Genomic DNA, 910,061 nt, shown 5'->3' with positions numbered 1-910,061 from the left:
TTCTCGGGCTGATCGGCGCGGCGCTGTTCTACGGTGACAGCATGATCACCCCGGCGATTTCGGTGCTGTCGGCGGTCGAGGGCCTGGAAATCGCCTTCGACGGGCTGGAGCACTGGGTGGTGCCGCTGTCGCTGGTGGTCCTGGTGGCGTTGTTCCTGATCCAGAAACACGGTACCGCGAGTATCGGCAAGTTGTTCGGGCCGGTGATGGTGGCCTGGTTCGTGGTGCTCGGGGTCATGGGCGCCAACGGTATTTCCCAGCACCCTGAAGTGCTGAGCGCGTTGAACCCGATATGGTGCGTGCGCTTCTTTACCACTCACCCGGGCGTAGGTGTGGCGATCCTGGGGGCGGTGGTACTGGCGTTGACCGGTGCCGAAGCCTTGTACGCCGACATGGGCCACTTCGGGCGCAAGCCGATTGCCCGCGCCTGGTTTGCCCTGGTGCTGCCGGCGCTGGTCCTGAACTACTTCGGCCAGGGCGCCTTGCTGCTGGAAAACCCGGATGCCGCGCGCAACCCCTTCTATCTGCTGGCGCCGGGCTGGGCGCTGATTCCGCTGGTGGTGCTGTCGACCCTGGCGACGGTGATCGCTTCCCAGGCGGTGATCTCCGGGGCGTTCTCCCTGACCCGCCAGGCGATCCAGTTGGGCTACATCCCGCGCATGTATACCCAGCACACCTCCAGTGCCGAGCAGGGGCAGATCTACATCGGTGCGGTGAACTGGACCCTGATGGTCGGTGTGGTCCTGCTGGTGATCGGTTTCGGTTCGTCCAACGCCCTGGCCTCGGCCTATGGCGTGGCGGTGACCGGGACCATGCTGATCACCAGTATCCTGGTGGCGGCGGTGATGCTGCTGCTGTGGAAATGGTCGCCGATCCTGACCGTGCCGATCCTGGTGGGCTTCCTGCTGGTGGACGGGCTGTTCTTCGCCGCCAACGTGCCCAAGATCGTCCAGGGAGGTGCCTTTCCGGTACTGGCGGGGATCGTGCTGTTTATCCTCATGACCACCTGGAAACGCGGCAAGGAGCTGGTGGTGGACCGCCTGGACGAAGGGGCCCTGCCGTTGCCGATCTTTATCGAAAGCATTCGGGTGCAGCCGCCCCACCGGGTGCAGGGTACGGCGGTGTTCCTCACCGGTCGGCCGGATGCGGTGCCCCATGCGTTGTTGCACAACTTGCTGCACAACCAGGTGCTGCATGAGCAGGTGGTGTTGTTGACGGTGGTCTACGAGGATATTCCACGGGTGCCGGCACAACGGCGGTTCGAGGTGGCTTCCTATGGGACGGGCTTCTTCCGGGTCATCCTGCACTTCGGCTTCATCGATGAGCCGGATATTCCCCAGGCGCTGAAATTGTGCCATCTGGATGAGCTGGATTTCAGTCCGATGCGTACCACCTATTTCCTCAGCCGCGAGACGGTGGTCGCTTCGAAGATCGTCGGGATGGCGCGTTGGCGGGAGAACCTGTTCGCCTTCATGCTGAAGAATGCCAACGGTAGCCTGCGTTTCTTCAAGCTGCCGGTGAACCGGGTGATCGAGCTGGGGACGCAGGTCGAGATCTGATAGTCCCGGGCATGAAAAAGCCCCCGTTGCCTTACGGCAGCGGGGGCTTTTTCTTTGGGGCTGGGCGTGTTGGACGGTCTTGTGGGAGCAGAGCTTGCTCGCGAAGGGGCCCGTGAGACCGCTGAAAAGCTTCGCGGGCAAGCACCGCTCCTACAGGGCTCGCATTACTCGCTTTTACCCTGACGCTTCTGTATCGCATCCACCAGGCGCTTGGCCAGCGCCGGGTAGTTCTCGTCGAAGTGATGACCCCCTGGCAACTTGAGGCTTTCACCCACTGCGGTCGTGGTGGTGCAACCACTTTCCTTCACTTCGTCCTGCCCGTAGATGCACAACACTTTGGCCGCCGGCAGCTTGGCCATGTCCGGACCGGTATCGAGCTCCATGCCGGCCTTGCCCAGCCAGCCATCAACGTGGATCTCGAAACTGCCGCTGCGGGCGAACGCCAGCAGGATGATCGCGTCGACCCGCTGCTGTTCGGCTGCCGGCAGGCGGTTGTAGATCGCCGGCAGTACGTCGGCACCGAAGGAATAGCCGGTCAGGACGAAACGCTTGGTGCCCCACTTCTGCCGGTAGTGCTGCATCAGTTCGGTCAGGTCGGTGGCACTCTGCTCCGGGCTCTTGTGCTGCCAGTAGTAGCGCAGGGTGTCGATGCCCACCACCGGGTAGCCGATCTTCGCCATTTCCCCCGCCACGTCGCGGTCCAGGTCGCGCCAGCCGCCGTCGCCGGAGAGGAACAGGGTGACGGTGTCGGTGGTCTGGCCCGCCGGGACTTCCACCACGGGAATGGCCAGGCCGCCATTGTCCGAACCGACCAGCATCTTGCGCAGTTCGTTGTTCAGCACCTGGGGCAGGTGCACGTCATAGTCGCTGATGCTGGTTTCGGCGTTGGGCTGGTCGCGCACGAACGCCGCGCTCGGATCATCCGGGCCGTCGTTCCAGGCCACCAGCCAGTGGCCGTGGGCGGCGGTCTTCGGTACCGGGGTGGTGCAACCCTCTTGCTCGAGCACGAACCCCACCGAGATGGCCTGGGCCTTGTCGTCGGTCTGGGCCGCCAGCCAGTTCCAGGCCAGGGACGCGCCCGGGCCGATGCCGCTGACCAGGGTCGCCTGACCCTTAAGCTGTTGCAGGGCGCTGTCCAGGGCTTTCTGCTGCAGCACGCAGTTATCCTTGGGCAGGATCACCTGGACGATCTGCGCCGCGCCGCCACGGCTCAGGGCGGACAATTGCTTGTCGCTCAGGGCGTCTTCGGCGAGGGTCGCCACCACCACCTGGGCCTTGGGCGTGGTGCCCGGGATCAGGCGGGTCAGGGTGGAACCGTCGGCTTGGCTCAGGTGTTCAAGGGTGGGTTCCGGCGCGGGGCGGTTCCAGAACCAGTAGCCGCCTCCCGCGAGCGCGGCCAGAAGCAGCACGATTACCAGTAAAAATCGCCAGGAGCGTCGAATCATCAGCGTTTCACCAATCCAGTCAGGCCGCCCGCAATCAGGGCGGCGGTATCGGCCAGTGCGACCAGCGGATCGAGTCCTGCCGGCACGGCCATGTAACGGGGTTCCCAGTCAGGCTGGAACTTGTCCTTGAAGCGACGCAGGCCCTGGAAGTTGTAGAGCTGCTCGCCACGCTGGAACACCATCGAGCCCAGGCGCTGGGTCAAGGGAGCGCCACGCCGCGGTTGCAGGCCCGACAGCGGCACCATGCCCAGGCTGAAGCGCGCGTATCCGTGAGCCTTATAATGCTGAATCAGGCCAACCATCAAGAACTCCATGGTCAGCTTGGGCGCTTCGGGGTGCGCGCGCATCAGGTCGAGACTGGCCAGTTCATGGCTGTGGGTCTCGAGCAGGTTGGCGAACGCCACCGGGCGGCCCTCGAAGTGGATGATCGCGATGCGGAAGTGGTTGATGTACTCGGGGCTGAAGCGGCCCAGGGAGAAACCTTTCTCGCGCACGTTCTTGCCGGTGAGCCAGGCGTCGGAGATGACCTTGAGTTCATCCAGCGGGGCCTGCCCCGGTTCGTAGATCTCCAGCGACAGGCCGTCACGGCTGCCTCGGTTCCAGGTGTAGCGCAGGTCCTTCATTTCCTTGCCCTTGGACTCCAGGTCAAAGCGATGCAGGTCGACCCGGGCTTCTTCGCCGAGCTTGATGGCGGTCAGGCCGATGTCCATGTAGTACGGCAGGTTCTCGGCACGCACCTGATAGAAGACCGGGCGGGCATGATGGGTGTCGCACAGGTCGCGGAACTGCCAGATCAGCTCGGCGCGCTGGCGGGCCGGCCCGATCGGATCGTAGAGCGCCACCAGGCTGCGGCCGCGACGGGCGTACATCAGGAAGGCGGTGTCGCTGGGGTGGAACAGGAAGGCTTTGTCACCGGTCAGGGCCAGGCCGCCGTCAGGCTGGTCCGAGGCCATCAGGACCTTGAGCGCACGCTCCATTTCCTCGGGCGTGGGCTGGTGAATCACCGGACGTGCCGTACGCAGCAGCCAGGTCAGCGAAACGACGACCAGCACCACGGCTGCCCCCAGCAGCGAGCGCAGGCCACGGGGGGCATCGCCATCCAGCGCAAACTGCCACCAGAGTTCGTGGCTGTAGGGCACGTCCTGGTAAGCGAACAGCAGCAACCAGACCGAGGCCCCGAGCACGCAGAGGCTGGCCACCAGGTATAGCGGCGAGAACGGCAGTTCGGTGAGACGGCTGGGGCGATAGAAGGAGCGCCGGAAAATCCCCAGCAGACAGGCGGTGGCCGTCAGCATGCTGGCTTCTTCCCAGTCGAAACCCTTGAGCAGGGAGAGCAGGGCGCCCACCAGCAGCAAGGTCATGGTCAGCATCCAGGCGGCGGACAGGCGGCGACGCAGGCCCTGGGCCAGCAGCAGGCACAACACGCCTACCAGGCTGGCGCCGAAGTGCGAGGCGTCGATCAGGCGATCCGGCACCAGGAAGTCGATGCCTTCCAGGCGGGTGTCGATTTCCGGGGTCGCGCCGGAGAACAGCAGGACCACGCCGGAGAGGAATACCAGCACCGCCAGGATCGGCGCCGCGAAGCCCGAGGCGACGCGCATGCTTTGCCGGGTGGTCATCAGGCGCTGGGCTTCCGTGCTCAGCAGGGCCAGGCAGGCCAGCAGCAACGGCAACAGCACATAGATCAGGCGATAGAGCAGCAGTGCGGCGGCCAGTGGTGCCGCGCCCAGTTCATTGGCGAAGGCCGCCAGCAGAATGGCTTCGAATACGCCGACACCGCCGGGCACATGGCTCAGCACGCCGGCGGCCAGGGCCAGCAGGTACACCAGCAGGAATGCGCCGAACGGCGGTGCCTCGGGCAGCAGCAGATAGAGCACGGTCGCGGCGGCGGCCACGTCCAGGGCGGTAATCACCAGTTGCAGCAGGGTCAGGCGGGCGCTGGGCAGGCGCAGGGTGCGACGTCCGACCTTGACCAGCAGGTTGTCCTTGATCGGCTGTTCCGGCAGGTGACGGCGGTAGATGCCGAGCGCCAGCAGGGCCATCAGGGCCAGTACGGCCACGGCAATGCCGCCCAGGAGGTAGGCGGGCAGGTGCAGGGCTGCAGACGCCGCGGGCAGGTTGCTCAGGGTCGCCAGGGCGGCCAGCGGTGGCAGGGCACAACCCAGCGACAGGCTGGCGAACAGGGTCATTCGCGCGACTTCGGCGGCCCCCAGGCCATGACGGGCATAGAGCCTGTAGCGCACCGAACCGCCGGACAGCAGCGACAGGCCGATGGCGTTGCCGATGGCAAAGGCGGTGAAGCCGCCGAGTGCCAGGGTGCGCCCCGGCAGCTTCACATCGGCGTAGCGGCTGGCGGACCATTCATAGCCCAGCAGGACAACGAAGCCGATGGCGGTTGCCGCCAACGCACCGCCCAGGGCTGGCTTGGGCACGCTGAGAATCGAATCGTGCAGGGCGTCCAGGTCGAGTTCGATCAACAGGTGGCGACAGGCGATCAAGGCGATAGCGAACAGAAACAGGGTGACGGCCAAGCCGACGGATTGCCGGTACTTGCTCAGCAGATCCAGCCAACGCAGACGGGTGGCGGTGATCGGGTGTGTCGCTGTGACAGTATCGTGTGGTTCGGACGAGTTGGCGCGCATCAATCACCTCGAGGATTGTGCGCGACAGGATGGGGGTATCCAGCCAAGTTACCAATCCCTATGGACAAAATAAGTGCAAATATTAACGTGTCTGGCCGTTGTACGGCGACCCACGCCCCGGGGCAGTTTGTAGAGGATATGTTGCGAACTCAGCTTAGCCTGTGCAGCCATTGACTCCGGTATTCGTCGAGGGTTCGATCGACCCCGCGGTGTTTTGCATGAAAGTTTTTTCGGCGGATACAAAAAAGGCCACTCTTTCGAGCAGCCTTTTCTGATGTTTGGTTGCGGGAGCCGGATTTGAACCGACGACCTTCGGGTTATGAGCCCGACGAGCTACCAGACTGCTCCATCCCGCGTCTGTGTGGCGGCATTCTACAGTCGAACGCCTGAGTGTCAACCGTTAATGGTCCATTTGGTCAAAATAATGTGCAAAGCCTCGTTTTGATCGGCCGGTTTCGGTAAGTGTCCGACAATCAAGGCTTTTTCGGGCTGTCGAGCGAAAACGGGCAGGCACAAAAAAGGCCACTCTTTCGAGTGGCCTTTTCTGATGTTTGGTTGCGGGAGCCGGATTTGAACCGACGACCTTCGGGTTATGAGCCCGACGAGCTACCAGGCTGCTCCATCCCGCGTCTGATAGGGCTTATGTTACAGGGAAACGCCGCGCTGTCAAACCTTATTTGAGAAAACCCCTTTATTGTTCAAATGCTTAGCGCTCAAGGCGAGCGCTGCAGCGAGGCTCTGGGCTATGCCGGGCAAGGCTTTCAGCTCTATTGGCGAATGTTTTTCGATTGAGAAATTAAATTCAGAAGCGCTATTTCCTACGGGTCAGGAGGAAGATTCAAACTACTGGTGCTATATACAGGTGTCAGTGAGATACTGCTGGCCTGTACGGTTTCCGTTCCTTGAATGAACGCCTGATTTCATGACACAACGCAAAATCATCCACGTCGACTGTGATTGCTTCTACGCCGCCATCGAGATGCGTGATAACCCGAGCCTGGTCGGCAAACCCATGGCGGTGGGCGGTTCGGCGGATCGGCGCGGGGTGATCGCGACCTGCAATTACGAAGCGCGAGCCTTTGGGGTGCGTTCGGCGATGTCGTCGCGCCATGCCTTGAGCCTGTGTCCGGACCTGCTCATCGTCAAGCCGCGGATGGAGGCCTATAAGGAAGCCTCGAAGGATATTCAGGCGATCTTTCGCGACTACACCGACCTGATCGAGCCCTTGTCCCTGGACGAGGCCTACCTGGATGTATCCGACAGCCCGCACTTTGCCGGCAGCGCGACGCGTATCGCCCAGGACATCCGGCGCCGGGTGTCGAAACAATTGCATATCACCGTCTCCGCCGGGGTGGCTCCCAACAAGTTCCTGGCCAAGATCGCCAGTGACTGGAAAAAGCCCAATGGCCTGTTTGTGATCACACCGGACCAGGTGGAGGATTTCGTCGCCGGCTTGCCGGTCAGCAAGTTGCATGGGGTCGGCAAGGTCACGGCGGACAAGCTCGGGCGGTTGGGGATCGTCGATTGCCTGCAACTGCGCGAGTGGAGCAAGTTGGCGCTGGTCCGCGAGTTCGGCAGTTTTGGCGAGCGCCTGTGGGGGCTGGCCCGGGGCATCGATGAGCGGCTGGTACATAACGACAGTCGGCGGCAGTCGGTGAGTGTCGAACATACCTACGATGCCGACCTGCCGGACCTTGCCAGTTGCCTGGAAAAACTACCCGAGCTGATGGAAAGCCTCGCCGAGCGCATTGCCCGACTCGACAGCAGCTATCGACCCGGCAAACCGTTCGTCAAAGTGAAGTTCCATGACTTTACCCAGACGACCCTGGAGCAGGCCGGGGCCGGGCGGGATCTGGAGAGTTATCGGCAGTTGCTGAGCCAGGCCTTTGCCCGAGGGGAAAGGCCGGTGCGCTTGCTGGGGATCGGTGTGCGTTTGCAGGATTTGCGCGGTGGGCACGAACAACTGGAGTTGTTCAGCCGCTGAGCGCCTGGCGCCGGGATCTCAATTGGCGCCAGGATCCGCCACCAGTCGGCCGGCTTTTCTGGTCAGGGTCTTGAGAAACTCACGCTGCAACTCGGGATCGTTGCGGGTCAGTTCGATCAGGCTCTGTTCCAGTTCGCTGGCTTCTTCCTCCAGCCCCAGTTGTGACAGGCGTTTGACCCGATGCACCCATTGGTTGACGTCGTCGCCTTCCAGGTCGTTGTAGATCAGGTCGTGGGCCTCCAGCAGCTTGCCGCGCAGCGTGCTGCTGAGGGTCAGGCTCGAGTCCGAATGGATTTCGCCCTGGGCATCTTCCACGCGGATCTCCAGCTTGCCGATGCGATTCAGATCCTGCTCGGCAAAGGGGCTGTCCAGCAGGTTGAGGCGCAACACGCCCTGGCGGTCGGTGGTCAGTTCCGAGCTCTGCTTGCCGGTGAGTACCTCCACCGGCCGTTCGGACCACGGCAGGCTTGAGTATTCCATGCGCTTGTCGCGCTGGACTTCCTTGACCTCGGTCAGGTTCTGCTGGGCACGACCACCGGACTCGACGTTCATGAACGGGTTGACGCCGTCGAGTCCGTCCTTGACCCAGCCATGGGTGACGCTGTCCGGCAGGTGGCCGAGGGCAAAGACATTCGCCACGTTGGCACCGACACCGGCGAGCAGTACCACGGCGCCCAGTGGCATTTCATAGACCTTGCGCCAGCCCTGGTAAGGCGTGTAGCGCTCATAGAGACGGGTGACGTCGAACTCGGTGACTTCGAACGTCTTCTGCTCGTGAATGCGCACGCGACGTTGCGGCAGCTCAAGAACCTTGGGCTCGCCGACATCGATCTGCAGGCTGTGGGCGAGCAGTTTGCGCTCCACGCGCTCCTCATGCTCGCTGCGTTGTGACATCTGGTTGGCGCAGCCGCTGACCAGCAGGGCGCCGCACAAGGCGGCGCCCCCGAGGGCTAAGGTACTTCGATTGAACATGGGCTCTCTATCTGGGCTCAGCGACGGATACGGGCCTGAAGGAACGCCAGCACCTCGGCGACCGGCAGGGCTTGCGCCTCGGCCTCAGTGCGGCTCTTGTATTCCAGGTTGCCTTCGGCCAGGCCGCGGTCGCTGACCACGATCCGATGGGGGATGCCGATCAGCTCCATGTCCGCGAACTTGATGCCCGGGCTGGTTTTCTTGTCGCGGTCGTCCAGCAGCACTTCGAAGCCGGCGGCCGTCAGTTCGGCGTAGAGCTTGTCGGTGGCTTCGCGAACCAGTTCGGTTTCATAGCGCAGCGGCACCAGGGCGATCTGGAACGGCGCCAGGGAGTCGCTCCAGATGATCCCGTTGTCGTCGTTGTTCTGCTCGATGGCGGCGGCGACCACGCGGGATACGCCGATACCGTAGCAGCCCATGGTCAGGGTCACCGGCTTGCCGTTTTCGCCCAGTACCTGGCACTTCATCGCTTCGCTGTACTTGGTGCCCAGCTGGAAGATGTGGCCGACTTCGATGCCGCGCTTGATTTCCAGGGTGCCCTTGCCGTCCGGGCTCGGATCGCCGGCCACGACGTTGCGCAGGTCGGCCACGGTCGGGACCGGCAGGTCGCGTTCCCAGTTGACGCCGAAGTAGTGCTTGTCGTCGATGTTGGCGCCGATACTGAAGTCGCTCATCAGCTCGACCGAACGGTCGATGATGATCGGCAGCGGCAGGTTCAGCGGGCCGAGGGAACCGGCACCGGCGCCGATGGCGTCACGCAGTTCGGCGTCGGAAGCCATGACCAGCGGGCTGGCAACGCCCGGCTGGTTGGCGGCCTTGATTTCGTTGAGGTCGTGATCGCCACGGATGATCAGGGCAATCAGCTTGCCTGCTTCTTCGGCGTGGACGATCAGGGTCTTGACGGTCTTTTCGATCGGCAGGTTGTAGCCTTCGACCAGCTGCGCAATGGTTTTCGCGTCAGGGGTGTCGACCAGGCGCAGTGCTTCGCTCGGTGCGGGGCGCAAGGTTTCCCGTGGCACGGCTTCGGCTTTCTCGATGTTCGCCGCATAGTCGGAGCCGTTGCTGAAGACGATATCGTCTTCGCCGGACTCGGCCAGCACGTGGAATTCATGGGAGCCGGCGCCGCCGATGGAGCCGTTGTCCGCTTCCACCGGACGGAACCTCAGGCCCAGGCGGGTAAAGATGTTGCAGTACGCCTGGTGCATGCGGTCGTAGGTGATCTGCAGCGAGGCCTGGTCGGCGTGGAAGGAGTAGGCGTCCTTCATGATGAACTCGCGACCGCGCATCAGGCCGAAGCGTGGACGGATTTCGTCACGGAACTTGGTCTGGATCTGGTACAGGTTGATCGGCAGCTGCTTGTAGCTGCTCAGCTCGTTGCGGCACAGATCGGTGATCACTTCTTCGTGGGTCGGGCCTGCGCAGAAGTCGCGGTCGTGGCGATCTTTCAGGCGCAGCAGCTCAGGGCCGTACTGTTCCCAGCGACCGGATTCCTGCCACAGTTCAGCCGGCTGGATACCGGGCATCAGCACTTCCAGGGCGCCGGCCGCGTCCATTTCCTCGCGAACGATGGCTTCGACCTTGCGCATCACGCGCAGGCCCATGGGCAGCCAGGTGTACAGGCCGGAAGCGAGTTTGCGGATCATCCCGGCGCGCAGCATCAGCTGGTGGCTGATCACGACCGCGTCGGAAGGCGTTTCTTTCTGTGTGGCGAGCAAATATTGACTGGTGCGCATGGTTGGCCGTTGTCGCTTGCTGATGACTGAAATGACTGGGCATTGTACGGGGGGGATCCGGCGACGTACAGGCGTGTCGCCGCGCCGCCCGGGGGAAGGGCGGCGGCGTCCTGTGTCTACGGGCTTTCTTCGCCGACAGCCTCGGGTTCCGAGCCTTCGCCACGACTGGATTGAAACCAGTGCAGGGCAATCAGGATCAAGGTCGGTATGCCTATCAGAGTAGTGATGATGAAGAACGTGTGGTAGCCGAACTTTTCCACCATCACGCCGGAATAACCGCCGATCAAGCGCGGCAGCAGCAGCATGATCGAGCTGAGCAGGGCGTACTGGGTGGCGGAGAACTTCAGGTTGGTCAGGCTCGACAGGTAGGCGACGAAGGCCGAGGTCGCCATGCCGGAACTGAAGTTGTCCAGGGAGATGGTGACGATCAGCATCTTGAGGTTCGGGCCCATGTCAGCCAGCAGCATGAACATCAGGTTGGTCGCCGACGAGGCCGCGCCGCCGATGAACAGGATCGGCAGGATGCCGAAGCGCACGATCAGCAGGCCGCCCACGCCGGCCCCCAGCAGGGTCATGATCAGGCCGAAGATCTTGCTGACCCCGGCGATCTGGTCCTTGGTGAAGCCCTGGTCGATATAGAAGACGTTGGCCATCACGCCCATGACCGTGTCCGACATCCGGTAGGTGGCGATCAACCCCAGCAACAGCAGGGCCTGCCAGCGATAGCGGACGATGAAGTCGTTGACCGGCGTCAGCACCGGTGCCAGGCCACGGCGGCCCATGCTCGACAGGCAGAGGGTGGTGAGCAGGGTGTAGAGGATGGCGCGCAGGAAGGCACGGTCTTTCAGCAGCAGGTCGAGCATGCTTCGGCCTTGGAACAGCACGCTGGCGAAATCGGTGTTGTAGAGCTGGGTGAACATCGCCGGGACCGACACCAGCAGGATGATCAGCACGAAGACCGAGGCCAGCTGGTGCACGAAGCTGTAGCGTCCGGCGGAGAGCTGGGTGCGCAGCGGCACCGGCGGTTCGCGCATGAAGAAGGTGGTGAGCAGCGCCGGGATCATCAGCAGGCCGAACAGCACATAAGTGCCGGTCCAGGCCGAATGCTTGTAGCTGAAACCGGTGGAGCCGAAGCCTTCGGCGATAAACAGCGCACCGGCGGTGGCCAGCAGGGCGGCGACCCGATAACCCGACATATAGCTGGCGGCCAGGGCGGCCTGCTGGCTCTCGTTGGCGATTTCCAGGCGATAGGCGTCCACCGCGATGTCCTGGGTGGCGGAGGCAAAGGCCACGAGGACAGCGATGGCGATCAGCCAGGACAGATGCTTCTGTGGATCGCAGAAGCCCATGCCGATCAATCCGAGGACGATCAGGGTCTGCGCCAGCACCAACCAGGAACGACGCCGTCCCAGTTTGCCGAGCAGCGGCAGGCGCCACTGGTCGAGCAGGGGCGACCAGACCCATTTGAAGGCATAGGCCAGGCCGATCAGGCTGGCATAACCGATGGTTTCGCGGGCCACGCCGGCTTCACGCAGCCAGACGGAAAGCGTGGAAAACACCAACATATAAGGCAGACCGGCGGCGAAACCGAGCAGTAACAGCACGAGTGTCGAGGGGCTGGCATAAGCGGCGAGCGCGGCGCGCCAGGTTTTACGGGGCATGGGCTGGAATCTGCCTCAGGTTAACGGAAACAAAGCGCGCACTCTAACCGCTGTGCTCTATCGGGCGCCAGCCATGGCGCTTGATATCGACGCGATTGTTCAGAATGCTCAGGCCCTCAGTCCGCAGCCGGGCGCGTTGTTCGTCACCGGAAGGGCTGCCGGCGGGCAAACTGATCCGACCGCCGGCACCCAGTACCCGGTGCCAGGGCAGGCGTGTGTCGGCGGGCAACTGGCTCAGGGTTCGCCCTACCCAACGTGCGGCGCGCCCCAGGCCGGCCAGTTCGGCAAGCTGGCCATAGGTGACGACCCGACCTTCGGGCACTTGCGCCAGGGTCAGGTACAGGGCGGTGCGGCGCATCTGCGCGGGGCTCTCGGCGGCGACGCTGTCTTCAGTCATCGGGGGCAATCCTGAGGTCTTTGCCCATTTTATCTGGAATCCTCCTGTGTCTCGCCGTTTTCCGCGCCTCGACGCCCAGGTTGGGCTGCGTTACGATTTTCATTCGCAAGCCTCGGGGCCAGTCGACGGTTTTGCACAAACGGTTTCTGCACAAGGAGTCAAAAGGTGAGCGTTGAAGTGACCAAGAATGCCCGCGAGCTGCTGCTCAAGGAGTACCGGGGGGTGTTGTCCACGCACTCCAAGGCCATGCCCGGTTTCCCGTTTGGCTCCGTGGTGCCTTATTGCCTTGACGACCAGGGACGGGCGCTGATCCTGATCAGCCGGATCGCCCAGCACACCCACAACCTGCAGAAGGACCCCAGGTGCTCCCTGCTGGTGGGCGAGCGCGAAGCCGAGGACGTCCAGGCGGTCGGTCGGCTGACCTACCTGGCCGAGGCCGAAAAGCTCAGCGATCCCCAGGCGATCGAAGCGGCGGCCGAGCGCTACTACCGCTATTTCCCCGACTCGCGCAATTATCACCAGGCCCATGACTTCGACTTCTGGGTGCTCAAGCCGGTGCGTCACCGCTACATCGGCGGTTTCGGCGCGATCCACTGGCTGGATCAGGTCACCCTGGCCAATCCCTTCGCGGGCAAGGCCGAGACCAGCATGGTCGAGCACATGAACAGCGACCATGCCAAGGCCATCGCCCACTACGTCGCGCTGTCCGGCCTGCCGGATGCGGTGCCGGCGCAACTGGCGGGCATCGACACCGAGGGCATGCACTTGCGCATCGGCCAGGCGCTGTACTGGTTGCCCTTTGAAACGCCTTGCAACACGCCGATACAAGTTCGCGAGGCCTTGGTTTCCCTGGCTCACGCGCAGCATTGGCCAAAAAAGCCGGCGGCTTCAGCTTGAATTCACGGACTGTCGACGTCATCTAAGGTTAAGTGGAAGGCATTCTTCCGTAGAGGAACCATTTGATGCGCGCTTTTCTATTGCTCTTTCTGCTGTTTCCGGTGCTAGAGCTGTATGTGTTTTTCCAGGTCAGCACCGCGATCGGGTTTTTCCCGGCCCTGGCGCTGATCATTCTCGGTTCGATGCTGGGTGTGCTGGTCCTGCGGGTCGCGGGTATCGCCACGGCATTGCGGGCACGGGAAAGCCTGAGCCGTGGCGAGTTGCCGGCCCAGACCATGCTCGAAGGCTTGATGCTGGCGCTGGGCGGCGGCCTGATGCTGCTGCCGGGATTCATCAGCGACATCATCGGCCTGGTCCTGCTGCTGCCCATGACTCGCCGCCTGCTGGCCGACCGGATGCGTCGGCGTGCAGAAGAACAGGCCATTCGTCAGCGGGCCTTTGCCGACGACCTGCAGGCTCGTGGTCCGTCAGGTCCGGTGCCGACCAATCACCGGCAACCCCAGGTGATCGAAGGCGAGTTCGAACACCGCGACTCGTGATTGTCACTGTATCGACACGGCACCTTCGGGTGCCGTGTTCGCTTTCGGCCAGCACCCGGTAAAAAAAACGTCACCCTGCCCTTGAAATCACCTTTGGTGACCTTATGTAACGGTCACCGCAAGGTTTTGGCGACAATCGCCAGGCAGTCTTTCCGCGGTTCGCTTGGCGAGCCGCAACCGGCAACGCCGGATTTGCTAAACAGGTCGGTATCGATATCGACCCTTGAAAACCATAATTAGGAGAGATCGACAATGAAACTTCGTCCTCTGCATGACCGCGTCGTCATCCGTCGCAGCGAAGAAGAGAAGAAAACCGCAGGCGGCATCGTGCTGCCAGGTTCGGCTGCCGAGAAAGCCAACCACGGTGAAGTTCTCGCTGTAGGTACCGGCCGCGTGCTGGAAAACGGTGAAGTCCGTGCGCTGGCCGTGAAAGTGGGTGACAAGGTTGTGTTCGGCCCTTACTCCGGCAGCAACACTGTGAAAGTAGACGGCGAAGACCTGCTGGTAATGGCTGAGAACGAGATTCTCGCCGTTATCGAAGGCTGATTCCCGCTCATTTTTCCCGCTACGACAAAGTATTCAAGGAATTACGATCATGGCTGCTAAAGAAGTTCTGTTTGGCGACTCCGCTCGCAAGAAAATGCTCAAAGGCGTCAACGTCCTGGCTGACGCGGTAAAAGCGACCCTGGGCCCGAAAGGCCGTAACGTGATCATCGAGAAGAGCTTCGGCGCTCCGACCATCACCAAGGACGGCGTTTCCGTTGCCAAGGAAATCGAGCTGGAAGACCGTTTCGAAAACATGGGCGCGCAGCTGGTCAAGGACGTTGCGTCCCGTGCCAACGATGACGCCGGCGACGGTACCACCACCGCCACCGTACTGGCCCAGTCGATCGTCAACGAAGGCCTGAAGGCTGTCGCTGCCGGCATGAACCCGATGGACCTGAAGCGCGGCATCGACAAGGCGACCATCGCCATCGTCAAAGAGCTCAAGGCCCTGTCCAAGCCTTGCGCCGACACCAAGGCCATCGCTCAGGTGGGTACCATCTCCGCCAACTCCGACAGCTCCATCGGCGACATCATTGCCGAAGCCATGGAAAAAGTCGGTAAAGAAGGCGTGATCACCGTTGAAGAAGGCTCGGGCCTGGAAAACGAACTGTCGGTCGTTGAAGGCATGCAGTTCGACCGTGGCTACCTGTCCCCATACTTCGTCAACAAGCCGGACACCATGGTCGCCGAACTGGATGGCCCGCTGATCCTGCTGGTGGACAAGAAGATCTCCAACATCCGCGAAATGCTGCCAGTCCTGGAAGCCGTTGCCAAAGCCGGCCGTCCACTGCTGATCGTGGCTGAAGACGTTGAAGGCGAAGCCCTGGCGACCCTGGTCGTGAACAACATGCGCGGTATCGTCAAGGTCGCTGCCGTCAAGGCACCGGGCTTCGGCGATCGTCGCAAGGCCATGCTGCAGGACATCGCTGTCCTGACCGGCGGTACCGTGATCTCCGAAGAGATCGGCCTGAGCCTGGAAAGCACCACCCTGGAGCACCTGGGCAGCGCCAAGCGCGTGACCCTGTCCAAGGAAAACACCATCATCGTCGACGGTGCTGGCGTACAAGGCGATATCGAAGCGCGTATCGCCCAGATCCGTGCCCAGGTTGCCGAGACTTCCTCCGACTACGACCGTGAAAAACTGCAAGAGCGTCTGGCCAAGCTGTCCGGCGGCGTTGCAGTGATCAAGGTCGGTGCCGGTTCCGAAGTTGAAATGAAAGAGAAGAAAGCCCGCGTTGAAGACGCCCTGCACGCTACCCGCGCAGCCGTTGAAGAAGGCGTGGTCCCTGGCGGTGGCGTGGCACTGATCCGTGCCCTGCAAGCCATCAGCGAACTGAAAGGCGACAACGCCGATCAGGACGTCGGTATCGCTGTTCTGCGTCGTGCCGTTGAAGCACCGCTGCGCCAGATCTCCGCCAACAGCGGTGACGAGCCAAGCGTCGTGGTCAACGAAGTCAAGAACGGCAAGGGTAACTTCGGTTACAACGCTGCTTCTGGCGAATACGGCGACATGATCGAAATGGGCATCCTGGACCCAACCAAGGTGACTCGTTCGGCACTGCAGGCAGCTTCCTCCATCGGCGGTCTGATCCTGACCACCGAAGCGGCAGTGGCCGAAGCACCGAAGAAAGACGCTCCAGCTGGCGGCGGCATGCCAGACATGGGCGGCATGGGCGGTATGGGCGGCATGATGTAAGTCGGCCCCACCCGCTATGAAGAAACCCCGCCTCGTGCGGGGTTTCTTTTTTTCGGCAAGTCACAGGCACGGCGGCTGCTTTCATCGTTCAGCTTGTAGCTGCCACAGGCTTGCCCTTAAGCTGCGCGGGCCAAGACACGGCCGTTACCGCGTACGGAGAGAGTACCCATGCGAATTCTACTGGTTGAAGACAACCGCGATATCCTCGCCAACCTGGCCGATTACCTGGGGCTTAAAGGCTATACCGTGGATTGTGCGCAGGACGGCTTGTCGGGCTTGCACCTGGCCGCCACCGAGCACTACGACCTGATCGTGCTGGATATCATGTTGCCCGGGATCGACGGCTTCACCCTGTGCAAGCGCCTGCGTGAGGATGCCCGGCGCGACACGCCGGTGATCATGCTCACCGCCCGCGATCAACTGGACGACCGCCTGCAAGGCTTCAAGTCCGGTGCCGACGACTACCTGCTCAAGCCGTTCGCCCTGTCGGAACTGGCGGCGCGTATCGAAGCGGTGCTGCGTCGAGCCCAGGGTGGCGGACGGCGGGCCTTGCAGGTCGGTGACTTGAGCTACGACCTCGACACCCTGGAAGTGACCCGTGAGGGGCGTCTGCTCAAGCTCAACCCCGTGGGCCTGAAGCTGCTGGCGGTGCTGATGCAGAAAAGTCCCCATGTGCTACGCCGCGAAATTCTCGAGGAAGCCCTGTGGGGCGACGATTGCCCGGACAGCGACAGCCTGCGCAGCCATGTCCACCAATTGCGCCAGGTGATCGACAAGCCGTTCGAAAGGCCGTTGCTGCACACCGTGCATGGTGTCGGCTATCGCCTGGCCGAAGGCCGCGATGGAGTTTAAACAGAGCCTTGCCCAGCGGATCATCATCGCCTTTGCGCTGATGAGCGCCCTGGTGGCGGGGATGTTCGCCCTGGGGATCGTGGCGACGGTTCACCTGGTCGAGGAAGGGCTGATTTCCGCCGGCCTGGGTGGCGATCTCCAGCGCCTGTTGCTGATGGACAGCGTCAGCGACTGGAGTCATCGGCCCGAGCCTGACCAGCTGTTCTATTTCAGCGGCGGCCAGGGTGACTTTGCCTTGCCCAGGGACCTGCGCCACCTGGACGCCGGGTTCCACGAAGTGTTTCGCGACCAGCTGTCCTACCACGCCATGGTCGAGGTGGTCGACGGTCGGCGCTACGTGCTGTTGCAGGACCAGAGCGATTTCGAAGAGCGCGAGCGGGTGCTGTTTGCCGTGGTGCTGGTGGGATTCGTCCTGGCCCTGGCCCTGGCGGTGTTCCTCGGCTGGGTCCTGGCCCGACGGGTGATGGCACCGGTGGTCCGGTTGGCCCGGCAGGTGCGCCATCGTGATCAGTTGCTGGGACTGGCGCCGCCCTTGGCGCCCGATTATGCCGCCGATGAGGTGGGCGAACTGGCGGTGGCGTTTGATGCCACCCTGGGTCGGCTGCGCGACGCCCTGACCCGTGAGCGACTGTTCACCAGCGATGTCAGCCATGAACTGCGCACGCCGCTGATGGTGCTGGCGACCTCCTGTGAACTGCTGCTGGAAAACCCGGCCCTCGACCCGCGCGGACGTAATCAGGTCGAGCGCATTGCCCGGGCCAGCGAGGAAATGCGCGAACTGGTGCAGACTTTCCTGATGCTGGCCCGGGCTCAGCGCGAGGATGCCAGCATGTCGCCGCGGGTCTCCCTGAACCGGGTGGCGGATGACCTGATCGGCCTGTGGCGCGCACCGATCGAAGAGAAGGGCCTGCGGCTGATCGTCGATCCCGGCAACCCCCTGGATACCCGCTACAACGCCACCTTCCTGCACGCGGTGATGGGTAACCTGCTGCGCAATGCCCTGCACTACACTGACCGGGGTTTTATCCGCCTGAGTCTGGAACCTGCCGGGTTCGTGGTGGAGGACAGTGGCGTGGGGATTCCCGAGGAGAAGCGCGAAGCCATGTTCCAGCCCTTTGTACGGGGTAACGAAAAACGTGGTGAAGGTCTTGGCCTGGGCCTGTCGCTGGTCCAGCGCATCTGCGAAAACCAGGGCTGGCACGTCAGCCTGACCACCATGCAACCCAACGGCTGCCGCTTTCATGTCGACCTGCGCGGGCCTGATGTCTGATCGCAGGCCGCATTTTCAGGTGCTGCACAAGCGCTGACCGCCGGGCAATGATCTCAAACGGCTATGATTCCATTCGTCGTTGAGCACCACTGCCCAGGGAAGACTGAGCTATGTTGAAGGTAGTTGTTCAGCAGTACCTTCAAAGGTTTATGGTGATGAAGTTAGAAGTCGCCCGAGGTTTATTCTTGGCCGGTGCTTTGGCAGTGGCCTCCATGGCTCTAGTGGCCTGGGAGCAACCCGGTCCCCAGGTGTTGACCGCTGCAACGGGTACCGGGCATTGTCCTTTACCCCGTACAGCCAAGGCGAATGATGCCAAACCTGGCAATGACCTGTTGTTGCTGATGTTCGGCCTTTCCCAAGGGCTCAAGCCGCAGAGTTGAAATCGTCCCATCCCTCTCACAGGCCTCGCATTGATCGAGGCCTTTTTTATGGGCGTGGTTTGATCGGTTTCGAGGAAGAACTCCCGAGTGCGCAGATCAGGATTGGATCCAGAATTGCTGTTTTACCTGCTTGAGCGTGTAAGTCATTGCTTACATCTTGCGTAAGCGATCGAGGATAATTTGCCGTCTCGATTACCACGTGTGTCATTTAAATAATTGAAATATATAGTTTTTTTGTGTTTTTAATGGATCCAATGTGGAGAAGATGGCATTTTGGATCCAGTTGCGGCGCCCCAGAAAGTCTTTAATATTGCTCCTGTGTCGACGGATAGACACGGCGATCAAGGACAGATCGCTGGAAGGAACATCGCGGGATGCGATTCATCAGGATGATGAAAGGGAAAAAAGGGACTAGGGAAAAAATGTGGGCGGGTCATACCGCCCCTTTTTTTTGCCTGCAGAAAAGTGCCGGCACGAAAAACAAAAAAGGCCCGCAAGGGGCCTTTTCGTCGAGCGCCGTGCAATCAGCGTTCGAGGTCCTTGATCTTGCCTGGTTTACCATCCCACTCTTCGGCGTCCGGAAGCGCCTCTTTCTTTTCAGTGATGTTGGGCCAGATTTCGGCCAGCTCAACGTTCAACTGAATGAACTCTTGCATGTCCTCCGGGACCTCGTCCTCGGAGAAGATAGCCTCAGCAGGGCATTCCGGCTCGCAAAGCGCGCAGTCGATGCACTCATCCGGGTGAATGACCAGGAAGTTCGGGCCTTCGTAAAAGCAGTCCACCGGACAGACTTCTACGCAGTCGGTGTACTTGCACTTGATGCAGTTGTCGGTGACGACGAAGGTCATTTCTAATTTTCTCCTCAGGCGGCGGCAGCGAAACCCTGTCGAAATGGGCTCGCCAGGTCTGGGAGCGATAGTCTGCGAACCAGGCTAATAGTCCGCAGCATCCCAAACCGCGCGAGATTCTAGCAGCTTGTAGTCCGCTGCGTTAGATCCGTGTCTTTAATGTATAGAGCATTTCCAGCGCGCGACGCGGTGTCAGGTCGTCGAGATCGAGCTTGGCCAGTTCGTCCAGGACCGGATGCGGCAGGCTGGCGAACAGATCGCTTTGCATCGGCGCGGCCGGTTTCCCCGGTTTGGCGACCGGGACCTCGTGGGGCAGGCTGGTGGTTTCCAGGCGGCTCAGGTGTTCACGGGCGCGGCTGATCACATCGTTTGGCACGCCTGCCAGCTGCGCCACCGCCAGGCCGTAGCTCTGGCTGGCCGGGCCGGGCAGTACGTGGTGCAGGAAGACGATCCGCTCATTGTGCTCGGTGGCGTTGAGGTGCACGTTGGCCACCAGCGGTTCGCTTTCCGGCAGTACGGTCAGTTCGAAGTAGTGGGTGGCGAACAGGGTGTAGGCGCGCAGGCGCGCGAGACGTTCCGCCGCGGCCCAGGCCAGGGACAGGCCGTCGAAGGTGCTGGTGCCGCGGCCGACTTCGTCCATCAGCACCAGGCTGCGCTCGGTGGCGTTGTGCAGGATATTGGCGGTTTCGCTCATTTCCACCATGAAGGTCGAGCGCCCGCCGGCCAGGTCGTCGCTGGAACCGATCCGGGTGAAGATCCGGTCCACCAGGGACAGCTCGCAACTGGCCGCCGGCACGAAACTGCCAATATGGGCCAGCAGCACGATCAGGGCGGTCTGACGCATGTAGGTGGATTTACCACCCATGTTCGGACCGGTGATCACCAGCATGCGGGTGCTGTCGTCGAGCGCCAGGTCGTTGGCCACGAACGGCGTGGTCAGCACCTGCTCGACCACCGGGTGGCGCCCCTGGCTGATGCGCATGCAAGGCTCGTCGACGAAGCGTGGGCAGTTCAGGTCCAGGGTCAGTGCGCGTTCGGCCAGGTTGCTCAGTACATCCAGCTCGGCCAGGGCCGCGGCGGTGTCCTGCAGCGGCGGCAGTTCGCCGATCAGGGTTTCGAGCAGGGCCTCGTAGAGCATCTTCTCCCGGGCCAGGGCACGACTCTTGGCCGACAGGGCCTTGTCTTCGAACTCCTTGAGCTCCGGGGTGATAAAGCGCTCGGCGCCCTTGAGGGTCTGGCGCCGGATGTAGTCCGCCGGTGCCGATTCAGCCTGCTTGCTGGGCAGCTCGATGAAGTAGCCGTGGACCCGGTTGTAGCCGACCTTGAGGTTGGCGAGGCCCGTACGGGCTTTTTCCCGGGCTTCCAGGTCGATGAGGAACTGTCCGGCGTTTTCGCTCAGTGACAGCAACTCGTCCAGCTCGGCGTCGTAACCGGTTTTCAGGACGCCGCCGTCGCGGATGATCGCCGGCGGGTTATCGATGATGGCGCGTTCCAGCAGGATCGCCAGCTCCGGGTAGGTCTTGGTGGTGACTGCCAGCTGCTTGAGGTGCGGGGCGTCCAGTTCGAGCATCGCATCCTGCAACTGTGGCAGGGCGCCGAGGGCGTCACGCAGGCGCGCCAGGTCGCGAGGGCGGGCGTTGCGCAGGCCGATCCGCGCGAGGATCCGCTCGATGTCGCCGATTTCCTTGAGCTGCGGTTGCAGTTTTTCGAAGCGATAGCTTTCCAGCAGGCAAGTGATGGAACTCTGGCGTGCCTGCAAGACACGCAGGTCGCGCAGCGGGCGGTTCAGCCAGCGGGTCAGCAGGCGGCTGCCCATGGCGGTCTGGCAACGGTCGACCACCGATTGCAGGGTGTTGTCGCGACCGCCGGCGAGGTTGGTGTCCAGCTCCAGGTTGCGGCGGCTGGCGCCGTCGAGCACCACGGTGTCGTCCAGGCGTTCATGGCGCAGGCTGCGCAAGTGGGGCAGGGCGGTGCGCTGGGTTTCCTTGGCATAGCCGAGCAGGCAGCCGGCGGCGCCGATGGCCAGGGTCAGGGTTTCGCAGCCGAAGCCCTTGAGGTCCTGTACGGAAAATTGCTGGCAGAGACTTTTGTGTGCGGAATCGCGTTCGAAATCCCACGGGGCGCGGCGACGTGCCCCACGGCGTTTTTCCGCTGGCAGGCCCTGTGGCCAGTCGTCCGGGATCAGCAATTCCACCGGGTTGATCCGTTCCAGCTCCGCCAGCAGGTTTTCCCAGCCCTTGATTTCGAGGACCGTGAAGTTGCCGCTGGTGATGTCCAGCACGGCCAGGCCGAACAGGCGCTCGTCGCCGAGCACGGCGGCGATCAGGTTGTCGCGGCGCTCATCGAGCAGGGCTTCGTCACTGACGGTGCCGGGGGTGATGATCCGCACCACCTGACGTTCGACCGGCCCTTTGCTGGTGGCCGGATCGCCGATCTGCTCGCAGATCACCACCGATTCGCCGAGTTTCACCAGCTTGGCGAGATAGCCCTCGAGGGAATGGTAAGGAATCCCACACATCGGAATCGACTGCCCGGCCGATTGCCCACGGGCTGTCAGGGTGATGTCCAGCAGCTTGGCGGCCTTCTTCGCGTCTTCGTAGAAGATCTCGTAGAAGTCTCCCATGCGGTAGAACATCAGCTGGTCGGGGTGTTGGTTCTTCAGGCGCCAGTACTGTTGCATCATCGGGGTGTGGCTGGACAGATCGGAAATTGCTTTATTCATCAGTGACTTATGTTTCGTCTCTAGAGAAATTGGGGGAGAAATGGGGCAAAAGCAAAAACATTGCCTACCATTTTTTGAAGATGGGATGTCGGTTTGCCATCACCGCTAGCTGACCTTCTCTTCAGATTGAGGTTATGATGCCGAAAATGTGCTCGATTCGCCCGAATAATTGAACGTGGATCGAGGTATGCCTAACACGGACGTGCAGGCGATTGCCGCCCGGTGACACACGAAGGATCAGCATGACTACGGATGCTGTTTTCAAACCGCTGAGCAGAACGTTCCAGCTCAAGCCTATACAATTTTCTCCTTAGAAGCCCGCCAGGAATTGAGTCTGGTTGGATTGCTGGACATCCTTCATCAAAGACTTCCGACTGTAGGCGATCGTACATGGATGATAGGTTTGACGTTAGAAGATACGTCATTCATTCCTCAGTTGTGCTATTTCTTCAATAACTATCAGAAGTTGGGCAATGATATTGGTCTTACTAGCCTGACTTAACTCTGCTTGCGCTCACTCCTGATCCTTCTTCCTTCGATGAATGTCGTAGCCTGGCATTTGATCGGTGTCATTGCGTTGCTGGCCGTTGTAGCCGGAGGCACCGCAGCGCTGGCGTGGCAACTTTAGGACTGGTGCTACGGTCGGCAACAGACAGAGCTGGAGAGGCTTTTGGGTGAGACGCTGAATGAGTTGCCCCAGCGTATGCTCAACGAATTGTCGGCATCACCGACCACGGTGATAGAGGATGGATTGCTCTGGCCGCGTGTCAAGCTTACGTCAGGGCTTTGGCTACATGAGTCCGCAGAGTATTTCGCACAACTTGTCTGTTTGCTGACGAACTTGACAAGTATCAGGCCTCCCAGCAGAAATCCACGCACCACTCAAGCAGGTCAATGCACCATAGCCATCAGCTGAACCGAACGCGGAACTTTGACAGAGGCAGCATGGTGCTACCTTCTTCGTCCGTTACGCAGACGGTCACCTTCAATAGTCCGGTACCGCACACCACGACGGGTAATCCGTTTTCAAAAAATATCACCTTTCCTGCCGTACGATTCTCGATCTGTACATCATCTTGCTCTTCGGCCGCAAGGATGCGAGCCGGGACATTGTCTACCTTGCAGAATGCACCTTTGTACGGGTTACCGACAGCATCGATCATCCGCCGAATCTTTCTCGCTGACTGACTCCAGTCAATTTGATAATCGTCATCGTCACGCCACAGACTGTATGTCGCTTGTTTGTGGTCCTGCGCCTTTGCTAGCAGTGGCTCGCCGCTGGCTAGTGTTTGCAAGACAGCCAGACCGGTATGCAGATAGCAGTCGCCGATAGCCTTAATGGCGTTTGCAATGGTGATCGGATACCGAATCGGTACCGACGTTTGATGAATGATGTCGCCTCGATCGTATTCACTGGCTCCGAATATCGCCGAAACGCCGACCTTGCTTTCGCCGTTGATCAGTGCATTGACTAATGGCGCGAAACCTCGGTACTTCGGCAGCAGAGAGTCATGGAAAACAATCAGTTTTTCTGGCGGGTGATTGATCAGCCAGCGCCAAGAGATGGCCATTGCATATTCGGTGGTAATCTCGGAAAAATCTTTCCGGTAGCTGAACTTGACGCCGCTGAAATTACACAGGGCTGCAATTTCGCTGGAGTAGTCGTTTAGTACGGAGGCGTCCTGACCGATGACTACTTCGGCAATGATGTCTTTGAATTGAGTGACTGCCTGTTCGGCAAAAGTCAGCCCTTTTTCTGTCATCACAAACAGGGTCAATAGATTCGATGTGCTCACGTTGTCGTTTTCCGCGCGTGTTAGATGGGGAACTATTTAAGAAATTTGCCTTTTTTATGTTCTTCGCCGGCGATCAATAACGCGGCATGTGCTTCGGCGAGCAGTTGAACTGAATAGGTGGGGTTGGCAGCGATGAGTTGTTTCAACCAGCTCCGCAACTCGTTTTCTTGAAAATCGGACTTAAGCAGGTAGGTACCGTCCAGTTTGATGTTGTCGATCTTGCCAATAGCGGAGCTCTGGCCGATCCACTCGACAGGGCCGGTTTGGATGTTGAGCGTGTCACCATAGGCTGCGACAGCCTGGACGCTATGGGGCGCCGCCGGCTCCCACCGTTTGAATGTGATTTTCATTGGCATTCCTGTAGCGGGCAACATCACAGCGAAGGTGCGATTCATGATACATGCTTCGCAGTTAGCTATCATAGAGGCACGCCGCTTATCCAGGTGTCCAAGGAGTAGTCAGCGAAACGACAAAGGGGATCGGGCTTGCTACCTGCCAGGCATGCGTTAGCGCTCGGTTTCAACTATGAAGGCAGGTTTCCAGAGGGGTTAGTAACGGTGCATTTTCTATGAGTGCTGATGCTGATCGCTGCATTTCCGTCCAAGGAGGGAGAGCGGAGGTGACGGCGCCTTCGTCAAATCGTACGCTAATCAATGCCATTTCATGCCAATCCGGTCAGGGAGGAGTCGGACTTTTTCCTGTTTCGATGACGGACCGGCTACGGCGCTTTTGTCAGCTCCGGTCCGTGGGTTTGTTCAGGTCATGCCGAGAATCAATCGCTGGACTCGATAACCCTGGAATTCAGGGGTTGGACAGGACGCGCGTTCATTCGATAAAACCTCCGAAAGGCGGCGATCTGATCATGGGACAGTTCGACCGGCGTCTTCATGACCATCCAGGTGACACCGGTGCTGCAAGGCGGTGTCGTCAATGAGCCCTGGTATTTGTAATAGCTGCCTTGAGGCGGGAGGAGGTTGGATAGATCGAAGGCGGCAAGCGTTCTGGTTTTCCCGACGTTCGGCAGCGCGTTGAACACGGGGGCCATGGCCTGGTTTTTTCTTCCTTCCTTGAACAGGACCGCCACGACAGCAATCCGTCCGTCTTGAGCGATATGGACAAAGTGGGCATCCATTGGAAAGGACTTGCTGTCGATTTTCTCTTCGCTGGGTGTATGGAAGTGGAACTGCTTGAGTTCGAACTCTTTATTGTCGATGCGCAGCGTGTTGCCGGGGGCCACATTGACTTGAATCGTATGTCCGTTGTTGGTCACGTCAGCCGCTTTAATGGCGTATTGAACGGACAGGTCAGGGAGCTTCGAGCTTTTTGCCTGGTGGCTTTCAATGTTGACGGGCGACTGCTCCTTGTCGGTGCTGCACGTAGCGTAGGCCGGGTCCACCTTGTCCCAGTGGGTGGGGCCGGTATTTCCTTCGTAATTCCAGGAAGCTGCATAACTGTTCAGTGACAGGGTGGCGAATATCACCGATATGGCCACTTTTGAGGTGTTCATGATGGTGGGTCTCGAGCAATGTCGAGACCTGAGCTTAAAATTCGGAAAAATAAGTAACTACTGTCAGAAATGACAGTTTTTCATACGGGTTGGCGATAAATATCATTGCTATATTCTAGTTTCTTCAAAATTCGCCAGGTGTCACCGCGTCCACTCGACATCAATTTGTCGGAATTCTTTGAAGCGTCCTGACCACTTCGGTTTCGGGTGAGATATACGGGATGGCGGGGATGCTCAGGTTGTGAAGCGCTGGCGTCTCGGCTCCTTCACGACCGACGATGAGGGTTTCGCCTTGCCATTCCTGAAACAACTCGAATAGCGGCAGCCTAAGGTGCCCACGAGAGGGATCGGCGAGAAAGGCATGTCCTTGGCCGACGCCTTTGAGCACAACAAAGTGATTCAGTTTGCTTCTGCGAAGAAGAAGGATGACCGGGCCATTCAAGGCGTATACCGATTCCGCTGGGAGCACTACACCATCAGCGGTATAGCCGAGGTTTTCTGCCGTCAATTTGAGATCCAGCATCGAAAACCCTTCAAGGGTTCGTTCGAGCATCGCGGTGTCGGGCAGTCGCAAAACCATATCCGACAGGATGTGCTCTTCTGTTACCGGATCCTCGAAATATCGACTCAGCAATAGGGCGAGCGTTGCCGCGCCACATGAGTAATCGAGGGTCTGTCTTTCAATGCCTTGCATTTTCAATAGGCTCATTGGTTTGAGCGTGAGGCCGGTGCCGGCAGGTAGTTGGGGGCTGAACGTGGTGAGTATCAGAACGCTCAAGATTTTCGGCACGGCTAGCCTGTTCAATTGAAGCGCCTTTTAAAGGCGATCGACAGGGCTGCCGGTCCCGCATCGTCGTTCAGGCCAAAGGTGACCCCAGGTGATATCACCCAGTCATCAGACACGCGATAGGAGGCGCTAAGCGAAAGATCGACAGGGTCGGAGTCGGACCCGTAGATGATTTCACGATCCGCTTTCATGTTGGCGCTATGGGCATAGGAAAACCTTGTGCCCAGCGACAGCTTTTCATTCAAGGCGAAGCCGACCCCGGCGTAGCTCTTCAACACCCAACCGGGCTGTAGGTGATAGCCGTCGATGGTGTTTGGGAAAAAGTGTTGATAACTGATTCCGCCAAAGAGAATCGCCGGATCGGTGGTACGGACAAACGCCAGGCCGGGCGCAATGCTCCAGTGCCCGGAGCCGTTATTCAGAGGGGTTTTCCAGCTATTGAGTGCGTCGTTGTATCGCCTTCTTCCCGTTGGCGCGGTCAGGTCGAGCGTCAGGGAGATGGCCGGACGGTTCGCGGACTCGTCGATGACTTGATATTGAGCGCCAGAGGTAATGTCGGCCAGGTTCCAGGCATCGGTATGGCGTACATGATCATTGCTGGAGACGTCCTGGATATAGCTGTAGGTGAGCGGCGTGCTCAGATACCCTTCAACGCCTTCGTAGAGACCTGCCCTGAGGGTGGATCTGAATTCCAGTTGCTTGGCCGAGTAGGAGGATCTTTGAAAGTAGCCCGCCTGAGGGAGCGCGTATTGCAGTCGGTTCTGTTTGTAGGCGATGCCGAGGTCCACCTCGTATTCACCGGGGGACAAGAGAACGGTGGAGCCGGTCAGGAAATCGAGGGGCGGTTGTGCTTCTGTTTCTGATCCATAGCTATTGTTTGACGTGTCACCCTCAGGTCTGTGGTCTGGCGTTGAGTTTTCGAGGCTTTGCGAGGTTTGGAAGGCTTTGGTCAGCTTGGCTATTTTCGATGCGTTTATGATCAACTCGCCAAATGTTGGTGACTCCAACAGGGTCTGGTGGTCTGGGCCCGATTTTAGCTGTCCCGTTAGCTGCTCTCCGTTGGTAAACAGGATGTGGTATTGACCTTCGGTTGCTATCGATTTAATGTCCCGTGTCGGGACTCTCACCGCTGAACTGTAATTTGTGTCAAAGATGCACAGTCCGTTATTGAACGATATTATTTTTCCGGAAAATTTGTCTCCATTTTTCAGGCCTATACTGTCTGCCAAGGCAGTCGGTATTTCCCCGACGTAAAAGGAAAAGGCACTGGTAGCGAAAAACAACCTTAAAGGGTTGGCCATTTCACATCCTTTTTATTGCCTTGAGCTGAGTGTTAAAGCCACCAACCTAGACTCATGGCTTTTTTTGATTTGCTACCAGGAAAAGTTTGAAATCGGTCGACTCCAACTGGTTTCTCTCCAGCCGTAATTGTATGGAACACCTGTCTTCTCGTCCACCGCTTGGTAGTGGTAGTCAATTTCTGTCGCATTATTCATGTTCCAATCTGTGCCGCTCGATTTGTCAGCGAGCCAGCGGTCACCAGCAATTTTGTGTTTGATACCATTTTCTAAATGCTCATATGTTCCGTGCGGATCCCATTCGCTACCCATGATTCGGTAGGATCTATAATCATGCTCGTTACCAAAATGATTTAGCTTTACGTTATAAATCTTGAGTCCAGCTGTTACGCTTGGCATCGGTTGGTCTGTAATTCTTGCTGCACCTTTAATTTGGCTCAACTCTTGATCGCTCAGTATCGTGAATTGAACGCCTTGGGCTTGAAGCGAAGTGAGAATAGGAGGATGGGCCAAGCCAATATTAGGTGATAAATATAGAGCTGCTGCTATGTAGAGATGTTTCATTTTTGACTCCTGATGGCGTTTGTTTTGGTGCGTGTCTATTGCTTATCAAGAGAGGGGGATGCCCATTTTGTTTACAAGTGCGAGTAGCTGAGGGTCTCCCTTTAGATTTTTGATGAAGCATTGATGCAGTTTTTCGTTTGAGTCCTTGGAGTTGAACGCTTCGTATATGTCGATACCGCTCTGCTCGTATAGATTGCTTACATGTGTATGCAATAGTGAGAAGTATTCAGTGCGTTCTCCTGATGATAGTTTTGAAAATTTATCTTCCTGCCCTATGCGATACCCTGGTGCTCCGGGAAGAGTTGAAACATCGATATAGAAAGGGCTGAGCCATTCAGGTATTACCGATCCATCAATAATGGGAAGTTCTCTGGCGTTTGTCATAGAGGAGGTGGTATGAGTGGATTTTTGCTGAGACTCTGCTGTCAGAGCTGAATGGCTGAGGCTTACGGTGTCATTTCTTTTTGCCGTGTTAGTGATGGAGGGTTCGATTACAAAACTTTCTTTCTTGGGTGATTTGTCTGTGGATATTTTGCTGGGGAAGGCTGGGCTGTATCCGTGGAAGGAAGATGTACCATTTATATTCATGGTTCGGCTCCTGACTCTGTTCGCGTTGGGTAATTTGTAAGCGAATATTAGATATGTTTGTTTGAGTGAGAAACTGGCCGAACGGATAGGTTTTTGAGTGTTTAATTATATGGAGGTTTATTTAAATTAAATGACTGAATATATGTAAGTCTTATCCTTCAGTGATGCGTGCTAATTGCCTACAATTGATCTCACAACCACATCCCTCGGCTCCGTGATCCTGACTGAACCCTGTGGCCCAATTCGCCGGGCACCGACAGTCGCAGCGATGGCTTCTGATGCCTGCGCCAAGGCCTATGCATAAAATATGCAAATCAGCATTTGCCATTCCGAGAAAGTGCAAGCAATATGCGCGTTATGCAAATACGCAACGTTTCTACCGTCCTACGAGCATTGCTCGATCGTCACGGGATCTCCCCTACGGAGCTTCACCGTCGTACCGGCGTGCCCCAATCCACCTTGTCGCGCATCCTCAGCGGGAAGATCGTCGATCCTTCGGACAAGCACATCTCGAAGATCGCCGAGTACTTCCGCATCAGTACCGACCAGTTGCGCGGGCGCGCGGGCATTGCCACCGCCCGGGACCAGGAGCAGGGCACGCTGCACTCCGAACTCAAGGATATAAGCCTGTGGGACGACGACACGCCCGTCGATGAAGACGAAGTGTCCGTCCCCTTTCTTCGCGAGGTTGAATTGGCTGCTGGATCAGGAAGATTCGTCATAGAAGAAAGCGAGAAGGCCAGCCTGCGCTTCGGCAAGCGCAGCCTGCGTCACAACGGCGTGCAGTTCGACCAGGCCAAGTGCGTGACCGTACGCGGCAACAGCATGTTGCCGGTGCTGCGCGACGGTGCCACGGTCGGGGTCAACGCCGGCAAGAGCGCCATCGGCGATATCGTCGATGGCGACCTTTACGCCATCAACCACAATGGCCAGCTGCGGGTGAAGCAGCTCTATCGCCTGCCCAGCGGGATCCGTCTGCGCAGCTTCAATCGTGACGAACATCCGGATGAGGACTACAGCTTCCAGGAGATCCAGGAAGAGCAGATCACCATCCTCGGTCACGTCTTCTGGTGGGGCATGTACGCCCGCTAACCCTTCCTGATTCGGAAAAAACCCACAGCGATGTGGGTTTTTTTACGCCTGCCAAAAAGCTCAACCCCTTGAACGACGCGGCCTCCATGCGCTCGTGCATCGACGACGCATAAATAAATGCATTTGTGCATTGACTGTATATGCATACATGCATATTCTTTGTCTCAAGCCGGCCAGAAAGGTCGGTGACAGGCAGCAATGCCAGGGGATAGCCCCCGCGCTCTTTAGTGGCACCGCTTCAAGGAACAGGCAGCGATGAACCGGCCTCAACGGTTCAGAGGGTTGGCAACTGACCCGGGTGTGCAGCGTAAAGCACCGTAAGCAGTTATCCGGCGGACAGGGTCGCGGTCGGAGGAACAATTTGAATCGATCCGTACCGCGCCAGTAGCGCCGAAGGATCGGGTGTCCTGCCTGAAGCCCCATCGCCGAAAATGCGAGCGGTTCCGGGGCCGGGCATCAGGACCGCATTACTGAAAAGCCTGGGCGACCGGGCTTTTTGGAATGCCCACCGAACGCGGGCTCTCAAGAGAACCCTTCACCTTGAACCACAAGCCCGAACCATCACCGGCCAATGAATGGCCCTTTTTTATTGCAGGAGGCGTGACATGACGAACGAGCAACAAGCGTTGGTGGACATGCCTATCTGGCTGGTCATCGTGCTGGCCGTGATCGGCGGGGTTTCCGGCGAAATGTGGCGCGCCGACAAGGACGGTGCCCGCGGCTGGGTACTGCTGCGGCGCTTGGTACTACGCTCCGGGGCCTGCATGGTCTGCGGTATGTCGACCATCATGCTGCTGTATGCCGCCGGCGTGTCGATCTGGACCGCCGGCGCCTTTGGCTGTCTGACCGCCATGGCCGGTGCGGATGCCGCCATCGGTATTTACGAGCGCTGGGCGGCCAAGCGCCTGGGGGTCGACGAGGTGCTTCCCCCGGAGACCAAGCCGGAACAATAGCGCGACAGACGTCCGGACAAAGCGCCCATGACCACCTTGGATATTGCCAATGGACTGGAGCTGGCGGGCCCGAGAGCAGGGCCCAGCTCGCAAGGATGCGGGCTTTCTGGAGGCGAGTGATCGCCTTTCGAACCCGTCAATCGACGGGTTCTTTATTACCCGGTGAACCCCCATGAACATCACCCCGATCCTCACGCAACTGCGTGATCAATGCCCCAGTCTTGCCAATCACATTTCCACCGGCCTTGATCTCGACCTGTTGCAAAGCAACACCACGCTACAAACCCCGGCGGCATTCGTCACCGTGATCGCCGACCTGGCGAGCAAGGACGCCTCACAAAACGTCACCCGCCAAACCCTGACCGATCGCCTGGAACTGGTCCTGGTACTCGACAGCAGCAACGGTGCCCAAGCTTTCGACCAACTGCACAGCCTGCGCGCCGAACTCTGGCGTGCCCTGGTCGGCTTCAAACCCGACACCTTCTACAACCCCATCGAATACGACGGCGGCGAACTGATCTCGATCAACGCCAGCCGCCTGCTCTATCGCCTGCATTTCTTCGCCGAGTTCCAACTGGGGCGCAACCGCTCCACGGACCCGGCCGAAACCTGGCACGAGCATGAATTGGACGGCTTGCCGTCTTTTAGCGGGGTGACGGTGAAGGTCGATGCCATCGACCCGGCCGACCCCAATCTGCACCGCCCAGGACCCGACGGGCGCCTGGAGTTGACTTTTTCAGGAGACGTAACGCAATGACCCAACGCATCACCGTAGTGCCGGCCCCAGGCCGCGCCGTGCCGGACCCGGAAGCCGGAGACCTGCTACCGCTCGAAGGCCGTGAAGTGGCCGACAGCGCCTGGTGGCGCCGCCGTCTGGCTGATGGCGATATCACCCTCAACGCCGTGCAAGCGGCACAACCACAGGATGCCCAATAATGGCTATCGGATTCAGCAACATCCCTGCGGACCTGCGTGTTCCGCTGTTCTACGCCGAAATGGACAACTCGGCGGCCAATAGCGCCTCCTCGACCCTGCGTCGACTGATCGTCGCCCAGGTCAACGACAACGCCACCGCCGCCGAAGTCGGCAGCCTGGTGCTGGTTTCCAGCGTAGCGCTGGCAAAAAGCATCGGCGGCCAAGGCTCGATGCTCGCCTCGATGTACGACACCTGGCGCAAGACCGATCCGGTCGGCGAGATCTGGTGCCTGCCGCTGCGCAATACCGTGGGCAGCATCGCCAAGGCTGACCTGAAACTGACCGGTACCGCCACCGAAAGCGGCGTGCTCAACCTGTATGTCGGCGGTGTGCGGGTCCAGGCCGCCGTGGTCAACGGGGCGACTGCCGCCCAGGTTGCCACCACCCTGGCGCTGCAAGTCAACGCGGCGGCCGACCTGCCGGTCAGCGCCGTGGCCGTCGACGGTACGGTGAGCCTGAGCTGCAAATGGACCGGTGACAGCGGCAACGACATCAGCCTGCAGTTCAATCGCCTGGGCAAGAGCAATGGCGAGCAGACCCCGGCCGGCCTGACCATCGTCTCCGCGGCGATGGCCGGTGGCACCGGTGTGCCGGACCAGGTTGCCGCGCTCGCGGCACTGGGCGACGAACCGTTCGAATTCATCTGCCAGCCCTGGTCCGATGTGGCGACCCTGAACGCCTGGCAAGCCGCGATGAACGACAGCGCCGGTCGCTGGTCCTGGTCCAAGCAGCTGTTCGGCCACGTCTACACCGCCATGCGCGGTACTGTCGGCACCCTGGTGGCCGCCGGTCAAGCCCGTAACGACCAGCATGTGACCATCCTGGCCATGGAGCCGGGCGTGCCGCAACCGGTCTGGGTCCAGGCTGCTGCCTTGGCCGCGCGTACTTCGGTGTTCATCTCCGCCGACGCCAGCCGTCCGACCCAGAGCGGCAGCCTGCCCGGCATCGATCCGGCCGCGGCCAGCGGACGTTTCACCCTGACCGAGCGTCAGTCGCTGCTCAGCTACGGTCTGGCCACCGCGTACTACGAAGGCGGTTACGTGCGCATCCAGCGGGCGATCACCACCTACCAGAAGAACGCCTACGGCCAGGCGGACAACTCCTACCTGGACAGCGAGACCATGCACCAGTCGGCCTTTATCGTGCGCCGTCTGCAAAGCGTGATCACCAGCAAGTACGGTCGCCACAAGCTCGCGGCCGATGGCACCCGCTTCGGTGCCGGCCAGCCGATCATCACCCCGAGCACCATCCGCGGCGAGTTGATCGCCCAGTACGCCAAGCTCGAACTGGAAGGCCACGTGGAGAACGCCGAGATGTTCGCCGCGCACCTGATCGTCGAGCGCGACACCCAGGACCCGAGCCGGGTCAACGTGCTGTTCCCGCCGGACTACATCAACGGCCTGCGTGTGTTCGCGCTGCTCAACCAGTTCCGCCTGCAGTACGACGCGGCGGCCTGATCGCCTGCCCACACTGCGTAACCCCAGTCCGCTCGATGCGGGCTTTTTATTGCAAGGAGATACACCATGGGTCAACTGATTGCGGGCACCTGCTACGTCAAAGTGGACGGCGCTCAACTGACTATCAACGGCGGCTGCGAAGCGCCCCTGATGTCCGTCAAACGGGAAACGGTCGTGCCGGGTTTCTACAAGGAAACCGACGTCGCTCCGTCTTTCACCGTCACCGCGTTGCATACGCCGGACTTCCCCCTCCAACAACTGATCGCCGGCACCGACATGACCGTCACCTGCGAATTCAGCAACGGCAAGGTCTACGTCCTGGCCGGTGCCTATCTGATCGAGACGCCATCGGCCAAGGGCGATGACGCGACCATTTCGCTGAAATTCGAAGGCATCAAGGGGACCTGGCAATGACTGATCCAGTGAAGTTGCAGGTGCCCATCGAGGCCCACGGAGAACCCCTGGGCGAGCTCACCCTGCGTCGTCCGACGGTGCAGGAAGTGCGGACGATCAAGGCGCTGCCGTACAAGATCGACAAGGGCCAGGACGTCAGCCTCGACATGGATGTCGCGGCCAAGTACATCGCGGTCTGCGCCGGCATTCCGCCGTCGTCGGTCAACCAGCTGGACCTGTCCGACCTCAACACCCTGAGCTGGGCGGTGGCCGGTTTTTTCATGAGTGCGGCATCGCAGCCATCGGCGAGCTGATTGCGGTCGCCTATGACCTGGCCTGGTTCTGGAAGGTTGATCCCGAACAGATGATGGCCAGGCCCTTGGATGTGCTCCGGGAATCCCTGGAGCATGCGCAACGGATCAATGCGATGCAGCAGGTGCAGTGATGGCTACGACAAATAACATGCTCACGGCGAATACCCAGACGATTGTGAACATGGCCCTTGTCGTGAGCGGCGTCCAGAAAATGGACGACGACATGGCAAAGGTCACCACGAAAGTCGGGAGTTTCAAAAAGAGCCTGGAGGACAGCGGTCTGGGCGAGCTGGATTTTTCGGCGTTGTTCAAGGGCGAAGGCTTGGCGTCGCCGTTTGTCGAAGGTGTCCGGGCGGCGATCAAGGAAGAAAACAAGTTGGCCGAGGCCCGCAAGGGGGCTGAGGGACCGGAGTTGCCGGATCCGAAGCTGGGGCCCACGGCGCAGAATCTGGCGAAGTTGAGTGAGGCGGTCGACAGCGTTTCAGTGAAGTTCGGCCAGGCACTGTTGCCTGTAGTGAATTCCGTAGTGACGGCGTTGGTGCCGCTGGTGAGTACCGTCGCCGAGTTCGTGGCGGCCAACCCGAACCTGGTTCAAGGACTGGCGGCGGGGGCGTTGGCGTTTACCGTCATGCGTGGTGCGGTGACGGGGGTGCTGGGCGCGATGGAGTTGCTCAAGGTCGGTTTCCTGGCCTCGCCGATCGGTTTGGTTGCGTTGGGTATCGCCGTTGCGGCGGGGCTGATCGTTGCCTACTGGGAACCGATCTCAGGCTTTTTCCACGGGCTTTGGGACGCTATCAAAAGCATGGCGGCCGGCTTCATGTCGGGGCTGGAAGCGGTGCTCTCCTGGTCGCCGATGCCGATGATTACCGCGGGCTGGGAGACGATCAGTGTGTTTTTCGCCAGCCTTTGGGAGTCGATCAAGGCGGTAACCGCTCCGGTGTTCGACTTTTTCAAGGTGCTGTTTTCCTGGACGCCCCTGGGCCTGGTCATCGACAACTGGGGGCCGCTGACGGGGCTCTTCGATTCGATCTGGCGCTTGCTCAAGGCCTTGGCCGTGCCAGTGATGGACTTTCTCAAGGGGGTATTCGACTGGTCGCCGCTGGGGTTGATCATCAATAACTGGGGCGCTATCGGCGCATTTTTCGAGGGGCTCTGGGACACGCTCAAAGCTACGGCCGCACCGGTAGTGGACTTTTTCAAGGCGCTGTTCGATTGGTCGCCGCTGGGGTTGATCATCAATAACTGGGGGGCGATCAGTGCATTTTTTGACGGCCTCTGGATCGAACTCAAAGCTACGGCCGCACCGGTAGTGGACTTTTTCAAGGCGCTGTTCGACTGGTCGCCGCTGGGGTTGATTATCAATAACTGGGGGGCGATCAGCGCATTTTTCGACGGCCTTTGGATCGAACTCAAAGCGACGGCCGCACCGGTGGTGGACTTTTTCAAGGCGCTGTTCGACTGGTCGCCGCTGGGGCTGATCATCAATAACTGGGGGACGATCGGCGCATTTTTCGAGGGGCTCTGGGACACGCTCAAAGCGGCGACCGCACCGGTAGTGGACTTTCTCAAGGCGCTGTTCGACTGGTCGCCGCTGGGGCTGATCATCAATAACTGGGGGACGATCGGCGCATTTTTCGAGGGGCTCTGGGACACGCTCAAAGCGGCGACCGCACCGGTAGTGGACTTTCTCAAGGCGGTTTTCGACTGGTCACCGCTGGGGCTGATCATCAATAACTGGGGAGCGATCAGCACATTTTTCGAGGGGCTCTGGGACACGCTCAAAGCGACGGCCGCACCGGTAGTGGACTTTTTCAAGGCACTGTTCGACTGGTCGCCGCTGGGGCTGGTCATCAATAACTGGAGCGCTATCGGCGCTTACTTCGACACGATCTGGGCAGCCCTGCAAGACCCCGCACAGTTGCTCAAGGACTTCTTCCAGACGTTGTTCGAGTGGTCTCCGGTCGAGCAGGTCGTTGCCAACTGGCAGCCCATCAGCGAAGTCTTTTCTGCCTTGTGGGACGTATTGCGAAGTCTGGCGACACCCGTCATGGACTTTTTCCAGACGCTGTTCGACTGGTCGCCACTGGGGCTGATCATCAAGAACTGGGACCCGATTGTCACCTGGTTCGCTGGCTGGTGGAGCAAGTTGCAAACCCTTATCGCGCCGATCAAGGAATTGTTCAGTGGCGGTTTCGGTAACTTTGTCACCCAGGTCACCGGCAAGGTCGATGGCCTGGCGCAGCAGCAAGAGGCCACGAATGCCAAGGCGGCCAATGGTGGTGCTTCCCTCTGGAACTGGGGGGACGCGTCAAGCACTACAGACTCCGGTCTGATGAGCAACGCCAACGCCCTGGTCCAGCAAACCGCCGCCAACAACCGCACGCAACTCGAAGGTGGCTTGGTCGTGAGCTTCAAGGATGCACCGCCGGGTCTGCGCGTCGAGCAATCCCAAACCAACCAACCGGGCCTGGACCTGACGCCTCGCGTCGGTTATCGCTCGCTTTCTCTCGGAGGTGCTTATGGCGACTAACTGGCGTGATCGTTTGTTGCCGGCGTCGTTTCGCGGCGTGCCGTTCTGGGTCGACCAGGCGAAAACCCCGGTCGGCCAGAAGGGCCAGTTGCATGAATACCCCCAGCGCGACCAACCGTTCTTCGAAGGCCTCGGCCAGCAGGCGAAGATCCATGATCTGATGGCGTTTATCGTCGGCGCCGATTGTCTTGAACAGCGTGACGAACTGCTCAAGGCGCTGGAGGAGGGTAGTGGCGAACTGGTCCATCCGTGGCTGGGGCGGATGCAGGTCAAGGTCGGCGCCTGCGACATGACCCAGACCCGCAAGGACGGCGGGCTGGTGACCTTCAACCTGAAGTTCTACCCGGACGAACCGCTGCAGTTCCCCAAGGCCGTCGTCAACACCCAGGAGCAATTGCAGGTGGCGTCGGACAACTTGCTCGATTCTTCGGTGGCGCGTTTCGATGGGGCGATGTCGCAGATCAATCAGGCGCGGATCGGCCTGGAAAACCTGCGCAAGGGGATTACCTTGGCGTATCACGTGATCGAACAGGAGTTGCAGCCGTTGATCGAGACGTACGCGAACGTTTACGCCCTGGTTCGCACGATCAAGGAGTTCCCCAAGCAAGTGAGTGCTGCGGTCAAAGGCGTGCTGGGCGAATTCAAGGGGTTGGTGGGCGAAGTCAAGAGCGTTGTGGGCGAAGTGCGGGGCTTGAAAGACTTTGCCGTCCAGGGCTATCACGGAATGCTGGCCGACCTCTCGAAACAGGTCGAGGACGCCAAGTCCCTCGACACTTCAAAACTGACCATTGGCAAGGACTCCGCCGCGGCCTCACAGGCCACGGTGAACCTGATCCAGGATGCCTTGCTGGTCCAGATCTCCCAGCTTGTGTCAATGATACCGGTGGCGACGCCGGCGGTGAAACTGACGACCACACCGTCACTGGCCCAACAAGCCCAGCAGCCGGTGCAACGGGCCGATGTGCCAGTGGTCGATGATGTGCTGGCGCTGCGTGACAACCTCAACGAGGTGATCTGGCAGGCGGCGCTCAAGGCCGATGCGCTGCATTACCAGGCGCTCAGTACCGTTCGTCAGGCGCTAACGCAGCATCTCAACGCGGTGGCCTCCACCGGGGTGCGGCTGATTGATCTGATTCCCAAGAGCAACCTGCCGGCACTGGTCGTGGCCTACCAGAACTTCGGTGATGCCACGCGGGTAGGGGAAGTGGTGCAGCGCAACCGGATTTCGCACCCCGGTTTCATACCGCCGGCGCCGGTGCAGATATCCCGGGAGTAAGCCATGAATGACATCGACAATGCCGTCGTCCTGCTGGTTGACGGCCTGAGTTATGAGGGCTGGAAGACCATCGAGATCAGTGCCGATCTCGAGCGTCAGTTCCGCACCTTCAAGCTCGGTATCACCTGGAAATGGCCGGGGCAGACCCTGGCCGTGCCGATCAAGGCCGGCGCCCGTTGTTCGGTCTTGATCGGCTGCGACCTGGTCCTGACCGGTTACGTGTACAAGGCGCCCATCAGCTATGACGGCAATCAGATCAGCCTCACCGTCGAGGGCAGTTCGCTGACCCGGGACCTGGTGGATTGTGCGGCCGTCAACCAGCCGGGCCAATGGCGAGAACAGAGCCTGCTGAAGATCGTCGAGGCGCTGGCCAAGCCCTACCAGGTCAACGTGCGCAGCGAGATCCCGGAAACCACCAAACTGCAAACCCACAGCATCGTGCCGGGTGAGACGGTGTTCAAGTCCATCGATCGGTTGCTGACGTTGTATCGGGTGTTCTCCACCGATGATGCAGCCGGCAACCTGGTACTCGCCAAGCCCGGAAGCGCAGGGCGGGCCACCGATGTGCTGGAACTGGGCAAGAACATTCTTTCGGCCAATACGGCGAGGGACTACAGCAAGGTGTTCTCCGAGTACCGGGTGATTGGCCAGCACAAGGGCAGCGACCAGAAAAGTGGCAGCGCGGTGAGCGAAGTGTCCGGGGTATCCAGCGAGACCAATCCGGATCGCAAGCGCGTCACGGTGATCAGCCTGAGCGCGCAGATCACTCCGGAGCTGGCCCAGCAACGGGCTGACTGGGAGCGGGCGACGCGCCGTGCCAGGGCCCTGACGACCACCTACACCGTGCAGGGCTGGCGACAGTCCAACGGTGACCTGTGGCGACACAACCTGACCGTGCGGGTGAAGGACCCGGTGCTGGACGTGGACCAGGAGATGCTCATCTCCAAGGTGACCTGGTCGTTGTCCGACAAGGGTTCGATCACCACCCTGGAAGTGGCGCCACCGACAGTCTTCGACGCGACCCCAGCGCCTGCAAAGGCTACGAAGTAATCACCCCGCTTGCCCAAGGAATCCCCATGAGCCTACTGACACGCCTGCTGGCGCGCGGCACTGTCGTGCTTGCCAACTCGGCCAACAAACTGCAATCGCTGCAAATGCGCCTGACCGCCGGTGAAGTGAACGACGATATGGAGCACTTCGAGCCCTACGGCTTTACCAGCAACCCGCTGGCCGGCGCCGAAGGCATCGCCACCTTTCTCGGCGGCGACCGTTCCCACGCTATCGTGCTGGTGGTCGCCGACCGTCGCTACCGCTTGCAGAACCTCGCCCCCGGCGAAATCGCCCTCTATACCGACGAGGGCGACAAGATCCACTTCAAGCGTGGCCGGATCATCGATATCGAAACCGGCACCCTGAACATCCGCGCCAGCACTGCGGTGAACATCGACAGCCCGACGCTGACCCAGACCGGAAAGATCGTTTCCCAGGGCGATCAGGTCGCCGGCGGTATCAGCCAGATGAAGCATGTACACGGTGGCATCCAGCCGGGCAACGGCCAGACCGGCGCGCCGACGGGAGGTGCCTGATGTTCGTTGCCAACGACCTAAAGACGGCGCTGACCCGCTCGGTGCTGATCAGCCTGTTTACCTGGCGTCGCGCCAACGCCGACGACCGCCTCGATGACGATGAGCGTTTCGGCTGGTGGGGCGACAGTTTTCCCACGGTGACCGACGACCGTATCGGTTCGCGGCTGTGGCTGTTGCGACGGGTCAAGCTCACCGCGCAGACCCAGCTTGACGCCGAATTCTATGCCCGCGAAGCCTTGCAATGGTTGCTCGACGACGGGCATTGCAGCGCTATCGAGATTCAAACCGAACGGCTCGACGCCCAGCGCCTGAACCTGCGCACGGTTCTGACCCTGGCCAGCGGCGAGCGCCTGGATATCAACCCGAACCACAGTTGGCAGGTGACTTATGCCGTTTGAAACCCCTTCGCTGCCGGTGCTGATCAACCGCACCCAAGGCGACCTGGCCGGCGATGCGCTGCGCCAGTCCGATGCACAGGTCCTGGCCCGCACCCTGGGCGGTACGGCCTTCGGCCTTTACGGTTACCTCGACTGGATTGCCGAGCAGATCCTGCCCGACACCGCCGATGAAACTACCCTGGAGCGCATTGCCGCGTTGCGCCTGCATCAACCACGCAAGGCCGCGCAGGCGGCCAGCGGCAGCGTCAGTTATACCGCTGCGGCGGGGGCGCTGCTCGATGCCGGTACCCTGCTGCAGACCAGTGATGGGCGCAGCTACACCGTGACGCTTGGCGGTGCTACCAACAGCGGGGCGAATACTGCGCAGATCCAGGCGCTGGATGCCGGCAGCCTGGGCAACGCCGATGCCGGGCTGACGTTGTTTCCGGTGCAGCCGGTGCAAGGGATCGGCAATACCTTCACCGTGCTCGATCCTGGTTTGACCGGTGGCGTCGCGGCAGAAAGCGTCGAATCGCTGCGGGCGCGGGTGATTCGTTCCTATCGCATTATTCCCAACGGCGGTTCGGCGGCCGACTACGAAACCTGGGCACTGGAGTGTCCGGGGATTACCCGGGCCTGGTGTCGTGGCAGCTACCTGGGGCCGGGTACCGTCGGCTTGTTTGTGATGCGCGACGACGATCCGGTGCCGCTGCCGGATGATGGGCAGCTGGCATTGGTCCAGGCCTATATCGACCCGTTGCGCCCGGTGACCGCCGAGTTGCACGTACTGGCGCCGGTGCTGGTCCCGGTGACCTACACCTTGCGCCTGATCCCGGACACCACCGCCACCCGCGCTGCCGTGGAGGCCGAGTTGCAGGACCTGCACGATCGTGAGGGCGGCCTGGGTGAAACGCTGTTGCTGACCCATATCGCCGAGTCCATCAGCAGTGCCAGCGGCGAGCAGGATCACCTGCTGGTCTCGCCGTCCGCCGATGTGCCAGCAGCCACCAACCAGTTGCTGACCTTCGGAGGTTGCGTATGGCTGGAGTAAGAACCGCCGCGCAGTACCAGGAGCAGTTGCGCAGTCTGATGCCGGCGGGCCCGGCCTGGGACCCGGAGCAGGTGCCGGAAATCCAGCAGGTGCTGTTGGGGATTGCCCAGGAACTGGCACGGATCGATGCCCGGGCCGTAGACCTGATCAATGAAGTGGACCCGGTAACGGTCAGTGAACTGGTGCCGGACTGGGAGCGGGTGATGAACCTGCCCGACCCGTGCCTGGGGCCCAATCCCTTGTTCGACGATCGCCGCCAGGCGGTACGTCGACGGTTGCTGGCGGTGGGCGACCAGAGCATCGGCTACTTCCTCGATATCGCCCGCAGCCAAGGTTATCCGAATGCCAGCGTGACCGAGCTGCAGACCCCGCGCATGGGCCGGGCACGGTTCGGCAAGGCGCGCTTTGGCACCTGGCAGGCGCAGTTCATGTGGACGCTCAATACCGGTGGCCGACTGCTCATGGGCCGGCGTTTCGGCGCGAGCTACTGGGGCGAGCGCTTCGGCGCCAACCCCGGTAGTGCTCTTGAGTGCTTGATACACCGCAGTGCCCCGGCTCATACGCTGGTGCACATCAATTATGATTAGAGGTTAGAAATATGGATTATCCAAAGAGTGTACCCAGTGTAGGGTTGGTGAACGGTAAGTTTGTAGATGAAAACCCTGTAACAGGAACACCGGGTTCATTGATACCTGCGTCATGGGGGAATTCGGTCACAGATGAAATTGTGAATGTAGTAACAGCTTCTGGTCTGGTTCCCGATGAAGCTGACCCTGGGCAACTATTACTGTCCATTCAAAGGATGAATCAATCAGATTCGGTTAAATACGCTTTGGATACAGGGCAGGCCGGCGCTTATAGTGCGAATTATGCTCCAGCCATCAAGGCACTTTTAGACGGCGTAGTACTACGTTTCAAGGCCCAGAATGGCAACATAGGGGCAAGCACCTTTAGTCCGAACGGACTGGCCGCAGCGCCTATTGTCGGTGCTGCGCACTCCGCGCTCCAAGGTGGCGAGATTGTTGCCAATGGTGATGTATGGGTGCAGTGGAACAGTTCAATCGGAACCGGCTCGTGGGTGCTGGTCGATAGCACTGGCGGTGCATTCCAGGTCGCCAATGCAAGCAAAAGTCAGCATGCCGTTGCATTCGGGCAGTTGGCTGCCGCTATTGGCACCACTGCGCCGCAGTTCGACAGCAGCCAAAAGTTCGCCACCACCGGGTTCCTGGCCCGTTCTGGCAAGCAACTGTCGGGCGTGCTGCCGTTCACCGGTGCGCTGACGGGGGTTGCGTCGCACGTCGGTGGGTTCCTCTACGGCTGGAGCTCCACCGCCAACTCCTACAGCCTACCGAACACGGTTTCGCTGGCAATCCCGGTCGGCGCGGTGGTCACGCTTGCCAACTTTGGCTCCAATGCCATGACCATTGTGCCGCAGGGCACGGACAAGACCCAGACACCTAGCCTACCGGCCACCACCGGCTCGTTCATGCTGGTGCCGGGGACGTCGGCCGAGTTCACCCATGTTGGCAGTGGCACATGGTTTATCACCGGCAACGCGGTCAACAGCAGCAGCGCCGATTTTGCCGCCAGTATCGGGATCAATGGTTATCAGAAATTGGGTAGTTGGATTATTCAGTGGGGCACGGCGACGGCCATTGCGGCAGGTGGTTCGCTCACCGTGACCTACCCCCTGGCTTTCCCGAATGTCTCCCTTATGACCTTGCCGGGCAATTCAGCCAGCGTTGGTTCCACCGCCAACACCTGCACGGTCGGCGTGAGATACGGCGGCGTTTCGCAATGCACTTTTTATGCAAACGGTACGGTGGGTTCGCCAAACGTGCCGTGGATTGCAATCGGATACTGAGGAAACATCATGGGACAAAAATATGCAGTCTATGCCGCCGACGGCACGATCAGCGCTTTCTACGACAGCGTCGACAGTCCTCCGCCGCCTGGGATCAGCAATCTCCTTGAAATCAGCGACGCGGACTGGCAGCGCTGTATTGCCACGCAAGGTTATCGGGTCGTCAATGACCAGCTGGTGGTGCCAGTGGCACCGACGCCGGGTGCGCTGCTGGTCCTTGCACAAACGGCTCAGGTGCAGCGGGTGGATGCGGAATGCGCCGCCGCCATCGTTTCCGGCTTCAGCTGTGATGCCCTGGTCAGCGGCACGCCCTACACCTACCCGTCGCAAATAACCGACCAGGCCAATCTGTCGTCCTCGGTACTGGCCTCCTTGTTGCCGGGCACTGGTGCCGACTGGTCGACGCCGTTCTGGTGTGCGGACGGGGCTGGGGTCTGGGCTTTTCGCTCGCACACCGCCGCGCAGATTCAGGCTGTCGGGGTGTGTGGTAAAGCGGCGATTTCTGGCTTTATCGGTCGCAAGATCGTGCTGGAAGGGAAAATCATGGCCGCCACTAGCCCAGAGGCGGTGCAGGCCGTGGTCTGGAGCTGAGCATGGGGAAAATCAAACGATTCGGGCTGAACCTGTTGGTTTGGCTGGACGAGGGCGGAAACACGCTACTGCTGGGTGATCCTGGCGAGACTATCAGCTCGCGTTCGGCAAAGGCCCAGATGGCTGGAAAGCGCTGGGGCTGCGTCATGTGCAGGTTTTTGAACTGGTTTCAAGCGGATCACTGTCAGAAATCATTACTGCCATATGCGGGCTCCAACGCAGTTGTACCGGACGACGAACCCGTTAAATAAGCGCTGATCATCACTACTCAAACGACCGCCGTGAGCGGTTTTTTTACGCCCGGAGAAAGCCATGCCGATTACCCAGCAGCAATTGCTGCAGATCCTCCCGAACGCCGGCGACCAAGCCGGCGTTTTTGTTCCTGCGCTCAACACAGCGATGAATGATTACCAGATCGTCACCGCGCAGCGCGTTGCTGCGTTCCTGGCGCAAGCCGGTCACGAGTCAGGCCAACTGCAGTCGGTGGTCGAGAACCTGAACTATGGCGCGCAGGCCCTGGTCGCCACCTGGCCCAGCCGGTTTACTCCGGACCTGGCTGCGGAGGTCGCCCGGCAGCCGGAGCAGATCGCGAACATCGTCTACGCATCGCGTATGGGGAACGGCGATGCAGCGTCTGGCGACGGCTGGAACTATCGCGGTCGCGGGCTGATCCAGATCACCGGTCGCAGCAACTATCTCCAATGCAGCCTCGGGCTGTTTGGCGACGAACGCTTGTTGCAACAACCGGAACTGCTGGAACAACCGCAATGGGCCGCCGAGTCGGCGGCCTGGTTCTGGGAGCAGCAAGGGTTGAACGAACTGGCCGATGCCGACCAGTTCAACAGCATCACCCGCAAGATCAACGGCGGCCTGAACGGCCTCGAGGATCGACTGCAACTCTGGGCCCGGGCGAGGGCGGTGCTATGCGCTTCCTCGACCTGATCCCGGCGCCTTGGCGCCTGGGCGTTGTCGTCGCACTGCTGGCCTTGTTGGCCGGTGGTGCGGCGGCCGGCGCCTGGCACATTCAAGACTGGCGTTACGGTCTGCAGCTGGAACATCAGGCCCGGTTGCAGGCCGACACGCTCAACCAACTTTCCCTCGCCGCGGCCGCGCAACAGCGGGCCGAGCAGGACCAACGCCTGGCCCTGGAGCAGCAGCTCCAGAGCAGCGACCAAACCCATTCAAAGGAGCTGAACGATGTCCAACAGGATCAGGCTCGCCTGCGCGATCGCCTTGCCACTGCTGATCTGCGGCTGTCAGTCCTCCTCGACGGCAACGATCCCGCCAGTGGTTGCAACGTGCCAGCCACCACCGCCGCCGGCGGCGTGGTTCATGCAGCCACAAGAGCCCGACTTGACCCGGCGCATGCTCAACGAATTATCGCCATCACCGACGACGGCGACCGCGCCCTGATCGCCTTGAAAGCTTGTCAGGCGTATGCCGGGGCGGTTTCTCGCTGACATCCGGATGCAATATCGTGTCTTGAAAGCACAGCCCGCTCGTGTAGGGTTGTGCCCTTGGCACACCCGATCAGGAGAGGCATGTGGACGACATCACCCAACTGGCCGTGGAACTCGGCCGGCGTTTGCAGGTTCTGAAAGCCCAGGTCACCACCGCCGAGTCCTGCACCGGCGGCGGCATCGCCGAGGCGATCACCCGGATTCCCGGCAGTTCGACCTGGTTCGAAGCCGGTTATGTGACCTATTCCAACAAGCAGAAGACCCTCCAACTGAACGTGCCCGAGGTCTTGTTCGGCCAGGTCGGCGCTGTCAGCCGCGAAGTGGTCGAGGCTATGGTCCGCGGTGCCCAGGCCCACAGCGCGGCACGGTTCGCCGTGGCGGTCAGCGGCGTGGCCGGGCCGGACGGCGGTTCCGCCGAGAAACCGGTGGGCACCGTCTGGCTGGCCTGGGGCTGCGGCGACGACGTGAGCGCCGAGCGCCGGCACTTTCCCGGCGACCGCGATGCGGTCCGTCGACAAACGGTTCTGGCCGCGCTGGAAGGCCTGTTACGACGGGCGGAAGCAGAAATCGCAAATCAGGGGTAGGCGATCCGCCGACGCTGTGGAATAATACTGGCTACTTATACAGGTGTTGGCCGTCAGGCCTTATTGATTACGTGAGGACTTTAATGGACGACAACAAGAAGAAAGCCTTGGCTGCGGCCTTGGGTCAGATCGAACGTCAATTCGGCAAGGGTGCCGTGATGCGGATGGGCGATCATGACCGTCAGGCGATCCCTTCGATCTCCACCGGTTCCCTGGGCCTGGACATTGCGCTGGGCATCGGCGGTCTGCCGAAAGGCCGTATCGTCGAGATCTACGGTCCGGAATCCTCGGGTAAGACCACCCTGACGCTTTCGGTCATCGCCCAGGCGCAAAAAGCCGGTGCGACCTGCGCCTTCGTCGACGCCGAACACGCCCTGGACCCTGAATACGCCGGCAAGCTGGGCGTCAATGTCGATGACCTGCTGGTCTCTCAGCCGGACACCGGCGAGCAGGCCCTGGAAATCACCGATATGCTGGTGCGCTCCAACGCGGTGGACGTGATCATCGTCGACTCCGTGGCCGCCCTGGTGCCAAAAGCGGAAATCGAAGGCGAAATGGGCGACATGCACGTCGGCCTGCAAGCCCGCCTGATGTCCCAGGCACTGCGCAAGATCACCGGTAACATCAAGAACGCCAACTGCCTGGTGATCTTCATCAACCAGATCCGCATGAAGATCGGCGTGATGTTCGGCAGCCCCGAAACCACCACCGGTGGTAACGCGCTGAAGTTCTACGCCTCGGTGCGCCTGGACATCCGCCGTACCGGCGCGGTGAAGGAAGGCGACGAAGTGGTGGGCAGCGAAACCCGCGTCAAGGTCGTGAAGAACAAGGTGGCTTCGCCGTTCCGTCAGGCCGAGTTCCAGATCCTTTACGGCAAGGGCATCTACCTGAACGGCGAGATGATCGACCTGGGCGTGCTGCACGGTTTCGTCGAGAAATCCGGTGCCTGGTACAGCTACAACGGCAGCAAGATCGGTCAGGGCAAGGCCAACTCGGCCAAGTTCCTGGCGGATAACCCGGAAGTCGCCGCGGCCCTCGAGAAGCAACTGCGTGACAAGCTGCTGAATGCTGGCGCGGGTGCCGACGTCAAAGGCGTAGCCACCGTTGACGAGACCGAAGATGATCTGGCTGACGCCGATATCTGAGTGAGCCAATGAGCGCCGTACTGGATACCCCGGTCGCCGTACGGCGTACGGCCATGGACCTGCTCGCGCGACGCGAGCACGGTCGAGTCGAGCTGACGCGCAAGCTGCGTCAGCGCGGCGCCCCACCTGAAATGATCGACACAGAACTCGACCGCTTGACGGAAGAGGGGCTGTTGTCCGAATCCCGCTACCTCGAAAGCTTCGTTTCCTACCGTGCTCGTTCCGGCTATGGCCCTATGCGTATTCGCGAAGAGCTGAGCCAGCGCGGCCTGCAACGTGCCGATATCGAGTTGGCCTTGCGTGAAAGCGGTTTCGACTGGCAAGCGCAGCTGGAAGACACCTGGCGCCGCAAATTCGCCGGGCATTTGCCCACCGACGCCCGCGAGCGTGCCCAGCAGGGACGCTTCCTGAGTTATCGGGGTTATTCCATGGACATGATCGGCCGCCTGTTCAGCGGCCGTGAGTTGGATGACTGATCAGGTCGCCTTGATCGGTTCGCGCGTGCGCTCCTGTGCCGGCGCCTTGGCCCTGCTCCAGTTTTCCGTTCTGTTGATGAAGTCCACCAGCTCCCGCAGGCGCCCCTGGTCCCGGGCCGTGAAGGCGAACGACAAGCGCGTCAAATGGTCGAACTGCGGTTCATCGTGTTGCTGGTCATCGCAGGCGCCTTGATAAAAGTGCCCGTTGACGCACAGGTCGGCAAAGTCCTTTTGTATCTGTTCCATCGCCCGTTCGTTGAGCGGATGATTCATGCGGATCACGAACTGCTTTTTCAGCCAGCGGCTGGAGTGGAAATTGCTGTAGAACCGCTTGATCTCTTCCACCGCCTCGTCGGCGTTGTAGACCAGGCGCATCAGTTTCAGGTCGTTGGGCAGAATGTAGTGATTGGCCTCCAGCTGATTGCGGATGAAATCCAGCGCGCCCTGCCAGAAGCTGCCCCCTGGGGCATCCAGCAGAATCACCGGAACCAGCGGGCTCTTGCCGGTCTGGATCAGGGTCAGCACTTCCAGTGCCTCATCGAGGGTGCCAAAACCGCCGGGGCAGAGCACCAGTGCATCGGCTTCCTTGACGAAGAACAGCTTGCGGGTAAAGAAAAAGTGGAAGGACAGCAGGTTCTGCGTGCCGTCCACGGTTGAATTGGCGTGTTGTTCGAAGGGCAGGGTGATGTTGAACCCGAGGCTGTGTTCCAGGCCGGCACCTTCGTGGGCCGCAGCCATGATGCCGCCGCCACCACCGGTGATGACCATCAGGTTGGAATGGGCCAGCGCCGTGCCCAGTGCGCGGGCTTGTGCATAGAGCGGATGTTCGGTGGGCGTTCGCGCCGAGCCGAACACCGTGACCTTGCGGCGCCCCTTGAACTGGTCCAGTACGCGAAAGGCGTTCTCCAGTTCACGCAGGGTTTGCAGGACGATCTTGGCATTCCAGCGGTTGCGATCGTCCTGGGCCATGCGCAGGACGGTCAGCATCATGTCTCGGTAAAGCGCAAGATTCGGACTATTGGGAGCAACCTGGTTGAGTTGTTCTTCGACCCGGCTAAGGTCGATACCGTTGTTCTGGAAATGACGGGACAGCAAGTCATTCGGTTCGTAAGGCATTCAACGTCTCCTTCTGCACGGAACCCTTGGCGTGGCCGAAAGAAAAGTTCGCCAAGGCCGCGTCACTGCATGTGTCGCATGTGTGCCATGTCGATTTGATGATGAGCCTATAAAGTCATGGCTGGCAACCGCTTATTGCCCCTATGCAAAGGACTTTAGCTGCTTCTCGCAAGGGTTGCGCGGGGCGGGAGGTGGAACTGCGCGCCGATGACAGGCAGCGGCGCGCCAGGCAACAACAGGGGGCTACTTTTTCTTTTTCGCCGCGGTTTCTTTCGGGCAGTCGCTTTCCACGAAACGTGCGGAGGTGACGGGGCGGTTGCTCTTGTTCTCGGTGAACTCATAGCGCATGACGGCGCCCCTGGCCATCAACTTGCGGTAGTTGGCGTTACGGCAGACACTGGCCCCCAGTTGCAGATAAACCGCCTTGGCGTTATCGCGCATGTTTTGCGCGTAGTCGGACTGGACGCTCAGGTGGTCGATCAACTCGCTGCCTTCAACGGTGTAGCCGACATCGAGGATGTTCTCGTCGAGCTCACGGGGCAGGCCCACGTTGCTCTCTTCTGCCACGTCCTTGAGCATCTTGTTCAGTTCGAAATCCTTCAGCGATGCCGCCTGGGCGGCGCTGAAAGGCAGGGCCAGCAAAAGGGCCAGGGACGGTACGATACGGCGCAGCATGCAACTCTCCTGATTCGGTAACTGGTGCTTCGACCCTTTACCGGGGCGTGCGTTCAGTGGTCGCGAAGTATAGAGGGCGGTTGTAGGCCCTACTAGGGTGAGGCTGACGGAAATGTCGACGTCTGAAGGCCCAAACGGTCCTTGGGTCTCTGGTAGACTTCGCGCACTTTATGCTTCTGCGAGTCGTATTTTTCGTGTTCATCCCTTCCTCCCGCCAGTGTCTTGCGCGATGAGCCACGCCGTCTCCCGCCTGCGTGCCGAGCGCCTGGCCCGGGCAAAAACACCCTTCCTTGCTCGCGGGTCACGAGCCGAGCGTTGCCCGGGCTGCCGTGTAATTCCACAGTATTGCCTGTGCGCCTGGCGCCCCAGGGTGGCCTCGAATTCGGCCATGTGCCTGCTGATGCACGATGTCGAGCCGATGAAACCGAGCAATACCGGCTGGCTGATCGCCGATGTGATCGCCGACACCAGCGCCTTCAGTTGGTCGCGGACCGAAGTCGACCCACAACTGCTGGCCCTGCTGGACGATCCGCAGTGGCAGCCGTTCATCGTATTCCCGGGGGAGTTCGTGGCGCCTGAGCGGGTGGTGACACAGGTGCCGCCCGTACCCGGCAAGCGCCCGCTGTTTATCCTGCTGGACGCGACCTGGACCGAAGCGCGCAAGATGTTTCGCAAGAGCCCTTATCTGGAGCGTTTCCCGGTGCTGAGCCTGGAATCCGAACAGTTGTCCCGCTACAAGCTGCGTCGTTCCAAGCGCGATGATCATTTCTGCACCGCGGAGGTCGCGGCGTTGTGCCTGGAGCTGGCCGGGGACACCCGCGCGGCCCAAGGGCTGGACGCATTGCTGGACGTGTTTACCGCGCATTACCTGGGCGCCAAGTTTCAGTTGCCGATCGACATTGAAGATGAAGCCCACGAGCAGCTGAAGACTTTCCTGTAATCTAGTGGCTGCACAGCGTCGAGCCTGACGCATAAAACAGGATCATTGGAAAAATGACCACGTACGACATCCTGATTGCCGACGACCATCCTCTCTTTCGCAGCGCCCTGCACCAGGCGCTGACCCTGGGCCTGGGGCCCGACGTGCGGTTGGTGGAGGCGGCCAGCATTGCCGAGCTGGAAACCCGTCTTACCGAGAAGGCCGATTGGGACCTGGTCCTGCTGGACCTGAACATGCCGGGTGCCTACGGATTTTCCGGCCTGGTGCTGCTGCGCGGCCAATACCCGCAGATTCCGGTGGTCATGGTCTCGGCCCAGGAAGAAGCCTCGGTGGTGGTGCGCTCCCGTGAGTTCGGTGCCAGTGGCTTCATCCCCAAATCCAGTTCCCTGGAAGTGATCCAGCAAGCGGTGCGCAGTGTCCTCGATGGCGATGTCTGGTGGCCGCCCCAGGCCTTCGAAGCCGTCAGCGTGTCCGCCGAGGCCAAGGCCGCCAGTGAAGGCCTCGCCAGTCTGACGCCCCAGCAGTTCCGGGTATTGACCATGGTCTGCGAAGGTTTGTTGAATAAACAGATTGCTTACGAGCTGAGCGTTTCGGAGGCGACCATCAAGGCCCACGTCACGGCGATTTTCCGCAAGCTGGGGGTGCGCACCCGAACCCAGGCGGCGCTGTTGCTGCAACAACTTGAGTCAATTTCGAGCCAGTAGTTGCTGGCTCTTTCATCGTTGTTTGACGCTGGTTGCGTTAGTTTTCCTACTCCACTTCTCGTAGTTGCCTACTTATGCCGTCGCCCTTCAAAGGTCAAACCGGTTTTAAACGCATGCTCAACGCGGCGGGCTATTCTTTCGATGGCCTTCGGGCGGCGTTTACCGGCGAGGCGGCGTTTCGCCAACTCGTCTTGCTCAACGTCGTGTTGATCCCGGTGGCGTTCTTTTTCCATGTCAGTCGGGTCGAGCGTGCGCTGTTGATTGCCGTGTGCCTGCTGGCGTTGATCGTCGAATTGCTCAATTCGGCGGTCGAAGCGGCCATTGACCGCATCTCCCTCGACCGTCATCCCTTGTCCAAGAATGCCAAGGACATGGGCAGCGCCGCGCAGTTTGTGGCGCTGAGCATGATTGCCCTGGTCTGGGCGGTCATTCTGCTTTAAGTGCAGGCGACCCTAGGCAATATTCGGCAGGACGATCTCGTCGCTGCGTTGAACCCCGGCGGTGAAGGCGCGGCACAGTTCGAGGAATTCGCGCATGGCGGAGGTCTGGTATTTCTGTTTGTGCCAGATGAAATAGAACTGTCGCGACAGGTCCAGGTCCGGGGTTTCCACCGGCACCAGGCTGCCACGGCGGAATGCATCGCGCAGGGCCAGGCGCGAAATGCAGCCGATCCCCAGGCCCGACTCCACCGCGCGCTTGATCGCTTCGGTGTGTTCCAGTTCCAGGCGGATATTCAGCGCGCTGCGATGATGACGCATGGCCTGGTCGAAGGTCAGGCGCGTACCGGATCCCTGTTCGCGCAGGATCCAGGCTTCATGGGTCAGTTCTTCCAGGCTCGCCTGGCCGCGCAGGGCCAGCGGGTGCCGGGGCGCGCAGAACACCACCAGTTCGTCTTCCACCCAGGTCTGCACTTCGATGTCCGGGTGGCTGCAATCGCCTTCGATCAGACCCAGGTCAATTTCGTAGTGCGCGACCTGTTGCACAATATTGGCGGTGTTCTGCACATGCAGCTTGACCTGGCTTTCCGGGTGCACCTGCATGAAGCTGCCGATCAGCAGGGTTGCCAGGTAATTGCCGATGGTCAGGGTGGCCCCCACCGCCAGCGAGCCGAACCCGGACTTGCCGTTGAGCAGGTCCTCGATCTCCTTGGCCTGGTCCAGCAGCGCCACGGCCTGGGGCAACAGCTGTTTGCCCAGGGCATTGAGGCTCAGGCGCTTGCCGGCGCGGTCGAACAACTGACAGCTCGACTGGCGTTCCAGCTCGGTGATCGAGGTGCTCGCGGCGGATTGCGACAAGGCCAGCAGCCCGGCAGCGCGGGACACGCTTTCCTGCTGGGCGACGGCGACGAAGACCTGAAGTTGACGGAGAGTAAATCGCATATCTATATAACCGATAACCCTTATCTTGATAATTCATTTAACAGATATTGTCGCCGCCATTAGAATGCTATGCAATTGCGCGTCATCGACGGCGCAGGCCAAATTCCCAGGAGCCCCATCCAAATGAGCAACATGAATCACGAGCGTGTCCTCAGTGTTCACCACTGGAACGACACTCTGTTCAGCTTCAAGTGCACCCGCGACCCGGGCCTGCGCTTTGAAAACGGTCAGTTCGTGATGATCGGCCTGCAGCAGCCCAATGGCCGACCGTTGATGCGTGCTTATTCCATTGCCAGCCCGAACTGGGAAGAGCATCTCGAGTTCTTCAGCATCAAGGTGCCGGACGGTCCGTTGACCTCCCAGTTGCAGCACCTGAAGGAAGGCGACGAGATCATCATCAGCAAGAAGCCGACGGGTACCCTGGTACTCGACGACCTCAAGCCGGGCAAGCACCTGTACCTGCTCAGCACCGGTACCGGCCTCGCACCGTTCATGAGCGTGATCCAGGACCCGGAAACCTACGAGCGTTTCGAGAAGGTGATCCTGTGCCACGGCGTGCGCTACGTCAATGAAGTGGCCTACCGCGAGTTCATCACCGAGCATCTTCCACAGAATGAATTCTTCGGTGAAGCCCTGCGTGAGAAGCTGATCTACTACCCCACCGTGACCCGCGAGCCGTTCGAGAACGAAGGTCGCCTGACCGACCTGATGCGCAGCGGCAAGCTGTTCAGCGACATCGGCCTGCCGCCGATCAACCCGCAGGACGACCGTGCCATGCTGTGCGGCAGCCCGAGCATGCTCGACGAAACCAGCGAAGTGCTCAACAGTTTCGGCCTGACCGTCTCGCCGCGCATGCGCGAGCCGGGTGACTACCTGATCGAGCGTGCGTTCGTCGAGAAATAAGCGTCCGTATTGAAACAGAAAGCCCGCGTTGCCTGGGAAGGCAACGCGGGCTTTTTGGTTTCTGGCGTTTCTAGCGGGCGGGGATTACTTCCAGTACGCGGATGACCCCGGCCTCCGGATAATGCCAGCGCACATCCAGGTCCCAGAACTGGGCGCCGTATTCCCGTTCGGGCGTGGGCGTCTGGTAGGCCGGACGCGGGTCCTGGGCCAGGCATTGCTCAATCAGCTCGAGCAGGGGCTCGCCAAGGCGCTGCGCGTGGCCGTTGGCCTGTTGCAGAGCATTGTCCGTCCACAGCACGGGAATCAGCACCGGCGCAGCACTGGCGATGGCATTGACGGCGCCCGGGACGTTGTCGGCGTAGGGCACGTACGGCTTGATATCGAGAATCGGCGTGCCGTCCAGCAGGTCGATGCCGGAGATCCACAGGCGCTGGGCTTCGACCTTGTCCAGCTTGACCACCGACTGGCCGATACCGTTCGGCCGGTGGGTCGCCCGGGTGGCAAAGACACCCATGGACTGGTTGCCCCCCAGGCGCGGTGGGCGCACCTTCAGCCGTGGCTTGTCTTCCAGGGCCTGGTGGAACAGGAACAGCAGCCAGACATGGCTGACCTGCTCCAGCCCCTGCACCGCGTCGCCCTGGTCGAAAGGCGCGACCAGTTCCAGCACGCCGCGCGCAGCCGGCGCCAGCTGTGGCTGGCGCGGAATGGCGAATTTCTCCTTGAAGCAGGAGCGCACGAAGCCGATGGGAGACACGCTGTAGGTCATGGTCGGGCTCAGGCTTCGATCCCCAGCATGTCCCGGGCCACGGCTTCGGCGATGCGGATACCGTCGACACCCGCCGACAGGATCCCACCGGCATAACCGGCGCCTTCGCCCGCGGGGAACAGGCCCTTGACGTTCAGGCTCTGCATCGACTCGTTGCGGGTGATACGCAGAGGCGAGGAGGTGCGGGTTTCAATCCCGGTCAGCACCGCGTCATGCAGGGAATAACCCTTGATCTGCCGTTCGAACGCCGGCAAGGCTTCGCGAATGGCCTCGATGGCGAAGTCCGGCAGGGCCAGCGCCAGGTCGCCCAGGGCCACCCCCGGCTTATAGGACGGTTCCACGCTGCCCAGGGCGGTGGAAGGCTTGCCGGCGATGAAGTCGCCGACCAGTTGCGCCGGGGCTTCGTAGTTGCTGCCGCCGAGCACGAAGGCGTGGGATTCCAGGCGCTCCTGCAACTCGATACCGGCCAGCGGGCCGCCCGGATAGTCCACTTCCGGGGTGATGCCGACGACGATGCCGGAGTTGGCGTTGCGCTCGTTGCGCGAGTACTGGCTCATGCCGTTGGTGACCACCCGGTTCGGCTCGGAAGTTGCCGCCACCACGGTGCCGCCCGGGCACATGCAGAAGCTGTAGACCGAACGCCCGTTCTTGGCGTGGTGCACCAGCTTGTAGTCGGCCGCGCCGAGTTTCGGGTGCCCGGCGTATTTGCCCAGGCGCGCGCGGTCGATCAGCGATTGCGGGTGTTCGATACGGAAACCCACCGAGAACGGCTTGGCTTCCATGTACACGCCGCGACCGTGGAGCATGCGGAAGGTGTCGCGGGCGCTGTGACCCAGGGCCATGATCACGTGCCGGGCGTTGATCTGTTCGCCGCTGTCGAGCACGACGCCGGTCAGTTGGCCGTCGTCGATCAGCACATCGGTGACCCGCTGCTGGAAGCGCACTTCGCCGCCCAGGGCTTCGATCTGCTGGCGCATGTTCTCCACCACGCCGGTGAGGCGGAAGGTGCCGATATGCGGTTTGCTGACGTAGAGGATTTCTTCCGGCGCGCCGGCCTTGACGAACTCGTGCAGCACCTTGCGCCCGTGGTGGTTCGGGTCCTTGATCTGGCTGTAGAGCTTGCCGTCGGAGAAGGTCCCGGCGCCGCCTTCGCCGAACTGCACGTTGGACTCGGGGTTGAGCACGCTCTTGCGCCACAGGCCCCAGGTGTCCTTGGTGCGCTGGCGCACTTCCTTGCCGCGTTCGAGGATGATCGGCTTGAAGCCCATCTGCGCCAGCAGCAGCCCGGCGAAGATCCCGCAGGGACCGAAGCCGACGACCACGGGACGCTCCGGCAGATCGGCCGGGGCCTGGCCGACCACCTTGTAGCTGACATCCGGGGCCGGGTTGACGTTGCGGTCGTCGGCGAATTTTTTCAGCAGGGCTTCTTCGTTACGGGTCGACAGGTCGATGGTGTAGATGAAGCAGAGCTCGGAGGATTTCTTGCGGGCGTCGTAGCTGCGCTTGAACAGGGTGAAATCGAGCAGGTCATCGCTGGCGATACCCAGGCGCTGGAGGATGGCCGGGCGCAGGTCTTCGTCGGGATGGTCGATCGGCAGCTTGAGTTCGGTGATTCGTAACATGACAGGGTCCAGTGTGCGGGCCACGCGGGCGCGCCGGCTTTACATCAAACCAGTGATTATAAGCCCCAACGGCCAGATTCCGTGAGGCTAAAACGGCAGCTCGTCGAATCAGTCGTTACGGGCGCCGCCGAAATAGCCGCAACCGCGCTGGACCTGGCCGTTGACCCGCAGTTCGGCGCTCAGGTGGCGCACGCTGCCGGTGTTGCTGTCGACGCAGGGCTGCGGCGCGACCCACAGCTCGATACGCTGGGCGTTGGCTTCGGTGCTCAGGCTGAAGCGCCCGTCACCCAGTTGTTCTTCCAGGTAGGGCAGGACCAGGGCCGGCTGGTTTTCGCGTTCGAGGACCATGCCGTTGCCGCTGGCCTTCAGGCTCCAGTCCGGGCCGTGGCCGCTGGCGACCACCGTCTGGCGTTTGAAGTCGGGATCGTCGCAACTGCCGGTGCCGCGTTCCAGGCGATAGTACTGTTGCAGGTCCAGCTGGCCGTCGCTGCCGTCGACCGTGCTGGAGGAAAACCGTCCGCGCAGGTCGGCGAACAGCTTGCCCGAGGGGCCGGACAGGCTCGCGGCCTGCTGCAGGACGCTGGTGTTGCCGCTGTCGCTGACGACAAAGTGCCGCTGTTCCTGGCAGGGCTGGAACATCATCTTGCCATTGACGCTGGCGAGTTCGCCCTGCATCCGGCTCAGGCCCGCCGTGGGGTGCGAGGTGGCTGGCGCCAGCCACTGGCAACCGGCGGCGAACAGCGGCAGGGCGAAAATCATCAAGGAACGGGCGGCACGCATCATGGGGTCTCCTGGCAAGTGCCGCCACGTTACTCAGACCGGGAGGGCTGCACAAGCCTTGATGCGGGCGCCCGCAGGGTGACTCAACCGACCTGATAAGTCTGACCGGTCTGCCGGCCTTCCACGCTCTTGGCGTAGGCCAAGGCCACATCCGCCGCCGGTACTGGCTTGAAGCCCCGGAAATAAGGCGCATAGCTTCCCATGGCTTCCACCAGCACGTTCGGACTGACGGAGTTCACCCGCAGGGCGCGTGGCAGTTCGATCGCGGCGGCCTTGACGAAGCTGTCGATGGCACCGTTGACCAGGCTGGCCGATGCCCCGGCCAGGATCGGATCGCGGTTCAGGATGCCGCTGGTCAGGGTGAACGAAGCACCGTCATTGGCGTACTCGCGACCGATCAGTACCAGGTTGACCTGGCCCATCAACTTGTCCTGCAGGCCCAGGGCGAAATCCTTCTCGCTCATGTCCGCCAGGGGCGCGAAGGTCACGTTGCCCGCCGCGCAGACCAGCGCATCGAATTTGCCGGTCTGTTCGAACAGCTTGCGAATCGACGCGCTGTCACTGATGTCCACGTGCAGGTCACCGCTGCTGCGGCCAATCTTGATGACTTCGTGACGCGGGCCCAGTTCCTTTGCCACAGCCGAGCCGATGGTGCCGTGGGCGCCAATCAATAGGATTTTCATCGTGCGGTTGCTCCAGTGGGTGATCGAGCTTTCAGTCTAGAGTGGATTTTTCAACTGATAAGCGCACTAATAGGCAACCTTTGGTTTTCTTTTGGAAACAATCCATGAGCGAGATGGATGACCTGGCAGCCTTTGCCGTGCTGGTCGAGGCGGGCAGCTTTACCCTGGCCGCCCAGCAATTGGGCTGCAGCAAGGGGCAGCTGTCCAAGCGCATCAGCCAGCTGGAGGCGCAGTTTTCGGTGGTGTTGCTACACCGCACGACACGGCGGCTGAGCCTGACTGCCGCCGGGACCGCCTTGTTGCCGCAGGCCCAGGCGCTGGTGCAGCAGCTGCAGCGCGCACGCCAGGCGTTGGCCCGACTCAAGGACGAGATCGCCGGCCCGGTGCGTCTGACAGTGCCGGTGTCGCTGGGGGATACCTTTTTCGACGGTCTGTTGCAGGCGTTTTCCCAGGAGTACCCCGAGGTGCAGATCGAGCTGGAGCTGGGCAACGAGTTCCAGGACCTGGTGCGTGAAGGCTTCGACCTGGCGATTCGGACGGAGCCGGGTATTGATGGGCGTCTGGTGGCCCGTCCCCTGTTGTTGATGCAGGAGCTGACCTGCGCGAGTCCCGATTACCTGGCGCGCTACGGCGAACCAAAGTCGCCGGAGGATCTGCTGAGGCATCGTTGCCTGCTCAACAGCCATCTGCGCGACAGGAGCGAATGGTTGTATCACCAGCAACACGAGTTGCAACGGGTCAGGGTGGCCGGGTCGTTTGTCAGCAACCACTACAGCTTGTTGAAGAAGGCCGCGCTGGCCGGCGCCGGTGTCGCTCGCCTGCCGTCCTATGCGTTGCCCAGGGAATTGGCCGAGGGGCGACTGCGCTGGCTGTTGCGCGATTACCAGACGCGCAGCATACCGATGTACCTGGTGCACCCCTATCAAGGCGGCCTGCCCCGGCGCACGCAGGTGCTGGCCGATTTCCTGGTGGAATGGTTCAAGCGCGGCGGCGAGGTACTGGACAGCCTGTAGCGGCGCCGCGCAACGGCTCAGCGGTAACGCCGGGCGATCAGATGATCGATGGAGAACACGCCCGGTCCCTTGGCCATCAGCAGCAACAGGATCGCCATCCAGGTGCCGTGGGTCGGGTAGGCGTCCGGGTAGACGAACAGCTGGATGGTCAGGGTCATGCCGAACAGCGCCAGGGCCGAGAAGCGGGTGGCGAGCCCCAGCAGGATCAGCACCGGGAAAAAGTGCTCGGCGAAGGCGGAAACGTGCGCCGCGATTTCCGGCGACAGCAGCGGCACCTTGTACTCGCTGGCGAACAACGGGATGGTGGAGTCCGCCAGGCGCGGCAGACCGATATCGAAGGTGCCGGAGATCAGGTCAACGGCAAAGCCCTCGACCTTGGTCTGGCCGGATCTCCAGAACACCGCGGCGATGGAGAAGCGTGCGACAAAGGCGATCAGGCTGTAGGGAATCGCTTCGAAGAGTCCAATAAAACGTCCGATCAGGCGGGCGAGCGGACTCTGGGGTTCGCTGTGAATGTTCATGGGCGGGTCGCCTCCTGGGTGTGTAGTTGGATGATGGCGCCATGGCGAATCAGCAAGGCCAGCGCCTGGCTGGGGTCGAAATCCGGGTTGGCGTCGTGGGCATGGGCCAGGGCAAGCCCGAGCGGACAGTCGTTTTGCAAACGGTGGATAAACGTCAGGGCGCCGATGTCGACCCGGAACAGTTCCACCTGCCACTCATGGCGCAATACCAAGGCGTACTCGGCTTGTAGCGGATTCACCTGTTCCAGGTCGCCGCCGTCCTGATGACCTTCCCATAGCGAGATAACCGCATAGGCTGAATTCAAGGTCGCAAGGCTGGGGTGCAAGCGCACCTGCAGGTCATTGAGCGCCTGTGGGTCGGCAAGGTGAACGGCGATCTGTTCCGGGCTCAAGGGCTGGGCGTCGGCCGCGTGGTAGGCGCGCACTCGCAGTCGCTCCAGGCGGGCGACATCGGCCAGGTAAGGCAGTCCGGCGGCCGGTTCAAAGCCCTGGACAAAATCACCGAAGTCTTCGCCGTAGTGGTTGAGGACCGGGCTGGTCGGCGGGAAGTGCCGCAGATAGACCGCCGCCATGGCGCGGAAGAACTCGTCGCCCACCAGTTGCCTGACCACCGGGTAGCTGTCCGCCAGGGCATTGATCAGCGAGCTCTGGACATTGTTGCGGTACACCGCGAAACGGCTGGCCGGGTCGGCACCGTTGGCGCTGCACAAGCCGGGCGGGCAGGGCAGTGAGGTGTCGAGCAAGGCGGCGCTGAAGCTGGCTTGATCGCTCATGGTCGCTCTCCGGCCTGCAGCAGCAACTGCTGGGCCTGCTCGGCTTCGGCCAGCAGGACGGCGAAGGCGGGTATTTGATTGTCGCGTTCGATCAGGGTGGCAACCGGGCCGATTTTTGCCAGGACCTGGCGATACAACGCCCAGACCGCCTGATCGACCGGCGCGCCGTGATCGTCGATCAGCAGGCGGTCACCGAGGTTGTCGGCATCTTCGGCAAAGCCGGCCAGATGGATCTCTCCCACGGCGTGCAGCGGCAGCGCCTCGATGTAGGCCAGCGCATCGCGCCGGTGATTGATGCAGGAGACATGGACGTTGTTCACGTCCAGCAGCAGTCCGCAACCGGTGCGGCGGATGATTTCGCCGATGAAGTCCGCCTCGTCCAGGGTGGAACGCTGGAATTGCAGGTAGGTCGCTGGGTTCTCCAGTAGCATCGGGCGTTTCAAGGTGCTTTGCACTTGATCGACATGTTCGCAGACCCGCTGCAGCGTGGCGTTGTCGTAGGCCAGGGGCAGCAAGTCGTTGAGAAACACCGGGCCGTGGCTGGACCAGGCCAGGTGTTCGGAAAAGGCTTGGGGCTGATAGCGCTCGATCAGTGTCGCGAGGCGCTTGAGGTGTTCGTTGTCCAGCGGGCCTTCGGCGCCGATGGACAGGCCGACCCCGTGCAGCGACAGCGGGTACTGTTCGCGGATCAGGCCCAGGTAATGATGAAACGGCCCGCCGGCCACCATGTAGTTTTCGGCGTGGACCTCGAAGAAGCCGAGGTCTGGACGCGTTTCAAGGATGACCTGAAAGTGTTCGGTCTTGAGCCCCAGCCCCGCGCGGGGCGGGAGCCCGGCCCCGAGGGCCTGAGCGCGGTGAAGGACAGCGGGTTGCGGTGACATGGGCATCTTCGGCGCTCAGGCTGGCAGGGGAGGGACGCTTTTTGATCAGGCCTTGGGGGTGAAGGCTTCCAATTGGCCTTTACCGGTGGGCGAGGTCTTGCTTTCAAGCGTCGTGCAAGTGCCTTTTGGCACGGATTTCCAGGAGTTGGCCTGGAAGTCCTTGGTCGAAGTACCGGCGCACGTAGTGCCTGCACCGGCGGCGCAGTCGTTCTTGCCTTTCATGGCGACGCCGAAGCATTTCTCCACGTCGCCGGCGGCGTGGGCGGTTGTCGGCAGTGCCGCCATGCTCAGGGCGGAACCGAGGGCCAGGGCCAGGGTGGCGGCGGACAGGGTGCGGGTAGTGGTAGTGCTCATGGTCGATCTCCAGTGTTGTTCAGGTAAAGAAGCAGTCAGGGGTAGGTTTCATTGCGTTCCTGCCTTACTTGAGCGGCATCGACAGGATTCGTTACAGCCTGGGAGAAAATAATTAAGGTTTTTTTAAAAAGAAAAAGCCCCGACGGGTCGGGGCTTCTCTTTGGGCCGCTGGAGGGATCAACCGCCCAGGTACGCCTCACGCACTTTCGGGTCGGTCAGCAGGTCGTTGCCGCTGCCTTCCATCACCACCCGGCCGTTTTCCAGCACATAGGCACGGTCGGCGATTTTCAGCGCCTGGTTGGCGTTCTGTTCCACCAGGAACACCGTCACCCCGTCCTTGCGCAGCTGTTCGATGATATCGAAGATCTGCTGGATGATGATCGGTGCCAGGCCCAGGGACGGTTCGTCCAGCAACAGCAGCTTCGGCTTGCTCATCAGCGCCCGGCCAATGGCGAGCATCTGCTGTTCACCGCCGGACATGGTGCCGCCGCGCTGGGTGAAGCGTTCCTTGAGGCGTGGGAACAGGCCCAGGACCTTGTCCATCTGCTCCTGGTAATCGCCCTTGTCGGTGAAGAAGCCGCCCATGGACAGGTTCTCTTCCACGGTCAGGCGGGAGAACACCCGACGGCCTTCCGGCACCACCGCGATGCTTTTGCGCATGATCTGCGAAGATTCCTGCCCCACCAGCTCTTCGCCCATGTAGCGGATGCTGCCGCTGTGGGCCCGCGGTGAACCGCACAGGGTCATCAGCAGGGTCGATTTACCCGCGCCGTTGGCGCCGATCAGGGTGACGATTTCACCCTGGCGAACCTCCACGTTGACGCTGTGCAGGGCCTGGATCTTGCCGTAGAAGGTGGAAACGTTTTCGAATTGCAGCATTTACGCTTCCCCCAGGTAGGCTTTGATCACTTCGGGATTGTCGCGGATCTGTTGTGGCGTGCCGTTGGCCAACGGGGTGCCCTGGTTGATCACGACGATATGGTCGGAAATGCTCATGACCAGTTTCATGTCGTGCTCGATCAGCAGCACGGTGACGTTGTGTTCCTCGCGCAGCACACTGATCAACGCCTTGAGGTCGTCGGTTTCCCGAGGGTTCAGACCGGCCGCCGGTTCGTCGAGCATGAGGATCCGCGGGCGGGTCATCATGCAGCGGGCGATTTCCAGGCGACGTTGCTGACCATAGGCCAGGGTGCCGGCCGGGCGGTTGGCGAACTCGGTCAGGTGGACCTTGTCCAGCCAGTACTTGGCGTACTCCATGGCCTCGCGTTCGCTCTTGCGGAACGACGGGGTCTTGAACAGCCCGGACAGGAAGTTGGTGTTCAGGTGACGATGCTGGGCGATCAGCAGGTTTTCCACCGCGGTCATGTCCTTGAACAGACGCACGTTCTGGAAGGTCCGCACTACACCCTTGCCGGCAATCTCATGGCCGGCAAGGCCCTCGATCGGCTGGCCGTCGAGCAGGATGCTACCGGCGCTCGGCTTGTAGAAGCCGGTCAGGCAGTTGAACACCGTGGTCTTGCCGGCGCCGTTCGGGCCGATCAGCGCCACCACTTGTTTTTCCTGGACGGTCAGGGCCACGCCATTGACCGCCAGCAGGCCTCCGAAGCGCATGCTCAGGTCGGTTACTTTCAGGATCTCACGGCTCATTTATGCAGCTCCAGGTGAGGACGTTGCATAGGCAGCAGACCTTGTGGACGCCAGATCATCATCAGCACCATCAAGGCGCCGAACATCAACATGCGGTATTCGCTGAAGTCACGCATCAGCTCCGGCAGCAGGATCATCACCGTGGCGGCGAGCACGACGCCCAACTGCGAGCCCATGCCACCCAGCACGACGATGGCGAGGATGGTCGCCGACTCGATGAAGGTGAACGACTCCGGGGTCACCAGGCCTTGGCGGGCGGCGAAGAAGCTGCCGGCAAAACCGGCGAAGCAAGCACCCAGGGTGAAGGCCGACAGCTTGATCACGGTCGGGTTCAGGCCCAGGGCCCGGCAGGCGATTTCGTCTTCGCGCAGCGCTTCCCAGGCACGGCCAATCGGCATGCGCAGCAGGCGGTTGATCACGAACAGCGCGAACAATGCCAGCAACAGCGCCACCAGGTACAGGAACACCACCTTGCTCACCGGGTTGTACGTCAGCCCGAAGAACTCGTGGAAGGTCTGCAGGCCCTCGGCGGCGGTACGTTCGAACGTCAGCCCGAAGAAGGTCGGCTTGGGAATGTTGCTGATGCCGTTGGGGCCGCCGGTGAGACCAGTGAGGTTACGCAGGAACAGCCGGATGATTTCACCGAAGCCCAGGGTCACGATGGCCAGGTAGTCACCGCGCAAGCGCAAGACCGGGAAGCCCAGCAGGAAGCCGAAGGTGGCCGACATCAGGCCGGCGATCGGCAGGCAGATCCAGAAGCTCAGACCGTAGTAGTGCGACAGCAACGCGTAGGTGTAGGCACCGACCGCGTAGAAGCCGACATAACCCAGGTCGAGCAGGCCGGCCAGGCCGACCACGATGTTCAGGCCCAGGCCCAGCAGCACGTAGATCAGGATCAGGGTGGCGATGTCGACCGCGCCGCGGGAGCCGAAGAACGGCCAGATCAGTGCGCTCACGATCAGCCCGATGATGATCCAGCGCTGGGTACGCGGCAGGGTCAGGAACTGGCCGACCTTGGGCGAGACCAGCGGTCCACGGGACGATTTGAACAGCGCACTGAACTGCTCGCTGAACAGCACGCGCAGGAACATCAGGACCGAGCACAGGGCAATCACGCCCAAGGTCAGGGGACTGCTGCCCTCCACCACGAGGCTGATCCCGGCGATGCTCAGTTTGAGTCCGAGCACCGGGAAGGCCACGGCCCAGACCAGCAAGGCGCTGAACAGCGCCGATTTGAGATATCTGTTCATACTTTCTCAACCTCCGGACGGCCCAGGATGCCGGTCGGACGGAACAACAGCACCAGAACCAAAAGACCGAATGCCACCACGTCCTTGTACTGGTCGCCGAAGATATCGGCGCCAAAGGCTTCGGCCACCCCCAGCACCAGCCCGCCGAGCATGGCGCCCGGAATACTGCCGATGCCACCCAGGACGGCCGCGGTAAAGGCTTTCAGGCCCACCAGGAAGCCGGCGTTGGGGTTGATCACGCCGTATTGCATGCTCAGCAGCACGGCCGCGACCGCCGCGAGGGCGGCGCCGATGACGAAGGTCAGGGCGATGATGTTGTTGGTGTTGATCCCCAACAGGTTGGCCATCTTGATGTCTTCGGCACAGGCACGGCAGGCGCGGCCCAGGCGTGAACGGGAGATGAACTGTGTCAGTCCGGTCATGGCCACCAGGGTGACGACGAAGACCAGGATCTGCATGTAGGAAATCAGCACTTCCTCTGCGCCGCCTGGACCGAAGGAGAAACTCCCCGGGATCAGGTTGGGGATGGACTTGTCCTTGGAGTCCTGGGACAGCAGCACGGTGTTCTGCAGGAAAATCGACATGCCGATGGCAGAAATCAACGGGATCAGGCGGTTGCTGCCCCGCAGGGGGCGGTAGGCAACACGCTCGATACTGTAGCCATAGGCACTGGTCACGACGATCGTCGCGATAAACGCGGCGGTCATCAACAGCGGCAGTGAGTGGATACCCAGCATGGCCAGCCCGGCAAGGACGATGAAGGCCACGTAGGAACCAATCATGTACACCTCGCCATGGGCGAAGTTGATCATTCCAATAATGCCGTAAACCATTGTGTAGCCAATGGCTATCAAGGCATAGGTGCTGCCAATGGTCAGACCATTAACCAGCTGTTGGAAGAAGTGATAGATCTCAGGCATTACAGCGCTCCTAAAAACCCGATACGCATTTCACTGGTGGAGTCATGTTCCGGCCCGGTGCCGTGGTCTGTTGCCACGTCGGCATGAGCCTTTGCCAGCGAACCGCTGGTGACGGTTTTAAGATTTTCAGGTGAGCCAGCTCCCGGATCGCGGGTGTCAGGCCCATAAACCTCGTAAAACAAAGCCCACTGCTTGCACAGTGGGCTTCTTGACCTGTCAGGCCTGACTTACTGAGGGGAAACTTCGGTTTTCGGTTTGCCGAAGTGCCACTGGTAGACCACGAACTTGAAGTTCTTCAGGTCGCCCTTCGCGTCGAAGGAGAGGTCGCCGGTCGGAGTCTTGAAGGTACCGGCGTGGATGGCGGCGGCCACCTTGGCGGTGTCTTCGCTCTTCGCGGCCTTGATGCCTTCGGCGATGATTTCCACGGCCGAGTAGGCCGGGAACACGAACGGACCGGTCGGGTCCAGTTTCTTGGCCGCGAAAGCATCCACCAGGGACTTGTTGGCCGGATCCTGGTCGAAGGATTTCGGCAGGGTCACCAGCAGGCCTTCGGAAGCGTCCTGGGCGATCTGCGAGATGGAGTCGTTGCCGACGCCTTCCGGACCCATGAACTTGGCGTTCAGGCCTTTTTCCTTGGACTGACGCAGGATCAGGCCCAGTTCCGGGTGGTAGCCGCCGTAGTAGACGAAGTCGACGTTGGCTTGCTTGAGTTTCTGGATGATCGAGGAGAAGTCCTTGTCGCCGGCGTTCAGGCCTTCGAAGACGGCAACCTTGACGCCTTTGCCTTCGAGGGTTTTCTTCACGGCGGTGGCGATGCCTTCGCCGTATTGCTGTTTGTCGTGCAGAACAGCAACGATTTTCGGTTTGACGTGGTCGGCGATGTAGTTACCGGCGGCAGGGCCCTGGGCGCTGTCCAGGCCGATGGTGCGGAAGACCATCTTGTAGCCGCGAGCGGTGATGTCCGGGCTGGTGGCGGCCGGAGTGATCATGATCACGCCTTCGTCTTCGTAGATATCCGAAGCCGGTTGGGTGGAGCTGGAGCAGAGGTGACCGACCACGAACTTGACGCCGTCGTTGACCACTTTGTTGGCTACGGCCACGGCCTGTTTAGGGTCGCAGGCATCGTCGTATTCCTTGGCTTCGAGCATCTTGCCGTCGACGCCGCCCTTGGCGTTGATCTGCTCGATGGCCATGTGCGCACCGTTGAACTGCATGTCGCCGTACTGGGTCACGGGACCGGTTTTCGGGCCGGCGATGCCGATCTTGATGGTGTCAGCAGCGAAAGAATGGCTGGCAATACCGGCCAGAACCATAGCGGCGAACAGTTTGGAAATCTGCTTAGTCATTAGTGCTCCACTCTTGCTGTTGTAATTTTTAGAGTCCTACGGCCGAAGCTGTGGGACCGGGTCAGGTTCAACGCCGATACCCCGGTTCTTGCCCCGGCAACTGTACCGATACAGTTTAGTGTGCGCCCTTATCGATTGGATAGCGGGCAGCCGGAGGCAAAATCGAGATACGTCGCCTGGGCGAAAGAAAGATACAGAATAGCGGCAGATTGTCATGCAGATTTTTGTCTGGATGTTGCTAGCTTTCAGCTGCAATCCCTGGCGCCTTCCATCCCCTCGCTCACCCCTTGCGTTTCATCTGGGTGTTTCCAACCGAGCCTCGACGTTATCATTGCGCCGATTTTTTCTCAGGTGGACCCCCATGATTCAAGAACCTAGCACCCTCTATGCCAAGCTGCTTGGTGAAACTGCATCTATTCGCTGGGAAGAGCTGCAACCGTTCTTTGCCCGGGGTGCCCTATTGTGGGTCGAACCGGCACTGGATCTGATCGCCGCCGCCGAGGCCGTGGCCGAGAACCAGGCCGGGAAAGTCGCCGCTTGGCTGGCGAGCGGGGAGCTTGCCAAGGTGTCTGAGTCGCGGGCGCTGGATCTTTTCGAGCGCGATCCGACGCTGTGGGCGGTGGTGGTTTCGCCCTGGGTGATGATCCAGGAAAGAGCAACAAAATAATTCTGCGCACCGTAATCGTGCATAAGCCTTATGCGTTTATGGCCTGGGGGTGTGTAGGTCCGTAACTGCGTTGCGCAGTAATGGCAGTTTGCCCGTGGAGAAACTCCACAGTCATTCGGTCGCCCCGGACTCTCTTGAATACGACGCTGTACGGTAGGAGCCGGCTTGCTGGCGATTGCGATGTGACATTCATCACCGCTATCGCCAGCAAACCGGTTCCTACAGGATCGTGCTTAGTACTCGGTCTTGCCCGTGTGGCTGTTCAGCGAAATGACCCTGGTCTTGCCGATGCGGTGACGGTAGATCTCGCGCAGGTACTTGATAGCCTTTTTCACGCAGTCGCGGGACAGGCGGATATCGTTGATCGAGACGAACTTGTCCTTGTCGTTGATCAGCTCGCGGTACTTCTTCTCGTACATCGGCTTGATCGCGTACCAGTTGGTGTCGAGGATTTTCGCCGGGTTCTCGAATTCGTTGAGCAACTCGTCGATGCTCTGTTCGTCGAACTCCTCGCGGGTGATGAATTCGAGCATCGAGTTGTCCAGCGTATCGTCGAAACGGTACGGATTGCGGGCGAAGCAACGCTTGATGAAGGCCACGATCAGCGTCAGGAAGTCGTCCGACAGGCACGGGCTCTTGGCGATCAGGGTGGTCAGCGAGAGGTTCGCCGAAGCGCCGATCACCAGCGCGTAGCGCTTGAGCGTGGTGTTGGGGAACAGGCTGTTGAGGTGGGTCTTGAGCCGGTTCAGGTCCATGTAGGAGAGTTTGTAGTCCTTGGGCAGGGACACGATCGAGACCACCGACGAGCAGTTCTTGAAGAAATGCAGGTCGTGCAGCGCCACCGCATCGTAGCCCGAGGCCTTGTACTGCTCCAGGGCCGCGCGATAGCGCTTGGACTCGATGGGCAGCAGGCTGATGCCTTCGATCGCCTGGGTCACCTTGTTGAAGTGCGGCAGGTCGATGGAGCGGAAGAACAGGTCGTCGATGTTCAGCCGCTGGGGCTCTTTCTCGAACACTTTGAATTTGTCGCCGCTGGGCGTCGGCTGTTCCGGTACCACGGATTCGGCGTAGGCGATGGCCACCGGGCCGGCCAGGCTCATGAACAGGTCGTTGGCATCCAGGCGAATGGTTTCGCCGATGTCGATGCCGGCACGGCGGAAATAGTTCTGGTCGTAGTCGGTGGTCACCGCCTGGGCGGTCAGGATGTTGAAGATCTGCTGGGAGATGTACTGGTTGGCGTGCTTCTCCATGGCATTGACATCAATGTTCTGGATATTGCCGTCATCGTTTTCTTCGGCATAACGCATGATGTCGTTGGAGATCAGCATCATGGCGTTCCAGGGGCGAATGCGGCCCATGACACTGGCTTCGCTGCTGTCGTCGTTGTCGAAGTTGTACGAGAAGTCCCATTCTTCGGACAGGTACTTGCAGAGCAGGCGACCGGCGTTGATGTGCAGCGCTTCGGACATTTCGCTGCGATGGTCGGAAATGTTCGGCAGTACGCAGATACCGCTGGTGAAGATCGGTTCGAACACGAAGGAGTGGCCGCTCTTGCTGTCGTGCTCGTCGGCCGGCTTGGTGTCGAAGGTCTTGTTCATGTAGGAGTATTGCTGGGCCAGGCCGAATTCCGAGGCCATGCCCGAACCGGTACCGCCGCCGGCGCTGAAGATCGAGAAGTACAGGCGCGACTGGTTGGCCTTGATGCCGCAGGAGTCGATCAGGTACGAGTGGATCATCTTCCAGTCGGGGCTGGAAAAGCGCTGGGTGTCCTTGTTCAGGATGATCTTGGCCAGGTACTGGCCGAGGATCGGTGCGTTACCCGCGCCGCCGGCATGGACTTCCGATAGGTCCATGATCTTCATCTTGCTGTAGTCGCGGATAAAGCCGCTTTTTTCGCCCTTGCGCGAGAAACGGATGCGCCCGGCAATGTCCTTGTCCAGGTCGCCGAGCATCACCAGCGGTTCCACCAGGAACACCGGCTTGGTGGATTTGTTCTGCACCAGGCGCAGGTTGTTACGGATCCATTGCGCGGGACGATAGCCTTTGTCGCTGGCCTTGTCTTCGTTGTTGAATTCGTTGAGGTAGAACTTGCGGGCGTTGTAGACCAGTTCCGCGACGTCCAGGGCAATGTTCGAGCCGCAGCGGCCCAGGCCGATCAGGCAGACCGACGGGAACTCCTGGTCGCGGCGCTGCTCGTGTTCAGCTTCGGCATGGAGTGCGCGGGGGAACACCATGTCGCGCAGGCCGTCGAGGTTGTCGAGAATGCGGTCGGTGTTGGTTTCGGTGAAGTAGAGATATTGCTGGGTCGCCAGTGGACGGGGGGTGGAATAGGCCTTGTAGGTTTTTTCCGCGACCGTGGGCAACATCAGATCGGATACTGCGTTGGCTGGAATATTTTTAGAGGTCATTGTGCGCCATTTGCCTGGTCGGGTTCGGCGGTCGAAAGGATATCAACGCGCCATCACGGAGTGAGAAATCGCGACTGTAGCGCGCGATATTGGCCTGAGCGATAGGGTTTATCCCTAGGCTCCCCTAAGGGTGATCCTTGAATGTATACCGCTGGATCGGCCAAAAATTGACGTTCTTTAATTGGCGGGGAACTTTTTATGAATTTTGTACTACCCGCGGATTGAACGTGCCGGGAGGCGAGTGTAGACGCTGATTGAGCCGGTGCAGCGACTGCATTCCGATGAAGTGGGGCTGAAGACGCTTGCGTCGGGCCGAAAGGGGAGATGGCACAGTGATGCCAATGATTTGGCAATAATCTAAATAGCAATGGGTACTAAAAAATCGACCTGTTCCTGCTCCAGCGGTGGCAGCCCGAAAGCCGCGCGCGCCTTGTCACAGTGATCGTTGTGTACGCCGTCGACCCATGAGGCCTCGAACTCCCGGCAGGTGCTGGAGCGTTGGTGGTAGATCGAGCAACTGACCTGCTGGCCGACTTCACCCTCCAGGGCGGTGCAGCGAACGGGGCGGCGTTCGGTGCCGAGCATGGCCACGTGGTTGGGGCTGACCTGGGTGACCAGTTCGTCGGGTACCAGCCCGCCAGCCGAGGCGCATTCTCCCCAGTAGAAAGACACACGGAAATGAGCGCAGCAGGCACCACAATTCAGGCACGGATTAGCGTCGGGCATGGAAGGTCACGGAACAAGTGGGGGAGGTGGTCGGCGGCTATTCTAGGCTTCGGCCCGGGCTTTGGAAGAGGGCGGCGCGGTATTTTTTTGCAGGGCCTGCGTCGGTGCCGCAGCGATGGGGCGACAGGGCCGGGTGCGCAGGGTATTGCCGGGTATCAGCGCCACGAATGGTGGCAGACAGTCCCGGTCCTGCTCACTAGATTGAGGGTTCCGGGCTCAACGCGTCTGGCGGGCCAGCCCCTATAACAATAAAGAGACGGACCCCATGCAGAACTCGACCCAAGCGGCGAATGCCTGGCGCATTCTGTTCCTGTTGTTCCTCGCCAACCTCTTCAACTTCTACGACCGTACCCTGCCGGCGATCATCATCGAGCCGATCCGCATGGAGTGGCACCTGAGCGACTTCCAGATCGGCATCATCGGCACCGCGTTCACCATTGTCTATGCCATTGCCGGCCTGCCCCTGGGGCGGATGGCCGACAACGGCTCGCGCCGCAAGCTGATGGGCTGGGGCCTGGCGGCCTGGAGTGGACTGACGGCGGCGAATGGCCTGGTGGGCAGCTTCGCGACCTTCCTGCTGGTGCGCATGGGCGTGGGGATCGGCGAGGCCAGCTATGCGCCGGCGGCCAACTCGCTGATCGGCGACCTGTTCCCGGCGCACCGTCGGGCGCGGGCCATGGGGATCTTCATGCTGGGCTTGCCGTTGGGGCTGGTGCTGGCGTTCTTCACCACCGGCGCCATGGTCAAGGCCTTCGACAGCTGGCGCGCGCCGTTCTTTATCGCCGCGGTGCCAGGGCTGCTGCTGGCGGTGTTCATGTTCTTCATCAAGGAACCGAAACGCGGTGCGGCGGAAACGGTAAAGGTGTCCCAGGAGAAGGTCGACCGTCCCGTGCGGCGCCTGATGGCGATTCCGACCTTTCTCTGGCTGGTGCTGGCGGGGCTGACCTTCAACTTCGCCACCTACGCCTGCAACTCGTTTCTGGTGCCGATGCTGCAGCGCTATTTCCTGATGCCTTTGCAGGAAGCGGCGGTGGCGACCGGTTTGATTGTCGGGGTCACCGGGTTGATCGGCTTGACGCTGGGCGGTTGGGTCGCGGACAAGCTTCACCAGCGCATTGCCAATGGTCGGCTGCTGTTCGCGGCGGTGAGCCTGGTGATCTCGACGCTGACCACGGCCTGGGCGTTGCACGCCGGGCGGATCGAGATCGGTGTGTTCGTGGTGGTGTTCAGTGTCGGCTGGCTGTTTGCCTACAACTTCTATACCTGCGTCTATACGGCGATCCAGGACGTGGTCGAGCCGCGGCTGCGGGCGACGGCCATGGCCGTTTACTTTGCCGGTTTGTATCTATTGGGCGGCGGCCTGGGGCCGGTGGTGGTGGGGTTGCTCTCCGATCATTTCGCCCAGGCGGCGATGCTGGCGGCGGGAGCCGAGCAGATGAGCGAGGCGTTCAAGGCGGTCGGGCTGCATGATGCGATGTACCTGATTCCCGGAGCCCTGTTGTTGACGCTGGTGTTTCTGTTCCAGGCGGCGCGGTGTTTCAGCAAGGATGCACGGCGCATGCGCGAGGGGATGGCGGCGGATGAGCCGGGGGTGGCACCGGTTACCGCTTGACACTGAACCCTGTAGGCGCTGGCTTGCCAGCGATGAGGCCATCATAGGCAATGCAAGCCTTGAGGTCTCTATCGCCGGCAAGCCGGCTCCTACAGGGTGGTGTGTCAGCCGGCCACCAGCACCCGAATCGCTTCCAGGCGCAGCGCGGCTTTTTCCAGCATCGCCAGGCCTTGCTCACGCTGTTGACGCAGGGCCATCAGTTCGCTGTCGCGCACACTCGGGTTGACCGCCTGCAACGCGGTCAGGCGCGCCAGCTCTTCCTCGGTATCGGCCGCCAGACGACGTTGCGCCTCGGCCACGCGCTCGGCGTGACGCGGTGCGATCTTGGCTTCGCCCGCATTGATCTTCGGCGTCAGGCTGTCGCGCTGGGCCTGGATGAATTTGTTGGCGCTGGCCCGTGGCACGCTTTCCAACTGGTCGTTCAGGGTTTCGAAGGACACCCGTGCCGACAGGTCGTTGCCATTGGCATCCAGCAGGCAGCGCAGTGCCGCCGGCGGTAGGTAGCGACCCAGTTGCAGCGAGCGCGGCGCGACCACTTCGCTGACATAGAGCAGCTCCAGCAACACGGTGCCGGGCTTGAGCGCCTTGTTCTTGATCAGCGCCACGGCGGTGTTGCCCATCGAACCGGACAGCACCAGGTCCATGCCGCCCTGCACCATCGGGTGTTCCCAGGTGATGAACTGCATGTCTTCGCGCGACAGCGCCTGGTTGCGGTCGTAGGTGATGGTCACGCCTTCGTCGTCGCCCAGCGGGAAGCTGGCGTCGAGCATCTTCTCGCTCGGCTTGAGGATCAGGGCGTTTTCCGAATGGTCCTCGCTGTCGATGCCGAAGGCGTCGAACAGGGTTTCCATATAGATAGGCAGGGCGAACTGGTCATCCTGTTCATGGATCGCCTCGACCAGCGCGTCGCCTTCGCCGGCGCCACCGGAGTTGAGTTCCAGCAGGCGGTCGCGGCCGGTGTGCAGCTCGTCTTCCAGGCGCTCGCGCTCGGCGCGGGCTTCGTCGATCAGGGCTTGCCACTGGCTGTCGTCGGCATTTTCCAGCAGCGGCAGCAGGCGCGGGCCGAACTGGTGCTGCAAGGCGTTGCCGGTCGGGCAGGTATTGAGGAAGGCGTTCAGCGCTTCGTGATACCACTGGAACAGGCGCTCTTGCGGGCTGGTTTCCAGATAGGGCGCGTGCAGTTCGATCACGTGTTTCTGGCCGATCCGGTCCAGACGACCGATCCGCTGCTCCAGCAGGTCCGGGTGGGACGGCAGGTCGAACAGCACCAGGTGGTGGGCGAACTGGAAGTTGCGACCCTCACTGCCGATTTCCGAACAGATCAGCACCTGGGCGCCGAACTCTTCGTCGGCGAAGTAGGCGGCGGCGCGGTCGCGTTCGAGGATGTTCATGCCTTCGTGGAAGACCGTGGCCGGAATGCCGGAGCGAACGCGCAGGGCGTCTTCCAGGTCCATGGCGGTTTCGGCGTGGGCGCAGATCACCAGGACCTTGGTGCGCTTGAGCATTTTCAACTGGTCGATCAGCCACTCGACGCGCGGGTCGAAGCGCCACCAGCGGGTTTCGTCGTCAATGTCCGGCTGGGCCTGGAAGCTGACTTCCGGGTACAGCTCGGCGTGCTCACCCAGCGGCAGTTCGAGGTATTCGTCCGGGCAGGGCAGAGGGTAGGCGTGCAGCTTGCGCTCCGGGAAACCCTGTACGGCGGCGCGGGTGTTGCGGAACAGCACGCGGCCGGTGCCGTGGCGGTCCAACAGCTCGCGCACCAGCCGGGCGCTGGCCTCGCTGTCGCCGTCATTGATGGCGGTCAGCAGGGCCTCGCCTTCGTCGCCGAGGAAACCCTGGATGGTTTTATGCGCGGCAGGCGACAGGCGGCCTTTGTCCAACAGCTCCTGCACGGCTTCGGCCACCGGGCGATAGTTCTCGCTCTCGGCGCGGAAGGCCTTCAGGTCGTGGAAACGGTTCGGGTCGAGCAGGCGCAGGCGCGCGAAGTGGCTGTCCTGGCCCAGTTGTTCCGGGGTCGCGGTCAGCAGCAGGACGCCGGGAATGGTCTCGGCCAGTTGTTCGACTAGGGCGTATTCCGGGCTGACCTGGTCTTCATGCCAGACCAGGTGGTGGGCTTCGTCGACCACCATCAGGTCCCAGCCGGCGGCGAATAGCGCATCCTGGGCCTTCTCGTCGTCCACCAGCCACTCCAGGGCCACCAGGGCCAGCTGGGTGTCTTCGAACGGGTTGCTGGCATCGCTTTCGATAAAGCGTTCGGCGTCGAACAGCGCGACCTGCAGGTTGAAGCGCCGGCGCATTTCCACCAGCCACTGGTGCTGCAGGTTCTCCGGCACCAGGATCAGGATGCGGTTGGCGCGGCCCGAAAGCAGTTGGCGATGGATCACCAGGCCCGCTTCGATGGTCTTGCCCAGGCCCACTTCGTCGGCCAGCAGGACCCGTGGCGCGATCCGGTCGGCGACTTCCCGGGCGATGTGCAGTTGGTGGGCGATCGGTTGCGCACGCACGCCACCCAGGCCCCAGAGCGAGGACTGCAACTGGCGGCTGGTGTGTTCCAGGGTGTGGTAGCGCAGCGAGAACCAGGGCAGCGGGTCGATCTGCCCGGCGAACAGGCGGTCGCTGGCCAGGCGGAACTGGATGAAGTTCGACAGCTGGGTTTCCGGCAGCGTGACGGTTTCGTTCTGCCCGTTGAGGCCGTGGTAGACCAGCAGCCCGTCGACATCGTCGACTTCGCGCACGGTCATTTTCCAGCCTTCGAAGTGGGTGATGGTGTCGCCCGGCGAGAACCGCACGCGGGTCAGGGGCGCATTCCGTAGCGCATACTGGCGGGTGTCGCCAGTGGCCGGGTAGAGCACGGTCAACAAGCGGCCGTCCTGTGCCAGAACGGTGCCTAAACCCAACTCCGCTTCGCTGTCACTGATCCAGCGTTGCCCCGGTTGATACTGCTGCGCCATGCTGCCTGACTCCCGCCTTGAAAAAGCCGACTATCTTAACGGAATCGATGCTTTCAGGCCAAAAGAAGCTCACAAATACCGTGCTTTCAGCCAGTATCCCCAGCCCTGTAGAGGCGAGACCTGGGGAAAAGGGTAGCTCATCGGGATGTCGGGCACCTTTGTGTGTCTATCCGGTCACACTTTGAGTCTCCCGCGCTCAAGTCGCCGGACGCGCCGCCGACAGCCTGATGACAGGAGAAAACCACCATGCTGCCACCGATACTGCCCCTGAGTGTCGTACCGGTTACATCCCAGACGGATCCGATTCGACAGCGACCGGATATCCCGCCCGTGGTGCCGGTCCAGGAAAGCTCCAATGAAAGTACCATCGACCTGCAAAAACGTAACCCGGAAGAGTCCGGCCGGCTGCTGCGCGAGGAGCAGCGGCGCAAGCAGGAACAGCAGCAACGTCGGCGCGAGGCCGATGACGACCCGGAGCTGCACCTGGCCGTCCCGGGCCATGAGTTGAATGCCGACAACACCGTGCCCGTGGTGGCGCTGATGGAAGATCAGCCGCGTCAGGGGCTGTTGGTGGATGTCGAAGTCTGACGACCCTCGTTGGCCAGCGCCCGCAGGGCGTTGAGCAGGGTGTCGATTTCCTCCCCGGTATTGAGATGGCTGACAGCGATCCTCGCAATGGCCGGCAGGTCCCGGGCTTGCATGTCCAGTGGCGTATAAGCCGTGCCATTGGCCCCCAGGTTGATGCCGCTTTCGGCCAGCCGCTGTTTCAGTGCAAAAGCGTCCCAACCCTCCAGCGTGAACGCGATCAGCCCTGATTGTTGCCCGGGCAGGCCCAGGTCGCGCAGTTCAAGGCCGTTGATCTGCCCAAGCGCCTGACGCAGTGTCTGGCTCAACAGCTGGATGCGCCGATGAATGCGCTCGATGCCCAGCTCTACGGCCTCTTTCAACGCATTCGCCAGTCCGGCCAGCAGCGCCAGGGAAACTTCGCTGGTTTCAAAGCGTCGGGCATCGGCCCGCGGCGTGAAGGCGTGACCGTCCCAGGGCGCCGAGAGCACATCCAGCTGGGCTGGCCTGAGTTGCGGCATGAAGCCCGGGCGTACATACAGCAGCGCGGTGCCCCGAGGTCCGCGCAGGAACTTGCGCGCGGCGCCCTTGAGCACATCGCAACCCAAGGCTTGGACATCGCAGGGCATCTGCCCCAAGGCCTGTCCGGCATCGATGAAGTAGGCGATGCCATGACGCCGCGCCACTGCGCCGATGGCCTGGGCCGGGTTGATCAGGCCGCCGTTGGCCGGTAGCCAGGTCAGGGCGATCAGCCGCACGCGGGAATCGATCATCCGCTCCAGGGCGGGCACCGACACCGCGCCGTTCTCGTTACAGGGAATCACCTCGAGCCGGGCACCGGACTGGACGGCTTGGGTCATGCAGGCCAGGTTGCCGCCCCATTCATGCCGCCCCACCAGGATCCGGTCGCCCGGTTGCCAGCCGCCCAGGGCGCTGAATGCCATGCCCCAGGCCGCCGAACCGCTGCTGGTGAAGGCGATGGCGGCGCTGTCGGTGCCCAGCAGTCGTGCCGCCCACTGGCGAGCCTCTTCCTGCAGTCTGGCGCCTTCGACACCGGCCTCCATCGGGCCCATGGTTGCTTCGCGCAGCAGCTGGGTGGTGATGGCGTCCAGCGTGGCCTGGCTGGGCAGGGAAGCGCCGGCGTGATTGAAGTGGATCACCCGGGCGCAGCCGGGGGTGGCGGCACGCAGATGGACGATCTCGTCAGCCAGTGTGTCGCTCATGGGCGCAGCTCGAAAATCGCGTCGATCTCCACCGCAACACCACTGGGCAAGCTGGCGACACCGACGGCGGTACGCGCATGGCGACCCTTGTCGCCGAGGGCATTGACCAGCAGGTTGGACGCGCCGTTGGCTACCGCCCCCTGGCGCTGGAAGTCGGGGCTGCTGGCGACAAAGACCCCCAGCCGGACGATCCGCACCAGGCGTGACAGATCGTCGTCAAGGGCGTGGCCCAGTTGTGCCAGCAGGCCGAGCGCGGCGAGTTCCGCCGCCTGCGCGCCTTCTGCTTCGTCCAGGGTGTCGCCCAGGCGACCGATAAAGGCCGGTTTGCCGTCTTGCAGGGGAATCTGCCCGGAAATGAACAGCTGATGCTGGCTGATGACGTAGTTCACGTAGTTGGCGATCGGCTGGCCAGGCTGTGGCAGGCTCAGGCCCAGTTGGGCCACTCGGTCGGACAGGGAATGATTCATGGGCAAACCTCCGGGAAAGAGGCTTTAGCATGCTGGGCGGGCGGGGGGGCGACAAACGGATAGATTCAATCCGACGTATCCAGATAACTCATGTGTCAGCTGAGTTGCATTGCTCCAGCAACCACTCACGGAAACATTCGGCGGCGGGACTCAGTGCCGTGTTGGGCTTGACCAGCCAGTAGCCGATCTCGCTTTCATAGGCCGGCTGGTCGAAGGCATTCACCAGTACGCCCTCCTTGAGGCGTCGCTCGATCAGGCGCTGGCGGCCCATGGCGATGCCTTGTCCGGCGATGGCGGCTTCGACCACGATGTTGTAGTCGTGGAGCATGACGCAGGGGTAGCGCTGGACGTCGAGGTGATGATAGCGGGACCAATCGATCCATTCGAACGGTTGCGGTGCCTGTGACATGAGCAACGGCCCCTGCTCGACACCGTTGGCCTTGAAGGCTGGGCTGCACACCGGAAAGAGCCGTTCGCCCATCAGGCGCACGGCGTTGACATGGGGCCAGCCGCCTTTGCCATAGCGGATCGCCAGGTCCACCTCGGCGCCGGCCACATCGGCCAGTTGGACCGAGGGCTCCAGTTCGACCCGGATCTGTGGGTAACGACGGGTGAAGCCGGCCAGGCGTGGTGCCAGCCAGAGGGTGGCGAAGGAGGCGAGCAAACCGATGCGCAGTACCTGGTTTTGCCGGGGCTGGTTGAACCGTTGCGTCGCCTGGGCGATCTGCTCCAGTGCCGGGCGGATTTGCAGGTAGTACTGGCCGCCTTCTTCTGTGAGATCAATGGCGCGAGTGCGTCGGACAAATAGTCGTTGGCCCAGATGCTGTTCGAGTTTCTGCACCTGATGACTGATAGCGCTTTGACTGACGCACAGCTCATCGGCGGCCTTGATAAAACTCAGATGACGGGCCACGGCCTCGAAGGCGCGCAGGGCCATCAACGGCGGGAGATCCTGGTGCAGTGCCACTTCAGCTCTCCTTTGCATTCAATCGGGGTCAGGGATTGTGCTGGGAAATCGCGGGACTGCCCAGGCCTTGTTGAGCGGGAGGTCTGGATAACCGCCACACTTGCCCGCATTATTAAGCGGTAGCGTGTGTCGAAGGCTGCCCAGGGTGGTGCTTCGATGGAACTCGACTGATAGCGACGTAGTGTGACCATGAGCCAAGACGACAAGTTGATCGACCTTAATGCCGAACGGGCCAAGCGCGTCCATGATCTCAACGAAAAACGCTTGAACGAAGTTCGCCAGGCGTTCGAACAGGCCATGCCGTTGGGCAAGGGCAAGAAGAAACCGAAGAACAAACCGAAAAAGCGCTGATACCCCCGCTGATTCTTGATATGGATCAGTTATTCCCCTTCTCCCGCGCCCAGCCCTGGGCGGCATTGACCCTGGTCAATTTCCCACTGTGCCCGCTGGGCTAACTTAGCTCCATCGCAACAGGGCAAGTGCAGGAGGCCAGTCATGTTCTTCGATAACGTGGTGATCGCCGGAGTGCTGACGGTTGGCCTCATGGTGATGTTCTTCGCCGGTTTTGGAATTTTTATCTGGAAAGACTCACATAAACGGAAGAAACCGTAGAGCTTCCAGGGAACGAGCACGCAAGGCATTTTGGGCGACTTCGGTCGCCCTTTTTTTTGCTTTTTTTGTAGGAGCAGCCGGTCGACGGTATCCAGGCCGGTCATAGAATGAAATAAAAAAAGGTGCGGTCCCGATGGGAGCGCACCTTTTTTATTATCCGACCGGGGTCAGTTGCCGAGTATCTTCGTCGCCAACCAGAACAGGCCGGCGGACAAGCCGATGGTCATCGGCAGGGTCAGGACCCAGGCCAGCAGGATGGTCTTGATGGTGCTGCCTTGCAGGCCGCTTTTGCTGGCAAGCATGGTCCCGGCGACACCGGAGGACAACACGTGGGTGGTCGAGACGGGCAGGGCGACGATGTTCGCCAGGCCGATCAGACCGGCGGTGGTGATCTGTGCCGACATGCCCTGGGCATAGGTCATGCCCTGCTTGCCGATCTTCTCGCCGATGGTCAGTACCACACGCTTCCAGCCGATCATGGTGCCCAGGCCCAGGGCCAGTGCAACCGCCATGATCACCCAGAACGGCGCGTATTCGGTGGTGGCGGTCAGGTCCTTGCGCAGTTTTTCCAGGTCGGCCTTTTCACGGGAATCCAGGCCGGGCAACTTGCCGACTTTCTTCGCGGTGTCATCCAGGCACAACAGGTCGCGGCGCACTTCAATGCGTTTTTCCGCCGACAGCGAATGGTAGTCGGTCACGCCGGTGAGGTTGCTCATCAGGGCGTTGATGGTCGGCTCGGTCCGTTGCGGGTTGCAGCGGAATTTGCCCGGCATGTCGTCCGGCACGGTTTTACCCAGGGCGAGGAAGTCGCTCAGGGTGTCGTGGTTGCGCTGATAGAACTGGTTCAGGTGCAGGGTCGCGTCGCGGGTGCGTTCGATCTGGTAAGTCGTGGTGCTCAGGTCCAGGACGAACTGCGCCGGCACGATACCGATCAGCACCAGCATGATCAGGCCGATGCCTTTCTGGCCATCGTTGGAGCCGTGCACGAAGCTCACCGCCATGGCGGAGATCACCAGCACCATGCGGTTCCAGAACGGCGGGTGCTTCTTGTCGTCGATCTTGCGCCGTTGTTCCGGGGTCTTGTGCATCTTGGACAGCGGTCGCCACCATTTCAGGCCGACCAGCAGCAGGCCCGCCAGCACCAGGCCGGCAATCGGCGAGAAGACCAGCGAGGCGCCGATATCCACGGCTTTCTGCCAGTTCACCCCCTCGCTCACGGGAATCCCGGTGAGCAGGGCGTTGGCCAGGCCGACCCCGAGGATCGAGCCGATCAGGGTGTGGGAGCTGGAGGCCGGGATACCGAAGTACCAGGTGCCCAGGTTCCAGGCGATGGCCGCCGCGAGCAGGGAAAACACCATGGCCAGGCCATGTCCGGTGTTGACGTTGATCAGCAGTTCGACCGGCAGCAGGTGGACGATGGCATAGGCAACGCCCACCCCACCCATCAGCACGCCGAGGAAGTTGAACAGGCCGGAAAAGAACACTGCCAGTTCGGGCGGCATGGCTTTGGTGTAGATAACGGTGGCCACCGCGTTAGCGGTGTCATGAAAGCCGTTGATGAACTCGAAGCTGAGGACAAAGGCCAGGGCGAGCACCAGGCTCACAAGTACCCAGACATCCAGTCCGCTGAATAAATCGATCATGAAGGTTTTCTGACCCGGTCATAAGGGGGCGCGATTATGCCAGAAAACTTTCAAGTGAGGGCCTGCCTGATACCATTTGACCTGAGCGGGTGGTCAGGGCCGACGGTTGACACGCGGGTGGCGCAATTCTTGGCATCCGGCGGGCCTGGCGTTGTCCGGGTAGGAAAGGCCAGGCGGCGAAGGGCAGGGCCCGAAAAGGTTCAATAGCGATAAGCCTAGGGCTCCTCGGCCTTGAGTTCCTTTTCCATCTTTTGCAGTTCCTGGGTAAAAGCCTGGTCCAGAAGACTGGCGCGCTTGCGCCAGGGTTTGCGTTCTGGATCGGGTTGCGCGGCGTAGGTGGTGACTGCCCCGCCGTAAACATCCTTGTAACGTTGTTCCTGGCGCTCAAGTTCCGCGCGCAGTTCGTCTTTCGTCACAGTACTACCTAATTTGAGTTGGGTTATTGTGTTCCATTAAACGCAACCGCCCTGACGAGTCGTTCAATCCGGGGATTGAGCGCTGACAGTTGGAGCCACTGCCGGGCCGGACGGCCTTATGGTCGTACAGGGTATTATAGCGGTCGGTTTGACTCACACTATCGCGAAGATAGGGGAGTTCGTCAACTTTGTCGGTGAGTTTTGTGATGTAGGAATTTTTAACTGTAACTTGAGGACCGGCTAACAGCTGCCTGTTTTTTGACGACAGTTATCAATTCAAGTTGCACTGCAATAAGCCGGGTACTTGGAAATAGAATCCCGGTTCTGTTGCAGAACCGCGGTTCAACTTCCTGATCGCCCCTCGCTGAGGCTCGTCCAAGGGTAAAAAAACGGCCTCACTTCGTGGGTGAGGCCGGACCGAGGGAGCTCCCGGTGGGTACCTGACCAGTATCCCGGGAAGTCCACGACGGCGCGCCCAAGGTATAAGCTGCGGCGATCAGGGTCAATTGCGATTATCGGTCATTGGTTCGATAATCGAACCAAACCACGTTGCCCTGGCTTGTCTATCGGCCCGGGCTCGGCCTGTAATGGGCTTCCACCGCAGAGAAGGGATTTGCAATGAACGACCAACTGCGTGATGCCTTCGCTTCCGTGGCACCGCCCATCGTTGCCTCGCCGGCCAAGCGCATCCAGGCGTTTACCGGCGACCCCGACTTCATGACTTCGCTGGCCCGTGGCCTGGCGGTGGTGCAGGCGTTCCAGGAGCGCAAGCGGCATCTGACCATCGCGCAGATCAGCCACCGTACGGAAATTCCCCGTGCGGCCGTGCGACGTTGCCTGCATACCTTGATCAAGCTCGGCTACGCCACCACCGACGGGCGTACCTATTCGCTGTTGCCCAAGGTGCTGACCCTGGGGCATGCCTATCTGTCGTCCACGCCCCTGGCCGTATCGGCCCAGCCCTATCTCGACCGCATGAGCGAGCAACTGCACGAAGCCTGCAACATGGCGACCCTGGAGGGCGACGACATTCTGTACATCGCCCGTTCCGCCACCACCCAGCGCCTAATCTCGGTCGACCTGTCGGTGGGTGGCCGGTTGCCGGCCTATTGCACGTCCATGGGGCGAATCCTGTTGGCGGCGCTGGACGATGCCTCCTTGCGCGAGTACCTCGAGCACGCCGACCTGCACGCCAAGACCAGTCGGACCCTGCACACCCCCGAAGCCTTGCTCGACTGCTTGCAACAGGTGCGCCAGCAGGGTTGGTGCATTGTCGACCAGGAACTGGAGCAGGGCTTGCGCTCCATTGCCGTGCCGGTCTACGACGCCTCCGGGCAAGTGCTGGCGGCGCTGAACATCAGCACCCATGCCGGGCGTGTCAGTTGCGGCGAGCTGGAGCAGCGGTTCCTGCCGAGCTTGCTCAAGGCCAGTCGCGAGTTGAGTGCGCAGTTGTTTTCTTGATCCCAGGCGACGCATTGCTTGAGGAGTAAATCGGTAGCCTGCAAACAATTCGTTCGATTATCGAACGGTTAATCGATTATCGGATTGTTTGGCCGCCGACCCCCGGCTTAACCTGAGCTCATCACGGCGCTGAACCTCGCGCCTTCCCTCAGGCTTGTTGAAACCGGGAGTCTGCACCCATGGCTGAAATCCTTTCGCTGCATGAAGCGGTGAAGCAGTTCGTCAACGACGGCGATACCGTCGCGCTCGAAGGCTTCACCCATCTGATTCCGACTGCGGCGGGTCATGAAATCATTCGTCAGGGCAAGAAAGACCTGACGCTGGTCCGCATGACGCCCGATCTGATCTATGACCAGCTCATCGGTTCCGGTTGCGCCCGCAAACTGATTTTCTCCTGGGGCGGCAATCCGGGGGTGGGCTCGTTGCACCGCCTGCGCGACGCCGTCGAGAAACACTGGCCGCATCCGCTGGAAATCGAAGAGCACAGCCACGCCGACCTGGCCAATGCCTATGTGGCCGGTGCTTCCGGCTTGCCGTTCGCGGTACTGCGGGCCTATGCCGGTTCCGACCTGCCGAAGGTCAATCCGCTGATCAAGACGGTCACCTGCCCGTTCACCGGTGAAGTGCTGGCCGCCGTGCCCTCGGTACGCCCGGACGTCACCGTGATCCATGCCCAGAAAGCCGACCGCAAGGGCAACGTGCTGCTCTGGGGCATTCTCGGTGTGCAGAAGGAGGCGGCCCTGGCGGCCAAGCGCTGCATCGTCACTGTCGAGGAAATCGTCGACGACCTGCAGGCCCCGATGAACGCCTGTGTCTTGCCGACCTGGGCGCTGAGCGCCGTGTGTCATGTGCCCGGCGGCGCCCACCCGTCCTACGCCCATGGTTATACCGAGCGCGATAATCGTTTCTACCAGGCCTGGGACCCGATTGCCCGTGACCGCGCGACCTTTACCGCCTGGATCGCCGAGTATATCCATGGCACCGCGAACTTTGCCGAGTTCCAGAGCAAGCTGGCCCACGCCTCGGAGGCTGAATAATGACCTACACCACCAATGAAATGATGACGGTGGCCGCCGCCCGTCGACTGAAGAACGGTTCGGTCTGCTTCGTCGGCATCGGCCTGCCGTCCAAGGCCGCCAACCTCGCGCGCCTGACTTCTTCGCCGGACGTGGTGCTGATCTACGAGTCGGGTCCGATTGGCGCCAAGCCCAGTGTGCTGCCGCTGTCCATCGGTGACGGCGAGTTGGCGGAAACCGCCGACACCGTGGTCCCCACCGGCGAGATCTTCCGCTATTGGCTGCAAGGCGGGCGCATCGATGTCGGCTTTCTCGGCGCGGCCCAGGTCGACCGTTTCGGCAATATCAACACCACCGTGGTCGGCGACTATTTCTCACCCAAGGTCCGTCTGCCCGGTGCCGGTGGCGCGCCGGAAATCGCCGGCTCCGCGAAAAGCGTACTGATCATCCTCAAGCAGTCGTCGCGCTCCTTCGTCGACAAGCTGGACTTCATCACCTCCGTCGGTCACGGCGAAGGCGGCGATTCGCGCAAGCGCCTGGGCCTGCCGGGTGCCGGTCCCGTGGGGATCATCACCGACCTGTGCATCATGGAGCCGGAAGCGCAGAGCAACGAATTCATCGTCACCTCGCTGCATCCGGGCGTGACCCGCGAGCAAGTGATCGCCGCCACCGGCTGGGCCGTGCGTTTCGCCGAGCAGGTGGACAGCACCGCCGCGCCGACCGAACTTGAACTGAGCGCCCTGCGTGACCTCGAAGCCCGCACCGCCGCGGCCCATGGCCAAACCCCGGGAGAAGCCTGATGCGCGACGTCTTTATCTGTGACGCCATTCGTACTCCCATCGGTCGCTTCGGTGGCGGCCTGTCCACGGTGCGCGCCGATGACCTGGCGGCCGTGCCGATCAAGGCGCTGATGGAACGTAACCCGTCGGTGAACTGGAGCGAGGTCGATGAAGTGTTTCTCGGCTGCGCCAACCAGGCCGGCGAAGACAACCGCAACGTCGCCCGCATGGCGCTGTTGCTGGCGGGGCTGCCGGAAAGCATTCCAGGCGTGACCCTCAACCGTCTCTGCGCCTCGGGCATGGACGCGATCGGCACCGCGTTCCGCGCCATCGCCAGCGGCGAGATGGAACTGGCGATTGCCGGCGGCGTGGAGTCGATGTCCCGGGCGCCCTTCGTGATGGGCAAGGCTGACGCGGCGTTTTCCCGCAACATGAAACTGGAAGACACCACCATCGGCTGGCGCTTTATCAACCCGCTGATGAAGGCCCAATACGGTGTCGATGCGATGCCGCAGACCGGCGATAACGTGGCGGACGACTATCGAGTGTCCCGTGCCGACCAGGACGCGTTTGCCCTGCGCAGCCAGCAACGGACGGCGGTTGCTCAGGCCGCCGGTTTCTTCGATGAAGAAATCGTGCCGGTGCGTATCGCCCATAAGAAAGGCGAAACCGTGGTGGCGCAGGATGAACATCCACGGGCCGACACGACGCTGGAGGCCCTGGCCAAACTCAAGCCCGTCAATGGCGCGGACAAGACCGTCACCGCCGGCAATGCGTCCGGTGTCAACGATGGGGCCGCGGCGCTGATCCTGGCGTCTGCCGAGGCCGTGAAGAAACACGGCCTGACGCCGCGTGCCCGGGTGCTCGGCATGGCCAGCGCGGGTGTCGCGCCGCGGGTCATGGGGATCGGCCCGGTACCGGCGGTGCGCAAGTTGACCGAGCGCCTGGGGCTGGCCGTCAGTGACTTCGACGTCATCGAACTCAACGAAGCCTTCGCCAGCCAGGGCCTGGCGGTGCTGCGTGAGCTGGGCATTGCCGACGATGCGCCGCAGGTCAACCCGAACGGTGGGGCCATCGCCCTCGGTCATCCGTTGGGCATGAGCGGCGCCCGCCTGGTGCTGACGGCACTCCACCAGTTGGAGAAGACCGGCGGCAGCAAGGGCCTGGCGACCATGTGCGTCGGTGTTGGACAGGGGCTGGCGCTGGCGATTGAACGGATCTGAGATCCACAGGCAACAAAACAGGCGCCCGGATGACTGCCACGCACCGTCATTCGGGCGAATGTTCTTGCGAAACAGGCTCGTTGCAAAGTATGTCTAGACTGCAACTTACCTCCTTCGAGTGATGAAACATGACAACAACAACGATGCCGTACACCCCCGAAGAACGTAACAAGAGGATTTTTGCCATCGTCGGTGCCTCTTCCGGCAACCTGGTCGAATGGTTCGACTTCTACGTCTATGCCTTCTGCGCCATCTACTTCGCTCCGGCCTTCTTTCCCTCAGACAACCCCACGGTGCAGTTGGTCAACACCGCCGGGGTGTTCGCCGCCGGCTTCCTGATGCGGCCCATCGGCGGCTGGCTGTTCGGTCGCGTGGCCGACAAGCACGGGCGCAAGAACTCGATGATGATCTCGGTGCTGATGATGTGCGCCGGCTCCCTGGTCATCGCCTTCCTGCCCGGCTACGCGACCATCGGTGCCTGGGCGCCGATTCTGCTGTTGTTGGCGCGACTGTTCCAGGGCCTGTCGGTGGGTGGTGAATACGGCACCACCGCGACCTACATGAGCGAGGTGGCCCTGCGTGGCCAGCGCGGTTTCTTTGCCTCGTTCCAGTACGTGACCCTCATCGGTGGCCAGTTGCTGGCGGTGCTGGTACTGGTGATCATCCAGCAGTTCCTCACCGAACCTGAGATCAAGGCCTGGGGCTGGCGGATTCCGTTCGTGATCGGCGCCATCGCGGCGCTGATCTCGCTGTTTCTGCGTCGTGCCCTGAAGGAAACCACCAGCAAGGAAAACCGCGAGGACAAGGACGCCGGCAGCATGCGGGCGCTGTTCCGCGATCACAAGGCCGCCTTCATCACCGTGCTCGGCTATACCGCCGGCGGCTCGCTGATTTTCTACACCTTCACCACCTACATGCAGAAGTACCTGGTGAACACCTCCGGCATGACGGCCAAGACCGCCAGCTTCATCATGACCGCCGTGCTCTTCCTTTATATGTGCATGCAGCCGCTGTTCGGCATGCTCTCGGACAGGATCGGCCGGCGCAACTCGATGCTCTGGTTCGGCGCGTTGGGCGCCGTGTTCACGGTGCCGATCCTGCTGGCCCTGAAGACTGTCACCAGCCCGTTCCTGGCGTTCGTGCTGATCACCCTGGCCCTGGCGATCGTCAGTTTCTATACCTCCATCAGTGGCCTGGTCAAAGCCGAGATGTTCCCGGTCCAGGTACGGGCACTGGGCGTGGGCCTGGCCTACGCGGTGGCGAATGCGGTCTTCGGTGGTTCGGCGGAATACGTGGCCCTGAACCTGAAGTTGGCGGGGATGGAAAACGCCTTCTACTGGTATGTGACCGTGATGATGGTGGTCGCTTTCCTGTTCAGCCTGCGCCTGCCGAAGCAGGCAGCCTATCTGCACCACGATCATTGATCGGTTCGCGCGCCCTTTGCGGGCGCGCGTCACCCCTGTAACGACCGGACCCTACCGTTGGCTTTCATTTGAAGGAGATGAGCGTGGCTTTCGTACAACTTGCCGAAGGTGAACTGAATTACCAGCTGGAGGGCCCGCCCGGTGCGCCAGTCCTGGTGTTGTCCAACTCGCTGGGGACCGACCTGGGGATGTGGGACACCCAGATACCTGCGTTTGCCGAGCATTTTCGGGTCTTGCGCTACGACACCCGCGGCCATGGCCGCTCGCTGGTAACGCCCGGGCCCTACAGCATCGAGCAACTGGGACGTGACGTGCTGGCGTTGCTGGACGCGCTGCAGATCGAGCGCGCGCATTTCTGCGGCCTGTCCATGGGCGGCCTGATCGGCCAGTGGCTGGGGATCAACGCCGGCCACCGTTTGCAGCGGCTGATCGTCTGCAACACGGCGGCGAAGATCGGCGATCCGAGCATCTGGAATCCACGGATCGAGGCAGTGTCGACGGGCGGCCAGGCGGCGATGCTGGCCCTGCGCGACGGGGCGGTTTCACGCTGGTTCACCGCGGAATTCGCCCAGGCGCATCCGGATCGGGTCACGCCGATTACCGATATGCTTGCCGCCACGTCGCCCCAGGGCTATGCGGCCAACTGCTGTGCGGTGCGCGACGCGGATTTTCGCGATCAACTGGGGCAGATCCAAGTGCCGCTGCTGGTGATTTCCGGTACCGAGGATGCGGTGACGCCCCCTTCGGGCGGGATCTTTATCCAGGAGCACGTCGAGGGCGCCGAATACGCCGAGTTCCACGCCGCGCACCTGTCCAACGTGCAGGCCGGCGATGCGTTCAGCCAGCGGGTGCTGGCGTTTCTGTCCGCCGGGGCTTGAAAGGTGCCGAGCGAAATCTTTCTCTTTTAGATGAAAATTTCGCCGCAACCTGAACAGCTCCGGGTGTTTGTGCTCTGATGGAAGCAATGGCTGCCCTGCCATTGCTTTGATCTGGACCCGCCCAATCCCATGAAGTCGTTTGCCGCACTCTTGTCCGCCCTTGTGATCGCCGTAAGCCTGGCCGGTTGCATCGGTCCGCCGATGCCCTTGACCGCACAGACCGAACAGGCCCTGCGCTCGCAACCACCGATCCGTTTCCTGCTGACCTTCGATGACGGGCCCAGCGCCTCGAGCTTCTGGAACCCGACGGCGTCGGTGCTCGATGACCTGGCGCGCAACCCGATCCAGCCGGGGATCAAGGCCGTGTTCTTTGTCCAGACCCGTGCCACCCGGGCCGGCAACAGCGACATCGGTCGTGCCCTGATGCGGCGTGAGCATGCCGAGGGACATATCCTCGGCTTTCATACCGCGACCCCCGGGCATACCAATCACCGCTCGCTGAGTCCGGAGGAGCTGGAACAGTCGCTCACCGACGGTAGCGCGGATATTGCGGCGATCACCGGTGCGCCACCGACGATCCTGCGCCCGCCGTTCTGGAACTACGACAAGCGTACTTTCGCCGCCTACCAGCAGCATGGCCTGCACGTGTTGTTGACGGACCTGAGTGCCAATGACGGCAAGATCTGGGGCATTACCGCCAGCCCACAGCGTCGGGCCAACCTGCTCAAGCACCTGGCTGAGGTCCGCGAGCAGATTGCGCAGGGCAAGATGCCAGTGGTCGATGGGGTGATTCCGGTGGTGGTGACCTTCCACGACCTCAATCGCTACACCGCCCGGCATATGCAGGAGTATTTGCAGATCCTGATGGACTGTGCACGGGAGACCGGAGTGCGGACGGCCGAGCAACCGTTCTATACGGATCGCTCGGTCTTGTTGCGGGCCGTGATGGCCCGCACGGTTCAGGACAGTTCCGTGCCCGTGCGTTTGCCCGGGTTCTGGAACTGGTGGTGGAACAAGAATTCAGAGTAGGCCGAGGTAGGCCTACAGCAACGAAATCGGATAGCTGACGATCAGGCGGTTTTCGTCGAATTCGTTGCTGCTGAAGCTCTTGCGAATGCTGGAGTTGCGCCAGCGCACGTTGAGGTTCTTGAAGCTACCGCTTTGCACGGTGTAGCCCAGCTCGGACTCACGCCCCCACTCCTTGCCGTCGGTAATGGCCCCGGTGTGCACGTTGTCACCGCTGATATAGCGGTTCATCAGGGTCAACCCCGGAATGCCGAGGGCAGCGAAGTTGTAGTCATGGCGCAGCTGCCAGGACTTCTCCCGGGCGTTGTCGTAGCTGTTGTTGTAGCTGTCGTTGGCCAGGGTGCCGCCGCTGGTGCCGTTGACGCGCATCCAGACGCTGTTACCGGTGAGTTTCTGCAAACCGACATAGAAGGTGTTGCCACCGTACTTGGCCGAGAACAGCCCGGACAAGGTCTTGTTCTCCAGCTCGCCAGCGCGGGCGCTGCCGTCGTCCTTGCCGTAGAAGTAACCGAGGTTGGCGCCCAGGGTCCAGTCGCCCAGCGGTTGGCTGTGGACCAGGTTGACGTACTGTTGGCGGTAGATGTCCTTGAGCTGGGCATTCCACAGCCCGATCATCGTGCGCTTCTCGTTGAAGGTGTATTCGCCGCCCTCGAAGTTGAAACGGTCGGAGGTGATGCCTGGCTTACCGTTCATGAACATGTCGGTCATGCTCGAATCGTTGCGCGGGCTGTTCTTCTGGAACTGACCGCCGTAGAGGGTCAGGCCGTCGATTTCCTTCGAGGTGATCTGGCCGCCACGGAAGGTTTGCGGCAGCGAGCGACCGTCGTCCGAGCGCAGGATCGGCAGTACCGGCATCCATTCGCCGACCTTCAGTTCCGTGTTGGAAATCTTTGCCTTGAAGGCCACGTCCAGGCGTCCGAAATTGCTGGCCGGGCGCCCGTTGCCGTCCAGTGGCAGCAACTGGGTACCGCCGGTGCCTTTGCCGCCGTCGAGCTTTTCCGAGAAGGTACCCAGCACATCGGCGCCGAAGCCCACGGTGCCCTGGGTGAAACCGGATCGGGCATCGAGGATGAAGCTCTGTGTCCACTCCTGGGCCTTTGACTGAGGGAAGGCCGGGTTGGTGAAGTTGCGGTTGATGAAGAAGTTACGCAGGTTCAGGTTGGCTTGGGCGTCTTCCACAAAGCCATGTTCCTCGGCCATGGCCGGCAGGGTCGCGCTGGCCATGGCGATGGCCAGCAAGGTGCGGGAGGAAACGATGCTCGTGTTCAGTGGCTTCATGGATCGGTCTCTCTAGTTGTTAGGGATGAAGCAGGGCGTAGCCGCAACCAGGGGTGCAGACAAGGTGTTCGAACGGGGAACGGCGGGTGTGATCAGCCGGTGAGGGCGGAGTATCGAGACATGCAGATGAACCTGTTGTTGTTATGGCTATGGGTCAGTGCAGGGAATGGTGCGGCGAATTAACTGGTTAGTTCAATTGAGATCAGGCGATTTTGGGCGATTATCGAACGGAACAGTTCAGGCATGAAAAAACCCGCCGGAGGCGGGTTTTTCGTGTGGCATGAAAGGCTTCAGCCCTTCGGTGGCGTCTCGTCGATCGGTTGGGCCTGGCCGGCCTGCTCGTACCAGCCACCGCCGAGGGCCTTGTACAGGTTGACCTCGCTGGTGAGCTGCGACAGGCGATCGCTGATCAGCGATTGCTGGGCGCTGAACAACGAGCGCTGGGCATCGAGGAAGGTCAGGTTGCTGTCGACACCAATGCGGTAGCGACGCTCGGCCAGGCGGTAGTAATCCTGGTTGGCGGCGACCAGGTCACGCTGGGCCTGCAACTGCTGGTTGAAGGTCTGGCGCGCGGCCAGGCCGTCGGAGACTTCCTGGAAGCCGGTCTGAATGGCTTTCTCGTAGTTGGCGACGCTGATCTCCTTCTGGATTTTCGAGTAATCCAGGCTGGCTTTCAGGCTACCGGCGTTGAAGATCGGAATGTTGATGCTCGGCGCGAACGACCAGGTCCCCGAACCGCCCTTGAACAGGCCACCCATGTCCGGGCTCAAGGTCCCGGCATTGGCGGTCAGGCTGATGCTCGGGAAGAACGCCGCGCGTGCGGCACCGATATTGGCATTGGCCGCCAGCAACTGGTGCTCGGCGCCGAGAATATCCGGACGCCGCTGCAGCAGGTCGGACGGCAGGCCGGCCGGCATATCGCTGAGCAGCTTGGCCGACAACGGTTGGGCCTCCGGCAGGTTGGCCGGCAAACCGCTACCGAGCAGCAACGTCAGGCTGTTCTGGTCTTCGGCGACCTGGCGGGTGAATTGCGCCAGCTTGACCCGGGCACCTTCCACCGAGGTCCGCGCCTGGCTCAGGTCCAGGGCGGAGGCCACGCCGACTTCGTTGCTGCGTGCCGTCAGCTTGTAGCTTTCCTCGTAGGCGGCCAGGGTTTCCTGGGTCAGCTTGAGCAGTTCCTTGTCGGCCTGCCAGGTCAGGTAGGCGTTGGCCACACTGGCCACCAGGCTGATCTGCGTGCTGCGGCGGGCTTCTTCGCTGGCGAAGTAGGTCTGCAGCGCCTTCTCGCTCAGGCTACGGACACGACCGAACAGGTCCAGCTCATAGGAGCTGACCCCAAGGGTCGCCGAGTACTGGCTGTTGATCCTTTCCGTGCCGGTACTCGAGACGTTGGCCGGTACGCGTTGGCGACTGCCGTTGCCATTGGCCGTGACCGCCGGGAACAGGTCGGCGCGCTGGATCTGGTACTGGGCACGGTAGGCGTCGATGTTCAGCGCCGCGACCCGCAGGTCGCGGTTGTTTTCCAGGGCGACCTGGATCAGCTGCCGCAGTGCCGGGTCGTTGAAGAACTGCCGCCAGCCCTGTTCGGCTGCCGCGACGTCTGCCGCCTGGGCCGGCGAGTAGGCCGGCCCTTGCGGGTACTGCGCCGCCACCGGCGCTGCGGGGCGCTGGTAGTCGGGGATCAACGAGCAACCGCTGAGCACGAAGGCCGCGACCGCTACACTGAGGAGGGACTTGCTCATTGGGCAGCCTCATTGCTTAGAGTTTCAGTCGTGTCCGACTGCTTGTGCTTTTTCTCGCCGCCGATGGACGACACCGATACGAAGAACAGCGGAACCCAGAAAATCGCCAGGATCGTCGCGGTGATCATACCGCCGATCACCCCGGTACCGATGGCGTGCTGGCTGCCAGAGCCGGCACCGGTGGAGATCGCCAGCGGCACCACGCCGAGGATGAAGGCCAGGGAGGTCATGATGATCGGACGCAAACGCATGCGGCAAGCCTCGATCGCCGCGTCGACCAGGCTGCGTCCCTGTTCATGCAGCTCCTTGGCGAACTCCACGATCAGGATGGCGTTTTTCGCCGCCAGGCCGATGGTCGTCAACAGGCCCACCTGGAAGTACACGTCGTTGGACAACCCGCGGAAGGTCGTTGCCAACAGCGCACCGATGATCCCCAGCGGTACAACCAGCACCACGGCGATTGGAATCGACCAGCTCTCGTACAGTGCGGCCAGGCACAGGAACACCATCAGCAGCGACAGGGCGAACAGCGCCGGCGCCTGGGAGCCGGACAGCTTCTCCTCGTACGACAGGCCCGTCCAGGAGATTCCGACGCCGGCCGGCAGTTTCGCGGCAATGGCTTCGACTTCCGCCAGGGCCTGGCCGGTACTGTAGCCGGGGGCCGGGGCACCAAGAATCTCCATGGCGGCGACGCCGTTGAAACGCGACAGTTTCGGCGAACCGTAGACCCACTCGCCCTTGGCGAACGCGGAGAACGGCACCATGACCCCGGTGTTGTTGCGTACGTACCACTTCTGCAGGTCTTCAGGGCTCATCCGTGAACTGGGTATGCCTTGCACGAACACCTTCTTCACCCGACCACGGTCGATGAAGTCGTTGACATAATTGGCACCCAGCGCAATCGACAAGCTGTTGTTGATGTCCGCGAGGGACAGGCCCAGGGCACTGGCGCGCTCGTCGTCGATGCTCAGTTGGTACTGCGGCTCGTCGTTCAGGCCGTTCGGACGAACCTGGGCGAGCACCTTGCTCTGCGCCGCCATGCCGAGGAACTGGTTACGCGCGGCCATCAACTTGTCGTGGCCGATACCGGCCTGGTCTTGCAGATAGACGTCGAAACCGATGGCGTTACCCAGCTCCAGTACCGCCGGAGGGGCGAAGGCAAACACCATCGCGTCGCGGAACGAGAAGAAGTGCTGCTGCGCACGGGCGGCGAGGCTGAACACGGTGTTCTGGCTGGAGCGCTCATGCCAGGGCTTGAGCATGATGAAGCCCAGGCCCGAGCTCTGGCCGTTACCGGCGAAGTTGAAGCCGCGTACGGTAAACACCGAGGCCACGGTGTCGGTCTCCTGGGTCAGCAGGTACTCGCGCATTTCGTCGAGTACCGCCTGGGTCCGCTCGGCGCTGGAGCCGGCCGGCGTCTGTACCTGGGCGAACAATACGCCCTGGTCTTCTTCCGGCAGGAACGAGGTCGGAATCCGCGTGAACAACCAGATCATGCCGGCAAAGATGATCACGTAGACCAGCAGGTACGGCGCCTTGTGGCGCAGGATGCTGCCCACTGTGCGTTCGTAGCCGCGGACACTGCGGTCGAAGTTGCGGTTGAACCAGCCGAAGAAGCCGCGCTTGGCGGTGCCGTGGTCGCCCTTGGCAATCGGCTTGAGCATGGTGGCGCACAGGGCCGGGGTGAAGATCAGGGCGACCATCACCGACAGGGCCATGGCCGAGACGATGGTGATCGAGAACTGCCTGTAGATCACCCCGGTGGAACCGGCGAAGAACGCCATGGGCAGCAATACCGCCGAGAGCACGAGGGCGATACCCACCAGGGCGCCCTGGATCTGCCCCATGGATCGCTTCGTGGCTTCCTTGGGCGACAGGCCTTCCTCGCTCATCACCCGTTCGACGTTTTCCACCACGACGATGGCATCGTCCACCAGCAAGCCGATGGCCAGTACCATGCCGAACATGGTCAGGGTGTTGATGCTGAAGCCGGCCGCCGCGAGGATCCCGAAAGTCCCCAGCAACACCACCGGAACGGTCATGGTGGTGATGATGGTGGCGCGGAAGTTCTGCAGGAACAGGAACATCACCAGGAACACCAGCACGATCGCCTCGACCAGGGTTTCAACCACGCCCTTGATCGACTCGGTCACCACCGGGGTGGTGTCGTATGGGTAAACCACTTGCATGCCCGGCGGAAAGAACGGCTCCAGCGTGGAGATGGTCTTGCGCAGGGCCTTGGCGGTGTCCAGGGCGTTGGCGCCGGCAGCGAGTTTCACCGCCAGGCCGGACGCCGGCTTGCCGTTGAACTGGGCGTTGACGCTGTAGTTTTCGCCACCGAGGGCGACATCGGCGACATCCCCCAGACGTACCTGCGAGCCGTCCTTGTTGACCTTGAGCAGGATCGCCTTGAACTGTTCGGCGGTCTGCAGACGGGTCTTGCCGATGATGGTTGCGTTCAACTGCTGGCCGGGCATGGCCGGCAGCCCACCCAGTTGCCCGGAAGCCACCTGGACGTTCTGCGCGGCGATGGCGGTTTTCACGTCCACCGGGGTCAGCTTGAAGTTGTTCAGCTTGGCCGGGTCGAGCCAGATGCGCATCGCATACTGGGCGCCGAACACCTGGAAGTCACCGACACCGGCGGTCCGCGAGATCGGGTCCTGCATGTTGGACACGATGTAGTTCGCCAGGTCGTCCCGGTTCATGCTGCCGTCCGTGGAGACGACGCCGATCACCATCAGGTAGTTCTTCACCGACTTGGTCACGCGAATACCCTGTTGCTGCACTTCTTGCGGCAGCAGCGGGGTGGCCAGGTTCAGCTTGTTCTGCACCTGGACCTGCGCGGTATCGGGGCTGGTGCCCTGGTTGAAGGTCGCGGTAATGGTCATGCTGCCGTCGGAGTTGCTCGACGACTCGATATAACGCAGGTTGTCGATACCGTTGAGCTGCTGCTCGATCACCTGGACCACGGTGTCCTGCACGGTCTGCGCCGAAGCGCCCGGGTAGGTCACGGCAATCGCGATGGCCGGCGGGGCAATGGCCGGGTACTGGTTGATCGGCAACTTGAGGATCGATAGAGCCCCGACCAACATGATCACCAGGGCGATTACCCAGGCGAAGATTGGCCGGTCGATAAAGAATCTTGACATGGTTTACTCCCCTTTACTGCCTGCGGCTTTAGCGGTTGCCGGGGCAGGGGCCGGGTCGGCTGCCTTCACGTTGGTGGCTTCGCTGGCCCTGACTTCAACACCAGGACGCACGAACTGGAGACCTTCGGTGATCACCCGATCGCCGGCTTTCAGGCCGTCTTCGATCAGCCATTGGCTGCCGACGGTACGGCTGGCCTTGAGCTGACGCATCTCGACCTTGTTGTCCGGGCCGACGACCATCGCGATCGGGGTGCCTTTCAGGTCGCGGGTCACGCCTTGTTGCGGGGCGAGAATCGCGGCGCTGTTCACCCCGGCCTGCAACTGGGCATGCACGAACATGCCGGGCAGCAGGGTGTGGTCGGGGTTCGGGAACACCGCGCGCAGGGTCACGGATCCGGTGGTTTCATCCACGGTGACTTCCGAGAACTCCAGCTTGCCGTCCAGCTTGTACTGGCTGCCGTCTTCCAGGGTCAGCTTGACCGACGCCGCATTGTCGCCGGCTTTCTGCAGGCGGCCGCTTTCCAGCTCGCGACGCAGTTCCAGCAGATTGGCAGTGGACTGCGTCACGTCGACGTAGATCGGGTCGAGTTGCGAGATCGTCGCCATGGCATCGGTCTGGCCGCTGCTGACCAGCGCGCCTTCGGTCACCGAAGAGCGACCGATACGCCCGGACAACGGTGCGTAGACCTTGGTGTAGCGCACGTTGATCTGGGCGCTTTGCAGGGCGGCTTCCGATTGCAGGCGGTTGGCGACGGCGGTGTCGTATTCCTGGCGGCTGACGGCCTGTTCGCTCACCAGTTGCTTGTAGCGATCGGAAATCGACTTGGTCGATTGCAGGTTCGCTTCGGCGCTTTTCAGGGTCGCTTCATAAACCGATGGATCGATCTGATACAGCTGCTGGCCGGCTTTGACATCGCCGCCTTCCTTGAACAGACGCTTGAGAATGATGCCATTGACCTGCGGGCGGACTTCCGCGATGCGGTACGCCGTGGTTCGACCGGGCAGGTCGGAGGTCAGGGTGAAGGCCTGGGTTTGCAGGGTAACGACGCCGACCTGAGGCGGAGGAGGCGCTGGTGGAGCAGCCTTGTCCTCTTTACATCCGCTGAGCAGCGATGCCAGGGCGACGGCGGTGACCAGAGCGGTAACAGCTGGCTTGAGTTGCATGAAGATCCTCGGGTCAGGCGCGCACGATGCGCACAAGAAAAGTGGAAGGGTACTAAAGGTGATCCGGCTGGATAAATAGGTTGCTAATGAATATACTTACATTCATGGTTGTTTGTAAATACTTGCGCTTTGCGCAGAAATCGTTACAAAGCACGTAATTCAGCCCGGGAAAAGGCACGACAAGCGCCTCCCGTCATTAAGCTCTGATTAAGCCCGGCGTTCGTTCGAGGCCCCCTGATTGAGGTTTTACTGCCATGGCCCGTCGCACCAAAGAGGAAGCTCAGGAGACCCGGAGACAGATACTGGAAGCTGCCGAAAAAGCCTTCTATGAGCGCGGTGTGGCGCGCACGACCCTGGGCGATATCGCGACCCTGGCGGGAGTGACCCGCGGTGCCATCTATTGGCATTTCAGCAACAAGGCCGAGTTGGTGCAGGCGATGCTCGACAGCCTCCACGAACCGCTCGATGAGTTGGCTCGGGCGAGCGAGAGCGAGGACGAACTCGACCCGCTGGGCTGCATGCGCACGTTGCTGATTCATGTGTTTCGTCAGGTCGCGCTGGACCCACAGACTCGGCGCATCAACGAGATTCTGTTTCATAAGTGCGAGTTCACCGATGAAATGTGTGACCTGCGACGTCAGCGCCAGGCCGCCAGTGTGGACTGCAATGTGAAGATCGGCTTGACCCTGCGCAACGCCGTTGCCCGTGGGCAATTGCCGGGAGATCTCGACCCTGCCCGCGCCGCCATCGCCATACACGCTTATATCCATGGGATCATTGCTCAATGGCTGCTGGTCTCCGACAGCTTTGAACTGCAGACGGAAGCGGAACGTCTGGTCGACACCGGGCTGGACATGCTGCGCTTGAGCCCTGGCCTGCGCAATTAAGTCAAAATGCGCAATTGATTCTAGTTGTTTCAACGCCGGACGCGAGTAGAGTTGACGCGCCGTATCGGTGGACAGCAGCGGACCATTATCTACCCGACCGCTCTATCTTGGTAGTTAGTAAGCTACGTATTTTGTAGCGAATGTGTTGCGAGTCTGTGAATGAGTGTGCCTGATCTGTTGCACAAGGGGGCCGAGCAGCCGCTCAAGGGCATTGCCCTGATCGGTCTGGCGGTGCTGGTATTCGCCAGTCATGATGCCTTGTCCAAGTACCTCTCCGGGTTCTATCCCATCGTCATGGTGGTCTGGGCCCGCTACGTGGTGCACACCTTGCTGATGCTGGTGATCTTCGTACCGCGCAGCGGTTTCTCCGCCGTGGTGCGGACCCGGCGGCCAGGCCTGCAGTTGTTGCGGGCGTTGTGCCTGATCGGTACCAGTCTGTTTTTCACCACGGGGCTGCGTTACATCCCCTTGGCCGAGGCCACGTCGGTCAACTTTCTTGCGCCCTTGCTGGTGACCGCCTTGTCCGTGCCGCTGCTGGGTGAGCGGGTCAGTCGGGGTCAGTGGGCGGCGGTGATCACCGGTTTTGTCGGCGTGCTGATCGTGGTGCGCCCCGGCGGTGCCCTGTTCACCCCGGCGATTGCCCTGCCACTGTGTTCGGCCCTGTGCTTTGGCTTCTATCAGTTGCTGACACGGATGCTCAGTGACATCGACAGCCCGACCACCAGCAACTTTCTCACGGGGATTTTCAACAGCCTGATCATGACGGCCTTGCTGCCGTTTTTCTGGAGTACCCCCACCTGGGGGCATGGGTTGTTCATGCTCGGCCTGGGCACCTGCGGCATGCTCGGGCACCTGTTCCTGACCCAGGCGTTCCGGCACGCGGCGCCGGCAATGCTGGCGCCGTTCAGTTACGGGCAGATTCTCTTTGCGGGGATGTATGGCTACCTGGTCTTCGATCACACGCCGGATGCATTCGGCGTGGCGGGCATCGCGGTGATCTGCCTCAGTGGGCTGGCGGTGGCTTGGGGCCAGCGCAAGCGCTGAGCCCCTGTTCCAACTCAACTCATGCTGAACTTGACGTTGTAGCTGTACGGCGGCGCCTTCAGGGTTTTGCTCAGGCGGGCCTTGCAGGAGGCCTGGCGTTCACCGATGGACTCGGCTTTCCTGATCCAGATGGGCAGGTAGTTGGGGCGTTGCGTGTGGGCAAAGCGTTCCAGCAGCGTATGTTGGGCGACGAATCGACACTTGCGCGGCCCGGCGCCATAGATGAACCAGGCCCTGGGGCCGTCCAGGATGAGTTCACGACGCTCGCCGCTGGCGATATTGAAACTCGACGGCGATGCGCCGCCCAGGTCGAGGCCGGTACCCAGGAGTTCGAGGGGGTCGGGGGAGTCGTTGCTGATCTCGATGGACGTTACGATTTTGGACGCCCCGGGTGTTGAAGGGCCGGGTGTTGCCGCATCGGCTTCGACCGTGTCGACGGCAGGAGTGCTGGAGGCGAAGGCAGCCAGCGAAATCAGGGCGGAGATCACCGCGCAGAACAGGGCGAGGCTGACGGACTGCAAGAGGGGAGTCATCTTAATTCCTTTTAATGAGGTCTTTGAGGCAGCGTCATCCCATGACGCTGCGCGCTGGGCCGATTCAGGCCGGGCGCTGGGTAAGTATGGGGTTTGCTACCGAAAATACCCGGGGTAAAGGTCAGCTCAGCGTGTAGGTTTCCTCTGATATGGAGGTGGGCCGATGCAACGGGGGGTTGAGGGCGATGGCTTTTACCGTGCCCATGAAAAAGCCCCGGTGCTTGCGGACCAGGGCTTTCTTGTTCCTGCCTTTACAGGCCGGAGCTTACAGCGTCGGGTAGTCGATGTAGCCGACCGGACCTTTGCCGTAGAAGGTTTCCGGGTGTGCCTGGTTCAACGGCGCATCGGCCTGCAGGCGGGCCGGCAGGTCCGGGTTGGCGATGAACGGCACGCCGAAGGCCACCGCGTCGGCCTTGCCGCTGGACAGCCAGGCATTGGCGCTGTCCTTGGTGAAGCGTTCGTTGGCGATGTAGGGGCCGCCGAACGCCGCTTTCAGTTGTGGGCCGAGGCTGTCATCGGCTTCTTTCTCGCGCGAGCAGATAAACGCGATACCGCGCTTGCCCAGTTCGCGGGCGACGTAGGTGAAGGTTTCCGAGAGGTTGGCATCGCCCATGTCGTGGGAGTCGGCGCGTGGCGCCAGGTGCATACCGACCCGGCCGGCGCCCCAGACTTCGATCACCGCGTCTGTCACTTCGAGCAGCAGGCGCGCGCGGTTTTCCAGGGAGCCACCGTAGTTGTCGGTGCGCTGGTTGGTGCTGCTTTGCAGGAACTGATCAAGCAGGTAGCCATTGGCACCGTGGATTTCCACGCCGTCGAAACCGGCGGCCTTGGCATTTTCCGCACCGACGCGGTAGGCGTCGACGACATCGGCGATTTCAGCGATTTCCAGGGCCCGCGGGGTCGGATAGTCCGACAGTGGGCGCACCAGGCTGACATGCCCCTTGGGCTGGATGGCACTCGGTGCGACCGGCAGTTCGCCGTCCAGGTACGAAGGGTGGGACACACGGCCCACGTGCCACAGTTGCAGGAAGATCCGCCCGCCGGCAGCGTGCACGGCCTTGGTCACGTTGGCCCAGCCGCGCACCTGGTCGTTGGACCAGATACCTGGGGTGTCCGGGTAGCCCACGCCCATCGGCGTCACGGAGGTGGCTTCGCTGAGGATCAGGCCGGCGGAAGCGCGTTGTACGTAGTACTCGGCCATCAGCGCGTTGGGTACGCGGCCTTCATCGGCGCGGCAGCGGGTCAGCGGGGCCATGATGATACGGTTGGGCAGTTCCAGGTCGCCCAGTTTGATCGAGTCGAAAATAGTTGCCATGTGTACAACCCTCATTAGCAGTTAGTAGCAGGAGCCAGTTAATAGCAGGAGTCAGTGGGTAGCCGGAGCCAGTTCGTCGTTGTCGTTCTGGCGAAAGGTGATCAGGGTCGCCAGCAGGGCGAGAACCGCCAGTGCTGCGGCGGCCAGCGGCACGCTGGTGAGGCCGAAGCCATGGGCGATGACGTTGCCGCCGATCCAGGCGCCGAGGGCGTTGCCGACGTTGAAGGCGCCGATGTTCAGGGTCGAGACCAGGTTGGGCGCGGCCTGGCCGTAGGTCACCACGTTGATCTGCAGGGCTGGTACGGCGGCGAAGCAGGCCGTGGCCCAGAGGAACAAGGTGATTTCGGCGGGGACCAGCAGCACGCTGCTCCAGGTCAGCACGGTGGCCAGCACGGCCATGGCGATGAACACGCCGATCAGCGTCGCGGCCAGGTTCCTGTCCGCCAGCTTGCCACCGATGATGTTGCCGACGGTCAGGCCCAGGCCCATCAGCACCAGGGTCCAGGTCACGCCCCGTGGCGAGACACCGGTCACTTCGCCCAGCAACGGCGCGATGTAGGTGAACAGGGCGAACACGGCGGCGGCGAACAGCACGGTCATGCTCAGGGACAGCCAGAGCCCGGCGCCCTTGAGCCCGGCCAGTTCGGCGCGCATGTCGAGTTTTTCCTCATCGCGCCTGGCCGGCAGGAAGCGGATCAGGCCGATCAGCGCGATCACCCCGATCACGGTCACCGCCCAGAAGGTCGAGCGCCAGCCGGCCTGTTGGCCCAGCGCGGTGCCCAGGGGGACGCCGAGAACGTTCGCCAGGGTCAGGCCGGTGAACATCAGGGCCACGGCCGAGGCACACTTGTCCGGGGTTACCAGATTGGCCGCCACCACCGAACCGATACCGAAGAACGCGCCGTGGCACAGGGCGGTGACGATCCGGGCGAACATCAGCACGTTGTAGTCGCTGGCGATGGCGCACAGCAGGTTGCCGACGATAAAGATCCCCATCAGCGCGACCAGGGCGGCCTTGCGCGGCAGCCGTGCGGTGGCCATGGCCATGAACGGTGCGCCGATCGCCACGCCCAGGGCGTAGCCGGTCACCAGCCAGCCGGCACCGGGAATCGACACGCCGAGGTCCGCCGCCACATTGGGCAACAGGCCCATGATGACGAACTCGGTGGTGCCGATGGCGAATGCGCTCAGGGCCAGGATGAGTAACGGGAGGGGCATCTTGTACAGTCCTTTTAGAGCTCTTGGCTCATGATGCGGAGGAATTCCTGGATGGTTTCCTCGTTGCGTTTGAAGAAGTGCCATTGACCGGCCTTCTGGCTGGTGATCAACCCGGCACGCTGCAAGGTCGCCAGGTGCGCGGACACGGTGGACTGCGACAGGCCGCAGCGCTGGTCGATCTGTCCGGCGCAGATGCCGTACTCGTGGTTGTGGTGCTGATCGGGAAACTGGTTTTTCGGGTCTTTCAGCCAGTGGAGAATGTCTCGGCGTACTGGGTGTGCCAGCGCTTTTATTATTTCGTCGAGGTCAAGGGGCATGGTCGTTGCTCAGGGTAGGTAAAACGTTATATCGCGATGGGGCGAAATATATATCGCTATTTCGCGATACACCAATATGATTTTGATCTGATCCCGGCGTCGTTCGCTATATCGGGTTATAACGATATAGGCTGGCGGGGTGCTAAGCTGTCGCTCATGAATTATCTCGCACACCTGCATCTGGGCGGCCAGCGCCCGGAACAACTGCTCGGCAGCCTCTATGGCGATTTCGTCAAGGGCCGTCTGCAAGGGCAATTCACCCCGTCGATCGAAGCGGCGATCGAGCTGCATCGCCACATCGATGTGTTTACCGATCGGCACCCTGTGGTGGGGCAGGCGCTGTCGCGTTTTTCCCTGACGCGGCGGCGTTATGCCGGCATCGTCCTGGATGTGTTCTTCGATCACTGCCTGGCGCGGGATTGGGCGCTCTATGCCGAAGGCGAGCTGGACAGCTTTACCGCCCAGGTCTATCGCGTGCTGCGAAGCGAACGGAACCTGCCGGGGCGTCTGGCCGAGATCGCACCTTATATGGCGGCGGATGACTGGCTGGGTTCCTACCGGGATTTCGAGGTGCTGGGGCAGGTGTTGCGCGGTATTTCGCGGCGCTTGTCGCGGCCCGAAGAACTGGCCCATGCGATGCGCGAGCTGCAGCGGCTGTATGAGCCGTTGAGCGAGGACTTTCGGCTGTTCTATCCCGAGTTGCAGGCGTTTTCCCGCGCCCATTCCCTGAATGAACGCGATCCCCTGTAGGCGCCGGCTTGCTGGCGATGGTGATTTTTCAGGCGACTACGATGTCGACTATCAGGTAGCTATCGCCAGCGAGTCGGCTCCTACAGGTTGTGTGTAGTTTTCAGTATCCCAGGTTGATCAGGCCGCTTCTGCTTCGGCCTGGCGCGGTGCTGAACGCTTCGCTTCAATCACTTCACCGAACAGCGCCAACTGCACTGACTGCTGCGCCTGGAACGCCAGCGCCGCACGTTCCTGGCCGTTGCAGGCGATCGGTTCGAGTATCTGGATTTCCACATCGCCCTGGTCGTTGGAAAACAGACGCATCAGGTGCGACAGCAGATCGTCGTCGCCAATGAACGGGGCCAGCATATCGGGCTTGCCATCGCGCAGATAACGGATGGCCACCGGTTGCAACGCCACCTCGGCATCGATTGCCGCCGACAGCAGGCGACCGTGGAAGGTGCGCAGCGAACGGCCATCGGTGGTGGTGCCTTCCGGAAACATCAGCAGCGGATGTTGCTGTTCCAGGTGACGGGTCATCTGCTTGCGGATCAACTGGCTGTCACCCGAGCCACGACGGATGAACAGGCTGCCGGCTTTCGCTGCCAGCCAGCCGGCCACCGGCCAGGTACGTACTTCGGCCTTGGACAGGAATGACAGCGGGGTCAAGCCGCCCAGCAGGGCGATATCGGTCCAGGACACATGGTTGCTGACCCACAGCATCGGCTGCCTGGGCAGCTCGCCGCGTACGGTTACGCGAAACGGCAGGGCGTTGGTCAGGCGCGCCATGAAAAAGCGCGACCAGCGTTGCCGCCGAACCATGGAGTTGGCGATCCCCAGGCGTTCGAAAACCCCGAACACGCTGGCCATGCTCAGGCCGAGCGCCACCACCAGCAGTACCCGTGCGATCCGGGCGTATACCCGCAGGCGGCTCATCAGACCGCCGCCTTGAAGTGCCGCGCATAGCGTGGGCACAACTCGTCGCGCTTGAGCAGGATAAAGACGTCGGCCACCTGGAAGTCTTCATCCCAGCACGGCTCGCCGCAGATCTTCGCGCCCAGGCGCATGTAGGCCTTGAGCAGAGGGGGCATTTCGGCGATGACGTTGCCGGGAATATCCAGTGACGGCAGCGGTTTTTTCGGCTCGGCGCGCAGGTGCTCGGTGCACAGGTAGCGTTCGCGCAGGCGCTGCATGATCGCCTGGGCCTGGATCCCACCGTCCTGCATCGAGATGCTGGCACAGCCCATCAGGTAGCTGTAGCCGCCTTCGTTGAGGACTTCGGCCAGTTCGCCCCAGAGTACGGCAATGGTGCCGCCGTTGCGGTAGGCCGGATCGACGCAGGTACGGCCGATTTCCAGGATCGGCCCTTGCAGATGGCCTAGGCCGTGCAGGCTGAATTCTTCTTCGCTGTAGTAGCGGCCCAGGGTGCCCGCGGCCTTGTGGTCGAGCAGGCGGGTGGTGGCCACCAGGCGACCGGTGTTCAGGTCACGTACGCCGATGTGGGCGCAATGTACATCATAGTCATCCATGTCCAGGCCCAGTTCAGCGCCCTTGAGCTTGGCATTGAATTCGCCGCTGAAGACGTTGAAGCGCAAGGCCTGGGCTTCTTGCAAGGCCGCGGCGCCCAGCAGGCGTTCGGCTTGCAGGCGGCGTTCACTGCCGGTGTCGCTGATGCGGGCGATCTGGGTCATTACGAGTCTCCGGTTGCCGGCCAGGGGTGCGGCCAGTCGACTTTGTTGTGCAAAGTCAGGCTATTTAGCCCCGGTGTCATCGCCATGAAGCTTTGGTGATGCTTGTATGACAGCGTCCACTGTCCCTTTGAAATCACGCCGGGCGCCGGCTTGCTCAAGATTGTCATCAAGTGGGCTCAGACTGGCGCGAGGCTATTTTCGCGAGCTGGCTCCATGCCCAAGGGTTCGACCTTTTTCCCTGCCTTGTTGTTGGCGTTCACCTTCACCGCCCGTGCCGAGGTCTGGCCGGGGGAAGACTGGGCCCTGGAGCCGCAGGTGTCCGGACCTGCGGTGCAAGCCCTGGAGTCCTATGCGTTTCCCGCCCGCGACGACGACACGCGAAAGGGCATCCGCACCGATGCGTTGCTGGTGATCCGCCACGGTCGCATCGTCTACGAGCGCTACGCGGGCCCCACCACTGTCAGTACCCCGCACCTCACCTGGTCCGTCAGTAAAAGCGTGATGGCCACGGTGCTCGGCGTGGCCTATGGTCAAGGCCTGTTCCAGTTGCATGATTCGGCGGCGCGCTTCTACCGACCGTTGCGCGCCCATCCCCATGTCACCCTGGAACACCTGATGAACTGGTCCTCCGGCATCGACTGGCAAGAGGACTATGAATACGCGCCGCTGAAGTCGTCGGTGGTGGCGATGCTCTATACCCTGGGGAGCGCCGATATGGCCGGCTATACCGCCGCCCATGGCGAGTCCAGCCGGCCGGGACGGGTCTTCCGTTACTCCAGCGGCGACAGCAACGTACTGGCCGCTGCCTTGCGCAAAATTGTCGGTGCCAAGCGTTATCCGGACTATCCCTGGACGGCGCTGTTCAATCCGCTGGGTATTCGCAGCGCAGTCTGGGAGCGCGATGCCAGCGGCACGTTCGTCGCCTCGTCCTATGTCTATATGACGGCCCGGGACCTGGCGCGGATCGGCCTGCTGATGGAGCGGGAGGGGCGCTGGGGCGAGCGGCGCTTGCTGCCCAGGGCCTGGGTGAATTTCAACCTGCGTCCCTTCGCCGGCTACAAACCCGGACAGGATGAAGCGGTGGGCGGCGGCCAATGGTGGCTCAATCGTTCGATCAAGGGCGCCGCCAAGCCCTGGCCGGACGCCCCGCCGGACACTTTCGCCGCCCTCGGGCACTGGGGCCAGGTGTTGTATGTGATCCCCAGCGCGGGCCTGGTCATTGTGCGCTACGGCGATGATCGCGACGGCAGCTACCGGCACAACGAACTGCTCAAGCGGGCACTGGCGGCTTTCGCGCCGGGGGTGGCTCCATGAGTGCCCGGGGATTTATCCGTCGCCGCCCGCTGACCAGTCTGCTGCTGGGGCTGTTGCTCGCCCTGGGCGGCTGGGTCTGGCATGAGCGGCTGGCCTTGCAGGCCTTTCCAGGGATCATCAGCGCCTATACCGCCAAGGAATACTGTTCCTGCCGTTATGTGATGAACAACCCGGCGGACTATTGCCTGGGGTACGTCAAACAGGCGGTGCCGGTCAGTGCTTTCCACGATGATCCCCAGCAGCACCGGGTCACGGCCCAGGGGTTGGGACGCAGCAGCAGTGCCGTCTGGATCGGTCCGCGCGAGGGCTGCCGGCTGGAGCCCTGATCCGTGGTTTGCCACCTTTATCCCGGGCGGCTAAGGTGGTACCTACGTTCAATCAGGAGCTTGCATGCACCGGTCCCGCCTATTTCTGGCCCTGCTCGGGGTGCTCGCCCTGCCGGCCCAGGCCAACTGGTACCTGGACAACGAGTCCTCACGCCTGTCGTTCATCACCACCCACAACGCCGATATTTCCGAAGTCCATCGTTTCCTGACCCTGCACGGCAAGATCGACCGCCAGGGCGTGGCGACCCTGGAAGTGGAGCTGGAGTCGGTCAGCACCGGTATTCCCCGGCGTGACGAGCACTTGCGTCGCGACCTGTTCGAGATCAAGCGCTGGCCCGAGGCGCAGATCGTCGCGCAGATCAATGTGCAGCCCATCAACGACCTTGCCCCTGGCGCGCAACTGGAGTTGCGCCTGCCGCTGGTGGTGAAACTGCGCGGCAAGGAGCACAGCTACAACGCCGAACTGCTGGCGACCCGCCTGGATGACCGGCGGTTCCAGGTGGTGACCCTGGAGCCTCTGGTGGTGCATGCCGAGGACTTCGACCTGTCGCCGGGGCTGGCGGTATTGCGCAAGGCCGCCGGCCTGTCGGCCATCAGTTTGTCGGTACCGGTGGGCGCGGTGCTGATCTTCGCGGCGCGCTGACATGGCCGGCGCGATCTTCCCCTGGCGAGCCGACAACAGGTTCGAGCTGTTGATCGACGGCCCGAATTTTTTTCCGCGGATGCTGGAGGCGATTGCCCGGGCCGAGTGCCAGGTGGAACTGGAGCTTTACCTGGTGGAGGCCGGCGCCTGTGCCGACGCCATGGTCCGGGCGCTGGCCGAAGCGGCCGGGCGCGGTGTGCGGGTGCGCTGCCTGTTCGATGATTACGGCAGCCTCGCGTTTACCCTGAGCCTGCGTCGACGGTTGATCGAGGCCGGGGTCGAGTTGCGCTTCTACAATCGGCTGAGCTGGCGCCGTTGGGTGCGTAACTTCTACCGCGATCACCGCAAGCTCCTGTTGGTGGACCAGTCCCTGGCGGTGGTCGGCGGTACCGGCGTGACCGATGAGTTCTGGACCCCGGGCGAAGAGCGCTTCGAATGGCATGAAGTCATGGTGCGGTTTACCGGCCCGCTGGTGCTCGACTGGCAATTGCTGTTCGACCGCCAGTGGCTGGCCAACGAGCAGCGTGCCGCCTGGAAACCCCTGGCGCCCTTCGGTCTGCCACGCTTGCCGCGGGTTCCTCCGGCCGGACAGGGCCTGGGCCGGGTGGCCTATGCCGATGCCCGGCAGCACCGGGACATCCTGCGCTCCCTGGTGCGGGGGCTGAACAGCGGCAAGCAACGGATCTGGCTGGCGACGCCGTATTTCCTGCCAACCTGGAAAGTCCGCCGCTCCCTGCGCCGGGCCGCCAGCCGGGGCATCGATGTGCGGCTGCTGTTGACCGGACCGCGTACCGACCATCCGTCAGTGCGCTACGCCGGCCATCGTTACTACCCGCGCCTGCTCAGGGCCGGGGTGCGGATTTTCGAGTACCAGCCATGCTTCCTTCATCTGAAAATGGTACTGATCGATGACTGGGTCAGCATTGGTTCGTGCAATTTCGATCATTGGAACCTGCGTTTCAACCTGGAAGGCAATCTTGAAGCCCTTGATCCGCCGTTGACCCGGGCGGTGGAGGCCAGCTTCCTCAATGATTTCGCGCTCAGCGAGCCGGTCAGCCTGCAGGACTGGAAGGCCCGTCCGCTGTGGCAGCGGGTCAAGCAGCGGCTGTGGGGGTGGGTGGACCGGTTGGTCATCAATGTGCTGGATCGGCGGGGTTGATAGACCCTGTCTGCATGCCGAGCTGTTGCAGGGGGGATGTTGCCCCGGCTGATTTTTTTCGGTTTCCTTGGCGGGGTCGCTGCATACGCTATTCTCTTCGGTGCGAACAAGGCATGAATCTGCTGCAAGGGGAGGGCAGGAGGCCAGTATTTCCATGGATAGATGCTGACGCTTACTTTTTTGGGGCGATCTCTTTCTGATGGAGACCAAGACTGTCACACAGCTGGCCTGCTTCATCGACCTGTTGATGGACGCCGTGTGCGCGGTGGATATCGAAGGACGGTTCGTCTTTGTCAGCGCCGCCTGTGAGCGGATCTTCGGCTACACCCAGGCGGAACTGATCGGCATGCCGATGATCAACCTGGTGCTGCCGGCAGACCGCGAGCGCACGCTCAAGGCCGCGAGCGAAATCATGGGCGGCCAGCCCAAGCCCTATTTCGAAAACCGCTACGTGCGCAAGGACGGCCAGGTGGTGCACATCATGTGGTCGGCACGCTGGTCCGAGGTCGACCAGTTGCGCGTCGCCGTGGCCCGGGATATTACCGAGCGCAAACTGGCGGAGTCCCGGCAGGCGGCGCTCTACGCGATTTCCGAAGCCGCCCACGCCACCGCGGATCTGCTGGCGCTGTTCCAGCGGGTACACCGGATCGTCGGCGAATGGCTGCCGGCGGAGAACTTCTGCGTGGCGCTTTACGATGAGCAGCGCGACCAACTGAGTTTCCCCTATTACATCGACGACCGCCGCCAGCCGCACAGCGTCGATCGTAACTGCGCCGAAGTGGTGCGTAGCGGCCAGCCCTTGTTGTTGAATATCGACGGGGCACCTTCCAGCCTGGGGGTGCCGCTGAGTTCACAGAACGGCACCATTGGTGCGCTGCTGGTGAAAAGTAGCGGCGGCGAGCGCTACACCGAATACGATCGGGAGCTGCTGCAATTCGTGTCGGCCCAGGTGGCGGCCGCCATCGAGCGCAAGCAGTTGCAGGCGCGTCTGGAGTACATGGCGCGTTACGACCAACTGACCCGCCTGCCTAACCGTGGCTTCCTGCAGGAGCGTCTGAAGGACGCCTTGGCCCGGGCGCGGCGTGAGTGCGGGCACCTGGCATTGCTTTATGTCGATCTGGACAAATTCAAGCAGGTCAACGACAGCTTCGGGCATGCGGTAGGCGACCTGCTCCTGCAGGAAGTGGCTCGGCGCCTGCAACAATGTGTCCGGGAAACCGACACCGTGGCGCGGATCGGTGGCGACGAATTCGTCATCCTGCTGGAGCATTTGCAGCAGTCGGAGGACGCGAACCGGGTGGCCGACAAGATCCGCAGCCTGCTTGGCGAGCCCGTGCCATGGGAGGGGTGCGACCTGAGCATCGTGCCGAGCATCGGGATTGCGCTCTATCCGGAAAACGGCGAAGAAGCGCAGCAACTGTTCAAGCATGCAGATGAGGCGATGTACGGGGTCAAGCGGGGCATGGTGGTGAACTGAAGCGGGCGATTGTAGGACTTTGTATCGCCATTCATACAATATCGCTAAAGTTCGGTGGCCTCCGGTCGATGTCAAGGACATATAGACCTGAATGAGCTTCGATCATGGTTTCCATCAGCAACGTTTCCATCAATGCTTCCAGTGCCGCCCACGCGCCGGTCCCGCTTAATTCTGCGCCTTCGTCAACCGAGACCGGTAAAGATGGCAAGGCCGAGACTGGCCGCTCGACAGGGGTCAAGGTCAATCTGTCCAGCGCCGGAATCAACGCCTCCAAAGCCGAGCAGGCCCAGGCGGCCAGTTCGGAGCCGGACCACATCAAGCAACTTCGCAAGCAGATCGAACGCTTGCAGAAGCAGATCGCCGAGAAACAGGCCCAGTTGCAGGCGCTTCAGGCGAACAAGAACATGAGCCCGGAGCAGAAGGCGCAGCAGCTCAGCGCGTTGAACGGCGAGTTGTCGACCCTGACCGGGGCACTGGCCACTATGAATGGCGCGCTGATCTCGGCCTTGAAGAAACAGACTAAAGGCTGACCCTGGCGGTCGCTTGTGACCAGTGCTGATCCAGCGCTTTTCAGGTGGCCGTGATGGCGGCAAAGGTCAGGCACAGACATGCAAAAGGGGGAGCAATGCTCCCCTTTTGCATGTCTGTGCCTGTCAGTTTTTCACCGCTGGCGCTCATTGGGGGGGAAATCAAAGAAATCTCAGGAAGGTAGCAGGGGACTTTGATATCAAAAAAAATGAATTCAAGTAGCAATATTTTACGTTTGTCAGCGGGATTCAGTGCAGACAAAATGCCCGCCTGATTCCAAAGCCGTACCCTTTTTCGTGCCTCCCCCAGGTACACAGGCTCATTAATGTTAATGGGCCTTTTTTATTAAGCGTGAAAAATGATCAAGTCCATCTTGTCGAGTTTTTATCCTGCCCCCTTGAATACAAAGCCCAGAGAGTGGCTACGCGCGTCGGTGGGGGCGTGTGCGGGTGTGCTTGTTACGTCCCTGGTGTGCCAATACTTCTACGGGCTGGAGCTGACGCTTCATCTCATCGGGCCGGTAGGGGCATCGGCTGTTTTATTGTTCGCTGTTTCCACGGGCGCGCTGGCTCAGCCGTGGTCCATCGTCGGCAGTTATTTTGTCGCCACGCTGGCGGCACTGATTGCCGTGCATCTATTCGGTCATTCCTTTCCAAGTGCCAGTTTCGCGGCGGGGTTGGCCATTGCCGCGATGTGTGTGTTTCGCTGTCTGCACCCTCCCGGTGGGGCGGTAGCGCTTTGTGTTGTCTTGTCTCAAACCGATTTGGCGCCATTAGGCCTGCAGGTCTTTTGTCCCGTGATGCTGAATGCCGGGATCCTCTTGGGGTGTGCACTGGTTTTTAACAACTTGACTGGGGTGCGCTATCCCAAGGCTCATGTAAATCCCTCCGCGGAAATCAATCACACGAAAGACATTCCGCCTTTTGAAAGGATTGGTTTCAATAGCGATGACCTCGATGCGGCCCTGGCGGATGTTGGCGAATTTGTTGACGTCACCAGAGAGGATCTGGAGAGCATCATCCGCTCCACTGAAAAACACGCTTTAAGACGGAGTATGGGGGATATTCAAGCTTCCCATATCATGTCCAAGGATGTGCTGTCGGGGACGCCGCAAACCACCATCAAAGAGGCGGTGCGGACATTGATGCATCACCACATCAAGACCTTGCCGGTACTGAATGATGAAAAGCACATTGTCGGGATTGTCAGCCTTACGGACATTATCAAGCACCCGGTCGCCACTCGGAGCACGGGGTTGTCCGGCGTGTTCGGGTTCAAGAAAAAAACCTTGTTGAAAGACATCATGCATGCCCCCGTGACCTGTGTGGCGACGACGGCTCACATTGTCGAGCTGATACCGCTGTTGTCAAAGCAGGGTTTGCACTGTATTCCGGTGCTTCAGGATGACGTATTTGTGGGCGTGGTCACCCAGACAGACCTGATCGCGGCCTTGCATCGCGACTTGATCGTGCATTTGCATTAGTCAGATCAGCGGGTCCCAGCGTTGGGACCAATCGCTGTCCCGGGTGACAATATCTTTCAGCAGTTTTATTGCCAACTGCAGTTCGGCTGAGGATCGGCTGCGCGAATAGACCAGATAGGTTGGATAGCTGAATTCGGGGGCGGAGCTGACGAGCTCGAGAATGCCGCTTTCAATATAGGACTGCACGACACGGGTTCTGAAGTAGCCCGATCCGCCATTGTCGAGAATATATTGCAGCGCCACGGGGCCCAGGTTGAAGGACAGCGCCGCCTTTGCCTTTTCCGGCAAGGCCGCATCATGGGATTGCCGAAAGCCGACGCCCCAGTCGATGTAGACGTAAGGCTCGGGTTTGGCGATCAAACGGACCAGTATCAGTTTTTCTTCAAGGATCTGTTCGACTTGCAAGTCAGGCCAGTAGGCCGGTTGATAGACCAAGGCCGCATCCAGGAGGCCAAGCTCCAATTGCCTTAATAGCGTTGAGCCGTCTCTTATCTCGGTTTTGATGGCATGTGTGGGGACTGCTTTCTGGATTTCGCGAACCCAGTCCAGAATGAGTGGGTTGCACAGGCTGACCTCGCCGCCGATGTGCAATATTTTATGGAAACCTTCGGGCAGGGGTAAATCCCTGACGGCGGCTTCCCAGGTTTGCACCAGCTGGTTGGCATAAACAACGAAGGCTTCCCCGTCCGCTGTCAGTTTGGCGCCCGCTCGGTTGCGGACAAACAACTTGCTATTGAGGCTGCTTTCCAGCTTTTGCACACGGGCGGTGATAGCCGTTTGGGTGACGTGCAAGCGCTCTGCGGCGGCAATCAGGCTGCCACACCTGACGATTTCCAAGAAAGTTTTAGCCAGCTCAATATCCATGCTTATGCGCCAAAAAATACGTTATGGAGCCACGCAGGGTGGGTCTTGTAAAGGTGAGTCAGGGGGCGTTTTTTCAGATCCGCGGCGTGCTCCTGCCAGGGGATGATGCACTCCGGATAATGGGCGTTCACTTCGGGTAATCCCGTTGCTCTATCTGGCCTTCGAACCAGCTCAGCACCGCCTTGCAGGCCGGGTGCGCGGCGCGGTTGTCGCGTAGCTTGAGGGCGTAGGCGCCGCCGGTTTTCAGCGGTTGGCCAAAGGGCACGATCAGGCTGCCGCGATCGATGGCGTCCTGGGCCAGGATCAGGTCAGTCATGGCCACGCCCAACCCTCGGGCAGCGGCATCCAGCGCCAGGTCGTCGAGGTTGAACAGGATGTGCTTGTAAGTGTGCGCTGGCCGATCAGGCTGGGCCTGCAGCCAGGTGTTCCATTCCTGGCCATGGGGGGAACCGTGGATCAGCGCATGTCCGGCCAGTTCATCCAGTGATGCGGGAGGCGCCAGGTTGCCTTCCAGCCGGGGGGCGCACACTGGAATCAGGTATTCATCGAACAGCGGTGTCAGTGCCGGCTCATCCAGGCCCTTGGGCAAATACACCACGTAAGCATCGCAATCGCTACCCAGTTCCGCGTCCTCCAGGCCCATGGCTTCAAAGCCGACTGTTTCGATGGACAGGCTCAGCGTGGGGTTGGCGGCATAAAACGCGCTGAGCCGAGGCAGCAACCAACGCACCGCCAGGGACACAAAGATGCGGATGCGAAACGGTCGATCCAGCGGCGCCGGCGCGAGGCGCTCCTGCAGGGCGGCCAAGGACCTGAGCACTTCCACCGCAACATCCAGCACGTCCCGACCCTGTCGGGTGAGGGACACCCGACGACTGGTGCGCTCGAACAAGGGCACGGCGTAATGCTCTTCCAGCTGTTGAATCTGCCGGCTTACGGCGCTCTGGGTCAGGTGCAGGCGCGTCGCGGCGTCGGTGAAGCTGTTGGTCTCAGCCACATGAACCAGTGTCTGCAGGGCCTGCAAGGACGGAACCCGAAGTGGTTTATTCATGCGTTTACCGAATGGATGGATGAATTAATAACGTTCGTAACCTGGCGCAGATCTTCTTAGATTGTAGGCCTGTAGCGCGGCCAGGGTGATGACAGTGATGCCCTGGGCGCATGGATTGTGAAGGAGTGGCAGGCATTGAACAATGTATGTGGCTGGATCGCCCTGGCGGGTGAGTCGCCCCAGCGGCCGAAGCTGACAGGCGCGCAGAAAACCGATTGGCTGATTATCGGCGGCGGCATTATCGGTCTCTCGGCCGCCCACAGCCTGGCGCAGATGTTTCCCCAGCAGCGCATCGTGTTGCTCGATCGCCAGCGTGTGGCCCAGGGTGCTTCGGCGCGTAATTCGGGGTTTGTCGTCAGCCATGAGTTGCCGGCGTTCGACGAACTGATCGGCCAGCCCGGCCATGCTGCCTATCAGCTCGCTTCGCGGATTGGCGTCGTCGCCGGTAAAGAGGTGCGCCAGCGGATTGCCGAACTCGACATCGAGTGCGAACTCAGCAACGCCGGTTACCATTTTTCCGTCCACCAGCCACAACACCTGGAACACAGCGAGCAGCGTGTCGCGACTCTCAACGCTGTTGGTGCCAACGCTTCGTACCTGGAGGGCGCTGTCCTGCAGCGGCGCCTGGGCAGCAGCTTCTACCAGCGGGCGATCCACTGCGGCGGCGGTAACGGCTTGTTGCAGCCGGCCAAGTACGTCAAAGGTCTGTTGGACCGGCTGCCGGCCCAGGTCGAGGTTTACGAGAACAGCAACGTCGACGACCTGCAACCTATCGCCGGCAAGGGCTGGCGGGCGCGGACCGCCGAAGGTGAGATCGAGGCCGCGCAAGTGCTGGTCTGTGTCGGGGCGTTCCTGCCCCGGGTCGGCCTGCATCGCAGCCGCACCTTCGCCTTGGAACTGAGCGCCAGCATCACTCGGCCCCTGACCGGTGAGCATTGGCAACAGCTCTTGGACGAGCAGGGTTGGGGCGTGCTCTCGACCTTGCCGGGTGGAGCCACCGTTCGCCTGCTACCGGGCCGCCGCCTGTTGATTCGCAACACCGTCGAATATCGTCAGCGCGACCTGGATGGGGCCGACCTGGCAGCGCGTCAGCGGCAGCACCTGCTGGGTTTGCAGAAGCGCTTTCCCGGCATCAGCGCGGTGGATATGCAGCACACCTGGACCGGGCACCTCAGCGCCACCCGTTCCGGCGAGCCGTATTTCAGCCGCATCGCCGAGCGACTGCACGGGGTGGCCGGCTGCAATGGCTCCGGGGTCGCGCGCGGCACACTGTGGGGGCGGCTGTTGGCGGAAATGGCTGCTGGCGGCGATTCCCCGGTGTTGCGCGATGTCCTGGCCCAGGCCCGGCCCGGCTACCTGCCGCCGCGGCCGCTGTTCGATATCGGTGCGGCAGTGCGCATGGGCTGGGAAGTCCGGCGCGCCCGACACGAGCGTTAACCGTCGCGGCGAGGTTCGCTGCAATAATAAAACAAGAGAGGGCGGCACCATGATCAAACGCGCAACCACGGCATTGTTAACCCTGGCATTGTCGGCGGGGGCGGTGCAGGCGGCAGAGTCCGTCAGCATCGCCAACTGGAGTGGCTACATCGCTCCCGACACCCTGACCAACTTCACGCATCAGACCGGGATCCAGACCACCTACGATGTCATCGACAGCAACGAAACCACCGAAGCCAAGCTGATGACCGGTGGCAGCGGCTATGACCTGGTCAGCCCGTCCAACCACTTTCTGCCTCGGCTGATCCATGCCGAAGCGATCCAGCCGTTGGACCGGAGCAAACTGCCGAACTGGAAAAACCTCGATCCCAAGCTGATGAAGATCCTGGAGGCCAGCGACCCGGGCAATCGCTACGCGATTCCCTACATGTGGGTCACGACGGGCATCGGCTATAACGTCGACAAGATCAAGGCGATCTTCGGCAACACTGACGTTACTCAGTCCTGGCAGATGCTGTTCAAGCCGGAGAACATCGAGAAGCTCAAGCAGTGCGGTGTGGCCTTTCTCGATAACCCGACACAAATGGTGCCGATCACGCTCAACGCCCTGGGGCTCGATCCACACAGCGAGCAGCCGGCGGACCTGAAGCGCGCCGAGGCGGCGTTGCTGGCGATTCGTCCGTCGATCCTGTATTTCCATCAATCCAAATACGTCAGCGACCTGGCCAACGGCAATATCTGCGTGGCCATCGGCTTCAGCGGCGATGTGCTGCAGGCCATGGCCACGGCGAAGCAGGCCAACAGCGGGGTGAACCTCGGCTACAGCATTCCCAAGGAAGGTTCCACCGTAGCCGTGGACATGGTGGTGATTCCCAAGGGCGCGCCGCACCTGGATAACGCCTACACCTACATGAACTACCTGCTGGACCCGCAGGTGATCGCCAACATCAGCAACGCCGTGCAGTACCCCAATGGCAACGCCGCGTCGCTGCCGTACATCGAACCGCAACTGCGCAACAACCCGGCGGCGTACCCGGCGCCCGCGGTGCTCGATACCTTGTTCACCATCAAGACCATGTCGCCCGCCGGGATGCGCCTGAGCACCCGTCTGTGGACGCGGGTCACCAGCGGGACATGATCCGGCCCTTTTGATCACTCTCCTGTTGTTTTGAATATTCTTTTCTGTGGTTTCACAGATCAATTCAGGTCAGTAAAGGGGAGCAGTGCTCCCCTTTACTGCGTACCTGTTCCCGTCAGCTTGTCACGGTTGGCGGTTCTTCTTCCAACACCGAGTCCACCTGCCGTTGAGCCAGCTCGATCAGATGCACCACGCCCATCGCCACCTTGCGATGGGGGCCGGTGAGATTGTCGGCGTTTTCGTAGGTGGTGGCGGCAGCGGAGTCCAGGATCGAGCTGGCGTTGATCAGGGCTTCTTCGCGGCGTTGAGGTGCGGATGGGTGTTCGTGCTTCGTGGTGATGCCAGGGTGCAGGTAGTGGGATAAAGCGCGATCGGCGGCTTTTGGGTCGATGGTTTCGACCTTGGGTGAACGCGGTGGGTTGGGTGTGACTTTGTACATGGCGAATCTCCAATCTCACGGATGGAGCCGTCACCAGTATCGCTACCAAACGATTGAGGGTGGCGGCTGTACACAGGTTGGTAGACCGGAAGATTGGAGAAACCGGCGCGCCCGAAGGCGCCCTGCGCACAGCCACCATAAAATGCAGGCAATAAAAAACGCCTGATTCCAAGGGGGCGCTGTGCGCCAATCTATACCGGGCTACCAAACCCGATCACTGATGTGCAGTGACGGACTGAAGACTAGCCACCGATATTGGCAGGCGCAAGCGGGCTGGATTTTCTAGGAAATTTCAGTCGAGGGAAAGAGAGTTGTCCTGCGGGCTCGGCAAAATCATTCGCCTCTTGCCATTACTCGCAGTAGAAGTGCGGCTAGCACCTCTACTGTTCAAATACCTGGCCGAGCCGGGAATGCATTCACTGGTGCAGTACGAAAGTCGCCAGGGTTTGCAGATCGTCCGCGCTCAACTGCGTGAAAGGCGGCATCGGGATCTCCCCCCATTTGCCGGTACCGCCGTGCTGAATGCTGGACGTTACCTTGGCCAGTGCCTGCGGGTCATTGGCATATTTGGCTGCCACATCGCGATAGGCCGGGCCGACGACCTTATGATCGATCGCGTGACAGGACAGGCAGGCGTTGTTCTGCAGCAAGGCCGTGGCGTCGACCTTGGCTACAGGCGCCGCCGGGGTTTGTCCTGCCGATGAGTTCGAGGCAGCCTGCACATCGGCATCGCTCTCATGGGCACTACCGTAGGCCGCCGCAAGGTAGGCACCGATGATGTTCACATCCTGATCGCTGATCGGAGCACCGTACACGTGCTGCATCTTGCTCGCTTCCCCAGTCCACTGCGCCAGGCTCATGCCGGGAGGCTGGAAGTTGATGTAATCGGCAGAATGACAGATGGAACACTTCTGTTGAGCCAATGGATACCCGGGCAGGGCACTGGGCTTGAACACAGCCGTTTCGGGCGGCAAGGTGATCGACAGTGGCGCTGCGCTAACCATGCCAGCCAAACAAACCTGGGCCGCGCACAGCAAGGTGGTCATGCGTTTCATGCGGGGCCCCTCAGGCGACGGTTACGTGGCTGGTTTCTACGACGTGGCGGCGGTAGCCACCGGGGTTCCAGTCAGCTTGCAGCGGCTGCGTCTCACCCCCACGGTTACTGGCTCGCACCATTAATAGTGTCGCGCCCTTGCTGGTAAAGGTGATCGGCAGCGTCCACTCACGGAAGGAAAAGCGGCCAAGATCCGCCCCAAGCTTGGCTTCGCGCCAACTTTTTCCGCCGTCGATCGACACTTCCACCTTGTTGACCCCAACGCCGCCGTCGAACGCAATGCCCTTGAGCACCACGCTTTTTTTCAGCGGCAACACATCGCCGTGTTTGACGCTGGTGATGAAGCTGCGTACCGGCAACTTGGAAATCGGCACCGTTTGCGCCGCGGTAGTGCCGGGGGCGATGCAGAAACAATCGTTGTCCGGAACCCGGTAGGCTTTAGCCATGAAGAAACCGTCGTAGGTGTGGTCGACGACTTCTATCTCACTCAGGTGCTTGACCCAGTACGTGCCGAAATAGCCCGGTACCACCAGTCGTATCGGGTAACCATTGAGGAAGGGCAGGTCGGTACCGTTCATCGACCAGGCGATCATGGGCTCACCGTCCATGGCATGGCTGATGTCCAGGGCCTTGATGAACTCCGGCGTGCTCGACAGCACTGGCTTATCGAGCCCACGGAATGTCACCTGCTTGGCGTCGGCCTTCACCCCCGCCTTTTCCAGTAAGGCCTTGAGCGGTACTCCCACCCAGTGGGCATTACCCATTGAACCATTGCCCAACTGAGCCCCGAACACGCGGGGCATCGAGAAGCCACGGCTGTTCCCCGAACATTGATTGACGGCCACCACTTCTACCGGTTCGGCCAGCGCCTTGAGTTCTGCAAGGGAAAGTGACAGGGGGGTGTTGACCGAACCCTTGATCGTCAGGCGGTAACTGTCCGGATCGATGCTGGTGGGGAAATTGGCCAGATGGTAACGCACAAAAAAGGCGTCATTCGGCGTGATGGGCCCGTCGTTGAAGATGGAGAATGGCGTCTCAAGGTGTGGCGGGCGGGTGGTCACCAGGGTCAATGGTCGTTTTTGCGGATATTGCACCAGCGGCCGTGGGCCGGCAGCAAAGGTCACTTCTTCCGGCGTTTCTTCGGCTGCTTTTGCAAGGTTTGCCAATGGAGAAGCTGCCAACGCCAGGGCGAAGGCATCACGTAGAACGCGCCGGCGGCTCGGGTTGCCGTTATCAACAAGACTGAACTTCATGCTGCTCTCTCCTTGATTGTTTTGCTGGGATGCATCCGACAGCCCCCCACACACAACAATGGGGGGAGAGGCATCCGACGTCACGCGCAAAGCGACCGCTTTTCATTGAACGTCAGTGTAGCGGGAGTGAAGGTGGTGCAAGCGTGACCTTCTTGATTCCAACGCTAAGGGCCGGCATCAATGCGGTACGTCCAGTCGGCCGTCTAGCCTGCTCGGGAACTGCGGCGTCCATTGCACTGATCTGATTAGATTTGTACATAAAATTAAATCATGAGGTTATTTCTAGAACGCCTGTCTGTAGCTTCATGACAGATGATTAGATTTGTCTGTATATTTAACCTATGAGTAGAACTACGAGATATCAGCTAATCAAGCGATTGCAGGCGGATCTCCCCCGAGGGGCTCCGTTCGACCTGGCCATGCTCGGATCCTTTGGCGTCTCGCCCCAGTTGGCCGCCCGTTATGTGGAAGGCGGCTGGCTGGTCCGGTTGGATCATGGGATCTATGCCTTTCCGAATGATGACTTCGACGTGAATGGGGCGCTGCTCTTTCTCCAGCAGCGTGTCGTCGGATTGCATGTGGGCGGTAAGAGCGCCTTGGCTCTGCAAGGGGTACGGCACAACCTTGGTTTACGCGAGAGCCTGGTGCTCTGGGGCGATGCCCGCTTCGCGCTGCCGTCTTGGTTCACTTCACGTTTTCCGGCGCGCTACGTGAAGGCCAAGCTGTTCGACTGGCCCGACACAGTCCTGGCAGACAAGACGCTGCACACCCCGCCAGGGCAGCCTCAAGGTATCCGGGTAGCTGTGCCTGAACGTGCAGTGCTGGAGATGCTATACGAGGCGGGTACCCGTCAGAGCCTCGAGGAAGTTCGCAATCTTTTCGACGGCCTGCGCTCACCCCGCAAGGAGCTTCTGGGGCAGCTTCTGTCCTCCTGTACCAGCGTTAAGGCCGTTCGTCTGTTCCTGACCTGGGCACGCGAGACCGAGGTCGTCGATGTCGATACCCTGCTGCAGCAATTCCCGATACGCACCGGCAGTAACAAGCGCTGGATGAGCCGCCTCGATGATGGGACCTTGTTGAGCCTGAAACCTTATGGATAAGCAGTACGCTGACACCGTTCGCCTGTTACTGAACATTGCCCCAGAGGTGTTCGCCAACGACATCTTTGCCATGAAGGGGGCACAGCCATCAACCTGTTCGTTCAGGATATGCCGCGCCTTTCGGTCGATATCGATGTGGTCTATCTTCCCTGGCAGGTTCCCAGGGAGCAGGCTTTGCAGGCCATCAACCAGGAGCTGGCCGCGATCGTAGAACGCGTAGAGCCCCTGGGTGTGCAAACGCGCTTGATCCGCAGCAAGGATCTCGGTGATACCAAGCTGATCGTCGAGAACGAGACCAGCCAGGTGAAGGTCGAGGTCAACGTTGTGTTCCGGGGGACCGTTCTGCCAACGGCTCACCGCCCCTTGAGCGCCAGAACCAGCGATCTGTTTGGGGTGGAGTTCGAGGTGCCGATCCTGGACACGGCCGAACTCTATGCCGGCAAGCTCGTTGCCGCGCTGGATCGCCAGCACCCGCGCGATCTGTTCGATGTCTGGCGACTGTTCGAGACAGGCGAGATCAACGACGCGATGATCGAGTGCTTCGTCGTCTATCTGGCTGGACACAACCGTCCTACTCATGAAGTGCTGTTCGGCAACGACAAGGACATCGCCGCGGAGTATGACCGAGCATTCGTCGGTATGACGGAGATGGATTGCCCGCTGGCGCTGCTGCTTGATACGCGGGCGAGGCTGAAACGGGAGTTACCGGCCCGTCTGACAACTGCACATCGCGAGTTCCTCGTTGGCCTTGCCAATGCGCAACCAGACTGGTCACTGCTGCAATGTACACACGTTGATCAGTTACCCGCGTTGCGCTGGAAGCTCGCTAACCTCGAAACCTTTCGGAAGCGACGTCCAAGTGATTTCGCCGCCCAAGCCGGAACCCTGGATGCGGGTCTTGCGGCAGTGCAATCTCGATAAGGGGGGCAGTCATCGCGTCCATAAAAAAACCGGCCACTGTGGGCCGGTTTTCTTTTGTCCTCGTTGCGCGATCTGCAACGCCGGACTGAATTCGTTTGGAGCGGGTGAAGGGAATCGAACCCTCGTTATCAGCTTGGGAAGCTGGAGTAATGCCATTATACGACACCCGCTCGGACGGCTGACTTTGTACCAGATGTGGCCGGGGATTTGAAGTTTTTCTTTGAAAAACTGTGTTTTAACAGGGACATCGGGTAGGCGTGCGCGCACGCAAAGCCGCTACCCGTTATCAGGGTATAGCGCGGTTCCTGTCGGTGCCGGGCTTGTCAGTGAAGCTTTTGGTGGCCTTACAGGCCTCTTCGCTGGCAGGCCAGGCTCCTACAAGAGATGGGTGTTCATCAAAGGATTTGCGTTCGTTCGCAAGAACACGACAAACCCGTGGCAGCACTTGTTCACATGGCCCGTGCATGGTGCTCCTGGACGTGTCGGTAATACCGCGATCGGTTTTCCTGGTGCGTCGGCTTGAGGAAGTCAAGCAACGCATGGCGGCTGTCCTGGCAGGCGGACTTGTGCTCCATGTCGAGAAAGTGCCCGGTGCTGCGGATCGTGGTGAAGTGGCTGTGGCGCACATGCTGGCCGAATTGCAGCGCGTCCCCGGGCGAGGTGTATTCGTCCCATTCGCCATTCATGAACAGCACCGGTACGTCGATCTGTTTCGCCGCCTTCAGGTAGCACAACTGGTCACTGTTGAGCACATGGCCGATATGGAAGTGCATCTGCGCGTATTCATGTTTGGCCAGGCTGCTGACGTGCCGGTAGTTGTAGCGTTTGAACAGCGACGGCAGGTGCTTGCCGATGGTGTTGTTGACCAGGTGGCCGATGCCGTCGCGGTTGCAGGCGCCCAGGTATTCGACACCGCGTTCCAGATAGTCGCGCATCGGCTCGTTGACCACCGGTGAGAAAGAGCTGATCACCGCCTTTTCAATCCGCCGTGGGCGGTTCGCCAGGGCCAGCAAGGTCGCCGCGCTGCCCCAGGAAAAGGACATCACGTGCTCGGCGGCAAAGTGCTCGATCAGTTCCAGCAGGATCTGCCCTTCGATTTCCTTGGTCAGCATTCTTTCGTGACGGTTGTGGGCCTTGGACTTGCCCGCATAGGGCTGGTCGTAGCACACGACGTTGTATTGCGGGTGCAGGTTCTTCACGGTCTGCGCAAACGATGCAGTCGTGGCCATCGAGCCATTGACCAGGATGATGGTCTTTTCCGCAGCGTCTGCGCGATAGAACTCCGTGTAAACCCGATACTGTCCTTGTATATCCAACACAGCAATTTCTGGTCTCATGTCAAAAGACTCCTGGCTGACGGGGACGCGCGCAACGAACTGTGCACGAGCTATATGACAGGTAGGCATTCGCCTGGAATTTTGCGGCCCATGTCGGTCCGTTGAAGCCTGGCCGACGGGTATTGTTATAGGCGGGCAATCTGCCGGAGAACGAGAGCCGGTGGGCCTCGCAGTCGACAAAGAGTTTCTTGGAATAATGGTGTGACTGATCAGTCATATTCTGGCTGACGGTCTGATTCAAGCAGGCACTCAGCGATTGCGCAAGGAACGATTTGTCATAACTTGGTGACTTTTGCTCAGCGGTCGTCGTCGCGCGCTCAGATCCGGCAGATTTCTTCGTCGCGCAGCGGGCGATATTTCCCCGGGGCCAGCTGTTCATCCAGCACCAGCGGTCCCATGGCCTCACGGTGCAGACGCAGGACCTTGTTGTCGAAGTGGCCGAACATGCGCTTGACCTGGTGATAACGGCCTTCGACGATGCTCAACCGGGCGCTGCGTGGTCCGAGTAACTCCAGCGTGGCGGGCTGGGTGGTGAGGTTCTCAAAAGCAAAATACAGGCCACGGGCGAAGGTTTCGGCGTATTCAGGGCCGATGAGCTGCTCGGTCTCGACGTAGTAGACCTTGGGCAGTTTGGTCTGCGGCTGGGTCAGCCGGCGCGACCACTGGCCGTCGTTGGTCAGGATCATCAGCCCGGTGGTGTTGAAGTCCAGGCGGCCCGCGATGTGCAGCCCAGTGGCGTCGGGCTCGTCGATCAGGTCGAGGACGGTGCGGTGCTCGGGGTCGCGGGTGGCACTGACGCAGCCCTGGGGTTTGTGCAGCATGAAGTAGCGCGGCGGGCGGCCTGGCTGCAGCACTTCGTCGTCGACTTCGACCCGGCTGAATTCGCGCACCTCATGCTGCGGATCGGCGACGGTCAGGCCATCGACCCGAACCCGTTTTTGCACCAACAAGAGGCGCACCTGCTGGCGGTTGAAGCGGGGCAGGTTGCTGAGGAAACGGTCAAGGCGCATGGCGGGCTGATCATGGGGACGCGGGCGGGCATTTTACGTCATGGCGCCGACGATGGGGTCTGCTTCAATTGCTCATCCACCTGGGCGCAACGCGGGCACAGGCAGGCCGCGTTGCGCAGTTCCGCGGGCAAGGCTTCGAGCACCGCCCGGTCGATGCTGACGCCGTAGCACCAGCAGGGCCGGTCGGCGGTACGCGGGTTGGCCAGGGCGCAGTCGTTGCGAGCACCGCAGGCCGGGCAGAGGCTGGGATCATTCATCGGCGGATTTCGCCAGGTCGCTGCAGACGCGGTTGCGTCCGCCCTGTTTAGCACGGTACAACGCCCGGTCGCCCCGGGCCAGCAGGCTGTGCAGGGTGTCGTCGTGTTGCAGCGCGGTCAGGCCGATGCTGAGGGTCAGTGACAGGCTCTGGTCGTTGTAGCTGTAGCGCTGTTGTGCGACATGCTGGCGAACTTTCTCGGCGATCAGTTGGGCATTGGCGCTGTCGGTGTCCTTGAGCAGGACAATGAACTCCTCGCCACCCCAGCGACAAATGATGTCCGACTGGCGCAGGCAGCTTTCCAGGTCCCGGGCAAAACCGCTCAGCACGACATCGCCGGCGAGATGGCCATGGCTGTCGTTGAGTTGCTTGAAGTGATCCAGATCCAGCAGCAGCGCGGTCAGCGGCTTGGGCTCGCGCTGGGCTTCATGCAGGGCTTGGGCCGCCAGCAGGTCGAAGCCCCGGCGGTTGGGCAGGCCGGTGAGGCTGTCGAGTGTCGCCAGGGCCTGGATCTTTTGCTGGTAGCGATGGATCACGCGGTTGAGCAGGGCCAGCACGATCAGGGTCACCACCAGGCAGATCAGCAGGTTCAGGTACAGCGATTGGCGAATCCCGCTGAAGGCGCTGTCTTCACGCTTGTCGACGAACAGGTACCAGTTCAGTTCCGGAATGAAGCGGACGTTGAGGAAGTGCCCCTTGCCGTCCGGCTCCGCGTATTCGTAGCTGCCATCCTGGGGCTTGGGCAGTTTCGCCAGCAGGTTCTTCATGCTCGCCAGGTCGTTCAGCGACTGCCCGGCCCGGGCGCCTTCGGGGCCGCCGTCGGCACCGGTGAGGACCAGGCGGCCGAAGGTGTCGACGAAGTACACGCCGCGCTGGTAGCGCTGCTGGTACTTGTCCATCAGCTTGACCACCGCGTCCACGGTCAAGCCGACACCGGCCGCGCCAATGAAGTGCTCGTCGTAGTCGAAGACCTTGTAGTTGATGAAGAACGTCAGGCGGTTATTGTTGGCGGTGTCCGGGTCGACGTTGATCTCGTAGGGCGCCTGCATGTCCCGCACGCGGAAATACCAGAAGTCATTGGGATCGTCGTTGCGGATTTTCTTCAGCACGCCCTTGGCCTGGTAGTAGGTCAGGTTGCTGGCGGAGATGAAGAAGGCGGTGTAGGCGCCGTAGTGGGTCATGACCTCGTTGAGGTAGCGGGTGATCTGCTGCGGGTCGCGTTCGCCGGCCACCACCCAGTCGCGCATGAAGGTGTCGCGGGCCATCATCGAGGAAATCAGGATTGGCTGGACCAGGTCCTTCTGGATTTCCGAGTAGACCGTGTCGGAGGTCAGGGGCAGCTCGGTGTTGACGATACCGTCCCGGATCGAGGCGCGGGAGGCGTAGTAGCTGAGCAGCGATGTGGCGAGGAAGCCGCAGCCCAGCAGGACGATCAATGTCAGGATCAGCGAACGTTGCGAGTAGAGCACTGAGCGAAGCGGCATGACGATTCCGTAGGCGGGTTCCCGATGGAGGCATTCTAGTGGCGCGGATAAAAAATGCCCGTACATTTTGCAGAGACTGTGGGCGCCACCCCGGCTTGCTGCTGCGGGCCGTGCAGGGTGGCCATCGGGTATCACCGTTCTTGACGGCCCCACCGGGGAGTCATTGCCATCAATGAGCCTTGTCTTCTCGCCCGCGGAGCACCTTGTTGGGCATCGCAATCGCTGCCGCCAGTCCCAGCAGGGCCACGGCGGCGCTGATCAGCAGCAGATGCCGGAAGGTCAGCTGCAGCTCCCCTCGCAGGGCATCGCGCGCCGGGCCGTCGGCGCTATTCAGGCCTTCGAGCAGGGCATTGCCCGAAGTGCCTTCGGCGGCCATCGAGGCACCGGCCAGGTGGGTCAGGCTGGAGTCCTGCAACAGCGCCAGCAGCAACGCCGACATCAGCGCCACGCCCACCGCGCCGCCGAGGGAGCGGAACAGGTTGGTGGTGCTGGTGGCGACGCCGATATCGCGCTGTTCCACGGCGTTCTGCGTGCCCACCAGCGAGGTCGGGAACTGCAGGCCGCCGGCGATCCCGCTCAGCAACATGAACAGGCTGCTGAGCAGCACCGCCTGGGGCGGGGTGAACGCCAGGCCGAGGATAGTCAGGGGCATCAGCAGCGCACCGGTGAGGATCATCGGTTTGTAGTAGCCGGTCACCGAGGTCCTTCGTCCGGCAAAGTAGGCGCCCATGGGCAGCCCCATCGCCAGCGGCAGCAGGTGCAAGGCCGCGCTGTCCGCGCCGGCACCGGTCACGCTCTGGAAGCGCAGGGGCATCAGCACCGTGAGGGAGATCGCCTGGAAGCTGGTGAAGAAGATCGTGCACCAGCACAGCAGGGCGTTGCGGTTGAGGAACAGGTGCATCGGCAGCAAGGGCTCCAGCGTGCGCCGTTCATGCAGGACAAACAGCAGCAGGGCGATGACCGCCGTGATCAGCAATCCCAGCACCTGGCTGTCGTTCCAGCGGTGGCCCTGGCCGACTTCGGTGATGCCCAGCAGCAGGGCGGTCAGGCCGATGATCATCAGCACGGTACCGAGGTAATCGATGATCGGCTTGCGCTGCGGTATCGGCAGGCCGACCAGCGTACGCTGGGCCACCAGCCAGGCGCCGAGGCCCAGCGGCAGGTTGATCAGGAAGACCCAGCGCCACGACAGGTACTCGGTCATGTAGCCGCCCAGTACCGGCCCGGCCACGCTCGCCACCGCGTACATGCTGCTGAAGTAGCCCTGGTAACGGCCGCGTTCGCGGGGTGGGATGATGTCGCCGATGATCGCCTGGCTGACCGAGATCATGCCGCCGGCACCGATGCCCTGGATGATCCGCGCCAGCACCAGTTGCTCCATGCTCTGGGCCATCCCGCAGAACAGCGAGGCGAAGGTGAACAGGCCCATGCCGAACAGCATCAGCCGACGTCGACCGTAGAGGTCGCCGAGCTTGCCGTAGATCGGCACGGCCACGGTCATGGCCACCATGTAGCCGGAAATCACCCAGGCCAGCAGGCCGACGTCCTTGAATTGGGCGGAGATGGCGGGAATCGATACGGCGACAATGGTCTGGTCCAGTGCACCGAGGAAAATCGCCAGCATCAAGGCGATCAGGATGCTGCGAATCGCCGGCTTCGTTTGGCCGGGCTGATGGAGGTTGGTCACGGTCGAACCTGCAAGCAGTGGTTGACCCGCCCACCAGGCCAGTGCGCGGGGATGCTTGTCAGTGTACTCGATAGCCTGCTATTCGATAGCCTCATAAGTAAGGCTTACCGCGTCATCTCAACGCATTCAGGCTGGCCGTGTGCGGTACGCAGTGTTCCATCTGGCAAGTGGAGACCACCCGTGGCGTTTGCCGTATCTGCTCCACTCGCCAGGCCGCGACGGTGTAGAGCGCTGCCACTGCGGTGATAGCCAGCACGAAGGCACAGTTTCTTGTTTTTAGAATGTTCATGCGCTTGACCTCTGACTCTGCCGAACTCGGTTCGCTGGAAGGTACTGATTCAAGCCTAGGCCAGTTGTCGCGAGTTGCCAGTGACGCCAGTCGTATCGTTGAGGGGTTTCTCAGCCGATCGACCGGCCAGTCCTCACAAGCCCTCATCCCATAGGGGGACCTCGGGAAAGCGCTCCACCAGGAAATCCAGCATGCTGCGCAGCGTGGTCGGCATGTGCTTGCGCGAAGCGTAGACCGCATACATGTTCATCGGCATCGGTTCCGCCCCGGGCAGCAGGCGCACCAGTTCGCCACGCTTGATATAGACCCCGGCCTGGTAGGTGGGCAGCATCGAGATGCCGGCCCCGGCGATCACCGCCTGCATCAGGGTGCCGGCCTCGTTGGCGCTGATATTGCCCTGCACCGGCACTGAAACCTGTTCGCCATCCTGCTCGAAATGCCAAAGGCTCTTGCCGAAGTAGGAGTGGGTCAGGCAATTGTGCCGGCTCAGTTCTTCCACCTTCTGCGGCGCCGGATGTTCGCGCAGGTAGGCCGGGGAAGCGCAGATCACCGAACGACAGACGGTCAGCCGCCGGGCGATCAGGTTCGGGTCCAGGTCGTTGCTGGTGCGGATCGCCAGGTCGATGCGCTCGTCCACCAGGTTCACCGTGCGGTCGATCATCTGCAGGTCGACGCTGACGCCCGGGTAGCGCTTGACGTATTCGGCCATGGCATTGGCCAGTTGCGACAGGCCGAAGGAGGTACTGACGCTGATCCGCAGCAGTCCGCGTGGCGCCTCGTCCGGTGCGCTGACGGCGGCCTGCAGGTCCGCCGACAGCTCCAGCATCTGGCGGCAGCGCGGCAGGGTTTCGTTGCCGGCGGCGGTCAGGCTCAGCTTGCGGGTGGTACGGTGCATCAGTCGGGCGCCGACCCAGTCCTCCAGTTCCGCGAGGTAACGCGACACCACGGGTCGCGACAGGTCCAGATGGTCGGCCGCCGCCGACTGGCTGCCCAGGTCGACCACCGTGACGAAGACCCGCATTGCCGTAAGACGATCCATGATTTGCCCACTTTCAGAAACAAACTATGTCCAAGCATCGCATTTTTTGTATCGGATCGGGCAACTAAGCTCTGTTCACTGCCATCAAGGCCAACAGATCTCGGAGCGGTACATGATCGGATTCTCTTTGTTTCGTCGCCTCTTGCTCGCCGGTGCCACCCTGGGCTTCGTCGCCCACGCGGCGGCGGCTCAGCCGGCCCTGAGCCTGGATGTCTACAATCCCGGCACCTCGGCGATTTTCCCGGTGAGTTCGGTGCTGGTCAGCGGCGAGAAGGAGGCGATCCTGGTGGATGCCCAGTTCGGCAAATCCCAGGCCGAGCAACTGGTGGAAAAAATCCGCGCCAGCGGCAAGCAACTGACCACCATCTACATCAGCCATGGCGACCCGGACTACTACTTCGGCCTGGACACCCTGACCACTGCCTTCCCCAAGGCCAAGGTGCTGGCGTCCGCACCGACCGTGGCGCACATCAAGGCCACCGTCGACGGCAAGCTGGCGTTCTGGGGGCCGAAAATGGGCGCCGACGTTCCGGCGCACACGGTGGTGCCGCAGGTGCTCAAGGGCGATCACCTGACGCTGGAAGGGCGTGAGTTGAAGATTGTCGGCTTGAACAGCGAGCAGCCGGATCGCACCTTCGTCTGGATTCCGTCGATCAAGGCGGTGGTGGGTGGTGTCGTGGTGGCGGAAAACATCCATGTGTGGATGGCCGATACCCAGACCCCGCAGTCCCATCAGGCCTGGCTGGCAACGCTGCAACGCATCCAGGCGCTGAAACCCGAGACCCTGGTGCCGGGTCATTTCCTCGGCGACAGCTCGCGTTCCCTCGCGGCGGTGCAGTTTACCGCGGACTACATCAAGGCCTTCGACGAAGAAACCGCCAAGGCCAAGGACTCTGCCGAACTGATCGCGGCGATGAACAAGCGTTACCCGAACCTGGGCGAAGCGGCGTCCCTGGAGCTCAGCGCCAAGGTCGCCAAGGGCGAGATGAAGTGGTGAGTTCGCTCGATCGCTGATTGAAAATTTCTGTAGATCGGCCTTCCGGCTCCCGCAGCGGGAAGGCCCCCTCGACGCCTAGCGTCATTCGATTGGAACTGGAGAGTGTCATGAGCAAGATTGCAATCATTGGTGCCACCGGTCGTGCCGGTAGCCAGTTGCTGGAAGAAGCCCTGCGTCGCGGCCACAGCGTGACCGCCATCGCCCGTAACCCGGCGAAGATCGGTGCCCGTGCCGGTGTCGTGAGCAAGGCGGTCGATGCGTTGGATGCGGCGGCGCTGGAAGCGGCGGTTGCCGGTCACGATGTGGTGATCAGCGCCGCGCACTTCTCCACCCTGCCGGCGGCGGCGGTGATCGGTCCGGTGAAGAAGGCCGGTGTCAAACGCCTGCTGGTGGTCGGTGGTGCCGGCTCGCTGTTGTTGCCAGGTGGCGGCCGGGTGATCGACAGCCCGGGCTTTCCTGCGGAGTACAAGGCCGAGGCCGGCGCCGGCGCAGAGTTCCTCGCGGTCTTGCGTGAGGAAAAGGACCTCGACTGGAGTTTCCTTTCGCCTTCGGCGGAGTTTGTCGAAGGTGAGCGTACCGGGCACTTCCGCCTGGGCAAGGATGACCTGCTGGTGAGTGCCGAAGGTCGCAGCTGGATCACCTTCGCCGACTATGCCATCGCCTTGCTGGATGAAGTTGAGAAGCCCGCGCATTCGCGTCAGCGGTTTGCAGTCGGGTATTGAGGCCTTAGCGACACCTTTTGGTATCGCGTGCCCCTGTAGGAGCCAGCTTGCTGGCGATGAACGATAACGCGGTCTGTCTAAGACACCGCAGCGTCTGCATCGCCAGCAAGCTGGCTCCTACAGGTCTTGTTGTGTTCTGACGATCAAACCCGCTCCGTCGCCTGCGCCACCAACCACTCCATCAATTCCCGCAACTGCGGCGCCGTCCCGGCCCGTTCCGGGTAGACCAGGTAATACGCCTGCCCGGTGCGTACCCGCAAATCGAACGGCATGACCAGCCGCCCGGCGCTCAGGTCTTCGCCGATCAACGCCCAATCGCCAATCGCCACCCCGGTGCCCTGGGACGCCACGGTCATCGCCAGGTCCAATGTGTCGAAATGCTGCCCCTTGCCGATATTGCTGACCCGCGCGCCGGCCACCTTGAGCCAGGCTTCCCAGTCCCGCTGGTCGCGGGTGGGGTGCAGGAGCATGTGTTGCTCAAGGTCGGCGAAGCTGTTCAGCGGTACCGGGCCCGCCAGCAGTTGCGGTGAGCACACCGGCGTCAGCTGTTCGTCGAACAGATGGTGAGACGCCACCGCCGGCCCCGGCGCCGCGCCATAGACCACGGCGGCATCGAACTCCTCCCGGCGGAAGTCCACCGCATGCTGCACCGTGGTGGTCAGCTCCACCGGCACGTCCGGGCGTTCCTTCTGCCATTGCAACAGGCGTGGCAGCAGCCAGCGCATCATGCAGGTCGGCGCCTTGAGTTGCAGGGCCTCGCGCCGGGCGCCGACCTGATCCACCGCCTCGTCGATCAGGTTGAACACCTGCTGGATCCGCGGAAACAGCTCGCGGCCCTGGGCGGTCAGGCTCAGGCCACGTGCCTGGCGCTGGAACAGCGCATAACCCAGGTGGCTCTCCAGCCCGGCGATCTGTCGGCTCACCGCCCCCTGGGTGATGTGCAGCAGCTCGGCCGCGCGGGTGAAGTTGCAGCACTGGGCCGTGACCAGAAAGGTATGCAGGGCGGGCAGCGGTGGAAGACGTTTCATGGCGGGACAGCTCAGGCATGACGACAGGACATGCCTAGTATGACTATTTTTGCCTTGTGCCCGCCATCGGCCAAACGCTCCAATAACCTCATCGCTGTGCTCATCGGCAGCACGGCTTATACGAACAAGAAGGGCGGAACAAATGGCGACGTGCGGCGAAGTATTGGTCAAGTTACTGGAAGGCTACGGGGTCGAGCAGGTGTTCGGCATCCCTGGCGTGCATACCGTGGAGCTCTATCGCGGGCTGGCGTCGTCGAGCATCGAACACATCACTCCGCGCCACGAACAGGGCGCCGGCTTCATGGCCGACGGCTATGCGCGCACCAGCGGCAAGCCCGGGGTGTGTTTCATCATCACCGGCCCCGGCATGACCAACATCACCACGGCGATGGGCCAGGCCTATGCCGACTCGATTCCGATGCTGGTGATCTCCAGCGTCCAGTCGCGCAGCCAACTGGGCGGCGGGCGCGGCAAGCTGCACGAGTTGCCGAACCAGGGCACGCTGGTCGCAGGCGTCGCGGCGTTCTCCCACACGCTGATGTCGGCGGCGGAACTGCCGGCGGTGCTGGCCCGGGCCTTCGCCCTGTTCCAGGCCGGGCGTCCGCGTCCGGTGCATATCGAGATTCCGCTCGATGTGCTGGTGGAAAATGCCGATGCCTTGCTCGATAGCCAGCCGGTGCAGATCAGCCGTGCCGGTGCGGCCCCGGCGGCGGTCGCGCAAATGGCCGAGCTGCTGGCCAATGCCCGGCGTCCGCTGATCCTCGCCGGTGGCGGTGCCATCGATGCGGCGTCCGTACTGACCCGGTTGGCGGAACGGCTGGAGGCGCCAGTGGCCTTGACCATCAATGCCAAGGGCATGTTGCCGTCGCGCCATCCGTTGCTGATCGGTTCGACCCAGTCCATGGTCGCCACCCGCGCCCTGGTGGAGGAGGCCGATGTGGTCCTGGCCATCGGCACGGAGCTGGCGGAAACCGACTACGACATCACCTTTGCCGGGGGCTTCGAGATTCCCGGCACCCTGCTGCGCGTCGATATCGACCCGGACCAGACCGTGCGCAACTATCCGCCCAAGGTCGCGCTGGTGTCCGATTCGCGGACGGCGGCCGAGGCGCTGCTCGCGGCCGTGGAAGGCCGGACACTGGTGCAGCGCCAAGGCGATTGGGGGGCGCAACGTGCCGCCGCCCTGCGCGCCGAGCTGGACGGTCTCTGGGATGCGCCGACCCGCGCCCAGACGCAGTTCCTCACGACCGTTCTCGAGGTGCTGCCCGAGGCGGTGCTGGTGGGTGATTCGACCCAGCCGGTCTACACCGGCAACCTGACCCTGAACCCGGAGCACCCACGGCGCTGGTTCAACTCGTCCACCGGCTACGGCACCCTCGGTTATGCCTTGCCGGCCGCCATCGGTGCCTGGCTGGGTGGCGCCAGCGAACGCAGCCGGCGTGCCCCGGTGGTGTGCCTGATCGGCGACGGCGGCTTGCAGTTCACCTTGTCGGAACTGGCCAGCGCGGTGGAAGCGCGGACCCCGATCATCGTGCTGCTGTGGAATAACCAGGGCTACGAAGAGATCAAGAAATACATGGTCAATCGCGCCATCACCCCGGTCGGCGTGGATATCCACACCCCGGACTTCATCGGCGTGGCCCGGGCCCTGGGCTGCGTGGCCGAAGCCGTTGCCGGCGTCGAGACCCTGCGCGGAGCCCTGGCGGCAGCGGCGGAGCGCCAGGGACCGACCCTGATCGAAATCGACCAGCAGCTGTGGATGCAAGGGGCGGCCTGGTGATGAAAGCCCAGATGAATCAGGACGGTCTCTACATCGACGGCCAATGGCGTTCCGGCAGCGAACAGCTGCGGGTGATCAATCCGGCCACCGAGGCTTTGCTCGGCAGTGTTTCCGCTGGCGATGAGCAGGCGGTAGCGCAAGCGGTGAGCGCGGCGAGCCGGGCTTTCGCCGGTTGGTCAACCAGTACCGGGGCCCAACGTGGCGCCGTGTTGCGCAGGATTGCCGATGGTGTGCGCGAGCGTCGCGAAACCCTGGCCCGCCTGCAGTCGACCAACAACGGCAAGCCGCTGTTCGAGGCGGCTATCGACGTCGATGATGTGATTGCCACCTTCGAGTATTACGCGGGCCTGGCCGAGACCCTCGACGGGCAGCAGGACAAGGCGGTCGAGTTGCCCAGCGACGCCTTCGCCGCCCGTGTGCGCCGCGAGCCGTGCGGGGTGGTGGGGCTGATCGTGCCGTGGAACTTCCCGATGGTCACCACCGCCTGGAAGCTGGCCCCGGCCTTGGCCGCCGGTTGCTGCGTGGTGCTCAAGCCGTCGGAAGTCACGCCGCTGCCGGAGCTGGAACTGGCCGCGATCATCGCCGACAGCGGCTTGCCGGCCGGGGTTTTCAACCTGGTCTGCGGCACCGGCCTGGCCGTGGGGGCGCCGTTGGCGGCCGATCCCCGGGTGGCAAAAATCTCCTTCACCGGCAGCAATGCGGTGGGGGTCCAGGTGATGCAGCGGGCGGCGGAAACCGTGAAGGGGGTGAGCCTGGAACTGGGGGGCAAGTCCGCGCTGCTGGTGATGGCCGATGCCGACCTCGATCTCGCGGTGGAGGTCGCCAGCGGCGGCGGTTTCTTCAATGCCGGTCAGATGTGCTCCGCCACCAGCCGGGTGCTGGTGGCGGAGGAGATCGCCGATGAGTTTCTGCTGCGCCTCACTGCCCGGGCCGAAGCCATTCGCGTGGCGGACCCGTTCGACCCTGAAGTGGAAATGGGCGCGCTGGTCAACCAGGCGCAGTACCAGCGCGTGTTGGGCCATATCGACCGCGGCCTGAGTGTCGGGGCTCGGCTGGTGTGTGGCGGCGGGCGTCCGCCGGAGCTGGCGCGCGGCTATTTTTTGCGGCCGACGATCTTCACTGAAGTGCCCCTGGACAGTGCATTGTGGCGCGAGGAGATTTTCGGTCCGGTGCTCTGTGTGCGCAGTTTTGCCAGTGAGGCCGAGGCGCTGGCGTTGGCCAACGACAGCGAGTTCGGCCTGGTGGCCAGCGTGGTCAGCGGCAGTGACGAGACGGCGCAGCGCATCGCCAATGCCTTGCAGGCCGGGCTGGTGTGGATCAATGCGCCGCAGGTGATCTTCCCGCAAACCGCCTGGGGCGGCTACAAGCAGAGCAGCCTGGGCCGAGAGCTGGGGCCCTGGGGTTTGCAGGCGTTCCAGGAGATCAAGCACGTGATCCGCGCCCTGTAGAAAGGGGCAGCGCATGCCTCGAAATGAGGCATGCGTCGGGTGCATGGCTTCAATGACAAACTTTCGATTGTTGCCGGTTCCGGGCGACCTCAGGATGAACCCGCCGACTCAGCTACGACCCACGGTCCTCGGGGGTTCCAGCGAGATCGAAGACCGGCTGCAAGCGTTGCGACCGACCTCATGCACAACAAGAATAAAAGGAGTCCGAAATGGGCCAGTACGACCTCAACAGAAGGCAATTCATCAAGACCGTGGGCGTGGCTTCGGTGGCCGCGGCGGCCATGAGCATGCCGTTTATCCGAGCCAATGCCAGCGACACCCGCTTCCAGGGCAAGACCCTGAAGCTGCTGACCTGGTCCGATGACACCGGCCTTGCCGCCCTGCGCAATATCGCCGCGACCTTCGAGGCCAAGACCGGCGCCAAGGTCATCGCCGACCGTACCGGCAGCACCTCGGAAATGGTCGCCAAGCTCAAGGCCGGCGGTGATCGTCCGCAGTACGACATCATCACCCTGGCCGGTGTCGGCGCCGAAGGCCTGGCCGCCGCCGGACTGCTGGAAAAACCCGACCTGAACCGCATTCCCAACCTGGTGGACGTGCCGGAGAAATACCGCACCGGTGCCAACGGCCATGGCATCGGCTACCTGCTCTGGTGCAACAGCCTGATCTACAGCACCCGCACCGTGAAAGAGGCGCCGAACAGCTATGCGGCGCTGTGGGACAAGGACTTCGCCAGCAACCTGTTCCTGCCGCCGCCCAACTGGACCGAGGCCATGGACCTGATCATCATCGCGGCCAAGCTGGCCGGCGGCGACGAGCACAACATCGAGCCGGGCTTCAAGAAGCTCGCTGAGCTCAAGGACCGTGTGGTCACCCTCGGGGAAAACCCCAACCAGATCGCCGAGCTGTTCCGTACCGGCTCGCTGGACCTCGGCGGCCTGTATGCCCCGGCGTTCTTTCCGAAACAGATCCGTGATCCGGCCTATGGCCTGGGCGCCACGTTTGGCATGAAGGAAGGTTTCTACACCGACCTGATGCTCTCGGTGATGCCGAAGAATCGTCCTGGCGACACCGACCTGGCCTACGCCTTTATCGACCATTCGCTCGACCCGCTGGTGCAGGGCAAGATGGCCGAAGACATCTTCAACGGCCCGGTCAACGCCAAGGCGATCATCTCCGCCGAGGCGCGCAAGAGCCCGTACATCCTGACGCCGGAACAGATCGCCGAGAAGGCCATCATGCACGACAACGCCTTCCTGGCGACGGTGCATGACCAGTGGATTCGTCGGTATACGGAAATCTTTTCTTCCTGACGATCAGGCTTGTCCGCCAGGCGTCTGGCGTGTTGATGATTGCTCTGTCGAGGCCCTTTCCATGGAACACCAACCTCTGACCCGCTCGGTCGGCGTGGCTTTGCCACGCCCCGATACCGGGATTTCGCCCACCGCCCGCGCCTGGCTTTTCCTCTCGCCGTCGATGCTGTTTCTCGCCGTGCTGATCATCGCCAGCCTGCTGGTACTGCGCATGAGCGTCGGTACCAAGGGCGCCGAGTGGAGCGGTTTCAGCCTGGCCAGCTACGCACAACTGCTTGAGCCCTACTACCTCAAGTCGCTGCTGCTGACCCTGCGCCTGGCGCTGTTCAGTGCCGTGATCGCGGTGCTGCTGGCGATCCCGGTGGCCTACACCATGTCGCGTCTGACCTCGCCGTTCCTGCGCCGGGTTTTCCTCGCGGCGGTGCTCCTGCCGCTGCTGGTCAACCTGTTGCTGCAAAGCTACGGCTGGCTGGTCATTCTCGGTCCCGGCGGCATGCTCAACCAGGCCTTGATGGGCCTGGGCCTGATCAAGCGCCCGATCATGCTGCTGTACAACCAGGACGGGGTGCTGATGGGGCTGGTACAGACCGCCTTCCCCCTGGCGGTCTTGCCGATCGCCAGCGCCATGCGCGGGGTCGCCCGTACCTACGAGGAGGCTGCCGCGACCCTGGGCGCCAGCCGCTTCCAGGTGTTTCGCCAAGTGGTGTTGCCCATGAGCCTGCCGGGCATCATCACCGGCGCGACGCTGGTGTTCGCCTACAACGCCAGCAGCTTCGTCGTGCCCCTGCTGCTGGGCGGGCGACGGGTGCCGATGCTGGCGGTGATGGTCCACGACCAGATCGCCCCGTTGATGAACTGGCCGGCGGCGTCGGCGGCCGGTGTCGTGTTGATCCTGACCACCCTGGCGATCATGACCCTGTCCGAATACGTCACCGGCCGTCGGCGCCGGATGCTGGAGGCCTGCCAATGAGCCTGTCGTCGAACAAACGCCTGTCGATCCTGCCCGGGGAAACCGGGCGCTTCGCCGGTATTCTCTCGGGTGTCATCCTGCTGCTGGCGGTCCTGCCGATCCTGACCATGATCGTCATGTCCTTCAGCGGCGCCTCGAACCTCGACTTCCCGCCCAGCAGCTACAGCCTGCAATGGTATCGCGCGGCCTGGCACACCTTCGTTTCGCCCGATGCCAGCGATGTGCTGAGCCTGGGCAAGGCGATGACCACCAGCCTGCTGGTGGCATGCCTGACCATGGTGCTGGCGACCCTGGTGGCGGTGCCCGCCGCCTATGCCCTGGTGCGCTGCGAGTTCCGCGGCAAGGCACTGGCCCTGCAACTGATGTCGCTACCCCTGGTGTTTCCGATGGTGGTGCTGGGGCTGGCATTGTTGCTGGTGTTCGACAGCCTGCCATTGCAGATGAGCTTCTCGCGCCTGGTGATCGCCCACGTGATCCTGGCCTTGCCCTTCGTGGTGAAGAACTGCACGGCGGCCATGCTCTCCATCGGCAGCGAAGTCGAGGAGGCCGCGCAGATGCTCGGTGCCTCGCCGCAACGGGCGATTCTCGATGTGGTGGTGCCGTTGATGAAGTCGGGGATTCTCGCCGGGATGCTGCTGGCGTTCATCGTCTCGTTCAACGAGTTCACCGTGACCTACTTCCTCTACACCATCGACGTGATGACCGTGCCGATCTGGATGTACAGCCGCACCGTCTCGTCCCTGGACCCCACAGTTTTCTCCTTTGCCGTGCTGATCGTGCTGATCGACTTCGTCCTGATCTGGGCGTTGGAGAAGCTGGTGGGCGAAGGCGGCGTTTCCTTCTGATTTCTTGAGGTGAGCAACATGACTGGACTGATTCTGGAAAACGTCGACAAGCACTACGGCACGGCCTGTGCGGTGAAGGACGTCAATCTGCACCTACCCGAGGGCAAGCTGGTGTGTTTCCTCGGCCCTTCGGGGTGCGGCAAGACCACCTTGCTGCGGATGATCGCCGGCCTGGAAACCCTGACCGGCGGCGAGATCCGCCTGGACGGCGAGGACATCGGCCAGACCCCGGCGCACCTGCGCAACTTCGGCATGGTGTTCCAGTCCCTGGCGCTGTTTCCCCATATGACCGTGGGCGAGAACATCGCCTATCCGCTGAAACTGCGCGGGGTCGGCAAGGTCGAGCAGCAGGCGCGGGTGGTCGAGCTGCTGCAACTGATTCAACTGAGCGCGATGATCGACCGGCCGGTGTCCAAGCTGTCCGGGGGACAGCGCCAGCGCGTGGCAATTGCCCGGGCGATTGCCGCGCGGCCGAAGATCCTGCTGCTGGACGAACCGCTGTCGGCGCTGGACGCCAAGTTGCGCGAATCGATGCAGGTGGAAATCCGCCAACTGCAACAGCGCCTGAACATCACCACCATCATGGTCACCCACGACCAGCGCGAAGCCATGACCATGGCCGATATAGTGGTGGTGCTGGGCGAACATCGGGTGCAGCAGGTGGGCACGCCCATCGAGATCTATCGGCACCCGGCCAACGAGTTCGTGGCCGACTTCATCGGTTCGGGGAATATCTTCCCGGGCACTGTGCTGGGCGGTGGAAGGGTCGGGCTACCGGGAGGCGAGAGTATCGAGGTACCGAGTTGCGCCAATGTCGCGGCCGGCAAGCAGGTGCGGATGCTGGTGCGCCCGGAGGACCTGCAACTCTCCGCGCCCGAGGCGACGGCGGGTAATCGTCTGCTCGGCACGGTGACCTTCGTGCGCGATATCGGCTCGACCATTGAAACCATCGTCGAGTGTTCCGGGGTGTCGTTCACGGCGTTGAGCACGCCGTGCCAGGGGATCGGCCTGGGCGTGGGGCATGCGGTGTCGGTGACCATTCCGGCACAGGCGTGCCGTCTTCTATAGGCGCAAGCTTTCAGACACTCAAGCGCAACCGCGCCAGGTCCCGCAGCGGCGGCGCACCGAACAGCCGGCTGTATTCGCGGCTGAACTGCGAGGGGCTTTCATAGCCCACGCGGTAGCCCGCCGCCGAGGCGTCCAGGCCTTCGATCAGCATCAGGCGCCGCGCTTCCTGCAGGCGCAGTTGCTTCTGGTACTGCAACGGGCTCATGGAGGTCATCGACTTGAACCGGTGGTGCAGGGTGGACACGCTCAGGTTGGCTTCACGCGCCAGGTTGTCGATGCGCAGCGGTTGCTCGAAATTGCCGTTCAACCATTTGATCGCCTGGCAGACCCGATGGCTCTGGCTGTTGGCGACGGCAATCTCATACAGCCGGTAGCCCTGCGGGCTGCGCAGCAGTCGATAGAAAATCTCCCGACGGATCAGCGGTGCGAGCATGTTGATGTCTTTCGGGCTGTCGAGCAGGCGGGTCAGGCGCAGCAGGGCATCGAACATCTGCGTGTCCAGACGCTCCACATACAAGCCGCGCCCGGTCGGCCGGCTGGGCACGCCCATGGGGCCGGCCTCGGCAATCAAGGCACTGATTTCGGCCGGATCGATGTCCAGGCGCAAGGCCAGGATGGGATGTTCCGGCGAGGCACTGGCAATCCGTCCGCAGACCGGCATGGAAACCGAGACCACCATGTAGTTCAGCGGATCATAGAGAAAGCTTTCATCCCCCAGGCGCACTTCCTTGCGGCCCTGGGCCATGACGCACAGGGCCGGCTGGGCCAGCGCCGGGGAGAATTCATGGGGGCGGCTATGACGGGACAGGTGCAGGGCCCCCACCGCGGTGGCATAGCTGCCGTCTTCCCCGGTGTTGCGGCAGATGATCCCGGCCAGTTCCGCGCGCAACTTTTCCATTTCGACCGGCAGGGGGATTTGGGGTTGATCGAGCAAGGACATGGTGGGCCCTGGAAGTGATGGCGAATGGAGGCAAGCTTAAGTTTGGGCAATCCGCGGTGCCAGGCCAATACTGCGCGATTCTTGCCTGATTCTGCAGTCTTTTCATATGACGGTCATATTACAGGCGGCCCGGCGCCACGAAATTGCTTAAAACCCACCCGGCCGGGGAGTGGCCTGTTGGCGCTAGCGGCGCTCAGGGGCATCGGCGTCGCGGCAGGATTGTGCAATAAGCCGACAGGAATCGACTAACGACCCCTCGGCAAACCTTCTAATCTCTGTTCCTGTCGCAGTCAGTCCCAGGACTGATTGAGCGAGTACAACCTTCTCTTCGGGAGCGCCGCGCATGTCCAAGCCTATCCCCGTCAGTCATATGGTCTTCGTTCGTGCACGCCCTGGGCGTTCCGCCGAACTGGGCGCACGGCTGAGCAGCCTGATCGAACCTTCCCGCCAGGCACCCGGTTGCTTGCAGTTTTCCCTGCAACATTCCCTGGCCGATGCCGACCTGTGGCTGGTGTCGGGATTCTGGGTCAACCAACCGGCCATGACGGCCTACTTCAATACCCCGGCCATGCAGGTCTTTGCCGAGCTGGTTCAGGAGTTGGTGGTCGACAGCTTCGACTTCCATACCTTCAGCGATGTCAGCGCCGTCCGGGCCCAGTGCGATTTTCATCTGTCCAGTGCCGGTGCCCTGCAGCGGTTGGCCAGCTGAAGGGTTAGAATGCCGGCCGATCAATTGGCCGGGATAACAGGCATGGCACGCAAAGAGTTCGCACACTTCGAAGCCGTTTCGGCAGTGGTTCCCGGTGAGGGCGGTTATAGCGCGGCGATTGCCGTGAAAGCCCTGGGTGGTTCCGGCGCACCGCGCTTTCACAAGATACTCGATGAACAGAAGTTCAAGACCGCCTTCGAGGCCGACGAGGCTGCCGCGCATGAGCTTGCGCGACTGCTCGATGTCGACGAAGAGGGCGAGTTGTCCTGGTCGGTTGTCTAAGGGCCGATTTATCTGGGGCGGAACATCTTGAACAGGGCTTCCGGGCCCAACTGGAAGTAGTCCGCCGGGCCACCGCCGCGCAGAATCGGTTCGGCGGCGGCGGTGTCGTAGATCCCATCCTTGAGCAGCCACTTGGCGATATGCACGGCCACCACTTCGCCGAGCACCAGCCAGGTAGGCACCAATTCCTGATCCGCCCGTTGCAGTTGAATGATCTGGGTGACCTTGCATTCGAAGGACACCGGGCTTTCCTCTACTCGCGGCACCTGGATGATCCGTGAAGCGGCGGGCGTGAGGCCGGCCAGTTCGAATTCATTGATCTCGGCGGGCGCGGCCGCAGAACTCTGGTTCATGGCTTCGGCCAGGGGGCGGGTGGCGAGGTTCCAGGCGAATTCGCCGGTTTGTTCGATGTTGTTCAGGCTGTCCTTGCGGCCGACGCTGGCGAATCCGACGATCGGCGGGATGTAGTTGAACGCGTTGAAAAAGCTGTAGGGCGCCAGGTTCAGGCGGCCTTGGGCATCCTGTGAGGAAATCCAGCCGATGGGGCGCGGTCCGACGATGGCGTTGAACGGATCGTGGGGCAGGCCGTGGCCGTTGGCGGGTTCGTAGTAGTGGATAGCGTCGGACATGGTTCGAAGGTTTCCAGGGACTGGATGAACAAGGGAAGGCGATAGTGTGCGACGCGGGGCGAGGAAATGCGATAGGTCTGGGGCGAGCACTGCCCCTTGTAGGAGCCCGCAGCAAGCCGGCTCCCACAGGTTTCGCGGAACTTTCAGGACTCCCAAAAAACATTAAGCCCGGCCGAAGCCGGGCTGCAAAGCCGTGCGAGTGAGTTAGCTGATGGCAGCAGCGCCAGGGGTTTTGTCGTAGCCGTCAGCGGCAACAGCGTTGGCACCTGGGGTTTTGTCGTAACCGTCAGCCGCTACAGCGTTGGCACCTGGAGTCTTGTCGTAGCCATCAGCCGCTACAGCGTTGGCACCTGGGGTTTTGTCGTAGCCGTCAGCCGCTACAGCGTTGGCTCCTGGGGTTTTGTCGTAGCCGTCAGCCGCTACAGCGTTGGCACCTGGGGTTTTGTCGTAGCCATCAGCAGCAACAGCATTAGCGCCTGGAGTCTTGTCGTAACCATCTGCAGCCACGGTGTAGGCGCTACCAGGGGTTTTGTCATAGCCATCGGCAGCGAAGGTGTTTGCAGCCAGTACCGAAAGGGCCAGGGCGAAGATCAGTTTGGTTTTCATGGTGGTTGCTCCTGAAAGGTGTTCGTTTTGTTCAGTGGGTGTGGAAGTGATTTTACGCTTGTAAATTTGATTAAAAAGCGCAAAAAAAAGCTTAAAACAATCGTATAGATCGATATATATGGCGCCAGGAACGGTCGGCATTCAAGGTGATGCCAGGGGCGAGGGCCAGGTCGATTTAACGTAGGATCAGGATGTCGCGCGGAAATTAACTGACCATTAATGCAGATAATTCTTTTGCGATTGCGCAGAAATGCGTCGGGATCGCCCTGTAGAGGCGTGGATGAAGGGAGGAATGCGATCTTCCAAACACCGCCGCACCCTGTAGGAGCCGGCTTGTCGGGACGCCGCACCGCGGCGATGGCGTCCACATGGACGCCGCAAGGCTCAAGGGCCTCATCGCCGGCAAGCCGGCTCCCACAAGGGCACAGCAGCGTTGTTACTCAGTCGGTCTCGATCCGCGAATGCTTGCGGGTGTCCTTCATGGTCACGTACACCAGCAGCGAACAGGCGATGCAGGCCGTCACGTACCAGTAGTAACCGGTTTCCATGCCGATGCTCTTGAACCACAGCGCAATGTATTCCGCGGTGCCGCCGAAGATCGATACGGTCAGGGCATACGGCAGGCCCACGCCCAGTGCGCGGATTTCAGTCGGGAACAGCTCGGCCTTCACCACCGCGTTGATCGAGGTGTAGCCGCTGACGATGATCAGCGCCGCCATGATCAGGAAGAACGCGCCCCACCAGGTCTGGATGGTGTGCAGGGTGCTCAGGATCGGCACGGTGAACAGCGTCCCGAGGATGCCGAAGGCAATCAGGATCGGCCGCCGGCCGAGCTTGTCCGACAGCGCCCCGACCAGCGGTTGCAGGCACATGAACAGGAACAGCGTCGCCGCCGAAATGGTGGTGGAGTCGGCGATGCTCATGCCGACCGTGTTCACCAGGTATTTCTGCATGTAGGTGGTGTAGGTGTAGAACGCCAGGGTACCGCCCATGGTCAGGCCGACCACGGTCATCAGTTCCTTGGGATGACGCATCAAGGTGCGCATCAGGCTCTCTTTCGGCTTTTCCTTCTTCTGGGTGAAGGACTCGGTTTCTTCCATGCCGCGACGCAGGTAGAGCGCCACCACGGCACACAGGGCACCGATGCCGAACGGAATCCGCCAGCCCCAGTCCTGCAGCTGTTCGGTGCTGAGGGTCTGTTGCAGCACGATCAGCACCGCCAGGGCGATGAGCTGGCCGGAGATCAGGGTCACGTACTGGAAGCTGGAGAAGAAGCCGCGGCGTTCCTTGGTCGCCATCTCGCTGAGGTAGGTGGCCGAGGTGCCGTATTCGCCGCCGACCGACAGGCCCTGCATCAGGCGGGCGACCACCAGCAGGATCGGCGCGCCGACGCCGATGGTTTCATAGCCCGGGGTGAGGGCGATGATCAGGGAACCCGCGCACATCAGCAGGACCGAGGCCATCAGGGCGGCCTTGCGCCCCTTGCGGTCGGCGTAGAGGCCCATCAGCCAGCCGCCGATCGGACGCATCAGGAAACCCACGGCGAAGATCGCGGCGGTGTTGAGGAGTTGGGCGGTGGTGTCGCCCTTGGGGAAGAAGACCTTGGCGAAGTACAGCGAGAACGCGGCGTAGACGTACCAGTCGTACCATTCGACCATGTTGCCGACCGAGCCGCTGAAGATCGATTTCAGACGGCTGGAGGTGGTTCTTTCTTTGGCCGGCGCGGCCGCCGACCCCAGGGGCAGGGTAGTGGAGTTATCCATCAGGGAACCTTCAAGTCATTGTTTTTGTGGAGCGCGCGCAAGCGCAGCCTGACAGGGCTATAGCAGGAGCTGTGCCAAGGGGCGAAGGCCCGGTTTAGACGGGTTGGCGGGATTTGGTGAGCGGAAATCCGCTCATGGGTGATCGATCGGTAAGCGGAAAATTGCCGATGTCACTCATCCTTGAGAAACATCTCGCGCACCAGCCCATGGCGCTGCATCTTTTCATTGAAGGTACGGCGCGGCAGTTGCAGCTCTTCGAGTACCGCTTTCACATCGCCCTTGTGCCGGGTCAGGGCCGAACGCAGGCACTGCGCTTCAAACGCCTCCTGCTGCGCCGCCAGGGATTGGCCCGGATCGATGCCTTCGGGCTCCGGCTCACCCAGGCCGAGTACCGAGCGTTCGGCGACGTTGGCCAGCTCCCGCACATTGCCCGGCCAGTCATGGCTCAACAGACGGCTCAGTTGCGCGCCGCCCAACGGCGTCGAGGTCCGCCCCAGTCGCTGCGCCGCGCCGTAGGCGAAGTGCTCGAACAGCAAGGGGATATCTTCGCGTCGTTCGCGCAGCGGTGGCAGGCGCAATTGCGCCACCGTCAGCCGATAGGCCAGGTCCTCGCGAAAACGTCCGGCCCGCGCCTCGTCGAGCAAGTCGGGCTTGGTCGCCGCGACGATGCGCAGGTCCACCGCGATGCTCTGGTTCGAACCCAGCCGCTCCAGCTTCTGTTCCTGCAACACCCGCAGCAGTTTCACCTGCTGGGCCAGCGGCATGCTTTCGATTTCGTCGAGAAACAGCGTGCCGCCATCGGCGTACTCCAGCTTGCCGATGCGCTTGCCCTGGGCGCCGGTGAAGGCCCCGCTTTCATGACCGAACAACTCGGCCTCGAACAACGCCTCGGGAATCGCCGCGCAGTTGAGGGCGACAAACGGCTTGTCGGCCCTCGGCCCGAAATCATGCAGGCAGCGCGCGACCAACTCCTTGCCGCTGCCGGTTTCGCCGCGGATCAGCACATTGACCGGCAACGCCGCCAGCTCCAGCACCTGCCGACGCAGGGTCTGCAGGCTACGGGACACTCCCAGCAGGCTGCGCTCGAGTCGCGAGCGATGGTCCGCCTGTTCGTGCAACTGGCGGTTTTCCAGCACCAGGCGGCGTTTCTCCATGGCCCGGGCGAGGCTGGCGAGCAGGGTCTGCGGGCTGAAGGGTTTTTCCAGGAAGTCGTAGGCCCCATCGCGCATGGCCTCCACCGCCATGGGCACATCGCCGTGACCGGTCAGCAGGATCACCGGCAAGTCGCAATCGTGTTCCCGCAAGCGCGCCAGCAATTCCAGGCCGCCCATGCCGGGCATGCGCACGTCACTGAGGATCACCCCGGGGAAATCCCGTGGCAGTTGCGCCAGGCACTCCTCGGCGCGGCTGAAGGTTTGCACCTGGAATCCCGACAGGCTCAACCATTGCTCGACGGCCGTGCGGATGCTGGCTTCGTCATCGACCACGATCACGGCGTTCATCGAGTATTCATCTCCGGGGCAATCGGCAGGGTCAGGCTGAAGTGGGCGCCGCCCTGGCGATTGTCGACGCTCAGGCGGCCGTCCAGTTCATGGACGATGGCATAGGAAACCGCCAGGCCCAGGCCCAGCCCTTCGCCCACCGGCTTGGTGGTGAAGAACGGGTCGAAGACCTTCGCCAGGTGTTCCTCGGCGATACCGCCGCCGCTGTCGCCGACGGTCAACAACCACAGCGGCGGGCGGGCCTCGATGCGGATCTCCAGGCGTTTGAACGGTTTGTCGTGCATGGCATCCAGGGCGTTGCGCAACAGGTTGATCAGCACCTGCTCCAGGCGAATGGCATCGCCACGGACCCAGGCCGGACGGGTCAGGTGCAGCACGCTGCTGACCGCGTCTTCACGCAGGCGCGGCTCCAGCAGCTGCAACGCCTGATCCACCACACCGGCCAGGTCGAGGGGTTCGCGCAGGCCGCTGGGACTTTGGCGTGCGTAGGTCTTCAGGTGGCCGGTGAGGGCCGCCATGCGGGTCAGCATCTGGTCCAGGGGATCGAGGGCCTGGTGGGCCGCCTCGATCCGGCCGTGGTCGAGCAGCAGGCGCAAGGTGGCCAATTGCATGCGCTGGGCGGTCAGCGGCTGGTTGATCTCATGGGCGAGGGCCGCGGACATCTGCCCCAGCGCCGCCAGCTTGGCCGATTGCACCAGGCCGTCCTGGGCGGTGCGCAGGTCGCGGGTGCGTTCCTCCACCAGGCGCTCCAACTCTTCGCGACTGCGTTGGCGCAGGCGTGCCAGGCGCCAACGTTGGCTGAGGAACAGCAGCAGGAACACCAGCGCCAGCCACAGGCCGGCAGCGGCGAGACCGGCATTGCGCCGCTCCTCGGCGGCCATCTGCGGTTTGCGCAGCAGGTGCAGGGTCCAGTCTTCCGGGGGCAGCGGCAGCGACTCCCAGAGGTAGTCGGCGCGACCGTCCGGAGCGTCGACCCGGGTCAGGTAGCTGTTGTCGCCGAACACCTGCAAGGACCGGTATTCGAGGGGGCTCAAGGACTGCTTGTCATATTGCCGAGTACTGCCGATTTCGCTGCGGTCGGTGTCGTGCAGCGGTCGCAGCAGGCGATAGCGCCAGCCGGGCTGGTTGGCGATGAACACGATGTCGCGGGCATCGCTGACCAGCAAGGTGTCATTGCCTTTGCTCCATTCGTGTTCCAGCTCCGGAAACTCCAGCTTCACCACCATCGCCCCGAGGAATTCGCCGTTGTCGCCGGTCACCGCGCTGGCGAGAAAATAGCCGGGAATGCCGCTGGTCACGCCCACGGCATAGAAGCGCCCGCTGCCCTCGGCGCGGGTCTGGTTGAAGTAGGGGCGAAACCCATAGTCGTGGCCGACATAGCTGCTGGGCAGGCGCCAGTTGCTGGCGGCCACCGACAGGCCGTTGCGGTCCAGCAGTTGCAAGGTGGAAGAGCGTGCCGCGCCGTTGATCCGTTCCAGTTTGCGGTTCAGGGCGTCCTGTTGTGTCGCGTCGATGGGACCGGTCAGGGCCGCGCGTAGTTGCGGGTCGAGGGCGAGCACGGCGGGCAGCGCGCGGTAGCGTTCGATCAGGGTGTGCAGGGCGTTGGCGTAGAGTGTCAGCTGCGCCTTGCCGCGCGCGGCGTCGTCCACCAGGGCCTGTTGTTCGGCGCGCTGCATGGCCCAGCCGGCGGCCAGGACGGTGCCGGCGAGAATCAGCAGGGTGTAGAGCGCCAGACGCAGGAAACGGGGAATCGGCGACATGCGGGTAACGACAGGTTGGGGACGGTCGTGAAAGATAACATGTCGAATCAGGCTGACGCTGACTTGTGGGAGCGGTGCTTGCCCGCGAAGCTTTTGGCGACCTCAAGGTCCATTTCGCGGGCAAGCTCCGCTCCCACAAGGAGCGGCCGGTGGTGGGGGTTACAGCAGGTTGAAACTCTGTTGCTTCACGTCCACCGAATCCAGGCCGATCTGCACGTTGAATTCACCCGGTTCCGCGGCGTACTTCAACTGGGTGTTGTAGAACTTCAGGTCGTTCTCGTCGATGTCGAAGTGAATGACCTTCTGCTCGCCTGCCTTGAGCATCACCTTCTGGAAGTTCTTCAGTTCCTTGACCGGACGGATCATGGAACCGGCGACATCCTGGATATACAACTGCACCACGGTCTCGCCATCACGCTTGCCGGTGTTCTTGAGCGTGATGCTGGCATCGAGCTTGCCGTTCTTTTTCAGCGTGGTCGACGACAGTGCCATGTCGCTCAGGCTGAAATCGGTGTAGCTCAGGCCGTAGCCGAAGGGGTACAGCGGGGTGTTTTCCTCGTCGAAGTACTGCGAGGTGTAGTTGCCCGGCTTGCCCGGGGTGTACGGACGGCCGATGGTCAGGTGGTTGTAGTACATCGGCACCTGGCCAACCGAGCGCGGGAAGGTGATCGGCAGCTTGCCCGACGGGTTGTAGTCGCCGAACAGCACGTCGGCGATGGCGTTGCCGCCTTCGGTGCCGCTGAACCAGGTTTCCAGCACGGCATCGGCCTGGTCTTGCTCCTGGCCGATGGTCAGCGGACGGCCGTTCATCAGCACCAGCACCAGCGGCTTGCCGGTGGCCTTGAGGGCCTTGATCAGTTCACGCTGGCTGGCCGGGATGTTCAGGTCGGTACGGCTCGACGACTCGTGGGACATGCCCCGCGACTCGCCCACCGCGGCGATCACCACATCCGCCTGCTGTGCGGCCTTGACCGCTTCGTCGATCATCTGCTGCGCCGGGCGCGGATCATCCACCACTTCCGGGGCGTCGAAGTTGAGGAAGTTCAGGTAGTCCACGACCTTCTTGTCGGCGGTGATGTTCGAGCCGCGGGCATAGACCAGTTGGCCCTTGTCACCCAGGGCGCGGCTCATGCCGTCATACAGCGTGACCGATTGTGCCGGCAGGCCGGCGGCGGCCCAGCTGCCCATCATGTCGATCGGCGCCTTGGCCAGCGGGCCGACCAGGGCGATCTTCGCCGATTTCTGCAGCGGCAGGGTCTGCCCCTGGTTCTTCAGCAGGACCAGGCTGCGGCGCGCGATATCCCGGGCATCGCTACGGTGCAGGCGGCTTTCGGCGTTGGTGTCGGCCGGATCGTCCTCGGCCTTGCCGATACGCAGGTACGGGTCCTTGAACAGGCCCATGTCGTACTTGGCGCCGAGCACTTCACGCACGGCGTTGTCCAGCTCGCGCTGCGGCACTTCGCCGGACTTGATCAGCCCCGGCAGTTCCTTGCCATAGAGCGAGTCGTTCATGCTCATGTCGATGCCGGCCTTGATCGCCAGCTTGGCCGCCTCGCGACCGTCCTTGGCGACGCCATGCTTGAGCAGTTCGAAAATAGCCCCGTGGTCGCTCACCGCCAGGCCCTTGAAGCCCCAGTCCTTGCGCAGCAGGTCCTGCATCAGCCAGGTGTTGGAGGTGGCGGGGACGCCGTTGACCGAGTTCAGGGCAACCATCACCCCGCCGGCGCCGGCGTCGATGGCCGCGCGATAGGGCGGCAGGTAGGTCTGGTACATCTTCACCGGGCTCATGTCGACCACGTTGTAGTCGCGACCGCCTTCCACCGCGCCGTAGAGGGCAAAGTGCTTGACGCTGGCCATGATGCTGTCCGGCTCGCTCGGGCTCTTGCCCTGGTAGGCGTGGACCATCACCTTGGCGATGCGCGAGACCAGGTAGGTGTCCTCGCCGAAGCCTTCGGAGGTCCGGCCCCAGCGCGGGTCACGGGAAATATCGACCATGGGCGCGAAGGTGATGTCCAGGCTGTCGGCGCTGGCTTCCTGGGCGGCGATGCGTCCGGAGCGGCCGATGGCGTCCATGTCCCAGCTGGAGGCCAGGCCCAGGCTGATGGGGAAAATGGTCCGGTGGCCGTGGATCACGTCATAGGCGAAGAACATCGGGATCTTCAGCCGGCTGCGCATGGCCGCGTCCTGCATCGGACGGTTTTCCGGGCGGGAGATGGAGTTGAAGGTGCCGCCGATGTTGCCGGCGGCGATTTCCTTGCGGATCAGTTCCCGGGGCATTTCCGGGCCGATGCTGATCAGGCGCAACTGGCCGATCTTTTCCTCGAGGGTCATCTGCTTCATCAGTCGGGCGATGAAGGCGTCCTTGTTTTCAAGGGGGGCGGGCTTTGTGTCAGCCACTACCGGGAGACTGGCCAGGCCAATAGCGAGGCCCAGCAAACACAACTTCTTCATGAATGATTATCTCGGGGGCCCGGTCCGGCGAGCAGTCGTTGTGCACTGGCCGGGCTGTATTAGTTATAAGGAGTGACTATTGTTGTGCTCATTAATCCAGCACACTTCTGAGCTGTTTTTCGCGCTGGGCATCTTTTAGCCGATTGGCTTCACACATTCCAGTGGCGGTGGCGGATTATGCCCCAGTTCCGGGTACGGATAATCCCGGGTTTTTTCCCTTTTCAGCGTTTCAAGGAGCGTTTCGAGCATGGCGGCACAACAGGGTTTGCGTTCGAGTTGGAGATTCGCCGTACTGGCATTGCTGGCGACGTTGCTGGCCGGCTGCGGTATCAACGACATTCCCACCTACGACGAACAGGTGAAAGCCAACTGGGCCCAGGTGCAGAACCAGTACCAGCGGCGTGCGGACCTGATCCCGAACCTGGTGGAGACGGTCAAGGGCTATGCGAAACAGGAACAGGAAACCCTCACCGCGGTGATCGAGGCGCGGGCCAAGGCCACCTCGATCCAGGTCGATGCCGGTACCCTGGACAATCCCGAGAAGCTCAAGCAGTACCAGGACGCCCAGGGCCAACTGACCGGTGCGCTCAGTCGCTTGATGGTGGTCTCGGAGCGTTACCCGGACCTGAAGTCGAACCAGAACTTCCTGGCCCTGCAGTCCCAGCTCGAAGGCACGGAAAACCGCATCAGCGTAGCCCGGCGTGACTTCATCCTCAGTGTGGAAAAGTACAACACCGAGATCCGCACCTTTCCCGGTCGCCTCTGGCACAGCCTGATGTACAGCGACCTGGCGCTGCGCCCGACCTTCGAAGCGACCGCCCAGGACGCCGATAAAGCGCCTCAGGTGAAGTTCCAGTAACCCGTTGATCGTTGCCGCGCGCGAGTGCGCGGCAACGATCCATCCCGCGACATCACGGACGAGGTAGGCATGCGTATTTTCAAGGGGGCCTTGTGGTTGTTGCTCTGCACGCTGGCGCTGACGGCCAGGGCCGAGCTGCAGTTTCCCGAACTGACCGGGCGGGTGGTGGACAGCGCCCAGATGATCGACGCGCCGGTGCGCGAGGCCTTGAGCCAGCAGTTGCTGGCGCATGAAAAGGCCACCGGCGAGCAGGTCGTGGTGGTCACCGTGGGGAACCTGCAGGGCGCGACCATCGAGGATTACGGTTACCAGTTGGGGCGTCACTGGGGAATCGGCCAGAAGGACCAGAACAACGGCGCGCTGCTGATCGTGGCCCGGGACGAGCACAAGGTGCGGATCGAAGTGGGTTATGGCCTGGAAGACCGCCTGACCGACGCCCAGTCAGCCTTGATCATCAACCAGTTGATCGTGCCGCAGTTCAAGCGCGGCCATGTGTCCAGCGGCATCAGTTCCGGGGTCGACGCTCTGCTCAACGTACTGGGTAACCCGCCGCTGGAAAAAACCGAGTCCGGCAGTGATTTCGGCTCACGGCATCCGGTATTCATCGGCTTCCTCATGGTGCTCTTCGTCCTGTTCTGCGCGATCATGCAGTGGATGGGCTTTGGGCCCAAGCGCGGCGACTCGGGGGGCGGCGGCGGACGTTCCGGCGGAGGCTTCAGCGGTGGCGGCGGCAGCTTCGGCGGCGGCGGATCATCAGGCAGTTGGTAACCCCCCTAATCACTAGAGAGCATGCACAATCATGGCCTTACTGAGTGAACACGAACAACGCCAGGTCGCCGAAGCGATTGCCCAGGTCGAGCAGCAGACCGACGCGGAACTGGTGACGGTGCTGGCAAGTCGCGCCGACGACTACGCCTATATCCCGCTGCTGTGGGCCAGCCTGCTGGCGCTGCTGGTGCCGGGGATCGTCAACTTCGTCTTTGGCTGGCTGAACAGCCACAGCCTGCTGGCGGCGCAGTGGAGCAGTTTTATCGTGCTGTGCCTGCTGTTTCGCATCCCGTCGATCACCAGCCGGCTGATTCCGCGTACGGTGCGGCACTGGCGGGCGTCGGGCCTGGCGCGGCGGCAGTTCCTCGAACAGAACCTGCACCATACCGTCGGCGCTACCGGTGTGCTGATTTTTGTCAGCGAGGCCGAGCGCCACGTCGAAATCCTGGTGGACAAGGGGATTTCCCGACGGCTGGACGACAGCGCCTGGGACCCCATCGTCAAGGCCTTCACCGAGCAGGTCAAGCAAGGGCAGACCTTGCAGGGCTTTATCACCTGCATCCAGTCCTGCGGCGAGCTGCTCAAGACCCATGTGCCGGTGACCCAGGCGCGTAACGAGCTGCCTAACCGCCTGGTGGTGCTGGGCTGATACAATGCCCGTCATTCCCTGATCCGATTTCCGCACGCCCGAGGCGCTTTTTTCATGTCAGCTACTGCACAACCCGCCCAGTCCGTGCCGGACCATCATGCCCAGTTTCTCGATCTGCTCGAGACCAGCCTGGCGCAGAACGCCTTTATCAAGCTGGTGCTGGCCAAGTACGTGGGTGACGAGGCGGACCTGCAACGGGTCATCATCAAGCAGGTGACGGTCAAGGAGCAGCCGTGCCTGTCCTTTGTCTACCGCTACAAGACCCGTGATATCACCAAGAACTTCGCCGTTGCCGAAGGCCTGGCGATCATTGCCGGGTTGCTGCCGACGTCCTTCAAGAATGCCCACCTGCTGTCCCTCACCGACGAGGTGCAGCTGGAGTACAGCAAGAAGGGCAAGAGCACGCTGTTCAAGGGCAAGACCCAGCAGGCGCGGGAAGTGCCGTCCGCCGAGCACAATCGCGAAAAGAACCGCTACCTGGAACTCAGCCGTCCGTTTCTCACCGACCTGGGCGTGACCAACAAGCAGCACGAGCTGATTCCCGCGATGTCGCGCAAGTGGAAGCAGATCAACAAGTTCATCGAGGTGTTTTCCCACGCCCTGGGCAGCTCGCCGTTGAAGCTGGACCGGCCGGTGCGGGTGGCGGATTTCGGCTCGGGCAAGGGCTACCTGACCTTCGCCATCCATGACTACCTGTGCAACACCCTGCAGGCCGAAGCCCAGGTGACCGGTGTCGAGCTGCGCGAAGACATGGTGACCCTGTGCAATACCGCCGCGGCGCGCCTGGAACACCCGGGGCTGGTGTTCAAGTGCGGCGACGTGCGCAGCGTGGCGCCGAGCGAGCTGGACGTGATGATCGCCCTGCATGCCTGCGATATCGCCACCGACTATGCGATCCACACGGGTATCCGTTCAGGGGCGGCGATCATCATGTGCTCGCCGTGCTGTCACAAGCAGATCCGCCTGCAGATCCAGAGCCCGGCGTTGCTCAAGCCGATGCTGCAATACGGTCTGCACCTGGGGCAGCAGGCGGAGATGGTCACCGACAGCCTGCGGGCGCTGTTCCTCGAAGCCTGCGGCTACGAGACCAAGGTCTTCGAGTTCATCTCCCTGGAGCACACCAACAAGAACAAGATGATCCTCGCGGTCAAGCGTGCCGAGCCGCAGGATCCGGCGTTGCTGCTGGCGAAAATCGACGAGCTCAAGGCCTTCTACGCCATCCAGGAGCACTGCCTGGAAACCCTCCTGCGGGCCGACGGCTACTTGAGCTGAACCCCCGGCGGCAAGCTGCCCGGTTGCGCCGGGCGGACGCTGGTCTTGCGTCCGAGCATCACGGTGACGATCACGCCCCCGGCGAACAGCCAGGTGATCGGCTCGACGTGTTCGCCAAAGAACAGTGCTGAAAAGGCGATGGTGAAGAAAATCTGCAGCAGCTGGATCTGGCTGACCCGGGCGATGCCGCCCAGGGCGAGCCCGGCGTACCAGGCAAAAAAGCCGAGGAACTGCGAGAACATCGCCACATAACCGAAGGCCCACCAGGTCTTGCCGGAAATCGCCCCCTGGTGCTGCCAGGCCAGGTACAGGACCGGACCGATCAACACCGGTACCGACAGCACCAGCGCCCAGCAGATCACTTGCCAGCCGCCCATCTCCCGGGCCAGGCGCCCGCCCTCGGCATAGCCGAGGCCGCCGACGGCAATCGCCCCGAGCATCAACAGGTCGCCGGCCTGGATGCTCCCGGCACCGCTGATCAACGCATACCCCAGCACCAGCGCACTGCCCAGGGCGGCGCAGGCCCAGAAGGCCCGTGACGGCCGTTCGTGGGACAGCCAGGCCGCATACAACGCCACGCACAAGGGTTGCAGGCCGTTGACCAGGGCGCCGTGGGAGGCCGGTAAAGTCTTCATGGCCCAGGCCGAGAGCACCGGAAAGCCCAGGATCACCCCGGCGATCACCAGCCACAGGCCCTTGAACTGGCTCCAGGTCGGCCACTTTTCCCGGCGCCAGAGCAGCAGGGCCGCGGCCGGAATCGCGGCGACCAGGGCGCGGCCGAGCCCGTTGAGCAGCGGGTTGATTTCCTGCACCACGATGCGGGTGAAGGGCAGGGTCAGGCTGAAGATCACCACACCCAGCAGGCCGAGCAGCATGCCGGTGTTTTCACGAGAGGACATGGATATTGACCGGGAATCAGGGAAACAGGAACTGTCATCTAGCCATAAAGGCCCGGCGGCGCGCTGTTACAGCTGGGCAGATAGTTGCCCGTACAGTTTGTCGTCCCGGGGGATCGTAGTAGCCGGCGATTACCCGGCGGCGTGTACAGGGTCTACCTTGACTACTCTTGTCTGCCCAAGCGTTCACCCAGAGGAGTTCACCCCATGGCTGCGAAAAAGATTCTGATGCTGGTTGGCGATTACGTCGAAGACTACGAGGTGATGGTGCCGTTCCAGGCCCTGCTGATGGTCGGTCACCAGGTGCATGCCGTGTGTCCGGACAAGAGCGCCGGCCGGACCGTACGCACCGCGATCCATGACTTCGAGGGCGACCAGACCTACAGCGAGAAGCCGGGGCATCTGTTCACCCTGAACTTCGATTTCGCCAAGGTCGATGCCGCCGACTACGACGCGCTGCTGATTCCCGGCGGTCGTGCACCGGAATACCTGCGCCTGAACGACAAGGTCGTGCAACTGGTGCAAGCCTTCGACCAGGCCGGCAAGCCGATTGCCGCCGTCTGTCATGGCGCGCAGTTGCTGGCGGCGGCGGGCGTTCTCGACGGACGCGAGTGCAGCGCCTATCCGGCCTGTGCCCCGGAGGTCAGGCTGGCGGGCGGTCGCTATATCGATATCGAAGTGACCCAGGCCCACGTCCAGGGTAACCTGGTGACCGCTCCGGCCTGGCCGGCGCACCCGAGCTGGCTGGCGGCGTTCCTCGGGCTGCTGGGTACCAGGATCACTTTGTAAGCGGGGGGGCGGGTCATGTGTGAGCTCTACGTCAAGGCCGATCCGATTCTCTATGAATCGCGTTCCCGTTCGCTGCGTATCCGTGGCGTGGTGACCACCTTGCGCCTGGAAAACCAGTTCTGGGACATCCTCGCCGAGATCGCCGAAGCCGACGGCATGACCACCAACCAGCTGATCACCCGGCTCTACGAGGAAGTGATGGACTTTCGCGGGGAGGTGCTGAATTTCGCCTCCTTCCTGCGGGTCAGTTGCACCCGCTACCTGAGCCAGCGGCGGGCTCAGGTAACAGAACTCAGCGTGGTCCGTTCTAACGTGGGCTGAACAACACCGTGTTCCTTGTGGTCGGCTTGCCGGCGAGGCGCCCATATAGGCGATGCAAGTCTTAAGGGCCTCATCGCCGGCAAGCCGGCTCCCACAGTTGGATTATTTGCGGCTTTCGATCCTGACCTGGCCGTCTTCCAGGGCCACGGTTTTCACCGGGATCAAGCTGGGCAGGGCATTGAGCAGGGCATCGGGGTCTGTCACGTCGAGGCTGCCGGAGATCTTGAAGTGCGCCAGCGGCCCCTCCGCCAATTGCACCGGTTTGCTACGGTACAGGCTCAGTTCATCGATCAGGCTGGCCAGTTCGCGATTGCGAAAGGTCAGGTGGCCGCTGCGCCAGTCGGCGATTTCCTCGCCGCCCAGGGTCTGCTGCTGCAGCATTCCCTTGGTATAGTCGAAGATCGCCCGTTGCCGTGCTTCGAGCAGGGTGACGTTGTTCGGGTCGCCTTCGGGCTCGAAGGCCACCTGGCCATGGGCGACGCTGACCACCAGCTGACGCTGGCCACGGCGCACATCGAAACCGCTACCCATCCCCCGTGCCCGGGCGTTGCCGGCATGAATCCAGAACGGTCGTTCCTTGTCGGTGGCCATTTCCAGGTAGAACTGGCCCTGATCCAGGTAGATATCCCGCTGCTGGGCGCGGAAGTTGATACGCAGCCGGGTATTGGCGTTGATGTACAGGGTGCTGCCGTCCGGCAGTTTCAGGATGCGCGTGCCTTGGGCATGGGCGGCGACCTGATGCCGATAGGGCGTGTTCGGCGCGCCGGCGCTGACCGTCAGCAACGCGCACACCAGTGCGACCGCCGTGGCCAGGGCCGGTCGCCAGAGGTGCTTGCGCCGCGCCGGCGGCAACGCCGGCTGGTTCAATTGACGCAATTGCGCCAGGTCCGACCAGAGCGCTTCGAACTCGGCATAGGCCCGGGCATGGGCCGGCGTCGCGCGCCATTGTTCGAAGGCCTCGTCCAACGGCTGTCCGGGGGCCTCGCGGTGACGGGCGAACCAGCGCGCGGCCTGGGCGTCGATGCTGTTCCCATCGAGTGCGATGTCGGTGGCGCGGCTCATTCTGGCGGCTCTCGTTCGTCGTTCAAGGGGACTGTCTCAGGCCTCGGGGTCGACCCGCAATTGCGGGCTGCCCAGCGGGTGGCTCTTGGCATCGAAAAACCGCAGCGTCACCTCCCGGCCCTCGAACAGCTGGCTGAAGTGGCGCTTCTGATGCTGGATAAACGCCTGGCTGCGCGGGTAGATCGAAATCGCCAGGGTCTTGATCCGCGCATCCAGCAGGGCCTGGACGATATGCCGGTCCTGCTCGCCGAGGTTGTGGCCGAAGATGCACAGGGCATCCTGGTGCCCGGCCAGTTGCCCGTAGCAGTACGACAGGTAATCCGAATGACGGATCGCCTTGAGCTTGTCCTGGGTATTCCCCTCACTGACGAACAACGGTACGTCGCCCAGGGTATTGACCGCGAAACTGCCCAGCAGGGTGCTTTCCGAGGAGGTCAGCTTGCGGGTGCTGCCGTCGAGGTTTTTCACCAGGTGCAGCCCGCCGTGCAGGTACAGGACGCGGGTGCCGTGGCTGTCGGTGGCGCCGAGGTCGAAGCTCGAGTCGTCAGGGCGGAACAGGTCATCGAACGACTCGGGCGCCTGCATGATCGCCCAGTAGGCGAGCAGGTCGTAGTTGGTGGAGTAGAGCGTTCGGTAGCGGCTCAACTCGGTATTGATCCGCGCCAGGCTCTCGGGTTGCACGAGTTTCCAGGGGATGTGCACCGAGCGTATCGCATGGATCAGCGCTTCCTTGATCGCGAAATAGCGATTGCGCGGTGACGACGAACTGATGGTCAGGGCCGCATTGACCCTGATGGTGCTCTTCAGGGCGCTGAGCACCTGTTCGAAGTTGCTGGTGTCCAGGGCCTTGAACACTGCCAGCTCGCTGAGCCCCAGCGGGCGGTTCCGCGTGGTCTGGGCTTTCTCGAACAGCGAGTCGTAGGCGAATGCCTGCCACATCGCCCGGCTCGCGCCGTTGCCGATCAACAGGCCGCTGAAGGGGATTTCGGCACGCAGGGCGTTCCAGTCTTCCAACGCCGCATCAAATACCTGGAATTCCATTGTTGCCATGGGTCGGTTGCCAAATCTGAAGAGGATCAACGGCGGACTTTAACATGGGTTTGTTGGGCCATTCCCTTATTCCACCGGTGACGATCGTGGGTCGCTCGAGATAAGCGGCGGCTGACGAACGGCGGTTCGGATCCGGGACTTTCTTGAGCCAGGTCAAGGTGGGCGGTGGGTCTTGGACTGAAGCTGGGACTCGTCAGTCAGCTAAAGGAGGGCTTACCGTGAGCAGCACATTTTTCATTCCCGCAGTGAACATCATGGGCATCGATTGCCTGGAAGACGCCATGACCGCGATTCGCAACCATGGTTTTCGCAAGGCGTTGATCGTCACCGACGCGGGGCTGGCGAAGGCCGGCGTCGCCGCACGGATTGCCGGCATGCTGGCGACGCAGGACATCGACTCGGTGCTGTTCGATGGTGCCAAGCCGAACCCGAGTATCGACAACGTCGAGAAGGGGCTGGCGGTGCTCAAGGCCGGCCAGTGCGATTTCGTCGTGTCCCTGGGCGGCGGTTCGCCCCATGACTGCGCCAAGGGTATCGCCCTGTGCGCCACCAATGGCGGGCATATCCGCGACTACGAAGGCGTCGACCGCTCGGCCAAGCCGCAACTGCCGTTGGTGGCCATCAACACCACTGCCGGTACGGCCAGCGAGATGACCCGCTTCTGCATCATCACCGACGAATCGCGTCACGTGAAAATGGCGATTGTCGATCGCAACGTCACGCCGCTGCTGTCGGTCAACGACCCGGCCCTGATGGTCGCCATGCCCAAAGGGCTGACGGCCGCCACCGGGATGGATGCCCTGACCCATGCGGTCGAAGCGTATGTCTCCACGGCGGCGACGCCGATCACCGACGCCTGTGCGATCAAGGCCATTGAACTGATCAGCGCCAACCTGCGCCAGGTGGTGTTTGACGGCGCCGACCTGCAGGCCCGGGAAAACATGGCGTATGCGCAGTTCCTGGCGGGCATGGCCTTCAACAATGCGTCGCTGGGCTTCGTGCATGCCATGGCGCACCAGTTGGGCGGTTTCTACGACCTGCCCCATGGCGTGTGCAACGCGGTGTTGCTGCCCCATGTGCAGAGTTTCAACGCGCTGGTGTGCCCGCAGCGCCTGACGGACGTGGCCAAGGCGTTGGGCGTCGATATCCAGGGCATGAGTGACGAGGAGGGCGCCCAGGCGGCCATTGCGGCGATTCGCAGTCTGGCCAAGGATGTCGAGATCCCTGCTGGCCTGCGGGAGTTGGGGGCCAAGTTGCAGGACATTCCGATCCTCGCCAGCAATGCCTTGAAGGACGCTTGCGGCCTGACCAACCCGCGTGCGGCGGATCAGCGGCAGATCGAAGAGATTTTCCGCAGCGCATTCTGACGCAAGACCCCATCACCCAGCGCCTTCCCCTGTAGGGGAGGGCGCTGTCACGACCAGCGGGCTTGCAAACCAGCGTTCACGCAGGTTTAATTGAGTGGTTACTCACTTATAAGTTGAACGCTGCTCCCCATGGCCCGTCCCAAAAGCGAAGACAAACGCAACGCCATCCTCAACGCCGCCATCGAGGTGTTCGCCGAACAGGGCCTGGGTTGTCCGACGCTGAAGATCGCCCGACTCGCCGGTGTTGCCGAGGGCACGTTGTTCAACTACTTCAGTTCCAAGGACGTGCTGCTCAACGAACTCTACCTGCACCTCAAGGCCGAGTTGCGGGACGTGATGATGCCCGGCTACCCGCGCACGGAAACGGTGAACAAGCGCGCCCGTCATGCCTGGCAGAGCTATGTCGACTGGGGCGTGGCCGAGCCCCGCAAGCGCAAGGTGGTGGCCTTGCTCGGAATGTCCGCGCAGGTCACCGAACAGAGCAAGCTGGCCGGCATGCAGGATTTCTGCGAGGTCAACGAGATGATGCAGGAAAGCATTGCCAGCGGTCTGTTCCGCGACCAGCCGGCGGCCTTTGTCTCGGCGATCATGGGGGCCCTGGCCGATACCACGATCGATTTCATCCGCCGCGAACCGGATCAGGCCGAGCGTTATGCCGAAGCCGGTTTCCAGGCGTTCTGGAGTGCCACCGCCAAGGAGTAGGCGAGGGTTTTTCCTTGTGTCAAAAATGAGTGAGTGCTCACTCATAAATCTCAACAATCGATAGGAGTCTCATCATGTCTAAAGTCTGGTTGATTACGGGAAGTGCCAGTGGTCTGGGTCGCAACATCGCCGAGGCGGTGCTGGCGGCGGGGGAGCGATTGGTGGCGACAGCGCGGGATCCGCAGCGCCTGGACGATCTGGTGGCGCGCTATGGCGACCAGGTTCGGGTGGTGGCCCTGGATGTGACGGACGCGGCGGCGGCGCAAGCGGCGGTTCGGGTTGCCGTCGAGGCGTTCGGCAGGCTCGATGTGCTGGTCAACAATGCCGGTTATGGTCATCTCGCGCCGTTCGAGCAGACCGAGACGGCGGCGTTTCGCGCGGAGGTCGAGACCAATTTCTTCGGTGTGGTCAACCTGACCCGCGCGGCATTGCCGGTGATGCGCGCGCAGCGTAGCGGGCACATCCTGCAGATCTCCTCGGTGGGTGGCCGTGCGGGCATGCCGGGGCTCAGCGCCTATCAGGCGGCGAAGTGGGCGGTGGGTGGTTTCACCGAGGTGGTGGCGCAGGAAGTGGCGCCGCTGGGGATCAAGGTCTGTGCCGTGGAGCCGGGTGGCATGCGCACCAACTGGGCGGTGAGGGCGGGCCACGCCACGCCGTCGATCATGGAGGACTACCAGGCGAGCGTCGGTGCCGTCAGCAGCATGCTCAGTGCCTATGCGGGCAATGAACCGAGCGATCCTGATCGTATCGCGCAGATTGTGCTCAAGCTGGCCTACCACGAGCAACTGCCGCAGCACCTGTTGATCGGCAACGATGCCTTGCACTACTGCGAGCAGGCCGAGACCGCGCGTGCCGAGGCGGCCGGACGTTGGTTGGAGGTCAGTCGCGCCGCCGACTACAGTGCACCTGTCGAGCTGCCGACGTTTCCGAGCCATTGAGAGGTTGCCCATGAATATTCTGTTGTTCGGTGCCACCGGCATGGTCGGTCAAGGCGTGTTGCGCGAATGCCTGCTGGCGGACGATGTGCAACAGGTCAGGGTCATCGGCCGTACGCCGGTGACCCAGGTCGATGGGAAACTCAGCCAGGTGGTGCACGCCGACCTGTTCGACTACCGCGGCATCGAGTCCGAGCTGCAGGGTTTCGATGCCTGCTTCTTCTGCCTGGGTGTTTCGGCGGTGGGCCTGGACGAGGCGCAGTACACCCGGCTGACCTACGACCTGACGCTGGCCGCCGCCGAGACTTTGTCGCGGCTCAATCCGGGCATGACCTTTGTCTATGTCTCAGGGGCGGGTACCGACAGCAGTGAAAAGGGCCGCAGCATGTGGGCCCGGGTCAAGGGGCGCACCGAGAACGCCTTGCAGCGGTTGCCGTTCAAGGGGGTGTACTTGATGCGTCCCGGTGCGATCCAGCCGTTGCACGGCGTGCGTTCCAAGACCCGGCTCTACCAGGCGGTCTACAGCCTGACCGGACCACTGATGAGCCTGCTGCGCCGGTTGTGGCCGGACAGCATCCAGACCACTGAAACCATGGGCCGGGCGATGTTGGCGGTGGCGCGCAAGGGCGCGCCGCAAGCGATCCTCAATCCCAAGGCGATCAATCAACTGTCAGCAAGGACCTGAAAGGACGATATCCTCGACGCTTCGATTGAGTCGTCAGCGAGCCTGCCATGCTGCAAAAAAGCCTGATCCGCCGCCTTGACCTGATTACCCTGCAACTGTTCGTCGCCGTGCACGAGGAGGGGACCCTGACCCGGGCGGCGGCCCGCGAAGCCATCGCCGTGTCGGCGGCGAGCAAGCGGTTGATGGAACTGGAGGAGGCGTTGGGCGTTGCGCTCTTCGCGCGCCAGGCCAAAGGCATGCGATTGACCCCGGCCGGGGAAACCCTGCTGCATCATGCCCGGCAGATGTTGTTCAACATCGAGAAAATGGGCCTGGAGCTGGGCGAGCACACCCAGGGCGTGCGTGGTTATGTGCGGATGCTGGCCAATCTTTCCGCGATCATCCAGTTTCTGCCGGAAGACCTGCGGGACTTCTCCGAATGCCATCCGCAAGTGAAGGTCGACCTTGAGGAGCGCCCCAGCAACGGTGTGGTGCAAGGCGTGCTCGACGGCGTGGCCGATCTCGGTGTCTGCTCCAGCGACACCGATGTGCGAGGCTTGACCAGCGTGCTTTACCGGCATGACCAGTTGGTGGTGCTGATGCGTCCCGATCATCCGCTGGCGGATCGGGAAGCATTGGCCTTCGCCGATACGCTGGACAGCGACTACGTCGGCCTGCACTCGGCCAGCTCGATCAATATGCGCACCCACGCGGCGGCCCGGGCGGCGGGAAAAGTGCTGCGCCTGCGGATCCACGTGCCGGGGTTCGATGCCATGTGCCGGATGGTCCAGGCGAACATGGGGATCGGCATTCTGCCGCTGAAAGCCTATGAGCTGTTCGGCCGGGCCCTGGGATTACACGCGGTGAAACTCAATGACGAATGGTCCACGCGCAGCCTGATCCTGGTGGTCCGGGATGAGTCGGCGCTGTCGCCGGTGAGCCGCTTGTTGTTCGAACACTTGAGCGCACCGATCTGAGCGTTCGCGTTTCGCGAACGTAGCTTGCCGAGTGAAGGTTGGATTCATCACCCGGTGCTCCACTAGTCTTGGGGACAAATTCCAAGAAAGTGAGGTACCGGTGATGACTGCTCCCCTGAGCGGAATCAAGGTGATCGAGATCGGCACGCTGATTGCGGCGCCTTTTGCGGCACGCATGCTCGGCGAGTTCGGCGCCGAGGTGATCAAGATCGAATCCATCGGCCAAGGCGATCCTCTTCGCAAGTGGCGAAAGCTCCACGAAGGCACGTCGCTCTGGTGGTACCTGCAATCGCGGAACAAGAAATCCCTGGCGCTGAACCTCAAGTCCGCGGAGGGTATCGAGCTGGTCAAGCAACTGGCCGCCGACGCCGATGTGCTGATCGAGAACCTGCGCCCCGGCGCCCTGGAGAAACTTGGCCTGGGCTGGGAGGTACTGCACGCCCTCAACCCCAAGCTGACCCTGGTACGGATTTCCGGCTACGGCCAGACCGGCCCTTATCGCGACCGTCCCGGGTTTGGCGCTATCGGCGAGGCCATGGGCGGGATTCGCTACACCACCGGAACGCCCGGTTCGCCGCCGGCGCGGGTCGGTGTCAGCCTCGGCGACTCCCTGGCGTCGTTGCACGGAGTCATAGGCGCGCTGATGTCGTTGTTGCGGGTCAAGAGCGGGCAGGGCGAGGGGCAGGTGGTCGATGTCTCACTGGCTGAAAGCGTGTTCAACGTCATGGAAAGCCTGGTGCCGGAATACGATTTGCTCGGCCATATCCGCGAACGCACCGGCGGTGCCTTGCCCGGTATCGCACCGTCCAACACCTATCTGACGGCCGACGGTGCCTATGTGGTGATCGCAGGCAACAGCGACCCCATCTACAAGCGCCTTATGCAGGTGATTGGCCGTCCCGACCTGGCCGAGGCGCCACAGTTCGCTCACAACGATGGCCGGGCGGCGCAAAGCGGGCTGCTGGACGCGGCGATCACCCACTGGACCAGCAGCCTGCCGATCGACGATGTCCTGCTCGCCTTGCAGGACGCCGAGGTCCCGGCCGGGCGGATTTATTCCGTCGCCGATATCGTCGCCGATCCCCATTACCAGGCCCGCGACATGTTGCTCGATGCGCAGTTGCCGGGCGGTGTCCGGGTGAAAATGCCGGGCATCGTGCCGAAGCTCTCCGAGACTCCGGGTGTGGTCAACTGGCAGGGGCCGAGCCTCGGCCAGCATACCCACGACATTCTCGACGGCCTGGGGCTGACCGAGGCCGATATCGAACGCCTGAAAGCCGAAGGGGTGGTGCAATGATCCGCGATTTTTCCGAACGCCTGATCGTCCAGGAAGTCTCGCCCCGCGACGGCTTGCAGATCGAACCGAGCTGGGTGGAAACCGTCGACAAGATTGCCTTGATCGATGAGCTGTCGCTGGCGGGTTTTTCGCGAATCGAAGGCGGTTCTTTCGTCTCGCCCAAGGCGATCCCGGCGTTGCGCGATGGCGAAGCCGTCTTCCGCGGTATTCGCCGTCAGTCGGGCGTGATCTACGTGGCGCTGGTGCCGAATCTGAAAGGCGCCGAGCGTGCGTTGGCGGCTGGGGCCGATGAGCTGAACCTGGTGATGTCCGCCAGCCAGACCCACAACCGGGCCAACATGCGCATGAGTTGCGAGGCGTCGCTGGCGGCCTTCGACACGGTGCTGGAGCGGGTTCGCGGGGAGCCGGTGTTGCTGAATGCGAGCATCGCCACGACCTTCGGTTGTCCGTTCGAAGGCGCGATCGACGAAGACCGCGTCGTACAGATCGTCGATACCTATCTGGAAATGGGGATGCAGGGCATCACCCTGGCCGACACCACCGGCATGGCCAATCCGCGTCAGGTCCAGCGGCTGGTCAAACGTGTGCTGAGTCGCCTGCCGGCCGCGGCCCTGACCCTGCATTTCCATAACACCCGTGGCCTGGGGCTGTGCAATGTGCTGGCCGCGTATGAAGCCGGTGCCCGGCGTTTCGATGCGGCGGTCGGTGGGCTCGGCGGCTGTCCTTTCGCCCCGGGTGCCTCGGGCAATATCTGTACCGAGGACCTGGTCAATCTGTGCGACCAGATGGGCATTGAGACCGGTATGGACCTGCCAAGGCTGCTGGCGATCTCCCGCCGCCTGCCGGCGTTGCTCGGACACGAGCTGCCTGGCCAGGTGGCCAAGGCGGGACGCAATTGCGATTTGCATCCGCTACCGGATTTCAGCCTCGGCTGATCGTGCCCCGCTGTTTAAGACACGCTGTACCAGACAACAAAAACAATCGGATACCTACGGGCAGTCCGCCTGGAGAAACACCATGAGCCTCAATGTCCTGGAGGCGGGCGCGAGCCCCGCCGTTGTGCACACTGCCGAAAAAGCCCTGGTGAGCAAGGTCGCCTGGCGACTGATGCCACTGATCATGGTCTGCTACCTGTTCGCCTTTTTCGACCGGATCAATATCAGCTTCGCCAAATTCCAGTTGCAGGCCGACCTGAGTCTCAGCGACACCGCCTATGGGCTGGGTGCTGGGCTGTTCGTGGTGGGTTATGTGTTGTTCGAGGTGCCGAGCAACATGATGCTCTACAAGGTCGGCGCGCGGCGCTGGATCGCCCGGATCATGATGTCCTGGGGCGCGGCGACGGCGGCGATGGTGTTCGTCAACAGCGAATGGCAGTTCTATGCGCTGCGGTTTGTCATCGGGGCGATGGAGGCCGGTTTCGCACCGGGTGTGCTGTATTACCTGACCCTGTGGTTTCCCCAGCATTATCGCGGGCGTATCACCTCGCTGTTGTTCCTGGCGTCGGCGTTCGCCGGACTGGTGGGCGCGCCCTTTTCCGGGTTGGTGCTGGAGCATCTGGACGGCGTGTTGCAGATGCGTGGATGGCACTGGTTGTTCCTGCTTGGCGGCCTGCCGTGTATCGGCCTCGGTTTGCTGGTGCTGACCCTGCTCAAGGACCGTATCGACGATGCCCACTGGCTGACGCCGACCGAGAAGCGCTTGCTGTCGAGCCGTATCGCCCAGCATGAACCGCACCAGTCCGGCAGTTCGTTGCTGACAGCGTTGCGTATTCCCGGCTTTCTGATGCTGGGGGTGATCTACTTCCTGATCCAGGTCGCGTCCTATGGCTTGAACTTCTGGGCACCGCAGTTGATTCGCAGCGCGGGGACCCAAAGCCCGGTGATGATCGGCCTGCTCACGGCCATCCCCTATATCTGTGGTGCGATCAGCATGGTGGTGGTCGGACGCTTGTCCGACGTCAGTGGCGAGCGGCGCAAGTTTGTCTGCGGGTTGGTGGCGCTGGGGGCGGTCGGCTTTTTCTGTGCGGGGATCTTCGCCGATCACACCCTGTTCCTGATCGTTGCCCTGAGCCTGCTGGGGGCCGGGATCATCGCGTCGATCCCGGCCTTCTGGACCTTGCCGCCGAAACTGCTGGCCGGCGCGGGCGCCGGAGCGGCGGGGGGATCGCGGTGATCAATACCCTGGGGCAGTTCGGCGGTATTGTCAGTCCGGTGATGGTCGGACGGATCAAGGACCTCACCGGCAGCACGACTCCTGCGCTATACGTCATTGGTGTCACCAGCCTGATCGCCGCCGCGCTGCTGCTGTGGGGCTTGCCGCACAAACTGCGGACCCTGGACAAGCTCAAGTCCGGCTGAGATTTGTGGCGAGCGGGTAAGCCCGCTCACCACAGTGTGAGATCCTCGAGTCGGTGTCTTATCAGGTGGATCGAACTCCGGATACGACGGGTACGGCCTTGCCTTGCATCCGGCGACTGAGCACGAGGCCCACGACGGGCAGCACGATAAAGCTGGTTCCGAGCAGCACGACAGCATTGCTGGACAGGGAGGACACCGCGGCATTCACCGCAAAGGCAAGCGCCATTTGCGAGCACGAATAGACCGCGCCAGCCGCGCCTCGCTTGTCGGTAAACGGCGCCATCGACATCGCCGAGGCGCACAGTACGATGAAGGTGTAACTGAAAAACACGCCAGACACGCTGAGCAGGAAGGACACCAATGAAAGGTGGCCCAGCTCGGACAGAGTGAGCAAGGACGCGCCGCAGCCGATCAGGATCACCAGGCCCGTGATGATCAACTTCGGCATCCCGAAGCGCTTGATCAGGCGGGGCAGCAGCAGGCGGCTGACGAGCAACCCGGCCCCGACGAAGGCCGTCATGTAGCCGTAGTCCCTTGGCGAGAGCGCGAACTGCTGTTGCAGTACGAAGGGACTGGCCGTGGTGTACAGCAGGAAGCAAGCCATTCCGATGCCGGCCAGTGTGGCGGCCAGGATAAAGTCGCTGTTTCCCAGGACGAACTTGTAGTTGGCGAAAACCCCCCGTACCCGGATGGCGCCATTGATGTGCTGGTTGGTTTCCGGGCAGAACAACGCGAATACCGCAAGCATGCCAGCCAGCATCAGGGCCATGACGACGAAGTTGGCCTGCCAGTCGAACCAGGACAACAAGAGGCTGCCCGCCAGTGGTCCCAGCGTGATGGACAGACCGGTGAACAAGGTGACGTAGGAACTGACAATGGCATAGCGCTCACGTTGCACGATATCCGACAGCACGATTCTGGAGAGTGCAAGGCAGGCACCGCTGCCGATGCCCTGGATAAAACGGGACGCCAGGAACGGTCCGATCTGCGAAAGCGTTGCCCCCCACACATTGCCGGCGATGGCGATGACAAGGCCGACCAGGATGACGGGCTTCCTGCCAAATTTGTCGCTCAGTGGCCCATAGACGAGGGCGCTCAGGCCGGACCCCAACAGAAATACGGAAATGGAGGACTGCATCAACTGCTGGCTGGTATGCATGAAGAGCATCATGGCCGGTAATGCGGAAAGATGAATGTCCGTACCCAGCACGCCCAGAAACAGCAGTACGGTGATAATCAGGACTACTTTCACCTCTTCCCGAGAAAGCGTTTCGTTCCTTGTCGTAGTCATGGATGACCTTTTACTTCACTAGTTGTTAGAGGGCGGAGGTACAGGGTCGTCGCCGAACCTGTAGCGCTCCGACCCGATACCGGCCTTGGTGGCGGGGCATTGTGGTAGGGCGGCGTCCCTAGGGTGAAATCCGCACAGTACAGTTCACATGCACTCGAAATGCGTCCAGCAATGCACCCGTTTCGCTCTTGTCAAAAAACTCATGGCCGAGGATCAGTCCCGGTCGGCACGACTGCGGCCTGTCCATGACTCGCCGCGCGGCCCATGCGGCCATGAAACTGGTCAGTTGCGCCATTCCGGTCAGTTGGGTGCGCTCGTCGAAGGTCGACACGATGCTGACCTTCTCCTGTTTTCCGGACTCAAGTTGTGCGCACACTTCGACGAAGCTGATGTCCGGCCGATTTCGCGCCAGCTTGCCGTTTTGCCGGAGAATGGCGTGCGTCTGGGCGCTTGCAGTGGAACCGCCATCCAACCTTGCCTGCTCGTCGAGCAATCCCAAGGAGAGCAGGACACGCATGCAATCAAAGAACCCGGGCCAGCGCGCGGTCTGCTGCTTGACCCCAGGAATCTGCTGGACGCATGGGGTAGAGAGGAGATAGGGCGACAGGCCGTCATGATAGACCTCGAGTGCACCGACCCCCTCGACAAACGCGGCTTCCTTCATGTCGAAGCGTTTGCAACTGCCAAGACGGTCATCCATCTTGAACAAGGCGCTACGATTGAGCGAAGGCAGGTGCTCTCCAAACAGCAGGTCGTAGTTCAGCGGTGGATTTGGACGTAGCGGTACGCCCCCGCAAACGGCGCTGAGTTTGACAACCTCGCCCTGGTGGGTCGACGCGAGGTCATGCATCAGCACTTCAACCAGGCCCGGTTCCAGCCCAAAGCCGAACAGCAGTGAAACCCCGTTCTCGACGAGATAGTGATCGAGGACTTCGTGCGCCGCAGGGTCGTCGTAGTTCGGCCGCCCCAGGCTGACAAAGACCGGCCTTCCCCTGAATAACCCATGGTTGCGTGGATCAGTGACGAATGCCGTCGTCTGCGGCCCACTGAGCGAAAGCACGATCACGTCAAGTCCATCCACGTCCAGGTGATCCTTCACCTGTAGCAACGGACAGGTTTCCTCCATTTTCTGCTTCAGCCCGGCAGCCTTCTCCGGGTCAAGGTCATGAACATACAACTCATCGAATCCCAGTCGCTCGATGTAGTAGGCAAGCGGGTATCCCAAATTTCCACAGCCGATCAGTCCGATTCGCTTTTTCATATCAGCGCCGTATCTTTTTCTTCATTTGGTTGAGACGGTCCAGGATTCGGTCGACGTCGAAATGTTCGGCGATGCGAACCACCTGCCGATTCCCGTGACACAGCGAACGGTCCACGCGAAGACAATCCAGGATGCACGTCGACAAGTCCGGCATCACCGGATACAGGCAATAGGCCAAGCTTTGATACGCGTACAGCACCAACGCCAGCCTTGTCCGAAGGACGTTGCGATCGTCCCGGTAGTGCCTGCTCTCCACGATGTAGTCAGCCAGGTTCTCCAGCAGATGCTCGATACGACGCAACGCAACAACGCAAGCCTGACTGGAGTAACTTTCCAGGCAATGGCGCATGGCGTTGTTCAGTTCACGATAAAGCAGGACATCCTGAACCAGCCAAGGGCCCGCCTCGATTCGGTCGCCGACGTAGTGCGTGGCCAGCTCTCGCCCCTCCTCGAAGCACTCGATAAGTGTGTCGGTGAAACGGTTGGCGTAGTTGAAGAAAGTATCGACGCAGAAGTTGCTCTCCGCGGTCGGGCGGTGGATGTTCGACAGATAGAGCCGCACGAGATCCGCAGGATAAGTGCGAAGAAATTCATTGGCCCAGATCGCATGATTCGCGCCGGTCGAGAATTTTCTATTCTCGAGCAAGCAGAAATTGTTGACGACGGCGATCGGTAACTGCGCATCGGGAATGCCAAGGACCTTCAGGATGTAAGGAACCAGGATGCCGGACGCGCACAAGTTGTCGAATCCGCAGAACCACAAGTGGCGGGTGACCGACGTGCATTGCGCGAGTCCTTGATACGAGCGCAGCGCCCGCTCCATGGCGACAGACAGCACCTGATCGCCGTGGACGGGATAACCCTTGCTCCGCAGCGCCGAAACCGGAATGTCGCCGAGCATGTCGTGCTTGAGGTACTTCTGCAGGTAGTCGTAGCAAATACGGCTTGCCGCCGTGTTGTGACTGTATAGCTGTACCGCGATCTGATTCAGGATGTCCCGATCAAGCCGCAGATACAGCTTCTTGACGTTTCGGTGAGCCAGCGGTTCTTTAGTCACCGAATGGAAGGGCTCGATCAGCTTGCACTCATCCTGGTACAACCCACAGGACTCACATTCCAGGCCGATGGTGATGCTGGCGCAATGTGGGCATTGCCCGGAGACGAAGCTCTCGCTGACGAACACTTGTTCGGATTCGCTGTACGGATGGGCGACCTCCCGCTCGAACAAGTAGGGCGAGGCCGTGAGAATCTCGATGAAGCTGGACTTCGCGGCCTCAAACGCCGCCGACGAGGGCTGGTGGGGCAGGAAATCATCGTAGTGGGTTTCAAATAACTCCAGGTCCTGGCGGATGAGGTCTTCGCTGCGCGCCACGAGACTTTCGTAAGTCGTGCCCTGGGCGATCGCTGTCCTGTCGATGTGATTCGTGTTGCCGAAGGTCCCGCAATAGGTAAAGGACTGGGTGCCGGTGAGCTCACAGCAACGCCGGAGGATGTCCGCCATCAGGAAGGGACCCGACAAATGACCGAGATGGAGCGGCCCGTTCGGAGAGGGGAAGGCCGCTCCGATCATCACTCTGCCGTCTGGGCCGGGGCTGCGTTCCGGTTCGGATAGAATCGCCTCCCAATCGGTAAACCAATGCGTCGTGAAGCGCAATTCTTCGTCTGCGCTGTTGGCAATCATGTGCGTCTCGAAGGGGGCGAATTCGACATGATCTCCGGCACCGACCACGACGTGCCGGTTGCCAGAGGACAAGAGCCCCTCGCCAGACGTAATCGACCAGCACTCCCGGTCATGGTGATTGTGGATACTGGTTCTTGCGTGCGGCGCGACAAGCATGTCACGGGTGTTGATCTCGTCGGCCTGCAGGTCGATGGATTCTGGAAATGCGCGTGTAATCTTCATGGAGTCTCCATGAGTGTGGAATGGGATAGGCAATGGAAAATGGGACGGCGCAGCGCGCCGAACCGTATTACCGAGGGGCGCTCGCCGGGGCACGAAGCATGGTTTCGTACAACCGTGTCTCGTTCAGCCGCACTTGGTCGTAGTCGCGAAGGATGGTCTCTTCGTCATCGCTGACCATGTACAGATGACCCGGTCTTCCGACGTTCAGCGAACGGACGGTCTTTTGCAGATGGCCACCCTTGGCAGGACGGAAAAGGACACTGTTCACACTGTCGATACCGAGGAACAGATCCAGGTCCGGCTCGCTCAGGACCTCGCCTGACAGCCCGGAAGACAGGTAGACTTTTCTGATCGATTGGCTGTTCTTGCGCGCCGCCTGGATGCGTGTCAGGAAGGCGTCGGTATCGAGCATTGCGTCGGCCAGCAGTGACAGCTGGGTCAAGCTGTTGATTCCGTGCAGCACGGAAAAATCGATCCCCCCCGACATCCGTGCACCCACTTCGACCAGGCAAGGTCCTTCGTCGGTCATGCGAATCTCGAAGTGCGCGGCGCCGTAGCGAATACCCAGCGCATCGAGCGCACGGCTCGCGTACTGCGATAGAACGGCATGGACCTCGACATTCGGGTTTATCAGGTCGGCGTAGCTGTCGTTGGAGGGGCCGTCGTCGTTTTCACGCACTTCTCCCCAGGTATCGCAAACATAGTGATGGCCGTCCGAGGACAGGGTGTTGACCAGGTACTGTTTGCCAGACAGGTATTCCTGCACCAGCACCTTCGTGTTGAGGAGGCCAAAGTAATTCTTCACGCCCAGGATCCGATCCACAGCCTCGGCGATCTGCTCACGGGTGGTGCAATAGAACACGCTGTCGGTGTTGGAGCTGGCCTCCGGCTTGATGACGATCTTGCCGCCGATCTGCTCGTGGAAGTCGAAGATTTCCTGCAGGTTGTCACTCAGCAGCTGTCTGGCCGATTTCAGACCGTTTTTCCTCAGGGTGTCGTGCATCAGGTACTTGCTTCGGCGTGCCCAGCTCAAGGCGCCAACGTTACGCGGGGCATCGAACATTTCGCCGAGTTTGTCCGCCAACAGAACGCAGGGTTCGCAGCCTGCGATCACGGCCTTGACCCGGCGCCCGTGCATCTTTTGCACAAAGTCGTGCGCGTCGTCGTCCGATGCCAGTGCGTGGTTCTCTGAATAGTCGCCTGGATTGAACGTCGGCTTCAGGAGCGGATGCTCCTTCGCTTCCTCGGTGTAAACGTGGACGCAGCTGTATCCCAGGCCGTTGAAGAGCGGTGCGATATAGCGACCGCTGGAGAATCCGCCAACGATGACGATGATGTCCTTGTTGAATGTGCTCATGTGTTCGTTCCTGAACAATATTTGATCGAATTTATCTCGACGTCGCGAAGATCGCGGCCGGCAATGGTCAAGCAGGGGAGGGATGTGGCCCGCTATTCAGATCGATTCGAGTGCAGCCCAGTTGACGAACAGGTCGTCGCCTGGCTCCGCCCGGCGTGGCTGGCCGAGCATCCTGTCGATCACGATCTGGCTGCGCCAGGCGGTAAGGCTCAGGTTCGGATCGGCTAGACCGCGCTGGCGTCGCACGGAATTGAGCATGAAGATCTGCCGGTTGGAGGGACCGTCCCATACGGCGGCGTAGTCGCGGTCGATACGGATTTCGCCATCCTCGCGCTCAAGCCTGGTGTTCAACGGCTGCAGGAAAGATTGCTCGGCGGAGCGAAATCCGGTGGCCCAGACGATCATGTCGGCGGCCAATATCTCCTGGGCATTGCTGCCCATGTGCCGCGCCGAGAGCATCCACGCATCCTCGGCGCGCCAGACCTCATTCGCATCGCGGTAAGGCATCAATCGCACGCGCATGGGGGAGCGCTCGATGTAGCGCATGACATACATGCGCTGGTAGATATCGCGCAGGGTGTGCTCGGAGATACCGTCGCTCGCGAGCACATTGCGCTTGAGGAAATCTGCGCGAAACGCCGTGCCCTGCTCGTAGAAGTAGTTGGAATGCGTGGGCGTGAACAACTCATTGGCAAAGGGCGAGTCGTCTATCGGATGAAAGTTCTCGCGGCGCGACAACCACGATACTTCGCTCGGCGCATCATCACCGGTGCGACGCAGCAGCTCCAGTACCGCCTCGGCGCCTGACTGGCCACCTCCCACCACCAGTACGCGGCGACCGCCGAATCGACGTGCTCCCTTCGCGAACTCATGGATGTGAAAGTGCGTTTCGCCGTCCAGGCGCGTGCGGGCAAATTCGGGCACGAAGGGCGTGGTACCGACGCCAACGACGACATTCTCGCTCTGAACGCGGCGCTTTGAGGTTTCGATCACGAAGTGCTTGCCGTCGAAGTCGACGCTCTCCACCCGCTCACCGAAATGGATGTTTTCGTTGGTGTTTGCCACCCATTTCAGATAGTCGGCGAACTCGAGACGCGGGACCTGTTCGAACCGCGCGTTCAGGAATGGCAGCAAGCGTCCGTGCTGATGCAGATAGGAGACATAGGAAAAGCGATTCATGGGATCGGCCAGTGTCACCATGTCCTTGAACATGGAGACCTGCAAGCTGGTGCCGGGGAGCATCATGCCTTCATGCCACGAAAACGAGGGTTTCATGTCGAAAACGATGTTGCGGATCCGAGGGTGGTTGTGCAGTAGCGCGGCGACGCTGAGGTTCGACGGCCCACAGCCGATACCAGTGCACTGGTAGTGTTCACTAGACATTTGGATCATCCTTGTTTTTGTTGCGTCGATTGCTTTTCACCGTCCAGGTTCAATCGCCCGCCGTCATCTTGTGTTTTTTCTTTGACACATTTTGAAATGATTTTTGGGCGACGAGCGGAGCATACATAATTGGATCCAATAACAGAACACCCTCGGGCCAATCTTCATGCAGGGGGAGTTTTCACTCTCCGGCGGGTGGGTCGCACGGCGAACCCAAGCCTTTGGACTGAGGCAGGAACACGTCCGTCCGGATAGCTTCAATGCTGTTTTCCAGGCAATAAAAAAGCGGCCCGGATCAACCGGGCCGCTTTTTTTACCTGCAACGAAAGTGCTTACTGCACTTCCACCGCCAGGCTGTCGCTGATCTTCTTCTGCCAGATTGCAGGGCCGGTGATATGCACCGACTCGCCCTTGGCATCGACGGCGACCGTCACCGGCATGTCCTTGACCTCGAACTCGTAGATCGCTTCCATGCCCAGTTCGGCAAAGGCGACGACCTTGGATTTCTTGATCGCCTGGGCCACCAGGTAGGCAGCGCCGCCCACGGCCATCAGGTACACGGCCTTGTGGTCCTTGATTGCTTCGATGGCGCTCGGGCCACGCTCGGATTTGCCGATCATGCCCAGCAAGCCGGTCTGGTCGAGGATCTGCCGGGTGAATTTGTCCATGCGCGTGGCGGTGGTCGGACCGGCTGGGCCGACGACTTCTTCACGCACCGGATCAACCGGGCCGACGTAGTAGATAAAGCGACCCTTGAGGTCCACCGGCAAGGTTTCACCCTTGTTGAGCATTTCCACCATGCGCTTGTGCGCGGCGTCGCGACCGGTGAGCATCTTGCCGTTGAGCAGGACGGTTTCGCCCGGCTTCCAGCTCTGCACGTCTTCCGGGGTCAGGGTGTCGAGGTTGACGCGACGGGCCGACGGACCGGCTTCCCAGACGATTTCCGGGTAGGCGTCCAGGGGCGGCGCCTCCAGCGAGGCCGGGCCGGAACCGTCGAGCACGAAGTGCGCGTGACGGGTGGCGGCGCAGTTGGGGATCATGCACACCGGCAGGGACGCCGCGTGAGTCGGGTAGTCCATGATCTTCACGTCGAGCACGGTGGTCAGGCCGCCCAGGCCCTGGGCGCCGATACCCAGCTGGTTGACCTTCTCGAACAGCTCCAGGCGCATTTCTTCGATGCGGTTGGACGGGCCACGCTTCTTCAGCTCGTGGATGTCGATGGATTCCATCAACACTTCCTTGGCCATGACCGCGGCCTTCTCGGCGGTGCCGCCGATGCCGATGCCGAGCATGCCCGGTGGACACCAGCCGGCACCCATGGTCGGCACGGTCTTCAGGACCCAGTCGACGATGGAGTCGGACGGGTTGAGCATGGCCATCTTCGATTTGTTCTCGGAGCCGCCGCCCTTGGCCGCCACGTCCACTTCAACGGTGTTACCCGGAACGATGGAGTAGTGGATGACCGCCGGGGTGTTGTCCTTGGTGTTCTTGCGGCTGCCGGCCGGGTCGGCCAGGATCGAGGCGCGCAGGACGTTTTCCGGCAGGTTGTAGGCACGACGCACGCCTTCGTTGATCATGTCGTCCAGGCCCATGGTGGCACCGTCCCAGCGCACATCCATGCCCACGCGCACGAACACGGTGACGATACCGGTGTCCTGGCAGATCGGCCGGTGGCCGGTGGCGCACATGCGCGAGTTGATCAGGATCTGGGCCATGGAGTCACGGGCCGCCGGCGACTCTTCCCGCAGGTAGGCCTCGTGCATGGCCTGGATGAAGTCCACGGGGTGGTAGTAGGAAATGAACTGCAGGGCGTCGGCAACGCTCTGTATCAGGTCGTCTTGCTTGATCACGGTCAAGGGTCGCGCTCCTCTATTAAGACGGGAACATGGAAATAAGGTGTTTGCGACCGGTTTGCATCTGGTCTGTCGAAAACATCTTTTGAGACGCGCCGGGCACGCGTGGCCGGCATAAAATGAGGCGCGGCAGTATAACCCGCCCGCAAGCCCGGCACATCCGTCAGTCGTCAAACCAAGGTAGCAGGGGCGTCGGCACCCTTCTTGCCTACTCGCACAGGTAAAGCTGTATGAGTTGCAAAAAATTGAATAGTTATTTTTGATCCAGATCACTAGAGTGGCAAGTGGCCTGTACGGGAAGGAAACCCCTTTAGCCCTCAGCGCACAGTGAGTCAACGATTGACCCAAAAAGCCATACAGACTCTGTTACGCAAACGTTTTGCCCTGGCTGCCGGCACCTATCTGCTGTTGCTGTCGCTGCTGTGGGTAGCGATTTTCACCGATCACTTCGAGGCCAGCGTAACCACGGGCCTGATCGGCAGCGGCCTGGTGATTCTCAGCCAGGGCGTGCTCGGCTGGCTGTTTATCAGCGGCCACAACCGGCGGTTTCGCGACCCCAGCCTGACCGAGCTGCAGGTGCTCATGGGGCTGGGCTGGCAAACCTATCTGATCGCCAACCTTGAACAGGCCCGCGGGACTTTCCTGGTGTTTTATCCGTTGGTGCTGCTGTTCGGCATGTTTCATCTGCCGCAACGCAAGTTTGTCCGCTGCGCGGCATTGGCCTTCTTCATTTTCGCGGCGCTCAATCTGTGGGAGGGCTATCACTTCCAGTTGGCGGACCCGGGCCTGGCGCTGCTGCAGGTGTGTGTGCTGTTCGTCGTGCTGCTGTGGTTGTGCTTTTACGCCAGCTACGTGCAAGCCTCCCGCCAACGCATGCGCCAGCGCCGCTTCGCCTTGCAGGCCCACCAGGACACCCTGCGCGGGATGATGCGCCAGTTGGAAGACCTGGTGGCGACCGATGAACTGACCGGGCTGTACAATAGACGGCATTTCCTGCGGCTGGCCTCCCGCGAGCTGGAGCTGATGGACGCGGATGTGGTCCATGGCCTGGCCTTGATCGACCTCGACCATTTCAAGCGGATCAACGATGTGCATGGGCATGCCGCCGGTGACCAGGTCTTGCAGGCATTCGCCGCGGTGGCCAATGCCTGCGTGCGCGACGGCGATGTGCTGGCGCGCTACGGTGGAGAAGAATTCGTGTTGCTGTTGCCCAATGCCGACCCCGATCGCCTGACCGCCTGTTGCGAGCGCTTGCGCCTGGCCTTTACCGAGGTGGAGCTGGTGGGCTTGGCGGTGAACAACCTGAGCCTGTCGGTGGGCATGACGCTGGTGGGGGTGGCGGACGAACTCGACGATGCCTTGCAGCGCGCCGACCAGGCGCTGTACCGGGCCAAGCGCGACGGGCGCAATCGTTGCTGCGCGGCCTGGGAATACACCGATGCCTGAGCTGCGGGTTGGCGAGCGGGCCTGGTCGGTGGACGCCGGCAGCAACCTGCTCGATGCCTTGAACCAGGCAGGCGTGGCGGTGCCCTACAGTTGCCGGGCGGGCAGTTGCCATGCCTGCCTGGTGCGTTGCATACAGGGCGAGCCGCAGGACAATCAGCCAGAGGCTCTGGCCTTCGCCCAGCGCGAGCACGGCTGGCGATTGGCTTGCCAGTGCCAGGTGAGTGAAGACCTGCGGGTCGAAGTCTTCGACCCGCGACGTGACGGTCTGTCGGCAACGGTGGCCGAACTGGATTGGCTGAGCCCGACCGTCCTGCGCTTGCGCCTGCTGCCCGAACGCGCCCTGCGTTACAACGCCGGCCAGCACCTGGTGCTCTGGACGGAGCAGGGTGTCGCCCGGCCGTATTCCCTGGCCAGCCTGCCCGAAGAAGACCGCTACCTGGAATTCCACCTCGATTGCCGACAACCCGGCGCGTTCAGCGACGCGGCCCGCCTGCTCGAGGTCGGTGGGCCGATTCGCCTGGGCGAGCTGCGCGGCGGGGCCTTGCACTACGACCCGGACTGGCACGCCCGGCCGCTCTGGCTGCTGGCGGCCGGCACCGGCCTGGCGCCGTTGTGGGGGGTGTTGCGCGAGGCACTGCGCCAGGGCCATGAGGGGCCGATCCGCCTGGTGCACCTGGCCCATGACGCCACCGAACATTATCTGGCTCCGGCGCTGGACGAGCTGGCCGCGCGCTTCCCCAACCTGAGCGTCGACTATGTCACCGGGGCCGAACTGCCGGACTTTCTGGCCAAACTGCGGCTTGTCTCCCGGCAAACCCTGGCTCTACTCTGTGGGGCCCCGGCGAGTGTCGAGGCGTGGTCGAAACGTCTGTACCTGGCCGGGCTGCCGCGCAATCAACTGTTGGCCGATGTGTTCGTGCCGCACGCCTGAGCGCCGGGTCCCCACAACAAGAGAACTTCCATGACTGACGCGATTGTGCTGGAGCGCGAAGGCAGCCTGCTGACCCTGCGCCTGAACCGTGCCGACAAGAAGAACGCCCTGACCCGCGCCATGTACGGCCAGTTGGGCCAGGCACTGCGGGAGGCGGATGCCGATCCCGGGATCAACGCGGTGCTGATTCGCGGCAGCAGCGAGTGTTTTACCAGCGGCAACGACATTGCCGATTTTCTCGAAGAGCCGCCGAGCGATCTCGACAGCCCGGTCTTTGCGTTCATGCGCAGCCTGCTCGATTGCCGCAAGCCGGTGATTGCCGCGGTCGCAGGCCCGGCGGTGGGGATCGGCACGACGTTGTTGCTGCATTGCGACCTGGTGTATGTCAGCGCCGACGCTCGTCTGCGCATGCCGTTCGTCAATCTGGGGTTGTGCCCGGAATTCGGTTCCAGCCTGTTGTTACCACGCCTGGTCGGCCACGCGACGGCGGCGCGGCTGTTGCTGCTGGGCGAGGGTTTCAGCGGCGAGCAGGCGGTGGCCTGGGGACTGGCCACCGAGGCCTTGCCCAGTGCCGAGCAGGCCCTGAGCAAGGCGCGGGAGGTGGCGCTGAGCTTCGATCAGCTGGCCTCGGCGGCGGTGCAGATCAGCAAGGCGCTGATGAAGGCCCCGGATCGCGAGCAATTGCGCCAGGTGGTGGAGGCCGAAGCCGCGTTGTTCGTTGAGCGCTTGCGTTCGCCCGAAGCCATTGCGGCGTTGTCGGGCTTTATCAACAAGCGCTGATCCGCTTTTCGACCCTAATGAAAAGCCCCGCGCTCTGGAGCAGAGGCGCGGGGCTTTTTTACGGCACTGTGGCTTTACAGCGCGGCGGCGAGGATCAGACCAGTGGGTCGCCCACGTGCAGGATCTTCATGCCGTTGGTGCCACCGATGGTGTGGTAGCTGTCGCCCTTGGTCAGGATGACCCAGTCGCCTTGCTCGACCACGCCGCGCTTGAGCAACTCGTCCACGGCCGCCTGGCTGACTTGCTCGGGCGGTAGCGAAGCCGGGTCGAACGGCACGGTGTAGACGCCCCGGAACAACGCCGCGCGGGCCTGGGTTTCACGGTGCGGGGAGAACGCGTAGATCGGGATCGAGGAACGGATCCGCGACATGATCAACGGCGTGTAGCCGCTCTCGGTCAGGGCGATGATCGCCTTGACGCCCGGGAAGTGGTTGGCGGTGTACATGGCCGCCAGCGCGATGCTCTGGTCGCAGCTTTCGAAGACCTTGCCGATGCGGTGGCTGGAGGTCTTGCTGGTCGGGTGCTTCTCCGCGCCGACGCAGATACGCGCCATGGCTTGCACCGCTTCCAGCGGGTAGGCGCCGGCGGCACTTTCGGCCGAGAGCATGACGGCGTCGGTGTAGTCCAGCACGGCGTTGGCTACGTCGGAGACTTCGGCGCGAGTCGGCATCGGGCTCTGGATCATCGACTCCATCATCTGGGTCGCGACGATCACCGCCTTGTTGTGGCGGCGTGCATGCAGAATGATTTTTTTCTGGATGCCCACCAGTTCGGCGTCGCCGATTTCCACGCCGAGGTCGCCACGGGCGACCATCACCGCGTCGCTGGCCATGATCAGGCCGTCGAGGGTTTCATCGTCGGCCACGGCTTCGGCGCGTTCGATCTTCGCCACCAGCCAGGCGACACCGCCGGCCTCGTCGCGCAGTTTACGGGCGTATTCCATGTCGGCGGCGTCGCGCGGGAAGGACACGGCGAGGTAGTCCACTTCCATTTCGGCGGCGAGCTTGATGTCGGCCTTGTCTTTTTCGGTCAGGGCCGGGGCGGTCAGGCCACCACCGCGACGGTTGATGCCCTTGTGGTCCGACAGCGGGCCACCGATGGTCACCACGCAGTGCAATTCGGTGGCGGTCGCGGTTTCAACCCGCATCACCACGCGACCATCGTCGAGCAGCAGTTCGTCGCCGACGCCGCAATCCTTGACCAGGTCCGGGTAGTCGATACCGACGACCTGCTGGTTGCCTTCGGTAAGCGGATGGCTGGTGGAGAAGGTGAAGTGATCACCGACCCTGAGTTCGATGCGTTTGTTGGCGAACTTGGCGATACGGATCTTCGGGCCCTGCAGGTCACCCAGCAGCGCGACGAAGCGCCCGTGCTTGGCGGCGAGGTCGCGCACCAGCTTGGCACGAGCCTTGTGCTCGTCGGGAGTACCGTGGGAGAAGTTCAGACGGGCAACGTCCAGGCCAGCGAGGATCAGCTGTTCGAGAACTTCCGGCGAGTTGCTGGCCGGGCCCAGTGTGGCGACGATTTTAGTACGACGAACGGACATGCAGAGACTCCTGAGTTCAAGCGCAGCGAAAGGCTACTATGCTCCTCGGCTGTAGTCATTGTTCATTTGCACTACTTTTCGGCGAATGATTTTTTTCGAATAGGTTGTTTGGCGAACACTCTGGAGATTTTCGTTATCGGGTCGATACACTAGCAAGAAGAGGAGACCCCCCATGCGAATTTTGCTCGTTTTAGCCCTGGCCGCCAGTGTGGTCGGTTGCACCCGCTGGTCGATGGACAGCCACCTGAACAGTGCCTATCGCTCCTATGATCGCGGCAACTGTGAAGACGTCATGCTGCAGTTGTCCCAGGTCGACCGCGAGAGCCGTGCCCGCCCCTATATCCAGCCGGAAGTGTCCATGTTGCGCGGCCTGTGCCTGGAGCGGCAGAAATTTTTCGTCGACGCGGCGCAGACCTATCAGTTCATCATCAGCCAGTACCCTTACAGCGAATATGCATTCCGCGCGCGCGCGCGCCTGGAAACCTTGCGTCAGCTGGGCCATGCGCAGGTCTCGATACCGGCCCAGACCAGTCCCGCGCCTTTGTAATGATGAGTGAAATACGAACTGGCTCTCTGCCAGCTTTGCGCTAAAATTCGGATGTATGGTTTTAGTTTTATCAATTCTTTTGAGTTGAAAGCCATGGCTCGGTAGAAGTTTGGCGATAAGGCGATGTGCCGCTATCGCGCCGAGACCAAGGGAGGGCAGTGCCGTTCGTCTGCTCCGGAGCATTAGCGTAGCCATGCTGAATGGCCTCTACAGCGATCATTGCCATGCCTACTGACCGTCGAATCGAGCGGCATCAGCTGCCTTATTTCCTGCAAGTGTTCAATCGCTACACCGACAAGCCCATCGGTTACCTGGGCAATGTCTGCGAAGAGGGGCTGATGCTGATCAGTCAGTTGCCGTTGCTGGTCAAGGCGGAGTTCGAGTTGCAACTGAAGCTTCCGCTCAGCGATGGAACCCGGCAATTGATCAATCTGACCGGCCGCTGCCTGTGGTGCCATGAGGAGACCTCCCCGGGTTATTACGACTCGGGGTTCAGGCTGCGGGAGGCATCTCCCGAGTATCTCCAGTTGGTGGCGGCGTTGCAGCACTACTTCAGCTTTCATCCGTTGGAGGCTTCCGCTTAGTGCGGACCTCTAAGGGCCGGGCTCCTACAGGGTTCCGGCTCTTTTCCAACTCAGATAGCGGCTGACCAGTTCGGCACCCAGTTCGCTCGGGCGGGCGTCCAGCACCGGAACGCCATGGGCGGTCAGCCGTTCATGGAGGGTCGCCCGGGCATTCAGGTAGTCGACCGTGCCGCAGTAGGCCAGGGCTTCGGACAGGGTCTGCACCGGCGCCTGGCGCAATTGATCAAGCACTTCCTCACGCAGGCTGGCGACCAGTACCCGATGCTGGCGACCCAGGCGTTTGACGGCCGTCAGCAGTTCCTCATCGTCGTCATCGCGCAGATTGGTCACCAGCACCACCAGGGCCCGACGTTTCTGCCGGGCCAGTAGCTGGCTGGCTGCCGCCTGGTAGTCCGCCGGGCGTTGGCTGCTGTTCAGGTCGTAGACGCTGTTGAGCAGCACGTTGAGTTGACCCTGGCCCTTGACCGGGGCAAGAAAGCGCGACTGCTCGCCGGCAAAGGTGCACAGGCCCACCGCGTCGCCCTGGCGCAAGGCCACGTAGCTGAGCAGCAGGCAGGCGTTGAGGGCATGGTCGAAGTGCGCCAGCTCGCCGTCCTGGCTGCGCATCCGTCGCCCGCAGTCGAGCATGAAGACAATCTGCTGGTCGCGCTCGTCCTGGTATTCCCGGGCGATCGGCGTGCGCTGCCGGGCGGTGGCTTTCCAGTCGATCTGGCGCAGGCTGTCGCCTTCGCGAAACTCGCGCAACTGGTTGAACTCCAGGCCCAGGCCGCGACGTTGGCGCTGGCGCACACCGAGTTGGCTGAGCCAGTTGTCGACGGCCAGCAGCTGGGCACCATAGAGACGGGCGAAGTCCGGGTAGACGCGGGTCGCGTCGGGCAGCTCCAGGTAGCGTCGTTCCGACCACAGGCCCAACGGGCTGGGCAGGCTGACTTCGCAACGCTCGTAGCGGAAATGGCCACGGCTCACGGGACGTACGCGGTAACCCAGTTCGCTGCGTTCGCCCGGTTGCAGGGTGATGGCCTGGGGCAGATTGGCGAACGCCAGGCCATCCGGCACCCCGTCGAAGAGCTGCACCCGCAGGGGCGTGGGGTGGTCGTGGCTGAGCTCGATGCGCACTTCGCCCCAGCGGCCCAGCGCCAGGCTGCCGGGCAGCTTGCGCTGCAGTCGTGGCGATGGCAGGCGCCTGAGTCGGGCGCCATCGACCAGGCTCAACAGCAGGAGGGCCAGCAGCAAGCCCCAGCCAATCGCGCCGAGGCGCTCGGGCAGCTCGACGTCCAGCGCCCTGAGCGTGCCCAGACCAAGGTCCAGCCCCAGCAGGACGCCCAGCCAGATCAACAGCAGCCGTGAAGGTCTCATGGACGCAGGCGCCTCACTGGCGCGGCGCCGGGACCTGGTCAAGCAGTTGCTTGAGCACCTGGTCGACCGACAGCCCTTCGATATCCAGTTCGGGGGCGATCCGCACCCGGTGCCGCAGCACGGCCAGGGCGCAACCCTTGATGTCGTCCGGGATCACGAAGTCGCCACCGCGCAACAAGGCCCGGGCGCGGGCGCCGCGGACCAGGGCGATGGACGCCCGGGGTCCGGCACCGAGGGTCAGGCCCGGCCAGCTGCGGGTGGTCCGGGCCAGGCGCACGGCATAGTCGAGGACCTGTTCGTCCAACGGCAGCTCGCCGGCGATTCGCTGCAGGACCAGCACGTCCTTGGCCTGCAACAGGGTGCGCAGGGGCTGTACCTCGAGCATGTCGGCCCTGGTCGAGCGGGTCACCTGGCGCACCATGTCCAGCTCCTGCCGGGCATCGGGGTAGTCCATGCGCAGCTTGAGCATGAAGCGGTCCAGTTCGGCCTCGGGCAGCGGGTAGGTGCCTTCCTGTTCGATCGGGTTCTGCGTGGCGAGCACCATGAACGGCTGGGCGATGGGCAGGGCGCGGCCTTCGAGGGTGACCTGGCGTTCCTGCATGGCTTCGAGCAGCGCCGCCTGGGTTTTCGCCGGGGCGCGGTTGATTTCGTCCGCCAGCAGCAGGTGGGTGAACAGCGGGCCCTTGCGCAGTTTGAACTGTTCGGTCTGCAGGTCGTAGACGGCATGGCCGGTGACATCGCTGGGCATCAGGTCGGGGGTGAACTGGATCCGCGCGAAGTCGCCGCCGAAGCAGCGGGCCAGGGCCCGCACCAGCAGGGTCTTGCCCAGCCCGGGGACGCCTTCGAGCAGCACGTGGCCGCCGGCGATCAGCGCGGTGAGCACGTCGTCGATCACGGTGTCCTGGCCGATCAGCACTTTTTGCAGTTCGTGGCGCACCGCCTGGGCCAGCTGGCTGGCGCGCTGGCGCTGCTGCTGGGCATGGACCTCGGCGTCGACCGGGCTGGTCGGTTCGACTTGTTGTTCGCTCATAGGGCATTCCTGAGAGTTTGCAGGTGGGCGACCTGGCGGCTGAAGTCGACGCTGGAAAGGCGTTGCTTCGGTCGCGGGCGCAGGGCCTGGCTGATGGCGCTGGTGGGTTGGCGGGTCAGGCGCGCGAGCACCTGCCATTGTTCGGCAACGCCGAGTCGTTCGAAACCGGGGTGACGCTTGCGGGCCCGGCGCAGGATGTCCTGTCGCAAGGCCTGGAGCAGGGTCTCATGGCCGCTGCGGCGCAGCAGGAAGTCGGCGCTGGCCCGCAGATGTTCCTGCAATTGTCGGCGCGCCCGGGAGGTGGGGGCCTGCAGCGGCCCCTGGCGCAGTCCGACATGCCATAGCCACAGGCCGAGGAGAGCGGCGAGGGCGACCAGGGCCTGGGGGAAGTAACGCCACAACAGCGTGAGCAGGTTGTCGTGGTCGGTGTTGAACAGCAGCGTCACGTCGCTGTCCTGGGCCAGGTACCAGAGCAGCCAGGCGTTGTCGTAGAGGCCGATGGCGTGGTTGGTCCAGAGCTCGGCGTCGGTCAGCACGGTGACGCTGCCGGCCCCGTAGTCGACTTGCACCAGGTGGGTGGAGGTCGCGCTGTTGGCCCAGGATTGCGCCAGGTTCTTTGGGTCGGACAGGTGGAAGGCGGTGTCGAAACTGAAGTAGGCCGGTGCGTCCTCGTCCTCCAGGTACATCCGGGTCAACAGGGGGTAGCGGTCGTCTTCCGGTTCCGGGCCTTCGCCCTTGAGGTCCTTGCTCAATACCTGGCGCAGTTGCACGCGGTCGAGCAGCAGGTCGCCGCTTTTCCCGGTCCTGGGGTCCCACAGGGCCTCGGCGACGAACAGCAGCCGGCCACCGGCCCGGGTCCAGTTGAGCAACTGGTCGGCCTGGCGCGGGGTCATGTTCGAGCGCTCGCCCAGCAGCATCAGGCTCCGCCCGCGCGGGTCCAGGCCCGGGAGGATGTCCAGGCTGCCGGCATGCTCGACCTTCAGGCCGCGCTGGCGCAGAAACTGTTCGGCGGCCAGGTAAGGGTTGGCGCGGGCCTCGGGCGAGGGGCCGTGATCGATGACTACGCTGTAGGGAGTCGCCTTGTGGTAGAGATAGGCGCCGACACCTGCGAGCAACGCCAGCAGGGCCAGGCCGATCAGCCAGGAAAGACGCCGGCTCATCGGGCCGCCCCCGGGCCGAACAACCGCCGCCAGCTTTCGCACAGCGCCTGTTGCTGGTGGGCCGCCGGCAGGCGATGGCCATAGGCGAGGTTCTGCCAGTGGCCGGTCAACTCCTGGCTGAAGGCCTGGAGGGCCGGTTCCTGCAACTGGGCGAGCCGCTCCAGAACCTGGCCCTCGGTATCGGCGTTCTTCAGGGGCAACTGGTAGTCATGCAGCAGGCGGCTGAGCAGGCCACGGTAGAGCAGGCTCATGGCTTCGCGCGGTTGCCGGGGCCAGAGGGCCTCGGCGCTGGCGGCGATGTCGTCGGGCAAGGTCTCGATTCCCAGGGCCAGGCCGAACAGTTGCGGCGCGGGGCTCGGAGCGGGCTTTGCCCGTGGCCTCCGGCGTCGCCCGACAAAGGTCGGCAGGCCGTCCCGATAACGCCAGACCAACCAGGCCAGCAGGCCGAACACCAGGGCCCAGAGCAGAATTTCCAGCCCTTGGGTGAGTGTGCCGGCGATGCGGCTGTCAAAACGCTCCAGCAGGCTCTTCAGCCAGCCGGAAGAAGGCTTGCCGCTGGCCTTGCTCGATGGTTCGCCCAACCGCCAGCGGGTCACGGTTTCCGGGTTCTTGAACGGCGGCGCCTGCAGTTGCGCCTTGATCGCTTCCTGGGAGGCCTGGCTGGTCAACGTTTGCTTGAGCAGCCTGGGCGTATCCGGTGCCGCGGGTTCGGCGGCCATGACCGGTTGCGCGAAGGGCATCGACAAGAGGCCCACGCCGAGCAACAGCGCGGTGACCACCGGCATCAGGCGCTGGCGCAACTGGCGGAAAATCAGTTCGATATCCCAGGCTTCCAGTACGGTCCTGCGATTGAGGTACAGGCTGAATCCGCAGGCGATATAAATCGGTTCCCAGACGACCAGGATCAGCGCGTAGAACGCGTTGCTCAGGTGTTGCAGCCAGAGTCCCTGATGCTGGGCCGCAAACACCAGTTGCTGCCAGTGCCAGTCGGTTTCGATCTGCCGGGGCACCAACAGGTAGAACAGCCCCAGCAGGCCGAACCACAGGACATATTCCAGGTGCACGCCGATCACCGTCAGCCAGCGGGCCGCCCGCCGGCCCTGGGGCAGGAGGACCCGCAGCCGCTGCTGGCGGGCTTGCCCGTCCAGGCCTTCGAGTTGTTGCACCGGCAGGGTGAAGCTGCGGCTCAGGCTCAGGCGGCGCCAGGTCAGGCTCGCCAGCAGTTGCGGCTTGAGCAGGCGCGGCCAGGCCTTGAGTGCCTGTTTCAGGCTGGGGGTGTCGCCGAACAGGGCCTTGGACAGGATATGCAGCGGCAGGCGCTCGAACGCCGGTTTCAGCCACCAGAACAGCAGCATGGCGATGGAGGGGTGGTCCCAGAGGAGCAGGCTCAGGAGGGCGAAGACCGGCAGGGTGACCAGCGCCCAGCTGCCCATCAGCAAACCGCGATGTTGCCGGGCCAGCAGCACACCCAGGTCCATGGCTTCCCAGGTGTTGCGGGGACGAATGGCCACGCTGGCGTCAGTCAGGCGCATGGTCGTTCCTTCCGGCCAACAGCAGGTAGGCGGCCACCAGCAGCCAGAGTCCCGCGCCCACCGCATATTTGAGCGTTGGCGCGAGCGTGTTCATGGACGACCAGTAGGCTTCGATAAAGGCGGCGATCAGCAGGAACAGGATCACCCCGCCGATGATCCCGATGCTTTTCTGCGCGCTCAGGCGCAGGGCCTCGCCGCGGGGCAGGCGTCCCGGCGCCACCAGCGCCCAGCCCAGTTGCAGGCCGGCGGCCCCGGACAGGACGATGGCACTGAGTTCGAAGGCGCCGTGACCGATGACAAAGGACCAGAAGGTCTGGCCGTAGCCGATCTGGGTCAGGTGCCCGGCCACCGCGCCGATCGTCAGGCCGTTGAACAGCAGGAAGAACAGGCTGCCGAGGCCGAACAGCAAGCCGCCGGCGAAGGTCTGGAAGGCAATGCCGATGTTGTTCATGATGTAGTAGCCGAACATCACCCAGTTTTCGCTGGAGGCTCGCGCGACGGTGCGTCCCAGGCGGCTGGCGCTGGGGTCGTACATGGCTTGCATCTCGGCGACCTGCTGGGGGCTGACGATGCTGTAGACCAGGTCGGGAAAGCCATGGACCAGCACGCCGGTCAGTCCCAGGCTGGCGAAGAACAGCACGCCGGCGACCAGGACGAAGGGCCATTGCTCGCGCACCAGGCGCGGGAAGCCGGCGAAGATGAAACCCAGCACCGAGGCGCCGAGGTGGCTGCGGTGCCGATAGAGCTGCTGGTGCCCACGCAAGGCCAATTGTTGCAGGGCGTCGACCAGATGGCTGCTGTAGCCGCGTTCCTGGGTCAGGGCCAGTTGTTGGCAAAGGCGCCGGTAGTGGGCGGGGAACTCGCTCAGGTCGGTGGCTTTGGCCTTGCCGCGCTCGAGTTGGTCGAGCCATTGGGCAAAACGTTGCCACTCGGGCTGATGGCGGCTTTCGAAGAGGCTCTGTTTCATAGTGGACCCAACAACCCATGGGCGATGCCGTTCAATTCAGCCTTGGCCCGGGACGCCGGCACACCCAGGGGCGTTGCCAGCAGCGCCGCCAGTTCGCCGCTGCGTTCGGCGCTGAGTTCGCCCTGGCGCTCGGCGAAACTCAACACCGCCCGCTGTTCCGCCAGGCGCAGGACGAAGGGCGCCGTGCGCGGTGTCGCCTGGGGCAGGGTGGGGCGCGACAGCGGTTGTTCGCGATAGACCACCAGCGTGCCGCCGGCCAGGTCGCCGAGGCGCTTGAAGGTCGGGTGCTGCAGGCAACTGATGGCACCGAGAAAATAGCCGAACGGCAGCATGTCGACAAAGCGCAGCAGGTTGCGGGTCAGGGAGGCGGCCCAGCCGATCGGCGTACCGTCGTCATGGACCACGCGCAGGCCCATCATCTGCTTGCCCGGGGAGCGTCCCTGGTTCAGCACTTCGAACAGCACCATGTACCACCAGCTGACGAGGAACAGCACGATCGAGCCCAGCCCCAGGCCCAGCTTGCCCAGCAGCATCAGGCCGCTCAACAGGGTGCCGAGCAGAATGCCGCGCACGCCCAGGTCGATGGCGAACGCCACTGCCCGCACGGGCAGGCCGGCCGGACGCAGGGGCAAGTCGATGCCTTCCGGGGTTTCGACCCGGTAGTGAGTGTCCAGGGGGATTGGCAGCGCAGTCTTCCTTGTCAGTGCTGAAATCGATGGCATGGTGGCGGGTCCTTGCGGACAGAAGCCCGATCCTAGCCAGCGGCGGCCGGCTAAGCAACTTAACTCTGTAATGAACGGTATCGAAGTGCTTGCATCCAGTTGTTACGGGATGCTGGTCCGAGGGGGCGCTGAACGCCTAGACTGCGTCGGTCTTTTGTTCAGGAACCCGCCGTGACCTCTATCTTCTGGTACGACTACGAAACCACCGGGATCAATCCGCGCAGCGACCGCGCCTTGCAGGTGGCGGGCATCCGTACCGATGCCGAGCTCAACGAGATCGATGAACCGGTCAACCTGTATTGCCGTCCGAGCGAGGATATCCTGCCACACCCGGCGGCTTGCCTGATCACCGGCATCACCCCGCGGCAACTCGCCGAGCAGGGGTTGGCGGAGGCCGACTTCATGACCCGCGTGCACGCCCAGCTGTCTCGTCCGGGGACCTGCGGCGCCGGCTACAACACCTTGCGCTTCGATGACGAAGTGACCCGGTACAGCCTGTATCGCAACTTTTTCGATCCGTATGCGCGGGAGTGGCAGGGCGGCAACAGCCGCTGGGACCTGATCGATGTGGTGCGTGCGGCCTATGCGCTGCGTCCGCAAGGGATCGTCTGGCCCGAGGAGGACGGACGCGTGACCCTCAGGCTCGAACGCCTGACCGCCGCCAATGGTATCGATCATGGTCACGCCCACGAAGCCTTGTCCGATGTGCGCGCCACCATTGCCCTGGCACGGTTGATCCGCGAGAAACAACCGAAGTTGTATGACTGGCTGTTTGAACTGCGCAGCAAACAGCGGGTATTGGACCAGGTTCGCCTGTTACAGCCGATGGTGCATATCTCCGGACGCTTTTCCGCCGCGCGCCATTACCTGGGGGTGGTCCTGCCGCTGGCGTGGCACCCGCGTAACCGCAACGCCCTGATTGTCTGCGACCTGTCCCAGGATCCGCGGCCGTTGCTGGATCTGGATGCCGATACCCTGCGTCAGCAGCTGTACACCCGTCATGAGGAACGGGGCGAAGGGCAACTGCCGGTGCCGCTCAAGTTGATTCATGTCAACCGTTGTCCGGTGGTGGCGCCGCTGAAGGTATTGCGGGGCGAAGATCAGCAGCGCCTGCAATTGGACATGGCGCTTTATGAGGCGCGTCGCCAGCAATTGAGTGATACCCAGGAAGTTTGGCGGGATAAAGTCCAGGCCCTTTATGCCGGCGAAGATTTCGCCCCCAGCGAGGATCCGGAGCAGCAGTTATACGACGGCTTTATCGGCGACCGCGACCGGCGATTGTGTGAGCAAGTTCGCAGTGCCGACCCCGAGCAGTTGGCGCGGATGCAATGGCCGTTCGATGATGAACGCTTGCCGGAATTATTATTCCGTTATCGCGCGCGCAACTTTCCCGGCAGCTTGAGTGAAGAAGAGCAGCAACGTTGGCGGACATTCTGCCGACAGCGTCTGAGCGAGGCTGCCTGGGGGGCACCGAATACCCTGGCGGATTTTACCGAGCAGCTGATGAAGTGTTTACCGAATGCGACACCGGCGCAGCGTCAGGTGCTGGAGCAGTGGCAGGACTATGCACAGTCCTTGTGCACGGGTTTTAACATGGCGGCCGGTTAAACACCCGGGCGATTAAATGGCAGGCAATAAAAAAACGCCAGTGAACTGGCGTTTTTTTGTGGATCGCGAATAGCGTCCGTGACCGGCTTGGCTTAGCCCAGCAGGGTTGCCCAGCCTTCAACCACGTCGCCGCCCCACTTGGCTTTCCACTCTTTCAGAGTCTTGTGGTTGCCGCCTTTGGTTTCGATCACTTCACCGTTGTGCGGGTTCTTGTATTGCTTGACCTTGCGCGCACGTTTGGTGCCGGTGGTTTTCACAGCGCCACGAACGGCTTTGCCGGCTTTGGCCTGTGGGTCCAGAATGTTGATGACATCTGGCAGTGCCTTGTTGTACTCGCCCAGCAGAGTGCGCAGTTTGCTTTCGAATTCCATTTCTTTTTTCAGTGCGCCGTCTTTTTCCATTGCAGCCATTTGGGCTTGCAGTTCTTTGATGGCTTCCTGGGTGGCGTGGTATTTCTGGATCAGGGACATGGACACTACCTTATGATGAGTCAGGACGACAGGGGTACAGTGACGCAATAGTAGTCAGAGTGTTTGGGCAAGTAAACATTTAATAGAAGGTTTATTGCATTTAATTTGAAACTTAGGCGGGCGCTTGTCGCGGACTTAGATGTTTTCGGCGCGACGGCCAAGAGCGGTCTTGTTGTGCGGATGTTTGAATTATCGGTGCTCTGCGGCGTGTCACTCGCAACGCCACTACACACCGGGGGAGGGTTCGGCACTGGGCTGGGAATGGGCGCGCTGTGCAATGAATACTGCGGTTTTTCCGCGTACTCGCTAGAATGACGACCTTTGCGAAGTTCTGGAGTTTCCCCCTCATGCGCACTTTCCGGCTGGTGATTGCCTGTCCCGACCGCGTTGGCATCGTCGCCAAAGTCAGTAACTTTCTGGCGTCTTACAACGGTTGGATCACCGAAGCGAGCCATCACTCCGACAACCTCAGTGGCTGGTTCTTCATGCGTCACGAGATTCGTGCCGACAGCCTGCCGTTTGGCCTGGACGCGTTTCGTGAGGCGTTTGCCCCGATCGCCGAAGAATTTTCCATGACCTGGCGCATCACCGACACCGAGCAGAAGAAGCGTGTGGTGTTGATGGCCAGCCGTGAATCCCATTGCCTGGCGGATCTGCTGCACCGCTGGCACAGCGACGAACTGGACTGCCGGATCGCCTGTGTGATCTCCAATCACGACGACCTGCGCAGCATGGTCGAATGGCATGGCATTCCTTATTACCACGTGCCGGTGAACCCGCAGGACAAGGAGCCGGCGTTCGCCGAAGTGTCGCGCCTGGTCAAGCACCACGAAGCCGATGTGGTGGTACTGGCGCGTTACATGCAGATCCTGCCGCCGGAGCTGTGCCGCGAGTACGCCCACAAGGTGATCAACATCCACCACAGCTTCCTGCCGTCGTTCGTCGGCGCCAAGCCCTATCACCAGGCGTCCCTGCGGGGTGTGAAACTGATCGGTGCGACCTGCCACTATGTAACCGAAGAACTGGATGCCGGCCCGATCATCGAGCAGGACGTGGTGCGCGTGAGCCACAGTGATAGCATCGAGGACATGGTGCGTTTCGGCCGCGATGTCGAGAAGATGGTGCTGGCCCGTGGCCTGCGTTATCACCTGGAAGATCGCGTGTTGGTGCACGGCAACAAGACCGTGGTGTTCTGACAGCCCGTTGACGGGCGTGGAGGTTGGGTAATGGCCGATCCGCTCGACAAGGCGACCGCGAAGGCGCCGCCGACCGTGGGTGAAGGCTGTCTGAGCCGTTACGACAGCGAAGCGCTGACTGGCGAGGACGGCACCGAGTTTCCCGGTGCCGCCGAGCTCTGGCGGCAGTTGCAGGAGGAGTCGGAGGCGGACAAGCCCAGCCCCGACCCTGCTCTTAAATCCTGAAGCTACCCACCAACTGCTTCAACCGTGCGGCCTGCTGTTCCAGGTCGGAACAGGCCCGCAACGTCGATTGCAGGTTCTCCACACCTTCCTGGTTGAGGGTGTTGATCTCGTTGATGTCCATGTTGATCGACTCGACCACCGAGGTCTGCTCCTCGGTGGCCGTGGCGACGGACTGGTTCATGCCGTCGATCTCGCCGATCCGCTGGGTCACGCTGCTCAGGCGCTCGCCGGCCAGGTTGGCGATCTCCACGCTTTCCAGGCTGTGGCGCTGGCTATGGCCCATGGTGCCGACCGATTCCCGGGCGCCGACCTGCAGTTCTTCAATCATGGTCTGGATTTGCTGGGCCGACTCCTGGGTGCGGTGGGCCAGGTTGCGCACCTCGTCGGCGACCACCGCAAAGCCGCGTCCGGCCTCACCGGCCCGGGCCGCCTCGATGGCGGCGTTGAGGGCCAGCAGGTTGGTTTGCTGGGAAATGCTGGTGATCACTTCGAGAATCTGCCCGATGTTCACCGTCTTGCTGTTCAGCGACTCGATGTTGGTGCTCGAGGTGGCGAGCATTTCCGACAATTGGTGCATGGCCTTGATGCTGCGTTCCACCACCTGCTGACCGTCTTCGGCCAGGCCGCGGGCGTCGCTGGCCTGGTTCGAGGCCTGGGCGGCATTGCGGGCGATTTCCTGGGCGGCGGCGCCCAACTGGTTGATGGCCGCAGCGACGCTGTTGGTGCGACTGGCCTGTTCGTCGGAGTTGAGCATCGACGAGTTGGAGGCGCTGACCACCCGCAGGGCCACTTCGTTGACGTGCTGGGTCGCCGAGGAGACTTCAGTGATCGAGGTGTGGATGCGTTCGACGAAGCGGTTGAACGCGGCACCGAGGATGCCGAACTCGTCCTGGGACTCGATCGTCAGGCGCCGGGTCAGGTCGCCTTCGCCGTCGGCGATATCCTGCATGGCGCGGGTCATCACGTGCAGCGGTTGCATCAGCGCGCGGATCAGCAGGCCGAGCAGGGCGATGATGATCAGCACGGCGACGGTGGTGGCAACCACCGCCGAGCTGCGGAACTTGCTGAGCATCGAAAAGGCCTTGTCCTTGTCCACGGACAGGCCGACATACCAGTTCACCGAGGACAGGCCCTTGATCGGGGCGAAGGCGACGATGCGGGTCTTGCCGTTGACGTCGGTCTCGCTGATCTCGTTGCCGATGCGCGGGGTGTTCTGCGGATAGGCGTCGCCGAGGCTTTTCATCACCAGGGCCTTGTCCGGGTGCACCAGGATCTTGCCGTCGGCGCTGACCAGGAAGGCGTAGCCGTTACCGTCGAAACGCAAGGCGCTGAGGCTGTCGGCGATGGCTTGCAGGCTCAGGTCGCCGCCCACCACGCCGACGCTCTGGCCGGCCTTGCGCACGGTGTTGACGATGGAGATCACCAACTGCCCGGATGCCAGGTCGATATAGGGCTCGGTCAGGGCCGAGCCGCTGCTGTTCTCGGCACTTTTGTACCAGGGCCGGGCACGCGGGTCATAGCCGTCAGGCATCTTGCTGTCCGGGCGGATGATGAAGCTGCCGTCCTTGTTGCCCAGGTAAGCGCCCATGAAGGTGGTGGTGATGGCTTTCTGTTCCAGCAGGTTGGAGACGTTGGCCGGGTCCGCGTTGAGGGCAACCGACTGGGACAGGTTTTCGATCAGCAGGCTGCGGCCGGTCAGCCAGGTCTGGATGTCGTTCGCGGCGACGCCACCCATTTCATGCAGATAACTGTTGAGGTCATCGCGGATCGCATTGCGTTGCAGGTAGTCGTTGTACAGGGTGAAGAGTGCGAAGGCTGTCAGCACGATCAGCGACGCAGCCAGCAGGATCTTGTGACTGAATTTGAGGTTTTTGTTCATGGCTCTCGAGGTCCGCTAAGGTTTTTGCTGTCCAGGCAGGCGATGAAGGAGGGCGCGCGCCGGACAAGGTTGAACGCAAGCTGATACTTCCTCTACTCCTTAGGGGCTCTTCTCAGGGGAGAGCCGGATTGTTGTTTTGATTGTGTTCTGTGTTGCGCTCTTGCTATCGACCGTGCAGGCGCAAAGATTAGCGCAGGGCTGCGCTGCGGCGCCGAGTGGTCATGGCTCCTGCAGGTGGCGTGGCGTCAGGGGGGAGGGGCGGCTCAGGCCTTGGGCCTGGCGTGGCTGGCCAGGCGCTCCAGGGCGGCGCGCAGGTTCGGATCGCTGATGCCATCGGCGGTGTCCTGGATGGTTTGCGCCGCACTGACGGACAGATCCATGGTGTGGCCCGCCGCTCCCTGCGGGACGGTCGGTGGCTGCACCTTGAACAGGATGCGGGTCAGGCCGCTGAAGACGTCGAACGCCTGCAATTGCCGTTGCAGGCGTTTTTGCTGGTAGCGCAGGCGGGTGGCCCAGTGCCCGTCGGTGACGATCAGCAGCAGGCTGCCTTCGCGCCACGAGGCCACATGGCAGTGTTCGCGGGCGGCGGGTTGCAGTTGGCTTTCCAGCAGTCGCTGCAAATGCGCAAGGCGCTGGGCATGGCCAAAAATCGCTTTCAGCGGCTTGGCTTCGCGAAGCAGGACAGCGGGTGCCCGGGCCGTGAGAGGGCGAAATGCCATGATTCAGACACCTGAAGAAACAGAGTCGCCATGGTAGCAGAAGCGCCTGCGGCATCGGCGGCCATTGATGTGAATCGTCTTTGGCCCTAAAGTCCGCGGCTAACGTCTGCTCCCGATGGCTTGAAGTTCGGGAAAAAGACCTTACTTTAGAGTGGCCCCGTCAAAGCGCTGTGCCAGTATCGTGGATCAACGCCACTTTCCTCACCGTCGTTTCCGGGTAGAATACTCGTTCGCATGCGGCCATGAGGGCTGCTCGGGCGACTCACCGGGGCCGCCCTCCATCCCTATGTGTGGAAGAACCTGCCGATATGTTTGCGCCTTTGTTAAAGAAACTTTTTGGAAGCAAGAATGAGCGTGAAGTCAAACGCATGCTCAAGACGGTACAGATCGTCAATGCCTTCGAAGAGCAAATGGTGGCCCTTTCGGACGAGCAGTTGCGTGCCAAGACCGAAGAGTTCAAGGCCCGCATAGCCCAAGGTGAGACCCTCGACACACTCCTGCCCGAAGCCTTCGCGGTGGCCCGTGAGGCCGGCAAGCGGATCATGGGCATGCGCCACTTCGACGTGCAGTTGATCGGCGGCATGACCTTGCACGAAGGCAAGATCGCGGAAATGCGCACCGGTGAAGGTAAAACCCTGGTGGCAACCCTGGGCGTCTACCTCAACGCGCTGTCCGGCAAGGGCGTGCACGTGGTGACGGTGAACGACTACCTGGCCCGCCGCGACGCCAACTGGATGCGTCCGCTCTATGAATTCCTCGGCCTGACGGTCGGCGTGGTCACGCCGTTCCAGCCGCCGGAAGAGAAGCGTGCCGCCTACGCCGCCGACATCACCTACGGCACCAACAACGAATTCGGGTTCGACTACCTGCGCGACAACATGGCGTTCAGCATGGAAGAGAAGTTCCAGCGCGAGCTGAACTTCGCCGTGATCGACGAAGTCGACTCCATCCTGATCGACGAAGCCCGTACTCCGCTGATCATCTCCGGCCAGGCCGAAGACAGTTCGCGCCTGTACACCGAGATCAACAAGCTGATCCCGCGCCTCAAGCAGCACATCGAGGAAGTGGAAGGCGTGGTGACCAAGGAAGGCCATTTCACCATCGACGAGAAGAGCCGTCAGGTGGAGTTGAACGAAGCCGGTCACCAGTTCATCGAAGAGATGCTGACCCAGGTCGGCCTGCTGGCCGAGGGCGAGAGCCTCTATTCGTCGCATAACCTGGGCCTGCTGACCCACGTTTATGCCGGCCTGCGCGCCCACAAGCTGTTCAACCGCAACGTCGAATACATCGTGCAGGAAGGCCAGGTGGTCCTGGTGGACGAACACACCGGCCGTACCATGCCGGGTCGTCGTCTGTCCGAGGGCCTGCACCAGGCCATCGAGGCCAAGGAAAACCTCAATATCCAGGCCGAAAGCCAGACCCTGGCGTCGACCACCTTCCAGAACTATTTCCGCCTGTACACCAAGCTGTCCGGCATGACCGGTACCGCCGACACCGAAGCCTTCGAGTTCCACCAGATCTACGGCCTGCAGGTCGTGGTCATCCCGACGAACAAGCCGTTGGCGCGCAAGGACTACAACGACCTGGTGTTCCTCACCGCCGACGAGAAGTACGCGGCGATCATCACCGACATCAAGGACTCCCTGGCCCAGGGTCGTCCGGTGCTGGTGGGTACGGCGACCATCGAGACCTCCGAGCACATGTCCAGCCTGCTCAACCGGGAAGGCATCGAGCACAAGGTCCTGAACGCCAAGTTCCACGAGAAGGAAGCGGAAATCATTGCCCAGGCCGGTCGCCCTGGCGCCCTGACCATCGCCACCAACATGGCCGGTCGCGGTACCGACATCCTCCTGGGCGGTAACTGGGAAGTCGAAGTGGCGGCCCTGGAAAACCCGACCCCCGAGCAGATCGCCCAGATCAAGGCCGACTGGCAGAAACGTCACCAGCAGGTGCTCGAATCGGGCGGCCTGCAGGTCATCGCCTCCGAGCGTCACGAATCGCGTCGTATCGACAACCAGTTGCGCGGTCGTGCCGGTCGCCAGGGTGACGCCGGTTCCAGCCGTTTCTACCTGTCCCTGGAAGACAGCCTGATGCGCATCTTCGCCTCGGACCGGGTGAAGAACTTCATGAAGGCCCTGGGCATGCAGCCTGGCGAGGCGATCGAGCACCGCATGGTGACCAACGCCATCGAAAAGGCCCAGCGCAAGGTCGAAGGCCGCAACTTCGATATCCGCAAGCAATTGCTCGAGTTCGACGACGTCAACAACGAACAGCGTAAAGTGATCTATCACATGCGTAACACGTTGCTGGCCGCCGACAATATCGGCGAAACCATCGCCGACTTCCGCCAGGACGTGCTCAGCGCCACTGTCAGTGCCCATATTCCTCCACAATCGCTGCCCGAGCAGTGGGACGTGGCGGGCCTGGAATCGGCCCTGCAGAACGATTTCGGCGTGAAGCTGCCGATCCAGCAGTGGCTCGACGAAGACGATCACCTGTACGAAGAAACCCTGCGCGAGAAGCTGCTCAACGAGCTGCTGGCGGTGTACAACGAGAAAGAAGAGCAGGCCAGCGCCGAAGCGCTGCGTACCTTCGAGAAGCAGATCGTGCTGCGTGTGCTGGACGACCTGTGGAAAGAGCACCTGTCGACCATGGATCACCTGCGTCACGGTATCCACCTGCGCGGTTATGCGCAGAAGAACCCGAAGCAGGAGTACAAGCGCGAGTCGTTCACCCTGTTCTCCGAACTGCTGGACTCCATCAAGCGCGACTCTATCCGCGTGCTGTCCCACGTCCAGGTGCGTCGCGAAGACCCGGCCGAGGAAGAGGCGCGCCTGCGTCAGGAAGCCGAGGCCCTGGCCCAGCGCATGCAGTTCCAGCACGCTGAAGTGCCGGGTCTGGAAGAGCCGGAACTCCTGGGTGAAGAAGTCGACGTCGCCCTGGCCGCCGCGCCGGTCCGCAACGAGCAGAAGCTGGGCCGCAACGAACTGTGCTACTGCGGTTCGGGCAAGAAGTACAAACACTGTCACGGTCAGATCAGCTAAATAAACGTGGGTCTGTACGAGAGTTCGCCGAGCGGTGATCAGGCAAGGCAAAAACAGGCGAGGAAGCGGAGTGTAGGGGACCTACATGAGTATTCCGAGCCTGTTTTTAACGCAGCATGATCGCCGCGCAGGCAACTATCGTACAGAGCCTGAAATATTCGCGCCGCGACCGGCACCGCCGTCGCGGCGTTTTTCCATTTGCAACACTGCCCGTTGTGACGGCAGTGCAGACATTACATTGAAAGGAGCGCATTCATGGCTGTTGGTCTTGGTCCTTTGCCCACATTGCACCCGGTTGCCGGTTTTGAACTCGGTATCGCCTCGGCCGGTATCAAGCGCCCCGGGCGCAAGGACGTGGTGGTGATGCGCTGTGCCGAAGGCTCCACGGTGGTGGGGGTGTTCACCCTCAACGCGTTTTGCGCCGCTCCCGTGATTCTGGCCAAGCAGCGTGTCCAGGGCACCGTGCGTTATCTGTTGACCAACACCGGCAATGCCAACGCCGGTACCGGCGAGCCAGGCCTGGCCGCCGCGGCGCGGACCTGCGCCAAGCTGGCCGAATTGGCCGGTGTCGACGAAAGCGCGGTGCTGCCGTACTCCACCGGGGTGATCGGCGAGCCGTTGCCGGTGGAAAAAATCGAAGGGGCGTTGCAGGCGGCCCTGGATGACCTGTCCGTGGACAACTGGGCCGCGGCCGCTACCGGCATCATGACCACCGACACCCTGCCCAAGGGCGCCAGCCGCCAGTTCCAGCATGACGGCGTGACTATCACCGTTACCGGGATCAGCAAGGGCGCGGGGATGATCCGGCCGAACATGGCGACCATGCTCGGCTACATCGCCACCGACGCCAAGGTTTCCCGCGAGGTGCTGCACAACCTGATGCTGGACGGCGCCAACAAGTCGTTCAACCGCATCACCATTGACGGCGACACCTCGACCAACGACTGCTGCATGCTGATCGCCACCGGCCAGGCGGCGCTCCCGGAAATCACCGAGGCCCGCGGTGCGTTGTTCGAGGCGCTGAAAAAGGCCGTGTTCGAAGTGTGCATGGAGGTGGCCCAGGCCATCGTCCGCGACGGCGAAGGCGCGACCAAGTTCGTCACCGTCGAAGTCAACGGCGGCGCCAATCACCAGGAGTGCCTGGATGTCGGTTACACCGTGGCGCATTCGCCGCTGATCAAGACCGCGCTGTTCGCCTCCGACCCGAACTGGGGCCGTATCCTCGCGGCTGTCGGCCGTGCCGGCGTGCCGGAGCTGGATGTGAGCAAGATCGACGTGTTCCTCGGCGAAGTGTGCATTGCCAGCCGGGGTGCCCGTGCCGCGACCTACACCGAGGCGCAGGGTTCGGCGGTCATGGCCCGGGAAGAGATCGGTATTCGTATCGATCTGGGTCGCGGCGAGTGCAGCGAAACCATCTGGACCACCGACCTGTCCCACGAGTACGTGAAGATCAACGCGGAATACCGTACCTGAACCCCAGCCCTGAACTACAGCTCCCTGCAGGAGGTTTCAACGTGAAGCGCATCCATGTGGCGGCCGCGGTTATCCGTGGCGTCGACGGTCGCATCCTGATTGCCCGCCGCGCGGACAGCCAGCATCAGGGCGGTCTCTGGGAATTTCCCGGCGGCAAGGTCGAGGACGGCGAAGCCGTCCAGGTGGCCCTGGCCCGCGAGCTTCAGGAGGAGCTGGGTATCACGGTCAGCGCCGCGCGACCCTTGATCAAGGTGCGGCACGATTACCCGGACAAGCAGGTCTTGCTGGATGTCTGGGAGGTTTCGGCCTTTACCGGCGAACCCCATGGTGCCGAGGGGCAGCCGTTGGCCTGGGTGGGTGTGCGGGAGCTGGCGGACTACGAGTTTCCGGCGGCCAACCAGCCGATTGTCGCGGCGGCCCGTTTGCCGGCCGAGTACCTGATCACGCCGGACGGCCTGGAGCCCCCACAGTTGCTCAAGGGCATCCAGAAGGCGATTGCCGGCGGGATCAAGCTGATCCAGCTGCGGGCGCCGAACGGCTATGACCCGCAATACCGCGATCTGGCGGTGGATGCGGTGGGGCTCTGTGCGGGCAAGGCGCAACTGATGCTCAAGGGGCCTTTCGAGTGGCTGGGGGATTTCCCATCGGCGGGCTGGCACCTGACGTCCGCGCAGTTGCGCAAGTACGCCAGTGCCGGGCGTCCGTTGCCGGCGGATCGCTGGTTGGGCGCTTCCTGCCATGACGCTGAAGAGTTGGCGTTGGCCGAACAGATGGGGGTGGATTTCGTCACGCTGTCGCCGGTCCAGCCGACGCAGACGCACCCCGAGGCGCAGCCGCTGGGCTGGGAGCGGGCAGGGCAGTTGATCACCGGGTTCAACAAACCGGTGTATCTGCTGGGTGGTGTCGGGCCGAACGAGTTGCAGCGCGCCTGGGAAACCGGCGCGCAGGGCGTGGCCGGTATTCGGGCGTTCTGGCCGCAATAACGGCGATTATCAGTGGGAGACCGGCTTCTTGGCCGCCTCCCACAATATCTCGGCAATCTTCTCGCGTCGCGCTATCAAGCGCGCCGCCACGAACAGCAGGTCCGACAGCCGGTTGATGTAGGCCAGCCCAACACCCCCCAAGGGTTCGACCGCATTCAACTGCTGGCAACGCCGCTCGGCGCTGCGTGCCTGGCTGCGGCAGACATGGGCCTGGGCAATCAGCATCGAACCGCCGGGCAGGATGAAGTTTTCCAGTGGCCCCAACTCCTCGTTCCAGCGATCGATGGCGGTTTCCAGGCGCTGGACCTCGGCGGCGTCGAGGGCCTGGTAGGTCGGCATCGCCAGTTCGCCCCCCAGGTCGAACAACCGATGCTGAACCGGCGCCAGCACTTCGATCAGTTCACTGAGTTCCGGATGGATCACCACCAGCTCCGCCAGCCCGGCCAGCAGCAGCCCCAACTGGCTGTTGAGCATGTCGACCTCGCCGATGGCTTCGATCCGCGGATGGTCCTTCGGTACCCGACGGCCATCCCCCAGTCCGGTTTCCCCGGCGTCGCCGGTGCGTGTGTAAATCTTTGACAGACGAAAACCCATGCTCAAGACTCCGCTTTGCTCGGTTCGGGAAGCGCCGCCTGGCTGCCGGCCAACGGCAGACGCAGGGTCACGCAGGTGCCTGCGCCCGGCGCCGATTGCACTTCCATCTGGCCTTTGTGGTTGTTGGTGATGATGAAGTAGGACACCGACAGGCCCAGGCCCGTGCCCTGGCCGATTTCCTTGGTGGTGAAGAAGGGTTCGAAGGTCCGTTTGCGGATGTGCTCCGGCATGCCGACCCCGTTGTCCTCGACCTGGATCTCGGCCCAGGGCGGATTCAGGCGGGTGCGCAGGATAATGCGCCCGGGTTCGCGCTCGTCCTCACGCTGGTGAATGGCCTGGGCGGCGTTTTTCAGCAGGTTCAGCAACACCTGTTCCAACTCGTTGGCGGTGCCGGGAACCGGGCCCAGTTGCGGGTCGAACTGGCGGAGGATCGCCTGGCCCTTGAAGTCGAAACCGATGGTCAGGTCGAAGTCGTTGCCGGCGATCTCCACCGCCTGGTCGATCAGTGCCGGCAGGTCGCAGGGGGCCATCTCGCGGTTGCTGCGCCGGCTGAAGCTGAGCATGTGGGTGACGATCTTCGCCGCCCGCGCGCCGGCCTGCTGGATGCCGTCGAGCAGTTGCGGCACTTCGCGGCTTTGCAGGTACAGGTTGACGGTGTCCAGGTCGATGCCGGCCTGTTGGGCGTACTCCTGGTTCTTCGGCAGCTCCGACGACAGGCGTCGGCGGATGTTCTGCACGTTGTGCAGGATGGCCCCCAGGGGGTTGTTGATTTCGTGGGCCATGCCCGCCGCCAGACCACCCACCGACAGCATTTTTTCCGATTGCACCATCATTTCTTCCAGCGACAGGCGCTGGGAGATGTCGTCGATGCGGATCACCACGCCGCGTCCGGCGCCGCCCATCAGCGGGTAGAAGGTCAGGGCATAGTGGCGGGCTTCGTCGTCCTTGATCCAGGTCACCCGCTCGATCTTCGCCACGCTGTGCTGCTCGACGGTTTCCTTGAGCTGCGGCAGGAACGGCTTGAGCGGTTCGAAGGCGAGGAAGATCGGCTGGTTCAGCGCTTCGTCCAACCGGGTGCCGGACAGGGCGCTGGCTTCCTGGTTCCACTGGGTGACATAGAGCTGCTCGTCCAGGGCGATCAGGGCCGAGGGCATGGAGTCGATGATGCTGTTGAGGTAGTTCTGGAAACCCGTGAGCTTTTTCTCGATCTTGCTGCGCACCTGGACTTCGAGTTCCAGCTTGCGGTTGGTGTGGCGGGTTTCCTCGGCCAGACCCTGGGCCTGGTCGTAGGCGGCCTGGGCGTCGTCGCGGGCGCGCTTGAGCTGCTGCTCGCGGGCCTCGATCCGCGACAGCATGGTGTTGAAGGCTTCCGCCAGGCTGCCGATTTCGTCGTGGTTGCCACGTGGGGCACGCAGCGCGTAGTTCTCTTCACGGGTGACCTGGCGCGACAGTTCTTCGAGCTCGTGGATCGGCCGGGTGATCAGGCGCTTGATCTGGCGGGCGATGACCAGCCACAGCAGGATACTGAAGATCAGGATGCCGAGACTGGCGGTCAAGGTGCCGGTGTAGAACGCCACCGGCAGTTCGCTGCTGGCCACCAGCAACAGGTGTCCAGGCTCCGAGCCTGGGCGCGGCATCTCGATCACCTGGTTGCTGCGAAACTCCGTCAGGCGCCAGGCTTCGATGTGACGAAAGCGTTCCGGCAGTTTCAGGTGATCGCCATGTTGCAGCTGCGCCATGCGATCGCCCGGGCCGTCATAGATGGCGGCGGCGCGTAGTGGCGAGTAGCTGTCGAGCTCCTTGAGCAGGGCTTCGGCGGCTTGCGGGGAGTCGAGGGCCTGGCTGACCAGGCTCGGGTTCGCCACCAGCCGGCCGATGGTCTGCAAGGCCTGCGGCGCCATGCTTTCCTGGGAAATCCAATAGGCGGCGCTGATGAACGTCAGGTTGGCGACCAGCAGCACGGTGGTCAGCAGCACCAACAGGGCCGCGAGGAGTTTCTGGCCGACCGGCAGGTTTTCAAGGCGCTGGCGCAGAGGCATCGGTTGTCCTGTTTCGAGAGACGGGGAGAGGCGGGTGGGGTTCGATCGCCCAGCCATCCTTGAGTGTATCAAACCGTCGGTTTGGCCCGGGTCTTTTGCGCGGCACGGCTCATGTTGACGCGCTCATGTTTACCGGCTTAGGTGCTGGGCAGGCCTTTGGCCGTCAGGTGGGCCACCAGTCGGTTGTACAGGCGGCTCAGGTGCGGCAGGTTGAGGTGATGCCGTGCGGCGGCCGCGCAGGCATAGCCCAGCAGGTAGCCGATTTCGGTACGCCGTCCCTGGGCGACGTCCTGGTACATGGAGGAGTAGTTCGCCGCCGTGGCCTGGATCACCCGTTCCACTTCGCTGGACAGGTCCAGCGCGGCGGCCGGCTGGCCGCAGCATTCGAGCAGTTCGGCCAGTTCGGCGCAGAGCGTGGCGACTTCGCAATGATGTTCCAGCAAGCCACCGTTGCGGCAATCGTAGAGCACCGTCAGCGGGTTGATGGCGCAGTTGAGCGCCAGCTTGCGCCAGAGCCGGGTGAGGATCTGGGTGTTCCATTCATGGGGGATGCCGGCGAGGGCCAGGTCATCGAGCCAATAAGGCGGCTGGGGATGGGCGACGTCCCCCAGCCAGGTGAAACCGTGGCCGGCGAACACCACGCGCCAATCACCGTCGCGAAAGGCGCCTTCGGTGCTGGAGGCGAACAGGCAGCGCGCGTGCGGCACTCGCGCCGCGACCGCGTCCTGGCTGCCGAGGCCGTTTTGTAGCAGCAGCAGATCGGCGCCGGGGGTGAGTCGTGAGGCGAGGCGGGTGACCGCGGCTTCGGCGTCGTAGGCCTTGCATGCCACCAGCAGACGCTCGATGGGGGTGTCGGCGTCGAGGGGCTCGGCGGCAATTGCAAAGCGTTGTTCCTGGCCCTGTTCGACCAGGGTCAAGCCGCCCGCCGCTTCGTACGCCGCCAGCCGCGCGGCGTCGCGCAGGATCAGCTTGACCGGCAGGCCGGCCCTGGCCAACCGGGTGGCCCACAGGCTGCCCAGGCTGCCGGCGCCCAGTACATGCCAGTGGGTGCTCATCAGCTGCGGGCCGGCAGGCGTTTGGCGCTGACCACGCCGCCGGCATAGGATTCGAGCAGCAGTCCCTCGGCTTCGTCCATCAGGGTCTGCGGGTCCAGGGGGAAGCACTTGCTGTCCAGGCCGACCAGGCTGATGCCGGCCTTGAGCTCGATGGAGCCGGCGTTGGTCATGAAGGTCTTGAGGTTCAGGCCGTCGTGCAGGCGCTTGAAGCTGCTGGGGGCGCATTCCTGAAGGTCGGGCGGCAGGGTCATCAGGACGAAATGCCGCTCGTCCAGGCGGGCCAGCACATCCAACGGCCGCACCAGTTGTTGCAGGCGACGGGCGATGGCTTGCAGCAGCTCGTCGTAGAGGTCGTTGCCATACTGGCGTTGCAGCGACTCGGCCTCTTCGATACCGATCAGCAGGTAGCAGATGGCACCGCCGCGGGCCTGGACCTGGCGCAGGCTGTCGGTGAGCTTCTGGCGCAGATAGCGGGCATTGCCCAGGCCGGTCAGGGAGTCCACCAGGTTACGCTGTTCGAGGCTGGCGATGTTCTGGCGCAGCAGGCGGTTTTCCTGGCGCAGGCGCTGCAAGGTGTTGCACAGGCGGTCGGCGGCGAGTACCCGGGTCTGCAGATGGCGGTCGACATCGGCCGGGGCGAGCAGGTCGTCGATGTCGTTGTCCGAGGTCTCGTCCAGCAACAGCGCGGGCGATTGGTCGCTGATGAGGAGCACGTAGGTGTAGTGATTGTTCATCTCGTCCCTTTGTCGGACCTTGGCGGCCAGCGCCAGGCCTGCGCTTCCTGCGCAGATCAGCAGGCCGGCGGCCCGCTGGTCGAGTTGCTCCAGTGCCAGGACGCTGTCATTGGCCTGGCGGATATCCTGATAACCCATGCGCTGGAGGCTGCTGCCCAACGTACTGCTGGCCAACTTCTCATCGCTCACCAGCAAAATGCTCAGATCCGGGTTCGGCATGGGTGGCTCACAAGTGAATGAGTGGGAAGAACCGCTATAATGCCCCCGGATTTTAACCGTCAAACCAGGCGCGCTCCATCGGTATTGAGCCGCGCCGACTTTATTTTGGAGAAATACGATGCCGTCGTTCGACGTGGTATCCGAACTGGACAAGCACGAAGTCACCAACGCCGTCGAGAACGCCGTCAAGGAGCTGGACCGTCGTTATGACCTCAAGGGCAAGGGTTCCTTCGAGTTCAAGGACAAGGAGCAGACCGTGATCCTGACCGCCGAGGCCGAGTTCCAGCTCGAAGCCATGCTGGAGATCCTGCGCATGGCCCTGGTCAAGCGCAAGATCGACGTCAAGTGCCTTGAAATCAAGGACGCCTATGCGTCCGGCAAGGTCATGAAGCAGGAAGCGACCTTCAAGGAAGGGATCGACAAGGACACGGCGAAGAAAATCGTCGCCCATATCAAGGACGCCAAGCTCAAGGTCCAGGCCGCCATCCAGGGCGAGCAGGTTCGGGTCACTGGCAAGAAGCGCGACGACCTGCAGGAGGCGATTGCCAACCTGCGGGCCAAGGAGTTCGACGTGCCGCTGCAATTCAACAATTTCCGCGACTGATCTAGTCTGTCAGGGAACCTCTGGGAGTTATCGGCGTCGGAGGGCCCAACCACGGTGAAACGATGGAGTGCGCAGTGCGGCCGTCGTTTCGCCGGGTCATCGCAAGGTAACCGGAGAGAACAATGGATTTGAACGCGCAAGTGGATCACTGGGTCAAGGTTTCAGAGGCCTGGATCCCGATGATCATGCAATACGGCAGCCGTCTGCTGCTGGCCATCGTCACCTTGTGTATCGGCTGGTGGCTGATCAACGGCCTGACCCACCGTGTGGGCAGGTTGCTGGCATTGCGCAATGCCGACCTGGCGTTGCAGGGGTTTATCAGCAGCCTGGCGAACATCGGCCTCAAGGTGATGTTGATCGTCAGCGTGGCGTCGATGATCGGCGTGGAGACCACCTCCTTCGTCGCGGCCATCGGTGCGGCGGGCCTGGCCATCGGCCTGGCGTTGCAGGGCAGCCTGGCGAATTTTGCCGGTGGGGTGTTGATCCTGCTGTTCCGGCCGTTTCGTATCGGTGACTGGATCGAAGCCCAGGGCATCAGCGGGACGGTGGACAGTATCCAGATTTTCCACACCATCCTGCGCACCGGGGACAACAAGACCGTGGTGGTGCCCAATGGCAACCTGTCCAATGGGATCATTACCAACTACAACCGTCAGTTGACTCGGCGGGTGGTGTTCGACGTCGGCGTGGATTTCCAGGCGAATCTGCAGGAGGCCCGCGAGGTGCTGCTGGAGATGGCGAAGGACCGGCGGGTGCTGGCCGATCCGGCGCCAGTGGTCGTGGTGGCTACGCTGGGGGCTCACTCGATCACGGTGTCCCTGCGGGTGTGGGTCAATACGCCCGATTACTGGGACGTGCTGTTCATGTTCAATGAGCAGGCGCGGGACCGCCTGAAAGCGGCGGGGATCGATATTCCGTTTCCGCAGCAGGTGGTGCGGATGGTGCAGGAAGAGTCGGTTAAGTGATCGAGGGATTGATGCCTGGCCGGTGGGCTGGGCATCAAGGTCGTGGCTGATGTTGTGAATACCTGCTCGAAAGCACATTGGCCCTTGTAGGAGCCTGGCTTGCCAGCGATAGCGTCCTCAAGGTTGATGTGGGGCTTGCGGGCCTCATCGCCAGCAAGCCGGCTCCCACGGGGTTTCGCGGTGTTTTCAAGATCTTACTTATTCAACGGACCGATATCGGGGGCGAAAGCCCTTTTTTTGTGTCTGTAGTTAAGCGAAGTGGCGGTTGGCTAACTATGACGCTCGCTATTTATTAGCTACCTATCAAGTTGCCCTGCTCAATCGCGACGCAATAAAAAAGGCCCATCACCAGGATGGGCCTTTCTTTAAACGAGTGTCACATCATCAAGCAAGTAATCAGGCGATTACAAGATGGTGATTGGGTACTCGGTGATCAGGCGGAACTCGTTGATATTGCCTTCGCCATCGTCAGCATTGCCACGGTGCCAAGCTTGACGTGCACGGAAGGACAGATCCTTCAGAGGACCAGACTGGACAACGTACTTGGCTTCCAGGTTGGTTTCGAAGTGGTGACCGTCTTTGCCGTAGGCGCCGACATATGCACCGCTAGTTGCGCCGGTGCCGTCGATGCCATCACCATGGACATAACGAGCCATGAAGCTCAGGCCTGGGACGCCGTACTCAGCCATTTTGATGTCATAACGGGCCTGCCAGGATTTTTCACCTGGGCCGTTGAAGTCAGAGTATTGGATCGAGTTAGCCAGGAAGATCGAGTCGCCACCCTGGTTGCCCTTGCCGCGTTCGATACCAATGTAGTCGAATGGCGTGTTGCCGTTGACCTTCTGGAACGCCAGAGTAACGGTGTGTGCCTTCAGGAACGAATAGGCGGCTGCCAGCGAGAAAGCGTTGTTGTCGATCTTGCCTGCCTTCGCCGCACCGGTATCGTCTGTATGATACAGGTTGAAGTCGAAGTTCAAGGACTGGTCAGTAGCCAGTGGCAGGGTGTAGTTGACGTTGGTGTAGTACTGGTTCCAGATATCCTGGAGCTTGGCACCGTACAGGGAGGCGGTCAGGTTCTCGTTGATGGCGTATTTGCCACCCACATAATCGATGCTCTTGGCAGTAACACCAGCGTAGGTGGCAAACAGGTTGCCTTGCAGCGAGGTGTAGTCCGAGCTGCTACCAGCGTAGAAGTGACCGGCTTCGAGATCCAGGTCTTTAACTTCACTGCTCTGCAGTTGGAAGCCACGAGCGGTCTGTTGGAACAGACGGCTGCCGCCGACGGCGAATACTGGTGCCGTAGTAGGGGTGAAGTCGCCGAATGTCAGCTGGGTTTTGGAGATGCGAACGCGGACGTCCGCGCCTGCTTTACCAAAGCTGTTGTTGACGCCATTTGCGCCATGGCTCAGGTTGCCGGTACCCACGTGAGTGTTGTCACCGTCAAGCTTGAAACCAGCATCACCAAAGGCATCGACGCCGACACCGACGGTACCTTGGGTAAAGCCGGAACTGAATTTGCCCAGTACGCCTTGGGACCAGTCTTTCTGGTCGACGCCACCATCTTTCTTGTCCCGGTTGAAGTAGTAGTTCTTCAGATTCACACCAAACGAAGAACCTTCAACGAAACCCTTGGCATCGGACTGAGGGGTTACGAACGGGTCGGCCATAGCCACTTGCGAGCCTGCTGCTGTAACAGCCAGGGCGATCATGCTCCACTTCATCACGCGCATCGTGATTTGCTCCTTTGGTTTTTAGGAAGAGTACTGCCGTCCCACCTGTATTTTTGTCTGGGCGGCTCTTTCTTTTTTGTGTCGGCGCAAACTTATATCACGTCGACAAACTTGGCGATACTTGCACACCTATCCTTGCGGCTTCTTTACGAGCGTGTCGCAAAAAGCTAGCTCCATGTCGCAAATTCACAGCCCTTCTGCTACGGGCTGTACAACTTCAGCGCTGTTTCAAACGCATGAGCATAGAAGCAAAGGCTCTGTCTATGTTCAAGCCCTGAACTCTCCATGGGCGCACTGTGCAGCGTTGTTACGATGTCGCAGGAGCTTCAGCTTCCGGGCAGACCCTCTGTCGCGACTATTGATTCAGTAATGCAACAAGCATGCACAAAGTGAAAAAAATGTAAGAAAAAAATTACCAGGCACCGTCATCGCGCTGAAACCCTTATGAAACCTAGGGGCGGCGGCGTTTGCGCGGGTACTTGACGTACTGCTTTTCCTTGTGCTGCTAATCCGTTGAAAATCCATGGAAAGCGAAAAATGTTACCGGTCCACACTCCGACTGGGTAGTCGGTGGGTGAAGCGTGCACTGATAGTAGTCGTAGTGTGCGGTTTTGGTGCAAAAAAATGATCCGCAGTGTCGATGAGGGGAGCGGGTAGCAGCAAGGCGGGCTTTTTTGTCCCTTGAGTCAGGCGCCGCCCTCGATGACGTAGGCAAAGGATTTCAGACAAAGGTGACATTTTTGTGGCGATATGGGGCTTTTTCTGGCTGGTGTGTAATTTTGTGGTCTTTCTGGCTCCGGGAAAGCGTTGGCTGTTCCATTCTGGAGCACTGGTGCCCCGTATTCGCCCATTTGCCGGTGTCACTTGCCAGGGCCGTGAATCGGCGGCCGATCACGGGTATCCTGACGGCCTGTAAACCTTTCAGTCATGCAGGAGTATTCACGGTGTTCGTTCTCGATTCGCGTCTTCAACAAGACACCTTGCCGTTGGGCGACCTGCCGTTGTGCCGAGTGCTGCTGTCCAATGATTCGAACTATCCCTGGTTCATCCTGGTGCCACGGCGTGCGGATATCAGCGAAGTGTTCCAGCTGGAGGCGGCCGATCAGTTGCAGTTGTGGCAAGAGACCACGGAGTTGGCGCAGTTGCTCCAATCGGTCTTCCAGGCGGACAAGATGAATGTCGCGGCCTTGGGCAATGTGGTCAGCCAGTTGCACATGCATGTGATTGTCCGTCGGCGCGACGATGTGGCATGGCCGGCACCGGTCTGGGGCAAGCACCCGGCCCAGCCTTACAGCGATGAGGAAGTTGCGCGGATTCGCGAAAAGTTGCGCGTGGCCTTCCAGCATGACCCGCGTTTTGTGCAGGCGGTTGTATGAACCTTGAAGATCGCGTGACCGAATTGGAAAGTCGCCTGGCGTTTCAGGATGACACGATCCAGTCACTCAATGATGTGCTGGTGGAGCAGCAACGCGTGGTCGAGCGTCTGCAGTTGCAGATGGCGGCCCTGCTCAAGCGCCATGAAGAAATGATGGGGCAGTTCGGCTCTTTCGAAGAGGACGCGCCGCCGCCTCATTATTAAGCTCAATCCGGCGACATAAAAAAACGCGAGGCAGCCCGGCTGCCTCGCGTTTTTTTGTGGCCGATCAGCGACGCGGCAAGGCTGCGATCACGTCTTCGGCTTGCAGGCCCTTGTCCCGGTTCATCACCGAGAACTCCACGCGCTGGCCTTCGACCAGTACGCGGTGGCCTTCGCCACGGATGGCGCGAAAGTGCACGAAAATATCATCGCCGGAATCGCGCGAGATAAAGCCGAACCCCTTGGAGGTGTTGAACCACTTCACGGTGCCGGTATCGCGATTGCTCATGTCGTAGTTGTGAGGCGCCGCCGCCGGGGACGATTTCTTGTAGAAGCTCACCGCCAGGTGCAGCAGTACGGCAATCACGGCGGCCAGCAGACCCGGGAGCACGGCGGGTTGGCCGCCGATCTGGGTCAGGGGGGCGAGCAGGGTGAGGATTTGCAGCGCCACGGCGACGATCAGCAGGATGCTGACCAGGATTTGCAGTTGATGCCGTGGACCCTTGTTCCAGTAGGGAATGACTGGCGCGAGGGTGAGGTTGAGCAAGCCGAAGAATGCCAGGTACAGCGCATCGGGTTGTTGCAGGTAAGGCAGGGCTTCGGATCGCAGGCTGGGGATAAAGGACAGCAGCAGGGCGACAGCGCCCGTTAGCAGGTGGACGATTTTCAACATTTTTATTGACTCACTCAAAGACGGATCACAAGGAAGAGCGGATGGCACACGGTTCGCTTCTGAAAAAAGGTGAGGCGCTGGGCACGTGTGATCATCCGCCTATGCGCCACTGTCAGAGATTCGACAGCGACGACACCGTCTCTATTTAACAGCAAAGCCCAGGCCTTCTCAAACTTCGACACCGGGCCGCTGTCGGAGAACTTGCAGCGGGGCAGGGGCGCTGTCGGCAAAGTCCGCGGGCCAGACGCTTGCAGGCGTTCGCGGGTGCCTGCTCCCGGGCTTTTCGTTGTTCTTCTTTATTTAATGGACCCTTCCTACAGTGGCTGTAGTGCAGTCTGCTGGATAGGGTTTTTTACTTAATGTTTTATGTCAGGAGGTTTGCCAGGAACGCCTTTATTCAAAGGTGTGCAGCGACGGAGTGCGATGAAAATGGTTCAGTGGGTGGGGCATGAGGTGGGGAGTTCCGGTTGTTTGCGCAAGACCCGGGTGGATCCCCTGTTGCTGGATTTCGATATTGGGTTGGCGAAGCCGGTTTCGCGTTCGGTGCGTTTGAATGGTTTTGCCACCTGCTTGCGTCTGGAGGAGGTTTACTGGAAGGTATTGGCCGATATCGCCAATACCCATGAATGTACGGTCAATGCCTTGCTGTCCAATGTGGATATGGAGGTTCACCTGCGTTATGGCGGGGTGAAGAATTTCAGCGGCCTGATTCGGGTGGTGTGTGTCGTGCATCTGCTGACGCTGGGCGGTTTGTCCCGGGCGATATAGGCCTGGCCGGGCGTCTCGGGGGATTCGCCAGGCCCCGGCGGGTGCGCTGACCGGTCCACGGCTGCAAAGGCTCGATTTAACGGATATAATCCCGCTCTTTGCTGCATGGCCCGTCCCGGGCTCGGGCAGCAGTGATGTCGTTATCCGATTGCCGAGACGCCCCATGCCCATGTACGACTACCAATGCGCTTCCTGCGGTCATCAACTGGAAGCCATTCAAAAGATCAGTGATGCACCGCTGGTCGACTGCCCGGCCTGCCAGGCACCGCAATTGAAAAAAATGCTCTCCATGCCCGGTTTTCGCCTGAGCGGTACCGGCTGGTACGAGACGGATTTCAAGACCGGCAGCAAGAAAAACCTGGCAGGTGGCGATAAAGCCGACTGAAATAAGCGACACGAGCGGGCACTTGTCGCGTTGCCAAGACAAGACCTCCACCGAATTCGAATGACTAGAAGCGAACCACGACCATGATGCGCAGCCATTATTGCGGCCAACTGAACGAGAGCCTGGAAGGCCAGGAAGTCACCCTTTGCGGATGGGTCCACCGTCGTCGCGACCATGGCGGGGTGATTTTCCTCGATATCCGTGACCGCGAAGGTCTGGCCCAGGTGGTCTTCGACCCGGATCGCGCCGACACCTTCGCCGCCGCCGATCGCGTGCGCAGCGAGTACGTGGTCAAGATCACCGGCAAGGTGCGTCTGCGTCCGGCCGGTGCCGGCAATGCCAACATGGCCTCCGGTGCCATCGAAGTGCTGGGCTATGAGCTGCAAGTGCTGAACGAAGCGGAAACCCCGCCGTTCCCGCTCAACGAATACTCCGACGTCGGCGAGGAAACCCGTCTGCGTTATCGCTTTATCGACCTGCGTCGCCCGGAAATGGCCGAGAAGCTGCGTCTGCGTTCGCGCATGACCACCAGCATCCGCCGCTACCTGGACGAAAACGGCTTCCTCGACGTCGAAACGCCGATCCTGACCCGTGCGACCCCGGAAGGTGCCCGTGACTACCTGGTGCCGAGCCGCACCCACGCCGGCAGCTTCTTCGCCCTGCCGCAATCGCCGCAGCTGTTCAAGCAACTGCTGATGGTGGCCGGCTTCGACCGTTACTACCAGATCGCCAAGTGCTTCCGCGACGAAGACCTGCGCGCCGATCGCCAGCCGGAATTTACCCAGATCGACATCGAGACCAGCTTCCTCGATGAAAAGGACATCATGGGCCTGACCGAAGGCATGATCCGCAACCTGTTCAAGGAAGTGCTGGGTCTGGAATTCGGCGAATTCCCGCACATGACCTGGGACGAGGCCATGCGCCGCTACGGCTCCGACAAGCCGGACCTGCGCATCCCGCTGGAACTGGTGGACGTCGCCGACCAGCTCAAGGACGTTGAATTCAAGGTGTTCAGCGGCCCGGCCAACGACCCGAAATGCCGCGTGGCCGCCTTGCGCGTCCCGGGCGCGGCGAGCATGCCGCGCAGCAAGATCGACGACTACACCAAGTTCGTCGGCATCTACGGTGCCAAGGGCCTGGCGTACATCAAGGTCAACGAACGCGCCAAGGGCGTGGAAGGCCTGCAGTCGCCGATCGTCAAGAACATCCCCGAGGCCAACCTCAACGTGATCCTCGATCGCGTCGGCGCGGTCGATGGCGATATCGTGTTCTTCGGTGCCGACAAGGCCAAGATCGTCAGCGAAGCCCTGGGCGCGCTGCGGATCAAGGTCGGTCACGACCTCGAGCTGCTGACCTGCGAGTGGGCGCCGATGTGGGTCGTCGACTTCCCGATGTTCGAAGAGAACGAAGACGGTAGCTTCACCGCCTTGCACCACCCGTTCACCGCGCCGAAGTGCTCGCCTGAAGAGCTGGCGGCCAGCCCGGCCACCGCGCTGTCCCGCGCCTACGACATGGTGCTGAACGGCACCGAGCTGGGTGGCGGTTCGATCCGTATCCACCGCAAGGAAATGCAACAGGCGGTGTTCCGTCTGCTGGGCATCGGCGAAGCGGAACAGGAAGAGAAGTTCGGCTTCCTGCTCGACGCGCTGAAATACGGTGCTCCGCCCCACGGTGGCCTGGCCTTCGGCCTGGACCGCCTGGTGATGCTGATGACCGGCGCCCAGTCGATCCGCGAAGTGATCGCGTTCCCGAAAACCCAGAGCGCGGCCTGTGTCATGACCCAGGCACCGGGCCTGGTGGATGCCAAGGCATTGCGCGAGTTGCATATCCGCCTGCGCGAAACCCCCAAGGCAGAGTAAGACGGACCCGAGGGCGCATCCACTGGATGCGCCTTTTTTCAAGGTCGAGACTTTTTATTGCCGGCGGCAGCCCTTGGGCTGCGCGGGCAATGTTTCAAGGCATTGTTTCAAGACAATGGTTCAAAGAGCATTCGGAGCGAGTTATGGCAGGTCATTCCAAGTGGGCGAACATCAAGCACCGCAAAGAACGTCAGGATGCCAAGAAGGGCAAGATCTTCACCAAGTGGATTCGTGAGCTGACCGTCGCCGCTCGTCAGGGCGGCGGTGATCCGGGCTCCAACCCGCGCCTGCGCCTGGCGCTGGACAAGGCCCTCGGCGCCAACATGAGCCGCGATATCATCGATCGCGCGGTGGCCCGCGGTGCCGGTGCGGCCGACACCGACGACATGGTCGAGCTGAGCTACGAGGGCTACGGCCCCGGCGGCGTGGCGATCATGGTCGAATGCATGACCGATAACCGCAACCGTACCGCGGCGGCCGTGCGCCATGCGTTCAGCAAGTGTGGTGGCAACCTGGGGACCGATGGTTCCGTAGCCTACCTGTTCGAACGCAAGGGGCAACTGTCCTTCGCGCCGGGCATCGATGAAGATGCGCTGATGGAAGCGGCGATGGAAGCCGACGCCGATGACGTGGTCACCCACGAAGACGGCTCGATCGACGTGTTCACCTCGTTTGCCGGCTTCTATGCGGTGCGTAACGCCCTGGATGCGGCGGGCTTCAAGGCGGCTGACGCGGAAATCGTCATGTTGCCGACCACCAGTGCCGAACTCGATCTGGAGGGCGCGGAAAAGGTGCTCAAGCTGATCGACATGCTCGAGGACCTGGACGACGTGCAGAACGTCTACTCCAATGCCGATATTCCCGAGTCGGTGGCCGAACAGCTCGGCTGACCCAGACACTATGACTTTGATTCTTGGTATCGACCCCGGTTCGCGCATCACCGGCTATGGTGTGGTGCGCGATACCGGGCGCGGCTGTGTGTACGTCGCCTCGGGCTGTATCCGCACCGGCAGCGGCGAACTGCACGAGCGTTTGCAGATCGTCTACCGTAGTGTGCGCGAGGTGATCCAGACCTACGGTCCGGTGACCATGGGCATCGAAAAGGTGTTCATGGCGAAAAACGCCGATTCGGCGCTCAAGCTCGGCCAGGCGCGGGGTGCGGCCATCGTCGCCGGGGCCGAGGAAAACCTCGAGATCGCCGAGTACACCGCCACCCAGGTCAAGCAGGCCGTGGCCGGCACGGGGGGCGCCAACAAGGAGCAGGTGATGATGATGGTCATGCATTTGCTCAAGCTCACCACCAAGCCGCAAGTCGACGCCTCGGATGCCCTGGCGATCGCCCTGTGCCATGCGCACACCCGCGCAAGCCTCCTGCCCCATGGCCTGGGCGCTGCACGTAGCCGTGGTGGTCGCCTGCGTCTCTGATAGCATCATCGCCTCAAACAGTTTTGCTTGCCGATAGCGCCCCGCCGGATAAGGTAGTGCGCCATGGTTCCGAGTCGTCAGCCCCTGGTCTGGCCAGAAATAAGGATCTGATACGTGATTGGACGTTTGCGCGGCACCCTGGCTGAAAAACAGCCGCCGCACCTCATCCTTGATGTGAATGGCCTCGGCTACGAGCTGGAAGTGCCGATGACCACGCTTTACCGCCTGCCGTCGGTCGGCGAACCGCTGACTTTGCACACGCATTTGGTCGTGCGCGAGGATGCGCAGTTACTCTATGGCTTCGTCGGCAAGCGCGAACGCGACTTTTTCCGCGAGTTGATCCGCCTCAACGGCGTCGGACCGAAGCTGGCCCTGGCGCTGATGTCGAGCCTGGAGGTCGATGAACTGGTGCGCTGCGTGCAGGCCCAGGACACTTCGGCGCTGGTGCGGGTGCCCGGCGTCGGCAAGAAGACCGCCGAACGCCTGCTGGTGGAACTCAAGGATCGCTTCAAGGCCTGGGAAACCGTGCCGAGCATGTTTGCCCTGGTGCCCAACCAGCCGGACGGCGCGCCTGCGGTGCCGGTGGCCAGCGCTGAAACCGATGCGGTCAGTGCGCTGATTTCCCTGGGCTACAAGCCCCAGGAGGCGAGCAAGGCGGTGTCGGCCATCAAAGACAAGGGCCTGAGCAGCGAAGACATGATTCGTCGCGCCCTGAAGGGAATGATCTAAGTGATTGAAGCCGACCGTTTGATTACCGCTTCCAGCGGGCGTGACCGCGAGGAAGTCCAGGATCGTGCCATCCGGCCGTTGAGCCTGGCCGAGTACATCGGCCAGCCGACGGTCAGGGAGCAGATGGAGTTGTTCATCCAGGCAGCGCGCGGGCGTGGCGAATCCCTGGATCACACCCTGATCTTCGGTCCGCCGGGCCTGGGCAAGACCACCCTGGCCAATATCATCGCCCAGGAGATGGGCGTGTCGATCAAGAGCACCTCGGGACCGGTGCTGGAGCGGGCGGGCGACCTGGCGGCGCTGCTGACCAATCTCGAGCCCCACGATGTGCTCTTCATCGATGAAATCCACCGTTTGTCGCCGATTGTCGAAGAAGTCCTGTATCCGGCGATGGAGGACTTCCAGCTCGATATCATGATCGGCGAAGGGCCGGCGGCGCGCTCGATCAAGCTCGACCTGCCACCCTTCACCCTGGTCGGCGCCACCACCCGCGCCGGCATGTTGACCAACCCGTTGCGTGACCGCTTCGGTATCGTCCAGCGTCTCGAGTTCTATAGCACCGCGGACCTGGCAACCATCGTCAGTCGTTCGGCGGGGATTCTCGGCTTGCCGCTGGACCCTGACGGCGCCTTCGAGGTCGCCCGGCGGGCGCGGGGCACGCCGCGGATCGCCAACCGCCTGTTGCGCCGGGTGCGCGACTTCGCCGAAGTACGGGCCAAGGGACATATCACCAAGCCCGTGGCGGACCTGGCCTTGAACCTGCTGGATGTCGACGAGCACGGTTTCGATCACCAGGACCGGCGCCTGCTGCTGACCATGATCGAGAAATTCGACGGCGGCCCGGTGGGCGTGGACAGCCTGGCGGCGGCGATCAGCGAGGAACGGCACACCATCGAGGATGTGCTCGAGCCCTACCTGATCCAGCAGGGCTATATCATGCGCACCCCCCGTGGACGGGTGGTGACCCGGCATGCCTATCTGCACTTCGGTTTGAACATTCCGTCGCGCTTGGGCGAAATGCCCGTGGTAGACGAGTTTCTTGATGCGCTGGACGAGTAAAGGCAGGATCGGGGCTGATTTATTCGCGGTTTGCGTTGTCCGAAGGGCACGTGTCACGAATCTTCATGCAAAAAGTCGTCGAAGGACGAAAAACAGTTGCCTGGCCGATTGGCAACCTGAGGAGTAAGCACTAGAGTATGCGCGCGCAAAACGGGGTTCAGTCGTTCGCACATCGCTGTCGCGTTTATTACGAGGACACCGATGCCGGCGGCATCGTGTATTACGTCAATTACCTTAAGTTCATGGAGCGGGCTCGAACCGAGCGGCTACGGGAGTTGGGCTTTGCCCAATCGTCGCTGGCAGGGGAGAACCTGTTGTTCGTCGTGCATTCCAGCGAAGCGCGCTACCACGCGCCGGCGCGATTGGACGATGAGCTTTCGATCAGCGCCGAGGTGATTGAGCTGAACCGTGCGAGCCTGCGCTTCAAGCAGCAGGTCAGGCGGGCTGATGATGAAACGCTGCTCTGCGAAGGGCAGTTCCTGGTGGCCTGTGTGCGCGCCGATAGTTTAAAACCCCGGGCCATTCCAGAAGCCTTGCGTTCGGCCTTTGCCGACACAAGCGGCGCGGGTACTCACTTAGAGCAGGAGATAAAGCGTGGAAGCTAACGTCGTCGACCATTCCTCCATGTGGAGCTTGGTCAGCAATGCCAGCATCGTGGTGCAATTGGTCATGCTGATCCTGGTGGCCGCCTCGGTCACCTCGTGGATCATGATTTTTCAGCGCAGCAACCTGCTGCGCGCCGGTCGCCGCGCCCTGGAGAGCTTCGAAGAGCGCTTCTGGTCGGGCATCGACCTGTCCAAGCTCTACCGTCAGGCCGGCAGCAACCCGGATCCGGATTCGGGCGTCGAGCAGATCTTCCGTGCCGGTTTCAAGGAGTTCTCCCGTCTGCGCCAGCAATCGGGCGTCGATCCGGAAGCGGTCATGGAAGGGGTGTCCCGCGCCATGCGCGTGGCCATCTCCCGTGAAGAGGAAAAGCTCGAGCAGAGCCTGCCGTTCCTGGCCACCGTCGGCTCCGTCAGCCCGTACATCGGTCTGTTCGGTACCGTCTGGGGGATCATGAACTCCTTCCGTGGCCTGGCCACCGCCCAGCAGGCAACCCTGGCCACCGTGGCCCCGGGTATTTCCGAAGCGCTGGTGGCCACCGCCATCGGTCTGTTCGCCGCCATTCCGGCCGTTGTCGCCTACAACCGTTTTGCGGCCCGTGGCGAGAACCTGATCGGCCGCTACTACACCTTCGCCGACGAGTTCCAGGCGATCCTGCACCGCAAAGTGCACACCAGCGAAGAGTGAGCAGGTAAATCCCCATGGCCCGAGTTCGCCACAAACGCAAGCCGGTCGCCGAGATGAACGTGGTGCCCTACATCGACGTGATGTTGGTGCTGCTGGTTATCTTCATGGTGACCGCGCCGATGCTCAATCAGGGCGTGAAGGTTGATCTGCCCAAGGTTTCCAGCGAAGCCTTGCCGCAGGACAACAACACCCAGGTCCTGACCATTTCGATCAAGGCTGACAAGACCTACTACTGGAACCTTGGCAGCGAAGTCGACACCGACAAACAGCAGGACAGGGCCATGACCCTGCCGCAGATGACCGACGCGGTGACCAAGATCATTCGCGCCGGCAACGAAGGCGGCAAGCATACCCAGGTGTTCATTCGCGGTGACAAGACCGTCGACTATGGGGCCGTCATGGGTGCCATGGGCGGTCTGCAGAAGGCCGGCGTCGGTAATGTTGGCTTGATTACCGAGGCTCCCTGATGCACCAACAGCGAGAGCCGTCCGCTTCGGAAAGCTACTTCTGGCCCAGCGTCTGGGCGATTGGCCTGCATATCCTGATTTTCGGCATGCTGTTCGTCAGCTTTGCCCTGACTCCGGAACTGCCGCCGGCCAAGCCCATTGTCCAGGCGACCCTGTATCAGCTGAAATCGAAAAGTCAGGCGACCACCCAGACCAATCAGAAGATTGCGGGTGAGGCGAAGAAATCCGCCGCGCGCCAGACCGAAGTCGAGCAGATGGAACAGAAGAAGGTCGAGCAGGAAGCGGTGAAGGCTGCGGAACAAAAGAAAGAGGAAGCGGCTCAAAAGGCCGACGAAGCCAAGAAGGCCGACGAGGCCAAGAAAGCGGATGAGGCGAAAAAGGCCGAAGAGGCCAAGAAAGCCGACGACGCGAAGAAGGCGGCCGAGGCGAAAAAGGAATTGGCCGATATAGCCAAGAAGAAAGCCGAAGACGAAGCCAAGAAGGCCGCGGAAGAAGAGGCCAAGAAGGCGGCTGACGAGGCGAAGAAAAAGATCGTCGAAGACGCCAAGAAGAAAGCGGCCGAGGACGCCAAGAAGAAAGCCGAAGCTGAAGAAGCGAAGAAGAAAGTCGCTGAAGAGGCGAAGAAGAAAGCTGCTGCCGATGCTGCGAAGAAGAAATCGCAGGATGCGGCGCGTAAAGCTGCCGAAGACAAGAAGGCCCAGGCCCTGGCAGATTTGCTTTCCGACACGCCGCAGCGCCAGCAGGCCCTGGCCGATGAGCAGGGCGATGAAACCGCTGGCAGTTTCGACGATCTGATTCGTGCGCGGGCAGCGGAAGGTTGGGCTCGTCCTCCTTCGGCGCGCAAAGGCATGACAGTGGTGCTGCAAATCGGCATGTTGCCGGACGGTACCGTGACCTCGGTTTCGGTGGCCAAGACCAGTGGCGACGGCCCGTTTGACGCCTCGGCGGTAGCAGCGGTCAAAAATATTGGTCGTTTGACGGAAATGCAGGGAATGAAACCGAGCGACTTTGCTCCCTATCGTTCCTTCAAGATGACATTCACACCTGAGGATCTAGCCTTGTGAGAAACCTTCTTCGAACAATGCTTGTCGTGATCTGCTGCCTGGCAGGGATGGCGATGGCAGATGAAAAGAACATTCTGGTCACCAGCGGCAGCGACCGGGCTACGCCCATCGCGGTCGTTCCCTTCGGCTGGCAGGGCGGTAGCGTCCTGCCGGACGACATGGCCCAGATCATCGGCGACGACCTGCGTAACTCCGGTTACTACTCGCCGATTCCGAAGCAGAACATGATCAGCCTGCCAACCCAGGCCAGCGAAGTCATCTACCGTGACTGGAAGGCCCTGGGCGCCCAGTACATCATGGTCGGCAGCATCGTTCCGGCGGGCGGTCGCCTGCAGGTGCAGTACGCGCTGTTCAACGTCGCCACCGAGCAGCAAGTGCTGACCGGCAGCGTGTCGGGCACGGCCGAGCAGTTGCGCGACATGTCGCACTACATCTCCGACCAGTCGTTTGAAAAGCTCACCGGCATCAAGGGTGCGTTCTCCACACGCATGCTCTATGTCACGGCCGAACGCTTCTCGGTGAACAACACCCGCTACACCCTGCAGCGCTCGGACTATGACGGTGCCCGCGCCGTGACCCTGCTGCAATCGCGCGAGCCGATCCTGTCGCCGCGTTTCGCCCCGGATGGCAAGCGTATCGCCTATGTGTCGTTCGAACAGAAGCGTCCGCGCATCTTCGTCCAGCACATCGACACCGGTCGCCGTGAGCAGATCACCAACTTCGAAGGCCTCAACGGTGCACCGGCCTGGTCGCCGGATGGCTCGCGCCTGGCGTTCGTGCTGTCCAAGGACGGCAACCCGGACATCTACGTGATGAACATGGCCACGCGCCAGATGAGTCGCGTCACCAGCGGCCAGGGCATCAACACCGAACCGTTCTGGGGCAAGGATGGCTCGACCATCTACTTCACCTCCGATCGCGGCGGCAAGCCACAGATCTACAAGACCAACGTCAATGGCGGCGGTGCGGAGCGCGTGACCTTCATCGGTAACTACAACGCCAACCCGAAACTGTCGGCGGATGAAAAAACACTGGTGATGATCCACCGCCAGGATGGCTTTACCAATTTCCGTGTGGCGGCTCAGGATTTGCAACGCGGCAGTGTAAAGATACTGACAGACACCAACCTTGATGAGTCAGCCACTGTCGCGCCTAACGGCACCATGGTAATCTACGCCACCGCCCAGCAGGGCCGGGGAGTCTTGATGCTCGTGTCCATCAACGGACGCGTAAGGCTCCCGCTTCCTACCGCTCAAGGCGAAGTCAGAGAACCTTCCTGGTCCCCTTACCTGAACTGACGCGGCGCTTTAAAGATTTTGCTTAACACACTGGGGTTCATTAGGAGTTTTACGATGGAAATGCTGAAGTTTGGTAAATTTGCTGCGCTGGCTCTGGCCATGGCTGTAGCTGTAGGTTGCTCGTCCAAAGGCGGCGACAATGCCGGTCAAGGCGCTGTAGACCCAAACGCTGGTTACGGTGCTAACACCGGTGCAGTTGACGGCTCCCTGAGCGAAGAAGCTGCTCTGCGCGCAATCACCACTTTCTACTTCGAATACGACAGCTCGGACCTGAAGCCAGAAGCCATGCGCTCCCTGGACGTTCACGCCAAGGACCTGAAAGCTAACGGCGCTCACGTCGTTCTGGAAGGTAACACCGACGAACGTGGTACTCGCGAGTACAACATGGCACTGGGCGAGCGTCGTGCGAAAGCCGTTCAACGCTACCTGGTACTGCAAGGTGTTGCCCCAGCTCAGCTGGAACTGGTTTCCTACGGTAAAGAGCGTCCAGTTGCCACTGGCCACGACGAGCAGTCCTGGGCTCAAAACCGTCGCGTCGAACTGCGTAAGTAATTCGTCATGCGAACGTGCCGTCGTGCTGTAACTGTTTTGGCTCTCAGCCTGATGCCGCTTGCGGCGTGGGCTGCGGTTCCTGTGGTCGATGACAACTCCGGCTATAACAATAGCGGTGGAAGTTATCCGCCAGCGGGTTACGGTACGAACGGCGCCTATGCCGGGGGAGGGGTTTCGGCCCCTGTCTCGGCACAGGGCGAACTGTTCAATCAATTGCAACGCATGCAGGAACAACTCTCGCAGCAACAAGGCGTGATCGAAGTTCTGCAAAACGATATTGCGCGCATGAAGCAGGAAAACCTGGAGCGATACCAGGATCTTGATCGGCGCATAGGCAGTGGTGGCGCTCCGGCGGCTGCGGCTCCTGAAAATTCTTCTGCCGGTGGCAATGCGAATGCCGCCGCCGGTGCTGCAGCTGGTGCATCGGCTGCCCAGGCCCCGCGGCCAGCAGCGAGCCGGGTGATCCGGCCAAGGAAAAGCTCTACTACGACGCTGCCTTCGACCTGATCAAGGCCAAGGACTTCGACAAGGCCAGCCAGGCCTTCAGCGCTTTCCTGCGTAAGTACCCCAATAGCCAGTACGCCGGTAACGCGCAGTACTGGCTGGGCGAAGTGAACCTGGCCAAGGGCGACCTGCAAGGCGCCGGCCAGGCGTTTGCCAAGGTCAGCCAGCTGTACCCCAAGCACGCCAAGGTGCCGGACTCGCTGTACAAGCTGGCGGACGTCGAGCGTCGCCTGGGCCATACCGACAAGGTCAAGGGCATTCTGCAGCAGGTGGTTTCCCAGTATCCGGGGACTTCCGCCGCTCAGTTGGCACAGCGCGATCTGCAGCGTATGTGAGGGTTTGACGCCCGGCTTGAAGAAACCCGCGCTTGTCGCGGGTTTTTTCGTTAGAATTCATCCCCCTTTTTTATGAAACACGCTGTTCTGGACTGTGCGATCGCAGGTTCATTGCAGTGCCTGACTGAGGCGGACGGCCTGTTTAGCTGTTGCGCCCGTGGCGACTATGCAAGACACATTGAGAATTACCGAAGTTTTTTACTCTTTGCAGGGTGAAACGCGAACGGCTGGGCTGCCCACCGTTTTCGTGCGCCTGACCGGCTGCCCTCTGCGCTGCCAGTACTGCGACAGTGCCTATGCCTTCAGCGGCGGCACGCTCATGACCCTGGACAGCCTCCTGGAACAGGTGGCCGGTTACCGTCCGCGCTATGTCTGCGTGACGGGCGGCGAACCGCTGGCCCAGCCCAATGCCATTCCTTTGCTCAAGCAGCTCTGTGACGCGGGTTACAGCGTGTCCCTGGAAACCAGTGGCGCGCTGGATATCTCGGCGGTGGACACGCGGGTCAGCCGCGTGCTCGACCTGAAGACCCCGGGCTCGAAGGAATCGCACCGCAACCGCTACGAGAACGTCGAGTTGCTGACCCCCAACGATCAGGTCAAGTTTGTGATCTGCTCGCGGGAGGACTATGACTGGGCGGTGTCCAAGCTGATTCAGTACGGCCTGGATAAACGTGCCGGCGAAGTCCTGTTCTCGCCGAGCCACCACGACTTGCCGGCCCGTGAGCTGGCCGACTGGATCGTGGCGGACAACCTGCCGGTGCGCCTGCAGATGCAGTTGCACAAATATCTATGGAATGACGAGCCGGGGCGCTGATATGACCACTCAAGCGAGCACTGAAAAGAAAGCGGTAATCCTCCTCTCCGGCGGCCTGGATTCGGCCACCGTGGTGGCCATGGCACGTGCCCAGGGCTACAGCTGCTACACCATGAGTTTCGACTATGGCCAGCGTCACCGTGCCGAACTGCAGGCCGCCGAGCGGGTGGCGCGTGACCTCGGGGTGATCGAGCACAAGGTGATCGGCCTGAACCTCAACGGCATCGGTGGCTCGGCCTTGACCGACAGCAGCATCGATGTGCCCGAGGCTCCGAGCGAAGGGATTCCGGTGACCTACGTACCGGCGCGCAATACGGTGTTCCTGTCGCTGGCCTTGGGCTGGGCCGAGGTGCTCGGCGCCCGGGATATCTTTATCGGCGTCAACGCGGTGGACTACTCCGGTTATCCGGACTGCCGTCCCGAGTTTGTCGAGGCCTTCGAAACCCTGGCCAACCTCGCGACCAAGGCCGGTGTCGAGGGCGATGGTTTCCGTATTCAGGCGCCGCTGCAGAACCTGAGCAAGGCCGATATCGTCCAGGCCGGGGTCAAGCTGGGGGTCGACTATTCGCTGACCGTATCCTGCTATCAAGCGGATGCTAATGGCTTTGCATGTGGGAAATGTGACAGCTGCCGACTGCGTGCCGAAGGCTTCGCAGCGGCCGGAATCAGTGATCCGACACGTTATTTTTGATTTTTTTCATTTAAGGTGTTGAATTCCCGTTAGAAATCAGTATTATACGCGCCACCACACAGCGGGTCGTTAGCTCAGTTGGTAGAGCAGTTGGCTTTTAACCAATTGGTCGTAGGTTCGAATCCCACACGACCCACCATATTTGTTGTAGAAGAAAATCCGGAACGCCCACGAAAGTGAGGAGTTCCGGATTTTTTTTGCCTGCCAGAAAATCGTTGTTTTCTGATACGGGACTGAACTAGTTTTAAGTCCCTACGTATCAAGGACCGACGTAATGAACAGATGGCTTCAGCGGACAGGCGGGGTGGTCGGTCTCATACTTGCAGCTTGGCTTGTCTCCACTGTCGCACCAGCCTCTGTGCAACCTGATGACGCTGTTGTTGATGTCCGGCCGGAACCTGGCCGCTTTCTCTTCTGGACGCCCGCGGAGCAAAAATTCGGCTACCGCAATATGGAGCGCATTTTCCCGACGCGCGTTGTTTCGCGTGGCAGCGCCGCTATTGCAGAGCTGCCGCGCGCCAAGGGCGAGCTGCCCTTGAACTTCGTACACAATGGCCAACCCGTGGATACCGACGCCTTTATGCGTGACACCAACGTGGAGGGGCTGTTGGTGATGGTCCGCGGGCGTGTAGTGCTTGAGCGTTATGGCGCGGATCTGACGGCGAATGAGCGCTGGACTTCCTGGTCCGTGGCCAAGTCGATCACCTCGACCCTGGTGGGCGCCGCCATCCAGGATGGCTTTATCCACAGTATCGAAGACCCTGTTACGCGCTATTTGCCTGAGTTGTCCGGCAGTGCTTACGACGCTGTGACGCTCCGTCAATTGTTGACCATGACCTCGGGTGTGCGCTGGAGCGAGGACTATCGTGACCCGCACTCCGATGTGAACCAGTTCGCGCACTTGTCGGAACATTCGGGCCATTCGGTCCTGGATTACATGGCCGGACTCAAGCGCGAGACGCAGCCGGGGACGCGATTCGTCTACAAGACCGGCGAGACCGATCTGATCGGGCTGCTGGTCAGTCGTGCAACCCATAAGGGGCTTGCAGACTATCTCTCGGAGAAAATCTGGTCGCACGCGGGGATGGCCCGTGATGCGGTCTGGGCGTTGGATGCAAGCGGCAGCGAGCTGTCCGGTTGCTGCCTGAGCATGACGCTTGAGGACTATGCTCGCTTTGGCCTGTTCTTCATGGATGGCGGCCACGCGGGAGGCCGGCAGGTCTTGCCGGCGAACTGGGTGAGTGAAGCGACCCATTGGGCTGTTCGGGGTGATACGGCGAATCTTGGCTATGGCTTCCAGTGGTGGGTCGGCGAAGACAAGACTTACCAGGCGCTCGGTATCTTCGGTCAGGCCATGTACTTCGACCCCCGCCATGAGTTGCTGGTGGTGGTCCTCGGCTCGTGGCCCAGTGCCTCGGACAAGGGCCGCTTTGCAGAGCGCCAGGCGTTCTTTGAAGCGCTCAGCAAAGCGGTCTCTTCAGCGCCGCCCGGGTAAGCATCGCTTCGTGATCGTTGCCAGTGCCTGCGCCGGAGACATGAGAGTGGTGGCTATAGGCTCTAAAGAAAAGCAGGCCTGCGCCGACAATTGTATTGGCTACATCTTCATTTTTGGTCGGCTACTTGAAAGGGACGAGCGCTGCACGCCTTCACTGCGCAGACAGAGAGGAGAGGCCTCGCGATGACAAGAAAACTCCTGGCTACCCTGCGGACCCTCATGTCCGTACCCCATGACAATCCCAAGCTGCTCCGGGCTCAGTACGTTGCCTTGTCTCGTCAGCTGCCGCTGATGTACCTGGTCTTGCTGCTGAATATGTGGGCCTTGGCCGCCACTCACCTGCCCACCGCGCCCTTGTGGCTGACATGCGCCATCCCGCTGGGCATGACGGTGATCTGCGTGGTGCGCGCCTGCGTCTGGTTGCGTAGCTCCAGGTACCTGCCTGCCGATACGCGGATCCTGGCCTCCCTGCGGCGAACCAATCAGTTGGTGCCCATCATTGCCGGCGCCTTCACCTCCTGGTCCCTGGCCCTGTATCCCTACGGCGATGCCTATTCGCAGTCCCAGGTGGCCTTTTTCATGGGGATTACGGTGATCGTCTGCATTTTTTGCATGATGCACCTGCGGCCCGCGGCGCTGATCGCCACGCTCGTGGTCAACGTCGCGTTCGTGATTTTCTTCGCCTCCACCCACAACCCGGCCTTCATTGCCACGGCGGTGAATATCCTGCTGGTGTCGCTGGCCATGTTGGTCATCCTGCAACATCACTACCGCGACTTCACTCGTCTGGTGAATGTGCAGGCGCGGACCGAACAGCTGAGCAACGAGAACCTGCAACTGGCCAATCAGGACAGCCTGACCGGGCTGCCCAACCGGCGACAGTTCTTCACCACCCTGGAGAGCGCCATGCGGCAGGCAATCGCCGGGGAAAAGCGCCTTGCAGTGGGGATCCTCGATCTCGACGGGTTCAAGCCGGTCAACGATCTCTACGGCCACGGTGTCGGCGACAAGATTCTGATCATGGTCGGTCAGCGTCTGCTGGAGTTGGTCGGTAGGACGGTGCATGTGGCGCGGCTGGGTGGGGATGAGTTCGCCCTGGTGCTCGAAGGCGATCTCAGCGACGAGGATTTGCACGCTTTCGGCAAGACCGTGTGCGAGCAGTTGCGCGTCGAGTTCCTGCTGGTGGATGTGCCGATCCAGATCGGCGCCACCCTGGGCATGGCCACGTTTCCCCAAGGCGCCACCAGTGCCATGCAGCTTTTCGAATACGCGGACTATGCGCTTTACCAAGGCAAGCGCCATAACCCGGGGTCGATGTGCCTGTTTTCGAGCGGCCATCGCGAGCAGTTGCATCGCGACGCCATCACCGAGCAGGCGTTGCGCAGGGCGGTGCTGGACAAGGAGTTTTTCGTGCTGTTCCAGCCGATTCTCGACAGTGGCAGTCGAGAGACGGTCGCCTTCGAGGCATTGGCCCGCTGGGACAGCCCGGAGCTAGGCCTGGTTTCCCCGGGGCAGTTCATCCCGATTGCCGAGCGTATCGGCCTGATCGGTCGCCTCACGTTGCCTTTGTTGAGGCAGGCGCTGGGTATGGCGCGGCTCTGGCCGGAAGGCATGCGGCTTTCATTCAATCTGTCGGTCCATGACTGCGGCTCCGCCGACAGCGTGCAGTCGATCATCGATGTGATCAGGGTCAGTGGCTTCAACCCGGCGTATCTGGACCTGGAAATCACCGAAACCGTCGTGATGCAGGACATCTCCCAGGTGCAATGGGCGATCGGGCAGTTTCGCAGGCTGGGCTGCGGTATCTCGCTGGACGATTTCGGCACGGGCTATTCAAGCCTGAGCCAGTTGCATGCCCTGGCGCTGACGAAACTCAAGATCGATCGCAGCTTTATCACCGACATTCATCTCAACCCCGCGAGCTACAAGATCGTCAAGTCGCTGGTGACCCTGAGCCTCGACATGGAGCTGGAGTGCGTGGTCGAGGGGGTCGAGACCCAGGAAGAGCTCAATGCCTTGCGTAGCCTGGGCTGTATGCAGGTGCAGGGCTTTTTCTTCAGCCGTCCCGTGGCTTTCGCCGACACCCTGGCCTGGTTGGCGCAGACCGAGGCGCGGCGAGGGCAATGGGAGGCCGGGGAGGTGTTGAGTCGAGCGTGACCCGATCACGCGCCCATGGGGGCCTCAGGGCTGGTCTACGGACCTTTCGACCTGTCCCGAGTTCGACGCCTGGGCTCTTGAAAGGGTTTTGGCGGCTTCCTGGGCGTTGACGATCGCCTTGGCATCTTCACGCTCCAGAAAGCGTGCCATCGACTCGTCACGCCGGGCTTGCATGCGGGCGATGACCCGGCCCCCGCCGCCTTCGGCGAGGGTCGTGACGGGTACGCTCAACAAGGTGAGGCTCAACAACAGGTTGAAGGGCTTCATGATCAACGTAGCCAGATCTCGCTCACTGAATGATCCGCCGCCTTGCGCAGTACCAGGTCCGCGCGCTCACGGGTCGGCAGGATGTTTTCCAACAGGTTGACCCGGTTGATATCCCGCCAGATCTGGCGCGCGGCTTCGGGCGCCTCCTCGGGCGTCAGGTCGGCGAGTTTGCGAAAGTACGCCCCGCGTGCGCGGAACGAGGTTTTCTGCAGCATGAGAAAGCGTGCCACGTACCACTGCTCGATGTCTTGTTCATCGGCATCCAGGTACACCGAAAAATCGAAGAAATCGGAGACGATGGTGGAGGGTTTCTGCCCGTCGACGCCATCGGTCTGCAGGACGTTGAGGCCTTCGAAGATCAGGATATCCGGCTGGTCGATCAGTTGGTACTGGTCGGGCACGATGTCGTAGCTGACGTGGGAGTAGATCGGCGCCTTGATGTTGCGCTCGCCGGCCTTCACGGCGGCGAGGAACTTGACCATGTGCTTGCGATCGTAGCTCTCCGGAAAGCCCTTGCGGTGCATGATGCCGTCGGCCACCAGCTTGCTGTTGGGGTAGAGGAAGCCGTCGGTGGTGACCAGGGCGACGTTCGGGTGATCCGGCCAGCGCGCCATCACGGCCTGCAGGACGCGGGCAAAGGTACTCTTGCCGACGGCGACGCTGCCGGCGATGGCCACGATGTAAGGGCCCCGGTGGGTCGGGCGCCCCAGGAAGGTATCGCGGATGCCCGTCAGTTGGCGGGCGGCGCCGATGTGCAGGTTGATCAGCCGCGACAGCGGCAGGTAGACGTTGGCGACATCTTCCAGGGAGACGTCTTCGTTCACGCCGCGTAATGCCGACAGATCGTCTTCCGAGAGGGTCAGAGGCGTGCTGGCACGCAGTTCTGCCCACTCGTTGCGGGTCATTACGAGGTAGTCATCGGATATCATCGGTTGCCGTCCAGGCCTCTTCAATGGGTCGATTATCCAACGCTTTGCCCCCACTTGTCCGAAGATCAGAATAATCTTTTGAATTCATTGGATATTCTGTAGCCTTGCGCGGCTGTAAAGCAGTCCATGCCTGATGGATTAACTCTCCCGGTCCGTACGTTGCACCTAGGCAGACCCTCTATCCGGTCTCGGAAAGGGACGGCGGCCGGGGTATACTTGACTTTCGCGCTCTCGCGCCTGCAGGTCTTGCGAACATGACGCAGATTTCCGAACGCCTTCTGGTTCAAGCCCACCTTGACGCCAAGCAACCCAAACCCCTGAGTGCCGCCGAAGAGGCGCAGTTGCGTGCGGCTATCGCCGCCGAGCTGAAGGCCCAGGACGCGGTGCTGGTGGCCCATTTCTATTGCGATCCGGTGATCCAGGCGCTGGCCGAGGAAACCGGCGGCTGTGTGTCCGATTCCCTGGAAATGGCGCGCTTCGGCGCCGCGCACCCGGCCAAGACCGTGCTGGTGGCCGGCGTGCGCTTCATGGGCGAAACCGCCAAGATCCTCACCCCGGAAAAACGCATCCTGATGCCGACCCTGGAAGCCACCTGTTCGCTGGACCTGGGCTGTCCGGTGGATGAGTTTTCCGCGTTCTGCGACCAGCATCCCGAGCGTACGGTGGTGGTGTACGCCAACACCTCGGCGGCGGTGAAGGCGCGGGCCGACTGGGTGGTGACCTCCAGTTGCGCACTGGAGATCGTCGAGAGCCTGATGGACAACGGCGAGACCATCATCTGGGCACCGGACAAGCACCTGGGGCGCTATATCCAGAGGGAAACCGGTGCCGACATGCTGCTCTGGGACGGCGCTTGCATCGTCCACGAGGAATTCAAGTCCAAGCAGTTGGAGGACATGAAGGCGCTGTATCCCGAGGCGGCGATCCTGGTGCACCCCGAGTCGCCGGAGTCGGTGATCGAACTGGCCGATGCGGTGGGTTCCACCAGCCAGTTGATCGCGGCGGCGCAGCGTCTGCCGAACAAGACGTTCATCGTGGCGACCGACCGCGGCATTTTCTACAAGATGCAGCAGCTGTGCCCGGACAAGGTGTTCATCGAGGCACCGACTGCCGGTAACGGCGCGGCGTGCCGCAGTTGCGCGCATTGCCCGTGGATGGCGATGAATACCCTGGAGCGCACCTTGCAGTGCCTGCGTGAGGGCAGCAACGAGATCTTCGTCGACCCGGCGGTGATTCCCCGCGCCGTTCGCCCGCTCAAGCGCATGCTGGATTTCACCCAGGCGGCGCGCTTGAAACTGGCGGGTAATGCCTGACGGGCATTGGCGAGAGCCGGCAAACCGGCTCTCGCATCAGCCGCCCATCATTTCCTTGACCATACGCTCCTGATCGATCAACTCCTTCTGACGCGCATCGATGCGTGAGGCCAGTTGGAAGTTCGGCGCGCGGCGCTTGGCGAAGTCCAGTTGCTGGATCGCCTGCTTGAAGTCGCCCACCAATGCAAAGTACTCGGCCCGCGCCTGGTGCAAGCCGATGATATTGCCGGACTGCCCGCGGGTTTCGGCGAGCTGATACCAGACGTCCGGATCCTCCGGACGGATCTTCAACAAGGCATCCAGCGCTTTTTCCGCCTCGGCGGGGCGATTCTGCTTGATCAGCAGGTCGATGCGTGCCTGCTTGAGCGGGTAGCTGGCGGGAAATTGCAGCAGCATCTTGTCGGCCCGTTGCAGCGCTTCGGGAAAACGACTGGCCGCCGAGTCCAGGTCGATCTGGGCCAGGTTGTAGGTGATGTCGTTGGGCGATTTGTCCAGCAGCGGCTTGAGGGTCGCGCGCGCGTCGTTCAACTGGGCGCCCTTGAGCTGCGCGATGGCCAGGCCGTAGCGGGCCACGTCGGACTTGGGATTCTCGTCCAGCTGTGCACGGAAGCGCTTGGCCGCCAGGCCCGGGGAGTCCTCATAGGACAGCATCACCCGGGCCCGGATCAGCTGATAACGCAGGCTGTCCTCGATACCGCCGGGCTTGGATTGCTCGGCCCGGTTGCGGGTATCGGCGATCCGCGATTCGGTGACCGGGTGGGTCAGCAGGAATTCCGGCGGCTTGGCGTCGAAGCGGTAGATGCGCATCAGGCGCTCGAACATGGTCGGCATGGCCCGGGGGTCGTAACCGGCCTTTTCCAGATTGAGGATGCCGATACGGTCGGCTTCCTGTTCGTTCTGGCGGGAGAACCGCTGCCTCTCCTGGAAGGCCGCGGCCTGGGTGGTGGCGATAGTGGCGATGCCGGCGTCACCGCCGCCCGCCGCCGCGATGACGATCCCGGTCAGCAGCGCTGCCATCATTGGCACTTGCATGCGTTGCTGGGCTTCCACGCCACGGGCGAAGTGGCGTTGCGACAAGTGCGCCAGCTCGTGGGCCAGTACCGCGGCGTATTCGCCCTCGGTCTGGGCGTTGAGGAACAGCCCGCCGTTGATCCCGACAATCCCGCCGGGGGCGGCGAAGGCGTTGAGCTGGTTGCTGTCGATCAGGATGAAGACCAGCCGGCGGTCCTGGACCTGGCTGGTCTCGGCCAGCTTGTAGACGGTGGTCTCGACATAATCCTTGAGCTGCGGGTCATTGAGTTGCTTGACCTCGCTGCGCAACAGGCTCAGCCAGGCACGGCCCAGCTGGAACTCCTGTTGCGGGGAGACGATGGCGGAACTGGCGTCACCGAGTGACGGCAGGTCGTTGGCGAAGCCAGGGGAGGCGAGCAAGCAAGCGAGCGTCAACAGGGTGGGGCGCAGAAAGGTCATGCACAGGGCTCTGGTCGGCAAAGTCCTTACTGTAGCCGGACACTGGGCTGCCGACCAGAGCCGCTCCCACTTGGGGTATCCTAGAGGCTCCTAACCGACCATCCGGCGCCACGCCAGGAGTGAAGCAATGACCGAAGTTGTAGAGCACGACGCCGAGCTGGATGCCAGTGGCCTGAACTGCCCGCTGCCGCTGCTCAAGGCCAAGCTGGAGCTCAATCGCCTGGCCAGCGGCGCGGTGCTCAAGGTGATTGCCACCGATGCCGGATCGCAGCGCGACTTTCGCACGTTCGCCAGGCTCGCCGGACACGCGCTGATCCATGAAGAGGAAGCGTCCGGCGTGTATCGCTACTGGTTGCGCAAGGCCTGACGCACAGCGCCGGCTCAGGCCTTGTTCAGCGCCTGGGCCGCCGCCAGCACGGCATCCACATGACCGGGGACCTTCACGCCGCGCCATTCCTGGCGCAGCACGCCCTGGGCATCGATCAGGAAGGTACTGCGGTCAACCCCCAGGTATTCCTTGCCGTAGAGCTTCTTCAACTTGATCACGTCGAACAGCTGGCAGACGGCTTCGTCCTTGTCGCTGATCAGCTCGAACGGAAATTCCTGCTTGCACCTGAAGTTCTCGTGGGACTTCAGGCTGTCGCGGGACACACCGAAGACTTCGGTGTTGGCGGCCTGGAAGGCGGTGTACTGGTCGCGAAAGCCCTGGCCCTCGGTGGTGCAGCCCGGGGTGCTGTCCTTGGGGTAGAAGTAGATCACCACCTGCTTGCCCTTGAGGCCCGCGAGGCTGACGGTCTGCCCGCTGGTGGCCGAGGCCTGGAAATCGGCGACGGGTTGATCGATGACGACGGCCATGGATGTTTCCTTACATTGGGTTCTGTGGGCGCCACGGTTCGATCAGGGCATCGAGGTTCATCGCGTCGGCGAAGTCCAGGAACTGATCGCGCAACCAACTGATCTGCACGCCGGCAGGCAGGGTCACGGTGAAGGTGGCGTTGAGCATGGTGCCGCCGGTCTGGGGCGCCAGGTACGTGTCGCAGGTCAGGTTTTCCAGCTCGACGTTATGGTCGATGAAGAACTGGCACAGCTCGTTGATGATGTCCGAGCGGTAGGCCGAGCTGACATAAGCGACGTACGGCAGTGCCTGGGGACGGTTCTCCAGGGCGCCGCTGCGCACCACGTTGACGATGAAGGCATGCTTCTTCGCCAGGTTCGGCAGGCCGGCTTCAAGGCGCGCCAGGGCATCCCAGCTGCCGGAAATCTGCAGGACCAGCGCGCTGTACTCGCCATGGCGGGTCAGGCGCGAGGTCACGACGGCGCAGCGGTTTTCATGGCTGGCGCGGCACAGGACGTTGGTCAGCTCCATGGGGTTGGCGCCGAGGGCACTGATGACAAGGAATTGTTCGCGGACTGTGGGGGTGGACATGCAGCATTCCTAAAGCGATGAGCGGTCGGTAGCTTGGGGTGCTTGCGAGCTGGGTTCGGGTGTCCGGATGCGGATGGCGAGGCCTGGAATCGAGCGCTGGCGCCGGGTGCCGCCTCGCAGAGGACGGGCGGCGGCCAGGCCGGAGCGGGCTTCGGGCAGCGAAAATGGAGGCTGGAACCCGGCACGTGAGCGACTCAGTACCGATCAAAGTCTGAAGGGTAGCGAAAACCTGCGCTCAGGGGAATGCTCATAGGCAGTACTTCGCTTGTACAAGCCTGATGGCGCCAGTACCATTACCGCTCTCTTTTTCCGGCAGGAGCGGTTGCATGATTGCGGGCAGTATGGTGGCACTGGTCACACCCATGGATGCACAGGGGCGTCTTGACTGGGACAGCCTGAGCAAACTGGTGGACTTCCACCTGCAAAACGGCACCAACGCCATTGTCGCGGTCGGCACTACAGGTGAGTCGGCCACCCTCGATGTGAACGAACATATCGAAGTGATCCGTCGCGTGGTCGACCAGGTGGCGGGGCGTATCCCGGTGATTGCCGGTACGGGCGCCAATTCGACGCGTGAAGCGATCGAACTGACCACCAATGCGAAAACTGCCGGTGCCGACGCGTGCCTGCTGGTGACCCCTTATTACAACAAGCCGACCCAGGAAGGCCTGTACCAGCATTTCCGCGCTATCGCCGAAGCCGTCGACATCCCGCAGATCCTCTACAACGTGCCGGGCCGCACCGCGTGCGACATGCAGGCCGAGACCGTGATCCGCCTGTCGAGCGTGCCGAACATCATCGGGATCAAGGAAGCCACCGGCGACCTGGAGCGGGCCAAGGCGATCCTGGCCGGCGTGAGCAGCGATTTCCTGGTGTATTCCGGTGACGACGCCACGGCGGTCGAGCTGATCCTGCTCGGCGGCAAGGGCAACATCTCGGTGACCGCCAACGTCGCGCCACGGCAGATGAGCGACCTGTGCGCCGCCGCCATGGCCGGCAAGGCCGACGAGGCCCGGGCTATTCACGAAAAACTGATGCCGCTGAACAAGACCCTGTTCATCGAATCCAACCCTATCCCCGTGAAATGGGCGCTGCATGAGATGGGCTTGATGCCGGACGGTATCCGTCTGCCGCTCACCTGGCTCAGCGCTGCCTGTCACGAACCGCTGCGGCAGGCCATGCGCCAGTCCGGCGTCCTGGTTTAATTGAGGAAATACCCCGCATGAAGCGATTGGCCGGACTTTCCGCACTTGCCTTGATTATCTCCAGCACCAGTGGCTGCGCCTGGCTGTGGGGCCCGGAAGGTTATTTCCGCGACCGCGGCAGCGACTACCTGGATTCGAAACAGACGCCGGCCATGCAATTGCCGCCGGATGTCGCCACCGGCAAGCGTCTTGACCCCTTGTTGCCGATTCCGCGCAACGTTGCCGACAGTACCGCCAAGGGCGAATTCGAAGTACCGCGTCCGCAGGCGTTGCAGGCCGCGGCCAGCGCCAGCGACTACAGCCTGCAGAAAACCGGCGATTCGAGTTGGGTGATGGCCCAGCATGCGCCGGCCGAAGTCTGGCCGGTGGCCTTGCAGTTCTTCCAGGACAACGGTTTCCGTATCGACGCGCAACGCCCGCAGACCGGTGAATTCACCACCGCCTGGCAGCGTTCCGACGAACTCTCGGCGGCCATGGGCAAGCGCCTGGCGGCCGGTGACAACGAAACCCGCGTGCGGGTCCGTATCGAGCCGGGCGTGCAGCGCAATACCAGTGAAGTCTATGTGGTCAGCGCCCAGCGCCCGGCCGGCAGCACCGCCAACGTCGATTTCACGCCACGTTCGGTCAATACCGGCCTGGATGCGGCCCTGGTCGACGAGATGCTTTCCAGCATGAGCCGCAGCGCCGAGAAGGGCGGTTCGGTGTCGTTGCTGGCCGCGCGTGATTTTGATACCCCGAACCGCGTCAGCCTGAGCCAGGACGGCAGCGGCAACCCGGTGCTCAACGTCGGCGAAGACCTGGACCGCGCCTGGTCGAGCGTCGGCCGTGCGCTGGAGCGGGGCGACTGGCGTGTCGAGGACATCAACCGCAGCCTGGGCCTGTACTACATCAACCTGGCGGAAAAAGCCGAGAAGAAGGGCGACGAGCCCGGTTTCTTCGGGAGTCTGTTCGGCAGCAAGCCGACCAAGGCAGAGATCGAGACCCGTGCCGTGCGTTATCAGGTTCGCCTGAGCAAGGTGGGCGACAGCGTCCAGGTCACCGTCGAGAAGGACATCAACACCGTGGCACCGGCCGACGTGGCCCGTCGGGTGTTGGGCGTGATTCAAGACAACCTGGGCTGATCCGGTGCGGTTTGCCGTTCTCGGCAGTGGTAGCCAAGGGAACGGCACGCTGGTCGCCAGTGAAGACACGCTGGTCCTGGTCGATTGTGGTTTCTCGCTACGGGAAACCGAGCGACGCCTGGCGCGCCTTGGGGTGAGCCCGGCGCAGTTGAGCGCGATTCTGGTGACCCACGAACATGCCGACCACGTGCATGGCGTGGGTTTGCTGTCTCGGCGTTACAATCTACCGGTGTACCTGAGTCGTGGCACCTTGCGCGGCCTGCGCAAGCCCATCGAGCCCGCAGGCTTCGTGGCGGGCGGCGAGACCTTGCAGGTCGGGGCCTTGAGTATCGAGGTGGTGTCGGTGGCCCACGATGCCCTTGAGCCGACGCAGTACGTGTTCAGTGACGGTCGGCGGCGTTTCGGCCTGCTGACCGACCTGGGTTCCTATTGTGGCAGGGTCATGGACAGCTACAGTGGTCTCGATGCCTTGATGATCGAGGCCAATCATTGCCGCGACCTGCTTGCCCGTGGACATTACCCGGCCTTTCTCAAGCAGCGGGTGGGCGGGGAAGAGGGACATTTGAACAACCACCAGGCCGCGAGCCTGGTGGCCGAGTTGGGCTGGCAAGACCTGCAACACCTGGTATTGGCCCACCTCAGTAGCAAGAACAACCTGCCGCGGCTGGCCCGGCAATGTTTTGTCGACACCCTCGGGTGCGACCCGGACTGGCTGCAACTGGCCGATCAAGATTCAGGGCTCGACTGGCGACATATCGCCTGGCCCAACAACTTAACAAGCGGAGCCCATCATGGAAAAACGTGAAGAACTCTACCGCGGCAAAGCCAAGTCGGTGTACAAGACCGACGACGCCGACCGCTTGATCCTGCTGTTTCGCAACGACACCTCGGCGTTCGACGGCAAGCGTATCGAGCAGCTGGACCGCAAGGGCATGGTGAACAACAAGTTCAACGCCTTCATCATGCAGAAGCTCGAAGCGGCCGGTATCCCGACCCAGTTCGACAAGCTGCTGGGCGACAACGAATGCCTGGTGAAGAAGCTCGACATGATCCCGGTGGAGTGCGTGGTGCGCAACTACGCGGCCGGCAGCCTGGTCAAGCGCCTGGGCGTGGAAGAGGGCTTGAAGCTCAATCCCTACACCTTCGAACTGTTCCTCAAGGACGACGCCAAGGGTGACCCGTTCATCAACGAATCCCACGTCGTGGCCTTCGGTTGGGGCACTGCCGAGCAACTGGCGCGGATGAAAGAGCTGTCGCTCAAGGTCAATGAAGTGCTGAGCCAGCTGTTCGACGAAGCCGGCCTGCTGCTGGTGGACTTCAAGCTGGAATTCGGTGTATTCCACGGCCAGATCGTGCTGGGCGACGAGTTCAGCCCGGACGGTTGCCGCCTGTGGGACAAGGAAACGCGCAAGAAGATGGACAAGGACCGCTTCCGCCAGGGCCTCGGTGATGTCATCGAAGCCTACGAAGAAGTCGCCAACCGTCTGGGCGTACCGCTGTAATCGACGCAAGCATCTGATAGCACGGAAATTTTTTTGCTTTGGGGGGTTCGCTTCCGGCAAAGGTGCTGTTATGATGCGCGCCGTTGGAGAGATGCCAGAGTGGCCGAATGGGACGGATTCGAAATCCGTTGTACCTTCACCGGTACCTAGGGTTCGAATCCCTATCTCTCCGCCATACATGGAAAAAGCCCCCGTAGCTGAAAAGTTACGGGGCTTTTTCGTGGTTGTCACTTTATGCCGGGGTCAAATGAATCATTCACGAACCGCGCTGATGGTTCTGGCGCTGATACTCGGCGGTTGCGCCGATCCGGGTCGTCACGCCGACGCGAGTCGGCACGCCGATGAGTTGGCGCAACCGGCGCACTTGAAACGCGAACTGATTAAAACCGATGGCTTCATATTGACCGGCTTTTATCGGATCACACGACCGGACTTGCCATTGACCCTGTACATCGAGGGCGACGGCAAGGCCTGGGCAACACGCAGTCAGCCATCCGCCGACCCGACGCCGCACAAGGCATTGGGCCTGGCATTGGCCGCGAGCGACCCGGCGGCCAACGTGGCCTACCTGGCTCGCCCCTGCCAATTCACGCCCGCACCTGATAACCCCCGCTGCGATGTGACCTACTGGACCGACAAGCGCTTTGCCGAAGAGGTCGTGGTCGCCATGAATCAGGCGGTGACCCACTACGTCGCCGTGGGACAGCAGGTGAATCTGGTGGGCTACTCCGGGGGCGGCGCCCTGGCTGTGTTGATTGCCGCCCGGCGCCATGACGTGGCCTCGATACGCACCGTGGCCGGTAACCTCGATCATGCCGAAGTCAATCGGCTACATCGCGTGACGCCCATGCCCGCGTCACTGAATGCCATCGACGTCGCCCGGCAAGTGGCGTCCATCCCGCAAATCCATTTCAGTGGCGCCGACGACAGTGTGGTGCCACCGAGTATTGCCCAACGCTTCGTGGAGGCGTCAGGTGCTCGCTGTGCCACCCTTTACGTGGTGCCGGGCATGACTCACGAAAGCGAATGGGCCCAGCGCTGGCCCGAGTTGCTCGCCAAGACGCCTGTTTGTGCCAGGACACCTTAGCCGGGCCTGTTTTTGCCCGGCCGGGCATTCCTGCTCCCGGCCGTATCCCTCGGCACCGTGACTTAACGAACGGGCTTTGAGTGGTCGTCAAATTATTGGCTTGTTTTTTCGTGAGAAAAATGTCGGTTTGCTGGCTTTTTTGAGCGTCTTTAGCCGCTTGGCGGAAAAGATGAAGAAAAGTCTTGAAACATTTATGTGGGGAATTGGTATTGCGATATTAAAAAGGTATCATTTTGACATTATTTTGACTCAAGCCAGCTCACGCACAGCAGGGTGCCGCCGGGCAGGGTTCCAGAGTCGCGCCAACCCGTAAATTTCTACCGGAGCCATCGTGAATGGGCGTCCTTGACGTTGTTCGTGGGCCGCAATCGGCTGCCCGATCGCTGAGTGACGCCGAGTTCTGGAAGCTGCTACGCCAGGAGCTGTTGCCGCTTCGTCCCAGTCAGTATGACATCACCTCGGTCTGCAACCTGACTTGCGAAGGGTGCCTGTTCTTCTCGGGTGACGATTACCTCGGACACAAGGACGTGCAAGACCTTCAGAGCATCGAGGCCTTCTTTGCGGGGGAAGGCGCCCGGGGGGTGCGCTACGGTTACTTCGGTGGGGCCGAGCCGTCGCTGGCGGAGAACAAGTTGGTCATCGCCAATCGGCACATACCCTACGGTGTGGTGTTCACCAATGGCATCAAGCGGTTGAGTGCCGAAATCGACTATCGCGTGCATGTGTCGCTTTGGGGCAATCCCGAGCGTAGCCGAGAACTGCGCGGGGCCGACATCATGACCAAGCAGATCAGGAACTACCGCAACGACGCCAGGGCGGTCTTCGTGTTCACCCTGACGGCGCGCAACCTGGACGATATTCCGTATATCGCCCAGGTCTGCGCGGATAACGGCCTGGCGCTGACCTTCAATCACTACAGCCCCACCAGCAAGTACCTGGACTTTATTGGCAGCGGTGCCGGTGCCGACCCCTACCACATCACCAGCACGGCGGCTGACAACCTGATCCTGACTGCCGACGATCTGCGGCGTGCGAGAGACAGCATTGCGCGGGTGCTGCAGCAACCGGGGCAGCGGATCCTTTATGACGATGACTTCAACGAACTGATTCACGACCCGGCGGGCTTGTATCCCGATGCGCAAGGTCCGGGGGCGGTGACCCGTGACTGTGGCGTGTTGCTGACCCCCTCCCTGCGGCACTACAACACCGACTTGAGCCAGAGCACCGGCAAATGCTGTACGCCGAACATCGATTGCGGCAGTTGCCGGCTCTACGCCCAGTCCTTTGCCAGCGTACTGGCGCGGGCTACCCGGGAGTTGCGCCAGGAAGGCGGTCAGCAACGGCTGATCAAGCTGTGGCGCCTGTGGTGCGAACTGTTCCTCAACGACGATCGCCTGCGCATGCCCTTCCCGGGCAATGGCAGCCAAGCCCATCCCTGACCTTTAAAGCGAGAAGTTGCCGTGTCGGCCATTGGCTCATTGAAAAAACATCGGATTGTCTGGGTGTGGGGGCAGATCACCCCGCAACTGCGCAGCGAACTCATTGCCTTCTGGGGCGAAACCGGAGCGCTGACGGATCCCTGCGAGGCTTGGCGCAGAACCTTCGAGGTGGCCAGTGTGGTCCGCAACGCCGATGGCCGGATCGTCGGGGTCAGCTCAGTGTATTGCGCCTACAGCCCGGGCGCGGGGGCGCTCTATTGGTTTTATCGCACCTTTATCCGCGAGGACAGCCGTGATGTCGGCCTGGCCCCCCGGTTATTTGCCCATACCTATGAGCAGTTGGCACTGGCCTATGCCGGTGAAGCCCAGGCGCCGGTGGGGATGATGATCATTGTCGAAAATCCGAAACTGGAGACCGCCGCGGGTATCCGGGTGATCCAGCGCGCCGGTTTCCAGCACCTGGGGATCGATGAGCACGGCCAGAGTGTCTGGCATCGGCTGTTCCTGTCATGAGCCAGGGCGATATCAACCCCTTCACCAGGAGCCCGATCGATGACTGAACGCGTCCTGCATTTCATTTCCGGCTTACCCCGTTCCGGCTCGACCTTGTTGTCGGCCCTGTTGCGCCAGAATCCGCGTTTTCATGCGCATATGAGCAGCCCCGTCGCGGGTCTGGTCGATGATCTGCTTAATGGCATGGGCGGCAAGAACGAGTATTCGCTGTTTATTTCGGATCGACAGCGCGAGCGCATCCTACGCGGGCTGTTCGAGCAGTTTTACGGCGACGAGTTTTGCGCGCCGGTGATCTTCGATAGCAACCGTTCCTGGTGCTCACGCATGGCGCTGCTGCGCAACCTGTTCCCCGCGAGCAAGGTGATCGCTTGCGTGCGCGACGTCCCCTGGATCATCGACAGCATCGAACGGCTGATCCAGAGCAATACGCTTTCACCCTCGGCGATCTTCCATTTTCAGACTGGAGGCACTGTTTATAGCCGCGCCGATGCCCTGGCGAATGCCGAAGGCATGTTGGGTTATCCGTACAACGCCCTCAAGCAGGCTTTTTATGGCGAACACGCGAGCCGCTTGCTGCTGGTGCGCTACGAGAGTCTGGTGAGCAATCCGCAAGCCGTGCTGGACGGTCTCTATGACTTTATCGATGAGCCCGCCTTCAGTCACGACTTGCACAACGTCCAGTTCGACGCCCGCGAGTTCGATAAACGCGCCGGCACGCCTGGTCTGCACGATGTGAGGCCGCGCGTGCAAGCGGTTCCTCGGCCGACGCTGCTGCCGCCCGATCTATTTGCCCGTTTTATCAACGACGCTTTCTGGCAACACCCTCAACACAACACTCAAGGGGTCAGGATTCTTTGAACGACCTCATAAAAATAGAAGATGAGCCATTGGAGCTTGGTAGATGAATAAGGGGATCTATAGGTTGGTCTGGAATAGCGGTCTGGGGGCGCTGCAAGTCGTTTCCGAGACCGCCAAGTCAAGAACCTGCGGCGGCAAGGGTGCCCGCATGTCGGGCGTTCGGGCCAAGGCGGCCGCCTGGCCGCTGGCATTGTTGTCGCTGGGCATGGCTTCTTCAGTCTGGGCAGTACCCAGTTATAACGTCTCCTCCGGTGCCGATTCCGGTACGGGTTCACTGCGCGAACAGTTGGCCATTACCGGATTCCTCCGCGTAAACCCTAACGTCAGTACCATTACACTCAGCTCGGATGTTCCGGCCTTCAATAGTGGAACCACGCTGGACGTAACGGCACCGTTGACCATTACCGGTGCCGGCCTGGCGGGTAACGGCAGTTTCCTGATTTTGAACGGTACGAGCACCGGCACTGTTACCACCGCCATTTCGGGTCAGTTTACCGGCAGTCCATCGACCGCCGGAACGGGGTTAAGCGGTTTTGTGGGCGCCGCTGGCACGAACGTCAGTTTGGGCCTCGGTGGTGCCGGCGGCACGGGTTCGAATGGCAAGTACCTTTCCGGCTCACCCGCGGGTTCGAGCGCCGTCAACGGGAATTTTTTTGCCATTACCAACAACGCCACGCTCACGGGGGGAGCCGGCGTTGCTGCGCTCTCGGCGGGGGCCGGCGGCATGGGGGGAGTGGGGGTAGCGTTGGCTCCAACTCCTTTGGGAACCGTGGAGGACTCGGTGGCAACGGTGGCGCCGGTGCCAGCGGTGGAGTCGCTGCCGCTGGCGGTGCCGGTGTTTCGGGCAGTTACTTTTCCGTGACCAACAACGCCAGTATCTTCGGCGGTAATGGTGCCGCCGGCGTCACCGGTGGCGCCGGTGGCCAGGGTGGCGCTGGCAGCAGTTCCGGTAAATATGGCGGCAATGGCGGCAACGGCGGCAACGGTGGGAACGGCGGCACGGGCGGTGCCGGCGGTGCCGGTATCACCGGTTCCAACATCCAGGTCGTCAACACCGGGACTATTCAGGGTGGTAACGGTGGTCTTGCGGGGATTGCCGGCGTGGGTGGCGTGGGCGGTGCGGGAGGTGTGGGAGGTGCTCACAACGGCCTGGCAGGCTCCGCAGGCACCAACGGTACTGGCGGCAGTGCGGGGGCGGGCAGCGCGGGCATCGTCGCGACGGGGAACTCCACGATCTACAACGCCGGGACCATTTCCGGCGGATTGGCCAATGGCGGTGCAGGTGCCCGGGCCGATGCGATTGAACTCAGTGGCGGCAGCAACAAGCTGACACTCGCCGCGGGTTCGGTGATCAACGGCAATGTCGTCAGCACGAGCGGTGGTAGCGATGTATTGGCCCTTGGGGGCAATAGCAACACCGGCGCCACGACCTTCGACCTCGGTTCGGCCGGTGCTCAAGGAAGCGCTGTGCAATACCAGGGGTTCGGTAGCTTCGAGAAGGAGGGCAGCAACACCTGGACGCTGACAGGCACCGACGCCTATGGCAAGAACTGGAATGTCAATGCCGGCACCTTGGCCTTGGATAATGGCGCAAGCCTGCTGGGTTCCGTGTCGGTTGCCAGCGGCGCCACGCTCAATACCGGTAGCGCTTCCATCGCCAGTGGCGTGAACAACGCCGGTACGCTGGTGGTGGGCAGCACGGCCAGCCCTTATGCGACGCTGAGCGTCGGTAGCGCCTTCAGCCAAAGCAGCAGCGGCACATTGCGGGTAAGTGCCTTGAGTTCGTCGCAGTACGGCAAACTCAGCGTTGCCGGCAACGTCCATCTGGACGGTACCCTGGACGTTGATGTCAAAAGTGCCAATACCCTGGCTGCGGGCAATCGGTTGGCCAACGTGATCAGCGCGACCGGCACGGTCACCGGGCAATTCAATCATGTCACCGATAACAGCCTGTTGTTCGACTTCACGCCGACCTACAACAGCAACAGCGTCGACTTGAAGCTGATTGCCGCCGCTTCCAATAACGGCGGCAGTAACCCCGCTTCCAATAGTGGCGGCAGCACCCCTGCTTCCAATAGCGGCGGCAGCACCCCTGCTTCCAATAGCGGCGGCAGCACCCCCGCTTCCAATAGTGGCGGCAGCACCCCCGCTTCCAATAGCGGCGGCAGCACCCCCGCTTCCAATAGTGGCGGCAGCACCCCTGCTTCCAATAGCGGTGGCAGCACCCCCGTTTCCAATAGCGCTGGTAGCAACCCCGCCCCCAACACCTTCCAAGGCAGTGTCCAGGCCCTGGGCAACACGGCGGGCCAAGGTGCGGCCGTAGCGCTGGACCAGATCATTGGCAGCAATCCAAATGGTCAGTTGGCCAGCCATTTTGTAGCGCTCAGTACCCAGGGCGAAGTGTCCCAGGCGGTCACTGCAACCTTGCCACTGATGACCGGAGGCTCCACGGCGGCGGCGAAGACCGCACTGAGCAGCATCAACGGCGTGATACAGGCGCGCAGTGAGTCGGTCCGTAGCGGGCTGTCTTCCGGCGAGAGCACCCTGACTGACCAGCACCTCTGGATCAAGCCGTTCGGTTCCTGGGCTGATCAGGACCGCAGCGATGGCGTCGCCGGGTTCAGTTCCAGTGTGGGGGGGATGGTGTTCGGTCTCGACGCCAGCCTCAATGATCGCTGGGTACTGGGTACCGCTTTCATCTACGCCAAAGCGGACACTCATAACAATGGCGACACTGCCCGGCAGCAACTCACCACCGACGTCTACCAACTGGTGGGCTATGGCACTTACCATCTGGACGACACGACCGACCTGAACTTCCAGTTCGATGGTGGGCAGAACCACAACGACGGCAAGCGCGACCTCGACTTTGCGGGGCTACAAGCCAAGTCCAACTACGACTCCTGGACCGCTCACGCCGGCGTCAGCCTGGATCGGACCTTCAGCCTGACACCCGCCACTCGCTTCACCCCCTCGGTGCGGGCGGACTACACGTGGATCAAGGACGAGGCCTACAACGAGAAAGGTGCCGATGCGCTGGATTTGCAGGTCAAGAGTCGTAGCACCGATCAATTTATTCTCGGTGTGGATGGCAAACTGGCCCACGACTTCACGCAACAGCTGACCTTGAGCGGCAAATTGGGGGGCGGCTATGACTTCCTGGCGAGTCGCGACTCGCTGACCAGCAGCTTTGCCGGTGCGCCCGGAACGGTCTTTACCACCTATGCCGGCAGCCCACAGCGTTGGCTGGCTCGCGGCGGCACCGAGTTGAACTACAAGGTCAACGGCCAACTGCAACTGGCCGTGCGGTATGACGTGGAGGAGCGTAATCACTACCTCAACCAGACCGCGTCGGCCGAAGCACGCTGGGCGTTCTAAAAGACAGTGTCGGCAACCCTGTACGTCATGGGAGTGCAAGACTTCCATGGCGTACGTCCCCTTGTCGCCTAGACATGTCCCTTCTTGCCTTCCTACACTGAGGCGCAATCGAAGAGCAGGGACCACAGATGAATCGCAACGAACTGCGTAAAGCCGACATCAACCTGATGGTGGTGTTCGAGGCACTGATGCTCGAACGCAATGTGACGCGGGTGGCGGAGAAGCTGTTTCTCGGCCAGCCGACCATCAGTTCGGCGCTCAATCGCCTGCGGGCGATGTTCAACGATCCGCTGTTTATCCGTGTCGGACACCGCATGGAGCCCACCGCGCGGGCCGAAGAGATCATCCAGCACCTGTCGCCCGCGCTGGATTCGCTGTCCAATGCCTTGAGCCTGACCCACGACTTCGACCCGGCCAGCAGCACCATGACCTTTCGCATCGGCCTGTCGGACGATGTCGAGTTCGGCCTGTTGCCCACCTTGCTGCGGGCATTGCGCCAGGAAGCGCCGCATGTGGTGATCGTGGTCCAGCACGTCGACTACTGGCGTATTCCCGACCTGTTGGCCTCCGGCGAGATCACCGTAGGCATCAGCCAGACCCGTGGCCTGCCGGCCAATGCCAAGCGCAAGCTGTTGCGCCATATCCAGCCGAGGATTCTGCGGGCCGACGCCTCGACGACGCCCTTGAGCCTGGATGAATACTGCGCGCGGCCGCATGTCCTGGTGTCCCACACCGCCAATATCAGCAGCCTGGCCGACGAGTGGCTGGCGGAAATCGGCCGCAAGCGCCATGTGGTGCTCTCGGTGCCGCAATACAGCGCCTTGCCGGCGTTGCTGGCGGGCACGGATCTGATCGCCAGCCTGCCGGATTACACGGCTGCGGCCATGGCGGCGTCAGGGCTGCTGTTTGACGAACCGCTGCCGTTCAAGGTACCGAACCTGGACCTGTCGATGGTCTGGCTGGGTATTGTCGATACCGACCCGGCCGAGCGCTGGCTGCGCTCGCGGCTTGAGCACTTCATGAGCGATCGGCAACCCCTGGCACCTTGATACCTCTCAGGGACGCGGTTGCGTCAATGCACTATCGTTCACGTTCTTTCACGATTTTTCCCGAAGGCTGCGTGCTATATCTGTGCGCCTTCCTATCCCGCTGTTTCGGAGCCTGCCAATGCCTCACGTTTTCCTGGAATACACCGCCAACCTGACTGACTTCGACGCCGACAAGGCGCTGTTGCGTATCAACCATGCGTTGGTGGCATCGGATCAGTTCGGGGCCGAGTTCGATATCAAGAGCCGGGCCACCAAACTGGAGGCGTTTCGCGTGGGCACGGGGGCGGGCGAGCGTGGCTTCGTGCATGTGAAGCTGGCGCTGTTGAGTGGGCGCTCGGCGCAGATCAAGACGCAACTGTCCGAGAGCCTGCTGGCGGGGCTGAAGGATCTCGGTGACTGGCCGGCGGGTGTCGAAGTCCAGCTGTCGGTGGAGGTGGTGGACCTGGATCGCGAGTCCTACGCCAAGGTTGCGTTCTGATCGGACGACACAGCCAGGGCCACATTCAGCCCTGGCTGTGTCGTTTCATCAGAACGGTTTGGTTGGCAGGTACTTGCCGTCCAGGGTGATGACGGCGCGCGAGCCGCCCTCCGGGTCCTCGACCTTCTTGATGTCCAGCTTGAAGTTGATGGCGCTGATGATGCCGTCGCCGAACTGTTCGTGGACCAGGGCCTTCAAGGTGGTGCCGTAGACCTGGATCATTTCGTAGAAGCGATAGATAGTCGGGTCGGTCGGGATACCGGCTGGAATGCTGCCGCGCAACGGCACGCTTTGCAGCAGGCGACTGGCGTCCTGGTCCAGGCCAAGCTTTTCACACACGACGTTGGCGGCGCTGGCCGGCAGCGGATGCTGGCCGAGCAGGGCAGCGGTGACGAAGGCCAGGCTCAGGCCGGTGCCGTCGGTCAGGTCCTGCCAGGACAGGTTCAGGCGCTGCTTGGCGTCGATGATGGTGTCCGCCAGGGCCAGGCGTGGAGCTTGTGCGAATTGGGACTGCAACATGGTGATTTCCTCGTTTTCGTAGGTAGGATTCAGGTCAGGCGACCTGTGGCGATTGCGTCGACAGCGCGCAGGCTTGCGGCTGTTCGGCGAGCGGGACAAAACGACCGGTGCTGCCGTCGAGGGCGGCGATGGAACCGCTCTCGATGTCGTACACCCAGCCATGCAGGTTCAGCCGACCTTGTTCCAGCGCCAGGGCGACCGATGGGTGAGTCTTGAGGTTAGCCAACTGGGCGATCACGTTTTCCCGGACCAGCGCGTCCAGTCGTGCCTCGGCCGAGGCGTGGCTGCGGGCGGCGTTGATGACCTTGGCCGACTCGGCGTGGCGCAGCCAATTGGCCACCGCCGGGAGGTGGTCGAGACACTTGCAGGTGGAAATGGCGGTCATCGCCCCGCAGTCGGAGTGGCCGCAGATCACGATATCGCGCACCCCCAGTACCGCCACCGCATACTCCACCGTGGCCGAGACACCGCCCGGTTCCGGGCCGTAGGAGGGCACGATGTTGCCGGCATTGCGAATCACGAACAGATCGCCGGGCTCTTGCTGGGTCAGCAGTTCCGGTACCACCCGGCTGTCCGAGCAGGTGACGAACAGGGTGGCGGGGCTCTGGGTGGTCGCCAGTTGCTTGAACAGGGCGCTACGGGTCGGGAAGGCTTCGCGCTGGAACTTCAGGAATCCGTCGATGATGGCTTGCATGGGGCTTCTCCTCGCGTGTGGCTGATGGGGCAAGGATGGAAGTTTCCAGGCATAGCGTCCAAGACCGGCTTATTATGAAAGCCATAAGTCCTGCCTATAGTTGGGTGTCCGATGCTGCTGCGTCATATTCGTTATCTGCTGGCGGTGGCCGAGCAGCGCAATTTCACCCGGGCCGCGGAGGCCTTGCATGTCTCCCAGCCGACGTTGTCGCAGCAGATCAGGCAACTGGAAGACAGCCTGGGGGCGGCGCTGTTCGACCGTTCCGGGCGCAGCATCCGCCTGACCGATGCCGGCGAGGCCTACGTGCGTTTTGCCAGGCTGGCCCTGCAGGACCTGGAGGCGGGCAAGCGGGCAATGCACGATGTGCAGGACCTCAGTCGCGGCAGCCTGCGCCTGGCCATGACGCCGACCTTCACGGCCTACCTCATCGCGCCGTTGCTGCATCGCTTCAACAGTCTTTATCCGGGTATCACCCTGGGGGTCGAGGAAATGACCCAGGATCGCCTCGAGGCCGCACTGGCCGAGGATCGGCTGGACATCGGCATTGGTTTTACCGGGATGCATCTGGCGGATATCGAGGGTGAAGCGCTGTTCAGCGAAACCTTGAGTCTCATGGTCGGCGCGGCTCACCCGCAGGCCGGTGGCAAGACCCTCGGTGCCCGCGATCTGGAGCAGCAGGCGCTGGTCCTGCTCAACCGGGATTTCGCCACGCGCCAACACATCGACCTCTACTGCCGCCAGCACGGCATCGCGCCGCGCATCGCCATCGAGGCCAATTCCATCAGTGCGATTGTCGAATTGGTCCGTCGTGGTCAGTTGGCGACCATCCTGCCCGCGGCCATTGCCGTCGAGCAGCCGGGGCTGGCCGCGCTGGAACTGACACCGGCGTTGCCACGGCGCACGGTGGCCCTGCTCAGTCGCCGGGGCGCCTGGCGCAGCGCCGCCTGCCAGGCGTTCGCGGCGCTGGCTAGGCAGCCGCTCGGTAACGTATTGAACAAGTAGCGCGGGAAATTTTCACGAAAAATTGATGTGTGCCTGACTAAGGTTCAAGGCGTTGCCGGGTGGTGGGTCATGGCCCCCGGCAGCCCTTCAAACCGACCCTGTGTGTGCGCTCAGACCGACACAGATTCACCCCCGAGAGTTCGCGAGTCATGCCTGCGCAGCCGCCTTCCCCCATTGAGCTTGAATTTGCCCGCCAGCATGAGCGTGAGCATGCCCGCTCGTGCCTGGAGAAGGGGCCCGGCAGCCTGGCCCGGCGCTTGGGGTTGGCCCGCGAAAAGCAGTGGGTGCGCCAGGCGTTGAAGCTGGCCGGCGAGCCCGGCCTGATCCTGGACCTGCCCTGCGGTGCCGGGCGCTTCTGGCCGGTGCTGGCCGAACGGGCCAATCGGGTGATCCTGGCGGCCGACCCCTCTCAAGAGATGCTTGACCACTGCGCGGTCCATCACTCCCTCGAGGTGCTCAAGCGGGTCAGGACGTTTCAGAGCTCGGTGTTCGCCATCGGCTTGCCGGAGAATGCGGTGGACTGCATTTTCTGTATGCAGTTGTTCCAGCAGGTCAGCGACAGTCAGCAACGGATGGCGATGTTGCGTGAATTCCACCGGGTCAGCCGCGACACCGTGATCCTCTCGTTGTGGATGGGCGGCAAGGTCATGGACTGGCATCGGCGGCGCCAGGCCCGGGCTGGCGGCCAGCAGGCGCAGCGTGTCCTGTTCGGCAAGGCACTGGTCGAAGGGGAGTTTCGCCAGGCCGGTTTCGAGATCGTCGGTCATCGGGATTTCTTTCCCGGCTATGCCCTGCGGCGTCTCTATGTGTTGCGCAAGAACCACTGATCCCGGCGTGAGCACGCCAAGTCGTTGAGTAGGGCTATTCTTGTTGATCAGTCAGTGCTTTCGCTGATGCACTTGCAGAGTGAGTGCTCGCAAACCCCGGTGGCGAGATATACTGCGTGCCATTCTTCAAGGGAGAGCCGTGTGGCCATCGATATTCACTGGATTCGCGACAACGATAGCCTCGTTCGGCATTGTGCCCAATGGCAACAGTTACCCTTCGTTGCCCTCGACACCGAGTTCATGCGGGTCGACACCTTTTATCCGATTGCCGGACTGATCCAGATCGGTGACGGCGAGCGCGCCTATCTGATCGACCCGCTGACCATCGACCAGTGGCAGCCCCTGGCGGCGTTGCTGGAAGACCCGGCCGTGGTCAAGGTCGTGCATGCCTGCAGTGAAGACCTCGAAGTCCTGTTGCGCCTGACCGGCAGCCTGCCGGTGCCGTTGTTCGACACCCAGCTCGCGGCTGCCTACCTGAACCTCGGGTTCTCCATGGGCTATTCGCGCCTGGTGCAGGAAGTTCTCAGCATCGAGCTGCCCAAGGGCGAGACCCGTTCGGACTGGCTGCAGCGGCCCTTGTCCGAGACGCAGGTCAGTTACGCCGCCGAAGATGCCGTGCATCTGGCCGAGGTCTACACGCGCCTGCGCCCGCAGCTGTCGGACGACAAGTACGCCTGGGTCCTGGACGATGGCGCGGAACTGGTGGCCAACCTGCGTCGAGAGGTCGACCCCTACGAGGTCTATCGTGAGGCGAAGCTGGCCTGGAAGCTGTCCCGTGCGCAATTGGCTGTCCTGCGCGAGCTGTGCGCCTGGCGCGAACGCGAAGCCCGGGCCCGCGATCTGCCGCGTAACCGGATCGTGCGTGAACATTCCTTGTGGCCATTGGCCAAGAGCCAGCCGGACAACCTGGTGGCGCTGGCCCGGATCGAGGACATGCACCCGCGTACCGTGCGTCAGGACGGCGAGTTCCTGCTGGAGCTGATCAAGCGTGCTGGCAGCGTGCCTGCGGACCAATGGCCGCCGGCGGTGCCCGAGCCATTGCCGATCGAAGCCTCGGCGCTGGTCAAGCGCCTGCGTGCCCTTGGCCAGGCTGAAGCCGAACGCCTGGGGGTCGCACCGGAATTGATGCTGCGCAAGAAAACCCTGGAAGCCCTGATCAAGAGCGGTTTCCCCGATGGACCTTACCAATTGCCCGATTCGCTGCGTGGCTGGCGCCGCGAGTTGATGGGCCAGGCGCTGCTCGATTGCCTGGCCACTGCCGGAGAACAGCCTTGAAACGTATCTGCTCCATCTACCGAAGCCCGCGCAAGAATGAAATGTACCTCTACGTGCTCAAGAGCGATGCCCTGGAGCGCGTTCCGGAGAATCTGCTGCTGGCCTTCGGTAAACCGCAACATGCCTTCGACCTGGTCCTGACACCCGAGCGCACGCTGGCGCGCGAAGACATCCACCAGGTGCTGGAGAATCTCGAGAAGCAGGGGTATCACTTGCAGATGCCGCCGGCCGAAGACGAATACATCGAACATTTGCCCGAAGAGCTGTTACGGCGCAATGATCCGATCTGATGGGTAACCCTGGTGCTCTGTCCGGAGCGCTCGATTCAAATGGACTGTATTTCCTGGCAGTGGCCGATGACGATGGAGCGAACTCCGTCGGCGGCTGCCTGCACTGTTTTTGAAAGGTTTGAAGCATGCGCGTTCTGATTGCCGAACACGACCACGTCCTCTACGCCAGCCTGCTGCGCCAGATGGCCCCCGAACTTGAAATCATGACCAGCGGCGATTCGGCCACGTTGTCGAGCATGGCGGCCGACTGTCCGGTCTGGCTGGGGCAGCCGGATCTGCTGGCGACCCTGCTGCGTCAGGGGCACCGCCCCCAATGGCTGCAAGCGACCTGGGCGGGTATCACGCCGCTGCTCGCCGAGGGCTTGCCGCGCGATTACCGCCTGACCCGGGCGGTGGGGATTTTTGGCCAGGTGATGGCCGAGTATGTACTGACCTACATGCTGGGGCATGAGCGCGAGGTCCTGGCCCGGTTGGTCAGCCAGGTCGAGCGCAAGTGGGATAACCGCATGGGCCAGAGCCTGGCGGGGCGCAAGGTGCTGATCGTCGGTGCCGGGGATATCGGCCAGAGCGTGGCGCAGTTCCTGCAACCTTTCGGCATCGAGTTGTACGGCATTGCCAGTACCGCGCGGGAGCAGGCGCCGTTCATCGAAGTGGCGGCGCTCGATGCCCTGGGTGAGTGGGTTGGCAAGGTGGACTACGTGATCAACCTGTTGCCCAACACACCCAATACCCATGACCTGTTCGATGCGGCGCTGTTCAAGCGTTTCAAGCCCACCGGGCTGTTCATCAACGTCGGGCGCGGCGTGGCGGTGGTCGATGCGGATCTGGTGGAAGCCTTGAAGGAAGGGCACCTGGCGGGGGCGGTGATCGACGTCTGCCGGCAGGAGCCGTTGCCGCAGCGTCATCCGTTCTGGACGGCCTGGGGGCTGTTGCTGACCGGCCACAGTGCGGCGCCGACTTCGCCGGGGATGATGGTGCAGCTGTTTGTCGAGAACCTGCGGGCCTATCAGGCCGGGGAAGCGTTGCGCGGGGAAGTGGATTTCGCACGCGGCTACTGAAGCCTGCGCATGATCTGCAGGAGCCGGCAAGCCGGCTCCTGCACGGAGCGCCTTCAGCCTTGGTTACAGGCTGAAATCGCCCTCGGCCGCCAGCGCGCTCAGCGGCTGGCGTGGGCTTGGGGTTTCCCGGGCCTGCAGGTAATCCGGCAGGCTGGCCTTGTCGCCCAGCTTGCCGATGGCCACCGCCGCATGCAGCGCATAACCTTCCGGAACCTTCAGCTCGCGGCGGGTCAGCTCCTGGTCGAAACCGGCCATGCCGTGGCTGTGCCAGCCGCTGTTGCTGGCTTGCAGCGCCAGGTGGCCCCAGGCCGAACCGGTGTCGAAGGTGTGCCACAGCGCCGGGGTTTCCTCGCTGGCGCCGGGTGCGGTGAAGGTGGTTTTCGAAATCACGATCACCAGGGCCGAAGCGTGCTGCGCCCAACCGCGGTTGAATTCGTTCAGCAGACCCAGGAAACGCTCCCAGTTCGGCGTGTCGCGGCGCGCGTAGAGAAAGCGCCAGGGTTGCGAGTTATAGGCCGAAGGTGCCCAGCGGGCCGCTTCGAAAAAGCTCAGCAGGGTTTCTTCCGGGATGCTCTCGCCGGTAAAGGCGCGTGGCGACCAGCGCTGGGTGAACTGGGCGTCGATGGGGTAGTCGGCGATGCGTGGGTTGGCGCTCATGGGGGGAGTCCTGGCTGGGGAAAATAAGCTGGAAAGCTACTGTGCCGCGGTCGGGCTGACAAGTCCTGTTCAACCGACAGTCGCCGGCGCTTGGCCGAAAAGGCGCGGCGCACTAGACTGGCGGCCTTTTCACTCCCCGATGCAGATGTCTGAACCATGGCCGCGAAAGTCGAACCCTTCTGGATACGCAAGACCCTCGAGCAACTCGATCAGGAGGAATGGGAGTCGTTGTGCGACGGTTGTGGCCTGTGCTGCCTGCAAAAGCTCGAGGACGAAGAGGACAACAGCGTGTATTACACACGCATTGCCTGCAAGCTCCTGGACCTGAAGACCTGCCAGTGCACCGACTACGCCAAGCGTCGCGACTCGGTGCCGGACTGCATCCAGCTGACGCCGGGCCAGGCCGACCAGTTCAAGTGGCTGCCACCGACCTGCGGCTATCGCCTGGTCAGCGAAGGCAAGGACCTGCCGCTTTGGCATCACCTGGTCTGCGGTGACCGCGATGCGGTGCACCACGAGCGGATTTCCCAGTCCGGGCGCATGCTGGCCGAAGGCAGCGTGCCCGAGGATGACTGGGAAGATCATCTGATTTTCCGCGCCGGCTAAGCCCCGACGGCACCGATCTGGTCTCGCGCCTGGATACTGTCAGTATCCAGGCGTTCATCCAGCTGTGCGAGAACCTAGAATTTCGGACCGGAACGGGTGTTGTTGCCCTTGGCCAGGCGGTCGTAGAGCACCACGTTGACCGTTGCCGCCAGGTTCATGCAGCCGGTGGTCGGGATATACACCACGTCCTCGCACCAGTCGCGGATGTCCTTGTCCAGCGAGCCGTCTTCCGGGCCGAAGATATACAGGGCCCGATCCGGATGGGTGTATTCGGGCAGCGAGCGCGCACCCTCCACCAGTTCGACCGCCACCGGTATGCAGCCCAGCGGCAGGATCTTCTTCAGGTCGTCGATGCCGATCAGCGGAATGTCCTGATGGACTTTCTTGGTGTCGGTGACGAAATCCCGGGCCCGCTCGTAGCGCTTGCCGGTATAGAACACCGAGGCCACGCCGTAGCAGCCAGCCGCACGCATCACCGAACCGACGTTCTCCGGTGACTTGGGGTTATACAAACCAATGCAGCTGTACCTTTTGTTTGCCACGAGCCGGGTGCCTTTGAGGAAAAAGACGCGATTATACCGGCATCTCCGTCAGCTCGTGGTGTCGGGATAGTTCGAGGGGAACAGCGCGCGTCGGGTTTGTTCGTCGTTGACCTGCTTGAAGGCATGGCTCTTGCCCACCTGGCGGGCACGGGCCACGGCCGGCCGGGCCTCGATACGCTGGAACCAGGCCGACAGGTGGGGGTAGGCGGCCAGCGGCGATTCTTCGCCCTTGAGGACCCGCGCCGCCCGGTCGATCCAGCCCCAGGCCGAGATATCGGCAATCGAATAGCTGTCGCCGACGATGTAGCTGCGTGCGGCCAGGTGTCGGTCAAGCACCCGGTAGTGCCGTTCGGCTTCCCGGCGATAGCGGTTGATGGCGTAGGGCAGGCTTTCCGGAGCCGAGTGCTGGAAGTGCACCGCCTGACCGGAAAACGGCCCCAGGCCGGTGCCGATAAACATCATCCACGACAACAGTTCGCCCCGATCGCCGGTGCCGCCGCCGAACAGCCCGGTTTTTTCACTCAGGTACAGCAGGATCGCATTCGAGTCGAAGACCCGGACTTCGCTACCATTCGGGCCCTCGGTATCAATGATCGCCGGGACCTTGGCATTGGGGTTGATCGCCAGGAACGCCGGGTCGTGCTGTTCGCCCTTGCTGGTATCGACCGGAATCAGTTCGTAGGGCAACGCCGCTTCTTCAAGAAACAGCGCGACTTTCGCCGGATTGGGCGTCGGATGGAAAAAGAAGCGGATCATGTCGAAAGGTCCTGGATGATGTTTTGTATCGAGTGTTATAAAATAGGCCGAAACCCGGGGATGTGGCAATCTCCGTTTGTTTCAATTTGAGTCAATGTGTGGGTTATGGCACGACCAAGAGAATTCGATGAGGCCGCGGCACTGGAGGCGGCCATCCGCTGCTTCTGGACCCGGGGCTACGAGGCCACCTCCGTGCGGGATCTGGCGCTGGCCATGGGGATCACCGGGGCCAGCCTGTACAACGCCTTCGGTGATAAACGCGCGCTCTTTGGCCTGGCCCTCGATCATTACATCAAGCGCGGCTTCTGCGAGCGTTCCGCACGCCTGGAGCAGCAACTGTCGCCCCGCGAAGCCATCCTGACGTTCTTCAACGAGATCATCGAACTGTCGCTGAGCGACCCTGAGCGCAAAGGCTGTTTTATCGTCAACGCGGCCCTTGAGGTGGCGCCCCACGATCCGGAGTTCAAGGCGGTGCTGGCAGCGGTCCAGGAAGGGATGGAAGGCTTTTTCCGCCGTTGTATCAGTGCCGGCCAGGCGCAGGGCAGCATCAGTGCTGTGCAGTCGGCGGACGATCTGGCGCGCCTGTGCCTGGGGGTGCTTATGGGACTGCGGGTGCTGGCCCGCTCAAGGCCTGAACGGGAATTGTTGGAAGGGCTGGTGCGACCGGTCTTTGGGTTACTGAAATAGTGCGTCTTGACGAGGGAAATCGAATGATTGAGCTCTACTACTGGGCTACGCCAAACGGCCACAAGATCACAATGTTCCTGGAGGAGGCCGGTCTCGAGTACCGTATCCATCCCGTGGATATCGGTGCCGGCGACCAGTTCCAACCGGAGTTCCTGGCGTTTTCGCCGAATAACAGAATGCCGGCGATCATCGACACCGCGCCCGCCGATGGCGGCGAGCCGATCACGGTGTTCGAGTCGGGGGCGATCCTGCTGTACCTGGCGGAAAAGACCGGGCGGTTCCTGCCGGCGGATGTTCGTGGCCGCAAGACCGTGACCGAGTGGCTGTTCTGGCAAATGGGCGGCCTGGGGCCGATGGCCGGGCAGAATCACCATTTCGGGCTGTATGCGCCGGAAAAACTACCCTACGCCATCAACCGTTATGTCAATGAGACCAACCGTCTCTACGGTGTGCTGGATCGACGACTGCAAGGGCGTGATTTCATTACCGGCCAGCACTATTCGATCGCGGACATGGCCTGCTATCCCTGGGTGGTGCCGTGGCAACGTCAGCAACAGAACATTGAGGATTTCCCGGATCTGAGTCGTTGGCTCCACGCCATCGAACAACGTCCGGCAACGCGGCGCGCCTATGCCCGGGGCGAGCCGTATTCGCGGCGTGCGTCGAGTACGGAGGAGGGCAAGAAGATCCTCTTCGGCCAGACCGCCAAGGGTCCGGCTGTCTGAGGCCAAATACGGCTGCTCCTACAGGATGGGGGCGAATTGGCGCTGCACCAGGCGCTCGATCAACTCGACGTCGGCCTGGGGGCTGAGGTCTTGCGCGCTGCCGGCGGCGCCGGTGGCCTGCAGTTCCAACGGGCTGCCCGGTGCGTTCTGTTGCAGCAGATAGTCGGCGCCGCAGTTGCCGCAGAACACATGATCCCCGGCACGGTGCGCGCGCTTGAGGACCACCGTCGGTCCGCACATGCCGCAGTGACGCAGGGGAATGCCCTGGTCCGTATGGCCGATGATCGGGCTCAAGGCGCCCGATTCCCCCAGTTGGATGAACAGCGCGCCGAAGTGCGCGTCGAACTGGGTCCCCAGGTTCTTGCCAATGATCTGCAACGCCTGCGCCTGCGGCATGCCCGCACGATAGGGGCGGGTGCTGGTCATGGCATCGAAGGCGTCGCAGATGCCGACGATGCTCGCCAGGTGCGGAATCTCGCCGGCCTTGAGCCCCAGGGGATAACCCCGGCCATCGGGCATTTCGTGGTGCAGGCGCACCGCGTCCTCCACCAGAGCGGCCAGCGGGTGGGCATGCAGCAGTCGATAACCGATGTCAGGGTGGGTCTTGATCACGGCGTATTCTTCGTCGCTCAAGGGCCCGGCCTTGCGCAGCACCGCATCGGGAATACCGACCTTGCCCAGGTCATGCACAAAGCCGCCCAGGGCGATCCGCGCCACTTCCTCGGCTGCGAAACCGGCCTTCTGCGCCAGCAATTCGCTGAACTGTGCCACCCGCCACAGATGCCCGCCGGTGTAGGGATCGCGTGCCTCCACCACCCAGGCCATCACCAGCAGGCTCGACAGCAATTCCTGCTCCGGTCGCGAAACCTGCGCCGGTTGGCGAGCGCCCAGGAGGTTTTGAATCAATTGGTTGAGTTTCATGGCGCGTTTACCCGGTACGTAGGATCACCCCAGGCAGGCGCCCGGGTACTTGTGCCATTGGAGTGTGCAGCAGGCTTTAAATTACAACGGGTGAACAGATTATCGGCCTGATGAGCCCTGACCGATCCGACTGTTTCGCTCGAAAACGACACCGGGGCTCAAGGCCCCGGCATGCTGGCTTTCAGTCGTCTTTCTTCATCAACCCGGCCAACGCCGCGAACGGGTTGTGGGTGGCCTTGGCGATCTTCGGACTGCTCAGCGAGCTGTCGCCGAAGTACTGCTGGTCGGTGTAGCGCGAGTGCTCGTTGTCATGGCAGAACAGGCAGAGCAATTCCCAGTTGGAACCGTCCTGTGGGTTGTTGTCATGGTTGTGATCGCGGTGATGCACGGTGAGCTCGCTCAGGCGCTTGCCGGAAAATTCACGGGCGCAGCGGCCGCACACGTGCGGGTACATTTTCAGCGCCTTGTCACGATAGCCCATCTCTTTATCGCGTTTCGCATCGGCCAGGATACGGTCCAGCTTGGCGGTATGGGAGGGAGGGTTGGCCGAACTCATGGGTTCACCTTGTCGAATGGGTTAATGACGGTTACGCAAAGTTTAGCTCAGTTCTTGAGCTTCTCGGCGATCCAGATGGTGTGGCGCGTGCCCTTGTTGCCGTGGGCATGGACCTGGACTTCCTCGGCCTTGAAGCCGGCCTTGCGCAGCTTGTCGGAGAAATGGCTGTCGGCGCTGGCCGACCACACCGCCAGCACACCCTTGGGCCGCAGGGCCTTGGCACAGGCGTTCAGGCCGGCCGTCGAGTAGAGCCAGCTGTTGGCTTTCTGGGTCAGGCCTTCGGGGCCGTTGTCGACATCGAGCATGATCGCATCGAAGCCATTGGGCTCGGCCTGCAGGACCTTGGCCACGTCTTCCAGGCGGATCACCGTGCGCGGGTCGTCCAGGGGCCTACCGGCTTTTTCCCCCAGCGGGCCGCGGTTCCACTCGACGACGCCCGGCACCAGTTCGGCCACCACCACTTCGGCGCTCTTGCCCAGGTGCTTGAGGGCCGAGGCCAGGGTGAAGCCCATGCCCAGGCCGCCGATCAGCACCCGCGATTGCGGCCGACCGGCGACCTTGCGGCAGGGAATCTCTGCCAGTGCATCCTCGGAGCCGTGCATGCGGGTGTTCATCAACTGCCCGCCGTCGCCGCCCTGGATCTTGATCACGAAGTCCTCGCCATACTCGAACAGGCACAAGGCACCGCCGTTTTCGGGAATCGGGGTGGTGTCCAGCAGAACGAAACGTTTCATGGAAATCTCATTGGGAGGGGCAAAATAGCCGCGTTGCGAGTAGCCTGATGGCAGACAGAGAAGTCTGGCAACGGAGCCATTGATGAAACGCGTTATTGTAGCGGCCATTGCATTGACCGCGCTCACCCTTACGACGGTCCGGGCCGAGGATCTATCGCCGGTACCGGTCACACCCAAACCGGGGACACCGGGCACCGCCACCCCCACGCCGTACCCTCAGATCACCCCGCGCACCCCGCCCAAGCCTGGCGAGCCGCTGCCGAGCATCGAGTTGCCGCAGCCGCCCAGGGACCAGACCCTGCCGGGCCTGGAGCAGAACGACAAGACGGACAAGAGCGACAAGGCGGGCCAAACCGCCAGCTAGATCTGTTGCGAGAGCAGTTGGCCGTCCGCCATGCGCAGTCGCCTGGACAGCGCGATGGCGATGGCGCGGATGATCTTGGCGGCGATCTTCGGCGCGTCGTTGAGCATCTTTTCCAGGGAGTCCTTGCCCAGGTTCAGCAACTGGCAATCGCTGGCGGCCACGCAACTGGCCGAGCGCCGCTCGCCATCGAGCACCGCCATCTCGCCGAAAGCCCGGCCGGCGCGCAAGGTGGCGATCACCACCGGTACGCCTTCGGCGTTGCTCTTCTGCACGTTCACGCTGCCGTGATGAATGATGCACATGAAGGTCCCGGCATCACCCTCGTGGAAGATGGCTTCGCCCTTGGCGACGCTGCTGATGCTGAAATAGCCGGCGGCGGCGAGGAAGTCCGCCGGCAACAAGGCGGCGAACAAGCCGCAGTCCATCAGCATGTCGCGGATTTCGTTATTCAGTAAGGTCGGTTCTGGCATGGCTCACGATCTTTTCTTGTTACCTGTTCTGTGCGGGCATCGAAGCCCGGCGGCCTGGAGTTAAGACAAGGGCGCCGGGCAGAGTTCCTCAGACCAGGCCCAGAACCTTGAACACGAAGGCGTATTCGAGGGCTACGTCACGTAATCCCTGGTAACGACCGCTCATGCCACCATGGCCCGCGCCCAGTTCGGTCTTGAGCAAAAGCAGATGCTCGTCGGTTTTCGTGGCGCGCAGTTTCGCCACCCATTTGGCCGCTTCCCAGTACTGCACGCGGCTGTCGTTGTAGCCAGCGATCACCAGGGTGGCCGGGTAGGCCTGGGCGTGGACGTTTTCATACGGCGCGTAGGCCTTGATCCGAGCATACACCTCGGGCTCCTCGGGATTGCCCCATTCGTCGTATTCGGTGACGGTCAGCGGCAGGTCCGGGTCGAGCATGGTGTTCAGCACATCGACGAACGGCACTTCGGCGATGGCGGCCTGGAACAGTTCCGGGCGCTGGTTGAGCACGGCACCGATCAACAGGCCGCCGGCACTGCCACCGCTGATGGCCAGTTGCTTGGAGGTGGTCAGGCCCTCGGCGATCAGGTGCTCGGCACAGGCGATGAAGTCGTCGAAGGTGTTCTGCTTGTACGCCTGCTTGCCGGCGCGATACCAGGCCTCGCCCAGTTCGCCGCCACCGCGCACATGGGCGATGGCAAAGGCCATGCCGCGCTCCAGCAGGCTCAGGCGGGCGTGGGAGAACCACGGGTCGAGACTTTCGCCATAGGCGCCGTAGCCGTAGAGGTAGAGCGGCGTGGCCTGGCCTTGCAGTTCGCGCTTGACCACCAGGCTGATGGGCACCCGCGTGCCGTCCGCGGCCGTGGCCCACAGGCGCTGGCTGACGTAGGCATCGGGGTCGAAGTCGCCCAGCACCGGGGTTTGCTTGAGTACGAGCTGTTCGCCGCTGGCCAGGGTCAACTGACGGATCTGGGCCGGCCGATTCAGCGCTTCGTAGCGCAGGCGCAGGGTCTGGCTGGTGAACTCCAGGCTGTCTTGCACGTGGAGGCTGTAGGCGGCATCCGGCAGCTGCACGCGATAGCTCGGCAGGTCCCCGGGCCGCACTTCGATGATCGGCAAGCCACCTTCACGCAGGCTCAGGCACAGGGCCGAGGCGTTCAGGGTCAGGCCTTCGAGCATCACCTGGTCATTGTGGGGCACCAGCAATTGCCAGTCGTCACGGCCCGGTATGCCGTGGTCCGGGGCGTGAAACAGGGCGAAGTTGATGCCGTCCTGGTTGCTGCGGATAAACCAGCTCCACTGTCCCTGATACTGGCCGTGGTCGACGTAGTACTCGTGGTCTTCGACCCGTGGCGCCAGGCAGGTAAAGGCCTGGGTCGGGGTATCGGCGTCGAGGGCCCAGGCCTCGCTGGTGGTCTTGCTGTTGAGCAGCACCACCAACTGGCGCTCGGAACTGCTGCGGTAGCAGTGCAGGAAGAAGCGCCCGTCGGTTTCGTGCAGGACCTCGTCGGCCCCGCTGTCGCCGAGACGATGGCGGTACAGCCGGTGGGGACGATGGGTGTCGTCCAGTTCGGCGAAAAACAGCGTCTGGCTGTCGTTGGCCCAGGTCATGCTGCCGTCGCAGTCGTCGAACGGCAGCTCGCTGACCACGCCGCTGTCCAGTTCCTTGACGTACAGGCGATAGACCTCTTCGCCGGTGGTGTCGAGGCTGTAGGCCAGGCGTTGGTGATCCGGGCTGACGCTGAAGGCGCCTAGGGAGAAGAAGCCGCCCTCGGCCAGTACGTTGGGATCCAGCAGCAGGGCTTCGGCGCTTTCATCCACCGTCAGGCTGTCATCGGCCGGGCGCGGGCAGCGGTAGTGCCGCGCATATTCGTCGCCGGCGGTGGTGCGGGTGTAGTACAGGAACGGCCCCCAGGGCGAAGGCAGGGACAGGTCGGTTTCGAGAATCCGGCCCTTGATCTCCTCGAACAGGGTTTCGCGCAGTTCGGCCTGGTCGGCCAGTCGGGCCTGCTGGTAGCTGTTTTCGGCCTTGAGGTAGTCGAGCACGGCATCGCTGTCGCGCTCCTGCAACCAGGCGTAAGGGTCCGCGCCCGCGTCGCGGCGGGCAATCGGGGCGCTGTGGACGGTGCTATCGAGGGACATGGGCAACTCTCTGTGGACGGATCGCTGACGGCGGGGCAGCCGGACCGGCGAAAAGCCGTTATCATAAGCATCTATTTGCCAGCCTTGCCATGGACACCATGACCGAGAACGACTATCTGATCGCCTGGGGCTGCTACGCCTTCGCCGCCTTGGGCTGCCTGTTGGTGTGGTTTCGCCTGACCCGCTGGATCTGGCGCTGGTTGCGCGAGCCATTACGCGTGGTGATGGCGGTGCTGCTGCTCAGCCCGACCATTATCGACCCGGTGAAGGAAAAATTCGCCCCGGCGGTAGCCATTACCGCCCTTGACCTGCTGTTCAAGGTCGGCAACAACGCCTGGCGCGCGGTTTCCGATCTGTTCATGTACCTGCTGATCGCCCTCGGCGTTTATGTGGTCTTCGCGCTGATCCGCTGGCCCATCGAGCGCTCCATCAAGGCCCGTCGCCCGCAGCCGGTGGCGGCTGGCGCGGCGCCGGAAGCCGAGCCCGAGGAGGACGATCAACCCTTCGCCGCGGCCGATCGCAACGAGCGTCATGGCCGTCGGCCGCCGAGCAGTGGCACGGGTCGTCCGCGGGTCGAACCGCGTCTTTAACGGCGTCCCTGCATTGAAGCGAGAGTCCGAGCATGTGTGAATTGTTGGGCATGAGCGCCAATGTACCGACCGATATCGTTTTCAGTTTTACCGGCCTGATGCAACGCGGGGGGCGTACCGGTCCCCATCGCGACGGCTGGGGCATCGGCTTCTACGAAGGCCGTGGCTTGCGCCTGTTCCAGGACCCGGCGGCGAGCAGCGAGTCCGAGGTGGCGAACCTGGTGCAGCGTTATCCGATCAAGAGCGAAGTGGTGATCGGACATATCCGCCAGGCCAATGTCGGCAAGGTCTGCCTGTCCAATACCCACCCTTTTGTCCGCGAGCTGTGGGGGCGCAACTGGTGTTTCGCCCATAACGGCCAGTTGGCGGACTTCCGGCCACCCACCAGTTTCTATCGCCCGGTAGGCGACACCGACAGCGAAGCGGCGTTCTGCGACCTGCTCAACCGGGTGCGCCAGGCCTTTCCCGAGCCGGTGGACATCGAAGTGCTGCTGCCGTCCCTGGTCCAGGCCTGTGCCGAGTACCGCGGCAAGGGCGTGTTCAACTGCTTGCTCAGCGACGGCGACTGGTTGTTCTGCTATTGCTCGACCAAATTGGCGCAGATCACCCGGCGCGCGCCGTTCGGGCCGGCACGCTTGAAGGATGTGGACGTGATCGTCGACTTCCAGGCCGAAACCACGCCCAATGACGTGGTGACGGTGATTGCCACCGAACCCCTGACTGAAAACGAAACCTGGACCCGCTACGAACCGGGCCAGTGGAGCCTGTGGCGGCGCGGCGAATGCGTCAGCCAGGGCCAGACCGATTAAGGACGTCCGTTATGTGGTTGAGTTACCTGCGGCTGATTCTGTTTACCCTGGGCCTGTTGATCGGTGTCCAGGTGCCGGGCTTCATCAATGACTACACCAAGCGGGTCGAGGCGCACCTGATCGAAGCGCAGACCGCTCTCCAGGGCTTCCAGAAGACCGCCGAGCAGTTCTTCAACGGCGACCTGCAGGCATTGGTGGCGCATTATCGTGCCAGTGACGACCCGGTGTTTCGCAGCGATGCCGAGAGCCTCGGCACCTTGCTCAACCGCCAGCGTCTGCTGGATGACCAGTTCCAGGCGATGCAGGGCCCCTGGTACAAACGCGCGTTGCAGGTGGCCTATGCGGCCGATCCGGCGATCCGCCAGGAAACCTTGCAGGGCTACACCTACCAGGTCCTGCTGTCGCCCGAGGCCATCGGCTGGGCGATGGGCGTGGCGCTGTTGTTCTCGTTCGTGATCGAAGGCTTCTTCCGCCTGGTGGACTGGGTGGTGCTGGGCGGCAAGCGCCAGCGCGAGCGGCTGGCACGGCGCGAACGGGGCTGGTAAGAACAAATATCCTGCGGACGCCGCGTTACTGTGGGAGCCGGCTTGTCGGGACGCCGCACCGTGGCGATGGCGCCCGCAAGATCAATGCAAGGCTCGCTGGCCTCATCGCCGGCAAGCCGGCTCCTACAAAAGCTCGGCGTTAGTGGCCGGCGAGGGTGGGCTTGCTCAGGACCACATACTGCTCGCCCATCTTGTCCGCATAGCTGTGCAAGACTTCCTGGCACAGCGCGACAATCTCTTCCACCAACTCCACGCCGACCCGCCACGAGACCACCACTTCCAGGTTCGGCGGGCGCACGTCCAGGGCCAGCAAGGTCAACTCGCCGCGCATCAGTTCTTCCCGGACCAGCACCGGCGGCAGGGCGCCGATGCCGAAGCCGTCGCGCAGCAACCGGGTAATTGCCGACACCGAGTTCACGCAGTTCAGCCGTGGCGTCGGTACGCCATGGATCTGCATCAGGCCGAGGATTTCCTGGTGCGGCCGCGAATTCTTCGAAAAGGTCACGATGCGCTCCCGGGCTATCTCGGCCAGGCTCTTGTATTCGCGGTTATAGATCGAGTTGCTGGCCACCACCCAACCCATGGGGTGGCTGATCAGTTCCAGGCTGCGAATGGACTCCTGGCGCAGCAGGTCGGTTTGCAAGACCAGGTCGAGAAAGCCTTTTTGCAGCTGATCGCAGAGGTTCAGCGCGGTATCGGCCACCAATTCGATTTCCACCAGGGGAAAACGATCCGACATCTGCGCCACCAGCGGGCTGAGCCAGGTATGGATCACCGTGTCCATCACACCGATGCGCAGGCGCCCGACCTTGGTCGAACTGATTTCGATGGCGTGCTTGAGGGCCTGCATGGTGTCCATCATCTGCTCGGCGTAGTCGAGCACCTTGAGCCCTTCGGGCGTCAGGCTGACCCCGCGCGAATCACGCAGGAACAGCTTCACCCCGAGCTCGCCTTCGAGCACCGCGATACGGCTGGAAATGGAGGCCTGGGTGGTGAAGAGCTTGTCCGCCGTCAGGCGAAAACTCTTGAGTCGCGCAACCCAGACGAAGGTTTCGAGAAATTTGAGGTTCATGCAATCAACTTTTTCTTATGCCAGGGCAGGACTTTTATTAGTTGGACGCAGAGGGCATGGCCAACGAAAAATGGCCTTCGACCGGTCAGGCACGATAAGCCTAAGTCTGGGCGGTCGCCAGAACAATACCAATAAGCTTTATGCGGAGAACCCCCATGACTACGCCCGGCTCGCTGGATGTCACCCAAGCCGAGGGCCCACCCGGTCCGTTCACCTGGTATCGCAATCTCAATCAGCAGGAGCGTCGCACGTTCTGGAGTTGCAAGATCGGTTACGGCCTGGATGGCATGGATACCCAGATGCTCAGTTTCGTCATCCCGACGCTGATCGCCCTCTGGGGCATCACCACCGGCCAGGCCGGGCTGATTTCCACCAGCACCCTGATCACCTCTGCCCTCGGCGGTTGGATCGCCGGGATTCTCTCCGACCGAATCGGCCGGGTGCGGACCCTGCAACTGACGGTGCTCTGGTTCGCCGTGTTCACCTTTCTTTGCGGTTTCGCCCAGAACTACCAGCAGTTGCTGGTCGCCCGCACCTTGATGGGCTTCGGTTTCGGTGGCGAGTGGACCGCCGGCGCGGTGCTGATGGGCGAGGTGATCCGCGCCAAGGACCGCGGCAAGGCGGTCGGCATGGTGCAATCGGGCTGGGCCCTGGGCTGGGGACTGACCGCGATCCTCTATGCGGCGCTGTTTTCCCTGCTGCCGCCGGAAGACGCCTGGCGCGCGCTGTTCGTGTTGGGCATCGTGCCGGCGATCTTCGTGATCTTCGTTCGCCGCCTGGTCAAGGACCCGGAGGTCTATCGCCAGGCCAAGATCCAGGAAGCCCCGAGCCATCCGGCGCATTTCTACGAGATCTTTGCCCCGGGCATGCTCAGCATTACCCTGCGGGCTTCCTTGTTGACCACCGGTGCGTTGGGCGGCTACTACGCCATCACTTCCTGGTTGCCGACCTTTCTGAAAACCGAGCGCGGCTTGAGCGTACTCGGCACGGGCGGCTACCTGGCCATGGTGATCGTCGGTTCCTACATCGGTTACGTGATCAGCGCGTACCTGACCGATCTGCTGGGGCGCAAGAAGAACTTCATACTGTTCGCCATCGGCTCCTTCATCGTCGTGCTGTTGTACACCCAGTTGCAGGTCAGCAACGAGATCATGCTGTGGCTGGGCTTGCCGCTGGGCTTTTTCGCCTCGGGGATGTTCAGCGGCATGGGGTCGTTTCTCACCGAGTTGTTTCCCACCCGCATCCGGGGTTCGGGCCAAGGCTTCTGCTACAACATCGGGCGGGCACTGGCGGCGTTTTTTCCGCTGCTGATCGGCCTGCTCAGCCAGAAAGTCTCCTTGAGCCTGGGGATCGGCGCTTTTGCCGCGGTGTCCTACGGCGTGGTGATCCTCGCGGCCCTGAGCCTGCCGGAAACCCGTGGCAAGGAACTCGAAGCGCAGTAATCTGTGGGGATCTGTGAAAAGTCCCACATTAAGAAAAGTTAAAAGCCCACAGGAGCAACCACCGTGAGCCGCTTGTTATTGAATTGCGATATCGGCGAAAGCTATGGCAACTGGACCATGGGTCTGGATGCGCAGGTCATGCCGTTTATCGATTGCGCCAACGTGGCCTGCGGTTATCACGCGGGCGATCCGAGCATCATGCGCAAGACGGTCACCCTGGCCCTGGCCAATGACGTGCGTATCGGTGCCCATCCGGCCTATCCCGACCTGGTGGGTTTCGGTCGCCGCTCCATGGCCTGCACGCCCCAGGAAATCCAGGACCTGCTGCATTACCAGATCGGTGCGCTGGACGGTATCTGCCGGGCGCAAGGTGCCCGGGTGAGTTACGTCAAGCCCCACGGCGCGATGTACAACGACATGATGGCCAATCCCGAGCAACTGCGTGCGGTGATCCAGGCGATTGCGGCGTATGATCGGGAACTGCCGTTGATGCTGCTGGCGATGCGCGACAACAGCGCGGCCCAGGCCCTGGGCGATGAATACGGTGTCACGTTGTGGTTCGAGGCGTTTGCCGACCGTGCCTACGACAGCGCGGGGCGCCTGGTGTCGCGGCAGTTGCCCGGTGCCGTGCATCACGAACCTTCGCTGATCGTCGAGCAGGCACTGACCATTGCCCGTGGTGACAGCCTCACCGCCAGCGATGGCAGTGCGCTGCGGTTGCAGGCCCATACCTTGTGCGTGCACGGCGACAACGCCAGTTCGGTGGCCGCCGTGCAGCGGATCCGCGAGGCCCTGGATCGGCAGTCCGCCGTATGAAGCCACGGATCGAAGTGGTCGGGATCGACTGTCTGATGGTGCGCCTGTTCGACGTGATCGCCGAAGAGAACATGCCGTGGATGCTCGCCGCTGGCGAGCGTCTGCGGACTGGATTTGCCGGGCATCTGATCGATCTGGTGCCGTCCTATACCACCTTGATGGTGCATTACGACCTGCTGGCGTTGAGCCCGTCCCAGGCCCGGGAACTGATTGCCGTGGCCTTGACCGATCTGGCGCCGAGCACCGGTGCCGGCGGCCAATGCCATGTGTTGCCAGTGTGGTATGACCCCAGTGTCGGCCCGGAACTGGGCTTGTTGGCCGAACGTGCCGGCTGGTCGGTCAGCGAAGTCATTCGTTGCCACAGCGAGCGCGAGTACCAGGTGTTCGCCTTGGGCTTCGCCCCGGGGTTTGCCTTCATGGGCCTGGTCGACGAGCGGCTGGCCGCGCCGCGCCTCAGTACCCCGCGTAAACGGGTCGCGGCGGGAAGCGTGGGGATTGCCGAGCGCCAGACCGCAGCCTACCCGGTGGTCTCGCCGGGGGGCTGGAACCTGATCGGTCGCACACCGAGCAAGCTGTTTGACCGCGAGCGCGACGGCTATAGCCTGATGCAGCCGGGCGATACGGTGCGCTTTGCCGCGGTCGATCACGCTGAATTCATTACCCTGGGCGGCGATGACACGCCGCTGGAGAGCCTGGCATGAGCCATCTGTCGATCGAGGCGAGTACGCCACTGTGCCTGTTGCAGGATGCGGGGCGTTTTGGCGTGCGTCATCTGGGCGTGACCCAGGGCGGGGCGCTGGATTGGGTGTCGATGTTCTGGGCCAACCATCTGCTGGGCAATGCGCCGGACGCCGCGGTGGTGGAGGTGACCCTGGGCGGCTTCACGCTGGTGGCCGAAGAGGATTGCTGCCTGGCCCTGGCCGGTGCCGACCTGGGCGCGCGGGTGGACGGGCAGGCGCTGGCGCCCTGGTGCAGTTTTATCCTGAGGAAAGGCCAGCGGTTGCAATTGACGCAACCGCTGTCGGGGGCACGGGCCTATCTGGCGGCGCCGGGCGGTTTTATCGCGCCGAAAGTCCTTGGCAGTGCTGCTTGTGTGGTTCGCGAGGAGCTCGGTGGGCTGGATGGCCTGGGGCGGCCCCTGGCCAAGGGTGGGCGCCTGGAGTATCACGGATCGGCGCCGACGCCGAGGGTATTGGCAGAGGCGCAGGTGCCGGATTTCAGCGCCAGCGCGCCGTTGCAGGTGGTGCTCGGGGCGCAGATCGGCGAGTTCAGCGGGCAAAGCCTGTTCGACGCGTTCAACAGTACCTGGACCCTGGACAGTCGTGCCGACCGCATGGGGATTCGTCTGTTGGGGCCCGAGTTGAAGTACCAGGGCGAGCCGATGATCTCCGAGGGCATTCCCCTGGGGGCGATTCAGGTGCCACCGGACGGCCAGCCGATCGTGTTGCTCAACGACCGGCAGACCATTGGCGGCTATCCACGCCTGGGTGCGTTGACGCCATTGTCGCTGGCGCGCCTGGCGCAATGCCTGCCGGGAACGCCGGTGCGCTTGGCACCGGTGGTGCAGGAGACGGCGCATCGGCAGCAGGTCGAGTTCATGCGCAGGTTTGCCTGACACCGCTCGCCACAGGGTTCGCGGTTACTTGGACAGGAACCGCATCCCTTCTTCCAGCCCACGCAAGGTCAGCGGATACATCTGGTCCTCCACCAGATCGCGGACGATCCCAGTCGACGCCGTATAGTTCCAGGTGTCCTTGGGATAAGGGTTGATCCAGACAAGCTTCTTGTACTTGGCCATGAAGCGCTGCATCCACACATAGCCGGCTTCTTCGTTCCAGTGCTCGACACTGCCACCGGCCTGGGTGATTTCATACGGCGCCATGGCCGCATCGCCGACGAAGATCACCTTGTAGTCGGCCCCGTACTTGTGCAGCAGGTCCTGGGTCGAAGTACGTTCCGAGCCCCGGCGCAGGTTGTTCTTCCACACTGATTCATAGATGAAGTTGTGGAAGTAGAAGTACTCCAGGTGCTTGAACTCGGTCTTGCAGGCCGAGAACAACTCCTCGCAGATCTTCACGTGGGCGTCCATCGAACCGCCGATATCGAACAGCAGCAACAACTTGATGGTGTTGCGCCGCTCCGGCCGCATCTGGATATTCAACAGGCCCGCATCGCGGGCGGTGTGGTCGATGGTGCCGTCGATATCCAGTTCTTCCGCCGCACCCTGGCGCGCGAACTTGCGCAGGCGACGCAAGGCCACCTTGATATTGCGCGTGCCCAGTTCAACCTGGTCGTCGAGGTTCTTGTACTCGCGCTGGTCCCAGACCTTGACCGCCTTGCCCTGGCGCTTGCCGGCGTCGCCGACGCGAATGCCTTCGGGGTTGAAACCGCCCGAGCCGAACGGGCTGGTGCCGCCGGTACCGATCCATTTATTGCCGCCGGCGTGACGTTCCTTCTGTTCTTCCAGGCGCTTCTTGAATTCCTCGATCAGTTTGTCGAGGCCGCCGAGGGACTGGATCTGCGCGCGTTCCTCGTCGCTCAGCGAGCGTTCGAACTCCTTGCGCAACCAGTCCTCGGGAATCAAGGCCTGGAGATGGTCATCGAGTTTTTCCAGACCATTGAAGTAGGCACCGAAAGCCCGGTCGAATTTGTCGAAATGCCGCTCGTCCTTCACCAGGATCGCCCGGGCGAGGTAGTAGAACTCGTCCATGTCGGCGAAGGTCACGCGCTGCTTCAGCGCGTTGATCAGGTCGAGCAGTTCGCGCACCGACACCGGAACCTTGGCGGCGCGCATTTCATTGAACAGGTTGAGCAGCATGGCTATTGCCCCCGCTTTTGTTAAAAAAAGCGAACTTAACGGCTGCCGCGACGGCTCATGAACGCGAGGCGTTCGAGCAACTGCACGTCTTGCTCGTTTTTCACCAGGGCGCCGGCCAGGGGCGGAATGGCCTTGGTCGGATCGCGTTCGCGCAACACCGCTTCGCCGATGTTGTCGGCCATCAGCAGCTTCAGCCAGTCCACCAGTTCCGAGGTCGACGGCTTTTTCTTCAGGCCCGGGACCTTGCGCACGTCGAAGAACACGTCGAGGGCTTCACTGACCAGGTCCTTCTTGATGTCCGGGTAGTGCACGTCGACGATCTTCTGCAGGGTGACTCGGTCCGGGAAGGCGATGTAGTGGAAGAAGCAGCGGCGCAGGAAGGCGTCCGGCAGCTCTTTCTCGTTGTTGGAGGTGATGATGATGATCGGGCGTTTCTTCGCCTTGATGGTTTCATCGATCTCGTAGACGTAGAACTCCATCTTGTCGAGTTCTTGCAGCAGGTCGTTGGGGAACTCGATATCGGCCTTGTCGATTTCGTCGATCAGCAGGATCACTCGCTCGTCGGATTCGAAGGCCTCCCACAGCTTGCCCTTTTTCAGGTAGTTGCGTACGTCATGGACCTTGTCCACGCCCAGTTGCGAGTCGCGCAGGCGGCTGACCGCGTCGTACTCGTAAAGGCCCTGGTGCGCCTTGGTGGTGGACTTGATGTGCCAGGTGATCAGCTTGGCGCCGAAGGATTCGGCCAGTTGCTCGGCCAGCATGGTCTTGCCGGTGCCGGGTTCGCCCTTGACCAGCAGCGGACGCTCCAGGGTGATAGCGGCATTCACGGCCAGCTTCAGGTCATCGGTGGCGACGTAGGCCTGGGTGCCTTCGAACTTCATCTGCAATTCCTCGGACGATAACGCCGGCCTGGTTTGACGGCGGGCGGAAAAAAATCATGCCTGACTATAACGCGGCGCCCGGTCGAGTGTGAACGCAGACGGCTTATTCAGTCTCTGAATGGGGCGTCAGATCCTGACCCGGTCGGTCGCGGGCCACCGCCCCGGGGTTTGTCATGACTGGACGCCTGCAACCCTGAGGCATAACCTTGAAGATTCCTGTCAACGCTGCCTATCAAGGACCCCCGTCATGAGCCGTATCTTTGCCGACAACGCGCACTCCATCGGTAACACGCCGCTGATCAAGATCAACCGTATCGCACCCCGTGGCGTGACGATCCTGGCCAAGATCGAAGGGCGTAACCCGGGGTACTCGGTGAAGTGCCGGATCGGCGCCAACATGATCTGGGACGCCGAAGGTAGCGGCAAACTCAAGCCGGGCATGACCATCGTCGAACCGACCTCCGGCAACACCGGCATCGGCCTGGCCTTCGTGGCCGCCGCGCGGGGCTACAAGCTCCTGCTGACCATGCCGTCGTCCATGAGCCTGGAGCGGCGCAAGGTGCTCAAGGCGCTGGGCGCGGAGCTGGTGCTGACCGAGCCGGCCAAGGGCATGAAAGGTGCCATCGAAAAGGCTGCGGAGATTGTCGCGAGCGACCCGGCCCAATACTTCATGCCGGCCCAGTTCGAAAACCCGGCCAACCCGGCCATCCATGAAAAGACCACGGGGCCGGAAATCTGGAACGATACCGAGGGCGCGGTGGACGTGCTGGTGGCCGGCGTGGGCACTGGCGGGACCATCACGGGGGTTTCGCGCTATATCAAGCTGACCAAGCATAAGCCGATCCTGTCGGTGGCGGTGGAACCGGCGACCTCGCCGGTCATCAGCCAGACCCTGGCCGGGGCGGAGGTCAAGCCGAGCCCGCACAAGATCCAGGGGATCGGCGCCGGTTTCGTGCCGAAAAACCTCGACCTGGCGATGGTGGACCGGGTGGAACTGGTGACCGACGAAGAATCCAAGGCGATGGCCCTGCGGCTGATGCAGGAAGAGGGGATTCTCAGTGGTATTTCCTGCGGCGCGGCCATGGCCGTTGCCGTGCGGTTGGCGCAGACGCCGGAAATGCAGGGCAAGACCATCGTGGTGGTGCTGCCGGACTCCGGTGAGCGTTACCTGTCGAGCATGTTGTTCAGCGATCTGTTCAGCGAGCAGGAGACCCAGCAATAACCCCGCTGCTGACGCACGCAGGCAACACAGGGCAGGGCGATATCCGCTGATCTGGATCAGCTACCGTTCAGCGGTTTCCTGTTAAACAGGGGCTTTATTACCGGATCGGCAATGTTGAATCTGTAAAGCCATGGGTTTTTCCCGGCGCCGGTAATGTTTATCATGGCCGGCTGCCACGTCGGGTGAGTCAAGCGGTACAGGCCACTCGTGCGTTGCCCATTTTCGAGGAGTGTTGAATGACCTTTTCCTTTGCCGCCAAGGCCGCAGTCCTGCTGCTGTTCCTGGGCAGTACGCTTTATGTGCATCTGCGCGGCAAGGCGCGGTTGCCCCTGTTGCGTCAGTTCGTCAACCATTCCGCTGCTTTCGCGCCTTACAACGCCTTGATGTACCTGTTTTCCGGCGTACCGTCCAAACCTTACCTGGACCGCAGCAAGTTTCCCGAGCTGGATGTGCTCAAGGACAACTGGGAGGTGATCCGCGAAGAGGCCATGCATCTGTTCGATGAAGGCTATATCCGCGCCGCCGAGAAGAACAACGATGCCGGTTTCGGCTCGTTCTTCAAGAAGGGCTGGAAGCGTTTCTACCTCAAGTGGTACGACAAGCCCCTGCCGTCGGCCGAGCTGCTGTGCCCGAAAACCGTGGCGCTGGTGAATGCCATTCCCAACGTCAAGGGCGCGATGTTCGCCCTGTTGCCCGGTGGCAGCCACCTCAACCCGCATCGTGACCCGTTTGCCGGTTCCCTGCGCTATCACCTGGGCCTGTCGACGCCGAACTCCGACGACTGCCGGATTTTCGTCGACGGCCAGGTCTACGCCTGGCGCGACGGTGAAGACGTGATGTTCGACGAGACCTACGTGCACTGGGTCAAGAACGAAACCGAGCAGACCCGCGTCATTCTGTTCTGCGATATCGAGCGACCGTTGAGCAGCCGTTTCATGACCGCGGTCAACCGCCGGGTCAGTGCCTTCCTCGGCCGCGCCACGGCCCCGCAGAACCTCGATGACGAGCGGGTCGGCGGCATCAACCAGGTCTATGCCTGGAGCAAGCGCTCCAGCGACCGCCTCAGCGGCTTGGTCAAGCGCTTCAAGCGTGCCAATCCCAAGGCGTATCGCGCCCTGCGCCCGGTGCTGGCGGTGGTGGTGTTCGCGGCCCTCGGTTATTGGTTGTTCGGCTGACCTGTTGCAATGGATCCCGAGCGCTGGTTATAGTCGGCGCTCGGTGTTTCAACCGATTCACCCTCCTCAAGAAGATCAGCACATGCCCGGTTCCTTTCTCGATGCGGTAGTCGATTCAGCGGTCAACGCTGTGGTCGTGCCGTGCGGGAACCAGCAGCCTGTGCAGATCAGTCACTACCCCCACCTGTCAGTAGCACGCCGGTGTACGCAGTCGTATCACCGCCGGGTGTTGGCTTTTCGGGCTGATCGGCAGTCTTTGCCGTTCCCCCGTGCCCGCCTGAAAAAACTACTGAATGTTCAGCCTTGTGCTGAATCGGCTTTTGCCTGAATCACGGGTGGTATCCATGTTGGCTTTTTCAAGACAATCCGCAACCGCGGCGGCCTCGACGAGTCTGTTTGTCCTGCTCTGGAGCAGCGGGGCGATCTTCTCCAAATGGGGGCTGGCCCACGCCTCGCCGTTCGCTTTCCTGTTGATCCGTTTCTGCATCGCCCTGTCGGGATTGGTGGTGTTGGTCCCGTTGCTCAAGTTCAAGTTGCCCCGGGTGGGCTGGCCGCTGCTTTATGCCGCGGCCACCGGCCTGGTGTTGCTGGGGGCTTATCAGATCTTCTATCTGCTGGCCCTGGACCTGAAGGTCACGCCTGGCGTCATGGCGACGATCATGGGGGTGCAACCGATCCTGACGGCGGTGCTGATGGAGCGTCGACGCTCCTGGAGCCGGATGTTCGGCTTGGGCCTGGGGCTGGCGGGGCTGATCCTGGTGGTCTACCAGGGCATCGGCCTGGCCGGCATGTCCCTGGCCGGGATGCTGTTCGGTCTGCTGGCCCTAGCCAGCATGACCGCGGGCTCCATCATGCAGAAGCGCATCACCGATAATCCCCTGGGCACGCTGCCGGTGCAGTACCTGGCCGGGTTGCTGCTGTGCGGGATCTTCGTGCCGTTCCAGCCGTTCCACTTCGAAACCGGCAGCGGCTTTATCCTGCCTGTGCTGTGGATGGGACTGGTGGTGTCGGTGCTGGCGACCCTGTTGCTGTACCGGCTGATTGCCCGGGGCAACCTGGTCAATGTCACCAGTCTGTTCTACTTGGTGCCGGCGGTGACGGCGGTGATGGACTACCTGATCTTCGGTAATCGGTTGGCGGCCCTGAGCCTGCTCGGTATGGGGCTGATCATCGTCGGGTTGGTGTTCGTGTTCCGCAAGGGCGCTTGACGACAGGTAGGCAGCGGTTTGCCTGCGATAGCGATGGTGAGTCTGCCATCGCTATCGCCACAACATTACCGGTCAGCCACGCTGGCCGCCTTCAGCGTCGCGCCGGGCTTCAACACCAGCCACAACGCCAGCGCAATCAACACCCCGCCATACAGGTGGGCCAGCGACAGCGGCTCGTCGAGAAACAACGCCCCCCACAACACGCCGAACGCCGGAATCATGAAGGTCACGGTCATCGACTTGACCGGGCCGATATCGCTCATCAGCTTGAAGTACATGATGTAGGCAAACGCCGTACACACCAGGCCGAGGCCCAGCAGCGACAACCAGACACTGATCCCGCCCCAACTGGCTGGAGGATGGGCAATGACGCTGTAACCGAAGAACGGCAAGATCACCAGGGTCGCGCCGAACATGCTGCCCATGGCCGATAGCCTTGGATCGAGACCGCCCTGATGGTCGAGCCAGCGGCGAGTCAGGAAGCCGGCGAACCCATAGCTGGTGGTGGCCAGCAGGCATGCCGCGGCGCCCATCAACAATTCAAGGTTGAAGGTCACAGGCCCCGCGCGGGTCAGCACCGCGACCCCGAACAGGCCGAGGAAGATCCCAACCAGCTTGTTCAGGCTCAGTTTTTCATGGAAGAACAGGCCTCCGATCAGCACGCCCATCAGCGGCGTGGTGGCATTGAAGATCGAGGAGTAGCCGGCCGGCAGCACCTGGGCGGCGACCGAGTACAGCGTCGCCGGCAACCCGGAGTTGATCACGCCGAGCATCAGGCAGACCTTGAATTTGCCTTTGAAGTCCCAGTTGACGTGCATCAGCGCGAGGATCAGCAGCAAGCCGACAGCCGCGATCGAGACGCGGAAAAAGGCGGTTGGAAAGGCGCCGAGCACGGGGGCAATGATCCGCATGAACAGGAAGCTGGCGCCCCAGACAGCGGCCAGCATGAACATGCGCAGAATATCGACGGGTCTCACGATGGCTTCCTTGGCAGGGTAGGGCGAGCAAGTGTCACCGCATGTAACTGGCAAGGCAATGGTTGCGTTGCCTGAGTGTTGGCCTCTAAGCTCAGGCGACTCGCTTGCGACACCATTTCGAACAATAACGCAGGGGTTCCACTATGCCGCAGCCATGGCCGGCCGCTGATATCGCCCGCATGATCCTCGATGGCTTCGACGATTACCGCGAACACTTTCGTCAGATCACCGACGGCGCCCGTGGCCGCTTCGAAGGCGCCCGCTGGCAGGAAGCGCAGGCGGCTTCGACGGCGCGGATCAACCTGTACGAAGAGAAGGTCAGCGAGATCAATGCCCGACTGCGCGCCGGTTTCGAGGCCAGCACCTTGCTCGATGTCACGCTCTGGCCGCTGGTGAAAAGCGCCTATATCGACCTGATCGACCTGCGCTTCGACGATGAGCTGGCGGAGACCTGGTACAACTCGGCCTTTTGCGGATTGTTCAGCCACGACCTGATCAGCGACGGCTGCATGTTCATCCACACCACCCGGCCCTCGTTACACCGGACGCGGGCGGCGCAGACCCGTACCTACCGGCCCGAAGGCGATTTGTCGGGTATGCTCGAACAGGTCTTCGCCGACTACGGCTTCAGCGAGGCCTATGCCGATTTGCCGGGGGACCTGCGGCGCCTTGAAGCCCAGTTGCGGGAAAACCTGCCGGACTGGGTGTGCAAGGATCCCGAGTTGAGTGTCGAACTGTTCTCCTCGGTGCTCTACCGCAACAAGGGCGCCTACCTGGTGGGGCGGATCTTCACCCCGGATGAACAATGGCCGTTGGTGATCCCGTTGCTGCACCGTGAAGGGCGGGGCATCCAGATCGATGCCCTGATCACCGACGAGGCCGAGGTGTCGATCATCTTTTCCTTCACCCGCTCCTATTTCATGGTGGATGTGCCGGTACCGGCGGAGTTCATCGGCTTTCTCAAGCGCATCCTGCCGGGTAAGCATATCGCCGAGCTGTACACCTCCATCGGCTTCTACAAGCATGGCAAGTCCGAGTTCTACCGGGCGCTGATCAATCACCTGGCCAACACCGACGACCGTTTCATCATGGCCCCGGGTGTGCGCGGCATGGTCATGAGCGTGTTTACCCTGCCGGGGTTCAACACCGTGTTCAAGATCATCAAGGACCGCTTTTCGCCGTCGAAGAACGTCGACCGCGCCACGGTGATCGAGAAGTACCGCCTGGTGAAGCGTGTCGATCGGGTCGGGCGCATGGCCGATACCCAGGAGTTCGCCGATTTCCGCTTTCCCTTGAGCAAGTTCGAGCCGGCGTGCCTGGAGGAATTGCTGGAAGTGGCGCCGTCCACGGTGCAGCTCGAAGGGGATACGGTGCTGGTCCGCCATTGCTGGACCGAGCGGCGCATGACCCCGCTGAACCTGTACCTGGACAACGCCAACGATGCCCAGGTTCGCGAGGCGCTGGAGGACTATGGCCTGGCGATCAAGCAACTGGCGGCCGCGAATATCTTTCCCGGCGACATGCTGCTGAAGAACTTCGGCGTGACCCGCCATGGTCGCGTGGTGTTCTACGACTACGACGAGATCTGCTTCCTGACCGAAGCCAACTTTCGGCACATCCCCGCGCCGCGCACGCCCGAGGATGAAATGGCCTCCGAACCCTGGTATTCCATCGGGCCGCTGGACGTGTTCCCGGAGGAGTTCCCGCCCTTCCTGTTCGCCGATATGGCACAGCGCCGGCTGTTCGACCGGTTGCATGGCGAGCTCTACGACGCCGACTACTGGAAAGGCCTGCAAGAGGCGATTCGGGCGGGCAAGGTGATCGATGTGTTTCCGTATCGGCGCAAGGATCGGGACGACGAATGACCCGTCAGGGCTGTTCGGGCATGCAGTTGGCATCATTTTTCAGCGCAAATCTGCGACAATCCGCGCCTGCCTAAAATAGACGACCTTTGCGTACCTGATGACTGACGAATCGCCCGCTATCGACCAACTGCTGAAAAACCTCGACCAGGCCATGATCACCGACCGCCATCGGTTGCGGCGGCAGTTGCTCGAGTTGCGCAAGAAGCCCGACGAAAGCAAGTTGACCCAGTGGGTCGAGCGGATGCAGGCGTCCTGTGCCCAGGTCACGGCCCGGGGCAACAGCGTGCCGCTGATTCGTTATGACGACAGCCTGCCCATCGCCGCCAAGCGCGACGAGATCAAGGACGCCCTGCTCAAGCACCAGGTGCTGATCATTGCCGGCGAAACCGGCTCGGGCAAGACCACCCAGTTGCCGAAGATCTGCCTGGAAATCGGTCGTGGCCGGCATGGCCTGATTGGCCACACCCAGCCGCGCCGGATCGCGGCGCGCAGTGTGGCGAGCCGGGTCGCCGACGAGTTGGCCACGCCCCTCGGCGCGCTGGTCGGCTATCAGGTGCGCTTCGAAGACCAGAGCGACGCCAATACCCTGATCAAGCTGATGACCGACGGTATCCTGCTGGCGGAAACCCAGAATGACCGCTACCTGGAACGCTACGACACGATCATCGTCGATGAGGCCCACGAGCGCAGCCTGAACATCGATTTCCTGCTGGGCTACCTGAAAACCCTGCTGCCCCGGCGTCCGGACCTGAAGGTCATCATCACCTCGGCCACTATCGACCTGGAGCGTTTTTCCAAACACTTCGACGATGCGCCGATTGTCGAAGTGTCCGGGCGCACCTTCCCGGTGGACACCTGGTATCGCCCGCTGACTTCGGAACAGGATGAAGAGGGCAACAGCGTCGAGGATGACCTGAGCGTGGACCAGGCGATTCTCGCCACCCTCGACGAGATCGCCGCCTTCGAGCGCAGCGAGCGCAAGAGCCCCGGGGATGTGCTGGTGTTCCTGCCCGGCGAGCGGGAGATTCGCGACGCCGCGGACATGCTGCGCAAGGCCCAACTCAAGCACACCGAGATCCTTCCTTTATATGCACGGCTGTCGCCGGCCGAGCAGCAGCGGATTTTCCAGTCCCATCCGGGGCGTCGCGTGGTGCTGGCGACCAACGTCGCGGAAACCTCGCTGACTGTGCCGGGTATCCGCTACGTGATCGACAGCGGTACGGCGCGCATCAGCCGCTACAGCTACCGCGCCAAGGTCCAGCGCCTGCCGATCGAAGCGGTTTCCCAGGCCAGCGCCAACCAGCGCAAGGGCCGTTGCGGGCGGGTCGAGCCGGGTATCTGCGTACGCCTGTACAGCGAGGACGACTTCAACGGACGTCCGGAATTCACCGACCCGGAGATCCTGCGTACCAACCTCGCGGCGGTGATCCTGCAGATGCTGCACCTGCGTCTCGGCGAAATCACCGCGTTTCCGTTTATCGAACCGCCGGACGGCAAGGCCATCAGCGACGGTTTCAACCTGCTGCAGGAGCTGTCGGCGGTCACCCGCGAGAACCAGCTGACCCAGCTGGGCCGACAACTGGCGCGCCTGCCGGTGGACCCGCGCATGGGCCGCATGTTGCTGGAGGCGGCCAAGCTCGGCAGCCTGCAGGAAGTGCTGATCGTCGCCAGCGCCATGTCGGTGCAGGACCCGCGGGAGCGTCCGCCCGAGCGCCAGCAGGCCGCCGACCAGGCCCACGCACAGTGGAAGGACGTGGACTCGGACTTCGCCGGGTTGATCAATGTCTGGCGTGGTTTCGAAGAGCAGCGCCAGGCCCTGGGCGCCAGTGCGTTGCGCAACTGGTGCCGCAAGAACTTCCTCAATTACCTGCGCATGCGCGAGTGGCGCGACTCCCATCGCCAGTTGGGCTTGATCTGCCGCGACCTGCAGTTGAGCGTCAACAAGGAACCGGCGGACTATCCCAAGCTGCACAAGGCGGTGTTGTCCGGGCTGCTGAGCCAGATCGGCCAGAAGACCGAAGACGGCGACTACCTGGGCGCGCGCCAGCGGCGTTTCTGGGTTCACCCGTCCTCGGGGCTGGGCCGCAAGCGTCCGCAATGGCTGATGACCGCCGAGCTGGTGGAAACCACCAAGCTCTACGCGCGCATGGTCGCCAAGATCGAGCCGGACTGGATCGAACCCCTGGCCGGGCACCTGATCAAGAAGAACCACTTCGAGCCCCATTGGGAGAAGAAGCGTGGCCAGGTCGTGGCCTTCGAGCAGATCACCCTGTTCGGCCTGATCGTGGTCGGGCGGCGTCCGGTGCACTTCGGTCCCGTCGACCCGGTGGCCTCCCGCGAGCTGTTTATTCGCGAGGCGCTGGTGCGCGGCGAGATTCAATCGAAAGCCAAGTGCCTGAGTGCCAACCAGCAACTGCTCGAACAACTCGACGAGCTGGAGGCCAAGGCCCGACGTCGCGACATCCTGGCCGATGAAGAAACCCTGTTCGCCTTCTACGACGCGCGCCTGCCGGCGGAGATTCATCAGACCGCGACCTTCGACAGCTGGTATCGGGTCAACAGCCAGAAAGACCCGCAACTGTTGATCATGCGCGAAGAGGACGTGCTCGCCCGCGAAGCCAGTGAGGTCACCGCCGCGCACTATCCGGACACCTTGCACCTGGGTGACCTGGCCCTGGCGCTGAGTTATCACTTCGAGCCCAACCATCCGCGCGATGGCGTGACCCTGCGGGTGCCGGCACCGCTGTTGCCGGCCCTGCCCGGCGAGCGCCTGGAGTGGCTGGTGCCGGGGGTGATCGAAGCCAAGTGCATCGCCCTGGTGCGCAACCTGCCCAAGGCCTTGCGCAAGAACTTCGTGCCGGTGCCGGACTTCGTCAAGGCGGCGCTGCAACGGATCGACTTTGCCGAGGGCTCGCTGCCCCAGGCCCTGGGCCGCGAGCTGCTGCGCATGACCGGCGCGCGGGTCAGCGACGAAGCCTGGGCCGAGGCGGCGCAGCAGGTGGAAAGCCATCTGCGGATGAACCTGGAAATCGTCGACGCCCAGGGCAAGTTCCTCGGCGAGGGGCGTGACCTGGCGGAGCTGACGGCGCGGTTTGCCCAAGCCAGCCAGGCGGCCCTGGCCGTGCCGCAAACCGCGAAGAGCCAGCAACCGGTAAAGGCCAGGGAGTTTGCCACGGTGGCCCAGAGCACCCAGCAGAAGATCGCCGGGTTGTCGATGACGGTGTACCCGGCGCTGGTGGAGGAGGGCGGTACGGTCAAGGAGGGACGCTTCTCCACCCCGGCCGAAGCCGAGTTCCAGCATCGCCGGGCCTTGCAGCGCCTGTTGATGCAGCAGTTGGCCGAGTCGGCGAAGTTCCTGCGCGGCAAGCTGCCGGGCCTGACCGAGCTGGGCTTGCTGTACCGTGAATTGGGACGGGTCGAGGCGCTGGTCGAAGACATCCTGTTGGCGAGCCTCGACAGCTGCGTGCTGGAGGGGGAGGACAGCCTGCCGCGTGATGGCGTGGGACTGGCGTCCCTGGCCGAACGCAAGCGCGGCGCCTGGACCGAGCATGCCGAGCGCCTGGCCCGCCTGAGCCTGGAGATCCTCAAGCTCTGGCACGGTCTGCAAAAACGCTTCAAGGGCAAGATCGACCTGGCCCAGGCAGTGGCACTCAATGACATCAAGCAGCAACTGAGCCAGTTGGTCTATCCCGGTTTCGTTCGAGAGACGCCGGGGGCCTGGCTCAAGGAGTTGCCGCGATATCTCAAGGCCATTGAGCTGCGCCTGGAGAAACTGCCGGCCCAGGTGCAGAAGGATCGGGTCTGGAGCACCGAACTGTCAGGGCTTTGGACCCAGTACCAGGCGCGCGCCGCCAAGCATGCCCAGGAAGGCAAGCGCGACCCGCAACTGGAGCTTTACCGCTGGTGGCTGGAGGAATACCGGGTGTCGCTGTTTGCCCAGCAGTTGGGGACCAAGGCGCCGATTTCGGACAAGCGCCTGGGCAAGCAATGGAGTCAGGTCGAAGCCTGATGCGCAGCAGGTCATTGATTTCGGCCCTAGGGCCAAATCCCGATGTTTATGGCACACTTGACGACTATAAATGCCGATTTCAGGGTTCGAGCGCTGGCTGCCCGACCCGGTCGGAAGAAAACGACTCCAGGCCCTTTCCCGTTTTGACGGGATTGGCCCTTTTATGTGTTGGTACGAATGTACCAGTGCTTTCTGCCTGAACAGAATAGAGGAACGAGCGTGCATAACGTCGTCATCAGCGGCACCGGCCTGTACACCCCGGCCAACAGCATTTCCAACGATGAGCTGGTGCAGTCTTTCAACACCTATGTGCAACAGTTCAACCTCGAAAACGCCGCCGCCATCGAGCGCGGCGAGGTTCAGGCCCTGACCGAGTCCAGCGCCGCGTTCATCGAGAAGGCCTCCGGTATCAAGAGCCGTTTCGTGATGAACAAGGAGGGCATCCTCGATCCGCAGCGCATGAAGCCGCGCCTGCCCGAGCGCTCCAACGACGAGTGGTCGATCCTTTGCCAGATGGCCATCGGTGCCGCCGAACAGGCCTTGCAGCGCGCAGGCAAGACCGCCGCCGACATCGACGGGGTGATCGTCGCCTGCTCGAACCTGCAACGGGCCTACCCGGCAGTGGCCATCGAAGTCCAGGAAGCCCTCGGCATCCAGGGCTTCGGCTTCGACATGAACGTCGCCTGCTCTTCGGCGACCTTCGGCATCCAGGCCGCCAGCAACAGCATTCAACTGGGCCAGGCCCGGGCGATCCTGATGGTCAACCCGGAAATCTGCACCGGTCACCTGAACTTCCGCGACCGTGACAGCCATTTCATTTTCGGCGATGCCGCGACGGCGGTGATCCTGGAGCGGGCTGACCTGGCGACCTCGCCCTATCAGTTCGACATCGTCGGCACCAAGCTGTTGACCAAGTTCTCCAACAACATCCGCAACAACTTCGGCTTCCTCAACCGCGCGGCGGAAGAGGGCGTCGATGCCGCGGACAAACTGTTTGTCCAGGAAGGTCGCAAGGTGTTCCGTGACGTCTGCCCGATGGTGGCGGAACTCATCGCCGCGCATCTGCAGGAGAACCAGTTGAATATCGGCGATGTGAAGCGCTTCTGGCTGCACCAGGCCAACCTCAGCATGAACCACCTGATCGTCAAGAAACTGCTGGGTCGCGAGGCCACGGAAGAAGAAGCGCCGGTGATTCTCGATACCTACGCCAACACCAGCTCGGCCGGTTCCGTGATCGCGTTCCACAAGAACCAGGACGACCTGGCTTCCGGCTCGCTGGCAGTCCTCAGCTCGTTCGGTGCCGGTTACTCGATCGGTAGCGTGATCCTGCGCAAGCGCTGATTGCGCTGGGGTATGCCTCGGACTTGTGGCTGCATTGGATTGACGTGGATCTTGAACCCGAGGTTGTGAATGGCGGCGCCCGACGATACTCAGTTGCTTGAACGCTTGCTGGCGGGCGAGCAAAAGGCCTACAAGGAGTTGGTCAGTACCTATCAGAGCGCCATGCGGGCGGTGGCCTATGCCATTGTCGGCAGCCGGCAGGCCGATGAAGCGGTGCAGGATGCCTGGCTGGCGGTGGTTCGCAACCTGGCGGGCTTCCAGGGGCGCTCCAGTCTCAAGACCTGGTTGCTGACCATCACCGCCAATGCGGCGAAGAACCGCTACAAGCAGAATCGTCGCGAGGTGCTGCTGGATGACCTTCCGTCACCCCACGGCACTATCGGCGACGAACGGTTTGCCGCTGACGGCCATTGGGCCCTGGCCCCGCACGCCTGGCATGAGGACACCCCCGAGGCCCTGCTCAGCGAGGATGAGTTGCGCCAATGCCTGGAACATACTCTGTTGAGCTTGTCCGAGTTGCAGAGCAGTGTCTTGTTGTTGCGTGAACGCCAGGGGTTGGAGCTGGAGGAGATCTGTAATCTTCTGGGGATCTCGCTCTCCAATGTCAGGGTGCTGTTGCACCGGGCACGATTGAAAGTCTTCGCAACCGTGGAGCATTTTGAGGAGACCGGCGAATGCTGACCTGCAAGGAACAAGTGGCGCGTTCCAGCGATTATCTCGATGGCCAGTTGAGCTTTCGTGAGCGCCTGATGGTGCGCCATCACCTGATGTTCTGCCCCAACTGCCGGCGTTTCATCCGGCAGATGCGCTTGATGCAGGCCACGCTCAAGCAAATGCCCGAACCGCCGGTCGAAAACCTCGAGGCCTTGTCCGCGCAACTGGCCGCAGAGCGCCGGGATGCCGGAAAGCCGTAGTTTCAAAAAGCCACTACTTTTCTGCCGAAGCCCTTTAGACCAGGGCTTTGCGCCAGGTTGTGTTTGTTGCAAAAAGTTCCTCTGTCACAAAAGCTTAATACTTCAGCAACTGCGCTGACATAACCCCACGCCAAGATTCCCTCCCAACAAAGCAGGTCAGGCCCGGCAATGGCTGCGCACCCGCGTGATGGCATCGGACGCCACGAAAAGACCCGAAAAAATTTGAATCCAGAGGAGCGAAACATGAACAAGTGCACCTTGGCCCTGGCAGTGGCCGTGGGGGTTTTGTCCCAGCAGGCGTATGCCGAAGGGCAAGCTGACGCGAAAGGTTTTATCGAAGGTGCTACGTCGACCCTGGGTCTGCGTAACTACTACATCAACACCGATAACCGTAGCGGGAAACCTGCTCAAAGCTTGAACTCGGAATGGGGCCAAGGCTTCGATCTTCGTTTCAACTCCGGCTACACCCAAGGTACCGTAGGTTTCGGCCTGGATGTGATCGCCCTGGAAGGTATCCGACTGGACACTGGTGGTGGTTCCAACGGTGCGACCAAAACCTCGGCTGGCGGTACAGTATTCCCGACCGAAGCCACCGGCACTAAAAACGGTGTCAAGGCGGTCAATGACTTCGGTAGCGTGGGTCTGACCGGCAAGGTCCGCGTTTCGCAGACCGAACTGAAGATCGGTACCCTGCTGCCGAACAACCCGGTGGTCAAGTACAACGACGGCCGCCTGCTGCCACAAACCTTCACCGGTGGCGAGCTGAAATCGAACGAGATCAAGGACCTGACCCTGACTCTCGGCCAGCTTGAGAAGGCCAAGGGCCGTAACTCGAGCAACGACGAAGACCTGTCGATCGCCGGTGCAAACGCCAGCTCGAACTACTCCCAGGGCACCCCGGGCCGGTTCAGCAACAAGTTCCAGTACGCCGGTGCTGACTACAAGATCACCAAGGATCTGGTCGCTTCGTACTACTACGGCGAGCTGAAGGACTTCTACTCGCAGAATTTCCTGGGGCTGGTACACAACTGGGCCATCGGTCCTGGCGTACTGAAAAGCGACCTGCGTTACTACCGTAGCCGCGATGACGGCGCCAACGGTAGCGACAAAAACTTCTTCACCACTGGCTATTACGGCGGTGGCGTCACCAAGGGCAAGGTCGACAACGACCTGTACAGCTACCTGGGCCTGTACTCGATCGAAGGTCACACCTTCGGCGCGGGTTATCAGTACACCAAAGGCGACAGCGATTTCCCATGGTTGAACCAGGGTGACGGCTCGTCGAACAGCACCATCACCGACATGCAGATCCAGAAGTTCGCCCGTGCCGGCGAGCGTACCTGGCAAGCTCGTTACGCCTATGACTTCGCCAAGGTTGGCGTACCTGGCCTGACCGCAGGCATCATCTACCTGCACGGCGACAATATCCAGAACGCCGCTGGCAACCAGAGTGAGTGGGAACGCGACATCAGCGTTTCCTACGTGATTCCTGAAGGTACCTTCAAGAACCTCGGCTTTGCCTGGAAAAACGCCATGTGGCGTACCAGCACTACTGTTGCCTCCAGCGACCAGGACGAAAACCGTCTGATCGTCAGCTACACGATTCCACTGTTGTAAGCTCCGCTCTTTTTACGCCCTGCTCGACAGACTGTCGCGCGGGGCGTTTTTTTGTCCGGCTTTTGGACACGCCGATACATACCCGCAAAGCCCCAGCCGTTCAGCCCGGCCGCTGTCCAGGAAGCTTTCCGGAATGGTGTTCCCAGGCGACTTTCAAGTCCAATGAATTAGTTTTTAATATTCCATTGCCGACGGACCTTCAGGCCTTACCTGTTTTCCATTCCAGCTGTCGCCCTTCCTGCCACACTTGCGCGATACTTCCTCTGCGTGTTGCACCTGCCTGGGGATATCGATGCCGTTACAACGCCTGCAAAGCCTCTCCGACGTCGCTGCCGAGCAATGGGATGCGCTGGTACCCGATGGCCAGCCATTTCTTCGTCACGCCTTCCTGGGTGCCCTGGAGGACAGCGGTAGCCTCGGTCCGCAGTCGGGCTGGCGGCCGGAGCATTTGCTGCACGTGGAGAACGGTCGGCTGGTGGCGGCCTTGCCGAGTTATCGCAAATGGCACTCCTATGGCGAGTATGTGTTCGACCACGGCTGGGCCGATGCCTGTAAGCGAGCGGGGATTGCCTACTATCCCAAGCTGCTGAGCGCCGTGCCGTTCAGTCCGGTCGGCGGCGCGCGGCTGCTGGCGGCCAGGGCCGAGGACGGTTTCGAACTGCTGGCCGCCTTGCCCGGCTATCTGGAGATCGAGGAACTCTCCAGCGCCCATGTCAACTTCACCGATGCCCTGGCCGACACCGCCCTGGGCGAACAACCCGGCTGGTTGCAGCGTTACGGTTGCCAGTTTCATTGGCGGAACCGCGGCTACCGGGATTTCCAGGACTTCCTCGATGCCTTGAGTTCGCGCAAGCGCAAGCAGATGCGCAAGGAGCGCGAGCAGGTCGCCGGGCAGGGGTTCGATTTCCAATGGCTGGAAGGCCATGAGTTGAGCGAGGCACAGTGGGACTTCGTCTACGCCTGCTATGCCAATACCTATGCGGTACGACGCCAGGCGCCCTACCTGACCCGGGCGTTCTTCAGCCTGCTGGCCGAGCGCATGCCCGAGTCGATCCGGGTGTGCCTGGCCAGGCAGGGCGGACGACCTGTGGCCATGGCCTTCAGCCTGATCGGCGGCGACAGTTTCTACGGTCGTTACTGGGGCTGCCTGGCGGAGTTCGACCGGCTGCATTTCGAAACCTGCTTCTACCAGGGCATGGACTACGCCATCGCCCAGGGCCTGCAACGCTTCGATGCGGGGGCCCAGGGCGAGCACAAGCTGATTCGCGGCTTCGAACCGATGATCACCCATTCCTGGCACTACCTGCGGCATCCGGGACTGCGGGCGGCGGTGAAGGATTTCCTGGCGCAGGAGCGGCCGGGGATCCTGGCCTATGCCGAAGAAGCGAGGGCAGCGCTGCCCTATCGGCAGGCCTGAGCGGTCGACCGTGCCCCTCCAGGCGCGGTCTTCAATCGATCCCGACAAAACCTCCAGTCTGGTGTCGCCACAGGCGCGCATACAGGCCGCCATGGGCCAGCAGTTCGGCATGGCTGCCGGTTTCGGCGATCCGGCCGTTTTCCAGCACCACCAGCCGGTCCATGCGGGCAATGGTGGACAGGCGGTGGGCAATGGCGATCACCGTCTTGCCTTCCATCAGGGTTTCCAGGCTCTCCTGGATCGCCGCCTCCACTTCCGAGTCCAGGGCCGAGGTCGCTTCGTCCATGATCAGGATCGGCGCGTCCTTGAGCAGCACCCGGGCAATGGCGATGCGCTGGCGCTGGCCGCCGGACAGTTTCACGCCGCGCTCGCCGACGTGGGCGTCGAAGCCGGTGCGACCCTGGGCATCCGAGAGCAGCGGGATGAATTCGTCGGCCCGCGCCTTGCGCACTGCTTCCCAGAGTTCGTCATCGCTGGCGTCGGGCTTGCCGTACAGCAGGTTTTCGCGGATCGAGCGGTGCAGCAGCGAAGTGTCCTGGGTAATCATGCCGATGCGTTCGCGCAGGCTTTCCTGGGCGACTTCGGCAATGTTCTGGCCATCCACCAGGATACGCCCGCCCTGCAGGTCGTAGAGTCGCAGCAGCAGGTTGACCAGGGTCGACTTGCCGGCACCCGAAGGACCGATCAGGCCGATCTTCTCTCCGGGAGCGATGACCAGGTTGAGATCGCCGATGACCCCGCTACGTTTGCCGTAGTGAAACTCCACATGCTCGAAACGCACTTCGCCCTGGCTGACGGCCAGGTGTGGCGCCTGTTCGCGGTCGGTGACGCTGACCGGTTGGGCGATGGTTTGCAGGCCATCCTGGACCATGCCGATATTTTCGAAGATGCCGTTGACCACCCACATGATCCAGCCGGACATGTTGACGATGCGGATCACCAGGCCGGTGGCCAGGGCGATGGCACCGACCGAGATCAGCGACTGGGTCCACAGCCACAGGGCAAGGCCCGTGGTGGTGACGATCAGCAGCCCGTTCAGGCTGGTGATGGTCACGTCCATGCTGGTCACCACCCGTGATGCCAGCTGGGTTTTCTCGGTCTGCTCCACCAGGGCCTCGCGGGCGTACTGCTGCTCGAAGCGGGTGTGGGCGAAGAGTTTCAGGGTGGTGATATTGGTGTAGCCGTCGACGATCCGCCCCATCAGCTTGGAGCGGGCGTCGGAGGACACCACGGCGCGGGCCTTCACCCGTGGGACGAAGTAGTACAGGGCGGCGATGTAGCAGGCGACCCAACCCAGCAGCGGGATCATCAGGCGCCAGTCGGCCTCGGCGAACAGCACCAGGGAGCCGAGGGTATAGATCAGCACATGCCAGAGGGCGTCCACGGCCTGTACCGCGGAGTCGCGCAGCGAGTTGCCGGTCTGCATGATGCGCTGGGCGATGCGCCCGGCGAAGTCGTTCTGGAAGAAATTGATGCTCTGCTTGAGCACGTAGCTGTGGTTCTGCCAGCGGATCAGGCTGGTCATGCCCGGGCTGATGGTCTGGTGCACCAGCAGGTCGTGCAGGCCGAAGAAGATCGGTCGCAGCAGCAGTGCCACGACGGTCATCCACAGCAGTTCGCGGCCATGGAGCTGGAAGAAGTCGCTACCGGGCGTGCCTTGGGCCAGGTCGATGATGCGGCTCAGGTAGCTGAACAGCGCCACCTCGATCAGCGCCGCGACCAGCCCGACGATCAGCAGGGCGACGAAACTGGGCCAGACCTGACGCAGGTAATACAGGTAGAACGGCAGGACCTTGTTCGGCGGAGCGGCGGTGGGGGCGTCGCGAAAAATGTCGATCAGTTGTTCAAAACGACGATAGAGCATGGGTTCTGACGCCCGTCAGCCGGGCTCTCCTTGAAGGTAAGGCGGCGCAAGCCCCGGGCGCCCGGCCTGAAGCTTGCGCCTGCCATTAGTCGATGCGCTTGGCCGACTTGATATACACCGGATCCGCCGGCACGTCGGACATGCCTTGCTTGGTGGTGGTGGGCGAGTTGACGATGATATCGACCACTTCCATGCCCTTGACCACCTTGGCGAAGACCGCATAACCGGCATCGCGGCCCGGGTCGAGGAAGTCATTGTCCTTCACGTTGATGAAGAACTGGCTGGTGGCCGAGTTCGGATCCGAGGTGCGCGCCATCGACAAGCTGCCGCGCACGTTGTGCAGGCCGTTGCTGGCTTCGTTCCTGATCGGCGCCTCGGTCGGCTTCTGCACCATCTGCGCGGTGAAGCCACCGCCCTGGACCATGAAGCCCGGGATCACCCGGTGGAAAATCGTGTTGTTGTAGAAGCCCTTGTCGACATAGGCGAGGAAGTTCTGGGTACTGATCGGTGCGTGGACCGGGTCCAGCTCGATTTCAATGGTGCCGTTGGTGGTCACCAGTTCTACGTGGGGCGCCTTGGCGGCATCGGTGGCGGCCATCAGGTTGGCGGCGAACAGTACGGAGCCGGTGAACAGGGCGATTTTTTTCAGCATGGTTCAGTGATCCTGAGGGGTGGTTTCGACTGCGCTTAGAAACTCGAGCAGGGTTTGGTTGAAGACCTGGGGTTGATCCAGCGGCGTGGCGTGACGGGAGTCGGCAATCACCACCAGGCGCGCATCGGGGATCAGTTTGACATAGCTTTGCTTCAGCGCGACCGGTGTGTAGTCGTGGTCGGCGCTGACGATCAGGGTTGGACAGGTGATCCGGGCAAGTCGTTCCTGGACACCCCAGCCGACGATGGCGTCGAAGCTGGCGAGATAAGCACGTTTGTCGTTGGTTGCCCAGCGCTCGGTTATCTTGCGCCGCAAGTCGGCCTGTCCGGGCTTGGGAAACAACACCCGGCCGAGGATCCTGCCGATGTTGCGCAGGCCCAGCAGCCGCCCGAGGATCCAGCGCGAGGCCCATTGCAGGTAGTCGCCAGGCTTGCGCACCTTGACCTCGGGCATGCTGTTGACCACGCACAGGCTGCTGAGTGCCTGCGGCTGGTCCACCGCCAGCTGGAAGCCGATCATCCCGCCCATGGAGATGCCCACCAGGTGCACGCGGTCCAGCTTCAGGTGTTCGATCAGGGCGAGCACATCGGCGCTGTACCCGGCGATGCTGTAGCGCTGCCGGGGCTTGTCGGAGCGACCGTGGCCGCGCATGTCCATGAGGATAACCCTGTAGTGCGCGGCCAGTGCCGGCACCTGCATTTCCCAGTCCAGGGTGCTCGAGCCCAGGCCGTGTACCAGCAGCACGGGCGCGCCGTGGCCGTACTCCTCGTAGTGCAGCGTACAACCTTCATGTTCGAAATAGGCCATCGGTCAACGTCCTGTCAGGCTTGCTGGGGCGCAGCGAACGGGGCGTCCAGCGGTGCGGTGTCGAAGGTGCGCAGCAGTTCGACCAGAATCTGCGTGGCCGGTCCCAGGGGTTTGTCCTTGTTCGAGTACAGATAGAACGTCGGGTGGCGGCTGCCGCCCTGATCCAACGGTAGCACCTTGAGCAGACCCTCCCGGATTTCCCGTTCGATCATGTGCCGGGGCAGCCAGGCGAAGCCCAGGCCGTTGCCGATGAAGGTGGCGGCGGTGGCCAGGCTGCCGACGGTCCAGCGCTGCTCGGCGCCGAGCCAGCCGACATCGCGCGGCTGCTGGCGACCGGAGTCACGGATCACCACCTGCAGCTGGCTTTCCAGGTCCTGGAAGGTCAGCGTGCGTTGCAGGCGGTGCAGGGCGTGTTCCGGATGGGCGACGGCGACGAATTCCACCGCGCTCATCTCGGTGCCCAGGTAACCGGGGATATTGAAACCGCTGATGGCCAGGTCCGCGACGCCTTCGAGCAGGACTTCTTCCACGCCGGACAGCACTTCCTCGCGCAGGCGCACGCGGCAGCCGCGGCTTTGCGGCATGAACGCGGTCAGCGCACGGACCAGGCGGGCATTGGGGTAGGCGGCATCCACCACCAGGCGTACCTCGGCTTCCCAGCCCTGTTCCATATGGTGGGCCAGGTCTTCCAGTTGGCTGGCCTGTTTCACCAGTTGCCGGGAGCGGCGCAGCAGCACGCCGCCGGCTTCGGTGAGCACCGCCTTGCGCCCGTCGATGCGCAGCAGCGGCACGCCGAGCTGATCCTGCATGCGGGCCACGGTATAGCTGACGGACGACTGCGAACGGTGCAGGGCTTCGGCGGCCTGGGCGAAGCCACCGTGATCGACCACCGCCTGCAGTGTTCGCCATTGATCAAGGGTCACGCGGGGCGCTTTCAAGTTGGGTTCCTCTTGTCCTAAGCTGGCAGCCCTTACTGGAGGCTGTCGAATGAGAAAAATCGGTTGTGTGTTGCTGGCCCTGCTGCCCTTGACGGCATGGGCTTATCCCATCGAAGTCGAAAAACACCTCAACGGCCTGGGCATCGACTACAAGGCCTTCGATACCGATGCGGATATCGGCTCCATCCTGGTGAACAACCACGGCAAGACCGATGCCCGCTGCACGGTGGTCTTCCGTAATGGACCCGAGTCCCCGCGGACCCGCAAGATCGAGGTGCCGGCCGGACAGAGCAAGAACGCCACCGCCAAATTCACCCGCGGCATCATCACGCTGCGCCTGGACCTGACCTGCGTACCGAAATGAAACCGGCGGGGCATTCTGCCAAGCATGCTCCGCCTATCAACAAATTTATAGATAGGTTGCAGTCATTTTTTCGGCTTTTTTATCGGTTAATCGCTGTTTAATCTCCAGTCCATCGACTTACAGCCCCTAGCGATGGAGCCTACATCCCATGTCCCGCGTACTCATTATTGAAAGCAGCGCCCGTCAGCAAGACTCGGTTTCCCGCCAGTTGACCCAGCAGTTCATCGGTCAATGGCAAGCCGCTCACCCGGCCGACCCGATCACCGTCCGTGACCTGGCGACCGATCCGGTCCCACATCTGGACAGCCACCTGCTGGGCGGCTGGATGAAGCCCGCCGAGCAGCGCACGGATATCGAGAAGGCCTCGCTTGCGCGCTCCAACCAGCTGACCGACGAGTTGCTGGCGGCGGACGTGCTGGTGCTGGCCGCGCCGATGTACAACTTTGCGATCCCGAGCACCCTCAAGGCCTGGCTCGATCATGTGCTGCGGGCCGGCCTGACCTTCAAGTACACCGACACCGGTCCGCAGGGTCTGCTGGTCGGCAAGCGAGCCTATGTCCTGACCGCCCGTGGCGGGTTGTATGCCGGTGGCACCAACGATCATCAGGAACCCTACCTGCGCCAGGTGCTGGCGTTCATCGGTATCTATGACGTCACCTTCATTCACGCCGAAGGCCTGAACATGGGTGGTGACTTCCAGGAAAAAGGCCTGAACCAGGCCAAGGCCCGGCTGGCACAGGTGGCTTGAAGGCTTAATGTTCAGCTAATCGCCGGTTGTTTTAGTGTCGCCAGCGATATAGCTGTTCAAGTAGCCCCTTCACGTTGTTCGCGCATCGAACCTCCCTTTGCACTGGTTGCTCCCTGAGTGCATGCAACCCGATCCGGCCGCCTGGCCCGATCGGGTTTTTTTTTGTCCCTGGATTCCTTGTGTGGCGCAAAGCCGCTAAGGTCGCGCCCATTCATTTAACGGCAGCACAATTGTTCAGGCCGAATAGGACGCGGGTGAGGCATTCATGGGTTATCTACTTTTCGTCACGCTGCTCCAGGCGTTTTCCTTCAGCCTGATCGGTGAGTACCTGGCCGGTCATGTCGACAGCTACTTCGCCGTGCTGGTGCGGGTCTTGTTGGCCGGCCTGGTGTTCATTCCGTTGACCCGCTGGCGCCAGGTGGAACCGGCATTCATGCGCGGCATGCTGCTGATCGGCGCCTTGCAGTTCGGCGTCACCTACGTGTGCCTGTACCTGAGCTTCCGGGTGCTGACGGTGCCGGAAGTGCTGCTGTTCACCATCCTCACGCCCCTGCACGTGACCCTGATCGAAGATGCCCTGAACCGGCGCTTCAATCCCTGGGCCTTGTTGGCGGCATTGGTGGCGGTGGCCGGTGCGGCAGTGATCCGCTACGACCGGATCAATCCGGATTTCTTCATGGGTTTCCTGCTGCTGCAACTGGCCAACTTCACCTATGCCGCCGGGCAAGTGCTCTACAAGCACCTGGTGGCGCGTCACCCCAGCGACCTGCCGCATTACCGGCGTTTCGGCTATTTCTACCTGGGCGCGTTGGCGGTGGCGTTGCCGGCGTTCCTGTTGTTCGGCAAGGCCAACTACCTGCCCGAGGCCCCGTTGCAATGGGGCGTGCTGCTGTTCCTCGGGCTGGTGAGCACGGCGTTGGGCCTGTACTGGTGGAACAAGGGCGCGTGCCTGGTCAATGGCGGTACGCTGGCGGTGATGAACAACCTGCATGTGCCGGTGGGATTGCTGATCAACCTGCTGATCTGGAATCAGCATGAGCCGCTGGGGCGGTTGTTCTTCGGGGGACTGGTGATCCTGGCGGCGGTGTGGGTCAGTCGCCTGGGCGCGCGTCCGCTCACGGCTTAAAGCGCGCGCTCTTGCGGCTCCGGAATATGACTGGCACCCAATAGCGCCGGCAGCATCCCGGCCCGCAGGTCGTTGCTGCTGGGCTGCCGGTACAGGCTTAGGCCGAACTCCGGCAGTACCGCCAGCAGGTAATCGAAAATATCCCCCTGGATGCGTTCGTAGTCGGTCCAGACGGTGGCGCGGGTGAAGCAGTAGATCTCCAGCGGCACGCCCTGGGCCGTGGTCTGCATCTGGCGGACCATGCAGGTCATGTCCTGCTGGACCTCGGGATGACTCTTCAGGTACGCCAGGGCATAGGCGCGAAACGTTCCCTGGTTGGTCATCCGCCGGTGATTCGCCGACATCGCTGCGACATTGCCCTGGGCCTCGTTCCAGGCCTTGAGCTCGGCCTGCTTGCGACCGATGTAGTCGGTGAGCAGGCGCACCCGAGTCAGCCGCTGTTCTTCGTCATCGTGCAGGAAACGTATGGCCCCGGCGTCGATGAACAGGCTGCGCTTGATCCGCCGGCCACCGGATTGTTGCATGCCGCGCCATTATCTCTCCTACAAAAATCCTACTATTCCCACATCCCCAGCCACTCCCAAGCCCCGAAATCTCCTCAAATCTCCCTCACCAGAAACATTACCAACCCTCAAGCCCCAGAGGACCGTTGCACTCCCTTCATACATGCCGGCTGGAGGTTTAGTGATTCGTAAGCCAAGTGCCGCTCAAACCGATCGGTGTTCACCTCGTGGAATGCCTCAAGATACAGAGAGCCGTCTATTGAACCGCCTTGCATGAGGGTTACACACAGCTTACTTTTGAGTATTTCAATCGCGCGGTCGATGAATCCCTGGAGCCCCGGCTCGTCGGCTGCCGTGTCTGAATGGTGGATCGTCACGGCATGGAAGTTGTAGACCAGCATGCCTAGGTAAGAATTGCAGAGGCTTGGTCGCGTTCGAAATAGACCTCAAATCGGAGCGGGCATTGCTCGTTAAACGGGAGATCTCAGCTGCGGCTTCACGGGCCGAGATGCCGATTGGGTTGACTGGAGTCGGCGCCAACCCAATTTACACGTACTTTCGTAATGGCGGTTGGCCCGAAAACGAGCAGTTTTCCTTTCAGATCGGTCTTAGGCCCTGGTATTGTTAGCTTCTGAGACGCCTCTCGTGGACTGCTAAGGAATGGGCGGTCTGAGCAAGCTATTTGGAGCTGGAGCGAACCCCCAGATTTCGTAGGGGAGCGGAGGGCTATCGTTTGCAACGTACAGTATCACTGTACCAAATAGATTTGACGGGCTGAGTGTGCATTGCGTACCATTGATCCACGGCTCCAAAGATGGCACGTGCGTGCTTTGGAGGGCTACCGCGAGATCATTGGGTAACAAAACCTATCCACTCGTTCTCAAGGGCTGTAGCATTGCCAGTGTGCTGGATCGTGTTCTCCACGGTTTCGCTTTCCAGATGACGATGCAAACAGTAATGAAACCGGGCAAAAAAACGAATTGACGATACTTACCACATACTTTGTGGTGAGTATCGGTTATTTGCCTGGAGAATTTATGGACTTGCAATACCTTCAGACTGCCATCCTGGAGCTTCTCTCGGATCGGCCCTCAGAGGTTGGCGCTCGACTCAAGCAGCGCCTGAACCGCACTCTTCTGAGCGCAGGGCTTCCAGCCTTCGACGAAAAACAGTTTGGCTTCAGGAAATTCTCAGAATTTTTGATTGCTGAGTTCGGCGAGTACCTACTGGTTGACAAGCCGTCCGAGGGCGGTGACATCCAGATTACGCTGAAGCATCAATCCGCAAAATCCTCAAGCTCCCCAGCTGGACAGCAAGAAACTGCTCATTCTGCATCAGCGAGGCCACTTCCTGTCCGACTGATTCGTGGCGACGTGTGGCAAGCTTTCACGCACCTCAACGAGCACCGTAAACGCTATCTGGACAAAGAAAGTGGCAAGGTTCTGCACTTCTTGGATACCGATTCCAGTAACGTTGCCCTGGTTGCTGAAGCGCCAGAGCGCTTCGTAGAAATTCCTAGAATCGACGCTGAGACCCAGTTGTCTTGGATGCAGCAATTCCTTGCGGTCAGTAGCTTTCCGGAAGCAGAGGCCGCCTCGCTTGCCCAGTTGCTTGAGCAGCCCTACTCCAGCCAGTTGAGTGTGCTCTTCGGGCGTGCACTTGGTAAGCGGCAGTCCGAGTGGAAGCGCTATCGGGCTGAACGAGTCACGGAGGTCGTGCAGAAGTGGGCGGGTGAGCATGGCATCGCGCTGAGCCCTCTGTTCACCTTCAAATTCGGTCAGTCTGTTGAACCAGCCGAACCGGCCACATCGACGCCGACAGGGCAGCTAAGTCCTCGTGAGCAGGCTCAGAAGCTGCTGGGCATGATGACTGAACAAGAAATTGTGTCTATCGCAATTCCTGCACTGCTAGGTTGCGTGCTCGCCAACTCCCGTCTGTAAAAAGGGGTTGCCGGGATGACCAATGTCTTTATTGTTGGCCTGCCCCAAAGTGAGCAAAGTCGCGTGGAGAGCAAGTTGCTCAAGCGGCAGATGAAGGCTCATGTCATTCCCTGTGGCTGGGGGAATCAAGGGGAATACGTCCTTTTGCCGCACCCCAGTTTCGCAATCCATGCTCTATGGCAGTACTGCGAAACGATTGGCGAGGGGTTCGAAGACGCGCGTATTTTTGTCCTTCCATACGCTCTGCTCCCTGAGAATGTTGCTGATGACATCGTAGAGATGTCGGAGATGGGGGCGAATGTTGTCTGTTTCGAGCAGGAGAAAGATGGCTGGCCGTTTCTTAAGCGGCATGAGCAGCTGGATCAACCGAAAGCGTCCGCCATCACTCGGCTGCTTCTTGAGGCAATCGGTGGTGAGGAAAAGCCGGAAAACCCTTCGGCCTACATCGCTGATGCTGTGGCGAACTGCCCCCAACTTGTGGTTGTGTCTAATTCCATTGACGCGTGTGACGAGGTCAGCAAGCAGCGGTATCGCTTCGTCAGAGACGGTATTGATGCATTGGTGGAGATCATTGGCCTACAGGGCGATACCGAAGGAACGATGGAGGACTTCTTCCGCGCGAGAAAGCTGAACCTGGCGCAGTCCGGCGGTGACAACATCCAGCTTGAAGTCTTTCTGAGTGGGAAATCGGTGCACAAGGAAACGTCCTGTGTTCACCTGAAGAAAGGGGATGCTACCAACCCGCAGAACTGCCCCCGGATCTATTACCAGGCGGCAGACCTGGCGTCGGGCTACTACGTTTTCCTGCTGTATGTTGGGCCCCATCGGGAAGGGGACTTTGAGAAGACTCACCATCTCGATTCGAAGTGATGACGTGAGCTCGGGAGGAGGGTATGGGCAACGCAACTGAAAGTGCGATCTGAGCCTCGAGACATTTGTGCGGTCAGGAGAGGCTGCGATCAGTCGTAGCCCTGCCCAGCCGCCCAGCCGCCCTGTTGCGGTGCGTATCGACAGCGCTGTCAGCACCTGTGCTGACTCCCTACCTGCGATAAAACAGTTACTAGGTTCTGTATGAAAACCTTTGAAACCCCATCGCGGCCCCTGACGGCCTGAGTTTCCGTAGAGTTCTCGCCATTTAGGCGAAGGACCCTGCCATGCCCAAACGATACGAACTTTCCGACGCAGACTGGGAAATAGTCGCTGATCTTTTTGGGACGCCCAAGAGTCGACGACCGCTTGATGCTCAACGGCGTGTTGTGGGTGCTTTGCTCCGGTGCAGCATGGCGGGACATGCCTGAGCGATTTGGGCCTTGGTCGACGGTCTATCAGCGATTTCGAGACTGGCGAAACCAGGGCACCGTCAACAAGATGCTCAAGCGGCTACACGTCAAACTCAATGCGCAAGGCCTGATCGACCTGAATACCTGGTGCATCGACTCAACGGCAGTGAAAGCCACTCGAGCCTCTTCCGGCGCAGGCAAAAAAAGGGGGCGCAAGAACCCGCGGACCACGCACTTGGACGAAGTCGGGGTGGGCTGACGACGAAAATTCACATGGTCTGCGACGCCCGAGGTGTACCGCTCCACTTCACCCTCTCTGGAGGACAGGCAAGCGACATTTCACATGCTCAACCGCTGCTCGATGGTGTCCACATCCCCTCTGGTCGAGGTAGGCCACGCAAGCGGTGGCAGACAAGGGATATGATGCTGACTCGTTGCACCGCTACTGCGATCGTTATCGAATGCAGCCGGTGATTCCCCTGCGGGATATGAAGCGTAAGCCAAAGCCTGGCTTGCCGCGTCTCTTCGACAAGCCCAAATATCGGCAGCGCAATGTGATAGAGCGGCTATTTGGCTGGCTTAAAGAACACCGCCGCCTGGGAACACGCTACTGCAAGCTGGCGGAAAGCTTTGCAGCGATGGTCACAATGGCTTGCTGGCGGCGGTGTCTACGACATTTCTTTTCGTACAGTGCCTAGATTCATCACCTTGCTTTCCCTGGTGTTTCTTGTTTGTCTTGATGGCACTGATGCCCTGTGTGGCGGGAGAATTCCATTCCTCCGAGATGATGTCAAAGGGCTTTCAGGAAGCTCCTCGAAAGGCTTTCTTGACAGGGGGTGGGGAATTGATGAAGATCCAGGACGCGCCACTGACGGAGGCGTACGGCTCTAGCCCGGTGAAGCCCCTGCACCGTCGTTTCATCCTCCGCTTTTTTCAAACCATCTCAATGGTCAGCATCCACTAGAGCTCAATGCTGACATTGTGAGGTTTGACCATGAATGTAACTGCTACCCCGTCCTTTGAGATTCTCAAATCAGACGCCAAAGATCTTCTGAAAGCCGCTCGACAGGGCTCAATCGAAGCTGTGACTCGGCTTGTCCGCAAAGGTTATCGGCGTATCGATGAGCTGACGCTGGATACCTGCATGCGTGTTGTGGCCGACGAGTACGGCACGACGTTTACCGGAGCCATGCGCGAAGAGAAGCTGATTTCTCGGTACACCGAATATGCCCATGCGAATGGCTACTGGCGTGAGCCCTACGTGCATCCTTTTCGCCGAGCTCGGTATCTGCGGCAATTCAATGCTCTCGTAGAATGCTTCCGCGATCAGGTGCCATTGGCGGTGGCCGCGCAGAAGAACGGTGTTGATTTTGCTGGCTTCCACTTCAGTGCTCTGCTGTTTGGGCGGCTTGATCAAGTGATACCACGGTACCGAGTACCGGATTTTAGCTACCTTCAAGCCCCAGGCAGTCTGGTACATGTGCTGTGGGTTTTGGATGTGGTGAAGTTCAACCATGCAAATTTCAGTGATGCAAAGTTCTACACGGTTACGGTAGATCCGCTTGCTCGGCCAGGTGGTCATTTCTGGATTGCTGATTTCAGCCACGCAGATCTTTCCGGTGCGGATTTCCGCCAGTCGTACATGAGAGGGGCGAAGTTTGTGGGAGCCAACCTGGATGGCGCTGATTTCCGCAATGCCAACACCTATGAAGCCGATTTCACCGGAGCTCAGGGCGCTTATCTCACCGGTGAAATGTCAGACGATGATTGGGTCGTAGGGCCGAACAGTTTTGGTCGTGGTAAGGCTCGCCGGAGAAAGCTCCAGTCCAACGCCTGATTGCCATATCCCTACAACTCCTGCGGCAGTTGACGTAGGAATTTGTAGGGAAGCCCAAGCATGAAAGCCCTCTTCAAGCGCTACGACTCAGCTGCATCTCCAACCGGCAAGATTGATTTATCTCCCAACTGGATAAGCTTGAACTCCACGTTTGCGGTGGCCTCTTTGTAGGTCGCATCGCTGTCATCGAATGAGGCGGCCACGATGCTTTGCAGGCCTTTCTCGGACGATAGAAGCTGGAAGAGCGCTTGCTGGCTTTTGGTGGCCATGGAGTGTTGTCCCGGCTCGTCCAGCAGAAGAAACCCTAAGTGATTACCCTTAACCGTTGGATGCGATGAGGTCTGGTAGATGGACAGCAGGTAGCTCCAGATAAGGCGAACGAAGTCGCTCGCGCTGGACTCCCTGGCGATGTTGCCTTTGCCTTTGGGACTGTCGTCGCTTCGTCCTATTGACGGAGCTGTGGGTTCCTCAAGCGCCGAGGTGTTGAATGGCTGCCTCTTAGAGTTGATCTCCCTGAGCTCAATCTTGGAAAGATACGGCAGAAGGTTTTCCCTGTTGAACTCGATGTCCTCAATCGCCGCGCTGTGATAGTCGAATGCACCGATATTGGCGCGAAACATTTGCTCAAAAAGTGAATACTTGGCTTGGTCTGCAGCGGAGTAGTGATTCTCCGGCATTTGGCCTCGAGCCTTCTGATTTGCAAGCATGCGCTGCGAGAGAGCGCCAAGCGCGTCGAGTGCCCGATCAGAGCTCTCTTCAAATTTGGTGAGTTCCTCTAGCTCCATCTCGATTTGGACTTGCAACCTGATGCCTGATTTGGAAACCGAAGAATTGGAGTTGAGATCGGATCGCAGAGCTCTCAACGCTGATTTCGTAGCTGATAACGTTCTTGTCAGCTGCTCCTTCAATGCCTCCAATTCTTTGATGGACTGTTCAATTCCACCCTTTTCACGCTCGAGCATCCGTAGTTGCGCATTCAGATAGTCAATGTTGGTGCTGATATCCATGTGAGGCGTGCTCTCGTGCAGGTCTACAAGAGAGTTGCCGATGGATTGATGACATGCCGGGCAGGAGTTTCCAGCAGTGGCCAGGTTGAGTGAGGCCCCGAACTTGATCAGCTTTTGTGCAGCAAGATTTTTCGAGAGTTCGTCCTTAGCTTGTCGAGTGTTCAAACTGTTGCTGTTCAGGGTAACTCGGAGTAGTCCCAAGTCGCCGAGGCAGGTCTCATAAGATACGGTGAATCGCTCAAGGTCGTTGGTGTGTTTTTCTATCGCCTGGGCTATTTCCTGTGTCGGAGCCTCAGCCTGTTGGGAGAGTTTCTCGCCGATGAGCTGATGTTCGCTCGCTCTGCGCTGCTTATACTCCAGAAGGCTCTCAGTCACCCCCTCAGTGGTCTTGTGGAAGGTGACCAACTCGGTGCTGAAGGCAGGCACCGGAGATTTTGGGATGTTCGAAAGTCTGAAGCCCTGCTTGAGTGTCTCACCCAATAGGGTTCGCTGGATGACCTGCCATTCATCATGGATTTGCTTGGAATCTTGATCCAGCGCGTCCCGCTTTGCATCAGTATCGAACACGTCGGTGCCAACCAGGAAGTCAACAATCTTGATGCGAGCATCCTTCACTCCGAAATAGGGAAGGTTGGCAATGTAATCAGTCCAGCCGCGCTTTTGTTCGACTATCATCGCAGCGAAGAGATATTGTAAGTACAATTTCGTGGGCTTGTTGTTTGTTCTCGGAACGAGTGGCAGTTCTAGACCAAGGAATTGTTCGAAATATTTAAAAAATCCCTCCTCGATTTGAGCGCTATTCGGATCGTGGATGAATTTATAGAGTGTTGGGGAAACTTTGCCAGTCGTCAACCACGCACTTTCTTGGATTCGCACGAGCTTGTTGCTGACACCATCCTCTCTAATGCTGCGTCTTGCGGTAATTGTCTTGTCATTGCTTTCGATTTCGATAGTGACTCTTGAAGTCTGAATTTGATGCTTAACACCTTCGTGCTCAAGGTGATTCTTCAAAGCCCAAGTGAGCGCGTTCTCGTTTTGTGCACCTAATAATTCTTCCATGCCCATGGCATACATGATTGCATGTACAACTGTACTTTTACCTGCTGAGTTTCGACCACGGATGATGTTCAGATTCCGGCTGAACTCAGTATAAAACCCGAAAGGCCCGCTGTCGGTCTGGATTTCAATATGAATTGCTTTAATGTACATGCTATTCCCATCCCTTGGACACGGCATCAACCATGTCTTCCGTAATTTTCTTCCCGACCGACCTCAATGCTAACTTCTCTTCGTTGAGTACAGAGTCGTCGGCAAGTATCAAGCGCACATAGGCTTTGCCTGAAGAGGTGAGTTCAAATCCCTTAGTCGTCGGGGCGATCAGCGATTCACTGAATGCAAGGTTCAAAGCGATTGCCATCGCTGGGTCAAACCCCCAGATAGGTAGTTGCAGTTGCCCGTGTTCGGCCCCAATGGCCAATGATCGAATTCGCTCAGGGGTCTTTAGCGCCCAGTTCATCAGATGGATCTTCAGCAGACTGGATTTGCCACCGCGACATGAAAGTTCGAGAATCAGCAATGCCTGGGATATCTTGTAAAGCGGGCGAAGTTCAGAAAGAACCGGGATTGGTCGTCGGATAAATTTTAGCTGGGCCATGATTTACTCGTTGAAGTCCAGTTCACAGATCGCAAGCCACCGTGCGACTGTCCTTCGCACTACCTCACCTGCCATGGATTTATCTATGTTGAGATTGCGATCAGTAGACAGGTAATCCATTAGCCTATCCTTCACCAGCGTGGTGAGCGCCTCGGGCGTAGTATCGGAGGTCAGCCCCCACTCCACAACGTCTTGTTCGAATGCATTTACGACACGAGCAACATTCACATACGTTTGTGGTGCGCGGTCGTACAACTGCTGAAAATAGGTGTCATGATCCAAGAAGTGGTTGGTGGTTAGCTTGATCAGGTCTTCGATTTTCTTTTCAGGCTTACCAGACATCCGAAGACGGCACTTTCTCTCGAGATTTTCGTCATACGGCTCGGGAGTCGTGCTTACCTTGGGCAGCGATTCTGTCGGAGAGCCCATGCAGGGCGGAAGGCCTTCGGATATCCGCAGCAAATTGAATTCTTTCAGGTAGAACTCGTGATCGTGGAGCAAGATCGTGAAGTTCTCATCGAGATGCGGGAGGCCCCATCCCCGGACTTCTGCTTGTTTAGTTTGGCTATAGGAGTGCAATTGGTTTCTGTTGATTTCGGGCGTGACGAAGCACCAGTTTTTTATCTTGGTCCCACCTAGTAATTTGATAAGTTGTTGAGAGTTATCTCTGAGCTTGTTTAGGTCAAGATTGATCTTCGTGCGCTGTTTCTCATACAGCTCATCCTGATGATACTGGCGCTCTGGGCAGTAGCATTGAAACGCATATCCGGTATGTTTGGTATACCCTTCAATTCCATAGTCGCCAGGGGATGCTGGTATGTGCTGGTAGCCATCTTCACCATGCTTAAGTTTAAACGCGAGTTGGCACTGCGCTTCCCAAGTAATACCCGTGAATTTTCCGACTGGTGTATTAATCACTGCACGCCTGCCTTCTGTGAATCATCGGGAGGCGACGCACATCGTATCCTTCCGAATGTATAGGTGCGAATAGGGCGTTTTTGATTGCCGCCCCGAATCCTGAACCTCTGAATCGCAGAAGCTATCAAAAGGCTACTAGCGGGTCTAGCAGGAAAGGATGATTTGGATCCGATATATGGATTTGCTGGTTATATGTACAGCCATGATATAGGTGCTTCTCCAGTGGCTGGTGACTGTAGCTAGGTCAGTCGATCCGACGGTGGAGCCTTGCGTCAGACTCAATGTGAGGATACCTGCACCTAAATACAGGTGGTGACGAGTATGTAGATTTTATCGTCGAGGCCGACCGCGTCGACATCATGATCGCGATGGTCTAAGAGGCCGGCATAGAGGCAAGGCTTAAGGCATTTCTAGGTGTGCGGTCCCGGAATGAGGTGGTGCGGATTAATCTTGAAGCGTTCTGGAGTCAGAGTCCAGGCTTCGCAGATCTGTAGTGGTCAACTAATCCCGGACACAGCGTTAAGTTTTTTCTCGGCCTGAGCTGGCGCCAGCCCAGCGTTGAATTGATGTGGCCGAATCCAGTTGTACCGATGCATCAGATAATGGCTGATGTCTCGGAGCGCTTCTCGGGCCGTCATGTTGCCCACGGTCGGTATCCATTCCGTTTTCAAGCTGCGAAACACACGCTCCATCGGCGCATTATCCCAGCAGTTTCCACGACGACTTATGCTCTGGCGCATGCGATAACGCCAGAACCGTTGGCGAAACTGCCGGCTGCCATATTGCGACCCCTGATCCGAGTGGAACAGCAGCGCCGGCTGGCGTCCGAGCAGCCGCGCGGCATGCAGGATCACGTAGCGCGTCAGCCGTCCGAGCGCCAGCTCCACGACCAGCAACAGCACCAGGCCCAGCCCGGCTTGCAGCAGGGGATGCTGGTCGAGTGCGCCGAAAAAGTCCTGGGTGCGCAGCCAGAGCTGTTGGATATCCATGGGTGACGACGAATCTTCTGAAGGAAATGACCGAGCGATTAGAGCATTTAACACGCGAAAGATGACCGTTGAAGACAAATCCGTTCACAAGAACGTCGCTGTTTAACGTCCTCAGATGTTCTTCGTCAATGCCGAATAGGCCCGGCCGGCGCTGTACGCAACGACGATCCTGGGCTAGCGTTCAGTGAGTCAAAAGGCTGGAAGGAGTTCTTTAGACTCAGGCAAGGTGGCCATCAACAATCGATGAGTAGTTCAGCCTCTCCTTAATGCACACACAATTTTGTGAGGCAATGGGATATGCACAAGCGCATCATCTATAGCGTTTTTGGTGTGGCGGCTGCAGGCGTTGTATTGTTCGGCGTTTACGCGTGGCATCCAGAAATTGCCCCCCTCGCGCCCGGGGCCAAGCCTCCATTCTCTCAGGCAGACATTGCGCACGGCAAAATCATGGCCGCTGCCGGTTACTGCAGTACCTGCCACACCCACCCGGGTGGTCTGGAGTATGGCGGTAACTATCAGATGAACACCCCGTTCGGGGTCATCTACTCCAGCAACATCACCCCGGATCCTGATACCGGTATCGGTCGCTGGTCAGAAGAGGCGTTTATCCGCGCCATGCGTACCGGCGTCAGCCGCGATGGCCATCATCTGCTACCGGCGTTCCCGTTCGAGCACTTCAATAAAATGACGGATGACGATATCAAGGCGATCTACGCCTACATCATGTCATCCGTGCCCGCGGTCAATCAGCAGAAGAAAGAAAACGGAATTGCGTTCCCGCTCAACCTCCGCTTCCTGCAGGCCGGCTGGAAACTGTTGTTTGCCAATACCTCCCCATTTGAAAAGCACAGCGACAAGTCTGACGAATGGAACCGCGGGGCTTACCTGGCACAGGGCATCGCCCACTGCGGCGCCTGCCATACGCCGCGTAACGCACTGGGCGGCGAAAAATACAGTCAGATGTACGAAGGCGCACTGATTGACGGCTGGATTGCGCCGTCGCTGACCCGCAGCAGCACCTCGCCGCTGCATTGGCGAGCGCAGGATTTCCATGAATACCTGCGTACCGGTAACTCACCGTACCACGGCGCCGCTGCGGGCCCCATGGCACCGGTGGTGCATCATGGCCTGGCCGCTTTGCCTGACGCCGATCTCAAGGCGCTGAGCGTTTATTTTGGTGAATTGGCGGGCAGCAACAGTGATGATCCCGCAGCCGCTCCCAAACTCCAGGCCGCCGTCGACGAGCAGCACAAGATCAAGGATCTGCGGATTGATGACGGTGCCCGGCTGTATACCAGTACCTGCTCTGCCTGCCACTACAGCAGCAGCCAGCAGGTCAAGGGGCGTCCGCTGCTGGCGCTGGGCAGCGCCACCCATCTGGAAGACCCGAGCAACCTGATCAACGTGATACTTGATGGCTTTAGAAGTGATCAAGGGATCAGCGGCGTGGTCATGCCCCAGTTCCGCGATGCGCTCAGTGACGACGACATCACGGCCATTGCCACCTACCTGCGGCAAACGGCAGGTGAACAACCCTGGCCCAACCTGCTGCAAAAGGTGGGTGAGGTCCGTCGTCAGCCCCGGTTCGAGCAGTGATTCACGGGAGAAGTGAGCATGGCTAGATTTATGTTGAACAGCAGGCCAGTCGTCGCTGACGTGGACAGTGATACGCCTCTGCTGTGGGTTATTCGCGATGAACTGAACCTGACGGGCACCAAGTTCGGTTGCGGTATCGGTGCCTGTGGTGCCTGTACCGTGCACGTGGGTGGCCGCGCCACCCGTTCCTGTATTACGCCGGTGTCCGCCGTGGAAGGGGCTGCCATCACCACCATCGAAGGCTTGTCCGAGCAAGGCGATCATCCGCTTCAGGTCGCCTGGCAGACACATCAGGTACCGCAGTGCGGTTATTGTCAGTCCGGCCAGATCATGCAGGCTGCCGCGCTGCTGAGCGATTTCCCCGATCCGTCCGATGCCGATATCGATGCGGTGATGAGTGGCAACGTCTGCCGCTGCATGACTTACGTGCGTATCCGCGCGGCGATTCATGAAGCGGCGGCAGCCATGAAGCAGGAGGTCAAAAAATGAGCAGGCCGTCTAGCTCGCGTGAGCCAACAGGCATGACCCGCCGTGGCTTTCTGGTGGTCATGACCGCGGTGGGTGTCAGCTTCGGTTTCCCCCGCGCCGTGTTGGCGGCCATGGATCCTGCGACGGCCGATGGCACGGCGCTGTCGAATGAGGGCGCCCTCTACGAACCTTCACTGTGGTACTCCATCGATGGTGCCGGCAAGGTCAAGGTCAACATCATCCGTTCCGAAATGGGTCAGCATGTGGGGACCTCCATCGCCCGTATTCTTGCGGACGAGTTGGAAGTGCCATGGGACAGTGTGGAAATCGTCCATGTGGACAGCGCCAGGAAATGGGGGCTGATGGTGACCGGCGGCAGTTGGTCTGTGTCCCAGAGCTGGCCGGTTTACCGCCAGGCCGGTGCTGCCGGGCGTACGGCATTGATTGAAGCCGCTGCGAAAAAGTGGGGCGTTTCGCCCAGTGCGTGTATGGCCCTGGAAGGTATGGTGCTTTGCGGAACGCGGAAAGTGTCCTATGGCGAACTGGTCACCATGGGACTGACCCGGCAGTTCAGCGAAGCAGAACTGAAAGCGCTGCCACTCAAAGCCAATGATGACCTGAAACTGGTGGGTAAACAGGTCACTTCGCTGGATATTGCCAACAAGACCACGGGGCACACGGTCTTCGGCATCGACGCCAAGGTGAACGGCATGGTCTACGCCAGCCCGCTGCTGCCGCCCACCCGTTACGGTGCCAAAGTGACCCAACTGGATGATGGTGCCGCCAAGGCGGTGAAAGGTTATCGCCAGACACTGGTGCTGGATGACCCAAGCGGCACGGTGCCTGGCTGGGTGATGGTGCTGGCTGACAGCTACTATGCGGCCCATAAGGCGGCCGGGCTGGTCAAGGTCAAATGGGAAGCCGGCGCGGCTGCCAAGGTGTCCGAAGTGGATGTCATCAATCACGGTCGAGCGCTGCTGAAAGATGACGCCAAAGGCTCGATTCTGGATACCGGTGACACCAACACCGCAGCGGCCTTTGGCAAGGCCGCGTCGACCCTTGAGCAGGAATATCTCACCCAGACCGTGCTGCATGCGCAGATGGAACCGTTGAACGCATTGGTTTTTCGCAACGATGATGGCATCTGGGAGATCCATTCCGGTTGTCAATGGCAGTCACTGACCACACCGCTGCTGGCCACCGCGTTGGGCGTGAAGGAGGAAGAGCTGACGATCCGCGGCTATATGCTGGGGGGCGGTTTCGGTCGTCGTCTTAACGGTGACTACACGGTACCCGCGGCGCTGGCGTCCAAGGCACTGGGTGGCAAGCCGGTGAAAATGGTCATGGCCCGTGCGCAGGATATGCAGTTCGACAGCCCGCGTTCCGCGTCGGTGCAGCAGTTGAAGATGGCGTTCGATGCCGACAAGGCTGTCATCGCCATGGAACACCATGCGACTGCCGGCTGGCCGACCGAAGTGATGGTCCCGGCCTTCATGCCCAAAGGTATCAATGGTCAGCCGTTCGACCCCTTCGCCATTGCCGGTGCCGATCACTGGTACAGCGTGGGTGCCCAGAAGGTCCGCGCGGTATCCAACGACCTGGCCAACGCGTCGTTCCGTCCAGGCTGGCTGCGTTCGGTCAGCGCCGGCTGGACCGGCTGGGCGGTGGAAAGCTTCATGGATGAAGCGGCACACCATGTCGGCCAGGATCCACTGGCCTTTCGCCTGGCACTGTTGACTGCCGAAGGCCGTAACGCCGGCAGTGGTCCGATCGCCGTGGGCGGGGCCTCCCGGCAGGCCGCTGTGCTGAAAAAGGCCGCCACCATGATTGGCTGGGGGACTCAGCAGCCGGAAGGCACGGGGTTGGGTATCGCCTCTACCTTTGGCCAGGAAAGGGATATGCCCACCTGGGTCGCCTGCGCTGTGCAGGTGCGTGTCGACAAGGCCACGGGCCTGGTTGATGTACAGAAGCTCTACATGGTGGTGGATGCCGGTATCATCGTCGATCCCGACGGTGCCGAAGCCCAGTGCCAGGGGGCTGCATTGTGGGGGCTGTCGATGGCGTTGTATGAAGGCACCGAGTTGGTGAACGGTCAGTTCAAGGACTCCAACTTTGATACCTATACGCCGCTGCGTCTGCTCCAGACGCCGCCGCAAGTCAAAATCGAGTTTATCCCCAGCAACGCGGCGCCGTCTGGCCTGGGCGAACCCGCCGTAACGCCGGTGGCTCCGGCCATTGCCAATGCCATTTTCAATGCGGTGGGTGTGCGTTTACGCAAATTGCCGATGACACCGGATGATGTGAAAGCGGCAATCAGCAAGCGCTGATGTCAATAAAGCCCGGTGATTTCACCGGGCCTTCTGCCGATTTTATACAAAGAAACTCGGCCTCGGCGCTCGAAACCGTTACCCTATGCCGCTGATATTTTGTATTTCTTCGAGGTAGCCCCCGTGTTTTCCGAATTCGCCCTGCACGAACGCCTGCTCAAAGCCGTGGCCGAGCTTAAATTTGTCGAGCCAACGCCGGTGCAGGCCGCGGCTATTCCGCTGGCGTTGCAGGGGCGCGACCTGCGGGTGACGGCACAGACCGGCAGCGGCAAGACCGCCGCGTTCGTCCTGCCGATTCTCAATCGCCTGATCGGCCCGGCCAAGGTCCGCGTGAGCATCAAGACCCTGATCCTGCTGCCGACCCGCGAATTGGCCCAGCAGACCCTCAAGGAAGTCGAGCGCTTCTCCCAGTTCACCTTCATCAAGTCCGGCCTGATCACCGGCGGTGAAGACTTCAAGGTCCAGGCCGCCATGCTGCGCAAGGTGCCGGATATCCTGATCGGCACCCCGGGGCGGATGATCGAGCAGCTGAACGCCGGTAACCTGGACCTGAAGGAAGTCGAAGTGCTGGTGCTCGACGAGGCCGACCGCATGCTCGACATGGGCTTTGCCGAAGATGTGCAGCGTCTGGTGGACGAATGCCCGAACCGCCAGCAGACCATGCTGTTCTCCGCCACCACCGGTGGTTCCGGCCTGCGCGAGATGATCGCCAAGGTCCTGGACAACCCCGAGCACTTGCAGCTCAATGCGGTCAGCCAGCTGAACGACACCACGCGCCAGCAGATCATCACTGCCGACCACAACCAGCATAAAGAGCAGATCGTCAACTGGTTGCTGGCCAACGAGACCTATCAGAAGGCCATTGTGTTCACCAACACCCGGGCCATGGCCGATCGTATCTACGGCCGCCTGGTGGCCCAGGAATACAAGGCCTTCGTGTTGCACGGCGAGAAGGACCAGAAGGATCGCAAGCTGGCCATCGACCGCCTGAAGCAGGGTGGGGTGAAGATCCTCGTGGCCACCGACGTCGCCGCCCGCGGCCTGGACGTGGAAGGCCTGGACCTGGTGATCAACTTCGACATGCCCCGCAGCGGCGACGAATACGTGCACCGTATCGGTCGCACCGGGCGCGCCGGTAACGACGGCCTGGCGATCTCGCTGATCTGCCACGGCGACTGGAACCTGATGTCGAGCATCGAGCGCTACCTCAAGCAGAAGTTCGAGCGCCGCACCATCAAGGAAGTCAAAGGTACCTACGGCGGTCCGAAGAAGGTCAAGGCTTCGGGCAAGGCGGTGGGCGTGAAGAAGAAAAAAACCGACGCCAAGGGCGACAAGAAGAAGTCGGCCGCCAAGACGCCGACCAAGCGCAAGAGCGCCAACCGACCGAAGACCGATGCGCCGTCGCTGGTCAGCAAGGACGGCATGGCCCCGCTGAAGCGGCGCAAGCCGGAAGCGCCGGCTGCCGAGTAACCCGCTATTCAGGCTGCGTGAAAACGCAGTGAAGCGGCTGCTCTCATACAAATGCCCCGACTTGTCGGGGCATTGGCGTTTTATGGGAGCGCCGCTTGCCTTGTGTGCCTCAATCGGCCTGAACCGTTTTCAGGCACTTGAGCTCGGAGAAGTCCCGGCGCATGTCGTCGATCTTCTTCAGCAGTCGTGCCTGCTGGTCGGCGCTGCTCTCGGCCATCAGGTCCACCAGCAGGCTGCGGGCGGCCTGCTCCGCGCGCTCGTGGGCCTGACGGTACTCGCTCGTCCACAGGCTGTCCTGATGTTGCAGCAATTGTTCGATCCGTTGCGGGAAATCCGCGCGTTGGCGCTGTTCGACCGCCGCACTCAATTGCATCTGCCAGTTCGTCCGGTTGGCCACCCATAGACGGTTCTGTTCACCCAGGCTGGCGGACCAGGCGGTGACGCGTCGTTGCTGGCTCAAGGTCAGCGGCCCGAGCCAGCCCTTGAGGCGTTTGCTCATGCGCTCGGCACGCTCGCGGACCTGCTCCTCCAGGGGCTGTGCCACGTATTGCGCCCGATGTTTACGCTGGTCCTCGGCAAAGGCCTGGTTCATCTCGGCCGCCTGTTGATCGCTCAGGCCCCGGAGCAGTTCGACCGCCGAGGGTGTCACCGCTCGCGCCACCTGCGCGATGGCCTGCCGGGCCTCGGCGGTGCGGGCCTGCACGGCAGCATCCGTGACCTGACGGGTTTCGACCATCCGTTGCACACGATCGAGCCAGTCCAGATAGTCCGGCAATTGCGTGCTGCAATGCCAGTGCAGGTGCTCCTTGAGGCGTTCGCGGAACCAGTCTTTCTGTTCGCGGTTCATGTCCACGTAATCGCCGAGGGTCCAGGGGATGATCACATCGAGGTTGCGATAGGCCAGGCTCACCCGGGAGCAGGAGCCGAGTGCCAGGCCCAGGAGCAGCAACGAGAAGAGGGGGGCCAGCCGGTACGACATGGGCGAATCCTGTTGAGGGCATTTCTCCATGGAACGCTGATGAGCCCAGTGGTTCAACCGCGTAATAGTTACCATAGATGACCACGGCGGCTGATGCCGACGCGCGGTGACTTGCACACGGATCGATCAGTGCGTTTCGTGCAGTGGGTGTCGGAGGGGGGCTTCAGCCCTGCGCCTTGAGGTTCAAGGCGCAGAGTGGCTTGGGTGTTGCGAGGGGGGAATTACTTTTTGCCGAGGCTGATCTGTTTCGAGGGGGCGAAAGTCTGGCCGCTGACGCCCTTGGCAATTTGCTGGATCTCGCCGCCTGATTTCAGGAAAGCGGCAATTTGCTCGTTGATCGAATCGCTGGTCTCAACGGCTGGAGCGGGCTTTGCTTTGCTGGTGGATGCTTTTACTCGCATGGCGGCCATTAACCTGTATAGATATAAACGGGATCGACCATCTTACCTGAAAGGCTTGACAATGGCTTGATAAATATCCCGGGAAACGCCAAGGAGCTATTGGGAATATCTTCACATGGTCCCTGTTATTGTTGGCTAAGCTACTGTTTTGATTCGTAACAGGGCCTCGATATTTCTCGCGCAAGGGTAGGATTTCAAGGCAGGGCGTAGCCGACGGTCTGACGAACGGACGTGTTTCTGTAGGAAAACCCTTGAAAATCAAGCCTTGCAGGGGGCTTTTCAGCAGGCGGCAAGCGCGGTGAAACAGCGCCGCGAAACTCGGGTAGAATGCCGTCCACGTAATGAGGGTATTGGAAATGGCTCTAGTCGGGCGTTATAACAGCTTGCAAGTGGTTAAACACACTAATTTCGGTTTGTATCTGGACGGTGGCGCGGACGGCGAGATTCTCCTGCCCAATCGTTATATCCCCAAGGATATTCCCAGTGAAGATGAAGACTGGCTGAATGTTTTCATTTATCTGGACAGCGCTGACAAGTTGATTGCCACGACGGAAAAACCAAAAGTCCAAGTCGGTGGATTCGCCAGTCTCAAAGTCAAGGAAGTTAACAGTATCGGTGTTTTCCTCGATTGGGGATTGCCCAAGGATCTGCTGTTGCCGTATTCCGAAGAGAAGCGCCAGTTGAGCGCCGGCGACTATTGCGTGGTGCATGTCTATCTCGACAAGCATACCCGTCGCATCACCGCCACGGCCCGCCTGGACCGTTACCTGGACAAGACGCCGGCCAGCTACAAGGTCGGCCAGGAAGTCGACCTGCTGGTGGCCGAAGCGACCGACATGGGCTTCAAGGCGATCATCAACAACAAGCATTGGGGCCTGATTCACAAGAACGAAGTGTTCAAGTTCCTGCGTGCCGGCAAAGAGGAAAAAGGCTTCATCAAGGAAGTTCGTGCCGATGGCAAGATCAGCCTGAGCCTGCAACCCGTGGGCGAGGAAGCCTCCGGCAGCCTGAACGCGAAGATCCTCGCCAAGTTGCGTGAGAACAACGGTGTACTGGCGGTCAGCGACAAGAGCGATCCGAGCGTGATCAGTGGTTTGTTCGGCGTCAGCAAGGGCAACTTCAAGAAGGCGATTGGCGCGCTCTACAAGCAAGGGCAGATTGTGATCCATGCCGATCGCATCGAGTTGAGCTGAAACTTTCGTCGCCGAGGCGGGACAGAGTCCTGTCCTGCCTGCCACACGCCCTGCGAGGCTCAGCGTTGAGCCATGGCCGCCGCCGGCACTGAGGTGTTCACCGGCCTCAACAACACCAACCCTGCCAGCAACAGGCCGCTGCCCGCCACGATCAGGGCCGCTTGCAGACCACCACTGAAGTGGCTGCTCAAGGCCGCGAGCAAGGGGCCGCTGAGTTGACCGATGGCGAAACAGGCGGTCAGCAGTCCGGCATTGCGCTGGGTCGTGTGCGGCGCCAGTTCCCGCGAGCGCTGCATGACCAACTGCATGCAGGCCAGGAATGGCGTCCCGCAGAGCATGACCCCCAGTACCAGCCCCAACCCGCTCGACAACAGGCAAGCGAAGACCCCGGCGGCCTGCAACCAGAGCGTCAGCATCAGCCAGCGACGGGTACTCTCGGGGCTGGCGCGACGCAGACTCGCCAGCACCACGCCGAGGGCCGCGAGCAGGCCGAAACCGGGCCAGAACAGGTCGGCCTGCCATTGGCCGTGGAAGCGCGCATTGGCCATCTGCGAGAGAAAGGTCGCCGGAATGATGTAGCCCAGGCCATACAAGGCATAGACCAGGCAAAGATGACCGATGGGCTGCTGCTCGCTGTCCGCGGCCACGGGGGCGGCGGCAGCGGCGGGTGTGGCGCTCGGAAGGGGCAGGAACGGCAGGATCAGCAGCAACATCAGCAGTCCGACGCCGGCGTACACCAGCCACAGGGTCGACGAGTTCTGTCCCAGCAGGTTCGAGCCCAGTGCCAGCAGGCCGGTGAGCATGATGCCCAGGCCAGGGCCGGCAAACACCTGGGCGCCGAGCCGTGGCCGGCCAGCGGCATGGGCGAGCGGCAGGCTCAGGCTGGTGATCATGACCACGACCCAGGCACTGGCGACCCCGGTGCCGAAGCGCAGCAACCAATGCGACCAGAAACCGTGGGCCCAGAACGACGCCAGGGTCAGCAGCACGCAAAGCCACAGGCCCGCGAGCAGGCGCAGGCGGACTTGTTCCGCGCGCCGGGCGAACATGGCATCCACCGCACCCAGCAGGTAGCCCAGGTAATTGGCGGCGGCGATCAGGCCGCCCGCGGTAAGGTCGATCTGGCCTTCGCTGATCAGGTGCGGCAGTTGCGGGGTCAGGGCGAAGCGACCGACCCCCATGGCCATCATCAGGGCAATGAAGCAGGCGGTCAGGCGAATCAGAGGTGACATGGCGTCATTTCCTGGCAGAGGACTATGACCGCTAGGCTAGGATCGATTGACTTTCTTTAAAAATGAATAATAGTGAGTAACTTGTTCAGTTTTGGAGATGGTCATGGAGTTCAGCCAATTGCGGATCTTCCAGGCGGTGGCCGAGGAAGGCTCCATCACCCGCGCCGCCGAGCGCCTGCACCGGGTGCCGTCGAACCTGTCCACGCGACTCAAGCAGCTTGAGGAGCAACTGGGCGTCGAACTCTTTCTGCGGGAGCGCCAGCGCCTGCAACTGTCTCCGGCCGGCAAGGTGTTGCTCGATTACTCGAGCCGGCTGTTCGCGCTGCATGACGAGGCCCATGCTGCCGTGCGCGGCGGTCAGCCGGCGGGGGACTTCGTGCTGGGTACCATGTACAGCACCGCGGCGATTTACCTGCCATCGATGCTGGCGCGTTATCACCGCACTTATCCCGAGGTGAACCTGCAGGTGCAGTCCGCGCCCAGCGGCGAACTGCTCGAAGGGCTGGTCTCGGGGCGCCTCGATGCCGCCCTGGTGGATGGCCCGCTGCAGCTGGCCGGGCTCGACGGCATTTCGTTCTGCGATGAAACCCTGGTGCTGATCTGCCCGGCCGATCACCCGCCGGTGCGCAGCGCCCTGGATGTGCAGGGGCAGCCGGTGTTCACCTTTCGCCGTGGCTGTGCCTACCGCCTGCGGCTGGAGGCCTGGTACGGCCATTATCACGCGACCATGGGCCGGGCCATCGAGATCGAGTCCTATCCCGGGATGCTCGCCTGTGTGACCGCCGGTTCCGGCGTGGCGATGATGTCCGAATCGATGCTGGCCAGCCTGCCCGGGCGGGAAAGCGTGTCGGTGCATCCGCTGGTCGAACCGTTTGCCAGTGCCAGCACCTGGCTGATGTGGCGCAAGGGCATGGTCGGCGCCAACCTGGCGGCCTGGATCGAGTTGCAGAAAACCACCGTGCTCCCGCCGACGAACAGCGTCGAAGGGTTCCGTGCGTCGGCTTGAAGCGTTTTGCCATGATTTAAATCGAAGATCCTTGCGCGAGGGACAGCATTGCGTAGGACTTAGGGCTATGATCTGTGTGAAGCGGCTACAGAACTCCGTCGCTCGCATTACCCTGAAGGGGGCTATATGAAAGACAAATTGCAAACTTGGCTCCATGATCTCGGTGTTGCCCTTGGCCTGATCGAACCGCCACTGCAGCCGGTGCCTATTCGCACGGACGATGAGCGCCGTCGTCGTCAGCCGCGTCGGTAAGCGTTTTCAGGGGGTGACGGGGCTTGTGCCGGGGGGCGCTGGCTCGTACACCCTCTGAGCGGGTCACGCGGTCGGCGCAGACGCCGAACCTGGTGTCCCTGGCTCAATGCCGGCCAATCTTCTGCAGGAAACGACTCAAATCGTTGACCGTGACCGCTTCCTTGAGCAAGCGGTCTTCCTCTTCGGTAAACGCTGTCAGATCAAACTCATCTTCAAGACGGAACATCAGTTCTTCGATGTCCTGTTTATCCAATCCCAGCGTCTGCAAGGTCTGATCGTCGGCGAACGCCTGAGGGGCATCGAGCCGTTGGCTGACGACGTCATGCACGCTCTTGCGAATATGGGTTCTTCTCATGCGTCCGGGCTCTTTGGGCTAGGGCAGCGGGACTGCGCCGCTGGGAAAGATTTCTTGTTGTTCGACCCTTTCCTGGGGTATGGCGATAGCTGCCAGGGATGACACCCGCGATCCTTGTACTTACTTGTCAACCAAGAAAGTAGTCGCTGTAGGCCAGTACAGCACAAGTTTCGTGAAGGGCTTGACCGTTCATCTCCCTGGGCGGCGCAAGGGCGTTCGGTGCAGAGGGCGACCGGTAAAAAAACGGGTGCGACAACCGACGTCGCACCCGCTGAAGTAACCGCGATATCAGATGGCGCCGGCTACGGTGGCCGGGCGCGGGGACAGCAGGCTGACCACGACGAAGCTGATCAGGCCGACGGCCAGGCTGTAGTAGATCGGTGTGTTGGCGTCCAGGCCGTCCTTGATCATGAACGCGAGGGCGGTGATGAAGCCCAGGGTCATGCTGCTGATGGCACCGCTGGTGGTGGCGCGCTTCCAGAAGATGGCGCCGATCAGCGGAATCAGCATGCCGCCCACCAGCAGGTTGTAGGCCAGGGTGAGGGCACTGATCACGTCGCTGACCACCAGGGCGATGCCCAGCACGACGATCCCGGTCAGCAGGGTGAACAGGCGGTTCACCGCCAGGCTCGACTGTTTGCCGCCACGCAGTTTCGGCAGCAGGTCTTCGGTCAGCACGGTAGAGGCGGCCAGCAGGCCGGCGCTGGCGGTGGACATCATGGCCGCCAGGGCCGCGGCGATCACCAGGCCACGAATGCCGTCGGGCAGCGACAGCTTGACGATGGCGGCAAAGGCGTTGTTGACGTTGGCCAGGTCCGGAATCAGCACATGGGCGGCCATGCCGATCAGCGCGCAGGCCAGGCCGTAGGCGATGCAATAGACCCCGGCGACGCTGCCGGCATACTTCGCGACTTTCTCATCCTTGGCGGTGAACACCCGTTGCCAGATGTCCTGGCCGATCAGGATGCCGAAGAAGTAGATCAGGAAGTAGGTGATGATGGTGTCCCAGCCGATGGTGGTGAAGCTGAAGCTGGCGGCCGGCAGCTTGCTCACCAGTTCGTCCCAGCCACCGACGCGGTAGAGGCAGATCGGCAACAGGATGAACATCAGGCCCACGGTCTTGATGATGAACTGGACGATATCGGTCAGGGTCAGCGACCACATGCCGCCGATGGTCGAGTAGGCCACCACCACACCGCCGCCCAGCAGCACCGAGAGCCAGAACGGCAGGTTGAACAGCACTTGCAGCACGGTGCCGATGGCCAGGATCGAGGTCACGCCGATCATCAGCGCATAGGCCAGCATGATCACCGCGCTGGCCTGGCGGGCCATGGGGTTGTAGCGTTTCTCCAGGACCTGGGTCACGGTGAAGATTTTCAGCTTCAGCAGCGGTTTGGCGAGGAACAGGTTCAGCGCGATGATGCCGAACCCGAGGGCCGCGCAGAGCCAGAAGCCGGAAATCCCGTGGACGTAGCCCAGGCGCACGGTGCCGACCGTGGAAGCGCCGCCCAGTACCGTGGCGGCCATGGTGCCCATGTACAGCGTCGGGCCCAGGTTGCGCCCGGCCACCAGGTAGTCTTCGTGGGTCTTGGCCTTGCGCATGCCGTAGTAGCCGAGCACGAGCATGCCAGCGGCATAAATGAGTACAACCAATAAATCCAAAGCCATGACGGCGTGTCTCCGATTATCTTTTTTATGGTGAGCTGTGGTTCAAGCCGCCTGGCGCATTCCAGGCTTCAACGTTTTGCCATCGTGGCTGCGCGCATCCTGCGGTCCATGGACCTGTCCCGTTCCCGGGAACAGGCTGAGCAGGGCCGGGTCTATCAGTGAGGCTGGCCCGAGGGTGATCGGCAGGCCGATGTCGATGCCATCGGCCAGGTTGATGAAATACGGGCCCTCCAGCGGGCCGGGGATCCAGGCGCCCAGGCCGCTGGGTCGGGCGCCGCGTTCATGGAGATCCTCAGCGGTGGGCGACGCCGGGCAGTACGCAGAGCATCTCGTACAGCAGGTTGGCGCCCAGCAGCGAGGTGTTGCCGGTGGTGTCGTAGGGTGGCGAGACTTCCACCAGGTCGCAGCCGATCAGGTCGAGGCCCTGGCAACCGCGGACGATCTCGATGGCCTGGATGGTGGTCAGGCCGCCGATTTCCGGGGTGCCGGTGCCGGGCGCCCAGGCCGGGTCGATGCCGTCGATGTCAAAACTCAGGTACACCGGGCCGCCGCCGACTTTTTCGCGTACTTCGGCCATCAGGGGCTCGAGGGACTTGTGCCAGCACTCTTCGGCCTGGACCACGCGAAAGCCCTGCTTGCGGCTCCAGTTGAAGTCTTCGGCGGTGTAGCCCTGGGCGCGCAGGCCGATCTGCACCACGCGGTCGCAGTCCAGCAGGCCTTCTTCCACGGCGCGGCGGAAGGTGGTGCCGTGGGCGATTTTCTCGCCGAACATGTGATCGTTGACATCGGCATGGGCGTCGATGTGCACCAGGCCGACCTTGCCGTGCTTCTTGTGGATGGCCCGCAGGATCGGCAGGGTGATGGTGTGGTCGCCGCCCAGGGTCAGCGGGATGACATTGTGTTCGAGGATGGCGTCGTAGGCTTCTTCGATGATGCGCACGGCGTCCAGCAGGTTGAAGGTGTTGATCGCCACGTCGCCGATGTCGGCGACCGACAGCGAGTCGAAGGGCGCGGCGCCAGTGGCCATGTTGTAGGGGCGGATCATCACCGATTCGGCGCGGATTTCCCGCGGGCCGAAACGGGTCCCGGCGCGCAGCGAGGTGCCGATGTCCAGCGGTACGCCGATGAACGCGGCATCGAGGCCGGCGGCCGATTGCAGGTGCGGGAGGCGCATCATGGTGGCGATACCGCCGAAGCGCGGCATTTCGTTACCGCCCAGTGGTTGGTGAAGAATCTTGTCCACGGGTAAGCCTCATCAATTATTTTGGTTATCAGGGGGCGATTCTGCGAAAGGCGCCGGGCGGGAAGAATCGCTGACGGCAAATAGTTAGTTCAGATTTTTCTAAACTAATGGGAAACTGAGGGATAGATTTGTTTCCGGCAATGCAGACCTTGCACAGGAACTCCCATGGCCAACGCTTTACCCGACCTCAAACTATTGCGCATCTTCGTCAGCGTGGTCCGGCACCAGGGCTTTGCCAACGCCCAGCAGGAACTCAATCTCTCGACCTCGGCCATCAGCACCTACATGAGCCAGCTCGAAGCCTCCCTGGGCCTGGTGCTCTGTCATCGTGGACGCGGCGGCTTCAGCCTGACCAGCAAGGGCGAGCTGTTCCACCAGGAAACCCTGCGCCTGCTCGGCGAACTCGAAGGTTTCGAGCAGTACGCCGCCGCCCTCAAGGGTGAGTTGCGCGGTACCTTGAACCTGGGGGTGATCGACTCCACGGTCAGCGAACCGGCGTTGCCGTTGGCCGAAGCCATCGGCGCCTACAGCCAGGAGCACCCGGCGGTGCATTTGCACCTGTCGGTGATGAGCCCCTACGAATTGCAGCTCGGTGTTCAGGACAACCGTTTGGACCTGGCCATCGGCGCTTTCTCCACGCGCATGAGCGGGTTGGTCTACCAGCCGCTGTACCGCGAGCAGCACTGGTTGTATTGCAGCAACCGCCATCCGCTGTACAACGAGCGACGCATCCCGGAACAGGTGATTACCCAGCAACGCATGGTCGGACGCGGTTACTGGAGCCAGGCCGAGCTGGCGCGCCATGGCTTCAAGCACAGTGCGGCGACGGTGGAAAGCATGGAGGCGCAACTGATCCTGGTGCTGTCCGGCGCCTATATCGGCTACCTGCCGGAGCACTACGCGCAACCCTGGGCCGACAAGGGCGACCTGCGGGTGCTGTTGCCGGCGACCTTCGGTTACCAGGCTCCGTTCTCCATGATCCTGCGTCGGGGACGTAGCCGCGAACCCTTGATCCAGACGTTCCGTGACCTGCTCAAAGCGCAGCTCAACCAGCCCTGATCGGTAGTCATTCAATGTCCAGAGTCCGCTGTGAACGCTGCCTGCGTCCTGAAAACCATTGCCTGTGCGCGCTGATCCCGCAATTGGACAGTCGTACCCGGGTGCTGTTGTTGCAGCACCCCAGCGAGGTCAACCATGCCCTGAACACCGCCCGGTTTGCGGCGCTGGGATTGGCCAACGCCGAGCTGCGGGTCGGTGAAGTCTTCGAGGATCTACCCCGACTGCTGGAGCGACCCGGTTACCAGGCGAAGTTGCTGTTTCCGGCGGACGATGCGCAACCCTTGCAGGCTTATACGGCCGCACCGGGCGACCTGCCGCTGTTGCTGGTGGTACCCGACGGCACCTGGCGCAAGGCGCGCAAGCTGCTCTACCTCAATCCATTGCTGGCGGCGTTGCCACGGGTGACGCTGGGGCGGGGGCGGTTTCCCGCTACCGATTGCGCAAGGCGCCGGAGGCGGGGGCGCTGTCGACGGTGGAGGCGATTGTCCAGGCGCTGGAAACCCTTGAAGCACCAGCTTCGTTCGCGGCGTTGCTGAGACCGTTCGAGGCGCTGATCGAAGGGCAGATCCGGGCGATGGGCGAGGAGACTTTCCTGCGCAATCACGAAAAAAATCGCCCGAAAATTCAGGACATTTAATCTGAAAAACGCGAAAGAACCATGTGGGAGCGGAGCTTGCCCGCGAAGCTTTTGGCGCCTTCACGGGCCTCTTCGCGGCGGTCCGGCGTTCCGGTAAATCCAGCTCCCACTCAGCCGACTCAGTGATGACGTGGCTTGAGGATCGCCGGTTTCTCGTCCGGGGCGTTGCACAGCAGGTACAGCGCGGTCAGGGCTTCCGGGATCTGCACCACCATGTCGTCCATCAGGTTGGCATCGGCGGCGATATCGGCGAATTCGGGTTGTTCGTCGAACAGGCCGGAACCGACCATGATCGGCAGGAGCATCTCGCTGACTTCTTCCTCGGCGGTTTCGAACCAGGCTTCCTCGCGCAGGAACACGCCTTCCATGAAGCCGATGCACCAGCCGCGCAGTTCGGAATCGTCCGGGTCGTCGCCCAGGTCCAGGTCGCAGGGCAGTTCGAATTCTTCATCGGACGCCAGCTGACGGGCGATATGGGCCTTGAGCTGGATCAGCGTGGCCTCGATCTCTTCGCGCTGGGCGGCGTCGCTGTAGTGCGGCTCCTCAGCGAACAGGGCGTCGATCCATTCACGATCGGGGACGATCTCGGCACAGATCGACAACGCGGTCAGGTAGCCATGGGCGGCCACGTAGTCCAGCGCTTCTTCGTGCAGCTCGTCGGCGTCGAGGAAGGCTTGCAGGCGGGTGAGTTGCTCAGCGAAGGACATTGAAGGCTACCTTGGGAATAAGGGAATAAACGATAGGCAATTCTAGGCGTTCTTGAGCCCCCAGGCCAGCAAGCACTGAATTCCCTTAACCGACCGGCATCGCCCCTTGCCGTCGGACGCTCGGGTATACTGCCGCGCTTTGTGATGCGCGGCCGGTCTTCAGGACGGTTCGGGAAATGCCTGCTTACGGATTTTTTCGTGAAATTGGCGAATCCTGGGCCAGCCTTTGGAAGATGTGTCTCGGTGATTTTTGGAGTGGATATGCTCGAACAGGCTCAACGCGTCCTCAAGGACATCTTCGGTTACGACAGCTTTCGTGGTCGCCAGGGTGCCATTATTGAGCGCGTGGCCAGTGGCGGCGATGCCCTGGTGCTGATGCCGACCGGCGGCGGCAAGTCGCTGTGTTTCCAGGTCCCGGCGTTGCTGCGCGAGGGCCTGACGGTGGTGGTCTCGCCGTTGATCGCGCTGATGGACGATCAGGTGGCGACCCTCGAGGAACTGGGGGTTGCCGCCGCCGCCTTGAACTCCAGCCAGAGCGCCGATCAGCAACGCGAGCTGGCGGCACGGATTCGTCGCGGCGAGGTGAAGATGCTCTACCTGGCGCCCGAACGCCTGGTGCAGCCGCGCATGCTGGCGTTCCTGCAGAACCTCGAGATCGCCCTGTTCGCCATCGACGAAGCTCACTGCGTGTCGCAATGGGGCCACGACTTCCGCCCCGAGTACCTGCAACTCGGCCAGTTGGCCGAGCTGTTCCCGAATGTGCCGCGTATCGCCCTGACCGCCACCGCCGACAAGCGGACCCGCGAAGAGATCGTCAATCGCCTGCACCTGCACAATGCCGAGCGCTTCCTGTCGAGTTTCGATCGGCCGAACATCTTCTACCGCATCGTGCCCAAGGAGCAGCCGCGCAAACAGTTGCTGGCGTTCCTCGCGCAGCGGCGCAGTGATGCCGGCATCGTCTATTGCCTCTCGCGCAAGAAGGTCGATGAAGTCGCCGCGATGCTCTGCGAGCAGGGTTTTCCGGCGCTGCCTTACCATGCCGGGCTGGCCAGCGAGGTGCGGGCCGCCAACCAGAAGCGCTTCCTCAACGAGGAAGGGCTGATCATGGTGGCGACCATCGCCTTCGGCATGGGCATCGACAAGTCCAACGTGCGCTTCGTCGCTCACCTCGACCTGCCCAAGTCCCTGGAAGCCTACTACCAGGAAACCGGGCGTGCCGGGCGCGACGGCCTGCCGGCGGATGCCTGGATGGCCTATGGCTTGCAGGATGTGGTGATGCTCAAGCAGATGCTGCAGAACTCCGAGGGCGACGAACGACACAAGCGCCTGGAGCACCACAAGCTCGACGCCATGCTGGCCCTCTGTGAAGAAACCCGCTGCCGTCGCCAGACCTTGCTCGCCTATTTCGATGAAGACCTGCCGCAACCCTGCGGGCATTGCGACAACTGCGTCGACGGCGTGCAGACCTGGGACGCCACCGAACCGGCGCGTCAGGCATTGTCGGCGATCTACCGCACCGGCCAGCGCTACGGCGTCGGGCACCTGGTGGATGTGCTGCTGGGCAAGGAAAACGACAAGGTGCGCAGTTTCGGTCATCAGCACCTGACGGTGTTCGGTGTCGGCAAGGCCCTCGCCGAAGGCGAATGGCGCACGCTGTTCCGCCAGCTGGTCGCCCGCGGGCTGGCCGATATCGACCTGGAAGGCTACGGCGGCCTGCGCCTGAGCGATACCTGTCGCCCCTTGTTGAAGGGCGAAGTGAGCCTGGAGCTGCGCCGCGACCTCAAGCCACAGACCACCGCCAAGAGCGTCTCCGCCAGCCCTGCCAGCCAACTGGTGCGTGGCGAGGAGCGCGAGCAGTGGGAAGCCCTGCGTGCCCTGCGGCGCAAGCTGGCCCAGGAACATGGCGTGCCGCCCTATGTCATTTTCCCCGACTCCACATTGCTGGAAATGCTCCGCAGCCAGCCGACTTCCCTGGCGGAGATGGCCAAGGTCAGCGGTATCGGCGCACGCAAGCTGGAGCGTTACGGCGAGGCGTTCCTCGAAGTGCTGGGCGGCGAGGCCGAGACCCCGAAAAGCGTGGCCGACATCCGTCACGAACTGATCAGCCTGGCCCGGGCCGGCATGACGCCGCTGCAGATCGCCGGCCAGTTGCAGTGTTCGGAAAAGAATGTCTACACCTTGCTGGCAGAGGCCATCGGTCGCCAGCAACTGTCGCTGGAGCAGGCGCTGGACTTGCCGGAAGACCTGCTGGGGGAAATCCAGGACGCCTTTCTCGACGGCGAGGGCGAGTTGCCCGCGGTGACCGCCATCGCCGAGCTGTTTGCCGGTCGCGTGCCGGAAGGGGTCCTGTACTGCGTGCGGGCGGCGCTGCAGGCGGAGTTTGAAATATGAGGTCGGCAGGGTTCCCGGGCGCTGTTCCATTCACGACAAGTAACGATTCAGCGCTGGGCAAGCCTTGCCTCCGGGCAAGGGCTATGCTTAGCTGACTAATAATTAGTTTTGTCTATTTTAAGTCTAACCCTGAGTGTTTTATGCCGTTGACCGATGAACACCGTTTTGGCATGCAGTTGGCGCACATGTCCCGAGGCTGGCGCGCTGAACTGGATCGCCGTCTGGCCGGCCTGGGATTGTCCCAGGCACGCTGGCTGGTCTTGCTGCACCTGGCACGTTTTACCGAGGCCCCGACCCAGCGCGAACTGGCCCAGAGTGTCGGCGTTGAGGGGCCGACCCTGGCGCGTCTGCTCGACAGCCTGGAAACCCAGGGACTGGTCCAGCGCCAGTCGGTGCTGGAAGATCGGCGCGCGAAGAAAATCGTCCTGAGCCCATCGGCGCGACCGCTGATCGAGCAGATCGAGACCATCGCCACCGCCTTGCGCCATGAGCTGTTCGTCGGTGTCGACGAGGAGGAGCTGCGGATCTGCATGCGGGTTCACAGCCGGATCCTGGCCAATCTGGAAAAGTCTTGAGGTATTGGCTGCCGGGCTTGGAGAGCCATCAGCTAATTTGAAGAGCCTTCAGCGTTTGGATAGTCTTCGACCGGCAGGCTATAAGAGTTACAGGTTCTGTGTATTGTGTCGGTGTTCGGCCCGTGCGCGGGCCGTCACGCCAGCTAAGGGATGCTCATGCTCGAGAGTTTGCAGTCCGCGTTGCGGTGCTCCATTGGAAAATCCCCCTTGAACCGGGCTCGCCTTTTGGCCGTGCTGGCCGGCGGGCTGCTGTATTCGGCGCTGGCACCGGCCATGGGGCTGGGGGACATTACCCTGCATTCGGCGCTCAATCAGCCGCTGAATGCGGAAATTGCCTTGATCGAGCCGGGAGACCTGGCCGAAGGCGAGTTGTCCGTGAGCCTGGCGACACCCGAGGAGTTCACCCGTGCGGGTGTCGAGCGGCTGTTCTTCCTCAATGACCTGCGTTTTACCCCGGTATTGCGGGGTAACAGCAGTGTTATCCAGGTACAGACCACCAAGCCGGTCAGCGAACCATTCCTGAACTTCCTGGTGCAGGTCAACCGGCCCAACGGTCGGTTGTTGCGTGAATACACGGTGCTGCTCGATCCGCCCGGCAACCTGCCGGCGGGATACAGCCTGCCCGCCCGCAGTCCCGCCCTGGATCAACCGGCCTCGCAGGCGAGCGTCGCGCCTCCGCCTGCGGTACAAGGCAAGCACTACACCGTGGTCAAGGGCGACAGTCCCTGGATCATTGCCAAGCGCCTGCGCGAAGCCGGCAGTCAGGCTTCGGTCAATGAACTGTCCCAGGGGATTCGTGCCCTCAATCCGGGAAGCGACCGCTTGCGGGTGGGCCAGAGCCTGCTGCTGCCGGACGTTGCGGTGGTCGCTGACCCGGCGTCTGCCGCGACGCCCGCGACCCCGGGCAGCGCCGGCGCGACCGCGCAGAACATGGTTGCACTCGCCGCCGAGACGGCGCAAAACGCCGAGGAGCTGGCCAAGGCCGCCCTGGAAAACCAGCAACTGCAGAAAACCGTCGAGGATCTGCAGGCCCGGCTGAAGGCCCAGGACGAGCAGGTTGCCGTTAGCCAGAAACAGGTCGCCGAACTGCAGGTGCAACTCTCCGAAATCAAGACCAAGGCTGCCGCGCCGGCACCTGCCGTCGTGACCGCGCCAGTCGTGCCACCGGCAGCACCCGCACCGCCGGCCGAGACGTCCGATGGCCCGAACCTGTTGCTCTGGGCGGCGGTGGCGTTGTTGATCGTGCTGTTGGCTGTAGCCTTTGTGCTGCGTCGCAAGCGCCAGCAGTCTGAACAGGCGCCTGAGGCCGTGCCTGCCGCGGTTCCCGTTCAGGAGCCGATGGTCAGTCGTCTGGTGGCGGCGGCCCCGCCGAGCAAGGCGGCGGCACCCGCACCCAGGATCGAACCGGTGGTGGCGCCCGCGGCGGCGGTGGCGTCACGTCAGTCCAGCGAGGTGCCTGACGCCCTTGAGGGCGTGAGTATCTACATCGCCTACGGTCGCTTCAGCGAGGCGGCGGGCATTCTGCGCGAGGCCATGCTCAAGGAGCCCGAGCGTACGGATTTGCGTCTGCGCTTGCTGGAGGTACTGGCCCAGCAGGGCGACAGTGCTGCCTACGCGACCGAAGAGCGCCATCTGCTGGACACCGGGTTCAGTGAGTCGGCCCTGCAGGAGTTACGCGCCAAGTATCCGAAGCTGCAAACGTCTGTCGCCACGCCAGCCGCTGTATCCCCGGCACCGATTCTGGCGGCGGCTGCTACCGTCGCAGCGGTCGCGCCGGTACTGGCCGATCGCTGGAATGAGCCGGCTGCGCAAGCGGCGGCAACGGAGCCGGAGCCGGAAAAACCGCTGGAAGACGAGTTCCAGCTCAACCTCGACGACCTGTCCATGGATGCCGACTGGGAGTTGGTCAGCCCGTTCGACAATACGCCTCAGCCACGCAGCAAGAGCGTCGACGAGCCTTCCCTGCCCGCGGAGCTGGCGCCTGAGCCCGAGCCGATCTTCACCCACAGTTTCAATGAGCTGCCGGAAGTGTTCGAAATGCCGGATGAGCAGTTCCTCAGTGATTTCGCCGAGCTGGAACCCGAGCCGGAACCCGCGCCTGCTCGCGAAGTGGAGCTGAGCCTGCCGGAGGACGGGGACTCACTGGACCTGGACGATGAGTTTCTCGACGGCTTCATGAGTGATTCCGAGCCCCTGGAGATCGAGCCCCTGGAAGTGGACTTCGACAGCCTGGAGCGTGAGCACGCCTCGGCCAGCAAGCTGGATCAGGCGCAGACCTACATCAATGTCGGCGATCTGGACCATGCCAGCCAGTTGCTCCACGAGCTGCTCCGGGAAGGGGATGAGCCCTTGAAGCAAACGGCTCGTACCTTGCTCGCCAGTATTCGCTGACACCCTGGAGCTCCGCGCAATCATGACCGCAGGCAAGCCACGCATCGTCATCACTTACTGCACCCAGTGCCAATGGTTGCTGCGTGCCGCCTGGCTGGCCCAGGAACTGCTGAGCACCTTCGGCGACGATCTGGGTCAGGTGGCCCTGGAACCGGGTACCGGCGGGGTGTTCCGCATTACCTGTGACGAGGTACAGATCTGGGAGCGCAAGGAGGACGGCGGCTTTCCGGAAGCCAAGGTGCTCAAGCAGCGGGTGCGGGACCGGATCGACCCCGAGCGCGACCTCGGGCACAACGACCGGCCCCGATAGGCGCGGACTTACGACGGGCTCAGCTTCGACTTGATGAGCCCGACGATCACCATCAGCACGCCACCGCCGACACCGCCGCTGGCAACGCTGCTCAGGATCGATGTCAGGTCCAGTGCGCCGCTGCCGCCGCCCACGCTGCCGCCGGTGACCAGTTCCAGCAGTTGCCCGCCAAGACCGCCTCCGAGTATGCCAAGGATGGAATTGATGATCGGGCCCAGGTTGTATTTCTCCAGTACCGAGCCGGCCACGTTACCGCCCACGGCGCCGCTGATGGCTTGAATCAAGAGACTGACGATGTCCATGGATGAAACCCTCCAACACGTTGATGGGGAGGGCCGCTCGAATCGAGTCGATTCAGGGGGGAATCACTGCTGCTGTCGTCGAGAAACCCTGATCTCCGTGAACGACAGCAAACTGTTGCGGATGTCACCAGTATAGGCGCATTGGGTTTTCGTCAATGAACTGACGCGGTTTCCTGGCTTTCGGCTTGAGGGGCCGTGCTGCCCAAGCGGCTGGAGACCACGATGGCGAGGATGATCAGGACGCCGCCGATCAGCATCCGCAGGGTCGGATTTTCGCCGAACAGCAGCCAGGCGGCGGCGATGCCATACACCGGCTCGAGGGCAAACACCACCGCGGCGGTACGGGCCTTGATGACCGCCAGGCTGGCGACGAACAGGCTGTGGGCCACGCCGGTACAGAACACCCCCAGCAGGCCGATCCACAGCCAGTCCAGCGCCGGCACTTGCGCAAGGCCCGGGGCGGCCCAGGGCAGCAGGCAGGCGGCGACCACCAGGTTCTGGCACAACGCCGCCTGCACGGCGGGAATCCGCCCGGAGCCGGCCCGATTGGTCAGCGACAGCAGCGAAAACAGCAGGCCCGAGAGCACCGCCCAGAGCAGTCCGCCGGTGGCCTGGCTGGCGAGGTCGAAGTCGGGCGTGACCAGCACCAGGCCGATACTGACCAGCACCACCAGGAGGATTTCGTTGAGGCGGATACGCTCGCGAAAGACCAGTCCTTCGAGGATCACGGTAAAGGCCGGAAAGCTGGCGAAGCCCAGGGTCGCCACCGCCACGCCGGCGACCTTGACCGCGATGAAGAAGCTGACCCAGTGTCCGGCCAGCAGCAGGCCGCTGAGCAGCAGGCGACGCCAGTCCCTTGACTGCAACGGTTGCCAGCGTTGGTGGCGGGCCAGGCGGGCGAACAGGCCGAGGGCGAGCACGGCAAAACCGGCACGGCCGAAGACGATGATGGCCGGAACGGCGCTTGCGAGTTTGCCGAACACGCCGGTCAGGCCAAACATCAATGCGCCGATATGCAGGGCGCCCAGGGCGGTACGGGGAGTCATGGAGGGCCTTGAAAATACTGACTGACAGAACCGCAGTCTAGAGGTCGGCCAGCGTGCTTGTCTGTCGCGATCCTGCCGTCATTTGTCTCAGGACTCGCGGCGCAGCGCGCCAGGCGTACGGCCGAATTCGCGCAGCACGGCGGCGGCGAAGGCGCTCTGCGACTGGTAGCCGACGCGGCTGGCGATCTCGCCGACCGGCAGTGCCGACTCGCGCAGCAGCCCCAGGGCGAAATGCAAGCGGCGACTGCGCACATAGTCCATGGGCGTCTGGCCGCATTCGGCGACAAAGCGCGCATGCAGGCGGGCGCTGGACAAATCGGCGATCCGTGCCAGGTCCGTGACCTGGAGCGGATGGGCCAGGTGACGATCGATATGGGCATTAAGGGCGGCCAGGGGCAGGCGCTTGCCGCCGCCCGGTCGGATGCCCGGGCTGTTCAGGCTGGCGAGCAGCAGCACCGCGCCCTGCTGGGCGATCAGCGGGTCCTGCACCGGGCTTGCCGCCAGCCATTGCACCAGTTGGCTCTGGGCGGCGTCGAGGGTCAGTGGCCCCGGGGTGTCGAGCAGGCGCCGGCTCGCCTCGGCATGGTCGCCCAGGGTCTGCAGCACCCAGTGTTCGTCCGGCACATCGAGCACCAGGCAGCGGCTGCCGTTCGGGCTGCCGCAGGCGTGATGGGCCTCGCTGGGGATCACCGCGACGCTTTGCTGCACCACCTGGCTGCCGCGCCCCTCGATCTCGAAGTCGAGCAGGCCGGACAGGCCGAAGACCAGCTGTGCATGGGCATGGCTGTGGGTAATCAGGTCGCGGCTGTAGTGGCGCAGGGTCAGGATCGGTCCCATCGCGGTCTCCTTGGCATCGTCGCAGTCTACACCGCTTGCCGTTCGGGCGGTTGTCATGGGACTGCCATGTGGCTGTCATGGACTATTAACTGCCCCAGTGCAAGCTCAGGAAAAATCCGGAGAATGCCCATGACCCGTGCGGAGCTCGCCAAACCCAGCCGTAAGCAGCGTGTGCGAACCCTATGGATTTCCGACGTGCACCTGGGGACCCGGGACTGCCAGGCCGAACACCTGTCGCAGTTTCTCAAGAGCTATCACGCCGACCGTATCTACCTGGTAGGCGATATCATCGACGGCTGGAAGATGCGCGGCGGCATGTACTGGCCGCAAGCCCATACCAACGTGATCCGCCGGCTGCTGACCATGAGCAAGCGCGGCACCGAGGTGATTTATGTCACCGGCAACCATGATGAGTTCCTGCGCCGTTACTCCAAGCTGATCCTGGGCAATATCCAGTTGGTCGACGACGCGGTGCACACCACCGCCGACGGTCGCAGGTTGCTGGTGATCCATGGCGACCAGTTCGACGTGATCACCCGTTATCACCGTTGGCTGGCATTCCTCGGCGACTCGGCCTACGAGTTCACCCTGACCCTCAATCGCTGGCTGAACCATTGGCGTGCCCGCTACGGTTATGGCTACTGGTCGTTGTCGGCGTACCTCAAGCACAAGGTCAAGACCGCGGTCAGCTTCATCAGCGACTTCGAAGAAGCCATCGCCCACGAATGCGTGAAGCGCGGACTGGACGGCGTGGTCTGCGGGCATATCCACCACGCCGAGATCCGCAAGGTCGGCGAGGTGGAATACCTCAACTGTGGTGACTGGGTCGAGTCCTGCACCGCCTTGATCGAGCACTGGGACGGCACCATCGAGCTGTATCGACTGGCCGATGCCCAGGCGAAAGAGGCGCAGCTCAAGCTGGACCTGGAGAAGGTTGCGCAGGTGGGATAAGCCCGTCACCCCACCGATATCCCTGCGTCCTGGCAGTGTCTGCACAGGACGTCTTGCCCGCCTCGTGGCGCTAAAAGGGCACCTTGCCCAGGATCATGTCGCGAAACATGACGAAGTCGCCGAGCAGACTGTAGAAGGGATGCTCGAAGGTGGCCGGACGATTCTTCTCGAAGAAGAAATGCCCGACCCAGGCAAAGCCATAGCCGGCCACCGGCACCAACAGCAGCAACCCTCCCGCGGAACGCCCGATGGCCAAGGCCAGGAGGAAGATCACCAGGCTGGTGCCGATGAAATGCAGGCGCCGGCAGGTACTGTTGCTGTGTTCACTCAGGTAGTAGGGGTAGAACTCAGCGAAACTGTTGAATTTTCTTATATTTTCCACCGGCTACTCTCCGCGTTGGCGACCTCGCCCGTGGTGGGTTCCACGGGGAGCTTATTTAAGTCTAGAGTGATTGGCAGCGGCTACCAGTGACAATAAGCGCCAGGTTAGTATCCTTAGGCCACTAGTCGTTATATTGGGCTTATCATGCTGGAAAAGGCCATGAGCGAGAGAACAACTTCTTCAAGTTGGGCGATGGGGATTGTCAAGGCGCTGGAGATGGATGGCCTGGACTGCCGTATCCTGTTCAGGCAACTGGGGCTCGACTACGCGGCGCTGGACGATCCCGATGCGCGCTTTCCCCAGGACTCGATGACGCGCCTCTGGCAGCGCGCGGTGGAGCTGTCCGGCAATCCGGCAATCGGCTTGAACATGGGCCGGGTGGTGCGCCCGGCGTCCTTTCATGTCGCCGGCTACGCGCTGATGTCCAGCCAGACCCTCGCCGAGGGTTTCATGCGCCTGGTGCGTTACCAGCGGATCATCGCGGAAAGCGCCGACCTGAGCTTTCGTCTCTTGCCCGAAGGCTATGCCCTGATCCTGACGGTGCACGGCGACCATCTGCCGCCGACCCGCCAGAGCGCCGAGGCTTCCATGGCCTGTGCCCTGGCGCTGTGCGGCTGGCTGACCGGGCGCACCCTGCAACCGCGCAAGGTGCTGGTCCAGGGTGCGGAGCCGGAGGATATCGGCCCTTACAAGGAGGTGTTCCATGCACCGCTGGTGTTCAACGCGCCCTACGACGCACTGATCTTCGAGAAGGCCGACATGGAAGCCCCGTTGCCGACCGCCAACGAAGCCATGGCCTTGCTCCACGATCGTTTCGCCGGTGAATACCTGGCGCGTTTCTCCGAAAGCCAGGTGACCCACAAGGCGCGCCAGGTACTGTGCCGTCTGCTGCCCCAGGGCGAGCCCAAGCGGGAAATTGTCGCGCAGACCCTGCACCTGTCCCAGCGCACCCTGCAGCGGCGTTTGCAGGAGGAGGGCACCAGTTTCCAGGCGCTACTCGACGACACCCGCCGCGAGCTGGCCGAACAGTACCTGGCGCAGCCGCGCATGACCTTGCTGGAAATCGCCTACCTGCTGGGGTTCGCCGATCCGAGCAACTTTTTCCGCGCCTTCCGCCGCTGGTTCGAGGTCACGCCCGGCGAGTACCGGGCGCGGCTGCAGGGGGCGGTGGCTTCGGTCAGTGACGCCAGAATGCGGGAATACAGAGAACGAACACTGTGATGATTTCCAGTCGGCCGAGCAGCATGCCCAGGGACAGGATCCATTTGGCCGCGTCCGGCAGGCTGGCGAAGTTCCCCGATGGCCCGATCACTTCGCCCAGCCCCGGTCCCACGCCGGAGACGGTACTGGCGGCGCCGGTCAGGGCGGTCATCCAGTCCAGGCCCAGCAGCGACAGGGCCAGGGCGATGGCGCAAATGGTGATGGCGAAGAAGAACGAGAAGGTCAGGATCGAGCGCACGATCTCTTCGTCGAGGCGGTGACCGTTGTACTTCTGCTTGATCACCGCGCGGGGATGAATCAACTGGTTGAGGTTGGCCTTGAGCAGGATATAGGCCACCTGGAAACGGAACACCTTGATCCCGCCGGCCGTCGAGCCCGAGCAGCCGCCGACGAACCCCAGGTAGAAAAACAGCATCAGCGAGAAATTACCCCACAGGCTGTAGTCGCCGAGGGCGAAACCGGTGGTGGTGACCACTGACGTCACGTTCAGGGCCACATGGCGCAAGGCGTCGAGCCAGTGCAGGTTGGTGGTCCACCAGTACCAGGTGCCGAGCACCAGCCAGGTCACCAGCAGCAGGCCGAGCAACCCCTGCACCTGCTGGTCCTTGATCAGGGCCTTGCGATGGCCGCGCAGGGTCGCCACATACAGGGTGAACGGCAGGCTGCCGAGAATCATCACCCCCACGGCCACCCAGTGCACTTGTGGTTGGCTCCACTTGGCCAGGGACTGGTCCGAGGTGGAGAAGCCGCCGGTGGAAATCGCCGACATGGCGTGGTTGATCGCATCGAACAGGCTCATGCCCGCCCACCAGAACGCCAGGCTGCCGAGGATCGTGATGCCGACATAAGCCGTGACGATCAGGCGCGCCACCATGTGCGAGCGTGGCATGACCTTTTGCGAGCGGTCCGAGGATTCGGTCTGGAACAGGCGCATGCCACCGATGCGCAGCAGCGGCAGGATCGCCACCGCCATGCCGATGAAGCCGATCCCGCCGAGCCAGTGCAGCAGCGAGCGCCATATCAGGATGCCCGGGGACATGCTGTCCAGGCCGCTGAGTACGGTCGAGCCGGTGGCGGTGATGCCCGACATGCTTTCGAAAAAGGCGTCGGTGTAGCTGGTGCGCAGGGTCAGCATGAAGGGCAGCGCGGCGAACAGGCACACCACCACCCAGCTGGAGACGGTCAGCAGGTACATGTCCCGGGGGCGCAGGTGTACCTGTTCCGGACGTCCGGGGATGACCAGTGCCAGGCCGGCGAGGAAGGTGAGGGTGCTGGCCCAGAGAAAGGCGGGCAGGTCGCCCGTGCGCTCGAAGATCACCAGGACCAGCATGGGGATGGCCATGCTGGTGGCGAGGGTAATCAGGAATATGCCGATGATGAAGCCGATGATGCGCAGGGTCGGCAGCGCCATGAAATAAGCTCGGGAAAAGGGCAGGGCGCCATTTTACCCGCGACCTCGGTCATGTAAACCGGCACGGCTGCCCGGGATCTGGCTAGAATAGCCCGATCTTTTTCCAGAGGAGGTGGCCGATGGAGGCTCTCGACAATTTGCTCAACCGTGTTTCCGCACCGCGCCTGATCGATCCCGCACCGACCCAGGCCCAGCGCGACATCCTGTTCGCCGCCGCCATGCGCGCACCGGATCACGGGCAATTGCGGCCCTGGCGCTTCCTCACCGTAGAGGGCGCGGCCCGTGAGCAATTGGGCGACCTGCTGGCCGAGGCGGTGCGCCTGCAAGGCGGCGAGGTGACCCAGGCGGCCCTCGACAAGGCCCATGCCATGCCTATGCGCGCACCCTTGGTGATTGTGGTGGTGGCTCGTTTGCAGGAGTTCTTCAAGGTGCCGAAGTCCGAGCAGTTGCTGGCGGCCGGCTGCGCCGCCCACGGCATCCTGCTGGCGGCCCACGCCCAGGGGATCGGTGCGGTGTGGCGCACCGGTGAGCTGTCCTATTCACCCCATGTGGCCAAGGGCCTGGGGTTGGGCGAGGGCGAGGAGGTGATCGCCTTCCTGTACCTGGGCACGCCGCAGAACGAACTGCGCCAGCCGCCGAAAGTCGACCTGACGGAGTTCGTCAGCGCCTGGTCGGCTTGACCGTACCGCCCGCACGGCAAGCGTATCCCTGAAAGGGACTCATGCCGCTGCCCCGGGCTCCAACGGTAGATCCAGCCTTGCGATGAATCCCCCCTCGGGGTGATTCGCCAGCATTAGGCTGCCGCCATGCCGTTCCGCCGCCCGCCGGGCGATGGCCAGTCCCAGGCCATGACCCGGGGCGGTCTGGCCGGGGGCCCGGTAGAAGGGTTCGCCCAGTTGCGCCAGATGTTCGGGGTCCACGCCGGGGCCATGGTCGCGCACGCTGATTTCGATGCGTTCACCCTGGCGTTGTGCATGCAACTCGATGGGCCGGCCCTCGGGATTGAAACGCTGGGCGTTGCGCAACAGGTTATCCACGGCGCGCTCGATCATGGTCGGCCAGCCCTTGAGGCTCAGCGATTCGCCATCGAATTGCACCGGCTGTTCCGGACAGCCCAGGCTGGCGTCTTTCTGCAAGTTGACGAGCAGTGCGCCGAGGTCGACCTCCTCGGCGCTGGCCTGGTCGGAATCGACCCGGGCCAGGGTGAGGATTTCGCTGATCAGCGCCTCCAGCCGGTCGCATTCGCGGGTCAGGCGCGGCCAGAGGCGTTCGCGTTCCTCGGGGCTGGCTCGTTCGGCGAGGGCCAGGGCAATGCGCAGGCGTGCCAGCGGTGAGCGCAATTCATGGGAGACATCCCGCAACAGTTGGCGCTGGCTGCCGATCAGGCTTTGCAGGCGCGCGCCCATCAGGTTGAAGTCCTTGGCCAGCACGCCGAACTCATCGCGCCGCGCCGCCAGTTTCGCCAGGCTGTTCTGCTGGTAGGTGGTCTGCCCCAGGTCGTGCACGGCGCCGCGCAGGCGGCTCAGGGGACGGGTGATGGACAGGGTCACCAGCAGGCTGAACAGGGTCAGTACCACCAAGGCAATACCCAGGGCGCTGAGGGGCCGCAACAGGCTTTCGCGGTGCCAGGCATCCAGTTCCGGATGAGGAATGCGGTAGATCAGCAGGTAGGTCTCGCCGCTTTTCGGGCTGGTGTACTCCACCGTCAGGCGGCGCCAGGGCAACCTGCGGTCATCGTTGTTCTGGCGCGCTTCAAAGGCCGCGGCCCGGCGTGGAAAAGTCCCACGGACCAGCGGGTCGCCGCCCTCGTTGAGCACCTGCACATCAATGTGATAACGCTGCTTGCGCTGCTCCAGGATCGCCTGGGCGGCTTCTTCGCCCTGGCTTTCATAGGTTTGCGTCCACTCTTCGGCCAGGCTCTTCAAACCCGGATGACGGCTGAGGATCCAGGTATCCTGGTTGAGGATGTGCATGAGCAGAATCGATAGGCCCGCGACAAGGGCAATGGCCAGCCAGAAGCTGGCCAGGATGCGCCAGAACAGTGATCGCACAGCAAGTCCTCAACCAAAGGATACAAACGACGAAAGCCCGACGGTGTTGGCCGTCGGGCTGAAGCATAAGCGGATTATTGCGTCTTTTGCGGTTGTTGCGCTTTCCAGGCTTTGAATTCGGCCCATTCGGCGCGGCGCTCGGCCTGCTTTTTCTGCATCTCGTCAAAGGTCTTCTGCTGTTCAGGCTTGAGCAGGGCACGGATCTGGGTCTGGGTCTTCTGGTGCGAAGCCTCCAGTTCGCCCTTGAACGCAGCCTGGTCGGCAGGCGAGAGTTTTTCCAGGTACTTGCCGACGATCTCCTTGCGATCATGCCGTTGTTCGCCGATCAGTTTGCGGATCTCATGGCGCTGCTCCTTGGTCAGGTCCAGTTTCTGGAAGTGCGCTCTGCCGTGATGCTGGCCGTATTCCGGGCCGTCCATCGGGCCGCCGCCTTCTGGCATGGCCATGGCCACGGTGGGCAGGGCAGCGGCGAACATCAGAGCGATAAGGGTCTTGCGCATGGTGGTTCTCCTTGTCTCGATTCCGGTGAGTCCGGATGAGTACAGATTAAGGAGTTCAAGGTCAGCCGCGGTCAGCGGAGGGTAAAGCTTGAGTAAAGACGTTTTTGCGGCGGGTTTACACTTGCGGGGACAGCGTTTGCCCTAACATCGGTTAGTTAAGCCGAACACGGTTCATGTAGGAGCGGCCGGTCGACGCTCGATTGCCAGCGATGACGGCCGCAAGAGCGATGCAAGACTCAAGGGCCTCATCGCCGGCAAGCCGGCTCCCACAGGGAAGCGTCAGAGGCTGTAGTAGTAACCGCGGCTACGCAGGGCCACGATGCGCGGGCGGCCGTCCGGATGCGGGCCGATCTTCTTGCGCAGGTTGCTCACGTGCATGTCCAGGCTGCGATCATACAAGGTCAGCTTGCGGCCCAGGGCGATCTGTGCCAGTTCCTGTTTGTCCAGGGGCTCGCCGGGTTGTTGCAGCAGGGCTTCGAGCAGGCGACTTTCGGAGACGGTGAGGGTGAGGTCCTTCTGATCGATAGTGACCACGCCGCGCACCGGGCTGAAGCACAGGTCGCCCAGCTCCATCTGGCTCGGCGGGGCGCTGGGGTGGCTGCGGCGCAGCACGGCGCGCAGGCGGGCGGTCAGCTCCCGGGGGTCGCAAGGCTTGGCCAGGTAGTCGTCGGCGCCCAGTTCCAGGCCGAGGATACGATCCAGCGGCTCGCCACGGGCCGAGAGCATCACCACCGGCAACTCCGGGTGATCGCTGCGCAACTGCTTGAGCAGCTCCAGGCCGCTGCCATCGGGCAACATCACATCCAGCACCACGGCGGCCGGGGCGCCGTCCGCCAGGGCCTTGCGCGCGCTGTGGCCATCGTGGCAGGCGCGGACCTGGAAACCTTCCTGGCTCAACCAACTGGTCAGGAGCTCACACAACTCCTGGTCATCATCTATCAGTAACAGGTCGCTCATGACTCTCTCGATTACGGATCGCTAATGGCCTGCTCAATTCAGCCATTGCCGACGTTGTCTACGTCCGCCACTGGCGAAGATACCGCAGAGCAGGGCCAGGAGTGCAACTCCCGCACCGGTGACGAACCATTGCTGCTGGTCGGTCAACAGGCGTGGGCCGGCACTGGCCTGGACTTCCTTGAGCTGCAGCTTCAGGCGCTGGTTTTCCTGGCGCAGGCGGCTCAACTGGGCACTTTCGCGTTCGGCGTCGGCGCTTTGCAATTGTTGGCTCAACTCTTCTCGCTGTCGCTCGCTTTCTTTCAGGCGTTGCTGCAAGTCGGTGATCTGGCTGCCGGCACTCAACGACAAGGGCGTGGAGTTGCTCGAACCCTGACTCTCCTCGGCGTGGGCGGCGGCCCCGATCGACAAGATGACCACTAGCAGAAATAACGGACCTTGGCGCATCGCAAACTCCTGATTCCAATCGGCATTGGGCAGGTTGTCGGCCGCTGAACGAGAATAATGAGCGATTGGGCCGCGATGAACCCGGAAGGTTCATCGCGCGGGAGGAATTTTAGGGCAGGACGTGCTTGAACGGCTTGACCAGCACCTGGGCGTAGACACCCGCGGCGACATACGGATCGGCCTCGGCCCAGGCTTGCGCCGCGGTCAGGGCGTCGAATTCGGCGACGATCAGGCTGCCGCTGAAACCGGCGGCGCCCGGGTCGTTGCTGTCCACGGCCGGGTGCGGACCGGCCAGCACCAGGCGTCCCTCGGCCTTGAGCTGATGCAGCCGTTCCAGATGCGCCGGGCGCACGGCCAGGCGTTTGTCCAGGGAGTGTTCGACGTCGGTGGCGATGATCGCGTAGAGCATGTCAGTCCTCGGTTTTCGGGATGGTTGGGTCGGCGTCGTGCAGGTGGCGGGACAGGTAGATGCCCTGGCCGACCAGGAACAGCAGGGTCATGCCCAGGCTGCCGAACACCTTGAAGTCGACCCAGTACTGCTGGAACGTGAAGGCGACGAACAGGTTGGCGCCGCCGCAGAACAGGAAAAACACGATCCAGGCCAGGTTCAGGCGGGTCCAGATCGGCTCGGGCAGGTTCAGGGCGTGGCCCATGATGCGCTTGATCAGCAGGCGGTCACCGATGAAGTGGCTGCCGGCAAAGGCCACGGCGAACAGCCAGTTGACCACCGGGGCTTTCCACTTGAGGAAGGTTTCGCTGTGGAAGGCCAGGGTCAGGCTGCCGAATACCAGGCAGGCGACCAGGGTCAGCCACTGGCTTTTCTCCAGCTTGCGCTGCTTGATGAAGAGGGTGCCGTAGACCACCAGGGAACTGACGATCAGCATCGCCGTGGCGCTGTAGATACCGCCCACGGTCAGGCTGTGGCCGGCGATCTCCATGACCTGTGGTTCGATTTTGTAGACGATGAAGAACAGGAAGAGCGGGATGAAATCGATGAATTGTTTCACAGTGGCAGCCAGAAGCAGGATGTGACGGCATAATAACAAACATCAATGCCAGCGAAAGCGCCGCCCAGAGGTTATTCAATTCCCGTGGAAATCGACCTGCACTGCCATAGCACGGCCTCCGACGGTGCCCTCGCGCCCGCGACCCTGGTTGCCCGTGCGCACGAGAGAGGCGTGCGAGTCCTGGCCCTGACCGATCACGACACCCTCGAAGGCCTGGCCGAAGCCCGTGCGGCGGCGGATGCGCTGGGAATGCAACTGGTCAACGGGGTCGAGTTGTCCTGTACCTGGGGCGGCGCGACCATCCATGTGCTGGGCTACGGCTTCGACGTCAAGGCACCGGCGCTGGTCGAGGCCATTGCCCGCTTGCACGAGGGCCGCTGGCTGCGCTCCGAGGAGATCGGCCGCAAGCTGGCGCTCAAGGGCATGCCCGGCGCGCTCGAGGGCGCGCGGGCGATCCAGCAGGAACTGGGCGATAGCGGCAATGCTCCGGCGCGTCCGCACTTCGCCGATTTCCTGGTGCGCGGCGGTTTCGTCAAGGACCGCGCCGAAGCTTTTCGCAAGTGGCTCGGCGCGGGCAAGCTGGGGGACGTCAAGCTGCACTGGCCGACCCTGGAAGACACCGTCGGCACCCTGCGCGCATCCGGGGCCTGGGTCAGCCTGGCCCATCCCTGGCACTACGATTTCACCCGCAGCAAGCGCCGCAAGCTGATTGCGGACTATATTCAAGCAGGTGGCCAAGCAATCGAGGTGGTCAATGGGCATCAACCCGCCGAGCAGGTAGGCAGTCTGGCGATCCTTGCCCGTGAGTTCGGGCTGCTGGTGAGTGCCGGCAGTGATTTCCATGGTCCCGGAGGCTGGTCCGAGATCGGCGAGTATCGCCCGGTCCCTGAAGACCTGCCGCCACTCTGGCGTCGTTTCAAACATGAGCAATCTACTGCCGTCGTCTGAACAGGTAGACAATGTGAGTCAATTCTTCCAGATTCATCCGGAAAACCCACAGGCGCGCCTGATCAAACAGGCGGTGGAAATCATTCGCAAGGGTGGGGTGGTGATCTATCCCACCGATTCGTCCTATGCCATCGGCTGCCAGATCGGCGACAAGAATGCGGTGGAGCGGGTGCGCCGTCTGCGGCAACTGGACGAGAAGCACAACTTCGCGCTGATCTGCAGCGATCTCTCGCAACTGGGGCTGTTCGCCAAGGTCGATACCGGTTTGTTTCGCTTGCTCAAGGCCCATACGCCAGGGCCCTACACCTTTATCCTGAATGCCACCCGGGAAGTCCCGCGGCTGTTGCTGCATCCGAAGAAACGCACCATCGGCCTGCGCATCCCCAGCCATCCGATTGCCCTGGCGTTGCTGGAAGAGCTGGGCGAGCCGCTGATGAGCGTCAGCCTGATCATGCCGGGCGAGACCGACCCGATGATCGATCCCTACGAGATCCGCCAGTTGCTCGAGCATCAGGTCGACCTGGTGATCGACGGCGGTTTCGGCGGGATCAAGGCGTCCACGGTGATCAACCTGGCCGACGGCGAGCCGGAAGTGGTCCGCGTGGGTTGCGGCGATCCCGCGCCGTTCATGGTCGAGGCCTGAATGTCCGCCGTGGAAATCGTCGACAGCCAGGCCGACGCCCAGCAGGAACTGCCGTTCGCCCTGGTCTATGGCCAGGCGGTCACCGAGATGCCGCTGGACCTGTACATTCCGCCGGACGCCCTGGAGGTCTTCCTCGAAGCCTTCGAAGGCCCGCTGGACTTGCTGCTCTACCTGATCCGCAAGCAGAACATCGATATCCTCGACATCCCGGTGGCGGAAATCACCCGCCAGTACATGGGCTATGTCGAACTGATGAAGTCGGTGCGCCTGGAGCTGGCGGCCGAGTACCTGGTGATGGCGGCGATGCTGGCCGAGATCAAGTCGCGGATGCTGTTGCCGCGTTCGGCCGAAGTCGAGGACGAAGAAGACGATCCGCGGGCCGAACTGATTCGGCGCCTGCAGGAATATGAACGCTTCAAGAGCGCCGCCGAGGGCCTCGACGAGTTGCCCCGGGTCGGCCGTGATGTGCTGGTCCCCAAGCTCGATGCCCCCGAGGCCCGGGCGCGCAAGCTGTTGCCGGAGGTCAGCCTGGAAGAGGTGTTGATGTCCATGGCCGAGGTCCTGCGCCGTGGCGACCTGTTCGAAAGCCACCAGGTCAGTCGCGAGCAACTGTCGACCCGCGAGCGCATGAGCGATGTGCTGGAGCGCCTCAAGGGCGGCGGTTTTGTTCCCTTTGTCGAGCTGTTCACGGCCGAGGAGGGGCGCTTGGGGGTGGTGGTGACCTTCATGGCGATTCTTGAGCTGGTCAAGGAATCCCTGGTCGAACTGGTGCAGAATGAACCCTTTACGGCGATCCATGTGCGGGCGCGCGCTGAATAACGAGCACAATCCATGAACCTGAGTGAACCCCGCGAGCTGGCCCCGCTGCTTGAAGCCTTTCTGTTGGCCTCGGGAAAGCCGCAAACCCTGGAGCGGCTGTTCGAGCTGTTCGAGGAGGGCGAACGCCCCGAGCCGCCGGTCTTCAAGAAAGCCCTGACGATCCTCGCCAAGTCCTGCGAAGGCCGCGCCTTCGAACTGCGGGAGGTGGCCTCCGGCTATCGCCTGCAGGTGCGCGAGAAGTTCGCGCCCTGGGTCGGGCGGCTGTGGGAAGAGCGTCCGCAGCGCTATTCCCGGGCGATGCTGGAGACCCTGGCGCTGATCGCCTATCGCCAGCCGATTACCCGCGGCGAGATCGAGGATGTGCGCGGCGTGGCGGTCAACAGCCAGATCGTCAAGACCTTGCTGGAGCGCGAGTGGATTCGGGTCGTCGGTTATCGCGAGGTGCCGGGCCGGCCGGCGATGTTCGCCACCACCAAGGCGTTTCTCGATCACTTCAACCTGAAGAACCTCGACGACCTGCCGCCCCTGGCCGAGCTGCGGGAGCTGGAGCCCGAGCCGATGCTCGATGTCGAGGATGCGCCGGTGCCCGAGAGCCTGCAGGCCCTGGCCGATGCCAGTGTCGATCCGGAGGGCGCCGGGGAGCCGAAGGAGGAGACCAGTTTCCATACCCTGTTGCTGGAGCTGGACTCCATGGAAGAGGGGATCAAGACGGACTTCGATGATTTGCTGCGCGACGGCGAGATGGCACCAGGAGGGGAGTTGTTGCCTCGGGAGCCAGGGCTTGAAGAGGTTGAGCCCAATGCGCCCGAAGTGGCGGTTGAAGCCGTCGAGGTCGACGAGACGCTGGAAATAGCGGTAGAGCCTGACGTCCCCGAAGCGCCGGAAGCGGATCTGGTGGGGGCCCAACAGGCCCGGGAACAGTTGCTCGCGGCTGTCGCGGCCCTGGACAAGGCCGCTGGCCGGCAGCAACTGACGGATGAAGAGGCCGAAGCGCTGGCCCTGGCCGAGGCCATCGAACAGGAGCGACGCTTGCTCGAGGAATGATTGCTAGGGTCTGTACGAAAACTCGCCGAGCGGCGATCAGGCAAGGCAAAAACAGGCGAGGAAGCGGAGTTTAGTCCACTAAATGAGCATTCCGAGCCTGTTTTTAACGCAGCATGATCGTCGCGCAGGCAGTTTTCGTATAGAGCCTAAGGTGCATAATGCCCAACATCCGCGTATTATTCGCGCCCCCGCGGCGATCCCTTCGCCCAGGCAACAGATTCAATTTCTTCAGGCCAGGCCTGAATCGACACACCGGGAGGTGCCCAGATGAGTGACAGCAACCAGAAAGACGACCAGGAAATCGGCCCAGCAGGCGAAAAGCTGCAGAAGGTCCTCGCCCGTATCGGTGTCGGCTCGCGCCGCGACGTGGAAGGCTGGATCAGCAAAGGCCGGATCAAGGTCAACGGCAAAGACGCCACCCTCGGCCAGCGCGTCGACATGCATGACGCGATCACCATCGATGGCAAGGTGATCAAGCGCGAAGAGGCGTCCGAATCGGTTCGCCGCGTGATCATGTACAACAAGCCCGACGGCGAGATCTGCACCCGTGACGACCCGGAAGGCCGTCCGACCGTGTTCGACAAGCTGCCGCGTCCGAAGGAAGGCCGCTGGATCAATATCGGTCGCCTGGACATCAACACCACCGGTCTGCTGATGTTCACCACCGACGGTGAGCTGGCCAACCGCCTGATGCACCCGTCCTACGAAATGGACCGCGAGTACGCGGTGCGTGTGCGCGGGGAAGTGGACGAAGAGATGATTGCCCGGCTCAAGGCCGGCGTGATGCTCGAAGACGGCCCGGCGAAGTTCACCGATATCCAGGAAGCACCGGGTGGTGAGGGTTTCAACCACTGGTACCACTGCGTGGTGATGGAAGGTCGCAACCGCGAAGTGCGTCGCCTGTGGGAATCCCAGGGGCTGGTGGTCAGCCGTCTGAAGCGGGTGCGTTTCGGTCCGGTGTTCCTCAACTCCGACCTGCCGATGGGCCGCTGGCGTGAAATGACCCAGTACGAGGTCGATGTCCTCAGTGCCGAGGTCGGCCTGACGCCGGTGGCGATGCCGCAGCTCAATGCCAAGAGCAAGGACAAGCTGGAGCGTATGCAGCGCAAGTCCTCCCGTCCGGTAGGCAAGAGCGAGCGCGTGCGGACCCTGCGTCCGGCCAATGGTGCGCCGGCCGAGCGCAGTGAGCGCGAGCCGCGGATCGAAGGCGAGCGTCCGGCCCGCAAGCCGGCACCGCGCCAGGATGGCGAACGCGCACCGCGTGCTCCGCGTCCTGCGGCCGGTCGTGGTGAGTCGGGGCGTGGTACGCCAGTGGCGGAGCGTCCGGCGGACAGCAAGCGCCCGGCCAAGCCGGCGCCCAAGTCCAAGCGTCCAAGCCTGGTGCTGGACAAGGACGCGCCGTCGGGCAAGCGCCGCGGCGCACCGGCCGGCTCGGGCCAGCGTCCGGGGTTTGGGCGTCGCAAGCCTGAGTAAGGCAGGCGCTTGAGCGCACCGCGAGACCCGCAACCCCATGACGAACCAACGTCATGGGGTTTTGTTTTTTTGGGTCATGTCAAAATACAAACTGCCCGTCAAACACCGGCTTGTCATCCAGCGCCAGCACCCCGCCGGCAAAGATCAGGTCCAGGTGATGGCTGCCCTTGGCGCCGCCGCCCAGCCCCAGATGCAGGCCGCAATGGCGCTCCTCGAACCCCGAGTTGCGTGCATACAGCGCCTTGATCCCTTCATTCGTGCCGATACCCAGCTCCTCGACCCGCCGGTTCGACGGATTGGCATTCAGGTATTTGTTGAAGTCCGCCTCCAGTCCTGGCACTTCGGTGGCAATCCGGCTGATGGTGGAATCCTCGATCCACAGCTCCAGCGGCGACGCCAGCACCCCGTACTTGCGGGCGAAGGGAATGGTGCCGAGAAAGGTCCCGACAAACTTCACGCAACCATTGATGGCGTCGCTGTGGGTGGCGATTTCGCCAGGGGCCAGGTCGTGGTTGCCCACGCCATTGATGTTGGTCCACTTGCGGATGCTGCTCAGCGGTGCCTGCAGATGCGAGCCGTGGCGGTCCCTGAAGCTCAAGGTGGTGGCCTGGGACATCCGGCGGATCAGACGGTCGTTGAGGTCGGCGATGCGCTGCGGGCTGACACTGAAGGTGTCGTAGAAGTAGTCGCCGTAATCCTTGAACAACAGCGATTTGCGCCAGTGCTCGGCCATCACGTCATGCAGCGCATGAAGGAATTCGGGCCCCTGTGGGCGAGGCGGGGAGAGCATCGAGGAATCGTAGAAGAAGATATACAGGTCGCTGTCGCCAATGGCCTCGATCAGGCGCTGGGCGGGCTCGAGGTCCAGGCGCAGGGCGCTGAAGTCGAACTGTCGACGCTGGGCGTCCTGCTCGATGATGGCCGCGGCGATCTCGCGGTAGTCCGGGGTATGGCCCAGCAGGACCTTCGGTTGGTCGAGCCCTTCCAGGGCCGGATGCCGGACGAGGTAGTAGAGAAAATGTTCGAGGGCGCTGGTCTTGTCCATGACGTCGTTCCTGAAGCGGCAAGAGGGTGGGGCGGCAAACCGCACCCACCCGAAGGCCTTAGAAAGGCCACATCGCGGTGCCAAATGGCACGACAGCATCGGCTTGCATCATTTCCACGGCCGCTTCGTGGGTCGGGGCTTCGAACCAATCGTCCAGTTGCAGTTCAGTGCTTACGTCCTGATCCGAGACTTGCATGGTGAATCTCCTTGGGAAGTTATTGCTGGACGGTCGAAAAGGCTTTCGGCTAGGAAAAATCCTATGTGTGAAATCCATTTCTCCGACTCGCCGTATGTAGGCTTCGGCAAGTGGCTGAAAACCTAGTGCAGGATGTCGAAGGGCGCAAAAAAATATTTTCAAAAAAAATTTTCAGGGCCTAAGTACAAAAAAACTTCCCCAGGGAAAACAACAATCCACCTGGGATATCTCGTCCTGAACAGCTTGTCTGTCAATTTTCGAACACGGGGTTTTCGCGGCTTTTTTGGCAAGAAAACGTGACAGTTTGTCAGTAAAATCTGACGATCTAGACAGGTAAAGCGCCGCTAAATTCGAGATTCTGGCTGGTGTAAGGAATAGTTGCCGAGAGGGGCTGTAGGATTTTTTTCTGCCCCGAAAACGCCCCTTGCCCTCGTACGCCGACGGCGGTGAGATGCGCGGATGCCTGCCAGTGGCGGTCTGGCGGTGTACAATGCGCGGCGTTTTACCTGTGACTCAACTGCGTACCCGCGCATTTTGTGTCTTTCGGCGGCGGCCTTGCGATGCCCCCGAAGGTCCATGTACTCAAGGTTACCCGCCTTGTTCACTCCATCGCGTCATAAGCGCGATGGGTTCGATTTCGTCACAGATAAAAACAAACAGGTGACGCATGACCCCTGATACACCCCTTGCTTCGGGCGAGCTTAAACGCGGCCTGAAAAATCGTCATATCCAACTGATCGCCCTCGGTGGTGCCATCGGGACCGGCCTGTTCCTTGGGTCGGCCGGGGTGCTCAAGTCCGCCGGTCCGTCGATGATCCTCGGCTACGCCATCTGCGGCTTCATCGCCTTCATGATCATGCGCCAGTTGGGCGAGATGATCGTCGAGGAGCCGGTTGCCGGCTCGTTCAGTCACTTCGCCCACAAGTACTGGGGCGGTTTCGCCGGCTTTCTGTCGGGCTGGAACTGCTGGATCCTGTACATCCTGGTGGGCATGTCGGAGCTGACCGCGGTCGGCAAGTACATCCACTACTGGTGGCCCGATGTCCCGACCTGGGTCTCGGCGGCGGCCTTCTTCGTGCTGATCAATGCGATCAACCTGGCCAACGTCAAGGTCTTCGGTGAAGCGGAGTTCTGGTTCGCGATCATCAAGGTGGCGGCGATCGTCGGCATGATTGCCCTGGGCAGCTACCTGCTGGTCAGCGGCCACGGCGGCCCGCAAGCCTCGCTGAGCAACCTGTGGGAGCACGGCGGGTTCTTCCCCAATGGGGTCAGCGGCCTGGTGATGGCCATGGCGATCATCATGTTTTCCTTCGGTGGCCTGGAAATGCTCGGTTTCACCGCCGCCGAAGCCGACAAGCCGAAAACCGTGATCCCCAAGGCGATCAACCAGGTGATCTACCGGATCCTGATTTTCTACATCGGTGCCCTGGTGGTGCTGCTGTCGCTGACGCCCTGGGACAGCCTGCTGAGCACCCTGAACGCTTCCGGCGACGCCTATAGCGGCAGTCCGTTCGTCCAGGTGTTCTCGATGCTCGGTAGCAGCACCGCGGCGCATATCCTCAATTTCGTGGTACTGACGGCGGCGCTGTCGGTGTACAACAGCGGCACCTACTGCAACAGCCGCATGCTGCTGGGCATGGCCGAGCAGGGCGATGCGCCGCGGGTACTGGCCAAGATCGACAAGCGCGGCGTGCCGGTGCGTTCGATCCTCGCCTCGGCGCTGGTGACCTTCATCGCGGTGGTGATGAACTACCTGATGCCGCAACAGGCCCTGGAGTTGCTGATGTCCCTGGTGGTGGCGACCCTGGTGATCAACTGGGCGATGATCAGCTACTCGCACTTCAAGTTCCGCCAGCACATGAACCGCACGAAGCAGAGCCCGCTGTTCAAGGCCCTGTGGTACCCCTATGGCAACTATGTGTGCCTGGCGTTCGTGGTGTTCATCCTCGGCGTCATGCTGATGATCCCGGGGATCCAGGTCTCGGTGTACGCGATTCCGCTCTGGGTGGCGTTCATGTGGATCTGCTACGGCATCAAGAACCGGCGCAGTGCCCAGCAGGCACTGCTCGCGGTGAAGTAGGCCGCTATCGGTGACAACGACAAACCCGGCGGCTGCCGGGTTTGTCGTTTATGTGCGGCCCGTGCCAGGGCGAACAGTCGCCGCGGCCCGGATCAGGTATCCTGAACGCCCTGATGTCGGACGCTTTTCCAATGCTGGTGATTTCCAACAACGTACATCTGCCCGATGCCGAGATCGAGTGGACGGCCATTCGTGCCCAGGGCGCGGGCGGGCAGAACGTCAACAAGGTCTCCAGCGCCGTGCACCTGCGTTTCGATATCCCGGCCTCGTCCCTGCCGCCGTTCTACAAGGAACGCCTGCTGGCGTTGCGCGACAGTCGCATCACCGGCGAAGGGGTGATTGTGATCAAGGCCCAGCAATACCGGACCCAGGAGCAGAACCGCAGCGATGCCCTGGAGCGCCTGGTCGAACTGATCCTCAGCGCCACCAAGGTGGAGAAGAAGCGCCGTCCGACCAAGCCGACACTCGGCTCGAAGAAGCGTCGCCTGGAAAGCAAGTCCCAGCGCGGGGCCATCAAAGCCGGGCGGGGCAAGATCGATTTCTAGGCTCTGTACGATAACTGCCTGCGCGACGATCATGCTGCGTTAAAAACAGGCTCGGACGAACGAAGTGAGAACGTCCGAAGGACGGCCCGAAGGGCGAGCGAAGCGAGTAATGCTCATTTAGTGGACTAAACTGCGCTTCCTCGCCTGATTTTATTCGCTGGCGCTCACCCTTCGGGCCAGCCTGCGGCTGTTACTCCCGTTGGTCGTTTGCCTTGCCTGATCGCCGCTCGGCGAGTTCTCATACAGACCCTAGGTCGGGCCAGTTCAGGTTCTTTCCCGCAACGCCCGCTGTTTCGGTGCCTGCCGGTAGAGATAAAGACTCAACATCAACCCGGAGAGCGCCGCCAGGGCGGCGAACAGGAAAATCGAGGCAAAGCCCAGGCCCGCCGCAATCGCCCCGGCCAGAGGGCCGGTGATGCCCAGCGACAGGTCGATGAACAACGAATAGGCGCCCACCGCCGCGCCGCGGCTGGACGCCGGTACCAGGTTCACCGCCTCCACCCCCAGCGCCGGGAACACCAGCGAGAAGCCGAATCCGCTCAATGCCGCCCCCGCCAGTGCCCAGTGGGCGTCCGGTGCCAGCCACAACAGCAGCAGGCCCAGGGTTTCCACGGACAGGCAGGCGATCGCCACGCGAAAGCCCCCCAGTCGGTTGATCAGGTTGCCGAACAGCAACCGCGCACCGATGAAGCTGGCGCCGAACAGGCTCAGGCAGAGTACTGCGTTGGCCCAGTGCTGGGTGGCGTAATACAGGGTGATAAAGGTCGCGATGGTGCCGAAACCGATGGAGCCCAGGGCCAGGCCCGTGCCATGGGGCAGGACGCGCCCCAGCACATGGAGGAAGGGCAGGCGCTCGCCGGCGACGATCGGTGCCGCCAGCTTCGGCCAGGCCAGCAGCAGCCCCAGGGCGGCCAGCAGCAGGATGCTCACTCCCATGCTCCACAGCCCGAGCCGGTTGACCAGCCAGACCCCCAGCGGCGCGCCGATGGCCAATGCGCCGTAGCTGGCGATGCCGTTCCAGGAAATCACCTTGGCGGTATTCGCCGCGCCCACCCGGCCGATGCCCCAGCCGATGGAGCCGGAACCCACCAGGCTTTCCGCGCTGCCCAGCACCAGGCGGCCGATGAACAGGCTGGTCAGGCTCAGCAGTGGCAGCGCCTGGAGAAAGCTCGACAGCAGCATGAACGCGCCACTCAGGCCGCAGCCGGCCAGGCCGATCATCACCGCGCGCTTGCTGCCCTGGTTATCGATGATCCGGCCGGCGTAGGGCCGGCTCAACAGCGTCGCCAGGTACTGGACGCTGATCACAAGCCCCGCGATCACCGTGCCGAAGCCCAGGTCGCTGTGGACATAGCCGGGCAGCACGGCCAGGGGAATGCCGACGTTCAGGTAACCGATAAAGGTAAACAGGACAATGGAAACGACTTGCAGCGTGACCGCCAGGGGGCGCTGGGTATCTGACATGGACAAGAACCACCGTTGCCACGGAGAAAAAAGATAGGAGGCTTATGATAACGGTGCAAGGCGGGTTGCAGGGGAGGTAAATCGAAAAAACTCGCTGGGGGGACTGTATCCGGTTGCGTGAAAAACACCAGGGAGCGGGCTTTTCACACGACCGGTTGAGCTAGCGTTCAGTCTTCGCTGTCGGCCTTGAGGCTTTCCGCGGCCTCGTTGTTTACCGGCTGTTGGGCACTGGCTTGTGGCGGGGTTTTCTGCTCAGTCTCGTGCAGGCTTGGGAAGGGGAAGTTGGGTATCTCATGCATCGTCGTCGCTCCTCGCAAGGTCTGTTTTTTAAATCGCTGGGTAGATCCGCGCTTTTAAAAAGCCTGGGCAGGATACAGCAGTGCAAATGACAGAAAGATTTTTTCGCCCCGGATCTGGCGGCCATTCGTCAGTTCGGCAGGCACCGGCCTGCCGGCGATAGCGATGCTGAATGCTGCATCGGCATCGCCGGCAAGTCGCGCAGGTCAAGGGCTGACGGTTATTTTCCCGATCATCTGCGGATGCAGGGCGCAGAAGTATTCGTACGTGCCCGCCGTCTTGAACTCATAGGAAAAGCTGTCGTTGGTGTCCAGCGCGGCCGAACGGAACAGCTTGTGGGTTTCGGCCACCGTATGTGGGATCTGGTCGTCGTTGACCCAGGTCACCTTGGTGCCGAGCGCGACGGTCAGCTCCTTGGGCTGGAACATGAATTCCTTGATATCGATTTTCACTTCCTGCGCCCACGCCGGGATCGAGAGTGCCAGGCAACCCAGCGCCAGTACCTGCAAAAGTCTTTTCATATGAATGCTCTCCTAAATCAGTGTCGAGTCGATCAGCGCCAACGGATGGTCGCCCTGTGTCGCGCGGACGTCGGTGATTCCCAGGTAGTTGCGCAACTGATCGGCGGCCACTGTCATCGGTCCCGGTGACGGTGCCGCCCCGGAGCCGGTTGCGGGTAGGCCGTGCCGCGCGCGGTGTGAAAGGTGATATTGCCCTCGACCTTCTGGATCACCTGGTGGATATGCCCGTTGAGCACGGTCACCGAGCCATATTTGCGTAGCAGGGCAATGGCCTGGTCGCCGTCCTCCGTACCCCAGCCCCAGGGCTGGTAGATGGTCCACAGGGGGATATGGGTGAACACCACGATCGGCGTGCTGGTCGACACCGCCCGCAGGTCGTCGGCCAGCCAGGCGAGCTGGTCGGCGCCGAGGTTGGCCTCATGGCCGGCCTGGAAGTTGAAGACGTTCACCAGCGCGATGAAGTGCACGCCATGGTCATCGAAGCTGTACCAGCCGTTGCCCTTGGTGCCCTTGCCGTAACGCTGCAGGTAGAGCTGGCCGCCGCCCGCGTCGAGGGTGTCGTGCTCGCCCGGCACATAGTGCACGGTGGAAGGCAGGCCCTTGAGCAATTGCGCGGCGGTATCGAACTCCTCCGGCTTGCTGAGGTGGGTGATATCACCGGTGTGGAGAATCAGCGCCGGCCGCTTGGGCAGCGCGATGACCTTGTCGATGGCCACTTGCAGGGTCTTCACCGGTTCGGGATTGGCTTCCTTGTTGAAGCCGATGTGCGAATCGCTGATTTGCACGAAGTGAAAGTTGGCGGCCAGCGCGGCCGGGTCCGTGGGCTTGCCGTCCTGGTCCAGGGCGAAGGCCCGCGGAATACCGCCGCTCAGGGCCCAGAGGACCCCGGCGCCGGCCCAGGCCGAGCATTTGAGCAGTGTCCTGCGCTCGGGATCGAGCGGGCCGTCGGTGCGTCTGTCGTGTGGTGTTGGGTGCTTGTCCATGGGAACGCCCTCGCTGGCGGTCTACAGTGATTGAGCTCACATCTGTAAAACCGGGCGGCGCGGGGCTTTATTCCTGAAAATAAAAAAATATTTCGGGAATAAAGCCGGGGCTTTCACCGTTATAGGGACAAAGGTATCGGAGCCACTATGAAGCGATTCGAGGCGCTGTTTGCGCCGCACCTGGATGCGGCCTATAACCTCGCGCGCTGGCTCACCGACAGTGAGAGCGCCGCGCAGGATGTGGTACAGGAAAGCGCCTTCAGGGCCTTCAAGTTCCAGCACCGTTTTGTCGACGGCAATGCCAAGGCCTGGTTCCTGACCATTGTCCGCAATGAAAGCTACAACTGGCTCAAGGCCTCGGCGGGACGGCGTTGGGTGGTCATCGATGATGAGTATCTGCAGGGCGAGCCGGCGTTGACCGATGTGTGTACGCCCGAGGCACAGGTTATCCGGGCCCAGGAGGCCGAGCAGGTGCGGCTGGCGCTGCTGGCATTGGCGCCGGTGTTCCGCGAAGTCATTGTCCTGAAGGAGTTGGAAGACATGCCCTACAAGGACATAGCGAAAGTCGTCGATATCCCCTTGGGCACCGTCATGTCACGGCTGGCCCGGGCGCGCGCCATGCTCAAGAGCGAACTGCTGAAGTTGTATCCCTATGAATGACCTCGACTGCAAGACCTGCCATGAATTGATCCATGGCTACCTCGACCATGAACTGGACGCTGCGACTTCGGCACGGGTGGCTGCGCACCTGGCGGGTTGCGTCGAGTGTGCACGGCTGCATGAGCAGGCCCGTCAACTGATTGACGACGTCAAGATCCGGGCTCCGTATTACCGTGCGCCCGAGGCTCTGAGTCGTAGCCTGTTGAGCGGTACGCCGGCTCGTCCCTCGGTCCGCGCCGGTTTCATGCAGGGGTTGCGAGCGGCGTCGGGACGCTGGTGGGCTCCGGCGTTTTCGGCGGTGGCCTTGAGCCTGGCGGTCATGTTGTACGTGGTGACGCCGTCCGCCGAGCAACCCTGGCTGGATGAGGCGGTGTCCAGTCATGTCCGTTCGCTGATGGCCGAGCATCTGAACGATGTGGTGTCGTCCGACCGGCATACGGTGAAACCCTGGTTCACCGGCAAGCTCGACTTCGCGCCGCCGGTCTTCGACTATGCGGCGCAAGGCTATCCGCTGCTGGGCGGTCGCTTGGATTATTTGCAACACCAGACCGCCGCCGCACTGGCGTACCGGCATGCCAAGCACACCATCAATCTGTTTATCCTGCCGACGGCCGAGGCTGATCGGGCTCGGGAGAGCCTGTCCCTGCGGGGCTACAACGTGGTGTCGTGGCGACGCGATCACCTGCGCTTCATCCTGGTTTCGGACCTGGAGAAGGGGGAGCTCGAGGCGTTCGGGCAGTTGATCGAGAAGGGGGCCTGAGTGTGGCGGCCCCCTTGGATGCGCGGCTCCTACATCAGTCCTGGCAGACGGCGGCTATCGCCTGCGCCAGGGCATCCAGGCGCGTTGCGTCGATACCGGCGACGTTGGCCCGGCCGGAACTGACCATGTACACGCTGTGCTCGTCGCGCAGGCGTTTGACCTGGGCCGGCGACAGGCCGGTGTAGGAGAACATGCCGCGCTGCACACCGATATGCGCGAAGCGCTCGGCCAGGCCGTGAGGACGGAGGGCTTCCACCAGGCCGCTGCGCAGTTGCGCAATGCGCAGGCGCATGGCTTCCACTTCATCGGCCCACAGGGCTTTCAACTCGGGGGTGCCGAGAATCGTGGTCACCACCGCCGCGCCGTGATCCGGTGGGTTCGACCACAGGTTGCGGGCCACCGCCGCCAGTTGGCTGCGTACGTCCAGCAGTTTCTCGGCATCGCCGGCGCAGACGATCAGCGCGCCGGTGCGTTCGCGGTACAGCCCGAAATTCTTCGAGCAGGAACTGGTGATCAATACTTCCGGCAGTTCCCGGGCGAACAACCTGGCGGCCCAGGCATCCTGCTCCACGCCATCGCCGAAGCCCTGGTAGGCGAAGTCGATCAGCGGCAGCAGTTCGCGGCGGCGGACGATGTCCAGCACCTTGTACCAGTCGTCGTGGGACAGGTCGAAACCGGTCGGGTTGTGGCAGCAGGCGTGCAACAGCACCACGTCGCCCTGCGGGACCTGCTCCAGGGCGGCGAGCATGGCTTCGACGTTCAGCCGGTTGTCGCGGTCGACGTAAGGGTAGTGACTGATCTTCAAGCCGGCGGCGGCGAAGATGGTCTCGTGGATCGGCCAGGTCGGATCGCTGAGCCAGATGCCACGGCCCGGCAGGCAGTGGGCGATGAAGTCGGCGCTCAGGCGCAAGGCGCCGGTACCGCCTGGCGTCTGGGTCGCACCGACCCGCTGGGCGGCGATCAGCGGAGAGTCGGCACCCATCACCAGTTCGTTCAGCAGGCTGCCGAAACGCAGGTCGCCGTGGCCGCCGATATAGGACTTGGTCAGTTGCCCGTGCACCAGCCGCTGCTCGGCCTGTTTGACCGACTGCAGGATCGGGGTCAGGCCCTGGGCATCCTTGTAGACGCCGACGCCCAGGTCGAACTTGCGGGGATTGGGGTCCTGGGCATAAGCCTCCAGCAACCCGAGAATCGGGTCGCCAGGTACACGCGCGATGGCGTCGAAATGCATTATTTACGGCCCTCGGCGGCGTGGCTGACCTCGTCGGTGCGTGCCGCCATGATGAAATCGTTACGGTGCAGGCCCTTGATCGAATGGCTCCACCAGGTCACGGTGACTTTGCCCCATTCGGTCAGCAGGCCCGGGTGATGGCCTTCGGCTTCGGAAATTTCACCGACGGCATTGGTGAAGGCCAGGGCGAACTTGAAGTTCTTGAACAGGAATACCTTCTCCAGTTGCATGATGCCGTCACGCACTTCGATGTTCCAGTCCGGAATCTGTTTGATCAGCACCGGCAGTTCTTCGTCGCTGACCTGGGGGGCATCGGCACGGCAGGCTTCGCAGTGGGCTTGGTTCAAGGTGTTCATGGTGGATTCCTGAAATCGTTTTTTATTCAAGGACGCCGTTCGAATACGCTATTCGAAAACGTCGGTTCGAGAAAGACGCACGTAGCCCGCAAAGTCGCGGATCAGGCGGCCTTGGGTGGGAATTTCGGGGCGTGCAGACCCAGCTGCCGGCCGCGCTCGACCAAGGCCATGATGTCTTCGTGGGCCAGGTCGAACAAGCGCTTGAGGTCCGGCAGGACGAAGTACAGTGGCTGCAGGATGTCGATGCGATAAGGCGTGCGCATCGCTTCCAGCGGATCGAAGGCCTGGTGCTCGGGTTCGCCGGACAGGCTGTACACGGTTTCCTTCGGCGAGGAGAGAATGCCGCCGCCGTAGATGCGCCGACCTTGCGGGGTGTCCACCAGGCCGAATTCGATGGTCATCCAGTACAGCCGCGCCAGGTACACCCGTTGTTCCTTGCTGGCTTGCAGGCCGAGCTTGCCGTAGGTGTGGGTGAATTCGGCGAACCAGGGGTTGGTCAGCAGCGGACAGTGGCCAAAGATCTCGTGGAAAATGTCCGGTTCCTGCAGGTAGTCGAGTTCTTCTTCGGTGCGAATGAAGGTTGCCACCGGAAACTGCTTGTTGGCGAGCAACTCGAAAAAGGTCTGGAAGGGAATCAGTGCCGGCACCCGGGCGACTTGCCAGCCGGTGGTGGCGCCGAGGACCCGGTTGATCTCGCCGAGTTGCGGAATCCGGTCGTGGGGCAGGGCCAGTTTTTCAATGCCGTCCAGGTATTCCTGGCACGCGCGGCCCTCGATCACTTTCAGTTGACGAGTGATCAGGGTATTCCACACGGCGTGCTCGGCGGCCGGGTAGTCGATAAACCCTTGCGCATCGGGCTCGCGAGCCACGTACTGCGTCTGCTTCATACAGCTCTCCTGCTAGGGGATTCGTTCTTGTTATGTGCAGCGATGAGCCTAGTGTTAACCCGTTGAGGGCTCGTGTGCATCCGGGGCGAGGTGCTGAAGGGCGGGGTGAAGGGTCTCATTCCGTAAAGAAAACGTTACGAATCGCTTTTCTGGTGATGGGTAAGGCGTTTTGACGTGGCGATCAGGCGGGTTTTTGTCACATAATCTTGACGACTAACTGCGGCGTACTGAAAAAAGTACCCGCTCCGCAGGGACCGATGTGTCCCGGCCATCTTTCGAGCCTTTCCATGCGTATCAAAGTGCATTGCCAGAACCGCATCGGCATTCTTCGCGACATTCTCAACCTGCTGGTGGACTACGGCATCAACGTGGCCCGTGGCGAGGTCGGCGGCGACCAGGGCAACGCCATCTATTTGCATTGCCCGAATCTGATCAATCTGCAATTCCAGGCCCTGCGTCCGAAGTTCGAAACCATTGCCGGGGTCTTTGGCGTCAAGCGCGTCGGCCTGATGCCCAGCGAGCGTCGGCATATGGAACTCAACGCCTTGCTCGGGGCGCTGGAGTTTCCGGTGCTGTCCATCGACATGGGCGGCTCGATTGTCGCGGCCAACCGGGCGGCGGCGCAGTTGCTGGGGGTCAGGGTCGACGAGGTGCCGGGCCTCCCGTTGTCGCGCTATGCGCCGGATTTCGACCTGCCGGAGTTGGTGCGCGCCAACCAGTCGCGGATCAACGGCCTGCGGGTGAAGATCAAGGGTGACGTTTTCCTGGCGGATATTGCCCCGCTGCAGTCGGAGCACGATGACAGCGAGGCCATGGCCGGCGCGGTGCTGACCTTGCACCGTGCCGACCAGGTCGGCGAGCGTATCTACAACGTGCGCAAGCAGGAACTGCGCGGCTTCGACAGTATTTTCCAGAGCTCGAAAGTCATGGCGGCGGTGGTGCGCGAGGCCCGGCGCATGGCACCACTGGATGCGCCGTTGCTGATCGAGGGCGAGACCGGGACCGGCAAGGAGTTGCTGGCTCGGGCCTGTCACCTGGCCAGTCCGCGCGGGCAGGCACCGTTGATGGCGCTCAACTGCGCCGGCTTGCCGGAGTCCATGGCCGAGACCGAGCTGTTCGGTTACGGTCCCGGCGCGTTCGAGGGCGCGCGGGCCGAGGGCAAGCTCGGGTTGCTGGAACTGACGGCCGGCGGCACCTTGTTCCTGGACGGGGTGGGGGAGATGAGCCCGCGCTTGCAGGTCAAGTTATTGCGTTTCCTGCAGGACGGCGGTTTTCGTCGGGTCGGCAGTGACGAGGAGGTGTACCTGGATGTGCGGGTGATCTGCGCGACCCAGGTCGACCTGTCGGAATTGTGCTCGCGGGGGGAGTTTCGCCAGGACCTCTATCACCGCCTCAACGTGTTGTCCCTGCATATTCCGCCCCTGCGCGAGTGCCTGGACGGGTTGACACCCTTGGTGGAGCATTTTCTCGACCAGGCCAGTCGCCAGATCGGCTGCCCCTTGCCGAAGCTGGCGCCGGCGGCGCTGGATCGTCTCGCGCACTACCACTGGCCGGGCAATGTCCGGCAATTGGAGAACGTGCTGTTCCAGGCGGTTTCCCTGTGCGAGGGCGGGGTGGTCAAGGCCGAGCATATCCGCTTGCCGGACTATGGCGTGCGCCAGCCCCTGGGGGAATTTTCCCTGGAGGGCGGGTTGGACGAGATTGTCGGTCGGTTCGAGCGGGCGGTGCTGGAGCGCCTGTATTCGGAGCACCCGAGCAGTCGCTCGCTGGGCAAGCGACTGGGGGTTTCCCATACCACTATTGCCAACAAGCTGAAGGCGTATGACCTGGGCAAGGGAGAGTAGGCATGAATCGTCGAAAACAACGCCTGCGCCAGGCGTTGTTTTCAGGGGCGCATCAGATGTGGAAGTAACCCACGCACGAATCGAACGGCAGGCGCTTGAGCTCGATCTTGTTCATGTCGAACACTTCGCGCAGGGCCTTGGTTTCGCCCGGGAAGTTGCGATAGGCAACCTCGTCGAGGACCACGATGGCGCCTTTGGGCATGTACGGCAGGAAGGTTTCCAGGGCGACCTTGGTCGGCTCGTAGAGGTCGGTGTCGAGGATCAGCATGGCCACCACCAGGTCCGGACGGGACTTGACGAACTCCGGCGCGGTCTTGCAGATGTCGCCCTTGACCAGCTCGCAACGCGGGATGCGGTTGACCGGACGCAGCAGGTCGTTGGCGTCGATCATGTCCTGGATCAGCGACTGGTCGGTGTCGGAGAACATGTCCTCGTTGATGTCGGCCGGGTCTTCATCCTTGTTGATGCTGGTGAAACCTTCGAAGGTGTCGAAGCCGACGATCGAACGGTTGATGGCATACGGCTCGAGGATCATCGACAGGTGCATGTAGAGCATCAGCGAGTTGCCCTTGTACACACCGCATTCGATGATTGCGCCCGGCACATCCAGGACTTTCTTGAACAGCTCCATGCGCGACATGGCGGCCGTCACGTTGATGCGGTTGGCGAACACGAACGGTGCGTCGGCCACATACTCGGCATCGACCCGCTTGAGCACGCCGGCGCGGGTTTCGTTGTATTGGGCCTCGGCAGGCGTAATGCGGCGCTTGGTCATTGATAGATTCCTTGGAAATTCGAGAAGTCGTGGGCGTGGAAGTAGTCTTTGAAGCCGGCCCCGACATCCGGGCAGGCGCTGTCGACGTTGGGGGCGCCGCGTTTGTGTTGCAGGTCGTCCAGGTGCATCAGGCGGAAGTCCACGCTGAAGCGGGTCTGTTCGGTGTAGTTCGGCACGGTGCCATGCAAATGTGAACCGGAGAAGATCAGCATCTCGCCGGTGTTGCCGGCAATGCGGATTTCCGACGAGGTGTCGATGTCGGCCAGGGGCACCGGGTGCACGCGCGTTTCTTCGGTCAGGTTGTCCTTGGCCTTGTGTCGCTGGTTGTTGACCCAGTCGTTCAGGCTCCAGTCCTTCGAAGTGTTGAGCAGCGGTTTTTCGAAGTAGCCGGGATTGATCATCATGGTCTGGTCCGGCGCGATGGTGTAGACCGGCATCCAGGTATTGATCTGGCAATCCACGCCGCCGTACCAGGTATCGCGATGCGGCTTGTAGGCGTAGCTGACGCCGGCGTGCAGGTAGTTGTAGTTGGGTACGACACGCAGGCGCGGGACGTCGAAGATGTAGTCGCGCGGGTCGATACCGATCTCGCGGATGAACGCCTGGATCAGGTCCTTGACGCGCTGGCTGTTGGTGAACTGGCCCTTGAGGCGGGTGACCCGGCTGACGAACTCTTCGACCGGCATCATCTTGTGCAGGGACTGGTGATCGGTTTCACCGTCGAAGGCCAGGGTGATGCTTTCCCTGGCAAAGCCACAGAGCTCCTTGGCGGTCGCCAACTGGGTGTCCAGGAAGATGGCGCCTGAATAGATGGCTTCCTTGAAGTCAGCTTTTTTCTGGAGCTGGTTGATGTACAGGTTCACGCGAGCCCTCCTGAATACTGTGGCTAGTTCTGGGTGTCGGCAGCCCCAGGGCAAACTTAAAGTCGGTCGCCGCATGACGGGTTGGCTTGCAAGGTCCATTCCAGGGTGGTTTCTCTGGTGCCCGTGTCACGGGGGGAGAAGACCGATGCTTGCCGCCAGCGGCATAACCGCGCCGTTTTTTCGTCTGCCCTCAAGGCCTTGAAAACCCGCTAAATGTACGCAACCCCCCGGTCCATGGGCTTGTCTTGCGTCAAAAAACAAGTTGGTTCGGAAATTGCTTGCGCCTCTCGCCGTACAGCGGTGGCGGCAAACGTCCGTCAGGAAGAGGAAAGACTGTGGACAAGTACCTTTACGTGGCAATGACTGGTGCCAGCCAGAATGCTCTGGCGCAAAAGGCCCATGCCAACAATCTGGCGAACCTCTCGACCAACGGTTTTCAGCGCGACCTGGAACAGGCTCGTTCGATGCCGGTGTTCGGCGACAGCTTTCCGGCGCGGGCCTTTGCCATGAGCGAGCGCCCGGGCACCGATTTCGCGCCGGGCCCCATGGTTCAGACCGGTCGTGATCTGGACGTGGCGGTGTCCGGCGATGGTTGGGTCGCCGTGCAGACGCCTGACGGCAGTGAAGGTTACGTGCGCACCGCGAGCATGAATATTGACGCCCTGGGGGTGCTGCGCGCCGGCAACGGCATGCCGGTCATGGGCAACTCCGGGCCTATCGCCGTGCCGCCCCAGTCGCAGATCGAAGTGGGCGAGGACGGCACCATCAGCATCCGTGCCATGGGCGAGGGGCCGCGGGTGGTGGCGGAGGTCGACCGTATCAAGCTGGTCAACCCGGACCTCAAGAACATGACCAAGGGCCCGGATTCGGTGATTCACACCAAGGACGGCACGCCGGCGCCTGTCGACGCCAACGTCAAGGTGGTGTCGGGCTTCCTTGAGGGCAGCAACGTCAACGCCGTCGAGGAAATGACCTCGGTGCTGGCCCTGTCCAAACAGTTCGAATTGCACATCAAGATGATGAACACCGCCAAAGACGATGATTCGGCGATGGCTCGGGTCTTGCAGAACACCTAATCACCAGAACGTGGCGCCGTAAAACAGGCGCGCGAAGGAGAACAGAATGCTTCCGGCTCTATGGGTTGCAAAAACAGGTTTGGCGGCACAGGACACCAACCTGACGACGATTTCCAACAACCTGGCCAACGTCTCGACCACCGGCTTCAAGCGTGATCGCGCCGAGTTCCAGGACCTGCTGTACCAGATCAAGCGTCAGCCGGGTGCCCAGTCGACCCAGGACAGCGAATTGCCGTCGGGCCTGCAACTGGGTACCGGTGTGCGGATCGTCGGCACCCAGAAGAACTTCACCGCCGGCAGCCTGCAAACCACCGACCAGCCGCTGGACATGGCCGTCAACGGCAAGGGCTTCTTCCAGATCCTGCAGCCGGACGGCACCACGGCCTACACCCGTGACGGTACCTTCCACCTGAGCAGCACCGGCCAGATCGTCACCGCCAGCGGTTTCACCCTGCAGCCGGCGATTACCATTCCGAACAACGCCCAGACCTTCACGGTCGGCAAGGACGGTACGGTCTCGATCACCGTCGCCGGCAACCCGGCTTCGCAAGTGCTCGGCAACATCCAGACCGCCGACTTCATCAACCCGGCCGGCCTGCAGGCCGTGGGCGGCAACCTGTTCCTGGAAACCGCCGCCAGCGGCGCGCCGCAGGTCGGCACACCGGGTCTCAACGGTTTCGGTACCACCGAGCAGAGCACCCTGGAAACCTCCAACGTCAGCACCGTGGAGGAGATGGTCAACATGATCACTACCCAGCGTGCCTACGAGATGAACTCCAAGGTGATTTCCACCGCCGACCAGATGCTCCAGTACGTCGCACAGAACCTGTAATCAAGTCTATGAGGCGGCCTGAAGGGGCGCCTGCAACACCGTGAGGTAATAGGGTCATGAATCGGTTGTTTCCCATGCTCGCGTTGAGCGCGATGGCACTGTTGGCCGGCTGTATGAGCCCGCCGCCCAAGCCCGATGACCCGTATTACGCGCCGGTGTTGCCGCGCACCCCGTTGCCCGCGGCGGCGAACAACGGTTCGATCTACCAGGCCGGTTTCGAGCAGAACCTGTATGGCGACCGCAAGGCTTTCCGGGTGGGCGACATCATCACCATTACCCTGAACGAAGCCACCCAGGCCAGCAAGAACGCCAACTCCGACCTGTCGAAGAAGGATGCCAACAACTTTGGCCTGACCTCGCTCTTCGGCTCGCCGGTGACCAGCGGCAACGTGAACCTGGGTATCGGTTATGGCGGTACCAAGACTACCGACGGCTCGGCCAAGGCCGCGCAAAGCAACAGCCTGACCGGTTCGATCACCGTGACCGTGGCCGACGTGCTGCCCAACGGCATCATCGCCGTGCGCGGCGAGAAGTGGCTGACCCTCAACACCGGCAATGAGCTGGTGCGGATCGCCGGGCTGGTCCGGGCGGATGACATCGCCACCGACAACACCGTACCGTCCACTCGCGTGGCCGATGCGCGGATCACCTACTCGGGTACCGGAGCCTTTGCCGATACGAATCAGCCGGGTTGGCTCGACCGCTTCTTCCTCAGCCCGCTCTGGCCTTTCTAGGTGCTATGACCATGTTCAATCTCAAGCATCTGATGGCGGCCGTGTTACTGATGTCCACGGCCTTCGCTGCCCAGGCCGAGCGTTTGAAGGACATCGCCACTATTTCCGGCGTGCGCTCCAACCAGCTGATTGGCTACGGCCTGGTGGTCGGCCTCAACGGTTCGGGTGACCAGACCACCCAGACACCGTTCACCCTGCAGACCTTCAACAACATGCTGTCGCAGTTCGGCATCAAGGTGCCGGCCAACGCCGGTACCGTGCAGTTGAAGAACGTCGCGGCGGTGTCGATCAGCGCCGATCTGCCAGCGTTCGCCAAGCCGGGGCAGGTGGTGGATATCACCGTTTCGTCCATCGGTAACGCCAAGAGCCTGCGCGGCGGCACCCTGTTGATGACGCCGCTCAAGGGGATTGACGGCAATGTCTACGCCATCGCCCAGGGCAACCTGGTGGTGGGCGGTTTCGATGCCTCGGGCGCGGACGGCTCGAAGATCACCGTCAACGTTCCGTCGGCTGGCCGGATTCCCGGCGGGGCCTCGGTGGAGCGGGCGGTACCGAGCGGTTTCAACCAGGGCAACAGCCTGACCTTGAACCTCAACCGCTCCGACTTCACCACCGCCAAGCGGATCGTCGACAAGATCAACGACATGCTCGGCCCGGGCGTGGCCCAGGCCATCGACGGCGGTTCGATTCGCGTCACCGCGCCACTGGATCCGAGCCAGCGGGTCGACTACCTGTCGATCCTGGAAAACCTCGAGGTCGATCCGGGCCAGGCGGTGGCGAAAGTCATCATCAACTCGCGCACCGGCACCATCGTGATCGGTCAGAACGTCAAGGTGTCGCCGGCCGCGGTAACCCACGGCAGCCTGACCGTGACCATTACCGAGGATCCGATCGTCAGCCAGCCGGGGCCGCTGTCCAACGGCACCACGGCGGTCGTGCCGCGTTCGCGGGTCAATGCCCAGCAGGAAGCCAAGCCGATGTTCAAGTTCGGCCCGGGGACCACCCTGGACGAGATCGTCCGTGCGGTGAACCAGGTGGGGGCGGCGCCGGGCGACTTGATGGCGATTCTCGAGGCCTTGAAACAGGCCGGCGCCTTGCAAGCCGAACTGATCGTGATTTGAGGTCGTCGATATGGATATGCGCAAGAGCGGGCTGGTCAGTACCAGCGACTCCGGTGCCTACAGCGACCTGAACCGTCTGAACAACCTGAAGGTCGGCAACCGCGACAGCGACGCCAACATCCGCAAGGTGGCGCAGGAGTTCGAGTCGCTGTTCATCGGAGAAATGCTCAAGTCCGCGCGCTCGGCCAGCGATGTGCTGGCCAAGGACAATCCGCTCAATACCCCGACGACCAAGCAGTACCAGGAAATGTACGACCATCAGTTGGCGGTGACCATGTCGCGCCAGGGTGGCGGTATCGGTCTGGCCGATGTGCTGGTGCGGCAGATGACCAAGAATAAACCGTCAAGGCCTGCCGAGGGCGGGCTCAAGGTCGGGCCGCCGGCGGGTACGGTTGCGGCCGAGACGCCGGTGGAGACACCCATCGGTGCCGGGACCACGACCAGTGCGACCTCGACCTCGCCGTTCGTGCGTTCCAATGGCCAGCGTCCGTTGTGGGCCTCGCGGGTTGCCAGTCCGGCGCACAGCAGCGACGGCAGCCCGCGCAACGATATGGCCAAGATCAACCAGCGCCGCCTGGCCCTGCCGAGCAAGCTGACCGACCGCCTGATGGCCGGGCTGGTGCCGTCGGCCGACGGCAGCCTGGCCGCGGTCAACACCCAGGCCTTGCCCGAGCGCAACAGTGCTTCCACCGATTCCCTGCTCCAGCAGCGGGCCATCAGCAGCCTGAGCAGTGTGCCGGCCGCGAGCATGCGGATCTACGGTCGCGCCGTGGCCCAGCCGCCGTTGGCGCCGGCCAAGCATGCCTTCAACTCGCCCGACGAGTTCGTCGCCACCATGCTGCCGATGGCGGAGCAGGCGGCCAAGCGCATCGGCGTCGACCCGCGTTACCTGGTGGCCCAGGCGGCCCTGGAAACCGGTTGGGGCAAATCGGTCATGCGCCAGCAGGACGGCAGCAGCAGTCACAACCTGTTCGGCATCAAGGCCGGCAGCAGTTGGCAGGGCGGGCAGGCCCGGGCCATCACCAGCGAGTTCAAGAACGGCCAGATGGTCAAGGAGACGGCGAACTTCCGCTCCTATGCGTCCTACCAGGACAGCTTCCACGACCTGGTGACCATGTTGCAAAGCAACAATCGCTATCAAGATGTGCTGAAGTCGGCCGATAAACCGGAACAGTTTGTACGCGAGTTGCAAAAGGCCGGGTACGCCACCGACCCGGACTACGCCAGCAAGATTTCGCAAATAGCCAAACAGATGAAGAGCTACCAGAACTACGCTGCGGCGGGCGCTTCCACGAATTTATAAGGTCTGAATCATGAGCTTGCTCAATATCGGTATGACGGGGTTGAACACGGCCTCGACGGCTTTGACAACCACCGGCAACAACATTTCCAACGTTGATACAGCCGGTTATTCACGTCAGCAGACCGTGCAGACCACCTCTGCCTCGCAGCAATACGGCAACGTGTTCATCGGCACCGGCACGACCCTGGCGGATGTCCGTCGGGTCTACAGCGCCTACCTGGATTCGCAGTTGCAAACCTCGACCTCGCTCAACAGCGATTCGTCCTCGTACCTGGCCCAGGTCACGCCGACGGACTCCATGTTGTCCGACACCAACACCGGCATGACCGCTTCGTTGCAGAAGTTCTTCAGCTCGCTGCAAAGCGTGTCGACCACCCCGACGGACGATGCGTCGCGCCAGACGACGCTGAGCAGCGCCCAGGCCCTGAGCAACAAATTCAACTCCATCGCCCAGCAGTTGAACAACCAGAACACCGGAATCAACACCAACCTGTCGGACATGGCCGGTCAGGTGAACAAGCTGGCGAGCAGCATCGCCCAGTTCAACGACCAGATTTCCAAGGTCACCACCGCCGCCGGTGCACCGAACGACCTGCTGGACCAGCGCAGCGAGGCGGTGCGCCAGTTGTCCCAGCTGCTCGGCACCCAGGTGGTCGAGCGCGGTTCGAGCTATGACGTCTACATTGGTAGCGGTCAGCCGCTGGTCATGGGCAACAGCACCAACACCCTGTCTGCCGTACCGAGCAAGGACGATCCGAGTCGTTCGGCCTTGCAACTGGATCGCGGCAGCAGCACCGTCGACATCACCTCCACCGTGACCGGTGGCGAAATCGGCGGTCTGCTGCGCTATCGCAGCGATGTGCTCGACCCGTCGATGAACGAGTTGGGGCGCATTGCCATGGTCACGGCCGACCAGATGAACAAGCAGCAGGCCCAGGGCATCGACAAGAACGGCAACTTCGGTTCGGCGATCTTCAACGATATCAACAGCGCGGCCCTGATCAGCCAGCGCAGTACTGCCAGTGCGACCAACAGTGCCGGCTCCGGCAACCTGAACGTGACCATCGCCGACACCGGCGCGCTGACCACCAACGATTACAAGGTGACCTTCACCAGCGCGACCAACTACAGTGTCCTGCGCTCGGACGGCACCAACATGGGCGCCTTCAGCACCACCACCACGCCGGCACCGGTGATCGACGGCATCACCCTGAGCCTCACGGGCGGTGCGATGAGTGCCGGCGACAGCTTCAAGGTGACCCCGACCCGTGGCGGCGCCAGCGACATCCAGACAGTGATGACCAACGCGCAGAACATTGCCGCGGCGGCGCCGCTGGCCGGTGTCACCAGTGCCAACAACGGCGGCACCTACACCCAGCCGACCCTGGTCGACCAGTTGGGCACGGCCAACGCGACGAACAACGCGCAATTGCAGGACGCCATCAAGTACGGCACGCCGGTCAAGATCGTCTTCGCCGCGGCCGCCGCCGGGACCCAGGGTTACACCTTGACCGATCCACAGGGCAACGTGATGGGCTCCGGCACCATCGTGCCGGGGCAGGCCAATACGCTGAACCTGAGCGTGAACATGGTCGACTCCACCGGCACCCCGGTGATGGACCCGGTCACTGGCCTGCAGAAGACCTTCACCGTCCAGACCACGGTGAGCGGCACTCCGAAAACCGGTGAAAGCTACACCATGTCGATGACCGGCGCCGGTTCTTCGGATAACCGCAACAGCGCCGCCCTGATCGCCCTGCAAACCAAGCAGACCGTGGGCACCAATACCACGAGCAAGGGCAGCAGCATCTCCGATGCCTACGGCACGCTGGTCTCCAACGTCGGTACCAAGGCGGCCACGGCCACCTCGGACAACACGGCCACGACCACGATCCTGACCAACGCCAAGGGTGCCCGCGACTCGCTGTCCGGGGTCAACCTGGACGAAGAGTCCGCCAACCTGGTCAAGTACCAGCAGTACTACACGGCCGCGTCGCAGATCATCAAGGCCGCCCAGACCATCTTCAGCACGCTGATCAGCAGCCTTTAAGGAGTCGTGATCCATGCGCATTTCCACCGCCCAGTATTACGAAACCACGGCCGCCAACTATCAGCGCGGCTACAACGACACGCTCAAGACCAGTGCCGAGGCCAGCAGCCTGGTCAAGGTCAACACCGCCGCCGATGACCCGGTGGGCGCGGCGCGCCTGTTGCAACTGGGTCAGCAAAGCGCTGCGCTGACCCAGTACACCAGTAATATCAGCTCGCTCAAGAGCTCTTACACTCAGTCGGAAACGGCCTTGACCTCGATTCAGAGCGCCATGCAATCGGCGCGGGAAACCGCGCTGTCGGCCACCAACGGCACCAATACCGATGCCGATCGCAAGGCTTTTGCCCAGCAGTTGGGACAGATCCAGCAAACGATCCTCGGCCTGATGAACAGCCAGGATGCCAACGGCAACTACCTGTTCGCGGGTTCGAAGACCAATACCCTTCCTTATACCGCCAATTCCGACGGCACCTACAGCTACAACGGCGATCAGTCGCAGTTGAACCTGGCGATTGGCGACAATAACTCGGTGGCCAGCAATGTGACCGGCTGGGATGCGTTCCAGCAGTCCATCAACACGGCGCGTACCCAGGTCACCATGACCGCGCCCGCGGTGGACGACGGACGCGTGACCCTGTCCAACGGCCAGATCAGCAACAGCGCCACCTACGACGCCAAGTTCAGCGGTGGCCAGCCGTATACCGTCAGCTTCCTCAGCAGTACCCAGATCAAGATCACCGATGCGAGCGGCACCGACGTCACCACCGAAGCCAGCCAGAACGGTGTGATCAGCAACAGCAACGGGGCGAACCAGACAGTGACCTTCCGTGGCGTGGACCTGGGGTTGAACCTCAACCTCAAGTCCGGTGATGTGCCGGATACCGTCATTGCCGGGCATACCTTCACCCTGACCGCGCAGCCGGACACCTTCAACACTTCGCGTAGCGCGGGCAATCCGTCGACCGCGGTGGTGACCTCGGCGACGACCACCAACCAGGCGGCCTACACCAGCACCTTCCCCGCCGGTGGGGCGATTCTCAAGTTCACCAGCGCCACGGCCTACGACCTCTATGCGGCACCGATCACGGCCAGCAGCCGGCCGGTGTCCTCGGGGACCATGGCCGGTTCGACGGCGACGGCGGCGGGGGTCAGCCTGACCTTTGGCGCTACCCCGCCAGCGGCCGGTGACCAGTTCGTGGTCCAGCCGAACAACCACCAGACCCAGAACATCCTCGATACGTTGAACCAGATGATCGGTGCCTTGAACACCCCGGCCGATGGCAATGCGGTTGCCCAGCAGAAGCTGCTGGCGACATTGAACGCGGGCGTCAGCAACGTCACCAGCGCGATGGATCAGGCCGGTAGCGCGCTGACCACCATCGGTACCCGGGGCCAGGTCCTGGATGACCAGAGCACCACCAACCAGAGTCTGGTCCTGGCCAACACCACCAGCCAATCGGCGATTCGCGACTCCGACCCGGCGGAAGTCATGACCCGCCTGACCCTGCAACAGACCATGTTGCAGGCGGCGCAGTTGGCGTTCAGCAAAATCAGCCAGCTGGGTCTGTTCAACAAGATCTGATCCTGATCGGGCGTGCAAGCGCCCGGTTGCGTTAACCGTCGAATACCCGCCGCTGTGACCCAGCGGTTTCAGGGGCGCTGCCGACGCAGGAGCGTTCCCGTCGCTTGAGAGCCCCGCCGTGAACTCGATCCCGCTTGTCAGTCTTGTCATTCCAGCCGCCAATCCACGGTTCTTCTCCCGAGCCCTGGACGGTGCCTTGGCCCAGTCTTACGCCAACCTGGAAATCATCGTCTGCGATGACAGCCTTGACGATGAGATCGAGAAGCTGGCGCAGGCACTGAGCGAACAGACCGGCAAGGCGCTGCGCTATGTGCGCAACCCTCAGCCGCTGGGCTATATCGGTAACCTGCAGGCAGGCCTGGAGCAGGCGCGGGGCGAGTACATCAAGTTTCTGCTGGATGACGACCAGTTGTTTCCCAGCAGTATCGAGCAGCAGACACAGGTGTTCGTCGAGCACGAAGATGTCAACCTGGTACTGGGGCAACGGTTTTTCTGGGACGCCGATGACCTCCAGTTGCCGTCGCGCCTGGAAAACTGCCCGCTGTCTCCGGTTTCCGGGCTGTTCAAGGCCGAGGACCTGCTGGCCATCTGCGAGAACTTTCCGGTCAACTTCTTTGGTGGCCTGAGCTGTGCCCTGTTTCGGCGGGCGGACCTGGTCGAATTGCTGCCGGCCTTGACCCAGCCCGGGCACTGTTTTATCGCCTCCCTGGACCTGGCCTTGTACATCTGTCTGTTCCGCCGCGGCACCCTGGCGGTGCTGAACAATGTCCTGAGTATCGAGCGACTGTACCCCGAGCGGATGAATCGCCTGCAAGCGATGAAGGATGCCGCCGCGACGGAAATGCAATGGTTGTTGCAAATGCTCAAGGCGCGCAGCGGCGAGAAGGCCCCGGCCCCCGGCTGGGTACGCTACCTGCCCCTGGCGACTGCTGGGGCATTGCCCCGCGTCTGGGAAGAGCTGCCCCTGAGCCGAACCCTGGGCACCCGGCAGACCACCCAGCACTGGCGGGTCGGGATCGCCAGCGAGAGCTTTTCCCAGTTGTATAGCGAATGGCTGGCGTGCCGCAATCTGAGCGAGCCCCAGCGCAAGTTGTTGCCGGACACCCTGGCCGCCTGGCCCTGGCAGCCGAAGATCGTACCGATTGTCATCGATGAGCCGGGCAGCAGTGCCAATCTTGAAATGACACTGCAGAGCCTGGCCGACCAGCTCTACGCGCCGCAACTGACCCTGGTGCTGTCCAGCGCCTGCACCGAGGCCTCGCTGGATGGACGGGTGTTTCGCCTGCCATTGCAGGAGGATTGGCGCCAACAGCTGAATGAACTGTTGCCGCAGCTCGATGAGGCCGACTGGTTCTATCTGTTGCGCGCCGGTGACCGTCTGCTGGAGCCGGCCTTGCTGGTGCTGGCTGAACGTATCGTGATTACGCCGAACGCGCGCTGCATCTATAGCGACGAGGGCAGCTTGCAGGGGGCGAATCCATGGAGCCGGTGTTCAAGCCGGATTTCAATCTGGACCTGATGCGCAGCTACCCCTACGTCGGGCGGGCCCTGGCGTTCCAGCAGGAGGCTTTCCTGGCGCTGGGCGGATTCGATGCGGATCACGGTGAACTGGCTCCCCACGATGTGTTGTGGCGCCTGGTCGAAAGTGACGGCACCCGGGCGGTGGAGCACATTGCCGAGGTTCAGCTGGAGTCGGCATTCTCTTTGTCGACATGGTTGTCCTTGCCTGAACTGATCGAACTCAATCCGCGGGTGGTGCGGGCGCATCTGCGGCGCCTGGGGGTCGAACACGAGATTCGCCAGGACGATGGCCGGCTGTTCAATCGCATCGACTATCACTCCGAGCACCGGCCGCGGGTGTCGATCATTATCGTCGGCAAGGATCAGTCCGCGGCGTTGCAGCGCTGTATCGAGAGCCTGCTGGAGAAAACCGCCTACAGCGAATACGAACTGCTGGTGGTGGACAATGGCAGTGAAAGTGCCGAGGCCAAGGCCTGGCTGGCCGGCATGACGCAGTTGGGCAGCGACCGCCTGCGTGTGCTGGAGTATCCGCAACAGGGCAATGCGGCGGCTATTCGCAACTTTGCGGCTGCACAGGCGCGGGGCGAATACCTGTTGTTGCTCAACCCCTATGCCGTGATCACCCAGCCCTCGTGGCTGGATGAAATGCTTAATCACGGCCAGCGCCCGGAAGTCGGCGTGGTGGGCGCCAAGCTGTTCAGCCCGGCGGGTCGTGTGCTGCACGCGGGGCTGATTCTCGGCCTGCGCGGTCCGGCGGGCCTGCCATTCTATGGCGAGGTGATGCAGGCCAGCGGCTACATGCACCGCCTGCAGGTGGCGCATGACCTGAGCGCGGTGGGCGCCGATTGCCTGCTGGTCCGCAAGGCGCTGTTCGAGAGCCTTGGCGGCCTGGATGAAGAACATTTTGCCCAGAGCCTCAACGAGGTGGATCTTTGCCTGCGCGTCGGCCAAAGCGGCCATCTGGTAGTCTGGACTCCATACGCGCAGTTGGCTGTGGGCGCGCAACCGACGGCGGAACTGGAGGCCGAACAGCAGACGTTGCGGGCCAAGGAAGAAGAGACGTTCTACCAACGCTGGCTGCCGATTGTCGCCCGTGATCCGGCCTACAACCCGAGCCTGACGCTGGACAGCCTGGGCGGTTCGAGCTTTAGCCTGGAACCGGGCCTGCGGGCGGGCTGGAATGCGTTTTCCGCTCGCTACCTGCCGCGGATCATGGCGCTGCCGGTGAATGCTTCGGCCATCGGCCACTACCGGGTCACCCAGCCGCTGATCGAACTGGAAGCGGCAGGCCGCGCCGCGGGGCGTACCTACTACAACCTGCCGTCGATCATCGAGGTCGAGCGTCAGTCTCCTGACGTTATCGTGCTGCAGGGCCGTTACGCCGCACAGCCGATTGACGAAATCATCGGCTTGAAGACCTACAGCAACGCCCGGCGCATCTATGAGCTGGATGACTATGTGATCAATGTCCCTCACAAGAACGGACACATTCGCAACCTGCCCGACCATATGGAGATGGAGCGCCTGGTGCGGCGTGGCATTGGCCTGTGCGATCGGGTGGTGGTGTCCACGGCACCACTGGCCGATGCCTTGTCCTCCATGCACAGCGACATCCGCGTGGTGCCGAACATGCTTGCTGCGCATCTGTGGACGGGGCTGCGCAACCAGCGTCGCACCTCGAAAAAGCCACGTGTGGGTTGGGGCGGTGGCACCAGCCATGCCGGCGACCTGGCGATCATTGCCGATGTCGTCAGGGAATTGGCCAACGAGGTGGACTGGGTCTTCTTCGGTATGTGTCCGGAGGAACTGCGGCCCTATATGCATGAGTTCCATGGGGTCATCGGGCTGGATGTCTATCCGGCGAAGCTGGCGAGCCTGAACCTGGACCTGGCCCTGGCGCCGCTGGAGTTCCACATCTTCAACGACTGCAAGAGCAACCTGCGCCTGCTGGAGTATGGCGCCTGCGGTTATCCGGTGATCTGCACCGATACCAAGGCCTATGCCGGCTACCTGCCGTGCACCAAGGTCAAGACCAACACCACCGATGAATGGCTACAGGCCATTCGCATGCACCTGTCCGATCCCGATGCCAGCTACCGCATGGGTGACGAGCTGCGTGAGATCGTCCTGCGCGACTACATGCTGCGCGGCGATAACCTGCGTTACTGGGAGAACGGCTGGCTGGCCGATTGATCCCTTTCTGGAGCTGGCGCGTTTCCTGCAAGTCCCCCTGCATATCGCCATAAATCGTGCATTTGGCGGCGCGGCCCACGGGCCGCGAGCCGATCGCACGATTTGACCCGGCAGTCTGGTAAGTCCCACAGCGCCCGAACAGGCCCTGTGTCGAACAAGAGGGGACGTTGATGAAGGCAGTTATTCTGGCGGGCGGCCTGGGCACGCGGATCAGCGAGGAATCGCACCTCAAGCCCAAGCCGATGATCGAGATCGGCGGCAAGCCAATTCTCTGGCACATCATGAAGCAGTACTCCGCCCATGGCATCCACGACTTCGTGATCTGCCTGGGGTACAAGGGCTACGCCATCAAGGACTTCTTCGCCAACTACTTCCTGCACACCTCCGACGTCACCTTCGACATGAGCAACAATCGCATGGACGTTCACCAGAACTACAGCGAGCCATGGCGCGTGACCCTGATCGACACCGGCGAAGAAACCATGACCGGCGGCCGCTTGCGCCGTGCCGGTCGCTACCTGGAAAACGAAGAAGCCTTCTGCTTCACCTACGGCGACGGCGTCTCGGACCTGAATATCGGCGCGCTGGTGGACTTCCATCTTTCCAGCGGCAAGCTGGCGACGGTCACTGCGGTGCAGCCGCCCGGTCGTTACGGCGCGCTGGAGCGCGATGGCGACATGGTTCGAGGTTTTATCGAGAAGCCCCGTGGCGATGGCGGCTGGATCAACGGCGGTTTCTTCGTCCTGTCGCCCAAGGTGCTGCCGCTGATCAGCGACGACAGTACCGTCTGGGAAGCCGAGCCGTTGATGGGGCTGGCAGCCCGGGGGCAGTTGAATGCCTTCCAGCACGACGGTTTCTGGCACCCGATGGACACCCTGCGTGACAAGAATCACCTGGAGCATTTGTGGCAGAGCGGGGAGGCCCCATGGAAGCAGTGGGACTGAGCCCGACCTTCTGGAACGGCAAGCGGGTCCTGCTGACCGGCCATACCGGCTTCAAGGGCAGTTGGCTGGCGCTGTGGCTGGAGAGCCTGGGCGCCCGGGTCAGCGGCTTCGCCCTCGACCCCGGCACCGAGCCCAGTCTGTATGAGCTGGCCCGCGTCGGCGAAGGCCTCAACGACCAACGGGGCGACCTGCGCGACCTCGGCGCCTTGCTCGAACTGATCGCCGAGACCGAGCCGGAAATCGTCCTGCACCTGGCGGCCCAGCCGCTGGTGCGCGAGGCCTATCGCGATCCGCTCGGCACCTATTCGAGCAATGTCATGGGCACCCTCAACCTGCTGGAAGCGATGCGCCAGGTCGGCGGGGTACGCGCCTGTGTGCTGGTCACCACCGACAAGGTCTACGCCAACCAGGAGTGGGCCTGGCCTTATCGCGAGAACGAAGCCCTCGGCGGCCATGATCCCTACAGCAGCAGCAAGGCCTGCTGCGAGCTGCTGGCGCAGTCCTACGTGGCCTCCTTTTTCCCCGCCGAGCGCTACGAGGCCCATGGCCTGGCGGTGGCGACCGCGCGGGCCGGGAATGTCCTGGGCGGCGGCGACTTTTCCCCGGAGCGACTGATTCCCGATGTGCTTCGCGCCTGGTCGGCGGATGAGCCGGTCACGCTGCGTTATCCACAGGCCGTGCGTCCCTGGCAGCATGCACTGGAGCCGCTGGCCGGCTACCTGCAACTGGCCGCCGCGCTCTATGAGCGCGGGCCGGAAGTGGCCGGGGCGTGGAACTTCGGACCTGGCGAAGAGGACATGTGCAGTGTCGGCGACGTGGTCGAGCGACTCGCCGGGCGCTGGCCACAGGCGCCGGGCCTGCGGGTCGAGCGCAGCGAGCTGCACGAGGCCGGCCTGTTGCGCCTGGACAGCAGTCGCGCCCGGCAACTGCTCGGCTGGCAGCCGCGCTGGTCATTGCAGCAATGCCTGGAGCACACCCTCGACTGGCACCTGGCCTGGAAAAACGGCGAAGACATGCGCAGCGTGACCCTGGCGCAACTGAATCAGTACCGGGGTGGGTTTTGAGTGAATTCCTGATTCATGGCTTGCCCCTCAAGGGGCTGTTCAGTGTGCAGCACAAGCGTCACGCCGATCAGCGCGGGCATTTCTCCCGGTTGTTCTGCGAAGGCAGCCTGAGCGCGTTCGGCGAGTCTTTCCATATCCGCCAGATCAACCATTCCTGTACCCGCGAACGGGGCAGTGTGCGTGGCCTGCATTATCAGAATGCCCAGGCCCCGGAAGCCAAGTTGATCACCTGCCTGCGCGGCGAGGTCTGGGATGTCGCGGTGGACCTGCGTCCGGATTCGCCGACCTTCCTGCACTGGCACGCCGAACACCTGCGCGCCGGCGATGGTCGCAGCCTGTTGATTCCCGCCGGCTTCGCCCACGGTTTCCAGACCCTGAGCGATGACGCCGAGCTGCTTTACCTGCACAGCGCCGACTATGCGCCGGACTGCGAGGGCGGCCTGTCGGTGCTCGATCCGCGCCTGGCAATCACCTGGCCCGAGGCTGTCAAAAATCTGTCGACCAGGGACAGCAATCACCCCCTGCTCGACGCGTCTTTCCCTGGAGTGCGTTTATGAACTGCCGAGGTTGCGGCACCCCGCTGGTTTTGCCATTGATCGATCTGGGGACTTCGCCGCCGTCCAATGCCTACCTGCGGGCCGACCAGCTGGAGCAGGCCGAGCCGTGGGTGCCGTTGAAAGTCGCGGTGTGCCAGTGCTGCTGGCTGGTGCAGACCGAGGACTACACCCGCGCCGATAGCTTGTTCGACGCCGACTACGCCTACTTCAGTTCGTTTTCCAGTACCTGGCTGGCCCACGCCGAGCGCTATGTGGCCGAGATGGTCGAGCGCTTCGAACTGGGCGCCGACAGCCGCGTGGTGGAGGTGGCCGCCAACGATGGCTACCTGCTGCAATATGTCGCCGCGCGCGGCATCCGTTGCCTGGGGGTCGAGCCGACCCGCAGCACTGCCCAGGCGGCGCGAGACAAGGGCCTGGAGATCCGCGAGCTGTTCTTCGGCCGGGACACCGCCTTGCAATTGCGCGAAGAAGGCTGGGCGGCCGACCTGATGGCGGCCAACAATGTGCTGGCCCATGTGCCGGACATCAATGACTTTCTCCAGGGCTTCGCGACGCTGCTCAAGCCGACAGGGGTGGCGACCTTCGAGTTTCCGCATCTGCTCGCCCTGATCGCCGGGCACCAGTTCGATACCCTGTATCACGAGCACTACTCCTACCTGTCGCTGACCGCCGTGCAGGCCTTGTGCGTGCGCAACGGCCTGGAAATCTTCGATGTCGGCGGCCTGCCGACCCATGGCGGTTCGCTGCGGGTCTTCGTGCAGCGCGCCGACGGTTCGCGTCGCGCGGTGCAACCGGTGGTCCGCCAGGTGCTGGACGCCGAACTGGCCGCCGGGGTGAAGACCCCGGCGTTCTACGCCACCCTGGCCCCGGCCGCCGAACGCATCAAGCACGGCCTGCTGCGCTTCCTGTTGCAGGCCAAGGCCGAAGGCAAGCGCGTGGTGGGTTATGGCGCGGCGGCCAAGGGCAACACCTTGCTCAACTATGCCGGGGTCAGGCCGGACCTGCTGGCCTGGGTGGCCGATGCCAACCCGCACAAGCAGGGCAAATTCCTGCCGGGCAGCCGCATTCCCGTGGTGTCGCCCGAGCGGATCGAGGCGGAAAAACCGGACTACGTGCTGGTGCTGCCATGGAATCTGGTGGACGAAATCACCCAGCAGTTCGCGCTCGTCCGTACCTGGGGCGGACAATTTGTGGTTGCCATTCCGGAGTTGAGTTTCAGATGAGCCGAATTCACTACACCAAGCCCAGTGTGGGCGAGCTGGAAGCCAGCTACGTACTGGATGCCGTACAACATGGCTGGGGCGACCGCTGCTATGAGTACATCACGCGCTTCGAGAAGTCATTCGCCGAACATCTGGGGGTGACCTATGCCATTGCCACCTCCAGTTGCACCGGTGCCTTGCACCTTGGGATGGCAGCGTTGGGCATAGGTCCGGGTGACGAAGTCATTTTGGCCAACACCAACTGGATCGCGTCGGCGGCGCCGATTGAATATCTGGGCGCCACTCCGGTATTTGTCGATGTGTTGCCGGACAGTTGGTGCCTGGATCCGGAACGCGTCAAGCAGGCCATCACGCCCCGGACCAAGGCCATCGTGGCCGTGCATCTGTACGGCAATCTCTGTGACCTGGATGCGCTCCTGGAGATCGGCCGCGAGTACGGCATCCCTGTCATCGAGGATGCCGCCGAAGCCATCGGCTCCCAGTGGCGCGGCAAAGCCGCGGGTTCCCTGGGAACCTTCGGCGCCTTTTCATTTCATGGCACCAAGACCATGACGACCGGTGAGGGCGGAATTTTCGTGACCTCGGACCGGGCGCTGTACGAGCGGGTGCTGACCCTTTCCAATCATGGTCGTGTCAGCGGTAGCAAGCGTCAGTTCTGGCCGGACTTCATCGGCTTCAAATACAAGATGAGCAACCTGCAGGCGGCGATCGGTTGTGCCCAGGTCGAACGGCTCGAAGAACTGATCGCCCGCAAGCGCGCGATTTTCGACCGCTATGCCCAAGGGCTGCTGGATATTCCGGTGTTGTCCATGAACCCGCAGCCGGAGCATTCGCGCAACGGTTACTGGATGCCCACGGTGGTTTTCGAGGCCGCTACCGGGGTGACCCGGGAGATCTTGATCGAGGCGTTCCAGGCGGCCGATATCGATGCCCGGGTGTTTTTCTGGCCGCTGTCCTCGTTGCCGATGTTCTGCGACAAGCCGGTGGTGACCCCGATGGCCTTTTCGCTGTCGGAGCGGGCCATCAATCTGCCGAGTTACCACGATATGTCGGATGCCGATCAGCAGCGGGTGATCGATGTCATTCGCAACGTCTGCCGGCAAAGGAACCTGTTGTGAACCTCTACCTGCTGGGTGCGGCCAACCCCGAGGCGGTCCGCATGATCCGGGCGGTGCAGCGTGCCAATCCGATTGTCGAGTTTGCCTTCCTCGACAATGACCCGGCCAAGCATGGCACGTTGTTTCATGGTGTGCCGGTCATTGGTGGAGTGGAGCGCGTGGCCGATCTGAAAGGTCCGGACACCCGCTTCGTGAACCTGATCACCCGCGATACCCGAACCCGTTATGAGACCACCCGCCAGATCATCGAGGCCGGTGGCACCTTGTGCAATTTTCTACACCCCGGGATCGACCTGACCATGACCCGAATGGGGGTGGGCAACTATCTCCAGGAGGGCGTGATCCTTCAGGCCGAGGTGTCCCTGGGCGATAACAGCAGCATCAGCTACGGCAGCCTTGTCGGGCACGAGGGGCGCATCGGTCATTCGGTGTTCATGGCTCCCGGCGTGGCTATCGCAGGGTGTGTCGAGGTGGGGGACGGTGCGTTCATCGGCACCAACGCGACTATCTTGCCGCGCCTGCGCATCGGCCGCTGGGCAACGGTAGGCGCCGGCGCCGTGGTCACCCGGGATGTTCCCGATTACGCCGTGGTCGTGGGCAATCCGGCCAGGATCATCAGGGCTCAGGCCGTTCCCTATGCGGACGGCCGGGTCTTCAACTAACAAAACCCCGTATCGGAGCGTTTGCATGAATCCACATGAGCAGTTTCGTGAAGAAGTCCGCCAGAACATCGAAGGTCTGCAGCAGGACAAGCAGCTTCAGGCCGAGTCGCTGGACTGGGTCGGCGTCACCGCCAAGCACAAGTACACCTACAACTTCAGTTGGATGGGGCGGCCGATCATTCAGTTTCCCCAGGACATGGTCGCCATGCAGGAAATCATCTGGGCGTTGCGTCCGGATGTGATCGTCGAGACCGGTATCGCCCATGGGGGTTCGTTGGTGTTTTACGCCTCGATGCTGGAACTGATCGGGCACGGTGAGGTGCTGGGGATCGATATCGATATTCGCCAGCACAATCGGGAAGCTATCGAGAGTCACCCGATGGCGCGTCGGATCAGCATGATCCAGGGCTCGAGCATCGATCCGGCCATCGTCGAGCAAGTGCGCGCGCGGGTCGCCGGTAAAAAAGTGCTGGTGGTGCTCGATTCCAATCACACCCATGAGCACGTGCTCGAAGAGCTGCGTGCTTATGCACCCCTGGCGTCGGTCGGCAGCTACTGCGTGGTGATGGACACCGTGGTCGAAGACATGCCGTCCGATGCGTTTCCGGATCGTCCATGGGGCAAGGGCGACAATCCGAAAACTGCTGTTTGGGCCTATCTGGAGGAAAACCGTGATTTCGAGATCGATGCGCGCATCCACAGCAAACTGTTGATCACGGTCGCACCGGACGGTTACCTGCGTCGGGTTCGTTAAGCAACGCAATCAATATGAGTTCATCGGGCGATTCGCCGGTCGTGGGGAAAGTTTATGCAAGGCAAGTACGGTTCAGAACACGGATTACCGCTGAGCGAGTTGTTGACGGTGGTGCTGATCACCCATAACCGTCCCGCCTTTGCGCGTCGGGCGGTGAAATTCTACAGCACCCTGCCTTGCAGGATACTGGTGCTGGACTCCTCGACCGAGGTGACTGAAGGGATCGCCGGGGCCTATCCGAACGTCGAGTATCGGCACCTGCCGCAGTACGGTTATTGGGGTATTCAGGCGAAGCTCGTTCATGGCGTGGAACAGGTCAGTACGCCTTACATGGTGTTTGCCGCGGATGACGATTTCATCGTGCATGGCGCACTGGCTGATTCCGTGGGGTTCCTGGAGTCGAACCCGGACTACGGCATGTGCCACGGCTATTGCCTGATGTACCTGACGCTGTCCAATAGCGTGAGCTATTACCGTCGCGACAAGAAGGTCTGCGAGGACTATTCGTCCGAGAGTGCGCAGGAGCGCATCATTGACTTCATGCACCAATACATCCCGCCGTTCTATGCCGTTCACCGGACTGCCTTGTTGCGCGATTGGTATGCGGCCATGCCGGAAGGCACGATTTTCCAATGGCAGGAGATTGGCCATGCCTACTACATGTTGGCCAAGGCCAAGGCTCGGATCCTCCCGGTTCCTTATGTGGTCCGCGAGATAAACTACGGGGAGTCGGAGCACAACACCGAGGTGTTTCATTCGCTGACCTACACGGATGCGAAATCCGTGGCTGAGCGGGAAGCCTTCGCCGAATTCCTGGCGGCGCAACCTACCCAGATTGAAGGGCTCGATCAGGCGCAGAGAAAAGCCTTCGCACTGGAAAGTTTCGAGGCCATGGCCACCAGCTTGCGTACCGGGCGGGCATTGACGGTTGAGATGCTGTTCGACTCCACCTGGGTTCGTGTGGATGGATCACCGGAGCGGCGTTTCGGACCCAAGCAGTACATGGAAATGCCTTACTACAACCAGGCATTTTTCGATCAGTTGACCCAGATGGAATTCCTGCTTCATGCCATGCCGGCCGGTCGTGTGCAGTTGCAGGGGCTGGAGGGCGTGTGGAGCCGTCAGGATGCCCTGCTGCGCGCGCGCAACAACGACACCCCGGAAAGTGTGGTGGACCGCCTGTGGCAGGCCCAGGAGTGCAACCTGTTCAACCGCAGGGTGGTCAAACGCCTGGCCGGGCAACTGGAGAGCCTGGGCGAAGAGGACGAAGCGCGGGATCTGTTCGCCTGGGCCGAGCGCCTGGACGCTGTCTCCAGCGAAGACAACCGGTCGACCTTCGAGGCGATGCTCTCGGGGCGGTTGCTCGACTGGCTGCAGGTCCGCGAGCCGTCCGCCGACGAGCTCGAGGCGATCGGTGCCTACCAGGTCGCGCAGGGCAGCGGTCCGGTCTTCGGCCTGCTGGTGCTGGACCTGGACAACGACATCGGCAAGTTGCAGGTGACCCTCGACAGCCTGGTGGAAGGGCACAGCAAGGCCTTCCGCATTGTCGTCTTCACCACCGGCGAGCCGCAGGCGGCGACCACCCTGCAGAACACCCTGCACTTTATCCGGGTGACCCCGGGCAATCTGGTCGACAAGCTGAACCAGACCCTGCGCCAGTTGCCTTGTGACTGGGTACTGCTGACCGAGGCCGGTGACGAGTTCACCGCCAGCGGCCTGTTGCGCGCCGGCCTGGAGCTGCGCGAGGCCGATGGCTGCCGTGCCGTGGCCACCGATGAGATTCAGCGCGACGCCAATGGTGCCCTCACTGATGTGTTCCGTCCGGATTTCAACCTCGATCTGTTGCAAAGCGTCCCGGCGCTGATGGCCAGGCACTGGTTGATCCGCCGTGAAGTACTGCTGGAGGCCGGCGGTTACAAGGCCGACTTCAGCAAGGCCCTGGAATTCGATCTGTTGCTGCGCCTGATCGAGCAGGGGGGCATGGCGGGACTGGCCCATCTGGACGAGCCGTTGCTGATTTCCAGCGTGCCGTCTCTCGAAGAGAACGCCCATGAGCGCCTGGCGCTGGTCCGCCACTTGGGCACCCGCGGCTACAAGGCCCAGGTCAGTTCGCAGCAGCCGGGGAGCTACTTTGTCGATTATCGGCATACCGAGCGCCCGCTGGTGTCGGTCATTCTCCACGGCCAGGCGGACTTCGCCGAACTGGAGCGCTGCCTGAGCGCGGTCCTGCAAAAAACCCGCTACCTGAAATACGAAGTGCTGGTGGCCGATCACCCGAGCTATTCCGAAGCCCTCGCCACCTGGCTGCAGGCACAACCGCAGGCCGGCAAGGTCAGTGTGCTGCAATCCGCTGGGGCGAGCACCTCGGCGTTCTGCAATGCGGCGGCGCGACAAGCGCTGGGCGAGTACCTGGTACTGCTTGCGCAAGACAGCGAAGTGGTCAATCCCAACTGGATCGAGTCCCTGCTCAACCAGGCCCTGCGCCCGGAAGTCGGGGTGGTCGGCGCCAAGCTCTACAGCCGTGATACGAAGATTTCCCAGGCCGGCCTGATTCTCGGCTTGAACGGCGGTGTCGGTTCGCCTTTCGTGGGCGAGAAGACGGATGCCAAGGGCTACATGCAGCGCCTGGCGGTGGAGCAGAACTATTCTGCGGTCTCCTCTGTGTGCCTGATGGTGCGCAAGGCGCTTTTCGAGGCGGTCGGTGGCCTGGACGAAGACGACTTCGCCGAGGCCTTTGCCGATGTCGATCTGTGCCTCAAGATCGGCCAGGTCGGCAGCTTGGTATCGTGGACGCCGCAAGTGCAGGTTTTCCACCCGGGCCTCCTGCCCGAGGCGCCACAGGCCCTGGCCGCCTTGCGCGAGAGGTGGGCGGCGAACTTCCAGCACGACTCCGCTTATAACCCGCACCTGTCCTTGACAGGCAAGGGCTTCAGCCTGGGCAGTGCCGGCAGTGTGGGCTGGACGCAGTTGCTCGTTTAAACCTGGCAGAGAGTCAAAGGGAGTTACGGCATGCTCAACGGCACATCGATTTTCATCTCCGGCGGCACCGGCTCGTTCGGTCGCCACTTCATCCATCGTTTGCTGGAGCAGTACCCGCCCCAACCGGGCTGTCTGAAGGTGATGCAGAGTGTCGATCCGCATGCCGGGCTGCCAGCATGACGCCCTATCAGATTCCTTATGGTTGCCAGAGCATCGAACAGGACGATATCGACGCGGTGGTCGAGGTGCTCAAGTCGCCCTGGTTGACCCAGGGGCCGACCATCCCGCGCTTCGAGGCGGCGCTGGCCGAACATTGCCAGGCCGATTTCGCCGTGGCGGTGTGCAATGCCACGGCGGCCTTGCATATCGCCTGCCTGGCGGCGGGGGTGGGGCCGGGGGACCGCTTGTGGACCAGCCCCAATACCTTTGTCGCATCGGCCAATTGCGCTCGCTACTGCGGGGCCGAGGTGGATTTTGTCGACATCGACCCCTTGACCTTGAACCTCGATGCGCGCCTGCTGGCGCAGAAGCTGGAAGTCGCCGAGGCGGGTGGGCGCTTGCCCAAGGTGGTGGTGGCCGTGGCCTTTGCCGGCCAGAGTTGCGATATGCGCGCCATCGCCGAATTGTCCGAGCGCTACGGCTTCATGCTGATCGAGGATGCTTCCCATGCGGTGGGCGCATCCTACCTCGGGCGACCGGTGGGTTGTGGCGCCTTTGCCGCGATGACCATCTTCAGCTTCCATCCGGTGAAGATCATCACCTCGGCCGAAGGCGGCATGGTCCTGACCAACCGTCCCGAACTGGCCGAGCGCCTGCGCCGCCTGCGCAGTCATGGGATCACCGGCGATCCGGCGCAGATGAATGTTCCCGCGCAAGGCTTGTGGTACTACCAGCAGTTGGAACTGGGCTTCAATTACCGGATGACCGACCTGCACGCCGCGTTGGGCCTGTCGCAAACGGCCCGGCTCGACAGCTTTGTCGCCCGGCGCCGAGAACTGGCCGCCCGCTATGACCGTTTGCTGGTCGACCTGCCGCTGCAACTGCCCGTGGGCCAGGCCGGTGCCGAGTCCGCCTGGCACCTGTACGTGGTGCGTCTGCAACTGGAGCGGATCCAGGTCAGCCAGCGCGAAGTCTTCGACAGGCTGCGGGCGGCCGGCATCGGCGTGAACCTGCATTACATTCCCGTGCACCTGCAACCCTACTACCGTGAGCAGGGTTTCAAGGAAGGCGACTTCCCCGAAGCCGAACGTTACTTCGGTGAAGCCCTCAGCCTGCCGTTGTTCCCGCTGCTCACCGAAGTGCAGCAGGACTATGTGGTCGAACAGTTACGAAACCTTGTCGGTTAAACGACATTCAATGGTCCGAGGATAAGCACCCGACATGCGTGAGTTCAGCGAGCAGGAAGTGTTCTGGCGTGGCGAGTTCGGCGATGACTATGTGGGTCGCAACCAGGGGCAGGCGCTGGTCGCCGCCAACCTGGCGCTGTTCGCCAAGGCCCTGGCGCGCACCGGTCGGCTCGCCAGCCTGCTGGAGCTGGGCACCAATACTGGCAACAACCTGCAAGCCTTGTGTCAGCTTCTGCCCGGTTGTGCCCTGCAGGGTGTGGAGATCAACGCCAAGGCCTGCGAGCAGGCGCGGGAGCTGGGCATCGCCGAAATCTGGCATGGCTCCTTGTTCGATTACCCGCGCGAGCGCACCTTCGACCTGACCCTGAGCAAGGGTGTGCTGATCCACCTGGCGCCCGAACTGCTGGCGACAGCCTATGAGCAGCTGTATACGCTGAGCGGGCGCTATATCCTGATCGCCGAGTACTACAACCCGGTGCCGGTCGAAGTGTCCTATCGCGGCAACAGCGGCAAACTGTTCAAGCGCGACTTCGCCGGGGAAATGCTCGATCGCTACCCGGATTTGCAACTGCTGGACTACGGCTTCAGCTATCACCGCGATCCGCAGTTCCCGACCGACGACATCAATTGGTTCCTGCTGGAAAAACGCCTTTGAGTGCGATTGCAATCATTCCGGCGCGCGGTGGCAGCAAGCGCATCCCGCGCAAGAATCTCAAGCTGTTCCACGGCGAGCCGATGATTGCCCGCTCGATTCGCCTGGCACTCGATTCGGGCCTGTTCGAGCGGGTGATCGTCAGCACCGATGACGAGGAAATCGCCGCCCTGGCTCGGGCTCGGGGGGCAGAGGTGCCGTTCATGCGTCCGGCGGCCCTGGCCGATGATTTCACCGGCACGGCGGCGGTGATGGCCCATGCCGTGGAGGCGCTGCGCCAGACCGGCCATGACTTCGAATGGACCTGCTGCCTCTATGCCACGGCACCGTTGTTGCAGAAACGCTTTCTGTGCCAGGGGCTTGATCGGTTGAAAGAGCAGGTCGACAAGTCCTTTGCGTTTTCGGTCTGCGAATTCGGTTTCCCCGTGCAACGTGCCCTGACACTCGACGAACAGGGCGCGTTGACAGCGCTGTATCCCGAATACCGCCAGACCCGTTCCCAGGACCTGCCGCCGGCCCTTCAGGATGCCGGGCAGTTCTACTGGGGACGCAGTGAAGCCTGGCTCAGGGGTGACGTGCTGTATTCGGAAAAAAGCCTGCCGGTCATCCTGCCGCGCTACCTGGTCCAGGACATCGACACCGACGAGGATTGGCGGCGCGCCGAGTATCTTTACAGTGCCTTGCTGGCCGGTGGAGAGCTGGAACCATGAGAGTGTTGATCCGCGCGGATGCCTCGCCGGCCATTGGCAGCGGGCATGTGGCGCGCTGCCTGAGCCTGGCGCAGGTGTTGCGCCAGGGCGGCGCCGAAGTCGTGTTCGCCTGTCGGGCCTTGCCCGGCCACTCGCTGATGCGTATCGCCGAGCAGGGCTTCCGGGCCCTGGCGTTGCCTGCCGAGTACGCGGGCGAAGATCCCGGGGCGAGCATCGAGGCACCGTTGCCGTGGCAGGCGGATATTGCCGCGCTGGGCGCCTGCCTGGTCGCCGAGGCCACATTCGACTGGATCGTCGTCGATCACTATGGCCTCGATCATGCCTGGCAAACCGCCGCTCGCCAGTGGGCGCGGCAAATTGCGGCCATCGACGACCTGAACAATCGCCGACACGCCGTGGATATCCTCTTCGATCAGAATTTCACGGCCGGCGATCCCGAGTACGCCAACCGCTGCTTGCAGCCCTGTCGTGAACTGTTCGGTCCACACTATGCGCTGATCCGTGACGAGTTCCGTCGCGAGCCCGTACCGATCGCCCTGCAGCCGCGTCGGGTGCTGGTGAACTTCGGCGGCCTGGACGCGGCCGGCGAAACCTGGAAGGCCATGCGTGCCCTGGCGGATTTCAGCGAGTTGGAAGTGGATTTTATCGCCGGCACCGCCAACCCGATGCTGGCGTCGATCCAGGCCATGGCGGCCGGGCAGCCGCGCTGGCGGGTGCAGACCTTCGTCAGCGACTTCGCGGCGCTGATGGCTCGGGCCGACCTGTTTATCGGTGCCGGTGGCGGTACCAGTTGGGAACGCGCGGTGCTCGGCCTGCCGACCCTGTGCATTGCCGTGGCGGAAAATCAGCGCGCCAATGCCGAGCGGCTGGCCGCGGCCGGGGTGCATGTCTATCTGGGCAGCAGCGACGAAGTGGATGTCGACAGCCTCAGGCAGGCCATCGGTTTCCTCCTGGGCAATGTCAGTCTGCGGCGCAGCCTGGCCGAACAGTCGCGGCACCTGGTGGATGGGCTGGGGGCACGGCGCTTTGCCGTGGCCCTGGCCGGCGCCAGCCTGGCCTTGCGGCGGGCCACGGTGGAGGATTCGCGGCTGTTGTTCGACGGCCGCAATGCCGAGTCGGTTCGGCGCGCTTCGTTGAGCCCCGAGCCCATCGGCTGGGAGGCTCACCAGGCCTGGCTGGCCGCGAGCCTGCTCAACCCCGGGCGCCTGCTGCTGATCGCCGAGGCCGCCGATGGCCCGGTGGGCGTGCTGCGCTACGATCTTGCGGGTAGCCGCGCCGAAGTCTCGTTGTACCTGTTCCAGGACCGCATGGGCCTGGGCTGGGGCAGGGCCCTGCTGGCCCGTGGCGAAGAAACCGTGCGCGGGCATTGGCCGCAGGTGACGGTGATCGACGCCCAGGTACTGCCGGACAACCCGGCTTCCCTCGAATTGTTCCGTCACGGCGGCTATGTCCAGTCGGCCTGCCGTTTCGAGCGTGTGCTAAAGGATCCGCTCCATGACTAGTTTCAAGATTGGCCAACGGCTGATCGGCCCGGACGCGCCGCCGTTCATCATCGCGGAGATGAGCGGCAACCATAACCAGTCGCTGGAGGTGGCGCTGCGCATTGTCGAGGCGGCGGCCAAGGCCGGTGCCCATGCGCTCAAGCTGCAAACCTACACCGCCGACACCATGACCCTGGACCTGGACGAAGGCGAGTTCTTCATCCGTGACCCGGGTAGCCTGTGGGCCGGTTCGTCGCTCTACGCCTTGTATGAAAAGGCCCATACGCCCTGGGAGTGGCATGCGCCGGTCTTCGCCCGGGCCCGGGAGTTGGGCATGCTGGCGTTTTCCACGCCTTTCGATGAAACGGCAGTGGATTTTCTCGAAAGCCTCGACGTGCCGGCCTACAAGATCGCCAGTTTCGAAAACACCGACCTGCCGTTGATCCGGCGCGTGGCCGCGACCGGCAAGCCGCTGATCATTTCCACCGGCATGGCCAGCGTCGCCGAACTGGATGAAAGCGTGCGCGCCGCCCGGGCCGCCGGGTGCCGGGACCTGGTGCTGCTCAAATGCACCAGCACTTACCCGGCCAGCCCGGAAAACAGTCATGTGCGGACCATTCCCCACCTTCGGGAACTGTTCGGCTGCCAGGTCGGCTTGTCCGATCACTCCATGGGCGTGGGCGTGGCGGTGGCGGCGGTGGCGCTGGGGGCCACGGTGGTGGAGAAACATTTCACCCTGGATCGCGCCGAGGGTGGCGTGGACTCGAGCTTTTCCCTGGAGCCGGCCGAACTGGCCAGCCTGGTGGTCGAGACCGAACGCGCCTGGCAGGCGCTGGGGCAGGTGCATTACGGAGTCACCGAGGCGGAGCGCAAGTCCCTGGTGTATCGCCGCTCGTTGTATGTCACCCGCGACATGGCGGTCGGGGAAACCTTCAGCGCCGACAACCTGCGGGCGATCCGACCCGGCCTGGGACTGGCCCCCCGGCATCTCGACGCGGTGCTCGGGCGCAGCGCCCGTCAGGCCCTCAAGCGCGGGACTCCGCTGGATTGGTCACTGGTCGAATAGCCCTTTTCGGGGCGGATTCGGCAAAATAGCGTGACCTGCGAGTCATAACGCGCATCTTCACTGTATTGTATTGACCTGGAAGAGGGCGCCTGGCTCATGACCGATCCGGTGATAGCCTTTTGTTCTTCCGGCAGCCGCTCCCCGTGGGCGGCGTCAAAATCTCTGTTTGTCGGCAGCCCTCGGTCCCGGTGAGCGAGGGTTTTCAGCTGTTTATTATTGGGAAGCCGTAATGATTGGCATAAAAAGCATTGCGAGCTACGTGCCTGTAGCCGGCCTGGACAATTACGCACAAGGTGCAAAATTCGAGAAGGATGAAGCCTTCATCCTCGGCAAGATCGGTTCGGCTTTCTTGCCGCGCAAGGATGACGGGCAGGAAACCTCGGACCTGTGTGTCGAGGCCGTTAACGCGCTGTTCGCCCGCAATCCCGAGCTCAAGCGCGAATCCATCGACGCGCTGATCGTGGTCACCCAGAACGGCGATGAAGAAGGCCTCCCGCACACCGCCGCCATTGTCCAGGACAAGCTCGGCCTGCCCACCAGCGTGGCCGCGTTCGATATCTCCCTGGGTTGCTCCGGTTATGTCTACGGCATTTATGCGATCAAGGGCTTCATGGAAGCGGCGGGCCTGAAGAACGGCCTGCTGGTGACCGCCGACCCCTATTCGAAGATCGTCGACCCGCAAGATCGCAACACCACCATGCTCTTCGGTGACGCGGCGACGGCCACCTGGATGGGCGAAGACGCGCCCTGGCAGTTGGGCAAGGCCAAGTTCGGCACCGACGGCGCCGGTGCGCCGCACCTGAAGGTCAGCAATGGCGTGTTTTTCATGAACGGTCGCCAGGTGTTCAACTTCGCCTTGCTCAAGGTCCCGGCGCATCTGCACGAGTTGCTGGGGGAGTCAGGCCTGCAACCGGACGATATCGATGCGTTCTGCATCCACCAGGGCAGTGCGGCGATTGTCGATGCGGTGGCGCGGCGTTTCGAGGGCGAGCCCGAGAAGTTCATCAAGGACATGGTCGAGACCGGCAATACGGTGTCGTCGAGCATTCCGCTGCTGCTGGAAAAGCATGTGCTGGGCTCCACGTTCAAGCGCGTGGCCCTCAGCGGCTTCGGCGTGGGGCTGTCCTGGGGTTCGGCGATCATTCACCGGCCTTGAGCAGTTAACGCTTCTGAAATGGCGCTCCAGGTGAGATAACCTTGAGCGCCATTTTTTTGTGCGGATATTGAGTGAGGCGGCATGAGCGAAATCTTCGAGCACAACCTGCAGATCATCGGCACACGTTGGCCGGGGTTGCTGGCGCGGCTATTGGCCGAGGACAGCGAGTCGTTGCCGGTCGAACTGGTGGAAGGGCTGGGCTCGACCCTGAGCGTGGGGGGCATTCAGCTCACCAGTCGGCATGATCGTGTCGCCGAGGCCCGCCTGCAGGCTGCCAGCCTGCCGCCTGACAGCCCCTTGCTGCACCTGTACGGCACGGGGCTGGGCGATCTGCAACAGGTCCTGCTGGAGTTGCCGACGCTGCAGCGCCTATGTGTCCATGTCCTCAATGGCGCGCTGTTCAAGCGGGTGCTGGGCCTGTTGGAGCAAGGCTCATGGCTGGGCGATCCACGGGTCGAACTGAGCTACGCCGCCGACCATCCCGAGATTCTCCTGCCGTTTTTCGCGCTGCCGGCCGAACTGGTGCTGGCCGATGATTGCAATGCGCGGATGCGTGATCGTCTTGTCGGGGAGGTGCACCTGACCTTCAACAATCGCGAGTTCGATCCGCAGTCCACGCAAATCGTGCAACGTCTGCGGGATACGCGCGAGGTGTTTGGCGCCGATCGCGATGTCGCCGAGCTGTTTTCGACGCGTCCGGGCCAGCACATCTATGTGATCGGTACGGGGCCCACGCTGGAGCAGCAGTTCGACAAGTTGCGCTCGATTGGCGAGCAGCCGGACCGGCCGTTGTTCATCAGTGTCGACACCGCCTACCGGCCGCTGCGCGAGCACGGCATCAGGCCCGATATCGTGGTCAGCATCGACCAGCGCATCAGTTTCCGGCATTTGCCCCCGGAAGCGTCCGACGGCATTCCCCTGGTCTATATGCCGATGACCGATCCCCAGGTGCTGCATGCCTGGAAAGGCCCGCGCTACGGCGGCTATTCCATCAGCCCGATCTATGCTTCGGTACGCGAGCAGCTCCATAGAGGCTTGCTGTTCGTCGGCGGCAGCGTCCTGCACCCGGCGGTCGACCTGGCGGTGAAGATGGGCGCGGCCAGCATCACCCTGTTCGGCGCCGACTTCGCCTTCCCGATGAACAAGACCCACGCGGGCTGGAAGGACGGCGACCTTGGCCCCGGTGTCGACCTGGCACGGCACTGGGTGCTGGATGGTCACGGGCAGCGGGTCAGGACGCAGTTGAACTTCCGCCGTTACCTCGTTGAACTGGAGCGCTATATCGCCCGTCATCCGCAGGTGGGTTTCCTTAACAGCAGTCGGGCAGGTGCGCGAATCGTGGGTGCCGGGTTCGACCAGGAGTTTGTGCAATGAGTCGGTTGGCGCAGTGCATCGAGGATGCCCGTGGATGTGCCGGGTTGTTTCGTCTCGGGCGTGACGTGGAGGCGGCGTTGGATATGGTCGAGGTTTTCGATGCGACCCAGAGGGTGTTGGAAGGTGCTTTGCAGGAGACCCGGCAACAGTGGGTGCAACTGCTGACCTGTATGCTGGCCTGCCAGGAGTCACAGGACTGGTTGGGGTTGGCCGACTGGATGGAGTATGAGCTGGTGGGGTTGCTGGAGTCGGCGGCAATTCCCTGACGTCATTTTTTCTCCTGGGGAGGGCGCCAAGCCCTTGTTTTCCAAGGGGTGGCAGGGTGATGGCAAATTTTTTGAAAAAAGCCCTCAAGCAACCCGCTATCCCGACGATAACTATTACGAAGGTTCTCTAGGCCATACCCGGCGCTTGCCAGGGCCGGAAGCCGCAGTACCCAACCCACGAGGATTTCGTCATGGCATTAAGTGTAAACACCAACGTCACTTCCCTGATGGTTCAGAAGAACCTGAACAGTGCAGCCACCAACGTCTCCAACTCGATGCAGCGCCTGTCTTCGGGTCTGCGCATCAACAGCGCCGCAGACGATGCTGCCGGCATGCAGATCTCCACTCGCATGACCAGCCAGATCCGTGGTCAGACCGTTGCGATCAAAAACGCCAACGACGGTATTTCCCTGGCGCAGACCGCTGACGGCGCGATGGCAACCGACACCGACATTCTGCAGCGTATGCGTGAACTGGCTGTTCAAGCCCGTAACGGTACCAACAGCACCGCCGACCAGACCGCGACCAACGCCGAATTCGCCCAGATGTCGGACGAATTGACTCGTATCGCCAACTCCACCCAGGTCAACGGCAAGAACCTGCTGGACGGTTCGGCTGGTATCGTTACCCTGCAAGTGGGTTCCAACACCGGTTCGTCCAACCAGATCAGCCTGACCCTGAGCGGCAAGTTCGACGCCGTCAGCCTGTCCGTGGGCAGCGGTACCGTGGTTCTGACCGGTGCTACCAGCGCCGCTGCGGCATCCAACATCGACAACGCGATCACCGCGATCGACGCTGCAATCGCTAGCATCAACAGCACCCGTGCCAGCCTCGGTGCTTCGCAGAACCGTCTGACCAGCACCATCTCGGTTCTGCAGAACGTGACTCAGAACGTGACCGCTGCACAAGGTCGTATCCAGGATACCGACTTCGCCGCTGAAACCGCTCAGCTGACCAAGCAACAAACCCTGCAACAGGCTTCCACCTCGGTCCTGGCTCAGGCTAACCAACTGCCTTCCTCTGTACTGAAGCTGCTTCAGTAATTTCGGAATGCGTTTTGGCGGGGGAGTGTGCTTGTCACGCTCTCTCGCTTTTTCACATTGAGAGGTGATGAACGTGGACATGAGTGTAAAGCTTAATCAGTCTTACCCAGCGGTTACGCCGGCCAGTTCAACTCCTGTTGCCGACAAGCCGGCAGCGGCCACGACCACGGCGCCTCAGGCGGATACGGTAAAACCCGTTTCGACCACCAGCAAGGATTCGGACGCTTCCGACAGGCTCAAGCAGGCCGTGCAGGATATCGAAAAGTTCGTTCAGTCGATCAAGCGCAACCTGGAGTTTTCCATTGACGAGCACTCCGGGCAAGTCGTGGTCAAGGTGATTGCCAGCGACAGCGGCGAGGTGGTTCGGCAGATCCCCTCCGAGGAGGCCTTGAAACTGGCTGACAGCTTGAGTTCGGCGAACAACGTGCTGTTTGACGCGAAAGCCTGACAGCTGGCATGAATAGTGTTTGCGAGTTCTTTGGCCGCTGGCAAGGGTCAAAAGACTGGCGACAAACTGTAGGGAGATAGGCATGGCAAGTCCAATTTTACCGGGTACGGGCCTGGGTTCCGGCCTGGATATCGGTTCGATCGTGACCGCGCTGGTCAACGCCGATAAGTCGGCCGCGCAGACGCAGATCACCAAGCAGACAGCCGCTAACACGCTGAAGCTTTCCGGCGTGGGTTCGCTGAAAAGCGCGCTGACGACCTTCCAGACCGCGCTGGCCAACCTCAATAGCACGACCAACCCGCAGTTCGCCGGCTTCTCGGCCACCTCGGGGACGCCGTCGACCTTGACGGCCACCACCGACAATACGGCGGTGGCGGGTAACTACAGCATTACCGTGAATAACCTCGCCACGGGCTCGCAGGTGGCCAGTGCGTCTTTTGCTGGTGGTGCGACCAGTGCCATTCCGAGTGGTACCCTGACCATCAGTCAGAATGGCACTAACTACAATGTCACCATCCCGGCCAATGCCACGCTGCAGAGCACGCGGGACGCGATCAACTCCACGCTCTCGGGCAACGGTATTTCCGCCAACATCGTGACCGACAGCAACGGTTCGCGTCTGGTGTTCGGTTCCACCACCACGGGAGCGGGTTCCGACTTGTCGGTCAGCGGTATCGCCGGGTTGACAATCGATGGCACCCAGGTGATGCCTAATCCGCCGTTGGCCACGAGTTCGGGGACGGTCACGGCATTGGCCAAGAATGCCAGCCTGTCGATTAACGGTCTGGCGGTCACCAGCAAGAGCAATACCGTCAGCGGTGCCATCAGTGGTCTGACCCTGAACCTGGTTGCAGCGGGAACTTCGACGGTTTCCGTGGGCACGAACAGCAGTGGTCTGCAGACCTCGATCCAGACGTTCGTGACGGCCTATAACAGCCTGATGTCGACCATCAACACCCTGAGCAAGGCCACCCTGGATTCCAATGGCAAACCCACCGTTTCGGCGGCGTTCACCGGTGACTCCTTGCCACGCGCGCTGATTTCCAGCATACGTGGCGTGCTCACCACGCCGGGGCCGGGTAGTCAGTTGGCCGTGCTCTCGCAACTGGGGGTGGGGACTGATGAGACTACGGGCCAGTTGAACTTCAACTCCACTACGTTCACCAGGGCCATGACCACCGATGGCCTGAGCGGTCAAGTACAGGCGCTGTTTTCCGGTACCACCGCCAAATCGGGTGCGGACGGTCTGTTGGCGCGGATGACCGCGGCGATTGCCCCTTATGTCCAGACCGGTGGCTTGCTCGACCAGCGCAGCACCAGCTTGAACACCCAGGCCACGTCCCTGACCAATCAGCAGGCGGCACTGGACCTGCATGTCACCAGCCTGACCGCTACCTTGACCGCCAAGTACAACCAGATGGACCTGGTGGTCGGGCAGTTGAAGGCGACCGCCACCAGCATCACGTCGTTCTTCACTTCCCTGAACGCTTCGAAATCATCGGGCTGATCCGTATCGTCCACGCCAAAAACCCGGCTGCGTTTACCGCCTGCCGGGTTTTTGTCTTCCGGGTCTAAAGTTTTCTGACTCAAAGGCGATACACTGCTTATACGAACCCTTGAGTGGCAATGAGGTAGAACATGAATCCGATGCTAGCCCTTCGGCAATACCAGAAAGTGGGAGCCCAGGCACAGACCTCCGAGGCCAGTCCTCACCGTCTGGTGCAGATGCTGATGGAAGGTGGTCTGGATCGCATTGCGCAGGCCAAGGGCGCGATCCAGCGCAACGATATTCCGGGCAAGGGCGTGGCCATCGGCAAGGCTATCGATATTGTCGGTGGGCTGCGCGAAGGCCTGGATCTGGAGAAATCGGCCGATACGGTGGGTGATCTGGACAAGCTTTACGCCTATATGATGACGCGTCTGTTGCAAGCCAATGTTCACTCGGACATCCAGATACTCGACGAAGTCGCTGGCCTGCTCACCACGGTCAAGGAAGGCTGGGACGCCATCGGCGCGCCAGGTCCGCAGTTTTAAGGGGGCATCATGAGTCTCGTACTGCAGCGTATCGAAGAAACCCGCGAAGCCCTGGTGAGGGCTTTGGCTGAGCGCGACTGGGAGGCCATCAGTCAGCTGGACCTGGCCTGCCGTGCCTGCATGGAAGATGTGCTCGACGAGACTGCGGTGGATGAGGATGCACTGCGCATCAAGCTGGAAGAACTGCTCCACGTCTATCGTCAACTGCTGGAGGCCGCCATGGGCGAGCGGCAGTCGATAGTCGACGAGATGTCGAAGATCCAGCAAGCAAGGAACGCCGCAAAGGTTTACCATCTGTTCGGTTAATGTTGGGTTAATCGAACCGTATTGCGCCATAAATTTGACTATGTACGCTTTTTTGACTTAACTAGTGCTGTTTCCAGATTTCAGTCGTCCTTGAAGGCCCTTTCCGGCCCCGGATGTCTAGCTTGCCCACCCATACCGGGCATCGAGTTGACTAGGGAAGTTGCTATTGCATGTGGCGTGAAACCAAGATTCTGCTGATCGATGACGATAGCGTTCGCCGCCGTGACCTGGCGGTGATTTTAAATTTTCTCGGCGAAGAAAATCTTTCCTGTACCAGCGATGACTGGCAGCAGGTGGTCGGCTCGTTGTCGTCCAGTCGCGAGGTGCTGTGCGTCCTGATCGGGACGGTCAATGTCGCGAGCGGACTGACTGGCTTGCTTAAGACACTCTCCACCTGGGATGAGTTCCTTCCGGTTCTGCTTTTAGGTGAAATTTCTTCCAGCGACCTGCCTGAAGACCAGCGCCGCCGGGTGTTGTCCAGCCTGGAAATGCCGCCCAGCTACAGCAAGTTGCTCGACTCCCTGCACCGTGCCCAGGTCTATCGCGAGATGTACGACCAGGCCCGTGAGCGCGGTCGGCAACGCGAGCCCAACCTGTTCCGCAGCCTGGTCGGCACCAGCCGGGCCATCCAGCATGTACGCCAGATGATGCAGCAAGTGGCCGACACCGACGCCAGCGTGCTGATCCTCGGCGAGTCCGGCACCGGCAAGGAGGTGGTGGCGCGCAACCTGCACTATCACTCCAAGCGTCGCGACGCGCCTTTCGTGCCGGTCAACTGCGGGGCGATTCCCGCCGAGTTGCTGGAGAGCGAGCTGTTCGGTCACGAGAAGGGCGCCTTTACCGGGGCCATCACCAGCCGTGCCGGGCGTTTCGAGCTGGCCAACGGCGGTACCCTGTTTCTCGACGAGATCGGCGACATGCCGCTGCCGATGCAGGTCAAGCTGTTGCGCGTGCTGCAGGAGCGCACCTTCGAACGCGTGGGCAGCAACAAGACCCAGAGCATCGACGTACGCATCATCGCGGCCACCCACAAGAACCTCGAAAGCATGATCGAGGTCGGCAGCTTTCGCGAAGACCTCTACTATCGCCTGAACGTGTTCCCCATCGAGATGGCGCCGCTGCGCGAGCGGGTCGAAGACATCCCGTTGCTGATGAACGAATTGATCTCGCGCATGGAGCACGAAAAGCGCGGCTCCATCCGTTTCAACTCGGCGGCGATCATGTCGCTGTGCCGTCACGCCTGGCCGGGCAACGTCCGCGAACTGGCCAACCTGGTGGAGCGCATGGCGATCATGCATCCGTACGGGGTGATCGGTGTCGCCGAGCTGCCGAAGAAATTCCGCTACGTCGATGACGAAGACGAGCAGTTGGTGGACAGCCTGCGCAACGACCTGGAAGAACGCGTGGCGATCAATGGCCATGCGCCGGACTTCGCCACCTCGGCGATGCTGCCGCCCGAGGGCCTGGACCTCAAGGACTACCTCGGTGGCCTGGAGCAGGGGTTGATCCAGCAAGCCCTGGATGACGCCAATGGCATCGTGGCACGTGCCGCCGAGCGCCTGCGTATTCGTCGCACCACCCTGGTGGAGAAGATGCGCAAGTACGGTATGAGTCGTCGCGAGGGCGATGAACAGGCGGATGATTGACGCCGGTTTTTCAACCCGCTGAAAAAAGGGCGGTTTTTTTTAGGCACGGGTATTGCTAAGTCTCTTGCAACGTTCCGTTTAAATGACGGTCAGCCAAGCGAGAGAGCACCATGCCCCAAGCCGCCCCGATGTCACCTGTCCCTGAATCCACGGGACAATCGTCGTCCGTCGAGCAGGCTAGTCGGCTGGGCCTGGAACAGGCCTTCTCGCTGTTCAACCAGATGTCGACGCAACTCACCGATTCCTACAGCCTGCTCGAAGCCCGGGTCACCGAGCTCAAGGGTGAGTTGGCCGTGGTCAGCGCCCAGCGCATGGCGGAACTGGCGGAGAAGGAGCGCTTGGCCAATCGCCTGCAGAACCTGCTCGACCTGTTGCCAGGCGGGGTCATCGTGATCGATTCCCATGGCATCGTCAGTGAAGCCAACCCTGCGGCCCGGGATTTGCTGGGCCTGCCGCTGGTCGGCGAACTCTGGCGCCAGGTGATCGCCCGTTGCTTCGCGCCACGCGAGGACGACGGCCATGAAATCTCCCTCAAGGACGGTCGGCGTCTGTCGATTTCCACGCGTTCGCTGGACGCGGAGCCGGGCCAGCTGGTCCTGCTCAACGACCTGACTGAAACCCGTCGCCTGCAGGATCAGTTGGCCCGGCATGAACGCCTGTCGTCGCTGGGGCGCATGGTGGCGTCCCTGGCGCACCAGATCCGCACCCCGCTCTCGGCGGCCTTGCTCTATGCCAGTCACCTCACTGAACAGGCCTTGCCGGTCGAGACCCAGCAACGCTTTGCCGGGCGCTTGAAGGAGCGCCTGCATGAGTTGGAGCACCAGGTGCGCGACATGCTGGTGTTCGCCCGCGGCGAGCTGCCGCTGACCGATCGGCTGACACCCAAGGGGCTGATGCAGGCGCTGCAAGCCGCAGCCCAGACCCATGTCCGGGGCGCGGCCGTGCGCTGGCAGTGCGACAGTCATGTCGGTGAGCTGTTGTGCAATCGCGACACCCTGGTGGGGGCGTTGCTGAACCTGATCGAGAACGCCCAGCAGGCCGCCGCCGGCGAGGTGCGCCTGAAGGTGCACCTGTACGCCCGGGGCGCGACCTTGCGCCTGTGCATCAGTGACAATGGTTCGGGGATCGAGCCGGCGGTACTGGCGCGCCTGGGCGAACCCTTCTTTACCACCAAGACCACCGGCACCGGCCTCGGTCTTGCCGTGGTCAAGGCCGTTGCCCGGGCGCATCAGGGCGATCTGCAATTACAGTCGCGGCTGGGGCGTGGCACCTGTGCGATGGTCTGTCTGCCACTGATTCCCGGTGCCATGGAGGAGGCTCAACAATGACCCCGCTGCTCAAGGTCCTGCTGGTCGAGGATGATCACGCTCTGCGTGAGGCGCTGGGCGATACCCTGCTGCTGGCCGGGCATCGGTTTCACGCGGTCGGCTCGGCCGAGGAGGCGCTGGAGGCGGTCGCCGCGCAGGCGTTCGGCCTGGTGATCAGCGACGTCAACATGCCAGGCATGGACGGGCACCAGTTGCTCGGCCTGCTGCGGGCGCGCCAGCCGCAGTTGCCGGTGCTGCTGATGACCGCCCACGGGGCGGTGGAGCGTGCGGTCGATGCGATACGCCAGGGCGCGGCCGATTACCTGGTCAAGCCGTTCGAGCCCAAGGCGCTGCTCGACCTGGTGGCGCGCCATGCCCTGGGGCGCTTGAGTGCGGTGGAGGGTGAAGGGCCGATTGCCTCGGAACCGGCCAGCGCGCAGTTGCTCGAACTGGCGGCGCGGGTGGCGCGCAGCGATTCGACCGTCCTGATTTCGGGGGAGTCCGGCACCGGCAAGGAGGTGCTGGCGCGTTATATCCATCAACAATCGCCGCGTGCCGGCCAGCCGTTTATTGCCATCAACTGCGCGGCGATTCCCGACAACATGCTGGAGGCGACCCTGTTCGGGCACGAAAAGGGTTCGTTCACCGGCGCTATCGCGGCCCAGGCCGGCAAATTCGAGCAGGCCGATGGCGGCACCCTCCTGCTCGATGAAATTTCCGAGATGCCCCTGGGGCTCCAGGCCAAGCTGTTGCGCGTGCTCCAGGAGCGCGAAGTCGAGCGGGTCGGTGCGCGCAAACCGATCAGCCTGGATATCCGGGTGGTGGCCACCACCAACCGCGATCTGGCCGGCGAGGTCGCGGCGGGGCGCTTTCGTGAAGACCTTTACTATCGCCTGTCGGTTTTCCCGCTGGCCTGGCGTCCATTGCGCGAGCGGACCGCCGATATTCTGCCGCTGGCCGAGCGGTTGCTCGCCAAGCACAGCGCCAAAATGAAACATGCCTCTGTTCGACTGTCATCCCAGGCGCAGGCCTGCCTGATCGGCTACCCGTGGCCGGGCAACGTGCGCGAGCTGGACAATGCGATCCAGCGGGCGCTGATCCTGCAGCAGGGCGGGCTGATCCAGGCCGAGGATTTCTGCCTGGCCGGCCCGGTCGGCGGGGCGTGCATGCCTGCCGCTGCCCGGCCGTCCGTCGTGGAGTCCGCGGCGGTTGAGGCGGTGTCGGTCGAGCAGCCGGGCGGCCTGGGTGACGACCTGCGGCGTCGCGAGTTCCAGATGATCATCGACACCCTGCGGGCCGAGCGCGGACGGCGCAAGGAGGCCGCCGAGCGACTGGGTATCAGTCCGCGTACGCTGCGCTACAAACTGGCGCAGATGCGTGATGCCGGAATGGATGTCGAGGCCTATCTGTTTGCCACATAAGCCGATTCAGGTCGGCGTAGCGTGTATCGGATTTTGTTCGAGGATGACAAGGAGCTGGCACCCTTGTTGCTAACCCTTCACTAACTGCTGCACGAGTGTCAAAAAATTGCAGGTCGCCGGAGAGAGAAGTTCATGAGCCAGGGTGTTGAATTTAATCGCTTGATGCTGGACATGCGCTCCATGCAAATGGATGCCATGGCTCAACCGAAATCGGCTGTGGCCGCGCCGGAAATCAGCGGTAGCAGCTTTTCCGATTTGCTCGGCAATGCAATCAACAAGGTCAACGACGTGCAGCAAGCCTCGGGTCAGCTGTCCACGGCCTTCGAGATCGGCAAGAGCGGCGTCGACCTGACGGATGTCATGATCGCCTCGCAGAAAGCCAGCGTCTCGTTCCAGGCCTTGACCCAGGTGCGCAACAAGTTGGTCCAGGCGTATCAAGACATCATGCAGATGCCGGTTTAAGGGTTAGGGACGTAGACAGTCATGGCAGAAGTGCTCGCCGATAACGTACCGGCCAAGTCCAGCCCCGCAGACGGTAAACCGCCGCTGTTCGGGTTGTCCTTTCTGGAAAATCTTTCCGAAATGACCATGCTGCGTCAGGTTGGCCTGATGGTCGGCCTGGCGGCCAGCGTGGCGATTGGTTTTGCCGTGGTGTTGTGGTCGCAGCAGCCCGACTACCGGCCGCTGTATGGCAGCCTGGCCGGTATGGATGCCAAGCAGGTCATGGAAACCCTGGCCGCGGCGGATATTCCCTACACCGTCGAGCCTAGCTCCGGTGCGCTGCTGGTCAAGGCCGATGACGTTTCCCGGGCTCGGCTCAAGCTGGCCGCTGCCGGGGTGACCCCGAGCGACGGCAATGTCGGTTTCGAGATTCTCGACAAGGACCAGGGCCTGGGCACCAGCCAGTTCATGGAAGCGACCCGTTATCGTCGCGGCCTGGAAGGCGAACTGGCGCGGACCATTTCCAGCCTGAACAACGTCAAGGCTGCCCGCGTGCACCTGGCGATCCCGAAAAGCTCGGTGTTCGTGCGCGATGAGCGCAAGCCCAGCGCCTCGGTACTGGTCGAGCTGTATTCCGGCCGCTCCCTGGAGCCAGGGCAGGTGGTGGCGATTATCAACCTGGTGGCCACCAGCGTTCCCGAGCTCAGCAAGTCGCAGATCACCGTCGTCGACCAGAAAGGCAACCTGCTCTCCGACCAGGCGCAAAACTCCGAATTGACCATGGCCGGCAAGCAGTTCGACTACAGCCGACGCATGGAAAGCATGCTCACCCAGCGGGTGCACAACATCCTGCAACCGGTGCTGGGCAACGATCGCTACAAGGCCGAAGTCTCCGCCGACGTGGATTTCAGTGCCGTCGAGTCGACCTCCGAACAGTTCAACCCTGACCAGCCGGCGCTGCGCAGCGAGCAGTCGACCACCGAACAGCGCACCGCCAGCAACGGTCCGCAAGGCGTGCCGGGGGCCTTGAGCAACCAGCCACCAGGCCCGGCCACCGCGCCGCAGACCACCGGCGGCGCCACCGCCTCGACCGGTGCCATTGCCCCCGGCCAGCCGCTGCTCGATGCCAACGGCCAGCAGATCATGGACCCGGCCACCGGCCAACCGATGCTGGCGCCGTATCCGGCGGACAAGCGTCAACAATCGACCAAGAACTTCGAACTGGATCGCTCCATCAGCCACACCAAGCAACAGTTGGGTCGCCTGACCCGCCTGTCGGTGGCGGTGGTGGTCGACGACCAGGTCAAGGTCAACCCGGCCAATGGCGAGACCACCCGGGCACCGTGGAGCGCCGACGAATTGGCGCGCTTCACCCGCCTGGTCCAGGACGCCGTCGGTTTCGACGCCAGCCGCGGCGACAGCGTCAGCGTGATCAACGTACCGTTCTCCGCCGAGCGCGGTGAAGTGATCGCCGATATCCCGTTCTACTCGCAACCCTGGTTCTGGGATGTGGTCAAGCAGGTGCTGGGTGTGCTGTTCATCCTGGTACTGGTGTTCGGGGTGTTGCGTCCGGTGCTCAACAACATCACCGGCGGTGGCAAGAACAAACAGCTGGCCGGTTTCGGCGGCGATGTGGAACTCGGCGGCATGGGCGGCCTGGATGGCGAACTGGCCAACGACCGCGTCAGCCTGGGCGGTCCGCAAAGCATCCTGTTGCCGAGCCCGAGCGAAGGCTATGACGCACAGCTGAACGCCATCAAGAGTCTGGTAGCCGAAGACCCGGGCCGCGTGGCACAGGTCGTCAAAGAGTGGATTAACGCCGATGAGTAATAACGCCGCCGTCACCCAGAAGCTGACCCGGGTCGATAAAGCCGCGATCTTGCTGCTGTCGCTGGGTTCCACCGATGCCGCACAAGTGTTGCGCCACATGGGCCCCAAGGAGGTCCAGCGGGTTGGCGTGGCCATGGCGCAGATGGGCAACGTGCATCGCGAGCAGGTCGAGCAGGTCATGAGCGAGTTCGTCGAGATCGTCGGCGACCAGACCAGCCTGGGCGTCGGCTCCGACGACTACGTGCGCAAGATGCTCACCCAGGCCCTGGGCGAAGACAAGGCCAACGGCCTGATCGACCGTATCCTGCTGGGCGGCAATACCAGCGGCCTGGACAGTCTCAAGTGGATGGAGCCGCGGGCGGTGGCGGACGTGATCCGTTACGAGCACCCGCAGATCCAGGCGATCGTCGTGGCGTACCTGGACCCCGACCAGGCCGGCGAAGTGCTGAACAACTTCGACCACAAGGTACGCCTGGACATCATCCTGCGGGTCTCGTCGCTGAACACGGTTCAGCCGGCGGCCCTCAAGGAGCTCAACCAGATTCTCGAGAAGCAGTTCTCCGGCAACTCCAACGCGGCCCGTACCACCTTGGGCGGTATCAAGCGTGCCGCGGACATCATGAACTTCCTCGACAGCTCGATCGAAGGCCAGTTGATGGACTCGATCCGCGAAGTGGACGAGGACCTGTCGACCCAGATCGAAGACCTCATGTTCGTCTTCAACAACCTGTCCGACGTCGACGACCGCGGGATCCAGGCGCTGCTGCGCGAAGTGTCTTCGGACGTGCTGGTGCTTGCGCTCAAAGGCTCGGACGAAGGCGTCAAGGAAAAGATCTTCAAGAACATGTCCAAGCGTGCGGCGGAACTGCTGCGCGACGACCTCGAAGCCAAGGGTCCGGTTCGCGTCAGCGACGTGGAGACCGCGCAGAAGGAAATCCTCACCATCGCCCGCCGTATGGCCGAAGCCGGAGAAATCGTGCTCGGTGGCAAGGGCGGCGAAGAGATGATCTAAGGATCAAGCCATGACTGATCCAACCGATCTGATCCGCGCCCGGGACGTGAGTGGTTTCGACCTCTGGTCGCTGCCCAGCTTCGACCCGCATGTCGAGGAGCCCGAGCCCGAACCGGTGGAAGAACCGCCGGCCGAGATCGAAGAAGTGCCGCTGGAGGAAGTCCAGCCGCTGACCCTCGAAGAACTCGAAAGCATTCGCCAGGAAGCCTACAACGAAGGCTTCGCCGTGGGGGAGCGGGAAGGTTTCCACAGCACCCAGCTCAAGGTGCGACAGGAGGCGGAAGTCGCCCTGACCGCCAAGCTCAAGGCTCTGGAAGCCCTGATGGGCAATCTGTTCGCGCCCATCGCCGAGCAGGACCGGCAGATCGAGCACAGCCTGGTGGGGCTGGTCGAGCACATGGTGCGCGAGGTCATCCAGCGTGAGCTGAAGACCGATTCCAGCCAGATCGAGCACGTCCTGCGCGAAGCCCTCAAGCTGTTGCCGCTGGGCGCCGACAATATCCGTTTGTACATCAATCCCCAGGACTTCGATCAGATCAAGGCCCTGCGCGAGCGCCACGAAGCCAGTTGGCGTATCGTCGAGGACGAGGCCTTGCAGGCCGGCGGCTGCCGGATCGAAACCGAGCACAGCCGGATCGATGCCACCATCGAAACCCGTATCAGCAAGGCCGTGGCGCAGTTGTTCGATCAGCTCCACGAGCAATCCCTGCATCCGGCGCTGCCGGATATTGCCCTGGAACTCGAAGAAGTACTGACGAAGGTTTCCGCGGCGGACCTGTCCGATGCGTCTTGAGCGCACCAGCTTCGGCAAGCGCTTGAGCGGTTATGCCGGGGCCATCGACCTGCCCGGGCAGCCGATCCTCGAAGGTCGTCTGTTGCGCATGGTCGGCCTGACCCTCGAGGCCGAGGGGCTGCGGGCTGCCATGGGCGCGCGCTGCCTGGTGATCAACGACGACAGCTACCATCCGGTACAGGTCGAGGCCGAGGTGATGGGCTTTTCCGGCACCAAGGTGTTCCTGATGCCGGTGGGCAGCGTGGCCGGCATTGCACCCGGCGCCAGGGTCGTGCCCCTGGCCGACACCGGGCGCCTGCCGATGGGCATGAGCATGCTCGGGCGGGTGCTCGACGGTGCCGGGCGCGCCCTCGACGGCAAGGGTGGGATGAAGGCCGAGGACTGGGTGCCGATGGACGGCCCGACCATCAACCCGCTCAACCGCGACCCCATCAGCCAACCGCTGGACGTGGGCATTCGCTGCATCAATGGTTTGTTGACCGTGGGCCGTGGCCAGCGCCTCGGCCTCTTCGCCGGTACCGGCGTGGGCAAGAGTGTGCTGTTGGGCATGATGACCCGCTTCACCGAGGCCGACATCATTGTCGTCGGTCTGATCGGCGAGCGCGGTCGCGAGGTGAAGGAGTTCATCGAGCACATCCTCGGTGAAGAAGGCCTCAAGCGTTCGGTGGTAGTGGCTTCGCCGGCGGACGACGCGCCGCTGATGCGTTTGCGCGCAGCCATGTACTGCACGCGGATTGCCGAGTATTTCCGCGACAAGGGCAAGAATGTCCTGTTGCTCATGGATTCCCTGACCCGTTTCGCCCAGGCCCAGCGGGAAATCGCCCTGGCCATCGGCGAACCGCCGGCGACCAAGGGTTATCCGCCGTCGGTGTTCGCCAAGCTGCCCAAGCTGGTGGAGCGGGCTGGTAACGCCGAGGCCGGCGGCGGCTCGATCACCGCGTTCTACACCGTGCTGTCCGAAGGCGACGACCAGCAGGACCCGATTGCCGATTCGGCGCGGGGTGTGCTCGACGGACATATCGTCCTGTCCCGGCGCCTGGCCGAGGAAGGCCATTACCCCGCGATCGATATCGAAGCGTCCATCAGCCGGGTCATGCCGGCGGTGGTCAGCCCTGAACACATGAGCCGCGCCCAGCACTTCAAACAGCTCTGGTCGCGTTATCAGCAGAGTCGCGACCTGATCAGCGTCGGTGCCTATGTCGCCGGTGGCGATCGCGAGACCGACACCGCGATTGCTCTGCAGCCGGCGATGACCCAGTACCTGCGCCAGGGCCTGAACGCCAATATCAGTCTGGGCGAATGCGAGGCGCATCTGGCGTCGGTGTTCGCTCCCGCGGCCGGCGGTTAATCGATCATGGCCCTGAGCCGTGCCGCGCGCCTGGCCCCGGTGGTCGAGATGGCCGAAAGTACCGAGCGCACCGCGGTCCAGCGTCTGGGTTATTTCCAGGGGCAGGTGCGGGTCGCGCAAAGCAAGCTGGAGGATCTCGAGCGTTTTCGTCTCGAATACCAGGAACAATGGATCCAGCGTGGTAGCCTGGGGGTTTCCGGCCAATGGCTGTTGGGTTACCAGCAGTTTCTCGGTCAGCTGGATACGGCGGTCGGCCAGCAGCGCCAGAGCCTGGCCTGGCACCAGAACAACCTCGACAAGGCGCGCGAGGCCTGGCAGCAGGCGTTTACCCGGGTCGAAGGCCTGCGCAAGTTGGTGCAGCGCTATATCGACGAGGCGCGCCAGTTGGAAGACAAGCGTGAACAGAAGTTGCTGGATGAGCTGTCCCAGCGTTTGCCGCGGCAGAGTCCGTATTGATCTGCAGGAATTTTGACGCTCCCGGTTGCCCTACCTTCGGCGGGGTGCTAAACCTTGTACACGTCGCCACTGACAAGGAAGCAGTATCATGGCTGTAGTCGCAGAAGTATCGCCCGATGGCGCAAAATTGACGATCTCCATCAAAGGGCGTTTTGATTTTGGCAGGCATCAGGAATTTCGCGAGTCCTACGAGGGGCTTGCCAAGAAACCGTCGTCCATTGTGGTCGATCTGAAGGAAGCGACCTATCTGGACAGCTCCGCGCTGGGCATGTTGCTCTTGTTGCGCGATCACGCCGGTGGTGATCATTCCGATGTACGGGTGATCAACAGCAACTCGGACGTGCGCAAGATCCTGGCCATTTCCAATTTCGACAAACTCTTCGATATCGGCTGACCTGCATGCAGTCGGGAGCGGAGTCGCTGACGGTATTGATCGCCGAGGATGGTGCGGCCGATCGTTTGCTGCTCTCGAGCATCGTCAGGCGTCAGGGACACGGGGTGCTGACGGCCAGCAACGGCGCCGAGGCGGTTGCCGTGTTCGAGGCCCAGCGGCCGCAGCTGGTGCTGATGGACGCGATGATGCCGGTGATGGACGGTTTCGAGGCGGCGCGCCGGATCAAGGTGCTGGCCGGAGAGTCGTTGGTGCCGATCATCTTCCTGACCTCCATGACCGAAGTCGATGGGCTGGTGCGCTGCCTGGAAGCCGGGGGCGACGACTTCCTGGAAAAACCCTACAACCAGGTCATCCTGGGGGCCAAGATCAAGGCCATGGATCGTCTCAGGCGCCTGCAGGACACCGTCCTGCAACAGCGCGACCTGATTGCCCGGCACCATGACTACCTGCTCAACGAGCAGCGGGTGGCCAAGGCCGTGTTCGACAAGGTGGCCCACTCCGGTTGCCTGAACGCGCCGAATATCCGCTACCTGCAATCGCCTTATGCGCTGTTCAACGGCGACCTGTTGCTGGCGGCCTACACCCCGGCCGGCGATATGCATGTGCTGCTCGGCGACTTCACCGGCCATGGCCTGCCGGCGGCGGTCGGGGCGATGCCGCTGGCGGAAGTGTTCTATGGCATGACCGCCAAGGGCTATGGGCTGCCGGAAACCCTGCGCGAGATGAATGCCAAGCTCAAGCGCATCCTGCCGGTGGACATGTTCTGCTGTGCCATCTTTCTTTGCCTGAGCCCGCAGCGCCAGGTGGTGGAGGTGTGGAATGGCGGCATGCCGGACGGTTACCTGCATCGCGTGGCGACGGGAGAGCGCCAGCCGCTGGTGGCCCGGCACCTGCCCCTGGGGGTGCTCGGGGCCGAGCTGTTCGATCATCACACCGATGTCTACCCCATGGCCCAGGGGGATCGGGTGTTCCTGCTTTCCGACGGGGTGATCGATACCTGTGACCGCGACGATCAGCTCTTCGGCGTGGAGCGCCTGCACCAGGTCTTCGAGGCCAATCTGGAGCCGGATCGCCTGTTCGAGGACATTCAGGAGGCCCTGCAGCGCTTTCACGGCGAAGCCCGGGATGATCTGAGCATGGTCCAGATCACGCTTCCGGCGCCGGCGCACCAGTTGCCCAGCTCCATGGTCTACTCCGACAGCGGTGAATCCTGCCCGCTGGACTGGTCGGTGAGCTTCGAGTTTCGCGCGGCCACCTTGAAGCGCTTCAATCCGTTGCCGTACCTGCTTCAATTGCTGATGGAGGTGCATGGCTTGCGCACGCAGAGCGGGGCGCTCTACAGCGTCCTCGCCGAACTCTACTCCAATGCCCTGGAGCACGGTGTCCTGGGCCTGGATTCGAGTCTCAAGCGCGATGTGCGGGGATTTGCGCAATACTATGAGCAACGCAATCGGCGTCTGCTCGAGCTGCAAGAGGGATTCGTGCGGGTGCGCCTGCAGGTGATCCCGCACGGGGAGGGTGGCCGGTTATACATACAGGTCGATGACAGCGGCAAAGGTTTTGACGTGGCGCAGGTGATGGAGCGTCCCGCACTGCTCGACCGGCTGTCCGGGCGCGGCGTGGGGCTGGTTCGCCAGCTCGGGCGCAATGCCTGTTGGTCGGACAATGGGCGCAGTGCCCACGTGGAGTTTTCGTGGGAGGCTCAGGCATAATTCGTGGGTGTGGAGCAGGGAGCGATCAAGTGGACAACGATATGGAGCATCTGGATCGCAATGTACTCGGTGCATTGCAGGACATCATGGAGGATGAGTATCCGCTGCTGCTGGATACCTTTCTGGAGGACTCGAGAAAACGCCTGGGGCAGTTGCATCAGGCGAGCAATGCCGCGGATCTCGGGGCGGTGGCGCACAGCTTCAAGGGCAGCAGCAGCAACATGGGGGCGTTGCGCCTGGCCGAGCTTTGCCGTCAGCTGGAGCTGCTGGCCGGACAGTTGCCGCTGGTCGGTGTCGAAGAGCTGATCAACCAGATTGACCGTGAATACGAGTTGGTGCGCCGCGTTTACGAAACCGAACGCGAGCGTTTTCCCGTAAGGCCCTAGTGTCTGTGTCCGCGTCGCCCGGGCAAATATGGCCCGAACCTTGCTTTTGTTCCCTGCATTGTAGTTACCGCCCCTGTGCAGCGGAGATCGTGTTATGCCACTCGCCCCCAATTCGCTCCTCCAGGCCAACGCTGCCGTCAAGCCGCAGGCGGACGCTGTGATTTCAGCGCCGACGGCTGTCGCGGCGCCCAAGGACAATGCTTTCAGCTTCGCGCAGGTCTACCAGGACACCCAGAGCAATCCGGGCAAGCTTGCCTTCAATCCGGTCAAGCCGATGGCGGACACGGCCCCCGTGGTGCCGTCCAAGCCGGACGCGCCGGCCAGCAACGCCAATAATACGGATGCCGCCGCGCAGCCGCCGGTTGCCGGTAGCGGCAAATCCTTGCCTGCCGACAAATCGTCAAAGGCTGATGACAAGACGGCGTCCGCCGATGGCAAGGGCGGTCCTGACAAGACCAAGGCCGACGGCACGACGGCCTCGACCGATGCCTCGAAGCCTGGCGACAAGACCGCTTCCAGCGATGACACCAGCAAGGCAACGACCGATACGCCAGTCGCCGTGGCGACGCCGGACCCGACCCTAGACCCGGCCCTGCTCCAGGCTGCCGCGGCGACGCAGACCCCGGCCCCAGCCCCCGCAGCGGCGACCCCGGTCGATCCGACCCTGACCCCGGCCCCGCTGGCGACAGCGGTGACCGCCGCGGCCAAGCCGGCAGTGGCGACCCCGCCGACCGCTGGTGATGATTTCGATCCGGCCGCCGACCCGCTGGACAACCTGCCGGTCGTACGCCTGGCCATGGAGCAGGGCGGTCACGTCTCGAGCGGCAGCCAGGCTTCGGCGAAATCCACCGACAATAATCCCGTCGATCCGAGCCTGGCGCAGAACCAGGCCAATAACGTTGTCACGTTGCTGGATCAGAAGACCGATCCCGGTAGCACCGACCAGGGCGGCGACAAATCCTTCAAGACGCTGATCGACGACGGTCTCAAGGACCTCAAGAGTGCTTCCAGCGACACCCGGGTCGACGACTTCGCCAATCGCCTGGCAGCGCTGACCCAGGCGGCCACCCCCAAGACCGCCAATGCGCTGCCGGTCAACCAGCCGTTGGCGATGCATCAGAGCGGTTGGAGCGAGGAGGTGGTCAATCGGGTCATGTACCTCTCCAGCGCCAACCTCAAGTCGGCGGAGATCCAGCTGCAACCCGCTGAACTGGGGCGCCTGGATATCAAGGTGAACATGGCGGCCGACCAGCCGACGCAGATCAGCTTCATCAGTGCTCACGCCGGTGTGCGCGACGCACTGGAGGGCAACATGCCGCGTCTGCGCGACATGCTGCAACAGCAAGGCCTGGGGCAGGCCGATGTCACGGTCTCCGACCAGGCCCGGGGTTGGGCCGGCCAGGGCCAGGGCGCGCAGCAGCAGCAACAGCAGCAGGCGCAGAAAGGCAGCAACAGGGGGAGTGGCCTGGGTGGCGACAGCCAGGATGACCTGTCGATTGCCGCCGCCGGCGAAACCGCGGCAGTCAGCCCCAGTGTGGTGGTGGGCTCCAGCGCGGTCGACTATTACGCCTGATGTCTGCGGGAGTCGGTGAGCCGGCTCCCGCAGGTTCTCCCACAGGCGCCGTGGTATTTCAAAGACTGTATTTCCCTTGTACCCAATCTGGCATAACACTTGCTCAAGCCTTGCCGTGCGACTATGAAAAATCGAATAGTGACGGATTATTGGCATGGCGAAGAGCGAAGCAGCGGTAAAAGAACCCGGCAGTAAAAGCAAACTCAAGCTCATCATCGTCATTGTGCTGGGCGTGCTGCTGGCCGTCGGCCTGTCGGTGGGCGCGACCTGGTACTTCATGCACAGTGCCCAGAGCAAGCCGGCTCCGGCGCCCGTCGAGGCCGTCAGTAACGGCAAGCAGCCGGCGATCTTCGAACCCATGGCCCCGGCCTTCGTCACCAACTTCAAGGACGCCTCCGGCCGCCAGCGCTACATGCAGGTGAGTATCACCCTGCTGGCGCGCAACCAGGCCGACCTGGATGCCCTTAAAGTCCACATGCCGGTGATCCGCAACAACCTGGTGATGCTCTTCTCCGGGCAGGCCTACGAAACCCTCGCCACTCCGGTCGGCCAGGAACTGCTGCGCCAGAAAGCCACTGCCAGCGTGCAGGAAGTGGCGCAGAAGGAAGTCGGCAAGGTGGTGGTCGAACAGCTGCTCTTCACTAACTACGTATTGCAGTAGGATCACGACATGGCCGTGCAGGATCTGCTGTCCCAGGATGAGATCGACGCCCTTTTGCACGGCGTCGATGACGGTCTGGTGCAGACCGAAACCTCTGCCGATCCCGGCAGTGTCAAAAGTTACGACCTGACCAGCCAGGATCGCATCGTCCGCGGACGCATGCCGACCCTGGAAATGATCAACGAGCGTTTCGCCCGCTACACCCGTATCAGCATGTTCAACATGCTGCGCCGTTCCGCGGATGTGGCGGTCGGTGGCGTGCAGGTGATGAAGTTCGGCGAATACGTGCACTCGCTCTATGTCCCCACCAGCCTCAACCTGGTGAAGATCAAGCCCCTGCGCGGCACCGCCCTGTTCATCCTCGACGCCAAGCTGGTGTTCAAGCTGGTGGACAACTTTTTCGGCGGCGATGGCCGGCACGCCAAGATCGAAGGCCGTGAGTTCACCCCCACGGAGCTGCGGGTGGTGCGCATGGTGCTGGATCAGGCGTTCATCGATCTCAAGGAAGCCTGGCAGGCGATCATGGAAGTCAATTTCGAGTACATCAACTCGGAAGTGAACCCGGCCATGGCCAACATCGTCGGTCCCAGCGAGGCGGTGGTGGTGTCGACCTTCCATATCGAACTCGACGGCGGCGGCGGCGACCTGCACGTGACCATGCCGTACTCGATGATCGAGCCGGTGCGCGAAATGCTCGACGCCGGTTTCCAGTCGGACCTGGACGACCAAGACGAGCGCTGGGTCAAGGCCCTGCGCGAAGACGTGCTGGACGTGGACGTCCCCCTCAGTGCCACGGTTGCCCGTCGCCAGTTGCGCCTGCGGGACATCCTGCACATGCAACCGGGCGACGTGATTCCGGTGGAACTGCCGGAAGACATGGTCATGCGCGCCAACGGCGTGCCGGCGTTCAAGGTCAAGCTCGGTTCCCACAAGGGCAACCTGGCGCTGCAAGTGATTGAGCCGATCGAGCGCCGCTAGGGCGTCGATCAGAAATGTGCCGTGTTAATTGATTTTCTGCTCGCCGAGGACAACTGATGGCTAATGAACACGATATGACTTCCCCGGACGACCAGGCCCTGGCCGACGAGTGGGCGGCTGCCCTGGAAGAAACCGGCGATGCCGGCCAGGCCGATATCGATGCCTTGCTGGCGGCCGACTCCGGCACTGCGCCGAGCTCCAACCGCCTGCCCATGGAAGAGTTCGGCAGTGTGCCCAGGAGCCACGAGCCGGTGACCCTGGACGGTCCGAACCTGGACGTGATCCTGGACATTCCGGTGTCGATTTCCATGGAAGTCGGCAGCACCGATATCAACATCCGCAACCTGCTGCAATTGAACCAGGGCTCGGTGATCGAGCTGGACCGCCTGGCCGGCGAGCCGTTGGACGTGCTGGTCAATGGCACGTTGATCGCCCACGGTGAAGTGGTGGTGGTCAACGAAAAGTTCGGTATCCGTCTGACCGACGTGATCAGCCCGAGCGAACGCATCAAGAAGCTGCGCTGAATGAGCCGGATTTTCGGCCTCCTGTTGCTGTCGCCGCTCGGTGCGTGGGCGGCGGAGCCGCTGGCCACGGCAACGGCGGCCGCGCCGAGTGCGCCGGGTAGTATGGCCGGACAGTTGACGCAACTGGTGCTCGGCCTGCTGCTGGTGCTGGGGATCATCTTTGTGCTCGCCTGGCTGTTGCGCCGTGTGCAACAGGTGGGGCCGGGGGCCAAGGGGCGGCAGGTCATCGAGTTGATCGGTTCGCGCGCCCTCGGGCCACGTGACCGTCTGGTGCTGGTGCAGGTCGGCAACGAGCAGATCCTGCTCGGGCTGACGCCGGGCACCATCACCCCCCTGCATGTACTCAAGGAACCGGTCCAGGTGCCGAGCGGCGAGCAGGCCACGCCTGAGTTCGCTCAACGCCTGATGGAATTTTTGGGTAAGGATAAGAAGTGATGGGCGCTTTGCGGTTTTTCCTGACGCTGGCCTTGCTGCTGGCGGCACCTTTGGCGCTGGCTGCCGATCCACTGTCGATCCCGGCGATCACCCTCGGCACCGGGGCCAACGGCCAGCAGGAGTATTCGGTCAACCTGCAAATCCTGCTGATCATGACGGCGCTGAGTTTTATCCCGGCGTTCGTCATGCTGATGACCAGCTTCACCCGCATCATCATTGTCTTCTCGATCCTGCGTCAGGCGCTGGGCCTGCAGTCGACGCCCTCGAACCAGATCCTCACCGGCATGGCGTTGTTCCTGACCATGTTCATCATGGCGCCGGTCTACGACAAGGTGAACCACGATGCCCTGCAGCCCTACCTGGCCGAGAAGATGACGGCCCAGGACGCGGTGCTCAAGGCCGAAGGGCCGATCAAGGACTTCATGCTGGCGCAGACCCGCAGCAGCGACTTGGAGCTGTTCATGCGCCTGTCCAAGCGCACCGACATCGCCACGCCCGACCAGGCGCCGCTGACCATTGTCGTGCCGGCCTTCGTGACCTCGGAGTTGAAGACCGCGTTCCAGATCGGCTTCATGATCTTCATTCCCTTCCTGATCATCGACCTGGTGGTGGCCAGTGTGCTGATGGCGATGGGTATGATGATGCTGTCGCCGCTGATTATTTCCCTGCCGTTCAAGATCATGCTGTTCGTGCTGGTGGATGGCTGGGCACTGATCATCGGCACCCTGGCCAGCAGTTTTGGCGGTGTCTAGAGCGAGTGATGTGCAATGACTCCTGAAGTCGCAGTCGACATTTTCCGTGATGCCCTCTGGCTGACCACCCTGATGGTCGCGGTGCTGGTGATCCCGAGCCTGCTGGTGGGCCTGGTGGTGGCGATGTTCCAGGCCGCCACCCAGATCAACGAACAGACCCTGAGCTTCCTGCCGCGCCTGCTGGTGATGCTGATCACCCTGATCGTCGCCGGCCCCTGGCTGGTGCAGAAGTTCATGGAATACATCCTGTCGTTGTACGGCAGTATTCCGCAGGTCATCGGCTGACATGTCGCTGCTCGCGCTGACCGATACGCAGATCAGCAGTTGGGTTGCGAGCTTCATGCTGCCGATGTTCCGGATCGGCGCGGTGATCATGACCATGCCGATCTTCGGGACCACCCTGGTGCCGCGGCGGATACGCATGTATTTCATCCTGGCGCTCACCGTGGTCGTGACCCCCGGCCTGCCGCCGATGCCCGCGGTGCATCCGCTGGATCTGAGCGGGCTGCTGCTGATCGCCGAGCAGATCATTTTCGGCGCCTTGCTGGGCTTGTCCCTGCAACTGTTTTTCCAGGCCTTCGTGGTGGCCGGGCAGATCATCGCGGTGCAGATGGGCATGGGCTTCGCGTCCATGGTCGACCCGGTCAACGGGGTCTCGGCGGCGGTGATCGGGCAATTCTTCACCATGCTGGTGACGCTGATGTTCCTGGCCATGAACGGCCACCTGGTGGTCATCGAGGTGTTGACCGAGAGCTTTACCACCTTCCCGGTGGGCAGCGGGCTGTCGACCACGGATTTCTGGGAAATCTCCGGTAAGCTCGGCTGGGTGCTCGGGGCGGCGTTGATGCTGGTACTGCCGGCGATTACCGCGTTGCTGGTGGTGAACATCGCCTTCGGCATCATGACCCGCGCCGCGCCGCAACTGAACATCTTCTCCATCGGTTTCCCGCTGATCCTGGTGCTGGGGATGTTCATCCTCTGGGTCAGCCTGGGGGACATTCTCAACCAGTATCAACCGCTGGCCGTCGAGGCCCTGCAGTTTTTACGCGAACTGGCACGGGCGCGCTGATCCATGGCTGAGAGCGAGAGCGGTCAGGACAAGACAGAAGACCCCACGGACAAAAAGAAAAGGGAGGCCCGGGAGCGGGGGGAGGTTGCCCGCTCCAAGGAACTCAATACCTTCGCCGTGATGATGGCCGGCGCTGGCGCCTTGCTGGTGTTCGGCGGCGCCCTGGCCCAGGACCTGGCTGAGTTGATGCGCTTGAACTTCAGCCTGACCCGGGAAGTGGTGGTCGACCAGCGCTACATGGCGATTTTCCTGATGCACTCGGGAGAAATCGCCATCTGGGCGGTGCAGCCGATCCTGCTGAGCATCCTGCTCGCCGCCTTCATCGGGCCGATCTCCCTCGGTGGTTGGTTGTTTTCGGCCGGCACCATGGCGCCGAAGTTCAGTCGGATGAACCCCTTGGCGGGGATCAAGCGAATGTTTTCGACCAATGCGCTGATGGAGCTGCTCAAGGCCATCGGCAAGTTCGCCATCGTCCTGTTCGTCGGGCTGTCGGTACTGTCTTCGGATATCGACGACCTGGTGCGCATTGCCCATGAACCGCTGGAGATGGCGATCATTCACAGCCTGCAGGTGGTGGGTTGGAGTACCTTGTGGATGTCCCTGGGGCTGTTGATCATTGCCGCGGTGGATGTGCCGGTGCAGCTCTATCAGGCTCACCAGCGGCTGCTGATGACCAAGCAGGAAGTGCGCGACGAACACAAGGACCAGGAAGGCCGGCCGGAGGTCAAGCAGCGGATTCGCCAGGTGCAGCGCGAAATGTCCCAGCGGCGGATGATGGCGGCGATTCCCGAGGCGGATGTGGTGATCACCAACCCGACCCACTATGCCGTGGCGCTCAAGTACGACGCGGAGAAGGGTGGGGCGCCGGTGTTGCTGGCCAAGGGCAGCGACTTCCTGGCCTTGAAGATCCGCGAGATCGCCGTCGAACACCAGGTCATGCTGCTCGAATCGCCGGCTCTGGCGCGTTCGATCTACTACTCCACCGAATTGGAGCAGGAAATCCCGGCGGGCCTGTACCTGGCGGTGGCGCAGGTGCTGGCGTATGTCTACCAGATTCGCCAGTACCAGGCCGGCAAGGGCAAGCGCCCCGATCCGCTCAAGGGCGACCTGCCGATTCCGCCGGATCTGCGCCGCGACGAGTAGGCGATCATCCGGCGCTGGGGTTATTGCTCAAATGCGGCGCCACTTGCGGGTGTTGGCGGTGTAGCGGAATTTGAGGGTATCGCCTGTTCTGAGTTGAATGGAGGTGCCAGGTGAGAGATTGGTGCCCATGACGGTGGCCGTCAAGGTGGCGTCGGAGGTCAGGGTGACCTCGTCGCCTTCCCAGGCCGTGAGGGGCAGGGTGATTTCCCTGACCCAGTCGGCATTCTTGAAATGCACCCGGGTTTGTTCTGTGCCGGTATCCGCCATCTGGGGCCCGGCCTGGGCCGCGCCGTAAGAGTGTATGGGCGTCTTGACGGCCTGCCAGGTGACCTGGTTGTTGAGCATGAAGACGTATTTGTCACCCCGTTGGAGGCGGTAGACCCTCTGGTCGGGGCGGCGATGGATATGGCTATGCCAGCCTTCGGTGGCCGTTATGTTGGAGGCTATCTCGACATAACTATAGATCGGCGCAGAGGTCGGCAGGGTGATGTTGTCCGTCCAGTTGTAATCCGCTGTCTGGTACTTGATGAATTTTTCATCGGAGCGCACGACGGGGATCGAGTCTCCCGAAGTGTTGGGGGAGTAAACGTGGTCAGGCTGCAATATCCATTTGAGCTCGGCGGTGCTGTATTGGAAGAAGATCACATCATTTTGCTTCAAGATCAGCTCGGCTATCGGAAAGTCACTGTTGGGGACATGCAGTGTTGTTTGTAGTTGGGCTTTGCAAATGATGAGCAGGGTGGCTTTGTTGATTGTTCGGGTAGGGAGTGTCATTGACGCGGACCAATTGCCATTGGCTGTCACCAGGACGATCGCGCCGATGCCATTGGGAATAAACCCGTTGGTGAGATTGTTGGGGGTCACATGAGCAGAGGTCCTTTCTTGATTTCTGAAACTGTTCGCATGAATGCAGTTGTCGATATGCCTGCAACGTAAAGACCAGTCGGTGTTGATGATGTGGAACTTCATGATCGGAGAGTTGAATTCGCCCGCGGCAAACCAGCTCATGACGTCCGACGACATATCGTCGGGTTGATAGACCAGGGTGTATTTGTGTGCCTGGATGGAGCGCAGCTCAAATTCGGGTTTCGACTCTCTACCGACCTGCTCGACGAAGGTCTTCAGCTCACTGCTGGAAGGCCGGTTCTTGCCTATCCAGCGCTGATTGACCCCGGGCCAGAACAGCGGGTCGCGCTGGCTATTGTTGTAGGCAATCACGACATTTTTCTGCAGGGCCCATAGCTGCCTGAGCACCAGGCACTTCCACTTGGGTTCGATCAGCCTGCTACCCAGGCGATTTTTTATAACCGTGGCCAACTCGCGATGTGCCGCGTCGGTAAAGTTCCTGAATTCATGAAAGTCGAGAATGACCACCTCGTTGCCGTGGGCCGTGTAGAGGTTGATGGCGGCTTGCAGGCAGTCGCCTTCGACGGTTCTTCCTGAATTCGTGCTGTGGAAGATCGAGAATCTTTTCGCGTCCCCCTGCGGATAGCCGAAGTAAAACTGGACCCTCAGATCGAGCACCCTGATGCCCGTCTGGAATTGACTATGGGGCGATACGTCCTGGCAGGTGTCATAGCTGTCGGTTTGGGGGGCCTGTTTGTCCGTGGCGGAGTTGTGGGTGCCGGGCAGTATCAGTTCGTCAACGCGCAGGTTGGCGGTGGCACCGGAGTAGTAGCCCATCCAGTTAGGCCGGACATTGTTGAACGGCGAGCAGATGCCGCCTTTGACGCTGCCGTTCGGGCACCAGCCTATCCTGGGTGTCGAAACAGGCTCGTCGCCTGGAGCAGGATCGCTGCTGGGGAACTGCTCGGTGTCGGGGTATGGCGCAGGAGTGTAAGGGGCGAACTCCGGCGCTACATAAGGTTTCAATACGCCGTGTTCGTCCAGGTCTTCCGGGCGGACACCCATTTGTTCGGCAAGGGAAATATTATCGGTCATGGCAAGCCTCTGCTCGGTGCGCCGGAGCGGCTACTTCCGATATTTCCCAACAACAGTCGCTCGATGACTTAATTGGATACCTCCATGGCTGTTTCAACCACTGTCAGAAGTATCAGGTTGACGTTTCTGTCTTGTGTGCTATCGGCTGGAATCAAGGCGCACGGGCGTGTTGCGCGAAGGTTTCCTCATCGGGGGGAGGGGCGACCAACGGCAGTGTTTTTTGCACAAACCTGTCAATTCTGACAGTAGACCGCGTTCGCTTGCCCGGCGTCTCATGGGTTCCATGGATGTTTCATTCTTCTCAGGGATGACCACCATGGGAGCGAACGATCATGAACAACGAGCCATATGAGCGCCTGGAAGGGATGGGTTTGCTATTTGTATCAGGCAGGTTGGAGGACAAACCTGAAATCGGTGCGATCGGCTATTCAATCACTTTCAGGTTGTTACTGGATTTTGACCGTTTCAAGGAAGCTGCCGACGCCCATATTCCGGGTTACCTCGATTCTCCTGTCAATGCCATCCGTCCCGAGTTGGCCGGGTTGGCCTACCACTATTGGTATAACTACTTTTCCAGCGCCGCGGGGCGTATCCATTCATTCGAGCAGCTCTGCAGGGTATTCAGTAATTCGAATGATTACATGAGTGACTGGTCCGCCAATGGGCTTTCGAGGCGTTATGGCAAGCCGGTTTTCGAGTTTTTCGACGATGATGTGTTTATCACGGTCCAGCAGGATTACCGCTGGAGCGACCGCAAGCGTCAGGTCGTCATTGCCGATTTGCCCATCATCGAATTTCAGTGGGCACTCAATTTGATGTTGGGGCATGACCTGCTGGCGCGTGCCCCGACGGCGGTGGTCGTTCTGGGGTATTTCCATGAGGACAAGGTCAAGGTCGAGGACACCCGGTTGAATCGCGGGATCCTGTACATGAAAGGGAGTGATCTGCACTTTGGCAAATTGACCGCGAGCGACATCAGAACCGCCCAGTGAAACGCCGGGTCGGAGGCGGCGCGTTACCTTGGATGGCAAAAGTTGGAAGGCTTCTTGCAGTGGCAGGCCTGTGGCGCTCCCGGCGTCAAAAGTTTGCTTCAAGGTGACGAGGAATACCGGTGGATCGCTCTCAACTTATCAACACGGCGCGCAGTAACCTGAGCAGCCTCGGCCGGGGCAACCTGGGTGTGCCGGTGCTGCTGTTGGTCATGCTGGCGATGATGATGTTGCCGGTGCCGGCGTTCCTGCTGGACGTTTTCTTCACCTTCAACATCGCCTTGTCCCTGGTTGTCCTGCTGGTCTGCGTCTACGCCCTGCGGCCGCTGGACTTCGCCGTCTTCCCGACCATCCTGCTGGTGGCCACGCTGTTGCGTCTGGCCCTGAACGTGGCCTCGACCCGGGTGGTCATGCTCCATGGCCAGGAGGGGCATGCCGCCGCGGGCAAGGTGATCCAGGCCTTCGGCGAGGTGGTGATCGGCGGCAACTACGTGGTCGGTATCGTGGTCTTCGCGATCCTGATGATCATCAACTTCGTCGTGGTCACCAAGGGTGCCGGGCGGATTTCCGAGGTGAGCGCGCGCTTCACCCTCGATGCGATGCCCGGCAAGCAGATGGCGATCGACGCCGACCTCAACGCCGGCCTGATCGATCAGCCACAAGCCAAGCTGCGTCGTCTGGAAGTGGCCCAGGAAGCCGAGTTCTACGGTTCCATGGACGGTGCCAGCAAATTCGTTCGCGGTGACGCCATCGCCGGCTTGCTGATTCTGTTCATCAACCTGATCGGCGGCATGGCGGTCGGGATCTTCCAGCACCACATGAGCTTCGCCGATGCGGGCAAGGTCTATGCCTTGCTGACCATCGGTGACGGTTTGGTGGCGCAATTGCCATCACTGTTGCTGTCCACCGCCGCGGCGATCATGGTGACCCGGGCGTCCGGCTCGGAAGAAATGGGCAAGCAGATCAGCCGGCAGATGTTCGCCTCGCCCAAGGCCCTGGCGGTGGCCGCCGGCCTGATGGCGGTGATGGGCCTGGTGCCGGGCATGCCGCACGTGTCCTTCCTCAGCCTGGCGCTGGTGGCCGGTGGCGCCGCCTACCTGGTCTGGAAGAAGCAGAATGTCGCCAAGATCCAGGCCCTGGCCGAGGTCCAGCGTCAGCAGGACCTGCTGCCGTCGCCGGCGCGGGCCATGGAAACCAAGGAGCTGGGCTGGGACGACGTGAGCCCCATCGACATGATCGGCCTGGAAGTCGGCTATCGCCTGATTCCGCTGGTGGATCGCAACCAGGGTGGGCAGTTGCTGGCGCGGATCAAGGGGGTGCGCAAGAAGCTCTCCCAGGACTTGGGCTTCCTGATGCCCACCGTGCATATTCGTGACAACCTCGACCTGGCGCCCAGTGCCTACCGCCTGACCCTGATGGGCGTGACCCTGGCCGAAGCCGAGATTTACCCGGATCGCGAGTTGGCGATCAATCCGGGCCAGGTCTATGGCTCGCTCAACGGGATTACCGCCAAGGACCCGGCCTTCGGCCTTGAAGCGGTGTGGATCGAGGTCAGCCAGCGGCCCCAGGCCCAGTCCCTGGGTTATACCGTGGTCGACGCCAGCACCGTGGTGGCAACGCACCTCAACCAGATCCTCTACAAGCACTCCAGCGAATTGATCGGTCACGAGGAAGTCCAGCAACTCATGCAATTGCTGGCCAAGGGCTCGCCGAAGCTGGCCGAAGAGCTGGTGCCGGGGATCATTTCCCTGTCGCACTTGCTCAAGGTACTGCAGGCCTTGCTGGCCGAACACGTGCCGGTCCGGGATATCCGCAGCATTGCCGAAGCCATCGCCAACAATGCCACCAAGAGTCAAGATACTGCCGCTATGGTTGCCGCGGTGCGCGTCGGATTGTCGCGCGCAATCGTCCAAAGCATTGTAGGGCTTGAGTCCGAGCTGCCTGTGATCACCTTGGAACCAAGGTTGGAACAAATATTGCTCAATAGTCTGCAGAAGGCCGGACAAGGCTCGGAAGAAGGCGTTCTTCTGGAGCCGAGCATGGCTGAAAAACTCCAGCGTTCGCTGATCGACGCCGCCCAGCGCCAGGAAATGCAAGGGCAGCCGGTGATCCTGCTGGTAGCTGGACCGGTTCGCGCGATGCTTTCGCGGTTCGGACGACTGGCGGTGCCAAGCCTGCATGTATTGGCCTACCAGGAAATTCCGGACAACAAGCAAGTGACCATCGTTGCGACAGTAGGGCCCAACGGCTGAGGTAGTGGGTTATGCAAGTTAAGCGTTTTTTCGCCGCCGATATGCGTCAGGCCATGAAGCTGGTTCGTGATGAGCTGGGTTCGGACGCGGCCATTATCGGCAACCGCCGGATTGCGGGCGGTGTCGAGCTGACGGCTGCCCTGGACTACAAGCTCTCGGCACTGTCGCCACGGGTGCCGAACATCGAGCTCGAAGACGAGCTGCGCAAGACCCAGTCGCGTATCGTCACCGCCCAGGCCGAACTGAGCCTGCGCAGCGACGGTGAAGGCGATGCGACGACCAATCGACAACTGTTCGCCGGCCTGCCACTGACCGCCGCCGAGCCGCTGATCGAACCGACCTTCGACGAACCCCGGCGTCCGGCCCCTGCGCCTGTTGCCCCGGCCCCGGCGGTGGACCAGCGGGTGTTCGACTCGATGCGTTCGGAACTCAACGGCCTGCGCGAGCTGCTGGAAGTCCAGCTCGGCTCCCTGGCCTGGAACCAGTTGCAAGGCCGTCAGCCGCAACAGGCCAACCTCTGGCGTCGTCTGCAGCGCATCGGCCTGTCCGGGCCGCTGTCGCGGGACTTGCTGGACCTGGTCAGCGAAATCGACGAGCCGCGCCAGGCCTGGCGCATGCTGCTGGCGCACCTGGCGCGGATGATCGTCACCCCCGAGATCGAGCCGCTGGAAGAGGGTGGCGTGATCGCCATGGTCGGCCCGGCCGGCATGGGCAAGACCACCACGCTGGCCAAGCTGGCGGCGCGCTACGTGCTCAAGTACGGCGCGCAGAACATCGCGCTGGTGAGCATGGACAGCTTCCGCATCGGTGCCCAGGAGCAGCTCAAGACCCTGGGACGGATCCTCAACGTGTCCGTGACCCATGTCGATCCGGGCCAGTCCCTGGCCCAGGCCCTCGATCCGCTGCTGCGCAAGCGTGTGGTGCTGATCGATACCGCCGGCCTGCAGGCCAGCGATCCGGCCTTGCGCATGCAGCTGGAAAGCCTGGCCGGACGCGGGATCAAGGCCAAGAATTACCTGGTGCTGGCCACCACCAGCCAGAAGCAGGTGCTGACCGCCGCCTACCACAGTTACAAGCGCTGCGGGCTGGCCGGTTGCATCCTGACTAAGCTTGATGAAACGGCGAGCCTCGGCGAAGTGCTGAGCCTGGCCATCAGTCACGAGTTGCCGGTGGCCTATCTGACCGACGGGCCGCGCATTCCGGATGACCTGCACCTGCCGCGCCGGCATCAGTTGGTGTCCAGGGCGGTCAGTGTACAAATGCAGGAAGAGCCCAGCGAGGAGGCCATGGCCGATATGTTCGCTGACATCTACCACAGCCCGTCCAAACGGGTGGGCTGAGATGAGTATGAAGACGTTGCAAACGACCTCCATCGAGGGTCTGCCACGCGTTGTTCCGGCAAGTGACCGCGCAGCCACTTATGTGGCCTTCCGTCTAAGCAAGACAAGGTAAGAAGAGAACATGGGCAGCATGCATCCCGTACAGGTGATCGCGGTGACCGGCGGCAAAGGTGGCGTCGGGAAGACCAACGTGTCAGTGAATTTATCCCTGGCGCTGGCTGAGCTCGGCCGGCGCGTCATGCTGCTGGATGCCGATCTGGGACTGGCGAATGTCGATGTGCTGCTGGGCCTGACCCCCAAACGCACCCTGGCCGACGTGGTCGAGGGGCGCTGCGAACTGCGCGATGTGCTGCTGCAAGGTCCGGGCGGGATTCGTATCGTGCCCGCGGCCTCGGGCACCCAGAGCATGGTGCACCTGAGCCCGGCGCAGCATGCGGGCCTGATCCAGGCCTTCAGCGACATCGGCGACAACCTCGACGTGCTGGTGATCGACACCGCCGCGGGCATTGGCGAGTCGGTGGTCAGCTTTGTCCGCGCGGCCCAGGAAGTGCTGCTGGTGGTCTGCGACGAGCCGACCTCGATCACCGACGCCTACGCCTTGATCAAGCTGCTCAACCGCGACTACGGCATGAACCGCTTCCGGGTGCTGGCCAACATGGCCCAGAGCCCGCAGGAAGGCCGCAACCTGTTCGCCAAGTTGACCAAGGTCACGGACCGCTTCCTCGATGTGGCCCTACAATACGTCGGCGCCGTTCCTTATGACGAGTGCGTGCGCAAGGCCGTGCAAAAGCAGCGTGCGGTCTATGAGGCATTCCCTCGTTCGAAATGCGCCTTGGCGTTCAAGGCTATTGCCCAGAAGGTCGACACCTGGCCGCTGCCCGCCAACCCGCGGGGCACCTGGAGTTTTTCGTCGAGCGTCTGGTGCATCAAACGAGTGCGGGACCGGTGCTATGACTGCCAGTGGCTATCGCATGTATTCCAAGTCGTCGCGTGACAGCCAGTATGAATTGATTGAACGTTATGCGCCGTTGGTCAAACGTATCGCCTATCACCTGCTGGCACGCCTGCCGGCCAGCGTCCAGGTCGAGGATCTGATCCAGGCCGGGATGATCGGCCTGCTGGAAGTCTCGACCAAGTACGACTCGAGCAAGGGGGCCAGTTTCGAGACCTATGCCGGCATTCGTATCCGTGGCGCGATGCTCGATGAAGTGCGCAAGGGCGACTGGGCGCCGCGTTCGGTTCACCGCAACACCCGCATGGTCAGTGACGCAATTCGTGCAATTGAAGCAAAAACCGGTCGTGACGCTAAAGATCACGAGGTTGCAGCCGAACTCCAATTGAGTCTCGACGATTATTACGGGATTTTGAACGATACCTTGGGCAGCCGCCTGTTCAGTTTCGACGACCTGTTGCAGGACGGCGAGCATGAAGGGCTGCATGAGGACGGTGCGAGTGCTCATCTCGAGCCGTCGCGCGACCTGGAAGATGAACGCTTCCAGGCGGCGCTGGCGGATGCGATTGCCAATTTGCCGGAGCGTGAGCGACTGGTGTTGGCGCTGTACTACGACGAGGAGCTGAACCTCAAGGAGATTGGTGAGGTGCTGGGGGTCAGCGAGTCGCGAGTCAGCCAGTTACACAGCCAGTGCGCGGCCCGCTTGCGGGGGCGTTTGGGGGAGTGGCGAGCGCGCTGAGGCGGTTTGGGAACACTGCGAACGAGATCGGCATGGCGTTTGACGCCCTGGCGGTGACTCGGCCGGATGGGGTTTCCATGCAGTCGTTGAGTGCTGTGCCGGATTGATTGAACAGCGCGTTCAGGTGCTGAACGCGTTTAAGACTGCTTGGAGGTCGAATTGGACAAGAACATGAAAATCCTCATCGTTGACGATTTTTCAACGATGCGGCGGATCATCAAGAACCTGTTGCGTGACCTCGGGTTCACCAACACGGTCGAGGCGGACGACGGTACCACCGCGATTCCCGTCCTCAACAGCGGTAGCATCGACTTTCTGGTGACTGACTGGAACATGCCCGGCATGACCGGCATCGACCTGCTGCGTCACGTACGCGCCGATGAAAAGCTCAAGCACCTGCCGGTGTTGATGGTCACCGCCGAAGCCAAGCGCGAGCAGATCATCGAAGCTGCCCAGGCCGGTGTAAACGGCTATGTGGTCAAACCATTCACGGCCCAGGCGTTGAAAGAGAAGATCGAGAAAATCTTCGAACGCATCGGCTGATGATGTCCACCACGGGGGCGCTATGGAGCACAACGAATCTTCACTGGGTGATTTTGAATTAACCCTGAAAAAACATGCCCGCGAACTGGTCGACAGCCTTGAAAAAGGCCGGTTCGGTGACGCGGTGCAAATGATCCATGAGCTGAATCAGACCCGTGACCGTGGCCTGTACCTGGAAGTCGGCAAGCTCACCCGCGAATTGCACAGTGCCATTGTCAACTTCCAGATCGACCCGCATATGCCGCAGGCCGAGGAAGTGTCGCAGATCACCGACGCCACCGAGCGCCTGTCCTATGTGGTCAGGCTGACCGAGGCTGCGGCCAACCGCACCATGGACCTGGTGGAGAGCGCGACCCCGCGGGTCAGTGGCCTGCATGAGGAAGCCAAGGCATTGAGCACCGACTGGAGCCGTTTCATGCGGCGCGAAGTCGATGCCCAGGAGTTTCGCGAGCTGGCGCGGCGGGTCGACGGTTTCCTGTCCCGCAGCGAGCAGGAGACCCGTGCCGTGTCGAGCGACCTGAACGACATTCTGCTGGCCCAGGACTACCAGGACCTTACCGGCCAGGTGATCAAGCGCGTGACCCAGATGGTCACCGAAGTGGAAAGCAATCTGCTCAAGCTGGTGCTGATGGCCAGTCAGGTCGACCGCTTTGCCGGTATCGAACATGACCGCGAAGCCATCCTCGCCGAAAAAGATCAGCAAAAAGAGCTGGCCAAGGGTGTAGGTCCGCAGATTCATGCCGATAAACGTGAAGACGTTGTATCCGGTCAGGACGATGTCGACGATTTGCTTTCCAGTCTTGGATTCTAGGAGCACCCAAACACATGAGCTTCGGCGCCGATGAAGAGATCCTTCAGGATTTCCTGGTTGAGGCCGGCGAGATTCTGGAGCAACTGTCCGAACAACTGGTCGAGCTGGAAAGCCGACCGGATGATGCGGATCTGCTCAATGCAATCTTTCGCGGTTTTCACACTGTAAAAGGGGGCGCCGGCTTCCTCCAGCTCAACGAGCTGGTGGAGTGCTGCCACATCGCCGAGAACGTGTTCGACATCCTGCGCAAGGGTGAGCGGCGCGTCGATGCGGAACTGATGGACGTGGTCCTGGAAGCGCTGGATGCAGTGAACAGCATGTTCAGCGAAGTGCGTGAGCGCGGCCCGATCACCCCGGCGACCCCGGAGTTGCTGGCGGCCTTGGCGCGCCTGGCGGAACCGGCGGGTGCCGAAGAGGTGGCCGCGCCAGTGGCCGAGGTCGTGGAGCCTGAACCGGTCGCTGAAAGCGAGTCCGGCGACATCACCGACAACGAATTCGAATTGCTGCTCGACTCCCTGAACAGCGTCAAGGCCGAAGCCGAGGCGCCGCAAGCCGTTGCCGCGGTGGAAGGCGAGGCCGGCAGTGATGAGATCACCGACGCCGAGTTCGAATCCTTGCTCGACCAGTTGCACGGCAAGGGCCAGTTCGCCCCCGATGCGGTGGCGACGCCGGCTCAACCGGCGGCATCCGGCGCAACGCCCGATGCAACCGAAAGCAGCGATATTACCGACGATGAATTCGAAGCCTTGCTGGACCAGTTGCATGGCAAGGGCTCGTTCAAGGTCGACGCCCTCGATACGGCTGCGGCCTCGGCCCAGGCGTCTGAAGTCACGGGTGCCAAGGGCGATGACCTGATCACCGACCAGGAGTTCGAATCCCTGCTCGACGAGCTGCATGGCAAGGGCAAGTTCACCGAAGTGGCCGCGACTACCGCGACCGCCGCAGTGGCTGCAGTGGCCACGCCGGTCGCCAGCAAACCGACTGCCGCGCCTGCCGCCAAGGCACCCGCTCCGGCAGCGGCGCCTGCGCCGGCACCCGCCAAGGCGACAGCAGCACCGGCTGCCGCGGCCGCACCTGCGCCTGCCCGGGCTCCGGCACCTGCCGCCGCGGCCTCTGGCGAAAAGCCGGTCGCCAGCGAAGCGGAAACCACCGTGCGGGTCGATACCGCGCGCCTGGACGAGATCATGAACATGGTCGGCGAACTGGTGCTGGTGCGTAACCGCCTGGTGCGCCTGGGCTTGAACAGCGGCGATGAAGCCATGTCCAAGGCCGTGTCCAACCTCGACGTGGTGACCGCCGACCTGCAGACCGCGGTGATGAAAACCCGCATGCAGCCGATCAAGAAAGTCTTCGGCCGCTTCCCGCGCCTGGTTCGCGACCTGGCCCGGCAGTTGAAGAAAGAGATCAACCTGGAACTGGTGGGTGAAGAGACCGACCTGGACAAGAACCTGGTCGAGGCCTTGGCCGACCCGCTGGTCCACTTGGTGCGCAACTCGGTCGACCACGGTATCGAAGAACCGGCCGACCGCGAAGCCATGGGCAAGTCCCGCAGCGGTCGCGTAGTGCTCTCCGCCGAGCAGGAAGGCGACCACATCCTGCTGTCCATCTCCGATGACGGCAAGGGCATGGACGCCGACGTGCTGCGCAGCATCGCGGTGAAGAAGGGCCTGATGGACAAGGATGCGGCCGATCGCCTGAGCGAGACCGACTGCTTCAACCTGATCTTCGCCCCGGGCTTCTCGACCAAGACCGAGATTTCCGACGTGTCCGGCCGTGGCGTGGGCATGGACGTGGTGAAAACCAAGATCGCCCAGCTCAACGGCACCATCAACATCTACTCGACCAAGGGCAAGGGCTCGAAGATCGTCATCAAGGTCCCGTTGACCCTGGCGATCATGCCGACCCTGATGGTCATGCTCGGCAACCAGGCCTTCGCTTTCCCGCTGGTCAACGTCAACGAGATCTTCCACCTCGACCTGTCGCGCACCAACGTGGTCGACGGCCAGGAAGTGGTGATCGTGCGGGACAAGGCACTGCCGCTGTTCTACCTCAAGCGCTGGCTGGTCAGCTCGGCCGCTCACGAAGAGCAGCGCGAGGGCCATGTGGTGATCCTTTCGGTGGGCACCCAGCGGATCGGCTTCGTCGTCGACCAGTTGGTGGGCCAGGAAGAAGTGGTCATCAAGCCGCTGGGCAAGATGCTGCAAGGGACTCCGGGCATGTCGGGCGCCACCATTACCGGTGACGGCCGCATCGCGCTGATTCTCGATGTGCCGAGCATGCTCAAGCGTTACGCCGCACGGCGTATTTGATTCTGGTTCGGCGGCGGCGCATAGGGCCGCCGCCGTGCCTAACGGAGTGTTTATGGTAGTCAAGGTCCTGGTGGTGGATGATTCGGGGTTTTTCCGCCGCCGCGTCTCGGAAATCCTTTCGGCGGATACGAGCATCCAGGTCGTCGGTACGGCGACCAACGGTAAAGAAGCCATCGATCAGGCCCTGGCCCTCAAGCCGGACGTGATCACCATGGACTACGAGATGCCGATGATGGACGGCATCACGGCAGTGCGGCATATCATGCAGCGCTGCCCGACTCCGGTGCTGATGTTCTCGTCCCTGACCCACGAAGGCGCCCGTGTCACCCTCGATGCGCTGGACGCCGGGGCCGTGGACTTCCTGCCGAAGAATTTCGAAGACATCTCGCGCAACCCCGAGAAGGTCAAGCAACTGTTGTGCGAGAAGGTGCACAGCATCTCGCGCAGCAACCGTCGCTTCAGCAGCTACAGTGCGCCCGCGCCGACGCCTGCGCCGGCGCCGGCGCCGACCGCGACAGCCCCTTCGAGCAGCTATTCCAGCCACGCCCCGGCGGCCCCGGCGCCCGTGCGGACCACGCCGGTGGCCAGTCGTGCGCCGGCACCCGCCGCGGTCTCGACCTCCGGCGCGCCGAAGCGCAAGGCCTACAAGCTGGTGGCCATCGGTACCTCCACCGGTGGTCCGGTGGCCTTGCAGCGGGTCCTGACCCAGTTGCCGGCGAGCTTCCCGGCGCCCATCGTGTTGATCCAGCACATGCCGGCGGCCTTCACCAAGGCGTTTGCCGAGCGCCTGGACAAGCTGTGCCAGATCAGCGTCAAGGAAGCCGAGGATGGCGACATCCTGCGTCCCGGCCTGGCCTTGCTCGCCCCGGGCGGCAAGCAGATGATGGTCGACGGTCGTGGCGCGGTGAAAATCCTGCCGGGCGACGAACGCCTGAACTACAAGCCGTGCGTGGATATCACCTTCGGTTCGGCGGCCAAGTCCTACGGTGACAAAGTTCTGGCGGTGGTCCTCACCGGCATGGGCGCCGACGGTCGTGAAGGCGCGCGCCTGCTCAAGCAGGGCGGCAGTGCCATCTGGGCCCAGGACGAAGCCAGTTGCGTGATCTATGGCATGCCCATGGCCATCGTCAAGGCTGAACTGGCCGACGCGGTCTACAGCCTGGACGAAATCGGCAAGCATCTGGTCGAGGCGTGCCTCTGATGGATGTGCTGAGCCTTATCGGGATCATCCTGGCCTTTGTCGCCATTATCGGCGGCAATTTCCTCGAGGGCGGGCACCTGGGGGCACTGGCCAACGGTCCGGCGGCGTTGATCGTATTGGGCGGCACCATCGGCGCGGCCCTGCTGCAATCGCCGATCAGCGCGTTCAAGCGCGCCATGCAGATTCTCGGCTGGATCCTGTTTCCACCGCGTATCGATCTGCCCGCCGGCGTCGAGCGCGTGGTCAACTGGAGCCTGACCGCGCGCAAGGAGGGGCTGCTGGGTCTGGAAGGCGTCGCCGATACGGAGCCGGACGCCTACTCGCGCAAAGGGCTGCAACTGCTGGTCGATGGCGCCGAGCCGGAAGCCATCCGCAGTATCCTGGAGGTGGATTTCTATACCCAGGAAAGCCGCGATATCGAGGCCGCCAAGGTATTCGAAAGCATGGGCGGCTATGCGCCGACCATCGGTATCATCGGTGCGGTCATGGGCCTGATCCACGTAATGGGCAACCTGGGCGACCCTTCGCAACTGGGTAACGGCATCGCCGTGGCCTTCGTCGCCACCATCTACGGCGTGTCCAGTGCCAACCTGGTGCTGTTGCCGGTGGCCAGCAAGCTCAAGTCCATAGCCCTGCGCCAGTCCCGCTACCGGGAAATGCTGCTCGAAGGCATCCTGTCGATTGCCGAGGGCGAGAACCCGCGCTCCATTGAATTGAAGCTGCAAGGCTTCATGGAGTGATGGAGTAGCCATGGCCAGACGTCGCCAACACGAAGAGCATGTGAATCACGAGCGCTGGTTGGTGTCCTACGCCGACTTCATCACGCTGCTGTTCGCCTTTTTCGTGGTCATGTACTCGATTTCCTCGATCAACGAGGGCAAGTACAAGATGATTTCCCAGGCGCTGATCGGGGTCTTCAACGACGCCGACCGCAGTCTCAAGCCGATTCCCATCGGCGAGGAGCGCCCGGTGACGGTCAAGCCGGCGGACCCGCTGATCAAGGACAGCGAACAGACCGACGCCGCTCTCGGGCAGGGGGCCAAGGATCCGCTCAAGAGCATCGCCGACGATATCAGCGCGGCGTTCGGCGACCTGATCAGATCCAACCAGATGACCGTGCGCGGCAACGAACTGTGGGTCGAGATCGAGCTCAACTCCAGCCTGCTGTTCGGCAGCGGCGATGCGATGCCCAGCGACATGGCGTTCAACATCATCGACAAGGTGGCGAAGATCCTCAAGCCCTTCGACAACCCGATCCACGTCGAAGGCTTTACCGACGACCAGCCGATCAGCACCGCGCAGTACCCCACCAACTGGGAGTTGTCCTCCGCCCGTTCGGCGAGCATCGTGCGGATGATGGCCATGGACGGGGTCAACCCCGGTCGCCTGGCCTCGGTGGGCTATGGCGAGTTCCAGCCGGTGGCCAACAACGCCACCGCCGAAGGCCGGGCGCGCAACCGCCGGGTGGTGCTGGTGGTGTCGCGTAACCTGGATGTGCGCCGCAGCCTGACCGGTACCGGCACGGCCAATGCAAAACCGGACGCGGCGTTGAGGCGGGCTGGCACACAAACTGCACCGCCAGCGATAAAGCAAGCGGTACGCGAGAACGCCGTCAAATCTCCGGCACCTGCTCTATAACTTGGCGCTATTTCTCGGCAGGCTTGACGCTTGTCGGGAGGAATACACTGAATGAGAGTCTGGGCAGTAGCCAATCAAAAGGGTGGCGTCGGTAAGACCACTTCCTCCATCGCTTTAGCCGGGTTGCTGGCCGAGGCGGGCAAGCGCGTGGTTGTCGTCGACCTCGACCCCCACGGCTCGATGACCAGCTACTTCGGCTACGACCCCGATACCCTGGAGCACAGCACCTTCGACCTGTTCCAGCACCGGGGCACGGTGCCCGAGGGCTTGCCCGGGCAATTGCTGCTGTCCACCAGCGACGAGCGGATTTCCCTGCTGCCGTCGAGCACCGCACTGGCGACCCTGGAGCGCCTGTCGCCGGGCCAGAGCGGCCTGGGCCTGGTGATCGCCAAGAGCCTGGCGCAGCTGTGGCAGGATTTCGACTACGCGGTGATCGACAGCCCGCCGTTGCTGGGCGTGCTGATGGTCAACGCCCTGGCGGCGAGCCAGCAACTGGTGGTCCCGGTGCAGACCGAGCACCTGGCGGTCAAGGGCCTGGAGCGGATGGTCAACACCCTGGCGATGATCAACCGTTCGCGCAAGCAGGCCTTGCCCTACACCATCGTGCCGACCCTGTTCGACCGTCGCACCCAGGCGTCCATGGGCACCTTGCGGGTCTTGCGCGACAAGTTCCCGGAGACCATCTGGCAGGGCTACATTCCGGTCGACACCCGCCTGCGCGATGCCAGCCGGGCGGGTGTCACACCGTCGCAGTTCGACGGCAAGAGTCGTGGCGTGCTGGCCTACCGGGCACTGCTCAAGCACCTGCTGACCCAGCAACTCATCCCGCAGGTGGCCTGACGTGACCCACTCCTCAAGTCACCGGCTTGTCCAGCCGATACCTTCTACAGGTTACTGCCGCGGGACATCTCCATGGGCACTCACATGATCCGTCCTGTCGACATCACTACACGGCCGCAAGTGGCGCTGCAATCCTACCTGGACGCGCTGCTGCAAGAGGCGACCGAAGAGTTGCCGGTGGATATCGCCGTTGCCGTCGAGGTACCGGTATCGGTCCCGACGCTGGTGGAGCCGAGCCCGGTCAGCGAGTTGGACGAGTTCCAGGCCGCCGTGCTCGAAGAACAGGCTCGCGATGCGTTGACCGCAGCCCTGGCTGCCGCATCTGCCGTGACGGCGCCGGTGGTGCTGGAAGCACCGGTGGTGATACCGCCAGTGTTGCCGGTCGCCCCCGTGGTGGTGGAGCCGGTGGTCGAGGTGCATCTGCCGCCCGCCGCGAATATCCCACCGCCGCCGGTGCAGGGCGACGAGCGCCCGCATTGGGCGGCCGAGCCTTTCGAATGCCTGCTGTTCGACGTCGCCGGACTGACCCTGGCGGTGCCGCTGGTGTGCCTGGGTTCGATCTATTCGCTGGCGGGGCACGAGTTGACGCCCTTGTTCGGTCAGCCGGAATGGTTCCTCGGGATCCTGCCGAGCCAGGCCGGCAACCTGAAAGTCCTGGACACCGCCCGTTGGGTGATGCCGGACCGTTATCGCGACGATTTCCGCCAGGGGCTGCAGTATGTGATCTCGGTCCAGGGCTACGAATGGGGGCTGGCGGTGCATCAGGTCAGCCGCTCCCTGCGCCTGGACCCCGACGAAATCAAATGGCGCACCCATCGTGGGCAGCGACCGTGGCTGGCGGGCACGGTCATCGAACACATGTGTGCGTTGCTCGACGTCTCCGAGCTGGCCGAGCTGATCGCCAGCGGAGCGGTGAAACAACTGCAAGCGAACAAGCCAACCGGCAAGCCAACGAACAAATAACGGCGGCGTCGCGGTCCCCCCGCGAGGTTTGCCAGAGCACACACCGTATCAACGGTCATTGAGGGTCAGGGGTATGAATAAGTCGTCGTCCGCACAGAGTTCCGAAGATCCGATCCTGCAATGGGTAACCTTCAAGCTGGATAACGAGTCCTACGGGATCAACGTGATGCGCGTCCAGGAAGTCCTGCGCTACACCGAGATCGCCCCGGTACCGGGTGCGCCGAGCTATGTGCTGGGCATCATCAACCTGCGCGGCAATGTCGTCACCGTGATCGACACCCGCCAGCGTTTCGGCCTGATGCCGACTGAAGTGAACGACAACACCCGCATCGTGATCATCGAGGCGGACAAGCAAGTGGTCGGGATCATGGTCGACAGCGTGGCGGAAGTGGTCTATCTGCGCCAGTCGGAAGTCGAAACCGCGCCGAACGTGGGTAACGACGAGTCGGCCAAGTTCATTCAGGGCGTGTGCAACAAGAACAACGAACTGCTGATTCTGGTTGAGCTGGACAAGATGATGAGCGAAGAAGAATGGTCCGAGCTGGAGAGCATCTGATTGATTCTTGAGGTCGCCGTGATTCTCCTGGCCCTGTTGTGGGTCGGGACCGTGGGCATGTTCGTGGTCCATGTCCGCAACCAGCGGTTGATTGCCGCGCAACAGGCCGAGGGTGATGCGCTGCGTGATCAGCGCATCAAGGAACTGGCGCGGCGGGTGGACAACTTCCAGAACGGCACCGTGCGCATGGGCGAGGACCTGCACGAGCTGCGGGCCGTCGTGGCGCCGTTGCCGGAAAAGCTGGCGCAGCTGGAGCAGCGTGATCCGTCGAGCCTGTCCTTCGCCCAGGCCGCCAGGTTGGTGGGGATGGGGGCCAGCGTCGATGAGTTGACGCAGGCCTGCGGCCTGACCCAGGCCGAAGCGGAACTGATGAGCAAGTTGCACCGCAGTTGATGCGCTCGCGGCTTGCCTGAGACCGACGGCGTCCCTGGACGGGCGCCGCGGGGCTTGTCAGTGACGGGTCGCGATCCAGATCAGCAGGCCGGCCTGGAACATCGCGAAGGCCACCAGGCAGGTGATGGTGAAGCGCAAGCCGGTGTCTTCGCGCTTGAACTTGCTGACGCGTTCTTCCTGCTGGCGCAGCTTCACCTCCTGTTCCTGCAGGTTCTGCTCGGCCGTCTGGAGCATCTGCGCGGCTTCCAGTATTTCGACGAATTGCAGCTTTTCGCTGTTCCATTGGCTGCGCAGTTCGCCGACCTGGACATCCTTGTAGCTGCCCTTGAGGTGCAGGGGATCGGCATACGCCACTTCGAAACCCTGGACCTTGAGGAAGTGATCGCGACGCAGGCGGGTGTCTTCGTTCAAGGCGTCCTTGTTTTGCAGGGCGGCGCCATCGACGCGGTAGTGCGAGCCTTTCTTCTGTGCCCAGATCGCCGCCTGGGCGGCCAGGAAGCGCCCGATACCGCGGTTCGCGGGTTCGATCTGCAGGCCGCTTTCCGGCTCGAAATGCACGCGCTTGGTGCTGTGGTCGACCCACACGTCCAGGTGGTTCTGCTCCTTGCGTACCCGTTGTCCCGGCAGTTGGATCTCCAGGCGCAGCAGGCTGCGTTCCTTGCTATGGCGCTCGGCGTAGCCGAACTGGACAAAGCGCAGGGGGCGGGCACCGGTGGCGCGGTCGGTGGTCAGCGGCGCCAGGCGCAGCAGCTTGAAGTGCTCGGGCTGCACGTCCGCCCACGGCAGTTCCACCGGAGCGGGCGCGGCTTCGGCGTCTTCGGCGGGGCTTTCGGGTGAGGCTTGGGTATCAGTCATTCGGCAAGATCCTGTCCGTGTCCAGCTTGCCGGTCACACTATCGGTACCGGCAATGAATTATCGGCCGTTTTCGTCAGGACTGGAGGACAAAATGCCGTCGTGCCCGGTGTCAGTGGCGGGGCAGTCCGTCAATGAAGGCGAGGATCCGGCTGCCCAGTTCGGCGGCCAGGGGTAGCTGCGGGTCCCGGTAGGACGCCAGTTGGCTCTGGGTGTCGGCGGGCACGATGCGCAGCACATGGTTCATGCCGTCGATCAGCACCAGCTGCGCATCGGGCCTGGCGGCCTTCAGCGCCTGGGCGTCGCCGACGCCGACCTGGAGGTCGTTGCGGCCCTGGACGATCAGCGCGGGGATCTTCAGCCGGGCGAAGGCCGCGGCCGGGTCCTGGCGAAACAGGCTGATCAGGTAGGGCTGGACGCTGGGTCGGAAAATCGGTCGCAGCGGCGCGGGGATGTCGTTGTCCAGTTGCCCGGCCTTGAGGCTGTCGAGCAGTTCGTTGGCCCGCAGCATCAGGCCCGGTGGCAGGTTATTGGCCATCTGCTGACGCACCACGAGGTCCACGGGACGGCCGCTGCCGGCGATGCTGATGAGCGCCGCGGCATCCAGCTGGGGTGCCGCCAGGGTGGCGATCAATGCGCCCTCGCTGTGGCCAAGCAGGATCAGCGGCCCGAAACGCGGGTCAGCCTTGAGTTTCCGGCCCCAGGCCACGACATCCGCCACATAGCCCTCGACACTCAGGCCGCGCTCATCGGGTCCGGCGGCTAGGCTGGCGGCCACGCCACGCTTGTCATAGCGCACGCTGGCGATGTTGTGACCGGCCAGCACCCAGGCCAGGCGCTTGAGGCTGTCGGTGCGGCCGCCATCGGGGTTGTTGCCGTCGCGATCGGTGGGACCGGAACCGGAGACGATCAGTACCACCGGCACCGGTGCGTCCGACCTGGGCAGCAGCAACGAGCCGAACAGCTCGCCGCTGCCGGTGTCCAGGGTGATCGGTTGTTGCAGCACGGAGGCCTGGGCCAGGCCGGAAAACAGGGTCAGGACCAGCAGAATCAATCGCAGCATCATCACGCCATCATTTACACAGTGTCGGTTCGACTCGCCACCGGCGATAAGGTTCGAGGATGAACTACTGGGATAGCCCGCGTATACTGGCACGCTTGGTTATTCAGACTCGATTCGCGGAGCGCCCTGCATGTCCGGCAATACCTACGGCAAGCTGTTCACTGTCACCACCGCAGGCGAAAGCCATGGCCCGGCGTTGGTCGCCATTGTTGACGGCTGCCCTCCGGGTCTTGAGCTGTCCCTGGACGATCTGCAGCGCGACCTCGACCGCCGCAAGCCGGGCACCAGTCGCCATACCACCCAGCGCCAGGAAGCCGACGAAGTGGAAATCCTCTCGGGGGTTTTCGAAGGCCGCACCACCGGTTGCGCCATTGGCCTGCTGATCCGCAACACCGACCAGAAGTCCAAGGACTACTCGGCGATCAAGGACCTGTTCCGCCCGGCCCACGCCGACTACACCTACCACCACAAGTACGGCGAGCGCGACTATCGCGGCGGTGGCCGCAGTTCCGCCCGGGAAACCGCCATGCGCGTGGCGGCCGGCGCGATTGCGAAGAAGTTCCTGGCCAGCCAGGGCATCGTCATCCGCGGTTACATGAGCCAGCTGGGCCCCATCGAAATCCCGTTCAAGACCTGGGACTCGGTGGAGCAGAACGCGTTCTTCTGCCCCGATCCGGACAAGGTGCCCGAGCTTGAAGCCTATATGGACCAGCTGCGGCGTGACCAGGACTCGGTCGGCGCGAAGATCACCGTGGTGGCCGAGGGCGTGATGCCGGGCCTGGGCGAGCCGATCTTCGACCGCCTGGATGCCGAACTGGCCCACGCGCTGATGAGCATCAACGCGGTCAAGGGCGTCGAAATCGGCGCCGGCTTCGCCTGCGTGGCCCAGCGCGGCACCGAGCACCGCGACGAACTGACCTCCGAAGGTTTCCTCAGCAACAACGCCGGCGGCATCCTCGGCGGGATTTCCTCCGGCCAGCCGATCGTCGCGCACCTGGCCCTCAAGCCCACCTCGAGCATCACCACGCCGGGACGCTCCATCGATATCCACGGCAACCCCGTAGAGGTGATCACCAAGGGCCGCCACGACCCTTGCGTGGGCATCCGCGCCACCCCGATCGCCGAAGCGATGATGGCGATCGTGCTGATGGACCACCTGCTGCGTCACCGCGGACAGAACGCCGACGTGCGGGTCGCCACACCGGTACTGGGCCAGCTGTAATGCCGGGGGCGCCGCTCCCTTACTGGCGGTTGTCCAGTTTCTACCTGTTCTACTTCGCGTTGCTGGGAGCGACGGCGCCGTTCCTGGCGCTGTACTTCCACCACCTGGGGTTTGCCCCGGCGCGGATTGGCGAACTGGTGGCGATTCCCATGCTGATGCGCTGCGTGGCGCCGAATATCTGGGGCTGGCTGGGCGACTACAGCGGCCGGCGCCTGGCGATCGTGCGCTTCGGCGCGGTCTGCACCCTGCTGGCGTTTTCGCTGATCTTCGTCGACAAAAGCTATGGCTGGCTGGCGCTGGTCATGGCCCTGCATGCGTTTTTCTGGCATGCGGTGCTGCCGCAGTTCGAAGTCATCACCCTGGCGCATCTGAAGGCCCAGGGACAGGCCGCGCGCTACAGCCAGATCCGCTTGTGGGGCTCCATCGGTTTCATCTTCACGGTGGTGGGGCTCGGGCGCCTGTTCGAGTGGCTGAGCCTGGATATCTACCCGGTAGCCATCGTGGTGATCATGACGGGGATCGTCCTGAGCAGCGTCTGGGTGCCCAGTGCCCAGCCGCCGAACCAGGGCCAGCGAGCGTCCGGCGAAGGTTTTCTGCGGCAGTTGCGCAGCCCCGGGGTACTGGCGTTCTATGCCTGTGTCGCGCTGATGCAGATGAGCCATGGCCCGTACTACACCTTCATCACCCTGCACCTGGAACACCTCGGCTACACGCGCGGGTTGATCGGTATGCTCTGGGCACTGGGGGTGGTGGCGGAAGTGCTGATGTTCCTGGCCATGAGCCGGATCCTCGCGCGCTTTTCGGTGCGTCGGGTGCTGCTCGCCAGTTTCCTGGCGGCCGCCGTGCGCTGGCTGTTGCTGGGGAGCCTGGCCGATCACCTGGCGGTGCTGCTGTTCGCGCAAGTGCTGCACGCGGCGACTTTCGCCAGCTTTCACGCTTCGGCCATCCATTTCGTGCAACGTAGCTTCGGGGCGCGCCAGCAGGGCCAGGGGCAGGCGTTGTACGCCGCGCTGTCCGGCACCGGCGGGGCCCTCGGCGCGTTGTACGCCGGCTACAGCTGGAACAGCCTGGGGCCGGCCTGGACCTTCAGTATCGCCAGCCTCGCGGCCTTGGCCGCGGCCATCATCATCGCCACACGCATGCAGGAGGAGCGGCCATGAGTCTGACCCGTGAACAACTGAGCCTGGAAATCATCGAGGCCGGGCGTTTCCTGTATGGTCGCGGCTGGTCGCCGGCCACCAGCAGCAACTATTCGACCCGCCTGTCGGCCAGCCAGGCGCTGCTGACAGTTTCCGGCAAGCACAAGGGCCAGTTGGGCCCGGACGATGTACTCGCCACCGACCTGGCGGGCAACAGCCTGGAGCCGGGCAAGAAACCCTCGGCGGAAACCTTGCTGCACACCCAGCTCTATGGCTGGCGAGCGGAGATCGGCGCGGTGCTGCATACCCATTCGGTGAATGCCACGGTATTGTCGCGGATGACCCCTGGCGAGTTCATCGATTTCGAGGACTATGAACTGCAGAAGGCCTTCTGCGGGGTGTCGACCCACGAGTCGAGGGTGCGGGTGCCGATCTTCGACAACGACCAGGATATTGTGCGCCTGGCGGCCAGGGTGCAGCCTTGGCTCGACGCGCATCCCGATTGCGTCGGCTACCTGATCCGCGGGCACGGCCTCTACACCTGGGGTGCACGCATGAGCGACGCCCTGCGCCAGATCGAAGCGTTCGAGTTTCTCTTCGAATGCGAGTTGAAAACCCGTTCGCTGCGTTGTTCCTGAACAGCGGTTTTTGCACGGGCCCGTTGATTGTCTGATTATTCGCGGCGTCGGATCGGCCCCAGAGCCGGCCGACGCTGAGCCAAGTCGAGGAATAGAGCCCCATGAGCAGCCTGTCCGTTTACCACGTTTCAAGCCCGGACCTCCCGAACAAGGTCCTGACCCATTTCGACGACATTGCCTCGACCCTGGCCGAGCAAGGGGTGCGCTTCGACCGTTGGCAAGCGGCGGCGCCGATCCAGCCCGGTGCCAGCCAGGAAGAAGTGATTGCCGCTTATCAGGTGCAGATCGACCGCTTGATGACCGAGTGCGGCTACATCACCGTCGACGTCGTCAGCCTGAACAGCGATCACCCGCAGAAGGCCGAGTTGCGCGCCAAGTTCCTCGACGAGCACCGGCATGGCGAAGACGAAGTGCGTTTCTTCGTCGCCGGTCGTGGCTTGTTCTCCTTGCACATCGGCGAGTATGTCTATGCCGTGCTGTGTGAAAAGAACGACCTGATTTCGGTGCCGGCCGGTACGCCACACTGGTTCGACATGGGCGAGCATCCGCATTTCGTTGCCATCCGCCTGTTCAACAATCCCGAAGGCTGGGTTGCCCAGTTCACCGGCGAGGACATCGCCGAGCGTTTCCCGCGTCTCGAAGACTGAACCTGGCACCCCACCCAGAAGGACCCGACATGTCGATCAAAGCCATCCTCACGGATATCGAAGGCACCACCAGTGCCGTGAGCTTCGTCTTCGACGTGCTGTTCCCCTACGCCGCCCGGCACCTGCCGGATTTTGTCCGGCAACACGCCGAGCGGCCGGACGTGGCGGTGCAACTGGGCGCGGTGCGGCTGGACAGCGCGGAGCCGGCGGCCGATGTCGAGCGGGTCATCGAGATTCTCCTCGGCTGGCTCGCCGAGGACCGCAAGGCCACGCCGCTCAAGGCCTTGCAAGGCATGGTCTGGCAACAGGGCTATGCCGCCGGCCAGCTCAAGGGGCATGTGTATCCGGATGCGGTCCAGGCGCTGCAGCACTGGCACGCGCAAGGGTATGCGCTGTATGTGTATTCCTCGGGGTCGATCCAGGCGCAGAAGCTGATCTTCGGTTGTTCCGAGGCCGGCGACCTGTCGCCCTTGTTCAGCGGCTATTTCGATACCACCGCAGGTCCCAAGCGTGAGGCCCGGTCCTATCGGCACATCAGCGCGGCCATCGGTTGCCCGGCCAGCCAGATCCTGTTCCTCTCGGATGTCGTCGAAGAACTCGACGCCGCGCGACAGGCCGGCATGCTGACCTGTGGCCTGGTGCGTGGTGGTGGAGAACTGCCCGGTCACCCGAACGCGGGAAACTTTGCCGAGATCGATCCGGCGATACTTTAGTCAAGGGGTTAAACAGCCGATGAGCGGCTGGCTTGATTAAAACTTGAGTCGGACTTATGTACTTTAAGTTGTAGGAAATGGCCTGTTGAAATGTCGGGTATCCCTGTTTGTGTTTGTAGTTGCTTATTAAATCTCCTTTCTGTGTAACTCTCTATTTTTTGATGGGCGTTTGTCTGCGGCCAATAAGACTTGGCAACGGTTGGGCGCTCTATTGGAACCAGAGGGAGAAACCATGATGAATGTTCCCGAGGGGCTGGGTGTCGAGGCCGTGCACAGGGTGTCGTGCAAGGTGGTGGATATTGCCGATTCGCGCGTGCGGCATAAACAGGAGTTTATTCAACCCGCCAAGGAGTCGTCCCACGTCGTCGTCCTGCCGACGCTGGGCAAGCCGCGAAGATGCCGGCTTTCAAAGAGCAAGATCCTGAGCGAAAAAGAGCTGGAAGTGTTGCGCTGGGCGCGGGCGGGCAAGACCGTCTGGGAAATCAGCGTTATTCGCAATGTTTCCGAAGCGACGGTCAAGTTTCATCTGCGCAACATCTATCACAAACTGGGTGTGAGCAATCGGGCCCATGCCGTGGGCGAAGCGGTGAATCGTGGGTTGGTGTGAACGGCTATTGATTGTGTCTATGGAAACGCTTGAAAAATAAGGCATGACAGCGAGCGGGGCGCTCGGGAAACTGGAGGCCTTTAAAGCCCTGTCCGAGCAACGCCAAGGAGATCCACATGTCCGACCAGCCCCTACAGATGACCGAAGAGCAAGCCGCCGAGTTCGCCGAGCAGGTGTTCGATGTGGCGCGCAAGGGCGATGCGCCGATGCTGGCGGCCCTGTTGGGCAAAGGCCTGCCGCCGAACCTGCGCAACCACAAGGGCGACACCTTGCTGATGTTGGCCAGCTACCACGGTCATGCCGATGCGGTGCGCGTGTTGCTGGAGCACAAGGCCGATCCGCAGATTCGCAACGACAACGGCCAGAGCCCGATTGCCGGAGCGGCATTCAAGGGCGACCTGGAGATGGTCAGGTTGCTGATCGAAGGCGGGGCCCAGGTCGAGGGGACGTCGAAGGATGGTCGCACGGCGCTGATGATGGCGGCGATGTTCAACCGCACGGCGATTGTCGATTATCTGCTCAGCCAGGGCGCCGATCCCCGGGCCCGGGACGCCAACGGCGTTACGGCGCTGGCGGCGGCGCAGACCATGGGCGCGATGGATACCGTGGCGCAGTTGCAGAAGATCCTGGGCTGACACGGTGCTGCAAACAGTGCAGGGGCTGCGGGAGCGGCCTCGGTCACTTCTTTGATGGCTTGCTGCTGCCGGGTATGTGCAGGTAGGACATCACGCTTTCGGTCAGTTCGGTTGCCAGTTTCACGGCTTCCTTGTTGCGCGCCATCACACCGGCCACCAGGCCTTCGATCAACGCCAGGACCGCGATGTTGGAACTGGTCAACACGGCGTGGTCGGCCGGGGCAAAGAGCACGTGCTGGGCGATGCCGGTCAGCGGCGAGGCCGGGGAATCGGTGATGGCCAGTACGGTGGCACCGCGTTCGTGGGCAAACCGCGAGAGCTGCAGGGTGTCCAGGGAATAGCGTGGCAGCGAGATCGCCAGGAGGATGTCCTGGTCGGTGATTGCCGCCAGTCGATAAGCGGCGTTTTCGTTACCGCCCTCCATGCTGATGGCCGTGGCGTCGGCACAGAAGGGCATCAGGGTCGAGGCCGCGAGACCGGCCATGTAGACGCTGTTGCCAAACCCGAGGATGTAGATCTTGCGGGCCCGGGTCAGGCAGGTGACGAAGGCTTCGAAGGTCTCGGGGTGGTTGTTGGTGCCCGCGGTGCCGAGGTTGCCGATGGCGCTGTCGATTTGCTCATGCAAGCCGAAGCTGCCGCCGGGGCGGTGCGCCAGCTCATTGCGCAGTTTGTCCACCGGCGACACCATCTGCTGCAAGGTCGCGACCAGCTCGGCCTTCATGCCGGTGTAGCCCCCCAGGTTCAGCGCCTTGGCCAGGCGGTTGACCGCAGCGGGCGAGGTGGCGGTTTCGTGGGCCATCTCCTCGATGGTCAGGGTGGCGGCTTTCAACGGGTGACGCAGGATGAAGTCGGCCACCTTGCGTAGCGATGGCTGCAGATCGGCAACGATTTCCGCCAGTTTGCGCATCACCGGTGCGGCATAGACCGTGGTGTTCTTCGAGGGGCTCGGCATATCCGGCTCAACGGCTCCTGGGAGGTGGAAGGCAGGGGGGATTAGGTGGCTGCCAGTGTATCCCAAGCCAACCGTCGCCGTGCAGGGCACGGCAACGGTCGGGGCGCGCGGCGGCGGTTATTTCAAGCTGCCGGCGAGGAACTGCCGGAGGCGTTCGGACTGGGGCCTGAGCAGCACTTCGCGTGGGTTGCCGCGTTCTTCGACCTGGCCCTTGTGGAGGAAGACCAACTGGTTGGAGACCTCCCTGGCAAAACCCATTTCATGGGTCACCACGACCATGGTGCGCCCTTCCAGGGCCAGGTCCTGCATGACTTTAAGCACTTCACCGACCAGCTCCGGGTCGAGCGCGGACGTCGGCTCGTCGAAGAGCATCACTTCCGGCTCCATGGCCAGGGCCCGGGCAATCGCCACGCGCTGCTGCTCGCCGCCGGACATATGGGCCGGATAGGCGTCCAGGCGATGCCCCACGCCGACCTTGTTCAAGTAGTGTTCGGCCTTTTCCCGGGCTTCCTTCCTGGGCAGCCCCAGGACATGCACGGGGGCCTCCATGACGTTTTCCACGGCGCTCATGTGCGACCAGAGATTGAAGTGCTGGAACACCATCGCCAGTCGTGAACGCATGCGCTGCAACTGCTTCGGCTCGGCGGCCTTGAGCCCGCCCGAGGCGCTGGCCATCAGTTTGAGCGGTTCGCCATTGAGCCGGATGCTCCCGGCATTGGGTTGTTCCAGCAGGTTGATGCAGCGCAGGAAAGTACTTTTCCCGGAGCCGCTGGAGCCGATGAGGCTGATCACATCGCCGGCTTTCGCCTCCAGGGACACGCCCCTGAGCACTTCGTGAGCACCGTAGCTTTTGTGCAGGTCCTGAATTTCAAGTTTGTTCATGCTGTTCACTCTGCTGAAGTCAGTCGCTGAGCAAGCGACCCTGGCGAATAGAGGTATGGCCGGCGACCTTGGCCAGCCACAAGCCGGGTTGGGCGAAACGCAGGCGCTCGCGGGCATAGAGGATGCCGTCGGTGCTGGCGGTCACCACGCTGTGCTGGTCGGTCAAAGGGTCGATGACTTCGAACAGCGGATCGCCGACCTTGACCTGCGCGCCCAACGGTTGCAGGAAGCTGATGACGCCGGGGTGCGGTGCATAGGCATATTGCGCACCGGCGAACGGCGTGGCCTCGCAGCAGTGGGCGGGCGCGGCCGGCCATTTGCCGTTGATCAGGCCCTGTTCGGCGAGGTAGCCGAGGATCTGCTCGGCACTGGCGATGCACGGTTCGCGATCGGTATCGGCCATGCCACGCAATTCAATGGTGGTGGCCACGCAGGCGAGGGGAATATTGGCCCGTGGGAAGCGCTTGGCCAACTGCAACCAGGGGCCGGCACAGGCCTCGTCGAAGGCATTGCCGCCCGCCTCCTCGGCCAGCAGGGCGGCGCCGGCCCCGAGGCGCGCGGCCAGGGAGCGCAGGCGTGCCCAGTTTTGCGGCAGGGCGTAGAGCAGCATGATCGACTCGAAGTCGCAGTGCAGGTCCAGCACCACATCGGCATCGCAGGCATGGCGCAGCAACAGGCGGCGTAAACCGTCGAGTTCCGAGGTGGCCGGGGGCATGTGCTCGATGACCTCGAGCATGGCGCGTCGAATCAGGGCGACGTTGACTCCGGCGTCCGCGCCCAGCTGACCTTCCAGCTGTCGGGCCACGGCGTCGGTCAGTTCCGGGAAGTCGCGGTTGAAGTTCTTCCCGCTGGAGAACTCGAAACGGCCCTGATGGGTGGCCTGGAACATCTGCCCGATGCCGATGGGGTTGGCCATGGGCACCAGTTCGATCACCCCGGTCAGGCGACCCTGGTCTTCCAGTTCGCGTAGACGGCGCTTGAGTTCGACGGCGACGCGCATGCCCGGCAGTTCGTCGGCGTGCAGCGAGGCCTGGATGTAAGCCTTGCGCGAGCCGCTACCGAAGCGAAACAGCGACAGTTGGCGCTCGGTGCCCGTGGCGCTCCAGGGCAGGACGTAGTGGATGGGCTGCATGGGCGTTCCTTAATGTTTACGTGGCGCCAGATACGCCAGCCAATGGCGCTCGGCCAGCTTGAACAGACGCACGAGGACGAAGGTCATGGCCAGGTAGATCAGGCCGGCGGTGATGAAGGCTTCGAACGGCAGATAGAAGCGCGCACTGACGGTGCGGGCCGCGCCGGTGATATCGACGAGGGTGACGATCGACGCCAGGCTGGTGGTCTGCAACATCATCAGCACTTCGTTGCTGTACTGCGGCAGCGCTCGGCGCAGGGCCGAGGGCAGGAGGATGCGCCGGTACAGGGTCAAGCGCGACATGCCCATGGCCCGGGCGGCCTCGATCTCGCCGTTGGGTGTCGACTTCAGGCTGCCGGCGAGCAACTCGGCGCTGTAGGCGCTGGTATTGATGGCAAAGGCCAGGCAGGCGCAAAAGGTCGCACTGGACAGGTAGGGCCAGAGCAGGCTCTGGCGGACCGCTTCAAACTGCGCCAGGCCATAGTAGATGAGGAACAATTGCACCAGCATCGGCGTGCCGCGGATCACGTAGGTGTACAGCCAGGCCGGGACGTTGAGCAGCGGTGAGCGCGATACCCGCAGCAGCGCCAGGGGGATGGCCAGCAGCAGCCCCAGGGCCAGGGAAATCAGCAGCACCTTGAGGGTCAGCAGCGCACCACTGAGGTACAGCGGCAGGTTTTGCCAGATCAGGTTGTAATCGAGAATCATGGGGGGCTCTCCACTCACAGTTCGGCGGCTTTGATGCCGACCGAATAGTGTTTTTCCAGATGGCGCAGCACCAGCAGCGACAGGCTGGTCAGCATCAGGTAAAGCGCCGCCACGGCCAGGAAGAACGTGAAGGGCTCATGGGTCGCATCCGCGGCGTTCTTGGCCTTGAACATCATGTCCTGCAGGCCGATCACCGAGATCAGCGCGGTGGACTTGGTCAGCACCAGCCAGTTGTTGGTGACGCCCGGAATGGCGAAGCGAATCATCTGTGGCACCAGGATCCGCCGGAACACCTGCAGGCGGCTCATGCCGTAGGCCAGTGCAGCTTCGCCTTGACCGTTGTGAATGGCCATGAAGGCACCGCGAAAGGTTTCCGAGAGATAGGCACCGAAGATGAAGCCCATGGTGCAGACACCGGCAATGAACGGGTTGATGTCGATGTAGCGGGTGGAGCCGAGTGCCAGGGCCAGGCGATTCACCAGATCCTGGCCGCCATAGAAAATCAGCAGAATCAGTACCAGGTCGGGAATGCCGCGGATGAGGGTGGTGTAACCCTCGCCCAGCATCGCCAGCCATTTGAGCGGTGACAAACGAAAGGCTGCACCGATCAGGCCCAGGACAATGGCCATGGCCATGGCGCTCAGGGCCAGATTGATGGTTAGCCAGGCACCATCGAGAATGCTCGATCCGTAGCCGTGGAGCATGATGAAGTTCCTCGCCCGCGACGCCGACAGGCGTACGGGAAAAGCGGAAGAAGGGCGCCCGCGTCAGGCCGGCGCCAGGTCACGGGCAGGCTTACTCGCCGTAGATATCGAAGGCGAAGTACTTGGCCTGTATCTGTTGGTACTTGCCATTGGCGCGCAGGGCGTCGATGGCCGCATTCAGGCGCGTGGCGTTTGCGCTGTCGCCCTTGCGCAGGGCGATACCGGCGCCTCTGCCGAAGTATTTCGGGTCGTTGATATCGGGCCCGACCAGCGCGAAGCCTTTGCCTGCCGGCGTTTTGATAAAGCTCTCATCGGTGTTGACGATGTCGGCCAGGGTGGCATCCAGGCGGCCCGCGGCCAGGTCGAGGAAAGCTTCGTTCTGCGAGGCGTAGCGCACCACCTCGACGCCGGCGTTCTCCAGCTGCTCGGTGGCGAAGCGGTCGTAGGTGGAGGCGCGCTGCACCCCGACTTTCCTGCCCTTGAGATCCACCAGCGGGTCGTTGATCACGCCGCCGGCCTTCATCGCGAACTTGCCCGGCGTGTGGTAGTACTTTTTGCTGAAGTCCACTGATTTCAGGCGGTCGTCGGTGATCGACATCGACGACAGCACCGCATCGATCTTGTGCACCTTGAGCGAGGGGATCATCCCGTCGAACGCCTGGATCACCCATTGGCACTTGACCTTCATCTCGGCGCACAGGGCATTGCCGATGTCATAGTCGAAACCGCCGAGGTCGCCCTCCGGGGTCTTGTAGGAGAAGGGCGGGTAGGCGGCTTCGATACCGATACGCAGGCTGTCCTCGTCGGCATGGGCCAGGATGCTGAAGGCGCAGAGGGCCAGGGCACCTAGAAGTCCGGTCTTGTTCATATTGTTGACTCCGGTTGTCGGGGGCTGAAACGTGGGCGAGGTGCCGTCCGGGCTGGCGTGGCGGTGGTGTCCGCCTGATCTTGTCGCGGATATAAATGACATGTTTTATTTCAAAAATCAATTTTATGAAAATAAAAATGCCAAACGGTGCTGTGACGACAACGTCTGTTGGGTCGGTAGCGGGGAGGCGGACGCAGGCGGCCCGGCGGCTGGGTGAATTGGTGTATCCTTCGCGGCTGTCATTTTCCCCGCGCCAGGACCTGCCCATGAAAACCGCCCTCGTCGAACTCATCAGCAAAATCAGCTCCGGCTGCATGGGCGAGGCCGAAATCCTGCAGATCGCCGATGAAGCGGCCCAGGCCTACGCCGACGACGCCGGCTTCCTGGCGGCCAATCCGGACATCAACTACGACGACAGCTTTCCGATTCCCCTGGGCGAATGGGTGGTGGTCGGCAGCCTGCCCGAGACGGTGCTGTTCCAGGCCGATACCTACATGGATCTGTTCGCCCGGATCGTCGACTCCTTTGGCAAGGACGTCCCTTTCAACATCAAGCCCAAGCAACTGGCCAAGGTCGAACCCTTGACCGCCTTGAACCGTATCCAGATCCAACTGAGCAGCATGAACCCGGAAATGGGCGGCTACGTGCTGGTGAATTTCAGCCAGTTGCTCGACGACGAACTCCAGGCGGTGCTGGTCTACGGCAATGACCTGCCGCGGGTACTGGCCCTGTGCGAAGAAGTCGGGATTGCCGCCGCGCCCTCGCTGGAAGCCCTGCGGGTCGCGTTGCACGTCTGAGCCCCTGCGCTGCAAGAGGCTCGCGCAATAAACTGAACCCTGGCGGTAGCCGGCTATCCTATGGGGGCAGATCCTCATCAAGGAGCAAGACCATGGGTTCGACTTTCAATGGCCTGATCGGCCTGATCATCCTGGCGCTGGATATCTGGGCCATCCTCAATGTGTTGAAAAGCGGCGCCGAAACCGGGATGAAGATCCTCTGGGTGCTGCTGATCATCCTGCTGCCGGTGCTCGGCCTGATCATCTGGGCCATCGCCGGGCCGCGCGGCAATCTGCGCTAGTGGCCGTGAATGCACGCCTGACCGAGGTGTGTGGCCGGAAGATGAGGGAACGCATTCTGGTCGTATTTCGGAAATTGCCTACGGTTCTGATTGTGGGAGGCTGACAGTGTTTATGCGGGCGAACGCCTAGGGTTTGAACAGGGCATAAAGCTTGGAAGCTTTACCCGCAGGCCTCTCTTGGATTCAAGGGATGAGCTGTCCCTAACCCCGACCCCTACGCTAAAGGATTAGCCCATGCAGGAGATGAACATGGAACAGGCCCAGCTTGAGAGAACCCATGTCGAGATCGCCAAGCTCATCGCCGAGCAGAACAAGCTCAATGCCGAGCAACACAAGCTCATTGCCGAGGCGGCAAAGATAACGCTTGAAACATTCTGGTACCCGCTCGCGATTGCCGTTGGCGTTCTCGGTACCGTGTCGACGGTCACTGCGCTGTTGATCAAATACTTCGTTCTTTGAGCGGCCGGCAGCCTTTGTCCGGGAAGCTTCGATCTGTCATCGTTCGCAACGTAGAATGCGGGCCTTTCTCTGATCATCGCGGCAATGGCCATTCGCGCCCGTTGCTTGTTCGATGACCCGTCATGGTCGGGTAACCGTCCGTTGCCACCCGCATCCACCGGAGCACTTCCCATGAGCAGCACGCCTGAAACCCACTATCAGGAAACCCTCTACGACGGCTACGGCCAGCGTTTTCGCATGGACAAGCTGCTGCACGAGGTGCGCACCGGGCACCAGCACCTGGTGATTTTCGAAAACGCCCGCATGGGCCGGGTCATGGCCCTGGACGGTGTGATCCAGACCACCGAAGCCGACGAGTTCATTTACCACGAAATGCTCACCCACGTGCCGATCCTGGCCCATGGTAGCGCCAAGCGCGTGCTGATCATTGGCGGTGGCGACGGTGGCATGCTGCGTGAAGTGGCCAAGCACCGTGGCGTCGAGCACATCACCATGGTCGAGATCGACGCCACCGTGGTCGACCTGTGCAAGCAGTTCCTGCCCGAGCATTCCAAGGGCGCGTTCGACGATGCACGGCTGAACCTGGTGATTGACGACGGCATGCGTTTCGTCGCCACCACCGAGGAAAAATTCGATGTCATCATCTCCGATTCCACCGACCCGATCGGTCCCGGGGAAGTGCTGTTTTCCGAGAACTTCTACCAGGCCTGCCGTCGCTGCCTGAACGACGGCGGCATCCTGGTGACCCAGAACGGCACGCCATTCATGCAGTTGGCCGAGGTGCAGACCACGGCGGGGCGCCTGCGCAGCCTGTTCCCGGACTGGCACTTCTACCAGGCCGCGGTACCGACCTACATCGGTGGTGCGATGACCTTTGCCTGGGGCGCGACCCACACCACCTCGCGCAAACTGTCGCTGGACACCCTGCGCCAGCGCTTTGCCGGCAGCGGTATTGTCACCCGCTACTACAACCCCGAGATCCACATCGGCGCATTTGCCTTGCCGCAATACGTGTTGCAGGCGGTGAACAAACCGAGCAACGACTGATGCGCCAGGGGCTGTACGAGAACTCGCCGAGCGGCGATCAGGCAGTTTTCGTACAGAGCCTGAGAGCAAGCTTTGCCTGGGGCATTCAGCAATCTGATGGTGCATGGGCCGGCGGTGGTCCTTCGCTACACTGCCGATCATCGTCCCCAGAACCCACAAGGCATCTGCTATGCACAATCGCATCATGATCACTGGCGCCGGCTCCGGCCTTGGCCGCGAAATCGCACTGCGCTGGGCCCGCGAAGGCTGGCGCCTGGCGCTGTCCGATGTCAGCGAGCCCGGCTTGCAGGAAACCCTGAGACTGGTGCGTGAAGCCGGAGGCGACGGTTTCACCCAGCGTTGTGACGTGCGTGACTACAGCCAGTTGACCGCCTTGGCCCAGGCGTGCGAGGTCAAGTTCGGCGGTATCGATGTGATCGTCAACAACGCTGGCGTTGCCTCGGGCGGGTTCTTCAGCGAGCTGTCCCTGGAAGACTGGGACTGGCAGATCGCGATCAACCTGATGGGGGTGGTCAAGGGGTGCAAGGCGTTCCTGCCGCTGCTGGAACAGAGCAAGGGCAAGATCATCAATATCGCCTCCATGGCGGCCCTGATGCAGGGGCCGGCCATGAGCAACTACAACGTGGCCAAGGCCGGTGTCGTCGCGTTGTCCGAAAGCCTGTTGATCGAACTCGCGCAACAGGAAGTCGGCGTGCACGTGGTCTGCCCTTCGTTTTTCCAGACCAATCTGCTGGACTCTTTCCGCGGGCCTACGCCGGCGATGAAGGCCCAGGTCGGCAAGCTGCTGGAAAGCTCGCCGATCAGCGCGAGCGACATCGCCGACTACATCTACACCCAGGTGGGCCAGGGCGAGTTCATGATCCTGCCCCATGAACAGGGTCGCCAGGCCTGGGCCCTCAAGCAGAAGAATCCGCAGTTGCTCTATGACGAAATGACCGTGATGGCCGACAAGATGCGGGCCAAGGCCAGACAAGTCCCTCATTGAGCTTGCTCGCGACTCGACGGCTGGTTAGGGTTGCCGGCAACGTGCAATCCTGACGAGTATCCGGTGTGATCAATTATCTATGGTTCTTTCTCGCGGCCCTGTTTGAAATCGCCGGTTGCTATGCCTTCTGGATGTGGCTGCGATTGGGCAAGAGCGCCTGGTGGATCGCCCCCGCGCTCTTGAGCCTGACGCTGTTTGCGCTGCTGTTGACCAAGGTCGAGGCGAGCTACGCCGGTCGGGCCTACGCGGCGTACGGTGGTATCTACATCATTGCTTCCATCGCCTGGCTGGGCGTGATCGAGCGTATTCGCCCCCTGGGTTCCGACTGGTTGGGGGCCGCGCTCTGCGTGCTGGGGGCCAGCATCATCCTGTTGGGGCCACGTTTTTCGCAGTCCTGAGACTATCTCTGTTTAGTAAAATCTCCGACCTGGACAGGTAAGCAATCTGATTCTGTAGGGCGAATCGACCCTGTCGGTCAGGGCGGGCTGATTTGCCGTTCCTGCATTGAAGGCGGTCATCGGGGCGGGCAGTCTTGGGCGCTTATAAACCCTTGAGGATGAGTGCCATGCTTGTACTGAGCCGCGTCGTGGGCGAGATGATTTCCATCGGCGATAACATCACCGTACGGATTCTCGCTGTTAACGGTAATCACGTTCGTTTCGGTGTCGAGGCGCCGAAGCACGTCAATGTGCACCGGGCGGAAATCTACCGGCGGATCCTGACCAAGCTGGGGGAGCCGGAACCTGCCCGCGACTCCGTTCTCTAGATCAGTCGAAGAACTCTTTCGGTACCGCGTGCCTGGGCAGCAACTGGCATTGCTCGCTTTCGATATCGAAGAAGATCACCGCCTGGCCCTTGCTCAACGCGTGGCGCACGCGCAGCACGCGGGTTTCCTGGGGCGTGTCGTCACCGTTGTCGGTACCGTCGCGGCTGACGAAGTCTTCGATCAGGCGGGTGAGGGTATCGGGCTCGAGTTGGTCGTAGGGAATCAGCATGGAATTGTCTCTGGCGGCTATGAGGCCTGATGCTACTGCGCCAAGGCTTGTCGGGCTACATCGGCGAGATTCAATGACATGCCTCGCGCGTATTTCACCGGAGTCTGACAGACGCGGGCAACACAGAAGGTGTTTCCTTTCGGCTGGGCTGCCAAGGGCAGATCTCGCCGATGAGGAACGACCAAATGAATCATGTTGTAGTCCATCACATTACACCGGCTTTGCGCCCGGCCCTGGCCGATACGCGTGGCTGCGCAGGCCTGCGGGCGCTCTGCTGCGGACTGTTGCTGGGGTTGGGGGGCTGTACCTCGTCATTGCAAAGTCCGGTGTCCGTTCCGGAGCCGGCGGTCGAAGAGACGGTTGCTCCAGGGCGGATCACCCTGGTCCGGGACGGTTTCAGCCTGACCTATGACTGTGAAAATCGCACGGTGGTCAGGTACGCGTATCAACTGAGCGCGGATACAGGCAGTGCAAAACGGCCCAGGGGTTTCGAACTCGACCCCGATCTGCCCGCCGGGTGCCCGACGCAATTTTCCGCCAAGGGATACAGCGCGGTGCCCGGCTGGGATCGGGGGCACCTGGTGCCCTCCAATCAGATGGACCACAGCTCGCTGGCGATTCGCCAAGCCCATTACATGAGCAATATCGTGCCCCAGGCCGCGCGCTTCAACCAGGGGATCTGGGTGCAAACGGAGGAGCTCTCCGAGTGCTATCGCGACCTGGCTCCGGTGCAGGTCTATGGCGGGGTGGTCCATGGGAATACGGAGAACGACTTCTTTCTGGAGTCCCATGGTATCCGGACACCGGACGCGTTCTGGAAAACCGTCCTGACCACCGATGCGCACGGACAAACCCGGGCCATCAGCTGGTACATCCCCAACCAGCCGACGTTGCAACCGCTGGACCGCTACATCCACAGCATCGCGGAACTGGAGGTTTTGCTGGGGGCGGACACCATCGGCATCGAGGTGAGCGACGCGATCAAGGCGCAGAAACCCGCGCGCACCTGGCCGAGGCCGCGGGACTGCGACCTGGGCTGAGCCAGCCAGAGCCGAGTCCTTGAGCGCCCCGCCGGGAGGGGCCAGGCGTTGCGCCGCGTGGCTCGGCCGGGTGCTATCCGGCTATCCGGAATGATTCGGGTTTTTGCTTTAACTTAATGATAAATAACAAGTTTTTTGTGATTTTAAAGCATGGGAAGGCTGATACCCTCGAAGGACATGGACGATAAGGGTATTTCCACATGTTGAAAGGATCGAGTGCCGGCGAACCAGATTCGGTGCCGGACGAACATAGCGCCAATGAAGAGGTGATCAAGGCCAATGCCCCGACCTGGTTGCTGGAGGCCCGTAGCGAAGACATCGCTCGACTAGGCGAGCACTTGCGCAGGAGTCAATTTTTCAAGGAGGAAGTGTCCTCATGGGTCAAGGATCTGCAAACCGTCCGGTATTTTTGCGAGCCGTTGCTGGAGACGGCGCTGCGGGATCGATTCGGAGCGGGGCTGGATATGCATCGCGATCGACTGAGAATTGCTGATCGATGGCCGGTGGTGTCGCTGTCGCCTCCCGCAGGGCCGAGCCGTGTCTTTCCGATGACCTATTCCAGCCACAGTTTGCTGGAGGCCGCCTTACAGAACTTTGCTGCGGACGAGCGTCTTCCACCCGATTCCCATCTGAGTCTGATCCGCGACGCAACGCCGCCGTCGACGCCGACGATCAGTGTGGCGTCATTCGTCGAGCTGGTGCGCGAGCTGGATCTGGGCGGTCGCTATCAGCAGCATCTGTGCAGGGTTTTCCACCTTCAGGAAGAGGCGGGGCACGAGCCGGACAGCGACGGATTGCGTATCGGGTTCAGCCTCCAGCAACAAAAAAAAACCGACATGTTGGTGGATGCTTATATCGCCTACATGAAAAAAGACATCGATGACATTGCGCTTCAACAGATCCGCCAATTGATCGAGTCGAATGTCATCGTTGGACTGGATGGCTCAAGGCTGATCGCCAACGAGTTGCGGATGCTGGGTGTGACGTTGTCGGGCATTTGCCTGTTCACCTTGCAGAATGTGCCGCAGACCGCGCCGGTCAGCATGAAGAGCCGAGTGCTGGTGCATATTCCCAATGATCCGCTCACGTGTTTCAAGCTCTACAACTCGCTTGAAGCCTTCCACGAGGAACTGCGAATCCGCCTTTGGCACCCCGCGTATCAGCGGTTCTTCTGCGGTTTTGTCAGCCAGCGCGAGCTGCCGGGTTTTCTGTCGCAGTTGAGGACGCGCCTGACCCTGGAGAGCCGGGATGCCGCTGGCAAGGTCATCCCGTCGCTGAATCACGCAGCCGATTTGCAGTTGAGGCCAGAGCCGCTGAGTCGCCAGTTGTTTTTCCATCTTTATGACCAACAGATCGTGCGGCTCCAGGAGGATGCACGGACCGTTGCCGTGCCGACCGAAGATGTCGATCAGGATGCCCGTCAGGCCAGGTATCTGTCCCGGTTGGGCCTGGGCATGACGCTGCTGAACCTGGCGGCCTTCGCCAACCCTTGGCTGGGCTTGCTGATGATGGGCGTGGCGGTCGGGCAACTGCTGGCGGAAACCTATGAGGGGTATGAGGACTGGCAGCGCGGTGAACGCGACGAGGCTATTTCGCACATGATGTCGGTGGCCGAGGATATCGTGACGATGGTCGCCATGGGTGCCGCCCTGCATGCGGGAGGCAAGGTGGTCAAGGGCCTGATGCGTCATTATTCGAGCTTTGTCGAGGATCTGCAGCCGGTCCTGTCCAGCGATGGGCGCTACCGGTTGTGGCAGGCGAACCTGCAGCCCTACCAGCATGATGTACCCCGGTTGGCAGACAAGGCACCGGACCGGGAGGGGTTTTACCCAAGTGACGACAGCGCCGACAGCCACCGTTACCTGGATATCGCCGGCCAGCCTTATCGCGGCTATCACGACGAACTGGCCGGGGGCTGGCGGCTGCGGCATCCGACTCGCGAGTCGGCCTACCGGCCTTTGCTTGAGCACAATGGCGCCGGTGCCTGGAAGCTGGTCCACGAATGGCCCTTGCAATGGCACGATCCGGTTTACCTGTTTCGTCGCCTGGGGCCTGAGGTCCGTTCCCTGAGCGATGCAACGATCGAGCGGATCCTGTCGATTCACGGACTCGACGAATCGCTGCTGCGTCGGATGCACATGAATCAGGCAACGATCCCGGCACCGGTGCTCGATTCGATACGGCGTTTCAGACTGGATCGCGAGTTGAGCTGGCTGCTGGTACCCGCCGATGCGCCAGCGTCGGCCAGGGCTCGCTTGCTCGACCTGAAGTTGCAGATTCTGCCAAGCCTTGAGGGGTGGCCCCGCGACCACACGTTGACGCTGCTGGACAGGACGCGTAAACCGCTGCGCGAATACGGGGCGGACCTGACCCAGCAGCCGCGGCGCTTGATCGTACACGCCGAGGACATCGAGGCGGACGGATTGACGGTGGTTCTGGACAAACTGATGCTTCAGGATCGCAGGGCTCTGCTCGGTCTGGAGGGGGACGCTGATGAGGCGCCTGAGCTTCTGGAGGGCGTGCTGCGCAAGCATGTGCGTGATCAGGGTGCTACGGTGTTCCAGCGTCTCTACAGGCTCTACTGCCTGACCGATGACGAGTTGCCGTTGAGCATGAGGCGACGCTTTCCTGACCTGCCGAATGGGGCCTTGCGGGAAATACTGGGGCAGGCGAACGATGTGCTGAAAGGACGCATGGAGCTGCGCGAACGCCTGCCCTTGCAGTTGATTGAAGAGGCCAATCAGAGCCTGCGTGAAATACGTGTCAATCATGCCCTGGACGGTGGCTTTCTCGAGAGCCCGGGCAGTCTGGATACGGCCAGGTTGCAGTTGCCCCTGCTGAAGACGCTGGAGGGGTGGCCTGCGGATGTGCACCTGGAGATTCGCCAGGACCGATTCGATGGCCCCTTGTTGACCGAGCTGGGCGATGACGATTTGCCCCGGCACCGGGTTCTGGTCAGGACCGCGCAAGGCTATCAGGCCTTTGATCGTACGGGCCTGGCGTTGGGGCGGCGGGTCAAGGGCCGCGAGGCACTGAGCGCTGCCTTGCTGAGCGGCCTGCGGTTGAGCGAGCGGGAGGCGCTGGGGTTCAAGCTGGACGAAGCCGACGTGTTGCACCAGCGGCTGATGTCTGACCTGCTGGCGCATCCACGCGTCGAACTTGAAGAGACCCTCGGTCTCCCGGCGCGCAAGTCCGGACAGCGCTCGCCGGCCTGGCGTGAACGCGAGACTTCGGGCTGTCTGCGCGTCAGACGCGGCGGTGTTCATGGATCGCGACGGGGGTTGCGTCGGGTGACCCGACTGTATCCCGATCTCTGTGAGCCGGAGGCGCGCAACTTCTATTTTTCCCTTGGCGACGATCCGCTCCAGGTCAGAAGCCGGCTTGAGGCGCTCGAGGAGGAACTGCGGCAGCTGAATCTGACGCTGTTCGATTGGCGAGGGGAGGAGGTACGTATCCACAGGTCGCACGCCTGGCTGGGCGGCGTGGCCGAGAGCCGTGAACAGGCCGCCGAGATCATCGAGCGTTGCTGGCGGCGACAAACGCCCAAGACCTATGACGAGAATGGCGTGGTCATTGGTCGCAGTCTGAGTCTGGCGGGTTTGCGCGTCGACAGTTTGCCGAGCTTGCCGTTCGGGATCAGTTTCGATCACGTCACCGAGCTTTCGTTGAAGAGTATGGGCCTGGCGCGTATTCCCGAAGATTTTCTCGAGCATTTTTCCAATCTGCGCAAACTGGAGTTGAACAACAATCAGCTCGAGTTCCTGCCGAGTGCGATTGCCGATATGCGCCAGCTCAGGGAACTGTACGTGCAGGACAACCGGATCGCGCTGACCTCGGGTGCGGTCAATGTGCTGTCGAGCCTGGGCCATCTTGAAGTCCTGAATCTGAGCCGCAACTTCGATATCCGCTTGCTGGATGTCGGCCAGATGCCGCACCTGCGCCGCCTGCTCCTGCGCGGGACGGGCATCGACAGCTTGCCGCCGGGCCTGTTGACGCGGATTCGCCTGTACGAAGCGGACCTGCGTGACAACCGGATCCGCAGCGTGCCGAACGATCTGTACACGGCGCCTTCACCGATCAATCGGCGGATCATCCTGCGTAACAACCCCTTTACGGTGGACGATCAGAATCTGTTGGCCGCCTATCGGACACGTACCGGCCTCACCTTCGGCATTCCGGAGACGGAACTGGCGTTGGATGAGTACAGTGCGCGCCAGCGCTGGCTGGCCGATATAGAGGATGTGGAGCGCCGTGACACCTTGCGGGACCTGTGGCATGACTTGCGGCATGAAGAGGGTTCCGAGGAGTTTTTCATGTTGTTGGGGCGCTTGAGCGGTAGCGCGGAGTATCAGAAGATTCGCGCGGACCTGACGCGACGTGTCTGGGAGGTGCTGGGGGAGGCGGCCGAAGACACAACGTTACGCAGTGAGCTGTTCGACCTGGCGGCCAACCCGATGACGTGCGTCGACAGTGCCGCGCGAAATTTCAGCCATCTGGAAGTCCGGATGTTGCTGGCCAGGGCCCGCACCCTGGCGGCCAGAAGCGATGAGCCGACGGAGTTGCTGAAGTTGGCGCGCGGTTTGTTTCGTCTGGAGCGTATTGACGAGATTGCCAGGGATCATGTCAAGGCGCTGCGCGACAGTTCCGAGGTGCCTTCAGCGAGTACGGTCGATGAGCTCGAAGTGCACCTGGCCTATCGGGTGGGGCTGGGGCGCTCCCTGTATCTGCCCGGGCAACCGAAGGAAATGTTCTTCAGGTCGATTGCCAATGTCACCGGGGAGCAGATCCTGGAGGCCCGCAGTCGTATCCGGGAGGCTGAGGGCACATCGGCCCTGACGGGCTTCATTGCTTCGCGCGATTTCTGGATCGACTTCCTGAAAAAGAAATATCCGCGTGATTTCTTCCGGTTCAACAAGCCGTTTCATGATCAGGAAGAAAAATTGCTGGAAAACTCCCCGGATATGCTCAGCGAGTCCTATGCCCGACGTTTGTCCGTGCTGATGGAGAACCGCATCGCCGAAGAGCAGGCCTTTCTCGAAACGCTGACCCAGACCGAACTGGATGAGCATCCCGAGCCGTTCTGAGTCGGCGTCGGGGGGATAAATTCAGGCACCTGTCCGAGGCTTGCCCTGGCCTCGAATCAGCGCCCGCAAGGCGAAGCGATTCGGATGGCAGGCCTCGGCGACGCTGCGTGGCAGCGGCAGCGGCTCGTTCTCCAGCCAGGCAGCGAGCAACTCGCCGGAGAGCGGTGCACTGATCAGGCCACGGGAGCCGTGGCCGCTGTTGATATACAGCCCTTCAAGCCATGGGCAGGTGACCTGCGGTATCTGCCGGGCATCCCGGGCGAGGATGCCGTAGGTTTCGGCGAAGTGCTCCGGATCCGCCAGCGGTCCGACCACCGGGAGATAGTCCGCACTGGTGCAGCGAAAGGCGGCACGGCCTTGCAACTGCTCCGGGGCCAGTTCCGCGGCGTTCAGGCGCACCGCCAGATCGCGCGAGATGTCCTGCAACAGCGCCAGGTTGCCGAGGTGCTCCGCCGTGGTGGGGGCCAGATCCTCGCTCTTGAAGTCGAAGCTGGCGCCCAGGGTATGTTCACCGAGGCGTGCCGGCGCGACATAGCCTTCGGCGCAGACCACGGTTTTCAAGGCGGCGCTGTCGGCGGTCTGCGCCAGGCGGGTGATCTGCCCGCGGATGCGCTTGAGCGGCAACCCCGCGCTGGCCGCAAAGCGTTTCACTTCGGCGGCTCCGGCGAGGACCACCACCGGGGCGCTGCCCAGCAGGGTATCGGCGTCCCACGCCTGCCATTGGTCATCGACCTTGCGCAGTTCGATGGCGTCGCTGTGCAGGCGTACTGCAATGTTCGGGTGTTTGGCCTGCTTCTGGCACAAGGCGGGCGGATGGACCCAGCCGCCTTCCGGGAAGAACAGCCCGCCGTGCTCCAGGGCCACGCCGGCCAGGGCTTCCGACTGGGCTTGATCCAGTACCTGCAACAACTCGGGGCTGAAGGCGGCGGCCAACTGCGCCTGGCGCTCGGCCTCCTTCTCGTCGAAGGCCAGTTGCAGGACGCCGCAACCCTCCCAATCAAGGCCTTTGTGCAACTGTTCGAGCAAGCGCCGGGTATGGCCGAAACCGCTGAGGATCAGTTGTGACAGCGCCGTGCCGTGGGCCGACAGCTTGAGGTAGAGCACGCCTTGCGGGTTGCCCGAGGCTTCCTGGGCCAGGGCCTCGTGGCGTTCCAGCAGGCTGACCTGCCAGCCACGGGCGGCGAGGCTCGCGGCACTGGCGCAACCGGCCAGGCCACCGCCGATCACCAGCGCGCGGCGTTCGCCGATGGGCGGGTGTGGGCGGGCGAACCACGGCCTGGCCGGCAACGGTGCGGGGATGTCCGCGGGCCAGCCGATGAAGTCGCCCCGCAGGATCTCCCACTTGTGGCCGATACCGGGGGTGCGGCGCATCTTGAAGCCGGCTGCATTCAGTGAGCGGCGGACCCAGCCGGTGCTGGTGAAAGTGCTCAGGGTCGCGCCGGGGGCCGCCAGCCGCGCCAGTTCGGCGAACAGTTCGGGGGTCCACATCGCGGGATTTTTCGCCGGGGCGAAGCCATCGAGGAACCAGGCGTCGATCCGGGCATCCAGTTGCGGCAGCTGTTCCAGGGCATCGCCGATCAACAGCGTCAGGGTCACCCGGCCATCCTCCAGCACCAGTCGCTGGAAGCCTTGATGAATGGCGACATACTGAGCGAGCAATTGCGCGCCGAGCGTCGCCAGTTCGGGCCAGAGGGCAAGGGCGCGGTGCAGGTCGGCCCGGCTCAGCGGGTACTTTTCCACGCTGACGAAATGCAGGCGGGCGCCTGGCACCGCGCAGCGGTTGAACAACTGCCAGGCGCAGAGGAAATTCAGCCCGGTACCGAAGCCGGTTTCGCCGATCACCAGGCGCTCGTTCGGCCCCAGGGCGGCAAAGCGCTCCTCCAGGCGATTCTGCTCGAGGAATACGTAGCGGGTTTCCTCCAGGCCCGAGTGGTCGGAAAAGTACACGTCGTCGAAGACCCGCGAGTGCGGGCGACCTTGGTCATCCCAGTCGATCTGGGCGTGGGCGGGAGGGGGAGGCAATACGCGGGTCATGGGGCAACTCGACGGCAACAAGGCGGCTATTCTAGCCCATTGCCGGACGCCGGATTGATCCACGGCAAGGCCTGGGGATTTCCCGTCACAAAACAGGGTCCGATCCGTTAGTCTTGCGCCATCTTGGAAGGGAGTCGCCCATGTTTGAATCCGCCGAAATCGGTCACGCCATCGACAAAGACACCTACGACGCCGAAGTCCCGGCCCTGCGCGAAGCCTTGCTGGAGGCGCAGTACGAACTCCATCAGCAAAAGCGCTTTCCGGTCATTGTGCTGATCAATGGGATCGAAGGGGCGGGCAAGGGCGAGACGGTCAAGCTGCTCAACGAGTGGATGGACCCACGCCTGATCGAGGTCCGTACCTTCGACCAGCAAACCGATGAGGAACTGGCCCGGCCGCCGGCCTGGCGCTACTGGCGGCAGTTGCCGGCCAAGGGCCGCATGGGCGTGTTCTTCGGCAACTGGTACAGCCAGATGTTGCAGGGACGGGTGCATGGACATTTCAAGGACGCCGTACTGGACCAGGCGATCAATGGCGCCGAGCGCCTGGAGAAAATGCTCTGCGACGAAGGCGCGCTGATCTTCAAGTTCTGGTTCCACCTGTCCAAGAAGCAGATGAAGGCCCGCCTCAAATCCCTGCAGGATGACCCGTTGCACAGCTGGCGCATCAGCCCGTTGGATTGGCAGCAGTCGGAGACTTACGACCAGTTCGTGCATTTCGGCGAGCGGGTGCTGCGCCGCACCAGCCGCGACTATGCCCCCTGGCATGTGGTCGAGGGAGTCGACCCGCATTACCGCAGCCTGACCGTGGGCAAGATCCTTCTCGAAGGGTTGCAGACGGCGCTCAAGACCAAGGACGCCAAGCCGCGCCCGACCAATGCCGCGCCCCTGCTTTCGGGGGTCGACGAACTGAGCCTGCTGGGCAGCCTGGACCTGAGCCAGCACCTGGACAAGGACGACTATGAAGAGCAACTGATTACCGAGCAGGCGCGGCTGGCCGGCCTGCTGCGGGACAAACGCATGCGCCGGCACGCGCTGGTGGCGGTGTTCGAAGGCAATGACGCGGCAGGCAAGGGCGGGGCGATCCGGCGGGTGGCGGCGGCGCTCGATCCACGGCAATACCGCATCATTCCCATCGCCGCGCCGACCGAGGACGAACGCGCCCAGCCTTACCTCTGGCGGTTCTGGCGGCAGATCCCGGCGCGGGGCAAGTTCACCGTGTTCGACCGTTCCTGGTATGGCCGGGTGCTGGTGGAGCGGATCGAAGGGTTCTGCAGCCAGGCCGACTGGATGCGCGCCTACAGTGAAATCAACGATTTCGAGGAGCAACTGAGCGACGCCGGGGTGATCGTGGTGAAGTTCTGGCTGGCCATCGACAAGCAGACCCAGCTGGAGCGCTTCCAGGAACGTGAAGAGATTCCGTTCAAGCGGTTCAAGATCACCGAGGACGATTGGCGCAACCGCGAGAAATGGGACCTGTACCGCGATGCCGTCGGCGATATGGTTGACCGTACCAGCACCGAAGTGGCGCCCTGGACGCTGGTGGAAGCCAATGACAAGCGCTGGGCCCGGGTCAAGGTGCTGCGCACGCTCAACCGGGCGATCGAGGACGCGTTCGAAAAACGCGACAAGCACGACAAGAAGGGCAAGTCGAAGTAGGACAATGGCCGCGCATACGCCGGGTGAATGATTGTCGCGGTCGGGAATCGGGTGGGCTTATGCTCGCTCGATCCTTCAAACCGACAACAACAATCAATGAGGTGGGCCATGCGTGAAGTGGTGATCGTCGACAGCGTGCGGACTGGCCTGGCCAAGTCCTTTCGCGGCAAATTCAACCAGACCCGGCCGGACGACATGGCGGCCCATTGCGTCAATGCCTTGCTCAGCCGCAACGGCATCGACCCGGCCAGCGTCGAGGATTGCATCGTCGGTGCCGGTTCCAACGAAGGTGCGCAGGGCTACAACATCGGGCGCAATGTCGCGGTGTTGTCGAAGCTGGGCACCGGCACCGCCGGCATGACCCTCAATCGCTTCTGCTCGTCGGGCTTGCAGGCCATCGCCATTGCCGCCAACCAGATTGCCTCCGGTTGCAGCGAGATCATCGTCGCCGGCGGGGTCGAATCCATCAGCCTGACGATGAAAAGCGTCAACACCGACAACCTGATCAACCCGTTGCTCAAGGAGCAGGTGCCGGGGATCTATTTCCCCATGGGCCAGACCGCCGAGATCGTCGCGCGGCGCTACGGTGTCAGTCGCGAGCAGCAGGACCTCTACGCGCTGCAAAGTCAGCAGCGCACCGCCGCCGCCCAGGCCGCGGGGCTGTTCAATGATGAAATCGTGCCGATGGCCGTGACCTACGCGGTCGAGGACAAGGCCAGCGGGCAGATCCAGCGTCTCGAGGGTGTGGTGGATCGCGATGACTGCAATCGTCCGGACACCACGCTGGAAAGTCTGGCCGGGTTGAAACCGGTGTTTGCCGAAGACGGGTCGGTGACGGCGGGCAACTCGTCGCAACTGTCCGACGGTGCCTCGATGACCCTGGTGATGAGCCTGGAAAAAGCCCTGGAGCTGGGGCTCACGCCCAAGGCGCTGTTCCGCGGTTTTGCCGTGGCCGGTTGCGAACCGGACGAGATGGGCATCGGTCCGGTGTTCTCGGTGCCAAGGCTGCTCAAGGCCAAGGGCCTGAGCGTGGCGGACATCGATCTGTGGGAGTTGAACGAGGCGTTTGCCTCCCAGTGCCTGTACAGCCGTGATCGGTTGGGCATCGACAACGAGAAGTACAACGTCAACGGCGGTTCGATTTCCATCGGCCATCCGTTCGGCATGACCGGCTCGCGCCAGGTCGGGCATCTGGTGCGCGAGCTGCAACGGCGCAAGCTGCGTTATGGCATCGTCACCATGTGCGTGGGCGGTGGCATGGGCGCGACGGGACTGTTCGAAGCGTTGCGCTGAGCCGGGGCAAAACCCTGTTTCTACAGGGTTTGGCTGGCCTTGATGGCGTTGGCCAGTTGCATGCGTGTGACATACACCTGGGTTCCGCGCTCGGCATCGGTGCGGGTAAAGAACGGCCCTTCCAGGGTGTTTTCCCGGGTGCTGAAAAAAAACCGGCCGTTGATGGTGGACACCCGATGACTGCGGAAATGGGTGGCCTCGGTGCTGTCTTGCGCGCGTTTACCGAACATGACGAAATCTCGCTGGTGAACATGGCTGTCAAGAATTCAGCATAAGACGTATGAAGATAGCGCGCCTGATCAGCCGATCAATGGCGGGAGCCAATTTATTGGCGACGCTCCTGGCACGGTCGAGGTCGCATCCGGCTGCGGTTTCCGGCTGCGTTGCCGCATCTGCCGGGTCTAGAATGGCGGCATCCCCCACATGGCCACAGGACTCCTCATGCACATCTCATCCGGTCGCTGGGGTTATGGTCTGTTCCTGGCGCTGCTGACCGCCGTGCTCTGGGGCATTCTGCCGATCAAGCTCAAGCTGGTGTTGCAGGTGATGGATCCGGTGACCGTGACCTGGTGCCGATTGATCGTCTCGGGGGGCTTTCTCTTCGTTTACCTGGCGGCGACCCGACGTTTGCCGAGCCGGCGAGACCTCGGGCCCCGGGGCGGTTGGCTGGTGTTGCTGGCGGTGCTCGGCCTGGTGGGCAACTACGTACTTTACCTGATGGGCTTGAACCGGCTCAGCCCCGGTACCGCGCAACTGGTGGTGCAAATGGGGCCGATCTTCCTGTTGATCGCCAGCCTGTTCGTGTTCAAGGAGCGGTTCAGCCTGGGGCAGGGGATCGGGCTGCTGGTGCTGCTGTTCGGCTTCGGCCTGTTTTTCAACCAGCGCCTGGAAGAGCTGCTGACCTCCCTGGGGACTTACACCGCCGGTGTCCTGCTGGTGCTGTTGGCGTCCACGGTCTGGACCTTCTATGCCTTGAGCCAGAAGCAATTGTTGACGGTGTGGAATTCGTTGCAGGTGATGATGGTGATCTACCTGTCTTGCGCCTTGTTGCTCACGCCCTGGGCGCATCCGGCCGAAGTCCTGCAACTGAGTCCGTTGCAGGGCTGGCTGTTGCTCGCTTGCTGCTTCAACACCCTGGTGGCCTACGGGGCCTTTGCCGAGGCCCTGGCGCACTGGGAGGCCTCGCGGGTCAGCGCGACCCTGGCGATCACGCCCCTGGTGACCTTTGCCGCGGTGGCCCTGGCGGCCTGGCTGTGGCCCGGGTTTGTCCAGGCCGAGGACATCAACGGCCTGGGTTATGGCGGGGCGCTGCTGGTGGTGCTGGGGTCGGCGCTGGTGGCGTTGGGGCCGTCGCTGATGGCCGGGCTCAAGGCCCGGCGCATGCGCCTGACTGCGAATTGAAGCCCGGCGTCAGCCGTTCTTGCCGGATTCGAGCATGTTCTCCGGGCGGACCCAGGTGTCGAACTCCTCGTCGGTCAGGTAACCGAGTTCCAGCGCCGCCTCGCGCAAGGTCAGGTTTTCGCCATAGGCCTTCTTGGCAATCTGGGCCGCCTTGTCGTAGCCGATATGCGGATTCAACGCCGTCACCAGCATCAGGCCGCGTTCCAGATGCGCGGCCATCTGTAGCGGGTCGGGTTCCAGCCCGGCAATGCAGTGCTGCTGGAAGTTGCTGCAACCATCCCCGAGCAGACGGATCGACTGCAGCAGGTTGTGGATGATCACCGGTTTGAAGACATTGAGCTGCAGGTGACCCTGGCTCGCGGCAAAGCCGATCGTCACGTCATTGCCCATCACCTGGCAGGCCAGCATCGACAACGCCTCGCACTGGGTCGGGTTGACCTTGCCGGGCATGATCGAACTGCCCGGTTCGTTGGCCGGCAACTTGACCTCGGCCAGCCCGGCACGGGGCCCGGAGCCCAGCAGGCGCAGGTCGTTGGCGATTTTCATCAGGGCCACGGCCAGGGTTTTCAGGGCGCCGGAGAGGGTGGTCAAGGGTTCATGGCCGGCCAGGGCGGCGAACTTGTTCGGTGCGCTGGTGAACGGCAAGCCGGACAGCGCCGCCAGTTCGGCGGCGATCGCCTCGGCAAAGCCGTGGGGTGCATTGAGCCCGGTGCCCACGGCGGTGCCGCCCTGGGCCAGTTCGCACACCGCCGGCAACGCCGAGCGAATCGCCCGCTCGGCGTAGCCCAGTTGCGCGATATAAGCCGAGACTTCCTGGCCGAAAGTGATCGGCGTGGCATCCATCATATGGGTGCGCCCGGTCTTCACCAGCTTCATGTGCCGCGCTGCCAGTTCCTTCAGCCCGCCGGACAACTCGGCAATGGCTGGCAACAAATGCCGATACACCGCCTGGGCGGCGGCGATGTGCATCGCGGTGGGGAAACAGTCGTTGGAACTCTGGGAACGGTTGACGTGATCGTTGGGGTGTACTGGCAACTTGCCGCCGCGGCCCTTGCCCGCCAGCTCGTTGGCGCGCCCGGCAATCACTTCGTTGGCGTTCATGTTGCTCTGGGTGCCGCTGCCGGTCTGCCAGACCGCCAGTGGGAATTGGTCGTCATGCCCGCCGAGCAGCACTTCGTCGGCGGCCTGTTCGATCAGCCGGGCGACATCGGCGGGCAGGTCGCCATTGCGGCTGTTGACCCGTGCCGCGGCCTTCTTGATCAGCGCCAGGGCGTGCATGACCGCCAGGGGCATTTTTTCCGTGCCGATGGCGAAGTTGATCAGCGAACGCTGGGTCTGGGCGCCCCAGTAGGCGTCTTCCGGTACATCCACCTGGCCAAGGCTGTCGGTTTCGATGCGGCTCATTCGGGTTCACTCCTGAAGGCGGGTTAGCAAAGTTTAGGTCCTGATCGGGCGCTTGGGTTCCCTTCCGGGTTTTTACCCGTTTCAAGACCGCCGGACAGCCGCGCGGCAGCCTCGGGGTTGAGTGACACACTTTGTTAGGCGCAGAATGGTCGCCCTTGGGGTTTTACCTCGCCTGTTTAGAAAGGAAACTCGATGACCCGTCTTCGTGCCCTCTGTACCGCGGTTGCTCTGGTATGCGCCAGCGGCCAGGTTTTCGCCGATACCGCCAGCCACAACGCCAGTGCCGAAGCTTTCCTGACGTTGGCCCATGCCGACAAGCTGGGGACCCCGGTCTACGCGCAAGTGCAGCAAATGTTCGCCCAGCGTTTCGAGCAGACCCAGGCGCCGGCCTCGAAAAAACCGTTGCTGGACACCTACCAGGCCAAGGCCAATGCCGCCCTGGACCAGGCCATCGGCTGGAACAAGCTGAAGCCGGACATGGTCAAGCTCTACACCGACAACTTCAGCGAATCCGAGCTCAAGGACCTGGTGGCGTTCTACCAGTCGCCACTGGGCAAGAAAGTCCTGGAAAAAATGCCGCAGCTGACCCAGCAATCGGCCATGATGACCCAGGCCAAGCTGGAAAGCGCGGTACCGGTGGTGAACAAGCTGCTCGAGGACATGACCAACGAGCTGGCACCCGCCAAGGCCGCAGCGCCGGCAGCCAAGAAAAAGCCGTAAGCGGAGCCTGACATGAGCATGCAGCAACGTATCGAAACCGCATTGACCGCCCTGCAACCCGAGCACCTGCAAGTCCTGGACGAAAGCCATATGCACAGCCGCGGGTTGCAGACCCACTTCAAGGCGGTGCTGGTCAGCGAGCAGTTTGCCGGGTTGAACAGCGTCAAGCGCCACCAGAAGGTCTACGCCACCCTGGGCGACCTGATGAGTGAGTTCCATGCGTTGGCCCTGCATACCTACACCCCTGAAGAGTGGGTGAAAATCGGCGCGGCACCGGCATCGCCGGTCTGCGCCGGCGGAGGGCATTGATCCCTGGTTTTTCGACCGGTGTTTTTTTGCTAGAATCCGCAACGCGCCGCTCTGTCGGCGCGTTTTTTTTGCATCCGGTTCGCCCTTTGCGAGGGCAGCCACCTGGAGAGAATCACCCATGACTCAACCCATAGTCGTGGCGGCACTTTACAAGTTCGTCACTCTGGAAGACTACGTTGCCTTGCGCGAGCCACTGCTGCAGGCCATGGTCGACAACGGCATCAAGGGCACCCTGCTGATCGCCGAAGAAGGCATCAACGGTACCGTTTCCGGTAGCCGCGAAGGCATCGATGGCCTGTTGGCCTGGCTCAAGCTGGATCCGCGGATGGTCGATATCGACCACAAGGAATCCTATTGCGACGACCAGCCGTTCTATCGGACCAAGGTCAAGCTGAAGAAGGAAATCGTCACCCTGGGTGTCGAGGGCGTGGACCCGAACAAGCAGGTCGGCACCTATGTCGATCCGCAGGACTGGAATGCCTTGATCGCTGACCCGGAAGTGTTGCTGATCGACACCCGCAACGATTATGAAGTCTCGATCGGCACCTTCGAAGGCGCCATCGACCCGAAGACCACCAGTTTTCGCGAATTCCCTGACTACATCAAAGCCCATTTCGACCCGGCCAGGCACAAGAAAGTCGCCATGTTCTGCACCGGCGGCATTCGTTGCGAGAAGGCCTCCAGCTACATGCTCGGCGAGGGCTTCGACGAGGTTTATCACCTCAAGGGCGGGATCCTCAAGTACCTCGAAGAGGTGCCCCAGGAGCAAAGCAAGTGGCAGGGCGACTGCTTTGTCTTCGACAATCGCGTCACCGTGCGCCACGACCTCAGCGAAGGCGACTACGATCAATGTCATGCCTGTCGTACACCGGTCAGCGTCGAGGACCGTGCGTCGGAGCACTACGTGGCCGGTATCAGTTGCCCGCATTGCTGGGACAAGTTGAGCGAGAAGACCCGTCGCAGCGCCATCGACCGGCAGAAGCAGATCGAACTGGCCAAGGCACGCAACCAGCCGCACCCGATCGGTTACAACTACCGTCAATCTTCCGAGGGCTGAACCATGTCCGCGCGCCTGCTCTATGTCATGGACCCGATGTGTTCCTGGTGCTGGGGATTTGCCCCGGTGGCCGAGGCTCTGGTCAAGCAGGCGCAGGCGGCGGGTGTCGAACTGCACCTGGTGATGGGCGGTTTGCGCACCGGCAGCGGCACCGCGCTGGAACCGACGACCCGGCGCTATATCCTGGAACACTGGCAGGCGGTCACCGAGACCACCGGCCAGCCGTTCAAGCTCGACGGTGCCTTGCCGGACGGTTTCGTCTACGACACCGAGCCGGCCTGTCGGGCCGTCGTCACGGCGCGCAGCCTGGCGCCGGACTGTGCGTGGACGCTGGTGGGGCTGATCCAGCGGGCCTTTTATGTCGAGGGGCGTGATGTCACGCAGGCCAGCGTGCTGGTGGAGCTGGCGGAACAGGCCGGACTGCCGCGCATCGAATTTGCCGGCGCCTTCGACACGGCCGAGCAGCATGCGGCCACCGCCGCCGATTTCACCTGGGTCCAGGACCTGGGGATTGCCGGTTTCCCGACCTTGCTGGCCGAACGCAATGGCCAGTTGGCGCTGCTGACCAACGGCTACCAGCCGCTGGCTGAACTCGCTCCGCTGCTCGGCCGTTGGCTGGAGCGTGCGGCCTGTGCTTGATCAGCCCGACCCCGTCAAACCACCTGCGGACCGTCTGAGCTGGGCAGAAATTCGGCGCCTGGCCCTGCGGCATAAAAAAGCGCTGTGGGTCGCCAATGCGGTGGCCGTACTGGCGACCTTGTGCAGCGTGCCGATTCCCCTGTTGTTGCCCTTGCTGGTGGACGAAGTCCTGCTGGGGCATGGCGATGCCGCGCTCAAGGTCATGAACCACCTGCTGCCCGGCCCCTGGCAGCGCGCTGTCGGCTATATCGGCCTGATGCTGCTGGCGACCCTGGCCCTGCGCTGCGGGGCGCTGGTGTTCAACGTGGTGCAGGCGCGGCTGTTCGCCGGGTTGGCCAAGGACATCGTCTATCGCATCCGCACACGGCTGATCGAACGCCTGAAGCGCATTTCCCTGGGTGAATACGAAAGCCTGGGCAGCGGTACCGTGACCACGCACCTGGTGACCGACCTGGACACCCTGGACAAATTCGTCGGCGAAACCCTGAGCCGCTTTCTGGTGGCGATGCTGACGCTGGTGGGGACCTCCGCCATCCTGGTCTGGATGCACTGGAAGCTGGCGCTGCTGATCCTGCTGTTCAACCCGCTGGTGATCTACGCCACGGTGCAGTTGGGCAAGCGGGTCAAGCACCTCAAGAAGCTGGAAAACGACAGCACCTCGCGCTTTACCCAGGCCTTGACCGAGACCCTCGACGCGATCCAGGAAGTGCGCGCCGGCAATCGCCAGGGATTTTTCCTCGGCCGCCTGGGGATGCGCGCCCGGGAAGTGCGTGACTATGCCGTGGCTTCCCAATGGAAAAGCGACGCATCGAGCCGGGCCACCGGGCTGCTGTTCCAGTTCGGTATCGATATCTTCCGGGCGGCGGCGATGCTCACGGTGCTGTTTTCGGACCTGTCGATCGGCCAGATGCTCGCGGTGTTCAGTTACCTCTGGTTCATGATCGGGCCGGTGGAGCAACTGTTGAACCTGCAATATGCCTTCTACGCCGCCGGCGGTGCGCTTGAGCGGATCAACGAATTGCTGGCGCGGGCCGACGAACCGCAGTACCCCGGCGGCGTCGATCCCTTCGTGGGGCGTGACACCGTGGGCATCGAGGTGCAGGCCTTGAGTTTCGCCTATGGCGAGGAGCCGGTGCTCGACCAGTTGGACCTGTCCATCGCCCCCGGCGAAAAAGTCGCGATTGTCGGGGCCAGCGGCGGCGGCAAAAGCACACTGGTTCAACTGCTGCTGGGGCTGTATACGCCCCAGGCCGGGACCATCCGCTTCGGCGGTGCGTCACAGGCCGATATCGGCCTGGACACAGTGCGCGAGAACGTCGCGGTGGTGTTGCAGCATCCGGCGCTGTTCAACGATACGGTACGCGCCAACCTCACCATGGGCCGCGAGCGCAGCGATGAAGCCTGCTGGCGGGCACTGGAAATTGCCCAGCTCGACGCTACGATCAAAGTGTTGCCGCAAGGCCTGGACAGCATTGTCGGGCGCTCCGGGGTGCGCTTGTCCGGTGGCCAGCGTCAGCGCCTGGCCATTGCCCGGATGGTGCTGGCCGAGCCCAAGGTGGTGATCCTCGACGAAGCGACCTCGGCGCTGGACGCGGCCACCGAATACAACCTGCACCAGGCCTTGAGCCGGTTTCTCAGCGGTCGTACGACCTTGATCATTGCCCACCGCCTGTCCGCGGTGAAACAGGCCGATCGGGTGCTGGTATTCGATGGCGGGCGGATTGCCGAGGACGGCGACCACCAGCAGCTCATTGCCGACGGCGGTCTTTATGCCAAGCTGTACGGGCATCTGCAAAAAATTTGACGTGCTTGAGTTTTGCCTGGTTTTCTGTGCTTAGTGATTGAATTGGCTGGCGGAAAGACTGTTTTCTCTGTGCGTGCGAGCGATGGATGAGTTCCGGGGGGCGGCAAGGGATCGTTGATCCCTTCGATATCGTGGAAATTAGCCTAGGCTGTGCTATCAGAAGTGGATTTCTCTCGAGTGCTCATCTGGCAGTGCTGATGCAAGGGATCTCATGAAGCAAACGCGGACTCTCGGAACGCCACGGCTGTTGGGCATCGTCTGGCCATTTATCGCTGTTGTCCTGCTTCAGGCCTTGCTGGGCTGCCTGAGCCTGTACGTGCTTTCCGCCGTGCGTGGTTATGTGGCCGGCGAGAGCCTCTGGTCCAAGGGCCAGAAGGACGCCATCTACTACCTCAACCTGTACGCCGATAGCCGCGACGAAACGATTTTCCGCAAATACCAGGAGGCCATTGCCGTTCCCCAGGGTGGGCACGACCTGCGTATCGCCCTGGATGCGCCGACGCCGGACCTTGCGGCGGCCCGGCGCGGTATCCTGCAAGGCGGCAACCACCCCGACGATGTCTCCAGCATCATCTGGTTGTACCTGAACTTCCGCCACTTCAGCTACATGCAACGGGCCATTGAAAAATGGACGGTGGGCGACAGCTACCTGGTGCACCTGGACACGGTCGCCCAGCAGATGCACCGGGCGATCTCCGTCAACCAGGACAGCAATGACGATATCCAGCGCTGGAAGAGTCAGATCTTTGCCATCAACGATGGCGTGACGCCGGCTGCCAGGGCCTTCAGCGATGCCCTGGGCGAAGGCTCGCGGGTCATTCTGCGGCTGTTGCTGATCACCAACCTGGCCACCGCCCTGGGGCTGATCGCCCTGGCCTTGCTGCGCACGCACAAGCTGCTGGCCCAGCGCCATGCCATTGCCGATGCCTTGCAACTGGAAAAGGACCGGGCGCAGATCACCCTCGAGTCCATTGGCGACGGGGTCATCACCACCGATGTGGACGGCGCTATCGCGTATATGAACCCGGCCGCCGAGCACCTGACCCACTGGAAAGCCGCGCAGGCCTGTGGCTTGCCCCTGGCGGCGCTGTTCAACCTGTTGGACGAGAATGCCCAGGACGATGGTTTTACCCTGATCGAGCATATCCTCAGTGGCCGCTTGAAAGGTGGCAGCGAGCATTCCAAGCTGATCCAGCGCCTGGACGGCAGTACCGTGTCGGTCACCCTGGTGGGCGCACCGATCCGCAACGCCGGCAAGGTCAGTGGCACGGTGCTGGTGCTGCACGACATGACCCAGGAGCGGCAATACATCGCCAACCTGTCCTGGCAGGCCACCCATGATGCCCTGACGGGACTGGCCAACCGGCGCGAATTCGAGTATCGCCTGGAGCTGGCGCTGTACAACCAGAATCGCCAGCCCGCACGGCACGCGTTGATGTTCCTCGACCTGGACCAGTTCAAGTTGGTCAATGACACCTGCGGTCATGCGGCCGGCGATGAATTGCTCCGGCATATCTGTGCATTGCTGCAATCCGGCTTGCGCGAGGGCGATACCCTGGCACGCCTGGGGGGCGACGAGTTCGGGATACTGCTGGAGAACTGTCCGGCGGAGGCGGCGGAAAAGATCGCCGAAGGTCTGCGACAGACCGTACAGAACCTGCATTTCGTCTGGAAAGGGCGACCGTTCCAGACGACGGTCAGTATCGGCCTGGTGCATATCGCCCAGGTGCCGACCACGCTGGAGGCCTCGCTGCGGGCGGCGGACATGGCCTGCTACATGGCCAAGGAGAAGGGGCGCAACCGGGTTCAGGTTTATCACGCGGACGATTCGGAGTTGTCCCTGCGCTTCGGCGAGATGGCCTGGGTCCAGCGTTTGCACATGGCCCTGGAAGAAAACCGTTTCTGCCTGTACGCACAGGAAATCGCCTCCCTGGGGCATGCCGATCACTCCGCCGGCCATGTGGAAATCCTCCTGCGTTTGCACGACGAGGCGGGGCGGATGATCCTGCCCGACAGCTTTATCCCGGCCGCCGAACGCTATGGCCTGATGACTCAACTCGATCGTTGGGTGGTGCAGAACGTCTTCAAGGTCATTGCCGAATGCATCGCCCAGCAGCGCGAAGGGGCGATGGCGATGTGCGCGATCAATCTGTCGGGCATTACCATTGGCGACGAGGAGTTCCTGGGCTTCCTGCATGAGCAGTTCAAAGTGTATGGCATTCCCGCGGATATGATTTGTTTCGAAATAACTGAAACCAGCGCCATCTCCAATCTCGGCAGCGCCATACGATTTATCAATGAACTCAAGAGCTTGGGCTGTCGCTTCTCCCTGGACGACTTTTGTGCCGGAATGTCTTCGTTCGCTTATCTCAAACATTTGCCTGTAGACTTCCTGAAGATCGATGGAAGTTTCGTAAAGGATATGCTGGACGACCCGATTAACCGCGCCATGGTCGAGGTGATCAATCACATCGGCCATGTCATGGGGAAGCGAACGATTGCAGAGTTTGTCGAAACGCCGCAGATCGAGCAGGCCTTGCTCGAGATCGGTGTCGACTACGCTCAAGGCTACGTGATTGAGCGACCGCAATTGTTCACTTGTGACAGCCTGTTGTGTCGACCGGCACGACCTCGGCCACTCCTGCTCAAGGCGCCCGGTACATTCCGCTGAAACCTTTGCTGATCTGCTTAAATCACCACTCAGAAGGAGCCCGATAGTGATCGACACATTCAGCAGAACCGGCCCGCTTATGGAGGCCTCCAGCTACCCCGCGTGGGCGCAGCAGCTCATTCAGGACTGTAGCGAGAGCAAGCGCCGGGTTGTCGAACACGAACTTTACCAGCGGATGCGCGACAACAGGCTGAGCGCGAAAACCATGCGCCACTATCTGATTGGCGGCTGGCCGGTGGTTGAACAGTTTGCGTTATACATGGCACAGAACCTCACCAAGACCCGTTTTGCCCGCCATCCCGGCGAGGACATGGCGCGGCGTTGGCTGATGCGCAATATCCGCGTGGAACTGAACCACGCCGACTATTGGTTGCATTGGAGCCGGGCCCACGGCGTGACCCTCGAGGACCTGCAGGAGCAGCGGGTGCCGCCCGAGCTGCACGCGCTGAGTCATTGGTGCTGGCACACCAGTTCGGCTGATCCCTTGATCGTGGCGATTGCCGCGACCAACTACGCCATCGAAGGGGCCACCGGCGAATGGTCGGCGCTGGTCTGTTCGACGGGGGTCTATGCGGCGGCGTTCCCGGAGGAAGACCGCAAGCGTGCGATGAAATGGTTGAAGATGCATGCCCAGTACGATGATGCCCATCCGTGGGAAGCACTGGAAATCATCTGCACCCTGGCCGGCAACAATCCCGCCAAGGCGTTGCAGGTCGAGCTCCGGCAGGCGATCTGCAAGAGCTATGACTACATGTACCTGTTCCTGGAACGTTGCATGCAGCTGGAGCCCGCGGAAAAGGCTCCGGCTGCCCGTGGACGCCAGGCCGCCCTCGCTGAGGGCTGACTTGCACTGTAGGTCGACGCGGTCACTGTGGGAGCGGCCGGTCGACGCTCGATTGCCGGCGATGAGGCCCTCTAGTCTTGCTGCGTCTATCCAGACGCCATCGTCGGCAAGCCGGCTCCTACAATAAGAACAAGGTTTGTGTGGTGGGGGTTACCCCGCCATGGCCAGTCGGTTGCGACCCTCCCGCTTGGCCACATACAGGGCACTGTCCGCGCGGCGTAGCAGGCTTTCCGTGGACTCTCCCGGCAACAGCGTGGCGCAACCCAGGCTCACCGTCAGGCTGATCAGTTGGCCATCACCTTGGTAATCCTGGACTTGTGCCGCATGGCGCAGGCGCTCACCCACCAATGCTGCCGCTTCACGGTGGGTATTGGACAGCAGGATCAGAAACTCCTCGCCGCCATAGCGGAACACCCTGTCGATATTACGCAGTTGGTCCTTGATCGAGGCGGCCACGGTCTTGAGTACCGTGTCGCCGACGCTGTGTCCGTAGTTGTCATTGATCTGCTTGAAGTGGTCGATATCCAGCATCAGCACCGAGATCGGCTGGCCATGGCGGCGCGCCAGTTCGAACTCCCGTTGCAGGGCCTGCTCCATGGCGACACGGTTGCCGGTTTCGGTCAGCGGGTCGCGCAGGGCACTGCGGGTGGCGGCACGATAGAGCAGGGCGTTGCGCATCGGATACAACAGGCTCGCCAGCAATGACTCCAGGCTGCCCAGTTCCTGTTCGGTGAAGCGTTGGTTGCGACGGAATATCAGCTCGCCCAGCTGCTCGCCTTCATGGCTCAGGCTGTAGCTGATCGAGTGATGGCCGCGCTGTCCGAACTCCAGGCGCAGATCACTGATCGGGTGCAGGTATTTCAACGCATCGAGCGGGACCACGCGCTGAATCTCGTGGAAGAAGATTTCCAGGATGCGCGCAGGCTCCAGGCTGATTTGCAACTGCAGGGCCAGTTGCTGGCGCAGTTGAGCCAGGCTGATGGGGCGTTGCTGGGTGAGCGGGAGCTGGCCAAAGCCCAGCCGTTGCAATCTGGCGCGATCGAAGTCAATTGCGTTGGTCTGGGTCGGCGTTTTCATGGTGGCAAGCCCCTAAGCGCAGAGTACGGTCTTGCAGGCTGGGCGAGAGCGGCTTGGGGCAACGCATCTTACTGGTCCATCAGTCCGGCAGGACCTTGGTACCAGTCTAGTCCTTTTGGCCCAGGCTTCTATAGCCGGTCGATGCAGCTCCCCCAGGCAACGCTCGCGCTGCATGTCTGAGGAAGTTAGAGCGAAAGTCGTGCCAATCGGCCCAACCGAATAAAACTCGTTTGAATTCAGTGGGATCGATTTGTCGGGGCGGGCGTCGCGGGCAGAAAGGGTGGCAGTTGTTTGACTGGCGCTGATGGCTTTTTGAAATTGCGCTCCTGCGCGCCGGTATTCCGGCGCACAGGGGCAGGGCGATGCGGATGCTTACTGTGCGTCGAAGGCCTGGCCGTTGACGCCGCTGCTGTCGGGCCCCATCAGGTACAGGTAGACCGGCATGATCTGTTGCGGTGTCGGGTTGTTTTCCGGGTTCTCGCCGGGATAGGCCTGGGCCCGCATGCTGGTGCGGGTGGCGCCGGGGTTGATGCTGTTGGCGCGCACCGGAGCCACCGTATCGAGCTCGTCGGCCAGGGTTTGCATCAGGCCCTCGGTGGCGAACTTGGAAACCCCATAGGCGCCCCAGTAGGCGCGGCCTTTGCGGCCGACGCTGCTGGACGTGAAGATCACCGAGGCGTCCTGGGACAGCTTGAGCAGGGGCAGCAAGGTGCTGGTCAGCATGAACATGGCATTGACGTTGACGTGCATGACACGCATGAAGTTTTCGCCGGACAGCTGTTCCAGCGGCGTACGCGGGCCAATGATGGACGCGTTGTGCAGCAGGCCGTCGAGGTGGCCGAATTCGCTTTCGATCATCGCCGCCAGCTCGTCGTACTGGTGCGGCAGGGCGGTTTCCAGGTTGAACGGGATCACCACCGGTTGTGGGTGGCCGGCGGCTTCGATCTCGTCGTAGACCTGGCTCAGGTTGGCTTCGGTCTTGCCCAGCAGCAGCACGGTGGCGCCGTGGGCGGCATAGGTCTTCGCGGCCGCGGCGCCGATGCCACGACCGGCACCTGTCACCAGGATGACACGGTCCTTGAGCAGGTCGGGGCGGGCGGAATAATCGAACATGGCTAAACCTCTACAAATGTAAAACAGGCAGGCGGCTCAACAGCTGCACAGCGCGTTATCCAATACCTTGCGCAACTCCAGCGGGTGATCGACCACCACATCGGCGCCCCAGTGATCGGGGTTGTCTTCCGGGTGAATGTAGCCGTAGCGCACGGCCGCGGTGCGGGTACCGGCGTCGCGCCCGGACTCGATATCACGCAGGTCGTCCCCCACGAATAATACGCTGGCCGGGTCCAGGTCGAGCATCTTGCAGGCCAGGATCAGCGGCTCCGGGTCGGGCTTGCTGTTCTTCACATGGTCCGGGCAGATCAGCAGCGCCGAGCGCTCCGCCAGTCCCAGCTGTTGCATGATCGGCTCGGCAAAGCGCAACGGTTTGTTGGTGACCACGCCCCAGCGCAGATTGGCCTTCTCGATGTCGGCCAGCAGCTCGGTCATGCCGTCGAACAGGCGGCTATGGACGGCGCAGGCCTTGAGGTAGCGCTCCAGGAACTCCTGGCGCAAATCCTCGAAGCCCGGCGACTCGGGGTCCATCATGAAGGTCACGGCGACCATGGCGCGAGCGCCGCCGGAGATCTCGTCGCGAATCGACTGGTCGGCAATCGGCGGCAGGCCGCGATCGGCCAGCATGGCCTGGCAGATGGCGATGAAGTCCGGCGCGGTGTCGAGCAGGGTGCCGTCCATGTCGAAGAGAACCGCTCTCAAGCGCATCGGTTATTCCTCGCGCAGGGTCTGGATCATGTAGTTGACGTCGACGTCCGCGGCCAGCTTGTAGTGCTTGGTCAGGGGGTTGTAGGTCAGGCCGATGATGTCCTTGACCGCCAGGCCCGCTTCGCGGCTCCAGGCACCCAGCTCCGACGGGCGGATGAATTTCTTGAAGTCGTGGGTACCGCGCGGCAGCAGGCCCATGATGTATTCCGCGCCGACGATGGCGAACAGATAGGCCTTGGGGTTGCGGTTGATGGTGGAGAAGAACACCTGGCCGCCAGGCTTGACCATGCGAAAGCAGGCACGGATCACCGAGGACGGGTCGGGAACGTGCTCGAGCATTTCCAGGCAGGTCACGACGTCAAACTGTTCGGGCATTTCCTCGGCCAGGGCTTCGGCGGTGATCTGCCGATATTCGACGTCGACACCGGACTCCAGCTGGTGCAGTTGGGCCACGGCCAGGGGCGCTTCGCCCATGTCGATGCCCATGACGGTGGCGCCGCGCTGGGCCATGGCCTCGCTGAGAATGCCGCCGCCGCAACCGACGTCGAGGACCTTCTTGCCGGCGAGCTTGACCCGCTCGTCGATCCAGTTGACCCGCAGCGGGTTGATGTCGTGAAGCGGTTTGAACTCGCTTTCGCGGTCCCACCAGCGATGGGCCAGGGCTTCGAACTTGGCGATTTCAGCGTGGTCGACGTTGCTCATGGGCTATCCTCTAAAGCTTGGAAATCAGGTTGATGTCGCCTATCAGGGTGGCGCCATCTTCAATTCAATGCGCTCGGTGGCGCGTCAATCAGTGTCCGTGGCCGCCGATGCGTTGGCCCCAGGACCGGGCCGTGGCGTTCAGGCGCTGTTCATCCAGGCGGGTCAGGCGCCGGTCTTCGAGCAGTGGCTTGCCGCCGACCCAGAGATGTTGCACGCAGTCGCGACCGCTGGCGTAGATCAGCTGCGACACCGGGTCGTAGATAGGCTGCTGGGCCAGGCCCGACAGGTCGAAAGCGACGATGTCCGCGGCCTTGCCGACTTCCAGCGAGCCGATCTCCTGCTCCAGGCCCAGGGCCCGAGCACCATTGAGGGTCGCCATGCGCAGCGCACGGTGCGCGTCCAGTGCCGTGGCGGAGCCGGCGACGGCCTTGGCCAGCAGGGCGGCGGCGCGGGTTTCGCCGAGCAGGTCGAGGTCGTTGTTGCTCGCCGCGCCGTCGGTCCCCACGGCCATATTCACGCCGGCCTGCCACAGGCGCTGCACCGGGCAGAAGCCGCTGGCCAGTTTCAGGTTCGATTCCGGGCAGTGGACCACGCTGGTGTTGCTTTCTACCAGCAGTGCCAGGTCATCATCGCTGACCTGGGTCATGTGAACGGCCTGGAAGCGCGGACCGAGCAGGCCGAGGCGGCCCAGGCGCGCCAGCGGGCGTTCGCCGCGTTGCTCCAGCGATTGCTGCACCTCGAAGGCGGTTTCGTGCACGTGCATGTGGATCGCGGCGTCGAGTTCTTCGGCGATCACCCGGACTTTTTCCAGGTTTTCGTCGCCAACGGTGTAGGGTGCATGGGGGCCAAAGGCTATCTTGATCCGCGGATGGTGCTTCAGCTCGCCGAACAGTTCGACGGCCTGGCGCAGGGAGTCATCGACGCTGGCGGCGCCGGGGATCGGGAAATCGAGGATCGGGACGGCGATCTGTGCGCGAATGCCGCTGTTGTGCACGCGTTCACTGGCGACTTTAGGGAAGAAATACATGTCCGCGAAACAACTGATACCGCCCTTGAGTTGCTCGGCGATGGCCAGGTCGGTGCCATCGCGGACGAAGGCTTCGTCGACCCATCTGGCTTCGGCGGGCCAGATATGCTGTTCCAGCCAGGTCATGAGCGGCAGGTCGTCGGCCAGGCCGCGAAACAGTGTCATGGCGGCATGCCCATGGGCATTGACCAGGCCAGGGGCGAGCAGGGTATCCGGCAGCTCGCGGACTTCTGCGGCGCCGAGTGCAAGCGCCTCGGCCCGTGTACCGATAAAGGCGATGCGTCCGTCGCGAATGCCCAGGCCATGCTCCTTGAGTACCACGCCGGCGGGTTCGACAGGGACCAGCCAGGTCGGTAGCAGGAGAAGATCGAGCGGGGCTGCGGTGTTCGGCATCGTGGGCGGCGTCCGGGCTTTATCTGGAATAATGGCGAAGTATACCCGAGCGTCCTCGCTGGGGGATCGCTATAATCGGCGGCTTTTGTCGCTTCGTTGAGGATGAATCATGCGTAATCGATTGTTGGCTGCGGAAAAAGTGAAGGCCATCGATTGGCGTGATGGTGCCTTGTATCTGCTCGATCAGCGCATTCTGCCGTTCGAGGAAACCTGGTTGGCTTACGACAGTGCCGCAGGGGTTGCCGAGGCGATTCGCTCGATGGTGGTGCGCGGGGCGCCGGCCATCGGCATCAGCGCCGCCTATGGCGTGGTGCTGGCGGCGCGGGCGCGACGGGCGCAGGGCGGCGACTGGCTGGCGGCGATGGAAGCCGATTTTGCTCTGCTGGCGAGTTCGCGACCGACCGCGGTCAATCTGTTCTGGGCCCTGGACCGGATGCGTGAGCGTCTGGAGCGGGTCAAGGACGGCGCCGATCCGCTGGCGGCCCTGGAGCTCGAGGCGATCGCGATCCATGAAAGCGATCGCGAGGCCAACCTGACCATGGCGCAGCTGGGGGTGGACCTGATCCGCAAGCACCAGGGCAATGCCCAGGCGATCCTCACCCACTGCAATACCGGCGCCCTGGCCACCGGCGGCTTCGGTACGGCCCTGGGAGTGATTCGCGGCGCCTTCCTGGAGGGCATGGTCGAGCAGGTCTATGCCGATGAGACCCGGCCCTGGCTGCAAGGCTCGCGCCTGACCGCCTGGGAGTTGGCCAACGAAGGCATCCCGGTGTCCCTGAACGCCGATTCGGCTGCCGCGCACATCATGAAGACCAAGGGCGTGACCTGGGTGATCGTCGGCGCCGACCGCATTACCGCCAATGGCGACGTGGCCAACAAGATCGGTACCTATCAACTGGCGGTCTGCGCCATGCACCATGGTGTGCGCTTCATGGTGGTGGCCCCGAGTTCGACCATCGACATGGACCTGGCCAGCGGCGACGACATCCCGATCGAGGAGCGCGACGGCAGCGAACTGTTGAGTGTCGGTGGTCATCGGGTCGGGGCCGAAGTCGATGCCTTCAATCCGGTCTTCGATGTGACGCCGGCGGACCTGATCGATGTCATCGTGACCGAAAAAGGCATTGTCGAACGTCCGGACACCGCGAAGATGGCGCAGTTGATGTGCCGCAAGCGTCTGCATTGACCTGCTTTTGTCCCTGGCCGAAGAGTATTTTGCCCGCCTCAGGGGTGGTCATCTTGCCTGTAGGCCCCTCTCGGCGCGCTCTCGGTGGGTTGCAGCTGCCGCCCGTCTACTTCCTTGCCTATCCCGGGGTAGGTGCGTGGCGGCGATTGTGATAACATCCGACGGTTTCCAGGGTAGCCCGAACCGGCTGCCTTCACTGCGCAGATCCAAGGCATAACTCGTTGATTTGTCGTAAGTCGTTGCAGGGCATCAGGCCCGCGGCGGCGAGCTTCGTTCGTCCCATATGGATGTGACGAAGTTTCACCAGAAAAAGGAATCAGGCTTCTCATGGGCGAACTGGCCAAAGAAATCCTCCCGGTCAATATCGAAGACGAGCTGAAACAGTCCTACCTCGACTACGCGATGAGCGTGATCGTCGGGCGGGCACTGCCTGATGCGCGCGATGGCTTGAAGCCCGTGCACCGGCGTGTGCTGTTCGCCATGAGCGAACTGGGCAACGACTGGAACAAGCCGTACAAGAAATCTGCCCGTGTGGTCGGTGACGTGATCGGTAAGTATCACCCGCACGGTGATACCGCGGTCTACGACACCATCGTTCGGATGGCGCAGCCATTCTCCCTGCGCTACCTGCTGGTCGATGGCCAGGGTAACTTCGGTTCCGTGGACGGCGACAACGCCGCGGCCATGCGATACACCGAAGTGCGCATGACCAAGCTGGCCCACGAGCTGCTGGCCGACCTGCACAAGGAAACCGTGGACTGGGTGCCGAACTATGACGGTACCGAGCAGATCCCGGCGGTCATGCCGACCCGTATCCCCAACCTGCTGGTCAACGGCTCCAGCGGTATCGCCGTGGGCATGGCGACCAACATCCCGCCGCACAACCTCGGTGAAGTCATCGACGGTTGCCTGGCGCTCATCGACAATCCCGACGTGACCGTCGATGACCTGATGCAATACATCCCGGGGCCGGACTTCCCGACAGCCGGGATCATCAACGGCCGCGCCGGCATCATCGAGGCCTATCGCACCGGTCGCGGGCGCATCTACATGCGCGCCCGCTCGACCGTCGAGGACATCGACAAGGTCGGCGGCCGCCAGCAGATCGTCATCACCGAGCTGCCGTACCAACTGAACAAGGCCCGCCTGATCGAGAAGATCGCCGAGCTGGTGAAAGAGAAGAAGCTCGAAGGTATTACCGAGCTGCGCGACGAGTCCGACAAGGATGGCATGCGCGTGGTCATCGAGCTGCGCCGTGGCGAAGTGCCGGAGGTGATTCTCAACAACCTCTATGCCCAGACCCAGTTGCAGAGCGTGTTCGGCATCAACATCGTCGCGCTGATCGACGGTCGTCCGCGGATCCTCAACCTCAAGGACCTGCTGGAAGCATTCGTGCGTCACCGTCGCGAAGTCGTGACCCGGCGTACCGTGTTCGAGCTGCGCAAGGCTCGCGAGCGTGGTCATATCCTCGAAGGCCAGGCGGTCGCGCTGTCGAACATCGATCCGGTCATCGCCCTGATCAAGGCTTCGCCGACGCCGTCGGAAGCCAAGGAAGCGCTGATCAGCACGCCTTGGGAATCCAGTGCGGTGATGACCATGGTCGAGCGCGCCGGCGCCGATTCCTGCCGTCCGGAAAACCTCGATCCGCAATACGGTCTGCGTGACGGCAAGTACTTCCTGTCGCCGGAACAGGCGCAAGCCATCCTGGAGCTGCGTCTGCACCGCCTGACCGGCCTGGAGCACGAGAAGCTGCTGGCCGAGTACCAGGAAATCCTCAACCAGATCGGCGAGCTGATCCGCATCCTCAACAGCGCCACGCGCCTGATGGAAGTGATTCGCGAGGAGCTGGAAGTCATTCGTGCCGAGTACGGCGACGTGCGTCGTACCGAAATCCTCGATGCCCGCCTGGACCTGACCCTGGGTGACATGATCCCGGAAGAAGACCGCGTGGTGACCATCTCCCACGGCGGCTACGCCAAGACCCAGCCGCTGGCGGCCTATCAGGCCCAGCGCCGCGGTGGCAAGGGCAAGTCGGCGACCGGCGTCAAGGATGAGGACTACATTGCCCACCTGCTGGTTGCCAACAGCCACACCACGCTGCTGCTGTTCTCCAGCAAGGGCAAGGTGTACTGGCTCAAGACCTATGAAATTCCCGAGGCTTCCCGCGCGGCCCGCGGTCGTCCGCTGGTGAACCTGCTGCCGCTGGATGAGGGTGAATACATCACCACCATGCTGCCGGTGGAGGAATACACCGAAGGTCACTACATCTTCATGGCGACCGCTGACGGTACCGTGAAGAAGACCCCGCTGGAAGCGTTCAGCCGCCAGCGCAGCGTCGGCCTGATCGCCCTGGAGCTGGACGAGGGCGACGTGCTGATCAGCGCCGCGATCACGGATGGCGAGCGCGAGGTCATGCTGTTCTCCGACGCCGGCAAGGTGACGCGCTTCAAGGAATCCGACGTACGTGCCATGGGCCGTACGGCGCGCGGTGTGCGCGGCATGCGCCTGAACGAAGGGCAGAAGCTGATCTCCATGATTATCCCGGAGGAAGGCAGCCAGATCCTCACGGCCTCCGAGCGCGGCTTCGGCAAGCGCACCGCGATCACCGAGTTCCCCGAGTACAAGCGCGGCGGCCAGGGTGTGATCGCCATGGTCAGCAACGAGCGTAACGGTCGTCTGGTCGGTGCGGTGCAGGTGCTCGACGGTGAGGAAATCATGCTGATTTCCGACCAGGGCACGCTGGTACGTACCCGGGTCGATGAAGTGTCCAGCCTGGGTCGCAATACCCAGGGCGTGACGCTGATCAAGCTGGCCAATGACGAAACGCTGGTGGGCCTGGAACGTGTCCAGGAGCCGTCGGAAGTCGAAGGCGAAGAACTGGAAGAAGGTGTCGGGTTCGATGGCGAAGCGCTGATCGACGACGGTGCCGACGACCAGCCGTTGGATTCGGCGACCGACGACGCGCAACCGCAGGACTAAAAAGCGCCTGTCTGCTCTACTCTCTGGCGTAGGCGTAGCCGGTCTGGAGTAGGGCGCAGGCCGGTGTGTATTCAAAAGCATAGCGAGAGTGGATGTGAGCAAACGAGCCTATAACTTCTGCGCGGGTCCCGCTGCGCTGCCCGAAGCTGTCCTGTTGCGTGCCCAGTCCGAGCTGCTCGACTGGCACGGCAAGGGCCTGTCGGTCATGGAGATGAGCCACCGCAGCGATGAGTTCGTGTCCATCGCCACCAAGGCCGAGCAGGACCTGCGTGACCTGCTGGACATTCCCTCGAACTACAAGGTGCTGTTCCTGCAGGGCGGCGCCAGCCAGCAATTTGCCCAGGTGGCGTTGAACCTGCTGCCTGAAAGCGGCAAGGCCGACTACATCGAGACCGGTATCTGGTCGAAGAAAGCCATCGAGGAAGCCTCGCGTTTCGGTCACGTCAATGTCGCCGCCAGCGCCAAGCCCTACGACTATTTCGCCATTCCCGGCCAGAACGAATGGAAGCTGTCGAAAGACGCGGCCTATGTTCACTATGTATCGAACGAAACCATCGGCGGCCTGGAGTTCGACTGGATCCCGGAAGCCGGTGACGTACCGCTGGTGACGGACATGTCCTCGGACATCCTCTCGCGCCCGGTGGACGTTTCCCGCTTCGGCATGATCTACGCCGGTGCGCAGAAGAACATCGGTCCGAGCGGCATTGTCGTCAATATCGTCCGTGAAGACCTGCTGGGTCGCGCCCGTTCGATCTGTCCGACGATGCTCGACTACAAGGTCGCGGCCGACAACGGCTCCATGTACAACACCCCGCCGACCCTGGCCTGGTACCTGTCGGGCCTGGTCTTCGAGTGGCTCAAGGAGCAGGGCGGTGTCGAAGCCATCGGCAAGCTCAACGAAGTCAAGCAACGCACGCTGTATGACTTCATCGACGCCAGCGGCCTGTACAGCAACCCGATCAACAAGAGCAACCGCTCCTGGATGAACGTGCCGTTCCGCCTGGCCGACGATCGCCTGGACAAGCCGTTCCTGGCTGGCGCCGAAGAGCGCGGCCTGTTGAACCTCAAGGGGCACCGTTCGGTGGGCGGCATGCGCGCCTCCATTTACAATGCTGTCGACATCCATGCGGTGAACGCGCTGGTGGCGTACATGGCGGCGTTCGAGAAGGAACACGGCTGATGTCCGAGCAAGAACTCAAGGCACTGCGCCTGCGTATCGACAGCCTCGATGAGAAAGTCCTCGAGTTGATCAGCGAGCGCGCACGCTGCGCCCAGGAAGTCGCGCGGGTAAAGATGGCCTCGCTGGCTGAAGGCGAAGTGCCGGTGTTCTATCGTCCCGAGCGTGAAGCTCAGGTGCTCAAGCGGGTCATGGAGCGTAACCAGGGGCCGCTGGGCAACGAAGAGATGGCGCGCTTGTTCCGCGAGATCATGTCTTCCTGCCTGGCCCTGGAACAGCCGCTGAAAGTGGCTTACCTGGGCCCTGAGGGTACCTTCACCCAGGCGGCGGCCATGAAGCATTTCGGCCATGCGGTGATCAGCAAGCCGATGGCGGCCATCGACGAGGTCTTCCGCGAAGTGGCGGCGGGCGCGGTGAATTTCGGCGTGGTGCCGGTGGAAAACTCCACCGAGGGTGCGGTCAACCACACCCTCGACAGTTTCCTCGAGCACGACATGGTGATTTGCGGCGAAGTCGAGCTGCGTATTCACCACCACCTGCTGGTGGGCGAGAACACCAAGACCGACAGCATCAGTCGCATCTACTCCCACGCCCAGTCCCTGGCCCAGTGCCGCAAGTGGCTGGACGCCCACTACCCGAACGTCGAGCGCGTGGCGGTGTCCAGCAACGCCGAGGCGGCGAAGCGGGTCAAGGGCGAGTGGAACTCGGCGGCGATTGCCGGCGATATGGCGGCCGGTCTCTATGGCCTGACGCGCCTGGCGGAGAAAATCGAGGACCGTCCGGACAACTCCACGCGGTTCCTGATGATCGGCAACCAGGAAGTGCCGCCTACCGGCGACGACAAGACCTCGATCATCGTTTCCATGAGCAACAAGCCCGGCGCGCTCCACGAGCTGCTGGTGCCGTTCCACGACAACGGGATTGACCTGACGCGTATCGAGACCCGACCTTCGCGCAGCGGTAAATGGACGTATGTGTTCTTTATCGACTTCGTCGGCCATCACCGTGATCCGCTAGTCAAGGGTGTGCTGGAGAAGATCAGTCAGGAAGCCGTCGCCCTCAAGGTGCTGGGCTCCTACCCGAAAGCGGTTCTGTAAAGGCGTTGATCATGAGCGGTAACTTCCTCGCCCTGGCGCAGCCGGGCGTGCAACAACTGTCGCCTTACGTTCCGGGCAAGCCCGTGGACGAGCTGGCCCGCGAGCTGGATATCGATCCGGCGCGGATCATCAAGCTGGCCAGTAACGAGAACCCCCTGGGGGCGAGTCCCAAGGCCCTGGCGGCGATTGCCGAGGCCCTGGCCGAGCTGACCCGTTACCCGGACGGCAACGGCTTCGAGCTCAAGCAGCGTCTGTCCGAGCTGTGCCGGGTGCAGGCCAGCCAGGTGACCCTGGGCAACGGTTCCAACGACATTCTCGAACTGGTTGCCCGCGCCTACCTGGCGCCGGGGTTGAACGCGGTGTTCAGCGAGCACGCCTTTGCGATCTATCCCATCGTGACCCAGGCGGTGAATGCCGAGGCCCGCGTGGCGCCGGCCAAGGACTGGGGACATGACCTGGCGGCGATGCTCGCGGCCATCGACGAAAACACTCGCGTGGTGTTTATCGCCAACCCGAACAACCCGACGGGCACCTGGTTCGGTCCGCAGGCGCTGGAGGCGTTTCTCGCCGCGGTACCGCGGGATGTCCTGGTGGTGCTGGACGAGGCTTATATCGAGTATGCCGAGGGTGTCGACCTGCCGGATGGCCTGAACTACCTGGCGAGCTATCCGAACCTGCTGGTGTCGCGGACCTTCTCCAAGGCCTACGGCCTGGCGGCCTTGCGCGTCGGTTATGCGCTGTCGTCGCCCGCCGTGGCGGACATCCTCAACCGTGTTCGCCAGCCGTTCAACGTCAACAGCCTGGCGCTGGTCGCGGCCCGTGCCGCGCTGGATGATGCCGAGTATGTCGCCCGCAGCCGCAGCTTGAACGAAGCCGGCATGCAGCAACTGGAGGAAGGTTTTCGCCAGTTGGGGCTGAGCTGGATTCCCTCGAAGGCCAACTTCATCGCGGTCGATGTCGGGCGTGACGCGGGGCCGGTGTACCAGGGGCTGCTGCGCGAAGGCGTTATCGTGCGTCCGGTGGCCGGTTACGGCCTGCCGAGGCACCTGCGGGTCAGTATCGGCCTGGCCAGCGAGAACAGTCGTCTGCTGGAGGCGCTGGCCAAGGTCCTGGCCCGTGGTTGATGTCATGTCGATGCAATCTGTGAAGCCTATGATCGGCCGCCTTGTGGTGGTCGGCCTGGGTTTGATCGGCGGATCCTTTGCCAAGGGGCTGCGGGAAAGCGGCCTGTGCCGGGAAGTGGTCGGTGTCGATCTCGATCCGCTGTCGCGCGAGCTGGCGGTCGAACTGGGTGTGGTCGATCGCTGCGAGGCAGACCTGGCCGCCGCTTGCCAGGGCGCCGACGTGATCCAGTTGGCGGTGCCGATCCTGGCCATGGAGAAAATGCTCGGCTTGCTGGCCGATATGGACCTGGGCCACGCGATCCTGACGGATGTCGGCAGCGCCAAGGGCAATGTCGTGCGTGCCGCCGGTCGGGCCTTTGGTCGCATGCCGGCGCGTTTCGTCCCGGGACACCCGATTGCCGGGTCCGAGCAGAGTGGCGTGCAGGCCTCCAACAGCGCGCTGTTCCGTCGGCACAAGGTGATCCTGACGCCGTTGGCCGAGACCGATCCGTCGGCGCTGGCGACGGTCGATGCGCTCTGGCGGGCCCTGGGGGCGGATGTCGAGCACATGCAGGTCGAGCGCCACGACGAAGTGCTGGCGGCGACCAGTCATCTGCCGCATCTGCTGGCCTTCGGCCTGGTGGACTCGTTGGCCAAGCGCAACGAGAACCTGGAAATTTTTCGCTATGCGGCGGGTGGGTTCCGTGATTTCACGCGGATCGCTGGCAGCGATCCGGTGATGTGGCACGATATCTTCCTGGCGAACCGGGATGCTGTCCTGCGTGCGCTGGACAGCTTTCGGGGTGACCTGGACGTCTTGCGCGATGCCGTCGATGCCGGGGACGGGCCTCAGTTGCTGGAGGTGTTCCAGCGTGCGCAGGCGGCGCGCGAGCATTTCGGCAGAATCCTGGCCCGCCGGGCCCGCAAGGGCACCCTGAACGCCAATGATGATCACAAAGAGGCACGCTCGTGAATATTCAAGCTCCAGTTATCACCATTGACGGGCCGAGCGGTTCGGGCAAGGGCACGGTCGCCGGGATCCTGGCCAAGCGCCTGGGCTGGTGCCTGCTGGATTCCGGTGCGCTGTATCGGTTGCTGGCGTTCGCCGCGCGCAACCATGGGGTCGACCTGACCAACGAGGAACTGCTCAAGGCCCTGGCCGCCCACCTGGACGTGCAGTTCGTCGGCGCGACCAGTGACCGTTCGGCGCGGATCATTCTTGAAGGCGACGACGTCACCGAGGATATCCGCAACGAACAGGTCGGCGCCTGGGCCTCCCAGGTGGCGGCGTTGCCGGCGGTGCGCGAGGCCTTGCTGCAACGCCAGCGGGCGTTCCAGGAGCCGCCGGGCCTGGTGGCCGATGGCCGGGACATGGGCACGGTGGTGTTTCCCGATGCGCCGCTGAAGATTTTCCTGACCGCCAGCCCCGAGGAACGGGCTCGTCGCCGGTACTTGCAGTTGAAGGCCAAGGGCGATGATGTTAGTCTGTCGAGTCTGCTAGATGAGATTCGTGCACGCGATGAGCGTGACACCCAGCGAGCGGTAGCCCCGCTCAAACCGGCGGCTGACGCCATACAGCTGGATTCCACGGAATTGTCCATCGAGCAGGTGCTGGAACGCATCATGAGCGAGATCGCCATTCGCGATCTCGCCGGATGACCAAGAAGCGTGCAGGGGACCAGTCATAGTCCTGCATGGCTTCTTTCATATGAACGTAACCCACACCGTCTGGGGTGTGGCAGATGGGCGTATTCTTCGCCCTTATCAACAGGAATTAAAATGAGCGAAAGCTTTGCGGAACTCTTTGAAGAGAGCTTGAAGACCCTTAATCTTCAGGCTGGTTCGATCATCACCGGTGTTATCGTTGATATCGATTACCAAGCTCGTTGGGTCACTGTCCACGCCGGTCTGAAGTCTGAAGCTCTGATCCCGCTGGAACAGTTCTACAACGATGCTGGCGAGCTGAACATCAACGTCGGTGACGAAGTTCACGTGGCGCTGGATTCGGTTGAAGACGGCTTCGGTGAAACCAAGCTGTCCCGTGAAAAAGCCAAGCGCGCTGAATGCTGGATCGTTCTGGAAGCAGCCTTCGCAGCCGAAGAAGTGGTCAAGGGCGTTATCAACGGTAAGGTTAAAGGCGGCTTCACTGTCGACGTTAACGGCATCCGTGCGTTCCTGCCAGGTTCTCTGGTTGACGTCCGTCCAGTGCGCGACACCACGCACCTGGAAGGCAAAGAGCTCGAGTTCAAGGTCATCAAGCTGGACCAGAAGCGCAACAACGTTGTCGTTTCCCGCCGCAGCGTCCTGGAAGCCGAGAACTCCGCCGAGCGTGAAGCTCTGCTGGAATCCCTGCAGGAAGGCCAGCAAGTCAAGGGTATCGTCAAGAACCTCACCGATTACGGCGCATTCGTCGATCTGGGTGGCGTCGATGGCCTGCTGCACATCACCGACATGGCTTGGAAGCGCATCAAGCACCCATCGGAAATCGTCAACGTTGGCGACGAGATCGATGTCAAGGTTCTGAAGTACGATCGCGAGCGCAATCGTGTTTCCCTGGGCCTCAAGCAACTGGGCGAAGATCCATGGGTCGCTATCAAAGCCCGTTACCCAGAAAGCACTCGCGTCACCGCGCGTGTGACCAACCTGACCGACTACGGCTGCTTCGCTGAGCTGGAAGAAGGCGTTGAAGGTCTGGTACACGTTTCCGAAATGGACTGGACCAACAAGAACATCCACCCTTCGAAAGTCGTACAAGTCGGCGACGAAGTGGAAGTCATGGTTCTGGACATCGACGAAGAGCGTCGTCGTATCTCCCTGGGCATCAAGCAGTGCAAGTCGAACCCATGGGAAGACTTCTCTGGCCAGTTCAACAAGGGCGACAAGATCTCCGGCACCATCAAGTCGATCACCGATTTCGGTATCTTCATTGGTCTGGACGGCGGCATCGACGGTCTGGTTCACCTGTCCGACATCTCCTGGAACGAAGTGGGCGAAGAAGCCGTACGTCGTTTCAAGAAGGGCGACGAGCTGGACACCGTTATCCTGTCGGTTGACCCGGAGCGTGAGCGTATCTCCCTGGGTATCAAGCAACTGGAAAGCGATCCGTTCTCCGAGTACGTCTCGGTTAACGACAAAGGCGCCATCGTTAAAGGCACTGTGAAAGAAGTTGACGCCAAAGGCGCCATCATCGTTCTGGCCGACGATATCGAAGCGACCCTGAAAGCCTCCGAAATCAGCCGTGACCGCGTTGAAGACGCGCGCAACGTTCTGAAAGAAGGCGAAGAAGTAGAAGCCAAGATCATCAGCGTTGACCGCAAGAGCCGCGTGATCCAGCTGTCGATCAAGTCGAAAGACGTTGAAGACGAAAAAGAAGCCATCCAGAGCCTGCGCGACAAGCCAGCTGCTTCGGATGCTCCAGTCGACACCACTCTCGGTGCTCTGCTGCGTGCTCAGATGGAAAAACAGAACTAAGTTCTGTCAGACCATAGAAAAAGGGCGACTTCGGTCGCCCTTTTTTGTGCCCGAGATTTCATGTTCAAGATCTGAAACGAATTCAGGGTTGTGGGGGTCTTATGCAGGCGTGTAAAAACCTTTGTCTTCAGGCACACCCGGTTCGGGCTTCACGGGTGCTTCAAGGTTCGCCTCATTAAGGAAATGAATGAGCAAGTTAATGGTTGTTCTCGCGCTGTTCATGCTTGCTGGGTGCGTCACCCATGCCAAGACCCACGCCAAGCATGGTGTGAGCGGTATCGAGATCGACTGCTCGGGACTGGGCTCGGATTGGGACAAGTGCTACAAGCGGGCGGCCCGGGAGTGCAAGGCGCAGGGCTACAAGGTGGTCACCCGGTCCAGCGACGCCAAAGAGGAGGACGACGGCTATCTTTTCGGCTGGAATCCGGCCGGCGCTGTCACGCGTACCATGCTGGTGATCTGCAATTAGGTGATCCTGCTCCCTGTTTCTTCGGCGCGTAGATAAGTCAATAGATGGGCTGTTCAAAATCCTCCGCTCATGCTAAAACCTTCGAAGTGCTTTCCTAGCTGCTTGAAAAAGAAGGGAAAAATATGACGAAGTCGGAGTTGATCGAACGAATTGTCACCCATCAGGGGCTGCTCTCATCCAAGGATGTGGAGCTGGCCATCAAGACCATGCTTGAGCAGATGTCCCAGTGTCTGGCGACCGGCGACCGGATTGAGATCCGCGGGTTCGGGAGTTTTTCGCTGCATTACCGGGCGCCGCGGGTTGGGCGTAACCCGAAGACCGGGCAGTCAGTGAGCCTGGATGGGAAATTTGTACCGCATTTCAAGCCGGGAAAGGAGCTGCGGGATCGGGTGAACGAAGAGGAGGCTGATGAGGTCTGAGGAGGAAGCCACGTCCCCACAACTCATTGGCGTGTACCGATGTCATTTTTAACGGGGGCGGCTCGTGCATCCGCGACCTTCCTCATTTCTTTTCTCGGATAGCTCTCCAGGCGTCCTTGCTCGTTTCGTGAGTACCTTTGCTGTTTTTGGGAATGATTCATGATTCTTTGTGAGGGATCTATTTCTATGACCGTGGAAAAATAGAGAGCCTAGTTGATTTTATCAACGGTCGGCGTTTTTTAATGAAATGGTGAGTTTTTTTGTCTGTGCTATAATTTGTCACTGTTGGGACTGAGATTCGACTTTTGTAAAATTCCTGTGTCATGCTCATCAACTTTTAAGTCATGGAAACTACACTTCAGGGAGGCTGATTTATTAAGGTGTTGCGTTAGCTGGCATTTAAACTGGATAAGGCTGAGCGAAATAATGCAAGAAGGTCGCAGTATGAACACTTCGAGTGAAGTGGACTTGGTTGAGTTGTTTCGAGATCTGCTGGTTTATAAGTGGATGATATTGAGCTTTGTTATTCTCGCAGGGGTCATTGCTGGTGGCTATGCTTATATGGCAACTCCTGTCTATGAAGCCAAGGTTGGCATATTACCTCCCTCAAAAAATGATATTGCCAATTTAAACTATGGCAGGACCCAATCTTCCGGGCTTTCTCCATTTTCCGTGACAGATGTATATTCCGCCTTCGTTGCAAAGCTAAACTCTGATGCGCTTCGCAGAACATTTTTCAATGATGTTTATCTTCCCTCTCTGAGTGAGGCGCAGCGGCACAAGTCTCAGGATCGGCTGTATGAAGATTTCTCCCAGGTTCTATTCGTAGTCGCTCCTGGAAAGGATTTTCCGGATCGTTATTCTGTGGCCGTGAGGAGTGAGGATCCTGCTACTGCGACTGAATGGGCGGATCGCTATGTCAAGACAGCTGGAGATTTGGCCAAACAGGAAGTCATTGCCAACGCCACAAAGGAAGCGGAGGTCATGGCGCGCAATCTTGATCAGCAGATAGCAACCCTTCGTGAGGGTGGCGCGCGTAGCCGAATGGACACTATCAAGCAGCTGGACGAGGCTTTGAAGGTTGCGCGGGCTATCGGGCTGGAGCGGCCTCTGGTCATTTCTACCGGGTCCTCCGTCGAGCTGGCGGGACGCATGGATGGGGCGCAGACCTACATGCGCGGTGTCAAGGCATTGGAAGCCGAAGTGAAAAATCTTGAGAGTCGAGAATCGGATGACCCGTTTATAGACGGGTTGCGTGAGCTGCAAGGCAAGTATCTTTTTTACAAGGGGATTGAGGTTCGTCCTGCTGATGTTGCTGTCTATCGATTGGATGGGCAGCCTGAAAAACCTGATATCCCTGTCAAACCCAGACAGTGGCTCGTATTGTTGATCGGTCTGGTATCGGGTGCCCTGTTAGGTGTCAGCATTGCGCTTTTCCGTATGTTCTTGAGGAAAAATGCTCATTTATAGGGGGTAAGGACGGTGAAGGGGGGCTTGCTTTTTTGCAGAAGCCCCCTTTTTTCTTGATCTTTTTTCTTTTTTGTGAAGTTCTTTTTAGATGGGCAAGGCTTGCAATGTTTTTCTAGACTGGCACAATACGCCAGATTCTCGATTGTCAGCGATTTTTTGTAGCCACGTTACTCAGCATGATGCAGGTGACTGGCTGGGATGGATAAGTCGCAAAAGATCCCTGTACAACGAGCCCGCAGTTTCTTCTAGAAGGCAGGTCTTGGCGTGAGTAGCATCTCCCGTGTTCCAGCGGTTGTCCCTACTGAGGGCGTCGATTTTTTTGTGCTGTTTCAGGTCGTAAGAAAACAGAAAAAATTTATTCTTGGTCTCACCCTGTTCTCTGGTCTGCTGGCGAGCATCTATCTTTTCTTCACGACGCCGATATACCAGGTAAGCAGTGTCTTGCGTCCTGCGGCAATCAATGAACTTGATGCTTTGAATCGCTCTGAGATTTATAAACTGCCTCCCAGTGAAGCCTTATTGAAAGTGGGGGCGTCGCTAGACTCTTACGAAACACGTTTCAGTTTTTTTAAGTCCAATCCTTCGTTGTTCCAAGCGTTCAAACGGCCGGGACGGACGTTGGAGCAGAACTTTGAGGATTTTAATCGCGATTCCCTGAATCTGATTCTACCTGATCCAAAAAAGGCTGACTCGCTGAGCGCTTCTGTTGCCTTGGAACTCAATTACCCTAAAGATGCTGACGGTCCGGCGATTCTTAATGGACTTGTTGATTATGCAATTTCTGCCCAGCGGGGGCAGATTGCAGCTGATCTGAAGGTTATTATAAATAATCGATTGAACGAACTTAAAGAGAAGATAGCCGCCGCTCGTGCTAATTATGACACCGAGAAAGAGGCAAAAATTGCCTCATTGCTTGAGGCTGATAATTTAAAACGCGACCACCTGCAAGATGAGCTCAAGGCACTTCGTCTACAACTGAAAACCGAGCGTAACGACAGGATTGCCCAGTTGAGCGAGGCGATTGATATCGCGAGGTCTCTTGGTATCCAAAAACCAACCACCCCTTCAGCGTTGGCCGAGCAGTCAAGTCCTGGCTCGAATAATGTGATGAGAACTGAAGTCAATAATCAGCAGATTCCACTCTATTTCATGGGGGTGGATGCGTTGGAGGCTGAGCGTAAAACATTGCAGCAGCGTAAAAGCGATGATTTTAGCGAAAGGCGTATTGCCCAGATTGCCAAGGAGCTGGAGCTGCTCAAAAGCAATCGCGAAGTTGAAGTGATGAATCAGCGGAAAAATGAAGACATTTTTCTCAAGGGGGTGCAGGAGCTCCGTGCGGAAGTCACTCGCTTGCGCAATCTGAATATCGATATCGATAAAATGAAACTGGTTTCGATTGATCGGATCGCGCTTGAGCCCAGTAGCCCAATCAAACCTAAAAAAGCCCTGATCCTATTGCTCAGCCTGCTTCTCGGATGCATCGTGGGCGTGATCTTAGTGCTTTCGCGGAATCTTTTTATTGTTGAGCTTTCGCGAATCGAACGCAGGGCCCGTGCCAAAGGCGCTAGCGATACCTGAGAGTGGACCTTTTTCAAGAGGCCACACGAGTGAAAAAGCAGGGCCAACTCTGGTGAAATGACGACAGGCTATCCGATGGAAGTCCTGCCTGTATGAACGGCGCTTATCTTGGCCCTGCACAGATCCGTATGTCTGAAATGACCTTGACTGATCCATGATCCTCACCTGGGTTCGGACGAAGTGTCGAATTGCTGGGCGCCTCGGGCAAGCTGTGCCTTGGCCGCAAGGTTGCGTAGTCTTCGACCAGCGTCGCTCCGGTGTTTGTTCCAGGACGCGAGCTGATCATGGGTGGCGCACAAACCCTGAGGTCGCGCCGACGGTGCCAGCGGTGAGTTCCCGAATTTTCTGCAGCGATCCCTCGGGACGTCAAAGTCGAAAATTCATGGCTTTTTTTGCAATTGGCGGAATCGCAGCGGGCAGATGTTGTCTATCGGATGCCCCATCAGGCTAGGGAGGGCTGCTTATGGTCAGGCGTGTGAGTTGATGGTTCTTGTTAGTGATAATGAATATTATTCATGTGTCGTGCTTTTTTGAGCCAGGACAGCCTATGACGGGTGATAGGTTGTATACTGTTCAGTTCGAAGATCTCTTGATGGCTGGCCAGGTTTCAAGAAAATTGCCATTGGCATGGCGGTTGGATCGCCTGAGTAGGATGAGCCTCTTTAAATATGCTTGGGCCTAGCAGAGGGGCCTGTTTATTGTATCGTTGAGTGTTTAGTGATTTTCAGGTGAGTAGATGGCCTATCTGACAGCGGATCAGCTTAAAGAAGCTGGCTTAAAAAAAATTGGTAAAGATGTAAAAATTAGCGATAAAGCCAGCATCTATAATGCTGATTTGATCGAGATTGGCGATTATTCAAGGAATGATGACTTTTGCGTAATTTCAGGGCGAGTTGTTATTGTCCATTATAGTCATATAACTTCGATGCGCTATTGGTGCGATGGCGCAGGTCACCAAAAGTATATCTCCTCGGGGTGTATATACAGGGCCTCCGACGAAACGCTTTAAAGAAAGAAAAAAATTTGCTTATCCTGGAAAAAGAATTTTTGAGTGAAGAAAATGAATATTCCGTTTAATAAACCACCCTACACCGGTAACGAAGACCAATACGTATTGGCTGCCATGCGCAGCAGCAAAATGTCGGGGGATGGTGATTTCACCCTCCGCTGTCAGTCATGGTTTGAGGATGCGTTGGGCGGTACCAAAACACTGCTGACACCTTCTTGTACTCAAGCGCTGGAAATGGCGGCGCTGCTGTTGGATATTCAGCCTGGCGATGAAGTTATCATGCCAAGCTACACTTTTGTCAGCACCGCAAACGCCTTTGTTTTACGAGGCGCGAAAATAGTATTTGTCGATATCCGCCCTGATACGATGAATATAGATGAAACACTGATAGAAGCTGCCGTCACTGATAAGACAAAGGTCATTGTTCCCGTCCACTACGCTGGTGTAGCGTGCGAGATGGACGTTATTATGGATATTGCTGCCAGGCACAATCTCTACGTTGTTGAGGATGCTGCGCAAGGTACGATGTCCACCTATAAGGGAAGGCCGCTAGGAACGATAGGGCACCTGGGGGCTTATAGCTTTCATGAAACAAAGAACTATACAAGTGGGGGTGAGGGCGGTCTGCTACTGATTAATGATGAATCATTTATAAACAGGGCAGAGATAATTAGAGAAAAAGGCACTAATAGAAGCCAGTTTTGGCGAGGCATGGTCGATAAGTACACTTGGGTTGATGTGGGCAGTAGTTACCTCCCATCCGAATTGCAGGCGGCCTATTTGTACGGGCAGTTGACAGTTGCAGAAGAGATAAACAAAGACCGTCTAAATACCTGGAATGAGTATAATCGCTGCCTCTCCGGTTTGAGTGATAAGTTAGTGTTGCCGTTCGTTCCTCAAGACTGTCAGCACAATGCGCATATGTATTATTTGAAGTTGGATGACTTAGCCTGCCGTACTAAATTCATTGAGGAAATGAAAAAAGAAAAAATCATGGCGGTCTTTCATTATGTACCTTTACATTCCTCTCCTTGCGGTAAAGTCTTTGGTGAGATGACGGCGGAAGATAAATTTACTACCAAGGAAAGTGAGCGGTTGGTTCGCTTGCCTATTTGGTATGGCATGCAGGCTCTGGAGCGTCAGCGCGTGATCGAAGCCGTTTCAAATGTGTTGGAAAGAATCTAACAGCAAATGAATCTACTTAAAGGCGCCATTTTAACCAGCTGCGCCCATCTATCAAGAATTGTGATGGGCTTTATTCTTATTAAAATAATTGCTTACTATCTTGGCGCCGAAGGTATGGGGGCGTTGGGACACTTTATGAGTGTCTCAACAATGGTCTACATGATTGCCGGAGGAGGGGTAATTAATGCAGTCATAAAATATGCTGCGGAATATGCCAGGCAGCCCAGGCTTTTGCTTAGGTTTGTTTCGGTGTCTGCGACATACTCGGCGATATTTTGTCTTGTCGTTATGTGTGTTGGGGTAGTGTTTTCGAAAAAAATTGCAAGTTTGGTCTTCAAAGACCCGGACATGTATTGGGTTATCATAATACTGGCTGTCGCTCAGGTATTGTTTGCGTTTGTAAACCTGGTGGTGGGTCTCAGTAACGGTTTAATGAAAACGGATATTTATTCCAAGATACAAATATTCGGAAGTTTAAGCGCTTTGCCTATCGTATGGGGGTTGATCTCTCAGTATGGCAGTGTTGGGGCGGCGCTGTCGATTATAGTCCTGTATGCAATCACCTTTATTCCAGCATTTTATTTTTTTTGGAAGTCTAGCTTCAGAAATAAAGTGTCTTTGGTAAAGTTTAAAAAAATTGAATTCCTTCGTTTGTCATCTTATACCCTGATGTTGATGACGAGCGCAGTGACATTTCCAGTAGTTGAAATTATTGTCCGTCAAATGCTGATTGACTCGGCAGGTTATAGTGCGGCAGGTGTGTGGCAAGGGGCTATTAAGTTATCAAGTGCTTATCTCGGCTTTTTCTCAATTTTTCTCGCTTACTATTTTATGCCAATGATTTCGCGGCTTGAAGTAAAGCATGAAATTGGTTTGGTAACACTGAAGTTTGTTGTCCTGATGGCTGTGATTTTTGCTGCTGGTGGTGGTGTGTTATATATTGGGCGGGGCTTTTTTATTCCACTTATTCTGTCATCGAGCTTCAATGCACTTGATGAGGTGATAGTTTTTCAATTGGTGGGTGATTTTTTTAAAGTGCTTTCGTATGTCATAGGATTTGTCGCGGTCGCAAAAGCCGCTACAAAAATCTATATAGCCTCTGAGCTTGTCCAGAATGCGTTGTTCTTATTACTTTCTCTGATGATGCTTAAAGTATATCCAGATACTAAGGGTGTCATGGTTGGTTATGCGATTTCGTACGTTATTTACTTTGTTGTAGTCGTTGTGGTTTTTGCCATTTATTTAAAATCGACATCTATCGGGAGGAAGGCTGATGCTATTCATTGCTAATGTTTTAGAGTTGAATGGTGGTACAACATTTATTTTGAGATTGGCTCGGGAGTTCAAAAAAAGAAACAAGAAGACGGGCGTGTTAGTGCTGTTTGATATTGTTGATAAGGGGCTAGAGGATAAGATTCGCCAATATGCAGATATTTATTATCTAAAAGATATTGCTCGCGAGATTTTTGCTCCGGTCTTCCGCTCGCAACTGGGCGGATTCGTTCCTGTTGACTTTTCGAAAGTCACCGAACTCTTGCATAAGTATAATCATCACGTGCATGTCATGGGAGTTTTTGGGCTTCTGTTCGTAAAACGTTGTTTTGCCGACGTCAGTTTGCCTTTTAAGTTGTCGTTTGGTATTTATCATCAAAATGAAATTATGTTTGATGATGTAGAGTACTATTTTGCCAATAAAGCCAAGAAGTTATTTTCGCTTTTACCTGCAGAAAGTATCGTCTTTTTTAATGAGAAGAATCGCGAATCATATGAGGCTTTTTTTGGGAAAAGTTACGCTGCTTCGACCCTTGTCCCTATCGGTATAGATATTCCGAATAAAGATGTAGGGGTACTTGGAAGTGCTGACTCTGATCGCATTGTATCGATTGGGAATTTACATGAATTCAAAGCCTATAATCGGCACGTCATCAGCTTGTTGCCTGAGTTGAAAAAGGCAAGGCCTAATCTGATTTATGAAATTTACGGCACTGGATCTTACAAGCCAGAGCTTTTAAAATTGGTGTCTTCCTTGAATTTGGAGTCGTCGGTTATATTTAAAGGAGCCATGGCATACGAAGACATTCCCAAGGTTCTGACGGGGGCTCTGGCATTTGTAGGAAGTGGTACTGCTATTGTTGAGGCCGCGGCTCTAGGTGTGCCTTCGATTGTCGGGATCGAGTCTACAGTTGATCCAATTACATATGGTTTCTTGAGTGATATTGAAGGTTTTTCGTATAACGAACTCAGTTCTGCTCAGGAAGTTTTTTCGATAAGCAGTAAGTTGCTTTCCATTATTCAGAGTAGTGAAAGCTGGAGTGCGGCAGCTCATTCATGTAAGGCCAAGGCCCAGAGCTTTTCCATGGTGCATACAGCCAATGGTTTTATAGATCTGGAAAGCAAAGAAATTGATCTTGCTCTGTTTATGGGGGAGAAATATAGCAACTTTATTGCGGCGGCATCTTTTATAAAATGCGCCCTTAAATATAAGTTTGGCCTGGATACAGAGTTTGCCAATAGAAGAAATCAAGGGACTTTAGCTTAAAACTAAAGCACTTGTTGAAATAGGGTCGGTTTCGAAGGGAATTGCTGATGTATACAAAAGCATGAAAGTCTCATCAATAAAATTACAAGCTTTTCTATGGGCTCTTCCATTCTTTTTTGGCAGTCTTTTGGTTTTTCCTTACGCTTTATTGGGGGATCAAGAGTTCTATCGACATTTTTATGCTGGCGTTGCAGGTTTACCCGTTTCAGAAGCTTTCCAGTTTTATAGAGACTCTCTGGGGACGAGTGAACCTGGGTACTTCTTGTTTTCATATGTAGTTGCGCCGTTTTTTGATAAGGATCTAATATTTTCCATTGTGAATTTTTTTTTCGGATACCATATTTTTTTATGGATGCTCCGAAATAATGTGAGTCGCATTCTATTTCCGGCTGTCTATTTGAATTTTTATGTATTGGTCCTCGCATTTTCTGCAGAAAGACTGAAGCTGTCGTTATTATTTTTTTTGATGGGTTCCGCCCAGGCAGGTTTTTTTCGATATTTTTTCTATGCCTTTTCAGTGCTTACCCATGTTCAGACGTTGATGTTGCTTGTTGCAGCTCAAGTCAGAAAAATACTATTCATTATGAATAGACTGCTCTTGGGGAGAATAGAGAAAGGCTTTTTGTCTTTGTCTTTCTTGATGGTAGGCATCGTACTGGTACTTATCGTCCTGAGAGAGCATATCGAATCAAAAATCAGTTTTTACGCGGGTGCTTGGGGAGGGGTGGATTCTATTTTGAAGCCCGTCATATTCACAGTGCTGTCAATATGCTATGCGCGCTCGAGAAGGGTTGAGGCTTTACTTGCATCATTGCCAATGGTGCTGGCTGCTTACTTTATAGGTGCCGAGCGAGTGGTTATATTTTCCTACTTTGTCTTTATGTACTACGGTCTTCAAAGTAGGAGAGGCATGAACGTTTCGGTTGTTTTGACTCTGTTGTATTTTATATACAAGGGGGTCGAGTTTCTGACTGCCGTAGTATTGTACGGGGATGGTTTTGCAAGTGTTCAGTAAGGCTGGACTGAAAGCGTTGTTTGGCGTGATTAGTCACGAAGCTAATCAATGATGAAGGTGAAGTTTTGCGAGGCGTTTGATCTTCTTTGTGCGTGGATTGATGTGGTTGGTGACTTGGGTGATATTTATATAAGGGTTTTGCACCAGGGTCAACTTTAATTGGTATCGGATTTGATGGTTGTTTATGCGAATTTTAATTGTTTCTCAATATTTTTGGCCTGAGACATTTATAATAAATGACCTCGCTATGAAGCTTGTCGGTAAGGGGCATGAAGTCACTGTCGCTACGGGGAAACCCAATTACCCTGATGGCGATATTTATGATGGCTATAGTGCCAAAGGCCTTCAGTCTGAGCGCTGCTTTTCTCTGATCGATGTCGTGCGTGTACCCATTTATCCTCGAGGTAAAGGGGGGCGAAAAAGCTGATATTGAACTATTTGTCATTTGTTTTTATGGGGCTTTTGTATTTCCCTAAAATGCTCAAGGGCAAAAAAATTGATGTTATAATTGTTTTTGCTCCCTCGCCAATCACTCAGGTGATACCGGCAATCCTCCTGAAGTGGCTCAAGCGGGCACACTTGGCTGTTTGGGTGCAGGATTTATGGCCGGAAAGCCTTTCAGCTACGGGGTTTGTTCAGAAAAATTGGATGCTCAAGCTTGTCGGTTATATGGTTCGCGGAATTTATAAATGCTGTGATACTTTGCTATTACAGTCGCATGCTTTTTTTGAACCGACAAAAAAATACGCGCCCGCTGAAAAAATGGTCTATTTTCCAAACTCCATGGATGCAACGGGTTCTTCGATCGTAGATCAAACAATTCCTGCTGCCTTGAGAGCAGAGCTTGAAAGCAACTTCAGTGTTGTGTTCGCGGGTAATGTGGGGACTGCCCAGTCGGTGGAAAGCATTGTCGAGGCCGCCTCGATATTGAAAAATGAACCAGGCTTGAAGATATTCATTGTTGGCAGCGGTAGTATGCTTTCATGGGTTGCAGAGCAGAAAGCGATCCATCATTTGGATAATTTAGTCCTGCCGGGTCGGTTTTCCATGAGCGCGATGCCGGAGATATTCCAACGTTCTGCAGCGTTGTTGGTTGCGTTGAAAGACGAAGAGATTTTTTCTTATACCGTACCCAGTAAAATACAAGCGTATCTCGCCGCGGGCCGTCCAATCATCGGGGCTTTGCGAGGTGAAGGCGCACGAGTGATCAGTGAGGCTGGTGCAGGACTGGTTTGTGCTCCTGAGAGTGGTCAAGCACTTGCTGAGACCATTTTGACTATGAAAAAATGCTCGAGTACCGACCGCGAAAAAATGGGAAGTTCTGGCATAAATTACTTTAACGAAAATTACGACATGGATCTTCAGAGCGATCGATTGATTGATATCTTGACAGCTCGTCTTAATAGAAGGTAGGTAGCGAAATGCGTGTATTAGTCTTGGGTGCAACAGGAATGCTGGGTAATGCTGTTTTCAAAGTCCTCAGTGGTTCGCCTACATTGAGTGTGACTGGAACAGTCCGCAGTGCCAAAGGGATCGAAAGTTTCGATAAATCGATTAAAGGTCGTTTGATCGCCGGTGTGGATGTTCTTGATCAGGATTCTTTGATCGATGTATTCAGCCAGTGTAAGCCTGAGGTTGTAATCAACTGTGTTGGGCTGATAAAACAGTTGAGTTCGGCTAAAGACCCTTTGTCTACGCTGCCCATTAATGCCATGTTGCCCCACAGGCTATCCAAACTCTGTGCCCTGACCTCCGCACGCTTGGTGCACATCAGCACTGACTGTGTTTTTTCCGGTCGGAAGGGGATGTATAAAGAAGAGGATATTTCTGATGCGGAAGACTTGTATGGCAAGTCTAAATATATTGGTGAGGTTAATGACCAACCGCATGTGGTCACTCTTCGTACGTCAATCATCGGTCATGAGCTGAATAGCCAGGCATCGCTCATTGATTGGTTCCTTTCGCAATCCGGTACCGTAAAAGGTTTTTCAAAAGCGATTTTTTCTGGATTGCCAACGGTCGAGCTTGCTCGGGTAATCGCGGATTTTGTGATCCCCAGACCTGAGCTTCAGGGGCTGTATCATGTTTCTGCAGAGCCAATTGACAAGCTGTCGTTGCTGCGTCAAGTCGCTAAAACATATCAAAAGGAAATCAATATTATTCCTGATGAGCAGCTTGAGATCGACCGCTCTTTGGATTCGTCGCGGTTCAGGACTGCGGCAGGATATGCGCCCCCTTCGTGGGCTGATTTAATTGAAGCTATGCGCGCTCAGCGTTAAACTCTTTTTTTAATTTTTGGTGATCAAGATGTTCGACGACAAAATTCTGATGATTACGGGTGGTACAGGTTCGTTTGGGAATACTGTCCTTAAGCGCTTCCTTGACACAAATGTCAAGGAGATTCGTGTTTTTAGTCGCGATGAAAAAAAACAAGAAGACATGCGAATTGCTTTGGGTAATGACAAAGTAAAATTTTATATTGGCGACGTTCGAGACTACGCCAGTGTCTCTCAAGCGATGGTTGGCGTAGATTATATATTTCACGCAGCCGCCCTTAAGCAGGTCCCATCCTGCGAATTTTATCCGATGGAAGCGGTTAAAACTAACGTTATTGGTACCGAAAACGTACTCAACGCAGCGATCGCTAATAATGTTAGTCGCGTCATCGTGCTGAGTACTGACAAAGCTGTATACCCAATCAATGCCATGGGCATCTCCAAGGCCATGGCTGAGAAACTGGTAGTCGCCAAGTCCAGGATCATTCCAGAGACAGGGCCTGTGATCTGCTCTACGCGTTACGGAAACGTGATGGCTTCCCGGGGTTCGGTCATTCCTCTTTTTGTAAATCAACTTAAAGAAGGGAGTGAGTTGACGGTTACAGATCCTAATATGACACGTTTTCTTATGTCACTTGAGGACTCTGTAGACTTGGTTCTCCATGCGTTTGAGCATGCAGAGCAAGGCGATATCTTTGTTCAGAAAGCACCCGCATCGACTGTTGCTGAATTGGCTCAAGCCCTCAAAGAGCTCTTTAAAGGGGACAGTGCAATCAAGGTTATCGGTACTCGTCACGGTGAAAAACTATACGAGTCACTGATTTCGCGCGAAGAAATGGCTAAGGCTGAGGACATGGGGCGCTACTATCGAATTCCGGCCGATAATAGGGATCTCAATTATAAAAAGTATTTTGTCGAAGGTGAGCAAAATATTTCCGAGTTGGATGACTATACGTCTCACAATACTGAGCGCTTGGATATTGCAGGGATCAAAGAGCTTCTTCTGAAGTTGGATTTCATTCAGGAGCAACTCAATGCTTAAGGTAATGACGCTGGTCGGTACGCGGCCGGAGCTTATCAAAATGAGCCGTGTTATTGCGGAGCTGGATAAGCAGACCCATCATGTTCTGGTTCACTCGGGTCAGAATTACGATTACGAGCTTAATCAGGTTTTTTTTGAAGACCTGGAAATCCGCAAGCCGGATCATTTCCTGGGTGCTGTCGGCGAGACGGCGGCTCAGACTATTGCTGAAGTGATTTCTAAATCGGATGAAATATTCGAGTTGGAAAAGCCAGATGCACTTTTGTTGTATGGGGATACCAATACCTGTCTGGCTGTTATTGCGGCCAAGCGCAGAAAAATTCCAGTTTTCCACATGGAAGCCGGTAACCGTTGTTTTGATCAGCGTGTGCCCGAAGAGTTGAACCGTAAGGTTCTAGATCATCTAAGCGATATCAATCTCGTTCTGACCGAGCACGCACGTCGTTATCTTTTGGATGAGGGCGTGAAGCCTGAGACCATTATAAAGACCGGCTCGCATATGGAGGAGGTGCTTGAGCATTACATGCCTAAGATTTTGGCGTCCGATATATTGGAGCGCGAAAAACTTGAGGATGGGAAGTTTTTTATAGTCAGTACCCATCGCGAAGAAAACGTGGATACGCCAGAGAACTTGCTTGATCTTTTGGCGTCGCTTCGCGCGCTGGCTGATAATTACGGTTTCCCGATCATTGTTTCCACGCACCCGCGTACACGTAAACGGCTTGAGGCATTAGGTGAGTCGCTCGAGCATCCGTTGATCCGATTTGTAAAACCTTTTGGTTTGCTTGATTACATTAAGTTGCAGATGGGATCGTTTTGCGTTCTTTCTGATAGCGGCACCATCACTGAAGAGGCGTCACTGTTAAACCTGCCGGCTGTCACCATTCGTAATGCTCATGAACGTCCTGAGGGCATGGACGAAGGGACGCTGATTATGTGTGGGCTTAAAGTTGACCGGGTATTGGACGCGGTACGGGTTGTGACAAGCCAACATGATCGTAGTGCCCGGGTCATTCCCGTGGTGAAAGACTATTTGGGTGGTCCGGTATCAAAACAGATCGTGCGAGTTGTCTATAGTTACACAGACTATATTAATCGTACCGTCTGGTCCAAGGCATAAAAGGGAGAAGAGCATGCGCGTATTGGTAACTGGATCGTCTGGATTTGTCGGCAGTAGGCTGCTTAAGGTATTGGCGAACAAAAAAAGCATTGAGGTTTTAGCCGCTGCGCGCCGTGAATCTTTTGATCATCCCGTTTCAGTGCGTGTGTTGAAAGAGTGTGAGCTTTCCCCTTCCATGGATTGGGCGCCACATCTAAGTGGTGTTGATGTTATCGTTCATGCTGCGGCTCGTGTGCATGTCATGAATGATGAAGCGCCTGATCCTCTGGCGGCTTTCAGGGCTGTCAATGTTCAAGGGACGATGAAGCTTGCAGAGCAAGCGGCTTCGGCGGGTGTCCGTCGTTTCGTTTTTCTCAGCTCTATCAAGGTCAATGGTGAGGGCACGACAAAGGGAAGTGCCTACTCAGCTGATTCTTTGCCCGCACCTTCTGATCCCTATGGTATTTCCAAAATGGAAGCAGAGCAGGCGCTGAGGGCTCTTGCAGAAAGAACGGGCATGGAAGTTGTCATCATCAGACCAGTCTTGGTATACGGACCTGGTGTCAAGGCCAACTTCTTGAAAATGATGCAATGGCTTGATAAGGGTGTGCCCTTGCCCTTCGGAGCAATCCGCAATAGTCGAAGCCTCGTTGCATTAGATAACCTGGTTGATCTCGTTGTGACCTGTATGGAACATCCGGCGGCTGCTAATCAAACATTCATGGTGAGTGATGGGGATGACTTGTCTACCTCCGAACTGTTACGCAGGTTGGCACATGCCCTGGGTAAACCCGCGCGTCTTCTGCCTGTGCCTGGCTGGATCCTCAAGGCAGCTGCCAGTCTGATTGGCAAGAACGACCTGTCGCGGCGACTATGTGGGTCACTTCAGGTTGATATAAGCAAAACACGTGATGTATTAGGTTGGACACCTCCGATTTCGGTGGATACCGCTTTGAAGGACACGGCTTTACATTTTCAGGAGAGTCGGAAACGATGATTTACTGGTGGTTAATTCCGGCTGTTGCCATTATTTCTTTGGGCTTGACGGCGGGCTTGCGTCGTTATGCTCTCGCTCGAAGCATTATTGATGTTCCCAATGCTCGCAGTTCTCACTCTATTCCGACTCCACGGGGTGGCGGAGTGGCAATCGTTGTGGCCTTCCTTGCCTCGCTGCCCTTGTTGGGATTGGCCAATCTAGTTCCTTGGACAGAACTGATTGCTGTGGGAGGGGCGGGCGGCTTAGTTGCAGTGATTGGTTTTATGGACGATCACGGCCATATAGCAGCTCGCTGGCGCTTATTAGGTCATTTCAGCGCTGGAGCTTGGGTTTTGTTCTGGCTCGGGGGCCTGCCTCCTGTCAGTGTCATGGGCTGGGTCGTGGATCTTGGCTGGATTGGACATATTTTGGCTGTCATTTATCTTGTCTGGATGCTCAACCTGTATAACTTCATGGATGGCATTGATGGTATCGCCAGTATCGAGGCCTTGTGTACCTGCTTGGGAGCCTGTTTGCTTTATTGGCTTGGCGATTTTTCCGGACTTTTCTGGGCGCCATTGATATTGGCGATGGCCGTTGTGGGCTTTCTCTATTGGAACTTTCCTCCTGCACGTATTTTTATGGGAGATGCAGGAAGTGGTTTTCTCGGTATCGCCTTGGGGGCCATTTCCTTACAAGCTGCCTGGGTGTCATCATCGTTGCTTTGGGGGTGGTTGATCCTGCTGGGTGTGTTTGTCGTTGATGCAACATTTACCTTGCTGCGTCGGTTGATACGTGGCGATAAAGTTTATGAAGCCCATCGTAGCCACGCTTATCAGTTTGCCTCTCGGAAGGTCGGTAAGCACCTGCCAGTCACACTGGCGGTGGCGTGCATCAACCTATTTTGGCTATTACCTATTGCTATCTGCGTCATAAAGCTAGGCCTTGATGGTGTGTATGGTCTAGTGATCGCTTACTTGCCGTTGATCGTCCTGGCGATAAAGTTTCATGCAGGAGAGCTGGAAAAAGCGTCGCCGTCCTCGGCTGTGTGAGGTTTGGTATTTCTATTGTCTTGAATGTGCTCGAGTGTGATCGCTAGTAGCGTCCTCTCTAATTTAAGTGTGGCAAGAGGTGTTCAAAAGGGGTTATGGACAGATTCCGAGCTTTATTGTTAGGTCTTCCGCGCCGCAGTAAACGACTCATTCAGGTGTCGACAGATGTCGTCCTTGTCTGGTTCGCGCTCTGGATGGCATTTGTTGTTCGTTTAGGGATTGACGATATGGTCAATCCTTTTACTCAGCACCTCTGGTTATTCCTCGGTGCTCCAGTGGTCGCAATTCCCCTCTTTATCCGCTTCGGGATGTACCGGGCAGTGATGCGCTATTTCGGCAATGATGCGCTGATTGCGATTATCAAGGCCGTCAGCCTTTCGTCGCTGATGCTCGGAGTGGTGGTGTACTGGTACAGCAACCATCAGAACGTCGTGCCCCGCTCGATCATTTTCAACTACTGGTGGTTGAGCCTGATCATGGTGGGCGGGTTGCGCTTGGCCATGCGCCAGTATTTTCTGGGCGACTGGTTTACCGCGGCGCAGCATGTTCCGTTCACCAACCGGGACAACGGGTTAACGCGCGTTGCCATCTATGGTGCGGGTGCTGCGGGTAACCAACTGGTTGCCGCCTTGCGCATGGGGCGGGCAATGCGTCCGGTAGCGTTTATCGATGATGATAAAAGCATTGTGGATCGGGTGATTTCCGGCTTGCAGGTGTACAAACCCAAGCACATTCAACGCATGATCGAAGAAACTGGCGCTCAGGAGGTCCTGCTGGCCATTCCTTCCGCCAACCGTGGGCGTCGCCGCGAGATCCTGGGTTTTCTGGAAGGTTTTCCGTTGCACGTTCGAAGTGTGCCGGGGTTCATGGACCTGGCCAGCGGCCGGGTCAAGGTTGATGACATTCAGGAAGTCGACATCGCAGACCTGCTTGGCCGCGATGCGGTGCCGGCGCAGGGCGGTTTGCTCGAGCATTGCGTCAAGGATCAATCGGTTCTGGTCACGGGGGCGGGTGGCTCTATCGGTTCCGAGCTGTGTCGCCAGATCCTCGCACTGAGGCCGACCACGCTGCTGTTGTTCGAGCACAGTGAGTTCAATCTTTACAGCATTCTGTCGGAACTCGAGCAACGTATTGCCCGTGAGTCGCTGTCGGTGCGGCTGCTGCCGATTCTCGGTTCAGTGCGCAACCAGGACAAGCTGCTGGACGTGATGAAAACCTGGCACGTGGATACGGTGTATCACGCGGCGGCCTACAAGCATGTGCCGATGGTCGAGCACAATATTGCCGAAGGCGTACTGAACAATGTGATGGGGACGCTGAATACCGCGCAGGCAGCTCTTCAGGCCGGTGTGGCGAACTTTGTGCTGATTTCGACAGACAAGGCCGTGCGCCCGACGAATGTCATGGGCAGTACCAAGCGACTGGCGGAACTGACGTTGCAGGCCCTGAGCCGTGAACTGGCGCCGGTGATGTTTGGTGACAAGAGCAGCGTGTCCCGGGTCAATAAAACCCGGTTCACGATGGTGCGATTCGGCAATGTGCTCGGGTCCTCCGGTTCGGTGATTCCGCTGTTCCACAAGCAGATCAAGTCGGGTGGCCCGCTGACGGTCACGCATCCGAAGATTACCCGTTATTTCATGACGATCCCCGAGGCCGCGCAACTGGTTATTCAAGCCGGCTCGATGGGCCAGGGCGGTGATGTGTTCGTGCTGGACATGGGCGAACCGGTGAAGATTGTCGAATTGGCGGAGAAGATGATTCACCTGTCGGGTTTGAGTGTCCGTTCGGACAAGAATCCTCACGGTGATATCGCCATCGAGTTCACCGGGTTGCGTCCCGGCGAGAAGCTCTACGAAGAGCTGCTGATCGGTGACAACGTCGCCGCCACCCAGCACCCGATGATCATGAGCGCCAATGAAGACCATCTGCCTTGGGAGGTGCTCAAGGGCAAGCTGACGGAATTGCTGTCTGCCATTGAGCGGGATGATTATTCGCGGGTCCGCCAGCTGCTGCGGGACACCGTCAGCGGTTACGCCCCGGACGGAGAGATTGTCGATTTGATCTACCGTCAGCGTCGACTGGAGCCGTGATGGCAGGAGCGCTGCTGTACTGAGGTACTGCGCCAGGTTGCACAGGATTTGGCGATAAAAATGAGGCCGAGAATGTAGTCTTGTCATTGGATAAGCGTGCATTCCGGCCTTTTTTCGTCATCCTGCGCGGATTTTCATGGGGGATGCAGGAAGTGGTTTTCCAGGCATGGCGTTAGGCGTATTTTCGCTACAGGCGGTCTGGCATAGCACGAGTCTGTTTCGGGTGTGGTTTCGTGCCGGAGCGTCATGCACGAAATTGAGCTGGTTTTGTTCTGTAGATTACAAAAGGTGAGCGACGGGATTATGGATAAGATGCGAGCATACTTGTTAAGCCTTCCGCGTCGACACAAGCGCATTTTGCAAGTCACCACAGACATTTTGCTGGTTTGGCTGGCCTTGTGGATGGCATTCGTCGTCCGCTTGGGCATCGACGATATGGTCAATCCGTTTACCCAGCATGTCTGGTTGTTTCTGGCCGCCCCGGTTATTGCTGTCCCTCTTTTTATCCGCTTTGGCATGTACCGGGCGGTGATGCGCTATTTCGGCAATGATGCCCTGATTGCGATTATCAAGGCCGTCAGCCTTTCGTCGCTGATTCTCGGGATGGTGGTGTACTGGTACAGCAACCATCAGAACGTCGTGCCCCGCTCGATCATTTTCAACTACTGGTGGCTGAGCCTGATCATGGTGGGCGGGTTGCGCTTGGCCATGCGCCAGTATTTTCTGGGCGACTGGTTTACCGCGGCGCAGCATGTTCCGTTCACCAACCGGGACAACGGGTTAACGCGCGTTGCCATCTATGGTGCGGGTGCTGCGGGTAACCAGCTGGTTGCCGCCTTGCGCATGGGACGGGTCATGCGTCCGGTGGCCTTTATCGATGATGATAAAAGCATTGTGGATCGGATGATTTCCGGCTTGCAGGTGTACAAGCCCAAGCACATTCAGCGCATGATCGAAGAAACCGGCGCTCAAGAGGTCCTGCTGGCCATTCCTTCCGCCAACCGTGGGCGTCGCCGCGAGATCCTGGGTTTTCTGGAAGGTTTTCCGCTGCACGTTCGAAGTGTGCCGGGTTTCATGGACCTGGCCAGCGGCCGGGTCAAGGTTGATGACATTCAGGAAGTCGACATCGCAGACCTGCTTGGTCGCGATGCGGTACCGGCGCAGGGCGATTTGCTCGAGCATTGCGTCAAGGATCAATCGGTTCTGGTCACGGGGGCGGGCGGCTCTATCGGTTCGGAGCTGTGTCGCCAGATCCTCGCCTTGAAGCCGACCACGCTGCTGTTGTTCGAGCACAGTGAGTTCAATCTCTACAGCATTCTGTCGGAACTCGAGCAACGTATTGCCCGTGAGTCGCTGTCGGTGCGGCTGCTGCCGATTCTCGGTTCAGTGCGCAACCAGGACAAACTGCTGGACGTGATGAAAACCTGGCACGTGGATACGGTGTATCACGCGGCGGCCTACAAGCATGTGCCGATGGTCGAGCACAATATTGCCGAAGGCGTACTGAACAATGTGATGGGGACGCTGAATACCGCGCAGGCAGCCCTTCAGGCCGGTGTGGCGAACTTTGTGCTGATTTCGACAGACAAGGCCGTGCGCCCGACGAATGTCATGGGCAGTACCAAGCGACTGGCGGAACTGACGTTGCAGGCCCTGAGCCGTGAACTGGCGCCGGTGATGTTTGGTGACAAGACCAACGTGTCCCGGGTCAATAAAACCCGGTTCACGATGGTGCGATTCGGCAATGTGCTCGGGTCCTCCGGTTCGGTGATTCCGCTGTTCCACAAGCAGATCAAGTCGGGCGGCCCGCTGACGGTCACGCATCCGAAGATTACCCGTTATTTCATGACGATCCCCGAGGCCGCGCAACTGGTCATTCAAGCCGGCTCGATGGGGCTGGGCGGTGATGTGTTCGTGCTGGACATGGGCGAGCCGGTGAAGATTGTCGAATTGGCGGAGAAGATGATTCACCTGTCGGGCTTGAGTGTCCGTTCGGACAAGAATCCTCACGGTGATATCACCATCGAGTTCACCGGGCTGCGTCCCGGTGAGAAGCTCTACGAAGAGCTGCTGATCGGTGACAACGTCGCCGCCACCCAGCACCCGATGATCATGAGCGCCAATGAAGACCATCTGCCTTGGGAGGTGCTCAAGGGCAAGCTGACGGAATTGCTGTCCGCCGTCGAGCGGGATGATTATTCGCGGGTCCGCCAGCTCCTGAGGGACACCGTGAGCGGTTACGCCCCGGACGGAGAGATTGTCGATTTGATCTACCAGCAGCGTCGTCTCGAGCCCTGATCGTTACACACGCTGTAACTGATGCATTTTTGACAGACTCACAGCATGACCTAGGTTTGGGAGGCAGCTTCGGAAAAGCTGCTTCTACCCATCGATGTCATGGAGTGTCACTTATGCGTACAGGCCTTCTCTCTTCCTTCGCTTTCGCCCTGCTGCTGGGCATCACTGGCGTGGTCAATGCTGCTCCGACCGCAACCGCCAAGACCGACCCGGCAGCTCCCGCTTCAAGCCAGGCAGCCGCAACCGCCAAGCCCGGCAAGCTCAATCTCAATACCGCCGACGCCCAGACCATCCAGAGCGAGCTCTCCGGTATAGGTGAAGCAAAAGCCCAGGCCATTGTCGCCTATCGCGAGGCGAACGGTCCTTTCTCTTCAGTGGATGAGTTGCTCGAAGTCAAAGGCATAGGCAAGTCGCTGCTCGACAAGAATCGCGACAAGCTTGATATCAACTGAATACGGTCATCGGGGGAAGGGGCCTTTCCAGTGATCGGCCTCTTCTCAAGGCGGTGTCTTATTCCACCTGGTCCTTCAAATGTGCTTTCGCCACCGCCAATATCTTCTGCGCCAACGCTTCATCCTCGGCACTCCTGGATAGCACCAGCGCCCCCACCAGCGTCGCCAGCATGACAATGCTCTGGTCCTGTGCCTCCGGCCCCGACCCCAGCGCCTCCTCCACTTGCTTGAGCCGCGACTCGATCACCGTATCCGTCGTCGGGCTTGGCTCCCCTCGCTGTCCCAGCTCCAGGCACATGGTCGGTAGCGGGCAGCCGTGATCCGGGGTGGTCAGGTGCCACTCGGACAGATAGCTATCGATAAAAGCCTGCAGCGGCTTGTCCTGGCTGAACAGCGTATCGCAGTGCACATCCAGCTCGGCCGCCGCTTCCTGCAGCGCCTTCTCCACCAGCTCATCCTTGGATTTGAAATGCGCGTAGAAGCCACCATGGGTCAGGCCCAGCGCCTTCATCAGGGGTTGCAGGCCAGTCGCGCCAATACCATCGCGTCGAAAGCGGGCGGCGGCCTCCTTGATGATCCGTTCGTGGGTCTGGGCTTTATGGTCTTGCGAATACCGCATGGCGGGCTCTCCAAATCGTTAAGCCATGATAACCGTGACTTATGGACGATTCGTCATGTTTTTTCAGGTGCTGCGGAACGCGTGGAGAAAAGCACAGGAAGTGGATGTGGCATGAATAGTGGTTACCCATTGTTCTACGATTGTTGAACAATCCGAGGTGAGAATCATGAGTGCACAGCTGTCCCTGGCCGACCAGATTACCCTGGAGTTGCGTGCCGACATTATCGGCGGTCGCCTGCTGCCGGGCATGCCGCTGGTGGAGAACGATCTGGTCAGTACCTACAACGCCTCGCGAAACACGATTCGCGAGGCGCTCCACCGGCTTGGCCAGGAAGGCCTGGCGCGTTACGTGCGGAACAAGGGCGTGATGGTGCGACGTCTGGGTCGTGATGAGGTACGCGACCTTTTCCAGGTTCGCCGCACCCTGGAGCTGCAGGCCATCGCCCTCAGCAAACCCCTGCGCGAATACCAATCCGACCGCATGCTCGAATCCATCGAGGCGGCCGAGCTGGCCCGCGAGCGCGAGGACTGGCGCGCCCTGGGTACCCACAGCCTGGCGTTTCACCAACATATCGTCGGTTTGATGCGCAGTCCCCTGTTCGATGAGTTCTTTACCAACATCGTCGCGCAGTTACGCCTGGTGTTTTGTGCGGCACCCGACGAGCAGCGTTTTCAAGCACCCTGGCTGGCGCGTGACCGCTATATCCACGACCGGCTCGCCGAGGGCGACAAGCAAGCCGCGGGGGAGGCGATGAGCCTTTACCTCGACGACTCCGAGCAGATGCTGCTCGATTTTTTAAGCCGTCCTTCCCATCACTGATCGAGGATCTTGACCATGTACAAAGACTATCCCGCCGCCTATCAGGTCAGCAAAGGGTCGGCCTTGCAGGTGGACACCGCGTTCTACGAGCGTATTCGCGAGGAAAAAGACGCTCGTACGCTGATCGAGCAGTTCGAGGTGCCGATCCGTACCGGGCGGGCCTGGAAGGTGCCGGCCGGCCATGTGTTCCGGGTGACCACGCCGGTTGGCCCGCAGGTCGGCGACTTCAACGTCTGGAATGCCAACGACCCGCGCGAGCGCCTCTGGGCGGCACGGACCCGTCAGTTGCAAGGCGCTCACGTCAGTACCCATGACCGGCTCTGGTCGAACCTGCCGTTCCTGCGTCCGCTGGTCACCATCACCGACGACAGCCTGGCCGGCTACGGGATCGACGAGCATGGCGGGCGTCTGCACGATCTGTTGGGCACGCGCTGTGATCCCTATGTGAATCGGATGCTGACGGGGGAAGACTTCCATCATCACTGTCACTCGAACCTGACCCGCGCAGTGCTGCCCCATGGCTTGACCGAGTTCGATGTCCACGACGTGTTGAACATCTTCCAGTGCACCGGGCTCAATCATGACGACATGTATTTCATGAAGGCCTGTCCGGCGCAGAAGGGCGATTACCTGGAATTCTTTGCCGAGATCGACCTGCTGTGCGCGCTGTCCACCTGTCCTGGTGGCGATCTCTCATTACCGATGTGGGGTCCCGAGGCACAGGACCCGCTCAGCGTCTGTCGCCCGCTGGGGGTGGAGGTCTATCGACTGGAGCCGTCATTGCTCGAAGGCTGGAGCTCGCCTGAGCGAGCAGCCTACAAGGGCCTGCATGGCTTGCACATCGCCAAAGCTGACTGGGAGAAGTGAGAGGAGGGCATGCTTGCAGAGTGGACGATCAGCGATCCTTTGCATCCTGGGCGTCCATTTCGGCATTACGCTCCTGAATGCGCCGACGTTGTTCGTCGGTCAGTTCCACTTTGCTCGCGGTGTCGCGCAACATCATCAGGCTGCCGACGATGGAGCCGATGGCAACGACGATGATCAACCAGGCATACCAGGGCATGGGATTCTCCTTGATGGGCCGCTTGCGGATGAGCCTTTCATCCGCAAGTGTCGGCCCTTACCACTTTGAGTCAAAAAATTTCTCAGTGGTTCCATTGTAAGCCCGATCTGCCCGGATAGCCCTTAAAGTCCGGTCAGCATCGCATCGGCCGGTGCGGCGGCGCGCAGTTGTCCGGTCAACAGGAAGTAGAGGAAGCCCGCAGCCATGAAACCGAGGAAGATCAGGCCGATCAGCGTGTTGAACCAGGCCATCGCGATCAGGCACACCACCGCCAGGACCAACGCGATCCCCGGCACGATCGGATAACCCGGGGCGCGGAAGCTGCGCTCCAGGTTCGGCTCGCTGCTGCGCAGCTTGAACAGGCTCAGCATGCTGATGATGTACATCACGATGGCGCCGAATACCGACATGGTGATCATCGCCGCCGTCAGGCTCATGCCTTGCAGGTTGACCAGCCCGTCGCTGTAGATCGCCGCGATGCCGATCAGGCCACCGGCAATGATGGCGCGATGCGGGGTCTGGAAACGCGACAGCTTGGCCAGGTAGGCGGGCAGGTAACCGGCCCGGGCCAGGGCGAAGAACTGCCGCGAGTAACCCAGGATGATGCCGTGGAAGCTCGCCACCAGGCCGAACAGGCCGATCCACACCAGCATGTGCATCCAGCTGGAGTTGTTGCCCACCACGGCTTTCATCGCCTGGGGCAGCGGGTCGTTGATGTTCGACAGTTGGCGCCAGTCGCCGACGCCACCGGCCATCACCATCACGCCGAGGGCCAGGAACACCAGGGTCAGGATCCCGCCGACGTAGGCCTTGGGAATGGTGCGCTTGGGGTCCTTGGCTTCTTCGGCGGCCATGGCCGCGCCTTCGATGGCGAGGAAGAACCAGATCGCGAAGGGGATCGCCGCGAAGATGCCGGGGATCGAGTCGAGGCTGAAGCTGCTCGCCCCGGACCAGCCGTTGAGTACGAAGTTGCTGAAGCTGAAGCCCGGTGCGACCACGCCCATGAATACCAGCAACTCGACGACCGCGAGCACGGTCACCACCAGTTCGAAGGTGGCGGCGATGCTCACGCCGAGGATGTTCAGGCCCATGAACACCACGTAGGCACCGACGGCGGCGAGACGTGGGTCGAGGTCCGGGTACTGGACGTTGAGGTAGGCGCCGATGGCCATGGCGATGGCCGGCGGGGCGAAGACGAATTCGATCAGGGTGGCGATCCCGGCGATCAGGCCGCCGCGTTCGCCGAAGGCCCGGCGGCTGTAGGCAAAGGGGCCGCCGGCATGGGGAATGGCGGTGGTCAGCTCGGTGAAACTGAAGATGAAGCAGGTGTACATGGTCGCCACCAGCAGGGTGGTGACGAGAAAGCCCAGGGTACCGGCGCTCCCCCAGCCGTAGCTCCAGCCGAAGTATTCGCCGGAGATCACCAGGCCGACCGCGATACCCCACAGGTGCAGCGTGCCCAGCGTGGGTTTGAGTTGTGTGTTCATGCGTTTCTCCCTGAACGGTTTGGATACTGCTCGGATCAGGTGATTGCAGCGGGCGTGCCAGTCGCCGGGATCAGGTCGTAATAGACGAAAAGCTGTCGTATCGAGGACGTTTCGCCGATGTTCACCTGGATTTCGACTTGCTTTGGTGCGAGCTCGGGCATTTATGGCGCATCAGGGCTAGATTTACCGATCACCGGGTCCCGGTCTGCCCCGGGTTCCGCTACAATGCGCGCCGATTTCGACTTGCCAGAGAGCCCGCCCATGTCCGCCTGCCAGACGCCTATCATCGTCGCCCTGGATTTCCCTTCCCGTGACGCCGCCCTGAAGCTGGCCGATCAACTGGACCCGAAGCTGTGCCGGGTCAAGGTCGGCAAGGAGCTGTTCACCAGCTGTGCGGCGGACATTGTCGGCACCCTGCGTGACAAGGGCTTCGAGGTGTTCCTCGATCTGAAATTCCACGACATCCCCAACACCACGGCCATGGCGGTCAAGGCGGCGGCGGAGATGGGCGTGTGGATGGTCAACGTGCATTGTTCCGGTGGCCTGCGCATGATGGCGGCGTGCCGTGAGGTGCTGGACCAGCGCAGTGGGCCGCAGCCGTTGTTGATCGGCGTGACCGTACTGACCAGCATGGAGCGCGAGGACCTGGCCGGCATCGGCCTGGATGTCGACCCGCAGGTGCAGGTATTGCGTCTGGCGGCGCTGGCGGAAAAGGCCGGGATGGACGGCCTGGTGTGCTCGGCCCTGGAGGCCACGGCGCTCAAGAGTGCCCACCCGGGCTTGCAACTGGTAACGCCGGGGATTCGTCCCGCGGGCGCGGCCCAGGATGATCAGCGGCGTATCCTGACCCCGCGTCAGGCGCTGGATGCCGGTTCCGATTACCTGGTGATCGGTCGTCCGATCAGCCAGGCGGCCGACCCGGCCCAGGCGCTGGCGGCGGTAGTGGCCGAGCTGGCCTGATCGGCGATGGGGGCCGCTGATGGCCCCGTCGTGAGCAATCGGTCGCTGCCCGATTGCTCACGCGACGATCATCTGGAAAAACGCCGGTTCAGACCTTCAGCACCAGCTTGCCGAAATTCTCCCCGCTGAACAGCTTCATCAGCGTCTCCGGAAAGGTCTCCAGGCCTTCGACGATGTCTTCCTTGCTCTTGAGCTGGCCCTTGGCGATCCAGCCGGCCATTTCCTGTCCGGCCGCGGCGAAGCGACTGGCGTAGTCCATCACCACGAAGCCTTCCATGCGGGCGCGATTGACCAGCAGCGCCAGGTAATTGGCCGGGCCTTTCACCGCTTCCTTGTTGTTGTACTGGCTGATGGCGCCGCAGATCACCACGCGGGCCTTGAGGTTCAGGCGGGTGAGCACCGCGTCGAGAATATCGCCGCCGACGTTGTCGAAATACACATCGACGCCTTTCGGGCATTCGCGTTTCAGGCCGGCGTTGACGTCCTCGCTCTTGTAGTCGATGGCGCCATCGAAGCCCAGTTCGTCGATCAGGAACCGGCACTTCTCGGCGCCGCCGGCAATCCCCACCACCCGGCAACCCTTGAGCTTGGCGATCTGTCCGGCAATGCTGCCGACCGCGCCGGCCGCGCCGGAAATCACCACGGTTTCGCCGTCTTTCGGGGCGCCGACATCCAGCAGGGCGAAGTAGGCGGTCATGCCGGTCATGCCCAGGGCGGACAGGTAGCGTGGCAACGGCGCCAGTTTCGGATCGACCTTGTAGAAGCCCTTCGGCTCACCGAGGAAATAATCCTGCACGCCCAGGGCGCCGTTGACATGATCGCCGACGGCAAAGCCCGGGTGGTTGGAGGCCACGACCTGGCCGACACCCAGGGCGCGCATCACTTCGCCAATACCCACCGGCGGGATGTAGGACTTGCCCTCGTTCATCCAGCCGCGCATGGCCGGGTCAAGGGACAGGTATTGGTTCTTGACCAGGATCTGGCCCGCTCCCGGCTCGCCCACCGGCACTTGCTGGTAGGTGAAGGTCTCGCGGGTCGCAGGGCCGACCGGGCGCTTGGCCAGCAGGAATTGGCGATTGTTCTGGGTGGTCATGGCAGGCACTCGAAGATCAATGAAGTCTTGTAGATAGACCCTCATCGGGCCGACGGCAAGTTTTGCAGGTCAGGCGAATAGGCCGCGATCCACTTCAATGATGAAAGGTCGCCGGAACTTATCACTGCGATGCATGAGCCATTAACCGGCCTTCTGATAGTGCTGCCGTGACAGTCGGTCCGCTGGCTAGACTCGAGAGCACAGCAACCCTTTCGTATTGCATTGAGGACATCACCATGAGCATGACGTTTTCCGGCCAGGTAGCCCTGGTGACCGGCGCGGCGGCCGGCATTGGCCGCGCGACCGCCCTGGCGTTCGCCGCCGAAGGCCTGAAGGTGGTCGTCGCCGACCTTGACGTCGCCGGCGCCGAAGGCACGGTCGAGCTGATCCGCGCCGCCGGCGGCGACGCCGTGTTCGTGCGTTGCAATGTCACTCAGGAGGCGGATGTCGAGAACCTCATGGCCCAGGCCGTGAGTACTTACGGACGGGTCGACTACGCCTTCAACAACGCCGGTATCGAGATCGAGAAAGGCAAGCTGGCCGATGGCACCCAGGACGAGTTCGACGCGATCATGGGCGTCAATGTCAAAGGCGTCTGGCTGTGCATGAAGCACCAGTTGCCGCTGATGCTGGCCCAGGGCGGTGGCGCCATCGTCAACACGGCCTCGGTAGCCGGCCTTGGCGCGGCGCCGAAGATGAGTATCTACGCGGCGTCCAAGCATGCGGTCATCGGTTTGACCAAGTCGGCGGCGATCGAATACGCGAAGAAGAAAATCCGCGTCAATGCCGTCTGCCCGGCGGTGATCGATACCGACATGTTCCGTCGCGCCTATGAGGCCGATCCGAAGAAAGCCGAGTTCGCGGCGGCCATGCATCCGGTCGGACGCATCGGCAAGGTCGAGGAGATCGCCAGTGCGGTGCTGTACCTGTGCAGCGATGGTGCCGCTTTCACCACCGGCCATGCCCTGGCCGTGGACGGCGGAGCCACCGCGATTTGAGCTGTCGTTCGCTTCGCCCGGGACAGTAGCCCTTTTGCAAGGAACCCGCCTAATGGCGGGTTTTTTTATGTCCGCCGGTGTTGGAAATACAGTCGGTGGATTCCCTCCCGCGCGTCAGCCGGTGTCTCCAGGGCCCGGTGGGCGGGCCTTCCGGGGCGCCGGCGAGAGGCTTTTTGTGCAAGCAAGGCCCCCGGTCTTTTGTGTTTAACTGTTTAACGAGAGATAACAATGGGTTGGAGCGTCAAACACAATGGATTTGGAAATTGATCGGCAGGCGCTGGTTCCCGTCGTGCAGCAAATCGTCAACGCGGTGATCGAGTGGATTCGTAGCCATCGCGCGGGCCCCGGGACTCGCCTGCCATCCGTTCGACAGTTGGCCAAGGACAACCTGCTCAGCCAGGCGAATGTCCTGGAGGCGTGCCAGCGCCTGGTGGCCCAAGGGGTGCTGACGCCCCGCAACGGCTCGGCCTTTATCGTCTCGGACGCCCAGGGTGATGCCCGGGACAGCGGCGAGCCGCAATGGTATGAAGGGTTGGAAGCGCAGTGGGGGGGCTTCAGCGAGCATCCTCTGGGCGAGTTGAAGCTGGGCTGCGGCTGGGTGCCCGAAAGTTGGCGCGAGAGCGATGACATCGCCTATGCCATTCGCCAGGTCAGCCGTACGCAGATGCATGGGATGTTCAGCTACAGCACGCCCCTGGGACTGCTGGCGTTGCGTCAGCAGATCCACAAGCGCCTGGTGCAAAAGGGTATCCCCTGCGCCCCCGAGCAGATCCTCACGACCCACGGGGTCACCCAGGCGCTGGACCTGCTGGTGCGCCACCTGCTCAAGCCGGGTGACTGTGTGCTGGTGGAAACACCGGGTTACGCCAACCTGTACAAGCTGCTGGCACTGCAGGGGGTCAAGTTGCTGGAGGTGGAGCGGACACATTCCGGGCCGGACCTGGAGCAATTGCGCCAGCTGTTGCAGCAGTACCGCCCGCGGTGCCTGTTCATCAACAGCCTCTACCACAACCCGACAGGCACCAGCCTGAGCCTGGCGGTGGCCACCCAACTGTTGCAGTTGGCGCAGGCCCATGACTTCCAGATCATCGAGGACGCGGTCTACAGCGATCTCCAGAGCGGGCCGGGCGTGCAGTTGGCCGCGCTGGATAACGCCCAGCGGGTGATCTACGTGGGCGGATTCTCGAAAACCCTGAGCAGCTCGTTGCGGGTCGGCTTCGTCCGCGCCCGGGGCGAACTGATCCAGCGTCTGGCGCAAGTGAAGATGATCACCAGCCTCGGTGCCTCGCGTTTCGCCGAGTGCGTGGTCGCCACGCTGCTGGCCAATGGCACCTATCGCAAGTTGGTGCAGCGACTGCGCCAGCGCCTGGGCGTGGAACGGATCACCACCCTGGATACCTTGGAGAGGGCGGGCTGGGAGGTGTTCGCCGAGCCCGCCGGCGGCATGTTCATCTGGGCGCGCAGCCCGGGTTATCCACTGGCGCAGGTGCTGGCGCGCGCGCGCAAGCTGGGGGTGCTGCTGGCGCCGGGTGAAGCCTTCATGCCGCAGGGTACACCCAGCGACTGGCTGCGGATCAATGTGGCCTATGCTTCGGACCTGCGCGCGCAGAAGTTCTTCCGTCTGCTGGGTAGCGCCGAATCGACCTCGACCATTCTGAAAGCGACGCGGATGTAGCTTCTGGCCATTATTCCGGCGCCAGAGGCTTGTGCTTTACCCGTCCCGATTGCCAATCTGCACGAATCTTGAATGGGCGTGTGCACCTTCAGCCTTCTAATCGGGGATTTAGCGCCATGATTTCTGCCGCGCAAGGACGTTTCGCCAACCTCGGTATGGCCAAGAAACTGGGTATCGGGTTTGCCTTGGTATTGCTGCTGACCGGTCTGGTGGCGGCCATCGGCGTCTGGTCCTTGCAAACCATCAGCTTGCGCTTCGATGGACTCAAGCAGATGTCTTCGCTCAACAGCCAGTTACTCCGGGTACGTTTGCTCGAGCAGGAATATGCACTGCATTCGGACCCCAAGACGGTCGATGCCCTGCACAAGGGCGTCGACGGCCTGTTGGCGCAGGCGCAGACCCTCAAGGCGCAATCGGCGGCCAATGTGCCGGTCATGACCGATGTCGAGCAGGCCCTGGGCGCCTACCGCAAGGCGTTCGACGAGTTCGTCGAGTTGAACCAGACCAAGGACCTGGCGCTGGAAATGGCCAGCTGGTCGGTTGACAGCGTGGCGAACAACCTGGATGTGCTGCAGTCCGGCCTGTCCGATGACGGCACTTATGCCCTCAAGGACTCCCAGGGCAAGGACGGCAAGGATTTTATCGAGCAGTCCGGTCAGGTCAGCCATGTCTCGCAGTTGATGTTGCAGGCGATGAACGAGGCCCGGGTGCGCCTGGACCAGAGCCGCAAAGGCGATGAAGAGAACCAGAACAAGGGCAAGATCGAGCAGGCCGACCAGGCGTTGGCCCAGGTCGAACAACTCAAGGCTTCGGTCAAGGACCCCGGCTACCAGACAGTACTCACCGAGGTCAGCGGCCACATCGCCAGCTTCGGCGAAAAGCTGACCGAATACACCGGCCTGCTGGAGCAGGAGAAAAAGGTTTACCAGCAGTTGCATGAGCGCGCGGCCCAGGTGGTGGAGCGGGTCAACCAGGCCTATGCCGCCGAGGACCTGTCGATGCAGGCCGAGCTGAAGAAAAATTCGCTGTTGATCATCGGCTCGTCCGCCCTGGCCTTGCTGGTCGGCCTGGTGGCGGCGTTGGTGATTACCCGCCTGATCGTCGCGCCGCTGCGCAGTGTGATTCTGGTGGCCCAGCAGATTGCCGCCGGTGACCTGACCGGCAAGGTGGAGGTCAAGCGCCGCGATGAAATCGGTCAACTGATGCTGGCCATGCAGCAGATGGGCGCGGGCTTGAGCGGTATCGTCAGTGGGCTGCAGGCGGGGATCGAGCAACTGGCGACGTCGGCGCATTCGTTGTCGGCGGTCACCGAGCAGACCAACCTGGAAGTCAGCACCCAGAAGGAAGAGACCGAGCAGGTCGCCACCGCGATGAACCAGATGACGGCCACGGTGCACGATGTCGCGCGCAATGCCGAAGAAGCCGCCCAGGCGGCGCAGACCGCCGACGGCAAGGTCGACAGCGGCCAGCAGGTGGTGCGCCAGAGCATGCAGCGTATCGAGCAACTGGCGGATTCGGCCAACTCGGCGAGCCAGAGCATCGAAAGCCTCAGTGCGGAAATCCAGAATATCGGCACGGTGCTCAGCGTGATCAAGAGCGTGGCCGAGCAGACCAACCTGCTGGCCCTCAACGCGGCCATCGAGGCGGCCCGTGCCGGTGAGCAGGGCCGTGGCTTTGCCGTGGTGGCCGATGAGGTGCGGGCCCTGGCCAAGCGCACCCAGCAGTCCACCGAAGAGATCGAGCGCCTGGTCAGTGCCCTGCGCGCAGCGGCGCAGACGTCGGTGCAGCAGATCCAGAGCAGTGGCGAGTTGGTCAAGCTGGCGGTCAGCGACGCGTTGCAGACCGAGAGCGCGCTGGGCAGCATCGCCGCGGCGGTGTCGCTGATCCAGCAGATGAACCAGCAGATCGCGGCGGCGGCCGAGGAACAGAGTTCGGTGGCCGAAGAGATCAATCGCAGCGTGACCAGCATTCGCGCCAGTGCCGATCAGTCGGCGGTGGCGATGCAGGGCAACGCGGCGTCAAGCATCGAGCTGGCGCAACTGGGGATGGAATTGAAGGGGATGGTGGGGCATTTCCGGATCTGATCCGCTCAGGTCCGGCTGAACGCGTTTCCTGTAGGAGCCGGCTTGCTGGCGATAGTATCGACGCGGTCTCCTGTTAAACCGCGTCGACTGGATCGCCAGCAAGCTGGCTCCTACAGGTTCTGTGGTGTTGCTCAGGCCCTGCGCCCGTTGAGGATTATCAGCGTCAGCACCCCCGCCACGATCCCCCAGAAGGCCGAACCCACCGAAAACAGCGTGAACCCCGAGGCCGTCACCATGAAGGTGATCAGCGCCGCTTCCCGCTCCTTGGGCTCGGTCATGGCCAGGCTCAAGCCGTTCATGATCGAGCCGAACAGCGCCAGCGCCGCGATCGACAGCACCAGCTCCTTGGGCAGGGCGGCGAACAGGGCCGCCAGCGTGGCACCGAAGGTCCCGGCAATCCCATAGAAAATTCCGCACCAGACGGCGGCCGTGTAGCGCTTGCGCTTGTCCTCATGGGCATGCGGCCCGGTGCAGATGGCCGCGCTGATGGCGGCCAGGTTGATCCCGTGGGAGCCGAAGGGCGCCAGCAGCAACGAGGCGATCCCGGTCACGCTGATCAACGGCGACGACGGCACGTTGTAGCCGTCGGCGCGCAGCACGGCGATGCCGGGCATGTTCTGCGAGGTCATGGCCACCACGAACAGCGGAATGCCGATGCTGATGGTCGCGGCCAGGGAGAACGACGGCGTGGTCCATACCGGCTTCGCCACCTCCAGGTTGAAGCCGCTGAAATCCAGCAACCCGAGCATGCCCGACAGGGCGGTACCGACCAGCAGGGCGGCCAGCACGGCATAACGCGGCGACAGGCGCTTGACGATCAGGTAGCTGAAGAACATCCCCAGCACCAGCCCGGTGCGATGTTGCGCGGCGATGAAGATCTCGCTGCCAATCTTGAACAGGATGCCCGCCAGCAGGGCCGCCGCCAGTGAAGAGGGCAGGCGCTTGACCAGCTTCTCGAAACTGCCGGTCAGGCCGCAGAGGGTCACCAGCACCGCGCAGGTGATGTAGGCGCCGATCGCCTCGCCGTAGGTCACCCCGGACAGGCTGGTGATCAACAGCGCCGCACCAGGCGTCGACCAGGCGATGGTGATCGGCGTGCGATAGCGCAGGGACAGGCCGATGCTGCAAATCGCCATGCCGATCGACAGGGCCCAGATCCACGAGGATATCTGGCCGCTGGTCAGTCCCGCGGCTTGCCCGGCCTGGAACATCAGCACCAGGGAACTGGTGTAGCCGGTCATCATCGCGATAAAACCGGCGACCACGGCGGAGGGCGACGTGTCGGCCAATGGGCGCAGGCGTGCCTGGGTGAGATCGGTCATGGGGCGGCATTCCTTGTACAGGGAAAACGGGCGATAACGGTTTCGGTAGACTAAACGTAAAGGTGGCCGCTGATTGCAATACAGCCGCTGCGGCAAACAGCCGTACAGTCGTGTTGGCACCCAGGTTTGTGTACAATGTGCCATGTTTTTCCGTGCTACTTGTCAGTGACCCGCTGTGCCGTTCGCCAGCTGAGGTCCATTCGCCGCCGTCTCCGATCCGAGTGCCCATGAACGAACAGTTGCAGCCCCTCAAGAAACAACCGCGCGCCGGCAAGGCCGGCCGCACCGGGACCCAGGACGATATCGTCTACGCGCATATCTTCGAGGCGATTCTCGAACAGCGGCTGGCGCCCGGGACCAAGTTGAGCGAAGAAGCGCTGGGGGAGATTTTCGGGGTCAGCCGGACCATCATTCGGCGCGCCTTGTCGCGCCTGGCCCATGAAGGCGTGGTGTTGTTGCGGCCGAACCGTGGCGCGGTGGTGTCCAGCCCCAGTGTCGAGGAAGCCCGCCAGGTGTTCCTGGCCCGGCGCATGGTGGAGAAGGCGATTACGGAGCTTGCGGTATTGCACGCCACGGCCGAGGAGCTGGCCCAGTTGCGGCAGATGGTCAACGACGAGCGCGACAGTTTTTCCCGGGGCGATCGTGGGGCGGGGATCCGCCTTTCCGGCGAGTTCCACCTCAAGCTGGCGGAGGCGGCGAAGAATGCCCCGCTGATCAGCTTCCAGCGCAGCCTGGTGTCGCAGACTTCGTTGATCATCGCCCAGTACGAAAGCGGCAACCGCTCGCACTGTTCCTACGATGAACACACCCAGTTGATCGACGCCATCGAGGCCCGGGACGGGGTGCTGGCGGTGGACCTGATGATGCACCACATGGACCATATCGACAGCAAGCTCAACCTCGACGAGGAAAGCGCCTCGGATGACCTGCATGCGGTGTTCTCGCATTTGCTGCAGGCCAAGAAACCGGGGCGGCCTGCGGCAAAGCTGTAGATCGGGGGCCTCAGCGCTGGTGCACCAGATTCCCCGCCGCGTAGGTCTGTTTCACTGTCCGGTCATCCCCCAGGGTCATCAGCACGAACAAGGTCTCGGCAATGTTCTTCGCCTGCTTCAGGCGATAGCTGAGCAGCGGCGTGGCGTGGTAGTCGAGCACCAGGAAGTCGGCGTCGCTGCCCGGTTGCAGGCTGCCGACCTTGTCCTCCAGGCGCAACGCCCGGGCGCCGCCTAGGGTCGCCAGGTACAGCGACTTGAACGGACTCAAGCGTGCCCCCTGCAATTGCATCACCTTGTAGGCCTCGTTCAGCGTCTGCAGGATCGAGAAGCTGGTCCCGCCGCCCACGTCCGTGCCCACGCCGACATTCAACTTGTGCTTCTCCGCCATCGGCAGGTTGAACAGGCCGCTGCCGAGGAAGAAGTTCGACGTCGGACAGAACGCCACCGCCGAGCCGGTCTGTGCCAGGCGTGCACATTCGTCGTCACACAGGTGCACGCCATGGGCGAACACCGAGCGCTCGCCCAGCAACCGGTAATGGTCATAGACATCCAGATAACCCTTGCGATCGGGGAACAGCTCCTTGACCCACTGTACTTCCCGCAGGTTCTCGCTGATGTGGGTCTGCATGTACAGGTCCGGGTATTCGCCCAGCAACTGACCGGCCAGGGTCAATTGCTCCGGCGTTGAAGTCGGTGCAAAACGCGGCGTCACCGCGTAGTGCAGGCGCCCCTTGCCGTGCCAGCGCTCGATCAGCGCCTTGCTCTCCAGGTAGCCGGACTCGGCGGTGTCGGTCAGGTAGTCCGGCGCGTTGCGGTCCATCATCACCTTGCCGGCGATCATCCGCAGGTCGAGCTTGCCGGCGGCCTCGAAGAAGGCCTCCACCGATTGCGGATGCACGCTGCCGAAGACCAGCGCGGTGGTGGTGCCATTGCGCAGCAGTTCCTTGATGAAAATATCCGCGACTTCCTCGGCATGGGCCGGGTCGGCGAACTGGCTTTCGCAGGGGAAGGTGTAGGTGTTCAGCCAGTCCAGCAATTGCTCGCCATAGGCGCCGACCATGCCGGTCTGCGGCAGGTGGATATGGGTGTCGATAAAGCCTGGGGTGATCAGCGCGTCGGTGTGGTGGATGACTTCAACGTCGGCGCTCAGGGTCGGCAACAGACCGCTGGCAGCGCCGAGGGCGATGATGCGGCCGTTCTCGACCACCAGCAGGCCGTCTTCGAAATATTCATAGGACGCCTCGATGCCGACCTCGGCCGGATCGGCGAGGCTGTGGAGGAGGGCGGCGCGGTAGGCTTTGCGGTTCGAAGGCATGGTTTCTCTCAGTGCGTGGCCTGGCTGCGGCGCGAAGCCGGCAGCAGTTTGGCAATGGGTTCGGCGCTTGCGCTGTGCTGGCCGAAATTCGCGTTATAGGTGGCGATGATCTCGCCGGCGATGGAGATGGCGATTTCCACGGGCAGCTTGCCTTTGACTTCGGCCAATCCCAGCGGGCAGCGCATGCGTTGCAGTACGCCGCTGTCGAAGCCGCGTTCGCGCAGGCGGTGTTCGAACTTGACCCGTTTGGTCTTCGAGCCGATCAGGCCGAAGTAGGCGAAGTCGTTGCGCTTGAGGATCGCGGCGCTGAGCTCCAGGTCAAGCGGGTGGTTATGGGTCATGACGATGCAGTAGCTGCCCACGGGCAGGTGCTCGATTTCGTCCACCGGCTCCTCGCTGACGATCTTGCGCACGCCGCTGGGGATCTGCTCCGGAAACTCCTGCTCGCGGGAATCGATCCAGCGTATCCGGCAGGGCAGGCTGGCCAGCAAGGGGACCAGAGCGCGACCGACATGCCCGGCACCGAACACGGCGATTTCCGCCTGGACCTGGCCTATGGGCTCGAACAGCAGCACCGTGACCCCGCCGCAGCACTGGCCGAGGCTGGCGCCGAGCGTGAGGCGTTCCAGACGGGTGCTCTGCTGGCCGCTGGCGAGCATCTCGCGGGCGATCTGCATGGCCTTGTATTCCAGGTGACCGCCGCCGATGGTGTCGAAGCTGCTGGCCGCACTGACGACCATTTTCGAACCGGCATTACGCGGTGTCGAGCCGAGCTCTTCGATAATGGTCACCAGCACGCAGGGTTCACCCTGGTTCTGCAGGTCGGCGAGGGCGCTGAGCCAGCTGTTCATAGACACCTCTCCGTCGTCTGTTCGATCACCATCGTCTTCTCCGCCTTGGCTTGGCGCATCTGCTCGCAGCCCCACAACACCCGCTCAGGCGTGGCCGGTGCATCGATCTTCGGCTGAACCCGGTAATCCGCCAGGCTCGCCACCGCATCCTTGAGCGCGCACCACACGGCAATCCCCAGCATGAACGGCGGCTCGCCCACCGCCTTGGAATGGAACACCGTGTCTTCCGGGTTCTTGCGGTTCTCCACCAGCCTGACCCGCAGGTCCAGCGGCATGTCGGCCACCGCCGGGATCTTGTAGCTGGCCGGGCCATTGGTCATCAACTTGCCCTTGGCGTTCCACACCAGCTCTTCCATGGTCAGCCAGCCCATGCCCTGGATAAAGCCGCCTTCCACCTGGCCGATATCGATGGCCGGATTCAGCGAGGCGCCGACGTCATGCAGGATGTCGGTGCGCAGCAGCTTGTACTCGCCGGTCAGGGTATCGACGATCACCTCGGCACAGGCCACGCCAAAGGCGAAGTAGTAGAAGGGCCGGCCACGCGCCTGGCTGCGGTCGTAGTAGATCTTCGGCGTCTTGTAGAAACCGGTGCTCGACAGCGACACCTGGGCGAAATACGCCTGCTGGATCAACGCCTCGAACGTCAGGATCTGGTCGCGTACCCGCACATGGCCGTTGCGGAATTCCACGTCCGCCTCGCTGACCTTGTACTGCCGCGCGGCAAATTCCACCAGCCGCTGCTTGATGATCTCGGCGGCGTTCTGCGCCGCCTTGCCGTTCAGGTCGGCACCGCTGGAGGCGGCGGTGGGCGAGGTGTTCGGTACCTTGTCGGTGTTGGTGGCGGTGATCTGCACCCGGTCGATTTCCACCTGGAACACCTCGGCCACCACCTGCGCGACCTTGGTGTTCAAGCCCTGGCCCATCTCCGTGCCGCCGTGGTTCAGGTGGATGCTGCCGTCGGTGTAGACGTGCACCAGCGCCCCGGCCTGGTTGAGGAAACTGGCGGTGAACGAGATGCCGAATTTCACCGGCGTCAGCGCCAGGCCTTTTTTCAGCACCGGGCTGTGGGCGTTGTAGCGGCGAATGGTTTCCCGCCGCTCGGCGTACTGGCTGCTGGCTTCGAGTTCGGCGGTCATCTCTTCGAGCATGTTGTGCTCGACGGTCTGGTAGTAATGGGTGACGTTGCGCTCGGTCTTGCCGTAATAGTTGGCCTTGCGCACCGCCAGCGGATCGAGGCCCAGGTGCCGGGCGATGCTGTCCATCACCTCCTCGATGGCGACCATGCCCTGCGGGCCGCCGAAGCCGCGATAGGCGGTGTTGGAGGCGATATGGGTCTTGCAGCGGTGGCCGTTGACGGTGACGTCGCCCAGGTAATAGGCATTGTCGGCATGGAACATCGCCCGGTCGACAATCGACGCCGAGAGGTCCGGCGAACAGCCGCAGTTGCCCGCCAGTTCCAGGTTGATCCCGTGCAGGCGGCCGTTGCTGTCGAAGCCGACGTCGTACTCGATATAGAAGGGGTGGCGCTTGCCGGTCATCAGCATGTCTTCGACCCGTGGCAGGCGCATCTTGGTCGGTTGCCCGGTCAGGTGCGCCACCACCGCGCACAGGCAGGCGGGGCTGGCGGCCTGGGTTTCCTTGCCGCCGAAACCGCCGCCCATGCGGCGCATGTCGACCACGATCTTGTTCATCGACACGCCGAGCACCTCGGCCACCAGCTTCTGCACTTCGGTGGGGTTCTGGGTCGAGCAGTAGACGAGCATGCCGCCGTCTTCGGTGGGCATCACCGAGGAAATCTGGGTCTCCAGGTAGAAGTGTTCCTGCCCGCCGATATGCAGGTTGCCCTGGATACGGTGTTCGGCAGTGGCCAGGGCGGCGGCTGAGTCGCCGCGCTTGTGGGTGTGGCTGTCGAGCACGAAATGGCGCTTGCGCAGGGCCTCGACCACATCCAGCACCGGCTCCAGGTCTTCGTATTCGATCACCGCGGCCATGGCCGCCTGGCGTGCGGTGTCCAGGTCGCGGGCGGCCACGGCCAGCACTGGCTGGCCGACGAACTCGACGATGTCGATGGCCAGCAACGGGTCGCCCGGCAGCAGCGGGCCGATGTCCTTGAGGCCGGGAATGTCTTCGTGGGTAATGGCGATGCGCACCCCTTCGAAGGCATAGCACGGCGTGGTGTCGATGCTGAGGATGCGCGCATGGGCGCGGTCGGACATCCGTGCATAGACATGCAGCTGGTTGGGGAACTCCAGGCGGTCGTCGATATACACCGCCTCGCCGGACACGTGCTTGTCGGCGCTTTCGTGCTTGACGCTGCGACCGACGCCGGTGCTCAGGTCCCGGGCGAACAGTTCGGCCATCTCGGCCTGGGTTTTTTCCACCACGTGAGGGTTAGACATAAGCGGTCACCCGAGTCTCGATGTACGGTGTTTGCAGTTCGATGAAGTACTTGCGCAGCAGGTTGCGGGCACTGAGCAGGCGATATTCCTTGCTGGCGCGGAAGTCCGACAGCGGGGTGAAATCTTCTCCCAGCGCCGTGCAGGCACGTTCCAGGCTGTCCTGGTCCCAGGACTGGCCGACCAGTGCGCGCTCGCAGGCCCTGGCTCGTTTGGGAATCACCGCCATGCCGCCGAAGGCGATCCGGGCCTCGGCCACGACGCCGTTTTCGATGCGCAGGTTGAAGGCCGCGCAGACCGCTGAGATATCGTCATCCAGGCGCTTGGAAACCTTGTAGGCGCGGAACTGCCAGGCGGCACTGGCCCGGGGTACGCTGATGCTTTCGATGAACTCGCTGTCCTGGCGGGCGGTGACCCGGTAGTCGATGAAATAGTCTTCCAGCGCCAGGGTACGCGTGGTGTCGCCCTTGCGCAGTCGCAGTTGTGCGTCCAGGGCGATCAGCAGCGGTGGCGAATCGCCGATGGGCGAGGCGTTGCCGATATTGCCACCCAGGGTGCCCTGGTTGCGGATCTGCAGCGAGGCGAAGCGTTGCAGCAGTTCGCCGAAGTCCGGGTACTCGGCCTTGAGGGCGGCGTAGCAATCGGAGAGCGGGGTGGCGGCACCGATTTCCAGGTGGTCGTCGAAGGTCTCGATGCGCTTGAGTTCAGCCACGTTGCCGACATAGATCATCACCGGCAAGGTGCGGTGGAACTGGGTGACTTCCAGGGCCAGGTCGGTGCCGCCGGCCAACAGTCGGGCTTGCGGATACGAGTCGTAGAGCGCGGCGAGGTCGGCGACCGTCAACGGCACCAGGCAGCGCTTGTCGCCGCTGTTCAGTTCCGCGGTTTCGCTGGGGGCGATGGCTTTGAGTTGGGCGATGGTCTGGGCTTCGCGGGCGTCGAACTGATCGGCCGGCTTGTTGCAGCAGGCGCGTTCGGCGGCGGCGAGGATCGGCCGGTAGCCGGTGCAGCGGCAGAGGTTGCCGGCCAGGGCTTCATGGGCCTTGTGGCTGTCCGGCGCATCGCTGTTCTTTTGCAGGGCGAACAGCGACATCACGAAGCCCGGCGTGCAGAAGCCGCACTGCGAACCATGGCAGTCGACCATGGCCTGTTGCACGCTGTGCAGTTGGCCCTGGTGCTTGAGGTCTTCGACGCTGATCAGTTGCTTGCCGTGCAGCGAGGAGACAAAGGTCAGGCAGGAATTGAGGCTGCGATAGCGGATGTGCTCATGGCCCGAATCGTCGCGATGCAACTCGCCGACCACCACGGTGCAGGCGCCGCAGTCGCCGCTGGCGCAGCCTTCCTTGGTACCGGGTTTGCCCATGTGCTCGCGCAAATACTCGAGCACCGTCAGATTCGGGTCCAGGGCGTGCTCGCGACGGAGTTCCTGGTTGAGTAAAAACTGGATCACGGAAGGCCTCGCAGACTCATTATTGTTGTTGACCAATGAGCAGAATCTAGTGATATCTGACTTTGCGGTCAACAAATATCTGACCTAAGGGTCAGGAAAACCCGCGATTGAAAGCGTAGAGCGCTTTCTCTCAGTCTAGCCGCTGAAATAATTGCTGGATTCGTGCCAAATTCCGTCCTTGCGGCCCTGCGCCACCCTGTATCAAGTGCGCTACACTGCGCCGCTTGCACTGATCGAAGATTTTGAAGGAAAACCATGACGTTCAAGGCGCCGGATAGCCTCGCCGAGCAAATTGCTCACCACCTCGCCGAACGCATCATTCGCGGCGATCTCAAGCCCGGGGAGCGCATCCAGGAACAGAAGGTCACGCTGGCACTCAATGTCAGCCGTGGCTCCGTACGCGAAGCGCTGCTGATTCTCGAGCGCCGCCATCTGATCGCCATCCTGCCCAGGCGTGGTGCCCATGTCACCGAGCTCACCGCGCACAAGGTGCAGAGCCTGTGCACCCTGATGAGCGAGTTGTACATCCTGCTGGGCAACGCCGTGGCCCAGCGCTGGACGGAGCAGGCCGACCTCGCGCCGTTCCTGCAGTTGCAGCAGCGTCTGAGCGCCAGTTTCGAGCGCCAGGACATCCGCACCTTCGTCGAAGACAGCTTCAACGTGATGCGCGCCGCCTTTCCATTCGCCGACAACCCGTACCTGCAGGAAACCGTCGAGAACCTGCAACCGGCCATGAGCCGCGCCTACTACCTGGCGCTGGAGCGGCGCAAGGCGGAAATGAGCGAATACCTGACCCTGTTCTCGCAACTGCTGGCCGCCGTCATGGCCCGCGACCTGGCGCTGATCCGCACGGTCCTGGCCAACTACGCCCAGCGTAGCTGCGACATCGTCCTGTCTGCCCTGGCGGTCGATTAAGCGTGCGGCTCAAGTGCATCAAGTTGGCGGGGTTCAAGTCCTTCGTCGACCCGACCACGGTGAACTTCCCCAGCAACATGGCGGCGGTGGTCGGTCCCAACGGTTGCGGCAAGTCGAACATCATCGACGCCGTCCGCTGGGTGATGGGCGAGAGCTCGGCGAAGAACCTGCGCGGCGAGTCGATGACCGACGTCATCTTCAACGGCTCCACCAGCCGCAAGCCGGTGAGCCAGGCGAGCATCGAGCTGGTGTTCGACAACTCCGACGGCACCCTGATCGGCGAATATGCCGCCTATGCGGAAATCTCCATTCGCCGCAAGGTCACCCGCGACAGCCAGAACAGCTACTTCCTCAATGGCACCAAATGCCGGCGCCGGGACATCACCGACATCTTCCTCGGTACCGGCCTGGGCCCGCGCAGCTACTCGATCATCGAGCAGGGGATGATCTCCAAGCTGATCGAAGCCAAGCCCGAGGACCTGCGTAATTTCATCGAGGAAGCGGCGGGCATCTCCAAGTACAAGGAGCGCCGTCGCGAGACCGAAAACCGCATTCGCCGGACCCATGAAAACCTGGCGCGCCTGACCGACCTGCGCGAAGAGCTGGAGCGCCAGCTCGAGCGCCTGCACCGCCAGGCCCAGGCCGCCGAGAAATATCAGGAATACAAGGCCGAGGAACGTCAGCTCAAGGCCCAGCTGTCGGCCCTGCGCTGGCAGGCACTGAACGAACAGGTTGGCCAGCGCGAAGCGATCATCGGCAACCAGGAAATCAGCTTCGAAGCCCTGGTGGCCGAGCAGCGCAATGCCGATGCCAGCATCGAGCGCCTGCGCGACGGGCACCATGAGCTGTCCGAACGCTTCAATCTGGTGCAAGGGCGCTTCTATTCGGTCGGCGGCGATATCGCCCGGGTCGAACAGAACATCCAACATGGCCAGCAGCGTCTGCGCCAGCTGCAGGACGACTTGCGCGAAGCCGAGCGGGCCCGGCTGGAAACCGAATCCCACCTGGGCCACGACCGCACCTTGCTGGCGACCCTCGGCGAAGAGCTGGCGATGCTCGGCCCCGAGCAGGAACTGACCAGCGCCGCCGCCGAAGAGGCCGCCGCCGCTCTGGAAGAGTCGGAAGCCACCATGCACGGCTGGCAGGAGCAGTGGGACAGCTTCAACCTGAGCTCGGCCGAGCCGCGGCGCCAGGCCGAAGTCCAGCAGTCGCGCATCCAGCAGCTGGAAACCAGCATGGAGCGCCTGGCCGAGCGCCAGCGGCGCCTGGCCGAGGAGCGCGCCTTGCTGTCCGCCGACCCGGAAGACGCGGCGATCCTCGAACTCAGCGAGCAGTTGGCCGAGAGCGAGCAGACCCTGGAAGACTTGCAGGCCAGCGAAGAAGCTCAGGTCGAGCGCCTGGAACAGCTGCGCCAGGATTTGCAGCAGGCCATGCAGGAGCAGCAGCAGGCCCAGGGCGACTTGCAGCGCCTCAATGGCCGGCTGGCCTCCCTGGAGGCCTTGCAGCAGGCGGCGCTCGATCCGGGCACCGGCACGGCCGAGTGGCTGCGTGAGCAGCAGTTGGCGCAACGGCCTCGCTTGGCCGAGGGCCTGAAGGTCGAGGCGGGTTGGGAGCTGGCGGTGGAAACCGTGCTCGGTGCCGACCTGCAGGCCGTGCTGGTGGATGATTTCGCCGGTCTTGACCTGGGCGGTTTCCAGCAGGGCGATCTGCGCCTGCTCAGTCCTTCGGCGGACGGTACCCGGGTGCCGGGCAGCCTGTTGGAGAAGGTCGAGGCGGATATCGACCTGTCGCCCTGGCTGGGACAGGTCAAACCCGTCGAAAGTCTTGAGCAGGCCTTGTCCCAGCGGGGCCGCTTGGCGGCCGGGGAGAGCCTGATCAGCCGCGACGGCTTCTGGGTCGGTCGGCATTTCCTGCGGGTGCGGCGGGCCAGCGAGGCCGAGAGCGGCGTGCTTGCCCGTGGCCAGGAAATCCAGCGCCTGGGCCAGGAGCGTGAAGAGCGCGAAGAAACCCTGGCCACCCTCGAAACCCGCCTGCAAACCCTGCGCGCCACCCAGCGCCAGCAGGAAACCGGTCGCGAACACCTGCGCCGTTTGCTGCAGGACGAAGCCCGCCAGCAGGGCGAGCTCAAGGCCAAGCTGTCCGCCGGCAAGGCCAAGGTCGAACAGCTGCAATTGCGCCGTACCCGTCTCGATGAAGAGTTGGGTGAACTGGCCGAGCAGCGTGCCCAGGAACACGAAGAGGTCGGTGAGGCCCGCCTGCAACTGCAGGAGGCCCTCGACACCATGGCCGTCGACACCGAGCAGCGCGAGTTGCTGCTGGCCCAGCGCGACAGCCTGCGCGAACGCCTCGACCGGGTTCGCCAGGAAGCCCGGCAGCACAAGGATCACGCCCACCAGTTGGCGGTGCGCCTCGGCTCGCTCAAGGCCCAGCACGACTCCACCCGTCAGGCCCTGGAGCGCCTGGAGCTGCAGTCCGAGCGCCTGAGCGAAAAGCGCGAGCAACTGAGCCTGAACCTGGAGGAGGGCGAGGCACCGCTGGAAGAGCTGCGCCTCAAGCTCGAAGAGTTGCTCGACAAGCGCATGAGCGTCGACGTCGAACTCAAGAGCGCGCAGATCGCCCTGGAAGACGCCGACCGCGAACTGCGTGACGCCGAGAAGCGCCGTAGCCAGGCCGAGCAGCAGTCCCAGCTGATTCGCGGCCAGCTCGAACAGCAGCGCATGGAATGGCAGGCCCTCAGCGTACGGCGCAAGACCTTGCAGGACCAGTTGCTGGAAGACGGCTACGACCTGCACGGGGTGCTCGCCACCCTGACCTCTGATGCCAGCGAGAAGGCGGCCGAGGAAGAGCTGGAGCGCATCGCCGCGCGCATCCAGCGCCTGGGCGCGATCAACCTCGCGGCCATCGACGAATACCAGCAACAATCCGAGCGTAAACGTTACCTGGATGCCCAGGATGCCGACCTGGTGGAAGCCCTCGACACCCTGGAAAACGTCATTCGCAAGATCGACAAGGAAACCCGCAATCGCTTCAAGGACACCTTCGACCAGATCAACGGTGGGCTACAAGCTTTGTTTCCAAAAGTGTTCGGCGGCGGCAGTGCTTACCTCGAACTCACCGGCGATGACCTGCTCGACACCGGGGTCACCATCATGGCGCGGCCCCCGGGCAAGAAGAACAGCACCATCCATTTGCTCTCCGGTGGCGAAAAGGCCCTCACCGCCCTGGCGCTGGTGTTTGCCATCTTCAAATTGAATCCGGCACCGTTTTGCATGCTCGACGAAGTTGACGCCCCGCTGGATGACGCTAACGTTGGACGGTACGCCCGACTTGTCAAAGAGATGTCACAAACGGTGCAGTTCATCTATATCACCCACAACAAGATCGCCATGGAGATGGCCGATCAACTGATGGGGGTCACCATGCACGAGCCGGGTTGCTCGCGGCTGGTGGCGGTGGATGTGGAGGAGGCCATGGCCATGGTGGACGCCTGAGTCGTCCGCCGCTGAGGCAAAGATATTTGAGGCGTAAGGGGATTTCCTTGGCCGTCGTGGGAACTAGCGCCGATCCTTGGGGACTTATAAATGCAAGCCTGTACGACAGACGGTGTAAAGTTTCCTTGGGTCGTGTTAATTTAATGTCAAGTTTTCTTGTGCGTGGGAAAAAAGGCCTGTCAGAACATAGAGTTGGCGCCACGCTTTAAAGGGTTTTCGGCCCTTTCTTCATAGAACCATTTATTTAGAGGCACGGGATTACATGGAAATCGGTCTGCGCGAGTGGCTGATCGTCATCGGCATCATAGTCATTGCCGGTATTCTTTTCGATGGCTGGCGCCGGATGCGCGGTGGCAAGGGCAAGCTCAAGTTCCGTTTGGACAGAAACCTGTCCAACCTGCCGGACGATGACGGCAGTGCCGAGCTGCTGGGCCCGGCCCGTGTGCTGGATAACCATAAGGAACCTGAGCTGGACGAGCATGACCTGCCGTCGGTGAGCATGCCGGTGCGTGAAGGTCGGGAAAAGCCGTCCAAGCGCGGCAAGCGCGGTGGCGAGCCGAGCCAGGGTGATTTGAACCTGAATCTGGACCTGGATGAAGGTCCGAGCTTCAGCAGCCGCGACGATGACTTCGCCGAGGCAGGCAACAAGCCGGCGGCGCGTCAGGAAAAAGAACAGCCGGCGGCGGAAGAAGTGCTGGTGATCAGCGTGATCAGTCGCGATGCCAACGGTTTCAAAGGTCCGGCCCTGTTGCAGAACATCCTCGAAAGCGGCCTGCGTTTCGGCGAGATGGATATCTTCCATCGCCACGAAAGCATGGCCGGTAATGGCGAGGTGTTGTTCTCCATGGCCAACGCGGTGAAGCCGGGTGTGTTCGATCTCGACGATATCGACCACTTCACCACGCCGGCGGTGAGCTTCTTCCTGGGCCTGCCGGGGCCGCGTCATCCGAAGCAGGCCTTCGACGTGATGGTGGCCGCTGCTCGCAAATTGTCACAAGAGCTCAATGGCGAACTGAAGGACGACCAGCGTAGTGTGCTGACCGCCCAGACCATCGAGCACTACCGCCAGCGCATCGTCGAGTTCGAGCGTCGCGCCCTGACCCAGAAGCGCTGAGTGTTGAGCGCTTTGCGCTCAACATCGGAACGCCGCACGCAGCATGCCGGCACCTACCGCACTAACATATTGAGCAGCCTCGGCTGCTCTTTTGCTTCATGAGAGAACTCCATGACCGCCGCCCACACCCGGATTCTAGAGCTGCGCGCTGAACTGGATCAGCACAACTACCGTTACCACGTCCTCGACGAGCCGAGCATCCCGGACGCCGAATACGATCGCCTGTTCCGCGAACTCAAGGCCCTGGAGGCCGAGCACCCGGAACTGGTCAGCGCCGATTCGCCGACCCAGCGTGTCGGCAGCGCCGCCTTGTCGGCCTTCACCCAGGTTCGTCATGAAATCCCCATGCTGAGCCTGGGCAACGCCTTCGAAGAAACCGACATGCGTGAGTTCGATCGCCGGGTCGGCGAAGGCCTGGACCTGCCGGCCGGCGATCTGTTCGGCGGCGCTGCCGAGGTCGAATACAGCTGCGAGCCCAAGCTCGACGGCCTGGCGGTCAGCCTGCTGTATCAGGACGGCGCCCTGGTCCGTGGCGCCACCCGTGGCGACGGCACCACCGGAGAAGACATCAGCGTCAATGTGCGCACCGTGCGCAACATCCCCCTCAAGCTCCACGGCAGCGGCTGGCCGGCGACCCTCGAAGTGCGCGGCGAAGTCTTCATGTCCAAGGCCGGTTTCGAACGGCTGAACGCCGCCCAGCTGGAAGCGGGCGGCAAGACCTTCGCCAACCCGCGCAACGCCGCGGCCGGCAGCCTGCGCCAGCTGGATTCGAAGATCACCGCCAGTCGTCCTCTGGAGTTCTGCTGCTACGGCCTGGGCCAGGTATCCGCCGAGATTGCCGACACCCATATCGGCAACCTGAAGCAGCTTCGGGAGTGGGGCATGCCGGTCAGCCGCGAACTCAAGCTGGCGAAAGGGATCGGCGAGTGCCTGGATTATTACCGCGACATCGGTGAGCGGCGTAACGCGCTGCCGTACGAAATCGACGGCGTGGTGTTCAAGGTCAACAGCCTGGCGTCCCAGCGTGAACTGGGTTTCCGTGCCCGCGAACCACGTTGGGCCATTGCCCACAAATTCCCGGCCATGGAAGAACTCACCGAATTGCTCGACGTGGAGTTCCAGGTGGGCCGCACCGGTGCCGTCACCCCCGTGGCGCGACTCAAGCCGGTCAAGGTGGCGGGCGTGACCGTGTCCAACGCCACCCTGCACAACATGGACGAAGTGGCCCGCCTGGGACTGATGATCGGCGACACCGTGATCATTCGCCGGGCCGGTGACGTGATTCCGCAAGTGGTGCAGGTGGTGACCGAGCGGCGTCCGGACGATGCCCGTGCCGTGCAGATCCCGGAAAGTTGCCCGGTGTGCGGCTCCCATGTCGAGCGCACGCAACTGATCAAGCGCAGCAAGGGCCGCGAGACGGTCAGCGAAGGCGCGGTGTATCGCTGCGTCGGCCGGCTGGCCTGTGGCGCGCAACTCAAGCAGGCGATCATCCACTTCGTCTCCCGTCGGGCCATGGACATCGAAGGCCTGGGCGACAAGACCATCGAGCAACTGGTGGATGAAAAGCTGATCGCCTCGCCGGCGGATCTCTACACCCTGGCGTACGAGCAGATCGTCGACCTGGAGGGTTTTGCCGAGCTGTCGACGCGCAACCTGCTGGAGGCCATTGCCGACAGCCGGAAACCGAGCCTGGCACGGTTTATCTACGCCCTGGGCATTCCCGATGTGGGCGAGGAAACGGCCAAGGTCCTGGCGCGCTCCCTCGGCTCGCTGGAGCGGGTCATGCAGGCCCTGCCGGCGGTGCTGACCTACCTGCCGGATGTCGGCATGGAAGTGGCCTACGAGATCCACAGCTTCTTTGAAGACGAACACAACCGTACGGTCATCGCGCAACTGCTGGAGCGCGGGCTGGAATTGCAGGACCAGGGTGAACTGGGGGCCGAGTTTGCCGCCAGCACCACCCTGGGCGGACTGATCGCCAAGCTGGACATCAGCTCGGTGGGGCCGACGGCGGCGGAAAAGCTGGCGACCAAGTTCGGTTCGGTCGAGGGCATTATCGCAGCGGACTGGCTGGATCTGCGTCAGGCGTTGAATGAAAAGCCGGCCAATGCCGTGCGGGAATTCTTCGCCCAGTCGGGGAATGCCGAGCGTGCCCTGGCGATCGAAGTGCAGCTGCGCGATTTCGGCATGCATTGGCAGAGCGAGAAAAAGGCGGTGGAAGGCTTGCCGCTGACGGGGCAGACCTGGGTGCTGACCGGCTCGTTGGAGCTGATGAGTCGTGATGTGGCCAAGGACAAGCTGGAAAGCCTGGGGGCCAAGGTGGCGGGTTCGGTCTCGGCCAAGACCCACTGCGTGGTGGCGGGCCCGGGCGCGGGCTCGAAACTGGCGAAGGCCAACGAGCTGGGGCTCAAGGTGCTGGATGAAGAGGCGTTCGTGGCGTTCCTGAAAGGACATGGCATCGAGGTCTAAACCTCTACGCCAGCGCCGAATACACCGCGATCCCGTGTAGAAGCCGGCTTGCCGGCGATAGCGCCCTCAAGAACGCCATCGCCAGCAAGCCGGCTCCTACAGTCCGTGTTTCTTCCCTGCATCAGGGAGCCCGCCATCGCGCCCAATGATCTAGTCTTGGCGGGCCCAGGGAGAGATCGCCATGTACCGGTTCTTCGAACAACTCAGCTCACGCATCGCCGCCCCTTTTATCAGCGAACCATCGCGGGGCAGCAAGATCTGGCATTGCCGCTGTGGCCAATCGGTATTCTTCCGCAACAGCCAATGCCTGGCCTGTTCCGCGGCACTGGGCTACGAGCCACAGGGCAGCACATTGTCATCCCTCCAGCCCGGCCCTTACCCGGACAGCTGGCAGCTGGACACCGACCTCGATGCCGGCCTGTTCCGCCGCTGTGCCAACCTCGACACCGCGGCCGCCTGCAACTGGTTGATTCCCTACGCCCACGGCAGCAGCCTGTGCACCGCCTGCGCCCTCAACCGCACCATTCCCGACCTTTCCATCGCGGAAAACCCCGAGCGCTGGCGCAAGGTCGAAACCGCCAAGCGTCGCCTGGTCGCCCAGCTGATCAGCCTCGGCCTGCGCGTCATCCCGAAAACCTGGAACGAAGAAAACGGCCTGGCCTTCGACTTCGTCGGCGTCGACCTGGAAGGCAAGGCACCCATGACCGGCCACGCCAACGGCTTGATCACCCTAGACATCAAGGAAGCCGACGACGCTCACCGGGAAAAAGTCCGCGTGCAGATGCATGAGCCGTACCGCACCTTGCTCGGCCATTTCCGACATGAAGTGGGGCATTACTACTGGGACCGACTGATTGCCGACAGCCACTGGCTGGAAGCGTTTCGCGGCCTGTTCGGCGATGAGCGCGCCAGTTATGCCGACGCCCTGGAGCGCCATTACCAGCAGGGTGCGCCGCAGGACTGGCAGCAAGGCTTCGTCAGCGCCTACGCCACCATGCACCCCTGGGAGGATTGGGCGGAAACCTGGGCGCATTACCTGCACATGATGGACGCGGTGGACACGGCGCTGGGCTTTGGCATGAGCGCCAAGGAGTCGGATTTAGACTATCCGTCGTTTCCCCTGAGCGCGCTCTATGACGCAGGGCATCCGGAGGGGCCGGCGTTCCTCTCGTTCGTCAATGCCTGGATCGAACTGGCGGGCATGCTCAACGAACTGTCCCGCAGCATGGGGCAGCCGGATTTCTACCCCTTTGTGCTACCGCCGGCGACCATTGCCAAGCTGCACTTCATTCACCTGGTGATCCAGGAGGAGGGCGGCCGGGCGGATGAGGTGTTGCAGGCGTCATAGCCGGCTCGTTTCTGTAGGAGCCAGCTTGCTGGCGATGGCAGTGAGAGCACCGCGCTGCTCCAGAGACCCCGCGTTCGAGTTAACGCTTCACTTGTCCTGCCTGTAAATCCGATTCGGGTGGATAACCAGGTGCTTGACCTGCGTATCCAGCTCCTTGCTGTGATACAGGTCCAGGCATTTCAGCAAATCGAAACGCACGCCCTGGACTTCCGACTCAACCAGTGGGTTGTGATAGTCGCGCGCCAGGTAACGATCCACCAGGGCCTTGATCGCGTCGGGGGCCTTTTCCAGATCGTATTCGGTCCAGTCGCGCAATGCGCTGACGCTGCTTCCCGCGTCAATGGCTGCCGACTTGTCGTCCTTGTAGGCGTTCGCAATGCAGGTCGCGAGCACCATGTCTTTGTAGTTCTGCCCATAGGTCCGTGCGCCGGCCTCCGGGGATATGCCCCCAGCGTCCTTCGAGTACCCAGCGGAGACCAGCAGCATAAGTGGCAGAATGCCTGATAGAACCTTCATCACAGCAAGCTCCAATACGTCCTTGTTTTCAGGATTCAGCAAAGTCGCCATGGCTCCATTGCCAATGATCGCTTCGGCCCCAGCAGTCCAGCGGAGGGGGCACGGATAAAGCGTGGGTCATACCGGTCATTGTGCTGACGCGGCTGGAACCCTGCGACTGTCCTATTGACCTGTTGCCAGTCAGAAGATTCCTTTAATTAATGTGGATTTTGCTTTCCGTCGGTATCGCTCGACCTATCAACCGCTGTTTGGGGCATCGACTGTGGTAACCGCTACCAACAAGAGGTTTCTCCGGGCCCTAATTGTCGAAAGATCCCTTTCACTTGCCTGAAATTTCCTAGAAAATCCCAGCCCGTTGCGCCTGTTCGAACCGGCGGCTAGTCTGCATTTCGTCACTGCAAAATCGGTGATGTGGACGTGCAAGTCCGGTTCGCAACATCAGGCGCACTGTCGCTCCTCGCCTTCAGTCATTCTCTGTGTCTGAAATCTGGCGTTATGGTGGCTGTGCGCGGGAGATCTTCGGGATCTGCCGGGTTTCCTATGTTGCCCCGGTCTTGCACACCTGCGTACAGCTGCCACCCTAATTCGCGTGCAAGCGAACGGGTGATGGCTCCCATTCAGCAACTTAGGACCATCACTATGTTCAAGATCACCCCCAATCCGCCAACCGAAGACCTGTCGTCTCTTGCCAGCCAACTGGCTATTGAGCGAGCTTTCGCCCACTACGAGCTGCCACCTGATAACACTCCACGTCGTCGACGCGAACAATTCAGTACCGAAGACGCCCTGACGCAAATCGACGAAATCCTCCAATCCGCCTCGGCCACGGCTTACGAGTGTGCGGACAACCTGCAGGGCTCCAATCGCAAGCTGGTCTTGGGCGTGGTGCACCTGGTCGATCTGGCCTTGAGTCGCGTGGATGACCTGCTGGAAAAGCAAGCACACCCCGCCTGACCCATAGGTGTGGGGGTAGGAGCGAGCTTGCTCGCGATGGTCGTCAACGATAACGTGGGGTTCCTGGCACACCGCAGCGTTCTCCGGCCCATCGCGAGCAATCGAGCGTCGACCGGTTGCTCCTACAGAGGGCTGGCGCTCGACGATATTTTCGCGTTGAAACATCGAACTGTAGGAGCCGGCTTGCTGGCGATGGTGGCGGTGAATCCACCTGCGCCGTTGCTGGCACGCCATAAGGGCCTAACGGCAAGGATTATGGCGACTATGACTCGCGCATTAAAAAGGACTACGAAGCACTTGAAGGGAAAAAATAACATGACGTTCAAACTTTCCATTTCCCGTTGGCTGGCGGCGGGGGCGATGTCGTTCTGTGTCGGTGCACCAGCCTTCGCTGTGGGTTCGGCACTGCATTCCGGCAAGTACGAGCAGTTGATGTTGGCGGTGACGCCTGAGCATCAGGTCGAGGGGTTCTATGCAGAGGAGCGGGGCGAGGGCCCGACCTTCAGTTGCACTTTCTACCTGCAAGGTAAGGTCGAGGCCGGGAAGGACGTATCGGTGTCCACCTGGCTCGATGAGGTTTACCCGGGATCCGTGAAGCCCTCGGTTGATGGCGTGACCCTGACGATCGAGCAAGGTCAACAGCATCCGGGCTGCATGAATGTGCTGATGCCGGATATCGCCAGCGGCCTGGACCTGACCCAGACCGCGAGCAAGAAGTGGATCGGTCTGGTGACTGTCTCGGCTGACAAGGCCTGGCTGCAGAAGGCCCCGGACGCCAAGGCCACTCAGGGTCCCTATATCGTCAAGGGCGATGTCGTCGGGGTGCTGGCGTTCAAGAATGGCGCGGCCCAGGTCGAGTTCATCAATGCCCAGAACCGTTCCTTCACCGGCTGGATCAGCCAGGACCAATATGCTCGGCTGAGTGTGCCCAAGCACTGACTCTGCCGGTTTATCCAATCGAGTGTGGGAGCGGGCAGGCCCACTCTCACAGGGGATGAAGGGAGAGGCCAAAGGCCATAGGCAAGTGCTTGAGCCCCCTCATATTTTTTATCTGGAACCAACGGTTGTAACTTCCGACGAGATCGGTACAATGGCGCGGCTTGCCGAGAGGCGAGCGTCGTTATGGTGACCCCATCGGTCCCCCCGCAACGATCAGCCGTGAACCCGGTCAGGCCTGGAAGGGAGCAGCCGCAGCGGTGACATTGTGTGCCGGGGTGTGGCTGGTGGGTTCACCACCTATCTCTAAACCCTTGAGTCTACAAGGGTTTGTCAGTTGAAAGTCTCAAAGTGTGACAGCGTTTAGGTACACCGAAGTGGTGCATCCGCTATCAGCTTATCTTGCTCCCGTTCCTTTTGCTTATCCTTCGTTAGTTCTTTCATGCCCTATGGCGTCGTTTCTAAGGGTCTAAGGTCGCAACGAATGCCAGCAGCGGATCGCGGTCGCGGCGAGTAGCCGTGAAGTCCACCTGTATCTGCTCACCGGGCTCGGTTTCGAAACGCACAACGGCCTCAGCGTGCTTGGATTTCAAGGTCAAAAGAAATCTGGTGAGGATGGAGTAACCGCCTGGTAACCCTGCTCACGGATCTCCATGTGCAGCACGCTGGCAGGGATCCAGTGCGGTCGAGCAGCGTTTACACGCTGGCGCAGGTAATCCTCGAAAGGCACAAGTTCGCCCACGCGCTGGGTGCGGGCCATAGACGGGGGGGCGGGCGTGGTAGCCGGCAGTAGCGATGGTAAGGCTATCTGGCAACCCTGAGATTCGTCCTACGGCATGCTGGGGCTTGTATTACGGGGTGCTTGACTAACTCAATATCCAAAGCTACGATCTTCTCTAAATGGAGAACAATATTGCCAGGAAGGTAACTGTGGTGCACGGGGACGATATGAAGGTGATCAGATGAGACTTACACCCTTTGGTGAAGCTGCCCGACTGCTTCGGATGAGGTTTGACCTGTCTCTGAAAGCAATGGCTGAAGCAATGGCTATCAGTTCCGCGCATTTAAGCGGTATCGAGTATGGCGAGAAGCGCCTCTCGGATAAGCACATAGAATCAGCGATTAGTTTCTTCGCGCAACACGCGAATGCAGAACAGCTACACCAGCTCCGTCTTGCTGCGGAGCGTTCTAAAGATGTGGTTAACACGGCTGATTTGGATTCTGACGCACGAGGCTTGGTTGCGGCATTTGCCCGAAGGCTTCAAGAGGGCACCGCTCCCACGGAAGAGATTCGAAAGTGGCTCCAATCCCAGCCGAAGAAAGGAGGGTAGTGATTGACAACGCTCTATTCGAATGGGGATGTTCGCACCCCACTGGGTCTGAAGGTCAGCCCGCACAGTTACGCATCGCTTGAAGAAATTGCTGAAGGCATTCGTGCGGCGCTGCCCCTCCAATCGGGTGAGCGTTACAACTTGGATTGTGCTCGGATCCTGGAGCATACCCTTCCGAATGCGGGGTACGACTACAAGATTGCGGAGGTTTGCGACTTGGATGAGTGCGCAGCCTTCACCATCCCAGAAAAGAATTTAGTCGTCGTCAGGGGCGATATCTACGACATGCTCTATGAAGGTAATGTCTTCGGGCGGAGCACCATAGTTCATGAAATGGGGCATATCGTCCTGAAGCACGCAGTCACTCTCCATCGAGGGGCGACTTTGGGGGCGCACCGTTTCTGTGAAGACTCGGAATGGCAGGCAAAGGCCATCACAGCAGCAATCATGATGCCTCTTGCAGCATGCATTGAAGCTGGAACCTCTGAAAAGCTGGCAGCAATGTGCGGGACGAGTATTACCAGCGCGACCTTTAGGCTGGACAACCTCAGGAAGCAGGGAAAGCTGACAGGGCAAAGGAGGCTGTTCTGGTAAGGCGAGTGAGCATCCAATAAAAAAGCCCAGAAGTGCGCTAACACTCTGAGCTCTTGGTGAGGTGAACGAGGGTCTACCGAACCACCCGCAAACCTGCGATATGTCTTGGGGAAGACGTTGAGCAGTGTAGTCCTAGCGACTGTGTCGGGCAAGCCAAAACCCTTCCATCTGTCGCAGGAGGGCCTGACCATGGCTCGTTCTAGCATTAAGTCAGTGTTCGTGCACAATTACTCGCGGTTCCGTTTTGGCCGTTGGGAAAGCGTGTGCCAGCACTGGCGCTCCCATCCGGGTCAACTGACCCTGTTCTAAGTCTAAGGGGGCGGTCTTTCGGGGCCGTCCCTAGCGACTCTCCCAGGAAGGCCAAACGCGCTCGCGCTCAGAAAGTAGCTCGGATGTTCACTCGTATAGCTTTCTATGCCATCGATAGGCATCCATTCGCTACATCTTACGCGGGGTCTGCTTGCGTTCAGTATTACTTGCGAACTGCTTAGGTATTACCTTCACAAGCTACCTAAAGCCCCCCCTATGGAGCGAAAAAATGCAAACAGTAGTGGTTTTGGACGATACGCTGATTGAAGTAGAGGACCTAGTGGGTTCGTTGAAGGCGCACGGAGTGGTGGTGCTTAACTCTGTTATGCGAGGTTACGCCCAAAAGCTTAAGGGTGAGGCCGTCAGTGCGATGAGGCTTTGGAATGATGAAGAGTCGGTCATTAATTATCTAGAACTGCAACTGACCGTAGCAGGAGAAATTTCGTTTGTCCCCACAATGTTCTTCTCCAGGGTGCATTCGTATGGGTCTACCTCACCGGAGTTGGTGGGGCGCGCCATGGAGGCTTGGGTGGCGAAAGGGACCCCATCGTTTTACCTCTATAAAGATGTTTGCCTCACGACTTGATTGTTACTATGATAGTGAGTTCTATCGAGCTTCTATGAAGTTGAGTCTTGCTAGTGTTGTTTTTTTTGCCTTAGAGGTGAGTAGAGCGGATCAAAGCTTTTAGGGGGCTTGGCGATTTGTCCCCAGGGGCGGATCCGAAGAATCGGAAGCTGTAGATGGGTTGTTGGTGATATTGTGTCGTCATGCTCACTCCCTTTGTTGGTTAAGCAGCGGGACGGTCGAGTACTTTACAGTTAAGCTGACTTTATCATTAGGTGCATGTATGCCTGCAATTACTGGTATGACGTTTTCCGACGCACTCGGTGTTATAGGGGTGATTGTCAGTTGTCTTTTTGGAGTTTGGGGGATTTACTTGACGTTACGTCGGGCTCGGTATCCCGCGAGCCTCACGTTTGTACGTGAGCAATCTGTGGCTTTATTAGGTGATTTTGCCACAAAGCTACCTAATCTTACGGTTCTTTATAAAGATATTCCGATTGATAAGAGTGTGGTTCTGATCAGCGGATATTTAGTCAATGATGGCGGGGTTGACCTCACGCCAGAGATGGTTGAAAAGCCACTTCTGTGTCGTCTACCAGGAGCTTGTAGTTGGTTGGAGTTTAAGATAACCACGGCAGCCAAAGCGTTGCATGCTGAAAGTAATATTTTAAACTCTTCTGAGGTGGAAATTAGGCTGGGCCTCTTTAGGCGTGATGAGTCATTTGCATTTCAAGCGCTTGTATTGTTGGATGATGTCTATGCCAAGAAAAAAACGACCACGTTTAATGAATATTTGCATTGGTCTCATCGCATAGCAAGCTTGGGAGATGTAAAAACAAGGCTGATGCCGCTACCTGAGACTAGATCAAAGCGGGCTCAAATAGTCCGTAAAGGCTTCGGGGCATTGATGGCAGCGGCCTACTTCTGTGTTGGTATTTCTCAAACAGTAGGAGTTAGACCGTTTGGTGTGAGTCCGTCGATTGAATATGAGTTTCATAGCGATGCAGGGACGGCATTGGTCCGCTTGATTGCTAACAGTGATGGTTCGACTACCGTGTTGGATATTCGGAGTGGGAATGAGCAGAAAGTAAATCTTGTGGATTTTGTCAAGGCGGGAACTTTTTTACCGGTTCGGTCCGAGCAGCCGGAGCAAAGAGTGCTTTTTCCATTTGCTGGCCTGATTACATTGACGTTTGGTGGTGTCATGCTGTTTGTCACTTTTGCAGCGGATTTCAAACGCTATCGTACCAGACGGCTAGTGTCCGCCTCTGTGAAAAAAGATCAAGCGCAAGTTTAGTTATTCAGGATCTGGCTGAACTTGGCGGTCGCTGGAATGGTGGTGGTATCGACGTAGTACCAGACCTGCTCGGTGCTGCCCAGAATGTTTCCGGGAAGGGCTACGTGGAAATGATCATAGGCGCCGTAAAGGGCAAGTCCCAGGGCTCCGTAACTCAGGTTGAAGACGGGGGAATTGCTGGCGAGTACCTTTCCACCGCCGCTTCCGTTGGTGGCCGCCTTCAAGGGGGGGGCGTAGGACTGGCCCTCCGTGGCTGACCGGATGGCGAGAACATCGCCTGAATTGGGAGGGTAGCTACCGGGTGAACAGTTGTAGGAATGCGTCGTCGTCCTTCCGTTGATATTCACCGTTACCGTTTGCAAAGTACTGGCGGCTGCAGAGTGCTGTCGCGTCGATGAGCCGGAGAGGACGATGCTCGCGGGCTCGTAGTTGCTATGGCGGCAGCCCGTAACCATCAGACTCGCTCGACAAAGGTGACACACGATTCTTCGGCACGCCGAGCAATGCGGCATCGGTAGGTTGGGAAGCTGAAGAAGCCGGGTCGGTGTGCCTGTAGTGCAATGTCCACAGCTAACGTAAGGTATAGTCAGCTCCAGCAGCGTAGAGGTATTGATCCATCAATTCCGGCAGAAGGGGCTTGAGCCGGAATGTATTGACTGCCTCCAGGCAGCCCGCACTTCGGCGAGCCTGTCTGATCATGGCAACACTACAGGTTCTGCGAGATGACTGTCCAAGCTGGCAGCGCCATTACAGCCCTGGCACGAACGCCTGCTCGGCGAGCATGACGGGGCTCCGGCGTGATGAGCGGGTTATCAGACATCCACTACCTTGGATGACATGGCGGGGTTCAGTGCCACTTCATGAGTGAGCATGTTGAAAGTTTGCGGCTGCACGACATATCTCCATTTACCCTCTTTGTAGAATAGAAAGTTGAACGCGTTAGGGGCGGGATACTTCTGGTTGCTTTGGCTATAGTCATTGGCGTCTATGCAGGAGATAACGGCTTGTCCCTGGGCGAGAATCAACTGGTTGACGTGTGCGCTGTTCGGGTGTTGATGGTGGTAAATCCTGAGCATGTTGCTCCCCAACGGGGAGGTTGTAGTGACCAGTGCGCATCCATTCATGGCGGCGGTAAAGACAAAATTATGCTGTGGATTATGCCGTGGTATATCGACAAAACCGGGTAGCACATTGCCTTGGATGAAGGGGCACCAGTAGGCGGTGATCAAGGGGTCGCCATGCGTGCTGTTCCCGGTCGGGGTCAGTATGACTTCTTGCGCCTGTCCGTCACCGAGCAGGTCGAAGGCACCTGATTTGGCGGTGTTAAGGACCCTGTTTTGCTGTTGGTTATTAATATTCGCCTGGTCCTTCATGAACCACGCCACATTGTTTATCGCTCGCTGAGCGACATACCATATCGGATTGTTCCTAAAAGTCAGATTATGGCCGTTCATAATGTTCTCCAAATGTTAAGTGGATGCCCGGCAGCCAGTAAGATGCCGGCCAGTGCATGGCACTTAGTCGTTGAAGAAAATGGTATTTTATCGGTAGGAGAATGGACAAGTTGTTAAGCATGATGAAATATTTCTGCGCTCAAACAGCGAGCGAAGAAATGTTTTGAACGGTTGGCAGGACTTGAATAGCTTGCGACATGCCTAAAGCGCCGCCCGCAATTCCCTCGGCGACAGCCCATAATGCTTGCGAAACCGCACCGCAAACCGTGAAGCCGAGGCATAGCCGCTGGCCGCGGCAATTTCCCCAATGGGTCGCGGAGTGACTTGCAACCACTGCAACGCCACCCCCAGCCTGACGTTCTCGAGGATATTGCTGAAGCTGTCGTTCTCGTTCGCCAACTGCCGGCGCAGCGTCGAAGCGCCTAGGTTCAGGCGCTCGGCGACATTGGCAACGGTCCAGTCCCGCGCCGGGTCGGTCATGAGAATCTGCTGCACGCGCTCGCACAGCGGATCATGGCGATCCAGCAACAACGGCCCGGCCCAGCCGCCCAGGGCCAACGCCAACAGCACCGCTTCGGCGTAATGCGTACGCAAGGCGTCCGGCGAGTCGGCGTTGATGCAGTCCAGCAGGTTTTCCCAGGCCTGGGTCGTATGCCGATCCAGCGGCACACAGAGCTCCTGCGCTGCCGTTCGCCCGGGGTGTGCGGTGATCTGTTGGCTGTAACGAACGCTGAACGCCCGTAACAGCTCCGTGGGAAAGGTCACCGCATCGGCGATGTAGTCACCCTGTGCCCCGGGATAGTTGCTGATCCCCAACTCGCATCCCGCCGGCATCAGGATCAAATGCCGTGAACCCACGCGCATTTGCCGATCATCCCAACCCATCAGCTTTTCGCCCTGGCGGACGCGGCACAGGGTGGTGACGAAAATCGGCACCCGTTGCAAGGCGTGGGGCTGGCGCGCCTGTATGACACTGGCGCCGATGCGGCTTTGGCGATGCTGGATGCCGGCGGGGCTGTTCATGGTGGCTAGCGTCCGTAAGTGGCGGTCAGGGTGGCCTTGGTCAGTGCGTTGGCGTTGAGCATGTAGCCCACCATGGCGCCGCTGGCCTGTTCATTGATCGGCAGTTTATCGACCTTCAGGGCCCAGACGGTGAATTGATAGCGGTGCGCTTTATCACCCGCCGGTGGGCAGGCGCCGCCGAAGCCTGGCTGACCATAATCGGTGCGGCCCTGGACGGCACCGACGGGCAGTTGGCTGGCCGACGGGTTGCCCGCGCCGGAGGGCAGTTCGTGGGTGGAGGTCGGGAGGTTGACGACGGTCCAGTGCCACCAGCCGCTGCCGGTCGGCGCATCGGGATCGTAGACGGTGATTGCGAAGCTTTTCGTGCCGGCCGGGGCGTTTTTCCAGGAAAGTTCCGGGGAGGTGTTGCCGCCTTCGCAGCCGAAGCCCTGGAACACTTCGCGGCTGCTCATCGGCTTGCCGTCGCTGATGTCGCGGCTGCTGAGGGTGAAATCGGCGGCGTGGGCGGTGAGGCTCAGGCCGAGGGTGAGGGCGGTGAGGAGAAATCGGGTTTTCATGCTGATCTCGTCTTTGTGGGAGGGGGAGAGACGAGTGTATTGAGGGCGGGGAGGGGCCGTTGTGCCGCTGCGCTCGACCATTGTGCTGAAACGCTCAGTCTATGCCTGTGTGATTTGATCATCCGTTCTATGGTGAAAAGTGGTTACATCTTGAAATATTATTTTGATAGATAAAATCGCTATTATTTTAAATGTTTGTGAGTCCGTCTATGAATGAAAGAGAGTGGTTGCAGTGATGGTGTTGCATGTCAAAGTTTGGTCGTTAAGGTTTTTTTGGTTTTCAGGCTTTTGATATTCTAAGGAATTATCAAAAAAGTGTGTGGTGTTGTTAAAATTTAACGGGTGCGATGGTGCTGGTCTAAGTATGGGTCAGTATTTTTAATGGTATGCTTTTTCGTGCTACTGTTCTTCTCGGTGTTTTGTATGTTGAGCGCTTTGCAAAGGGAGTGTCAAAATGACCAATGCTTATGTTGAGTACAGGCCAAAATCAAGTGATAAAACACATGGTGTTACTCATCATGTTGTTATCGTTAATGAGAAGGAGGTTGGGGCAACACATAAAACACAGCTTGCTGCGGAGAAGTGGGCTTGTGGGCAGGGTTATACTGTCCATGTTGCAAGGGAACGGCACCTTCAGGATCGACCTACTCCCGCACATTGGCGGAAGTCAGACTGTAAGCCATAAGCCAGTCGGTAGCTCAAGATCCTGTTGGAGGGAATTACGCTTGCTTCTCTACTGATGATGTTGAAAGAAACTGTCTGATTTGATCAGTAATTAAAATTGTGAGGAAGAAATGTCAAATCATATTAATCCCGGCCCTAAGCCAAAAAGAGATGACGGTAAAGACGATAGAAGGCATCACGTAAATCCAGAAAATAAGCCGAAGCATCCCACGCTTCCAACGCACAAACCAGCGAAGTAAATAGTTGATCGTGTTCCGATTTGTGTTGTGATCCAGGCTGAAAGAGAGGCAGGTTTATTTGAGGAGATAAATTTGCCTCTTTAAGCTCTTGGGCTTTTCCTCATGTATATGCACGCTCTTCAAGTGGCATTCAGGCGAGCTTGATATTGACCTTCGACATGGGAATGGCGCTTTCCATCACGATAATGAAGGCCATGCGTGGATCAATAATGGTTTTTGTCAGGCTGATGGCCTCCTGGATGGCCACTCCATAGAGAATGGGCCAATCCGAGGGTTTGAGGCAAAACCACTTGGCTGTGGGGTGGATGACTGGCCATACGTCTCTCAGAAAGTTGATCGGCAGGTCGCTGGCCCGGTGCTGCTCAGGCACTCGCGGAATTCCGAAGCCTGGTTTTCCAAGGGTTTCTACGGTGTGTGTGAATATGTCGCCTATATCGGGAAGAGGGTCGCAACCTGCTGTGTGGGCCGCCGCGGCTGTCAGTCCCCAGACCGAGTACTCTGTTTCCGACATGGGTTTGTTCAGATGATCGCCGAAAAAATAGTCGGTTCCATCAGCGCCTGTGAGCCGTGCGAACAGTCCGTTTTCCGGCAGTCCGCGCGCAACACAGTCTGCCCGTACGCTGGCCTGGCATGAGTAACCTGCCAGGGCTCCCAGCATACAAAGTAGCGATTCGACGTGAACCCTCCGTGTTCCGTTAGCGCTCATGCCATTGAAAATGCGTTGGAACACTTCCTTTCCACCCAGGCCTGGCCCGAGTCGTGGGCTCTCTTCGCTTTTAGCCTCAATCATTGCTCTCAAGGACCTGGAGGCAGGGTTGGCCATGAAGGCTTTTTCTGCTTCTGCTGCGTCCCGGGGTGCGGGTGTTTGCGCAACGGCTGCAGCTTGAGTCGGCGGTTTATTTTTGATCGGCGGTGTTTTGGCTCGGGAAAAGAGTGGTGTTCTAGAAAGCGCCACAAATACCAATGCGGTGGCAATCGGCGCGATGTAATAGGTAAAGACCTGACCATTTGCCAGCGTTGTAAGGCAGGCGAATCCGCCGAAAACAGCAACGCCAACGAGAATGCGCAGTGCGCTTTTCATTTGATTGTCCATAAGGTACGGCGTTTTCGATAAGGAGATCTTTGCAGGGCGCGATAGTCGTCGGAACGGCCTGGGCATCAGCCGCTCCGCGTCATCGTTGGCGTTCATCGCTGGCAAGCCAGCTCCTACAAGGGGTCGCGTGTTACTGACGCTTGAACAGCTTGCGGAAGAACCCGGCAATCACCACCAGTCCGAGCACGATGAATTTCTTCAGCGCCAGCAAGGCCACGCCGATCTTGGCGAACAACCCGGCCTTGGCCGCAATACCGCCCGCCACCAACGCCGCCAGCCCATAAGGCGCCAGCTTGTCGGTCTTGGAGTCGTAGTCAGCGTAGCGGTTGCCGTCGGTGAAGTTGGTGAACGCGAGGATCTTCGGCGTTTCCTGCTTGATGGTCTGCAAGTCGGCCATCGCGGCCACCGCATTGAGCTCCAGCACACCCTCGCGGCCCAGCACGCGGATGCTGTAGTTCAGGGTGGTCTGTTGCGCATCATCGGCCTTCAGCTCGCGGGCCCAGTACATCTTGTGGCTGCCCTGGTCGTAGCTCGGCGGCTCGGCCCAGCCCAGCAGCGACAGGCCGGCATAACCCTGCTTGCGCCGCTGCTGGTTGTCTTCTTCGTCATCGGCCTGCATCTGCTTGAGCAGGTCGGCATAGTCGATCTTGGCCGCGTCATCGTCGGAAATGTGGCCGTCGTTCTTGTAGCTGACGATCACGCCCCAGCCATTGGCCGCCAGCGGGCTGACCGACTTGGGAATGATCATGCCCAGGGTCTTGTGGCCGGGGGGGTTGCCCCAACCCTCGGTCAGCAGGCGCTCGGTGTCGGCCGGCGACAGGTAGTAGAAGTCGTCATTGAGTTGCAGGGTGGCGATGCCGCCGGGCAGGATGACGTTACCGTGCTGCTGCTTGAGGGTGGTCAGCCATTGTTCGGGGCTTTGGTGCGCTTGTGGGCTGGCGGTCGGCGCCGGATCGGGAGAGCTGGCAGTCAGGGCAGGCAAGGTGATGGTGCAGAGTGCCACCACGGCCAGAAGCTGGCGCAGAGGATGTTTCATTGTAGTCCCTTACATTTGGAAATAATTTTGCCGGCAGGATAGCGGAAGTGACTTTGTATTACCAAGTTCCTGGCGCGCACGCGCTATCCTGCGGTCTTGCACGAATGGGCAGGACCGCATTTTGCTGGCAGACAACTCGGCAGGCGTAAGGCTAAGGCTTGGACAAGGCCAGATCGACCGCAGCGATCAGCTTTCCCAGGTCCTTCGGGGGAGCGTTGTGAATGACGCCGAACAGGTAGGCACGCTGCTCGTCTTCGTCACCCAGATCCGTGAAAAAGGCTTTGAGCTTCACACCCAGTACGTCGGCAAACAGGAACAAGGCCTCCACGCTGGGTGTGTAACTGCCGGTTTCGAAGCGGCTGATGGTTTTGGGGTCAAAACCGGTTCTCTCTCCAAGTTCAGCCTGAGTTAGCCCCGCTACCTTGCGGTAGCGCCTGATGGCTGCACCCAAACTTGAAATTTTCATCGCTCAATTCCCATTTAGAATCAAGAACTTAACGATAAATCTTTACATTAGACAACACCATGAATCATCACCTTCTGTTGCATAATGTGATGTATTTCGTAGAATTGGCATTTAAGACAGGTATTTGGTGATCCCGTTTCAGGTGAAATATTTGTGAAGCCGGAAATCCGCGGATGTCTTTGCTGCCCATGCCGTGATGGCCATATGACCTGAGCCATGCATTGTTTCGGGATGGTCACGAAGGCCTGCACCAATTGCTGATGACCTTCATATAATCCTAGTTGATCTTCGTCGAAGTACGGCCAGGCGATACCGCCAGGTGCAACTGTGCTGCGAATTCGGGACAACCTCTAGCTGCCCAGGTGAGCTGACCTCATGGATGAGACGTATCGCAGGGTCGTGGACGTCGCCGCCATTTTTTCCGAGACAGACCTGAATGGACGGATCACCTACGTCAACGATCCATTCTGTGTGATTTCCGGCTATAGCCGCGACGAACTTCTCGGGCAGGATCACCGCCTGTTGAATTCCGGTTACCACCCCCCCGAGTTCTTTGTCGACATGTGGCGCACCATCGCCCTGGGTCGGGTCTGGAAAGGCGAGGTCTGCAACCGCGCCAAGGACGGTTCCCTGTACTGGGTCGACAGCACCATGGTGCCGCTGCTGGATGAGGCCACCGGGCGGGTGCGCAGGTATGTGTCGATCCGTTTCGACGTCAGCGAAAAGTTGCGCCTGCTGCATACCCTGCAGTGGCGGGTGGGGCACGATGTGCTGACCGGCCTGCCCAATCGGGCGTTCCTCTCGGACCTGCTGAACCAGGCCCTGGATTTTTCCCGGCGCCAAGCCATTCCGCTGGCGGTCTGCATGCTCGACCTGGACGGCTTCAAGGCGGTCAACGATGGCTACGGGCATGCCAGCGGCGATTTGCTGTTGGTGGAAGTGGCGGCGCGCCTGCGCAGCATCATGCGTGGCGAGGACGTGGTGGCCCGGTTGGCCGGCGACGAGTTCGTGCTGATCCTGCGTTATGTGCGTAACGACCAGGAGTTGCAGGGGGCGTTGCAACGGGTGCTCGGCGCGATTTCGGCGCCTTATTCGATACTCGGCCAGACCATCCATGTGGATGCCAGTATCGGCGTGACGCTGTTTCCCGCCGACGACGAAGACGCCGATACCTTGTTGCGCCACGCCGACCAGGCGATGTACCTGGCCAAACAGGGCGGACGCAATCGTTTCCATTTGTTCGACGTGTCGCTGGACCAGGAGGTCAAGGCGACCCACCAGACCGTGGCGTTGATACGCCAGGCCCTGGCCAATGGTGAGTTGCGCCTGGTCTATCAGCCCAAGGTCAATATGCGCACCGGCGCCGTGGTGGGTTTCGAGGCGCTGATGCGCTGGCAGCACCCACGCGATGGCCTGCTCCTGCCCCAGGCGTTCCTGCCGCAGGTGGCGCAGACCGATGTGATCATCGATATCGGCGAGTGGGTCATCGACCGGGTCCTGGCGCAGATGCAGGCCTGGCGCCAGGCGGGGCATGAGTGGCCGGTCAGTCTCAATATCGCCGCCCGGCATTTCCAGCGCGGCGATTTCGTCGAGCGTCTGCGCGCCTTGCTGATACGCCACGCCAAGGTGCCGCCGCACCTGCTGGACCTGGAAATCATCGAGTCGATGGCCATCGAGAACATCCAGCGGGTAAGCCAGTGCCTGCAAGACTGCCAGGCGCTGGGGGTGCGTTTTTCCCTGGACGATTTCGGCACCGGTTACTCGTCCCTGAGTTACCTCAAGCGCTTGCCCAGCCAGACGATCAAGATCGATCGCTCGTTCGTGCGCGACATTCTCCATGACCAGGACGATCTGGCGCTGACCACGGCGGTGATCGGCCTGGCCCGGGCCTTTGGCCGGGAAGTGATAGCCGAGGGCCTGGAGTCCGCCGAGCACGGTCGCCTGCTGATGAGCCTGGGGTGCGATGTGGCGCAGGGCTATTTCATTGCCCGGCCGATGTCGGCGGACGAGGTGCCGGCTTGGGTCGAGGGCTTCGAGCCGCCGGGGTTATGGCGCAGCGCCACCTGACGGCGTAGCGTCCATCGGCTCGCCATGCCCGGTATAGAGCTGGATGATTCTGTCGATTTCCCCGGACATTTTCATCCGCAGCAAGGTCCCGAGTATGCGTTGTACCGGCAGGGCCGGGTCATTGCGCACGACGCAGCCCACGGCTTGTTCCTGCACGACCATCACGGCGTGCAACTGGCGATCCGGCATCTGTGTCTGGTTGAACCAGTCCAACCCCCACTGGCTGCTGATGGCATAGGCGTAGCGGCCTGCCGCGAGCTTTTGCAGCACCTGTTCCTGGTTGCGCGCATCGTCGCGGATCAATCGACCGCTTTCGAACTGCGGGCGCAGGGACGGGTACGAGTAGCCCAGTACGGTACCGAGGCGTTGTGTCTCAAGATTTTGCAGCGTCAGCGATGGCGGCGGCGTGGCCTTGCTGACCAGCATGTCCCGCTGGGTGAGGAGCGCAACGCTCCACAGGTAGTCGCCGGACAGGTTGGGCAGCCAGGATTGCGCGACGTAGCAGCGCACGTCGATTTCGCCGCGCTCCATGGCACTTTGCACTCGGGTGCGCGGCAGTACGTGAAACCTGGCCGGATTGCCGACCTGATGGGCCAGGCTGGTCATCAGGTCATACAAGATGCCCTGGGTCGGCTGCCCGTGCTCGATCTGTATGAGCGGCATGCTCCAACCGTCGGTCACGGAGAAGCGCAGGGGCGGCGGCGCGGCCAGGACAGGGGCGCTCATCAACGCCAGGGCATAAAGAACTGCACGCATCAAACTCTCCGGCGGGAGCACTACGAGGCCGCCAATCTTTGCACAAAGTGCAGCTTAGCCAGATTAGCGCCGCGTGCCGGATGCATTTTTACCCCTGCTCCGCTAGCATTAGCGGTCTTCCGCTTCCCCGACGCGATGGTTATCGATGAGTTATCAGGTTCTTGCACGTAAATGGCGTCCGCGCTCGTTCCGCGAAATGGTCGGCCAGACCCATGTGCTCAAGGCTCTGATCAATGCCCTGGACAGCCAGCGGTTGCATCACGCCTATCTGTTCACCGGTACCCGTGGTGTCGGCAAGACCACCATCGCGCGGATCATCGCCAAGTGCCTGAACTGCGAGACCGGCATCACCTCGAGCCCCTGCGGGACCTGCTCGGTCTGCCGGGAGATCGACGAAGGGCGCTTCGTCGACCTGATCGAGATCGACGCCGCGAGCCGGACCAAGGTCGAGGACACCCGCGAGCTGCTCGACAACGTGCAGTACGCCCCCAGCCGCGGGCGCTTCAAGGTCTACCTGATCGACGAAGTGCACATGCTCTCCAGCCACTCTTTCAACGCCCTGTTGAAAACCCTGGAAGAGCCGCCGCCCTACGTCAAGTTCATCCTGGCGACCACCGATCCGCAGAAACTGCCGGCCACGATCCTGTCGCGCTGCCTGCAATTCTCCCTGAAGAACATGACCCCGGAGCGGGTGGTCGAGCACCTGACCCATGTGCTCGGGGTCGAGAACGTGCCGTTCGAGGACGATGCCCTGTGGTTGCTGGGTCGTGCTGCCGACGGTTCGATGCGCGATGCCATGAGCCTGACCGACCAGGCCATTGCCTTCGGTGAAGGCAAGGTCATGGCCGCCGATGTGCGGGCGATGCTCGGCACCCTCGACCATGGCCAGGTCTACGACGTCTTGCATGCATTGCTCGACGGCGATGCCAGGGCCTTGCTCGAAGCGGTGCGGCACCTGGCCGAACAGGGCCCGGACTGGAACGGCGTGTTGTCGGAAATCCTCAATGTGTTGCACCGGGTGGCGATTGCCCAGGCGTTGCCTGAGGGGGTCGACAATGGCCATGGCGACCGCGACCGCGTGTTGGCGCTGGCCCAGGCCCTGCCGGCCGAAGATGTGCAGTTTTATTACCAGATGGGCTTGATCGGCCGGCGCGACCTGCCGCTGGCGCCGGACCCGCGAAGCGGTTTCGAGATGGTGCTGTTGCGAATGCTGGCTTTCCGCCCAGCCGACAGCACGGCATCGCCGAGACCACCGCTAAAGCCAGTGGGGATCAGCCAGGCCACAGTTGATTCCGCACAAAGCGTGGCTGACGCGGCCGTTGCCGCGCCAGTGGCGGCACCTGTGGCTCCGGTGGCCGCGCCAGTTGTCCAGGCGCCGGTGACGGCGGCCGTGCCAGCCGAGGTGGCTGCGCCGATTGCCGCGCCACCCGTACCAGTCGCCGCGCCGGTCGAGGTCGCGCCCGTCGTGGTGGCCGAGGTTCCAGCGCCGGTCGAGCCCGTGGCCCCGGCGGTGGATGCCGTGGATCTGCCCTGGAACGATCCGGTCGAGCCGGAGGTGGTGCAGGAGCCTGCTGTCGCGCCGCTGCTGGAAACCGTCGCCGAGCAGCCGGAACTGGCCGCCATGCCGCTGCCGACGCCGGACAGCGTGGTCCCGGATGCTCCCGAATGGGTGGCCGCGCCCCTGCCTGAGCCGACCCCGGCGCAGGTGGATGCCGCGACGCCGGGGCTGGACCCGGACGACGAACCGCCGCTGGATGAAGACTATATCGAGCCGGACATGGACTCGGCCTACAGCTATCTCGACGAGCTGGCCAGCGAGCACGCCGCGGACCCGGCACCGGAACCCGAGCCGCAACCGGCTGCGGCACCGGCCACGGGCCTGGCGCTGGAGTGGCTGGAACTGTTCCCGAAACTGCCGGTCTCCGGCATGACCGGCAGCATTGCGGCCAACTGCACGCTGATCGCGGTCAGCGGTGACGACTGGCTGCTGCACCTGGACCCGGCCCACAGTGCTTTGTTCAACGCCACGCAGCAGCGTCGCCTCAACGACGCCCTGAACCAGTATCACGGGCGTCCCCTGAAGTTGAGCATCGAGCTGATCAAGCCCGAGCAGGAAACCCCGGCCCAGGCGGCCTCCCGTCGGCGCCATGAGCGCCAGGACGAGGCGGTGGCGTCGATTCATGCCGATCCGTTCATCCAGCAGATGATGCAACAGTTCGGCGCGGTGGTCCGTGGCGATACAATCGAACCTGTCGATGTCCTGGTGACCCAGGACTAATTAACTGAACGACGCCAGGCCCTGTGCCCTGCGTCTCTTTGTACATGTAACTCTTGAGGTGATTCCCATGATGAAAGGTGGCATGGCCGGCCTGATGAAGCAGGCGCAGCAGATGCAGGAAAAAATGGCCAAGATGCAGGAAGAACTGGCCAACGCCGAAGTGACCGGCCAGTCCGGTGCCGGCCTGGTGTCCGTGGTGATGACCGGTCGTCACGACGTCAAGCGCGTCAGCATCGACCCGAGCCTGAAGGACGAAGACCTGGAAGTGCTGGAAGACCTGATCGCCGCCGCATTCAACGACGCGACGCGCAAGATCGAAGCCAACAGCCAGGACAAGATGTCCGGAATGACCGCCGGCATGCAACTGCCGCCAGGTTTCAAGATGCCGTTCTAAGGCTGCTACAGCGCCGCCTTACCTTGTGAGCTGGGCTTGCCCGCGAAGCTTTTAAGCGGTCTCAGGGGCCCCTTCGCCAGCAAGCTCGCTCCTACAAGGGAACCGTGTTCCAGCGCCCCCCTAGACGCTGGCTGGAGGCGCAGGTATAAACCGCGTCTCCTGTTATGTCGGACCCTTTGCCATGAGCTTCAGCCCCCTGATTCGCCAACTGATCGATGCCTTGCGGGTTCTGCCCGGCGTCGGCCAGAAAACCGCCCAGCGCATGGCCCTGCAACTACTCGAGCGCGATCGCAGTGGCGGTTTGCGTCTGGCCCAGGCCCTTGGCCAGGCCATGGAAGGGGTTGGGCATTGTCGCCAGTGCCGCACCCTGACCGAAGACGATCTTTGCCCGCAGTGCGCCGACCCTCGGCGTGATGACACCCTGTTGTGCGTGGTCGAAGGGCCGATGGATGTCTATGCGGTGGAGCAGACGGGTTACCGTGGCCGCTACTTCGTGCTCAAGGGGCATCTGTCGCCGCTCGATGGTCTCGGTCCGGAAGCCATCGGTATCCCGCAGTTACTGGCGCGAATCGAAGAGCAGGGCAGCTTCACCGAGATCATCCTCGCCACCAACCCGACCGTCGAAGGCGAAGCCACGGCTCATTACATCGCCCAGTTGCTGACCAACAAAGGCCTGATCACCTCGCGTATCGCCCATGGCGTGCCGCTGGGAGGAGAGCTGGAACTGGTGGACGGTGGAACCCTGGCGCATTCGTTTGCGGGGCGCAAGCCGATTTCCTTGTGAGTCGCCGTATCGCTTGAGGCTACGGCGTTCCCGGCCGCGCCCAGGGGGGGCGCGACGCGAGGCAAGGGTGGTGTCAGGAGGTCAGCAACAGCAGGATCTGGTCCATGCGATTGTTGGCGATCCAGGCCAGCGGTGCGCCGATCACCGCTGCCGCACCGGCCACGTAGGTCAGTCGGTTCTTGATGGATTTGACATCGTTGCGCACCTCGTTCAGGTCGCGGTGGATGTATTCGAAGCGGGTTTCCAGCTCTGTGATTCGGGGTTCCATAGCATCGCCTCCAGAGGTACGGGTCGTTTTGGCCTTGTCATGGCGGGGCGGGAATTGCGGTTTCGCGTCTTGACGGTCCGGCTCGTGGGCCGAAGCGTTCAGGCGAGGTGTCGCGCAGTGCTGTAGCTCGACTTCCATGTAAATATGCTTCCTCGAGGGTTCAGATCCAGAGTGTTATTGGCTCGATAAAAAGAGCTCCAAGAAGTTCGCCTTATTTTGCTTTTGGGTCAATTAAGGCTGTTCTCTGATGATTATCGGAAAAGTCCTCAAAGTTTGAGGTCTCTGCCAAGTCAGGTAGGCGGGTTATCCCAGTAGCCTTTGTGCATGCTCAGTGTTTTTTTCAGTGGCCTGGGCAGGTACCGTTCTTGCTGGCCCAGTTTGTAGGCGAGCAGTTTCACCGCGTTGCGCCATAGTGCCCCGGGCCAGGCCAGGCAGTGGGCGGGGCCGAGGAACTTCAGCTCGGAGATCATGTAGCGCCGGCCCTCGCCGCCGGCCCCGCCGAACTGCTGGCGAATCCAGGGCTCGCGGGCGTGGAAGATACCTATATCGAAGTAGCGTCGGAACTCTTCACCGAGGCTGTAGTTATGGGAATGTCTACAACTTGCGCTGCCTTCGTAGGCGACCTTCCACCCGGCCTGGAGCATTTTCGCCGCGACATACATGTCTTCCGACAGGATGACATGCGGGGGGAAGCCGCCGACCTCCATCAGGGCTTGGCGCCGATAGGCGGAAAATGAGTTGGAAATGAAGGCGGTCTTGAGGCCCAGCCGGGGCGCGTCGGCCAGGCTCTTGACGAGGGAGGTCGGCGGGTAGTTGAACAGTCGGGCGTGCTCGGCCAGGGGCGTGGCATCCGGGTGCGGCAGCTGTCGACCGCAGACGGCGCCGACACACTCGTCGGCAAAGGGCCGAACGAGGTTGGCAATGCCTTCGGGATCTTCCAGGTAGGCATCCTGGGTCATGAACACGTAGAGCGCATAGTCGGGGTAGTGCTCGACCATCCATTGGCGGGTGCCGCCGTGGTTGAAATCCTTGCTGTCGATACGTTGCACCTGGAGGCCGCGCGAGCAGGCCAGCTCATAGGTGCCGTCGCTGGAGTTGGAGTCGACGACCAGGGTGTCGAAGGTGGCCGTCTGGGTCGGCAGGGAGTCGAGCAGGCGTTCCAGGTCGCGGCGTCCGTTGTAGGTCGGAATCACCAGGGCCACTTGTGGGGTCGACATCGTTCAGTCTCCAGGTTCAGTCGGGCACGGAGCGCCAGGGGCGCAGCCACGCGGCCAGGGCAATCAGCAGGATCAGGCTGCACAGGCTGCTCAGGCCCAGTTGCAGCCAGATGCCATGCAGGGGGTGCAGGCCCAGCGCCGCCACGAGCATGACCGTCAACCCCAGCACGGCATGGCTGCGCCACGGCACCTGGGTGAGCAACTGTTGGCGGCGTATCAGCAGCAGGCCGGTGAGCATCACCCCGCAGATGGCGGCCAGGGCGATGCCGATCAGCCCGAGGAGATACGGTAGCATGGCCAGCAGCAGGGCATTGAGCAGGTTGCCGGTCAGTTCGCAGGTGAGGGGCAGGCGGGTGTCCCCGGCGGCGTAGGCGTAGCGGGCGAGCAGGGCATTCCAGGCGCCGAAGGCCAGCGGCACTGCGAACCAGGCCAGCAGTTCCGGCAGCGGGCCGTCGGCCGCCTGGTGGGGCAAAAGCAGACTGACCAGCGCCCCGGCGGCGCCGATCAGCCCGGCGACCGCGGGCAGGGTCAGCAGGGTGGCACTGGCCAGGCCCTTGCGCAGCAAGGCCAGCCGTTCGCTGCCCAGGCTGGCGCTCATCAGGCCGAGGAGCACCTGGTTCAGGCTCATCAGGGCGATCAGCGGCAGGTTGATCAGTTTGCGTGCCAGGTTGATCCAAGTGACGGCGCCTTCGCCGAGCAACGACGCGACCATGCGCTCCAGCAAGGCCAGGCCCTGACTGGCCAGGTTGCTGCTGAGCAGCGGGCCGATGCGCTGCAACAGTTCACCCACGGCGCCGGGCGCGTGGCCGCCTTGCCAGGGTTTCCAGCCGCTACGGTACAAGGTCGGCAGCAGCACGGCCGGCATCAGCAGGCTGCCCAGTACGCAGGCGCTGGCGAGGCCGGTCGGGGTCGCGGCCTGGCGCAGGAGGGCCAGGTACAACACCGGCGGCAGGTTGAACAGCAGCGAACCGAGCCCGGCCAGGACAAAGCGGGAACGGGCCTGCAAGGGGATGCAGAACAAGGCATGCAGGATAAACCCGGGGGCGCACCAGGCCAGCCAGTGCAGGCTGGCCCCGGCCCGTGCGTAGCCCTGGCTGTCGAGCCCCGGTCCGATCAACCGGACCCACAGCGGCGAACCCACGCTCAGCAACAGGGCCAGCAGCAGGCCGCAGAGCAGCAGCCTGGGCGCCAGGGCCCCGAGCCAGGCGGTCTGTTCGGCCGGCGCGCGTTGCTGGTAGAGGGGCAACGCCGCCGCGCTGAACAGGCCGGCCGCCAGGGCCATGCGCAAGGCTTCGGGCAGGAACAGCGCCACCAGGAAGCTGTCGCTGCGCCCGCCGGCGCCCCAGGCGGCGACCAGCAGCCACTCCCGGGCGAACCCGGCGGCGAGGCCGGTGAGGGTCGCCAGGGTCAGCCACAGGGTTGAGCCGAGCAGTTTCGCGTCAGGCATGCCCGCGGCTCAGTGGAACAAGGTGAACAGGCTTTTGCCGCCCACCTTGTAGTTCAGGCCGCGACAGCGTTCGCCCTTGATCGCCGCGTCCGGGCCGCCGACGATGGCGTAGGCCGGAATCGGCTTGGAGACCACGCACTGGCCGCCGACCACGGCACCTTCGCCGATGTCGGCGCCGAACGAGAGCAGGGCGCGGCTGGCGATCCAGGCGTAGTCGCGGATATAGACCGGCCCGCCGACGGCCCAGAATTCCGGCGCCTGAACATCATGGCCGCCGGCAATGATCAGCACGTGGGAGGCGATGGTCACGTGGTCGCCGATGATCAGGCCGCCCCGGGCATCCAGCTGGCAATGCCAGCCGACGGTGCTGTCGTTGCCGATGCGCAGGCTGTCCACCCCCAGCACCTCGGTGTTGCGCCAGACCGTCGAGCCCTTGCCGATCTTCGCCCCGCCCGCGCGCAGCCAGAGCAGCCTCAGGGTATGGCTGGGAATCTTGCAGATCAGGATGTTGTAGGCCAACTCCCACCAGCGCAGCATCCGGTCGCGCAGGGTCGGCCAGTTGATCCCGTACAACGGGATCAGTGCGCCCTTGAGCTCGCGGCCGAGCAAGGCATAGAAACGCCGGGCCAGGGGCGGCTCGATCCGCGGCTCGATGTTCAGGTAGCTGATGAAACACAGCGTATTGCCCTTGAGCGGCTGTTCGAAACACACGTCGTTTTCCAGCATCCACTGGTAGCTGCTGTCCAGCTCCTCCAGGCTGACGCCCATTTTTTCAGCGTATTCGGGCAGGGCCTGCCTCAGGTTCAACGAGTGGAACAAGCGGTGTTTCATGGACGGACTCCTGGCAGGGGGGCGGCCTTGAGCTTGAGACGCCGGGCTTCGTGCAGGTTCAGGCCGAGCAACAGCCAGAACAGGGCGATCAGCACTTGGGTAAAGCTGAAATAGTGGTCGAAGAACCCGCTGAGCAGCGCCGCCATGAGGCCGCAGGTGCTGCCGAGCCAGATCGCGTTGTCTTCGCTCAGTTGGATCGCGGCCAGGGAGGAGCGGGTTTCGTGCCACCAGTTCCAGACCACCGCGATAAACAGGAGCAGGCCCGGCACGCCGAGCTTATAGATGAAGTTCAGCCACAGGTTGGAGATCCCCCACAGGCCGGTGCCGGGCACGGGCGGCTCGACCTTGAAGCCGATGCCGAAGGGAAACATGGCCACGGCATCGGGGAAGTGCGAGTACTCCTCGAAGCGGACGTGGGTACTGGCGTCGTTGCTGGAAAAGAGCGTCAGCAGACGATCCTGCAGCGGCGGGTAGAACATCAGCAGCAAGCTGCCGAACACCAGGCCGGCGAGGATCAGTTGACCGGTATATGGCACGCGTTTGCGCGCCATCCAGAGCAGGACGATGGTCAGGCTGACCAGCGCCCCGCGTGAGCCCGAAAGCAGCAGGCCGATCACGCCCAGCCCCGCTACGGCCAGGCCCAGCGTCCGTTTCCAGCCTTGGCGGGCCAGGCCGAAACAGAAGGCCAGCGGCAACAGCAGGGCCATGGCACCCCCCAGGGCGTTGGGATGCATCCAGGGCGAGCCCATGCGATTGGACAGCGCCGAGAGGCTGTCGCCCAGTACGTTGATGTCGCCATAGCCGAGTGCGGCGAGGATCGGGGTCATGCCGGTGGCGGAGCCGCTCTTGAGGAACACCGGGATCGACAGCAGCAACAGCAGCAGGGTCCCGAGCAGCAGGCCGCTGACCACCTGTTCGCGAGCCCTTTGCTGGTCCAGCAGGCGCGGTACCAGGAACAGTACCGACAGGTTGAGCAGCCAGCGTATCCAGTTCACCGTTCCATTGCCTGTGGCGTTGACGGTCAACTGGCCGACGATAAACGGAAAGGCACTGAACAGCATCAAGGCCACCAGCCAGCGCTCGGTGCGCAGCAGCGGCGGTTGGCGTGGCAGGTTGTTGAACAGGTTCTGCACCAGCACGCTGCCCCAGACCAGCAGGATCAGGGCCTCGGACAGCGTGGTGCGCAGGCCGACCTGTATCGTCGAATAGGGCAGGAAGGTGGCGAGCACGCTGAACAGCAACAAGCCCCAGAGCGGGTGACGGACGATGGTCACCACGCCGCCGATGGCGACCAGCGCCAGCACCACCTTGAATGGCGGCAGCAGCCAGGCCAGGATGCCGAAGACCAGGCCGGACAACAGGGCGATGGGCAGCGCCAGGGGCATTATTTCAGCTCCTCGAGCAACTGATTGAAGCGCTCCCGGTAGGCCGCCGTGTCATAGCCCCTGGCCCATGCCCGGAGCGCGTCGGGATCCTCGGCGGGGGCGTCGGCCAGGCGGGTCATCAGCGCGCTGAGGGCCGGGCCGTCGGTGTGCGAGAAGCGCGGGCAGTCCGACGGGGTGATTTCGTCCAGCGCCGAGCCGCTGGCGACGGCCACCGGAGTGCCGACGCTGAGCGCCTCGATGACCGGCAGGCCGAAACCTTCGGCATAGGACGGTTGCCACAAGCGCCCGGCCTGTTGGTACACCGCGTGCAGTTGGGCATCGCTGAGGCCGGTCAGGTAGTGCAGGCCCGGCAGGTGTCGCACTGGCGCGGGCAGGTCTTCAGGGGAGCCGATCAGCAGCAGCTCCGGAACCTGCGGCGATTGCTGGCGGGCGGCGTGCCAGGCGGCGACGAACCAGGGGATGTTCTTGCGCGGTTCACGGGTGCCGACGGCCAACCAGTAGCGCGCCGGCACTTGCAGGTCGGTGATGTCGGCGGCTTCGCCAGCGAAACCGGTGACCAGGTTGGGCAGCACCCGGACCTTGTCGCGGGCCTCGGGAAACCATTTGACCAGCTCGTCGGCGGTGTATTGCGACGGTGTCCAGATCCGGTCGGCGAGCTTGACCGAGCGGCTGATGGACAGGCGATCGGTGACGCGATAAACCCGCTCCTTGAGTTTCGAGCCGTGGCTGTTCTGCAAGGTCAACTGGAACAGGTCATGCAGTTGCAGCACATAGCGCAGGCCGGCGGGCTTGCGCCCCGGGGGCAGGCCCATGTTGAAGTTGCAGAGGTAGACCTCGATCCCGGCTTCGCGCAACGCGCCGGGCAGGAAGCCGGCCTCGAAGCGCAGGCGCACCGGCAGTCGATGTATGCCCTGCAACGGCGAACCCCACTTCGGACAGTGGACGCGGCGACGGATCGGATGATCCTCCGGGGCCACCCCGAACAGTTGCAGGCTCACCTCGGGGTGAGCCCGCAGGGCCTGTTCCAGGGCCAGGTTCTGACGGCCGATACCGCTGTGGGTGTAGCCCGCCGCCGGGCGATAATCCAGACCTATGCGCATACGGACACGGCCTCCTTGAGGTGGGGGAGTCGGCTATAGACCGCTTCCAGTTGCGCGGCGGCCACGGCCCAGTCGTGCTCGGCCTTGACGTAGGCCCGTCCGGCTTCGGCGATCTGCTGCAGGCGCGATGGCTGTTCGAGGACGTCGGCGAGCATTCGGGCGAGGGCTTGCGGCTCTTCGCTGCCCAGATAGTGCCGGCCGTTTTCTACCCGCAGCCCCGACACGCCCTGGTCGGTGGTGACCACCGGCAGGCCGGCGGCCATGGCCTCGAGGACCTTGAGCTTGGACCCGCCGCCCTGGCGCAGGGGGGCGAAGAACACCGAGGCCTTGCTTTGCAGGGCGCGCAGGTCGGGGACGAAACCTTGCCATTCGATACGCGGATCGCTCCAGCGCTCGCGCCAGGCGTCCGGCAAGCCGAATCCGGCAATGGTGAAACGCACAGCGGGATTGATCCGCCACAGCGCCGGGAGAATGTCCTCCAGGGCCCACTCGACCGCATCCAGGTTCGGACTGTATTCGTAGTTGCCGATAAACAGCAGGCGCCGGGCGTGGAAGTCGGGCTGGACGCCGGCGTAGAGGTCGCTGTCGACACCATTGACCACCACCGCCACCGGTTTGCCGGTCCGCTCGCGCAGGACTTCGGCGTCCTCGCAGGTCACGGCGATCAGTTCGGCGGCCTGGCGAAACACCCGGTTTTCCCAGCGCCGATAGCGCCACTGGTCATACCGTGTAAAGGGTTTCATCCAGCCCGGCAGGCGGTCATAGCTGGCGGCACCGAGGGCCGATTCGACATTGTGTTCGGTGAGAATGAACGGTCGTCCGGTGTCACTTAGCGGTTGCTCGTAGGGTTGGAAACTGTAGCTGTGTTCGATCTGGATCACGTCCCAGTGTTCTTCCAGCAAGGTGCGCAACCGGGCCTGCAGGGACGGTGCCAGGCCATTGACCACGGCCAGCATGGGGTAGGGTGCCAGCAGTACGCCGAGCAGGGTTTTCAGGCTGCGCAGCGAACGTCGCGGCACCACGATCAGCCGCTCGACAATGGGCGCCAGGGTCTGGCGCGTGGCCTCGTCGAGGTCGGTTTTCGATTGCACCAGCAGGGTGATGCGATGCCCGCGCGCCGCCAGGCTGCGCAGCAGGTGAAACTGCCGGGTCTTGCCGCCGCTGGTGGTGGGCCAGGGCAGGTAGGGCAGGGTCCAGAGGATCTTCATGGTGTCCACACCAGGAGCTGCAGGCTGGTTTTCAGCGGCACGGTAATGGCGGTCCCGTCGCTCAGGTTCGTCCGGGTACCGGCCAGAGGGTCGAACAGCGTCGCCCGGGTCACGCCGGGCAGTTGCAGGCTCTGGCCGCTGGCGCTCCAGAACATCCAGACATGGGCACCGTCGTTACGGGTCCAGGCGATGTTGTACAGGTCGGCCGGCGCGTTGCTCGACAGCGGGGCATCGGCCGGCTGGAGCACCGGGCCGGTGACAGCGAGGAAGTTCTTCAGGGCGGTATAGACCGGTTTCGGCTCGCCGTCGAGGTCGAGCAGGCCGTAGTACTGGTCACGCGGGCTGGCCCGGGCATCCAGGTCGCTGAGGTTGAACAGGAAGATCCGTTGGTAGTCCATGGCGCTCATCAGGGCCAGGCGCCGCAGGGTGTAGTCGGCCTGTCCGCCGATGCCGATCAGTGCCTGCATTTCCTTGGGGCCGCTATAGCTCGACCAACCCCATTCGGTGGCCCAGACCTGGGCGACGCCGTTGCCGTGCAGTTCTCCGTTGAGGGCATTGCCGCGGACCAGGAAGTCCTGGGCAGCGGCGTCGTCGCCTTCCGGCAATTGGGTATAGGGGTGATAGGCGACGATGAGGTTCTGGCCGGCGAGGCCTTGCTTGAGCAGGGACTCGAGCATCAATCCGGGGGTGCTGTGCATCTGGCTGTAATAGGCCGTGCCGGCGGCGGCGACGGCCTTGCCGGGTACCTGGGCGCGGATCGCCGCGGCCGTGGTGGTCAGCAGTCGGTAGTAGGCCGCGGGGTCCTCCTTGGGCAGCCAGAAGATGTTCGGCTCATTCCATACCTGCCAGGTGCCCACCTGCGGGTAGCGCTGGGCCAGCGTGACCATGCGCGAGGCGAACAGCTTGAAGTCGCTGGGCGGGTATTGATCGCTGCTCGGGGTGCCGGCCGCGGCGCTGCTGGCAAACGGCGGCGAGCCGACCAGGTAGGCGACGGTGTTGTAGCCATGGCGCTGCATCGCGGCCATGGCGCCGTCCAGTGCGCTCCACTGGAAAGCATCCCGCTGGGGTTCGATGATGAACCAGTGGAGGGTCAGGCGTACCCAGTTCAGGCCCAGGTCATCGAGCCGCGCCATCTGTTTCTGGTAGATGCCCGGATCGAAATACTGGAATTGCGCGTTGACCCCGAGAAAGTTTTTCCACTCCACCGCGCGGGGCGCCTTGAGCGTCGTCTGGGCGGCGACCCGGGGGCTCCAGGGCATCAGGCTGGCGACGACGGCCAGCACCAGCAGGGCCGGCAGCCGGAACAAGGTTTTACGCGACATCCGCATGCCCTCCGCAGGCCTGCTGGAACAGTTGCAGGAAACGCTCGGCGGTGTGGCTCCAGAGCCGCTGCTCGCCGATCACGCTGGCGTGTTCGGCCCAGCGGATCGCCAGCTCCGGCGTGGCACACAAATGGCTCAGCTCGGCCGCCAGGGCCGCGACATTGCCCTGGGGGAAAATCACCCCGTTGCCCTGGGCCACTTCCTCGGCAAAGGAGCGTGCGTCCGAGGTGATGGCGCCGCGTCCGCAGGCCACGGCCCAGGACAGGGCGCCGCTGGTGCCGCGCAGATTGCCCAGCAGTTTGAGTTTGCTCGACTCGCGGTACGGCAGCACCATCACATGATGGGCCTGGATCACCCGGGGGATGTCGGCGGCCGGCAGGTCCAGCTGCCAGTCGACGCTGTCTTGCAGGCCCAGGTTGCGGATGTGCCGGCGCAGTTGATCGAGGTAGCTGCCGGAGGGGCCGAAGGCCATCTCCGGCTCGCTGCCCCCGGCCAGGGTCAGGCGCAAGCGGGCGCGCAAGTCCGGTTGCTGGGTGAAGGTGACGGCCAGGGCGTCCAGCAGGTCTTCGATGCCCTTGCCGCGGTAGATGAAGCCGAAGTACAGCAGCCGCAGCGGGTCCAGCGCCGGCAAGGGCCTTGCGGCAATGGCCGGGTTGCCGTGGGGGATCACCGCCATCTGTTCGCTGCGCAAGCCCATGCGCTGGCGCAGGCACTGGCCGCCTGAACGGGTGAGGGTGACCAGGCGGGTCAGGCTGCGGGCCAGTTGCCGTTCTTCGTGCAGGCACAACGGGTCGGCCAGCACCGTGGCCATCTGCGGCAGCGGTGAAGGCAGCCGTGCGGCCAGCGACAGCGGCCAGGGCAAGCGCTCGCGGCGCCAGACCAGGCGTTCGGGGTCATGCAGGGTGGCGGTCAGGGGGAGCGTGGGGAAGCGTTCGCGCAGGGCCTTCAAGGCGTGGAACTCGGCCAGGCGCCCGCCACCGATTTCGGCATGGACCAGATCGATGCCTTGCCACTGCGTTTGCGCCACCCGTTCCCGGGCCCGTTGCGGGTCGTTGCCCAGCCCGGCCAGGGGCGTGCTGACGCGCACCCCCAGGTCTTCCAGTGCGGCCTTCAGGTGTCCGGCATAGTCGGCAATGCCGTTCTGTTCCGGTGGCAGGGGCGCGATCAGGGCAATATGCATCAGGCTTGGCTCCGGATGCGGGCCAGGATGTTGAGCACGCGTTCGGGAATCTCGAAGCGCCGCCGATTGAGGATGATGCCGTCGACGCGCTTGAACGCGGTATTGAGCGTGGACAGGGCATTTTCCAGAATCGGTACGGTGGTGGCCTCCGCCTCGACGATCAGCGCGATCAGGTCTGCCTGGCGCAGGGTCACGAAGGCTTCCTGGTTGGAGAAGAAGGCGCCGGCATTGAGCAGCAGGATCTCTCCCGGATGGGCGGGACCCGTGGCGTCGATGCGCACGCGATGGCCACGTTCGCGCAGCAGGTTGGCCAGGTGATCGATGACGAAGCTGACCCCCTCGCCACGCCGGGCCGAGGTCAGGCCGATGGCGAGGCCCTTGTCGGCGACCTGATCCAGTGGCAGGACCCCATAGAGCCGGTACATGCTGGCGGTGAACGCGGTGCGGCGCTGGGCGTGGCCGTTGCTGATGTCTTGCAGGCTGGTCCAGACCTGGATCCCGAAACGCGACTCGATCTTGTCGCCGTCGTGGATGCGCTGGTCCAGCAGATAGAAGAAATACAGGGCCAGCAGGCCGACCGCCAGGCTCAGTGGAAGCGCCAGCAACAGCATCGTCAGGCTTTTCGGGAAGACCCGGCGTTCGTTGAGGGTGGCCTGTTCGATCACCGCGATGTTGCTGATCTGGCTCTTGTCCAGTTCACGGTCGATCCGCGCTTTCTCGGTACTGGTGCTGTACAGGGCGAAGTTCTTTTCCGCGGCCTCCAGCTCGCGTTGCAGGCGGGCCATTTCCGGCTCCAGGGCCAGGGCCTGGCGGCGGTCCTGCTCCAACTGGGCGAGTTGGGTCTCTTGCTGGGTAGCCTGGGTCTGCAAGCGGCTGAGGCTGGCCTGCTGGTCGGCGAAGCTGTTCTGCAGGCGGGTATAGACCGGATTCGGCGCCAGGTTATCCGTGCGCTGGACCACCGCGTTCTGCGACTTGAGCAGGTCCTGCAGGTTGGCAATCGCCTGGTCCATGGCCTTCACCGGCGGTGCGCCCTCCTTGAAGGTCCGGAGCATTTCCTGGCGTTCGATCTGCTTGGCATTGATCCGTTGTTGCAGGTCCTGGCGGTCCGGGTTGAGGCTCATCTGCCGGCCGATGCTGATTTCCTTCTTCATGCTGTCGAGCTGGGCCTTTATCCGCTCCAGCCCGCTCTTGGTCGACGCCACGGCACGGGTGGTGTTCAGGTGTTCGCCGCGCAGGTTGTTGAGGTTGCGCGAGATATCGTTCAGGCGCTCGCCGATGCTCACCGCCCCCAATTCGTTGAGGTGGGCTTCGATCTGTTTCTTGTAGTCGAGGATGCGTTGGTTGGTCGCGGTGCTTTCGCCTTCGTAGAAGGTGTACAGGCTTTTGCGACCCAAGGTGCGGGTACGCTCCTCTTCATACTGCTCGATCCAGCTCTTGACGAGGGTCTGGGCCACCTGCGGATCGTTCCAGGTGAAGCTGATTTCCATCACCGAGGAGCCCGCGGCGTGGGTCACGCTGAAGCTCTTCGACAGTTGGTCCGCCAGGCGCTCGACCGGGGTCTGCTTCTCCACCAGGCCGAGCAGTTGCAGCAGCCCGCGGCCGACATCCAGCAGGCCCAGCAGGGTGTTCTTGAGCAGGGTCTTGAGGGTGGCGATCAAACCCTCCTGGGGCGCGGCCCTGGACAGCTCGTCCAGGTATTGCTCGGCGACCAGCCGGGCGATGGGGCGCCCGCTGAGTATGCGTTCCTCGTCGATGATCGGGTCGCGCTGGGCGCTGGGGATAATGGTCGCCTGGCGATCGGAAATCTCGATCGGCAGGGTGCTGGTATCCCGGCCCGGCTTGACCAGCAGCAGAGCGGTGGACTCGTAGCGGTTGGGCAGCAGGAACGCACCCAGCAAAATGACGATGAAGGTCACCAGCACGGCGATTTTCACTTCGCGTTTGAAGATGAAGAACAGACGCAACAAATCGCGGAAGGAGCGGATACTGATCATGTCTGTTGGCCCTGACGCTCAGTTGCTGCCGTTGCGGTTATTCAAGTTGTAGTTCACTCCGATACCGATCGATTTCTGGAAGGGAATCAGCTGGTTCAGGTACAGGTCGACCCATTCGATCCCGTTACCCACATGGGACTTGGGCACGAACACCACGTCGCCGCGTTGCAGCAGCACCGGTGCGCGGTTGCTGGCGCCGGCGAGCAGGGTGTCGCGGTAGTCGAAGAAGTAGGTCTTGTAGCGCCCGTCGTCGTCCTGGCGCAGCAGGGCGATATTGCGGCTGTCGCCCACTGGCAACAGGCCGCCGGCGCCGATCAGGGCCTGTTCCAGGGTGGTGACCGTGGTCACCGGCAGGCTGGTCGGATTGCGCACCGAGCCGCCGACGAACACGGTGTTGCCCGGGGACTGGGAGATGTTCACCGTCAGGGCCGAATCCTGGTAGATGTTTTTCAGCTTGTCTTCGAGGAACAGGGTCAGTTGTTGCGGCGTCAGGCCGGCGGCCTTGACGTTGCCGACGTAGGGATAGGAAAAGCTGCCGTCGTTCATCACGGTGAACAGCGTCAGTTCGTAGATCGAGTTGGCGGTGAAGGCTGAAATGGAGGGGGCCTCGCCGGTATTGCGCACGATGCGCAAGGTGTCGCCGGCACGGATGCGCTGGTCCGGCAGCGGTTTGCCGGCCAGGGCCTCGCCGGCCCGGTGACCTTCGCGCAGGATGTCGCTGTCCGGCAGTGCCACCTTGGCCGGGATGCTGCAGGCGCTGATGAATAGAACACTGAGGATGATCAGCAGGCGTTTGTTCATCGGTCAATCTTCCCTTTGTACATGGTCACACCCCTCTGACAGCCCCTGGTACGTTCGCGCGGCGGCTCCCCTGTCAGGTGTTTGAGCTTTTGCCGGTTTCGGCGCGAACCCGCCCGTAAATGTCGGTGAAGCGCACGATGTCGTCTTCGCCGAGGTATTCGCCGCTCTGCACTTCGATCATCACCAGGTCGATCACCCCGGGGTTGGCCAGCCGGTGTCGCTTGCCCGGCTTGATGAAGGTCGACTCATTGGTGTCGAGCATGAATTCGTTGTCGCCGCTGGTGACCTGCGCCATGCCGCTGACCACGATCCAGTGTTCGCTGCGGTGGTGGTGCATCTGCAGTGACAGCGAGGCCTGGGGGCGTACCACGATGCGCTTGATCTTGAAGCGCTTGCCTTCCTCGAGCACGGTGTAGGTGCCCCAGGGGCGGGTCACGGTGCGATGCAGGCGATAGGCGTCGTGGCCCTGGCGCTTGAGCTCCTGGGCAATGAGCTTGACGTCCTGGCTGCGCTTGCTGTCGGCGATCAGCAGCGCATCCGGGGTATCGATGATGATCAGGTCCTTGAGCCCCAGCCCGCCCACCAGGCGCTTGGGCGCATCGATGTAGCAGTTGCTGACGTCATACAGCACGGTCTCGCCGTTGCACTGGTTACCCTGGGCGTCGGCGGGGCTCAGCTCACGCACCGCCTGCCATGAGCCGATATCGCTCCAGCCGAGTTGGCAGGGCACCACCGCGACTTTCCGAGAGCGCTCCATCAGTGCGTAGTCGATGGAAATGTCCGGCGCCCGGGCCAGGCTCTGGCCATCCAGTTCCAACTGAAGTTCCTGGCTGCCTTCACGGCTGTGGCTGTGGGCCAGGCACTCGATCATGGCGTCGAGTACATCCGGGGCGTGTTCACGCAGTTCGCGCAGCACGGCGTCGGCCCGCAGGCAGAACATGCCGGCGTTCCACAGATGCCGGCCGTCGTTGACGTATTGCCGTGCCGTCTTCGCGTCAGGTTTCTCGACAAAGCGCGCGACCTGGAAGTTGGCGCCGTCCAGGGCCTGGCCCTTTTCGATATAACCGAAGCCGGTCTCGGGGTGGGTCGGGACCAGGCCAAAGGTCACCAGCCAACCCTGGTCGGCCAGTTCCCGGGCGCTGTCGACCGCCTTGGCGAAGGCGTCCAGGTCCTTGATCAGGTGATCGGCCGGCAGCACCAGCAACTGTGCGTCCTCGCCGTAGAGCCTGGCCACGTGCAGGGCCGCCGCCGCGATGGCCGGGGCGGTGTTGCGGCCAAAGGGTTCGAGGATGAAGTCCAGTGCCGTATCGCCCTTGTTCAGCGGGCGGTAGTCGTCCAGGGTACGGAAGAACACCTCGCGGTTGGTCACCGTCAGCACCCGCTGGACATCGGCCAGGTCGATGGCCCGGCGGAAGGTCTTTTGCAGCAGGCTGTCGCCATCGGGCAGGCGCATGAAGGGTTTCGGCATGGCCTCGCGGGAGACCGGCCACAGGCGGGTACCGGCACCACCGGCGATGATGCAGGGAATGAGTGTGCTCACTCAGAAGGCCTCGCGGGTCATGAACACTGCCGGAACAGTGCGGAACAGGATGTAGAGGTCGAACCAGATCGACCAGTTTTCGATGTATTCCAGATCGAACTCCACACGCTTCTCGATTTTTTCCAGCGTGTCGGTTTCGCCTCGGTAGCCGTTGATCTGGGCAAGCCCGGTGATCCCCGGCTTGACCCGGTGACGCGAGGTGTACTCCTTGACCGCTTCCTCGAACAGGATGCCCGCCACTTTGGTCGCCGTGGCGTGGGGGCGCGGGCCGACCATCGACATGCTGCCGATGAAGACATTGAACAGTTGCGGCAGCTCGTCGAGACTGGTCTTGCGGATAAAGCGCCCGACCCGGGTGATCCGCGGATCGCCGCGGGTGGTTTGTTTTTCGGCGGTGGCATCGCTCTGGTGCTGATGCATCGAGCGAAACTTGAAGACTTCGATCAGGCGGTTATTGTAGCCATAGCGCTTCTGGCGGAACAGCACCGGGCCCGGCGAATCGAGCTTGATCGCCAGGGCCACCAGCAGCATCAGCGGCGACAGCAGGATCAGCGCGGTGCTCGACAGGACCATGTCCTCGAGGCGCTTGAACATCGGCGACCAGCCGCGCAGGGGCACCTCGGAGGCGTTGAACATCGGCAGGTTGGCGACTTCGGTGATGCGGTTGTGGGCATGTCGGAAGGCAATCATGTCCGGCACCAGCAGCACGTTGACCGGCAGGCGGCGCAGTTCGCGGATGATGCAGTCCATGCGGTTTTCCGCCGACCAGGGCAGGGCGACCAGCACCTGGGTAACCTTTTCTTCGCGGATCAGCCGTTCCAGGTCGCTGGAGTTGCCCAGCAGCGGCAGGTTGCCCAGGGTCTTGGGCAGGCGGCCGATGCGGTCGTCGATAAATCCGATGACCCCGCAGCGGATATCCTGATTCTGGGTCAGGTACTCGGCCAGGCGCTGGCCGTTTTCGGTGGCCCCGAGGATGACCGCGTGCTGCAGGAAAATGCCCCGTTGCATCAGTTGCCGGAACAGGGTCAGCAGGATCAGGCGTTCGATGCCGAACAGCACCGGGCTGGCGAGAAACCAGACCAGCAGTTCGCTGTTGGTCAGGAGGCTGAACAGCTGCAGGCCGTGATGCATGAACAGCAACAGGCAGAACGCCGATGACCAGGCGAAGAGGGTGAGTCGCAAACGCAGCAGGTTGCTGAAGAGGGTCTCGGCATACACCCCCAGTGCCTGGAAGATCAGGACGCTGATGAATCCGAAGAACAGCAGCAGGGCGAAGTAGCTCTTGATGGCGTCGGGATCTTGCTCGCGCAGGTAGATCAGCAGCATCAGGCCGGGCAACATCGCGGTCAGTCCATGGACCAGGCGGATGCCGAACAGGAAGTACTCGACCATGCTGGGGCGGGTCAATAACAGGCTGTCAACCGGTTGCAGGCGCATAAACCCCTCCCGTCTCACCATCGCGAAATGGCGATTACGAAGCAGCGTGGCCGTTATTTTGAATAGAAAGCCTGGGCTCTTGCGCTACCCCCATCCTTGGCGGTTGATCTTTTCTGGATAGAACAGCGTCAATCCAAATGAGGCTTCCTTCCCGTAGTCTCGCGATTTTCATCGACTTGACACTTCACGCGTCCTCTCTGGTTCGGATGGCGTGGAGTTGAGTAAAGCTCATGAAACAGCAGGTTGCTAATGAATGATGGCCTACCGTCAAGAAAATACGACGGGTCGTTTCGTAATCAGGGCGACGAGCGCGACTGATAAATGCCTCAGTCGTCGAGGCTGATGATCTGCTCGCGTACCGCGAACAGTACGAGGCCGGCGACGTCGAAGATCTGCAGTCGCTTCATGATCTGCGAGCGGTGGGTTTCCACGGTCTTGATGCTCAGGCCCAGGCCATTGGCGATTTCCCGGGTCGACTTGCCCCGGACGATCAGCCGCAGGATCTCCAGCTGGCGCCCGGTCAGGTTGTGGTTATCCGCCCGCTCGGCCGGCAGGTTGCGCTGGACCTGGGTCAGGGCCTGGTTGATCACCGTGTGGGCGATGGCCGGGCTCAGGTAGCGCTCGTTGCTGCGCAAGGCGTCCAGGGCCTGGGCCAGTTCGGTGGCCGTGGTGTCCTTGAGCAGGTAGCCATGGGCGCCGATTTCCAGGGCCTGCATGATCAGTTGCGGGTCGGTGTGCATCGACAGGATCAGCACCTTGCTCTGGGGGCGCACCGCCTTGAGTGCGCGCAGGGCATCCAGGCCACCGGTTTTACGCATGGACAGGTCGAGCAGGATGATGTCCGGGTTCAGCCGTTCCACTGCGTCGAGCAGCTGCGCGCCGTCGCTGGCTTCGCCGATCACGGCATAACCCGGGATATCCAGTACCAGGGCGCGGACACCGGCCCGGATCAGTGAGTGGTCATCCACCAGAAGTAGGTTGCAGGTCATGGAGCCTTATTCTTGCTGGCGCGTTCCAGGGCGCGCGGCGCCCAGGGCAGCAGTGCTTCGATCTGCGTACCTTTGCCGGGTCCGCTGGTGACTGTCAATGTTCCGCCCGCCTGTTCGATGCGTTCGGCCATGCCGGCCATGCCGCTCTGGCCTTCCTCGCCGGGCCTGGCCGCCGGCGAAAAGCCCTGGCCGTCGTCGGCGATGTGCAGGGACAAGCCTTCGGGCAGGCGCTTGATACGCACCAGCAGGTTACGCGCCCGGGCATGGCGCAGCATGTTGGTGACCGCTTCCTGGGTCACCCGGAACGCGGTCACGGTCATCTCCTCGGGGAGGCCGGTCAGCCGCTGGTGACACTCCAGGCTCCAGAGCACACCGGTGTTTTCCAGGGTCTTGAGCAAGTGCGCCCGCAGGCTGGCCTCCAGGCCAAGGCTGGCCAATTGGCGGGGGTTGAGAATGGCCGAGACGTCGCGAACCTTGGCCAGGGTTTCGTCCAGGGTGTTGTTCAGCGTTTCGCAGTGGCTTTGCAGGTCGTCGGGCAGGCGCCGTTGCAACCACTGGGTCTGAAGTTTGGCCGCGGTCAGCAACTGGCCGATGTCGTCGTGCAGTTCGCGGCTGAGGCGATGGCGTTCGTTCTCTTGCACCTGGAGCAGGCGATCGGCCAGTTCTTGCGGCTGGAACTGGATGGCGGTACGTGAGTCGCGGTGCTGGAGCCAGACGCTGGCCAAGGCGGCGAGGTTCAGCAGCAGCAATCCCAGGGGCAGGCTGGAGCAGGTGCTGTAGATGAGTACGCTGGCCATGGCCGAGCCGATGCAAAGCACCGCGGTCAGCCGGCGGGCATTCTTTCGGGAGGGAAGCCAAGGCTTGAATGACTTGAGGCTGACGTACATAGCGTATGGAGCCGATGAATGTTCGCTACGGGTAGACCGTCAGGACAACCGACAGGCCAAGTTTGAAAAACGGGTACGCTTTAATACGTTCGCTCAAGGTGAAACAGTGTCAGGGTAAGAAAGTTTGCGCAATGATGTCATTTTGATGTCTTTTGGTGAAATTACTAAGCCGTACAAGTACATATGAGCGCTGGCGGCATAATACCACGTCATTCAGGGGTGGTCGCTCCCTGTCGATATATGTCCAATCGGTCAACTTTTCTTGTGCGTTTGTTCTGCAATCGTTGTTAAGCCACTTTACGCTAACCGACGCTCGAACGGTGTTTCGGTACTTTGTCGTGTAGACGCTAGTTATTCTTTTTGCATTAAAAATCCACGGCCTGAAACCCTGAAGTTCGAGGTTAGTTGCTGTTGTCGTTTTTGCGTATGAGCAGGACGGATTGGAGATGTATCAAGGGTGGTGTGCGATGGGCAACGGGCTGGGGTGTCTCGATGAGCGTGGGGGGGGCGAGCTTTTCAAACGGATCGTTCAGGGAAGGTGATCAGGGTGAAGGCCTTCGGTCCGATGACGGCTGATCCGCATTGGCCGGTCTGGATGGCCAGTGCGGTGATCAGTTCGGACTGTTCTTCGTCGTCGAGGCCCAATTGACCGGTGCAGGGGTCGATCAGTTCGACCTGCCAGGCCAGCAGCGTCAGGCAGTTGCGCAAGGCTTGCAAGGCGTCTTCATGCAGGTTGAGCGGGTCCTGGGGCTGGCTCAGGAGGGTGTGGATCTGCCGCGAGAACCGAGCCATCGAGCGTACGCCCAGGCCTTGCGCACAACTGGCCAGCGTGTGCAGCGAGACGAGGAGGCAGTCAATGGCGTCCTTGTCGTTGCGGATCAGTTCCAGGTGTTGGCAACACTCCTGCATCTTCGCCTGCAGGGCTTGGGCCTCCATCAGGAACTCTGGCAAGCCGGCTTGCCGTTCTTTACCGTTCAGCATGCTTTATCTCCTTGATTACATAGGCAGGCGATAGAAAGTCGCACGGGGCGAACGGTTTTAAAGTTAATGCCGACAGGCTGTGGGTGTCTGTAGTCTGTTTCCGATTGTTTCAAATTGCAGTGAGTGCATCCTGTTCTCAAATGCGTGTCGGCGGGCGCCAAAAGGCTGCATGGGCAGGCTCCCGGGAATTGGCCGAAAGTGGCCATCCAGAGGGCTTGAGCATGATCGGCGAAGGTTTTCACCTGGCCATCTGGCCATGGTCCCGCAATCAAAAACAAAAGCCCGACTCCATTCATGCAATGAGAATGGCGTCACATTAATGGCTATTGGATATTGCGAATATCAGGTTGCGCCTGATTGTCACTAGGGGATTCCCCTAGTATGGGGAACTATCGGTGAAATCGGTGGTCGCGCTGGGCGTCGCGCGGCGGCGAGGGGGTGAACCGAGTAAAGCATGATGTTAATGTGGCATCAATGCTTTTGGCAGGCATTTTATCGGAGGGTCAAGGTCCGATGCTCTCCGCCGATAACCTATTCAATGTCACTTTCAGCATCAAGCCCAGGAGTCATTAATGGCCGGCATTCTCGACACGGTAGATCAACGTACGCAACTGGTGGGTGAGAACCGGCTGGAGATTCTCATGTTTCGTCTGGCCGGGCGCCAGTTGTTCGCGATCAACGTGTTCAAGGTCCAGGAAGTGCTGCAACTGCCCAAGCTGACCTTGATGCCCCAGCGCCACCCGTTCGTTTGCGGCGTGGTCAACCTGCGGGGCCAGACACTGCCGGTGATCGATCTGTCCCAGGCGATCGGCATGCGTCCGCTGGTGCCGGGGCCCGACAGCACCATCATCGTCACCGAGTACAACCGCTCGGTCCAGGCGTTCCTGGTGGGGGGCGTGGACCGCATCGTCAACATGAACTGGGAAGCGATCCTGCCGCCGCCGAGCAGTGCCGGGCGCCAGCATTACCTGACCGCCATCAGCAAGGTGGACGACCAGTTGGTGGAAATCATCGACGTGGAAAAGGTCTTGGCCGAGATTGTGCCCTACAACGCCAAAGTGTCCCGTGAAAAACTCGACGACCCGGTCATGGATCGGGCGCGTGGCCGCGAAGTGTTGCTGGTCGACGACTCGAATGTGGCCCTGTCCCAGTTGCGCGATACCCTCGGGCAGTTGGGGGTGAAAATGCATATCGCCAGCGACGGCCTGAAGGCCTTGAACATGCTCAAGGGCTGGGCGGATGCCGGCGAGGTCATGACCGACAAGCTGCTGATGATCTTCACCGATGCGGAAATGCCGGAAATGGACGGCTATCGCCTGACCACTGAAATTCGTAACGACCCTCGCTTGCGCGGGCTTTATGTGGTCCTGCACACCTCGTTGTCCGGCAGTTTCAACGATGCGATGGTGAAGAAGGTGGGTTGCGACAACTTCCTCTCCAAGTTCCAGCCGGACAAGCTGGTGGATGTGGTGCGCCAGAGGCTGATGCTGGATAACGCCTGACCGGCTGCTCCTGCGGTAGAATCGCTGCTTTATCTGCCGGGAGCTGGCCATGTTGCGTCTGAGCGCGCTGTATCGATATCCGTTGAAGTCCGCCAGGGGCGAGACCTTGCGCCAGAGCCCGCTGGACGAGCTGGGCCTGGCCGGGGATCGGCGCTGGATGCTGGTGGATGAGGCCAGCGGGCGGTTCCTGACCCAGCGCGCGGTGGGCAAGATGAGTCAGTTGTCGGCGCTGTGGAATGTCGCGGGCGGCCTGACCCTGAGTGCTCCCGGGTATTCGACGCTGGACGTGGCCTTGCCCGGGAAGGACGAGGCCCTGCGTGGGGTAACCATCTGGAGCGACACCTTGCGCGTGCCGGATGCCGGCGATGAGGCGGCGGCCTGGCTGAGCGCGTTTATCGGCAAGCCGACCCGCCTGGTGCATGTGCCGCCGGAGCGCGCCCGTCTCACCCAGGCCGGTTATGGCAAGGAGGAGGATCGGGTGGCGTTTGCCGATGGTTTCCCCCTGCTGCTGATCGGCCAGGCTTCGCTGGATGACCTGTCGCGCAAGGTCGGGCGTGAGCTGGAAATGCTGCGCTTTCGGCCAAACCTGGTGATCGAGGGGAGCGAGGCTTTTGCCGAGGACGGCTGGAAGCGCATTCGTATCGGCGAGGTCGAGTTTCGGCTGGTGAAGCCTTGTTCCCGTTGCATCCTGACCACCCTCGATCCTCGGACCGGTGAGCGCAGCGCTGATCGCGAGCCGTTGACCACCCTCAAGACCTATCGCGAGCGGGATGGCGAGGTGATGTTCGGGCAGAACCTGGTCAATGATGGCCAGGGGTTGCTGGAAGTCGGGATGCCGGTGACCGTTCTCGAGTAATCGCTGCCCTGTGTAGGAGCAAGCTCGCTCCTACAGAACCAGGGCCAGCATCATTGGTCGTCAAAATACCGCTCGTGCCAGTCCACCAGCGGCTGCGGCACGTTGAGTTTCTGGCCGTAGATCACTGCGTACGACAACACGTTCTGCACGTACTGGCGGGTTTCGTCGAACGGAATGCTTTCCACCCACACGTCGAAGCCCAGGTGGTTGGCGCCCTTGAGCCACTGTCTGACACGACCGGGGCCGGCGTTGTAGGCGGCGGTTGCCAGCACGCGGTTGCCGTTGAACTGCCCATGCACCTGGCTCAGGTAGGCCGCCCCCAACTGGATGTTCTTGTCCGGGTCCAGGATCTGCTGCGGCGAGGCCAGCGGAATGCTGAACTTGCGCGCGGTTTCCTTGGCCGTAACCGGCATCAACTGCATCAGCCCGCTGGCGCCCGCGCCGGAGCGGGCATCATCCATGAAGGCGCTTTCCTGACGGGTGATGGCGAACACCCAGCTCGAGTGCAGTCCGCGTACCCTGGCTTCACGCACCAGTGTGTCGCGATGCGCCATGGGGAAGCGGATATCCAGGTCGTCCCAGTATTGCGCCTGGCTGATGGTGCGGATGGCCGGGAAATACCATCTCATGTCATAGGCCAGCTTGGCCTGGGCAACCATTTCATCGCGACTGAACAGGCGGCTGACGTGGTACCACTCGCGGCGCCCGTCGACGACCTGGCCGCGGTCATACAGCTCCAGGGCACGGCGTATGCCGGGGGTATTGCGGACCTTGTTGATCAGTTGCTGACTGAGGAGCAACGGTCGGTTGGTCAGCTGATACGGGGTCTGCGAGCGATCGGCGGCGAGGAAGCCGTAGAAGTCCCGTTCGTGGGCAACGGCCTTGAGCAATACCTGTGCCTGCGGGTTCTGCGGCTGTGCCAGTTGCAGGCTGCGGGCCTGCCAGTAGCGCCAGCGGTTGGTGGTCGCCAGCTCCGGCGGCAGTCGGCGGGTCAACTGGTAGGCGTCTTCCCAGCGGCCCAGGCGCAACAGCAGGCGCAGGCGCCATTCGGTCACGGTGTTGTCCCGCAGCTCCGGGTCGTACTGGGTCATGATGTCCAGCGCGCGGCTGTCGTAGCTGCGGGCCAGGGTCAGGCCGATTTCACGGGCGATCGCAACCTTTTCGTCACGGGAGAAGTGCATGCTCACGGCATAAGTGTCGAGCAGCGGCATGGCCCGGTCCGGGTCCTGGCGGGCCAGGCGCCGCAGGCCGAGGCCGACCACGTCGGACATGGCCTCGTCCGCCGGGATGAAGCGCGAAGGCTGGTTCAGCAGGTCCGGCCTCTGGGCCACTTCGATCAACAGGCGGCCTTGTGGGGCGAGGGTGGTCAGGTCGCTGACCAGGCTGTTGGCCAGGCCGTAGTTGCGGGCCTCGGCCGCCAGTTTCAGGCGCTGCCAGCGTTTCTGCTCGGTCAGTTGGCCTTCGGCGGCCCACATGCCGAACAAGGCGTCGCAGGCGCTCGGTTGGGACTTGCCGGTCAGCCAGAGCTTTTCCGCCGTGGCATAGCCCTCGGCGCGCAGGTTGTGGCTGAGCTGGTACTGGCCGTTGAGGCAGTCCAGTTCAGTGAAATTCAGCTTGGGGTCGTAGTACTTGACGAAGGGTTGCCAGTCGCCGCGATCGGCCAGCCAGCGCAACCAGCGCAGCTTCATCCAGTTGGCCTGGGGCAGGTCGCCGTGCTCGGCGAGGAATTCCTCGATCTCGGCATTGCTCGCGGTTTTCAGGCGCGCGGTCAACTCGTCGTAGGCCAGGTAGGGTTCCAGCGGGTAGTCCCGGAGGGCATCCTGGTAACGGAAATAGGGGCCTGAATCACCCTTGGCGAGGGCGCGCTTGGCTTCGTCGTAGAACTGGCGTTGCTGGGAGAGGTCGACAGCCTGAGCGGTTTGGATGGCGCAGGCGGAAAGAAGCAGACACGATAAAAAGTTGAAAAGACGGCTGCGCATGGGATTTCCGAACAAAAAACCTGACGAGCGCCGCTTCAATAGCGGCGCTGATTGCCGGGTAGCTTAGCCTTTTGCCGGCCAGGGGCGAAAGTTTTGCGCTCGGCTGTACGCAACTTGATACCAATTGTCACCTTGAACCGGGGTGCCGATGAAAATGCCGGCCGCCTGCGGGCTCAAGTCAGGTAGAATGCGCGCCCGGTTTTTGGAGAAGCTCATGACCCTGCTCAAATTCAGCGATGTGTCCCTTGCCTTCGGCGCCATGCCGTTGTTGGACAAGGTGTCGTGGCAGATCGCCCGTGGTGAGCGGGTGTGCATCATCGGCCGCAACGGCACAGGCAAGTCCAGCATGTTGAAGCTGGTCAAGGGCGTGCAGAAGCCCGATGACGGCTCCGTCTGGCGTTCGCCCGGACTCAAGATCGGCGAGTTGCCGCAAGAGTTGCCGGTGGCCGACGAGCGCACCGTGTTCGACGTGGTGGCCGCGGGTCTGGACGGTGTCGGCGAGTTGCTGGCCCAGTATCATCACCTCAGCCAGAACATCGTTACCGATGCCGACCTGGACAAGCTCATGCACGTCCAGCACGACCTCGAAGCCCGTGATGGCTGGCGTTTGCAGACCTTGGTCGACAGTACCCTGAGCCGCCTGCAGCTGCCGGCCGACAAGACCCTCGCCGAGTTGTCCGGCGGCTGGCGTCGGCGTGTCCTGCTGGCCCAGGCGCTGGTGTCGGAACCGGACCTGCTGCTGCTCGACGAGCCGACCAACCACCTGGACATCGGCGCGATCGCCTGGCTGGAAGAGGCCTTGAAGGATTTCCAGGGCGCGGTGCTGTTCATCACCCACGACCGTTCCTTCCTGCAGAACCTGGCGACCCGTATCCTGGAGCTGGATCGTGGCGGCCTGATCGACTGGAATGGCGACTACGCCAGCTTCCTGGTGCACAAGGAAGCGGTGCTGGCCGCCGAGGAAACCGCCAACGCGCTGTTCGACAAGCGCCTGGCCCAGGAAGAAGTCTGGATCCGCCAGGGCATCAAGGCCCGGCGGACCCGCAACGAAGGCCGTGTGCGTGCGTTGAAGGCCCTGCGCGTGGAGCGTAGCGAGCGTCGCGAGCGCACCGGCAAGGCGAATATCCAGCTCGACACCGCCGACAAGTCCGGCAAGCAGGTGATGGTGCTGGAAAACGTCAGCTTCGCGCATCCGGGTGGCCCGTTCCTGATCAAGGACTTCTCCATGGTCCTGCAGCGCGGCGACCGGATCGGCCTGCTGGGGGCCAACGGTACCGGCAAGACCACCTTGCTCAAGCTGATGCTCAATGGCTTGCAGCCGACCAGCGGCACGGTGGAAGAGGGCACGCGGATCGACGTGGCCTACTTCGACCAGTTGCGCCATCAGTTGGACCTGGAAAAGACCGTGATCGACAACGTCGCCGAAGGTCGCGACTTCATCGACATCGATGGCCAGAGCCGCCATGTGCTGAGCTATCTGGGCGACTTCCTGTTCAGCCCGCAACGCGCCCGTACCCCGGTCAAGGCCTTGTCCGGCGGTGAGCGGGCACGCCTGCTGCTGGCCAAGCTGTTCAGCAAGCCTGCCAACCTGCTGGTGCTCGACGAACCGACCAACGACCTCGATGTGGAAACCCTCGAGTTGCTGGAAGAAGTGCTGCTGACGTTCAGTGGCACCGTGCTGATGGTCAGCCACGACCGGGCCTTCCTCGACAACGTGGTCACCAGTACCCTGGTGTTCGAGGGCGAGGGCAAGGTGCGCGAGTACGTCGGCGGTTACCAGGACTGGCTGCGCCAGGGCGGTTCGCCGCGTTTGCTGGGCGTGACCGAGAACAAGTCAGGCAAGGCCGAGCTCAATTCGGCGGTGGTCACGGCGGCGCCCGCGCCGGTGGTGGCGGCCGTGGAGCAGCCGGCGGCGAAGAAAAAGCTCAGCTACAAGTTGCAGCGCGAGCTGGAAGCGTTGCCGGGCGAGATCGACGCCAAGGAGCAGCAGATTGCCGCCGTTGAGGCCGAAATGGCCGAGGCGGGGTTCTATCAGCGTCCGGCGGTGGAGACAGCTGCGGTCATTGCCGGGCTGGAAAAACTCCAGGCCGAGCTGGATGCGATGGTGGAGCGCTGGGCCGAGCTGGACGCCTGAGCATTCGGCGAGTAACGAAAAGCCCGGCCCCAACCTGTGTGGGTGCCGGGCTTTATTTTATGGCGTGCGCCAACCTGTTATCAGGTCGGACGTTTGACCAGGTGCACCGCCAGCACATCGCACGGCGCACCGTGCAGCACGTCGTTGGCGGTGGAGCCCAGCAGCAGTGCCAGGCCGTGCCGGCCATGGCTGCCGACCACGATCAGGTCGCAATGCTGTTCCTTGGCCAGATGGTGGATTTCCTGGCGCGGCTGGCCGTAGGTCAGGTGGCAGTTGTCTTTCGAGAGTTCCGGGTATTTGACGATCAGCCGATCGAGGCGCTCCTTGGCCTGGTCGAATTGCTGTTGCTGCAACTGGGAAAGGTCCATGGGGACGTCGCCACCGAAGGCCATGGCCATCGGTTCGACGATATGCACCAGTGACAACAGGGCTTCGCTGCTGACCGACAGTTCGCGTGCGCGCTTGATGACCGGGTCGCATTCTTCTGTCAGGTCGACAGCTACCAGAATGTGTTCGTAGCTCATGAAAGGCACTCCTGAGGATCGCATTAGCTTTAAGTATGGCTGGTTTCAAGCGGATTGGTTCGTCGGCGAGCCAATCGCTCATCAAGAATCGAGAGAGTTAGAGATATGACGGTATGGATAGTGGTGTCAATCCTGGCGCTGGTGTTGAGTCCCTTGGCCTGGCTACGTCCTTCACGCCGCCAGAGCGGGATGATGGCCCTGCGCATGGAGGCACGCCGCATCGGCCTGGGCATGCAACTGGCGCCCCAGGAGTGGCCCCACTGGCTGCCCTTTGATCCGCCCAGCCCTTGTGCGCAATACCACCGTCCGCGCCGGCGCCCCGATAGTCCGTGCTGGAGCTATTGGCAAACCGCCCCCGGAGTCTGGGTCAATCAATGGCGGGAAACCTTGACCGACGACAATCTGCTGGTGCATTTGCGGACGTTGCCAGACAACGCCTACAAGATCGAGGCGGACAAGCAGATGATTGCCGTGTATTGGGGCGAGCGCGGCGACGCCGGGGTCTTGCAGGCCATCGCGGCGGTACTCAAGGCCCTGGCTTGACGCAGGATCGGCCGGTCGACGCTACACTATTGATTCGCTGAATGGGTGGCCATAAACCTTGGGTGGCCAAGGCCTGTCACGCTCGAAATGTGACCGGGAAGTCGCTTTTTCAGCAACGTTTTCGGCAATTGACAATTGCTGCGAATTCCGTGAAGGTGTCCACACCCAAATCAAACGGGCGTATGAATTGAGCGTTTGTCTGATCAGACGGCTCCAAACAGAACCCCGACTATCGCGTTGGCGGGTGTGCCTGGCGGCTTGGCGTAGCATCGACGGTAATGTCAGTGCCGTACCATCCGCTCGCGTCCGACGTGTACTGTTCAGCTTCCATATCGTGGAGATCAGTTGATGATTTACGAAGGTAAAGCCATCACGGTTAAGGCTCTTGAAAGTGGCATCGTCGAACTGAAGTTCGATCTCAAGGGTGAGTCCGTCAACAAGTTCAACCGTCTGACCCTGAGCGAATTGCGCCAGGCCGTGGACACCCTCAAGGCTGATGCGTCCGTCAAGGGCGTGATCGTCAGCAGCGGCAAGGACGTGTTCATCGTCGGCGCCGACATCACCGAATTTGTCGACAACTTCAAGTTGCCGGATGCGGAGCTGGTGGCGGCCAACCTCGAAGCCAACAAGATTTTCAGCGATTTCGAAGACCTGGCCGTGCCGACCGTCGCCGCGATCAATGGCATCGCCCTGGGCGGCGGTCTGGAAATGTGCCTGGCCGCGGATTTCCGCGTCATGTCCAGCAGCGCCAAGATCGGCCTGCCGGAAGTCAAGCTGGGTATCTACCCGGGCTTCGGCGGTACCGTCCGCCTGCCGCGCCTGATCGGTGCGGACAACGCCATCGAGTGGATCGCCGCCGGTAAGGAAAACCGCGCCGAAGACGCCCTGAAAGTCGGCGCCGTCGATGCCGTGGTCGCTCCGGAGAAGCTCCAGGAAGCCGCTCTGGAACTGATCAAGCGCGCCATCTCCGGCGAGCTCGATCACAAGGCCAAGCGCCAGCCGAAGCTGGACAAGCTCAAGCTCAACGCCATCGAGCAGATGATGGCCTTCGAAACCGCCAAGGGTTTCGTGGCCGGTCAGGCCGGTCCGAACTACCCGGCCCCGGTCGAAGCGATCAAGACCATCCAGAAAGCCGCCAACTTCGGTCGCGACAAGGCCCTGGAAGTCGAGGCCGCCGGCTTCGTCAAGCTGGCCAAGACCTCGGCCGCCCAGAGCCTGGTCGGTCTGTTCCTGAACGACCAGGAACTGAAGAAAAAGGCCAAGGCCTACGACGAAATCGCCAAGGACGTGAAGCAGGCCGCCGTATTGGGCGCCGGTATCATGGGTGGCGGTATCGCTTATCAGTCGGCTTCCAAAGGTACGCCGATCCTGATGAAGGACATCAACGAGCACGGTATCGAGCAGGGGCTGGCGGAAGCCGCCAAGCTGCTGGTGAGCCGCGTTGACAAGGGCCGCATGACCGCCGCGAAGATGGCGGAAGTGCTTAACGGCATTCGTCCGACCCTGTCCTACGGTGACTTCGGTCATGTCGACCTGGTGGTCGAAGCGGTCGTCGAGAACCCCAAGGTCAAGCAGGCGGTACTGGCGGAAGTGGAAGCCCAGGTCAAGGACGATGCGATCCTCGCCTCCAACACCTCGACCATTTCCATCAGCCTGCTGGCCAAGGCCCTCAAGCGTCCGGAAAACTTCGTCGGCATGCACTTCTTCAACCCGGTGCACATGATGCCGCTGGTGGAAGTGATCCGCGGTGAGAAGTCCAGCGAGCAAGCGGTCGCCACCACCGTGGCCTATGCCAAGAAAATGGGCAAGAACCCGATCGTGGTCAACGACTGCCCGGGCTTCCTGGTCAACCGTATCCTGTTCCCGTACTTCGGCGGCTTCGCCAAGCTGGTCAGCGCCGGCGTGGACTTCGTCCGCATCGACAAGATCATGGAGAAGTTCGGCTGGCCGATGGGCCCGGCCTACCTGATGGACGTGGTCGGCATCGACACCGGCCACCACGGCCGTGACGTGATGGCCGAAGGCTTCCCTGACCGCATGAAGGACGACCGTCGTTCGGCGGTGGACGCCCTCTACGAGGCCAAGCGCCTGGGCCAGAAGAACGGCAAGGGCTTCTACGCCTACGAGACCGACAAGCGCGGCAAGCAGAAGAAAGTCGCCGATTCGTCGGTGCTGGAAGTGCTCAAGCCGATCATCTACGAGCAGCGTGAAGTGACCGACGAGGACATCATCAACTGGATGATGATCCCGCTGTGCCTGGAAACCGTGCGCTGCCTGGAAGACGGCATCGTCGAAACCGCCGCCGAAGCCGACATGGGCCTGGTCTACGGCATTGGTTTCCCTCCCTTCCGTGGCGGTGCGTTGCGCTACATCGACTCGATCGGTGTGGCCGAATTCGTCGCCTTGGCCGATCAGTACGCCGACCTGGGCGCGCTGTACCACCCGACCGCGAAGCTGCGTGAAATGGCCAAGAATGGCCAGCGGTTCTTCGGTTAAGCGCCCACACCAGAGCGAGAGTGAACGATATGAGCTTGAATCCTAGAGACGTCGTGATTGTCGACTTCGGTCGTACTCCGATGGGCCGCTCCAAGGGCGGCATGCACCGCAACACCCGCGCCGAGGACATGTCGGCGCACCTGATCAGCAAACTGCTGGAACGCAACGTCAAGGTCGACCCGAACGAAGTCGAGGACGTGATCTGGGGCTGTGTGAACCAGACCCTGGAGCAGGGCTGGAACATCGCCCGCATGGCGTCGCTGATGACCCAGATCCCGCACACCGCCGCCGGCCAGACCGTCAGCCGCCTGTGCGGTTCGTCGATGAGCGCGCTGCACACCGCCGCCCAGGCGATCATGACCGGCAACGGTGACGTTTTCGTCGTCGGCGGCGTCGAGCATATGGGCCACGTGGGCATGATGCACGGTGTCGATCCGAACCCGCACATGTCCCTGTACGCGGCGAAAGCCTCGGGCATGATGGGCCTGACCGCGGAAATGCTCGGCAAGATGCACGGCATCACCCGCGAGCAGCAGGACGCCTTTGGCGTGCGCTCCCACCAGTTGGCTCACAAGGCCACCGTGGAAGGCAAGTTCAAGGACGAGATCATCCCGATGCAAGGGTATGACGAGAACGGCTTCCTGAAGGTGTTCGACTACGACGAAACCATCCGTCCGGAAACCACCCTGGAAAGCCTGGCGGCCCTGAAGCCGGCGTTCAACCCCAAGGGCGGCACCGTGACGGCGGGGACTTCCTCGCAGATCACCGACGGCGCCTCGTGCATGATCGTGATGTCGGCCCAGCGTGCCCAGGACTTGGGGATCCAGCCGTTGGCGGTGATCCGTTCCATGGCCGTGGCGGGTGTCGACCCGGCGATCATGGGCTACGGTCCGGTACCGGCGACCCAGAAAGCCCTCAAGCGTGCGGGCCTGGCCATCTCCGACATCGACTTCTTCGAGCTCAACGAAGCCTTCGCCGCACAGGCCCTGCCCGTGCTCAAGGACCTGAAAGTGCTCGACAAGATGAACGAGAAGGTTAACCTGCACGGCGGCGCGATTGCCTTGGGCCACCCGTTCGGTTGTTCCGGTGCGCGGATTTCCGGCACCTTGCTCAACGTGATGAAGCAGAATGGCGGTACCCTCGGGGTGTCCACCATGTGCATTGGTCTCGGCCAAGGCATCGCCACCGTCTTCGAACGCGTCTAAGCGTCTCGTCGAAGGAAGCCGGGGCCTGGTGCCCCGGCTTTTGTTTTTCCGAATTTTTTTATTTTTATTTGTAAGGAGCCGATACATGAAACTGGAGCCCGGGCTCTATCAGCATTACAAGGGACCGCAGTACCGCGTTTTCAACGTTGCACGGCACTCCGAGACCAACGAGGAACTGGTGTTCTACCAAGCCCTGTATGGCGATTACGGCTTTTGGGTACGTCCCTTGAGCATGTTCCTGGAGTCGGTCGAGGTTGACGGCGAACAGGTCCCGCGCTTTGCTTTGGTGCAAGCTGAACCGAGCCTTTTTTCAAGGCCTTGAGGGGAGGGCGCGCAGAACCCTGTGCTTGACCTCACCTTGTAGCCACTATATATAGCGGTGCCGCGTCAGGCGCAGGCCGCCTCTCACTTCTAGCATTCAGGAATTTTCTGATCCATGGGCAAATCGCTGGTCATTGTGGAATCCCCGGCTAAGGCCAAGACCATCAACAAGTACTTGGGTACCCAGTACGTGGTGAAGTCGAGTATCGGCCATATCCGAGACCTGCCCACCAGCGGTTCGGCGAGCGCCACCAAAGAGCCTGCTGCCAAGCGCGGCAAGGCGGCGGCTGGCGAAGCCCCTGTGCTGTCGGCGAAGGAGAAGGCGCGCAAGCAGCTGGTCTCGCGCATGGGTGTCGATCCGGACCACGGTTGGAAAGCCCGCTACGAGATCCTTCCCGGCAAGGAGAAGGTGATCGAGGAGCTGCGCCGCCTGGCCAAGGATGCCGACACCATCTATCTCGCGACGGACTTGGACCGCGAAGGGGAAGCCATTGCCTGGCACCTGCGCGAAGCCATCGGTGGCGATGACGACCGCTACAAGCGCGTGGTGTTCAACGAAATCACCAAGAAGGCCATCCAGGAAGCCTTCTCGGCGCCTGGCGAGCTGGACATCGACCGCGTCAACGCCCAGCAGGCCCGGCGTTTCCTCGACCGTGTCGTCGGTTACATGGTTTCGCCGCTGCTGTGGTCGAAGATCGCCCGTGGCCTGTCCGCCGGTCGCGTGCAGTCGGTGGCGGTGAAGCTGGTGGTCGAGCGTGAGCGCGAGATCCGTGCGTTCAACCCCGAAGAATACTGGGAAGTCCACGCCGACCTCGGCACCGCCAAGGGCGCCAAGGTGCGCTTCGAAGTGGCGCGCGAGAACGGCGAGGCCTTCAAGCCGCTCAATGAAGCCCAGGCCATGGCGGCCCTGGAGAAGCTCAAGGCGTCGGCCTATACCATCGCCAAGCGCGAGGACAAACCGACCAGTAGCAAGCCGTCGGCCCCTTTCATTACCTCCACCCTGCAGCAGGCCGCGAGCAACCGCCTGGGCTTCGGGGTGAAGAAGACCATGATGATGGCCCAGCGCTTGTACGAAGCGGGCTACATCACCTATATGCGTACCGACTCCACCAACCTCTCGGCCGATGCCGTGGCGATGGCGCGGACCTATATCGAAGGCGAGTTCGGCGCGAAATACCTGCCGTCCGCGCCTAACGTCTACAGCAGCAAGGAAGGCGCGCAGGAAGCTCACGAAGCCATCCGTCCTTCGGATGTGAACACCGACCCGAGCAAGCTGTCGGGCATGGAGCGTGACGCCGAGCGTCTCTACGAGCTGATTTGGCGCCAGTTCGTGGCCTGCCAGATGCTGCCGGCGCAATACCTGTCGACCACCGTCAGCGTCGCCGCCGGTGACTTCGAGCTGCGTGCCAAGGGGCGTATCCTCAAGTTCGACGGTTACACCCGGGTGCTGCCGCAAATGAGCAAGCCGGGCGACGACGACGTGCTGCCGGACATGGCCCAGGGCGAGGTGATGAAGCTGATCCAGCTCGATCCGACCCAGCACTTCACCAAGCCGCCGGCGCGTTACTCCGAAGCCAGCCTGGTCAAGGAAATGGAAAAGCGCGGCATCGGTCGTCCTTCGACCTATGCGGCGATCATTTCCACCATCCAGGACCGTGGTTATGTGGCGCTGCACAACCGCCGCTTCTACTCCGAGAAGATGGGCGATATCGTCACCGAGCGCCTGGCGGAAAGCTTCTCCGACCTGATGGACTACGGTTTCACCGCCAGCATGGAAGAGCACCTCGACGACGTGGCCCAGGGTGAGCGCGACTGGAAGAACGTGCTCGACGAGTTCTACGGCGACTTCAAGAAAAAGCTCGAAGTGGCGGAAAGCCCCGAGAGCGGCATGCGCGCCAACCAGCCGGTGATGACCGACATCCCGTGCCTGACCTGCGGCCGGCCGATGCAGATTCGGACCGCCTCCACCGGTGTGTTCCTCGGCTGCTCGGGCTACAGCCTGCCGCCCAAGGAGCGCTGCAAGGCCACCGTCAACCTGGTGCCGGGCGATGAAATCGCGGCCGATGACGAGGGGGAATCCGAATCCCTGGTGCTGCGTGGCAAGCATCGCTGCCCGATCTGCAGCACGGCGATGGACGCCTACCTGCTGGACGAAAAGCGCAAGCTGCACATCTGTGGCAACAACCCCGATTGTGCCGGCTACGAGATCGAAGAGGGCAGCTACCGCATCAAGGGCTATGAAGGCCCGAGCCTGGAATGCGACAAGTGCGGCAGCGAGATGCAGCTCAAGACCGGTCGTTTCGGCAAGTTCTTCGGCTGCACCAACCCGACCTGCAAGAACACCCGCAAGCTGCTCAAGAGCGGTGATGCGGCACCGCCGAAGATGGACCCGGTGAAGATGCCGGAGCTCCAGTGCGAGAAGGTCAACGACACCTACATCCTGCGTGACGGCGCTTCCGGCCTGTTCCTGGCTGCCAGCCAGTTCCCGAAAAACCGTGAAACCCGTGCACCGCTGGTGATCGAGATCCTGCCCCACAAGGACGAGATCGATCCCAAGTACCACTTCCTGTGCGAGGCTCCGCAGAAGGACCCGGACGGTCGTCCGGCGGTCATTCGCTACAGTCGCAAGACCAAGGAGCAGTACGTGCAGACCGAAGTGGACGGCAAGCCGACCGGCTGGCGCGCGTTCTACAGCGGGAGCAAGTGGGCGGTCGAGGACAAGCGCTCGTGAGATAAGCGTCCGATCCGCTGATCGGGCGTGAACACCGAGGCCGCGTGAAAACCTGGGTTTTCACGCGGCCTTTGTTTTTTGGGCTTGCGGCGAACTTGGTCGATCCCTGAAACTGACTGACCTGCCTGTGGCCTTTTTTTGTGGAGCGTGCCGTCATGGCTAACGAACTCTATACCCGCACCAACCAGAAGATCTTTTATGCCGGCCTCGCCCTGGAAGCCCTGGGCAAGGCCGAGGAGAGCCGGGCGATGAATGCCCTGGCGCTGATCCAGGCCGAGCGCGAAGCGGCGGTGTTTCATCTGTACGGTGCGTTGCTCGGGCTCTGCCATGAGATTGCCGGCTTCTACCGCCTGCCCCAGGCTGCTGCGCCGCGGGCCGAGTTGCTGCTGACCCGCGAGGTATTGGAGGCCATCGCCATTCCGGAAATGGCCGAGCTGGTGGAGTTGGCCCAGAGCCCGCAAACCTGGCTGGCTCGCCTGATCAGTGCGCATGCCGCACTGTATCTGCCGCCCCAGGCCCCCAGGAAGGTCAAGGGCGATGTGCTGCAGCCGTTGATCGTGGCGGTCAGCCTGGATGAGGAAGAGGCGCCCGAACTTGGGCGTGAGGAGCTGGAGAGCTGGCGGCAGAATCTGAAGGGGCTGGCGATCCGCTTTCGCGATGGACTCAGCGAGTGCTGAGTGATTGAGTCGGCATATGGATGAACGGAGGTCGATTATTTTGTCGTCCTTTTCCTCTAAAAAAGCAGTCTCCATCTGTCAGATGTTCATCAAGCGGTAAAGAAAGCGCTGCAGTTCTCCTGCGAGGGGCCGTCGATGACTGATATAATGGCGGTCTTTCGTGGAGAACAGACACTATGCCTACGTCCTTTCTAGAAATTGTCGAGCTGCCGGACGGCCGTATCGAGCTGCGTCGGGCCGAGGACGAAGGTTCTCTGGTGACCCTTAACTTTTCCGAAGATGCCAAGGCATTCCTGCAGGGCCAGCACGTCGAGGTGGCCAAGGCCATGTTGAGCGTGGGCGTGCAGATGGCCGGGCGTTTGGTCGAAGGTGAAATCGAGAAGGACGACGGCGGGCCACGGGTTCTTCACTGAAACCAAGGCACGTTCGGCGGTAGATGGCGTTTCAGATCGGCTTCCCTGTCCTGGAGAAGCCCTGCCGTGATCGCTGTGCACTATCGGCCCTGACGGCCGCTCAATCAGTCAGCCCAAGCGAATATTCAGACTTTGCGCATCGCCTTGACGAGCCGCGCTGATCAGCTGTTGGCGGGCGTTCGCGTTCAGAGGGTTCAGCCAACTGACCACGGTGTGGCTGCGGCCCAGGCGCAAGGCTTCACAGGTCAATTGCAGTGCGCTTTGGGCGCTGCTCGGTTGCAAGAGTAGAATCCGCTCGCGGTTGAGTCCGGCGTCCCGTAGCCAGGCCTGTGTCAGGCTTGAGGGTGGTGCGATCAGGGTCAGCCAGCGGGCCTCCTGATCCTGGCTCAATTCCCGCAGGATGGGGGCCAGCAGGCTCAGGCAACTCCCGGCAGCCCCCCGCAACGACAGCTCGCTGAAGACTTCTGGTTCGCTGCTCCAGGGGGCTTCGACCACCTCCTTGAGCAGGGGCGCGAGCGGCTGCGCCATGAACGCTTCGAACAGGGGGAGTTGTGCGTGTTGTGGGGTTTGCGGGAATTGCATGACGCCTCCTTCAGCGGCGAATGACGCCGACACTCAAACCTTCGATGACGAAGTCCTGGTCTTTCAGGTTGACTTCGATGGGGGCGAACTCGGGATTTTCCGCCAGCAGCCAGACCTTGCTGCCTTCGCGCTTGAAGCGCTTGACGGTGACATCGTCGCCAATCCGCGCCACCACGATCTGGCCGTTACGGGCTTCACGACAGGTATGCACGGCCAGCAGGTCACCGTCGAAAATGCCGACGTCCTTCATGCTCATGCCGTGAACGCGCAACAGATAGTCGGCCCGGGGATGGAAGAAGGTCGGGTTGATGTTGCAGGATTCTTCGACGTGTTGTTGGGCAAGAATCGGCGCGCCGGCGGCAACGCGGCCGATGATCGGCAGGGTGGACTCGTCCGCCTTGGCTTCGAAGCCGGGGATGCGAATGCCGCGGGACGCGCCGGGGGTCATTTCGATCGCACCCTTGCGGGCCAGGGCCTTGAGGTGCTCTTCAGCGGCGTTCGGTGATTTGAACCCCAGCTCCAGGGCGATTTCCGCACGGGTGGGCGGATAACCATTGTCGTCCAGGCAACGTTTGATAAAAGCCAGAATCTCAGCTTGGCGTGGCGTCAGTTTTATCATTTCGAGCGCTCTGTCTTTTTATACAGTGACTGGGATTATATACAGTGCAAGGCGCTTGGCAATCCTCCTTTTTTTCACGTCCGCCGGACGGTCGCCGGGGCGTTGTGCACGAAGCGGATCGGCAGGGTGGCTACAGCCCCCGGATTGTATGGTTTAATGCCTGACCGGCGGGCCACGAACGGACCGTCATGCTTGACATTCCCGGGGCTGAAACGTATGTTTCAAACAAGTGTTTGTCAGGCGGAGTAACCATGGCCCAGTCGGAAACCGTTGAACGCATTCTCGATGCTGCCGAGCAATTGTTCGCGGAAAAAGGTTTCGCCGAGACCTCATTGCGCTTGATCACCAGCAAGGCGGGGGTCAATCTCGCGGCGGTGAACTACCATTTCGGCTCGAAGAAGGCCTTGATCCAGGCGGTGTTCTCACGTTTCCTCGGGCCGTTCTGCATCAGCCTCGACCGCGAGCTGGAGCGCCGCCAAGCCAAGCCCGAGGTCAAGCCCGGGCTGGAAGAACTGCTGGAAATCCTCGTCGAGCAGGCGCTGGTGGTGCAACCGCGCAGCGGCAATGACCTGTCGATCTTCATGCGCTTGCTGGGGCTGGCCTTCAGCCAGAGCCAGGGTCACCTGCGCCGCTACCTGGAGGACATGTACGGCAAGGTGTTCCGTCGCTACATGCTGCTGGTCAACGATGCCGCGCCGCGGATTCCACCGATCGAACTGTTCTGGCGCGTGCACTTCATGCTCGGGGCGGCGGCGTTCAGCATGTCGGGCATCAAGGCGCTGCGGGCGATTGCCGAGACCGACTTCGGGGTCAACACTTCCATCGAGCAGGTCATGCGCCTGATGGTGCCGTTCCTGGCGGCCGGCATGCGCGCCGACAGCGGTGTGACCGACGCTTCCATGGCGGCGGCGCAATTGCGCCCGCGGAGCAAGTCGACGCCGACGGTGGCCAAGGTTTAGGGTCTGTACGAAAGCTCGCCGAGCGGCGATCAGGCAAGGCAAAAACAGGCGAGCAAGCGGAGTGTAGGGGCCTACATGAGCATTGCGAGCCTGTTTTTAACGCAGCATGATCGTCGCGCAGGCAGTTTTCGTGCAGAGCCTCGCGTTGCGGGTGGGCGCGCCGGCTGCGATCCGCTAAGCTGGCAGCCATGCCTGATTTCTTTCTGCTCCAAGTCCCCCTTGCCCGTTCCCGCTTGCCTGGCGTTGTCCATGGCGAGGTGCCGGCGTGCCTGTCTGTCGCCGGCCGCCGTGCAGGTCCGCGAGGACGACGGGCACTTTTGTCCAAGGATTCCCTATGAGTACTGCCCTGCAAGGCTCCCTGATGGTGGACGTCGCCGGTACCTGGCTGACGGCTGAAGATCGCCAGTTGTTGCGCCAGCCGGAAGTCGGCGGCCTGATCATCTTTGCCCGCAATATCGAGCACCCGCGCCAGGTCCGTGAACTGAGCGCGGCCATTCGGGCCGTGCGCCCGGACCTGTTGCTGGCGGTCGACCAGGAAGGCGGGCGGGTTCAGCGCCTGCGCCAGGGCTTCGTGCGCTTGCCGGCGATGCGCGCCATTGCCGACAATCCGAACGCCGAATACCTGGCCGAGCAATGCGGCTGGTTGATGGCCACCGAGGTACTCGCGGTGGGCCTGGATCTCAGCTTTGCGCCGGTACTGGACCTGGACTACCAGCGCAGCGCGGTGGTCGGCAGCCGTGCCTTCGAGGGCGATCCCGAGCGTGCGGCGTTGCTGGCCGGGGCGTTTATCCGTGGCATGAACGGTGCCGGCATGGCCGCCACCGGCAAGCATTTCCCCGGTCATGGCTGGGCCGAGGCCGACTCCCATGTGGCGATTCCCACGGACGAGCGCAGCCTGGACGAGATCCGCGCCAATGACCTGTTGCCTTTCGCCCGCTTGAGCCGGCAGTTGGCCGCGGTGATGCCGGCCCATGTGATCTATCCACAGGTCGATGCGCAACCCGCCGGCTTCTCCCGCCGTTGGCTGCAGGAGATTCTGCGCGGCGAATTGCAATTCGATGGGGTTATCTTCAGTGACGACCTGTCGATGGCCGGTGCCCATGTGGTCGGCGACGCCGCCAGCCGGATCGAAGCGGCACTGTCCGCCGGCTGTGACATGGGCCTGGTGTGCAACGACCGCGCGGCCGCCGAACTGGCCTTGAGTGCTGCCCAGCGCCTGAAGGTCAAGCCGTCGCCGCGGATTGCGCGGATGCGCGGCCAGGGGTTCGCCCGCACGGACTACCGCCAGGACCCGCGCTGGCTGTCGGCACTCACGGCGCTCAAGGATGCTCAACTGATTGACTGAGGAGTCCTGCATGACGGTATACGCGATTATCGGCGGCACGGGCCTGACCCAGCTCGAAGGCTTGAGCATTCGTCAGTCGTTGACGGTGGATACGCCCTACGGCGCCCCTTCGGCGGCTATCCAGATCGGCGAATATGCCGGTCGTGAAGTCTTGTTCCTGGCCCGCCACGGGCATCCGCACCGTTTTCCGCCGCATCAGGTGAACTACCGGGCCAATCTCTGGGCGCTGAAACAGGCGGGCGCCGAGGCGATCCTGGCGGTCAACGCCGTGGGCGGGATTCATGCGGCGATGGGCACCGGACATTTCTGCGTGCCGCATCAGTTGATCGATTACACCAGCGGTCGTCAGCACACCTACTTTGCCGATGACCTGGAGCAGGTGACCCATATCGACTTCAGCTATCCCTACAGCGAAGGCCTGCGGGAACAACTGATAGCAGCGCTGGCGGCCGAGGGCTGTGCCTACAGCAGCCATGGTGTCTACGCCTGCACCCAGGGACCGCGGCTGGAGACGGTGGCCGAGATCGCCCGACTGGAGCGCGACGGCTGCGACATCGTCGGCATGACCGGCATGCCGGAAGCCGCGCTGGCTCGTGAACTGGCGCTGGACTACGCCTGCCTGGCCCTGGTGGTGAACCCGGCGGCGGGCAAGTCGACGGCGGTGATCACCATGGCCGAGATCGAGCAGGCCTTGCATGACGGTATGGGGCAGGTGAAGTCGACCCTGGCGCGGGTGCTCGCGGCGGGTCGTTAACGGCCGGCTTTCTTGTCCGGCAGCGGCGCGAACAGGGCTTCGATATCGTCGTTCTGCAGCTGCCAGTCACCGGCCTGGCGCCCGTCGAGCACACCGGCGGCCAGGTCCGATTTTTCCTGCTGCAGGTGCTGGATCTTCTCCTCCACCGTGCCGCGGGCAATCATCTTGTAGACGAAGACCGGCTTCTCCTGGCCGATCCGATAGGCGCGGTCGGTGGCCTGGTTCTCGGCGGCCGGGTTCCACCACGGATCGTAGTGGATCACGGTATCGGCCTCGGTGAGGTTCAGTCCCACGCCGCCGGCCTTGAGGCTGATAAGGAAAATCTGCAGTTTGCCATCCTGGAAATCCTTGACGGGGGTGCGCCGGTCGCGGGTCTGCCCGGTCAGCAACGCATAAACCACCCCGCGTTTGCGCAATTCGGCCTCGATCAGCGAGAGCATCGAGGTGAACTGCGAGAACAGCAGGATGCGCCGACCTTCGTCGAGCAACTCCTCGAGCATCTCCATCAGGCTGTCGAGCTTGCCGGAGGTGCCGCCGCGCGTGGGCAGCGGGGCGTCGTTGACCAGGCGCAGGTCGCAGCAGACCTGGCGCAGCTTGAGCAGTGCCTCGAGGATGATGATCTGGCTGCGGGCCACGCCTTTGCGGGTGATCTCGGCCCGGACCTTCTTGTCCATGGCCAGGCGCATGGTCTCGTAGACATCGCGCTGGGCCTCGTTGAGATCGACCCAGTGGATGATCTCGGTCTTGGGTGGCAGTTCGGTGGCGACCTGCTCCTTGGTGCGGCGCAGCAGGAAGGGCTTTATCCGGCCGTTGAGGTGTTGCAGGCGGACTTCGCTGGCGTGTTTTTCGATCGGGATGCGGTAGTCGCGGTTGAAGCTCTTCACGTCGCCCAGCCAGCCCGGCAACAGGAAGTGAAACAGCGACCAGAGCTCGCCCAGGTGGTTTTCCAGCGGCGTGCCGCTCAGGCACAGGCGTTGTCGCGCATCCAGTTCACGGGCGGCCTGGGCGGCCTTGCTGCCGGGGTTCTTGATGTACTGCGCCTCGTCGAGTACCAGCACGTGCAGCGGCTGGGCCTTGAGGCGTTCGATATCCTTGGGCAGCAGGGCATAGGTGGTCAGCAGCAGGTCGTAATCCTGCAATTGCTCGAAATGCTTCTTGCGCCCGACGCCGTACAGCGCCAGCACCTTGAGTTGCGGAGTGAAGTGCGCGGCCTCGTCCAGCCAGTTGGGAATCAGGCTGGTGGGCATCACCACCATGCAGGGGCGATCGAGGCGCCCGGCCAGCTTTTCGCTCAGGATGTGGGCCAGGGTCTGCAAGGTTTTGCCCAGGCCCATGTCATCGGCCAGGATGCCGCCGACCTCCAGTTGCCTGAGGGACTGCATCCAGCTCAGGCCCTCGTGCTGATAGGGGCGCAGGGTGGCGTTGAGGCCTTCGGGGATCGCCGCGCTGTAGTCGCGGATATCCCGCAGCCGCTGGGCGAAGCCGCGGATCTGTTCGCCGCCTTCCCACAGCAGTGAAAGCTCGTCCAGCGGGTTGAGCCGGGTCGCATCGGCATGGCTCAGGCGCAGGCGGGTGGTGCCGGGCTCCTGCAGGTAGAACTCGCCCAGGGTGTTCAGCACCGGCTTCAGGCGACCATAGGGCAACGCCACCTGGAGCGGTCCGTGGCTGCCGCCGGGCGAGGCCGGGATATTCACCAGGATCAGTTCATCGTCGCGGCGCCGGGCCAGGCGTTCGGGATTGAGCAGTTCGGTGTGCGAACGCACCAGGTTCAGCAGGATCGGCAGCAGGCTCAGGCGCTCGCCGTTGACGATGATCCCCAGTTCCAGGTCGAACCAGTCACGCTCGGGGGCTTCGTCGACCGTGGCGTACCAGTCCTCGACGGGGCTGAGATCGAAACCGAAGTCCTCTTCGACCTGCAATTGCCAGCCCTGCTCGCGAAGGCCCGGCAGTTCGTTCAGGGTGAAGTTCAGCCAGGCGCTGTCATTGACCATTTCGAACAGCTCGCCGGCACTTTCCGGCAGGGCCTTGCTCTGGCGCGTGGCGATCTTGAAGCCCAGCCGGCGCAGTTGCTCGCGACAGGCCTTTTCCGCTTCGGGTTGACGCTTGATACGCAGGCTCTGGTGTTCCTGGCGCAGGATGATATCGGCGTTCTTCTGGCCGCTGACGTATTCACCCAGGTAGTCGAAGGACAGCGCCGCCCGATGCTGGATGTAGCGTTGCATCCGCCCGTTGCGCGGTTCGAAGGCGCTGAATTCGATGCTGGCCAGCCACAGGCGCGGCACCGGCATCAGGTCGTCGACAGGTTGCTGCGGCAAGGGCGATGGCGTGCGCGCATCCAGCACGGCCTGGAGCTTCTCCAGCAGTTCGGCGTCCTTTTCCGCGGCGGGGTAGGCCAGGGTTTCCTGGACTTGCAGCAACACCGCGGCGGTGTGCTTGCAGCGGTTGCGCACCGGGCAGGTGCAGGTGGCGTCGACCACCAGCAGCGTGCCCTTGGCGGATTCGCGCAGGTGAATGGTCTGGCGGTAGGTGTTGCCGCCCGAGCCCTCGCAACTGGCGGTGATGGTGCTGTCGCCGGCCTGGACGATCCTGACGCGGTTTTCCAGGGCGTAGCGCCGACCCCGTTCCAGGCTCTGTTCCTTGAAGCGACTGACCCAGGACGCGGCGAGCGGTTTCGTCAGGCTGGGCGTCAGGGACGAGGGCATCGGGCTTTCACTGGTCGAGGTTCTGTGACGGTGCTTCGCGTTTCGAGGCGGCGAGCGAGGTGACCTTGAGCAGCAGGGCCAGGTGGCCGGCGTCGAGGAAATTGAGTTGGCCGTTCTTGGTCTGGCTGGTCTGGCTCAGGCGTTCGCTGGTGCTGACCACGCCGTTGCTGTCGAACTGGTTGACCCAGAATTGCGCCTGCACGTCGGTGAAGCGCTTGAGGGTGAAACTCAGTGTGCCCTGTACCGGGAACTGGCCGAACTGTTCCTGGCCGGCGGTGATCGACACCAGGCTCGGCTGGTCGCCCAGGGTCTGTTGCCAGGCCTTGTGCAGCAGCACCTGGTAGTTGCCGCTGGCGCCCAGCTTGGCGGTCATCTCGTTGAGGCTGGGGGTGCGCTCCTGGTCGGCGGTGACCGGTGTGGCGCCCTTGGCCCAGTCCTCGGGCGCCGGCTGGCTCTGGAAGGGTTGTTCCAGGTTCTGCCGGACCAGGATCATTTCGATCAGATACAACTCGTCGGCCATCGCCGCCGGGGCGATCAGGACCAGCAACAGGGTCAGCAAGGGGATCAGGCGCATAGGGCGTCCTTCAGGCAGATTTCGGGGTGAGGCGCTCGAACAGCGCCTCCAGTGTATTGAAGCGTTCTTCCGCGCGTTCCATCGGTACCATGAACTTGAACAGTGTGGCACCTTCGAACTTGTAGCGGTTGGGCTGGCCCTGGATCAACTTGATCAGCGACAGCGGGTCGACCGGGGTGTCCGCCGCGAACTCGAGGCGTCCGCCCTGCGGGCCGCCGTCGACCTTCTTGATACCCAGCTGCTCGGCCTGCAGTTTGAGCAGGGTCAGGCGCACCAGGTTCTTGGTCGGTTCCGGCAGCAGGCCGAAGCGGTCGATCATTTCCACTTGCAGGTCCTTGAGACCCTCTTCGTCGGTCGCCGAGGCGATGCGCTTGTAGAGGATCAGGCGTGCGTGCACGTCCGGCAGGTAGTCTTCGGGGATCAGCGCCGGCAGGCGCAGGTTGATTTCCGGACCACCGCCCAGGGGCTGGTCGAGGTTGGGCTGTTCGCCCTTGCGAATGGCCTTGACCGCCCGTTCGAGCATTTCCATGTACAGGGTGAAGCCCACGGCCTGGATCTGTCCGCTCTGGCCGTCGCCCAGCAGTTCGCCGGCGCCACGGATTTCCAGGTCGTTGGTGGCGAGCACGAAGCCGGCGCCGAGGTCCTGGGTATTGGCGATGGCCTCCAGGCGCTTTTCCGCGTCGGGGGTGATCTGCTGGCGACCCGGAGTCAGCAGGTAGGCGTAGGCCTGGTGGTGACTGCGCCCGACCCGGCCGCGCAATTGGTGCAACTGGGCCAGGCCGAACTTGTCGGCACGCTCGATGATGATGGTGTTGGCGCTCGGCACGTCGATGCCGGTCTCGATGATGGTCGAGGCGATCAGCACGTTGAAGCGCTTGTGGTAGAAGTCGCTCATCACCTGTTCGAGCTCGCGCTCGCGCATCTGCCCGTGGCCGATGCCGATACGTGCCTCCGGTACCAGTTCGGCGAGGTCGGCGGCGCATTTCTCGATGGTCTTCACGTCGTTGTGCAGGTAGTAGACCTGGCCGCCGCGGAGCAATTCGCGCAGCAGCGCTTCCTTGACCGTGCTCTTGTTCTGCTCCATGACGAAGGTGCGCACCGACAGCCGGCGTGCCGGCGGGGTGGCGATGATCGACAGGTCGCGCATGCCCGACACCGCCATGTTCAGCGTGCGCGGAATCGGCGTGGCGGTCAGGGTGAGGATGTCGACTTCGCTGCGCAGGGCCTTGAGCTGTTCTTTCTGGCGTACGCCGAAACGGTGTTCTTCGTCGATGATCACCAGGCCCAGGTTCTTGATCTTCACATCGTCCTGCAGCAGCTTGTGGGTGCCGATGACGATATCGATCTTGCCTTCGGCGAGGTCCGCCACGGCGGCGTTCACTTCCTTGGCGGACTTGAAGCGGCTCATCACCTCGACGGTGACCGGCCAGTCGGCGAAGCGGTCGCGAAAGCTGTTGTAGTGCTGCTGGGCGAGCAGGGTGGTGGGCACCAGAATCGCCACCTGCTTGCCGCCATGGACCGCGATAAAGGCCGCGCGCATGGCCACTTCGGTCTTGCCGAAGCCGACGTCGCCGCAGACCAGGCGGTCCATCGGCTTGGCCGCCAGCATGTCGGCGCGCACGGCTTCGATGGTGGTCTGCTGGTCCAGGGTTTCCTCGAACGGGAAGCCGGCGCTGAAGGTCGCGTAGTCGGCTTTCGGGTCGGCGAACGCATAGCCTTCGCGGGCCGCGCGGCGGGCGTAGATGTCGAGCAGTTCGGCGGCGACGTCGCGCACCTGTTCGGCGGCCTTGCGCTTGGCTTTCTGCCAGGTTTCCGAGCCCAGGCGGTGCAGAGGGGCCAAGGCGTCGTCGCTGCCGGTGTAGCGGGCGATCAGGTGCAGGTTGGCCACCGGCACGTAGAGCTTGGCGCCCTCGGCATATTCCAGGGTGAGGAATTCGGCGGCCTGGTTTTCGATCTCCAGGGTGGCGAGGCCCAGGTAGCGGCCGACACCGTGGTCGATATGCACCACCGGCGCCCCTTCACGCAGTTCGGTGAGGTTCTTGATCACCGCGTCGTTGTTTGCGTCGGCGCGTTTTTCCCGGCGCCGGCGCTGCATCACGCGCTGACCGAACAGCGGGCTTTCGGCCACCAGTGCCAGGGCCGGGTCGTCCAGCAGCAGGCCTTCGTCCAGCGGGGCGATGGTGATCGCCAGGCGCTCCTTGCCTGCGACGAAGTCCGGCCAGCTGTCGACGGTCCTGGGGCGCAGCTTCAGGCGTTCGAGCAGCTCCAGCAGGACTTCCCGGCGCCCGGCGGATTCGGCGGTGAACAGCACGCGGCCGGGGAACTGTTCGAGGAACTTGGCGAGTGCCGCCAGCGGCTGGTTGGCCTTGGCCTCGATCGCCAGGTTCGGCAGTTCGCGGGCGGGAAAGCGTTCGCGGCCGATGCCGGTTTCCACGTCCTGCTGGCTGGCGACCACCCGCGGCCAGCTTTTCAGGCGGGCGAAGCAGTCTTCCACCGGCAGGAACAGTTCGGCCGGTGGCAGCAGCGGTCGGGTCGGATCGACGCGGCGTTCCTCGTAGCGATTGCGCACATCGTTCCAGAAGTTTTCCGCCGCCTGCTCGATACCCGGCAGGGAGAACACCTGGGTGTCCTGGGGCAGGTAGTCGAACAGGGTCGAGGTTTCCTCGAAGAACAGCGGCAGGTAGTACTCGATACCGGCGGGTGTGATCCCGCTGTTCAGGTCCTGGAAGATCGGGCAGCGGCGGAAGTCGACGTCGAAGCGTTCGCGAAAGCGCGCCTTGAAGCGGGTGAGCGCTTCTTTCTGCAGCGGGAACTCCTTGGCCGGCAACAGGCGCACCGAGTCGACCTTGTCGATGGAGCGCTGGTTTTCCGGGTCGAAGGTACGCAGCGTCTCGATCTCATCGTCGAACAGGTCGATGCGGTAGGGCAATTTGCTGCCCATCGGGAACAGGTCGATCAGGGCCCCGCGCACGGCGAACTCACCGTGTTCGTAGACCGTGTCGACGCAGCGGTAACCCGTGGCCTCCAGGCGTGTGCGCATCTGCTCCACGTCGAGTTTCTGGCCGATGTCCAGCACCAGGCTGCTGCCCAGCAGGAACTGGGTCGGGGCCAGGCGGTGCAGGGCGGTGGTGATCGGCACCACCAGCACGCCATGGCCCAGTTCCGGCAGCCGATAAAGGCTGGCGATACGCTGGGAAATGATGTCCTGGTGCGGTGAGAACAGGTCGTAAGGCAGGGTTTCCCAGTCCGGGAAATGCAGCACCGGCAAATCGGGGGCGAAGAAACTCAGCTCCTGTTCCAGCCGCTCGGCACTTTGGCTGTCGGCGGTCAGCAGCAGGGTGAAGCGCTTGGCGGCGCTGGCGGCCTCGGCAATGGCCAGGCTCAGGGCGGCACCGGGGAGATTGCCCCAGTGCTGTTTACCTGCCGCGGCAGGGAGAAGCGGTAGACGCAGAACGGGCACGGAAGGTTGAGCTCCAAGCGTTGCGACAAAGTCGGTAATTGTAACGGTCCCGGGTGCCGCCTGTCAGTTGCAGACTGTTTCTATTACGCATTGGGTGAAATGTAGTGGCTATGACAAAAAATAGCGCTTTTCGGCGTAATATGTAGTGCCATATCAGGCGTATGTTTTGAAGGGTTACGGATAAGTCGCCGGTGTCCGGTGAAAATACGCCCTGCTGAAACCCGCGTATCTACTGGGCTCGCGCGGGGCGTGTTTTTTTCAAAAGGGTTTTTCTTGACGGTTGCACGACAGGCGCGCATTGCTCGCGGAGCGACTCGGCGGCATAATGTAGCCCCTTTTTTCAGCCCCTACATGTGGAAGGTTCCCGTGACTCAGAAGCCCGACCAGTGTCTTGGTGAGTGGATTGATCGTGAAGCGCTTGCAGAAGCGATGATCCCGCTTATCGGTCAGCTCTACCGCAATAACAATGTGGTGAGTTCGATCTATGGCCGCAGCCTGATCAACCAGTCTGTCATCGCGATTCTCAAGGCTCACCGCTTTGCTCGCCATCGTCAGAGCGATGATGCCGAACTGTCCGTCCACGAGACTTTCCCGCTGCTCAAGGCGATGAGCGAGCTCAAGCTGGGTGCCGCTTCGGTGGACCTGGGCAAGCTGGCCGTGAAATTCAAGGCGCAAGGCAACGGCCGCAGCGCCGAACAGTTCGTTCGCGAAGAACTGGCCGATGTGGTCGGTCAGCAGAACGCTGCCGCTCGCAAGGGCACCGACGTGGTGCTGTACGGTTTCGGTCGTATCGGTCGCCTGCTGGCCCGTATCCTGATCGAGAAAACCGGTGGCGGCGACGGCCTGCGCCTGCGTGCCATCGTCGTGCGCAAGGGCGCCGAGAACGACCTGACCAAGCGCGCCAGCCTGCTGCGTCGTGACTCGGTGCACGGTTCCTTCAACGGCACCATCACCATCGACGAAGAACACAACACCATCACCGCCAACGGTAACCTGATCCAGGTCATCTACGCGAAGAACCCGACCGAGGTGGACTACACCCAGTACGGTATCCAGAACGCGCTGCTGGTGGACAACACCGGCGTATGGCGTGATGCCGACGGCCTGGGCCAGCACCTGGCCTGCCCGGGTATCGACCGCGTGGTGCTGACCGCGCCGGGCAAGGGCAAGCTGAAGAACATCGTGCACGGTATCAACCACGGCGAAATCACCGCCGAGGACAAGATCGTTTCCGCGGCCTCCTGCACCACCAACGCCATCGTGCCGGTGCTCAAGGCCGTCAACGACAAGTTCGGTATTGTCAACGGTCACGTTGAAACGGTTCACTCGTACACCAACGACCAGAACCTGATCGACAACTTCCACAAGGGCGATCGTCGTGGCCGTAGCGCCGCGCTGAACATGGTAATCACCGAGACCGGTGCCGCCACCGCCGCTGCCAAGGCCCTGCCTGAGCTGGCCGGCAAGCTGACCGGCAATGCGATCCGCGTTCCGACGCCGAACGTCTCGATGGCCATTCTCAACCTGAACCTCGAGAAAGCCACCAGCCGTGAAGAGATGAACGAGTACCTGCGCTACATGGCGCTGCACTCGGATCTGCACAAGCAGATCGACTTCGTCAATTCCCAGGAAGTGGTGTCCACCGACTTCGTCGGTTCGCGCCACGCCGGTGTGGTCGACGCCGAAGCCACCATCTGCAACGACAACCGCGTTGTCCTGTACGTCTGGTACGACAACGAATTCGGTTATAGCTGCCAGGTGGTACGCGTGATGGAAGACATGGCCGGGGTCAACCCGCCTGCATTCCCGCGCTAAGCACTAGCCGCACATGAAACGCCCCGACTTGTCGGGGCGTTTTTCATTCTGGAAGTATGTGGCGGATTGATAGCAACGGTTATTTCGATGTGTTGAGTAGGTCGATGTTTTATATCACTTTCATCTGGTGAGTTGCTCAGTCGAAATCATATCAATATAGATAAATAGTTCATTTTATTTTTCGGTTAATTAAAAAACCTAGAAAAAATAATTGCTTGCTGATCGTTTGTTGGGAGTGTTCGCGTAATGGATCCTATTTGTGTGGTGCTACATAATTGGCGTCATTAAATTGTTCATGTTCCCGCGCTTGACACTTGGAAGGACTGAACTTAGTGTCTGCCCCTGACAACGCCCCAACTTGCCGAGAATTAGCTATCAAAATGCCTGTGTTTAGCCATCAGGCAAGGGCGAAAGTTGTCATGTTCTTTCGGTAATAAACAGGCAACACAAATAGTGGATAAGTGGTCACTATGATTCGATGCCACCCTCCAAAAAGACGGGAATATCATTCCTGCTCACAACACTAAGAAACCAACAAGTCAGGCTGATCGAATAGTAATGGCCTGATGCTGGGACATCTTTGCTGGCAACACTGCTTTATGCCTTTCACGATAACGTGCGGCTAGCGATTGGCCGCTTGTTGAAAATGAATGTCTTCATGTCCTATCGGGAGCACCTGACATGACCGAAGAGCGCAGAAAGCACTTTCCGTTATCCCTGTTACCCCGCCTGGTGGGTATGGGTATTCTGGGTTTTATCCTGTGGTTGTTGCTGTCGACCTTGTTCATGCCCCTGCTATCGGCTTCGGCCACCCGGGCCATTCTCAATGCGCCGGTGATTTTGCTGACCACGCCCATCGATGGTGTCGTGAGTTCCCTCAGCATCAAGTCGGGAACTTCCTTCGTCCAGGGGCAGAAGCTGGCTGTGGTGGAAAACCCCAGGGCCAATCAAGACACCTTGCTGACGTTGCAAACCCGGCGCTTGAGTCTGGAGCAGCAGTTGTCGTCCTCCCTCAGCCAGTTCGAACACGACCAGCAGTACTACCAGGCGCTGGAGAAAATCAGCCAGCAATACCAGTCGGCGTTCCATACCCGCCAGTTGTACGGCCAGAAAGCCCTGCGCGCCGAAAATTTTGCCGCCAGTGCGCGCTTGAAAGAGGCTGAGGAAACCGTGGAGCGCAATCTCGAGTTGTTCCGCGAGGGGGCGGTCAGTGGTGCGTTGGTCGAGTCGTCGAAAGCCCAGTTGGCTTCGCTGCAGGGGGCGGCGGAGACGGTCAAGTCGCAGTTGGGCATCAGCAATGGTGATTTGAGCGCGGCCAATCAAAAGGTCTACTTGGACCCTGACCAGCTGCGCATGTTCGACCTCAACTCACACCTGGTCACCTTGAAGCTGAGCCTGGACAACCAGGAGCACAACCGCTCTACGGTGCAGCAGGAGCTGCAAAAGCTCGACGCGCTGATCGAGGAGGAAAACAGTCGGATCAAATTGATGTCCGGCTATGACGTGGTGGCCTATTCCGCCGGGACGGTCCAGGAAGTGGTGGCGCCCCAGGGCACGTTGGTGCGCGCCGGTTCGACCCTGGTGCGCGCGACCAATTGCGGGGAAAGCTATGTCGTCGCGGTATTTCCCGAGCGGGTGGCGAGCAAGATCGATCGTGACACGGTGTTGAAGGTGAACATTCGTGGCCTGGACGCACCGCTGACGGCCAAGGTCGTGCAACTGCTGTCCCACTCGGCGGACCTTCAGCCGGGGACCTACAGCGTACCTTTCCCCTACGCCGAGCAGAACTCCGTGTATGTGGTCGCCACCTTTGCCGCGAATCTCAGTGAGCAGCAACGAAGCCTGGTGTGCAAGCCCGGGCTCTGGGCTTCCGCCGAGGTTGCCCGATGAGCCGCTGGCGGGGTGCGGCCTGGGTGCTCGCCGGGTGGTTGCTGGGTGTCGGGCAGGCGGCCTGGGCGGCATCGGCCCGCGTGCAACTGGCAACGGATACCTGCGGGGCATTGGAGCAGGCGACACGGGCCTATCCCGGTACGGATCCGGTGCTGCTGGCCAGCTATCCGGCGCTGGATGGGCAGCCGCCGGCGATACTGGCCCTGCGCGGGGTGGCCTTCACCTATGACAACGCCCTGGCCAGCATCGCCTTGTTTGCCTGCGGCAAGGCGCAGTCCGCCCGCAGGCTGGCCGATGCCCTGGTATTCGCCGTGGAGCATGACCCCGAGTACGCTGACGGGCGCTTGCGCAACGCTTATGCGGCGGGCCCGATCAAGGGCCAGGCCATGGGGTTGCCGGGGTATTGGAGCACTGAGCGCAATGCCTGGAGCCAGGATGCCTATCAGGTCAGCAGCGCCACCGGCAACCAGGCCTGGGGGGCGCTCGCGCTGCTGGAGGCTTTCCGTCAGACCGCCGAACCGTCCTACCTTGCGGCGGCGCGCCGAGTGCTGGGCTGGGTCCAGCAGAACACCTACGACAATCAGCTGCCCCCGGGTTTCAGCGGTGGTGTCTATGGCTACTTGAACCGGCAGGTTCGGCAAGGCTGGAAGTCCACCGAGCATAATGTCGACCTGGTGGCCGCCTGGACGGCGCTCGACCGCCTGTCGGCGGACTCGGATGCGCAGCGGCAGGCGCAGGTTGCCCTGCGTTTCGTGCAAAGTCAGTGGGATGACCGTGAGGGGCGTTTCCTGATCGGCACGGGCGCGGACGGACAAACCTCGGATCGCCTGCGCTCAGGGCTGGATGCGCAGCTCTGGCCGCTGCTGGCGATTCCCGCAGCGCCGCAGGACTGGCGTCGGGTGTTCGCCTTTGTCGATCAAAGCCACCGTTTCGCCGACGGCTACGGGTTCAACCGCAACCCCGACGGGGTCTGGACCGAGGGTACCGCCCAGGCGGCGGCGGTGGCGCGTTTGAGTGGTTTGCCGGACAGGGCCCAACCCTTGTGGGGGGTATTGCTGGCATTGCAGGCCAGTCACGGTTGGCTCTTCGCGACGCCACAGGCGCAAATCAGCACCGGGCTTGCCATCGGCCCGGACTCGCCGAGCAGCGATTTCTTCTACTACCACCTGCCTCATCTGGGCGCCACGGCATGGGCCGCTATCGCGGCCACTGGCGTCAATCCCTTCACCGGCTCTCAGGAGGCTGACTGACATGCACGCACTGGACTCGTTGCAGCTTGTGCAAATCAATTTCTGGACCCTGGCCGTGGTCATTCTCTTCAGTTGCCTGACCCGGCGTGAACACTGGGGTGCCCGAGCCGGTTTTGGCGCGATCACCGCCTTGCTGCTGATCAACTACGCCGTCTGGCGCATCCGCGACACCTTGCCCGACGGCCAGAGCGGATTTGCCGTGGCATGGGCCTACACCTTTCTGTTTTTCGAGATGATGGCCATTGGTTACACGCTGTTTTCCATTATCGTCATGCTCCGTCGCAGCGATCACCGCGCCAACGCCGATGCCGGCGAGCGCCGCTTGCGGGCGGCCGGGCCGGATGTCCCAGCGGTAGATGTGTTCATCGCCACCTACAACGAAGGCCTGGAGATCCTGGAGAAAACCATTCTTGCCGCCCAGGCCATCGATTACCCGAACTTCACCGTCTGGGTGCTGGACGATACCCGGCGCGACTGGTTGCGCGACTATTGCGCCGAGGTCGGGGTGCAATACGCCCGGCGCCCGGACAATACCCACGCCAAGGCCGGCAATCTGAACAACGGCCTGCGCCAGTCGGCCGCCAGCAGCAATGCGCCATACATCCTGGTACTGGACGCCGATTTCGCTGCTCAGCAACCGATCCTGATGCGCATCCTCGGGCTGTTCCAGGACCCGCGGGTGGGCCTGGTGCAGACCCCGCAGTTCTACTACAACCCGGATCCGATCCAGCACAACCTCGGCTCGTCCGACTGCTGGGTGGACGAGCAGCGCGTCTTCTTCGATGTCTTCCAGCCGGCCAAGGACGGCTGGGACGCGGCGTTCTGCGTGGGCACCTCCTTTGTGGTGCGGCGCGACCTGATTACCCGCATCGGAGGATTTCCCACCGGCTCGGTATGCGAGGATCTCTACACCAGTTGCCGCCTGTCGCAGCAAGGCTACGTGACCCGCTGGCTCAACGAGCGACTGTCCATCGGACTGTCGGCCGAGGGACTGACCGAGTACATCAACCAGCGCGCGCGCTGGTGCCTGGGAGCCCTCCAGGTCGCGCTGTTGAAGGAGGGGCCGCTGCGTGGCAGTGGCTACCGTCTCAATGATCGCCTGCATTTCCTGCACGGCCTGATGCACTGGTTTTCCAAGCCCTTCATCCTGATGCTGCTGGTGTCACCGGTGCTCTACTGGTACTTCGGCATTGCCGGGTTCTATGCCAAGCCCGCGGATTTCCTGGCCTTTGGCATGCCGGCACTGATCGCGTTCTGGGGCTACGGCACCTGGGTCACGGCACGCCGAACCCTGCCGGTGTTCACCGAAGTCACGCAGATCGTCGCGGCCCTGGCGGTCACCGCGACGATAGCCAGTGCAATGATTCGTCCGTTCGGTCGCCCCTTCAAGGTGACCGCCAAAGGCCTCGACCGCACCCGTACCCTGATCCACTGGAAGATGTTCGGGTTCTTCCTGGGGTTGATCGTGTTTTCCCAGGTGGGCGCGTTCACCGCTATTGCCACGGCAGCGGCCTTCGACGGCAACATGCTGTTCAACCTGTGCTGGACCGTGGTCGCACTGATCTACAACCTGGCGACGCTGGTGGCCTGCGTTGACCGGCCGCGGCTGCATGGCGAAGAGCGCTTTCCCTTCGATGCAGCCACTGGCTTGCGCCTGGGGACGAAAACCTTTGCCGGGCGTCTGGTGGATATTTCGGTCAGCGGGGTGTGTTTGTCTTGTGACCTGGCGGTTTGGATCAAGCCGGGCGTACGAGGGCAGTTGTGGATCCCCGAGCTCGGTTGGCTCGGGGTCGAGGTCATGCGCAACCAGGGCAACGATCGCCTGGGGCTGCGTTTTGTCGACCTCGACGAGGGGTTGCGGCAGCGTCTTATCACCCACTTGTTCAGTGACGCTAGCGTCAACGTGGCCAGCAAGGCCGAGCCGGCCCTGGCCTTTGGCACCTTGTTGCGCCGTTCGCTGCTGGGGGAGCGGCGTTCGCGACCAGCGCTCTCCCGGCCCTCCAGGGTGCCGTCCTATGCCGCGCTGGCGCGTTATCGACCGGCTGCCGTGCGGTTGCGCCAACAGCCCCTGTCACGGGTGGCCGGGCCCCGTGGCGGCCTCTGGGATGCCCTGGTTTCACCCTTGCGAGCCTTGTTGGGTTTGCGTTGATGAGGTGGATCATGAACCGTTGTGTACCTTCGACTTGTCTGGTGTCCCTGCTGCTGCTCAGTGCTTGTTCGCTGGACCCGACCTACGAAAAACCCGATGCACCGATCGACGCACAGTGGCCGGCCAGCTCGACAGGTTCCTGCTGTGCGGCCAAGGAGGCGTTCGAGCATGATTGGCATGGGTTTATCCTCGATCAGCGGCTGCGTGCGCTGATCGAGCTGGCGCTGGCGAACAATCGCGGCCTGCGCCAGTTCGCTGCCGGCGTGGAAGAAGCCCGGGCCGGCTATGCCGGTGCGCAGTCGGCGTTATTTCCCTCGATCGGCATCGATACCTACGCCGGACGCAGCAAGTTGCCGCCGCTGGTGCGTACGCCGGGAGGTGGGGACAGCGCGGGCAGTATCGCCAACACCTTCCAGGCGACAGCCGGTTTCACCTCCTACGAACTGGACCTGTTCGGGCGCATCCGTAGCCAGAGAAGCGCCGCCGGTGCTCGCTTCGAAGCCTCCGAGGCCGACTATCAGACGGCTCGGCTGGCGCTGATCGGGGAGGTCGCCAGTACCTGGTTGAGCCTCAAGGCCAGCCAGAATCTGCTGGATCTCGCCCAGACCACCTACGACACCCAGAACAACTACGGGCAGTTGCTGCGCAAGAGCTACAACCTGGGCTCCAGCGCGCAGATCGATGTGCATCAGGCCGATGCGCAAACCAATACCGCGGCGGTGCAGATCAACACCTATCGCATGCAGGTGGCGCAGAACATGAATGCACTGCGGGTCCTGGTGGGGCAGCCGGTGCCCGCGGCCCTGCTGCCCAGTGGAGAGTTGGGCGAGTCCCTGGCCACCGCCGATGTGCCGGCCGGGCTGCCATCGTCACTGATGACCCGACGCCCCGACATCATGGCGGCCGAAGCCTTGCTGCGCGCGGCCAATGCGGACATCGGCGCGGCGCGTAGCGCCTACTTCCCGACCTTTTCCCTGACCTCGGCGCTGGGGAGCCTGAGCGGCGATTTTTCCCGGTTGCTCAGCGCCCCGGCGCAGTTCTGGTCGACCGCCCTGACGGGCTCCTTGACCCTGATCGACGGCGGTGCCCGACGGGCCCAGGTGGATGGCGCGCATGCGCGATTCGATGGTCGGGTCGCGGCCTATGAAGCGACGGTGCAGAATGCCTTCCGCGAGGCGGCCGATGCGCTCAATGCCCGCCAGGAGATGCTCGTCCAGGTGGCGGCGCAGAAGCGTCTGGTAGAGGATTACCAGGCAGCCTATCGACAGTCGCGATTGCGTTTCGAGGCGGGTATGGACAGCTACTTCTCGACGATGGATGCCCATCGCTCGCTGTTCGAGGCGCAGCAGAAATGGTCGCAGCTGGAACTGGCGCGGGAGATCAATCAGGTGAACCTGTACAAGGCCCTGGGAGGAGGGTGGAGTCAGTCGTTGAAGGTCGCCGACAAGCGCGGGGTGGATGCGGCCAGGCCTGGGTCGTAATGGATGAGGGGAGAACCCCCTGACAAACCTGCGCTACGTCCATGCTGCGCGAGAGGTGACCGGCAAACGCCTGCATTGCAGGCGTTTGCCGGCTGGCGAAGGTGTCTGCTCAGCCGCGGCTGGACACTGCCATCTGCGCGGTGCGCAGTTCATGCTTGTTGCCACGGAACAGCACCAGGGTGGCGATCAGCCCCAGTACGGCTGCGCCACTGAGCCAGATGCCCGGTGCCGCCTTGTTGTCCAGCACGTGGATCAGGTAGGTGCAGACCGCCGGGGTAAAGCCGCCGAAGGTCGCCGTAGCCAGGCTGTAGGCCAGGGAGAAACCGGTGGTGCGCACTTCGACCGGCATGATCTCGGTCAGGGCCACCACCATGGCGCCGTTGTAGGAGCCATAGAGGAACGACAGCCACAACAAGGCAATCAACAGGTGACTGAAGCTCGGGGCGGCCACCAGCCAGGACAGCACCGGATACGCCGTGAGGATCGCCAGGATGGTCGCCGCCAGCAGCAGTGGCTTGCGCCCGATCTTGTCGGACAGCGCGCCCATCACCGGCAGCCAGAAGAAGTTCGACAGGCCGATGCACACGGTCACCAGCAGGGCGTCGAAGTCCGACAGGTGCAGTTCGGCCTTGCCGAAGGTCGGGGTGTAGGCGGTGATCAGGTAGAAGGACACCGTGGTCATGATCACCAGCGCCATACCCGCCAGCACCAGGCCGAAATTCTGGCCGATGGAACGCATCACTTCCGACAGGCTCGGACGATGTTTGCGGGCTTGGAACTCGGGAGTTTCTTCCAGCGAGCGACGGATGATGAAAATCGCCGGAACGATCATGCAGCCCACCAGGAACGGTACGCGCCAGCCCCAGTCACCCATCTGATCGGGGCTCAGCCAGTGGTTGAGGCCCACGCCCAGCAAGCCGGCGAACACGACGGCGGCCTGTTGGCTGGCGGACTGCCAACTGACGAAGAAGCCCTTGCGACCCGGGGTCGAGATCTCGGCCAGGTACACCGAGACACCGCCCAGTTCGACGCCGGCGGAGAAGCCTTGCAGCAGGCGACCGAGCAACACCAGCAGCGGAGCGAACACGCCGAGGGTCGAATAGCCCGGTACGCAGGCAATCAGCACTGTGCCCGCGGCCATCATGGCCAGGGTGATGATCAGGCCTTGGCGACGACCATGGCGGTCGATGTAGGCGCCGAGGAAAATCGCCCCCAGCGGACGCATCAGGAAGCCGGCGCCGAAGGTGGCCAGCGAAAGCATCAGGGATGCGAAGGCGCTGTCATTGGGAAAGAAGGTTTTGGCGATGGCCGTGGCATAGAAGCCATAAACCATGAAGTCGAACATCTCAAGGAAGTTGCCGCTGACAACGCGAAAGATCGCCTTGCCCTTGCCCGTATTCGAGGCCATTTTATGTACTCACTTTGTCTGTCTTATAAGCAATCCGTCGTCTTTGCTCGTCCTAACTGAACCTTTCAGGCATACGCACGCTGGCAGAGCAGTTTTGTAACGATATGTTTAATAGAGTCATCCGGCAACAAAAAACATAGCTTGCTGGCTAAGTGGTAGAACCCTTGATCTAGACGGCTTCCCTCAGGGGTTCACCAGGGCTGAAGATCCTTCATGGGCGGGCGATTATCTGGGGCATAATGGTCAACCTCGAAAAAGGCCTTCTAGCGACTATGTCAGATCCACAGGCGGCCGCGCCTTTGTTACGAACCCTTCTGCTGGGGGGGACCTTTGTCCTGCTCGCCGGTTGCGACAACACTGACTCGCTGGAGCAGTTCGGTGGTCCGACCCAGGGCAGTACCTATTCCATCCGCTATGTGCGCCATGTCGGCGGGCCGGCGGTCGCTGAGGTCAGGCACGAGGTCGAGGCGATCCTGGCGGAAGTCGACCGGCAGATGTCGACCTATCGCGGCGACTCGGATATCGAGCGCTTCAACGAATTGCCGGCCCACAGCTGCCAGGTCATGCCGGCTCCGATCCTGGAGCTGGTCCGGATCGGCGAACAGCTGTCGATGGACAGCGACGGTGGCTACGACCTGACGGTCGAACCCTTGATGAACCTGTGGGGCTTTGGCCCGCAGGGGCGTGAGCAGAAGGTACCGGACGCGGCGAAGCTGGCCGAGGTACGCCAGCGTGTCGGGCACCGCTATCTGCGTATCGACGGCGACAAGCTCTGCAAGGACGCCGCCGTGGAGGTGGACTTCAACAGCATCGCGGCGGGTTACACGGTGGACCGTATCGTTGATCGGCTGAAGGGGATGGGCCTCGACAGTTTGCTTGCCGACGTCACGGGCGAGCTGAAGGCGGTGGGCCGGAAGCCCGATGGCAGTCCCTGGCGGATCGCCCTGGAGCTGCCGCGGGACGATCGGCAGGTGGCGCAGCGGATCGTTGTCCTCGACGGTTATGGCGTTTCCACGTCGGGCGATTACCGCAATTATTTCGAACAGGACGGCAAGCGTTATTCCCACACCTTCGACGCCCGGACCGGTGCGCCCATTACCCATAACCTGGCATCGGTCACGGTATTTCATCCCTCGACGCTGATGGCCAACGGCCTGTCGACCCTGTTGCTGGTACTGGGGCCCGAGCACGGTTGGGACTACGCGGAGAAACACGCTATCGCCGCCTCTTTTGTGATGCGTACCGATAAAGGCTTCGTCACACGGACGAGCCAGGCGTTCGAGCGCCTGGCCAAGGGTGACGGGCATGACATGTAGTGCAGGCAAAGCTGGCCTACGACGCTACCAAGGGTTAATGTGCGCGGCGTTGAAGCTTCTATAGACTGCACACAGAGATTTGATCCTTCATGTCGCTGGCCGCGACATGATTTAGCCGCAGGTGCCAGAGGGGTACCTCGGCCTGTTCTGAGGAGTACGCATGGCTGTCTACAACTACGACGTAGTGGTACTGGGTTCCGGCCCGGCTGGTGAAGGCGCGGCAATGAACGCCGCGAAAGCGGGGCGCAAGGTGGCAATGGTCGACAGTCGTCGCCAGGTCGGCGGTAACTGCACCCACCTGGGGACCATTCCGTCCAAGGCCTTGCGTCACTCGGTCCGGCAGATCATGCAGTTCAACACCAACCCGATGTTCCGGGCCATTGGTGAGCCGCGCTGGTTTTCCTTTCCGGATGTGCTGAAAAGCGCGGAGAAGGTCATCGCCAAGCAGGTCGCTTCGCGTACCGGCTTTTACGCCCGCAACCGGGTCGACCTGTTCTTCGGCACCGGCAGCTTCGCCGACGAGCAGACCATCGAAGTGGTCTGCCCCAACGGCGTGGTCGAGAAACTGGTGGCCAAGCACATCATCATCGCCACCGGTTCGCGTCCGTATCGCCCGGCCGATATCGATTTCCACCACCCGCGTATCTACGATAGCGACACCATCCTCAGCCTCGGCCACACGCCGCGCAAGCTGATCATCTACGGTGCCGGGGTGATCGGTTGCGAATACGCGTCGATCTTCAGTGGCCTCGGGGTGCTGGTGGAGCTGGTGGACAACCGCGACCAGTTGCTCAGCTTCCTCGACTCCGAGATTTCCCAGGCGCTGAGCTACCACTTCAGCAACAACAACATCACCGTGCGCCACAACGAAGAGTACGACCGTGTCGAAGGCCTGGACAACGGGGTGATCCTGCACCTCAAGTCCGGCAAGAAGATCAAGGCCGATGCCTTGCTCTGGTGTAACGGGCGTACCGGCAACACCGACAAGCTGGGCATGGAAAACATCGGGGTCAAGGTCAACAGCCGCGGCCAGATCGAGGTCGACGAGAACTATCGCACCTGCGTGCCGAATATCTACGGTGCCGGTGATGTGATCGGCTGGCCGAGCCTGGCCAGTGCGGCGCACGACCAGGGGCGCTCGGCGGCGGGCAGCATCGTTGACAACGGCAGCTGGCGTTATGTCAACGACGTGCCGACCGGGATCTACACCATTCCGGAGATCAGCTCGATTGGCAAGAACGAGCATGAGCTGACCAAGGCCAAGGTGCCTTACGAAGTGGGCAAGGCGTTCTTCAAGAGCATGGCCCGGGCGCAGATCGCTGGCGAGCCGCAAGGCATGCTGAAGATCCTGTTCCACCGTGAAACCCTGGAAGTCCTGGGGGTGCACTGCTTCGGTTACCAGGCGTCGGAGATCGTTCACATCGGTCAGGCGATCATGAACCAGCCGGGTGAGAACAACACCCTGAAGTACTTCGTGAACACCACGTTCAACTACCCGACCATGGCCGAAGCCTATCGGGTAGCGGCTTACGATGGCCTCAACCGGCTTTTTTGAGCGGCTCCGGCCGGTGGCCTGAGCCGGCCGGGGAGACCGATTTCAGCCATTCCCAAGTGTGGCCGTGGCCAAACCGGGAAAGTCTGTAATCAGGCTATCGACGCCGAAGTCGGCGAGCCTGCGCATCAGCGCAGGTTCGTTGACCGTCCACACCGACACGTGCAATCCCTGGCGCTGGGCCTTGATCAGGCGCTCCGGGGTGCAGAGTGTCCAGTTCAACGCCAGCATCTCGCAACCATAACTCTGGGCGACCTTCAACGGGTCGAGCCAGGCGTATTCGGCTACCAGTCCCCGTGACAGGTCCGGGGTCAGTTCCAGGGCCGCCTTGAGCACTTCCCGGGAGCTGGAGGTGACGGTGACCTTGTCCAGCAGGCCGAAACGCTGGGCCATTTCGCGGATCGCCAGCACGGTGGTCGCCGCGCGGGTGCGCGAAGCGCTCTTGACTTCCAGTTGCCAGTGCTCGAAATCGCACTGTTCGAACAATTCCTCCAGGCGTGGGATCGGACACGGCTTGATCCAGCCGGGACCGCCCTTGCGCGCGTCATAGGTCACCAGTTCGGCGGCGGCGTGCTCGACCACCTTGCCGCGGCGGTCGGTGGTGCGCTTGAGGGTCGGGTCATGGATGACCATCAGTTCACCGTCCATGGACAGGTGCAGGTCCAGTTCGCAACGGCGTACACCGTGCTTGAGGCATTCCTGGAAACTGGTCAGGGTGTTTTCCGGTGCTTCACCTTTGGCGCCACGATGGCCATAAATCAGAGTCACGACTGCTCCTTCAGGGGGAATACTGCTACAAGGTTAAAACGGTAAGAGGGCTTCAGCCGCAGGTGTCACGTGGCCTCGGGACCGTTCTGCTCCCGGGCCAGGCGTCGCTGCTGCGCCTGTTTCTGCAAGATATGCCGCGCCAGCAACTGGCGCTGGGCATCGGTCAATGAATCGAACTCGGTGCCGATATCGAAGGTGCCGAAGCTGCGGGGCGCGCAATGGGTCACCCTGGCCCGCAGCAACAGGCCGTGCGCCTGGGGCATCAGTACCATCTTGACCGCCAGGTGGCTGCCGGCGGCATAGGCCATATGGTGCTCGAACTCCAGGCCACCTTCGGAAAGGATCACCCGCTGCAGTTCGCCGAACTCGCCCAGTACTGAATGGGCCATTACCTGGCTGAGCAGTTCAATGCGCTTGTTCTGCGCCTTGAGGAAAGCGGTCAGGGCCCGATCGCGCTCGCTGACCTGGCGCAACAGGTGTTGCGATTCGAATTCGCTCAGGTGCAGTTCGCTCAGCAGGTTGAAGAGCGGCGAAGCATCTTGCAACACTTCCTTGTTCGCCGCGTCGAAGGCGGACAGGGGGCTGATTTCCAGTGCGATCGTGTCCTCGATACGGTAGTATTCGCGGCGATCTTCTTCATCTAATGTCGACATGGCGAACCCAGGGCAGAGGTGATGGTCTGAGTGTAAAGCTGCTGACCCTACCTCGCCACAAGGACGTCTTCTTTTCCTCCGAACAAGCCCCCCCGACATGTTCAGACCACTCACCGTATTTATCGGCGCGCGTTATACCCGTGCAAAACGTCGCAGTCATTTTGTATCGTTCATTTCCCTGACTTCGATGATCGGACTGGCCCTTGGCGTAGTCGTGATGATCGTGGTGCTCTCGGTGATGAACGGCTTCGATCATGAGATGCGCACCCGCGTGCTGGGCATGGTGCCCCACGCGACCATCGAGTCCGGCGAGCCGATCAGCAACTGGCAGGCCCTGGCCGACAAGGTCCTCAAGAACCCGCAAGTGCAGGCGGTCGCGCCGTTCACCCAGATGCAGGGCTTGCTGACCAACAATGGCCAGGTGCAGAAGGTGATCCTCAATGCCATCGACCCGGCGCAGGAGCGCAAGGTCTCGATCATTGACCAGTTCATGCTGAAGGGCCAGCTCGATGCGCTGACGCCCGGCAGCTTCGGCATCGTCATCGGCGACAAGGCCGCGACCAAGCTGGGGGTTGGGCTCGGCGACAAGCTGAACTTCGTCGCCCCGGAAGTCACGGTGACGCCGGCGGGCATGTTTCCGCGGATGAAACGCTTTACCGTGGTCGGCATCTTCCATGTCGGCGCCGGTGAGCTGGACGGTTACCTGGGCCTGACCAACCTCGACGACCTGGCGCGCCTGCATCGCTGGAAGCCGGACCAGGTCCAGGGCCTGCGCCTGAAGTTCGACGACCTGTTCCAGGCGCCACGCACGGCCTGGGAGATTGCCCAGCAGTTGGGCGAGAACCGTTACTACGCCCGTGACTGGACCCGTACCCACGGCAACCTGTACCAGGCGATCAAGATGGAAAAGGCCATGATCGGCCTGCTGTTGCTGCTGATCGTGGCGGTGGCGGCGTTCAACATCATCTCCACCCTGGTGATGGTGGTGAACGACAAGAAGGGCGATATCGCCATCCTCCGCACGCTGGGTGCCACGCCCGGGCAGATCATGGCGATCTTCATGGTCCAGGGCACCGTGATCGGGGTGATCGGTACGCTGATCGGCGCGGTGGTCGGGATCCTCGCCGCACTGAACGTCAGCGCCGCGATCGCCGCCCTCGAGGGCCTGATCGGTCACAAGTTCCTCAATGCCGACGTGTATTTCATCGACTACCTGCCGTCCCAGCTGATGGCCGAGGATGTCTTGATGGTCTGCGGCGCGGCATTGGTCCTGAGTTTCCTCGCCACCCTGTATCCAGCCTGGCGTGCCGCGCGCACCCAGCCTGCGGAGGCGCTACGTTATGAGTGAGTTGGGCATGAGTGATAAAGCAGTGCTGAGTTGCCGCAACCTGGGCAAGTCCTACGAGGAAGGCCCGGAGTCGGTGGTGGTCCTGTCGGGCCTGCAGCTGGAGCTGCACGCCGGTGAGCGGGTGGCGATCGTCGGCAGCTCGGGGTCGGGCAAAAGTACCTTGCTCAACCTGCTGGGTGGCCTCGATACACCGTCCCAGGGCAGTGTCTGGTTGGCCGGCGAGGAGCTTTCCGCCCTGGGCGAGAAAGCCCGCGGCCTGTTGCGCAACCGCTCGCTGGGGTTCGTCTACCAGTTCCATCACCTGCTGCCCGAGTTCACTGCGCTGGAGAACGTCTGCATGCCGCTGCTGATCGGGCGCACCGCGATTCCCGAGGCGCGTCAGCGGGCCACGGCGTTGCTGGAGCGGGTCGGCCTCGGCCATCGCCTGGAGCACAAGCCGGCGGAGCTGTCCGGTGGCGAGCGCCAGCGCGTGGCGATTGCCCGGGCCCTGGTGAACAAGCCGGGTCTGGTGATGCTCGACGAGCCCACCGGCAACCTCGACCACCACACCGCCCAGGGCATCCAGGACCTGATGCACGAGCTCAGCATCTCGATGCGCACGGCGTTCCTGGTGGTGACCCACGACATGGGCCTGGCCCGGCAGATGGATCGCGTGCTGCACCTGGAAGACGGAAAACTCGTCCAAATCACGTGAAAGCTACTGCGCTCGACGATACTGCGTTAAAAACAGGCTCGGACTGCTCATTTACAACCAGTAAACTCCGCGTCCTCGCCTGTTTTTGCCTTGTCTCGTCTTCGCTCGCTACGCTTTCACGCGATTTGGATTTTTGCTCTTTATATTGAAGTGGCTGTTACTTTTTACGGTGGCCTGCGAATGTTCAGACCGTTATCGATTTTCATCGGCACGCGCTATACCCGCGCCAAGCGCCGCAACCGTTTTGTCTCTTTCATCTCGATGACCTCGATGATCGGCCTCGCCCTGGGTGTGTTGGCGATGATCGTGGTGTTGTCGGTGATGAACGGTTTCCAGAAGGAAATGAGTTCACGGATCCTCGGCATGGTGCCCCACGCCACGATCGTCGGGGTAAAGCCTATCGATGACTGGCAACCGGTGGCGGCCGCGGCGCTGAAGAACCCTGAAGTGACGGCGGCGGTGCCCTTTACCGAAATGGACGGCATGCTCTCCTACAAGGGTTCGATGCAGCCGATCCAGATCAGCGGTGTCGACCCGGCCCGGGAAGGCCAGGTGTCGATTGTCGCCCAGCACATTGTCCAGGGGCGCCTGGAAGACCTGAAGCCGGGTGAGTTCGGCGTGGTGATCGGTGAGATCACCGCGCGGCGCTTCCGGGTGAATGTCGGCGACAAGCTGACCCTGATCGTCCCGGAACTCAGCTCCGAGCCGGGCGGCATCACACCGCGCATGCAGCGCCTGAACGTGGTCGGGGTGTTCAAGGTCGGGGCGGAGCTGGATGGCTCCATGGCGCTGATCCACATGAGCGATGCGGCGGATATCCAGCACTGGCAGCCGAACCAGGTGCAGAGCGTGCGGCTGGCGGTGAAGGACCTGTACGCGGCGCCACAGGTGTCCACGGACATCGCCACGGGCCTGGGCGGTGATTTCAAGGCCGATGACTGGACCCACACCCAGGGCAGCCTGTTCAGTGCCATGAAGATGGAAAAGACCATGATCGGTCTGTTGTTGCTGATGATCGTCGCGGTGGCGGCGTTCAACATCATCGCGACCCTGATCATGGTGGTGAACGACAAGGGCGCGGACATCGCGATCCTGCGCACCATCGGCGCCACGCCACGGCAGATCATGGCGATCTTCATGGTCCAGGGCACGGTGATCGGGATTGTCGGGACCTTGATCGGCGGTGTGCTGGGGGTGATCGCGGCGCTGAATGTCAGCGAGCTGGTGGGCTGGATCGAGCGGGTCAGCGGGCAGCATATCTTCAGTTCCGACGTGTACTTCGTCAGCAACCTGCCGTCGCAGTTGCAGGGGGGAGATGTGGCGTTGATCTGTTCGGCCGGGTTTATCCTCAGCTTCCTGGCGACCCTGTACCCGGCGTACCGGGCGGCGAAGATCGAGCCGGCGCACGCCCTGCGGTATTCGTAGTCCGGGACGGCCTTTGTGGCGAGCGGGCAGGCCCGCTCGCCACAAAGAGATATGTGTCAGTGAGTGGTGGGCAACTCAATGACAAACCGCGTCCACCCCGCCTCTGATTCACAGCGAATCCGCCCACCATGGGCCCGCACGATCGACTGGGTAATCGCCAGTCCCAATCCCGCATGTTCACTGCTGCCTTCATGGCGTGCCGGGTCGGCTCGGTAGAAACGGTCGAACAGCTGCGGCAACACTCCGGGTGCAATACCTTCCCCGGTATTCTCGATGCTGACCCGCAACCCCTCTGGCGCGCCCTGCAGCCTGACCGCAATCTCGCCCGCTTCAGGGGTGAAGCGCAAGGCATTGTCCAGCAGGTTGGACAGCGCGCGGCGCAGCATGCCGCGATCACCCGACAGGCTGGCGCGACCTTCGCGCTTGAGCCGGACTCGATTCTCTTCGGCCAGCGGCATGAAGAACTCCAGCAGGGCATCCACCTCATCGGCCAGCTCGAGCGCTTCGTGGCGGGGTGTCAGCAGGCCGTGGTCGGCCTTGGCCAGGTACAGCATGTCATTGACCAGTTGCGCCATCCATTGCAGCTCTTCGAGGTTGCTGTGCAGGGCTTCGCGGTAGTCCTCCAGCGCCCGGGGCCGGGTCAGGGTGACTTGGGTGTGGGTCAGCAGGTTCGACAGCGGTGTGCGCAGTTCGTGGGCGATATCGGCGGAGAAGGCCGAGAGTCGCTGGAAGGAATCATCCAGGCGCGCGAGCATGGCGTTGAACGACTGCGCCAGCTCGGCCAGTTCGGACGGCATCTGTTTCTCGGGCAGACGCTGGGTCAGCGAGCTGGCCGATACCCCCGCGGCGACTTCACTCATGCGCCGCAAGGGCCGCAGGCCGCTGCGCGCGGCCCAGGCACCGAGCAGGGCGGTGGCCAGGGCCGAGAGGCTGACCGTCAGCCAGATCAGGTGCTGCATGCGTTGCAGGAAATGCTGGTGGTGGGTGATATCGAGGATCAGGGTCAATTGCGCCGAGCCGGCCTTGTTCGGGTCCAGCGGGGCGTTGAAGACCCGGTAGGCGGTGCCCTCGATCCGCAGGCTGGTCAGTCCCGCTTGCGTCGGCAAGTCGCCGGGCAGGGTGCCCGGGGTATTGAACCAGCGCTGGCCATCGGCACCGCTGACCCGCAAGGCGACGTCGGGGCTCAGGTTGATGTCGGCTTGCAGCCGTTGGCTGCGCTGCTGGAAGTCGCCCAGGCTCTCGACCCCCGCGAGGCTGCTGCGCAGTGCCGCCAGGCGCGCGTCGAGCAGTTGCTGGTCGAGTTCGATGAAGTGCGACTCGCTGGCGCGGTTGAACAGTACGCCCGCGGTCAACGAAACCACGGCGGTGCAGGCGGCGAACAGCAGGGCCAGGCGGCTGCCCAGGGACAGGTGGCGCATCAGGCGTTGCGCTCTTCAAGGACATAACCCATGCCGCGCACGGTGTGGATCAGCTTGTGGCTGTGGTTGTCATCGACCTTCAAGCGCAGGCGGCGGATCGCCACTTCGATGACGTTGGTGTCGCTGTCGAAGTTCATGTCCCAGACCTGGGACGCGATCAGGGATTTGGGCAGCACCTCGCCCTGGCGGCGCAGCAGCATTTCCAGCAGGGCGAACTCTTTGGCGGTCAGGTCGATGCGCTGTCCGGCCCGCTCGACCCGACGACGAATCAGGTCCAGGCGCAGGTCGGCCAGTTGCAGGCTGGTTTCCTGGCTGGCCGCGCTGCCCCGGCGCAGCAGGCTGCGGACCCGGGCCAGCAGCTCGGAAAAGGCGAAAGGCTTGACCAGGTAGTCGTCGGCGCCCAGTTCCAGGCCGTGGACCCGGTCTTCCACGGCGTCGCGGGCGGTCAGGAACAGCACCGGAATGTCCAGGCCGGCGCTGCGCACCGCTTGCAGGATTTGCCAGCCGTCGCGACCGGGCAACATGACGTCGAGGATCAGCAGCGCATAGTCGCCGGTCAGGGCCAGGTGCTGGCCGGTGATGCCGTCCGCCACCAGTTCGGTGTTGAACCCGGCCTCGCTCAGGCCCTGGCGCAGGTAATGACCGGTTTTCGATTGGTCTTCGACGATCAGCAGTTTCATGGATGGCTCATGGCAAATGGAACAGAAGCGTTATACCGCGCGCCGGGTGGATGGAGGCCAACCTGACAAAGTTGTAATCTGGAGGTCAGCTCAATGCCAGCGACCGGGCCCTACAGTTTCACACAACCTGGACCCGATCCCGTTGGAGTGTGACTATGTTTTTGCGTAACAGCCTGCTGCTGGTTGGTTTGCTGGCGGTGAGCCTGCCTGTCTGGGCCTCGCCCGCGGGCCACTATGATTTCGGCCAGCCGGCACCGGCGAGCAAGGCGACCCGCACGGTTGAAGTGATCATGACCGACATCGCCTTCAATGCCAAAGAGTTGGATGTGAAGGCGGGCGAGACCGTGCGTTTCGTGCTGATCAATAAGGGCCATCTGCTGCATGAATTCAACCTGGGGCACGCGGCGGCGCATGCCGAGCACCAGCAGGCGATGCTCAAGATGCAGCAGAGCGGCCAATTGACGGCCACCGGCATGAAGATGGCCGGCATGGACCATGCCGCCATGGGGCATGAAATGAAGCATGACGATCCCAACAGCGTGCTGGTCGAGCCGGGCAAGACCGCCGAGTTGACCTGGACCTTCAGCCAGGCCCGGAACCTGCAGTTTGCCTGCAATATTCCCGGGCACTACCAGGCGGGGATGGTCGGAACCTTGAAGATCGAGCCTTGAAGTGACCTGCCGGGGCGAGGGCTTTCGTGCGCGCGGGTGATTTGCGATAGACTGGCGGGGTTTATTCAGTCAGGTTTTTGTCATGCATCCCGCCGCCGAACACTCGCCACTGGGCAAGTCCAGTGAGTACATCGCCACCTACACGCCATCCTTGCTGTTCCCCATTCCCCGGGCGACCAAATGGGCCGAGTTGGGCCTGAGCGCCGAGACCTTGCCGTATGTCGGCGTGGACTTCTGGAACTGCTTCGAGTTGTCCTGGCTGCTGCCGTCCGGCAAGCCGGTGGTGGCGATCGGTGAGTTCAGTATCCCGGCGGATTCGCCGAACATCATCGAGTCGAAGTCCTTCAAGCTGTACCTCAACTCCCTGAACCAGACGCCGTTCGTCGACACCGCCAGCCTGGAGGCGGTGCTGCGCGCCGATCTGTCGGCCGCCGCCGGCAAGCCGGTGGGGGTGCGGGTCCGTCGTTTGAGCGAGGTGCAGGCCGAGGGAGTGGTTGCCTTGCCGGGTGTGTGCATCGACGACCTCGAGATCAATGTCAGCGACTACGCCCATCCGCGTCCGGAGCTGCTGCGTTGCGATGCCTCGCGGATTGTCGAGGAGAGCGTGCACAGCCACCTGCTCAAGTCCAATTGCCCGGTGACCAGCCAGCCGGACTGGGGCAGCGTGGTGGTGGAGTATCGCGGTGCGGCGCTGGATCACGCGAGCCTGCTGGCCTACCTGGTGAGCTTCCGCCAGCACTCGGACTTCCATGAACAGTGCGTGGAACGGATCTTCCTTGATCTGCAGCGTTTGTTGAAACCGGAGAAATTGACGGTGTATGCCCGTTATGTGCGGCGGGGTGGGTTGGACATCAATCCGTATCGCAGCACCGAGAAGGTCGAGTTCCAGAACCTGCGGTTGGTACGCCAGTAACGGTAGGCATAAAACCGGCAGGTATAAAAAAGCCCCGACTAGTCGGGGCTTTTTCTATTGCGCGTACAGCTTAGGCTTGAACGACCGGAATATTGGCGTTCGCCGCGGCTTCACGGAACTCGGCGATCTGGTCGAAGCTGAGGTAGCGGTAGACGTCGGCAGCCATGCTGTCGATTTTACCGGCGTACTCCATGTATTCCTCGACGGTCGGCAGGCGACCCAGGATCGAAGCCACGGACGCCAGCTCGGCCGAAGCCAGGTAGACGTTCGCGCCGTCGCCCAGACGGTTCGGGAAGTTACGGGTCGAGGTCGACACCACGGTGGAGTTCGGTTCTACCCGTGCCTGGTTACCCATGCACAGCGAGCAGCCCGGCATTTCCATGCGCGCGCCAGCCTTGCCGTAGATGCCGTAGTAGCCTTCTTCGGTCAGCTGGTGAGCGTCCATCTTGGTCGGCGGCGACAGCCACAGACGCGTTGGCAGCTGGCCCTTGACCTGATCCAGCAACTTGCCCGCAGCGCGGAAGTGGCCGATGTTGGTCATGCAGGAACCGATGAACACTTCGTCGATCTTCTCGCCAGCAACGCTGGAGAGTAGGCGGGCGTCGTCCGGGTCGTTCGGCGCGCAGAGCACAGGCTCCTTGACGTCGGCCAGGTCGATTTCGATGATTTCCGCGTACTCGGCGTCCTTGTCGGCTTCCAGCAGCTCCGGGTTGGCCACCCAGGCTTCCATCGCCTGGGCACGACGCTCCAGGGTGCGGGCATCGCCGTAGCCTTCGCCGATCATCCAGCGCAGCAGGGTGATGTTCGACTGCAGGTATTCGGTGATCGACTCTTTCGACAGCTTGATGGTGCAACCGGCGGCGGAACGTTCAGCCGAGGCGTCGGACAGTTCGAAAGCCTGTTCGACGGTCAGGGTTTCCAGGCCTTCGATTTCCAGGATGCGGCCGGAGAAGGCGTTTTTCTTGCCTTTCTTCTCGACGGTCAGCAGGCCTTTCTGGATGGCGTAGTAAGGGATTGCGTGAACCAGGTCGCGCAGGGTGACGCCCGGTTGCAGCTTGCCTTTGAAACGCACCAGGATCGATTCCGGCATGTCCAGTGGCATGACGCCAGTGGCGGCGGCGAATGCCACCAGGCCGGAACCGGCCGGGAACGAGATGCCGATCGGGAAACGGGTGTGGGAGTCACCACCGGTGCCGACGGTGTCCGGCAGCAGCATGCGGTTCAGCCAGCTGTGGATGATGCCGTCGCCCGGACGCAGGGACACGCCGCCACGGGTCATGATGAAGTCGGGCAGGGTGTGGTGCGTGGTGACGTCGATCGGCTTCGGATAAGCCGCGGTGTGGCAGAACGACTGCATGACCAGGTCGGTGGAGAAGCCCAGGCAGGCCAGGTCCTTCAGCTCGTCGCGGGTCATCGGGCCGGTGGTGTCCTGGGAACCGACGGTGGTCATCTTCGGCTCGCAGTAGGTGCCGGGACGAACGCCCTTCACGCCACAGGCCTTGCCGACCATTTTCTGCGCCAGGGTGTAACCCTTGGTGCTTTCGGCCGGAGCTTCCGGCAGCTTGAACAGGTTCGACGGTGGCAGGCCCAGTTCGGCGCGCGCCTTCTCGGTCAGGCCGCGGCCGATGATCAGCGGAATACGACCGCCGGCACGGACTTCGTCGAGCAGTACCGGGGTCTTCATTTCGAAGGTGGCCAGGACTTCATCGCTGTTGTGCTTGGTGACTTTGCCAGCATGCGGGTACAGGTCGATCACGTCGCCCATGTTCATGTTGGAAACGTCGAATTCGATTGGCAGTGCGCCAGCATCTTCCATGGTGTTGTAGAAGATCGGAGCGATCTTGCTGCCGAAGCAGAAGCCGCCTGCACGCTTGTTCGGCACGTAAGGCACGTCGTCGCCGAAGAACCACAGGACCGAGTTGGTCGCCGATTTACGCGACGAACCGGTACCGACCACGTCACCGACGTAGGCGATCGGGAAACCGTCGTTGCGCATCTGCTCGATCTGTTTCATCGGGCCGATGGCGCCTTGCTGGTCAGGCACGATGCCGTCACGGGCCATTTTCAGCATGGCCAGGGCGTGCAGCGGGATATCCGGACGCGACCAGGCGTCTGGTGCCGGGGACAGGTCGTCGGTGTTGGTTTCGCCGGTGACCTTGAATACGCGCAGGCTGATCTTGTCGGCCAGCACAGGGCGGTTCTTGAACCACTCGCCGTCGGCCCAGGACTGGATCACTTCCTTGGCGTGAACGTTGCCGTTCTTGGCCTTTTCCGCGACGTCGTGGAAGGCATCGAACATCAGCAGGGTGTGCTTGAGTTGCGCGGCGGCAACGGCTGCCAGCTCGGCGTCGTCCAGCAGCTCGACCAGGGTCACGATGTTGTAGCCGCCCTGCATGGTGCCGAGCAGTTCTACCGCGCGTTTCTTGTCGATCAGGGGAGACTTGACTTCGCCCTTGGCCAGGGCGGAGAGGAAACCGGCCTTGACGTAGGCCGCTTCGTCCACTCCAGGCGGAACGCGGTTGGTGATCAAGTCAACGAGGAAAGCTTCTTCGCCAGCCGGGGGATTCTTCAGCAGCTCGACCAGGCCTGCGGTTTGTTCGGCGTTAAGCGGCTGGGGCACGATGCCCAGTGCTGCACGCTCTTCGATATGTTTGCGGTAGGCTTCAAGCACAGTTATTACCCTCATCAGTGGTCCCAAATGGGTGTCCGGGACGCTCATCCAGAAATGCACGGCACTCATGCGCTGCGGGGCTTTTTGAGCCGCTTAGCCAGAGTTTCCACGATCTCCAACAGAAGCTGTTTTCAAAGTTTTACGCCTGCGGAACGGGAGCTGATGAGGGTTGGCGCAGGGACTTCCGGGCGGAAACTCCCACGCCAACGCCGTTCTTTAGGATTAACTGTGCTCGTGACGCTTTGAAAACAGCTTCCAACGGACATTGGCGCCTAAAAAGGCAGGCCGATTCTACGGCATATTCCGAAGAAAGGTAAGTTAAGCCCGGCAGGTTCGGGGGTGACCCTTGTTAGACAAAGGGCTAACATGCGGACCTGTTTTGCTTTTGCCCGTGTTCCCTGCCCATGCCCAATCAGACCATCAAGACCCCTTGCGTCGGCCTCTGCTCCACTGTTTACGGTGATCTGGTGTGCCGTGGCTGCAAGCGCTTCCACCATGAAGTCGTCCACTGGAACGGCTACAACGAGGAGGAAAAGCGTGCGGTGTGGTTGCGCCTGGAGCAATTGCTGGTCCAGGTGATGGTGGCCAAGATCGAGGTGTTCGATCCGCTCAGGCTGCGCCAGCAGCTGGAGGCCCGCAAGATCCGCTTCGTGCCCCACCAGTCGGAATATTGCTGGGCGTACCAGCTGATTGCCCGTGGCGCGCGGGTGATCAGCCAGTTGGAGGCCTATGGCATGGTGTTGTTGCCGGAGTTTCGCGACTGGGGGCTGCCCGAGTTGCGCGATGCCATCGACCGGGAGTTCTTCCTCCTGTCCGAAGCGCATTACCAGCGTTACATCGCGCCGGGTTTCCTCAAGGATGCCATGGGCGGTTGAGGGTGTCCTTTGCGCTCATTCAGGGGCGCGGCGCCGTCTCCACCAGGTGATCGATGATTTCCTGGGGTTTGAGCACCAGTACATCGCTTTCCAGTGCGTCGAGCACCACTTCGGCGGTATTGCCGATCAGCGCCCCTGAAATCCCGCTGCGCGCCACCGTGCCGATAACCGTCACCGCCGCCCCGAGTGTGTGGGCCATATGGGGAATCAGCACGTCGGCGGGGCCTTCCTTGATATGCAAGTGCTCGTCATCCACGTCGAATTGGCTCTGGAAGTCCCGGCATTGATCGCGATAACGGCCTTCGATGGTTTCCCTGAGCTGGTACACCGGGTCGGCGGCCGACAACATGGGCGAGGGGTGGGCGCTGATCACGTGTAAGTGGCCTTTGGCCAGGCTGGCGATGTCATAACCGTGATCGATGATGCTGGCGTGCAGGTGCCGGTGTTCGTCATCGGAATTGCCCACGTCCACCGCCGCGAGAATCACCCCGCCTGACCAGGGTGTCTCGGTCTTGACCATCAGCACGGCGGATGGGCAGTAGCGCAGCAGCTTCCAGTCGGAAGGGGTCAGCAGGGCTTTCTTCAGCGGGCTGTCGGGGCGATGCTGCTTGATCACCAGGCCGCAGCCTTCGGCCTGCTGCACGCCGATGATGGTGTCGTGCAGGGTCTTGTCCCAGGCCTGCTCGGCCGTGGCGCTGTAGCCGTCGTCATGCAGTTGGCTCTTGAGCAGGCTGAGCAGGGCGCTGTGATCGTGTTTGGGGTCGCACATCAGCAGGTGCAGGTGCGCATCCGTGACTCCGGCGATCAGCTTGGCGCGGTTGAGGGCCAGGCTGTGGGCGTGGTCGGGGTCGAGTATCACCAGAATGCTGCGGATGGCTTGCATGGTCGGGGTGCTCCGGGGAAGGCTGAAGGCGACTTCATACAACTATAGTTGCAGTCCACCGACTGCGATCTTGATGCATATCAAGTGGGGCGGCTGGCGATCTGCCCCGGGGCCCGTATAATCGGCGGCCTTGCCCTGCCTGCCCCCCCGGTTTTTGTGAGCCCCATGTCGACTATTCCCGCGTTGTACCCCTGCCAAGCCACTCCTGTGACGGGAGCTTTCCTGTGAATCTGCCGGAAATCCACGAGTTCCTCGGCTGTCCGACCCCGCAAGGCTGGGTGCAGGCGGCGCTGGCGGATCAGGAAACGCTGCTGATCGATCACAAGAACTGCGAGTTCAAGGCCGCCAGCACCGCCTTGAGCCTGATCGCCAAGTACCATTCCCATGCCGACCTGATCAACCTGATGTCGCGTCTGGCCCGGGAAGAGCTGGTGCACCACGAACAGGTCATGCGCCTGATGAAGCGACGCAAGATCGAGCTGCGGCAGTTGTCCGCCGGTCGCTATGCCTCGGGATTGCGCAAGGTGGTGCGCAATCACGAGCCGGTCAAGCTGGTGGATACGCTGGTGGTCGGGGCCTTTATCGAGGCCCGCAGTTGCGAGCGCTTCGAAGCTTTGGTGCCGCACCTGGACGAAGAGCTCGGCAAATTCTACTTCGGCCTGCTCAAGAGCGAGGCCCGGCATTTCCAGGGCTACCTGAAACTGGCCTACCAGTACGGCGACGCCGCGGACATTGGCCGGGTCATCGAGAAGGTGCGGGCGGTCGAGCAGGAGCTGATCGAGTCGCCGGACAGCGAGTTCCGCTTCCACAGCGGTGTCCCGGCCACTGCCGGCGCTTAAGTACGCACCAGCTTTTCCAGCGCCGCATCCGCCAGGAACGATGAGCGGCTCTTGATCCGGTGGTCGCGCACGTAACGGTCGATGCGCTGAATCACGAAGCCGGGAAGGGTTGCGTTGACCTTCTCGGTCTTGCCCAGATAGGGCGAGATATCGATTTCCAGAATGCCCCAGCCCATGTCCGCGAACTTGGGGTTAGACATCTAATTCAAGCGTGTATCTAGCGTTATCTATTCGGCTGGCCACCTTTTATCGACTAAATAAAAAGCTTCCTAACGAATGCTTTGACATTAGCTGCCTAAGCAGTAATATCTGATCAACTATCTGCCTAAGCAGCTTTTGGTGGCCTTATGAAACATTTCACCCCGGACGACTTTCACAACTGCCATCTCGGCTTGCTCCTGGGCCGTGCCGCGTTGCTCAAGGACCGGATCATCGACACCCATATGGTTCCGTACGGCATCACCGCCGCGCAGTTCAAGGTGCTGATCATCATGGCCCAGTTCGGTGTCGATACCCCGGCGGAGCTGTGCCGCCATCTGTCCGTGGACAGCGGTTCGATGACCCGCATGCTCGATCGCCTGGAGCAGAAAGAGCTGCTCGCCCGTCGGCGCTCGGAGGGGGATCGGCGCCAGGTCCAACTGGTGCTCACGCCGCAGGGGCAGACCCTCGCCGACCGTTTGCCGGAAATCGGTGCCGATGCGATGAACGAGCTGGCGGGGGCTATCACCGTGCAAGAGCTGCGGACCCTGGAAAGCATCCTGAAGAAAATTTTGCTGGCGGCCGGAGATTCGATCACCGCGCTGCGGGTAGGTGAAAAAAATGAGCAGTAAAACCCTGCGTACCGGTTTCAGCCTGGTGTTCCTGTCGATGGTCCTGGCCGGTTGCGCCAGCTACAGCGGCCTGCACACCGAAGGCGTCAGCCTAGAGGCGAAAAACCTCAAGGCTGAACAATCCCTCAAGGGCGTGACGCTGTCGCCGGCGGCCTGGCCGAAAAGCGACTGGTGGACAAGCCTCGGCGATCCGCAGCTCGATGGCCTGATCCGCGAGGCCTTGCACGACAGCCCCGATATGCAGGTCGCCAGCGCGCGTGCGCACCAGGCTAGCGCAGCGGCCGATGCCGCCGACGCGGCGCGGATGCCGACCCTCGATGCCAGTGGCGGGGTCACCCGCTCGCGCCTGGCACGGGACCAGGATCCCAGCGGTCGCGGCGGGAGCTACAACACCGTGCGCAAGCTGGGTGTCAGCTTCAACTACAGCTTCGATCTCTGGGGCGGCCAGCGTGACGCCTGGGAAGCCGCGCTGGGGCAGGCGCGGGCCGCCGAAGTCGACCGCCAGGCCGCGCAATTGACCCTCGCTGCCGATGTGGCTCGGGCCTACAGCAACCTGGGGCAGGCGCATATCGTCTATGACCTGGACAACGACGACCTCCAGCGTACCCGCAAACTGCTGGAACTGGGCAAGCGTCGGTTGAGTTCCGGTATCGACAGTCACTACCAGTACCAGCAAACCGAAAGCCTGGCCGCCAGCGCCGAAGAGCAGTTGATCGACGCGGGGAAAAAGCTGCAAAGCGCCAAGGTCGCCCTGGCCGTATTGCTGGGCAAGGGGCCGGATCGCGGCAATGAGATCAGCCGGCCGAAGATCCTCCAGCCGAGCGCCGTGGCCTTGCCGTCGGTACTGCCGGCGGAACTGCTGGGACGGCGTCCGGACCTGGTGGCCGCGCGCTGGCGTGTCGAGGCCGCGAGCAAGGACATCGCCGCCGGCAAGACCCGCTTCTATCCCAACCTCAACCTGAGTGCCGGCGCTGGCGCCGAGTCGTTGCTGGGCGACGCCATGTTCGGTTCCGCCAGTCGCTTCTTCAGCATTGCCCCGACCGTCTCGCTGCCGATCTTCGACGGTGGGCGCCTGCGTGCCGGCCTCGACGCCAAGGACGCCGACTACGACCTGGCGGTGGCGCAGTACAACAAGAGCCTGGTCCAGGCCCTGGGCGATGTCAGCGACACCCTCCAGCAGTTGCGCGCCCTCGGCCAGCAGATCACCGCCCAGCAACATGCGGCGGATATCGCCCAGGATTCCTACAACACGGTGTTGCAACGCTACGGTGCCGGCATCGGCAACTACCTGGACGTGCTCACCATCGAGCAGACCCTGTTGCAGGCCCAACGCCAACTGGCGGACCTGAATGCCCAGCAGATCGATTTCTCCATCCAGCTGATGCAGGCCCTGGGCGGTGGTTTCCAGGCCGACAACATCGCCGCGAACGCCACCAGCCCCTCGGCTCAGACTCATTAATTCAAGGTACCTGCCATGGCCACTGAAAAGAACGCTACTGAAACAACCCCGGACGCCGGCAATTCCCGCAAGCGCAAAGTCATGCTGACGGGCCTCACCTTGCTGGTGATCCTCGGCGGCCTGGGTGTCTGGGGCTGGCATGAAGTCTACGGGCGCTGGAGCGAAAGCACCGATGACGCCTACGTCAACGGCAACGTGGTGGAAATCACCCCGCTGGTGACCGGCACCGTGGTCAGCATCGGCGCCGACGACGGTGACCTGGTGCACGAAGGCCAGGTGCTGCTGAACTTCGACCCGAGCGATGCCGAAGTCGGCCTGCAAAGCGCCGAGGCCAACCTGGCCAAGACCGTGCGCCAGGTTCGTGGCTTGTACAGCAATGTCGACGGCATGAAGGCCCAGGTCGCGGAGCAGAAGTCGGCGGTACAGAAGGCCCAGGAGAACTTCACCCGCCGCAAGAACCTGGCGGCCGGTGGTGCGATTTCCCAGGAAGAACTGTCCCACGCCCGTGACGACCTGACCTCCGCCCAGAGCGCGCTGAGCAATGCCGAGCATCAGCTCAACACCAGCAGCGCGCTGGTGGACGACACCGTGGTGTCCAATCACCCGGACGTCAAGGCCGCGGCCGCGCAACTGCGCCAGGCCTATCTGGCCAATGCCCGGACCACCCTGATTGCGCCGGTGACCGGTTACGTCGCCAAGCGCACCGTGCAACTGGGCCAGCGGGTCCAGCCGGGTACCGCGCTGATGGCGGTGATTCCCCTGGACCAGCTGTGGATCGACGCCAACTTCAAGGAAACCCAACTGCGTGACATGCGCATCGGCCAGCCGGTGGACATCGAGGCCGACCTGTATGGCAGCGCGGTGAAATACAGCGGCACCATCGACAGCCTCGGCGCCGGTACCGGCAGCGCCTTTGCCCTGCTGCCGGCGCAGAACGCCACCGGCAACTGGATCAAGATCGTCCAGCGGGTACCGGTGCGCATTCACATCAACGCCGAAGAGTTGGCCAAGCACCCGCTGCGGGTCGGCCTGTCGACCCAGGTCGAGGTCAATCTGCATGACCAGAGCGGTCCGGTGCTGGCCCAGCAGCCGCCGCAGAAAGCTTCGTTCAGCACCAACGTGTATGCGGAGCAACTGGCCCAGGCCGATGCGGTGATCACCCGCCTGATCCATGAAAACAGCGCAACCGCGGCGAAAACCGCACAACGCTGAGTCGCCAATCCAGCCGCGGCCCGAAGGTCGCGGCACCTGCCTCGTTTCCAAGGATTCGCGATGAGCTCGAACGCATCTTTCACTCCGCCCAGCCTGTTGCTCAGTACCATCGGCCTGTCGCTGGCGACCTTCATGCAGGTGCTCGACACCACCATCGCCAACGTGGCTTTGCCGACCATTTCCGGCAACCTGGGCGTGAGTTCGGAGCAGGGCACCTGGGTCATCACCTCCTTTGCCGTGAGCAACGCCATTGCCTTGCCGCTGACCGGCTGGCTGAGCCGGCGTTTCGGCGAGGTGAAGCTGTTCATCTGGGCCACGATCCTGTTCGTGCTGGCTTCCTTCCTCTGCGGTATTTCCACCTCGATGCCCGAGCTGGTGGGCTTTCGCGTGCTACAAGGGTTGGTGGCCGGGCCACTGTACCCCATGACCCAGACGCTGCTGATCGCGGTCTATCCGCCGGCCAGGCGAGGGATGGCCCTGGCGCTGCTGGCGATGGTCACGGTGGTGGCGCCGATTGCCGGACCGATTCTCGGCGGCTGGATTACCGACAGCTACAGCTGGCCGTGGATTTTCTTCATCAACGTGCCCATCGGTGTGTTCGCCGCGATGGTGGTCCGCCAGCAACTCAAGTCCCGTCCGGTGGAGATCAGTCGCCAGCCGATGGACTATGTTGGCCTGCTGACCCTGATCATTGGCGTGGGGGCCTTGCAGGTGATTCTCGACAAGGGCAATGACCTGGACTGGTTCGAGTCGAACTTCATCGTGATCGGTGCGGTCATCTCGGCGATTGCCCTGTCGGTGTTCGTGATCTGGGAAATGACCGACAAGCATCCGGTGGTCAACCTGCGGCTGTTTGCCTACCGTAATTTCCGGATCGGCACCATTGTGCTGATCCTCGGTTACGCCGGGTTCTTTGGCATCAACCTGATCCTGCCGCAGTGGCTGCAGACCCAGATGGGCTACACCGCGACCTGGGCGGGCCTCGCGGTGGCGCCGATCGGGATCCTGCCGGTGCTGATGTCGCCGTTCGTCGGTAAATACGCCAACAAGGTCGATTTGAGGTTGCTCGCCGGACTGGCGTTCCTGGCGATCGGCCTGAGCTGCTTCATGCGCGCCGGTTTCACCAATGAGGTGGACTTCCAGCATATCGCCATGGTGCAACTGTTCATGGGGATCGGGGTGGCGCTGTTCTTCATGCCGACCTTGAGCATCCTGATGTCCGACCTGCCGCCGAGCCAGATCGCCGACGGTGCCGGGCTGGCTACCTTCCTGCGGACGCTGGGGGGGAGCTTCGCGGCCTCGCTGACCACCTGGATCTGGATTCGCCGGGCGGACCAGCACCATGCGTATCTGAGTGAAAGCATCACCCCGTTCGACCCGGCGACGCGTGAGGCCCTGGGCAATCTCGGTGGGGCGGGCAGCCGCGCCTATACCCAGCTGGATCAGCTTCTCACCAGCCAGGCGTACATGCTCTCGACCGTGGATTACTTCACGCTGCTGGGCTGGGGGTTCATGGCCTTGATGCTGCTGGTGTGGCTGGCCAAGCCGCCGTTCGCGGCGAAGGCCGGGCCGGCGGCGTCAGGACATTAATGTGGCGAGCGGGGCTGGCGGCGGCGTGAAATCAAACGCCGCCAGCTGGAAACCCTGCTCATCCACCTGCAAGGCCCAGCCCTGGCGATCCCAGTCTCCCAGCACAATCCGTTTCGCCGCCTGTGCACCGAGTTGCAACTTGTGAATGGCCGGTCGGTGGGTGTGGCCGTGGATCAGGGTCTGCACACCTTGTTGCTGCATGACCTGCACCACCTCTTGCGGTGTCACGTCGACAATGTCATTGGCTTTCATGCGGGTCTGCGCGCGGCTTTCGCTGCGCAGTTTGCGTGCCAGTTTGTGGCGGGTGCGCAGTGGCAGGTGCCGCAGGATGAACAGGCTGATGGGGTTGCGCAGATAACGACGCAGGCGCATATAGGCCTCGTCCCGCGTGCACAGGCTATCGCCGTGCATCAACAGTACCGGCTCGCCATTCATCTGCACCACGCTCGGGTCCTTGAGCAGGGTGGCGCCGGCCGCCTTGCAGAAGGCCTTGCCCAGCAGGAAGTCACGGTTGCCGTGCATCAGGAAAATCCGTGTGCCGCTGTCGCTCAATGTGCGCAAGGCCGTGCAGATCGAGCGTTGAAAGGGGGTCATGGCATCGTCGCCGATCCAGACTTCGAAAAAATCGCCCAGGATGTACAGCGCTTGTGCCGAACGGGCGCGTCCGGCCAGGAAATCCAGAAACGCCCGGGTGATGTCCGGGCGTTCCTCTTCCAGATGCAAATCTGAAATCAGCAGTATCACTCAACGATCTCGGCTTTCTCGATGATCACGTCTTCTGTCGGAACGTCCTGGTGGCCGGCCTTCATGGTGGTGGCTACGCCTTTGATCTTGTCGACCACTTCGGTGCCGGCAACCACTTTGCCGAATACCGCGTAGCCCCAGCCCTGGACGGTCTTGGCGCTGTGGTTCAGGAAGCTGTTGTCGGTGACGTTGATGAAGAACTGCGCGGAGGCCGAATGCGGCTCCATGGTACGGGCCATGGCGACGCTGTATTTCTCGTTCGGCAGGCCGTTGTCCGCTTCGTTCTGGATGCTCGGGCGCTTGTCTTTCTTTTCTTTCATGCCAGGCTCGAAACCGCCGCCCTGGATCATGAAGTTACCGATCACGCGGTGGAAAATCGTGTTTTCGTAGTGGCCGGCTTTGACGTACTCAACGAAGTTGGCCACGGTGATCGGGGCTTTCTCGGCGTTCAGTTCCAGGACGATTTCGCCATGGTTGGTGGTCAGTTTGACTTGGGTCATCTTGGCTACTCTTTGAAGGAATTCATGGGTTTCGGCGTGCGGGTAGTGCTCGCGGGGCCGAACCTGTCTGGCATAAATCCACCAGGTGGCGCAGTTTAACGTGAGGCGCGGGAACCGAGGCGGTTTTTTCATCCGGGCCCTATTAATAGCCGCCGTTTTCGGCGCGCCTCTGTCAGGTGCCTGATCGCATCGGCTATGATACCCGTTTTGATTGATCAGGCCGCACCCGGCCGCGCACTCGCAAGCCCAAGGATCCTATGAGCAAGCCCACTGTCGACCCTACCTCGAACGCCAAGACCGGACCGGCTGTCCCGGTCAACTTCCTGCGCCCGATCATTCAGGCCGACCTGGACTCGGGCAAGCACACTCAGATCGTGACGCGTTTCCCGCCTGAACCCAACGGCTACCTGCACATCGGCCATGCCAAGTCGATCTGCGTGAACTTCGGCCTGGCCCAGGAGTTCGGTGGCGTGACGCACCTGCGTTTCGACGACACCAACCCGGCCAAGGAAGACCAGGAATACATCGACGCCATCGAAAGCGACGTCAAGTGGCTGGGCTTCGAATGGTCCGGTGAAGTGCGCTATGCCTCGCAGTATTTCGACCAGTTGCATGACTGGGCCGTGGAACTGATCAAGGCCGGCAAGGCCTACGTCGACGACCTGACCCCCGATCAGGCCAAGGAATACCGTGGCAACCTGACCGAGCCGGGCAAGAACAGCCCGTTCCGCGAGCGTTCGGTGGAGGAGAACCTCGACTGGTTCGCCCGGATGCGAGCCGGTGAGTTCCCGGATGGCGCACGCGTGCTGCGGGCCAAGATCGACATGGCCTCGCCGAACATGAACCTGCGCGACCCGATCCTCTATCGCATTCGCCATGCCCACCACCACCAGACCGGTGACAAGTGGTGCATCTACCCGAACTACGACTTCACCCACGGTCAGTCGGACGCCATCGAGGGGATCACCCACTCCATTTGCACCCTGGAGTTCGAAGGCCATCGCCCGCTTTACGAGTGGTTCCTCGACAACCTGTCGGTGCCGTGCAAGCCGCGTCAGTACGAGTTCTCCCGGCTGAACCTGAACTACACCATCACCAGCAAGCGCAAGCTCAAGCAGCTTGTGGACGAAGGGCACGTCAACGGTTGGGACGATCCGCGCATGTCGACGCTGTCGGGCTTCCGCCGTCGTGGCTACACCCCGAAATCCATCCGCAACTTCTGCGAGATGATCGGCACCAACCGTTCCGACGGCGTGGTGGACTTCGGCATGCTGGAATTCAGCATCCGTGACGACCTGGATCAGAGCGCGCCGCGGGCCATGTGCGTGCTGCGGCCACTGAAAGTGGTCATTACCAACTATCCGGAAGGCCAGGTCGAGAACCTCGAGCTGCCGTGCCACCCGAAAGAAGACATGGGTGTGCGCCAGCTGCCATTCGCTCGCGAGATCTACATCGATCGCGAAGACTTCATGGAAGAGCCGCCCAAGGGCTACAAGCGCCTGGAGCCGACCGGTGAAGTGCGCCTGCGCGGCAGCTATGTGATCCGTGCCGACGAAGCGATCAAGGACGCCGACGGCAACATCGTCGAATTGCGCTGCTCCTATGACCCGGACACCCTGGGCAAGAACCCTGAAGGCCGCAAGGTCAAGGGTGTGATCCACTGGGTGCCTGCAGCGGCCAGCGTCGAGTGCGAAGTCCGTCTGTACGATCGCCTGTTCCGCTCGCCGAACCCGGAGAAGGCCGAAGACGGCGCCAGTTTCCTGGACAACATCAACCCTGACTCCCTGCAGGTCCTGACCGGTTGTCGTGCCGAGCCTTCGCTGGGCAACGCACAGCCGGAAGACCGTTTCCAGTTCGAGCGCGAAGGTTACTTCTGTGCGGATATCAAGGACTCGAAACCAGGTGCCCCGGTATTCAACCGTACCGTGACCCTGCGCGACTCCTGGGGTCAGTGATTCAGGCCTGATCGGCTCTGATAGAGAGAGGAAAGCTTCTTCGTGCTAACGATCTACAACACGCTCACCAAGAGCAAGGAAGTCTTCAAGCCGCTGGATGGCAACAAGGTACGCATGTATGTCTGTGGGATGACCGTGTACGACTACTGCCACCTGGGCCATGGCCGCAGCATGGTGGCCTTCGACCTGGTGACCCGCTGGCTGCGGTTCAGCGGATACGACCTGACGTACGTGCGCAACATCACCGACATCGACGACAAGATCATCAATCGGGCCAACGAGAACGGCGAGTCGTTCGAAGCGCTGACCGAGCGCATGATTGCCGCGATGCACGAGGATGAGGCGCGCCTGAACATCCTCAAGCCGGACATGGAACCGCGGGCCACCGATCACATCGCGGGCATGCACGCCATGATCCAGACCCTGATCGACAAGGGCTACGCCTATGCACCGGGCAATGGCGACGTGTACTACCGCGTCGGCAAGTTCCTCGGCTACGGCAAGCTGTCGCGCAAGAAGATCGAAGACCTGCGCATCGGTGCGCGGATCGAGGTCGACGAGTCGAAACAGGATCCGCTGGATTTCGTCCTGTGGAAAGCCGCCAAGCCGGGCGAGCCGAGCTGGGAGTCGCCGTGGGGCGCCGGGCGTCCGGGCTGGCATATCGAATGCTCGGTGATGTCCACCTGCTGCCTGGGCGAGACCTTCGATATTCATGGCGGCGGCAGCGACCTCGAGTTCCCGCACCATGAAAACGAAATCGCCCAGAGCGAGGCGGCCACCGGCAAGACCTACGCCAATGCCTGGATGCACTGCGGCATGATTCGCATCAATGGCGAGAAGATGTCCAAGTCCTTGAACAACTTCTTCACCATTCGCGATGTGCTGGACAAGTATCACCCGGAAGTCGTGCGTTACCTGCTGGTGTCGAGCCATTACCGCAGCGCCATCAACTATTCGGAAGACAACCTCAAGGATGCCAAGGGCGCCCTGGAGCGTTTCTACCATGCGTTGAAAGGCCTGCCGAGCGTGCCGGCGGCCGGCGGTGAAGCTTTTGTCGAGCGTTTCACCCAGGTGATGAACGACGACTTCGGCACGCCGGAAGCCTGTGCGGTGCTGTTCGAGATGGTGCGCGAGATCAACCGCCTGCGCGAGAGCGACCTCACGGCGGCGGCCGGTCTGGCGGCACGTCTTAAAGAGCTGGCCAGTGTGCTCGGCGTCTTGCAGTTGGGGGCAGACGATTTCCTGCAGGCGGGCGCCGAAGGGCGGGTCGATGCGGCAGAAGTCGAAGCCTTGATCCAGGCGCGCCTGGCGGCGCGGGCCGCCAAGGACTGGGCGGAATCCGACCGCATCCGTGACCAGATCACCGCCATGGGTGTGGTGCTGGAAGACGGCAAGGGCGGGACGACCTGGCGTCTGGCTGACTGAGCTGTATCTGTGTAAAAACAAAAAAACCGCCAATTGGCGGTTTTTTTGTTGAGTGAAAGCATCTCAGCGCACTAGTGCCACTGGATGCATCCAGGCTTCAGGCATGCAGCGTTTCGGCGGCATACAAGGTGTTTTCCAGCAGGCAGGCGCGGGTCATCGGGCCGACGCCGCCCGGGACCGGGGTGATCCAGCCGGCGCGGGGCAGGGCGGTTTCGTAGATCACGTCACCCACCAGCTTGCCGTCTTCCTGGCGGTTGATGCCGACGTCGATGACGATGGCGCCTTCCTTGATCCACTCGCCCTTGACCAGGCCCGGCTTGCCGGCAGCCACCACCACCAGGTCGGCACGGCCGACGTGGCCGGCCAGGTCCTGGGTGAAGCGGTGGGTGACGGTCACGGTGCAGCCGGCCAGCAGCAGTTCCATGGCCATCGGGCGACCGACGATATTGGACGCGCCGACAATCACCGCATTCATCCCGTAAAGATCGGCCCCGGTGCTTTCCAGCAGGGTCATGATGCCTTTCGGGGTGCAGGGACGCAGCAGTGGGATGCGCTGTGCCAGGCGACCGACGTTATAAGGATGGAAACCGTCGACGTCCTTGTCCGGGCGAATCCGTTCCAGCAAGCGAGAGGCGTCCAGGTGCTCGGGCAGCGGCAATTGCAGCAGCACGCCGTCGATCTGCGGATCGTCATTGAGGCGATCGATCAGGTCGGTGAGCGCCTGTTGGGTGGTGTCGCTGGGCAAGTCGTAGGCTTGCGAAATGAAGCCGACCTCTTCGCAGTCTTTACGCTTGTGCGAAACATAAACCTGAGAGGCAGGATCGCTGCCGACCAGAATCACCGCGAGGCCTGGCGTACGCAGGCCCTGCTGGCGACGCTCGGCGACACGCTGGGCGATCTGCTGGCGCAGACGGGCGGCGATCGCTTTGCCGTCGATTAGTTGTGCAGTCATGACGCGTGATTAACCATCGAGAGGGGTTGAAAAAGAGTGCGCATTCTCGCATGTCGTGGCGCGAGGGCAAAGGCGCTTGGTCCGGATATTCCCCTAACCCCTTTATATTTCTGAGTTTTTTTCAAAAAGGAGTTGACGACCTTTTGACTCGTCTATAACATCTGTCGCGCTTGTCGGGCATAGCCTAGCACTGGTTGAGAAGGTCGAGCAGAGTTGATGTCTGGCTCAGCAAGATTGAAGCACTTGGTTTGTAGTCGTCACCGAGTACAGATTAATAAGGCGCCCGTAGCTCAGCTGGATAGAGCATCCGCCTTCTAAGCGGATGGTCGCAGGTTCGAGTCCTGCCGGGTGCGCCATTAGGCAGCTTTGGCACAAGTAACGCAATATGGTGGGCGTAGCTCAGTTGGTAGAGCACAGGATTGTGACTCCTGTTGTCGTGGGTTCGATCCCCATCGTCCACCCCATATTTCGAAAAGCGCCAGATCAACGGTCTGGCGTTTTTGCTTTAAAAAGCTTGATGCGCGGATGTGGTGGAATTGGTAGACACACTGGATTTAGGTTCCAGCGCCGCGAGGCGTAAGAGTTCGAGTCTCTTCATCCGCACCAAATAAGTTTCATCAGGGCCGGTTGGCGTTGGTGAGGCTGAACAAGGAGGTCGATCTGATCGGTCTTTTTGAACAGGCAATATGGTGGGCGTAGCTCAGTTGGTAGAGCACAGGATTGTGACTCCTGTTGTCGTGGGTTCGATCCCCATCGTCCACCCCATATTAGAAAAAGCGCCAGACTTATCGTCTGGCGCTTTTTTTTTGCGCGCATTTCGCCATCTGAGTGCGGGGGGGGGTATTCGTGTGATACGCCTTGCATGGAAGTTTCTGGTGCTGAGCGTATCGGCCTTCAGGTCCTTGATGAGGATGGATGAACTCAGGAGGCCGGGAATAACATAAGAAAGGCGATGGGGTGACCGTCTGTCCCGGGCACCTTGCCCAAGGGCGGTCCATGACCAATTATTACCTGCTGTTTTTAGCCGTTTTCAGTAGGGTGACTTCTTGAGTCCGACCCACTAGAATGCTTGCCCTTGCTTCTGAGGTCGGAAACGGCCGGCTAATGTCTGTGCAACGAGGAATATCCATGCAAGTTTCTGTTGAAAATACATCGGCTCTTGAGCGCCGCATGAGCATCACCGTGCCAGCTGAGCGCATCGAGACCCAGGTCAACAAGCGTCTGCAGCAGACTGCCCAAAAGGCCAAGATTGCAGGCTTCCGTCCTGGCAAGGTGCCAATGAGCGTGATCCGCCAGCGTTACGAGGCGGATGCCCGTCAGGAAGCCGTGGGCGATGTGATCCAGGCCTCCTTCTATGAAGCCGTGGTTGAGCAGAAGCTGAACCCGGCTGGCCAACCTTCTGTCGAGCCGAAAGTGCTGGAGAAGGGCAAGGACCTGGAATACGTCGCTACTTTCGAAGTATTCCCTGAGTTCACCGTTGCCGGTTTCGACTCCATCGCTGTCGAGCGCCTGAGCGCCGACGTGGCGGACGCCGACCTGGACAACATGCTGGAAATCCTGCGCAAGCAGAACACCCGTTTCGAAGTGGCCGATCGCGCCGCCCAGAACGAAGACCAGCTGAATATCGATTTCGTTGGCAAGGTCGACGGTGAAGTCTTCGCTGGCGGTTCCGCCAAGGGCACCCAGCTGGTGCTGGGCTCCAACCGCATGATCCCTGGCTTTGAAGATGGCCTGGTCGGCGCCAAAGCCGGTGAAGAACGCGTTCTGAACCTGACTTTCCCTGCTGACTACCAGAACCTGGACCTGGCCGGCAAAGTCGCCGAGTTCACCGTCACCGTGAACACCGTGTCGGCACCGACCCTGCCTGAGCTGAACGAAGCCTTCTTCGCCCAGTTCGGTATCAAGGAAAGCGGTCTGGACGGTTTCCGCGCCGAAGTTCGCAAGAACATGGAGCGTGAGCTGCGTCAGGCCATCAAGTCCAAGGTCAAGAACCAGGTAATGGACGGTCTGCTGGCCGCCAACCCGATCGAAGTGCCGAAAGCCCTGCTGGAAAACGAAGTGAACCGTCTGCGCGTGCAGGCCGTTCAGCAGTTCGGCGGTAACATCAAGCCTGACCAACTGCCGGCCGAGCTGTTCGAAGAGCAAGCCAAGCGCCGCGTCGTGCTGGGCCTGATCGTCGCTGAAGTGGTCAAGCAGTTCGACCTCAAGCCTGACGAAACCCGCGTTCGTGAGCTGATCCAGGAAATGGCTTCGGCCTACCAGGAACCAGAACAGGTTGTGTCGTGGTACTACAAGAACGACCAGCAACTGAACGAAGTCCGTTCGGTTGTGCTGGAAGAACAAGTTGTGGATACTGTTCTGCAGAAGGCGAATGTGACCGATAAATCGGTCTCCTACGAAGAAGCAGTCAAGCCGGTGGAAGCGCCACAAGCCGACTGATTTTCTGACTCGTTGGAAAATACACACCATAAGCCAGCCTCGCGCTGGCTTATGCGTATTCAAGACATGACTATTTGGGAGTGACTGCAGGACATGTCCCGCAATTCTTATATTCAGCAGAGCTCTGACATCCAGGCCGCAGGCGGCCTGGTCCCGATGGTTATCGAGCAGTCCGCCCGCGGCGAGCGTGCCTATGACATCTACTCGCGCCTGCTCAAGGAGCGAGTGATTTTCCTGGTCGGCCCGGTAGAGGACTACATGGCCAACCTGGTCGTGGCGCAACTGCTCTTCCTTGAAGCGGAAAATCCGGACAAGGACATCCATCTCTACATCAACTCGCCAGGTGGTTCGGTGACCGCCGGTATGTCGATCTACGACACCATGCAGTTCATCAAGCCCGACGTTTCCACGCTGTGCATCGGCCAGGCCTGCAGCATGGGCGCTTTCCTGCTGGCCGGCGGCGCCGCGGGCAAGCGTCACTGCCTGCCGAACTCGCGCATGATGATTCACCAGCCGCTGGGCGGTTTCCAGGGCCAGGCCTCGGATATCGAGATCCACGCCAAGGAAATCCTGTTCATTCGCGAGCGTCTGAACTCGCTGCTGGCCTACCACACCGGGCAGACCATGGAAACCATCGAGCGCGATACCAACCGCGACAACTTCATGAGCGCCCAGCGTGCGGTCGAATACGGCCTGATCGACTCCGTGCGTGAAAAGCGTCAAATGCCCGCCTAAGCAGCCCAAATGTAGGTGGTCGGTCACGACTGACCACCTGTGGACTTGAAAAAGCCCGCAATAGCCTTCATCTTGTGTTGCAAGCCTATCGGATTTGGATCGATCGAATGACTGACACCCGCAACGGCGAGGACAACGGCAAGCTGCTTTATTGCTCCTTCTGTGGCAAAAGCCAGCATGAAGTACGCAAATTGATTGCCGGCCCCTCGGTCTTTATCTGCGACGAGTGCGTCGACCTGTGCAATGACATCATCCGCGAGGAGGTGCAGGAGGCACAGGCCGAAAGCAGCGCGCATAAATTGCCTTCGCCTAAAGAAATCAGCGGCATCCTTGATCAGTACGTGATTGGTCAGGAGCGTGCGAAAAAGGTTCTGGCGGTAGCGGTCTACAACCACTACAAGCGTCTGAACCAGCGTGACAAGAAAAATGATGACGTCGAGCTCGGCAAAAGCAACATCCTGCTGATCGGCCCGACCGGCTCGGGCAAGACCCTGCTGGCCGAAACCCTGGCGCGTCTGCTGAATGTGCCGTTCACCATCGCCGATGCAACCACCCTCACCGAGGCGGGTTATGTGGGCGAGGACGTGGAAAACATTATTCAGAAACTGTTGCAGAAGTGCGACTACGATGTGGAAAAGGCCCAGATGGGCATTGTCTACATCGACGAAATCGACAAGATTTCCCGCAAGTCCGATAACCCGTCGATTACCCGGGACGTTTCCGGTGAAGGCGTGCAGCAGGCCTTGCTGAAGTTGATCGAAGGCACGGTGGCCTCCGTTCCGCCCCAGGGCGGTCGCAAGCACCCGCAGCAGGAATTCCTGCAGGTGGACACGCGCAACATCCTGTTTATCTGTGGTGGTGCGTTCTCCGGTCTGGAAAAGGTCATCCAGAACCGTTCCACCCGTGGCGGCATCGGCTTCAGCGCCGAAGTCCGCAGCAAGGAAGAAGGCAAGAAGGTGGGTGAGTCCCTGCGTGAAGTCGAACCTGACGATCTGGTCAAGTTCGGTCTGATCCCGGAATTCGTCGGCCGCCTGCCGGTCCTGGCCACGCTGGACGAGCTGGATGAGGCTGCATTGATGCAGATTCTCACCGAGCCGAAGAATGCCTTGACCAAGCAGTACGCCAAGCTGTTCGAAATGGAAGGGGTTGACCTGGAATTCCGTGCCGACGCACTGAAATCCGTCGCCAAGCGTGCCCTGGAGCGTAAAACCGGTGCTCGCGGCCTTCGTTCGATCCTGGAAGGCATCCTGCTCGACACCATGTATGAAATCCCTTCGCAGTCCGAAGTGAGCAAAGTGGTGATCGATGAAAGCGTGATCGAGGGTAAATCCCAGCCGCTGTACATCTACGAGAACAGCGAGCCGCCGGCCAAGGCCGCGCCTGACGCCTGAGGGCGACAGACTGTGACCTGACAAGGGGCCTTCGGGCTAATGCCAGTCAGTTAAGCTGACTGGCATTTTTATTTTTGATCGGATACTTCGGGGATTTCAGCCTGATAGCTCGCGGATAAACCCGCTCTTCCCGGCGATGCGGCAGTACATAGTGCGGGGCCGAGGCATGCAATTCGGCGAGGTATTTGGGGATGTTCCCTGAGCGATCCGCAGAAACGCCATTGATAAAACCCAGGATCGCCCAAGTACACGCGGTGAAGCTTAGCTCGCACGGATGGATGCCCGGACAATGGCGGCTCATTTCCACCATCTGATAACGCAACAGGTTGTAGCCCAGCAACACGCCCCACAACTCTTGCTCGATCATCTCGGGCGTCTTGCTACGCAACGTGTAGCTGCTGTTGAGCAGTGTCTGTTTCATTTCCCTGAATCCTAATTCGATTTCCCAGCGATGGCTGTATAGGTCGACGATTTCATCGGATGGGAAACGCAGCGGATCGACCATCGACGTCAAAATCTGACAGACCTTGCCCTTTACGGTCTTGCTTAGGAGCCTTGCGGTTAGGCGCTCTGGCAAGCCTGGCCACTGCTTGCGGGCCTGCGGCGAAGTGCTGAGCGAGACCACCGCATCCTGACGCCCCAAGCGCTGAATCACTTCGTACTGCGCACCTTTACGCAGCGGCATCAGCCAATGCCGCTCAGTGCCGACCTGCTGCCATTGGTGCAGCAACCCCAAGGAGTAGAAACCGCGATCAAACAGCGTCAGCGAGTGATCTGGCGTGGTGTCGATCAGTTGCTCTGCCAGTTTCATTTCGTTACTGCGATAGCCATCAAAAGCACTGCCGATCAGCAAATGGCTGGTCAACTCCATTTGGCAAACCATGCGCACCTGAGGAAAACCGGTATCGCCATGCTGGTTGCTGGCGGAGTCGTAACGCGCACGGTTTTCGGGTGTATCGGGCGTTCGCCAGACGACACCGTCGACCCCCAGTAAACGCAATCCGGCCCAGGTCGGATGGCCGGCCGCTTCATGCCAGCTTTTCTGCGTCAGATCGAAGACTTGTCGTACGGCCTCGCTACCCAATCGTTGACGGGCCTGGACTACGGCGCTGGGTGCGACCAGTGGGCGTTGCCCGGGCAGCATGATGTTCATGCGACTGACCACATCCCACGCCGACATGCGCCGGAAGAACGCCATGGAGATGACGCACCAGAGCATCATTTCCAAGGGCAGACGCCGCTTGCGAAGGGTGGCTACGCCGGCCTGTTCCAACGCTTGCTCGACCAGAGAGGGATCAAGCAACGAGTCCAATCCCTCAATGGAATTGGGAGTCGAGACGAAGTTGTGGGTTAGTTCCAGTGCCCGAGCCAGACGCATAAAAAAATCCGATGCCTATTCAGGCATCGGATTTTGATTTCTTGCGGCCAAAGGTCAAGCGACGAGGCTTAACTGATCGGCATTAGCCTTCGGGCCCCTTTTCTTTTGGCGCTTGTTTTTTTCCGAACAAGCCCCCATCTTGGTTTCAAGCTTATCCATCTGTTTCCGGCCTTATGGCCGCCGTAGAGGCGAAATCATGAAGACGACCATCGAATTGCCTCTCCTGCCATTGCGTGATGTCGTGGTGTATCCGCACATGGTTATCCCGCTGTTCGTGGGGCGCGAGAAATCTATCGAAGCCCTCGAGGCCGCGATGACGGGCGACAAGCAGATTCTGCTGCTGGCCCAACGTAATCCCGCCGATGATGACCCGGGCGAAGATGCGCTGTATCGCGTAGGTACAGTCGCCACCGTATTGCAATTGCTCAAATTGCCTGACGGCACCGTCAAGGTGCTGGTCGAGGGCGAGCAGCGCGGCACCGTCGAGCGTTTCAGCGAGGTCGACGGCTACTGCCGTGCCGAAGTGGCGCTGATCGAAGAGGTCGATGCCCCGGACCGCGAGTCCGAAGTCTTTGTCCGCAGCCTGCTGGCGCAGTTCGAGCAATACGTGCAGCTGGGCAAGAAAGTGCCGGCTGAAGTGCTGTCGTCGTTGAACAGCATCGACGAGCCGAGCCGCCTGGTCGATACCATGGCTGCCCATATGGCGCTGAAGATCGAGCAGAAGCAGGAAATTCTCGAAATCGTCGATCTGTCGGCCCGTGTCGAGCACGTGCTGGCCTTGCTCGACGCTGAAATCGACCTGCTGCAGGTCGAGAAACGTATCCGTGGCCGCGTCAAGAAGCAGATGGAGCGTAGCCAGCGCGAGTACTACCTGAATGAGCAAATGAAAGCCATTCAGAAGGAATTGGGCGACAGCGACGAAGGCCATAACGAAGTCGAGGAGCTGAAAAAGCGCATCGACGCCGCCGGCCTGCCGAAAGATGCCCTGGCCAAGGCCATGGCCGAGTTGAACAAGCTCAAGCAGATGTCGCCGATGTCCGCCGAGGCGACCGTGGTGCGTTCCTACCTCGACTGGCTCGTACAGGTGCCGTGGAAGGCCCAGAGCAAGGTGCGCCTGGACCTGGCGCGGGCCGAGGACATTCTCGATGCGGACCACTATGGTCTGGAGGAAGTCAAGGAGCGGATCCTCGAATACCTCGCCGTGCAGAAGCGCGTGAAGAAAATTCGCGGCCCTGTACTGTGCCTGGTCGGACCTCCTGGTGTGGGTAAAACCTCCCTGGCTGAGTCGATTGCTCACGCAACCAACCGAAAATTCGTACGGATGGCCCTCGGTGGCGTCCGTGACGAAGCGGAAATTCGTGGCCATCGGCGGACTTACATCGGTTCGATGCCAGGAAGATTGATACAAAAAATGACAAAGGTTGGGGTACGCAACCCGCTGTTCCTGCTCGACGAGATCGACAAGATGGGCAGCGACATGCGTGGCGATCCCGCCTCGGCGCTGCTTGAGGTGCTGGACCCGGAACAGAACCACAATTTCAACGACCACTACCTGGAAGTTGACTACGACCTGTCCGATGTCATGTTCCTCTGCACCTCCAACTCGATGAACATCCCGCCGGCGCTGCTGGACCGGATGGAAGTGATCCGCCTGCCGGGTTACACCGAGGACGAGAAGATCAACATCGCCATCAAGTACCTGTCGCCCAAGCAGATCCAGGCCAACGGCCTGAAGAAAGGCGAGCTGGAGTTCGAGGTCGAGGCGATTCGCGACATCATCCGCTACTACACCCGTGAAGCCGGTGTGCGTGGGCTGGAGCGGCAAATTGCCAAGGTCTGCCGCAAGGCGGTAAAAGAGCACGCGCTGGAAAAACGCTTCGCGGTCAAGGTCACGTCCGACCTGCTGGAGCATTTCCTCGGGGTGCGCAAATTCCGCTACGGCCTGGCCGAGCAGCAGGATCAGATCGGTCAGGTCACGGGCCTGGCCTGGACCCAGGTCGGTGGCGAGCTGTTGACCATCGAAGCCGCCGTGGTGCCGGGCAAGGGCCAGTTGATCAAGACCGGTTCCCTGGGCGATGTCATGGTCGAGTCGATTACCGCCGCGCTGACCGTGGTGCGCAGCCGTGCCAAGAGCCTGGGCATCCCCCTGGACTTCCACGAGAAGCGCGACACCCATATCCATATGCCGGAAGGGGCGACCCCGAAAGATGGTCCTAGCGCCGGCGTAGGAATGTGTACAGCCCTGGTGTCGGCTTTGACTGGCATTCCTGTCCGTGCCGATGTGGCCATGACCGGTGAAATTACCTTGCGCGGTCAGGTGCTGGCCATTGGCGGTTTGAAGGAAAAACTGCTGGCGGCACATCGTGGCGGGATCAAGACGGTGATCATTCCAGAAGAGAATGTGCGTGATCTGAAGGAAATTCCTGACAATATTAAGCAGGATCTGCAGATTAAACCGGTTAAATGGATTGACGAGGTCCTGCAAATTGCGCTGCAATACGCGCCGGAGCCCTTGCCAGATGTGGCTCCGGAGATCGTCGCGAAAGATGAGAAGCGCGACTCCGATTCCAAGGAAAGAATCAGCACGCATTAAGTACGGATCAAGTCTGGATGGCTTCCTTGACAGCTTTTTAGAGCCCTTGTTATAAAGCGGCTCTTAAGTGTCTGTAGGCCATTCAGCACAGGTTTTGCGTTTACCCAAAAACTTAGAAATATACTCAATAGATATAAGGGGACTTAGAGTGAACAAGTCGGAACTGATTGATGCTATCGCTGCATCCGCTGATATCCCGAAAGCTGCTGCTGGCCGTGCGCTGGACGCAGTCATCGAATCCGTCACTGGCGCTCTGAAGGCTGGCGACTCCGTTGTACTGGTAGGTTTCGGCACTTTCTCCGTGACCGACCGTCCTGCTCGCATCGGTCGTAACCCTCAGACCGGTAAGACGCTGGAAATCGCCGCAGCCAAAAAACCAGGTTTCAAAGCCGGTAAAGCACTGAAAGAAGCTGTCAACTGACATTCGTTCAAGCCTTTGCCTATCCGGGTCGGGTTCTTGCCTGATCTGGCCGCGGAGCGGTGAAGCGGTCGGCCAAGGTCCCTTCAGGGCCGGCCTGACACGCCGAGGGACGCGTATTCGAGCCCTCATCCGTTCCGTCAGTTACGAGAAGGCGCATCCTCGGATGCGCCTTTCTTCTATCCGGACTCTACCCACGCTCCACGGTTGCCCACTTTGAAGTTCAACCGTTTCTGGGGGAAGCATGCTGCAAAATATCAGGGACAATTCACAAGGCTGGATTGCCAAGACCATCATCGGGGTCGTCGTCGCATTGATGGCGCTGACCGGTTTCGATGCCATTTTCCGGGCCACCTCCACCAGCCAGGACGCGGCCAAGGTCAACGGTGACGAGATCACCCTGACCGAGCTGAGCCAGGCGGTCGACATGCAACGTCGCCAGCTCATGCAACAGCTGGGCAAGGATTTCGACGCCTCGTTGCTGGATGAGAAAATGCTGCGCGAATCCGCCCTCAAGGGGCTGATCGACCGCAAGCTGCTGCTTCAGGGGGCCGAGAAGTCGAAGTTCGCTTTCTCCGAGGGCGCTCTGGACCAGGTCATCCTGCAAACCCCTGAATTCCAGGTGGACGGCAAGTTCAGCTCCGATCGTTTCGACCAGGTGATTCGTCAGCTGGGCTACGGTCGCCTGCAATTCCGCCAGATGCTGGCCCAGGAAATGCTGATCGGCCAGATCCGTGCCGGCTTGGCGGGCAGTGGTTTCGTCACCGATGCCCAGGTGTCGGCCTTTGCCCGCCTGGAAAAACAGACCCGCGATTTCGCCTCGCTGAGCGTCCCGATCGACCTGTCGGCGGTCAAGCTGACCGATGACGAGGTCAAGGCTCACTACGACCAGCACGCCAAGGAGTTCATGACGCCGGACCAGGTGGTCGTCGACTACCTGGAGCTCAAGAAGTCGTCGTTCTTCGACCAGGTCAGCGTCAAGGACGAAGACCTGCAGGCACTGTACAAGAAAGAAACCGCGAACCTCGCCGAGCAGCGTCGGGCCGCGCACATTCTGATCGAAGTGAATGACAAGGTGAGTGACGCCCAGGCCAAGGCGAAGATCGAAGAGATCCAGCAGCGCCTGGCCAAGGGTGAGCAGTTCGATGCCCTGGCGAAGGAGTTCTCCCAGGACCCGGGTTCGGCCGCCCATGGCGGTGACCTGGGTTTCGCCGGTCCAGGCGTGTATGACCCGGCCTTCGAGAAGGCGCTGTATGCCTTGACCAAGGACCAGGTGTCGACACCGGTGCGCAGCGAGTTCGGTTATCACCTGATCAAGCTGCTGGGCGTCGAGGCACCGCAGGTGCCGACCTTCGCCAGCCTGAAGGACAAGTTGACCCGCGAGCTGAAAACCCAGCAGGTGGAACAGCGTTTCGTCGAGGCGACCAAGCAGCTCGAAGACGCCTCGTTCGAAGCCTCCGATCTGGCTCAGCCGGCCCAGGACCTGAACCTGAAGGTACAGACCTCCGCGCCGTTCGGTCGTGAAGGCGGCGAGGGTCTGGCGGCGAACCGTGCCGTGGTGACCGCGGCGTTCAGTTCGGAAGTGCTGGATGACGGTGCCAACAGCACCGCCATCGACCTGGATCCGGATACCGTGATCGTGTTGCGGGTCAAGGAACACCACAAGCCCGAGCAACTGCCGCTGGCCAGCGTGGATGCCGCGATTCGCAAGCAATTGACCAAGGAGCACGCCACCGCGGCGGCCAAGGTCAAGGCTGACGAGCTGATCGCCAGTCTGCGTGCGGGCAAGCCGCTGCCGGCCGGCCAGGCCTGGAAAACCCAGGAAGCCGTTACCCGTGGTCAGGAAGGGGTCGATCCGGCGGTGCTGCAAGCGCTGTTCCGCATGCCCAAGCCTGAGGCCAAGGACAAGCCGACCTTCAGCACCGTGACCCTGGCCGATGGTAGCCTGGTGCTCGTGAGCCTGAAAGGTGTGAGCGAAGGCGCCGCGCCAAGCGAACAAGAGAAGGCGTCCTATCGTCGCTTCCTCGCGTCCCGTGCCGGTCAGCAGGACTTCGCGGCGTACCGCAAGCAGTTGGAAGGCCAGGCGGACATCAAGCGCTTCTGAGGCGATTGATTCGGCCAACACCCGTCGTACAAAAAAGACCGCTCATCGAGCGGTCTTTTTTATTGCCGGGACCTTGTACTCAAGGGCTCGGCAGGGCTGTCGGCCGAGCCCCCTACAGCGGGCTCGCGTCGGGGACGAGGAAGGCCGCTTTCAGCAACTGCTTCGTATAAGGGTGCTGCGGCGCGGCAAAGATGTCCTTCGCCTCACCTTGTTCGACGGCCTTGCCATGCTTGACCACCATCAGCTTGTGACTCAAGGCCTTGACCACCGCCAGGTCATGGCTGATGAACAGGTAGGTAAGGCCGTACTTGATCTGCAACGAGCGCAGCAGTTCGACGATCTGGCGCTGCACCGTGCGGTCGAGGGCCGAGGTCGGCTCGTCGAGCAGGATCAGCGCGGGCTTGAGCACCAGCGCCCGGGCAATGGCGATACGCTGACGTTGCCCGCCGGAGAACTCGTGGGGATAGCGATGGCGGGTTTCCGGATCCAGGCCCACCTCTTTCAGCGCAGCGATGATCGCTGCTTCCTGCTCCTGTTGATTGCCGATCTTATGGATCCGCAGGCCTTCGCCGATAATCTCGCTGACGCACATGCGCGGGCTGAGGCTGCCGAACGGGTCCTGGAACACCACCTGCATCTCCCGCCGCAACGGCCTGACCTGGTGCTGGGACAGGCGGTTCAAGGATTGGCCTTCGAAACGGATATCGCCTTGACTGCCGATCAGTCGCAGGATCGCCAGCCCTAGGGTGGATTTGCCCGAGCCGCTTTCGCCGACGATGCCCAGGGTCTGGCCCCGGGGCAGGCTGAAGTGGATGCCATCCACGGCCTTCACATGGTCCACGGTGCTGCGCAGCAGGCCTTTCTTGATGGGGAACCAGACCTTGAGGTCCTGCACCTCCAGCAGCGGCTCACCGACCTCGGTACGGGCCGGTTCGCCACGGGGTTCGGCGCTGAGCAGTTCACAGGTGTAGGGATGTTGCGGGGCCTGGAACAAGGCTTCGCAGTCGGCCTGTTCGACGATGCGACCGCGCTGCATGACGCACACGCGTTGGGCGATCCGGCTGACCAGGTTGAGGTCGTGGCTGATCAGCAGCAGGGCCATGCCCAGGCGCGCCTGCAGCTCCTTGAGCAATTCGAGGATTTTCAGCTGCACCGTGACGTCGAGGGCGGTGGTCGGCTCGTCGGCGATCAGCAGCTCCGGTTCGTTGGCCAGGGCCATGGCGATCATCACGCGCTGGCGCTGGCCGCCCGAGAGCTCGTGGGGCAGGGCCTTGAGGCGCTTGTGCGGCTCGGGGATGCCGACCAGCTCCAGCAGCTCCAGGGTGCGCCGGGTGGCGACCTTGCCGCTCAGGCCCTTGTGGATGCCGAGCACTTCGTTGATCTGCTTCTCGATGGAGTGCAGCGGGTTCAGCGAGGTCATCGGCTCCTGGAAGATCATCGCAATACGATTGCCACGGATGTGGCGGATGGTCTTCTCGGTGAGGGTCAGCAGGTCCTGGCCGGAATACTGGATCGTCCCGCTGGGGTGATGGGCCAGGGGATAGGGCAGCAGGCGCAGGATCGAGTGCGCGGTGACCGACTTGCCCGAGCCGCTTTCGCCCACCAGGGCCAGGGTTTCGCCACGGCGGATATCGAAGCTGACGTTCTCCACCACCCGCTGGCGCTGCTCACCGACCACGAACTCCACCGAGAGGTCGCGTACTTCGATCAGATTGTCCTGATTCATCTTACTTCCTCGGGTCGAAGGCATCGCGAGCGGACTCGCCGATAAACACCAGCAGGCTGAGCATCAAGGCCAGCACGGCGAACGCGCTCATGCCCAGCCAGGGCGCCTGCAGATTGGATTTGCCCTGGGCCACCAGCTCGCCCAGGGATGGCGAGCCAGCCGGCAGGCCGAAGCCGAGGAAATCCAGGGCGGTCAGGGTACCGATGGCACCGGTGAGGATGAACGGCATGAAGGTCATGGTCGAGACCATGGCGTTGGGCAGGATATGGCGGAACATGATCGCGCCGTTCTGCATGCCCAGGGCTCGGGCCGCACGCACATATTCCAGGTTGCGCCCGCGCAGGAACTCGGCGCGCACCACGTCCACCAGGCTCATCCAGGAGAACAGCAGCATGATCCCCAGCAACCACCAGAAGTTCGGCTGGACGAAGCTGGCGAGGATGATCAGCAGGTAGAGCACCGGCAGCCCGGACCAGATTTCCAGGAAGCGCTGGCCGGCCAGGTCGACCCAGCCGCCGTAGAAGCCCTGCAACGCGCCGGCGCTGACGCCGATGATGGAACTGAGCACGGTCAGGGTCAGGGCGAATAGCACCGAGATCCGAAAGCCGTAGATCACCCGGGCGAGCACGTCACGGCCCTGGTCGTCGGTGCCCAGCAGGTTGTCCGCCGAAGGCGGGGCGGGGGCCGGGACGCGCAGGTCGTAGTTGATGCTCTGATAGCTGAACGGAATCGGCGCCCACAGGGTCCAGGCGTCCTTGGCCTTGAGCAGTTCGCGGATATAGGGGCTCTTGTAGTTGGCTTCCAGCGGGAATTCGCCGCCGAACGTGGTTTCTGGATAACGCTTGAGGGCCGGGAAGTACCAGCCGCCGTCGTAGTGCACCACCAACGGCTTGTCGTTGGCGATCAGTTCGGCACCCAGGCTCAGGCCGAACAGCACCAGGAACAGCCACAGCGACCACCAGCCGCGCTTGTTGGCCTTGAACCGTTCGAAACGTCGGCGATTGAGGGGGGATAACTGCATCTCAATGCTCCCGATGTTCGAAGTCGATGCGCGGATCGACCAGGGTGTAGGTGAGGTCGCCGATCAGTTTCACCACCAGCCCCAGCAGGGTGAAGATGAACAGGGTGCCGAAGACGATCGGGTAATCGCGGTTGATGGCCGCTTCGAAGCTCATCAGGCCCATGCCGTCGAGGGAGAAGATCACCTCCACCAACAGGGAACCGGTGAAGAAGATGCCGATGAAGGCCGAGGGAAAACCGGCGATGACCAGCAGCATGGCGTTGCGGAACACGTGGCCATAGAGCACGCGACGCTGGGTCAGGCCCTTGGCCTTGGCGGTGATCACGTACAGCTTGTTGATTTCATCGAGGAAGCTGTTCTTGGTCAGCAGGGTCATGGTGGCGAAGTTGCCGATGACCAGGGCGGTGACCGGGAGCGCCAGGTGCCAGAAGTAGTCGAGGACCTTGCCGCCGAGGCTCAACTGCTCGAAGTTGTTCGAGGTCAGGCCGCGCAAGGGGAACCAGTTCAGGTAGCTGCCGCCGGCGAACACCACGACCAGCAGGATGGCGAACAGGAACGCCGGAATCGCATAGCCGACGATGATCGCCGAACTGGTCCAGACATCGAAATGACTGCCGTGGCGGGTGGCCTTGGCGATGCCCAGGGGGATGGAGACCAGGTACATGATCAGGGTGCTCCAGAGCCCCAGGGAAATGGACACCGGCAGTTTTTCCTTGATCAGGTCGACGACCTTGGCATCGCGAAAGAAACTGTTGCCGAAGTCCAGGGTCGCGTAGTTCTTGATCATGATCCACAGGCGTTCCGGCGCCGACTTGTCGAAGCCGTACATGTGCTCGATTTCCTTGATCAGCGCCGGATCCAGGCCCTGGGCGCCGCGATAGTTGGAGCCGGCCACCGAGACTTCCGCACCGCCGCCGGCGATCCGGCTGGTGGCGCCTTCGAAGCCCTCGATCTTGGCGATCATCTGCTCCACGGGGCCGCCGGGCGCGGCCTGGATGATCACGAAATTGATCAACAGGATGCCGAACAGGGTCGGGATGATCAGTAGCAGTCGGCGAAAAATATAGGCCAGCATCTTATTGCTCCGCGCTCGTGCTGTCGGTTGGCGGTACCGCCGGCTTGGCATCCGGCTTGATCCACCAGGTGTAGAGGCCGATATCGTAGGCCGGCGAGACTTTCGGGTGACCGATATGGTCCCAGTAGGCCACGCGCCAGGTCTTGATGTGCCAGTTGGGGATCACGTAGTAGCCCCATTGCAGCACCCGGTCCAGGGCACGGGCATGTTCTACCAGGCTCTGCCGGGAGTCGGAATCGATCAGCGCTTCCACCAGTTCATCCACGGCCGGGTCCTTCAGACCCATGAGGTTGCGGCTGCCGGGTTTGTCGGCGCTGGAAGACTTCCAGAATTCCCGTTGTTCGTTGCCCGGTGAGTTGGACTGCGGGAAGCTGCCGACGACCATGTCGAAGTCCCGGGAGCGCAGGCGGTTGATGTACTGGGAGACATCGACCCGACGAATCACCAGGTCGATGCCAAGGTCCGCGAGGTTGCGCTTGAACGGCAGCAGCACCCGTTCGAAATCGGTCTGGGTCAGCAGGAATTCGATGCTCACCGGCTTGCCCTGGGCGTCGACCATCTTGTCGTCGACGATGCGCCAGCCGGCCTCCAGCAACAGCTGGTAGGCGCGGCGTTGTTGCGGGCGAATCATGCCGCTGGCGTCACACACCGAGGGTTCGAAGGCCTGGCTGAAGACTTGTTCGGGAATCCGTCCCCGCAGCGGCTCGAGGATGGCCAATTGTTCGGCGTCCGGCAGACCCGTGGCGGCCATTTCGGAGTTTTCGAAATAACTGCGGGTGCGGTGGTAGGCGCCGTTGAACAGCTGCTTGTTGGTCCACTCGAAGTCGAACAGCAGGCTCAGGGCCTCGCGCACGCGGATATCCTGGAACATCGGTCTGCGCAGGTTGTAGACAAAGCCCTGCATGCCCGTCGGATTGCGATTGGGGATCTGCTCCTTGATCAGTCGACCCTGTGCGACGGCGGGGGTGTTGTAGGCATTGGCCCAGTTCTTGGCGCTGTTCTCCAGCCAGTAATCGAACTGCCCGGCCTTGAGGGCTTCCAGGGCCACCGTGTTGTCACGGTAGTCATCCAGGGTCATGAAATCGAAGTTGTAGAAACCGCGGTTGACCGGCAGGTCCTTGGCCCAATAGTCCTTGACGCGCTCATAGCGTACCGAGCGTCCGGCCTTGACCTCGGCCAGCTTGTACGGCCCGCTGCCGAGGGGCAGCTCCAGGTTGCCCTTGTTGAAGTCGCGGTTGGCCCACCAGTGCTTGGGCAGCACCGGCAGCTGGCCGAGGATCAGCGGCAGTTCGCGGTTGGTGGTGCGCTTGAACTTGAACAGCACCCGCAGCGGGTCTTCGGCGATGGCCTCGTCGACATCGGCGTAGTAGGTCCGGTACAGCGGTGCGCCATCCTTGATCAGGGTCTGGAAACTGAACACCACGTCTTCGGCGCGCATGGGGTGGCCGTCGTGGAAGCGTGCCTCGGGGCGCAGGTAAAAGCGCACCCAGCTGTTGTCCGGGGCCTTTTCGATTTTTTCCGCCACCAGGCCGTATTCGGTGAAGGGCTCGTCGAGGCCGTGGCGCATCAGGGTGTCGTAGATCAGGTCGAGCCCGTCGGCCGGCACGCCCTTGGTGATGAAGGGGTTGAGGCTGTCGAAACCGCCCATGGTCGATTGGCGGAAGGTGCCGCCCTTGGGGGCGTCGGGATTGACGAAGTCGAAATGGCGGAAATCGGCCGGGTATTTCGGCGGTTCGTTGTAGAGCGTCAGGGCATGTTGCGGGGCGGCGACGGCGGTGCCGGCCAGGGCGCTGAACAGCAGGCCGCCGGCGGACAGGAACAGGGTACGCGCAAACCTCATTGGGCTTTCTCCGAAGCTTTCATCCACCAGGCGCTCAGGCCCAGGGTGTACGGCGGTGTGGTCACGAAGGCGAACCGGTTGCGGTAGGCCAGGCGATGATAGTCAAGGTACCAGTTGGGAATCATGATGTGTTGCCAAAGCAATACCCGGTCCAGGGCGCGGCCGGCGGCCAGTTGCTCGTCCCGGGTCCTGGCCGCCAGCAGGGTGTCGAGCAGGTGGTCGACCACCGGGCTGGCGACCCCCGCATAATTCTTGCTGCCCTTGACGCCGGCCTGGCTGGAATGGAAGTACTGCCACTGCTCGAGTCCCGGGCTGAGGGTCTGGTCCAGGGTCATCAGGATCATGTCGAAATCGAACTGGTCGAGACGTTGTTTGTACTGGGCACGATCCACTGTTCGCAAGCGGGCGTCTATACCCAGGCTCGCGAGGTTTTCGACGTAGGGCTGGAGAATCCGTTCCAGGCTCGGATTGACCAGTAGTATTTCAAAACGCAACGGCTGTCCGTTCTTGTCCAGCAGGCGCTGGCCGTCCAGTTTCCAGCCGGCTTCGCCAAGCAGGGCGAGGGCGCGGCGCAAGGTCTCGCGGGGGATGCCGCGACCGTCGGTCCGCGGCAGGCTGAAGGGTTCGCTGAACAGCCGGGCCGGCAGTTGTTCGCGGTATGGGGCGAGCAGCAACCATTCCTGGCCGGCCGGAACGCCGCCGGCGGAAAACTCGCTGTTGGGATAGAAGCTCATGGCCCGCTGGTAGGCCCCGCCGAACAGGGTGCGGTTGGTCCATTCGAAGTCGAGCATCAGGCCCAGGGCTTCGCGCACCTTGTCCTGGGCGAAGCTGGCGCGGCGGCAGTTCATGAACAGGCCCTGGGTCTGGGTCGGGATCCGGTGGGCGATCTGTGCCTTGATCACCTCACCGCGCTCGACGGCCGGGAAGCGGTAGCCGTTGGCCCAGTTCTTGGCCTGGTGTTCGATATAGATATCGAACTCACCGGCCTTGAACGCCTCGAAGGCGATGTCGCTGTCGCGATAGAACTCCACTTCGACCCGGTCGAAGTTGTATTTGCCGCGATTGACCGGCAGGTTTTCGCCCCACCAGTTCCTGACCCGTTCAAAGACCAGCCGGCGGCCGGGTTGCACCTGGGTGATGCGATAGGGGCCGCTGCCCAGGGGAGGGTCGAAGGTGGTGGCGGTGAAGTCGCGACCTTGCCAATAGTGTTGCGCCAGTACCGGCAGTTCGCCCAGGCGCAGGATCAGCAGCGGATTGCCCGAGCGCTTGAACACGAAGCGGATTCGCTGGGGCGTGAGCACGTCGACCCTGGACACTTCCTGCAGGCTGGTACGGTATTGCGGGTGGCCTTCCTTGAGCAGCAGGCGGTAGGAAAAGGCCACGTCGTAGGCGGTAATCGGCGTGCCGTCGTGGAAGCGCGCCTCGGGCCGCAGGTTGAACACCACCCAGCTGCGGTCTTCGCTGTATTCCACCGACTGGGCGATCAGGCCGTAGCTGGCGTTCGGCTCATCCCCCGAGGGGGCGTACTGGCCGGTGCCGGCCATCAGGGTCGCATTGAGTTCGTTGACGCCGTATTGCAGGAAGTTGGGCGTCGTGACCGGGCTGGTGCCCTTGATGGTGTAGGGGTTGAGGGTGTCGAAGGTGCCGAACGCCATCACCCGCAAGGTACCGCCTTTGGGGGCGTCGGGGTTGACCCAGTCGAAGTGGGTGAAGCTGGCGGGGTACTTGAGTGTGCCGAACTGCGCATAACCATGGCTTTCGCTGATCGTCGCGCTTGCGGGAGAGACCAAGGCCAGGCTGAGGAACAGCAGGAGGAGGGGACGCGTCAAGGCAGAGATCCGATCCAGGCGGCTTGGGCTATAGGCCAGTACCTTAACAGCTTGTATCGGGTGGAAAAAGGCGTCGTTGAATGCGCTGGAATCCCTGTGGGAGCGCCGGTCGACGCTCGATTGCCAGCGATAGGGCCGGCAAGTCTTGCAGCGACTGTCCGGCCGCCATCGCCGGCAAGCCGGCTCCTACAGGGGGAGCAGTGTTTCGAGGCTTTCGATTATCAGCGTGGCTGGGAGACCGTGAGGATCTGCCCCGGCTTGAGCGCCTGGCCGGTGCGTGGGTTGAGGCGCTTGAGGTGTTGCATCTCGACGTTGAAGCGCTTGGCGACGATATACAGCGAATCGCCTTTCTGCACCTTGTAGGTGGTGGCAGCCTTCTTGCCGGCCGCGCCCTTGATGTTGTCCTGCATGACCAGGGTCTGGCCGACCTTGAGATGGTGCCCCGACAGCTTGTTCCAGTGTTGCAGGTCCTTGGCGTCGACCCGGTTGGCCTTGGCAATCGAGGCCAGGCTGTCGCCGCGCTTCACCTTGTAGCGGCGGGTCAGGCGTGCAGGCGGGTTGCCGGCGAGGGATTCGAACACCGGCTTCTTCGGCCGCAGGCTGATCAGTTCCTCGGGCTTCATCCGCGACAGGTTGGCGGTCAGCAGCTGCGCCTTGGAGCTGGGCACCAGCAGGTGTTGCGGGCCGTCCATCGTGGCTTTCTGCTTGAAGGCCGGATTGAGCTGGATCATCTCGTCTTCGTCGATCTCGGCCAGGGCCGCGACCCGGCTCAGATCCATCGGCTGGTTGACTTCGACGGTGGCGAAATACGGTTCGTTGGCGATCGGGTTCAGGTTCACGCCGTAGGCTTCGGGGGTCATGACCACCTGCGACAGGGCCAGCAGCTTGGGCACGTAGTCGCGGGTTTCCTGGGGCAGCGGCAGGTTCCAGTAGTCGATGGGCAGGCCGAGCTTTTCGTTGCGCTCGATGGCTCGGCTGACCGTGCCTTCGCCGGCATTGTAGGCCGCCAGGGCCAACAGCCAGTCGCCGTTGAACATGTCGTGCAGGCGGGTCAGGTAGTTCATCGCCGCGATCGTGGAGGCGGTGATGTCCTTGCGTCCGTCGTAGAAACGGTCCTGGCGCAGGTTGAAAGAGCGTCCGGTGGAGGGAATGAATTGCCACAGGCCGACGGCATCGGCACGCGAATAGGCCATCGGGTTGTAGGCGCTTTCGATCACCGGCAACAGCGCCAGCTCCAGCGGCATGTTGCGTTCTTCCAGGCGTTCGACGATGTAATGAATGTAGAGGCTGCCGCGCGAACTGGCGTTTTCCAGGAACGAGGGGTTGCTGGCGAACCACAGGCGCTGTTGTTCGATACGCGGGTTCACCCCCAGGCCGTCCTGCAGCTGGAAACCTTGGCGCATACGCTCCCAGACGTCCTGGGGTGGTGTGTGCTTGGCGTTTTCGCTGAGCCAGATCGGTTTTTGCTTGACCCGGGCACTGAGGTTTGGGGTCGGTTCGGTGCTGCTGTCCGAAGGGTGATGAAAGCCTGAACAGCCCGCCAGGGTGGCGGACACAGCCACCGCGATAGCTTGAGCTAATCGCGTCAATGCGTCTGAATTGATGGATTTACGGTTGGATGACGACATTGGCTGGAAGTGAGTTCCGGGCAAAAATGTCGGGCGATTCTAGAAAGCGCTCAGGGTGCGGTCAACCATTCAGATTTTTGACGTCGCCCGCACCGGTATCAGAAGCTGTCTTTCCAACGGCGCAGGGCCGCAAAAACCTCACTCGGAGAGTGGTTGTCGAGGCCGTTCCGTTCGTCTGCTTTTTCTTTAACAGATGTTTCGCCGGCACGCAGGAACGGATTGGTCTTCAATTCCAGGGCCAGGTTCGACGGCAGGCTGATGCGTCCCTCGGTCCGCCATTGGCTGACCTGTTCCAAGCGTTTGGCAATATCCGGGTTGTTCGGCTCGACGGCCTGGGCGAAGCGCAGGTTGCTCAGGGTGTACTCGTGGGTGCAGTACACGCCGGTCGTCGCCGGCAGTGCCGCCAGTCGACTCAGGGAATGGTGCATCTGCTGGGGCGTGCCCTCGAACAGGCGGCCGCAACCGGCGGCGAACAGCGTGTCGCCGCAGAACAGCAGCGGGCGCGTGTCATCCCCGTGGTAGTAGGCGATATGCCCCAGGGTATGGCCGGGTACGGCGAACACCTGGAATTCGAGGCCGAGCACCGTGACGTGGTCGTTGTCCTTCAACGCCAGGTCGCGGGCCGGGATGTCTTCGCTCGCCGGCCCCAGCACGCGGGCACCGGTGGCCTGTTTCAGGCGTTCGACACCGCCGACATGATCGTGGTGGTGGTGGGTGACCAGGATGTCGTCGAGTTGCCAGCCCGGATGCTGTTCCAGCCAGGCCAGCACCGGCGCGGCGTCGCCCGGGTCGACCACGGCGCAGCGGTGTCGGGCGATATCCTGTAACAACCAGATGTAGTTGTCGGTGAAGGCGGGCAGCGCGTCGATCTGTATCATGGTGCAATTCCCAAGCGCAAAACTATGGCGCATCTTAGTGCTTGTGACGCCCTTGTGGCGAGTTGGAGAAGGCAATGACCGATAAAGCGTTCGCTCAGGCTGATCCTGACTGGCTGGCACTGATCAGTGCGGCCCGCGACTGGCTGTCCGGCCCCGTGGGGCAACTGCTGCTCGACGAGGAGCGGCGCATGCTCGAGGAGGAGCTGGGGCGTTATTTCGGCGGCTACCTGGTGCATTACGGCCCGTCGGCCGAGCCCCCCCGCAAGCCGGGCAGGTGCGCCGCAACGTGCGCCTCGGTGCGCCGCTGCCGGGGGTGGAAATCGTCTGCGAGGAGCAGGCCTGGCCCCTGAGCGAACATGCCGCCGATGTGGTGGTGCTGCAGCACGGCCTGGATTTCTGCCTGTCGCCCCATGGCCTGCTGCGCGAGGCCGCCGCCGCCGTGCGTCCCGGCGGGCACCTGCTGATCCTCGGCATCAACCCCTGGAGCGCCTGGGGCTTGCGTCATGTGTTTGCCCATGACGCCCTGCGCAAGGCCCGTTGCATTTCACCCTCGCGGGTCGCCGACTGGCTCAACCTGCTGGGCTTTGCGCTGGAGAAACGCCGCTTCGGGTGCTATCGTCCGCCGCTGGCGTCGGCCGCCTGGAAAGCGCGGCTGGCGGGCTGGGAGCGGGTGGCCGGCGGCTGGCAGCTGTCGGGCGGCGGCTTCTATCTATTGGTCGCGCGCAAGATCGTGGTGGGCCTGCGGCCCGTGCGCCAGGTGCGCCGCGAACCAGTCGGCAAGCTGGTACCGCTGCCGATGGCCAAGGTCAACCGGCGGCAAAGCGAACAGTAGCCAATTTCTTTCTTCCTTGGGGGTCGAGTGTGCTCGGCCCGGGATGCGTCGGTCGGTTACCGGCGCGCCACGGGGTCATTTTCGATGGAAAGGTTGTAATGAGCGATAGCGTTGAACTCTTCACCGACGGCGCCTGCAAGGGCAATCCCGGCCCGGGCGGCTGGGGGCCTTGCTGGTCTGCAAGGGCGTCGAGAAAGAACTCTGGGGCGGCGAAGCCAACACCACCAACAACCGCATGGAGCTGATGGGGGCGATTCGTGGCCTCGAAGAGCTCAAGCGTCCCTGCGAGGTGTTGCTGGTGACCGACTCGCAGTACGTGATGAAAGGCATCACCGAGTGGATGGTCAACTGGAAGAAACGCGGTTGGAAGACCGCGGCCAAGGAACCGGTGAAAAACGCCGACCTGTGGCAACTGCTCGATGAGCAGGTCAATCGCCACACGGTGAAGTGGAAGTGGGTGCGCGGGCATATCGGCCATCATGGCAACGAGCGTGCCGACCAGTTGGCCAACCGTGGCGTGGATGAAGTGCGGGGGATCAAACATGCGTAGCGTGGTGCTCGATACCGAAACCACCGGCATGCCGGTCACCGATGGTCACCGGATCATCGAGATCGGCTGCGTCGAACTGATGGGCCGCCGCCTCACCGGCCGGCATTTCCACGTCTACCTGCAACCGGACCGTGAAAGTGACGAAGGCGCCATCGGCGTGCACGGCATCACCAACGAATTCCTGGTGGGCAAACCGCGTTTTGCCGAGGTGGCCGACGAGTTCTTCGAATTCATCCAGGGCGCCCAGCTGATCATCCACAACGCGGCGTTCGACGTGGGTTTCATCAACAACGAGTTCGCCTTGCTGGGCCAGCAGGATCGCGCCGATATCACCCGGCACTGCAGCATCCTCGACACCCTGATGATGGCCCGGGAGCGTCACCCGGGACAGCGCAACAGCCTCGATGCCCTGTGCAAACGCTACGGTGTCGACAACTCCGGTCGCGAACTGCACGGCGCCTTGCTCGACTCGGAGATTCTCGCCGACGTCTACCTAACCATGACCGGTGGCCAGACCAGCCTGTCCCTGGCCGGCAACGCCAGCGATGGCAACGGTTCCGGTGAAGGCTCCGGTAGCCAGGCCAGCGAAATCCGCCGCCTGCCGGCCGATCGCCAGCCGGCCCGGATCATCCGCGCCAGCGAAAGCGATCTCGCCGAACACCTCGCGCGCCTCGAGGCCATCGCCAAGTCCGCCGGGGCCCCGGCACTCTGGACCCAACTGGCCGAAGCCGAGTCCCAACGCCACTGAGTAGCCCGCGGATGATCTTTTGTGCACCGGCGATTGACCTTCTAAGCTGAAGGGGGCGGTGCACCGAGGCTCACTGTCCGGGGACGGGATGTTCCCGACCTGAGGTATCCCTGTTGATCCTGTACCGCGCTATCAAGGTCTGAGGATGGTTCGCCCAATGCATTTAGTCACGAACCTGAAGTATCCCGAAGTTTCGGTCCGTGTGGCTGACGCCGGTTTCTCCGAGTACATCTGGCGCAGTGATTTCAGCTTTGAGGTCAAGGCCCATGGCCTGGCCGAAATCGGCAAGCGGGTCGATCAGTGGCCACTGGTCCCGGTGGCGCCCTACCGCAAGTGCTATGGCATCGACCCCGAGGAGTTCGCCAGCTATCGCGCGGCGGTGGACAGCGAGATCTTCATGGCCTATCTGGACGGTCGCGCGGTGGGCCATGTGGTGGTCAGCACCAACTGGAACGGTTTTGCCCATGTCGACGAGCTGGCGGTCGACGCCTCGGCGCGGCGGCACGGGGTGGCCCGGGCGCTGCTGGATGTGGTGCGCTTCTGGAGCCACAAGAAGAACCTGCCGGGGGTCATGCTGGAAACCCAGAACAACAACCTGGGGGCCTGTCGCCTGTATGAGCGTTGTGGCTATGTGCTGGGCGGTATCGATCATCTGCGTTATCGCGGGATCGATGCGCAGACCCCGGAAGTGGCGATCTTCTGGTACCTGCTGTTCGCCGGGCAGCCCTGAGGCGCGGCCGGGTCAGAGCAGCATCGCCACGGCTTTTTCGCCGACGATTTCCAGCAGGGCCTTCAGGGCGGCGCTCGGCTCGCGATCCTTGAGCGTCAGCGCGTACAGGGTGACGCCGATGGCCGGCGACAACGGGCAGACATCCAGCCCGCCGGCCCTGGCCCCGACGGCCGTGAACGGATCGACAATCGCCAGCCCCTCGCCGGCTTCCACCATGCTGCGCATCATCTGGTAGGTCTGCACCCGGGTCTGCACCAGCGGCGCCGGCCGCAGGGCTTGCAGCTTGCCGTCGAGCATCAGGCTCAGGGTGTCCTGCTCCTCCAGGCCGACCATGGATTGTCCGGCCAGCTCCTGCAGGGCGATGTATTTCTGCCGGGGTTGCAGCCAGCCGTGCGGCGCGAGTAATTGCAGTTTGCCCTCGGCCAGGGCCTGGGTGTGGATCTGCGGGTGATCGGGGTTGTGCAGGCTCAGGCCCAGCTCGACCTCCCGCAGCAACAAGCCGCGGACGATCTCGCGGGTGTGCTGGCTGGCGAGGGTGCAGGGGGTTTCGCGAAAGCGTCGGCGCAGGGCCGCCAGGCTCTGGGGCAGCAGCTGTTGGGCCAAGGTCGGCGTACAGACCACCCGCAAGGCGGGGTCCTGATGCTGGCGCAGGCTGCTGGCCAGTCGCCGTAGCGGTTCCATTTCCGCATACAGGCGGTGCAGCAGGGGTTGCAGTTCGCGGGTTTCACGGGTCGCCTGCATCCGGCCGCGCACGCTGGCGAACAGCAGGAACCCCAGCTGCTGCTCGGCGTCTTGCAGCGTCGCGCTGACGGTGGCCGCTGGCAGTTGCAGCAACTCGGCGGCGGTGCCGAGGTTGCCGGTCTGCAGGAGGGCCTGGATTACTTCGATATGGCGTAAACGCATGCTTGAAGTCCGTGTCCAGCCGGGAGGAGGTCAGTGGACTGATCCTAACCCAAGTCGGCGCGCATGACTTCAGGTGGCTGCCTGCGTCCGTTGTCCCGGATCAGGAAGTCGCGTTCGAGGTCGCCGGTTCACGGGTGAGGGTGACGCCGGTTTGCACCAGCAGGAATGAATTGTCGTCGAGTTTGTTGACGCGATCGCCAATGGCCAGTTTGTAGGTGGTGACAGGCTCCGTGCCGGCCAGGCCTTCGGCGCAAGGCGTGGATTCCTGGAATTCATGCACGGAATAGACGCGACCTTCCGCATCCCTTGCATGGAATTGTCCGACGAGTACTGCGGCCATCTGTTTAGAACCTCTGGAAATGAACACTGGATTGACGGTTCAGTAGACCGTGGTTTGGCGGGGGAAGTTTTGCGCTGGGGAAAAAAATTGTCCCGCCACTCTACAGGTTCCCCGGCGATAAGGGGAAAGCAGTGGACTGACGGGAAAAATCGTCGGGACAGTAGTGCCCGATCATCTATACCTAGTGTTCCTTTGCCCAGAAAGTCGGGAGTGCTCATGAGCAACGTCCACACCGTCGCTGTCCTGGTCGGCAGCCTGAGAAAACAATCGATCAACCGCAAGGTGGCACTGGCCCTGGCCGCGCTGGCACCGGCGAACCTGAAGCTTACGATCGTCGAGATTGGCAATTTGCCGCTTTACAACGAGGATCTCGATGCAGGCGAGCCGCCGGCCGCCTTTGCGACCTTTCGCGAGCAGGTCAGGGCCACCGATGCGGTGCTGTTCGTCACCCCGGAATACAACCGCTCGGTGCCCGGGGTCCTGAAGAATGCCATCGACGTCGGTTCGCGGCCGTATGGCAAAAGTGTCTGGAGCGGCAAGCCGGGGGCGGTGATCAGTGCCTCGCCGGGCGCGGTTGGCGGGTTTGGCGCCAATCACCATCTGCGCCAGTCCCTGGTGTTCCTCGACGTGCCGTGCATGCAACAGCCGGAGGCTTACCTGGGCGGCGCGGGCAGCGCGTTCGACGAGGCGGGGCAACCGTCGGAGTCGGTCCGGCCGTTCCTGCAAAAATTTATCAATGCCTATGGGCAATGGGTCGAGCGCTACAAGAAAACGTGAGATTTAGGGTGGGTTTTCCAGGCGCTGACGGATCAACCCCTGGGTTTCCCGCAGCCAGGTCTCAATCTGCACCGCCGATAATTGCGCGGTGATGCAGTAACGACGGCCACCCCATACCAGCACCAGCCAGGCCTCGATCGCTTCATTCGAAGGTCGGGAGGCCAGGTCCGTGCAGGCATCGAAGGCGTCCCGCCATTTCTGCGACAACTCCTGGAATACCCGCTGGTGGTGCTTGGGCTCGGCGATCTGGTGTTCGAGCATCAGCAGCGGGTAGTCGAACAACGGCTGGTCCGGTCCTGCCGGATGACCACTGAGCTGCACCAACCGTTCGAGGCGTGCCTGCCAGGCGAGGCCCTCGGCCCGGATCACCTGTTCATCGAGCTGGTGCAGCAAGCGCTCGACGCTATGGCGCACATAACCGGACAGCAGCGCGGCCTTGCTCGGGAAGTAATCGTACAGCGTGCCGATGGCCACACCGGCTTCCAGGGCCACCGCACGGGTGGTCAGGGCGGACCAGCCGCTGCGCTGCCAAATCCGAACAAAGGCTTGGTAAATGGCCTCGACGGTGAAAATCGCCCGGGCCTGGCTGGGCCGCTTGAGCGGCTTGGCGCGGGGCTTGAGGCTATGTGCGGCCGGCTTGCCGGCGTTTCCGAACCCGTTCTTCATGGTCTGCCATTAAGCTGGTTCCACCCGCAATAGTCGCAGAGAGGAGTCTGATTATGCCAAGTGCCAGCACGGTAACACGACTGATCACCCGCAAGAACGGCCTCGACCAGAGCCGGATCGAAGTGCAGCAACGCCCACTGGTAGCGGGGCCGGGCGAGGCGATCCTCAAGGTCGAACGCTGCGCCCTGACCACCAACAACATCACCTACGCCGCCTATGGCGATTCCATGAACTACTGGGGCTTTTTTCCTACCGGGCAGGCGGATTGGGGCCATATGCCGGTATGGGGTTTTGCCGATGTGCTGGTTTCGAATGTGGACGGGGTGGCCGTGGGGGAGCGTTTCTACGGTTATTTTCCGATTGCCAGCCATCTCTGGATGAAGCCTGAGCGGGTCACCGAGCGGGGCTTTTATGATGCTGCCGAGCACCGCAAGGACCTGACTTCGGCCTATAACCAGTACACCCGGTGCAGTTGGGATCCTTACTACAGCCCGGACACCGAGGATCTGCAGATCCTGCTCAAGCCCTTGTTCCTGACCTCGGCGATGCTCGCGGACTTCCTTCAGGACAACCGGTTCTTCGGGGCCACGCGCCTGGTGTTTTCCAGCGCGTCGAGCAAGACCGCCTTTGGCACGGCGGTCTGCCTCGAGGGCCGACCCGAGTTGACGCGTGTCGCCTTGACGTCCTCGGCCAACCGGGCGTTTGTCGCGGGTTTGGGCTGTTACGAACAGACCCTGGCCTACGACGAACTGGAACTGCTGGAAGCGGATCGTCCGACGCTGTATGTGGATTTTTCCGGTGACCTGGCGCTGCGTGACCGGGTGCATCGGCGCTTGGGCGGGCAATTGGTCTACAGCTGCTTCGCCGGCTCCGCGCAAACCACGGACGAGGCGCAGCTCACGGCGATCGAAGGGCCGCAGCCGGTGTTCTTCTTCGCGCCGATCCAGATCCGCAAGCGTAACGCCGAATGGGGGCCGGAGCGGGTGAGCCGCTATATCGGCGAGGGCCTGCAGCGTTTCTACCAGACGGTGAGCGAAGGGCCGACGCCGTTGCTGGAAGTGGTCGTCGGCGAGGGCTTCGAGGCGGCAGAGCAGCTGATCTCACGGCTCTATCACGGGCAGGTGCCGCCGGCCCAGGGCAATATCATCAAGCTCTGACACCCCGGCTCCGGCAGGTCTCCGGTATCAATTGCCCTGGGGCATTTCCCCCTTCGCCAGGCGCTTGTTGATATCAGCGATCACCTCCGGCAGATCGTTGAGGGTGTCGACCAGGTAGTGGGGCCGGGAGCCGGCGAACAGCCCATGGATACGCTGGCGCTCGCTGTCCAAAGTCGCCCGGTCGAGGGCGCGGTATTGCTCGTAGGTCAGCCCCAGCGCATTACCGGAGCACACCAGGGCGACGGTCCACATGCCGGCCCGGCGGCCTTCGAGGATGCCCGGCACGGTGTCGTCGACCTTGACGCAGGCGGCGACATCATCAATGCCCAGCGCGATCACGTTGGCCAGGGCCTGGGCCGGCCAGGGGCGACCGTTGGGCACCTCGTCGGTGGCGACCACGTGGTCGGCGACATAGCCGTTGCCGGCGGCCAGTGCCACGACCTTCTCCATGACCCGCGCCGGATAGCCCGAGCACGAACCGATCTTCAGTCCTTGTTGGCGCAGTGTGGTGATGGTGTCGAGGGCGCCGGGAATCAGGGCCGAATGTTCGGCGATCTTCTCGATCTGCAGGGGCATGAAGCGCTCGTAGATGGCCGTGACGTCGTCATCGCTCGGGGTGCGGCCGAACACCTTGTGGTAGCGCTCGCTGATCGCCTGTTGGTCGCACAGCGTGCGGATATGCTCCCACTTGCCCATGCCCATGGGGCCACGGGCTTCTTCGATGGAGACCGCCACGTCGAATTCGGCGAAGGCCTCGACGAAGATCTGGGTCGGTGCGAACGAACCGAAATCGACGACGGTGCCGGCCCAGTCGAGGATGGCGGCTTGCAGTTGGGTAGGGGTGCGGTAGTTCATGTGGGTCAGCCTTGAATACGATGATGTGGGAAAGAGGGCGCCGCGTTCAGTCTTGGGTTTCTAGATGTCCAGCACTTCCATTTCCCGCAGGGCCTCGGCGATCGCAGCGACTGCCGCCTGCACCGTGCTGCGCCCGACCTGGCCGATACAGCCCACGCGAAATGTCTCGACCCGGGTCAGTTTGCCCGGATAAAGAATGAAACCCTTGGCCTTGACCCGTTCGTAGAGCGCCTTGAACTGGTAGCGCGGGTCTTGCGGTGCATGAAAGGTGACGATGATCGGCGCCTGGATCGCCGCCGACAGGAAGCTGCGCAACCCCAGCCGAGCCATTTCCTCCAGCAAGACCTGGCAGTTGTCGGCATAGCGCCCGAGTCGGGCGGGCAGGCCGCCTTCCTCGTGGTACTGCAGCAGCGCTTCGTGCAGCGCTGCGACCACGTGGGTCGGCGGGGTGAAACGCCATTGGCCGGTCTTGGCCATATAGGTGTGCTGATCGTGCAGATCCATCGCCAGCGAGTGCGAGTTGCCGACGGCCGCGGCCAACGCCTCCTTGCGGGCAAACACGAAGCCCATCCCGGGCACCCCCTCCAGGCATTTGCCGGAAGCGGCGATCAGGGCGTCGAACGGCACCTGGCGGGCATCGATGGGCAAGGCGCCGAACGAGCTCATGGCGTCGATGATCAGCCGTTTGCCGTGGCGGGCGACCACCTCGGCGATCTCCGCCAGCGGATTGAGGATGCCGGTGCTGGTCTCGCAGTGGATCAACGCCACATGGCTGATGGTCGGGTCGGCGCGCAGCAGGCGCTCGACATCGGCGGCGCTGGTGGGCTCGTCCTCGGCGGTTTCGAAGGGGCTGAACGAACGGCCCAGTACCTCGCAGATCTTCGCCAGGCGCTTGCCGTAGGCACCGTTGATCAGCACCAGCACTTTGCCGTTGCGTGGCACCAGGGTGCCGATGGCCGCCTCCACGGCGAAAGTGCCGCTGCCTTGCAGGGGCACGCAGTGATGGCTGTCGGCACCGTTGACGATTGCCAGCAGTTGCTCGCACAGGCTGGCCGTCAGTTGGTTGAAACCCTCATCCCAGGAGCCCCAGTCCAGGCTCATTGCCTGGCGAGTGCGGGCCGAGGTGGTCAGTGGGCCAGGGGTGAGCAGGACGGGAGCGGCAGTACGCATGCGGGTTTCTCGCGGCAGGGATCGTTGACGGGATACAGGGCATAAATTGCAGTTTGGCTTGTCATCAATCAAATTGTTTGTTGTTATGCGAGCTATCAGTGAGGCCGATAGCTATGAACCTGTTCCAACTGCGCGCATTCGATGCCGTGGCCCGCGAAGGCAGCTTTACCCGCGCCGCGGCGCGGCTGTTCATCAGCCAGCCGGCGGTGACCGGGCATATCAAGGCCCTGGAAGAGCATTACCAGATCACCTTGCTCAGGCGCACGGCGCGGCGCGTGGAGCTGACCGCCGAGGGCACCCGGTTGGCGGCCATTACCCGGGCGATGTTCGGTCTGGCCGAGGAGGCCCAGGCCATGCTCGAAGCCAATCGACAACTGCTGACCGGGCGCCTGGAAATCGCCGCGGACGGGCCGCATATGGTCATGCCGATGCTCGCCCGGCTCAGGGCGCGGTATCCGGGGATCACCGTCAACCTGAGGCTGGGCAATGCCCAGGAAACCCTGGCGGCGCTGTTGTCCGAGCATGCCGACGTGGCGGTGTTGACCGAGGTCGAGCCCCGCAAGGGCCTGTACCTGCAAGCCCTGAGCGAGTCGCGGATCTGCGCGCTGGTGCCGCAGGGGCATCCGTGGCAGGCCGAACCGCAGGGGATTGCCCTGGAGCGACTGGACCAGGTGATCATGGTGCTGCGCGAGCCGGGTTCGATCACCCGGCGAACCTTCGACCAGGCCTGTGCCCAGGCCGCGGTGAATCCTCGGGTATTGCTCGAGCTGGACAGCCGCGAGGCGGTGACCGAAGCGGTGGCGGCGGAGCTGGGGGTGGGGATCGTGTCATCGCTGGAAGTCAGTCATGACCCCAGGGTACGGGCACTGCCGATCCGCGGCGATGGCCTGGTCAACCGGCATCTGCTCGGCTGCCTGGAACGGCGCAAGGAACTGCGGCTGATTCAGGCCTTCCTCGGGCTGGTGCCGGAAACGCTTGCGTCACCCAGTCCGCCCTGAAGAAAGGCCTGGCGCTGGCGCAGGCTCCAGTGTTGCTGGAGGTACTCGTGCAGGGCCACGCATTGCCCGGGGTAGAGCAGCCAGAGTTGTTCCGGCGTGGCGGCCAGCTCCAGGGCCAGCCGCCGTCTGCCGGCGGAGCCCAGCAGGGCCGCGCCACGGTTGTCACTCCTGCCTTCCAGGAGGATGTCATCGCGACTCAGGCGCGCCAGCTCCTTGAGCCCGGGCCGGGGCATCCGCACGATGTACCAGATGTTTTCGCACAGGCAATGGCTGGAGGCTGACGGTGGTTCATGGGGCTGTTCATACAGGTAGAACTCCCCGGGATCGTCGTCCGGCGCGCGGAGAATATTCTGTCCCTCCCACGGCGTGGGCGTGCCGAGCGGCACATCGACCGGGGGCCGTTCGTCAAGGGAAACGTCCCGGTCGGCGAGGAAACCGCAGATCACCGGCTGGTCGGGATTGCCCTCGACAAAGTCGATCAGTACCCGGCTGCCGACCCTGGGCGCCTTGCCTTGCGCGACCCCTGGCGCGACCCAGCAGCCCGGCGCGCTGTCCACGGCCTGGACGCTGTTCTGCAACTGCACCCGCAGGCGTCCCTGGGCATCGGGCCGGGCGATTCCCGCATGGCGACCCAGGACGGTGCCGACCTGATAGCCCTGGGAGGGGGGGCGTTTCTGCCGCAGGGAGGGGCGAAACGGCGTTGACCAGGGGATGGCCCTGAAGTGATTGCTGTAGCCTTGCGGGTTGAAACACTCGTCATGCAGGCCGTCGTCGTCCTCGACACTGAAGGCGTCGACGGGGCATCTGTCCATGCACTGTTCGCCCAGATGCTGAATCTCGGTGATCAGCCATTGATCGTTGAGCGCCTGGCGCGGATGGCCGCCGATACGTCGGACGTCGCCGCTGCGCAGGCTATCCAGGTTGCTGTAGCCCTGGATCTGGCGTTGTTCACAGCGCAATCGCTCGAGGATACGCTGGCTGCATTGCTGTTCGTGCCGCTGCCGGGGCGTGGGACTGGCGCTGTGCAGCCCGTAGGCATTCGCCTGGTTGGCGGCCCCGTCGGCGGGTGCCTGGGGTGGCCAGATCGGGGTATGGCCGGGCAGTCGACTGTCATGACTGGCGAGCATCTGGTGACGCTCGTAGAGCTGGCTGATAAAGGGCTGCTCCAGCGCCTGGGCACTGTCGTGGCAGGGCAGTACACCGGCCCGTTCGGGGAAGCTCTGCGGGTCTTCGGCGAACACCAGGACATGGCGTTGCGGTGCCTGTTCGAAGTGATAGTGGATGCCTTCTTCCTCGCAGAGCCGGTTCAGCAACTGCAGGTCGCTTTCATCCTGCTGCAGGCACAGCGCCCGGTTCGGGTACAGGCCGCGGTCGAGTTCGAAGCGATAATCGGCGGCATCCAGGCCGTGGGCCGCCAGCAGCCGCCGAAGAATCGCCGGCACGCTCAGGTCGCAGAACACCCGGCGCCTGGGGGCAAGCTCCAAGGCTTGCAGGCGGGGCACCAACACCGCCTGGTAGTGGCATAGCCTTGGCTCCAGGTAGCGGCTGCTGATTTCGTGGATGATTCCATGCCAACCGCCTTGCCCGGGGCCGAAACCCAGGAAGGCCGGGCGATGCAGCAGCGTCTCCAGGTCCAGGGCGGTGTCGCCCAGCAGGTCCATCTCGAAGCGAAAGGGCTCGTTCAAGGCTTCGCGGCCCTTGAAGCGGATGACCGGCAAGGGGTCGGGGAGCAGGCCGATGGTCAGTGAGATCTGTCGTTCCTTGTCCTGAGGCATTTCGTCTCTTCTCCACGGATTTTGCGGCAGAGGGTACGAAAAGCCGCAGGCGCCTGGACACAGCAAAAGTGTGTTTGGGAAATTGCCTACGATCATCAGGGTAGAGTCGTAATCTTCGTCAGGTTTTGGTCGATTGGCGGGTTCTGGCCGTATAAACTGGGCGGTAAAGCGTCGGCCAATAAATGTCGCGACGCCTCTGATCGAGAGAGTGAGTAATGGGCGCACAGTGGAAGGTTAAACACAAAGAAGCCGCGGCCAACGCCAAGGGCAAGATCTTCGGCAAGCTGGTCAAGGAAATCACCATTGCCGCGCGCAATGGTGCGGACGTCGCCACCAACGCACACCTGCGCCTGGTGGTCGAGCAGGCGAAAAAGGCCTCGATGCCCCGCGAGACCCTGGAGCGCGCTATCAAGAAAGGCTCGGGCCAACTGGGCGAAACCGTGCAGTATCACCGCGTGACCTACGAAGGCTTCGCCCCGCACCAGGTGCCGCTGATCGTTGAATGCGTCACCGATAACATCAACCGCACCGTGGCGGAAATTCGCGTGGCGTTCCGCAAGGGCCAGCTGGGCGCGTCGGGTTCGGTGTCCTGGGACTTCAACCATGTCGGCATGATCGAAGCCACCCCGGACAGCCCGGATGCGGACCCGGAAATGGCCGCCATCGAAGCCGGTGCGCAGGATTTCGAGCCGGGCGAGGAGGGTGCGACCCTGTTCCTCACCGAGCCGACCGACCTCGATGCGGTACAGAAAGCCCTGCCGGAGCAAGGCTTCACCGTGTTGTCGGCCAAGCTGGGCTACCAGCCGAAGAACCCGGTCAGTGGCCTGAGCGACGAGCAGATGGCAGAAGTCGAAGCCTTCCTCGAAGGCCTGGACAACCATGACGACGTGCAGGACATGTTTGTCGGCCTGGCGGGCTGATCCTGTAGGAGCGAGCTTGCTCGCTCCTACAATGGCATTGTTTTATGCCAGCGTTGCGCAGATCGCTTCGAACCCCGGCCGGGCCAGCACATCCGGCTGGGTGCAGCGCAACTGCAAGGCCTGGAGCGATTCAAGCGTGGACGACTCCATGCCGCCGTCGATCCGCTCCAGCAATTCCCCGAGCAAAATCCCGAACGCGCGCACCTCGATCCGTTGCAGGGCGCGGGTTTCCAGGCTGTCCGTCGGTGCGTGGAACGATGCCGCGCCAAAATCCCCGAGCAGGCAATCCCCGGTTTCGTTGTAGAGAATATTGTGCGCGTACAGATCGCCATGGCAGAGCCCCAGGCGGTGCAGGTGCGCGCCCACCGAGGCGATCCCCCGCGCCATGCGCAAGGCCTGGTCGGCGCTGAAGCGGGTCTCGTCCCGGTACACATCCCGGCTGCACGAGTCGAGACTGGGCAGCGCCGCGAGGTTGGCGAAGCGCGGATCGATCAGTTCCATCACCAGGCCCGCCTGGCCGTCGGGATGACCGGCGATACGCCCTTCGACCTTGATCAGGTTCGGATGCAGGCCCGCCGCGATACAGGCATTCATCTCGTTCAGGGGCGAACCGTCGCTGGTCATGCTGCCCTTGTACAGCTTCACCGCCACCGGCAAGGCCGGCGCCGGCGGGCGGCTCCAGAGGGCCTGGCTGATCACGCCCGAGGCACCTTCGCCCAGGCGCTGCTCAAGTTGCAGCTGGTCCCAGTCGATGGTCGGGGTGGTGTCGCCGACCAGCACTTCACCGGTGTGGTCGAGCTTCGGGTTACCGGCATAGGCGATCCAGGCCAGGCTTGGCAAGGTCAGCAGCCACTCGGGCAACTCGTCCAACTGGTTGGCGGCGATGCGGATCAGTTCCAGCCGGTGGCAGTCCGCCAGGCTGGCGGGCAGGGCGCGCAGGCGATTGCCCGCCAGCATGAGCTTCTGCAGCAAGGGCCGGCGTCCCAACTCCTCCGGCAGCTCGGTGATGCGGTTGTCGGTCAGGATCAGCCAGCGCAGCAGGGGCGGCAGGCCGGCGGCCGGTACCTGCTCGATGCGGTTGGCCTTGAAGGCGACCATGCTCAGTTTGGCGCATTGACCCAGGCAGGCCGGCAGTTCGGTGAACTGGTTGTCCGAGCAGAACAGGATGCGCAGGTGCGTCAGCCGGTGCAGATCGTCCGGCAGGCTGCTCAGGGCGTTGCCGCTCAGATTGAGGATTTCCAGGGAGTCGGCCAGTTGGAAGATTTCCCGGGGGAACTCGGTCAGCCCGCAGGACAGGTCGAGTCGCTTGATACCGGTCAGTTGGCCGGCGCGCAGTTGGGCAAGGGTATCCATAAGCGGGCGTGAGTACTCGTCGCGATCATCGAAAAAAGACTGCCATGATAGCAATGTTGTTCAGGTGCGGCGCAGTGATGAGTGGGTGCCGCTCGTGTTGAGGTCGATGTCAGTCGTGGCGATGGCTTCAGGTCCGACTTCGAGCAACTGTCCCAGCCGGCTGCGGGTCCGCGCCAGGTCGATGGCGTTGCCGCCCAGGCTGTCGCGCAGCGGACGCTCGCCGATCAGCAGCAGGCGCTTGTCCTGGTCGTACAGCACGTCGATCAGGTTGATGAAGCGCTGCTGGGCGGCGATCGAGCAGTCCTCAAGACTGGGCAGTTCGTCGATGATCCAGGTGTCGAAGCGTCGGCACAATTCCAGGTAGTCCATCACGGCCGTGGGCTGGTCGCACAGATCGGCGAACTCGAAGCGCACCGTGCGCTCGGCACACAGGCGCACGTTCAGTTGCCGGGCGCCCACCCGCAAGGCAAAGGCCGGGGCCTGGCGCTCCGGCAACCGCAGGGACTGGCGTTGTGCCGGGCTGCCCGGCCAGACGTACTGGCCCTGGGTGAACTGCTGCTGGGTATGGCTGTGGGGCTGGCCGCGGTAGTCATGCGGACCGCCGACCTCCATGACCTCCATGCGGGCGTTGATCAGGTCGATCACCGGTTTGAAGCGGGCGTGATAGAGCGGGTTGGGCAGCAGTCCTTCGGGCGGGTAGTTGGAGGTCACCAACAGCAGCACGCCCCGTTGGAACAGGGCCTTGAACAGTCGGCTGATGAGCATGGCATCGCCGATGTCATGGACATGGAACTCGTCGAAGCACAGCAGCCGACAGTCCGTGAGCAGTTCGTCCAGCGTCCGGCCCAGGGCATCTGGCGCTTCCCGGTGCCGGAACATGCCCTGGTGCAGGTGGGTGAAAAAGTCGTGGAAGTGGACCCGCTGTTTCTCGGCAATCGGCACGGCCTGGAAAAAACCGTCCAGCAACCAGCTCTTGCCGCGTCCGACCGCCCCGTGCAGGTACAGGCTGCGTTGCCGGCCCCGGGGGGAGGTGTGCAGCAGCGCACTGGCCTGTTGCGCCATGCGCTCGATGACCCGCTGTTGGCTCAGGCTCAGGGTGTAGCCCTGGTGATGGGCTTTGCGCCGGAAATATTCGTGCACGTCGTGGGACGGTGGCAGGGGGCTGGCCTTCCCGGCGAAAGCCTTGCCGAAAAAGCGGCGCAAGGCTGGCCAACGGGACTTCACGCCAGGGCGATGAGGGGGCAGGACGGCCAACGGAGAGAATCCCCTTGCGTAAAGGTCCAGAGGGTCGGGCTCATGGTGTCGCGAGCCGCATCGAGCGCTATCTTGCAGGCGGCGGCGCTAATTTAACCAATACCCAAGGCGCCGACCAGCGATCTCGAAAATGCATGACTCCGGGACCCCGCTCCGGGGCGTCGTCGCCCCCAGGGCCGCTAGCGCTCGATACTGCGATTCCAGCGCGCGTTCCACTCCGGTCGCAGCAGGTTGACCTGGTCCCAGTCGATCGCCACCGCGGTTTCCAGGTAGTGCTTCATGGCCTCGACCTGACCCCGGGTCTTGTCGGTGGTCGGGGTGTTGGGGTTGGACGGAATCTGGTCGCCATCTTCCAGCGCCGCCGCCTGGGCCTCGGGCGTGAGCAGGAACTCGGCGAGTTTCTGCGCCAATTCGGGTTGGCTGTTGTTGGCGATCGCGCACTCGGCCACGTTCAGCACCACCGCGCCTTCCTTGGGTTGCGCGTACTCCACCGGGATGCCCTTGAGCTGGAGCGCGGTGACCTGGGTCGGCGTCAGTGGAAACAGCGCCGCTTCATCGGTCTGGACCATCTCCGACAGCTTGGCCGAACTCGGAATGTACTCCAGCACATTGCGCCCCACGCTCCCCGGCCAGGCCTTGAAACCGGGGTCGACGTTGGTCTCGCTGCCGCCCTGGATCCGGTTGAACATCAGGAACCCGTGCAGGCCGAAGGTCGAGGACGACATCGACTGGAACACCAGTTTGTCCTTGTACTTGCTGTCCGCCATGTCCATCCACGAGGTCGGCGCGGCCCAGCCTTTTTCCTTGAACAGCCGGGTGTTGTAGGCCAGCCCGGTCACCCCCAGACTGACCGCCACCGCCTGGTCCTTGATCCGCCCCTTGGCCGGGATCTGTGCCAGGGTCGGGTTGTCTTCGAGCTTGCTGCACAGGCCCATGGAGATCGCCCGGTACATGATCCCGTCATCGAGGAAGATCACGTGCAGCTGCGGGTTATCCTTGCTCGCCTGGACCTTGGCGAGGATATCGGCGGACGTGCCGGGCACGATGACCACCTTGACGTGGTTGGCCTTTTCGAAAGGCGGCAGCACCTTGTCGGTGTACAAACGCTCCATGGTCCCGCCGTTCATCCCCAGGTACAGCGTGGGCTCGGCCTGGACCGGCGCGGCGACGAGCAGGGCAGTGAGAGGCAGGCAGGACAAACCGATCAGGGCATTGCGTTGAGTCTTCTTCATGGCGCGATCTTCCTCTGGGTTCTGACGGCCCGCTCAAACGGCGGGAGTGGATTGGAAACGGGTAATGGAAAAAGCTTCGATCGGCGTCGACGACTGGCCCTGGCACACCAGTTCGGCCAGCACTTCACCCACCGCCGGAGCGATCTGGAAGCCCACCCCGGCGAAGCCGAAGGCGTGCAGCAGGCCGGGTTGGGTGCTGCTCGGGCCGATCACCGGTTGGTGGTCGGGCAGGTAGCCTTCGGTGCCGCTCCAGGTGCGAATCGCCTGGGCGCCTTCCAGGAACGGATAAAGCTCGACGGCCTGGCGGAGAATCTCCAGCACGGCGGCCTGCCCTGGTCGGGCGCGGGCGTGGTCGAGGGCAAAACCCCGGCCGCCACCCAGAACGCAGTTGCCGCGACTGACCTGGCGGGCATAGATGCCGCCGCCCTCGACGCCGGTGCTGGCATCCATCACCCGGGGCAAGGGTTCGGTTACCAGCATGGCCGGATGGCCGGCGTGCATGGGCACCGCTTCACCGAACCGGGCGGCGAGGCTGCCAGCCCAGGCACCGGCGCAGTTGAGTAGCCAGGGGGCGCGGACTTCGACGCCTGTTTGCGTGCGCAGGATAAAGCGTCGGCCATCGTGCTCGACCTCGCGGACCTCGCTCTGCTCCAGCACGGTCGCACCGAGCAGGCGGGCGGCCCGGGCAAATGCCGGAGAGACCAGGCGGGGGTTGGCATGCCCGTCGTCGGGGCAGAAGGACGCGCCCTCGGCAATCTTGCCGACCCAGGGAAAACGTCGCTGCAACTGCTCGCGGTCAAGCACTTGCAGGTCGAGTCCGAAGCCCTGGCTGCTGTCGGCATAGGCTTGCAGAGAGGCCAGGTCGTCGAGGCTGCGGGCCAGCTTGAGATGCCCCGAGCGCTGGTATTCGCCGTCGATACCGATCAGTTCCGGCAGGCGCGCCCAGATCCCGTGAGCGCGCTGGGACAGCGGCAACTGCGACAACGGTCGTCCCTGGCGGCGCACCCCGCCGTAGTTCACGCCGCTGGAATGGGAGCCGCAGAAGTCCCGCTCCAGCAGCGCCACGCGACGGCCTTGACGGCTCAGGGCCAGGGCTGCCGAAGCGCCGACGATGCCGCCGCCGAGAATCATCACGTCGACTTCGATCATGGCGCGACCTCCACGCCGAAGGGCAATGGCTTGATCGGCGCCTGGGCGCGCAAATGGCCAATGCTGTCCAGGCCCAGGCCGCTTTCACTGGCGATGATTTCCGCCGCCGCCGCGCCACAGATCCGTCCCTGGCAGCGGCCCATGCCGACCCGGCAATGAGCCTTGACCCGATTGATTTCCCAATGGCCTTCGCGGACCACCGCGCGCACCTCACCGACGCTGACTTCCTCGCAGCGACACAGCATCAGTGTGTCCGGGGCGTCCGGAGCCCAGCGCTCGGGGAAGGGGAATGCCTGTTCCAGTCCTTGGCGGAAGGTATCGATGCGTTGCAGGCGAGCCTCCAGAAACGCTGTTCGCTGCGGATCGACGGCGTGTCCAAGGTCTTCCAGCAGGGCCAGGGCGGTCCGTTCGCCGGCCATTTCCGCCGCATCGGCGCCCATGATTCCGGCGCCATCGCCGGCCAGGTAGACACCCGCCACGCTGCTGCGCCCGGCGCTGTCGCGGTCCGGCAGCCAGGCGCGGTTCAAGGGGTTCCAACTGAAATGGCAGCCCAGCAGATCGGCCAGTTGGGTTTCGCTGCGCAGGCCGTGGGCGAGGGCCAGCGCGTCGCAGTCAAGCGCGGATAGGGACGTGCCCTGGCGCCAGCGCAATGACTGGACGCGGCGCTCGCCGTCGATCTGTTGCAGATGGGCGTCCTGGTGCACCGGAATGCCGTGGGCCATCAGCCAGCTTCGGTAATACAGGCCCTTGGCGAGGGTCAGCGGTTGCTTGAACAAGCCGGGCAGGGCGCGACACTGGGCGCTGAAGGGCGCACTGTCGAGCACCGCCACGACCTTGGCTCCCGCCTTGGCGTATTGGTAGGCCACCAGGTACAGCAGCGGCCCGCTGCCGGCAAACACTACCCGTTGACCGATGGCACAACCCTGATACTTCAGGGCAATCTGCGCGGCACCGAGGCTGTAGACACCGGGCAAGGTCCAGCCCGGTACCGGCAGCACCCGGTCGGTGGCGCCGGTGGCGACGATCACCCGGGCATAGGCCAGGCGCCCGGCGCGGCCTTGTTGCAGTGTGTCCAGTGCACCGTCCTCGGCGTTCCACACCAGGGTTTCGGGCCGATAGTCGAGCTGTTCGCGCAGACGGTCGAGGGTCTGGTGGATAGCGACGGCCTTGCGGGCTTCGAAACCGTAGAGTGTCACCGGCGAGCGGCGGAAGTTCTCCGGCTGGCGCCGATAGATCTGCCCGCCACCGCGCGCGGCTTCATCCAGCAGACAGGGCCGCAGGCCATGGGCAACCAGGGTTTGCGCGGCACGAATGCCGGCCGGTCCGGCACCGACGATCACAATCGCACTCACGATCGCGGTCTCCCTTCACGACTCACCTGCTGCCCGGCTTCGAGCATCGTCGAACATGCGCGCACCCGGCGCCCGTCGGCCAGCCTGACCCAGCAATCCTGGCAGGCGCCCATCAGGCAGAACCCGGCGCGAGGCTCGCCGCTGAAGTCGCTGTGGCGCAGATGTTCACCGGCGATCAGCAGGGCGGTGAGCAGGGTGTCGCCCTGCAAACCGCTGGCCGGCTCGCCGTCGAGGGTGAAGTCCAGGGCCGGGCGATCGCCTTCGGCCAGTCGTTTCAGCAGCGCCATGTCGACCTCATTGTTTGCCTACCAGTACCCGGTCCAGGCCGTAGACCCGGTCGAGCAGAATCATCGTCAGCGCGGTCAGCGCGATCACCAGGGCCGAGACCGCCGCCATCATCGGGTCGATGGACTCGGTGGCGTAGACATACATGCGCACCGGCAGGGTCTGGGTCGCGGGGGAGGTGACGAAGATCGACAGCGTCACTTCGTCGAAGCTGTTGATGAACGCCAGCAGCCAACCGCCGGCCACGCCGGGCAGGATCATCGGCAGGGTGATCTGGCGGAACAGGGTGAAGCGCCCGGCACCGAGGGATTCGGCGGCCTGTTCGGCGCTGCGGTCCATGCCGATGGCGGCGGCCAGTACCAGGCGCAGCACATAGGGCGTGATCACCAGCACATGGGTGAAGATCAACCAGGTGAAGCTGCCGTTGACCCCCTTCAGGGCGAACAGGCGCAACAGAGCCACCCCGAGCACCAGGTGCGGGATGATGATCGGCGAGAGAAACAGGCCATTGAGAACGTCCCGGCCGGGGAAGCGATGCCGGGTCATCGCCAGGGCCGCCGGAACGGCGATCAAGGTCGCCAGGCTGGCGGCGCTGAAGGCCAGGATCAGGCTGTTGTAGAACGCCAGGACAAAGTCCGCGCGTTCGAACACCGCGCGGAACCAGCGCAATGAGAAGTCCGTGGTCGGCAGGCTCAGGGTATTTTCCGGTGTGAAGGCCACCAGGCAGACCACCACCAGCGGCGCCATCATGAACGCCACGATCAGGCTGTGGAACAGCAGGGCCAACGGGCCGTTTCTGGACATTTACGCGGCCCCCAGGGATTTCTTGTAGCGACGTTCGATCATCCGGTTCCACGACAGCATGATCAGCAGGTTGAGCAGCAACAGCACCACGGCAATCGCCGCGCCCATCGGCCAGTTGAGTTCCGAGAGGTACTGGTCGTAGACCAGGGTCGCGACCATCTTCAGCCGGCGTCCGCCGAGCAGGCCGGGAATCGCGAAGGAGCTGGCGGCCAGGCCGAACACGATCAGCGTGCCGGACAACACCCCGGGCATGACCTGCGGCAACACCACCTGGCGCATCACGGTGGCGTGACTGGCGCCGAGGGACAGTGCGGCCTGTTCTGCGGCCGGATCGAGCTTTTGCAGCGAAGTCCAGACCGGGATGATCATGAACGGCAACATCACATGGACCAGGGCGATCACCACCGCGAACGGCGTGTAGAGCAGTTTCATCGGTGCCAGGCCGAAGGCTTGCAGGCTCTGGTTGACCAGGCCGTCGGCGCCCAGCAGGAGGCTCCAGCCGAAGGCCCGGACCACCACCGAAATCAGCAATGGCGTGAGGATCAGGATCAGGAAGATCGAACGCCAGGGCGTGCCCATGCGGCTGAGGATGTAGGCCTCGGGCACACCGATCAGCACACAGAGCAGGGTGGTCAGGCCGCTGATCCAGAAGGTGCGCAGGAAAACTTCATAGAAGTACGGATCGCTGAACAGCACGCCGTAGTGTTCCAGGGTGTAGGCGTCGCTTTTGACCCCGGTCTGGTAATCGAAGACGTTGAACGACAATACGCCGGTCAGGCCCAGCGGCAGGACCAGCAGGCCGAGGTAGAGCAGCAGGGCCGGCGCCGACAGCAGGTAACCGCGGCGTCCCTGGCACATCCGCGCGAGCAGGTTCATGCCGGTACCTCGCCGTGCTCTAGCACCCGCAACAGTTCGGCCGGCCAGTCGAGGCCCACCACGGCACCCTCGTTCAGTGGCGCCGAACCGTCATTGCGCCGCACCACCGTGACTTCGCCGATAGCGGTGTCGATCCGATACAGCCACTGGCTGCCGAGAAAGAAACGGCTGAGGATCTTCCCGGGCAAACGCCCGCTGCCGGCGGCCAGCAGGTCGATCTTTTCCGGACGCAGGCTCAGGGTCAGAGCACCTTCACCCGGCAGTTGACGGACCTGCGCACAGCCATTGGCGTCGCGGTCTCCCGGCAGCAGGTTGGCCTTGCCGACGAAACCGGAAATAAAGCGCGTGCGCGGGTGCTCGTAGAGTTTATAGGGCTCGTCGATCTGGGTAATGCGCCCGGCCTGCATCACCACCACGCGGTCGCTGATGGACAGGGCTTCGGCCTGGTCGTGGGTGACCATCAGGGTGGTGATGCCGACTTCACGCTGGATGCGACGAATCTCGAACTGCATCTCTTCGCGCAGATTGGCGTCGAGGTTGGACAGCGGTTCGTCGAGCAACAGCACCGGCGGCTCGATCACCAGCGCCCGGGCCAGGGCGACCCGCTGGCGCTGGCCGCCGGACAGCTCGCGCGGATAACGTTCGGCGTGCTGGTGCAGGCGCACCAACTGCAGCACCGTTGCCACCCGTCTACGTACTTCGGCGGCCGGCACCTTGCGCATGCGCAGGCCGAAGGCGACGTTGTCCTGGACGCTCATGTGGGGAAACAGCGCATAGCTCTGGAACACCACGCCGAGGCCGCGACTGCTGGGCTTGGCATGGGTGATATCACGGTTATCGAGAATAATCGTGCCGGCGCTGACCTCGACGAAGCCGGCGATCATTTGCAGGGTCGTGGTCTTGCCGCAACCGGAAGGGCCGAGCAGCGAGACGAACTCGCCCTTGTCCACCGAGAGCTGCGTGGCGACCACGGCATCGATCTCGCCATAGCGCTTGCACACGCCTTCAAGTCGTAGAAAGGCCATAACTGCGTTCCACCTGTGGTTGTTGTCGTGCACGCCGGGGCGCACTTTTCTTGTCATGGGCAGAGACGAAAGGGTATTGCCGGGGTACGTGGTGCTCGACGGGTGTCGGCTACCGATGTTGTTCGAATCGCCCCTTGTGGACGCAGAGTAGGACGAAGCCTAGGATGTGCGAAAGAGTAAATTTCACTGAAAGAATGATTATTTTCAGTTTCATTCAGTGAATAAATTTTCAGGTGAAAAAGATGCCAGCAGATTCCATTGATCGGAATGAAAGGAAGAATGAAGTCGGTGTCGGTGCGGTGTCACGGCTGTTTGCCGTGTTGCGCAGCCTGGGGGAGACTCCGGAGGGCGGTGAACGGGTGACCCAGCTGGCCGAGCGGGTCGGTTTGTCCCAGCCCACCACGCACCGGCTGCTGCGCAGCCTGGTGGACGAGGGGATGGTCGAGCAGGACGCACGCAGCAAACGCTATCGCCTGAGCCTGGAGTTCTTCGCCCTTGCGGCCCGGGCCGGACAGACCGGCAATCTGCGTGAACTGGTGCGGCCGGCGTTGCTGCGGTTGTCGGCGTCGCTGGGGGATTCGCTGTTTCTCCTGGCCCGCAGCGGTTTCGATGCGATCTGCCTGGACCGTAGCGAAGGGCCGTTTCCGATCCGCACCTTTACCGGTGATATCGGTGGACGCGTGGCCTTGGGCGTGGGGCAGGGCAGCCTGGCGATCCTCGCGTTCCTGCCGGAAGAGGAGCGGGAAACGGTGATCCGCTACAACCTGCCGCGGCTGCGGGATTTCCATCTGTATGACGAAGTGCTGCTGCGTTCCGAGGTGGAGAATGTGCGCACGCTCGGTTATGCGGGCCGCAACACTGGCGTGTTGCAGGGCATGGCCGGGGTCGCTGTCCCGATCCTGGATCGCGAGGGCCGGGCGGTGGCGGCCTTGAGTGTCGCCACCATCAGCGACCGCCTCGGGCCGGATCGTTTGCCGACGGTGGTGGAGTTGCTCAAGCGCGAGGCGGCGGCGATCGGTCCGCGGATCAATCCGTTCGATCCGTTGTTGCGGCGGCCGTCGCAGATATTTGGTACTCCGCAATAGTGGGGTTTGTCTGGCCTAGAACCGGGCGGTCTGCTGCAGCAGCTGCGCCGCCGGACTGTCCGCCGGGGTGACTATCGCGTAGTTGTAGCCGCTGCCGGACCAGTATTCGGCCTGCAGTTCGCCGTCGCGCCGATGTCCGCGTTCCAGCATATAGTTCCTCGGTCCCGGCGGCCGCACGTAGTAGCCGATCCGCTGCCCTTGCGGGTTCTCATACAGGACCATCGCGGCCGCGCCCTGCTCGGTGCTCAGCAAGCGCGCGCCGACCGGTTTGAACCCGGCATTCTGCAGGTTCGGCAAGCGGTTGGCCTGGGTGAAATAACGGTCGAGCCAGTTTTGCAGGTCGCCGCTCTGCTCGACCTTGAAGTCCGCCGGCAGGATGTCCTGGGTGGCGAACAGGCGATAGGCCTGCACCGCATCGGCCATCGGCGCGGGCAGCGGGAAGGTCATCTGCCGGGCCTGCCAGCCGCCGACACCGCCGAGGATCACGGTCATCAGCAACACCGCGGCACTGGCCAGGTGACGGCGGGACCTGTCACGCAGGCGCTGGCGAATCCGCGTCGGGTCCAGCGCCGGGTTCGCCGGCATCTGCAAGGCAGCGCCCAGGGCCGCCCGCAAGTGCTGGGCATCGCGTTGCCAGTCGCGGACCTGTTCGGCCAGTTCCGGGTTGGTCGCCAGGTACACCTCCAGCAATTGCCGGTCGGCGTCGTCGAGCTGATGATCGACGTAGGCGTGCAGGTCACGCTCGCTTGGGGGAAGAGTGATCATTTCAATATCCGCAGGGAGGGGCTGGTGATTTCGCCGTCGCCGAGCTGGCGCAGGGCCTGGCGGGCGCGGGACAGACGCGACATCACGGTGCCGATGGGGACGTCGAGAATCTCGGCGACTTCCTTGTAACTCAAACCTTCCACCGAGACCCAGAGCAACAGCGCCCGTTGCTCGGCGGGCAACTGCTCGAAGGCTTCCAGGGTCGACTGGGCCACCACCGTGCGTTCCACCGAGGGTTGGGCTTCGCCCCGACCGGTGAAGAACTTGAGCATTCGCGCATAGCGTTTGCCGCGACGGTGGGTGTCGATGAATTGTCGATACAGGATCGAGAACAGCCAGGCCCGCAGGTCGCCCTCGGCACGCTTGTCGCCCCAACTGGACAGGGCCCGCTCCAGGCTGGCCTGGACCAGATCGTCGGCGCTGCTGGGATGACGCGTCAGCGACACGGCGAAGCGCCGCATTCGCGGGATCAGCTCACGTAACTGTGCATCGAGATCGTTCATGGAATCCTGCGGGTTCTTGACCCGTCACTACGCCTGGACCAGCAAGACGCCTGGCTTCGCAGGTTATTCCAACGGCCGGAAAATAAATATTCGAACAATAAATCGAGGGGTCGGGAATAAACCGCGCCGACCTTCGTCCTATAGCTCCTTCACCGTGTGGCCGCCTGAGGCCCTGGAGTTCTTTCATGGTAGATCACACCCCACCGCCCCTCAGCGGTTCGAGCAAGGCCTTGCGCCTGGCCGGCATCGCCGTCGTGGTCGGTGCCCTGGCCGGGGCCTTTGCCTATGTCGGCGGTCGGCTCGACCCGCAGCGCCTGACGCCCGGGCGCATCGTCGATACCTTCGAGAAAAACAACGGCCTGCATGCCGGCTTCAGGCGCAATCACGCCAAGGGCGTGTGTGTGGCCGGGTATTTTGAAGGCAGCGATGCGGCGCGTGCCTATTCCACCGCCCAGGTCTTTCGCGAAGGCAGCGTGCCGGTGGAAGGGCGCTTCGCCTTGCCCAGCGGCAATCCCTATGCGCCGGACAGCAGCGTACCGATTCGCAGCCTCGGCTTGCGCTTCACCCAGGCCAACGGCCAGCAATGGCGCACCGGGATGAACAGCATGCCGGTGTTTCCGGTGGGCACGCCCGAGGCGTTCTTCCAGCAGCTCCAGGCGGCCGCGCCCGACCCGAGCACCGGCAAGCCGAACCCGGCGGCCATGGCGGCGTTCTTCGCCGGTCACCCGGAAACCGCGCCGTTCCTGCAATGGATCAAGACCGCCAAGCCGTCGGCCAGCTACGCCACCGAAAGCTACAACGGCCTGAATGCCTTCTACCTGGTCAACGCGGCCGGCCAGCGCCAGGCCGTGCGCTGGGGGCTGGTGCCGCTGAGCCAGGATGCGGCGGGTGCGATGGCGCCGGACGGTGCCGATTTCCTCGCCAAGGACCTGACCCAGCGCCTGGCGGCGGGGCCGCTGAAATGGCGGTTGAACCTCACCCTGGCCAATCCCGGCGACCCCACGGACGATGCCAGCCGGCAATGGACCGGCGAGCACAAGGTGCTCAACGCCGGCACCCTGGTGCTGGAAAGCACCCAACCCCAGGACGACGGCGATTGCCGCGATATCAACTACGACCCGCTGGTCTTGCCCAGTGGTATCGAGGCTTCGGCCGACCCCCTGCTGGCGGCGCGTTCGGCGGCCTATGCCAGTTCCTATCTGCGTCGCACCAGCGAAGTGGGCGCATTGCCCGCCGTCCATTCGTCACAGGAGTCCCACCCATGAGCGCCCCGTCGAATCACTTCGCGCCCTTGGCGCGTCTGCTGCATTGGTTGATGGCGTTGATGATCCTGGCGATGCTGTTTATCGGTGCCGGCATGGTGGCCTCGGTGTCCGAGCGGCATGAGTGGTTGCTGCACCTGCACAAGCCGCTGGGGATTGCGATCCTGCTGTTGGTGGTGGTGCGTCTGCTGGTGCGTTTCAGTACTCGCCAGCCACCGCTGCCGAGCGATTTGCCGGGCTGGCAGGTGCTGGCGGCGAAGCTGTCCCATGTGTTGCTGTATGGCTTGATGCTGGTGTTGCCGCTGCTGGGCTGGGCGATGATTTCGGCGGCGGGGGATCCGGTGATGTTGAGCGGTTCGTTGCAGTTGCCGGCGCTGGTGTCGGCCAATGCGACGACCTTTGCCTTCCTGCGCAAGGCCCATGGCTACCTGGCGTATCTGCTGTTCCTGACGGTGTTGCTGCACCTGGCGGCGGCGCTGTTCCATGGCTGGATTCGTCGGGACGGGGTGCTGGAAAGCATGGTGCGCGGCAAGGATTGAAGGCGAGCGCGGCTTCAGATTGCCTTGGCCGACGGGCGGGTCATTCGCGGGAAAACCGCTCGCGGCTGTTGCTCAGGTGTGTCCACATCGCCGCCCGCGCCGCATCCGGGTCCTGGCGGCGGATAGCCGTCAGGATCGCTTCGTGCTCCAGGCTGGCGAGCTGGCCCAGTTGTGCCAGGTCAGCATCGCCGCGCTCCGCGCCCGGCACCCGGGTGCGCGGAATCATCGAGCTGCCCAGGTGCAGCAGGATCTCGGAAAAGTAGGCATTGCCGGTGGCTTCGGCAATCAGCAGGTGAAAACGCTGGTCGGCCGCCACGCAACTGTCATTGTTGGCCAGCAGGCTCCGATACTCGTCCAGCGCCGCGCGCATCTGCTTGAGATGCTCGTCGCTGCGCCGACGTGCCGCCAGCGCCGCTGCCTGGGTTTCCAGGCCCAGGCGCAGTTCCAGGAGATCGCGCACGCTCAGCGCGGTTTCCACATTCAGGCGCAAGCCATGGGGCTCCTGGCGCTCCAGCACGAAACTGCCCACTCCATGATGGGTTTCCACCCAGCCCGCGGCCTGCAGTTTGGAAATCGCCTCGCGCACCACCGTGCGGCTGACCTTGTGCTCGCGCACGATGGCACTTTCCGACGGCAGCTTGTCGCCCGGTTTCAAATACCCCAGGCGAATCTGCTGGGTCAGGTGATCGACCAGGTCATGGGCCAGGTTGGGGCTGCGTTTGCGTTGTGGCGCAAGGGGGGCGGTTTCAGTGCTCATGGGCGTGTCACGCAGGGGCGAGGGGAAAGCTTAACACTCGTCTGACAAGAGGCGTAGCGGTCACGGCTATCATGTATGACAACTTGATGCCGAGGAAGGCAAATTTTTTGGTGACGGCTTTGGTCAAAGGCTTTTATGTGATTTTGTTGGGTGTGCTGTTTTTGTAAAAAATATTTATAAATCAATAAGATAAAATTTATAGAAGAGTTCCGCCGCTCAATCTGAACGGTGTTTACCCAAAAAACGCTGTATGACCACTTGTTGCCCTATTTTTCTACTCGTATGATGACTGTCGACTGGCTCGTCTGATCCAGCACCCCCGCACACAAAAACAACCCGTGGGAGACTGTCGTGAACAACCCCCTAGATCCGTCCGCAACGGCGGAACGCGATTCCCTGCTGGCCGCCGCCGTGGCGAAGGTCAAGCGCCATGTGCTGCCGCTGTTCGTCATCATGTTCATCGTCAACTACATCGATCGGGTGAACATCGGCTTCGTGCGCACGCACCTGGAACACGACCTGGGGATCGGAGCCGCTGCCTACGGTTTCGGTGCCGGGCTGTTCTTCATCGGTTATGCACTGCTCGAAGTCCCGTCCAATATCCTGTTGCAGAAGGTCGGTGCCCGGATCTGGCTGACCCGCATCATGTTCACCTGGGGGCTGGTCGCCACGGCCATGGCCTTTGTCCAGAACGAAACCCACTTCTATATCCTGCGTTTCCTGCTGGGGGTGGCTGAGGCCGGGTTCTTTCCCGGGGTGATCTACTACTTCACCCGCTGGCTGCCGGGAGTGGAGCGGGGCAAGGCGATCGCCATCTTCCTCAGTGGCTCAGCCGTGGCCTCGCTGATTTCCGGTCCGCTGTCCGGTGCCCTGTTGCAGATCGAAGGCCTCGGCTGGCACGGCTGGCAGTGGATGTTCATCATCGAGGGCCTGGCGTCGGTGGTGCTCTGCGGATTCACCTGGTTCTGGCTTGACTCCACGCCTGCGGATGCGAAGTGGCTGAGCGTTGCCGAGCAGCAGCGGCTGGTACAGGCCATCGAGGACGAGCAGCACGAGCGCGATGCCTCGATGCCGGTCAAGCCGTCGATCTGGACCTTGCTCAAGGACCGCCAGATCCTGTTGTTCTGCGTGCTGTATTTCTGCATCCAGCTGACCATCTATGCCGCTACTTTCTGGCTGCCCAGCATCATCAAGAAGATGGGCCAGCTCACTGACCTGCAGGTCGGCTTGTTCAACTCGATTCCCTGGCTGATCTCGATCATCGCCATGTATGCCTTCGCGGCCGCCTCGGGCAAGTGGAAACACCAGCAGGCCTGGGTCGCCTCGGCACTGCTGATAGCCGCGCTGGGGATGTTCATGTCCACCACCGGCGGGCCGATCTTCGCCTTCGTCGCAGTGTGCTTCGCGGCGATCGGCTTCAAGTCCGCGTCGTCGTTGTTCTGGCCGATTCCCCAGGCTTACCTGGATGCGCGCATCGCCGCGGCGGTGATTGCCCTGATCAACTCCACGGGCAACCTCGGCGGTTTCGTCGCGCCGGCCACCTTCGGCTTGCTGGAGGAGCGCACCGGCTCGATCCAGGGCGGCTTGTACGGCCTGGCGGTGACTTCGGTGATCGCCGCGATCCTGGTGTTCTTTGCCCGCACCAAGCCCAAGCCTTCTCACACGCTACCGGGATCGGTCAGCCCGGTCTTGAACAAATCCCATTGAATACTGCGGTTGAACACAGGTACGAATCATGACGACAAACACCTTGAACATGGCCGGCCAGGCCCCCGTCATCACCGGCTTGCAGGTTATCCCGGTAGCTGGCCACGACAGCATGCTGCTGAACCTGAGCGGTGCCCATGGCCCGTTTTTCACCCGCAACATCGTGATCATCACCGACAGCAGCGGTCACACCGGCGTCGGTGAAGTCCCCGGCGGCGAGCGTATCCGCGCCACCCTGGAAGATGCCCGTTCGCTGTTGCTGGGGCAGTCCATCGGCAACTACCAGAAGCTGCTCAACCAGGTGCGCCGCACCTTCGCCGAGCGCGATGCCGGCGGTCGCGGCCAGCAGACGTTCGACCTGCGTATCACCATTCATGCGGTGACGGCGCTGGAAGCCGCGCTGCTGGACCTGCTCGGCCAGTTCCTCGGCGTGCCCGTGGCGGCCCTGCTGGGTGAAGGGCAGCAGCGCGATGCGGTGAAGGTGCTCGGTTATCTCTTCTACATCGGTGATCGTGGCAAGACCGACCTGGCCTACCGCCACGAAGCCGAGGCAGATGACGCCTGGTTCCGCCTGCGCCATGAGGAGGCCATGACCCCCGAGGCCATTGTCAGGCTGGCCGAAGCCGCCCAGGCGCGTTACGGCTTCAATGACTTCAAGCTCAAGGGCGGGGTGCTCAGCGGAGCGCAGGAGATGGAGGCGGTGACCGCCTTGGCCGAACGCTTCCCCCAGGCGCGGATCACCCTTGATCCCAACGGTGCCTGGTCGCTCAAGGAGGCGATTGCCCTGTGCCGTGACAAGCATGCCGTGTTGGCCTACGCCGAGGACCCTTGCGGTGCCGAGAACGGTTACTCGGGGCGTGAAGTCATGGCCGAGTTCCGCCGGGCCACGGGCCTGCCGACGGCGACCAACATGATCGCCACCGACTGGCGGGAAATGGGCCATGCGATTCAATTGCACGCTGTCGACATTCCCCTGGCCGACCCGCATTTCTGGACCATGCAGGGCTCGGTGCGGGTGGCGCAGATGTGCCATGAATGGGGCCTGACCTGGGGTTCGCATTCCAACAACCACTTCGATATTTCCCTGGCGATGTTCACCCATGTGGCCGCCGCCGCACCGGGTGAGATCACCGCCATCGACACCCACTGGATCTGGCAGGACGGCCAGGGCCTGACCAAGGATCCGTTGCAGATTGTCGACGGTTTTATCCAGGTCCCGCAAAAGCCGGGATTGGGCATCGAGCTGGATATGGATGCAGTGGCCAAGGCCCATGAGTGCTACAAGAATATGGGCCTCGGTTCGCGGGATGACAGCGTGGCGATGCAGTTCCTGATTCCCGGCTGGTCGTTCAACAACAAGCGCCCGTGCCTGGTGCGTTGAAGTCTTGCAGGCTTCCGCGCATTCGGCGTGACGATACAATGGCAGGCTTGAGAGGACGCTTGCAGAGAGGGTGTATGCCGACGTTTTACGACGCACGTGGGAATATCTATGCCGTGGCCAGCCCCGCTGAAGTACGCGGGTTGGGCCTGGATGTGCCTGTGCATGCCGAGCAGGCGGCGCTGCAGCGCCAGTCCTGGACGCTTGAAGCGGTGGAGGCACTCTGTGGTTGGGGCGGGCAGGCGCCTGCGCGAGGTGGCAAACACCATCGTTCGGATGGCTTGCTGGTCGGGCCGTTCCAGGCGCAAGCGCCGTTCGATCTGCTGATCGTCAATACCGATGGCACCCTGGCCGAGCGCAGCGGCAACGGCTTGACGATTTTCGCCCAGGCGTTGACCGAGCAAGGCTTGATGCCGGCTCGGGGCGGCTGTCTGCTGCGGGTCCATCACGATCAGCCGGGCGGTCTCACTCCGGTCTCCACCTCGGTCGAGCCGGCGCGGGTCGAGGATCAACAGGGGTTCTGGCTGGATCTGGGGAAGCCGGCGTTCGGTCCGGCGGCGGTGGCGGCCCAGGGTGTCGGCGAGGCTGAATTGAACGGCCGTCCCTTGAGCCATGTCGCGGGCTTGTCGAGCTTGAACGCCGCCTGGAAGCGCAGCCAGTTCGTGCGCATCGGTAATCCGCATTGCGTGACGCTGGTCGAGGATCCTGCGTTGCTGCCGAGCAATGTACAGATGGGTGAGTCGGCGCTGGAGCCTGGTCTCACGCGCCTCGCATTTGCTCCACCGACCGGTGCTGGCGAGCCCTGTCCGGCGGGGGTGAATCTGCAATGGGCAACCCTGGTGGCGCCGGGACATTTGCAGGCCCGGGTGTTCGAGCGTGGCGAAGGGCCGGCGGCATCCTCCGGTACCAGTGCCAGCGCAGTGGCCTGTGCCGCCTGGCGGGTCGGTTGGGTCGAGGCGGGCGAGGTCCGGGTCAGCATGCCGGGCGGTACGGCGCCGATCCGCCTGGTGGCGCTGGAGGATGAATTGCAGAGCGTCCATCTGTTTGGCGCGGCCCGGCGTCAACCCTGAGGGCGGTGCTCGCTGCCGACATCACGAGCAGAAAAAACGCCCCCTCGAGAGGTCCGTTTTGCCCTTGTCCGGCCCTGGCGGTTTTGGCTTGATGGATCGGCGAGGTTCAAGGCTGGCGAGTGCCTGTCTCGCTCGGCCCGTGAAAACAGGTGCGAATTTCCGACTCGTTTAAATGGAATTTACGATGAGAGCACTTAAAGGTTTATTCAGCACGCTGGTGTGTGCCGGGCTGGTTTTCAGCGCCGGCTCCGCTTGCGCTCAACTGCTGCCCGAGCCGGTCGCCAGGGAAAGGATCACGGCGTCCTCCGGTGCGACCGATGCGGTCGAATCCAGTCCGGCGGAACTGCTGGAAGGCAGTCGCACCGATTATTTTTCATGCTCGGTCGGCCCCTTCCGGGGGGAGCTCGAGGCCAGGGTGGTGTTCGCCTCCGCCGGCAGTACGGCTTACTTCGATGTCAGTACGGTGAGGTACCGGATTGTTCGCAGCGGCGGCCAGAGCGGCGGCAACAAGGCCAATGTGAACTTTCACCTGGATACCTTGAATAAACAGGGCGTGGTTCGGGCCAGTGACCCATACCGCTCGCCGGACGCCATGCGCCAGGACGGCAGTTGGCATCTGCTCGATGTCAACCGGATCGTGCGTACGGATTATCAGGGGGCGGTGACGTTCGAGTTCGTGTTCGACCGCTCGGTGGCCAGCGATACCCGTTGTGCCGCGCATAAAACCTACCAGTGGGCCGGTGCCTCGACCGCGCGTTCCAGCGCGGCCGACTGAGTTGACTCAAGGGGCATCGAGTCCTGGCGCCTCGCGGATCAGGAAGTGATCCAGGTTGTCGATTTCACAACTGAACACGCTGAAGGTCTGTTCCGGGTCTTTCTTGCTCGGCACTTGCTTCAATTGCGGCGTGACGCCGTAGAAGAAGCAATACAGGTCTTCAGCCTGGTCGATGACGCGCTTGATCTCTTCCAGGAACACTGTGCGCTGGCGGTAATTCTCGATCAGGTTCTTGCTCAGGTAGACATTGATCGAATAGCGCTTCTTGTCGGCCCACACCGGTTTGTCGAACACCACGCTGAAGCTGGTTCTGTAGTCCTTGATTTCCTTGATCTTGCCCCAGTAGATCAGGCCCTGGCGGTCCTGGCAGTATTCGACCTTCTTGAAGAAGGCGTTGTAGTTCAGGGTCAGGTCGCCAATGGTCAAGGGCATGCGTTTGAGCAGGTCCTTGTTGGCGTGGTTGGAGACGAAACATTCCACCGGATGGGCGAACACGCTGGTGCGGTTCGGTGGGGGCTTGGTTTCGTGGGTGGCGGCGGTGTCGACGACGGCTGCCGCCGGCTCCGTTGTTGGTTGTTCCGGGCGGGTGTTGCTGGCGGCCGGCGCCTTGCGTGTGTAGGTCCGGCGGGTCAGCAGCAGTTCGACGGGGAAGTTCTGTTCGCCTTCGATATCGTCCAGCGGCTGATCCGGATCGAGCTCACTCGGTGCGGTTTCCGCGCTCAGGTACGGGCAGTCCGCCAGGTGCCGGGTACTGGGCATGTTCTTGAAGTGCGGGGTCCGTTTGAAGCGCGGGTTGCTGGCGTTGTAGGTGGTGAGCCGGTTGCTGCTGTCGAAGGCCGCGCGGCAGGCATCGTTCGGGCACTGGAAGCTTTCCCGGCCTGAGTCGAACTCCAGCGTTTCATCGAAGTTCAGGTCGCGCACGTCATAGATCGTCAGTTTCTCGTCGAGGCTGACGCAATAGGCCTTGTCAAACTTCATGGGCGGTCCTGCCAGTGCAACTGCGCCGGTTCGCGTCTCACCAGGACCTGGCCGTTGCGGATCGAATACAGCGGCAGGCCCTGGCTGCGGATCATCTCGTAGTCGCTGTCCGCCGAGAGGATCAGCAGGTTGGCCGGGCGTCCGACTTCCAGGCCGTAGCGGTCGCCCAGGGCCAGGGCCTTGGCGCTGTTGTCGGTGACCAGGTCGAGGGCACTTTGCAGGTTGCGATAACCGAGCATATGGCAGATATGCAGCCCGGCCTCCAGCACCCGCAGGATGTTGCCGTTGCCCAGCGGATACCAGGGGTCGACGATCGAGTCCTGGCCGAAACAGACATTCATCCCGGCGTCCAGCAACTCGCCGACCCGGGTCACGCCGCGGCGTTTCGGAAAGTTGTCGAAGCGTCCCTGCAGGTGAATGCTCTCGGTGGGGCAGGACACGAAGCTGATCCCCGAGGCCTTCAGCAGACGGAACAGCTTGGCGCAGTAGGCGTTGTCATAGGAGCCCATGGCCGTGGTGTGGCTGGCGCTTACCCGCGAGCCCATGTCGCGGCTGCGGGCTTCTTCGGCCAGCACTTCGAGGAAACGCGAGTGCGGGTCGTCGGTTTCGTCGCAATGAACATCCACCAGGCAGCCGGTTTTTTCCGCCAGGTCCATCAGGAACTTCACCGAGGACACACCCTGGTCCCGGGTGTATTCGAAATGCGGGATGCCACCCACCACGTCGGCGCCCAGGTTGATCGCCTCGACCATCAGCTCCCGGCCATTGCGATAGGACTCGATGCCTTCCTGGGGAAACGCCACGATCTGCAGGTCGATCAGGTGCCGGGTTTCCTCGCGCACTTCGAGCATGGCCTTGAGTGCGGTCAGTTGCGGGTCCGTGACGTCGACATGGGTTCGCACATGCTGGATGCCATGGGCGGCGAGGTGGCGGATGGTCTTTTTGGCACGGGTCTTGGTGTCGTCGTGGGTGATGGTCGCCTTGCGCTCACCCCAGCATTCGATGCCTTCGAACAGGGTCCCACTCATATTCCAGCGCGGTTCGCCGGCGGTGAGGGTGGCGTCGAGATGGATATGCGGTTCGACGAAAGGCGGGGCGACCAGGTTGCCCTGGGCATCGAGGTCGTTCGGGCCGGCGCTCAACGGGCCGGTTTGCGGGGTGATGCTCGCGATCCGTGCGTGTTCCAGGTGCAGGTCATACAGGCCTTCGCGGTGACGCAGCTTGGCGTTGAGGATGTGCATGGGCGGGGTCCTTGTCGTACGTGTCGTCATAAGGTATCCGAAGTCTGCAGGAAACTGCTCGGAGATCGCCCGAGAACTCGCCGGAACATGGTCGAAAACGCCGCCGGGCTCTGGTAGCCGAAGTCCAGGGCAATCCGCGTGACCGACTCGCCTTGACTCAACCGGGCCAGGGCGAGGACCACGCAGACCCGTTGCCGCCATTGGGAAAAGCTCAGTGCGGTCTGGTCCTGGAACAGTCGCCCGAAGCTGCGCAGACTCAGATGCAGGCGGTCCGCCCAGGCCTGGGGCGACTGGCGGATGTCCGGTTGCTCGATGAAGGCCTGGCACAGCGGCAGCAGGCGCGGGTCCTGGGGCAGCGGGATATGCAAAGGCAAGCTGTTGGCGCGGGCCAGTTCATGCAGCAACAGGCTGATCAGCGCGCCATCGCGGCCCTGCGCGTTGTAGTCCACCGGCATATCGACGGCGGCGATCAGCAATTGGCGCAGCAGGGCCGAGACTTCCAGCACTTGGCAGGCCTGGCTCATATTGCTGATGGCGCCGGGCTCGACGTACAGGCTTCGGGTGCTGACACCGAGCATCAGCACCTGATGGGGGACCTCGGGGGAATCCATACGGCGCGCTGCGGCGGGACGATCCAGTTGCCGCCATCGGTGAGCACATGCATCACGCCCGTGGCGCCATAGAGCAATTGCGCGCGACGGTGCTGATGACGGGCCAGCAGGTGCCCGTGGGGGTAATCGGTGCCGATGGCGATTACAGCCTGGGGCAGGTGATCGAACAGGGCGAGGGAGGTGTTGCGCATGACGGTGCTTGTCTGGCCGAAACGCAAACAGTATTGACGGACTTGCGCAAGCACGCCAAGTGTCAGCTGCTTAAGGTTGGGGTTCTCTCTTCCTGTAAGGACCTGACGTGATGCTTTATGGGCTGTTGGCACTGTTTGGCGGGCTGGCTGGTGTGACCAGTGTGCTGTTCGGTTTTGGTGGCGGTTTTGTGGTGGTGCCGTTGTTGTACTGGACCTTGAGCGGTAGCCCGGACCCGGCGATCAGCGCGGCGGCGATGCAGATCGCCGTGGCCACCTCGACCTGTGTGATGATCGTCAATGCCCTGATCGCCACGGGCAAGCACCGACGTGCCGGTAATCTGCGGCGCGCCTATATCTGGCCACTGGCGGGGTTTATCGGGATTGGCTCGGTGCTCGGTGCGGTGCTGGCGAGCCTGGTCAGCAGTGAGGCGGTGCGTTGGGCGTTTATTGCTTATCTGGCGTTGACCATTGTCGATTGCCTGGCGCGGCGCGGGTTCATGCAGCCAGGCGCGACGCTTCTGGCGCGACCGCCAAAGCCCGCCGTTACGGTGGGCGGTGGCCTGCTGATCGGTGTCGTGGCGACCTTTCTCGGTGTCGGTGGCAGCGTCATGACGGTGCCGTTGTTGCGGCGCAGCGGCCTGAGCATGAGCCTCACGACGGCCATGGCCAATCCGCTGAGCGTCCCTGTGGCGGTGGTCGGGACTCTGACCTATGTCGCACTGGCCGGGTTCCGGCCACTGGGGCTGGGGCCATGGTTTGCCGGGTATGTGGATCTGCTGGCGTTCGCGGTGTTGATCCTCGGATCGCTGGCGGGGATGCGACTGGCGACGCCGTTGATCGGGCGCATTCCAGATCGGCTACATGCCAGGGCCTACATCGGGTTGCTGGTGTTGGTGCTGTTGGCGATGCTACTGAACTAAGTCGATTCCCGAGAGTAAGCCAGACCTTTTGTGGGAGCGGAGCTTGCCCGCGAAGGGAGCGCCGCGGTTTTCCTGACAAACCGCAGTGTCCCCTTCGCGGGCAAGCTCCGCTCCCACATCGCTTGCGGTGTGCTCCAGATCTATACGGTCAGCAGGCGTTCACGCAACTTGGCGACCTCGTCGCGCATCTGCGCCGCCGCCTCGAATTCCAGGTCGCGGGCCAACTGGTACATCTTCTCTTCCAGCTGGCGAATACGCTTGGCGATCTCGCTCGGCGAGCGCAGTTCGTTTTCGTAGCGGGCGCTTTCCTCGGCGGCCTTGGCCATGCCCTTGCGCTTCTTGCTGCGCGAGCCGGGCACGGTGGCGCCTTCCATGATGTCGGCGACATCCTTGAACACGCCTTTGGGCGTGATGCCATTGGCCAGGTTGAAGGCGATCTGCTTGTCGCGCCGGCGCTCGGTCTCGCCGATCGCCCGTTCCATGGAGCCGGTGATGCGGTCCGCGTAGAGAATCGCCCGGCCGTTGAGGTTACGCGCCGCCCGGCCGATGGTCTGGATCAGCGAGCGCTCGGAACGCAGGAAGCCTTCCTTGTCCGCATCGAGGATGGCCACCAGCGACACCTCGGGCATGTCCAGGCCCTCGCGCAGCAGGTTGATCCCCACCAGCACATCGAAGGTGCCCAGGCGCAGGTCGCGGATGATTTCCACCCGTTCCACGGTGTCGATGTCCGAGTGCAGGTAGCGCACCCGCACGCCGTGGTCGGCGAGGTAGTCGGTGAGGTCCTCGGCCATGCGCTTGGTCAGGGTGGTGACCAGCACGCGCTCTTCCAGCGCCACCCGCTTGTTGATTTCCGAGAGCAGGTCGTCGACCTGGGTCAGCGCCGGGCGGACCTCCACCTGCGGGTCCACCAGGCCGGTGGGGCGAACCACCTGCTCGACGACCCGGCCGGCGTGTTCGGCTTCGTAGTTGCCGGGGGTGGCGGAGACGAAAATGGTCTGCGGGCTGACCGCTTCCCACTCGTCGAAGCGCATCGGCCGGTTGTCCAGCGCCGAGGGCAGGCGGAAACCGTATTCCACCAGGGTTTCCTTGCGCGAGCGGTCGCCCTTGTACATGGCGCCGACTTGCGGAACGCTGACGTGGGATTCGTCGATCACCAGCAGCGCATCCGCCGGCAGGTAGTCGTAAAGGGTCGGCGGTGCTTCGCCGGAGGCGCGGCCCGAGAGGTAGCGCGAGTAGTTTTCGATGCCGTTGCAGTAACCCAGCTCGAGGATCATTTCCAGGTCGAAGCGGGTGCGCTGCTCCAGGCGCTGGGCTTCCACCAGCTTGTTGTTGTCGCGCAGGTAGTCCAGGCGCTCCTTGAGCTCCTCCTTGATCCCGTCGATGGCATCGAGCAGGGTTTCCCGCGGCGTCACGTAGTGGCTTTTCGGATAGAAGGTAAAGCGCGGCAGCTTGCGGATCACCTCGCCGGTCAGCGGGTCGAAGGCCGAGAGGCTTTCCACTTCGTCGTCGAACAGCTCGATCCGGATCGCTTCCAGGTCGGATTCGGCCGGGTAGACGTCGATCACGTCGCCGCGCACCCGGAAGGTCGCCCGGGCGAAGTCCATGTCGTTGCGGGTGTATTGCAGGTCGGCCAGGCGGCGCAGCAGGGCGCGCTGGTCGAGCTTGTCGCCACGGTCCACGTGCAGGACCATCTTCAGGTAGGTTTCCGGGCTGCCCAGGCCATAGATGCAGGACACCGTGGTGACGATGATGGCGTCCTTGCGCTCCAGCAGCGCCTTGGTCGCCGACAGGCGCATCTGTTCGATATGGTCGTTGATCGACGCATCCTTCTCGATAAAGGTATCGGAGGAGGGCACGTAGGCTTCCGGCTGGTAGTAGTCGTAGTAGGAAACGAAATACTCCACGGCGTTGTTCGGGAAAAACGCCTTGAACTCGCCGTACAACTGCGCGGCCAGGGTCTTGTTCGGCGCCAGCACCAAGGTGGGCCGTTGCACCTGGGCGATGACGTTGGCGATGCTGAAGGTCTTGCCCGAGCCGGTCACCCCGAGCAGGGTCTGGTGAGCCAGGCCGGCTTCGATGCCCTCGACCATCTGACGAATGGCTTCGGGCTGGTCGCCGGCGGGCTGGAAGCGGGTGACGAGCTGGAATTCGGACATAACCTACCTCTGGGTTCGTTCCCGCCTGACAGTCACGGCAAAAACGAGAAAGGGTCTCTTACGACCGATGTCGTAGGGAAAAACCATGATAATGCTGGATATGGTGCTTGGTACGACAGCTTTCAAGGCAATCCTAACCCAGACACCTTGTTGCAATTGGACGGGCGTGCCGCAAATAAATCAAAAAACTTGTCGGATTCCGACAATAGTCGGTCGCCCTGACCGGTGATGGCCTCTATACTAGCTCCCCGTTTGTGCACCGCTCTAGTGCAATCGGCTGGAGCGTTGTCACCCCCTCCATCCTCCATTCAGAGCCGCCGCAATAATGAGCCTGTTCTCCGCTGTCGAAATGGCACCACGCGATCCTATCCTGGGCCTCAACGAAGCATTCAATGCCGATACCCGTACTGACAAGGTCAATCTGGGTGTTGGTGTTTACTGTGACGAAAGTGGGAAAATTCCACTGTTGCGGGCCGTTATCGAAGCCGAGACCCAGCGCGCGGCTCAGCATGCTTCCCGTGGCTACTTGCCGATCGACGGGATTGCCGCCTACGACAAGGCCGTGCAGACCCTGTTGTTCGGTCAGGACTCGCCGCTGATCGCTTCCGGTCGTGTCCTCACCACCCAGGCGGTCGGCGGTACCGGCGCGCTGAAAATCGGTGCCGACTTCCTCAAGCAACTGCTGCCGAACGCCACCGTGGCCATCAGTGACCCGAGCTGGGAGAACCACCGCGCGCTGTTCGAAACCGCCGGTTTCCCGGTGCAGAACTATCGTTACTACGATGCCGCGAGCAACGGTGTGAACCGTGCCGGTCTGCTGGAAGACCTCAACGCGCTGCCGGCCAAGTCCATCGTCGTGCTGCACGCCTGCTGCCACAACCCGACCGGTGTCGACCTGACTCCGGCCGACTGGCAAGACGTGCTGAACGTGGTCAAGTCCAAGGACCTGGTGCCGTTCCTCGACATGGCTTACCAGGGCTTTGGTGATGGCATCGATGAAGACGCCGCCGCCGTGCGCCTGTTCGCCGAGTCGGGCCTGACCTTCTTCGTCTCCAGCTCGTTCTCCAAGTCGTTCTCGCTGTATGGCGAGCGTGTCGGCGCACTGTCGATCGTCAGCGAATCGAAGGAAGAGTCCGCCCGTGTCCTGTCCCAGGTCAAGCGCGTGATCCGCACCAACTACTCCAACCCGCCGACCCATGGTGCGAGCATTGTCGCGGCAGTGTTGAACAGCCCTGAGCTGCGCGCCCAGTGGGAAGCGGAACTGGCGGAAATGCGCCTGCGCATTCGCGGCATGCGCATGCAGATGGTCGACCTGCTGGCCCAGCACGGCGCCAAGCGTGACTTCAGCTTCGTCGGTCGCCAGCGCGGGATGTTCTCCTACTCCGGCCTGACCGTCGAGCAAGTGGCCCGCCTGAAAAGCGAGTTCGGCATCTACGCGCTGGATACCGGTCGTATCTGCGTGGCGTCGTTGAACCAGCGCAATATCGAGGCCGTGGTGAAGGCGATCATCCAGGTGATCTGACCTGACCGGTAATGCCTTGGCGTCATGAAAAAGACCTGCAGCGATGCAGGTCTTTTTTTTCGCCTGGAGAAACATGAGCGGCAACTTAAAACTCGGTGAAGAAAGTTTCACTGCCGGTTAATTCAGTGTTCATCAAGGCAGCGAGCAAAAAAATATATATAGGTGGCGGCAATTACAATAATGATCCATCCGCCACTTCCTTCGATATTTCGAAGATTGTCCTTGCCCTCGGGCACTTCCTGCCCTTCACCGTTTTACGTTTCCACCCCTTCGCGCGGAGGACGGCGCGTGCGCCGCCGTTCGCACTGACAAGAGGGTGAAACATTATTAACCAGGGGAATAACAATGATATCGACCAAACTCAACTTCCTGACGCTGGCGGTCTCGCTGGGCGTGGCCCAGGCCGCCATGGCGACCACGGTCACGGATCAGGACGAGGCCAAGGGGTTCGTCGAGGACAGCAGCCTCAACCTGCATCTGAAGAACCAGTACTTCGACCGTGACGTGAAAAACGGTCCGGCGGACAAGAAGGACTGGACCCAGGGCATCTTCGGCAACTACAGCTCCGGTTTCACCCAGGGCACTGTCGGCTTTGGCGTGGACGCCTTCGGTTACTGGGGCATCAAGCTCGATGCCGGCGCGGGCACGGCCGGTACCGGTAACCTGCCGGTGAGCCGCAGCGGCGAGCCCGAGGACGATTACGCCAAGGCCGGCGGCGCGGTCAAGATGCGGATTTCCAAGACCGAGTTGCTCTACGGCGATATGCAACCGACCGCGCCGGTCTTCGCCGCCGGCGGTACCCGCCTGATTCCGCAAACCGCCACCGGCTTCAACCTGCTCAGCAGCGAGATCAAGGACCTGGACCTGGAAGCCGGGCACTTCACCAGTGGTACCGGGGTGGTCTCCACCAGCAACGATCATTCGCTGTATGCCACGTACGCCAACGTGACCACCAGCGCCGTCAACTACCTCGGCGGCAAGTACAAGGTCAACGACAACCTCAACTTCACCCTCTACGGTTCCGAGTTCGAAGACGTCTGGCGCCAGTACTACACCAACGGCAACTACACCCTGGGGATCTCGCCGGGGCAGTCGCTGAACTTCGACTTCAACCTGTACCGGACCAATGACGAGGGGGCAGCCAAGGCCGGGCCGATCAACAACACCGCGTTCTCCTTCGCCACCGCCTACACCTTCCTGACGGCGCATACCCTGACCCTGGCGTTCCAGAAGATCCACGGCGACACGCCGTTCGACTATGTCGGCTTCGGCACCAACGGCCCGGGCGATGGTGGCGACTCGATCATGCTGGCCAACTCCGTGCAGTACTCGGACTTCAACGGCCCGGGCGAGAAGTCCTGGCAGGCGCGCTACGACCTGAACATGCTGAGTTATGGGGTGCCGGGCCTGAGCTTCATGACCCGCTATATCTACGGTGACGATATCAACGGCACCCGGATGGCGGCGGACAGCGCCTATAACCAACTGCACTACGGCGCCGATGGCAGGCACCACGAGACCGACTTCGAAGCCAAGTACGTCGTGCAAAGCGGTCCGGTGAAGGATCTGTCGCTGCGTCTGCGCCAGTCGTTCCACCGTGCCAACGCCGACCAGCCTGAAGGCGACAACAACGAACTGCGTCTGATCGCCGATTACCCTATCTCGATCTTCTGATCAGGGGTGGGAAGAGGAGGGGCGGTCAGGCCTCGGCGTCTGTCCGCGCCGCCTCCACGCGATTCCTGCCCGCGCGCTTGGCCTGATACAGGGCGGCATCCGCCAAGCCATAGGCGCTGTCGAAACCGGTGCCCATGGGGCTGGCGCTGACCCCGAAACTCGCGGTGATCCGCCGGTTGACCGGCTGCCCGAAGACATGCGAGGCAATGCTGTCACGCAGGGTTTCGGCCAGGCTGAGGCCTTCCTCGAGCGTGCCGGCGGGAATCAGTACGGTAAATTCCTCGCCGCCCACGCGGCCAATGAATCCCGCATTGCCCACCGCCCGGCGCAAGCAGCCGACGATGCCTTGAATCACCGCGTCGCCCGCGGGATGGCCGAACTCGTCGTTGATCTGCTTGAAGTGGTCGATGTCCAGCACCACCATCACCGCACCGGTCTTCTGCAAGGCTTGCACGGTCAGGTCAATGATCGCGCCACGGTTCAGCACGTCGGTCAGCGCATCGTGGGTGGCGCGGTATTCGAGTTGGCGGGCCAGGGTTTGCAACTGGGCGTTGAGGGTATTCATTTCGCGCTCGGCACGGTCGCTGCGCCGTATCAGGCGGCGCGTCTCGCGCATCAGCCGTTCGAAGTGCACGGTCAGGTCGCCGAGTGCCTGCTGGTACACCGGGGCGTCAGCTTCAGTCAGGGCCAGAATCGAACGGGCGTGTTCAAGGGCGTCAGTTTCGCTTCTGAACAGGTCGGGTACCGCGTCATCCTGTGCGCCGGCGGAAGTGACTGAAGCAGTCATGCTCATCATCCTTCTCGGGGACTCATTGCAGAGTCGTTGCGTGGTCGTTGAAGGTGATGGCGGTAAAGTCGGCCTTCAGCTCTTCACCGAACTCGAAAATCGTTTCGTCTTCTTCATCGTGGTACCAGTTCACCTGCATCTCGTTACCCGATTGAGCGGCCTTGTCCAGCGCATCGAAAATGCTGAACAGCATCTTGGTGCTGGAGCTGTTGAAATAGGCCAGCGCGATATGGGTGGTGATGGTGGTGTCCTCGCGGGTGGCGAGGTAGCTGCGCAGTTGCTGGAGGACGGGGGTATAGAAGGCAGCGGCATTTTCCGGGTAGGACTCGCCTTTTATCGTCAGCAGATTCTGATCGAAACGAAAGTCGACTTCCGGTGATGTGGCGGTTGCTTCAACGTAGAAATTATCCATGGCGATTGCGTCCCTCTACTTAGATAGTGGCTTTAAGGCAGAACAGCGTGGTTCCCGGGTCGTCCGCTCTCGGGTAGAAATCGAATTCCAGCGGCGCGCAGGCGTCGCGCGCCATCGTCAGGAAACCCAGGCCCGCGCCCTTGCTGCCCTCGGGGGTTTCCGCGCGCAAGGTCACTTTGTAGGCCTGCTTGATCTCCTCGAGCGACATGTTGCGCAGGGGTTCGAGTTTTTCCCGCAGACGGTCGACGTCGCTGGTGGCGATCGGGTTGGCACAGAGCATCAGGTGGCGATCACCCTCTGCGCTGATGCACACCGCGCCCTGGCGCAACGACGAGTCTTCGCAAGGGTCGGTGGGCAGCGAGTCGGAGGAGTAGTGAATGATGTTCTGCGACAGTTCGACGAAGGATGAAAACAACTTGCGTCGCGTCGGCCCATTCACACCCGAGATTTCCAGTTGCAGCCTGACCACCTCGGCCATCGCGGTGATGATGGTGTGGGAGAAATAACCCATGTGATAGAAAATCACGTTGCGCTGTTGGGCCAGGTCGAAGAAGTGGCAGTCGGAGTGAGCAGCATTTGAGTTAATCATGATCGTTTCCAAGACGCGCGCAGAAGAGGGTGAGGTCGTCACGCCGGGCTTGCTCTCCCTGCCAATTGGCCAGCGTGCGTTGCAGGGCTTCGCAGATGACGGTCGCTGGCTGATTGCGGTGTTCCAGTATCGTGTCGAAGGCCTTGCTCTTGCCGAAGGCAATGTTGCGCGGGCCGCCGATCTGGTCGGTCAAGCCGTCGGTGGCAATGAACACCAGGCTGGCCGGCGCCATCGTCACTCGGCTCACCGGCCATTGGTAGTCGATGTCGCTGTCCACGTAGCCGACGCCCACGCGTTGGCCCGCCAGGGTTTCCAGCTGTTGGGCGTCAGGTGGCAGGAGGTAGAGCGACATGCGCGCGCCGGCAAAACTCAGGGTCTGGCTGGCGCTGTCGAACCAGAAGAAAGCGGCATCCAGGCCATCGTCGGACTCGGGGGTTTCATCGACACCCTGGACCTGTCCCAGCAGTTCCTTGACGCTTTTGTTCACCGCCGACAACAGCGCTCCGGGATCACGGGGGCCGAGCTGGACCAGTGCCTGGGTCAGCGAGGAGGAAGCGATCAGGGTCATGAAGGCGCCGGGAACGCCATGCCCGGTACAGTCGGCAATCGCCCCGAACCAGCCATCGGGGTAGGCGCAGAAATGATAGAAGTCGCCACCGACGACATCGCGCGGCTCCCACAACAGCACGGCATCGTCGAGGGTCGACTTCAGGGTGTCCCGAGAGGCGCGCAGCATGGCGCGCTGGATAACGCTCGCGTACTCGATGCTCTGCATGATCTGGCGATTTTTCTCGGCCTGCATGGCCGCAACCACTTCCATCAGTTGCAGGCCGTTGCCCAATCCGGCGAATTGGCCGTCGCGGGTGATGATAAAACCGTCCGCCAGGGTCTTTTCGCCAAACTCCACGGTCTTGAAGGTCAATTCTTCAATGCTCATTCCGGCATCGACGATCAACGGCTCCTTGTCCATGAAGGCAATGCAGCTTTTCTTGTCGTACAGCTCGCGATGAAACGGCTTGCTCATCATCGACAGGAAGATATTGCGGTTGATCAGGCCGATCGGGCGCTCGTCTTCCAGCACCGCCAGGCAGGCGATTTCCTTGCGCGAGGTGAAGGTTTCCATCACTAGGGCATTGGTGCTGCTGGAGTCGATCGCCGGGACTTCAATGCATAAATCACCTGCGCAGCGATGATCTCTGGGCCGCTGTGGACGCATAAAGGGGAAGTTTTCTGCGTGCATGCTGGGGTCGCCGGGCAAGGTGAAGGCACAATGCTATCTGCGCAATATGAAGCTTATATGACGGCTTGCGGTCTCGCGCCGTTGCGGTTTCCATGGATGCCAGACCGTGTATCACAGTGTGTACGAGCGGGTGGCGGATACATCCCGCGACTTCTCTCCCGGTTCCAGGACACAGAAGGGATACACGCTCGCGATTAACTTTGCGGGTCGAACAACGCAGCCCACGACGCTGCCGGTTCGCTCCATCCATTGTTGATCGGGAGATGTCCATGAAGCGCCCCTACGCGGCCCTTGCCGCCACCCTCGCACTCTCGCTGACGGTCCTCGCCAGCACCGCCCATGCCGCCGATGAGAGCCCCAAGGAAAAATGCTACGGCGTGTCCAAGGCTGGCCAGAACGACTGCGCCGCCGGCAAGGGCACGTCCTGCGCCGGTACCGCCGAGGCGGACTACCAGGGTAATGCCTGGGTGCTGGTGGACAAGGGCACCTGCATCCAGATCAAGACGCCCAAGGGTGTTGGCTCCCTGACGGAGCAGCCATGAGTCGCGGCAACAGCGGCGCGACTGCCGGCCTGATGCGCCTGCTGTCCGAGCCCCTGTTGCTGTTGGTGGCGCGCCTGGGGATCGCTTCGGTGTTCTTTCTCTCGGGGCGCACCAAGGTGCAAGGCCTGCTGACGATCAAGCCGTCGACCTACGTGCTGTTCCGTTCGGAGTACTTGTTGCCGTTGATCCCGTCCGACCTGGCGGCGCACCTGGCGACCTATGCCGAGCACCTGTTTCCGATCCTGCTGGTGCTGGGCCTGCTGACACGACCGGCCGCCGCCGCACTGCTGGGAATGACCCTGGTCATCGAGATCTTCGTTTATCCCGATGCCTGGCCGACGCACCTGACCTGGGCCGGCCTGCTGTTGCCACTGATCGCTTATGGCGGCGGTCATTGGTCGCTCGATGCGCTGTTACGACGCCAACGTTCGTAACGCCACCACGAATGTTCAACCATCACATCAGGCCCTGGTGGCCTGTGGGGAAATACCATGCGCAAGATTGCAACCCTGGCCCTGACCGCACTGGCCCTGGCCACACCGATGTTTGCCGGCGCCGCCGATGCGACGCCGCCCACCGGCGCGAAAAACATCGTCATCGTCCACGGCTCCTTCGTCGACGGATCGGGCTGGCGGGTCGTTCACGACATCCTGATCCACAAGGGCTACAAGGTCACCGTGGTGCACCAGCCGGCCACGAACCTGGATGAGGACGTCGCCGCCACCCGTGAAATCCTCGACCAGCAGGTCGGTCCGGTGGTGCTGGTCGGCCACAGCTCCGGCGGTGAGGTCATCGGCATTGCCGGCGAGCGCGACAAGGTCAAGGCGCTGGTGTATGTCGCCGCGCTGCAACCGGAGTTGGGCGAGAGCCTGAACCAGTTGCTGGGTTCCATGCCGTCGCCGAGCAATGACATCCACGCCACCCGTGACGGGCACCTGTTCGTCGACCGCGCCAAGTTCGCCGAAGACTTCGCCGCCGACCAGACCACCAATCGCACCGACTTCCTCGCGGCCTCGCAAGTGCCGGCCAGCAGCGCCACTTTCGGCGCGCAGAACTGGGGCGCGGCCTGGCATGAGAAACCCAGCTACGGGATTGTCGCCACTGAAGACAAGGCCCTGAACCCGGATCTGCAGCGCTGGATGTACAAGCGCGCCGGTTCCATCGTGACCGAGATCAAGGGCAGCCACACGCTGTACATCTCGCAGCCCGAAGCGGTGGCGAAAGTCATCGAGCAGGCCGCGTTGAACGTCAAGTAACGCCCATCCGAATCTGAATCATCACTGCTGTCACCCTGACTGAACCTGGAGAAACATCATGGCTACCACCGCATCCCGTTTGAGCATTGCCACCGCCGCCGCGCTGATCGCACTGGCGTCCGCTTCCTTTGCCGTATCGGCCAGTGCCGCCGAGAAAGAGCAGCCGGGCCGCTGCTACGGCGTCAACAGTTGCAAGGGCGAAAGCCTCTGCGCCACCGCCAAGAACGACTGCAAGGGACTGAACAGCTGCAAGGGACAGGGCGTCATCGTCAAGACCCCGAGTGAATGCCTCAAGGCCGGCGGCACCCTGACCGAGCCGAAGTAAGGGCAGGGCACCGTCCCTGTAGGAGCTGGGCTTGGTCCGGGCGGCGTTCCGACGAAGCTCTTGGCGCTCTCACTGGCCCCTTCGCGAGCAAGCTCGACTCCTACAGGTTCCGTGGTGTTTGCAAGACGGTATTCCTTCTCTCAAACCGAGGACGCGCGATGTCCACTTCCATTTTCTCGGGCTATGGCCTGGGCCTGCGCAAGGAGCACTATCGGGATTTCCTGGAGACCCGGGTCCCGGTCGATTTTGTCGAGGTGATCTCGGAGAACTTCATGGTCGACGGTGGTCAACCGCGGCATATCCTGCGCCAGATCCGCGAGCGTTATCCGGTTGCGCTGCACGGTGTCTCGATGTCCGTCGGTTCGGCGGACGGGCTTGACTCCGCTTACCTGCATCGCTTGAAGGCACTGGTCGACGAGATCGAACCCGTGTTCGTGTCCGACCACCTGAGCTGGTCGCGCATCGATCACTTCAATGCCCATGACCTGCTGCCCGTGCCCTATACCAACGAGGCCCTGGATCTCGTCTGCGCAAATATTTCCCGGGCCCAGGATGTCCTGGGCCGCACCATGCTCTTTGAAAACCCTTCCAGTTACCTGGCCTTCGGCGGCGCTTCGATGACCGAGTGGGAATTTATCGCCGCCATGTCCAAGCGCACCGGCTGCGAGCTGCTGCTCGACGTCAATAACCTCTTCGTCAGCGCGAGCAATCACCACTTCGACGCCCTGGCGTTTCTCGATGGCCTGCCGACCGACCGGGTGCGGCAGATCCACTTGGCCGGCCACAGCCAGGGCAAGGAATTGCTGATCGATACCCATGACAGCCCGATCCGTGCCGAGGTCTGGGCGCTGTACCGCGTGGCGATAGACCGCTTCGGCCCGCTGGCGACCATGATCGAGCGCGATGACCGGATCCCGCCGCTGGCCGATCTGCTCAAGGAACTGGCGATCGCCCGCACCCTCGGTGCCCTCGATGGACGGGCCTGCTCACGGAGTGGCGTATGAACCTGGCGCAATGGCAACGGACGTTGCGTACCTGGCTGGTCAGCGCCTCGGAGGAGGCGGCCACCCACCTGGGGGACTCGGCGAGGGCTGGCTTGTCGGTCTACCAGAACAACTATCGTGCGCAACTGGTGGGCTGCCTTGAAGAGGCCTTTCCCCAGGTCCGCGCATGGATCGGTGCAGAGGCCTTTTTCGCCGCCGCGGTCAGCCATATCGATCAGTATCCGCCCCACGCCTGGACCCTGGATGCCTATCCGCGGGAGTTTGGCGCGACTCTGGCGCGGCTGTTTCCCGACAACCCCGAGGTGCACGAACTGGCCTGGATCGAGTGGGCACTCGACGAATCGTTCGTGGCCGCCGATGCCGAGCCGCTGTCGATAGAGGCACTGGCGAGTGTCGATTGGGAAACCGCCAGCCTGAGATTCACCCCGTCCCTCAGGAGTCGTGCCCTGGGCACCAACGCCGAGCCGATCTGGTCGGCCCTCAGCGAAGGGCTGCCGCCGCCCGCTGCTGAGCGGCTGGCCGAGGCGGCGGGCCTGCTGGTCTGGCGCCGACAGTTGAGCGTGCGCCTGCGGCCCGTCGATACGCTGGAACACCAGGCACTCCTGCACCTGGGGGAGAACGGCCGGTTTGCCGAGCTCTGCGAATGGCTGGTCGAACGCCTCGGCGAAACCGCAGGCGTCGCCAAGGCCGGATCGCTGCTCGCCAGTTGGCTGGCCGCGGAACTGATCGTCGCCGTCGACTGATCGGGCAGGGGTTGACTTCTCTTTTTATATCAGTAACATAGGCGCCATTCCGCAATAGCTCAGTTGGTAGAGCAAGTGACTGTTAATCACTGGGTCCCTGGTTCGAGTCCAGGTTGTGGAGCCAGATAAAAGAAAAGCCTGCAGCGATGCAGGCTTTTTTTTGCGCGTTTTTCAGCTTCGCCACCTGCAGGCCCGGGGGCTCAAGGCCCCCAGGCTGCGTGATCGCCTCAGCGACGATCCAGCCACACCGTCTGGGCGTTGCAGAATTCGCGTACGCCGAAGTGCGACAGTTCACGCCCGAAACCGCTTTTCTTCACGCCGCCGAAGCTGACGCGCGGGTCGCTGGCGCTATAGCCGTTGATGAACACGCCGCCGGTTTCCAGCTCGTCGGCCAGCTGGCGGGCCAGATCCAGATCGGCCGTGTAGACGGTTGCGGTGAGCCCGAACTCGCTGTCATTGGCCAGTTCCAGCGCATGGGCAGCATCCCGTGCGGTGATGATGGACGCCACTGGACCGAACAACTCCTGCTTGAACGAGGTCATCTGGTCGGTGACATCGGCCAATACCGTGGGCTCGTAGAAGTTGCCGGAGCCTTCGACCTTTTTACCGCCGAGCAACAACGTCGCACCTTGTGCCAAGGTGTCCTGAACCTGTTGATCCAGTTCGTCACGCAGATCGAAGCGGGCCATGGGACCGATATAGGTGTCGGCGGACATCGGCTCGCCGACCACCAAGCGGCGGGTGGCTTCGACGAACTTGTGGGTGAAGGCTTCGACGACGCCTTGCTCGACAATCAACCGCTTGGCGGCCGCGCAGACCTGCCCGGTGTTCTGGTAGCGGCCGATCACGGCGGCCTTGACCGCTTCGTCGAGGTCGGCATCGTTGAGCACGATAAAGGGGTCCGAGCCGCCCAGCTCCAATACACTCTTCTTCAAGGCCGCACCGGCCTGCGCGCCGATGGCCATGCCGGCTCGCACGCTGCCGGTGAGGGTGACCGCGGCGATGCGCGGGTCGGCAATGGCCCGGGAGACGCCGTCCGGGGTGACATTGATGACTTCGAAGACGCCTTCGGGGAAATCGGCACGCTTGAAGGCGTCCAGCAGCAGGTAAGCGCTGCCCATGACGTTGGGCGCATGCTTGAGCACGAAGGTGTTACCGGCCAGCAGCGTCGGCACCGCGCCGCGCAGCACCTGCCAGATCGGAAAGTTCCACGGCATCACGGCGAGGATCGGACCCAGCGGGCGATACTCGATGCGCGCCTTGCCGCCTTCCACCTGGGTCGGTTCGGCGCTGAGCATGGCGGGGCCGTGTTCGGCGTACCACAGGCAGAGTTGCGCACACTTCTCGATTTCCCCACGGGCCTGGGTGACGGGCTTGCCCATCTCCAGGGTGATCATCTCGGCCATCGCCGTGGCGTTGTCGCGCAGGGCCTGGGCCAGGGCGATCAGCAACTGCGAGCGTTGCTCCAGCGCTGTACGCCGCCAGCGCGAGAACCCGGCCGCGGCACGGGCCAGGGCGGCATCCAGGGCCGCTTCTGACTCGAAAGGGTAGTGGCCGACCTGTTCGCCGTTGGCGGGGTTGATCGACAGGGCATGGGTGAGGCTGGAAATCGAAGACATGGCACCGTCCTGCTGGGGTGGGAACGGTCTCAGATTACGGTGGCATTGCTTTTCTGGAAACTGAATAATAGTGAGTCTATCGTTCACGATTGGAGAATGACTTGGATCTGGTCCAGTTGGAGATCTTCAAGGCCGTTGCCGAGCACGGCAGCATCAGTGCGGCCGCCCAGCACATCCATCGGGTGCCGTCGAACCTGACCACGCGGATCAAGCAGTTGGAGCTGGATCTGGGGGTGGATCTGTTTATCCGCGAGAAGAGTCGCCTGCGGCTGTCACCGGCGGGCTGGAGTTTCCTCGATTATGCCCGGCGCATCCTCGACCTGGTTCAGGAGGCGCGGGCCACCGTGGCCGGTGAAGAACCGCAGGGCGCCTTTGCCCTGGGCTCGCTGGAGAGCACGGCGGCGGTGCGTATTCCGCAACTGCTGGCGGCGTATAACCAGCGCTATGCCAAGGTCGAGCTGGACCTGTCCACCGGTCCGTCCGGGACCATGATCGATGGCGTGCTGTCCGGCCGCCTGGTCGCCGCGTTTGTCGACGGGCCGGTGCTGCATCCGGCGCTGGAGGGGGTACCGGCGTTCGAGGAAGAGATGGTGCTGATCGCGCCGCTCCAGCATGCGCCCATCCAGCGGGCGCAAGCCGTCAACGGCGAGAGCATTTATGCGTTTCGCGCCAACTGTTCCTATCGGCACCACTTCGAAAGCTGGTTCGCCAAGGACGGCGCGGTGCCCGGCAAGATCCACGAGATGGAGTCCTATCACGGCATGCTCGCTTGCGTGAGCGCCGGCGCCGGCCTGGCGCTGATGCCCCGCAGCATGCTCGAGAGCATGCCCGGCTGCAGCACCGTGAGTGTCTGGCCGTTGACCGAGTCCATGCGCTATTTGCGCACCTGGCTGGTGTGGCGGCGGGGCACGGTGTCGCAGAGCCTGAGCATGTTTGTGCGCTTGCTCGAGGAGTGCGGTGTGGTCCGCGAAGAGCGCTGAGACGATTGGGGATCCGGCCCGACGCGGCTTGGCGCGGCGGGCCGGGTCCCGTCTAGCCGGCCTTGACCGCGATGAAGGACGCGACCAGTCCGGCCGGTTTGCCGTTGTGGGGCTTGACCCGGATCACCGAGCCGGTGATGGCCGCCACCTGGTTCACGCCGTTGGGCCAATGTTCGGTCAGTGAGCCGTCATAGTCGTAGAAATAGTCCTGTGTCGAGGTGCCGGGGCGACCGCTGCCGACGATGTGCACGTGGGCCGCGAAGCTGCCGTATGCGGGGGTGATGACGCCTTTCAGGTCCATGACTGCGTTCGGGCCGAAGCTCAGCTCGCCGATGAATTCCCGATCGGCGGTGTTCTCTACTTGCCACACGCCTTCGGCGAACAGCAGCGCCGCCAGTTTCGTCGGGTCGCCGTCGGTCAACGCCGGGTCGTTGAGAAAGCTTCTATAGGTCCATTTGCCGGCAAAGGGATTGCGCATGATGGGTGATTCCTTATCCGTGTTGTCCAGTGACTGGGTGGGTGTGCTGCGTGTGCGTCATGCCTTGCGTTCGAGCACTTGTGCGATGGTCCCGGCCATGCCGGGAAAGCTGCAGGTGCTGCCGTCGCCGGGGTTGTAGACCGGTGGCCGGGCCACCGAAGGGTCACCGCTGCTGACGGGGGGACGGGGGTTGTACTGGATCGTCAGTTGCACCGTTTCGGCGACGATCCTGTTGGATAACAGCTCGATGATTTTCAGGGCCTCATCCAGGCCCGACGAAATGCCGCCGCCGGTGATGCGTTGCCGGTCGATTTCAAAACGCGGATAGCCGGGCACCACCTCGATCTGCGGAAACAACTTCAGGCAGGCCAGGAACGCCCAGTGCGTCGTGGCCCGGTAACCGTCGAGCAAGCCGGCCGCGGCGGACAGCAGCGCGCCTTCGCAGACCGATACGGCGAAGTGCGCGGCCTCGCCTTGCTGCCGCAGCCAGTCCATGCGCGTGTCGTCGAGCATCAGGCGCTGCAGTGCACGCGGGTCGCCACCGGGCACCCAGAGCAGGTCGATCGGATCGGTGTGCTCGCTGAACAATGGAAAATTGCCGCCCAAGGGCAACTTGTCCCGGGTCATCACAGAGGGGCCGTCGAGCGAGATCACGCGGACTTCCCGGGTCGGTGCCTGGGGGTTGAGGTCCGGTTCGAGCTGCGCCATCCAGTTGAACAGTTCGTAGGGCGCGGACAGGTCGAGCAGGTCGACACCGTCGTAGACCAGAATGCCGATCAGGTACCGTTCAGAGGCGGACATGGCTCCCTCCCTGGGGAAGACCGCGCGACGAACGCGTGTGCGTCGTCGGGTGGTATAGCTTCCTGCTAGTCGGCGTGGCGCGGCCCGTACGTCAGAATCCTGGAACTTGTCCGTGGGGATCGAGGCCGTGCAGCGCTACGTCTGGGGGAGCATAGTCGGCGTTATCGGGGAGCAAGGTCTGTTCGTCGGCAACAAGGGCGAGTTGCCCGCTGCTTTGACATCGGGGAGTCAAGGGATTAACTTCGCGGCTTTTTATCCGGGACTCCAAAGGGTTGCGGGCAGTCGCAACCTATTGTTAAGGAAGGGCACGATGGCGGAAATGGCACAGCAGGACGATTTGTTTCAGACCGACAAGCGGCTCTCCCTCAAGCCGGTGACGGACTTCAATGCCTTTCTGCTCCAGGCGTTTGCCGACGGGGCTTGTAAATGCCTGCGTTGCGTGGAGGCCGCGGGCGTCGAAACCGGCTATGCCTTCCAGCACACGTTCGAGCTGGGCAAGCGGGTCAACCGCCAGTTCGCCCGGACCAGCCCAAGCGAGGTCCTCCTGGCGCTGAAGAAGGCCTGGTTGTCGTACTTCAAAAGCGAGCTGGAGATTCCCGGTGCGTTGGAGCTGTCCAGGGTGCATGAGTTCGTGAAGCCCGAGTTGCACGTTCGGTTGCGTCCGCTGCTGCTGGCCTGCGGCCTGATCGTGGAGCAAGAGGGCGGGTGGGTGTTGCAGGCAGTTTCGGAATGATGCGTGGGCAAGGCTCCCACGAAGATTAATATTCACTTAACCTGTCGACGCTTAAGTAACCTATCCTTTAGCGCAATCCCTTTCATTGGCGTATTCGATGTTCAGGTTTCAGCTGATCTTGACCCTGGTGCTCAGCCTGATGCTGCCGATCTTCGGCAGCATGGCCGCGGCCGCGTCTTTTGCCGAACCTTGTCCGATGCCGTCGATGAACCACGCCGGGTCGAAAATGACCCACTCTCCCTGCTGCAATGACATGGAGCACGGCGCTGTCTCCAAGTCGTCCTGCAAGTCGGGGGAGGAATGCAAGATCGGTGGGCTGCTCCAGGTCCTGACGATCAAGAGCTTCACCCCGCTTGCGCCTCTTCCGCTCACCCTGCAACCGCCAACTGTGCTCCAGCCCGAGCCGGCTACTTTCTGGCGCCCTCCGCGTTACGTCTGATGCCCTGATCCGAACCCCGCACGCCGCTGAAAAACGGCGTAGGGGCCATCGCGGCCGCTATTTGCAGCGGTCGCTTCGATCCTGCATTGGAGACGAAAGCATGTTCGCTTTCCTTCCCCCACACCGCGTATTGGCCGGTGTGATCGCTGTTGTCCTGGGCGTCAGCCCGCTGGTGGCCGTCCGGGCCGAGCCGCTGAGTTTCGAGCGGGCCCAGCAGCTGGCCGAAAACACCGCCCCCGAAAACCTCGCGCGCCTGGCGCAGGTCGAGTCGGCACAGTCCTCGGTCGGTCCTGCCGATGCGTTGCCCGACCCCAAGCTGATGCTGGGGATCCAGGACCTGCCCATCCAGGGCTCCGGGCGTTATTCCTTCAACGGCGACTCCATGACCGAGCGCCAGATCGGCCTGCGCCAGGACGTACCCAACGGTGACAAGCGCCTGGCTCGCAAGCAACTGGCACTGGCGAACGTGGACGTCGCCGAAGCCGAGCGCCGGGCTTCGCTGCTGGAGGTCAAGCGGCAAACCGCGCTGGCCTGGCTGAATGTGTATTACGCCGAACTCAGCGTGAAAAACTTCGATCAACTGGATCACCAGGTCGCGTTGTTGCGCAGCACCACGCCGTCGCGTATTGCCGCCGGCACCGCGCAGGCGGGCGATCTGCTCCAGGCCGATCAGGAAGCCCTGGCGCTGGCCGACCGGCGTGACGAACTGCTGCAGAATATCGCCATGGCCCGGGCCAAGCTGCGCCGCTGGATCGGCGCCGATGCCGACCAACCCTTGGCCGACGGGCCACCGACCTGGGGGCCGATCCTGCCGCATACCCAGCACACCCTGGGGCGGCATCCGGACCTGCAGGCCGCCACCGCCCGGGTCAGCGAAGCCAACGCCGAGCTGGCCGATGCCATCGCGCAGAAGAAACCCGACTGGGGCGTCGAACTGGTCTACGGCCACCGTGACCGGCAGTTCGGCGGCGACATGGCGTCGCTGCAATTCACCTTCGACCTGCCGCTGTTCAGCGGTTCCCGCCAGGGGCCGCGGATCAATGCCCGGCAGCATGCGGTCGAGCAACGGGAAGCCGAACAGGAAGCCATGTTGCGTGAGCACAAGGCCGAGTTGGAAAGCGGGCTGGCCGAACTTGAGCGCTTGAAGAAAGCCCTGGAGCGCTCGCAACAGTCGTCGATTCCCCTGGCCGAGCGCCGCGCCGAACTTTCGCTGGCGTCCTACAAGGCCGGCAAGCTCCCGCTGAACGAAGTCATCGCCGTCCGCCGCGAACTGATCGAGGCCCGGCTGCGCACCATCACCCAACAGAGTCAATTCAGCCAGCTGTCCGCCAGCCTGTATTACGCCTATGTCGAGGGCCTCAAATGAAGACGCTCACTTACTCCCTTTTGACCCTCGCGCTGGCGGGACTGGGTGTTGCCGGGGGCTACTGGCTCGGTCACGGCGGGACCGCGATGTCCGCTACGGCCGATGCCGCCAAGCAGGAGCGCCCGGCGCTGTACTGGTTCGATCCGATGTACCCGACCCAGCATTTCAATGCGCCGGGCAAGTCGCCGTTCATGGACATGCAACTGGTGCCCAAGTATGCCGATGGCGCCGAGGACACAGCGTCCGTCAGAGTGTCGCCGCAACTGGCCCAGAACCTCGGCATGCGCACGGCTTCGGTGGTGCGTGAACGCCTGCCCGGCGGGCTGGATGCCGTCGGTTCGCTGGGCTACAACCAGCGTGACATCGCCAACCTGCAAGCCCGTGCGGCGGGGTTCGTCGAGCGCGTCTACGACCGTGCCCCCGGTGATGTGCTGCCGGCCGGCGCGCCCCTGGTGGATCTGTTGATACCCGAGTGGTCGGCCGCGCAACTGGAGTTCGTCGCGGTACTTGCCAGTGGCGACAGCCGCTTGATCCAGGCCTCGCGCCAACGCCTGCGATTGCTCGGCATGCCCGAGGCGGTGATCGCCCAGGTGGCGAAGACCCGCCAGGTGCGTCCTGTGCTGACCCTGTCCACGCCGATTGCCGGCGAACTGCAAAGCCTGGACGTGCGTGCCGGGATGAGCGTGTCCGCCGGGATGAGCCTGGCGCGGATCAACGGCCTGGGCAGTGTCTGGCTCGACAGCGCGATCCCCGAGGCGCAGGCAGCCTCCGTCCAGGTAGGCGCCCCGGTGTCCGTCGCCTTGTCCGCCTATCCCGGACAGACATTGGCCGGGCGGGTGGTGGCGGTATTGCCCAGCGTCGATCCGCAGAACCGTACCCTGACGGTGCGCAGCCAGTTGCCCAACCCTGACGGCAAGCTGCGTCCGGGCATGTTCGCCAGCGTGCGCCTTGCCGATCCCGATCCGACCCCGAGCCTGCTGGTGCCCAGCGAAGCGGTGATCCGCACCGGCAAACGTACCCTGGTGATGCTGGCGCAGGACGAGGGCCGTTATCAGCCCAGGGAGATTCGCATCGGGCGCGAGTCCGCCGGGCATATCGAAGTGCTCGAGGGGCTGAGCGAGGGCCAGAAAGTGGTGACATCCGGACAGTTCCTACTCGATTCGGAGGCCAGCCTGCAAGGCATCGCCCCAAGGGATGAGCCGATGGAGGGCATGAAATGATCAAACGCCTGATCCACTGGTCCATCGGCAATCGCTTCCTGATCCTGCTGGCCACCTTGTTTATCGTCGCCTGGGGTATCTGGTCGGTGCGCAATACACCGCTCGATGCACTGCCGGACCTGTCCGACACCCAGGTGATCGTTCGCACCAGCTTTCCCGGGCAGGCGCCGCAGATCGTCGAAAACCAGATCACCTATCCGCTGGCCAGCACCTTGCTGTCGGTCCCCGGGGCGAAGACCGTGCGCGGTTACTCGTTCTTCGGCGACTCCTTCGTCTACGTGATTTTCGAGGACGGCACCGACCTGTACTGGGCCCGTTCGCGGGTGCTGGAATACCTCAACCAGGCCCAGGGCCGTTTGCCCCAGGGCGTCACCAGCAGCCTCGGCCCGGATGCCACCGGCGTCGGCTGGATCTATCAATACGCCCTGGTGGACCGCAGCGGCCAGCATGACCTGGCGCAGTTGCGCGGAATCCAGGACTGGTTCCTCAAGTACGAGCTCAAGACCGTGCCCAATGTCGCCGAAGTCGCCACCATCGGCGGCATGGTCAAGGAATACCAGGTGCTGCTCGATCCGCAGAAAATGGTGGCCTACGGCATTACCCAGCAACAGGTCAGCGACGCGCTGAAGAGCGCCAACCAGGAGGCGGGCGGCTCGGTGCTGGAACTGGCCGAGCGCGAATACATGGTGCGGGCCTCGGGCTACCTGAAGACCCTGGAGGACTTTCGCACTATCCCGTTGAAAACCTCGGTGCAAGGCGTACCGGTCCTGCTCGGCCAGGTGGCGACGATCCAGATCGGTCCGGAGATGCGTCGTGGCCTTGCCGAGCTGGACGGCCAGGGCGAGACGGTCGGCGGCGTGGTGATCCTGCGCTCCGGCAAGAACGCCGACGAAACCCTGCAGGCGGTGAAAGCACGTCTCGACAGCTTGCGCAGCAGCCTGCCGCCCGGGGTCGAACTGGTCACCACCTACGACCGTTCGCAACTGATCGACCGGGCCGTGCACAACCTGAGCTTCAAACTGCTGGAGGAGTTCGGCGTGGTGGCGCTGGTGTGCCTGCTGTTCCTCTGGCACTGGCGCTCGTCCCTGGTGGCGATCATCACCCTGCCGCTGGGGGTGCTGATGGCCTTTATCGTGATGCGCATCGAGGGCGTCAACGCCAACATCATGTCCCTGGGCGGTATCGCCATTGCCATCGGGGCGATGGTCGATGCGGCGGTGGTGATGATCGAGAACGCCCACAAGCATATCGAGGCCTGGCAACTGCGCCATCCCGGCCAGAAGCTGCAAGGCGAAACCCATTGGCGGGTGATCGGCGATGCGGCGGCGGAGGTCGGGCCGGCGCTGTTTTTCAGCCTGCTGATCATCACCCTGTCGTTCCTCCCGGTATTCACGCTGGAGGCCCAGGAGGGGCGGCTGTTCGGCCCGCTGGCGTTTACCAAGTCCTATTCGATGGCGGCGGCGGCGGGCTGTCGGTGACCCTGGTGCCGGTGCTCATGGGTTACTGGATTCGCGGTCATATTCCCAGTGAGCAGCAGAACCCGCTCAATCACTGGCTGATCGCGGCCTATCGCCCCCTGCTGGCGGCGGTGCTGAAATGGCCGAAACTGACCTTGATGCTGGCGCTGCTGATCTTCCTTTCCAGTCTCTGGCCCTTGACCCGGTTGGGGGGCGAGTTCATGCCGGCGCTGGATGAAGGCGACCTGCTGTACATGCCGTCGGCGCTGCCGGGATTGCCGGCGAGCAAGGCCGGCGAGCTGTTGCAGCAGACCAACCGGATGATCCGCACGGTACCGGAAGTCGAGCACGTCTTCGGCAAGTCCGGCCGGGCGGAAAGCGCCACCGATCCGGCGCCCCTGGAGATGTTCGAAACCACCATCAAGTTCAAGCCCCGTGAGCAATGGCGCGCCGGCATGACCCCGGAGAAACTGATCGAGGCGCTGGACCAGGCGGTCAAGGTGCCGGGGTTGTCGAACCTCTGGGTCCCGCCGATCCGCAACCGCATCGATATGCTCGCCACGGGCATCAAGAGCCCGATCGGGGTCAAGGTGGCCGGCACCTCCCTGGCTGACATCGATGAGGTCGCCCACCAGGTCGAAGCCGTCGCCAAGCAGGTCCCGGGTGTCAGTTCGGCCCTGGCGGAGCGCTTGACCGGGGGCAGCTACCTGGATATCCGGATCAACCGCCTCGCGGCGGCCCGCTATGGGTTGAGCATTGCCGATGTGCAAGCGGTGGTGTCCGGTGCGGTGGGTGGCAGCACGGTGGGGGAGACGGTCGAGGGTGTGGCCCGTTATCCCATCAACCTGCGTTACCCGCGGGAATGGCGGGACAGTCCGCAGGCCTTGCAGCGCTTGCCGATGCTCACCGCCAGCGGGCAGCAGATCACCCTTGGCGCGGTGGCGGATATCGGCGTGAGCGCGGGGCCGCCGATGCTGCGCAGCGAGAACGGCCGTCTGTCGGGCTGGGTCTATGTGGATGTCCGTGGGCGCGACCTGGCCTCGACCGCCAGGGACCTGCAGCAACAGGTGGCCCGGCAGGTGAAGCTCAAGGCCGGGATGACCGTCTCCTATTCCGGGCAGTACGAGTTCCTGGAGCGGGCCAATGCCCGGCTGATGTGGGTGGTGCCGGCCACCTTGCTGATCATTTTTGTGCTGCTCTACCTGACCTTCGGGCGTTTCAGCGAAGCGGGACTGATCATGCTGACCCTGCCTTTCGCGCTGTCCGGCGGCGTCTGGTTGCTCTACCTGCTGGACTTCAACCTGTCGGTGGCCACGGGGGTGGGCTTTATCGCCCTGGCCGGGGTGTCGGCGGAGTTCGGCGTGATCATGCTGCTCTATCTGAAGAACGCCTGGACGGCGCGCCAGGACGCAGGAAGCGAGGAGGACTGCGATTTGCTTGAAGCGATAGGCGAGGGAGCGGTCTTGCGGGTCCGGCCCAAGGTGATGACGGTGGCGGTGATCATCGCCGGCCTGCTGCCGATTCTCTGGGGCAGCGGCACCGGTTCCGAAGTGATGAAGCGGATCGCCGCGCCGATGGTCGGCGGCATGATCACCGCGCCGTTGTTGTCGATGCTGGTGCTGCCGGCGGCCTACTGGTTGATGAAGCGTCGGCGGTAAATCAGATCTGTGGCGAACGGGCAAGCCCGCTCGCCACAAGGGGGGACGCTGCTGGTCGCCCCCCAGTTTTTTGTTCCTCTTTACTGGCCTGGATCAAATTCCCGGAGCGTCGAATCCCTTAGCGTGCCCCCTTCACGCTAGTCATGGACGATGCACCTATGCAAAACCTGGATCGACAACACGATATTCAACCCCTTTCCCAAGTGGACATGACCGTCCACCTCAACGGCCAGCCGGTGCCGGCGGCCACCGGCGAGACCGTGCTCAGCGTGCTGCAATCGGTCGGCCTGCGGCAGCTGGCGCGCAACGATCACGGTCAGGTCGCCGGGGCCTTCTGCGGCATGGGCGTTTGCCAGTGCTGCCTGGTCTCGATCGATGGCCGGCTCAAGCGCCGGGCCTGCCAGACGCTGGTACGACCGGGCATGCAAATCGAAACCGGCGTCAGCCGCTTCCCTGTGCTGGAGGTGCTATGAACCGCTTGCCCGTGGTGATCGTCGGCGGTGGTCCGGCCGGCATGGCGGCCGCCGCCGAGCTGGCCCGGCATGAGGTGTCCAGCGTGCTGTTCGAGGAAGCTTCGCGCCTGGGCGGCGTGGTTTATCGAGGACCGTTGCGCAACGGCGTCGACCTCGGCTACCTGGGCACGCGCTACCGCGAGGTGCTGGAGCGGCTGCACGGTGAGTTCGCGCGTTATTCCGACCGGGTCGATGTGCGCCTGGGCGCGCGGATCCTCGGCGGCGAAGGTACGCGGACGCTGATGGCGCTGGACGCCGCTGAACGCCTGCATGAGGTCGAATATTCGCAACTGCTGCTGGCGGCCGGCTGCCATGAGCGCAACGTGCCGTTTCCCGGCTGGACCTTGCCCGGGGTCATGCTGCTCGGCGGTTTGCAGTTGCAGATCAAGAGCGGCGTGGTCAAGCCGCTGGGGCCCACCGTGATCGCCGGCACCGGTCCCTTGTTGCCCCTGGTGGCCTGCCAGTTGCACGCCGCCGGGGTGTCGGTGGCGGGGGTTTACGAAGCCAGCGCGTTTGGCCGGATCGCCCGTGAAAGCCTGGCCCTGCTGAACAAGCCGCAGATGTTTCTCGATGGCTTGAGCATGCTCGCCTACCTGAAGTTGCACGGCATCCCGTTGTACTACGGCTGGGGTGTGGTCGAGGCCCAGGGGCGCGAGGAGCTGACGCGCGTAACCCTGGCGCCTTATTCCAGCGATTGGCAGCCGGACCTTGCCCAGGCTCACCGGATTGAGGCCCGGACCCTGGCGGTGGGTTACGGCTTTGTCCCGCGCACCCAACTCAGCCAGCAGATGGGCCTGGCCCATGGGGTCGGCGAGGACGGCTGCCTGCGGCCCGAGACCAACGTCTGGCAGCAGAGCAGCGAACCGTCCATCCATCTGGCCGGCGACATGGGCGGGATTCGTGGTGGCGAGGCGGCGATGCTGGCCGGCAGGATTGCCGCCGTATCGATCCTGATGCAACGCGATGTACTCGACACCGAGTCCGCCCTGGCCCTGCGCCAGGTCCATCTGGACAAGCTGACCAAGATCCGCAGGTTCCGCGCCGGTGTCGATCGCTACACCCGACGCGGCACCCGGCAGATCGACCTGCCCAGGGCCGACACGGTGATCTGTCGTTGCGAACATGCGACCCGCGCCGATATCGACCTCGCCCTGTCCCAGGGGATCGAGGACATGGCCGCGCTGAAGATGCGCACGCGGGTCAGCATGGGCGATTGCCAGGGGCGCATGTGTGTCGGCTATTGCAGCGACCGCCTGCGCCAGGCCACCGGACGCGCCGATGTCGGTTGGCTGCGCCCACGCTTTCCCATCGAGCCGATTCCCTTTTCCGCCTTCCAGAACCTGGGCAAGGACGCCTGAACCATGAACAGAACCTACGATGTGGTGATTGCTGGTGGCGGCGTGATCGGTGCTTCCTGTGCCTACCATCTGTCCCGGCGCAAGAACCTCAAGATCGCCTTGATCGACGCCAAGCGCCCCGGCAATGCGACCCGTGCATCAGCCGGCGGTCTGTGGGCCATCGGCGAGTCGGTGGGGCTGGGCTGCGGGGTGATCTTCTTCCGCATGATGTCGGCCCAGCGTCGTCGCGAGGCCCACGGCGCGGCGGTGGCGGTGGACGCGAGCACCCCGCATATCCTGCCGCCGGCGTTCTTCGAGTTCGCCCTGCAGTCCAACGCCCTCTATCCGCAGCTGCACCGCGAACTGATCGAACGCCACGGCATGGACTTCAAGTTCGAACGCACCGGCTTGAAATATGTGATCTACGACGATGAAGACCGCCTGTATGCCGAGCACATCGTTTCGCGGATCCCGCACCTGGCCGAGCAGTTGCGTTGGCTGGACCGCGCAGCGCTGCGCGAGGCCGAACCGGCGGTGAGCCATGAGGCGCAGGGGGCGCTGGAGTTTCTCTGCGACCACCAGGTCAGCCCGTTCCGCCTGGCCGATGCCTACACCGAGGCGGCGCGGCAGAATGGCGTGGACCTGTACTTCAACACCAATGTCACCGGGGTCCTGCACGAGGGCGGTCGGGTCAGCGGTGTACGGACCGCCGAGCAAGGCACCTTCCACTGCGCCACGCTGATCAATGCCGCCGGCGCCTGGGCCGCCGAACTCAGCGAGCAGGCCAGCGGGATCAGGCTGCCGGTCAAGCCGGTGAAGGGCCAGATCCTCCTGACCGAGCGCATGCCCAAGTTGCTGGAAGGCTGCTTGACCACCAGCGATTGTTATATGGCGCAAAAGGACAACGGTGAAATCCTCATCGGCAGTACCACCGAGGACAAGGGCTTCGATGTCAGTACGACCTTCCCGGAAGTCGCCGGCCTGGTGCAGGGGGCCTTGCGTTGCGTGCCTGAACTCAAGGGCATCAACCTCAAGCGCTGCTGGGCTGGCCTGCGCCCGGGGTCGCCCGACGAGCTGCCGATACTCGGGCCGATGGCGGGTGTGGAAGGCTATCTGAATGCCTGCGGGCATTTCCGCACCGGCATCCTGACGTCGGCGATCACCGGCGTGATGCTCGAACGGCTGGTCCATCAGGAGCCTCTGCCCCTGGAGATCACGCCGTTCCTGGCGGATCGCTTCGAGGTGGGGCTTGCCCCGATGCCCGTCGCCTCATGAAGACATGGGGAGCGCCGCGCAACCTGGTACAGGAGCGGCCCGTCGCCTCAGGTCAGGGACGCCAGGCGCTCCACGGTTTCAGGGTACTTCTCGACCAGGCGGATCAGCGTGGTGGCCTGGGCATTGGGCCTGGCCCGCCCCTGTTCCCAGTTTTCCAAGGTCCGGGTGTTGGTGCGCAGGTACAGGGCGAACACCGCCCGTGACAGCTTCAGTTGGGTTCGGATCGCCACCAGTTCATCGGCGCTGATGGGTTGCAGCTTGTTCAACTGGACCTTGTGGGTACGCAGGGTGACCTTCCCCTGGCGTTCATCGGCCAGGGCATCGAAGCCCTCGACCAGCTCTGCAAAGATGTCACGCTTCATGATGGTTTCTCGCCTCTATCTCTCGGTCCAGAAGCCGCTTCTGGGTTCCCTTCTGCTGCGGGCTCAAAATTTGTACGCTACTCACGTATAGAGTTAAAGAGAGAATGTGTGTCTGCTCTTCACCCTAGTTGAGTCCTGACAGCCTCTTTGTAGGACTTTTCCTGCAGATTTGCGGCTTTGCGCAACGATATTTGTCAGGAGATGGAGGTTGATCGCGATTGATGTTTTTCCCGTCCAACGGGTCGTTTTCCATCAATCCCGGTCCGGGAGGGTGCTCTAGATTAGGTTCCAACGCCGGCAGACGAACCGAGCGCTCAATCCTGGTCGAGGAGCACGTCCATGCAACCTATTCATATCCAGAAACAACAATCCCGGGTCGAAGGTTGGGATCAGCAGCATCCTGAAGAAGCCTTTACCTTGCCGTCGCGTTATTTCTTCGATGAAGGATTGTTCCAGGCCGAGCGCGACAACATCTTCATGCACGCCTGGCATGTGGCGGGGCACCGCAACGAGTTCGCCGAGCCGGGGCAGTACGTGGTCTGCGATCTGTTCGACCAGAGCATCGTGGTGGCATGCAATCGGGAAGGGCAGGTCCATGCCTTCCATAACGTCTGCCAGCATCGTGGCAACCGCTTGTTCGAACAGCGCCGCGGCAGCACCGGTGGGGTAATGCGCTGCGCCTATCATTCCTGGTGCTACGAGATGGACGGCAGCCTGCGCAGCGCGCCCCGCTGCGAGCGGATGAAGAACTTCGAAGTGCAGCAGTTCAACATTCCCAAGGTGCGGACCGAAGAGCTGGGCGGATTCATCTACTTCAACCTGGACCCCGAGGCACCGTCGTTGCGCGAGCTGTTTCCCGGGGCCGACGAGGAAATGCACCGGGTGTTCCCCGACCTCGACCGCATGCACCTGATCGATGAACAGGACGTGATCGTGCCGGCCAACTGGAAGGTGATCATGGACAACTCCATCGAGGGCTATCACTTCAAACTGTCCGGCCCTTGTCATATCGACCTGGCCAGACTGATCGATTTCAAGGGCTACGAACTGATCAAGCGGGATAACTGGTGGACCTATGCGGCCCCGGCCAACCTGTCGGCAACCGAGGCCTATGGGGTGAAGCTGCGTAGCGACCCGAACCCGGAAGAGTGCTTTTTCAATATTGGCCTGTGGCCGAACAACACCTTCTACACCTTCCCGTTTTCCGAGTTCCTCGGCTCATTCATGATGATTCCGCTGGATGCCGAGCGCTCGCTGTTGCGCTTCGGCTACTACTCGGCCAATGCCCGGACCGCCGAGGTCAGCACCGCCTGCATGAAATGGATGAACGAGGACCTGGGCCCGAGGACATTGCCCTGAACATCTCGGTGCAGAAGGGCCTGCGCTCCCTGGGCTACGACCAGGGGCGCTACATGATCGACGCCCAGCGCAGCAACGAAAGCGAGCACCTGGTGCATCACTTTCATCGGCTGGTGTTCCAGGGCATTCACGGTCGGAGCGACCGCTGAAATGGCCCCGAGGCGAGCAGCGCCGCTGCTCGCCTGAACCTTGCGACGGAGTAGGTCCGGTCATGTCCGAACACGAATTCGATTACCTGATTGTCGGTGCCGGCTCGGCCGGTTGCGTCCTGGCCCATCGCCTGGGCGAAGACCCCGACGTGCGCATCCTGCTGCTGGAGGCCGGGCCCGCCGACAGCAGCTGGACCATCGACATGCCCTCGGCGGTGGGCATTGTCGTCGGCGGTACCCGCTACAACTGGAGCTATCTGTCCGAGCCCGAACCCTGGCTCGACGGGCGGCGGATCGGCACGCCGCGTGGACGCACCCTGGGCGGTTCGTCGTCGATCAATGGCATGGTCTATGTCCGTGGCCACGCCCGCGATTACGACCAGTGGGCCGCGCAGGGCTGCAGTGGCTGGAGTTACCAGGAGGTGCTGCCGTACTTCATCCGCGCCCAGGCCCATGCCGAGGGGCCGGACACCTATCGCGGCGCGCAGGGGCATTTGCACGTCACCCCGGGGGATATCGGCACGCCGTTGTGTGCCGCATTCGTCGCGGCCGGGGTCCAGGCCGGCTATGCGCCGAGCAACGACCTCAACGGCTATCGCCAGGAGGGCTTCGGCCCGGTGGACCGCACCACCCGGGGCGGCAAGCGCTGGAGTACCGCCAAAGGCTATCTGCGCGAGGCCTTGCTGCGCGGTAATGTGCAGGTGGCCAGCGGAGCCCTGGCGCGGCGGATCCTGTTCAAGGACAAGCGCGCCTGTGGCCTGGAGTACGAACAGAACGGCCATGTCTGGCAGGTCCGGGCGCGGCGCGAGGTGTTGCTGACGGCGGGGGCAATCAACTCGCCGCAGTTGCTGCTGCTGTCCGGCATCGGCCCGGCGGAGGAATTGCGCGACCTTGGCCTGGCGGTTCGGCATGATCTGCCCGGTGTCGGCAGGCGTCTCAACGATCACCCCGACGCCGTGGTGCAGTACCTGTGCAAGCAGCCGGTGTCGCTCTACCCCTGGACCACTGCGCCGGGCAAATGGTGGATCGGGGCCCGCTGGTTCGTCCGCCACGACGGTCCGGCGGCCAGCAACCACTTCGAGGCCGGGGCGTTCATCCGCTCTCGGGCCGGGGTCGAGCACCCGGACCTGCAACTGACCTTCATGCCGCTGGCGGTCAAGCCCGGGAGCGTTGACCTGGTGCCGGCCCATGCGTTCCAGGTCCATATCGACCTGATGCGCCCCACCAGCCTGGGGCGCGTCACGCTCGGCAGCAGCGATCCGCACCAGCCGCCGCGCATCCTGTTCAACTACCTCAGCACCGAGCAGGACCGCGCCGACATGCGCGCCGGGGCACGACTGGTGCGCGAAATCATCGGGCAACCGGCCATGGCGGCGTTCGCCGGGGAAGAGCTGGTACCCGGTTCCCAGGTGCAAAGCGATGCGCAGCTGGACGCCTGGGCCCGGCAGGTCACCGAAACCGGCTACCATGCCAGCGGTACCTGCAAGATGGGGCCGGGCGACGATCCCGAGGCGGTGGTCGATCCGCAGTTGCGGGTCCATGGCGTGGAGGGCCTGCGGGTGGTGGATGCCTCGATCATGCCGGTGATCGTCAGCGGCAACACCAATGCGCCGACGGTGATGATCGCGGAGAAGGCCAGCGACCTGATCCGTGGGCGGACACCCTTGCCGGCGGCACAGGCGCCGGTGTGGATACATCCGCATTGGCAAACCGAACAACGTTGAGCGGCCTGTTGTTCGATATATTGAGAACACCGTACAACCTGCAAGAGCCCGCCAAAGAGGCTATCGATGACCCCGCAAACCAGTACCCAGCCACCTGACTGGCGTCGTGCCGATGCCGCGCCCTTGCGGATCGCCGTGCTGCTGTTGCCGTCGTTCTCCCACTTGGGCCTGGCGGCGGTCATCGAGCCGCTGGCGATTGCCAACTGGCTGACCCAGCGCCCGCTGTTCGAATGGACCCTGTTGTCCCTCGACGGCCAGCCGGTGCCCGCCAGCAACGGCTTGTGCACGACGGTAGCCGGCAGCCCCGACGCCGAGCAGGGCTTTGATGCCTGCCTGGTGATCGCCAGTTTCGACGTGCACAAGCACAGTCGCAATCAATCGCTGAAAAGCTGGCTGCGCAGGCAGGCGCTTTTCGGTGCGGTGCTGATGGGCGTGGAAACCGGCACCGAACTGCTGGCCGCCGCCGGGGTGCTGGACGGCTACGAGGCGGCGGTGCACTGGGACAATTGGCAGGGCTTCCAGGAAAGCTACCCGCGGGTCAAGGCCCGGACCCAGCTCTATACCCTGGAGCGCCAGCGCCTGACCTGTGCCGGCGCCACCTCGACCCTGGACATGATGATCAGTTGGCTGGGGCAGAGTGTGGACAACGACCTGGCTCGCGAGATCGCCATGCACCTGCTGATGGGGCGTGTGCGCCAACCCCTGGATAACCAGCTCGACGACGGTTTGGCGAGTACCCGGCTGTCCAGCGCGAAGATGCGCCGCGCGGTGCACTTGATGGAGCAGGCGCTGGAGGAACCGTTGGACTGCGAGGCGATTGCCGCCCAGGTCGGCTTGTCCCAGCGTCAGCTGGAGCGCCAGTTCAAGCAGCACACCGGCTTGTCACCGCTCAAGTACTACATGAGCCTGCGTCTGGCGCGGGCGCATAACCTGCTGCAACAGACCCGCCTGAGCGTGGCCCAGGTCGCGGCCTGTTCGGGATTCGGTTCGCTGGAGCATTTCTCCCGTACCTATCGGGCGCGTTTCGGTTGCCCGCCGAGCGAGGACCGCAGCCAGCTGTTCAGTGCGCCAGTGATGCGCCAGCCGCTGAGTCGCGAGCCGCATTCCTCCCTGATCGAGGAGTGATGCCGATCCCTCGGCTAGTGCGCGAACTCCGGTTCCTCCTCCTCGAGAATCCCCAGCAACGCCGCGAAGTGCTTCTCGGCAAACCCCGGATAGTCGAGCCATTGCCGTGCCGTCTTGCGCGCCACCGCGTCGCTGGCGATACGCAGCGGCCGTCCCGTCGACAACGCGGTGATATACACCTCGCACGCGCGCTCGAAGTAGTACAGGTCATCGAAGGCCTGGGCCACGCTCGGCGCGGCCACCAGCAGGCCATGATTGCCCATCAGCAGGATCGGCTTGTCCCCCAGCAGCCGGCTGACCCGCTCGGCCTCGTCGCCCAGGCCCATGCCGTCGAACCCCTCATCGATCGCCACCCGCTCGAAAAAACGCATGCAGTTCTGTTCGATGGGCGGCAGGCGCGAATCCGCCAGACAGGCCAGCGCGGTCGCGTACTTCGAATGGGTGTGCAGGATGCAGCGGGCATGGGGCTGGTTGCGGTGCAGCGCGCCGTGCAAGGCCGAGGCGGTGATATCCGGTGCCTTCGGGCCAGCCAGGGTCGACGGATCGTCGGCATCGACCAGCAACAGGTCGCTGGCCCTTATCCGCGAGAAATGCCGACCGTAGGGGTTGATCAGAAACTTCCGGCCGTCGTCGGAGACGGCCACGCTGAAGTGATTGGCGATGGACTCGTGCAGGTCCAGGCGGGCGGCCCAGCGAAAGGCGCAGGCCAGTTCCGTGCGTAAGGACCGGTAATCGAGCGGGGGATGGGGAAAGGGCATGGTGGGCTTCCGGGCAATCGATGAATGCTCAAGAGTCTAGGGCCGAGGGTGGCGGCTGCTTGATGGGAAGCGACTTTCGCTGACGTGATTGTCACGGTTCTGGTCTACGCTGCCAGTGTCCCGTCGCCAATAGGAAAAGGAGATCCCCTTGGGCAGTCCCCAGGTTTGCAGCGGCGCCACCCTGCAATGCAGCTTCGGCGCCGCGCCCGGCATGCTGAACGTGTTGCCGATCAACCGCGCCCTGACCAGCAGCATGCCTGCCGCGAATATCATGGATTACATCCCACTGGTGAATATCGGCACTTTTGCCATGTGCCAGAGCATCGCCAATCCGATGGTCGCCGCCGCGACCGCCGCCGCCCTCGGCGTGTTGACGCCGATGCCGTGCATCCCGGCTACCGCCGCGCCCTGGATTCCCGGCGGCGCGCCGACCCTGCTGCTGGGCAATATGCCGGCGCTGGACGCCAACAGCTGTGTGATGTGCATGTGGGGTGGGGTGATCAAGATTGTCGTGCCGGGCCAGGTGCAGATGCTGATTCCCTGAGGCTCAGGCCTCCTCCGGGCCTTCATGACGCAACCACCACCAGCGCCAGCGCGAGATCGGCTTGCCCTCGGCATCCAGCGGGCGGCCGTCTTGCGCATAGGGTTGCCCGGCATCGAGCAACTGGCCATTGAGATAACGGCTGCTCAGGGCGAGCTGCCCGTTCGGGTGAAAGCGCTGGTACAGGCCATCGCGCACGCCATCACGGTTGTGCTCGACTTCCGCCACGCTGCCATCGGCATAGTAGTTGGTCGCCTCGCCATGCAGCAGCCCGTTGCGATAGGCGGCTTTGCGCTGCAAGCCGCCTTCCGGGCTGAAAAAGCTGGCAATACCCTGGGTTTTCCCGGCCACGTAGGGCACCTGCGCCGAGACCTTGCCGTTGGGGTGATAGAGCGTCGACAGCCCCTGCAACTCGCCCTGGCTGTAATTCAGGCTGGCCTGGGGACGCCCGGATTCCTCGATCTTCAGCGGTCCTTCGAGCCGATCGTCCAGCAGACGCCCGGTGAGATGGCTATCACCGCGTATCAGGTCCAGCCGGGTGGATTCACTCATGTCCGATCCTTAATTGACCTTCACCAGGCCGCCCTTGATGGTCAGCATGCCGCCGCCGTCGACCGTTTGTTCGGCGCCGCCCTTGTTGGTCAAGCTGATGCCTGCGTCGTTGGTCATGGTGGTCCCGGCCTTGTTCTCCAGGGACGTGCCGGCCTGGTTGCTCAGCGAGGTCCCGGCCTTCTGGCTGATGGAGGTACTGGCCTGGGCCGCCAGGTCGGCGCCGCTCTTGAGCGCGAAACTGCCGCCGCTTTGCAGGGTGAGGGTGCCGGTCACCTTGATTGTCAGATTGCCGTCCACCGTCAGGTTGTAGTTGCCCGTGACCTTGTGCTCGTAATTGCCGCCGGTGCTGTGGGTCTGGTCGGCGCCGACTTTCACGGTGCGGCTGTCTTTCACATCGAGGGTATCGCTGCCGGTCTGGATGGTGACACTACGCTTGCCCTTTTCCAGGGTCACGGTTTCGTCGCCTTCCTTCACCGTTCGGGTGCGGGCGTTCTGCACGGTGAGGGTTTCATCGTGACCGACGGTGACGGTGGTGTCGTTGAGCACGTTGGTCTTGAAGTCCTTCTGGGCCTGGAGAAACACCTCCTCGGCGTCCTTCTTGTCCTCGAAGCGCAACTCGTTGAAACCGCCGCCGCCCTTGGACGAATTGGTCTTGATCCCGGACTGGGTCTGGTTGGCCGGCAGCGCGTAGGGCAGGGCGTTGTCGCCGTTGTAGACGCAACCAGTGACCAGCGGCCGATCCGGGTCGCCGTCGATAAAGGTGACAATCACCTCCTGGCCGATCCGTGGCACGAATTGCATGCCGAAGCCCTTGCCACTCCACGGCAGCACCACGCGGACCCAGCAGGAACTGGCTTCATCGTTCTTGCCGTCGCGATCCCAAGGGAATTGCAGCTTGATCCGGCCATATTCGTCGGTCCAGATTTCCTCGCCGGACTTGCCCACCACCAGGGCGGTTTGTGTGTGCATGCGCGGTTTTGGCGTGCTGCGCATCGGGCGGAAGGGCGTGGCCTTGGGAATCGCCTCGAAGCGATTGCGATAGTGCTCGTGATCGGCTTCGTGGGTCACCGAGGTCACCACCCAATCGATATTCAGGCTGGTGTCATCATGATCGGTGAGGGTGAACCAGTGTCCCGGCACCAGCCAGCGGCAATCGCTTTCGCCGACAAAGCGTTTTTCCTGGCTGCGCAGGGCATCCACGCGCTGTTTGCTCAACGCATCGCCCCGCGCCTTGGTGTTGTAGCCACCGGGATGCTCATAGACCGAACGTGGCCCGGCCACGGCTTCGGCCTGGTCGTAGAGTGAGGTGGTGGGGGTGGTGAATGCGTAGTCGGTGGTGCGATAGGTGCCGGCGACGGCTTGCAGGCATAGTTGGCCGGAGCGGATCCCGTGCAGTTCGCGTTCACCCAGGCGCTGGCCGAGATACGGCACTTTCGGCCCGTTGGGAATCGGCGGGAACGCGTCGTTGCTGTCCGCCAGTATCAGCGTGTGCTTGCCGTCTTCGTGGATGAAAAACCAGAAGATGCCTTCTTCTTCCAGTAGTCGCGAGACAAAGGCGAAATCGCTCTCGCCGTATTGAATGCAGTATTCACGCGGCGTGTAGTTGCCGCTCAGCGAGAGCTTGAAGTCGCTGAAGGCGTGGGCGTTGAAGATCGTGGTGACGATATCCGAGGTGCTGAGGTTCTGGAACACGCGGTTGTTGCTGGCCAGCATCAGCCACCAGAGCCAGGGGCGCAGGACAAGCTGGTAGCGCTCGGCGGTGGCGTCGGCGGGGAGTTGGCGGATTTCGGCGACCAGGGCGTCCAGGGGGCGCAGTTGGGCGTCGTTATGGAAGGTACAGGTGACGTGGGTGGCGATGGCGGTGGATAGGGTGAGGGAGGTGCCGTCATTGAGGCCGAGCAAGTTGTGCTGGCCGAGCAGGTTAAGTGCCTCCTCACCGGAAATGGACTCAGGGTAAAGCGCGGCCAATGATGGGGCCGTCAGGGACAGGCTGGTGTTGGTATCGACGGAACGTGGCATCGAATTGTCCCACAGGGGCAGTGACTTGGGGCTATGGGAACCAGGTTCCGAAGGTTTTCATGCCAATGGGATCCCGTGGTTTCGCCAGAGTGATTTCCACTCCGCTGTCGTCGTTACGTAGCCAACGCAGTTGGTAACATGCATGTCAGTGCCCCACAATTTATCGAAGTGCAGTAGTTGTGCGTCAAGATCGTGATTCAATACAGTCAAACGTTTGTAGATGGCGTTGGCGACGCTGATGATGGTCGTCACTTGTGGGTCGCTCAGCCCGCGTACGCTCTCCGGGCGAGTCCTGAAAAATACAATCAGCGCAACGGCCAGGTTGGCGGCAAATGGCGCAAGGTCGGTTGTTTGAGCAATATAGATCGCAAGCTGCGTGCGGTTGCTGGTATTGAAGTTGATGTCCCATTCGAAGTCGAGATCATGGGTGGAGGAATGACCGAAGTGCGGGTTTGGGGAGCCTTTGGGTAATGCACCATCACTCGTCGTTAGGCGAGGGGGAGAGTAGGTACGTGTACGCCCCCCGCCGACAGGTCTTACCGGCACGTATTCATTCAAGGCTTCAATACCCGCCATGACCATGGCAATACCCTCGGTGGGTCTGGCGGCGGCGGGAAGTGTATTGCTGATTTCCTTGTAACTTGTCAGGCCCCCGAGGCTTCGACCAGGATCGCCTTGTACCCCGAGTGTGGGTCCGAAGCCAGCGGCGCTGCTCATTGCCGAGCCGACAATCATGAACGTACGGTCTGGTGTGCCGACGGCCAATAGTGAAGGCCGTGAACTGATCGCCAGGTTTCTGTCGTAAAAAGCCACAAGGTTGTCGGTGATGCTGGGCGTCAGAATGGCCCTGATACCCTGATCGGGCGTGTGCTCCGCGCCTAGGGCATAGATCAGAAGATCCACCAGCACTATGACGATATCCTCGGCACGTTCCGACTGCTGGAAGACGAGACGAAGCTTGGTCGTTTCTGCAACGGACTCTATGCGAAGCAATTTATAAACATGTCGAACATCTCGATAATCTTCTTCTACCGTGTTGTTTCGGTCTCCCGCCGGAAAGGCTTCGCTGAACCTGGTCTCGGCGCTCCAGGCACCGTTTCCACGTCCGGGGCGAGTGAACCAGGAAACAACTTTCATATGGCGTATGGCCGCCAGCTCAACTGCCCAGGCGGCAGTGGCTGAGCCGCCATACACTGCGACCGTTGTTTCTTCAGGCCTGATGCGCAGTGGCGTTGCCCAGTCTGGGGCCATGAAATCGTTGCCTTTGATCACCCTTCCACCAAAATCACGGATATTTTCTTCCGTCAGGTCGCCTCTCTCGGTCGCCAATGGACGCGGTGCACCGGGTCCTGCTCCGACAATGACGCGGTCACAGCGAACGGTTCCAGCAAGCGCTCCATCAAGGAAAGTTTCCAGTACATATTTGGGGCCGTCTTTGACTATTTTGGAAATAAATGAATCAGGCAACTGGGCACAGGAGTGTTGAGTCAGATAGTGCTGGACTGCGGTTGAAAACTGCCCCGCGCTCAAATATCCACTCTGCGATAATTGTTGGGTGGTAAATCCGTGATCAGCCCGGCCGTGACCCAGAAGATTCCCTGTCAGCAGTTGTTTGGGCTGGCCCATGGCATGTGCATGACTCATTTTTTGCCAAAGGTCGGGGCCACCCATGACGCCCACAGCTCCAAGCGTTTGATTCAAGGACCTCAGATACTGTGTCACGGACAATAGATAGGCAGCCGATGAGATACCTGTTCCGATCAAGATCGTAATTGCCATGGCGGGCTCCTCCGACGGTTATTCCAGCGCCCACTCGGCCAGTTTTCCGGTCACTTGGGTCATCAGTACGTTTTCGACATCGCGCGCGCCCGCCGCACTGCACTTGGCCAGCACCGCTTTGACGATCCCGGCATCGAACTCGAATGGTTTCCCGGTTGCGGCTTTGTATCGGTCACGCAATTTTTCGAGCTTGGCGAGCACAATCCCTTCCAATGTCGCTTCATCCAGCGGGTAATAAGGAACGACCGTCATCCGTGCCAGGAACGCCGGGCGGAAGGCCAGCAGCAACACCTTGCGTAGCTGCTCGTTGAACACATCGGTCGCCAGTTGCGCTAGAGGTGTATCGAGGATCAACTCCGCCCCGACATTGCTGGTCGCCAGCATCACCGTGTTCTTGAAATCCACCACCAACCCGGTGCCGTCTTCCATCACACCCTTGTCGAAGACGTTGTAGAACGCCTCCAGCACGTCCGGATGGGCCTTTTCGATTTCATCCAGCAGCACCACCGAATAGGGTTTGCGTCGCACTGCTTCGGTCAGTACGCCACCGCTGCCATAACCGACATAGCCGGGCGGGGCGCCTTTCAACTGGCTGACGGTGTGGGCTTCCTGGTATTCGGAAAGGTTGATGCTGATCAGGTTGCGCTCGCCGCCATACAGGGCGTCAGCCAGGGCGTAGGCGGTTTCGGTCTTGCCGACGCCCGTGGGGCCGAGCAGCAGGAATACGCCCACCGGTTTTTGTGGGTCGGTCAGTCCGGCGCGATAGGCCTGCAAGCGTTGGGCAATGGTCCCCAACGCGGTGGTCTGGCCCATCACCCGCTGGCCCATGCGCTGGCCGAGGGTACGTACGGCATGGGCTTCGTCGGCCAGCATCTTGCCCACGGGAATCCCGGTCCAACCGGCGATCACCGCCGCAACGGTTTTCGAATCGACCTGTTCCGGCACCAGGGGATCATCCTGGCGAATGGCATCGAGCCCCGCCTCCAGTCGCACCAGTTCGGCGGCCAGGGTGTCGATACGGCCATCGGTTTCTTCATCGGATTTTCCGCTCTCCACGCGGTCGCTCAGTTCCAGCAATTCACGGCGCTTTTCCAGCAGTTCGCGTACCGCCTCGCGCTCTTCGCCCCAACGGGTTTCCAGTTCGCGTATGGCTTGCAGATTGCCGATGGATTCACTCTCCAGCACTGTGATGCGCTCGCGATGATCCAACCCGGTGGCCTGTTCGCGGCGCAGGCGGTCGACTTCTTCCTTCAGGCTCTGCTGGCGATGACGCAGGCTTTCCAGGGGCGGCGGCACATCGTGTTGGCCGAGGGCGACCCGCGCACAGGCGGTGTCGAGAATACTGATGGCCTTGTCCGGCAGTTGCCGCCCGGAGATATAGCGGTGGGACAGCTTCACCGCATCATGAATCGCCGCATCCAGTACCTGTACACCATGGTGCTGTTCCAGCTTGGCGGCGATGCCACGGAGCATTTCCACGGCGGTGGTTTCGTCCGGTTCTTCCACCTGCACCAGTTGGAAACGTCGGGCCAGGGCCGGGTCCTTCTCGAAGTATTTCTTGTATTCCATCCAGGTGGTGGCGGCGAGGGTGCGCAACTCGCCCCGGGCCAGGGCCGGCTTGAGCAGGTTGGCCGCATCGCTGCCGCCTTCGGCGCCGCCCGCGCCGATCAGGGTATGGGCCTCGTCGATAAACAGGATGATCGGTTTATCTGCGCTGCGCACCGCATCGATCACGCCCTTGAGGCGTTGCTCGAACTCGCCCTTGACCCCGGCGCCGGCCTGCAACAAGCCCAGGTCCAGTACCCGCAGGCTGACATCCTGCAACGATGGCGGCACATCCCCGGCGGCGATGCGCAGGGCCAGGCCTTCGACCACCGCCGTCTTGCCGACACCCGGCGCGCCCACCAGGATCGGGTTGTTCTGCCGCCGGCGCAGGAGGATATCGATACACTGGCGGATCTCGCTGTCGCGACCGACGATGGGGTCGATGCGCCCGGCGTGGGCATCGGCGGTCAGGTCCTGGGTGTATTGGTCCAGCAGCGAATCCTGCGGGGTGTTTCGAGTGGTGGGTTTCTCCGAGGCAGCCGTCACCGAACGTTTCGGCCCGGCATGTTCGCGGGAGTTTTCCGTCCACTCCAGCAGGTTGCTGCGCAGTGCGTCCCGGGGAATCTTCAACAGCGACGAGGCACTGTTGAGCAGCAAGCTACGACGCTCATCCCGATCCAGCAGCGCCAGCAGTAACAACCCGGAACGAATGCTCTCGAGCCCGAGCACGCTGGCCTGGACCACCGCATCCTCCAGCAGGCCGATGGTCTGTGCCGACAGCGCTGGCGTGCGGGTGCTGCCGGACTTGAACAGCTCCAGCGCCTTGTTGATCTCCGCCGACAAGATATCCCGTTCCAGCCCGAAACGCGGTAGCAACCAGGCAAAATCACCGCCCTCGATCTCCAGCAGCTCCAGCAGCAGGTGCTCGATTTCCACATAGTGATGACCCCGTTGCAGGCAGCGCTGGGCGGCCTTTTCCAGGGCGCGGCGGTTGTCGGCGTTGAGGCGTCCGATCAGGCTGCCCAGTTCCATGCTCAAGCGATCTCCAGTTGGCGTAAACGGGTTTCGATCCGTTGTACATGGTCAGTGGGCTGTTGCTGCAAACCGCCGTTCCAGCTCAGTTGCGGCGCAGTGGTGCGATCCAGGATCATGGGGGCCGCGCCGCGTACCAATAGCGTCAGGGTGCAGTCCAGGTCGGGGCCGAAGTACAAGGCGGCGAGGGCGGCGAGGGCCGGATGGGCTTCGCCATCCGGAAGAAAGCGCACGGCCTGGGCATTGGGCAGTGGGCCGAGGGTCAGGCGAATGCCGGCGTGCTCATCCCAGACCCGCGTTCCCGCCACGGCATCGCGGCCCAATCCCAGGTTGCGGCCACCGCGCAGCATGCGGCTGCGGCTGGCCTCGGGGATTTCCCGCCAGGCACCGACATAGGCTTCGACCTCGACGGGCAGGTTGAAATGCTGACGTACCAACGCCGCGAAGCCCGCCAGCGAGCGACGCCCACCGGCAAACAGCGCGCTGCGGGCCAATACCGCCGCGTCGGGCAGGAGTCCGCGATTATGCAGCGCCTTGGGCAGCAGTCCGCTCAAGGCCCGTAGCTGGCTGTGCACCGGCGTGACGCTGGGCAATGAAAAGCCCACTGCAATCCGGTGTTTGCGCATCACCCGATACAAAAGGCTGATCAGGCGATGTTGAAACAGGTTGAGGAACTCGGCGGGTGCGTGATCTTTCTGGCGTGTCCGCTGTTGCAGCCATTCCTGATCGGCGTAGGGCAGGGGGCCATCGGGGCCACCCAGGCCGAACACGGGCGTGGTCAGCACCGGCTGGCGACCTTCGGTGTCGCTCAGGCTTTCCACTTCGCTGGAGGGGAACAGCGGTGTCAACGGCCCACGCAAGCGTGCGGCCTCGGCATGGGGCGCGGTTCCGGTGCCCAGCGGCACGGCTTGCGGGCGTTCGCACTCAAGCAGCAACAGCGCCTGCAACAACTCGAAGGCCTGCGGGTCGTCGCGCAGTTGCCGACTCAGAGGGACAGTGGCTGGCCGGGTTGGGGTTGCCATGTCTTGACCTCCTTGTCGGATTGGACCAGCACCGTGCGCACGAAGCGGTTGGCCGTGGCATAGAGTGAAAAGAACTGCGCGAGCACTGCGCTGAACAGCACCGCGCTATTGCCGACGAAGTGGTGTGGATCAAGCAGCACCCGGACTTCCAGACCATTGCGCCAACCGCGCCAGGCGTCCTCGCCGACATGCGCGACCACCCGCTCGCACGCAAGGCTCAGTATGCCTTCGACCTGACGTCGGGCACTCGCATCGTCACGCAGGTTGTGCAGCTCAAGGATTTCCTTGAGGGCGTCGAGCGCTTGCGGGCCCTCCACCAGCGACAAGTGATTGAGGGTCAGTTGCGAGACCAGTTTCCAGCGCGAGTCGCCACCCAGGTGTGGCAGGCTTTGCGGGCTCGGCGGGTTGCGCAGGCAGGCCCAGGCTACCGGGCCGGGGCGCTCGAACCCCAGCGGCGTGCCGGCACCGAGGCTTTGCGCCAAGTGCCGGTTGGTGCACAGCAGCTCGGCGGTGACGCTGTACTCCGGCGCGTCTTCACGGGGCTTGAACTGGGTGTCCACCAGGCTCAGCATCAGGTCGCTGCCCAGCCTATTGGGCGTCATGCCGGTGATGCGCCGGGAATGCCAGTAAAGACGGCTTTCGCCCAGTGCATGCTGGCTGCCGTAATAGGCCGGGACCTTCTGCACGCCGTGCGCGGTTGTGGCCCGCAGGCCACGAATGCTGTGGATCTCGACACTGTTTTCGCGATGACTATCGGCGATCAGTCGGTACTCGCTGCGCGTACCGTCCGGCCGCAGGGGCTCCGAGGTACGCGGGAACAGGTTGATCGCCGGACTGCAGCCCAGGACGATATCGCTGGCTTGCAGATGCAGGCGGCTGCCGGGCGTGCTGTCGAAGACCAGATACAGATACAGGATCTCGCTGCCATCCTGCCCGCCGCCAAAAGGGACATCGAAGAAACTGAATTTGTCCGGGAAAGCAAAATATTCGGCCAGTAGACGCAGACCCGGATGCACGCCGTCCTCTTCCGGCAACAAGGCTTGCGTGCCAGCAAAACCGACGATTTCCGGCAGGCCGTCGAGGCGCCGTGGTGGGGTGCCGGGCGGGCCGGCAAGGACCTGGATCGTGCGGGCGCCGAGCAGGTCATACAAGCGCGCGTTGATCACCGGGGAGGCGGCCAGGTGCAGGCGCAGTTGGCGGACCTGCAGTTCCGACCACAGGGTCTCCCCCAGGCAGCGAACGCTCAGGCGCAAGGCCGAACGCGCGTCGTTCACCCCGGTCAACGCCTGGGTTTCATCGCTGTCGAGCAACAAGGCTTCAGTGATTTCCAGCGGCCACAGATTGACCTCGGCACTGGTGCGAAAGTGGATGCTTTCGCCTTTATGGGTAGTGACGAACAAGGGCGTATCGCGGGGCAGGCGATAACCGGCCGCGAGGTTGCCCTTGCTCGGGTCCGGCTGGAACTGGACGATGGCGCAGGACGGCAAGGGCCGCACCGCCAGGGGGTACAACTGTTCCAGCAAGGCGTCGCTGAATTCCGCGTAGTCGTCATCCAATCGCCGTTGCAGGCGCGCGGCGAGTAACGCGAAGCCTTCCAGCAGGCGTTCGACATGGGGGTCCGGGCATTCACCAGGCGACAGCTCCAGGCGCCGCGCCACCTTGGGGTATTTCTGCGCGAAGATGCCACCGGCGTGGCGTAGCCAGGTCAGTTCCCGTTGGTAATAGTCGAGCAGTTCGGCGTCAATCGAGTCGCTCATGGAAAACCTCAAGACCTTGGCGGGTCTTCTCGATGACAAAGGCCACCGGCCAATGTCGACGACCGCTGCGCAGGGCGCCACGCAGGACGATATTGAGTTGCTGGGGCTGACCGTCTACCGGCTGTACGTCGACTTCCCCCAGCTGCAACCTGGGTTCGAAGTGCTCCACGGCCAGGCGGATTTCCCGTGCCAGCTTGCGTCGGTCATCGCTGCGTTGACCTTGCAGCGCGGTCCAGTCGGCGATGCCGTAGTCGAGAATGCTGGGCGGCGAGGTCATGGCCTCGCTCGCCCGGCGGGTGTTGAACAGCCGTAGCAGTTCGCTGCACACCGAATCGGCCAGGGCCTGGCGATCGAAGGCTTCCATCGTCTGCGCTTGATCCTCGCCACCCGCGAGGCGCTCGAACAGCGGGGGAAGAATACCGGTCGCAGACATGGCCGCCCGGCTCCCTTACTTGACCAGCTTGTTGGCAGCCATGTCCCAGGTCGAGGCGGCCGTGCCTTCCTTGGTGCCGTCGTCTTTCTGGGCGGTGAGTTCCCATTTGATCTTGGTGAAGTTCAACGAGATGGTTTCCACCGGTTTGCCGCCGGCGCCGCCACTGACGCTGACGTTGGACAGCACGACGTTGGTCAGGGTGTAGATGATGAACGGCAGCAATTGTCCGCTACCCTCGGCGGCGTTACGGCCGATGGTGATCTTGGCCTCCGGGATCGGTTTGCCGGCGCAGCAGTATTCATTGAGCGACGGGGTCGAGGTGTCGACGAACTTGGTCAGGGTGAACTCGCCGATATGCGGCTTGCCCGAAGTCCGTTCCGAGTTGCTGACGTCGTTGGTCACTTGCATCGCCACGTTGTGGCTGTAGGACATGATTTCGATCTTGTCCTTGTAGCCCTCGAGCAGGCTGTCGCCTTTGATGTCGCCGCCGAGGTCGAGAATGATTGCATCCATCGCCTGAAACTCCAGAAAGTGTTCGCACTAGAAGGAAGGGAAAACCCGCCGGCCACGGGGCCGGCGGGCACGGGCTCAGGCTGCAACCGGTGGTGGCAGGCTGGCGACCAGGCGGATCGAGGCGGTCAGTTCTTCCAGCTGGAAGTGCGGCCGCAGGAACACCGTGGCGCGGTAGGCACCGGGCTTGCCGGCGATTTCCGTCACATCCACCCGGGCTTCGCGCAACGGGTATTGCGCCTTGATTTCCTGGGGCGCGTTGTCGTTGATCAGCACGTAGTCGGCGATCCAGTTGTTGAGGTAGGTCTGCACGTTGTCGCGGGTCATGAAGCTGCCGACCTTGTCGCGCATGATCACCTTCAGGTAGTGGGCGAAGCGCGACGCTGCCAGCACGTAGGGCAACATCGCCGAGATCCGCGCATTGGCGTTGGCCTCGTTGGTGTTGTAGAGCTTCGATTTATTGGTGGTCTGGCCGCCGAAGAACACCGCCACGTCGCTGTTCTTCTTGTGGCACAGGGCGATGAAGCCGAGGTCGTTGAGCTCCTTCTCGCGTCGGTCGGTGATCGCCACTTCGGTCGGGCACTTGAGCGACAGGTCGCCTGAGCTCGTGCGGAAGGTATGGGCCGGCAGCCCCTCCACCGCGCCCCCGCCTTCGGCGCCACGGATCGCCGCGCACCAGCCGTACTTGGCGAAGGCTTCGGTAATGCGCTGGGCCAGGGCCCAGGCCGCGTTGCCCCAGAGGTATTTGCTGTGGTCGGAGCCGTTCACGTCTTCGACATAGTTGATGCCTTCCACCGGCTTGGTGTCCGGGCCGTACGGCAGGCGCAGCAGGGTGTGTGGCAGTACCAGGGACACATAGCGCGAGTCTTCGCTTTCGCGGAAGGAGCGCCACTTGATCAGTTCCTGGCTCTCGAAGATTTTCGACAGGTCGCGGGGCACGGCCAGTTCGGTGAAGCTGGTCATATCGAACAGTTTCGGGCTGGCGGCGGCGATGAACGGCGCGTGGGCAGCGGCGGCGACATTCGAGAGTTTTTCCAGCAGACCGATGTCCTGCGGGTGACGACCGAAGGTGTAGTCACCCACCAGCAGGCTGTAGGGGTGTCCGCCGAGGGTGCCGTATTCGTCTTCGTAGATCTTCTTAAACAGTGCGCTCTGATCGAATTCGACGGCTTTTTCCAGGTCGTTCTGCAGCTCCTTCTGGCTGACATTGAGCAACTGCAGTTTCAACCGTGAACTGGTCTCGGTGTTCTGCACCAGCATATGCAGGCCGCGCCAAGAGGCCTCGAGCGCCTGCATTTCCGGGTGGTGATAGATTTCGTTGAGCTGGGCGCTGATCAGCTTGTCGATCTGGCTGATGCGATCGTTGATCATCGCCACGGTGTCTTTGTCGATCGCCATGTCCTTGTCGAGGACCTGGGTGGCGAACTCCGCGAGCATGTCACGGGCATATTCCTGTTGGCTGTCGTCGTGGGCCATGCGCCCATCGGCAATGATCTTGTCCAACAGGGATAAGGTCTGGGTACTGCTCTCGCTGCTTGAACCTTCGGTACTGGCGGAACTGGGCATGACAAATCCTCCGAGAATGGGTAGGCGATCAGGCTTGTGGTTCTTCGGCAGGGGCGTCGGCGTCCTTGTCGGCGACAGGGGCTTCCTGCACGCGGGCGGACGACTTGATCTCCTGCAAGCCTTCGGTGTTGGCGATCACGTCACGCAGCAGCCTGTCCAGATCATCGTTGCCGTCGAGTTTGGTCAGCAGGTCGCGCAGGCGCTGGCGAGCCTCGAACAGGCGGCGCAGCGGGACGACCTGCCCCACCACTTTGACCGGGTCGAAGTCGTCGATATGGTTGAACTTGAGTTCGATATTGAGCTTGCTGTCGTCCGTGGCGAAGGTGTTCTTGACCTGCAGCACCGAGCGCGGAGCGATGGAAGCGAGGACTTCGTTGAAGTTGTCGCGGTCGATCTCGACGAAGCGGCGGTCGCTCAGTTTCGCCGGGGGATTTTTTGGCTTGCCGGACAAATCGGCGAGGATGCCGACCACCAGGGGCAGTTCCTTTTTCTCGATGGCGCCGCCCGTCTCCACGTCATAGGTGATCTGGACGCGCGGCGGACGAATCCGGTCGAGCTTGTGCTGGGTACTTTCGGCCATGTTGGCTGACTCCGATGCGTTGAGCGGGCGCAATGCATCGGTTACCCGTGATCGCTCCCTTGCTGAACCGTGAAGCCAGACAGGGGGTGGAGAATGCGATCCTGTCAATCCTTCGACGGTCCCTCCAATTCGTCGTGCTGACGAACTACCCAAGACGCTAGAACAGGTCTATAAAAAAGCAAGGCAAACTGCCATCTGACCTACAAGAGAAAAGGAAAATTCAATCTTGTGTAAGAAAATACTTACATATGTGGCAGTGCTGATCCTGTCAGGGTGCTCATTTTTCGGGCCCAAGGTCGAGGTGGCGAGTCTGACGCTGGACGTGGCGCCCCTGGCCAACGACAACACACCGATTGCCGTGGATTTCGTCGCGGTGAAGGATCCCGACCTGTTCAAGCAACTGGCCGGGATGAGCGCGAAACAGTGGTTCGGCGAGCGTGAGCAGTTCCAGCGCGACTATCGTCAGCAATTGAGCGTGTGGGGACTGGAGCTGGTCCCCGGGCAGTTTGTCGCCAAGCAGGACTTTCCGTTGAAGGGCCAGAGCGCGGCTGGACTTTTGGTGTTCGCCAGCTATAACACTCCCGGTGCGCACCGGCTCAGGCTGGACGATCAGCATGAAGCCTGGCTGAAGTTCACCAGTCGGGAAATGCGTCTGGTCAATGCCGGCGATCGCTAGGCTCCTACAGGTGCAGGGCGCTGTTTTCAAGGGTCGAAGGGAGTCGTATGAGTCTGTTACCCGATGCGGTTTGCTGGTACGAGGGCATGCAACTGCTGCCCCAGCATTTCCAGTTGCAGGGCTTGCGGGCCGAGGCCCTGGCCGCGCATCTGGCCCAGGCGGGCAGCCCCTGGTTCTGGGGTGTCGAGCAACTGGAGATCGATCCTTCGGCACTCTGCGCCGGTCAAGTCCGTATCCTTTCCCTGCAAGCCACCCTGCCCGACGGCCTGCCGGTGAGTCTCGATGCCGCCGACGGTGCGCGGCTTGAGCTGCAGGTGGGCGATGCCATCGAGGCCTCGACTCATTCGATGGTCACGGTGTACCTGGCGGTCAACCCGCTGTGGCGTGCGGGGCAGTTGCGCGAGCTCAAGGGCCGCCTGCAATCGTTGACCAGCGAGGCCTTGGTGGACCTCACCAGCGGCCAGAATCCGCAACCGGTCACGGTCTGGCGGCCGAATCCGCACCTGTGTACGGACGCGAACAAGGCCGACTCGATCTGCCTGCCGCTGCTGCGCATCCGCAAGGAGGGCGGCGGCTTTGTCCAGGTGCCTTATGTACCGCCGACCCCGAGGTTGCTGCCGGAGTCGCCGTTGGGGCGGCGGGTCGCGGCGCTGTGCGCGCGGACCCGGGAAAAGTGCCTGTTTCTCGCCGGCCGCCTGCGCCAGGCGCAGCAGGCCGGCAGCCAGGAGGATGCAGCCGAAATCCGCCGCCAGCTCGGTGCGCTCTGGGCCCGCCTGCCGGAAGTCGAAGGCTTGCTGAACAGTCGTGTCGCCTCCCCCCAGGGCCTGCATGGGTTGTTGCTCGGGATGGCCGGAAGCTGGTCGGTGCTCGACCCTCTGGCCGGGGTGCCGGCCTTCATGCCGCTGGACTATCTGGACCTGCAACGCGGTTATGACGAAGTGCTGAACTGGCTCGAGCTGGACCTTGAACTGATCCGTGTCGGTTATCGCTGCCTGCCGTTCGTGCAGACCGGCGAACTGTTCTCCCTGCAATTGCCCGAGCGCCAACCCGAACAGCGCCTGGTGATCGGCCTGCGGATGCCCGCCGGGGCCGGCGAAAGCGATGCGATCGAATGGCTGGAACGCACCATCATTGCCTCCGACAGCAACCTGACCGTGCTGGCCCGCCAGCGCATGCCCGGCCTGCGGCACCAGGTCATGGGTCGTCAGGAACAGGTGGCCTATAGCGTCGGCAGCGACACCCGGCTGTTTATCGTCGAGGCACGGGGCGAGTGGTTCGACCCCGAGCAACCGCTGCACATTATCGCGCCGGCCTCGAAGCTGGCCATCAACCCATGGCAGATCGTCCTGTTTGTCGAGCAGGCCAGTGAAACACTACTGTAGTCAAGGAAGGGGAAGGCAATGCCAGATGGGAGCGTCGGAGCGGGGTTGCAGCAGTCACCGCTGAGCAACGCCTTTCGCCAGGCCTGGTTGGAGTGGCTGGTGGCCTGGAACGGGCTGAGCAAGGACGACGAGGACGTGGCGCGGCAGGTCGGCACAGTGGTGGAGTTCTCCACGAAAATCAGCCGCAAGCTCTGGCGTAGTGCCTTTGCCAGTGTCGGCGACTCGGCGGAGCATCAGGTCAAGGCCACGGTGTATGCCTTTGTCGCGCTGGTGGACGAAACCCTGTTGTATGCCGTCTGGCCGGGGCAGCCGACCTGGCAGAGCGATCCCCTGGAATCGCTGCTGTATGCCTCGCGCCATGCCGGCGAGCACCTGCCCCAGGCGATCGAGAAACTGCTGGCCGATGAGATTCCGGCCAGTCGCGATTTGGCCAATGTCTACCTGCAATGCCTGATCCTCGGTTTCCACGGGCGCCTGCGTGGGGAAGCCGGGCTGGCGCAGCATGAGAAATGGCGTCACGCGTTGTTCGCGTTCGCCTGGCAACACGATCCAGACTATGTCGATGTCAGCGATTGCCTCGAGCGACCCAGCAATGTGCCTGCGCGGCGCCTGCCGATTCGCCAGTCGCTGCCGGACGGCTGGAGGCTGGGCCTGGTGATTCTCGGCGTCACGCTGGTGATGATCGGCATCAGTCACTACTTCTGGTATGACATCAACCAGGAGGCCCAATCGGTGATACACCAGGCCAATCCCGACGAACCTGCGGAGCAGAACCCATGAGCCCGCTGGCGATTGTCGCGTGGGTGGTCGGCGTGTTGCTGGTGCTGGCATTGCTGGCCGTGGCGATCTGGTGGTTGCGCACCCAAAGCGGCGCGGCGATTCGCGGTTTCTACGCTGCCGTGCGAAACATGGAGCAGGAACAGGGGGTACAGGACCGTTATCAGTCGCCCTGGCTGTTGATGCTGGGCAATGACGCCCAAGGGGCGCAACTCTGTTCCTGCTGGCACTTGCTGCCCACGGACAAGCCGGCCTGGTTTGGACGTTGGTGGTCCGACCCCGATGGTGCAGTGCTGGTGGTGCCGGAGTCGTTGTTCCTGCCCGATGAGGGGCTGAAGCTCAAGCGTGGTAGTTGGTGGCGCTTGCTCGGGCTGATCCTGCGCCTGCGTGCCCGGCGTCCGCTGGACGGGGTGATCTGGACCGTTTCGGCCAGCCGGCTGTGGGATGACGAACAGGCGGCCAGCCTGGGGATCGCTGCGCGCCGGCGCTTTCTCGACCTGCTGCAGCGCCTGGGTTTGAGCCTGCCGGTGTATGTGGTGGTCACGGATATGGAGCAGGTTCCTGGCTTCCAGGAACTGATCGAGGCGCTACCCAAGGAGTCCCATGAACGGGTGCTGGGCTGGACCTCGCCGTTCGCCCCGGAAACCCTCTGGCAATCGGAGTGGAGCGACCAGGCGCTGGACCAGGTTACCCGGGCACTGGCGGAGGCGATCACCGAGGTGGGTGCGCTGTCCGGGCGTCTGAGCGAAGACCTGTATAGCCTGCCGGAGCGTTTCGAGGCCCTGCGCCGCAACTTGCAGACCTTGCTCGATCCGGTCTTCCAGGGCAACGCACAGAATGAGGCTGCGCGTTTTCGCGGGGTGTATTTCACCGCCAGTGAAGCGCCGACCTCGGCTCCGGTTTTTTCCGCCAGCGATATTCCGCTGCTGCAAAGCGCTTTCGCCCGGCAGCTCTGGCAACGACGGATCATCGCCGAGCAAGGGCTGGCCCAGGTGGTGCCGCGACTGTTGCACTTGCGTCAGCGCTGGCAGCGGGTGGTCGGGGTGACGGCGGCGATCGTCGGGCTGGTCTGGGCGGTGGCGATGGTCTGGGTCTGGCGGGACTCACTCAAGGACGCTCATGAGCTGTCGAGCCTGCTGCAGGATGCCCAGAAGAACTACGTCACGGTCGTCGACGACAGCCACCGGCTGGGGCCGACCCGGCGCAATGTGCAGACGTTCTGGCAGCTCATGGAGCAATCGCCTCGTTGGCACTTTGCCTCGCTGGTGTTGCCGACGTCCTGGTTCTCCTCCCTCGATCATGAACGTGACCAGGCGCTGCGCAGCGTTGCCATGAGCCACATGATGTTGCCGCTGCGCGATCTGTTGCAGGCCAACCTGACGCAGCTCAGGGCGATCCAGAGCACCAGCCGGCGTCCCAGCCTGGGCGGCGAAGACCCGACGCAATGGCGGACCTATATCAAGTCCAAGGACCTGGTGGAGCGGGCTACGGCACTGGAGCAGCAATACCAGTGGATGACCAAGGCCATGAACAATCACAAGACTCCGCTGGACGACCTGGCGTCCCTGAGCAACCTGGCCCTGGGCCTGAACCTCAATGCCGGGACGCTGCACAGGGCGGCGTTCTATAACCAGCACCTGGCGAAGATGGACATCTCCCACCTGATTCACCTGGACCTGCCGGCCGAGGGCCTGACCATTGGTGCGAACTTCAAGGAACTGATGGGGCGCTGGCTGGATCAGTACTACCTGGCCGAGAACTTTGTGCGTCAGGCCGGCTACTTGAAGTTGCACCTGGACCAGCTGGAATCCGGTGCGGTGAGCTCGCTCGCCGAGCTGGAAGACCTCAAGGCGATGATCGACGACTTGCAGGCGGCGGTCAGCCAGACCAACTCGGCCTGGAGTCGCGGCAAGGGCGAGGACCTGGTTCCCGGCTACAGCGCGCTGATGGACAAGGTGCGTCAGAGTACCTTGCTCGGTGCGCCGCTGGAGCAGAGCCTGGAAGATCAGGCGGCCAAGTTGCAACAGAGTTTTCGCGACCAGTGGATCGCCAAGGCCGGTTCTCGGGACAATCTGTTGACCCAACAGGGCAGCGGGCAACTGCTGCTGCAGGAGCATGTGCTGCAGTTGAACAATGCGATCGCGGCACTGTTTCGCCGCGATTTCGTGGCCATGGCCCTGCGCGCCGATGACAGCGCCGGTGGCACCTATCAGAGCCTCGACAGCGATGGCCTGAACACCGCCCTCATGTACTTCGCCAGTTACAAGAGTTACGCCAGCGAAGATATGCCGCGCATACCGCCGGCCTATCGCGGGCCGATGCTGCGCGTGGCTGAAAATGCGGCGGCCAGGGCCATGTGGGTGAGTCTGGAAAGCAGTCGTGACCCGTCGCAGGGGACGACGGCGTTCAATATCAAGACCGATCAGGCGCTGGCGTTACAAAGCGCGTTTATCGAGCTCAAGCGCACGGACCTGGCGAGCAGTTTGCAAAACGCCCTCAACCGACGGGCGCTGGCCGAGGTCGGCAGCGGGCTGGAGCAAATCAATGCCCAGGCGGTGTTCCATGAGCGAGTCGATATCAACAGTTGGGACGGCTCGAAGAACCTCGGCCTGCAGCTGTTCAGGGCCAACGATGTGCAGGACCTGAAGCTGGATCTCAAGCAGCAGTTCAACAGCATGCAGGTCATCGCCGAGGCGCGGGCTCCGGCGCTGGAGTGGCTCAGGGCCCAGCAACAGAACCTGGGGGCGGGCGATTTTGAACGGTTTACGCGTCTGAACGGCTTGTACGATGAGTTGCTCAAGTACAAGGAGCAGAATCCGGCCAGTTCACCGGCGCTGATGGAACAGCTGGTCAGTCGTGATTTTATCGACATGGATGCCGCTTCCTGCATGCAGATCCTATCGTCGGTCAACCTGCCGGCCGGCCAGGGTGAGTTGGCGTTGCGGGCGCAGGCCTTGCAACAGGGCGCCATGCGCCGCTGCCAGGGGTTGCAGCAGGAGCAGGCGGTCAGCGCCTGGAACGAGTTGGCGGGCTACTTCAACCAGTACCTGGCCGAGCGCTTTCCGTTTTCCCATGGGTTACAGGCCGTGGATGCCGAGCCTGCGCGGGTGCAGCATCTGCTTGAACTGATCGACACTCGCTTGCCCAAGGCCCAGGCCGGCCTGGCATCCAGCCAGTCTCCCGATCGGTTGGCGGCGGCGGATTTCCTCGATCGCCTGAAACAGGCCCGGGCTTGGCTCGGGCCCCTGTTCCAGCGCGACCAGAGCGGGATGATCGGCTTTGATATGGAGGTGCGCTGGCGCACCGACCGGGAGGAGGAGCGCGGTGCCAACCAGGTGATTGCCTGGGGCCTGAATGCCGGCAGCCAACAGATCAACTACCCGGGCGATGCCCAGCAGCGGTTACGCTGGATGGTCGGACAACCGATCCGGCTGACCCTGCGTTGGGCTCGCAACGGGTCGGAGCGGCCGGTCAGCGATCCGGTGCAGCCGAGCCTGGCGGTGAGCGACCTGGAGGCAGGCTGGGAGTACGAGGGACCCTGGTCGCTGTTGCGGATGATGCGTTCGCACCTGTCGGTGGTACGCCAGCCGAACATCGATTACACCGACTTTCCATTGACCTTGCGCTTGCCGGTACGCGGTTCGACCAATGGTGACGCCCAGACCACGATGTTTATCCGCCTGTCGTTGATGACTCAGGGTGGCAAGCTGCCGTTGTCACTGACACCGCTGCCGGTACGGGCACCTTTGTCGCCCTTTGCGAGTTTCGGCACGGCGAGCACGGCCACCAGCAATGAGGGGGCGTTATGAGCCAGTCGGCCACCGGGCTGTCGTTGTTGGTGGCGCCTCTGCTCGAGGCGATTTCCGAGGACGCGCCGTGCGGGCAGAGCCTGCGCTATGAAGCCGACTATGATCGGCTGCGCGAGCTGCGGCGCGAGGATGACACCAGTTTGCCCAACGGCGTCTGGGAGAAGGAGATCAAGCGGGCAGAGTGGGCGAGTGTCGAAGCCTTGGCCAGCGAGATCCTGCAGGGCCGCAGCAAGGACCTGATGGTGGCGGCCTGGCTCGGCGAGGCCTGGCTGCATCGACATGGGCAGGAGGGCTTGCAGGCGGCATTGGCGTTGCTGCTGGGGCTGTGCGAGCGCTATCCGGAGCAGGTGCATCCGCAGGCCGAAGAGGGCGACCAGTCCTGGCGGGCGACACCGGTGGACTGGCTGGTGCGGCGCTACGCCGAAGTGCTGCATACGCGGGTGCCGTTGTTTGCCCCGGGTGGCAGTAGCGGTTTTTCCGGGTTGAGCCTGTATGGCTGGCAGCAGTTGCAGGGGCGGCAAGTGCTGGCCGGGGACAACAAGAGCGCCAAGGCCAGTGTCGAGGCCGCGCGGCTCGAGCAGCAGAAGGTCAACGAGTTGATCCGTGCAACCCCGTTGTCCTGGTGGTTGCACAGTCAGAATCTGCTGCTGGCGTCGTTGCGCCAGCTCGAGGCGCTGGAGCAGTGGACCGATCGTTATCTGGGGGAACTGGCGCCGACTTGCGGGCCCTTGCGTGATGTCATGCAGGCATTGAGCACACTGACCCGGGAGTTTATTGCCATGCACCCTCAGCAACCGGAACCGCCTGTGGCCGCTATCGAAGTGGATGAGACGGTTTCGGCGCCGCAAGCCGACGAGCCGCCGCAACCACCGTCGCGCTCGGCAACGCCGCAAAGCCGGGAAGAGGCTTATCGGCAGTTGCTGTCGATCGCCGACTACCTGGCGAAAACCGAGCCCCACAGCCCGGTGCCCTATGTGGTCAAGAAGGCGGTGGAGTGGGGCAACAAGCCCTTGAACGAGCTGCTCTCGGAGCTGATTTCTTCCGATGCGGAGGCGCGGCGGGTCTGGGCGTTGTTGGGCGTGCTTTGAGGTCGTGAGGTTTCAAGCGGGGTGTCGCCTCCCCACGATCAATCGGCAAACAGCTGCATGATTAGCCAGATATTCGCCGCGCCGATCACCACGAACAGGCCCCAGGCGAGGCCCTTGGTGTACCAGCGATTCACGAACTCGCCCATCAGGCGTTCATCGCCGGTCATACGGATCAACGGGTAGAGGGCAAAGGGCAATTGCAGGCTCAGCACCACCTGGCTCAGCACCAGCAGCTTGCCCACCGCCCCTTCGCCCATCAGCCAGACCCCGGCAAAGGCCGGGATCAACGCCAGGCCACGGGTGATCAGGCGGCGCTGCCAGCAGGGGATCTTCAGGTTCAGGTAGCCTTCCATGATCACCTGGCCGGCGATGGTGCCGGTAAAGGTCGAACTTTGCCCGGACGCCAGCAGGGCGATGCCGAACAAGGTGCTGGCGAAAGCGCCGCCCACCAGCGGGTCGAGCAGGTGATAGGCGTCCTGGATCTCCACCACCTCGGTATGCCCGCTCTGGTGGAACGCCGCCGCGGCGAGGATCAGGATCGCCGCATTGACCAGCAATGCCAGGCCCAGGGAGCCGAGGGTGTCAATGCGCGCCAGGCGCACGGCGTCCTGGCGGCTGGCCAGGTCCGTGCCGATCAGCCGGGTCTGCACCACCGAGGTATGCAGGTACAGGTTATGGGGCATGACCGTGGCCCCGAGAATGCCGATGGCCAGGTACAGCGGCGCGGCTTCGCCGAGGGCCGAGAGGGATGGCTTGAAACCCTGGAACACCTGCGGCCAGTAAGGCTTGATCAGCACCAGCTCGATGAAAAAGCACACGCCGATGGTTGCCACCAGCACCAGCATGATCGCCTCCAGGCGCCGGAAACCGCGGTTCTGCAGGGCCAGGATGAGCAAGGTGTCGAGTGCCGTCAGGGCAATGCCGAAGGTCAGCGAACAGCCCAGCAGCAGATGAAAGGCCAGGGCGCAGCCGAGGACTTCGGCCAGGTCCGTGGCGATGATCGAGATTTCCGCCAGCAACCACTGCAGCTTGGCCGAGCGCGGGCTGTAGCGCTCCCGGCAGAGCTGCGCCAGGTCGCGTCCGGTGGCGATCCCCAGGCGCGAGCAAAGGCACTGCACCGCCATGCCGGCGAGGCTGGCGAGCAACACCACGAACAGCAGGCTGTAGCCGAAACGCGAGCCGGCCTCGATGGCCGTGGCCCAGTTGCCCGGGTCCATGTAGCCGATGGAAATCAGCAGGCCGGGGCCGGCAAAGCGCAGGACGCGCTTGAAGAACGGCGCCCCGCTATCGACTGCAATCGAGCCGTTCACTTCAGAAGGGCAGAAGGGGGCGGTGGCAACTTTCGGCAGGCTGAATTTCACACGGCGATCCAGGACGACAGGCGAGGGAGTTCCAGATTAGACGTTTGCCGCGCTCGTCCCAAGCTATCGGGGCGATTGAATCTGCCTTGTCTTGAGTCCAGCCCCCGTGAAGCTTGGCTCAGCGCGGACGGGCTTACTGTTCCGGCGGGGTGGATGGCGCCGGGTCACCGCCGTAGTGCTGGCCCAGTTCTACACGGTTTTCCTCGACCCAGCCGCTGAAGTCATCACCGTCCTTGGCGATGTACATGACCTGGGCCCAGCCGTTCTCGGTGCTGGCATACACCGTGAGGCCGTCGCCGGGAACGACGAAAACCTTCTTGGTGATGCAGGCGCTGTTGGGGGCGCTGTGAAAGTACACCCGGCCCTTGCCGATGACCTTGCCTTCGACGGGCGGGCGGTAGCTGCCGGCTTCGGCATTGGCCTTTTCATGCAGGGCGGCGCAATCGACGGGCGCTTCGCCGGCTTGGGTCAGGGGCGATAGGCTCAGCAGCAGGCAGGCAAAGGGCAACAGGCGGGCGGTGCGTTCCATGCGGGAGGTGTCCATCAAGGGTATGGGAAGCTGCTGATCATAACGTATCGGCCCGTGGCCATCAGCCGGGAAGGGCCACCGGCGTGAGCACCGGCTTGCCGGAAAAATACGCCAGCAGATTCTCGACCATCAGTGTCACCGTGGCTTCGGAAGCCTCCGGCGACAGGCCGGCGACGTGGGGCGTCAGCACGACGTTGGCCAAGCCCTTGAGGACGTCCGGCACATTGGGTTCGTCATCGAACACATCCAGCGCCGCGCCGGCGAGGCGACCCTGCTGGAGCGCATCCACCAGGTCGTCGGTCGCCACCACGCTGGCGCGCGCAATGTTGACCAGGAAGCCTTGCGGGCCCAGGGCTTCAAGGGCCTGGCGGTCGATCAGGGCGTGGGTGCCGGCACCGCCCGGCGTGGCGACGATCAGGAAGTCCGAGGCCAGCGCCAGTTCGGTGACCGTCGCGCAATAGCGGTAATCGACATCCGTGCGCGGCCGCCGGTTGTGATAGCTCACCGTCATGCCGAACCCCAGGGCCGCGCGCTGGGCAATCGCCAGGCCCACGGCACCCATGCCGAGGATACCCAGGCGCTTGCCGCCCAGGGACGGACGCGTCAGCTTGCGCCACTCGCCACGGCGTACCGAGGCATCGGCCCGGGGAATATCCCGGACCAGCGACAACAGCAGGGCCATGGCATGATCGGCCACGGGCGAAGCGTTGGCGCCGGCGCCGTTGGTCACGACGATGCCGCGTTGCGCCGCGGCGTGCAGGTCGACCTTTTCATAGCCGGCGCCGAGCACGCAGATGATCTCGAGCTTGGGCAGGGCGGCCATTTCGTCGGCGAACAGCCCCAGCGGGCCGCGTGTCAGCACGACATTGATGCGCTCGCCATGGCTGGCGATGGCCTCGGCGCGCAGGGCTTCGGTGGGCGCCAGGATCAGTTCGAAGCCGTGCTTCTGGAGGATCGGCAAGTAGTCGTTGACGGTTTCCACGAGTACCAGCACCACGTTGCTCATGTGTTTCTCCGGGCCGTATCAATAAGGAATGACCGGCCAGGTATCGCCCTGCCGGTCATTGCGCTCAATGGTCGGTGCTGCGCTGGATGAACTCAAGCATTTCTCGCGCAGGTCCTGGCGGGCCGGTTATCGGGCGCTGCCCAGGATCGATTTCGGCTCCAGGAACGCCTCCAGCCCGAAGGTCCCGTATTCCCGGCCGATGCCCGACTGCTTGAAACCGCCGAAGGGCGCCGCCGGCTCGTGGGCCAGGGTGTTGATCAGCACGCGGCCGGCCTCGAGGCGGTCGGCGACCTGGCGGGCCCGTTCGGTATCGGCGGACAGCACATAGGCCTGCAGGCCGTAGGGCGTGTCATTGGCGATGCGGATCGCTTCTTCCTGGTCACGGTAGGTGATGATCGACAGCACCGGCCCGAATATTTCCTCGCGGGCGATGGTCATGTCGTTGCTCACGCCACTGAATACCGTCGGCCGCACGAACCAGCCCTTGTCCACGCCCTGGGGCAGGCCTTCGCCGCCGACCAGCAGGCGCGCGCCGTCGTCGATACCGATGCGGATGTAGCGTTGCACCCGCTGCCATTGTTTTTCACTGACCATCGGCCCGATGCTGGTCCGGGGATCGTGGGGATCGCCGGCCTTGACGGCGTCGATGGCCTGGAGCACGGCGGCCTCGACCTCGGCCAGGCGTCCTTCCGGCACCAGTATCCGGGTGCCGGCGATGCATGCCTGGCCGCTGTTCATGAAGCCGGCTTGCAAGGCCAGGGGGATGGCCTGGCTCAGGTCGGCATCGTCGAGGATCAGCACCGGCGATTTACCGCCCAGCTCCAGGGTGACGCGCTTGAGTGTCTCGGCGGCGCTGCGCAGGATGCTCTTGCCCACCGGGGTGGAGCCGGTGAAGGAGATTTTCGCGATATCCGGATGGCTGCTGATAGTGGCGCCGACGGTTTCACCGCGACCGGTGACGATATTGAACAGCCCCGGCGGCAGGTCGGCTTCATGCAGGGCCTCGGTGACGATACGGGTCTGGATCGCGCTCATTTCACTGGGCTTGATCACGGCGGTGCAACCGGCGGCCAGGGCGGCGGCCAGCTTGCCGCAGATAAAGCCGGCGTCGTTGTTCCAGGGGTGATCAGGCCGGCCACGCCGAGGGGCTGCATGATCACCTCGGCGGTTCCGGCACGGCGGGTGAAATCGTAGTGTTCGAGGACCTTCGCCGCGTCCAGCAACACGCTGGCGGCATGCTGGGCCATCCAGCGCGAGCGGGAGGCGGGGGCGCCATATTCCTCGATCAGGGCGTCGTTGAGCTGGTCTTCCCGAGCGGCAATGGCCGCGTGCATGCGCCGCAACATGGCCAGGCGTTCGGCCTTGGTGGTGCGGGAGAACGCCGGGAACGCGGCCTTGGCGGCGGCAATCGCGTCGCGGGCATCCTGTTCGTCCGCCAGGCGCACCTGGCCGATGACCTGGCCGGTCGCCGGGTTGAACAGGTCGAACAGTTCCTGGCCGTGGGGGCTGACAAAGGCGCCATTGATATAGATCTGGTCGATGCGTTGCATGGTTGCTCCGAGGCGTGTGTCTGTGGTGCCAGTCAGGATAAGCGGCTAGGATTGACCTGATAAGCCGGATAAAACGGCATGGGTTAGTGAGTGATCCGGGATAATGCGTACATCAGGCCTGACAGAGTTGGAAGCGGTGCTGGCCGTGGCCCGGCATCGCAGTTTTCGTGCGGCGGCCACCGAACTGGATGTCTCGACCTCGGCGCTGAGCCATGCGGTGTCGGCACTGGAGGCGCGCATCGGTGCCCGCCTGTTCAATCGCACCACCCGCAGCGTGGCGCTGTCCGAGGCCGGGGCGCAGTTTGTCGAGAGCATCGCGCCGGCGCTGTCGAGCATTCGCGAGGCGATGGAACAGGCGGGTAACTACGGCGATGTGCCGACGGGCACCTTGCGTATCAATAGCGCCGTGGGCGCGGTGAAGCAGGCGATGCCGTTGTTCCTGGAATACATGCGGCGTTATCCGGACATGAAGGTGGATATCGTCACCGAGGGCAAGTTGATCGATATCGTCCTCGAGGGTTTCGATGCCGGGATTCGCCTGACCGAAAGCGTGCCCCAGGACATGATCGCCATTCCCCTGGGCTTGCCGTTGCGGCTGCTGGTGCTGGGCAGCCCGGAGTATTTTTCCCGACATCCGGTGCCGCAGACGCCCATGGACCTGCTGAACCACCGCTGCATCCGCCTGCGTCTGCCCAGCGGGCGGATCTATCACTGGGAATTCGAGCGCCATGGCGAGTCCTACGAGATCGATGTGCAGGGCGTGCTGACCCTGGACGAGTCGACGCTGGTGCTGGATGCGGCGCGGGCCGGGCTGGGGCTGGCGTACGGCTCGCAGTGGAATGCCGCCGCCGATCTGGCGGCGGGCACCCTGGTGCCGGTGCTGGAGGAGTGGACGCCGCCTTACGGCGGTCTGTCGCTGTATTACCCGGGGCGCCGACATGTGCCGGCGGGGTTGCGGGCGTTGATCGAGTTGATTCGCGAGCGCAGCGGGCAGGGGCTTTAGAGCGGCGTTGCCCACGAAGAGGCCATCAGGATCAATGCGCCTCCCCGGCCTTGATCCCCGCCGGCAGCGCCTTGGTCAACAGCACCGACAACATGCTGATCCCCAGCGCGATCCCGACAAGATGGAAGGCGTCGTTATAGGCCATGATCGACGCCTGCTGATGGGTGATCTCGCTCAGCTTGCCCAGCGCCGCGCCGTCGCTGCCCAGTTTGTCCGCGAGTAGCGCCAGGCGCTCGGCCACCTGCGGATTGCCGGGCACCACCGCCTCGCGCAAATAGTCGAAATACACCTTGGTCCGCGCATCCAGCAGGGTGGCGAGCAGGGCGATGCCGATGGCCCCGCCCAGGTTGCGCAGGATGTTGAACAGGCTCGACGCCGACCCCGCGTCCTGGGGCTGGATATAGGCGGTGGCGATCAGCGAGATGGTCACCATGATCAGCGGCTGGCCCAGAGCGCGGATGATCTGGATCTGGTTGAACTGCTGGCCGGCGAAATCCGGGTTGAGCACCCCGGAGGAAAAACTCGCCAGGCCGAACAGGCCGAATCCCAGGGTGCAGAGCATCTTCGGCGAGACGAACTTCATCAGCTTGGGCACCAGCGGAATCAGGAACAGCTGCGGTACCCCCATCCACATGATCACTTCGCCGATCTGCAGGGCGTTGTAGTTCTGGATCTGCGCCAGGTACAGCGGCAGCAGGTAGATCGAGCCATACAGGCCCACGCCCATGCCCAGGCTGGCGATGCTGGAAAGGCCGAAGTTGCGATTCTGCAGGATGCGCAGGTTGATCAACGGGTGGGGCTTGGACAGTTGCAGGATCACGAAGGTGATCAGGCTCAGCAGGGCGATGCTGCCCAGCGTCACGATCAGGCTCGACTCCAGCCAGTCCTTGCGATGGCCTTCCTCGAGGAACACTTGCAGGCAACCCAGGCCGATGCCGAGGCTGACGATCCCGGCGTAGTCGGTGCTCTTGAGCAGTTCCCAGTGGGCCTCTTTCTTTTCCAGGCCGTAGAGCAGGCCGCCGATCATGACCAGGCCGGGCGGGATGTTGATGTAGAAAATGTACTGCCAGCCCCAGTTCTCCGTGAGCCAGCCACCGATGGTCGGGCCGATGGACGGGGCGAAGGTGGCGGTCATGGCGAACATGGCCATGCCCTTGGCGCGGTGGTGCTCCGGCAGCTTGATCAGGGTCAGGGTGAACGCCAGGGGGATCAGCGCACCGCCGGTGAAGCCCTGCATCGCGCGGAACACGATCATGCTTTCCAGGCTCCAGGCCATGGAACAGAGCAGCGACGAAGCGAGGAAACCCAGCGAAACCCAGACCGCCAACCGCCGCGCCGAGAGCAATTGCACCAGCCAGGCGGTGAGGGGAATCATGATGATTTCCGCCACCAGGTAGGAGGTGGAAATCCACGAGCCTTCTTCCAGGGTCGCCGACAGGGCGCCCTGGATGTCCTTGAGCGAGGAGTTGGTGATCTGGATATCGAGCACCGCCATGAAGGCGCCGAGCATCACGCTCATCACCGCGATCCAGTCCCGGCGGGTCGGCTCGCCCACCGGTCGGATCAGCTGATCACCGGCCATGCTGGGCGTCGCGCAGATCGACCTTGACGGTGACCGACATGCCCGGGCGGATCTTGCCCTGCAACGGATTGTCGGCGGCAAAGGTCAGTTTGACCGGAATGCGTTGCACCACCTTGGTGAAGTTGCCGGTGGCGTTGTCCGGCGGCAGCAGGCTGAACTGCGCGCCGGAGGCGGCGAACAGGCTCTCGACCTTGCCCTGGATCGGCGTGTCCCCATAGGCATCGAAGGTCAGGGTCGCGCTCTGGCCCTGCTGCATATGGCCGATCTGGGTTTCCTTGAAGTTGGCCTGGACCCAGATGTCCTGGTCCGGGACGATGGACAGCAGGTAGGCGCCGGCCTGTACATACTGGCCGTTGCGCGCCGCACGCTGGCCGACCAGGCCGCTGATGGGCGCGTGGATCTCGCTGCGGGTCAGGTTCAGTTCGGCCTGGGCCAGGTCGGCGCGGGCATTGGCGATCTGCGCATCGAGGCGCTTGAGTTCGGCACTCAGGGCGCTGACCTGCTGGCGCTGGCCTTGCAGGTCGGCCTGGGCCTTGGCCACTTGCGAGCGGGCGATATGGTTGTCGGCGGAGAGCGTGGTGACTCGTTCTTCCGAGACGTAGCCGGGCTTGCGTAGCGCCTGCGCGCGGTTCAGGTCGAGCTGCGAACGGCCGAGGCTGGCCTGGCTGGAGGTCACCTGGGCGTCGGCGGCGGCGATCAGGCTGGCTTGCTGGGTCAACTTGCTCTGGGCTTGCAGGCGTTCGGCTTCGCGGCTGGCGAGGGCGGCATTGGCGCGGTCGACGGCGAGCTGGAAGTCGGCACCTTCGAGGCGGACCAGCAATTGACCCTTTTCCACGTGCTGGTTGTCCGCCACCAGCACCTCGTCGATACGTGCACCCAGTTGGCTGGAGACCCGGGTGATCTCGCCCTGGACATAGGCGTTATCGGTGCTTTCATAAAAGCGTCCCCAGAAGAACCACTGGGCAAAAAAGCCCAGGGCGACCAGCAGGACCAGGAACAGGAAAATGAACAGTCGACGCTTGAGTTGAGCAGGCATGGGCGGTAACACATCAATGTGTAAGTGAATTTTACGGTAGCCGAATCTGGCACAGCAGGATTAATGGGTAAATGCCGGTCGCGGAGAAAGCCCGGCTTTCGCGGCCCGGAGCCATTTTTAGACCGAAGCTTGGCTTATATGCCCTCTGCCGGACGCCCTGCGCTGGAGCCCGGACGGCCGTGCCTGTTACCATTCGCCCCTTGTTTTTATTCGACTGTTTTATCTCGACAATGAGACCGCCCATGACCACCGTTCGCACGCGCATCGCGCCATCGCCCACCGGCGATCCCCACGTCGGCACCGCCTACATCGCCCTGTTCAACTACTGCTTCGCCAAGCAGCATGGCGGTGAGTTCATCCTGCGCATCGAAGACACCGATCAGTTGCGTTCGACCCGCGAATCCGAACAGCAGATTTTCGATGCTCTGAACTGGCTGGGTATCACCTGGGCCGAAGGCCCGGATGTCGGCGGTCCCCACGGTCCGTACCGGCAGAGCGAACGCAGCGAGATCTACAAGCAGTACACCCAGCAACTGGTGGACATGGGCCACGCCTTCCCGTGCTTCTGCACGGCCGAAGAGCTGGACCAGATGCGTGCCGAGCAGATGGCCCGCGGCGAGACCCCGCGCTATGACGGTCGCGCGCTGCTGCTGTCGAAGGAAGAGGTGGCCCGCCGCCTGGCGGCCGGCGAACCCCATGTGATCCGCATGAAGGTGCCGAGCGAAGGCGTCTGCGTGGTGCCGGACATGCTGCGTGGCGATGTCGAGATCCCGTGGGACCGCATGGACATGCAGGTGTTGATGAAGACCGATGGCCTGCCGACCTACTTCCTGGCCAACGTGGTCGACGACCACCTGATGGGCATCACCCACGTGCTGCGTGGCGAAGAATGGCTGCCGTCGGCACCTAAGCTGATCCTGCTCTACGAATACTTCGGCTGGGAAAAGCCGCAGCTGTGCTACATGCCGCTGCTGCGCAACCCGGACAAGAGCAAGCTGTCCAAGCGCAAGAACCCGACCTCGGTGACCTTCTACGAGCGCATGGGCTTCATGCCCGAGGCGATGCTCAACTACCTGGGGCGCATGGGCTGGTCCATGCCCGACGAGCGCGAGAAGTTCTCCCTGGAGGAAATGGTCGAGCACTTCGACCTGTCCCGCATCTCGCTGGGCGGGCCGATCTTCGACATCGAGAAGCTGTCCTGGCTCAACGGCCAGTGGCTGCGCGACCTGCCGCTGGAAGAGTTCGCCGCGCGGCTGCAGAAGTGGGCGTTCAATCCCGAGTACCTGATGAAGATCGCGCCGCTGGTCCAGGGGCGTGTGGAGACCTTCAGCCAGGTCGCGCCGCTGGCGAACTTCTTCTTTGCCGGTGGCTTGCCGCTGGATGCCAAGCTGTTCGAGCACAAGAAGCTCTCGGCCGATGACGTGCGCAAGCTGATGCAGTTGCTCCTGTGGAAGCTGGAAAGCCTGCGCCAGTGGGAAAAGGACAGCATCACCGCGACCATCCAGGCGGTGGTCGACTCCTTGGAGTTGAAGCTGCGCGATGCCATGCCGCTGATGTTCGCCGCGATTACCGGGCAGGCCAGTTCGGTGTCGGTGCTCGACGCCATGGAAATCCTCGGGCCGGACCTCACGCGTTTCCGTCTGCGCCAGGCCCTGGATTTGCTCGGTGGCGTGTCGAAGAAAGAAAACAAGGAATGGGAAAAGCTGCTGGGCACTATTGCCTGAGGCTTTCCTGTTTCCGTGGGCATGTGTGGGAGCGGTGCTTGCCGGGACACCGTCCGAGCCAGGTTCCGCTCCCACAGGATCGCGCGTTCTTTGGATCTGCTGTTTGTGCAAGGATGGGGTTTCACCCCCGGTTTTACCGGGGCAGGGCGGTAAGTGGTTGTTATGCCGACAAAAAATTTTCAAAATTTTTGAAAATAAGTTTGACAGCCTCCCGATACGCCCTTAAGATTCGCCCCGTCCTCACCGATGAGGGGCTATAGCTCAGCTGGGAGAGCGCTTGCATGGCATGCAAGAGGTCGACGGTTCGATCCCGTCTAGCTCCACCAATTTACACTTCAAGGTCTGGCCACACCGGCCTTGAAGCGATCAACACTCAGCGTTGATCATGTTGTTAGAAGGGTTTGCGTCCCCTTCGTCTAGTGGCCTAGGACACCGCCCTTTCACGGCGGTAACAGGGGTTCGAGTCCCCTAGGGGACGCCAGTTTTACAGAAGCGATGTTGCAGGTTGATGTCGCTCCGCCTCCGAGGCGAAAAATCCGGGGCTATAGCTCAGCTGGGAGAGCGCTTGCATGGCATGCAAGAGGTCGACGGTTCGATCCCGTCTAGCTCCACCAATTTACACTTCAAGGCCTGGCCACACCGGCCTTGAAGCGATCGGTACTCAGCACCGATCATGTTAGAAGGGTTTGCGTCCCCTTCGTCTAGTGGCCTAGGACACCGCCCTTTCACGGCGGTAACAGGGGTTCGAGTCCCCTAGGGGACGCCACGATTGCCCGCTCTGCGGGATTTTATAAGGGTCATTCAATTATTGAATGACCCTTTTGTTTGTCTGGCGTTTGGCCCTTGGCCCCTGTCATCCATTCTTCGATACCCATTCTTCGAGCTGCATGCTTTGATACCCAGGGCTCGGACCAGCGGTCAAAATAAAACCTTGCGGAAAAATATTATGCGAATAATATTTTCTGTATAGATGTCTGGAGGTGGCAATGAACGACAAGAAAGCGCAAACCCGTGAGCGCATCCTGCAGGCGGCCAGTAACGCCCTGATCCAGCGCGGCCCGGTCGAGCCGAGCGTGAGTGAGGTGATGGGGGCCGCCGGGCTGACCGTGGGCGGTTTCTACGCGCACTTCGAGAGCAAGGACGCGCTGATGCTGGAGGCGTTCAAGCAGTTGCTCGCCTTGCGTCGGTCCAAGATGGGCGAGGTCGACAGCGAGTTGCCGGGGGAGGAGCGGCGCGCCTTGTTCGCCGCGTTCTATCTGTCGCGCAAGCACCGTGACGCGGTCCAGCAGGCCTGTCCTATCCCGTCCATCGTCGGGGAGATGTGCAACCTGCCGGAGCCTTTCCGCCAAGCCCTGAACGAGCATGTGGAACTGATGGTTGCGCAGATGGTGGCCAGCCCCGAGGACACCGATAAAGCCCTGGCCGATATCGCCCTGATGGTCGGCGGACTGGCCGTGGCCCGGGCGCTGGGCCCTGGCGAGTTGTCCGATCGGCTCTTGCGTGCCGCCAAAACGGCGGTGATCTGAGGGATGTTCCGTTACACTGCCCCGGTCTTTGATTTGACCGGGAGCGGTACATGAGCTGGGATCTGGCGACACCCTTCATCCTCGATCTGCAGGTGGCCGACGAGGACATCGATGGCCTCGGGCACGCCAACAATGCGGTGTATGTCACCTGGCTCGAGCGTTGCGCTTGGCGCCACTCGCAGCGCCTGGGCCTGGACCTCACCGAATATCGGCGCCTGGATCGGGCCATGGCGGTGGTCCGCCACGAGATCGACTACCTGGCCGCCGCCTACGAAGGTGACGAGCTGCAGTTGGCGACCTGGATCGTCGACTGGGACCAGCGCCTGAAAATGACCCGGCGCTTCCAGCTGATCCGCCCCAGCGACAACCTGACCCTGTTGCGCGCGCAAACCACCTTTGTCTGTATCGAGCTGTCCAGCGGCAAGCCCAAGCGCATGCCGGAGGAATTCCTCGACGGTTACGGGCCTGCCGTGCAGTCGGTCTGAGGGCGTACCGGTTTTGCCCGGAACCCCGTAAACTGCCGCACTTTTTCAATGGTCGCGGTTTTTTGCCGACCGTTTTTTTCGATGAGAGTACCCATGCAAATTGCCCTGGCACCCATGGAGGGGTTGGTCGACAACATCCTGCGTGATGTGCTGACCCGCGTCGGCGGTATCGACTGGTGTGTCACCGAGTTCATCCGGATCAATGACTCCCTGCTGACGCCTGCCTACTACCACAAGTTCGCCCCTGAGCTGCTGACCGACGCCCGCACGGCGGCCGGTGTGCCGCTGCGGGTGCAACTGCTGGGTTCCGATCCGGTGTGCCTGGCGGAAAACGCGGCGCTGGCCTGCGAGTTGGGCTCGCAGGTCATCGACCTGAATTTCGGTTGCCCGGCCAAGACCGTGAACAAGTCCCGGGGCGGGGCGGTGTTGCTCAAGGAGCCGGAGTTGCTCAACGCCATTGTCGAGCAGGTGCGGCGCGCGGTGCCGGCGCATATCCCGGTGACGGCCAAGATGCGCCTGGGCTTCGACAGCCCGGACGGTGCGCTGGTCTGTGGCACGGCCTTGGCCGAAGGCGGCGCGTCACAGATCGTCGTGCACGCCCGGACCAAGGTCGACGGCTACAAGCCGCCGGCCCATTGGGAGTGGGTGGCGCGGGTGCAGGACGTGGTCAAGGTGCCGGTGTTCGCCAATGGCGATATCTGGTCCGTGGAGGACTGGCGGCGCTGTCGCGAGGTCAGCGGCGCCGAGGACATCATGCTCGGTCGCGGCCTGGTGTCGCGCCCGGACCTGGCCCGGCAGATCGCGGCGGCGCGGGCGGGCGAGGCCGTGGTGGAAATGACCTGGGCCGAGCTGCAACCGTTGATCCGCGACTTCTGGGCGCAAGCGGTGGCGCAGCTCACACCACGCCAGGCCCCTGGCCGTTTGAAGCAGTGGCTGGCGATGTTGACGCGCAATTATCCCGAAGCGGTGGAGCTGTTCTCCATCATGCGCCGCGAGACCGATTGCGAGGCGGTCGGTCGCCTGCTGAATGCACCGCTGCCAGAAGCCGCCTGAAAAATTTCACGGCAATCTCTTGAAATGCGTGGGTGAGTTCCTATCTAGGGAATACGCGATGCCGAATTCGGGTCGCGAATCAAACTACTCGCTGAATTTCAGGAGATTGACATGACTAACGCATTTTCGCTGGCTCCGCTGTTCCGTTCCTCCGTCGGCTTCGATCGTTTCAACGATCTGTTCGAAACCGCACTGCGCAATGAGCCGGGCAGCAGCTATCCCCCCTACAACGTTGAAAAGCATGGCGACGACCAGTACCGCATCGTCGTGGCCGCAGCCGGTTTCCAGGAAGAAGACCTGGAACTGCAGGTCGAGAAGGGCGTATTGACCGTCAGTGGCGGCAAACGTGAACCCAAGACCGAAAACGTCAGCTACCTGCACCAGGGCATTGCCCAGCGGGCCTTCAAGCTGTCCTTCCGCCTGGCTGACCATATCGAGGTCAAGGCCGCGGGCCTGAGCAACGGCCTGTTGAATATCGACCTGCTGCGGGTCGTTCCGGAAGAAGCGAAAGCCAAGCGCATCCCGATCAATGGGGCGCAGAAACCGGCCTTGTCGCACTAAGCGCAAGCCCGCCAGAAAGAACCCCGCCTCGGCGGGGTTTTTCGTTTTCGCAATGGCAAGGTTTGTGTGGCGGTTCAGATCAGGAGTTTTTTGAACTCGTCCAAAGGCAATGGCCGGCTGTGCAGGTAACCCTGGTACAGATGGCAACCCAACCCCTCCAGGAACACCAGTTGTTCCGGCAACTCCACCCCTTCGGCAATCACCGTCAACCCCAGGCTGCGGGCCATGGCGACGATGGCGCGGATGATTTCCGCGTCGTTGGGGTCGTGGGTCGCGTCGCGCACGAACGACTGGTCGATCTTCAAGGCATCCACCGGCAGTCGCTTGAGGTAGGTCAACGACGAATAGCCGGTGCCGAAATCGTCCATGGCGAAACTGACGCCGAGCTTGTTCAGACGCCGCATCTTGCTGATGGTGTCCTCCAGGTTCTGGATCACGATGCCTTCGGTGATTTCCAGTTTCAGCATCGAGGACGGGACGTTGTAGCGGGCCAGCGTGTGCTCCACCCGTTCGACGAAATCGGCCTGGCGGAACTGTCGGGGGCTGATGTTCACGCAGAGGCTGAAGGTGTGGTTGATCAGGCCGTCGCCCAGCAGTATGCCGAAGGCCTCGCAGGCATGGTCGAGAATCCAGGTGCCGACCTCCAGAATCAGCCCGCTGTCCTCCAGGACCTTGATGAATTCGGTCGGCGACTGCGCGCCGAGCTCCGGGTGGTGCCAGCGCACCAGGGCTTCGGCGCCGATGATGCTGTTGTCCCGGGCGTCCACCTGGGGCTGGAAATGCACGCTGAACTCGCCCCGGGAAAGGGCCTGGCGCAGGTCGTTTTCCATGCGCAGGCGTTCGCTGGCGGCCTTCTGCATGGTGCTGTGGAACAACTGGGTGATATTGCGCCCGGAATCCTTGGCCCGATACAGCGCGATATCGGCGCGCTTGAGCAGGTCGGCGGGGGTCGTGCCGTGGTCGGGAATCAGCGCCACGCCGATGCTTGGGGTCACTTGCAGGCGCTGGCCGTCGAGGAACATGGGTTCGGCCAGCAGCTCGCGAATGGTGTCCGCCAGTTCGCGGACCTTGTTCGTGACCTCGTTGCGTGAACCGCTCAGGCCGCTGAGCAGCACCACGAACTCGTCGCCGCCCAGGCGCGCCACGGTGTCCTCGGCACGCACGCTGGCTTCCAGGCGGGCGGTCACCACCTTGAGCACGGTGTCGCCCACCGGATGGCCGAGGGAGTCGTTGATGTGCTTGAAGTGGTCCAGGTCGAGGAACAGCAAGGCACCGCGCAGGTTGTGGCGCTTGAGCAGGGCGATCTGCTGGCTCAGGCGGTCCATCAGCAGGGCGCGATTGGGCAGGTTGGTCAGCGGGTCGTGATAGGCCAGGTGGCGGATCTGCGCCTGGGCGTTCTTCAGCTGGCTGATGTCCCGGGCGGTGAGCAGCAGGCACGCGGTCTCATTGAGGATGATGGGCTCCACCGAGACTTCGACGGTGAGCACATCGCCGCGTTTGTTGCGCCCGAGCATGTCGCGGTGCGGGACATGGCCTTTTTCCTTCAACTCCGCCAGCAGCGCAGTGCGCTGCTTGTGGTCGGCCCAGACGCCGATTTCATACACCGTGCGCCCGATGACTTCACCGCTGGTGTAGCCGGTCAACCGGCAGAAGCCGTCGTTGACCTCCAGGTAGCGCCCGCTGTCGCGCTCGGTGATGGTGATGGCGTCGGGGCTGGAGTGGAACGCCTTGGCGAATTTTTCCTCGCTGGCCTTGAGCGCCGCCTCGGAGCGCTGTTGCTGGGTGATGTCGCGCAGGGTGGTGACGATGCAGGGCTGGTCCTCGACCACGATCTGCCGGCTGGCGATCACGCAGGTCAAGGCATGGCCGCGCTTGTGATGAACGATGACCGCCACGTTGTTCAGGGCCTGGTCGCGGATGACCTGTTGAATACGCTGCAGGCGCTTGGCCGAGTCGTCCCACAGGCCGATCTGCTCGGCGCTGCGGTTGCGCACTTCGTCGATGCTCCAGCCGAACACCTGGGTGAAGGCCGGGTTGATTTCGATGAACTGTCCGGTTTCGTGGCGCGTCACGCAGATGGGGTCGGGACTGGCCTGGAACAGACTGGCGAATTTCTCTTCCGAAGCGATCAGGCGCTGTTCGCGCTCCACTTGTTCGGTGATATCCAGCAGGGTGCCGGCCATGCGCAACGGGTTGCCCTGTTCGTCGCGGTAGAGGCGGGCGCGGCTTTCCAGGTAGCGCGAAACACCGTTTTCCAGCTGGACCCGATAGGTCAGTTGATAGTTGCCTTCCGGGCCTTCGCGCAGGCTGCGGTAGGCATGGCGCATGGTTTCGCGCTCGCTGGCGGGCACGCCGTCGAAAAAGGCGTCGAAGGACTCATGGAACGGCTGCGGCTCCAGGCCGTGCAGTTGCGCGGCCCGCGCCGAGCCGTAGAGCATGCCGCTGGGGATATGCCAGTCCCAGGTGCCCAGTTGCGCCGAGTCCAGGGCCAGGTCAAGGCGTTCCTGGCTGTCCTTGAGGGCGAGCTCGGCATTTTTGCGTTCGGTGGTGTCGAGAAAGGTGCTCAGCAGATAGGCCTGGCCTTCCAGTTCGACCCGCTGGGCACTGAGGATACCCACGCGGATCTGTCCGTTGCTGGCCCGCAGGCGGACCTCCTGGGTGACCGACTCGCCCTTGGGCCCCAGCGTGTCGATCAGCCGCCGGCGTTCCTCAGGATCGACCCAGAGGCCCAGTTCCAGGGTGGTGCGTCCGATGACCTGAAGGACCGGCCAGCCGAACAGGTTTTCGAAGTACTGGTTGGCCTCGCTGATCAGGCCGTCCTCCTCGCGGGTCAACAGCACCATGTTGGGGGAGAGGTGAAACAGGGTGGCGAAGCGTTTTTCCGAACTGCTGAGGGCATGTTCGCGCTGGCGCTGGTGGGTGATCTCGCGGATGACCCCGATCATCCGGGGCTTGCCATGCTTGTCCGGCAACAGGCTGCCATTGATTTCCAGCCAGTGCAGGCTGCCATCGGGCCAGCGGATGCGGTGGTGCATGGCCTGCTCGATGGGCTCGCCTTGCAGCACTGAGTGAAAGGCCCGCAAGGTCCGTGCGCGGTCCTCGATCGGCAGCAGGTCCAGGTAGTCGATGTCCTTGGGCAGTGGCTGGTGGGGATCGAAGCCGAACAATGCCTGGGTGCCACGGGACCAGCTGACCTGCCCGCTCTCGATTTCCCAGCACCAGGCCCCGAGGCGCGCGCCATTGAGGGCGGCCAGCAGTTGCGAGGCGCTTTCCCAGCTCTGTTCCGACACGTGGGGGTCGAGCGCGTTGATCCGCGGCAGGGGTGGAATACGGCGGGCGTGCTTGGGCATTTACAGCTGTCCTTGGGATGAAAGGGACGTTTTGCCGCAAAAAGCTGTTTGGAATAAAGCAGGCTTGGCTTATGCCGTCAATCTCTGCATATCGCTCTGTGCATCCAGTAAAGCCATGAAAGCCCGCGCAGCATTCGACAGTGTCCGTTCGGTATGCAGGATATAGCCTAGCTGGCGAGTCAGCTGTATGCCCGGTAAAGGAATGCGGGCCACCTGATCGTCGAGCATGGTGCGGGGCAGGACGCTCCAGGCCAGGCCGATGGAGACCATCATCTTGATGGTTTCCAGGTAGTTGGTGCTCATGGCGATGTTCGGCGTCAGGCCCTGGGCTTCGAACAGGCGCTGGACGATATGGTGGGTAAAGGTATTGCCACCGGGGAACACCGCCGGGTGATGGGCGATGTCCTTGAGGCTGACCGGGCCGTGGCTGACCAGCGGATGCTCGAGGGCGACGACGAAATCCAGCGGGTCGTCCCACACCGGCACGGCGCGCACCAGGCCGTGGGGCTCGGGTGCCAGGGTGATCACCGCCAGTTCGGCGCGCCCGTGGAGGATTTCCTCGTAGGCGACTTCCGAATCGAGGAACTGGATATCCAGCGCCACCTGCGGATAGCGCCGGGTAAAGGCGCGCAGCAGCGGTGGCAGGCGGTGCAGGCCGATGTGATGACTGGTGGCCAGGGTCAGGCGACCGCTGACTTCGCCGGTGAGGTTGGTCAGCGCCCGGCGGGTGTCATCCAGCACATTGAGAATCTGGTAGGCGCGCGGCAGCAGGGCCCGGCCGGCCTCGGTCAGGCTTATTTCGCGACCCAGGCGATCGAACAGGCGGACATTGAGTTGCTGCTCAAGGCCGGCGATGCGTTTGCTGATCGCCGGCTGCGTCAGGTGCAGGCGTTCCCCGGCGCCGGAAAAGCTGCCGGTCTCGGCGATGGCGATGAAGGCGTTGAGGTTGGCCAGGTCCATGTTTTGTATTCCGGATAGTTATCCAAAGCATAAAAAATATGAATTTGAGTTATTCACTCTAACCTCATAGCATCGACCTCACAAGCCAGAGGGTTATTGAGAACAATCATCAGTAAACCGCGGCATAGAAACAAGTTGATGAGGAAACGTCTGATGGCCGGCAAAACGCTTTACGACAAGCTCTGGGATTCTCATGAGGTGAAACGGCGCGACGATGGGTCGTCGCTGATCTATATCGACCGTCACATCATCCATGAAGTGACTTCGCCCCAGGCTTTCGAAGGCCTGCGCCTGGCCGGGCGCAAGCCTTGGCGTGTCGACTCGATCATCGCCACCCCGGACCACAACGTGCCGACCACCCCTGAGCGCAAGGGCGGGATCACGGCCATTGTCGACCAGGTGTCGCGTTTGCAGGTCCAGACCCTCGACGATTATTGCGATGAATATGGCATCACCGAATTCAAGATGAATGACGTGCGTCAAGGCATCGTGCACGTGATCGGCCCGGAGCAGGGCGCGACCTTGCCGGGCATGACCGTGGTCTGCGGTGACTCCCATACCTCGACCCACGGCGCCTTCGGTGCCCTGGCCCACGGTATCGGCACCTCCGAGGTCGAGCACGTGTTTGCCACCCAGTGCCTGGTGGCCAAGAAAATGAAAAACATGCTGGTGCGGGTCGAGGGCACCTTGCCGTTCGGCGTGACCGCCAAGGACATCGTCCTGGCCGTGATCGGCAAGATCGGCACCGCCGGCGGCAACGGCCATGCCATCGAGTTCGCCGGCAGCGCGATTCGCGACCTGTCCGTCGAAGGCCGCATGACCATCTGCAACATGTCCATCGAAGCCGGTGCCCGCGTGGGCCTGGTGGCGGCCGATGAAAAGACCGTGGCCTATGTCAAGGACCGTCCTTTCGCGCCGAAAGGCGCGGAGTGGGATCTGGCCGTCGAAGCCTGGAAAGACCTGGTGTCCGATGCCGATGCGGTGTTCGACACCGTGGTCGAGCTCGATGCCGCGCAGATCAAGCCGCAGGTCAGCTGGGGCACCTCGCCGGAAATGGTCCTAGCGGTTGACCAGAACGTGCCGGACCCGGCCCGCGAGCCGGATCTGGTCAAGCGCGGCTCCATCGAGCGGGCCTTGAAGTACATGGGCCTGACCGCCAACCAGGCGATCACCGACATCCAGCTGGACCGTGTCTTCATCGGTTCCTGCACCAACTCGCGGATCGAGGACCTGCGTGCGGCGGCGGCGATCGCCAAGGGCCGCAAGGTGGCCTCGACCATCAAGCAGGCCCTGGTCGTGCCGGGTTCGGGCCTGGTGAAAGCCCAGGCCGAAGCCGAAGGCCTGGACAAGATCTTCCTCGAGGCCGGTTTCGAATGGCGCGAGCCGGGCTGCTCGATGTGCCTGGCGATGAACCCGGACCGCCTGGAAAGCGGCGAGCACTGTGCCTCGACGTCCAACCGTAACTTCGAAGGGCGGCAGGGTGCCGGCGGTCGTACGCACCTGGTGAGCCCGGCCATGGCCGCCGCCGCCGCCGTGAGCGGTCGTTTTGTCGACGTTCGTGAATTGATCTGAGGAACGCAGCATGAAAGCCTTTACCCAGCACACCGGTCTTGTCGCGCCTCTGGATCGTGCCAACGTCGACACCGACCAGATCATTCCCAAGCAGTTCCTGAAGTCGATCAAGCGCACTGGCTTCGGCCCCAACCTGTTCGACGAGTGGCGCTACCTGGACGTGGGTTATGCCTACCAGGACAACTCCAAGCGTCCGTTGAACAAGGATTTCGTGTTGAACGCCGAGCGCTACCAGGGCGCCAGCGTATTGCTCGCCCGGGAGAACTTCGGTTGCGGTTCCAGTCGTGAGCATGCGCCGTGGGCCCTGGATGAATACGGCTTCCGCAGCATCATCGCGCCCAGCTACGCCGACATCTTCTTCAACAACAGCTTCAAGAACGGCCTGTTGCCGATCATCCTCAGCGACAGCGAAGTCGACGAGCTGTTCCAGCAGGTCGAGGCGACGCCGGGTTATCAGTTGACGGTCGATCTGCAAGCACAGACCGTGACCCGTCCGGACGGCAAGGTCTACCACTTCGAAGTCGATGCGTTCCGCAAGCATTGCCTGCTCAACGGCCTGGACGATATCGGCCTGACCCTGCAGGACGGCGACGCGATTGCGGCGTTCGAAGCCAAGCATCGGGCCAGCCAGCCCTGGTTGTTTCGCGACGTGTGACTGATCTGACTTATTGAAGGGAATACCCATGACCGGCAAGGCCCATACCGCAGTCGTTCAAAAGCAGTTCGGCGAACAAGCCAACGCCTACCTGAGCAGCACCGTGCACGCCCAGGGCGCCGAATTCGCCTTGCTCCAGGCCGAGCTGGCCGGGCATGCCGGCGCCCGGGTCCTGGACCTGGGCTGCGGTGCCGGCCACGTGAGCTTTCACGTGGCCCCGCTGGTCAGCAAGGTGGCGGCCTACGACCTCTCGCAGCAGATGCTCGACGTGGTCGCCGCCGCTGCGGCGGAGCGCGGCCTGAACAATATCGCCACGGTGTGCGGCGCGGCCGAGAACCTGCCGTTCGCCGACGCCGAGTTCGACTTCGTTTTCAGCCGCTACTCGGCGCATCATTGGAGCGATCTGGGCCAGGCATTGCGGGAAGTGCGGCGGGTACTCAAGCCCGGTGGCGTGGCGGCGTTCATCGACGTCATGTCCCCCGGCAGCCCGTTGCTCGACACCTACCTGCAAAGTGTCGAGGTGCTGCGCGACACCAGCCATGTCCGCGATTATTCGGCGGGCGAGTGGCTGCGCCAGGTCAGCGAGGCCGGACTGCATGTGCGCAGCACCCAGCGTCAGCGCCTGCGCCTGGAGTTCGGCTCCTGGGTCGAGCGCATGCGCACCCCGCAACCGTTGCGGGTGGCGATTCGCGACCTGCAGCAGGCGATGGGCGCGGAAGTGCGAGAATATTTCGAGATCGAGGCCGATGGTTCGTTCAGTACCGATGTACTGGTGCTGTGGGCCGAGCGATAGACTTTTTCCAGGCGCGGCCGTGACCACGGACGCGCCGACAGATGACATGAGGAAAGCATGAGCAAGCAGATTCTGATTCTTCCAGGCGACGGTATCGGTCCGGAAATCATGGCCGAAGCAGTCAAGGTGCTGGAGCTGGCCAACGAGAAATACAGCCTCGGTTTCGAACTGAGCCACGACGTGATCGGCGGCGCGGCCATCGACAAGCACGGCGTACCCCTGGCCGACGAGACCCTGGACCGCGCCCGCGCCGCCGATGCCGTGCTGCTGGGCGCCGTCGGCGGGCCGAAGTGGGACAAGATCGAGCGGGATATCCGTCCGGAGCGTGGCCTGCTGAAAATCCGCGCGCAACTGGGCCTGTTCGGCAACCTGCGTCCGGCAATTCTCTACCCGCAATTGGCCGACGCTTCGAGCCTGAAGCCGGAAATCGTCTCCGGCCTGGATATCCTGATCGTCCGTGAGCTGACCGGCGGTATCTATTTCGGCGCGCCACGCGGCACCCGCGAGCTGGATAATGGCGAGCGCCAGTCCTACGACACCCTGCCGTACAGCGAAAGCGAGATCCGTCGCATTGCCCGGGTCGGCTTCGACATGGCGCGGGTGCGCGGCAAGAAGCTCTGCTCGGTGGACAAGGCCAACGTCCTGGCATCCAGCCAGTTGTGGCGTGAAGTGGTGGAGCAGGTTGCCCTGGATTACCCGGACATCGAGCTGAGCCACATGTACGTCGACAACGCCGCCATGCAACTGGTGCGCGCGCCGAAGCAGTTCGACGTGATCGTCACCGACAACATGTTCGGTGACATCCTGTCCGACGAAGCGTCGATGCTCACCGGCTCCATCGGCATGCTGCCGTCGGCGTCCCTGGACGCCCACAACAAAGGCATGTACGAGCCGTGCCACGGCTCTGCGCCGGACATTGCCGGGCAGGGCATCGCCAACCCGCTGGCGACCATCCTGTCGGTGTCGATGATGCTGCGCTACAGCTTCAATCTGCACGACGCGGCGCAGGCGATCGAGACCGCGGTGAGCCGCGTGCTGGACCAGGGCCTGCGCACGGGCGACATCTGGTCGGCCGGTTGCACCAAAGTCGGTACGCAGGAAATGGGCGACGCAGTAGTCGCCGCGCTGCGGAATCTGTAATCTCTCGGGCCCACCACCTCTTTCATCCCCGGAGGCGGTGACCCACTTTTGTAAAAGGTGTAGTTGCGATGAAACGTGTAGGTCTGATCGGTTGGCGCGGTATGGTCGGTTCCGTGCTCATGCAGCGGATGCTGGAAGAGCAGGACTTCGACCTGATTGAGCCGGTGTTTTTCACCACTTCCAATGTCGGCGGCCAAGGCCCGTCCGTGGGCAAGGACATTGCTCCGCTGAAGGATGCCTACAGCATTGAAGAGCTCAAGACCCTCGACGTGATCCTGACCTGCCAGGGCGGCGACTACACCAGCGAGGTCTTCCCCAAGCTGCGCGAAGCCGGCTGGCAGGGCTACTGGATCGACGCGGCATCCAGCCTGCGCATGCAGGACGATGCGGTGATCATCCTCGACCCGGTGAACCGCAAGGTCATCGACCAGCAGTTGGACGCCGGTACCAAGAACTACATCGGCGGCAACTGCACCGTCAGCCTGATGCTGATGGGCCTGGGTGGCCTGTTCGAGGCCGGCCTGGTGGAGTGGATGAGCGCCATGACCTACCAGGCGGCATCCGGTGCCGGCGCGCAGAACATGCGTGAGCTGATCAAGCAGATGGGCGCGACCCATGCGTCGGTCGCCGATGAACTGGCCAATCCGGCCAGCGCCATCCTCGACATCGACCGCAAGGTGGCCGAAGTCATGCGCAGCGATGCCTACCCGACCGAGAACTTCGGCGTGCCGCTGGCCGGCAGCCTGATCCCGTGGATCGACAAGGAACTGCCAAACGGCCAGAGCCGTGAAGAGTGGAAGGCCCAGGCCGAGACCAACAAGATCCTCGGTCGCTTCAAGAGCCCGATTCCGGTGGACGGTATCTGCGTGCGCATCGGTGCCATGCGTTGCCACAGCCAGGCGCTGACCATCAAGCTGAACAAAGACGTGCCGATCGCTGATATCGAAGGGTTGATCAGCCAGCACAACCCTTGGGTCAAGCTGGTGCCGAACCAGCGTGAAATCAGTATTCAGGAGCTGAGTCCGACCAAGGTGACCGGTACCCTGAACATTCCGGTGGGGCGTCTGCGCAAGCTGAACATGGGCTCGCAGTTCCTCGGCGCCTTCACCGTGGGCGACCAGTTGCTGTGGGGCGCGGCCGAGCCGCTGCGGCGCATGCTGCGTATCCTGCTGGAACGCTGATTCGCTGAAGCCTTGAAAAACCCGCGTCTCGTCAGAGTCGCGGGTTTTTTTATGCGCCGGTTGTCCGTAACCTCGGCGTGCAATTGCCTGACTGCCCGGTCACGGGTAAAGTGCCGCTCCCCCCGTTTTGCCTGAGATCATCCCATGAGCCAGTCCCTTGATATTGCCGTGATCGGCGCCACCGGCACCGTCGGCGAGACCCTGGTGCAGATCCTCGAAGAGCGCGATTTTCCCATCGCCAACCTGCACCTGCTGGCCAGCAGCGAGTCGGCGGGGCACTCGGTGCCGTTCCGGGGCAAGAACGTGCGGGTGCGCGAAGTCGACGAATTCGACTTCGGCAAAGTCCAGCTGGTGTTTTTTGCCGCCGGTCCGGCCGTCACCCTCAGCTTTGCGCCGCGTGCCACGGCGGCGGGCTGCGCGATCATCGACCTGTCCGGTGCCTTGCCCGCGCCCCACGTCGTGCCGGAGGCCAACGCCCCGGTGCTGAAGACGCTGGGCAAGCCGGTGCAGGTCAGCAGCCCGAGCGCCGCGGCCACGGCGTTGGCGGTGGTGCTGGCGCCGCTCAAGGGCCTGGACATCCAGCGGGTGAACCTGACGGCCTGTCTGGCGGTATCGAGCCAGGGCCGTGAGGCGGTGACCGAACTGGCCCGACAAACGGCGGAGTTGCTGAACGCCCGTCCGCTGGAGCCGCGCTTTTTCGATCGACAGATGGCATTCAACCTGCTGGCCCAGGTCGGCAAGCCGGACGCCGACGGGCATGGGTCGCTGGAAAAGCGCCTGGTCAGCGAACTGCGTGAGCTGCTGGCAGCACCTTTGCTAAAAATTTCAGTGACTTGCATTCAAGCGCCAGTGTTTTTCGGCGATAGCTATAGTGTGTCTTTGCAAACCGCCGCCGAGGTTGACCTGGTGGCGGTGAACGCTACGCTGGAGGCGGCGCAGGGTATCGAGTTGGTGGAAGCCGGCGATTATCCGACGGCCGTGGGTGACGCCGTGGGCCAGGATGTGGTTTATGTCGGGCGGGTGCGTGGCGGCGTTGACGACCCGTGCGAACTGAATCTGTGGCTGACAGCCGACAATGTCCGCAAGGGGGCGGCATTGAACGCGGTGCAGCTGGCAGAGCTGTTGATAAAAGACCTGCTGTAAAAGATACTTGGCGACAATTTGCAGAATGATTCTAGCCTGGCGCCATGCCCAGGCTGGTTGCTGGAGGTGAACCTGTCCTCGGGCATTTGCAAGGGCGTCGGCTGAAACCGCGCGCTACGGTCATGTTTTCAAAGGCGCGCACACTGCCACAAGGCAGGCGACACCACCTTCTCGCTAGCCGAGGAATGCACAAACAAAGGAAGAGGCTATGGTTCAAGTTCGCAAACTGGTGTTAGCAATAGCGGCCGCTTCGGCGCTGTCTTCCGGTATGGCACACGCGCTTGGGCTGGGGGAAGTGACCCTCAAGTCAACTCCGAACCAGCCGTTGCTGGCGGAAATCGAATTGCAGGATGTCAGCGGCCTGAGCGCCTCCGATATCGTCCCGAGCCTCGCCTCGCCCCAGGCCTTCGCGGATGCCGGGGTCAGCCGCCAGGACTTTCTCAACGACCTGACCTTCACGCCGGTGATCAACCCCAACGGTCGCAGCGTGGTGCGTGTCACCTCGAACAAACCGTTGTCCGAAGCCTATGTGCGCTTCCTGGTGCAGGTGCAGTGGCCCAATGGCCGGCTGATGCGCGACTACAGCGTGCTGCTCGACCCGTCGAAATACACCCAGGCACCCGATGCCGCCAAGCCCGCCGCCGCGGCCCCGGCCAACGCGGCGGCCGCGCCTGTGGCGCCGGTGACCGCGCCGACCAAGGCCAAGCAATACACCACCGGCCCCAGGGACACCTTGTGGGAAATCGCCGCCAAGGAGAGTAATGGTGGCTCCGTGCAGCAGACCATGCTGGCGATCCAGGCGCTGAACCCGGGTGCCTTCCTCGATGGCAACATCAACCGCCTGAAGACCGGCCAGGTGCTGCGTCTGCCTGATCATGCGCAAAGCACCGCGTTGCCACAATCCAAGGCCATCGCCGAAGTTGCCGCGCAGAATGCCGCCTGGCGTTCGGGGCGGCGCCTGGTCCATGGCGGCAAGCAGCAGATCGATGCCACCCGGCACAAGGGTAGCGAGGGCGCGCCGGCCAAGGCCGCCGGCAAGGACAACCTGAGCCTGGTTTCCGCCACGTCCGGCAAGAAACACGGCAAGGGTGCCGCCGGTGACAGCAAGGCCTTGAACAACAAGCTGGCGGTGACCCAGGAAAGCCTGGATACCACTCGTCGCGACAACGCCGAGCTGAAGAGCCGGATGGAAGACCTGCAAAGCCAGTTGGACAAGTTGCAGCGCCTGATCCAGCTCAAGAACGACCAGTTGGCCAAGTTGCAGGCCGAAGGCTCGGGCGCCGCGCCGGCGACCGGGCAGCCGGCCAATGCCATGTCCGCCCAGTTGGCCGCCAAGCCGGAAGCGGCCCCGGCCCCGGCCCCGGTTGCGCCGGCTCCTGTCGTTCCGGCGGCAGAGGTGGCCAAGCCGGCGCCGGTTGAAGCGCCGATCCAGCCCGACGCCGCCGTGCCGCAGGAGCGCAAGCTCGACGACCTGCTCTCCAGTCCGATTCTGATGGGGCTGCTGGCCGGTTCCGCGGTGCTGGTGTTCCTCTTGCTCCTGCTGTTCCTGGTACGTCGCCGCAAGGCCAAGCAGGAAGCGGAAAAACACCAGCGCATGGCTCGGGCGCTGTCCGAGGAAAGCGGTTTTTCCGAAGAACTGGATCTGCCTGAAAGCAGCTTCGAGGGCCTGGAGGTCCCTCCGCCGAGCGTAAAGCTGGCACCCGCTCCGGCCCCGGTCCCGGCCGCTGAGCGTCCTGTCGATGCATTGGACCAGGCCAACCTGCATATCCAGCGCGGTCACCTGAACCAGGCGGCCGGTGTGCTGGAAGAGGCGGTGAAGTTCGAGCCACAGCGTACTGACTTGCGCCTGAAGCTGATGGAGGTCTACGGCCAGCAGGGCGATCGCGATGCGTTCATCGCCCAGGAGAAGCAGCTGCCTGCCGGTCGGCACCAGGCCGAAGTGGAGCAGCTCAAGAGTCGCTTCCCGTCGATGATCGTCGTGGCGGCAGGTCTGGGGGCGGCGGCCGTGGCGACCGAGCTGAGCGAGGATTTCGTCAAGGAGTTGCTGTCTGACGAACCGCCTGCCCCGGCTCCAGCTCCGGCGGCGCCAGAGGTGCCCGTGGTCGCGGCGGCGGATGATGTCTTCGATAACGACTTCGACCTGAGCCTGGATGATCTCGAGGCGGCCTCGCCGACGCTGGTGGCGCCGTCCACGGTGGATCTGGATGACCTGCAACTGGACGACGACCTGAGTTTCGAGTCGGTCCTGGCGCAGCAGGCCGAGGCCAAGCCGAGCTTGGATGACGACTTGAGCTTCGAGTCGGTCCTGGCGCAGCAGGCCGAGGCCAAGCCGGGCCTGGATGACGACTTGAGCTTCGAGTCGGTCCTGGAACAGCAGCCCCAGGCCAAGCCGGCCCTGGATGACCTGGCGGATTTCGATCTGGACCTGGGTGGGGACACGCCGCTGTCCACTTCGGCGGACGAGGACTTCCTGCTGAGCCTGACCGAAGACCTGAAGGATTCGGATGCCGAGGTCCCGACCCTGGGGGCGGGTGGCCTGGATGACCTGGGGCTGCCGGCGGATTTCGATCTGTCCCTGGCGGATGAACTGGAGGCGCACTCCGGTCCCAATGCGTTCACCGACGAGCTGGATGACGTCAACGCCGAACTCGATCGTCTGTCCCAGAGCCTGGAGCAACCTCCGCTCGCCACGCCGAGCCTGGTGGCGGACGAGTTGCCCGAAGACGAGTCGTTCGACTTCCTGTCGGGAACCGATGAGGCGGCCACCAAGCTCGACCTGGCCCAGGCCTACATGGACATGGACGACCGCGACGGGGCGCGGGATATCCTCGCCGAGGTGATGAACGAAGGCAGCGAGGCGCAGAAGAACGAAGCGCGGGAGATGCTCAAGCGTTTGGCTTGATCGGCGTTTCAACGAAAACGGCAGCCCTGGGGCTGCCGTTTTCGTTTGTGGGGCGAACTAAAAGTCCCGCGCGCATGGCGTCTCGGCCAGCTGGCCTTATAATGCACGCCTTTGCGCAAACCAGCAGGCTGTAAGTTCTTGGCAAACATAGATAACCCGGCCGCCGAAATGGCGGCCGACGGCTTTTTCCGGATCGCCCTCGGCGTCGAGTACAAGGGTTCCCGCTATCGGGGCTGGCAACGTCAGGCGTCCGGTGTGCCGACGGTGCAGCAGACCCTGGAAGAGGCGCTGTCGAAAGTGGCGGATTCGCCGGTTTCCCTGATGTGCGCCGGGCGTACCGATGCCGGCGTGCATGCCTGCGGCCAGGTGGTGCACTTCGACACCCAGGCCGAGCGCTCGCTGAAGGCCTGGGTCATGGGCGCCAATATCAATCTGCCCCATGACGTCAGCGTCAGTTGGGCGCAGGTGATGCCAGCGCATTTCCATGCGCGTTTCAAGGCCATCGCCCGGCGTTATCGCTATGTGATCTACAACGACCAGATCCGCCCGGCCCACCTGAACGAAGAAATCACCTGGAACCACCGTCCGCTGGATGTGGAACGCATGGCCGAGGCCGCCCGCTACCTGGTCGGTACCCATGATTTCAGCGCTTTCCGTGCCGGTCAGTGCCAGGCCAAGTCGCCGATCAAGGAAGTCCATCACCTGCGGGTCACCCGGCACGGCAAGATGATCGTCATCGATATTCGCGCCGGGGCCTTCCTGCATCACATGGTGCGCAATATCGCCGGGGTGCTGATGACCATCGGTGCCGGTGAGCGCCCGGTGGAGTGGGCCAGGGAAGTCCTGGAAAGCCGTATCCGGCGCACCGGCGGCGTCACGGCCCATCCGTTCGGCCTGTATCTGGTGCAGGTGGAGTACCGGGACGAGTTCGCGCTGCCGGAACGTTACATCGGGCCGCATTTTCTCACCGGCTTCTCGGAACTTGACGGCTGACGCCCGGAAAAGCATTTGCTACCATCCGGGACTTTCTCGGAAAAACACCTGGGGTCTTTACGACATGTCCGCCGTTCGCAGCAAAATCTGCGGGATTACCCGCATTGAAGATGCGTTGGCTGCCGTCGACGCCGGGGCCGATGCCATTGGTCTTGTGTTCTATGCCAAAAGCCCACGGGCGGTGACGGTCCAGCAGGCGCGGGCGATCATCGCCGCCTTGCCGCCGTTCGTGACCACCGTCGGCCTGTTCGTCAATGCCAGCCGCTGCGAGCTGGGGGAAATCCTCGACGCGGTGCCGCTGGACCTGCTGCAGTTCCATGGCGATGAAACCAGCGAGCAGTGCGAGGGTTATCACCGTCCCTACATCAAGGCGTTGCGGGTCAAGGCCGGCGACGACATCGCCGCGGCCTGCAAGGCTTACCCCGGTGCCAGCGGCATTCTCCTCGATACCTATGTGGAAGGCGTTCCCGGGGGAACCGGCGCCGCGTTCGACTGGTCTCTGGTTCCGCAGGGGCTGAGCAAGCCGATTATCCTGGCCGGCGGCCTGACCGCCGACAACGTGGCCGAGGCGATTGCCCGGGTCAAACCCTATGCCGTGGATGTCAGCGGCGGGGTGGAGCAGAGCAAGGGCATCAAGGATCGTACCAAGATCGAGGCGTTCATGCGGGCCGTACGCGCCTGCCGAGCGCCGATGTGACGGCTGGCAGCCTGCCGCCGTCCATGCATACCGCCACAGAAAACAGGCGGGCCCGGTTGTCCGACGGGCCGAAAACGAATTGGAGAAAGAAAGCATGAGCAACTGGTTAGTAGACAAACTGATCCCTTCGATCATGCGTTCCGAGGTGAAGAAAAGCTCGGTGCCTGAAGGTCTGTGGCACAAGTGCCCATCGTGCGACGCGGTGCTCTATCGTCCGGAGCTGGAAAAGACCCTGGACGTCTGCCCCAAGTGCAACCATCACATGCGCATTGGTGCCCGCGCCCGTATCGATATCTTCCTGGACGCCGAAGGCCGCGTCGAGCTGGGTGCCGACCTGGAGCCGGTGGACCGTCTGAAGTTCCGTGACGGCAAGAAGTACAAGGACCGCCTGAGCGCGGCCCAGAAGCAGACCGGCGAAAAAGACGCGCTGGTGTCCATGAGCGGCACCCTGCTGGGCATGCCGGTGGTGGTTTCGGCATTCGAGTTCTCGTTCATGGGCGGTTCCATGGGCGCCATCGTCGGCGAGCGTTTCGTGCGTGCCGCCAACTACGCCCTGGAAAACCGTTGCCCGATGGTCTGCTTCGCCGCTTCCGGTGGCGCGCGGATGCAGGAAGCGCTGATTTCCCTGATGCAGATGGCCAAGACCTCGGCGGTGCTGGCGCGCCTGCGTGAAGAAGGCCTGCCGTTCATCTCGGTGCTGACCGACCCGGTCTACGGCGGTGTTTCCGCCAGCCTGGCGATGCTCGGCGACGTGATCGTTGGTGAACCCAAGGCGCTGATCGGCTTCGCCGGCCCGCGGGTGATCGAGCAGACCGTGCGCGAGAAGCTGCCGGAAGGCTTCCAGCGTAGCGAGTTCCTGCTGGAACACGGCGCCATCGACATGATCATTGCCCGTCAGGAACTGCGCCCACGCCTGGGCAACCTGCTGGCACAGATGATGGGCCTGCCGACGCCCGAGTACATCGCCACGCCGGTCGAAGCTGTCATTGTCCCGCCGGTGCCTGCAAGCCTATGACCGAGCGTACCCTGGGCGAATGGCTCGCCTACCTGGAGCAATTGCACCCATCGGCCATCGACATGGGGTTGGCTCGCTCGCAAGAGGTAGCGAACCGCATGGGGCTGGGCAAGCCGGCGCCTCGGGTAGTGACCGTGACCGGCACCAATGGCAAGGGTTCGACCTGCGCCTTTGTTGCCGCCTTGCTGCAGGCACAGGGGCTCAAGGTGGGCGTCTATAGCTCGCCGCACCTGTTGCGCTACAACGAGCGCGTGCAGATCAACGGTGTCGAGGTGACGGACGCGCAGCTGTGCGAAGCCTTCGTCGCACTCGAGGCCGGGCGTGGCGAGACCTCCCTGACCTATTTCGAGATGGGCACCCTGGCCGCCCTCTGGCTGTTCGAGCGCGCGGGCCTGGATGTCGTGGTGCTGGAAGTCGGTCTTGGCGGCCGCCTGGACACGGTCAATGTGGTGGATGCCGACCTCGCGGTGGTGACCAGTATCGGTGTCGATCATGCCGAATACCTGGGCAATACCCGCGAATCGGTGGCGTTCGAAAAGGCCGGGATCTTCCGCCCGGGCGCGCCCGCGCTGTGTGGCGACCTGAACCCGCCGCAGCCGCTGCTGGACAAGGCCCGCGAGCTGGGCAGCCCGTTCTTCCTGCGCGGTCGGGATTTCGATCTCGGTATTACCGACCTGAACTGGCAGTGGCGGGGTGTTGACCGCCGGGGCCAGGTGGTCGAGCTGCACGATCTGCCGCTGCTTGACCTGCCCATGGAAAACGCCGCCCTGGCGCTGCAGGCCTACCTGCTGATGGACCTGCCCTGGCAGCCGGAGCGGATCGCCCAGGCGCTGCAGGGCACCCGTATCGTCGGTCGACTGGATCGGCGCAAGCTGAACTGGCAAGGCAAGTCGCTCAGCCTGATGCTGGATGTCGGGCACAATCCCCATGCCGCCGAATACCTGGCCGAGCGTCTGGCGTGCAGTCCCTTGAAGGGGCGGCGCCTGGCGGTGTTCGGGCTATTGTCGGACAAGGATCTGGAGGGGGTGGTTGCGCCCCTCGCGCGCGATATTCAGCACTGGGCGGTCACACCGTTGCAGACGCCGCGCAGTCGCCCGGCCACTGAATTGCAAGCCGTCCTGGCGGCGCGTGGTGCACCGGTGAGCGTTTACGACAGTGTCGCCGCGGCGCTGGAAGGGCAGTGTGCCCAGGCCACGGCCGATGACGAGATTCTGTTGTTCGGATCGTTTTTTTGTGTTGCCGAGGCGCTGGAGTGGCTGGCCCGGCGCGCCACGGAGGAGGCTGCCAATGGCAATGCTGGATAAGGCGTACAAGCAACGGATGGTCGGCGCGCTGGTGCTGGTGGCGCTGGCGGTGATTTTCCTGCCGATGCTGTTTTCCCGCCAGGACGAGCAGCGCCAGGTTCGCGTCGATGCGCCGGCGGCTCCCCAGGCTTCGGCGCTGCCGCAGGTCAAGGTCGAGCCGGTGCCGGTTCCCGAGCCGCAAGCACTGCCTCAGGAGCCGGCTCCAGGCGCGGACCCGGTCGCCGAGACCCCGGTGCCGCTCGCTCCGGCTCCGGTTTCAGCTCCGGCGCCTGCACCCAAGCCTGTCGCGGCGGCCAAGCCCGCGGCGCCGGCTCCGGTGGCCAAGCCTGCCCCCGCACCGGCGCAAACGCCGGCCCAGGTGGTCGCGGTGGCGCCGTCCAAGCTCGATACCACGCAAAATCGCGTGGACCCCAACGGCCTGCCGATCAGTTGGGCGGTGCAGCTGGCCAGCCTGTCCAGCCGCGACAGTGCCGAAAGCCTGCAAAAGACCCTGCGCAGCCAGGGTTACAACGCCTATATCCGCTCCTCCGATGGCAAGAACCGGGTATTTGTCGGTCCGCTGATCGAGCGTGCCGAGGCCGATCGCCTGCGTGACCTGCTGGGTCGTCAGCAGAATCTGAAGGGCTTTGTCGTGCGTTTCCAGCCGGAACGCGGTTAAGCGCGCGGCTTTGTATCGAAATGCTCTGACAATCGCCTTACCAGTGAGGCGGCGCTCTGCTAAAATGCGCCGCCTTATCCGTCTGTAGGCTGCACTGTGCCATTTACCTGGGTTGACTGGGCGATTATTGCGGTAATCGTCGTTTCCGCGTTGATCAGCTTGAGCCGTGGTTTCGTCAAGGAAGCCTTGTCCCTGCTCACCTGGATCATTGCCGGCGGGGTCGCCTGGATGTTCGGTGGCTCGTTGTCCGTGTACCTGACCGACTATATCCAGACACCTTCGGCTCGCGTGATCGCGGGCTGTGCGATCATGTTCGTCGCCACCCTGCTGGTGGGCGCCATGATCAATTATCTTATTGGCGAACTGGTTCGCGTCACCGGGCTGTCCGGGACCGATCGCTTCCTGGGCATGGCCTTCGGTGCCGCCCGCGGCGGGCTGCTGGTGGTGGTGGCCGTCGGGCTGCTGAGCCTGGGGCCGGTCCAGCAGGATTCGTGGTGGCAGGAGTCTCAGCTCGTGCCAAAATTTCTATTGGTTGCCGACTGGTCCAAGAACCTCATCCTGGGGTGGAGCAGTCGGTGGCTCGCCAGCGGAATCAGCGTACCCGCTGATCTTCCGTTCAAGGAACATCTCTTGCCGGCCAAAACGCCGCAGTAAGTGCTGTTCAGTTCAGATTCATTAAGTAGGGGTTGCGTCGCATGTGTGGCATCGTCGGTATCGTCGGTAAGTCGAACGTCAATCAGGCGCTGTATGACGCGCTAACCGTGCTCCAGCACCGCGGCCAGGACGCTGCCGGTATCGTGACCAGCCATGACGGCCGGTTATTCCTGCGCAAGGACAACGGCCTGGTCCGCGATGTGTTCCAGCAGCGGCACATGCAGCGCCTGGTCGGACACATGGGCATTGGCCATGTGCGCTACCCGACCGCCGGCAGCTCGACTTCGGCTGAAGCCCAGCCGTTCTATGTCAACTCGCCGTATGGCATCACTCTGGCGCACAACGGCAACCTGACCAACGTCGAACAGTTGGCCAAGGAGATCTACGAGTCCGATCTGCGCCACGTCAACACCAGCTCCGACTCGGAAGTGTTGCTCAACGTGTTCGCCCACGAGCTGGCCCAGCGCGGCAAGCTGCAACCGACCGAAGAAGACATATTCGCCGCGGTGACCGACGTGCACAACCGTTGCGTCGGCGGCTACGCGGTGGTGGCGATGGTGACCGGCTACGGCATCGTCGGTTTCCGCGACCCCCACGGTATCCGTCCGATCGTGTTCGGCCAGCGCCACACCGATGAAGGCGTCGAGTACATGATCGCCTCCGAGAGCGTGTCCCTGGACGTGCTCGGCTTCACCCTGATCCGTGACCTGGCACCGGGCGAAGCGGTCTACATCACCGAAGAGGGCAAGCTGCACACCCGTCAGTGCGCGACCAACCCGTCGTTGACCCCGTGCCTCTTCGAACACGTCTACCTGGCGCGTCCGGATTCGATCATCGACGGTGTGTCGGTATACAAGGCGCGCCTGCGCATGGGTGAAAAGCTGGCGGAAAAGATCCTGCGCGAGCGTCCTCAGCACGACATCGACGTGGTCATCCCGATCCCGGACACCAGCCGTACCGCGGCCCTGGAACTGGCGAACCACCTCGGCGTGAAGTTCCGCGAAGGCTTCGTGAAGAACCGCTATATCGGCCGTACCTTCATCATGCCGGGCCAGGCGGCACGGAAGAAATCCGTGCGCCAGAAGCTCAACGCCATCGAACTTGAATTCCGTGGCAAGAACGTCATGCTGGTGGACGACTCCATCGTGCGCGGCACCACCTGCAAGCAGATCATCCAGATGGCCCGCGAAGCCGGCGCCAAGAGCGTCTACTTCTGCTCGGCGGCCCCGGCGGTGCGTTACCCGAACGTCTACGGCATCGACATGCCGAGCGCCCACGAGCTGATCGCGCACAACCGTACGACCCAGGACGTGGCCGACCTGATCGGTGCCGACTGGCTGATCTACCAGGACCTGCCGGACCTGATCGAGGCCGTCGGCGGTGGCAAGATCAAGATTGAACACTTCGATTGCTCGGTGTTCGACGGCAAGTACGTCACCGGCGACGTCGACGAGCATTACCTGGCCAAGATCGAACAGGCGCGCAACGATGCGTCCAAGGCCAAGACCCAGGCGGTCAGCGCGATCATCGACCTGTACAACAACTGAGTAAAACCGGCTTTCAGGGCCAACCCTGTAGGAGCCGGCTTGCTGGCGGTGGCGATGCAAGATTCGCCACCGCTATCGCTGCGCTGCGGCGTTCCAACAAGCTAGCTCCTACAGGACCCCATCGGCTCCAGCGGTTTTGTATCCTCCAGAGAATCGAGCAAGGAGTGGCAGCATGAGTCAGGAATGGGATGCCGGTCGGCTGGACAGCGATCTCGAGGGCGTAGCCTTCGACACCCTGGCCGTCCGTGCCGGTCAGCACCGCACGCCGGAAGGCGAGCACGGCGACCCGATGTTCTTCACCTCCAGCTACGTGTTCCGCACCGCCGCCGATGCGGCGGCGCGTTTCGCCGGGGAAGTGCCGGGCAACGTCTATTCGCGCTACACCAACCCCACCGTGCGTTCGTTCGAAGAGCGCATCGCGGCCCTGGAAGGGGCCGAGCAGGCGGTGGCCACCGCCACCGGCATGGCCGCCATCATGGCCGTGGTCATGAGCCTGTGCAGTGCCGGCGATCACGTGCTGGTCTCGCGCAGCGTGTTCGGCTCCACCATCAGCCTGTTCGAGAAGTACTTCAAGCGCTTCGGCGTCGAGGTCGACTACGTGCCCCTGGCCGAGCTGTCGGGCTGGGACGCGGCGATCCGGCCGAATACCAAGCTGCTGTTCGTCGAATCGCCGTCCAACCCGCTGGCTGAACTGGTGGATATCGCCGCCCTGGCTGAAATCGCCCATGCCAAGGGCGCGATGCTGGTGGTGGACAACTGCTTCTGCACACCGGCCCTGCAACAACCATTGAAGCTGGGCGCGGACATCGTGGTGCATTCGGCGACCAAGTTCATCGACGGCCAGGGCCGTTGCATGGGCGGCGTGGTGGCCGGTCGTGGCGAGCAGATGAAGGAAGTCGTCGGTTTCCTGCGTACCGCCGGGCCGACCCTCAGCCCGTTCAACGCCTGGATCTTCCTCAAGGGCCTGGAAACCCTGAACCTGCGCATGCGTGCCCACTGTGCCAACGCCCAGGCCCTGGCCGAGTGGCTGGAGCAGCAGGACGGCATCGAGAAGGTGCATTACGCCGGTCTCAAGAGTCATCCGCAGCACGAACTCGCCCAGCGTCAGCAGCGCGGCTTCGGTGCGGTGGTGAGTTTCGAGGTCAAGGGCGGGAAAGAGGGCGCCTGGCGCTTTATCGACGCCACCCGGTTGATCTCCATCACCGCCAACCTGGGTGACAGCAAGACCACCATCACCCACCCGAGCACCACTTCCCACGGTCGTCTGGCACCGCAGGAACGTGAGGCAGCGGGGATTCGCGACAGCCTGATCCGTGTCGCCGTCGGCCTTGAAGACGTTGCCGACCTGCAAGCCGACCTGGCCCGCGGGTTGGCGGCCTTGTGATCGAGTGGTCCCTGGACACGGCCGTTGGCAACAATGGCCGTGTCGCCCTGGTGACGGGCGCGGCCCGTGGTATCGGCCTGGGGATCGCGGCCTGGCTGATCAGCGAAGGCTGGCAGGTGGTGCTCACCGATCTCGATCATGTCCGGGGCGGCAAGGTTGCCCGGGTACTGGGCGAGAATGCCTGTTTCATTGCCATGGACGTCTCCGACGAGGCCCAGGTGGCCCAGGGGGTCGCCGAGGTATTGGGTCGTTTCGGTCGGATCGACGCCCTGGTGTGTAACGCGGCGATTGCCGACCCGCACAATATCACCCTGGAAAGCCTCGACCTGGTGCACTGGAACCGTGTGTTGGCGGTCAATCTCAGTGGGCCGATGTTGCTGGCCAAGCACTGTGCGCCTTACCTGCGTGCCCACTGTGGGGCGATCGTCAACCTGGCCTCTACCCGTGCGGCGCAGTCGGAACCCGACAGCGAGGCCTATGCCGCGAGCAAGGGCGGCCTGTTGGCGCTGACCCATGCCCTGGCCATCAGTCTCGGCCCGGAGATCCGGGTCAATGCGGTCAGCCCGGGTTGGATCGATGCGCGTGATCCGTCGGTGCGTCGGGCCGAGCCGTTGAGCGACGCCGATCATGCCCAGCATCCGGCGGGAAGGGTAGGGACGGTGGAGGATGTGGCGGCGCTGGTGGCGTGGCTGTTGTCGAGGAACGCGGGGTTCGTCACGGGCCAGGAATTCGTGGTGGACGGCGGCATGACCCGCAAGATGATCTACCACGTGTAGGTGCGAGCGGGGTTTCATGGCCGTACGCGTGACACGATTTTGTCTTTTTCTGAAAAACTTCAAGCAGGCTATTGACTTAGGTCCGCTACCTGCGTAAATTTCGCGGCCTCAACGCAGCAAAGGGTGATTAGCTCAGCCGGGAGAGCATCTGCCTTACAAGCAGAGGGTCGGCGGTTCGATCCCGTCATCACCCACCACTCGTTGAGCTTCTCGCAAGAGAATCGGATGTTCCGCAAGGAGCTTCCAACCGACGCGCAGCGGTAGTTCAGTCGGTTAGAATACCGGCCTGTCACGCCGGGGGTCGCGGGTTCGAGTCCCGTCCGCTGCGCCATACACCGCTTCAAGGCCCTTGAACTCCTTGAAGCAAAAGAAAATGCCCCGGCTTGCCGGGGCTTTTTTTTGCCTGTTTTTCGTCAATGGCTATCTGAATGTGTTGGCCTGACTGGAAGCTGTCCCCGCCTATTGCGTTATTACGCCTTCAGCGTCCTGTAGACGTTTGAGTCCTGTAATAAAACGCTTCTCCTTACATGTTCTTCCGAACTTGCAAACTTTCGTTATTTATCTTCTTTACCCGTGATCTTCGGTGTTATCCGATCTAGGACTATTCCTATGTTTTCGGCCCACCCCTTTGACTAGAGTGAATTCCAGCAGCGCCTTGCCTGCCACGTGCACAAGGCGCTGGCGTTTAAAGGCTTTCATTGGGGGCGAGCGTGCCTGAGGGCATTAGTCATGGGGGTGGAATATGTCGATAAAAGAACTGATTCCTTATATTGATAGCCTGTATGACCGACCCTGTGGTCCAAACTTGGAATACCGGGCTGACTTCATTCAACTGTTGCAAGAAATAGACGGCGGCAACGAAGTTCAATACGGCGACCATTTATATCCCGCCACACCGGTGGACTGGAAACGGGTACGGTCGCTGTGCCTGACGCTGCTGGAAGATTCCCTCGACCTGCGGGTTGCAGTCTGCCTGGCGCGTGCCTTGCTGGAGTTGCAGGGGCTGTCCGGCTTTGTCGAAGGACTTCGGCTGATCGACTGCCTGCTGCGCGAGCGTTGGGAGGATGTTCACCCACAGCTCCTGGCCGAGGAAGGGCACGATCCGTTGGTGCGCCTCAATACGCTGGCCGAGCTGGCGGTGCCCACCAGCGTGGTCCTGGTGCTCAAGCGCCAGTCCCTGGGGAGCGCCGTGGGCCTTGAGCCGCTGTGCGTGGCCGATCTGGCATGCATCGCCGAGTCCGCTCAGGAGGAAGCCCGGACGCAAGGGCTGGCGCGCTTGGCGGGCCTGATCGAATCTCCCGCCCGCGCCGAGTTGATCGAGGGGCTTCGCACACTCAGGAGCCTGGTGGAGCTGATCGCGCAGATCGGTGTTTGCCTCGAGGAAAAAACCGCAGCGCCCGGTATTTCCCCGTTGGGCGGACTCGGGCGCGCTCTGGACAAGTGGTGTCGCGTCGCTGAGGAGCGTTGCAGCGCCGTCTTGCCGCCGACTGCCGCCGACTCGCCGCCGGCAGCCACCGCCAGTGCGGCAACGGCCGGCGCGGCCGCCTGGAGCGGCGTCTGCCAGTCGCGTGAAGACGTGGTCCGTGCCCTGGATGCCATTTGCGCCTACTACGCCCACCACGAGCCTTCGAGTCCGGTGCCCCTGCTGGCGGCCAGGACGCGCCGGCTCGCCACCATGAGTTTTCTCGAAGCGATCGCCGAACTGGTGCCGGGCAGTCTCGCCGACCTGCACGCCCTGGGCGGTATCGCCAATGACTAACGCTTCTCTCCCTGCTCAGGTTCATCTGTATGTCCAATAACAACAGCCAGAAATTCATTGGGCGCAACCGTGCGCCACGGGTCCAGATCGAATATGACGTCGAGTTGTACGGCGCCGAAAAGACCATCGAGATTCCCTTCGTCAACGGCGTGTTCGCCGACCTCTCGGGCGCCAACCGGGCCGACCTGCCGCCATTGGCCGAGCGCAAGTTCCTGGAGATCGATATCGACAACTTCGATGAGCGCATGGCCGCCATCGAACCCCAGGTCCGCATCAGTGTGCCCAACCAGCTGACGGGGGAAGGGCAGATGGCGGTGTCGCTCGCCTTCAAGAGCATGGACGACTTCTCGCCCGGGGCCGTGGCCCGCAATGTCGAGCCGTTGCGCGAGTTGCTGGAGGCGCGCAATCAACTGGCCAACCTGCTGACCTACATGGACGGCAAGAGCGGCGCCGAGCAACTGATGGCCCGCTTGCTGGAAAACCCGGCCCTGATGCAGTCGCTGCTGGCCCAGGCCAAGCCGGCCGCCACCGAGTCCGAAGACTGATGCCTTCGATGATCGCTCCCTGAAACAGGTAAATACCCGTGTCCGTCACTACTCAGAATCAGCCCGGTATCGATCCGGCGGCCGAACTGTCGCCCAGTGAATTCAATGACCTGCTGCAACGCGAGTTCAAGCCGCGCGGCGAGCCGGTGCGCGAAGCCATCGAGCATGCGGTGCAGACCCTGGCCCAGCAGGCGCTGCGTACGACCCACCTGATCGCCCATGACACCCTCGGCACCATTCAGGCGCTGATCGGCGAAATCGATGCCAGGTTGTCCGCGCAGGTCAACGACATCCTCCATCACCCGGACTTCCAGGCGGTCGAATCGGCCTGGCGCGGCCTCGACTATCTGGTGAGCAACACCGAGACCGACGAGAAACTCAAGATCCGCTTCCTCAACGTCGCCAAGGACGAAGTGGCCCGCGAACTGAAGAAGTTCAAGGGCGCGGCCTGGGACCAGAGCCCGCTGTTCAAGAAAATCTACGAGCATGAGTACGGACAACTGGGCGGCGAGCCGTTTGGCGTGCTGATCGCCGATTACTATTTCGACAACAGCCCGCCGGATGTGGAACTGCTGGGGTCACTGGCGAAGATTGCCGCGGCGGCCCATGCGCCGTTGATCAGCGCGGTGTCACCGGCGGTGATGCTGATGGACTCCTGGCGCGAAGTCGCCAACCCCCGCGACCTGAGCAAGCTGTTCCTCACCCCCGAGCACGCCGCCTGGCGCAATCTGCGGCGTTCCGAGGATTCGCGCTACATCGGCCTGACCATGCCGCGTTTCCTCGGGCGTATTCCCTATGGCGCGCGCACCGCGCCGGTGGAGGCGTTCGCCTTCGAGGAGGTCACTGAAGGCCAGGCGCAGAACTACCTGTGGGCCAACGCCGCCTATGCCATGGGGATCAATATCAACCGCTCCTTCAAGGAGTACGGCTGGTGCTCGCGGATTCGCGGCATCGAGTCCGGCGGCGCCATCAGCGGCCTGCCCGTGCACACCTATCCGACCGAGGAGGGCGGTGTGGACATGACCTGTCCGACCGAGGTCGCCATCAGCGATCGGCGCGAGGTGGAGTTGGCGAAGAACGGCTTCATGCCCCTGGTGCATTGCAAGAACACCTCGCTGGCGGCCTTTATCGGCGCGCAGTCCTTGCACTGCCCCCAGGAATACGACGACCCCGACGCCACCGCCAACGCGCAGTTGGCGGCGCGGTTGCCGTATCTGTTCGCCACCTGCCGTTTTGCGCATTACCTCAAGTGCATCGTGCGCGACAAGATCGGCTCCTTCAGCGAGCGCGAGGATATGGAAATCTGGCTCAACAACTGGATCGTCAAGTACGTCGAACATAACCCGGCGACCGCCAGTGACGCCGACAAGGCGCGCAAGCCCCTGGCGGGTGCCGAAGTGGTGGTGCAGGAAGTGGAAGGCAACCCGGGCTTTTACCAGGCCAAGTTTTTCCTGCGTCCCCACTATCAATTGGAAGGCCTGAGCGTATCCCTGCGACTGGTCTCCCAACTGCCCTCGGTCAAAGGCTGAGGGGTTCACGCCTGAACGGGGCCTGGCTCCGGAAAAGCGCTTAACCATTCAAATAAATAGAAGTTGGAGTCCCATATGATTTTATTGAAACTCGGAGCCAAGCAGGACCCCATGATTAAGGGGAACTGCAAGGAGACGGATCACACGGGCTGGATCGTAATCGACTCCTGGTCGTTCAGCAGCGGTCGTCCCATCTCGTTTGACAATGACCGTGAAGTAGGCGTCGGGTTCGTCAGCGACATGGTCTTCAGCAAGACCACCGACATCGCCTCGCCCAACCTGTTTATCGAGTCGATCACTGGCAAGTCCCTGGAGGAGGCGACCTTGCGGATTATCCAGACCAGCGGCAGTTCGACGGGCAAGAACGTACCCTACATCGAGTTCAAGCTGCAGGCGCCGATCATCTGCCACTACTCCATCAACAACGGCAGCGGCGATCGCCCGACCGAGAGCTTCCTGATCAACTTCACGGGCCTCACGTACAAGTACACACACTTCATCGACGGCAAGATGGACGGCGAGGTTGAAAAGAGCTTCAGCCGGCTTAAAGAAACCGCCGTGTGATCGAACGCCAGCGGATCCCGTAGCGTGCTGCGGGACCCGCCGGCGCCTGGGGTTTTCGGGAGGATTTTCATGACTATCGCCATGACACCGCTGCTTGAGCGTCTGATGAGGCCCGCCAGCCCTGGCGAGGGGATGACCCGTCGCCAGGCAGGGGGTGGTTCGCAGCAAGAGCTGGAACACCTGTGCCGGGATCTCACGCTGCTGTTCAATGCCACCGGACTGGGGGCGGTCTGCCCGCTGGGCAGCCAGCCCCATGTCACGCGATCGGTGCTCAACTACGGCCTGGGCAACCTGGCGGGGGTGGTGCTGTCGAGCATCGATACGCAGAAGCTCGAGAACCGTATCCGTGAAATCGTCCTGGATTTCGAACCGCGCATCCTGCGTTACAGCGTCGAGGTGCAACTCCTCCTTGCGCGCCCCTGCAGTGCCAGCCTGAACTTCCTCATCGAAGGCGAAATCCGTGGCCTCGATGCGTTGCACGCGTTCCGACTGGAGTCGGCCTGGAACACCGAGAGTGGTGAAGTGCGGGTTCGGCCCTACGTTCGCCCGCGCGCCCATGGATGAACGACTGCTGCGCCATTACGAGCGTGAACTGCGTTTCCTGCGTGAAGCCGGTGCCGAGTTTGCCGAGGACTACCCGAAGATTGCCGCCACCCTGGGGTTGCGCCCCGAGGAGGTGACCGACCCGTCGGTGGAGCGCTTGCTGGAGGGCTTGAGTTTTCTCACGGCCCGTGTGCAACTGCAGATGGAGGCCGAATTCCCGCGTTTCACCGAGAGCCTCCTGGAGTTGGTGCAACCGCAGCAGTTGCTGCCGGTTCCGTCCATGGCGGTGTTGCAGTTTTCCCCGGACTTGCAGGAGGGTTCGCTCGCCTCGGGGTTCACCCTGCCGGCCAATAGCGTGGTGCGCTCGCTGGGCGAGGCGGGCGGGCAAGGCCCGCGTTGCGAGTTCCGTAGCCTGCGCCCGGTCACGCTCTGGCCCCTGGCCCTGGAGTCAGCCGAGTACCTGCCCAGTGCGGGGCTGCTCAAGGGCTTGCCTGCCAGCGTGGTCAAACAGGACGGTGGCGCCTTGCGCCTGCGTCTGCGTACCACGGCCGGGGTGTCTTTCGATCAATTGGCGCTGCAGGAACTGACGCTGTTCCTGCGCGGCGATGGCTCGTTGCCCATGGCCGTTCAGGAAGCCCTGCTGACCCGCGCCGAGGGTATGTTTGCCCGCTGCGGCGAAGGCGAGGGGAGCTGGAGCCCGCGGATCGACCCCGGGCAGATCCGTCAGCCGGAGCCGCGTCCCGCCGCCCGCCAGCAGGCACGTTCGTTGAATAGTGACGCGGTGTGCGCACAGCTCAAGACCTTTCTCGCGTTTGCCGAGGGTGAGCGTTTTGTCAGCCTGGGTGGCCTGGGGCCGGCGCTGCGCGGGTGCCAATCGCGCAGCCTGGAGTTGGTGGTGGTGCTCGCGCCGCTGTCGCAACCCTTGTCGGCACTGCTCGATGCCAGCCACTTCGGCTTGTTCTGCGCGCCGGTGATCAACCTGTTCAACAAGCGTATCGAGCGTATTGTCATCGATCCTTACCGTCATGAATTGCCCCTGGTGGTCGACAAGGCGCGGCCACTGGCCTACGAGATCCAGGAGGTGCTGGCGGTCCATGGGTATGCCGCCGGCTCCAAGGAGCGCCAACTCCTCCTGCCGCTGTATGCTCCGCCACGGTTGGACGACGCTGATCGGCGCCCGGTGGGTTTCTACCAGATGCAGCGCACGCCCAGCCGTGTCCCCCAGCGCTTCGTCGACGGGCAGCGGCGTTACCGTGGCTGTGACGCCAGCCTGGTCCTGGCGCTGGAGGCGGACGCCCAGCTGCAGCGCCTGGCGGTGGACGTATTGTGTTCCAACCGCGATCTACCGTTGAGCCTGCCCCTGGGGGCCGGTAATACCGACTTCGTCCTGGATGTGAGTGCCCCGGTGTTGGCGATCCGTTGCGTGGCGGGACCCTCGCGCCCGCTACCCGCGCCATCCCAGGGCGATCGGCAATGGCAGGTGGTCCGGCAACTGTCGCGTAACTACCTGCCCCTGGCTCACCGCGAGGGGGCTGCCGGGGCGCAGGCCTTGCGCGAGTTGTTGGCGCATTACCTGCCCGAGGACGACAGCGGCGGGCACAAGTTGCTGCAAGGCATCGTCTCCTTGCGTGCCGAGGTCGTCACCCGGCGGCTGCCCGGTGCTGGCCCGGTGGCCTTCGGGCGCGGCCTGAACCTGACCCTGCTGCTGGACGACGCCGCCTGCGAAGGGACCGGAGCCTATCTGTTCGGGGCCGCCCTGGAGCGGTTCTTTGTCCGTTATGCCGCGCTCAATGCCTTTGTGGAAACCGAGTTGCACAGTGTGAGCCGGGGGTCTATCAAGACCTGGCGGGCGAGGGCGGGGCAATGCATGATCTGGTAGCGCCACCGCCCGAACTGATCGCGCATCCCTGGCGCTACGACTTTTTCGCCGCGCTGCGTCTGCTGGAGCGCACTTACCCCCATGCGCCGCGCTGGGGCACGGCGCAACGCCTGGGCGACGATCCGTTGCGTCTGGCGCAGCACGTCTCGCTGGCGTTCGAACCGGCGATGATCGCCCAGGTGCGCCTTCGCGAAGGCCGCGCGGCGCTGCTGGCGGTGAACTTCTTCGGCCTGACGGGGGCGAACGGGCCGATGCCCCTGCATTTCAGCGAAGATGTGCTGTCGCGCCAGATTAATCATAGCGACAGCACCCTGGCGCACTTTCTGGATGTGTTTCACCACCGCCTGCTGAGCCTGCTCTACCGAAGCTGGGCGCGGGTTCGACCGGTGGTCTGGGCCGATCGTCCGGCCGACGACCGTTTCGCCGACTATGTGTCGGCGTTTTCACCGGGCGAGATGAGCGCGTTGCCCAATGGCGCGCGTTTCTATGCGCCGCAGTTCATCGATCAACGCCGCAGTGCCGCCGCTTTGTTGGCCCTGGTCCAGGATCTGCTGCGCTTGCCGGTGGGCCTGAGCAGCCTGGGCCGACACCGGGCCGTCCTGGCGTCCGGCGAGCGTTTGCAACTGGGCCGGCAGAGCGAGTCGGCACGGCTGGGCGGGGCCGCGTTGCTGGGGCGCCGCCTGTGGAATATCCAGCACAGTTTCAGCCTGCACCTGGGGCCGTTGTCCTGGCCCGACTATCAGCACCTGCTGCCCGGTGGGCGCTACTTCGAGCCCCTTTGCCAGCTGGTCGAGTGTTATGTCGGCCCGACCTTTCAATGGGACCTCGACTTGCAGCTGGATCCGGCGCAGCGGCCAGGCCTGCGCCTGGGCGCGCGGCAGGGCCTGGGGCGGGCCTGCTGGCTGGGGCACAGGTGCGCGGCTGCGCCGGGATGGCGCTACGAGCCCGCTCGCCACAGGACCACGTCGGCTGATTTAGGAGTTATCCGATACCCCGCGGGGCACCCTTGACTGACACTGCACGGGCTTTCCATGGATGTCTGTCTGGAGCACGCATGAATCAGCAAGTTGTAATGGGCGCCTTGCTCTCCTGTTCGTTTGGCACCGTATCGGCCCCCCTGAGTGTCCTGCCGCTGGGGCGGCTCAAGGTCGAAGGTCAGCCGGCGGCAAACATTCTCGATCATCAACCCCAGGCCAATATCCCGACCTTCGGCCTCTGCCGCAGCCCGGCCAACCCCCAGGTCGCGGCGGCGACGGCCGCCGCCATGGGCGTGCTGACGCCGATGCCCTGCGTGCCCGCCACGCTCACGCCCTGGCAGCCCGGCGCGCCGCGCACGCGGATTGCCAAGCGGCCGGCGCTGGATAATCGCTGTACCTGCCTGTGCAACTGGGGCGGCCAGATCCGCGTCGATGCCAGCGCCACCCTCAAGACCACGATTGCCTGAGCGAGCCCTTGTCACCATGTCCGAGAACACCTACCACCGTCTCCAGGTGCCTGACGTCGATGCCAAGCTGTCGCTGCTCGAGTTGACGGGCCGGGAAGGGTTGAGCCAGCTCTTCGAATACCAGTTGACGGTCTCCTGTGCCGACGATGGCTTGCAGGTCGATGATTTGCTGGGACGTCCGTTGGCACTGAGTCTCGGTGTCGAGGCGCCACAGGAGCCACAGGTGCGGCATATCCACGGCTATATCACCGCCTTCAGTGCCACGGGCTGGGTCAAGCGCCAGGCGTGCTACCGGCTTTCGCTCAGGCCCTGGCTGTGGTTGCTTACGCAGTCCCGGCGCCAGCGTATTTTCCAGAACCTGACGCTCAAACAGATTCTCGAAGAGGTCTTCAGCGACTACCCCGCCAGCATCGACTGGCAGGTCGAATGCCCGGAGCCGATGGAGTACTGCGTGCAGTTCGACGAAAGCGACTTTGCTTTTTTCAGTCGCTTGCTGGAGGAAGCGGGGTTCTACTACTTCTTCGATCATCAGCCTGAAGACCACCTGTTGGTGATCGCCGACTCGATGGACGCCCATAAACCGGTGCGGCACTTGGCTGAAATGAGCTACCGGCCCAACCAGGACAAGGTCCCGGGCAGCATGCAGCGCTGGGAGTCCCACGGCGAACTGCGGCCCGGGGTGTTCAGCCTGGTGGATTTCGATTTCACCAAGGCCAGCAATCGTGAGGCCAGCGTCCTCTCGGCGAGCCAGGCGGCTGCGGCGACACCGCGCCACGGCAACTTTCGACAGGAAGGTTTTCCGGGGCGCTTCAGCAGTGGCAAATCTGGCGAAGCGCTGGCGCGGATCCAGCTCGAAGCCGCGCACGCCTGCCAGCAGTGGCGACAGGGCGTCAGCCAGTCGCTGCATCTGGTACCCGGACAGTGGTTCACCCTGGTCGATCACCCACGGGCCGAGCAGAACGGTGATTACCTGATCGTTGCGACGACCTTGCAGTTCGATACAACGACCGAGCCGCGCTGCGAGGTCGAGGCGATTCCGACCACCCAGGTGTTTCGCGCGCCGCTCCAGACGGTGCGGCCGCGGATCGCCGGGCCACAGACGGCCTTCGTGGTGGGCAAGGAGGGCGATCCGATCTGGGTCGATAAATTCGGTCGGATCAAGGTGCAGTTTCACTGGGACAGCAGCGGGCGGCGCAACGAGCATTGTTCCTGCTGGGTCCGGGTCGCCCAGCCGCTGGCCGGCAAGCGCTGGGGCGCGCTGTTCGTGCCACGGGTCGGGCAGGAGGTGGTGGTGGAGTTCCTCGGCGGCGACCCCGACCGACCCTTGGTCACCGCCGGGCTCTATAATGCCGGTCACCGGCCACCCTGGGAGCTGCCGGCCGAGGCGGCCCGCAGTGGTCTCAAGTCGCAGTCGCTGGGCGAGCAGGGGGTGTACAACGAGCTGCGCTTCGACGACAAGGCGGGCCGCGAGCAGTTGCTGATCCATGCGGGCCGCAACCAGGACCTGACGGTGCGCAACGATGCGTTCGCCAGCATCGGCAACGACTGGCACCTGACGGTCGGCGCCAATCAGTTGCTCAAGGTCAAGGACGATCTCCATGAGTCCGTGGGCGGGAGCCGCAACAGTCGGGTCGACGCCGATCAATTGCTGGATATCGGGGGCGATAGCCATTGCAAGGTTGCCGGTCAGTTGCAGTCGACGGCGACCGACATGGATTTCAAGGCCGACGGCAAGCTGGTGCTGGAAGCCGGCAAGAGCCTGACCCTCAAGGTCGGCGCCAGCACCCTGGTGCTCAGCGCCGCGGGCGTGGCGATCAACGGCAAGACCGTGACCCTCGATGGCTCGGCCTCGGTCGACATCAATGGCGGTGCCGCGCCTGCCTCGACCTCGGCCAAGGCGGCGAAACCGGCGAAGGTCAAGCAGCCTAAGGAGGCCGACGATGGTCGCGATTAAGCGGGTGTTTCGACGCGCCATGCTCCTGCTGCTGGTGCTGACGCTCCCAGGCTGTACCTGGTTTTGGGCGGACGAACCGCCACCGCCCGAACCGCGTATCGCGTTGTTCCTAGAGGCTGCACTGGACAGCAATCCCGACCTGCATGGCCGGCCATCGCCGGTGATCGTCAGGCTCCTGCAACTGGCGGACAGCAAGCGCCTGGAGCAGGTCGAGCTGTTCCAGTCCGAAGCCGCTGCCGAGCAGGCCCTGGGGCGCGACCTGCTGCGACAGGAGTCGCTGCTGCTGCGCCCTGGCCAGCAGCAGGAGCAGGGTTTTATTCCTGAGCCCGGCACCCGCTTTGTCGCGATCGTGGCCGAGTACCGGAATATCGACCATGCCCAGTGGTGGGCCTGGGCCGAAATCGACCCGACGCGCCCCTCGCGACTGACGGCCCTGATCGGTCGCCAGCGCGTGGTGTTGACGTCGGCGCCCGCGGAGGACAAGGCCGATGATGAGTAGTCACGACAGCGTCGTGTGGTCCGAAGGCATGTTTCTGCTGCCGCAGCATTTCCAGCAGCAGGAGCGCCATCATCGGGCACGGCTGGCGCAGGTCCTGCGGGCGTTGCAACCCCATGGCTGGGGCTTTTCCGCGCTGAAAATCGATGCGGGGCAACTGGCTCTGGGCACGCTGGCCCTGAGCGCCTGTGAAGGGATCATGCCCGATGGCAGCCCCTTCGCCCTGACGGACGAGGAGCTGGCCCGGCTGCGTTATCCGGTGGCCGACAGCGAGCGCGATGTACAATTGGTGCTGGCCCTGGCGGTCAATCGCCCGGGCGTTCCGGACACCGAAACCGCCCCCCGGGACGATAGCCTGGCCCGCCACCGGGTCAGCGAAGTCATGGTGGCCGACACCCATGCCGAGGGCGCCGAACCGGCCTGCTTGCAGGTGAGCCGCTTGAACCTGAAGCTGGCGCGCGAAGCGGAGGTGGCCGCCTCCCATGTGTTCCTGCGGGTGGCCCGGGTGGTGGAGCGAACGGCCGCCGGCCTGGTGGTGCTCGACCGGCAACAGGTGGCGCCGCTGCTGGCCTGGCGTTGTTCGCCGGTGCTGGCGCGCTCCGTCGACGAACTGATCGCCCGGGCCCGGCAACGCGGTGCGGCCCTGGCCGAGGGGCTGGGCCAGGGTGGTCTCGGCGGGATGACGGAAATCCAGCAATACGTGATGCTGCAAAGCGTCAACCGCGCCGAAAGCCTGTTGGTGCACCTGGCCAGCCAGGCGGCGCTGCATCCGGAGCTGCTGTACCGCGAGCTGGTGCGGCTGGCCGGCGAGCTGGCGATTTTCCACCCGGACCGTAAGCGTCCCAAGGCGTACCCGGTGTACCGTCATGACCGCCTGGGTGAGACCTTTGTGCCGCTGATCCAGGACCTGCTGCAGTCGTTGAGCGCCACGGCCACGGCCGACGTGGTTGCCCTGGCCCTCAAGAGTGGTGCATTCGGTTTTCGCTTTGCCCAGGTACCGGACATCAATCTTTATCAATCGGCGCGTTTCATTCTCGCGGTTCGCGCGCAGGTGCCCGACGAGGAACTGCGTAAAAGCTTTCCCAGCCGCTTGAAGATCGGCCCGGCCGAGCGCCTGCACGACCTGGTGAACCTGCAATTGCCGGGCCTGGCGATCCAGGTGTTGCCGGCGGCGCCCAGGGAGCTGCCTTACTATCCCGGCTTCAGCTATTTCCAGGTGTCGAGCGACCACGCCTTGTGGGCCGACCTGGTGGACACCAGCGGCTTCGGCCTGCATGTAGCCGGTTCGTTTCCGGGTCTGCAACTGGCGTTCTGGGCCATCAGGGAGCCGTGATGGCGCTTGCCAAGGGGGGGCCAGGAGCGCGAAAAGATGCCCGCGCGATCGCCCGCGAGCCTGTCCGGGCCCGACCGGCGGCCGCCGACGAACAGCTGTGCCCGTTGGCCGATGATCTGCTGCATGAGGTCGTGGTTTTCCAGCGCCTGACGCGCCGGCCCGACCTGGCAGCGCTGCGCCTGCGCCTGATTGCCCGGGTGCGGACCTTTCAGCGTCAGGCCCTGGCCTGCGGTATCGAGCAGCGGATCGTGTGGCGCGCCCGCTATGCCCTGTGCACCTTGCTCGACGAAGTCATCGCCAGCAGCGAATGGGCCCGGGGCGCCTGGTCGCGGCACAGCCTGTTGATGACCTTTCACCAGGAAACCGAGGGCGGCGAAGGCTTCTTCGCCTATCTGGACGAGGCGCAGCTCAAGCCGGTGGAGCACCTGGCGCTGCTTGAACTGATGTACCTGTGCCTGGCGTTGGGCCTGGAGGGGCGTTATCGAATCCAGCGCGAAGGCCGTTCGATCCTCGCCCTCAAGCGCAGTCAGCTCTACGAAATCCTGCGCCAGCACCGCGAGCGTTATCCGCGTCCGGTACTGAAGCGCGCGCAGACGGGGCAGCGGCCCCGGCGTGCGCTGCGCTGGGCCTTGTGCGGTCTGGCGCTGCTGACGATCGCCCTCGTGGTCGTGGGTGCGTACGACCTGCAGAGGCGCTCGGCCCAGCAGTTGCCGGGCCTGTCGCAGCTGTCGTCGCCCAGGGCAACGGTCCCCGCGACACTGCCCTCGTTGGCCGAACGTCTGGCCGAGGATTTCCAGGCCGGGCGCCTGGTGCTGCTCGATGAGGCGGGCGGCGTGCGACTCCTGCTCGGTGCCAGGCAATGGTTTTCACCTGGCGGCAGTGCGCTCGCGCCACAGCATCGGGCGACCTTGCAGCGGATCGCCGCGGTGCTGGCGGATTGGCCGGGGCGTATCCGGATCATCGGCCATAGCGACGATACGCCGGTCGGCAAGGGGCGGGTCTCCAACCAGGAACTCTCGCTGCGACGTGCTCGTGCGGTGGCGTTCGAAATGTTCGGTGAGGCGGCCGACTCCGGGCGTATCCAGGTCCTGGGGCGTGGCGCCAGTGAGCCACGGGTCGCCAATGACAGCCCGGACAACCGCGGGCGCAATCGCCGGGTGGAGATCGTGCTCGAACCGCCCGTGACCGCCGACGCCCTGCCGTAGGGCGCTTCACCTATTTGCCCTCGCTGGATGACTGCCACCATGTTCCTGAGATTGCTGAAAAACCTGCTGCGAGCGCTGCCGCTGGCGGCGGGCCTTTACCTGTTGACCCTGCTGGTACGCAGCCAGGGGCCGCGGTTGTCCATCGACGGTGTTGCTCCGCTGGCGCACGACTGGCAGCAATGGCTGCTGCTGGTGCCGTTGTACCTGTGTGGGTTGGTTTTTCTCTGGTGGGCCCGGCGACGGCGCAAGCGCCGGGAGTTGCTTCAGGCCGAAGCGGCGCAGTTGGCGTTGCAGGCGCTGGAGCAACCCGGTGCCCGAGAGCGGCGCTTGCGTGAGCGTTTGGAGCGTTGGCGCCTGGAAGGCCAGGCCAGCGCCAGCGGTCCGGTGCTCCTGCTGCTGGGCGGGGCAGGTGCCGGCAAGCGCAGTCTGATGGGGGAGAAAGGGCGCCGCGCGCGCGGAGGCGACGAGTCACCGCCCGATGATGTGCACCCGGGGCGTGTCGGGGCGTTTTCCGTCATGGCCGTGAGTGCCGCGCTGTTGACCCAGGCAGACCCCGAGTGCGTGCGGCTATGGCGTTGCCTGCTCGATGAACTGAAACGCTCGCGCCGCCACGGGTTGGGCGTCGCCGGGGCGGTGCTGGTGCTCAATGCGGTGCATCTGCTGCGCCTGGCCCCCGCTGCCCGCGATGCCCAGGCGCTGATCCTGCGGGCGCGCCTGGAAGAGCTGGCCGCTCAGTTCGGGCACGGCTTGTCGGTGCAGGTGATCGTCACCCACTGTGATCGCTTGCCGGGCTTCGAACCGTCGCTGCTGGCGTTGCCGACCGAACAAAGAGACCTGGCGCTGGCCTTTGTCCGTGGGCGCAACCGGCAGAACCTGACGGGGCTGGCCGAGCGTGTTGTCGGCCTCTTCACGGACTTGCAGGACGGACTCCCAGAGCGCTTGCAGAAGGAGGTGCAGACTCCGGCCCGGGTTCAACTCTATGGTTTCGCGCGATTGTGGCAACAGTTCGGCGAGATCTTGCAGCCTTATCTGCAGACGGCGTTTTTCGAGCAGCCGCGGGTTGCGCAGGTCCACCTGCAATCGCTGCGTTGCAGCGGCCACTTGCGGGTCGAGCCCGGCACCCGGGCCGCCACTCAGCGGCTGGTCCGCTGCCTGCAACAGAGTCGACGCCACACGCGCTGGCCAGGATTCCTGCCGCTGGGTGCGGGTGGGCGGCGCTGGTTGCTTGCACTCGGTGCGGCTGCCTTGGTCATGTTGTTGGCAACGCTGCTCGGCAACAGTTACTGGCAGCAGACCCGGCAGTTGCAGTGGCTGGCCGAGCAACAAGCGTTGCTGGCGGCGTTGCCGGCCAGCGCTGCCGGGACGAGCCTGACGCCGGCGCTGCTCGAGCGCTTGGCACGCTTCAGGAGCCTGGCCTATCCCCCCACGGACGGCTGGCCGCAGCCGGCGTTCTGGTCAAGCGAATATCAGCGATTGCTGGACCAGACCCATGGCCTTTACCAGCGGGCGTTGCTCGATGAATTGCTACCTGGCGTTGTGCAAGTCTTGCAGCGTTCCGCGCCGGATGGGTTGTACAGCGAGAGCCAGGAGCGCTTGCGTTTTTACCTGATGCTGGGCGGCCAGGGCCGCTTCGAATCGGCCGCCTTTGAAGACTGGCTGTCGGCCCAGGTGCGGGGCGATCTCGGTCAGGCGCTGGCCCCGGAGCAACGCGAGCAATTGCAGGGGCATGTCCAGGCGCTGATACCGCTGCTGGCGCAGGGGCCGGTGCTGAGTGTCGATTCGCGGTGGGTAGAGCGGGTGCGTCGACAATTGCGCAGCGAGCCGCAACAGCAGCGTCTGTACGCTCGACTGAGCGCGACATTGGCCAGTGCCGACGCGGAGGATTTCAGTGTCGTCGCCGCCAGCGGCAGCGAGGGTCTGCTGAGCCTGGCCCGCCGTAGCGGCGAGCCCTTGAACCGAGGCGTTCCTGCACGCTTCAGCCCCAAAGGACATGAGCAGCTGCGGGTCCGCCTGCCATTACTGGTGGCCGAGGCGCTCAAGGATGAAGACTGGGTCATGGGGCCGGGGCTTCGACTGGACGCGGCGACCTTGCACAACGAAGTGTCCGCGCTTTATGCGCGGGACTATATCCGCCACTGGGAGCAGTTCTTCGCGGACCTGCGGCTGGTTGGCCTCGACCAGCCCGAGTCCCTGGCCCTCAGGCTGGAGCGGCTGTCGCGGGCCGACTCGGCGCTGTTCAGCTTGCTGCGCGCGGCAGGGCGTGAGACCCGCCTGGAGATCAGCGAGGCCCCGCAGCGTCTGGTCGACCGGGCGCGCCAGCAGGTTTCGTCACTGGCCTCCAGTTTCTCCCCCGATCTGGCCAGGGCGCTTCCCGGCACGCTGGCCGCCGAGGAGCACCCGGTCAACCGGCACTTTGCGGCGCTGCGACAGTTGACCGAAGGCACCGCCGCCCCGCTCGAGGGGCTACGCGAAGCCCTGGCCCAGGCCGCGATTTACCTCCAGGCCCGGGAGCAGTCCCTGGCGATGGGCTTGCCGAGCCCGCCGGTGGACAGCCTGGAGCCACTGAAGCGGCAGATCGACGGGCTGCCGCCGATGCTGCAACCGCTGTTCGCCGATATCGTCGGTGTTGCCCGGCAACACCTGCGCCAGCAGACGGTGGCGACGGTCGGCGCCAGCCTGGACCGTCAACTGGGCCCTGAATGCTCGCGCCTGCTCGCCCAGCGCTATCCCTTTGACCCACAGGCCAGGGAGCAGCTCTCGCTGGCCGATTTCAACCGCTTGTTCGCCCCTTCCGGGCTGCTGCAGGATTTTCAACAGCGTCATCCGGACACCACGCTACTGGAGGGCGCGCCGGCGGCACAGTTCCAGCGCGCGGAGCAGATTCGCCGGGCGTTTTTTCCCGGCACGTCCGACGTCGCGCGGGTCGATTTCGAGCTCAGCCCTGTGACCATGGATGAAAACATCGCCCAGGTGCGCCTGACCCTGGACGAGCTGCAACTCGACTATGCCCACGGCCCCATCCGGCCCGCTCTGTTCACCTGGCCGACCCGGGCCCTGGGCAGCCAGCTCAGGATGGTGGTCACGCTGATCGACGGGCGCACCCTGGTACGTTCGGCCGAAGGTCCCTGGGCCTGGTTTCGTTTCATGGAGCAGGGCCGCCTGGGGCCGGCACCGAGCGGGGAGGGTTACTGGTTGACCCTGAACTTCGAGGCTTTCGAGGTGGTGCTGCAATTGCGCAGTGCCAGCCTCGATCACCCCTTCGGTCGCAAGATCCTGAGCGATTTCCGATGCCCATCGACAGGGTGACTGTAGGGATTTGGCCTGTCCCTCAACGTGAAGGTCAGTTTCGTAACGAGCCCGGGGAAATGTCCTATGTCGGTTGGAGCGACGACTGTTTAGCATGACAACGCATAGCCCGCTGCAGGGTCGCGGTCGCCCTGGCGGCCCGGCTGGCCAGGTGGGGTTATCTGGCGCAGGGAGAGGGGCCCTGCGAATCAGGGGGTCATCGGTTGGGCAGGATGCCATTGTGAAGCGGTGGCGGTCCGCACAACGATTTTGCGTCGGTCGGACCTGACCACTGCCGAGTCAGTTTTTCATTGGCAGTTGTGCAGGAGAGTCCATGCTCGAGAAAAAGCCTACCCGCCTCATGATTCTGGATGACCACAGCCTGGTCCTGTGCGGCATGGAGATCAAGATCCAGGCCGAGCCCGATCTTCTGTTGCTGGGCAGCTTCACCCGTGGCTCGGCGCTGATGGCAGCCTTGCGCGAGCAGGAGGTCGACCTGGTGGTGATGGACTACTCCCTGCGTTCGGGCGAGGTGGACGGCCTGAACCTGATTCGCACCTTGAGGATCCGCTTTCCCAAGTTGCGGCTGCTGGTCATCTCGTCCCTGTACGTGCCCGCGACGGTCGCCTTGGCGCTGCGCTGCGGGGCCAGTGGCTTCATCGGCAAGGAGCTGAATTCCGGCGAGCTGGTGCTGGCCATTCGTCAGGTGGCGGCCGGCAAGGTCTACCTGCATCCGGACATGGTCGAGGCGTTGCAGGTGCATGAGGTCTCGCGGCTCGATATCGCCACGCCGGCCTCGGAATCCGAGCTCGCCAGCCTGGACGAACTGGCCAGGACCTCGGCGTTGACGGTCCGCGAGCACGAGGTGCTGCGCTGTTGCCTGGACGGTCTGTCGGTAAGCCACATTGCGCGCAAGTTCTCGCGCAGTATCAAGACCATCAGTACCCAGAAACAGGCCGCGTTTCGCAAGCTGGGCCTGCGTGGCGACAACGAGTTGTACAAGGTGCGTTATCAGATGGAGGGGCGCTGAAGTGCATTTTCCTGAAAATTCGCTGTCAGAACCTGATCAGCGTGCGCTCAGTGACGCCGATCTGATGCACAATACGCCCCGGACCGTTTTTCCTCAGGATTTTCAATGTCGACATCATTCCACTTGCGTGCCGTTGCATTGGCACTGATGCTGGCGGGCGCCGCGGGCTGCTCGTCGCCCTCCAAGACCGCCGTTTACGAACGGGAGAATTTCGACGACGCCGGCACGTTCTCGCGCAACTATGGCGTGAGCGACACGGCGTCCTGTGAAGCGGCCCGGCGTGCCTTGCTCAGCCAGGGCTACATCATCACCAGCAGCGACCCGAAGCTGGTCACCGGCAACAAGAGCTTCCAGCAGACCGGCGACACCCACATGCAGATCAGCTTCAGCGTGGTCTGTGCGGCGGATGGCAGCGCCAATCATCGCTCGACCATGTTCGCCAACGCCCTGCAGGACCGCTATGCCCTGAAGAAGGTCAACAACTCCGCCAGCCTGGGCGTGGGTGTGCTGGGGTCGGTGTCGATGCCGATCGGCTCGACGGACGACTCGATGGTCAAGGTCGCCAGCGAGACCGTGTCCTCGGCGACCTTCTATGACCGTTTCTTCACCCTGGTGGAACTGTTCCTGCCACCTGAAGTGAAGAAGGAGCAACATACCGACGAAAAACCCAAGGCGGACTTGGGCGTGCCCGACGCGACGCCGGCCAAGGCCCATACGGACAAGCCGACGGAACCCAAGGTGGCAGAAGCCAAGCCGGCGCAACCGACGCCTGCACCGGTGCCCGTGCCGGCACCGAAGGCCGCGGAGCCGGTGAATAACGCGCCCGCCACGCCTGCCACTTCCGAGCCGGTTGCCGCGCCGCCTGCGGCTGCGCTTGTCACACCGGCTTCCGCAGCCCCTGCCGCCTCGGTGACCTCGACAGCCCCGGTAACCCAAGTGACTTCGGCGACTCCGGCAACCCCGGAAAAGCCTGCCGAACCGACGCCCACCCCGGCACCAGCGGCCAGCGCGCCGGCGACTCCGGCGGTTCCAGCGACTCCGGCGCAGTAACCACGACACAGGGCGGCGGGAGCGGGTTTGTCGACCTCGATCCCGTGGCCCTGTGGTGGGGACGCCACCGGCAAAATAAAAGTGGGTAAATTCTGACCGTTCTGCTAGTTTTTTATTTCAGGTCCTGACTCAGGAGCCTGGGGCAGACGGGGTGCTTCATTTTTCCTTCACACGGGACCCCTATGCTGGACCCGGCCCGCTCCTACAGGAATGGCCAGCAAGACAGCGGTTTTAACCTTGAACGAAAAAAGGAGCTTCACAATGGATGACTATCAAGAAGAACTGCTGGAGTCCCGTGCTTTCGAGCTGGACCCTGTTGAACCGGCTGAAGACGCGACCGAGCTGTAAGCGGTCGTTTTTCGGCTCAGGCCGAATGCCGCTGGCTGCGGCGGAACTCGCCGGGCGTCTGGCCGTTCCAGCGTTTGAAAGCCCGTTGAAAGGCCTCTGCCGAGGCAAAACCGAGCAGGTAGGCGATTTCGCCAAAGGCCAGTTCGGTGTCGCGAATGTAGGTCATTGCCAGGTCACGGCGAGTGTCATTGAGAATGGCGCGAAACTGTGTTCCTTCCTCGGCCAGTTTGCGACGCAATGTCCAGGTCGGCAGCTTCAGGCGTGCCGCCACTTCTTCCAGGTCGGGTTCCCGGCCGCCATTGAGCAAAGGCCCCAGCAACTGAGTGATACGTTCACGCAGGCTGCGGGTGCGCGTCAGTTGTTCCAGTTCCCGTTCGCATAATTGCAGCAGGTGCCGCCAGGTGCTGGGGCAATGTTCCGGGTTGCGCAGGCCCAGGCTGGCCTGGCCCAGGCGCAACTGATTGTGCTCGGCGGCGAAGTGCACCTGGCAGTCTCCCAGGCCCTTGTAGGCCGCGGCGTAGTCCGGTTCGGCGAATTCGATGTCGATGCGCTCGGCCTGCAGCGGCTCGCCGCCAACGCTGCCCAGTTGCTGCAACCAACCGGCGATGATCGAGTCCACCACGAAGCGGTTGTAGGCGTTGTACGGGCTGATGGAGTAGAAGCGCAGCCAGGCGCCGTCGGCGTCTTCGTGGAAACTCGACTGCCCGCGATAGTTGGAGCCGTAGAGTGCCTCGAAACGGGTCAGGATTCTCGCCGCCTCGCGTACCGTCGGGGCCTGGGCGGCGGTCACACCGGCCAGGCCCGCCTGGCTGAGCCGACTGAGCCGGCCCATGCGCAAGCCCAGGGCCGGGTCACCGGTCAGCTGGATCGCCGCGTGCCCCAGGCGCATGTAGCGCGGAATCGACAGTCGGGCGTTGGGCTCGGCCAGGCGCGCCGGGTCCAGCCCGTATTGCACCAGCAGGCCCTCGGGGTCCTGGCCATGACTGCGTACCGCATCGGCGAGGCTGTGGACGAAGCCCACGGACAGATCGCCCAGGCGCATCGGCAGCGGCTTCATGGCAGCCACAGGTTCAGCAGGCGGGCGCCGTGATCGCTGGCGTCCGCTTCGGCGACGGCGCGCCCATCGTGGCTGATAAAGCTCCGGCCTGAATAACGCTGGTTCCAGAACTGGCCGTGCAGGAACACGGTCATGCCGGCCAGCGCCTGGCTGGAGGGCGCGCGGCTGATCAGGGTCAGGCGATGCCAGGCGTCGCCTTCGCCGAGTTCGCCGGGCCTGAGGCTGATGTTCGCCGGTGTGGCCGCACTCTTGAAGCCGCGCCAGGGCTGCTCCCAGCTGTTCTTGCCGGGCAGGGAGGCCGTCACGGCAATCAGCGACACGCCCAGTTCGTCAAACCTGCTGTAGTTGTCCGGGTACCAGCTGTCACTGCCGACCAGCACGCCCAGGCGCCCGGCGGGGGTCTGCACGGCATTCAGTTCCTGGCGCCCGCTCCCCTTGATATAGCCGCGTTCGTCGAAGGTCGGGTAGAGCTTGCGTTGGGGCTGGCCCAGGGGGCGCCCGTCGGCGGCGAAAACCAGGCTGACGTTGTACAGGGCGCCCTGGCCGATTTTCAGGGTGCCTTGCTCGACGCTGGGGTCCGGCAGGACGATGGAGCCGGCCACCAGGGTGACGCCGAACTCTTTTGCCAGGCCGCCGAACACCGCCTGGTAGTCCTGGGCCATGGTCCTGGCCTTCATGCGCAGGCGGGCGTCTTCCAGGAAGCTGCGCCCCTTGGCATTGAAGAGGGCGCCGAGCAGCTTCAGCGGGTTGCCGAGCATCAGCCAGTTCATCGCCTCCTTCTGGTCGAGGGCCTGGTAGAGGTCGTCTTTTTCGCCGCGCAACAGCAGCCAGGTGCCGATGTGCTCGGGCAGCACCACGATGGTTTTCTCGTTCAGCAGGCCCAGGCTGCGCGCCTGTTGCAGGTAGGCCGCCAGCTTGCGGTGCAGGCGCGCCGGGCTCTGGTAGTCGTTGGGAAACAGCTCCGGTTGCACGCCCAGCAGATTGCCGTGATCAGCGGCCACGCCCTGGTTCACGACCAGGCGGATGCGCAGGTCCGAGAGGTAGTGACCGCTGCTGCGCTGTTGGGTCCAAACGCCATAGCCGGTGACGGCGGCGAGAAGCAGGACCAGCAAGGAGAAGACAATGAATTTGCGCATGGGAGCGGAGAACGAACGACCGTGTGCGGGAGTCGTCGACTAGGGTAGGGCCGGCCGGCGTCCTTGCCAAGGGGCGTTGCGCATTTGGATCAATAAGTTGTCAGTTTCGGTCATTGAGCCAGGGCTGGGGCGTCTTTAATGTGCCAGTCATACAACTGACGGGAGCCGAAGAGCCTCCCGCATCCCGTGATCTTGCCCGTTGTGGAGTTTCTATGACCGCCGCCCAATACCCGCACCTGCTGGCCCCGCTCGACCTGGGTTTCACCACGTTGCGCAACCGCACCCTGATGGGCTCGATGCACACCGGTCTTGAGGAAAAGCCCGGCGGTTTCGAGCGCATGGCGGCCTACTTCGCCGAGCGCGCCCGTGGCGGTGTCGGCCTGATGGTGACCGGCGGTATCGCGCCGAACGAAGAGGGTGGCGTGTATTCCGGCGCGGCCAGGTTGACCACCCAGGCCGAGGCCGACCAGCATCGCATCGTCACCCGGGCGGTGCATGAGGCCGGCGGCAAGATCTGCCTGCAGATCCTGCATGCCGGGCGCTATGCCTACAGCCCCAAGCAGGTGGCGCCGAGCGCGATCCAGGCCCCGATCAACCCGTTCAAGCCCAAGGAGCTGGATGAGGAAGGCATCGAGAAACAGATCGCCGACTTCGTGACCTGTTCGACCCTGGCCCGGAATGCCGGGTACGACGGCGTCGAGATCATGGGTTCGGAAGGCTACTTCATCAACCAGTTCCTCGCGGCCCACACCAACCATCGCACCGACCGTTGGGGCGGCAGCTACGAGAACCGCATGCGCCTGCCGGTCGAGATCGTGCGTCGGGTGCGTGAGGCGGTGGGTGCGGACTTCATCATCATCTTCCGCCTGTCGATGCTCGACCTGGTGGAGGGCGGCAGCACCTGGGAAGAAATCGTGCAGTTGGCCAAGGCCATCGAGCAGGCCGGTGCAACCATCATCAACACCGGGATCGGCTGGCACGAGGCGCGGATTCCGACCATCGCCACCAAGGTGCCGCGCGCCGCATTCAGCAAGGTCACCGCCAAGCTGCGCGGTTCGGTGGGCATTCCGCTGATCACCACCAATCGTATCAACACCCCGGAAGTGGCCGAACAGATCCTCGCCGACGGCGATGCCGACATGGTTTCCATGGCCCGGCCGTTCCTGGCCGACCCGGAATTCGTCAACAAGGCGGCGCAAGGGCGTGCCGACGAAATCAATACCTGCATCGGCTGCAACCAGGCCTGCCTGGACCATACCTTCGGCGGCAAGCTGACCTCCTGCCTGGTCAACCCACGGGCCTGCCATGAGACCGAGCTGAATTACCTGCCGGTCCAACAGGTGAAGAAAATTGCCGTGGTCGGCGCCGGTCCTGCCGGTCTGTCGGCAGCCACCGTGGCGGCCGAGCGTGGGCACCAGGTGACGCTGTTCGATTCGGCCGCTGAAATCGGTGGCCAGTTCAACGTCGCCAAGCGCGTGCCGGGCAAGGAAGAGTTCTTCGAGACCCTGCGCTACTTCAAGCGCAAGCTGCAGACCAGCCATGTCGAGGTCTGCCTCGATACGCGGGTGGATGTGGCGCAACTGGTGGCCGGCGGGTATGACGAGATCATCCTCGCCACGGGCATCGCGCCACGGCTGCCGGCGATTCCCGGCATCGACAACCCCAAGGTCCTGAGCTACCTGGATGTGCTGCTGGAGCGCAAGCCGGTGGGCCACAAGGTGGCGGTGATCGGGGCCGGCGGTATCGGCTTCGACGTCTCGGAGTTCCTGGTGCATGAGGGGGTGGCCACCAGCCAGGACCGCGAGGCGTTCTGGAAGGAGTGGGGCATCGACACCCGTCTTGAGGCGCGGGGCGGGGTCGCCGGGATCAAGGCCGAGCCCCATGCACCGGCCCGCGAAGTGTTCCTGCTGCAGCGCAAGGCTTCCAAGGTCGGCGATGGCCTGGGCAAGACCACCGGCTGGATTCACCGGACGGGGTTGAAGAACAAGCGGGTGCAGATGCTCAACAGCGTCGAGTACCTGAAGATCGACGAGGCGGGCCTGCACATCAGTATCGGCGGTGGCGAGCCGCAGTTGCTGGCGGTGGACAACGTGGTGATCTGCGCCGGGCAGGATCCGTTGCGCGAGCTGCAGGACGGGCTGTTGGCGGCTGGGCAGACCGTTCACCTGATCGGCGGCGCGGACGTGGCGGCGGAGCTGGACGCCAAGCGGGCGATCAACCAGGGCTCGCGACTGGCGGCTGGGCTGTAGTTTTTCAGGGGCACCGCGTTATCGTTCTTCGCGGGCAAGCTCCGCTCCCACAGGTTTTTTGTCGTACTCATGATTTAAGTCCGACTCAAACATTGTGGGAGCGGTGCTTGCCCGCGAAGAGACCCCTGAAAACACCACAGGACTTGAACTGTTAAACTGCCGGGCTCCCTCCAAACGGACCGCCCTGCGATGCTGGCCCCTGTTGACTGGCAACCCCATGCGCCCCTCGAACCACTGCATCTGGACTGGTTGGCCAAGGCCGGCGTCGAGGTGGCCATGTTGCGCCTCGACCTGATCGATCCGCTGATCAGTGGCAACAAGTGGTTCAAGCTCACCGAGCATCTGGCGGCGGCCCGACAGGCCGGCGCCGAGGGCCTGATCAGCCTGGGTGGCGCGCACTCCAATCATCTTCACGCCCTGGCGGCGGCGGGCAAGCGCTTCGGCTTTCCCACCGTCGGCCTGTTGCGCGGGCATCCTGTACAAACCCCGACTGTCAGCGACCTCCAGGCTTTCGGGATGGAGCTGCACTGGCTCGGCTATGGCGGCTATCGGGCGCGCCATGCGGCGGATTTCTGGGACTCGTGGCGCCAGCGCTATCCGCACCTGCACGGCGTGCCGGAGGGCGGTGGTGGCCTGAAGGGGGCTCGCGGGTGCGCGGTCTTGCTTCATCAGGTACGCGAGCAATTGCCGGCGCTCGGCTGGGACGACTATCACGGCTGGTGGCTGGCCGCCGGAACCGGCACGACCCTGGCCGGGCTGGTGCTGGCCGAGGCCGGACGCCGACCGGTATACGGTGCCCTGGCGGTACCGGCCGATCATGGCGTGGCGCCTTTGGTCGCGGCGATCCTGGAGGAGGGCGGGGCGCCGGGCCTGGCCTTTGAACTGATCGAGGCCTGCCGTGGCGGTTTTGCCAAGGTCGATCCGGCGTTGCAGGGCTTTATCGCGCTAAACGAACAACAAAGTGGTGTGCCGCTGGAGCCGCTGTATACCGGCAAGGCGTTGCTGGCGCTTCAGGAGCAGGTGGGCGCCGGGCGGTTCGCGCCGGGCACGCGGCTGGTGTTCGTGCATACCGGCGGTTTGCAGGGCCGCCGGGGTTTTGCTCCTGCACAGTAGGGTTCAGGCCCCGCGCTTGGGCATGATGCGTAGCAGGGTGTTGTCCCGTACGAAATAGTGGTGATAGAGCCCGGCCAGGGCATGCAGGCCGATCAGCCAGTAGCCGGCGGTGGCCAGCAATTCATGCCAGCCCTTGACCTCCTTGGCGTACGCCAGGTCCTCGCCCATCAGCGCCGGCAGTTCGATGCCGTAGAACAGCACCGAATGCCCCTGGGCACTGACGGCCAGCCAACCGAAGATCGGCGTGGCGATCATGAACAGGTACAGCGCCCAGTGCATCAGCTTCGAGAACAGCATCTGCCAGGCCGGCGGCGCGGGGACGATCTTCGGTGCCACGCCGATGGCACGCGCCAGCAAGCGCAGCCAGACCAGCAGGAACACCGTCAGGCCGAACATGTAGTGAGCCTCGATGATCAAGGTGCGACCACCACTGCCCTTGGGGAAAATCCCGCGAAACTCGATGCAGGCGTAGACCACCGCCAGCAGCACCAGCATCAACCAGTGCAATGCAATCGACATGCTGCTGTAGCGGCTGTCGGTATTCTTCCAGGGCATAGGGTTGTTCCTCGGGTCATCAGGGCTGAAACCTCCGTTCTTGAGCGACGGAGTTCCTACACTCTAATAGGTTTTCCAGGGTTTTGCCCTAGGCATGTCAGGAGGTGCCCGGTACATTCGGCCAGAGATCGGCCACCAGGAACAGCCGCTCGGCCTCTTCCCAGTCGCCTTCGGCATTGCGGCTCAAGCGCACCAGCAACTGCGCCGGCGCGTGCGGGTCCAACGCCTCCAGCCAACGGTCCAGGCGTTCCTGCGACCAGGCGTCCGCTTCGGCGTAGTGCGCCGGTGCCAGCCAGGCATGGCGCGGCAGGGGTTGCCAGCGTCCCGCCGGGCTTTGGCTGACGAAGTCCAGCCAGTCGCGCTGATGCAGCCAGCGTCCGTGCAGGTGCTGCGGGTGAGCGCCGCGGGGCGGACGCGAGGTCCCCGGCCACGGATACAGCAGGTAACCGCCGAGCCACAACTGCGCGCTGAACTGATGGATTTCCAGTGCCGCCAAGGCTTCGCGGCTCTCCGGACGGGCGGAAATCGGCAGTTGGTGGTGGTTCAGGTGCGCCAGCTTGCGGTCCAGTCGGTCATGGCAACCCGGACCGAGCCAGCGCGCCGGGTCTTCACCGCCGCCCTGCTGCGGACCCAGGTACAGCTTGATCGCCAACTCCAGGTGATGCACGCCATCGCGATCGCGCAACAGCAGGTCCAGTTCGCCCAGGGTATGACCCTCGCGGCGGATCGGCAGGTTGGCGCCGATCAACTCGATCCCGGGCGCCTGTTGCACGGCGAACTGCCATAACCGTTCGTAATACAGCCCCAGTCGACGGGTCGCGCCCCGCACCAGCCAACCCTGCAGCTCGACCGGGTCCTGGTCCAGCCCGCGCAACCACTGCTCCAGCCGGTCCGGCGCTTGCACCCAGTCGCTGCCGGCCAACGGATGACGTTGTGGCCACGGGGTGTCTTCCAGCATGGGCGGTGCGAGGATGACCCAGGCCAGGTCGCGCACTTCGGGATGGCGCAACTGTCGGGGCAGGTTGAGCAAATCGGGGAAGAGGATCATCCTGCGAGCATAGCTGAAAGGGTTTTGTCTCGGGCCGGCTTTCGCCCATAATCTCCCCTTTGCCCGTCCCAGACCCCGCAGGAGCCCCATGGAGCAATTTCGCAATATCGGCATCATTGGCCGCCTGGGCAGTTCGCAGGTGCTGGATACCGTTCGCCGACTGAAGAAATTCCTGCTGGCGCGGCACCTGCATGTCATCCTCGAAGACACCATCGCCGAGGTCCTGCCGGGCCATGGCCTGCAAACCTCGTCGCGCAAGATGCTCGGCGAAGTCTGCGACATGGTCATCGTCGTCGGCGGCGACGGCAGCCTGCTCGGCGCCGCTCGCGCGCTGGCCCGGCACAATATCCCGGTGCTGGGGATCAACCGCGGCAACCTGGGCTTTCTCACCGATATCCGCCCGGATGACCTGGAAGTCGAAGTGGCCAAGGTCCTCGACGGCCACTACCTGGTGGAGAACCGCTTCCTGCTGCAGGCCGAGGTGCGCCGCCATGCCGAAGCCATCGGCCAGGGCGACGCGCTCAACGACGTGGTCCTGCACCCCGGCAAGTCGACGCGGATGATCGAGTTCGAGCTGTACATCGACGGCCAGTTCGTCTGCAGCCAGAAGGCCGACGGCCTGATCGTCGCCACGCCCACCGGCTCCACCGCCTATGCGCTGTCCGCCGGCGGCCCGATCATGCATCCCAAGCTCGATGCCATTGTGATCGTGCCCATGTACCCCCATACCTTGTCCAGCCGCCCCATTGTGGTCGACGGCAACAGCGAGTTGAAAATCGTGGTGTCCAAGGACATGCAGATCTACCCGCAGGTTTCCTGCGACGGGCAGAACCATTTCACCTGTGCTCCCGGCGATACGGTGACCATCAGCAAGAAACCGCAGAAGTTGCGGCTGATTCACCCGCTGGATCACAACTATTACGAAGTCTGCCGCACCAAGCTCGGCTGGGGCAGTCGGCTGGGCGGTGGAGGCGAGTGATGCTCGATCCCGCGCGTGGCTACGATCTGATCGGTGATGTGCACGGTTGCGCCCTTACCCTCGAACATCTGCTGGACATGCTCGGCTACCAGAAGCTGGGGGGCGTCTGGCGTCACCCGTCGCGCATGGCGGTGTTCCTCGGCGATATCATCGACCGCGGCCCGCGCATCCGCGAGGCCCTGCATATCGTCCATGGCATGGTCGAGGCCGGGCAGGCGCTGTGCATCATGGGCAACCACGAGTTCAACGCCCTGGGCTGGAGCACCCCGGCGGCACCTGGCAGCGGCAAGCAGTTCGTGCGCGAACACACGCCGCGCCATGCCCGGCTGCTCAATGAAACCCTGACCCAGTTCGAACAGCACCCGGCGGACTGGCAGGATTTCCTCGCCTGGTTCTACGAGCTGCCGCTGTTCATCGATGCCGGGCGTTTCCGCGTGGTGCATGCCTGCTGGGATGGCGGCTTGATCGAGCCGTTGCGGGCGCAGTACCCGGACGGCCGGATCGACGAGGCATTCCTGAAGGATTCGGCGCTGTCCGGCAGTTTTGCCTCCACGGTGTTCGACCGCCTGCTGCGCGGCACCGACATGCGCCTGCCGGACGGCCTGACCCTGACTGGCGGCGACGGCCTGACCCGGGCGTTCTTCCGCACCAAGTTCTGGGAAGACGACCCGCAGACCTACGGCGATATCGTCTTCCAGCCGGATGCCCTGCCAGAGCAGGTGGCGCGCAAACCGCTGTCCCCGGTCGAAAAGAATGCCTTGCTGCGCTACGGCCTCGAAGAGCCGATGCTGTTCGTCGGTCACTACTGGCGCAGCGGCAAGCCCGCGCCGATCCGTCCCAACCTGGCCTGCCTGGATTACAGCGCCGTGCTCTACGGCAAGCTGGCGGCTTACCGGCTGGACCAGGAAACCGCTCTCGACCCGCAGAAATTCGTCTGGGTCGACGTCGAACGTCCCGAGGCTTTGCGATGAGTGCCACTGCTGTCCTACGCCTGCCGCTGACCACTGACCTCAGTGGTTTCGTCAAACTGCTGGAGCGCATGCAGGTGCCGCACCGGGTCAACGAGGAGGCCGGCGAGCAGGTGCTGTGGGTGCCCGAGTCCATCAGTGCCGATGTATTGTCCCTGTACCAGCGTTTCCCCGCCGGCGATCCGGACAACCACCTGGAAGTCCCGGAGCGGCCCGTGGCCATGAGCCAGCCGAATTTCCTCACCCAGGTACGCCAGAGCCCGGCCACCGCCACTGTCCTGTTGCTGAGCCTGATCGTCGCTGGAGTGACCCTGCTGGGCGACAACCTCCAGGTCGTGCACTGGTTCACCTTCCTCGACTTCCAGGTACGCGGCAACTACGTCCAGTTCACGCCCCTGGCCGACGGCTTGGCGGCGGGGCAGTGGTGGCGCCTGGTGACGCCGATGCTGATCCATTTCGGCATCCTGCACATCGCCATGAACGGCATGTGGTACTGGGAGCTGGGTCGGCGCATCGAGCTGCGCCAGGGCGGCATCAACCTGCTGGGGCTGACGCTGCTGTTCAGCCTGGTTTCCAACTACACACAGTATTACGTCAGCGGCCCAACCCTGTTCGGCGGCCTGTCCGGGGTGCTCTACGGCTTGCTCGGGCATTGCTGGATCTACCAGTGGCTGGCGCCGAATCCGGTCTATCGTCTACCCCGTGGCGTGCTGGTGATGATGCTGGTCTGGCTGCTGTTGTGCCTGTCGGGCCTGGTCTCGCTGATCGGCTTCGGCGAAATCGCCAACGGTGCCCATGTCGGCGGACTGCTCATCGGATGTTTCACCGGTTTGTTGGGCGGCCTCTGGTCTCGTCGTAAACTGGCCGTCTAATCGCCTTTTTCCAAGCGTGGAGAACCCATGTCGTCGTTTATCGAAATGATTGAAAACATCACCCCCGACATCTACCAGAGCCTGAAACTGGCGGTGGAAATCGGCAAATGGTCCGACGGGCGCAAGCTCAGCGCCGAACAGCGCGAACTGTCGTTGCAGGCGATGATCGCCTGGGAAACCCAGAACCTGCCGGAAGACCAGCGCACCGGCTACATGGGTCCGCAGGAGTGCGCCTCGAAGTCGGCCCCGGTGCCCAATATCCTGTTCAAGTCGGATGCCATCCATTGATCGAGCTTGGCCGCGGTGCAATCAGCAAGATGACGACGCGCCTTGAAGGTGCGGCCGTACAGTACGCCTTTCGCCTGGGTGACAGCGAGGTGCCGGTCAATCCGTTGATCGGCCAGAAGCTGCGCCTGGAGTTCCTCGGGGCGATTCATTGCACCCATTGTGGACGCAAGACCAAGACCAGCTTCAGCCAGGGGTATTGCTATTCCTGCATGACCAAGCTGGCCCAGTGCGACACCTGCATCATGAGCCCGGAGCGTTGCCATTACGACGCCGGCACCTGCCGCGAGCCGGCCTGGGGCGAGCAGTTCTGCATGACCGACCACGTGGTCTACCTGGCCAATTCGTCGGGGATCAAGGTCGGCATCACCCGCGCCACCCAGCTGCCGACCCGCTGGCTCGACCAGGGCGCCAGCCAGGCGCTGCCGATCGTGCGCGTGGCGACCCGCCAGCAGTCCGGCTTCGTCGAGGACCTGTTTCGCAGCCAGGTGGCGGACAAGACCAACTGGCGCGCCCTGCTCAAGGGCGATGCGCCGGCGGTGGACCTCAAGGCGGTGCGCGAGCAGTTGTTCGAATCCTGTGCCGAGGGCCTCGCGGCCTTGCAGGCGCGTTTCGGCCTGCAGGCCATCCAGCTGGTGCGTGATGTCGAGCCGCTGGAGATCCGCTACCCGATCGAGTGCTACCCGACCAAGGTGGTCAGCTTCAACCTGGACAAAGATCCGATTGCCGAAGGCACGCTGATGGGGATCAAGGGCCAATACCTGATCTTCGACACCGGCGTGATCAATATCCGTAAATACACGGCCTACCAGCTCGCCGTGCATCAGTAAAAGGACGCCCTCATGCGCACCGAACAACCGAAGATGATCTATCTGAAGGACTATCAGGCACCGGACTACCTGATCGACGAGACGCACCTGACCTTCGAGTTGTTCGAGGACCATACCCTGGTCCATGCGCAGCTGGTGATGCGCCGCAATCCGGCCCGTGGTCCCGGCTTGCCGCCGCTGGTGCTCGACGGCCAGTTGCTCGAGCTGCTCTCGGTGCAACTCGACGACCGCGTGCTGTCGAGTGCCGACTACCGGATCGACGACAGCCACCTGACCCTGCAGCCGACCAACGAGCGCTTCAGCGTCGATACCAGCGTGAAGATCCACCCGGAGACCAACACCGCCCTGGAAGGCCTGTACAAGTCCGGCACGATGTTCTGCACCCAGTGCGAGGCCGAAGGCTTCCGCAAGATCACCTATTACCTTGACCGCCCGGACGTGATGAGCAAGTTCACCACCACGGTCATCGCCGAGCAGCATCGCTACCCGGTGCTGCTGTCCAACGGCAACCCGGTGGGCAGCGGTCCCCAGGACGACGGTCGGCACTGGGCGACCTGGGAAGACCCGTTCATGAAGCCGGCCTACCTGTTCGCCCTGGTGGCGGGGGACCTGTGGTGCGTCGAAGACAGCTTCGCCACCCTGAGTGGCCGTAACGTGGCGTTGCGCATCTACGTCGAGCCGGAAAACATCGACAAGTGCCAGCACGCGATGAACAGCCTGAAGAAGTCCATGCGCTGGGACGAGGAAGTCTACGGCCGCGAGTACGACCTGGACATCTTCATGATTGTCGCGGTCAACGACTTCAACATGGGTGCGATGGAGAACAAGGGCCTCAACATCTTCAACTCCAGCGCCGTGCTGGCACGGGCCGAAACCGCCACCGACGCCGCGCACCAGCGGGTCGAGGCCATCGTCGCCCACGAATACTTCCACAACTGGTCGGGCAACCGCGTGACCTGCCGCGACTGGTTCCAGTTGTCGCTCAAGGAAGGCTTCACGGTGTTCCGCGATGCCGGTTTCTCCGCCGACATGAACTCGCGTACCGTCAAGCGCATCCAGGATGTCGCCTACCTGCGTACCCACCAGTTCGCCGAGGACGCCGGTCCCATGGCCCACGCCGTGCGCCCGGACAGCTTTATCGAGATCTCCAACTTCTACACCCTGACCGTGTACGAGAAGGGCTCGGAAGTGGTCGGCATGATCCACACCCTGCTCGGCGCCGAAGGCTTCCGCAAGGGCAGCGACCTGTATTTCCAGCGCCATGACGGCCAGGCCGTGACCTGCGACGATTTCGTCAAGGCCATGGAAGATGCCAATGGCGTCGATTTCACCCAGTTCAAGCGCTGGTACAGCCAGGCCGGTACGCCGCGGCTGGAGGTCAGCGGGCACTACGACCAGGCGGCGAAAACCTACAGCCTGACCTTCCGCCAGAGCTGCCCGCAGACCCCGGACAAGCAGGAAAAACTGCCGTTCGTGATTCCGGTGGAGATCGGCCTGCTGAATGCCCAGGGCGAAGAAATCGCCTTGCAACTGGCGGGTGAGGCGACCCCCGGCGCGACCAGTCGCGTGCTCTCGGTGACCGAAGCCGAACAGACCTTCAGCTTCGTCGGCATTGACGCTTGGCCGCTGCCGTCGCTGCTGCGTGGTTTTTCGGCACCGGTGAAGCTGAGCTTCCCGTACAGCCGCGAGCAGTTGATGTTCCTGATGCAGCATGACAGCGACGGTTTCAACCGTTGGGACGCCGGCCAGCAATTGTCGGTGCAGGTGCTGCAGGACCTGATCGCCCAGCATCAGAAGGGCGAGAAGCTGGTGCTCCATCCGCTTCTGGTTCCGGCCTTGCGCAATGTGTTGGCCAACGAGCAACTGGACCCGGCGATGGTGGCCGAAATGCTTTCGCTGCCGAGCGAGGCCTACCTCGCCGAAATCAGCGAAGTGGCTGATGTCGAGGCGATCCATACCGCTCGCGAGTTCCTCCGCCGGCGACTGTCCGAGCAGTTGTTCGGCGAGCTGTGGCAGCGTTACCAGGCCAATCGGGCGCTGTCGAGAGACACCCCTTACGTTGCCGAGAACGAGCATTTCGCCCGCCGCGCCTTGCAGAACATCGCGTTGTCGTACCTGATGCTCAGCGGCAGGATCGAAGTGGTGGAGGCGGCCCTGGAACAGTTCGAAAGCAGCGACAACATGACCGAGCGCCTGACCGCCCTGGCGGTGTTGGTGAACTCGCCGTTCGAAACCCAGAAGGCCCTGGCGTTGGCCAGTTTCGCCGAGCACTTCAAGGACAACCCGCTGGTCATGGACCAGTGGTTCAGTGTCCAGGCCGGCAGCGTATTGCCCGGCGGCCTGCAGCGGGTCAAGGCGTTGATGGAGCACCCGGCGTTCACCCTCAAGAACCCGAACAAGGTGCGGGCGTTGATCGGTGCCTTCGCCGGGCAGAATCTGATCAACTTCCACGCGGCGGACGGTTCCGGTTACCGCTTCCTGGCGGACATCGTGATCCAGCTCAATGCCCTGAATCCGCAGATTGCGGCCCGGCAGTTGGCACCGCTGACCCGCTGGCGCAAGTACGACGACGCCCGCCAGGCGCTGATGAAGGCCGAGCTGGAGCGGATTCGCGGTTCGGGTGAGTTGTCGGCCGATGTGTACGAGGTTGTCAGCAAAAGCCTGGCCTGAAGCAGTACACCCCACAAAGGCCACGCTCGTGGCCTTTGTTCATCACCTCACCTGATGCCCCATCATTCATGCACCCTCCCGACGCCCCAGGTTAACAAAAGATAACGTGGCGTCGATTGTCAGACGATTCCAAAGCCCGATAGGATGACTCCAGCTTCAAAGGGGCTCTAGATTGCCGGTTCCAGACGACCGGGCAGTCATGAAAACGCCCTCGAAGGCGCCCTGAAAGGTTGGACGACCTGACAATAATAATGGGGAGAAAGGTCTATGAATGAGCCTGTGAAGCCTACGGGTTCTTGCTGTCCGCCGACCTGGCGCGGCGCGGCATTGCTGGTGACGGCGCTTTCGCTGTCGGGACTGGCGGCACTGCCGGCCAGCGCATACGCGGCGGCGTCCGGCACCGCCGACACGGTCTACTCCATCGAATCGTCCAAGGCCAGCAAGAGCCTGCTGCTCGACGTGGTCCATGCCGGCAACCGGCTGGTGGCCGTCGGCGATCGCGGACACATCCTCTTTTCCGACGACCAGGGCGGCCACTGGACCCAGGCCCGGGTACCGACCCGGCAGATGCTCACGGCGGTCTATTTCGTCGATGAGCGGCACGGCTGGGCCGTCGGCCACGATGCGCAGATCCTCGCCAGCGTTGACGGCGGCGCTACCTGGACCCGCCAGTTCCAGGACCTCAAGCGTGAAGCACCGTTGCTCGACGTCTGGTTCAAGGACGCCAGCAGCGGCTTTGCCGTGGGCGCCTACGGGGCCTTGCTGGAAACCCGCGATGGCGGCCAGCACTGGGAGAACGTCAGCGACCGCCTCGACAACCCCGATCAGTTCCACCTCAACGCCATCGCCGCGGTCAAGGATGCCGGGCTGTTCGTGGTTGGCGAGCAGGGCAGCATGTTCCGCTCCGCCGACTGGGGCCAGACCTGGGAACACGTCGACGGCCCTTACCAGGGCTCGCTGTTCGGCGTGATCGGCACCGCTCAATCCTCCACGCTGCTGGCCTACGGTTTGCGCGGCAATCTCTACCGCTCCACCGACTTCGGCAGCAACTGGGCGCCAGTCGAACTCAAGGCCACCCGTGGCAACCTGGAGTTCGGCCTGTCCGGCGCGACCTTGCTGGCCGACGGCTCGCTGGTGATCGTCGGCAACGGCGGCAGCGTGATCCGCAGCACCGACGATGGCGCGACCTTCAGTGTGTTCAACCGTCCCGATCGGATTTCCCTGTCGGCGGTGACGGCGGCCGGCAACGGCAACCTGATCCTCGTCGGCCAGGGCGGCGCCCACACCACCACGCCAGCGGGCGCTGAGCTGGGCCAATAACAAGAAAGGCGGGAATCTTCATGAGCAGTCATCAAAGTCATCATCAAGACAAGGCGACGTTTCTCGAGCGCCTGATCTTCAACAACCGCCCGGCGGTGATCGTCATCTGCCTGCTGGTCAGCGCCTTCCTGTTCTGGCAGGCCACGCTGATCCGGCCGTCCACCAGCTTCGAGAAAATGATTCCGCTCAAGCATCCTTTCATTGAAAAGATGATGGAGCACCGCAACGACCTCGCCAACCTGGGCAACATGGTGCGGGTTTCGGTGGAGGCCAAGGACGGCGATATCTTCACCCAGTCGTACATGGAGACCCTGCGGCAGGTCAACGACGAGGTGTTCTACATTCCCGGCGTCGACCGCTCCGGCCTCAAGTCCCTCTGGAGCCCCAGCGTGCGCTGGACCGAAGTGACGGAAGAGGGTTTTGCCGGCGGCGAGGTGATCCCGCAAAGCTACAACGGCTCGGCCGACAGCCTCGACAAGCTGCGCAACAACGTGCTCAAGTCCGGCCAGGTCGGTCGCCTGGTGGCCAACGACTTCAAGTCGAGCATCGTCGATATCCCGTTGCTGGAGGCCTACCCGGACCCGCAGGACCAGGGCAAGTTGCTGGCGCTGGACTACCAGAAATTCTCCCACCAGCTCGAAGAGAAGATCCGCGACAAGTTCGAGGCGCAGAACCCCAATGTGAAGGTGCACATCGTCGGTTTCGCGAAGAAGGTCGGTGACCTGATCGATGGCCTGGTCATGGTGGTGATGTTCTTCGGCGTGGCCTTCATCATCACCCTGGTGCTGTTGTACTGGTTTACCTGGTGCATCCGCAGCACCATCGCCGTGCTGATCACCACCCTGGTGGCGGTGGTCTGGCAACTGGGGCTGATGCACGCGTTCGGCTTCGGCCTGGATCCGTACTCGATGCTGGTGCCGTTCCTGATCTTTGCCATCGGTATCTCCCATGGCGTGCAGAAGATCAACGGCATCGCCTTGCAATCCAGCGACGCCGACAACGCCCTGACGGCGGCTCGGCGCACCTTCCGGCAACTGTTCCTGCCGGGGATGATCGCGATCCTCGCCGACGCCGTGGGGTTCATCACCCTGCTGATCATCGACATCGGCGTGATTCGCGAACTGGCCATTGGCGCGTCCATCGGCGTGGCGGTGATCGTGTTCACCAACCTGATCCTGCTGCCGGTGGCCATCTCCTATGTGGGCATCAGCAAGAAGGCCGTCGGGCGCAGCAAGAAGGATGCGACCCGCGAGCACCCGTTCTGGCGCCTGCTGGCGAATTTCGCCAGCCCCAGGGTGGCTCCGGTGTCCATCGTGCTGGCCTTGCTGGCCCTGGGGGGCGGCCTCTGGTACGGGCAGAACCTGAAGATCGGCGACCTCGACCAGGGCGCGCCGGAGCTGCGTCCCGACTCGCGCTACAACAAGGACAACAGTTTCATCATCAACAATTACTCCACCAGTTCCGACGTGCTGGTGGTGATGGTCAAGACACCACCCGAAGGCTGTTCGCGCTATGCAGCCATGGCGCCCATCGACGAACTGATGTGGAAGATGCAGAACACCGAGGGCGTGCAGTCGGCGATCTCCCTGGTGACCGTGTCCAAGCAGATGATCAAGGGCATGAACGAGGGCAACCTGAAATGGGAAACCTTGTCGCGCAACCCCGATGTGCTGAACAACTCCATCGCCCGGGCCGATGGCCTGTACAACACCAATTGCTCCCTGGCGCCGGTGCTGGTGTTCCTCAACGACCATAAGGCCGCGACCCTCGACCGTGCGGTCCATGCGGTGCAGGACTTCGCCAAGGAGAACAACAAGGACGGCCTGGAGTTCCTGCTCGCCGCCGGTAACGCCGGGATCGAGGCGGCCACCAACGAGGTGATCAAGGAATCGGAACTGACCATCCTGATCCTGGTGTACATCTGCGTGGCGACCATGTGCATGATCACCTTCCGCTCCTGGGCGGCGACCTTGTGCATCATCCTGCCGCTGGTGCTGACCTCGGTGCTGGGTAATGCGCTGATGGCGTTCATGGGCATCGGTGTGAAAGTCGCGACCTTGCCGGTGGTGGCGCTGGGGGTCGGGATCGGCGTGGACTACGGGATCTACATCTACAGTCGCCTGGAAAGCTTCCTGCGTGCCGGCCTGCCGTTGCAGGAGGCCTATTACCAGACGCTGAAATCCACCGGCAAGGCGGTGCTGTTCACCGGCCTGTGCCTGGCGATCGGGGTCTGCACCTGGATCTTCTCGGCGATCAAGTTCCAGGCCGACATGGGCCTGATGCTGACCTTCATGCTGCTCTGGAACATGTTCGGCGCGCTGTGGCTGTTGCCGGCGCTGGCGCGGTTCCTGATCAAGCCGGAGAGGCTGGCGGGCAAGGTGGGCGGGTCGTTGTTTTCCCATTGAGGGGCGGATGGCCGGGTGATCGTGATAAACGATCACCCGGCCCCAGGGCAATATCGCCTATCATGAGCGCTTTCCCAAACACGATAGAACGCCATGACCGCTGCAACCGACACCCTGCTCAGTGCCCTTGAAACCTGCGACATGCTCGAAGTCGACGGTCTGCACGCCTTCGATTTCACCCTCGACGACAGCCGTCTGCTGATCGAATGCATGGACGGCCGGGCCCAGAAGCGCTGGAGTTTCACCCGCGCCCAGATCGAGGCCGCGACCTTCGACCAGACCCTGCAAAGCTGGATCCTGAGTGACGATTCCAGCGAGCATCGGCTGGTCTGCATGAGCGCCTTCAGCGCCCGTGACGAGGAGGAATAAGGCGTTCGCGGCATCGATCGACCGGGTCGCCCGGGGCGTTCGAGCTGCGACAATAGACCGCATCCTCTGATGAATCAGGGACTTGCGCTTCTATTAATGACGCTGATATCCGCTACTGCTCCAATGAATTTCAACGATGTCCGCCCTCGGATGTACTTTTGACTCACGGCCTGAAAGGGCAAGCAAGCCAACTGACATTCGAGGGTTACCGCCATGAACTTCAATCTTTTCTCCGTGATCGCCGCTTCTGCTGTTTCCGCTACCGTGGCCCTGCCAGCCAGCGCCAGCGTGGAAATCAGCAGCCAGAAAAGCCACGCCCAGAGCTACACCCAGAAGTACCTGCAACAGAGCGCCAACTTCTACGCCGCTCTGGATCACAAGGCCCAGCACTGAGCACTTAGGCCAGGATGCATACCTTGTGGGAGTTGGACCGCCGCGAAGAGGCCTTTTTGAGGCCACCAAAAGCTTCGCAGGCACGCACCGCTCCCACACCACTCCCACAAGGTATGCGTCCTGGCTCTGGTTATGTGGTGCGTTTCAGATTGAATGCTTTTTTTAAGTGAGCACGCTCACATCAGGACTTGGCCATGACCGCATTGAACAGTTCCGAAGTCAGGAACTGCTCCAGCCAAGTCTGTAGACGTTTGTACGGCGCTTGCGCAAACCACACCTGATCCACATGGGCAAATTGGCGCACGAACGGTGCGACTGCAATGTCCGCCAGGCTCAGGTGTTCGGCCAACAGATAGCCGTTACGCGCAAGCAGACCGTCCAGTTTCAAGAGGAATTGCCCGCCCTGTTCCCGATAGTGCTCCATGGGAAACTCCGGGTAGCGCACCGCGTACTTGTAGCGGTCCAGCCACCGTTTGAAAACCGTGTCGTTCTCCTCGATCAGCAGCGCCGTGGCCTCTGCCGCCAGCGGATCACTGCTGAGCAGCCAATCTTGCGGATCATGCTGGGCCAGCGCCCAGTGCATGATCTCCAGGCTCTGGTCGATCACCCGCCCACCGGCGCAGACCAGCACCGGTACCGTGCCCTTGCTCGACAACGCGAGCATCTGCGCCGGCTTGTTCTTCAGACTGACTTCCTCGATCTGCACCGCCACGCCTGAATAGCGCAGCGCCATGCGTGCGCGCATGGCGTAGGGACAGCGGCGGAACGAATACAGCGTGGCCGGCTTCATGTCACCTCCAGGGTGCTCAGCCCGTTGCCCTGACGGCGTACCTGGATCTGCACCGGTATCCGCTCGTGCATCTCCTGTACGTGGGAAATCACCGCGACCTTGCGGCCCTGGGCTTGCAGGCCGTCCAGCGCATCCATCGCCAGTTGCAGGGATTCGGGGTCAAGGCTGCCGAAGCCTTCGTCGATAAACAGCGATTCGATCTTCAGCGTGCTCGAGGCCATCGATGCCAGGCCCAACGCCAGGGCCAGCGAGACCAGAAAGGTTTCGCCGCCGGACAGCGAATGCACCGAACGCAGTTCGTCGCCCATCTCGGTGTCCATCACCAACAACCCGAGCATGCTGCCGCCGCGCTTGAGGCGATAGCGTCGTACCAGTTGGCGCAACTGCGCGTTGGCATGATGCACCAGCAGGTCGAGGTTGTAGGCCTGGGCCAACTTGCGGAAGCGGTCGCCGGTGGCCGAGCCGATCAGCGCGTCCAGACGTGCCCAGCGCTGATATTCGCGGTTGGCGTCGGCGATCCGTTGCTGCAGTTCCTGGTTGGCGTCCTGGCGTCGCTGGTCTTCGGTCTGTTGCGCACGCAGCTCGGCACAGTGCTGTTCACTGGCCCCCAACTGGGTCTGCAGGTCGGCCAGGGCGGCGTCCAGCGCCGGCGCGTCGAGGTTGCCATTGTGTTGGGCCTGATGGTGCCGAAGGTGTTTCTCCCGCTCCTGCAACAACACCCGGGCTTGCTCGACGGCTTTTTCGCTGCGCTGCAGTTGCTGGCGCAACTGGCTGAGGTGTTCATCGTCGCAGGCCAGCAGTTGCTCCAGGCCGGCGTCATCCAGTTCCGGGTGAAGGGCTCGCCAGTCCGCGACCTGCCGCGCCAGTTCCAGGCTTTCCTGTTCCAGGACCTGCCGGCGCTCCTGGCGGGCCTTGAGGTCGGCGCCGAGCTGGATCAGTTGGCTGTCGAGGGCCTGCAACTGCTGGTTGGCCGACGCATCGGCCTGCCGCGCCTGTTCCACCGCCTGATCCATCTGCTGCTGCCAGGCTTCGACGCTGGCGTGTTGGCCAATCAAGCCGACCAGTTTGTGCTGGCTGGCTTGTTGCTGCTCGAGGAGTACGGCGCAACGTTGTTTCAGTTCCGCGCATTGCTGCTCGCGGGTCTGCTGGCGGACCTGTTCCGGTTCGATCCTGTCCTGGCGCTCGCGTTGTTCCTGTTGCTCCTCGCGCTGCTGTTCCAACTGGCCGAGACGTTGTGCTACCTGCTGATCGAGCTGCATGAAGGTCGGCGCCGGATCATTGCGCAGGCCTTGCAGGGTTTCGCTTGGCAACAGGCTGGCGAAGGTGTCCAGTTCCTGTTCCAGGCGCTCTTGATCCGTGCCCATCTGGCGTTGCTGATCAAGTAACTGCTGGTGCGCGGCCTGACTGGCCTCGATGGCCGTGTGCAGTTGCTGCTGGAGCCGCGCGGCCTCCTGTTGCAGGGTGAGCAGGGCGGTTTGCCGTTGCTCGTCCTGGCCGATGTTCTGCTGCAGTTGGTTCAATTGCTGGTTGAGCCAGGCCTCGCGTCGGCCGGCATCCTGCTCCAGCAGCGCGCTGTGCAGCGGATGGGCTTCCAGGCTCGGTGCCAGTTCCAGGTGCTGCTGGGTCAACTGCTCCTGCTGGGCGAGCAGTTCTTTCTGCTGGGCGATCAGCCCGCCGACCTTTTCCCGAAGCTGGTTGAGTTTCTCCGTCAGCGATTCGACGACCTGACGCGCCGCGGCTTCTTCGCTCTCGTCGTGGCGACCCAGGCTCTGCAACAGGGCCTCGGGTTGGTGGTAGGGATGCTCATGGCTGCCACACACCGGGCAGGGCTGGTCGTCCTGCAACTGCCCGCGCAGCTCTTCGACGCTGGCGCTGCGGGCCAGGCGCTGGCGTTCGAGCAACTGCCGGGTAATCGTCAGGGTCTGCTCGGCGACCTTGAGTTCGTCCCGTGCCTGCAGGCCTTCGCGGTTGAGTGCGTCGCGTTGCTGCTGGGCGCCGTGTTGTCGCTCCTGCAACTGCTGCGTGCGTTGGTCCAGCTCGCGCTGGCGGCTCCACAGCCGTTGCAGTTCTTCGAACGCGCGCAGTTGCTTGCGGTTGTCCTGCAGCAGACTGCCGAGAATCTGGATCTGTTCGCCGACAGCGGCCGGTTCCGCCCCGGCTTCGCTGTACAGTATTTCGAGGGCGCCACGCTGCTCGGTCAGTTGCTGGTCGGTTTGCGCGACCCGTGCTTGCAGCTGTGCCAGCTCGCGCTGGCCCTGGTTCAGTCGATTGCCGATCAGCATCAGCTGTTGCAAGCGATCGCGATAGGCGTGCCAGGCATCGCTCAAGGGGGCGAGGGCGGTACTGTGCTGCAACTGCTCGGCGATTCGCTCCAGGCGCGTGGCGACCTGCTGTTGCTGATCGAGCAGGCTGCCGAGCTGCAAACGGCCTTCTGCGCTGGCCTGTTCGGCGGCCTGTTGCAGGCGCTGACTGTCGCCCAGGTCCTTGCCCAGGTGGGTCAGTGTGGCCTGTTCATCGAAGGCTTGGCGCAGCAGCGGCGCGCTGTCGCTTTGCCGGGCCAGGGCCTCGTTCAAGCGGGCGTGGGCATCCGACCGGCTTTGTTCAAGCTGTTGCTGACGGGCCTGCAAGTCGGCCTGCTGGTCGATATGCTGCTGGATCTGTTCGGCCAGTGGCGCCAGTTGTTCGTTCAACTGGCGCTGACGGGCGAACTGATGCCGCTGCGGCGCCAGTTGTTCCAGGCGAGCCAACTGCTGGCGCTCGGCATCGCGGGCTTGCCAGTCCTGTTCGGCGTCTTGCAGTTGTTCGACGGCAGCCTGGTGTTGGGCCTGCCATTGCAGCAACTCCTTGAGCCAGGTGTGTTGCAGCTCCAGCTGCCTGAGCTGGGCTTGTCGGGTCTTGAGTTGCTGCTGGGCTTCGGTGAATTGCCGATCCAGCTCGACCCGTGCTTCAGCCTCCATGGGCGCGACGCCACCGGCCTGGTCCAGCAACAGCTTCTGGGCTTCGCGGGCCTGCTTGGTCTTGTCGAAGGCGCGACGACCGAGGCGGGTGTAGAGGGCGGTGTCGGTGAGCTTTTCCAGCAGTTCGCTGCGCTCGTTGTCGTCGGCCTTGAGAAAGGCGCTGAACTCGCTCTGGGCCAGCAGCACCGCGCGGGTGAACTGTTCGAAGTTCAGGCCCAGGCGGCTTTCCAGCAGGGTCTTGTATTCGCCTTTCTGGCTGGCCAGCAGTTGATCGCTGTCGAGGTCGCGCAGGCTCTGGCGGCTGGCCTGCAACTTGCCGCCGGCCTTGTCCCGGGCACGGTTGGCTTCCCAGCGGGCGCGGTAGCGGCGGCCGTCGATGCCAACGAAATCCACTTCGGCAAAGCCGGCGCCGGTGCCACGGCGTAGCAGGGTGCGCGGGTCGCCGGTACCGATTTCGCCTTCGGCGTCCGGCACCTTGGCATCGCGCGAGGCGTTGTTCAGCCTGGGTACGGCGCCGAACAGCGCCAGGCACAGGGCATCGAGCAGGGTGCTTTTACCCGCGCCGGTGGGGCCGGTGATGGCGAACAGACCGGCACTGGCCAAGGGTTCGGCGGTGAAATCCAGCTCGAAGGGGCCGGCGAGCGAGGCCAGGTTTTTCAGGCGGATGGCCAGGATCTTCATGGCTGTTCGCCCTCCAGTTGGACTTCCTGCAACAGCAGGGCGAAGTCATTGAGGGTCGGTTCGTCCACCGGGTTGCCATAGCTGTCCTGCCAGGCACGGCTGAACAGCTCCTGTGGGCTGAGCTGGTCGAGGTTGATCAGTCGGTCGTTGTCCGTCTCGTCTTCAGCCGTGCCGGCACCGGCATATTCGGCGGCGATGCGCACCAGGCGCACGGCCTTGCCTTGCAGGGCGCTTTCCACTTGCTGGCGCAGGTCCGGTTGCGGCTCATCCAGGCGTACCCGGACTTCCAGCCAGGGTTGGCGTTGCAGGTCGGCCAGCAGGTCGACGTCGGGCAGCGCCGCCAGTTGTTCGAGGATCTCGGCAAAGGGCGCCGGGCCCAGGCGTTGCAGGTTCACGGCACGGGGGATCGGGCGGCTGTCGACGCTGACCAGGTTCTCGCCGTCCAGGACGATATCGAGGATCTGGTGCTGATAGGCGATTTCGGAAAACGACAGCGGAATCGGCGAGCCGCTGTAGCGGATGCGCTCCTCGCCGTTGACCTTCTGCGGCTTGTGCAGGTGGCCGAGGGCGACATAGCTGACGCTGGCGTCGAACAGGCTGGCGGGCAGCGCTTCGGCACTGCCGATGATCAGGCTGCGTTCCGAGTCTTCGGACACCGAGCCGCCGGCCATGTGCGCATGGCTGATGGCAACCAGGGCCTGGCCCGGCTGGCGCTTGGCGTTGGCCGCGGCGATCAGGCGCCGATGCACTTCGCCGATGCCCCGCAGGTAGTCGTCACCCAGTTGCGTGCCGGTGACTTCGGCCGGGCGCAGGAAGGGCAGGGCCAGGCACCAGGCGGCGGTTTCGCCGTTCGCATCGGGCAAGGGCAACAGCAGGCGGTCGCTATCCAGCTGGCCGTCGTCGAGCCACAGCACCCGGCCCAGGGCATGGGTGCGCAGGCGGCGCATCAGCGCGGCGGGCAGTTCGATGCGCGAGCCGGAGTCGTGGTTGCCTGCGATCATCACGATGGTCAGCGTCGGCTGCTGCTCGTGGGCACTGACGATGAAGTCGTAGAGACGTTCCTGGGCTTTGACCGGCGGGTTGACGGTGTCGAAGAGATCGCCGGCGATCAGCAGCGCATCGGGCTGCTGCTGCCGGAGCTGGGCCAGCAGCCAGGTGAGAAAACAGGCGTGTTCGAAATCGCGCTCCTGGCCATGAAGGTTCTGGCCCAGATGCCAGTCGGAGGTGTGAAACAGGCGCAAGGCAAACTCCAACGTGTCGATTATTTGGGGTAGAGCGGTGGCAGGCTGCTGTCGGCCACCGGCTCCTGGACCCGCTCGGCGACCGGGATCGCGCGGATCGCCCGCCACAGTTCCTCACCCTGCCAATACTGGCCGGTTTCGCTGTAGAGCGCGCCATTGAGGCCGTCCAGCGCATCGGACAGGGTGACGAAGCGCGCCGCCATGTCGGCCAGGGTTTCCGGTTGCTGTCGGGCCCAGGCGTCGAGGGCCTGGCGGGTGGCCTGGGGATCGTTGGCCAGGCAGCTGCGCTTGAGGTCGTCGAGCAGCGTGCGTGGGCTCGGGCCGGTCTGGGCGGCGCGGTGCACCGCCGGTTGCGAGCGGGCCCGCCACCACAGGCCGAAACCGATCCAGGTGGTGCAGGCGAGGATCAGCGTACTGAGCTTCCAGACCCACAGCAGCGGCGGCTGGGGCGGCGTGTTGTTGGCGGCGCTGCTGACCGGCGTGTCCACCGCCAGGCTGGGGTTGTTCGCCACTTGCAGGGTGCGCGCCGGCAGGCTGCTGTGTTCCAGGTGGTCCTCGTGGGTGTTCCACCAGAGCACGTCCACCGCGGGCAGGTCGAAGTTGCCGCTGTGGGTCGGGACCAGCACCTCGCGTTCCGCACGGCTGCCGATCAGGCCGCGCTCGCTGTTCTGGTTGCTCAGTTGCGGTTGGTCCGGGTAGCGCCGCAGGCCATTGACGGTGGTGCTCGGCAGCGGCGGCAGTTGCGCGCTGGAGAGCCCTTCGGCCTTGACGGTCAGGCTGCGGGTCAGGGAGTCGCCGACCTGGCTGTGATCCGGTTCCGGGTTCCAGCTTTCGCCGAGGCTCAGGCTGCGGGCCGGTAGCCAGGGCGCGTCGGCCGGCCAGGTAGCGGGCTGGGGCTTGACCTGCAGCAGCTGCGGCGTGGAGCTGAGGCGCATCAACTTGCCGGGCTTGGCGCCCTGGGGCACCTGGCCCTGGGTCGGCTGGGCGTCCACCAGGGTGGCGCTGAACACCAGCGCGGGGATCATCAGTTCGCCGCTGTGCTGCGGGTAGATTGCATAACGCCATTCGATGACGCCATGGCGTACGCCATTGATCAGTTTTTCGTAGGTGCGCGACTCGCCCAGTTGCTCGATGCGGGCGTCGGGGAGCTGCAAGGGCGTGAGGCTGCTGTCGTCATACAGCGACACCGAGTGATAGATGCGCAGGGTCAGCACCGCCTGGGCCTGGACGTAGACGTTGTCCTGGTCGAGGTTGGTCTCGATGAACACCGGTGCCAGGTCGTTCGCCGCGGCCTGTTCCTGGCCTTGCACCACCTGCAGGGTGATCGGCTCGCTGCTGAGTTCGCCCAGGTGCAGCTCCGGAATCACCACGCTGCCGTTTTCCTTCGGGGTCAGGGTGATGATCCAGCGCGTGGTGGCCTGGTTCTCGCCGCCGAGGCTGGTCAACTGGTTGACCTGGCGGGTGCCGCGCACTTCGAACTGTGCCTCCAGCGGGGTCAGGTCGGGTTTGCCGAACTGGGTGACATCCTTCGACTCGAGGGTCAGCTCCACCGACTCGCCGGAGTTCAGGCGCGTGCGGTCGACGCTGGCCAGCAAGCCCTCGGCATGGGCCGACAGGTTGACGCAGAGCAGCAGCGTGAGAAGCAGGGAGAAGCGCAGGGTCATCGGGTCTTGTCCTGATGGAGCTGTTGTTCGTACCAGAATTTGCGCCGCAACAATTCTCCCGGATCGTCGGGGATCTGTCGCAGCCATTGTTCCAGCGCCTGGTGGCGTTCACCGTCGATGACATCGGCGGCGGCCCGCAGGGGCGGGTGGGTGGTCTGTTCGTCGCCCAGTTCGCTGCCCGGTACGTCATTGCCGCCCGGTTGATTGCCCGCCTGCGCGGCCTGGGTCGCGGGCGGCTGATTGCCGGCGGGTGGAGACTGTTCCGGGGGAGCGGGCTCGGTCGTTGCGGTGCTGGATGCGTTCGTGCCGGCCTGGGGCGCTTGCGCGGCACCTTGTTCACTGCCGGTTTGTGGCTTTTCGGTCTGGGCGGTGTCGCTCGTCTTGTTCGGTTCGACCGGCGGCTTGGCCTGTCTTTCCCGCAGCAGTTCTTCCACCAGTGTCCGGTTCTGCAAGGCCGGTCGCAAGTCCGGCTGACGCTCCAGGGCCTGTTCGTAGGCGTCCAGTGCCGCCTCCAGCTCGCCGCTGCGGGCCAGGGCGTTGCCGCGGTTGTAATGGGCGTTGGCGTCGTCGCCCTCGGCGAACTTCTTCGCCGCGGCGCTGTAGTTGCCCGCTTCATAGAGGGCCAGGCCCTGCCATTGCGGGTCGTCGAAATGCTGGGCAGCTTCGAGCGGGCGCTTTTGCTCCAGCAATTGCTGGCCCTGCTGGTCCGGACGCAACCACAGATCGGTCAGTTCAAAGGCCTGGCTCGGCTGCGGAAACAGGAAAAACAGCGGCAGGCAGAACAGCCAGCCACGGCGCCCGGCACAGGCCGCGAGCAGCAGGAGCGGCAGCAGCAGCCAGTAACCCTGGTCGGCCCAGCTGTCGAGCTGCACGGTCTGGCCGTCCTTGCGCAGTTGCCGGGGGCTGTCCAGCAGGCCGAGGCCGCGCAGGTCGCTGTCGTCCAGGCGGCCCTGGCGGTAGCGGCCGCCCATTTCGCCGGCGAAGTCCTTCAGGCCCTGGCTGTCGAGACGCGGTACCAGGATCGCGCCCTGGGCGTCCTTGAGAAAACCGCCGTGCTCCTGGGGCACCGGCGCGCCATCGCGGGTGCCGATCCCCAGGATCAGCAGGCTGTGGGGCTTGCCGTCCAGGGCCTGGCGGATGCCTTGGCGTTCCTGTTCGCTGAGGGACGAGCCGATCAGCAGCAAGCGGCCCTGGCCCAGGGCGCCGCGGTCGAGCAGGGTCAGGGCCCTTTTCACCGCCAGGTCGGCGCGATGGCCTTCCTCGGGCATGATCGAGGGCTTGATGGCGTCCAGCAGGTTGCGACTGGTGCCCAGGTCATCGGACAGCGGCACCAGCGTGTGGGCACTGCCGGCGTAGACGATGATCGCCGTCTGGGCATCGCTGCGGGCGCGCAACAGGTCGAACAGTTTGCGCCGGGCCTGCTCCAGGCGGTTCGGCGGGATATCGTTGGCGAGCATGTCCGGGGTCAGTTCGAGCAGCACCACCAACGGGTCCGAAGGTTTCTGCGAGGACTGTTCGACCCGTTGCCAGCTCGGCCCGAGCAGGGCCAGCACGGCCAGGCTCCAGGCCAGGCCGAGGGCGATCCAGGGCAGCTTGCTGTGGTTGCCGTTGCCGCCGCTGAGCAGGATCCGCTGGAAGGCCGTCGGCAGGATCATCTGCCAGCGGCCGGTGCGTTTCTGTCGGTGCCAGAGTTGCCACAGCAGCCAGCCCAGCAGCGGCATGACCAGCAGCCAGGTGGGGCGGAACCAGTGCGGCCAGAGGATTTCGATCATCGCCGCCTCCGCAAGCGCAGGCGTTCCAGGCGCTGGCGCCATTCCGGGCGCTGCGGCAGGAACTGCCGACGTGCCAGCCAGCGTTGCAACGGGTTGTCCGGCCAGCGCCCGCGGATCACCAGCAGCACGCTCATCAGCAAGGCCAGGCTCAGTGGCCAGTGATACAGCGCCCGGGCGGGGCGGGCCTGGGTCGGCTGTTGCGCCACAGGCTCAAGCTGGTCGAGGGTTTCCTTGATGGCTTGCAGCTCCTGGCCGTCGCGTGCACGGAAATAGCGGCCGCCGGTGATGCTGGAGATTTCCTTCAGCGCCGGTTCGTCGAGGTCCATGCTCGGGTTCAGGCCGAGCATGCTCAGGGTTCCCGTTTGTTGCGGATCGGCACCCATGCCGATGGTGTAGATCTTCACGCTTTCTTCGGCGGCCAGGCGCGCGGCGGTGATCGGATCGATTTCGCCGGCGTTGTTGGCGCCGTCGGTGACCAGGATCAGCACCCGGCTTTGCGCCGGGCGCTCACGCAGGCGCTTGATGGCCAGGCCGATGGCGTCGCCGATGGCGGTGTTCTTGCCGGCGATGCCGATTTTCGCTTCATCCAGCCAGATGCGCACGGTGCGCCGGTCGAAGGTCAGCGGTGCCTGTACATAGGCTTTGCTGCCGAACAGGATCAGGCCCACCCGATCGCCCTCGCGATGTTCGAGAAAATCGCCCAGCAGGTGCTGGACCAGGCCGAGGCGACTGATGTCCTCGTCCTGCCAGCGCATGTCGGGGTATTCCATGGAGCCGGACAGGTCCACCGCCACCAGCAGGTCGCGGCCGCTGGCGGCCACCGGCAAGGGTTCGCCCAGCCATTGCGGACGCGCGGCGGCGGACAACAGCAGCAGCCAGAGCAGGATGAAGGGCAACTGCTGGCGCCAGCTCGGCATGCCGACCCGGGCCCGACGCCGGGCCAGGCTCTCCAGGTCGCCGAGAAAGCTGACCTTCAGCGCCGCTTCGCCGCTGTCGGCCACCGGCAACAGGACGCGCATCAGCCAGGGCAGCGGCAGCAGGGCAAAGAGCCAGGGCCAGGCGAACTCAAACATGTTTGCGAATCCAGGTGTCGATCGCCTGGCTCAACCCGGCGATGGCCTTGTCGTCGAGCTTGCATTCGGGCTTGTAGGCGCCTTCCACCAGCACCATCCAGCGGGTCAGGCCGGCGGCCGGACAGCGGTTGTCGAGGAAGGCCAGCCATTGGCGACCATTGAGGGTGTGGCTCTGGCTGTAGGGGTAATGGTTGCGGCACAGGCGCTTGAGCAGGCCGTTGAGTTGCTGCAGCCAGGCCCCGGCCGGTGCGCCGTCATAGGGTTTGGGCAACTGCGCGAGTTCCGCCAGGGCGGCCAGGCGGACCGGGTCCAGGGGCTGTTCGGCACGGGCAACGGGGCGCTTGGCCGGCAGGAAACGACGCAGGTACCACAACCCGCAACCCAGCAGCGGAATCAGCACCAGCAGCAGCCACCAGCCGGGTGCCGGCGGCCAGAAACCCTGGGCCGGCGGGGTGATCAGCGGTTGCAGTTGGTCCAGGCTGCTCATGGCTGTTTCCCTGGCCGCTGGGGATTGAGGTAGGCGCGCAACTGCTCGACCATCTCGCTCTGGGTGCTCAAGGGCATCAGCAGCACCCGCAGTTTCTGCGCCAGCAGCTCCCAGCGGGCAATCCGCGCGTCGCCCCGGGCGCGGTAGGCCTGGCGCAGCTCCAGGTTGAGGGTGTCGAGTTCCAGTTGCGCGTCGCGTTCGGCGAAGCGCAGCAGGCCGGCGGCGGGGAGGGCATGGTCGAGGGGATCGGACACTGGCAGCATCAGCAGGTCGCAATGGCGCGAGAGCAGGCTGAGCTGTTGTTCGGCGGCATCGGTCAGGGCCCGTTCGTCACAGATCACGATCACCAGGCTGCCGGGGCGCAGCACCTTGCGCGCGCGGATCAGCGCCAGGCCCAGGGCATTGGGTTCGGCGGCGGCTTCGGTGTGCAGCGAGTGGTTGACCCGCACCAGGCGGTTGAGCAGTTGCAACAGGCTTTGCTTGCTGCGCCGGGGTTTGATTTCGTAGTGCTCGTTGTCGCCATAGACCAGGCCGCCGACCCGGTCGTTGTGGCCCAGGGCGGCCCAGCCGATCAGGCTCGCGGCCTGGGCGGCGAGCACCGACTTGAAGGTCAGCCCGGAGCCGAAGAACAACTGGCGGCTCTGTTCCACCAGGATGAAGATCGGCCGTTCGCGTTCTTCGTGGAACAGCTTGGTATGGGGTTCCTGGGTCCGCGCGGTGACGCGCCAGTCGATACTGCGCACATCGTCGCCGGCCTGGTAGACCCGCACTTGGTCGAAGTCCACCCCGCGCCCGCGCAGTTTCGAGTGATGCAGGCCGATCAGCGGGCTGCGCTGGCTCGGCGTCGAGAACAGTTGCACCTCGCGCACGCGATGGCGCATCTCGATCAGTTCGGCGAGGGTGGTGCGGATGCCGGGTTCGGCGGGCAGGGGCGCGATCATTGTCCGGGTCAGGCGACGGCGACGACATCGAGGATGCGTTGCACCACCCGATCCTGGTCGATCCCGGCGGCTTCGGCCTCGAACGACAGGATGATGCGGTGGCGCAGCACGTCGAACAGCACGGCCTGGATATCCTCGGGGCTGACGAAGTCGCGACCGGCCATCCAGGCATGGGCGCGGGCACAACGATCCAGGGCGATGGAGCCGCGAGGGCTGGCGCCGTAGGCGATCCACTCGGCCATCTCCGGGTCGAACTTGGCCGGCGTGCGGGTCGCCATCACCAGTTGCACCAGGTACTCCTCCACCGCATCGGCCATGTACAGCCCGAGGATTTCCTTGCGGGCGGCGAAGATCGCCTGCTGGCTGACCCGGCGCTCGGGCTTGGCTTCCCCGTGCAGGGCTTCGCCCCGGGCCTGTTGCAGGATGCGTCGTTCGACCGTGGCATCGGGAAAACCGATCTTGACGTGCATCAGGAAACGGTCGAGCTGGGCTTCGGGCAACGGGTAGGTGCCTTCCTGCTCGATGGGGTTCTGGGTCGCCATCACCAGGAACAACGGCGACAGGTCATAGGTGCTGCGCCCGACACTGACCTGGCGCTCGGCCATGGCTTCGAGCAGGGCCGACTGGACCTTGGCCGGGGCCCGGTTGATTTCGTCCGCCAGCACCAGGTTGTGGAAGATCGGCCCTTGCTGGAACACGAAGCTGCCGGTTTCCGGGCGATAGATCTCGGTGCCGGTGATATCGGCGGGCAGCAGGTCGGGGGTGAACTGGATGCGATGGAACTGTGCTTCGATGCCTTCGGCCAACTCCTTGATGGCCTTGGTCTTGGCCAGGCCCGGGGCGCCTTCGACCAGCATGTGACCGTCGGCCAGCAGCGCGATCAACAGGCGTTCGACCAGCTTTTCCTGGCCGAGGATCTGCGCTGAGAGAAAGGTTCGCAGCGCCAGCAGCGCTTCACGATGTTCCATCGATGAGTGGTTCCTGGAGAGGGTGGCCGACGGCATTCGAATTAATGTCACGGCTGGGGGCGTTACTTTAATGCATCGGGAGCGGCCGCGACTAACAGGGTTGGGGATTTTTGTGATTTTTAAGGAAAATTCACACGCTGTTGTCAATAAAGAACCGCGAGAAAAGTGATAGGTCGCAGGACCGCTGCGATGAGTCGGCTGAACACGGTCCTCGCAGGGGCTGTCAGCCGAGTTCGCTGACGTAGGTGCCGATGCCCTTGAGAATGTTCTGCAGGGTTTGCTCGACTTCCGCGAGATCGCCCGCAGCGGTGCCGTGAAGGATCTCCAGATGGTCACTGCCATTGAGTGCGTCGGCGTCGGTCGCGGCGATTTCGATCAGCAGGCGGGTGGCGCTCAGGGTGGCTTTCACGCCGTCCAGGGTGGAGGGTTCGCCGTCGAGGGTGATTTCCAGCTCGTCCTCGTCGGGGTAGCGGCTCATCAGGAACATCTCGCCCTTGTCGCTATGGCAGCAGAGCATGGCCATGTTGTCTTCTTCGTCGTCGCAGGGGTTGGCGATGAGGTGGGCGGTGGTCAGTTGCATAAAGTGAGGTCCTGTTGGAGTAAGGCCGGTGTGATTCTGCCAGCCTGGCGGCTATTGTGCATGCGCGGGCGGGGTTTGAGTCGTCGAGCCGCGTTGATTCAAGTTGAAACACATTCTGCGCCCGTCAGACATAAAAGTAGCGGGAACCTTGGTTTATGTTGTGACAGTTTTTATTTCTTCTCATAGGAAAGTTGAATGGCCAAGTGGTTGAAAGTCCTGGCGCTGCTATTGCTCGCCGTGGTGCTGTCGGGGGCGTCCTGGCTGGTCTGGGGGCGCGGTAATGGCAGCGCGCTCTGGCAGATCGTCAGCCAGCAATGCGTGCCTCATCAGCAGGACAAACAGGATCCCGCGCCTTGCCTGGTGGTGGACCTGAAGCAGCATTATGCCCTGCTCAAGGATCGCCAGGGGCCCCTGCATGACCTGACCATCCCGACGGACAGGGTGACGGGGATCGAGAGTCCACTGCTGCTCGAGGGCAATTCGTACGCGTTTTTCGCCAATGCCTGGCAGCAGCGGGAGCGTCTGTCCGCCGAGGCGGGCAAGCCGATCAGCGATGAGTTCCTGTCGTTGGCCATCAACTCCCGGTATGGCCGTTCCCAGGGGCAGCTGCATATCCATCTCGCCTGCTTGCGTCCCGAGGTGCACAAGCTGTTGGCGGAACACGCCGCACAGGTTACCCAGGCCTGGCAGCCGCTGGGCGTGAAGTTGAACGGGCATGAGTACCTGGCCAAACGCCTGGGCGGCAAGGATCTGGTGCAGGAAAACCCGTTCAAGCTGTTGGGGCAGTATGTTCGGCAGCAAGGCGACAGCATGTCCCGCTATGGCCTGGCGTTGGTGGTGGCGCCCGGCGGCGACCTGCTGTTGCTGGCGAACCGTGTGAGTGTCGGCGATTTCAACTTCGGCTCCGCCGGCGAAATCCAGGACTACGGCTGTGCGTTGGTGAATAACCCATAGAGGGGCGTGGCAGCAGGGTGGTCGTCCACTCGGCTGGGCGCGGGAGGCTGCTGCCTTCCGGGGGGGCAGGATGATAGCTGTTTTTTCCGTATTTTCCGTTGCGCTACCTAGCTATGTCCGAATATGTCGCAGCGTTGCAAGCAGCGGCATTCGCGCACTCGTTAAGCTGCGCAACGGAGAGTCGCCCTCGAAAATACAGCCTGTGCATCCGGCCGTTGTCGTCCTGTGCGACTATCTTGAACGTGAATGTGACCCCTGGGTCGCGGCCAGCTTCATCAACCTGTCACTCTGTACTGCCCAGCTTCACCCTGCAGAGTGATGCAGGTCCCCCTTTTCGGGGAAGAAAACGCGACGCTTTTCTCTATATAACAAGCCCAAGCGGAGTACCACAGATGGCGTTCTTCACCGCAGCCAGCAAAGCCGACTTCCAGCACCAACTGCAGGCGGCACTGGCGCAGCACATCAACGAACAGGCACTGCCACAAGTGGCGCTGTTCGCTGAACAGTTCTTCGGCATCATTTCCCTGGACGAGCTGACCCAGCGCCGGCTCTCCGATCTGGCCGGCTGCACCCTTTCGGCCTGGCGTCTGCTGGAGCGTTTCGACCACACCCAGCCACAGGTGCGCGCCTACAACCCGGATTATGAACGCCATGGCTGGCAGTCGACCCACACCGCCGTCGAGGTCCTGCACCCCGACCTGCCGTTCCTGGTCGACTCGGTCCGCACTGAACTGAACCGCCGCGGTTACAGTATCCACACCCTGCAAACCACCGTGCTGAGCGTGCGTCGCGGCAGCAAGGGCGAGTTGCTGGAAATCCTGCCCAAGGGCACCCAGGGCGAAGGGGTCGAGAAAGAATCCCTGATGTATCTGGAAATCGATCGCAGCGCCAACGCCGCCGAACTGAGCGTGCTGTCCAAGGAACTGGAGCAGGTCCTGACGGAAGTGCGGATTGCCGTCGCCGACTTCGAACCGATGAAGACCAAGGTCCAGGACCTGCTGGCCGGTATCGATGCCAGCCAGTTCGCCATCGACCCGGAAGAAAAGGCCGAGATCAAGACCTTCCTGCAGTGGCTGGTGAACAACCATTTCACCTTCCTCGGCTACGAAGAGTTCGTGGTCCGTGACGAGAAGGACGGCGGCCATATCGAATATGACGCCCAATCCTTCCTCGGCCTGACCAAATTGCTGCGCGCCGGCCTGACCCCCGACGACACCCGCATCGAAGACTACGCCGTCAACTACCTGCGCGAACCGACGCCGCTGTCGTTCGCCAAGGCCGCACTGCCGAGTCGCGTGCACCGCAATGCCTACCCGGACTATGTCTCGATCCGCCAGATCGACGCCGACGGCAAGGTCATCAAGGAATGCCGCTTCATGGGCCTCTACACCTCTTCGGTGTACGGCGAAAGCGTGCGGGTGATCCCTTACATCAGCCGCAAGGTCACCGAAATCGAGCGCCGTTCGGGCTTCCAGGCCAAGGCCCACCTGGGCAAGGAACTGGCCCAGGTCCTCGAAGTACTGCCCCGCGACGATCTGTTCCAGACCCCGGTGGACGAGCTGTTCAACACCGTGATGTCGATCGTGCAGATCCAGGAACGCAACAAGATCCGCGTGTTCCTGCGCAAGGACCCGTACGGCCGCTTCTGCTACTGCCTGGCCTACGTGCCGCGTGACATCTACTCCACCGAAGTGCGGCAGAAGATCCAGCAAGTGCTGATGGAGCGCCTGAAGGCCACCGACTGCGAATTCTGGACCTTCTTCTCCGAGTCCGTGCTGGCCCGTGTGCAACTGATCCTGCGGGTCGACCCGAAGAACCGCCTCGATATCGACCCGCTGCAACTGGAAAACGAAGTGATCCAGGCCTGCCGCAGCTGGCAGGACGACTACAAGAGCCTGGTGGTCGAAGGCTTCGGCGAGGCCCAGGGCACCAACGTGCTGGCGGACTTCCCGAAAGGCTTCCCGGCCGGCTACCGCGAGCGCTTCGCCGCGCACTCGGCCGTGGTCGACATGCAGCACCTGCTGAGCCTGAGCGAGAGCAATCCGCTGGTGATGAGCTTCTACCAGCCGCTGGGCCAGGTTTCCGGCCAGCGCGAGCTGCACTGCAAGCTGTATCACGCCGACACGCCGCTGGCGTTGTCCGACGTCCTGCCGATCCTGGAAAACCTCGGCCTGCGCGTGCTGGGCGAGTTCCCGTATCGCCTGCGTCACCACAACGGTCGCGAGTTCTGGATCCATGACTTCGCTTTCACCGCTGCCGAAGGCCTGGACCTGGATATCCAGCAGCTCAACGACACCTTGCAGGACGCGTTCGTCCACATCGTCCGTGGCGATGCCGAGAACGATGCGTTCAACCGCCTGGTGCTGACCGCCGGCCTGCCATGGCGCGACGTGGCGCTGCTGCGTGCCTACGCCCGTTACCTGAAGCAGATCCGCCTGGGCTTCGACCTGGGTTACATCGCCAGCACCCTGAACAACCACACCGACATCGCCCGCGAGTTGACCCGGTTGTTCAAGACCCGTTTCTACCTGGCCCGCAAGCTGAGCGTCGAAGACCTCGACGACAAGCAGCTGCGCCTGGAGCAAGCGATCCTGACCGCCCTGGACGACGTCCAGGTCCTGAACGAAGACCGCATCCTGCGTCGCTACCTTGACCTGATCAAGGCGACCCTGCGGACCAACTTCTACCAGACCGACGCCAACGGCCAGAACAAGTCGTACTTCAGCTTCAAGTTCAACCCGCACGCGATTCCCGAGTTGCCCAAGCCGGTACCGAAGTTCGAAATCTTCGTCTACTCGCCACGGGTCGAGGGCGTGCACCTGCGTTTCGGCAACGTTGCCCGCGGCGGCCTGCGCTGGTCGGACCGCGAGGAAGACTTCCGCACCGAAGTCCTGGGCCTGGTAAAAGCCCAGCAAGTGAAGAACTCGGTGATCGTGCCGGTGGGCGCGAAGGGCGGCTTCCTGCCGCGTCGCCTGCCACTGGGCGGCAGCCGTGACGAGATCGCGGCCGAAGGCATCGCCTGCTACCGCATCTTCATCTCGGGCCTGTTGGACATCACCGACAACCTGAAGGACGGCGCCCTGGTGCCGCCGGCCAACGTCGTGCGTCATGACGACGATGACCCCTACCTGGTGGTGGCGGCGGACAAGGGCACCGCGACCTTCTCCGACATCGCCAACGGCATTGCCATCGACTACGGCTTCTGGCTCGGCGACGCCTTCGCCTCCGGCGGCTCGGCCGGTTACGACCACAAGAAGATGGGCATCACCGCCAAGGGCGCGTGGGTCGGCGTGCAGCGTCACTTCCGCGAGCGTGGCATCAACGTCCAGGAAGACAGCATCACCGTGGTGGGCATCGGCGACATGGCCGGCGACGTGTTCGGCAACGGCCTGTTGATGTCCGACAAGCTCAAGCTGGTCGCGGCGTTCAACCACCTGCACATCTTCATCGACCCGAACCCGGAGCCGGCGAGCAGCTTCGCCGAGCGCCAGCGCCTGTTCGACCTGCCGCGTTCGGCCTGGTCGGATTACGACGCGAGCATCATGTCCGAGGGCGGCGGTATCTTCTCGCGTAGCGCGAAGAGCATCGCGATCTCCCCGCAGATGAAAGAGCGCTTCGACATCGAGGCCGACAAGCTGACCCCGACCGAGCTGCTCAATGCCTTGCTCAAGGCACCGGTGGACCTGTTGTGGAACGGCGGTATCGGTACCTACGTCAAGGCCAGCAGCGAAAGCCACGCCGATGTCGGCGACAAGGCCAACGACGCCCTGCGGGTGAACGGTAACGAACTGCGCTGCAAGGTAGTGGGCGAGGGCGGCAACCTGGGCATGACCCAGCTCGGTCGCGTCGAGTTCGGCCTGCATGGCGGCGGTTCCAACACCGACTTCATCGACAACGCCGGTGGCGTGGACTGCTCCGACCACGAAGTGAATATCAAGATCCTGCTCAACGAAGTGGTGCAGGCCGGCGATATGACCGAGAAGCAGCGTAACCAGCTGCTCGGCAGCATGACCGACGAAGTCGGCGGCCTGGTCCTGGGCAACAACTACAAGCAGACCCAGGCACTGTCCCTGGCGGCCCGTCGCGCAGTCGACCGGATCGCCGAGTACAAGCGCCTGATGAGCGACCTGGAAGGCCGTGGCAAGCTGGACCGTGCCATCGAGTTCCTGCCGTCGGAAGAGCAACTGGCCGAACGCGTTGCGGCGGGCCAGGGCCTGAGCCGTGCCGAGCTGTCGGTGCTGATCTCCTACAGCAAGATCGACCTCAAGGCAGCGTTGCTTGAATCCAAGGTACCGGACGACGAGTACCTGACCCGTGACATGGAAACCGCGTTCCCACCGATGCTGGTGAGCAAGTTCGCCGAAGCCATGCGCCGTCACCGCCTCAAGCGCGAGATCGTCAGCACCCAGATCGCCAACGACCTGGTCAACCACATGGGCATCACCTTCGTGCAGCGCCTGAAGGAGTCCACCGGCATGAGCCCGGCGAACGTGGCCGGCGCCTATGTGATCGTGCGTGACATCTTCCACCTCCCGCACTGGTTCCGCCAGATCGAAGCCCTGGACTACAAGGTTTCGGCCGAGACCCAGTTGGCGCTGATGGACGAACTGATGCGCCTGGGCCGTCGCGCCACGCGCTGGTTCCTGCGCAGCCGCCGCAACGAGCAGGATGCTGCCCGTGACGTGGCGCACTTCGGTCCGCACCTGGCGGCGTTGGGCCTCAAGCTCGACGAACTGCTGGAAGGTCCGACCCGTGAAGTCTGGCAGGCTCGTTACCAGGCCTACGTCAAGGCCGGTGTGCCGGAGTTGCTGGCGCGCATGGTGGCGGGTACCACGCACCTGTACACCCTGTTGCCGATCATCGAAGCCGCCGACGTCACCGGTCACGACGCCGCCGAAGTGGCCAAGGCCTACTTCGCGGTGGGCAGTGCGCTGGACCTGACCTGGTACTCCCAGCAGATCAGCGACCTGCGCGTGGCCAACAACTGGCAGGCCCAGGCCCGCGAAGCCTTCCGCGACGATGTGGACTGGCAGCAGCGCGCGATCACCATCTCGGTGCTGAAACTGGTCGACGCGCCACAAGACATGGAAGCCCGCGTGGCCCTGTGGCTTGAGCGCAACGCGAGCATGGCCGAGCGCTGGCGTGCGATGCTGGTGGAAATCCGTGCTGCCAGCGGCACTGACTACGCCATGTATGCGGTGGCCAACCGTGAGCTGATGGACCTGGCGTTGAGCGGTCAATCAGGGCTCTGATAGCCTGAAGCAAGTGGTAACCCAAAAGCCCCGGCTCGTGAGAGTCGGGGCTTTTTAGTGGGCGCCTGGTCGTGGCGGTACAAGCGTGTTTACGGTTTTATAACGAGGATGCGATCAATCGAAAAGCCGTTCACTGGATAAACTGTTGAAGGGCGTTAATAGATATATCATGGGTGGGTAATATAGATGGGAATATAGAAGAAACGATTGGTTATTTGAACTTTTTATCGGGTGAGTGAGGAATAGTATAGGGGGATTGAAGTTATTCAAGGTTTTTGGAAATGGCTGTTTTTTCACTTGAAACATCGGATGTTGCAGTGGCTCTCGAGGGGGAAGAATATTATGCGCTGGTGGCAAGTCGACTGCCGGATTGGCTGAAGGCGGCGCCCTTCGAAACCCGTAGTTCCTACGCGGACAACATGCGCCGCCATCAGGCCAGCAAGGCCGACCTGAGCGCTTATCTACAGGGCTTGCAGAGTCCGGAGGCGTTTGCCGCACCGCGCCTGCAACAGGCCCTGGACAAGGAGTTCGGCACGGGCCTGGATGTGTTTCAGGACCAGCTCAGGCATGTTCATATACTGGCGGCAGAAACACTCTCCACGCCCTATCAGCAAAGGCTCACGCAACAGACGCTGTTACAGGCCGCCTTGCAGAACTTCGAGGAAAGTGAAACGACTTACTTTGGCTTCGATCGAGGCTCGCAGATACTTCGCAAGAGTCAAGGTGTCTTGCTCAAGACATTGACGCCACGGGCGTTTGCCCGGTTATGCCGTGATCTGGATCTGGGTGGGAAATATAAAGAACATATTGAGTCCTTTCTGTTGCGCAAGACGGCTTCCGGACAACGCGATGATGAGTTTCGTCGATTGTTCATGGCCCACGTGATCTCCGAACTGGCACTCCAGGCCGATATTGCTGTGATGAAAGGGCATATCGACGACTCGGCTTACCGGATGCTCAAGCAGTGGGTCGGCGGAAACGCCAGTCCTCTCTGGAGTCTGCATGCCGTGCAGTTTCACGAGATCAAGATGCTCGATGTGCGTATTCCCGAAAGCGGCTATCGAGGCGCCTTGCTCAAGGGCGTACTGCTGATCCGTTTCGACGTCCCGACAACCCGTGAGCCTTGTCCTTGTCTGGTGTACCTGTCCGGTGATTCCGAACAGGCGCTCAAGCAGTATTCGTCCCTGGCGGCATTCGAGGATGACCTTAGACGCAGGTTGCGTTATCAGGGTTATCAGCACGAATTTCGGCGCTACCTCCATTTGCGCACTCAACCGGTGTTTTTTACCGCGCTGAATGAACGCCTGAATCCCTTGAATGCCGAGACGCGCCGGCGTGTGCCCGATGAACGGGCGCGCTTGCAACTCCAGCTCGCCCGAATAACGGGAGATCCCTTCGTCGAGCTCTATGTGCAGCACACCGACAAGATGCTCGATGATGCCCGGATGCTGGCGGTGTCGACGAATGCGGAGGACAAGAAGACCCGTAGCGCTCGCTGGCATTCCTTTCTGGATTGGGGCGTCAACCTGCTGTTTTTCGTGCCGGGACTTGGAGAGGCGATGCTGGCGGTGGCCGCTGCCCAGATGCTTGTCCAACTCTACGAGGGGATCGAGGAGTGGGAACACGACGACCAGAAGCAGGCCGTGCTGGTCTTTCTCGGCGTGGTACTGAACCTGGAGCTTGGGGGCTTCATGCAGGTCCTGGCGCGCGACGCCGAAGCGGCGGCTTTTGTTGACACACTCAAGCGGGTCAAGCTGCCGGACGGCGGCACCCGGTTATGGAAAGCCGACCTGGCGCCCTATCGGCATGGGCCGGTCTTGCCCGAGGGGCTCAAGCCCGACGAGTCAGGACTGCACGCGCGCAATGGCAGTACCTACCTGGATCTGGACGGGGGCTATTACAAACTCAGCCCCAGTCGCGTCAGCCATGAGTTTCGCGCCGAGCATCCAACCCGGGCGACCTATGCGCCGTTGTTCAGCCATAACGGCTCAGGTGCCTGGATGCATGAGTTGGAGGCGCCGTTGCAGTGGGATGCGTTCAAGCTGTTCAAGCGCCTGGGGCCCGACCTGGCAGGCTTTTCCCCGGAACAGGCGACTCGCATCATGACCATCAGTGGCGTGGAGGCCGATCAGTTGCGTCCGGTGTACCTGGACCAGATGAGCCGACCGGCGCTGCTGAGCGATACGCTGGAGCGCTTCAGGGTCGATGCGGATATCCAGCGGTTTATCGAGACCGGCACGACCAATGGCGGTGTTGTCGATTGGCGTATCCAGGAGCAGTTGCTGGAGGCCTTGTGGCCGCCCACCAAGGTCTTGCGGTTCGTCAATGGCGAAGGGCGAGTGTTGAAGGAATACGGCCCGGTGGATAACGCGCAGTTGCCGGTGGTGATCGTCACCGAAGCCCAGATACATGACGCCGAACTGCTCGACGTGGTGTTGCAGGGGCTTGACCAGAACGAGGTCGATATAATGCTCGGGCGCCAGGCGGGTGAGGCGCGGTTGACCCACGCGGAACAACTGGCGGCGCTGAACAAGCGGCTTGCCGCCGAGGCGCGGAACCAGCGCAGCGCGCTGTTCGAGGCCTATTACGAATTTCGTACCCGTTCCCGAAATGCCTTTGTTGTCTTGATCAAGCAAGACTTTCCCAGCTTGCCGACGGCGATTGCCGATGAGTTGGCCAGTGCGGCCAGCGGGTATGAGGTCGAGTCGCTGAAAGCGGGGAGGGTGCCGTTGCGGCTGGCGGAAGAGCGTCGTTGGTATTTGCAGCAGGTGCGTATCGCGCGGGCCTATGAAGGACTTTTCCTCGAATCATCGGTCAGCCTGGATACCGACCGGTTGTTCCTGCATTCACTGGAAAACCTGCCGGGCTGGTCGAAAAACCTGCGCATCGAGCTGTATGAGCCTTCCGAGCTGGCACCGGGCGGGCGACGCCTGGTCGACAGCCTGGGGCCGACCTCATCCGAAGCCCCCCTGGAGTTGGTGCGCAAGCCGGGGGGCTATGAGATCGAAGGGCAGGACCTGCCGGGCAACCTCCAGGTGACGCTATTGCGTGCTCTGCCGGATAACCAGCTCCGGGCACTTGGCTTCTCGCGCACAACCCGCCCGGAGCTGTTCAAGCAGGCGGTGGTGAGCCGCCTGATGCTGTCGCGCGCGCGCGTTCGCGCGTTGCTGAACATGCAAGCGATCAAGCCCGGATTCAAGTCGCCCATGCGTTTGAGTGATGGCCGATTCGGTTATCCGCTCGGTGGCGGGGGGAGTAAGGAGGCCGTGTCGCCGAGCCATTTGCGGCTGCTGGTGGACAAGCTTTATCCCGGCAAGGACCTGGAGACGGTTCGACAGTTCCTGTCGCTTGAAGGGCAGGATGACAAGGTGTTCCTGAAGGCCCTGAAGAAGCAGCAGGACCAGTACCAGAAGCTGAAGCTGATGCTCGAATACTGGCGCATCGACAGTGAGTATGAGCATGGCAGTGGTGGTGTCGGTAATTGGCTGGTCAACAGGGCTTCCAAGTCACGTGTCGTGAACCGGATCAGAAAGTGCTGGCGCCGGGAGTCGCAGCCCGTGGTCGATGCCAGTGGCCAACCGCTGGGGTATGAGCTGGACCTTTCGAGGGAGCACCTGCTGAAGTTGCCTGAACTGGAAGAGGGCAGTTTCGAGCATGTGATCTCATTGAAGTTGACCCTGGTCGGACGTCGGGAGCGCCGTGACTTCGAGGCCTTTCTCAAGCATTTTCCCAAGTTGCGTGAGTTGCATATCACGGGGGGCAGGCTGACGCGGTTGCCCTCAAGCATTGGCGGGATGGCTGAGCTGCGCAGGTTGCAGCTCAACGGCAACCGGATCGCCTGGACCCCGTTGCTGGGGCAGCAATTGCGCAGTATGGCGCACCTCAGGCAACTGAACCTGGATGGCAACCCTTTGGGGCTGTTCGATGCCAGGGGCCTGCCCCAACTGCAAGGGCTCCAGTTGCAGCGTACCGGATTGTCCGCCTGGCCGACCGGGGTACTGGAGCTGCTCGATCTGGTGGTGCTGGATTTGCAAGGCAACCAATTGACCACCATCCCCTGGAGCTTTTATAGCCTGAGCAGTCTCAGGATGAGAACGGTATTGCTTTACGGTAATCCGCTCGATAGTACGACGCGCTATATGATCTCCCAGTTCATTGATCGCCCCTCGATACGTTTCGCCCTGCCGGAGGACGCGGAAGTCCCGGAACAGGGGGTGCCGACGCTGACGCCTGTCGTGGAAAACTGGTTGGACAGCAGCTTTTCGATTACGGAGCAGGAGAGCAAAAGGGCGCTGTGGAACCTGGTCGCTGATGAGCCGGGGAGCGAAACCTTCCTGGAGTCGATTGCCGCGCTGCGTTACTCGGCGGACTATCGCGTCGAATACCGGGGTCAGTTGATCCAGCGCGTCTGGCGAATGATCGAGGCGGCGGCTGCCGACACCGGGCTGCGTCAGGCCCTGTTCGACTGGACGACCGACCTGGAAACCTGTGCCGATGGTTTTACCGAGGTGTTCACCCGGTTGGGCGGCGAGGTATTGCTCCACGAGGCGGATCAACTGGCGGGCAATGCCAGGGAGGCGGCATACCTGGCCTTGGCCCGGGGGCGCTCGCGGTTGGCGCGACTGAACGATATCGCCAAAGTCGAAGCCGCCAGGCAAGAGATTGTCAGGGCCGCCCATATTGGGGATGCCAGGGCGCAGGCCATCGCGGCGGCGGGTGAGCGTGGCCTGGGCGAGACCGAAATCGAGGCAGCAGGGCGTGCGGCTGCCGAGGCCGCGGATGAACGCTGGCCCCATGTCGATGAAGTCGAGATCTACCTGGCCTACCGTGTCGATCTCGCTGAGCGCCTGGCGCTCCCTTGGCAACCTTTGTCCATGCTGTATCGGGGGGCCAGCAATGTCACCCGGGATATGACCCGGGAAGCGGGTGATCGAATCCTGGCGGCCGAGGCAGTGCCCGGCAAACAGGTCGAGCTGCTGCTTGAGCGACCGGTCTGGAAGGATTACCTGAAGACCCTGCCCGAGACGCAGCGCCATGCGGCCGTTGCACAGGAGCAGTTGCAAACCCTGGAAGAATTGCGTGAGGCGCTGGAAGAGCTGGCACGGCAGCCGCAAGCGTCACCGCAGGAAATCGCCAGCTGGACCGCGACGGTGCAGCAGGGGGCGAGTGCCCTGGGGATCGCCGTGGCGGACATTCCCGTTGGCCGGCAAATGAGCGATACGGTCTATGAGCAGGCGCTCGAAGTGATCGATCGTGAACGAAAAGCCGGGGAAGTGCGGATTACCCAGGAAGCGCTGGACCGTGCGCAGCAGGTGCCCGGGAGTTCAGACCTGTGAAGCCCGCTCCTTGAAAACAGCCTCTGCTGTATCGGATAGGGGCGGGCCAGTGCATAGGCCGGTTCAGATTCCGATATTGCCCAGGGTCTGCACGATATTGCGCAAGGTCACGGCGATGGCGGGGTGTTCGAGTTCGAAACGCTCCACGGCGAGGTTGACACCGTCCGCCAGGCTGGCAGTCGAAGTTTCCAGTTTGATCTGGGCTTCGATCTGCTGCATCAGCACTTGCAGGTGTTCACGCTCTTCCAGTGACAGGGGTGGGCTCTGCTCCAGTTGCTCGCGCAGGGTATTGAGCTGGTCTTGCAGTTCGCGGGCAGGCATTGTGGTACTCCCTCTTTGGATAGTCTCTGACACATAGACCGCCATCCGGCGATAAAAGTCTGTGCCTGACTGTCAGAGTAATCCACTCCTGCGCGGCCTGCATGACCTCGATCAAGATCGCCGCGTCAGGGCTTCTCGCCCTTGAGCCGGCGCAGGGCAATATCGTCCAGGCAGGTCGCCAGTTCGCCCAGGTGATCGATCACCGAGTGCACGCCGAGGCTGAACAGCTCCACGGTGGCCTTGGCGCGTTTCCTTTCCCGCTCCTTTTGCGGCAGTGCCTGCCACTCCACGGGCGAGAGGCCGCACAAGGGGCCGCAGGAGGCCAGGCCGATGGTCCACAACCCGGCATTCAGGCCCGATTGCAGCAGGCGCGGTTCGCCGCTGACCAGCACGCAGCCGTCCAGTTGCTGCACGCCAAGCGTCATCAGCGCGTGCCAGCAGGCATTGGGGGCCGGCCATTGGGCGCCGTTGGCGGGGGGGAGCGAGGCTTTGACCCAGCTCGGCAGGGTTGCGGCGAGCGGCTGGCTGACCGCGTGGGGTAATTCATCCAGCCAGGCGCAAGGCACGCCACGTTGCTGCAATCCTTGCAGTATTTCCAGCGCACCCGGTGTCGCGTGGTTGTGCTCGTCCGGGTCTAGGTGAGGGCGGGCGCGGGCGCCGAAATCCACCAGGCAACCGCTCAGGCCGAAGAGCAGGGCGGTGGGCGCGGGCAGCGGTACGGCAGCGGTCAATGGCATGGCAACGTCCCTGAAATGACTCCGCAGGCTAAGACACTGCCATGACAGTTGGATGACGGGGAGCCCCTCTCGCCTAATCGGTAATTCTTTGCAGGACTTGTGCCGAGCGTACTGCCTAATCGAGGTTATCCGCTTTATACTGCCCGCTTTTCGAGGGCGCGGTACCCAACCTCGTCTTATCCAAGGAGTTCTTTTTATGCGCTGGATCGAACGTCTAGCTCAACTGTCCCTGTGTGCCAGTGTTGCGCTGGTGCCATTTGCCGCACAGGCGGCAGACGAAGATCCGTGGGAGAGCGTCAACCGTCCCATCTTCAAGTTCAACGATGTGCTGGATACCTACGCGCTGAAACCCTTGGCCCAGGGCTATCAGACCGTGACGCCGCAGTTCCTGGTGGACGGCATCCACAACATGTTCCTCAACATCGGTGATGTGAAAAACCTGGCCAACGACGTGCTTCAGCTCAAGCCCCAGGCGGCCGGTGTGGACACCTCGCGGATATTCTTCAACACCATCTTCGGTGTCGCCGGTTTCTTCGATGTCGGCACCAAAATGGGGCTGCAGCGCAACGACGAAGACTTCGGCCAGACCCTGGCACACTGGGGCGTGGGCAGCGGTCCGTACGTGGTCATCCCGTTCTTCGGCCCGAGCACCTTGCGTGACGCGCCGTCCAAGTACATCGACACCTACACCCAGCCCTATCGCTACATGAACGACATTCCGGCGCGCAACATCGCGTTCGGCGCGGACATCATCGATACCCGCACCAGCCTGCTGTCGAGCGAAAAGCTGATCACCGGCGACAAATACATCTTCATCCGCAACGCCTACCTGCAGAACCGCGAGTTCAAGATCAAGGGCGGCAAGGTCGAAGACGATTTTTAGTTTTTACCGGGCCAATGAAAAAGGCGACCTCAAGAGGTCGCCTTTTTTATGCCCGCACACCCACAAACCTGTAGGAGCCGGCTTCAGCTCATCTTGAGTATCTGCAACCCCAGCCGCTGCCCGCCGTTGTCGTCGCGAGCCCAGACCACTTCGGTCTCGGCCTCCAGCCCCCTGAGGGCTGGGTGGTCGGAATCGATGCGCACCAGCAACTGGTCTCCGGCCTTGAAGGCACGGGGCGCGGCGACCTGCATGCCGCTGCCCGACAGGTCCAGGCAGGCCGCGCTGATCTCCAGCCCTGCGTGGATCAGCGTGACATCGGCGTCGACGCGCATACGGATGTAGTCACGCTTTTCACTGTAGTCTTGATCGGTTCGGCTCATGGACGCAGTCCTTCAATTCCGTTGTGGTTTGCACCGTTCTTATAACTCCCGGTGATTTGAGGTGTAAAGACGTCAAGCGACCATCGGCATGAGCTTGAAACGCCCGGCGGATGGGAGTACCGTCTGCGCCTTAGAAGGGCACCTCTGATACCGATGCACCGGACGTGATCGTCCGACCGTTCGAGACAGAGAGGCTAGAAAGCGAATCCAGTAGTACGAGTCGGGCATGTCGCCTTGCTGTCTACGCCAACCTAATTCTGGCGCCGTTTGCCCACATGCAGAAAACCAGTGCCACGCTGCTGATAATTGATGACGACGAAGTAGTGCGTGCAAGCCTTGCGGCCTACTTGGAAGACAGCGGATTCAGCGTCCTGCAGGCCGGCAATGGCTTGCAGGGGCTTGAGGTATTCGAACAGTCCAAGCCCGACCTGGTGATCTGCGACCTGCGCATGCCCCAGATGGGCGGCCTTGAGCTGATTCGTCAGGTGACCGACCTTTCGCCGCAGACGCCGGTGATCGTGGTGTCCGGCGCGGGCGTCATGAATGACGCCGTCGAGGCGTTGCGCCTGGGCGCTGCTGACTACCTGATCAAGCCCCTTGAGGACCTCGCCGTCCTGGAGCACTCCGTGCGCCGGGCGCTGGATCGTGCGCGCCTGCTGCTGGAGAACCAGCGCTACCGCGAGAAGCTGGAAGCCGCCAACCGCGAGCTCGAAGCCAGCCTGCACCTGCTCCAGGAAGACCAGAACGCCGGTCGCCAGGTGCAGATGAACATGCTGCCGACCAGCCCGTGGAGCATCGACAACTTCCAGTTCGCGCACCAGATCATTCCGTCGTTGTACCTGTCGGGCGATTTCGTCGACTACTTCCGGGTCGATGAGCGCCGCGTGGCGTTCTACCTGGCGGATGTGTCCGGCCATGGCGCGTCCTCGGCATTCGTCACCGTGCTGCTGAAGTTCATGACCACGCGCCTGCTGTTCGAATCCAAGCGCAACGGCACCCTGCCGGAGTTCACGCCTTCGCAGGTGCTGGGCCATATCAACCGTGGCCTGATCAACCTCAAGATGGGCAAGCACGTGACCATGGTCGGCGGCGTGATCGATGAAGAGACCGGGTTGCTGACCTACAGCATTGGCGGGCATTTGCCCTTGCCGGTGCTCTATACCCCGGACAGCGTCAGTTACCTGGAAGGCCGTGGTTTGCCGGTGGGTTTGTTCAACGAAGCCACCTATGAAGATCACATTCTGGAGCTGCCGCCGACGTTCAGCCTGACGCTGGTGTCAGATGGCATTCTGGACCTTTTGAAGCAAGATACACTCAAAGAGAAAGAGGCTGCTTTACCTGAATTGGTGAAAACAGCCGGGGGCAGCCTGGATGGCTTGCGCCAGGTCTTTGGATTGGCCACGCTAGGGGAGATGCCGGATGATATCGCCCTGTTAGTGTTGAGCAGGAACATTTGATGAGTACCGGTAGAATCCAGTTCGCCGAGCAGGATGGCACCTTCGTTCTGAAGTTTGTCGGTGAAGTTCGCCTGACCCTCTGTTCAGCGTTGGATGCAACAATTGAAAAGATCTTCACGGCGCTGAATTTCTCGGCCATCGTGATCGATCTGACCGAAACCCGCAGCATTGACAGCACCACGCTGGGCTTGTTGGCCAAGCTGTCGATCCTGTCGCGGCAGAAGGTCGGGCTGTTGCCGACCGTGGTCACCACCCACGACGACATCACCCGGCTGCTGGAGTCTATGGGCTTCGACCAGGTCTTCAACATCGTCAACCGGCCGATCCCGTGCCCGGAATGCCTGACCGACCTGCCATCGCAGGACCAGTCGGAAGAGGTGGTGCGGGTCAAGGTGCTGGAAGCGCACAAGATCCTCATGGGCTTGAACGATTCGAACCGCGAGGCGTTTCACGACCTGGTGAATGCGCTGGAGCGCACCTGACCGTCTGACGCCGCGAGCGTACAAAAAAGGGCGACATCTACTCAGATGTCGCCCTTTTTGCGCTCCTTGGAAAGCAACATGGCCCCTTGTAGGGGCCGAGCTTGCTCGCGATGAACGATAACGCGGTCTCTATCCGGTCGCGTTACCGCCCCTCCAACAACTCCCCCGCCTGATCCAACAATGCCAACGGATCCTTGGTCTTGTGAATATCCACCGACAACAACTGCCGAAACCTCCGCGCGCCCGGAAACCCGGTGCCCAGCCCCAGCACATGCCGGGTGATATGGTGCATGGCGCCACCCTCAGCGATATGCGCGGCCACATAAGGCCGCAACTGCGCCAGGGCCTCGGCCCGTGAAATCACCGGTGCGTCACTGCCGAACAACTGCTGGTCCACCTCCGCCAGCAGATACGGGTTGTGATATGCCTCGCGGCCCAGCATCACCCCGTCGAAGGTCTGCAAATGCTCGTGGCACTGCTCCAGGGTCTTGATCCCGCCGTTGAGGATGATTTCCAGGGCCGGGAAGTCCTGCTTCAACTGGGCGGCCACGTCATAGCGCAGCGGCGGAATATCGCGGTTTTCCTTGGGCGACAGGCCTTCCAGGATCGCAATCCGCGCATGCACGGTGAAACTGCCGCAACCGGCGTCACGCACCTTGCCGACGAAGTCGCAGAGTTCGGCGTAACTGTCCCGTCCGTTGATGCCGATGCGGTGTTTGACCGTGACCGGAATCGACACGGCGTCGCGCATGGCTTTCACGCAATCGGCCACCAGCTCGGGGTGCCCCATGAGGCAAGCGCCGATCATATTGTTCTGCACCCGGTCGCTGGGGCAGCCGACGTTGAGGTTCACCTCGTCGTAACCGGCCTCCTGGGCCAGGCGGGCGCAGGCGGCAAGGTCCGCGGGCACGCTGCCGCCCAGTTGCAGGGCCAGCGGGTGCTCGGCTTCGTCGTGGCGCAGGAAACGCTCGTGATCACCGTGGAGCAGGGTGCCGGTGGTGACCATTTCGGTGTAGAGCAGGGTGTGCTTGGAGAGCAGGCGTAGGAAGAACCTGCAGTGGCGGTCAGTCCAGTCCATCATCGGCGCAACGCTGAAGCGTCGAGATGGCTCGGAGCGGGAAGGGGTAGCGTCGTTCAAAGGCATGGAAAGTCTGTCGCTGTGGGCGCAGCCGGCGCAGGGCGCGGGCTTGAGTGGCGTAAGGCTGAATGGGTCGCAGTTTATCAGGAAATGGGTTTTATCACCGGGACAGGCAGTGCGGCCGAACTTTGAAATGTTTCGCTTCAAATGCTGGCTTGAGCGGTCCTGATGCTTCGCTATCCTTGAACTGTCGCTGCCCATTCAGCGACCGGGCCTGAGAATCCGTGAAACAATAGGCGCACAGGCGCCACCATCCATTAGACTGCTGGCGCTATTTTTGTGTCCGCACGTCTGTGTAATGGCGGCTGTGCGCGGGAGGCCTCGCGGTCTGCCGGGTTCCTATTGTCCCGGTTTCTCAGCCTGCGCACAGCTGCCACCCTTCGCCTGAGAACGAGTGTGGCTGCTCCCTACATTAGGAGTTACGCGCATGATCGTTTTTACGGAGTCCCGTTTTCAATTTGCAAACCTCTGCAATCAAGCCGTCGCTGGAGGTGCTCAATGACCAATCCACCTTCAAACAAAACCCTGGGTGTTATCACTTTTTCCACGTGCGGCTCCCAAGGCCGTGAATTGTTCCGGGTCAATCCTGGTATTCCCATTCTGGAAGCTATGGAGCATGCCTCCCTTCTGCTGTATTGCGCTAAAGCGCTCTCTCTGGATGCCGCACTGGAGGCGGATGGAGAGCGCTACGCTTGGGCATCGCATTATCTGGGGGAGATGGGTAAAGCTGTGATTGATGATTTGACGCAGGGGATGCTGCGCGGGGCATCAGTGTAGGCTGACTTGTCAAAGGAAAAGGGGCTGCGAGATTTAAATAAATCTGTCCCCTTTTCCTGCAAAAAGGGGGCTGGTGTGAGCTATAAAATCTGATTGGCGGCCGGCAGTCACCGCCTGAGTGTCAAGGTTTCTCTGGGGCAGTTGACTGCCAGGGCGGTACAGGTTTTCTCACTACCGCTTGATCCACATGGATGTCAGGCACGATTCGGTCGTAGCCAATGAAGAGGAAACGGGTTCTACAGGTTCAACCGATCAGGTTGAGTTAAAGGGCAAACCCTGCAGTTGAACACTGCTGACGCGGTGGCTTTTAACCTTGACTTAAGACCGGCGAATGGGCTTCAAGCCTTTTCGATCCGTCCAGCACGTCGATTTGGCAAAACATCGCAGCGACGGGGACGACCGCGGGGACCGGAACTCTGGGCCCCGCGGTGGCAGATCAGCTAGCCAACTCTGATAATCGGCCCTGCACCCGTAGTTATCGAAGAAGTAGATTTGAAGGTGAGCGAGACATCGCTCACGGTAAAGGTTTCCTGGCCGCGCCCGGTGTTCGCCATGGTGGCCCATCGCATTTGAGAATATCCAGAAGTGGTGGCAATACCTTTGCCCGCGGTCTGGTTATCAATCTGTCCACAAGTGAATACCATGGACTGTTTCCCATCTGCCAGATTGTTGTTCCACCACCGCGCATTGACGATCGTGTTGCTGTCCTCTTTTACGTCATTGAGTTGGATAGTGAACGTCGCCGATTTGAGGTCAAGGCCCGATTGGTTGTGCAAAAGTGGAGCGAGTTTTGGGGATGGGTTCGTGAGGGGGGGTAATACTCCGGGGTGTTCAGGGTGAGCGACACTGGGCTGGGCAGATCCAAGGTGATCTGGATACCATTCTGGTTGAAGAGGACGTAGGTTTGAACTTGCCCGATGGAGTCGTTCGGGACTTTTTCCTTGAGTGCTTCAGACATTTTAATTTCCTTTTTTTATATGCGCTGAAATTCTAGAAAAGAATTTCTCCCTGTTACGCGATCCCAGCCTTGGAAACGCGCTTGGCAATTCTTGATGGGCGGATTCACTCTGTCAAATTTTAAAAGCCTAATTCGTCAATTTTTTCTTTATTGCTAAAGAGAGAAGCAGAAATGGGGACGGATTTATTTAGGAAATGGGGGCAAGGAAATGGGGACAGATTTATTTTTACCAAAAAGAAAGGGGACAGATTTATTTTTTAAAAAAGGGGGCGGATTTATTTTTAATCTGTCCCCTTTTTTAATTGCCGCTTGCTGGTCATGGCTATCAAATAGTTGAGCATTACCCTTGGATGAAAAAAACGTTGAATGTGGTAGCTGCTCGACGTCATGGGGGCTTGTCACAGAAATAAAAAGGTCCGACACCTCGGGCTTGAGTGAGGTGTTGTTGGCGAGTCAAGGTCATGAATCAACCAGCTCTTCCTTGAGTGAGAGGAGCAGATACGGCGCCTCTGGGTCTGTTTCCACAAGGGTGAGTGTAAGCTCCATATAGGGATGTTTCGTACGATGTCCTGTATGTAGTCGCTGGTCGAGCTTGAAATGAAACTGCCGAGCTCTAGGTTGCCGGTTATAGGCTTTACGCACGGCGTGAAATAGATCACGCAACCGGCTCTCGTAGGTTGAACCACATTGATGCTTGTTGTTCTGCACCGTTCTGTCCCAGGCCAGTGATGTGACAGACAGTGGGTACATCAGCGCATCGATGCAGTCTTCATTCGATTGTTGGGGGCATGAGAGTTCTCCTGTTGAGAGAAACCATCTACTCCAGCCTCCAGATGGCCGAGACGATCCAGAGAGATCAGATGGGTGCTCATAGGGGCCGTGATGCCCCAGGTGCTGGCGGGGAGAGCGGCTTCCAGGGCGGTCAGGTCGAGCAACTGGAGAAGGGGCGATAGCTTCATGAGAAGGGTCTGGGTGATAGAAACCCGAATCCTCTTCAAAATGACGCACGATCACAGCAAGAAAACAGGTTTGCAGCGGATTACATTTTTTTGGATGGGTTGGGACCAAAAGGGGACAGATTTGTTTTTTCTCCATTTGCTATGCTCGTACCTCCACGGAAGGAGGTTTTATGCCAAGAATGGGACGTGTTGTTTTACCGAGCTACCCTCATCACATTGTTCAGCGAGGGCACAATCGTCAGGTTGTGTTTGCGGAGGCTGGTGATTTTCAGCGTTATTTGTACGATTTACGTGAGCTCAAGGACGTGTTCGGGGTCAAGGTCTACGCGTACTGCCTCATGACTAATCATGTGCATCTGTTACTAGCTCCCGGTGAGTCTACTACTGGTCTAGGACGGTTGATGAAAGCTTTGGCTGCACGAATGACTCGCTATCGCAATAAGCTTGAAGGGTGTTCCGGCACGTTGTGGGAAGGTCGTTACAAATCAAGTCTTGTGCAGTCAGATTGCTATCTGCTCGCATGCAGTCGTTACATCGAGTTAAATCCAGTTCGGGCCAAAATGGTTTCTCAGCCCGAAGATTATGCCTGGTCAAGTTACAAGTTACGTTTTAGTGAGCAGGCTTGCGATAATTGGCTCGACACGGACCCTTGTTTTGATGCTCTCGGTCATACCTTGGAGGACCGGAGGCTTAAGTATCGGACCTTTGTGAGTCAGGATGTTTCATCTGAAGAGCTGACATTGATTCGAGAAGCGCTACAGCGCGGTCAACTGACTGGAAATACTTGTTTTGTTGATGAGATTGAGGCGGTTATGGGCTTGCGGATAGAGCGGCGTGGGCAAGGAAGACCCGTCAGACGTATCTAAAATAAATTGACCGGAAAGGGGACGGATTTATTTTTCCCAGTTGCTCGCTGCTGATGTTTGATGGCATCTGCGAGGTTAAATAAATCTGTCCCCTTTCTGGTCGAGGTTCACTTCGTCGTAACCGGCCTCCTGGGCCAGGCGGGCGCAGGCGGCGAGGTCGGCGGGCACGCTGCCGCCCAGTTGCAGGGCCAGCGGGTGCTCGGCTTCGTCGTGACGGAGGAAACGCTCGTGGTCTCCGTGGAGCAGGGCGCCGGTGGTGACCATTTCGGTGTAGAGCAAAGTGTGCTTGGAGAGCAGGTGTAGGAAGAACCTGCAGTGGCGGTTAGTCCAATCCATCATCGGGGCTACGGAGATGCGCCGGGAGAGGGGGGCGGGTGGAGCGGTGAGTAGGGGGATTGGCGTTTCCGGAATGGGTGGGGCAAAAAGGAGGAGTTTATCAGGAATGGGGTGGCATGGCTGAAGGGGGTGAGCGGTGTCGAGTGTTTCGGTGTGTCTTCAACTATGATCAGTTAAGCAGACAGTCTTAGGAGGCCGATGCCTGCGTGCTCAATATCCCGACCTCGTTCAAACCGCTCTGAGGAGAATACGATGTACAACAAACTCGCAGCGTTATCTATTGTCTTTGCGATGGGTTGCCTTGGGGCGTCAACGGGTTGGGCTGAGCCTGGCGCTTACATGATGGTTACCCCAAAGGACATCAAGTGGGTCGATAACCCCTCTTTACCAAAGGGTGCAAAAATCGCCGTCCTCCAGGGCGACCCCAACGTTGGCCAATATATCGTGCGAGTAAAACTCCCGCCGAACTATATTATTCCCGCCCATACTCATCCCGACGAGCGTACAGTCACCGTGATCTCGGGGACGTGGTATCACGGCTATGGGGATAAATTCGATGCGACAAAATTGCATGAGTTTCCGGCCGGAAGCATTTATGGCGAGGGTCACATGAGGCATTTTGGGGCAAGCAAAGGCGCAGAGGTCATCCTTCAGGTGGAGGGCCCCGGACCAGCCGGGATTGACTACGTCAACCCTGCAGACGATCCAAGAAAAAAATAGCGTTTACTCTGAAACTACTGGCAAAAGGGGACAGATTTATTTTTCTCAGCTATCCGCTGCTGATGTTTAATGGTTTCTGGGAAGTTAAATAAATCTGTCCCCTTTTCACTTTTCAATACAGCACCCAAGCTTTCACGAGAGGTGCTTAATGACTAACCCACCTTCAAGCAACCCCTAAGTGTTTGTGCGCCTTTTCCCGTCACGTAAGTAGAGAACTTGCGCGATGATGCCAATTATCAGCACGATGAGGATGCAGCCTTGCGCGCCAATCAGCAATGGCGAGTGCGGGTCAGTCACTATAGGGTGGCCATCCGGCACTCGGCGCAATGTCTCAGAGACGGTGGGCACCATCAGGAAGAATGCCGTCAGGCTCAAGAGAATGGTTTCAATGTAAACGCCGGCTCTACCCAGCCAACGTAATAATCCTATCCCGTAGCCTGCAAGCAGAAGTGCAATCGTCACTGCACCAATAATTTTGCTGGCTGGTTGATGCGCCACGAGAAACACGGTACAGGCACCGATCAGCATTGAAGCCAGGTAGAGCAAGCCAGGTGTAGACCGAGGAACAATACGTCCGTAGCGCCCGAACATATAAGCGGCCAGCGGAATCGCTGGCAGACTGCCGAGGGTGTGTAACCAGCCAAGGGGGGAGATCCCGAACATGTAGATATTTTCCGTCTGGTTGGATGATATGCATAGGCACCTGAGCGGCCAATGCGCAAGAAGCGCATGGTTCAGTGGTCGTGACGCGATATGCTTACAGGCTCAGGTTAGCGACGGCACGGCCAATCGGACATGATGAAATCCCTGGAAAACTTGATCATTCTTCCAGAAATACAGCTGGAAGGGTTTGCTGCAGCCGACCTGCTCTCCCAGGTATTGGCGAAAATTCGTCTGACGGGCGATCGTGTCTACTCATGCATGCTTGAGAGCGCCGACGAGCTTGTGTTGGATGAGAAAAGCGCTCATGTCTGTATGCTGCGGGAGGGAGAACTGCAGATCCAGAGCGATGATCAGCAGGTAATGACGATTGGGCGGGGTGATATCCTTCTGCTGCCGCACACTCCATCAGGGCTGAAGATCTCGGCTTGCACGGAGCTGGCAGAGGTTGTTATCTGCCGATTCTGGTTCGATGCGAGCAGCTTTGAAGCGATGGTATTTGCCCTGCCATGGATGATCCACATTAGACAGGCCGACGCCGTGGCTTGGTCGGAAGGTATCCTGCATTTCATGTTGCTCGAAGCTAATGACACACAGCCGGGCGGAGCATTGATGGTGTCACGCCTCATCGACCTTGTGGTCATTCGCATACTGCGAACGTGGGTTCAGCAAGCTGCTGCTTCAGGATGGCTGAGGGCCTTGTCTGATGCACGTGTCGCTCGTGCTTTGAAAGCAATCCACGAAGCGCCCGGTCAGCAGTGGAGCATCAGTGCGCTGTCGGCGATTGCTGGCATGTCACGGTCCAACTTCTGCGAGCGGTTCAACACGCTTGTCGGACGTCCCCCTTTGCGGTATCAGAATGAGTGGCGGTTGACGCTAGCCAAAAACATGCTTTTGAAGGGATGCAGTCGTGTTGGTGAGGTCGGCTTTGCGATTGGATATGAATCGGAAGCTGCTTTCAGCCGTGCCTACAAAGCTTTTTTCGGCCGCTCGCCCCGCGACGATAACACCTGGACTGCCCCTGAAGGTCAAAATTGAATCGAGGCTTTTGGCGGCTCAGTTCTCGATTGATTTGAGAGGGGGGAATGGAGACGGATTTATTTTTTCCAGCTGTCTGCTGGTGATGCTTAACGCTATCAGCTAGGTTAAATAAATCTATCCCATTTTTGCAGCCACCTTTTTGCATATCTAGTTTTTATTTTTCTATTTTTTGGCATGAGTGAGGCTACAGTGGGATCAATGATATGCACTAGGTGTCTACCTTAAGTGCACTCCTAAGACTTGCCAGCGCATCTTCCAGACTAGAGGCATATTTTTTAACAGCTTTCAAATCACCGGACCTAATCGCACTTTCCAATTTTAGGACTATTTCCTTTGTGGCTTCGGTTGCGCCAACAATAACGCTCGAGATTTTCGCTGCATCGGTAAGGCCTAAGCTTTTTGCGGTTTCACCAAAAAATGGGAAAGACTCAATTATAGGTTTTATTGTTTCAATGGTTTTTTGAATCTTTGAAAGATGTTTGAAGGCGAAGGATTGTGTGAGGAAGGAGAGTTCTGTTATTTGTAGTGCGACTCCTTGGAGTGAGTCAAGTAGGGGGAGGTCGTCCTTTATTCGCTTGGTAATGCGTCGAGTCCTAAGATTGCTAAAGAGAAAAAAGAACAAGCAGACAAATGTCAGGGTGCACCCTACTAAGAATGCCGGAAGCTTTAATTTTTCGGAGAAAAAATTCGAAACTATAATTATAAGCAAGCCGCCAAAACCAAACGCAAGGGCAAAGCCGCCTGTTTTGAAGAGACGCTCAAGCGCCTTCGACAAGGAATCGCTTATTGGAACTATGGGGTCCTTTTGCATGAAATTCTCCACAATATCTAACGTAGCTGCACCTTGCTGGAGCTTCAGGCTAGCACTTGATGTTTTAGCTGAGAAATAGGCATTACGCCACTAATGCTGAGCGGTGTAGATGACTCTGCGGCACCGCTTTTGCCACGGCCATCCATGCTCCAGCGTATTTTCGGCGACCTTCCGAACCTGGGATGACCGCTCCGGCATCCGGGTTGTTAGCCAAGTGGAACATGAAAGCCCCACGTTTTCTTCAGTCCAGTAATGCTTCCGGTTGTATAGCCACCTCCAGCGTTCTATAGTCGGCCGCTTGCGGCAAACTCCGCGAACGACCTTGGCCGGTCGGAATGGCAGCAGCTCTTGGCAACCAACGGGAGCTTCACTCAATGGACTACACCCCTCTCGATTCATCCAAACCCACCGAACACACGATCCTCTTCATCGACAGACAAGCGCCACTCCCCGATCTGCTGGCCTGTGCCGCCCAACGCATTACCTCTGCACGGGATATGCTGGACAGTGTGTCTTGCATGAGCACTCATCACTCGGATGGCATCGATTTGATGCGCATTTCCGGCGTGGCCGCATTGTTGCTGCAGGATGGTTGTGATGTGTTGCGGGTCGTCGAGCAGCGCATAAGAAGCTGATGGCGTATCTGTCCACTGTGGGAGCGTCGATCGATTGCTTCCACAACAGATTTATTTTTCCCTGCTGTTCACTGCTGATGCTTGATCGCTATCTGCAGGGCAAACTATATTTGTCGCCTTTTCGCACCGTTTTCGCTGGAAAATCAGTCGCCTAATCAATATAAGTCGCCATCAGACTCAACAGCCAAGAGCCCGCAGTAACGCTCCGTGCCAGGACACGATAAGAGGTTTCGCGCCTATGCAAGTCAGCCACATCACAATCAGGCCGCTGTCGGAGAGCGATGCCGAGACCTACAGAACAATCCGCCTTCGTGCGATTGCGGATTCCCCAACTGCCATCTGGCCAACAACTGAAGAAGAGCAGGCGAGGCCAGTGGCAGACATCGAGGCTCGGCTTCGTGTCACGGCGCATCAGATTGTGTTCGGCGCTTTTGCGGAACAAACCCTGGTGGGGATCGCCGGCCTGCGGCGTGAGCCGCTTCGGCAGGTCCAGCACAAAGGGCTTGTGTGGGGCGTCTTTGTTGACCCGGCACATCGCCGAAATGGCGTGGCCAGAAGACTCTTCGAAGCGGTGTTCGTGCACGCCAAGGCGACTGGCGTCATTCAGATCCATCTGTGCGTCAATACTGAGAACGCCCGCGCAAGAAGCTTCTATCGGTCGCTCGGATTCGATCCCTTCGGCATCGAGTCGCGGGCACTACGGGTCGGTGAACGCTTTTATGATGAGGAGCATATGATGTTGCGCCTGGACGACTAACTGAATGCGCTTGTTTCAGTTCTCAAGTGAACGCTCGTAAACGGTTGCTCCAGGTTTCTGCTACGCCTTGCTTCATTCGTTGGTGGTGTAATATTAAACGTCGGAGAAGCTCGATAGAGGCTATGATTAGCCTCAGGTCAAGCATTGTGCTGAATCGGTTTATGTGAGCAGAAAGCTAGTCAATGCTGCTCTGTGATTTTTTGTAATTGGGGTGCTATATTGTTAACGGTTTTTTGGAAGTATTGAATATATGGATATTCTAATAAAGCAAGTCATTAGAAAGCCCAGTCTAAGCATTTTTCTGGTAACGCTCGTTATATTCATGGGGTTGCAATACAAGGCATCCATCACTAACTATACAACGCGTTTTGTTGATTTTGCTGAATATATGTTGCATCACGGTGTGACGCTGTTCCCCATTGCGGAGGACTTGCAGCCTTACCCCGATTATACGATTGCACATACTTTTTTGGTTTATTTGTTTTCTTTGCCTTTTGGTCGGCTTTCCATTCTCTCGATGGGGTTGCCCTATTGCATCGCTGCGGCGTTAATGTTGGTCTTTGTCTACAAGTTAGGGGCATTGCACGAAAAGAAATGGGGGCTGTATGGTGTCTTTTTTTCGCTGTTTACCTGGGCGTTTCTAGACAGTGTCAATTTTTGGGCGCTTGATATTTATCCCGCGCTCTTTACGGTGACCTGTTTTTACTCTGTGTATTCTGCGGAATTGAAAAACGACAAGTCACGTTTGGCCTTTGTGTTTGTAGGGTTGGCGCTTGGCTTTGTGTTTCGTGGCCCTATTGGCTTGGTCGTTCCTGCGATCGTTGTGGCCTGTTATTATTTATTGAATCGGCAGTGGCGAGCTTTATTCTTGTTTTCGTTGTTGGCGGGCTTGCTTTTCATTGCAGGCGTTGTGTTGTTGGCATGGGCTGCTTATCTGCAGGGCGGCACGGCTTTCATGCAAGATGTATTGGTGATGCAAGGCTTGGGGCGAGTGGTGAATGATCATTCACCGCGCTATTATTTTTATTTTACCAGCGGGCTGATTGCCTACGGGGTGACTGCTTTTTTTGCGTTGATCGTGATCGCTAAAAAACACAAGCAATTCTTCTGCTTTCCCCGGCAGCCTGACACTAATATGCTGCTTTATCTCACGGCGTGTCTTTTTGCTATTGTTGTGTTTTTTACAATCCCGTATTCGAAAAAAATGCGCTATATACTATCCATTACGCCTGCCGTTTCTTTGCTGGCGGCCTATATTTTTATTGATAAGGGAAACGTGTTTTCCGGTGCAAAAAAATGGTTCTTAAAGTTTTGCCTGGCACTCCCGGTTGTGGGTTTGGGACTGACTTTAATTGTTTTTATTTATAATTTCTATGCGGAGCATCCGCTGTTGCCAAACTATACGGGTGTTTTGATCAGTTTTGTCGTTCTTGTGGGGGCTCGTAATGTTGTAAGTAAATATTACTCCGGGCATTCGTCTCGTGAACTGATCACCCTGCTGTTCGGGGTTGCTGCATTTCTCTCATTGGATGCTTTTTTCTTTAACTCCATCACCTATCACCTTGAATTGGCGAACGAGCCGACGCCAAAGTTTCTCCCGTATTGGTTTTGGTAGGTGTATCCAGTCATGGGTACAGACAGGGCATGGATCCCAATGAAGTCCATCTGCGCGGCTGAGAGCGTAACCGATGCCCATCGCCTGCTGGCGGATGGGCCTCTGCCGCTACGAGTCATCAAGGCAGTCGGATAAACGCCATTGGCACATGCTCGGTCAACCAGACACCGTTTTCGGCCTGATAAAACCTGAAACCCTGCTCATGCATCTGCAAGGCGCTGATCGTCAGCAGCACGGGTTTGCCATAACGCTGGCCGACTGCAATGGCGGTCTCGACTTCATGGGAAAGGTGCACGTGATGACGCTGACCGGCGATCAGCCCTTGTTGCTCGATAGATTCCAGAAACCGCGTCGCCGTGCCGTGATAGAGAAGCTGTGGCGGTACTTTCTGTGGATATTGGCGGCTGACTTCAGGTGTCGAATGCCCTTGTACGGCGCGGATTCGCTGTCCGTCCTGAGAGCGTTCAAAGCGCTTCTTGTCGCTGCTGGACACCACCGCCTCAATGATCGCGTGGTCCAGTGAACGACCTCCCTTGGCTGCACCGCTGATCAAGTCGGCGAGGTCAGCCCAACCTTCTGCGTCGAGGGTCAGCCCAATACTGTGGGGTTCGTGGCGCAGCACGTAGCTGAGGAACTTACTGGTTTCGTTGAGCGACTTCTGACTCATGACGGCCTTGTCTTGATCTTGGGGGAGCGGCAAGGGTACTCTTTTCCGATTCACTCCCGCAGCAACCTTCACTATCGGCACCGGCTTCATGGCCTCTGCTCCAGAACCGTCTCGGCTCTCCATTGCGCCGCGGCGAGCCGGGAGGTAAAGAAATCGGCCAAGGCACTCACCTTCGCCGGCCGTGCACGAGCCGTGGGTGTCACGAAATAAAGTCCCCCTTCAGGCAAGCGCCAATCGGTCAACAATGGCTCGAGCTGCTGGTCGCGCAAATACTGTGTTGCGATGAACTCGGGGATCTCGGTGATGGCCTGTCCGGCAAGGACGGTGGGCAACAAGGCTTCCACGCTCGTTGCCCGTAACCCGCCGGTGGGCACAACGGTGCATTCCTCGGCGCTTTTGGTGTGAGTAAAGCGCCAGACGTCACGTCTGTTCCTGTTGATGTAGCTCAGGCACGGGTGGGCACCCAGCTCGCTCGGGTGTTGGGGGCGACCATGGCGGGACAGGTAGTCAGGGGACGCCACCAGGAACCTGCGCACTGGGGCAATGAGACGCGCGACGAGTGACGAGTCTTCCATGACGGCGATGCGCAGGGCGGCGTCAAAGCCCTCGCCAATCAAGTCGGCTTGTGCGTCCGTGGAATGCAGGTCGATGGATATGTCCGGATAGATCCGAAAGAACTCGGGCAGCAACGGGGCGACCCAGCGAGCGCCAAAGGAGAGCGGCACCGCGAGCTTTACCAGGCCACGGGGGCGGCTCGCTGTCTCACGGGCGAAATCCTCGGCTTCCTCGGCCTGCGCGTAGAGGCTTGCCGCTCGCTCGGCGAGCGAGCGGCCATAGTCCGTGAGCGCAAGCCGTCGGGAGGTGCGGTTGAACAATCGACCTCCCAAGCGCCCTTCAAGACGGCTGACGGCCCGCGAGACCGTCGCCACCGAGACCCCCATGGCGGTCGCCGCCGCCGCAAATGAACCTTCTTCGGCAACCTTCCCGAACATCGCGAACCCTTCGAAATCTGGCAGCTTGGACATGTCATTCCTGCAACGATGGTTTTCATTCATTTCTATTTCGAAAAATAGCGCACGGCCATAGATTTGTCTCACCCAACGGCCTTTGACGCAGCCTGCATCGCGACTACGAAGCGCTTCGGCGGCGGCGGGCTCGTCAATCAAATGAAAGAGGATATGACCATGCTTGAAGTGTATGCATTTGCCACGCCCAACAGCCTCAAGGTTTCCATCGCGCTGGAGGAGTTGGGGTTGGACTACCGGCTCGTCCCCGTCAATTTGCGTCAGGGGGAGCAGAAGGGCGAAACCTTCCGAGCCTTGAATCCCAACGCCAAGGTGCCCGTTCTGGTTGACCGCTCCTCCGAGCCAGGCGTCGACGATGTGGTGCTCGGCGAGTCCGCCGCCATCCTGGTCTACCTCGCGGAGAAAACCGGGCAACTGTTGGCGAAGGAGGGCCTTCCTCGCGGCAAGGTGTTCGAACAACTCTTCTTCCACGCATCCGGCGTGAGCCCCGCGTTCCTGCAGGCGTTCCTGGCCAACCTGCAGTCGCCACCACAACCCGAGGCCCAGGCGCGTGCTCTCTCGGAAGTGAATCGAGTGCTGGGCGTGCTCAACCACCACCTTGAGCAGCGTCCTTATGTGGCCGGCGAGACTTATAGCATTGCGGACATCGCCCATTTCGGCTGGGTGTGGCGTCACCAGGCAATCGGCGCTTCTCTCGCCGAGTTCCCGTTCGTGACGCGCTGGTACGAAGAAATCTCGGCGCGGCCCGCAGTCGTGACGGCCATCAACAAGACCTTGGCGCTTGCTCAATAACGCCGCACCACCTGCGGAATCGGGTCAACGGTAAATCACTGAGGAAAACCATCATGAATGCTCGCATCAATGAACTGCTGCTTCGCAATCTTCAGGAAGTCTTTGGTGAAGGCGACGCGCGTCGTCGCCGTGAGGCCATCGAGGCGTTGTACACGGAGGATTGCCAGATCTACGTGCCGCCGGGCGTATTGGTCGGGCACGACGCGCTCGATCAATTTGCCGGAGATCTTCGCGCGACGCACCCGCACTTCGTGTACACCCCGCACAGCAAGCCGCAGGCGCTCCACAACGGCGGGCGCCTGGCTTGGGGTTCCGGTCCGCGCGGCGAGTCACCGGACTACACGGGGTGGGACGTGATCATCGTTCGTGATGGGAAGATAGCGGCGCTCTATGTCTTTCTCGATACTTCTCCCACCTGAAACCCGGTAGCGTCGGCGCGGGCCATGTTAAGCGGGACGCGGTGCTTCAACAGGCGGGGTGCCGTCGTGAAACATCGTCTTCAGTTGGGCCCGCAGTTCCGGTGAGTCGGTGTGTTTGTGGACACTGACCGCATGCTGTGCGGCGGCCTCGAGCAGTTCGCTTTCAGAGTCCGCGGACAGTGCGACCGAGCATTTGGAAGCGCTTGGAAACTCGCGGCAGTCGATGTATTTGCGCGCCATGATCCTCTTCTCCCTACGATGAAGGCAGGCCGTGGCCTGCGTGAACGATCACTCGACGCGCCACCCCCCTGGATCAAACACAATTGTCTGTCGCATCGAATGGGCCGATTTGTAAAGAATAGTATAGGTCTGCCACTGGCAACGCCGGCTTACACCCCGCCGGGTGCCAGATACGAACAGACCAGGTGCACCAGCTCTTCTTTCAGCGCTGGGGATTTCAACGTACCCCTTCGGGCTGCGCCATGAATGACCCCTTCAACCGCGGAGGAGAGCACTTGCGCCACCATTGGACTTGCCGCTTTGCGTTGTGAGTCCGGGTAGGCCGCAACAACGGCCGCATATCGCGCCAGATATTCCGTTTCGAACACGCTTTGGGCGGATACCGGACTTGAATACGGCGAGGTTTCTTCAAGCAGCACCCGATGAAGCTCCGGGTGAACGCTGTGTGCCGCGATCAGGCCATCGACCAGATCCTCAACCCGCTGCCTGGGGGACTTTTCACCGGCACCCACCGTGCGTATGACCGTCAGCACCTCATTGAGATGACGTAGCCGAATGGCCTCGATCAGCGCCTGCTTGTCGGGGAAATATTGATAGAGCGAGCCAATGCTCACACCGGCCACACCGGCGACCTCGTTGGTATTGAAACCTGCCCAGCCTCGCTCGCTCAAAACGCGAGCACCTGCTTGAACAATGGAATCGACCGTGGCCCGGGAGCGCGTCTGGCGTGGCTCCTTGCGCATCGGGGAGTGCGTCGATGGAATGCGAGTAGTCAAAAAACGCTCCCGAGAATCAAAATATAAACATATTACTCACATTCCAAAGCTTCAGAAGGGGTCACTGATCATGAGCGCGTTACCCTTGCTCCGCAGGCTGTTCAGCTATCAGGCATGGGCCAACAGCGAGCTGTTAAACAAGATGGAAGGCTTTGATCCCGAACGCCACAAAGAAGAACGCCACAGTGCATTGCGCTTGATCAATCACAGCTATGTCGTCAGCCAGATATTTGTTGCGCATCTGGTTGGCAAGCATCACGAATTCTCCACCGACAACACACCGCAGACGCCGTCATTGGCAGCGTTGCGCGTCGCTGTAGCCGCCTCCGATCGCTGGTACCTCGAGTACCTGGAGACCGTGACCCCGGAATTACTGGCCGAATCCGTGCCCTTCGTTTTTACCGATGGGGACCATGGGTATATGTCGCGTGAGGAAATGTTGACCCATGTCGTCACGCATGCCGGTTATCACCGCGGTGAAGTGGGGCAAATCATGAAGCAACTTTCCATTGAGTTGCCCTGGGATACCTTTGCTGTGTATTTGCATCGCACGGAACCTTCACGTCGATTGAATACGTGACACCACGTCGAGGTTGTTTTCAAGCGTGGGCAAGGCTATCCGTCTATCATCGCGGCAACTTTCACGTTTTCCAGAGGATTGGCCATGGCGGAACTGTTGGCGGTGATTTCCATTACCCTATTGGCTGTCATCAGCCCTGGCCCGGACTTCGCCATGGTCACGCGTAACAGCCTGATGTTGTCACGTCGAGCGGGCGTGCTCACGGCCCTGGGCATCGGGCTAGGCGTGTTGGTCCACGTCAGCTACACATTGATCGGCTTGGGACTGCTGATCCAGCAGTCTCTTTGGCTGTTCAACACCATCAAGCTGGCTGGGGCTGCCTACCTGATATGGCTGGGTATGAAAATGTTGCGGACCCAGCCCAGTGGAGCGCTGGCCGATAGCGCTGTTGCACCGCTGTCGGATCTTGCCGCGCTGCGCACGGGGTTCCTGACCAATGTTCTGAACCCGAAGACGACGATATTTATCATCAGTCTGTTCATGCAGGTTGTACGCCCTGATACGCCACTGGCTGTGCAAATCGGCTACGGGGCTTTCATCTCGGGGGCTCATATGGCCTGGTTCAGTGTGGTTGCCTTGTGCTTTTCGTCCAGCGCCGTGCGCGAACGGTTGTTGGCGGTACGCCATTGGATCGATCGTGCGTTCGGCGGGTTGCTGGTTGGCTTCGGTGTTTTACTGGCTGTTGCCAGAGGTGTGCGCTGACGGTGTATGGGACTGAAGGATTCGTCCTGGATCGTAAAGGAATTGCCCTGATTGAAATCATTGATGAATGGCGGAGATGTGCGATGGCCAGCATGACGATTCGTAATATTGATGAACAGCTCAAGGCACGCTTGCGAGTACAAGCGGCTCTGCATGGCCGCTCCATGGAGGAGGAGGCTTGCGATATCCTGCGTTCTGAGTTGTCAGTAGCATCCGGGGGCTCCGGTTCGCTAGTCGAGACTATTCGGGCGCGGATCGAACCTGTAGGCGGCATGGAGTTTGACATCGCACCACGTGAGGCGATGCGTGAGCCGCCGTATTTCGATGTCGTGACCCCTTGGGACTGAACACCTAGGCACAGACCTTGGCAATCTGCTCGCGCAGCCAGGTATTGGCACTGTTTTGTCCGGCTTTCCTGTCCCATAGCATGTCTATTGTGAAACTGGGCAAGCCCGCCGGCGCTTTACAGGAGGCGAACCGGGTCTCGTCGCAAATCAATCGCTGGATGCGCCGGGGCAAGGTGAGCACCAGGTCGGTCCCGTTGATCATCTTGAGGGCCGCCACATAACTGTTGGTACGGGCGACAATCTGCCGGGTATAACCCTGTTTGCCGAGCCAACCATCCACCATATTGGTATCTGACGTCCAAGGCGTGGGGAAAATATGCTGGCGCGCAACAAAGGTTTCCAGATTGAACTTGTTGTCGGGTGGCGTGAAGTGTTTGTCGACAACACAGACCAGGTCGTCATCCAGCAATATTTTTGATTTGAAACCCTTGGCGTCCTGATGGAAGTTAGGGCCGGCACAAATAACCAGGTCAATACGACCGTCCACCAGTTTTTCGACGGGAACGTCTTTGTGGAATTTATGCGTGTTTACGATGATGGAGAGGTTGTCCTTGATAAAGCCCTTCAACAGGTCGGGGAGAATCAGTAGTTCGAAATATTCAGGGGCGCAGATATTGAAAGTGATCTCTTTTTGGGTCGGGTCAAATGCTTTTGCTTCGGAATGACACAGGTTGATGCTATTTATGATGTGGGTCACATGGCTGTACATGCTGGTGGCCTTGCTGGTCGGCCACATGGCGTTGCGGGTGTTGATGAACAGCTCATCCTCGAAGCTGGTGCGCAGCTTTTTCAGGCAGTAGCTCACGGTGGACTGGCTGACGCAAAGGGTTTCGGAGGCCTCGGTAACACTGCTTTGCTCATATATCGCAACGAATACCATCAGGTCCTGCATGTCCAGTTTTCTGAGCAAGTTGCTATTGAGCATAAAGTCCGTCTCGATAAAAATCCATAAGTGCTACGTTGTTCATGGTTATAGAAAAACTGTCTATTTGTATATTAGTGGATGAAATTTATTTTTTAAATAGCCTCTGAGAGGCCGCCTCAATATATTCGAATGGCTCATTTTGAGACCCTCACGCAGGAGCCAAGAGTGAATATCGCCCACTGGCTGGACGACGCCGGCCTTCGCTGCCCTGAGCATCCGGCCTTGTTCGAGGGACAGCGTCAGGTCGCCAACTATCGCGCCTTTGTCGCTCTGGTTCGGTATCGCGCCGCGTATCTGATCGACGAGCACGGCATTGTTCCCGGCGACCGGGTCGTGCTGTTCATGAAGAACTGTTGCGAATACCTCGAGCTGCTCTACGCCATCTGGTGGGCCGGCGCCGTGGCGGTGCCGATCAACTGCAAGCTGCACCCCGTCGAGGCCGGCTGGATCGTCGGTAACGCCAAGGCCCGGTTGATTTTCACCGATGGCGGCCAGGTGTTCGCGCCCGGGAGGCTGCCCTTGGGGTGCCTGGAACTGGATCGAGAGGACATGGGGGCGCTCGGCTCCATCACGCTGCCACCTGATACGCCTTGTCCGCGTCATGTCGATGACCTGGCCTGGTTGCTCTATACCTCCAGCCCCGGCGGTGACTTCAACGGGGTGATGCTGAGCCACGGCGACCTGACGGCCATGTCGCTGCACTATCCTGCCGAAGCCGATCCGGCCAGCGCCGAGGATGCGGTGGTGTATGCCGCGCCAATGTCTCACTGCGCCGGCCTCTACAACTTTATCCATGTGCGCCGGGCCGCGCGCCATGTCGTTCCCGAATCCCGCGACTTCAAGGCCGACGAACTGTTCGAGCTGGCGAGCGGGCTGGGTAATATCAGCCTGTTCGTGGCCCCTGGCATGTTCAAGCAGATCGTCGAGCAGGCCCGTCTCCAGGGCCATGGCGGCGAGGGCATCCACACCATCGTCTATGACGCCCCCATGCACCTGGCGGACCTGCGCAGCACAGTGCCGAGGAACACCTACGGCGAGATCCTCAAGACGGAACTGCGCCTGTGGTTGAGGGCCAGCGCCAATGATCCCCGCGCTCCCTGAAAGGACCTGCGACGACTATTGGATATGCCGCGCGTAATGCTTCGGGTCGAAGCGCAGGACCATCACGATCATCACCGCCATCACCGCCGCCAGTGACCACCAGGCCCACTCGAAGCTGCCCAACTGGTCGCGAATCATCCCGGCAATCAGCGGTGAGAGCCCGGCGATCAGGTAGCCGATACCCTGTACGAAGGCGGTCAGGCCACCGGCACGGCGCGGGTTGTCCAGGTGATCGAGGGAGACGATCAGGCTCATCGGGAACAACCCGCCGATCCCCAGGCCCAGCAGGCACGGCCACAGCAGGGTAAAGCGTTCCGGGCTGAGGATCAGTCCGCAGAAACCGCCGATGATCAGCGCCAGCAACACCGCCAGCACCCGGCGTTTATCCTGGCTGCGATTGGCGATCGCCGGGGTGACCAGCCCGGACACGACCTCCATGGCGGTCAGCAGGCCCAGCAGCAGCCCCGCGCTCTGTTCGCTCCAGCCTTTTTCCACGTAATAGGGTGCCAGCCAGGCCAGCACACAGGTGTAGGAGGCCGTGCCGAGGCCGAAGAAGATCGCCAGCAGCCAGGCCCGTGAGTTACCGACGAACGACTCCTGGCGACTGCCCGTCGGTGCCTCCGGCAGGGGCGGGACCGTCGAGCGCTGGGCGAACCAGATGACCAGGGCCACCAGCGCCAGCAGCGCCCAGATGGCCAGGCTGATCCGCCAGCTCCCGGTCTGAGCCAGGACGAACGGCGAGAACGACGCCGCGACTGCCGCGCCGCCCATGATCGAGGTGACGTAGAGCCCCATGAACAGCGACACGTTGTTGCCGAAGCGTGACTTGATCAGCGCCGGCATCACCGCCTGGATCAGGGCGATCCCGAGTCCCGCCAGGACCGCGCTCAGGATCAGTTCGACGGTGCTGTCCAGGTACAGCCGCGAAGCTGTCGCCAGGCCGATGACCAGCAAGGACAGGACGATGGTGCGGTGTTCGCCGAAGCGCAGGGCGATGCGCATCCCGAGGAACATCGCCAGGCCCATCGCCATGACCGGCAGCATGGTCAGCAACGAGGCGGCGCTGAAACTCAACGGGATATCCCCACGAATCGCCGATAGCAGGGGCCCGACAGCGGCCATGGAAGGCCTCAGGTTGAGGGCCACCAACACCACACTGACCATCAGCCAGGCGGCGTGTGTGCTTGAAGCTCGAACATTTTCCATGGGTGAGCCTTGGTTAACAAAGCCCTGATTAGGCCATCCCGGGGAGTGGGAGCAATTTGATAAGTAGGGCGGGCTATCGAGAAATTAGGATGATCAGGATCCGAAACGCACCAGCATGCGCTGCCCTACGCGTAGCGACGGTGGTGGTGGCTGGTCGAAAGCCAATACGCATTCGACTGTGCGCATATTGGCACGTATCAACGGATCCTCTTCGAGCGTGCTGCTACCCAATACGCTACTGATGCGCAGCACATGGGCGGACAGCGGCGGTAGACCGCTGCCGCTGTCGTCCGTGACCTCGGCTTTCATCCCGGGGAGTACCGCGCCAGTAAAAGACTCGTTCAACTCGGCCCGCACGATGCGCGCTTCGTCCGGCAACAGCACGAAGATTGGCCCCGATTGTGGTGACGCGGTGGCTCCAGGTTGGATCAGGCGACGGACCACCTCGGCGTCGATAGGGGCATGCAGGCTGCGTTGCGCCAGTTCATAGCGCGCGGCAGTGAGCTTTCGGGCAGCGACTGCGGCGTCTGTACGATTATTTTCAATTTCGTCGCGCAACTGTTGCGCGGCTTCGCGAGCCTCATCGGCACTCTGGCCGTCGCCTGCACCCGCCGCCGCGGCATCGGCCAGTCGCTTGGCTTTCAGCTCGGTAAACTTGATTCGTCTCTCCAGCTGCTTCGCTTGAACCTGGACCTGTTGTTGCTCGGTCTGCGCCGCACTCACCGCCAGGCTTGCCAGATCGCTGTCCAGCGAGGCGAGCAGCTGACCTTTGCGGACGTGGTCGCCTTCGTGCACCTTGATATCGGTCACCACGCCTTCGCGGGCCATGCCAAGCTTGAGCAAGCCCCCTTCAACATCGATACGACCGCGTGCAACCGCCACAGATGTCGAGGTGGCGGAAATGGCCTTTGAAGGTGCGTCGTTACGGGGGCAGCCTGTCAGTAACAAGGTAGCGGTCAGCACAACGAGCCATGAGCAAAACGAACGCGAGTTCATGCGAGATGTTCCTTGATACCGGCAGCATTGGCCGGTCGGGGTGGCGGGGTATGATCGTTCAGGATGCGGCCGTCCTCTATGCTCAAGACACGGTCGACATGGCTCACCAAGCGAGGGTCGTGGCTGACACACAGCACGGTTGTGCCGTGGGCACGCGCAATTCTGTGCAATATATCGATGACGATCTGGCCGTTGGCGGCGTCCAGGGCACTGGTCGGTTCGTCGGCAAACAGCAACTCAGGCTCTTTCGCCACCGCGCGGGCAATGGCCACGCGCTGCTTTTCACCACCGGACAACTCGGCCGGGCGCAGTCGCATGCGCGGACCAAGGCCGACCTCTTCCAGCGCCTGTATGGCACGCCTTTGCGCATCCTTTGCGGTCAGTCCGAGGTAGCTCAGGGGCAGTTCGACCTGCTGCAGTGCGGTCAAGGCCGGAAACAGATTGAATCCCTGGAATACGAATCCCGTGTGCTGCAGGCGGAAGCGTTCCAGCGCCCGTGCATCGAGCCCCTCCAGATTTTGACCCAATGCCGTGACGCCGCCTTGGTCGGGTGCTTGCAAACCGCTGAGAATGGCAAGCAACGTGCTTTTCCCGCAGCCGGAAGGCCCCGATATCAGGGTCAACTCGCCGGGCCGTATGTCCAGTGTGATGTCGTGCAGTACGGTGCTGACGACGCGCCCCGAGGTAAACGATTTGCTTATACCCCTGGCCTGAAGTGAGATCGGTGTTGCCGATGGTGGGTTTGACATGATCTCTCTTTATCTCAACAGGCTCGCCGGGTCGGCGTGGCGTAATGTACGGATGGCGGCAAGACCGGATACCACCACCAACCCCATGCTCAGGGCCAGGCAAGCGATGGCCACGACAGGAGAGAGCGCCACCGGTACGTTGTAGCGCCCGGCAAGGGCAAAAAGAACGCAAGCCACAAGGCTGCTACCCAGCAGGCCCAGGGCTCCGACCCAGAACGCCTGCTCCATCACGACTCTGCGCAAGGCGCCTACGCCTACGCCAAGTGCGTTCAATGTCGCGTATTCGCGGATCGAGCCGATGACGGCGGCAACCAGTGTCTGACTGGTGATCACGGCACCGACCAGGAACACGATGGCGGCCAGGAACAATACGCCAGCACCCGCACCGGTATCGAACATCCAGTACATCTGCGAGCGGTGAGCGAAACTTTGCGCGGTCCACACGTCGTAGCTGCCGAACGCCGTGGCGTCGCGCAGGCGGGCGGCAACCGCATCCGCCTGGTCAGGGTCGCGTACCTTGGCCACCAGATAGGTAATGCGATCGCCAATGGTTGCAGAGGTATCGAGTTGACGAGCCGTCGACAATGAGGTCACGACGTTCACGCCGCCCAGCGCCCGTAGCCCATTGGTGACGCCTACCACGCGCACGCGACGACCGTTGATAGCCGCGGTATCCCCTATGCTGACGCCCAGGCTGTCCAGATCGGCTCGATCAACGATGACCGCGTCCGCCTCGTTCAAGCGTGCGCGTAGTTCGGCAGGCAGTACGTGCTCAAACATCAGGCCTTGGGGGCTGGCATCGATACCGGAGACAAATACGGACACGCCACCGGTATCGCGTGCGCCGCGCCAGTCGGCGTCCACCCAGCGGAAAGGTTCCACCCGAAGCACATCCGGATCCATGCGCAGGCGCATCTCCACACCGCTGTCAATCGACCGGCCGAGATTGACGCTTTGCGTACCGGGATAACCGACCCAAAGGTCGGCCGAGGAGCCGGTGATATAAACGCTGGCGCTGCCGAAGATACCGAGTACCAGTGCCGCCTGGAGCAGTTGCAGCAAACCGGCAAAGCCGACGGCAATCATCGCGGGCAGGAAGCGGCGCCACTCATAAAGCAGTGTTTGGCGGGCGAGCGCGACCATCAGTGGGTGTCCTTCATGGTTTCGGTCGGCAGCGGCGCGCCCCCGAGTGCTTTGTATAAGGCGACGTAGGCGATATTACGATCGGCACTGGCACGAGCGACCTGCAGCAGGGCTCGGTGCTTTTCAATCTGGACATTCTCCAGCTCCAGCTCGCTCAGCAGCCCCAGTCGTGCTCGCTGCTGTAACGCATCCAGGCGGGTTTGAGCGGCAGCGAAGGCCTCCAGGGAGGATTGCTCGCGCAGGCGCAATTGCTCCAGGTCTCCCAGGGCTGTTTCGGCTTCGGCTACGCCCTGCAATACGGCCTGCCGATAGGCCAGGACCGCCGCTTGCAGCTGGTGATTTTTGGCTTCTGCATTGGCCAGGCGTTGGCCCCAGTCAAACAAGGGGATACTGATCCCCGGTCCATACGAGAAGATGCTATCGCCGCTACGGGCGTGTTTGCGATTGCTCGCAATGTTCAGCGACCACTGCAGTGAGCTACCGAGGCTGATGTGGGGGTAAATATCGGCCCGGCTCATGCCGAGATCTCCCGCAGCCCGGATCACCTCTGCCTCGGCGCTGGCAATTTCCGGTCGCGTACGCAACAAGTCGGCCGGAACACTGTGCAGTTGCCATTGGCCGAGTTTCAGTTGCGGTCTTGGACGCAGCCATTGAGGGTCCGGCGCGTTCTGGCCCAACAGGACGGCCAACTGTTGCGCATGACTATTTATCGCCTGTCGCGGCTCGGTCAGAGCCATCTGCGCATGAGCCAGCTCAGCCTGGGCGCCTGCGATGTCGGAAGGGGCCGCCAGCTTGAGTCGTTCGCGAACGAGCAACAGCCTCAGTTTTTCATGCTGAGCCTCTTGGATATCGCCCAGGAAACTTTCCATTTGTTGCGCCGAGCGCAGCTCGATCCAGCGTCGACTGACTTCCGCAACCAACGACACCTGTGCCAGGCGCAGGTCGGCTTTCATCCGTTCCTCGTTTCCCAGGGCGAGGCGATCGGCACTTTGTTTCGCACCAAACAATGGCAGTTCCCATTGCGCGTCGAAACCTATCAGGAAGTAAGAAGTACTGGTGTCAGGGCTTACGGCGTCCTTGGTCCGGATACTCAGCGAAGGCAGATACGGGTCCTGGGCATGTTGACTCAGCACCCTTGTTGCACGTAAACGCTCCACTGCCTGGGCAACGTCCAGATTATTTTGTAATGCCCGCTCAACCAGCGCGTCCAGCTCCGGGTCGCCGAATGCCTGCCACCATTTATTCAGCTCTGGATGTAGAGGCAAAACACTGGGCGGCGCATTGCGCCAAGCCTCGGGTGTCGGAGGTTTCAACTGAGGCAGCGGGGCTACCGAGCAACCGGTAAGCAGTATTAGCACTAGTGATAGAGCGCACAGACTCTGACCGGAGTCCAGTCGGCTAAAAGGTTTGATAGTCATCACCACGGAGTGCAGGTTTTATTCTATGAGATTGCTTCGGAGCAGCAATCAGGCATAGATAGGGGGCGTGGGATACTTTCCCGCACTTCGGTGTATGGTTCTGTACGAAAGTGCTTGTGATTTGTATGAAGAATGTAAAAGTTTGTATTTCTGAGGTGTGCGGGAGCGATGTGATAAATAGCGCAGGCTATCGAGACATCAGGATCGGGCGTTCTCCAGGACCGAGGGGTGTTTGAAACGCGACTGCGCTTCGCCTGCGGCCAAATGGAGCTGGCGGTACGCGGCAACCAACTGATCAAGACTGAATGCACGGTTGCGCCCACTGGGGTTGGGCAGGATCCATACCGCGGCATTGCCAAAGGTTTTTGGCTGAAGCCCCCAGGTGACGTCTCGTTGGCCGGATAGCCCGCAATATGCGGCCTTGCCGAGAAATGCCACGTAGCGTGGCGCATAGCGCGCGATCTTTTGCTCGAAGGTCGCGGCGGCGGCAGTGAATTCATTTGAAGACAGCTGATCGGCCCGCGCCGTCGGCCGTTCAACCACGGCCGTCAATCCACAGCCATGTTGCAGGATCGTCCGATCGTTTTCCGGGCGGACTTCCTCCGGCGTAAAGCCGGCCAGATGCAAGGTGCGCCAGAAGCGATTATTTCGGCCCGCAAAGTGATGTCCCTGGACCGCAGCCGTCAGCCCCGGGTTGATGCCGCAGAAAATCACCGCCAGCTGTTCAGCAAGAATATCGTCGAGTCCTTCAGCCACCGCACACCTCATCATCCCGGCAGATGCCGGGCGATCCATTCGATTTCACCCGCAGATCACCTTGACCGCCTGGCGCGCCAGTTCCGTCAGCTCAGCCCGGGATTTGCCCGCCCGAGCCCGTATCGAAAGGCTATGCAGCAGGGAGGAGGCGAGCACCGCGAGGGCTGCCGGGTCGGCATCGCCGTTCAGTTCGCCGGAGTCGACGGCCGCTCGCAAACGCGTTTCGAGATCGGCGTCGAGCCGGCTGAGGCGATCGGCAAGGATGTCGCGTATTTCAGGATCCTCGACCGCCTCGGTGGTGGCGGTACCGATCGCAAAGCAGCCGCGTGGCTGACCGTCGCCCGAGAAGTAGATCGATAACTGCCCCTCGTAGAAACCCATCAGTGCCTCGCGCAAGGTCAGCGTGCTGTCCATCAGCGCTTCGTGCACGGCAGCCGAGGCCTGCGCCCAGTACTGCTCGAACGCCTTGATATAGAGCGCATGCTTGTCGCCGAACGCCGCGTAGAGACTGGGACGGTTCATGCCGGCCGCCGTGGCGATGCTGTCCAGGGAGGCGCCGGAATACCCGGTGCTCCAGAACACCCCGAGGGCTTGCTGCAACGCTGTCTGCGGGTCATACGCGCGGGGCCGGCCGCGGCCTTTGCCCTCGCTGATTTTATTTTGTGCCATGTTGTACAAAAATCCTTGAGTGAAAGTCGGTGTGGGGATATTCTTACACCATCGCACAAAATTAAGGAACCAGAAGTTCCTGGATTTCAGGTTTGTTGTGGCGGAGCTCGAACCGGGTGGTGCTGCGATGAAACAGGTGCGGTGGAGCGATCCTCTCAACCGCGCATGGACTGCTTTCTCATAGCAACTATCGATCTCAAGGCCGCAGACCCGTTTCTGCGGACTCGATTCCCGGTTTAAAGGTGCCTTCGATCATGACTCAACCGTTCGACATTCCCGCTTCGCAGACTTTCGAGCACCCAGGGCCGAACCCGGCCGGCGTGCGGATCCGCAAACCCTTCAAGGAGCGAGTGCGACCCCTGCTGATGGTGGGTGTCCCGGCGCTCCTCGCGGCGGTCGGGTATGCACGCTACCTGGCGGGCGAACCCTATGTTTCGACCGATAACGCCTACGCCCGGGTGGCGAAAGCCTCGATCAACGCTCGCGTTTCCGGGCAGGTCGTGGAAATCGCGGTCGAGGACAATCAGCCGGTGCGCAAGGGCCAGGTGCTGTTTCGGATCAACCCGGAGCCGTTCCAGATCGCGGTCAACCGGGCCGAAGCGCAACTGAGCGTGGCGCGGCTGCGTATCCAGGGACTCAAGGCCAGCTACCGGCAGCAACAGGCTGAACTGCAATCGGCCAAGGAGTCGGCCGGCTTCGACCAGAAGGAGTTGGCCCGCAAGCAGGCGCTGGTGGCGACCGAGTTCGTCTCGCGCTCGGCTTACGAGCGCGCGGACACCGACTTTAAAGTGGCCCGGCAACACGTCGCATCGATCGAACAACAGATGGCCAGCACTGTGGTTGCGTTGAACGGTAACCCGGACATCGAAGTCGACAGCCACCCGGCGATCCGTGAAGCCAAGGCTCAGCTCGACGAGGCGCAACTCTATCTTTCGTACGCGACGGTGTATGCGCCGGACGACGGCATCGTGGCCAAGGTCGACGATTTGCAGGTGGGCAACTACGTCAGCAACGGTGCGCCAGCCTTTGCCTTGATCGCCGATCAGCGGACCTGGGTCGAGGCCAACTTCCGCGAAACGGAGGTGACCCATATGCGCCCAGGCCAGGCCGCGACGATCAGTATCGATACCTATCCGGACCACCTGTTCAAGGCCCACGTCACGAGCATGAGCCCGGGTGCCGGTTCGGACTTCGCCCTGCTGCCGCCTGAAAATGCCACCGGCAACTGGGTCAAGGTGGTCCAGCGGGTACCGGTTCGACTCGAGTTCGATGAAGTCGATCCGCACCTGCCGCTGTTCTCCGGCACCAGCGCCACGGTCAAGGTCGATACCGGTTATCGCACGCCCTGGTGGCACCCGCTCAAGGCGCTGTTGACCGCAGGTTCTGACCAATGAACGCCAAGCCTGCGGGAAGTGCCGGGGGAGGGGAGCGCACGCTGAGGCTCGCCGCTTTGCTCGCGACCTATATGCAGTCGGCGAACCTGCCGCTGCCGAACGCGGTACTCAGGTTTATTCAGGGCGCCTTGTCGATGAGCGATGACCAGGCGGGTTGGGTGTTCACCTCATACCTGGCGGCGAGCGCGATCACCCTGCCTATCGCGCAGTGGCTTGCCGGGCGCCATGGCTTGAAGGTGGTGTATCAAGCGGCGATCGCCATCTTCGTCCTCGGCTTGCTGCTCGCTACGCTGGCAACGACCCCGCTGGAGTTCGTCGGTGCGCGTATTGTCCAGGGCGCCGCGAGTGGGGTGCTGGCACCGCTCTCGATGGGCATTGCCCTGGAGACCTTGGCGCCTGCGCGGCGAGGAAAATTTGGCGCGGTGTTGACGGCCATCGTGCTCCTGGGGATCGCCAGTGGCCCGAGTATCGGCGGTTGGGTTGGTGAGTATTACGGGTTGCGCTCGATCTTCTACATCAGCCTTCCGCTCTCGGCCTTCATCTTTCTCGTGGTGACCCGCCTGCTTCAGGAGAAGAAGGCCGAGAAAAGCCCGCCGTTCGACTTCTTCGGCTTCGGCACCTTCACCCTGGGCATGATCGGGCTGCAGATGCTGCTCGACCGTGGTGAACGCCTCGATTGGTTTGCCTCGCCCGAGATCTGGCTGGAAGCGCTGGCCTGTGCGCTGGGGCTCTACCTGTTCGTGGTGCATGTGCTGACCGCGAAGGTGCATTTCGTCAGCAAGGGCTTGTTCAAGGATCGCAACTTCGTGCTGTCGACGCTGATCTTCTTCGCCCTCGGTTTCGTGCTGTTGTCGACCATGGCGCTGACGTCGCCGATGCTGGATGAGTTGCTCGGCTTTCCACCGATCCTGACCGGCTGCTTGACGATCCCTCGGGGTGTGGGGCTGGTCGGCGCATTCATCCTGATGGGCCGTCTGCGCGAAAGCCTCGATTACCGGGCCTTTGTGGCGGCGGGCGTAGGCCTGGTGATTTATGCCAACTGGCTGATGCTCGGTTATTCGCCCCTGATGGACTGGCGGTCGGTGGCGATTGCCGGCGCACTCCAGGGCGCCGGTCTCGGCGTGTTGATGCCGGCGCTGGGCAAAGTGGCGTTCAGCACCCTGGACCCGAAGCTGCGCCCGGAGGGTACCGGCTTTTTCAATCTGACCCGTGTCTACGGCAGCACGCTCGGCGTGGCGGTGGTGCAACTGTTCTTCTTCAACAACACGCAAGCGATGCACCTGGCGCTGGCCAACCACCTGACCGCGTATCGCGCGGCGGCCCACTCGGTGACGGCATCGATGTCCTTGCCGGCATTGGCCGGGCTCAACGAAATGATCACCGGCCAGGCGGCGCTTATCGCAATCATCGACCAGTTCAAGATCTTGATGTGGGCAATGCTGGTGGTGAGTCCGTTGGTGTTTTTTCTTCGCAAACCCGTTCCGACCAATTAGCTTTCGTGGAGTCTGGCAAATGAAATCCAATGCATTCGTCCTCAACAGACACCCGTTCCCCGCCAAGGTCGGTGCGGTATCGGCGGTTCTTTTCCTGTCCGCCTGTGCCGTCGGCCCTGACTACAAGGCGCCGTCGGCCAGCCTGTCGCAGCACTATGACCAACAGGCCGAGCAGCGTCTTGGCGTGGCCGGCAACCCGCCCGGTGAGCAGCACATCGACCTGGGCAAGAAGCTCAACGGTGACTGGTGGTCGGCCTTTCATTCACCCAAGCTCGACCAGCTTGTCCACCGGGCAATCGACGGCAATCTCGAGCTGGTGGCGGCGGATGCCACCCTGCGGCAGGCGGCTTCGTCCGTGTCGGCGGCGGAGGGGGCGTTGTATCCGCAGGTGGGTTTCGGCGCCCAGGCCGGTCGCCAGCGGGTACACGTGGCCGCCGATCCTTCGGTGGCCAATTTCTACACGGTCGGGCCGCAGGTCGATTTCGACCTTGATGCGTTTGGCGGTAACAAGCGGCGGGTCGAGCAGCAAGAGGCGTTTGCCGATCTGCAGAGGCATCGCTACGAGGCGGCCTACCTGACCCTGACCGGCGATGTCGCCAGCCAGGCGCTGTTGCTCGCTTCTGCCAACGCGCAGATGGAAGCCGTCGAGAACCTGCTGGCCAATGACGCCAGGAATCTCGAGCTGGTGCGCATGGCCCACCTCAATGGCAGCACCACGCAGATCGATGTTTCGCTGGCCGAGACGCGTTTGGCGCAGGACCGCACGCTGTTGCCGCCACTGGCCCAGCAACGCGATTCGGCACGCCATGCACTGTCGATCCTGGCGGGAAAAGGCCCGGCGGATTGGATTGCACCTGACTTTGCGCTGGCTGAATTCGTCTTGCCGGCCAACGTCCCGGTCAGCTTGCCCTCTGAAATGGCCCATGACCGGCCCGATATCCTGCAGGCGGAGGCGGACTTGCACATGGCCAGTGCTGCCGTTGGCGTAGCGACAGCGAACCTTTATCCGCACGTGTCGCTTTCCGCGTCCCTGGCGCAGGCGGCTTCGGGTAACGGCGGCGCAGCGCTCTGGGGCTTCGCCGCAGGACTGGCGGGGCCGATCTTCGATGGTGGAACTCTCAGGGCCGAACGCCAGGCCGCCGTTGACGGCTACAAGGCGTCGTTCGCCGGCTACCAGCAGACCGTCATCAAATCGTTCGGTCAGGTCGCCGACACGCTGCAGGCGATCAACCATGACGCGCAGGAAAACCAGGCGCAGCAAGACGCCTTGGGCGCTGCCGAAACCAGTTTGCGCTTGAACCAGCAAGCCTACGCGCAAGGCGAGAACAGCATCCTGCAAGTGCTGGAGGCGGAACGCGCCTATGAGCAGGCGTTGCTGGGACAGATCCGCGTGAAGACCGCGCAGTATCTCGACACGGTGCGCTTGTTCGTGGCGCTTGGTGGTAATTCCGTGGGTGTTCTCGAGCAGAAAGTGGCCTCTCGCTGAGCGCGGCATCCCGACATTTTATGAACGGTCACCGGCGCGGTTGCGGTTGTGGCCCCAGGCAATGGAGTAAAGGCATGACCTATTACGATACGCTTCGCGATACCCGGTTTCCTCTTGCTCACGGAACGGGTGAGATGCCCGCGGTGGGCTTTGGAACACTGTTTCGAGACCTGTCGGTGACCACCCAAGCGGTCAAGGCTGCATTGGAGGCAGGGTTTCGTCATTTCGATTGTGCGGAACGCTATCGAAACGAGGAACAGGTGGGCATTGCCCTGCAGGAAGTACTGCAGGCCGGCCAGGTTCGACGAGAAGAGCTGTTCATCACCACCAAGCTGTGGAATACCAACCATCGTCCCGAGCGGGTCGAACCGGCTTTGGCAGCCAGCTGCCGACGTCTTCAAGTCGACTATATCGATTGCTACCTGATCCATACGCCCTTTGCCTTTCAACCCGGCGATGACCAGGACCCGCGAGACGAGCAGGGGCGAGTCATCTACGACTCGGGCGTGACCTTGATCGAGACGTGGAGGGCGCTTGAGCGCCTTGTGGATGAAGGTCGATGCAAGTCCATCGGCGTGTCGGACATCACGTTGGAGGCGTTGAAAGCGCTGGTGGCTGTGGCTCGGATAAAACCCGCTGTCGTGCAGGTCGAGTCCCACCCTTATCTGCCTGAATGGGAACTGCTCGAGTTTTGTCAGCAGCATGGAATTATCCTCCTGGCCTTTGCGCCACTCGGACATGGCATGGAACCGAACGTGCTGGAGGAACCGGTGATTACCGGGATCGCCCAGCGCTTGCAGAAGACCCCGGCTCAAGTCGCATTGGCCTGGTCGGTACAGCGGGGGACGGCTTTCCTGACCACTTCTGCGACACCGGCTCATATCCAGGAGAACTTCGATATTTCTACCTTGCCTCACCGGGCCATGGCTGAAATTCGGGAGGAGATCCATACCCGGATACGCTTCAATTCGGTGGTGGAAACCGGGGTGCCTGGGTTTATTCCGCGCAAGAAGTGACCCATGCGCAAGGGGCGGCCTTTTCCAGGGCCACCCCTTTTTCATGCGAGCAACGCTTCAGGCCGGGCCTATAATTTTTGACTGGATTGCCGAGGGGAAAATGATGGATGTGTTCCAGACCATGCGTTTTTTCATGGTGGTCGCCCAGAGCGGTAGCTTCACGGCGGCGGCCGGGATACTGGACACCACCACTGCCAACGTCTCCAAGGCCATCTCCAGCCTTGAGGCCAGGCTGCAGACACGGCTGATCAATCGCACGACCCGTCGCCTGGCATTGACCGAAGCCGGCCTGCGTTATCTGCAGCGCTGCGAGAAAATTCTCGAGGAGGTACGTGAGGCGGAAGACGAGGCCGGTACGGCTCAAGTCATGCCGGTTGGCCGGCTCAAGATCCACGCCATGTCGGCCATTGGCAATCACTATGTGATCCAGGCCATTGCCAAATATAGAGAGACGCACCCTTCGGTCATGTTTGACCTGGTACTGACCAATCGATTGCCGGACCTGTTGGAGGAGGGCTATGACATGTCGATTGTTCTGGCGCGGGATCTACCCGACTCAGGGTTTGTCGCCCAGCGGCTCGGTAGCACCTACAGCATTCTGTGCGCCTCGCCAGGCTACCTGGAAAAACGCGGGTACCCTGATGTCCCGGGCGATTTGTGCTCACATGATTGCTTGAGAATCGTGAATACGGTCATGCCGGTGGAAAACTGGATATTTGAAGGGCCCGCAGGCATGGAGAGTATCAATACCCCCTTGTCTCCCTTTCACATCAATACCGCAGACGGCATGTCCGTGGCGATAAGAAGCGGGATGGGGATCGGCATACAACCGATTGCGTCTGCCGTCGAGGGGCTGAGGAGCGGAGCGTTGGTGCGGGTACTGCCAGACTATCACCTTGAAGCGTTGAGTCTGTTTGCAATCTACCCTTCCAGGAAATTCGTCGATGCGAAGATAAAGACCTGGGTGGAGTTTCTTAAAGACACGATGCCACGCTTGTTGGCATCCGATGAGGCAGTTGCAGGTTCACAAAAGCGATAAGGTTTTTTGAGTTTGTCCGGTGCTGCGGGGAAGGAGTGTCGACCCTCCATCGTCCACAAGAGCACTCAGCCGTTTGAGCAGCCTGTCCCCATCACGTCGTATTGCAGGATGTGGCGTTGGCCGTGGGAGTCTTCATAGGTCATTTGCACGGCCGTTGGTGCGCATTGATCCGCGGCGTCCGTGATGGCAATGACTTTCTCGATATCGGGTTTCGCTTCGTACGTGTAGGTTTCGACGGAGATGTTGCTGGTCGCTGCCGTTGAATGACTGTCGTCGGCAAACGCCTGCGCAGTTGCACTGCCAAGAACAAGAATCAGCGCCATTTTCGAGAAGTTCATGATATTCACCGTATCGTCTGGAGGGGCTTGGCGATCGAAATGATCGTGAAGCGCATATCGGATTTCCGATTTTTTACCTCGTGAGTCAGTTGAGGGTTTCTCGACTTTCTCCTTGGGTAGAGACGATGCTAGGTGTTTGGCACCCGCTGATATAGCGGCTCACCGGACAAACACTGTTGCCGGATTCCACCTGAATGCAGGCGTGCACTGACCGCCCATGGGGGAGTGACCGAGCAGAAAAGACAACGGCCCCGATGCAGGGGCCGTTGTCTTTTCCGCGAGTCGATTTCGCCGGGGTTTCTTACTCGGCGCTTCTCTCATGATGGCTGGAGACGAACTGCCGGAAGCGCTCGGTCGGCAAGCCTTCGAACAGCTCGGTGGGCGTCCCCTGGACATCGATCAGGCCGCCGTGCATGAACACCACCCGATTGGACACGTGGCGGGCAAAGCCCATTTCGTGGGTGACCACCAGCATGGTGCGGCCTTCCTCGGCCAGGGAGCGCATCACGCGCAACACTTCGCCCACCAGCTCAGGGTCGAGTGCCGAGGTCGGTTCGTCGAACAGCATCACCTGGGGGTTCATCGCCAGCGCGCGGGCGATCGCCACGCGCTGCTGCTGGCCACCGGACAGGTGGGCCGGGTAATAGTCGCGGCGCTCGTACAGGCCGACCTTGTGCAGCAGGGCTTCCGCTTCCTCGACACATTCGGCACGGGAACGCTTGAGCACCCGCATCGGGCCTTCGATGACGTTTTGCAGCACGGTCATGTGCGACCACAGGTTGAAGCTCTGGAACACCATGCCCAGGCAGCTGCGCATGCGCTCGACCTGGCGGGCGTTGCTCGGGGTCTGGCGGCCGTCGGCATGCTGCTTCATTTCGATCACTTCACCGTTGACGCTGATGATGCCTTGATCGGGTGTTTCCAGCAGGTTGATGCAACGCAGGAAGGTACTTTTACCCGATCCGCTGGCACCGAGGATCGAGATCACGTCGCCCTTGTGGGCGTCCAGGGAAATACCCTTGAGGACGTGTGCGCTGCCGAAGGACTTCTGAATATTGGTCAGCGACAAGGCTGAAGCGGGCTGAGTGCTCATGGCATGCTCCGTATCAAATCAGGAATGGGTAGGCAGCGAAGGGCTGGCTTTTTTGATGACGTCGACCGGCCGCTCGCGCAAGTGCGGCGAGAGACGATATTCGAGCCAGGCGACGGCGCGGACCACCAGGTAATTCAGCACCAGATAGATCAGGGCCGCGCAAATGAACACTTCCATCGTGCGATAGGTGCGCTGGATGATCTGTTGCGCGACGCCGGTGACGTCCCAGACCGTTACCAGGCTGGCCAGCGCCGTGGACTTGACCAGCAGAATCGCTTCGGTGGAGTAGGCCGGCAGGGCCTGGCGCAGGGTGACCGGCGCAATGATCCGCAGCAGCAGTTCCCAGGGCGACATGCCGACGGCCTTGCCCGCTTCGATCTGCCCCTGTGGCACGCTGAGCAGCCCGCCGCGAATGATTTCGGCGGTGTAGCCGGCGGTGCACAAGGCCAGTGAAATCACCGCGCAGCCGTAGGGCGACTTGAGCAGGACCCAGGCGAAGCTGTCGCGAATGGCCGGGAACTGGCCCAGGCCGTAGTAGATCAGGAACATTTGGATCAGCAGCGGTGTACCGCGAAACAACATGATGTAGAAGCGCGCCGGATAGCTGAAGAACCACCAGCGGCTGACCCGCAGGCTGACAATGCCTACCGACAGGGTAAGGCCGATCACCAATGAGCTGAAAAACAGTGTCAGCGTTGTGGGCAGCGCTGCCAGAAGCTTGAGCATGGTGTCAGCGAGGAACGGAAAATCGATCATGGGTGGCGCTCCTCGAACCTAGACTGGGCTGCGTTGCCGCGTGCGACGCACGCGAGCCTCGGCGATGTTGAAAAGCCGACCGGACAGGCCGGTGAGAATCAGGTACACGGCGCCCCCGATGATATAGAACGTGAAATATTGACGAGTGGACCCGGCCGCGACCTGGCTGGCCCGCATCAATTCCACCAGGCCGATGACTGAAATCAGCGCAGAGTCTTTCAAGCTCATTTGCCAGACATTGCCCAGCCCGGGCAAGGCGAAGCGCAGCACCTGGGGAATCAGAATCCGTTTGAAGCGCATGGCCCGGCTCATGCCGATGGCCAGTCCGGCTTCCAGTTCGCCCCGCGATACCGCGAGAAAGGCGCCACGGTAGACTTCCGCCTGGTAGGAGCCGGAAATCAGCCCGACTGCCAAGGCACCGACCAGGAAGGGCGGCACGTCGATATAGCCTTCACCGCCGAACCAGTGGCCGACCGCCGTCACCACACTGGCTCCGCCAAAGTAGAACAGGTAGATCACCAGCAACTCGGGGATGCCCCTGAACAGGATCGAATACAGGTCCCCCAGCCAGCGCAGGCTGCGCCGACGGGAGAGCTTGGCAGCCGCGACCAGGCTGCCGAATACCGCACCCACCAGCAGGGCTGCCAGGGTCAATACCACGGTCATGCCCGCTGCCTGGAGCAGCGCCATTCCCCAGCCTGAGTCACCGAAACTGAGTAGCTGCAAGAGGTTCATAGAGGGTCCCACTTTTAAAAAAGGGTTAACACGGCCCGGCAACCTTCAGGGTGCCGGGCCATCCAGAATCACTGCTTAGGGGTGAGGTCTGCCTTGAACCATTTTTCGCTCAATTTCTTGATCGTGCCATCCGCCATGGCTTCCTTCAGAGCGGCGTCGAACTTGGCCTTGAGCTCCGGGTCTTTCTGACGGAAGCCCAGCGCTTCGCCTTCACCCCAGATCGGGCCCTTGATGACCGGGCCGGTGAAGACCAGCGGTTTGTTCTCCGGCTTGTCCATCACCGAGTTGAAGAAGGTCACATCGTCGAACGCGACGTCGATGCGGCCGGCGAGCAGGTCGAGAATGGCTTCGGCCGAGCTGCCGTACTCACGAATGGTCGCCACATCCTTGAAGTTCTGATCGATGAAGGTGGTGTAGATGGTGCCGGAGGCGATACCAATGGTCTTGCCCTTGAGTGCCTTGCGCAGCTCTTCAACGCCGGCACGTACTTCCTTGGCATCGGTCCCCAGGGTGATGGCGGATTCGGCACCGGTCTTGCCCGGCAACAGATCGGATTTCAGCGCGACGAAGCTGGCCGGTGTCTGGGCGTAAGGCGTCGAGAAGGCCATGACCTTCTGGCGCTCGTCGTTGATGACGATGGCGTCCATCAGCACGTCGAATTTACCGGCATTGAGGCTGGCGATCATCCCGTCCCAGTTCTGTACGACGAGGTTGCACTTGAGCTTCATGCGCGGGCAGATGACATCCATCAGTTCCGGTTCGAAGCCGCCGATCTTTCCACCTGGCAGCGTCAGGTTCCAGGGCTCATAGGCGCCCTCGGTGGCAATATTCACCGAGGTCCATTCCTTGGCCTGCACAGCCGAAGCCGAGGCCAGAACCAGTGCACTGAGCGCTACAGAACCCAACCAGCTTGATTTTTTCGACATCTTGATACTTCCTGCCTAATCAATGGAATGTTGCGAACTGATCCGGCTCAGGCCGAATCTCCTCTGCCGGTGTGCACAACGGTTGCCGTGCACACCCGACAAAACCCTAAAAGCCAACCTGCCTGTTCAGCCGGTTAATTCGCACCCATAAGGGACTCAGCCCGGACGGCTGTCCCATCTCCATGTGCCCCTGGCCGACCGATCAACCGGTGATCATCGGCAGGTTCAGGCCCTGCTCCTTCGCGCAGTCGATGGCGATCTGGTAACCGGCATCGGCGTGACGCATGACCCCGGTGGCCGGGTCGTTGTGCAGCACGCGGGCGATCCGCTCGGCCGCTTCGTCGGTACCGTCACAGACGATCACCATGCCCGAGTGCTGGGAGAAGCCCATGCCGACGCCGCCGCCGTGGTGCAGCGAGACCCAGGTCGCGCCGCTGGCGGTGTTGAGCAAGGCGTTGAGCAGCGGCCAGTCGGACACGGCATCGGAACCGTCCTGCATCGACTCGGTTTCGCGGTTCGGGCTGGACACGGAACCGGAGTCCAGGTGGTCGCGACCGATCACGATCGGCGCCGACAGCTCGCCGCTACGGACCATTTCGTTGAACGCCAGGCCCAGCTTGGCGCGCAGGCCCAGGCCGACCCAGCAGATCCGCGCCGGCAGACCCTGGAAGCTGATGCGCTCGCGGGCCATGTCCAGCCAGTTGTGCAGGTGGGCGTCGTCCGGGATCAGTTCCTTGACCTTGGCGTCGGTCTTGTAGATGTCCTGCGGGTCACCCGACAGCGCGGCCCAGCGGAACGGCCCGATGCCGCGGCAGAACAACGGACGGATGTACGCCGGCACGAAGCCCGGGAAGTCGAAAGCGTTTTCCACGCCTTCTTCCTGGGCCATCTGGCGGATGTTGTTGCCGTAGTCGAAGGTCGGGATGCCTTGTTTCTGGAAGTCGAGCATCGCCTTGACGTGCACGGCCATCGACGCCTTGGCGGCCTTCACCACCACTGCAGGTTCGGTGATGGCTCGGGCGCGGTACTCTTCCCAGGTCCAGCCGGCCGGCAGGTAGCCGTTGAGCGGATCGTGGGCGCTGGTCTGGTCGGTGACCATGTCCGGGCGTACGCCGCGACGGACCAGTTCCGGCAGGATTTCAGCCGCGTTGCCGAGCAGGGCGACGGAAATGGACAGGCCTTCCTTCGTGTATTTGGCGATACGCGCCAGGGCGTCGTCGAGGTCCTTGGCTTGCTCATCGACATAACGGCTGTTCAGGCGGAAATCGATGCTGGTCTGCTGGCATTCAATGTTCAGCGAGCAGGCGCCGGCCAGGGTCGCGGCCAGCGGTTGGGCGCCGCCCATGCCGCCGAGGCCCGCGGTCAGGACCCAACGACCTTTCAGGTTGTTGTCGTAGTGCTGGCGACCGGCTTCGACGAAGGTTTCGTAGGTGCCCTGGACGATGCCCTGGCTGCCGATGTAGATCCAGCTGCCGGCGGTCATCTGGCCGTACATGGCCAGGCCCTTGGCATCCAGTTCGTTGAAGTGCTCCCAGGTGGCCCAGTGCGGCACCAGGTTGGAGTTGGCGATCAGTACGCGCGGGGCGTTGCTGTGGGTCTTGAACACGCCGACCGGCTTGCCGGATTGCACCAGCAGGGTCTCGTCGTCATTCAGGTTGGTCAGGCTCTCGACGATCTTGTCGTAGCATTCCCAGTTGCGCGCGGCCCGGCCGATACCGCCGTAGACCACCAGCTCCTTGGGGTTCTCGGCCACTTGCGGGTCGAGGTTGTTCATCAGCATCCGCAGCGGCGCTTCGGTCAGCCAGCTCTTGGCGGTCAGCTTGTTGCCACGGGCGGCGCGGATTTCGACGTCACGGCGCTTCGTAGGCTTGCGGGTATTATCAGTCACGAAAAAACTCCTCTGCGATCAATCCAAACCGGCCCGGGCAGTGGGCGAGCTTGTGCGGGACAATCCGTCACAAGCGCAAATCAGGGTGGTGCGCAGATCTCCCTGATCACTCATACGCACACACATTTACTTGTACATACAAGCATATGCAATCAAGCGGCCAACTTTTGGGTCGCCGCCCAATAAAACTCGGGATTTGGCTGCAGCGCGCCTGATACAAGGGCTTGGCGGGAGCGGTTTTTTTTTCGGAGGGATTTTGCGACGGTGTCCCGACTGTTACTTGAGCCTGAAATTGCGCCACGCTGGGGCGCTCGGTGACAGTTTGGGAGATGTTGGTGCGCGATGGGAAACAGCTGGAGCGAAGGGGGTTGTGGCGAAGGGTGACGCGGGGAACAGGAAAGTGCCGAGATCGATCCGGGCTCGGCTCCAAGGCCATCCTTCAGTCGTCGAGAGGCAACGAAACAGCCAGAAGGTCGGCCTTGGCGCCTGAGCATTTATTGCAGGTTTTTCCGTACCGTGGCCAGCACTTCACCGCTACGAACCTGTTCGGTGACACTCACCATGTCCGAATAGAAGGCACGATCATGCTCGGCGACCGGCACGCGGCTGCGCACCAGGTCATAAACCGCCCGGGTGACGCTGGAAGCCTTGCGCACATCATGGAAGTCCAGGGCCTGGCAGCCCACCAGCAGCTCGATGGCCAGCACCGACTCGAGCTTCTCGGAAACCTTGTAGGCCTTGATGGCAGCGTTATAAGCCAAGCTCACCAGGTCTTCCTGGTTGGCGCAGGTCGAGAAGCTGTCGACAGAGGAGGGGAACGACAGCGCCTTCATTTCCGCATACAGGCCCGCCGCGGTGTATTGAAGGATCATGTAGCCGCTGTTAAGGCCCGGGTTGCGCACCAGGAAGGCCGGCATTTCGCTGAAGTGCGAGTTGACCATGCGGTCGATACGGCGCTCGGAAATCTTCGCCAGGTTGGCCAGCGCCACGCACAGCGAATCCGCTGACAGGCCAATGTAGCTGCCGTCGAAGTTGGCACCGGAGATGGCAATACCGTCGCCGTCTTCCAGTGGGTAGATGATCGGGTTGTCGCCCGAGGAGTGGATTTCGTTCTCGATATTTTCCCGGGCGTGATCGATGAATCTTTTCGAAGCCCCGTGCACCTGGGGAATGGCGCGCAGGCTGTAGGCGTCCTGAAGTCGGTAGTCGATATTTTCGGCGATCAGTTGGCTGTCATGCAGCATCGCCTTTATATCCCTGGCGGTTTGCGCCTGCTCCTTGTGCGCCTTGATCGAGTGGTAGCGGGGGTCGAAGGCCCGAATCGTACCCTTCAACGCTTCCAGCGAAAGCGCCGCGGCGACGTCGGCCAGCGAGGCAGTCTGCATGGCGTTGTAGAGGGCGAGGATAGCGATGGCGGTCACCGACATGGTGCCATTGAGCATGGCCAGGCCTTCCTTGCACTGCAGGTCCGTCGGTTGCAGGCCGACCTGTTCCAGTGCGGTGGCACCGTCCACCCATTCGCCGCCATTGACCCGGGCTTTGCCTTCGCCCAGCAGGACCAGGGCCAGGTGCCCCTCGACGGCCAGGTAGCCCACCGAACCCTCGCCCGGCGCAAACGGTACGACTTCGTTGTTGAGCAGGCCGGCAATCAGCTCCAACAGCTCCAGGCGCACCCCCGAGAAGCCCTTGCCCAGGCTGATCAGGAGCATCAACTGGATCGCCCGTACCTGTTCACGCTTGAGTGGCTCGCCCACCGCGACGGCGTGGGAGCGCACGATGTTGACCTGGAGCTCCTTGGCATGCTGCGGCGAAATCACATGGCGAACGTTATCGCCGAACCCGGTGGTCACCCCATAGACCAGGCGATTCTCATCGAGGAAACGCTCGACCAGGCCACGGGACCTTTTCACGCGGTGCTTGTAGGCCTCGGAAAACGACACCTTGGCTGAATAGCGGGCTACGGCGACGAATTCTTCGATGGAGGGCTCTCTATCGCCGAGAACGACCTGAGTGATCTGTTGAGGATGAGCTTTCATTGCGAACTCCCGGGAAACGGTGTGATTGAGGGGGCCGGACTGGCCAGGCCGTCGCTCGATTGAGCGTGGGAGCAGGCTAAAGTGATTTTTCTATGAAGAAAATATGGTGATTTCTGTCAGTTTTAATAGAATTTCTAAACTTTAAAATGCCTTCGAGAGTTTTGCATCGCCATGAGCCGCTTACCGCCCCTGCGCGCCCTCCAGGTCTTTGAAACCGTCGGTCACTGCGGCGGCATCTCCCACGCCGCAAAACGCTTGAACCTCTCCGTGGGGGCGGTGAGTCAGCAGATGAAGTTGCTCGAGGAGGCGCTGGGCATGAACCTGACGGTCAAGGAGGGGCAGCGCCTGCGGCTGAATGCCATTGGCCTGCGTTTTCATGCGCGCTGTTCTTCGGCCTTTGAAGAGTTGAGAGCCGCCGTTTTCGAGGTGGAGCGCTCGAAGAATCCGAACAATCTGTATGTCAGCGGCCTGCCTTCGCTCATGACCAAGTGGCTGGCGCCCCTGACCTACGAATGGCAGCATGAGCATGCGGATCTGGATATCTATCTGGACAGCACGCTGGCGGATACCTCGGAGGAGGAAAACGCCGATTTTCGTATCGGTTATGGCGAGCCCGGCCAATATGCCGAGCATAGCGTCGTGCTGTTCCGCGACTGTGTGGTGCCGGCCTGCTCACCGACGCTGTTAGCGCTTCCTGGCTATCCAGGTGGTGTGGAACAGGCCGCCGACCTGCTCCAGTACCCACTGATCCGTATCGATTCGCGGCCGAAATTCGACTCGCCGCCCTCATGGGCCGAATGGTTCGAGCGCGAAGGCGTTGCCGTCGAGCAGGCGATTGTCATCCGTCGCAGTTTTTCTTCGTCCAGCCTGGCGATCCAGGCCGCCATCGATCACCAGGGCGTCGTGCTGGCGCAGTTTTCCATGATTGCCCGTGATGTCGACGAAGGGCGCCTGGTCATTCCCTGGCAGCGAGCCATGCCGCTTCCCTCGCCGTATTACCTGAGCTGGCACCCCAACACCCTGCAGAAAGCGCAATGCCGGGCTTTTCAGCGCTGGTTGATCGGCCGGGGCAGGGCCCAGGAGGAAATTACCGACGCCTTGATGGTTTCCCTCTGATCGAGCCGGAAGCAGGTATCGTGAATATTGGGGTGGGCTTTGGTAAATTCGCCTCCGTTAACGGACTGTGGTACACGGCAGCTTCAGATACTGAGTTTCAGATTCGGAAAGGTTCATGGCAAAGAAACCCGCGGCGTCCTCCACCGAGGCATCAATGACAGTGTCCAGGAAGGGCTCCAGCCTGACCCTGATCGATGTGGCAAAGGTGGCAGGCGTTTCGCCTATGACCGTTTCCAGGGCCTTGCATCGACCGGAACTGGTCACCGAGGACACTCGGGAAAAGGTCCGTGAGGCGGTGCGCAAGACCGGCTATGTTTCCAACATGTTGGCCGGGGGCCTGGCGAGCAACAAAAGTCGTCTGGTGGCGATTTTCCTGCCGACCATTGCCAACTCCATTTTTGCCGACACCGTGCAGTCACTCATGGACCGCCTGACCCAGGCGGGCTATCAAACCTTGCTGGGCCTGACGGGCTACTCCGCCGAGCAGGAAGAAAAGCTGCTGGAAGCGGTACTCGGCCGGCGTCCGGACGGTATCGTCCTGACCGGCACGCTCCACACCGAATCCAGTCGTCTGCGACTCGCCCAGGCGGGTATCCCGGTGGTGGAGTCCTGGGACTTGAGCGAGGATCCCCTGGACATGCTGGTGGGTTTCTCCCATGAAAAAGTCGGGGAGGAAACCGCGCGGCACTTGCTGAAAAAGGGCTACAAGCGCTTCTCGGTGGTGACCATCAGTGACCCCCGCGGCCTGCGGCGCTGCAATAGCCTGATTGCCGAGCTCAAGCGCCAAGGTATCGAAGCAGTGCCGATGGAAGTCCTGGCGCCGCCGGCAACCCTTGAAGTGGGCAGGGAAGGGCTGCGCCGCCTGCTCGAGCAGCCGGTGTCGCCCGACATCGTGGTGTGCAGCTCCGACACCGTGGCGCAAGGGGTCCTGGCGGAAGCCGCCAGTCGCGGGATGAATGTGCCCGCGGACCTCGCCGTGATGGGCTTCGGCGATCTGAGCAGTGCGGCGCAGGTTCACCCGGCCTTGTCGACCGTCAGCGTCGACGGCAAGAACATCGGTCTGCAAGTGGCCCAGGCGCTGCTGGAGCGCTTCGCCCATCCCGCCGGCAGCCATGCTCCCGTGCGAATCGACACCGGTTTCAGCCTTATCGACCGCGCCAGTACCTGATCGGAAAAATGGCGTTTGCCGATGAATGCCCGATTGAATGATTGCGCAATCAGTGTAGTATCGGCGCAAAGGTCATCGGCTCCGACCGGCAGGACCTTTTTTTGAATCTTGCAATGATTGCGCAATCATCTGGCGATCATGCCGCTATCAGGCGTCGTAAGGGCGACAGGGATTCACTGCTGCACTCACAATAAGGAAAATAATAGTGATCAAGCCTACGCAATCGGTAGCGAAGACCCACGTCCGCTATCTCATCCTGGTGATGATTTTCATCGTCACCGTATTCAACTACGTGGACCGGGCCACGCTGTCCATTGCCGCCCCCAGCATGCGCACCGATCTTGGCTTCGATGCCATGACCCTGGGCATCGCGTTCTCGGCCTTCGGCTGGGCCTACACCTGGATGCAACTCCCCGGCGGCATCGTCCTCGACCGCTTCGGCTCCCGTCTCGTGCTCGGCATGAGCCTGATCGTCTGGTCGGTCTTTACCTTCCTGCAGGGCTACGTCGACCTGTTCGGTTCGGCTTTCCTGGCGCTGTTTGTCCTGCGCTTCATGATGGGTGTTGCCGAGGCGCCGGCGTTTCCGGCCAACAACCGCCTGACGGTGATGTGGTTCCCGCGTCATGAGCGGGGCTTGGCCACGGCGGTGTTCCAGTCCGCCCAGTATTTTGCCCTGGCGGCGTTCACCCCGCTGATGGTCTGGCTGGTGAGCACCTGGGGCTGGCAGCACGTGTTCTGGGTCACCGGTGCCGCGGGCGTCCTGATCGGCCTGCTGTGGTTTCGGATGGTTCAGGAACCGCGCAAGGACAAGCGCGCCAACCAGGCTGAAATCGACTACATCGAGGCGGGCGGTGGCTTGCCCACCATCGGTGACGTGAAGACCCCCTTCAGTTGGAAAGGAATGAAGGTCATCGGTGGCAACCGCATGATGGCGGGCATCTATCTGGGCCAGTTCTGCCTGACCTCGATCACCTGGTTCTTCCTGACCTGGTTCCCGACGTACCTGATCGAAGCCAAGGGCATGACCCTGTTGAAAGTAGGGTTGGTTGCCGCGATCCCACCCATTGCCGGTTGCCTGGGAGGCATGGTCGGCGGTGTCTGGTCGGACTGGATGCTGCGCAAGCACTTCAGCCTGACCGCGGCCCGCAAGACGCCGATCATCTGTGGCCTGTTGCTGTCGAGCAGCATCATGGTCGCCAACTACACCCAGTCGGTCACGCTGGTCATTCTGGTGATGTCCGTCGCCTTCTTCGCCAAAGGTGTCGGCAACCTCGGCTGGTGCATCGTGGGCGATGTTTCGCCCGCTCGGGCCATGGGTGTCAGCGGGGCCATGTTCAACTTCTGCGGCAACCTCGCCAGCATCGTGACCCCTATCGCCATCGGCGTGATGATCAACCAACTGGGCTCTTTCGATGTCGCGCTGATGTACGTCGCCGGCATGGGGCTGCTGGGCGCATTTTCCTATCTGTTCATCGTCGGACCACTCAAGCGCCTGGAGCTCGATGACTTTGCCGACCCACCGGCCAGTCCCGTCGAAGACGCTCGGGCTGACACCGAACTGGTACACCCGCGTACCTGATCGCTTTTCAAACCCTGATCACTGTTCAAGGAGAGCCCACATGCTCGCGCAACAACAACCTATCAAGTCCTCCGACGACGACCGTATCGCCTGGGTGCGGGTGTCTTCGGTGATCCTGCCGCTGGCCAATCCGATCAGTGATGCCAAGGTGCTGACGGGACGGCAAAAGCCGATGACCGAAATCGCGATCCTGTTCGCTGAAATCGAAACCATCGACGGTCATCGCGGCCTCGGCTTCAGCTACTCGAAGCGTGCCGGCGGGCCGGGGCAATTCGCCCATGCCCAGGAAATCGCGCCTGCGCTGATCGGCGAAAACCCGAGTGACATTGCAAAACTGTGGACCAAGCTATGCTGGGCCGGCGCGTCGGTGGGGCGTAGCGGCCTGTCGACTCAGGCCATCGGCGCGTTCGACGTGGCGTTGTGGGATTTGAAGGCTAAGCGTGCCAACCTTTCGCTGGCCCGCCTGCTCGGGGCCCAACGTGATTCCGTGCGCTGCTACAACACCTCGGGTGGCTTTCTTCACACGCCGCTGGATCAACTGATGAAGAACACCGACCTTTCCCGTGAAAAGGGGATTGGCGGTATCAAGCTGAAGGTCGGGCAGCCGGATTGCGCCATCGACATCCAGCGCGTGAGCACGGTGCGCAAACACCTGGGCGACCACTTCCCGTTGATGGTGGATGCCAACCAGCAATGGGATCGTCCGACGGCCCAGCGCATGTGCCGCCAGTTCGAAGCGTACAACCTGATCTGGATCGAAGAACCGCTGGACTGCTACGACGCCGAAGGCCACGCCGCCCTGGCAGGGCAATTCGACACGCCGATCGCCACCGGTGAAATGCTCACCAGCGTTGCCGAACACGCCGAGTTCATCAAGCTGCGCGGCGCCGACTTCCTGATGCCCGACGCGCCGCGGGTGGGGGGATTACGCCTTACCTGAAGGTGGCGGCCATGGCCGAGCAAGCGGGCTTGATGCTGGCGCCGCACTTCGCCATGGAACTGCACGTTCACCTGGCGGCGGCCTACCCGACCGAACCCTGGGTGGAGCACTTCGAATGGCTCGAACCGCTGTTCAATGAGCGTCTGGAAACCCGCGACGGGCGCATGCTCGTGCCGACCTGTCCCGGTTTGGGGCTGACACTCAGCGAGCAAGTCGGACCCTGGACGGCTCAAGAGGCCGAGGTCGGGATTCGCCCATGACGCCGCTGTTCATCGACGAAAATCGGACTGCAGGGGCGCCTTGAGTGTGAGTCGACCTACGGCAGCGGGTGAGGCTTAAACGAAACTGACGGCGTGTCGCCCTTGGGTTTATCGGGTCGTCAGCGCTTCGAGTGTTTTTTGCAGTTGGCTGATGTCCATTGGCTTTTGCATGCATTCATTGAAGAGGGATGCCTGGCATTTTCCTCGCACCTCCTCCAGAGGGTTGGCGGTAATGGCTATGATGGGGGTGGTGCTGGGATCAAACCCGTGCTGGCGAATTTTCATGGCTGTTTCAATACCGTCCATTCCTGGCATCTGAATATCCATCAGGATGGCGTCGTAGGATTTGCACAGCATGCCCAATGCTTCATAGCCATTGCTGGCTAGGCTGACACTGCAGTCGAGGCTTTGCAGAATCTTGCAATGAAATTCGCGTACCCGCTCATCATCGTCGACGACCAATATGGAGAGCCATTTGCTCGGTTTCGATGGGGGGGCGATGGAGGGGGTCTCCGTGGCCTGCTCTGCAATACATTGAAAGAACTTGAGCATGTCCGCACCTGAAAGCTCAAGGTCGGAGCAGCTGCTTTCAAAATGCGCCATGAACTGCTTCATTTGTTCCACGCTCATGCTGTCCGCCTTCCTGGCCCCAGCCTTGAGCTTCCAGAAAGTACCCATGATGTCAGTCAAAGGCTCAAGCAGATGACGGCTGAGGGTTTGCTTGCTGATCGGGAGTCTGATGCTGTTCGGATGGGGGGTTTGGCACATGAGAGCTCCCTCTGTTCCCTGGGACGATTTGCTTTGTGATTCGCTTTAAAATTTATAAAGCGAATATGCTTGTCATTCAACAGGTCTTTAAGTCATTTGTTGCTGATATTAATGTAGGTTAATTCTTCACACTGTATAGGAAGTTTGTTTTATCTGTGTGGGTGGGTTAATTTTTTGGTATATCCATTGCCAAGCTAGGCAAAATATGTAGAAATTGATTCAATCAAAGACTGAAGGCCCACCTATGTGTATTGATAAGACATGGCATCTAGCCGTCACTGAAGAAGAGGTGGATTGGGCCGAGTGTGAGCTGCAGCTCTGGAGGGCTTTTAATGCGTTCAAGCGTTGGCAGTTGGAGTGTGAAAAAATGGTCAACGACAGCACCTTGTCAATCGATGAATTGACGGTGCTTCATGTTATTCGCATGAATGATCGGCCCAAGACGATTGCCGAGGTGGGGCGGTTGTTGAATCGTCCTGATCACTTCAATATTAACTACAGTATTACCAAGCTCAGTGAGCGAGGGTTGGTGAGAAAATACCAGCCGCTCAAGAATAAACAGGTGCAGCTCAGTGTGACCGAGGAAGGTCGGAGAAATACTGACCAGTATGCAGAGGCTCGCAAGAATATACTGTTTGGGGAGTTTTCACGCGAAATCAGCGGTATCAACCTCAAGGGGCTTGTTCTCGGGCTCAGGCAGATCAAGGGAGTGTATGAAGAGGCCCATCGAGCGGCTTCGATTTATAAGTCCGTCAATGCGGAGTCCGGTTGAATTCGGTTTAAATGTGCGAGGGTCATTCGATGAGAAAGATTGCCATTGTGGGGGCGGGACAGGCTGGGCTTTTGCTGGCCATTGCTCTTAAAAAAAAGGCTATGACATAACGTTGTTCAGCGATCGAACGGCTGAGCAAATTCGCCATGGACGCATCCTGTCCAGCCAGGGGATGTTCGATACGGCTTTACAGATTGAGAGGCACTGGGGGCTCAATTTATGGGATGACGAATGCCCCTGGAATACCTCTGTCACTTTTACATTGGGCGAGCCGGGCGCTGCTCGAAAAGACGTTGAGTGGAAAGGGCGAACGCAAAGACCCTTTCAGTCGATTGATCAGCGACTCAAGTTTTCCCGTTGGCTGGATATTTTTCAACGTCTCGGAGGATGTTTAATCGTCCAGCGTGTCGCGTTGGCAGACCTTGATGAAATTTCCAAGTGGCACGAGTTAACGATTGTCGCCAGCGGTAAAGGTGAGATTGGTCAATGTTTTACGCGTGATCGTCAGCGCTCGATGTTTGACCGGCCTCAGCGAACGCTTGCCTGCATGTATGTAACGGGGATGTTGCCGGCTGAAAGTTTTCCCGGCGTTCGAGTCAATGTCATTCCTGAGGTCGGAGAGTATATCACGATGCCTGGTTTAACCTTGGGCGGGCGGTGTGAAATGATGTTGTTTGAGGGGATTCCCGGCCGTGCGTTTGATGCCTTGAGTGATGTGGCGGGTGTTGATGAACAATTGAGCGCCAGTCAAGAGTTGCTTGCCCGTTATGTGCCTTGGGAGGCGGAAAGGTCAGCCACTATCCAACTGGCTGACCGACAGGCAACCTTGAAGGGGTGTTACACACCGTCCGTGAAACATCCAACGGCCAGGATGCCGGGTGGGAAGTTTGTCTTGGGCTTGGCGGATGCTGTCGTGCTGAATGATCCGATTGCCGGTCAAGGGGCGAACACGGCGGCCAAGTGTGCCGGTGTTTATTTTGATCGGATCATTGAGCGCCATCAGGAGCCCTTTGATGAAACCTGGATGCAAGGAACGTTTGAGTGCTGTTGGCGACAGCATGCCCAGGCGTCAACGGAGTGGTCCAATCTATTGCTGTTGAGCTCGTCGACGCATGTCGTGGAGCTTTTACGCTCAGCCGCACGGCTACCGAATCTGGCGGACACGGTGGCGAATGGATTCGATGATGCGAACACTTTTTTTCCCTGGATTGCGGATCCGCTTCAAACCAGGGGGGTGATCGAGAGTTTTAAATAACGCAAAAGCGCCGTTTTTTGAAGAGACAACACTGTAATAGTCGAGGAGACGAATGTGGCCATATTGGATATGCCTGTGAGAAAGGCGGATTTTGAGCTGCTGCTGAAGGAAAACAAGACATTTGCTGACAGCTATAGAAGCAGTCGTCTCATGAGTTTGATTCAGAGCAAGCAGATGGAAAACAAAGAGAATAGAGAGCGCTTGCTGGATGCCATCCAGATATTTTCAGATTACTTCCAGAAAACCATCATGTTGAGAAGTGCTCTTTGTGATGATCGTAAGTTCCTGTCGGTTGTGCAAGCGCATCTGAACGAGGAATTTGGTCATAATTTCAAGTTGATGAAGGATAGAAAATACCGGGCGCCTGTCTGGCATCCTGTTCTGGAGGCTACCGCGGCCTGGTTTACCTGGAAAATGCTCACGCTGGATAATGACGAAAAAACCGTGCTGATTCACCTGGTCCTGGAGGCGAGCGCCAATATATTTTTCAGTGCCGCTCACAACGTCATGCGTGATTATGGCGAAACGGACTATTTTGAGGTTCATGCGGATGCGGATGCCAGGCACGAACAGATGGGCAGTGAGCTGTTGGACGGTCTTTGCGCGGAAAAATATGTGAACCTAATGACCATACAGCAACAAGGTTGGGCGATGTTGAACGCTGCATGTGATCAAATCGCCCACTTGAGTACCCATTCATGATGCGTGGTCTGTCGCCTCTGCCTTGGAGGGCATTGCTGCTTCAGCAGTGACGGCTGCCAGTAACACCCTTATTGCGTCCATGCATTTCCATTATTCAGTCCTAAGCGGCACTGGCCGGCGCTGGCATTGATCCTCTGAAGTTTCTCTTTGCCAGCTTCGAGATCGGTTTTTCAATGAACGTGAAGCTCGTGTAAGACACGGCAAGGATCGTGATGGCAATCAAGGTGAAAGTGACGACATCGTTCAGGTTGATCCACTGATGAAGCCGGGTCATGGCGCTGATGACCAATACATGGCAGAGGTAGGTCGAATAGGACCAATCCCCCAGTTTGGCCATAAAAGCCCGACGAGAAAAAAATCGTTCCAGCGAGACGGCCGCCAAGAGGATCAGGGCACAGGGAAAACCTGACTTCATGGGTTTGTGTTCGACTTGCCCGTTATGAATGATCAGGCCGAGCGCGATGACAACCAGGGCTATGGCCATCAAGGGGGGGATCTTTTTGACCCAGCCTTTCTGGTGGGCAATGGCAATCAATATGCCAAACAGAAACTCATAGATGATGGGGTTGTCATAGAAGGCAAAATCACCGCCTAGATGTGGCACGAGTTTGCACAGCAGGAAAAGCCCCAGGGCGATCAACGCGGGTCTTGCTGTTTTGGGGCCGTAAAAACTCAGGAGAAAAATGCCATAAAAAGCCATTTCATAGTTCAGTGTCCAGCCAACCGTTATGAGCGGGTATGCGCCGATACCTGACGGGTTTTGTGCGGGTATGAAGAGTAGGCTTTTTAATAGGAACAGGGGTTCAAATTGAGTCAGTGGTACAAAACTTGGCGAAACCAACAAGGCGGCGGCAGTGGCTAGAGTGAAAATCCAGTAGGCCGGTGCAATTCTTGCCAGGCGATGGACGGCAAAGGTTGCGGGCGTCACTTGTTTTTCGGCGGCTGAAATGTAGATGACAAAACCGCTGATGATGAAAAATAAATCCACACCTATTGCGCCATACATGTGGAGCGCCGTGGACACAGGGTCGGTCAGCGTGAAGTTGTGCGCCAGTTGCATGTAGTGATGTAGGACCACCAGCCATGCAGCCAGGGCTCTTAGCGTTTGAACTGAGTTGAGCATTGCTAGGGTCGCGTAAGAAAAAGGAGCAGTATACCTAAGCCGCAGGGTTTTTCTCACAGGTTCGTCGGGTAAATCGGTAGGCTTTTCATCCGCCCAGGAAGCGAATGAGCGGTCGAATGTTCGCATTGCTGATCACCAAGGAGGGGCCATGCCTGAAAGCCTTCGATCCATTCCACGTACCGTCTGGGCACTCGGCCTTGTCAGCCTGTTCATGGATCTCTCGTCGGAACTGGTGCATGCCCTCTTGCCCGTCTATCTGGTGGGAACCTTGGGCATCAGTATGTTGGCCGTCGGTATCATCGAGGGGGTCGCGGAGGCCACGGCGCTGATCGTGAAGGTATTTTCCGGGGCGCTCAGCGATTTCATCGGCCGCAGAAAGGAATTGCTGCTGCTGGGCTACGGCCTCGCGGCCCTGACCAAACCGCTGTTTCCGCTGGCGGCGTCGGCGCAACTGGTGTTTACCGCACGAATCCTCGACCGGATCGGCAAGGGGATACGCGGTGCACCGCGTGATGCGTTGGTCGCGGATGTTGCTCCTGCGGCAATACGTGGCGCGTGCTTCGGGCTGCGCCAGTCGATGGATACCCTTGGCGCGTTCCTGGGGCCGTTGCTGGCGATTGTGCTGATGATCGGCTTTGCCGGCGACATTTCCCGGGTGCTCTGGTTTGCCGTGCTTCCCGCCGCGGTTGCTGTCGGCCTGTTGCTGTTCGGGGTCAGCGAGCCCGGGCACGGGGCGGGGAGGCAGCCGTTGCGTTCGCCCATACGATTCCAATCGTTGACACGTTTTCCCAGGGACTACTGGTGGGTGGTGTCCATCGGTGCGGCCTTTACCCTGGCGCGCTTCAGCGAAGCCTTTCTGGTCCTGCGGGCCCAGCAATCCGGCTTCAGCGCAACGTGGGTGCCGCTGGTCATGGTGGTGATGGCAGGGTTCTACATGCTCTCGGCTTATCCGGTGGGCAAATGGTCGGACAGTGTCAATCGAACGAGCCTGCTGGGTGCCGGCCTGGTGTTGTTGATCCTGGCGGATATCGTCCTGGCCGAGGCGCAATCCATTGTCGCGCTACTCCTGGGGGTAGCCCTGTGGGGGCTGCACATGGGCTTCAGCCAGGGCATCCTGGCCACGCTGGTGGCGGACACCACGCCCGCTGACCTGAAAGGCACGGCCTTCGGGGTGTTCAATCTGGTCAGCGGGGGCGCCTTGCTGCTGGCCAGTGTCATCGCCGGTTGGCTGTGGCAGGTCCATGGCGCGGCGGCGACGTTCTACGCCGGTGCGGCCTTTTCGGCGGCGGCGTTGATCCTGTTGTGCGTCAGGTATCGTCGCGGATGAAAAAAACACCGCACAGGGCACACTGCTGGAGTCCGTGAGGCATACTCTGCGCCGCCGAGATGAAGAGGATCAAACCATGTTGTTGAGTAAGCGCGAGCAGGCGCAGATCGAGCGTCGCCTGGTCGCCACCCTGACCGAGGCCTGCGAGACGGCCAAGGCCCGGATCGTGGGGTTTGCCTGGTTGACCCACGAGGTGGATTTCGCGCATTTTCCCTCCAGTCTGCGGGTGACCTGGGTCTTCGACACCCGGGCCAACCGGGATCAGGCGCTGGCCGGCGAGTCAGCCCGACACATGCACGAACTGACCGCCGCAGCCTTGCGCGAAGCGGAGGTTGAGGTTCATCAGGTTGCTGCCCATCTGGCGTTCGACAGCGAGGAATATTGCCAGCAGGTGAGCGCCGGCAACTGGCAGCAGCACCTTGCCCGTAGCCCACGCCCGGGGCGCCGCTGAACCATGGCCAAGGACATCGAAAATCCCTGTATTTCCGTGTGCCAGCTCAACAGCGAGATGTGCCTGAGTTGTGGTCGCTCCAAGGAAGAGATCAAGAAGTGGAAGCGCATGAAGCGCCCGGAAAAAATGGCCGCGGTGCAACGTGCGACGCAACGCCTGAAAAGCCTGCAGAAAAAGAAGCCTTAAACCGCGTCAAAGTCCGTGGACCTTCGTCCTAGAAAACCGCCCGCAGTGCCAATATCGCCAGGTAGACCAGGGCCACCCCGCACAGGCCATGACTGAGCCGCTGCCAGCCCGGGGACGCGGCCTTCCGGAGCCCGTCGACCAGCGCCGCGATGATGAAACAGCAGGCCACCGAGGCGAACATGAAGCCGGCAAAGAACATCAGGGTTTGCCCGTGGCTCGGGGTCTGGCCGACGATGCCGGAGAGGGCACTGCCCAACGCGCCCCAGTAGACGACGTTTTTCGGATTGGCGATGGAAATGGTCGCCCCGGCCATGAGGGCGTTTGTGCCCGGCCGCTCGACAGCGTTTTGCGCCTCGGGCAATTGCCAGGCATCGTTCAGGCTGCGCAGGCCCAGCCACGCCAGATAGGCCGCGCAGGCGCCGGTGAGTGGAATCCGCACCTGCTCATGTTCGAGCAGCAACGAAAGTCCGGTCAGCCCGATCACCGCCCAGAGGGCATCGCCCACCAGCGAGCCGATTTGCACCATCAGCGCCGGTTTGAAGCCATGGAGCAACCCGCGACGCAAGGTTTCCGCCAGAACAGCCCCTGGCGACAGGCAAAACACCACACCGAAGATCAGCGCGGACAAGAAGATCGTGAGCATGAACGCCTCCAATAACCGTTTGGCGGCATTCAGGATGGCCCACCATTGTGCTCTGGGGCTCAGGATACCCAGCCTTTGGGGCGCGATCCATGGGCGCTGAAAAATATATTGTTACGTTTTTTTGAGCATTTTGGGGTAAGTGTCTTTATGAGCGGAGTCTATCGAGGTTTATTGCAGGTAGGCTGTGTAATCTATTCGCTGTGTTATGCGTAGGTTTTGTCGATTTTCTTTTAAAAGTCCAATGTATTCAGAGGGTTGTGGATTAATGGTTAAGTTCACTCGTTCTGCATTAGATGGACAGTTTTCTTATTTGAGCTAGGTTGAAAGTTCTCCCTGAGTTGGAGAATTTTCTATCAAAGGAGTGAGAAGAATGAACAAGCCGTTATCGAAGCCCGAACTTAAACATGGTCGTGTCGTTTCGCCTGCCAGCCGCGGGTCGGTGGCCGTGGAGCTGGGGCTTCTTGGTACCTGGCAGGTTAATGAAATGGAAGGCGGAAAGAACTTTCCGTCGCTCACCGCCGGACCTTTCCCCAAACCGTTTGAAACCGATGACCAGAGTGTCGTCCCACCCGCTGACGGTTACATCCTCAGCGGTGGGAAAACCGACGCCCGCGACTGCATCAACTTCACCGACGAGGAATTGAGCAAGAGGCTCAACCGTCCTTATGCCTGGCCGCTGTTGAACGTCAATCCGGGGCAGACCTTCCGCGTGCAATGGGAATACACCGCCCCCACGTCACCCGGGGTTATCGCTGGTTCATCACCAAGGATGGCTGGGACCCGAAACAACGCATCAGCCGCGCGCAACTCGAGGCCAAGCCGTTTAACGAGGACTTCTACCCGCAAGTTCCGTATTACCAGCACGCCGATGAATTGAAGGCCAAGGTGGAGCATGAAGTGAAACTGCCGGCGGGCAAGCAAGGTCATCACGTCATCGTCCTGTTGTGGATCGTCGCCAATACCGGTAACGCGTTCTACCAGGCGTTTGACGTGGACTTCAAATGACCTTGCCGCTGGGCAGCCATCTCATGCGAATTTCTAAAGGACTGGAATGTGACCACTTTCGACTTTTCACTGCTTAAATCCACGGTCAGCGACGCGGCGTCAGCGATGCCCAGCCTGGCCGGGAAGAAAATCCTCATGGGTTTCTGGCATAACTGGGCCGCGGGGCCGAACGATGGCTACCAGGGCGGGAAGTTCGCCAACCTGGCGCTGACGGACGTGCCCGCGGAATACAACGTGGTGGCGGTGGCCTTCATGAAAGGTAACGGCATCCCGACGTTCAGGCCCTATGACCTGTCCGATGCGGAGTTCCGCCGCCAGGTGGGCGTCCTCAACAGCCAGGGTCGCGCCGTGCTGATTTCCCTGGGGGGCGCCGATGCGCATATCGAGCTGTATAAGGGCTCCGAGCAGCCGCTGGCCGCTGAAATCATCCGTCTGGTGGAAACCTATGGTTTCGATGGCCTGGATATCGACCTGGAACAGAGCGCCATCGACCATGCCGACAACAAGACGGTGTTGCCCGCAGCCCTGAAACTGGTGAAGGACCATTACAAGGCCGAGGGCAAGCACTTCATCATCAGCATGGCGCCCGAGTTTCCCTATCTCACCCTTGCCAACGGCAAGTACCTCGATTACCTCAGCGCGCTTGAGGGCTACTACGACTTCATCGCGCCGCAGTATTACAACCAGGGCGGTGACGGGGTCTGGGTGCAGGAAGCCAACGGGGGGAACGGGGCGTGGATCGCGCAGAACAATGATGAGATGAAGGAGGATTTCCTCTATTACCTGACCGATAGCCTGGTCACCGGGACGCGGGGCTTTACCCGGATTGCGCCGGACAAGTTCGTCATTGGCCTGCCGGCCAATGTCGACGCTGCCGCGACGGGCTATGTGATCGACCCGGCGGCGGTGGTCAATGCGTTCAAGCGGCTCGATGCCGCCGGGCACTCCATCAAGGGGCTGATGACCTGGTCCGCGAACTGGGACCAAGGCCTCAGCAAGCAGCAGGTGCCTTACAACTGGGAGTTCCGCAATCGCTATGCGCCGCTGATTCATGGCGCGGCGGGGGCGGCCGAAGTGCCAGTGGGCAAGCGACAGGCCTGAGCTGAAAAACAAAACCCGGCGACTGCGCCGGGTTTTGCTTTGCATCCGTTCTCACTCAGTAGCGCCAATGCCCAGGCACCCAGACCCACTGGTTGCCACCCCAGCGATAATGTCCGGCAACCCAGTGATAGCCCGGTGCGGGCATGACCGGCACGACTTCGACGATGGGCGGTGGTCGACGTGGATGCACCGGCTCGACAACACAGCCAGCCAGGGAGGCGGCCATCAGGGTGGCGATGAGCGCGGTCTTGAATATTCGCAGCATGGTCTGACTCCTTGCTGAACCTTGAATGGTCGCCTGGTTGGCGGGTTTCAAGGGTTAAACGTTGCAATGGGTGGAATCCGTCGCGGCTAGAGGTTTTTCTGCAGGGGCTTGCCCTTGGCCTGGCCGCGCAAATACAGGGACTCGACCAGCTTGCGGCGCTCTTCCTGGGGCAGCGTGCCGGCGAATTCCGCCAGGGTGTTGTCCACCAGCGAGCGCAGGGCGACATCCGCCTCGCGCGCCTTGCCCAGGTCCGCCAGCAAGGCCGGACGGTCCAGTGTCGGCGCCTCAAGCTGTCTGATCACATCCTGGCGCGCCTGACGACCCGCGAGGATCAGCGGTTGGCTGTCGGCTCGATTGCGCCGCAACAGCTGGCGCAGTTCACGCTGGCGTGTCTCGGGCAACTGCACCATGGCCTGGCGCAAGCCGTGCTGGTTGACGGCCGCCATGGCCGGTTGGGTATTGACCAGCCAGTGATAGACACCCCCCCCTATGCCACAGATCAGAAAGACATTGAGCATCAACGACGCCAGCAGCAGGTTCTTGAGGGTCTTGGACGGTTGACTCATTGCTCGCTTTCCTCGGCGTTTACGGTGAAGACGATGTCGGCATCGCCTTGGTCGAAGATGCTCGGCAGGGCTTCGGATGAGGTCGGCAGCGGCAGGCTCAGCGAGACCACCAGCATCCCGGTGGCGATGCCTGCCAGGCCCACGCCGACGAAGCCGACCCGGGACAGCCAGTCGGCATATCGGCTCCAGAACGAGACCGGCCTGGCGCTGCTCGCCGAAGCGGCGATACGCCGGGCCAGTGCCGGGTCGGGGGGCGCCAGCTGATAGCTGTCGAGCAGACTGTCGAGCCGCCGGGCCTGTTGCAGCGCGTCGAGTGACGCCGCATCGCCGCGTTCGAGCAATCCCCGGGCGGCGGCGCGTTCGGCGGCCGGCCAGCGTTGCAGGTCCGCGCCGTAGGCGTCCGCCAGGTACGCAAATCGTTCGGGCGTCATCGTTTTCCCCTTCCTAGGCTGTCCTGGCCGTGTGTTTCGGCAAGATAGCTGCGCAGGTTGCGCCTGGCCCGCGACAGCAGGCTTTCCAGTGCATCGACGCTGATGTTCATCAGCGCCGCCGCTTCGATATTCGACAGTTCCTGGTAGTACTGCAACACGATGGCTTCGCGCTGGCGGTCGGGCAACGCGGCCAATGCGGCGGCCATCTGTTCACTGCGCGCCGCCGCTTCCAGCTGTTCATCGGGGCGGGGAGCGTCGTCGACCAGCTCGATGCCGGACTCGTCATCCTCCAGCGGGCGCTCCTTGCGCTTGCGCAGGCGATCATGACAGAGGTTCAGCACCACCCGGTGCAGCCAGGTGTCGAAACGGGCCCCGCCACTGCGCCAGCTCGCCGCCTGCCTCCAGATGCGCAGGAAGCTTTCCTGCGCCACATCCTTGGCCTCGTCGGCATCGCCCAGTATCCGGCTGGCGAGGGCGAGCAGACGGGGCAGCTTGCGCGACACCATCTCGTTGACGGCGGCCGGCTCCTTGTTGCCGATACGGGCCAGCAGCTCAACGTCCGGATCAGTTTCTTTCAATCGGGCAAGTCTCGGTCCGGGGGATGGGTTCGGGGATGACAAGGCCGGGCGGTGCAGGTGCGCCGCCCGGCCCGGGGATCAGCGGACCCAGTGTCCTTCGATCCAGCGCCAGTTAGGCCCGTGGGGCTCCCAATGGCCCGGTTCCCAGCGTGCATTGTGCATCACCCGCTGCCAGTGCCCGGGTACCCAGACGTAACCCCGGCCTTCCCAGCGCCAGTGACCACGGTCCCAGGCATAGCCGTGGCGCTCCATGGGCACGGCCTCGACACGCATGGGCGGCGGCGCTTCGCGGATGATGACTTCGGGCTGGGCAAAAGTGGGCGTGCTGGTCAGCGCGGCGAACGCCAGCGGGATCAGCAGGAGGGCATGGCGCAATTTGGCCAGAGGTCGTGCAGGTCTCATGACAACTCCTTCAGGCTGCGTACGAAAGTGAACGCTGCTGATGGGTTTAACGATAGGTGTCGGGAAAATCCGTCGCGGGAAATAATCTTTTTTTCAGCGCTGCACCCCGAGGGGCGAGGGCAGTATCGCGCAAGGTGCACGGGGGCTTCATGAAATTGCTCAGGGCTGCGACGGATTGTTCGCCGCTGTCGCGTTCAACCGGTAACCGTAGCCATCGACAGGTGCCCTGGCCCTGTGCGGTGAACGGCTTCGTCCATTGAACCCCTTGAGGAAACCATCATGTCACGTCGTCTTTCGCTGCTGGTTGCAGCTGTCTTGCTGCTGAGTCTGAGTGGCTGTGTGATCTTGCCGGGGCATCGGGATCATTGCTGCTGGCGGTACGGGTATGTGGCGCCGCGCTAGCGCCTGATCAGGGGGCGTGGGGGATCGGATACCCCGTGCCACCGTTGACGTCCATCGCCAGTAAGCTCGCTCCTGCAGGGGGGGCGGGCCTGCCTTGACTGATCGATATTGGTACGTGTCATGAAATGAATTAATTCCCAACTTGTGTTTTGTGCTTTGCTGAGGCTGGAAAATCATAAAAAACAGGCCCATCATTCCCGTTGCTGTCTAAGCTTCACAGGTCTGCGCCGCGCCTCTTCGGGAGCGGTGGGAAATTAGCCTTCTTCCGGGAAATCATTTTGTCTAACGTCTGCTCCAGCGGCCTCGATATTGGCTTCGCTTCGCTGAATTACCTGCAAATCGGCATTCTGGGTATTATCCAGGGCATCACGGAACTGCTGCCTATCTCCTCCACCGCGCACATGCGTATCGTGCCGGCGGTGCTCGGCTGGCAGGATCCGGGTTCGGCCTTTTCCGCCGCGATGCAACTGGCCGCGCTGGCGGCGGTGGTCAGTTATTTCTGGCGCGATGTGCGCGATGTGGTCGGCGGCAGCCTCAGCGCCGTGCGCCAGCGCGACTACAACAGCCCGTGGTTCCGCCTGGCGGTGGCGATCATTCTGGCGACCATCCCCATCGGGATTGCCGGCCTGGCCCTCTCTTCGACGCTCAATGCCTGCGACTCGCCCATGCGCGGGCTGACGGTGATCGGCATTTCCTGCCTGGTGATGGCGGTGCTGATGGCGGTGTCCGAGTTCAGTGCCCGACATCAGCGCGTGGTGGGCGAGATGCGCCTGCGCGATGCATTGATCGTCGGTATCGCCCAGGTCGGTGCGCTGATCCCGGGTGTTTCCCGTTCGGGCTCGACACTGACCGCGGCGCTGTTTCTCAACTTCAAGCGTGAAGAGGCCGCCCGGTTCTCCTTCCTGCTGGGCTTGCCGGCGATCGCGCTGGCCGGGCTCAAGGAGTTGTGGGTGCTGCACCATGCGCAGATCCCGGCGGAAGCCTGGACCCATCTGTTGTTCGGGCTGGTGGTGGCCAGTGTCTCGGCGTTCTGTGCGATCTGGGGCCTGATGCGCTTCCTGGAGCGCTTCTCCACCTGGCCGTTCGTGGCCTATCGCGCGGCACTGGGTATCTTCCTGCTGGTCGGGGTCAGCAACGGCTTTCTGTCGTAATCGACGGGATTGGGCGCAGCCTGCGGGCTGCGCTCAGGCGATAAAAAAGCCCGCTGCAAGGCGGGCTGAATGGGAGGCTCTTCCAAAGGAGCCATTCCAATATAAACAGCCTGCGGCGAGGGTGCCGTGAAAGAAGTTTTAACTGGTCGCTGATTGCGATGAAAGAAGTTTTAACTGGCTAGATCGGATGCGTGGGGACTTGGGTCAGTTTTCGCAGCAGGTGTGCTTTGATCGCCTGCCATTCGTCATCAATCATGCTGAAGCGTACTGAGTTGCGCTTGCGCCCGTCCGGCATGATCCGTTCATTGCGCACGATCCCTTCCTGCTTCGCGCCCAGGCGCAAAATCGCCGCCCGGGATTTTTCATTGATCTCATCGGTGGTGAACTGCACGCGCACGCAATCGAGTACCTCGAACGCGTGGCGCAGCATCAGGTACTTGGCCTCGGTGTTGACGAAGCTTTTCTGCCAGCGGGTGGCGATCCAGGTGCTGCCGATTTCCAGCTTGCGGTACTGGCGATCGATCTTCCAGAAACGCGTGGAGCCGATCACTTCTCCGGTTGCCTTGATCACGATGGCAAAGGGCATCACCGTACCGGCTTCTCGACCCGTGAGGGCGGTGCGGAGGTAGGACTCGACCGTGGTGGGCCCCGGTACCACGGTGAAGGGCAGGTTCCAGAGTTCGCCGTCCCGGGCAGCCTCCACCAGGGCGTCGGCATCGGCGGCCTGGAGCGGGCGCAGCAACAACCGGTCGCCCTCAAGGGATTGCAGCAATTGCAGGTTCTTCACGGGGCAGGGCTCGCGGTACGGGTTCCGGCGAGTATTACAAAGTAGCCGGGAGCGGGTTCGCAAGGGCCATTCAAGGTTAAAACAAGCAGACCAATGCGCCCGCGCTGTGTTCAGGCCTGGCTGACATCCAGCAATCGAGGCTGGGCAATCGCCAGGTAATCCTGCGTATCGAGCACCATCGAGGCATCCAGTCGACCGGCGTTGAAGGCGATTTCGCCATAGCTGGAGGTCAAGGCCGGGTCGACGATCAATTGAATCCGCTCGTCGAAGACGAACGGAGGAATGGCACCGATCCGGCAACCGGTCAGCTCCATGGCGGTTTCAGCCTTCACCAGTTCGGCTTTTTTACCGCCCAGGGCTGCGCCGACCTTCTTCATGTCGAGTTTCTGGTTCCCCGACAAGATCACCAGGGCATAAGGCTCGGCCTGTCCCTTGAGCGAGCAGAGCATGGCCTTGGCACCCTGGCCGGGCTCGGTACCACGGATCTCGGCGACCCGCGCCGACTGGCCCTCGGCATCGTGCATCAGCACCCGGTAGGAGGCGGCGCGGGCATCGAGTAACGCTACCAGGCGATCGAACATGGGATACATGGGGTTCTCCTCGGGTTTCAGAATCAGGTCTGCAGGATCAGGTCATAGGACAGTTTGCTGATCAGGATCACCAGCAACACCAGGAACAGGGCCCGGACAAAGGGTACGCCTTTGTGCACCGCCAGCCAGGTGCCGGTCAGGGCACCGAGGATGTTGAAGGCGGCCATGGGGATGGCGATCAGGTAGAGCACATTGCCCGTCGGTATGAAGAAGATCAGCGCCGCGACGTTGGTCGCGATGTTCACCACCTTGGCCGACGCCGAGGCATGCAGGAAGTCGAAGGCGAAGCAGCGGATGAACAGGAAGATCAGGAAGCTGCCGGTGCCGGGGCCGAACAGTCCGTCGTAGAAGCCGATGGCACCGCCGATGACGAGCGCCAGCAGCTTCTCCCGGGTACCGATGCGCATGGGTTTGTGCAGGGCACCGAAGTCCTTTTTCCAGAAGGTGTAGATGGCCATCAGCACGATCAGCACCAGCACCGCCGGGCGGATGATCGAGTGGGGCACCGCCGACACCGTGGCTGCGCCGCAGAAGGCCATGGCAAAGGCCGCGCAGGCGGCGGGAATCACCAGGTTCCAGTCGATCACCACCTTGCGTACGAAGGACCGGGCCGCGAACGCGGTACCGCAGGCGGCCGCGACCTTGTTGGTACCCAGCAGCGCCGCCGGTTGTGCCGTGGGCAGCACGTTGAACAGCGCGGGTATCTGGATCAGTCCGCCGCCGCCTACAGCCGCATCTATCAGGCCGGCGGAGAAGGCGAATACGCAAAGGATGACAATATCGACCATGAAATCAGGCTCTGATGATAAAAGGTTGGTGAGGGTCCAGCGGCACCACGCGTGCCGGGTCGTTGACCCCGAAGACGCGCAGCATCCAGCGGTCGCGGCCGTCGTAGCGGGGGGTGAAACCGTCCCGGGCATGCAGGGTTTGCTGGTTCTTGAAGATCAGCATGTCCCCCGGTTGCAACAGAATGTGGTGCACGACATCGGGATGATTGGCGGCGGCGGCGAACAATTGCAGGGCAAACTGCGCGTGGGCGCAGGTCGCGGCGACGCTGGCCTTGTTGTAGCGGCAATACAGGCCGCCGCTGGCGTTTCTGTACAGCAGGGGAACGTTTTCCAGCACATTACCCTGTTTGCCGAAGGAGGCCGGTCGGCGGATGGCGAAGTGCGGACGTGACAATTCCTCTTCGACCGAGGCCGGCAGCATGGCCAGGACGTCGGCAATGGCGACGATCCGCGTGGGCACGCCGAGCTCGCAGCGCAGACCGGTCAGCGACAGGTATTCCGGACAAGCCGACAACTGTGAGACGGGTTCGCAGGTCAGCGGCAGGTGAGGGTTGTCGACATGCATGCCCAGGTCCAGGCGCGAACCATAGGAGCTCTTTTCGGTCTCGTGCTGCTGCTTGGGCGATACGTGGCGGAACACCGTGTCGTCGCTTTCACCCTCGTACGCCACCGGCCGGGTTTGCAGGGTTTGCAGCACGGACAGGATGGCCCCGGCCAGCACCGGCAGGTTCTCGACACCCTGTTGCGTGTCGTAGGGCGTGGCGGGTAGTTGTGGGTCCAGCGGCAACCCTCTGACGATCATCGCCACGTCACGGCTCTCGGGGAAGTCGCGCAACTGCTGGATTTTCTCGGTGCACAGGGTGCTTTCCAGCAGCTGTCCCAAGGCCGGCATGCGGCTGATGCCCGAGGCGCTGTCGGTCACGGCCATGGCTGCCAGGCCGGTCTCAAGTGTGCGCTGTTCTTCGAACGACACATGGATCTGCGGGATTCCCTGGCGGGTCGCAGTCGCGGATTTTTTTCCCAGCCATTCACGAATCTCTTCACCGAGAAGGGCCGCAGATTTCCCGACGATTTCATCCAGCTTTGACACGTCCGTTTGCTCCTGTTTGCCTACATCCCTGTGAGTTGAGCGGGAAGGCTAACGGAAGGGCTTTTTTTGTGTTGCAATGCCGCGTTGTGAAAAGTGCAATGAGGTGGGGAATGGCGCTGGATATGTTGGGGGAGTTGGAAGCCTTCGCGGCGGTGGCGCGCAAGCGTAGCTTCGTCGCCGCGGCACGTGCCCTGGGGCGCTCTCCCAGCTCGTTGACCCGTGCCGTCCAGGCCCTGGAGGAAAGTGCCGGGGTCAAGCTGTTCAATCGCTCGTCCAATGCGGTGAGCTTGACCGAAGCGGGTGAGCGCCTCTTGCCCCATGCTTACAGAATGCTCGATCTGCAACGTGAGGCGGATGAAGACCTGGCGGGGCTCAGCGGCCTGGCCCACGGCTGGATTCGCTTTTCCGCCCCGAGTTTCTCGGGCACGGGGTCTTGCCCCGACTGATCGCGCAGTATTGCGAGCGTTATCCGGACGTGAACGTCGACGTGATTTTCACCGATGAGACCATCGACCCGGCCAAGAGCAAGCTGGACTTCTCGATTCGCGGCGCGTTTCCGCAATCCAGTGACCTGATCGGTTTTCCGCTCTGGAGTTATTCACGTTACCTGTACGCCAGCCCGGGCTATCTGGAGCGGCGTGGGATGCCTGATTCCCTCGAGGCGCTGGAGGCGCATGCGCTGATCCTGCACACCGCGCCGCGGATCCTCAAGGAATGGAATTTTCGTAGCGAGGAGCACACCACCAGCTTTCGGGTGCATCCGAAGTTTCGTTTCAGCTCCGGCGCGGCGGTGTTCCACGCGGTCCTGGCCGGTGTCGGGATCGCCCGCCTGGCGGACTGGCTGGCGGAGCCGGAAGTGGAGGCGGGGCGCCTGGTCCGGGTCTGCCCCGAGTACAAGCTCACCTCCAGCAGCGGCGAGAGCCCGCAGATGCACGCGGTGTATCCGGCCGGGAGCCTGCCGCTGCGGGTGAAGTCGCTGCTGGAGGTGATCCGCGGCTTTGGCGAAAGCCTCGATCGCAAGCATTCACTGACGTTCTAGGCGCCCGCCAGGGGGTGTCAGTTCTTGAAGGCCTTTGTGGGTCAACGGGAGGCGAACAGTCGGTCGGCGATCATTTCGCCGATCGGCATGGCGGAGGTGGCGGCCGGTGACGGTGCATTGCAGACATGGACCATGCGCGGCGTTTCGGCGAACAGGAAGTCATGCACCAGGGTGCCGTCGCGCATCACCGCCTGGGCGCGGATGCCGGCCTCGTAGGGCAGCAGGTCCTCGACGACCAGGGACGGGCAGTACTTGCGGCACTGTTCCAGGTAGCCGCGCTTGAACAATGAGTTCTTCATTTCCAGGCTGCCGGAACCCAGGTTCTGCCACAGGGTTTTCCAGAAGCCGGGAAAGGTGGTGTATTGCGCGACGTCCCGCCAGTTCACGGAAAACTTCCGGTAGTTCTCCCGGCCCAGCCCCAGTACGGCATTCGGGCCGACCGTGACGCTGCCGTCGATCATGCGGGTCAGGTGCACGCCGAGGAACGGCAAGTCCGGATCCGGAATGGGGTAGATCAGGTGATTGACGATGGCGTGCTTCGACGCCGGCAGGCGGAAGTATTCGCCACGGAAGGGAATGATCTGGTGGTCGATGCGGATGCCGGCCAGGGTGGCCAGGCGGTCGGACTGCAGACCGGCACAGGCCACCAGTTTGCGCGCCTGCCAGACGTGGTCGTGACTGCTGACGGTGACCTTGTCGCCGTCTTCCTGGATGGCCGTGACCCGGGTGTCGAGGCGGATCTCGCCGCCACTGGCGGTGATGACCCGGGCCATGGCCTGGCAGATTTCGCGGTAGTCGACGATGCCCGTGGCGTCGAGGAACAGGCCGCCGAGGCCGACGATGTTCGGTTCGCGTCGCTGCAGTTCCTCGGCATCGAGACGTTCGACCCGCAGGCCATTGAGTTGCGAGCGCTCGTACAGGGCTTGCATGCGCTGCACTTCGAGGGCGGTGGAGGCCACCAGCAACTTGCCGCAGACCTCGAAGCGGATCCCGTGTTCGTGGCAGAAGTCTTTCGTGGCCTGGGCCCCGCGCTTGCACAGGTCGGCCTTGAGGCTGCCCGGCGCGTAGTAGATGCCGGCATGGATCACGCCGCTGTTATGACCGGTCTGGTGGCGGGCCAGGGTGGCTTCCTTTTCCAGGAGCAGCAGCGAGGCGCCGGGCTGGCGCTTGAGCAACGCCATGGCGGTGGCCAGGCCGACGATGCCGCCGCCGATGATGCAGAAGTCATAAATCATGCCGGGAATTTACCTTGTTCATGTCTGGTCATCAGATTGTCGGACAATTCCCGAGTGATTCAGGGTTTGTCAAGAAACCGGGTCGGGGCCAGGCTTTCCCGGATCAAGGCCACGAACCGCGTCGCGGCGGGGGATAGGGGCTGGCCGCTGCGGCTGATCAGGCCGATTTCGCGGCTGACGCCGGGGTGTGCCACCGGGCGTTTTTGCAGGCTGCCCAGGCCGTCATCCGCTGATTCCGGCAGCAGCGCCATGCCCAGTCCCTGGCGCACCAGTGCCAGGACCGTGGACATGTAGTTGGCTTCCAGTCCCGGCACCAGCGTCAGGCCTTGTTCGTCGAACAGTTGCTCGACCCGTTCGCGCACGCTGCTGTCGCGTCCGGTGAGGATCATCGGCTGGCCGTTCAGGTCCGCCAGCTCGAGCGTGGTCTTGCGCGTCAGCGGGTGTTCGTCGGGGAGGAACAGGCACAGGCGATCGACCATGACCACCTCGAAGTCCAGGCCATGATTGAGCCGGGCCCGTACCCCCAGTCCGAAGTCCACCTCGTTCTCCCGCACCAGGCTGTCGATGCGCTGCGCGACCACGTCGCGCAGGCGGATTTCGATACCGGGGTAGGCTTGGCGAAACTGCTTCAGTACCGGCGGCAGGGCCCCGGAGCAGATCGACGGCAAGGCGGCCAGGGTCACCACGCCCCGTTGCAGGCTGGCCAGGTCGCGGGAGCCGCTGACGATATTGTCCAGGTCCAGCAACAGTTTCTCCATGGGACCGCGGGCCTGCTGGCCGGCGCCGGTCAGGCTGACCTGGCGCGGGCTGCGCTCCAACAGGGTGACGCCGAGCCATTCCTCCAACTGTTGGACCTGCACCGTTAGCGCCGAAGGCGAAAGGTGCAGCAGGGCGGCGGCACGGGCGAAGCTGCCGGTCTGGGCGACGGTGAGGAAGGCGCGGATATGCTGGACGGCGTTCTTCATTCTGTTTTTCCGAATGTATGGCGGTGAACATTCCAATTTACAAAGCTTAACCGCGTTCCAATACTCGGGGGAAAACAATAACTGTCCGCCGTTGAGCGGCCCCGGAGTCTTCCCATGCTCGCCACGCTGGGTGTCATCACCATCGTCTGTCTGCTTGCGGCTGTCATGAGCAAGCGTCTCTCGCCCCTGGTCGCGTTGATCGCCTTGCCGATCCTGGCCGCGCTGCTCGGTGGTTTCGGTCTGCAGACCAGTGCCTTTATCATCACTGGTATCAAGAACGTTGCCCCGGTGGTGGGCATGTTCGTGTTCGCCATCCTGTTCTTCGGGGTGATGACCGATGCCGGCATGCTCGACCCGATCATCGACCGCATCCTGCGCACAGTGGGCACGCGGCCCACGCGGATTGTCATGGGCACGACCTTGCTGGCGCTGCTGGTGCACCTTGACGGTTCCGGGGCGGTGACCTTTCTGGTGACGGTCCCGGCGATGCTGCCGCTGTATACGCGGTTGGGCATCGACCGGCGGATCCTCGCCTGTGTCGCGGCGATGGCCGCCGGGGTGAATTTCCTGCCCTGGACCGGCCCGGTGCTGCGCTCGTCGGCGGCCTTGCACGTGCCGGTGGCGGACCTGTTCCAGCCGCTGATTCCGGTGCAGATCGTCGGCCTGCTGTTTGTCTTCGCCAGTGCCTGGTGGCTGGGCCGGCGTGAAGAGCGGCGCCTGGGCCTGGGCGCCGATCTGGCCGTGGGCCACGTGCCGACCCGGGTGATCAGCGAGCAGGAACAAGCCCTGCGCCGCCCGCGGCTGTTCCGGGCCAACCTGCTGCTGACGGTGCTGGTGATGGCGGTGATGATCGCCGGCTGGGTCGACCCGGTGGTGATGTTCATGCTCGGCACCGTGGTTGCGCTGTGCCTCAACTACCCGAACGTCGACGCCCAGCGCGCCCGTATCGACGCCCACGCCAAGACTGCCCTGACCATGGCCAGCATTCTCCTGGCAGCCGGGGTCTTTACCGGCATCATGCAGGGCAGCGGCATGCTCAAGGCCATGGCCGAAGTGGCGGTGGCGCAGATCCCGGCCGGACACGGCAAGCTGATTCCGGCGCTGGTGGGTTTCCTGTCGATGCCGCTGAGCCTGTTGTTCGATCCGGATTCCTTTTACTTCGGGGTGATGCCGGTGATCGCCGAGGTCGGCAAGGCCCTCGGCGTGGAGCCGTTGCAGGTGGCCCAGGCGTCCTTGCTGGGGGTGCACACCACCGGTTTCCCGGTCAGCCCGCTGACGCCGGCGACCTTTTTGCTGGTGGGCCTGTGCAAGATCGAACTGGCCGATCACCAGCGTTTCACCATTCCTTTCCTGCTCGCCGCCTCGGTGCTGATGACCTTGACGGCGTTGCTCCTGGGCGTCTTTTGAAATGAGGGACCTTGCGATGAAAACCTTGCGTATCGGCTCCGGTGCCGGCTATTCGGGCGACCGCATCGAACCGGCGGTGGAGCTGGCGGCCAAGGGCGAGCTGGACTACCTGGTGTTCGAATGCCTGGCCGAACGGACCATCGCCCTGGCGCAACAGGCCCGGCTCAGTGAGCCGGAGGCCGGTTATGACCCCTTGCTGCGTGAGCGGATGGAGCGGGTATTGCCCTTCGTCGCCGGTGCCGGACGGCGCCTGCGGATCATCACCAATATGGGCGCGGCCAATCCCCTGGCTGCCGCGCGCGAGGTGCGCCGGATCGCCGTCGAGCTGGGCCTGCACGGACTGAGGATTGCCGCGGTGACCGGCGACGATGTGCTTGAGGCGCTGCGTGCCGAGCCGAGCCGGTTGCTGGACAACGGTTTGCGGGTGGAGCAATTGGGCGATCGGCTGGTCTCCGCCAATGCCTACCTCGGCGCGGAAGGTATCGTCCAGGCGCTGGCAGCCGATGCCGATGTGGTGATCACCGGCCGGGTGGCCGATCCGTCGCTGTTCCTCGCGCCGCAGTGCTTCGAGTTCGGATGGGCGGCGGACGATTGGCAACGCCTGGGGCGCGGCACCCTGGTCGGCCATCTGCTGGAGTGCGCGGGACAGATCACCGGCGGTTACTTTTCCGATCCGGGCGTCAAGGAGGTGCCGGACCTGGCGCACCTGGGCTTTCCCCTGGCCGAAGTGGATGCCGAGGGCCGGGCGACCATCACCAAGGTCGCCGGCAGCGGCGGGCGGGTGGACGCCGCCACCTGCACGGAGCAGTTGCTCTATGAGGTGCATGACCCGGCGGCCTACCTGACGCCGGATGTGACGGCGGATTTCCAGGGGGTGAGTTTTATCGAGGAAGGTACGGACCGGGTGAGCGTGCGGGGCGCGGACGGACGGCCGCGTCCGGACAGCTTGAAGGTCTCGGTCGGTTACCTGGATGGCTGGATCGGTGAGGGGCAGATGTCCTACGGTGGTCCGGGCGCCCTGGCACGGGCGCGGCTGGCGCGGCAGATCGTCTTGCAGCGCCTGGAGATCATCGGGGTGAAGGCCGAGGAGGTCCGCGCGGAACTGATGGGCGTGGATGCCCTGTATGGTGAAGCGCTGAGTGCGCGAGGGCAGGGCGAACCCTGGGAGGTGCGCTTGCGGGTGGCCGCGCGTTGTGCGGATCGGGCCGACGCGCTGCGCGTCGGCAATGAAGTGGAGACGTTGTACACCAACGGCCCGTCAGGCGGTGGTGGCGCGAGCAAGAGCGTGCGGCAGGTGGTGGCGGTGGCGTCGCTGCTGCTGCCACGGGAAAACCTGAGCGCAACCGTTCACCTGGAGGATCAGCCATGAGTCGTTTTCAATTGCGCCACTTTGCCCATTCGCGCACGGGCGACAAGGGCGACACCTCGAATATCTCGGTGATCGCTTACCGTGCCGAGGACTATCCCGGGTTGTGCGAATGGCTGACCGCCGAGCGGGTGGCGGACTACTTTGCGCCCTTGCTCGACCCGGCGGCCGGACCGGTGCGGCGTTATGCGTTGCCGGGTGTACGGGCCTTGAATTTCGTATTGCCGGGCATCCTGCGGGGTGGGGTGACCCGTTCCCTGGCGCTGGATGCCCATGGCAAGAGCCTCGGCTCGGCGTTGCTGGATATGCAGTGGGAGCGCGATTAACCCACTTGTTTCAAGCGTTGCGCGACACGCTCGGTGATCAAGCCGCGCTGTTTGCGCGACTCCGCGGCCCGTTGCAGGGCAATCTCCCGTACGTCTGCGGGCGCCGTCTCCGGGCTGCCGGCGTTGAACGGTGGCGCCGGCGCGTACTCCAGTTGCAACTGGATCAGCTGGGCCTCTTGCGCGCCCACCAGTTCAGCGGCCAGGGTCAGGGCAAAGTCGATCCCGGCGGTGATGCCGCCGCCGGTCAACAGGTTGCCGTCACGGACCACGCGGTCCTTCACGGGGATGGCCCCGAGACCTGCCAGCAGGTGGTGATAGGCCCAGTGGGTCGTGGCCTTGCGACCTTGCAGCAGCCCGGCGGCCCCCAGCACCAGGGCGCCGGTGCAGACCGAGGTGACATAACGCGCCTGGGCGGCTTGCCGGGCGATGAACGCGAGGGTCTCGGGATCTTCCATCAACGGCCCGACTCCGGCACCGCCTGGAATGCAGATCACATCCAGCGCCGGGCAGTCCTCGAAAGTGGTGGTGGGTGTAAAGACCAGGCCGCTGCTGGAGGTGATCGGCGCCAGGTCCTTCCAGATCAAGTGGAGCCGGGCGTCGGGCAACGAGGCAAGGACGTCGTAGGGACCGGTGAGGTCCAGCTGTTGGACTTTGGGGAACAACAGAAAGCCGATATGCAGCGTCATGGCGATAGCTCCTAGGGAGTGGATAAACGGGTCCTGCGAGGCTGGACGGGTCCACTGTAGTTCCGTAGGATTTGGCGTATCTGCCATTGACCCCACTTTTCACGCCAATGCCCATGAACGCTCCCAGAACGATCCGGATCCTGGCTTTTCCCAATGTGCAGGTGCTCGATGTCACGGGGCCGCTGCAGGTCTTCGCCTCGGCCAACGACCTGGCGCGTGCCCAGGGCCTGCCGCTGCCCTATGCCGTGAGTGTGATTGCCGCCCAGCGTGAGCCGGTGATGAGTTCGGCGGGGCTGGCCCTGGTAGCGGAGCCGTTGCCGGCGCCAGGCACGCCCTGCGACACCCTGCTTATCGCCGGTGGCTGGGGCACCTATGCCGCTTCCGAGGATCCGACGCTGGTGGCCTGGGTGCGTCAGCAGGCCGGTTGCGCCCGCCGGGTCGCCTCGGTCTGCACCGGGGCGTTCCTGCTGGCGGCCAGCGGCTGGCTGGACGGGCGGCGGGTGGCAACCCACTGGACCCGTTGCGAACAATTGGCGGCGCAGTACCCGCGGGTGCAGGTCGAGCCCAATCCGATCTTCATCAACGACGGCCCGGTCTGGACCTCGGCGGGGGTGACGGCGGGCATCGACCTGTCCCTGGCATTGGTTGAAGCGGACCTGGGACGGCCCGTGGCCTTGGAGGTCGCGCGGCATCTGGTGGTGTTTCTGAAACGCCCTGGCGGGCAATCGCAATTCAGCGCCACCCTGTCCCTGCAGAAGTCCGGCAGCCGCTTTGGCGACTTGCATGCCTGGATCGCCGAGCACCTGGCGCAGGACCTGTCGATCCCGATCCTGGCGCAGCAGGCGGGCATGAGCGAGCGCAGTTTCGTGCGTCATTACCGGGTAGAAACCGGGCAGACGCCGGCCCGGGCCATCGAGCAGATCCGCGTGGAAAGCGCCCGCCGCCTGCTTGGCGACACCGCGATGCCGATCAAGCGCATTGCCGCCCGTTGCGGTTTCGGCAGCGAGGAAACCCTGCGCCGCAGCTTTTTGCGGGCCCTGAGCGTCACGCCGCAGGCCTACCGTGAGCGCTTTTCGGCGCAGCCATGAAATGTCCACGGGGAGAACCGTCGATCCACTTCATTGACCTAAGCCATCCCCTGAGTGCCGATGACGTTTAAGCTATTGGAATATCGGACGTAGTTCGCAATAAAACCTCTACGTTAAGCATGTTTTGTTACGGTTATGGCATCATGCCATTAATGCTTTCCCTGATACCTAAAATAAGATGAGCACCGGTCAGTGTCAGTGATTCCCCTACTTGTGTGTGATGACTCCAACATGGCCCGTAAGCAGGTATTACGGGCGCTGCCGGCGGACTGGCAGGTTTCGATCACCCAGGCCAGCGATGGTCGACAGGGGTTGGATGCCATTCGCCGGGGATTGGGGCAGGTGGTGCTGCTCGACCTGACCATGCCGGAAATGGACGGTTACCAGGTGCTCTCGGCGATACGCGCCGAAGGGTTGCAGGCGCAGGTGATCGTGATTTCCGGGGACGTCCAAGAAGAGGCGCTGCGCCGGGTGCGCGAGCTGGGTGCGCTGGCGTTCCTGAAAAAGCCCTTCGACCAGGACGAGTTGCGCCAGACCCTTGACCAGTTGGGGCTCCTGGATGCTTCCGGCCAGGCGCAGGTAGCCGTTCGCCCTGAACCGACGACTGAAATCAGCTTTCGCGATGCCTTTCGCGAAACGGTCAACGTGGCCATCGGTCGTGCGGCGGCGCTGATCGCCAAGGTCCTGGGGGTGTTCGTGCAGTTGCCGGTGCCGAACGTGAATATCCTCGAAGTCGGCGAGTTGCACATGGCGCTGACGGATGCCGGGAGCTGCAACCAGCTCACGGCCATTTGTCAGGGCTTTATCGGCAGCGGCATTGCCGGCGAAGCCTTGCTGATGTTCCACGATTCGGAAATCGCCGACATGGCGCAGCTGATGCAGCGCCAGGGCGCCGAGTATTCGGACCTGGAAATGTTGCTGGATCTCTCCAGTGTGCTGATCGGTGCGTGCCTGAGCAGTATTGCCGAGCAGATCGACGTGGTGTTTTCCCAGGGCCACCCGCAGATACTCGGGCAACACGCGGCCATCGACGAACTGATCCGGGTCAACCGGCAGCGCTGGAAAAAGACCCTGGCGGTGGAGATCAGCTACAGCCTGGAAGGACACGACATTCATTTCGACTTGCTGTTGTTGTTCACGGAGGACTCCATCGAGCGGTTGACCCACAAACTCGCCTACCTGATGAGCTGAGCCATGAACGACCCTCTCGATCTGAACGAGTTTCATTGGTTGCTGACGATTGTCCAGAGCATCGACGTCGGCGTGGTGGTGCTGGACCGCGACTACCGCGTGCAGGTCTGGAACACCTTCATGGAAAACCGTTCCGGGGTGCAGCCCAAGGACGCCAACACTCGGTCCTTCTTCAGCCTGTTTCCCGAGGTGGATCGCGAATGGTTCAGCCGCAAGGTGGAGAGCGTCGCGACCCTCGGTACGCCGGCGTTCACCATCTGGGAGCAGCGGCCTTATCTGGTACGGTTCAAGAACTACCAGCCGATCACCGGCCAGGAAGACTTCATGTACCAGAACACCACCTTGTTGCCGTTGCGTTCCACCAACAGTGAAATCTCCCACATCTGCCTGGTGATCTACGACGTCACCGACGTGGCCACCAACCGGCACCAGCTCCAGGCGGCCAATGCCAAGTTGCAGAAACTCTCCAGCACCGACCGGCTGACCGGCTTGTACAACCGTGGGCACTGGGAGGAAAGCCTGAAGGTGGCCTATGCCCGCAACCAGCGTTATGGCAATGCCACGAGCCTGGTGATGTTCGACATCGACCACTTCAAGCGGGTCAATGACACCTATGGTCACCAGGCGGGCGACAAGGTCATCGAGCGGGTGGCCGAGGTGGTCCGCGAGCACGTGCGCGACAGCGATGTGGCCGGGCGCTATGGCGGCGAAGAGTTTGGCGTGGTGCTGTCGGACACCGACAAGGCGGGGGGGCGTTTTTTTGCCGAGCGCCTGCGCAAGGCGATCGAAGGCCTGGA

The 910,061-nt window shown here is 61.9% G+C and carries 819 protein-coding genes, 16 tRNA genes, 1 other RNA gene and 29 pseudogenes (2 of these 865 cut by a window edge); 525 read left to right on the top strand and 340 right to left on the bottom strand.

Features of this window, described 5'->3' with window-relative positions; genetic code table 11:
* On the top strand, positions 1-1,559 hold the 3' portion of the coding sequence (locus NUH87_RS11325; protein ID WP_338526005.1) for a potassium transporter Kup. Its footprint begins 340 nt before the window's first position; the window shows 1,559 of its 1,899 coding nt (coding positions 341-1,899); the start codon falls outside the window, past its left edge; its stop codon occupies positions 1,557-1,559.
* Between the two features lie 164 nt (positions 1,560-1,723).
* On the opposite strand, the gene NUH87_RS11320 is transcribed toward NUH87_RS11325, so the two are convergent.
* The 4 genes from NUH87_RS11320 to NUH87_RS11305 all read right to left on the bottom strand — a co-directional run bounded on the left by NUH87_RS11320 (position 1,724) and on the right by NUH87_RS11305 (position 6,275).
* The gene (locus NUH87_RS11320) at positions 1,724-3,004 is read right to left on the bottom strand and encodes a virulence factor family protein (protein WP_338526004.1); all 1,281 of its coding nucleotides are present in this window, start codon (positions 3,002-3,004) and stop codon (positions 1,724-1,726) included.
* Complete coding sequence (gene mprF, locus NUH87_RS11315) at positions 3,004-5,646, bottom strand: bifunctional lysylphosphatidylglycerol flippase/synthetase MprF (RefSeq protein WP_338526003.1); 2,643 nt, start codon at positions 5,644-5,646, stop codon at positions 3,004-3,006. Before mprF ends, NUH87_RS11320 begins: the two co-directional genes overlap by 1 nt.
* A gap of 279 nt (positions 5,647-5,925) precedes the next feature.
* Positions 5,926-6,002, bottom strand: a tRNA-Met gene (locus NUH87_RS11310).
* Between the two features lie 196 nt (positions 6,003-6,198).
* Positions 6,199-6,275: transfer RNA gene (locus NUH87_RS11305), tRNA-Met, on the bottom strand.
* A 293-nt stretch (positions 6,276-6,568) separates the two neighbouring features.
* Between NUH87_RS11305 and dinB the strand changes: the two genes are divergently transcribed.
* Entirely contained in the window at positions 6,569-7,630 is a 1,062-nt protein-coding gene (gene dinB, locus NUH87_RS11300; RefSeq protein ID WP_338526002.1) for a DNA polymerase IV, read from the top strand.
* Between the two features lie 18 nt (positions 7,631-7,648).
* On the opposite strand, the gene NUH87_RS11295 is transcribed toward dinB, so the two are convergent.
* The 4 genes from NUH87_RS11295 to NUH87_RS11280 all read right to left on the bottom strand — a co-directional run bounded on the left by NUH87_RS11295 (position 7,649) and on the right by NUH87_RS11280 (position 12,393).
* Positions 7,649-8,602, bottom strand: a complete 954-nt coding sequence (locus NUH87_RS11295; RefSeq protein ID WP_338526001.1) for a hypothetical protein — start codon at positions 8,600-8,602, stop codon at positions 7,649-7,651.
* A 17-nt stretch (positions 8,603-8,619) separates the two neighbouring features.
* Positions 8,620-10,335 (bottom strand): proline--tRNA ligase, encoded by a 1,716-nt coding sequence (locus NUH87_RS11290; RefSeq protein WP_338526000.1) that lies wholly within the window; start codon positions 10,333-10,335, stop codon positions 8,620-8,622.
* A 116-nt stretch (positions 10,336-10,451) separates the two neighbouring features.
* Entirely contained in the window at positions 10,452-11,996 is a 1,545-nt protein-coding gene (locus NUH87_RS11285) for an AmpG family muropeptide MFS transporter (protein ID WP_040064824.1), read from the bottom strand.
* A gap of 43 nt (positions 11,997-12,039) precedes the next feature.
* Positions 12,040-12,393 (bottom strand): MGMT family protein, encoded by a 354-nt coding sequence (locus tag NUH87_RS11280; protein WP_338525999.1) that lies wholly within the window; start codon positions 12,391-12,393, stop codon positions 12,040-12,042.
* 165 nt (positions 12,394-12,558) lie between these two features.
* Between NUH87_RS11280 and NUH87_RS11275 the strand changes: the two genes are divergently transcribed.
* The 7 genes from NUH87_RS11275 (at position 12,559) to NUH87_RS11245 (ending at position 18,573) form a co-directional block, all read left to right on the top strand.
* Entirely contained in the window at positions 12,559-13,290 is a 732-nt protein-coding gene (locus tag NUH87_RS11275; protein WP_338525998.1) for a HugZ family protein, read from the top strand.
* A 65-nt stretch (positions 13,291-13,355) separates the two neighbouring features.
* Complete coding sequence (locus NUH87_RS11270) at positions 13,356-13,829, top strand: FxsA family protein (protein ID WP_338525997.1); 474 nt, start codon at positions 13,356-13,358, stop codon at positions 13,827-13,829.
* Between the two features lie 252 nt (positions 13,830-14,081).
* Positions 14,082-14,375 (top strand): co-chaperone GroES, encoded by a 294-nt coding sequence (locus NUH87_RS11265; RefSeq protein WP_040064828.1) that lies wholly within the window; start codon positions 14,082-14,084, stop codon positions 14,373-14,375.
* Positions 14,376-14,424: 49 nt separating this feature from the next.
* Positions 14,425-16,071 (top strand): chaperonin GroEL, encoded by a 1,647-nt coding sequence (groL, locus tag NUH87_RS11260; protein ID WP_040064829.1) that lies wholly within the window; start codon positions 14,425-14,427, stop codon positions 16,069-16,071.
* A 168-nt stretch (positions 16,072-16,239) separates the two neighbouring features.
* On the top strand, positions 16,240-16,923 hold the full coding sequence (gene colR, locus NUH87_RS11255) for a two-component system response regulator ColR (RefSeq protein WP_040064830.1): 684 nt from the start codon (positions 16,240-16,242) through the stop codon (positions 16,921-16,923).
* On the top strand, positions 16,913-18,193 hold the full coding sequence (locus tag NUH87_RS11250; protein ID WP_040064831.1) for a sensor histidine kinase: 1,281 nt from the start codon (positions 16,913-16,915) through the stop codon (positions 18,191-18,193). Before colR ends, NUH87_RS11250 begins: the two co-directional genes overlap by 11 nt.
* 155 nt (positions 18,194-18,348) lie before the next feature.
* Positions 18,349-18,573 (top strand): hypothetical protein, encoded by a 225-nt coding sequence (locus NUH87_RS11245; protein WP_338526793.1) that lies wholly within the window; start codon positions 18,349-18,351, stop codon positions 18,571-18,573.
* A gap of 524 nt (positions 18,574-19,097) precedes the next feature.
* On the opposite strand, the gene fdxA is transcribed toward NUH87_RS11245, so the two are convergent.
* Both fdxA and mutS read right to left on the bottom strand, forming a co-directional pair.
* On the bottom strand, positions 19,098-19,421 hold the full coding sequence (fdxA, locus tag NUH87_RS11240; protein WP_040064832.1) for a ferredoxin FdxA: 324 nt from the start codon (positions 19,419-19,421) through the stop codon (positions 19,098-19,100).
* Positions 19,422-19,563: 142 nt separating this feature from the next.
* A complete protein-coding gene (mutS, locus tag NUH87_RS11235) occupies positions 19,564-22,131 on the bottom strand; it encodes a DNA mismatch repair protein MutS (RefSeq protein WP_338526792.1) in 2,568 nt (855 codons plus the stop codon).
* A 708-nt stretch (positions 22,132-22,839) separates the two neighbouring features.
* On the opposite strand from mutS, the pseudogene NUH87_RS31250 reads away from it, so the two are divergent.
* Positions 22,840-22,941 (top strand): annotated as a pseudogene (locus tag NUH87_RS31250) (lysis protein); the annotation flags it as partial.
* A gap of 110 nt (positions 22,942-23,051) precedes the next feature.
* Here the strand turns inward: NUH87_RS31250 and NUH87_RS11225 are convergent.
* The 7 genes from NUH87_RS11225 to NUH87_RS11195 form a co-directional block, all read right to left on the bottom strand.
* Complete coding sequence (locus tag NUH87_RS11225) at positions 23,052-23,939, bottom strand: methionyl-tRNA formyltransferase (RefSeq protein WP_338525996.1); 888 nt, start codon at positions 23,937-23,939, stop codon at positions 23,052-23,054.
* A gap of 32 nt (positions 23,940-23,971) precedes the next feature.
* Positions 23,972-24,334, bottom strand: coding sequence for a hypothetical protein (locus NUH87_RS11220; protein ID WP_338525995.1), 363 nt, complete (start codon positions 24,332-24,334; stop codon positions 23,972-23,974).
* 377 nt (positions 24,335-24,711) lie between these two features.
* Positions 24,712-25,446: a carbonic anhydrase family protein gene (locus NUH87_RS11215; protein WP_338525994.1), complete on the bottom strand. Its 735-nt coding sequence runs from the start codon at positions 25,444-25,446 to the stop codon at positions 24,712-24,714.
* Positions 25,447-25,606: 160 nt separating this feature from the next.
* Positions 25,607-26,251, bottom strand: coding sequence for a C39 family peptidase (locus tag NUH87_RS11210; RefSeq protein WP_338525993.1), 645 nt, complete (start codon positions 26,249-26,251; stop codon positions 25,607-25,609).
* Entirely contained in the window at positions 26,248-27,534 is a 1,287-nt protein-coding gene (locus NUH87_RS11205) for a transporter (RefSeq protein WP_338525992.1), read from the bottom strand. The genes NUH87_RS11210 and NUH87_RS11205 overlap by 4 nt, the downstream gene beginning before the upstream one ends.
* 72 nt (positions 27,535-27,606) lie before the next feature.
* Positions 27,607-28,095 carry a hypothetical protein gene (locus tag NUH87_RS11200; protein WP_338525991.1) on the bottom strand — a complete coding sequence of 163 codons (489 nt, stop codon included), beginning with the start codon at positions 28,093-28,095 and terminating at the stop codon, positions 27,607-27,609.
* A 45-nt stretch (positions 28,096-28,140) separates the two neighbouring features.
* On the bottom strand, positions 28,141-28,683 hold the full coding sequence (locus NUH87_RS11195) for a hypothetical protein (RefSeq protein WP_338525990.1): 543 nt from the start codon (positions 28,681-28,683) through the stop codon (positions 28,141-28,143).
* A 348-nt stretch (positions 28,684-29,031) separates the two neighbouring features.
* Between NUH87_RS11195 and NUH87_RS11190 the strand changes: the two genes are divergently transcribed.
* From NUH87_RS11190 to recX, 23 genes and pseudogenes are all read left to right on the top strand, one after another.
* Positions 29,032-29,775 carry a LexA family transcriptional regulator gene (locus tag NUH87_RS11190; protein WP_338525989.1) on the top strand — a complete coding sequence of 248 codons (744 nt, stop codon included), beginning with the start codon at positions 29,032-29,034 and terminating at the stop codon, positions 29,773-29,775.
* Between the two features lie 605 nt (positions 29,776-30,380).
* Positions 30,381-30,728: a phage holin family protein gene (locus NUH87_RS11185; protein WP_338525988.1), complete on the top strand. Its 348-nt coding sequence runs from the start codon at positions 30,381-30,383 to the stop codon at positions 30,726-30,728.
* 172 nt (positions 30,729-30,900) lie between these two features.
* A complete protein-coding gene (locus tag NUH87_RS11180) occupies positions 30,901-31,485 on the top strand; it encodes a phage tail terminator protein (protein ID WP_338525986.1) in 585 nt (194 codons plus the stop codon).
* Entirely contained in the window at positions 31,482-31,664 is a 183-nt protein-coding gene (locus tag NUH87_RS11175) for a DUF2635 domain-containing protein (RefSeq protein WP_040064837.1), read from the top strand. Before NUH87_RS11180 ends, NUH87_RS11175 begins: the two co-directional genes overlap by 4 nt.
* On the top strand, positions 31,664-33,160 hold the full coding sequence (locus NUH87_RS11170) for a phage tail sheath subtilisin-like domain-containing protein (RefSeq protein ID WP_338525985.1): 1,497 nt from the start codon (positions 31,664-31,666) through the stop codon (positions 33,158-33,160). The genes NUH87_RS11175 and NUH87_RS11170 overlap by 1 nt, the downstream gene beginning before the upstream one ends.
* Positions 33,161-33,226: 66 nt before the next feature.
* Complete coding sequence (locus NUH87_RS11165; protein WP_338525984.1) at positions 33,227-33,574, top strand: phage tail tube protein; 348 nt, start codon at positions 33,227-33,229, stop codon at positions 33,572-33,574.
* Positions 33,571-33,867: a phage tail assembly protein gene (locus tag NUH87_RS11160; protein ID WP_040064840.1), complete on the top strand. Its 297-nt coding sequence runs from the start codon at positions 33,571-33,573 to the stop codon at positions 33,865-33,867. The genes NUH87_RS11165 and NUH87_RS11160 overlap by 4 nt, the downstream gene beginning before the upstream one ends.
* Before the next feature lie 130 nt (positions 33,868-33,997).
* Positions 33,998-36,397 carry a phage tail protein gene (locus NUH87_RS11155; RefSeq protein WP_338525983.1) on the top strand — a complete coding sequence of 800 codons (2,400 nt, stop codon included), beginning with the start codon at positions 33,998-34,000 and terminating at the stop codon, positions 36,395-36,397.
* On the top strand, positions 36,387-37,673 hold the full coding sequence (locus NUH87_RS11150; RefSeq protein ID WP_040064411.1) for a DNA circularization protein: 1,287 nt from the start codon (positions 36,387-36,389) through the stop codon (positions 37,671-37,673). The genes NUH87_RS11155 and NUH87_RS11150 overlap by 11 nt, the downstream gene beginning before the upstream one ends.
* Before the next feature lie 3 nt (positions 37,674-37,676).
* Positions 37,677-38,723, top strand: coding sequence for a phage baseplate assembly protein (locus NUH87_RS11145; RefSeq protein WP_338525982.1), 1,047 nt, complete (start codon positions 37,677-37,679; stop codon positions 38,721-38,723).
* A 26-nt stretch (positions 38,724-38,749) separates the two neighbouring features.
* Positions 38,750-39,259, top strand: coding sequence for a phage baseplate assembly protein V (locus NUH87_RS11140; RefSeq protein WP_338525981.1), 510 nt, complete (start codon positions 38,750-38,752; stop codon positions 39,257-39,259).
* A complete protein-coding gene (locus tag NUH87_RS11135) occupies positions 39,259-39,657 on the top strand; it encodes a phage GP46 family protein (protein ID WP_338525980.1) in 399 nt (132 codons plus the stop codon). The genes NUH87_RS11140 and NUH87_RS11135 overlap by 1 nt, the downstream gene beginning before the upstream one ends.
* The gene (locus NUH87_RS11130; protein ID WP_338525979.1) at positions 39,647-40,687 is read left to right on the top strand and encodes a baseplate J/gp47 family protein; all 1,041 of its coding nucleotides are present in this window, start codon (positions 39,647-39,649) and stop codon (positions 40,685-40,687) included. The genes NUH87_RS11135 and NUH87_RS11130 overlap by 11 nt, the downstream gene beginning before the upstream one ends.
* Positions 40,675-41,274 (top strand): YmfQ family protein, encoded by a 600-nt coding sequence (locus NUH87_RS11125; protein WP_338525978.1) that lies wholly within the window; start codon positions 40,675-40,677, stop codon positions 41,272-41,274. The genes NUH87_RS11130 and NUH87_RS11125 overlap by 13 nt, the downstream gene beginning before the upstream one ends.
* A gap of 11 nt (positions 41,275-41,285) precedes the next feature.
* Positions 41,286-41,513: pseudogene (locus NUH87_RS31245) on the top strand (hypothetical protein); the annotation flags it as partial.
* Positions 41,490-42,551 (top strand): gp53-like domain-containing protein, encoded by a 1,062-nt coding sequence (locus NUH87_RS11120; protein ID WP_422393935.1) that lies wholly within the window; start codon positions 41,490-41,492, stop codon positions 42,549-42,551. The pseudogene NUH87_RS31245 and the gene NUH87_RS11120, both read left to right, overlap by 24 nt.
* 9 nt (positions 42,552-42,560) lie before the next feature.
* Positions 42,561-43,142 (top strand): hypothetical protein, encoded by a 582-nt coding sequence (locus NUH87_RS11115; RefSeq protein ID WP_338525977.1) that lies wholly within the window; start codon positions 42,561-42,563, stop codon positions 43,140-43,142.
* A 2-nt stretch (positions 43,143-43,144) separates the two neighbouring features.
* The gene (locus NUH87_RS11110) at positions 43,145-43,393 is read left to right on the top strand and encodes a hypothetical protein (RefSeq protein WP_338525976.1); all 249 of its coding nucleotides are present in this window, start codon (positions 43,145-43,147) and stop codon (positions 43,391-43,393) included.
* Between the two features lie 61 nt (positions 43,394-43,454).
* Complete coding sequence (locus NUH87_RS11105; protein ID WP_338525975.1) at positions 43,455-44,084, top strand: glycoside hydrolase family 19 protein; 630 nt, start codon at positions 43,455-43,457, stop codon at positions 44,082-44,084.
* Complete coding sequence (locus tag NUH87_RS11100) at positions 44,066-44,602, top strand: lysis system i-spanin subunit Rz (protein WP_338525974.1); 537 nt, start codon at positions 44,066-44,068, stop codon at positions 44,600-44,602. Before NUH87_RS11105 ends, NUH87_RS11100 begins: the two co-directional genes overlap by 19 nt.
* Positions 44,603-44,685: 83 nt before the next feature.
* Positions 44,686-45,186, top strand: coding sequence for a CinA family protein (locus NUH87_RS11095; protein WP_338525973.1), 501 nt, complete (start codon positions 44,686-44,688; stop codon positions 45,184-45,186).
* Between the two features lie 83 nt (positions 45,187-45,269).
* Positions 45,270-46,331: a recombinase RecA gene (gene recA, locus NUH87_RS11090; protein ID WP_040064875.1), complete on the top strand. Its 1,062-nt coding sequence runs from the start codon at positions 45,270-45,272 to the stop codon at positions 46,329-46,331.
* Between the two features lie 8 nt (positions 46,332-46,339).
* Positions 46,340-46,807: a recombination regulator RecX gene (gene recX / locus NUH87_RS11085; RefSeq protein WP_338525972.1), complete on the top strand. Its 468-nt coding sequence runs from the start codon at positions 46,340-46,342 to the stop codon at positions 46,805-46,807.
* Here recX and NUH87_RS11080 read toward each other — a convergent pair whose 3' ends face one another.
* Both NUH87_RS11080 and NUH87_RS11075 read right to left on the bottom strand, forming a co-directional pair.
* Positions 46,808-47,923: a TIGR00730 family Rossman fold protein gene (locus NUH87_RS11080; protein WP_338525971.1), complete on the bottom strand. Its 1,116-nt coding sequence runs from the start codon at positions 47,921-47,923 to the stop codon at positions 46,808-46,810.
* Positions 47,924-48,166: 243 nt separating this feature from the next.
* Positions 48,167-48,598 carry a PA3611 family quorum-sensing-regulated virulence factor gene (locus NUH87_RS11075; RefSeq protein ID WP_040064878.1) on the bottom strand — a complete coding sequence of 144 codons (432 nt, stop codon included), beginning with the start codon at positions 48,596-48,598 and terminating at the stop codon, positions 48,167-48,169.
* 229 nt (positions 48,599-48,827) lie between these two features.
* Here NUH87_RS11075 and NUH87_RS11070 point away from each other — a divergent pair, with 229 nt between their 5' ends.
* The 3 genes from NUH87_RS11070 (at position 48,828) to NUH87_RS11060 (ending at position 50,682) form a co-directional block, all read left to right on the top strand.
* On the top strand, positions 48,828-49,538 hold the full coding sequence (locus NUH87_RS11070; RefSeq protein ID WP_338525970.1) for a tRNA-uridine aminocarboxypropyltransferase: 711 nt from the start codon (positions 48,828-48,830) through the stop codon (positions 49,536-49,538).
* Between the two features lie 53 nt (positions 49,539-49,591).
* Entirely contained in the window at positions 49,592-50,242 is a 651-nt protein-coding gene (erdR, locus tag NUH87_RS11065) for a response regulator transcription factor ErdR (RefSeq protein ID WP_040064880.1), read from the top strand.
* 74 nt (positions 50,243-50,316) lie between these two features.
* The gene (locus NUH87_RS11060; protein WP_338525969.1) at positions 50,317-50,682 is read left to right on the top strand and encodes a diacylglycerol kinase; all 366 of its coding nucleotides are present in this window, start codon (positions 50,317-50,319) and stop codon (positions 50,680-50,682) included.
* A gap of 12 nt (positions 50,683-50,694) precedes the next feature.
* Here the strand turns inward: NUH87_RS11060 and NUH87_RS11055 are convergent, their stop codons facing one another.
* On the bottom strand, positions 50,695-51,621 hold the full coding sequence (locus NUH87_RS11055; protein WP_040064882.1) for a LysR family transcriptional regulator: 927 nt from the start codon (positions 51,619-51,621) through the stop codon (positions 50,695-50,697).
* Between the two features lie 123 nt (positions 51,622-51,744).
* Between NUH87_RS11055 and fpr the strand changes: the two genes are divergently transcribed.
* Positions 51,745-52,524 (top strand): ferredoxin-NADP reductase, encoded by a 780-nt coding sequence (gene fpr / locus NUH87_RS11050; RefSeq protein ID WP_007923929.1) that lies wholly within the window; start codon positions 51,745-51,747, stop codon positions 52,522-52,524.
* Positions 52,525-52,594: 70 nt separating this feature from the next.
* Here the strand turns inward: fpr and tsaA are convergent, their stop codons facing one another.
* The 4 genes from tsaA to NUH87_RS11030 form a co-directional block, all read right to left on the bottom strand.
* Positions 52,595-53,290, bottom strand: a complete 696-nt coding sequence (tsaA, locus tag NUH87_RS11045; RefSeq protein WP_338525968.1) for a tRNA (N6-threonylcarbamoyladenosine(37)-N6)-methyltransferase TrmO — start codon at positions 53,288-53,290, stop codon at positions 52,595-52,597.
* A gap of 8 nt (positions 53,291-53,298) precedes the next feature.
* Entirely contained in the window at positions 53,299-54,912 is a 1,614-nt protein-coding gene (locus tag NUH87_RS11040; RefSeq protein WP_338525967.1) for an NAD(P)/FAD-dependent oxidoreductase, read from the bottom strand.
* Positions 54,913-55,020: 108 nt separating this feature from the next.
* Positions 55,021-55,692 (bottom strand): hypothetical protein, encoded by a 672-nt coding sequence (locus NUH87_RS11035; RefSeq protein WP_338526790.1) that lies wholly within the window; start codon positions 55,690-55,692, stop codon positions 55,021-55,023.
* An 83-nt stretch (positions 55,693-55,775) separates the two neighbouring features.
* Positions 55,776-56,375, bottom strand: a complete 600-nt coding sequence (locus NUH87_RS11030) for a short chain dehydrogenase (RefSeq protein WP_338525966.1) — start codon at positions 56,373-56,375, stop codon at positions 55,776-55,778.
* 104 nt (positions 56,376-56,479) lie between these two features.
* Here NUH87_RS11030 and NUH87_RS11025 point away from each other — a divergent pair, with 104 nt between their 5' ends.
* Entirely contained in the window at positions 56,480-57,388 is a 909-nt protein-coding gene (locus tag NUH87_RS11025; protein WP_338525965.1) for a LysR family transcriptional regulator, read from the top strand.
* 17 nt (positions 57,389-57,405) lie between these two features.
* On the opposite strand, the gene NUH87_RS11020 is transcribed toward NUH87_RS11025, so the two are convergent.
* The 9 genes from NUH87_RS11020 to NUH87_RS10980 all read right to left on the bottom strand — a co-directional run bounded on the left by NUH87_RS11020 (position 57,406) and on the right by NUH87_RS10980 (position 65,080).
* Positions 57,406-57,909: a DoxX family protein gene (locus NUH87_RS11020; RefSeq protein WP_338525964.1), complete on the bottom strand. Its 504-nt coding sequence runs from the start codon at positions 57,907-57,909 to the stop codon at positions 57,406-57,408.
* On the bottom strand, positions 57,906-58,682 hold the full coding sequence (locus NUH87_RS11015; protein ID WP_338525963.1) for a DNA-binding domain-containing protein: 777 nt from the start codon (positions 58,680-58,682) through the stop codon (positions 57,906-57,908). The genes NUH87_RS11020 and NUH87_RS11015 overlap by 4 nt, the downstream gene beginning before the upstream one ends.
* The gene (locus NUH87_RS11010) at positions 58,679-59,569 is read right to left on the bottom strand and encodes a DUF692 domain-containing protein (protein WP_422393914.1); all 891 of its coding nucleotides are present in this window, start codon (positions 59,567-59,569) and stop codon (positions 58,679-58,681) included. Before NUH87_RS11010 ends, NUH87_RS11015 begins: the two co-directional genes overlap by 4 nt.
* 39 nt (positions 59,570-59,608) lie before the next feature.
* The gene (locus NUH87_RS11005; RefSeq protein WP_040064890.1) at positions 59,609-59,917 is read right to left on the bottom strand and encodes a DUF2282 domain-containing protein; all 309 of its coding nucleotides are present in this window, start codon (positions 59,915-59,917) and stop codon (positions 59,609-59,611) included.
* A 177-nt stretch (positions 59,918-60,094) separates the two neighbouring features.
* Complete coding sequence (locus NUH87_RS11000) at positions 60,095-60,796, bottom strand: ABC transporter ATP-binding protein (RefSeq protein WP_040064891.1); 702 nt, start codon at positions 60,794-60,796, stop codon at positions 60,095-60,097.
* Positions 60,797-61,564: a high-affinity branched-chain amino acid ABC transporter ATP-binding protein LivG gene (gene livG, locus NUH87_RS10995; protein WP_040064892.1), complete on the bottom strand. Its 768-nt coding sequence runs from the start codon at positions 61,562-61,564 to the stop codon at positions 60,797-60,799.
* On the bottom strand, positions 61,561-62,814 hold the full coding sequence (locus tag NUH87_RS10990) for a high-affinity branched-chain amino acid ABC transporter permease LivM (protein ID WP_338525961.1): 1,254 nt from the start codon (positions 62,812-62,814) through the stop codon (positions 61,561-61,563). The genes livG and NUH87_RS10990 overlap by 4 nt, the downstream gene beginning before the upstream one ends.
* Positions 62,811-63,734: a high-affinity branched-chain amino acid ABC transporter permease LivH gene (livH, locus tag NUH87_RS10985; RefSeq protein ID WP_040064894.1), complete on the bottom strand. Its 924-nt coding sequence runs from the start codon at positions 63,732-63,734 to the stop codon at positions 62,811-62,813. The genes NUH87_RS10990 and livH overlap by 4 nt, the downstream gene beginning before the upstream one ends.
* A gap of 227 nt (positions 63,735-63,961) precedes the next feature.
* Positions 63,962-65,080 (bottom strand): branched-chain amino acid ABC transporter substrate-binding protein, encoded by a 1,119-nt coding sequence (locus tag NUH87_RS10980; RefSeq protein ID WP_338525960.1) that lies wholly within the window; start codon positions 65,078-65,080, stop codon positions 63,962-63,964.
* Between the two features lie 361 nt (positions 65,081-65,441).
* On the opposite strand from NUH87_RS10980, the gene NUH87_RS10975 reads away from it, so the two are divergent.
* Positions 65,442-65,747, top strand: a complete 306-nt coding sequence (locus tag NUH87_RS10975; protein ID WP_040064896.1) for a DUF2288 domain-containing protein — start codon at positions 65,442-65,444, stop codon at positions 65,745-65,747.
* A gap of 233 nt (positions 65,748-65,980) precedes the next feature.
* Here NUH87_RS10975 and NUH87_RS10970 read toward each other — a convergent pair whose 3' ends face one another.
* Both NUH87_RS10970 and NUH87_RS10965 read right to left on the bottom strand, forming a co-directional pair.
* Positions 65,981-68,155: a hypothetical protein gene (locus NUH87_RS10970; RefSeq protein ID WP_338525959.1), complete on the bottom strand. Its 2,175-nt coding sequence runs from the start codon at positions 68,153-68,155 to the stop codon at positions 65,981-65,983.
* Positions 68,156-68,512: 357 nt separating this feature from the next.
* The gene (locus NUH87_RS10965; RefSeq protein ID WP_338525958.1) at positions 68,513-68,881 is read right to left on the bottom strand and encodes a YkgJ family cysteine cluster protein; all 369 of its coding nucleotides are present in this window, start codon (positions 68,879-68,881) and stop codon (positions 68,513-68,515) included.
* 265 nt (positions 68,882-69,146) lie between these two features.
* On the opposite strand from NUH87_RS10965, the gene NUH87_RS10960 reads away from it, so the two are divergent.
* Positions 69,147-70,493: an MFS transporter gene (locus NUH87_RS10960; protein WP_338525957.1), complete on the top strand. Its 1,347-nt coding sequence runs from the start codon at positions 69,147-69,149 to the stop codon at positions 70,491-70,493.
* Between the two features lie 104 nt (positions 70,494-70,597).
* On the opposite strand, the gene rapA is transcribed toward NUH87_RS10960, so the two are convergent.
* A complete protein-coding gene (gene rapA, locus NUH87_RS10955; RefSeq protein ID WP_338525956.1) occupies positions 70,598-73,444 on the bottom strand; it encodes an RNA polymerase-associated protein RapA in 2,847 nt (948 codons plus the stop codon).
* A 246-nt stretch (positions 73,445-73,690) separates the two neighbouring features.
* Here rapA and NUH87_RS10950 point away from each other — a divergent pair, with 246 nt between their 5' ends.
* Positions 73,691-74,032 carry a hypothetical protein gene (locus NUH87_RS10950; protein WP_040064901.1) on the top strand — a complete coding sequence of 114 codons (342 nt, stop codon included), beginning with the start codon at positions 73,691-73,693 and terminating at the stop codon, positions 74,030-74,032.
* On the opposite strand, the gene NUH87_RS10945 is transcribed toward NUH87_RS10950, so the two are convergent.
* The 3 genes from NUH87_RS10945 to NUH87_RS10935 form a co-directional block, all read right to left on the bottom strand.
* On the bottom strand, positions 74,002-75,231 hold the full coding sequence (locus NUH87_RS10945) for an aminotransferase class V-fold PLP-dependent enzyme (RefSeq protein ID WP_338525955.1): 1,230 nt from the start codon (positions 75,229-75,231) through the stop codon (positions 74,002-74,004). The two genes, NUH87_RS10950 and NUH87_RS10945, sit on opposite strands and share 31 nt — an antisense overlap.
* Positions 75,228-75,698, bottom strand: coding sequence for a RidA family protein (locus tag NUH87_RS10940; RefSeq protein WP_338525954.1), 471 nt, complete (start codon positions 75,696-75,698; stop codon positions 75,228-75,230). Before NUH87_RS10940 ends, NUH87_RS10945 begins: the two co-directional genes overlap by 4 nt.
* An 88-nt stretch (positions 75,699-75,786) precedes the next feature.
* Complete coding sequence (locus tag NUH87_RS10935; protein WP_338525953.1) at positions 75,787-76,665, bottom strand: LysR substrate-binding domain-containing protein; 879 nt, start codon at positions 76,663-76,665, stop codon at positions 75,787-75,789.
* A 189-nt stretch (positions 76,666-76,854) separates the two neighbouring features.
* Between NUH87_RS10935 and NUH87_RS10930 the strand changes: the two genes are divergently transcribed.
* Both NUH87_RS10930 and ccoM read left to right on the top strand, forming a co-directional pair.
* Complete coding sequence (locus NUH87_RS10930; RefSeq protein WP_017906116.1) at positions 76,855-77,016, top strand: hypothetical protein; 162 nt, start codon at positions 76,855-76,857, stop codon at positions 77,014-77,016.
* 144 nt (positions 77,017-77,160) lie between these two features.
* A complete protein-coding gene (gene ccoM / locus NUH87_RS10925; protein ID WP_040064905.1) occupies positions 77,161-77,277 on the top strand; it encodes a cytochrome c oxidase subunit CcoM in 117 nt (38 codons plus the stop codon).
* A 167-nt stretch (positions 77,278-77,444) separates the two neighbouring features.
* On the opposite strand, the gene NUH87_RS10920 is transcribed toward ccoM, so the two are convergent.
* Together NUH87_RS10920 and NUH87_RS10915 are read right to left on the bottom strand one after the other, a co-directional pair.
* Entirely contained in the window at positions 77,445-78,920 is a 1,476-nt protein-coding gene (locus tag NUH87_RS10920) for an inorganic phosphate transporter (protein WP_338525952.1), read from the bottom strand.
* A 215-nt stretch (positions 78,921-79,135) separates the two neighbouring features.
* Positions 79,136-79,336: a hypothetical protein gene (locus NUH87_RS10915; RefSeq protein ID WP_040064907.1), complete on the bottom strand. Its 201-nt coding sequence runs from the start codon at positions 79,334-79,336 to the stop codon at positions 79,136-79,138.
* A gap of 618 nt (positions 79,337-79,954) precedes the next feature.
* On the opposite strand from NUH87_RS10915, the gene pcaR reads away from it, so the two are divergent.
* The 7 genes from pcaR to NUH87_RS10880 all read left to right on the top strand — a co-directional run bounded on the left by pcaR (position 79,955) and on the right by NUH87_RS10880 (position 87,146).
* Positions 79,955-80,797: a pca regulon transcriptional regulator PcaR gene (gene pcaR, locus NUH87_RS10910; protein WP_040064908.1), complete on the top strand. Its 843-nt coding sequence runs from the start codon at positions 79,955-79,957 to the stop codon at positions 80,795-80,797.
* A gap of 179 nt (positions 80,798-80,976) precedes the next feature.
* Entirely contained in the window at positions 80,977-81,834 is an 858-nt protein-coding gene (locus NUH87_RS10905; RefSeq protein WP_040064909.1) for a CoA transferase subunit A, read from the top strand.
* Positions 81,831-82,613 carry a CoA-transferase subunit beta gene (locus tag NUH87_RS10900; protein WP_209437138.1) on the top strand — a complete coding sequence of 261 codons (783 nt, stop codon included), beginning with the start codon at positions 81,831-81,833 and terminating at the stop codon, positions 82,611-82,613. Before NUH87_RS10905 ends, NUH87_RS10900 begins: the two co-directional genes overlap by 4 nt.
* On the top strand, positions 82,610-83,815 hold the full coding sequence (pcaF, locus tag NUH87_RS10895) for a 3-oxoadipyl-CoA thiolase (RefSeq protein ID WP_338526787.1): 1,206 nt from the start codon (positions 82,610-82,612) through the stop codon (positions 83,813-83,815). The genes NUH87_RS10900 and pcaF overlap by 4 nt, the downstream gene beginning before the upstream one ends.
* Before the next feature lie 128 nt (positions 83,816-83,943).
* Positions 83,944-85,239, top strand: coding sequence for an MFS family transporter (locus NUH87_RS10890; RefSeq protein ID WP_338525951.1), 1,296 nt, complete (start codon positions 83,944-83,946; stop codon positions 85,237-85,239).
* An 83-nt stretch (positions 85,240-85,322) separates the two neighbouring features.
* Positions 85,323-86,117, top strand: a complete 795-nt coding sequence (gene pcaD / locus NUH87_RS10885) for a 3-oxoadipate enol-lactonase (protein WP_338525950.1) — start codon at positions 85,323-85,325, stop codon at positions 86,115-86,117.
* 129 nt (positions 86,118-86,246) lie between these two features.
* Positions 86,247-87,146, top strand: coding sequence for a polysaccharide deacetylase family protein (locus NUH87_RS10880; RefSeq protein ID WP_338525949.1), 900 nt, complete (start codon positions 86,247-86,249; stop codon positions 87,144-87,146).
* A 12-nt stretch (positions 87,147-87,158) separates the two neighbouring features.
* Here NUH87_RS10880 and NUH87_RS10875 read toward each other — a convergent pair whose 3' ends face one another.
* The 4 genes from NUH87_RS10875 to NUH87_RS10860 all read right to left on the bottom strand — a co-directional run bounded on the left by NUH87_RS10875 (position 87,159) and on the right by NUH87_RS10860 (position 94,476).
* Positions 87,159-88,421 carry an OprD family porin gene (locus NUH87_RS10875; RefSeq protein ID WP_338525948.1) on the bottom strand — a complete coding sequence of 421 codons (1,263 nt, stop codon included), beginning with the start codon at positions 88,419-88,421 and terminating at the stop codon, positions 87,159-87,161.
* A 290-nt stretch (positions 88,422-88,711) separates the two neighbouring features.
* On the bottom strand, positions 88,712-90,163 hold the full coding sequence (gene adeC, locus NUH87_RS10870; protein WP_338525947.1) for an AdeC/AdeK/OprM family multidrug efflux complex outer membrane factor: 1,452 nt from the start codon (positions 90,161-90,163) through the stop codon (positions 88,712-88,714).
* Positions 90,160-93,312: an efflux RND transporter permease subunit gene (locus tag NUH87_RS10865; RefSeq protein ID WP_338525946.1), complete on the bottom strand. Its 3,153-nt coding sequence runs from the start codon at positions 93,310-93,312 to the stop codon at positions 90,160-90,162. The genes adeC and NUH87_RS10865 overlap by 4 nt, the downstream gene beginning before the upstream one ends.
* Before the next feature lie 3 nt (positions 93,313-93,315).
* On the bottom strand, positions 93,316-94,476 hold the full coding sequence (locus NUH87_RS10860) for an efflux RND transporter periplasmic adaptor subunit (protein WP_338525945.1): 1,161 nt from the start codon (positions 94,474-94,476) through the stop codon (positions 93,316-93,318).
* Between the two features lie 254 nt (positions 94,477-94,730).
* Here NUH87_RS10860 and NUH87_RS10855 point away from each other — a divergent pair, with 254 nt between their 5' ends.
* A complete protein-coding gene (locus NUH87_RS10855; RefSeq protein ID WP_338525944.1) occupies positions 94,731-95,363 on the top strand; it encodes a TetR family transcriptional regulator in 633 nt (210 codons plus the stop codon).
* A gap of 159 nt (positions 95,364-95,522) precedes the next feature.
* Positions 95,523-96,407: a DMT family transporter gene (locus NUH87_RS10850; protein ID WP_338525943.1), complete on the top strand. Its 885-nt coding sequence runs from the start codon at positions 95,523-95,525 to the stop codon at positions 96,405-96,407.
* Positions 96,408-96,421: 14 nt separating this feature from the next.
* Here NUH87_RS10850 and NUH87_RS10845 read toward each other — a convergent pair whose 3' ends face one another.
* From NUH87_RS10845 to NUH87_RS10830, 4 genes are all read right to left on the bottom strand, one after another.
* Positions 96,422-96,940 carry a hypothetical protein gene (locus NUH87_RS10845; RefSeq protein ID WP_338525942.1) on the bottom strand — a complete coding sequence of 173 codons (519 nt, stop codon included), beginning with the start codon at positions 96,938-96,940 and terminating at the stop codon, positions 96,422-96,424.
* 265 nt (positions 96,941-97,205) lie between these two features.
* Positions 97,206-98,255, bottom strand: coding sequence for an alkene reductase (locus NUH87_RS10840; RefSeq protein ID WP_040064921.1), 1,050 nt, complete (start codon positions 98,253-98,255; stop codon positions 97,206-97,208).
* A gap of 51 nt (positions 98,256-98,306) precedes the next feature.
* On the bottom strand, positions 98,307-99,473 hold the full coding sequence (locus tag NUH87_RS10835) for an MFS transporter (RefSeq protein ID WP_338525941.1): 1,167 nt from the start codon (positions 99,471-99,473) through the stop codon (positions 98,307-98,309).
* Between the two features lie 14 nt (positions 99,474-99,487).
* Positions 99,488-99,790, bottom strand: a complete 303-nt coding sequence (locus NUH87_RS10830; protein ID WP_040064923.1) for an ArsR/SmtB family transcription factor — start codon at positions 99,788-99,790, stop codon at positions 99,488-99,490.
* Between the two features lie 156 nt (positions 99,791-99,946).
* Here NUH87_RS10830 and NUH87_RS10825 point away from each other — a divergent pair, with 156 nt between their 5' ends.
* Complete coding sequence (locus tag NUH87_RS10825; protein ID WP_040064924.1) at positions 99,947-100,540, top strand: ACP phosphodiesterase; 594 nt, start codon at positions 99,947-99,949, stop codon at positions 100,538-100,540.
* A gap of 117 nt (positions 100,541-100,657) precedes the next feature.
* Here NUH87_RS10825 and NUH87_RS10820 read toward each other — a convergent pair whose 3' ends face one another.
* Positions 100,658-101,455, bottom strand: coding sequence for a lysophospholipid acyltransferase family protein (locus tag NUH87_RS10820; RefSeq protein WP_338525940.1), 798 nt, complete (start codon positions 101,453-101,455; stop codon positions 100,658-100,660).
* Positions 101,455-102,210 (bottom strand): L-ornithine N(alpha)-acyltransferase, encoded by a 756-nt coding sequence (gene olsB / locus NUH87_RS10815; RefSeq protein WP_338525939.1) that lies wholly within the window; start codon positions 102,208-102,210, stop codon positions 101,455-101,457. Before olsB ends, NUH87_RS10820 begins: the two co-directional genes overlap by 1 nt.
* 213 nt (positions 102,211-102,423) lie before the next feature.
* On the opposite strand from olsB, the gene NUH87_RS10810 reads away from it, so the two are divergent.
* From NUH87_RS10810 to NUH87_RS10785, 6 genes are all read left to right on the top strand, one after another.
* Positions 102,424-103,524 carry a serine hydrolase gene (locus NUH87_RS10810; protein WP_338525938.1) on the top strand — a complete coding sequence of 367 codons (1,101 nt, stop codon included), beginning with the start codon at positions 102,424-102,426 and terminating at the stop codon, positions 103,522-103,524.
* The gene (locus NUH87_RS10805; RefSeq protein ID WP_338525937.1) at positions 103,521-103,850 is read left to right on the top strand and encodes an amidase; all 330 of its coding nucleotides are present in this window, start codon (positions 103,521-103,523) and stop codon (positions 103,848-103,850) included. Before NUH87_RS10810 ends, NUH87_RS10805 begins: the two co-directional genes overlap by 4 nt.
* A 64-nt stretch (positions 103,851-103,914) precedes the next feature.
* On the top strand, positions 103,915-104,493 hold the full coding sequence (locus NUH87_RS10800) for a YceI family protein (RefSeq protein ID WP_338525936.1): 579 nt from the start codon (positions 103,915-103,917) through the stop codon (positions 104,491-104,493).
* A gap of 1 nt (position 104,494) precedes the next feature.
* A complete protein-coding gene (locus NUH87_RS10795) occupies positions 104,495-105,652 on the top strand; it encodes a phosphatidylserine/phosphatidylglycerophosphate/cardiolipin synthase family protein (RefSeq protein ID WP_338525935.1) in 1,158 nt (385 codons plus the stop codon).
* A gap of 199 nt (positions 105,653-105,851) precedes the next feature.
* Complete coding sequence (locus NUH87_RS10790; RefSeq protein ID WP_338525934.1) at positions 105,852-107,129, top strand: diguanylate cyclase domain-containing protein; 1,278 nt, start codon at positions 105,852-105,854, stop codon at positions 107,127-107,129.
* A gap of 104 nt (positions 107,130-107,233) precedes the next feature.
* Positions 107,234-107,659, top strand: a complete 426-nt coding sequence (locus NUH87_RS10785) for a hypothetical protein (RefSeq protein WP_338525933.1) — start codon at positions 107,234-107,236, stop codon at positions 107,657-107,659.
* A gap of 40 nt (positions 107,660-107,699) precedes the next feature.
* Here the strand turns inward: NUH87_RS10785 and NUH87_RS10780 are convergent, their stop codons facing one another.
* Positions 107,700-107,918 carry a hypothetical protein gene (locus NUH87_RS10780; RefSeq protein WP_338525932.1) on the bottom strand — a complete coding sequence of 73 codons (219 nt, stop codon included), beginning with the start codon at positions 107,916-107,918 and terminating at the stop codon, positions 107,700-107,702.
* Positions 107,919-108,015: 97 nt separating this feature from the next.
* Between NUH87_RS10780 and NUH87_RS10775 the strand changes: the two genes are divergently transcribed.
* Positions 108,016-109,140 carry an HPP family protein gene (locus NUH87_RS10775; RefSeq protein WP_338525931.1) on the top strand — a complete coding sequence of 375 codons (1,125 nt, stop codon included), beginning with the start codon at positions 108,016-108,018 and terminating at the stop codon, positions 109,138-109,140.
* Here the strand turns inward: NUH87_RS10775 and NUH87_RS10770 are convergent, their stop codons facing one another.
* Together NUH87_RS10770 and NUH87_RS10765 are read right to left on the bottom strand one after the other, a co-directional pair.
* Positions 109,141-110,004, bottom strand: a complete 864-nt coding sequence (locus NUH87_RS10770; RefSeq protein ID WP_338525930.1) for a LysR family transcriptional regulator — start codon at positions 110,002-110,004, stop codon at positions 109,141-109,143.
* Between the two features lie 127 nt (positions 110,005-110,131).
* Entirely contained in the window at positions 110,132-111,055 is a 924-nt protein-coding gene (locus NUH87_RS10765; RefSeq protein ID WP_338525929.1) for a LysR substrate-binding domain-containing protein, read from the bottom strand.
* 135 nt (positions 111,056-111,190) lie between these two features.
* Between NUH87_RS10765 and NUH87_RS10760 the strand changes: the two genes are divergently transcribed.
* On the top strand, positions 111,191-112,492 hold the full coding sequence (locus NUH87_RS10760; RefSeq protein WP_338525928.1) for an FAD-binding oxidoreductase: 1,302 nt from the start codon (positions 111,191-111,193) through the stop codon (positions 112,490-112,492).
* A gap of 49 nt (positions 112,493-112,541) precedes the next feature.
* Positions 112,542-113,630, top strand: a complete 1,089-nt coding sequence (locus tag NUH87_RS10755) for a polyamine ABC transporter substrate-binding protein (RefSeq protein WP_338525927.1) — start codon at positions 112,542-112,544, stop codon at positions 113,628-113,630.
* A 115-nt stretch (positions 113,631-113,745) separates the two neighbouring features.
* Here the strand turns inward: NUH87_RS10755 and NUH87_RS10750 are convergent, their stop codons facing one another.
* From NUH87_RS10750 to NUH87_RS10740, 3 genes are all read right to left on the bottom strand, one after another.
* Positions 113,746-114,069 (bottom strand): DUF6124 family protein, encoded by a 324-nt coding sequence (locus NUH87_RS10750; protein WP_338525926.1) that lies wholly within the window; start codon positions 114,067-114,069, stop codon positions 113,746-113,748.
* Between the two features lie 416 nt (positions 114,070-114,485).
* Positions 114,486-115,124: a c-type cytochrome gene (locus NUH87_RS10745; RefSeq protein ID WP_338525925.1), complete on the bottom strand. Its 639-nt coding sequence runs from the start codon at positions 115,122-115,124 to the stop codon at positions 114,486-114,488.
* A 10-nt stretch (positions 115,125-115,134) separates the two neighbouring features.
* Positions 115,135-116,376, bottom strand: coding sequence for a molybdopterin-dependent oxidoreductase (locus NUH87_RS10740; RefSeq protein ID WP_338525924.1), 1,242 nt, complete (start codon positions 116,374-116,376; stop codon positions 115,135-115,137).
* 341 nt (positions 116,377-116,717) lie between these two features.
* On the opposite strand from NUH87_RS10740, the gene NUH87_RS10735 reads away from it, so the two are divergent.
* On the top strand, positions 116,718-117,476 hold the full coding sequence (locus tag NUH87_RS10735; protein ID WP_338525923.1) for a type IV toxin-antitoxin system AbiEi family antitoxin domain-containing protein: 759 nt from the start codon (positions 116,718-116,720) through the stop codon (positions 117,474-117,476).
* A pseudogene (locus NUH87_RS10730) lies at positions 117,469-118,397 on the top strand (nucleotidyl transferase AbiEii/AbiGii toxin family protein). Before NUH87_RS10735 ends, NUH87_RS10730 begins: the two are co-directional and overlap by 8 nt.
* A 96-nt stretch (positions 118,398-118,493) precedes the next feature.
* Here NUH87_RS10730 and NUH87_RS10725 read toward each other — a convergent pair.
* From NUH87_RS10725 to NUH87_RS10690, 8 genes are all read right to left on the bottom strand, one after another.
* A tRNA-Gly gene (locus NUH87_RS10725) sits at positions 118,494-118,567 on the bottom strand.
* Positions 118,568-118,846: 279 nt separating this feature from the next.
* Complete coding sequence (locus NUH87_RS10720; protein WP_338525922.1) at positions 118,847-119,734, bottom strand: alpha/beta hydrolase; 888 nt, start codon at positions 119,732-119,734, stop codon at positions 118,847-118,849.
* Positions 119,735-120,051: 317 nt separating this feature from the next.
* The gene (locus tag NUH87_RS10715) at positions 120,052-120,744 is read right to left on the bottom strand and encodes a 16S rRNA pseudouridine(516) synthase (protein WP_338525921.1); all 693 of its coding nucleotides are present in this window, start codon (positions 120,742-120,744) and stop codon (positions 120,052-120,054) included.
* Positions 120,745-120,782: 38 nt separating this feature from the next.
* A complete protein-coding gene (locus NUH87_RS10710) occupies positions 120,783-121,001 on the bottom strand; it encodes a cysteine-rich CWC family protein (RefSeq protein WP_338525920.1) in 219 nt (72 codons plus the stop codon).
* Complete coding sequence (locus NUH87_RS10705; protein WP_338525919.1) at positions 120,994-122,484, bottom strand: sensor domain-containing diguanylate cyclase; 1,491 nt, start codon at positions 122,482-122,484, stop codon at positions 120,994-120,996. Before NUH87_RS10705 ends, NUH87_RS10710 begins: the two co-directional genes overlap by 8 nt.
* A gap of 169 nt (positions 122,485-122,653) precedes the next feature.
* Positions 122,654-124,171: an MDR family MFS transporter gene (locus tag NUH87_RS10700; protein WP_338525918.1), complete on the bottom strand. Its 1,518-nt coding sequence runs from the start codon at positions 124,169-124,171 to the stop codon at positions 122,654-122,656.
* Between the two features lie 112 nt (positions 124,172-124,283).
* On the bottom strand, positions 124,284-124,460 hold the full coding sequence (locus NUH87_RS10695; RefSeq protein ID WP_167337427.1) for a hypothetical protein: 177 nt from the start codon (positions 124,458-124,460) through the stop codon (positions 124,284-124,286).
* A 133-nt stretch (positions 124,461-124,593) separates the two neighbouring features.
* Complete coding sequence (locus tag NUH87_RS10690; protein WP_338525917.1) at positions 124,594-125,499, bottom strand: LysR family transcriptional regulator; 906 nt, start codon at positions 125,497-125,499, stop codon at positions 124,594-124,596.
* A 112-nt stretch (positions 125,500-125,611) separates the two neighbouring features.
* Here NUH87_RS10690 and NUH87_RS10685 point away from each other — a divergent pair, with 112 nt between their 5' ends.
* On the top strand, positions 125,612-126,496 hold the full coding sequence (locus NUH87_RS10685) for an MBL fold metallo-hydrolase (RefSeq protein ID WP_338525916.1): 885 nt from the start codon (positions 125,612-125,614) through the stop codon (positions 126,494-126,496).
* A gap of 107 nt (positions 126,497-126,603) precedes the next feature.
* Positions 126,604-127,218, top strand: coding sequence for an NAD(P)-dependent oxidoreductase (locus NUH87_RS10680; protein ID WP_338525915.1), 615 nt, complete (start codon positions 126,604-126,606; stop codon positions 127,216-127,218).
* 143 nt (positions 127,219-127,361) lie between these two features.
* Here NUH87_RS10680 and NUH87_RS10675 read toward each other — a convergent pair whose 3' ends face one another.
* A complete protein-coding gene (locus NUH87_RS10675; RefSeq protein ID WP_338525914.1) occupies positions 127,362-128,246 on the bottom strand; it encodes a LysR substrate-binding domain-containing protein in 885 nt (294 codons plus the stop codon).
* Between the two features lie 142 nt (positions 128,247-128,388).
* Between NUH87_RS10675 and NUH87_RS10670 the strand changes: the two genes are divergently transcribed.
* The 6 genes from NUH87_RS10670 to NUH87_RS10645 all read left to right on the top strand — a co-directional run bounded on the left by NUH87_RS10670 (position 128,389) and on the right by NUH87_RS10645 (position 135,670).
* Complete coding sequence (locus NUH87_RS10670) at positions 128,389-130,026, top strand: 5-guanidino-2-oxopentanoate decarboxylase (protein ID WP_338525913.1); 1,638 nt, start codon at positions 128,389-128,391, stop codon at positions 130,024-130,026.
* Complete coding sequence (locus NUH87_RS10665) at positions 130,026-131,474, top strand: aldehyde dehydrogenase family protein (protein ID WP_338525912.1); 1,449 nt, start codon at positions 130,026-130,028, stop codon at positions 131,472-131,474. Before NUH87_RS10670 ends, NUH87_RS10665 begins: the two co-directional genes overlap by 1 nt.
* 209 nt (positions 131,475-131,683) lie before the next feature.
* On the top strand, positions 131,684-132,787 hold the full coding sequence (locus NUH87_RS10660; protein ID WP_338525911.1) for an extracellular solute-binding protein: 1,104 nt from the start codon (positions 131,684-131,686) through the stop codon (positions 132,785-132,787).
* Positions 132,788-132,848: 61 nt separating this feature from the next.
* Complete coding sequence (locus NUH87_RS10655; protein ID WP_338525909.1) at positions 132,849-133,757, top strand: ABC transporter permease; 909 nt, start codon at positions 132,849-132,851, stop codon at positions 133,755-133,757.
* A complete protein-coding gene (locus NUH87_RS10650) occupies positions 133,754-134,602 on the top strand; it encodes an ABC transporter permease (RefSeq protein ID WP_040064954.1) in 849 nt (282 codons plus the stop codon). The genes NUH87_RS10655 and NUH87_RS10650 overlap by 4 nt, the downstream gene beginning before the upstream one ends.
* Before the next feature lie 18 nt (positions 134,603-134,620).
* Positions 134,621-135,670, top strand: a complete 1,050-nt coding sequence (locus NUH87_RS10645) for an ABC transporter ATP-binding protein (protein WP_338525908.1) — start codon at positions 134,621-134,623, stop codon at positions 135,668-135,670.
* 10 nt (positions 135,671-135,680) lie between these two features.
* Here NUH87_RS10645 and NUH87_RS10640 read toward each other — a convergent pair whose 3' ends face one another.
* Entirely contained in the window at positions 135,681-136,610 is a 930-nt protein-coding gene (locus NUH87_RS10640; protein WP_338525907.1) for an AraC family transcriptional regulator, read from the bottom strand.
* Between the two features lie 343 nt (positions 136,611-136,953).
* Between NUH87_RS10640 and NUH87_RS10635 the strand changes: the two genes are divergently transcribed.
* Positions 136,954-137,319, top strand: a complete 366-nt coding sequence (locus NUH87_RS10635) for an antibiotic biosynthesis monooxygenase family protein (RefSeq protein ID WP_338525906.1) — start codon at positions 136,954-136,956, stop codon at positions 137,317-137,319.
* Between the two features lie 42 nt (positions 137,320-137,361).
* Entirely contained in the window at positions 137,362-137,601 is a 240-nt protein-coding gene (locus NUH87_RS10630; RefSeq protein WP_209437136.1) for a hypothetical protein, read from the top strand.
* Between the two features lie 8 nt (positions 137,602-137,609).
* Here NUH87_RS10630 and NUH87_RS10625 read toward each other — a convergent pair whose 3' ends face one another.
* From NUH87_RS10625 to bglX, 6 genes are all read right to left on the bottom strand, one after another.
* Positions 137,610-138,230: a flavin reductase family protein gene (locus tag NUH87_RS10625; protein WP_338525905.1), complete on the bottom strand. Its 621-nt coding sequence runs from the start codon at positions 138,228-138,230 to the stop codon at positions 137,610-137,612.
* 204 nt (positions 138,231-138,434) lie between these two features.
* Entirely contained in the window at positions 138,435-138,977 is a 543-nt protein-coding gene (locus NUH87_RS10620) for a hypothetical protein (protein WP_338525904.1), read from the bottom strand.
* A gap of 299 nt (positions 138,978-139,276) precedes the next feature.
* Entirely contained in the window at positions 139,277-140,599 is a 1,323-nt protein-coding gene (locus tag NUH87_RS10615; RefSeq protein ID WP_338525903.1) for an MFS transporter, read from the bottom strand.
* A 170-nt stretch (positions 140,600-140,769) separates the two neighbouring features.
* Positions 140,770-142,101, bottom strand: coding sequence for a sigma-54 dependent transcriptional regulator (locus tag NUH87_RS10610; protein ID WP_338525902.1), 1,332 nt, complete (start codon positions 142,099-142,101; stop codon positions 140,770-140,772).
* Positions 142,098-143,861: a sensor histidine kinase gene (locus NUH87_RS10605; protein WP_338525901.1), complete on the bottom strand. Its 1,764-nt coding sequence runs from the start codon at positions 143,859-143,861 to the stop codon at positions 142,098-142,100. The genes NUH87_RS10610 and NUH87_RS10605 overlap by 4 nt, the downstream gene beginning before the upstream one ends.
* 159 nt (positions 143,862-144,020) lie before the next feature.
* On the bottom strand, positions 144,021-146,312 hold the full coding sequence (gene bglX / locus NUH87_RS10600; RefSeq protein ID WP_040064970.1) for a beta-glucosidase BglX: 2,292 nt from the start codon (positions 146,310-146,312) through the stop codon (positions 144,021-144,023).
* A 247-nt stretch (positions 146,313-146,559) separates the two neighbouring features.
* On the opposite strand from bglX, the gene NUH87_RS10595 reads away from it, so the two are divergent.
* The 4 genes from NUH87_RS10595 (at position 146,560) to NUH87_RS10580 (ending at position 149,860) form a co-directional block, all read left to right on the top strand.
* A complete protein-coding gene (locus NUH87_RS10595; protein WP_338525900.1) occupies positions 146,560-147,171 on the top strand; it encodes a LemA family protein in 612 nt (203 codons plus the stop codon).
* Between the two features lie 69 nt (positions 147,172-147,240).
* Positions 147,241-147,939 carry a TPM domain-containing protein gene (locus tag NUH87_RS10590; RefSeq protein ID WP_338525899.1) on the top strand — a complete coding sequence of 233 codons (699 nt, stop codon included), beginning with the start codon at positions 147,241-147,243 and terminating at the stop codon, positions 147,937-147,939.
* Between the two features lie 31 nt (positions 147,940-147,970).
* Positions 147,971-148,588 carry a TPM domain-containing protein gene (locus tag NUH87_RS10585; RefSeq protein ID WP_338525898.1) on the top strand — a complete coding sequence of 206 codons (618 nt, stop codon included), beginning with the start codon at positions 147,971-147,973 and terminating at the stop codon, positions 148,586-148,588.
* A 54-nt stretch (positions 148,589-148,642) separates the two neighbouring features.
* Complete coding sequence (locus NUH87_RS10580) at positions 148,643-149,860, top strand: SAM-dependent methyltransferase (protein WP_338525897.1); 1,218 nt, start codon at positions 148,643-148,645, stop codon at positions 149,858-149,860.
* Here the strand turns inward: NUH87_RS10580 and NUH87_RS10575 are convergent.
* On the bottom strand, positions 149,848-150,759 hold the full coding sequence (locus NUH87_RS10575) for a DMT family transporter (RefSeq protein ID WP_338525896.1): 912 nt from the start codon (positions 150,757-150,759) through the stop codon (positions 149,848-149,850). The genes NUH87_RS10580 and NUH87_RS10575 overlap by 13 nt on opposite strands.
* A gap of 204 nt (positions 150,760-150,963) precedes the next feature.
* Between NUH87_RS10575 and NUH87_RS10570 the strand changes: the two genes are divergently transcribed.
* Both NUH87_RS10570 and NUH87_RS10565 read left to right on the top strand, forming a co-directional pair.
* Entirely contained in the window at positions 150,964-151,545 is a 582-nt protein-coding gene (locus NUH87_RS10570) for a DJ-1/PfpI family protein (protein ID WP_338525895.1), read from the top strand.
* Positions 151,546-151,560: 15 nt separating this feature from the next.
* Positions 151,561-151,866, top strand: a complete 306-nt coding sequence (locus NUH87_RS10565) for a ribbon-helix-helix domain-containing protein (protein WP_338525894.1) — start codon at positions 151,561-151,563, stop codon at positions 151,864-151,866.
* Between the two features lie 102 nt (positions 151,867-151,968).
* Here the strand turns inward: NUH87_RS10565 and NUH87_RS10560 are convergent, their stop codons facing one another.
* On the bottom strand, positions 151,969-152,928 hold the full coding sequence (locus NUH87_RS10560) for a FecR family protein (RefSeq protein WP_338525893.1): 960 nt from the start codon (positions 152,926-152,928) through the stop codon (positions 151,969-151,971).
* 36 nt (positions 152,929-152,964) lie between these two features.
* Positions 152,965-153,969, bottom strand: coding sequence for a DUF4917 family protein (locus tag NUH87_RS10555; protein WP_338526786.1), 1,005 nt, complete (start codon positions 153,967-153,969; stop codon positions 152,965-152,967).
* 227 nt (positions 153,970-154,196) lie between these two features.
* Between NUH87_RS10555 and yiaY the strand changes: the two genes are divergently transcribed.
* From yiaY to NUH87_RS10515, 8 genes and pseudogenes are all read left to right on the top strand, one after another.
* Complete coding sequence (yiaY, locus tag NUH87_RS10550; RefSeq protein WP_338525892.1) at positions 154,197-155,345, top strand: L-threonine dehydrogenase; 1,149 nt, start codon at positions 154,197-154,199, stop codon at positions 155,343-155,345.
* A 129-nt stretch (positions 155,346-155,474) separates the two neighbouring features.
* The gene (locus NUH87_RS10545; RefSeq protein ID WP_338525891.1) at positions 155,475-156,047 is read left to right on the top strand and encodes a TetR/AcrR family transcriptional regulator; all 573 of its coding nucleotides are present in this window, start codon (positions 155,475-155,477) and stop codon (positions 156,045-156,047) included.
* A 74-nt stretch (positions 156,048-156,121) separates the two neighbouring features.
* Positions 156,122-156,985: an oxidoreductase gene (locus NUH87_RS10540; protein ID WP_338525890.1), complete on the top strand. Its 864-nt coding sequence runs from the start codon at positions 156,122-156,124 to the stop codon at positions 156,983-156,985.
* A 10-nt stretch (positions 156,986-156,995) separates the two neighbouring features.
* Positions 156,996-157,667, top strand: coding sequence for an NAD(P)H-binding protein (locus tag NUH87_RS10535; protein ID WP_338525889.1), 672 nt, complete (start codon positions 156,996-156,998; stop codon positions 157,665-157,667).
* Between the two features lie 47 nt (positions 157,668-157,714).
* Positions 157,715-158,623, top strand: coding sequence for a LysR family transcriptional regulator (locus NUH87_RS10530; RefSeq protein ID WP_338525888.1), 909 nt, complete (start codon positions 157,715-157,717; stop codon positions 158,621-158,623).
* A 103-nt stretch (positions 158,624-158,726) separates the two neighbouring features.
* On the top strand, positions 158,727-159,920 hold the full coding sequence (locus NUH87_RS10525) for a CaiB/BaiF CoA-transferase family protein (protein ID WP_338525887.1): 1,194 nt from the start codon (positions 158,727-158,729) through the stop codon (positions 159,918-159,920).
* Positions 159,917-160,855: a hydroxymethylglutaryl-CoA lyase gene (locus tag NUH87_RS10520; protein ID WP_338525886.1), complete on the top strand. Its 939-nt coding sequence runs from the start codon at positions 159,917-159,919 to the stop codon at positions 160,853-160,855. The genes NUH87_RS10525 and NUH87_RS10520 overlap by 4 nt, the downstream gene beginning before the upstream one ends.
* 82 nt (positions 160,856-160,937) lie before the next feature.
* Positions 160,938-162,277, top strand: a pseudogene (locus NUH87_RS10515) (MFS transporter).
* 61 nt (positions 162,278-162,338) lie between these two features.
* On the opposite strand, the gene NUH87_RS10510 reads toward NUH87_RS10515, so the two are convergent.
* The 6 genes from NUH87_RS10510 to NUH87_RS10485 form a co-directional block, all read right to left on the bottom strand.
* Positions 162,339-163,568, bottom strand: a complete 1,230-nt coding sequence (locus tag NUH87_RS10510; RefSeq protein WP_338525885.1) for a multidrug effflux MFS transporter — start codon at positions 163,566-163,568, stop codon at positions 162,339-162,341.
* 118 nt (positions 163,569-163,686) lie between these two features.
* Positions 163,687-164,829 (bottom strand): saccharopine dehydrogenase C-terminal domain-containing protein, encoded by a 1,143-nt coding sequence (locus tag NUH87_RS10505; RefSeq protein WP_338525884.1) that lies wholly within the window; start codon positions 164,827-164,829, stop codon positions 163,687-163,689.
* A 1-nt stretch (position 164,830) separates the two neighbouring features.
* Positions 164,831-166,732: a class I tRNA ligase family protein gene (locus NUH87_RS10500; protein WP_338525883.1), complete on the bottom strand. Its 1,902-nt coding sequence runs from the start codon at positions 166,730-166,732 to the stop codon at positions 164,831-164,833.
* Between the two features lie 67 nt (positions 166,733-166,799).
* Positions 166,800-168,089, bottom strand: a complete 1,290-nt coding sequence (locus NUH87_RS10495; protein WP_338525882.1) for an ATP-grasp domain-containing protein — start codon at positions 168,087-168,089, stop codon at positions 166,800-166,802.
* Between the two features lie 96 nt (positions 168,090-168,185).
* A complete protein-coding gene (locus tag NUH87_RS10490) occupies positions 168,186-169,472 on the bottom strand; it encodes a lysine N(6)-hydroxylase/L-ornithine N(5)-oxygenase family protein (protein WP_338525881.1) in 1,287 nt (428 codons plus the stop codon).
* A 332-nt stretch (positions 169,473-169,804) separates the two neighbouring features.
* Positions 169,805-171,328, bottom strand: a complete 1,524-nt coding sequence (locus tag NUH87_RS10485; RefSeq protein ID WP_040070523.1) for a fumarate hydratase — start codon at positions 171,326-171,328, stop codon at positions 169,805-169,807.
* 336 nt (positions 171,329-171,664) lie between these two features.
* Here NUH87_RS10485 and NUH87_RS10480 point away from each other — a divergent pair, with 336 nt between their 5' ends.
* The 3 genes from NUH87_RS10480 to NUH87_RS10470 are packed head-to-tail and all read left to right on the top strand — an operon-like array spanning position 171,665 to position 174,482.
* Positions 171,665-172,771: a GGDEF domain-containing protein gene (locus tag NUH87_RS10480; protein ID WP_338525880.1), complete on the top strand. Its 1,107-nt coding sequence runs from the start codon at positions 171,665-171,667 to the stop codon at positions 172,769-172,771.
* Positions 172,764-173,702: an iron-sulfur-binding ferredoxin reductase gene (locus tag NUH87_RS10475; RefSeq protein ID WP_338525879.1), complete on the top strand. Its 939-nt coding sequence runs from the start codon at positions 172,764-172,766 to the stop codon at positions 173,700-173,702. Before NUH87_RS10480 ends, NUH87_RS10475 begins: the two co-directional genes overlap by 8 nt.
* Before the next feature lie 30 nt (positions 173,703-173,732).
* On the top strand, positions 173,733-174,482 hold the full coding sequence (locus NUH87_RS10470; RefSeq protein ID WP_338525878.1) for an enoyl-CoA hydratase: 750 nt from the start codon (positions 173,733-173,735) through the stop codon (positions 174,480-174,482).
* A gap of 94 nt (positions 174,483-174,576) precedes the next feature.
* Here NUH87_RS10470 and pyk read toward each other — a convergent pair whose 3' ends face one another.
* The gene (gene pyk, locus NUH87_RS10465; RefSeq protein WP_338525877.1) at positions 174,577-176,028 is read right to left on the bottom strand and encodes a pyruvate kinase; all 1,452 of its coding nucleotides are present in this window, start codon (positions 176,026-176,028) and stop codon (positions 174,577-174,579) included.
* A gap of 172 nt (positions 176,029-176,200) precedes the next feature.
* Between pyk and NUH87_RS10460 the strand changes: the two genes are divergently transcribed.
* On the top strand, positions 176,201-176,575 hold the full coding sequence (locus tag NUH87_RS10460) for a tetratricopeptide repeat protein (RefSeq protein ID WP_338525876.1): 375 nt from the start codon (positions 176,201-176,203) through the stop codon (positions 176,573-176,575).
* A 224-nt stretch (positions 176,576-176,799) separates the two neighbouring features.
* Complete coding sequence (locus NUH87_RS10455; protein ID WP_338525875.1) at positions 176,800-177,159, top strand: PilZ domain-containing protein; 360 nt, start codon at positions 176,800-176,802, stop codon at positions 177,157-177,159.
* 24 nt (positions 177,160-177,183) lie between these two features.
* Here the strand turns inward: NUH87_RS10455 and NUH87_RS10450 are convergent, their stop codons facing one another.
* Genes NUH87_RS10450 through NUH87_RS10425 form a run of 6 tightly spaced genes read right to left on the bottom strand, consistent with a single transcriptional unit; the run spans position 177,184 to position 183,926 of the window.
* A complete protein-coding gene (locus NUH87_RS10450; protein ID WP_338525874.1) occupies positions 177,184-178,515 on the bottom strand; it encodes a DUF58 domain-containing protein in 1,332 nt (443 codons plus the stop codon).
* A 13-nt stretch (positions 178,516-178,528) separates the two neighbouring features.
* A complete protein-coding gene (locus NUH87_RS10445) occupies positions 178,529-179,545 on the bottom strand; it encodes a MoxR family ATPase (RefSeq protein ID WP_338525873.1) in 1,017 nt (338 codons plus the stop codon).
* A complete protein-coding gene (locus tag NUH87_RS10440) occupies positions 179,542-180,705 on the bottom strand; it encodes a DUF4350 domain-containing protein (RefSeq protein WP_338525872.1) in 1,164 nt (387 codons plus the stop codon). The genes NUH87_RS10445 and NUH87_RS10440 overlap by 4 nt, the downstream gene beginning before the upstream one ends.
* Positions 180,702-182,237: a DUF4129 domain-containing protein gene (locus tag NUH87_RS10435; RefSeq protein WP_338525871.1), complete on the bottom strand. Its 1,536-nt coding sequence runs from the start codon at positions 182,235-182,237 to the stop codon at positions 180,702-180,704. The genes NUH87_RS10440 and NUH87_RS10435 overlap by 4 nt, the downstream gene beginning before the upstream one ends.
* Positions 182,224-183,204 carry a stage II sporulation protein M gene (locus NUH87_RS10430; RefSeq protein ID WP_338525870.1) on the bottom strand — a complete coding sequence of 327 codons (981 nt, stop codon included), beginning with the start codon at positions 183,202-183,204 and terminating at the stop codon, positions 182,224-182,226. The genes NUH87_RS10435 and NUH87_RS10430 overlap by 14 nt, the downstream gene beginning before the upstream one ends.
* A complete protein-coding gene (locus tag NUH87_RS10425; RefSeq protein ID WP_338525869.1) occupies positions 183,201-183,926 on the bottom strand; it encodes an RDD family protein in 726 nt (241 codons plus the stop codon). The genes NUH87_RS10430 and NUH87_RS10425 overlap by 4 nt, the downstream gene beginning before the upstream one ends.
* 171 nt (positions 183,927-184,097) lie before the next feature.
* On the opposite strand from NUH87_RS10425, the gene sbcB reads away from it, so the two are divergent.
* Positions 184,098-185,534, top strand: coding sequence for an exodeoxyribonuclease I (sbcB, locus tag NUH87_RS10420; RefSeq protein WP_338525868.1), 1,437 nt, complete (start codon positions 184,098-184,100; stop codon positions 185,532-185,534).
* Positions 185,535-185,626: 92 nt separating this feature from the next.
* Here the strand turns inward: sbcB and mvaT are convergent, their stop codons facing one another.
* Positions 185,627-186,004 carry a histone-like nucleoid-structuring protein MvaT gene (gene mvaT, locus NUH87_RS10415; RefSeq protein WP_040070505.1) on the bottom strand — a complete coding sequence of 126 codons (378 nt, stop codon included), beginning with the start codon at positions 186,002-186,004 and terminating at the stop codon, positions 185,627-185,629.
* 347 nt (positions 186,005-186,351) lie between these two features.
* Here mvaT and purU point away from each other — a divergent pair, with 347 nt between their 5' ends.
* Positions 186,352-187,200, top strand: a complete 849-nt coding sequence (gene purU, locus NUH87_RS10410) for a formyltetrahydrofolate deformylase (RefSeq protein WP_338525867.1) — start codon at positions 186,352-186,354, stop codon at positions 187,198-187,200.
* A 30-nt stretch (positions 187,201-187,230) separates the two neighbouring features.
* Complete coding sequence (locus NUH87_RS10405) at positions 187,231-187,425, top strand: hypothetical protein (RefSeq protein ID WP_338525866.1); 195 nt, start codon at positions 187,231-187,233, stop codon at positions 187,423-187,425.
* Here NUH87_RS10405 and NUH87_RS10400 read toward each other — a convergent pair.
* Both NUH87_RS10400 and NUH87_RS10395 read right to left on the bottom strand, forming a co-directional pair.
* On the bottom strand, positions 187,415-189,304 hold the full coding sequence (locus NUH87_RS10400; RefSeq protein ID WP_338525865.1) for a methyl-accepting chemotaxis protein: 1,890 nt from the start codon (positions 189,302-189,304) through the stop codon (positions 187,415-187,417). The genes NUH87_RS10405 and NUH87_RS10400 overlap by 11 nt on opposite strands.
* 263 nt (positions 189,305-189,567) lie before the next feature.
* A complete protein-coding gene (locus NUH87_RS10395; protein ID WP_040070500.1) occupies positions 189,568-190,023 on the bottom strand; it encodes a DUF721 domain-containing protein in 456 nt (151 codons plus the stop codon).
* A 308-nt stretch (positions 190,024-190,331) separates the two neighbouring features.
* On the opposite strand from NUH87_RS10395, the gene secA reads away from it, so the two are divergent.
* The 3 genes from secA (at position 190,332) to NUH87_RS10380 (ending at position 195,523) form a co-directional block, all read left to right on the top strand.
* Positions 190,332-193,067, top strand: a complete 2,736-nt coding sequence (secA, locus tag NUH87_RS10390; protein WP_338525864.1) for a preprotein translocase subunit SecA — start codon at positions 190,332-190,334, stop codon at positions 193,065-193,067.
* A gap of 255 nt (positions 193,068-193,322) precedes the next feature.
* A complete protein-coding gene (gene argJ, locus NUH87_RS10385) occupies positions 193,323-194,540 on the top strand; it encodes a bifunctional glutamate N-acetyltransferase/amino-acid acetyltransferase ArgJ (RefSeq protein WP_338525863.1) in 1,218 nt (405 codons plus the stop codon).
* Positions 194,541-194,581: 41 nt separating this feature from the next.
* Positions 194,582-195,523 carry a Nudix family hydrolase gene (locus NUH87_RS10380; protein WP_338525862.1) on the top strand — a complete coding sequence of 314 codons (942 nt, stop codon included), beginning with the start codon at positions 194,582-194,584 and terminating at the stop codon, positions 195,521-195,523.
* A gap of 9 nt (positions 195,524-195,532) precedes the next feature.
* Here the strand turns inward: NUH87_RS10380 and NUH87_RS10375 are convergent, their stop codons facing one another.
* The 4 genes from NUH87_RS10375 to NUH87_RS10360 form a co-directional block, all read right to left on the bottom strand.
* Positions 195,533-196,117, bottom strand: a complete 585-nt coding sequence (locus tag NUH87_RS10375) for a cob(I)yrinic acid a,c-diamide adenosyltransferase (RefSeq protein ID WP_338525861.1) — start codon at positions 196,115-196,117, stop codon at positions 195,533-195,535.
* Between the two features lie 2 nt (positions 196,118-196,119).
* Positions 196,120-198,156 (bottom strand): sensor histidine kinase, encoded by a 2,037-nt coding sequence (locus NUH87_RS10370; protein ID WP_338525860.1) that lies wholly within the window; start codon positions 198,154-198,156, stop codon positions 196,120-196,122.
* A 137-nt stretch (positions 198,157-198,293) separates the two neighbouring features.
* Positions 198,294-199,211, bottom strand: a complete 918-nt coding sequence (locus NUH87_RS10365) for a putative 2-dehydropantoate 2-reductase (RefSeq protein WP_338525859.1) — start codon at positions 199,209-199,211, stop codon at positions 198,294-198,296.
* Positions 199,211-200,164: a diguanylate cyclase domain-containing protein gene (locus NUH87_RS10360; protein WP_338525858.1), complete on the bottom strand. Its 954-nt coding sequence runs from the start codon at positions 200,162-200,164 to the stop codon at positions 199,211-199,213. Before NUH87_RS10360 ends, NUH87_RS10365 begins: the two co-directional genes overlap by 1 nt.
* Positions 200,165-200,282: 118 nt before the next feature.
* On the opposite strand from NUH87_RS10360, the gene NUH87_RS10355 reads away from it, so the two are divergent.
* Positions 200,283-200,768 carry a YajQ family cyclic di-GMP-binding protein gene (locus NUH87_RS10355; protein WP_040070490.1) on the top strand — a complete coding sequence of 162 codons (486 nt, stop codon included), beginning with the start codon at positions 200,283-200,285 and terminating at the stop codon, positions 200,766-200,768.
* Positions 200,769-200,890: 122 nt separating this feature from the next.
* A complete protein-coding gene (locus NUH87_RS10350) occupies positions 200,891-201,733 on the top strand; it encodes a mechanosensitive ion channel family protein (RefSeq protein WP_040070488.1) in 843 nt (280 codons plus the stop codon).
* A 404-nt stretch (positions 201,734-202,137) separates the two neighbouring features.
* On the opposite strand, the gene NUH87_RS10345 is transcribed toward NUH87_RS10350, so the two are convergent.
* Positions 202,138-203,463, bottom strand: a complete 1,326-nt coding sequence (locus tag NUH87_RS10345) for an OprD family porin (protein ID WP_338525857.1) — start codon at positions 203,461-203,463, stop codon at positions 202,138-202,140.
* A 944-nt stretch (positions 203,464-204,407) separates the two neighbouring features.
* On the opposite strand from NUH87_RS10345, the gene NUH87_RS10340 reads away from it, so the two are divergent.
* Together NUH87_RS10340 and NUH87_RS10335 are read left to right on the top strand one after the other, a co-directional pair.
* Complete coding sequence (locus NUH87_RS10340; protein WP_040070486.1) at positions 204,408-204,839, top strand: HIT domain-containing protein; 432 nt, start codon at positions 204,408-204,410, stop codon at positions 204,837-204,839.
* Positions 204,836-205,042 (top strand): SlyX family protein, encoded by a 207-nt coding sequence (locus tag NUH87_RS10335; RefSeq protein ID WP_040070485.1) that lies wholly within the window; start codon positions 204,836-204,838, stop codon positions 205,040-205,042. Before NUH87_RS10340 ends, NUH87_RS10335 begins: the two co-directional genes overlap by 4 nt.
* 64 nt (positions 205,043-205,106) lie before the next feature.
* Here the strand turns inward: NUH87_RS10335 and NUH87_RS10330 are convergent, their stop codons facing one another.
* Entirely contained in the window at positions 205,107-205,712 is a 606-nt protein-coding gene (locus tag NUH87_RS10330; protein ID WP_338525856.1) for a cold-shock protein, read from the bottom strand.
* A gap of 429 nt (positions 205,713-206,141) precedes the next feature.
* On the opposite strand from NUH87_RS10330, the gene NUH87_RS10325 reads away from it, so the two are divergent.
* From NUH87_RS10325 to NUH87_RS10235, 19 genes and pseudogenes are all read left to right on the top strand, one after another.
* Entirely contained in the window at positions 206,142-206,480 is a 339-nt protein-coding gene (locus NUH87_RS10325) for a ribbon-helix-helix domain-containing protein (protein WP_040070534.1), read from the top strand.
* 163 nt (positions 206,481-206,643) lie between these two features.
* Positions 206,644-206,865: an FmdB family zinc ribbon protein gene (locus NUH87_RS10320; RefSeq protein WP_040070481.1), complete on the top strand. Its 222-nt coding sequence runs from the start codon at positions 206,644-206,646 to the stop codon at positions 206,863-206,865.
* Positions 206,866-206,948: 83 nt separating this feature from the next.
* A complete protein-coding gene (gene aspS / locus NUH87_RS10315; protein ID WP_040070480.1) occupies positions 206,949-208,724 on the top strand; it encodes an aspartate--tRNA ligase in 1,776 nt (591 codons plus the stop codon).
* A gap of 143 nt (positions 208,725-208,867) precedes the next feature.
* Positions 208,868-209,614, top strand: coding sequence for a YebC/PmpR family DNA-binding transcriptional regulator (locus NUH87_RS10310; protein WP_040070479.1), 747 nt, complete (start codon positions 208,868-208,870; stop codon positions 209,612-209,614).
* Between the two features lie 10 nt (positions 209,615-209,624).
* Complete coding sequence (gene ruvC, locus NUH87_RS10305) at positions 209,625-210,149, top strand: crossover junction endodeoxyribonuclease RuvC (protein WP_040070478.1); 525 nt, start codon at positions 209,625-209,627, stop codon at positions 210,147-210,149.
* Between the two features lie 114 nt (positions 210,150-210,263).
* Positions 210,264-210,878 (top strand): Holliday junction branch migration protein RuvA, encoded by a 615-nt coding sequence (gene ruvA, locus NUH87_RS10300; RefSeq protein WP_040070476.1) that lies wholly within the window; start codon positions 210,264-210,266, stop codon positions 210,876-210,878.
* A complete protein-coding gene (gene ruvB, locus NUH87_RS10295; protein WP_040070475.1) occupies positions 210,879-211,937 on the top strand; it encodes a Holliday junction branch migration DNA helicase RuvB in 1,059 nt (352 codons plus the stop codon).
* A gap of 137 nt (positions 211,938-212,074) precedes the next feature.
* A complete protein-coding gene (gene ybgC, locus NUH87_RS10290; RefSeq protein ID WP_040070474.1) occupies positions 212,075-212,542 on the top strand; it encodes a tol-pal system-associated acyl-CoA thioesterase in 468 nt (155 codons plus the stop codon).
* Complete coding sequence (gene tolQ, locus NUH87_RS10285) at positions 212,532-213,227, top strand: protein TolQ (protein WP_338525855.1); 696 nt, start codon at positions 212,532-212,534, stop codon at positions 213,225-213,227. The genes ybgC and tolQ overlap by 11 nt, the downstream gene beginning before the upstream one ends.
* A 14-nt stretch (positions 213,228-213,241) precedes the next feature.
* Positions 213,242-213,694, top strand: coding sequence for a protein TolR (gene tolR / locus NUH87_RS10280; RefSeq protein ID WP_040070472.1), 453 nt, complete (start codon positions 213,242-213,244; stop codon positions 213,692-213,694).
* Positions 213,694-214,758 (top strand): cell envelope integrity protein TolA, encoded by a 1,065-nt coding sequence (tolA, locus tag NUH87_RS10275; protein ID WP_338525854.1) that lies wholly within the window; start codon positions 213,694-213,696, stop codon positions 214,756-214,758. Before tolR ends, tolA begins: the two co-directional genes overlap by 1 nt.
* Positions 214,759-214,805: 47 nt before the next feature.
* A complete protein-coding gene (tolB, locus tag NUH87_RS10270; protein ID WP_422393934.1) occupies positions 214,806-216,056 on the top strand; it encodes a Tol-Pal system beta propeller repeat protein TolB in 1,251 nt (416 codons plus the stop codon).
* A gap of 54 nt (positions 216,057-216,110) precedes the next feature.
* Entirely contained in the window at positions 216,111-216,608 is a 498-nt protein-coding gene (pal, locus tag NUH87_RS10265; protein WP_040070467.1) for a peptidoglycan-associated lipoprotein Pal, read from the top strand.
* A gap of 6 nt (positions 216,609-216,614) precedes the next feature.
* Positions 216,615-217,447, top strand: a pseudogene (ybgF, locus tag NUH87_RS10260) (tol-pal system protein YbgF).
* A 166-nt stretch (positions 217,448-217,613) separates the two neighbouring features.
* Positions 217,614-218,261 carry a 7-carboxy-7-deazaguanine synthase QueE gene (gene queE, locus NUH87_RS10255; protein WP_338525853.1) on the top strand — a complete coding sequence of 216 codons (648 nt, stop codon included), beginning with the start codon at positions 217,614-217,616 and terminating at the stop codon, positions 218,259-218,261.
* A 1-nt stretch (position 218,262) separates the two neighbouring features.
* Positions 218,263-218,952, top strand: a complete 690-nt coding sequence (gene queC / locus NUH87_RS10250) for a 7-cyano-7-deazaguanine synthase QueC (protein WP_338525852.1) — start codon at positions 218,263-218,265, stop codon at positions 218,950-218,952.
* Positions 218,953-219,015: 63 nt separating this feature from the next.
* Positions 219,016-219,091 (top strand) — tRNA-Lys (locus NUH87_RS10245).
* A gap of 135 nt (positions 219,092-219,226) precedes the next feature.
* Positions 219,227-220,447, top strand: a complete 1,221-nt coding sequence (locus tag NUH87_RS10240; RefSeq protein ID WP_338525851.1) for a serine hydrolase — start codon at positions 219,227-219,229, stop codon at positions 220,445-220,447.
* A 183-nt stretch (positions 220,448-220,630) separates the two neighbouring features.
* The gene (locus NUH87_RS10235) at positions 220,631-222,604 is read left to right on the top strand and encodes a putative bifunctional diguanylate cyclase/phosphodiesterase (protein WP_338525850.1); all 1,974 of its coding nucleotides are present in this window, start codon (positions 220,631-220,633) and stop codon (positions 222,602-222,604) included.
* Between the two features lie 24 nt (positions 222,605-222,628).
* Here the strand turns inward: NUH87_RS10235 and NUH87_RS10230 are convergent, their stop codons facing one another.
* Together NUH87_RS10230 and coaA are read right to left on the bottom strand one after the other, a co-directional pair.
* Positions 222,629-222,871 (bottom strand): co-regulatory protein PtrA N-terminal domain-containing protein, encoded by a 243-nt coding sequence (locus NUH87_RS10230; protein ID WP_040070463.1) that lies wholly within the window; start codon positions 222,869-222,871, stop codon positions 222,629-222,631.
* Positions 222,872-222,873: 2 nt separating this feature from the next.
* Positions 222,874-223,824: a type I pantothenate kinase gene (gene coaA, locus NUH87_RS10225; RefSeq protein ID WP_422393913.1), complete on the bottom strand. Its 951-nt coding sequence runs from the start codon at positions 223,822-223,824 to the stop codon at positions 222,874-222,876.
* A 230-nt stretch (positions 223,825-224,054) separates the two neighbouring features.
* On the opposite strand from coaA, the gene nadA reads away from it, so the two are divergent.
* Positions 224,055-225,113 (top strand): quinolinate synthase NadA, encoded by a 1,059-nt coding sequence (gene nadA / locus NUH87_RS10220; RefSeq protein WP_040070460.1) that lies wholly within the window; start codon positions 224,055-224,057, stop codon positions 225,111-225,113.
* A 36-nt stretch (positions 225,114-225,149) separates the two neighbouring features.
* On the opposite strand, the gene NUH87_RS10215 is transcribed toward nadA, so the two are convergent.
* Positions 225,150-226,583, bottom strand: a complete 1,434-nt coding sequence (locus NUH87_RS10215) for a M48 family metalloprotease (protein ID WP_338525849.1) — start codon at positions 226,581-226,583, stop codon at positions 225,150-225,152.
* 127 nt (positions 226,584-226,710) lie between these two features.
* Between NUH87_RS10215 and NUH87_RS10210 the strand changes: the two genes are divergently transcribed.
* On the top strand, positions 226,711-226,950 hold the full coding sequence (locus NUH87_RS10210; protein WP_040070458.1) for a sulfurtransferase TusA family protein: 240 nt from the start codon (positions 226,711-226,713) through the stop codon (positions 226,948-226,950).
* A gap of 14 nt (positions 226,951-226,964) precedes the next feature.
* Here the strand turns inward: NUH87_RS10210 and NUH87_RS10205 are convergent, their stop codons facing one another.
* Positions 226,965-227,438 carry a peroxiredoxin gene (locus NUH87_RS10205; protein ID WP_338525848.1) on the bottom strand — a complete coding sequence of 158 codons (474 nt, stop codon included), beginning with the start codon at positions 227,436-227,438 and terminating at the stop codon, positions 226,965-226,967.
* 10 nt (positions 227,439-227,448) lie between these two features.
* Positions 227,449-228,009, bottom strand: a complete 561-nt coding sequence (locus NUH87_RS10200; RefSeq protein ID WP_040070454.1) for a glycine cleavage system protein R — start codon at positions 228,007-228,009, stop codon at positions 227,449-227,451.
* A gap of 326 nt (positions 228,010-228,335) precedes the next feature.
* On the opposite strand from NUH87_RS10200, the gene dapA reads away from it, so the two are divergent.
* The 14 genes from dapA to NUH87_RS10130 all read left to right on the top strand — a co-directional run bounded on the left by dapA (position 228,336) and on the right by NUH87_RS10130 (position 240,639).
* Positions 228,336-229,214 (top strand): 4-hydroxy-tetrahydrodipicolinate synthase, encoded by an 879-nt coding sequence (gene dapA / locus NUH87_RS10195; RefSeq protein WP_040070453.1) that lies wholly within the window; start codon positions 228,336-228,338, stop codon positions 229,212-229,214.
* Between the two features lie 17 nt (positions 229,215-229,231).
* Positions 229,232-230,335 (top strand): outer membrane protein assembly factor BamC, encoded by a 1,104-nt coding sequence (gene bamC, locus NUH87_RS10190; RefSeq protein WP_338525847.1) that lies wholly within the window; start codon positions 229,232-229,234, stop codon positions 230,333-230,335.
* A 4-nt stretch (positions 230,336-230,339) separates the two neighbouring features.
* On the top strand, positions 230,340-231,140 hold the full coding sequence (locus NUH87_RS10185) for an MBL fold metallo-hydrolase (RefSeq protein ID WP_338525846.1): 801 nt from the start codon (positions 230,340-230,342) through the stop codon (positions 231,138-231,140).
* Positions 231,127-231,837: a phosphoribosylaminoimidazolesuccinocarboxamide synthase gene (purC, locus tag NUH87_RS10180; RefSeq protein WP_040070449.1), complete on the top strand. Its 711-nt coding sequence runs from the start codon at positions 231,127-231,129 to the stop codon at positions 231,835-231,837. The genes NUH87_RS10185 and purC overlap by 14 nt, the downstream gene beginning before the upstream one ends.
* 85 nt (positions 231,838-231,922) lie before the next feature.
* Positions 231,923-232,012 (top strand) — tRNA-Ser (locus NUH87_RS10175).
* A 72-nt stretch (positions 232,013-232,084) separates the two neighbouring features.
* Positions 232,085-232,924, top strand: coding sequence for an alpha/beta hydrolase (locus tag NUH87_RS10170; RefSeq protein WP_338525845.1), 840 nt, complete (start codon positions 232,085-232,087; stop codon positions 232,922-232,924).
* 76 nt (positions 232,925-233,000) lie between these two features.
* The gene (locus NUH87_RS10165) at positions 233,001-233,237 is read left to right on the top strand and encodes a hypothetical protein (protein WP_338525844.1); all 237 of its coding nucleotides are present in this window, start codon (positions 233,001-233,003) and stop codon (positions 233,235-233,237) included.
* Positions 233,238-233,259: 22 nt separating this feature from the next.
* Positions 233,260-234,363 carry a radical SAM protein gene (locus NUH87_RS10160; RefSeq protein ID WP_040070446.1) on the top strand — a complete coding sequence of 368 codons (1,104 nt, stop codon included), beginning with the start codon at positions 233,260-233,262 and terminating at the stop codon, positions 234,361-234,363.
* A 21-nt stretch (positions 234,364-234,384) separates the two neighbouring features.
* Complete coding sequence (locus NUH87_RS10155) at positions 234,385-234,876, top strand: hypothetical protein (RefSeq protein ID WP_338525843.1); 492 nt, start codon at positions 234,385-234,387, stop codon at positions 234,874-234,876.
* A 39-nt stretch (positions 234,877-234,915) separates the two neighbouring features.
* Positions 234,916-235,734: a sulfotransferase gene (locus NUH87_RS10150; RefSeq protein WP_338525842.1), complete on the top strand. Its 819-nt coding sequence runs from the start codon at positions 234,916-234,918 to the stop codon at positions 235,732-235,734.
* Positions 235,735-235,777: 43 nt separating this feature from the next.
* On the top strand, positions 235,778-236,596 hold the full coding sequence (locus tag NUH87_RS10145; RefSeq protein ID WP_338525841.1) for an ESPR domain-containing protein: 819 nt from the start codon (positions 235,778-235,780) through the stop codon (positions 236,594-236,596).
* The gene (locus tag NUH87_RS10140; protein WP_338525840.1) at positions 236,593-239,112 is read left to right on the top strand and encodes an autotransporter outer membrane beta-barrel domain-containing protein; all 2,520 of its coding nucleotides are present in this window, start codon (positions 236,593-236,595) and stop codon (positions 239,110-239,112) included. The genes NUH87_RS10145 and NUH87_RS10140 overlap by 4 nt, the downstream gene beginning before the upstream one ends.
* Before the next feature lie 128 nt (positions 239,113-239,240).
* A complete protein-coding gene (locus tag NUH87_RS10135) occupies positions 239,241-240,161 on the top strand; it encodes a LysR family transcriptional regulator (RefSeq protein WP_338525839.1) in 921 nt (306 codons plus the stop codon).
* 118 nt (positions 240,162-240,279) lie between these two features.
* On the top strand, positions 240,280-240,639 hold the full coding sequence (locus NUH87_RS10130) for a 5-carboxymethyl-2-hydroxymuconate Delta-isomerase (RefSeq protein ID WP_338525838.1): 360 nt from the start codon (positions 240,280-240,282) through the stop codon (positions 240,637-240,639).
* A 48-nt stretch (positions 240,640-240,687) separates the two neighbouring features.
* On the opposite strand, the gene cynS is transcribed toward NUH87_RS10130, so the two are convergent.
* Both cynS and NUH87_RS10120 read right to left on the bottom strand, forming a co-directional pair.
* Positions 240,688-241,158 (bottom strand): cyanase, encoded by a 471-nt coding sequence (cynS, locus tag NUH87_RS10125; RefSeq protein WP_338525837.1) that lies wholly within the window; start codon positions 241,156-241,158, stop codon positions 240,688-240,690.
* Positions 241,159-241,192: 34 nt separating this feature from the next.
* Positions 241,193-241,852, bottom strand: coding sequence for a carbonic anhydrase (locus NUH87_RS10120; RefSeq protein ID WP_338525836.1), 660 nt, complete (start codon positions 241,850-241,852; stop codon positions 241,193-241,195).
* Between the two features lie 111 nt (positions 241,853-241,963).
* Between NUH87_RS10120 and cynR the strand changes: the two genes are divergently transcribed.
* The 5 genes from cynR to NUH87_RS10095 all read left to right on the top strand — a co-directional run bounded on the left by cynR (position 241,964) and on the right by NUH87_RS10095 (position 246,304).
* Positions 241,964-242,854, top strand: coding sequence for a transcriptional regulator CynR (cynR, locus tag NUH87_RS10115; RefSeq protein ID WP_338525835.1), 891 nt, complete (start codon positions 241,964-241,966; stop codon positions 242,852-242,854).
* A gap of 149 nt (positions 242,855-243,003) precedes the next feature.
* Positions 243,004-243,681, top strand: coding sequence for a class I SAM-dependent methyltransferase (locus NUH87_RS10110; RefSeq protein ID WP_338525834.1), 678 nt, complete (start codon positions 243,004-243,006; stop codon positions 243,679-243,681).
* 141 nt (positions 243,682-243,822) lie between these two features.
* Positions 243,823-244,956 carry a ribonuclease D gene (rnd, locus tag NUH87_RS10105; protein ID WP_338525833.1) on the top strand — a complete coding sequence of 378 codons (1,134 nt, stop codon included), beginning with the start codon at positions 243,823-243,825 and terminating at the stop codon, positions 244,954-244,956.
* The gene (locus NUH87_RS10100) at positions 244,953-245,246 is read left to right on the top strand and encodes a YcgL domain-containing protein (RefSeq protein ID WP_040070433.1); all 294 of its coding nucleotides are present in this window, start codon (positions 244,953-244,955) and stop codon (positions 245,244-245,246) included. The genes rnd and NUH87_RS10100 overlap by 4 nt, the downstream gene beginning before the upstream one ends.
* A 125-nt stretch (positions 245,247-245,371) precedes the next feature.
* Positions 245,372-246,304, top strand: a complete 933-nt coding sequence (locus NUH87_RS10095; protein WP_338525832.1) for a D-2-hydroxyacid dehydrogenase — start codon at positions 245,372-245,374, stop codon at positions 246,302-246,304.
* A gap of 63 nt (positions 246,305-246,367) precedes the next feature.
* Here NUH87_RS10095 and NUH87_RS10090 read toward each other — a convergent pair whose 3' ends face one another.
* The gene (locus NUH87_RS10090; protein WP_338525831.1) at positions 246,368-246,961 is read right to left on the bottom strand and encodes a nitroreductase family protein; all 594 of its coding nucleotides are present in this window, start codon (positions 246,959-246,961) and stop codon (positions 246,368-246,370) included.
* 156 nt (positions 246,962-247,117) lie between these two features.
* On the opposite strand from NUH87_RS10090, the gene NUH87_RS10085 reads away from it, so the two are divergent.
* Entirely contained in the window at positions 247,118-247,567 is a 450-nt protein-coding gene (locus NUH87_RS10085; protein ID WP_040070429.1) for a YcgN family cysteine cluster protein, read from the top strand.
* A 74-nt stretch (positions 247,568-247,641) separates the two neighbouring features.
* Here NUH87_RS10085 and NUH87_RS10080 read toward each other — a convergent pair whose 3' ends face one another.
* Both NUH87_RS10080 and NUH87_RS10075 read right to left on the bottom strand, forming a co-directional pair.
* Positions 247,642-248,109: an RNA methyltransferase gene (locus NUH87_RS10080; protein WP_040065099.1), complete on the bottom strand. Its 468-nt coding sequence runs from the start codon at positions 248,107-248,109 to the stop codon at positions 247,642-247,644.
* Positions 248,110-248,157: 48 nt separating this feature from the next.
* Positions 248,158-248,865: a glutathione S-transferase family protein gene (locus NUH87_RS10075; protein WP_338525830.1), complete on the bottom strand. Its 708-nt coding sequence runs from the start codon at positions 248,863-248,865 to the stop codon at positions 248,158-248,160.
* A 105-nt stretch (positions 248,866-248,970) separates the two neighbouring features.
* On the opposite strand from NUH87_RS10075, the gene NUH87_RS10070 reads away from it, so the two are divergent.
* Entirely contained in the window at positions 248,971-249,552 is a 582-nt protein-coding gene (locus NUH87_RS10070) for a TetR/AcrR family transcriptional regulator (protein ID WP_338525829.1), read from the top strand.
* Between the two features lie 23 nt (positions 249,553-249,575).
* Positions 249,576-250,277 (top strand): glutathione binding-like protein, encoded by a 702-nt coding sequence (locus tag NUH87_RS10065; RefSeq protein WP_338525827.1) that lies wholly within the window; start codon positions 249,576-249,578, stop codon positions 250,275-250,277.
* Positions 250,278-250,295: 18 nt separating this feature from the next.
* Here NUH87_RS10065 and NUH87_RS10060 read toward each other — a convergent pair whose 3' ends face one another.
* The 3 genes from NUH87_RS10060 to NUH87_RS10050 form a co-directional block, all read right to left on the bottom strand.
* Positions 250,296-251,198 (bottom strand): HD-GYP domain-containing protein, encoded by a 903-nt coding sequence (locus NUH87_RS10060; protein ID WP_338525826.1) that lies wholly within the window; start codon positions 251,196-251,198, stop codon positions 250,296-250,298.
* A 181-nt stretch (positions 251,199-251,379) separates the two neighbouring features.
* Complete coding sequence (locus tag NUH87_RS10055; RefSeq protein WP_040065106.1) at positions 251,380-251,754, bottom strand: YajD family HNH nuclease; 375 nt, start codon at positions 251,752-251,754, stop codon at positions 251,380-251,382.
* Positions 251,755-251,801: 47 nt separating this feature from the next.
* On the bottom strand, positions 251,802-252,488 hold the full coding sequence (locus tag NUH87_RS10050) for a hypothetical protein (protein WP_338525823.1): 687 nt from the start codon (positions 252,486-252,488) through the stop codon (positions 251,802-251,804).
* An 82-nt stretch (positions 252,489-252,570) separates the two neighbouring features.
* Between NUH87_RS10050 and NUH87_RS10045 the strand changes: the two genes are divergently transcribed.
* Complete coding sequence (locus tag NUH87_RS10045; protein WP_338525822.1) at positions 252,571-252,852, top strand: hypothetical protein; 282 nt, start codon at positions 252,571-252,573, stop codon at positions 252,850-252,852.
* Here NUH87_RS10045 and NUH87_RS10040 read toward each other — a convergent pair.
* Together NUH87_RS10040 and NUH87_RS10035 are read right to left on the bottom strand one after the other, a co-directional pair.
* Positions 252,849-253,322 (bottom strand): cyclic nucleotide-binding domain-containing protein, encoded by a 474-nt coding sequence (locus NUH87_RS10040; RefSeq protein ID WP_338525821.1) that lies wholly within the window; start codon positions 253,320-253,322, stop codon positions 252,849-252,851. The genes NUH87_RS10045 and NUH87_RS10040 overlap by 4 nt on opposite strands.
* 88 nt (positions 253,323-253,410) lie before the next feature.
* Positions 253,411-255,462: a S9 family peptidase gene (locus tag NUH87_RS10035; RefSeq protein ID WP_338525820.1), complete on the bottom strand. Its 2,052-nt coding sequence runs from the start codon at positions 255,460-255,462 to the stop codon at positions 253,411-253,413.
* 20 nt (positions 255,463-255,482) lie between these two features.
* Between NUH87_RS10035 and NUH87_RS10030 the strand changes: the two genes are divergently transcribed.
* The 3 genes from NUH87_RS10030 to NUH87_RS10020 are packed head-to-tail and all read left to right on the top strand — an operon-like array spanning position 255,483 to position 257,406.
* Positions 255,483-256,052: an MFS transporter gene (locus tag NUH87_RS10030; RefSeq protein ID WP_422393933.1), complete on the top strand. Its 570-nt coding sequence runs from the start codon at positions 255,483-255,485 to the stop codon at positions 256,050-256,052.
* A 32-nt stretch (positions 256,053-256,084) separates the two neighbouring features.
* Positions 256,085-256,861, top strand: coding sequence for a class II glutamine amidotransferase (locus NUH87_RS10025; RefSeq protein WP_040065112.1), 777 nt, complete (start codon positions 256,085-256,087; stop codon positions 256,859-256,861).
* An 11-nt stretch (positions 256,862-256,872) separates the two neighbouring features.
* The gene (locus NUH87_RS10020) at positions 256,873-257,406 is read left to right on the top strand and encodes a DUF2937 family protein (protein ID WP_040065113.1); all 534 of its coding nucleotides are present in this window, start codon (positions 256,873-256,875) and stop codon (positions 257,404-257,406) included.
* 139 nt (positions 257,407-257,545) lie between these two features.
* Here the strand turns inward: NUH87_RS10020 and NUH87_RS10015 are convergent, their stop codons facing one another.
* Entirely contained in the window at positions 257,546-258,478 is a 933-nt protein-coding gene (locus NUH87_RS10015) for a LysR family transcriptional regulator (protein ID WP_338525817.1), read from the bottom strand.
* Between the two features lie 155 nt (positions 258,479-258,633).
* On the opposite strand from NUH87_RS10015, the gene NUH87_RS10010 reads away from it, so the two are divergent.
* The 4 genes from NUH87_RS10010 to NUH87_RS09995 all read left to right on the top strand — a co-directional run bounded on the left by NUH87_RS10010 (position 258,634) and on the right by NUH87_RS09995 (position 262,351).
* On the top strand, positions 258,634-259,920 hold the full coding sequence (locus NUH87_RS10010; RefSeq protein WP_338525816.1) for an MFS transporter: 1,287 nt from the start codon (positions 258,634-258,636) through the stop codon (positions 259,918-259,920).
* Between the two features lie 63 nt (positions 259,921-259,983).
* Positions 259,984-260,736 (top strand): 5-oxoprolinase subunit PxpA, encoded by a 753-nt coding sequence (locus tag NUH87_RS10005; RefSeq protein WP_338525814.1) that lies wholly within the window; start codon positions 259,984-259,986, stop codon positions 260,734-260,736.
* Positions 260,733-261,437 (top strand): allophanate hydrolase subunit 1, encoded by a 705-nt coding sequence (locus NUH87_RS10000; protein ID WP_338525813.1) that lies wholly within the window; start codon positions 260,733-260,735, stop codon positions 261,435-261,437. Before NUH87_RS10005 ends, NUH87_RS10000 begins: the two co-directional genes overlap by 4 nt.
* Complete coding sequence (locus tag NUH87_RS09995; protein WP_338525812.1) at positions 261,434-262,351, top strand: biotin-dependent carboxyltransferase family protein; 918 nt, start codon at positions 261,434-261,436, stop codon at positions 262,349-262,351. The genes NUH87_RS10000 and NUH87_RS09995 overlap by 4 nt, the downstream gene beginning before the upstream one ends.
* 24 nt (positions 262,352-262,375) lie before the next feature.
* On the opposite strand, the gene NUH87_RS09990 is transcribed toward NUH87_RS09995, so the two are convergent.
* Entirely contained in the window at positions 262,376-263,554 is a 1,179-nt protein-coding gene (locus NUH87_RS09990; protein WP_040065129.1) for a vWA domain-containing protein, read from the bottom strand.
* Positions 263,555-263,589: 35 nt separating this feature from the next.
* Complete coding sequence (locus NUH87_RS09985) at positions 263,590-264,435, bottom strand: AAA family ATPase (protein WP_040065136.1); 846 nt, start codon at positions 264,433-264,435, stop codon at positions 263,590-263,592.
* Positions 264,436-264,682: 247 nt separating this feature from the next.
* Between NUH87_RS09985 and cysK the strand changes: the two genes are divergently transcribed.
* The 3 genes from cysK (at position 264,683) to NUH87_RS09970 (ending at position 268,040) form a co-directional block, all read left to right on the top strand.
* Entirely contained in the window at positions 264,683-265,657 is a 975-nt protein-coding gene (cysK, locus tag NUH87_RS09980) for a cysteine synthase A (protein ID WP_338525809.1), read from the top strand.
* A gap of 236 nt (positions 265,658-265,893) precedes the next feature.
* Positions 265,894-266,832 carry an aspartyl/asparaginyl beta-hydroxylase domain-containing protein gene (locus tag NUH87_RS09975; RefSeq protein ID WP_338525807.1) on the top strand — a complete coding sequence of 313 codons (939 nt, stop codon included), beginning with the start codon at positions 265,894-265,896 and terminating at the stop codon, positions 266,830-266,832.
* Positions 266,833-267,176: 344 nt separating this feature from the next.
* Positions 267,177-268,040: a DMT family transporter gene (locus tag NUH87_RS09970; RefSeq protein ID WP_338525805.1), complete on the top strand. Its 864-nt coding sequence runs from the start codon at positions 267,177-267,179 to the stop codon at positions 268,038-268,040.
* A gap of 65 nt (positions 268,041-268,105) precedes the next feature.
* Here NUH87_RS09970 and NUH87_RS09965 read toward each other — a convergent pair whose 3' ends face one another.
* On the bottom strand, positions 268,106-269,017 hold the full coding sequence (locus NUH87_RS09965; protein ID WP_338525804.1) for a DMT family transporter: 912 nt from the start codon (positions 269,015-269,017) through the stop codon (positions 268,106-268,108).
* Between the two features lie 143 nt (positions 269,018-269,160).
* On the opposite strand from NUH87_RS09965, the gene aceK reads away from it, so the two are divergent.
* From aceK to NUH87_RS09930, 7 genes are all read left to right on the top strand, one after another.
* The gene (gene aceK, locus NUH87_RS09960) at positions 269,161-270,882 is read left to right on the top strand and encodes a bifunctional isocitrate dehydrogenase kinase/phosphatase (RefSeq protein WP_338525803.1); all 1,722 of its coding nucleotides are present in this window, start codon (positions 269,161-269,163) and stop codon (positions 270,880-270,882) included.
* Between the two features lie 97 nt (positions 270,883-270,979).
* The gene (hrpA, locus tag NUH87_RS09955) at positions 270,980-274,891 is read left to right on the top strand and encodes an ATP-dependent RNA helicase HrpA (RefSeq protein WP_338525802.1); all 3,912 of its coding nucleotides are present in this window, start codon (positions 270,980-270,982) and stop codon (positions 274,889-274,891) included.
* Between the two features lie 219 nt (positions 274,892-275,110).
* A complete protein-coding gene (locus tag NUH87_RS09950; RefSeq protein ID WP_338525801.1) occupies positions 275,111-276,232 on the top strand; it encodes a beta-ketoacyl-ACP synthase III in 1,122 nt (373 codons plus the stop codon).
* A 69-nt stretch (positions 276,233-276,301) separates the two neighbouring features.
* Entirely contained in the window at positions 276,302-276,913 is a 612-nt protein-coding gene (locus NUH87_RS09945) for an RNA polymerase sigma factor (RefSeq protein WP_040065149.1), read from the top strand.
* A complete protein-coding gene (locus NUH87_RS09940) occupies positions 276,907-277,146 on the top strand; it encodes a zf-HC2 domain-containing protein (RefSeq protein ID WP_338525798.1) in 240 nt (79 codons plus the stop codon). The genes NUH87_RS09945 and NUH87_RS09940 overlap by 7 nt, the downstream gene beginning before the upstream one ends.
* Positions 277,147-277,389: 243 nt before the next feature.
* Complete coding sequence (locus tag NUH87_RS09935; RefSeq protein WP_338525797.1) at positions 277,390-278,763, top strand: OprD family porin; 1,374 nt, start codon at positions 277,390-277,392, stop codon at positions 278,761-278,763.
* 292 nt (positions 278,764-279,055) lie between these two features.
* Positions 279,056-280,180 (top strand): GNAT family N-acetyltransferase, encoded by a 1,125-nt coding sequence (locus NUH87_RS09930; protein WP_338525796.1) that lies wholly within the window; start codon positions 279,056-279,058, stop codon positions 280,178-280,180.
* A gap of 31 nt (positions 280,181-280,211) precedes the next feature.
* On the opposite strand, the gene NUH87_RS09925 is transcribed toward NUH87_RS09930, so the two are convergent.
* The 4 genes from NUH87_RS09925 to NUH87_RS09910 all read right to left on the bottom strand — a co-directional run bounded on the left by NUH87_RS09925 (position 280,212) and on the right by NUH87_RS09910 (position 284,441).
* A complete protein-coding gene (locus NUH87_RS09925) occupies positions 280,212-282,044 on the bottom strand; it encodes an ABC transporter ATP-binding protein (protein WP_338525795.1) in 1,833 nt (610 codons plus the stop codon).
* An 85-nt stretch (positions 282,045-282,129) separates the two neighbouring features.
* Entirely contained in the window at positions 282,130-282,696 is a 567-nt protein-coding gene (locus NUH87_RS09920; RefSeq protein ID WP_338525794.1) for a peptidylprolyl isomerase, read from the bottom strand.
* Positions 282,697-282,699: 3 nt separating this feature from the next.
* Positions 282,700-283,503, bottom strand: a complete 804-nt coding sequence (locus tag NUH87_RS09915; protein WP_338525792.1) for an alpha/beta hydrolase — start codon at positions 283,501-283,503, stop codon at positions 282,700-282,702.
* 14 nt (positions 283,504-283,517) lie between these two features.
* Positions 283,518-284,441: a LysR family transcriptional regulator gene (locus NUH87_RS09910; RefSeq protein WP_040065166.1), complete on the bottom strand. Its 924-nt coding sequence runs from the start codon at positions 284,439-284,441 to the stop codon at positions 283,518-283,520.
* 49 nt (positions 284,442-284,490) lie between these two features.
* On the opposite strand from NUH87_RS09910, the gene NUH87_RS09905 reads away from it, so the two are divergent.
* The 3 genes from NUH87_RS09905 (at position 284,491) to NUH87_RS09895 (ending at position 286,679) form a co-directional block, all read left to right on the top strand.
* Positions 284,491-284,805, top strand: a complete 315-nt coding sequence (locus NUH87_RS09905) for a 3-phosphoglycerate kinase (protein WP_338525791.1) — start codon at positions 284,491-284,493, stop codon at positions 284,803-284,805.
* Between the two features lie 148 nt (positions 284,806-284,953).
* Positions 284,954-285,553, top strand: a complete 600-nt coding sequence (locus tag NUH87_RS09900) for an FMN-dependent NADH-azoreductase (RefSeq protein ID WP_338525790.1) — start codon at positions 284,954-284,956, stop codon at positions 285,551-285,553.
* A gap of 265 nt (positions 285,554-285,818) precedes the next feature.
* Positions 285,819-286,679, top strand: coding sequence for a carboxylate/amino acid/amine transporter (locus tag NUH87_RS09895; protein ID WP_338525789.1), 861 nt, complete (start codon positions 285,819-285,821; stop codon positions 286,677-286,679).
* Here the strand turns inward: NUH87_RS09895 and NUH87_RS09890 are convergent.
* Positions 286,676-287,212, bottom strand: a pseudogene (locus NUH87_RS09890) (mechanosensitive ion channel family protein); the annotation flags it as partial. The gene NUH87_RS09895 and the pseudogene NUH87_RS09890 overlap by 4 nt on opposite strands.
* A 1,007-nt stretch (positions 287,213-288,219) precedes the next feature.
* On the opposite strand from NUH87_RS09890, the gene NUH87_RS09885 reads away from it, so the two are divergent.
* The 4 genes and pseudogenes from NUH87_RS09885 (at position 288,220) to NUH87_RS09870 (ending at position 292,239) form a co-directional block, all read left to right on the top strand.
* Positions 288,220-289,122 carry a UPF0158 family protein gene (locus tag NUH87_RS09885; protein WP_338525788.1) on the top strand — a complete coding sequence of 301 codons (903 nt, stop codon included), beginning with the start codon at positions 288,220-288,222 and terminating at the stop codon, positions 289,120-289,122.
* 15 nt (positions 289,123-289,137) lie between these two features.
* Positions 289,138-289,992: a hypothetical protein gene (locus NUH87_RS09880; protein WP_338525787.1), complete on the top strand. Its 855-nt coding sequence runs from the start codon at positions 289,138-289,140 to the stop codon at positions 289,990-289,992.
* A gap of 284 nt (positions 289,993-290,276) precedes the next feature.
* Positions 290,277-291,100, top strand: a pseudogene (locus NUH87_RS09875) (IS5 family transposase).
* A 296-nt stretch (positions 291,101-291,396) separates the two neighbouring features.
* Positions 291,397-292,239 carry a pentapeptide repeat-containing protein gene (locus NUH87_RS09870; protein ID WP_338525786.1) on the top strand — a complete coding sequence of 281 codons (843 nt, stop codon included), beginning with the start codon at positions 291,397-291,399 and terminating at the stop codon, positions 292,237-292,239.
* Between the two features lie 80 nt (positions 292,240-292,319).
* Here NUH87_RS09870 and NUH87_RS09865 read toward each other — a convergent pair whose 3' ends face one another.
* The 4 genes and pseudogenes from NUH87_RS09865 to NUH87_RS09850 form a co-directional block, all read right to left on the bottom strand.
* Positions 292,320-294,455 (bottom strand): AAA family ATPase, encoded by a 2,136-nt coding sequence (locus NUH87_RS09865; RefSeq protein ID WP_338525785.1) that lies wholly within the window; start codon positions 294,453-294,455, stop codon positions 292,320-292,322.
* A 1-nt stretch (position 294,456) separates the two neighbouring features.
* Positions 294,457-294,900: a hypothetical protein gene (locus NUH87_RS09860; RefSeq protein WP_338525783.1), complete on the bottom strand. Its 444-nt coding sequence runs from the start codon at positions 294,898-294,900 to the stop codon at positions 294,457-294,459.
* Positions 294,901-294,903: 3 nt separating this feature from the next.
* Positions 294,904-295,818 carry a hypothetical protein gene (locus tag NUH87_RS09855; protein ID WP_338525782.1) on the bottom strand — a complete coding sequence of 305 codons (915 nt, stop codon included), beginning with the start codon at positions 295,816-295,818 and terminating at the stop codon, positions 294,904-294,906.
* A gap of 497 nt (positions 295,819-296,315) precedes the next feature.
* Positions 296,316-296,645, bottom strand: a pseudogene (locus NUH87_RS09850) (integrase core domain-containing protein); the annotation flags it as partial.
* Between the two features lie 459 nt (positions 296,646-297,104).
* On the opposite strand from NUH87_RS09850, the gene NUH87_RS09840 reads away from it, so the two are divergent.
* The 4 genes from NUH87_RS09840 (at position 297,105) to NUH87_RS09825 (ending at position 302,668) form a co-directional block, all read left to right on the top strand.
* Complete coding sequence (locus NUH87_RS09840; protein ID WP_338525780.1) at positions 297,105-298,403, top strand: cytochrome c; 1,299 nt, start codon at positions 297,105-297,107, stop codon at positions 298,401-298,403.
* Between the two features lie 18 nt (positions 298,404-298,421).
* Positions 298,422-298,892: a (2Fe-2S)-binding protein gene (locus tag NUH87_RS09835; RefSeq protein WP_338525779.1), complete on the top strand. Its 471-nt coding sequence runs from the start codon at positions 298,422-298,424 to the stop codon at positions 298,890-298,892.
* Positions 298,889-301,198 carry a xanthine dehydrogenase family protein molybdopterin-binding subunit gene (locus NUH87_RS09830; protein WP_338525777.1) on the top strand — a complete coding sequence of 770 codons (2,310 nt, stop codon included), beginning with the start codon at positions 298,889-298,891 and terminating at the stop codon, positions 301,196-301,198. The genes NUH87_RS09835 and NUH87_RS09830 overlap by 4 nt, the downstream gene beginning before the upstream one ends.
* A gap of 123 nt (positions 301,199-301,321) precedes the next feature.
* Complete coding sequence (locus NUH87_RS09825; protein WP_338525776.1) at positions 301,322-302,668, top strand: DEAD/DEAH box helicase; 1,347 nt, start codon at positions 301,322-301,324, stop codon at positions 302,666-302,668.
* Positions 302,669-302,777: 109 nt separating this feature from the next.
* Here NUH87_RS09825 and NUH87_RS09820 read toward each other — a convergent pair whose 3' ends face one another.
* Positions 302,778-303,647, bottom strand: a complete 870-nt coding sequence (locus NUH87_RS09820; protein WP_338525775.1) for a DUF6279 family lipoprotein — start codon at positions 303,645-303,647, stop codon at positions 302,778-302,780.
* A 221-nt stretch (positions 303,648-303,868) separates the two neighbouring features.
* Positions 303,869-304,057: a hypothetical protein gene (locus NUH87_RS09815; protein ID WP_209437143.1), complete on the bottom strand. Its 189-nt coding sequence runs from the start codon at positions 304,055-304,057 to the stop codon at positions 303,869-303,871.
* A gap of 347 nt (positions 304,058-304,404) precedes the next feature.
* On the opposite strand from NUH87_RS09815, the gene NUH87_RS09810 reads away from it, so the two are divergent.
* On the top strand, positions 304,405-305,241 hold the full coding sequence (locus NUH87_RS09810; RefSeq protein WP_338525774.1) for a CvfB family protein: 837 nt from the start codon (positions 304,405-304,407) through the stop codon (positions 305,239-305,241).
* A gap of 59 nt (positions 305,242-305,300) precedes the next feature.
* Here the strand turns inward: NUH87_RS09810 and NUH87_RS09805 are convergent, their stop codons facing one another.
* A complete protein-coding gene (locus tag NUH87_RS09805; protein ID WP_338525773.1) occupies positions 305,301-306,473 on the bottom strand; it encodes a YbfB/YjiJ family MFS transporter in 1,173 nt (390 codons plus the stop codon).
* 103 nt (positions 306,474-306,576) lie between these two features.
* On the opposite strand from NUH87_RS09805, the gene ptrR (NUH87_RS09800) reads away from it, so the two are divergent.
* Both ptrR (NUH87_RS09800) and NUH87_RS09795 read left to right on the top strand, forming a co-directional pair.
* On the top strand, positions 306,577-307,479 hold the full coding sequence (gene ptrR, locus NUH87_RS09800; RefSeq protein ID WP_338525772.1) for a putrescine utilization regulator PtrR: 903 nt from the start codon (positions 306,577-306,579) through the stop codon (positions 307,477-307,479).
* A gap of 126 nt (positions 307,480-307,605) precedes the next feature.
* On the top strand, positions 307,606-307,731 hold the full coding sequence (locus tag NUH87_RS09795) for a PA1414 family protein (protein ID WP_017124508.1): 126 nt from the start codon (positions 307,606-307,608) through the stop codon (positions 307,729-307,731).
* 103 nt (positions 307,732-307,834) lie between these two features.
* Here NUH87_RS09795 and NUH87_RS09790 read toward each other — a convergent pair whose 3' ends face one another.
* The 3 genes from NUH87_RS09790 to speB all read right to left on the bottom strand — a co-directional run bounded on the left by NUH87_RS09790 (position 307,835) and on the right by speB (position 310,997).
* Positions 307,835-308,086 carry an acyl carrier protein gene (locus NUH87_RS09790; protein WP_040065194.1) on the bottom strand — a complete coding sequence of 84 codons (252 nt, stop codon included), beginning with the start codon at positions 308,084-308,086 and terminating at the stop codon, positions 307,835-307,837.
* Positions 308,087-308,374: 288 nt separating this feature from the next.
* Positions 308,375-309,754: a sodium:solute symporter gene (locus tag NUH87_RS09785; RefSeq protein WP_040065196.1), complete on the bottom strand. Its 1,380-nt coding sequence runs from the start codon at positions 309,752-309,754 to the stop codon at positions 308,375-308,377.
* Positions 309,755-310,046: 292 nt separating this feature from the next.
* Positions 310,047-310,997, bottom strand: coding sequence for an agmatinase (gene speB / locus NUH87_RS09780; RefSeq protein ID WP_338525771.1), 951 nt, complete (start codon positions 310,995-310,997; stop codon positions 310,047-310,049).
* 165 nt (positions 310,998-311,162) lie between these two features.
* Between speB and NUH87_RS09775 the strand changes: the two genes are divergently transcribed.
* Both NUH87_RS09775 and NUH87_RS09770 read left to right on the top strand, forming a co-directional pair.
* A complete protein-coding gene (locus tag NUH87_RS09775) occupies positions 311,163-312,056 on the top strand; it encodes a LysR family transcriptional regulator (protein WP_040065200.1) in 894 nt (297 codons plus the stop codon).
* A 14-nt stretch (positions 312,057-312,070) separates the two neighbouring features.
* A pseudogene (locus tag NUH87_RS09770) lies at positions 312,071-312,693 on the top strand (tRNA-uridine aminocarboxypropyltransferase).
* Positions 312,694-312,812: 119 nt separating this feature from the next.
* Here NUH87_RS09770 and NUH87_RS09765 read toward each other — a convergent pair.
* Positions 312,813-313,400 carry a YecA family protein gene (locus NUH87_RS09765; RefSeq protein ID WP_338525770.1) on the bottom strand — a complete coding sequence of 196 codons (588 nt, stop codon included), beginning with the start codon at positions 313,398-313,400 and terminating at the stop codon, positions 312,813-312,815.
* A 261-nt stretch (positions 313,401-313,661) separates the two neighbouring features.
* On the opposite strand from NUH87_RS09765, the gene recQ reads away from it, so the two are divergent.
* The 4 genes from recQ (at position 313,662) to NUH87_RS09745 (ending at position 319,067) form a co-directional block, all read left to right on the top strand.
* The gene (recQ, locus tag NUH87_RS09760; protein WP_338525769.1) at positions 313,662-315,791 is read left to right on the top strand and encodes a DNA helicase RecQ; all 2,130 of its coding nucleotides are present in this window, start codon (positions 313,662-313,664) and stop codon (positions 315,789-315,791) included.
* Between the two features lie 140 nt (positions 315,792-315,931).
* Positions 315,932-316,366 (top strand): MarR family transcriptional regulator, encoded by a 435-nt coding sequence (locus NUH87_RS09755; protein WP_338525768.1) that lies wholly within the window; start codon positions 315,932-315,934, stop codon positions 316,364-316,366.
* Positions 316,367-316,522: 156 nt separating this feature from the next.
* Entirely contained in the window at positions 316,523-318,757 is a 2,235-nt protein-coding gene (locus NUH87_RS09750) for a FimV/HubP family polar landmark protein (RefSeq protein WP_338525767.1), read from the top strand.
* 22 nt (positions 318,758-318,779) lie between these two features.
* Positions 318,780-319,067 carry a SelT/SelW/SelH family protein gene (locus tag NUH87_RS09745; RefSeq protein ID WP_338525766.1) on the top strand — a complete coding sequence of 96 codons (288 nt, stop codon included), beginning with the start codon at positions 318,780-318,782 and terminating at the stop codon, positions 319,065-319,067.
* Positions 319,068-319,075: 8 nt separating this feature from the next.
* Here the strand turns inward: NUH87_RS09745 and NUH87_RS09740 are convergent, their stop codons facing one another.
* The 3 genes from NUH87_RS09740 to NUH87_RS09730 all read right to left on the bottom strand — a co-directional run bounded on the left by NUH87_RS09740 (position 319,076) and on the right by NUH87_RS09730 (position 321,252).
* Positions 319,076-319,369 carry a hypothetical protein gene (locus NUH87_RS09740; protein ID WP_338525765.1) on the bottom strand — a complete coding sequence of 98 codons (294 nt, stop codon included), beginning with the start codon at positions 319,367-319,369 and terminating at the stop codon, positions 319,076-319,078.
* A gap of 152 nt (positions 319,370-319,521) precedes the next feature.
* A complete protein-coding gene (locus NUH87_RS09735) occupies positions 319,522-320,415 on the bottom strand; it encodes a DMT family transporter (RefSeq protein ID WP_338525764.1) in 894 nt (297 codons plus the stop codon).
* A gap of 87 nt (positions 320,416-320,502) precedes the next feature.
* Complete coding sequence (locus NUH87_RS09730; RefSeq protein WP_338526783.1) at positions 320,503-321,252, bottom strand: AraC family transcriptional regulator; 750 nt, start codon at positions 321,250-321,252, stop codon at positions 320,503-320,505.
* 129 nt (positions 321,253-321,381) lie between these two features.
* Here NUH87_RS09730 and NUH87_RS09725 point away from each other — a divergent pair, with 129 nt between their 5' ends.
* Positions 321,382-322,203 (top strand): UDP-2,3-diacylglucosamine diphosphatase, encoded by an 822-nt coding sequence (locus tag NUH87_RS09725; protein ID WP_338525763.1) that lies wholly within the window; start codon positions 321,382-321,384, stop codon positions 322,201-322,203.
* A 70-nt stretch (positions 322,204-322,273) separates the two neighbouring features.
* On the opposite strand, the gene NUH87_RS09720 is transcribed toward NUH87_RS09725, so the two are convergent.
* The gene (locus NUH87_RS09720; protein ID WP_338525762.1) at positions 322,274-322,585 is read right to left on the bottom strand and encodes a DUF962 domain-containing protein; all 312 of its coding nucleotides are present in this window, start codon (positions 322,583-322,585) and stop codon (positions 322,274-322,276) included.
* Between the two features lie 159 nt (positions 322,586-322,744).
* Here NUH87_RS09720 and NUH87_RS09715 point away from each other — a divergent pair, with 159 nt between their 5' ends.
* Positions 322,745-323,806 carry an AraC family transcriptional regulator gene (locus tag NUH87_RS09715; protein WP_338525761.1) on the top strand — a complete coding sequence of 354 codons (1,062 nt, stop codon included), beginning with the start codon at positions 322,745-322,747 and terminating at the stop codon, positions 323,804-323,806.
* Here the strand turns inward: NUH87_RS09715 and NUH87_RS09710 are convergent.
* Positions 323,763-325,217, bottom strand: a complete 1,455-nt coding sequence (locus NUH87_RS09710) for a TrkH family potassium uptake protein (RefSeq protein WP_338525760.1) — start codon at positions 325,215-325,217, stop codon at positions 323,763-323,765. The genes NUH87_RS09715 and NUH87_RS09710 overlap by 44 nt on opposite strands.
* 119 nt (positions 325,218-325,336) lie before the next feature.
* Here NUH87_RS09710 and NUH87_RS09705 point away from each other — a divergent pair, with 119 nt between their 5' ends.
* Positions 325,337-325,897, top strand: coding sequence for a nitroreductase family protein (locus NUH87_RS09705; RefSeq protein WP_338525759.1), 561 nt, complete (start codon positions 325,337-325,339; stop codon positions 325,895-325,897).
* Between the two features lie 39 nt (positions 325,898-325,936).
* On the opposite strand, the gene NUH87_RS09700 is transcribed toward NUH87_RS09705, so the two are convergent.
* The 6 genes from NUH87_RS09700 to NUH87_RS09675 all read right to left on the bottom strand — a co-directional run bounded on the left by NUH87_RS09700 (position 325,937) and on the right by NUH87_RS09675 (position 330,176).
* Positions 325,937-327,268 carry a HAMP domain-containing sensor histidine kinase gene (locus NUH87_RS09700; RefSeq protein ID WP_338525758.1) on the bottom strand — a complete coding sequence of 444 codons (1,332 nt, stop codon included), beginning with the start codon at positions 327,266-327,268 and terminating at the stop codon, positions 325,937-325,939.
* A gap of 74 nt (positions 327,269-327,342) precedes the next feature.
* Positions 327,343-327,768 carry a Spy/CpxP family protein refolding chaperone gene (locus tag NUH87_RS09695; protein WP_338525757.1) on the bottom strand — a complete coding sequence of 142 codons (426 nt, stop codon included), beginning with the start codon at positions 327,766-327,768 and terminating at the stop codon, positions 327,343-327,345.
* Positions 327,769-328,047: 279 nt separating this feature from the next.
* Entirely contained in the window at positions 328,048-328,725 is a 678-nt protein-coding gene (locus NUH87_RS09690) for a response regulator transcription factor (protein WP_338525756.1), read from the bottom strand.
* Positions 328,726-328,758: 33 nt separating this feature from the next.
* Positions 328,759-329,169, bottom strand: a complete 411-nt coding sequence (locus tag NUH87_RS09685; protein ID WP_338525755.1) for a translation initiation factor 2 — start codon at positions 329,167-329,169, stop codon at positions 328,759-328,761.
* 109 nt (positions 329,170-329,278) lie between these two features.
* Entirely contained in the window at positions 329,279-329,578 is a 300-nt protein-coding gene (locus tag NUH87_RS09680; protein WP_338525754.1) for a YciI family protein, read from the bottom strand.
* Position 329,579: 1 nt separating this feature from the next.
* Entirely contained in the window at positions 329,580-330,176 is a 597-nt protein-coding gene (locus NUH87_RS09675) for a septation protein A (protein ID WP_338525753.1), read from the bottom strand.
* An 84-nt stretch (positions 330,177-330,260) separates the two neighbouring features.
* On the opposite strand from NUH87_RS09675, the gene NUH87_RS09670 reads away from it, so the two are divergent.
* The 5 genes from NUH87_RS09670 (at position 330,261) to rluB (ending at position 335,103) form a co-directional block, all read left to right on the top strand.
* A complete protein-coding gene (locus tag NUH87_RS09670) occupies positions 330,261-331,124 on the top strand; it encodes a PHP domain-containing protein (protein ID WP_338525752.1) in 864 nt (287 codons plus the stop codon).
* 13 nt (positions 331,125-331,137) lie between these two features.
* Positions 331,138-331,767 (top strand): L-threonylcarbamoyladenylate synthase, encoded by a 630-nt coding sequence (locus NUH87_RS09665; RefSeq protein ID WP_338525751.1) that lies wholly within the window; start codon positions 331,138-331,140, stop codon positions 331,765-331,767.
* A 120-nt stretch (positions 331,768-331,887) separates the two neighbouring features.
* A complete protein-coding gene (locus tag NUH87_RS09660) occupies positions 331,888-332,586 on the top strand; it encodes a ScpA family protein (RefSeq protein WP_338526782.1) in 699 nt (232 codons plus the stop codon).
* Between the two features lie 12 nt (positions 332,587-332,598).
* Positions 332,599-333,630: an SMC-Scp complex subunit ScpB gene (gene scpB / locus NUH87_RS09655; RefSeq protein ID WP_338525750.1), complete on the top strand. Its 1,032-nt coding sequence runs from the start codon at positions 332,599-332,601 to the stop codon at positions 333,628-333,630.
* Between the two features lie 267 nt (positions 333,631-333,897).
* Complete coding sequence (rluB, locus tag NUH87_RS09650; RefSeq protein WP_040063230.1) at positions 333,898-335,103, top strand: 23S rRNA pseudouridine(2605) synthase RluB; 1,206 nt, start codon at positions 333,898-333,900, stop codon at positions 335,101-335,103.
* Positions 335,104-335,182: 79 nt separating this feature from the next.
* Here rluB and NUH87_RS09645 read toward each other — a convergent pair whose 3' ends face one another.
* The gene (locus NUH87_RS09645) at positions 335,183-336,148 is read right to left on the bottom strand and encodes a leucyl aminopeptidase (RefSeq protein ID WP_338525749.1); all 966 of its coding nucleotides are present in this window, start codon (positions 336,146-336,148) and stop codon (positions 335,183-335,185) included.
* Positions 336,149-336,206: 58 nt separating this feature from the next.
* A complete protein-coding gene (locus NUH87_RS09640) occupies positions 336,207-336,344 on the bottom strand; it encodes a hypothetical protein (RefSeq protein WP_040063234.1) in 138 nt (45 codons plus the stop codon).
* Between the two features lie 667 nt (positions 336,345-337,011).
* Between NUH87_RS09640 and NUH87_RS09635 the strand changes: the two genes are divergently transcribed.
* Both NUH87_RS09635 and arfB read left to right on the top strand, forming a co-directional pair.
* A complete protein-coding gene (locus NUH87_RS09635) occupies positions 337,012-338,424 on the top strand; it encodes an amino acid permease (protein ID WP_040063235.1) in 1,413 nt (470 codons plus the stop codon).
* A 131-nt stretch (positions 338,425-338,555) separates the two neighbouring features.
* Positions 338,556-338,969, top strand: coding sequence for an alternative ribosome rescue aminoacyl-tRNA hydrolase ArfB (gene arfB / locus NUH87_RS09630; RefSeq protein WP_338526781.1), 414 nt, complete (start codon positions 338,556-338,558; stop codon positions 338,967-338,969).
* A 264-nt stretch (positions 338,970-339,233) separates the two neighbouring features.
* Here the strand turns inward: arfB and NUH87_RS09625 are convergent, their stop codons facing one another.
* The 4 genes and pseudogenes from NUH87_RS09625 to NUH87_RS09610 form a co-directional block, all read right to left on the bottom strand.
* Complete coding sequence (locus tag NUH87_RS09625) at positions 339,234-340,433, bottom strand: MFS transporter (RefSeq protein WP_338525748.1); 1,200 nt, start codon at positions 340,431-340,433, stop codon at positions 339,234-339,236.
* Positions 340,434-340,600: 167 nt separating this feature from the next.
* Complete coding sequence (locus NUH87_RS09620) at positions 340,601-340,732, bottom strand: hypothetical protein (RefSeq protein ID WP_280806639.1); 132 nt, start codon at positions 340,730-340,732, stop codon at positions 340,601-340,603.
* Positions 340,733-340,936: 204 nt separating this feature from the next.
* On the bottom strand, positions 340,937-341,251 hold the full coding sequence (locus NUH87_RS09615; RefSeq protein WP_338525747.1) for a cupredoxin family copper-binding protein: 315 nt from the start codon (positions 341,249-341,251) through the stop codon (positions 340,937-340,939).
* A 12-nt stretch (positions 341,252-341,263) separates the two neighbouring features.
* Positions 341,264-342,234, bottom strand: a pseudogene (locus tag NUH87_RS09610) (metallophosphoesterase family protein).
* 147 nt (positions 342,235-342,381) lie between these two features.
* Between NUH87_RS09610 and NUH87_RS09605 the strand changes: the two are divergent.
* Entirely contained in the window at positions 342,382-342,894 is a 513-nt protein-coding gene (locus NUH87_RS09605; protein ID WP_040063242.1) for a sigma-70 family RNA polymerase sigma factor, read from the top strand.
* Positions 342,887-343,654, top strand: a complete 768-nt coding sequence (locus NUH87_RS09600) for an anti-sigma factor (RefSeq protein ID WP_338525746.1) — start codon at positions 342,887-342,889, stop codon at positions 343,652-343,654. Before NUH87_RS09605 ends, NUH87_RS09600 begins: the two co-directional genes overlap by 8 nt.
* 34 nt (positions 343,655-343,688) lie before the next feature.
* Here the strand turns inward: NUH87_RS09600 and NUH87_RS09595 are convergent, their stop codons facing one another.
* The 3 genes from NUH87_RS09595 to phhA form a co-directional block, all read right to left on the bottom strand.
* Entirely contained in the window at positions 343,689-344,885 is a 1,197-nt protein-coding gene (locus NUH87_RS09595) for an amino acid aminotransferase (protein ID WP_422393912.1), read from the bottom strand.
* Entirely contained in the window at positions 344,885-345,241 is a 357-nt protein-coding gene (locus NUH87_RS09590) for a 4a-hydroxytetrahydrobiopterin dehydratase (RefSeq protein ID WP_040063248.1), read from the bottom strand. The genes NUH87_RS09595 and NUH87_RS09590 overlap by 1 nt, the downstream gene beginning before the upstream one ends.
* A 101-nt stretch (positions 345,242-345,342) precedes the next feature.
* Complete coding sequence (gene phhA / locus NUH87_RS09585) at positions 345,343-346,128, bottom strand: phenylalanine 4-monooxygenase (protein WP_040063250.1); 786 nt, start codon at positions 346,126-346,128, stop codon at positions 345,343-345,345.
* Positions 346,129-346,415: 287 nt separating this feature from the next.
* On the opposite strand from phhA, the gene NUH87_RS09580 reads away from it, so the two are divergent.
* A complete protein-coding gene (locus NUH87_RS09580) occupies positions 346,416-347,972 on the top strand; it encodes a sigma-54-dependent phenylalanine hydroxylase transcriptional regulator PhhR (RefSeq protein ID WP_040063251.1) in 1,557 nt (518 codons plus the stop codon).
* A gap of 52 nt (positions 347,973-348,024) precedes the next feature.
* Here NUH87_RS09580 and NUH87_RS09575 read toward each other — a convergent pair whose 3' ends face one another.
* A complete protein-coding gene (locus tag NUH87_RS09575; RefSeq protein ID WP_040063257.1) occupies positions 348,025-348,747 on the bottom strand; it encodes a TylF/MycF/NovP-related O-methyltransferase in 723 nt (240 codons plus the stop codon).
* Positions 348,744-349,610, bottom strand: coding sequence for a hypothetical protein (locus NUH87_RS09570; protein ID WP_338525745.1), 867 nt, complete (start codon positions 349,608-349,610; stop codon positions 348,744-348,746). The genes NUH87_RS09575 and NUH87_RS09570 overlap by 4 nt, the downstream gene beginning before the upstream one ends.
* Before the next feature lie 335 nt (positions 349,611-349,945).
* Between NUH87_RS09570 and NUH87_RS09565 the strand changes: the two genes are divergently transcribed.
* The 51 genes and pseudogenes from NUH87_RS09565 (at position 349,946) to flhB (ending at position 403,086) form a co-directional block, all read left to right on the top strand.
* A complete protein-coding gene (locus tag NUH87_RS09565; RefSeq protein ID WP_338525744.1) occupies positions 349,946-350,686 on the top strand; it encodes a flagellar basal body rod protein FlgF in 741 nt (246 codons plus the stop codon).
* Positions 350,687-350,732: 46 nt separating this feature from the next.
* Positions 350,733-351,518 carry a flagellar basal-body rod protein FlgG gene (gene flgG, locus NUH87_RS09560; RefSeq protein WP_338525743.1) on the top strand — a complete coding sequence of 262 codons (786 nt, stop codon included), beginning with the start codon at positions 350,733-350,735 and terminating at the stop codon, positions 351,516-351,518.
* Positions 351,519-351,574: 56 nt separating this feature from the next.
* Positions 351,575-352,252 (top strand): flagellar basal body L-ring protein FlgH, encoded by a 678-nt coding sequence (gene flgH, locus NUH87_RS09555; protein ID WP_338525742.1) that lies wholly within the window; start codon positions 351,575-351,577, stop codon positions 352,250-352,252.
* An 11-nt stretch (positions 352,253-352,263) separates the two neighbouring features.
* Complete coding sequence (locus NUH87_RS09550; RefSeq protein WP_040063269.1) at positions 352,264-353,373, top strand: flagellar basal body P-ring protein FlgI; 1,110 nt, start codon at positions 352,264-352,266, stop codon at positions 353,371-353,373.
* 10 nt (positions 353,374-353,383) lie between these two features.
* Positions 353,384-354,676 (top strand): flagellar assembly peptidoglycan hydrolase FlgJ, encoded by a 1,293-nt coding sequence (gene flgJ, locus NUH87_RS09545; protein WP_338525741.1) that lies wholly within the window; start codon positions 353,384-353,386, stop codon positions 354,674-354,676.
* A 10-nt stretch (positions 354,677-354,686) separates the two neighbouring features.
* On the top strand, positions 354,687-356,726 hold the full coding sequence (gene flgK, locus NUH87_RS09540) for a flagellar hook-associated protein FlgK (protein WP_338525740.1): 2,040 nt from the start codon (positions 354,687-354,689) through the stop codon (positions 356,724-356,726).
* Positions 356,727-356,739: 13 nt separating this feature from the next.
* On the top strand, positions 356,740-358,308 hold the full coding sequence (locus NUH87_RS09535) for a flagellar hook-associated protein 3 (protein ID WP_338525739.1): 1,569 nt from the start codon (positions 356,740-356,742) through the stop codon (positions 358,306-358,308).
* A 118-nt stretch (positions 358,309-358,426) separates the two neighbouring features.
* A pseudogene (locus tag NUH87_RS09530) lies at positions 358,427-362,022 on the top strand (glycosyltransferase).
* A 170-nt stretch (positions 362,023-362,192) separates the two neighbouring features.
* Complete coding sequence (gene rfbF, locus NUH87_RS09525) at positions 362,193-362,966, top strand: glucose-1-phosphate cytidylyltransferase (RefSeq protein WP_040063276.1); 774 nt, start codon at positions 362,193-362,195, stop codon at positions 362,964-362,966.
* Positions 362,948-364,030 (top strand): CDP-glucose 4,6-dehydratase, encoded by a 1,083-nt coding sequence (gene rfbG / locus NUH87_RS09520; protein WP_338525738.1) that lies wholly within the window; start codon positions 362,948-362,950, stop codon positions 364,028-364,030. Before rfbF ends, rfbG begins: the two co-directional genes overlap by 19 nt.
* Complete coding sequence (locus tag NUH87_RS09515; RefSeq protein WP_338525737.1) at positions 364,027-364,587, top strand: dTDP-4-dehydrorhamnose 3,5-epimerase; 561 nt, start codon at positions 364,027-364,029, stop codon at positions 364,585-364,587. The genes rfbG and NUH87_RS09515 overlap by 4 nt, the downstream gene beginning before the upstream one ends.
* The gene (locus NUH87_RS09510) at positions 364,584-365,810 is read left to right on the top strand and encodes a class I SAM-dependent methyltransferase (protein WP_338525736.1); all 1,227 of its coding nucleotides are present in this window, start codon (positions 364,584-364,586) and stop codon (positions 365,808-365,810) included. Before NUH87_RS09515 ends, NUH87_RS09510 begins: the two co-directional genes overlap by 4 nt.
* Complete coding sequence (locus NUH87_RS09505; RefSeq protein WP_338525735.1) at positions 365,807-366,928, top strand: DegT/DnrJ/EryC1/StrS family aminotransferase; 1,122 nt, start codon at positions 365,807-365,809, stop codon at positions 366,926-366,928. The genes NUH87_RS09510 and NUH87_RS09505 overlap by 4 nt, the downstream gene beginning before the upstream one ends.
* Positions 366,925-367,590, top strand: coding sequence for an acetyltransferase (locus tag NUH87_RS09500; protein ID WP_338525734.1), 666 nt, complete (start codon positions 366,925-366,927; stop codon positions 367,588-367,590). Before NUH87_RS09505 ends, NUH87_RS09500 begins: the two co-directional genes overlap by 4 nt.
* Before the next feature lie 25 nt (positions 367,591-367,615).
* Positions 367,616-368,344: a cephalosporin hydroxylase family protein gene (locus tag NUH87_RS09495; protein WP_338525733.1), complete on the top strand. Its 729-nt coding sequence runs from the start codon at positions 367,616-367,618 to the stop codon at positions 368,342-368,344.
* A 54-nt stretch (positions 368,345-368,398) separates the two neighbouring features.
* Positions 368,399-371,323 (top strand): TIGR00180 family glycosyltransferase, encoded by a 2,925-nt coding sequence (locus tag NUH87_RS09490; RefSeq protein WP_338525732.1) that lies wholly within the window; start codon positions 368,399-368,401, stop codon positions 371,321-371,323.
* 30 nt (positions 371,324-371,353) lie between these two features.
* The gene (locus NUH87_RS09485; RefSeq protein WP_338527072.1) at positions 371,354-371,503 is read left to right on the top strand and encodes a hypothetical protein; all 150 of its coding nucleotides are present in this window, start codon (positions 371,354-371,356) and stop codon (positions 371,501-371,503) included.
* The gene (pseC, locus tag NUH87_RS09480) at positions 371,500-372,669 is read left to right on the top strand and encodes a UDP-4-amino-4,6-dideoxy-N-acetyl-beta-L-altrosamine transaminase (protein ID WP_338525731.1); all 1,170 of its coding nucleotides are present in this window, start codon (positions 371,500-371,502) and stop codon (positions 372,667-372,669) included. The genes NUH87_RS09485 and pseC overlap by 4 nt, the downstream gene beginning before the upstream one ends.
* Positions 372,670-372,703: 34 nt before the next feature.
* Positions 372,704-373,324, top strand: a complete 621-nt coding sequence (locus NUH87_RS09475; protein ID WP_338525730.1) for a pseudaminic acid biosynthesis-associated methylase — start codon at positions 372,704-372,706, stop codon at positions 373,322-373,324.
* Positions 373,321-374,031, top strand: coding sequence for a pseudaminic acid cytidylyltransferase (gene pseF / locus NUH87_RS09470; RefSeq protein ID WP_338525729.1), 711 nt, complete (start codon positions 373,321-373,323; stop codon positions 374,029-374,031). The genes NUH87_RS09475 and pseF overlap by 4 nt, the downstream gene beginning before the upstream one ends.
* A complete protein-coding gene (pseG, locus tag NUH87_RS09465) occupies positions 374,028-375,533 on the top strand; it encodes a UDP-2,4-diacetamido-2,4,6-trideoxy-beta-L-altropyranose hydrolase (RefSeq protein WP_338525728.1) in 1,506 nt (501 codons plus the stop codon). Before pseF ends, pseG begins: the two co-directional genes overlap by 4 nt.
* Entirely contained in the window at positions 375,526-376,578 is a 1,053-nt protein-coding gene (pseI, locus tag NUH87_RS09460; RefSeq protein ID WP_338525727.1) for a pseudaminic acid synthase, read from the top strand. The genes pseG and pseI overlap by 8 nt, the downstream gene beginning before the upstream one ends.
* 229 nt (positions 376,579-376,807) lie before the next feature.
* Positions 376,808-377,734, top strand: a complete 927-nt coding sequence (locus NUH87_RS09455; RefSeq protein ID WP_338525726.1) for a ketoacyl-ACP synthase III — start codon at positions 376,808-376,810, stop codon at positions 377,732-377,734.
* An 81-nt stretch (positions 377,735-377,815) separates the two neighbouring features.
* Positions 377,816-379,108, top strand: coding sequence for a motility associated factor glycosyltransferase family protein (locus tag NUH87_RS09450; RefSeq protein WP_338525725.1), 1,293 nt, complete (start codon positions 377,816-377,818; stop codon positions 379,106-379,108).
* Positions 379,105-379,374, top strand: coding sequence for a hypothetical protein (locus tag NUH87_RS09445; RefSeq protein WP_338525724.1), 270 nt, complete (start codon positions 379,105-379,107; stop codon positions 379,372-379,374). The genes NUH87_RS09450 and NUH87_RS09445 overlap by 4 nt, the downstream gene beginning before the upstream one ends.
* A 191-nt stretch (positions 379,375-379,565) precedes the next feature.
* On the top strand, positions 379,566-380,417 hold the full coding sequence (locus tag NUH87_RS09440) for a flagellin domain-containing protein (protein WP_338525723.1): 852 nt from the start codon (positions 379,566-379,568) through the stop codon (positions 380,415-380,417).
* A gap of 67 nt (positions 380,418-380,484) precedes the next feature.
* A complete protein-coding gene (locus tag NUH87_RS09435; RefSeq protein WP_422393911.1) occupies positions 380,485-380,865 on the top strand; it encodes a flagellar protein FlaG in 381 nt (126 codons plus the stop codon).
* Between the two features lie 82 nt (positions 380,866-380,947).
* The gene (gene fliD, locus NUH87_RS09430; protein ID WP_338525722.1) at positions 380,948-382,372 is read left to right on the top strand and encodes a flagellar filament capping protein FliD; all 1,425 of its coding nucleotides are present in this window, start codon (positions 380,948-380,950) and stop codon (positions 382,370-382,372) included.
* A gap of 131 nt (positions 382,373-382,503) precedes the next feature.
* Complete coding sequence (fliS, locus tag NUH87_RS09425; RefSeq protein WP_338525721.1) at positions 382,504-382,899, top strand: flagellar export chaperone FliS; 396 nt, start codon at positions 382,504-382,506, stop codon at positions 382,897-382,899.
* Positions 382,900-382,908: 9 nt separating this feature from the next.
* Complete coding sequence (locus NUH87_RS09420; RefSeq protein ID WP_040063307.1) at positions 382,909-383,205, top strand: hypothetical protein; 297 nt, start codon at positions 382,909-382,911, stop codon at positions 383,203-383,205.
* Positions 383,206-383,375: 170 nt separating this feature from the next.
* Positions 383,376-384,851 (top strand): sigma-54 dependent transcriptional regulator, encoded by a 1,476-nt coding sequence (locus NUH87_RS09415; RefSeq protein ID WP_338525720.1) that lies wholly within the window; start codon positions 383,376-383,378, stop codon positions 384,849-384,851.
* Positions 384,852-384,979: 128 nt separating this feature from the next.
* The gene (locus NUH87_RS09410) at positions 384,980-386,179 is read left to right on the top strand and encodes a sensor histidine kinase (protein WP_338526777.1); all 1,200 of its coding nucleotides are present in this window, start codon (positions 384,980-384,982) and stop codon (positions 386,177-386,179) included.
* The gene (locus tag NUH87_RS09405) at positions 386,176-387,579 is read left to right on the top strand and encodes a sigma-54 dependent transcriptional regulator (RefSeq protein WP_338525719.1); all 1,404 of its coding nucleotides are present in this window, start codon (positions 386,176-386,178) and stop codon (positions 387,577-387,579) included. Before NUH87_RS09410 ends, NUH87_RS09405 begins: the two co-directional genes overlap by 4 nt.
* 132 nt (positions 387,580-387,711) lie before the next feature.
* The gene (gene fliE, locus NUH87_RS09400) at positions 387,712-388,041 is read left to right on the top strand and encodes a flagellar hook-basal body complex protein FliE (RefSeq protein ID WP_040063314.1); all 330 of its coding nucleotides are present in this window, start codon (positions 387,712-387,714) and stop codon (positions 388,039-388,041) included.
* Between the two features lie 21 nt (positions 388,042-388,062).
* Positions 388,063-389,850 (top strand): flagellar basal-body MS-ring/collar protein FliF, encoded by a 1,788-nt coding sequence (fliF, locus tag NUH87_RS09395; RefSeq protein WP_338525718.1) that lies wholly within the window; start codon positions 388,063-388,065, stop codon positions 389,848-389,850.
* On the top strand, positions 389,843-390,862 hold the full coding sequence (fliG, locus tag NUH87_RS09390; RefSeq protein ID WP_040063318.1) for a flagellar motor switch protein FliG: 1,020 nt from the start codon (positions 389,843-389,845) through the stop codon (positions 390,860-390,862). The genes fliF and fliG overlap by 8 nt, the downstream gene beginning before the upstream one ends.
* A gap of 10 nt (positions 390,863-390,872) precedes the next feature.
* The gene (fliH, locus tag NUH87_RS09385; RefSeq protein ID WP_338525717.1) at positions 390,873-391,655 is read left to right on the top strand and encodes a flagellar assembly protein FliH; all 783 of its coding nucleotides are present in this window, start codon (positions 390,873-390,875) and stop codon (positions 391,653-391,655) included.
* The gene (gene fliI / locus NUH87_RS09380) at positions 391,645-393,003 is read left to right on the top strand and encodes a flagellar protein export ATPase FliI (RefSeq protein ID WP_338525716.1); all 1,359 of its coding nucleotides are present in this window, start codon (positions 391,645-391,647) and stop codon (positions 393,001-393,003) included. The genes fliH and fliI overlap by 11 nt, the downstream gene beginning before the upstream one ends.
* Positions 393,004-393,009: 6 nt before the next feature.
* The gene (gene fliJ, locus NUH87_RS09375) at positions 393,010-393,459 is read left to right on the top strand and encodes a flagellar export protein FliJ (RefSeq protein ID WP_338525715.1); all 450 of its coding nucleotides are present in this window, start codon (positions 393,010-393,012) and stop codon (positions 393,457-393,459) included.
* 88 nt (positions 393,460-393,547) lie between these two features.
* Positions 393,548-393,853, top strand: a complete 306-nt coding sequence (locus NUH87_RS09370) for an STAS domain-containing protein (RefSeq protein ID WP_040069840.1) — start codon at positions 393,548-393,550, stop codon at positions 393,851-393,853.
* Positions 393,854-393,858: 5 nt separating this feature from the next.
* Positions 393,859-395,565 (top strand): ATP-binding SpoIIE family protein phosphatase, encoded by a 1,707-nt coding sequence (locus NUH87_RS09365; protein ID WP_338525714.1) that lies wholly within the window; start codon positions 393,859-393,861, stop codon positions 395,563-395,565.
* Between the two features lie 41 nt (positions 395,566-395,606).
* Positions 395,607-395,951: an Hpt domain-containing protein gene (locus tag NUH87_RS09360; protein WP_338526776.1), complete on the top strand. Its 345-nt coding sequence runs from the start codon at positions 395,607-395,609 to the stop codon at positions 395,949-395,951.
* A 94-nt stretch (positions 395,952-396,045) separates the two neighbouring features.
* Positions 396,046-397,524: a flagellar hook-length control protein FliK gene (locus tag NUH87_RS09355; RefSeq protein WP_338525713.1), complete on the top strand. Its 1,479-nt coding sequence runs from the start codon at positions 396,046-396,048 to the stop codon at positions 397,522-397,524.
* Between the two features lie 154 nt (positions 397,525-397,678).
* Positions 397,679-398,185: a flagellar basal body-associated protein FliL gene (gene fliL, locus NUH87_RS09350; protein WP_040069849.1), complete on the top strand. Its 507-nt coding sequence runs from the start codon at positions 397,679-397,681 to the stop codon at positions 398,183-398,185.
* A gap of 9 nt (positions 398,186-398,194) precedes the next feature.
* The gene (gene fliM, locus NUH87_RS09345; RefSeq protein ID WP_040069850.1) at positions 398,195-399,163 is read left to right on the top strand and encodes a flagellar motor switch protein FliM; all 969 of its coding nucleotides are present in this window, start codon (positions 398,195-398,197) and stop codon (positions 399,161-399,163) included.
* 56 nt (positions 399,164-399,219) lie between these two features.
* On the top strand, positions 399,220-399,687 hold the full coding sequence (fliN, locus tag NUH87_RS09340; RefSeq protein WP_040069852.1) for a flagellar motor switch protein FliN: 468 nt from the start codon (positions 399,220-399,222) through the stop codon (positions 399,685-399,687).
* The gene (fliO, locus tag NUH87_RS09335; protein WP_338525712.1) at positions 399,688-400,122 is read left to right on the top strand and encodes a flagellar biosynthetic protein FliO; all 435 of its coding nucleotides are present in this window, start codon (positions 399,688-399,690) and stop codon (positions 400,120-400,122) included.
* Entirely contained in the window at positions 400,122-400,874 is a 753-nt protein-coding gene (gene fliP / locus NUH87_RS09330; protein ID WP_040069855.1) for a flagellar type III secretion system pore protein FliP, read from the top strand. The genes fliO and fliP overlap by 1 nt, the downstream gene beginning before the upstream one ends.
* Positions 400,875-400,889: 15 nt before the next feature.
* Complete coding sequence (gene fliQ, locus NUH87_RS09325) at positions 400,890-401,159, top strand: flagellar biosynthesis protein FliQ (protein WP_191488660.1); 270 nt, start codon at positions 400,890-400,892, stop codon at positions 401,157-401,159.
* A 1-nt stretch (position 401,160) separates the two neighbouring features.
* Entirely contained in the window at positions 401,161-401,943 is a 783-nt protein-coding gene (gene fliR, locus NUH87_RS09320) for a flagellar biosynthetic protein FliR (protein ID WP_338525711.1), read from the top strand.
* 3 nt (positions 401,944-401,946) lie between these two features.
* Entirely contained in the window at positions 401,947-403,086 is a 1,140-nt protein-coding gene (gene flhB / locus NUH87_RS09315; RefSeq protein WP_338525710.1) for a flagellar biosynthesis protein FlhB, read from the top strand.
* A 27-nt stretch (positions 403,087-403,113) separates the two neighbouring features.
* On the opposite strand, the gene NUH87_RS09310 is transcribed toward flhB, so the two are convergent.
* Positions 403,114-405,027, bottom strand: coding sequence for a hypothetical protein (locus NUH87_RS09310; protein ID WP_338525709.1), 1,914 nt, complete (start codon positions 405,025-405,027; stop codon positions 403,114-403,116).
* Positions 405,028-405,359: 332 nt separating this feature from the next.
* Between NUH87_RS09310 and NUH87_RS09305 the strand changes: the two genes are divergently transcribed.
* The 15 genes and pseudogenes from NUH87_RS09305 (at position 405,360) to NUH87_RS09235 (ending at position 420,553) form a co-directional block, all read left to right on the top strand.
* A complete protein-coding gene (locus tag NUH87_RS09305; protein WP_338525708.1) occupies positions 405,360-406,019 on the top strand; it encodes a hypothetical protein in 660 nt (219 codons plus the stop codon).
* 119 nt (positions 406,020-406,138) lie between these two features.
* A complete protein-coding gene (gene flhA / locus NUH87_RS09300) occupies positions 406,139-408,268 on the top strand; it encodes a flagellar biosynthesis protein FlhA (protein WP_338525707.1) in 2,130 nt (709 codons plus the stop codon).
* Positions 408,269-408,279: 11 nt separating this feature from the next.
* Positions 408,280-409,608, top strand: coding sequence for a flagellar biosynthesis protein FlhF (gene flhF, locus NUH87_RS09295; RefSeq protein WP_338525706.1), 1,329 nt, complete (start codon positions 408,280-408,282; stop codon positions 409,606-409,608).
* 121 nt (positions 409,609-409,729) lie between these two features.
* Positions 409,730-410,562, top strand: a pseudogene (gene fleN, locus NUH87_RS09290) (flagellar synthesis regulator FleN).
* Positions 410,559-411,299 carry an RNA polymerase sigma factor FliA gene (fliA, locus tag NUH87_RS09285; RefSeq protein WP_017124408.1) on the top strand — a complete coding sequence of 247 codons (741 nt, stop codon included), beginning with the start codon at positions 410,559-410,561 and terminating at the stop codon, positions 411,297-411,299. The pseudogene fleN and the gene fliA overlap by 4 nt, the downstream one beginning before the upstream one ends.
* Positions 411,300-411,470: 171 nt before the next feature.
* Positions 411,471-411,842 carry a chemotaxis response regulator CheY gene (locus NUH87_RS09280; RefSeq protein WP_003183998.1) on the top strand — a complete coding sequence of 124 codons (372 nt, stop codon included), beginning with the start codon at positions 411,471-411,473 and terminating at the stop codon, positions 411,840-411,842.
* A gap of 22 nt (positions 411,843-411,864) precedes the next feature.
* Positions 411,865-412,653 (top strand): protein phosphatase CheZ, encoded by a 789-nt coding sequence (locus NUH87_RS09275; RefSeq protein WP_040069872.1) that lies wholly within the window; start codon positions 411,865-411,867, stop codon positions 412,651-412,653.
* A gap of 14 nt (positions 412,654-412,667) precedes the next feature.
* A complete protein-coding gene (locus NUH87_RS09270) occupies positions 412,668-414,962 on the top strand; it encodes a chemotaxis protein CheA (protein ID WP_338525705.1) in 2,295 nt (764 codons plus the stop codon).
* A gap of 52 nt (positions 414,963-415,014) precedes the next feature.
* The gene (locus NUH87_RS09265) at positions 415,015-416,163 is read left to right on the top strand and encodes a chemotaxis response regulator protein-glutamate methylesterase (protein WP_338525704.1); all 1,149 of its coding nucleotides are present in this window, start codon (positions 415,015-415,017) and stop codon (positions 416,161-416,163) included.
* Positions 416,163-416,903, top strand: coding sequence for a flagellar motor protein (locus NUH87_RS09260; protein WP_040069879.1), 741 nt, complete (start codon positions 416,163-416,165; stop codon positions 416,901-416,903). Before NUH87_RS09265 ends, NUH87_RS09260 begins: the two co-directional genes overlap by 1 nt.
* Before the next feature lie 10 nt (positions 416,904-416,913).
* On the top strand, positions 416,914-417,801 hold the full coding sequence (gene motD, locus NUH87_RS09255; protein WP_338525703.1) for a flagellar motor protein MotD: 888 nt from the start codon (positions 416,914-416,916) through the stop codon (positions 417,799-417,801).
* Positions 417,802-417,852: 51 nt separating this feature from the next.
* Complete coding sequence (locus tag NUH87_RS09250) at positions 417,853-418,641, top strand: ParA family protein (protein ID WP_040069882.1); 789 nt, start codon at positions 417,853-417,855, stop codon at positions 418,639-418,641.
* Between the two features lie 84 nt (positions 418,642-418,725).
* Positions 418,726-419,604: a CheW domain-containing protein gene (locus tag NUH87_RS09245; protein ID WP_338526774.1), complete on the top strand. Its 879-nt coding sequence runs from the start codon at positions 418,726-418,728 to the stop codon at positions 419,602-419,604.
* A gap of 73 nt (positions 419,605-419,677) precedes the next feature.
* Complete coding sequence (locus NUH87_RS09240) at positions 419,678-420,160, top strand: chemotaxis protein CheW (protein ID WP_040069887.1); 483 nt, start codon at positions 419,678-419,680, stop codon at positions 420,158-420,160.
* Complete coding sequence (locus NUH87_RS09235) at positions 420,161-420,553, top strand: DUF2802 domain-containing protein (RefSeq protein WP_040069889.1); 393 nt, start codon at positions 420,161-420,163, stop codon at positions 420,551-420,553.
* A gap of 57 nt (positions 420,554-420,610) precedes the next feature.
* Here NUH87_RS09235 and NUH87_RS09230 read toward each other — a convergent pair whose 3' ends face one another.
* The gene (locus NUH87_RS09230; protein WP_338525702.1) at positions 420,611-421,408 is read right to left on the bottom strand and encodes a hypothetical protein; all 798 of its coding nucleotides are present in this window, start codon (positions 421,406-421,408) and stop codon (positions 420,611-420,613) included.
* A 110-nt stretch (positions 421,409-421,518) separates the two neighbouring features.
* Positions 421,519-422,472: an alpha/beta hydrolase gene (locus NUH87_RS09225; RefSeq protein ID WP_422393910.1), complete on the bottom strand. Its 954-nt coding sequence runs from the start codon at positions 422,470-422,472 to the stop codon at positions 421,519-421,521.
* Positions 422,473-422,599: 127 nt separating this feature from the next.
* On the opposite strand from NUH87_RS09225, the gene aroC reads away from it, so the two are divergent.
* From aroC to NUH87_RS09190, 7 genes and pseudogenes are all read left to right on the top strand, one after another.
* The gene (gene aroC / locus NUH87_RS09220; RefSeq protein WP_338525701.1) at positions 422,600-423,691 is read left to right on the top strand and encodes a chorismate synthase; all 1,092 of its coding nucleotides are present in this window, start codon (positions 422,600-422,602) and stop codon (positions 423,689-423,691) included.
* Positions 423,691-424,851, top strand: coding sequence for an MFS transporter (locus NUH87_RS09215; RefSeq protein WP_338525700.1), 1,161 nt, complete (start codon positions 423,691-423,693; stop codon positions 424,849-424,851). The genes aroC and NUH87_RS09215 overlap by 1 nt, the downstream gene beginning before the upstream one ends.
* A complete protein-coding gene (locus tag NUH87_RS09210; RefSeq protein WP_338525699.1) occupies positions 424,848-425,468 on the top strand; it encodes a methylthioribulose 1-phosphate dehydratase in 621 nt (206 codons plus the stop codon). Before NUH87_RS09215 ends, NUH87_RS09210 begins: the two co-directional genes overlap by 4 nt.
* Positions 425,469-425,569: 101 nt before the next feature.
* The gene (locus NUH87_RS09205) at positions 425,570-426,115 is read left to right on the top strand and encodes a 1,2-dihydroxy-3-keto-5-methylthiopentene dioxygenase (protein WP_040069897.1); all 546 of its coding nucleotides are present in this window, start codon (positions 425,570-425,572) and stop codon (positions 426,113-426,115) included.
* Between the two features lie 29 nt (positions 426,116-426,144).
* Positions 426,145-426,828: an acireductone synthase gene (gene mtnC, locus NUH87_RS09200; RefSeq protein WP_338525698.1), complete on the top strand. Its 684-nt coding sequence runs from the start codon at positions 426,145-426,147 to the stop codon at positions 426,826-426,828.
* Positions 426,829-427,255: 427 nt separating this feature from the next.
* A pseudogene (locus NUH87_RS09195) lies at positions 427,256-427,435 on the top strand (response regulator transcription factor); the annotation flags it as partial.
* A gap of 116 nt (positions 427,436-427,551) precedes the next feature.
* Positions 427,552-428,070 (top strand): ankyrin repeat domain-containing protein, encoded by a 519-nt coding sequence (locus NUH87_RS09190; protein ID WP_338525697.1) that lies wholly within the window; start codon positions 427,552-427,554, stop codon positions 428,068-428,070.
* Positions 428,071-428,113: 43 nt separating this feature from the next.
* Here NUH87_RS09190 and NUH87_RS09185 read toward each other — a convergent pair whose 3' ends face one another.
* The 6 genes from NUH87_RS09185 to NUH87_RS09160 all read right to left on the bottom strand — a co-directional run bounded on the left by NUH87_RS09185 (position 428,114) and on the right by NUH87_RS09160 (position 433,316).
* A complete protein-coding gene (locus NUH87_RS09185) occupies positions 428,114-429,022 on the bottom strand; it encodes a MurR/RpiR family transcriptional regulator (RefSeq protein WP_338525696.1) in 909 nt (302 codons plus the stop codon).
* A gap of 117 nt (positions 429,023-429,139) precedes the next feature.
* Positions 429,140-429,904: an ABC transporter ATP-binding protein gene (locus NUH87_RS09180; protein WP_040069904.1), complete on the bottom strand. Its 765-nt coding sequence runs from the start codon at positions 429,902-429,904 to the stop codon at positions 429,140-429,142.
* A 19-nt stretch (positions 429,905-429,923) separates the two neighbouring features.
* Entirely contained in the window at positions 429,924-431,036 is a 1,113-nt protein-coding gene (locus NUH87_RS09175) for a succinylglutamate desuccinylase/aspartoacylase family protein (RefSeq protein ID WP_338525695.1), read from the bottom strand.
* 9 nt (positions 431,037-431,045) lie between these two features.
* Positions 431,046-431,744: an ABC transporter permease gene (locus tag NUH87_RS09170; RefSeq protein ID WP_338525694.1), complete on the bottom strand. Its 699-nt coding sequence runs from the start codon at positions 431,742-431,744 to the stop codon at positions 431,046-431,048.
* Between the two features lie 14 nt (positions 431,745-431,758).
* On the bottom strand, positions 431,759-432,448 hold the full coding sequence (locus NUH87_RS09165; protein ID WP_338525693.1) for an ABC transporter permease: 690 nt from the start codon (positions 432,446-432,448) through the stop codon (positions 431,759-431,761).
* Positions 432,449-432,539: 91 nt separating this feature from the next.
* Complete coding sequence (locus NUH87_RS09160; protein ID WP_338525692.1) at positions 432,540-433,316, bottom strand: ABC transporter substrate-binding protein; 777 nt, start codon at positions 433,314-433,316, stop codon at positions 432,540-432,542.
* Positions 433,317-433,582: 266 nt separating this feature from the next.
* Here NUH87_RS09160 and NUH87_RS09155 point away from each other — a divergent pair, with 266 nt between their 5' ends.
* The 7 genes from NUH87_RS09155 (at position 433,583) to csrA (ending at position 437,651) form a co-directional block, all read left to right on the top strand.
* A complete protein-coding gene (locus NUH87_RS09155; protein WP_040069915.1) occupies positions 433,583-434,113 on the top strand; it encodes a hypothetical protein in 531 nt (176 codons plus the stop codon).
* Positions 434,114-434,205: 92 nt separating this feature from the next.
* A complete protein-coding gene (locus NUH87_RS09150) occupies positions 434,206-434,394 on the top strand; it encodes a PLDc N-terminal domain-containing protein (protein ID WP_338525691.1) in 189 nt (62 codons plus the stop codon).
* Between the two features lie 249 nt (positions 434,395-434,643).
* A complete protein-coding gene (locus NUH87_RS09145; protein ID WP_338526772.1) occupies positions 434,644-434,853 on the top strand; it encodes a hypothetical protein in 210 nt (69 codons plus the stop codon).
* 171 nt (positions 434,854-435,024) lie between these two features.
* Positions 435,025-435,900, top strand: a complete 876-nt coding sequence (gene speE / locus NUH87_RS09140) for a polyamine aminopropyltransferase (RefSeq protein WP_338525690.1) — start codon at positions 435,025-435,027, stop codon at positions 435,898-435,900.
* Positions 435,901-436,069: 169 nt separating this feature from the next.
* A complete protein-coding gene (locus NUH87_RS09135; RefSeq protein ID WP_338525689.1) occupies positions 436,070-436,885 on the top strand; it encodes an SDR family oxidoreductase in 816 nt (271 codons plus the stop codon).
* A 65-nt stretch (positions 436,886-436,950) separates the two neighbouring features.
* Positions 436,951-437,283, top strand: a complete 333-nt coding sequence (locus tag NUH87_RS09130) for a YnfA family protein (protein WP_338525688.1) — start codon at positions 436,951-436,953, stop codon at positions 437,281-437,283.
* Positions 437,284-437,450: 167 nt separating this feature from the next.
* Positions 437,451-437,651 carry a carbon storage regulator CsrA gene (gene csrA / locus NUH87_RS09125; protein ID WP_040069926.1) on the top strand — a complete coding sequence of 67 codons (201 nt, stop codon included), beginning with the start codon at positions 437,451-437,453 and terminating at the stop codon, positions 437,649-437,651.
* A gap of 1 nt (position 437,652) precedes the next feature.
* Here csrA and NUH87_RS09120 read toward each other — a convergent pair whose 3' ends face one another.
* Positions 437,653-437,880, bottom strand: a complete 228-nt coding sequence (locus NUH87_RS09120) for a YheU family protein (RefSeq protein WP_040069929.1) — start codon at positions 437,878-437,880, stop codon at positions 437,653-437,655.
* A 185-nt stretch (positions 437,881-438,065) separates the two neighbouring features.
* On the opposite strand from NUH87_RS09120, the gene NUH87_RS09115 reads away from it, so the two are divergent.
* A complete protein-coding gene (locus tag NUH87_RS09115; protein WP_338525687.1) occupies positions 438,066-438,920 on the top strand; it encodes a DNA/RNA non-specific endonuclease in 855 nt (284 codons plus the stop codon).
* Positions 438,921-439,120: 200 nt separating this feature from the next.
* Positions 439,121-444,004: an NEL-type E3 ubiquitin ligase domain-containing protein gene (locus NUH87_RS09110; protein ID WP_338525686.1), complete on the top strand. Its 4,884-nt coding sequence runs from the start codon at positions 439,121-439,123 to the stop codon at positions 444,002-444,004.
* A gap of 21 nt (positions 444,005-444,025) precedes the next feature.
* Here the strand turns inward: NUH87_RS09110 and mnmC are convergent, their stop codons facing one another.
* On the bottom strand, positions 444,026-446,038 hold the full coding sequence (gene mnmC / locus NUH87_RS09105) for a bifunctional tRNA (5-methylaminomethyl-2-thiouridine)(34)-methyltransferase MnmD/FAD-dependent 5-carboxymethylaminomethyl-2-thiouridine(34) oxidoreductase MnmC (protein ID WP_338525685.1): 2,013 nt from the start codon (positions 446,036-446,038) through the stop codon (positions 444,026-444,028).
* Positions 446,039-446,178: 140 nt separating this feature from the next.
* Here mnmC and pap point away from each other — a divergent pair, with 140 nt between their 5' ends.
* Complete coding sequence (pap, locus tag NUH87_RS09100; RefSeq protein ID WP_338525684.1) at positions 446,179-447,696, top strand: polyphosphate:AMP phosphotransferase; 1,518 nt, start codon at positions 446,179-446,181, stop codon at positions 447,694-447,696.
* 108 nt (positions 447,697-447,804) lie between these two features.
* Entirely contained in the window at positions 447,805-448,989 is a 1,185-nt protein-coding gene (locus tag NUH87_RS09095) for a thiolase family protein (RefSeq protein ID WP_338525683.1), read from the top strand.
* A 20-nt stretch (positions 448,990-449,009) separates the two neighbouring features.
* Here NUH87_RS09095 and NUH87_RS09090 read toward each other — a convergent pair whose 3' ends face one another.
* Positions 449,010-449,219: a DUF6316 family protein gene (locus NUH87_RS09090; RefSeq protein ID WP_338525682.1), complete on the bottom strand. Its 210-nt coding sequence runs from the start codon at positions 449,217-449,219 to the stop codon at positions 449,010-449,012.
* Positions 449,220-449,430: 211 nt separating this feature from the next.
* Here NUH87_RS09090 and NUH87_RS09085 point away from each other — a divergent pair, with 211 nt between their 5' ends.
* Positions 449,431-450,390 (top strand): DMT family transporter, encoded by a 960-nt coding sequence (locus NUH87_RS09085; protein ID WP_338525681.1) that lies wholly within the window; start codon positions 449,431-449,433, stop codon positions 450,388-450,390.
* A 9-nt stretch (positions 450,391-450,399) separates the two neighbouring features.
* Here NUH87_RS09085 and NUH87_RS09080 read toward each other — a convergent pair whose 3' ends face one another.
* The gene (locus NUH87_RS09080; protein ID WP_338525680.1) at positions 450,400-451,794 is read right to left on the bottom strand and encodes a class II fumarate hydratase; all 1,395 of its coding nucleotides are present in this window, start codon (positions 451,792-451,794) and stop codon (positions 450,400-450,402) included.
* Between the two features lie 192 nt (positions 451,795-451,986).
* Here NUH87_RS09080 and NUH87_RS09075 point away from each other — a divergent pair, with 192 nt between their 5' ends.
* The 7 genes from NUH87_RS09075 to NUH87_RS09045 all read left to right on the top strand — a co-directional run bounded on the left by NUH87_RS09075 (position 451,987) and on the right by NUH87_RS09045 (position 459,838).
* Positions 451,987-452,514 carry a DUF2059 domain-containing protein gene (locus NUH87_RS09075; protein ID WP_040069945.1) on the top strand — a complete coding sequence of 176 codons (528 nt, stop codon included), beginning with the start codon at positions 451,987-451,989 and terminating at the stop codon, positions 452,512-452,514.
* Between the two features lie 12 nt (positions 452,515-452,526).
* Complete coding sequence (locus NUH87_RS09070) at positions 452,527-452,823, top strand: BolA family protein (RefSeq protein WP_338525679.1); 297 nt, start codon at positions 452,527-452,529, stop codon at positions 452,821-452,823.
* Positions 452,824-452,941: 118 nt separating this feature from the next.
* A complete protein-coding gene (locus NUH87_RS09065) occupies positions 452,942-453,880 on the top strand; it encodes a rhodanese-related sulfurtransferase (RefSeq protein WP_338525678.1) in 939 nt (312 codons plus the stop codon).
* Between the two features lie 36 nt (positions 453,881-453,916).
* Positions 453,917-454,519: a DsbA family protein gene (locus tag NUH87_RS09060; RefSeq protein WP_209437193.1), complete on the top strand. Its 603-nt coding sequence runs from the start codon at positions 453,917-453,919 to the stop codon at positions 454,517-454,519.
* Positions 454,512-456,323, top strand: coding sequence for an ABC transporter ATP-binding protein (locus NUH87_RS09055; protein ID WP_338525677.1), 1,812 nt, complete (start codon positions 454,512-454,514; stop codon positions 456,321-456,323). Before NUH87_RS09060 ends, NUH87_RS09055 begins: the two co-directional genes overlap by 8 nt.
* Positions 456,324-456,534: 211 nt before the next feature.
* The gene (locus NUH87_RS09050) at positions 456,535-458,994 is read left to right on the top strand and encodes an EAL domain-containing protein (protein WP_338525676.1); all 2,460 of its coding nucleotides are present in this window, start codon (positions 456,535-456,537) and stop codon (positions 458,992-458,994) included.
* Positions 458,995-459,073: 79 nt separating this feature from the next.
* Positions 459,074-459,838 carry a TenA family transcriptional regulator gene (locus tag NUH87_RS09045; RefSeq protein ID WP_422393932.1) on the top strand — a complete coding sequence of 255 codons (765 nt, stop codon included), beginning with the start codon at positions 459,074-459,076 and terminating at the stop codon, positions 459,836-459,838.
* Between the two features lie 150 nt (positions 459,839-459,988).
* Here the strand turns inward: NUH87_RS09045 and NUH87_RS09040 are convergent, their stop codons facing one another.
* From NUH87_RS09040 to NUH87_RS09020, 5 genes are all read right to left on the bottom strand, one after another.
* On the bottom strand, positions 459,989-460,915 hold the full coding sequence (locus tag NUH87_RS09040) for a GGDEF domain-containing protein (protein WP_338525674.1): 927 nt from the start codon (positions 460,913-460,915) through the stop codon (positions 459,989-459,991).
* Between the two features lie 372 nt (positions 460,916-461,287).
* Positions 461,288-462,028 carry a YciK family oxidoreductase gene (locus NUH87_RS09035; protein ID WP_338525673.1) on the bottom strand — a complete coding sequence of 247 codons (741 nt, stop codon included), beginning with the start codon at positions 462,026-462,028 and terminating at the stop codon, positions 461,288-461,290.
* Between the two features lie 36 nt (positions 462,029-462,064).
* Complete coding sequence (mupP, locus tag NUH87_RS09030; RefSeq protein ID WP_040069968.1) at positions 462,065-462,736, bottom strand: N-acetylmuramic acid 6-phosphate phosphatase MupP; 672 nt, start codon at positions 462,734-462,736, stop codon at positions 462,065-462,067.
* A gap of 3 nt (positions 462,737-462,739) precedes the next feature.
* On the bottom strand, positions 462,740-463,438 hold the full coding sequence (gene ubiG, locus NUH87_RS09025; RefSeq protein WP_040069970.1) for a bifunctional 2-polyprenyl-6-hydroxyphenol methylase/3-demethylubiquinol 3-O-methyltransferase UbiG: 699 nt from the start codon (positions 463,436-463,438) through the stop codon (positions 462,740-462,742).
* Positions 463,439-463,526: 88 nt separating this feature from the next.
* The gene (locus NUH87_RS09020; RefSeq protein ID WP_338525672.1) at positions 463,527-464,858 is read right to left on the bottom strand and encodes a TRZ/ATZ family hydrolase; all 1,332 of its coding nucleotides are present in this window, start codon (positions 464,856-464,858) and stop codon (positions 463,527-463,529) included.
* Positions 464,859-464,967: 109 nt separating this feature from the next.
* On the opposite strand from NUH87_RS09020, the gene mtnA reads away from it, so the two are divergent.
* The 27 genes and pseudogenes from mtnA to NUH87_RS08885 all read left to right on the top strand — a co-directional run bounded on the left by mtnA (position 464,968) and on the right by NUH87_RS08885 (position 496,840).
* Positions 464,968-466,044: an S-methyl-5-thioribose-1-phosphate isomerase gene (gene mtnA / locus NUH87_RS09015; RefSeq protein ID WP_040069973.1), complete on the top strand. Its 1,077-nt coding sequence runs from the start codon at positions 464,968-464,970 to the stop codon at positions 466,042-466,044.
* A 327-nt stretch (positions 466,045-466,371) separates the two neighbouring features.
* Positions 466,372-469,023, top strand: a complete 2,652-nt coding sequence (gene gyrA, locus NUH87_RS09010) for a DNA gyrase subunit A (RefSeq protein WP_338525671.1) — start codon at positions 466,372-466,374, stop codon at positions 469,021-469,023.
* A 94-nt stretch (positions 469,024-469,117) separates the two neighbouring features.
* Positions 469,118-470,203, top strand: coding sequence for a 3-phosphoserine/phosphohydroxythreonine transaminase (serC, locus tag NUH87_RS09005; RefSeq protein WP_040070047.1), 1,086 nt, complete (start codon positions 469,118-469,120; stop codon positions 470,201-470,203).
* On the top strand, positions 470,203-471,297 hold the full coding sequence (gene pheA, locus NUH87_RS09000) for a prephenate dehydratase (RefSeq protein WP_040069977.1): 1,095 nt from the start codon (positions 470,203-470,205) through the stop codon (positions 471,295-471,297). Before serC ends, pheA begins: the two co-directional genes overlap by 1 nt.
* A gap of 11 nt (positions 471,298-471,308) precedes the next feature.
* A complete protein-coding gene (gene hisC, locus NUH87_RS08995; RefSeq protein ID WP_338525670.1) occupies positions 471,309-472,421 on the top strand; it encodes a histidinol-phosphate transaminase in 1,113 nt (370 codons plus the stop codon).
* Positions 472,414-473,364, top strand: a pseudogene (locus NUH87_RS08990) (prephenate dehydrogenase/arogenate dehydrogenase family protein); the annotation flags it as partial. The gene hisC and the pseudogene NUH87_RS08990, both read left to right, overlap by 8 nt.
* A 5-nt stretch (positions 473,365-473,369) precedes the next feature.
* Positions 473,370-474,059, top strand: a complete 690-nt coding sequence (gene cmk / locus NUH87_RS08985) for a (d)CMP kinase (RefSeq protein WP_338525669.1) — start codon at positions 473,370-473,372, stop codon at positions 474,057-474,059.
* 120 nt (positions 474,060-474,179) lie between these two features.
* On the top strand, positions 474,180-475,871 hold the full coding sequence (gene rpsA / locus NUH87_RS08980; protein ID WP_338525668.1) for a 30S ribosomal protein S1: 1,692 nt from the start codon (positions 474,180-474,182) through the stop codon (positions 475,869-475,871).
* A gap of 187 nt (positions 475,872-476,058) precedes the next feature.
* A complete protein-coding gene (locus NUH87_RS08975) occupies positions 476,059-476,340 on the top strand; it encodes a hypothetical protein (protein ID WP_338525667.1) in 282 nt (93 codons plus the stop codon).
* A gap of 122 nt (positions 476,341-476,462) precedes the next feature.
* Entirely contained in the window at positions 476,463-476,759 is a 297-nt protein-coding gene (gene ihfB, locus NUH87_RS08970; RefSeq protein WP_338525666.1) for an integration host factor subunit beta, read from the top strand.
* A gap of 444 nt (positions 476,760-477,203) precedes the next feature.
* On the top strand, positions 477,204-478,229 hold the full coding sequence (locus tag NUH87_RS08965) for an LPS O-antigen chain length determinant protein WzzB (protein ID WP_338525665.1): 1,026 nt from the start codon (positions 477,204-477,206) through the stop codon (positions 478,227-478,229).
* A 264-nt stretch (positions 478,230-478,493) separates the two neighbouring features.
* Positions 478,494-479,807 (top strand): GNVR domain-containing protein, encoded by a 1,314-nt coding sequence (locus tag NUH87_RS08960; RefSeq protein WP_338525664.1) that lies wholly within the window; start codon positions 478,494-478,496, stop codon positions 479,805-479,807.
* Positions 479,808-480,543: 736 nt separating this feature from the next.
* Positions 480,544-480,816 (top strand): hypothetical protein, encoded by a 273-nt coding sequence (locus NUH87_RS08955; protein WP_338525663.1) that lies wholly within the window; start codon positions 480,544-480,546, stop codon positions 480,814-480,816.
* 51 nt (positions 480,817-480,867) lie between these two features.
* Positions 480,868-482,001 carry a dTDP-4-amino-4,6-dideoxygalactose transaminase gene (rffA, locus tag NUH87_RS08950; protein WP_338526770.1) on the top strand — a complete coding sequence of 378 codons (1,134 nt, stop codon included), beginning with the start codon at positions 480,868-480,870 and terminating at the stop codon, positions 481,999-482,001.
* 6 nt (positions 482,002-482,007) lie between these two features.
* Positions 482,008-483,291 carry an O-antigen translocase gene (locus NUH87_RS08945; RefSeq protein WP_338525662.1) on the top strand — a complete coding sequence of 428 codons (1,284 nt, stop codon included), beginning with the start codon at positions 482,008-482,010 and terminating at the stop codon, positions 483,289-483,291.
* On the top strand, positions 483,275-484,540 hold the full coding sequence (locus NUH87_RS08940) for a glycosyltransferase family 4 protein (protein WP_338525661.1): 1,266 nt from the start codon (positions 483,275-483,277) through the stop codon (positions 484,538-484,540). The genes NUH87_RS08945 and NUH87_RS08940 overlap by 17 nt, the downstream gene beginning before the upstream one ends.
* A gap of 61 nt (positions 484,541-484,601) precedes the next feature.
* Positions 484,602-485,555, top strand: a complete 954-nt coding sequence (locus NUH87_RS08935; RefSeq protein ID WP_338525660.1) for a hypothetical protein — start codon at positions 484,602-484,604, stop codon at positions 485,553-485,555.
* A 429-nt stretch (positions 485,556-485,984) separates the two neighbouring features.
* Positions 485,985-486,968: a glycosyltransferase family 4 protein gene (locus tag NUH87_RS08930; RefSeq protein ID WP_338525659.1), complete on the top strand. Its 984-nt coding sequence runs from the start codon at positions 485,985-485,987 to the stop codon at positions 486,966-486,968.
* Positions 486,969-486,976: 8 nt separating this feature from the next.
* Positions 486,977-487,834, top strand: coding sequence for an SDR family oxidoreductase (locus tag NUH87_RS08925; RefSeq protein WP_338525658.1), 858 nt, complete (start codon positions 486,977-486,979; stop codon positions 487,832-487,834).
* Between the two features lie 28 nt (positions 487,835-487,862).
* On the top strand, positions 487,863-488,873 hold the full coding sequence (locus NUH87_RS08920; protein WP_338525657.1) for a polysaccharide biosynthesis protein: 1,011 nt from the start codon (positions 487,863-487,865) through the stop codon (positions 488,871-488,873).
* A complete protein-coding gene (wecB, locus tag NUH87_RS08915) occupies positions 488,866-489,993 on the top strand; it encodes a non-hydrolyzing UDP-N-acetylglucosamine 2-epimerase (protein ID WP_338525656.1) in 1,128 nt (375 codons plus the stop codon). Before NUH87_RS08920 ends, wecB begins: the two co-directional genes overlap by 8 nt.
* Positions 489,994-490,006: 13 nt before the next feature.
* Complete coding sequence (locus NUH87_RS08910) at positions 490,007-490,969, top strand: SDR family oxidoreductase (protein ID WP_338525655.1); 963 nt, start codon at positions 490,007-490,009, stop codon at positions 490,967-490,969.
* Positions 490,966-492,000, top strand: a complete 1,035-nt coding sequence (locus NUH87_RS08905; protein WP_338525654.1) for a glycosyltransferase family 4 protein — start codon at positions 490,966-490,968, stop codon at positions 491,998-492,000. The genes NUH87_RS08910 and NUH87_RS08905 overlap by 4 nt, the downstream gene beginning before the upstream one ends.
* A gap of 95 nt (positions 492,001-492,095) precedes the next feature.
* A complete protein-coding gene (locus tag NUH87_RS08900; RefSeq protein WP_338525653.1) occupies positions 492,096-494,090 on the top strand; it encodes a nucleoside-diphosphate sugar epimerase/dehydratase in 1,995 nt (664 codons plus the stop codon).
* A gap of 121 nt (positions 494,091-494,211) precedes the next feature.
* Positions 494,212-494,319, top strand: a pseudogene (locus NUH87_RS08895) (glycosyl transferase); the annotation flags it as partial.
* Between the two features lie 74 nt (positions 494,320-494,393).
* The gene (locus NUH87_RS08890) at positions 494,394-496,388 is read left to right on the top strand and encodes a polysaccharide biosynthesis protein (protein WP_422393931.1); all 1,995 of its coding nucleotides are present in this window, start codon (positions 494,394-494,396) and stop codon (positions 496,386-496,388) included.
* A gap of 113 nt (positions 496,389-496,501) precedes the next feature.
* The gene (locus tag NUH87_RS08885) at positions 496,502-496,840 is read left to right on the top strand and encodes a ComEA family DNA-binding protein (RefSeq protein ID WP_040070027.1); all 339 of its coding nucleotides are present in this window, start codon (positions 496,502-496,504) and stop codon (positions 496,838-496,840) included.
* Between the two features lie 58 nt (positions 496,841-496,898).
* On the opposite strand, the gene NUH87_RS08880 is transcribed toward NUH87_RS08885, so the two are convergent.
* Positions 496,899-497,459 carry a TetR/AcrR family transcriptional regulator gene (locus NUH87_RS08880; RefSeq protein WP_338525652.1) on the bottom strand — a complete coding sequence of 187 codons (561 nt, stop codon included), beginning with the start codon at positions 497,457-497,459 and terminating at the stop codon, positions 496,899-496,901.
* Positions 497,460-497,625: 166 nt separating this feature from the next.
* On the opposite strand from NUH87_RS08880, the gene NUH87_RS08875 reads away from it, so the two are divergent.
* Positions 497,626-498,279, top strand: a complete 654-nt coding sequence (locus tag NUH87_RS08875) for a GntR family transcriptional regulator (RefSeq protein WP_338525651.1) — start codon at positions 497,626-497,628, stop codon at positions 498,277-498,279.
* 15 nt (positions 498,280-498,294) lie between these two features.
* The gene (locus NUH87_RS08870; RefSeq protein ID WP_103495867.1) at positions 498,295-499,146 is read left to right on the top strand and encodes an urea carboxylase-associated family protein; all 852 of its coding nucleotides are present in this window, start codon (positions 498,295-498,297) and stop codon (positions 499,144-499,146) included.
* 28 nt (positions 499,147-499,174) lie between these two features.
* On the opposite strand, the gene NUH87_RS08865 is transcribed toward NUH87_RS08870, so the two are convergent.
* Positions 499,175-499,342, bottom strand: coding sequence for a DUF2897 family protein (locus NUH87_RS08865; protein ID WP_084615110.1), 168 nt, complete (start codon positions 499,340-499,342; stop codon positions 499,175-499,177).
* Positions 499,343-499,464: 122 nt separating this feature from the next.
* Positions 499,465-500,829, bottom strand: coding sequence for an ethanolamine permease (gene eat, locus NUH87_RS08860; protein WP_338525650.1), 1,365 nt, complete (start codon positions 500,827-500,829; stop codon positions 499,465-499,467).
* Positions 500,830-501,090: 261 nt separating this feature from the next.
* Between eat and pyrF the strand changes: the two genes are divergently transcribed.
* On the top strand, positions 501,091-501,789 hold the full coding sequence (pyrF, locus tag NUH87_RS08855) for an orotidine-5'-phosphate decarboxylase (protein ID WP_338525649.1): 699 nt from the start codon (positions 501,091-501,093) through the stop codon (positions 501,787-501,789).
* Between the two features lie 88 nt (positions 501,790-501,877).
* Here pyrF and NUH87_RS08850 read toward each other — a convergent pair whose 3' ends face one another.
* A complete protein-coding gene (locus tag NUH87_RS08850) occupies positions 501,878-502,882 on the bottom strand; it encodes an NADP-dependent oxidoreductase (protein WP_338525648.1) in 1,005 nt (334 codons plus the stop codon).
* A gap of 236 nt (positions 502,883-503,118) precedes the next feature.
* Here NUH87_RS08850 and NUH87_RS08845 point away from each other — a divergent pair, with 236 nt between their 5' ends.
* The 4 genes and pseudogenes from NUH87_RS08845 (at position 503,119) to NUH87_RS31235 (ending at position 507,639) form a co-directional block, all read left to right on the top strand.
* Positions 503,119-503,880, top strand: coding sequence for an SDR family oxidoreductase (locus NUH87_RS08845; protein WP_040070388.1), 762 nt, complete (start codon positions 503,119-503,121; stop codon positions 503,878-503,880).
* 250 nt (positions 503,881-504,130) lie between these two features.
* Positions 504,131-505,555 (top strand): PLP-dependent aminotransferase family protein, encoded by a 1,425-nt coding sequence (locus NUH87_RS08840; protein WP_338525647.1) that lies wholly within the window; start codon positions 504,131-504,133, stop codon positions 505,553-505,555.
* 116 nt (positions 505,556-505,671) lie between these two features.
* Positions 505,672-506,730 (top strand): annotated as a pseudogene (locus NUH87_RS31240) (methyl-accepting chemotaxis protein); the annotation flags it as partial.
* 27 nt (positions 506,731-506,757) lie between these two features.
* Positions 506,758-507,639, top strand: a complete 882-nt coding sequence (locus NUH87_RS31235; RefSeq protein WP_422393930.1) for a methyl-accepting chemotaxis protein — start codon at positions 506,758-506,760, stop codon at positions 507,637-507,639.
* Positions 507,640-507,770: 131 nt separating this feature from the next.
* Here the strand turns inward: NUH87_RS31235 and NUH87_RS08830 are convergent, their stop codons facing one another.
* Complete coding sequence (locus NUH87_RS08830) at positions 507,771-508,961, bottom strand: benzoate/H(+) symporter BenE family transporter (protein WP_338525645.1); 1,191 nt, start codon at positions 508,959-508,961, stop codon at positions 507,771-507,773.
* Positions 508,962-509,188: 227 nt separating this feature from the next.
* On the opposite strand from NUH87_RS08830, the gene NUH87_RS08825 reads away from it, so the two are divergent.
* Entirely contained in the window at positions 509,189-509,953 is a 765-nt protein-coding gene (locus NUH87_RS08825; RefSeq protein ID WP_338525644.1) for a GntR family transcriptional regulator, read from the top strand.
* A gap of 10 nt (positions 509,954-509,963) precedes the next feature.
* Here the strand turns inward: NUH87_RS08825 and guaD are convergent, their stop codons facing one another.
* The 4 genes from guaD to xdhA are packed head-to-tail and all read right to left on the bottom strand — an operon-like array spanning position 509,964 to position 515,965.
* Positions 509,964-511,268 carry a guanine deaminase gene (gene guaD, locus NUH87_RS08820; protein ID WP_338525643.1) on the bottom strand — a complete coding sequence of 435 codons (1,305 nt, stop codon included), beginning with the start codon at positions 511,266-511,268 and terminating at the stop codon, positions 509,964-509,966.
* Positions 511,269-511,276: 8 nt separating this feature from the next.
* Positions 511,277-512,119 (bottom strand): xanthine dehydrogenase accessory protein XdhC, encoded by an 843-nt coding sequence (gene xdhC / locus NUH87_RS08815; protein WP_338525642.1) that lies wholly within the window; start codon positions 512,117-512,119, stop codon positions 511,277-511,279.
* Complete coding sequence (gene xdhB, locus NUH87_RS08810; protein WP_338525641.1) at positions 512,116-514,518, bottom strand: xanthine dehydrogenase molybdopterin binding subunit; 2,403 nt, start codon at positions 514,516-514,518, stop codon at positions 512,116-512,118. The genes xdhC and xdhB overlap by 4 nt, the downstream gene beginning before the upstream one ends.
* On the bottom strand, positions 514,511-515,965 hold the full coding sequence (gene xdhA, locus NUH87_RS08805) for a xanthine dehydrogenase small subunit (protein WP_338525640.1): 1,455 nt from the start codon (positions 515,963-515,965) through the stop codon (positions 514,511-514,513). Before xdhA ends, xdhB begins: the two co-directional genes overlap by 8 nt.
* Positions 515,966-516,220: 255 nt before the next feature.
* Here xdhA and NUH87_RS08800 point away from each other — a divergent pair, with 255 nt between their 5' ends.
* The 5 genes from NUH87_RS08800 (at position 516,221) to NUH87_RS08780 (ending at position 525,302) form a co-directional block, all read left to right on the top strand.
* Positions 516,221-516,880: a GntR family transcriptional regulator gene (locus NUH87_RS08800; protein WP_040070402.1), complete on the top strand. Its 660-nt coding sequence runs from the start codon at positions 516,221-516,223 to the stop codon at positions 516,878-516,880.
* A 2-nt stretch (positions 516,881-516,882) separates the two neighbouring features.
* The gene (gene smc, locus NUH87_RS08795) at positions 516,883-520,371 is read left to right on the top strand and encodes a chromosome segregation protein SMC (protein WP_338525639.1); all 3,489 of its coding nucleotides are present in this window, start codon (positions 516,883-516,885) and stop codon (positions 520,369-520,371) included.
* Between the two features lie 262 nt (positions 520,372-520,633).
* Positions 520,634-521,485, top strand: a complete 852-nt coding sequence (gene zipA / locus NUH87_RS08790) for a cell division protein ZipA (RefSeq protein WP_338525638.1) — start codon at positions 520,634-520,636, stop codon at positions 521,483-521,485.
* Between the two features lie 111 nt (positions 521,486-521,596).
* Positions 521,597-523,954: an NAD-dependent DNA ligase LigA gene (ligA, locus tag NUH87_RS08785; protein ID WP_338525637.1), complete on the top strand. Its 2,358-nt coding sequence runs from the start codon at positions 521,597-521,599 to the stop codon at positions 523,952-523,954.
* Between the two features lie 181 nt (positions 523,955-524,135).
* Complete coding sequence (locus NUH87_RS08780; protein WP_338525636.1) at positions 524,136-525,302, top strand: zinc-binding metallopeptidase family protein; 1,167 nt, start codon at positions 524,136-524,138, stop codon at positions 525,300-525,302.
* Positions 525,303-525,389: 87 nt separating this feature from the next.
* Here the strand turns inward: NUH87_RS08780 and NUH87_RS08775 are convergent, their stop codons facing one another.
* Positions 525,390-525,788: a type VI secretion system amidase immunity protein Tai4 gene (locus NUH87_RS08775; RefSeq protein WP_338526766.1), complete on the bottom strand. Its 399-nt coding sequence runs from the start codon at positions 525,786-525,788 to the stop codon at positions 525,390-525,392.
* Between the two features lie 669 nt (positions 525,789-526,457).
* Between NUH87_RS08775 and NUH87_RS08770 the strand changes: the two genes are divergently transcribed.
* The 7 genes from NUH87_RS08770 (at position 526,458) to NUH87_RS08735 (ending at position 531,804) form a co-directional block, all read left to right on the top strand.
* Positions 526,458-526,772, top strand: a complete 315-nt coding sequence (locus NUH87_RS08770) for a DUF6124 family protein (protein ID WP_338525635.1) — start codon at positions 526,458-526,460, stop codon at positions 526,770-526,772.
* Between the two features lie 315 nt (positions 526,773-527,087).
* Positions 527,088-527,711: a hypothetical protein gene (locus NUH87_RS08765; RefSeq protein WP_338525634.1), complete on the top strand. Its 624-nt coding sequence runs from the start codon at positions 527,088-527,090 to the stop codon at positions 527,709-527,711.
* A gap of 193 nt (positions 527,712-527,904) precedes the next feature.
* Positions 527,905-528,001, top strand: an RNA gene (ffs, locus tag NUH87_RS08760) — signal recognition particle sRNA small type.
* Positions 528,002-528,670: 669 nt separating this feature from the next.
* A complete protein-coding gene (locus tag NUH87_RS08750; RefSeq protein WP_338525633.1) occupies positions 528,671-529,039 on the top strand; it encodes a helix-turn-helix transcriptional regulator in 369 nt (122 codons plus the stop codon).
* 3 nt (positions 529,040-529,042) lie between these two features.
* The gene (locus NUH87_RS08745; RefSeq protein WP_338525632.1) at positions 529,043-529,633 is read left to right on the top strand and encodes a hypothetical protein; all 591 of its coding nucleotides are present in this window, start codon (positions 529,043-529,045) and stop codon (positions 529,631-529,633) included.
* Between the two features lie 538 nt (positions 529,634-530,171).
* A complete protein-coding gene (locus tag NUH87_RS08740; RefSeq protein WP_338525631.1) occupies positions 530,172-530,528 on the top strand; it encodes a hypothetical protein in 357 nt (118 codons plus the stop codon).
* 262 nt (positions 530,529-530,790) lie between these two features.
* Complete coding sequence (locus NUH87_RS08735) at positions 530,791-531,804, top strand: hypothetical protein (protein ID WP_338525630.1); 1,014 nt, start codon at positions 530,791-530,793, stop codon at positions 531,802-531,804.
* On the opposite strand, the gene NUH87_RS08730 is transcribed toward NUH87_RS08735, so the two are convergent.
* The 7 genes from NUH87_RS08730 to NUH87_RS08700 all read right to left on the bottom strand — a co-directional run bounded on the left by NUH87_RS08730 (position 531,801) and on the right by NUH87_RS08700 (position 538,356).
* Complete coding sequence (locus NUH87_RS08730) at positions 531,801-532,028, bottom strand: hypothetical protein (protein ID WP_338525629.1); 228 nt, start codon at positions 532,026-532,028, stop codon at positions 531,801-531,803. The genes NUH87_RS08735 and NUH87_RS08730 overlap by 4 nt on opposite strands.
* 588 nt (positions 532,029-532,616) lie before the next feature.
* Entirely contained in the window at positions 532,617-533,258 is a 642-nt protein-coding gene (locus tag NUH87_RS08725; protein WP_338525628.1) for a hypothetical protein, read from the bottom strand.
* A 201-nt stretch (positions 533,259-533,459) separates the two neighbouring features.
* Positions 533,460-534,281, bottom strand: a complete 822-nt coding sequence (locus NUH87_RS08720) for a helix-turn-helix transcriptional regulator (protein ID WP_338525627.1) — start codon at positions 534,279-534,281, stop codon at positions 533,460-533,462.
* A 5-nt stretch (positions 534,282-534,286) separates the two neighbouring features.
* Complete coding sequence (locus tag NUH87_RS08715; protein WP_338525626.1) at positions 534,287-534,838, bottom strand: kinase inhibitor; 552 nt, start codon at positions 534,836-534,838, stop codon at positions 534,287-534,289.
* Positions 534,839-535,891: 1,053 nt separating this feature from the next.
* Positions 535,892-536,842: a hypothetical protein gene (locus tag NUH87_RS08710; protein WP_338525625.1), complete on the bottom strand. Its 951-nt coding sequence runs from the start codon at positions 536,840-536,842 to the stop codon at positions 535,892-535,894.
* 142 nt (positions 536,843-536,984) lie between these two features.
* Positions 536,985-537,890, bottom strand: coding sequence for a DUF2167 domain-containing protein (locus NUH87_RS08705; protein WP_338525624.1), 906 nt, complete (start codon positions 537,888-537,890; stop codon positions 536,985-536,987).
* 151 nt (positions 537,891-538,041) lie between these two features.
* A complete protein-coding gene (locus tag NUH87_RS08700) occupies positions 538,042-538,356 on the bottom strand; it encodes a helix-turn-helix domain-containing protein (RefSeq protein ID WP_040070418.1) in 315 nt (104 codons plus the stop codon).
* 375 nt (positions 538,357-538,731) lie between these two features.
* On the opposite strand from NUH87_RS08700, the gene NUH87_RS08695 reads away from it, so the two are divergent.
* The gene (locus NUH87_RS08695; protein ID WP_338525623.1) at positions 538,732-540,423 is read left to right on the top strand and encodes a putative bifunctional diguanylate cyclase/phosphodiesterase; all 1,692 of its coding nucleotides are present in this window, start codon (positions 538,732-538,734) and stop codon (positions 540,421-540,423) included.
* Here the strand turns inward: NUH87_RS08695 and NUH87_RS08690 are convergent.
* Positions 540,403-541,179, bottom strand: a complete 777-nt coding sequence (locus tag NUH87_RS08690; RefSeq protein WP_338525622.1) for a transporter substrate-binding domain-containing protein — start codon at positions 541,177-541,179, stop codon at positions 540,403-540,405. The genes NUH87_RS08695 and NUH87_RS08690 overlap by 21 nt on opposite strands.
* Positions 541,180-541,324: 145 nt before the next feature.
* Between NUH87_RS08690 and dnaX the strand changes: the two genes are divergently transcribed.
* From dnaX to recR, 3 genes are all read left to right on the top strand, one after another.
* Complete coding sequence (gene dnaX, locus NUH87_RS08685; RefSeq protein WP_338525621.1) at positions 541,325-543,457, top strand: DNA polymerase III subunit gamma/tau; 2,133 nt, start codon at positions 541,325-541,327, stop codon at positions 543,455-543,457.
* A 67-nt stretch (positions 543,458-543,524) separates the two neighbouring features.
* Entirely contained in the window at positions 543,525-543,851 is a 327-nt protein-coding gene (locus tag NUH87_RS08680) for a YbaB/EbfC family nucleoid-associated protein (RefSeq protein WP_040070424.1), read from the top strand.
* A gap of 181 nt (positions 543,852-544,032) precedes the next feature.
* Positions 544,033-544,635, top strand: a complete 603-nt coding sequence (gene recR / locus NUH87_RS08675) for a recombination mediator RecR (RefSeq protein ID WP_338525620.1) — start codon at positions 544,033-544,035, stop codon at positions 544,633-544,635.
* A 73-nt stretch (positions 544,636-544,708) separates the two neighbouring features.
* Here the strand turns inward: recR and NUH87_RS08670 are convergent, their stop codons facing one another.
* The 16 genes from NUH87_RS08670 to NUH87_RS08595 form a co-directional block, all read right to left on the bottom strand.
* A complete protein-coding gene (locus tag NUH87_RS08670) occupies positions 544,709-544,903 on the bottom strand; it encodes a hypothetical protein (protein WP_040063229.1) in 195 nt (64 codons plus the stop codon).
* Between the two features lie 290 nt (positions 544,904-545,193).
* Positions 545,194-546,120, bottom strand: coding sequence for a glycosyltransferase family 2 protein (locus NUH87_RS08665; protein WP_338525619.1), 927 nt, complete (start codon positions 546,118-546,120; stop codon positions 545,194-545,196).
* A 16-nt stretch (positions 546,121-546,136) separates the two neighbouring features.
* A complete protein-coding gene (locus NUH87_RS08660) occupies positions 546,137-547,552 on the bottom strand; it encodes a lipid II flippase MurJ (RefSeq protein ID WP_338526764.1) in 1,416 nt (471 codons plus the stop codon).
* 24 nt (positions 547,553-547,576) lie between these two features.
* Positions 547,577-548,398: an acyltransferase gene (locus NUH87_RS08655; protein WP_338525618.1), complete on the bottom strand. Its 822-nt coding sequence runs from the start codon at positions 548,396-548,398 to the stop codon at positions 547,577-547,579.
* Complete coding sequence (locus NUH87_RS08650; RefSeq protein WP_338525617.1) at positions 548,395-549,783, bottom strand: O-antigen ligase family protein; 1,389 nt, start codon at positions 549,781-549,783, stop codon at positions 548,395-548,397. The genes NUH87_RS08655 and NUH87_RS08650 overlap by 4 nt, the downstream gene beginning before the upstream one ends.
* Positions 549,783-550,883, bottom strand: a complete 1,101-nt coding sequence (locus NUH87_RS08645; RefSeq protein WP_338525616.1) for a glycosyltransferase family 1 protein — start codon at positions 550,881-550,883, stop codon at positions 549,783-549,785. Before NUH87_RS08645 ends, NUH87_RS08650 begins: the two co-directional genes overlap by 1 nt.
* A complete protein-coding gene (locus NUH87_RS08640) occupies positions 550,874-552,091 on the bottom strand; it encodes a glycosyltransferase family 4 protein (RefSeq protein ID WP_338525615.1) in 1,218 nt (405 codons plus the stop codon). The genes NUH87_RS08645 and NUH87_RS08640 overlap by 10 nt, the downstream gene beginning before the upstream one ends.
* A complete protein-coding gene (locus NUH87_RS08635; protein WP_422393929.1) occupies positions 552,088-553,350 on the bottom strand; it encodes a cellulase family glycosylhydrolase in 1,263 nt (420 codons plus the stop codon). The genes NUH87_RS08640 and NUH87_RS08635 overlap by 4 nt, the downstream gene beginning before the upstream one ends.
* Before the next feature lie 52 nt (positions 553,351-553,402).
* Positions 553,403-554,593 (bottom strand): glycosyltransferase, encoded by a 1,191-nt coding sequence (locus NUH87_RS08630; RefSeq protein ID WP_338525613.1) that lies wholly within the window; start codon positions 554,591-554,593, stop codon positions 553,403-553,405.
* On the bottom strand, positions 554,593-556,587 hold the full coding sequence (locus tag NUH87_RS08625) for a lipopolysaccharide biosynthesis protein (RefSeq protein WP_338525612.1): 1,995 nt from the start codon (positions 556,585-556,587) through the stop codon (positions 554,593-554,595). Before NUH87_RS08625 ends, NUH87_RS08630 begins: the two co-directional genes overlap by 1 nt.
* Positions 556,588-556,605: 18 nt before the next feature.
* Positions 556,606-557,388, bottom strand: coding sequence for a polysaccharide biosynthesis/export family protein (locus NUH87_RS08620; protein ID WP_338525611.1), 783 nt, complete (start codon positions 557,386-557,388; stop codon positions 556,606-556,608).
* 73 nt (positions 557,389-557,461) lie between these two features.
* Complete coding sequence (locus NUH87_RS08615; protein WP_338525610.1) at positions 557,462-558,928, bottom strand: mannose-1-phosphate guanylyltransferase/mannose-6-phosphate isomerase; 1,467 nt, start codon at positions 558,926-558,928, stop codon at positions 557,462-557,464.
* On the bottom strand, positions 558,929-560,365 hold the full coding sequence (locus NUH87_RS08610) for an undecaprenyl-phosphate glucose phosphotransferase (protein ID WP_338525609.1): 1,437 nt from the start codon (positions 560,363-560,365) through the stop codon (positions 558,929-558,931).
* A gap of 326 nt (positions 560,366-560,691) precedes the next feature.
* Entirely contained in the window at positions 560,692-561,354 is a 663-nt protein-coding gene (locus tag NUH87_RS08605; protein ID WP_040063213.1) for a response regulator, read from the bottom strand.
* Positions 561,351-562,241 (bottom strand): sensor histidine kinase, encoded by an 891-nt coding sequence (locus NUH87_RS08600; RefSeq protein WP_338525608.1) that lies wholly within the window; start codon positions 562,239-562,241, stop codon positions 561,351-561,353. Before NUH87_RS08600 ends, NUH87_RS08605 begins: the two co-directional genes overlap by 4 nt.
* Before the next feature lie 516 nt (positions 562,242-562,757).
* Positions 562,758-563,222, bottom strand: coding sequence for a hypothetical protein (locus tag NUH87_RS08595; RefSeq protein ID WP_338525607.1), 465 nt, complete (start codon positions 563,220-563,222; stop codon positions 562,758-562,760).
* A gap of 572 nt (positions 563,223-563,794) precedes the next feature.
* Here NUH87_RS08595 and NUH87_RS08590 point away from each other — a divergent pair.
* On the top strand, positions 563,795-564,724 hold the full coding sequence (locus tag NUH87_RS08590; RefSeq protein WP_040063207.1) for a chemotaxis protein CheV: 930 nt from the start codon (positions 563,795-563,797) through the stop codon (positions 564,722-564,724).
* A 49-nt stretch (positions 564,725-564,773) separates the two neighbouring features.
* Positions 564,774-565,580, top strand: coding sequence for an MOSC domain-containing protein (locus NUH87_RS08585; RefSeq protein WP_338525606.1), 807 nt, complete (start codon positions 564,774-564,776; stop codon positions 565,578-565,580).
* 50 nt (positions 565,581-565,630) lie between these two features.
* Here NUH87_RS08585 and NUH87_RS08580 read toward each other — a convergent pair whose 3' ends face one another.
* Both NUH87_RS08580 and NUH87_RS08575 read right to left on the bottom strand, forming a co-directional pair.
* Complete coding sequence (locus tag NUH87_RS08580; protein WP_338525605.1) at positions 565,631-567,559, bottom strand: transglycosylase SLT domain-containing protein; 1,929 nt, start codon at positions 567,557-567,559, stop codon at positions 565,631-565,633.
* 63 nt (positions 567,560-567,622) lie between these two features.
* Positions 567,623-567,775, bottom strand: coding sequence for a hypothetical protein (locus NUH87_RS08575; RefSeq protein WP_157015833.1), 153 nt, complete (start codon positions 567,773-567,775; stop codon positions 567,623-567,625).
* On the opposite strand from NUH87_RS08575, the gene NUH87_RS08570 reads away from it, so the two are divergent.
* Positions 567,774-569,693, top strand: coding sequence for an ATP-binding cassette domain-containing protein (locus NUH87_RS08570; protein ID WP_338525604.1), 1,920 nt, complete (start codon positions 567,774-567,776; stop codon positions 569,691-569,693). The genes NUH87_RS08575 and NUH87_RS08570 overlap by 2 nt on opposite strands.
* A gap of 80 nt (positions 569,694-569,773) precedes the next feature.
* Here NUH87_RS08570 and NUH87_RS08565 read toward each other — a convergent pair whose 3' ends face one another.
* The gene (locus tag NUH87_RS08565; RefSeq protein WP_338525603.1) at positions 569,774-570,217 is read right to left on the bottom strand and encodes a universal stress protein; all 444 of its coding nucleotides are present in this window, start codon (positions 570,215-570,217) and stop codon (positions 569,774-569,776) included.
* 105 nt (positions 570,218-570,322) lie between these two features.
* Between NUH87_RS08565 and NUH87_RS08560 the strand changes: the two genes are divergently transcribed.
* The 7 genes from NUH87_RS08560 (at position 570,323) to NUH87_RS08530 (ending at position 578,603) form a co-directional block, all read left to right on the top strand.
* A complete protein-coding gene (locus NUH87_RS08560; protein WP_040063200.1) occupies positions 570,323-570,760 on the top strand; it encodes a hypothetical protein in 438 nt (145 codons plus the stop codon).
* 348 nt (positions 570,761-571,108) lie between these two features.
* Positions 571,109-573,256 carry a fatty acid oxidation complex subunit alpha FadB gene (gene fadB, locus NUH87_RS08555; RefSeq protein ID WP_338525602.1) on the top strand — a complete coding sequence of 716 codons (2,148 nt, stop codon included), beginning with the start codon at positions 571,109-571,111 and terminating at the stop codon, positions 573,254-573,256.
* 29 nt (positions 573,257-573,285) lie between these two features.
* The gene (gene fadA, locus NUH87_RS08550) at positions 573,286-574,461 is read left to right on the top strand and encodes an acetyl-CoA C-acyltransferase FadA (protein ID WP_040063197.1); all 1,176 of its coding nucleotides are present in this window, start codon (positions 573,286-573,288) and stop codon (positions 574,459-574,461) included.
* An 85-nt stretch (positions 574,462-574,546) separates the two neighbouring features.
* Positions 574,547-574,783: a DUF1653 domain-containing protein gene (locus NUH87_RS08545; RefSeq protein ID WP_040063192.1), complete on the top strand. Its 237-nt coding sequence runs from the start codon at positions 574,547-574,549 to the stop codon at positions 574,781-574,783.
* Between the two features lie 114 nt (positions 574,784-574,897).
* Positions 574,898-577,513: a type I DNA topoisomerase gene (topA, locus tag NUH87_RS08540; protein ID WP_338525601.1), complete on the top strand. Its 2,616-nt coding sequence runs from the start codon at positions 574,898-574,900 to the stop codon at positions 577,511-577,513.
* A gap of 155 nt (positions 577,514-577,668) precedes the next feature.
* A complete protein-coding gene (locus tag NUH87_RS08535) occupies positions 577,669-578,190 on the top strand; it encodes a DUF6586 family protein (protein ID WP_040063549.1) in 522 nt (173 codons plus the stop codon).
* 176 nt (positions 578,191-578,366) lie between these two features.
* Entirely contained in the window at positions 578,367-578,603 is a 237-nt protein-coding gene (locus tag NUH87_RS08530) for a hypothetical protein (protein WP_040063188.1), read from the top strand.
* Between the two features lie 108 nt (positions 578,604-578,711).
* Here NUH87_RS08530 and sulA read toward each other — a convergent pair whose 3' ends face one another.
* Positions 578,712-579,185 carry an SOS-induced cell division inhibitor SulA gene (gene sulA / locus NUH87_RS08525; protein WP_338525600.1) on the bottom strand — a complete coding sequence of 158 codons (474 nt, stop codon included), beginning with the start codon at positions 579,183-579,185 and terminating at the stop codon, positions 578,712-578,714.
* Between the two features lie 10 nt (positions 579,186-579,195).
* A complete protein-coding gene (gene lexA / locus NUH87_RS08520) occupies positions 579,196-579,804 on the bottom strand; it encodes a transcriptional repressor LexA (RefSeq protein WP_338525599.1) in 609 nt (202 codons plus the stop codon).
* A 251-nt stretch (positions 579,805-580,055) separates the two neighbouring features.
* Between lexA and NUH87_RS08515 the strand changes: the two genes are divergently transcribed.
* The 3 genes from NUH87_RS08515 (at position 580,056) to NUH87_RS08505 (ending at position 582,862) form a co-directional block, all read left to right on the top strand.
* Positions 580,056-580,763, top strand: a complete 708-nt coding sequence (locus NUH87_RS08515) for a TetR/AcrR family transcriptional regulator (RefSeq protein WP_040063185.1) — start codon at positions 580,056-580,058, stop codon at positions 580,761-580,763.
* A gap of 346 nt (positions 580,764-581,109) precedes the next feature.
* Positions 581,110-582,108, top strand: a complete 999-nt coding sequence (gene nagZ / locus NUH87_RS08510) for a beta-N-acetylhexosaminidase (protein WP_209437118.1) — start codon at positions 581,110-581,112, stop codon at positions 582,106-582,108.
* A 10-nt stretch (positions 582,109-582,118) separates the two neighbouring features.
* Entirely contained in the window at positions 582,119-582,862 is a 744-nt protein-coding gene (locus NUH87_RS08505) for an S-methyl-5'-thioinosine phosphorylase (protein ID WP_040063183.1), read from the top strand.
* Here the strand turns inward: NUH87_RS08505 and NUH87_RS08500 are convergent.
* The 3 genes from NUH87_RS08500 to mfd are packed head-to-tail and all read right to left on the bottom strand — an operon-like array spanning position 582,859 to position 589,598.
* The gene (locus NUH87_RS08500; RefSeq protein WP_338526761.1) at positions 582,859-585,552 is read right to left on the bottom strand and encodes a DEAD/DEAH box helicase; all 2,694 of its coding nucleotides are present in this window, start codon (positions 585,550-585,552) and stop codon (positions 582,859-582,861) included. The two genes, NUH87_RS08505 and NUH87_RS08500, sit on opposite strands and share 4 nt — an antisense overlap.
* 19 nt (positions 585,553-585,571) lie before the next feature.
* Positions 585,572-586,138, bottom strand: a complete 567-nt coding sequence (locus NUH87_RS08495; RefSeq protein ID WP_338525598.1) for a CsiV family protein — start codon at positions 586,136-586,138, stop codon at positions 585,572-585,574.
* A gap of 10 nt (positions 586,139-586,148) precedes the next feature.
* Positions 586,149-589,598, bottom strand: coding sequence for a transcription-repair coupling factor (gene mfd / locus NUH87_RS08490; RefSeq protein WP_338525597.1), 3,450 nt, complete (start codon positions 589,596-589,598; stop codon positions 586,149-586,151).
* 351 nt (positions 589,599-589,949) lie between these two features.
* Between mfd and NUH87_RS08485 the strand changes: the two genes are divergently transcribed.
* The 5 genes from NUH87_RS08485 (at position 589,950) to NUH87_RS08465 (ending at position 598,183) form a co-directional block, all read left to right on the top strand.
* Positions 589,950-591,413, top strand: coding sequence for a glyceraldehyde-3-phosphate dehydrogenase (locus NUH87_RS08485; RefSeq protein WP_040063177.1), 1,464 nt, complete (start codon positions 589,950-589,952; stop codon positions 591,411-591,413).
* Positions 591,414-592,094: 681 nt separating this feature from the next.
* Entirely contained in the window at positions 592,095-593,303 is a 1,209-nt protein-coding gene (locus NUH87_RS08480) for a hypothetical protein (protein ID WP_338525596.1), read from the top strand.
* The gene (locus NUH87_RS08475; RefSeq protein WP_338525595.1) at positions 593,300-594,553 is read left to right on the top strand and encodes a hypothetical protein; all 1,254 of its coding nucleotides are present in this window, start codon (positions 593,300-593,302) and stop codon (positions 594,551-594,553) included. Before NUH87_RS08480 ends, NUH87_RS08475 begins: the two co-directional genes overlap by 4 nt.
* Before the next feature lies 1 nt (position 594,554).
* On the top strand, positions 594,555-596,702 hold the full coding sequence (locus tag NUH87_RS08470; protein ID WP_338525594.1) for a glycosyltransferase family 2 protein: 2,148 nt from the start codon (positions 594,555-594,557) through the stop codon (positions 596,700-596,702).
* Between the two features lie 11 nt (positions 596,703-596,713).
* Positions 596,714-598,183, top strand: a complete 1,470-nt coding sequence (locus NUH87_RS08465) for an efflux transporter outer membrane subunit (RefSeq protein WP_338525593.1) — start codon at positions 596,714-596,716, stop codon at positions 598,181-598,183.
* A gap of 109 nt (positions 598,184-598,292) precedes the next feature.
* Here the strand turns inward: NUH87_RS08465 and NUH87_RS08460 are convergent, their stop codons facing one another.
* Positions 598,293-599,591, bottom strand: coding sequence for an MFS transporter (locus tag NUH87_RS08460; protein ID WP_338525592.1), 1,299 nt, complete (start codon positions 599,589-599,591; stop codon positions 598,293-598,295).
* A gap of 299 nt (positions 599,592-599,890) precedes the next feature.
* Here NUH87_RS08460 and NUH87_RS08455 point away from each other — a divergent pair, with 299 nt between their 5' ends.
* Positions 599,891-600,907, top strand: a complete 1,017-nt coding sequence (locus tag NUH87_RS08455; RefSeq protein ID WP_338525591.1) for an FAD:protein FMN transferase — start codon at positions 599,891-599,893, stop codon at positions 600,905-600,907.
* Between the two features lie 160 nt (positions 600,908-601,067).
* Positions 601,068-602,462, top strand: a complete 1,395-nt coding sequence (gene sthA / locus NUH87_RS08450; protein ID WP_040063167.1) for a Si-specific NAD(P)(+) transhydrogenase — start codon at positions 601,068-601,070, stop codon at positions 602,460-602,462.
* Positions 602,463-602,504: 42 nt separating this feature from the next.
* Here sthA and NUH87_RS08445 read toward each other — a convergent pair whose 3' ends face one another.
* Both NUH87_RS08445 and NUH87_RS08440 read right to left on the bottom strand, forming a co-directional pair.
* Positions 602,505-603,227 (bottom strand): glycerophosphodiester phosphodiesterase, encoded by a 723-nt coding sequence (locus NUH87_RS08445; protein WP_040063165.1) that lies wholly within the window; start codon positions 603,225-603,227, stop codon positions 602,505-602,507.
* A gap of 65 nt (positions 603,228-603,292) precedes the next feature.
* Positions 603,293-603,880, bottom strand: coding sequence for a PilZ domain-containing protein (locus NUH87_RS08440; protein ID WP_040063164.1), 588 nt, complete (start codon positions 603,878-603,880; stop codon positions 603,293-603,295).
* A 97-nt stretch (positions 603,881-603,977) separates the two neighbouring features.
* Here NUH87_RS08440 and NUH87_RS08435 point away from each other — a divergent pair, with 97 nt between their 5' ends.
* The 3 genes from NUH87_RS08435 to NUH87_RS08425 all read left to right on the top strand — a co-directional run bounded on the left by NUH87_RS08435 (position 603,978) and on the right by NUH87_RS08425 (position 607,347).
* Positions 603,978-605,228: a lipoprotein-releasing ABC transporter permease subunit gene (locus NUH87_RS08435; protein WP_338525590.1), complete on the top strand. Its 1,251-nt coding sequence runs from the start codon at positions 603,978-603,980 to the stop codon at positions 605,226-605,228.
* Between the two features lie 7 nt (positions 605,229-605,235).
* Positions 605,236-605,922, top strand: a complete 687-nt coding sequence (lolD, locus tag NUH87_RS08430; RefSeq protein ID WP_338525589.1) for a lipoprotein-releasing ABC transporter ATP-binding protein LolD — start codon at positions 605,236-605,238, stop codon at positions 605,920-605,922.
* 180 nt (positions 605,923-606,102) lie between these two features.
* Positions 606,103-607,347 (top strand): lipoprotein-releasing ABC transporter permease subunit, encoded by a 1,245-nt coding sequence (locus tag NUH87_RS08425; protein WP_338525588.1) that lies wholly within the window; start codon positions 606,103-606,105, stop codon positions 607,345-607,347.
* Between the two features lie 56 nt (positions 607,348-607,403).
* On the opposite strand, the gene NUH87_RS08420 is transcribed toward NUH87_RS08425, so the two are convergent.
* Positions 607,404-608,765: a heavy metal sensor histidine kinase gene (locus NUH87_RS08420; protein ID WP_338525587.1), complete on the bottom strand. Its 1,362-nt coding sequence runs from the start codon at positions 608,763-608,765 to the stop codon at positions 607,404-607,406.
* Positions 608,765-609,445, bottom strand: coding sequence for a heavy metal response regulator transcription factor (locus NUH87_RS08415; protein ID WP_338525586.1), 681 nt, complete (start codon positions 609,443-609,445; stop codon positions 608,765-608,767). The genes NUH87_RS08420 and NUH87_RS08415 overlap by 1 nt, the downstream gene beginning before the upstream one ends.
* Positions 609,446-609,600: 155 nt before the next feature.
* Here NUH87_RS08415 and NUH87_RS08410 point away from each other — a divergent pair, with 155 nt between their 5' ends.
* Both NUH87_RS08410 and queF read left to right on the top strand, forming a co-directional pair.
* Positions 609,601-610,116 (top strand): cupredoxin domain-containing protein, encoded by a 516-nt coding sequence (locus NUH87_RS08410; protein ID WP_338525585.1) that lies wholly within the window; start codon positions 609,601-609,603, stop codon positions 610,114-610,116.
* 82 nt (positions 610,117-610,198) lie between these two features.
* Positions 610,199-611,029: an NADPH-dependent 7-cyano-7-deazaguanine reductase QueF gene (gene queF / locus NUH87_RS08405; RefSeq protein ID WP_338525584.1), complete on the top strand. Its 831-nt coding sequence runs from the start codon at positions 610,199-610,201 to the stop codon at positions 611,027-611,029.
* Between the two features lie 70 nt (positions 611,030-611,099).
* Here the strand turns inward: queF and acnB are convergent, their stop codons facing one another.
* Positions 611,100-613,700: a bifunctional aconitate hydratase 2/2-methylisocitrate dehydratase gene (gene acnB, locus NUH87_RS08400; protein ID WP_338526760.1), complete on the bottom strand. Its 2,601-nt coding sequence runs from the start codon at positions 613,698-613,700 to the stop codon at positions 611,100-611,102.
* 404 nt (positions 613,701-614,104) lie between these two features.
* Between acnB and NUH87_RS08395 the strand changes: the two genes are divergently transcribed.
* Positions 614,105-614,575 (top strand): DUF1289 domain-containing protein, encoded by a 471-nt coding sequence (locus NUH87_RS08395; RefSeq protein ID WP_040063152.1) that lies wholly within the window; start codon positions 614,105-614,107, stop codon positions 614,573-614,575.
* A gap of 19 nt (positions 614,576-614,594) precedes the next feature.
* On the opposite strand, the gene NUH87_RS08390 is transcribed toward NUH87_RS08395, so the two are convergent.
* Positions 614,595-615,458 carry a universal stress protein gene (locus NUH87_RS08390; RefSeq protein WP_040063151.1) on the bottom strand — a complete coding sequence of 288 codons (864 nt, stop codon included), beginning with the start codon at positions 615,456-615,458 and terminating at the stop codon, positions 614,595-614,597.
* A gap of 224 nt (positions 615,459-615,682) precedes the next feature.
* Between NUH87_RS08390 and NUH87_RS08385 the strand changes: the two genes are divergently transcribed.
* Positions 615,683-616,297, top strand: a complete 615-nt coding sequence (locus NUH87_RS08385; RefSeq protein WP_338525583.1) for a tRNA-(ms[2]io[6]A)-hydroxylase — start codon at positions 615,683-615,685, stop codon at positions 616,295-616,297.
* Here NUH87_RS08385 and NUH87_RS08380 read toward each other — a convergent pair.
* Positions 616,294-616,494 (bottom strand): annotated as a pseudogene (locus NUH87_RS08380) (type II toxin-antitoxin system HicB family antitoxin); the annotation flags it as partial. The gene NUH87_RS08385 and the pseudogene NUH87_RS08380 sit on opposite strands and share 4 nt — an antisense overlap.
* A gap of 150 nt (positions 616,495-616,644) precedes the next feature.
* Between NUH87_RS08380 and NUH87_RS08375 the strand changes: the two are divergent.
* Genes NUH87_RS08375 through NUH87_RS08360 form a run of 4 tightly spaced genes read left to right on the top strand, consistent with a single transcriptional unit; the run spans position 616,645 to position 621,388 of the window.
* Entirely contained in the window at positions 616,645-617,127 is a 483-nt protein-coding gene (locus tag NUH87_RS08375; RefSeq protein ID WP_338525582.1) for a MarR family winged helix-turn-helix transcriptional regulator, read from the top strand.
* Entirely contained in the window at positions 617,117-618,586 is a 1,470-nt protein-coding gene (locus NUH87_RS08370) for an efflux transporter outer membrane subunit (RefSeq protein ID WP_338525581.1), read from the top strand. Before NUH87_RS08375 ends, NUH87_RS08370 begins: the two co-directional genes overlap by 11 nt.
* A 15-nt stretch (positions 618,587-618,601) precedes the next feature.
* Positions 618,602-619,798, top strand: coding sequence for an HlyD family efflux transporter periplasmic adaptor subunit (locus NUH87_RS08365; protein ID WP_040063142.1), 1,197 nt, complete (start codon positions 618,602-618,604; stop codon positions 619,796-619,798).
* 60 nt (positions 619,799-619,858) lie between these two features.
* The gene (locus tag NUH87_RS08360; protein WP_338525580.1) at positions 619,859-621,388 is read left to right on the top strand and encodes a DHA2 family efflux MFS transporter permease subunit; all 1,530 of its coding nucleotides are present in this window, start codon (positions 619,859-619,861) and stop codon (positions 621,386-621,388) included.
* Here the strand turns inward: NUH87_RS08360 and NUH87_RS08355 are convergent.
* The gene (locus NUH87_RS08355) at positions 621,377-622,132 is read right to left on the bottom strand and encodes a UDP-2,3-diacylglucosamine diphosphatase (protein ID WP_338525579.1); all 756 of its coding nucleotides are present in this window, start codon (positions 622,130-622,132) and stop codon (positions 621,377-621,379) included. The genes NUH87_RS08360 and NUH87_RS08355 overlap by 12 nt on opposite strands.
* Positions 622,129-622,632 carry a peptidylprolyl isomerase gene (locus NUH87_RS08350; RefSeq protein ID WP_338525578.1) on the bottom strand — a complete coding sequence of 168 codons (504 nt, stop codon included), beginning with the start codon at positions 622,630-622,632 and terminating at the stop codon, positions 622,129-622,131. Before NUH87_RS08350 ends, NUH87_RS08355 begins: the two co-directional genes overlap by 4 nt.
* A gap of 257 nt (positions 622,633-622,889) precedes the next feature.
* Between NUH87_RS08350 and NUH87_RS08345 the strand changes: the two genes are divergently transcribed.
* Together NUH87_RS08345 and cysS are read left to right on the top strand one after the other, a co-directional pair.
* The gene (locus NUH87_RS08345; protein ID WP_338525577.1) at positions 622,890-624,587 is read left to right on the top strand and encodes a glutamine--tRNA ligase/YqeY domain fusion protein; all 1,698 of its coding nucleotides are present in this window, start codon (positions 622,890-622,892) and stop codon (positions 624,585-624,587) included.
* A 42-nt stretch (positions 624,588-624,629) separates the two neighbouring features.
* A complete protein-coding gene (gene cysS, locus NUH87_RS08340; RefSeq protein ID WP_338525576.1) occupies positions 624,630-626,012 on the top strand; it encodes a cysteine--tRNA ligase in 1,383 nt (460 codons plus the stop codon).
* A 97-nt stretch (positions 626,013-626,109) separates the two neighbouring features.
* Here the strand turns inward: cysS and folD are convergent, their stop codons facing one another.
* Positions 626,110-626,964 (bottom strand): bifunctional methylenetetrahydrofolate dehydrogenase/methenyltetrahydrofolate cyclohydrolase FolD, encoded by an 855-nt coding sequence (gene folD, locus NUH87_RS08335; protein WP_040063128.1) that lies wholly within the window; start codon positions 626,962-626,964, stop codon positions 626,110-626,112.
* A gap of 279 nt (positions 626,965-627,243) precedes the next feature.
* Between folD and NUH87_RS08330 the strand changes: the two genes are divergently transcribed.
* From NUH87_RS08330 to clpX, 7 genes are all read left to right on the top strand, one after another.
* A tRNA-Arg gene (locus tag NUH87_RS08330) sits at positions 627,244-627,320 on the top strand.
* A gap of 32 nt (positions 627,321-627,352) precedes the next feature.
* Positions 627,353-627,428 (top strand) — tRNA-His (locus tag NUH87_RS08325).
* A 57-nt stretch (positions 627,429-627,485) separates the two neighbouring features.
* Positions 627,486-627,570: transfer RNA gene (locus tag NUH87_RS08320), tRNA-Leu, on the top strand.
* Positions 627,571-627,653: 83 nt separating this feature from the next.
* Positions 627,654-627,729, top strand: a tRNA-His gene (locus NUH87_RS08315).
* A gap of 363 nt (positions 627,730-628,092) precedes the next feature.
* A complete protein-coding gene (tig, locus tag NUH87_RS08310; protein WP_338525575.1) occupies positions 628,093-629,403 on the top strand; it encodes a trigger factor in 1,311 nt (436 codons plus the stop codon).
* Positions 629,404-629,496: 93 nt separating this feature from the next.
* The gene (clpP, locus tag NUH87_RS08305) at positions 629,497-630,138 is read left to right on the top strand and encodes an ATP-dependent Clp endopeptidase proteolytic subunit ClpP (RefSeq protein ID WP_040063124.1); all 642 of its coding nucleotides are present in this window, start codon (positions 629,497-629,499) and stop codon (positions 630,136-630,138) included.
* A 107-nt stretch (positions 630,139-630,245) separates the two neighbouring features.
* The gene (clpX, locus tag NUH87_RS08300) at positions 630,246-631,529 is read left to right on the top strand and encodes an ATP-dependent Clp protease ATP-binding subunit ClpX (RefSeq protein WP_040063122.1); all 1,284 of its coding nucleotides are present in this window, start codon (positions 630,246-630,248) and stop codon (positions 631,527-631,529) included.
* A gap of 46 nt (positions 631,530-631,575) precedes the next feature.
* On the opposite strand, the gene NUH87_RS08295 is transcribed toward clpX, so the two are convergent.
* On the bottom strand, positions 631,576-632,907 hold the full coding sequence (locus NUH87_RS08295; protein ID WP_338522612.1) for an IS4 family transposase: 1,332 nt from the start codon (positions 632,905-632,907) through the stop codon (positions 631,576-631,578).
* Between the two features lie 196 nt (positions 632,908-633,103).
* On the opposite strand from NUH87_RS08295, the gene lon reads away from it, so the two are divergent.
* The 3 genes from lon (at position 633,104) to NUH87_RS08280 (ending at position 638,022) form a co-directional block, all read left to right on the top strand.
* On the top strand, positions 633,104-635,500 hold the full coding sequence (lon, locus tag NUH87_RS08290) for an endopeptidase La (protein WP_040063121.1): 2,397 nt from the start codon (positions 633,104-633,106) through the stop codon (positions 635,498-635,500).
* A gap of 148 nt (positions 635,501-635,648) precedes the next feature.
* Positions 635,649-635,921: an HU family DNA-binding protein gene (locus NUH87_RS08285; protein ID WP_002552737.1), complete on the top strand. Its 273-nt coding sequence runs from the start codon at positions 635,649-635,651 to the stop codon at positions 635,919-635,921.
* Positions 635,922-636,162: 241 nt separating this feature from the next.
* Positions 636,163-638,022, top strand: coding sequence for a SurA N-terminal domain-containing protein (locus NUH87_RS08280; RefSeq protein ID WP_338525574.1), 1,860 nt, complete (start codon positions 636,163-636,165; stop codon positions 638,020-638,022).
* A 112-nt stretch (positions 638,023-638,134) separates the two neighbouring features.
* On the opposite strand, the gene NUH87_RS08275 is transcribed toward NUH87_RS08280, so the two are convergent.
* The 7 genes from NUH87_RS08275 to gloB form a co-directional block, all read right to left on the bottom strand.
* The gene (locus tag NUH87_RS08275; protein ID WP_338525573.1) at positions 638,135-639,748 is read right to left on the bottom strand and encodes an ABC transporter ATP-binding protein; all 1,614 of its coding nucleotides are present in this window, start codon (positions 639,746-639,748) and stop codon (positions 638,135-638,137) included.
* 1 nt (position 639,749) lies between these two features.
* Positions 639,750-640,769, bottom strand: a complete 1,020-nt coding sequence (locus NUH87_RS08270) for an ABC transporter permease (RefSeq protein ID WP_040063118.1) — start codon at positions 640,767-640,769, stop codon at positions 639,750-639,752.
* 1 nt (position 640,770) lies between these two features.
* Positions 640,771-641,844 carry a microcin C ABC transporter permease YejB gene (locus NUH87_RS08265; protein WP_040063117.1) on the bottom strand — a complete coding sequence of 358 codons (1,074 nt, stop codon included), beginning with the start codon at positions 641,842-641,844 and terminating at the stop codon, positions 640,771-640,773.
* A 1-nt stretch (position 641,845) separates the two neighbouring features.
* The gene (locus tag NUH87_RS08260; RefSeq protein ID WP_338525572.1) at positions 641,846-643,684 is read right to left on the bottom strand and encodes an extracellular solute-binding protein; all 1,839 of its coding nucleotides are present in this window, start codon (positions 643,682-643,684) and stop codon (positions 641,846-641,848) included.
* The gene (locus NUH87_RS08255) at positions 643,681-645,513 is read right to left on the bottom strand and encodes an extracellular solute-binding protein (RefSeq protein WP_338525571.1); all 1,833 of its coding nucleotides are present in this window, start codon (positions 645,511-645,513) and stop codon (positions 643,681-643,683) included. The genes NUH87_RS08260 and NUH87_RS08255 overlap by 4 nt, the downstream gene beginning before the upstream one ends.
* A gap of 221 nt (positions 645,514-645,734) precedes the next feature.
* Positions 645,735-647,141: a transglycosylase SLT domain-containing protein gene (locus NUH87_RS08250; RefSeq protein WP_338525570.1), complete on the bottom strand. Its 1,407-nt coding sequence runs from the start codon at positions 647,139-647,141 to the stop codon at positions 645,735-645,737.
* A 98-nt stretch (positions 647,142-647,239) separates the two neighbouring features.
* Positions 647,240-648,019 (bottom strand): hydroxyacylglutathione hydrolase, encoded by a 780-nt coding sequence (gloB, locus tag NUH87_RS08245; protein ID WP_338525569.1) that lies wholly within the window; start codon positions 648,017-648,019, stop codon positions 647,240-647,242.
* Positions 648,020-648,093: 74 nt separating this feature from the next.
* Here gloB and NUH87_RS08240 point away from each other — a divergent pair.
* From NUH87_RS08240 to NUH87_RS08225, 4 genes and pseudogenes are all read left to right on the top strand, one after another.
* A pseudogene (locus NUH87_RS08240) lies at positions 648,094-648,851 on the top strand (methyltransferase domain-containing protein).
* A gap of 98 nt (positions 648,852-648,949) precedes the next feature.
* Positions 648,950-649,401: pseudogene (rnhA, locus tag NUH87_RS08235) on the top strand (ribonuclease HI).
* Complete coding sequence (dnaQ, locus tag NUH87_RS08230) at positions 649,394-650,149, top strand: DNA polymerase III subunit epsilon (RefSeq protein WP_040063108.1); 756 nt, start codon at positions 649,394-649,396, stop codon at positions 650,147-650,149. The pseudogene rnhA and the gene dnaQ overlap by 8 nt, the downstream one beginning before the upstream one ends.
* A gap of 157 nt (positions 650,150-650,306) precedes the next feature.
* Positions 650,307-650,879: a GNAT family N-acetyltransferase gene (locus NUH87_RS08225; RefSeq protein ID WP_040063106.1), complete on the top strand. Its 573-nt coding sequence runs from the start codon at positions 650,307-650,309 to the stop codon at positions 650,877-650,879.
* 12 nt (positions 650,880-650,891) lie between these two features.
* Here the strand turns inward: NUH87_RS08225 and NUH87_RS08220 are convergent, their stop codons facing one another.
* Positions 650,892-651,782: a LysR family transcriptional regulator gene (locus NUH87_RS08220; protein WP_338525568.1), complete on the bottom strand. Its 891-nt coding sequence runs from the start codon at positions 651,780-651,782 to the stop codon at positions 650,892-650,894.
* 100 nt (positions 651,783-651,882) lie between these two features.
* Entirely contained in the window at positions 651,883-652,122 is a 240-nt protein-coding gene (locus NUH87_RS08215; protein WP_338525567.1) for a hypothetical protein, read from the bottom strand.
* Positions 652,123-652,338: 216 nt separating this feature from the next.
* Between NUH87_RS08215 and NUH87_RS08210 the strand changes: the two genes are divergently transcribed.
* Positions 652,339-652,899, top strand: a complete 561-nt coding sequence (locus tag NUH87_RS08210; protein ID WP_338525566.1) for an NAD(P)H-dependent oxidoreductase — start codon at positions 652,339-652,341, stop codon at positions 652,897-652,899.
* 3 nt (positions 652,900-652,902) lie between these two features.
* On the opposite strand, the gene NUH87_RS08205 is transcribed toward NUH87_RS08210, so the two are convergent.
* Positions 652,903-653,565 carry a TetR/AcrR family transcriptional regulator gene (locus NUH87_RS08205; protein ID WP_338525565.1) on the bottom strand — a complete coding sequence of 221 codons (663 nt, stop codon included), beginning with the start codon at positions 653,563-653,565 and terminating at the stop codon, positions 652,903-652,905.
* 53 nt (positions 653,566-653,618) lie between these two features.
* On the opposite strand from NUH87_RS08205, the gene NUH87_RS08200 reads away from it, so the two are divergent.
* Positions 653,619-654,722: a DUF2855 family protein gene (locus NUH87_RS08200; protein WP_338525564.1), complete on the top strand. Its 1,104-nt coding sequence runs from the start codon at positions 653,619-653,621 to the stop codon at positions 654,720-654,722.
* Between the two features lie 27 nt (positions 654,723-654,749).
* On the opposite strand, the gene phnX is transcribed toward NUH87_RS08200, so the two are convergent.
* Positions 654,750-655,577 (bottom strand): phosphonoacetaldehyde hydrolase, encoded by an 828-nt coding sequence (gene phnX / locus NUH87_RS08195; RefSeq protein WP_338525563.1) that lies wholly within the window; start codon positions 655,575-655,577, stop codon positions 654,750-654,752.
* Positions 655,578-655,637: 60 nt separating this feature from the next.
* Positions 655,638-656,747 carry a 2-aminoethylphosphonate--pyruvate transaminase gene (locus NUH87_RS08190; protein WP_338525562.1) on the bottom strand — a complete coding sequence of 370 codons (1,110 nt, stop codon included), beginning with the start codon at positions 656,745-656,747 and terminating at the stop codon, positions 655,638-655,640.
* A 113-nt stretch (positions 656,748-656,860) separates the two neighbouring features.
* Between NUH87_RS08190 and NUH87_RS08185 the strand changes: the two genes are divergently transcribed.
* On the top strand, positions 656,861-657,745 hold the full coding sequence (locus tag NUH87_RS08185; RefSeq protein ID WP_338525561.1) for a LysR substrate-binding domain-containing protein: 885 nt from the start codon (positions 656,861-656,863) through the stop codon (positions 657,743-657,745).
* Here NUH87_RS08185 and NUH87_RS08180 read toward each other — a convergent pair.
* On the bottom strand, positions 657,691-659,520 hold the full coding sequence (locus NUH87_RS08180; RefSeq protein WP_338525560.1) for a type VI secretion system Vgr family protein: 1,830 nt from the start codon (positions 659,518-659,520) through the stop codon (positions 657,691-657,693). The genes NUH87_RS08185 and NUH87_RS08180 overlap by 55 nt on opposite strands.
* Positions 659,521-659,735: 215 nt before the next feature.
* Here NUH87_RS08180 and NUH87_RS08175 point away from each other — a divergent pair, with 215 nt between their 5' ends.
* A complete protein-coding gene (locus NUH87_RS08175) occupies positions 659,736-660,440 on the top strand; it encodes a YebC/PmpR family DNA-binding transcriptional regulator (protein WP_040063095.1) in 705 nt (234 codons plus the stop codon).
* A gap of 42 nt (positions 660,441-660,482) precedes the next feature.
* Here the strand turns inward: NUH87_RS08175 and NUH87_RS08170 are convergent, their stop codons facing one another.
* The 9 genes from NUH87_RS08170 to NUH87_RS08130 all read right to left on the bottom strand — a co-directional run bounded on the left by NUH87_RS08170 (position 660,483) and on the right by NUH87_RS08130 (position 669,770).
* Positions 660,483-661,793 carry a leucine-rich repeat-containing protein kinase family protein gene (locus NUH87_RS08170; RefSeq protein ID WP_338525559.1) on the bottom strand — a complete coding sequence of 437 codons (1,311 nt, stop codon included), beginning with the start codon at positions 661,791-661,793 and terminating at the stop codon, positions 660,483-660,485.
* A gap of 60 nt (positions 661,794-661,853) precedes the next feature.
* A complete protein-coding gene (gene zapE, locus NUH87_RS08165) occupies positions 661,854-663,047 on the bottom strand; it encodes a cell division protein ZapE (RefSeq protein ID WP_338525558.1) in 1,194 nt (397 codons plus the stop codon).
* Between the two features lie 179 nt (positions 663,048-663,226).
* Positions 663,227-664,279, bottom strand: coding sequence for an ABC transporter substrate-binding protein (locus tag NUH87_RS08160; protein WP_338525557.1), 1,053 nt, complete (start codon positions 664,277-664,279; stop codon positions 663,227-663,229).
* A 33-nt stretch (positions 664,280-664,312) separates the two neighbouring features.
* Entirely contained in the window at positions 664,313-665,428 is a 1,116-nt protein-coding gene (locus tag NUH87_RS08155; protein WP_338525556.1) for an FAD-dependent oxidoreductase, read from the bottom strand.
* Complete coding sequence (locus tag NUH87_RS08150; RefSeq protein ID WP_338525555.1) at positions 665,425-666,780, bottom strand: FAD/NAD(P)-binding oxidoreductase; 1,356 nt, start codon at positions 666,778-666,780, stop codon at positions 665,425-665,427. Before NUH87_RS08150 ends, NUH87_RS08155 begins: the two co-directional genes overlap by 4 nt.
* Positions 666,777-667,067, bottom strand: a complete 291-nt coding sequence (locus NUH87_RS08145; RefSeq protein WP_338525554.1) for a (2Fe-2S)-binding protein — start codon at positions 667,065-667,067, stop codon at positions 666,777-666,779. The genes NUH87_RS08150 and NUH87_RS08145 overlap by 4 nt, the downstream gene beginning before the upstream one ends.
* A gap of 7 nt (positions 667,068-667,074) precedes the next feature.
* Complete coding sequence (locus NUH87_RS08140; protein ID WP_338525553.1) at positions 667,075-667,869, bottom strand: ABC transporter permease; 795 nt, start codon at positions 667,867-667,869, stop codon at positions 667,075-667,077.
* Positions 667,870-668,745 carry an ABC transporter permease gene (locus NUH87_RS08135; RefSeq protein WP_338525552.1) on the bottom strand — a complete coding sequence of 292 codons (876 nt, stop codon included), beginning with the start codon at positions 668,743-668,745 and terminating at the stop codon, positions 667,870-667,872.
* Entirely contained in the window at positions 668,742-669,770 is a 1,029-nt protein-coding gene (locus NUH87_RS08130; protein ID WP_338525551.1) for an ABC transporter ATP-binding protein, read from the bottom strand. Before NUH87_RS08130 ends, NUH87_RS08135 begins: the two co-directional genes overlap by 4 nt.
* A gap of 242 nt (positions 669,771-670,012) precedes the next feature.
* On the opposite strand from NUH87_RS08130, the gene NUH87_RS08125 reads away from it, so the two are divergent.
* Complete coding sequence (locus NUH87_RS08125) at positions 670,013-670,855, top strand: IclR family transcriptional regulator (protein ID WP_338525550.1); 843 nt, start codon at positions 670,013-670,015, stop codon at positions 670,853-670,855.
* Positions 670,856-670,870: 15 nt separating this feature from the next.
* On the opposite strand, the gene NUH87_RS08120 is transcribed toward NUH87_RS08125, so the two are convergent.
* Complete coding sequence (locus NUH87_RS08120; RefSeq protein WP_338525549.1) at positions 670,871-671,620, bottom strand: anti-sigma factor; 750 nt, start codon at positions 671,618-671,620, stop codon at positions 670,871-670,873.
* Positions 671,617-672,123, bottom strand: a complete 507-nt coding sequence (locus tag NUH87_RS08115; RefSeq protein ID WP_338525548.1) for an RNA polymerase sigma factor — start codon at positions 672,121-672,123, stop codon at positions 671,617-671,619. The genes NUH87_RS08120 and NUH87_RS08115 overlap by 4 nt, the downstream gene beginning before the upstream one ends.
* Positions 672,124-672,308: 185 nt before the next feature.
* Between NUH87_RS08115 and NUH87_RS08110 the strand changes: the two genes are divergently transcribed.
* Complete coding sequence (locus tag NUH87_RS08110; RefSeq protein ID WP_338525546.1) at positions 672,309-673,388, top strand: catalase family peroxidase; 1,080 nt, start codon at positions 672,309-672,311, stop codon at positions 673,386-673,388.
* Positions 673,385-673,924 (top strand): cytochrome b, encoded by a 540-nt coding sequence (locus tag NUH87_RS08105; protein ID WP_040063074.1) that lies wholly within the window; start codon positions 673,385-673,387, stop codon positions 673,922-673,924. The genes NUH87_RS08110 and NUH87_RS08105 overlap by 4 nt, the downstream gene beginning before the upstream one ends.
* A 40-nt stretch (positions 673,925-673,964) precedes the next feature.
* On the opposite strand, the gene NUH87_RS08100 is transcribed toward NUH87_RS08105, so the two are convergent.
* The gene (locus NUH87_RS08100) at positions 673,965-674,681 is read right to left on the bottom strand and encodes a FadR/GntR family transcriptional regulator (protein WP_040063072.1); all 717 of its coding nucleotides are present in this window, start codon (positions 674,679-674,681) and stop codon (positions 673,965-673,967) included.
* Positions 674,682-675,032: 351 nt separating this feature from the next.
* Between NUH87_RS08100 and NUH87_RS08095 the strand changes: the two genes are divergently transcribed.
* From NUH87_RS08095 to NUH87_RS08080, 4 genes are all read left to right on the top strand, one after another.
* A complete protein-coding gene (locus NUH87_RS08095; protein ID WP_338525545.1) occupies positions 675,033-676,388 on the top strand; it encodes an MFS transporter in 1,356 nt (451 codons plus the stop codon).
* Between the two features lie 28 nt (positions 676,389-676,416).
* Entirely contained in the window at positions 676,417-677,769 is a 1,353-nt protein-coding gene (gene gudD, locus NUH87_RS08090) for a glucarate dehydratase (RefSeq protein ID WP_338525544.1), read from the top strand.
* Between the two features lie 74 nt (positions 677,770-677,843).
* A complete protein-coding gene (locus NUH87_RS08085; RefSeq protein WP_338525543.1) occupies positions 677,844-678,836 on the top strand; it encodes a diaminopimelate epimerase in 993 nt (330 codons plus the stop codon).
* Between the two features lie 184 nt (positions 678,837-679,020).
* The gene (locus NUH87_RS08080; RefSeq protein WP_338525542.1) at positions 679,021-679,611 is read left to right on the top strand and encodes a hypothetical protein; all 591 of its coding nucleotides are present in this window, start codon (positions 679,021-679,023) and stop codon (positions 679,609-679,611) included.
* A 6-nt stretch (positions 679,612-679,617) separates the two neighbouring features.
* Here NUH87_RS08080 and NUH87_RS08075 read toward each other — a convergent pair whose 3' ends face one another.
* From NUH87_RS08075 to NUH87_RS08065, 3 genes and pseudogenes are all read right to left on the bottom strand, one after another.
* Complete coding sequence (locus NUH87_RS08075; protein ID WP_338525541.1) at positions 679,618-680,589, bottom strand: hypothetical protein; 972 nt, start codon at positions 680,587-680,589, stop codon at positions 679,618-679,620.
* Positions 680,586-681,830, bottom strand: coding sequence for a cytosine deaminase (codA, locus tag NUH87_RS08070; protein WP_338525540.1), 1,245 nt, complete (start codon positions 681,828-681,830; stop codon positions 680,586-680,588). Before codA ends, NUH87_RS08075 begins: the two co-directional genes overlap by 4 nt.
* 26 nt (positions 681,831-681,856) lie before the next feature.
* A pseudogene (locus NUH87_RS08065) lies at positions 681,857-682,632 on the bottom strand (AraC family transcriptional regulator).
* A 110-nt stretch (positions 682,633-682,742) separates the two neighbouring features.
* Here NUH87_RS08065 and NUH87_RS08060 point away from each other — a divergent pair.
* Complete coding sequence (locus NUH87_RS08060; protein ID WP_338525539.1) at positions 682,743-683,552, top strand: sulfite exporter TauE/SafE family protein; 810 nt, start codon at positions 682,743-682,745, stop codon at positions 683,550-683,552.
* A 140-nt stretch (positions 683,553-683,692) separates the two neighbouring features.
* Here the strand turns inward: NUH87_RS08060 and uvrB are convergent, their stop codons facing one another.
* Positions 683,693-685,708, bottom strand: a complete 2,016-nt coding sequence (uvrB, locus tag NUH87_RS08055) for an excinuclease ABC subunit UvrB (RefSeq protein ID WP_040063055.1) — start codon at positions 685,706-685,708, stop codon at positions 683,693-683,695.
* 325 nt (positions 685,709-686,033) lie between these two features.
* On the opposite strand from uvrB, the gene NUH87_RS08050 reads away from it, so the two are divergent.
* Entirely contained in the window at positions 686,034-687,230 is a 1,197-nt protein-coding gene (locus NUH87_RS08050) for an amino acid aminotransferase (RefSeq protein ID WP_338525538.1), read from the top strand.
* Positions 687,231-687,575: 345 nt separating this feature from the next.
* Positions 687,576-688,904 carry an OprD family porin gene (locus NUH87_RS08045; RefSeq protein WP_338525537.1) on the top strand — a complete coding sequence of 443 codons (1,329 nt, stop codon included), beginning with the start codon at positions 687,576-687,578 and terminating at the stop codon, positions 688,902-688,904.
* Between the two features lie 25 nt (positions 688,905-688,929).
* On the opposite strand, the gene NUH87_RS08040 is transcribed toward NUH87_RS08045, so the two are convergent.
* The 4 genes from NUH87_RS08040 to NUH87_RS08025 are packed head-to-tail and all read right to left on the bottom strand — an operon-like array spanning position 688,930 to position 691,908.
* On the bottom strand, positions 688,930-689,691 hold the full coding sequence (locus tag NUH87_RS08040) for a GGDEF domain-containing protein (protein WP_338525536.1): 762 nt from the start codon (positions 689,689-689,691) through the stop codon (positions 688,930-688,932).
* A 22-nt stretch (positions 689,692-689,713) separates the two neighbouring features.
* Positions 689,714-690,103 (bottom strand): DUF1987 domain-containing protein, encoded by a 390-nt coding sequence (locus NUH87_RS08035; RefSeq protein WP_040063049.1) that lies wholly within the window; start codon positions 690,101-690,103, stop codon positions 689,714-689,716.
* A gap of 19 nt (positions 690,104-690,122) precedes the next feature.
* On the bottom strand, positions 690,123-690,692 hold the full coding sequence (locus NUH87_RS08030; RefSeq protein ID WP_052451034.1) for a SiaB family protein kinase: 570 nt from the start codon (positions 690,690-690,692) through the stop codon (positions 690,123-690,125).
* Positions 690,685-691,908, bottom strand: a complete 1,224-nt coding sequence (locus NUH87_RS08025) for a SpoIIE family protein phosphatase (RefSeq protein ID WP_338526758.1) — start codon at positions 691,906-691,908, stop codon at positions 690,685-690,687. The genes NUH87_RS08030 and NUH87_RS08025 overlap by 8 nt, the downstream gene beginning before the upstream one ends.
* A gap of 293 nt (positions 691,909-692,201) precedes the next feature.
* On the opposite strand from NUH87_RS08025, the gene NUH87_RS08020 reads away from it, so the two are divergent.
* The 7 genes from NUH87_RS08020 (at position 692,202) to NUH87_RS07990 (ending at position 695,926) form a co-directional block, all read left to right on the top strand.
* Complete coding sequence (locus NUH87_RS08020) at positions 692,202-692,474, top strand: DUF2282 domain-containing protein (RefSeq protein WP_338525535.1); 273 nt, start codon at positions 692,202-692,204, stop codon at positions 692,472-692,474.
* Positions 692,471-692,908: a DoxX family protein gene (locus NUH87_RS08015; protein ID WP_338525534.1), complete on the top strand. Its 438-nt coding sequence runs from the start codon at positions 692,471-692,473 to the stop codon at positions 692,906-692,908. The genes NUH87_RS08020 and NUH87_RS08015 overlap by 4 nt, the downstream gene beginning before the upstream one ends.
* 57 nt (positions 692,909-692,965) lie before the next feature.
* Entirely contained in the window at positions 692,966-693,730 is a 765-nt protein-coding gene (locus tag NUH87_RS08010) for an alpha/beta hydrolase (RefSeq protein WP_338525533.1), read from the top strand.
* 58 nt (positions 693,731-693,788) lie between these two features.
* Positions 693,789-694,055, top strand: a complete 267-nt coding sequence (locus tag NUH87_RS08005) for a hypothetical protein (RefSeq protein WP_338525532.1) — start codon at positions 693,789-693,791, stop codon at positions 694,053-694,055.
* 158 nt (positions 694,056-694,213) lie between these two features.
* The gene (locus NUH87_RS08000) at positions 694,214-695,059 is read left to right on the top strand and encodes a DUF692 domain-containing protein (protein WP_338525531.1); all 846 of its coding nucleotides are present in this window, start codon (positions 694,214-694,216) and stop codon (positions 695,057-695,059) included.
* Positions 695,056-695,802: a DNA-binding domain-containing protein gene (locus NUH87_RS07995; RefSeq protein WP_338525530.1), complete on the top strand. Its 747-nt coding sequence runs from the start codon at positions 695,056-695,058 to the stop codon at positions 695,800-695,802. The genes NUH87_RS08000 and NUH87_RS07995 overlap by 4 nt, the downstream gene beginning before the upstream one ends.
* Before the next feature lie 48 nt (positions 695,803-695,850).
* A tRNA-Asn gene (locus NUH87_RS07990) sits at positions 695,851-695,926 on the top strand.
* A 103-nt stretch (positions 695,927-696,029) separates the two neighbouring features.
* On the opposite strand, the gene NUH87_RS07985 is transcribed toward NUH87_RS07990, so the two are convergent.
* Positions 696,030-697,421, bottom strand: a complete 1,392-nt coding sequence (locus NUH87_RS07985; RefSeq protein WP_338525529.1) for an aldehyde dehydrogenase family protein — start codon at positions 697,419-697,421, stop codon at positions 696,030-696,032.
* A 101-nt stretch (positions 697,422-697,522) separates the two neighbouring features.
* Here NUH87_RS07985 and ptrR (NUH87_RS07980) point away from each other — a divergent pair, with 101 nt between their 5' ends.
* On the top strand, positions 697,523-698,401 hold the full coding sequence (gene ptrR / locus NUH87_RS07980; RefSeq protein WP_338525528.1) for a putrescine utilization regulator PtrR: 879 nt from the start codon (positions 697,523-697,525) through the stop codon (positions 698,399-698,401).
* A 52-nt stretch (positions 698,402-698,453) separates the two neighbouring features.
* Here the strand turns inward: ptrR (NUH87_RS07980) and NUH87_RS07975 are convergent, their stop codons facing one another.
* Both NUH87_RS07975 and NUH87_RS07970 read right to left on the bottom strand, forming a co-directional pair.
* Positions 698,454-698,879 (bottom strand): hypothetical protein, encoded by a 426-nt coding sequence (locus tag NUH87_RS07975; protein WP_040063031.1) that lies wholly within the window; start codon positions 698,877-698,879, stop codon positions 698,454-698,456.
* Positions 698,880-698,936: 57 nt separating this feature from the next.
* Positions 698,937-699,680, bottom strand: a complete 744-nt coding sequence (locus NUH87_RS07970) for a DJ-1/PfpI family protein (RefSeq protein WP_338525527.1) — start codon at positions 699,678-699,680, stop codon at positions 698,937-698,939.
* A 310-nt stretch (positions 699,681-699,990) separates the two neighbouring features.
* Here NUH87_RS07970 and NUH87_RS07965 point away from each other — a divergent pair, with 310 nt between their 5' ends.
* The 8 genes and pseudogenes from NUH87_RS07965 to hcnC all read left to right on the top strand — a co-directional run bounded on the left by NUH87_RS07965 (position 699,991) and on the right by hcnC (position 709,677).
* Positions 699,991-700,413, top strand: a complete 423-nt coding sequence (locus tag NUH87_RS07965; RefSeq protein WP_040063027.1) for a hypothetical protein — start codon at positions 699,991-699,993, stop codon at positions 700,411-700,413.
* Between the two features lie 97 nt (positions 700,414-700,510).
* Complete coding sequence (locus NUH87_RS07960) at positions 700,511-700,852, top strand: hypothetical protein (RefSeq protein WP_338525526.1); 342 nt, start codon at positions 700,511-700,513, stop codon at positions 700,850-700,852.
* 100 nt (positions 700,853-700,952) lie between these two features.
* The gene (locus tag NUH87_RS07955) at positions 700,953-702,218 is read left to right on the top strand and encodes a TolC family protein (RefSeq protein ID WP_338525525.1); all 1,266 of its coding nucleotides are present in this window, start codon (positions 700,953-700,955) and stop codon (positions 702,216-702,218) included.
* Positions 702,215-703,438, top strand: coding sequence for an efflux RND transporter periplasmic adaptor subunit (locus NUH87_RS07950; protein ID WP_338525524.1), 1,224 nt, complete (start codon positions 702,215-702,217; stop codon positions 703,436-703,438). Before NUH87_RS07955 ends, NUH87_RS07950 begins: the two co-directional genes overlap by 4 nt.
* Positions 703,435-706,553: pseudogene (locus NUH87_RS07945) on the top strand (efflux RND transporter permease subunit). The gene NUH87_RS07950 and the pseudogene NUH87_RS07945 overlap by 4 nt, the downstream one beginning before the upstream one ends.
* Positions 706,554-706,711: 158 nt before the next feature.
* A complete protein-coding gene (hcnA, locus tag NUH87_RS07940) occupies positions 706,712-707,026 on the top strand; it encodes a cyanide-forming glycine dehydrogenase subunit HcnA (protein WP_338525523.1) in 315 nt (104 codons plus the stop codon).
* Positions 707,023-708,423: a cyanide-forming glycine dehydrogenase subunit HcnB gene (gene hcnB, locus NUH87_RS07935; RefSeq protein WP_338525522.1), complete on the top strand. Its 1,401-nt coding sequence runs from the start codon at positions 707,023-707,025 to the stop codon at positions 708,421-708,423. The genes hcnA and hcnB overlap by 4 nt, the downstream gene beginning before the upstream one ends.
* Positions 708,424-708,426: 3 nt before the next feature.
* Positions 708,427-709,677 (top strand): cyanide-forming glycine dehydrogenase subunit HcnC, encoded by a 1,251-nt coding sequence (gene hcnC, locus NUH87_RS07930; RefSeq protein WP_338525520.1) that lies wholly within the window; start codon positions 708,427-708,429, stop codon positions 709,675-709,677.
* Between the two features lie 47 nt (positions 709,678-709,724).
* Here the strand turns inward: hcnC and NUH87_RS07925 are convergent, their stop codons facing one another.
* Entirely contained in the window at positions 709,725-710,039 is a 315-nt protein-coding gene (locus NUH87_RS07925; RefSeq protein ID WP_338525519.1) for a transcriptional regulator, read from the bottom strand.
* 339 nt (positions 710,040-710,378) lie between these two features.
* On the opposite strand from NUH87_RS07925, the pseudogene NUH87_RS07920 reads away from it, so the two are divergent.
* The 3 genes and pseudogenes from NUH87_RS07920 to NUH87_RS07910 all read left to right on the top strand — a co-directional run bounded on the left by NUH87_RS07920 (position 710,379) and on the right by NUH87_RS07910 (position 714,396).
* Positions 710,379-711,547: pseudogene (locus NUH87_RS07920) on the top strand (aromatic ring-hydroxylating oxygenase subunit alpha).
* Between the two features lie 62 nt (positions 711,548-711,609).
* On the top strand, positions 711,610-713,271 hold the full coding sequence (locus NUH87_RS07915) for a choline dehydrogenase (protein ID WP_338525518.1): 1,662 nt from the start codon (positions 711,610-711,612) through the stop codon (positions 713,269-713,271).
* A 66-nt stretch (positions 713,272-713,337) separates the two neighbouring features.
* On the top strand, positions 713,338-714,396 hold the full coding sequence (locus NUH87_RS07910; protein ID WP_338525517.1) for a GlxA family transcriptional regulator: 1,059 nt from the start codon (positions 713,338-713,340) through the stop codon (positions 714,394-714,396).
* A gap of 14 nt (positions 714,397-714,410) precedes the next feature.
* On the opposite strand, the gene NUH87_RS07905 is transcribed toward NUH87_RS07910, so the two are convergent.
* Positions 714,411-715,154, bottom strand: a complete 744-nt coding sequence (locus tag NUH87_RS07905) for a class II aldolase and adducin N-terminal domain-containing protein (protein ID WP_338525516.1) — start codon at positions 715,152-715,154, stop codon at positions 714,411-714,413.
* 148 nt (positions 715,155-715,302) lie between these two features.
* Between NUH87_RS07905 and NUH87_RS07900 the strand changes: the two genes are divergently transcribed.
* On the top strand, positions 715,303-715,698 hold the full coding sequence (locus NUH87_RS07900) for a DUF4280 domain-containing protein (protein WP_338525515.1): 396 nt from the start codon (positions 715,303-715,305) through the stop codon (positions 715,696-715,698).
* Positions 715,699-715,701: 3 nt separating this feature from the next.
* On the opposite strand, the gene NUH87_RS07895 is transcribed toward NUH87_RS07900, so the two are convergent.
* The 10 genes from NUH87_RS07895 to tssB (NUH87_RS07850) form a co-directional block, all read right to left on the bottom strand.
* Positions 715,702-716,247: a toxin-antitoxin system YwqK family antitoxin gene (locus NUH87_RS07895; RefSeq protein WP_338525514.1), complete on the bottom strand. Its 546-nt coding sequence runs from the start codon at positions 716,245-716,247 to the stop codon at positions 715,702-715,704.
* 9 nt (positions 716,248-716,256) lie between these two features.
* Positions 716,257-718,266, bottom strand: coding sequence for a type VI secretion system tip protein VgrG (gene tssI, locus NUH87_RS07890; RefSeq protein ID WP_338525512.1), 2,010 nt, complete (start codon positions 718,264-718,266; stop codon positions 716,257-716,259).
* A 57-nt stretch (positions 718,267-718,323) separates the two neighbouring features.
* The gene (locus NUH87_RS07885) at positions 718,324-720,045 is read right to left on the bottom strand and encodes a hypothetical protein (protein WP_338525510.1); all 1,722 of its coding nucleotides are present in this window, start codon (positions 720,043-720,045) and stop codon (positions 718,324-718,326) included.
* 18 nt (positions 720,046-720,063) lie between these two features.
* Complete coding sequence (gene tssH / locus NUH87_RS07880; protein ID WP_338526756.1) at positions 720,064-722,622, bottom strand: type VI secretion system ATPase TssH; 2,559 nt, start codon at positions 722,620-722,622, stop codon at positions 720,064-720,066.
* Positions 722,623-722,624: 2 nt separating this feature from the next.
* Positions 722,625-723,644: a type VI secretion system baseplate subunit TssG gene (tssG, locus tag NUH87_RS07875; RefSeq protein ID WP_338525509.1), complete on the bottom strand. Its 1,020-nt coding sequence runs from the start codon at positions 723,642-723,644 to the stop codon at positions 722,625-722,627.
* Positions 723,608-725,401, bottom strand: a complete 1,794-nt coding sequence (gene tssF / locus NUH87_RS07870; protein ID WP_338525507.1) for a type VI secretion system baseplate subunit TssF — start codon at positions 725,399-725,401, stop codon at positions 723,608-723,610. Before tssF (NUH87_RS07870) ends, tssG (NUH87_RS07875) begins: the two co-directional genes overlap by 37 nt.
* The gene (gene tssE / locus NUH87_RS07865; RefSeq protein ID WP_338525505.1) at positions 725,385-725,834 is read right to left on the bottom strand and encodes a type VI secretion system baseplate subunit TssE; all 450 of its coding nucleotides are present in this window, start codon (positions 725,832-725,834) and stop codon (positions 725,385-725,387) included. Before tssE ends, tssF (NUH87_RS07870) begins: the two co-directional genes overlap by 17 nt.
* Positions 725,835-725,849: 15 nt before the next feature.
* The gene (locus NUH87_RS07860) at positions 725,850-726,347 is read right to left on the bottom strand and encodes an Hcp family type VI secretion system effector (RefSeq protein WP_103033076.1); all 498 of its coding nucleotides are present in this window, start codon (positions 726,345-726,347) and stop codon (positions 725,850-725,852) included.
* Between the two features lie 75 nt (positions 726,348-726,422).
* Positions 726,423-727,910, bottom strand: a complete 1,488-nt coding sequence (gene tssC / locus NUH87_RS07855) for a type VI secretion system contractile sheath large subunit (protein ID WP_338525503.1) — start codon at positions 727,908-727,910, stop codon at positions 726,423-726,425.
* 28 nt (positions 727,911-727,938) lie between these two features.
* Positions 727,939-728,490 (bottom strand): type VI secretion system contractile sheath small subunit, encoded by a 552-nt coding sequence (gene tssB, locus NUH87_RS07850; protein WP_338525501.1) that lies wholly within the window; start codon positions 728,488-728,490, stop codon positions 727,939-727,941.
* A gap of 250 nt (positions 728,491-728,740) precedes the next feature.
* On the opposite strand from tssB (NUH87_RS07850), the gene NUH87_RS07845 reads away from it, so the two are divergent.
* The 5 genes from NUH87_RS07845 to tssA (NUH87_RS07825) are packed head-to-tail and all read left to right on the top strand — an operon-like array spanning position 728,741 to position 736,222.
* The gene (locus NUH87_RS07845) at positions 728,741-729,166 is read left to right on the top strand and encodes a type VI secretion protein (protein WP_338525499.1); all 426 of its coding nucleotides are present in this window, start codon (positions 728,741-728,743) and stop codon (positions 729,164-729,166) included.
* 47 nt (positions 729,167-729,213) lie between these two features.
* Positions 729,214-730,548: a type VI secretion system baseplate subunit TssK gene (gene tssK / locus NUH87_RS07840; RefSeq protein WP_338525497.1), complete on the top strand. Its 1,335-nt coding sequence runs from the start codon at positions 729,214-729,216 to the stop codon at positions 730,546-730,548.
* An 18-nt stretch (positions 730,549-730,566) separates the two neighbouring features.
* Complete coding sequence (locus NUH87_RS07835; RefSeq protein ID WP_338525496.1) at positions 730,567-731,328, top strand: DotU family type IV/VI secretion system protein; 762 nt, start codon at positions 730,567-730,569, stop codon at positions 731,326-731,328.
* The gene (locus NUH87_RS07830) at positions 731,325-735,134 is read left to right on the top strand and encodes a type VI secretion system protein (protein ID WP_338525495.1); all 3,810 of its coding nucleotides are present in this window, start codon (positions 731,325-731,327) and stop codon (positions 735,132-735,134) included. Before NUH87_RS07835 ends, NUH87_RS07830 begins: the two co-directional genes overlap by 4 nt.
* The gene (tssA, locus tag NUH87_RS07825; protein WP_338525494.1) at positions 735,131-736,222 is read left to right on the top strand and encodes a type VI secretion system protein TssA; all 1,092 of its coding nucleotides are present in this window, start codon (positions 735,131-735,133) and stop codon (positions 736,220-736,222) included. The genes NUH87_RS07830 and tssA (NUH87_RS07825) overlap by 4 nt, the downstream gene beginning before the upstream one ends.
* Before the next feature lie 38 nt (positions 736,223-736,260).
* On the opposite strand, the gene NUH87_RS07820 is transcribed toward tssA (NUH87_RS07825), so the two are convergent.
* From NUH87_RS07820 to NUH87_RS07805, 4 genes and pseudogenes are all read right to left on the bottom strand, one after another.
* Positions 736,261-737,583, bottom strand: coding sequence for an Nramp family divalent metal transporter (locus tag NUH87_RS07820; RefSeq protein WP_338525493.1), 1,323 nt, complete (start codon positions 737,581-737,583; stop codon positions 736,261-736,263).
* 133 nt (positions 737,584-737,716) lie between these two features.
* The gene (locus NUH87_RS07815; protein ID WP_338525492.1) at positions 737,717-738,112 is read right to left on the bottom strand and encodes a hypothetical protein; all 396 of its coding nucleotides are present in this window, start codon (positions 738,110-738,112) and stop codon (positions 737,717-737,719) included.
* Between the two features lie 61 nt (positions 738,113-738,173).
* Positions 738,174-739,118, bottom strand: a complete 945-nt coding sequence (locus tag NUH87_RS07810) for a 2-hydroxyacid dehydrogenase (RefSeq protein ID WP_338525491.1) — start codon at positions 739,116-739,118, stop codon at positions 738,174-738,176.
* A 126-nt stretch (positions 739,119-739,244) separates the two neighbouring features.
* A pseudogene (locus NUH87_RS07805) lies at positions 739,245-740,668 on the bottom strand (aldehyde dehydrogenase family protein).
* 103 nt (positions 740,669-740,771) lie between these two features.
* Between NUH87_RS07805 and NUH87_RS07800 the strand changes: the two are divergent.
* Positions 740,772-741,671, top strand: coding sequence for a LysR family transcriptional regulator (locus NUH87_RS07800; protein ID WP_338525490.1), 900 nt, complete (start codon positions 740,772-740,774; stop codon positions 741,669-741,671).
* 31 nt (positions 741,672-741,702) lie between these two features.
* Here the strand turns inward: NUH87_RS07800 and NUH87_RS07795 are convergent, their stop codons facing one another.
* Entirely contained in the window at positions 741,703-743,193 is a 1,491-nt protein-coding gene (locus tag NUH87_RS07795; protein ID WP_338526755.1) for an MDR family MFS transporter, read from the bottom strand.
* Positions 743,194-743,242: 49 nt separating this feature from the next.
* Positions 743,243-744,289 carry an HlyD family secretion protein gene (locus NUH87_RS07790; RefSeq protein WP_338525489.1) on the bottom strand — a complete coding sequence of 349 codons (1,047 nt, stop codon included), beginning with the start codon at positions 744,287-744,289 and terminating at the stop codon, positions 743,243-743,245.
* Positions 744,290-744,531: 242 nt separating this feature from the next.
* Here NUH87_RS07790 and gltX point away from each other — a divergent pair, with 242 nt between their 5' ends.
* From gltX to NUH87_RS07745, 9 genes are all read left to right on the top strand, one after another.
* The gene (gene gltX / locus NUH87_RS07785) at positions 744,532-746,013 is read left to right on the top strand and encodes a glutamate--tRNA ligase (RefSeq protein WP_338525488.1); all 1,482 of its coding nucleotides are present in this window, start codon (positions 744,532-744,534) and stop codon (positions 746,011-746,013) included.
* Between the two features lie 250 nt (positions 746,014-746,263).
* Positions 746,264-746,339: transfer RNA gene (locus NUH87_RS07780), tRNA-Ala, on the top strand.
* Positions 746,340-746,418: 79 nt separating this feature from the next.
* Positions 746,419-746,494: transfer RNA gene (locus NUH87_RS07775), tRNA-Glu, on the top strand.
* Between the two features lie 57 nt (positions 746,495-746,551).
* A tRNA-Ala gene (locus tag NUH87_RS07770) sits at positions 746,552-746,627 on the top strand.
* A 76-nt stretch (positions 746,628-746,703) separates the two neighbouring features.
* Positions 746,704-746,779 (top strand) — tRNA-Glu (locus NUH87_RS07765).
* A 220-nt stretch (positions 746,780-746,999) separates the two neighbouring features.
* On the top strand, positions 747,000-747,539 hold the full coding sequence (locus NUH87_RS07760) for a TetR/AcrR family transcriptional regulator (RefSeq protein ID WP_338525487.1): 540 nt from the start codon (positions 747,000-747,002) through the stop codon (positions 747,537-747,539).
* 50 nt (positions 747,540-747,589) lie between these two features.
* Positions 747,590-748,024 carry an acyl-CoA thioesterase gene (locus NUH87_RS07755; RefSeq protein ID WP_040063349.1) on the top strand — a complete coding sequence of 145 codons (435 nt, stop codon included), beginning with the start codon at positions 747,590-747,592 and terminating at the stop codon, positions 748,022-748,024.
* A gap of 93 nt (positions 748,025-748,117) precedes the next feature.
* Positions 748,118-749,077: a tRNA dihydrouridine synthase gene (locus tag NUH87_RS07750; protein WP_040063350.1), complete on the top strand. Its 960-nt coding sequence runs from the start codon at positions 748,118-748,120 to the stop codon at positions 749,075-749,077.
* Positions 749,078-749,188: 111 nt separating this feature from the next.
* Positions 749,189-749,638 (top strand): Hsp20 family protein, encoded by a 450-nt coding sequence (locus NUH87_RS07745; protein WP_338525486.1) that lies wholly within the window; start codon positions 749,189-749,191, stop codon positions 749,636-749,638.
* Between the two features lie 74 nt (positions 749,639-749,712).
* On the opposite strand, the gene NUH87_RS07740 is transcribed toward NUH87_RS07745, so the two are convergent.
* Together NUH87_RS07740 and NUH87_RS07735 are read right to left on the bottom strand one after the other, a co-directional pair.
* On the bottom strand, positions 749,713-752,988 hold the full coding sequence (locus tag NUH87_RS07740; RefSeq protein WP_338525485.1) for an EAL domain-containing protein: 3,276 nt from the start codon (positions 752,986-752,988) through the stop codon (positions 749,713-749,715).
* 69 nt (positions 752,989-753,057) lie between these two features.
* Positions 753,058-753,948, bottom strand: a complete 891-nt coding sequence (locus NUH87_RS07735; RefSeq protein WP_040063353.1) for a LysR family transcriptional regulator — start codon at positions 753,946-753,948, stop codon at positions 753,058-753,060.
* 153 nt (positions 753,949-754,101) lie between these two features.
* On the opposite strand from NUH87_RS07735, the gene leuC reads away from it, so the two are divergent.
* The 33 genes from leuC to NUH87_RS07570 all read left to right on the top strand — a co-directional run bounded on the left by leuC (position 754,102) and on the right by NUH87_RS07570 (position 790,978).
* Positions 754,102-755,520, top strand: coding sequence for a 3-isopropylmalate dehydratase large subunit (gene leuC / locus NUH87_RS07730; RefSeq protein ID WP_338525484.1), 1,419 nt, complete (start codon positions 754,102-754,104; stop codon positions 755,518-755,520).
* A gap of 10 nt (positions 755,521-755,530) precedes the next feature.
* Positions 755,531-756,175 carry a 3-isopropylmalate dehydratase small subunit gene (gene leuD, locus NUH87_RS07725; protein ID WP_338525483.1) on the top strand — a complete coding sequence of 215 codons (645 nt, stop codon included), beginning with the start codon at positions 755,531-755,533 and terminating at the stop codon, positions 756,173-756,175.
* A 28-nt stretch (positions 756,176-756,203) separates the two neighbouring features.
* Complete coding sequence (locus NUH87_RS07720) at positions 756,204-756,968, top strand: class I SAM-dependent methyltransferase (protein WP_338525482.1); 765 nt, start codon at positions 756,204-756,206, stop codon at positions 756,966-756,968.
* Positions 756,969-757,025: 57 nt separating this feature from the next.
* Positions 757,026-758,108: a 3-isopropylmalate dehydrogenase gene (gene leuB, locus NUH87_RS07715; protein WP_338525481.1), complete on the top strand. Its 1,083-nt coding sequence runs from the start codon at positions 757,026-757,028 to the stop codon at positions 758,106-758,108.
* 68 nt (positions 758,109-758,176) lie between these two features.
* Positions 758,177-759,289, top strand: a complete 1,113-nt coding sequence (asd, locus tag NUH87_RS07710; RefSeq protein WP_040063360.1) for an aspartate-semialdehyde dehydrogenase — start codon at positions 758,177-758,179, stop codon at positions 759,287-759,289.
* Between the two features lie 144 nt (positions 759,290-759,433).
* Positions 759,434-760,432 (top strand): aspartate-semialdehyde dehydrogenase, encoded by a 999-nt coding sequence (locus NUH87_RS07705; protein ID WP_338525480.1) that lies wholly within the window; start codon positions 759,434-759,436, stop codon positions 760,430-760,432.
* A gap of 208 nt (positions 760,433-760,640) precedes the next feature.
* Positions 760,641-763,334, top strand: coding sequence for a FimV/HubP family polar landmark protein (locus NUH87_RS07700; protein ID WP_338525479.1), 2,694 nt, complete (start codon positions 760,641-760,643; stop codon positions 763,332-763,334).
* 168 nt (positions 763,335-763,502) lie between these two features.
* A complete protein-coding gene (truA, locus tag NUH87_RS07695) occupies positions 763,503-764,327 on the top strand; it encodes a tRNA pseudouridine(38-40) synthase TruA (protein WP_040063363.1) in 825 nt (274 codons plus the stop codon).
* Between the two features lie 64 nt (positions 764,328-764,391).
* Positions 764,392-765,024 carry a phosphoribosylanthranilate isomerase gene (locus NUH87_RS07690; protein ID WP_040063365.1) on the top strand — a complete coding sequence of 211 codons (633 nt, stop codon included), beginning with the start codon at positions 764,392-764,394 and terminating at the stop codon, positions 765,022-765,024.
* A 94-nt stretch (positions 765,025-765,118) separates the two neighbouring features.
* A complete protein-coding gene (accD, locus tag NUH87_RS07685) occupies positions 765,119-766,039 on the top strand; it encodes an acetyl-CoA carboxylase, carboxyltransferase subunit beta (RefSeq protein ID WP_338525478.1) in 921 nt (306 codons plus the stop codon).
* Entirely contained in the window at positions 766,036-767,343 is a 1,308-nt protein-coding gene (gene folC / locus NUH87_RS07680; protein WP_338525477.1) for a bifunctional tetrahydrofolate synthase/dihydrofolate synthase, read from the top strand. Before accD ends, folC begins: the two co-directional genes overlap by 4 nt.
* The gene (locus NUH87_RS07675; protein ID WP_338525476.1) at positions 767,327-768,001 is read left to right on the top strand and encodes an SPOR domain-containing protein; all 675 of its coding nucleotides are present in this window, start codon (positions 767,327-767,329) and stop codon (positions 767,999-768,001) included. Before folC ends, NUH87_RS07675 begins: the two co-directional genes overlap by 17 nt.
* A 96-nt stretch (positions 768,002-768,097) precedes the next feature.
* Complete coding sequence (locus NUH87_RS07670; RefSeq protein ID WP_040063371.1) at positions 768,098-768,655, top strand: CvpA family protein; 558 nt, start codon at positions 768,098-768,100, stop codon at positions 768,653-768,655.
* Between the two features lie 41 nt (positions 768,656-768,696).
* Positions 768,697-770,202 (top strand): amidophosphoribosyltransferase, encoded by a 1,506-nt coding sequence (purF, locus tag NUH87_RS07665; RefSeq protein WP_040063374.1) that lies wholly within the window; start codon positions 768,697-768,699, stop codon positions 770,200-770,202.
* Positions 770,203-770,374: 172 nt separating this feature from the next.
* Entirely contained in the window at positions 770,375-771,586 is a 1,212-nt protein-coding gene (locus tag NUH87_RS07660) for an O-succinylhomoserine sulfhydrylase (protein WP_338525475.1), read from the top strand.
* An 11-nt stretch (positions 771,587-771,597) separates the two neighbouring features.
* The gene (locus NUH87_RS07655; protein ID WP_422393928.1) at positions 771,598-772,362 is read left to right on the top strand and encodes an SDR family oxidoreductase; all 765 of its coding nucleotides are present in this window, start codon (positions 771,598-771,600) and stop codon (positions 772,360-772,362) included.
* A 121-nt stretch (positions 772,363-772,483) separates the two neighbouring features.
* Positions 772,484-772,559, top strand: a tRNA-Val gene (locus NUH87_RS07650).
* A 57-nt stretch (positions 772,560-772,616) separates the two neighbouring features.
* Positions 772,617-772,693 (top strand) — tRNA-Asp (locus NUH87_RS07645).
* Between the two features lie 411 nt (positions 772,694-773,104).
* On the top strand, positions 773,105-774,121 hold the full coding sequence (gene tssA / locus NUH87_RS07640) for a type VI secretion system protein TssA (RefSeq protein ID WP_338525473.1): 1,017 nt from the start codon (positions 773,105-773,107) through the stop codon (positions 774,119-774,121).
* A gap of 29 nt (positions 774,122-774,150) precedes the next feature.
* Entirely contained in the window at positions 774,151-774,666 is a 516-nt protein-coding gene (tssB, locus tag NUH87_RS07635) for a type VI secretion system contractile sheath small subunit (RefSeq protein WP_338525472.1), read from the top strand.
* A gap of 38 nt (positions 774,667-774,704) precedes the next feature.
* Complete coding sequence (gene tssC, locus NUH87_RS07630; RefSeq protein ID WP_422393909.1) at positions 774,705-776,195, top strand: type VI secretion system contractile sheath large subunit; 1,491 nt, start codon at positions 774,705-774,707, stop codon at positions 776,193-776,195.
* A 111-nt stretch (positions 776,196-776,306) separates the two neighbouring features.
* Positions 776,307-776,759 (top strand): type VI secretion system tube protein Hcp, encoded by a 453-nt coding sequence (locus NUH87_RS07625; RefSeq protein WP_338525471.1) that lies wholly within the window; start codon positions 776,307-776,309, stop codon positions 776,757-776,759.
* A 69-nt stretch (positions 776,760-776,828) separates the two neighbouring features.
* A complete protein-coding gene (locus NUH87_RS07620) occupies positions 776,829-777,323 on the top strand; it encodes a type VI secretion system baseplate subunit TssE (protein ID WP_338525470.1) in 495 nt (164 codons plus the stop codon).
* The gene (gene tssF, locus NUH87_RS07615; RefSeq protein ID WP_338525469.1) at positions 777,316-779,181 is read left to right on the top strand and encodes a type VI secretion system baseplate subunit TssF; all 1,866 of its coding nucleotides are present in this window, start codon (positions 777,316-777,318) and stop codon (positions 779,179-779,181) included. The genes NUH87_RS07620 and tssF (NUH87_RS07615) overlap by 8 nt, the downstream gene beginning before the upstream one ends.
* On the top strand, positions 779,166-780,191 hold the full coding sequence (tssG, locus tag NUH87_RS07610; RefSeq protein WP_338525468.1) for a type VI secretion system baseplate subunit TssG: 1,026 nt from the start codon (positions 779,166-779,168) through the stop codon (positions 780,189-780,191). Before tssF (NUH87_RS07615) ends, tssG (NUH87_RS07610) begins: the two co-directional genes overlap by 16 nt.
* 44 nt (positions 780,192-780,235) lie before the next feature.
* On the top strand, positions 780,236-780,625 hold the full coding sequence (locus NUH87_RS07605; protein WP_338525467.1) for a DUF4280 domain-containing protein: 390 nt from the start codon (positions 780,236-780,238) through the stop codon (positions 780,623-780,625).
* 16 nt (positions 780,626-780,641) lie between these two features.
* Positions 780,642-782,579, top strand: a complete 1,938-nt coding sequence (locus tag NUH87_RS07600; protein WP_338525466.1) for a type VI secretion system Vgr family protein — start codon at positions 780,642-780,644, stop codon at positions 782,577-782,579.
* Positions 782,566-783,078, top strand: coding sequence for a type VI secretion system lipoprotein TssJ (gene tssJ, locus NUH87_RS07595; RefSeq protein WP_338525465.1), 513 nt, complete (start codon positions 782,566-782,568; stop codon positions 783,076-783,078). The genes NUH87_RS07600 and tssJ overlap by 14 nt, the downstream gene beginning before the upstream one ends.
* Positions 783,068-784,408, top strand: coding sequence for a type VI secretion system baseplate subunit TssK (gene tssK / locus NUH87_RS07590; RefSeq protein ID WP_338525464.1), 1,341 nt, complete (start codon positions 783,068-783,070; stop codon positions 784,406-784,408). Before tssJ ends, tssK (NUH87_RS07590) begins: the two co-directional genes overlap by 11 nt.
* Positions 784,408-785,613, top strand: coding sequence for a type IVB secretion system protein IcmH/DotU (icmH, locus tag NUH87_RS07585; RefSeq protein WP_338525463.1), 1,206 nt, complete (start codon positions 784,408-784,410; stop codon positions 785,611-785,613). The genes tssK (NUH87_RS07590) and icmH overlap by 1 nt, the downstream gene beginning before the upstream one ends.
* A gap of 39 nt (positions 785,614-785,652) precedes the next feature.
* Positions 785,653-788,919 carry an ImcF-related family protein gene (locus tag NUH87_RS07580; RefSeq protein ID WP_338525462.1) on the top strand — a complete coding sequence of 1,089 codons (3,267 nt, stop codon included), beginning with the start codon at positions 785,653-785,655 and terminating at the stop codon, positions 788,917-788,919.
* A 313-nt stretch (positions 788,920-789,232) separates the two neighbouring features.
* Positions 789,233-789,928, top strand: coding sequence for a response regulator transcription factor (locus tag NUH87_RS07575; protein ID WP_338525461.1), 696 nt, complete (start codon positions 789,233-789,235; stop codon positions 789,926-789,928).
* Positions 789,929-790,033: 105 nt separating this feature from the next.
* Complete coding sequence (locus tag NUH87_RS07570; RefSeq protein WP_338525460.1) at positions 790,034-790,978, top strand: DUF2242 domain-containing protein; 945 nt, start codon at positions 790,034-790,036, stop codon at positions 790,976-790,978.
* Positions 790,979-791,342: 364 nt separating this feature from the next.
* Here NUH87_RS07570 and NUH87_RS07565 read toward each other — a convergent pair whose 3' ends face one another.
* Entirely contained in the window at positions 791,343-792,383 is a 1,041-nt protein-coding gene (locus NUH87_RS07565; RefSeq protein ID WP_338525459.1) for an AraC family transcriptional regulator, read from the bottom strand.
* Entirely contained in the window at positions 792,380-793,519 is a 1,140-nt protein-coding gene (locus NUH87_RS07560) for a nitrilase-related carbon-nitrogen hydrolase (protein WP_338525458.1), read from the bottom strand. Before NUH87_RS07560 ends, NUH87_RS07565 begins: the two co-directional genes overlap by 4 nt.
* A gap of 212 nt (positions 793,520-793,731) precedes the next feature.
* Between NUH87_RS07560 and NUH87_RS07555 the strand changes: the two genes are divergently transcribed.
* Positions 793,732-795,768, top strand: a complete 2,037-nt coding sequence (locus NUH87_RS07555) for an NADPH-dependent 2,4-dienoyl-CoA reductase (protein ID WP_338525457.1) — start codon at positions 793,732-793,734, stop codon at positions 795,766-795,768.
* Between the two features lie 189 nt (positions 795,769-795,957).
* Entirely contained in the window at positions 795,958-796,881 is a 924-nt protein-coding gene (locus tag NUH87_RS07550) for a 1-aminocyclopropane-1-carboxylate deaminase/D-cysteine desulfhydrase (protein ID WP_338525456.1), read from the top strand.
* Positions 796,882-796,884: 3 nt separating this feature from the next.
* On the opposite strand, the gene NUH87_RS07545 is transcribed toward NUH87_RS07550, so the two are convergent.
* Both NUH87_RS07545 and NUH87_RS07540 read right to left on the bottom strand, forming a co-directional pair.
* Positions 796,885-797,436 (bottom strand): cytochrome b, encoded by a 552-nt coding sequence (locus tag NUH87_RS07545; RefSeq protein WP_338525455.1) that lies wholly within the window; start codon positions 797,434-797,436, stop codon positions 796,885-796,887.
* A gap of 97 nt (positions 797,437-797,533) precedes the next feature.
* Positions 797,534-798,484, bottom strand: a complete 951-nt coding sequence (locus tag NUH87_RS07540; protein WP_338525454.1) for a DUF1853 family protein — start codon at positions 798,482-798,484, stop codon at positions 797,534-797,536.
* A gap of 88 nt (positions 798,485-798,572) precedes the next feature.
* On the opposite strand from NUH87_RS07540, the gene NUH87_RS07535 reads away from it, so the two are divergent.
* The 10 genes from NUH87_RS07535 to NUH87_RS07490 all read left to right on the top strand — a co-directional run bounded on the left by NUH87_RS07535 (position 798,573) and on the right by NUH87_RS07490 (position 809,575).
* The gene (locus tag NUH87_RS07535; RefSeq protein ID WP_338525453.1) at positions 798,573-799,463 is read left to right on the top strand and encodes an NAD(+) kinase; all 891 of its coding nucleotides are present in this window, start codon (positions 798,573-798,575) and stop codon (positions 799,461-799,463) included.
* Entirely contained in the window at positions 799,460-800,434 is a 975-nt protein-coding gene (locus NUH87_RS07530; protein ID WP_338525452.1) for a metallophosphoesterase, read from the top strand. Before NUH87_RS07535 ends, NUH87_RS07530 begins: the two co-directional genes overlap by 4 nt.
* Positions 800,431-801,303 (top strand): rhomboid family intramembrane serine protease, encoded by an 873-nt coding sequence (locus tag NUH87_RS07525; RefSeq protein WP_338525451.1) that lies wholly within the window; start codon positions 800,431-800,433, stop codon positions 801,301-801,303. The genes NUH87_RS07530 and NUH87_RS07525 overlap by 4 nt, the downstream gene beginning before the upstream one ends.
* 27 nt (positions 801,304-801,330) lie before the next feature.
* Complete coding sequence (locus NUH87_RS07520) at positions 801,331-801,591, top strand: YeaC family protein (protein ID WP_338525450.1); 261 nt, start codon at positions 801,331-801,333, stop codon at positions 801,589-801,591.
* Entirely contained in the window at positions 801,588-802,418 is an 831-nt protein-coding gene (locus NUH87_RS07515; protein WP_338525449.1) for a DUF2797 domain-containing protein, read from the top strand. Before NUH87_RS07520 ends, NUH87_RS07515 begins: the two co-directional genes overlap by 4 nt.
* A gap of 12 nt (positions 802,419-802,430) precedes the next feature.
* A complete protein-coding gene (pepN, locus tag NUH87_RS07510) occupies positions 802,431-805,088 on the top strand; it encodes an aminopeptidase N (RefSeq protein WP_338525448.1) in 2,658 nt (885 codons plus the stop codon).
* A gap of 267 nt (positions 805,089-805,355) precedes the next feature.
* Entirely contained in the window at positions 805,356-806,408 is a 1,053-nt protein-coding gene (locus NUH87_RS07505; protein WP_040066078.1) for a WD40/YVTN/BNR-like repeat-containing protein, read from the top strand.
* Positions 806,409-806,428: 20 nt separating this feature from the next.
* Positions 806,429-808,813, top strand: a complete 2,385-nt coding sequence (locus NUH87_RS07500; protein WP_338525447.1) for an RND family transporter — start codon at positions 806,429-806,431, stop codon at positions 808,811-808,813.
* A gap of 93 nt (positions 808,814-808,906) precedes the next feature.
* Entirely contained in the window at positions 808,907-809,182 is a 276-nt protein-coding gene (locus NUH87_RS07495) for a DUF5629 family protein (RefSeq protein WP_338525446.1), read from the top strand.
* Between the two features lie 213 nt (positions 809,183-809,395).
* Positions 809,396-809,575, top strand: coding sequence for a hypothetical protein (locus NUH87_RS07490; RefSeq protein WP_040066071.1), 180 nt, complete (start codon positions 809,396-809,398; stop codon positions 809,573-809,575).
* 181 nt (positions 809,576-809,756) lie between these two features.
* On the opposite strand, the gene NUH87_RS07485 is transcribed toward NUH87_RS07490, so the two are convergent.
* The 10 genes from NUH87_RS07485 to NUH87_RS07440 form a co-directional block, all read right to left on the bottom strand.
* Entirely contained in the window at positions 809,757-810,365 is a 609-nt protein-coding gene (locus NUH87_RS07485; protein WP_338525445.1) for a glutathione S-transferase, read from the bottom strand.
* Positions 810,362-814,003, bottom strand: coding sequence for an AAA family ATPase (locus tag NUH87_RS07480; protein ID WP_338525444.1), 3,642 nt, complete (start codon positions 814,001-814,003; stop codon positions 810,362-810,364). The genes NUH87_RS07485 and NUH87_RS07480 overlap by 4 nt, the downstream gene beginning before the upstream one ends.
* The gene (locus tag NUH87_RS07475) at positions 814,000-815,244 is read right to left on the bottom strand and encodes an exonuclease SbcCD subunit D C-terminal domain-containing protein (protein WP_338525443.1); all 1,245 of its coding nucleotides are present in this window, start codon (positions 815,242-815,244) and stop codon (positions 814,000-814,002) included. The genes NUH87_RS07480 and NUH87_RS07475 overlap by 4 nt, the downstream gene beginning before the upstream one ends.
* A gap of 20 nt (positions 815,245-815,264) precedes the next feature.
* Positions 815,265-816,908, bottom strand: coding sequence for a BatD family protein (locus tag NUH87_RS07470; protein ID WP_338525442.1), 1,644 nt, complete (start codon positions 816,906-816,908; stop codon positions 815,265-815,267).
* Complete coding sequence (locus NUH87_RS07465) at positions 816,905-818,680, bottom strand: vWA domain-containing protein (protein ID WP_338525441.1); 1,776 nt, start codon at positions 818,678-818,680, stop codon at positions 816,905-816,907. Before NUH87_RS07465 ends, NUH87_RS07470 begins: the two co-directional genes overlap by 4 nt.
* Entirely contained in the window at positions 818,677-819,753 is a 1,077-nt protein-coding gene (locus tag NUH87_RS07460) for a VWA domain-containing protein (RefSeq protein ID WP_338525440.1), read from the bottom strand. Before NUH87_RS07460 ends, NUH87_RS07465 begins: the two co-directional genes overlap by 4 nt.
* Complete coding sequence (locus NUH87_RS07455) at positions 819,746-820,240, bottom strand: DUF4381 domain-containing protein (protein ID WP_338525439.1); 495 nt, start codon at positions 820,238-820,240, stop codon at positions 819,746-819,748. Before NUH87_RS07455 ends, NUH87_RS07460 begins: the two co-directional genes overlap by 8 nt.
* Positions 820,237-821,181, bottom strand: coding sequence for a DUF58 domain-containing protein (locus NUH87_RS07450; RefSeq protein ID WP_040066053.1), 945 nt, complete (start codon positions 821,179-821,181; stop codon positions 820,237-820,239). The genes NUH87_RS07455 and NUH87_RS07450 overlap by 4 nt, the downstream gene beginning before the upstream one ends.
* 8 nt (positions 821,182-821,189) lie before the next feature.
* Positions 821,190-822,149 (bottom strand): AAA family ATPase, encoded by a 960-nt coding sequence (locus tag NUH87_RS07445; RefSeq protein WP_040066051.1) that lies wholly within the window; start codon positions 822,147-822,149, stop codon positions 821,190-821,192.
* Between the two features lie 223 nt (positions 822,150-822,372).
* Positions 822,373-822,729 carry a hypothetical protein gene (locus tag NUH87_RS07440; protein WP_040066048.1) on the bottom strand — a complete coding sequence of 119 codons (357 nt, stop codon included), beginning with the start codon at positions 822,727-822,729 and terminating at the stop codon, positions 822,373-822,375.
* A gap of 195 nt (positions 822,730-822,924) precedes the next feature.
* On the opposite strand from NUH87_RS07440, the gene NUH87_RS07435 reads away from it, so the two are divergent.
* From NUH87_RS07435 to NUH87_RS07425, 3 genes are all read left to right on the top strand, one after another.
* A complete protein-coding gene (locus NUH87_RS07435; RefSeq protein ID WP_338525438.1) occupies positions 822,925-823,683 on the top strand; it encodes a CDP-diacylglycerol diphosphatase in 759 nt (252 codons plus the stop codon).
* A gap of 392 nt (positions 823,684-824,075) precedes the next feature.
* Positions 824,076-828,935 carry an NAD-glutamate dehydrogenase gene (locus NUH87_RS07430; protein WP_338525437.1) on the top strand — a complete coding sequence of 1,620 codons (4,860 nt, stop codon included), beginning with the start codon at positions 824,076-824,078 and terminating at the stop codon, positions 828,933-828,935.
* A 350-nt stretch (positions 828,936-829,285) separates the two neighbouring features.
* Complete coding sequence (locus NUH87_RS07425) at positions 829,286-834,271, top strand: dermonecrotic toxin domain-containing protein (RefSeq protein WP_338525436.1); 4,986 nt, start codon at positions 829,286-829,288, stop codon at positions 834,269-834,271.
* Positions 834,272-834,334: 63 nt separating this feature from the next.
* Here NUH87_RS07425 and NUH87_RS07420 read toward each other — a convergent pair whose 3' ends face one another.
* Positions 834,335-834,592 (bottom strand): DUF4404 family protein, encoded by a 258-nt coding sequence (locus NUH87_RS07420; RefSeq protein WP_040066040.1) that lies wholly within the window; start codon positions 834,590-834,592, stop codon positions 834,335-834,337.
* Between the two features lie 125 nt (positions 834,593-834,717).
* Positions 834,718-835,329: an HAD family phosphatase gene (locus NUH87_RS07415; RefSeq protein WP_338525435.1), complete on the bottom strand. Its 612-nt coding sequence runs from the start codon at positions 835,327-835,329 to the stop codon at positions 834,718-834,720.
* Positions 835,330-835,525: 196 nt separating this feature from the next.
* Here NUH87_RS07415 and NUH87_RS07410 point away from each other — a divergent pair, with 196 nt between their 5' ends.
* Complete coding sequence (locus NUH87_RS07410; RefSeq protein ID WP_338525434.1) at positions 835,526-836,212, top strand: VacJ family lipoprotein; 687 nt, start codon at positions 835,526-835,528, stop codon at positions 836,210-836,212.
* An 83-nt stretch (positions 836,213-836,295) separates the two neighbouring features.
* Here NUH87_RS07410 and NUH87_RS07405 read toward each other — a convergent pair whose 3' ends face one another.
* Positions 836,296-836,592 (bottom strand): PilZ domain-containing protein, encoded by a 297-nt coding sequence (locus NUH87_RS07405; RefSeq protein WP_338525433.1) that lies wholly within the window; start codon positions 836,590-836,592, stop codon positions 836,296-836,298.
* 275 nt (positions 836,593-836,867) lie between these two features.
* Between NUH87_RS07405 and rssB the strand changes: the two genes are divergently transcribed.
* Positions 836,868-838,049 (top strand): two-component system response regulator RssB, encoded by a 1,182-nt coding sequence (rssB, locus tag NUH87_RS07400; protein WP_040066028.1) that lies wholly within the window; start codon positions 836,868-836,870, stop codon positions 838,047-838,049.
* Complete coding sequence (rssC, locus tag NUH87_RS07395) at positions 838,049-838,531, top strand: anti-sigma factor antagonist RssC (protein WP_040066027.1); 483 nt, start codon at positions 838,049-838,051, stop codon at positions 838,529-838,531. Before rssB ends, rssC begins: the two co-directional genes overlap by 1 nt.
* Positions 838,532-838,673: 142 nt before the next feature.
* Here the strand turns inward: rssC and dusA are convergent, their stop codons facing one another.
* Positions 838,674-839,675, bottom strand: coding sequence for a tRNA dihydrouridine(20/20a) synthase DusA (gene dusA, locus NUH87_RS07390; protein ID WP_338525432.1), 1,002 nt, complete (start codon positions 839,673-839,675; stop codon positions 838,674-838,676).
* Positions 839,676-840,167: 492 nt separating this feature from the next.
* On the opposite strand from dusA, the gene NUH87_RS07385 reads away from it, so the two are divergent.
* A complete protein-coding gene (locus tag NUH87_RS07385; protein WP_338525431.1) occupies positions 840,168-840,446 on the top strand; it encodes a DUF3077 domain-containing protein in 279 nt (92 codons plus the stop codon).
* 440 nt (positions 840,447-840,886) lie between these two features.
* Here NUH87_RS07385 and NUH87_RS07380 read toward each other — a convergent pair whose 3' ends face one another.
* Positions 840,887-841,222: a hypothetical protein gene (locus NUH87_RS07380; protein WP_338525430.1), complete on the bottom strand. Its 336-nt coding sequence runs from the start codon at positions 841,220-841,222 to the stop codon at positions 840,887-840,889.
* A 641-nt stretch (positions 841,223-841,863) separates the two neighbouring features.
* On the bottom strand, positions 841,864-842,499 hold the full coding sequence (locus NUH87_RS07375) for a hypothetical protein (protein ID WP_338525429.1): 636 nt from the start codon (positions 842,497-842,499) through the stop codon (positions 841,864-841,866).
* 34 nt (positions 842,500-842,533) lie between these two features.
* On the opposite strand from NUH87_RS07375, the gene NUH87_RS07370 reads away from it, so the two are divergent.
* On the top strand, positions 842,534-843,229 hold the full coding sequence (locus tag NUH87_RS07370; protein ID WP_338525428.1) for a transposase: 696 nt from the start codon (positions 842,534-842,536) through the stop codon (positions 843,227-843,229).
* A gap of 99 nt (positions 843,230-843,328) precedes the next feature.
* Here the strand turns inward: NUH87_RS07370 and NUH87_RS07365 are convergent.
* A pseudogene (locus NUH87_RS07365) lies at positions 843,329-843,568 on the bottom strand (tRNA-dihydrouridine synthase); the annotation flags it as partial.
* 249 nt (positions 843,569-843,817) lie between these two features.
* Here NUH87_RS07365 and NUH87_RS07360 point away from each other — a divergent pair.
* Positions 843,818-844,285 (top strand): cupin domain-containing protein, encoded by a 468-nt coding sequence (locus tag NUH87_RS07360; protein ID WP_338525427.1) that lies wholly within the window; start codon positions 843,818-843,820, stop codon positions 844,283-844,285.
* A 174-nt stretch (positions 844,286-844,459) separates the two neighbouring features.
* Here NUH87_RS07360 and NUH87_RS07355 read toward each other — a convergent pair whose 3' ends face one another.
* The gene (locus NUH87_RS07355; protein WP_338525426.1) at positions 844,460-844,948 is read right to left on the bottom strand and encodes a hypothetical protein; all 489 of its coding nucleotides are present in this window, start codon (positions 844,946-844,948) and stop codon (positions 844,460-844,462) included.
* Positions 844,949-845,080: 132 nt separating this feature from the next.
* Here NUH87_RS07355 and NUH87_RS07350 point away from each other — a divergent pair, with 132 nt between their 5' ends.
* Positions 845,081-845,983, top strand: coding sequence for an AraC family transcriptional regulator (locus NUH87_RS07350; protein WP_338525425.1), 903 nt, complete (start codon positions 845,081-845,083; stop codon positions 845,981-845,983).
* Between the two features lie 211 nt (positions 845,984-846,194).
* On the opposite strand, the gene NUH87_RS07345 is transcribed toward NUH87_RS07350, so the two are convergent.
* Positions 846,195-846,797, bottom strand: a complete 603-nt coding sequence (locus NUH87_RS07345) for a hypothetical protein (RefSeq protein WP_338525424.1) — start codon at positions 846,795-846,797, stop codon at positions 846,195-846,197.
* A gap of 374 nt (positions 846,798-847,171) precedes the next feature.
* Here NUH87_RS07345 and NUH87_RS07340 point away from each other — a divergent pair, with 374 nt between their 5' ends.
* The 3 genes from NUH87_RS07340 (at position 847,172) to NUH87_RS07330 (ending at position 849,804) form a co-directional block, all read left to right on the top strand.
* Positions 847,172-847,432 (top strand): hypothetical protein, encoded by a 261-nt coding sequence (locus NUH87_RS07340; RefSeq protein WP_338525423.1) that lies wholly within the window; start codon positions 847,172-847,174, stop codon positions 847,430-847,432.
* Positions 847,433-847,670: 238 nt separating this feature from the next.
* Positions 847,671-848,189: a GNAT family N-acetyltransferase gene (locus NUH87_RS07335; protein WP_338525422.1), complete on the top strand. Its 519-nt coding sequence runs from the start codon at positions 847,671-847,673 to the stop codon at positions 848,187-848,189.
* 250 nt (positions 848,190-848,439) lie between these two features.
* A complete protein-coding gene (locus NUH87_RS07330; protein WP_422393908.1) occupies positions 848,440-849,804 on the top strand; it encodes an ArnT family glycosyltransferase in 1,365 nt (454 codons plus the stop codon).
* 118 nt (positions 849,805-849,922) lie between these two features.
* On the opposite strand, the gene NUH87_RS07325 is transcribed toward NUH87_RS07330, so the two are convergent.
* A complete protein-coding gene (locus tag NUH87_RS07325) occupies positions 849,923-850,471 on the bottom strand; it encodes an RNA 2'-phosphotransferase (protein WP_338526752.1) in 549 nt (182 codons plus the stop codon).
* A gap of 86 nt (positions 850,472-850,557) precedes the next feature.
* Positions 850,558-851,496 (bottom strand): LysR family transcriptional regulator, encoded by a 939-nt coding sequence (locus NUH87_RS07320; RefSeq protein WP_338525420.1) that lies wholly within the window; start codon positions 851,494-851,496, stop codon positions 850,558-850,560.
* A 153-nt stretch (positions 851,497-851,649) separates the two neighbouring features.
* Here NUH87_RS07320 and NUH87_RS07315 point away from each other — a divergent pair, with 153 nt between their 5' ends.
* Entirely contained in the window at positions 851,650-852,288 is a 639-nt protein-coding gene (locus NUH87_RS07315; protein WP_338525419.1) for a glutathione S-transferase family protein, read from the top strand.
* Between the two features lie 53 nt (positions 852,289-852,341).
* Complete coding sequence (locus NUH87_RS07310; protein ID WP_338525418.1) at positions 852,342-852,707, top strand: nuclear transport factor 2 family protein; 366 nt, start codon at positions 852,342-852,344, stop codon at positions 852,705-852,707.
* Between the two features lie 27 nt (positions 852,708-852,734).
* On the opposite strand, the gene NUH87_RS07305 is transcribed toward NUH87_RS07310, so the two are convergent.
* A complete protein-coding gene (locus NUH87_RS07305) occupies positions 852,735-852,947 on the bottom strand; it encodes a DUF1059 domain-containing protein (RefSeq protein ID WP_040065912.1) in 213 nt (70 codons plus the stop codon).
* A gap of 149 nt (positions 852,948-853,096) precedes the next feature.
* A complete protein-coding gene (locus NUH87_RS07300) occupies positions 853,097-853,723 on the bottom strand; it encodes a TetR/AcrR family transcriptional regulator (RefSeq protein WP_338525417.1) in 627 nt (208 codons plus the stop codon).
* Between the two features lie 70 nt (positions 853,724-853,793).
* On the opposite strand from NUH87_RS07300, the gene NUH87_RS07295 reads away from it, so the two are divergent.
* The 3 genes from NUH87_RS07295 to NUH87_RS07285 all read left to right on the top strand — a co-directional run bounded on the left by NUH87_RS07295 (position 853,794) and on the right by NUH87_RS07285 (position 855,352).
* Positions 853,794-854,303 (top strand): DinB family protein, encoded by a 510-nt coding sequence (locus NUH87_RS07295; protein WP_338525416.1) that lies wholly within the window; start codon positions 853,794-853,796, stop codon positions 854,301-854,303.
* A gap of 84 nt (positions 854,304-854,387) precedes the next feature.
* Positions 854,388-855,005, top strand: coding sequence for a LysE family transporter (locus NUH87_RS07290; RefSeq protein WP_338525415.1), 618 nt, complete (start codon positions 854,388-854,390; stop codon positions 855,003-855,005).
* Between the two features lie 2 nt (positions 855,006-855,007).
* Positions 855,008-855,352, top strand: coding sequence for a FitA-like ribbon-helix-helix domain-containing protein (locus NUH87_RS07285; protein ID WP_422393907.1), 345 nt, complete (start codon positions 855,008-855,010; stop codon positions 855,350-855,352).
* Between the two features lie 4 nt (positions 855,353-855,356).
* Here NUH87_RS07285 and NUH87_RS07280 read toward each other — a convergent pair whose 3' ends face one another.
* On the bottom strand, positions 855,357-856,277 hold the full coding sequence (locus NUH87_RS07280; RefSeq protein ID WP_338525414.1) for a LysR family transcriptional regulator: 921 nt from the start codon (positions 856,275-856,277) through the stop codon (positions 855,357-855,359).
* Between the two features lie 165 nt (positions 856,278-856,442).
* Here NUH87_RS07280 and NUH87_RS07275 point away from each other — a divergent pair.
* Positions 856,443-857,312, top strand: a pseudogene (locus tag NUH87_RS07275) (AMP-binding protein); the annotation flags it as partial.
* A gap of 81 nt (positions 857,313-857,393) precedes the next feature.
* Here the strand turns inward: NUH87_RS07275 and NUH87_RS07270 are convergent.
* The 7 genes from NUH87_RS07270 to NUH87_RS07240 form a co-directional block, all read right to left on the bottom strand.
* A complete protein-coding gene (locus tag NUH87_RS07270) occupies positions 857,394-858,584 on the bottom strand; it encodes a cyanate transporter (protein WP_338525413.1) in 1,191 nt (396 codons plus the stop codon).
* 93 nt (positions 858,585-858,677) lie between these two features.
* The gene (locus NUH87_RS07265) at positions 858,678-859,580 is read right to left on the bottom strand and encodes an HlyD family secretion protein (RefSeq protein WP_338525412.1); all 903 of its coding nucleotides are present in this window, start codon (positions 859,578-859,580) and stop codon (positions 858,678-858,680) included.
* On the bottom strand, positions 859,577-860,329 hold the full coding sequence (locus NUH87_RS07260; protein ID WP_338525411.1) for an ABC transporter ATP-binding protein: 753 nt from the start codon (positions 860,327-860,329) through the stop codon (positions 859,577-859,579). Before NUH87_RS07260 ends, NUH87_RS07265 begins: the two co-directional genes overlap by 4 nt.
* A 9-nt stretch (positions 860,330-860,338) precedes the next feature.
* Positions 860,339-861,472 carry an ABC transporter permease gene (locus NUH87_RS07255; RefSeq protein WP_338525410.1) on the bottom strand — a complete coding sequence of 378 codons (1,134 nt, stop codon included), beginning with the start codon at positions 861,470-861,472 and terminating at the stop codon, positions 860,339-860,341.
* Positions 861,472-862,890 (bottom strand): efflux transporter outer membrane subunit, encoded by a 1,419-nt coding sequence (locus tag NUH87_RS07250; protein WP_338525409.1) that lies wholly within the window; start codon positions 862,888-862,890, stop codon positions 861,472-861,474. Before NUH87_RS07250 ends, NUH87_RS07255 begins: the two co-directional genes overlap by 1 nt.
* A gap of 198 nt (positions 862,891-863,088) precedes the next feature.
* Complete coding sequence (mug, locus tag NUH87_RS07245; RefSeq protein ID WP_338526749.1) at positions 863,089-863,646, bottom strand: G/U mismatch-specific DNA glycosylase; 558 nt, start codon at positions 863,644-863,646, stop codon at positions 863,089-863,091.
* A gap of 45 nt (positions 863,647-863,691) precedes the next feature.
* On the bottom strand, positions 863,692-864,315 hold the full coding sequence (locus NUH87_RS07240) for a TetR/AcrR family transcriptional regulator (protein WP_338525408.1): 624 nt from the start codon (positions 864,313-864,315) through the stop codon (positions 863,692-863,694).
* A gap of 254 nt (positions 864,316-864,569) precedes the next feature.
* Between NUH87_RS07240 and NUH87_RS07235 the strand changes: the two genes are divergently transcribed.
* From NUH87_RS07235 to NUH87_RS07215, 5 genes are all read left to right on the top strand, one after another.
* Positions 864,570-865,709: an HlyD family secretion protein gene (locus NUH87_RS07235; RefSeq protein WP_338525407.1), complete on the top strand. Its 1,140-nt coding sequence runs from the start codon at positions 864,570-864,572 to the stop codon at positions 865,707-865,709.
* Positions 865,706-867,202, top strand: a complete 1,497-nt coding sequence (locus tag NUH87_RS07230; protein WP_338525406.1) for an MFS transporter — start codon at positions 865,706-865,708, stop codon at positions 867,200-867,202. The genes NUH87_RS07235 and NUH87_RS07230 overlap by 4 nt, the downstream gene beginning before the upstream one ends.
* Positions 867,203-867,221: 19 nt before the next feature.
* Positions 867,222-868,688 carry an efflux transporter outer membrane subunit gene (locus NUH87_RS07225; protein WP_338525405.1) on the top strand — a complete coding sequence of 489 codons (1,467 nt, stop codon included), beginning with the start codon at positions 867,222-867,224 and terminating at the stop codon, positions 868,686-868,688.
* 74 nt (positions 868,689-868,762) lie between these two features.
* Positions 868,763-869,704: an aldo/keto reductase gene (locus tag NUH87_RS07220; protein ID WP_338525404.1), complete on the top strand. Its 942-nt coding sequence runs from the start codon at positions 868,763-868,765 to the stop codon at positions 869,702-869,704.
* Positions 869,705-869,807: 103 nt separating this feature from the next.
* Positions 869,808-870,743, top strand: a complete 936-nt coding sequence (locus NUH87_RS07215; protein ID WP_338526748.1) for a LysR family transcriptional regulator — start codon at positions 869,808-869,810, stop codon at positions 870,741-870,743.
* A 65-nt stretch (positions 870,744-870,808) separates the two neighbouring features.
* On the opposite strand, the gene NUH87_RS07210 is transcribed toward NUH87_RS07215, so the two are convergent.
* From NUH87_RS07210 to NUH87_RS07180, 7 genes are all read right to left on the bottom strand, one after another.
* Positions 870,809-871,081 carry a DUF2790 domain-containing protein gene (locus tag NUH87_RS07210; protein WP_338525403.1) on the bottom strand — a complete coding sequence of 91 codons (273 nt, stop codon included), beginning with the start codon at positions 871,079-871,081 and terminating at the stop codon, positions 870,809-870,811.
* A gap of 301 nt (positions 871,082-871,382) precedes the next feature.
* Complete coding sequence (locus NUH87_RS07205; RefSeq protein WP_040065884.1) at positions 871,383-872,174, bottom strand: ABC transporter ATP-binding protein; 792 nt, start codon at positions 872,172-872,174, stop codon at positions 871,383-871,385.
* A gap of 18 nt (positions 872,175-872,192) precedes the next feature.
* Complete coding sequence (locus NUH87_RS07200; RefSeq protein WP_040065882.1) at positions 872,193-872,930, bottom strand: ABC transporter permease; 738 nt, start codon at positions 872,928-872,930, stop codon at positions 872,193-872,195.
* Positions 872,931-872,948: 18 nt separating this feature from the next.
* Entirely contained in the window at positions 872,949-873,665 is a 717-nt protein-coding gene (locus tag NUH87_RS07195) for an ABC transporter permease (protein WP_040065879.1), read from the bottom strand.
* A 68-nt stretch (positions 873,666-873,733) separates the two neighbouring features.
* Complete coding sequence (locus NUH87_RS07190) at positions 873,734-874,498, bottom strand: transporter substrate-binding domain-containing protein (protein ID WP_422393927.1); 765 nt, start codon at positions 874,496-874,498, stop codon at positions 873,734-873,736.
* Between the two features lie 295 nt (positions 874,499-874,793).
* Positions 874,794-876,479, bottom strand: a complete 1,686-nt coding sequence (gene hutU / locus NUH87_RS07185; protein ID WP_338525401.1) for a urocanate hydratase — start codon at positions 876,477-876,479, stop codon at positions 874,794-874,796.
* Positions 876,480-876,973: 494 nt separating this feature from the next.
* Entirely contained in the window at positions 876,974-878,515 is a 1,542-nt protein-coding gene (locus tag NUH87_RS07180) for a histidine ammonia-lyase (protein WP_338525400.1), read from the bottom strand.
* A 171-nt stretch (positions 878,516-878,686) separates the two neighbouring features.
* On the opposite strand from NUH87_RS07180, the gene NUH87_RS07175 reads away from it, so the two are divergent.
* From NUH87_RS07175 to NUH87_RS07160, 4 genes and pseudogenes are all read left to right on the top strand, one after another.
* Positions 878,687-879,631 carry a LysR substrate-binding domain-containing protein gene (locus NUH87_RS07175; protein ID WP_338525399.1) on the top strand — a complete coding sequence of 315 codons (945 nt, stop codon included), beginning with the start codon at positions 878,687-878,689 and terminating at the stop codon, positions 879,629-879,631.
* 115 nt (positions 879,632-879,746) lie between these two features.
* Entirely contained in the window at positions 879,747-880,799 is a 1,053-nt protein-coding gene (locus tag NUH87_RS07170; protein WP_338525398.1) for a LacI family DNA-binding transcriptional regulator, read from the top strand.
* A gap of 205 nt (positions 880,800-881,004) precedes the next feature.
* The gene (locus NUH87_RS07165; RefSeq protein WP_338525397.1) at positions 881,005-882,378 is read left to right on the top strand and encodes an MFS transporter; all 1,374 of its coding nucleotides are present in this window, start codon (positions 881,005-881,007) and stop codon (positions 882,376-882,378) included.
* A 40-nt stretch (positions 882,379-882,418) separates the two neighbouring features.
* A pseudogene (locus tag NUH87_RS07160) lies at positions 882,419-883,578 on the top strand (L-talarate/galactarate dehydratase).
* A 108-nt stretch (positions 883,579-883,686) separates the two neighbouring features.
* On the opposite strand, the gene NUH87_RS07155 reads toward NUH87_RS07160, so the two are convergent.
* Complete coding sequence (locus NUH87_RS07155; protein ID WP_338525396.1) at positions 883,687-884,346, bottom strand: response regulator; 660 nt, start codon at positions 884,344-884,346, stop codon at positions 883,687-883,689.
* Between the two features lie 244 nt (positions 884,347-884,590).
* Between NUH87_RS07155 and NUH87_RS07150 the strand changes: the two genes are divergently transcribed.
* The 3 genes from NUH87_RS07150 to NUH87_RS07140 all read left to right on the top strand — a co-directional run bounded on the left by NUH87_RS07150 (position 884,591) and on the right by NUH87_RS07140 (position 887,075).
* Positions 884,591-885,118 (top strand): winged helix DNA-binding protein, encoded by a 528-nt coding sequence (locus tag NUH87_RS07150; protein WP_338525395.1) that lies wholly within the window; start codon positions 884,591-884,593, stop codon positions 885,116-885,118.
* Between the two features lie 112 nt (positions 885,119-885,230).
* The gene (locus tag NUH87_RS07145; protein WP_338525394.1) at positions 885,231-886,373 is read left to right on the top strand and encodes a styrene monooxygenase/indole monooxygenase family protein; all 1,143 of its coding nucleotides are present in this window, start codon (positions 885,231-885,233) and stop codon (positions 886,371-886,373) included.
* A 54-nt stretch (positions 886,374-886,427) separates the two neighbouring features.
* Positions 886,428-887,075, top strand: coding sequence for an iron-containing redox enzyme family protein (locus NUH87_RS07140; protein ID WP_338525393.1), 648 nt, complete (start codon positions 886,428-886,430; stop codon positions 887,073-887,075).
* Positions 887,076-887,175: 100 nt separating this feature from the next.
* On the opposite strand, the gene NUH87_RS07135 is transcribed toward NUH87_RS07140, so the two are convergent.
* Positions 887,176-888,324, bottom strand: a complete 1,149-nt coding sequence (locus NUH87_RS07135; RefSeq protein WP_338525392.1) for an acyltransferase — start codon at positions 888,322-888,324, stop codon at positions 887,176-887,178.
* A 22-nt stretch (positions 888,325-888,346) separates the two neighbouring features.
* On the opposite strand from NUH87_RS07135, the gene NUH87_RS07130 reads away from it, so the two are divergent.
* From NUH87_RS07130 to NUH87_RS07120, 3 genes are all read left to right on the top strand, one after another.
* Entirely contained in the window at positions 888,347-889,525 is a 1,179-nt protein-coding gene (locus tag NUH87_RS07130; RefSeq protein WP_338525391.1) for an MFS transporter, read from the top strand.
* A gap of 76 nt (positions 889,526-889,601) precedes the next feature.
* Positions 889,602-889,976, top strand: coding sequence for a hypothetical protein (locus NUH87_RS07125; RefSeq protein WP_338525390.1), 375 nt, complete (start codon positions 889,602-889,604; stop codon positions 889,974-889,976).
* Between the two features lie 3 nt (positions 889,977-889,979).
* The gene (locus tag NUH87_RS07120) at positions 889,980-890,162 is read left to right on the top strand and encodes a DUF1289 domain-containing protein (RefSeq protein WP_338525389.1); all 183 of its coding nucleotides are present in this window, start codon (positions 889,980-889,982) and stop codon (positions 890,160-890,162) included.
* A gap of 28 nt (positions 890,163-890,190) precedes the next feature.
* Here the strand turns inward: NUH87_RS07120 and NUH87_RS07115 are convergent, their stop codons facing one another.
* Positions 890,191-890,805: a LysE family translocator gene (locus tag NUH87_RS07115; RefSeq protein WP_338525388.1), complete on the bottom strand. Its 615-nt coding sequence runs from the start codon at positions 890,803-890,805 to the stop codon at positions 890,191-890,193.
* A gap of 370 nt (positions 890,806-891,175) precedes the next feature.
* On the opposite strand from NUH87_RS07115, the pseudogene NUH87_RS07110 reads away from it, so the two are divergent.
* Both NUH87_RS07110 and NUH87_RS07105 read left to right on the top strand, forming a co-directional pair.
* A pseudogene (locus NUH87_RS07110) lies at positions 891,176-891,810 on the top strand (lytic polysaccharide monooxygenase auxiliary activity family 9 protein).
* 48 nt (positions 891,811-891,858) lie between these two features.
* Positions 891,859-892,890, top strand: a pseudogene (locus tag NUH87_RS07105) (chitinase); the annotation flags it as partial.
* 76 nt (positions 892,891-892,966) lie between these two features.
* On the opposite strand, the gene NUH87_RS07100 reads toward NUH87_RS07105, so the two are convergent.
* The 5 genes from NUH87_RS07100 to NUH87_RS07080 form a co-directional block, all read right to left on the bottom strand.
* The gene (locus tag NUH87_RS07100) at positions 892,967-893,176 is read right to left on the bottom strand and encodes a YXWGXW repeat-containing protein (protein ID WP_338525387.1); all 210 of its coding nucleotides are present in this window, start codon (positions 893,174-893,176) and stop codon (positions 892,967-892,969) included.
* 86 nt (positions 893,177-893,262) lie between these two features.
* Entirely contained in the window at positions 893,263-893,742 is a 480-nt protein-coding gene (locus NUH87_RS07095; protein WP_338525386.1) for a periplasmic heavy metal sensor, read from the bottom strand.
* On the bottom strand, positions 893,739-894,173 hold the full coding sequence (locus NUH87_RS07090; RefSeq protein ID WP_338525385.1) for a hypothetical protein: 435 nt from the start codon (positions 894,171-894,173) through the stop codon (positions 893,739-893,741). Before NUH87_RS07090 ends, NUH87_RS07095 begins: the two co-directional genes overlap by 4 nt.
* Positions 894,170-894,751 carry an RNA polymerase sigma factor gene (locus NUH87_RS07085; RefSeq protein ID WP_338525384.1) on the bottom strand — a complete coding sequence of 194 codons (582 nt, stop codon included), beginning with the start codon at positions 894,749-894,751 and terminating at the stop codon, positions 894,170-894,172. Before NUH87_RS07085 ends, NUH87_RS07090 begins: the two co-directional genes overlap by 4 nt.
* A 78-nt stretch (positions 894,752-894,829) precedes the next feature.
* Positions 894,830-895,153, bottom strand: a complete 324-nt coding sequence (locus NUH87_RS07080) for a YXWGXW repeat-containing protein (protein WP_040069758.1) — start codon at positions 895,151-895,153, stop codon at positions 894,830-894,832.
* A gap of 680 nt (positions 895,154-895,833) precedes the next feature.
* Here NUH87_RS07080 and NUH87_RS07075 point away from each other — a divergent pair.
* On the top strand, positions 895,834-896,706 hold the full coding sequence (locus NUH87_RS07075) for an undecaprenyl-diphosphate phosphatase (RefSeq protein WP_338525383.1): 873 nt from the start codon (positions 895,834-895,836) through the stop codon (positions 896,704-896,706).
* Positions 896,707-896,884: 178 nt separating this feature from the next.
* Here the strand turns inward: NUH87_RS07075 and NUH87_RS07070 are convergent, their stop codons facing one another.
* The 4 genes from NUH87_RS07070 to NUH87_RS07055 all read right to left on the bottom strand — a co-directional run bounded on the left by NUH87_RS07070 (position 896,885) and on the right by NUH87_RS07055 (position 899,961).
* Entirely contained in the window at positions 896,885-897,475 is a 591-nt protein-coding gene (locus NUH87_RS07070; protein ID WP_338526746.1) for a GNAT family protein, read from the bottom strand.
* Positions 897,476-897,603: 128 nt separating this feature from the next.
* Positions 897,604-898,083: a YbaK/prolyl-tRNA synthetase associated domain-containing protein gene (locus NUH87_RS07065; RefSeq protein WP_338525382.1), complete on the bottom strand. Its 480-nt coding sequence runs from the start codon at positions 898,081-898,083 to the stop codon at positions 897,604-897,606.
* 23 nt (positions 898,084-898,106) lie between these two features.
* Complete coding sequence (locus tag NUH87_RS07060; protein ID WP_338525381.1) at positions 898,107-898,871, bottom strand: sulfite exporter TauE/SafE family protein; 765 nt, start codon at positions 898,869-898,871, stop codon at positions 898,107-898,109.
* 4 nt (positions 898,872-898,875) lie between these two features.
* The gene (locus NUH87_RS07055; RefSeq protein ID WP_338525380.1) at positions 898,876-899,961 is read right to left on the bottom strand and encodes a TauD/TfdA family dioxygenase; all 1,086 of its coding nucleotides are present in this window, start codon (positions 899,959-899,961) and stop codon (positions 898,876-898,878) included.
* A 110-nt stretch (positions 899,962-900,071) separates the two neighbouring features.
* Here NUH87_RS07055 and NUH87_RS07050 point away from each other — a divergent pair.
* A pseudogene (locus NUH87_RS07050) lies at positions 900,072-901,000 on the top strand (LysR family transcriptional regulator).
* A gap of 41 nt (positions 901,001-901,041) precedes the next feature.
* On the opposite strand, the gene lhgO reads toward NUH87_RS07050, so the two are convergent.
* Together lhgO and NUH87_RS07040 are read right to left on the bottom strand one after the other, a co-directional pair.
* Positions 901,042-902,235 (bottom strand): L-2-hydroxyglutarate oxidase, encoded by a 1,194-nt coding sequence (gene lhgO / locus NUH87_RS07045; protein WP_338525379.1) that lies wholly within the window; start codon positions 902,233-902,235, stop codon positions 901,042-901,044.
* 59 nt (positions 902,236-902,294) lie between these two features.
* A complete protein-coding gene (locus NUH87_RS07040; RefSeq protein ID WP_338525378.1) occupies positions 902,295-903,200 on the bottom strand; it encodes a LysR family transcriptional regulator in 906 nt (301 codons plus the stop codon).
* A gap of 114 nt (positions 903,201-903,314) precedes the next feature.
* Here NUH87_RS07040 and NUH87_RS07035 point away from each other — a divergent pair, with 114 nt between their 5' ends.
* From NUH87_RS07035 to NUH87_RS07025, 3 genes are read left to right on the top strand one after another with little or no spacing between them, the layout of a single operon-like run.
* Complete coding sequence (locus tag NUH87_RS07035; RefSeq protein WP_338525377.1) at positions 903,315-904,607, top strand: citrate:proton symporter; 1,293 nt, start codon at positions 903,315-903,317, stop codon at positions 904,605-904,607.
* Between the two features lie 16 nt (positions 904,608-904,623).
* A complete protein-coding gene (locus NUH87_RS07030) occupies positions 904,624-905,976 on the top strand; it encodes an acyclic terpene utilization AtuA family protein (RefSeq protein WP_338525376.1) in 1,353 nt (450 codons plus the stop codon).
* Positions 905,973-906,299 (top strand): AtuA-related protein, encoded by a 327-nt coding sequence (locus tag NUH87_RS07025; RefSeq protein WP_338525375.1) that lies wholly within the window; start codon positions 905,973-905,975, stop codon positions 906,297-906,299. The genes NUH87_RS07030 and NUH87_RS07025 overlap by 4 nt, the downstream gene beginning before the upstream one ends.
* Here NUH87_RS07025 and inhA read toward each other — a convergent pair.
* Complete coding sequence (inhA, locus tag NUH87_RS07020) at positions 906,296-906,985, bottom strand: isonitrile hydratase (protein ID WP_338525374.1); 690 nt, start codon at positions 906,983-906,985, stop codon at positions 906,296-906,298. The genes NUH87_RS07025 and inhA overlap by 4 nt on opposite strands.
* A 107-nt stretch (positions 906,986-907,092) precedes the next feature.
* Between inhA and NUH87_RS07015 the strand changes: the two genes are divergently transcribed.
* From NUH87_RS07015 to NUH87_RS07005, 3 genes are all read left to right on the top strand, one after another.
* Entirely contained in the window at positions 907,093-908,073 is a 981-nt protein-coding gene (locus tag NUH87_RS07015) for a GlxA family transcriptional regulator (protein WP_338526745.1), read from the top strand.
* Between the two features lie 192 nt (positions 908,074-908,265).
* Entirely contained in the window at positions 908,266-909,264 is a 999-nt protein-coding gene (locus NUH87_RS07010; RefSeq protein ID WP_338525373.1) for a response regulator, read from the top strand.
* A gap of 3 nt (positions 909,265-909,267) precedes the next feature.
* Positions 909,268-910,061, top strand: partial view of a diguanylate cyclase gene (locus tag NUH87_RS07005; protein ID WP_338525372.1) — the 5' portion only. 160 nt of this gene lie beyond the right edge of the window; 794 of the gene's 954 nt are visible here — the first part of the coding sequence; its start codon is at positions 909,268-909,270; its stop codon lies off the right edge, out of view.

This window comes from Pseudomonas batumici (genome assembly GCF_036585405.1).
GTDB classification, from domain to species: Bacteria; Pseudomonadota; Gammaproteobacteria; order Pseudomonadales; family Pseudomonadaceae; genus Aquipseudomonas; species Aquipseudomonas batumici.
Note: the sequence above shows the minus strand (reverse complement) of the source record. Positions and strands in the feature narration are given on the sequence as shown.

Coding starts and splice junctions, on each gene's coding strand:
- NUH87_RS11320 (WP_338526004.1), bottom strand. CDS start 3,004: ATGATTCGACGCTCCTGGCGATTTTTACTGGTAATCGTGCTGCTTCTG.
- mprF (WP_338526003.1), bottom strand. CDS start 5,646: ATGCGCGCCAACTCGTCCGAACCACACGATACTGTCACAGCGACACAC.
- dinB (WP_338526002.1), top strand. CDS start 6,569: ATGACACAACGCAAAATCATCCACGTCGACTGTGATTGCTTCTACGCC.
- NUH87_RS11295 (WP_338526001.1), bottom strand. CDS start 8,602: ATGTTCAATCGAAGTACCTTAGCCCTCGGGGGCGCCGCCTTGTGCGGC.
- NUH87_RS11290 (WP_338526000.1), bottom strand. CDS start 10,335: ATGCGCACCAGTCAATATTTGCTCGCCACACAGAAAGAAACGCCTTCC.
- NUH87_RS11285 (WP_040064824.1), bottom strand. CDS start 11,996: ATGCCCCGTAAAACCTGGCGCGCCGCGCTCGCCGCTTATGCCAGCCCC.
- NUH87_RS11280 (WP_338525999.1), bottom strand. CDS start 12,393: ATGACTGAAGACAGCGTCGCCGCCGAGAGCCCCGCGCAGATGCGCCGC.
- NUH87_RS11270 (WP_338525997.1), top strand. CDS start 13,356: ATGCGCGCTTTTCTATTGCTCTTTCTGCTGTTTCCGGTGCTAGAGCTG.
- NUH87_RS11265 (WP_040064828.1), top strand. CDS start 14,082: ATGAAACTTCGTCCTCTGCATGACCGCGTCGTCATCCGTCGCAGCGAA.
- groL (WP_040064829.1), top strand. CDS start 14,425: ATGGCTGCTAAAGAAGTTCTGTTTGGCGACTCCGCTCGCAAGAAAATG.
- colR (WP_040064830.1), top strand. CDS start 16,240: ATGCGAATTCTACTGGTTGAAGACAACCGCGATATCCTCGCCAACCTG.
- NUH87_RS11250 (WP_040064831.1), top strand. CDS start 16,913: ATGGAGTTTAAACAGAGCCTTGCCCAGCGGATCATCATCGCCTTTGCG.
- NUH87_RS11245 (WP_338526793.1), top strand. CDS start 18,349: ATGAAGTTAGAAGTCGCCCGAGGTTTATTCTTGGCCGGTGCTTTGGCA.
- fdxA (WP_040064832.1), bottom strand. CDS start 19,421: ATGACCTTCGTCGTCACCGACAACTGCATCAAGTGCAAGTACACCGAC.
- NUH87_RS11220 (WP_338525995.1), bottom strand. CDS start 24,334: ATGAATCGCACCTTCGCTGTGATGTTGCCCGCTACAGGAATGCCAATG.
- NUH87_RS11215 (WP_338525994.1), bottom strand. CDS start 25,446: ATGAACACCTCAAAAGTGGCCATATCGGTGATATTCGCCACCCTGTCA.
- NUH87_RS11205 (WP_338525992.1), bottom strand. CDS start 27,534: ATGGCCAACCCTTTAAGGTTGTTTTTCGCTACCAGTGCCTTTTCCTTT.
- NUH87_RS11200 (WP_338525991.1), bottom strand. CDS start 28,095: ATGAAACATCTCTACATAGCAGCAGCTCTATATTTATCACCTAATATT.
- NUH87_RS11195 (WP_338525990.1), bottom strand. CDS start 28,683: ATGAATATAAATGGTACATCTTCCTTCCACGGATACAGCCCAGCCTTC.
- NUH87_RS11190 (WP_338525989.1), top strand. CDS start 29,032: ATGCGCGTTATGCAAATACGCAACGTTTCTACCGTCCTACGAGCATTG.
- NUH87_RS11185 (WP_338525988.1), top strand. CDS start 30,381: ATGACGAACGAGCAACAAGCGTTGGTGGACATGCCTATCTGGCTGGTC.
- NUH87_RS11180 (WP_338525986.1), top strand. CDS start 30,901: ATGAACATCACCCCGATCCTCACGCAACTGCGTGATCAATGCCCCAGT.
- NUH87_RS11175 (WP_040064837.1), top strand. CDS start 31,482: ATGACCCAACGCATCACCGTAGTGCCGGCCCCAGGCCGCGCCGTGCCG.
- NUH87_RS11170 (WP_338525985.1), top strand. CDS start 31,664: ATGGCTATCGGATTCAGCAACATCCCTGCGGACCTGCGTGTTCCGCTG.
- NUH87_RS11165 (WP_338525984.1), top strand. CDS start 33,227: ATGGGTCAACTGATTGCGGGCACCTGCTACGTCAAAGTGGACGGCGCT.
- NUH87_RS11160 (WP_040064840.1), top strand. CDS start 33,571: ATGACTGATCCAGTGAAGTTGCAGGTGCCCATCGAGGCCCACGGAGAA.
- NUH87_RS11155 (WP_338525983.1), top strand. CDS start 33,998: ATGGCTACGACAAATAACATGCTCACGGCGAATACCCAGACGATTGTG.
- NUH87_RS11150 (WP_040064411.1), top strand. CDS start 36,387: ATGGCGACTAACTGGCGTGATCGTTTGTTGCCGGCGTCGTTTCGCGGC.
- NUH87_RS11145 (WP_338525982.1), top strand. CDS start 37,677: ATGAATGACATCGACAATGCCGTCGTCCTGCTGGTTGACGGCCTGAGT.
- NUH87_RS11140 (WP_338525981.1), top strand. CDS start 38,750: ATGAGCCTACTGACACGCCTGCTGGCGCGCGGCACTGTCGTGCTTGCC.
- NUH87_RS11135 (WP_338525980.1), top strand. CDS start 39,259: ATGTTCGTTGCCAACGACCTAAAGACGGCGCTGACCCGCTCGGTGCTG.
- NUH87_RS11130 (WP_338525979.1), top strand. CDS start 39,647: ATGCCGTTTGAAACCCCTTCGCTGCCGGTGCTGATCAACCGCACCCAA.
- NUH87_RS11125 (WP_338525978.1), top strand. CDS start 40,675: ATGGCTGGAGTAAGAACCGCCGCGCAGTACCAGGAGCAGTTGCGCAGT.
- NUH87_RS11120 (WP_422393935.1), top strand. CDS start 41,490: ATGAATCAATCAGATTCGGTTAAATACGCTTTGGATACAGGGCAGGCC.
- NUH87_RS11115 (WP_338525977.1), top strand. CDS start 42,561: ATGGGACAAAAATATGCAGTCTATGCCGCCGACGGCACGATCAGCGCT.
- NUH87_RS11110 (WP_338525976.1), top strand. CDS start 43,145: ATGGGGAAAATCAAACGATTCGGGCTGAACCTGTTGGTTTGGCTGGAC.
- NUH87_RS11105 (WP_338525975.1), top strand. CDS start 43,455: ATGCCGATTACCCAGCAGCAATTGCTGCAGATCCTCCCGAACGCCGGC.
- NUH87_RS11100 (WP_338525974.1), top strand. CDS start 44,066: ATGCGCTTCCTCGACCTGATCCCGGCGCCTTGGCGCCTGGGCGTTGTC.
- recA (WP_040064875.1), top strand. CDS start 45,270: ATGGACGACAACAAGAAGAAAGCCTTGGCTGCGGCCTTGGGTCAGATC.
- recX (WP_338525972.1), top strand. CDS start 46,340: ATGAGCGCCGTACTGGATACCCCGGTCGCCGTACGGCGTACGGCCATG.
- NUH87_RS11080 (WP_338525971.1), bottom strand. CDS start 47,923: ATGCCTTACGAACCGAATGACTTGCTGTCCCGTCATTTCCAGAACAAC.
- NUH87_RS11075 (WP_040064878.1), bottom strand. CDS start 48,598: ATGCTGCGCCGTATCGTACCGTCCCTGGCCCTTTTGCTGGCCCTGCCT.
- NUH87_RS11070 (WP_338525970.1), top strand. CDS start 48,828: ATGAGCCACGCCGTCTCCCGCCTGCGTGCCGAGCGCCTGGCCCGGGCA.
- erdR (WP_040064880.1), top strand. CDS start 49,592: ATGACCACGTACGACATCCTGATTGCCGACGACCATCCTCTCTTTCGC.
- NUH87_RS11060 (WP_338525969.1), top strand. CDS start 50,317: ATGCCGTCGCCCTTCAAAGGTCAAACCGGTTTTAAACGCATGCTCAAC.
- NUH87_RS11055 (WP_040064882.1), bottom strand. CDS start 51,621: ATGCGATTTACTCTCCGTCAACTTCAGGTCTTCGTCGCCGTCGCCCAG.
- fpr (WP_007923929.1), top strand. CDS start 51,745: ATGAGCAACATGAATCACGAGCGTGTCCTCAGTGTTCACCACTGGAAC.
- tsaA (WP_338525968.1), bottom strand. CDS start 53,290: ATGACCTACAGCGTGTCTCCCATCGGCTTCGTGCGCTCCTGCTTCAAG.
- NUH87_RS11040 (WP_338525967.1), bottom strand. CDS start 54,912: ATGTTACGAATCACCGAACTCAAGCTGCCGATCGACCATCCCGACGAA.
- NUH87_RS11035 (WP_338526790.1), bottom strand. CDS start 55,692: ATGCGTGCCGCCCGTTCCTTGATGATTTTCGCCCTGCCGCTGTTCGCC.
- NUH87_RS11030 (WP_338525966.1), bottom strand. CDS start 56,375: ATGAAAATCCTATTGATTGGCGCCCACGGCACCATCGGCTCGGCTGTG.
- NUH87_RS11025 (WP_338525965.1), top strand. CDS start 56,480: ATGAGCGAGATGGATGACCTGGCAGCCTTTGCCGTGCTGGTCGAGGCG.
- NUH87_RS11020 (WP_338525964.1), bottom strand. CDS start 57,909: ATGAACATTCACAGCGAACCCCAGAGTCCGCTCGCCCGCCTGATCGGA.
- NUH87_RS11015 (WP_338525963.1), bottom strand. CDS start 58,682: ATGAGCGATCAAGCCAGCTTCAGCGCCGCCTTGCTCGACACCTCACTG.
- NUH87_RS11010 (WP_422393914.1), bottom strand. CDS start 59,569: ATGCCCATGTCACCGCAACCCGCTGTCCTTCACCGCGCTCAGGCCCTC.
- NUH87_RS11005 (WP_040064890.1), bottom strand. CDS start 59,917: ATGAGCACTACCACTACCCGCACCCTGTCCGCCGCCACCCTGGCCCTG.
- NUH87_RS11000 (WP_040064891.1), bottom strand. CDS start 60,796: ATGCTGCAATTCGAAAACGTTTCCACCTTCTACGGCAAGATCCAGGCC.
- livG (WP_040064892.1), bottom strand. CDS start 61,564: ATGAGCCGTGAGATCCTGAAAGTAACCGACCTGAGCATGCGCTTCGGA.
- NUH87_RS10990 (WP_338525961.1), bottom strand. CDS start 62,814: ATGAACAGATATCTCAAATCGGCGCTGTTCAGCGCCTTGCTGGTCTGG.
- livH (WP_040064894.1), bottom strand. CDS start 63,734: ATGCCTGAGATCTATCACTTCTTCCAACAGCTGGTTAATGGTCTGACC.
- NUH87_RS10980 (WP_338525960.1), bottom strand. CDS start 65,080: ATGACTAAGCAGATTTCCAAACTGTTCGCCGCTATGGTTCTGGCCGGT.
- NUH87_RS10975 (WP_040064896.1), top strand. CDS start 65,442: ATGATTCAAGAACCTAGCACCCTCTATGCCAAGCTGCTTGGTGAAACT.
- NUH87_RS10970 (WP_338525959.1), bottom strand. CDS start 68,155: ATGACCTCTAAAAATATTCCAGCCAACGCAGTATCCGATCTGATGTTG.
- NUH87_RS10965 (WP_338525958.1), bottom strand. CDS start 68,881: ATGCCCGACGCTAATCCGTGCCTGAATTGTGGTGCCTGCTGCGCTCAT.
- NUH87_RS10960 (WP_338525957.1), top strand. CDS start 69,147: ATGCAGAACTCGACCCAAGCGGCGAATGCCTGGCGCATTCTGTTCCTG.
- rapA (WP_338525956.1), bottom strand. CDS start 73,444: ATGGCGCAGCAGTATCAACCGGGGCAACGCTGGATCAGTGACAGCGAA.
- NUH87_RS10950 (WP_040064901.1), top strand. CDS start 73,691: ATGCTGCCACCGATACTGCCCCTGAGTGTCGTACCGGTTACATCCCAG.
- NUH87_RS10945 (WP_338525955.1), bottom strand. CDS start 75,231: ATGAGCGACACACTGGCTGACGAGATCGTCCATCTGCGTGCCGCCACC.
- NUH87_RS10940 (WP_338525954.1), bottom strand. CDS start 75,698: ATGAATCATTCCCTGTCCGACCGAGTGGCCCAACTGGGCCTGAGCCTG.
- NUH87_RS10930 (WP_017906116.1), top strand. CDS start 76,855: ATGAGCCAAGACGACAAGTTGATCGACCTTAATGCCGAACGGGCCAAG.
- ccoM (WP_040064905.1), top strand. CDS start 77,161: ATGTTCTTCGATAACGTGGTGATCGCCGGAGTGCTGACGGTTGGCCTC.
- NUH87_RS10920 (WP_338525952.1), bottom strand. CDS start 78,920: ATGATCGATTTATTCAGCGGACTGGATGTCTGGGTACTTGTGAGCCTG.
- pcaR (WP_040064908.1), top strand. CDS start 79,955: ATGAACGACCAACTGCGTGATGCCTTCGCTTCCGTGGCACCGCCCATC.
- NUH87_RS10905 (WP_040064909.1), top strand. CDS start 80,977: ATGGCTGAAATCCTTTCGCTGCATGAAGCGGTGAAGCAGTTCGTCAAC.
- NUH87_RS10890 (WP_338525951.1), top strand. CDS start 83,944: ATGACAACAACAACGATGCCGTACACCCCCGAAGAACGTAACAAGAGG.
- NUH87_RS10880 (WP_338525949.1), top strand. CDS start 86,247: ATGAAGTCGTTTGCCGCACTCTTGTCCGCCCTTGTGATCGCCGTAAGC.
- NUH87_RS10875 (WP_338525948.1), bottom strand. CDS start 88,421: ATGAAGCCACTGAACACGAGCATCGTTTCCTCCCGCACCTTGCTGGCC.
- adeC (WP_338525947.1), bottom strand. CDS start 90,163: ATGAGCAAGTCCCTCCTCAGTGTAGCGGTCGCGGCCTTCGTGCTCAGC.
- NUH87_RS10865 (WP_338525946.1), bottom strand. CDS start 93,312: ATGTCAAGATTCTTTATCGACCGGCCAATCTTCGCCTGGGTAATCGCC.
- NUH87_RS10860 (WP_338525945.1), bottom strand. CDS start 94,476: ATGCAACTCAAGCCAGCTGTTACCGCTCTGGTCACCGCCGTCGCCCTG.
- NUH87_RS10855 (WP_338525944.1), top strand. CDS start 94,731: ATGGCCCGTCGCACCAAAGAGGAAGCTCAGGAGACCCGGAGACAGATA.
- NUH87_RS10850 (WP_338525943.1), top strand. CDS start 95,523: ATGAGTGTGCCTGATCTGTTGCACAAGGGGGCCGAGCAGCCGCTCAAG.
- NUH87_RS10845 (WP_338525942.1), bottom strand. CDS start 96,940: ATGACTCCCCTCTTGCAGTCCGTCAGCCTCGCCCTGTTCTGCGCGGTG.
- NUH87_RS10840 (WP_040064921.1), bottom strand. CDS start 98,255: ATGGCAACTATTTTCGACTCGATCAAACTGGGCGACCTGGAACTGCCC.
- NUH87_RS10835 (WP_338525941.1), bottom strand. CDS start 99,473: ATGCCCCTCCCGTTACTCATCCTGGCCCTGAGCGCATTCGCCATCGGC.
- NUH87_RS10830 (WP_040064923.1), bottom strand. CDS start 99,790: ATGCCCCTTGACCTCGACGAAATAATAAAAGCGCTGGCACACCCAGTA.
- NUH87_RS10825 (WP_040064924.1), top strand. CDS start 99,947: ATGAATTATCTCGCACACCTGCATCTGGGCGGCCAGCGCCCGGAACAA.
- NUH87_RS10820 (WP_338525940.1), bottom strand. CDS start 101,455: ATGAGCCGCCTGCGGGTATACGCCCGGATCGCACGGGTACTGCTGGTG.
- olsB (WP_338525939.1), bottom strand. CDS start 102,210: ATGACCCAGATCGCCCGCATCAGCGACACCGGCAGTGAACGCCGCCTG.
- NUH87_RS10810 (WP_338525938.1), top strand. CDS start 102,424: ATGCCCAAGGGTTCGACCTTTTTCCCTGCCTTGTTGTTGGCGTTCACC.
- NUH87_RS10805 (WP_338525937.1), top strand. CDS start 103,521: ATGAGTGCCCGGGGATTTATCCGTCGCCGCCCGCTGACCAGTCTGCTG.
- NUH87_RS10800 (WP_338525936.1), top strand. CDS start 103,915: ATGCACCGGTCCCGCCTATTTCTGGCCCTGCTCGGGGTGCTCGCCCTG.
- NUH87_RS10795 (WP_338525935.1), top strand. CDS start 104,495: ATGGCCGGCGCGATCTTCCCCTGGCGAGCCGACAACAGGTTCGAGCTG.
- NUH87_RS10790 (WP_338525934.1), top strand. CDS start 105,852: ATGGAGACCAAGACTGTCACACAGCTGGCCTGCTTCATCGACCTGTTG.
- NUH87_RS10785 (WP_338525933.1), top strand. CDS start 107,234: ATGGTTTCCATCAGCAACGTTTCCATCAATGCTTCCAGTGCCGCCCAC.
- NUH87_RS10775 (WP_338525931.1), top strand. CDS start 108,016: ATGATCAAGTCCATCTTGTCGAGTTTTTATCCTGCCCCCTTGAATACA.
- NUH87_RS10770 (WP_338525930.1), bottom strand. CDS start 110,004: ATGGATATTGAGCTGGCTAAAACTTTCTTGGAAATCGTCAGGTGTGGC.
- NUH87_RS10765 (WP_338525929.1), bottom strand. CDS start 111,055: ATGAATAAACCACTTCGGGTTCCGTCCTTGCAGGCCCTGCAGACACTG.
- NUH87_RS10755 (WP_338525927.1), top strand. CDS start 112,542: ATGATCAAACGCGCAACCACGGCATTGTTAACCCTGGCATTGTCGGCG.
- NUH87_RS10750 (WP_338525926.1), bottom strand. CDS start 114,069: ATGTACAAAGTCACACCCAACCCACCGCGTTCACCCAAGGTCGAAACC.
- NUH87_RS10745 (WP_338525925.1), bottom strand. CDS start 115,124: ATGAAACGCATGACCACCTTGCTGTGCGCGGCCCAGGTTTGTTTGGCT.
- NUH87_RS10740 (WP_338525924.1), bottom strand. CDS start 116,376: ATGAAGTTCAGTCTTGTTGATAACGGCAACCCGAGCCGCCGGCGCGTT.
- NUH87_RS10735 (WP_338525923.1), top strand. CDS start 116,718: ATGAGTAGAACTACGAGATATCAGCTAATCAAGCGATTGCAGGCGGAT.
- NUH87_RS10720 (WP_338525922.1), bottom strand. CDS start 119,734: ATGAGACCAGAAATTGCTGTGTTGGATATACAAGGACAGTATCGGGTT.
- NUH87_RS10715 (WP_338525921.1), bottom strand. CDS start 120,744: ATGCGCCTTGACCGTTTCCTCAGCAACCTGCCCCGCTTCAACCGCCAG.
- NUH87_RS10710 (WP_338525920.1), bottom strand. CDS start 121,001: ATGAATGATCCCAGCCTCTGCCCGGCCTGCGGTGCTCGCAACGACTGC.
- NUH87_RS10705 (WP_338525919.1), bottom strand. CDS start 122,484: ATGCCGCTTCGCTCAGTGCTCTACTCGCAACGTTCGCTGATCCTGACA.
- NUH87_RS10695 (WP_167337427.1), bottom strand. CDS start 124,460: ATGAACATTCTAAAAACAAGAAACTGTGCCTTCGTGCTGGCTATCACC.
- NUH87_RS10690 (WP_338525917.1), bottom strand. CDS start 125,499: ATGGATCGTCTTACGGCAATGCGGGTCTTCGTCACGGTGGTCGACCTG.
- NUH87_RS10685 (WP_338525916.1), top strand. CDS start 125,612: ATGATCGGATTCTCTTTGTTTCGTCGCCTCTTGCTCGCCGGTGCCACC.
- NUH87_RS10680 (WP_338525915.1), top strand. CDS start 126,604: ATGAGCAAGATTGCAATCATTGGTGCCACCGGTCGTGCCGGTAGCCAG.
- NUH87_RS10675 (WP_338525914.1), bottom strand. CDS start 128,246: ATGAAACGTCTTCCACCGCTGCCCGCCCTGCATACCTTTCTGGTCACG.
- NUH87_RS10670 (WP_338525913.1), top strand. CDS start 128,389: ATGGCGACGTGCGGCGAAGTATTGGTCAAGTTACTGGAAGGCTACGGG.
- NUH87_RS10665 (WP_338525912.1), top strand. CDS start 130,026: ATGAAAGCCCAGATGAATCAGGACGGTCTCTACATCGACGGCCAATGG.
- NUH87_RS10660 (WP_338525911.1), top strand. CDS start 131,684: ATGGGCCAGTACGACCTCAACAGAAGGCAATTCATCAAGACCGTGGGC.
- NUH87_RS10655 (WP_338525909.1), top strand. CDS start 132,849: ATGGAACACCAACCTCTGACCCGCTCGGTCGGCGTGGCTTTGCCACGC.
- NUH87_RS10650 (WP_040064954.1), top strand. CDS start 133,754: ATGAGCCTGTCGTCGAACAAACGCCTGTCGATCCTGCCCGGGGAAACC.
- NUH87_RS10645 (WP_338525908.1), top strand. CDS start 134,621: ATGACTGGACTGATTCTGGAAAACGTCGACAAGCACTACGGCACGGCC.
- NUH87_RS10640 (WP_338525907.1), bottom strand. CDS start 136,610: ATGTCCTTGCTCGATCAACCCCAAATCCCCCTGCCGGTCGAAATGGAA.
- NUH87_RS10635 (WP_338525906.1), top strand. CDS start 136,954: ATGTCCAAGCCTATCCCCGTCAGTCATATGGTCTTCGTTCGTGCACGC.
- NUH87_RS10630 (WP_209437136.1), top strand. CDS start 137,362: ATGGCACGCAAAGAGTTCGCACACTTCGAAGCCGTTTCGGCAGTGGTT.
- NUH87_RS10625 (WP_338525905.1), bottom strand. CDS start 138,230: ATGTCCGACGCTATCCACTACTACGAACCCGCCAACGGCCACGGCCTG.
- NUH87_RS10620 (WP_338525904.1), bottom strand. CDS start 138,977: ATGCCGACCGTTCCTGGCGCCATATATATCGATCTATACGATTGTTTT.
- NUH87_RS10615 (WP_338525903.1), bottom strand. CDS start 140,599: ATGGATAACTCCACTACCCTGCCCCTGGGGTCGGCGGCCGCGCCGGCC.
- NUH87_RS10610 (WP_338525902.1), bottom strand. CDS start 142,101: ATGAACGCCGTGATCGTGGTCGATGACGAAGCCAGCATCCGCACGGCC.
- NUH87_RS10605 (WP_338525901.1), bottom strand. CDS start 143,861: ATGTCGCCGATTCCCCGTTTCCTGCGTCTGGCGCTCTACACCCTGCTG.
- bglX (WP_040064970.1), bottom strand. CDS start 146,312: ATGAAGAAGTTGTGTTTGCTGGGCCTCGCTATTGGCCTGGCCAGTCTC.
- NUH87_RS10595 (WP_338525900.1), top strand. CDS start 146,560: ATGGCGGCACAACAGGGTTTGCGTTCGAGTTGGAGATTCGCCGTACTG.
- NUH87_RS10590 (WP_338525899.1), top strand. CDS start 147,241: ATGCGTATTTTCAAGGGGGCCTTGTGGTTGTTGCTCTGCACGCTGGCG.
- NUH87_RS10585 (WP_338525898.1), top strand. CDS start 147,971: ATGGCCTTACTGAGTGAACACGAACAACGCCAGGTCGCCGAAGCGATT.
- NUH87_RS10580 (WP_338525897.1), top strand. CDS start 148,643: ATGTCAGCTACTGCACAACCCGCCCAGTCCGTGCCGGACCATCATGCC.
- NUH87_RS10575 (WP_338525896.1), bottom strand. CDS start 150,759: ATGTCCTCTCGTGAAAACACCGGCATGCTGCTCGGCCTGCTGGGTGTG.
- NUH87_RS10570 (WP_338525895.1), top strand. CDS start 150,964: ATGGCTGCGAAAAAGATTCTGATGCTGGTTGGCGATTACGTCGAAGAC.
- NUH87_RS10565 (WP_338525894.1), top strand. CDS start 151,561: ATGTGTGAGCTCTACGTCAAGGCCGATCCGATTCTCTATGAATCGCGT.
- NUH87_RS10560 (WP_338525893.1), bottom strand. CDS start 152,928: ATGAGCCGCGCCACCGACATCGCACTCGATGGGAACAGCATCGACGCC.
- NUH87_RS10555 (WP_338526786.1), bottom strand. CDS start 153,969: ATGGAATTCCAGGTATTTGATGCGGCGTTGGAAGACTGGAACGCCCTG.
- NUH87_RS10545 (WP_338525891.1), top strand. CDS start 155,475: ATGGCCCGTCCCAAAAGCGAAGACAAACGCAACGCCATCCTCAACGCC.
- NUH87_RS10540 (WP_338525890.1), top strand. CDS start 156,122: ATGTCTAAAGTCTGGTTGATTACGGGAAGTGCCAGTGGTCTGGGTCGC.
- NUH87_RS10535 (WP_338525889.1), top strand. CDS start 156,996: ATGAATATTCTGTTGTTCGGTGCCACCGGCATGGTCGGTCAAGGCGTG.
- NUH87_RS10530 (WP_338525888.1), top strand. CDS start 157,715: ATGCTGCAAAAAAGCCTGATCCGCCGCCTTGACCTGATTACCCTGCAA.
- NUH87_RS10525 (WP_338525887.1), top strand. CDS start 158,727: ATGACTGCTCCCCTGAGCGGAATCAAGGTGATCGAGATCGGCACGCTG.
- NUH87_RS10520 (WP_338525886.1), top strand. CDS start 159,917: ATGATCCGCGATTTTTCCGAACGCCTGATCGTCCAGGAAGTCTCGCCC.
- NUH87_RS10510 (WP_338525885.1), bottom strand. CDS start 163,568: ATGACTACGACAAGGAACGAAACGCTTTCTCGGGAAGAGGTGAAAGTA.
- NUH87_RS10505 (WP_338525884.1), bottom strand. CDS start 164,829: ATGAAAAAGCGAATCGGACTGATCGGCTGTGGAAATTTGGGATACCCG.
- NUH87_RS10500 (WP_338525883.1), bottom strand. CDS start 166,732: ATGAAGATTACACGCGCATTTCCAGAATCCATCGACCTGCAGGCCGAC.
- NUH87_RS10495 (WP_338525882.1), bottom strand. CDS start 168,089: ATGAGCACATTCAACAAGGACATCATCGTCATCGTTGGCGGATTCTCC.
- NUH87_RS10490 (WP_338525881.1), bottom strand. CDS start 169,472: ATGTCTAGTGAACACTACCAGTGCACTGGTATCGGCTGTGGGCCGTCG.
- NUH87_RS10475 (WP_338525879.1), top strand. CDS start 172,764: ATGCCTGAGCTGCGGGTTGGCGAGCGGGCCTGGTCGGTGGACGCCGGC.
- NUH87_RS10470 (WP_338525878.1), top strand. CDS start 173,733: ATGACTGACGCGATTGTGCTGGAGCGCGAAGGCAGCCTGCTGACCCTG.
- pyk (WP_338525877.1), bottom strand. CDS start 176,028: ATGTCCGTTCGTCGTACTAAAATCGTCGCCACACTGGGCCCGGCCAGC.
- NUH87_RS10460 (WP_338525876.1), top strand. CDS start 176,201: ATGCGAATTTTGCTCGTTTTAGCCCTGGCCGCCAGTGTGGTCGGTTGC.
- NUH87_RS10455 (WP_338525875.1), top strand. CDS start 176,800: ATGCCTACTGACCGTCGAATCGAGCGGCATCAGCTGCCTTATTTCCTG.
- NUH87_RS10450 (WP_338525874.1), bottom strand. CDS start 178,515: ATGAGACCTTCACGGCTGCTGTTGATCTGGCTGGGCGTCCTGCTGGGG.
- NUH87_RS10445 (WP_338525873.1), bottom strand. CDS start 179,545: ATGAGCGAACAACAAGTCGAACCGACCAGCCCGGTCGACGCCGAGGTC.
- NUH87_RS10440 (WP_338525872.1), bottom strand. CDS start 180,705: ATGAGCCGGCGTCTTTCCTGGCTGATCGGCCTGGCCCTGCTGGCGTTG.
- NUH87_RS10435 (WP_338525871.1), bottom strand. CDS start 182,237: ATGCGCCTGACTGACGCCAGCGTGGCCATTCGTCCCCGCAACACCTGG.
- NUH87_RS10430 (WP_338525870.1), bottom strand. CDS start 183,204: ATGAAACAGAGCCTCTTCGAAAGCCGCCATCAGCCCGAGTGGCAACGT.
- NUH87_RS10425 (WP_338525869.1), bottom strand. CDS start 183,926: ATGCCATCGATTTCAGCACTGACAAGGAAGACTGCGCTGCCAATCCCC.
- mvaT (WP_040070505.1), bottom strand. CDS start 186,004: ATGTCCCTGATCCAGAAATACCACGCCACCCAGGAAGCCATCAAAGAA.
- purU (WP_338525867.1), top strand. CDS start 186,352: ATGCGCACTTTCCGGCTGGTGATTGCCTGTCCCGACCGCGTTGGCATC.
- NUH87_RS10405 (WP_338525866.1), top strand. CDS start 187,231: ATGGCCGATCCGCTCGACAAGGCGACCGCGAAGGCGCCGCCGACCGTG.
- NUH87_RS10400 (WP_338525865.1), bottom strand. CDS start 189,304: ATGAACAAAAACCTCAAATTCAGTCACAAGATCCTGCTGGCTGCGTCG.
- NUH87_RS10395 (WP_040070500.1), bottom strand. CDS start 190,023: ATGGCATTTCGCCCTCTCACGGCCCGGGCACCCGCTGTCCTGCTTCGC.
- secA (WP_338525864.1), top strand. CDS start 190,332: ATGTTTGCGCCTTTGTTAAAGAAACTTTTTGGAAGCAAGAATGAGCGT.
- argJ (WP_338525863.1), top strand. CDS start 193,323: ATGGCTGTTGGTCTTGGTCCTTTGCCCACATTGCACCCGGTTGCCGGT.
- NUH87_RS10375 (WP_338525861.1), bottom strand. CDS start 196,117: ATGGGTTTTCGTCTGTCAAAGATTTACACACGCACCGGCGACGCCGGG.
- NUH87_RS10370 (WP_338525860.1), bottom strand. CDS start 198,156: ATGCCTCTGCGCCAGCGCCTTGAAAACCTGCCGGTCGGCCAGAAACTC.
- NUH87_RS10365 (WP_338525859.1), bottom strand. CDS start 199,211: ATGAGCACCCACTGGCATGTACTGGGCGCCGGCAGCCTGGGCAGCCTG.
- NUH87_RS10360 (WP_338525858.1), bottom strand. CDS start 200,164: ATGCCGAACCCGGATCTGAGCATTTTGCTGGTGAGCGATGAGAAGTTG.
- NUH87_RS10355 (WP_040070490.1), top strand. CDS start 200,283: ATGCCGTCGTTCGACGTGGTATCCGAACTGGACAAGCACGAAGTCACC.
- NUH87_RS10350 (WP_040070488.1), top strand. CDS start 200,891: ATGGATTTGAACGCGCAAGTGGATCACTGGGTCAAGGTTTCAGAGGCC.
- NUH87_RS10345 (WP_338525857.1), bottom strand. CDS start 203,463: ATGCGCGTGATGAAGTGGAGCATGATCGCCCTGGCTGTTACAGCAGCA.
- NUH87_RS10335 (WP_040070485.1), top strand. CDS start 204,836: ATGAACCTTGAAGATCGCGTGACCGAATTGGAAAGTCGCCTGGCGTTT.
- NUH87_RS10330 (WP_338525856.1), bottom strand. CDS start 205,712: ATGTTGAAAATCGTCCACCTGCTAACGGGCGCTGTCGCCCTGCTGCTG.
- NUH87_RS10325 (WP_040070534.1), top strand. CDS start 206,142: ATGGTTCAGTGGGTGGGGCATGAGGTGGGGAGTTCCGGTTGTTTGCGC.
- NUH87_RS10320 (WP_040070481.1), top strand. CDS start 206,644: ATGCCCATGTACGACTACCAATGCGCTTCCTGCGGTCATCAACTGGAA.
- aspS (WP_040070480.1), top strand. CDS start 206,949: ATGATGCGCAGCCATTATTGCGGCCAACTGAACGAGAGCCTGGAAGGC.
- NUH87_RS10310 (WP_040070479.1), top strand. CDS start 208,868: ATGGCAGGTCATTCCAAGTGGGCGAACATCAAGCACCGCAAAGAACGT.
- ruvC (WP_040070478.1), top strand. CDS start 209,625: ATGACTTTGATTCTTGGTATCGACCCCGGTTCGCGCATCACCGGCTAT.
- ybgC (WP_040070474.1), top strand. CDS start 212,075: ATGCGCGCGCAAAACGGGGTTCAGTCGTTCGCACATCGCTGTCGCGTT.
- tolR (WP_040070472.1), top strand. CDS start 213,242: ATGGCCCGAGTTCGCCACAAACGCAAGCCGGTCGCCGAGATGAACGTG.
- tolA (WP_338525854.1), top strand. CDS start 213,694: ATGCACCAACAGCGAGAGCCGTCCGCTTCGGAAAGCTACTTCTGGCCC.
- tolB (WP_422393934.1), top strand. CDS start 214,806: ATGGCGATGGCAGATGAAAAGAACATTCTGGTCACCAGCGGCAGCGAC.
- pal (WP_040070467.1), top strand. CDS start 216,111: ATGGAAATGCTGAAGTTTGGTAAATTTGCTGCGCTGGCTCTGGCCATG.
- queE (WP_338525853.1), top strand. CDS start 217,614: ATGCAAGACACATTGAGAATTACCGAAGTTTTTTACTCTTTGCAGGGT.
- queC (WP_338525852.1), top strand. CDS start 218,263: ATGACCACTCAAGCGAGCACTGAAAAGAAAGCGGTAATCCTCCTCTCC.
- NUH87_RS10240 (WP_338525851.1), top strand. CDS start 219,227: ATGAACAGATGGCTTCAGCGGACAGGCGGGGTGGTCGGTCTCATACTT.
- NUH87_RS10235 (WP_338525850.1), top strand. CDS start 220,631: ATGACAAGAAAACTCCTGGCTACCCTGCGGACCCTCATGTCCGTACCC.
- NUH87_RS10230 (WP_040070463.1), bottom strand. CDS start 222,871: ATGAAGCCCTTCAACCTGTTGTTGAGCCTCACCTTGTTGAGCGTACCC.
- nadA (WP_040070460.1), top strand. CDS start 224,055: ATGACGCAGATTTCCGAACGCCTTCTGGTTCAAGCCCACCTTGACGCC.
- NUH87_RS10215 (WP_338525849.1), bottom strand. CDS start 226,583: ATGACCTTTCTGCGCCCCACCCTGTTGACGCTCGCTTGCTTGCTCGCC.
- NUH87_RS10210 (WP_040070458.1), top strand. CDS start 226,711: ATGACCGAAGTTGTAGAGCACGACGCCGAGCTGGATGCCAGTGGCCTG.
- NUH87_RS10205 (WP_338525848.1), bottom strand. CDS start 227,438: ATGGCCGTCGTCATCGATCAACCCGTCGCCGATTTCCAGGCCTCGGCC.
- NUH87_RS10200 (WP_040070454.1), bottom strand. CDS start 228,009: ATGTCCACCCCCACAGTCCGCGAACAATTCCTTGTCATCAGTGCCCTC.
- dapA (WP_040070453.1), top strand. CDS start 228,336: ATGATTGCGGGCAGTATGGTGGCACTGGTCACACCCATGGATGCACAG.
- bamC (WP_338525847.1), top strand. CDS start 229,232: ATGAAGCGATTGGCCGGACTTTCCGCACTTGCCTTGATTATCTCCAGC.
- purC (WP_040070449.1), top strand. CDS start 231,127: ATGGAAAAACGTGAAGAACTCTACCGCGGCAAAGCCAAGTCGGTGTAC.
- NUH87_RS10170 (WP_338525845.1), top strand. CDS start 232,085: ATGAATCATTCACGAACCGCGCTGATGGTTCTGGCGCTGATACTCGGC.
- NUH87_RS10160 (WP_040070446.1), top strand. CDS start 233,260: ATGGGCGTCCTTGACGTTGTTCGTGGGCCGCAATCGGCTGCCCGATCG.
- NUH87_RS10150 (WP_338525842.1), top strand. CDS start 234,916: ATGACTGAACGCGTCCTGCATTTCATTTCCGGCTTACCCCGTTCCGGC.
- NUH87_RS10145 (WP_338525841.1), top strand. CDS start 235,778: ATGAATAAGGGGATCTATAGGTTGGTCTGGAATAGCGGTCTGGGGGCG.
- NUH87_RS10135 (WP_338525839.1), top strand. CDS start 239,241: ATGAATCGCAACGAACTGCGTAAAGCCGACATCAACCTGATGGTGGTG.
- NUH87_RS10130 (WP_338525838.1), top strand. CDS start 240,280: ATGCCTCACGTTTTCCTGGAATACACCGCCAACCTGACTGACTTCGAC.
- cynS (WP_338525837.1), bottom strand. CDS start 241,158: ATGTTGCAGTCCCAATTCGCACAAGCTCCACGCCTGGCCCTGGCGGAC.
- NUH87_RS10120 (WP_338525836.1), bottom strand. CDS start 241,852: ATGCAAGCCATCATCGACGGATTCCTGAAGTTCCAGCGCGAAGCCTTC.
- cynR (WP_338525835.1), top strand. CDS start 241,964: ATGCTGCTGCGTCATATTCGTTATCTGCTGGCGGTGGCCGAGCAGCGC.
- NUH87_RS10110 (WP_338525834.1), top strand. CDS start 243,004: ATGCCTGCGCAGCCGCCTTCCCCCATTGAGCTTGAATTTGCCCGCCAG.
- NUH87_RS10095 (WP_338525832.1), top strand. CDS start 245,372: ATGCGCGTTCTGATTGCCGAACACGACCACGTCCTCTACGCCAGCCTG.
- NUH87_RS10090 (WP_338525831.1), bottom strand. CDS start 246,961: ATGAGCGCCAACCCACGCATCGCCGACTACCCCATCGACGCCCAGTTC.
- NUH87_RS10085 (WP_040070429.1), top strand. CDS start 247,118: ATGGCCGCGAAAGTCGAACCCTTCTGGATACGCAAGACCCTCGAGCAA.
- NUH87_RS10075 (WP_338525830.1), bottom strand. CDS start 248,865: ATGATCCGCTTCTTTTTCCATCCGACGCCCAATCCGGCGAAAGTCGCG.
- NUH87_RS10070 (WP_338525829.1), top strand. CDS start 248,971: ATGGCACGACCAAGAGAATTCGATGAGGCCGCGGCACTGGAGGCGGCC.
- NUH87_RS10065 (WP_338525827.1), top strand. CDS start 249,576: ATGATTGAGCTCTACTACTGGGCTACGCCAAACGGCCACAAGATCACA.
- NUH87_RS10060 (WP_338525826.1), bottom strand. CDS start 251,198: ATGAAACTCAACCAATTGATTCAAAACCTCCTGGGCGCTCGCCAACCG.
- NUH87_RS10055 (WP_040065106.1), bottom strand. CDS start 251,754: ATGAGTTCGGCCAACCCTCCCTCCCATACCGCCAAGCTGGACCGTATC.
- NUH87_RS10050 (WP_338525823.1), bottom strand. CDS start 252,488: ATGAAACGTTTCGTTCTGCTGGACACCACCCCGATTCCCGAAAACGGC.
- NUH87_RS10045 (WP_338525822.1), top strand. CDS start 252,571: ATGAAACGCGTTATTGTAGCGGCCATTGCATTGACCGCGCTCACCCTT.
- NUH87_RS10040 (WP_338525821.1), bottom strand. CDS start 253,322: ATGCCAGAACCGACCTTACTGAATAACGAAATCCGCGACATGCTGATG.
- NUH87_RS10035 (WP_338525820.1), bottom strand. CDS start 255,462: ATGTCCCTCGATAGCACCGTCCACAGCGCCCCGATTGCCCGCCGCGAC.
- NUH87_RS10025 (WP_040065112.1), top strand. CDS start 256,085: ATGTGTGAATTGTTGGGCATGAGCGCCAATGTACCGACCGATATCGTT.
- NUH87_RS10020 (WP_040065113.1), top strand. CDS start 256,873: ATGTGGTTGAGTTACCTGCGGCTGATTCTGTTTACCCTGGGCCTGTTG.
- NUH87_RS10015 (WP_338525817.1), bottom strand. CDS start 258,478: ATGAACCTCAAATTTCTCGAAACCTTCGTCTGGGTTGCGCGACTCAAG.
- NUH87_RS10010 (WP_338525816.1), top strand. CDS start 258,634: ATGACTACGCCCGGCTCGCTGGATGTCACCCAAGCCGAGGGCCCACCC.
- NUH87_RS10000 (WP_338525813.1), top strand. CDS start 260,733: ATGAAGCCACGGATCGAAGTGGTCGGGATCGACTGTCTGATGGTGCGC.
- NUH87_RS09995 (WP_338525812.1), top strand. CDS start 261,434: ATGAGCCATCTGTCGATCGAGGCGAGTACGCCACTGTGCCTGTTGCAG.
- NUH87_RS09990 (WP_040065129.1), bottom strand. CDS start 263,554: ATGCTGCTCAACCTGTTCAATGAAATGCGCGCCGCCAAGGTTCCGGTG.
- NUH87_RS09985 (WP_040065136.1), bottom strand. CDS start 264,435: ATGAAGTTCGAAGGCACCCAGGCCTACGTCGCCACCGATGACCTGAAG.
- cysK (WP_338525809.1), top strand. CDS start 264,683: ATGAGCCGTATCTTTGCCGACAACGCGCACTCCATCGGTAACACGCCG.
- NUH87_RS09975 (WP_338525807.1), top strand. CDS start 265,894: ATGACCTTTTCCTTTGCCGCCAAGGCCGCAGTCCTGCTGCTGTTCCTG.
- NUH87_RS09970 (WP_338525805.1), top strand. CDS start 267,177: ATGTTGGCTTTTTCAAGACAATCCGCAACCGCGGCGGCCTCGACGAGT.
- aceK (WP_338525803.1), top strand. CDS start 269,161: ATGCCGCAGCCATGGCCGGCCGCTGATATCGCCCGCATGATCCTCGAT.
- hrpA (WP_338525802.1), top strand. CDS start 270,980: ATGACTGACGAATCGCCCGCTATCGACCAACTGCTGAAAAACCTCGAC.
- NUH87_RS09945 (WP_040065149.1), top strand. CDS start 276,302: ATGGCGGCGCCCGACGATACTCAGTTGCTTGAACGCTTGCTGGCGGGC.
- NUH87_RS09940 (WP_338525798.1), top strand. CDS start 276,907: ATGCTGACCTGCAAGGAACAAGTGGCGCGTTCCAGCGATTATCTCGAT.
- NUH87_RS09935 (WP_338525797.1), top strand. CDS start 277,390: ATGAACAAGTGCACCTTGGCCCTGGCAGTGGCCGTGGGGGTTTTGTCC.
- NUH87_RS09930 (WP_338525796.1), top strand. CDS start 279,056: ATGCCGTTACAACGCCTGCAAAGCCTCTCCGACGTCGCTGCCGAGCAA.
- NUH87_RS09925 (WP_338525795.1), bottom strand. CDS start 282,044: ATGCTCTATCGTCGTTTTGAACAACTGATCGACATTTTTCGCGACGCC.
- NUH87_RS09920 (WP_338525794.1), bottom strand. CDS start 282,696: ATGCTGAAAAAAATCGCCCTGTTCACCGGCTCCGTACTGTTCGCCGCC.
- NUH87_RS09915 (WP_338525792.1), bottom strand. CDS start 283,503: ATGGCCTATTTCGAACATGAAGGTTGTACGCTGCACTACGAGGAGTAC.
- NUH87_RS09905 (WP_338525791.1), top strand. CDS start 284,491: ATGAGAAAAATCGGTTGTGTGTTGCTGGCCCTGCTGCCCTTGACGGCA.
- NUH87_RS09900 (WP_338525790.1), top strand. CDS start 284,954: ATGTCCCGCGTACTCATTATTGAAAGCAGCGCCCGTCAGCAAGACTCG.
- NUH87_RS09895 (WP_338525789.1), top strand. CDS start 285,819: ATGGGTTATCTACTTTTCGTCACGCTGCTCCAGGCGTTTTCCTTCAGC.
- NUH87_RS09885 (WP_338525788.1), top strand. CDS start 288,220: ATGGACTTGCAATACCTTCAGACTGCCATCCTGGAGCTTCTCTCGGAT.
- NUH87_RS09880 (WP_338525787.1), top strand. CDS start 289,138: ATGACCAATGTCTTTATTGTTGGCCTGCCCCAAAGTGAGCAAAGTCGC.
- NUH87_RS09870 (WP_338525786.1), top strand. CDS start 291,397: ATGAATGTAACTGCTACCCCGTCCTTTGAGATTCTCAAATCAGACGCC.
- NUH87_RS09865 (WP_338525785.1), bottom strand. CDS start 294,455: ATGTACATTAAAGCAATTCATATTGAAATCCAGACCGACAGCGGGCCT.
- NUH87_RS09860 (WP_338525783.1), bottom strand. CDS start 294,900: ATGGCCCAGCTAAAATTTATCCGACGACCAATCCCGGTTCTTTCTGAA.
- NUH87_RS09840 (WP_338525780.1), top strand. CDS start 297,105: ATGCACAAGCGCATCATCTATAGCGTTTTTGGTGTGGCGGCTGCAGGC.
- NUH87_RS09835 (WP_338525779.1), top strand. CDS start 298,422: ATGGCTAGATTTATGTTGAACAGCAGGCCAGTCGTCGCTGACGTGGAC.
- NUH87_RS09830 (WP_338525777.1), top strand. CDS start 298,889: ATGAGCAGGCCGTCTAGCTCGCGTGAGCCAACAGGCATGACCCGCCGT.
- NUH87_RS09820 (WP_338525775.1), bottom strand. CDS start 303,647: ATGTCGTACCGGCTGGCCCCCCTCTTCTCGTTGCTGCTCCTGGGCCTG.
- NUH87_RS09815 (WP_209437143.1), bottom strand. CDS start 304,057: ATGGCCGCCATGCGAGTAAAAGCATCCACCAGCAAAGCAAAGCCCGCT.
- NUH87_RS09810 (WP_338525774.1), top strand. CDS start 304,405: ATGGCTCTAGTCGGGCGTTATAACAGCTTGCAAGTGGTTAAACACACT.
- NUH87_RS09805 (WP_338525773.1), bottom strand. CDS start 306,473: ATGTCACCTCTGATTCGCCTGACCGCCTGCTTCATTGCCCTGATGATG.
- ptrR (WP_338525772.1), top strand. CDS start 306,577: ATGGAGTTCAGCCAATTGCGGATCTTCCAGGCGGTGGCCGAGGAAGGC.
- NUH87_RS09795 (WP_017124508.1), top strand. CDS start 307,606: ATGAAAGACAAATTGCAAACTTGGCTCCATGATCTCGGTGTTGCCCTT.
- NUH87_RS09790 (WP_040065194.1), bottom strand. CDS start 308,086: ATGAGAAGAACCCATATTCGCAAGAGCGTGCATGACGTCGTCAGCCAA.
- NUH87_RS09785 (WP_040065196.1), bottom strand. CDS start 309,754: ATGGCTTTGGATTTATTGGTTGTACTCATTTATGCCGCTGGCATGCTC.
- NUH87_RS09775 (WP_040065200.1), top strand. CDS start 311,163: ATGGCCAACGCTTTACCCGACCTCAAACTATTGCGCATCTTCGTCAGC.
- NUH87_RS09765 (WP_338525770.1), bottom strand. CDS start 313,400: ATGTCCTTCGCTGAGCAACTCACCCGCCTGCAAGCCTTCCTCGACGCC.
- recQ (WP_338525769.1), top strand. CDS start 313,662: ATGCTCGAACAGGCTCAACGCGTCCTCAAGGACATCTTCGGTTACGAC.
- NUH87_RS09755 (WP_338525768.1), top strand. CDS start 315,932: ATGCCGTTGACCGATGAACACCGTTTTGGCATGCAGTTGGCGCACATG.
- NUH87_RS09750 (WP_338525767.1), top strand. CDS start 316,523: ATGCTCGAGAGTTTGCAGTCCGCGTTGCGGTGCTCCATTGGAAAATCC.
- NUH87_RS09745 (WP_338525766.1), top strand. CDS start 318,780: ATGACCGCAGGCAAGCCACGCATCGTCATCACTTACTGCACCCAGTGC.
- NUH87_RS09740 (WP_338525765.1), bottom strand. CDS start 319,369: ATGGACATCGTCAGTCTCTTGATTCAAGCCATCAGCGGCGCCGTGGGC.
- NUH87_RS09735 (WP_338525764.1), bottom strand. CDS start 320,415: ATGACTCCCCGTACCGCCCTGGGCGCCCTGCATATCGGCGCATTGATG.
- NUH87_RS09730 (WP_338526783.1), bottom strand. CDS start 321,252: ATGGGACCGATCCTGACCCTGCGCCACTACAGCCGCGACCTGATTACC.
- NUH87_RS09725 (WP_338525763.1), top strand. CDS start 321,382: ATGACCCGTGCGGAGCTCGCCAAACCCAGCCGTAAGCAGCGTGTGCGA.
- NUH87_RS09715 (WP_338525761.1), top strand. CDS start 322,745: ATGAGCGAGAGAACAACTTCTTCAAGTTGGGCGATGGGGATTGTCAAG.
- NUH87_RS09710 (WP_338525760.1), bottom strand. CDS start 325,217: ATGGCGCTGCCGACCCTGCGCATCATCGGCTTCATCATCGGCATATTC.
- NUH87_RS09705 (WP_338525759.1), top strand. CDS start 325,337: ATGGAGGCTCTCGACAATTTGCTCAACCGTGTTTCCGCACCGCGCCTG.
- NUH87_RS09695 (WP_338525757.1), bottom strand. CDS start 327,768: ATGCGCAAGACCCTTATCGCTCTGATGTTCGCCGCTGCCCTGCCCACC.
- NUH87_RS09690 (WP_338525756.1), bottom strand. CDS start 328,725: ATGAGCGACCTGTTACTGATAGATGATGACCAGGAGTTGTGTGAGCTC.
- NUH87_RS09685 (WP_338525755.1), bottom strand. CDS start 329,169: ATGCGCCAAGGTCCGTTATTTCTGCTAGTGGTCATCTTGTCGATCGGG.
- NUH87_RS09680 (WP_338525754.1), bottom strand. CDS start 329,578: ATGCTCTACGCGATCATCGCCACCGACGTCGAACACTCCCTGGACAAA.
- scpB (WP_338525750.1), top strand. CDS start 332,599: ATGAACCTGAGTGAACCCCGCGAGCTGGCCCCGCTGCTTGAAGCCTTT.
- rluB (WP_040063230.1), top strand. CDS start 333,898: ATGAGTGACAGCAACCAGAAAGACGACCAGGAAATCGGCCCAGCAGGC.
- NUH87_RS09645 (WP_338525749.1), bottom strand. CDS start 336,148: ATGGACAAGACCAGCGCCCTCGAACATTTTCTCTACTACCTCGTCCGG.
- NUH87_RS09640 (WP_040063234.1), bottom strand. CDS start 336,344: ATGCAAGTCTCGGATCAGGACGTAAGCACTGAACTGCAACTGGACGAT.
- NUH87_RS09635 (WP_040063235.1), top strand. CDS start 337,012: ATGACCCCTGATACACCCCTTGCTTCGGGCGAGCTTAAACGCGGCCTG.
- arfB (WP_338526781.1), top strand. CDS start 338,556: ATGCTGGTGATTTCCAACAACGTACATCTGCCCGATGCCGAGATCGAG.
- NUH87_RS09625 (WP_338525748.1), bottom strand. CDS start 340,433: ATGTCAGATACCCAGCGCCCCCTGGCGGTCACGCTGCAAGTCGTTTCC.
- NUH87_RS09620 (WP_280806639.1), bottom strand. CDS start 340,732: ATGCATGAGATACCCAACTTCCCCTTCCCAAGCCTGCACGAGACTGAG.
- NUH87_RS09615 (WP_338525747.1), bottom strand. CDS start 341,251: ATGAAAAGACTTTTGCAGGTACTGGCGCTGGGTTGCCTGGCACTCTCG.
- NUH87_RS09605 (WP_040063242.1), top strand. CDS start 342,382: ATGAAGCGATTCGAGGCGCTGTTTGCGCCGCACCTGGATGCGGCCTAT.
- NUH87_RS09600 (WP_338525746.1), top strand. CDS start 342,887: ATGAATGACCTCGACTGCAAGACCTGCCATGAATTGATCCATGGCTAC.
- NUH87_RS09595 (WP_422393912.1), bottom strand. CDS start 344,885: ATGCATTTCGACGCCATCGCGCGTGTACCTGGCGACCCGATTCTCGGG.
- NUH87_RS09590 (WP_040063248.1), bottom strand. CDS start 345,241: ATGAACACCTTGAACCAAGCCCACTGCGAAGCCTGCCGTGCCGATGCC.
- phhA (WP_040063250.1), bottom strand. CDS start 346,128: ATGAAGCAGACGCAGTACGTGGCTCGCGAGCCCGATGCGCAAGGGTTT.
- NUH87_RS09580 (WP_040063251.1), top strand. CDS start 346,416: ATGCGTATCAAAGTGCATTGCCAGAACCGCATCGGCATTCTTCGCGAC.
- NUH87_RS09575 (WP_040063257.1), bottom strand. CDS start 348,747: ATGACCAAGCGCCGCATTACGCCTGCCGAGGCCCAATACAACGAAACC.
- flgG (WP_338525743.1), top strand. CDS start 350,733: ATGCTTCCGGCTCTATGGGTTGCAAAAACAGGTTTGGCGGCACAGGAC.
- flgH (WP_338525742.1), top strand. CDS start 351,575: ATGAATCGGTTGTTTCCCATGCTCGCGTTGAGCGCGATGGCACTGTTG.
- NUH87_RS09550 (WP_040063269.1), top strand. CDS start 352,264: ATGTTCAATCTCAAGCATCTGATGGCGGCCGTGTTACTGATGTCCACG.
- flgJ (WP_338525741.1), top strand. CDS start 353,384: ATGGATATGCGCAAGAGCGGGCTGGTCAGTACCAGCGACTCCGGTGCC.
- flgK (WP_338525740.1), top strand. CDS start 354,687: ATGAGCTTGCTCAATATCGGTATGACGGGGTTGAACACGGCCTCGACG.
- NUH87_RS09535 (WP_338525739.1), top strand. CDS start 356,740: ATGCGCATTTCCACCGCCCAGTATTACGAAACCACGGCCGCCAACTAT.
- rfbF (WP_040063276.1), top strand. CDS start 362,193: ATGAAGGCAGTTATTCTGGCGGGCGGCCTGGGCACGCGGATCAGCGAG.
- rfbG (WP_338525738.1), top strand. CDS start 362,948: ATGGAAGCAGTGGGACTGAGCCCGACCTTCTGGAACGGCAAGCGGGTC.
- NUH87_RS09510 (WP_338525736.1), top strand. CDS start 364,584: ATGAACTGCCGAGGTTGCGGCACCCCGCTGGTTTTGCCATTGATCGAT.
- NUH87_RS09505 (WP_338525735.1), top strand. CDS start 365,807: ATGAGCCGAATTCACTACACCAAGCCCAGTGTGGGCGAGCTGGAAGCC.
- NUH87_RS09495 (WP_338525733.1), top strand. CDS start 367,616: ATGAATCCACATGAGCAGTTTCGTGAAGAAGTCCGCCAGAACATCGAA.
- NUH87_RS09490 (WP_338525732.1), top strand. CDS start 368,399: ATGCAAGGCAAGTACGGTTCAGAACACGGATTACCGCTGAGCGAGTTG.
- NUH87_RS09485 (WP_338527072.1), top strand. CDS start 371,354: ATGCTCAACGGCACATCGATTTTCATCTCCGGCGGCACCGGCTCGTTC.
- pseC (WP_338525731.1), top strand. CDS start 371,500: ATGACGCCCTATCAGATTCCTTATGGTTGCCAGAGCATCGAACAGGAC.
- NUH87_RS09475 (WP_338525730.1), top strand. CDS start 372,704: ATGCGTGAGTTCAGCGAGCAGGAAGTGTTCTGGCGTGGCGAGTTCGGC.
- pseG (WP_338525728.1), top strand. CDS start 374,028: ATGAGAGTGTTGATCCGCGCGGATGCCTCGCCGGCCATTGGCAGCGGG.
- pseI (WP_338525727.1), top strand. CDS start 375,526: ATGACTAGTTTCAAGATTGGCCAACGGCTGATCGGCCCGGACGCGCCG.
- NUH87_RS09455 (WP_338525726.1), top strand. CDS start 376,808: ATGATTGGCATAAAAAGCATTGCGAGCTACGTGCCTGTAGCCGGCCTG.
- NUH87_RS09450 (WP_338525725.1), top strand. CDS start 377,816: ATGAGCGAAATCTTCGAGCACAACCTGCAGATCATCGGCACACGTTGG.
- NUH87_RS09445 (WP_338525724.1), top strand. CDS start 379,105: ATGAGTCGGTTGGCGCAGTGCATCGAGGATGCCCGTGGATGTGCCGGG.
- NUH87_RS09440 (WP_338525723.1), top strand. CDS start 379,566: ATGGCATTAAGTGTAAACACCAACGTCACTTCCCTGATGGTTCAGAAG.
- NUH87_RS09435 (WP_422393911.1), top strand. CDS start 380,485: ATGAACGTGGACATGAGTGTAAAGCTTAATCAGTCTTACCCAGCGGTT.
- fliD (WP_338525722.1), top strand. CDS start 380,948: ATGGCAAGTCCAATTTTACCGGGTACGGGCCTGGGTTCCGGCCTGGAT.
- fliS (WP_338525721.1), top strand. CDS start 382,504: ATGAATCCGATGCTAGCCCTTCGGCAATACCAGAAAGTGGGAGCCCAG.
- NUH87_RS09420 (WP_040063307.1), top strand. CDS start 382,909: ATGAGTCTCGTACTGCAGCGTATCGAAGAAACCCGCGAAGCCCTGGTG.
- NUH87_RS09415 (WP_338525720.1), top strand. CDS start 383,376: ATGTGGCGTGAAACCAAGATTCTGCTGATCGATGACGATAGCGTTCGC.
- NUH87_RS09410 (WP_338526777.1), top strand. CDS start 384,980: ATGTCACCTGTCCCTGAATCCACGGGACAATCGTCGTCCGTCGAGCAG.
- NUH87_RS09405 (WP_338525719.1), top strand. CDS start 386,176: ATGACCCCGCTGCTCAAGGTCCTGCTGGTCGAGGATGATCACGCTCTG.
- fliE (WP_040063314.1), top strand. CDS start 387,712: ATGAGCCAGGGTGTTGAATTTAATCGCTTGATGCTGGACATGCGCTCC.
- fliF (WP_338525718.1), top strand. CDS start 388,063: ATGGCAGAAGTGCTCGCCGATAACGTACCGGCCAAGTCCAGCCCCGCA.
- fliG (WP_040063318.1), top strand. CDS start 389,843: ATGAGTAATAACGCCGCCGTCACCCAGAAGCTGACCCGGGTCGATAAA.
- fliH (WP_338525717.1), top strand. CDS start 390,873: ATGACTGATCCAACCGATCTGATCCGCGCCCGGGACGTGAGTGGTTTC.
- fliI (WP_338525716.1), top strand. CDS start 391,645: ATGCGTCTTGAGCGCACCAGCTTCGGCAAGCGCTTGAGCGGTTATGCC.
- fliJ (WP_338525715.1), top strand. CDS start 393,010: ATGGCCCTGAGCCGTGCCGCGCGCCTGGCCCCGGTGGTCGAGATGGCC.
- NUH87_RS09370 (WP_040069840.1), top strand. CDS start 393,548: ATGGCTGTAGTCGCAGAAGTATCGCCCGATGGCGCAAAATTGACGATC.
- NUH87_RS09365 (WP_338525714.1), top strand. CDS start 393,859: ATGCAGTCGGGAGCGGAGTCGCTGACGGTATTGATCGCCGAGGATGGT.
- NUH87_RS09360 (WP_338526776.1), top strand. CDS start 395,607: ATGGAGCATCTGGATCGCAATGTACTCGGTGCATTGCAGGACATCATG.
- NUH87_RS09355 (WP_338525713.1), top strand. CDS start 396,046: ATGCCACTCGCCCCCAATTCGCTCCTCCAGGCCAACGCTGCCGTCAAG.
- fliL (WP_040069849.1), top strand. CDS start 397,679: ATGGCGAAGAGCGAAGCAGCGGTAAAAGAACCCGGCAGTAAAAGCAAA.
- fliM (WP_040069850.1), top strand. CDS start 398,195: ATGGCCGTGCAGGATCTGCTGTCCCAGGATGAGATCGACGCCCTTTTG.
- fliN (WP_040069852.1), top strand. CDS start 399,220: ATGGCTAATGAACACGATATGACTTCCCCGGACGACCAGGCCCTGGCC.
- fliO (WP_338525712.1), top strand. CDS start 399,688: ATGAGCCGGATTTTCGGCCTCCTGTTGCTGTCGCCGCTCGGTGCGTGG.
- fliP (WP_040069855.1), top strand. CDS start 400,122: ATGGGCGCTTTGCGGTTTTTCCTGACGCTGGCCTTGCTGCTGGCGGCA.
- fliQ (WP_191488660.1), top strand. CDS start 400,890: ATGACTCCTGAAGTCGCAGTCGACATTTTCCGTGATGCCCTCTGGCTG.
- fliR (WP_338525711.1), top strand. CDS start 401,161: ATGTCGCTGCTCGCGCTGACCGATACGCAGATCAGCAGTTGGGTTGCG.
- flhB (WP_338525710.1), top strand. CDS start 401,947: ATGGCTGAGAGCGAGAGCGGTCAGGACAAGACAGAAGACCCCACGGAC.
- NUH87_RS09310 (WP_338525709.1), bottom strand. CDS start 405,027: ATGACCGATAATATTTCCCTTGCCGAACAAATGGGTGTCCGCCCGGAA.
- NUH87_RS09305 (WP_338525708.1), top strand. CDS start 405,360: ATGAACAACGAGCCATATGAGCGCCTGGAAGGGATGGGTTTGCTATTT.
- flhF (WP_338525706.1), top strand. CDS start 408,280: ATGCAAGTTAAGCGTTTTTTCGCCGCCGATATGCGTCAGGCCATGAAG.
- fliA (WP_017124408.1), top strand. CDS start 410,559: ATGACTGCCAGTGGCTATCGCATGTATTCCAAGTCGTCGCGTGACAGC.
- NUH87_RS09280 (WP_003183998.1), top strand. CDS start 411,471: ATGAAAATCCTCATCGTTGACGATTTTTCAACGATGCGGCGGATCATC.
- NUH87_RS09275 (WP_040069872.1), top strand. CDS start 411,865: ATGGAGCACAACGAATCTTCACTGGGTGATTTTGAATTAACCCTGAAA.
- NUH87_RS09270 (WP_338525705.1), top strand. CDS start 412,668: ATGAGCTTCGGCGCCGATGAAGAGATCCTTCAGGATTTCCTGGTTGAG.
- NUH87_RS09265 (WP_338525704.1), top strand. CDS start 415,015: ATGGTAGTCAAGGTCCTGGTGGTGGATGATTCGGGGTTTTTCCGCCGC.
- NUH87_RS09260 (WP_040069879.1), top strand. CDS start 416,163: ATGGATGTGCTGAGCCTTATCGGGATCATCCTGGCCTTTGTCGCCATT.
- motD (WP_338525703.1), top strand. CDS start 416,914: ATGGCCAGACGTCGCCAACACGAAGAGCATGTGAATCACGAGCGCTGG.
- NUH87_RS09250 (WP_040069882.1), top strand. CDS start 417,853: ATGAGAGTCTGGGCAGTAGCCAATCAAAAGGGTGGCGTCGGTAAGACC.
- NUH87_RS09245 (WP_338526774.1), top strand. CDS start 418,726: ATGATCCGTCCTGTCGACATCACTACACGGCCGCAAGTGGCGCTGCAA.
- NUH87_RS09240 (WP_040069887.1), top strand. CDS start 419,678: ATGAATAAGTCGTCGTCCGCACAGAGTTCCGAAGATCCGATCCTGCAA.
- NUH87_RS09230 (WP_338525702.1), bottom strand. CDS start 421,408: ATGACTGATACCCAAGCCTCACCCGAAAGCCCCGCCGAAGACGCCGAA.
- NUH87_RS09225 (WP_422393910.1), bottom strand. CDS start 422,472: ATGATGCTGCGATTGATTCTGCTGGTCCTGACCCTGTTTTCCGGCCTG.
- aroC (WP_338525701.1), top strand. CDS start 422,600: ATGTCCGGCAATACCTACGGCAAGCTGTTCACTGTCACCACCGCAGGC.
- NUH87_RS09215 (WP_338525700.1), top strand. CDS start 423,691: ATGCCGGGGGCGCCGCTCCCTTACTGGCGGTTGTCCAGTTTCTACCTG.
- NUH87_RS09210 (WP_338525699.1), top strand. CDS start 424,848: ATGAGTCTGACCCGTGAACAACTGAGCCTGGAAATCATCGAGGCCGGG.
- NUH87_RS09205 (WP_040069897.1), top strand. CDS start 425,570: ATGAGCAGCCTGTCCGTTTACCACGTTTCAAGCCCGGACCTCCCGAAC.
- mtnC (WP_338525698.1), top strand. CDS start 426,145: ATGTCGATCAAAGCCATCCTCACGGATATCGAAGGCACCACCAGTGCC.
- NUH87_RS09190 (WP_338525697.1), top strand. CDS start 427,552: ATGTCCGACCAGCCCCTACAGATGACCGAAGAGCAAGCCGCCGAGTTC.
- NUH87_RS09185 (WP_338525696.1), bottom strand. CDS start 429,022: ATGCCGAGCCCCTCGAAGAACACCACGGTCTATGCCGCACCGGTGATG.
- NUH87_RS09180 (WP_040069904.1), bottom strand. CDS start 429,904: ATGAACAAACTTGAAATTCAGGACCTGCACAAAAGCTACGGTGCTCAC.
- NUH87_RS09175 (WP_338525695.1), bottom strand. CDS start 431,036: ATGCAGCCCATCCACTACGTCCTGCCCTGGAGCGCCACGGGCACCGAG.
- NUH87_RS09170 (WP_338525694.1), bottom strand. CDS start 431,744: ATGATTCTCGATTACAACCTGATCTGGCAAAACCTGCCGCTGTACCTC.
- NUH87_RS09165 (WP_338525693.1), bottom strand. CDS start 432,448: ATGCTCCACGGCTACGGATCGAGCATTCTCGATGGTGCCTGGCTAACC.
- NUH87_RS09160 (WP_338525692.1), bottom strand. CDS start 433,316: ATGAACAAGACCGGACTTCTAGGTGCCCTGGCCCTCTGCGCCTTCAGC.
- NUH87_RS09155 (WP_040069915.1), top strand. CDS start 433,583: ATGAAAACCGCCCTCGTCGAACTCATCAGCAAAATCAGCTCCGGCTGC.
- NUH87_RS09150 (WP_338525691.1), top strand. CDS start 434,206: ATGGGTTCGACTTTCAATGGCCTGATCGGCCTGATCATCCTGGCGCTG.
- NUH87_RS09145 (WP_338526772.1), top strand. CDS start 434,644: ATGGAACAGGCCCAGCTTGAGAGAACCCATGTCGAGATCGCCAAGCTC.
- speE (WP_338525690.1), top strand. CDS start 435,025: ATGAGCAGCACGCCTGAAACCCACTATCAGGAAACCCTCTACGACGGC.
- NUH87_RS09135 (WP_338525689.1), top strand. CDS start 436,070: ATGCACAATCGCATCATGATCACTGGCGCCGGCTCCGGCCTTGGCCGC.
- csrA (WP_040069926.1), top strand. CDS start 437,451: ATGCTTGTACTGAGCCGCGTCGTGGGCGAGATGATTTCCATCGGCGAT.
- NUH87_RS09120 (WP_040069929.1), bottom strand. CDS start 437,880: ATGCTGATTCCCTACGACCAACTCGAGCCCGATACCCTCACCCGCCTG.
- NUH87_RS09115 (WP_338525687.1), top strand. CDS start 438,066: ATGAATCATGTTGTAGTCCATCACATTACACCGGCTTTGCGCCCGGCC.
- NUH87_RS09110 (WP_338525686.1), top strand. CDS start 439,121: ATGTTGAAAGGATCGAGTGCCGGCGAACCAGATTCGGTGCCGGACGAA.
- mnmC (WP_338525685.1), bottom strand. CDS start 446,038: ATGACCCGCGTATTGCCTCCCCCTCCCGCCCACGCCCAGATCGACTGG.
- pap (WP_338525684.1), top strand. CDS start 446,179: ATGTTTGAATCCGCCGAAATCGGTCACGCCATCGACAAAGACACCTAC.
- NUH87_RS09095 (WP_338525683.1), top strand. CDS start 447,805: ATGCGTGAAGTGGTGATCGTCGACAGCGTGCGGACTGGCCTGGCCAAG.
- NUH87_RS09090 (WP_338525682.1), bottom strand. CDS start 449,219: ATGTTCGGTAAACGCGCGCAAGACAGCACCGAGGCCACCCATTTCCGC.
- NUH87_RS09085 (WP_338525681.1), top strand. CDS start 449,431: ATGCACATCTCATCCGGTCGCTGGGGTTATGGTCTGTTCCTGGCGCTG.
- NUH87_RS09080 (WP_338525680.1), bottom strand. CDS start 451,794: ATGAGCCGCATCGAAACCGACAGCCTTGGCCAGGTGGATGTACCGGAA.
- NUH87_RS09075 (WP_040069945.1), top strand. CDS start 451,987: ATGACCCGTCTTCGTGCCCTCTGTACCGCGGTTGCTCTGGTATGCGCC.
- NUH87_RS09070 (WP_338525679.1), top strand. CDS start 452,527: ATGAGCATGCAGCAACGTATCGAAACCGCATTGACCGCCCTGCAACCC.
- NUH87_RS09065 (WP_338525678.1), top strand. CDS start 452,942: ATGACTCAACCCATAGTCGTGGCGGCACTTTACAAGTTCGTCACTCTG.
- NUH87_RS09060 (WP_209437193.1), top strand. CDS start 453,917: ATGTGTTCCTGGTGCTGGGGATTTGCCCCGGTGGCCGAGGCTCTGGTC.
- NUH87_RS09050 (WP_338525676.1), top strand. CDS start 456,535: ATGAAGCAAACGCGGACTCTCGGAACGCCACGGCTGTTGGGCATCGTC.
- NUH87_RS09045 (WP_422393932.1), top strand. CDS start 459,074: ATGGAGGCCTCCAGCTACCCCGCGTGGGCGCAGCAGCTCATTCAGGAC.
- NUH87_RS09040 (WP_338525674.1), bottom strand. CDS start 460,915: ATGAAAACGCCGACCCAGACCAACGCAATTGACTTCGATCGCGCCAGA.
- NUH87_RS09035 (WP_338525673.1), bottom strand. CDS start 462,028: ATGTTCGATTATTCCGCCCGCCCCGACCTGCTCAAGGACCGTGTCATC.
- mupP (WP_040069968.1), bottom strand. CDS start 462,736: ATGCGCTTGAGAGCGGTTCTCTTCGACATGGACGGCACCCTGCTCGAC.
- ubiG (WP_040069970.1), bottom strand. CDS start 463,438: ATGAGCAACGTCGACCACGCTGAAATCGCCAAGTTCGAAGCCCTGGCC.
- NUH87_RS09020 (WP_338525672.1), bottom strand. CDS start 464,858: ATGCCGAACACCGCAGCCCCGCTCGATCTTCTCCTGCTACCGACCTGG.
- mtnA (WP_040069973.1), top strand. CDS start 464,968: ATGCGTAATCGATTGTTGGCTGCGGAAAAAGTGAAGGCCATCGATTGG.
- gyrA (WP_338525671.1), top strand. CDS start 466,372: ATGGGCGAACTGGCCAAAGAAATCCTCCCGGTCAATATCGAAGACGAG.
- pheA (WP_040069977.1), top strand. CDS start 470,203: ATGTCCGAGCAAGAACTCAAGGCACTGCGCCTGCGTATCGACAGCCTC.
- hisC (WP_338525670.1), top strand. CDS start 471,309: ATGAGCGGTAACTTCCTCGCCCTGGCGCAGCCGGGCGTGCAACAACTG.
- rpsA (WP_338525668.1), top strand. CDS start 474,180: ATGAGCGAAAGCTTTGCGGAACTCTTTGAAGAGAGCTTGAAGACCCTT.
- NUH87_RS08975 (WP_338525667.1), top strand. CDS start 476,059: ATGAGCAAGTTAATGGTTGTTCTCGCGCTGTTCATGCTTGCTGGGTGC.
- ihfB (WP_338525666.1), top strand. CDS start 476,463: ATGACGAAGTCGGAGTTGATCGAACGAATTGTCACCCATCAGGGGCTG.
- NUH87_RS08965 (WP_338525665.1), top strand. CDS start 477,204: ATGAACACTTCGAGTGAAGTGGACTTGGTTGAGTTGTTTCGAGATCTG.
- NUH87_RS08955 (WP_338525663.1), top strand. CDS start 480,544: ATGGCCTATCTGACAGCGGATCAGCTTAAAGAAGCTGGCTTAAAAAAA.
- rffA (WP_338526770.1), top strand. CDS start 480,868: ATGAATATTCCGTTTAATAAACCACCCTACACCGGTAACGAAGACCAA.
- NUH87_RS08945 (WP_338525662.1), top strand. CDS start 482,008: ATGAATCTACTTAAAGGCGCCATTTTAACCAGCTGCGCCCATCTATCA.
- NUH87_RS08940 (WP_338525661.1), top strand. CDS start 483,275: ATGCTATTCATTGCTAATGTTTTAGAGTTGAATGGTGGTACAACATTT.
- NUH87_RS08935 (WP_338525660.1), top strand. CDS start 484,602: ATGAAAGTCTCATCAATAAAATTACAAGCTTTTCTATGGGCTCTTCCA.
- NUH87_RS08925 (WP_338525658.1), top strand. CDS start 486,977: ATGCGTGTATTAGTCTTGGGTGCAACAGGAATGCTGGGTAATGCTGTT.
- NUH87_RS08920 (WP_338525657.1), top strand. CDS start 487,863: ATGTTCGACGACAAAATTCTGATGATTACGGGTGGTACAGGTTCGTTT.
- wecB (WP_338525656.1), top strand. CDS start 488,866: ATGCTTAAGGTAATGACGCTGGTCGGTACGCGGCCGGAGCTTATCAAA.
- NUH87_RS08910 (WP_338525655.1), top strand. CDS start 490,007: ATGCGCGTATTGGTAACTGGATCGTCTGGATTTGTCGGCAGTAGGCTG.
- NUH87_RS08905 (WP_338525654.1), top strand. CDS start 490,966: ATGATTTACTGGTGGTTAATTCCGGCTGTTGCCATTATTTCTTTGGGC.
- NUH87_RS08900 (WP_338525653.1), top strand. CDS start 492,096: ATGGACAGATTCCGAGCTTTATTGTTAGGTCTTCCGCGCCGCAGTAAA.
- NUH87_RS08890 (WP_422393931.1), top strand. CDS start 494,394: ATGGATAAGATGCGAGCATACTTGTTAAGCCTTCCGCGTCGACACAAG.
- NUH87_RS08885 (WP_040070027.1), top strand. CDS start 496,502: ATGCGTACAGGCCTTCTCTCTTCCTTCGCTTTCGCCCTGCTGCTGGGC.
- NUH87_RS08880 (WP_338525652.1), bottom strand. CDS start 497,459: ATGCGGTATTCGCAAGACCATAAAGCCCAGACCCACGAACGGATCATC.
- NUH87_RS08875 (WP_338525651.1), top strand. CDS start 497,626: ATGAGTGCACAGCTGTCCCTGGCCGACCAGATTACCCTGGAGTTGCGT.
- NUH87_RS08870 (WP_103495867.1), top strand. CDS start 498,295: ATGTACAAAGACTATCCCGCCGCCTATCAGGTCAGCAAAGGGTCGGCC.
- NUH87_RS08865 (WP_084615110.1), bottom strand. CDS start 499,342: ATGCCCTGGTATGCCTGGTTGATCATCGTCGTTGCCATCGGCTCCATC.
- eat (WP_338525650.1), bottom strand. CDS start 500,829: ATGAACACACAACTCAAACCCACGCTGGGCACGCTGCACCTGTGGGGT.
- pyrF (WP_338525649.1), top strand. CDS start 501,091: ATGTCCGCCTGCCAGACGCCTATCATCGTCGCCCTGGATTTCCCTTCC.
- NUH87_RS08850 (WP_338525648.1), bottom strand. CDS start 502,882: ATGACCACCCAGAACAATCGCCAATTCCTGCTGGCCAAGCGCCCGGTC.
- NUH87_RS08845 (WP_040070388.1), top strand. CDS start 503,119: ATGAGCATGACGTTTTCCGGCCAGGTAGCCCTGGTGACCGGCGCGGCG.
- NUH87_RS08840 (WP_338525647.1), top strand. CDS start 504,131: ATGGATTTGGAAATTGATCGGCAGGCGCTGGTTCCCGTCGTGCAGCAA.
- NUH87_RS31235 (WP_422393930.1), top strand. CDS start 506,758: ATGCTGGCCATGCAGCAGATGGGCGCGGGCTTGAGCGGTATCGTCAGT.
- NUH87_RS08830 (WP_338525645.1), bottom strand. CDS start 508,961: ATGACCGATCTCACCCAGGCACGCCTGCGCCCATTGGCCGACACGTCG.
- NUH87_RS08825 (WP_338525644.1), top strand. CDS start 509,189: ATGAACGAACAGTTGCAGCCCCTCAAGAAACAACCGCGCGCCGGCAAG.
- guaD (WP_338525643.1), bottom strand. CDS start 511,268: ATGCCTTCGAACCGCAAAGCCTACCGCGCCGCCCTCCTCCACAGCCTC.
- xdhC (WP_338525642.1), bottom strand. CDS start 512,119: ATGAACAGCTGGCTCAGCGCCCTCGCCGACCTGCAGAACCAGGGTGAA.
- xdhB (WP_338525641.1), bottom strand. CDS start 514,518: ATGTCTAACCCTCACGTGGTGGAAAAAACCCAGGCCGAGATGGCCGAA.
- NUH87_RS08800 (WP_040070402.1), top strand. CDS start 516,221: ATGACGTTCAAGGCGCCGGATAGCCTCGCCGAGCAAATTGCTCACCAC.
- zipA (WP_338525638.1), top strand. CDS start 520,634: ATGGAAATCGGTCTGCGCGAGTGGCTGATCGTCATCGGCATCATAGTC.
- ligA (WP_338525637.1), top strand. CDS start 521,597: ATGACCGCCGCCCACACCCGGATTCTAGAGCTGCGCGCTGAACTGGAT.
- NUH87_RS08780 (WP_338525636.1), top strand. CDS start 524,136: ATGTACCGGTTCTTCGAACAACTCAGCTCACGCATCGCCGCCCCTTTT.
- NUH87_RS08775 (WP_338526766.1), bottom strand. CDS start 525,788: ATGCTGCTGGTCTCCGCTGGGTACTCGAAGGACGCTGGGGGCATATCC.
- NUH87_RS08770 (WP_338525635.1), top strand. CDS start 526,458: ATGTTCAAGATCACCCCCAATCCGCCAACCGAAGACCTGTCGTCTCTT.
- NUH87_RS08765 (WP_338525634.1), top strand. CDS start 527,088: ATGACGTTCAAACTTTCCATTTCCCGTTGGCTGGCGGCGGGGGCGATG.
- NUH87_RS08750 (WP_338525633.1), top strand. CDS start 528,671: ATGAGACTTACACCCTTTGGTGAAGCTGCCCGACTGCTTCGGATGAGG.
- NUH87_RS08740 (WP_338525631.1), top strand. CDS start 530,172: ATGCAAACAGTAGTGGTTTTGGACGATACGCTGATTGAAGTAGAGGAC.
- NUH87_RS08735 (WP_338525630.1), top strand. CDS start 530,791: ATGCCTGCAATTACTGGTATGACGTTTTCCGACGCACTCGGTGTTATA.
- NUH87_RS08725 (WP_338525628.1), bottom strand. CDS start 533,258: ATGAACGGCCATAATCTGACTTTTAGGAACAATCCGATATGGTATGTC.
- NUH87_RS08720 (WP_338525627.1), bottom strand. CDS start 534,281: ATGAACAGCCCCGCCGGCATCCAGCATCGCCAAAGCCGCATCGGCGCC.
- NUH87_RS08715 (WP_338525626.1), bottom strand. CDS start 534,838: ATGAAAACCCGATTTCTCCTCACCGCCCTCACCCTCGGCCTGAGCCTC.
- NUH87_RS08710 (WP_338525625.1), bottom strand. CDS start 536,842: ATGAAAAGCGCACTGCGCATTCTCGTTGGCGTTGCTGTTTTCGGCGGA.
- NUH87_RS08705 (WP_338525624.1), bottom strand. CDS start 537,890: ATGAAACATCCTCTGCGCCAGCTTCTGGCCGTGGTGGCACTCTGCACC.
- NUH87_RS08700 (WP_040070418.1), bottom strand. CDS start 538,356: ATGAAAATTTCAAGTTTGGGTGCAGCCATCAGGCGCTACCGCAAGGTA.
- NUH87_RS08695 (WP_338525623.1), top strand. CDS start 538,732: ATGGATGAGACGTATCGCAGGGTCGTGGACGTCGCCGCCATTTTTTCC.
- NUH87_RS08690 (WP_338525622.1), bottom strand. CDS start 541,179: ATGCGTGCAGTTCTTTATGCCCTGGCGTTGATGAGCGCCCCTGTCCTG.
- dnaX (WP_338525621.1), top strand. CDS start 541,325: ATGAGTTATCAGGTTCTTGCACGTAAATGGCGTCCGCGCTCGTTCCGC.
- NUH87_RS08680 (WP_040070424.1), top strand. CDS start 543,525: ATGATGAAAGGTGGCATGGCCGGCCTGATGAAGCAGGCGCAGCAGATG.
- recR (WP_338525620.1), top strand. CDS start 544,033: ATGAGCTTCAGCCCCCTGATTCGCCAACTGATCGATGCCTTGCGGGTT.
- NUH87_RS08670 (WP_040063229.1), bottom strand. CDS start 544,903: ATGGAACCCCGAATCACAGAGCTGGAAACCCGCTTCGAATACATCCAC.
- NUH87_RS08665 (WP_338525619.1), bottom strand. CDS start 546,120: ATGTCGACCCCACAAGTGGCCCTGGTGATTCCGACCTACAACGGACGC.
- NUH87_RS08655 (WP_338525618.1), bottom strand. CDS start 548,398: ATGAAACACCGCTTGTTCCACTCGTTGAACCTGAGGCAGGCCCTGCCC.
- NUH87_RS08650 (WP_338525617.1), bottom strand. CDS start 549,783: ATGCCCCTGGCGCTGCCCATCGCCCTGTTGTCCGGCCTGGTCTTCGGC.
- NUH87_RS08645 (WP_338525616.1), bottom strand. CDS start 550,883: ATGCGCATAGGTCTGGATTATCGCCCGGCGGCGGGCTACACCCACAGC.
- NUH87_RS08640 (WP_338525615.1), bottom strand. CDS start 552,091: ATGAAGATCCTCTGGACCCTGCCCTACCTGCCCTGGCCCACCACCAGC.
- NUH87_RS08635 (WP_422393929.1), bottom strand. CDS start 553,350: ATGCCCTGGAGCCCCCGGGTCGCCGCCCAGACGACGCTCAAGGCGCCC.
- NUH87_RS08630 (WP_338525613.1), bottom strand. CDS start 554,593: ATGCATATTGCCCTGATCGCGCCCCTGCCACCGGAACAGAACGGCATT.
- NUH87_RS08625 (WP_338525612.1), bottom strand. CDS start 556,587: ATGATCAGTATCCGCTCCTTCCGCGATTTGTTGCGTCTGTTCTTCATC.
- NUH87_RS08620 (WP_338525611.1), bottom strand. CDS start 557,388: ATGAACAAACGCCTGCTGATCATCCTCAGTGTTCTATTCATCAGCGCC.
- NUH87_RS08610 (WP_338525609.1), bottom strand. CDS start 560,365: ATGCGCCTGCAACCGGTTGACAGCCTGTTATTGACCCGCCCCAGCATG.
- NUH87_RS08605 (WP_040063213.1), bottom strand. CDS start 561,354: ATGACCTGCAACCTACTTCTGGTGGATGACCACTCACTGATCCGGGCC.
- NUH87_RS08600 (WP_338525608.1), bottom strand. CDS start 562,241: ATGTACGTCAGCCTCAAGTCATTCAAGCCTTGGCTTCCCTCCCGAAAG.
- NUH87_RS08595 (WP_338525607.1), bottom strand. CDS start 563,222: ATGCTGAACGGTAAAGAACGGCAAGCCGGCTTGCCAGAGTTCCTGATG.
- NUH87_RS08590 (WP_040063207.1), top strand. CDS start 563,795: ATGGCCGGCATTCTCGACACGGTAGATCAACGTACGCAACTGGTGGGT.
- NUH87_RS08585 (WP_338525606.1), top strand. CDS start 564,774: ATGTTGCGTCTGAGCGCGCTGTATCGATATCCGTTGAAGTCCGCCAGG.
- NUH87_RS08580 (WP_338525605.1), bottom strand. CDS start 567,559: ATGCGCAGCCGTCTTTTCAACTTTTTATCGTGTCTGCTTCTTTCCGCC.
- NUH87_RS08570 (WP_338525604.1), top strand. CDS start 567,774: ATGACCCTGCTCAAATTCAGCGATGTGTCCCTTGCCTTCGGCGCCATG.
- NUH87_RS08575 (WP_157015833.1), bottom strand. CDS start 567,775: ATGAGCTTCTCCAAAAACCGGGCGCGCATTCTACCTGACTTGAGCCCG.
- NUH87_RS08565 (WP_338525603.1), bottom strand. CDS start 570,217: ATGAGCTACGAACACATTCTGGTAGCTGTCGACCTGACAGAAGAATGC.
- NUH87_RS08560 (WP_040063200.1), top strand. CDS start 570,323: ATGACGGTATGGATAGTGGTGTCAATCCTGGCGCTGGTGTTGAGTCCC.
- fadB (WP_338525602.1), top strand. CDS start 571,109: ATGATTTACGAAGGTAAAGCCATCACGGTTAAGGCTCTTGAAAGTGGC.
- fadA (WP_040063197.1), top strand. CDS start 573,286: ATGAGCTTGAATCCTAGAGACGTCGTGATTGTCGACTTCGGTCGTACT.
- NUH87_RS08545 (WP_040063192.1), top strand. CDS start 574,547: ATGAAACTGGAGCCCGGGCTCTATCAGCATTACAAGGGACCGCAGTAC.
- topA (WP_338525601.1), top strand. CDS start 574,898: ATGGGCAAATCGCTGGTCATTGTGGAATCCCCGGCTAAGGCCAAGACC.
- NUH87_RS08535 (WP_040063549.1), top strand. CDS start 577,669: ATGGCTAACGAACTCTATACCCGCACCAACCAGAAGATCTTTTATGCC.
- NUH87_RS08530 (WP_040063188.1), top strand. CDS start 578,367: ATGCCTACGTCCTTTCTAGAAATTGTCGAGCTGCCGGACGGCCGTATC.
- sulA (WP_338525600.1), bottom strand. CDS start 579,185: ATGCAATTCCCGCAAACCCCACAACACGCACAACTCCCCCTGTTCGAA.
- lexA (WP_338525599.1), bottom strand. CDS start 579,804: ATGATAAAACTGACGCCACGCCAAGCTGAGATTCTGGCTTTTATCAAA.
- NUH87_RS08515 (WP_040063185.1), top strand. CDS start 580,056: ATGGCCCAGTCGGAAACCGTTGAACGCATTCTCGATGCTGCCGAGCAA.
- NUH87_RS08505 (WP_040063183.1), top strand. CDS start 582,119: ATGACGGTATACGCGATTATCGGCGGCACGGGCCTGACCCAGCTCGAA.
- NUH87_RS08495 (WP_338525598.1), bottom strand. CDS start 586,138: ATGCGCCTGATCCCCTTGCTGACCCTGTTGCTGGTCCTGATCGCCCCG.
- NUH87_RS08485 (WP_040063177.1), top strand. CDS start 589,950: ATGTGGAAGGTTCCCGTGACTCAGAAGCCCGACCAGTGTCTTGGTGAG.
- NUH87_RS08480 (WP_338525596.1), top strand. CDS start 592,095: ATGACCGAAGAGCGCAGAAAGCACTTTCCGTTATCCCTGTTACCCCGC.
- NUH87_RS08475 (WP_338525595.1), top strand. CDS start 593,300: ATGAGCCGCTGGCGGGGTGCGGCCTGGGTGCTCGCCGGGTGGTTGCTG.
- NUH87_RS08470 (WP_338525594.1), top strand. CDS start 594,555: ATGCACGCACTGGACTCGTTGCAGCTTGTGCAAATCAATTTCTGGACC.
- NUH87_RS08465 (WP_338525593.1), top strand. CDS start 596,714: ATGAACCGTTGTGTACCTTCGACTTGTCTGGTGTCCCTGCTGCTGCTC.
- NUH87_RS08460 (WP_338525592.1), bottom strand. CDS start 599,591: ATGGCCTCGAATACGGGCAAGGGCAAGGCGATCTTTCGCGTTGTCAGC.
- sthA (WP_040063167.1), top strand. CDS start 601,068: ATGGCTGTCTACAACTACGACGTAGTGGTACTGGGTTCCGGCCCGGCT.
- NUH87_RS08440 (WP_040063164.1), bottom strand. CDS start 603,880: ATGTCGACATTAGATGAAGAAGATCGCCGCGAATACTACCGTATCGAG.
- NUH87_RS08435 (WP_338525590.1), top strand. CDS start 603,978: ATGTTCAGACCACTCACCGTATTTATCGGCGCGCGTTATACCCGTGCA.
- lolD (WP_338525589.1), top strand. CDS start 605,236: ATGAGTGATAAAGCAGTGCTGAGTTGCCGCAACCTGGGCAAGTCCTAC.
- NUH87_RS08425 (WP_338525588.1), top strand. CDS start 606,103: ATGTTCAGACCGTTATCGATTTTCATCGGCACGCGCTATACCCGCGCC.
- NUH87_RS08420 (WP_338525587.1), bottom strand. CDS start 608,765: ATGCGCCACCTGTCCCTGGGCAGCCGCCTGGCCCTGCTGTTCGCCGCC.
- NUH87_RS08415 (WP_338525586.1), bottom strand. CDS start 609,445: ATGAAACTGCTGATCGTCGAAGACCAATCGAAAACCGGTCATTACCTG.
- NUH87_RS08410 (WP_338525585.1), top strand. CDS start 609,601: ATGTTTTTGCGTAACAGCCTGCTGCTGGTTGGTTTGCTGGCGGTGAGC.
- queF (WP_338525584.1), top strand. CDS start 610,199: ATGCATCCCGCCGCCGAACACTCGCCACTGGGCAAGTCCAGTGAGTAC.
- NUH87_RS08395 (WP_040063152.1), top strand. CDS start 614,105: ATGCCCAATCAGACCATCAAGACCCCTTGCGTCGGCCTCTGCTCCACT.
- NUH87_RS08390 (WP_040063151.1), bottom strand. CDS start 615,458: ATGCAAGCCATCCGCAGCATTCTGGTGATACTCGACCCCGACCACGCC.
- NUH87_RS08375 (WP_338525582.1), top strand. CDS start 616,645: ATGAAACATTTCACCCCGGACGACTTTCACAACTGCCATCTCGGCTTG.
- NUH87_RS08370 (WP_338525581.1), top strand. CDS start 617,117: ATGAGCAGTAAAACCCTGCGTACCGGTTTCAGCCTGGTGTTCCTGTCG.
- NUH87_RS08365 (WP_040063142.1), top strand. CDS start 618,602: ATGGCCACTGAAAAGAACGCTACTGAAACAACCCCGGACGCCGGCAAT.
- NUH87_RS08360 (WP_338525580.1), top strand. CDS start 619,859: ATGAGCTCGAACGCATCTTTCACTCCGCCCAGCCTGTTGCTCAGTACC.
- NUH87_RS08350 (WP_338525578.1), bottom strand. CDS start 622,632: ATGACCCAAGTCAAACTGACCACCAACCATGGCGAAATCGTCCTGGAA.
- NUH87_RS08345 (WP_338525577.1), top strand. CDS start 622,890: ATGAGCAAGCCCACTGTCGACCCTACCTCGAACGCCAAGACCGGACCG.
- folD (WP_040063128.1), bottom strand. CDS start 626,964: ATGACTGCACAACTAATCGACGGCAAAGCGATCGCCGCCCGTCTGCGC.
- tig (WP_338525575.1), top strand. CDS start 628,093: ATGCAAGTTTCTGTTGAAAATACATCGGCTCTTGAGCGCCGCATGAGC.
- clpP (WP_040063124.1), top strand. CDS start 629,497: ATGTCCCGCAATTCTTATATTCAGCAGAGCTCTGACATCCAGGCCGCA.
- clpX (WP_040063122.1), top strand. CDS start 630,246: ATGACTGACACCCGCAACGGCGAGGACAACGGCAAGCTGCTTTATTGC.
- NUH87_RS08295 (WP_338522612.1), bottom strand. CDS start 632,907: ATGCGTCTGGCTCGGGCACTGGAACTAACCCACAACTTCGTCTCGACT.
- lon (WP_040063121.1), top strand. CDS start 633,104: ATGAAGACGACCATCGAATTGCCTCTCCTGCCATTGCGTGATGTCGTG.
- NUH87_RS08280 (WP_338525574.1), top strand. CDS start 636,163: ATGCTGCAAAATATCAGGGACAATTCACAAGGCTGGATTGCCAAGACC.
- NUH87_RS08275 (WP_338525573.1), bottom strand. CDS start 639,748: ATGAATCAGGACAATCTGATCGAAGTACGCGACCTCTCGGTGGAGTTC.
- NUH87_RS08270 (WP_040063118.1), bottom strand. CDS start 640,769: ATGCAGTTATCCCCCCTCAATCGCCGACGTTTCGAACGGTTCAAGGCC.
- NUH87_RS08265 (WP_040063117.1), bottom strand. CDS start 641,844: ATGCTGGCCTATATTTTTCGCCGACTGCTACTGATCATCCCGACCCTG.
- NUH87_RS08260 (WP_338525572.1), bottom strand. CDS start 643,684: ATGAGGTTTGCGCGTACCCTGTTCCTGTCCGCCGGCGGCCTGCTGTTC.
- NUH87_RS08250 (WP_338525570.1), bottom strand. CDS start 647,141: ATGTCGTCATCCAACCGTAAATCCATCAATTCAGACGCATTGACGCGA.
- gloB (WP_338525569.1), bottom strand. CDS start 648,019: ATGATACAGATCGACGCGCTGCCCGCCTTCACCGACAACTACATCTGG.
- dnaQ (WP_040063108.1), top strand. CDS start 649,394: ATGCGTAGCGTGGTGCTCGATACCGAAACCACCGGCATGCCGGTCACC.
- NUH87_RS08225 (WP_040063106.1), top strand. CDS start 650,307: ATGCATTTAGTCACGAACCTGAAGTATCCCGAAGTTTCGGTCCGTGTG.
- NUH87_RS08220 (WP_338525568.1), bottom strand. CDS start 651,782: ATGCGTTTACGCCATATCGAAGTAATCCAGGCCCTCCTGCAGACCGGC.
- NUH87_RS08215 (WP_338525567.1), bottom strand. CDS start 652,122: ATGGCCGCAGTACTCGTCGGACAATTCCATGCAAGGGATGCGGAAGGT.
- NUH87_RS08210 (WP_338525566.1), top strand. CDS start 652,339: ATGAGCAACGTCCACACCGTCGCTGTCCTGGTCGGCAGCCTGAGAAAA.
- NUH87_RS08205 (WP_338525565.1), bottom strand. CDS start 653,565: ATGAAGAACGGGTTCGGAAACGCCGGCAAGCCGGCCGCACATAGCCTC.
- NUH87_RS08200 (WP_338525564.1), top strand. CDS start 653,619: ATGCCAAGTGCCAGCACGGTAACACGACTGATCACCCGCAAGAACGGC.
- phnX (WP_338525563.1), bottom strand. CDS start 655,577: ATGAACTACCGCACCCCTACCCAACTGCAAGCCGCCATCCTCGACTGG.
- NUH87_RS08190 (WP_338525562.1), bottom strand. CDS start 656,747: ATGCGTACTGCCGCTCCCGTCCTGCTCACCCCTGGCCCACTGACCACC.
- NUH87_RS08185 (WP_338525561.1), top strand. CDS start 656,861: ATGAACCTGTTCCAACTGCGCGCATTCGATGCCGTGGCCCGCGAAGGC.
- NUH87_RS08180 (WP_338525560.1), bottom strand. CDS start 659,520: ATGCCTCAGGACAAGGAACGACAGATCTCACTGACCATCGGCCTGCTC.
- NUH87_RS08175 (WP_040063095.1), top strand. CDS start 659,736: ATGGGCGCACAGTGGAAGGTTAAACACAAAGAAGCCGCGGCCAACGCC.
- NUH87_RS08170 (WP_338525559.1), bottom strand. CDS start 661,793: ATGGATACCCTTGCCCAACTGCGCGCCGGCCAACTGACCGGTATCAAG.
- NUH87_RS08160 (WP_338525557.1), bottom strand. CDS start 664,279: ATGAAGAAGACTCAACGCAATGCCCTGATCGGTTTGTCCTGCCTGCCT.
- NUH87_RS08155 (WP_338525556.1), bottom strand. CDS start 665,428: ATGATCGAAGTCGACGTGATGATTCTCGGCGGCGGCATCGTCGGCGCT.
- NUH87_RS08145 (WP_338525554.1), bottom strand. CDS start 667,067: ATGGCGCTGCTGAAACGACTGGCCGAAGGCGATCGCCCGGCCCTGGAC.
- NUH87_RS08140 (WP_338525553.1), bottom strand. CDS start 667,869: ATGTCCAGAAACGGCCCGTTGGCCCTGCTGTTCCACAGCCTGATCGTG.
- NUH87_RS08135 (WP_338525552.1), bottom strand. CDS start 668,745: ATGAACCTGCTCGCGCGGATGTGCCAGGGACGCCGCGGTTACCTGCTG.
- NUH87_RS08130 (WP_338525551.1), bottom strand. CDS start 669,770: ATGGCCTTTCTACGACTTGAAGGCGTGTGCAAGCGCTATGGCGAGATC.
- NUH87_RS08125 (WP_338525550.1), top strand. CDS start 670,013: ATGCCAGCAGATTCCATTGATCGGAATGAAAGGAAGAATGAAGTCGGT.
- NUH87_RS08120 (WP_338525549.1), bottom strand. CDS start 671,620: ATGATCACTCTTCCCCCAAGCGAGCGTGACCTGCACGCCTACGTCGAT.
- NUH87_RS08115 (WP_338525548.1), bottom strand. CDS start 672,123: ATGAACGATCTCGATGCACAGTTACGTGAGCTGATCCCGCGAATGCGG.
- NUH87_RS08110 (WP_338525546.1), top strand. CDS start 672,309: ATGGTAGATCACACCCCACCGCCCCTCAGCGGTTCGAGCAAGGCCTTG.
- NUH87_RS08105 (WP_040063074.1), top strand. CDS start 673,385: ATGAGCGCCCCGTCGAATCACTTCGCGCCCTTGGCGCGTCTGCTGCAT.
- NUH87_RS08100 (WP_040063072.1), bottom strand. CDS start 674,681: ATGAGCACTGAAACCGCCCCCCTTGCGCCACAACGCAAACGCAGCCCC.
- gudD (WP_338525544.1), top strand. CDS start 676,417: ATGACGACAAACACCTTGAACATGGCCGGCCAGGCCCCCGTCATCACC.
- NUH87_RS08085 (WP_338525543.1), top strand. CDS start 677,844: ATGCCGACGTTTTACGACGCACGTGGGAATATCTATGCCGTGGCCAGC.
- NUH87_RS08080 (WP_338525542.1), top strand. CDS start 679,021: ATGAGAGCACTTAAAGGTTTATTCAGCACGCTGGTGTGTGCCGGGCTG.
- NUH87_RS08075 (WP_338525541.1), bottom strand. CDS start 680,589: ATGAAGTTTGACAAGGCCTATTGCGTCAGCCTCGACGAGAAACTGACG.
- codA (WP_338525540.1), bottom strand. CDS start 681,830: ATGCACATCCTCAACGCCAAGCTGCGTCACCGCGAAGGCCTGTATGAC.
- NUH87_RS08060 (WP_338525539.1), top strand. CDS start 682,743: ATGCTTTATGGGCTGTTGGCACTGTTTGGCGGGCTGGCTGGTGTGACC.
- uvrB (WP_040063055.1), bottom strand. CDS start 685,708: ATGTCCGAATTCCAGCTCGTCACCCGCTTCCAGCCCGCCGGCGACCAG.
- NUH87_RS08050 (WP_338525538.1), top strand. CDS start 686,034: ATGAGCCTGTTCTCCGCTGTCGAAATGGCACCACGCGATCCTATCCTG.
- NUH87_RS08045 (WP_338525537.1), top strand. CDS start 687,576: ATGATATCGACCAAACTCAACTTCCTGACGCTGGCGGTCTCGCTGGGC.
- NUH87_RS08040 (WP_338525536.1), bottom strand. CDS start 689,691: ATGACTGCTTCAGTCACTTCCGCCGGCGCACAGGATGACGCGGTACCC.
- NUH87_RS08035 (WP_040063049.1), bottom strand. CDS start 690,103: ATGGATAATTTCTACGTTGAAGCAACCGCCACATCACCGGAAGTCGAC.
- NUH87_RS08030 (WP_052451034.1), bottom strand. CDS start 690,692: ATGATTAACTCAAATGCTGCTCACTCCGACTGCCACTTCTTCGACCTG.
- NUH87_RS08025 (WP_338526758.1), bottom strand. CDS start 691,908: ATGCGTCCACAGCGGCCCAGAGATCATCGCTGCGCAGGTGATTTATGC.
- NUH87_RS08020 (WP_338525535.1), top strand. CDS start 692,202: ATGAAGCGCCCCTACGCGGCCCTTGCCGCCACCCTCGCACTCTCGCTG.
- NUH87_RS08015 (WP_338525534.1), top strand. CDS start 692,471: ATGAGTCGCGGCAACAGCGGCGCGACTGCCGGCCTGATGCGCCTGCTG.
- NUH87_RS08010 (WP_338525533.1), top strand. CDS start 692,966: ATGCGCAAGATTGCAACCCTGGCCCTGACCGCACTGGCCCTGGCCACA.
- NUH87_RS08005 (WP_338525532.1), top strand. CDS start 693,789: ATGGCTACCACCGCATCCCGTTTGAGCATTGCCACCGCCGCCGCGCTG.
- NUH87_RS08000 (WP_338525531.1), top strand. CDS start 694,214: ATGTCCACTTCCATTTTCTCGGGCTATGGCCTGGGCCTGCGCAAGGAG.
- NUH87_RS07995 (WP_338525530.1), top strand. CDS start 695,056: ATGAACCTGGCGCAATGGCAACGGACGTTGCGTACCTGGCTGGTCAGC.
- NUH87_RS07985 (WP_338525529.1), bottom strand. CDS start 697,421: ATGTCTTCGATTTCCAGCCTCACCCATGCCCTGTCGATCAACCCCGCC.
- NUH87_RS07975 (WP_040063031.1), bottom strand. CDS start 698,879: ATGCGCAATCCCTTTGCCGGCAAATGGACCTATAGAAGCTTTCTCAAC.
- NUH87_RS07970 (WP_338525527.1), bottom strand. CDS start 699,680: ATGTCCGCCTCTGAACGGTACCTGATCGGCATTCTGGTCTACGACGGT.
- NUH87_RS07965 (WP_040063027.1), top strand. CDS start 699,991: ATGGCGGAAATGGCACAGCAGGACGATTTGTTTCAGACCGACAAGCGG.
- NUH87_RS07960 (WP_338525526.1), top strand. CDS start 700,511: ATGTTCAGGTTTCAGCTGATCTTGACCCTGGTGCTCAGCCTGATGCTG.
- NUH87_RS07955 (WP_338525525.1), top strand. CDS start 700,953: ATGTTCGCTTTCCTTCCCCCACACCGCGTATTGGCCGGTGTGATCGCT.
- NUH87_RS07950 (WP_338525524.1), top strand. CDS start 702,215: ATGAAGACGCTCACTTACTCCCTTTTGACCCTCGCGCTGGCGGGACTG.
- hcnA (WP_338525523.1), top strand. CDS start 706,712: ATGCAAAACCTGGATCGACAACACGATATTCAACCCCTTTCCCAAGTG.
- hcnB (WP_338525522.1), top strand. CDS start 707,023: ATGAACCGCTTGCCCGTGGTGATCGTCGGCGGTGGTCCGGCCGGCATG.
- hcnC (WP_338525520.1), top strand. CDS start 708,427: ATGAACAGAACCTACGATGTGGTGATTGCTGGTGGCGGCGTGATCGGT.
- NUH87_RS07925 (WP_338525519.1), bottom strand. CDS start 710,039: ATGAAGCGTGACATCTTTGCAGAGCTGGTCGAGGGCTTCGATGCCCTG.
- NUH87_RS07915 (WP_338525518.1), top strand. CDS start 711,610: ATGTCCGAACACGAATTCGATTACCTGATTGTCGGTGCCGGCTCGGCC.
- NUH87_RS07910 (WP_338525517.1), top strand. CDS start 713,338: ATGACCCCGCAAACCAGTACCCAGCCACCTGACTGGCGTCGTGCCGAT.
- NUH87_RS07905 (WP_338525516.1), bottom strand. CDS start 715,154: ATGCCCTTTCCCCATCCCCCGCTCGATTACCGGTCCTTACGCACGGAA.
- NUH87_RS07895 (WP_338525514.1), bottom strand. CDS start 716,247: ATGAGTGAATCCACCCGGCTGGACCTGATACGCGGTGATAGCCATCTC.
- tssI (WP_338525512.1), bottom strand. CDS start 718,266: ATGCCACGTTCCGTCGATACCAACACCAGCCTGTCCCTGACGGCCCCA.
- NUH87_RS07885 (WP_338525510.1), bottom strand. CDS start 720,045: ATGGCAATTACGATCTTGATCGGAACAGGTATCTCATCGGCTGCCTAT.
- tssH (WP_338526756.1), bottom strand. CDS start 722,622: ATGGAACTGGGCAGCCTGATCGGACGCCTCAACGCCGACAACCGCCGC.
- tssG (WP_338525509.1), bottom strand. CDS start 723,644: ATGGCAACCCCAACCCGGCCAGCCACTGTCCCTCTGAGTCGGCAACTG.
- tssF (WP_338525507.1), bottom strand. CDS start 725,401: ATGAGCGACTCGATTGACGCCGAACTGCTCGACTATTACCAACGGGAA.
- tssE (WP_338525505.1), bottom strand. CDS start 725,834: ATGTCTGCGACCGGTATTCTTCCCCCGCTGTTCGAGCGCCTCGCGGGT.
- NUH87_RS07860 (WP_103033076.1), bottom strand. CDS start 726,347: ATGGATGCAATCATTCTCGACCTCGGCGGCGACATCAAAGGCGACAGC.
- tssC (WP_338525503.1), bottom strand. CDS start 727,910: ATGCCCAGTTCCGCCAGTACCGAAGGTTCAAGCAGCGAGAGCAGTACC.
- tssB (WP_338525501.1), bottom strand. CDS start 728,490: ATGGCCGAAAGTACCCAGCACAAGCTCGACCGGATTCGTCCGCCGCGC.
- tssK (WP_338525497.1), top strand. CDS start 729,214: ATGAGTCTGTTACCCGATGCGGTTTGCTGGTACGAGGGCATGCAACTG.
- NUH87_RS07835 (WP_338525496.1), top strand. CDS start 730,567: ATGCCAGATGGGAGCGTCGGAGCGGGGTTGCAGCAGTCACCGCTGAGC.
- NUH87_RS07830 (WP_338525495.1), top strand. CDS start 731,325: ATGAGCCCGCTGGCGATTGTCGCGTGGGTGGTCGGCGTGTTGCTGGTG.
- tssA (WP_338525494.1), top strand. CDS start 735,131: ATGAGCCAGTCGGCCACCGGGCTGTCGTTGTTGGTGGCGCCTCTGCTC.
- NUH87_RS07815 (WP_338525492.1), bottom strand. CDS start 738,112: ATGGAACGCACCGCCCGCCTGTTGCCCTTTGCCTGCCTGCTGCTGAGC.
- NUH87_RS07810 (WP_338525491.1), bottom strand. CDS start 739,118: ATGAGCAACGTGGTGCTGGTACTCGTGGAAACCGTCAACGACTACTTG.
- NUH87_RS07800 (WP_338525490.1), top strand. CDS start 740,772: ATGCGTACATCAGGCCTGACAGAGTTGGAAGCGGTGCTGGCCGTGGCC.
- NUH87_RS07790 (WP_338525489.1), bottom strand. CDS start 744,289: ATGCCTGCTCAACTCAAGCGTCGACTGTTCATTTTCCTGTTCCTGGTC.
- gltX (WP_338525488.1), top strand. CDS start 744,532: ATGACCACCGTTCGCACGCGCATCGCGCCATCGCCCACCGGCGATCCC.
- NUH87_RS07760 (WP_338525487.1), top strand. CDS start 747,000: ATGAACGACAAGAAAGCGCAAACCCGTGAGCGCATCCTGCAGGCGGCC.
- NUH87_RS07755 (WP_040063349.1), top strand. CDS start 747,590: ATGAGCTGGGATCTGGCGACACCCTTCATCCTCGATCTGCAGGTGGCC.
- NUH87_RS07750 (WP_040063350.1), top strand. CDS start 748,118: ATGCAAATTGCCCTGGCACCCATGGAGGGGTTGGTCGACAACATCCTG.
- NUH87_RS07745 (WP_338525486.1), top strand. CDS start 749,189: ATGACTAACGCATTTTCGCTGGCTCCGCTGTTCCGTTCCTCCGTCGGC.
- NUH87_RS07740 (WP_338525485.1), bottom strand. CDS start 752,988: ATGCCCAAGCACGCCCGCCGTATTCCACCCCTGCCGCGGATCAACGCG.
- NUH87_RS07735 (WP_040063353.1), bottom strand. CDS start 753,948: ATGGACCTGGCCAACCTCAACGCCTTCATCGCCATCGCCGAGACCGGC.
- leuC (WP_338525484.1), top strand. CDS start 754,102: ATGGCCGGCAAAACGCTTTACGACAAGCTCTGGGATTCTCATGAGGTG.
- leuD (WP_338525483.1), top strand. CDS start 755,531: ATGAAAGCCTTTACCCAGCACACCGGTCTTGTCGCGCCTCTGGATCGT.
- NUH87_RS07720 (WP_338525482.1), top strand. CDS start 756,204: ATGACCGGCAAGGCCCATACCGCAGTCGTTCAAAAGCAGTTCGGCGAA.
- leuB (WP_338525481.1), top strand. CDS start 757,026: ATGAGCAAGCAGATTCTGATTCTTCCAGGCGACGGTATCGGTCCGGAA.
- asd (WP_040063360.1), top strand. CDS start 758,177: ATGAAACGTGTAGGTCTGATCGGTTGGCGCGGTATGGTCGGTTCCGTG.
- NUH87_RS07705 (WP_338525480.1), top strand. CDS start 759,434: ATGAGCCAGTCCCTTGATATTGCCGTGATCGGCGCCACCGGCACCGTC.
- NUH87_RS07700 (WP_338525479.1), top strand. CDS start 760,641: ATGGTTCAAGTTCGCAAACTGGTGTTAGCAATAGCGGCCGCTTCGGCG.
- truA (WP_040063363.1), top strand. CDS start 763,503: ATGGCGGCCGACGGCTTTTTCCGGATCGCCCTCGGCGTCGAGTACAAG.
- NUH87_RS07690 (WP_040063365.1), top strand. CDS start 764,392: ATGTCCGCCGTTCGCAGCAAAATCTGCGGGATTACCCGCATTGAAGAT.
- accD (WP_338525478.1), top strand. CDS start 765,119: ATGAGCAACTGGTTAGTAGACAAACTGATCCCTTCGATCATGCGTTCC.
- folC (WP_338525477.1), top strand. CDS start 766,036: ATGACCGAGCGTACCCTGGGCGAATGGCTCGCCTACCTGGAGCAATTG.
- NUH87_RS07675 (WP_338525476.1), top strand. CDS start 767,327: ATGGCAATGCTGGATAAGGCGTACAAGCAACGGATGGTCGGCGCGCTG.
- purF (WP_040063374.1), top strand. CDS start 768,697: ATGTGTGGCATCGTCGGTATCGTCGGTAAGTCGAACGTCAATCAGGCG.
- NUH87_RS07660 (WP_338525475.1), top strand. CDS start 770,375: ATGAGTCAGGAATGGGATGCCGGTCGGCTGGACAGCGATCTCGAGGGC.
- tssA (WP_338525473.1), top strand. CDS start 773,105: ATGTCGATAAAAGAACTGATTCCTTATATTGATAGCCTGTATGACCGA.
- tssB (WP_338525472.1), top strand. CDS start 774,151: ATGTCCAATAACAACAGCCAGAAATTCATTGGGCGCAACCGTGCGCCA.
- NUH87_RS07625 (WP_338525471.1), top strand. CDS start 776,307: ATGATTAAGGGGAACTGCAAGGAGACGGATCACACGGGCTGGATCGTA.
- NUH87_RS07620 (WP_338525470.1), top strand. CDS start 776,829: ATGACTATCGCCATGACACCGCTGCTTGAGCGTCTGATGAGGCCCGCC.
- tssF (WP_338525469.1), top strand. CDS start 777,316: ATGGATGAACGACTGCTGCGCCATTACGAGCGTGAACTGCGTTTCCTG.
- tssG (WP_338525468.1), top strand. CDS start 779,166: ATGCATGATCTGGTAGCGCCACCGCCCGAACTGATCGCGCATCCCTGG.
- NUH87_RS07605 (WP_338525467.1), top strand. CDS start 780,236: ATGAATCAGCAAGTTGTAATGGGCGCCTTGCTCTCCTGTTCGTTTGGC.
- NUH87_RS07600 (WP_338525466.1), top strand. CDS start 780,642: ATGTCCGAGAACACCTACCACCGTCTCCAGGTGCCTGACGTCGATGCC.
- tssJ (WP_338525465.1), top strand. CDS start 782,566: ATGGTCGCGATTAAGCGGGTGTTTCGACGCGCCATGCTCCTGCTGCTG.
- tssK (WP_338525464.1), top strand. CDS start 783,068: ATGATGAGTAGTCACGACAGCGTCGTGTGGTCCGAAGGCATGTTTCTG.
- icmH (WP_338525463.1), top strand. CDS start 784,408: ATGGCGCTTGCCAAGGGGGGGCCAGGAGCGCGAAAAGATGCCCGCGCG.
- NUH87_RS07580 (WP_338525462.1), top strand. CDS start 785,653: ATGTTCCTGAGATTGCTGAAAAACCTGCTGCGAGCGCTGCCGCTGGCG.
- NUH87_RS07575 (WP_338525461.1), top strand. CDS start 789,233: ATGCTCGAGAAAAAGCCTACCCGCCTCATGATTCTGGATGACCACAGC.
- NUH87_RS07570 (WP_338525460.1), top strand. CDS start 790,034: ATGTCGACATCATTCCACTTGCGTGCCGTTGCATTGGCACTGATGCTG.
- NUH87_RS07565 (WP_338525459.1), bottom strand. CDS start 792,383: ATGAAGCCGCTGCCGATGCGCCTGGGCGATCTGTCCGTGGGCTTCGTC.
- NUH87_RS07560 (WP_338525458.1), bottom strand. CDS start 793,519: ATGCGCAAATTCATTGTCTTCTCCTTGCTGGTCCTGCTTCTCGCCGCC.
- NUH87_RS07555 (WP_338525457.1), top strand. CDS start 793,732: ATGACCGCCGCCCAATACCCGCACCTGCTGGCCCCGCTCGACCTGGGT.
- NUH87_RS07550 (WP_338525456.1), top strand. CDS start 795,958: ATGCTGGCCCCTGTTGACTGGCAACCCCATGCGCCCCTCGAACCACTG.
- NUH87_RS07545 (WP_338525455.1), bottom strand. CDS start 797,436: ATGCCCTGGAAGAATACCGACAGCCGCTACAGCAGCATGTCGATTGCA.
- NUH87_RS07540 (WP_338525454.1), bottom strand. CDS start 798,484: ATGATCCTCTTCCCCGATTTGCTCAACCTGCCCCGACAGTTGCGCCAT.
- NUH87_RS07535 (WP_338525453.1), top strand. CDS start 798,573: ATGGAGCAATTTCGCAATATCGGCATCATTGGCCGCCTGGGCAGTTCG.
- NUH87_RS07525 (WP_338525451.1), top strand. CDS start 800,431: ATGAGTGCCACTGCTGTCCTACGCCTGCCGCTGACCACTGACCTCAGT.
- NUH87_RS07520 (WP_338525450.1), top strand. CDS start 801,331: ATGTCGTCGTTTATCGAAATGATTGAAAACATCACCCCCGACATCTAC.
- pepN (WP_338525448.1), top strand. CDS start 802,431: ATGCGCACCGAACAACCGAAGATGATCTATCTGAAGGACTATCAGGCA.
- NUH87_RS07505 (WP_040066078.1), top strand. CDS start 805,356: ATGAATGAGCCTGTGAAGCCTACGGGTTCTTGCTGTCCGCCGACCTGG.
- NUH87_RS07500 (WP_338525447.1), top strand. CDS start 806,429: ATGAGCAGTCATCAAAGTCATCATCAAGACAAGGCGACGTTTCTCGAG.
- NUH87_RS07495 (WP_338525446.1), top strand. CDS start 808,907: ATGACCGCTGCAACCGACACCCTGCTCAGTGCCCTTGAAACCTGCGAC.
- NUH87_RS07490 (WP_040066071.1), top strand. CDS start 809,396: ATGAACTTCAATCTTTTCTCCGTGATCGCCGCTTCTGCTGTTTCCGCT.
- NUH87_RS07485 (WP_338525445.1), bottom strand. CDS start 810,365: ATGAAGCCGGCCACGCTGTATTCGTTCCGCCGCTGTCCCTACGCCATG.
- NUH87_RS07480 (WP_338525444.1), bottom strand. CDS start 814,003: ATGAAGATCCTGGCCATCCGCCTGAAAAACCTGGCCTCGCTCGCCGGC.
- NUH87_RS07470 (WP_338525442.1), bottom strand. CDS start 816,908: ATGACCCTGCGCTTCTCCCTGCTTCTCACGCTGCTGCTCTGCGTCAAC.
- NUH87_RS07465 (WP_338525441.1), bottom strand. CDS start 818,680: ATGATCGAAATCCTCTGGCCGCACTGGTTCCGCCCCACCTGGCTGCTG.
- NUH87_RS07460 (WP_338525440.1), bottom strand. CDS start 819,753: ATGTTTGAGTTCGCCTGGCCCTGGCTCTTTGCCCTGCTGCCGCTGCCC.
- NUH87_RS07455 (WP_338525439.1), bottom strand. CDS start 820,240: ATGAGCAGCCTGGACCAACTGCAACCGCTGATCACCCCGCCGGCCCAG.
- NUH87_RS07450 (WP_040066053.1), bottom strand. CDS start 821,181: ATGATCGCGCCCCTGCCCGCCGAACCCGGCATCCGCACCACCCTCGCC.
- NUH87_RS07445 (WP_040066051.1), bottom strand. CDS start 822,149: ATGGAACATCGTGAAGCGCTGCTGGCGCTGCGAACCTTTCTCTCAGCG.
- NUH87_RS07440 (WP_040066048.1), bottom strand. CDS start 822,729: ATGCAACTGACCACCGCCCACCTCATCGCCAACCCCTGCGACGACGAA.
- NUH87_RS07435 (WP_338525438.1), top strand. CDS start 822,925: ATGGCCAAGTGGTTGAAAGTCCTGGCGCTGCTATTGCTCGCCGTGGTG.
- NUH87_RS07430 (WP_338525437.1), top strand. CDS start 824,076: ATGGCGTTCTTCACCGCAGCCAGCAAAGCCGACTTCCAGCACCAACTG.
- NUH87_RS07420 (WP_040066040.1), bottom strand. CDS start 834,592: ATGCCTGCCCGCGAACTGCAAGACCAGCTCAATACCCTGCGCGAGCAA.
- NUH87_RS07415 (WP_338525435.1), bottom strand. CDS start 835,329: ATGCCATTGACCGCTGCCGTACCGCTGCCCGCGCCCACCGCCCTGCTC.
- NUH87_RS07410 (WP_338525434.1), top strand. CDS start 835,526: ATGCGCTGGATCGAACGTCTAGCTCAACTGTCCCTGTGTGCCAGTGTT.
- NUH87_RS07405 (WP_338525433.1), bottom strand. CDS start 836,592: ATGAGCCGAACCGATCAAGACTACAGTGAAAAGCGTGACTACATCCGT.
- rssB (WP_040066028.1), top strand. CDS start 836,868: ATGCAGAAAACCAGTGCCACGCTGCTGATAATTGATGACGACGAAGTA.
- rssC (WP_040066027.1), top strand. CDS start 838,049: ATGAGTACCGGTAGAATCCAGTTCGCCGAGCAGGATGGCACCTTCGTT.
- dusA (WP_338525432.1), bottom strand. CDS start 839,675: ATGCCTTTGAACGACGCTACCCCTTCCCGCTCCGAGCCATCTCGACGC.
- NUH87_RS07385 (WP_338525431.1), top strand. CDS start 840,168: ATGACCAATCCACCTTCAAACAAAACCCTGGGTGTTATCACTTTTTCC.
- NUH87_RS07375 (WP_338525429.1), bottom strand. CDS start 842,499: ATGGAGAAAAAACAAATCTGTCCCCTTTTGGTCCCAACCCATCCAAAA.
- NUH87_RS07370 (WP_338525428.1), top strand. CDS start 842,534: ATGCCAAGAATGGGACGTGTTGTTTTACCGAGCTACCCTCATCACATT.
- NUH87_RS07360 (WP_338525427.1), top strand. CDS start 843,818: ATGTACAACAAACTCGCAGCGTTATCTATTGTCTTTGCGATGGGTTGC.
- NUH87_RS07355 (WP_338525426.1), bottom strand. CDS start 844,948: ATGTTCGGGATCTCCCCCCTTGGCTGGTTACACACCCTCGGCAGTCTG.
- NUH87_RS07350 (WP_338525425.1), top strand. CDS start 845,081: ATGATGAAATCCCTGGAAAACTTGATCATTCTTCCAGAAATACAGCTG.
- NUH87_RS07345 (WP_338525424.1), bottom strand. CDS start 846,797: ATGCAAAAGGACCCCATAGTTCCAATAAGCGATTCCTTGTCGAAGGCG.
- NUH87_RS07340 (WP_338525423.1), top strand. CDS start 847,172: ATGGACTACACCCCTCTCGATTCATCCAAACCCACCGAACACACGATC.
- NUH87_RS07335 (WP_338525422.1), top strand. CDS start 847,671: ATGCAAGTCAGCCACATCACAATCAGGCCGCTGTCGGAGAGCGATGCC.
- NUH87_RS07330 (WP_422393908.1), top strand. CDS start 848,440: ATGGATATTCTAATAAAGCAAGTCATTAGAAAGCCCAGTCTAAGCATT.
- NUH87_RS07325 (WP_338526752.1), bottom strand. CDS start 850,471: ATGAGTCAGAAGTCGCTCAACGAAACCAGTAAGTTCCTCAGCTACGTG.
- NUH87_RS07320 (WP_338525420.1), bottom strand. CDS start 851,496: ATGTCCAAGCTGCCAGATTTCGAAGGGTTCGCGATGTTCGGGAAGGTT.
- NUH87_RS07315 (WP_338525419.1), top strand. CDS start 851,650: ATGACCATGCTTGAAGTGTATGCATTTGCCACGCCCAACAGCCTCAAG.
- NUH87_RS07310 (WP_338525418.1), top strand. CDS start 852,342: ATGAATGCTCGCATCAATGAACTGCTGCTTCGCAATCTTCAGGAAGTC.
- NUH87_RS07305 (WP_040065912.1), bottom strand. CDS start 852,947: ATGGCGCGCAAATACATCGACTGCCGCGAGTTTCCAAGCGCTTCCAAA.
- NUH87_RS07295 (WP_338525416.1), top strand. CDS start 853,794: ATGAGCGCGTTACCCTTGCTCCGCAGGCTGTTCAGCTATCAGGCATGG.
- NUH87_RS07290 (WP_338525415.1), top strand. CDS start 854,388: ATGGCGGAACTGTTGGCGGTGATTTCCATTACCCTATTGGCTGTCATC.
- NUH87_RS07280 (WP_338525414.1), bottom strand. CDS start 856,277: ATGCTCAATAGCAACTTGCTCAGAAAACTGGACATGCAGGACCTGATG.
- NUH87_RS07270 (WP_338525413.1), bottom strand. CDS start 858,584: ATGGAAAATGTTCGAGCTTCAAGCACACACGCCGCCTGGCTGATGGTC.
- NUH87_RS07265 (WP_338525412.1), bottom strand. CDS start 859,580: ATGAACTCGCGTTCGTTTTGCTCATGGCTCGTTGTGCTGACCGCTACC.
- NUH87_RS07260 (WP_338525411.1), bottom strand. CDS start 860,329: ATGTCAAACCCACCATCGGCAACACCGATCTCACTTCAGGCCAGGGGT.
- NUH87_RS07255 (WP_338525410.1), bottom strand. CDS start 861,472: ATGGTCGCGCTCGCCCGCCAAACACTGCTTTATGAGTGGCGCCGCTTC.
- NUH87_RS07250 (WP_338525409.1), bottom strand. CDS start 862,890: ATGACTATCAAACCTTTTAGCCGACTGGACTCCGGTCAGAGTCTGTGC.
- NUH87_RS07240 (WP_338525408.1), bottom strand. CDS start 864,315: ATGGCACAAAATAAAATCAGCGAGGGCAAAGGCCGCGGCCGGCCCCGC.
- NUH87_RS07235 (WP_338525407.1), top strand. CDS start 864,570: ATGACTCAACCGTTCGACATTCCCGCTTCGCAGACTTTCGAGCACCCA.
- NUH87_RS07230 (WP_338525406.1), top strand. CDS start 865,706: ATGAACGCCAAGCCTGCGGGAAGTGCCGGGGGAGGGGAGCGCACGCTG.
- NUH87_RS07225 (WP_338525405.1), top strand. CDS start 867,222: ATGAAATCCAATGCATTCGTCCTCAACAGACACCCGTTCCCCGCCAAG.
- NUH87_RS07220 (WP_338525404.1), top strand. CDS start 868,763: ATGACCTATTACGATACGCTTCGCGATACCCGGTTTCCTCTTGCTCAC.
- NUH87_RS07215 (WP_338526748.1), top strand. CDS start 869,808: ATGGATGTGTTCCAGACCATGCGTTTTTTCATGGTGGTCGCCCAGAGC.
- NUH87_RS07210 (WP_338525403.1), bottom strand. CDS start 871,081: ATGAACTTCTCGAAAATGGCGCTGATTCTTGTTCTTGGCAGTGCAACT.
- NUH87_RS07205 (WP_040065884.1), bottom strand. CDS start 872,174: ATGAGCACTCAGCCCGCTTCAGCCTTGTCGCTGACCAATATTCAGAAG.
- NUH87_RS07200 (WP_040065882.1), bottom strand. CDS start 872,930: ATGATCGATTTTCCGTTCCTCGCTGACACCATGCTCAAGCTTCTGGCA.
- NUH87_RS07195 (WP_040065879.1), bottom strand. CDS start 873,665: ATGAACCTCTTGCAGCTACTCAGTTTCGGTGACTCAGGCTGGGGAATG.
- NUH87_RS07180 (WP_338525400.1), bottom strand. CDS start 878,515: ATGAAAGCTCATCCTCAACAGATCACTCAGGTCGTTCTCGGCGATAGA.
- NUH87_RS07175 (WP_338525399.1), top strand. CDS start 878,687: ATGAGCCGCTTACCGCCCCTGCGCGCCCTCCAGGTCTTTGAAACCGTC.
- NUH87_RS07170 (WP_338525398.1), top strand. CDS start 879,747: ATGGCAAAGAAACCCGCGGCGTCCTCCACCGAGGCATCAATGACAGTG.
- NUH87_RS07155 (WP_338525396.1), bottom strand. CDS start 884,346: ATGTGCCAAACCCCCCATCCGAACAGCATCAGACTCCCGATCAGCAAG.
- NUH87_RS07150 (WP_338525395.1), top strand. CDS start 884,591: ATGTGTATTGATAAGACATGGCATCTAGCCGTCACTGAAGAAGAGGTG.
- NUH87_RS07135 (WP_338525392.1), bottom strand. CDS start 888,324: ATGCGAACATTCGACCGCTCATTCGCTTCCTGGGCGGATGAAAAGCCT.
- NUH87_RS07130 (WP_338525391.1), top strand. CDS start 888,347: ATGCCTGAAAGCCTTCGATCCATTCCACGTACCGTCTGGGCACTCGGC.
- NUH87_RS07125 (WP_338525390.1), top strand. CDS start 889,602: ATGTTGTTGAGTAAGCGCGAGCAGGCGCAGATCGAGCGTCGCCTGGTC.
- NUH87_RS07120 (WP_338525389.1), top strand. CDS start 889,980: ATGGCCAAGGACATCGAAAATCCCTGTATTTCCGTGTGCCAGCTCAAC.
- NUH87_RS07115 (WP_338525388.1), bottom strand. CDS start 890,805: ATGCTCACGATCTTCTTGTCCGCGCTGATCTTCGGTGTGGTGTTTTGC.
- NUH87_RS07100 (WP_338525387.1), bottom strand. CDS start 893,176: ATGCTGCGAATATTCAAGACCGCGCTCATCGCCACCCTGATGGCCGCC.
- NUH87_RS07095 (WP_338525386.1), bottom strand. CDS start 893,742: ATGAGTCAACCGTCCAAGACCCTCAAGAACCTGCTGCTGGCGTCGTTG.
- NUH87_RS07090 (WP_338525385.1), bottom strand. CDS start 894,173: ATGACGCCCGAACGATTTGCGTACCTGGCGGACGCCTACGGCGCGGAC.
- NUH87_RS07080 (WP_040069758.1), bottom strand. CDS start 895,153: ATGAGACCTGCACGACCTCTGGCCAAATTGCGCCATGCCCTCCTGCTG.
- NUH87_RS07065 (WP_338525382.1), bottom strand. CDS start 898,083: ATGTATCCCATGTTCGATCGCCTGGTAGCGTTACTCGATGCCCGCGCC.
- NUH87_RS07060 (WP_338525381.1), bottom strand. CDS start 898,871: ATGGTCGATATTGTCATCCTTTGCGTATTCGCCTTCTCCGCCGGCCTG.
- lhgO (WP_338525379.1), bottom strand. CDS start 902,235: ATGATTTATGACTTCTGCATCATCGGCGGCGGCATCGTCGGCCTGGCC.
- NUH87_RS07040 (WP_338525378.1), bottom strand. CDS start 903,200: ATGAAGAACGCCGTCCAGCATATCCGCGCCTTCCTCACCGTCGCCCAG.
- NUH87_RS07035 (WP_338525377.1), top strand. CDS start 903,315: ATGCTCGCCACGCTGGGTGTCATCACCATCGTCTGTCTGCTTGCGGCT.
- NUH87_RS07030 (WP_338525376.1), top strand. CDS start 904,624: ATGAAAACCTTGCGTATCGGCTCCGGTGCCGGCTATTCGGGCGACCGC.
- NUH87_RS07025 (WP_338525375.1), top strand. CDS start 905,973: ATGAGTCGTTTTCAATTGCGCCACTTTGCCCATTCGCGCACGGGCGAC.
- inhA (WP_338525374.1), bottom strand. CDS start 906,985: ATGACGCTGCATATCGGCTTTCTGTTGTTCCCCAAAGTCCAACAGCTG.
- NUH87_RS07015 (WP_338526745.1), top strand. CDS start 907,093: ATGCCCATGAACGCTCCCAGAACGATCCGGATCCTGGCTTTTCCCAAT.